General features: G+C 71.3%; 801 protein-coding genes, 4 tRNA genes, 12 pseudogenes and 4 riboswitches (2 of these 821 running past the window's edge). Of the genes and pseudogenes, 316 read left to right on the top strand and 501 right to left on the bottom strand.

What is annotated here, in order from left to right:
- From AC3IYI_RS28185 to AC3IYI_RS28150, 8 genes are all read right to left on the bottom strand, one after another.
- On the bottom strand, positions 1 to 32 hold the beginning of the coding sequence (locus tag AC3IYI_RS28185; protein WP_489411701.1) for an ABC transporter ATP-binding protein. The gene continues 1063 nt to the left of window position 1, outside the view; only the first 32 of its 1095 coding nucleotides appear in the window; the start codon lies at positions 30 to 32; its stop codon lies off the left edge, out of view.
- 5 nt (positions 33 to 37) lie between these two features.
- A complete protein-coding gene (locus tag AC3IYI_RS28180; RefSeq protein ID WP_489411700.1) occupies positions 38 to 1114 on the bottom strand; it encodes an ABC transporter ATP-binding protein in 1077 nt (358 codons plus the stop codon).
- A 47-nt stretch (positions 1115 to 1161) separates the two neighbouring features.
- Positions 1162 to 2163, bottom strand: coding sequence for an ABC transporter permease (locus AC3IYI_RS28175; protein ID WP_489406346.1), 1002 nt, complete (start codon positions 2161 to 2163; stop codon positions 1162 to 1164).
- Between the two features lie 183 nt (positions 2164 to 2346).
- Complete coding sequence (locus tag AC3IYI_RS28170) at positions 2347 to 4062, bottom strand: ABC transporter substrate-binding protein (protein WP_489411699.1); 1716 nt, start codon at positions 4060 to 4062, stop codon at positions 2347 to 2349.
- A 94-nt stretch (positions 4063 to 4156) separates the two neighbouring features.
- Positions 4157 to 5149: an ABC transporter permease gene (locus AC3IYI_RS28165; RefSeq protein ID WP_489406345.1), complete on the bottom strand. Its 993-nt coding sequence runs from the start codon at positions 5147 to 5149 to the stop codon at positions 4157 to 4159.
- A gap of 476 nt (positions 5150 to 5625) precedes the next feature.
- Positions 5626 to 6366 (bottom strand): enhanced serine sensitivity protein SseB C-terminal domain-containing protein, encoded by a 741-nt coding sequence (locus AC3IYI_RS28160; RefSeq protein ID WP_489406344.1) that lies wholly within the window; start codon positions 6364 to 6366, stop codon positions 5626 to 5628.
- A 67-nt stretch (positions 6367 to 6433) separates the two neighbouring features.
- Complete coding sequence (locus AC3IYI_RS28155) at positions 6434 to 7144, bottom strand: enhanced serine sensitivity protein SseB (RefSeq protein WP_489406343.1); 711 nt, start codon at positions 7142 to 7144, stop codon at positions 6434 to 6436.
- Positions 7145 to 7230: 86 nt separating this feature from the next.
- Entirely contained in the window at positions 7231 to 7917 is a 687-nt protein-coding gene (locus AC3IYI_RS28150) for an AAA family ATPase (protein WP_489406342.1), read from the bottom strand.
- Positions 7918 to 8143: 226 nt separating this feature from the next.
- A riboswitch (glycine riboswitch) is annotated at positions 8144 to 8249 on the top strand.
- Positions 8250 to 8433: 184 nt separating this feature from the next.
- Between AC3IYI_RS28150 and gcvT the strand changes: the two genes are divergently transcribed.
- From gcvT to AC3IYI_RS28125, 5 genes are all read left to right on the top strand, one after another.
- Positions 8434 to 9549: a glycine cleavage system aminomethyltransferase GcvT gene (gene gcvT, locus AC3IYI_RS28145; RefSeq protein ID WP_489406341.1), complete on the top strand. Its 1116-nt coding sequence runs from the start codon at positions 8434 to 8436 to the stop codon at positions 9547 to 9549.
- Positions 9550 to 9686: 137 nt separating this feature from the next.
- Positions 9687 to 10070 carry a glycine cleavage system protein GcvH gene (gcvH, locus tag AC3IYI_RS28140; RefSeq protein ID WP_489406340.1) on the top strand — a complete coding sequence of 128 codons (384 nt, stop codon included), beginning with the start codon at positions 9687 to 9689 and terminating at the stop codon, positions 10068 to 10070.
- Positions 10071 to 10085: 15 nt separating this feature from the next.
- Positions 10086 to 11342, top strand: a complete 1257-nt coding sequence (gene glyA / locus AC3IYI_RS28135; RefSeq protein WP_489406339.1) for a serine hydroxymethyltransferase — start codon at positions 10086 to 10088, stop codon at positions 11340 to 11342.
- Positions 11343 to 11507: 165 nt separating this feature from the next.
- Positions 11508 to 13160, top strand: coding sequence for an APC family permease (locus AC3IYI_RS28130; RefSeq protein WP_489406338.1), 1653 nt, complete (start codon positions 11508 to 11510; stop codon positions 13158 to 13160).
- 144 nt (positions 13161 to 13304) lie between these two features.
- Positions 13305 to 14687 (top strand): L-serine ammonia-lyase, encoded by a 1383-nt coding sequence (locus AC3IYI_RS28125; RefSeq protein ID WP_489406337.1) that lies wholly within the window; start codon positions 13305 to 13307, stop codon positions 14685 to 14687.
- A gap of 128 nt (positions 14688 to 14815) precedes the next feature.
- On the opposite strand, the gene AC3IYI_RS28120 is transcribed toward AC3IYI_RS28125, so the two are convergent.
- The gene (locus tag AC3IYI_RS28120) at positions 14816 to 15319 is read right to left on the bottom strand and encodes a hypothetical protein (RefSeq protein WP_489406336.1); all 504 of its coding nucleotides are present in this window, start codon (positions 15317 to 15319) and stop codon (positions 14816 to 14818) included.
- A gap of 32 nt (positions 15320 to 15351) precedes the next feature.
- Positions 15352 to 22587 carry a polymorphic toxin-type HINT domain-containing protein gene (locus AC3IYI_RS28115; RefSeq protein WP_489406335.1) on the bottom strand — a complete coding sequence of 2412 codons (7236 nt, stop codon included), beginning with the start codon at positions 22585 to 22587 and terminating at the stop codon, positions 15352 to 15354.
- A 397-nt stretch (positions 22588 to 22984) separates the two neighbouring features.
- Between AC3IYI_RS28115 and AC3IYI_RS28110 the strand changes: the two genes are divergently transcribed.
- The 3 genes from AC3IYI_RS28110 to AC3IYI_RS28100 all read left to right on the top strand — a co-directional run bounded on the left by AC3IYI_RS28110 (position 22985) and on the right by AC3IYI_RS28100 (position 28577).
- Complete coding sequence (locus AC3IYI_RS28110; protein ID WP_489406334.1) at positions 22985 to 27274, top strand: ricin-type beta-trefoil lectin domain protein; 4290 nt, start codon at positions 22985 to 22987, stop codon at positions 27272 to 27274.
- Positions 27275 to 27523: 249 nt separating this feature from the next.
- A complete protein-coding gene (locus tag AC3IYI_RS28105; protein ID WP_489406333.1) occupies positions 27524 to 27931 on the top strand; it encodes an SsgA family sporulation/cell division regulator in 408 nt (135 codons plus the stop codon).
- Positions 27932 to 28115: 184 nt separating this feature from the next.
- Positions 28116 to 28577, top strand: a complete 462-nt coding sequence (locus tag AC3IYI_RS28100) for an AMIN-like domain-containing (lipo)protein (RefSeq protein ID WP_489411698.1) — start codon at positions 28116 to 28118, stop codon at positions 28575 to 28577.
- 42 nt (positions 28578 to 28619) lie between these two features.
- On the opposite strand, the gene AC3IYI_RS28095 is transcribed toward AC3IYI_RS28100, so the two are convergent.
- Complete coding sequence (locus AC3IYI_RS28095) at positions 28620 to 29351, bottom strand: flavodoxin family protein (protein ID WP_489406332.1); 732 nt, start codon at positions 29349 to 29351, stop codon at positions 28620 to 28622.
- Positions 29352 to 29640: 289 nt separating this feature from the next.
- Positions 29641 to 29834, top strand: a riboswitch (cobalamin riboswitch).
- A gap of 29 nt (positions 29835 to 29863) precedes the next feature.
- Between AC3IYI_RS28095 and AC3IYI_RS28090 the strand changes: the two genes are divergently transcribed.
- Genes AC3IYI_RS28090 through AC3IYI_RS28070 form a run of 5 tightly spaced genes read left to right on the top strand, consistent with a single transcriptional unit; the run spans position 29864 to position 33098 of the window.
- A complete protein-coding gene (locus tag AC3IYI_RS28090) occupies positions 29864 to 30559 on the top strand; it encodes an energy-coupling factor ABC transporter permease (RefSeq protein WP_489406331.1) in 696 nt (231 codons plus the stop codon).
- A complete protein-coding gene (locus AC3IYI_RS28085) occupies positions 30559 to 30897 on the top strand; it encodes an energy-coupling factor ABC transporter substrate-binding protein (protein ID WP_489406330.1) in 339 nt (112 codons plus the stop codon). Before AC3IYI_RS28090 ends, AC3IYI_RS28085 begins: the two co-directional genes overlap by 1 nt.
- A 3-nt stretch (positions 30898 to 30900) precedes the next feature.
- Positions 30901 to 31650 carry a cobalt ECF transporter T component CbiQ gene (gene cbiQ, locus AC3IYI_RS28080; RefSeq protein WP_489406329.1) on the top strand — a complete coding sequence of 250 codons (750 nt, stop codon included), beginning with the start codon at positions 30901 to 30903 and terminating at the stop codon, positions 31648 to 31650.
- Positions 31647 to 32492, top strand: a complete 846-nt coding sequence (locus tag AC3IYI_RS28075) for an energy-coupling factor ABC transporter ATP-binding protein (protein WP_489406328.1) — start codon at positions 31647 to 31649, stop codon at positions 32490 to 32492. Before cbiQ ends, AC3IYI_RS28075 begins: the two co-directional genes overlap by 4 nt.
- A 51-nt stretch (positions 32493 to 32543) precedes the next feature.
- Positions 32544 to 33098 carry a PadR family transcriptional regulator gene (locus AC3IYI_RS28070; RefSeq protein ID WP_489406327.1) on the top strand — a complete coding sequence of 185 codons (555 nt, stop codon included), beginning with the start codon at positions 32544 to 32546 and terminating at the stop codon, positions 33096 to 33098.
- A gap of 44 nt (positions 33099 to 33142) precedes the next feature.
- Here AC3IYI_RS28070 and AC3IYI_RS28065 read toward each other — a convergent pair whose 3' ends face one another.
- Complete coding sequence (locus AC3IYI_RS28065) at positions 33143 to 33355, bottom strand: EF-hand domain-containing protein (RefSeq protein ID WP_489406326.1); 213 nt, start codon at positions 33353 to 33355, stop codon at positions 33143 to 33145.
- Between the two features lie 254 nt (positions 33356 to 33609).
- On the opposite strand from AC3IYI_RS28065, the gene AC3IYI_RS28060 reads away from it, so the two are divergent.
- Positions 33610 to 34416 (top strand): tRNA-dependent cyclodipeptide synthase, encoded by an 807-nt coding sequence (locus tag AC3IYI_RS28060; protein WP_489406325.1) that lies wholly within the window; start codon positions 33610 to 33612, stop codon positions 34414 to 34416.
- On the top strand, positions 34397 to 35635 hold the full coding sequence (locus tag AC3IYI_RS28055) for a cytochrome P450 (RefSeq protein WP_489406324.1): 1239 nt from the start codon (positions 34397 to 34399) through the stop codon (positions 35633 to 35635). Before AC3IYI_RS28060 ends, AC3IYI_RS28055 begins: the two co-directional genes overlap by 20 nt.
- A 115-nt stretch (positions 35636 to 35750) precedes the next feature.
- On the opposite strand, the gene AC3IYI_RS28050 is transcribed toward AC3IYI_RS28055, so the two are convergent.
- From AC3IYI_RS28050 to AC3IYI_RS28025, 6 genes are all read right to left on the bottom strand, one after another.
- Complete coding sequence (locus AC3IYI_RS28050) at positions 35751 to 36938, bottom strand: YncE family protein (protein ID WP_489406323.1); 1188 nt, start codon at positions 36936 to 36938, stop codon at positions 35751 to 35753.
- A complete protein-coding gene (locus AC3IYI_RS28045) occupies positions 36935 to 37774 on the bottom strand; it encodes a polysaccharide deacetylase family protein (RefSeq protein WP_489406322.1) in 840 nt (279 codons plus the stop codon). Before AC3IYI_RS28045 ends, AC3IYI_RS28050 begins: the two co-directional genes overlap by 4 nt.
- A 351-nt stretch (positions 37775 to 38125) precedes the next feature.
- Positions 38126 to 38629, bottom strand: coding sequence for an ATP-binding protein (locus AC3IYI_RS28040; protein ID WP_489406321.1), 504 nt, complete (start codon positions 38627 to 38629; stop codon positions 38126 to 38128).
- A 272-nt stretch (positions 38630 to 38901) separates the two neighbouring features.
- Positions 38902 to 39669 carry an enoyl-CoA hydratase/isomerase family protein gene (locus tag AC3IYI_RS28035; RefSeq protein ID WP_489406320.1) on the bottom strand — a complete coding sequence of 256 codons (768 nt, stop codon included), beginning with the start codon at positions 39667 to 39669 and terminating at the stop codon, positions 38902 to 38904.
- Between the two features lie 86 nt (positions 39670 to 39755).
- Complete coding sequence (locus AC3IYI_RS28030) at positions 39756 to 40997, bottom strand: L,D-transpeptidase (RefSeq protein WP_489406319.1); 1242 nt, start codon at positions 40995 to 40997, stop codon at positions 39756 to 39758.
- 204 nt (positions 40998 to 41201) lie between these two features.
- On the bottom strand, positions 41202 to 42482 hold the full coding sequence (locus tag AC3IYI_RS28025) for an RNA-guided endonuclease InsQ/TnpB family protein (protein WP_489406318.1): 1281 nt from the start codon (positions 42480 to 42482) through the stop codon (positions 41202 to 41204).
- A gap of 23 nt (positions 42483 to 42505) precedes the next feature.
- On the opposite strand from AC3IYI_RS28025, the pseudogene AC3IYI_RS28020 reads away from it, so the two are divergent.
- Positions 42506 to 42610 (top strand): annotated as a pseudogene (locus AC3IYI_RS28020) (IS200/IS605 family transposase); the annotation flags it as partial.
- 61 nt (positions 42611 to 42671) lie between these two features.
- On the opposite strand, the gene AC3IYI_RS28015 reads toward AC3IYI_RS28020, so the two are convergent.
- The 3 genes from AC3IYI_RS28015 to AC3IYI_RS28005 all read right to left on the bottom strand — a co-directional run bounded on the left by AC3IYI_RS28015 (position 42672) and on the right by AC3IYI_RS28005 (position 45116).
- Positions 42672 to 42863: a hypothetical protein gene (locus AC3IYI_RS28015; protein ID WP_489411909.1), complete on the bottom strand. Its 192-nt coding sequence runs from the start codon at positions 42861 to 42863 to the stop codon at positions 42672 to 42674.
- Positions 42864 to 42878: 15 nt separating this feature from the next.
- Positions 42879 to 44015 (bottom strand): choice-of-anchor A family protein, encoded by a 1137-nt coding sequence (locus AC3IYI_RS28010; RefSeq protein WP_489406317.1) that lies wholly within the window; start codon positions 44013 to 44015, stop codon positions 42879 to 42881.
- Positions 44016 to 44043: 28 nt separating this feature from the next.
- Positions 44044 to 45116, bottom strand: a protein-coding gene (locus AC3IYI_RS28005) for an IS630 family transposase (protein ID WP_489406316.1) whose coding sequence is annotated in 2 segments (ribosomal slippage) — positions 44044 to 44606 and positions 44606 to 45116 — 1074 coding nt in all. Because the reading frame shifts where the segments join, the coding sequence is not laid out codon by codon here.
- A gap of 256 nt (positions 45117 to 45372) precedes the next feature.
- Between AC3IYI_RS28005 and AC3IYI_RS28000 the strand changes: the two genes are divergently transcribed.
- On the top strand, positions 45373 to 46575 hold the full coding sequence (locus tag AC3IYI_RS28000; protein WP_489406315.1) for an IS110 family RNA-guided transposase: 1203 nt from the start codon (positions 45373 to 45375) through the stop codon (positions 46573 to 46575).
- A 186-nt stretch (positions 46576 to 46761) separates the two neighbouring features.
- On the opposite strand, the gene AC3IYI_RS27995 is transcribed toward AC3IYI_RS28000, so the two are convergent.
- On the bottom strand, positions 46762 to 47958 hold the full coding sequence (locus tag AC3IYI_RS27995; RefSeq protein WP_489406314.1) for a L,D-transpeptidase: 1197 nt from the start codon (positions 47956 to 47958) through the stop codon (positions 46762 to 46764).
- Between the two features lie 384 nt (positions 47959 to 48342).
- Here AC3IYI_RS27995 and glgX point away from each other — a divergent pair, with 384 nt between their 5' ends.
- Entirely contained in the window at positions 48343 to 50553 is a 2211-nt protein-coding gene (gene glgX / locus AC3IYI_RS27990) for a glycogen debranching protein GlgX (protein WP_489411697.1), read from the top strand.
- A gap of 159 nt (positions 50554 to 50712) precedes the next feature.
- A complete protein-coding gene (locus AC3IYI_RS27985; RefSeq protein WP_489406313.1) occupies positions 50713 to 51456 on the top strand; it encodes a CDP-alcohol phosphatidyltransferase family protein in 744 nt (247 codons plus the stop codon).
- A gap of 44 nt (positions 51457 to 51500) precedes the next feature.
- On the opposite strand, the gene AC3IYI_RS27980 is transcribed toward AC3IYI_RS27985, so the two are convergent.
- Positions 51501 to 51974 carry an FAD synthase family protein gene (locus AC3IYI_RS27980; protein WP_489406312.1) on the bottom strand — a complete coding sequence of 158 codons (474 nt, stop codon included), beginning with the start codon at positions 51972 to 51974 and terminating at the stop codon, positions 51501 to 51503.
- Positions 51975 to 52146: 172 nt separating this feature from the next.
- On the opposite strand from AC3IYI_RS27980, the gene AC3IYI_RS27975 reads away from it, so the two are divergent.
- The 3 genes from AC3IYI_RS27975 to AC3IYI_RS27965 all read left to right on the top strand — a co-directional run bounded on the left by AC3IYI_RS27975 (position 52147) and on the right by AC3IYI_RS27965 (position 56503).
- Positions 52147 to 53352, top strand: coding sequence for a glycosyltransferase (locus AC3IYI_RS27975; RefSeq protein WP_489411696.1), 1206 nt, complete (start codon positions 52147 to 52149; stop codon positions 53350 to 53352).
- Positions 53349 to 55118, top strand: a complete 1770-nt coding sequence (locus AC3IYI_RS27970; RefSeq protein ID WP_489406311.1) for a tyrosine-protein kinase domain-containing protein — start codon at positions 53349 to 53351, stop codon at positions 55116 to 55118. The genes AC3IYI_RS27975 and AC3IYI_RS27970 overlap by 4 nt, the downstream gene beginning before the upstream one ends.
- A gap of 239 nt (positions 55119 to 55357) precedes the next feature.
- Entirely contained in the window at positions 55358 to 56503 is a 1146-nt protein-coding gene (locus tag AC3IYI_RS27965; RefSeq protein ID WP_489406310.1) for an MATE family efflux transporter, read from the top strand.
- Between the two features lie 232 nt (positions 56504 to 56735).
- Here the strand turns inward: AC3IYI_RS27965 and AC3IYI_RS27960 are convergent, their stop codons facing one another.
- On the bottom strand, positions 56736 to 58244 hold the full coding sequence (locus tag AC3IYI_RS27960; protein ID WP_489406309.1) for a hypothetical protein: 1509 nt from the start codon (positions 58242 to 58244) through the stop codon (positions 56736 to 56738).
- Between the two features lie 442 nt (positions 58245 to 58686).
- Here AC3IYI_RS27960 and AC3IYI_RS27955 point away from each other — a divergent pair, with 442 nt between their 5' ends.
- From AC3IYI_RS27955 to AC3IYI_RS27945, 3 genes are all read left to right on the top strand, one after another.
- A complete protein-coding gene (locus AC3IYI_RS27955; protein WP_489411695.1) occupies positions 58687 to 60600 on the top strand; it encodes a zinc ribbon domain-containing protein in 1914 nt (637 codons plus the stop codon).
- Between the two features lie 89 nt (positions 60601 to 60689).
- Positions 60690 to 61229 (top strand): WcaF family extracellular polysaccharide biosynthesis acetyltransferase, encoded by a 540-nt coding sequence (locus AC3IYI_RS27950; protein WP_388507060.1) that lies wholly within the window; start codon positions 60690 to 60692, stop codon positions 61227 to 61229.
- On the top strand, positions 61226 to 62347 hold the full coding sequence (locus AC3IYI_RS27945) for a glycosyltransferase (RefSeq protein ID WP_489406308.1): 1122 nt from the start codon (positions 61226 to 61228) through the stop codon (positions 62345 to 62347). Before AC3IYI_RS27950 ends, AC3IYI_RS27945 begins: the two co-directional genes overlap by 4 nt.
- A 24-nt stretch (positions 62348 to 62371) precedes the next feature.
- Here the strand turns inward: AC3IYI_RS27945 and AC3IYI_RS27940 are convergent, their stop codons facing one another.
- The 4 genes from AC3IYI_RS27940 to gmd form a co-directional block, all read right to left on the bottom strand.
- A complete protein-coding gene (locus tag AC3IYI_RS27940; protein ID WP_489406307.1) occupies positions 62372 to 62584 on the bottom strand; it encodes a hypothetical protein in 213 nt (70 codons plus the stop codon).
- 136 nt (positions 62585 to 62720) lie between these two features.
- Complete coding sequence (locus AC3IYI_RS27935) at positions 62721 to 63404, bottom strand: RAD23 family protein (protein WP_489406306.1); 684 nt, start codon at positions 63402 to 63404, stop codon at positions 62721 to 62723.
- 79 nt (positions 63405 to 63483) lie between these two features.
- Entirely contained in the window at positions 63484 to 66261 is a 2778-nt protein-coding gene (locus tag AC3IYI_RS27930; RefSeq protein ID WP_489406305.1) for a CBM96 family carbohydrate-binding protein, read from the bottom strand.
- Between the two features lie 251 nt (positions 66262 to 66512).
- Positions 66513 to 67526: a GDP-mannose 4,6-dehydratase gene (gmd, locus tag AC3IYI_RS27925; RefSeq protein ID WP_489406304.1), complete on the bottom strand. Its 1014-nt coding sequence runs from the start codon at positions 67524 to 67526 to the stop codon at positions 66513 to 66515.
- 633 nt (positions 67527 to 68159) lie between these two features.
- Between gmd and AC3IYI_RS27920 the strand changes: the two genes are divergently transcribed.
- Positions 68160 to 69137, top strand: a complete 978-nt coding sequence (locus tag AC3IYI_RS27920; protein WP_489406303.1) for a GDP-L-fucose synthase family protein — start codon at positions 68160 to 68162, stop codon at positions 69135 to 69137.
- A 27-nt stretch (positions 69138 to 69164) separates the two neighbouring features.
- On the opposite strand, the gene AC3IYI_RS27915 is transcribed toward AC3IYI_RS27920, so the two are convergent.
- The gene (locus AC3IYI_RS27915) at positions 69165 to 70640 is read right to left on the bottom strand and encodes a sugar transferase (RefSeq protein ID WP_489406302.1); all 1476 of its coding nucleotides are present in this window, start codon (positions 70638 to 70640) and stop codon (positions 69165 to 69167) included.
- 381 nt (positions 70641 to 71021) lie between these two features.
- Between AC3IYI_RS27915 and AC3IYI_RS27910 the strand changes: the two genes are divergently transcribed.
- Both AC3IYI_RS27910 and AC3IYI_RS27905 read left to right on the top strand, forming a co-directional pair.
- A complete protein-coding gene (locus AC3IYI_RS27910) occupies positions 71022 to 73292 on the top strand; it encodes a M4 family metallopeptidase (protein WP_489406301.1) in 2271 nt (756 codons plus the stop codon).
- 254 nt (positions 73293 to 73546) lie between these two features.
- Complete coding sequence (locus AC3IYI_RS27905) at positions 73547 to 75007, top strand: nitronate monooxygenase (protein WP_489406300.1); 1461 nt, start codon at positions 73547 to 73549, stop codon at positions 75005 to 75007.
- Between the two features lie 71 nt (positions 75008 to 75078).
- Here AC3IYI_RS27905 and AC3IYI_RS27900 read toward each other — a convergent pair whose 3' ends face one another.
- Positions 75079 to 75579, bottom strand: a complete 501-nt coding sequence (locus tag AC3IYI_RS27900) for a hypothetical protein (protein ID WP_489406299.1) — start codon at positions 75577 to 75579, stop codon at positions 75079 to 75081.
- A 266-nt stretch (positions 75580 to 75845) separates the two neighbouring features.
- A complete protein-coding gene (locus tag AC3IYI_RS27895) occupies positions 75846 to 77384 on the bottom strand; it encodes an MFS transporter (RefSeq protein ID WP_489406298.1) in 1539 nt (512 codons plus the stop codon).
- Between the two features lie 262 nt (positions 77385 to 77646).
- Between AC3IYI_RS27895 and AC3IYI_RS27890 the strand changes: the two genes are divergently transcribed.
- The gene (locus AC3IYI_RS27890; protein ID WP_489411694.1) at positions 77647 to 78657 is read left to right on the top strand and encodes an Lrp/AsnC family transcriptional regulator; all 1011 of its coding nucleotides are present in this window, start codon (positions 77647 to 77649) and stop codon (positions 78655 to 78657) included.
- Positions 78658 to 78670: 13 nt separating this feature from the next.
- Here the strand turns inward: AC3IYI_RS27890 and glgP are convergent, their stop codons facing one another.
- Entirely contained in the window at positions 78671 to 81307 is a 2637-nt protein-coding gene (gene glgP / locus AC3IYI_RS27885) for an alpha-glucan family phosphorylase (RefSeq protein WP_489406297.1), read from the bottom strand.
- 476 nt (positions 81308 to 81783) lie between these two features.
- Here glgP and AC3IYI_RS27880 point away from each other — a divergent pair, with 476 nt between their 5' ends.
- The 4 genes from AC3IYI_RS27880 to glgB all read left to right on the top strand — a co-directional run bounded on the left by AC3IYI_RS27880 (position 81784) and on the right by glgB (position 89399).
- Positions 81784 to 83778 (top strand): alpha-1,4-glucan--maltose-1-phosphate maltosyltransferase, encoded by a 1995-nt coding sequence (locus AC3IYI_RS27880; RefSeq protein WP_489406296.1) that lies wholly within the window; start codon positions 81784 to 81786, stop codon positions 83776 to 83778.
- Positions 83775 to 85469, top strand: a complete 1695-nt coding sequence (gene treS / locus AC3IYI_RS27875; RefSeq protein ID WP_489406295.1) for a maltose alpha-D-glucosyltransferase — start codon at positions 83775 to 83777, stop codon at positions 85467 to 85469. The genes AC3IYI_RS27880 and treS overlap by 4 nt, the downstream gene beginning before the upstream one ends.
- A 172-nt stretch (positions 85470 to 85641) precedes the next feature.
- On the top strand, positions 85642 to 87093 hold the full coding sequence (locus AC3IYI_RS27870) for a maltokinase N-terminal cap-like domain-containing protein (protein WP_489406294.1): 1452 nt from the start codon (positions 85642 to 85644) through the stop codon (positions 87091 to 87093).
- Positions 87045 to 89399, top strand: a complete 2355-nt coding sequence (glgB, locus tag AC3IYI_RS27865; RefSeq protein WP_489411693.1) for a 1,4-alpha-glucan branching enzyme — start codon at positions 87045 to 87047, stop codon at positions 89397 to 89399. The genes AC3IYI_RS27870 and glgB overlap by 49 nt, the downstream gene beginning before the upstream one ends.
- On the opposite strand, the gene AC3IYI_RS27860 is transcribed toward glgB, so the two are convergent.
- Entirely contained in the window at positions 89377 to 89736 is a 360-nt protein-coding gene (locus AC3IYI_RS27860; RefSeq protein ID WP_489406293.1) for a thioredoxin family protein, read from the bottom strand. The genes glgB and AC3IYI_RS27860 overlap by 23 nt on opposite strands.
- Positions 89737 to 89762: 26 nt before the next feature.
- Entirely contained in the window at positions 89763 to 90176 is a 414-nt protein-coding gene (locus tag AC3IYI_RS27855; RefSeq protein WP_489406292.1) for a MerR family transcriptional regulator, read from the bottom strand.
- 307 nt (positions 90177 to 90483) lie between these two features.
- Here AC3IYI_RS27855 and AC3IYI_RS27850 point away from each other — a divergent pair, with 307 nt between their 5' ends.
- Positions 90484 to 91107, top strand: a complete 624-nt coding sequence (locus AC3IYI_RS27850) for an XRE family transcriptional regulator (protein ID WP_489406291.1) — start codon at positions 90484 to 90486, stop codon at positions 91105 to 91107.
- A gap of 162 nt (positions 91108 to 91269) precedes the next feature.
- Here the strand turns inward: AC3IYI_RS27850 and AC3IYI_RS27845 are convergent, their stop codons facing one another.
- On the bottom strand, positions 91270 to 92295 hold the full coding sequence (locus tag AC3IYI_RS27845; RefSeq protein ID WP_489406290.1) for an ATP-dependent 6-phosphofructokinase: 1026 nt from the start codon (positions 92293 to 92295) through the stop codon (positions 91270 to 91272).
- Positions 92296 to 92603: 308 nt separating this feature from the next.
- Between AC3IYI_RS27845 and pta the strand changes: the two genes are divergently transcribed.
- The 3 genes from pta (at position 92604) to pyk (ending at position 97453) form a co-directional block, all read left to right on the top strand.
- The gene (gene pta / locus AC3IYI_RS27840; protein ID WP_489406289.1) at positions 92604 to 94685 is read left to right on the top strand and encodes a phosphate acetyltransferase; all 2082 of its coding nucleotides are present in this window, start codon (positions 92604 to 92606) and stop codon (positions 94683 to 94685) included.
- A gap of 59 nt (positions 94686 to 94744) precedes the next feature.
- The gene (locus tag AC3IYI_RS27835; RefSeq protein WP_489406288.1) at positions 94745 to 95959 is read left to right on the top strand and encodes an acetate/propionate family kinase; all 1215 of its coding nucleotides are present in this window, start codon (positions 94745 to 94747) and stop codon (positions 95957 to 95959) included.
- Between the two features lie 63 nt (positions 95960 to 96022).
- Positions 96023 to 97453 (top strand): pyruvate kinase, encoded by a 1431-nt coding sequence (gene pyk / locus AC3IYI_RS27830; protein ID WP_489406287.1) that lies wholly within the window; start codon positions 96023 to 96025, stop codon positions 97451 to 97453.
- Positions 97454 to 97594: 141 nt separating this feature from the next.
- Here pyk and AC3IYI_RS27825 read toward each other — a convergent pair whose 3' ends face one another.
- The 4 genes from AC3IYI_RS27825 to AC3IYI_RS27810 all read right to left on the bottom strand — a co-directional run bounded on the left by AC3IYI_RS27825 (position 97595) and on the right by AC3IYI_RS27810 (position 101792).
- Positions 97595 to 98863 carry a hypothetical protein gene (locus AC3IYI_RS27825; protein ID WP_489406286.1) on the bottom strand — a complete coding sequence of 423 codons (1269 nt, stop codon included), beginning with the start codon at positions 98861 to 98863 and terminating at the stop codon, positions 97595 to 97597.
- Positions 98853 to 99437, bottom strand: coding sequence for a DUF6114 domain-containing protein (locus AC3IYI_RS27820; RefSeq protein ID WP_489406285.1), 585 nt, complete (start codon positions 99435 to 99437; stop codon positions 98853 to 98855). The genes AC3IYI_RS27825 and AC3IYI_RS27820 overlap by 11 nt, the downstream gene beginning before the upstream one ends.
- A gap of 126 nt (positions 99438 to 99563) precedes the next feature.
- On the bottom strand, positions 99564 to 100193 hold the full coding sequence (locus AC3IYI_RS27815; protein WP_489406284.1) for a DUF6230 family protein: 630 nt from the start codon (positions 100191 to 100193) through the stop codon (positions 99564 to 99566).
- A 591-nt stretch (positions 100194 to 100784) separates the two neighbouring features.
- The gene (locus tag AC3IYI_RS27810; RefSeq protein WP_489406283.1) at positions 100785 to 101792 is read right to left on the bottom strand and encodes a tetratricopeptide repeat protein; all 1008 of its coding nucleotides are present in this window, start codon (positions 101790 to 101792) and stop codon (positions 100785 to 100787) included.
- 287 nt (positions 101793 to 102079) lie between these two features.
- On the opposite strand from AC3IYI_RS27810, the gene AC3IYI_RS27805 reads away from it, so the two are divergent.
- The gene (locus AC3IYI_RS27805; protein WP_489406282.1) at positions 102080 to 102742 is read left to right on the top strand and encodes a TetR/AcrR family transcriptional regulator; all 663 of its coding nucleotides are present in this window, start codon (positions 102080 to 102082) and stop codon (positions 102740 to 102742) included.
- Here AC3IYI_RS27805 and AC3IYI_RS27800 read toward each other — a convergent pair.
- The 6 genes from AC3IYI_RS27800 to AC3IYI_RS27775 all read right to left on the bottom strand — a co-directional run bounded on the left by AC3IYI_RS27800 (position 102684) and on the right by AC3IYI_RS27775 (position 107866).
- Positions 102684 to 103235 carry a hypothetical protein gene (locus tag AC3IYI_RS27800; protein WP_489406281.1) on the bottom strand — a complete coding sequence of 184 codons (552 nt, stop codon included), beginning with the start codon at positions 103233 to 103235 and terminating at the stop codon, positions 102684 to 102686. The genes AC3IYI_RS27805 and AC3IYI_RS27800 overlap by 59 nt on opposite strands.
- Positions 103236 to 103277: 42 nt before the next feature.
- Positions 103278 to 104978, bottom strand: coding sequence for a coenzyme B12-dependent isobutyryl-CoA mutase large subunit (gene icmA, locus AC3IYI_RS27795; protein WP_489406280.1), 1701 nt, complete (start codon positions 104976 to 104978; stop codon positions 103278 to 103280).
- Between the two features lie 85 nt (positions 104979 to 105063).
- Positions 105064 to 105393: a DUF3817 domain-containing protein gene (locus tag AC3IYI_RS27790; protein ID WP_489406279.1), complete on the bottom strand. Its 330-nt coding sequence runs from the start codon at positions 105391 to 105393 to the stop codon at positions 105064 to 105066.
- A gap of 58 nt (positions 105394 to 105451) precedes the next feature.
- Positions 105452 to 105631: a hypothetical protein gene (locus tag AC3IYI_RS27785; protein ID WP_489406278.1), complete on the bottom strand. Its 180-nt coding sequence runs from the start codon at positions 105629 to 105631 to the stop codon at positions 105452 to 105454.
- A gap of 423 nt (positions 105632 to 106054) precedes the next feature.
- The gene (locus tag AC3IYI_RS27780) at positions 106055 to 106564 is read right to left on the bottom strand and encodes a MarR family winged helix-turn-helix transcriptional regulator (protein WP_489406277.1); all 510 of its coding nucleotides are present in this window, start codon (positions 106562 to 106564) and stop codon (positions 106055 to 106057) included.
- A gap of 21 nt (positions 106565 to 106585) precedes the next feature.
- Positions 106586 to 107866 carry an MFS transporter gene (locus tag AC3IYI_RS27775; RefSeq protein WP_489406276.1) on the bottom strand — a complete coding sequence of 427 codons (1281 nt, stop codon included), beginning with the start codon at positions 107864 to 107866 and terminating at the stop codon, positions 106586 to 106588.
- A 263-nt stretch (positions 107867 to 108129) separates the two neighbouring features.
- Here AC3IYI_RS27775 and AC3IYI_RS27770 point away from each other — a divergent pair, with 263 nt between their 5' ends.
- Both AC3IYI_RS27770 and AC3IYI_RS27765 read left to right on the top strand, forming a co-directional pair.
- Positions 108130 to 109134: an ArsR/SmtB family transcription factor gene (locus AC3IYI_RS27770; protein ID WP_489406275.1), complete on the top strand. Its 1005-nt coding sequence runs from the start codon at positions 108130 to 108132 to the stop codon at positions 109132 to 109134.
- 208 nt (positions 109135 to 109342) lie between these two features.
- The gene (locus AC3IYI_RS27765; RefSeq protein ID WP_489406274.1) at positions 109343 to 110362 is read left to right on the top strand and encodes a glycoside hydrolase family 6 protein; all 1020 of its coding nucleotides are present in this window, start codon (positions 109343 to 109345) and stop codon (positions 110360 to 110362) included.
- A 15-nt stretch (positions 110363 to 110377) separates the two neighbouring features.
- Here the strand turns inward: AC3IYI_RS27765 and glxA are convergent, their stop codons facing one another.
- The 3 genes from glxA to AC3IYI_RS27750 all read right to left on the bottom strand — a co-directional run bounded on the left by glxA (position 110378) and on the right by AC3IYI_RS27750 (position 114973).
- Positions 110378 to 112408 carry a radical copper oxidase GlxA gene (gene glxA / locus AC3IYI_RS27760; RefSeq protein ID WP_489406273.1) on the bottom strand — a complete coding sequence of 677 codons (2031 nt, stop codon included), beginning with the start codon at positions 112406 to 112408 and terminating at the stop codon, positions 110378 to 110380.
- Between the two features lie 3 nt (positions 112409 to 112411).
- Positions 112412 to 114175 carry a glycosyltransferase family 2 protein gene (locus AC3IYI_RS27755; protein ID WP_489406272.1) on the bottom strand — a complete coding sequence of 588 codons (1764 nt, stop codon included), beginning with the start codon at positions 114173 to 114175 and terminating at the stop codon, positions 112412 to 112414.
- Between the two features lie 171 nt (positions 114176 to 114346).
- On the bottom strand, positions 114347 to 114973 hold the full coding sequence (locus AC3IYI_RS27750; RefSeq protein ID WP_489406271.1) for a cysteine peptidase family C39 domain-containing protein: 627 nt from the start codon (positions 114971 to 114973) through the stop codon (positions 114347 to 114349).
- Between the two features lie 59 nt (positions 114974 to 115032).
- Here AC3IYI_RS27750 and AC3IYI_RS27745 point away from each other — a divergent pair, with 59 nt between their 5' ends.
- The gene (locus AC3IYI_RS27745; RefSeq protein ID WP_489406270.1) at positions 115033 to 115356 is read left to right on the top strand and encodes a hypothetical protein; all 324 of its coding nucleotides are present in this window, start codon (positions 115033 to 115035) and stop codon (positions 115354 to 115356) included.
- Positions 115357 to 115388: 32 nt separating this feature from the next.
- Positions 115389 to 115841 (top strand): hypothetical protein, encoded by a 453-nt coding sequence (locus AC3IYI_RS27740; RefSeq protein ID WP_489406269.1) that lies wholly within the window; start codon positions 115389 to 115391, stop codon positions 115839 to 115841.
- A gap of 38 nt (positions 115842 to 115879) precedes the next feature.
- Here AC3IYI_RS27740 and AC3IYI_RS27735 read toward each other — a convergent pair whose 3' ends face one another.
- Both AC3IYI_RS27735 and AC3IYI_RS27730 read right to left on the bottom strand, forming a co-directional pair.
- Complete coding sequence (locus tag AC3IYI_RS27735; protein WP_266904380.1) at positions 115880 to 116176, bottom strand: MTH1187 family thiamine-binding protein; 297 nt, start codon at positions 116174 to 116176, stop codon at positions 115880 to 115882.
- Entirely contained in the window at positions 116173 to 116517 is a 345-nt protein-coding gene (locus AC3IYI_RS27730; protein ID WP_489406268.1) for a DUF3817 domain-containing protein, read from the bottom strand. Before AC3IYI_RS27730 ends, AC3IYI_RS27735 begins: the two co-directional genes overlap by 4 nt.
- A gap of 150 nt (positions 116518 to 116667) precedes the next feature.
- Here AC3IYI_RS27730 and AC3IYI_RS27725 point away from each other — a divergent pair, with 150 nt between their 5' ends.
- The 5 genes from AC3IYI_RS27725 to AC3IYI_RS27705 all read left to right on the top strand — a co-directional run bounded on the left by AC3IYI_RS27725 (position 116668) and on the right by AC3IYI_RS27705 (position 119985).
- Positions 116668 to 117306: an AIM24 family protein gene (locus AC3IYI_RS27725; RefSeq protein WP_489406267.1), complete on the top strand. Its 639-nt coding sequence runs from the start codon at positions 116668 to 116670 to the stop codon at positions 117304 to 117306.
- Positions 117306 to 117956, top strand: a complete 651-nt coding sequence (locus AC3IYI_RS27720; protein ID WP_250744760.1) for an AIM24 family protein — start codon at positions 117306 to 117308, stop codon at positions 117954 to 117956. The genes AC3IYI_RS27725 and AC3IYI_RS27720 overlap by 1 nt, the downstream gene beginning before the upstream one ends.
- Positions 117957 to 117967: 11 nt before the next feature.
- Positions 117968 to 118765, top strand: coding sequence for an AIM24 family protein (locus tag AC3IYI_RS27715; RefSeq protein ID WP_489411692.1), 798 nt, complete (start codon positions 117968 to 117970; stop codon positions 118763 to 118765).
- A 69-nt stretch (positions 118766 to 118834) separates the two neighbouring features.
- On the top strand, positions 118835 to 119311 hold the full coding sequence (locus tag AC3IYI_RS27710; RefSeq protein ID WP_489411691.1) for a MarR family winged helix-turn-helix transcriptional regulator: 477 nt from the start codon (positions 118835 to 118837) through the stop codon (positions 119309 to 119311).
- A 110-nt stretch (positions 119312 to 119421) separates the two neighbouring features.
- Positions 119422 to 119985, top strand: a complete 564-nt coding sequence (locus AC3IYI_RS27705; RefSeq protein WP_489406266.1) for a PepSY domain-containing protein — start codon at positions 119422 to 119424, stop codon at positions 119983 to 119985.
- Between the two features lie 69 nt (positions 119986 to 120054).
- On the opposite strand, the gene AC3IYI_RS27700 is transcribed toward AC3IYI_RS27705, so the two are convergent.
- The 3 genes from AC3IYI_RS27700 to AC3IYI_RS27690 form a co-directional block, all read right to left on the bottom strand.
- Entirely contained in the window at positions 120055 to 120129 is a 75-nt protein-coding gene (locus tag AC3IYI_RS27700) for a 50S ribosomal protein bL37 (protein ID WP_099895366.1), read from the bottom strand.
- A 40-nt stretch (positions 120130 to 120169) separates the two neighbouring features.
- Complete coding sequence (meaB, locus tag AC3IYI_RS27695; protein WP_489406265.1) at positions 120170 to 121156, bottom strand: methylmalonyl Co-A mutase-associated GTPase MeaB; 987 nt, start codon at positions 121154 to 121156, stop codon at positions 120170 to 120172.
- 97 nt (positions 121157 to 121253) lie between these two features.
- Entirely contained in the window at positions 121254 to 122450 is a 1197-nt protein-coding gene (locus tag AC3IYI_RS27690) for an acetyl-CoA C-acetyltransferase (protein WP_243336255.1), read from the bottom strand.
- 137 nt (positions 122451 to 122587) lie between these two features.
- Here AC3IYI_RS27690 and mce point away from each other — a divergent pair, with 137 nt between their 5' ends.
- The 7 genes from mce to AC3IYI_RS27655 all read left to right on the top strand — a co-directional run bounded on the left by mce (position 122588) and on the right by AC3IYI_RS27655 (position 133064).
- On the top strand, positions 122588 to 123016 hold the full coding sequence (gene mce / locus AC3IYI_RS27685) for a methylmalonyl-CoA epimerase (RefSeq protein ID WP_489406264.1): 429 nt from the start codon (positions 122588 to 122590) through the stop codon (positions 123014 to 123016).
- Positions 123017 to 123196: 180 nt separating this feature from the next.
- Positions 123197 to 127786, top strand: a complete 4590-nt coding sequence (scy, locus tag AC3IYI_RS27680) for a polarized growth protein Scy (RefSeq protein WP_489406263.1) — start codon at positions 123197 to 123199, stop codon at positions 127784 to 127786.
- Between the two features lie 202 nt (positions 127787 to 127988).
- Complete coding sequence (locus tag AC3IYI_RS27675; RefSeq protein ID WP_489406262.1) at positions 127989 to 128927, top strand: cellulose-binding protein; 939 nt, start codon at positions 127989 to 127991, stop codon at positions 128925 to 128927.
- Between the two features lie 145 nt (positions 128928 to 129072).
- Positions 129073 to 130068 (top strand): ABC transporter ATP-binding protein, encoded by a 996-nt coding sequence (locus AC3IYI_RS27670; protein ID WP_489406261.1) that lies wholly within the window; start codon positions 129073 to 129075, stop codon positions 130066 to 130068.
- A gap of 2 nt (positions 130069 to 130070) precedes the next feature.
- The gene (locus AC3IYI_RS27665) at positions 130071 to 130844 is read left to right on the top strand and encodes an ABC transporter permease (RefSeq protein ID WP_489411690.1); all 774 of its coding nucleotides are present in this window, start codon (positions 130071 to 130073) and stop codon (positions 130842 to 130844) included.
- Positions 130845 to 130980: 136 nt separating this feature from the next.
- The gene (locus AC3IYI_RS27660) at positions 130981 to 132201 is read left to right on the top strand and encodes an ABC transporter ATP-binding protein (RefSeq protein WP_489406260.1); all 1221 of its coding nucleotides are present in this window, start codon (positions 130981 to 130983) and stop codon (positions 132199 to 132201) included.
- Positions 132198 to 133064 carry an ABC transporter permease gene (locus AC3IYI_RS27655; RefSeq protein ID WP_489406259.1) on the top strand — a complete coding sequence of 289 codons (867 nt, stop codon included), beginning with the start codon at positions 132198 to 132200 and terminating at the stop codon, positions 133062 to 133064. Before AC3IYI_RS27660 ends, AC3IYI_RS27655 begins: the two co-directional genes overlap by 4 nt.
- A gap of 29 nt (positions 133065 to 133093) precedes the next feature.
- On the opposite strand, the gene AC3IYI_RS27650 is transcribed toward AC3IYI_RS27655, so the two are convergent.
- On the bottom strand, positions 133094 to 133447 hold the full coding sequence (locus AC3IYI_RS27650; RefSeq protein ID WP_243336248.1) for an ATP/GTP-binding protein: 354 nt from the start codon (positions 133445 to 133447) through the stop codon (positions 133094 to 133096).
- 241 nt (positions 133448 to 133688) lie between these two features.
- On the opposite strand from AC3IYI_RS27650, the gene AC3IYI_RS27645 reads away from it, so the two are divergent.
- Positions 133689 to 134723: an LLM class flavin-dependent oxidoreductase gene (locus AC3IYI_RS27645; protein WP_489406258.1), complete on the top strand. Its 1035-nt coding sequence runs from the start codon at positions 133689 to 133691 to the stop codon at positions 134721 to 134723.
- Between the two features lie 137 nt (positions 134724 to 134860).
- On the opposite strand, the gene AC3IYI_RS27640 is transcribed toward AC3IYI_RS27645, so the two are convergent.
- Positions 134861 to 135253 (bottom strand): SCO5389 family protein, encoded by a 393-nt coding sequence (locus AC3IYI_RS27640; RefSeq protein WP_243336246.1) that lies wholly within the window; start codon positions 135251 to 135253, stop codon positions 134861 to 134863.
- 220 nt (positions 135254 to 135473) lie between these two features.
- On the opposite strand from AC3IYI_RS27640, the gene nucS reads away from it, so the two are divergent.
- A complete protein-coding gene (gene nucS, locus AC3IYI_RS27635) occupies positions 135474 to 136145 on the top strand; it encodes an endonuclease NucS (RefSeq protein WP_489406257.1) in 672 nt (223 codons plus the stop codon).
- Between the two features lie 64 nt (positions 136146 to 136209).
- On the opposite strand, the gene AC3IYI_RS27630 is transcribed toward nucS, so the two are convergent.
- The 3 genes from AC3IYI_RS27630 to AC3IYI_RS27620 all read right to left on the bottom strand — a co-directional run bounded on the left by AC3IYI_RS27630 (position 136210) and on the right by AC3IYI_RS27620 (position 140549).
- Positions 136210 to 139020 (bottom strand): ATP-binding protein, encoded by a 2811-nt coding sequence (locus tag AC3IYI_RS27630; RefSeq protein WP_489406256.1) that lies wholly within the window; start codon positions 139018 to 139020, stop codon positions 136210 to 136212.
- A gap of 197 nt (positions 139021 to 139217) precedes the next feature.
- On the bottom strand, positions 139218 to 139541 hold the full coding sequence (locus AC3IYI_RS27625; protein ID WP_243336243.1) for an STAS domain-containing protein: 324 nt from the start codon (positions 139539 to 139541) through the stop codon (positions 139218 to 139220).
- A gap of 159 nt (positions 139542 to 139700) precedes the next feature.
- Complete coding sequence (locus AC3IYI_RS27620) at positions 139701 to 140549, bottom strand: 3-hydroxyacyl-CoA dehydrogenase family protein (RefSeq protein WP_489406255.1); 849 nt, start codon at positions 140547 to 140549, stop codon at positions 139701 to 139703.
- A gap of 199 nt (positions 140550 to 140748) precedes the next feature.
- Between AC3IYI_RS27620 and AC3IYI_RS27615 the strand changes: the two genes are divergently transcribed.
- Positions 140749 to 141321 (top strand): cob(I)yrinic acid a,c-diamide adenosyltransferase, encoded by a 573-nt coding sequence (locus tag AC3IYI_RS27615; RefSeq protein WP_388506957.1) that lies wholly within the window; start codon positions 140749 to 140751, stop codon positions 141319 to 141321.
- A gap of 112 nt (positions 141322 to 141433) precedes the next feature.
- Here the strand turns inward: AC3IYI_RS27615 and AC3IYI_RS27610 are convergent, their stop codons facing one another.
- On the bottom strand, positions 141434 to 142003 hold the full coding sequence (locus AC3IYI_RS27610; RefSeq protein WP_489406254.1) for a hypothetical protein: 570 nt from the start codon (positions 142001 to 142003) through the stop codon (positions 141434 to 141436).
- A 157-nt stretch (positions 142004 to 142160) separates the two neighbouring features.
- On the opposite strand from AC3IYI_RS27610, the gene AC3IYI_RS27605 reads away from it, so the two are divergent.
- The 3 genes and pseudogenes from AC3IYI_RS27605 to AC3IYI_RS27595 all read left to right on the top strand — a co-directional run bounded on the left by AC3IYI_RS27605 (position 142161) and on the right by AC3IYI_RS27595 (position 145641).
- Complete coding sequence (locus AC3IYI_RS27605) at positions 142161 to 143348, top strand: sensor histidine kinase (protein WP_489406253.1); 1188 nt, start codon at positions 142161 to 142163, stop codon at positions 143346 to 143348.
- Positions 143309 to 143590 (top strand): annotated as a pseudogene (locus AC3IYI_RS27600) (response regulator transcription factor); the annotation flags it as partial. The gene AC3IYI_RS27605 and the pseudogene AC3IYI_RS27600, both read left to right, overlap by 40 nt.
- A gap of 203 nt (positions 143591 to 143793) precedes the next feature.
- Positions 143794 to 145641 (top strand): glycosyl hydrolase family 18 protein, encoded by a 1848-nt coding sequence (locus tag AC3IYI_RS27595; protein WP_489406252.1) that lies wholly within the window; start codon positions 143794 to 143796, stop codon positions 145639 to 145641.
- 174 nt (positions 145642 to 145815) lie between these two features.
- Here the strand turns inward: AC3IYI_RS27595 and AC3IYI_RS27590 are convergent, their stop codons facing one another.
- From AC3IYI_RS27590 to AC3IYI_RS27470, 25 genes are all read right to left on the bottom strand, one after another.
- Positions 145816 to 146265, bottom strand: a complete 450-nt coding sequence (locus tag AC3IYI_RS27590; protein ID WP_243336234.1) for a DUF2550 domain-containing protein — start codon at positions 146263 to 146265, stop codon at positions 145816 to 145818.
- A 155-nt stretch (positions 146266 to 146420) separates the two neighbouring features.
- Positions 146421 to 146795: a F0F1 ATP synthase subunit epsilon gene (locus AC3IYI_RS27585; protein WP_351374991.1), complete on the bottom strand. Its 375-nt coding sequence runs from the start codon at positions 146793 to 146795 to the stop codon at positions 146421 to 146423.
- 129 nt (positions 146796 to 146924) lie between these two features.
- On the bottom strand, positions 146925 to 148367 hold the full coding sequence (gene atpD / locus AC3IYI_RS27580; protein WP_112448431.1) for a F0F1 ATP synthase subunit beta: 1443 nt from the start codon (positions 148365 to 148367) through the stop codon (positions 146925 to 146927).
- On the bottom strand, positions 148367 to 149284 hold the full coding sequence (locus AC3IYI_RS27575; RefSeq protein ID WP_489406251.1) for a F0F1 ATP synthase subunit gamma: 918 nt from the start codon (positions 149282 to 149284) through the stop codon (positions 148367 to 148369). The genes atpD and AC3IYI_RS27575 overlap by 1 nt, the downstream gene beginning before the upstream one ends.
- Positions 149285 to 149304: 20 nt before the next feature.
- The gene (gene atpA, locus AC3IYI_RS27570) at positions 149305 to 150900 is read right to left on the bottom strand and encodes a F0F1 ATP synthase subunit alpha (protein ID WP_489406250.1); all 1596 of its coding nucleotides are present in this window, start codon (positions 150898 to 150900) and stop codon (positions 149305 to 149307) included.
- A 130-nt stretch (positions 150901 to 151030) separates the two neighbouring features.
- Entirely contained in the window at positions 151031 to 151846 is an 816-nt protein-coding gene (locus tag AC3IYI_RS27565) for a F0F1 ATP synthase subunit delta (RefSeq protein WP_489406249.1), read from the bottom strand.
- Positions 151843 to 152382: a F0F1 ATP synthase subunit B gene (locus AC3IYI_RS27560; protein WP_489406248.1), complete on the bottom strand. Its 540-nt coding sequence runs from the start codon at positions 152380 to 152382 to the stop codon at positions 151843 to 151845. Before AC3IYI_RS27560 ends, AC3IYI_RS27565 begins: the two co-directional genes overlap by 4 nt.
- 41 nt (positions 152383 to 152423) lie before the next feature.
- A complete protein-coding gene (locus tag AC3IYI_RS27555; RefSeq protein WP_489406247.1) occupies positions 152424 to 152660 on the bottom strand; it encodes an ATP synthase subunit c family protein in 237 nt (78 codons plus the stop codon).
- Between the two features lie 81 nt (positions 152661 to 152741).
- The gene (gene atpB / locus AC3IYI_RS27550; protein WP_489411689.1) at positions 152742 to 153578 is read right to left on the bottom strand and encodes a F0F1 ATP synthase subunit A; all 837 of its coding nucleotides are present in this window, start codon (positions 153576 to 153578) and stop codon (positions 152742 to 152744) included.
- A 211-nt stretch (positions 153579 to 153789) separates the two neighbouring features.
- Entirely contained in the window at positions 153790 to 154227 is a 438-nt protein-coding gene (locus tag AC3IYI_RS27545) for a Cg1360 family ATP-synthase-associated protein (RefSeq protein WP_489406246.1), read from the bottom strand.
- Between the two features lie 275 nt (positions 154228 to 154502).
- Complete coding sequence (locus AC3IYI_RS27540) at positions 154503 to 155837, bottom strand: MraY family glycosyltransferase (RefSeq protein ID WP_489411688.1); 1335 nt, start codon at positions 155835 to 155837, stop codon at positions 154503 to 154505.
- Between the two features lie 104 nt (positions 155838 to 155941).
- Positions 155942 to 157174 carry a serine hydroxymethyltransferase gene (gene glyA / locus AC3IYI_RS27535; protein WP_489406245.1) on the bottom strand — a complete coding sequence of 411 codons (1233 nt, stop codon included), beginning with the start codon at positions 157172 to 157174 and terminating at the stop codon, positions 155942 to 155944.
- Between the two features lie 234 nt (positions 157175 to 157408).
- Positions 157409 to 158041: an arsenate reductase/protein-tyrosine-phosphatase family protein gene (locus AC3IYI_RS27530; RefSeq protein ID WP_327254960.1), complete on the bottom strand. Its 633-nt coding sequence runs from the start codon at positions 158039 to 158041 to the stop codon at positions 157409 to 157411.
- Complete coding sequence (locus AC3IYI_RS27525; protein WP_112448421.1) at positions 158038 to 158685, bottom strand: L-threonylcarbamoyladenylate synthase; 648 nt, start codon at positions 158683 to 158685, stop codon at positions 158038 to 158040. The genes AC3IYI_RS27530 and AC3IYI_RS27525 overlap by 4 nt, the downstream gene beginning before the upstream one ends.
- A gap of 73 nt (positions 158686 to 158758) precedes the next feature.
- Entirely contained in the window at positions 158759 to 159604 is an 846-nt protein-coding gene (gene prmC, locus AC3IYI_RS27520; RefSeq protein ID WP_385369193.1) for a peptide chain release factor N(5)-glutamine methyltransferase, read from the bottom strand.
- A 77-nt stretch (positions 159605 to 159681) separates the two neighbouring features.
- Entirely contained in the window at positions 159682 to 160761 is a 1080-nt protein-coding gene (gene prfA / locus AC3IYI_RS27515) for a peptide chain release factor 1 (RefSeq protein WP_383947085.1), read from the bottom strand.
- Positions 160762 to 160875: 114 nt separating this feature from the next.
- On the bottom strand, positions 160876 to 161091 hold the full coding sequence (gene rpmE / locus AC3IYI_RS27510; protein ID WP_489406244.1) for a 50S ribosomal protein L31: 216 nt from the start codon (positions 161089 to 161091) through the stop codon (positions 160876 to 160878).
- A gap of 199 nt (positions 161092 to 161290) precedes the next feature.
- Positions 161291 to 162394, bottom strand: a complete 1104-nt coding sequence (locus tag AC3IYI_RS27505; protein WP_489406243.1) for an LCP family protein — start codon at positions 162392 to 162394, stop codon at positions 161291 to 161293.
- 349 nt (positions 162395 to 162743) lie between these two features.
- Complete coding sequence (gene rho, locus AC3IYI_RS27500; protein ID WP_489406242.1) at positions 162744 to 164891, bottom strand: transcription termination factor Rho; 2148 nt, start codon at positions 164889 to 164891, stop codon at positions 162744 to 162746.
- A 470-nt stretch (positions 164892 to 165361) separates the two neighbouring features.
- Positions 165362 to 166288 (bottom strand): homoserine kinase, encoded by a 927-nt coding sequence (gene thrB, locus AC3IYI_RS27495; protein ID WP_243336217.1) that lies wholly within the window; start codon positions 166286 to 166288, stop codon positions 165362 to 165364.
- Positions 166289 to 166718: 430 nt separating this feature from the next.
- Entirely contained in the window at positions 166719 to 167789 is a 1071-nt protein-coding gene (gene thrC, locus AC3IYI_RS27490; RefSeq protein ID WP_489406241.1) for a threonine synthase, read from the bottom strand.
- A gap of 6 nt (positions 167790 to 167795) precedes the next feature.
- Positions 167796 to 169094, bottom strand: a complete 1299-nt coding sequence (locus tag AC3IYI_RS27485; protein WP_489411687.1) for a homoserine dehydrogenase — start codon at positions 169092 to 169094, stop codon at positions 167796 to 167798.
- Between the two features lie 161 nt (positions 169095 to 169255).
- Complete coding sequence (gene lysA, locus AC3IYI_RS27480; protein ID WP_489406240.1) at positions 169256 to 170647, bottom strand: diaminopimelate decarboxylase; 1392 nt, start codon at positions 170645 to 170647, stop codon at positions 169256 to 169258.
- Positions 170648 to 170719: 72 nt separating this feature from the next.
- Complete coding sequence (gene nrtL, locus AC3IYI_RS27475; protein WP_489406239.1) at positions 170720 to 171733, bottom strand: ArgS-related anticodon-binding protein NrtL; 1014 nt, start codon at positions 171731 to 171733, stop codon at positions 170720 to 170722.
- Positions 171734 to 171843: 110 nt separating this feature from the next.
- A complete protein-coding gene (locus AC3IYI_RS27470) occupies positions 171844 to 172314 on the bottom strand; it encodes a response regulator (RefSeq protein WP_489406238.1) in 471 nt (156 codons plus the stop codon).
- Positions 172315 to 172420: 106 nt separating this feature from the next.
- Here AC3IYI_RS27470 and AC3IYI_RS27465 point away from each other — a divergent pair.
- Positions 172421 to 172492: transfer RNA gene (locus tag AC3IYI_RS27465), tRNA-Arg, on the top strand.
- 194 nt (positions 172493 to 172686) lie between these two features.
- On the opposite strand, the gene AC3IYI_RS27460 is transcribed toward AC3IYI_RS27465, so the two are convergent.
- Positions 172687 to 172896 carry a hypothetical protein gene (locus tag AC3IYI_RS27460; RefSeq protein WP_489406237.1) on the bottom strand — a complete coding sequence of 70 codons (210 nt, stop codon included), beginning with the start codon at positions 172894 to 172896 and terminating at the stop codon, positions 172687 to 172689.
- A gap of 107 nt (positions 172897 to 173003) precedes the next feature.
- Between AC3IYI_RS27460 and AC3IYI_RS27455 the strand changes: the two genes are divergently transcribed.
- Positions 173004 to 173198 carry a DUF397 domain-containing protein gene (locus AC3IYI_RS27455; RefSeq protein WP_489406236.1) on the top strand — a complete coding sequence of 65 codons (195 nt, stop codon included), beginning with the start codon at positions 173004 to 173006 and terminating at the stop codon, positions 173196 to 173198.
- A gap of 4 nt (positions 173199 to 173202) precedes the next feature.
- Here the strand turns inward: AC3IYI_RS27455 and AC3IYI_RS27450 are convergent, their stop codons facing one another.
- From AC3IYI_RS27450 to AC3IYI_RS27430, 5 genes are all read right to left on the bottom strand, one after another.
- Complete coding sequence (locus AC3IYI_RS27450; RefSeq protein WP_489406235.1) at positions 173203 to 175668, bottom strand: helicase-associated domain-containing protein; 2466 nt, start codon at positions 175666 to 175668, stop codon at positions 173203 to 173205.
- Between the two features lie 131 nt (positions 175669 to 175799).
- Positions 175800 to 175967 (bottom strand): hypothetical protein, encoded by a 168-nt coding sequence (locus AC3IYI_RS27445; RefSeq protein WP_489406234.1) that lies wholly within the window; start codon positions 175965 to 175967, stop codon positions 175800 to 175802.
- A 135-nt stretch (positions 175968 to 176102) separates the two neighbouring features.
- Positions 176103 to 177434 carry a hypothetical protein gene (locus tag AC3IYI_RS27440; RefSeq protein ID WP_489406233.1) on the bottom strand — a complete coding sequence of 444 codons (1332 nt, stop codon included), beginning with the start codon at positions 177432 to 177434 and terminating at the stop codon, positions 176103 to 176105.
- A 26-nt stretch (positions 177435 to 177460) separates the two neighbouring features.
- Positions 177461 to 177853, bottom strand: a complete 393-nt coding sequence (locus AC3IYI_RS27435; protein WP_489406232.1) for a hypothetical protein — start codon at positions 177851 to 177853, stop codon at positions 177461 to 177463.
- Entirely contained in the window at positions 177850 to 180237 is a 2388-nt protein-coding gene (locus AC3IYI_RS27430) for an AAA family ATPase (RefSeq protein WP_489406231.1), read from the bottom strand. Before AC3IYI_RS27430 ends, AC3IYI_RS27435 begins: the two co-directional genes overlap by 4 nt.
- Before the next feature lie 270 nt (positions 180238 to 180507).
- Here AC3IYI_RS27430 and AC3IYI_RS27425 point away from each other — a divergent pair, with 270 nt between their 5' ends.
- Both AC3IYI_RS27425 and AC3IYI_RS27420 read left to right on the top strand, forming a co-directional pair.
- A complete protein-coding gene (locus tag AC3IYI_RS27425) occupies positions 180508 to 181491 on the top strand; it encodes an XdhC family protein (protein ID WP_489406230.1) in 984 nt (327 codons plus the stop codon).
- A 93-nt stretch (positions 181492 to 181584) separates the two neighbouring features.
- Positions 181585 to 181989: a DUF6479 family protein gene (locus AC3IYI_RS27420; RefSeq protein WP_489406229.1), complete on the top strand. Its 405-nt coding sequence runs from the start codon at positions 181585 to 181587 to the stop codon at positions 181987 to 181989.
- A gap of 65 nt (positions 181990 to 182054) precedes the next feature.
- Here AC3IYI_RS27420 and AC3IYI_RS27415 read toward each other — a convergent pair whose 3' ends face one another.
- Both AC3IYI_RS27415 and ligD read right to left on the bottom strand, forming a co-directional pair.
- Positions 182055 to 183002, bottom strand: a complete 948-nt coding sequence (locus AC3IYI_RS27415) for an ATP-dependent DNA ligase (protein ID WP_489411686.1) — start codon at positions 183000 to 183002, stop codon at positions 182055 to 182057.
- Positions 183002 to 183886, bottom strand: a complete 885-nt coding sequence (gene ligD / locus AC3IYI_RS27410; protein ID WP_489406228.1) for a non-homologous end-joining DNA ligase — start codon at positions 183884 to 183886, stop codon at positions 183002 to 183004. Before ligD ends, AC3IYI_RS27415 begins: the two co-directional genes overlap by 1 nt.
- 31 nt (positions 183887 to 183917) lie before the next feature.
- Here ligD and ku point away from each other — a divergent pair, with 31 nt between their 5' ends.
- Entirely contained in the window at positions 183918 to 185003 is a 1086-nt protein-coding gene (gene ku / locus AC3IYI_RS27405) for a non-homologous end joining protein Ku (protein ID WP_489406227.1), read from the top strand.
- A gap of 352 nt (positions 185004 to 185355) precedes the next feature.
- Here the strand turns inward: ku and AC3IYI_RS27400 are convergent, their stop codons facing one another.
- Complete coding sequence (locus AC3IYI_RS27400) at positions 185356 to 186147, bottom strand: nuclease-related domain-containing protein (protein ID WP_489406226.1); 792 nt, start codon at positions 186145 to 186147, stop codon at positions 185356 to 185358.
- Between the two features lie 220 nt (positions 186148 to 186367).
- Here AC3IYI_RS27400 and AC3IYI_RS27395 point away from each other — a divergent pair, with 220 nt between their 5' ends.
- From AC3IYI_RS27395 to AC3IYI_RS27385, 3 genes are all read left to right on the top strand, one after another.
- Positions 186368 to 187024 carry a hypothetical protein gene (locus tag AC3IYI_RS27395; protein WP_489406225.1) on the top strand — a complete coding sequence of 219 codons (657 nt, stop codon included), beginning with the start codon at positions 186368 to 186370 and terminating at the stop codon, positions 187022 to 187024.
- Between the two features lie 415 nt (positions 187025 to 187439).
- Positions 187440 to 187931, top strand: a complete 492-nt coding sequence (locus AC3IYI_RS27390; protein ID WP_489406224.1) for a hypothetical protein — start codon at positions 187440 to 187442, stop codon at positions 187929 to 187931.
- A complete protein-coding gene (locus tag AC3IYI_RS27385) occupies positions 187928 to 189190 on the top strand; it encodes a histidine kinase dimerization/phospho-acceptor domain-containing protein (RefSeq protein WP_489406223.1) in 1263 nt (420 codons plus the stop codon). Before AC3IYI_RS27390 ends, AC3IYI_RS27385 begins: the two co-directional genes overlap by 4 nt.
- A 47-nt stretch (positions 189191 to 189237) precedes the next feature.
- On the opposite strand, the gene AC3IYI_RS27380 is transcribed toward AC3IYI_RS27385, so the two are convergent.
- From AC3IYI_RS27380 to AC3IYI_RS27370, 3 genes are read right to left on the bottom strand one after another with little or no spacing between them, the layout of a single operon-like run.
- On the bottom strand, positions 189238 to 189528 hold the full coding sequence (locus AC3IYI_RS27380; RefSeq protein ID WP_489406222.1) for a hypothetical protein: 291 nt from the start codon (positions 189526 to 189528) through the stop codon (positions 189238 to 189240).
- A 10-nt stretch (positions 189529 to 189538) separates the two neighbouring features.
- On the bottom strand, positions 189539 to 190255 hold the full coding sequence (locus AC3IYI_RS27375; RefSeq protein ID WP_385369286.1) for a TetR/AcrR family transcriptional regulator: 717 nt from the start codon (positions 190253 to 190255) through the stop codon (positions 189539 to 189541).
- A gap of 59 nt (positions 190256 to 190314) precedes the next feature.
- Positions 190315 to 191244, bottom strand: a complete 930-nt coding sequence (locus AC3IYI_RS27370; RefSeq protein ID WP_489406221.1) for an AurF N-oxygenase family protein — start codon at positions 191242 to 191244, stop codon at positions 190315 to 190317.
- Between the two features lie 191 nt (positions 191245 to 191435).
- On the opposite strand from AC3IYI_RS27370, the gene AC3IYI_RS27365 reads away from it, so the two are divergent.
- A complete protein-coding gene (locus AC3IYI_RS27365; RefSeq protein WP_489406220.1) occupies positions 191436 to 192542 on the top strand; it encodes a ferritin-like domain-containing protein in 1107 nt (368 codons plus the stop codon).
- Positions 192543 to 192684: 142 nt separating this feature from the next.
- On the opposite strand, the gene AC3IYI_RS27360 is transcribed toward AC3IYI_RS27365, so the two are convergent.
- Positions 192685 to 194160, bottom strand: coding sequence for a penicillin-binding transpeptidase domain-containing protein (locus tag AC3IYI_RS27360; RefSeq protein WP_489406219.1), 1476 nt, complete (start codon positions 194158 to 194160; stop codon positions 192685 to 192687).
- On the bottom strand, positions 194157 to 195527 hold the full coding sequence (locus tag AC3IYI_RS27355; RefSeq protein ID WP_489406218.1) for an FtsW/RodA/SpoVE family cell cycle protein: 1371 nt from the start codon (positions 195525 to 195527) through the stop codon (positions 194157 to 194159). The genes AC3IYI_RS27360 and AC3IYI_RS27355 overlap by 4 nt, the downstream gene beginning before the upstream one ends.
- 109 nt (positions 195528 to 195636) lie before the next feature.
- Here AC3IYI_RS27355 and AC3IYI_RS27350 point away from each other — a divergent pair, with 109 nt between their 5' ends.
- The 3 genes from AC3IYI_RS27350 (at position 195637) to AC3IYI_RS27340 (ending at position 198018) form a co-directional block, all read left to right on the top strand.
- Positions 195637 to 196026, top strand: coding sequence for a DUF6325 family protein (locus tag AC3IYI_RS27350; protein ID WP_489406217.1), 390 nt, complete (start codon positions 195637 to 195639; stop codon positions 196024 to 196026).
- Positions 196026 to 196451 carry an SHOCT domain-containing protein gene (locus AC3IYI_RS27345; protein WP_489406216.1) on the top strand — a complete coding sequence of 142 codons (426 nt, stop codon included), beginning with the start codon at positions 196026 to 196028 and terminating at the stop codon, positions 196449 to 196451. Before AC3IYI_RS27350 ends, AC3IYI_RS27345 begins: the two co-directional genes overlap by 1 nt.
- 310 nt (positions 196452 to 196761) lie before the next feature.
- A complete protein-coding gene (locus tag AC3IYI_RS27340) occupies positions 196762 to 198018 on the top strand; it encodes a C40 family peptidase (RefSeq protein ID WP_489406215.1) in 1257 nt (418 codons plus the stop codon).
- Here AC3IYI_RS27340 and AC3IYI_RS27335 read toward each other — a convergent pair.
- Genes AC3IYI_RS27335 through AC3IYI_RS27315 form a run of 5 tightly spaced genes read right to left on the bottom strand, consistent with a single transcriptional unit; the run spans position 197979 to position 203847 of the window.
- On the bottom strand, positions 197979 to 199229 hold the full coding sequence (locus tag AC3IYI_RS27335) for a styrene monooxygenase/indole monooxygenase family protein (RefSeq protein WP_489406214.1): 1251 nt from the start codon (positions 199227 to 199229) through the stop codon (positions 197979 to 197981). The two genes, AC3IYI_RS27340 and AC3IYI_RS27335, sit on opposite strands and share 40 nt — an antisense overlap.
- Before the next feature lie 11 nt (positions 199230 to 199240).
- Entirely contained in the window at positions 199241 to 199882 is a 642-nt protein-coding gene (locus AC3IYI_RS27330) for a GTP-binding protein (RefSeq protein ID WP_489406213.1), read from the bottom strand.
- Positions 199863 to 200252, bottom strand: coding sequence for a DUF742 domain-containing protein (locus AC3IYI_RS27325; RefSeq protein WP_489406212.1), 390 nt, complete (start codon positions 200250 to 200252; stop codon positions 199863 to 199865). The genes AC3IYI_RS27330 and AC3IYI_RS27325 overlap by 20 nt, the downstream gene beginning before the upstream one ends.
- Positions 200249 to 200731, bottom strand: a complete 483-nt coding sequence (locus AC3IYI_RS27320; protein WP_489406211.1) for a roadblock/LC7 domain-containing protein — start codon at positions 200729 to 200731, stop codon at positions 200249 to 200251. Before AC3IYI_RS27320 ends, AC3IYI_RS27325 begins: the two co-directional genes overlap by 4 nt.
- Entirely contained in the window at positions 200728 to 203847 is a 3120-nt protein-coding gene (locus AC3IYI_RS27315; protein WP_489406210.1) for a nitrate- and nitrite sensing domain-containing protein, read from the bottom strand. Before AC3IYI_RS27315 ends, AC3IYI_RS27320 begins: the two co-directional genes overlap by 4 nt.
- Before the next feature lie 416 nt (positions 203848 to 204263).
- On the opposite strand from AC3IYI_RS27315, the gene AC3IYI_RS27310 reads away from it, so the two are divergent.
- Entirely contained in the window at positions 204264 to 205037 is a 774-nt protein-coding gene (locus tag AC3IYI_RS27310) for a protein phosphatase 2C domain-containing protein (protein WP_489406209.1), read from the top strand.
- 3 nt (positions 205038 to 205040) lie between these two features.
- Here AC3IYI_RS27310 and AC3IYI_RS27305 read toward each other — a convergent pair whose 3' ends face one another.
- The 5 genes from AC3IYI_RS27305 to AC3IYI_RS27285 all read right to left on the bottom strand — a co-directional run bounded on the left by AC3IYI_RS27305 (position 205041) and on the right by AC3IYI_RS27285 (position 211715).
- Positions 205041 to 205481, bottom strand: coding sequence for a MarR family winged helix-turn-helix transcriptional regulator (locus AC3IYI_RS27305; RefSeq protein WP_243336175.1), 441 nt, complete (start codon positions 205479 to 205481; stop codon positions 205041 to 205043).
- Between the two features lie 181 nt (positions 205482 to 205662).
- Positions 205663 to 208059, bottom strand: coding sequence for an endopeptidase La (gene lon / locus AC3IYI_RS27300; RefSeq protein WP_489406208.1), 2397 nt, complete (start codon positions 208057 to 208059; stop codon positions 205663 to 205665).
- 218 nt (positions 208060 to 208277) lie between these two features.
- Positions 208278 to 208535: a DUF4097 family beta strand repeat-containing protein gene (locus AC3IYI_RS27295; RefSeq protein WP_489411685.1), complete on the bottom strand. Its 258-nt coding sequence runs from the start codon at positions 208533 to 208535 to the stop codon at positions 208278 to 208280.
- Positions 208536 to 208739: 204 nt separating this feature from the next.
- Positions 208740 to 209609 (bottom strand): sulfurtransferase, encoded by an 870-nt coding sequence (locus AC3IYI_RS27290; RefSeq protein WP_489406207.1) that lies wholly within the window; start codon positions 209607 to 209609, stop codon positions 208740 to 208742.
- 615 nt (positions 209610 to 210224) lie between these two features.
- Entirely contained in the window at positions 210225 to 211715 is a 1491-nt protein-coding gene (locus tag AC3IYI_RS27285; RefSeq protein WP_489406206.1) for a hypothetical protein, read from the bottom strand.
- Between the two features lie 185 nt (positions 211716 to 211900).
- Between AC3IYI_RS27285 and AC3IYI_RS27280 the strand changes: the two genes are divergently transcribed.
- Positions 211901 to 212560 (top strand): hypothetical protein, encoded by a 660-nt coding sequence (locus tag AC3IYI_RS27280; protein WP_489406205.1) that lies wholly within the window; start codon positions 211901 to 211903, stop codon positions 212558 to 212560.
- Positions 212561 to 212648: 88 nt separating this feature from the next.
- On the opposite strand, the gene AC3IYI_RS27275 is transcribed toward AC3IYI_RS27280, so the two are convergent.
- A complete protein-coding gene (locus AC3IYI_RS27275) occupies positions 212649 to 213338 on the bottom strand; it encodes a TetR/AcrR family transcriptional regulator (protein WP_489406204.1) in 690 nt (229 codons plus the stop codon).
- A 555-nt stretch (positions 213339 to 213893) separates the two neighbouring features.
- Between AC3IYI_RS27275 and AC3IYI_RS27270 the strand changes: the two genes are divergently transcribed.
- The 4 genes from AC3IYI_RS27270 to AC3IYI_RS27255 all read left to right on the top strand — a co-directional run bounded on the left by AC3IYI_RS27270 (position 213894) and on the right by AC3IYI_RS27255 (position 222032).
- Positions 213894 to 215675 (top strand): glycoside hydrolase family 3 protein, encoded by a 1782-nt coding sequence (locus AC3IYI_RS27270; RefSeq protein WP_489406203.1) that lies wholly within the window; start codon positions 213894 to 213896, stop codon positions 215673 to 215675.
- 340 nt (positions 215676 to 216015) lie between these two features.
- Positions 216016 to 216759 (top strand): response regulator transcription factor, encoded by a 744-nt coding sequence (locus AC3IYI_RS27265; protein WP_243336164.1) that lies wholly within the window; start codon positions 216016 to 216018, stop codon positions 216757 to 216759.
- 35 nt (positions 216760 to 216794) lie between these two features.
- Entirely contained in the window at positions 216795 to 217850 is a 1056-nt protein-coding gene (locus AC3IYI_RS27260; protein WP_489411684.1) for a HAMP domain-containing sensor histidine kinase, read from the top strand.
- Positions 217851 to 218108: 258 nt separating this feature from the next.
- Entirely contained in the window at positions 218109 to 222032 is a 3924-nt protein-coding gene (locus tag AC3IYI_RS27255) for a multifunctional oxoglutarate decarboxylase/oxoglutarate dehydrogenase thiamine pyrophosphate-binding subunit/dihydrolipoyllysine-residue succinyltransferase subunit (RefSeq protein ID WP_489406202.1), read from the top strand.
- Between the two features lie 182 nt (positions 222033 to 222214).
- Here AC3IYI_RS27255 and AC3IYI_RS27250 read toward each other — a convergent pair whose 3' ends face one another.
- Positions 222215 to 223441 (bottom strand): aKG-HExxH-type peptide beta-hydroxylase, encoded by a 1227-nt coding sequence (locus AC3IYI_RS27250; protein WP_489406201.1) that lies wholly within the window; start codon positions 223439 to 223441, stop codon positions 222215 to 222217.
- Between the two features lie 145 nt (positions 223442 to 223586).
- On the opposite strand from AC3IYI_RS27250, the gene AC3IYI_RS27245 reads away from it, so the two are divergent.
- Complete coding sequence (locus AC3IYI_RS27245; protein ID WP_214949374.1) at positions 223587 to 223775, top strand: DUF6104 family protein; 189 nt, start codon at positions 223587 to 223589, stop codon at positions 223773 to 223775.
- A gap of 94 nt (positions 223776 to 223869) precedes the next feature.
- On the opposite strand, the gene sodN is transcribed toward AC3IYI_RS27245, so the two are convergent.
- Positions 223870 to 224265, bottom strand: a complete 396-nt coding sequence (gene sodN, locus AC3IYI_RS27240) for a superoxide dismutase, Ni (RefSeq protein WP_030709803.1) — start codon at positions 224263 to 224265, stop codon at positions 223870 to 223872.
- 193 nt (positions 224266 to 224458) lie between these two features.
- Between sodN and sodX the strand changes: the two genes are divergently transcribed.
- Positions 224459 to 224926 (top strand): nickel-type superoxide dismutase maturation protease, encoded by a 468-nt coding sequence (sodX, locus tag AC3IYI_RS27235; protein WP_489406200.1) that lies wholly within the window; start codon positions 224459 to 224461, stop codon positions 224924 to 224926.
- Here the strand turns inward: sodX and AC3IYI_RS27230 are convergent.
- Positions 224830 to 225531: a CGNR zinc finger domain-containing protein gene (locus AC3IYI_RS27230; protein WP_489406199.1), complete on the bottom strand. Its 702-nt coding sequence runs from the start codon at positions 225529 to 225531 to the stop codon at positions 224830 to 224832. The two genes, sodX and AC3IYI_RS27230, sit on opposite strands and share 97 nt — an antisense overlap.
- Positions 225532 to 225610: 79 nt before the next feature.
- Here AC3IYI_RS27230 and AC3IYI_RS27225 point away from each other — a divergent pair, with 79 nt between their 5' ends.
- Complete coding sequence (locus tag AC3IYI_RS27225; RefSeq protein WP_489406198.1) at positions 225611 to 226387, top strand: class I SAM-dependent methyltransferase; 777 nt, start codon at positions 225611 to 225613, stop codon at positions 226385 to 226387.
- Between the two features lie 83 nt (positions 226388 to 226470).
- Here the strand turns inward: AC3IYI_RS27225 and AC3IYI_RS27220 are convergent, their stop codons facing one another.
- The 3 genes from AC3IYI_RS27220 to AC3IYI_RS27210 are packed head-to-tail and all read right to left on the bottom strand — an operon-like array spanning position 226471 to position 229178.
- Positions 226471 to 227238: an amino acid ABC transporter ATP-binding protein gene (locus tag AC3IYI_RS27220; RefSeq protein WP_279345975.1), complete on the bottom strand. Its 768-nt coding sequence runs from the start codon at positions 227236 to 227238 to the stop codon at positions 226471 to 226473.
- Positions 227238 to 228179 carry an amino acid ABC transporter permease gene (locus AC3IYI_RS27215; RefSeq protein WP_489406197.1) on the bottom strand — a complete coding sequence of 314 codons (942 nt, stop codon included), beginning with the start codon at positions 228177 to 228179 and terminating at the stop codon, positions 227238 to 227240. The genes AC3IYI_RS27220 and AC3IYI_RS27215 overlap by 1 nt, the downstream gene beginning before the upstream one ends.
- 39 nt (positions 228180 to 228218) lie before the next feature.
- Positions 228219 to 229178 carry an ABC transporter substrate-binding protein gene (locus tag AC3IYI_RS27210; RefSeq protein ID WP_489406196.1) on the bottom strand — a complete coding sequence of 320 codons (960 nt, stop codon included), beginning with the start codon at positions 229176 to 229178 and terminating at the stop codon, positions 228219 to 228221.
- Positions 229179 to 229699: 521 nt separating this feature from the next.
- On the opposite strand from AC3IYI_RS27210, the gene AC3IYI_RS27205 reads away from it, so the two are divergent.
- A complete protein-coding gene (locus tag AC3IYI_RS27205; protein ID WP_243336158.1) occupies positions 229700 to 230902 on the top strand; it encodes an NAD(P)-dependent malic enzyme in 1203 nt (400 codons plus the stop codon).
- Between the two features lie 296 nt (positions 230903 to 231198).
- The gene (locus AC3IYI_RS27200) at positions 231199 to 232161 is read left to right on the top strand and encodes a zinc-binding dehydrogenase (protein WP_489406195.1); all 963 of its coding nucleotides are present in this window, start codon (positions 231199 to 231201) and stop codon (positions 232159 to 232161) included.
- Between the two features lie 227 nt (positions 232162 to 232388).
- On the opposite strand, the gene AC3IYI_RS27195 is transcribed toward AC3IYI_RS27200, so the two are convergent.
- The gene (locus tag AC3IYI_RS27195) at positions 232389 to 232925 is read right to left on the bottom strand and encodes a hypothetical protein (protein WP_489406194.1); all 537 of its coding nucleotides are present in this window, start codon (positions 232923 to 232925) and stop codon (positions 232389 to 232391) included.
- A 74-nt stretch (positions 232926 to 232999) separates the two neighbouring features.
- Between AC3IYI_RS27195 and AC3IYI_RS27190 the strand changes: the two genes are divergently transcribed.
- From AC3IYI_RS27190 to AC3IYI_RS27175, 4 genes are all read left to right on the top strand, one after another.
- Positions 233000 to 233209, top strand: coding sequence for a helix-turn-helix domain-containing protein (locus tag AC3IYI_RS27190; protein ID WP_243336126.1), 210 nt, complete (start codon positions 233000 to 233002; stop codon positions 233207 to 233209).
- Positions 233209 to 233721, top strand: a complete 513-nt coding sequence (locus AC3IYI_RS27185; RefSeq protein ID WP_489406193.1) for a Clp protease N-terminal domain-containing protein — start codon at positions 233209 to 233211, stop codon at positions 233719 to 233721. The genes AC3IYI_RS27190 and AC3IYI_RS27185 overlap by 1 nt, the downstream gene beginning before the upstream one ends.
- Before the next feature lie 104 nt (positions 233722 to 233825).
- Positions 233826 to 234905, top strand: coding sequence for a hypothetical protein (locus AC3IYI_RS27180; RefSeq protein ID WP_489406192.1), 1080 nt, complete (start codon positions 233826 to 233828; stop codon positions 234903 to 234905).
- A gap of 163 nt (positions 234906 to 235068) precedes the next feature.
- The gene (locus tag AC3IYI_RS27175; RefSeq protein WP_489411587.1) at positions 235069 to 236625 is read left to right on the top strand and encodes an IS1182 family transposase; all 1557 of its coding nucleotides are present in this window, start codon (positions 235069 to 235071) and stop codon (positions 236623 to 236625) included.
- 235 nt (positions 236626 to 236860) lie between these two features.
- Here the strand turns inward: AC3IYI_RS27175 and AC3IYI_RS27170 are convergent, their stop codons facing one another.
- Together AC3IYI_RS27170 and AC3IYI_RS27165 are read right to left on the bottom strand one after the other, a co-directional pair.
- The gene (locus AC3IYI_RS27170; protein ID WP_489406191.1) at positions 236861 to 237766 is read right to left on the bottom strand and encodes a PadR family transcriptional regulator; all 906 of its coding nucleotides are present in this window, start codon (positions 237764 to 237766) and stop codon (positions 236861 to 236863) included.
- A gap of 1 nt (position 237767) precedes the next feature.
- Complete coding sequence (locus AC3IYI_RS27165) at positions 237768 to 238700, bottom strand: DUF4097 family beta strand repeat-containing protein (RefSeq protein WP_489406190.1); 933 nt, start codon at positions 238698 to 238700, stop codon at positions 237768 to 237770.
- A 140-nt stretch (positions 238701 to 238840) separates the two neighbouring features.
- On the opposite strand from AC3IYI_RS27165, the gene AC3IYI_RS27160 reads away from it, so the two are divergent.
- Positions 238841 to 239674, top strand: a complete 834-nt coding sequence (locus tag AC3IYI_RS27160) for a hypothetical protein (RefSeq protein ID WP_489406189.1) — start codon at positions 238841 to 238843, stop codon at positions 239672 to 239674.
- A gap of 40 nt (positions 239675 to 239714) precedes the next feature.
- Here the strand turns inward: AC3IYI_RS27160 and AC3IYI_RS27155 are convergent, their stop codons facing one another.
- Positions 239715 to 240659, bottom strand: coding sequence for a LysR family transcriptional regulator (locus AC3IYI_RS27155; RefSeq protein ID WP_489406188.1), 945 nt, complete (start codon positions 240657 to 240659; stop codon positions 239715 to 239717).
- Between the two features lie 206 nt (positions 240660 to 240865).
- Between AC3IYI_RS27155 and snpA the strand changes: the two genes are divergently transcribed.
- Entirely contained in the window at positions 240866 to 241525 is a 660-nt protein-coding gene (gene snpA / locus AC3IYI_RS27150; RefSeq protein WP_489406187.1) for a snapalysin, read from the top strand.
- 26 nt (positions 241526 to 241551) lie between these two features.
- On the opposite strand, the gene AC3IYI_RS27145 is transcribed toward snpA, so the two are convergent.
- The 5 genes from AC3IYI_RS27145 to AC3IYI_RS27125 form a co-directional block, all read right to left on the bottom strand.
- Positions 241552 to 241806, bottom strand: a complete 255-nt coding sequence (locus AC3IYI_RS27145; RefSeq protein WP_489406186.1) for a hypothetical protein — start codon at positions 241804 to 241806, stop codon at positions 241552 to 241554.
- A gap of 36 nt (positions 241807 to 241842) precedes the next feature.
- Positions 241843 to 242427: a dihydrofolate reductase family protein gene (locus tag AC3IYI_RS27140; RefSeq protein WP_489406185.1), complete on the bottom strand. Its 585-nt coding sequence runs from the start codon at positions 242425 to 242427 to the stop codon at positions 241843 to 241845.
- Positions 242428 to 242537: 110 nt separating this feature from the next.
- Positions 242538 to 243137, bottom strand: coding sequence for a GNAT family N-acetyltransferase (locus tag AC3IYI_RS27135; RefSeq protein ID WP_489406184.1), 600 nt, complete (start codon positions 243135 to 243137; stop codon positions 242538 to 242540).
- Positions 243138 to 243274: 137 nt separating this feature from the next.
- Positions 243275 to 244330, bottom strand: a complete 1056-nt coding sequence (locus AC3IYI_RS27130; protein ID WP_489406183.1) for a family 2 encapsulin nanocompartment cargo protein polyprenyl transferase — start codon at positions 244328 to 244330, stop codon at positions 243275 to 243277.
- A gap of 95 nt (positions 244331 to 244425) precedes the next feature.
- Positions 244426 to 245832, bottom strand: a complete 1407-nt coding sequence (locus AC3IYI_RS27125; RefSeq protein ID WP_489406182.1) for a family 2B encapsulin nanocompartment shell protein — start codon at positions 245830 to 245832, stop codon at positions 244426 to 244428.
- A gap of 227 nt (positions 245833 to 246059) precedes the next feature.
- Here AC3IYI_RS27125 and AC3IYI_RS27120 point away from each other — a divergent pair, with 227 nt between their 5' ends.
- From AC3IYI_RS27120 to AC3IYI_RS27105, 4 genes are all read left to right on the top strand, one after another.
- Positions 246060 to 246512, top strand: a complete 453-nt coding sequence (locus tag AC3IYI_RS27120; protein ID WP_489406181.1) for an RrF2 family transcriptional regulator — start codon at positions 246060 to 246062, stop codon at positions 246510 to 246512.
- A 181-nt stretch (positions 246513 to 246693) separates the two neighbouring features.
- Positions 246694 to 247890 (top strand): globin domain-containing protein, encoded by a 1197-nt coding sequence (locus AC3IYI_RS27115; protein WP_489406180.1) that lies wholly within the window; start codon positions 246694 to 246696, stop codon positions 247888 to 247890.
- A gap of 94 nt (positions 247891 to 247984) precedes the next feature.
- Positions 247985 to 248575, top strand: coding sequence for an N-acetylmuramoyl-L-alanine amidase (locus AC3IYI_RS27110; RefSeq protein WP_489406179.1), 591 nt, complete (start codon positions 247985 to 247987; stop codon positions 248573 to 248575).
- Between the two features lie 76 nt (positions 248576 to 248651).
- Entirely contained in the window at positions 248652 to 249560 is a 909-nt protein-coding gene (locus AC3IYI_RS27105; RefSeq protein ID WP_489406178.1) for a 1-aminocyclopropane-1-carboxylate deaminase/D-cysteine desulfhydrase, read from the top strand.
- Between the two features lie 124 nt (positions 249561 to 249684).
- Here AC3IYI_RS27105 and AC3IYI_RS27100 read toward each other — a convergent pair whose 3' ends face one another.
- Complete coding sequence (locus AC3IYI_RS27100; protein ID WP_489406177.1) at positions 249685 to 251262, bottom strand: Na+/H+ antiporter; 1578 nt, start codon at positions 251260 to 251262, stop codon at positions 249685 to 249687.
- 63 nt (positions 251263 to 251325) lie between these two features.
- On the opposite strand from AC3IYI_RS27100, the gene AC3IYI_RS27095 reads away from it, so the two are divergent.
- The 3 genes from AC3IYI_RS27095 to AC3IYI_RS27085 all read left to right on the top strand — a co-directional run bounded on the left by AC3IYI_RS27095 (position 251326) and on the right by AC3IYI_RS27085 (position 253295).
- Complete coding sequence (locus AC3IYI_RS27095; RefSeq protein WP_250750367.1) at positions 251326 to 251586, top strand: UBP-type zinc finger domain-containing protein; 261 nt, start codon at positions 251326 to 251328, stop codon at positions 251584 to 251586.
- 225 nt (positions 251587 to 251811) lie between these two features.
- Entirely contained in the window at positions 251812 to 252225 is a 414-nt protein-coding gene (locus tag AC3IYI_RS27090) for an ATP-binding protein (protein ID WP_214949331.1), read from the top strand.
- Positions 252222 to 253295, top strand: coding sequence for an RNA polymerase sigma factor SigF (locus AC3IYI_RS27085; protein ID WP_489406176.1), 1074 nt, complete (start codon positions 252222 to 252224; stop codon positions 253293 to 253295). The genes AC3IYI_RS27090 and AC3IYI_RS27085 overlap by 4 nt, the downstream gene beginning before the upstream one ends.
- A 23-nt stretch (positions 253296 to 253318) precedes the next feature.
- Here the strand turns inward: AC3IYI_RS27085 and AC3IYI_RS27080 are convergent, their stop codons facing one another.
- The gene (locus AC3IYI_RS27080; RefSeq protein WP_489406175.1) at positions 253319 to 253753 is read right to left on the bottom strand and encodes a hypothetical protein; all 435 of its coding nucleotides are present in this window, start codon (positions 253751 to 253753) and stop codon (positions 253319 to 253321) included.
- Positions 253754 to 253838: 85 nt separating this feature from the next.
- On the opposite strand from AC3IYI_RS27080, the gene AC3IYI_RS27075 reads away from it, so the two are divergent.
- Entirely contained in the window at positions 253839 to 254804 is a 966-nt protein-coding gene (locus tag AC3IYI_RS27075; protein ID WP_489406174.1) for a diacylglycerol/lipid kinase family protein, read from the top strand.
- Positions 254805 to 255136: 332 nt separating this feature from the next.
- Entirely contained in the window at positions 255137 to 255394 is a 258-nt protein-coding gene (locus AC3IYI_RS27070; protein ID WP_004937597.1) for a WhiB family transcriptional regulator, read from the top strand.
- A gap of 160 nt (positions 255395 to 255554) precedes the next feature.
- Here the strand turns inward: AC3IYI_RS27070 and AC3IYI_RS27065 are convergent, their stop codons facing one another.
- Entirely contained in the window at positions 255555 to 257024 is a 1470-nt protein-coding gene (locus tag AC3IYI_RS27065) for a sensor histidine kinase (RefSeq protein WP_243336156.1), read from the bottom strand.
- 375 nt (positions 257025 to 257399) lie between these two features.
- The gene (locus AC3IYI_RS27060) at positions 257400 to 258005 is read right to left on the bottom strand and encodes a TetR/AcrR family transcriptional regulator (protein ID WP_489406173.1); all 606 of its coding nucleotides are present in this window, start codon (positions 258003 to 258005) and stop codon (positions 257400 to 257402) included.
- A 78-nt stretch (positions 258006 to 258083) separates the two neighbouring features.
- On the opposite strand from AC3IYI_RS27060, the gene AC3IYI_RS27055 reads away from it, so the two are divergent.
- Positions 258084 to 258845, top strand: a complete 762-nt coding sequence (locus tag AC3IYI_RS27055; RefSeq protein WP_489406172.1) for an SDR family oxidoreductase — start codon at positions 258084 to 258086, stop codon at positions 258843 to 258845.
- Between the two features lie 133 nt (positions 258846 to 258978).
- The gene (nagB, locus tag AC3IYI_RS27050; RefSeq protein WP_489406171.1) at positions 258979 to 259764 is read left to right on the top strand and encodes a glucosamine-6-phosphate deaminase; all 786 of its coding nucleotides are present in this window, start codon (positions 258979 to 258981) and stop codon (positions 259762 to 259764) included.
- 158 nt (positions 259765 to 259922) lie between these two features.
- Here nagB and AC3IYI_RS27045 read toward each other — a convergent pair whose 3' ends face one another.
- From AC3IYI_RS27045 to AC3IYI_RS27030, 4 genes are all read right to left on the bottom strand, one after another.
- A complete protein-coding gene (locus AC3IYI_RS27045) occupies positions 259923 to 261431 on the bottom strand; it encodes a glycoside hydrolase family 3 protein (RefSeq protein ID WP_489406170.1) in 1509 nt (502 codons plus the stop codon).
- Positions 261432 to 261437: 6 nt separating this feature from the next.
- Complete coding sequence (locus AC3IYI_RS27040; RefSeq protein ID WP_489406169.1) at positions 261438 to 262313, bottom strand: carbohydrate ABC transporter permease; 876 nt, start codon at positions 262311 to 262313, stop codon at positions 261438 to 261440.
- Entirely contained in the window at positions 262310 to 263305 is a 996-nt protein-coding gene (locus tag AC3IYI_RS27035) for a carbohydrate ABC transporter permease (protein WP_489406168.1), read from the bottom strand. The genes AC3IYI_RS27040 and AC3IYI_RS27035 overlap by 4 nt, the downstream gene beginning before the upstream one ends.
- A gap of 76 nt (positions 263306 to 263381) precedes the next feature.
- Entirely contained in the window at positions 263382 to 264665 is a 1284-nt protein-coding gene (locus tag AC3IYI_RS27030; protein WP_489406167.1) for an extracellular solute-binding protein, read from the bottom strand.
- 296 nt (positions 264666 to 264961) lie between these two features.
- On the opposite strand from AC3IYI_RS27030, the gene AC3IYI_RS27025 reads away from it, so the two are divergent.
- The 8 genes from AC3IYI_RS27025 (at position 264962) to AC3IYI_RS26990 (ending at position 275529) form a co-directional block, all read left to right on the top strand.
- Positions 264962 to 265726 (top strand): GntR family transcriptional regulator, encoded by a 765-nt coding sequence (locus tag AC3IYI_RS27025; RefSeq protein ID WP_243336098.1) that lies wholly within the window; start codon positions 264962 to 264964, stop codon positions 265724 to 265726.
- 466 nt (positions 265727 to 266192) lie between these two features.
- The gene (locus tag AC3IYI_RS27020; protein WP_489406166.1) at positions 266193 to 268355 is read left to right on the top strand and encodes a carbon starvation CstA family protein; all 2163 of its coding nucleotides are present in this window, start codon (positions 266193 to 266195) and stop codon (positions 268353 to 268355) included.
- Entirely contained in the window at positions 268352 to 268549 is a 198-nt protein-coding gene (locus AC3IYI_RS27015; RefSeq protein ID WP_489406165.1) for a CstA-like transporter-associated (seleno)protein, read from the top strand. The genes AC3IYI_RS27020 and AC3IYI_RS27015 overlap by 4 nt, the downstream gene beginning before the upstream one ends.
- A gap of 88 nt (positions 268550 to 268637) precedes the next feature.
- Positions 268638 to 269135: a GNAT family N-acetyltransferase gene (locus AC3IYI_RS27010; protein ID WP_489406164.1), complete on the top strand. Its 498-nt coding sequence runs from the start codon at positions 268638 to 268640 to the stop codon at positions 269133 to 269135.
- A gap of 66 nt (positions 269136 to 269201) precedes the next feature.
- Positions 269202 to 269329: riboswitch (cobalamin riboswitch) on the top strand.
- Between the two features lie 159 nt (positions 269330 to 269488).
- Positions 269489 to 271891, top strand: a complete 2403-nt coding sequence (locus AC3IYI_RS27005) for a ribonucleoside-diphosphate reductase subunit alpha (protein WP_489406163.1) — start codon at positions 269489 to 269491, stop codon at positions 271889 to 271891.
- Positions 271891 to 272904: a ribonucleotide-diphosphate reductase subunit beta gene (locus AC3IYI_RS27000; RefSeq protein ID WP_489406162.1), complete on the top strand. Its 1014-nt coding sequence runs from the start codon at positions 271891 to 271893 to the stop codon at positions 272902 to 272904. The genes AC3IYI_RS27005 and AC3IYI_RS27000 overlap by 1 nt, the downstream gene beginning before the upstream one ends.
- Positions 272905 to 272935: 31 nt before the next feature.
- Complete coding sequence (locus tag AC3IYI_RS26995; protein ID WP_489406161.1) at positions 272936 to 274342, top strand: hypothetical protein; 1407 nt, start codon at positions 272936 to 272938, stop codon at positions 274340 to 274342.
- Positions 274343 to 274548: 206 nt separating this feature from the next.
- Positions 274549 to 275529: a helix-turn-helix domain-containing protein gene (locus AC3IYI_RS26990; protein WP_489406160.1), complete on the top strand. Its 981-nt coding sequence runs from the start codon at positions 274549 to 274551 to the stop codon at positions 275527 to 275529.
- Positions 275530 to 275783: 254 nt separating this feature from the next.
- Here the strand turns inward: AC3IYI_RS26990 and def are convergent, their stop codons facing one another.
- The 8 genes and pseudogenes from def to AC3IYI_RS26950 all read right to left on the bottom strand — a co-directional run bounded on the left by def (position 275784) and on the right by AC3IYI_RS26950 (position 283658).
- Positions 275784 to 276434: a peptide deformylase gene (gene def / locus AC3IYI_RS26985; protein ID WP_489406159.1), complete on the bottom strand. Its 651-nt coding sequence runs from the start codon at positions 276432 to 276434 to the stop codon at positions 275784 to 275786.
- A 65-nt stretch (positions 276435 to 276499) separates the two neighbouring features.
- Complete coding sequence (locus AC3IYI_RS26980; protein ID WP_489406158.1) at positions 276500 to 277507, bottom strand: tetratricopeptide repeat protein; 1008 nt, start codon at positions 277505 to 277507, stop codon at positions 276500 to 276502.
- Positions 277508 to 277624: 117 nt separating this feature from the next.
- Positions 277625 to 278884, bottom strand: a complete 1260-nt coding sequence (locus AC3IYI_RS26975; RefSeq protein ID WP_489406157.1) for an HD-GYP domain-containing protein — start codon at positions 278882 to 278884, stop codon at positions 277625 to 277627.
- Positions 278885 to 279198: 314 nt separating this feature from the next.
- Positions 279199 to 280593: pseudogene (locus AC3IYI_RS26970) on the bottom strand (HD-GYP domain-containing protein); the annotation flags it as partial.
- A gap of 228 nt (positions 280594 to 280821) precedes the next feature.
- Entirely contained in the window at positions 280822 to 281163 is a 342-nt protein-coding gene (gene rsrA, locus AC3IYI_RS26965) for a mycothiol system anti-sigma-R factor (RefSeq protein ID WP_489406156.1), read from the bottom strand.
- Positions 281160 to 281804, bottom strand: a complete 645-nt coding sequence (locus AC3IYI_RS26960) for a sigma-70 family RNA polymerase sigma factor (RefSeq protein ID WP_008741505.1) — start codon at positions 281802 to 281804, stop codon at positions 281160 to 281162. The genes rsrA and AC3IYI_RS26960 overlap by 4 nt, the downstream gene beginning before the upstream one ends.
- A 279-nt stretch (positions 281805 to 282083) precedes the next feature.
- Positions 282084 to 282758 (bottom strand): alpha/beta hydrolase family protein, encoded by a 675-nt coding sequence (locus AC3IYI_RS26955; protein ID WP_489406155.1) that lies wholly within the window; start codon positions 282756 to 282758, stop codon positions 282084 to 282086.
- A gap of 84 nt (positions 282759 to 282842) precedes the next feature.
- A complete protein-coding gene (locus tag AC3IYI_RS26950) occupies positions 282843 to 283658 on the bottom strand; it encodes an SOS response-associated peptidase (protein WP_489406154.1) in 816 nt (271 codons plus the stop codon).
- A gap of 53 nt (positions 283659 to 283711) precedes the next feature.
- On the opposite strand from AC3IYI_RS26950, the gene AC3IYI_RS26945 reads away from it, so the two are divergent.
- From AC3IYI_RS26945 to AC3IYI_RS26930, 4 genes are all read left to right on the top strand, one after another.
- Complete coding sequence (locus tag AC3IYI_RS26945; RefSeq protein WP_489406153.1) at positions 283712 to 284476, top strand: M50 family metallopeptidase; 765 nt, start codon at positions 283712 to 283714, stop codon at positions 284474 to 284476.
- 140 nt (positions 284477 to 284616) lie between these two features.
- Positions 284617 to 285978 carry a 3-phosphoshikimate 1-carboxyvinyltransferase gene (aroA, locus tag AC3IYI_RS26940; protein WP_489406152.1) on the top strand — a complete coding sequence of 454 codons (1362 nt, stop codon included), beginning with the start codon at positions 284617 to 284619 and terminating at the stop codon, positions 285976 to 285978.
- Between the two features lie 8 nt (positions 285979 to 285986).
- The gene (rsgA, locus tag AC3IYI_RS26935) at positions 285987 to 286997 is read left to right on the top strand and encodes a ribosome small subunit-dependent GTPase A (protein WP_489406151.1); all 1011 of its coding nucleotides are present in this window, start codon (positions 285987 to 285989) and stop codon (positions 286995 to 286997) included.
- 119 nt (positions 286998 to 287116) lie between these two features.
- Positions 287117 to 287440: a DMT family transporter gene (locus AC3IYI_RS26930; protein ID WP_489406150.1), complete on the top strand. Its 324-nt coding sequence runs from the start codon at positions 287117 to 287119 to the stop codon at positions 287438 to 287440.
- On the opposite strand, the gene AC3IYI_RS26925 is transcribed toward AC3IYI_RS26930, so the two are convergent.
- Positions 287406 to 288035, bottom strand: coding sequence for a TetR/AcrR family transcriptional regulator (locus AC3IYI_RS26925; protein WP_489406149.1), 630 nt, complete (start codon positions 288033 to 288035; stop codon positions 287406 to 287408). The two genes, AC3IYI_RS26930 and AC3IYI_RS26925, sit on opposite strands and share 35 nt — an antisense overlap.
- Before the next feature lie 133 nt (positions 288036 to 288168).
- On the opposite strand from AC3IYI_RS26925, the gene hisN reads away from it, so the two are divergent.
- Both hisN and AC3IYI_RS26915 read left to right on the top strand, forming a co-directional pair.
- The gene (gene hisN, locus AC3IYI_RS26920; RefSeq protein ID WP_489406148.1) at positions 288169 to 288972 is read left to right on the top strand and encodes a histidinol-phosphatase; all 804 of its coding nucleotides are present in this window, start codon (positions 288169 to 288171) and stop codon (positions 288970 to 288972) included.
- Positions 288973 to 289183: 211 nt separating this feature from the next.
- Positions 289184 to 289591 (top strand): CBS domain-containing protein, encoded by a 408-nt coding sequence (locus AC3IYI_RS26915; RefSeq protein WP_250750305.1) that lies wholly within the window; start codon positions 289184 to 289186, stop codon positions 289589 to 289591.
- A gap of 69 nt (positions 289592 to 289660) precedes the next feature.
- Here AC3IYI_RS26915 and AC3IYI_RS26910 read toward each other — a convergent pair whose 3' ends face one another.
- Positions 289661 to 291112: a catalase gene (locus AC3IYI_RS26910; RefSeq protein ID WP_489406147.1), complete on the bottom strand. Its 1452-nt coding sequence runs from the start codon at positions 291110 to 291112 to the stop codon at positions 289661 to 289663.
- Between the two features lie 148 nt (positions 291113 to 291260).
- On the opposite strand from AC3IYI_RS26910, the gene AC3IYI_RS26905 reads away from it, so the two are divergent.
- Entirely contained in the window at positions 291261 to 291677 is a 417-nt protein-coding gene (locus tag AC3IYI_RS26905) for a Fur family transcriptional regulator (protein WP_489406146.1), read from the top strand.
- Positions 291678 to 291807: 130 nt separating this feature from the next.
- On the opposite strand, the gene AC3IYI_RS26900 is transcribed toward AC3IYI_RS26905, so the two are convergent.
- The 4 genes from AC3IYI_RS26900 to AC3IYI_RS26885 form a co-directional block, all read right to left on the bottom strand.
- Positions 291808 to 291881, bottom strand: a tRNA-Met gene (locus AC3IYI_RS26900).
- Between the two features lie 58 nt (positions 291882 to 291939).
- The gene (locus tag AC3IYI_RS26895; protein ID WP_489406145.1) at positions 291940 to 293850 is read right to left on the bottom strand and encodes an SEL1-like repeat protein; all 1911 of its coding nucleotides are present in this window, start codon (positions 293848 to 293850) and stop codon (positions 291940 to 291942) included.
- A 202-nt stretch (positions 293851 to 294052) separates the two neighbouring features.
- Positions 294053 to 294126: transfer RNA gene (locus AC3IYI_RS26890), tRNA-Met, on the bottom strand.
- Positions 294127 to 294170: 44 nt separating this feature from the next.
- On the bottom strand, positions 294171 to 297080 hold the full coding sequence (locus AC3IYI_RS26885; RefSeq protein WP_489406144.1) for a UPF0182 family membrane protein: 2910 nt from the start codon (positions 297078 to 297080) through the stop codon (positions 294171 to 294173).
- 126 nt (positions 297081 to 297206) lie between these two features.
- Between AC3IYI_RS26885 and AC3IYI_RS26880 the strand changes: the two genes are divergently transcribed.
- Complete coding sequence (locus AC3IYI_RS26880) at positions 297207 to 297779, top strand: PPA1309 family protein (RefSeq protein WP_489406143.1); 573 nt, start codon at positions 297207 to 297209, stop codon at positions 297777 to 297779.
- Between the two features lie 36 nt (positions 297780 to 297815).
- Here AC3IYI_RS26880 and AC3IYI_RS26875 read toward each other — a convergent pair whose 3' ends face one another.
- The 4 genes from AC3IYI_RS26875 to AC3IYI_RS26860 all read right to left on the bottom strand — a co-directional run bounded on the left by AC3IYI_RS26875 (position 297816) and on the right by AC3IYI_RS26860 (position 301214).
- On the bottom strand, positions 297816 to 298907 hold the full coding sequence (locus tag AC3IYI_RS26875; protein WP_489406142.1) for a YlbL family protein: 1092 nt from the start codon (positions 298905 to 298907) through the stop codon (positions 297816 to 297818).
- Between the two features lie 70 nt (positions 298908 to 298977).
- Complete coding sequence (locus tag AC3IYI_RS26870; protein WP_489406141.1) at positions 298978 to 299190, bottom strand: hypothetical protein; 213 nt, start codon at positions 299188 to 299190, stop codon at positions 298978 to 298980.
- A 127-nt stretch (positions 299191 to 299317) separates the two neighbouring features.
- The gene (locus AC3IYI_RS26865; RefSeq protein WP_489406140.1) at positions 299318 to 299779 is read right to left on the bottom strand and encodes a molybdenum cofactor biosynthesis protein MoaE; all 462 of its coding nucleotides are present in this window, start codon (positions 299777 to 299779) and stop codon (positions 299318 to 299320) included.
- 271 nt (positions 299780 to 300050) lie between these two features.
- Positions 300051 to 301214, bottom strand: coding sequence for an SDR family oxidoreductase (locus tag AC3IYI_RS26860; RefSeq protein ID WP_489406139.1), 1164 nt, complete (start codon positions 301212 to 301214; stop codon positions 300051 to 300053).
- Positions 301215 to 301406: 192 nt separating this feature from the next.
- Here AC3IYI_RS26860 and AC3IYI_RS26855 point away from each other — a divergent pair, with 192 nt between their 5' ends.
- Positions 301407 to 302810 carry a zinc-dependent metalloprotease gene (locus tag AC3IYI_RS26855; protein WP_489406138.1) on the top strand — a complete coding sequence of 468 codons (1404 nt, stop codon included), beginning with the start codon at positions 301407 to 301409 and terminating at the stop codon, positions 302808 to 302810.
- Positions 302807 to 303331, top strand: coding sequence for an NUDIX hydrolase (locus AC3IYI_RS26850; RefSeq protein ID WP_489406137.1), 525 nt, complete (start codon positions 302807 to 302809; stop codon positions 303329 to 303331). Before AC3IYI_RS26855 ends, AC3IYI_RS26850 begins: the two co-directional genes overlap by 4 nt.
- A 66-nt stretch (positions 303332 to 303397) precedes the next feature.
- On the opposite strand, the gene AC3IYI_RS26845 is transcribed toward AC3IYI_RS26850, so the two are convergent.
- The 4 genes from AC3IYI_RS26845 to AC3IYI_RS26830 form a co-directional block, all read right to left on the bottom strand.
- Positions 303398 to 304153, bottom strand: coding sequence for an AIM24 family protein (locus tag AC3IYI_RS26845; RefSeq protein WP_327254854.1), 756 nt, complete (start codon positions 304151 to 304153; stop codon positions 303398 to 303400).
- A gap of 17 nt (positions 304154 to 304170) precedes the next feature.
- Positions 304171 to 304851 carry an AIM24 family protein gene (locus AC3IYI_RS26840; protein ID WP_327257661.1) on the bottom strand — a complete coding sequence of 227 codons (681 nt, stop codon included), beginning with the start codon at positions 304849 to 304851 and terminating at the stop codon, positions 304171 to 304173.
- A gap of 29 nt (positions 304852 to 304880) precedes the next feature.
- Positions 304881 to 306521 (bottom strand): TerD family protein, encoded by a 1641-nt coding sequence (locus AC3IYI_RS26835; RefSeq protein WP_489406136.1) that lies wholly within the window; start codon positions 306519 to 306521, stop codon positions 304881 to 304883.
- Between the two features lie 139 nt (positions 306522 to 306660).
- Positions 306661 to 307287 carry a M48 metallopeptidase family protein gene (locus AC3IYI_RS26830; RefSeq protein WP_489411683.1) on the bottom strand — a complete coding sequence of 209 codons (627 nt, stop codon included), beginning with the start codon at positions 307285 to 307287 and terminating at the stop codon, positions 306661 to 306663.
- Between the two features lie 179 nt (positions 307288 to 307466).
- On the opposite strand from AC3IYI_RS26830, the gene AC3IYI_RS26825 reads away from it, so the two are divergent.
- Complete coding sequence (locus tag AC3IYI_RS26825) at positions 307467 to 308573, top strand: TOMM precursor leader peptide-binding protein (protein WP_489406135.1); 1107 nt, start codon at positions 307467 to 307469, stop codon at positions 308571 to 308573.
- A 5-nt stretch (positions 308574 to 308578) separates the two neighbouring features.
- Here AC3IYI_RS26825 and AC3IYI_RS26820 read toward each other — a convergent pair whose 3' ends face one another.
- Positions 308579 to 311698 (bottom strand): tetratricopeptide repeat protein, encoded by a 3120-nt coding sequence (locus tag AC3IYI_RS26820; RefSeq protein ID WP_489406134.1) that lies wholly within the window; start codon positions 311696 to 311698, stop codon positions 308579 to 308581.
- A 223-nt stretch (positions 311699 to 311921) separates the two neighbouring features.
- Here AC3IYI_RS26820 and AC3IYI_RS26815 point away from each other — a divergent pair, with 223 nt between their 5' ends.
- Positions 311922 to 313253, top strand: coding sequence for an ABC1 kinase family protein (locus tag AC3IYI_RS26815; RefSeq protein WP_489406133.1), 1332 nt, complete (start codon positions 311922 to 311924; stop codon positions 313251 to 313253).
- Between the two features lie 72 nt (positions 313254 to 313325).
- On the opposite strand, the gene AC3IYI_RS26810 is transcribed toward AC3IYI_RS26815, so the two are convergent.
- From AC3IYI_RS26810 to AC3IYI_RS26790, 5 genes are all read right to left on the bottom strand, one after another.
- Positions 313326 to 313532: an ADP-ribosylation factor GTPase-activating family protein gene (locus tag AC3IYI_RS26810; RefSeq protein ID WP_243336061.1), complete on the bottom strand. Its 207-nt coding sequence runs from the start codon at positions 313530 to 313532 to the stop codon at positions 313326 to 313328.
- A 113-nt stretch (positions 313533 to 313645) separates the two neighbouring features.
- Complete coding sequence (locus tag AC3IYI_RS26805) at positions 313646 to 313978, bottom strand: hypothetical protein (RefSeq protein ID WP_489406132.1); 333 nt, start codon at positions 313976 to 313978, stop codon at positions 313646 to 313648.
- Positions 313975 to 314346: a WhiB family transcriptional regulator gene (locus AC3IYI_RS26800; RefSeq protein WP_214949242.1), complete on the bottom strand. Its 372-nt coding sequence runs from the start codon at positions 314344 to 314346 to the stop codon at positions 313975 to 313977. Before AC3IYI_RS26800 ends, AC3IYI_RS26805 begins: the two co-directional genes overlap by 4 nt.
- Positions 314347 to 314514: 168 nt before the next feature.
- Complete coding sequence (locus AC3IYI_RS26795) at positions 314515 to 314880, bottom strand: hypothetical protein (RefSeq protein ID WP_489406131.1); 366 nt, start codon at positions 314878 to 314880, stop codon at positions 314515 to 314517.
- Between the two features lie 169 nt (positions 314881 to 315049).
- Positions 315050 to 317215: an ATP-dependent DNA helicase UvrD2 gene (locus AC3IYI_RS26790; protein ID WP_489406130.1), complete on the bottom strand. Its 2166-nt coding sequence runs from the start codon at positions 317213 to 317215 to the stop codon at positions 315050 to 315052.
- 199 nt (positions 317216 to 317414) lie between these two features.
- Between AC3IYI_RS26790 and AC3IYI_RS26785 the strand changes: the two genes are divergently transcribed.
- Positions 317415 to 317675 (top strand): mycoredoxin, encoded by a 261-nt coding sequence (locus AC3IYI_RS26785; RefSeq protein ID WP_243336058.1) that lies wholly within the window; start codon positions 317415 to 317417, stop codon positions 317673 to 317675.
- A 213-nt stretch (positions 317676 to 317888) separates the two neighbouring features.
- Here the strand turns inward: AC3IYI_RS26785 and nudC are convergent, their stop codons facing one another.
- The 5 genes from nudC to AC3IYI_RS26760 form a co-directional block, all read right to left on the bottom strand.
- Complete coding sequence (gene nudC / locus AC3IYI_RS26780; protein ID WP_489406129.1) at positions 317889 to 318842, bottom strand: NAD(+) diphosphatase; 954 nt, start codon at positions 318840 to 318842, stop codon at positions 317889 to 317891.
- An 87-nt stretch (positions 318843 to 318929) separates the two neighbouring features.
- The gene (locus AC3IYI_RS26775; protein ID WP_489406128.1) at positions 318930 to 320339 is read right to left on the bottom strand and encodes a dipeptidase; all 1410 of its coding nucleotides are present in this window, start codon (positions 320337 to 320339) and stop codon (positions 318930 to 318932) included.
- Positions 320340 to 320349: 10 nt separating this feature from the next.
- Positions 320350 to 324453: an ATP-dependent helicase gene (locus AC3IYI_RS26770; RefSeq protein WP_489411682.1), complete on the bottom strand. Its 4104-nt coding sequence runs from the start codon at positions 324451 to 324453 to the stop codon at positions 320350 to 320352.
- Positions 324454 to 324625: 172 nt separating this feature from the next.
- Complete coding sequence (locus AC3IYI_RS26765) at positions 324626 to 328576, bottom strand: UvrD-helicase domain-containing protein (protein WP_489406127.1); 3951 nt, start codon at positions 328574 to 328576, stop codon at positions 324626 to 324628.
- 333 nt (positions 328577 to 328909) lie between these two features.
- Positions 328910 to 329257, bottom strand: a complete 348-nt coding sequence (locus AC3IYI_RS26760) for an MGMT family protein (RefSeq protein ID WP_489406126.1) — start codon at positions 329255 to 329257, stop codon at positions 328910 to 328912.
- A gap of 253 nt (positions 329258 to 329510) precedes the next feature.
- On the opposite strand from AC3IYI_RS26760, the gene AC3IYI_RS26755 reads away from it, so the two are divergent.
- On the top strand, positions 329511 to 332264 hold the full coding sequence (locus AC3IYI_RS26755) for a lysylphosphatidylglycerol synthase transmembrane domain-containing protein (protein WP_489411681.1): 2754 nt from the start codon (positions 329511 to 329513) through the stop codon (positions 332262 to 332264).
- A 42-nt stretch (positions 332265 to 332306) separates the two neighbouring features.
- On the top strand, positions 332307 to 333191 hold the full coding sequence (locus AC3IYI_RS26750; protein WP_489406125.1) for a GNAT family N-acetyltransferase: 885 nt from the start codon (positions 332307 to 332309) through the stop codon (positions 333189 to 333191).
- 16 nt (positions 333192 to 333207) lie between these two features.
- On the opposite strand, the gene AC3IYI_RS26745 is transcribed toward AC3IYI_RS26750, so the two are convergent.
- Entirely contained in the window at positions 333208 to 333957 is a 750-nt protein-coding gene (locus tag AC3IYI_RS26745) for a YwiC-like family protein (protein ID WP_489406124.1), read from the bottom strand.
- Positions 333958 to 334250: 293 nt separating this feature from the next.
- Here AC3IYI_RS26745 and AC3IYI_RS26740 point away from each other — a divergent pair, with 293 nt between their 5' ends.
- From AC3IYI_RS26740 to AC3IYI_RS26690, 11 genes are all read left to right on the top strand, one after another.
- On the top strand, positions 334251 to 337922 hold the full coding sequence (locus tag AC3IYI_RS26740; protein WP_489411680.1) for a nitrate reductase subunit alpha: 3672 nt from the start codon (positions 334251 to 334253) through the stop codon (positions 337920 to 337922).
- A gap of 4 nt (positions 337923 to 337926) precedes the next feature.
- The gene (gene narH / locus AC3IYI_RS26735) at positions 337927 to 339489 is read left to right on the top strand and encodes a nitrate reductase subunit beta (RefSeq protein ID WP_489406123.1); all 1563 of its coding nucleotides are present in this window, start codon (positions 337927 to 337929) and stop codon (positions 339487 to 339489) included.
- Between the two features lie 11 nt (positions 339490 to 339500).
- Positions 339501 to 340262, top strand: a complete 762-nt coding sequence (gene narJ, locus AC3IYI_RS26730; RefSeq protein WP_489406122.1) for a nitrate reductase molybdenum cofactor assembly chaperone — start codon at positions 339501 to 339503, stop codon at positions 340260 to 340262.
- Positions 340262 to 340987 carry a respiratory nitrate reductase subunit gamma gene (narI, locus tag AC3IYI_RS26725; RefSeq protein ID WP_489406121.1) on the top strand — a complete coding sequence of 242 codons (726 nt, stop codon included), beginning with the start codon at positions 340262 to 340264 and terminating at the stop codon, positions 340985 to 340987. The genes narJ and narI overlap by 1 nt, the downstream gene beginning before the upstream one ends.
- A gap of 17 nt (positions 340988 to 341004) precedes the next feature.
- The gene (locus AC3IYI_RS26720; RefSeq protein WP_489406120.1) at positions 341005 to 342225 is read left to right on the top strand and encodes a TIGR04053 family radical SAM/SPASM domain-containing protein; all 1221 of its coding nucleotides are present in this window, start codon (positions 341005 to 341007) and stop codon (positions 342223 to 342225) included.
- 68 nt (positions 342226 to 342293) lie between these two features.
- Positions 342294 to 343673 carry a protoporphyrinogen oxidase gene (hemG, locus tag AC3IYI_RS26715; protein WP_489406119.1) on the top strand — a complete coding sequence of 460 codons (1380 nt, stop codon included), beginning with the start codon at positions 342294 to 342296 and terminating at the stop codon, positions 343671 to 343673.
- Between the two features lie 299 nt (positions 343674 to 343972).
- Positions 343973 to 344641, top strand: coding sequence for a two-component system response regulator CseB (gene cseB / locus AC3IYI_RS26710; protein WP_489411679.1), 669 nt, complete (start codon positions 343973 to 343975; stop codon positions 344639 to 344641).
- A 5-nt stretch (positions 344642 to 344646) separates the two neighbouring features.
- Positions 344647 to 345894 carry a sensor histidine kinase gene (locus AC3IYI_RS26705; RefSeq protein WP_489406118.1) on the top strand — a complete coding sequence of 416 codons (1248 nt, stop codon included), beginning with the start codon at positions 344647 to 344649 and terminating at the stop codon, positions 345892 to 345894.
- 308 nt (positions 345895 to 346202) lie between these two features.
- Positions 346203 to 346985 carry an ABC transporter ATP-binding protein gene (locus AC3IYI_RS26700; protein WP_489406117.1) on the top strand — a complete coding sequence of 261 codons (783 nt, stop codon included), beginning with the start codon at positions 346203 to 346205 and terminating at the stop codon, positions 346983 to 346985.
- A 137-nt stretch (positions 346986 to 347122) separates the two neighbouring features.
- A complete protein-coding gene (locus tag AC3IYI_RS26695) occupies positions 347123 to 349666 on the top strand; it encodes an ABC transporter permease (protein WP_489406116.1) in 2544 nt (847 codons plus the stop codon).
- Positions 349667 to 349758: 92 nt separating this feature from the next.
- A complete protein-coding gene (locus tag AC3IYI_RS26690) occupies positions 349759 to 351336 on the top strand; it encodes an alpha/beta hydrolase (RefSeq protein WP_489406115.1) in 1578 nt (525 codons plus the stop codon).
- Between the two features lie 77 nt (positions 351337 to 351413).
- Here AC3IYI_RS26690 and moeZ read toward each other — a convergent pair whose 3' ends face one another.
- The 10 genes from moeZ to AC3IYI_RS26640 form a co-directional block, all read right to left on the bottom strand.
- On the bottom strand, positions 351414 to 352592 hold the full coding sequence (moeZ, locus tag AC3IYI_RS26685; protein ID WP_327254829.1) for an adenylyltransferase/sulfurtransferase MoeZ: 1179 nt from the start codon (positions 352590 to 352592) through the stop codon (positions 351414 to 351416).
- A 78-nt stretch (positions 352593 to 352670) separates the two neighbouring features.
- Entirely contained in the window at positions 352671 to 353423 is a 753-nt protein-coding gene (locus tag AC3IYI_RS26680) for a spherulation-specific family 4 protein (protein ID WP_489406114.1), read from the bottom strand.
- Complete coding sequence (locus tag AC3IYI_RS26675; protein ID WP_489406113.1) at positions 353411 to 354439, bottom strand: NAD-dependent epimerase/dehydratase; 1029 nt, start codon at positions 354437 to 354439, stop codon at positions 353411 to 353413. Before AC3IYI_RS26675 ends, AC3IYI_RS26680 begins: the two co-directional genes overlap by 13 nt.
- A 147-nt stretch (positions 354440 to 354586) precedes the next feature.
- On the bottom strand, positions 354587 to 355726 hold the full coding sequence (gene iscB, locus AC3IYI_RS26670) for an RNA-guided endonuclease IscB (protein ID WP_489406112.1): 1140 nt from the start codon (positions 355724 to 355726) through the stop codon (positions 354587 to 354589).
- A 378-nt stretch (positions 355727 to 356104) separates the two neighbouring features.
- Complete coding sequence (locus AC3IYI_RS26665; RefSeq protein WP_489406111.1) at positions 356105 to 357022, bottom strand: hypothetical protein; 918 nt, start codon at positions 357020 to 357022, stop codon at positions 356105 to 356107.
- Positions 357019 to 358836, bottom strand: coding sequence for a DUF3492 domain-containing protein (locus tag AC3IYI_RS26660; RefSeq protein ID WP_489406110.1), 1818 nt, complete (start codon positions 358834 to 358836; stop codon positions 357019 to 357021). The genes AC3IYI_RS26665 and AC3IYI_RS26660 overlap by 4 nt, the downstream gene beginning before the upstream one ends.
- A gap of 196 nt (positions 358837 to 359032) precedes the next feature.
- On the bottom strand, positions 359033 to 360766 hold the full coding sequence (locus AC3IYI_RS26655; RefSeq protein WP_489406109.1) for a dipeptide ABC transporter ATP-binding protein: 1734 nt from the start codon (positions 360764 to 360766) through the stop codon (positions 359033 to 359035).
- Entirely contained in the window at positions 360763 to 361755 is a 993-nt protein-coding gene (locus AC3IYI_RS26650) for an ABC transporter permease (RefSeq protein WP_489406108.1), read from the bottom strand. Before AC3IYI_RS26650 ends, AC3IYI_RS26655 begins: the two co-directional genes overlap by 4 nt.
- Positions 361752 to 362663 (bottom strand): ABC transporter permease, encoded by a 912-nt coding sequence (locus AC3IYI_RS26645; RefSeq protein ID WP_489411678.1) that lies wholly within the window; start codon positions 362661 to 362663, stop codon positions 361752 to 361754. The genes AC3IYI_RS26650 and AC3IYI_RS26645 overlap by 4 nt, the downstream gene beginning before the upstream one ends.
- 193 nt (positions 362664 to 362856) lie before the next feature.
- The gene (locus tag AC3IYI_RS26640; RefSeq protein ID WP_489406107.1) at positions 362857 to 364137 is read right to left on the bottom strand and encodes an RNA-guided endonuclease InsQ/TnpB family protein; all 1281 of its coding nucleotides are present in this window, start codon (positions 364135 to 364137) and stop codon (positions 362857 to 362859) included.
- A 23-nt stretch (positions 364138 to 364160) separates the two neighbouring features.
- On the opposite strand from AC3IYI_RS26640, the gene tnpA reads away from it, so the two are divergent.
- Positions 364161 to 364589, top strand: a complete 429-nt coding sequence (tnpA, locus tag AC3IYI_RS26635) for an IS200/IS605 family transposase (protein ID WP_489406106.1) — start codon at positions 364161 to 364163, stop codon at positions 364587 to 364589.
- Between the two features lie 106 nt (positions 364590 to 364695).
- On the opposite strand, the gene AC3IYI_RS26630 is transcribed toward tnpA, so the two are convergent.
- Positions 364696 to 366189, bottom strand: coding sequence for a DUF3152 domain-containing protein (locus AC3IYI_RS26630; protein ID WP_489406105.1), 1494 nt, complete (start codon positions 366187 to 366189; stop codon positions 364696 to 364698).
- A gap of 3 nt (positions 366190 to 366192) precedes the next feature.
- Entirely contained in the window at positions 366193 to 367224 is a 1032-nt protein-coding gene (locus AC3IYI_RS26625) for an alpha/beta fold hydrolase (RefSeq protein ID WP_489406104.1), read from the bottom strand.
- A 121-nt stretch (positions 367225 to 367345) separates the two neighbouring features.
- Here AC3IYI_RS26625 and AC3IYI_RS26620 point away from each other — a divergent pair, with 121 nt between their 5' ends.
- From AC3IYI_RS26620 to AC3IYI_RS26605, 4 genes are all read left to right on the top strand, one after another.
- Entirely contained in the window at positions 367346 to 367561 is a 216-nt protein-coding gene (locus AC3IYI_RS26620; protein ID WP_489406103.1) for a hypothetical protein, read from the top strand.
- A gap of 146 nt (positions 367562 to 367707) precedes the next feature.
- Positions 367708 to 368346: a TetR/AcrR family transcriptional regulator gene (locus AC3IYI_RS26615; RefSeq protein WP_266904787.1), complete on the top strand. Its 639-nt coding sequence runs from the start codon at positions 367708 to 367710 to the stop codon at positions 368344 to 368346.
- 197 nt (positions 368347 to 368543) lie between these two features.
- Positions 368544 to 368771, top strand: coding sequence for a DUF3107 domain-containing protein (locus AC3IYI_RS26610; protein ID WP_489406102.1), 228 nt, complete (start codon positions 368544 to 368546; stop codon positions 368769 to 368771).
- Positions 368772 to 368942: 171 nt separating this feature from the next.
- Positions 368943 to 369245, top strand: a complete 303-nt coding sequence (locus AC3IYI_RS26605) for a hypothetical protein (RefSeq protein ID WP_489406101.1) — start codon at positions 368943 to 368945, stop codon at positions 369243 to 369245.
- Positions 369246 to 369343: 98 nt separating this feature from the next.
- On the opposite strand, the gene AC3IYI_RS26600 is transcribed toward AC3IYI_RS26605, so the two are convergent.
- On the bottom strand, positions 369344 to 370102 hold the full coding sequence (locus AC3IYI_RS26600; RefSeq protein ID WP_489406100.1) for a ferritin-like fold-containing protein: 759 nt from the start codon (positions 370100 to 370102) through the stop codon (positions 369344 to 369346).
- Positions 370103 to 370567: 465 nt separating this feature from the next.
- On the opposite strand from AC3IYI_RS26600, the gene AC3IYI_RS26595 reads away from it, so the two are divergent.
- From AC3IYI_RS26595 to AC3IYI_RS26585, 3 genes are all read left to right on the top strand, one after another.
- On the top strand, positions 370568 to 372661 hold the full coding sequence (locus tag AC3IYI_RS26595; RefSeq protein ID WP_489406099.1) for a DEAD/DEAH box helicase: 2094 nt from the start codon (positions 370568 to 370570) through the stop codon (positions 372659 to 372661).
- 106 nt (positions 372662 to 372767) lie between these two features.
- Entirely contained in the window at positions 372768 to 373667 is a 900-nt protein-coding gene (locus AC3IYI_RS26590; protein ID WP_489406098.1) for an alpha/beta fold hydrolase, read from the top strand.
- A gap of 93 nt (positions 373668 to 373760) precedes the next feature.
- Positions 373761 to 373913 (top strand): DUF8834 family protein, encoded by a 153-nt coding sequence (locus AC3IYI_RS26585; protein WP_383944743.1) that lies wholly within the window; start codon positions 373761 to 373763, stop codon positions 373911 to 373913.
- 81 nt (positions 373914 to 373994) lie between these two features.
- Here the strand turns inward: AC3IYI_RS26585 and AC3IYI_RS26580 are convergent, their stop codons facing one another.
- The 4 genes from AC3IYI_RS26580 to AC3IYI_RS26565 form a co-directional block, all read right to left on the bottom strand.
- Positions 373995 to 374600, bottom strand: a complete 606-nt coding sequence (locus tag AC3IYI_RS26580) for a MarC family protein (protein WP_489406097.1) — start codon at positions 374598 to 374600, stop codon at positions 373995 to 373997.
- 67 nt (positions 374601 to 374667) lie between these two features.
- Complete coding sequence (locus AC3IYI_RS26575) at positions 374668 to 375534, bottom strand: PHP domain-containing protein (protein WP_489406096.1); 867 nt, start codon at positions 375532 to 375534, stop codon at positions 374668 to 374670.
- Positions 375535 to 375761: 227 nt separating this feature from the next.
- Positions 375762 to 376409 carry a DUF6758 family protein gene (locus AC3IYI_RS26570; RefSeq protein ID WP_489406095.1) on the bottom strand — a complete coding sequence of 216 codons (648 nt, stop codon included), beginning with the start codon at positions 376407 to 376409 and terminating at the stop codon, positions 375762 to 375764.
- A gap of 103 nt (positions 376410 to 376512) precedes the next feature.
- Entirely contained in the window at positions 376513 to 377097 is a 585-nt protein-coding gene (locus tag AC3IYI_RS26565; RefSeq protein WP_489406094.1) for a suppressor of fused domain protein, read from the bottom strand.
- Between the two features lie 417 nt (positions 377098 to 377514).
- On the opposite strand from AC3IYI_RS26565, the gene AC3IYI_RS26560 reads away from it, so the two are divergent.
- Entirely contained in the window at positions 377515 to 378639 is a 1125-nt protein-coding gene (locus AC3IYI_RS26560; protein ID WP_489406093.1) for a magnesium and cobalt transport protein CorA, read from the top strand.
- Positions 378640 to 378715: 76 nt separating this feature from the next.
- On the top strand, positions 378716 to 379231 hold the full coding sequence (locus tag AC3IYI_RS26555; RefSeq protein ID WP_489406092.1) for a hypothetical protein: 516 nt from the start codon (positions 378716 to 378718) through the stop codon (positions 379229 to 379231).
- Positions 379232 to 379283: 52 nt separating this feature from the next.
- Here AC3IYI_RS26555 and AC3IYI_RS26550 read toward each other — a convergent pair whose 3' ends face one another.
- Positions 379284 to 380078, bottom strand: a complete 795-nt coding sequence (locus AC3IYI_RS26550) for a hypothetical protein (protein WP_489406091.1) — start codon at positions 380076 to 380078, stop codon at positions 379284 to 379286.
- Between the two features lie 254 nt (positions 380079 to 380332).
- Here AC3IYI_RS26550 and AC3IYI_RS26545 point away from each other — a divergent pair, with 254 nt between their 5' ends.
- From AC3IYI_RS26545 to AC3IYI_RS26535, 3 genes are all read left to right on the top strand, one after another.
- A complete protein-coding gene (locus AC3IYI_RS26545; RefSeq protein ID WP_489406090.1) occupies positions 380333 to 381631 on the top strand; it encodes a magnesium transporter MgtE N-terminal domain-containing protein in 1299 nt (432 codons plus the stop codon).
- 196 nt (positions 381632 to 381827) lie between these two features.
- Entirely contained in the window at positions 381828 to 382334 is a 507-nt protein-coding gene (locus AC3IYI_RS26540) for a DUF1003 domain-containing protein (protein WP_243336148.1), read from the top strand.
- Between the two features lie 42 nt (positions 382335 to 382376).
- Entirely contained in the window at positions 382377 to 383546 is a 1170-nt protein-coding gene (locus tag AC3IYI_RS26535) for an Mrp/NBP35 family ATP-binding protein (protein ID WP_489406089.1), read from the top strand.
- Between the two features lie 95 nt (positions 383547 to 383641).
- Here the strand turns inward: AC3IYI_RS26535 and AC3IYI_RS26530 are convergent, their stop codons facing one another.
- From AC3IYI_RS26530 to sigE, 5 genes are all read right to left on the bottom strand, one after another.
- On the bottom strand, positions 383642 to 384346 hold the full coding sequence (locus AC3IYI_RS26530; protein ID WP_327254806.1) for a hypothetical protein: 705 nt from the start codon (positions 384344 to 384346) through the stop codon (positions 383642 to 383644).
- Between the two features lie 134 nt (positions 384347 to 384480).
- On the bottom strand, positions 384481 to 384930 hold the full coding sequence (locus AC3IYI_RS26525; protein WP_489411677.1) for a sec-independent translocase: 450 nt from the start codon (positions 384928 to 384930) through the stop codon (positions 384481 to 384483).
- Positions 384931 to 385048: 118 nt separating this feature from the next.
- Complete coding sequence (locus AC3IYI_RS26520) at positions 385049 to 386482, bottom strand: S1C family serine protease (protein WP_489406088.1); 1434 nt, start codon at positions 386480 to 386482, stop codon at positions 385049 to 385051.
- A gap of 144 nt (positions 386483 to 386626) precedes the next feature.
- Complete coding sequence (locus AC3IYI_RS26515) at positions 386627 to 387322, bottom strand: anti-sigma factor family protein (RefSeq protein WP_489406087.1); 696 nt, start codon at positions 387320 to 387322, stop codon at positions 386627 to 386629.
- Positions 387319 to 388098, bottom strand: a complete 780-nt coding sequence (sigE, locus tag AC3IYI_RS26510) for an RNA polymerase sigma factor SigE (protein WP_243335949.1) — start codon at positions 388096 to 388098, stop codon at positions 387319 to 387321. The genes AC3IYI_RS26515 and sigE overlap by 4 nt, the downstream gene beginning before the upstream one ends.
- Positions 388099 to 388241: 143 nt before the next feature.
- Between sigE and AC3IYI_RS26505 the strand changes: the two genes are divergently transcribed.
- On the top strand, positions 388242 to 388904 hold the full coding sequence (locus AC3IYI_RS26505) for an O-methyltransferase (protein ID WP_489406086.1): 663 nt from the start codon (positions 388242 to 388244) through the stop codon (positions 388902 to 388904).
- A gap of 62 nt (positions 388905 to 388966) precedes the next feature.
- On the opposite strand, the gene AC3IYI_RS26500 is transcribed toward AC3IYI_RS26505, so the two are convergent.
- Together AC3IYI_RS26500 and AC3IYI_RS26495 are read right to left on the bottom strand one after the other, a co-directional pair.
- A complete protein-coding gene (locus AC3IYI_RS26500; RefSeq protein ID WP_489406085.1) occupies positions 388967 to 389584 on the bottom strand; it encodes a hypothetical protein in 618 nt (205 codons plus the stop codon).
- 130 nt (positions 389585 to 389714) lie between these two features.
- The gene (locus AC3IYI_RS26495; protein ID WP_003966491.1) at positions 389715 to 389882 is read right to left on the bottom strand and encodes a DUF3117 domain-containing protein; all 168 of its coding nucleotides are present in this window, start codon (positions 389880 to 389882) and stop codon (positions 389715 to 389717) included.
- A 331-nt stretch (positions 389883 to 390213) separates the two neighbouring features.
- On the opposite strand from AC3IYI_RS26495, the gene chcB reads away from it, so the two are divergent.
- Positions 390214 to 391017: a 2-cyclohexenylcarbonyl CoA isomerase gene (chcB, locus tag AC3IYI_RS26490; RefSeq protein WP_489406084.1), complete on the top strand. Its 804-nt coding sequence runs from the start codon at positions 390214 to 390216 to the stop codon at positions 391015 to 391017.
- A 511-nt stretch (positions 391018 to 391528) separates the two neighbouring features.
- Here the strand turns inward: chcB and AC3IYI_RS26485 are convergent.
- Positions 391529 to 392107, bottom strand: a complete 579-nt coding sequence (locus AC3IYI_RS26485) for a DNA-3-methyladenine glycosylase I (RefSeq protein ID WP_489406083.1) — start codon at positions 392105 to 392107, stop codon at positions 391529 to 391531.
- Positions 392104 to 392475 (bottom strand): DivIVA domain-containing protein, encoded by a 372-nt coding sequence (locus AC3IYI_RS26480; RefSeq protein WP_489406082.1) that lies wholly within the window; start codon positions 392473 to 392475, stop codon positions 392104 to 392106. Before AC3IYI_RS26480 ends, AC3IYI_RS26485 begins: the two co-directional genes overlap by 4 nt.
- 76 nt (positions 392476 to 392551) lie before the next feature.
- Here AC3IYI_RS26480 and folP point away from each other — a divergent pair, with 76 nt between their 5' ends.
- Entirely contained in the window at positions 392552 to 393412 is an 861-nt protein-coding gene (folP, locus tag AC3IYI_RS26475) for a dihydropteroate synthase (RefSeq protein ID WP_489406081.1), read from the top strand.
- Positions 393413 to 393462: 50 nt separating this feature from the next.
- On the opposite strand, the gene AC3IYI_RS26470 is transcribed toward folP, so the two are convergent.
- The gene (locus AC3IYI_RS26470; protein WP_382755872.1) at positions 393463 to 394221 is read right to left on the bottom strand and encodes an LOG family protein; all 759 of its coding nucleotides are present in this window, start codon (positions 394219 to 394221) and stop codon (positions 393463 to 393465) included.
- A gap of 332 nt (positions 394222 to 394553) precedes the next feature.
- Between AC3IYI_RS26470 and AC3IYI_RS26465 the strand changes: the two genes are divergently transcribed.
- Entirely contained in the window at positions 394554 to 395303 is a 750-nt protein-coding gene (locus AC3IYI_RS26465; protein WP_489406080.1) for an RNA-guided endonuclease InsQ/TnpB family protein, read from the top strand.
- Between the two features lie 24 nt (positions 395304 to 395327).
- Here AC3IYI_RS26465 and dapE read toward each other — a convergent pair whose 3' ends face one another.
- Complete coding sequence (dapE, locus tag AC3IYI_RS26460) at positions 395328 to 396422, bottom strand: succinyl-diaminopimelate desuccinylase (protein WP_489406079.1); 1095 nt, start codon at positions 396420 to 396422, stop codon at positions 395328 to 395330.
- An 86-nt stretch (positions 396423 to 396508) separates the two neighbouring features.
- Between dapE and AC3IYI_RS26455 the strand changes: the two genes are divergently transcribed.
- Together AC3IYI_RS26455 and AC3IYI_RS26450 are read left to right on the top strand one after the other, a co-directional pair.
- Positions 396509 to 397501 carry a hypothetical protein gene (locus AC3IYI_RS26455; RefSeq protein WP_489406078.1) on the top strand — a complete coding sequence of 331 codons (993 nt, stop codon included), beginning with the start codon at positions 396509 to 396511 and terminating at the stop codon, positions 397499 to 397501.
- A 227-nt stretch (positions 397502 to 397728) separates the two neighbouring features.
- Positions 397729 to 398079, top strand: coding sequence for an ATP-binding protein (locus AC3IYI_RS26450; protein ID WP_489406077.1), 351 nt, complete (start codon positions 397729 to 397731; stop codon positions 398077 to 398079).
- Positions 398080 to 398171: 92 nt separating this feature from the next.
- On the opposite strand, the gene dapC is transcribed toward AC3IYI_RS26450, so the two are convergent.
- On the bottom strand, positions 398172 to 399272 hold the full coding sequence (gene dapC / locus AC3IYI_RS26445) for a succinyldiaminopimelate transaminase (protein ID WP_489406076.1): 1101 nt from the start codon (positions 399270 to 399272) through the stop codon (positions 398172 to 398174).
- 142 nt (positions 399273 to 399414) lie between these two features.
- Positions 399415 to 399747 carry a ferredoxin gene (gene fdxA, locus AC3IYI_RS26440; protein WP_489406075.1) on the bottom strand — a complete coding sequence of 111 codons (333 nt, stop codon included), beginning with the start codon at positions 399745 to 399747 and terminating at the stop codon, positions 399415 to 399417.
- Positions 399748 to 399864: 117 nt separating this feature from the next.
- Here fdxA and AC3IYI_RS26435 point away from each other — a divergent pair, with 117 nt between their 5' ends.
- Positions 399865 to 400857: a GNAT family N-acetyltransferase gene (locus AC3IYI_RS26435; RefSeq protein ID WP_489406074.1), complete on the top strand. Its 993-nt coding sequence runs from the start codon at positions 399865 to 399867 to the stop codon at positions 400855 to 400857.
- A complete protein-coding gene (locus AC3IYI_RS26430) occupies positions 400854 to 401645 on the top strand; it encodes a transglutaminase family protein (RefSeq protein WP_243335919.1) in 792 nt (263 codons plus the stop codon). Before AC3IYI_RS26435 ends, AC3IYI_RS26430 begins: the two co-directional genes overlap by 4 nt.
- A gap of 199 nt (positions 401646 to 401844) precedes the next feature.
- On the opposite strand, the gene AC3IYI_RS26425 is transcribed toward AC3IYI_RS26430, so the two are convergent.
- From AC3IYI_RS26425 to AC3IYI_RS26380, 10 genes are all read right to left on the bottom strand, one after another.
- Positions 401845 to 403911: a peptidoglycan binding domain-containing protein gene (locus AC3IYI_RS26425; protein ID WP_489406073.1), complete on the bottom strand. Its 2067-nt coding sequence runs from the start codon at positions 403909 to 403911 to the stop codon at positions 401845 to 401847.
- 237 nt (positions 403912 to 404148) lie between these two features.
- The gene (locus AC3IYI_RS26420) at positions 404149 to 404544 is read right to left on the bottom strand and encodes a DUF6113 family protein (RefSeq protein WP_489406072.1); all 396 of its coding nucleotides are present in this window, start codon (positions 404542 to 404544) and stop codon (positions 404149 to 404151) included.
- Positions 404541 to 405449: an N-acetyl-1-D-myo-inositol-2-amino-2-deoxy-alpha-D-glucopyranoside deacetylase gene (mshB, locus tag AC3IYI_RS26415; protein WP_489406071.1), complete on the bottom strand. Its 909-nt coding sequence runs from the start codon at positions 405447 to 405449 to the stop codon at positions 404541 to 404543. Before mshB ends, AC3IYI_RS26420 begins: the two co-directional genes overlap by 4 nt.
- A gap of 88 nt (positions 405450 to 405537) precedes the next feature.
- Positions 405538 to 405732, bottom strand: a complete 195-nt coding sequence (locus AC3IYI_RS26410) for a hypothetical protein (protein ID WP_250741735.1) — start codon at positions 405730 to 405732, stop codon at positions 405538 to 405540.
- Between the two features lie 360 nt (positions 405733 to 406092).
- Positions 406093 to 407178: an ABC transporter ATP-binding protein gene (locus AC3IYI_RS26405; RefSeq protein WP_489406070.1), complete on the bottom strand. Its 1086-nt coding sequence runs from the start codon at positions 407176 to 407178 to the stop codon at positions 406093 to 406095.
- The gene (locus AC3IYI_RS26400) at positions 407171 to 408145 is read right to left on the bottom strand and encodes an ABC transporter ATP-binding protein (RefSeq protein ID WP_489406069.1); all 975 of its coding nucleotides are present in this window, start codon (positions 408143 to 408145) and stop codon (positions 407171 to 407173) included. Before AC3IYI_RS26400 ends, AC3IYI_RS26405 begins: the two co-directional genes overlap by 8 nt.
- A 12-nt stretch (positions 408146 to 408157) precedes the next feature.
- Positions 408158 to 409165 (bottom strand): ABC transporter permease, encoded by a 1008-nt coding sequence (locus AC3IYI_RS26395; protein WP_489406068.1) that lies wholly within the window; start codon positions 409163 to 409165, stop codon positions 408158 to 408160.
- Positions 409158 to 410081: an ABC transporter permease gene (locus AC3IYI_RS26390; RefSeq protein WP_489406067.1), complete on the bottom strand. Its 924-nt coding sequence runs from the start codon at positions 410079 to 410081 to the stop codon at positions 409158 to 409160. The genes AC3IYI_RS26395 and AC3IYI_RS26390 overlap by 8 nt, the downstream gene beginning before the upstream one ends.
- Before the next feature lie 31 nt (positions 410082 to 410112).
- A complete protein-coding gene (locus AC3IYI_RS26385) occupies positions 410113 to 411741 on the bottom strand; it encodes a peptide ABC transporter substrate-binding protein (protein WP_489406066.1) in 1629 nt (542 codons plus the stop codon).
- Between the two features lie 186 nt (positions 411742 to 411927).
- Complete coding sequence (locus AC3IYI_RS26380) at positions 411928 to 412452, bottom strand: MarR family winged helix-turn-helix transcriptional regulator (RefSeq protein WP_489406065.1); 525 nt, start codon at positions 412450 to 412452, stop codon at positions 411928 to 411930.
- A 285-nt stretch (positions 412453 to 412737) separates the two neighbouring features.
- Between AC3IYI_RS26380 and AC3IYI_RS26375 the strand changes: the two genes are divergently transcribed.
- Complete coding sequence (locus AC3IYI_RS26375) at positions 412738 to 413574, top strand: LLM class flavin-dependent oxidoreductase (protein WP_489406064.1); 837 nt, start codon at positions 412738 to 412740, stop codon at positions 413572 to 413574.
- Positions 413575 to 413601: 27 nt separating this feature from the next.
- Positions 413602 to 414150 (top strand): nucleoside deaminase, encoded by a 549-nt coding sequence (locus tag AC3IYI_RS26370; protein WP_489406063.1) that lies wholly within the window; start codon positions 413602 to 413604, stop codon positions 414148 to 414150.
- Positions 414151 to 414220: 70 nt separating this feature from the next.
- Here the strand turns inward: AC3IYI_RS26370 and AC3IYI_RS26365 are convergent, their stop codons facing one another.
- The 15 genes and pseudogenes from AC3IYI_RS26365 to AC3IYI_RS26295 form a co-directional block, all read right to left on the bottom strand.
- Positions 414221 to 414673 (bottom strand): cupin domain-containing protein, encoded by a 453-nt coding sequence (locus AC3IYI_RS26365; protein WP_489406062.1) that lies wholly within the window; start codon positions 414671 to 414673, stop codon positions 414221 to 414223.
- Between the two features lie 80 nt (positions 414674 to 414753).
- Positions 414754 to 416016: an MFS transporter gene (locus AC3IYI_RS26360; RefSeq protein WP_489406061.1), complete on the bottom strand. Its 1263-nt coding sequence runs from the start codon at positions 416014 to 416016 to the stop codon at positions 414754 to 414756.
- Between the two features lie 6 nt (positions 416017 to 416022).
- Positions 416023 to 417279: an ATP-grasp domain-containing protein gene (locus AC3IYI_RS26355; RefSeq protein WP_489406060.1), complete on the bottom strand. Its 1257-nt coding sequence runs from the start codon at positions 417277 to 417279 to the stop codon at positions 416023 to 416025.
- 80 nt (positions 417280 to 417359) lie between these two features.
- Positions 417360 to 418634 carry an ATP-grasp domain-containing protein gene (locus AC3IYI_RS26350; protein WP_489406059.1) on the bottom strand — a complete coding sequence of 425 codons (1275 nt, stop codon included), beginning with the start codon at positions 418632 to 418634 and terminating at the stop codon, positions 417360 to 417362.
- Positions 418631 to 419641 (bottom strand): PLP-dependent cysteine synthase family protein, encoded by a 1011-nt coding sequence (locus tag AC3IYI_RS26345; protein WP_489411676.1) that lies wholly within the window; start codon positions 419639 to 419641, stop codon positions 418631 to 418633. Before AC3IYI_RS26345 ends, AC3IYI_RS26350 begins: the two co-directional genes overlap by 4 nt.
- A gap of 42 nt (positions 419642 to 419683) precedes the next feature.
- Positions 419684 to 420481, bottom strand: a pseudogene (locus tag AC3IYI_RS26340) (ATP-grasp domain-containing protein); the annotation flags it as partial.
- 459 nt (positions 420482 to 420940) lie between these two features.
- Positions 420941 to 421549, bottom strand: a complete 609-nt coding sequence (epsC, locus tag AC3IYI_RS26335) for a serine O-acetyltransferase EpsC (RefSeq protein ID WP_489406058.1) — start codon at positions 421547 to 421549, stop codon at positions 420941 to 420943.
- A gap of 59 nt (positions 421550 to 421608) precedes the next feature.
- A complete protein-coding gene (locus tag AC3IYI_RS26330; protein WP_489406057.1) occupies positions 421609 to 425661 on the bottom strand; it encodes an amino acid adenylation domain-containing protein in 4053 nt (1350 codons plus the stop codon).
- A gap of 887 nt (positions 425662 to 426548) precedes the next feature.
- Positions 426549 to 427601: an ABC transporter ATP-binding protein gene (locus AC3IYI_RS26325; RefSeq protein ID WP_489406056.1), complete on the bottom strand. Its 1053-nt coding sequence runs from the start codon at positions 427599 to 427601 to the stop codon at positions 426549 to 426551.
- Complete coding sequence (locus AC3IYI_RS26320) at positions 427594 to 428640, bottom strand: ABC transporter ATP-binding protein (RefSeq protein ID WP_489411675.1); 1047 nt, start codon at positions 428638 to 428640, stop codon at positions 427594 to 427596. Before AC3IYI_RS26320 ends, AC3IYI_RS26325 begins: the two co-directional genes overlap by 8 nt.
- A 21-nt stretch (positions 428641 to 428661) precedes the next feature.
- The gene (locus AC3IYI_RS26315) at positions 428662 to 429624 is read right to left on the bottom strand and encodes an ABC transporter permease (RefSeq protein WP_489406055.1); all 963 of its coding nucleotides are present in this window, start codon (positions 429622 to 429624) and stop codon (positions 428662 to 428664) included.
- Positions 429617 to 430561, bottom strand: a complete 945-nt coding sequence (locus AC3IYI_RS26310) for an ABC transporter permease (RefSeq protein WP_489406054.1) — start codon at positions 430559 to 430561, stop codon at positions 429617 to 429619. The genes AC3IYI_RS26315 and AC3IYI_RS26310 overlap by 8 nt, the downstream gene beginning before the upstream one ends.
- 93 nt (positions 430562 to 430654) lie before the next feature.
- Complete coding sequence (locus AC3IYI_RS26305; protein WP_489406053.1) at positions 430655 to 432283, bottom strand: peptide ABC transporter substrate-binding protein; 1629 nt, start codon at positions 432281 to 432283, stop codon at positions 430655 to 430657.
- A 438-nt stretch (positions 432284 to 432721) separates the two neighbouring features.
- Positions 432722 to 434626 (bottom strand): translational GTPase TypA, encoded by a 1905-nt coding sequence (gene typA, locus AC3IYI_RS26300; protein WP_489406052.1) that lies wholly within the window; start codon positions 434624 to 434626, stop codon positions 432722 to 432724.
- Between the two features lie 362 nt (positions 434627 to 434988).
- On the bottom strand, positions 434989 to 437499 hold the full coding sequence (locus AC3IYI_RS26295) for an ABC transporter family substrate-binding protein (protein ID WP_489406051.1): 2511 nt from the start codon (positions 437497 to 437499) through the stop codon (positions 434989 to 434991).
- 363 nt (positions 437500 to 437862) lie between these two features.
- On the opposite strand from AC3IYI_RS26295, the gene AC3IYI_RS26290 reads away from it, so the two are divergent.
- From AC3IYI_RS26290 to AC3IYI_RS26260, 7 genes are all read left to right on the top strand, one after another.
- Positions 437863 to 438093, top strand: a complete 231-nt coding sequence (locus tag AC3IYI_RS26290; protein ID WP_489406050.1) for a hypothetical protein — start codon at positions 437863 to 437865, stop codon at positions 438091 to 438093.
- Between the two features lie 95 nt (positions 438094 to 438188).
- A complete protein-coding gene (locus AC3IYI_RS26285; protein ID WP_489406049.1) occupies positions 438189 to 439013 on the top strand; it encodes a hypothetical protein in 825 nt (274 codons plus the stop codon).
- A 1-nt stretch (position 439014) separates the two neighbouring features.
- Complete coding sequence (locus tag AC3IYI_RS26280) at positions 439015 to 440952, top strand: fumarate reductase/succinate dehydrogenase flavoprotein subunit (protein ID WP_489406048.1); 1938 nt, start codon at positions 439015 to 439017, stop codon at positions 440950 to 440952.
- Complete coding sequence (locus AC3IYI_RS26275; RefSeq protein ID WP_489406047.1) at positions 440949 to 441722, top strand: succinate dehydrogenase/fumarate reductase iron-sulfur subunit; 774 nt, start codon at positions 440949 to 440951, stop codon at positions 441720 to 441722. The genes AC3IYI_RS26280 and AC3IYI_RS26275 overlap by 4 nt, the downstream gene beginning before the upstream one ends.
- An 84-nt stretch (positions 441723 to 441806) precedes the next feature.
- Positions 441807 to 445229, top strand: coding sequence for a protein kinase domain-containing protein (locus AC3IYI_RS26270; RefSeq protein WP_489406046.1), 3423 nt, complete (start codon positions 441807 to 441809; stop codon positions 445227 to 445229).
- Between the two features lie 166 nt (positions 445230 to 445395).
- On the top strand, positions 445396 to 447522 hold the full coding sequence (locus tag AC3IYI_RS26265; RefSeq protein WP_489406045.1) for a TPM domain-containing protein: 2127 nt from the start codon (positions 445396 to 445398) through the stop codon (positions 447520 to 447522).
- Between the two features lie 92 nt (positions 447523 to 447614).
- Positions 447615 to 448334, top strand: a complete 720-nt coding sequence (locus AC3IYI_RS26260) for a PspA/IM30 family protein (RefSeq protein WP_489406044.1) — start codon at positions 447615 to 447617, stop codon at positions 448332 to 448334.
- Between the two features lie 54 nt (positions 448335 to 448388).
- Here the strand turns inward: AC3IYI_RS26260 and AC3IYI_RS26255 are convergent, their stop codons facing one another.
- From AC3IYI_RS26255 to AC3IYI_RS26205, 11 genes and pseudogenes are all read right to left on the bottom strand, one after another.
- Positions 448389 to 449048, bottom strand: a complete 660-nt coding sequence (locus tag AC3IYI_RS26255; RefSeq protein WP_489406043.1) for a hypothetical protein — start codon at positions 449046 to 449048, stop codon at positions 448389 to 448391.
- 99 nt (positions 449049 to 449147) lie between these two features.
- A complete protein-coding gene (locus tag AC3IYI_RS26250; RefSeq protein ID WP_489411674.1) occupies positions 449148 to 451748 on the bottom strand; it encodes a SpoIIE family protein phosphatase in 2601 nt (866 codons plus the stop codon).
- Between the two features lie 185 nt (positions 451749 to 451933).
- Positions 451934 to 452362: an ATP-binding protein gene (locus AC3IYI_RS26245; RefSeq protein WP_489406042.1), complete on the bottom strand. Its 429-nt coding sequence runs from the start codon at positions 452360 to 452362 to the stop codon at positions 451934 to 451936.
- A gap of 167 nt (positions 452363 to 452529) precedes the next feature.
- Positions 452530 to 452973, bottom strand: coding sequence for a (deoxy)nucleoside triphosphate pyrophosphohydrolase (locus AC3IYI_RS26240; RefSeq protein ID WP_489406041.1), 444 nt, complete (start codon positions 452971 to 452973; stop codon positions 452530 to 452532).
- 102 nt (positions 452974 to 453075) lie between these two features.
- Positions 453076 to 453450 (bottom strand): hypothetical protein, encoded by a 375-nt coding sequence (locus AC3IYI_RS26235; RefSeq protein WP_489411908.1) that lies wholly within the window; start codon positions 453448 to 453450, stop codon positions 453076 to 453078.
- 208 nt (positions 453451 to 453658) lie between these two features.
- Positions 453659 to 454147, bottom strand: a pseudogene (gene iscB, locus AC3IYI_RS26230) (RNA-guided endonuclease IscB); the annotation flags it as partial.
- A gap of 301 nt (positions 454148 to 454448) precedes the next feature.
- Positions 454449 to 454652, bottom strand: a complete 204-nt coding sequence (locus AC3IYI_RS26225; RefSeq protein ID WP_243335867.1) for an SPOR domain-containing protein — start codon at positions 454650 to 454652, stop codon at positions 454449 to 454451.
- Between the two features lie 160 nt (positions 454653 to 454812).
- Positions 454813 to 456501 carry a purine-cytosine permease family protein gene (locus tag AC3IYI_RS26220; RefSeq protein WP_489406040.1) on the bottom strand — a complete coding sequence of 563 codons (1689 nt, stop codon included), beginning with the start codon at positions 456499 to 456501 and terminating at the stop codon, positions 454813 to 454815.
- A gap of 473 nt (positions 456502 to 456974) precedes the next feature.
- On the bottom strand, positions 456975 to 457727 hold the full coding sequence (locus tag AC3IYI_RS26215) for a GntR family transcriptional regulator (RefSeq protein ID WP_489406039.1): 753 nt from the start codon (positions 457725 to 457727) through the stop codon (positions 456975 to 456977).
- A 126-nt stretch (positions 457728 to 457853) separates the two neighbouring features.
- A complete protein-coding gene (locus tag AC3IYI_RS26210) occupies positions 457854 to 459020 on the bottom strand; it encodes a DUF4190 domain-containing protein (RefSeq protein ID WP_489406038.1) in 1167 nt (388 codons plus the stop codon).
- A 115-nt stretch (positions 459021 to 459135) separates the two neighbouring features.
- The gene (locus AC3IYI_RS26205; protein WP_489406037.1) at positions 459136 to 460707 is read right to left on the bottom strand and encodes a S8 family peptidase; all 1572 of its coding nucleotides are present in this window, start codon (positions 460705 to 460707) and stop codon (positions 459136 to 459138) included.
- A gap of 220 nt (positions 460708 to 460927) precedes the next feature.
- On the opposite strand from AC3IYI_RS26205, the gene AC3IYI_RS26200 reads away from it, so the two are divergent.
- Together AC3IYI_RS26200 and AC3IYI_RS26195 are read left to right on the top strand one after the other, a co-directional pair.
- Entirely contained in the window at positions 460928 to 462049 is a 1122-nt protein-coding gene (locus AC3IYI_RS26200; protein ID WP_489406036.1) for a threonine synthase, read from the top strand.
- A 163-nt stretch (positions 462050 to 462212) separates the two neighbouring features.
- The gene (locus AC3IYI_RS26195) at positions 462213 to 463103 is read left to right on the top strand and encodes an EamA family transporter (RefSeq protein ID WP_489406035.1); all 891 of its coding nucleotides are present in this window, start codon (positions 462213 to 462215) and stop codon (positions 463101 to 463103) included.
- 42 nt (positions 463104 to 463145) lie between these two features.
- Here AC3IYI_RS26195 and AC3IYI_RS26190 read toward each other — a convergent pair whose 3' ends face one another.
- The 4 genes from AC3IYI_RS26190 to AC3IYI_RS26175 form a co-directional block, all read right to left on the bottom strand.
- Entirely contained in the window at positions 463146 to 464033 is an 888-nt protein-coding gene (locus AC3IYI_RS26190; protein WP_489406034.1) for a trypsin-like serine peptidase, read from the bottom strand.
- Positions 463949 to 464998, bottom strand: coding sequence for an alpha/beta hydrolase (locus AC3IYI_RS26185; RefSeq protein ID WP_489411673.1), 1050 nt, complete (start codon positions 464996 to 464998; stop codon positions 463949 to 463951). The genes AC3IYI_RS26190 and AC3IYI_RS26185 overlap by 85 nt, the downstream gene beginning before the upstream one ends.
- A gap of 326 nt (positions 464999 to 465324) precedes the next feature.
- On the bottom strand, positions 465325 to 466569 hold the full coding sequence (locus AC3IYI_RS26180) for an alpha/beta hydrolase (protein ID WP_489406033.1): 1245 nt from the start codon (positions 466567 to 466569) through the stop codon (positions 465325 to 465327).
- Between the two features lie 131 nt (positions 466570 to 466700).
- Positions 466701 to 467138, bottom strand: coding sequence for a MarR family winged helix-turn-helix transcriptional regulator (locus tag AC3IYI_RS26175; protein WP_489406032.1), 438 nt, complete (start codon positions 467136 to 467138; stop codon positions 466701 to 466703).
- A gap of 166 nt (positions 467139 to 467304) precedes the next feature.
- Between AC3IYI_RS26175 and AC3IYI_RS26170 the strand changes: the two are divergent.
- The 3 genes and pseudogenes from AC3IYI_RS26170 to AC3IYI_RS26160 form a co-directional block, all read left to right on the top strand.
- Positions 467305 to 467550 (top strand): annotated as a pseudogene (locus tag AC3IYI_RS26170) (RRXRR domain-containing protein); the annotation flags it as partial.
- A gap of 92 nt (positions 467551 to 467642) precedes the next feature.
- A complete protein-coding gene (gene iscB / locus AC3IYI_RS26165) occupies positions 467643 to 468626 on the top strand; it encodes an RNA-guided endonuclease IscB (protein WP_489411672.1) in 984 nt (327 codons plus the stop codon).
- A gap of 105 nt (positions 468627 to 468731) precedes the next feature.
- The gene (locus AC3IYI_RS26160; protein WP_489406031.1) at positions 468732 to 469730 is read left to right on the top strand and encodes an SMP-30/gluconolactonase/LRE family protein; all 999 of its coding nucleotides are present in this window, start codon (positions 468732 to 468734) and stop codon (positions 469728 to 469730) included.
- Positions 469731 to 469786: 56 nt separating this feature from the next.
- On the opposite strand, the gene AC3IYI_RS26155 is transcribed toward AC3IYI_RS26160, so the two are convergent.
- Positions 469787 to 470428, bottom strand: coding sequence for a response regulator (locus AC3IYI_RS26155; RefSeq protein WP_489411671.1), 642 nt, complete (start codon positions 470426 to 470428; stop codon positions 469787 to 469789).
- Between the two features lie 98 nt (positions 470429 to 470526).
- Positions 470527 to 471777 (bottom strand): sensor histidine kinase, encoded by a 1251-nt coding sequence (locus tag AC3IYI_RS26150; protein WP_489411670.1) that lies wholly within the window; start codon positions 471775 to 471777, stop codon positions 470527 to 470529.
- Positions 471778 to 472102: 325 nt separating this feature from the next.
- Here AC3IYI_RS26150 and AC3IYI_RS26145 point away from each other — a divergent pair, with 325 nt between their 5' ends.
- Entirely contained in the window at positions 472103 to 474019 is a 1917-nt protein-coding gene (locus AC3IYI_RS26145; RefSeq protein WP_489406030.1) for an FtsX-like permease family protein, read from the top strand.
- Between the two features lie 51 nt (positions 474020 to 474070).
- On the opposite strand, the gene AC3IYI_RS26140 is transcribed toward AC3IYI_RS26145, so the two are convergent.
- From AC3IYI_RS26140 to AC3IYI_RS26110, 7 genes are all read right to left on the bottom strand, one after another.
- Positions 474071 to 475108 carry an AfsR/SARP family transcriptional regulator gene (locus AC3IYI_RS26140; protein ID WP_489406029.1) on the bottom strand — a complete coding sequence of 346 codons (1038 nt, stop codon included), beginning with the start codon at positions 475106 to 475108 and terminating at the stop codon, positions 474071 to 474073.
- Between the two features lie 399 nt (positions 475109 to 475507).
- Complete coding sequence (locus AC3IYI_RS26135) at positions 475508 to 476473, bottom strand: class I SAM-dependent methyltransferase (protein ID WP_489406028.1); 966 nt, start codon at positions 476471 to 476473, stop codon at positions 475508 to 475510.
- A 29-nt stretch (positions 476474 to 476502) separates the two neighbouring features.
- Positions 476503 to 477633: a type III polyketide synthase gene (locus AC3IYI_RS26130; protein WP_489411669.1), complete on the bottom strand. Its 1131-nt coding sequence runs from the start codon at positions 477631 to 477633 to the stop codon at positions 476503 to 476505.
- 308 nt (positions 477634 to 477941) lie between these two features.
- Complete coding sequence (locus AC3IYI_RS26125) at positions 477942 to 479399, bottom strand: nitrosuccinate lyase (RefSeq protein ID WP_489406027.1); 1458 nt, start codon at positions 479397 to 479399, stop codon at positions 477942 to 477944.
- The gene (locus AC3IYI_RS26120) at positions 479396 to 481396 is read right to left on the bottom strand and encodes an FAD/NAD(P)-binding protein (protein WP_489406026.1); all 2001 of its coding nucleotides are present in this window, start codon (positions 481394 to 481396) and stop codon (positions 479396 to 479398) included. The genes AC3IYI_RS26125 and AC3IYI_RS26120 overlap by 4 nt, the downstream gene beginning before the upstream one ends.
- Positions 481397 to 481522: 126 nt before the next feature.
- Positions 481523 to 482659 (bottom strand): DegT/DnrJ/EryC1/StrS family aminotransferase, encoded by a 1137-nt coding sequence (locus AC3IYI_RS26115; RefSeq protein ID WP_489406025.1) that lies wholly within the window; start codon positions 482657 to 482659, stop codon positions 481523 to 481525.
- Positions 482660 to 482674: 15 nt separating this feature from the next.
- The gene (locus tag AC3IYI_RS26110; RefSeq protein WP_489406024.1) at positions 482675 to 483232 is read right to left on the bottom strand and encodes a cupin domain-containing protein; all 558 of its coding nucleotides are present in this window, start codon (positions 483230 to 483232) and stop codon (positions 482675 to 482677) included.
- A gap of 607 nt (positions 483233 to 483839) precedes the next feature.
- On the opposite strand from AC3IYI_RS26110, the gene AC3IYI_RS26105 reads away from it, so the two are divergent.
- A complete protein-coding gene (locus AC3IYI_RS26105; RefSeq protein WP_489406023.1) occupies positions 483840 to 484934 on the top strand; it encodes a polyprenyl synthetase family protein in 1095 nt (364 codons plus the stop codon).
- 72 nt (positions 484935 to 485006) lie between these two features.
- Here the strand turns inward: AC3IYI_RS26105 and AC3IYI_RS26100 are convergent, their stop codons facing one another.
- The 9 genes and pseudogenes from AC3IYI_RS26100 to AC3IYI_RS26060 all read right to left on the bottom strand — a co-directional run bounded on the left by AC3IYI_RS26100 (position 485007) and on the right by AC3IYI_RS26060 (position 499646).
- Positions 485007 to 487115, bottom strand: coding sequence for an MMPL family transporter (locus AC3IYI_RS26100; protein ID WP_489406022.1), 2109 nt, complete (start codon positions 487113 to 487115; stop codon positions 485007 to 485009).
- 215 nt (positions 487116 to 487330) lie between these two features.
- Positions 487331 to 488971, bottom strand: a complete 1641-nt coding sequence (locus AC3IYI_RS26095; protein WP_489406021.1) for a prenyltransferase/squalene oxidase repeat-containing protein — start codon at positions 488969 to 488971, stop codon at positions 487331 to 487333.
- A 140-nt stretch (positions 488972 to 489111) separates the two neighbouring features.
- On the bottom strand, positions 489112 to 490656 hold the full coding sequence (locus tag AC3IYI_RS26090; RefSeq protein ID WP_489406020.1) for an FAD-binding oxidoreductase: 1545 nt from the start codon (positions 490654 to 490656) through the stop codon (positions 489112 to 489114).
- Between the two features lie 173 nt (positions 490657 to 490829).
- Positions 490830 to 492596: an FAD-dependent monooxygenase gene (locus tag AC3IYI_RS26085; RefSeq protein ID WP_489406019.1), complete on the bottom strand. Its 1767-nt coding sequence runs from the start codon at positions 492594 to 492596 to the stop codon at positions 490830 to 490832.
- A gap of 74 nt (positions 492597 to 492670) precedes the next feature.
- A complete protein-coding gene (locus AC3IYI_RS26080) occupies positions 492671 to 493603 on the bottom strand; it encodes an aromatic prenyltransferase (protein WP_489406018.1) in 933 nt (310 codons plus the stop codon).
- Between the two features lie 212 nt (positions 493604 to 493815).
- Positions 493816 to 495384: an AMP-binding protein gene (locus tag AC3IYI_RS26075; RefSeq protein WP_489406017.1), complete on the bottom strand. Its 1569-nt coding sequence runs from the start codon at positions 495382 to 495384 to the stop codon at positions 493816 to 493818.
- A gap of 386 nt (positions 495385 to 495770) precedes the next feature.
- Positions 495771 to 498161 carry a xanthine dehydrogenase family protein molybdopterin-binding subunit gene (locus AC3IYI_RS26070; protein WP_489406016.1) on the bottom strand — a complete coding sequence of 797 codons (2391 nt, stop codon included), beginning with the start codon at positions 498159 to 498161 and terminating at the stop codon, positions 495771 to 495773.
- Positions 498162 to 498163: 2 nt separating this feature from the next.
- Entirely contained in the window at positions 498164 to 498733 is a 570-nt protein-coding gene (locus AC3IYI_RS26065; protein WP_489406015.1) for a (2Fe-2S)-binding protein, read from the bottom strand.
- 2 nt (positions 498734 to 498735) lie between these two features.
- Positions 498736 to 499646, bottom strand: a pseudogene (locus AC3IYI_RS26060) (FAD binding domain-containing protein).
- 211 nt (positions 499647 to 499857) lie between these two features.
- On the opposite strand from AC3IYI_RS26060, the gene AC3IYI_RS26055 reads away from it, so the two are divergent.
- Genes AC3IYI_RS26055 through AC3IYI_RS26045 form a run of 3 tightly spaced genes read left to right on the top strand, consistent with a single transcriptional unit; the run spans position 499858 to position 502623 of the window.
- Positions 499858 to 501570, top strand: a complete 1713-nt coding sequence (locus tag AC3IYI_RS26055; protein WP_489406014.1) for a PucR family transcriptional regulator — start codon at positions 499858 to 499860, stop codon at positions 501568 to 501570.
- Between the two features lie 51 nt (positions 501571 to 501621).
- Positions 501622 to 502032: a CPCC family cysteine-rich protein gene (locus AC3IYI_RS26050; RefSeq protein WP_489406013.1), complete on the top strand. Its 411-nt coding sequence runs from the start codon at positions 501622 to 501624 to the stop codon at positions 502030 to 502032.
- A gap of 9 nt (positions 502033 to 502041) precedes the next feature.
- Positions 502042 to 502623: a Uma2 family endonuclease gene (locus AC3IYI_RS26045; protein ID WP_489406012.1), complete on the top strand. Its 582-nt coding sequence runs from the start codon at positions 502042 to 502044 to the stop codon at positions 502621 to 502623.
- An 82-nt stretch (positions 502624 to 502705) separates the two neighbouring features.
- Here AC3IYI_RS26045 and AC3IYI_RS26040 read toward each other — a convergent pair whose 3' ends face one another.
- From AC3IYI_RS26040 to AC3IYI_RS26020, 5 genes are all read right to left on the bottom strand, one after another.
- Entirely contained in the window at positions 502706 to 503788 is a 1083-nt protein-coding gene (locus AC3IYI_RS26040; protein ID WP_489406011.1) for a C40 family peptidase, read from the bottom strand.
- A gap of 67 nt (positions 503789 to 503855) precedes the next feature.
- Positions 503856 to 504338, bottom strand: a complete 483-nt coding sequence (locus AC3IYI_RS26035) for a poly-gamma-glutamate biosynthesis protein PgsC/CapC (protein WP_243335815.1) — start codon at positions 504336 to 504338, stop codon at positions 503856 to 503858.
- Entirely contained in the window at positions 504335 to 506089 is a 1755-nt protein-coding gene (gene pgsB, locus AC3IYI_RS26030; RefSeq protein WP_489406010.1) for a poly-gamma-glutamate synthase PgsB, read from the bottom strand. Before pgsB ends, AC3IYI_RS26035 begins: the two co-directional genes overlap by 4 nt.
- A gap of 4 nt (positions 506090 to 506093) precedes the next feature.
- Positions 506094 to 508409 (bottom strand): HAMP domain-containing protein, encoded by a 2316-nt coding sequence (locus tag AC3IYI_RS26025; RefSeq protein ID WP_489406009.1) that lies wholly within the window; start codon positions 508407 to 508409, stop codon positions 506094 to 506096.
- Between the two features lie 88 nt (positions 508410 to 508497).
- Positions 508498 to 509727, bottom strand: coding sequence for a CapA family protein (locus tag AC3IYI_RS26020; protein WP_489406008.1), 1230 nt, complete (start codon positions 509725 to 509727; stop codon positions 508498 to 508500).
- A 141-nt stretch (positions 509728 to 509868) separates the two neighbouring features.
- Here AC3IYI_RS26020 and AC3IYI_RS26015 point away from each other — a divergent pair, with 141 nt between their 5' ends.
- Positions 509869 to 510717: a hypothetical protein gene (locus AC3IYI_RS26015; protein ID WP_489406007.1), complete on the top strand. Its 849-nt coding sequence runs from the start codon at positions 509869 to 509871 to the stop codon at positions 510715 to 510717.
- Between the two features lie 133 nt (positions 510718 to 510850).
- Here AC3IYI_RS26015 and ychF read toward each other — a convergent pair whose 3' ends face one another.
- A complete protein-coding gene (gene ychF, locus AC3IYI_RS26010) occupies positions 510851 to 511939 on the bottom strand; it encodes a redox-regulated ATPase YchF (protein ID WP_489406006.1) in 1089 nt (362 codons plus the stop codon).
- A gap of 133 nt (positions 511940 to 512072) precedes the next feature.
- Between ychF and AC3IYI_RS26005 the strand changes: the two genes are divergently transcribed.
- Positions 512073 to 512552, top strand: a complete 480-nt coding sequence (locus AC3IYI_RS26005) for a DUF6542 domain-containing protein (protein ID WP_489406005.1) — start codon at positions 512073 to 512075, stop codon at positions 512550 to 512552.
- Positions 512553 to 512594: 42 nt separating this feature from the next.
- Here the strand turns inward: AC3IYI_RS26005 and ppgK are convergent, their stop codons facing one another.
- Both ppgK and AC3IYI_RS25995 read right to left on the bottom strand, forming a co-directional pair.
- Positions 512595 to 513341 (bottom strand): polyphosphate--glucose phosphotransferase, encoded by a 747-nt coding sequence (gene ppgK / locus AC3IYI_RS26000; protein ID WP_489406004.1) that lies wholly within the window; start codon positions 513339 to 513341, stop codon positions 512595 to 512597.
- Between the two features lie 50 nt (positions 513342 to 513391).
- On the bottom strand, positions 513392 to 514432 hold the full coding sequence (locus AC3IYI_RS25995; protein ID WP_489406003.1) for a 4-hydroxy-3-methylbut-2-enyl diphosphate reductase: 1041 nt from the start codon (positions 514430 to 514432) through the stop codon (positions 513392 to 513394).
- A gap of 87 nt (positions 514433 to 514519) precedes the next feature.
- Here AC3IYI_RS25995 and AC3IYI_RS25990 point away from each other — a divergent pair, with 87 nt between their 5' ends.
- The 4 genes from AC3IYI_RS25990 to AC3IYI_RS25975 all read left to right on the top strand — a co-directional run bounded on the left by AC3IYI_RS25990 (position 514520) and on the right by AC3IYI_RS25975 (position 518242).
- Positions 514520 to 515980, top strand: coding sequence for an APC family permease (locus tag AC3IYI_RS25990; protein ID WP_489406002.1), 1461 nt, complete (start codon positions 514520 to 514522; stop codon positions 515978 to 515980).
- A 9-nt stretch (positions 515981 to 515989) separates the two neighbouring features.
- Positions 515990 to 517207, top strand: coding sequence for an exodeoxyribonuclease VII large subunit (gene xseA / locus AC3IYI_RS25985; protein ID WP_489406001.1), 1218 nt, complete (start codon positions 515990 to 515992; stop codon positions 517205 to 517207).
- Between the two features lie 110 nt (positions 517208 to 517317).
- Positions 517318 to 517545: an exodeoxyribonuclease VII small subunit gene (locus AC3IYI_RS25980; RefSeq protein ID WP_489406000.1), complete on the top strand. Its 228-nt coding sequence runs from the start codon at positions 517318 to 517320 to the stop codon at positions 517543 to 517545.
- A gap of 106 nt (positions 517546 to 517651) precedes the next feature.
- The gene (locus AC3IYI_RS25975) at positions 517652 to 518242 is read left to right on the top strand and encodes a malonic semialdehyde reductase (protein WP_489405999.1); all 591 of its coding nucleotides are present in this window, start codon (positions 517652 to 517654) and stop codon (positions 518240 to 518242) included.
- Positions 518243 to 518323: 81 nt separating this feature from the next.
- Here AC3IYI_RS25975 and AC3IYI_RS25970 read toward each other — a convergent pair whose 3' ends face one another.
- Positions 518324 to 518842, bottom strand: coding sequence for a DUF4245 domain-containing protein (locus tag AC3IYI_RS25970; RefSeq protein WP_489411668.1), 519 nt, complete (start codon positions 518840 to 518842; stop codon positions 518324 to 518326).
- A gap of 211 nt (positions 518843 to 519053) precedes the next feature.
- Here AC3IYI_RS25970 and glpX point away from each other — a divergent pair, with 211 nt between their 5' ends.
- On the top strand, positions 519054 to 520085 hold the full coding sequence (glpX, locus tag AC3IYI_RS25965; protein ID WP_243335787.1) for a class II fructose-bisphosphatase: 1032 nt from the start codon (positions 519054 to 519056) through the stop codon (positions 520083 to 520085).
- A 145-nt stretch (positions 520086 to 520230) separates the two neighbouring features.
- Here glpX and AC3IYI_RS25960 read toward each other — a convergent pair whose 3' ends face one another.
- The 3 genes from AC3IYI_RS25960 to AC3IYI_RS25950 all read right to left on the bottom strand — a co-directional run bounded on the left by AC3IYI_RS25960 (position 520231) and on the right by AC3IYI_RS25950 (position 522138).
- Complete coding sequence (locus AC3IYI_RS25960; RefSeq protein WP_374213444.1) at positions 520231 to 520605, bottom strand: WhiB family transcriptional regulator; 375 nt, start codon at positions 520603 to 520605, stop codon at positions 520231 to 520233.
- A 170-nt stretch (positions 520606 to 520775) separates the two neighbouring features.
- Positions 520776 to 521375, bottom strand: a complete 600-nt coding sequence (locus tag AC3IYI_RS25955; protein WP_489405998.1) for a TIGR03086 family metal-binding protein — start codon at positions 521373 to 521375, stop codon at positions 520776 to 520778.
- Between the two features lie 70 nt (positions 521376 to 521445).
- Positions 521446 to 522138 carry a DUF1707 SHOCT-like domain-containing protein gene (locus tag AC3IYI_RS25950; protein ID WP_489405997.1) on the bottom strand — a complete coding sequence of 231 codons (693 nt, stop codon included), beginning with the start codon at positions 522136 to 522138 and terminating at the stop codon, positions 521446 to 521448.
- A 150-nt stretch (positions 522139 to 522288) separates the two neighbouring features.
- Between AC3IYI_RS25950 and AC3IYI_RS25945 the strand changes: the two genes are divergently transcribed.
- Positions 522289 to 523956: a fumarate hydratase gene (locus AC3IYI_RS25945; RefSeq protein WP_489405996.1), complete on the top strand. Its 1668-nt coding sequence runs from the start codon at positions 522289 to 522291 to the stop codon at positions 523954 to 523956.
- Between the two features lie 90 nt (positions 523957 to 524046).
- Here AC3IYI_RS25945 and AC3IYI_RS25940 read toward each other — a convergent pair whose 3' ends face one another.
- On the bottom strand, positions 524047 to 524481 hold the full coding sequence (locus AC3IYI_RS25940; RefSeq protein WP_489405995.1) for a hypothetical protein: 435 nt from the start codon (positions 524479 to 524481) through the stop codon (positions 524047 to 524049).
- A gap of 200 nt (positions 524482 to 524681) precedes the next feature.
- Between AC3IYI_RS25940 and AC3IYI_RS25935 the strand changes: the two genes are divergently transcribed.
- Positions 524682 to 525452 (top strand): glycerophosphodiester phosphodiesterase, encoded by a 771-nt coding sequence (locus AC3IYI_RS25935; RefSeq protein ID WP_489405994.1) that lies wholly within the window; start codon positions 524682 to 524684, stop codon positions 525450 to 525452.
- A gap of 166 nt (positions 525453 to 525618) precedes the next feature.
- Positions 525619 to 526521, top strand: coding sequence for an AfsR/SARP family transcriptional regulator (locus tag AC3IYI_RS25930; RefSeq protein WP_489405993.1), 903 nt, complete (start codon positions 525619 to 525621; stop codon positions 526519 to 526521).
- Here AC3IYI_RS25930 and AC3IYI_RS25925 read toward each other — a convergent pair.
- The 4 genes from AC3IYI_RS25925 to AC3IYI_RS25910 all read right to left on the bottom strand — a co-directional run bounded on the left by AC3IYI_RS25925 (position 526453) and on the right by AC3IYI_RS25910 (position 532604).
- Positions 526453 to 527148 (bottom strand): flavin reductase family protein, encoded by a 696-nt coding sequence (locus tag AC3IYI_RS25925; RefSeq protein ID WP_489405992.1) that lies wholly within the window; start codon positions 527146 to 527148, stop codon positions 526453 to 526455. The two genes, AC3IYI_RS25930 and AC3IYI_RS25925, sit on opposite strands and share 69 nt — an antisense overlap.
- 15 nt (positions 527149 to 527163) lie before the next feature.
- A complete protein-coding gene (locus AC3IYI_RS25920) occupies positions 527164 to 529275 on the bottom strand; it encodes a tetratricopeptide repeat protein (RefSeq protein ID WP_489405991.1) in 2112 nt (703 codons plus the stop codon).
- 201 nt (positions 529276 to 529476) lie between these two features.
- The gene (locus AC3IYI_RS25915) at positions 529477 to 530682 is read right to left on the bottom strand and encodes a hypothetical protein (protein ID WP_489405990.1); all 1206 of its coding nucleotides are present in this window, start codon (positions 530680 to 530682) and stop codon (positions 529477 to 529479) included.
- 383 nt (positions 530683 to 531065) lie between these two features.
- Positions 531066 to 532604, bottom strand: a complete 1539-nt coding sequence (locus AC3IYI_RS25910) for a ricin-type beta-trefoil lectin domain protein (RefSeq protein ID WP_489405989.1) — start codon at positions 532602 to 532604, stop codon at positions 531066 to 531068.
- Positions 532605 to 532711: 107 nt separating this feature from the next.
- On the opposite strand from AC3IYI_RS25910, the gene AC3IYI_RS25905 reads away from it, so the two are divergent.
- From AC3IYI_RS25905 to AC3IYI_RS25895, 3 genes are all read left to right on the top strand, one after another.
- Positions 532712 to 534127 (top strand): class II fumarate hydratase, encoded by a 1416-nt coding sequence (locus tag AC3IYI_RS25905; RefSeq protein WP_489405988.1) that lies wholly within the window; start codon positions 532712 to 532714, stop codon positions 534125 to 534127.
- Between the two features lie 112 nt (positions 534128 to 534239).
- Complete coding sequence (fomD, locus tag AC3IYI_RS25900; RefSeq protein WP_489405987.1) at positions 534240 to 535007, top strand: cytidylyl-2-hydroxypropylphosphonate hydrolase; 768 nt, start codon at positions 534240 to 534242, stop codon at positions 535005 to 535007.
- 230 nt (positions 535008 to 535237) lie between these two features.
- A complete protein-coding gene (locus AC3IYI_RS25895) occupies positions 535238 to 537505 on the top strand; it encodes a SpoIIE family protein phosphatase (protein WP_489405986.1) in 2268 nt (755 codons plus the stop codon).
- Between the two features lie 105 nt (positions 537506 to 537610).
- Here AC3IYI_RS25895 and AC3IYI_RS25890 read toward each other — a convergent pair whose 3' ends face one another.
- Positions 537611 to 539866 carry a transglycosylase domain-containing protein gene (locus AC3IYI_RS25890; RefSeq protein WP_489405985.1) on the bottom strand — a complete coding sequence of 752 codons (2256 nt, stop codon included), beginning with the start codon at positions 539864 to 539866 and terminating at the stop codon, positions 537611 to 537613.
- A 263-nt stretch (positions 539867 to 540129) separates the two neighbouring features.
- On the opposite strand from AC3IYI_RS25890, the gene AC3IYI_RS25885 reads away from it, so the two are divergent.
- The 5 genes from AC3IYI_RS25885 to AC3IYI_RS25865 all read left to right on the top strand — a co-directional run bounded on the left by AC3IYI_RS25885 (position 540130) and on the right by AC3IYI_RS25865 (position 545195).
- Complete coding sequence (locus AC3IYI_RS25885) at positions 540130 to 541044, top strand: SPFH domain-containing protein (RefSeq protein ID WP_489405984.1); 915 nt, start codon at positions 540130 to 540132, stop codon at positions 541042 to 541044.
- Between the two features lie 164 nt (positions 541045 to 541208).
- Positions 541209 to 541394, top strand: a complete 186-nt coding sequence (locus AC3IYI_RS25880; protein ID WP_489411667.1) for a type II toxin-antitoxin system antitoxin — start codon at positions 541209 to 541211, stop codon at positions 541392 to 541394.
- Positions 541395 to 541567: 173 nt separating this feature from the next.
- Positions 541568 to 542092: a PadR family transcriptional regulator gene (locus AC3IYI_RS25875; protein WP_489405983.1), complete on the top strand. Its 525-nt coding sequence runs from the start codon at positions 541568 to 541570 to the stop codon at positions 542090 to 542092.
- Positions 542089 to 542775, top strand: coding sequence for an ABC transporter ATP-binding protein (locus AC3IYI_RS25870; RefSeq protein WP_489405982.1), 687 nt, complete (start codon positions 542089 to 542091; stop codon positions 542773 to 542775). The genes AC3IYI_RS25875 and AC3IYI_RS25870 overlap by 4 nt, the downstream gene beginning before the upstream one ends.
- On the top strand, positions 542772 to 545195 hold the full coding sequence (locus AC3IYI_RS25865) for an ABC transporter permease (protein WP_489405981.1): 2424 nt from the start codon (positions 542772 to 542774) through the stop codon (positions 545193 to 545195). The genes AC3IYI_RS25870 and AC3IYI_RS25865 overlap by 4 nt, the downstream gene beginning before the upstream one ends.
- A gap of 33 nt (positions 545196 to 545228) precedes the next feature.
- Here the strand turns inward: AC3IYI_RS25865 and AC3IYI_RS25860 are convergent, their stop codons facing one another.
- Positions 545229 to 546176, bottom strand: a complete 948-nt coding sequence (locus AC3IYI_RS25860; protein ID WP_489405980.1) for a hydrogen peroxide-inducible genes activator — start codon at positions 546174 to 546176, stop codon at positions 545229 to 545231.
- Positions 546177 to 546310: 134 nt separating this feature from the next.
- Here AC3IYI_RS25860 and AC3IYI_RS25855 point away from each other — a divergent pair, with 134 nt between their 5' ends.
- A complete protein-coding gene (locus AC3IYI_RS25855; protein ID WP_243335739.1) occupies positions 546311 to 546865 on the top strand; it encodes a peroxiredoxin in 555 nt (184 codons plus the stop codon).
- 3 nt (positions 546866 to 546868) lie between these two features.
- The gene (locus AC3IYI_RS25850) at positions 546869 to 547408 is read left to right on the top strand and encodes an alkyl hydroperoxide reductase (protein WP_489405979.1); all 540 of its coding nucleotides are present in this window, start codon (positions 546869 to 546871) and stop codon (positions 547406 to 547408) included.
- A 117-nt stretch (positions 547409 to 547525) separates the two neighbouring features.
- Here AC3IYI_RS25850 and AC3IYI_RS25845 read toward each other — a convergent pair whose 3' ends face one another.
- From AC3IYI_RS25845 to AC3IYI_RS25820, 6 genes are all read right to left on the bottom strand, one after another.
- Complete coding sequence (locus tag AC3IYI_RS25845; protein ID WP_489405978.1) at positions 547526 to 548224, bottom strand: hypothetical protein; 699 nt, start codon at positions 548222 to 548224, stop codon at positions 547526 to 547528.
- A gap of 49 nt (positions 548225 to 548273) precedes the next feature.
- Complete coding sequence (locus AC3IYI_RS25840; protein ID WP_489405977.1) at positions 548274 to 549038, bottom strand: hypothetical protein; 765 nt, start codon at positions 549036 to 549038, stop codon at positions 548274 to 548276.
- Entirely contained in the window at positions 549022 to 550404 is a 1383-nt protein-coding gene (locus AC3IYI_RS25835) for an AI-2E family transporter (RefSeq protein WP_489405976.1), read from the bottom strand. The genes AC3IYI_RS25840 and AC3IYI_RS25835 overlap by 17 nt, the downstream gene beginning before the upstream one ends.
- A gap of 148 nt (positions 550405 to 550552) precedes the next feature.
- A complete protein-coding gene (locus AC3IYI_RS25830) occupies positions 550553 to 551251 on the bottom strand; it encodes an aggregation-promoting factor C-terminal-like domain-containing protein (RefSeq protein WP_489405975.1) in 699 nt (232 codons plus the stop codon).
- Between the two features lie 435 nt (positions 551252 to 551686).
- A complete protein-coding gene (phoH2, locus tag AC3IYI_RS25825) occupies positions 551687 to 553003 on the bottom strand; it encodes an RNA 5'-3' helicase PhoH2 (RefSeq protein WP_489405974.1) in 1317 nt (438 codons plus the stop codon).
- A 425-nt stretch (positions 553004 to 553428) separates the two neighbouring features.
- Positions 553429 to 554202 carry an isoprenyl transferase gene (locus AC3IYI_RS25820; RefSeq protein ID WP_489405973.1) on the bottom strand — a complete coding sequence of 258 codons (774 nt, stop codon included), beginning with the start codon at positions 554200 to 554202 and terminating at the stop codon, positions 553429 to 553431.
- Between the two features lie 140 nt (positions 554203 to 554342).
- On the opposite strand from AC3IYI_RS25820, the gene mgrA reads away from it, so the two are divergent.
- On the top strand, positions 554343 to 555380 hold the full coding sequence (gene mgrA / locus AC3IYI_RS25815; protein WP_489405972.1) for an L-glyceraldehyde 3-phosphate reductase: 1038 nt from the start codon (positions 554343 to 554345) through the stop codon (positions 555378 to 555380).
- A gap of 302 nt (positions 555381 to 555682) precedes the next feature.
- Here mgrA and AC3IYI_RS25810 read toward each other — a convergent pair whose 3' ends face one another.
- Positions 555683 to 556534: a hypothetical protein gene (locus tag AC3IYI_RS25810; protein WP_489405971.1), complete on the bottom strand. Its 852-nt coding sequence runs from the start codon at positions 556532 to 556534 to the stop codon at positions 555683 to 555685.
- Positions 556531 to 557199, bottom strand: a complete 669-nt coding sequence (locus AC3IYI_RS25805; RefSeq protein ID WP_489405970.1) for a carboxypeptidase-like regulatory domain-containing protein — start codon at positions 557197 to 557199, stop codon at positions 556531 to 556533. The genes AC3IYI_RS25810 and AC3IYI_RS25805 overlap by 4 nt, the downstream gene beginning before the upstream one ends.
- Positions 557200 to 557338: 139 nt before the next feature.
- Here AC3IYI_RS25805 and AC3IYI_RS25800 point away from each other — a divergent pair, with 139 nt between their 5' ends.
- The 3 genes from AC3IYI_RS25800 (at position 557339) to AC3IYI_RS25790 (ending at position 560088) form a co-directional block, all read left to right on the top strand.
- Positions 557339 to 557800, top strand: coding sequence for a DUF192 domain-containing protein (locus AC3IYI_RS25800; protein WP_489405969.1), 462 nt, complete (start codon positions 557339 to 557341; stop codon positions 557798 to 557800).
- Between the two features lie 59 nt (positions 557801 to 557859).
- Positions 557860 to 558477 carry an SMI1/KNR4 family protein gene (locus AC3IYI_RS25795; protein WP_489405968.1) on the top strand — a complete coding sequence of 206 codons (618 nt, stop codon included), beginning with the start codon at positions 557860 to 557862 and terminating at the stop codon, positions 558475 to 558477.
- Positions 558478 to 558774: 297 nt separating this feature from the next.
- A complete protein-coding gene (locus tag AC3IYI_RS25790) occupies positions 558775 to 560088 on the top strand; it encodes an extracellular solute-binding protein (RefSeq protein WP_489405967.1) in 1314 nt (437 codons plus the stop codon).
- 187 nt (positions 560089 to 560275) lie between these two features.
- Here AC3IYI_RS25790 and AC3IYI_RS25785 read toward each other — a convergent pair whose 3' ends face one another.
- From AC3IYI_RS25785 to AC3IYI_RS25770, 4 genes are all read right to left on the bottom strand, one after another.
- Positions 560276 to 560905, bottom strand: coding sequence for a hypothetical protein (locus AC3IYI_RS25785; RefSeq protein ID WP_489405966.1), 630 nt, complete (start codon positions 560903 to 560905; stop codon positions 560276 to 560278).
- Between the two features lie 91 nt (positions 560906 to 560996).
- Positions 560997 to 561326 carry a nuclear transport factor 2 family protein gene (locus AC3IYI_RS25780; RefSeq protein ID WP_489405965.1) on the bottom strand — a complete coding sequence of 110 codons (330 nt, stop codon included), beginning with the start codon at positions 561324 to 561326 and terminating at the stop codon, positions 560997 to 560999.
- A 102-nt stretch (positions 561327 to 561428) separates the two neighbouring features.
- Positions 561429 to 562256, bottom strand: coding sequence for a polysaccharide deacetylase family protein (locus AC3IYI_RS25775; RefSeq protein WP_489405964.1), 828 nt, complete (start codon positions 562254 to 562256; stop codon positions 561429 to 561431).
- A gap of 391 nt (positions 562257 to 562647) precedes the next feature.
- Positions 562648 to 564237: an MDR family MFS transporter gene (locus AC3IYI_RS25770; protein ID WP_489405963.1), complete on the bottom strand. Its 1590-nt coding sequence runs from the start codon at positions 564235 to 564237 to the stop codon at positions 562648 to 562650.
- Positions 564238 to 564361: 124 nt separating this feature from the next.
- On the opposite strand from AC3IYI_RS25770, the gene AC3IYI_RS25765 reads away from it, so the two are divergent.
- A complete protein-coding gene (locus AC3IYI_RS25765; RefSeq protein ID WP_489405962.1) occupies positions 564362 to 564946 on the top strand; it encodes a TetR/AcrR family transcriptional regulator in 585 nt (194 codons plus the stop codon).
- A 124-nt stretch (positions 564947 to 565070) separates the two neighbouring features.
- Positions 565071 to 566063, top strand: a complete 993-nt coding sequence (locus tag AC3IYI_RS25760; protein ID WP_489405961.1) for an SGNH/GDSL hydrolase family protein — start codon at positions 565071 to 565073, stop codon at positions 566061 to 566063.
- Positions 566064 to 566139: 76 nt separating this feature from the next.
- Here the strand turns inward: AC3IYI_RS25760 and AC3IYI_RS25755 are convergent, their stop codons facing one another.
- The 4 genes from AC3IYI_RS25755 to AC3IYI_RS25740 form a co-directional block, all read right to left on the bottom strand.
- The gene (locus AC3IYI_RS25755) at positions 566140 to 567312 is read right to left on the bottom strand and encodes an acyltransferase family protein (protein WP_489405960.1); all 1173 of its coding nucleotides are present in this window, start codon (positions 567310 to 567312) and stop codon (positions 566140 to 566142) included.
- A gap of 256 nt (positions 567313 to 567568) precedes the next feature.
- Positions 567569 to 567784 (bottom strand): DUF6243 family protein, encoded by a 216-nt coding sequence (locus tag AC3IYI_RS25750; protein ID WP_489405959.1) that lies wholly within the window; start codon positions 567782 to 567784, stop codon positions 567569 to 567571.
- Positions 567785 to 568001: 217 nt separating this feature from the next.
- Positions 568002 to 568406: a DnaJ family domain-containing protein gene (locus AC3IYI_RS25745; protein WP_489405958.1), complete on the bottom strand. Its 405-nt coding sequence runs from the start codon at positions 568404 to 568406 to the stop codon at positions 568002 to 568004.
- A gap of 81 nt (positions 568407 to 568487) precedes the next feature.
- Positions 568488 to 568892 carry a DUF1348 family protein gene (locus AC3IYI_RS25740; protein ID WP_489405957.1) on the bottom strand — a complete coding sequence of 135 codons (405 nt, stop codon included), beginning with the start codon at positions 568890 to 568892 and terminating at the stop codon, positions 568488 to 568490.
- Positions 568893 to 569088: 196 nt separating this feature from the next.
- Between AC3IYI_RS25740 and AC3IYI_RS25735 the strand changes: the two genes are divergently transcribed.
- The 4 genes from AC3IYI_RS25735 to AC3IYI_RS25720 all read left to right on the top strand — a co-directional run bounded on the left by AC3IYI_RS25735 (position 569089) and on the right by AC3IYI_RS25720 (position 574009).
- The gene (locus AC3IYI_RS25735; RefSeq protein WP_489411666.1) at positions 569089 to 569649 is read left to right on the top strand and encodes a TetR/AcrR family transcriptional regulator; all 561 of its coding nucleotides are present in this window, start codon (positions 569089 to 569091) and stop codon (positions 569647 to 569649) included.
- Positions 569650 to 569780: 131 nt separating this feature from the next.
- Positions 569781 to 571199, top strand: a complete 1419-nt coding sequence (locus tag AC3IYI_RS25730) for an SH3 domain-containing protein (RefSeq protein WP_489405956.1) — start codon at positions 569781 to 569783, stop codon at positions 571197 to 571199.
- 331 nt (positions 571200 to 571530) lie between these two features.
- Complete coding sequence (locus AC3IYI_RS25725) at positions 571531 to 572952, top strand: APC family permease (protein ID WP_489411665.1); 1422 nt, start codon at positions 571531 to 571533, stop codon at positions 572950 to 572952.
- An 88-nt stretch (positions 572953 to 573040) separates the two neighbouring features.
- Positions 573041 to 574009 carry a hypothetical protein gene (locus tag AC3IYI_RS25720; RefSeq protein WP_489405955.1) on the top strand — a complete coding sequence of 323 codons (969 nt, stop codon included), beginning with the start codon at positions 573041 to 573043 and terminating at the stop codon, positions 574007 to 574009.
- Between the two features lie 121 nt (positions 574010 to 574130).
- On the opposite strand, the gene AC3IYI_RS25715 is transcribed toward AC3IYI_RS25720, so the two are convergent.
- Positions 574131 to 575204: a hypothetical protein gene (locus tag AC3IYI_RS25715; RefSeq protein ID WP_489405954.1), complete on the bottom strand. Its 1074-nt coding sequence runs from the start codon at positions 575202 to 575204 to the stop codon at positions 574131 to 574133.
- Between the two features lie 306 nt (positions 575205 to 575510).
- Here AC3IYI_RS25715 and AC3IYI_RS25710 point away from each other — a divergent pair, with 306 nt between their 5' ends.
- From AC3IYI_RS25710 to AC3IYI_RS25690, 5 genes are all read left to right on the top strand, one after another.
- The gene (locus AC3IYI_RS25710; RefSeq protein WP_489405953.1) at positions 575511 to 575900 is read left to right on the top strand and encodes a hypothetical protein; all 390 of its coding nucleotides are present in this window, start codon (positions 575511 to 575513) and stop codon (positions 575898 to 575900) included.
- A 267-nt stretch (positions 575901 to 576167) separates the two neighbouring features.
- A complete protein-coding gene (locus tag AC3IYI_RS25705) occupies positions 576168 to 576581 on the top strand; it encodes a YciI family protein (RefSeq protein WP_489405952.1) in 414 nt (137 codons plus the stop codon).
- Between the two features lies 1 nt (position 576582).
- On the top strand, positions 576583 to 577731 hold the full coding sequence (locus tag AC3IYI_RS25700) for an RNA polymerase sigma factor (RefSeq protein ID WP_489405951.1): 1149 nt from the start codon (positions 576583 to 576585) through the stop codon (positions 577729 to 577731).
- Positions 577732 to 577823: 92 nt separating this feature from the next.
- Positions 577824 to 578153 (top strand): hypothetical protein, encoded by a 330-nt coding sequence (locus AC3IYI_RS25695; protein ID WP_489405950.1) that lies wholly within the window; start codon positions 577824 to 577826, stop codon positions 578151 to 578153.
- Positions 578150 to 578545, top strand: coding sequence for a PIN domain-containing protein (locus tag AC3IYI_RS25690; RefSeq protein WP_489405949.1), 396 nt, complete (start codon positions 578150 to 578152; stop codon positions 578543 to 578545). Before AC3IYI_RS25695 ends, AC3IYI_RS25690 begins: the two co-directional genes overlap by 4 nt.
- A 415-nt stretch (positions 578546 to 578960) precedes the next feature.
- Here the strand turns inward: AC3IYI_RS25690 and AC3IYI_RS25685 are convergent, their stop codons facing one another.
- Positions 578961 to 580307 carry an outer membrane protein assembly factor BamB family protein gene (locus tag AC3IYI_RS25685; protein ID WP_489405948.1) on the bottom strand — a complete coding sequence of 449 codons (1347 nt, stop codon included), beginning with the start codon at positions 580305 to 580307 and terminating at the stop codon, positions 578961 to 578963.
- A 158-nt stretch (positions 580308 to 580465) separates the two neighbouring features.
- A complete protein-coding gene (locus AC3IYI_RS25680) occupies positions 580466 to 580984 on the bottom strand; it encodes an ATP-binding protein (protein ID WP_489405947.1) in 519 nt (172 codons plus the stop codon).
- Between the two features lie 249 nt (positions 580985 to 581233).
- Between AC3IYI_RS25680 and AC3IYI_RS25675 the strand changes: the two genes are divergently transcribed.
- From AC3IYI_RS25675 to AC3IYI_RS25660, 4 genes are all read left to right on the top strand, one after another.
- Complete coding sequence (locus AC3IYI_RS25675; RefSeq protein ID WP_489405946.1) at positions 581234 to 582085, top strand: DUF5753 domain-containing protein; 852 nt, start codon at positions 581234 to 581236, stop codon at positions 582083 to 582085.
- A gap of 10 nt (positions 582086 to 582095) precedes the next feature.
- Positions 582096 to 582293, top strand: a complete 198-nt coding sequence (locus tag AC3IYI_RS25670) for a hypothetical protein (RefSeq protein WP_489405945.1) — start codon at positions 582096 to 582098, stop codon at positions 582291 to 582293.
- A gap of 282 nt (positions 582294 to 582575) precedes the next feature.
- Complete coding sequence (locus AC3IYI_RS25665; RefSeq protein WP_489405944.1) at positions 582576 to 583151, top strand: Uma2 family endonuclease; 576 nt, start codon at positions 582576 to 582578, stop codon at positions 583149 to 583151.
- A 90-nt stretch (positions 583152 to 583241) separates the two neighbouring features.
- Positions 583242 to 583523: a hypothetical protein gene (locus AC3IYI_RS25660; protein WP_489405943.1), complete on the top strand. Its 282-nt coding sequence runs from the start codon at positions 583242 to 583244 to the stop codon at positions 583521 to 583523.
- 85 nt (positions 583524 to 583608) lie between these two features.
- On the opposite strand, the gene AC3IYI_RS25655 is transcribed toward AC3IYI_RS25660, so the two are convergent.
- The 14 genes from AC3IYI_RS25655 to AC3IYI_RS25590 form a co-directional block, all read right to left on the bottom strand.
- The gene (locus tag AC3IYI_RS25655; protein ID WP_489405942.1) at positions 583609 to 584244 is read right to left on the bottom strand and encodes an OmpA family protein; all 636 of its coding nucleotides are present in this window, start codon (positions 584242 to 584244) and stop codon (positions 583609 to 583611) included.
- 4 nt (positions 584245 to 584248) lie between these two features.
- The gene (locus AC3IYI_RS25650) at positions 584249 to 584833 is read right to left on the bottom strand and encodes a hypothetical protein (protein ID WP_489405941.1); all 585 of its coding nucleotides are present in this window, start codon (positions 584831 to 584833) and stop codon (positions 584249 to 584251) included.
- A 30-nt stretch (positions 584834 to 584863) separates the two neighbouring features.
- The gene (locus tag AC3IYI_RS25645) at positions 584864 to 585475 is read right to left on the bottom strand and encodes a pilus assembly protein TadG-related protein (RefSeq protein ID WP_489405940.1); all 612 of its coding nucleotides are present in this window, start codon (positions 585473 to 585475) and stop codon (positions 584864 to 584866) included.
- Positions 585475 to 585675 carry a Flp family type IVb pilin gene (locus AC3IYI_RS25640; RefSeq protein ID WP_489405939.1) on the bottom strand — a complete coding sequence of 67 codons (201 nt, stop codon included), beginning with the start codon at positions 585673 to 585675 and terminating at the stop codon, positions 585475 to 585477. The genes AC3IYI_RS25645 and AC3IYI_RS25640 overlap by 1 nt, the downstream gene beginning before the upstream one ends.
- Before the next feature lie 110 nt (positions 585676 to 585785).
- A complete protein-coding gene (locus AC3IYI_RS25635) occupies positions 585786 to 586472 on the bottom strand; it encodes a response regulator (RefSeq protein WP_489411664.1) in 687 nt (228 codons plus the stop codon).
- A complete protein-coding gene (locus tag AC3IYI_RS25630) occupies positions 586472 to 587713 on the bottom strand; it encodes a sensor histidine kinase (protein ID WP_489405938.1) in 1242 nt (413 codons plus the stop codon). The genes AC3IYI_RS25635 and AC3IYI_RS25630 overlap by 1 nt, the downstream gene beginning before the upstream one ends.
- Before the next feature lie 3 nt (positions 587714 to 587716).
- Positions 587717 to 588607: a DUF5936 domain-containing protein gene (locus tag AC3IYI_RS25625; RefSeq protein ID WP_489411663.1), complete on the bottom strand. Its 891-nt coding sequence runs from the start codon at positions 588605 to 588607 to the stop codon at positions 587717 to 587719.
- Positions 588608 to 588620: 13 nt separating this feature from the next.
- Positions 588621 to 589559 carry a type II secretion system F family protein gene (locus tag AC3IYI_RS25620; protein WP_489405937.1) on the bottom strand — a complete coding sequence of 313 codons (939 nt, stop codon included), beginning with the start codon at positions 589557 to 589559 and terminating at the stop codon, positions 588621 to 588623.
- Positions 589556 to 590953, bottom strand: a complete 1398-nt coding sequence (locus AC3IYI_RS25615) for a TadA family conjugal transfer-associated ATPase (RefSeq protein ID WP_489405936.1) — start codon at positions 590951 to 590953, stop codon at positions 589556 to 589558. Before AC3IYI_RS25615 ends, AC3IYI_RS25620 begins: the two co-directional genes overlap by 4 nt.
- Positions 590950 to 591342: a TadE/TadG family type IV pilus assembly protein gene (locus tag AC3IYI_RS25610; protein ID WP_489405935.1), complete on the bottom strand. Its 393-nt coding sequence runs from the start codon at positions 591340 to 591342 to the stop codon at positions 590950 to 590952. Before AC3IYI_RS25610 ends, AC3IYI_RS25615 begins: the two co-directional genes overlap by 4 nt.
- A 1-nt stretch (position 591343) precedes the next feature.
- The gene (locus AC3IYI_RS25605; RefSeq protein WP_489405934.1) at positions 591344 to 591676 is read right to left on the bottom strand and encodes a TadE/TadG family type IV pilus assembly protein; all 333 of its coding nucleotides are present in this window, start codon (positions 591674 to 591676) and stop codon (positions 591344 to 591346) included.
- 48 nt (positions 591677 to 591724) lie between these two features.
- Positions 591725 to 593029, bottom strand: coding sequence for a CpaE/TadZ family protein (locus tag AC3IYI_RS25600; RefSeq protein ID WP_489405933.1), 1305 nt, complete (start codon positions 593027 to 593029; stop codon positions 591725 to 591727).
- Positions 593030 to 593036: 7 nt separating this feature from the next.
- The gene (gene cpaB / locus AC3IYI_RS25595; RefSeq protein ID WP_489405932.1) at positions 593037 to 593741 is read right to left on the bottom strand and encodes a Flp pilus assembly protein CpaB; all 705 of its coding nucleotides are present in this window, start codon (positions 593739 to 593741) and stop codon (positions 593037 to 593039) included.
- Between the two features lie 40 nt (positions 593742 to 593781).
- Positions 593782 to 594702: a hypothetical protein gene (locus AC3IYI_RS25590; RefSeq protein ID WP_489411662.1), complete on the bottom strand. Its 921-nt coding sequence runs from the start codon at positions 594700 to 594702 to the stop codon at positions 593782 to 593784.
- A 317-nt stretch (positions 594703 to 595019) separates the two neighbouring features.
- On the opposite strand from AC3IYI_RS25590, the gene AC3IYI_RS25585 reads away from it, so the two are divergent.
- From AC3IYI_RS25585 to AC3IYI_RS25575, 3 genes are all read left to right on the top strand, one after another.
- The gene (locus tag AC3IYI_RS25585) at positions 595020 to 596765 is read left to right on the top strand and encodes a chitinase (RefSeq protein ID WP_489405931.1); all 1746 of its coding nucleotides are present in this window, start codon (positions 595020 to 595022) and stop codon (positions 596763 to 596765) included.
- A 109-nt stretch (positions 596766 to 596874) separates the two neighbouring features.
- Positions 596875 to 598212, top strand: coding sequence for a M14 family metallopeptidase (locus AC3IYI_RS25580; protein ID WP_489405930.1), 1338 nt, complete (start codon positions 596875 to 596877; stop codon positions 598210 to 598212).
- 100 nt (positions 598213 to 598312) lie between these two features.
- Positions 598313 to 599896, top strand: a complete 1584-nt coding sequence (locus AC3IYI_RS25575; RefSeq protein WP_489405929.1) for a serine/threonine-protein kinase — start codon at positions 598313 to 598315, stop codon at positions 599894 to 599896.
- Between the two features lie 33 nt (positions 599897 to 599929).
- Here the strand turns inward: AC3IYI_RS25575 and AC3IYI_RS25570 are convergent, their stop codons facing one another.
- The 4 genes from AC3IYI_RS25570 to AC3IYI_RS25555 form a co-directional block, all read right to left on the bottom strand.
- Positions 599930 to 601834 (bottom strand): serine/threonine protein kinase, encoded by a 1905-nt coding sequence (locus AC3IYI_RS25570; RefSeq protein WP_489405928.1) that lies wholly within the window; start codon positions 601832 to 601834, stop codon positions 599930 to 599932.
- 130 nt (positions 601835 to 601964) lie between these two features.
- Positions 601965 to 602459 (bottom strand): lamin tail domain-containing protein, encoded by a 495-nt coding sequence (locus AC3IYI_RS25565; RefSeq protein WP_489405927.1) that lies wholly within the window; start codon positions 602457 to 602459, stop codon positions 601965 to 601967.
- Positions 602460 to 602589: 130 nt separating this feature from the next.
- Positions 602590 to 603000 carry a RidA family protein gene (locus AC3IYI_RS25560; RefSeq protein WP_489405926.1) on the bottom strand — a complete coding sequence of 137 codons (411 nt, stop codon included), beginning with the start codon at positions 602998 to 603000 and terminating at the stop codon, positions 602590 to 602592.
- Entirely contained in the window at positions 602997 to 603770 is a 774-nt protein-coding gene (locus AC3IYI_RS25555) for an IclR family transcriptional regulator (RefSeq protein WP_489405925.1), read from the bottom strand. Before AC3IYI_RS25555 ends, AC3IYI_RS25560 begins: the two co-directional genes overlap by 4 nt.
- A gap of 131 nt (positions 603771 to 603901) precedes the next feature.
- Between AC3IYI_RS25555 and AC3IYI_RS25550 the strand changes: the two genes are divergently transcribed.
- The 4 genes from AC3IYI_RS25550 (at position 603902) to AC3IYI_RS25535 (ending at position 608115) form a co-directional block, all read left to right on the top strand.
- Entirely contained in the window at positions 603902 to 605179 is a 1278-nt protein-coding gene (locus tag AC3IYI_RS25550; protein ID WP_489405924.1) for an amino acid deaminase, read from the top strand.
- A gap of 22 nt (positions 605180 to 605201) precedes the next feature.
- Positions 605202 to 606776 (top strand): N-acyl-D-amino-acid deacylase family protein, encoded by a 1575-nt coding sequence (locus AC3IYI_RS25545; RefSeq protein WP_489405923.1) that lies wholly within the window; start codon positions 605202 to 605204, stop codon positions 606774 to 606776.
- A 31-nt stretch (positions 606777 to 606807) separates the two neighbouring features.
- On the top strand, positions 606808 to 607827 hold the full coding sequence (locus AC3IYI_RS25540; RefSeq protein ID WP_489405922.1) for a YdcF family protein: 1020 nt from the start codon (positions 606808 to 606810) through the stop codon (positions 607825 to 607827).
- Positions 607828 to 607929: 102 nt separating this feature from the next.
- Positions 607930 to 608115, top strand: a complete 186-nt coding sequence (locus AC3IYI_RS25535; protein WP_243340661.1) for a hypothetical protein — start codon at positions 607930 to 607932, stop codon at positions 608113 to 608115.
- Between the two features lie 59 nt (positions 608116 to 608174).
- On the opposite strand, the gene AC3IYI_RS25530 is transcribed toward AC3IYI_RS25535, so the two are convergent.
- Positions 608175 to 608912, bottom strand: a complete 738-nt coding sequence (locus AC3IYI_RS25530) for a TetR/AcrR family transcriptional regulator C-terminal domain-containing protein (RefSeq protein WP_489405921.1) — start codon at positions 608910 to 608912, stop codon at positions 608175 to 608177.
- Positions 608913 to 609033: 121 nt separating this feature from the next.
- Between AC3IYI_RS25530 and AC3IYI_RS25525 the strand changes: the two genes are divergently transcribed.
- Positions 609034 to 609708, top strand: coding sequence for a DUF4386 domain-containing protein (locus AC3IYI_RS25525; protein WP_489405920.1), 675 nt, complete (start codon positions 609034 to 609036; stop codon positions 609706 to 609708).
- A gap of 80 nt (positions 609709 to 609788) precedes the next feature.
- On the opposite strand, the gene AC3IYI_RS25520 is transcribed toward AC3IYI_RS25525, so the two are convergent.
- The 3 genes from AC3IYI_RS25520 to AC3IYI_RS25510 all read right to left on the bottom strand — a co-directional run bounded on the left by AC3IYI_RS25520 (position 609789) and on the right by AC3IYI_RS25510 (position 611139).
- Positions 609789 to 610337: a DUF1062 domain-containing protein gene (locus AC3IYI_RS25520; RefSeq protein ID WP_489405919.1), complete on the bottom strand. Its 549-nt coding sequence runs from the start codon at positions 610335 to 610337 to the stop codon at positions 609789 to 609791.
- An 89-nt stretch (positions 610338 to 610426) separates the two neighbouring features.
- Complete coding sequence (locus tag AC3IYI_RS25515) at positions 610427 to 610642, bottom strand: hypothetical protein (RefSeq protein WP_489405918.1); 216 nt, start codon at positions 610640 to 610642, stop codon at positions 610427 to 610429.
- 8 nt (positions 610643 to 610650) lie between these two features.
- Positions 610651 to 611139 carry a macro domain-containing protein gene (locus AC3IYI_RS25510; RefSeq protein WP_489405917.1) on the bottom strand — a complete coding sequence of 163 codons (489 nt, stop codon included), beginning with the start codon at positions 611137 to 611139 and terminating at the stop codon, positions 610651 to 610653.
- Between the two features lie 311 nt (positions 611140 to 611450).
- On the opposite strand from AC3IYI_RS25510, the gene AC3IYI_RS25505 reads away from it, so the two are divergent.
- The 3 genes from AC3IYI_RS25505 to AC3IYI_RS25495 all read left to right on the top strand — a co-directional run bounded on the left by AC3IYI_RS25505 (position 611451) and on the right by AC3IYI_RS25495 (position 614642).
- Positions 611451 to 612662, top strand: coding sequence for a PTS transporter subunit EIIC (locus AC3IYI_RS25505; RefSeq protein WP_489411661.1), 1212 nt, complete (start codon positions 611451 to 611453; stop codon positions 612660 to 612662).
- Positions 612663 to 612694: 32 nt separating this feature from the next.
- Complete coding sequence (locus AC3IYI_RS25500; RefSeq protein ID WP_489405916.1) at positions 612695 to 612895, top strand: DeoR family transcriptional regulator; 201 nt, start codon at positions 612695 to 612697, stop codon at positions 612893 to 612895.
- A 535-nt stretch (positions 612896 to 613430) separates the two neighbouring features.
- Complete coding sequence (locus AC3IYI_RS25495; protein WP_489405915.1) at positions 613431 to 614642, top strand: pyridoxal phosphate-dependent aminotransferase; 1212 nt, start codon at positions 613431 to 613433, stop codon at positions 614640 to 614642.
- An 85-nt stretch (positions 614643 to 614727) separates the two neighbouring features.
- On the opposite strand, the gene AC3IYI_RS25490 is transcribed toward AC3IYI_RS25495, so the two are convergent.
- Entirely contained in the window at positions 614728 to 615381 is a 654-nt protein-coding gene (locus AC3IYI_RS25490) for a biliverdin-producing heme oxygenase (protein WP_489405914.1), read from the bottom strand.
- Complete coding sequence (locus AC3IYI_RS25485; protein WP_489405913.1) at positions 615378 to 616568, bottom strand: polyprenyl synthetase family protein; 1191 nt, start codon at positions 616566 to 616568, stop codon at positions 615378 to 615380. The genes AC3IYI_RS25490 and AC3IYI_RS25485 overlap by 4 nt, the downstream gene beginning before the upstream one ends.
- A 214-nt stretch (positions 616569 to 616782) precedes the next feature.
- Between AC3IYI_RS25485 and AC3IYI_RS25480 the strand changes: the two genes are divergently transcribed.
- On the top strand, positions 616783 to 617181 hold the full coding sequence (locus tag AC3IYI_RS25480; RefSeq protein WP_489405912.1) for an SCO4983 family protein: 399 nt from the start codon (positions 616783 to 616785) through the stop codon (positions 617179 to 617181).
- Positions 617182 to 617362: 181 nt separating this feature from the next.
- On the opposite strand, the gene AC3IYI_RS25475 is transcribed toward AC3IYI_RS25480, so the two are convergent.
- The gene (locus AC3IYI_RS25475) at positions 617363 to 617905 is read right to left on the bottom strand and encodes a hypothetical protein (RefSeq protein ID WP_489405911.1); all 543 of its coding nucleotides are present in this window, start codon (positions 617903 to 617905) and stop codon (positions 617363 to 617365) included.
- Between the two features lie 143 nt (positions 617906 to 618048).
- Between AC3IYI_RS25475 and AC3IYI_RS25470 the strand changes: the two genes are divergently transcribed.
- From AC3IYI_RS25470 to AC3IYI_RS25455, 4 genes are read left to right on the top strand one after another with little or no spacing between them, the layout of a single operon-like run.
- Complete coding sequence (locus AC3IYI_RS25470; RefSeq protein ID WP_489405910.1) at positions 618049 to 619128, top strand: hypothetical protein; 1080 nt, start codon at positions 618049 to 618051, stop codon at positions 619126 to 619128.
- A 9-nt stretch (positions 619129 to 619137) separates the two neighbouring features.
- Positions 619138 to 620331 (top strand): toxic anion resistance protein, encoded by a 1194-nt coding sequence (locus tag AC3IYI_RS25465; protein WP_489405909.1) that lies wholly within the window; start codon positions 619138 to 619140, stop codon positions 620329 to 620331.
- Positions 620328 to 621947, top strand: coding sequence for a substrate-binding and vWA domain-containing protein (locus AC3IYI_RS25460; RefSeq protein WP_489405908.1), 1620 nt, complete (start codon positions 620328 to 620330; stop codon positions 621945 to 621947). The genes AC3IYI_RS25465 and AC3IYI_RS25460 overlap by 4 nt, the downstream gene beginning before the upstream one ends.
- Positions 621934 to 622554, top strand: coding sequence for a hypothetical protein (locus AC3IYI_RS25455; protein WP_489405907.1), 621 nt, complete (start codon positions 621934 to 621936; stop codon positions 622552 to 622554). The genes AC3IYI_RS25460 and AC3IYI_RS25455 overlap by 14 nt, the downstream gene beginning before the upstream one ends.
- Before the next feature lie 84 nt (positions 622555 to 622638).
- Here AC3IYI_RS25455 and AC3IYI_RS25450 read toward each other — a convergent pair whose 3' ends face one another.
- Positions 622639 to 624480, bottom strand: a complete 1842-nt coding sequence (locus AC3IYI_RS25450) for a phosphoenolpyruvate carboxykinase (GTP) (protein WP_489405906.1) — start codon at positions 624478 to 624480, stop codon at positions 622639 to 622641.
- A gap of 220 nt (positions 624481 to 624700) precedes the next feature.
- Between AC3IYI_RS25450 and trhA the strand changes: the two genes are divergently transcribed.
- Positions 624701 to 625387 (top strand): PAQR family membrane homeostasis protein TrhA, encoded by a 687-nt coding sequence (trhA, locus tag AC3IYI_RS25445; RefSeq protein ID WP_489405905.1) that lies wholly within the window; start codon positions 624701 to 624703, stop codon positions 625385 to 625387.
- Between the two features lie 54 nt (positions 625388 to 625441).
- On the opposite strand, the gene AC3IYI_RS25440 is transcribed toward trhA, so the two are convergent.
- From AC3IYI_RS25440 to AC3IYI_RS25420, 5 genes are all read right to left on the bottom strand, one after another.
- Positions 625442 to 627862: a galactose oxidase family protein gene (locus AC3IYI_RS25440; RefSeq protein WP_489405904.1), complete on the bottom strand. Its 2421-nt coding sequence runs from the start codon at positions 627860 to 627862 to the stop codon at positions 625442 to 625444.
- 86 nt (positions 627863 to 627948) lie between these two features.
- Positions 627949 to 629127: a glycosyltransferase gene (locus AC3IYI_RS25435; RefSeq protein WP_489405903.1), complete on the bottom strand. Its 1179-nt coding sequence runs from the start codon at positions 629125 to 629127 to the stop codon at positions 627949 to 627951.
- 6 nt (positions 629128 to 629133) lie between these two features.
- Positions 629134 to 630858 (bottom strand): ArnT family glycosyltransferase, encoded by a 1725-nt coding sequence (locus AC3IYI_RS25430; RefSeq protein WP_489405902.1) that lies wholly within the window; start codon positions 630856 to 630858, stop codon positions 629134 to 629136.
- Positions 630855 to 632138 carry a glycosyltransferase gene (locus AC3IYI_RS25425; protein ID WP_489405901.1) on the bottom strand — a complete coding sequence of 428 codons (1284 nt, stop codon included), beginning with the start codon at positions 632136 to 632138 and terminating at the stop codon, positions 630855 to 630857. Before AC3IYI_RS25425 ends, AC3IYI_RS25430 begins: the two co-directional genes overlap by 4 nt.
- Positions 632139 to 632429: 291 nt before the next feature.
- Positions 632430 to 634484: a thioredoxin domain-containing protein gene (locus AC3IYI_RS25420; protein ID WP_489405900.1), complete on the bottom strand. Its 2055-nt coding sequence runs from the start codon at positions 634482 to 634484 to the stop codon at positions 632430 to 632432.
- Between the two features lie 195 nt (positions 634485 to 634679).
- Between AC3IYI_RS25420 and AC3IYI_RS25415 the strand changes: the two genes are divergently transcribed.
- Positions 634680 to 636323: an alkaline phosphatase D family protein gene (locus AC3IYI_RS25415; protein WP_489405899.1), complete on the top strand. Its 1644-nt coding sequence runs from the start codon at positions 634680 to 634682 to the stop codon at positions 636321 to 636323.
- 247 nt (positions 636324 to 636570) lie between these two features.
- Complete coding sequence (locus AC3IYI_RS25410; RefSeq protein WP_489405898.1) at positions 636571 to 639912, top strand: tetratricopeptide repeat protein; 3342 nt, start codon at positions 636571 to 636573, stop codon at positions 639910 to 639912.
- Between the two features lie 66 nt (positions 639913 to 639978).
- Here AC3IYI_RS25410 and AC3IYI_RS25405 read toward each other — a convergent pair whose 3' ends face one another.
- The 3 genes and pseudogenes from AC3IYI_RS25405 to AC3IYI_RS25395 form a co-directional block, all read right to left on the bottom strand.
- Positions 639979 to 640197 (bottom strand): hypothetical protein, encoded by a 219-nt coding sequence (locus tag AC3IYI_RS25405; protein ID WP_489405897.1) that lies wholly within the window; start codon positions 640195 to 640197, stop codon positions 639979 to 639981.
- A gap of 2 nt (positions 640198 to 640199) precedes the next feature.
- Positions 640200 to 641081 (bottom strand): mycothiol conjugate amidase Mca, encoded by an 882-nt coding sequence (gene mca, locus AC3IYI_RS25400; RefSeq protein ID WP_489405896.1) that lies wholly within the window; start codon positions 641079 to 641081, stop codon positions 640200 to 640202.
- Positions 641078 to 641515: pseudogene (locus AC3IYI_RS25395) on the bottom strand (zinc ribbon domain-containing protein); the annotation flags it as partial. The gene mca and the pseudogene AC3IYI_RS25395, both read right to left, overlap by 4 nt.
- A gap of 144 nt (positions 641516 to 641659) precedes the next feature.
- On the opposite strand from AC3IYI_RS25395, the gene AC3IYI_RS25390 reads away from it, so the two are divergent.
- Positions 641660 to 642073, top strand: a complete 414-nt coding sequence (locus tag AC3IYI_RS25390) for a DUF4307 domain-containing protein (protein ID WP_489405895.1) — start codon at positions 641660 to 641662, stop codon at positions 642071 to 642073.
- A 136-nt stretch (positions 642074 to 642209) separates the two neighbouring features.
- Complete coding sequence (greA, locus tag AC3IYI_RS25385) at positions 642210 to 642707, top strand: transcription elongation factor GreA (RefSeq protein ID WP_489405894.1); 498 nt, start codon at positions 642210 to 642212, stop codon at positions 642705 to 642707.
- 106 nt (positions 642708 to 642813) lie between these two features.
- Here greA and AC3IYI_RS25380 read toward each other — a convergent pair whose 3' ends face one another.
- The 3 genes from AC3IYI_RS25380 to ilvA form a co-directional block, all read right to left on the bottom strand.
- Positions 642814 to 643665, bottom strand: coding sequence for an ABC transporter permease (locus AC3IYI_RS25380; RefSeq protein WP_489405893.1), 852 nt, complete (start codon positions 643663 to 643665; stop codon positions 642814 to 642816).
- Entirely contained in the window at positions 643662 to 644684 is a 1023-nt protein-coding gene (locus tag AC3IYI_RS25375; protein ID WP_489405892.1) for an ATP-binding cassette domain-containing protein, read from the bottom strand. The genes AC3IYI_RS25380 and AC3IYI_RS25375 overlap by 4 nt, the downstream gene beginning before the upstream one ends.
- A 163-nt stretch (positions 644685 to 644847) precedes the next feature.
- Positions 644848 to 646080: a threonine ammonia-lyase gene (gene ilvA, locus AC3IYI_RS25370; RefSeq protein WP_489405891.1), complete on the bottom strand. Its 1233-nt coding sequence runs from the start codon at positions 646078 to 646080 to the stop codon at positions 644848 to 644850.
- Positions 646081 to 646255: 175 nt separating this feature from the next.
- Between ilvA and AC3IYI_RS25365 the strand changes: the two genes are divergently transcribed.
- Genes AC3IYI_RS25365 through AC3IYI_RS25355 form a run of 3 tightly spaced genes read left to right on the top strand, consistent with a single transcriptional unit; the run spans position 646256 to position 647633 of the window.
- A complete protein-coding gene (locus AC3IYI_RS25365; RefSeq protein ID WP_489411660.1) occupies positions 646256 to 646789 on the top strand; it encodes a MarR family winged helix-turn-helix transcriptional regulator in 534 nt (177 codons plus the stop codon).
- Between the two features lie 47 nt (positions 646790 to 646836).
- Complete coding sequence (locus AC3IYI_RS25360; RefSeq protein WP_489405890.1) at positions 646837 to 647385, top strand: sigma factor-like helix-turn-helix DNA-binding protein; 549 nt, start codon at positions 646837 to 646839, stop codon at positions 647383 to 647385.
- The gene (locus AC3IYI_RS25355) at positions 647382 to 647633 is read left to right on the top strand and encodes a hypothetical protein (RefSeq protein ID WP_489405889.1); all 252 of its coding nucleotides are present in this window, start codon (positions 647382 to 647384) and stop codon (positions 647631 to 647633) included. Before AC3IYI_RS25360 ends, AC3IYI_RS25355 begins: the two co-directional genes overlap by 4 nt.
- Positions 647634 to 647649: 16 nt before the next feature.
- Here AC3IYI_RS25355 and AC3IYI_RS25350 read toward each other — a convergent pair whose 3' ends face one another.
- Both AC3IYI_RS25350 and AC3IYI_RS25345 read right to left on the bottom strand, forming a co-directional pair.
- On the bottom strand, positions 647650 to 648111 hold the full coding sequence (locus AC3IYI_RS25350) for a hypothetical protein (RefSeq protein WP_489405888.1): 462 nt from the start codon (positions 648109 to 648111) through the stop codon (positions 647650 to 647652).
- Between the two features lie 182 nt (positions 648112 to 648293).
- Complete coding sequence (locus tag AC3IYI_RS25345; RefSeq protein ID WP_389695664.1) at positions 648294 to 649451, bottom strand: cystathionine gamma-synthase; 1158 nt, start codon at positions 649449 to 649451, stop codon at positions 648294 to 648296.
- Positions 649452 to 649626: 175 nt separating this feature from the next.
- Between AC3IYI_RS25345 and AC3IYI_RS25340 the strand changes: the two genes are divergently transcribed.
- Positions 649627 to 650739 (top strand): hypothetical protein, encoded by a 1113-nt coding sequence (locus AC3IYI_RS25340; protein ID WP_489405887.1) that lies wholly within the window; start codon positions 649627 to 649629, stop codon positions 650737 to 650739.
- Between the two features lie 144 nt (positions 650740 to 650883).
- Here the strand turns inward: AC3IYI_RS25340 and AC3IYI_RS25335 are convergent, their stop codons facing one another.
- Positions 650884 to 655182 carry a ricin-type beta-trefoil lectin domain protein gene (locus AC3IYI_RS25335; protein WP_489405886.1) on the bottom strand — a complete coding sequence of 1433 codons (4299 nt, stop codon included), beginning with the start codon at positions 655180 to 655182 and terminating at the stop codon, positions 650884 to 650886.
- 779 nt (positions 655183 to 655961) lie between these two features.
- Here AC3IYI_RS25335 and AC3IYI_RS25330 point away from each other — a divergent pair.
- The 3 genes from AC3IYI_RS25330 (at position 655962) to msrA (ending at position 663888) form a co-directional block, all read left to right on the top strand.
- Positions 655962 to 662789, top strand: coding sequence for a polymorphic toxin-type HINT domain-containing protein (locus AC3IYI_RS25330; RefSeq protein ID WP_489405885.1), 6828 nt, complete (start codon positions 655962 to 655964; stop codon positions 662787 to 662789).
- Positions 662786 to 663055, top strand: coding sequence for a hypothetical protein (locus tag AC3IYI_RS25325; protein WP_489405884.1), 270 nt, complete (start codon positions 662786 to 662788; stop codon positions 663053 to 663055). Before AC3IYI_RS25330 ends, AC3IYI_RS25325 begins: the two co-directional genes overlap by 4 nt.
- Before the next feature lie 167 nt (positions 663056 to 663222).
- Entirely contained in the window at positions 663223 to 663888 is a 666-nt protein-coding gene (msrA, locus tag AC3IYI_RS25320; RefSeq protein ID WP_489405883.1) for a peptide-methionine (S)-S-oxide reductase MsrA, read from the top strand.
- Positions 663889 to 663952: 64 nt separating this feature from the next.
- On the opposite strand, the gene AC3IYI_RS25315 is transcribed toward msrA, so the two are convergent.
- The 4 genes and pseudogenes from AC3IYI_RS25315 to AC3IYI_RS25300 all read right to left on the bottom strand — a co-directional run.
- On the bottom strand, positions 663953 to 666130 hold the full coding sequence (locus tag AC3IYI_RS25315; RefSeq protein ID WP_489405882.1) for a sulfatase family protein: 2178 nt from the start codon (positions 666128 to 666130) through the stop codon (positions 663953 to 663955).
- A gap of 118 nt (positions 666131 to 666248) precedes the next feature.
- Positions 666249 to 666920, bottom strand: a pseudogene (locus AC3IYI_RS25310) (NAD(P)-dependent alcohol dehydrogenase); the annotation flags it as partial.
- A gap of 41 nt (positions 666921 to 666961) precedes the next feature.
- Positions 666962 to 668135 (bottom strand): annotated as a pseudogene (locus AC3IYI_RS25305) (IS3 family transposase).
- A gap of 69 nt (positions 668136 to 668204) precedes the next feature.
- A pseudogene (locus AC3IYI_RS25300) lies at positions 668205 to 668582 on the bottom strand (alcohol dehydrogenase catalytic domain-containing protein); the annotation flags it as partial.
- A 198-nt stretch (positions 668583 to 668780) separates the two neighbouring features.
- On the opposite strand from AC3IYI_RS25300, the gene AC3IYI_RS25295 reads away from it, so the two are divergent.
- Positions 668781 to 669725, top strand: coding sequence for a helix-turn-helix transcriptional regulator (locus AC3IYI_RS25295; protein ID WP_489405881.1), 945 nt, complete (start codon positions 668781 to 668783; stop codon positions 669723 to 669725).
- A gap of 19 nt (positions 669726 to 669744) precedes the next feature.
- Here AC3IYI_RS25295 and AC3IYI_RS25290 read toward each other — a convergent pair whose 3' ends face one another.
- The 5 genes from AC3IYI_RS25290 to AC3IYI_RS25270 all read right to left on the bottom strand — a co-directional run bounded on the left by AC3IYI_RS25290 (position 669745) and on the right by AC3IYI_RS25270 (position 674905).
- Entirely contained in the window at positions 669745 to 670737 is a 993-nt protein-coding gene (locus AC3IYI_RS25290; RefSeq protein WP_489405880.1) for a GNAT family N-acetyltransferase, read from the bottom strand.
- Between the two features lie 34 nt (positions 670738 to 670771).
- Positions 670772 to 671449: an ABC transporter ATP-binding protein gene (locus AC3IYI_RS25285; protein ID WP_266880775.1), complete on the bottom strand. Its 678-nt coding sequence runs from the start codon at positions 671447 to 671449 to the stop codon at positions 670772 to 670774.
- Positions 671450 to 671570: 121 nt separating this feature from the next.
- On the bottom strand, positions 671571 to 673055 hold the full coding sequence (locus AC3IYI_RS25280; RefSeq protein ID WP_489405879.1) for an ABC transporter permease: 1485 nt from the start codon (positions 673053 to 673055) through the stop codon (positions 671571 to 671573).
- Between the two features lie 159 nt (positions 673056 to 673214).
- Positions 673215 to 674492 (bottom strand): L,D-transpeptidase, encoded by a 1278-nt coding sequence (locus AC3IYI_RS25275; protein WP_489405878.1) that lies wholly within the window; start codon positions 674490 to 674492, stop codon positions 673215 to 673217.
- A gap of 116 nt (positions 674493 to 674608) precedes the next feature.
- Positions 674609 to 674905: a hypothetical protein gene (locus tag AC3IYI_RS25270; RefSeq protein ID WP_489405877.1), complete on the bottom strand. Its 297-nt coding sequence runs from the start codon at positions 674903 to 674905 to the stop codon at positions 674609 to 674611.
- A gap of 152 nt (positions 674906 to 675057) precedes the next feature.
- Here AC3IYI_RS25270 and AC3IYI_RS25265 point away from each other — a divergent pair, with 152 nt between their 5' ends.
- Positions 675058 to 675348, top strand: a complete 291-nt coding sequence (locus tag AC3IYI_RS25265) for an LPXTG cell wall anchor domain-containing protein (RefSeq protein WP_489405876.1) — start codon at positions 675058 to 675060, stop codon at positions 675346 to 675348.
- Positions 675349 to 675466: 118 nt separating this feature from the next.
- On the opposite strand, the gene hutH is transcribed toward AC3IYI_RS25265, so the two are convergent.
- The 5 genes from hutH to AC3IYI_RS25240 all read right to left on the bottom strand — a co-directional run bounded on the left by hutH (position 675467) and on the right by AC3IYI_RS25240 (position 682190).
- Complete coding sequence (gene hutH, locus AC3IYI_RS25260; RefSeq protein WP_489411659.1) at positions 675467 to 677008, bottom strand: histidine ammonia-lyase; 1542 nt, start codon at positions 677006 to 677008, stop codon at positions 675467 to 675469.
- Between the two features lie 894 nt (positions 677009 to 677902).
- The gene (locus tag AC3IYI_RS25255; protein WP_489405875.1) at positions 677903 to 679021 is read right to left on the bottom strand and encodes a GGDEF domain-containing protein; all 1119 of its coding nucleotides are present in this window, start codon (positions 679019 to 679021) and stop codon (positions 677903 to 677905) included.
- Between the two features lie 115 nt (positions 679022 to 679136).
- A complete protein-coding gene (locus tag AC3IYI_RS25250) occupies positions 679137 to 679928 on the bottom strand; it encodes an enoyl-CoA hydratase/isomerase family protein (protein ID WP_489405874.1) in 792 nt (263 codons plus the stop codon).
- A gap of 26 nt (positions 679929 to 679954) precedes the next feature.
- Positions 679955 to 681175 carry an adenylate/guanylate cyclase domain-containing protein gene (locus tag AC3IYI_RS25245; RefSeq protein ID WP_489405873.1) on the bottom strand — a complete coding sequence of 407 codons (1221 nt, stop codon included), beginning with the start codon at positions 681173 to 681175 and terminating at the stop codon, positions 679955 to 679957.
- Positions 681176 to 681311: 136 nt separating this feature from the next.
- Complete coding sequence (locus tag AC3IYI_RS25240; RefSeq protein WP_489405872.1) at positions 681312 to 682190, bottom strand: biotin--[acetyl-CoA-carboxylase] ligase; 879 nt, start codon at positions 682188 to 682190, stop codon at positions 681312 to 681314.
- Between the two features lie 131 nt (positions 682191 to 682321).
- Between AC3IYI_RS25240 and AC3IYI_RS25235 the strand changes: the two genes are divergently transcribed.
- From AC3IYI_RS25235 to AC3IYI_RS25220, 4 genes are all read left to right on the top strand, one after another.
- Positions 682322 to 683917, top strand: coding sequence for an acyl-CoA carboxylase subunit beta (locus AC3IYI_RS25235; RefSeq protein ID WP_489405871.1), 1596 nt, complete (start codon positions 682322 to 682324; stop codon positions 683915 to 683917).
- Between the two features lie 19 nt (positions 683918 to 683936).
- Positions 683937 to 684146: an acyl-CoA carboxylase subunit epsilon gene (locus AC3IYI_RS25230; RefSeq protein WP_489405870.1), complete on the top strand. Its 210-nt coding sequence runs from the start codon at positions 683937 to 683939 to the stop codon at positions 684144 to 684146.
- Positions 684147 to 684239: 93 nt separating this feature from the next.
- Positions 684240 to 684374 (top strand): morphogenic membrane protein MmpB, encoded by a 135-nt coding sequence (mmpB, locus tag AC3IYI_RS25225; RefSeq protein ID WP_489405869.1) that lies wholly within the window; start codon positions 684240 to 684242, stop codon positions 684372 to 684374.
- A gap of 113 nt (positions 684375 to 684487) precedes the next feature.
- The gene (locus AC3IYI_RS25220) at positions 684488 to 685096 is read left to right on the top strand and encodes a Maf family protein (RefSeq protein WP_489405868.1); all 609 of its coding nucleotides are present in this window, start codon (positions 684488 to 684490) and stop codon (positions 685094 to 685096) included.
- Here the strand turns inward: AC3IYI_RS25220 and AC3IYI_RS25215 are convergent.
- Positions 685077 to 685715 carry a hypothetical protein gene (locus AC3IYI_RS25215; RefSeq protein WP_489405867.1) on the bottom strand — a complete coding sequence of 213 codons (639 nt, stop codon included), beginning with the start codon at positions 685713 to 685715 and terminating at the stop codon, positions 685077 to 685079. The genes AC3IYI_RS25220 and AC3IYI_RS25215 overlap by 20 nt on opposite strands.
- Before the next feature lie 397 nt (positions 685716 to 686112).
- On the opposite strand from AC3IYI_RS25215, the gene AC3IYI_RS25210 reads away from it, so the two are divergent.
- Positions 686113 to 687867, top strand: a complete 1755-nt coding sequence (locus tag AC3IYI_RS25210; protein WP_489405866.1) for an acetyl/propionyl/methylcrotonyl-CoA carboxylase subunit alpha — start codon at positions 686113 to 686115, stop codon at positions 687865 to 687867.
- A gap of 212 nt (positions 687868 to 688079) precedes the next feature.
- Here the strand turns inward: AC3IYI_RS25210 and AC3IYI_RS25205 are convergent, their stop codons facing one another.
- Complete coding sequence (locus AC3IYI_RS25205) at positions 688080 to 688991, bottom strand: DeoR/GlpR family DNA-binding transcription regulator (protein WP_489411658.1); 912 nt, start codon at positions 688989 to 688991, stop codon at positions 688080 to 688082.
- 211 nt (positions 688992 to 689202) lie between these two features.
- Positions 689203 to 690642, bottom strand: coding sequence for an NAD(P)H-quinone dehydrogenase (locus tag AC3IYI_RS25200; RefSeq protein ID WP_389692617.1), 1440 nt, complete (start codon positions 690640 to 690642; stop codon positions 689203 to 689205).
- Positions 690643 to 690840: 198 nt separating this feature from the next.
- On the opposite strand from AC3IYI_RS25200, the gene AC3IYI_RS25195 reads away from it, so the two are divergent.
- The 3 genes from AC3IYI_RS25195 to AC3IYI_RS25185 all read left to right on the top strand — a co-directional run bounded on the left by AC3IYI_RS25195 (position 690841) and on the right by AC3IYI_RS25185 (position 693987).
- Positions 690841 to 691278, top strand: coding sequence for a gamma-glutamylcyclotransferase family protein (locus AC3IYI_RS25195; RefSeq protein WP_327254611.1), 438 nt, complete (start codon positions 690841 to 690843; stop codon positions 691276 to 691278).
- Positions 691279 to 691460: 182 nt separating this feature from the next.
- Positions 691461 to 692267: a purine-nucleoside phosphorylase gene (locus AC3IYI_RS25190; protein WP_266905195.1), complete on the top strand. Its 807-nt coding sequence runs from the start codon at positions 691461 to 691463 to the stop codon at positions 692265 to 692267.
- A 70-nt stretch (positions 692268 to 692337) separates the two neighbouring features.
- The gene (locus AC3IYI_RS25185) at positions 692338 to 693987 is read left to right on the top strand and encodes a phospho-sugar mutase (RefSeq protein WP_489411657.1); all 1650 of its coding nucleotides are present in this window, start codon (positions 692338 to 692340) and stop codon (positions 693985 to 693987) included.
- A gap of 58 nt (positions 693988 to 694045) precedes the next feature.
- Here AC3IYI_RS25185 and AC3IYI_RS25180 read toward each other — a convergent pair whose 3' ends face one another.
- Genes AC3IYI_RS25180 through afsQ1 form a run of 3 tightly spaced genes read right to left on the bottom strand, consistent with a single transcriptional unit; the run spans position 694046 to position 696892 of the window.
- Positions 694046 to 694750, bottom strand: coding sequence for a hypothetical protein (locus AC3IYI_RS25180; RefSeq protein WP_489405865.1), 705 nt, complete (start codon positions 694748 to 694750; stop codon positions 694046 to 694048).
- Positions 694734 to 696218, bottom strand: coding sequence for a sensor histidine kinase (locus tag AC3IYI_RS25175; protein ID WP_489405864.1), 1485 nt, complete (start codon positions 696216 to 696218; stop codon positions 694734 to 694736). Before AC3IYI_RS25175 ends, AC3IYI_RS25180 begins: the two co-directional genes overlap by 17 nt.
- Positions 696215 to 696892, bottom strand: coding sequence for a two-component system response regulator AfsQ1 (gene afsQ1, locus AC3IYI_RS25170; RefSeq protein WP_254382550.1), 678 nt, complete (start codon positions 696890 to 696892; stop codon positions 696215 to 696217). The genes AC3IYI_RS25175 and afsQ1 overlap by 4 nt, the downstream gene beginning before the upstream one ends.
- A gap of 176 nt (positions 696893 to 697068) precedes the next feature.
- On the opposite strand from afsQ1, the gene AC3IYI_RS25165 reads away from it, so the two are divergent.
- The gene (locus tag AC3IYI_RS25165) at positions 697069 to 697788 is read left to right on the top strand and encodes a SigE family RNA polymerase sigma factor (RefSeq protein ID WP_489405863.1); all 720 of its coding nucleotides are present in this window, start codon (positions 697069 to 697071) and stop codon (positions 697786 to 697788) included.
- A gap of 244 nt (positions 697789 to 698032) precedes the next feature.
- On the opposite strand, the gene AC3IYI_RS25160 is transcribed toward AC3IYI_RS25165, so the two are convergent.
- Positions 698033 to 698731: a uridine kinase family protein gene (locus AC3IYI_RS25160; RefSeq protein ID WP_489411656.1), complete on the bottom strand. Its 699-nt coding sequence runs from the start codon at positions 698729 to 698731 to the stop codon at positions 698033 to 698035.
- Positions 698732 to 698796: 65 nt separating this feature from the next.
- Here AC3IYI_RS25160 and AC3IYI_RS25155 point away from each other — a divergent pair, with 65 nt between their 5' ends.
- Positions 698797 to 699153: a hypothetical protein gene (locus AC3IYI_RS25155; protein ID WP_489405862.1), complete on the top strand. Its 357-nt coding sequence runs from the start codon at positions 698797 to 698799 to the stop codon at positions 699151 to 699153.
- Positions 699154 to 699269: 116 nt separating this feature from the next.
- Here the strand turns inward: AC3IYI_RS25155 and AC3IYI_RS25150 are convergent, their stop codons facing one another.
- The 3 genes from AC3IYI_RS25150 to deoC are packed head-to-tail and all read right to left on the bottom strand — an operon-like array spanning position 699270 to position 702566.
- The gene (locus AC3IYI_RS25150) at positions 699270 to 700169 is read right to left on the bottom strand and encodes an aldehyde dehydrogenase family protein (protein ID WP_489405861.1); all 900 of its coding nucleotides are present in this window, start codon (positions 700167 to 700169) and stop codon (positions 699270 to 699272) included.
- Positions 700162 to 701598, bottom strand: coding sequence for an aldehyde dehydrogenase family protein (locus tag AC3IYI_RS25145; protein ID WP_489405860.1), 1437 nt, complete (start codon positions 701596 to 701598; stop codon positions 700162 to 700164). Before AC3IYI_RS25145 ends, AC3IYI_RS25150 begins: the two co-directional genes overlap by 8 nt.
- 5 nt (positions 701599 to 701603) lie before the next feature.
- Positions 701604 to 702566, bottom strand: a complete 963-nt coding sequence (gene deoC / locus AC3IYI_RS25140) for a deoxyribose-phosphate aldolase (RefSeq protein ID WP_489411655.1) — start codon at positions 702564 to 702566, stop codon at positions 701604 to 701606.
- Positions 702567 to 702809: 243 nt separating this feature from the next.
- Between deoC and AC3IYI_RS25135 the strand changes: the two genes are divergently transcribed.
- The 5 genes from AC3IYI_RS25135 to AC3IYI_RS25115 all read left to right on the top strand — a co-directional run bounded on the left by AC3IYI_RS25135 (position 702810) and on the right by AC3IYI_RS25115 (position 706023).
- The gene (locus tag AC3IYI_RS25135; protein WP_489405859.1) at positions 702810 to 703775 is read left to right on the top strand and encodes a hypothetical protein; all 966 of its coding nucleotides are present in this window, start codon (positions 702810 to 702812) and stop codon (positions 703773 to 703775) included.
- A gap of 80 nt (positions 703776 to 703855) precedes the next feature.
- The gene (locus AC3IYI_RS25130; RefSeq protein WP_489405858.1) at positions 703856 to 704497 is read left to right on the top strand and encodes a class F sortase; all 642 of its coding nucleotides are present in this window, start codon (positions 703856 to 703858) and stop codon (positions 704495 to 704497) included.
- Positions 704498 to 704522: 25 nt separating this feature from the next.
- A complete protein-coding gene (locus AC3IYI_RS25125) occupies positions 704523 to 705140 on the top strand; it encodes a PH domain-containing protein (RefSeq protein ID WP_489405857.1) in 618 nt (205 codons plus the stop codon).
- Between the two features lie 167 nt (positions 705141 to 705307).
- On the top strand, positions 705308 to 705760 hold the full coding sequence (locus AC3IYI_RS25120) for a VanZ family protein (RefSeq protein ID WP_489411654.1): 453 nt from the start codon (positions 705308 to 705310) through the stop codon (positions 705758 to 705760).
- A 50-nt stretch (positions 705761 to 705810) separates the two neighbouring features.
- The gene (locus AC3IYI_RS25115) at positions 705811 to 706023 is read left to right on the top strand and encodes a PspC domain-containing protein (protein ID WP_478687097.1); all 213 of its coding nucleotides are present in this window, start codon (positions 705811 to 705813) and stop codon (positions 706021 to 706023) included.
- 17 nt (positions 706024 to 706040) lie between these two features.
- Here AC3IYI_RS25115 and AC3IYI_RS25110 read toward each other — a convergent pair whose 3' ends face one another.
- From AC3IYI_RS25110 to AC3IYI_RS25095, 4 genes are all read right to left on the bottom strand, one after another.
- Positions 706041 to 706838, bottom strand: coding sequence for a hypothetical protein (locus AC3IYI_RS25110; RefSeq protein ID WP_489405856.1), 798 nt, complete (start codon positions 706836 to 706838; stop codon positions 706041 to 706043).
- The gene (gene iscB / locus AC3IYI_RS25105; protein WP_489405855.1) at positions 706835 to 708181 is read right to left on the bottom strand and encodes an RNA-guided endonuclease IscB; all 1347 of its coding nucleotides are present in this window, start codon (positions 708179 to 708181) and stop codon (positions 706835 to 706837) included. The genes AC3IYI_RS25110 and iscB (AC3IYI_RS25105) overlap by 4 nt, the downstream gene beginning before the upstream one ends.
- A gap of 484 nt (positions 708182 to 708665) precedes the next feature.
- A complete protein-coding gene (locus AC3IYI_RS25100) occupies positions 708666 to 708935 on the bottom strand; it encodes a hypothetical protein (RefSeq protein ID WP_243333777.1) in 270 nt (89 codons plus the stop codon).
- 139 nt (positions 708936 to 709074) lie between these two features.
- Positions 709075 to 710223, bottom strand: a complete 1149-nt coding sequence (locus AC3IYI_RS25095) for an adenosine deaminase (RefSeq protein ID WP_489405854.1) — start codon at positions 710221 to 710223, stop codon at positions 709075 to 709077.
- 114 nt (positions 710224 to 710337) lie between these two features.
- On the opposite strand from AC3IYI_RS25095, the gene AC3IYI_RS25090 reads away from it, so the two are divergent.
- Together AC3IYI_RS25090 and AC3IYI_RS25085 are read left to right on the top strand one after the other, a co-directional pair.
- Positions 710338 to 711057 carry an alpha/beta hydrolase gene (locus tag AC3IYI_RS25090; protein WP_489405853.1) on the top strand — a complete coding sequence of 240 codons (720 nt, stop codon included), beginning with the start codon at positions 710338 to 710340 and terminating at the stop codon, positions 711055 to 711057.
- 423 nt (positions 711058 to 711480) lie between these two features.
- Positions 711481 to 712560 carry a helix-turn-helix transcriptional regulator gene (locus AC3IYI_RS25085; RefSeq protein ID WP_489405852.1) on the top strand — a complete coding sequence of 360 codons (1080 nt, stop codon included), beginning with the start codon at positions 711481 to 711483 and terminating at the stop codon, positions 712558 to 712560.
- Here AC3IYI_RS25085 and AC3IYI_RS25080 read toward each other — a convergent pair.
- On the bottom strand, positions 712496 to 713437 hold the full coding sequence (locus tag AC3IYI_RS25080) for a LysR family transcriptional regulator (RefSeq protein WP_489405851.1): 942 nt from the start codon (positions 713435 to 713437) through the stop codon (positions 712496 to 712498). The genes AC3IYI_RS25085 and AC3IYI_RS25080 overlap by 65 nt on opposite strands.
- Before the next feature lie 99 nt (positions 713438 to 713536).
- On the opposite strand from AC3IYI_RS25080, the gene AC3IYI_RS25075 reads away from it, so the two are divergent.
- The 3 genes from AC3IYI_RS25075 to AC3IYI_RS25065 all read left to right on the top strand — a co-directional run bounded on the left by AC3IYI_RS25075 (position 713537) and on the right by AC3IYI_RS25065 (position 716605).
- The gene (locus tag AC3IYI_RS25075) at positions 713537 to 714817 is read left to right on the top strand and encodes an MFS transporter (protein WP_489405850.1); all 1281 of its coding nucleotides are present in this window, start codon (positions 713537 to 713539) and stop codon (positions 714815 to 714817) included.
- Positions 714818 to 714867: 50 nt separating this feature from the next.
- Positions 714868 to 715503: a ribonuclease FAU-1 family protein gene (locus AC3IYI_RS25070; RefSeq protein ID WP_489405849.1), complete on the top strand. Its 636-nt coding sequence runs from the start codon at positions 714868 to 714870 to the stop codon at positions 715501 to 715503.
- 100 nt (positions 715504 to 715603) lie between these two features.
- Complete coding sequence (locus AC3IYI_RS25065; RefSeq protein ID WP_489405848.1) at positions 715604 to 716605, top strand: sigma-70 family RNA polymerase sigma factor; 1002 nt, start codon at positions 715604 to 715606, stop codon at positions 716603 to 716605.
- Between the two features lie 278 nt (positions 716606 to 716883).
- Here AC3IYI_RS25065 and AC3IYI_RS25060 read toward each other — a convergent pair whose 3' ends face one another.
- The 12 genes and pseudogenes from AC3IYI_RS25060 to AC3IYI_RS25005 form a co-directional block, all read right to left on the bottom strand.
- Positions 716884 to 717480, bottom strand: coding sequence for a Uma2 family endonuclease (locus AC3IYI_RS25060; protein WP_489405847.1), 597 nt, complete (start codon positions 717478 to 717480; stop codon positions 716884 to 716886).
- 96 nt (positions 717481 to 717576) lie between these two features.
- On the bottom strand, positions 717577 to 718854 hold the full coding sequence (locus tag AC3IYI_RS25055; protein WP_489405846.1) for a thymidine phosphorylase: 1278 nt from the start codon (positions 718852 to 718854) through the stop codon (positions 717577 to 717579).
- A gap of 100 nt (positions 718855 to 718954) precedes the next feature.
- Positions 718955 to 719296 carry a cytidine deaminase gene (locus AC3IYI_RS25050; protein WP_489411653.1) on the bottom strand — a complete coding sequence of 114 codons (342 nt, stop codon included), beginning with the start codon at positions 719294 to 719296 and terminating at the stop codon, positions 718955 to 718957.
- Positions 719297 to 719343: 47 nt separating this feature from the next.
- Positions 719344 to 720609 carry an ABC transporter permease gene (locus AC3IYI_RS25045; protein WP_489405845.1) on the bottom strand — a complete coding sequence of 422 codons (1266 nt, stop codon included), beginning with the start codon at positions 720607 to 720609 and terminating at the stop codon, positions 719344 to 719346.
- Positions 720606 to 721721, bottom strand: a complete 1116-nt coding sequence (locus tag AC3IYI_RS25040; RefSeq protein ID WP_489405844.1) for an ABC transporter permease — start codon at positions 721719 to 721721, stop codon at positions 720606 to 720608. The genes AC3IYI_RS25045 and AC3IYI_RS25040 overlap by 4 nt, the downstream gene beginning before the upstream one ends.
- Positions 721718 to 723451 (bottom strand): ABC transporter ATP-binding protein, encoded by a 1734-nt coding sequence (locus AC3IYI_RS25035; protein WP_489411652.1) that lies wholly within the window; start codon positions 723449 to 723451, stop codon positions 721718 to 721720. The genes AC3IYI_RS25040 and AC3IYI_RS25035 overlap by 4 nt, the downstream gene beginning before the upstream one ends.
- A 164-nt stretch (positions 723452 to 723615) precedes the next feature.
- Entirely contained in the window at positions 723616 to 724671 is a 1056-nt protein-coding gene (locus tag AC3IYI_RS25030; RefSeq protein WP_489405843.1) for a BMP family lipoprotein, read from the bottom strand.
- A 218-nt stretch (positions 724672 to 724889) separates the two neighbouring features.
- A complete protein-coding gene (locus AC3IYI_RS25025; RefSeq protein ID WP_489411651.1) occupies positions 724890 to 726158 on the bottom strand; it encodes an amidohydrolase in 1269 nt (422 codons plus the stop codon).
- Positions 726159 to 726307: 149 nt separating this feature from the next.
- Positions 726308 to 727501 (bottom strand): hypothetical protein, encoded by a 1194-nt coding sequence (locus AC3IYI_RS25020; protein WP_489405842.1) that lies wholly within the window; start codon positions 727499 to 727501, stop codon positions 726308 to 726310.
- 343 nt (positions 727502 to 727844) lie between these two features.
- A complete protein-coding gene (locus tag AC3IYI_RS25015; protein WP_489411650.1) occupies positions 727845 to 728753 on the bottom strand; it encodes an N-acetylneuraminate synthase family protein in 909 nt (302 codons plus the stop codon).
- Positions 728754 to 729272: 519 nt separating this feature from the next.
- A pseudogene (locus tag AC3IYI_RS25010) lies at positions 729273 to 729548 on the bottom strand (cytidylyltransferase domain-containing protein); the annotation flags it as partial.
- Between the two features lie 233 nt (positions 729549 to 729781).
- Positions 729782 to 731149: a DUF6716 putative glycosyltransferase gene (locus AC3IYI_RS25005; protein ID WP_489405841.1), complete on the bottom strand. Its 1368-nt coding sequence runs from the start codon at positions 731147 to 731149 to the stop codon at positions 729782 to 729784.
- A 176-nt stretch (positions 731150 to 731325) separates the two neighbouring features.
- Between AC3IYI_RS25005 and AC3IYI_RS25000 the strand changes: the two genes are divergently transcribed.
- Both AC3IYI_RS25000 and AC3IYI_RS24995 read left to right on the top strand, forming a co-directional pair.
- Positions 731326 to 732333 (top strand): glycosyltransferase family 2 protein, encoded by a 1008-nt coding sequence (locus AC3IYI_RS25000; RefSeq protein ID WP_489405840.1) that lies wholly within the window; start codon positions 731326 to 731328, stop codon positions 732331 to 732333.
- Positions 732330 to 733691 carry a polysialyltransferase family glycosyltransferase gene (locus AC3IYI_RS24995; RefSeq protein WP_489405839.1) on the top strand — a complete coding sequence of 454 codons (1362 nt, stop codon included), beginning with the start codon at positions 732330 to 732332 and terminating at the stop codon, positions 733689 to 733691. Before AC3IYI_RS25000 ends, AC3IYI_RS24995 begins: the two co-directional genes overlap by 4 nt.
- A gap of 67 nt (positions 733692 to 733758) precedes the next feature.
- Here AC3IYI_RS24995 and leuE read toward each other — a convergent pair whose 3' ends face one another.
- Both leuE and AC3IYI_RS24985 read right to left on the bottom strand, forming a co-directional pair.
- Positions 733759 to 734433, bottom strand: a complete 675-nt coding sequence (leuE, locus tag AC3IYI_RS24990; protein ID WP_489405838.1) for a leucine efflux protein LeuE — start codon at positions 734431 to 734433, stop codon at positions 733759 to 733761.
- 96 nt (positions 734434 to 734529) lie between these two features.
- A complete protein-coding gene (locus AC3IYI_RS24985) occupies positions 734530 to 736113 on the bottom strand; it encodes an acyl-CoA mutase large subunit family protein (RefSeq protein ID WP_489405837.1) in 1584 nt (527 codons plus the stop codon).
- Between the two features lie 167 nt (positions 736114 to 736280).
- Between AC3IYI_RS24985 and AC3IYI_RS24980 the strand changes: the two genes are divergently transcribed.
- Entirely contained in the window at positions 736281 to 737159 is an 879-nt protein-coding gene (locus AC3IYI_RS24980; RefSeq protein ID WP_489405836.1) for a L,D-transpeptidase family protein, read from the top strand.
- Between the two features lie 258 nt (positions 737160 to 737417).
- Here AC3IYI_RS24980 and AC3IYI_RS24975 read toward each other — a convergent pair whose 3' ends face one another.
- Together AC3IYI_RS24975 and AC3IYI_RS24970 are read right to left on the bottom strand one after the other, a co-directional pair.
- On the bottom strand, positions 737418 to 738473 hold the full coding sequence (locus AC3IYI_RS24975) for a hypothetical protein (RefSeq protein WP_489405835.1): 1056 nt from the start codon (positions 738471 to 738473) through the stop codon (positions 737418 to 737420).
- A complete protein-coding gene (locus tag AC3IYI_RS24970) occupies positions 738473 to 739258 on the bottom strand; it encodes an RNA polymerase sigma factor (protein ID WP_489411649.1) in 786 nt (261 codons plus the stop codon). The genes AC3IYI_RS24975 and AC3IYI_RS24970 overlap by 1 nt, the downstream gene beginning before the upstream one ends.
- Positions 739259 to 739654: 396 nt before the next feature.
- On the opposite strand from AC3IYI_RS24970, the gene AC3IYI_RS24965 reads away from it, so the two are divergent.
- The 10 genes from AC3IYI_RS24965 (at position 739655) to AC3IYI_RS24920 (ending at position 747138) form a co-directional block, all read left to right on the top strand.
- Positions 739655 to 740362: a 2-oxo-4-hydroxy-4-carboxy-5-ureidoimidazoline decarboxylase gene (locus AC3IYI_RS24965; RefSeq protein ID WP_489405834.1), complete on the top strand. Its 708-nt coding sequence runs from the start codon at positions 739655 to 739657 to the stop codon at positions 740360 to 740362.
- 188 nt (positions 740363 to 740550) lie between these two features.
- Positions 740551 to 740895 carry a succinate dehydrogenase, cytochrome b556 subunit gene (gene sdhC / locus AC3IYI_RS24960; RefSeq protein ID WP_243333848.1) on the top strand — a complete coding sequence of 115 codons (345 nt, stop codon included), beginning with the start codon at positions 740551 to 740553 and terminating at the stop codon, positions 740893 to 740895.
- A 5-nt stretch (positions 740896 to 740900) separates the two neighbouring features.
- Positions 740901 to 741383: a succinate dehydrogenase hydrophobic membrane anchor subunit gene (locus tag AC3IYI_RS24955; protein WP_250744034.1), complete on the top strand. Its 483-nt coding sequence runs from the start codon at positions 740901 to 740903 to the stop codon at positions 741381 to 741383.
- Between the two features lie 23 nt (positions 741384 to 741406).
- Entirely contained in the window at positions 741407 to 743161 is a 1755-nt protein-coding gene (gene sdhA, locus AC3IYI_RS24950; RefSeq protein WP_489405833.1) for a succinate dehydrogenase flavoprotein subunit, read from the top strand.
- The gene (locus tag AC3IYI_RS24945) at positions 743161 to 743928 is read left to right on the top strand and encodes a succinate dehydrogenase iron-sulfur subunit (RefSeq protein WP_469684189.1); all 768 of its coding nucleotides are present in this window, start codon (positions 743161 to 743163) and stop codon (positions 743926 to 743928) included. The genes sdhA and AC3IYI_RS24945 overlap by 1 nt, the downstream gene beginning before the upstream one ends.
- A gap of 110 nt (positions 743929 to 744038) precedes the next feature.
- Positions 744039 to 744572, top strand: coding sequence for a hypothetical protein (locus AC3IYI_RS24940; protein ID WP_489405832.1), 534 nt, complete (start codon positions 744039 to 744041; stop codon positions 744570 to 744572).
- Between the two features lie 57 nt (positions 744573 to 744629).
- A complete protein-coding gene (locus AC3IYI_RS24935) occupies positions 744630 to 745406 on the top strand; it encodes an alpha/beta fold hydrolase (protein WP_489405831.1) in 777 nt (258 codons plus the stop codon).
- Positions 745407 to 745536: 130 nt separating this feature from the next.
- Entirely contained in the window at positions 745537 to 745941 is a 405-nt protein-coding gene (locus tag AC3IYI_RS24930; protein ID WP_383943936.1) for a hypothetical protein, read from the top strand.
- Positions 745917 to 746366 (top strand): thiol-disulfide oxidoreductase DCC family protein, encoded by a 450-nt coding sequence (locus AC3IYI_RS24925; protein WP_489405830.1) that lies wholly within the window; start codon positions 745917 to 745919, stop codon positions 746364 to 746366. Before AC3IYI_RS24930 ends, AC3IYI_RS24925 begins: the two co-directional genes overlap by 25 nt.
- 10 nt (positions 746367 to 746376) lie before the next feature.
- Positions 746377 to 747138 carry a TetR family transcriptional regulator gene (locus tag AC3IYI_RS24920; protein WP_489405829.1) on the top strand — a complete coding sequence of 254 codons (762 nt, stop codon included), beginning with the start codon at positions 746377 to 746379 and terminating at the stop codon, positions 747136 to 747138.
- A 46-nt stretch (positions 747139 to 747184) separates the two neighbouring features.
- Here the strand turns inward: AC3IYI_RS24920 and AC3IYI_RS24915 are convergent, their stop codons facing one another.
- From AC3IYI_RS24915 to AC3IYI_RS24905, 3 genes are all read right to left on the bottom strand, one after another.
- On the bottom strand, positions 747185 to 748741 hold the full coding sequence (locus AC3IYI_RS24915; protein WP_489411648.1) for an ABC transporter substrate-binding protein: 1557 nt from the start codon (positions 748739 to 748741) through the stop codon (positions 747185 to 747187).
- Between the two features lie 134 nt (positions 748742 to 748875).
- On the bottom strand, positions 748876 to 750339 hold the full coding sequence (locus AC3IYI_RS24910; RefSeq protein WP_489405828.1) for a metallophosphoesterase: 1464 nt from the start codon (positions 750337 to 750339) through the stop codon (positions 748876 to 748878).
- A complete protein-coding gene (locus tag AC3IYI_RS24905; protein ID WP_356512468.1) occupies positions 750336 to 750596 on the bottom strand; it encodes an SCO4848 family membrane protein in 261 nt (86 codons plus the stop codon). Before AC3IYI_RS24905 ends, AC3IYI_RS24910 begins: the two co-directional genes overlap by 4 nt.
- A gap of 121 nt (positions 750597 to 750717) precedes the next feature.
- Between AC3IYI_RS24905 and AC3IYI_RS24900 the strand changes: the two genes are divergently transcribed.
- Positions 750718 to 751962: a D-alanyl-D-alanine carboxypeptidase family protein gene (locus tag AC3IYI_RS24900; RefSeq protein ID WP_489405827.1), complete on the top strand. Its 1245-nt coding sequence runs from the start codon at positions 750718 to 750720 to the stop codon at positions 751960 to 751962.
- Here the strand turns inward: AC3IYI_RS24900 and AC3IYI_RS24895 are convergent.
- From AC3IYI_RS24895 to glyA (AC3IYI_RS24880), 4 genes are all read right to left on the bottom strand, one after another.
- Positions 751910 to 752821 (bottom strand): YihY/virulence factor BrkB family protein, encoded by a 912-nt coding sequence (locus tag AC3IYI_RS24895; RefSeq protein WP_489405826.1) that lies wholly within the window; start codon positions 752819 to 752821, stop codon positions 751910 to 751912. The two genes, AC3IYI_RS24900 and AC3IYI_RS24895, sit on opposite strands and share 53 nt — an antisense overlap.
- A gap of 145 nt (positions 752822 to 752966) precedes the next feature.
- Positions 752967 to 753590: a 2'-5' RNA ligase family protein gene (locus tag AC3IYI_RS24890; RefSeq protein WP_489405825.1), complete on the bottom strand. Its 624-nt coding sequence runs from the start codon at positions 753588 to 753590 to the stop codon at positions 752967 to 752969.
- Positions 753591 to 753718: 128 nt separating this feature from the next.
- Complete coding sequence (trpS, locus tag AC3IYI_RS24885) at positions 753719 to 754732, bottom strand: tryptophan--tRNA ligase (protein WP_327254564.1); 1014 nt, start codon at positions 754730 to 754732, stop codon at positions 753719 to 753721.
- A 357-nt stretch (positions 754733 to 755089) separates the two neighbouring features.
- Positions 755090 to 756388 (bottom strand): serine hydroxymethyltransferase, encoded by a 1299-nt coding sequence (gene glyA, locus AC3IYI_RS24880; RefSeq protein WP_489405824.1) that lies wholly within the window; start codon positions 756386 to 756388, stop codon positions 755090 to 755092.
- A 35-nt stretch (positions 756389 to 756423) separates the two neighbouring features.
- Positions 756424 to 756514, bottom strand: a riboswitch (ZMP/ZTP riboswitch).
- 109 nt (positions 756515 to 756623) lie between these two features.
- On the opposite strand from glyA (AC3IYI_RS24880), the gene rocD reads away from it, so the two are divergent.
- Positions 756624 to 757829, top strand: coding sequence for an ornithine--oxo-acid transaminase (rocD, locus tag AC3IYI_RS24875; protein ID WP_489405823.1), 1206 nt, complete (start codon positions 756624 to 756626; stop codon positions 757827 to 757829).
- Positions 757830 to 757868: 39 nt separating this feature from the next.
- On the opposite strand, the gene AC3IYI_RS24870 is transcribed toward rocD, so the two are convergent.
- Together AC3IYI_RS24870 and AC3IYI_RS24865 are read right to left on the bottom strand one after the other, a co-directional pair.
- The gene (locus AC3IYI_RS24870) at positions 757869 to 759059 is read right to left on the bottom strand and encodes a glutathionylspermidine synthase family protein (RefSeq protein ID WP_489405822.1); all 1191 of its coding nucleotides are present in this window, start codon (positions 759057 to 759059) and stop codon (positions 757869 to 757871) included.
- A gap of 6 nt (positions 759060 to 759065) precedes the next feature.
- On the bottom strand, positions 759066 to 759377 hold the full coding sequence (locus tag AC3IYI_RS24865; protein ID WP_266905298.1) for a hypothetical protein: 312 nt from the start codon (positions 759375 to 759377) through the stop codon (positions 759066 to 759068).
- Positions 759378 to 759492: 115 nt separating this feature from the next.
- Here AC3IYI_RS24865 and AC3IYI_RS24860 point away from each other — a divergent pair, with 115 nt between their 5' ends.
- Positions 759493 to 760332: a DMT family protein gene (locus AC3IYI_RS24860; protein ID WP_489411647.1), complete on the top strand. Its 840-nt coding sequence runs from the start codon at positions 759493 to 759495 to the stop codon at positions 760330 to 760332.
- A gap of 93 nt (positions 760333 to 760425) precedes the next feature.
- On the opposite strand, the gene pdxR is transcribed toward AC3IYI_RS24860, so the two are convergent.
- Positions 760426 to 761826, bottom strand: coding sequence for a MocR-like pyridoxine biosynthesis transcription factor PdxR (gene pdxR, locus AC3IYI_RS24855; RefSeq protein ID WP_489405821.1), 1401 nt, complete (start codon positions 761824 to 761826; stop codon positions 760426 to 760428).
- Positions 761827 to 761872: 46 nt separating this feature from the next.
- On the opposite strand from pdxR, the gene AC3IYI_RS24850 reads away from it, so the two are divergent.
- Positions 761873 to 762361, top strand: coding sequence for a carboxymuconolactone decarboxylase family protein (locus tag AC3IYI_RS24850; protein ID WP_489405820.1), 489 nt, complete (start codon positions 761873 to 761875; stop codon positions 762359 to 762361).
- Between the two features lie 17 nt (positions 762362 to 762378).
- Here the strand turns inward: AC3IYI_RS24850 and AC3IYI_RS24845 are convergent, their stop codons facing one another.
- The 6 genes from AC3IYI_RS24845 to AC3IYI_RS24820 form a co-directional block, all read right to left on the bottom strand.
- Positions 762379 to 763458 carry a hypothetical protein gene (locus AC3IYI_RS24845; protein WP_489405819.1) on the bottom strand — a complete coding sequence of 360 codons (1080 nt, stop codon included), beginning with the start codon at positions 763456 to 763458 and terminating at the stop codon, positions 762379 to 762381.
- A gap of 2 nt (positions 763459 to 763460) precedes the next feature.
- On the bottom strand, positions 763461 to 763871 hold the full coding sequence (locus tag AC3IYI_RS24840) for a hypothetical protein (RefSeq protein ID WP_489405818.1): 411 nt from the start codon (positions 763869 to 763871) through the stop codon (positions 763461 to 763463).
- Positions 763861 to 765570, bottom strand: coding sequence for a hypothetical protein (locus tag AC3IYI_RS24835; protein WP_489405817.1), 1710 nt, complete (start codon positions 765568 to 765570; stop codon positions 763861 to 763863). The genes AC3IYI_RS24840 and AC3IYI_RS24835 overlap by 11 nt, the downstream gene beginning before the upstream one ends.
- Before the next feature lie 135 nt (positions 765571 to 765705).
- Positions 765706 to 766695, bottom strand: coding sequence for a malate dehydrogenase (locus AC3IYI_RS24830; protein WP_403716135.1), 990 nt, complete (start codon positions 766693 to 766695; stop codon positions 765706 to 765708).
- A 204-nt stretch (positions 766696 to 766899) separates the two neighbouring features.
- The gene (locus AC3IYI_RS24825; RefSeq protein ID WP_489405816.1) at positions 766900 to 767385 is read right to left on the bottom strand and encodes a DUF3017 domain-containing protein; all 486 of its coding nucleotides are present in this window, start codon (positions 767383 to 767385) and stop codon (positions 766900 to 766902) included.
- Positions 767375 to 768238 carry a bifunctional methylenetetrahydrofolate dehydrogenase/methenyltetrahydrofolate cyclohydrolase gene (locus AC3IYI_RS24820; protein ID WP_489411646.1) on the bottom strand — a complete coding sequence of 288 codons (864 nt, stop codon included), beginning with the start codon at positions 768236 to 768238 and terminating at the stop codon, positions 767375 to 767377. Before AC3IYI_RS24820 ends, AC3IYI_RS24825 begins: the two co-directional genes overlap by 11 nt.
- Before the next feature lie 318 nt (positions 768239 to 768556).
- Between AC3IYI_RS24820 and AC3IYI_RS24815 the strand changes: the two genes are divergently transcribed.
- A complete protein-coding gene (locus tag AC3IYI_RS24815) occupies positions 768557 to 769195 on the top strand; it encodes a hypothetical protein (RefSeq protein ID WP_489405815.1) in 639 nt (212 codons plus the stop codon).
- Positions 769196 to 769316: 121 nt separating this feature from the next.
- On the opposite strand, the gene purH is transcribed toward AC3IYI_RS24815, so the two are convergent.
- Both purH and purN read right to left on the bottom strand, forming a co-directional pair.
- Positions 769317 to 770897, bottom strand: coding sequence for a bifunctional phosphoribosylaminoimidazolecarboxamide formyltransferase/IMP cyclohydrolase (gene purH / locus AC3IYI_RS24810; RefSeq protein ID WP_489405814.1), 1581 nt, complete (start codon positions 770895 to 770897; stop codon positions 769317 to 769319).
- A gap of 32 nt (positions 770898 to 770929) precedes the next feature.
- Positions 770930 to 771553, bottom strand: a complete 624-nt coding sequence (gene purN / locus AC3IYI_RS24805) for a phosphoribosylglycinamide formyltransferase (protein ID WP_250744072.1) — start codon at positions 771551 to 771553, stop codon at positions 770930 to 770932.
- Positions 771554 to 771815: 262 nt separating this feature from the next.
- On the opposite strand from purN, the gene AC3IYI_RS24800 reads away from it, so the two are divergent.
- Positions 771816 to 772505 carry a hypothetical protein gene (locus tag AC3IYI_RS24800; protein ID WP_489405813.1) on the top strand — a complete coding sequence of 230 codons (690 nt, stop codon included), beginning with the start codon at positions 771816 to 771818 and terminating at the stop codon, positions 772503 to 772505.
- A 15-nt stretch (positions 772506 to 772520) separates the two neighbouring features.
- On the opposite strand, the gene AC3IYI_RS24795 is transcribed toward AC3IYI_RS24800, so the two are convergent.
- On the bottom strand, positions 772521 to 774239 hold the full coding sequence (locus tag AC3IYI_RS24795; RefSeq protein ID WP_489405812.1) for a cell division protein PerM: 1719 nt from the start codon (positions 774237 to 774239) through the stop codon (positions 772521 to 772523).
- A gap of 119 nt (positions 774240 to 774358) precedes the next feature.
- Between AC3IYI_RS24795 and AC3IYI_RS24790 the strand changes: the two genes are divergently transcribed.
- Positions 774359 to 776410: a helix-turn-helix domain-containing protein gene (locus tag AC3IYI_RS24790; RefSeq protein ID WP_489405811.1), complete on the top strand. Its 2052-nt coding sequence runs from the start codon at positions 774359 to 774361 to the stop codon at positions 776408 to 776410.
- A 107-nt stretch (positions 776411 to 776517) separates the two neighbouring features.
- On the opposite strand, the gene sucD is transcribed toward AC3IYI_RS24790, so the two are convergent.
- The 5 genes from sucD to AC3IYI_RS24765 all read right to left on the bottom strand — a co-directional run bounded on the left by sucD (position 776518) and on the right by AC3IYI_RS24765 (position 783887).
- Entirely contained in the window at positions 776518 to 777408 is an 891-nt protein-coding gene (gene sucD, locus AC3IYI_RS24785; RefSeq protein ID WP_489405810.1) for a succinate--CoA ligase subunit alpha, read from the bottom strand.
- Positions 777409 to 777429: 21 nt separating this feature from the next.
- On the bottom strand, positions 777430 to 778608 hold the full coding sequence (sucC, locus tag AC3IYI_RS24780; RefSeq protein WP_489405809.1) for an ADP-forming succinate--CoA ligase subunit beta: 1179 nt from the start codon (positions 778606 to 778608) through the stop codon (positions 777430 to 777432).
- A 331-nt stretch (positions 778609 to 778939) separates the two neighbouring features.
- Entirely contained in the window at positions 778940 to 780103 is a 1164-nt protein-coding gene (locus AC3IYI_RS24775) for a VWA domain-containing protein (protein ID WP_489405808.1), read from the bottom strand.
- Between the two features lie 356 nt (positions 780104 to 780459).
- Positions 780460 to 782784 carry a DUF5682 family protein gene (locus AC3IYI_RS24770; RefSeq protein WP_489405807.1) on the bottom strand — a complete coding sequence of 775 codons (2325 nt, stop codon included), beginning with the start codon at positions 782782 to 782784 and terminating at the stop codon, positions 780460 to 780462.
- Positions 782781 to 783887, bottom strand: a complete 1107-nt coding sequence (locus AC3IYI_RS24765; RefSeq protein WP_356516171.1) for an ATP-binding protein — start codon at positions 783885 to 783887, stop codon at positions 782781 to 782783. Before AC3IYI_RS24765 ends, AC3IYI_RS24770 begins: the two co-directional genes overlap by 4 nt.
- Positions 783888 to 784022: 135 nt before the next feature.
- Here AC3IYI_RS24765 and AC3IYI_RS24760 point away from each other — a divergent pair, with 135 nt between their 5' ends.
- Together AC3IYI_RS24760 and AC3IYI_RS24755 are read left to right on the top strand one after the other, a co-directional pair.
- Positions 784023 to 785435 carry an SWIM zinc finger family protein gene (locus AC3IYI_RS24760; protein ID WP_489405806.1) on the top strand — a complete coding sequence of 471 codons (1413 nt, stop codon included), beginning with the start codon at positions 784023 to 784025 and terminating at the stop codon, positions 785433 to 785435.
- A 132-nt stretch (positions 785436 to 785567) separates the two neighbouring features.
- Positions 785568 to 787253 (top strand): DUF5691 domain-containing protein, encoded by a 1686-nt coding sequence (locus tag AC3IYI_RS24755; RefSeq protein ID WP_489405805.1) that lies wholly within the window; start codon positions 785568 to 785570, stop codon positions 787251 to 787253.
- A 278-nt stretch (positions 787254 to 787531) separates the two neighbouring features.
- Here the strand turns inward: AC3IYI_RS24755 and icmB are convergent, their stop codons facing one another.
- Positions 787532 to 787939: a coenzyme B12-dependent isobutyryl CoA mutase small subunit gene (gene icmB / locus AC3IYI_RS24750; protein ID WP_489405804.1), complete on the bottom strand. Its 408-nt coding sequence runs from the start codon at positions 787937 to 787939 to the stop codon at positions 787532 to 787534.
- Positions 787940 to 788112: 173 nt separating this feature from the next.
- Here icmB and AC3IYI_RS24745 point away from each other — a divergent pair, with 173 nt between their 5' ends.
- Entirely contained in the window at positions 788113 to 788874 is a 762-nt protein-coding gene (locus AC3IYI_RS24745) for an esterase/lipase family protein (RefSeq protein WP_489405803.1), read from the top strand.
- A 256-nt stretch (positions 788875 to 789130) separates the two neighbouring features.
- Positions 789131 to 790702 (top strand): M23 family metallopeptidase, encoded by a 1572-nt coding sequence (locus AC3IYI_RS24740; RefSeq protein ID WP_489405802.1) that lies wholly within the window; start codon positions 789131 to 789133, stop codon positions 790700 to 790702.
- 67 nt (positions 790703 to 790769) lie between these two features.
- Here AC3IYI_RS24740 and pcrA read toward each other — a convergent pair whose 3' ends face one another.
- Entirely contained in the window at positions 790770 to 793301 is a 2532-nt protein-coding gene (pcrA, locus tag AC3IYI_RS24735; protein WP_489405801.1) for a DNA helicase PcrA, read from the bottom strand.
- A gap of 157 nt (positions 793302 to 793458) precedes the next feature.
- On the opposite strand from pcrA, the gene AC3IYI_RS24730 reads away from it, so the two are divergent.
- From AC3IYI_RS24730 to AC3IYI_RS24715, 4 genes are all read left to right on the top strand, one after another.
- Entirely contained in the window at positions 793459 to 794523 is a 1065-nt protein-coding gene (locus AC3IYI_RS24730; RefSeq protein WP_489405800.1) for a C40 family peptidase, read from the top strand.
- Between the two features lie 391 nt (positions 794524 to 794914).
- A complete protein-coding gene (locus AC3IYI_RS24725; protein ID WP_489405799.1) occupies positions 794915 to 795454 on the top strand; it encodes a hypothetical protein in 540 nt (179 codons plus the stop codon).
- A gap of 117 nt (positions 795455 to 795571) precedes the next feature.
- Complete coding sequence (locus tag AC3IYI_RS24720) at positions 795572 to 796231, top strand: class F sortase (RefSeq protein WP_489405798.1); 660 nt, start codon at positions 795572 to 795574, stop codon at positions 796229 to 796231.
- A gap of 137 nt (positions 796232 to 796368) precedes the next feature.
- A complete protein-coding gene (locus AC3IYI_RS24715) occupies positions 796369 to 797421 on the top strand; it encodes a C40 family peptidase (RefSeq protein ID WP_489405797.1) in 1053 nt (350 codons plus the stop codon).
- Between the two features lie 96 nt (positions 797422 to 797517).
- On the opposite strand, the gene AC3IYI_RS24710 is transcribed toward AC3IYI_RS24715, so the two are convergent.
- Both AC3IYI_RS24710 and AC3IYI_RS24705 read right to left on the bottom strand, forming a co-directional pair.
- Complete coding sequence (locus AC3IYI_RS24710; protein WP_489405796.1) at positions 797518 to 798213, bottom strand: LuxR C-terminal-related transcriptional regulator; 696 nt, start codon at positions 798211 to 798213, stop codon at positions 797518 to 797520.
- Positions 798210 to 799505: an ATP-binding protein gene (locus AC3IYI_RS24705; RefSeq protein ID WP_489405795.1), complete on the bottom strand. Its 1296-nt coding sequence runs from the start codon at positions 799503 to 799505 to the stop codon at positions 798210 to 798212. The genes AC3IYI_RS24710 and AC3IYI_RS24705 overlap by 4 nt, the downstream gene beginning before the upstream one ends.
- Before the next feature lie 131 nt (positions 799506 to 799636).
- Here AC3IYI_RS24705 and AC3IYI_RS24700 point away from each other — a divergent pair, with 131 nt between their 5' ends.
- A complete protein-coding gene (locus AC3IYI_RS24700; RefSeq protein WP_489405794.1) occupies positions 799637 to 801037 on the top strand; it encodes a PspC domain-containing protein in 1401 nt (466 codons plus the stop codon).
- Positions 801024 to 801248, top strand: coding sequence for a hypothetical protein (locus AC3IYI_RS24695; protein WP_489405793.1), 225 nt, complete (start codon positions 801024 to 801026; stop codon positions 801246 to 801248). The genes AC3IYI_RS24700 and AC3IYI_RS24695 overlap by 14 nt, the downstream gene beginning before the upstream one ends.
- Here the strand turns inward: AC3IYI_RS24695 and AC3IYI_RS24690 are convergent.
- The 4 genes from AC3IYI_RS24690 to guaA all read right to left on the bottom strand — a co-directional run bounded on the left by AC3IYI_RS24690 (position 801194) and on the right by guaA (position 805633).
- Entirely contained in the window at positions 801194 to 801685 is a 492-nt protein-coding gene (locus AC3IYI_RS24690) for a DoxX family protein (protein WP_489411645.1), read from the bottom strand. The two genes, AC3IYI_RS24695 and AC3IYI_RS24690, sit on opposite strands and share 55 nt — an antisense overlap.
- 66 nt (positions 801686 to 801751) lie before the next feature.
- Positions 801752 to 803008, bottom strand: coding sequence for a hypothetical protein (locus AC3IYI_RS24685; RefSeq protein WP_489405792.1), 1257 nt, complete (start codon positions 803006 to 803008; stop codon positions 801752 to 801754).
- Between the two features lie 102 nt (positions 803009 to 803110).
- Positions 803111 to 803923: a class II aldolase/adducin family protein gene (locus tag AC3IYI_RS24680; protein ID WP_489405791.1), complete on the bottom strand. Its 813-nt coding sequence runs from the start codon at positions 803921 to 803923 to the stop codon at positions 803111 to 803113.
- A 123-nt stretch (positions 803924 to 804046) separates the two neighbouring features.
- The gene (gene guaA / locus AC3IYI_RS24675) at positions 804047 to 805633 is read right to left on the bottom strand and encodes a glutamine-hydrolyzing GMP synthase (RefSeq protein ID WP_489405790.1); all 1587 of its coding nucleotides are present in this window, start codon (positions 805631 to 805633) and stop codon (positions 804047 to 804049) included.
- Positions 805634 to 805928: 295 nt separating this feature from the next.
- On the opposite strand from guaA, the gene AC3IYI_RS24670 reads away from it, so the two are divergent.
- Positions 805929 to 806192: a chorismate mutase gene (locus AC3IYI_RS24670; RefSeq protein WP_489405789.1), complete on the top strand. Its 264-nt coding sequence runs from the start codon at positions 805929 to 805931 to the stop codon at positions 806190 to 806192.
- 323 nt (positions 806193 to 806515) lie between these two features.
- On the opposite strand, the gene AC3IYI_RS24665 is transcribed toward AC3IYI_RS24670, so the two are convergent.
- From AC3IYI_RS24665 to AC3IYI_RS24635, 7 genes are all read right to left on the bottom strand, one after another.
- On the bottom strand, positions 806516 to 808177 hold the full coding sequence (locus AC3IYI_RS24665) for an LPXTG cell wall anchor domain-containing protein (protein ID WP_489405788.1): 1662 nt from the start codon (positions 808175 to 808177) through the stop codon (positions 806516 to 806518).
- Positions 808178 to 808346: 169 nt separating this feature from the next.
- Entirely contained in the window at positions 808347 to 810182 is a 1836-nt protein-coding gene (locus AC3IYI_RS24660; RefSeq protein ID WP_489405787.1) for a GMC oxidoreductase, read from the bottom strand.
- 22 nt (positions 810183 to 810204) lie between these two features.
- On the bottom strand, positions 810205 to 811833 hold the full coding sequence (locus tag AC3IYI_RS24655) for a succinic semialdehyde dehydrogenase (protein WP_489405786.1): 1629 nt from the start codon (positions 811831 to 811833) through the stop codon (positions 810205 to 810207).
- 180 nt (positions 811834 to 812013) lie between these two features.
- On the bottom strand, positions 812014 to 813744 hold the full coding sequence (locus AC3IYI_RS24650; protein WP_489405785.1) for a serine/threonine-protein kinase: 1731 nt from the start codon (positions 813742 to 813744) through the stop codon (positions 812014 to 812016).
- A gap of 117 nt (positions 813745 to 813861) precedes the next feature.
- Positions 813862 to 817173, bottom strand: coding sequence for a protein kinase (locus AC3IYI_RS24645; RefSeq protein ID WP_489405784.1), 3312 nt, complete (start codon positions 817171 to 817173; stop codon positions 813862 to 813864).
- A gap of 117 nt (positions 817174 to 817290) precedes the next feature.
- Positions 817291 to 819972, bottom strand: a complete 2682-nt coding sequence (locus AC3IYI_RS24640; RefSeq protein ID WP_489405783.1) for a serine/threonine-protein kinase — start codon at positions 819970 to 819972, stop codon at positions 817291 to 817293.
- A 281-nt stretch (positions 819973 to 820253) separates the two neighbouring features.
- On the bottom strand, positions 820254 to 821909 hold the full coding sequence (locus AC3IYI_RS24635) for a glycerol-3-phosphate dehydrogenase/oxidase (protein WP_489411644.1): 1656 nt from the start codon (positions 821907 to 821909) through the stop codon (positions 820254 to 820256).
- Positions 821910 to 822311: 402 nt separating this feature from the next.
- Here AC3IYI_RS24635 and AC3IYI_RS24630 point away from each other — a divergent pair, with 402 nt between their 5' ends.
- On the top strand, positions 822312 to 823541 hold the full coding sequence (locus tag AC3IYI_RS24630; RefSeq protein WP_489405782.1) for a nucleotide sugar dehydrogenase: 1230 nt from the start codon (positions 822312 to 822314) through the stop codon (positions 823539 to 823541).
- 165 nt (positions 823542 to 823706) lie between these two features.
- Positions 823707 to 824273 (top strand): hypothetical protein, encoded by a 567-nt coding sequence (locus tag AC3IYI_RS24625; RefSeq protein WP_489405781.1) that lies wholly within the window; start codon positions 823707 to 823709, stop codon positions 824271 to 824273.
- Between the two features lie 181 nt (positions 824274 to 824454).
- On the opposite strand, the gene AC3IYI_RS24620 is transcribed toward AC3IYI_RS24625, so the two are convergent.
- Positions 824455 to 824958 (bottom strand): hypothetical protein, encoded by a 504-nt coding sequence (locus tag AC3IYI_RS24620; protein ID WP_489405780.1) that lies wholly within the window; start codon positions 824956 to 824958, stop codon positions 824455 to 824457.
- A 137-nt stretch (positions 824959 to 825095) separates the two neighbouring features.
- On the opposite strand from AC3IYI_RS24620, the gene AC3IYI_RS24615 reads away from it, so the two are divergent.
- Positions 825096 to 825437: a hypothetical protein gene (locus AC3IYI_RS24615; protein ID WP_489405779.1), complete on the top strand. Its 342-nt coding sequence runs from the start codon at positions 825096 to 825098 to the stop codon at positions 825435 to 825437.
- A gap of 10 nt (positions 825438 to 825447) precedes the next feature.
- The gene (locus AC3IYI_RS24610; RefSeq protein ID WP_489405778.1) at positions 825448 to 827280 is read left to right on the top strand and encodes an insulinase family protein; all 1833 of its coding nucleotides are present in this window, start codon (positions 825448 to 825450) and stop codon (positions 827278 to 827280) included.
- 64 nt (positions 827281 to 827344) lie between these two features.
- Here AC3IYI_RS24610 and AC3IYI_RS24605 read toward each other — a convergent pair whose 3' ends face one another.
- The 4 genes from AC3IYI_RS24605 to AC3IYI_RS24590 all read right to left on the bottom strand — a co-directional run bounded on the left by AC3IYI_RS24605 (position 827345) and on the right by AC3IYI_RS24590 (position 831872).
- A complete protein-coding gene (locus tag AC3IYI_RS24605; RefSeq protein WP_031147860.1) occupies positions 827345 to 828469 on the bottom strand; it encodes a GuaB3 family IMP dehydrogenase-related protein in 1125 nt (374 codons plus the stop codon).
- 159 nt (positions 828470 to 828628) lie between these two features.
- Entirely contained in the window at positions 828629 to 830134 is a 1506-nt protein-coding gene (guaB, locus tag AC3IYI_RS24600) for an IMP dehydrogenase (RefSeq protein ID WP_489405777.1), read from the bottom strand.
- A gap of 126 nt (positions 830135 to 830260) precedes the next feature.
- Positions 830261 to 830890 (bottom strand): sigma-70 family RNA polymerase sigma factor, encoded by a 630-nt coding sequence (locus tag AC3IYI_RS24595; protein ID WP_489405776.1) that lies wholly within the window; start codon positions 830888 to 830890, stop codon positions 830261 to 830263.
- 370 nt (positions 830891 to 831260) lie between these two features.
- Positions 831261 to 831872 carry a response regulator transcription factor gene (locus tag AC3IYI_RS24590; RefSeq protein WP_003948568.1) on the bottom strand — a complete coding sequence of 204 codons (612 nt, stop codon included), beginning with the start codon at positions 831870 to 831872 and terminating at the stop codon, positions 831261 to 831263.
- Positions 831873 to 832251: 379 nt separating this feature from the next.
- On the opposite strand from AC3IYI_RS24590, the gene AC3IYI_RS24585 reads away from it, so the two are divergent.
- Positions 832252 to 832587 carry a WhiB family transcriptional regulator gene (locus tag AC3IYI_RS24585; protein ID WP_489405775.1) on the top strand — a complete coding sequence of 112 codons (336 nt, stop codon included), beginning with the start codon at positions 832252 to 832254 and terminating at the stop codon, positions 832585 to 832587.
- Positions 832588 to 832822: 235 nt separating this feature from the next.
- Here AC3IYI_RS24585 and AC3IYI_RS24580 read toward each other — a convergent pair whose 3' ends face one another.
- Complete coding sequence (locus AC3IYI_RS24580; RefSeq protein WP_243333430.1) at positions 832823 to 833722, bottom strand: LysR family transcriptional regulator; 900 nt, start codon at positions 833720 to 833722, stop codon at positions 832823 to 832825.
- 79 nt (positions 833723 to 833801) lie between these two features.
- Between AC3IYI_RS24580 and AC3IYI_RS24575 the strand changes: the two genes are divergently transcribed.
- From AC3IYI_RS24575 to AC3IYI_RS24565, 3 genes are all read left to right on the top strand, one after another.
- Positions 833802 to 834479 (top strand): MOSC domain-containing protein, encoded by a 678-nt coding sequence (locus tag AC3IYI_RS24575; protein ID WP_489405774.1) that lies wholly within the window; start codon positions 833802 to 833804, stop codon positions 834477 to 834479.
- A 9-nt stretch (positions 834480 to 834488) separates the two neighbouring features.
- The gene (locus AC3IYI_RS24570; protein ID WP_489405773.1) at positions 834489 to 835262 is read left to right on the top strand and encodes an SDR family NAD(P)-dependent oxidoreductase; all 774 of its coding nucleotides are present in this window, start codon (positions 834489 to 834491) and stop codon (positions 835260 to 835262) included.
- Positions 835263 to 835352: 90 nt separating this feature from the next.
- On the top strand, positions 835353 to 836051 hold the full coding sequence (locus AC3IYI_RS24565; RefSeq protein WP_489405772.1) for an ester cyclase: 699 nt from the start codon (positions 835353 to 835355) through the stop codon (positions 836049 to 836051).
- 121 nt (positions 836052 to 836172) lie between these two features.
- On the opposite strand, the gene groL is transcribed toward AC3IYI_RS24565, so the two are convergent.
- On the bottom strand, positions 836173 to 837804 hold the full coding sequence (groL, locus tag AC3IYI_RS24560) for a chaperonin GroEL (protein ID WP_489405771.1): 1632 nt from the start codon (positions 837802 to 837804) through the stop codon (positions 836173 to 836175).
- A 136-nt stretch (positions 837805 to 837940) separates the two neighbouring features.
- The gene (gene groES / locus AC3IYI_RS24555) at positions 837941 to 838249 is read right to left on the bottom strand and encodes a co-chaperone GroES (protein ID WP_008739621.1); all 309 of its coding nucleotides are present in this window, start codon (positions 838247 to 838249) and stop codon (positions 837941 to 837943) included.
- A 634-nt stretch (positions 838250 to 838883) separates the two neighbouring features.
- Here groES and AC3IYI_RS24550 point away from each other — a divergent pair.
- The 4 genes from AC3IYI_RS24550 to AC3IYI_RS24535 all read left to right on the top strand — a co-directional run bounded on the left by AC3IYI_RS24550 (position 838884) and on the right by AC3IYI_RS24535 (position 843698).
- A complete protein-coding gene (locus AC3IYI_RS24550) occupies positions 838884 to 839576 on the top strand; it encodes a response regulator transcription factor (RefSeq protein ID WP_489405770.1) in 693 nt (230 codons plus the stop codon).
- The gene (locus AC3IYI_RS24545; protein WP_489405769.1) at positions 839569 to 840975 is read left to right on the top strand and encodes a sensor histidine kinase; all 1407 of its coding nucleotides are present in this window, start codon (positions 839569 to 839571) and stop codon (positions 840973 to 840975) included. Before AC3IYI_RS24550 ends, AC3IYI_RS24545 begins: the two co-directional genes overlap by 8 nt.
- An 81-nt stretch (positions 840976 to 841056) precedes the next feature.
- A complete protein-coding gene (locus AC3IYI_RS24540; RefSeq protein ID WP_489405768.1) occupies positions 841057 to 842292 on the top strand; it encodes an LCP family protein in 1236 nt (411 codons plus the stop codon).
- The gene (locus tag AC3IYI_RS24535; RefSeq protein WP_489405767.1) at positions 842280 to 843698 is read left to right on the top strand and encodes an FtsW/RodA/SpoVE family cell cycle protein; all 1419 of its coding nucleotides are present in this window, start codon (positions 842280 to 842282) and stop codon (positions 843696 to 843698) included. Before AC3IYI_RS24540 ends, AC3IYI_RS24535 begins: the two co-directional genes overlap by 13 nt.
- 171 nt (positions 843699 to 843869) lie before the next feature.
- Here the strand turns inward: AC3IYI_RS24535 and AC3IYI_RS24530 are convergent, their stop codons facing one another.
- Together AC3IYI_RS24530 and AC3IYI_RS24525 are read right to left on the bottom strand one after the other, a co-directional pair.
- The gene (locus tag AC3IYI_RS24530) at positions 843870 to 844754 is read right to left on the bottom strand and encodes a polysaccharide deacetylase family protein (RefSeq protein ID WP_489405766.1); all 885 of its coding nucleotides are present in this window, start codon (positions 844752 to 844754) and stop codon (positions 843870 to 843872) included.
- Positions 844751 to 845716 (bottom strand): polysaccharide deacetylase family protein, encoded by a 966-nt coding sequence (locus AC3IYI_RS24525; RefSeq protein WP_489405765.1) that lies wholly within the window; start codon positions 845714 to 845716, stop codon positions 844751 to 844753. The genes AC3IYI_RS24530 and AC3IYI_RS24525 overlap by 4 nt, the downstream gene beginning before the upstream one ends.
- 100 nt (positions 845717 to 845816) lie before the next feature.
- Here AC3IYI_RS24525 and AC3IYI_RS24520 point away from each other — a divergent pair, with 100 nt between their 5' ends.
- Positions 845817 to 846995: a class I SAM-dependent methyltransferase gene (locus AC3IYI_RS24520; protein WP_489405764.1), complete on the top strand. Its 1179-nt coding sequence runs from the start codon at positions 845817 to 845819 to the stop codon at positions 846993 to 846995.
- Here AC3IYI_RS24520 and AC3IYI_RS24515 read toward each other — a convergent pair.
- From AC3IYI_RS24515 to tsaB, 5 genes are read right to left on the bottom strand one after another with little or no spacing between them, the layout of a single operon-like run.
- On the bottom strand, positions 846975 to 847628 hold the full coding sequence (locus tag AC3IYI_RS24515) for a hypothetical protein (protein WP_489405763.1): 654 nt from the start codon (positions 847626 to 847628) through the stop codon (positions 846975 to 846977). The genes AC3IYI_RS24520 and AC3IYI_RS24515 overlap by 21 nt on opposite strands.
- 53 nt (positions 847629 to 847681) lie before the next feature.
- Positions 847682 to 847963, bottom strand: coding sequence for a hypothetical protein (locus AC3IYI_RS24510; protein WP_489405762.1), 282 nt, complete (start codon positions 847961 to 847963; stop codon positions 847682 to 847684).
- Positions 847960 to 849105, bottom strand: a complete 1146-nt coding sequence (gene tsaD, locus AC3IYI_RS24505) for a tRNA (adenosine(37)-N6)-threonylcarbamoyltransferase complex transferase subunit TsaD (RefSeq protein WP_489405761.1) — start codon at positions 849103 to 849105, stop codon at positions 847960 to 847962. The genes AC3IYI_RS24510 and tsaD overlap by 4 nt, the downstream gene beginning before the upstream one ends.
- Positions 849098 to 849601, bottom strand: coding sequence for a ribosomal protein S18-alanine N-acetyltransferase (gene rimI / locus AC3IYI_RS24500; protein ID WP_489411643.1), 504 nt, complete (start codon positions 849599 to 849601; stop codon positions 849098 to 849100). The genes tsaD and rimI overlap by 8 nt, the downstream gene beginning before the upstream one ends.
- A gap of 29 nt (positions 849602 to 849630) precedes the next feature.
- Positions 849631 to 850308 (bottom strand): tRNA (adenosine(37)-N6)-threonylcarbamoyltransferase complex dimerization subunit type 1 TsaB, encoded by a 678-nt coding sequence (tsaB, locus tag AC3IYI_RS24495; protein WP_489405760.1) that lies wholly within the window; start codon positions 850306 to 850308, stop codon positions 849631 to 849633.
- Between the two features lie 146 nt (positions 850309 to 850454).
- Between tsaB and AC3IYI_RS24490 the strand changes: the two genes are divergently transcribed.
- Positions 850455 to 851012 carry a hypothetical protein gene (locus AC3IYI_RS24490; RefSeq protein ID WP_489405759.1) on the top strand — a complete coding sequence of 186 codons (558 nt, stop codon included), beginning with the start codon at positions 850455 to 850457 and terminating at the stop codon, positions 851010 to 851012.
- A 61-nt stretch (positions 851013 to 851073) separates the two neighbouring features.
- Here AC3IYI_RS24490 and AC3IYI_RS24485 read toward each other — a convergent pair whose 3' ends face one another.
- The 8 genes from AC3IYI_RS24485 to AC3IYI_RS24450 all read right to left on the bottom strand — a co-directional run bounded on the left by AC3IYI_RS24485 (position 851074) and on the right by AC3IYI_RS24450 (position 859309).
- Positions 851074 to 851265 carry a hypothetical protein gene (locus AC3IYI_RS24485; protein ID WP_489405758.1) on the bottom strand — a complete coding sequence of 64 codons (192 nt, stop codon included), beginning with the start codon at positions 851263 to 851265 and terminating at the stop codon, positions 851074 to 851076.
- Positions 851266 to 851449: 184 nt separating this feature from the next.
- Positions 851450 to 851971, bottom strand: a complete 522-nt coding sequence (gene tsaE / locus AC3IYI_RS24480; RefSeq protein WP_489405757.1) for a tRNA (adenosine(37)-N6)-threonylcarbamoyltransferase complex ATPase subunit type 1 TsaE — start codon at positions 851969 to 851971, stop codon at positions 851450 to 851452.
- Positions 851955 to 853100 (bottom strand): alpha/beta fold hydrolase, encoded by a 1146-nt coding sequence (locus AC3IYI_RS24475; protein WP_489405756.1) that lies wholly within the window; start codon positions 853098 to 853100, stop codon positions 851955 to 851957. Before AC3IYI_RS24475 ends, tsaE begins: the two co-directional genes overlap by 17 nt.
- Positions 853101 to 853114: 14 nt before the next feature.
- Positions 853115 to 854251 carry an alanine racemase gene (gene alr, locus AC3IYI_RS24470; RefSeq protein ID WP_489405755.1) on the bottom strand — a complete coding sequence of 379 codons (1137 nt, stop codon included), beginning with the start codon at positions 854249 to 854251 and terminating at the stop codon, positions 853115 to 853117.
- Positions 854252 to 854620: 369 nt separating this feature from the next.
- On the bottom strand, positions 854621 to 856024 hold the full coding sequence (locus AC3IYI_RS24465; RefSeq protein WP_489405754.1) for an NAD(P)H-hydrate dehydratase: 1404 nt from the start codon (positions 856022 to 856024) through the stop codon (positions 854621 to 854623).
- An 87-nt stretch (positions 856025 to 856111) separates the two neighbouring features.
- Positions 856112 to 856480, bottom strand: coding sequence for a holo-ACP synthase (locus tag AC3IYI_RS24460; RefSeq protein WP_489405753.1), 369 nt, complete (start codon positions 856478 to 856480; stop codon positions 856112 to 856114).
- An 82-nt stretch (positions 856481 to 856562) separates the two neighbouring features.
- A complete protein-coding gene (gene glmS, locus AC3IYI_RS24455) occupies positions 856563 to 858413 on the bottom strand; it encodes a glutamine--fructose-6-phosphate transaminase (isomerizing) (protein WP_489405752.1) in 1851 nt (616 codons plus the stop codon).
- Positions 858414 to 858547: 134 nt separating this feature from the next.
- On the bottom strand, positions 858548 to 859309 hold the full coding sequence (locus AC3IYI_RS24450; RefSeq protein WP_489405751.1) for a hypothetical protein: 762 nt from the start codon (positions 859307 to 859309) through the stop codon (positions 858548 to 858550).
- A gap of 254 nt (positions 859310 to 859563) precedes the next feature.
- Between AC3IYI_RS24450 and coaA the strand changes: the two genes are divergently transcribed.
- Positions 859564 to 860646, top strand: a complete 1083-nt coding sequence (coaA, locus tag AC3IYI_RS24445) for a type I pantothenate kinase (RefSeq protein WP_489405750.1) — start codon at positions 859564 to 859566, stop codon at positions 860644 to 860646.
- A 43-nt stretch (positions 860647 to 860689) separates the two neighbouring features.
- On the top strand, positions 860690 to 861640 hold the full coding sequence (locus tag AC3IYI_RS24440; protein ID WP_489405749.1) for a TIGR00341 family protein: 951 nt from the start codon (positions 860690 to 860692) through the stop codon (positions 861638 to 861640).
- Positions 861641 to 861716: 76 nt separating this feature from the next.
- On the opposite strand, the gene glmM is transcribed toward AC3IYI_RS24440, so the two are convergent.
- From glmM to AC3IYI_RS24250, 38 genes are all read right to left on the bottom strand, one after another.
- Entirely contained in the window at positions 861717 to 863075 is a 1359-nt protein-coding gene (gene glmM / locus AC3IYI_RS24435; RefSeq protein ID WP_489405748.1) for a phosphoglucosamine mutase, read from the bottom strand.
- A 132-nt stretch (positions 863076 to 863207) separates the two neighbouring features.
- Positions 863208 to 863729, bottom strand: a complete 522-nt coding sequence (gene rpsI / locus AC3IYI_RS24430; RefSeq protein ID WP_243333386.1) for a 30S ribosomal protein S9 — start codon at positions 863727 to 863729, stop codon at positions 863208 to 863210.
- A gap of 46 nt (positions 863730 to 863775) precedes the next feature.
- Positions 863776 to 864219, bottom strand: a complete 444-nt coding sequence (rplM, locus tag AC3IYI_RS24425) for a 50S ribosomal protein L13 (protein WP_112447734.1) — start codon at positions 864217 to 864219, stop codon at positions 863776 to 863778.
- Between the two features lie 234 nt (positions 864220 to 864453).
- Positions 864454 to 865713 (bottom strand): glycosyltransferase family 87 protein, encoded by a 1260-nt coding sequence (locus AC3IYI_RS24420; RefSeq protein ID WP_489405747.1) that lies wholly within the window; start codon positions 865711 to 865713, stop codon positions 864454 to 864456.
- 66 nt (positions 865714 to 865779) lie between these two features.
- Entirely contained in the window at positions 865780 to 867408 is a 1629-nt protein-coding gene (locus AC3IYI_RS24415) for an ABC-F family ATP-binding cassette domain-containing protein (RefSeq protein ID WP_489405746.1), read from the bottom strand.
- 56 nt (positions 867409 to 867464) lie between these two features.
- A complete protein-coding gene (truA, locus tag AC3IYI_RS24410) occupies positions 867465 to 868316 on the bottom strand; it encodes a tRNA pseudouridine(38-40) synthase TruA (RefSeq protein WP_489405745.1) in 852 nt (283 codons plus the stop codon).
- A 92-nt stretch (positions 868317 to 868408) separates the two neighbouring features.
- The gene (rplQ, locus tag AC3IYI_RS24405; RefSeq protein WP_215023458.1) at positions 868409 to 868873 is read right to left on the bottom strand and encodes a 50S ribosomal protein L17; all 465 of its coding nucleotides are present in this window, start codon (positions 868871 to 868873) and stop codon (positions 868409 to 868411) included.
- An 89-nt stretch (positions 868874 to 868962) separates the two neighbouring features.
- Positions 868963 to 869985 (bottom strand): DNA-directed RNA polymerase subunit alpha, encoded by a 1023-nt coding sequence (locus AC3IYI_RS24400; RefSeq protein WP_422524233.1) that lies wholly within the window; start codon positions 869983 to 869985, stop codon positions 868963 to 868965.
- Between the two features lie 182 nt (positions 869986 to 870167).
- Positions 870168 to 870572, bottom strand: coding sequence for a 30S ribosomal protein S11 (rpsK, locus tag AC3IYI_RS24395; protein ID WP_006376016.1), 405 nt, complete (start codon positions 870570 to 870572; stop codon positions 870168 to 870170).
- A 54-nt stretch (positions 870573 to 870626) separates the two neighbouring features.
- Complete coding sequence (gene rpsM / locus AC3IYI_RS24390; protein WP_053682609.1) at positions 870627 to 871007, bottom strand: 30S ribosomal protein S13; 381 nt, start codon at positions 871005 to 871007, stop codon at positions 870627 to 870629.
- 200 nt (positions 871008 to 871207) lie between these two features.
- Positions 871208 to 871321 carry a 50S ribosomal protein L36 gene (gene rpmJ, locus AC3IYI_RS24385; protein WP_003956441.1) on the bottom strand — a complete coding sequence of 38 codons (114 nt, stop codon included), beginning with the start codon at positions 871319 to 871321 and terminating at the stop codon, positions 871208 to 871210.
- A gap of 74 nt (positions 871322 to 871395) precedes the next feature.
- Positions 871396 to 871617, bottom strand: coding sequence for a translation initiation factor IF-1 (infA, locus tag AC3IYI_RS24380; RefSeq protein ID WP_003956442.1), 222 nt, complete (start codon positions 871615 to 871617; stop codon positions 871396 to 871398).
- 184 nt (positions 871618 to 871801) lie between these two features.
- Positions 871802 to 872653 (bottom strand): type I methionyl aminopeptidase, encoded by an 852-nt coding sequence (gene map, locus AC3IYI_RS24375; RefSeq protein WP_250751465.1) that lies wholly within the window; start codon positions 872651 to 872653, stop codon positions 871802 to 871804.
- A gap of 100 nt (positions 872654 to 872753) precedes the next feature.
- Complete coding sequence (locus AC3IYI_RS24370; RefSeq protein WP_489405744.1) at positions 872754 to 873401, bottom strand: adenylate kinase; 648 nt, start codon at positions 873399 to 873401, stop codon at positions 872754 to 872756.
- Positions 873401 to 874717 carry a preprotein translocase subunit SecY gene (gene secY / locus AC3IYI_RS24365; protein WP_243333373.1) on the bottom strand — a complete coding sequence of 439 codons (1317 nt, stop codon included), beginning with the start codon at positions 874715 to 874717 and terminating at the stop codon, positions 873401 to 873403. Before secY ends, AC3IYI_RS24370 begins: the two co-directional genes overlap by 1 nt.
- Before the next feature lie 186 nt (positions 874718 to 874903).
- Positions 874904 to 875359 (bottom strand): 50S ribosomal protein L15, encoded by a 456-nt coding sequence (gene rplO, locus AC3IYI_RS24360; RefSeq protein WP_243333371.1) that lies wholly within the window; start codon positions 875357 to 875359, stop codon positions 874904 to 874906.
- A gap of 1 nt (position 875360) precedes the next feature.
- Positions 875361 to 875543, bottom strand: coding sequence for a 50S ribosomal protein L30 (rpmD, locus tag AC3IYI_RS24355; protein ID WP_112447741.1), 183 nt, complete (start codon positions 875541 to 875543; stop codon positions 875361 to 875363).
- Positions 875543 to 876145 carry a 30S ribosomal protein S5 gene (rpsE, locus tag AC3IYI_RS24350; RefSeq protein WP_008739695.1) on the bottom strand — a complete coding sequence of 201 codons (603 nt, stop codon included), beginning with the start codon at positions 876143 to 876145 and terminating at the stop codon, positions 875543 to 875545. The genes rpmD and rpsE overlap by 1 nt, the downstream gene beginning before the upstream one ends.
- A 46-nt stretch (positions 876146 to 876191) precedes the next feature.
- The gene (gene rplR, locus AC3IYI_RS24345) at positions 876192 to 876575 is read right to left on the bottom strand and encodes a 50S ribosomal protein L18 (RefSeq protein WP_030008471.1); all 384 of its coding nucleotides are present in this window, start codon (positions 876573 to 876575) and stop codon (positions 876192 to 876194) included.
- 2 nt (positions 876576 to 876577) lie between these two features.
- Positions 876578 to 877117, bottom strand: coding sequence for a 50S ribosomal protein L6 (gene rplF, locus AC3IYI_RS24340; RefSeq protein WP_243333369.1), 540 nt, complete (start codon positions 877115 to 877117; stop codon positions 876578 to 876580).
- 20 nt (positions 877118 to 877137) lie between these two features.
- Positions 877138 to 877536, bottom strand: a complete 399-nt coding sequence (gene rpsH / locus AC3IYI_RS24335; protein ID WP_008739698.1) for a 30S ribosomal protein S8 — start codon at positions 877534 to 877536, stop codon at positions 877138 to 877140.
- Positions 877537 to 877759: 223 nt separating this feature from the next.
- On the bottom strand, positions 877760 to 877945 hold the full coding sequence (locus AC3IYI_RS24330; RefSeq protein ID WP_003956452.1) for a type Z 30S ribosomal protein S14: 186 nt from the start codon (positions 877943 to 877945) through the stop codon (positions 877760 to 877762).
- 5 nt (positions 877946 to 877950) lie between these two features.
- Positions 877951 to 878502 carry a 50S ribosomal protein L5 gene (gene rplE, locus AC3IYI_RS24325; protein WP_030008469.1) on the bottom strand — a complete coding sequence of 184 codons (552 nt, stop codon included), beginning with the start codon at positions 878500 to 878502 and terminating at the stop codon, positions 877951 to 877953.
- Entirely contained in the window at positions 878502 to 878825 is a 324-nt protein-coding gene (gene rplX / locus AC3IYI_RS24320) for a 50S ribosomal protein L24 (protein ID WP_215023444.1), read from the bottom strand. The genes rplE and rplX overlap by 1 nt, the downstream gene beginning before the upstream one ends.
- Positions 878826 to 878827: 2 nt before the next feature.
- Positions 878828 to 879196: a 50S ribosomal protein L14 gene (gene rplN, locus AC3IYI_RS24315; RefSeq protein ID WP_003956455.1), complete on the bottom strand. Its 369-nt coding sequence runs from the start codon at positions 879194 to 879196 to the stop codon at positions 878828 to 878830.
- Positions 879197 to 879320: 124 nt separating this feature from the next.
- Complete coding sequence (gene rpsQ / locus AC3IYI_RS24310; protein ID WP_243333368.1) at positions 879321 to 879602, bottom strand: 30S ribosomal protein S17; 282 nt, start codon at positions 879600 to 879602, stop codon at positions 879321 to 879323.
- Positions 879602 to 879826 carry a 50S ribosomal protein L29 gene (rpmC, locus tag AC3IYI_RS24305; protein ID WP_008739703.1) on the bottom strand — a complete coding sequence of 75 codons (225 nt, stop codon included), beginning with the start codon at positions 879824 to 879826 and terminating at the stop codon, positions 879602 to 879604. The genes rpsQ and rpmC overlap by 1 nt, the downstream gene beginning before the upstream one ends.
- The gene (gene rplP / locus AC3IYI_RS24300) at positions 879826 to 880245 is read right to left on the bottom strand and encodes a 50S ribosomal protein L16 (protein WP_030026326.1); all 420 of its coding nucleotides are present in this window, start codon (positions 880243 to 880245) and stop codon (positions 879826 to 879828) included. Before rplP ends, rpmC begins: the two co-directional genes overlap by 1 nt.
- Before the next feature lie 5 nt (positions 880246 to 880250).
- Positions 880251 to 881093 carry a 30S ribosomal protein S3 gene (gene rpsC, locus AC3IYI_RS24295; protein WP_422524229.1) on the bottom strand — a complete coding sequence of 281 codons (843 nt, stop codon included), beginning with the start codon at positions 881091 to 881093 and terminating at the stop codon, positions 880251 to 880253.
- Entirely contained in the window at positions 881093 to 881440 is a 348-nt protein-coding gene (gene rplV / locus AC3IYI_RS24290; protein WP_007265904.1) for a 50S ribosomal protein L22, read from the bottom strand. The genes rpsC and rplV overlap by 1 nt, the downstream gene beginning before the upstream one ends.
- A 43-nt stretch (positions 881441 to 881483) precedes the next feature.
- A complete protein-coding gene (gene rpsS, locus AC3IYI_RS24285) occupies positions 881484 to 881765 on the bottom strand; it encodes a 30S ribosomal protein S19 (protein ID WP_023539342.1) in 282 nt (93 codons plus the stop codon).
- Between the two features lie 12 nt (positions 881766 to 881777).
- Complete coding sequence (gene rplB / locus AC3IYI_RS24280) at positions 881778 to 882614, bottom strand: 50S ribosomal protein L2 (protein WP_112447748.1); 837 nt, start codon at positions 882612 to 882614, stop codon at positions 881778 to 881780.
- Positions 882615 to 882653: 39 nt separating this feature from the next.
- Positions 882654 to 882977 carry a 50S ribosomal protein L23 gene (gene rplW / locus AC3IYI_RS24275; RefSeq protein WP_030154694.1) on the bottom strand — a complete coding sequence of 108 codons (324 nt, stop codon included), beginning with the start codon at positions 882975 to 882977 and terminating at the stop codon, positions 882654 to 882656.
- Complete coding sequence (rplD, locus tag AC3IYI_RS24270) at positions 882977 to 883627, bottom strand: 50S ribosomal protein L4 (RefSeq protein WP_030008466.1); 651 nt, start codon at positions 883625 to 883627, stop codon at positions 882977 to 882979. Before rplD ends, rplW begins: the two co-directional genes overlap by 1 nt.
- 4 nt (positions 883628 to 883631) lie before the next feature.
- A complete protein-coding gene (rplC, locus tag AC3IYI_RS24265) occupies positions 883632 to 884276 on the bottom strand; it encodes a 50S ribosomal protein L3 (RefSeq protein ID WP_112447750.1) in 645 nt (214 codons plus the stop codon).
- Positions 884277 to 884290: 14 nt separating this feature from the next.
- Positions 884291 to 884599: a 30S ribosomal protein S10 gene (rpsJ, locus tag AC3IYI_RS24260; protein ID WP_003948644.1), complete on the bottom strand. Its 309-nt coding sequence runs from the start codon at positions 884597 to 884599 to the stop codon at positions 884291 to 884293.
- Between the two features lie 466 nt (positions 884600 to 885065).
- Positions 885066 to 886205 carry a hypothetical protein gene (locus tag AC3IYI_RS24255; RefSeq protein ID WP_489405743.1) on the bottom strand — a complete coding sequence of 380 codons (1140 nt, stop codon included), beginning with the start codon at positions 886203 to 886205 and terminating at the stop codon, positions 885066 to 885068.
- A 152-nt stretch (positions 886206 to 886357) separates the two neighbouring features.
- Positions 886358 to 888157, bottom strand: a complete 1800-nt coding sequence (locus AC3IYI_RS24250; RefSeq protein WP_489405742.1) for a hypothetical protein — start codon at positions 888155 to 888157, stop codon at positions 886358 to 886360.
- Positions 888158 to 888247: 90 nt separating this feature from the next.
- On the opposite strand from AC3IYI_RS24250, the gene AC3IYI_RS24245 reads away from it, so the two are divergent.
- On the top strand, positions 888248 to 889912 hold the full coding sequence (locus AC3IYI_RS24245; protein WP_489405741.1) for a hypothetical protein: 1665 nt from the start codon (positions 888248 to 888250) through the stop codon (positions 889910 to 889912).
- Positions 889913 to 889914: 2 nt separating this feature from the next.
- On the opposite strand, the gene AC3IYI_RS24240 is transcribed toward AC3IYI_RS24245, so the two are convergent.
- From AC3IYI_RS24240 to rfbD, 4 genes are all read right to left on the bottom strand, one after another.
- Complete coding sequence (locus AC3IYI_RS24240) at positions 889915 to 890814, bottom strand: glycosyltransferase family 2 protein (protein ID WP_489405740.1); 900 nt, start codon at positions 890812 to 890814, stop codon at positions 889915 to 889917.
- A gap of 14 nt (positions 890815 to 890828) precedes the next feature.
- Positions 890829 to 891242 carry a DUF2304 domain-containing protein gene (locus tag AC3IYI_RS24235; protein ID WP_489405739.1) on the bottom strand — a complete coding sequence of 138 codons (414 nt, stop codon included), beginning with the start codon at positions 891240 to 891242 and terminating at the stop codon, positions 890829 to 890831.
- Positions 891239 to 891928 (bottom strand): glycosyltransferase family 2 protein, encoded by a 690-nt coding sequence (locus tag AC3IYI_RS24230; RefSeq protein WP_489405738.1) that lies wholly within the window; start codon positions 891926 to 891928, stop codon positions 891239 to 891241. Before AC3IYI_RS24230 ends, AC3IYI_RS24235 begins: the two co-directional genes overlap by 4 nt.
- A 157-nt stretch (positions 891929 to 892085) precedes the next feature.
- Positions 892086 to 892955, bottom strand: a complete 870-nt coding sequence (rfbD, locus tag AC3IYI_RS24225) for a dTDP-4-dehydrorhamnose reductase (protein WP_489411642.1) — start codon at positions 892953 to 892955, stop codon at positions 892086 to 892088.
- 269 nt (positions 892956 to 893224) lie between these two features.
- Between rfbD and rfbA the strand changes: the two genes are divergently transcribed.
- Together rfbA and rfbC are read left to right on the top strand one after the other, a co-directional pair.
- Positions 893225 to 894100 (top strand): glucose-1-phosphate thymidylyltransferase RfbA, encoded by an 876-nt coding sequence (rfbA, locus tag AC3IYI_RS24220; RefSeq protein ID WP_489405737.1) that lies wholly within the window; start codon positions 893225 to 893227, stop codon positions 894098 to 894100.
- Positions 894097 to 894696: a dTDP-4-dehydrorhamnose 3,5-epimerase gene (gene rfbC, locus AC3IYI_RS24215; protein WP_489405736.1), complete on the top strand. Its 600-nt coding sequence runs from the start codon at positions 894097 to 894099 to the stop codon at positions 894694 to 894696. Before rfbA ends, rfbC begins: the two co-directional genes overlap by 4 nt.
- 181 nt (positions 894697 to 894877) lie before the next feature.
- On the opposite strand, the gene tuf is transcribed toward rfbC, so the two are convergent.
- The 4 genes from tuf to rpsL all read right to left on the bottom strand — a co-directional run bounded on the left by tuf (position 894878) and on the right by rpsL (position 899234).
- The gene (gene tuf, locus AC3IYI_RS24210) at positions 894878 to 896071 is read right to left on the bottom strand and encodes an elongation factor Tu (protein ID WP_112447760.1); all 1194 of its coding nucleotides are present in this window, start codon (positions 896069 to 896071) and stop codon (positions 894878 to 894880) included.
- A gap of 148 nt (positions 896072 to 896219) precedes the next feature.
- Positions 896220 to 898349 carry an elongation factor G gene (gene fusA, locus AC3IYI_RS24205; protein ID WP_489405735.1) on the bottom strand — a complete coding sequence of 710 codons (2130 nt, stop codon included), beginning with the start codon at positions 898347 to 898349 and terminating at the stop codon, positions 896220 to 896222.
- Positions 898350 to 898388: 39 nt separating this feature from the next.
- Positions 898389 to 898859, bottom strand: a complete 471-nt coding sequence (rpsG, locus tag AC3IYI_RS24200; RefSeq protein ID WP_215023410.1) for a 30S ribosomal protein S7 — start codon at positions 898857 to 898859, stop codon at positions 898389 to 898391.
- A gap of 3 nt (positions 898860 to 898862) precedes the next feature.
- Positions 898863 to 899234, bottom strand: a complete 372-nt coding sequence (gene rpsL, locus AC3IYI_RS24195; protein WP_007265893.1) for a 30S ribosomal protein S12 — start codon at positions 899232 to 899234, stop codon at positions 898863 to 898865.
- A gap of 662 nt (positions 899235 to 899896) precedes the next feature.
- Between rpsL and AC3IYI_RS24190 the strand changes: the two genes are divergently transcribed.
- Entirely contained in the window at positions 899897 to 902368 is a 2472-nt protein-coding gene (locus AC3IYI_RS24190; RefSeq protein WP_489405734.1) for a YfhO family protein, read from the top strand.
- A gap of 110 nt (positions 902369 to 902478) precedes the next feature.
- Here the strand turns inward: AC3IYI_RS24190 and AC3IYI_RS24185 are convergent, their stop codons facing one another.
- From AC3IYI_RS24185 to AC3IYI_RS24140, 10 genes are all read right to left on the bottom strand, one after another.
- Positions 902479 to 906378, bottom strand: coding sequence for a DNA-directed RNA polymerase subunit beta' (locus tag AC3IYI_RS24185; protein ID WP_489405733.1), 3900 nt, complete (start codon positions 906376 to 906378; stop codon positions 902479 to 902481).
- A 97-nt stretch (positions 906379 to 906475) separates the two neighbouring features.
- Positions 906476 to 909958 carry a DNA-directed RNA polymerase subunit beta gene (gene rpoB, locus AC3IYI_RS24180; protein WP_489405732.1) on the bottom strand — a complete coding sequence of 1161 codons (3483 nt, stop codon included), beginning with the start codon at positions 909956 to 909958 and terminating at the stop codon, positions 906476 to 906478.
- A gap of 588 nt (positions 909959 to 910546) precedes the next feature.
- Complete coding sequence (rplL, locus tag AC3IYI_RS24175; RefSeq protein ID WP_403710270.1) at positions 910547 to 910927, bottom strand: 50S ribosomal protein L7/L12; 381 nt, start codon at positions 910925 to 910927, stop codon at positions 910547 to 910549.
- Positions 910928 to 911037: 110 nt separating this feature from the next.
- Entirely contained in the window at positions 911038 to 911568 is a 531-nt protein-coding gene (gene rplJ / locus AC3IYI_RS24170) for a 50S ribosomal protein L10 (protein WP_215023401.1), read from the bottom strand.
- 281 nt (positions 911569 to 911849) lie between these two features.
- Positions 911850 to 912728, bottom strand: a complete 879-nt coding sequence (locus AC3IYI_RS24165) for an SCO4651 family lipoprotein (RefSeq protein WP_489405731.1) — start codon at positions 912726 to 912728, stop codon at positions 911850 to 911852.
- 166 nt (positions 912729 to 912894) lie between these two features.
- The gene (gene rplA, locus AC3IYI_RS24160; RefSeq protein WP_478687878.1) at positions 912895 to 913623 is read right to left on the bottom strand and encodes a 50S ribosomal protein L1; all 729 of its coding nucleotides are present in this window, start codon (positions 913621 to 913623) and stop codon (positions 912895 to 912897) included.
- A gap of 86 nt (positions 913624 to 913709) precedes the next feature.
- Positions 913710 to 914144: a 50S ribosomal protein L11 gene (gene rplK / locus AC3IYI_RS24155; protein WP_382549417.1), complete on the bottom strand. Its 435-nt coding sequence runs from the start codon at positions 914142 to 914144 to the stop codon at positions 913710 to 913712.
- Between the two features lie 170 nt (positions 914145 to 914314).
- A complete protein-coding gene (gene nusG / locus AC3IYI_RS24150) occupies positions 914315 to 915259 on the bottom strand; it encodes a transcription termination/antitermination protein NusG (protein WP_489405730.1) in 945 nt (314 codons plus the stop codon).
- 84 nt (positions 915260 to 915343) lie between these two features.
- On the bottom strand, positions 915344 to 915625 hold the full coding sequence (secE, locus tag AC3IYI_RS24145) for a preprotein translocase subunit SecE (protein WP_243333337.1): 282 nt from the start codon (positions 915623 to 915625) through the stop codon (positions 915344 to 915346).
- Positions 915626 to 915732: 107 nt separating this feature from the next.
- Positions 915733 to 915805 (bottom strand) — tRNA-Trp (locus AC3IYI_RS24140).
- Between the two features lie 191 nt (positions 915806 to 915996).
- Here AC3IYI_RS24140 and AC3IYI_RS24135 point away from each other — a divergent pair.
- Positions 915997 to 917223: a pyridoxal phosphate-dependent aminotransferase gene (locus AC3IYI_RS24135; protein WP_489405729.1), complete on the top strand. Its 1227-nt coding sequence runs from the start codon at positions 915997 to 915999 to the stop codon at positions 917221 to 917223.
- Positions 917224 to 917538: 315 nt separating this feature from the next.
- A complete protein-coding gene (locus tag AC3IYI_RS24130; protein WP_489405728.1) occupies positions 917539 to 918558 on the top strand; it encodes an adenosine deaminase in 1020 nt (339 codons plus the stop codon).
- 15 nt (positions 918559 to 918573) lie between these two features.
- Here AC3IYI_RS24130 and AC3IYI_RS24125 read toward each other — a convergent pair whose 3' ends face one another.
- The 5 genes from AC3IYI_RS24125 to AC3IYI_RS24105 all read right to left on the bottom strand — a co-directional run.
- Positions 918574 to 918990: a hypothetical protein gene (locus AC3IYI_RS24125; RefSeq protein WP_489405727.1), complete on the bottom strand. Its 417-nt coding sequence runs from the start codon at positions 918988 to 918990 to the stop codon at positions 918574 to 918576.
- A gap of 17 nt (positions 918991 to 919007) precedes the next feature.
- Positions 919008 to 920063 carry a UDP-N-acetylmuramate dehydrogenase gene (locus AC3IYI_RS24120; RefSeq protein ID WP_489405726.1) on the bottom strand — a complete coding sequence of 352 codons (1056 nt, stop codon included), beginning with the start codon at positions 920061 to 920063 and terminating at the stop codon, positions 919008 to 919010.
- A 92-nt stretch (positions 920064 to 920155) separates the two neighbouring features.
- Positions 920156 to 920599: a DUF3291 domain-containing protein gene (locus tag AC3IYI_RS24115; RefSeq protein WP_489405725.1), complete on the bottom strand. Its 444-nt coding sequence runs from the start codon at positions 920597 to 920599 to the stop codon at positions 920156 to 920158.
- Between the two features lie 109 nt (positions 920600 to 920708).
- Positions 920709 to 922190 carry a DHA2 family efflux MFS transporter permease subunit gene (locus AC3IYI_RS24110; protein WP_489411641.1) on the bottom strand — a complete coding sequence of 494 codons (1482 nt, stop codon included), beginning with the start codon at positions 922188 to 922190 and terminating at the stop codon, positions 920709 to 920711.
- A gap of 153 nt (positions 922191 to 922343) precedes the next feature.
- On the bottom strand, positions 922344 to 922746 hold the 3' portion of the coding sequence (locus AC3IYI_RS24105) for a TetR/AcrR family transcriptional regulator (RefSeq protein ID WP_489405724.1). Its footprint extends 152 nt past the window's final position; 403 of the gene's 555 nt are visible here — the last part of the coding sequence; its start codon lies beyond the right edge, outside the window; it ends in the stop codon at positions 922344 to 922346.

Here is a 922746-nt window from a genome sequence, read left to right as displayed (position 1 = left end):
GCGGGGACCGCGAGCGTGTCCGCCTTCTTCATATCGGTCACAGCTTCGGCGCAATCTCTTCGGTCCAGATCCGGTCCCGCTGCTCCGGGGACAGGTGACAGGCGGCCCAGTGCCGTCCGTCGCCCTCCTCGGACCCGCCGACCAGGGCCAGCTCGGGCCGCACGGTCCGGGTGACGTTGCCCTTGGGCAGGTCGGCGTACGGACAGCGCGGGTGGAAGGCGCATCCGCTCGGGATGTTGATGAGGCTGGGCGGCGAGCCCTTGACCGGGATGAGCCGGTCGGTCTGTTCGCGGTCGATGCGGGGCATCGAGCCGAGCAGACCCCAGGTGTAGGGGTGCCGGGGCTCGTAGAAGACCTTCTCGGCGCTGCCGCGCTCGACGCACCGGCCTCCGTACATCACGAGGATGTCGTCGGCCATTTCGGCGACCACTCCGAGGTCGTGCGTGATCATGATGACCGCGGAGCCGAACTCCTTCTGCAAGTCCCGGATGAGGTCCAGGATCTGCGCCTGGACGGTGACGTCCAGGGCGGTCGTCGGCTCGTCGGCGATGAGCAGCTCGGGGTTGTTGACCAGCGACATCGCGATCATCGCGCGCTGGCGCATTCCGCCGGAGAACTCGTGCGGGTACGAGTCCACGCGCTGCTGCGGCTCCGGGATGCCCACGCGGTCGAGCATCTCGATCGCCCGCCGGCGGGCGGTCTTCTTGTCGACGTCGTGGTGGGTCCGGTAGGCCTCGACGATCTGCTTGCCCACCGAGTAGTACGGGTGCATCGCGGAGAGCGGGTCCTGGAAGACCATCGCCATCTTGCGCCCGCGCAGGGTGCGGACGTGGTCCGCGTCCGCCTGGATCAGGTCCTCGCCGTCGAGCACGACCTCACCGGAGATCTGCGGCTGGTTGCGGACGTGGCCGGTGCGGTGCAGGCCCATGATGGCGAGCGAGGTGACCGACTTGCCGGAGCCGGACTCGCCGACGATGCCGAGGGTCTTGCCGCGTTCCAGGTCGAAGGAGAGTCCGTCGACGGACTTGACCAGACCGTCGTCGGTCGGGAAGTGCACCTTGAGGTCGCGTACCGAGAGGAAGGCCCGGTCCCGCACCCCTCCCTGTTCGGGCACGAAGGGAGGGGCGGACGCGAGGGCGGCGTCGGCGCTGTGGTTCTCGGTCACGTCAGCCTCACGCGCGGGTCGATGACGGCGTACAAAAGGTCCACGATCAGGTTGGCCAGCACCACGAAGAGCGCGGACAGCAGGGTGACGCCCATGATCACCGGGAGGTCGCCCGCGCCGATCGCGGCGACGGCGGCCGTTCCCAGACCCGGGAAGTTGAAGGTCGTCTCGGTGAGCACCGCGCCGCCGAGGAGTCCGCCGAGGTCGAGGCCGAACATCGTGACGACCGGGGTGAGGGTGGAGCGCAGGGCGTGCTTGCGGATGACCACGCCCTCCTTGAGCCCCTTGGCGCGGGCGGTGCGGATGTAGTCCTCGCCGAGCACTTCCAGCATCGTGGCGCGGGTGATGCGGGCGTAGGTGGCGGCGAAGAGGAAGGCCAGGGTCACCCAGGGCAGGATCATGGAGTTGAGCCATGCTCCCGGATCCTCGGTGATCGGTTTGTAGTTGGAGGGGTCCAGCCAGTGGAGGCCGTAGACCAAGATCGCGGGGGCCACCATGCCGGTGAAGAAGATCGGCAGGGACACACCGGCGAGCGCGCCGATCATGACGGTGCGGTCGACCACGGTGCGGCGCCTGAGCGCCGAGATCACACCGGTGGCCACACCCGCGATCACCCAGATCACGGCAGCGCCGAGAGCGAGCGAGAGGGTGACCGGCATGCGGTCGACCATGGTGTCCCAGACGGGCACCTCGGTCTTGAAGGAGTAGCCGAAGCACGGGGCCGCACAGTGAGTGATCCCTGTGCCGCCGTCGTAGTCCCGGCCGGTGAAGATGCCCTTCATGAAGATCAGGTACTGCTCGGAGATGGGCTTGTCGAAGCCCATCTTCACCCGGATGCCCGCCAGGGCGGTCGCGTTGGTCTCGCGTCCGGCGTACATGAGCGCCGGGTCGCTGCCGGTCAGCTTCGGGACCGCGAAGAAGATGCCGAAGGTGACCGCGGAGACCACCAGCAGCGTTGCGGCGACGTTGAAAAGTCGCCGTATGAGGTAGACGAGCACTGCAGTCGGCCGCTCGGGCCGGCGCCCGCCGCCCCTTGTGGGGACGGCGGCCGCCGCCTGCGGCCTTCACCTGCCCTTCGGACTAGCGCATGTGCGGTGAAGGCGAACCAGCTGTAACTGACGTGCCGCGGGCCCTGGGCCGCCCGGCGGGGCCGGGCGGCCTGGGTTCCTCGGCGGCTTCGACTACTTCATGACGCCGATGGTGGCAAGGTCGATCTTGCCCATCGAGTCGTTGAAGTAGACGTTGGTCAGGCGCGGGTTGTGGTAGACGAAGGCCTTGTCGAAGTTGATCGGCAGGTAGAGGGCCTTCTCCATGATCTTCTGGTTGATCTGGGTGTAGAACGGCGCGGCGGCGTCCGGGGTGGCAGCGGCGGCGGCGGTCTTGAACAGCCCGTTGATCTCCGGGTCGTTGATCATCGTGAAGTTGTTGTTGCCGTTCGGCAGGATGAACGTGCCGTCGACCAGCGGCTGCAGGAAGCCCGAGCCGGAGTTGTAGTCGGCGCCCCAGCCCATGACGATGATGCCGTAGCCCTTGGTCTTCACGTTCTCGGGCGAACCGATGACGGAAGAGGAGAGCTTGCCGTCGTACTGGTCGATCGTGGCCTTGATGCCGACCTTGTCGAGCGCGGCCTGCAGGGACTCGGCCGACTTGACCTCGGGGGCACGGTTGTTGCGGACCGCGATCGTGGTGGTGAAGCCGTCGGGCTTGCCACAGGCCTTGAGGGCTTCCTTGGCCTTCTCGATCTGCGGCTCGCCCTTGGTCAGGTTGTACGGGTCGTACTTCTTGTCGGCACCGGGGATGCCGGGCGGCAGCATGTTCGCGCCGAGGTCACCGCTGGTCGGGCCGCCGCGGGCGGTCTGCAGCGACTTGGGGTCGGCCGCGTAGATGACGGCCTTGCGGCACTCGACGTTGTCGAACGGAGCGACGGTCGTCGGGAAGGCGAAGTAGCGGATGTAGCCCGTGAACGGGTTGTCCGCGTTGGCCTTGAGCGCCTCGTCCTTGAGGACCTTGTTCTTGCCGGCCGCCTGCATGCCCGTGCCGTCGACCGCGAGGTCGATGTCACCGGAGAGCAGACGCGCGTCCATGTCGTCCGGGTTGGTCGTCACCGTGAAGGAGACCTTGTCCGGCAGGCCCGTGCGGATCGTGTCCGTCTTCGGGTCCCAGTTCTCGTTGCGGACGAACGTCGCGCCCTTGCTCGCCGTGAACTCCGACACCTTGTAAGGACCGGTGGAGACCGGCTTGTTGGTGTAGGTGGCGCCCTTGTCCTGGCCCGCGGGGACCGGGGAGGAGGAGGGCATGGCCAGCAGGTACTTGAAGTCGGAGTTGGCGCTCGCCAGGTTGAAGACGATCGTCTTCTCGTCCGGCGTCTGGACGGACTTCAGACCCATCTTGTCGGGGTCGGTGTCCTTGTACGGGCCGGGGTACTTCTGGCCCTGGTCGAGGATGTCGATCAGGTACGTGGGACCGCCGGACAGCACGTCCTGCGCGAAGACGCGCTCAATGCCGTACTTGAAGTCCTTCGAGGTGATCGGGGTACCGTCCTCGAACTTCACCCCGTCCTTGATCTTGACGGTGTACGTCTTGCCGTCGTTGCTCAGGACCGGCTCGCCCGCGGCGAGGTCCGGGACCAGCTTGGTGCCCGCGGCGCCCGGCTTGCTGTCGTACGCGAACAGCTGGCGGATGTAGAGGCGCTGCAGGTTCCAGACGAAGCCGTAGTAGGCGCGCGCCGGGTCGAGGTAGTCGACGTCCTGGGGGGACCAGAGCTTGAGCTCTCCGCCCTTGGTGGTCGACGGGTTAACGACACCGGTGGTCGCGGCGTTGAATGCGGCGGCGCCGGCGGCCGGCTTGCCCTCGGACGGGGTCTTGGCCTCGTCCTTGCTGCACGCCACGGCGGACATCGACAGGGCAGCGACCACCGCGGTGATCGCGAGCGCCTTCTTTCTGCGGATCACGTGGTTCAACCTCCATTGGTGGGTGAATCGATGAAGCGGTTCAGCTGCCCTTGGGGTCGAGTGCGTCGCGCAGCCCGTCCCCGAAGAGGTTGAACGCCAGGACGGTGATGAAGATGGCCATACCGGGCACGACCATGTACATCGGGTCGTCCTGGTAGATCGGGATGGCGTCGGAGAGCATCTTTCCCCAGGAGGCGGTGGGCGGCTTGACGCCGGCACCGAGGAAGCTGAGGGCCGCCTCCGTCAGGATGTTGGTCGGGATGATCAGCGTCGTGTAGACGAGGATCGGCGCGATCAAGTTCGGCAGGAGCTCCTTGATCAGGATGTAGCCGCGGCCGGCGCCGAGGCTGCGCGCGGCCTCGACGTACTCCCTCTCGCGCAGCGAGATCGTCTGGCCCCGCACGATGCGGCCGATGTAGGGCCAGCCGAAGAAGCCGATGACGATCACCAGGACGCCCATCCGGACGCCCGAACCCGTGAATCCCCACAGGGAGTTGGGAACTACGGAGACCAGCGAGATGGTGAACAGCAGCTGCGGGAAGGCCAGCAGCAGGTCCATGGTGCGGCTGATGACGCCGTCGACCCAGCCGCCGAGGAATCCGGCCAGGGCGCCCAGCAGGCTGCCGAGGACGACGGAGACGAAGGCGGCGAGGAAGGCGACGGTCAGGGAGATGCGGGCGCCGTAGACGATCCGGCTGAACACGTCGCGGCCGTTGGTCGGCTCCACGCCCAGCAGGAAGTCGGAGCTGATGCCGCCGTAGGACCCGAGCGGTGTGCCGAATTCCGGGTCGAGCAGATCCTCGTGGAATTCGTTGGGCGGGTGGCCCAGCAGGCTCACGATCAGCGGGGCGAAGACCGCCACGAGGATCAGGAGGATCACGATCACGCCGCCCGTCAGCGCGACCTTGTCGCGCTTGAGCCGCGTCCAGGCGATCCGACCGGGTGAGCGGCCTTCGATGGCCTTGGCGGGGACGTCGGCTACGGACACGGGTGCGGGTGTCTCCGCGCTCATGTCGTGCAGTGGTGCCGTCATCGTGGTGGGGACCCCTCTCGGCCGACGGGTGAGCCGGCCCATGCCCGCCGCTGTGGCGGCGTTGGTGCGGAGTGGCGCTCGGAATGCGAGGTGCTGCGGGTGCGTGCTGCGGAACAGGTAGTGCTGGTGGTGCGCATGGTGCTGTACGAAACAACAGGCGAAGTTCCTGTGACGGGCTCACCCTTGGAGGACTGACCCGCTCTTGGGTGGGGAGTCTTCATCGGGCGCTCGATCAGCCGCCAGACCCGCAGGTGAATGGATGCGCAACCGTGATCTGAGGGTCGGGTTCCCGTTATCCGGACTTCACTGTCGTCTCAGCGGAGCAAGACGTCCCGTTCGGTAGGGAATCGGACATGGCGCCCAACTCGGCCTACGAGCGTGCCTATTGGGCGTACATCAGCGTCGAAATCAGGACAACGCAAAGGCCGCGCGGAACGACTGTTCCGTGCGGCCTCGGGTGGCTGAATGCCGATGTCTCAGTAGGCGGGCGCCTGCCCCTCGCGGTCGTAGAAGGGCCTGGTCCGCGCCCGCAGCCACATCGCCACCGGGTCGTGTTCGTCCGCGAGCGCGACCGTGCAGACGGGCACCCCCTCGGGGACCGCGCCGACCGACTGGCGCATCATCTCGCGGACGGATTCCAGCGCGTGCGCGGAGGCGTCGTACAGGTCGAGCCCGACGGCGAGGTACGGGGACCCCAGCGCGGGCTGCACCCAGGCGCGGCGCAGCGAGCGGACGGCGGGCGTGCGGTGCGCGTGCTGCGTGAGCAGCCCGTAGAACTGCGGCAGCTCGATGGCGGGCTCGGACAGCCGCAGCGGGCCGGCCGGCATCCGGTCCAGCCCGGTGGCGATCCGGCGCAGGTCGGCCCAGGGAAGGCCGACGCCGCCGCCCTGGGCGTGCGGATTGAGCCACAGCCCCCAGCGGTCGGGGTAGAGGGCGCGGGCGATGTCCCGGCCGGTGACCACCTCGTACGTGCGGTTCCAGCCGCTGGCGGCCAGCTCCTGCGGGGAGGTCACGCAGGGCGCGTACCCGAGGCCGTCGACCTCCATGCCGCCGTACTGCGCCTCGGGGGAGCCGGGCTGCCCCTGCCACAGGAGCATCCACAGCCGTCCCTCGGCCAGGGCGTGCAGGAGGGACTCGTAGCTCTCGTAGCGCCCGGGAGTCACCTGGCGCAGCATGTGCTCGACCTGCCCGACCGCGGCCGTGCCTGACGCACTCACCCGGTACCCCTCTTCGTCTGTTCGTCCGCCCGTCGTCCACGCGTGTCGGCCACCAGCTTAAGCGTCACTACGGCAGGTAGAAGGGGCGTACGCGCGTGGTGATGAAGTCGACGACCGGGTCTTCCGCGGCGTCGAGCAGGATCAACTGCACCGGCCAGGGCGGTGGTACGCGGGTCAGGGCCCGGCCCAGCGCCTCCATCGGGGCGTTTCGCATCCCGGGCTCCCATCCCACCATTCGGACGCCGACGTAGAGCTCCGGCGAGCCGCCCTCGACGCTGGCGAGGCAGCGGTGCGCGGACGCGACGACTCCGGTCGCCCGGAACTCCTCCGCGGCGGCGGTCAGGAACTCGACCGGGTCCTCCTGCCAGTCGGGCTCGAACAGCCGGACCCGGCCGCCGGTGGCGGGGCCGTCGAGCGGGCCGCGGCCGGTGCGGCAGAGCTCCGCGACGGCGGGCGGGGGCAGGGGCACGCCGACGGATCCCTCGGGATTGACCGCGAGGCCGAGCTGCGGGGGCAGGCCTCGGGCGAAGTCCACGGCGGGGGCGACGGCGAAGTCCATGGCGGGTCCGACGCAGGCGCGGAACTGCTCCTCGGAGCTGTAGACGGGCACGTACGCGGCGCCTTCGATCTCCATGGTGGGCAGGCTCAGGCTGTTCACCCCGCCGGGCAGCGGGATCCACAGCCGGCTCCGCCCGAGGACCTCGACGATCCGCCCCCCGGCGTCCGCCTGTCCGAGCGCCGCCCCGAGCACCTGTTCCAGCTCGTTACCCGGCCACATGTACGTCTCCGCTCGCTTGCCCTTGGTCTCGACCCGAGATTAACGGGCGCCTGCGACACCGCGGCCGGGGCCCGCCCCCGCCGCCGCTAGAGGAAGCCGATCGACGTCAGCCGGGACGCCGCCGGGCGGTCCAGCAGGGTCACCGACGCGCAGCCGGCCGGCGGGCGGCCCGCCTCGGCCTCGCGCAGCAGCCGGGCCACCGCGCCCCGGTGCCGGGCGAAGGCGTACGCGGAGACGCCCCGGCCCCGCGCCGCCTGCCCGGCCCGCGCTTCCTCCGGGGTGGTGTCCAGCAGCACCAGGTGCAGCGCACGGCCGCGCCGCCGGGCGGCCGAGGCCAGCAGCGCCCGTACCCAACTCTGCGTGCCGCAGTCGTGGACAACGGCCGGGGCCCCGGAGCGGAGCACCCGCCACAGGCCCCAGTAGTGCGCGATCCGGACCGCCGGGCGGTACACCGCGTAGGGCAGGGCGGTCGGCATCCGGCGCTCCCACCGCTCGCGGGCGTCCTGGGAGTCGATGCCGCCGCCCTCCGCGGCCCGCTTGATCAGGGTGCTCTTGCCGCCGCCGGGCAGTCCGGAGACCACCACGACGTCCCCCGCGGCGAAGCGCAGCCGCCGCGGGCCCTCGGCCCCGCGCAGGTCCCGTACCGCTGCGGGCTCCCCCGCCGCTGCGCCCGCCGCGGGATCCCGTACGACGCCACGCTGGGACGGCACCCCGGCCACCGTGCCCTCGACGGTGCCGGTGCTCGTCGCCGCCAGTAGTCCGAATCTCCGCACAGTGTTCGCCTCCCCCGCGACGGGTCGCCTGGACCCTGTCCCCCTGAGTGTAAAGAGACGGTAATCCGGGGTCTCCGGTTCCGCTCCCGGTCCGCTCCGGTTTCCGCTCCGGTTTCCGCTCCGGTTCCGCCCCGGGTCGGCTCCCCGCGTGGACCCCCTCCCCCATTCGGCCGCACGTCGTGCAATGATGTGCGCCATCTGGACACCTAACTGCATACCGGCCGCTTGAATCCGCGCGGGAGAGTCCCGGGGTACGCCGCAAGGCGGTGCCCGGGCGCCGAAGGAGCAAGTACCTCCCTTGAATCTCTCAGGCCCCGTACCGCGTGGATGAGGCAGATCTGAAAAGCGAGCCGCGCCACCGCCCGTGAGGGCCCCGGCGACGGTTCCACCCAAGGTGCAAGTCGATGGCCTTCCCCTGGAAGCGGGGAACTCTCGGCGAACCTCTCAGGTTCCGATGACAGATGGGGAGGAACTCCTCCTCGTCATGTCATGCCCTGGGACCCGGGAGCCACACCCATGAGCACTGCCCCCCGCCTGACCGCCCTCGATGCGCTGCACCGTTCCCTCGGTGCCACCATGACCGATTTCGCGGGCTGGGACATGCCCCTGCGGTACGCCAGCGAGCGCGACGAGCACAACGCCGTCCGCACCAAGGCCGGTCTCTTCGACCTCTCCCACATGGGCGAGATCACCCTGACCGGCCCCGAGGCCGTCAAGGTCCTGGACTACGCGCTGGTCGGCAACATCTCCACCGTCGGCGTCGGCCGCGCCCGCTACACGCACATCTGCCGGGAAGACGGCGGCATCCTCGACGACCTGATCGTCTACCGCCTGGGCGAGACCGAGTACATGGTCGTCGCGAACGCCTCCAACGCCCAGGTCGTCCTGGACGCGATCACCGAGCGCGCCGCCGGCTTCGACGCCGAGGTCCGCGACGACCGCGACGCGTACGCGCTGCTCGCGGTGCAGGGTCCGGAGTCCCCCGGCATCCTCGCCTCCCTCACCGACGCCGACCTGGACGGGCTGAAGTACTACGCCGGCCTGCCCGGGACGGTCGCCGGGGTGCCCGCGCTGATCGCGCGTACCGGCTACACGGGCGAGGACGGCTTCGAGCTGTTCGTCGCCCCCGAGCACGCCGTGGAGCTGTGGCAGGCGCTGACCAAGGCGGGCGAGGGCGTCGGCCTGGTCCCGGCCGGCCTGTCCTGCCGCGACACCCTGCGCCTGGAAGCGGGCATGCCGCTGTACGGGCACGAGCTGACCACCTCCCTCACCCCGTTCGACGCGGGGCTGGGCCGGGTCGTGAAGTTCGAGAAGGAGGGCGACTTCGTGGGCCGCGCCGCTCTGGAGGCCGCCGCCGAGCGCGCCGCGACGAACCCGCCGCGCAAGCTGGTCGGCCTGATCGCCGAAGGCCGCCGCGTGCCGCGCGCCGGCTTCTCCGTGACCTTCGACGGCCAGGTCGTCGGCGAGGTCACCTCGGGCGCCCCGTCCCCGACGCTGGGCAAGCCGATCGCGATGGCCTACGTCGACGCGGCGCACGCCGCGCCCGGCACCTCCGGCGTCGGCGTGGACATTCGCGGTACGCATGAGGCGTACGAGGTCGTGGCCCTGCCGTTCTACAAGCGGCAGAAGTAACCCTCACCGCCGTTCCCGGGGAGCCCCGGGAAGCCCCGGCCGCCCGGGTCTCCCGTACGGCCGCTCCCCCGCGCCCCGTCTCGGTACGCAAGACACACCGTTCGTATCCACTCCCCCGCATCCAGGAGAATCAGGTCATGAGCAACCCCCAGCAGAAGCTGCGTTACACCAAGGAGCACGAGTGGCTGTCGGACGCCGAGGGCGGCGTCGCGACGGTCGGCATCACGGAGTTCGCGGCCAACGCGCTCGGTGACGTCGTCTACGCCCAGCTTCCCGAGGTCGGCGACACCGTGACCGAGGGTGAGACCTGTGGCGAGCTGGAGTCGACCAAGTCGGTCAGCGACCTGTACTCCCCCGTCTCCGGCGAGATCGTCGAGTTCAACCAGGACGTCGTCGACGACCCGGCGCTGGTGAACTCCGCTCCCTTCGAGGGCGGCTGGCTGTTCAAGGTGCGCATCTCCGAGGAGCCCAAGGACGTGCTCTCCTTCGGCGAGTACACCGCTCTCACCTCCGGCAACTGACCCCAGGGAACCCTGATGTCTGTACTGAACACTCCCCTCCACGAGCTCGACCCGGACGTCGCCGCGGCCGTCGACGCCGAGCTCGTGCGCCAGCAGTCCACCCTGGAAATGATCGCGTCGGAGAACTTCGCTCCGGTCGCCGTCATGGAGGCCCAGGGCTCGGTCCTGACCAACAAGTACGCCGAGGGCTACCCCGGCCGCCGCTACTACGGCGGCTGTGAGCACGTCGACGTGGTCGAGCAGATCGCGATCGACCGCATCAAGGCGCTCTTCGGCGCCGAGCACGCGAACGTCCAGCCGCACTCCGGTGCGCAGGCGAACGCGGCCGCGATGTTCGCGCTGATCAAGCCGGGCGACACGATCATGGGCCTGAACCTGGCCCACGGCGGTCACCTGACCCACGGCATGAAGATCAACTTCTCCGGCAAGCTCTACAACGTGGTCCCGTACCACGTCGACAAGACCGGCGAGGTCGACATGGCCGAGGTCGAGCGCCTCGCCAAGGAGTCCAAGCCGCAGCTGATCGTCGCGGGCTGGTCCGCCTACCCGCGCCAGCTCGACTTCGCCGCCTTCCGCCGCATCGCGGACGAGGTCGGCGCGTACCTGATGGTCGACATGGCGCACTTCGCCGGCCTGGTCGCCGCGGGTCTGCACCCGAACCCGGTGCCGCACGCCCACGTCGTGACCACCACCACGCACAAGACCCTCGGCGGTCCGCGCGGCGGTGTCATCCTGTCGACGCAGGAGCTGGCCAAGAAGATCAACTCCGCGGTCTTCCCGGGTCAGCAGGGCGGCCCGCTGGAGCACGTGATCGCGGCCAAGGCCGTCTCCTTCCTGGTCGCGGCCTCGCCCGAGTTCAAGGAGCGCCAGGAGCGCACCCTGGAGGGTGCGAAGATCCTCGCCGCCCGCCTGGTCCAGGACGACGTCAAGGCCGTGGGCGTGGACGTCCTCACCGGCGGCACCGACGTGCACCTGGTCCTGGTCGACCTGCGCAACTCCGAGCTGGACGGCCAGCAGGCCGAGGACCGCCTCCACGAGGTCGGCATCACGGTCAACCGCAACGCCATCCCGAACGACCCGCGGCCGCCGATGGTCACTTCGGGTCTGCGGATCGGTACGCCGGCGCTGGCCACCCGCGGTTTCGACGCCGAGGCCTTCACCGAGGTCGCCGAGATCATCGCGCAGGCGCTGAAGCCCGCCTACGACGCCGAGGACCTGAAGGCGCGCGTCTCGGCGCTCGCCGCGAAGTTCCCGCTGTACCCGACGCTCTAGGCACCGGCTTGGGAGGGCCCGGCCTTGTTGTGCACAGGGCCGGGCCCCTTTCATGACCAAAGCCCCAGGCGGATGCGACCTATTGCCGCTGATTCTTCCAATAAATGGCAAATAGGCTCCGAATAAGGAACGACCGCACCCCTGGCAGGACGGACAGCACACCTCATGGACATGAGCGCAGCGAACAAGAAGGGACTCAGTCTCTTCGCCCTGATCATGATCGGGCTCGGCTCGATCTTCGGATCGGGGTGGCTCTTCGGGGCGGGCCAGGCGGCCGCGGTCGCGGGACCGGCGGCGATCATCGCCTGGGTCATCGGTGCCGTCTTCATCGGCATGATCGCCATGTCCTACGCCGAGGTGGGCGCCGCCTACCCGCTGCCCGGCTCGATGGCCCGCTTCGGCACCATCTCGCACGGGCCGGTGCTGGGCTTCATCACCGGCTGGGCGGTCTGGATCGCCATCGCCGCACTGATCCCGATCGAGTCCATCGCCGGTACGCAGTACATGTCCTCCTGGAACTTCGGCTGGGCCAAGGGCCTGGTCGAGAACGGCGGCCTGACCACCTCCGGCATGGCGATGGCGCTGTTCCTGACCGTGGCGCTGTGGCTGGCCTGCTACTGGTCGGTCGCACTGCTCGCCAAGGCGAACAACCTGCTCACCCTGGTCAAGTTCGCCATCCCGGTGCTCGCCGTGATCGCCCTGATCGCCTCCGGCTTCCACACCGGCAACTTCACCGACCACGGCGGCTTCGCACCCAACGGCTGGTCCGCGGTCATGACCGCCGTCACCACCTCCGGCGTGGTCTTCGCCTTCAACGGCTTCCAGGCCGTCGTCAACCTCGGCGGCGCCGCCAAGAACCCCGGCCGCGCCATCCCGCTGGCCCTGGTAGGCGCGCTCTCCCTCGGCCTGGTCATCTACCTGGCCCTGCAGATCGCCTTCATCGGCGGTGTCCCGCCGGAGAAGCTGGCCGAGGCCGGCGGCTGGAGCGGCATCAACTTCTCCTCGCCGTTCGCCGACCTCGCCAAGATGCTGATGCTCCACTGGGTCGTCACGATGCTCCAGTTCGGCGCCTTCATCTCCCCGTCCGGCGCCAACATCGGCAACGTCGCCTCGGCCTCGTACATGGCGCAGAACCTCGCGGACACCGGCTTCTTCCCGAAGAAGATCCGCGAGGTCCACCCCAAGTACGGCACCGCGCGTCCCGCGATGTGGCTGAACCTCGGCTTCTCGGTCCTGCTGCTGGTCACCGTCGGCCACAGCTGGGAGGCCCTGGCCAGCGTCGTCTCCGCCGCGATGGTGGTCTCGTACCTGATCGGCCCCATCGCGGTCGGCGTCTTCCGCAAGACGAAGCCCGAGCTGCCGCGCCCCTTCCGCCTCCCGGCGGCCAAGGTCCTGTGCCCGGTCACCTTCGCCTTCGCCGCCTGCGCCCTGTACTGGTCCAAGTGGCCGGACACCGGCAAGGTGGTGCTGCTCACCCTGGTCGCCGCCCCGATCGCGGCCGTCGTGCTCAAGCGCAAGGGCGAGAAGAACCTGGCCAGGCAGTTCGCCCCGGCCTGGTGGATGATCGCCTTCCTGCTGTGGCTGGGCACGCTGTCGGCGCTCGGCAGCAAGGAATTCGGCGGCCACGGCCTCATCCCCGGCGGCGTGGACATCGCCCTCGTGGGCCTCTCGGCCCTGGGCTTCTACTTCTGGGCCGTACGGTCCGGGGTCAAGGCCCACTACGCGGGCCTGCCGGGCCCGGACCCGGTCCTGGACGCCGCCCCCACCGAGGAGGCGGACGCGGCCGACGCACCGGAGCGCGAACTGAGCCACGCCTGAGCATCCCCTACCCGACCCGTCCGGCGGCCGAGCTGTTCACCTCACCGCGTTAAGCTCGGCTGTCGGACAAAATCCGCAGATCACCCCTCTCCACCCCTCCTGCCCACGCTTCCCACCCACGAGCAGACATAGGAGTCCGCAACCGTGGCCATCTCCGTCTTCGATCTCTTCTCGATCGGCATCGGTCCCTCTTCCTCCCACACCGTCGGACCGATGCGCGCCGCGCGCATGTTCGTGACCCGGCTCAAGAAGGACGGCGTCCTCGCCCAGACCACCTCGGTCCGCGCCGAGCTCTTCGGCTCGCTCGGCGCCACCGGGCACGGCCACGGCACCCCCAAGGCGGTCCTGCTGGGCCTGGAGGGCCACTCCCCCCGCACCGTGAACGTGGAGACCGCCGACGCCGAGGTCGAGCGCATCCGCCAGAGCGGCCGCCTGCGCCTGCTGGGCACGGAAATAGGCGACGGCCACGAGATCGACTTCGACGAGCCGAACCAGCTGATCCTGCACCGCCGGCGCTCGCTCCCGTACCACGCGAACGGCATGACGCTCTTCGCGTACGACGAGTCGGGCAACCCGCTCCTGGAGAAGACCTACTACTCGGTCGGCGGCGGCTTCGTCGTGGACGAGGACGCGGTCGGCGAGGACCGGATCAAGCTCGACGACACCCCGCTGAAGTACCCCTTCCGCAGCGGCGACGAGATGCTCCGCCTCGCGAACGAGACCGGCCTGTCGATCTCCTCGATGATGCTGGAGAACGAGAAGGCCTGGCGCACCGAGGACGAGATCCGCGAGGGCCTGCTGGAGATCTGGCGCGTCATGCAGGCCTGCGTCTCGCGCGGCATGTCCCGCGAGGGCATCCTCCCCGGCGGCCTGCGGGTCAAGCGCCGGGCCGCCTCCACGGCGCGCCAGCTGCGCACCGAGGGCGACCCGATGATGCACCGCAGCGAGTGGGCGACCATCTACGCGATGGCGGTCAACGAGGAGAACGCGGCCGGCGGCCGGGTCGTCACCGCGCCGACCAACGGCGCGGCGGGGGTCCTGCCCGCGGTCCTGCACTACTACATGAACTTCGTGCCGGGCGCCGACGAGGACGGCGTGGTCCGCTTCCTCCTCGCCGCGGGCGCGATCGGCATGCTCTTCAAGGAGAACGCCTCGATCTCCGGCGCCGAGGTCGGCTGCCAGGGCGAGGTCGGCTCGGCCTGCTCGATGGCGGCCGGCGCGCTCGCCGAGGTCCTGGGCGGCACCCCGGAGCAGGTCGAGAACGCGGCCGAGATCGGCATGGAGCACAACCTCGGCCTCACCTGCGACCCGGTCGGCGGCCTCGTCCAGATCCCCTGCATCGAGCGCAACGGCATGGCGGCGGTCAAGGCCGTCACCGCGGCCAAGATGGCGATGCGCGGCGACGGCACCCACAAGGTCTCCCTCGACAAGGTCATCAAGACCATGAAGGAGACGGGCGCCGACATGAAGGTCAAGTACAAGGAAACCGCCCGCGGCGGCCTGGCGGTCAACGTCATCGAATGCTGACCCGGTCTTCCCGCGCCTGAACGAGAAGAGCCCCACGCCACCCGGCTTCCGGTGGCGTGGGGCTCTTTTGTGCACTGTCGTCCGGGGGCCGGCGACCTTGGACGTCCCCGGATTCCCGGTGGGCTACGTCACGTCCCGCACGTGGCGGCAGGAGTCGGCGGCGGATCCCACAGCGACTCGATCAGGCAATCCTTGACCCATCGAGAAAAGTCGTCGTCCGATGGGTCTTCAGGTGTCACGAGAGACAGATGGAACCCCTCCGAAATCGCCACGAGGGCACCTTGCCACGACGCTCCCGTCGCAACCTCGGTACCACTGTCCACCTGCACGGAGAAGCGCTTGAACGGCTTGCAGAAAACAGCGACAGGCCCTTCCCCTGCAGCGTCGAGCGAGTATCCGCTCTCTTCCCAGAATTCTTCCATCGACTGGTCACGAGAGAAGGTGAAAATGTCTGAGGTCGCGTCCTGGCTCTCAGCATCGAGAGAAATCGACCCGAAATCAACTGACGTCGAATCGCTTCCGTTGACCAGATGATTCGGCCATTTTTCGTGAAGCCTGGCCGAGAAGCGACTGAAAGTTCGCCTCACATCGCCGACCACAACGACATCGGTGGAATATCCGGAGAAGTCCATCGAGTTCCCTTCGCGAGTCCGAGCTAATTCCGCTACCTGAATCCCTTGACGGGCCCGGCATACATGATGTCAGTACGAGCAATGTCCAGATCATCGGGTGAGAACCAGACATGGTCCCGCCCGCCTCTCAGACGCCCGGACACCTTGCACGCGCAGACTTCGAATTGGATTACATACTCGGACTTCTCTCGCGTCAGTCCCAGGTAGGACTTGAAGCCACCGGGCTTCTTGGCGATATCCGAAGGGCTCATTCCGGTCAGATAGACACCTCGCGGATTACCCTTGCTCGGGTTCGCCGCCCTGAGGTTGATCTTACCCTTCGCACCACCACTCATGATCCGCTGATAGCTCTCCTTGGTCGTGTAGTGATACGCAATAACCTTGGTATCGCAGTTGTGCACGAGGGCCGGAGTGGCACCTGCGAGCACATAGTACGTATGCAGGTCCTCGACGGTCAGGTTGTGCGTGGTGACCGCGTAGGGGTAGTTACGCGTGCTCTTGACCGTGAGTGTGGTGCCATCGGGCTGGCGGAGTTGCTCCCCCGGGGCGAGTTCACCGGCATCGACCCACTGGCCGCGGGTCTCGCTCCAGTACGGGTGGTGATACGTGGAGGTGATCTTCGCCGACGGGGCCTGCGGGCTAGCGTCGTTGACCAGTGTGAGGTCGGTGAAGTCCTTGTCGTCCGGGGTGGTGATCGTGGTGGTGACGGTCTTGGGCAGGGTTTCGCCGGTCTGCGGGTCGGTGGCCATGACCACATCGCCGTCCTGGACGTCCTCGATGGATTTGGCCGTACCGTCGGCCATCAGCACCTGGACGCCGGATGGGAAGCTGTTGCACGCCGGGCTTACCCGAGTTTCGGATCCCGCGCCACTGACTTCCGAGCCGCCGCCTTCCTTGGCCGCGCGGCTTTCCGCTCCGGCGGCGTCAGCGCTTTCGTTGGCCGCGCGGCTTTCTGTTCCTGCGGCGTCACTGGCTGTTTCCTTGCCGGCCTTCTCTGCCCCCGCTTGGGCTGCCTTGGCCTCCGCGTCGCGCGCTTCCTTGAAAGCCTTCTTTGCCGTGCTGTAGGCCTCGGCGGCCTTGGCGGCTCCGCGTTCGGCCTCGTGGATGGCGTCGTAGGCCTTGTTCATCTCCTTGTAGATCTTGAAGGCCTTGATGCCGACCTTGACGGCCTTGACGAGCTTGCCCCAGGGAACGAAGTTCAGGGCCGTGTTGATGCAGGCCATCACGTCGCCCTTGGTGAAGCAGTCCCGGGCGTCGTTGTATCCGATCAGGTCACCGACCACGTCGATGACTTCTTCGATCAGCTTGTCACGCTTCTTCTTGGCCTCGTTGACCTTCTTCGTGGCCGTCTTGAGCTCTGTGTCGGACGGCCCGTCGTCGGTCTTCCCGGGGTGCTTGTCGTACCAGTCCTCGTCGAACGTGGAGTCGAGGTCCGTGCCGTTGCTGCCCGAGCAGTACGCGACTCCGAAGCAGCTCTCCAGGCCCGTCGCATCGGACTTGTTGACGGGGTTGTTCTCCGAGTAGGCGTACGCGTTCCACTGCTGTGGGTTGCCCGCGTTGATGATGGGGTCGGGGCTGATGAAGCGGCCGGTGGCAGGATCGTATTCGCGGGCGCCGAGGAGGGTGAATCCGGTGGCTTTCTCCTTGGTGCCGCCGACGAATCCCTTGTCTCCGGCCCAAGCGCCGGGGCCGGGCTGCGTTCCGCGTTCGTTGCCGAACGGGTCGGAGGCGCGGCGGATGTGAGCGAGGTCCGTGGCGTTGAGCTGGACTCCGCCGGTGCCGTGGTGGTCCGAGCTCTGATAGGCGAACGCGGACGTGCCGTTGCTGGTCGTGCGGGTGATGGAAAGGCCACCGGGAGTCGAGTAGGTGCGGACGTTGGTGACCTTGCCGCTGGCGGTGTCCAGGGTGAGCTGGTCGGTGCCGAGGTTGAGCGTGGTGCTGGTGGGGTCGCGGCGGATGAGCTGGTTGCCGCTGGTGTCGTAGAGGTAGCTGGTGCCGGCGCTCTGACTGGTTCCGGTGATCTTGTCGAGCTTGCCCTGGCCGTTCCAGGTCAGGGACTTGGTGCCGGGGGTACTGGTGATGCCGGCGGTGTTTCCAGCGGCATCGTAGGTGTAGGAGGTGACCTTGGTTCCGGACGGGCCGGTCTCGGTCGAGGTCATCAGCGCGTGCGGGCCGCCGGTGCCGCCGCCCGTCTGGGGGTCGATGGAGGGGGTGTTGGGGCCGGTTCCGAACGTCTGGGTGATCGTGACGTCGTTGGCCGCGTTGCCGGTGGTGTCCTTCTTGACGAGCTTCTTGCGGTTGCCGAGGTTGTCGTAGGTGTACTGCTGCCAGTACGGGGCGGGGCCGCCCACGCTGGGCTTGCCGTTGCCGTCGACCGCGGGCCCGGTGGCGTTGGTGCAGCCACCGATGCCACGGACGCTGGGCTGCGGGGCGGTGGTCTGGGTGCCGGTGTCGGTCCAGGCCTGGGTCAGGCGCCCGAGGTAGTCATGTGTGAAGCACTGCAGGTCACGGGTGGCACCATCCTGCGTGTCACCGATCGATGTGAGATCGCCGACCTGGTTGTAGGTGTAGTCCAGGACGTCCACGCTCGCGGTGGCGGCGGTCTGCTTGTCGAGTGTCGTACGGACGGGACGGCCGGTGCCGGCGTCGTAGTCGACGGTGGAGACGACCTGCATGCCGGTGTCGCCGACGGTGGTGCGGATGGCCTGGCCGTAGGGGTCGTAGCGCATGTCCACGACGTACGGCGTCTTGGTGAGGCCGATCTTGCCACTGAGCGAGGTCATGTTGCCCGCGACGTCGGTACCGAAGGACAGCGTTTCGACGCCCAGTCCGGCCTTGGTGATGCCGGGCAGGGCGGTCGTCTTCAGCTGCCCGTAGGCGTCGTAGGTGTTGGTCGTCTGGTAGGTACCGGCCAATTCCTTCTCGACGGCCGGGATGGTGACCTTGGTGCCGAGGGGGCGGTAGCCGCCGTCGTAGCCGGTGACCTCCATGACGTAGGCGCTGCCCGTCTTGCCGCCCACGTAGCGGGTGGTCGTGTCGGGCTTGCCCAGCGCCTTGGTGTCGTAGGTGAACGCACCAACCTGCTTGGCCGGGTCGACGACCGTTCCCTCGTAGGTCGCGATGGTGCGACCCAAGATGTCGGCAACCGTGGTCACGCTCTTGGCGCGGGCATCCGTGGCCGTGACGAGGTTCTTGCTGTCGTCATAGGCGGTGGTGCTGGTGCCCGAGTCGGGGTCGGTGGTCTTCACCGGACGGCCCAGGAGGTCGTAGGCGAAGGTCCACTCGTTGCCAGCGGAGTCCTTGCGGGAAAGCTCCTGCCCCTGGCTGTTCGAGACGTACGTCGTGTCGTCGTACGCACCGGTCGGGGTGTCGGTCTTGTACTGACGCAGGATCGAGGTGGTGCCGTTGGTGATGGTCGCCGTGGCGAAGCCGCCGGCCGGCGGGATCTGGCGGGTCTCGTCCACACCCAGGTACTGGATCTTGGAGCGGGACTGCTCCACACCGAAGGACTGGGAGATGGAGTCGGTGACGCGGCCGAGGCCGTCGAAGACGTTGACGGTCTGGGACGGGATCTTGCTGTCGGGCTGAACGCCGCCGTTGGGCAGGAACACCGCCGCGGACGGCGACGCCTGGTCGGTGTAGTAGGCGGAGCTGGTCTTGACCTGCCATCCGTGGGAGTCGAACAGCGCGTCCGTGATCATCCGGCCGGCCACGCCCGAGGGCGGAGTGGCCTGGGTCTGGCGGACCCGGCCGAGGCCGTCGTAGATCGAGTACGAGGACGTGTAGGTGTTGTCGTTCATGAGCGCCTGGCTCAGAACGGCGGACGGCGCGTTCGTGCCGTTCATCGTGTACGAGAACGTGCGGACCGGCAGGTCCGTCGTGGAGTTCTGACCGGGCTGCCAGATCTTCACGACACGGCCGAGCGCGTCATAGACGCGTTCACCGACGTGACTGTTCTCGTCGGTGCTCTTCAACGGCTGCGAACGGCCGATGTCGAGGGTGGTGACCGACTTCCAGCCCAGCGGGTTGGTGTGCGTGATGGTGCTGGGCAGCACCCCGGTGGCCGGGGAGTACTCGGTCCTGGTCACCGCACCACCAGGGTTGGCGGTGTCCTTACGGACCTTGTTGGTGTTGCTGGTGACGCGGCCGTACGCGTCGTAGGTGGAGGTGGAGTTGAGGCGGTAGACCGGCTTGCCGCCGCCGTCGTACTTCTCCAGGACCTCGGTACCCGTACCGTCCGCGGTCGCTCCGACCTGGCCGTAGGCCAAACCGTCGAAGTACGAGCGGGTGTCACCGACCGTGTTGGCCGCAGTCGGGGTCTGGCCGCACGTTCCGGAGATGACCAGGGTGCGGGAGGCCAGTTCGGTGACCGCCCCGCCCGGGCCCGTGGGGTACTCGAAGGTGGTGCACAGACGCTGGTCCGTGCGGGAGATGTCGCTGTTGTCGTCGACCTGGAGCGGACGCGTCACAAGCGTCGTGTCATACGTCGACGACCGCTCGGCCGTGCGCCAGCCTCCGCCGGCGAGCTTCGAGCGCGTCGTGACCTTCGCCGTGTTCATCGCGCGGGCCGTGATCGCGGGCATCCCGCCGGACTGGGCGCGGGTCGCGGTGACCGGGCCGAGCCACGGGGTGGTGACCTCGTCCGAGACCACTGCTCCGCCGTCGCGGTCGTAGGTCTGGCTCTGGCGGACGAAGCCGGACAGGACTTCCTCGTCCTTGATCGTCCCGCCCTGTGTGTCGGTGATGTTGATGCTGCGCTTGGTGCCGTTGGCCAGGACGTCGCCGTCCATACCGCGCAGGTAGGTCGAAACGTTCTTCGTGCGCGGGGCCTCGCTCGCGTTGCCGTTGCCCGTGCGGGTGGTCACCGTGGCGTAGCCGCGGAACTGGTCCCAGGTGCGGGTCTTGGGGTCGGCGAACTCCGAGTCGTTGCGGTGCCAGGCGATGCCGCCGCCGTACTCGTAGTCGGTGACCTTGCTGACCTGGCCGCCGACCTTGTCCTGCTCGGTGACGGACTGCACGATGACCTTGTTGAACCAGTCGTTGACCGGGTCGGCGAAGGACTGGCCGGGCAGGTACCACTTGACCGGCATGCAGGCCATCGTGTTGCCGTCCTCGGAGGACGGCATCGTCCCGGCGAGGCGGGAGCATTCGGGGGCCTTGTAGGCGACGTTGATCTGGCCGCCGGTCTCGGTGGTGATCGTCTGGATCCGCGGACGCCGGTAACTCGGCGCCGAAGCATCCGTACCGTCGGGGCGGCGGACGACACCGTCGACGCGGTTGGGGAACTGCGTCGCCTGGAAGTAGACCGCCGGAAGCTTGATCGCGGTCTTGCCGTTGGTGGCGTTGCGCTGGATCCAGTCGAGCCACAGTGTGGGTGACGTGCCGTCGCCCGGGTCCTGGAAGGAGTGCTTGAGGTCGTACCAGTCGACCGTGCGCCAGGCCGTACCCGTCCAGACCTGAGTGGCGATCTGGGTGAACTTCTTCGTCGTGAAGTACGTCGGGGACAGGTTCAGGCACTGGCCCGTGGCAGGGCATTCCTGGTCGATCGGAGTGTCCGGCCAGGAAGCGGCGTTCGCCTTGATCCGCTGGGCGGTGTCCGTGCAGGTGACCGTCCCGATCACAACGCAGCGTTCCGCGTTCTTGATGTTGATCTGGACGGCCGGCTTCGCTATGCCCTTCGCCGTGATCTGCTCGGGCAGGCGCTGCCCGTAGCCGATCCAGGTCGGGTAGGAGCCGCGCTGGTACTTCGTGTTGGTGCCGGTGCCGCCGTTCTGGCCACCGCCACGCCCGTAGAAGTTGTCTTCCTGCTCGTAGCGGTAGGAGACCAGGTTCTGGTGCGGGTCCACGACGTAGTCGAGGTTCCACTGCCAGCCCAGCTGCTGCCAGGTCCCGTTCGCGGGAGTGTCAGCGCCCAGGCACTTGTCCTGACCGCTGTTGAAGTAGACCGGGACCGTGGAGACCGACTTGGCCTCCGGGTCCGTGCCATCCCCGCCGGGCAGGCGGTTGGAGCCGAAGTAGTACTGGGTCCCGTCGGTCGTGGTGACCTTGAAGCCCTCGCCCTTCCAGGCGGCGTTGCGCTGCCCGGTCAGACGCTCGATCTTCGTGCCGTCCTCACCCTGAAGGTGATAGACGCACGACGTGTCGTCGCGGACGATCTGACCGGAGTGGCCTGCCAGGTTCAGGGACAGGATGTCCCCGGCCCAGCACTCGTCGCCCGACTCGGCTATCCCCGCGTCCTTGCAGCCCTTGTAAGTACGGGAGATCGAGCCCGGACTCCAGTCCCAGCCCTCACCGAAACCAGACGCCTGTGCGTTCGTGGATGCGGTACGGCCATCGATGGAGGACGAGTCGTAGGCCAGGCCCACATCCGGGCCGGCGCCGGCAATGGCAGAGGGAACCTCGACCGTATAGCCGTAGGTGAAGTTCGCCGCGTTCGCGCCGGCCTGCCACGACATCGACGGCGCAATGGGCGTCGCGGTGAAGTCACCACTCGACCCCGACGGACCCGCCTCCACCGCCAGCGCAACAGCCTGCGTCGACAGCATCTGCGGCGCATCCGAAGGCGCCGACTTCAACGTACTCGTCTTGGAGGACACCGCCTTGGGGGCGTCGACCTCCGCAACCAGACGACCCGACGCATCCTTGTGAGAGACAACCGGCGTACGGGCCGTGCAGCCCTTCGCGCCCGGAGTCGTCAGCGCACAGTCGGGAAGACGCACGACACGTGCACGGTCGCCCCAGTTCGCACCAGTCGTCTTGGCCCACGCCGAGACGTCGAAACCGACCTGCACCTTGCCCGAAGCAGCCGAACCCGCCGCATCGGTCAGAGCGACGAGGACGCCCCCGACACCAGCCGCACGCGTCTTCGCCTCGTCCTTCACCTCCACCCGCAGCGAGCCCACACCGGAACCGGAACCCGAGGTCGCGAGTTCCGACAGCTTCGCCGAACGCTTCGGGCCCTTAACAGGAGCAACCCAGACGGGCAGAGTGCCGGCCTGAACCGATTTCCCCCCGGCCGGGATTGTCGACCCGCCGGCAATGCCGAGCGGAACGGTCGCAGCTCCCGACGGGGCTTTCGCCTTCGCGTCCGGGGCCCACGCCTTACCCGTCGGTGCCTTGGCGTTGACGGGCTTGGCATTCGAGCCCTTGACGGGCTTCGTCTGCGGGAGCGCCGTATTCGGCGGCACCCACACCTTCGGTGGCTTCGCCACCGCTTCGACCGCGGGCAAGCCCAGGCCGGAGATGAGCACCGCGAGCGCGGCGACCATCGCAACACGTGGCCGTCTCGCGCGCGCGCGCGAAAGCAAACCACCCTGACGAGACAACAAAATCCCCCCACAAAAAGGAATGACAAAGTCCGGTTCTGGAACAGTCCGGACAGCCGCACCCTAGGGAGGGGGCCATTCATTCGTACAGATTTTCCTTAACAATCGCTTACATGATCAATCTCACTTCACAGCCAACACAATCCTTATTCGCATGAAGCAGACATATTGTCCTGACGGATTGTTGACAGGGTTTCGGCCAACAAGCACCGTGCGCGTGACCTTCGTTCACCGACGCGCATAGCGAGGACCTCTGCCCATGAGGCCATCTTCTTCATCCCTTGACCCCGGCCCTCGGGCCCTCCTGCGTCGGTGGGCATCCACAGCCGTCACGCTTCACGTGACAGGCGCCGTTGTGCTGTGTCTCGGAGCCGGGCTGATCACCGCCCCGGCCGCCTTCGCGGCCGGCTCGCCGAGCCCCGCGCCGAAGCCCGCCGCCAAGGCCGAGCCCACCGCCCGGCAGAAGGCCGTGGAAGCCGCGTTGGCGCAGGCCAAGCGCACCGGCAAGCCGGTGGCGGTCGAGACACTGACCACTGCCGACTCGCAGACGTTCGCCAACCCCGGCGGCACGCTCACCACGGATGCCGCGGCCGCTCCGGAGCGGGTGAAACAAGCCAACGGGTCCTGGCGGGCGATCGATACGACGCTCCGGGTGAACGCCGACGGGACCATATCCCCGGCCGTCGTTCCCTCCCCGTTGAGCATCTCCGGTGGTGGCACGGGGCCGATGGCGACGATGACCACGGCCGACGGTAAGAGGCTGGCTTTCAAGACGCCCTTCAAGCTGCCCAAGCCGGTCCTCGAGGGCAATGACGCGCTCTACAAGAACGTCCTGCCCGACGTCGACCTGCGCCTGACCGCGACCCAGCTCGGTGGCTGGAGCCAGGTCCTGATCGTCCACACCGCCCAGGCTGCCGCGAACCCGGCGCTGAAGAAGATCCGCCTCGGCGTCGACGCCCCCGGACTGAAGACCACCGCCGACGCGGCGGGCAACATCCGCTTCAACGACGCCCAGGGAAAGGCCCACTTCACCAGCCCCACCTCCTTCATGTGGGACTCCACGAAGAAGGCCCTCCCCGAGGCGGCTGCCGTCCCGCAGAGCGGCGCGAAGAGCGGCAAGTCCGCGGCCGCGAGCGGCACCGACGCCCCGCCGTCGGCGCCGGCCGCCGCCGACCGGATCGTCGCCTCCAGCGCAGACGCCCCCGGCGACACCGCCAACCTCAAGCCGATCGGCGTCAAGGCCGATGCCACCGGCATCGACCTGATCCCCGACACCTCCCTCCTCGGCCAGGGCACCGGCCCCTGGTACATCGACCCGGGCGTCAACCCCTCCGCGACCAACACGACGCGTGCCTGGTCGCAGGTCCAGGAGGCGTACCCCGACACCAACGAGTTCAACGGCACCACGGACGGCCAGAACACGCCCGCCGCCGGATATTGCGGGTACTCGACGTGCACCCGGAAGGGCCGCGAGCGCGCGTACTTCCAGGTCGGAATCAATTCGACGATCTACGACACCGAGGTCATCGACGCCCGGCTCCACGCCACCGTCGTCTCCTCCTCCAGCCCCAGCACGGCCACCCCGATGGGCCTGTACCAGACCGGTCCCATCAACAACCCCACCACTTGGAACAACCAGCCCTGCGACAAGAACTCACGCATGGGCGGCAACTGCGTCAAGATCGGCGGCATCAACATCTCGGGGACGGGCGACGTCCAGTACGACGTCACCACCCAGATGCGGAACGCCGCCCGCGACAAGTGGCCCCACTTCACGTTCGGCTTCGCGCCGGACGACGAAGGCAACATGTACTACCGGCAGCGGTTCGGCAACAGCCCGCGCGTCACGGTCACCTACGACATCCGCCCCACCATCGGCAACCCTCGCACCGCCCCCACACCCGGCTTCGCCGGCACCGGCACGTACGCCGCCTGCCGCACCGCCGGTGCCGTGAACTCCTGGGACAACCCGGGCTGGGTCGGCCTCAACTCCAATACCTCGATGACCGTCGCCACGCACTCGCCCACCGGTCGACAGCTCCAGACGAACTTCGCGCTCGTCGACGAGGACGACAACGGCAGTACCCAGTACTTCAACAGCACCTGGCTGGCCTCGTCCGGGGATGTCACCGCCGACTTCGGCGCCTTGAAGGACGGGCACAAGTACTACTGGTTCTCGAACACGCAGGACGACACCCTGTGGAGCGCCGAGAGCGAGCGGTGCTACTTCTTCGTCGACCGGACTTCGCCCTCCGCGTCGGTGGCCTCGACCGACTTCCCGCTCTCCGGCACCACCGGCGGCCACCCCAAGCGCGTTGGTGAGCCGGGCACCTTCACCCTCGCCGCAGCGGACAACGCCCCGACCAACGGCAGCACCCGCAGCTCAGGGCTGGCCTGTGCCCGTTGGACCACCGACCCGGTCAAGGCGGCTTCCGACTGGAACTGCACCGACTCCGACCCGCAGATCGTGAAGACCTTCACCGCCGAGGGCAAGACGACGATCAAGTACACCCCGCAGGCCTGGGGCACGAACTACCTCTACCTCCAGACGCAGGACAACGCGGGCAACATGTCCCAGCCCGTCGTCCACAGCTTCTACGTCCCGTCGAACCCGAACAGCCCCGCCCCGATCTTCGGTGACATCAACGGTGACAAGAAGGCCGACGTCGTCCTCGCCGACTCCGCCGGCAACATCCGCCAGATCAACGGCGGCGGCGACCCCGCAGCCGCCCCCGTCGCGCTCGCCCGCTCCAGCGTCAGCGGCAACGGCTGGAACGGCATCCAGCTCACCCACCGCGGCAGCCTCGGCAACAAGAACGTCGACGACCTCCTCGCCCACGAACCGGGCAAGCCCAACCTCTACAACTTTACCAACAACAACACCGGCCTCGTCGACGGCCAGGCACCCATCAACGTCACCAAGCCCACCTCCTGCGCCAAGGCCGACTTCACCCCCATCACCTGCTCCACCCACGGCTACGGCACCGACTGGAGCAAGGTCACCCAGATCGCCGCCTACGGCTCCGTCACGGGAGACAGCAAGGCCGGCGGCGACGTCAACCTGCCCCAGACCTCGCTCCTGTTCGTGGAGAACGGCCGCCTGTGGCTGGGCATCCCCGGTTCCACCAACCAGCTCGACTCCCCGGCGATCCTGCTCTCCGCCAACGACACCACGTGGGACGGCTACGAGCTGATCACCCCCGGCCGCGCCAAGGGCACCAACTTCCCGACGCTGTGGGCCCGTAACAAGACCGACGGCGGCACCCTCCACGCCTTCAGCCTCACGGGCGGCACCGCCGAAAACCCGGTCCTGACCGCGGCCACCAACCCGGCCGCCGGCCTCATCACCGGCAAGATCGACCCCGCCCGCTACCCGCGCGTCGGCTCCGACGGCGACCTCACCGGCGACAACATCCCCGACCTCTGGGCCGTCGACACGGAACAGCAGCTCGTCGCCTTCAACGGAGTCGGCACGGCCCCCAACGGGACGACCGTGCTGTACCCCACCGTCACCGGTGTCGCCCCCACCTTCATCCTCCAGGGCAACCTCAACACCCCCACCCATCAGTGGAAGCTGACGGGCGCGACCGCGGGCAAGACGCCGAGCGCCGGCGGCAACATGACCCCCGCCACCCTCGCGGGCGCCGTCACCTTCCCCACCGCCGAGACCATCGAAGGCCGTAGCACGTCCTACGCGGCGTTCAACGGCGCCCAGGCGACGATCACCGCCACCGGCTCTCCCATTGACACCCGCAAGAGCTTCACCATCAGCACCTGGGCCAAGGCCGGCCCGAACGGCGGCCTGATCGCCAGCCAGGACAACACCCGCAACAGCGCCTTCACCCTCTACGCGGACGCGGCCACCTACTCGTGGCGGTTCGCCATCGCCAAGGGCGACGTGGACGGCTGGGCGTACGACTGGTCCGACAAGATCAACGACGCGGCGCGGTTCAACGCGAACACCTGGACCCGCCTGTCCGCCGTCTACAACGCCAAGACCGGCCTGATGAGCCTGTACGTCAACGGCGTCCTCGCCGCGAGCGGCAACCACGCGGCAGCCACCAGCCCGGCCCCGACCGGACCGCTGGTCCTGGGCCGGTACAAGGTCAACGGGCAGCCCGACTACTTCGGCACCTTCGTCGGCGGCATCAGCAACTTCGCCACCTACCCCTACGCGGCTGCTCCCACCGCCACCGGCGCGACCACCAAGATCTCGCTGACCTCGACCGGTACCAAGTGCGCGGACCTGGCGTCCGACGCCACCACGGTGCAGATCTGGGACTGCAACGAGATCGGCGGGGGGCTCGCCCAGCAGTTCGAGGTCCGGGCCGACGGCACCGTGCGCATCCAGGGCAAGTGCATGGACGCCAAGGACGCCGGGACCGGCAACGGCACGCCGATCCAGGCCGTCGACTGCCACAACCACCCGGCGCAGCAGTTCCTGCCCCGTGCCGACGGCAGCCTCTACAACACGGTCTCCGGTCGCTGTCTCGACCTGAACCGTGGTGACAAGACGAACGGGGTCCAGCTCCAGCTCTGGGACTGCAATCAGACGGACGCACAGCGCTGGTCCGTCACCGCCCTGGCCACGGCGTCGGCCCCCCTGCCGAGTTACGACGCGGCAGCCTGACCCACCAGCACCACCACCACCAGCACGAGACGGCCGCCCCTCCCACCCGGGAGGGGCGGCCGCCTCCGTAGGGGCGGGTGGATGGGTTACGCACGCGCGGGGCTCGGCGCATCGGGCGAAGTCGGGCCGAGCGGCCCGGCGGGACGGGACCTTTGGCAGCGGAAAGGCGGTCCGGGGGTGGGCTAGCTTGCCCGAGTGGGCATGTCGCGCGTGCGCCGGCGAGACCCACCCCGAGAGAGAGGCGCCCGCATGACCGGCACCGAACACCGCGTCCTTGCGCTCCGGCTCGAGGCCACGCCCGCGCCCGTCCCCGTGCGGGGCGTCTTCGTGTACCGCACCGAGCGGCCCTACGAGATCTCCCTCGACTTCGAGGGTGCCGGGATGCACCTCGCGCACTGGGTCTTCTCCCGGGAACTGCTGCTCGACGGCCAGATCTGCGCCACCGGCGAGGGCGACATACAGGTGTGGCCGCGCTGGAAGGGCACCGAGCCCCGGATCTTCCTCGCCTTCAGCAACGGCGAGCAGTCGTGCGTGGTGTCCGCCCGGGCCAAGGACGTACGGGAGCTGTGCCGCCGGATGACCGAGCTGGTGCCGCGCGGCCAGGAACACCGGTACTACGACCTCGACGCCGAGCTGAGCGCCCTCCTGCCCAGCTGAACCGGGTGAATCCGGTGAACCCGGTGAACCCGGTGAACCCGGTGAACCCGGTGCAACCGCTGCCGTACCGGGCGCGTCTTCACGGGTGACACCGTTCCCCGTCTCTCGGAATCGAGGGGACGCCATGAACCGTCCACGCCGCCGGCAGGCCACCGCACTGGGGTTGGGCGCGCTGCTCACCGCCATGCTCGCCTTCGCCGCACCGGCCTCCGCCGCCACCACCACGGCCGCCACCGCCACGGCCACCACCACTCCGCTCGTCGTCAATGCCCGCTGGGGCGGGCACTGCACGTACGACCGCATGGTCGTCGACCTGCAGGGATACGTACCCGAGGTCACCGTCACCCCCGTCCCTTCGCTGGTCTACGACGGGTCCGGCAAGCCCGTCCCGCTGGCCGGGCGGTACTTCCTGGAGATCCGCCTGCACCCCGCCGCCGGGCACGACGAGGCGGGCCACAACGTCTACCGCGGGCCCAAGCTCCTCAAGATCTACCTGCCCAAGCTGAAGGGCATCGCCCTGACCGGCGACTACGAGGGGTACGTCACCTTCGGCGCCGCCTTCGACACCAAGCCCGCCTACACCTCCTTCAAGCTGCACTCCCCGGAGCGCTTCGTCCTGGACATCGCGCACCGGAACGTCTGCTGAGCACGCCGGCGGGAGGCGGGTGGCGGGAGGCGGGACCGGGGTCTACCGGTGCTCGGGGTTCGGGAAGTCGAAGCGGCAGCCCGCGTCCCACAGGGAGCGCTGGTTGCCGTGCGCCGGCATCCCGCCGGACCGCTTGAGCAGAGCGGCCAGGTGCATGAGGTTCCAGCTCATGAAGGCCGCGTTCCGGTTGGTGAAGTCGTTCTCGGGGCCGCCGGATCCCGGGTCCAGGTACGAGGGCCCGGGTCCGGCTTCGCCGATCCATCCGGCGTCGGCCTGCGGGGGGATCGCGTAGCCGAGGTGCTGGAGGCTGTAGAGGATGTTCATGGCGCAGTGTTTGACGCCGTCCTCGTTACCGGTGATCAGCGCGCCGCCCACGCGTCCGTAATAGGCGTACTGGCCCTGCTCGTTCAGGATCGAGGAGCAGGCGTAGAGCCGCTCGATGACCTGCTTCATCACCGAGCTGTTGTCCCCGAGCCAGATCGGGCCGCACAGCACGAGGATGTCGGCGTCCATGATCTGGCTGTAGAGCACCGGCCACTGATCTTCCTCCCAGCCGTGGTCGGTCATGTCGGGCCAGACGCCGGTGGCGATGTCGTGATCGACGGCCCGGATGAGCGAGGTCCGGGCCCCGGCCGCCTCCATCACGGCGCGGCTCTTGGCGATCAGGCCCTCGGTGTTGCTGGGCTCGGGCGATCGCTTGAGCGTGCAGTTGACGTAGACGGCGGTGAGGTCGGAGTAGTCGAAAGCGGGCGCGGCATCGGGTTCGGCGGTCACCCCACCAGCCTCGGCGCCGCCGGGCGGCCGCGCCAGCGGACCGCACCCGTCCGTGCTCGCCCCGACCCCGCTCCCCCTGCTCCTCCCCCTCCCCCTCCCCCTCCCGTGCGGAACGGCGTGGTGTGACGGACCCTGCACCGCCCCGCGTCACCGGACACCCGGAACTCCCCCTCCGGTCCGCGCCCTTGGGGCGGCCGACGAGCCGCTGGACACGGAGAGTGACCACGAAGCGGAATCCGGCCGCCGCCCGGCGCATTTGGGGCGGGTTGTTACCGGTCCGTGCAGCCGACTAGGGTCATCGGGCCTTGGTGTTCGGGAAACCGGTGGGAAACCGGTGCGGCCCTCGCCACTGTGATCGGGAAGTCCGGCTCCACTCCTGCGGGAAAGCCACTGGGCTGCGCGGGAGGTTCCGCGCTGCCCGGGAAGGCGGAGCATGGACGTCAACCCGTGAGCCAGGAGACCGGCCGGGGCGCGTTGTCCATCCACGAGGTGCTGGAGAGGTCTCCCTACCCATGCATATAGCCGAGGGGTTCCTGCCCCCTTTGCACGCGGTCGCCTGGGGCGCCGCGTCCGCCCCCTTCGTCGTCCACGGCGTCCGCTCGCTCACCCGCGAGGTGAAGGCCAACCCGGAGAGCACGCTGCTCCTCGGCGCCTCCGGAGCGTTCACCTTCGTTCTATCCGCCCTGAAGATCCCCTCGGTGACGGGCAGTTGCTCGCATCCCACGGGCACCGGGCTCGGGGCGATCCTGTTCCGGCCGCCGATCATGGCGGTGCTCGGCACGATCACCCTGCTGTTCCAGGCCCTGCTGCTGGCGCACGGCGGGCTCACCACCCTCGGCGCGAACGTCTTCTCGATGGCCATCGCCGGCCCGTGGGCGGGCTACGCCGTCTACCGGCTGCTGCGGAAGTTCGATCTTCCGCTGATGGTGACCGTGTTCTTCGGCGCCTTCTTCGCCGACCTGGTCACCTACTGCGTCACCAGCGTCCAGCTCGCCATGGCCTTCCCGGACCCGGCCTCCGGATTCGCGGGCTCGCTCGCGAAGTTCGGGGGGATCTTCGCGGTCACCCAGATACCGCTGGCGGTGAGCGAGGGGCTGCTGACCGTCCTGGTGATGCGGCTGCTGATGGCATCGAGCAAGTCGGACCTGGTCCGGCTGGGTGTCGCGAAGCTGACCTCCGCCCGTACCGAAGAGAAGGCGGCGGCCTGATGAGCGGGATGTCCAAGAACGCGAAGATCAACACCCTGCTGCTGCTCCTGGTGGCGGCGCTGGCCGTCCTGCCGATCGCCCTGGGACTGGGCGAGGGCAAGGAGGAGCCCTTCAGCGGCGCCGACGGACAGGCGGAGGCGGCGATCACCGAGCTGAAGCCGGATTACGAGCCCTGGTTCTCCCCTCTCTACGAACCCCCCTCCGCCGAGATCGAGTCCGCGCTGTTCGCCTTGCAGGCGGCGCTGGGCGCGGGCGTCCTCGCCTACTACTTCGGCGTCCGCAAGGGCCGCCGCCAAGGAGCGGCCGCCGCCGCTGCCGCCACCGCCCCGGAGGCGTAGACGGTGCTGCCGATCGACGTGGCCGCGCACAGCAGTCGCTGGCGCGGCCGGCACCCGCTGGAGAAGGCCCTGCTCGGGATCGGGCTGACGGTCACCGCCGTGTGCCTGCCGCCCTGGCCGGGCGGGCCGCTGGTGGCCGCCGCCACCCTCGCCGTACTGCTCGGCCCGGCGGGGGTGGCCGGCCGGCAGCTCTGGCGGGCCTTCCGGATCCCGCTCGGCTTCTGCTTCACCGGGGCGCTGCCGCTGCTGTTCGCGGTCGGCGGCCCGGCGGGGCCGGTGTCCCTGGCCCCCGACGGCCCCCGTCTCGCCAGCGAACTGCTGCTGCGCACCTCGGCGGCCTCGCTCGGGCTGCTGCTGTTCGCCTTCACGACCCCGGTCTCCGACGTACTGCCCCGGCTGGTCCGGGCCGGGGTGCCGGCCCCGGTGGTGGACGTGGCCCTGGTCATGTACCGGATCGGCTTCCTGCTGCTCGACTCCATGGCCCAGGTCCACCGGGCCCAGGCGGCCCGGCTCGGGCACACCGGCCGGGCGGCGGTGTGGCGCTCCCTGGCCGGGCTCGCCGCCACCTCCTTCGTACGGGCCTTCGACCGCGCGGCCAAGCTCCAGGCGGGGCTCGCCGGACGCGGCTACGACGGCGCGCTGCGGGTCCTCGTACCGGAGGCGGCCCTGTCGTGGCGCTTCCTGACGGCCACCGCCGGGCTGCTGGCGACCCTGATCACCCTGACCCTCACCCTGAAGGGGCTCCTCCTGTGAACCCGTCGCTGAACCCGTCGCTGAACCCGGTGGTGGAACTGTCCGGCGCGGGCTACGCCTACGAGGACGGCCCCGCGGTCCTGACCGGCGTCGACTTCGCCATCGCGCCGGGCCGGGCGCTGGCCCTGCTGGGCCGCAACGGCAGCGGCAAGACCACGCTGATGCGGCTGCTGAGCGGCGGCCTGCGGCCCGGCGCGGGATCGCTGCGGCTGGACGGCACGGAGGTCTCGTACGACCGGGCCGGCCTGACCCGGCTGCGCACGTCCGTCCAGCTGGTCGTGCAGGACCCCGACGACCAGCTGTTCGCGGCCTCGGTCGAACAGGACGTGTCCTTCGGCCCGATGAACCTGGGGCTCCCCGCTCCGGAGGTCCGCGCCCGCGTGGACTCGGCCCTCGCCGCGCTGGACATCACCCCGCTCCGGGACCGCCCCACGCACCTGCTCTCCTACGGCCAGCGCAAGCGCGCGGCGATCGCGGGAGCGGTGGCGATGGCTCCGCGGGTGCTGATCCTGGACGAGCCGACGGCCGGCCTGGACCCGGACGGTCAGGAGCGGCTCCTCGACGTCCTCGCGGGACTGCGCACCTCGGGCACGACGGTGGTCATGGCCACCCACGACGTGGACCTGGCGGTCCGCTGGGCCGACGACGCGGCGGTCCTGACCCCGGCGGGCATCCGCTTCGGCCCGGCCGAGCCCCTCCTCTCGGACCCGTCCCTCCTCACCTCGGCGGGCCTGCGCCCGGCCTGGTCCCCGGCGGTGACGGCCTTCCTGCGCGCCCACGGCCACCTGTCCGTGCACACCCCGGGCCCGCGCACCCCGGAGGCACTGGCCGCCTGGGGGTAGGCGAGACAGCGGGACACCGGCCCCGGCCCTCCGCAAACCTAGGATGGCCGCATGTCGCTCCCGCACGCCATCCTCACCGCCCTGCTCGAGAAGCCCTCGTCGGGGCTGGAGCTGACGCGGCGGTTCGACAAGTCGATCGGGTACTTCTGGTCCGCGACGCACCAGCAGATCTACCGCGAGCTCGGCCGGCTGGAGGAGGCCGGGCTGATCCGGGCGCTGCCCAGCGAGGGGCCCGTACGGGGGCAGAAGAAGGAGTACGAGGTGCTGCCCGCCGGGAGCGGGGAGCTGGCGCGGTGGGTCGGGGAGCGTCAGGATCCCAAGCCGGTGCGGGATCCGCTGCTGCTGCGGATCCGGGCGGCCGCGGTGGTGGGGCCACAGGGGCTGGCCGCGGAGCTGCGGCGGCATCTGGAGCTGCACCGGGCCCAGTTGGCCGTGTACGAGGCGATCGAGGAGAAGGACTTCCCGGCCGGACGGGACTCCGGGGAGGACCGGCTGCGGCGGGTCGTGCTGCACGCGGGAACCGGGCTGGAGACCTTCTGGCTGCGCTGGCTCGAGGAGGCCCTCGCCGAGGTGGAGGGCATGACCGACGGGCCGCGGCGGACCTGACGCGCGCCCCCGGCCCGACAAGGGGCCAGGGGGCGGCGCGGGGCTTACTTGTTCAGGGAGGCCCAGAACTCGTCGAAGCTCAGCAGGCCGTCGTCGTTCGAGTCCTTGGCGGCGATCACGGCATCCGCGACCGGGCCGGTGACGAACGGGTCGCCCATCTCCGCCATCGCCGAACGGAACTCGTCGGCCGTCACGAAGCCGTCACCGTTCACGTCGAACTTGCCGAACGTCGTCCGTGCGCTCTCGATGTCCGCCACTGGGTCCACCCCTTCTTGGTGCTTGTTGACCGGCTCAGGGTAGCGGCACGCCGGGACCCCTCACGCCCCGGGTCCCGTTCGAGCGGCAGATAGAAATTCAATTACTCTTCCGCAATGCGGAAGCGATAATTCCAGCCAACAATTCAAGCCTCCACTTGTCACGCTCCGGGACCACCGCATAACGTAGTGACATTGCCGCCACACCGGGAGCGCAGGGCTCCCAGGGACAAGCGGCAACAAGGGCGATCACACAGGTGACGATCACAGCTGACGCATCATTCGAAGTTCTGCCCTTCACCCGCACTTGCCACCACATCTGGGAAGACGGCGACCATGTGCTCATCGGGGTGAGTCCTGGAAACAGCTACTTCAGCTCCGAGCGCATATCCAGCCTCACCCGATGGGCCACGACCCGCTTCGCACAGGTCGACTTCGTCTACGCAGACCTCCACGTGGACCGGATGTTCGCCGCCTTCGGCTACACCCAGGAACACGCCGAGAAGCGTGCGACGAAGGAAATCAAGGCAGTCCGGCGAAGGATTCTCAAGGGCGTGGAGGAATCAGGGCCTCAGCACGCCGAGATCCGAGTGAGGGCACTTTCGGAGTTCCAGACGAACCCCGTCTACCAACTTCTGCACCGACGTGTACTCCACTTCCTGGAGACCGACGACGAATTCCGCAAGGGCTGCGAGGAAATGGCCCTGCACTTTGTCGGATCCAAGTTGCCGGAAGGTGAATCAATCACCGACGCACAGTTGCAGGTGTGTTTCGATTACATGGCAGCCGAGCTGCCGTTCTTCATCGACACCCCGAGCATTCTCGACGTGCCGTCCTCCGTGGCGGCCTACCACGTCAAGATGCCGATGACCGACGTCCTCTTCGCACGCGGTGGGGGACTGCGCGCGACGAGGAACCAGGCATACGCCGTGGTACGGCCCGAGGCGGCCGAAAAGGCGCAGAGCAACCCGAACAACCCGAACGTGAACACGAACCCGCACGCGAACACGCACACGCACACCGCACCAACCGAAGGGACCGTCGATGAGCGTCGAGCAGCTTGAGGGCACCGGCCTGACCGCCGAGCCCCTCATCGACTTCCCCCTCTCGCGGCGCGGCGACGTGCTCCCCGAGGAGTGCACCTGGCTGCGCGAAAAGGCGCCGGTCGCGAAGGTCCGTACCCTCACCGGGGACCCGGCCTGGCTGGTGAGCAGCTACGCGCTGGCCAAGCAGGTGCTGGAGGACGAGCGCTTCAGCCTCAAGGACACGGCCAATGCCGGCGTCCCGCGCCAGTACGCGCTGACGATCCCGCCCGAGGTCGTCAACAACATGGGCAACATCAACAGCGCCGGACTGCGCAACGCGGTCATGAAGGCGCTCAACCCGCGCCAGAAGGGCCTGCAGGACTGGCTGCGCGCGAAGGCCGGCGAGCTCATCGACCAGCTCGTCGCCGAAGGGGGGCCCGCCGACCTGCGGGCCGGGTTCGCCGACCCCTTCTCGGCGGCCATGCACTGCCAGGTGCTGGGCGTGCCGTTCGAGGACTGGCGGCGCCTGATGTCGGGGCTGGACGTCGCGTTCATGACCGCGCGCGAGCCGTTCGCCGACTCGGCGCTCAACTGGTACAAGGACGTCGGCTACTTCGAGGATCAGCTGAAGGCGCAGCTGGCGCTGCCTGCCGAGGAGCGTACGGGGCTCCTCGGCAAGTTCGCCGAGCTCAAGGAGGCCGACCCCGAGTCGGCGCACCTCACCGACGACATGTTCGCCACCGTCGCCGTCTCGCTCTTCGGGGCCGGCGCCGTCTCCACCTCCGCGTTCCTGACCCTGGCGGTCCTGGCACTGCTCCAGAAGCCCGAGCTCATCGGGTACCTGCGCAAGCATCCGGAGCGCATGGGCAAGGCCGTGGACGAGCTGCTCCGCTGGAACCTGTCCGTGGGCGACGGCCTGCCGCGCCTGGCGATGGCGGACATCCAGGTCGGGGACGTGCTGGTCAAGGAGGGCGAGCTGGTCCTCGTCCTGCTGGAGGGGGCCAACTTCGACCCGGAGGCCTTCGAGAACCCGGACGAGCTGGACCTGGAGCGCGAGGGCGCCAACGCCAACCTCGCCTTCGGCGCCGGCCGGCACTTCTGCCCGGCTTCCGCGCTGGGCCGGGCGCACGCCGAGATCGCGCTGGAGGTGCTGGTCGAGCGGCTGCCCGAGCTGCGTCTCGCGGTGCCGGCGGAGAACCTCGTATGGCGGACCGGCTTCATCAAGCGCCTCCCCGAGCGGCTCCCCGTCGCCTGGTGAGGAGGCGTCGGTGAGCGGCCCAGAGTGCCCCGGGAGCTGTGCGAGCTCCCGGGGCACGCCCGCGTTCTCCGCGTGAAGCAGTCTGCGCGCGGAGCGGTGTCCGCGCGTTCGCGCCCTACCGGAAGATGCCGGTGTGGCCGAGGGAGTAGCGGCCGGGCTGCGGGTAGACGGCGAGGCCGTGCGGTCCGCCGCCCACCGGGATCTTGGCGAGCTGCCTGCCGGTGGTGGTGTCGATGGCGTAGACCTCGGAGTTGTAGCGGCCCGAGAGCCACAGCACCTTGCCGTCGGCGGAGACCCCGCCCATGTCGGGGCTGCCGCCCTCGGGCAGCTCCCACTTCTTCGTCAGCTTGTTCTGCGTGAAGTCGAAGACGGAGACGGAGCCTTCGCCCCGGTTGGAGACGTACATCTCCTTGGAGTCGCGGCTGACGTAGAGGCCGTGGCAGCCCTTTCCGGTGGGCAGCAGCTTGGGGGTCTCGAACTTGTCGCCGCCGAGCACCCACATGCCGTGCGCCATCATGTCCGCGACGTAGAAGGTCTTTCCGTCCGGCGAGACCTTGACGTCCTGCGGCATCGCGCCCTCGAAGGGCAGTTTCTGCTGGCCGACGACCTCCATCTTCTCGGTGTCGACCTTGAGCAGTTCGCCGGAGAACTCGCAGCTCACGATGAAGTAGCGGCCGTCCGCGGAGAAGTCCGCGTGATTGACGCCGAAACAGCTCACGGGGACGGTCTTCACCCGGTCCATCGTGTGCGGATCGCGGAAGACCAGCTCCTTGTCCATCGAGGCCATGACCACCGCGTACTTGCCGTTGGGCGTGAAGTACAGGTTGTACGGGTCGTGCACCTCGACGGGCTTGCCTGCCTCGCCGGTGGCCGGGTTGATCGGGGTGAGGGTGTGGCCCCGGTTGTTGTTGACCCAGAGGGTCTTCATGTCCCAGGACGGGACCACGTGCTGGGGCTGGATGCCGACGGGGATGGTGTCGATGACCTTGTAGGTGACCGGGTCGATGACGGACACCGTGTTGGAGGTGGTGTTCGGAACGTAGACGCGGGACGGGAAGTCCTTGACCACCGGGGAGAGTTTGTTCGGCCGGTCGGCCGCGTACACGTCGTTCGGATCGAGGAGCGGCGGCATTCCGGCCAGGCCCGGCGGTGCGGCCGGTACGGCCTTGACGGGCGCGGCGGGCCCTTTCGTGCCGAGGGCCTCGGCGGGTCCCTTGTCGGCCGCTCCGCAGCCGGTCAGGGCGGCGAGGACCAGACCGGCCAGCAACGCGGTGGCCTTCCGGGGAAGGCGGGTGGTCGTCATGGGGTCAGCAGCTCCGTGGTGGTCACCGCGCGCAGTTTGCGGCGTGCGAGTTCTTCGAGGAGGGGTGGCATCGCGTCGACCGTGTCCGCGTAGCCGAAGTGCAGGCTCACCACCGATCCGCCTTGGATCGGGCCGATGACGGTGCGGATGACGGCCGCGGCACCGGGCGAGGTGAAGTCGAGGGAGTCCACGTCGTACGAGAGGACGTGCGGGTAGCCCGCCCGCTGGGCCAGTTTTCGCACCAGGGGGGTGGCGTACTGGGTCTGGGACGGGCGGAACCAGGTGCCGATGGAGCCGGTCAGCCGCTTGAGCCGGTCGGCGCACCCGGTGATCTCGGCGTACGCCTGCTCCTCGGACATGGCGTTGATCGCGAGGTGGCGCTGGGTGTGGTTGCCGAGCTCGTGGCCGCCGTCGAGGATCCGGCGGGCCATCTCCGGGTGGGCGTCGAGCCAGGCACCGATGGCCAGTACGGTGACCCGCGCGCCCGCCCGTTCCGCCTCGGCGAGCACCGCCTTGGCGATGGCGGGGTCGCCGTTGCCGTGGAAGGTGAGCGCGACCCCGGGCCGGCCGCGGGGACCGTGCCCGATCTCCACGGGCTGACCCGCGAACCGGCGCGGGGCGGGGGCCACCTTCGTCTGGGCCGCCTTGGCCGGGGCCGCCGGTTTGTCCGGGGCGGCCTTCGCCGGGGCCCCGGGGCCGGCGGGGGCACTACAGGCGGCGGCGAGGGCGCCGGCGGCGACCGCCGCGCCGGCACGGAGAGCGGATCGGCGGTCCGGGTAGCAGAGCACCCGCCCATTTAAGGGGTGGATGCCCGTGTAGGTATTGATTGACCCCATTCGGGACCTTCGGCGGAACCGGGGCCACCCGGCCACTGCCCGCTACGTGATCAACGATTCACGCAGAGCAGCCGATCTTTATGCACTGATTACGAGGCTCGTGGCCCATCTCACCTAAGATTTAGGTAGAAAGTCTTAGGATATGCACACTTATGTCCAACTTGGGACTTTTGGCATTTGGTCCCTCGTCTGCCATAGTCGGAACCACGGCTTCCCGTTGACCCGAGCGAAGTCCCTGCCGAGGATCACACCCCCTTCGATCCTCGGCACACCCATGAAACCCCCGCAGGCCCCACAACGGCGTCAGGGGGTTTCTGGCGTTGAAGGGGGTTCGTGGCGTTCAGGGGACTCTCAGCGGTCCGCGACCCGCATCTCGAACCAGGTGATCTTTCCGCGCGGCAGCAGGTCCGCGCCCCAGCGGTCCGAGAGCTTGTCGACGAGGAACAGACCCCGGCCGGTGGTGTCCATCTCGTGGACCGGCATGAGACAGGGCAGCCCGCGCGAGGGGTCGCGCACCTCCACGCGGATCCAGCCGCGCCGCCTGAGCATCCGTAAACCGAAGGACCGGGCTCCCGTGTGGCGGACGGCGTTGCCCACGAGCTCCGATACGAGCAGGACCGTGTGCTCGGCGATCTGCGGCGAGAGCCCCCACAGGCGGACGACCACGCACTGCGTGAGCCGGCGGGCGGTGCTCGCCGACTCGGGCATCGACGGCAGCGTCACTTCCGCCTCAGCCGGGTTCCCGTACAACTCCAGGGCTTTGAGGCCGAGTTCGTCCTCCAGGGCCGCCGTGAGCCGTACGGCGGAAGCGCTATTGCGCTGCCGCGGCTGTTCCACACCCTCCAGACCCGCCATGCACCCATCATGGAGGGCCGGTACGGCCGTTCGGGCCGTTCCGCAGGAAAAGACCCCCCGGGATCTTTGATTCCGAGGGGTCGTCCTGGCATATGCAATCGGCAACCCGGGGACCATCGCACCCCGCTGACCTGCGGTGACGCACGGCACAACGATGGTCACCCAGAGTGGATCACCGGCTCGCCTTAAGACTGCCTTAAGGCCTGGCTAATCCACCCACAGGAATGACCCCGGCGAGGCACCCGGCGAGGACCCCGACAAGACTGCCGCGCCTAAAGGAACTTGGCCTTGCCCGGCCCCTCCTCGACGAAGCTGCGCATCCCGCGCTCGCGGTCCTCGGTGGCGAACAGGCCCGCGAACCAGCCCCGTTCGATGGTCAGCCCGGTGTCGATGTCGGCCTCCAGCCCCGCGTCCACGCACTCCTTGGCGGCGCGCAGCGCGAGGGCCGGGCCCTGCGCCAGCTTCGCGGCCCACGCGTGCGCCTGCTCGTAGACCTCGGCGGCCGGTACGACCCGGTCCACGAGGCCCAGGGTCAGCGCCTCGTCCGCCTTGACCATGCGGCCGGTGAAGATGAGGTCCTTGGCCTTGGACGGGCCGATCAGCCGCGACAGCCGCTGGGTGCCGCCCGCACCGGGGATCAGGCCGAGCAGGATCTCGGGCTGGCCGAGCTTCGCGTTGTCGCCGGCGATCCGGTAGTCCGCGCACAGGGCCAGCTCGCAGCCGCCACCCAGGGCGTAGCCGGTGACGGCCGCGACCACGGGCTTGGGGATCCGGGCCACGGCGGTGAAGGCGTCCTGCAGTCCGCGGGACCGGGCGACCATGGCCGCGTGGTCCATCGTCTGCATCTCCTTGATGTCCGCGCCGGCCGCGAACACCTTCTCGCCGCCGTAGATGACGACCGTACGGACGTCGGCCCGGTCGGTCGCCTCGACCGCGAGCTCGCGCAGCCGGTCCTGGGTGGCGATGTCCAGGGCGTTCATGGGCGGCCGGTCCAGCCGGATGACGCCGACGCCTTCGGAGACTTCGAGAGAGATGGTCATACGGGGAAGGTTAGCGCCGGTTAACGGCAGGTGGCCCGGTGCTGTGGGTCACAGCACCGGGCCACCCGCCTACGTACCGACCGGGGTTACTTGATCCACTCCGCCCAGTCCATGTTCCAGCCGTTGAGGCCGTTGTCGGGGGCGACGTTCTTGTCCTTGGAGTTCTTCACGACGACCACGTCGCCGATCAGCGACTCGTTGAAGAACCAGGCGGCGGGCTGGCTGCCGTCGCCGGCCCCGCGGACGTCCTTGAGGCCCACGCAGCCGTGGCTGACGTTCGCGGAGCCGAACGTGCCCGAGGAGGCCCAGTAGTTGCCGTGGACGAAGGTGCCGGAGGTGGTCAGCCGCATCGCGTGCGGAACGTCGGAGATGTCGTACTCCCCGCCGAAGCCGACGGTGGCGCCGTTCATCCGGGTCACCTTGTACTTCTCGCTGATGACCATCTGCCCGTTGTACGTGGTGCTCGAGGGGGCGCCGGCGGTGATCGGGATGTTCTTGATCTCCGCGCCGTCGCGGACCACGCTCATCCGGTGCTCGGCGGCGTCGACCGTGGTGACCTGGGAGCGGCCGACCTTGAAGGTGACCGTACGGGTCTGCTTGCCGTAGACCCCCGGGCGGCCTTCGACCCCGTCGAGCGCGAGCCTCAGGGTGACCTTGGTGCCCGCGGCCCAGTACTTCTCGGGGCGGAAGTCCAGGCGGTCGTTGCCGAACCAGTGGCCCTCGACCGGGACGGCCGGCTCGGCCGTCACCGTGATGGCCTTCTCGACGGCCTCGGGGTTGGTGATGCCGCGGGAGAAGTTGATCGAGACCGGCATGCCCACGCCGACCGTCGATCCGTCTTCGGGGGTGTACTGCCCGATGAAGGTATTGGCGGGCGTGAGGGTCGTGAAGGTGGTGTCCTTCGCGGACTCGCGGCCGGCCTCGTCCTTGGCGACCGCGTGCACCTTGTACTCGGTGGCGGAGGCGAGGTTCCGGGCGGGCTCCCAGCTCGCGCCGTCCGCGGTGAGCTTGCCCTCCACCGCGTTGCCCTTGGTGTCGGCGACCGTCACCGTGGTGAGCTTGCCGCCGGTGCTGGTTATCTTGAGGATGCCGCTGGTCGCGACCTCCTTGGCCCCGTCGTCCGGCTTGACGCTCACGACGGCCTTCGACGCCTCGGTACCGGTCGTACCGGTACCTCCGTCGCCGCCACCGCTCCCGTCGGCGCCGCCACCCTTTCCGCCACCGCTGCACGCGCTGGTGAACAGCAGTGCCGCACCCAGCAGGAGGGCCGGCAGGCCGGTGCGGGCGCGCCCGCGTATCGGCTGCAGCTTCACGATCGTTCTCCCCATGTCCCCCGCGCACGGACAGTCGCGCGCTTAATCGCCAGGAAATCACATGGGGGATCACGAGACAGTACGGTCGTGTCACCGTTCCGTCCCAAGAGTGGCGACACGCCGGGAGTTCGGCGGGAGACTCCCGAAGTCAGCCCTCGGTACCGGGCTTGGTGCCCCAGACTTGAAGTGCTCTCCCGGCTGAAGCCGGGAGATTCCCGCTTACCTTGCGGCAGCGGGCTTGACGCGGCGTGCGCGCCTGACGACTGCCCTTCCGGCAGCCGAGATGAGCGCGAGGCCCATCCGGTACAGGTGCAAGACGTTGCGGGCCGCGTTGTGGTCGGCATTGCCCGACCAGCCGCAGTCCGGGTTCTTGCACACGAACACAGCCTGGGACTCCCGACTACCGGGGGTGGTGACACCACACGCTGAACAGCGTTGGGAAGTGCCCGGGGCGGGAACCTTGTACAGGGTGCCGCCGCGCCGGACGGTCTTGTACGTCAGCATGATGACCGTCCGGCCCCACGCCTCCCCACTGATGGAGCGGTTCAGCCCAGACTTCTGGGCAACGTTCCGTCCCGGCTCCTCGATGGTTCCCCTGGCCGACTTGACCATGTTCGTGATGGTCAGTGCTTCGACCACGACCGTGCCGTACGTGCGGGCGATGGTGGTGGTCGTCTGATGCTGCCAGTCCAGGGCCCGGCGCTTGGCTTTCGCGCGGAGTCCTGCGATCTGGTCGTACGTGCGGTGCAGCCGGCGGCTGGCGCGCTCGCCGGGCTTGCAGTGTGCCTTGCGCTGCGCGGCCCGCCGCTCCAGACGCAAAAGCTTCGCCTTCTCCCTCTCCGTCAGCCACTCACCGTGCTCACATGTCTCACCGTCCGACAGGGCGATGGGCACGGTGACACCCATGTCGATGCCGACATCGGGCCCCTGATGGAGCTCGGGCTTGACCTCCAGGGTCTGAACGCGGAAGGCGATGTGCCAGCCGAGGGCATCCTTGATCAGCCGGGCCCCGGTGATCCGGTTCTCGCCGTTTGCGTGCTTGCCTACGGGCAGGCCTTTGGTCCACCGGAACCGGACACGGCCCACCTTGGGAATGTTGGCCATGCCCCAGCGGCGGTGCACCCGGGTGATGTTCAGGTCCCGACCCTGTGGGATGTCCACGGACATCACCGTGCGGAACCGGCCCTTGAAGTTCGGCGCGTCAGCGCGGCCGTCCCAGCAGTTCTTCCACGCCTGGAAGTATGTCTTGAGTACCGCTTGCGCGGCCTGAGCAGGAAGAACAGCGAGAAACTCGATGTCCTCGCGGGCCTGCCGGATCGCGGCATCCGCGTTCGCGAGTGTCCGCTTTTCCTTCGGCATCATCTGCCACCACGCGTGCAGACAGTTCCACATAGTACGGGCCGCATGCGCCTGACCATCCGCCTTCAACACCTCGACAGCCGAAAGTGCGAGCCGGGCTCGGTGCCCGAACTGCCGCTTAACCAGGGTGTCTTGGCTCACGATCGAGAACCTAGCAGTGGTTTATGTCACCGCGCTGGAACCCTCGTCCCGATGTACGCACCGGACGTCATGTTGTTCACAATCTGCGCGTTCACTTGCTTTTCGTCACCAAGTACCGGCGGAAAGCGTGTCCGGTTCCTACTTTGCCGGATCTAGCGCCGGGGCACCTCTGGCCGTCGCCAAGCAGTACTACGTACCGAGCGGGACGGTGCGGGAGCAGATGCCGCTCTCCGGGGTGACGCAGTCGGCGACGTTGGTGTCGCCGCCGGGAGTCGTGAACTGGGCTCCGGGGTGCCGTTGGTCTCGTGCCACAGCTCGTAGCCGGCCTCCGGCGAGCGGCTTGTCGTCGGCGTCCTGCTTGAGGACGGAAACCAGCCCCACGGTCGGGCCGGGGCCCTACTCCCCGCAGTCGGGCAGGTCGCCGTTGAAGGGGTACGCGTGGAACTCCTGCCCGCCGCCGCGGCCGCTGGTGTGGACGAGCTCGCCGGTGGTGAAGAAGCGGCCGTTGGTCCCGGGCAGGGTGACGGTGGTGCGCGAGGTCTGCTCGCCGACGAGCACGCTGCCCTGGAACTGCCCGCTGCCGGTGAGCTGGACGGCGGTGGCGTCGGGGAAGTTCCACAGCAGCCGGGTGCGGTAGCCGTTCCACGCGTCGGCTGAGGCCCCGGTGTCGTTGATGCTGCCGCTGAAGGTGTTGAGCGTGCGGCCGGCGCCCAGGACGTTGACGAGGACGGTGGCGCCGGACGGGATCCGGTCGAAGCGGATGCCGATGGCGCCGCCGGTCGCGCTCGCCATGTCGAAGTCCACGGTGAAGACCTGGAGCGCGGAGGTGTTGTCCCCGGTGAAGACGGTGAAGCCGTCCTGGTTGACGGCGGTGCCCGTCGCCGGGCGCGGGCTGCCGTCGACCCGGGCGTAGCACCGGCTGGCCGAGGTGAGCTGGTCGCGCAGGCCGGCGTACGCGGTGATCACGGCCGGGTCGGCCACCAGCGGGCCGGTGACGGTGCCGGGCCCGGGGGCGGTGCCCGCGTGGCGGACGACGCCGCCGTCCGAGATCAGCCTCTGGTCGGCTGCGATGGTGACGTTGCGGCCGGTGGTGAGGAAATCCGAGCCGGCCGGGGGACGTACCAGCGAACCCGCGCCGACGATGCCGATGTTGTACCCGGCGCCGGCCCCGTCCGCCAGGTTCTTGTTCTGGTCGAAGCTGCCGAGGACGACGACCTTGCCCTCGGCCTCGGCGGCGCGCTCGCGGACCAGGAAGTCGGCGCCGACGAAGATGTTGATGCCCTCGTCGTAGCCATTGGGGTCGGTGCCGACCTCGATCGGCGGGAACGGGTCGGGGCACCGGGACCCCAGGCAGGGACCAAGTCCGCCCGGCAGCGGCGCTCGCAGGGCCGCGGCGGCCTGCCGCGCCGGCGTCGGCTGCTGCCCGCCGGGGCCCGGTGCGGCCGGCGCCGCCAGGGCCGCCGGGGCGCCTGCGGCCAGTACGGCCCCAAGGGCGAGCCCCAGGGGCCCGAGGGTCCACTTCCTTGCAGACATGACGCTCCGTAAGTTGTTACTGAGGTTTTCAGGGTGGGGTCGGTGGGTCGATGGTCAGGTCTGTGGCGGTGAGGCAGCCGTCGATCAGGTGGGGCCGGAGCTGGATTCTGCGTAACTCGCGGCGGAGTGTGCGGTCGAGGTCGTCGGGTGTGTCGAAAGCGGTGTTGGCCATCGCTCTGCGCACGAGTGACCAGATGGCCTCGACGGGATTCAGGTCGGGTGCATAGGGCGGGAGCCGGACGGTAGTGAGCCAGTCGTGCTCGGCCTCATACCGCTTCAGTCCGGCGGCCAGGTGGGTGTTGAGGTTGTCCCAGACGACCACGATTGGGCCGCCGAGCTGGATGTGTGCCCTCACCAGCAGGTCGCGGTAGTCCTGCCAGGAGAAGCTCTTGCGGGCGCCCTTGAGCAGGAGGTGGGTGCGGGGCCGGTGGATGAGACGGCTCGGCTCGCCGGGTTTGTAGCAGCACAGGGCGGCGACCGAGGTCCGGCGGCGGGACCTGCCACGAACGCGGATGACGGGGGTGTGTCCGCGCCGGCCCCAGGTGCGGGCGCGGGGCGGCGTCATCGAGAATCCGGCTTCGTCCTCGAAGACGATCCAGCCGTCACACGCCGCCGCGAGCCTTTTACCTGGGGCCACACCTCCTTCTTCCACAGCTCCACCGCGTGCTCGTCGCGTTCGAGTGCTCTGCGGGCGGGTGCCTGCCAGGACCAGCCGTGCCGTTTCAGCAGCCGCCACACCGTCGTCACTGACAGGCTCATCCGCAGACGGCGGCGGATCACCGTCTGGACCCGGGCCAGGGTCCACCGCTGATCGTCGAAGCCGTGCGCTGACGGCCCCTTGCCGAGTTCCTCCTCAAGCGCGGCGAACTGGGCCTCGGTGACGGTCGGGGAGTTGGCCGGGCCCGCGGAGCGCAGGGCCTCCATGCCACCATCGCGCCAGGCACGGCGCCAGCGTTCCACCGACCGCACGCTCACCCGCAGATCCTTCGCGATCACCGCGGTCTTCTCACCCGCCGCGAACCGTTCCCCGGCCTGGAGCCGGATCCTCTCCCGAGACGCCCGACGCTCAGCAGTCAGGCCCCCACCCTCCGGATAGCGCATACCACCGGCGTACCGCAGGGATCATGAACCGTCACCACCCGACGACAACCCGAAAACCTCAGTAGGTGGCCCGGGAGGGCCGGGTGTGGCTGATGACGCTCTGCCTTCAGTGGCTTGGATGGAGTGGCCGCCCGGCTCTTCGGGGCGCCCTGGCTGCTGATTGAGATGTGCGCGCTTCGTGCGGTCGCTGATTACGGAGACGACAGCGGGGTGTTCCTCGGGCCGACGGCAAGTTGCGCGGAACGAGGAGGGGCAAGTGAGTAAGCGGCAGGCCCGAGTCTGGGTGGGCATCGATGCAGGCAAAGGCCATCACTGGGTGGCAGTCGTCGACGGGACGGGTGCGACCTTGTGGTCGCGGAAGGTCGACAACGACGAGTCGGTGATCTTGACCGCCATGGGCGAGATCCTGGAGCTGGCCGACGAGGTTCGTTGGGCGGTGGACATCTCCGGCACGTCCTCCGCACTGCTGCTGGCCCTGCTCGCCGCCCATGGCCAGCAGGCTGTGTACGTACCTGGCCGCACGGTCAACCGCATGTCCGGGGCCTACCGGGGCGAGGCGAAGACCGACGCGCGCGACGCCTATGTCATCGCTGAGACCGCCCGCCACCGCAACGACTTCTCCACGATCAACGTGCCGGCCCAGCTGACTGCCGATCTGGCTCTGCTGACCGCCCACCGATCGGATCTGGTGGCCGACCGGGTGCGGATGATCAACCGGCTCCGTGACGTACTGACCGGTGTCTTCCCCGCGCTGGAACGGGCCTTCGACTACTCCGCTCACAAGGGTGCCCTGGTGCTGCTGACCGGCTACCAGACCCCGGCCGCCATCCGCCGCCGAGGGCGGGCCCGGCTGACGGCCTGGCTGGCCAACCGCAGTGTTCGGGGAGCTGACACAGTCGCGGCTACCGCGCTGGAGGCTGCCCGGGCCCAGCAGACCGTGCTGCCCGGCGAGCATGTCGCCGGGCAGATCGTCGCCGACCTGGCCGCACAGATCTTGGCCCTGGACGACCGGCTCAAGCGTGTCGACCAGCAGATCCGCGAGACCTTCCGCAGTCATCCGCAGGCGGAGATCATCGAGTCCCTGCCCGGCATGGGGCCGATACTGGGCGCCGAGTTCGTCGTGGCGGCCGGTGACCTGTCGGCCTACGCCGATGCTGGACACCTGGCATCCGCGGCCGGCCTGGTGCCTGTTCCGCGTGACTCCGGTCGCCGCACCGGTAACCTCCACCGCCCCAAACGCTACAGCCGCCGTCTGCGACGGGTGTTCTACATGTCCGCGCAGACCAGCATGATGCGTGAGGGGCCGAACCGGGACTTCTACCTCAAGAAGCGCGGCGAGGGCTGCAAGCATGTTCAGGCAGTCATCGCTCTGGCCCGCCGAAGGGCGAGCGTGCTGTGGGCGCTGCTGCGTGACGGAAGGACATTCACCTCCACCCCGCCCATCACACAGTCGGCTTGACTCCGTCATTGAGACTCCATCCGTTGCCCGCCCGCCGCGTGCGGGTGGGCCCGGTACAGGCTGGCGGCGGGCTCCGGCGCGCCGGGCGGATCGACACTCCCCCGCTACGGCATTCCGGTACGACAATCACCCGACTGGGGTGTCGGGGTGAAGGGAAGGGCCGGCGGGCGGGCGGGGTACGGAGGGTCAGCCGATCGCGGAGCCCGCGACCCAGGTGGTCCAGGACATGTTCCAGCCGCCCAGCCCGTTGTCCGGGGCGACCGTCTTGTCCTTCGAGTTCACGACCTCCACCACGTCGCCGACCAGGGTCCGGTCGAAGAACCAGCCGGCCGGGGTGTCCGAGCCGCCGCCCTTGTCGTCGCGCAGTCCGACGCAGCCGTGGCTGACGTTGGTGGAGCCGAAGGTGTCGGGGCTGGCCCAGTAGTTGCCGTGCAGGAAGGTCCCGGAGCGGGTGAGGCGCATGGCGTGCGGGACGTCGGGGATGTCGTACTCGCCGCCGAAGCCGACGGTCTGCCCGTTCATCCGGGTGACGTCGAAGAGCTCCATCACCACCATCTTCCCGTTGTAGGTCATGTTCTTCGGCGCCCCGGCGGTGATCGGCACGGTGGACAGCAGCTCGCCGTCGCGCCGGACCTCCATGGTGTGCGCGGCCGCGTCGACGGTGGAGATCTGGGAGCGGCCGACGGTGAAGCGCAGGGTCTTGTCCTGGATGCCGTAGGAGCCGGCGGCGCCCTCGACGTCCCGCAGGTTCAGCTTGACCGTGACCTCGGTGCCGGGCTTCCAGTACGTCTTGGGCCGGAAGTCGAGGCGCTCGTCGCCGAACCAGTGGCCCACCACCTCCACGGCCGGGTCGGAGGTGATCGTGATGGCCCGCTCCACGTCGGCGCGGCGTTCGATGGACCGGCTGAACCCGAAGGAGATGATCATGCCGGTACCGACGGTCGAGCGGTTCTCGGGCTTGAAGTAGCCGATGAACCGTTCCTCGGGAACGTAGGTGGTGAAGGTGGTGTGCCGGGCCTGGCGGCGGTTGTGCCCGTCGAGCGCGACCGCGTCGACGGTGTACTTGGCCGCGAGCGCGAGCCGGCCCGACGCCGGGTCGGGGCTCCAGCTGAGCCCGTCGACGGCGATGGCTCCCGGCACCTTCTCCTGCTGGGCGTCCTCCACCTTGGTGACCACGACCCGCTCGAGGCGGCCCTCGGGCACGGTGACCGTCAGCGGGCCCTCGGCCGGCACCCCCTTGGCGTTGTCGTCGGGGGTGATCCTGATCGCCTCGTCCGGTGACCGGGGTTTGCCGGGCAGCTGGATCTCGATCGGGGAGCCGCCGTTCTCGGTGCATCCGGCCAGGCCGCCGAGGAGGCCCGCCCATACCGCCACGGCGGCCAAGCCCGCCCCTGCCCGCCTCGTCAGAAGAGTCACGTTCCTCCAACGACCGGGCCCCTCCGGGGGAAACGTGGGCGCGGCCCACGTTCCAGGCAGGACAGTCCGGGCAGAACAGTGGGAAGGACCAGACGGGGGCGGGCCGCGGCAGGGACGCCGGGGCCGCAGTTCCCCCACCCCCGCAGGTACCGAGAGCCGTGGAGGCGGGCAGTGTCGAGCGCAGCCGAGCAAGAGGCGGTGGAAGCCGTCGCGGGGACCGGGCATCCGAACGGGGCCGGGCAGCATCCCACAGTGACCGGGAACGGAAACGGGAACGGGAGCGGGAGCGGGAGCGGGGCCGGGCACGGGACCGCGACCGGGACCGGCACCGCTACCGGGTCGTCGAACGGCCTGGCCAGAGGCCATGCGGCCGCGGTACGGGAGCGGACCCGCCCCGGACCGCCCGTGTGGCCCGGCTCCTCGCATCCGCTGGGGGCCCGGTTCCACCAGGGGCCGGACGGGACGGCCGGGACCAACTTCGCGCTGTGGGCCCAGGGCGCGGAGGCGGTGGAGGTCTGCCTCTTCGCGGAGGACGGGTCCGAGAGCCGGTGCACGCTGACGGAGCTGACCCACGAGATCTGGCACGGCTTCCTGCCGGGCGTGCGCCCCGGGCAGCGGTACGGATTTCGGGTGCACGGGCGCTGGGACCCGTGGACGGGGGCCCGCCACAATCCGGCCAAGTTGCTCCTGGACCCGTACGCACGGGCCGTGGACGGGGACTTCCTGCTGCCGCCGGAGGTGTACGGGCACGTCCGCGACTGGCCGCAGCAGTACATCGCGGACACCGTGCGCGACGACCGCGACTCGGCCCCGCACGTCCCGAAGGGGGTCGTGGTCCACGATGACGACGACTGGGCGGACGACGTCCGGCCGAAGACCCCGTGGGCCGATTCGGTCATCTACGAACTGCACGTGCGCGGCTTCACGATGCGCCATCCGGGCATCCCCGAGCACCTGCGCGGCACGTACGCGGGCCTCGCCCACCCGGCGGCGATCGCGCACCTGACCGGGCTCGGGGTGACGGCGGTGGAACTGCTGCCGGTCCATCAGTTCGCGCACGAGGACCACCTGCTGCGCCGGGGCCTGCGCAACTACTGGGGCTACAACTCGGTCGGCTACTTCGCCCCGCACGCCGCGTACTCCTCAAGCGGTACGGCCGGCCAGCAGGTCGGCGAGTTCAAGCGGATGGTCAAGGCGCTGCACGCCGCCGGCATCGAGGTCATCCTCGACGTGGTCTACAACCACACGGCGGAGGCCGGCGAGCTGGGCCCGACGCTGTCGCTGCGCGGGATCGACAACCGGGCGTACTACCGGCTCCAGTCGGACCAGCGCCGGTACGCGGACTACACCGGCTGCGGGAACACCCTGCACGCGGGGCGGCCGCACGTGCTGCGCCTGATCACCGACTCGCTGCGGTACTGGGTGACGGAGATGGGGGTGGACGGCTTCCGCTTCGACCTGGCGGCGGCGCTGGCCCGCTCGATGCACGACGTGGACATGCTCTCGCCGTTCCTCGCGGTGATCGCCCAGGACCCGGTGCTGCGGCGGGTGAAGCTGATCGCCGAGCCGTGGGACGTGGGCTCGGGCGGGTACCAGGTGGGGGCGTTCCCGCCGCTGTGGACGGAATGGAACGACCGCTACCGGGACGCCGTACGGGACTTCTGGCGCGGCGCGCTGCCCGACGTACGGGACCTCGGGTACCGGCTGTCGGGGTCGAGCGACCTGTACGCGTGGGGCGGGCGGCGGCCGTACGCGTCGGTCAACTTCATCACCGCGCACGACGGTTTCACCCTGCGCGACCTGGTGTCGTACGAGTCCAAGCACAACGAGGAGAACGGCGAGGCGGGCCGGGACGGGACCAATGACAACCGGTCCTGGAACTGCGGGGTGGAGGGCGAGCCGGAAGGGGGCACGGAGCCGCGGATCGCGGCGCTGCGCCGACGGCAGCTGCGGAACCTCCTGACCACGCTGCTGCTGTCCACCGGAGTACCGATGCTGGTGGCGGGCGACGAGTTCGGCCGGACGCAGGGCGGCAACAACAACGCGTACTGCCAGGACAACGAGACGAGCTGGGTGGACTGGTCGCTGCTGGAGGACCCGTCCTGGCAGGCGCTGCTGGCGCTGACCCGGCGGCTGCTGGCGCTGCGCCGGGCCCATCCGGTGCTGCGGCGCCGCGCGTTCTTCTCGGGGCGCTCGCAGGGGGCGGACGGGCTGCGGGACCTGGCCTGGTTCACCCCGGCGGGGGTGGAGATGACCGAGCGGGACTGGTACGACCCGGCCGGGTCGGTGGGCCTGTACCTGTCGGGGCAGGACATCCCGGGTCGTGACGAGCGCGGGCGGCAGGTCACCGACGACAGCTTCCTGGCGCTGCTGCACGCCGGGGACCGGCCGGTGGCGTGGGTGCTGCCCGGGGCGCCGTGGGGCCGGGCGTACGAACTGGTCCTGGACACCTCCCGGGAGGACCAGGCCGCGGCCCCCTCCACCGTGCACCGCGGGGGTGAGAGCGTGACCGTCCCGGCCCGCGCGGTGCTGCTGCTGAAGGTGGTGGGCGGGAGCGGCTGAGCCGTCTCTTTTCGGATCTTGCCGGTCAGGCCGCCCGGGCTACGGGGCCGCGCATCGGGCGGACCCGGAGCGGAAGCCCTCGGACATCCTGCGATGATGTGCCCTTCGTACGGATCGTACGCACGCACGCACATACGGATGTTCGGGGGGGTTGTGTCGATGGCGAGTGTCGGGACCGCGCTGCGGGAGCTGCGCGGGGCGCAGAAGTCGGCGAAGGGGGTGTCGCTCTACTCCCGGTTCGTCAACCGGCCGGTCGGGCGGTACCTGGCCGCCGGGTCGTACGCGCTCGGGCTCACCCCGAACCAGGTGACGCTGATCAGCGCCGCCCTGAGTTTCGCGGGCGCGGCCGTCGTCGCCCTGGCCTCGCCCTCGTGGGGGCTGGGGATCCTGGTGTGGGCCCTGCTCGCCGTCGGCTTCGCCTTCGACTCCGCCGACGGGCAGCTCGCCCGGCTGCGCGGGGGCGGCAGCGCGGCGGGCGAGTGGCTGGACCACGTCGTGGACTGCGCGAAGCTCACCTCGCTGCACACCTGCGTACTGATCGCCTTCTACCGCTTCCCCGAGGCCTACGGGATCGGCGGCGGCCCGGACGGCGGCGCCGAGGCCGGCTGGCTGCTGGTGCCCCTGGGCTTCCAGCTCGCCGCGGTCGTGACCTTCTTCGGGGGGCTGCTGACGGAGAAGCTCAAGCCGAAGCCCGCGCCGGGGAGCGCGGCCGCGGCCCCGTCGACGCTGCGCGCGGTGGCGCTGCTGCCCGTGGATTACGGGGTGTTCTGCCTGGTGTTCCTGTTCCTCGGCGGCAGCGGGCTGTTCCGCTGGGTGTACGCCGGGGCGGGCGTGATGGCCGCGCTGTTCCTGATGGCGTTCCTGGCGAAGTGGTTCCGGGAGCTCAGCGCCGTACCCAGGTGACCGGGGGCGGCGGCGCCCGCCGCCGCGCCGCTCAGCCGCGCCGCTCAGCCCCGCTGTTCGGTGGCGAGCGGCTCCGACAGGACGTCCAGGGCCCGGCGCAGTTGGGTGCTGGAGGTGTGGACCGTGTAGGGGAAGTAGACGACCTCGACCCCGTGGACGGCGAAGTCCTTTTCCAGTTGGTCGCCCTTGGCGGTGCCGCGCCAGTCGTCGCCCTTGAATATGACGTCGAAGCGGACTTGCTTCCACGTTTCGACCTTGTCGGGAACGGTCTCGACGAATGCGGCATCGACGTACTGGACGCTGCGGACGATCTCCAGCCGCTCGACGAGCGGGATCACCGGGCGGCGCCCCTTGGCGAGTTCCGCCATTTCGTCGGACACGACCCCCGCCACGAGGTAGTCGCACTGACTCCGGGCGTGCCGAAGGATGTTGAGGTGTCCGATGTGGAAGAGGTCGTAGGCACCCGGCGCGTAGCCGATTCGGTGAGGTCTACGCCCAGGCTCGGCAAATTCGGACATATCCTTCTCCGTCACGTGATATCCCCCAGAAGCCGCCCACCCCGGTGTGGCGGATTAGCAGACAATAGCGTGCACGTTCCCTGTGTTGCCGGTGAACGAATAGGGTGACGTGCGCATCATCCAGGTGAGAGGGGGACGTCGAGTGTCGAAATCCGGTCAGCGGCGCCTACTGCTGGTTTCCACGAATTACGCCCCCGAGCACACGGGCATCGGCCCGTACGCCACCCAGATCGCGGAGCACTGGGCCGGTCTCGGTCACGAGACCCACGTCCTGGCGGGCATGCCCCACTACCCGGCCTGGTCGGTCGAGCCGGAGTACAAGGGGGCGCTACGGCGCACGGAACAGCGCGCGGGAGTGACCGTGCACCGGCGCGCGCACACCGTGCCTCCGCGTCAGACCGCCCTCCGCCGGGCGCTTTTCGAAGGATCGATTCTGCTGCACGGCTCCGTGGCCCCGCCCCGGATGCCGAAGCCGGACGCGGTCCTCGCCCAGATGCCGAGCCTGGCCGGCGGCCTGGTGGCCGCCCGTCTGGCGGCGCGCTGGAAGGTCCCCTTCGTTCCGGTCGTCCAGGACCTGATGGGCGCCGCCGCCGCACAGAGCGGGATCAGCGGCGGGGACAGGGCCGCCGCGTTCGCCGGGCGGGCCGAGGCCCACGCCCTGAAGCGGGCCGCCCTCGTCGGCGTGATCCACGAGACCTTCGTCGACCGGGTCGTCGGCATGGGCGTGGACCCCAAGCGGATCCGGCTCGTCCCCAACTGGTCCCATGTGGCGCTGCCCACCAAGCCGCGCGGGCGGACCCGCAGCCACCTCGGCTGGGCTCCCGGCCAGACCGTCGTCCTGCATTCCGGGAACATGGGGCTCAAGCAGGGACTGGAGGTCCTCGTGGGCGCCGCCCGGCTGGACCCGAGCGTCCGTTTCGTCCTGATGGGTGACGGCAGCCAGCGCTCCGCGCTCGCCGACCTGGCGGCAGACGTTCCCAACCTCGACATCATCCCCCCTGCCGCGGACGGAGAGTTTCCCGATATCCTCGCCGCGGCGGACGTGCTCGCGGTCACGCAGCACGCCGCCGTGATGGACATGAGCGTGCCGTCCAAGCTGACCTCGTACTTCCAGGCCGGCCGTCCCGTCGTCGCCTCCGTGGCCGCACGGGGCGGGACCGCCCAGGAAGTCGAACGCTCGGGCGCCGGGGTGCTCGTACCGCCGGAGAACCCGGAGGCCCTGCTGAAGGCCGTACGGGCGCTGGCCGAGGACCCCGCGGGCGCGGACGCACTGGGGGCGGCCGGGCCGCGCCACGTGGCGGCGCACCTGAGCCGTGAGGCGGGCCTGGCCCGCATCGACGCACTGATGGACGAAGCACTTGGGGGTCCCCGGCCGTGATCGAGACCAACCGCCCGGCAGCGGCTCCGGCCGAGGACGAACCGGACCTGCTCCGGGACCAGTTCCGCCAGCTCCTGCGCTACCGCCGGCTCATCGGCCTGGGCGTGGGCATCGGCCTGCTCGGCGGGGTCTACCTCGGCGTCTCCACGGCGGACACCTACGTGGCCACCGCCGACATCGTGCTGCGCGCACCCACCGACGACCCCTTCAACCCGAGCCTGGCCCCCGACAAGGCGATCAACATCGGCTCGGAGCGGCAGGTCGCGCTCTCCAGCTCCATAGCCAGCGAGGCCGCGAAGAAGCTCGGGGTCTCGGCCACCGACTTCTCGGCCCTGCGCGCCGGTCTGCAGGTGACCAACCCCCCGCAGACGATGGTGCTCCGCTTCACCTACACCGCCGCCTCCCCCGCCGAGGCCGCCAAGCGCGCCAACGCGATGACCGAGGCCTACCTGCTCAAGCGGCAGGAGGCCCTCGACGTCACCCGCGACAAGATGGTCAAGGGCTACCAGGACCAGCGCGACCCGGTGGCCAAGCAGCTCGAAGAGCTCGCCAAGCAGATCACCGGCATGCCGGCCGGTCCGGCACGGGACGCCGCGTACTCCGCCAAGACCGACCAGCAGAGCAAGATCAACACCCTCAACGGCAACATCGCCAAGCTCCAGGCCCTGGACATGACCCCGGGCCGGGTCACCAGCTCCGCCGTCCCGCCGCACGGGGCCGACGGCCCCGGACTCGCCATGTCGCTCGCGCTCGGCGCCGCCGTGGGCCTCGCCCTGGGCCTGCTCGGCGCCTGGGTGCGCCTCGTCTTCGACCCGGCTCCGCGCTCCGAGGGCGATGTCGCCCGGGCCCTGCGCGCTCCCGTACTGGGCTCCCTGCCGCGGGGCAAGGCCGACGGCGGGCCGCTGCTCGCGGCGGGCGAGGAAGACCCGCGGCTGGCCGAGGAGTTCCGCTCGGTGGCCTTCCGGCTCGCCTACGACGCCCGCTTCGCGGACCGGCGCCGCCTCCTCGTGGTCGCCCCGCGCGGCAGCAGCGAGATCGCCGCCGCCGTCGCGGTGAACCTGGCCGCCTCCTTCGCGGAGACCGGCAAGGACGTGCTCCTCATCGAGGCCGACCTGCGCACCCCGGTGCTGGCCAGCCAGCTGCCCACCGACGCGGCCGGGCGCCCGCGCTGGAGCACGTCGCAGTCGGGCGCGGGCGCGCAGCACGGGGAGACCGAGTGGCCCGACGGCCGCCAGCTCCTCGTGGACGCCGGCGAGTCGGGCAGCTTCGACCTGATCCCGGGCGAGCGGGTGCGCAACGTGCCCCGCGCGCTGACCTCGCAGCGGGCCACCCGGCTGATCTCCGAGGCCGACTCCCCCAACTCCACCGTCGTGGTGCTCGCCCCGCCGGTGCTCTCGTACGCAGACGCCCTCGCGCTCGTCGACCGCGTCGACGGCGTCCTGGTGGTCTGCAACCCCGGCGCGGTGCGCCGCACCGACCTCTCCCGCATCCGCGAGCTGATCAGCGGGGCCGGCGGCACCGTGCTGGGCGCCGTACTGCACGCGCCGCTGCCGGGCGAGAAGAAGCGCGGCCTGGGCAGGGCCCCCAAGGGCGGCGGCCCCGCCGCCGAGGACCCCCGGCCGGCGCCCCCCTCCGCACCCTCGCCCCGCTCGCGGGAGCCGCAGCCGATCCCGTACGAGGTGGCTGCCGCGGACGCCTCGCAGCACATCCCGGGCGACGGCACCGACACGGTCGCCCTGCGTACGGTCCGCACGGGCCGGCGGTGAGCCGGCGCGGCACAGGCCGTCTCCTTCGGATCTTGCCGGGCCCGCGACGCCTGGCACCGCGCCTGGCCGCACTGTCGAGACGACCACGTACGTCCAGTACGCGAACGCCCCGACAGCACGCCCAGGCACGGCACCAGACGCCGCGGACTCGGCCGACAAGATCCGAAAGAGGCGGCCTCGCGGCGGTCGCCTCGGTACTGGACCAGGCCGCGTCCAGCGCCACGAACATCCTCGTCCTGGTGCTGGCCGCCCGGCTCTCCTCGGCGGGCGGCTTCGCCGACTTCTCCATGGTCTACGTGACCTTCACGGTGCTGCTCGGTCTGAACATGGCCTACGTCGGCCAGACCCTGGTGCTGGAGAAGGACCAAGGCCGCCTCGCCGCGGCCTGCCGCTCCGGCCTCGCTTTCACCGGGGCCGCCTCGGCGTCTGTGGGAGCCGTACTGGCCCTCCTGGGGCTGCTGTTGCCCGGGGCCACCGGCCGGGCGTTCCTCGCGCTGGGACTCGTACTGCCCCTGGTGCTGCTGCAGGACGGGCTGCGCTACTGCTTCTCCGCCTTGCGGGTGCCGCAGCGGGCGCTGGCCGCCGACGCGCTGCGCCTCGCGTGCGTGGTGACCGCACTGCTGCTCCAGCCCGAGGGCGCCTCCGCGGGCAGGCTGGTGCTGGTGTGGGGGGTCTCCGCGCTGCCCGCGCTCGCGCTGGGCCTGTGGCTGCTGCGGCCCTCGGTGCGGGGCGGCGCCGGCGGCGCCCTCGACCTGAGGCCGTACCTGCGGCGCGGCTACCTGGGGCAGCGGTTCGTGGTGGAGTTCGCCGTGGGCAACGGTTCCAGCCAGCTCGCCGTCCTGGGGCTCGGCGTCTTCGCGACCCCGCTGGCCGTCGGCGCGCTGCGCGGTGCCACCACCCTCTTCGGGCCGCTGAACGTGCTGTTCAACTCCGCGAACTCCTTCGGCCCGCCGGTCGTCGGCCGGGCCGCCGGCAAGCGGGGCGTGGTCCGGCTGACCGCCCTGATGGGCGGCGCGCTCGCGGCGTGCGGCGCCGCGTGGGGGGCCGTGCTGTACGCGCTGCCGGAGCGGGCCGGCCGCGAACTGCTCGGCGACACCTGGCAGGCGGCGGCCGCGCTGCTGCCCGCGACGGGCGCGCAGTACGCCGTCATGGGACTCGGCACCTGTGCGCTGCTGACCCTGCGGGTCCTGAACCCGAAGGCCACCCTCTCGCTCCAGGTGGTCTTCTCGCTGCTGTCGGTCGGGCTGCTGCTGGGCGGGTACGCCGTCTGGGGCGTGGCCGGGGCCGCCTGGGGGCTGGCTACCGGCTCGGCGCTCAAGGCCGCGGCCGGGTGGCTGCGGGTGGCCCGCCTGAAGGTGCCCACCGAGGTCGCCGCCGCGGCGTGAGCCGCTGCGCGGGGCTCCTGTCCCCTACCCGCCCTTCCACCGTTCCCTGGGCTCCGCCCAGACCCGCGCCTCAAACGCCGGCGGGGCTGAAACCGCCCTGTGGGCAATCCAGCCCGCCAGGGCACACGATGCGCTGCGCGCACGTGCAGGCTGACGCCGGCCAAATCCAGCCCCGCCGGCGTTTGAGGCGCGGGGGTCCGGGGGCTGGCCCCCGGCGACGGCGCCGCACGCGTCAGCGCAGCGTGCCGGCGCGGTCCTGGCGGTACGTCGCCACCAGCGCGAGGCACATCCCCGCGATGGCGATCCGGCCCGAAGCCTGGAGCAACGGCCCGCGCAGCAGGATGAAGGAGTACCCCGCGACCAGCGGGACCACCGTGGAGATCAGGCTGCCCGGCGGCGAGCTGCGCCGGGCCCGCTTCGCGTAGCGCCGGTCGACGCGGGCGGAGGCGTACCCCATCCCCAGGAGCCCCGCACCCATGCCCAGCGGCCCGAAGTCGATCCACAGCTCGGCCCAGATCGGGGAGGAGAGGTTGGTGTTGACCGTGCCCATCCACTGGCCGACCATCACGCCGGTGTCGCGCGGCTTGCCCGACCACACCGAGCGCGGCACCGCGAAGAAGACGGATCCCGCGAGCTGGCGCCCGTAGGAATGGCCGGGACCGGACTCCGCGAAGGTGATGGTGTTCGCGAACATGCCGATCTGGTCGTAGTCCTTGAGCGCCATCGGCTCCAGGAAGGAGGTCGTCTCCACCGGCTTGTAGTTCTTCTCGTCGTAGCGGAAGCGGTCCGCGAACGGGAAGACGAGGAGGGCGATCACCACGGCCATGGACAGCGCCACCCGGTACATCGCGGCGCTCACCGGGAAGACGGTGAAGAGCAGCGCGAACATCACCGTCAGGAACCAGTAGCGCGGGTTCGAGATCGGGTTGTTGACGATCAGGTTGAGGACCACGAGCGCCGACCAGGTGACGATGATCGACACCTTGCGGCGGGCGAACTTCGAGGTGATCAGCCAGCGCGTGTACAGCAGCAGGGCCAGCAGCGCGGGAACCGTGCCGAAGCCGCGCAGCAGCGCCTGGCCCGCCTGGCCGTCCTGGGAGACGCCCGCTTCCTCGATGCCCGCGATGATCTCCTGGCGGCTGGAGAAGAACACCGCCGGGCCGCCGAGCTTCACGATCAGGGCCGCCCCGCCCAGGAACGCCACGACGGTCAGCACGTAGAGGCGCCTGCGGTGCGCCATGACCGGGCGCGGCTCCTTCAGCGAACCGCCCGCGCGGCCGGCCGGCCGGTGCCGGGCCAGCAGGACGCCCACGTCGAAGGCGGCGCAGCCGAGCAGGACCAGGCCGATGGCGGCGGTGAGGTCGGAGCGCGGGCCGACGACGGGGGTCGGGACCTGACCGAGGACGGCCTGGGCGAGGGGGGCCACGCCCATGGCCATGTAGACGAAGAGCCAGAAGGAGCCCTGCAGCAGCTTGCGACGGCTGGTCAGGACCATGGCCGAGAGCCGGGCACCCGCGTACATGGTGAGCAGGAGCTGGAGCCAGAACGCGGCGTCGTGCTGGCCCGCGCCCGGCTGGACGGCGACGAACAGCGGCAGGAAGACGGCGAACCCGAGGGCCAGCGGGACGGACAGCGCCCGCGAGAGCAGGGTCCGCGGAGTGGTGACCCTGCCCCAGCTCTTCTCTTCGCCGGGCCCCGGCGGCACCGGCCTGGCGACGGTCTCGCGTATCTCGGTCGCCACGCTTGCCCCCACCCCCTGTGCCTGATCGGCCGCAGTCTAAGACCTGTTCCGCACTCGCGCGTACTCGATCTTGAGTTTGTGCGGGAAGGCGTCGGCTCGGCGGCGTCCTGGATCATCTCGACCCGAGCCGGTCGAGGCTCCAGTGAACGGTGGCAACCGATTTCTTGCGGTGCCGCGTGTCCTTGACGGGGTTCGGCTCGTTTCGCATGCGGGTCCGATGATCGGACTGTAGATCGCGAAAACGGGGCGATGAGGGTGGAGTGCGCCGGAAAGTCGTGCAGGACAAGGGGAGACCGGGCAGGTCGCCTGTGCGTCCGCGACCACGTTCCGGGCTCCGCACATCGTCAGTGGTGAGGTTCTGAACGCTCCTCAGACGCGGAAGTTCCGGGGCAAGAACAAGACCCAGAAGTGGACCAAGCCCGACAACGGGATCGTGTCGGTGATGGTGCTGCCGCTGGCCGTCACCGACCCTGCCGATCTACCCCGGCTGGAGAAGCTGTTCGGGGCGATGTGGTCGATCAAGCGGGCCCTCCAACGCGACGCCCGCGCCAAGGTCGATGCCTACTGGACCTCTTTCCATGAGCGCGAGGAGCACGGTGCGAAGGCCGCTCGGCAGCGCCTCGGCCTGTCCCGTGAAGCATTGGAGCGCTGCGCGTACAAGCACCTCGAAGACTCCGGGCACTTGAAGCACCACACATCCAAGGCTCTCGCGATGCACATCGCGGATGAGGTATGGAACGGCGTCTCGCGGCACCTGTTCCCGGACGCCACCGGACGGCGGTTCGGGCGCCCGAAGATGGGCCGCCGGCACGACTTCACCCGGATTCCGGGCCGTGCCCGTTCCCACACGAGCGAGAACAAGTGGGAGACCTTCCGCCTGGTCGGCACCCTCCGCGGCCATGCCTCGGCCTACGCCGACGGCGGCCGGCACGCACTGACGCAGCCGCGCCGGATGCCGAAGCCCGCTGTGCCGGACGTCCGCGTGCCCACGGGCAAGGCCACCGCCTCGGGCAAACCCGCCACCCGTAGGGCGACGTGGTGCGACCACACTGGCCCCCTCGCCGTCGTCTTCCCCGGAGGAACCGAAGGCGCCCGTGGTGACCTCGTACTTCCCGTACGTATCCCGCAGCAGCCCGGCCAGTGGACACGGGTGCAGCACTTCCTCTCCAGTCCCAGCCTCTGGCACAAGGTGGACCTCGTACGCCGCCGGAAGGCGTCCGCACCGGGCGGCTGGGTGTACGAGGCGCACCTGATGGTCCTGGGCCCCGGCTACACCGCACCCAGCGTGCGGACCATGCGCGCCCGCGCCGCCCAGCTCGACCGTGTCGGCGGTGTGGACGGCAACGTCTCCAACCTCTCAGTCGTCTCCTTCCCCGCCGATCTCACCGGAGGCAAGCCCTTCTCCACCGAGATCACCCTCACCGGAACCGAGCGGGTCCTGTTGGAGAAGCAGGCGAAGAAACGGCGGGATCGTGCGCGGGCGCTGGAGCGCTCCCGCCGGGCGACGAACGCCGCGCAGTACGGGCTGTCGAAGAAGCAGGCCAAGCAGGCCGCCAGGCGCGCCGAAAGGGGTCTGCGGCCCAAGGCCGTGGCCGTGCCGGGCGGTGCCCGCGCCAGCCGGTCCGACAGGCCGAAGCAAGCGTTCCGCTGTGACCGGCTCTCCGGCAACTACCGCGACCAACGCGCCCGCCAGGCCGAACAAGCAGCGTCCACCGCGGAGCACCGCCGCCACCGCGCCCGTCTGGTGGCCCGCGAAATCATCTCCGCCCACGGCCCCGCACTCGTCGTCGAAGACTGCGATATCCGCACCTGGTACCGGCTGTGGGGCAAACGCCTCTCCCAGACCACCCCCGGCATGCTCATCTCCGCCCTCAAGGCCGAGTGCGAGGCCGCCAGCGGTCGGCTAGTCCGGGTCTCCACATGGTCAACGGCCCTCTCGCAGCACTGCCTCTGCGGTGAGCGTGTCTCCAAGACCCTCCGGGACCGCGAGCACAAGTGCACGGCGTGCGGCCTCACGGGCAAACGTGACCTGGTCTCCGCCGCGCTGGCCGCATTCGTTCGCTTCACCGACGTAGCCGACCCCAAAACCGCTTACCTGGACACCACCGTGTCCCGGCACGCCCAGATCACCTATGCGCAAGCGCTGGAAGAAGCGCTGCGGGAGTCAACCACACCGAGCCCGAAACCGCTCCGGCGGCCGGGTCGCGTGGCAGTCCCACGGCAACGCCGTGAGACCTCTGCTCCCCGAACCGCCGGACAGCGGAACCAAGCGACCCCGGATGAGTCACGCTTGCGCGGCCACGCCGGAAAGCCCGGTCCCCGCCCCGCGTGCAGTCCGCAGCTCACCCTTTGGTGAACTGCGGATCAAGTCTTAGTCTGAGCGCTCGGTGTCCAGGGGAGGCGCCTTCGAAGGCGCCGTCGGGGGCCGGACTGTGAGGGGTGCCTGTGCGTGATCTTCCTGCCTTCACGCTGGCCGGATACGACAAGGGGCGCGGGCGGCTGACGCAGGCGCTCTGGTTCGCCGTGATGAACACGCTCTTCATGAGCTGGCTGTGTCCCGCGCGGCTGCGGGTCGCGCTGCTGCGCGCCTTCGGGGCGCGGATCGGCGAAGGGGTGCTGATACGCCACCGGGTGCGGGTGCTGTGGCCCTGGAAGCTGACCGTGGGCGACCACGCGTGGATCGGCGAGGGGGCCTGGGTGCTGAACCTGGAGCCGGTGACGATCGGCGCGCACGCCTGCGTCTCGCAGGAGGCGCTGCTGTGCACCGGCTCGCACGACCACCGGGCCGCCGACTTCCGCTACCGCAACGCTCCGATCACCGTCGAGGACGGCGCGTGGGTGGCCGTACGGGCCACCGTGCTGGCCGGCGTGACCATCGGCCGGTGCGCGGTGGCGGGCGCGGGGGCCGTGGTCCACAAGGACCTCCCCGCGCTGACCCTGCAGACCCAGGACGGGCACCGCCGCCCGGTCGAGGAGCCGAAGTGAGAGTCCTGCACGCCGTCACCCTGCACTCCCCCACGCACGCCTTCGGCGGGCCGGTGCGGGTCGCGCTGAACCTGGCCAAGGGGCTGCGGGCCTGCGGGCACGAGGCGAACCTGCTGGCGCTGGGCGAGGGGTTCCCGGACCCCTGGCCGACCTCGGTGGAAGGGGTCCCGGCGAAGCTCTTCCCCGCCCGGCGCCTGCTCCCCCTCGGCTTCAGCGGGATGACCTCGCCGGCCCTGCTCGCCTCCGCGGGCCGCCTGGTGCGGGGTGCGGACCTGGTCCACGTCCACCTGGCGCGGGACCTGGTCACCCTGCCCGTCGCCCTGGCGGCGCTGCGGGCCGGCAAACCGCTGGTCCTGCAGACGCACGGCATGGTCGACCCGAGCGGGAAACTGCTGGCCAAGGTGCTGGACGCGCTGGCGGTACGCCGCCTCCTGCGCGGCGCCGACGCGCTGCTGTACCTCACTGCGCACGAGCGCGAGGGCCTCGACGCCGTGGTCGGGGCCCCGCTCCCGAACACCGTGCGCCTCGTCAACGGCACCCCGGCCCAGGAGGAGCGCCCCGCCCTGTCGGGCCCGCCGCGGATCCTCTACTCGGCCCGCCTGCAGGCCCGCAAGCGCCCGGTGGACTTCGTGGACGCCGCCCCGGCGGTGCTGGCGGCGCACCCGGACGCGGAGTTCGTGGTGGCCGGCCCGGACGAGGGCGAACTCGCGGCGGTCCGCGCCCGGATCACCGAGCTGGGCCTCTCCTCCCGCTTCACGGTCCCGGGCGCCCTGTCCGGCACGGAGGTCCTGACGGAGCTGCGCCGCGCCCACGTCTACGTACTGCCCTCGGTGGAGGAGCCGTTCCCGATGTCGGTCCTGGAAGCCCTGTCGGTGGGCGTCCCGTCGGTGGTCACCCACTCCAACGGCCTGGCCCGCGACATCGCCCGCGCGGGCGCGGGCGCGGCGGTCGAACCGGGCCCGGCGGGCGTTGCGGCGGCCGTCCTGGCCCTACTGGACCCGACGGCCAACGCGGCGGCCTCCGGCGCGGCACGCAAGCTGGCCACCGAGTCCTTCTCCATGGACGCCGTCCTGGACACGCTGCTGCCGGTGTACGAGGGTGCCCTCCGGCGGAGTTGAGGTGCGCGGGGCCCGGCGTCGGGCTCAGAGCTCGCGGCGGGTTTCGTCGACCACCGGGAGGGCGCCGACGCGGCGGCGCTTGAGGACGCTCGCGTAGACCGCGAGGCCGATGGCGCCCGCGACCATCATGATGACCCCGACCAGGTCGAGGTTCACGCTCTGCAGCTGCCAGTCGCTCGCGAAGGTGAGGATGGCCCCCACCACGATCAGGCCTATGCATCCGCTGATGCCCCTCATCGGATTCGCCTCCAGCATCGTGGACGGGGTGCAGCCCCGCCGTGTGGAGGCTCGGATGCCCCCGATGCGGGAACGAAAACGCCCCCTCGCCGTCCGGGTGTCCGGGCGGCGAGGGGGCGTTCACGGTCGGTTCGGGCTACGCCGGGATCCAGGCGTAGCAGCCGTTCGAGACGAACTGGGCCGTGCCCGCCGGGATCTTGGCGGTGATCTTGTCGCCCGGCTTCAGGGGGCTCGCCGGGCCCGAGGCCAGGGGGGCGCCGTCCTTGGACTTGGCTTCCCAGGAGCAGGTCGTGCTCTGGGTCAGCGCGCGGTAGGTGCCTGCCGCCGGGGACGCCTTCGTACCGTCCGGGAAGCCCTTCGCCGCCGCGTCGAGGACCGGCTTCTGCTCCGGGCACAGGAAGGTGATCGCGTCCTTCGCGCCCGGGATCTCCCCGGCCACGAGGGCGCCGACCGCCGCGTCCTTGTCCCGCTTCGCCGTGCGCTCCACCCGCTGGCAGGCCTCCTGGCCGCCCTGCAGGACGGCCGCCGGGTCCATCTTCTCCGGGACCCTGCCGCTCAGGTACTGCTTCTCCGGCGCGGTGAAGCTGCCCGTCTTCGGGACGAGCTTCGTGTCCGGCAGGACGGGACCCGTCGGCTTCGCGTCCGCCGAGGGCGACGCGGGGGTGCCCGTGGCGTCGGCCGGGTCGGGGACCGACGAGGCGGCCGGCGGCTTGGGCGAGGCGGCCGAGGCTTCGGCCTTGCCGTCGCCGTCCGAACTGCAGGCCGTCAGCGTCAGGGCGGCGGCCAGCAGGACAGCAGCCGCTGCGGAGCGTCGGTACATCAGGTGGCTCCCGTACGTATGAGATGGGTGTGCGGGGCCCGGCCGTCGAAACGGCCGGGCCCCGCACTCCGTCACGCGGTTACTTCGCGCCGAAGGTGAGGGTCAGCTGCGGCTTGGCGTCCACGGCCGTGGACTCCGAGGACCAGAGCCACAGCGGGTTGGTACCCGTGCTCGTCAGGCCCAGGCTGTAGCTGGATCCCAGCACCGCGGAGAGCGAGGTGGTGTTCAGCGACGTGCTCTGGACCGCCGAACCGTCCGGCACGCCCGCGAAGGAGCCGAGCGGGGTGGTGCCCAGGGTGGGCTTGCTGTTGAAGGTCGTGCCCGCACCGCTCCAGGTACCGGTGACCGGGACCACGGAGACGGTGTCGGTGGTGCCGGCACTCGCCACGGTGGTGGTCTTGATCTGGAGGGACGCGGACTTCAGCACCGTGCCGGCCGGGGCGGCCGGGATGTCGAAGCGCAGGTACGTCTCGTAGGCCGAGGTGCCGCGGACGGCCAGCGAGGTGGACGCGCCGTAGGCGGTGCTGGGGGCGCCCTGGTTGATGTAGGTGTCCTCGGTCGCGGTGACCTTGGAGACCGTGTCGGTGGCGACCTTGGCCAGGTCGAAGTGGTTCTTGACCTGGGCCTCGGTCAGCGCCTTCGGGTAGACGGCCGTCTCGTCGATCTGGCCGGCGAAGTAGTTGCTGGTCGGCCGGGACGCCCAGCCGGCGAGGTTGTCGCCGCCGACGTGCCAGTAGCCCTCGATCTGCTGATGGCCGGTGACGTTGAGGGTGCTCTTGACCTGGCCGTCCACGTACAGCGCCATGCCGGCGGGGCCCTGCGTGGCGACGACGTGGTGCCACTTGTTGTCGTTGTACGTGTCGAACAGGCCGGTGGAGATCGTCTTCGTGCCGCCCGCGTTGACCCCGAAGAAGATCCGACCCGTGTTGGTCATGTAGATGTTCTTGTCGTAGTTGTTGCTGTTGCGGCTCTGGTTGTTGCCGAAACCGATCAGCTTGCCGCCGCGGATGGTGTTCGTCTTGAACCAGGTCTCCAGCGTGTAGCTGCTGCCGACCGTCTGGCGGTGGTCGCTGTACACCTGCTGGGTGCTGCCGTTGAAGCCCATGGCCGTGCTGGCACCGGTGATCGCACCCGGGGTCTGGCGCAGCGCAGGGGTGTTGTACTGGATGCCGCTGGTGTTGCCGGAGACCGAGGAGTCGGCCACGTACGGGCTGACGACGTCGTCGTAGCGCCAGTACAGGTTGGCGCCGTCCTCGCGGACCTGGTGGGGGTACGCGCTGACCGCGGTCGGGACCGCGACCGAGACGGTGGCCGACAGGGGGCTGGTGTTGCCCGCCGCATCGGTGGCGGTGACCCGGTAGCTGTAGGACGCGCCGGCCTTGACCGTGGTGTCCGTCCAGGAGGCCTGCTGGCGCAGCCACTCCAGGGAGCTCGCGCTGACCGTGGCGATCGGGGTCGCGGAGCCGTTGCGGTAGACGCGGTAGGTCAGCTTGCTGTCGTCCGCGTCGTAGCTGGTGCGCCAGCGGACCTGGGCCTCGCCGGGCTTGACGCTGGAGACGCTGGCGACCGGGGTGGTCGGGGCGCCGACGTCGCCGGTGGAGGCGAAGCGGGTCAGGGCCTGCTGGGCCTTGCCGTTGATGAGGGTGAACTCACCGCCCACCCACATGTACTTGGTGGTGTTCTTCTCCGCGATGGCCATCACGCGCGGGCCGATGCCCTCGCCGAGGCCGTCGTTGGCGGTGGGGTGCCAGCCGAGCTTCCCCGGGCTGCGCACGAAGCCGTTCACGGCCGACGGAGCGTCGAGGCCGCCGTTGCCCCAGTCGGTCAGCTGCGCCAGCAGGAAGTGGCGCTTGCCGTCGGGGTACTCGCCCTCGGAGCTGCAGTTGTGCGCGTGCGAGGAGCTGTAGAGGACTCCGTCGTACGGCAGTACCCACTGGGTCGCGCCCAGGCACTGGTCGCGCCACTTCTCGCTGAAGTCGGTGGCGAGGGCAACGCGGCCGTCGAAGCCGCCCGTGCCCTCGGCTCCGGTGTAGTAGCCCGTGGCGTCGGCCGCGATGGACTTGATGACCGACGTCGAGGGGATGGTGCCGTACGTCTTGGCGACGGCGCCGGTGGTGGCGTTCACGACGGCGAGCGCGTGGCTCTGGGAGCCGTTGACGGTGAAGAAGTCACCGCCCAGCAGGATGTTCTTGCCGTCGTTGCTGAGCTGGAGCGCGCGGCCGGGCTCGTCGACGTTGGCGACGAAGGGCTTCAGCGCACCGGAGGTGGCGTCGACCGCGGCGAACCGCTCGCGGGTCGAGCCCTCGACGGCGCTGAAGTCACCTGCCGCGTACAGGGTGTCGTCGGTGGCGGCGAGCGCGCGCACCGTGGACGGGAACTTCGGGTCGAACGAGGCCTTGGGGGCGCAGGTCGCGATGTCGATGGCGGCGACGCTGGAGACCGGGGTTCCGTTGACGGCTCCGAAGTAGCCGCCCGCGTACAGGGTCTTCTTGTCCGTCGAGACGGTGAGCGCGCGCACGGTCGCGGTGCCCTCGCCGATGGTGAAGGAGAGCTTGCAGGAGGTGGGGGCGCCGGTCGCCGCGTCGAGCGCGACGAAGTTCACGGCTTCCTGCTCGGCGCCGGCGGCGCCGGCGGGCGGGCGGACGGCCGAGAAGGTGCCGCCCGCGAAGACCGTGCCGTTGGCCTCGGCCATCGCCCAGACGATCCCGTTGGGCTGCCACGTCGGCAGGTTGTCGGCGGTGAAGGCCACCGGCTGCGTGATGGCCGACGCCTCGGGTATCAGCACCAGGCCTATCGCGGTGCCGGCACCGGCCAGTGACAGGGCGAGGGCAGCAGTCAGCCCTCTGGATCTACGCATGAGCCCCCCAGGGCAATTGCCCGTCTTGAATGGCTGGTTCGAGAACGATCAGAACAGCCATATGTACTGGCGCAGACTAGGGCTCACGCGAGGGCCTGGTCACCACGCTCGACCCATTGCTACCAATTTGGAATCAACGGGTCCGGCACGGATGGAGCACTACGGACATACGGCAGATTTGCCCCGGCCACACCCGCCGATAGCTGCGCGAGCGGCCGGGACAGGGCAAATCGTAGGCGAAATATATGGCCTCAGCGGTCGATGCGGACGCTGGCGCCCGCCAGTTGGTCCTCGACCTGCCGGATATCGGAATCCACCATGATCCTGGCCAGTTCGGCCACCAGGACCGTCGGCTTCCAGCCGAGCAGCTCATGGGCCTTGGAGGCGTCGCCGATCAGGGCGTCGACCTCGCTGGGGCGCTCGTACTTGGGGTCGTAGCGAACGTGCTCGTTCCAGTCGAGACCGGCGTGCGTGAAGGAGGCCTCGACGAACTCGCGGACGGTGGCGGCGACGCCGGTGGCCACGACGTAGTCGGTGGCCTCGTCCTGCTGGAGCATCCGCCACATGGCGTCCACGTACTCCGGGGCGTAGCCCCAGTCGCGGACGGCGTCGAGGTTGCCGAGGTAGAGCTTCTCCTGGAGGCCCGCCTTGATCCGGGCGACCGCGCGGGTGATCTTGCGGGTCACGAAGGTCTCGCCGCGGCGCGGGGACTCGTGGTTGAAGAGGATCCCGTTGACGGCGAACATCCCGTACGCCTCGCGGTAGTTCACCGTCGTCCAGTACGCGAACACCTTCGCGGCGCCGTACGGGCTGCGCGGGTGGAACGGGGTCGCCTCGTTCTGCGGGGGCGGGGTGGCGCCGAACATCTCCGAGGAGGAGGCCTGGTAGATACGGGTGTCCACGCCGCTGGCCCGGATCGCCTCCAGCAGGCGCAGGGCGCCGAGGCCGGTCACGTCGCCGGTGTAGAGCGGGGCGTCGAAGGAGACGCGGACGTGCGACTGGGCGCCGAGGTTGTAGACCTCGTCGGGACGTATGTCGCGGAGCAGGTTCACCAGGGCGACGCCGTCGGAGAGGTCGGCGTGATGCAGGACGAGGGAACGGTTCGCCGTCTGCGGGTCCTGGTAGATGTGGTCGATCCGCTCCGTGTTGAAGCTGGAGGACCGCCGCACGAGCCCGTGCACCGTGTAGCCCTTGGAGAGCAGGAGCTCTGCGAGGTACGAGCCGTCCTGCCCGGTGACGCCGGTGATCAGCGCGGTCTTGCCCATTGGGTCCCCCTGGGGATCGTTGCGGTGCGGTCGTGGCTGCGCCCCGGAGTACGGGGGCTGCGGTTCGGGGCTGCGCCCCGGGTCTGGCTCGGGGCGCGGCCCCGGGTGGGTATCGGGGTAACGCCTCGTCGTGCGGGTCGGGGCATGCCCCCGGAATGCGGGCCGCACCCCCGGGTACTGCGTCGGGGCCCCGCAGGTGCCCGAGTCGGGGTCGGGCCCCGGGTTTCGGGATGCGGGTCGTGCCCCCGGTTCGGGCCGGCCATCCCGGGCGTGCGAGGCCGGGACCTGGCCCCGGGTGCTGCGCGGGTCCGCCCCCAGGGGGCTGGAGACGGGTACCGGATGGGTACCGTACACGCTGCGCCCGGAGCCCCTCCCGCCGGATCGGGCCCCCTCGCCCCCTTGCGGGTCGGTATGTACCGGCCTGGCCGCTGCCACCCGAAATCCGCCTGCCCGCCGGACCGGCCGGGGCGCCGGCTCGTCCTCGGAGCGGGGCCCGGGACGGGGCTCGGGACGGGGGCTCGGGACGGGGCTCGGGGCAGCTCCCGGGGTCGGCGCCCCGGGGCGTTCGGTACCGGATCCGGGCCGGGGCTCCCCCGCACCAACCGCGGACAGCGGACTGGCATCATCGGCGGTATGACAAGTTCGCCGTTCCTGCCCCCGAACGCCCGCGTCTTCGTCGCCGGCCACCGCGGCCTCGTGGGGTCCGCGGTCGTCCGCCGGCTCACCGCCGACGGGTACGAGGTACTCACCCGCGGCCGCGCCGACCTCGATCTGCGCGACGCCGCCGCGACCGCGGCGTACCTGCGGGACGCGCGTCCCGACGCCGTCGTCCTGGCCGCCGCCAAGGTCGGCGGGATCATGGCCAACAGCACGTTCCCGGTGCAGTTCCTGGAGGACAACCTCAAGATCCAGCTGAGCGTCATCGCCGGGGCGCACGCCGCGGACGTCGGCCGGCTGCTGTTCCTCGGCTCCTCCTGCATCTACCCGAAGCTGGCCCCGCAGCCCATCAGCGAGGACGCCCTGCTGACCGGCCCGCTGGAGCCGACGAACGAGGCGTACGCCCTGGCGAAGATCGCCGGCATCGTCCAGGTCCAGTCGTACCGCAAGCAGTACGGGGCCTCGTACATCTCGGCCATGCCCACGAACCTCTACGGCCCGGGCGACAACTTCGACCTGGAGTCCTCGCACGTCCTGCCCGCCCTCGTCCGCCGCTTCCACGAGGCCGCGGCCGAGGGACGCGAGGAGGTCACGCTGTGGGGATCGGGTACGCCCCGCCGGGAGTTCCTGCACGTGGACGACCTGGCCGCCGCCTGCGCGGTGCTGCTGCGCGAGTACGACGGCGACGAGCCGGTGAACATCGGCTGCGGCGAGGACCTGACCATCAAGGCCCTCGCGGAGACCGTCGCCGAGGTGACCGGCTTCCGCGGCAGGCTCGCCTGGGACACCTCCAAGCCCGACGGCACGCCCCGCAAGCTGCTGGACGTGACCCGGCTGCGCGCCCTCGGCTGGAAGCCCGCGGTCCCGCTGCGCGAGGGCATCGCCGCCACGTACGCCTGGTGGCGCGAGCAGAGCGGCGAGCCGAGCGGCGAGCAGACCCGCGGGCAGAGCTGATCCCAAAGCGAGGGCCCCCGGCCCTTCTCAGTACGCTCCGCGACCGTCGACCACGGCGCGGAGCGTGCGGCCCATCACGTCGACGTCACTGGTGAACGACCAGTTGTCCACGTACTGCAGGTCGAGCTGGATGGTCTCGTCCCACGAGAGGTCGGACCGCCCGCTGATCTGCCACAGCCCGGTCATCCCGGGCCGCACCGCGAGCCGGCGCAGTTCGACCTCGTCATACTCGGCCACCTCCTCCGGCAGCGGCGGGCGCGGGCCGACCAGTGACATGTCGCCCGCCACCACGTTGATCAACTGGGGCAGTTCGTCCATGGACGTGCGGCGCAGCAGCCGGCCCACGCGGGTCACCCGGGGGTCGCGGCGCATCTTGAACATCAGGCCGTCGTTCTCGTTGGCCCCGGACAGCTCGGCCTTCCGCGCATCCGCGTCCACGACCATCGTGCGGAACTTCCACATGACGAACGGGACCCCGTCGCGGCCTATGCGCCGCTGCCGGTAGAAGGCGGGCCCGCGCGAGCCGAAGCGGATCGCCAGGACCATCGCGAGGAAGGCCGGCGACAGCAGCACCAGTCCGAGCGCCGCGCCCGCCCGGTCCAGTACCGACTTCAGCAGGGGCTGCACGCCCCGGCTCACCGGCGGAGCCACCCGCAGCACGGCCAGGCCGCCCGCGGACACGGTCTCCAGCCGCTTGACGGAGACCTCCACCAGGCCGGGGAAGACCGCCAGTTCGAGCCCGGCGTCGTGCAGGGCCCAGGAGATCCGGCGCAGCCGGTCCCCCGCGAGCCGGGCCCCCGGTGCGACGAGCACCAGGTCGGCACGGTGGGCGGCGACGGCGCCGAGCACGGCGGCGGAGTCCCCGTTCGGGGACGGCGCCGTCGCGGAGCCGAGCCGCGCGGCCACGGGTACCCCGCTGTCCATCGTGCCGGGCCCCACCGGGACCACGCCGACCACCACGTACGGGTGGTCGGTGCGCGCGGCGAGGTGTCCGATGACGGATTCGGCGGCGTCGGGCTCGCCGACGACCAGCACCCGGCTCACCGCATGGGCCTCGCGCCGGGCGGCGGAGAGGTGACGGTAGGTCAGCTTGTGACAGGCGACGGTGACGAGCAGGGCCGGCACGAGGGCGCCGAGGGCGCCCAGCCGGGGGGTGTTCTCACCCGTGACCACGCGGGCCACGGCGAGTACGCCGATCAGAATCAGCCAGTCGTGTACGACCGGCAGAACTCCCCGGGATTCGCCGAGCGCACGGCCCGCGTAGCGCCGGCGCATCAGCTGTACGCCGGTCCAGGCAAGGGCCGCTCCGAGAGCGCAGAAGAGGGGCCGGGCCTGCTGAGCGGCCTCGAAGACCAGGCCGACGGGGACTCCCGCGCCGATCAGGTCCGCCGCGACCGCGGCGGGCAGGTACCAGCGGGCCTTGTCGCCGAGGCCCCGGGCCGGCATGGCCGACGCCCGGGCCGCTTCGGCCACTCTTTGCACAGGTATATGGACATGCCTCATGGGCCCCCCTGGCACGTGGTCTATGGCAGTGGCGCTGGTCCGCGGCTTCCCCAGGCAGTGGACATCAGACGCACCGGGAAACAGTACGACAAACACCCGTACGGTAAATGCCGTTTCCGGGAACCGGACGTCTTGTTGCCCAAGCGTTAGCGGCCGGCGGTCGACATCCCGGACACAGGGCGCCCCTTATCTCATCCCGAAGTGAATGTTCCGCATACCGGATACGTCACTTCGGACAACGAACGATTTCCGGCCAACCTTTTGACGCGGCCCTGACATCGCAGCGCGCAGGTGGCACTCTTCGACCGTTCTGCGCACCAGCCCGATCTGCCCGGAGGCCCACCCAGCCATCCGGAACCCCCCTTGCAGAAGGAGTCTGCGTTGAGTCCCACCCCCCAGCGGCGTGCCACCACGGCCGGCGCGCTTGTTGCCGCGGCCGCTCTCCTCGCCGTAGGCATCCAGACAGGATCCGCCACCGCCGACGCCACCGCGTCGCAGGCCGGATCGGCCGCCCAGGCCAACCCGGGCGCGGCCAACCGCGCACTCAGCGCTTCGGAGCGTGCGACGCTCCTGGCCGAGGCCAACTCCACCACCGTGCAGGCGGCCAAGGCCCTCGGCCTCGCCGGCACGGAGAAGCTCGTCGTCCGCGAAGTCGTCAAGGACGTGGACGGCACCACGCACACGATGTACGAGCGCACCTACGACGGCATACCGGTGCTCGGCGGTGACCTGACCGTCCACGCCAAGGACGGCGTCACCAAGAGCGTCACCAAGGCCACCCACCACGACGTCAAGGTCGCGGACACCACCGCCACCGTCACCCCGGCCGCGGCCGAGGGCCAGGCGGTCTCCGCCGCCAAGGCCGAGGGATCCAAGGACGCCAAGGCCTCCAAGGGCGCCCGCAAGGTGATCTGGGCCGCCCAGGGCGCTCCGGTCCTCGCCTTCGAGACCGTCGTCGGCGGCGTTCAGCACGACGGCACGCCGAGCGAACTGCACGTGGTGACCAACGCCAAGACCGGCGCGAAGATCACCGAGTGGCAGGCCATCGAGACCGGCACCGGCAACACCATGTACGGCGGTCAGGTCACGCTGGGCACCTCGCCGTCGGGCAGCAACTTCACGCTGAACGACGCCGGTCGCGGCGCCCACAAGACCTACGACCTCAACGGGGGCACGGGCAGCGGCACGGGCACCCTCTTCACCGGCCCGGACGACATCTGGGGCAACGGTCTCCCGTCGAACCGCGAGACCGCCGGCGCCGACGCGCACTACGGCGCCCAGCTGACGTGGGACTACTACAAGAACGTGCACGGCCGCAACGGCCTGCGCAACGACGGAGTGGCCCCGTACACCCGGGTCCACTACGGCAACGCGTACGTCAACGCGTTCTGGAGCGACTCCTGCTTCTGCATGACCTACGGCGACGGCACGAGCAACACCCACCCGCTGACGTCGATCGACGTGGCCGCGCACGAGATGACCCACGGCCTAACCTCGGTCACCGGCAACATGACCTACGCCGGTGAGTCCGGCGGCCTCAACGAGGCGACCTCCGACATCATGGCGGCGGCCGTCGAGTTCAACGCCAACAACGCCAACGACGTCGGCGACTACCTGGTCGGCGAGAAGATCGACATCCGCGGCAACGGCACCCCGCTGCGGTACATGGACAAGCCGAGCAAGGACGGCTCGTCGAAGGACGCCTGGTACTCGGGCATCGGCTCGATCGACGTCCACTACTCCTCGGGTCCGGCCAACCACTGGTACTACCTGGCCTCCGAGGGCTCCGGCGCCAAGGTCGTCAACGGCGTGAGCTACGACTCGCCGACCTCCGACGGCCTCCCGGTCACCGCGATCGGCCGCGACGCCGCGTCCAAGATCTGGTTCCGCGCCCTGACCACCGGTCTGTTCAGGTCGAACACCAACTACGAGGCGGCCCGTACGGCCACCCTGACGGCCGCCGCGGACCTGTACGGCCTCGGCTCGACCACGTACAACAACACCGCCAACGCCTGGGCCGCCATCAACGTCGGTCCGCGCATCGTCAACGGCGTCACGGTCACCAACCCGGGCAGCCAGAACACCGTCACGGGCAGCGCCGTCAGCCTCCAGGTCCAGGCCACCAGCACCAACGCGGGTGCCCTGAGCTACGCGGCGACCGGCCTGCCGGCCGGGCTGTCGATCAACGCCTCCAACGGCCTGATCTCGGGTACGGCCTCCACGGCGGGCACGTCCAACGTGACCGTCACGGTGACCGACTCGGCGAACCAGACCGGGACGGCGGCGTTCACCTGGACGGTCGGCACCCAGCAGCAGACGGTCTTCCAGAACACCACGGACTACGCGATCGCCGACAACTCGACGGTCGACTCGCCGATCACCGTGAACCGCACGGGCAACGCCCCGAGCACGCTCAAGGTGGACGTGAACATCATCCACACCTACATCGGTGACCTGAAGGTCGACCTCGTCGCCCCCGACGGCACCCTGTACAACCTGCACAACCGCAGCGGCGGCAGTGCGGACAACATCATCAAGTCCGTCACGGTCAACGCCTCCTCCGAGGTCGCCCAGGGCGTGTGGAAGCTGCGTGTCAACGACAACGCGAACATCGACACCGGCAAGATCGACAGCTGGAAGCTCACCTTCTGACCCCCACCGGGGCCGTCCGTGAACCAGAGCTGAACCGCTAGATCACGGGGCCGCCCGGGAGAAGACCTCCCCGGGCGGCCCTGTTCCATTCCCCCTCCTTCGGGAAGGGGAGGAGTCACAAGCCCCGCCGGACAAGGTCAAGCGCCCCTGAGGGCCGGGACCTTCGGCGCCCTTCGGCGGGCGACCTCGGGGTCATAGTGGAATTCAGCGAACCTACGGAACCGTAGGTTCGGGTGATTCCGAGGACGTGACCCATGCCGCAGACCCCCACGACCGCCCCCGCCGCGCAGCACCCCTGGCTGATCCAGGGCGGCATGGGCGTCGGCGTCTCCGGCTGGCGGCTGGCCGGGGCCGTCTCCGGCGAGGGCCAGTTGGGCGTGGTCTCCGGGACGGCGCTGGACGTCGTACTGGCCCGCGTGCTGCAGACCGGCGACCCCGGCGGCCACGCCCGCCGGGCCCTGGCGGCCTTCCCGCTGCCGGAGCTGGCCCGGTCCGCCCTCGACCTCTACTTCCGCGAGGAAGGCCTCGCGGACGGCGTGGCGATGCGCACCACCCCGCGGCTGCGGGCGACGGGCGGGTCGCAGGCCGAGATCCTCACCGTCCTCGGCAACTTCGTCGAGGTCTGGCTCGCCAAGGAGGGACATGACGGTGTCATCGGCATCAACTACCTGGAGAAGATCCAGCTCGCCACGGCCCCCGCAATGTTCGGCGCGATCCTGGCAGGCGTCGACTACGTGCTCGTGGGCGCGGGAGTCCCCGGTCAGATCCCTGCCCTCGCCTCGAGGCTGGCGCGCTACGAACGCTGCGTGAGCAAGATCCACGTAGAAGGCGACGAGGAGCCCCTGGAGCACCTCTTCGACCCCGCGGCCCTGCTCGCCGGACACCTGCCCGGCCCGCTGCGCCGCCCCCACGTGCTGGCCATCGTCTCGCTCCCGGTCCTGGCCACCTACCTGGCCCGGGACGAGATCACCCGCCCCGACGGCTTCGTGATCGAGACCAGCCAGGCCGGCGGCCACAGCGCCCCGCCGCGCGGGCCGATGAAGCTCGACGAGGACGGCGAGCCGGTCTACGGCCCGCGCGACAGCCCCGACCTCGCCAAGATGGCGGCGCTCGGGCTGCCGTTCTGGCTCGCCGGCGGCCAGGCCGGCCCCGAGGCCGTGGCCCAGGCGCTCGCCGAGGGCGCGGCCGGGGTCCAGATCGGCAGCGCGTTCGCCCTGTGCGAGGAGTCGGGGATGGCCCGCCACCTGCGCGAGGAGCTGCTGGACCGGGCCCACACCGGCACCCTCTCGGTCCGCAACGACCCCGAGGCCTCCCCTACTTCCTTCCCGTTCAAGGTGGCGGACCTGCCGGGGACGCTCTCCCAGCCGGAGGTGTCCGCAGCCCGGCGCCGGGTCTGCGACCTCGGGTTCCTGCGCACCCCCGTACGGGGTCCGCGCGGTCTGGTCTACCGGTGCGCGGCCGAGCCGGTGGCCGCGTACGTCCGCAAGGGCGGCGAGGCCTCCGACACCAAGGGCCGCCAGTGCCTGTGCAACGGCCTGCTGGCCACGATCGGACTGGCCCAGCGGCGGCCGCACGGCCGGGTGGAACCCCCGCTGGTGACGATCGGCAAGGACCTGTCCTTCCTCCCGGAGCTCGCCCCGAACGGCGAGCCCTACACGGCCGCGGACGTGGTGCACTGGCTCGCGGCGGGCGCGGACCGGCGTCCGGCCGGCTGAGGAACACGGCGCGAGAAGGGCCCGGCACCCCCGAGCGGGGTGCCGGGCCCTTCCGGCTCACCGGCCGGGGATCAGCCGATGGAGCGGAAGATCCGGTCGAGGATGTCCGACGTGGAGCCGTCCGCTCCGGCCGCGCGCCCGCCGATGGTGCGGTCCTCGTCGTCGCCCCAGTCGTCGCGTCCGTCGTGGCGGCCGTGGTGGTCCTCGTCGTCGGCCGGCTTGAAGAGGACCGAGCGGACCTCCAAGTCGTCCGCCCGCTCGCCCGGCTCCAGCGTCTCCACGGCCGGGCCGCCGCAGGCGCGGTCCTCGAACAGCACCGCCAGCGATTCCGTGTCGTTGCGCACCTGGAAGGCCGGGTGGTTCCGCGAAGCGTCCGTCAGCTGGTAGCAGGTGTCGTTGTCGGCGGGCTCGATCCGGCCGTGCCGCGTGTCACCGTCGTCGCTGAAGCGGTAGTGCAGCGTGCCGAGGTGCTCGCGGTCGTCGTCGTGGTCGTTCGCGTACGACAGCCCGGCGGTCGGCAGGACCAGCGCGAGGGCGCCTACGAGTGCGATGGCGGTGGTGCGAAGACGCATTGGGAAGTCCGTTCCTCGGGTTCCTCGGGTTCCTCGGATGCCTGGTGCGGTGGGCATCCCCGGGCAGCGTAGGAGCGGACGACCATGGAGAAACGATTCGGCACGGCAGCACGTTCGAAGGTTCACCCTCACGGTCCCCTCCGCACCCGAACACCCGGACGCCCCGGATCCACGCGGGATCCGGGGCGTCCGAGGTGCGCGTGACGTGGCCGGCGGGGCGGCCGTACGGGGCTTCGCGCGCAGCCCCGTACGCCCGTCCGGGCGGCTCAGACGGCGGCGTGTCCGGCACCCCGGTCCGCCGCCCCGGAGACCTGACCCGGCACCGGAGCCGGGCCCCCGCCGCCGGGCCCGGCGGCCGGCCGGCGGACCAGCACCACCAGGATCAGCGCCCCCGCCAGGCCCATCGCCCCCGCGACCCAGAAGGTGTCGCGCAGCCCGCTCGCGAAGGCCGCCTCCACCCAGGACCCGGCCCCCGGAACGGTGTCCAGCAGCCGCGCAGCCCCGCCTCCGGCCAGCGCCGTGGCCGTGCCGTGCGGCTGCCCGGAGCCGGCGAGGCCGTCGGCCAGCCCGGCGTGGAAGACCGCGCCGAGCACCGCGATGCCCAGGGCCATGCCGAGCTGTCGCGCGGTGTTCAGCGCACCGCCCGCCATGCCCGCCCGGGCCGGGGGCACGGCGCCCATCGCGGCGGCAGCCAGGGCCGGGGAGATCAGTCCGACGCCCACACCGGCGACGGCCAGGCCCGGCACCAGCACCGTCCAGCCGTCGCCCGCGTCCAGCATCCAGCCCTGGAGCAGCGCGCCGACCGCGATGAGGAAGAGCCCGCCGCCGATGGTGATCCGGGGCGAAGCCCCGTGCAGGAGCTTGCCGGAGGCCGCGGAGACGAGGAAGCCGGCCAGGCTCATCGGCGCCAGGGCCAGTCCGGCGCCGACCGGGCCCATGCCCTCGGCGGTCTGCAGCCACAGGGAGACGTACATCAGGTACCCGAAGGCGGCGCCGGACATCACCATCGAGGCGGTCATCACGGCGACGAAGACCGGGCTGCGGAAGAGCGAGAGGTCCAGCATCGGCCGGGAGCCGCGCAGTTCGACGAGGACGAAGGCGGCGAAGGAGGCCGCGCCCAGGGCGAACAGGCCGAGGGTGCCGGCGGAGGTCCAGCCGTTCTCGCCGCCGCGGATGAGGGCGTAGGTGACGGCGCTGGCGCCGACGGTGAAGGTGGCCATGCCGGGCAGGTCCAGGCCCTTGGCGTGCGGGTCGCGGGACTCGGTGACGGCCTTGAGGGTGACGTACACGGCGAGGGCGCAGACCGGGAGGTTGATGAAGAAGATCCAGCGCCAGCCGAACTGCTCGGTGAGCAGCCCGCCGATGAGGGGACCGGCCGCGGCGGCCGCTCCGTTGACCGCGCCCCAGACGCCGAAGGCGACGCCCCGGTCGCGGCCCTGGTAGGTGGAGCTGAGCAGGGCCATGGTGGTGGCGAACATCGCGGCGCCGCCGATGCCCTGGACCGCGCGGAAGGCGATCAGCTCGGCGGGGCCCTGTGCCAGGCCACAGGCGAGGGAGGCGGCGGCGAAGAGTGCGAGCCCGCCGAGGTAGACGCGGCGCCGGCCGATCCGGTCGGCGAGCGATCCGGCGCCGAGCAGCAGGGCGGCCAGGGCGAGGGCGTAGCCGTCCATCACCCACTGGAGCCCCGAGAAGCCGGTGCGCATGTCGGGGGCTATGTCGGGCAGGGCGACGGTCACGATCGTGACGTCGACCAGGAGCATGAAGGCTCCGAGACACACCGCCGTCAACGGCAGCCATTTGCGCATGGGTTACTCCTGGAGATGTCCGAAGGCAGGGGCGGGGCAGAGGCGGGGCGGGGCAGGGCAGAGGCGGGGCGGGGATGGGACGAGGGCGGGACGAGGGCAGGGGCAGGACGGGACGGGGCAGGAACCCGGGGGCCGGGTGGGCGCCCGCCGGGCCCGGCAGGGGCTCGGCTTCCGCCCTCCCACAAAGTGCCAGCCCGCCACCACCACCCCCCACCCAGCAGCTCCCCGCCGGCGGATTTCGCCCACCGAGCCGTCTGTGATGATGGAAACCGTGAACGATGCGGAGCTGGACCTCCTCGACCGGTCCCTGGTCCAGGCCCTCACGATCGACGGCCGGGCCCCCTTCAGCCGGCTGGCCGAGGTGCTGGGGGTCTCCGACCAGACCGTCGTACGGCGCTACCGGCGGCTGCGGACCACCGGCCTGGTCCGGGTCGTCGGGCTGCCGCTGGGGAGCCGCGTCGGACTGTTCGAGTCCTGGCTGCGGGTGCAGTGCGCCCCCGACGCCGCGCTGCCGGTGGCCGAGGCGCTCGCGCGCCGCCCGGACATCGCGTGGGTGACCCTGGGCTCGGGCGGTACCGAGATCCACTGCATGACCCGGGCCCGTACCCGCCAGGACCGCGACGCCCTGCTGCTGGAGAAGCTGCCGCGGACCCGCCGGGTGACCGGCGTGAGTGCCCACACCATCCTGCGGAAGTTCTTCGGAGGGCCCGACGCCTGGGTGGGCCTGGACGTACTGCGCCCCGACCAGACGGCGGCCCTGACGCGGCCCGCCGCCGAACCGGGTCCGCAGCGGTACGCGCTCGACGAGGCGGAGCTGGCCCTGCTCTCGGTGCTGGGCCGGGACGGCCGCGCCGGGTATCCAGAACTGGCGCGTGCCGGCGGCCTGTCGGAGTCCACGGCCCGGCGCAGGCTGGAGCGGCTGCGCGAGGTGGGGGCGGTCTTCTTCGATGTGGAGTTCGTTCCGGCGCTCTTCGGCTACGAGGCGGAGGCGACGATCGTGCTCTCCGTCCCGCCCGCCCGGCTGGCGCAGGTGGGGGCGGCGCTGGCGGGCCACCGCGAGGTGGCCTTCGCGGCGGCCGTGACCGGGGCCGCCTCGCTGATGGCGGTGGTGGTGTGCCGGGACACGGACGCGCTCTACACGTATCTGACCGAGCGGATCGGCGCGGTGGACGGCGTGGGGCAGGTGGAGGTGATCCCGGCCCTGCGCAGCGTCAAGCGGGCCGGGATGCTGGTGGAGGACGGGCGGCTGGTGGATCCGCCGCCCGCCCCCTGAACGGCCGGGGCCGTCAGCGCAGTACGACTCCGCCTCCCGTGTCCGTGTCCACAGGACCGGCGACCAGGCCCAGTTCGGCCGGGGTCGCCAGCAGCGGGTGCGCCGGCATGATCCGTACGGTGTAGCCGAAGGGTCCCGTACGGTCGAGGGCCAGCGGGCCCTCGTACAGCCAGCGGCCCTCCAGGTCGGGGCCGCCGGCGGGCTTGAGCGGGAAGGCCCGCCCGTCCCGGATGACGTCCTGCGCGTCGACCCGGCCCGCGACGGCCTGTACCTCCACGTCCTCGGGGGCCAGGGCGTCGAGGGAGACCTGCACGCGCAGGGTGAGGGTGGCCCCGAGTTCGGCGGTGCCGCCGACCGGGCCCGCGGTCAGGGCCTCCACGTGCTCGACGGTGAGCTGCGGCCAGGCCGCGCGGACCCGCCCCTTCCACCAGGCGAGGTCCCGCGCCGTGTCCGGGGTCAGGGCGCGGTGGGAGAGCGCGGCCGGAGCGTAGAGCCGCTCCACGTACTCCCGCACCATGCGCCCCGCGAGCACCTTGGGCCCCAGGGAGACGAGGGTGCGCCGGACCATCTCGATCCACCGCACCGGGAGTCCGGCCTGTCCGGCCCGGTCGTAGAACCGGGGTGCGACCCGGCCCTCGATCAGGTCGTAGAGGGCGTTCGCCTCCAGGTCGTCGCGGCGGTCCTCGTCCGCGCCGAGTCCGTCGGCGGTCGGGATGGCCCAGCCGAAGTCCGGCTCGAACCATTCGTCCCACCAGCCGTCCAGGACGGACAGGTTGAGGCAGCCGTTGAGCGCCGCCTTCATCCCGCTGGTGCCGCAGGCCTCCAGCGGGCGCAGCGGGTTGTTCAGCCAGACGTCGCAGCCCGGGTAGAGCTTCTGGGCCATGGCCATGCCGTAGTCGGGCAGGAACACGATCCGGTGGCGCACGCGGGGGTCGTCCGCGAACCTCACCAGTTCCTGGACGAGCCGCTTGCCGCCGTCGTCGGCCGGGTGCGCCTTGCCCGCGACCACGATCTGCACGGGCCGGTCCGGGTCCAGCAGCAGGCGGCGCAGCCGGTCGGGGTCGCGCAGCATCAGGGTGAGCCGCTTGTAGGACGGCACCCGGCGGGCGAACCCGATGGTCAGCACGTCCGGGTCGAGTACGGAGTCCACCCAGCCCAGCTCGGCGGCGGCGGCCCCGCGCTGGCGCCAGGAGGCGCGCAGGCGGTCCCGTACCTCTTGTACGAGCTGCTCCCGGAGCACCCGGCGCAGGTCCCAGACGTCCTGGTCGGGGATGTCCGCGACGGCGTCCCAGCGCTGCGAGCCGCCGACGGAGAGGGCGTCCTCGGTGCGGCCGGCGCCGATCTGCTTCACGCCGAGCCTCACGACTTCGGGCGCCACCCAGGTCGGGGCGTGCACGCCGTTGGTCACCGAGGTGATGGGCACGTCGGCGGGGTCGAAGCCCGGCCACAGCCCGGCGAACATCTCGCGGCTGACGGCGCCGTGCAGGGTGGAGACCCCGTTGGCCCGCTGGGCGAGGCGCAGGCCCATCACCGCCATGTTGAACACCCCGGGGTCGCCGCCGGGGTAGGTCTCGGCGCCGAGGGCCAGGATCCGGTCGACGGGTACGCCGGCCAGTTCGCCGCCGTCGCCGAAGTGGCGGGCGACCAGGGACCGCTCGAAGCGGTCGATGCCGGCGGGGACGGGGGTGTGCGTGGTGAACACGGTGCCGGCCCGGACGGCTTCGACGGCGGCGTCGAAGCCGAGTCCCTGCTGCCCTTCCAGTTCCCTTATGCGCTCGAGTCCCAGGAACCCGGCGTGGCCCTCGTTGGTGTGGAAGACCTCGGGGTCGGGATGCCCGGTGATCCGGCAGTAGGCGCGGACCGCCCGGACCCCGCCGATGCCGAGGAGCATCTCCTGCAGGAGCCGGTGGTCGCTGCCTCCCCCGTACAGCCGGTCGGTCACCTCGCGGGCGACGGCGTCGTTGTCCTCGACGTCGGAGTCGAGGAGCAGCAGCGGCACCCGGCCGACGCGGGCCTGCCAGACGTGCGCGTGCAGGGCCCGGCCGCCGGGCAGGCTCAGGGACACCCGCGCGGGCGTCCCGTCCTCTTCGCGCACCAGCGCGAGGGGCAGTTCGTTGGGGTCGAGCACCGGGTAGTGCTCCTGCTGCCAGCCGTCCCGGGAGAGGGACTGGCGGAAGTACCCGTGCCGGTAGAGGAGTCCGACGCCGATGAGGGGGACGCCGAGGTCGCTGGCGGCCTTGAGGTGGTCCCCGGCGAGGATCCCGAGCCCGCCGGAGTACTGGGGCAGGGCGGCGGTGATCCCGAACTCGGGCGAGAAGTAGGCGATGCCGGCGGGCAGCTCCGCGGCTGCCTCGTGGCTCTGGTACCACCTCCCGCCGTGGACGTAGTCATCGAGGTCGGCGGCGGCGACGGCGAGCCGCCTCAGGAACCGCCGGTCCCCGGCGAGCTCGGTGATCCGCGCGGCGGACACGGCGCCGAGCAGCCGGACGGGATCCCCGCCGGCGGCTTGCCAGCCCTCGGGATCGACGGATTGGAAGAGTTCACGGGTCTCGGCGTGCCAGGACCAGCGCAGGTTGCGCGCGAGGTCGGCGAGCGGCGAGAGGGTCTCGGGGAGGACGGGGCGCACGGTGAATCGACGGATAGCCTTCACGCGTTCCACCTTCGCAGGGGATTACGGATCGGAGCGGCCACACCACGCTGTGCACCGCGAGCGTCACCCCCGGAAGGCTAGCGTCGACCACCCCGCCCGGCCATGGCGCCTCCAGCGCGCCTCCACCGGGCGCCGGCGGGCCGGTGGACATCCGTTAGTCCTCTTCGAGTTGACGGAGCATCGGCAGGTGTCGAGCCGCGGCGTGCGGGCAGGCGTTCCACTACGTACGAGTAGTTAACCGAACACGCGGCATGGGCCGGGCTGGAGTGGGAAGGGCTCCCCGGGTACGCGCACGGCGCACCCTCCCCCCGACCTCTCCCGCCACCCGAGTGAACGCGGACAGGAGCGGCCATGCCCGCAGCCCAGCCGTCTTCCGAGCGGCTAGAAACAGAGCGAACAGAGCGTGCACTACCAGCCGCCTCGCCGGCTGGCCTGTTGTCACCGAGCCCTGCGAACTGCCCCCAGGTGATCCCATCATGATCGGTCGCATTCCCGTGCTGGACGTCCGCCCCGCCGTCGACTGCGGCGTCAGACCCGCCAAGGCGGTCGTGGACGAGGTCTTCGAGATTTCCGCCACCGTGTTCCGCGAGGGACACGACGCCGTGGCGGCCCATGTCGTGCTCCGAGATCCGAGCGGGCGGCTGCGGCCCCCCGTGCCCCTGTCCGAGCTCGCTCCCGGCACCGACCGGTGGGGGGCGCGGGTGTCCGCCGAGGTCGAGGGGAGGTGGACGTACACCGTCGAGGCGTGGAGCGATCCGGTGGGCACCTGGCGGGCCCACGCGGCGGTGAAGATCCCGGCCGGGATCGACACCGGGCTCACCCTCCTGGAAGGCGCCGAGCTCTACGAGCGGGCCGCCGCGAAGATTCCCAAGCGGGACGGCCGCGAGCACGTGCTGGCCGCCGCGGACGTGATGCGCGACGAGGACCGGCCCGTCGCCGAGCGGTACGCGGCCGCCCTCGGACCGCGGATCGACGCGCTGCTCGCGAAGCGCCCGCTGCGGGAGCTGGTGACGGCCTCCAAGCCGCTGCCGCTGCTGATCGAGCGCAAGCGGGCCCTCTTCGGTTCCTGGTACGAGATGTTCCCCCGGTCGGAGGGGGCGGTGCTGGAGCCCGGCGAGGCTCCCGTCAGCGGAACGTTCAGGACCGCCGCCGAGCGGCTTCCCGCCGTCGCCGCGATGGGCTTCGACGTGGTGTACCTGCCGCCCATCCACCCGATCGGGAGCACGTACCGCAAGGGTCCGAACAACACGCTGTCCGCGGGGAGTTGGGATCCGGGCGTGCCCTGGGCCATCGGCTCCACCGAGGGCGGCCACGACGCGGTCCACCCCGAGCTCGGCACCCTGGAGGACTTCGACGCCTTCGTCGCCAAGGCCCGCGAGCTGCGCATCGAGGTGGCGCTCGACTTCGCCCTGCAGTGCTCCCCGGACCACCCGTGGGTGGAGAAGCACCCGGAGTGGTTCCGCCACCGCGCCGACGGGACGATCGCGTACGCGGAGAACCCGCCGAAGAAGTACCAGGACATCGTCCCCATCCACTTCGACGCCGACATGGCCGGCATCGTCGGGGAGACGGTGCGGATCCTGCGGCACTGGATGGAGCACGGCGTCCGGATCTTCCGGGTCGACAACCCGCACACCAAGCCGGTGGTGTTCTGGCAGAAGGTGATCGCGGACATCAACAAGTCCGACCCGGACGTGATCTTCCTCGCCGAGGCCTTCACCCGCCCCGCGATGATGCGGGCGCTGGCCGCCGTCGGCTTCCAGCAGTCCTACACGTACTTCACCTGGCGCAACACCAAGGCCGAGCTGACCGAGTACCTGACGGAGCTCGCGGACACCCGTTCCGCCTCCGTCATGCGGCCGAATTTCTTCGTCAACACCCCCGACATCCTGCACGCATACCTTCAGCACGGCGGCCGCCCCGCCTTCGAGATCCGCGCGGTCCTCGCCGCCACGCTCTCCCCCACCTGGGGGGTCTACGCCGGTTACGAGCTCTGCGAGAACACCCCGGTCAAGGAGGGCAGCGAGGAGTACCTGAACTCCGAGAAGTACGAGCTGCGCCCGCGCGACTGGGCCGCCGCCGACCGCGAGGGCCGCACGATCGCCCCGCTGATCACCTCCCTGAACCGGCTGCGCCGGCGCAACCCCGCGCTGCAGCAGCTGCGCGACATCCATTTCCACCCGACCGACAACGAACAGGTGATCGCCTATTCGAAGCACGCGGGGAGCAATTCCGTACTGGTGGTCGTCAACCTCGATCCGCACCACACCCAGGAGGCGACGGTCTCGTTGGACATGCCGGTACTCGGCCTCGACTGGCACGGGTCCCTCGCGGTGCGCGACGAGCTCACCGGCGATACCTATCACTGGGGCAGGGCCAACTACGTGCGTCTGGAACCGGGCCGCACGCCCGCGCACGTTCTGGCGGCTCTGCGACCGTCCCCGCCCACCGGAGGGTCACCCATCTCATGATGATCAACGATCCCGTCCCCGACACCTTCGAGGACACCCCCGCCAAGGACCGCGACCCCGACTGGTTCAAGCGGGCGGTCTTCTACGAGGTCCTCGTACGGTCCTTCCACGACAGCAACGGCGACGGCGTCGGTGACCTCAAGGGGCTCACCGCCAAACTGGACTACCTCCAGTGGCTCGGCGTCGACTGCCTGTGGCTCCCGCCGTTCTTCGCCTCGCCCCTGCGCGACGGGGGCTACGACGTCGCCGACTACACCTCAGTGCTGCCCGAATTCGGCGATCTCGCCGACTTCGTGGAGTTCGTGGACGCGGCGCACACCCGCGGCATGCGGGTGATCATCGACTTCGTGATGAACCACACGAGCGATCAGCACGAGTGGTTCCAGCAGTCCCGCAAGGACCCGGAGGGGCCCTACGGCGACTACTACATGTGGGCCGACAACGACAAGCAGTTCCAGGACGCCCGCATCATCTTCGTCGACACCGAGACCTCGAACTGGACGTACGACCCGGTCCGCAAGCAGTACTACTGGCACCGGTTCTTCTCCCACCAGCCGGACCTCAACTACGAGAACCCGGCCGTCGTCGAGGAGATCGTCTCCGCGCTGCGCTTCTGGCTCGACCTCGGCATCGACGGCTTCCGCCTCGACGCCGTGCCCTACCTGTACGCCGAGGAGGGCACCAACTGCGAGAACCTGCCGCGCACGCACACCCTCCTCAAGGCGGTCCGCGCCGAGATCGACGCGCACTACCCGGACACCGTGCTGCTCGCCGAGGCCAACCAGTGGCCCGAGGACGTCGTCGACTACTTCGGGGACTTCCAGAAGGGCGGGGACGAGTGCCACATGGCCTTCCACTTCCCCGTCATGCCGCGCATCTTCATGGCGGTACGAAGAGAGTCCCGCTACCCCGTCTCCGAAATCCTGGCGAAGACCCCGGCGATCCCGGACCGCTGCCAGTGGGGCATCTTCCTGCGCAACCACGACGAGCTCACCCTCGAAATGGTCACGGACGAAGAGCGCGACTACATGTACGCCGAGTACGCCAAGGACCCTCGGATGCGGGCCAACATCGGCATCCGGCGCCGGCTCGCCCCGCTGCTGGACAACGACCGCAACCAGATGGAGCTGTTCACCGCCCTGCTGCTGTCGCTGCCCGGTTCGCCGGTGCTGTACTACGGCGACGAGATCGGCATGGGCGACAACATCTGGCTCGGTGACCGCGACGGCGTGCGCACGCCGATGCAGTGGACCCCGGACCGCAACGCCGGTTTCTCCTCGTGCGATCCGGGCAGGCTGAACCTGCCGGTCATCATGGACCCGGTCCACGGGTACCAGGTGACCAATGTCGAAGCGGCGATGGCCTCACCGTCTTCGCTGCTGCACTGGACCCGCCGGATGATCGAGGTCCGCAAGGCCAACCCGGCCTTCGGACTCGGCTCGTACACCGAACTGCCCTCGACGAACCCGGCGGTGCTGGCCTTCCTCCGTGAGTACGGGGACGACCTGGTGCTGTGCGTGCACAACTTCTCGCGCTTCGCGCAGCCCACCGAGCTGGACCTGCGGTCGTTCAACGGGCGGGTCCCGGTGGAACTCACCGGCGACGTCCGGTTCCCGCCGATCGGCGAGTGGCCGTACCTGCTGACCCTGGCGGGACACGGCTTCTACTGGTTCCGCCTGCGCTCGGAGTGACGTTCCGCTCGCAGTGACGACGCACGAGGTGCACGAGGGCGGGCGAATGGGTCAATCGCCCGCCCCTGTACGGACCTTTCTGACCCGACACTCCCTCACACCGGAGAAGCACACACCGCGATCCGGGACACTCTGCGCATTCTTTGACGGCCCGGGGAAAGGACGCGACGCCATGTCGGAGGCTGCATCCGCCCGGGATCGGCTCACCGCCGACCGGGCCACCGGGCTCGGGCTCGGTCCACTGGAGCCCATGCTGCGGGCCTGGCTGCCCGCGCAGCGCTGGTTCGCGGGCAAGGGCCGCGCCATCGGACGGCTCAGGACCATCTCGGCGGCCGAACTGCTCCCGCCCGGGTCCGCCCCCGGACTGCTGCACCTGCTGCTGGACGTGGACGGGGACTGCTACCAGCTCCTCCTCGGCATCCGCCCGAGCCCGCTGCCGCCGGCCCTCGCGCCCGCGCTGATCGGCCGCGCCGAGCAGGGCCCGTACGCCGGCCAGTCGGTCTACGAGGGGCTGGGCGATCCGCGGCTCGCCTCGCTGCTGCTGGAGCGGCTGCGCTCCCCCGGCACCCTGGGCCCGCTGCGCTTCGACCGGGATCCGGCCGCGTTGATCCCCGAGGCGCCCACCCCCCGGCCGCTGTCCGGGGAGCAGACCAACTCCTCGCTGATCTACGGGGATTCGTACATCCTGAAGATCTTCAGACGGGTCGGCCCCGGGGTCAATCCCGACCTGGAGCTGCCCCGGGCCCTGGCCGCGGCCGGCTGCGCCCGGGTGCCCGCGCCGGTCGCCTGGTACGAGGCCGAGCTGCCCGGCTCCGAACCGCTGACCCTGGGCGTGCTCCAGCCGTACCTGCGCGGCTCCGACGACGGCTGGCAGCTCGCGCTGCACCGGCTGCGCACCGGCGCCGACTTCACCGCCGAGGCGCACGCGCTGGGCCGGGCCACCGCCGAGGTGCACAGCGCGCTGGCCGGGGCCCTGCCCACCGTCGCACTGGGCCCGGAGCAGACGGCCCGGCTGGCCGCCGGGATGACGGCCCGGCTCGCCGCCACCGCCCGCGAGGTACCGGCCCTGCGCCCCTACGAGGCGGGGCTGCGCGGGGCCTTCGACGCGCTGGCCGCCTCCCGCGGGACCGGGGTGCTGTCCGCCCAGCGGATCCACGGGGACCTGCACCTGGGCCAGACCCTGCGCACTGCCGACGGCAGCTGGGCGCTGATCGACTTCGAGGGCGAGCCGGCCCGGCCGCTGGCCGACCGGCGCCGCCCCGAACCGGCGGTCCGGGACATCGCCGGGATACTGCGCTCCTTCGACTACGCGGCCCGCTCGCACCGGCCGTTCGCCCCCGCCTGGGCGGACGACTGCCGGGCCGCCTTCTGCGAGGGCTACGCCCGCACGACCGGCCGGGACCCGCGCGAGGACCCCGTACTGCTGCGCGCCTACGAGACCGACAAGGCGGTGTACGAGGCCCGCTACGAGTCCCGGCACCGGCCCGACTGGCTGCACGTGCCGATGGCGGCGATCCGGCGGCTCTCCGAGCCGCAGCGTCCCCTCTCCCACCGCACGCATCCCCCCGTCCCCGGATCCACCACCCCCCACCACCCGAAGCCCCCGAGGAGGCCGCTCGCGTGAGCGCCGCACGACCGCCGTCACCGACCGTCCGCGACGAAGCCAAGACCGCCGTTTCCGGCGCCGCCGACCCCGTGAAGAAGCCCCGGACCCCCAGGGCCCGGAAGGCCGCCCCGCCGCGCGGGGTCCGGCCGGCGCCGGCGCTGGACGCGCAGGAGCGGGCCCGGCTGCTGGAGGGCCGCCACCACGATCCGCACGGGGTGCTCGGGGCCCGTACCCAGCGGGGCGGGGTGTCCTTCCGGGTGCTGCGTCCGTACGCGAAGGCGGTCACCATCGTCGCCAAGGGGCTGCGGGCCGAGCTCTTCGACGAGGGCGACGGGCTGTTCTCCGGGCTGCTGCCGCTGACCGGCGTGCCGGACTACCGGCTGCTGGTTGCGTACGACAGCGACGAGGTGGAGGTCCACGACCCCTACCGGTTCCTGCCCGCGCTCGGCGAGCTCGACCTGCACCTGATCGGCGAGGGCCGGCACGAGGAGCTGTGGACGGCGCTCGGCTCGGAGCCGATGGAGCACCAGGGGGTGGCGGGCACCCGGTTCACGGTGTGGGCGCCGAACGCGCAGGGCGTGCGGGTCAGCGGGGACTTCTCGTACTGGGACTCCGTCGCCTACCCGATGCGCTCGCTCGGGGCGACCGGCGTGTGGGAGCTGTTCCTGCCCGGCGTCGGCGAGGGCGCCCTGTACAAGTACGACATCACCCGCCCGGACGGCTCGCACACCCTGCGCGCCGACCCGATGGCGAAGCACGCCGAGGTCCCGCCGGCCAACGCCTCGGTGGTGACGGCCTCCTCCTACGCCTGGCAGGACGCGGAGTGGATGGCGAAGCGCGGGGAGCGCCCGCCGCACCAGGCGCCCTTCTCGGTGTACGAGCTGCACCTGGCGTCCTGGCGGCCGGGGCTCTCCTACCGGCAGCTGGCCGAGCAGCTGCCCGCGTACGTGACGGAGCTCGGCTTCACCCACGTGGAGCTGATGCCGGTCGCCGAGCACCCCTTCGGCGGCTCCTGGGGCTACCAGGTCACCGGGTTCTACGCGCCGACCTCCCGGATGGGCACCCCGGACGACTTCCGCTTCCTGGTGGACGCGCTGCACCGGGCCGGGATCGGGGTGATCGTCGACTGGGTGCCGGCGCACTTCCCGCGCGACGAGTGGGCGCTCGCCGAGTTCGACGGGCGGCCGCTGTACGAGCACCACGACCCGCAGCGGGCCGCGCACCCGGACTGGGGAACGCTGGAGTTCGACTACGGACGCCGGGAGGTCCGCAACTTCCTGGTCGCCAACGCCGTGTACTGGTGCCAGGAGTTCCACGTGGACGGGCTGCGCGTGGACGCGGTGGCCTCGATGCTCTACCTCGACTACTCGCGCAAGGACGGCGAGTGGACGCCGAACGAGCACGGCGGGCGGGAGAACCTGGACGCGGTGGCGTTTCTCCAGGAGATGAACGCCACCGTCTACCGGCGCTGCCCGGGCGTGGTGACGATCGCCGAGGAGTCCACGGCGTGGCCGGGCGTCACGCAGCCCACCGACGCGGGCGGGCTCGGCTTCGGGCTGAAGTGGAACATGGGCTGGATGCACGACACCCTGCGCTACGCGTCCAAGGACTCGGTGCACCGCAAGTACCACCACCACGACATGACCTTCGGGATGATCTACGCGTTCAGCGAGAACTACGTGCTGCCGATCTCGCACGACGAGGTGGTGCACGGCAAGGGCTCGCTGGTGTCGAAGATGCCCGGGGACTGGTGGCAGCAGCGGGCCATACACCGCGCGTACCTGGGCTTCATGTGGGCCCACCCCGGCAAGCAGCTGCTCTTCATGGGGCAGGAGTTCGCGCAGGGCTCGGAGTGGTCCGAGACCTACGGCCCGGACTGGTGGCTGCTGGACTCCTCGTACGCGGCGGCCGGTGACCACCGGGGCGTACGCAGCCTCGTGGGCGACCTGAACCGCACCTACCGGGCGGCTCCGGCCCTGTGGGAGCGGGACACCGTGCCGGAGGGGTTCGCGTGGGTGGAGGCGGACGCGGCGGAGGACAACGTCTTCGCCTTCCTCCGCTTCGCCCAGGACGGCTCGCAGCTGCTCTGCGTCTCCAACTTCTCCCCGGTGGTCCGGCACGGGTACCGGATCGGCGTCCCGGAGGAGGTCCCCCTGTGGCGGGAGGTCCTCAACACCGACCAGCAGCTCTACGGCGGCAGCGGCGTCCACCACACCCAGCCGCTGCGCCCCGAACCGGTGCCCGCACAGGGCCGCGCGGCGAGCCTGCGCCTGACCCTCCCGCCCCTGGCGACGCTCTGGTTCAGCCCGATGCCGCGGCGGTAGCGGCCAGGACCCCGTCCAGCTCCTGGAGGAGCCTGCGCTTGGCGCGGGCTCCGACCAGCTGCAGGACGGGCTCGCCGTCGCGGAAGACGAGCAGGGTCGGCATGGACAGCACTCCGTAGCGCACGACCGTGCCGGGGTTGGTGTCCGCGTCGATCTGGACGACCTTGAGGCGGTCGGCCTCTTCCGCGGCGACCGCGGACAGGACGGGTGCGAGCTGGCGGCACGGGCCGCACCAGTCGGCGGTGAACTCCACCAGGACGGGCCGGCCGCGCTCGGCGAGCACCTCCCGCTCGAAGTCCGCGTCGGTCACTTCGGCCACACCGTGCGCCTTCATCATGTGGTTCCTCTCTCGTCCCGGCCGGATCAGCCGGTCATCTCGCATCTGGGCTGTGCCGCTTCGGCTCCGGCTTCGGCTTGGGCTTCGGCTTCGGCTTCGGCTTCGGCGAGCTGGCTCGCGACCTGGTCGCGCACGTCGCCGAGGCGGCCGATCAGGCCGTCCAGTTCGGTGAGCTTGCGCCGGTAGACGGCCAGCGAGGCCGGGCAGGAGTCGCCGGACGGGTGCCCGGCTCGCAGGCATTCCACGAACGGGCGGGTCTCCTCCAGGTCGAAGCCGAAGTCCTGGAGCGTGCGGATCTGGCGGAGCAGCCGCAGGTCTTCCTCGTCGTAGTCGCGATAGCCGTTGCCGTCGCGCCGGGCGGGCAGCAGTCCCCGCGACTCGTAATACCTGAGCGTCCGGGTGCTGGTGCCCGCACGCTCGGCCAGTTCGCCGATTCGCATGGCCCCGACGGTAATCCTTGACGCCGACGTCAATGCAAGGAGATCCCGTGAGGGGATCGTGTGCGGGTCTACCGCTACCGCGGCCGGAAACGTACGCTGGGAAGTGGATCACCGATCGCCCCGATTACCGGACAGTCGCAGAGAAAACCGACGAAAGCCCTTAACTCCATAGGACGTTCCTACGAGTTATGGGCTTGTTTGATTGGTCTGTAGTCGCCGCGCCTCGGCCACTCCTACGGTGTGCCATGTGCACTCCAGCCCTCCTTTCAATGCCCCCGCCGCGCGTCGTCTCCGCGCTGCCCTGGGCATGGCACCCGGTCATGTCGCCTATGGCCTGCGCGCCCAGTACGGACTGCTTGTCACTCCCGAGACCGTGATGGCGTGGGAGCGTGGCGAGATTTCGCCCACCTCCACCGAGGTCACCGCCCTGGCCGGCGTGCTCTGGTGTTCCCCCGGCGAGCTGCTCGCGGAGCCGGTCACCCTGCGGGAACACCGCGTCTCCCGGGGCCTGGCCCCCGAGGACCTGGCCCGCCGGGTCGGGGTGGAGGCGGGTGCGTACCAGAAGATGGAGGACACCGGCCGCTGGAAGGGCAACGAGCGGCAGTCCGCCGCGCTGGCGACGGCTCTGGGGCTGACGCTGGCCCAGTTCGTGACGGCGACCGGCAAGCACGAGGAGCTGGCCGAGCTGCTGCGCAGCGCGGTGACCACGCGCTGGCAGGCGTACGTGAAGCCGCTGGCCAAGCTGCTTCCGGTGCCCAAGGGGCATCTGGAGCGGGTGCTGGAGCAGCTTCACGGCGAGTACCAGTCCCGGATGGTGGCGACCCTGAGCTGGGGCACCGGGCAGGGCGAGGCCGGCAGCGGTGACTCGGGGCGTGAGTACCTGGGCGACATCGTGGAGCGGTTCTGGTACCTCGCGGGGGGTGCATCGTAGGACACATTTCGCCCGCGGGCTCCCTACCGGAAAGGCCCCGATCGCGTCCGGACGAGGACGCGATCGGGGCCTTTCGGCGCGCGAAGTGGGGGCGGGGGTCCCGCCCCGGGGGCCGGTCGGCGGCGGCCGGACCGGGGACGGAAGTCCCGGCCGCCGGGACGCTCAGAAGACGGACTCGGCCTCGTACATGCGGCCCTCGGGGACGGTCTTCAGCTCGGTGACGGCGTCGGCCAGCGGGGCCATGACGATGTCGGTGCCGCGCAGGGCGGTCATGTTGCCGAAGTCGCCGCGGTGGACGCCCTCGACCGCGTGCCAGCCGAAGCGGGTCGCGAGGACGCGGTCGTAGGCGGTGGGGGTGCCGCCGCGCTGGACGTGGCCGAGGATGACCGGGCGGGCTTCCTTGCCCAGGCGCCGCTCCAGCTCGACGGCGAGGCGGTTGCCGATGCCGGCGAAGCGCTCGTGACCGTACTGGTCGATCGCGCCCTTCTCGTACGGCATGGAGCCCTCGCCGGGGTGCGCGCCTTCGGCCACGCAGATGACGGCGAACTTCTTACCGCGGGCGAATCGTTCCTCCACCATCTTGACCAGGGCGTCCACCTCGAAGGGGCGCTCCGGCAGGCAGATTCCGTGGGCGCCGCCGGCCATGCCGGACTCCAGGGCGATCCAGCCCGCGTGCCGGCCCATGACCTCGACGACCATGACGCGCTGGTGCGATTCGGCGGTGGTCTTGAGACGGTCGATGGCCTCCGTGGCGACCATGACGGCGGTGTCGAAGCCGAAGGTGCGGTCGGTGGAGGAGATGTCGTTGTCGATGGTCTTCGGCACGCCGACGACCGGCATGCCGGCGTCCGACAGCATCCGGGCGGCCGTCAGGGTGCCCTCGCCGCCGATCGGGATCAGGGCGTCGATGCCGTAGCGCTTGGCCAGTTCGACGGCGTTCTCGGCCGCTTCGTGGAGGCGGGCGCGCTCCATGCGGGCCGATCCGAGGATCGTGCCGCCGCGGGCGAGGATGCCGCTGACCGCGTTGATGTCGAGGGGGCGGAAATTGCCGTCGAGGAGGCCCTTGAAGCCGTCTTCGAAGCCGATGACCTCGTCCCCGTGCCCGACCACGGCACGGTGTACGACCGACCGGATGACAGCGTTCAGGCCCGGGCAGTCGCCGCCTGCGGTGAGAACTCCGATACGCATCGTGCTGTGTCTCCTGCTCCTGGTCGTACGTGACTGTTCGCGTGCGGGCGTCCAGTCGACGCGACATATGAGGTGCCATATGAGGTGCCATATGAAGGGCGTATTGATGAAGCCTGTCCGATTGTTCCATGGGCTCCGGGTGGCGCGCGCTCTGTGGTCCGCCGCCCCCGGGGGGCCCACAGGGCCTTTCGGCCCCCTCCGGCAGGCCCTTCTCCCGGCGGGCGACCCAAGGAATCGCAGGGGTATTGTCAAGAGGTCAAGCCCGTATTTACTGGGACAACCGAGTCGAATTGGGACGGAGAGCACGCGTGACGCGCAGCGTGTACGTGACGGGTATCGAGCGGGGGGACGGCCGCCAGGTCGTCGAGCTGGGCATCATGGAGCTCCTGACCCGCCAGACAGGCCGGGTGGGCGTGTACCGCCCCCTGCTGCACGACGGGCCCGACCGGCTCTTCGACCTGCTCAAGGGCCGGTACCGGATCGACCAGGACGCCGCGACGGCCTACGGCATGGAGTACCACGAGGCCTCCGCCATCCTGGCCGAGAAGGGCACCGACGAACTGGTCTCCCAGCTCGTGGGCCGCTATCACAAGGTGGCGCGCGACTACGAGGTCATGCTGGTCCTCGGCACCGACTACGCCGACACCAACCTCCCCGACGAGCTGGCGCTCAACGCCCGCCTCGCCAACGAGCTGGGCGCGCTGGTCATCCCCGTCGTGGGCGGCACCAAGCACCCGGCCGAGGCCGTGCGCGCCGAGACCCGCAACGCCTACCGCGCGTACGAGGCCCTGGGCTGCCACGTGGGCGCGATGGTCGTCAACCGGGTGGCCCCCGAGGACCGCGCCGCGATAGCCGAGCGCCTGGCCGCCCGGCTCCCCGTCCCCTGCTACGTCCTGCCGGACGACAAGCACCTGTCCGCCCCGACCGTCGCCCAGATCACCCGGGCGCTCGGCGGCGAGGTGCTCCTCGGCGACGAGGCCGGACTGGCCCGCGACGCCCTGGACTTCGTCTTCGGCGGGGCCATGCTGCCGAACTTCCTGAACGCCCTGACCCCCGGCTGCCTGGTCGTCACCCCCGGGGACCGCTCCGACCTGGTCATCGGCGCGCTCGCCGCGCACACCTCCGGCACCCCGCCGATCGCCGGCGTGCTGCTGACGCTGAACGAGCGTCCGGGCAAGGACATCCTGACGCTGGCCTCCAAGCTGGCTCCGGGCACCCCGGTGGTCTCGGTGGCGGGCAACAGCTTCCCGACCGCCGCCGAACTCTTCTCGCTGCAGAGCCGGCTGAACTCCGCGACCCCGCGCAAGCTGGAGACCGCGCTCGGCCTGTTCGAGCGCCACGTGGACACGGCCGAGCTGCGCGAGGTGCTCTCGGTGGCCCGCTCCGAGCGGGTCACGCCGATGATGTTCGAGAACCAGCTGCTGGAGCAGGCCCGCGCCGAGCGCCGCCGCGTGGTCCTGCCCGAGGGCACCGAGGAGCGCGTGCTGCGCGCCGCGGACGTGGTGCTGCGCCGCGGGGTCTGCGACCTCACCCTGCTGGGCGAGGAGCAGGCGATCCTGAAGAAGGCCGCCGACCTGGGCATCGACATCTCGGCCGCCCAACTCATCGACCCGGCGACCTCCCCGCTGCGGGAACGGTTCGCCGAGTACTACGCCAAGGTCCGCGCCCACAAGGGCATGACGGTCGAGCTGGCCCACGACGTGGTCACCGACGTCAACTACTTCGGCACCCTGATGGTCCAGCAGGGCCTCGCCGACGGCATGGTCTCCGGCTCGGTGCACTCCACCGCCGCCACCATCCGCCCGGCCTTCGAGATCATCAAGACCAAGCCCGACGCGTCCATCGTCTCCTCGGTCTTCTTCATGTGCCTGGCCGACAAGGTCCTCGCCTACGGCGACTGCGCCGTGAACCCGGACCCGGGCGCCGAGCAACTCGCCGACATCGCCGTCCAGTCGGCCACCACCGCCGCCGCGTTCGGCCTGGAGCCGCGGATCGCGATGCTCTCGTACTCCACCGGCACCTCCGGCTCGGGCGCGGACGTGGACAAGGTCCGCAAGGCCACCGAGATCGTCCGCGAGCAGCGCCCCGACCTGCTGATCGAGGGTCCGATCCAGTACGACGCCGCCGTGGAGCCCTCGGTCGCCGCGACCAAGCTGCCCGAGTCCGAGGTGGCCGGCCGCGCGACGGTGCTGATCTTCCCCGACCTCAACACCGGCAACAACACGTACAAGGCCGTGCAGCGCTCGGCCGGCGCCGTGGCGGTCGGTCCGGTCCTGCAGGGTCTGCGCAAGCCCGTCAACGACCTCTCGCGCGGCGCCCTGGTCCAGGACATCGTCACCACCGTGGCCATCACCGCGATCCAGGCGCAGTCCCGGCCCGTGGCCGGCTGAGCCCTCCCCCACCGAGCCCCCGGGCCCCGAGCCCCCACCGCAAAGGAAAGACCCCCACCGTGACCGCTTCGCGCGTACTCGTCCTCAACTCCGGCTCCTCGTCGGTGAAGTACCAGCTGCTCGACATGGCGGACTCCTCCCGCCTGGCGGTCGGTCTGGTGGAGCGCATCGGCGAGGAGACCTCCCGGCTCGTGCACGAGCCGCTGACCGGTCCGGGGGCCGCGGGCGGCAAGCGCGAGCGGACCGGTCCCATCGCCGACCACGGGGCGGCGCTGCGGGCCGTCGCGGCGGAGCTCGCCGCCGACGGGCTGGGCCTGGACTCGCCCGAGCTGGCGGCCGTGGGCCACCGGGTGGTGCACGGCGGGACCAAGTTCACCCACCCGACGCTGATCGACGACGTCGTCCTGGCCGAGATCCGCGCCCTGATCCCGCTCGCCCCGCTGCACAACCCGGCGAACGTGACCGGCATCGAGGTCGCGCGGGAGCTGCGCCCCGACCTGCCGCAGGTCGCCGTCTTCGACACGGCCTTCCACTCGACCATGCCGGAGCACGTGGCGCGGTACGCGATCGACGCCGCGACGGCCGACAAGTACTCCATCCGGCGGTACGGGTTCCACGGCACCTCGCACGCCTACGTCGCCCGGGCCACGGCCCGGCTCCTGGGCAAGGCCGAGGAGGACGTGAACGTGATCGTGCTCCACCTGGGCAACGGCGCCTCGGCCTCGGCCGTGCACGGCGGCGTGTGCGTGGAGACCTCCATGGGGCTGACCCCGCTGGAGGGCCTGGTCATGGGTACCCGTTCGGGCGATCTAGACCCGGCGGTCGTCTTCCACCTGGCACGGGTCGGGGGCATGTCGATCGACGAGATCGACTCGCTGCTCAACAAGAAGAGCGGTCTGCTGGGTCTGTGCGGCGACAACGACATGCGCGAGGTGCAGCGGCGGGCGGCGGAGGGCGACGCCTCCGCGCGGCTGGCGCTGGCCTCGTACATCCACCGTCTGAAGAAATACATCGGCGCCTACTCGGCGGTCCTCGGCCGGGTGGACGCGGTCGCCTTCACCGCGGGCGTGGGCGAGAACTCCTCCGAGATCCGGGAGATGGCCCTGGCCGGTCTGGCCGAACTGGGCCTGGCGCTCGACCTGGAGGCGAACTCGGTACGGTCCCCCGAGCCGCGCCTGGTGTCCGCGGAGTACGCACGGGTGGCCGTGGCCGTGGTCCCGACGGACGAGGAACTGGAGATCGCCAGCCAGACGTACGCGCTGGTTACCGGGTAGTCACTTTGGACTTTCCGCCAGACGGAATATTCCGCTACGAAACAAACCGATAGGATCCGCTCCATGCGCCGTTCCAAAATCGTCTGCACGCTGGGCCCCGCCGTCGACTCTTACGAGCAGCTGAAAGCTCTCGTAGAGGCCGGTATGAACGTGGCCCGATTCAACTTCAGCCACGGCTCCCAGGCAGAACACCAGGAGCGGTACGACCGTGTCCGGAAGGTCTGCGAGGACACCGGGCGTGCCGTCGGCGTCCTCGCCGACCTCCAGGGCCCGAAGATCCGCCTCGAGACCTTCGCCGAGGGTCCCGTCGAGCTCGTCCGCGGTGACGAGTTCACCATCACCACCGAGGACGTCCCGGGCGACAAGTCCATCTGCGGCACGACCTACAAGGGTCTGCCGGGCGACGTCTCCAAGGGCGACCAGATCCTGATCAACGACGGCAACGTCGAGCTCCGGGTGACCGAGGTCGAGGGCCCCCGGGTCAAGACCATCGTCATCGAGGGCGGTGTCATCTCGGACCACAAGGGCATCAACCTGCCGGGTGCCGCCGTCAACGTCCCCGCCCTGTCGGAGAAGGACGTCGACGACCTCCGCTTCGCCCTGCGGATGGGCTGCGACATGGTCGCCCTGTCCTTCGTGCGTGACGCCGACGACGTCAAGGACGTCCACAAGGTCATGGACGAGGAGGGCCGCCGGGTCCCCGTCATCGCCAAGGTCGAGAAGCCGCAGGCCGTCGCCAACATGGAGGGCGTCGTCGCGGCCTTCGACGCGGTCATGGTCGCCCGTGGCGACCTCGCCGTCGAGTACCCGCTCGAAAAGGTCCCGATGGTGCAGAAGCGCCTCGTGGAGATGTGCCGCCGCAACGCCAAGCCGGTGATCGTCGCGACCCAGATGATGGAGTCGATGATCACCAACTCGCGCCCGACGCGCGCGGAGGCCTCCGACGTCGCCAACGCGATCCTCGACGGCGCGGACGCGGTCATGCTGTCCGCCGAGTCCTCGGTCGGCGCCTACCCGATCGAGACCGTCAAGACGATGTCGAAGATCGTCGAGGCGGCCGAGGAGGAGCTCCTGTCCAAGGGCCTGCAGCCGCTGGTCCCGGGCAAGAAGCCCCGCACCCAGGGCGGCTCCGTCGCCCGCGCGGCCTGCGAGATCGCGGACTTCCTGGACGGCAAGGCCCTGGTCGCCTTCACCCACTCCGGTGACACCGCCCGCCGCCTGTCGCGCTACCGCGCGAACCAGCCGATCCTGGCCTTCACCACGGACGCCGGCACCCGCAACCAGCTCACGCTGAGCTGGGGCGTCGAGTCCTACGTCGTCCCGCACGTGGACAACACCGACGCCATGGTCGACCTGGTGGACGTGGAGATGCTCAAGCTCCAGCGGTACAACAAGGGCGACACCATGATCATCACCGCCGGCTCGCCCCCCGGCGTCCCCGGCACCACCAACATGGTCCGGGTCCACCACCTGGGCAGCGGCGCCCGCGACTGACGTCGCACGCGCCGTACCGCTCACCGCTCACCGCTCCACCAGTACAGCCTCTGCCGCACAGAGACCGAGGGCGGCACCCCGATCCGATGAGGATCCGGGGTGCCGCCCTCGGTGCGTGCTGCCGCGTGAGGCCGTACGCGTCTACTCCGCCGGGCCGATGTAGTTCTTCAGGCCCGGAACGGTCAGGGTGCCGCCGAACTGGCCGGCCTGGACGACCTTGGCGTTCGTGAAGAACGCGAACGGGACGTTCAGGGGCGGCGGGCTCTCCGGGCTGAACTCGATCGGGATGATCCCGAAGAGGTTGCCCTTGAGGCTCTCGGTGTACATCGTCACCTTGGCCCCGCGGATCTTCGAGGTGGACCCCGGACGGGACTTCAGGTGGGCGACCTGCTTGCCCTTGCCGACCGTCTGGTAGAGGTCCTTGATGTCCAGCGAGTCCGCGGTGAACTTCAGGACGGTCTTGGTCTTGCCGCCCGCCGTCTTCACCTCGACGATGCCCTCGTAGTCGAGGCCGTAGAGGGTCAGCAGCGAGCTGTCCAGGTACCAGGGCTCGTCCGGGAGCAGTGGGATGCCCTGCTCCATTTCGGCGTTGGCCAGGGCCTTGGCGTCGTAGGTCGGGCAGGGGAAGCGTTCCTTCCCGTCCTTGCCCTTGCCCTTGGCGCCCTTGCCGCCCTCCGTCACCGTTTCCGGCGTCGGCTTCGGCTTCGGCTTGGTGGCCGTCGTGCCCGTCTCGTCCTTCGGGGTGGCCGTGGTGCCCTTGACCTCCTCGGAGAGCTCCGAGACCGTGACGCCGGCCGTCTTCGCGGCGTCGCGGATCGCGGACTCGGCCGGGTCCGGAGCGGACGTGGGCGTCGCCGCCTCGGTCGCCGTGGCGGACGGGGCCGGCGCTGCCGCGGCGCCCGTGAGGGGCTTGGCGAGCGCGTCGACCAGGCCCTCGACGGCGTCGCCGACGCCGAGCGGGTCCAGCGGGTTCGCCGCCTTGGCCGGGGCGACCGCCGCCGGCATGAGGCCGGGCTTCTCGACGGCCGTCGACGCCGACGGGCTCGTGCTCGGCGAAGGCACCGCCGTGGGCGACTTGCCCGGTGAGGGCGTCGTCCGCGGAGTCTTGGACGGGGTCTTGGAAGGCTTCTTCGACGCCGACGGGGAGGCCGATTCCGCGGGCTCGTCGGACCGCGTCACGCACGGTCCGGGCGCGAAGGGGATGTCCTTGTCGTCGGCCACGGCCAGCTTCGGCGCCATGCTCATGCCGACGAAGACCGCGGTCGGCATGGCGGCCAGCGCCATCGTCTTGCCGACGGGTATCTGGATCTTCGTCAGCAGGGACTTCCTGGGCGCCGCGTGGCGCGGGCCCTTCCTGTCACGGGACTCCGCACCCGGAGCCTCGCCCCGTTGCGTTTCGTCACCCCGCACTGTTCCTCCCGCCATCGGCGTGGGCAGTCGTCTCGCTCGCGTATGCCTGCATTTCCGTTTCGCGCTGCCCCGGGACCCCGTGGGGGCCCGCCATCGCATCGGCCTTGCCCAGGTTCACGGCCTGCGCCGGGTCTCTGGTGTCCCTCGGGCCGGTCTCGTCCGCCGGCTTGCCCGGCACCCACGAGAGCGCGAGGCCACCGCCGGTCAGGGCGAGGATGATGCCCAGGCCGAAGCCACCGAGGTTCGACACCGGAATGGACACCAGGCCCAGCAGGATCGAGGCGACGCCCGCGAAGATCCGTACACCCTGCTGGAACCAGAGCGTCAGCCCCAGCGTCACCAGGAGGACACCGATGATCAGCGAACCGGCACCGGTCGTGGTCGCCATCGCGAGGGTGACGTTGCCGAGCCGGACGTCCCCGTACGGGAAATAGAGGATCGGAGCACCGCTGAGGAGCGTGAACAGACCTGCCCAGAAGGGGCGGTGACCGCTCCACGCGTGGAAGCGGTAGTACACCACGGTGAGCCAAGCGTCGTCTTCGGCGCGCACGTAAACCGGGGCCTGGGGGTTCATGGACAACAGCTCCCTGGAAACGGGTGGTACTGAGAACTATGTGGAGCCCGGACGGGCGGGCGACGGCGACCGCTGCCGTCACCGCCCGCCCGTCCGGTTATGCACCGGGAACGACTACTTCTCGTCCTAGTAGCAGGGCTGGTCGCCACCGAGGAGGCGCAGCTTGAGGTCGGGCAGCTTGAAGGTGCCCGCCGTCGTCGCCCACGCCTTCTGGCGCACGTTCGACAGCACCGCGCGGTCCGCACGCTGCGAGAACGCGTACTTGTTGGCGACCGTGCCGGCCTGCGGCTTGGTCTTGTGGGACGCGTCGCCGACCGCGACACCGATGTCCAGGTTGGTGAACTCGGCGTCGGTGTCGAGCTCGGCAACATCCAGGTAGATGTTGTCGGCCACCGCGGGCTTGCCCGCCTTGGTGCCCGTCGTCAGCCTCAGCGTGATGTTGCCGAGCGGCGTCGGGGTGACCAGCGACTGGCACATGTTGGTGATCTCGGCGTGGCTGAACCCGGAGATGGTGACCGGGTGGTGAGCCGCCGTGCCGTCGAGGTTGTGGCCCTCGGCGACGCCGCCGTACTGGATCAGGTTCGTACCGTCGAGCTTGTCGGCCGAAACCTTGAAGTCCTGGCCCGAGACGCTGAAGGACGCCGCGAGGGCACCCTGCGCCAGACCCACACCGACCGCCGCCGTGGCAGCGATGCTCGGCACCATGACGAGCGCGAAGCGCTTCCATCTGGTCCCGCCACGAATCTGGGAAATCATGTTCGTTCCTCCTTCTCGGACGTACATCTCCGGTCCGGGCGGTGCCCGTCCTGGGATGGGAGAAGTGCTACGTCCTCGGGAAGGAGCGCGAGCGGCCGAGCCGCGGCCGAGCCGCGTCCGTACACCGGCGTTCACCCCCGAGCGACAACCACTTGGCCACGCGTTCGCGCAACCTGGGGGGACAGGCCCCGCCGTGTGACGGAGACCCCCCTGTCCCACGGCCGGTGCCACTGCCACCGGCCGGCCCGGTGGGGACCCTCCACCGCGGCTCCGGATGAGCGGCTCTGCGGGAAGGACCGAGCGTCGCCGATCGTGGTCCATTCGCGGCCGGGGCACAAGGGGGTTCGTTACTGGCGGGTAACGGCCAGATAACCTGAGGGAGTCCCCCACCCGTCGGGCAGCAACACAGGGTGTCACCAAGGGCCACGACAGACCGGAGGAAGAGTGAACACACCGGACAGTTCACGGGGTTCGATTTACTGCGAGTAACAGCGGCCGCGATTGCCAAGTTTTGGCAAAGCGCGGCCGCTGTTTATCTCTGTGTCAACAAATCACCGGCGTGTGCCGGTGCTGTGTCGGTCCTGTGCCGGTCTAGAACAGCACCCTGGCGAGCGCGGTACGGGCCGAGGTGACGAGCGGGTCGTCCGCACCGACCACTTCGAACATCTCCAGCAGCCGCACGCGCACCGCGTCCCGGTCCTCACCGAACGTCACCTTCACGGTGTCCACCAGCCGCCCGAAGGCGTCCGCCACGTGACCGCCGGCCAGATCCAGGTCGGCCGCCGCGATCTGCGCCGCCGGGTCGCGCGGGTTCTCGGCCGCCGCGGCACGCACCGCCTGCGGGTTCATGTCCTTGACCCGGGCGAACAGCTCGGCCTGGGCGAGGCCCAGCTTGGCGTCGGTGTTGGACGGATCGGCCGCCAGTACGTTCTTGTAGGCGCGCACCGCCCCGTCCAGGTCGTCGGCGTCCAGCGCCTCGATCGCCTGGTCGAGCAGGGCGTCGTACGGACCGGCCGGCTCCTCTTCCTCCGCGGCACCGGGCCCCGGGGCGGCGGCGCCCTCGGCGCCGGGGTCCACCTCGACGCCGATGACCCCGAAGCGCTCCTCGGCGATCTGGACCAGCTGGGCCAGGACCCCGCGGACCTCGCCCTCGGACGCGAAGTCCTGGAACAGCGGCATCGCCTGACCGGCGACCACGGCGAACACGGCCGGGAGGGCCTGGATGCGGAACTCGCGGATCAGGTTCTGGTTGGCCGCGACATCGAGCGCGGCCAGCGCGAGCCGGCCGTTCGCCTCGATGGTGAGCCGCTCCAGCAGCAGGCTCAGCTCCTGCCCCTGCTCGAAGCCCTCGGCGCGGAAGTCGAGGATGACCGGAACCTCACCCGAGAGCGGGACGACGTGGCTCTCGAAGCGGGTCTCGTCGGTGTCGAAGACGAGCGCGGACGGCGGAACGGCCCCGGCGGGCGCGGGCGCACCGCCCTGAGCGGCCTTCCGGGCCGCGTCGGCGCGGGCCTGCTCGGCCTTGGCCTTGGCCTCGCCGGCCGCCTTCACCGCGGCGAGGTCGACGACGCCGCTCATGGACATGTTTCTGGGCTGCATGCGTACATCCTCCCCCGAGTGCGCGCGCCGACGAAAAAGATCGGCCGAAACGAACCGATCGCGGTACCTGCCGTGCCGTATACCGCCGTGCCGTCTACCGATGTGCTGCCGTGCTGTGGCGCCGGGTCCCCACCTGGCGCCGGTAGCTCTTCGCGTGGTTGTCGCTCTTACGCTACGAGTCGTAGCGTAACTCCCCCCACCCGCCCGCGCCCCGTGATCGCCCCGTGATCTGAACCACACGCCCGGGGGGCCGGTCGCCTCTACTACCGGCGGGTATGGTCTCGGCCATGCGCAACCCCAGCTCGGACACCTCCTGCCCGCCCGGCCGCACCGGACGCCCGCGCAGCGCCGCGGCGGACGCCGCGATCCTCGCCGCGACCCGGGACGCGCTGGTGGAGCTGGGCTGGTCGAAGCTGACGATGGGGGACGTCTCGGCGCGGGCCGGGGTCGCGAAGACCACCCTGTACCGGCGCTGGTCGGGCAAGAGCGAACTGGTCGTGGACGCCGTCGCGGAGCTCTTCGACTCCCTCGAACTCCCCGACCGGGGGTCGCTCGAAGCCGACATCGAGTTCGTGGTGCTCCAGTTCGCGGCGCTGCTGCGGCGCCCGGAGGCCCGTACCGCCCTGATGGCGGTCGTCGCCGAGTCCACCCGGGACGAGGCCCTGCGGGACCGGATCCGGTCGGCGATCGTGGACCGGCAGAAACGTCTCGTCGTACTGGGGCGCGAGCGGGCGCAGGCCCGGGGCGAACTCCCCTACGAGGAGGACGCGTCCCTCGCCGCCCACACCACGGACCTGATCTTCGACGTGATCGCGGGCACGGTGGTCCACCGCGCGCTGGTCAGCTCCGAGCCGGTGGACGAGCTGTGGGTGGCCACCTTCACGGCGCTGCTCATGTACGGCCTCCGCGGCTCCGCCGCCGGCCCTTCCGGCCCCGCTCCGGGGGTGTGACCACCGCGGGCCGGCCGCCGTCCGACAGGGGCAGGAAGTCCTCGCACCAGGCCGGCGCCGAGGCGATCAGCGCCTCCGAGCGCGGGTTGTGGCCCGGCCAGGGCCTCCGGCGCCCCGGCCAGTCGGCCCAGCGCAGGCTGTCGGCCTCTTCCGGCGGCAGCAGCCCGGAGGCCACCAGGGCCGCCCGCCCCGCTTCGAGCCCGGCGAGCCGGTAGCCGTACTCCGAGGCGTCCACCTCGTGGACGTGGGCATCGGTGAGCAGCACCGAGGCCGCCACCCCGTCGAGGCCGCGCACGATGCCCGCCCGCACGCAGGCGGCGTACACCTCGGGCAGCCGGCGCTCGGCGGGCACGGCGTTCAGGACTTCCGTCAGCCCGCCTGGGCCGGGCGGCTCGAAGTCGGCGGCGATGTACGCGTACGGCCCGCAGTTGGTCTGCATGAGCACGCGGGCACTCACCCCGTACACGGGGACGGGAAGGCGGCGGCCTGTCATGGCCGCCACCTTAGGGCGTGTCTTTCGGATCAGGGCGGGGCGTCAGAAGCCCGGCGGCTCCGTGTACGTGCCCCACTCGTCCCGCAGCAGGTTGCAGATCTCGCCCATCGTGGCTTCGGCGCGCGCCGCGTCCAGCATCGCCGGGATCATGTTCGACCCGTCGCGGGCGGCGGCGAGCATGGCGTCCAGCGCCTGCGTGACCTTGGCGTCGTCGCGGCCGGCCTTGCGCTCGGCGAGCTCGCGGACCTGCACCTTCTCCACCTCGTGGCTGACCCGCAGGATCTCCAGGTCCCCGGTGACCGAGCCGTGGTGCACGTTGACGCCGACGACGCGCTTGTCGCCCTTCTCCACCGAGCGCTGGTACTGGAAGGCCGACTCGGCGATCTCCCCGGTGAACCAGCCGTCCTCGATGCCCCGCAGGATGCCCGAGGTGATCGGGCCGATCGGGTGCTGCCCGTTCGGGTGGGCGCGCAGCCCGCGCTCCTTGATCTGCTCGAAGATCTTCTCGGCGTCGGCCTCGATGCGGTCGGTGAGCTGCTCGACGTACCAGGAGCCGCCCAGCGGGTCGGCCACGTTGGCCACGCCCGTCTCCTCCATCAGCACCTGCTGCGTGCGCAGGGCGATCTCGGCGGCCTGCTCGCTCGGCAGCGCGAGGGTCTCGTCGAGGGCGTTGGTGTGGAGGGAGTTCGTGCCGCCCAGGACGGCCGCGAGGGCCTCCACCGCGGTGCGCACGACGTTGTTGTAGGGCTGCTGGGCGGTGAGGGAGACACCGGCCGTCTGCGTGTGGAAGCGCAGCCACATCGTCTTGTCGGACTTCGCCCCGTACACCTCCTTCATCCAGCGGGCCCAGATGCGGCGGGCGGCGCGGAACTTGGCGATCTCCTCGAAGAAGTCGAGGTGCGCGTCGAAGAAGAAGGAGAGACCGGACGCGAAGTGGTCCACGTCCAGCCCCCGCGAGAGGCCCAGCTCCACGTACCCGAACCCGTCGGCGAGGGTGTACGCGAGCTCCTGCGCGGCCGTGGCCCCGGCCTCGCGGATGTGGTAACCGGAGACGGAGAGCGGCTTGTAGGCGGGGATGCCGTTCGCGCAGTACTCCATGAGGTCGCCGATGAGGCGCAGGTGCGGCTCGGGTTCGAAGAGCCACTCCTTCTGGGCGATGTACTCCTTGAAGATGTCGGTCTGGAGCGTCCCGTTCAGGACGGCCGGGTCGACGCCCTGGCGTTCGGCGGCCACCAGGTACATGCAGAAGGCGGGAACGGCGGGGCCGCTGATCGTCATGGAGGTGGTGACGTCGCCGAGCGGGATGTCCTTGAAGAGGATCTCCATGTCGGCGGCGGAGTCGATGGCGACCCCGCAGTGGCCGACCTCGCCGAGCGCGCGGGGGTCGTCGGAGTCGCGCCCCATCAGCGTGGGCATGTCGAAGGCGACGGAGAGCCCGCCGCCACCGGCGGCCAGGATCATCTTGTAGCGCTCGTTGGTCTGCTCGGCGTTCCCGAACCCGGCGAACTGCCGGATGGTCCAGGTCCGCCCCCGGTAGCCGGTGGCGTGCAGGCCGCGGGTGTACGGGTACTCCCCCGGCCAGCCGATGCGCTCGAAGCCCTCGTACGAGTCGCCGGGCCTGGGCCCGTAGACGGGGTCGACGGGGTCGCCGGAGAGCGTGGTGAAATCGGCCTCGCGCTTGCGGGCCTTGTCGTACCGGGCCTGCCAGCGACGGCGGCCTTCCTCAATGGCGTCAGCGTCCATGCCTCTGAATTTACTAGGACGTCCTAGTAAATGTCGATGGGCAACCCCCGGGGAGTCGCCCCGGGGGTGAGTGGATCAGCTGAGGTCAGGCGCGGGCGGCGGCCGGATCGCCCACGATGAGGGGCTCGACCTCGGCGCGGATCTTCCGCTCGACGAAGAACGCCGCGAGCGGGATGGTGCCGGAGACCAGGACCCACAGGAGCTTGCCGAACGGCCACTTGGCCTTGGAGCCCAGGTCGAAGGCGAACACCAGGTAGACCATGAACAGCACACCGTGCGCCTGCGAGACCGCGAAGGTCAGGTCGGCGCCGGTGTCGAAGCCGTACTTCGCCACCATGCAGGCACAGAGGATCAGGAGCATGACCGCGGTCACGTAGGCCATGACGCGGTAGCGGGTCAGCACGCTTCGTTTCATGCCGTCGAGCCTAGCCGTCCGGTTTGCACGATCTTGACGGGGGCGGGGTAGCTAGCGGTCAGCCGATGCCCGTGCCGGAGCCCGTGCCGGTGCCGGAGCCGGTGCCCGCGCCGGTGCCGGTGCCGGGTCGCGGGGCCGCCGGCGCCGGGCCGCGGAGCGCGGGCCGGGACCAGGGCGCGCCGACGGCGCCGGACTCCGGGCGCAGACCCAGCTCGCGGAGCTGGTTGACGGCCGACATGGCGGTGAGCAGCGCGTTCGGGCCGGCGCCGCCGACGCCCAGGAGCCATCGCGCCGCAGGGCCCGTTGCCCTCGTCGGACAGGTGCAGGACGCCCGCATCGCGAAGGTGCACGATCACGTGCCCGGCGCAGTGGCCCTGACTGCGCAGCACGCGGACCGCGCCGTCGGCGAAGGTCCAGCCGGTGAACCGGATCGGGCCGATCCGGATCTGCTCCGGCGGCCGTTCCTCATAGGTCCGGGTCGTCCCGCCGAAGGGCCGCATCGGCTGGAAGAGCGCCACCACCCGGGCCGCGGTGCGCGCGGGCTCGGGCAGCTGCGCGGGCCCGGCGACGCGCTCGAAGGACCGCCACCCCTGCCGAGCGTACGCCGCCGCCGGTGACGGCGCCGCCCGGTGACCGGGCCTCGCGCGTCAGGCGACCGCGGTCACTTCTCCTCGAAGTCGGACGCGGCCACCCGGAGCGGGCGCAGGAGCGCGAAGATCTCCCCGCACTCCTCGGCGTCGTAGGCGCTCAGCCCGAAGTCGATCTCCATCAGCGCCTTCGTGGCCGCCTCGACCACCTCGCGGCCCCTGTCCGTGATCGACGCGAGGGTGCCGCGCCCGTCGTTCGGGTTCGGGCGCCGGGCGACGAGGCCGGACTTCACCAGCCGGTCCACCGTGTTCGTCACCGACGTCGGGTGCACCATCAGCCGCTCGCCGATCTTCGACATCGGCAGCTCCCCGGCCTTGGAGAAGGTCAGCAGCACCAGCGCCTCGTAGCGCGCGAAGGTCAGACCGTACGGCTTGACGACGGCGTCGACCTCGCCGAGCAGGATCTGGTGCGCCCTCATGATCGAGGTGATCGCGGCCATCGAGGGGACGGGGCCCCAGCGTTGCTGCCAGAGTTCGTCGGCGCGGGCGATCGGGTCGAAGGGAAGGCTGAGCGGCTTGGGCACGCATCAGACCCTACCCGGCGGTCATTTGGCGGCGGGATCCGTCTCACGCCTCGGCCCGTCCGTCCGGCGCAGCTCCGCGAGCAGCAGCAGGACCACCCCGGTACCGAGCACCGAGGCCGACGCGACCACCACGTGGACGGACAGGAATTCCGCCGCGAGGCCGGCGAGCGCCATGCCCACGCCCTGAAGGGTCATCAGACCGGTGCTGAGCAGGGTCATCGCCCGGCCGCGTAGCTCCTCGGGCACGGCCTCGACGTACCACTGGTCGAGCCCGAGGGTGTACGCGTGGGCCAGCCCGGCCAGGACGAGCGCGGTCAGCAGGAGCGGCAGGCCGGGCCGGACGGCGTACACGAGCAGCGGCAGCAGCGAGAGCGCCGCGAGCGGGGCCGTGATCCGAGAACGCGTTCGGGCGGTGAGCGCGGAGCCCGCCCACACCTCCCCGGCGATGGCGCCGGCCGGCATCGCGCACATCAGCAGCCCGAGCCCGGCGGTGGAGATGCCGAGGCCGGTGGCGTACGGCGTCAGCAGTGCCTCGGGGACGACCACGAAGAGCGGCGGCAGCCAGGACAGCAGGGTCAGGGCCCGCAGCCGGCGGTGGCCCAGCACGGCGCGCAGCCCGGCGAGCGGGGAGAGCCGCGGGCCGGAGCCCGCGCTCCGGGCGGGCCTGGCCCGGGTGCCCAGGCGCAGCAGGAGCGCGGAGCCGAGGAAGCCGGCGGCCGTGAGGAGGATCGCCCCGCGCGGCGCCAGCACGGTGAGCAGCAGCCCGCCGAGCCCGAAGCCGATGAGCTGGGCGCTCTGCGCCACCATGCGCAGCAGCGAGCGGCCCAGGACGTACGCGTCCCCGGCGCCGAGGACGTCGGCGAGGGAGGCGCTGCGGGTGCCCTGGAACAGCGGCGCGACGAAGGCCATCGCGCAGCGCAGGACGAGGAGCAGGGCGACCGGGGTGCCGGGCAGGGCCATGGCCGCCGCGCAGGCCGCGCAGACGAGGTCGCAGCCGACGAGCACGCGGCGGGCGGGGAGCCGGTCGGCGAGCGGTGCGAGGAGGGTGCCGCCGAGGGCGTAGGGGAGGAAGCCGAGGGCGAAGGTGAGCGCGCTCATCAGGGGGGAGCCGGTGGCGCGGTAGACGAGGACGGTGAGGGAGATCTCGGCGATGACGACGCCGAGCACGGACAGCAGGTGCGCGGCGAAGACCGGCCGGAACTCCCCGACCCGGAAGACGCCCCGGTATCCGGCGGGCTCCGGCGCGGGGTCCTGGCCGGGGAGCGTGGTCGCCGGGGACGCGGACGGGTCTGTGGTGGTCATACGGTGCACCCTGGCGGCGCCTAGGCTGGCACACCAGAGATTCGCCCCCACCCGAATCACCCGCGTCCCGGCCCGGCCCCCCGCCGTCCAGCCCCGTCCAGCCCCGTCCAGCCGCCCGGTATCCCGCCGTCCCGCCCATCCCGCCGCCCCGCCGTCCGGGCTCCCGCCGCCCCGCGCCGGCCGGGCCGACCCGGCACCCCGCCTCCCCCGCCTCCCCCGCCGCCGCCCCGCCCATCCCGTCCCACGCCCGGAGGGATCCGCCCGTGCCCTTCCACTTCCGCTTCGGCCCCGCCGACCTCCTCCGCTGCCGGTTCTCGATCTCGCCCCGCTGGGAGACCCAGGAGGCGGTACGTGTCCTGCTGGACCCGCGGCGCCACGCCTACCACCTGCCCTGGCTCCGCGGGATCCGCACGGCGGCCGCCGGGCTGGACCTGCGGCCGCTGTGGCTGCTGATGCCGCGCACGGGACACAATCCGGACTTCCTCAGCCCGCCCCCGACGGGCCCGTCGGTCACCTTCGAGGAGGAGCTCGCGCGGGTCCGGGCCGCCGATCCGCAGGCGGCGCGGGAGGACCTGCGGCGCTCCCTGGTCTGCACCCCGGGCGCCCTGGAGAGCGCGGCCGGGCAGCGGATGCTGGCGGATCCCGAGCGGGCGGTCCAGGAGCTGGCCGACCTCTACGAGCAGGCATGGCGGGCGCTGGTCGCCCCGCACTGGCCCCGGCTGCGCGCGCTGCTGGAGGCGGACGTCCTGTTCCACTCCCGGCGGCTGGCCGCGGGCGGGCTGGAGGCCCTCTTCGACGGCCTCCACCCGGATCTGGGCTGGTCGGGCAACACCCTCACCATCGCCCGCCGGGGCCACCACGACCGCTCCCTCGACGGCCAGGGACTCCTCCTCATGCCCAGCGCCTTCGTCTGGCCGGAGGTGGTGGGCGGCTACGACCCGCCGTGGCAGCCGACCCTGGTGTACCCGGCCCGGGGCATCGGCGCCCTGTGGACCGCCCCCGCGGGCCCGGCCCCCCGGTCCCTGGCCCAGCTGCTGGGCCGCTCCCGCGCCGACATCCTCTGCGCCCTGACCGAGCCCGCCTCGACCACCACCCTGGCCCACCGCCTGTCCCTGGCCCCCTCCACCGTCTCCGCCCACCTCAAAACCCTCCAGGAAGCCGGCCTCCTCATCCCCTCCCGCCACGGCCACCAGATCCTCTACGAACGCACCCCCCTGGCCATCGCCCTGACGGGCGGCTCCACCGAATCCAGCCCCGCCGGCGTTTGAGGCGCGGGGGTCCGGGGGCGGAGCCCCCGAGGCGGTCCGGGCGCAGCCCGGGGAACGGAGGAAGGGCGGGTAGGGGACCAAGCCCCCCAGCAGCACCCATACGCACGCGGCGCTGTCGCCCCCCTCCCCACCTGCTCCCATGTCACGATGACCCGGCCCGCCGCCGCGCCCGCGCCCGCCGCCCGCCCCTTCGCCCCGAGGAAGCCGGATGCCAGCCCCCCGCAGCCGCCCCGCCACCCTCCTCACCGCAGCCCTCGCCCTCACGGCGGCAGCCGCCTGCACCCCCACCCCCGCCGCGCACCCGGAATCCGCACCGCCCCACCGCCCCGCGGGAGTCGGCCTGGTCGACGAATCCCCGTTCTGGGTGGACCCGCAGAGCGACGCCGCCCGCCAGGTCGCCGCCTGGGAGGCGCAGGGCCGCAACAGCGACGCCCAGGTGCTGCGCCGCATCGCCGACCGGCCGATGGCCCTGTGGGGCCCGGCCGGCGACCCCGGCCCCGAGATCCGCCGGGCCAGGGCGAGCGCCCGCGCGGCCGGCCGCACCCTGGTCCTCGTGGCGTACAACATCCCGTACCGGGACTGCGGCCAGCACTCGGCGGGCGGTGCCAAGGACGCCGCCGCCTACCGGAGCTGGATCGGCGCCTTCGCCGACAACATCGCCGACGCCAAGGCCCTGGTCGTCCTGGAGCCGGACGCGGTCCCGCACCTCGTGGACGGCTGCACCCAGGCAGCCCACCGCGACGAGCGGCTGCGGCTGCTCTCCGAGGCCGTCGACCGGCTCAAGCGCAACAAGAACACCAAGGTCTACCTGGACGCCGGCCATCCGGCCTGGATCCCGGACCCGAAGAGCCTGGTCGATCCCCTCTACAAGGCGGGACTGGAGCGCGCCGACGGCTTCGCCCTCAACGTCTCCAACTTCCAGCCCAGTGCGGCCGGCCGGGAGTACGGCGCGACCCTCTCCAAGGCCACCAAGGGCAAGCACTTCGTCATCGACACCAGCCGCAACGGCGACGGCCCGCTCCAGGGCGACCGCAGCCAGGCCTGGTGCAACCCGCCGGGCCGTGCTCTCGGCACACCGCCGACCGACACCACGGACGCCCCGCTCGTGGACGCGTACCTCTGGGTCAAGCGCCCCGGCGAATCGGACGGCACCTGCCGCGGCGGCCCCCCGGCCGGAAAGTGGTGGCCGGACTACGCCCTGGGCCTGGCCCGCCGCTCCACGGACTAGCCCGGCCACGCCCCCCTAACTCAGCCAGCCGTCCCGCGATGCCTCCGACGGCGGCGGCGACGGCGGCTCCGGCGGCGCCGGCTCCGGGGCCGGTCGCACCCGGACCCACTTCGCCACCGAAGGCGTGCCGTCCGCGTCCGTCACGAACAGCATGTACCAGCCGGGCGGCACCAGCGTCGGGTCCGCGGGCACGGTGACCGTCACCCTGCCGTCCGTCTTCTCCAGCCCGAGCTCGATCGAGCGCTGCTCCACGTCGGTGGTGTGCGTGACCGCGCTCGGCCGCATCAGCCGGGCCCGCTGGATCCGCTCGGCGCGCGGTGCCCGGAAGGTGGCGGAGCCGCCGAGCCCGACCTCCTCGGGCCCCTCCCCCAGGACCGGCCGCAGCGCCGGGTCCCGGTGGAGGTACGGCGGGCTGTACACCTCAAGCCGGTGTTCGAACCGGCCCAGCCTGGTGTTGTCCTTGTCCGCGAAGAGCGGGTCGGAGCCGAAGGTCGCCACCCGCCCGTCGGGCAGCAGCAGCGCCTCGGAGTGGTAGTTGCGCCCGACCGTCGGGGCCGCGGCGGCCACGAAGACATCGGTGCGCGGGTAATAGAACTGCGCCTTGCGGATGTCGCTGGCGCCCCGGCCCCGGTAGTCGGCGGAGCCGCCGGTGGTGAAGACGGAGTCGTCGGGAAGCAGCACGCTGCTCAGGTAGCGCACCCGTTGCGGCAGCCGGGCCGTCGACCGGAAGACCGGCACCTCCGCCTTGAGGTCCACGACCGCCGTGCGGTCGGTGGACAGCCTGGACTCGCCGACTCCGCCGCCGCCGAGCACCATCACCTTCTGGTCCTGGGCCGGGGGGAGCAGTACGGACGAGGAGGTCTCCAGCTGGTCGGGGTCGGCCAGTCCGCCGACCTTGCGGTACTGGTTCGTCGCCAGGTCCCACACGCCCGGCTCGCGCCCCTTGCCCTTGGGGCCGTAGCCCGCGTTGGAGCCGGTGTAGAGCAGTTTGCCGCCCTGGGTGAGGAAGAGGGCGGGGTACGTCGGGAAGTAGCGGAAGGGGCCCTTGGACCACTTCTTCGTCTTCGGGTCGTAGTACTCGTTGTCGCCGGGTACGACGTCGCCCACGTCGTTGAGCCCGGACACGGCGAGGACCCGCCCGTCCTGGAGTCCCACCAGGGTCGGGTACCAGCGGGCGTCCCTCATCGGGTCGACCGGTACGTACTTCTCCGCCACGGGGTCGAACTCGTAGGCGGACTTGATGCCCTGGAAGTCCTGCTTGTCGGCGCCGAGCCGCTCCGCGAGCCCGTAGACGTTGCCGGCGTCCTTGCCGGTCAGCCCGGCCACCGCGTACTGGGCGGCCTGCGTCGTCAGCCCGGCGGCGCCCTCCCGGACCGCCTCCACGAAGACCCGCGCCTCGGCCGCGACCACCTTGGTCTGCCACGGCATCATCTGCCCGCCGCTCCCGTGGGCGATCTCGAACCGCCGGGTGGCCTTGGGGACGGTGACGGCGAACTTCGACACGTACTCGACGCCGGAGGGGGACCGGAAGACGGTGCCCTTCGGCAGTCTGACCGCCTTGTCGGGGCTCTCGTTCTTGACCCGCATGCCGCCGCCGGCCCGGGTGACCTTCCCGCCGAGCACCTCGTAGCGGGCGGTCCCGCCGGCCACCAGGAGCTGTCCGTCGGGGAGTTGGCTGTGGCCCGAGCAGAAGAAGTCCTCCGGGGTCGGGACCTTCTTGAAGCTGTCGTCCTTCGGGTCCCACAGGACGGTGGAGAAACTGCCCTTGTCGAAGTTGCGCTGGTCGTTGCCGGAGCCGGCGATCAGCAGCACCTTGCCGGTGCGCAGCAGCGCCGCGTGCATGGCGTTGATCCGGTACTCCTCTGGGAGGCCGATCAGCCCCCACGAGCCGTACTGGACGCGGTAGCCGGCCCGCCCGATCTTGTACGAGTGGTAGCGGTCTCCCGCGAAGGAGAGCGCGGCGGGCGCGTTGAGCGCGAGCAGCAGGGCGACGGCTCCGGCGCCCAGGGCCGTCTTCTTGAACTGCTTCGAAGGGCGGTACTCCATGGCTCAGTTCCCTCCCGCGGTCGTCGCGAGGGCCTGCTCCGGTCCCTCGCCCGGTTCGGGTCCCCCGCCGGGCGCGGCCCGGGCGGTCCGGGCGCGCAGCTCCGTCACGGCCCATACGGCCGGCGGGGCGAGGGTGACGGCCAGGGCGAGCACCGCCCAGACGCGCATGGCCGCGTGGGTGTGCTCGTAGCGCACGGAGGCCGCGAGGGAGACGAGGAGGACGGCGGCCCAGAAGAGGTGGACGCGGAAGGTCGCGAGCCGGTCGGGGCTGGCGGTGCCGCCCTTGGGGGTGACGATGAAACGGCCCCGGGTGCGCAGCACCGCCGAGCCGAGCGACATCAGGTAGACGGGCGCGCAGACGGCCGACATCGCCATGCCGGCGAGCCCGCCGGAGCCCTCCGGCTCGTGGGGCGAGACGTTGTGGCGGCGGTTCCACAGGTACAGGCCGACCTGGAGGGCGGCGGCGTCGGTGTAGAGCATCAGCCAGACCTCGGAGGAGACCTGGGTGCCGGAGGCGCCGAACCACAGGAACAGCACGCAGCTGAGGACGCCGAGGAGCCAGTTGACGGCGGTCATCGGGTAGTAGACGAGCATCAGGGTGTAGTTGAGCCAGCGGCCGGGGGGCATCCGGAAGCAGCCGCGCCAGTACTGCCGCAGGAGGGTCTCGTACGTCCCTCTCGACCAGCGCAGCTGCTGCGTGAAGAAGTCGGTCCAGGTGCTCGGCCCCTCCCCCACGGCGAGCACGTCGGGGGTGTAGACGGACCGCCAGAACCGCCCGGTGCCGGGGTTCCTGCTCCGGTGCAGCTCGAAGCCGGTGGCCATGTCCTCGGTGAGGGAGTCGTAGAGCCCGCCGACCTGGCGCAGCGCGCTGATCCGGACGGCGTTGTTGGTGCCGACGAACATGGGGGCGCCGTAGCGGTTTCCCGCGCGCTGGATCAGTGCGTGGAAGAGGTACTGCTGGGACTCGGCGGCCTTGGTGACCGAGGCGGTGTAGTTGCCGTAGACCTGCGGGCCGACGACGAAGGCGATGTCGGGGTCGCGGAAGAAGCCGAGCATCCGCTCCAGGTACTGCGGGAGCGGCACGTGGTCGGTGTCCACGGAGGCGAAGTAGTCGTAGTCCGCGCCGTGCCGGGCGAGCCAGGAGTTGTAGTTGCCGTGCTTGGTCTTCGCCCGGTGGGCCCCCTGGGCCGTGTTCCACTCGGCGACCCCTTTACGGGTGAAGTGGCGCACGCCGAGCGCCGCGCACAGCTCCCTGGCCCCGGGGTCGTCGCCCTCGTCGAGGAGCCAGACGTCCAGCGGCCCGTCGTGGCGGACGGCCACGGCCCCGCGCAGGGTCGCGGCGGCCATGGAGAGGGGTTCCTTGCCGGGGACGTAGGTGGTGAGGAAGGCGACGCGGGTGCCGGGCTCGGCGGGGACCGGGACGGGGTCGCGGGCGACCATCGTGGCGTGAGCGATCGAGATCACGTTGACCACCATGAAGAGCATGATCAGGGCGACGGATCCGAGCATCACGGCGTCGAGCCGCACCAGCCAGCCCTCGCCGCCCTCCCGGACGGTCCGGTGCGTGGGCCAGACGAGGTAGAGCAGCAGCCCGGTGGCGGCGACGGGGGCGAGCGTCATGAGCGCGACGGCCCGTATTCGGGTCCGGAGGTCCTCGCGCGCGAGCAGGGAGCGGTACCTCACCCGGTAGGCGACGGCGGGATCCGGCTCCTCACAGGGGCCGGCCAGCCGGCTGTGGGTCTCGTAGTCGAAGGCTTCCTGCCGCACGGTTTCCTCCAGCGCTCGAAACCGAGGTACGTATCCCAACGAAAGGGGAGATACCTCTACGTGTCGAACGGGATGCACCCACCCGAGCGGTTCCGTTCCGTGCCCTTGCGGACAGGGCCGAACGGGTCACCGCACCGGGAAACGGAGACGCCGGGCCCCCGGCCGCGCCCCTCAGCCGGCCCGGCCGCCGAGCAGGATGCCGCGGCCGGCGTAGAAGCGGTCCAGATCGGCCCAGGGGACGGGCGCGTACCGCTGGGAGCCGTCCGGGAAGCCGGAGGGATTGTGCACCAGGACGGCGTCGTCGGTGGCCCCGACGGCGAGCACCAGGTGACCGCCCCTGGCCTCCACCGCGGGGGCCAGGGCACGGATCGACCAGTGGACCGACAGCATCGCCAGTCCGCCCGCGGCGAGCGCGTCCTGGACGGTCCCGTGATCCAGCCGGGGCTCCGAGCGCGCGTCCAGGCCCCAGCGGGCGTTCACGTACTCGGCGAAGGGCTGGTAGATCAGCCCCCGCACGGCATCCCCGTCCCGCACGTACGCCCCGGCCCCGCAGAGCTCCTTCACCAGCTCCACCGACGGCGGTACCGGGCGCCCCAGGCGGCCCAGCACCATCCGCAGGCAGGCCACTCCGCACATCCGGGGCGCCCAGAAGGCGTACTCCTCGGGGGAGTCGGCCCCCGACCCGGCCCACAGCGGATCCCGGGCCGCGTCGGCCCCCGCGACGAACTCGGGCACCAGCCCGGCGGACTCCCACTGGGAGTAGTACGGAACGGCGTGCTTGATCGTGGAGGCGGTCATGCCTGCGAAGTCTGCCAGGCGGCCTGGCCCGGGCGTAATACGCGTCATACACTCCGGCTGTGACCAAGACCAGGATCAGCATCAGCCTTGAGCGGGAGCAAGCCGAGCGCATCAGGCGGCACGCCGAGCACGCCGGCCTGGACGTATCCGCGTACCTCGTGCACGCCGCGACACGACAGATGGCCGAGACCGAGGCCATAGAGGCACAGTTCGCGGATGTGGACGCCTTGATCGCGGCGGCCGAAGCCGAGGCCACGAACGCACCGCAGGCGGACGTGGCCGTCCCGGAACTGACGGAGCAGGAACGGCGGGAGGTCGAAGCCGCCCTCGGTCTCGTCTACGGGGCGGATCGATCCGGTGCGCGTCCCGGAAAAGCCGCGTGAGCGCGGGGAGGGTCCCCGTATACGACACCGGGATGCTCATCGCTCTCGCCGACCGCAAGGCCAAGGCGGTCCACCTGCATGAAGCCCTGAAGGAGACCCCGCACCGGGCCCTCGTCCTCGGTCCGGTGCTGGCACAGGTGTGGCGCCCCCACCCGGCACTGGTCCATGCGCTGGCCACGGTGCTCAGAGACTGCACCGTGCCACAGGCACGGACTTCGGCCCCGCCGATGCGCGAGACCAGGGCGGGCCGTCCGGAGTGCATCGCCTGCGCGACGGGCTTCGACCTGGCGGACTGGCGGCGGGTCGCCGCCGTCCTGGGGGAGGCCGAACTCCCCCCGAAGAAACGGCCGGACGCAGTGGACGCCGCCGTGGCCCTGGCCGCCTCGAAGCACGGCAGCGCGGTGATCTTCACCAGCGACCCCGAGGACATCACCGCGTACCTGTCAGTACTCAATCCGCCCGACGTCCACGTCCACGCCGTGTGAGCCGACGGTCGTGTGGTCCGACGGGTCTCGTGATCCGGTCAGCCCCCGGCGAGGTGGCGTTCCACCGTTTCCATCTTGGACGTCATGCCGTCCGTGACGCCGGGGCGGATGTCGGCCTTGAGGATGAAGGAGACCCGGGGTGCGCGCTCCTCCACGGCGGCCACCGCGCGCTTGACCACGTCCATCACCTCGTCCCACTCACCTTCGATGGTGGTGAACATGGCGTCCGTGTGGTTCGGCAGCCCCGATGCGCGCACGACGCGGACGGCGTCGGCCACGTACTCGCCGACCTCTTCGCCGACGCCCAGCGGGGTCACCGAGAACGCGATCATCATGCGCGGGCCGCCTCACGGGCGCGGGCGGCGAGCACGCCGGCCGCCTCGTCGCGCCCCAGCAGGCGGTCGCCGTAGAGCCCGCCGAAGGGGACCAGCGCCAGCAGGAAGAACAGCGCGACCTTCTTCAGGGGCCACTTCGCCTTGAGCCAGACGTCCAGCAGGAAGACGGCGTAGATGACGAACAGGATCCCGTGGATGATGCCGAGCGGCATCATCAGGTAGTCGATGTCCGAGATCCGGCTCAGCACCGAGCCGAAGATCAGCAGCGCCGGGAACGAGAGCGCCTCCGGTACGGAAATGAGGCGCAGCCGGTGCAGGGCGGAAGCGGTCTTGATGTCCACGTGGAACCTTCGGGGTGGGTGCCGGGGGTCCGTCCCAGTGTCTCAGCCGCCCCGGACGATCTTGGCGCGGGGCCCGGGCCCCGGCGGACCGGGACGGATATCGGCCAACGGGCTCTGTTCGGTGCCGCCCGCTGCGGATAACGTCTTCCCGTGGCTCAGTTCCGACTCCAAGGCAGCAAGGTGCTCGCCGTCGACCTGACCGGGGACGCCGTGAAAGCGAAAAACGGCTCCATGGTCGCGTACGACGGCCAGGTGGCCTTCAAGAAGATGACCGGCGGCGGCGAAGGCCTCCGCGGAATGGTGACCCGGCGGCTCACCGGCGAGCAGATGACCGTGATGGAAGTGCAGGGGCACGGCACCTGCTTCTTCGCCGACCGGGCGAGTGAGATCAATCTGGTCAATCTGCGCGGCGAGAAGCTGTACGTCGAGTCCAGCAACCTGCTGTGCACCGATGCCGGCCTGCGCACCGGCACCACCTTCACCGGCCTGCGGGGTGCGAGCACGGGCAACGGCCTGTTCACCACCACCGTCGAGGGCAGCGGGCAGGCGGCGATCATGTCCGACGGCCCGGCCGTGGTGCTGCGCGTCAGCGCCCAGTACCCGCTGTCCGTCGACCCGGGGGCGTACATCGCGCACACCGGCAACCTCCAGCAGTCCTTCCAGTCCGGTGTGAACTTCCGCACGCTGATCGGCGAGGGCTCGGGCGAGTCCTTCCAGATCCGCTTCGAGGGCGAGGGCCTGGTGTACGTGCAGCCCAGCGAGCGCAACACCATCGGGGGCGACGTCTGATGCCGTTCCGCGAGATCAACTCGAAGATGGTCGAGGCCCAGGTCGTACCGGGGCAGAAGATGTACAGCCAGCGCGGCGCGATGCTCGCCTACCGCGGCGAGGTCTCCTTCACCCCGAGCCTGACCGGTGGCCAGGGCGGCGTGATGGGCATGATCGGTCGCCGGGTGGCGAACGAGCAGACCCCGCTGATGGAGGTCGAGGGCAGCGGCACCGTGATGTTCGGCCACGGCGGCCACCACATCCAGGTCATCAGCCTCACCGGCGAGACGCTCTACGTGGAGGCCGACCGGCTGCTCGCCTTCGACGGGACCCTGCAGCAGGGCACGATGTTCATGGGCGCGCAGGGCGGGGTCATGGGCATGGTCCGCGGCCAGGTCACGGGCCAGGGCCTGTTCACCACCACCCTCAAGGGCCACGGCTCGGTGGCCGTGATGGCCCACGGCGGCGTCATCGAGCTGCCGATCCACCCGAACCGCCCGATCCACGTGGACCCGCAGGCCTACGTCGCCCACCACGGCGAGGTCCGCAACAAGCTGTCCACGGCGCTGGGCTGGCGGGACATGGTCGGGCGCGGTTCAGGCGAGGCGTTCCAGCTGGAGCTGTCCGGTCAGGGCGCGGTGTACGTACAGGCGTCGGAGGAGAAACTGTGAACTTTGGTCCCGTGACCGGCGGACCGGGAGGTCCGACCGTCTTCGACCCGTACACCCTGCCGTCCGACGACAACGTCAACGCCTACACCTTCTGCGTGGAGCTCAAGGGGAGCCAGTGGTTCCTGCAGAAGGGCAAGATGATCGCCTACTACGGGCGCATCGAGTTCAACGGCATCGGCCACGGCCGCTTCGACCGGCTGCTGCGCACCAGCTTCCACTCGCCGCTGCACGCGAGCGACTGGGTGGTGGCCGAGGGCCAGGGCAAGATGCTGCTCGCCGACCGGGCCTTCGACGTGAACTCGTACGACCTGGACAACGGCAACCTGACCATCCGGTCGGGCAACCTGCTCGCCTACCAGCCCACGCTCGCGCTCAAGCAGTCGATCGTGCCGGGCTTCCTCACCCTGATCGGAACCGGGAAGTTCGTGGCGGCCTCCAACGGGCCGGTGGTGTTCATGGAGCCGCCGCTACGCGTGGACCCGCAGGCGCTGGTGGGGTGGGCGGACTGCCCCTCCCCCTGTCACCATTACGACCACGGGTACATGTCGGGCGTGATCGGCGGCCTGCGCTCGCTGACGGGCATCGGGGGCTCCTCGGGCGAGGAGCACCAGTTCGAGTTCGTCGGCGCGGGTACGGTGCTGCTGCAGTCCTCGGAGATGCTGATGGCGGAGCAGGCGGTCGGTACCGTCGGCCCCGGCGCGGCCGCCGGCAACGCCCAGGGCGTACCCGCACAGGGTCCGCTGGGGCAGATGGGCGTACCGCGGATGCCGGGGCAGCTGGGTGATCTCCAGCGGCGCTTCGGGCTGTAGGAAACCTCTCACCCCGGCGTATTTTTGTACGCGATTCAACTTCTTAGGTAGAGTTCTTTCATGGAGACCATCGAGACCGAGACGGCCACCCCCTGGCTGAACGACGCCGAGCAGTGCGCCTGGCGCACCCACTTGGACGTCAGCAGACTGCTGTCGCACCAGCTGGAAAAGGACCTCCAGCCGTTCGGGCTCACCAACAACGACTACGAGATCCTCGTGAACCTCTCCGAATCCGAGGAACACCGGATGCGGATGAGCGATCTCGCGACGTCGACGCTGCAGTCCAAGAGCCGGCTCTCCCACCAGATCACCCGCATGGAATCGGCGGGCCTCGTCCGCCGCGTGAACTGCGAGTCCGACCGCCGCGGGCTCTACGCCGTCCTCACCCCCGAGGGCATGGAGACGATGCGCAAGGTCGCCCCGCACCACGTGGCGTCCGTCCGCCGGCACTTCATCGACCTGCTCACCCCGGACGCCATCGCCGCGCTGCGCGCCGCGCTCGGCCCGGTCGCGGAGCACCTGCGCTCGGGCCGCGGCAAGGCCTGAGGCCCGAGCGGCGCTCCGCGGCCGCAGGCCGGAGAATGGGCGGTAACGCTCGCTCGCCGGCCGCCGCCGAGCAACCGTAAGCGCCATGGCCGGCCCGAGGAGGTCACGCCATGAAGCGCACCCTGTACGTCACGTCCGCCGCGGCCGCCGCGGTCCTGCTGGCCGGGGGGACCGTGGCGGCCGCTGCCGCGTCCACCGCCGGCGCGGCAGCGGCCACCGCCGCCGCCTCCCCGCTCCTGCCTGCCCAAGTCGATGCCGAGGAGGCAGCCGCGGCGGCGGTCAAGCACTACCCCGGAGTCATCGAGTCCTTCGACAAGGACGGCCCGGTCTGGCACGTGGACGTGGTCGGCAAGGACGGCCGCCACGCGGAGCTGCTGGTCGACGCGGCCTCCGGCAAGGTCACCCTCGAAAACACCGACGAGGACAGTGACAGCAACGAGGACGCCGCCCTGCTCGCCGCGGAGGTCACCGCCCAGGAGGCCACGAAGGCAGCCCTCGCCGCCCGTCCCGGCCAGGTCCAGTCGGTGGAGTGGTACAACGACGACGCCACCAACGTCCGCTACTGGAGCGTGGAGATCGAATCCGACGGCAAGACGCAGAACGTCCATGTCGACCCCACGTCCGCCAAGGTCACCACGTCCCCCGACAGCGACGAGAACGACGAGGACAACTAAAAACAGGCGCACGAAGAGCCGCCCCCCGCGAACGGGGTGCGGCTCTTCGTGTGTGGTCAGTCCTCACGGTCAGGCGTTGGGACGCTTTCCGTGGTTGGCCTTCTTCTTCTTGCGGGCTCGCTTCTTGTTACCGCGCTTCGCCATGAAACCTCCCTGCGTTGGGGCATTCCGGGCGTTCGCCAGTCTATGGCCGGCCCGCGGGCTCCGCATCCGGTTCCGTGAGAGTCGCCAGCAGCGCGTCCGAGGCCGCATACGGATCCAGCTCGCCCAGCGCGACCCGCCCGGCCAGCGCCTCCAGGTGGGTGTCGCCGTGCACGTCGGCCAGCCGGGCCCGCAGCGCGGTGATCGCGATCGTCTCCACCTCGCGCGCGGCCCGGGCCGTACGCCGCTGCGCCAGCACCCCGCGCTCGTCCATCCACGCCCGGTGCTTCTCCAGCGCCTCGACCAGCTCGTCGATGCCCGTACCGCGCGCCGCGACCGTCTTGACGATCGGCGGCCGCCAGTCGCCCTTGCCCCGGGACTCCCCCAGGCTCAGCATGTGGTTCAGCTCCCGGGCGGTGGCGTCCGCGCCGTCCCGGTCGGCCTTGTTCACCACGTAGACGTCGCCGATCTCCAGGATGCCCGCCTTCGCGGCCTGGATCCCGTCGCCCATCCCGGGGGCCAGGAGCACCACCGAGGTGTCGGCCTGAGCCGCGATCTCCACCTCCGACTGCCCGACCCCGACGGTCTCGACCAGGATCACCTCGCAGCCGGCCGCGTCCAGCACCCGGATCGCCTGCGGGGCGGACCAGGCGAGTCCGCCCAGGTGGCCGCGGGTGGCCATGGAGCGGATGTACACCCCCGGGTCGGAGGCGTGGTCCGACATCCGTACCCGGTCGCCGAGCAGCGCGCCCCCGCTGAACGGCGAGGACGGGTCGACGGCCAGGACGCCGACCCGCTTGCCGGCCTGCCGGTACGCGGAGACCAGCGCCGAGGTGGTCGTGGACTTGCCGACGCCCGGGGAGCCGGTGAGGCCCACCACGTACGCGTTGCCCGTGAGCGGCGCCAGCGCGGCCATCACCTCGCGCAGCTGCGGGGACGCCCCCTCGACCAGCGAGATCAGCCGGGCGACCGCTCGCGGCCTGCCCTCACGGGCCTGGGCCACCAGCTGGGGGACGTCCACCGCCGTCATTCTTGCTGCGCTCCTTCGTTCTCGCGGGTCCCGCGGGTCCCGCGGGTCTCGTACGGGTACGGCTACGGGTGCGGGCGGCCGGACGGCCGCCCCTCCCCTACGGGACGCGGACGATCAGCGCGTCGCCCTGCCCGCCGCCACCGCACAGGGCGGCCGCGCCGACCCCGCCGCCGCGGCGCTTGAGCTCCAGCGCCAGGTGCAGCACCACACGGGCGCCGGACATGCCGATCGGGTGACCCAGGGCGATGGCGCCGCCGTTGACGTTCACCTTTTCCGGGGTCACTCCGAGGTCCTTCATCGACTGCACGGCGACCGCCGCGAAGGCCTCGTTGATCTCGATGAGGTCGAGGTCCTCGACGCCGAGGCCCTCCTTCTTCAGGGCGTGCAGGATCGCGTTGGAGGGCTGCGACTGGAGCGAGTTGTCCGGGCCCGCCACATTGCCGTGGGCGCCGATCTCGGCGAGCCACTCCAGGCCCAGCTCCTCGGCCTTGGCCTTGCTCATCACGACCACCGCGGCGGCGCCGTCGCTGATCTGCGAGGAGGTGCCGGCGGTGATGGTGCCGTCCTTCGCGAACGCCGGACGCAGCTTGCCGAGGGACTCGACGGTGGTCTCGGCCCGGATGCCCTCGTCCTGCGAGAACACCACCGGCTCGCCCTTGCGCTGCGGGATCTCGACCGGGGTGATCTCGGCCTCGAAGACGCCGTTCTTCTGCGCGGCGGCGGCGCGCTGGTGGGAGGTGGCCGCGAACGCGTCCTGCGGGGCCCGCTCGATGCCGAGGCGGGTGTTGTGCGTCTCGGTGGACAGGCCCATCGGGATGTTCTCGAAGGCGTCGGTGAGACCGTCGTAGGCCATCGCGTCGAGCATCTCGATGGCGCCGTACTTGAAGCCCTCGCGGGACTTCGGCAGCAGGTGCGGGGCGTTGGTCATGGACTCCTGACCGCCCGCGACCACGATGTCGAACTCACCTGCACGGATGAGCTGGTCCGCCAGCGCGATGGCGTCCAGGCCCGAGAGACACACCTTGTTGATGGTGAGCGCGGGCACGTTCATGGGGATCCCGCCCTTGACGGCGGCCTGGCGGGCCGGGATCTGGCCCGCACCGGCCTGGAGCACCTGGCCCATGATCACGTACTGGACCTGGTCGCCGGAGATCCCGGCCCGTTCCAGCGCGGACTTGATGGCGAAGCCGCCGAGGTCGGCACCCGAGAAGGACTTCAGCGAGCCGAGCAGTCGCCCCATGGGCGTGCGGGCCCCGGCGACGATCACTGACGTGGTGTTGTTCGTTCCGGACATGGAGCACAGCCCCTTGAAGATGAGGAGTGAACGAGGGTTTACCCGAATGTACTGAGCGGTACCCGTGCCGTCACCGGCCCGCCAGTGTGATCGCGCGCACGTTGCGTAACCGCCTCCGGTAGCGCTGCACTGTGTCCATGCTGACAAGAATCGACCACATCGGGATCGCCTGCCTCGACCTGGACAAGACGGTTGAGTTCTACCGTGCCACGTACGGCTTCGAGGTGTTCCACTCCGAGGTCAACGAGGAGCAGGGTGTCCGCGAGGCCATGCTGAAGATCAACGGGACCTCCGACGGCGGAGCCTCCTACATCCAGCTCCTGGAGCCCACCCGCGAGGACTCCGCGGTCGGCAAGTGGCTGGCGAAGAACGGCGAGGGCGTCCACCACATCGCCTTCGGCACCGAGGACGTCCGCGGCGACTCCGAGGCCATCCGCGGCAAGGGCGTCCGCGTCCTCTACGACCAGCCCCGCACCGGCTCGATGGGCTCCTCCATCACCTTCCTGCACCCCAAGGACTGCCACGGCGTCCTCACCGAACTGGTCACGAGCAACCCCGAGCACTGATGTCCCGTTTCCCCGGCCGGTAGAGTGGCTTTGGCTCGGCCGGGGTTCGGTGCGGAGACGGGGTCGGGGCCTGTATCGCCCGACCCGGAATCTGACACCATTCCCCGGGGGCGTCGTTCAGCGGGCGGACGGCGCTCATTTGGTTTGAGCTTGCGACCAGGGGACGGATGGGACCGCGCTGTGCGGGGCTACGAAAGCCAGGAGAGTCATCAGGCCGAGGCCGACCATCTCTCGCGCTTCGAAGCCGAGATGGAGCGGCTGAAGAAGGAACGCGGGAAGGCCGTCCAGCACGCCGATGACCTGGGGTACCAGGTCGAGGTGCTGCGCGCCAAGCTCCACGAGGTACGCCGCAATCTGGCGTCCCGCCCCGCCTACGACGGCGCGGACATGGGCTACCAGGCGGAGCAGCTGCTCCGTAATGCCCAGATCCAGGCCGACCAGATGCGTTCCGACGCCGAGCGCGAGCTCCGTGACGTACGGGCCCAGACCCAGCGCATCCTCCAGGAGCACGCCGAGCACCAGGCGCGCCTCCAGGCCGAGCTGCACGCCGAGGCCGTCAACCGCCGCCAGCGCCTGGACCAGGAGCTGAGCGAGCGCCGCCAGACGGTGGAAGCCCACGTCAACGAGAACGTGGCCTGGGCCGAGCAGCTGCGCGCCCGCACCGAATCGCAGGCCCGCCGGCTCTTGGACGAGTCCCGCGTCGAGGCCGAGCAGACCCTGAACGCCGCTCGCGCCGAGGCGGCCCGGGTCGCCTCCGAGGCCACCCGCCGGCTCGCCTCCGAGAACGAATCCTCCCGTGCCGAGGCCGAGTCGACGCTGCTGCGCGCCCGCAAGGAGGCCGAGCGGCTGCTGACCGCCGCCTCCGCGCAGGCCCAGGAGGCCACCGAGCACGCGGAGCGGCTGCGCTCCACCACCTCCGCCGAGGCCGAGCAGACCCGCCGCCAGACGATGGACCTGGGCCGGGTCGCCGAGCAGCGCACCCAGGAGGCCGAAGGGGCCCTGCGCGAGGCGCGCGCCGCCGCGGAGAAGCTGCTGGCGGAGGCCAAGGAGAGCGCCGCACGGCAGCTCGCCTCGGCCGAATCCGTCAACGAGCAGCGCACCCGTACGGCCAAGGAGCAGGTGGCCCGCCTGGTCGGCGAGGCCAACAAGGAGGCCGAGACCCTCAAGGCCGAGGCCGAGCAGGCGCTCGCCGACGCCCGCGCGGAGACCGACCGGCTGCGCGCCGAGGCCGGCGAGCAGGCCCGTACGGCGGCGGCCGAGGACACGGCGGCCCAGCTGGCGAAGGCGGCCCGCACCGCCGAGGACGTACTGAACAAGGCCTCGGAGGACGCCCGCGCCACCACCCGGGCGGCGTCCGAGGAGGCCGAGCGGATCCGCGGCGAGGCCGAGGCGGAGGCCGAGCGGCTGCGCGCCCAGGCCGCGACCACGGCCGATGAGCTCAAGGGCGCCGCGAAGGACGACACGGAGGAGTACCGGGCCCGTACGGTCGAGCTCCAGGAGGAGGCCCGCCGGCTGCGCGGCGAGGCCGAGCAGCTGCGCGCCGAGGCCGTCGCCGAGGGCGAGCGGATCCGCGGTGAGGCCCGCCGCGAGGCGGTCCAGCAGATCGAGGAGGCGGCCCGCACCGCCGAGGAGCTGCTGGGCAAGTCCCGGGCCGACGCCGACGAGGTGCGCTCCGGCGCGACCGCCGAGAGCGAGCGGGTCCGCGGCGAAGCCGTCGAGCGGGCCACCACGCTGCGCAGGCAGGCCGAGGAGACCCTGGAGCGGACCCGCGCCGAGGCCGAGCGGCTGCGCGCGGAGGCCGAGGAAGAGGCCGAGTCGGTACGGGCCGAGGCGGACGCCGCGGCGGCCGTGCGGCGCGAGGAGACCGAGCAGGCGCTGTCCGCGAAGCGGGCCGAGGCCGACGAGGAGCTCGTCCGGCTGCACACCGACGCCGAGGGACGCCTGGCGACCGCCGAGCAGACGCTGCGCGACGCCCGGGCGGCCGCCGAGAACATCCGCAAGGAGACCACCGAGGAGAGCGACCGGCTGCGCGCGGAGTCGGCGGAGCGGATCCGCACGCTGCAGGCGCAGTCGGAAGCGGAGGCCGACCAGCTGCGCACCGACGCCGCCGAGGACGCCGGCCGGGTCCGCGCGGAGGCCGAGCAGACCGCGGTGCGGCTGACCGGCGAGGCCGAGGCGGAGGCGGAGCGGCTGCGCTCCGAGGCGCAGGAGACCGCCGACCGGCTGCGCGCGGAGGCCAAGGCCGCCGCCGAGCGGGTCGCGCAGGAGGCGGCCGAGGCGCTGGCCGCCGCCCAGGAGGAGGCCGCCCGGCGCCGCCGGGAGTCCGAGGAGACCCTGGCTTCGGCGCGTACGGACGCGGAGAGCGAGCGGGCGCAGGCCCGTGAGGAGAGCGAGGAGCTCCTCGCCCAGGCCCGCAAGCGTTCCGAGGAGGCCACGGCCGAGGCGGTCTGGCTCACCGAGGAGGCCGAGCGGCGCGCGTCCGAGGTGGTCGCGGCGGCCGAGGCCACCGCCCAGCAGGTGCGCGACGCCGTGGCCGGGCTGCACGAGCAGGCCGAGGAAGAGGTCGCGGGGCTGCGCAGTGCGGCCGAGCACGCGGCGGAGCGTACGAGGACGGAGGCCGAGGAGGAGTCCGGCCGGGTCCGCGCCGACGCGTACGCGGAGCGGGAGCGGGCCACCGAGGACGCCAACCGGATCCGCAGCGAGGCGCGCACCGAGACGGACGCGGCGAAGGAGCTGGCAGCGCGCACGGTCGGCGACGCGATCGCCGAGGCCGAGCAGCTGCGCACGGACACCGCGGAGTACGCGCAGCGGGTGCGCACGGAGGCCACCGACGCGCTGGCCGCCTCCGAGCGCGACGCGGCCCGTACGAAGGCCGACGCCCGGGACGATGCCAACCGGATCCGCGGCGAGGCCGCGGAGTCCCTGGAGGCCGCACGCGCCGAGGGCGGCCGGATCGTCGCGGAGGCCACGGCCGAGGCCGAGCGCCGCACCGAGGAGACCCGCGCGGCCAACGAGGCCACGGTCGGCGAGGCCGCGGCGGAGGCGGCGCGGCTCACGGCCGAGGCCGAGGCCGCCGCCGAGGCGACCCGTACCGAGGCCGCGGGCACGCTGGACGAGGCCCGTTCCGAGGCGAACCGGCTGCGCACGGAGGCGGCGGAGCAGGCGGACCGCCTGATCTCCGAGGCCACCTCGGAGGCCGAGCGGCACACCGAGGAGACCCGCGCGGCCAACGAGGCCACGATCGGCGAGGCCCGGGCCGCGGCCGAGGCGCTGCGCGCCGAGGCGGCCGCCGCCCTGGACGGGGCGAAGGCGGAGGCGGAGCGGCTCACGGCGCAGGCCGCGCAGACGCTGGCCGGGGCCGAGCGGGACGCGACGGGGATCCTCGTCGACGCACGCACCGAGGGCGACCGGCTCGTCGAGGAGACGCGCACGGCCAACGAGGCCACCGTCGGCGAGGCCGCGGCGGAGGCCGACCGGCTGCGCGCCGAGGCGGCACGCACCCTGGACGACGCCCGCGCGGAGGGCGGCCGGATCATCGGCGAGGCCACCGCGGAGGCGGACCGGGTCACCATCGCGGCGAACGAGACGCTGGCGAGCGCCGAGCGGGAGTCCGAGCGGACCCTGGACGAGGCACGCGCCGAGGCGGGCCGGATCCGTACCGAGGCCGCCGAGCAGGCGGACCACCTGGTCGGCGAGGCCGTCGCTGAGACGGACCGGCTCACCGAGCAGACCCGCAAGGACACCGAGCGCACGGTCGGCGAGGCGGCGAACGAGGCCGAGCGGCTGCGGGCCGAGGCCTCCGAGGCGCTGTCCTCGGCGCAGGAGCACGCGACCCGTACCCGGTCCGAGGCCGAGCGGGTCAAGGCCGAGGCCGCGACCGAGGCGGAGCGGATCCGGGGCGAGGCGCGCACCGAATCGGAGCGGGTGCTGGACGAGGCCCGCGAAGAGGCCAACAAGCGCCGCAGCGAGGCCGCGACCCAGGTCGACCGGCTGATCACGGAGGCCTCCTCGGAGGCCGAGAAGCTCACCGGGGACGCGCAGAAGCAGGCACTGGCCGCCACGACGGCGGCCGAGGAGCAGGCGGACGCGATGGTCGACGCGGCGCGCAAGGAGGCCGCGCGGATCGCCTCGGAGGCGACAGTGGAGGGCAACTCCCTGGTGGAGAAGGCCCGTACGGACGCCGACGAGCTGCTGGTCGGGGCGCGCAGCGACGCCGCGGCCATAAGGGACCGGGCGGAGGAGCTGCGCGGCCGCGTCGAGGCGGAGGTCGAGGAGCTGCACCAGCGGGCCCGCCGCGAGTCGGCCGAGCAGATGAAGTCGGCCGGCGAGCGCGTGGACAAGCTGGTGCGGGCGGCGACCGAGCAGAGCGTCGAGGCCGATGCGAAGGCCAAGGAGCTGGTGTCGGACGCGAGCAGCGAGGCGAGCAAGGTCCGCATCGCCGCGGTGCGCAAGGCGGAGGCGCTGCTCAAGGAGGCCGAGCAGAAGAAGGCCGAGCTGGTCCGGGCTGCCGAGGGCGCTCTCGCGGAGGCGACGGCGGAGGCCGCGCGGCTCGTCGAGGAGGGCCGGCGCGAGCTGGAGGTCCTCGTGCGCAGGCGCGAGGACATTCAGGCGGAGATCTCCCGTGTCCAGGACGTTCTTGAGGCGTTGGAATCATTCGAGGCGCCTTCGGGTGGCGCGAAACCCGGGGTCGGCGGCCAGGGCGCGGGGGGCGTGAAGGCCGGTGCGACAGCGGGTTCCACTCGTTCGGGTGGCAAGACGTCAGAGGGCTAGTCAGCATGCTCGATGCTGTGCTCCCGATGGGGGTTCAGGCGAACGAGTGACAAGCATTCTGGCGCCTTGCCACTCAAAAGGGGTGTCATTGTCCAGATCAAACGCGGATTGACTCGATGACACGCCGTCTTGGCGCCTAGGATTCCCCTTAACACCTAACACCTCGCGTAGTACCTCATCGGTCTCATTCGACAGGAACCCCATGAGCGACACATCCTCCCCCTTCGGCTTCGAGCTCGTGCGGCGTGGTTACGACCGCGGTCAGGTGGACGACCGCATCACCAAGCTGGTCTCCGACCGTGACGGCGCCCTCGGACGTATCAACTCTCTGGAAAAGCGGATCGAGGAGTTGCACCTCGAGACGCAGAACGCCCAGGCTCAGGTGACCGACGCCGAGCCGTCGTACGCCGGTCTCGGCGCCCGGGTCGAGAAGATCCTGCGCCTGGCCGAGGAGGAGGCGAAGGACCTCCGTGAGGAGGCCCGTCGCGCGGCCGAGCAGCACCGCGAGCTCGCCGAGTCGGCCGCCCAGCAGGTGCGCAACGACGCCGAGTCGTTCGCCGTCGACCGGAAGTCCACCGCCGAGGACGAGGGCGTCCGGATCGTCGAGAAGGCCAAGGGCGACGCCGCTTCTCTGCGCACGGAGGCCCAGAAGGACGCCGCCTCCAAGCGCGAGGAGGCCGACGCGCTCTTCGAGGAGACCCGCGCCAAGGCCGCCCAGGCCGCCGCGGACTTCGAGACCAACCTGGCCAAGCGCCGCGAGCAGTCCGAGCGCGACCTGGCCGGCCGTCAGGCCAAGGCCGAGAAGCGTCTCGCGGAGATCGAGCACCGCGCGGAGCAGCTGCGCCTGGAGGCCGAGAAGCTCCGTACGGACGCCGAGCGTCGCGCCCGCCAGACGGTGGAGACCGCGCAGCGCCAGGCCGAGGACATCGTGGCCGACGCGAACGCCAAGGCCGACCGGATCCGCAGCGAGTCCGAGCGCGAGCTGGCGGCGCTCACCAACCGCCGCGACTCGATCAACGCGCAGCTCACCAACGTCCGCGAGATGCTGGCGACGCTGACGGGTGCCGCGGTCGCCGCCGCCTCCGCGCCGATCGACGACGAGCCGGTCACCCGCGGCGTTCCGGCGCAGCAGAGCCGCTAGTCGGCAGGAGCGAGTCGCGAGGAGCGAGTCGCCGGAAGGCTTCCGACACTTGGCTGACGGAAGGCGACAATCCGCTTCGACACCGAGGGCCCTTCGTCACCTGTGAGAGGTGGCGTAGGGCCCTCTGGCGTTCTAGCGTGGCGGAATGATCGAGCTTGAGGGCCTTACGAAACGATTCGGCGCGAAGACCGCCGTGGACAACCTCAGCTTCCAGGTCAGACCGGGGGTGGTCACCGGCTTCCTCGGCCCCAACGGGGCGGGCAAGTCCACGACCATGCGCATGATGCTCGACCTCGACAACCCGACCAGCGGTACGGTCCGGATCGACGGGAAGCACTACCGGGACCTGCCGGAGCCGCTGAAGTACATCGGGGCACTGCTGGACGCGAAGGCGATGCACGGCGGCCGCAGCGCCTACAACAACCTCCTCTGCCTCGCGCAGTCGAACCGGATCCCCGAGAGCCGGGTCGCGGAGGTGCTGGACCTGGTGGGGCTGACGCCCGTCGCCAAGAAGAAGTCGAAAGGATTTTCGCTGGGTATGGGCCAGCGGCTCGGCATCGCCTCCGCGCTGCTCGGCGACCCGGAGATCTTGATGTTCGACGAACCCGTCAATGGTCTGGACCCGGAGGGAATTCTCTGGATCCGCAATCTGATGAAGGGGCTCGCGGCGGAGGGAAGGACGATCTTCGTTTCTTCCCATCTGATGAGCGAAATGGCCCTGACCGCAGAGCATTTGGTCGTCATCGGACAGGGAAAACTCCTCGCCGACCTGTCCATGGCCGATTTCATCCAGCAGAACTCCCGCAGCTACGTGCGCGTGCGCACTCCGCAGCAGGAACGGCTGAAGGACCTCCTGCACGAGACCGGGATCGACGCGATCAGCGTCCCGGCCACCGGCGCGCTGGAGATCGACGGCGTCGAATCGGAACGGCTCGGTGAGCTGGCCGCCCAGCACCAGATCGTGCTGCACGAACTCAGCCCGCAGCGGGCTTCACTGGAGGAAGCGTTCATGCGCATGACGGCGGACTCCGTCGAGTACCACGCCCACGCGCCGGGCATGGCCCTCGACAACCCGGCCCGGCCGGCAGACGTCCCCGCCTGGGGCGCCGGCTACGAAGCGACGCGCAAGGGCGGCAAGTGACCATGTCCTCCTTCCCCGCAGTCCTCCAGTCCGAGTGGACCAAGATCCGCACGGTCGCCTCCACCAGCTGGACGCTCGCTCTGGCCTTCCTCATCACCGTGGGGTTCGCCGCTCTCTTCAGCGCCACGTTCGACACGAACGGCATGGACGCGGTCGACCGGGCCACCTTCGACCCCACCGCGATGAGCTTCGCCTCCATGCAATTCGGACAGCTGGCGATGATCGTCTTCGGTGTGCTGGTCGTGAGCACCGAGTACAGCACGGGCATGATCCGCACCTCGCTGGCCGCCACACCCCACCGCACGCGCTTCCTGCTCGGCAAGATGGCCGTGGCGACGGGGCTGGCCCTGGCCGTCGGACTGCTGACCAGCTTCGTGTCGTTCTTCCTCACCCAGGCGCTCCTCGGTGACGCCGGCATCGGCATCGGCGCGGACAACGTCCTGCGCGCCGTGATCGGCGCCGGGCTGTACATGGGGCTCATTTCCCTGTTCTGCATGGGCGTGGCGGCCATGCTGCGCAGCTCGGTCGCCTCCATCAGCATCCTGATCCCGTTCTTCCTGATCGTCTCGACGCTCCTCAACGGCTTCGACGCGACCCGTCCGGTCGGCCAGTACCTGCCGAGCAACGCCGGGGCCCGGATCATGCAGGTCGTACCCAACGCCTTCGGGGGCCCCGAGACCCCCTACGGCCCGTGGGCCGGCTTCGGAATCATGCTGCTGTGGGTGCTCGCCGCGGTGGCCGGCGGCCTGCTGGTCCTCAAGAAGAGGGACGCCTGAGGTACTACGGGGGATCCCCGGGTCGGTTCTCAGGGGTAGCTCAGGGTCCGGGACGACGTGGAACCGCAAGGGACTGGATATCCTCTTAACCCTTACGCGGGCGAGAGTCGTCCCGGCCTGGCAAGGGGCAGCAAAGATGATCGAGGCAGTCGGCCTGACCAAGCGCTTCGGCGCGAAGACCGCTGTCGACGACCTCTCCTTCCAGGTCAAGCCCGGTCACGTGACGGGATTCCTGGGGCCCAACGGCTCCGGGAAATCCACCACGATGCGCATGATCGTCGGCCTGGACCGGCCCACCGCCGGCCGGGTCACGGTCAACGGCCTGCCCTTCCGCGAGCTCCCGAACGCCCAGCGGCACGTCGGGGCCCTGCTCGACGCCAAGGCCGTCCACGGCGGCCGCCGGGCCCGCACCCACCTGCTGTCGATCGCCCAGCTCTCCGGGATCCCCGAGAAGCGGGTGGACGAGGTGCTGGGCGTCGTGGGCCTCAAGGACGTGGCCCGGCAGCGCGCCAAGGGCTTCTCGCTCGGCATGGGCCAGCGGCTCGGCATCGCGACCGCCCTGCTCGGCGACCCCCAGGTGCTGCTCTTCGACGAGCCGGTCAACGGCCTCGACCCCGAGGGCATCCTCTGGGTCCGCAATCTGATGCGCCGGCTCGCCTCCGAGGGCCGCACCGTCTTCGTCTCCTCCCACCTCATGAGCGAGATGGCCCTGACCGCCGACCACCTGATCGTGATCGGCCGGGGCCGGCTGCTCGCCGACATGGGCACCCAGGACTTCATCACCCACAATTCGGCCGGATTCGCCCGGGTCCGCACGGCCGACACCGACCCGGGCGGCTGGGACACCCTCGGCTCCGTCCTCACCAAGGCGGGCGGCCGGGTCCTGCGGGAGCCCGACGGGGCGCTGCGGGTGACCGGGCTGGAGCTGTCGCAGATCTCCGACCTCGCGCACGCGGCCGGCGTACGGCTGTGGGAGCTGTCGCCGCACCGGGCCTCGCTGGAGGAGGCGTACATGCGGATGACCCAGTCCTCCGTCGAGTTCACCTCCACCGAGGACCCGCGCGCCGAGCTCTGGGAGCCCGAACCGCTGAGCGTCCCGAAGTGGGAGGAAGAGGAGGCGGCCGATGCCCTCCGGGTCCCGCAGGCGGGCTTCTTCGCGCCCCCGCCGCCCGGGACCGGCGGCCGGCCGTTCCTGATGCCCGGCAGCCCCGGTGAGCTCGCCGGTCCCGAGGCCGCGTCCCCCGAGGCCGCGTTTCCGGGGACCGAGCACTCCCCCGGGCCCGAGCACTCCCCCGGGACCACCCGCTCCCCCGACCCCGTGCGCACCCCCGCCCAGAAGCCCGAGGACACCCGATGACCGCCCCGACGACCGCGACCGCCGGGGACCGGGGCCCGGCCGGCTACACCTCGCCGCTGCCGACCCCCCGGCCGCACCTGGGGCACGCGCTGGCCTCGGAGTGGACGAAGCTGACCTCGGTCCGCTCCACGATGTGGACGCTCGGCTCGCTGGTGCTGCTCGTCCTCGGCATCGGCTGCGCGGTCATCGCGCAGACCGGGTCGCGGGACTACGAGCAGATGCCGTTCACCGCCCCCGCCCTGTTCGGACTGCTGGTCGGTCAGCTCTCGGTGATGGTGCTCGGGGTGCTGACGATCAGCTCCGAGTACGGCACGGGCCTGGTCCGCACCACCTTCACGGCGGCCCCCGACCGGTACCGGGTGCTCACCGCGAAGTACCTCGTCTTCGGCCTCACCGCGTTCCTCACCACGGCCGGCTCGGTCTGCCTGGTGGGGCTGGCCGCGTCGATCCTGCGCGACGGCCCCGCCGCCGGGCCGCACCCGGCTTCCGAGTGGGCCTCCGGGCTCGTGGGCAGCCTGTACGTCACCCTGCTCGGCGTACTGGCCCTGGCCGTCGGGGCGCTGGTGAAGCACGCGGCGGGGGCGATCGCCGTGATGCTCGGCGTCGTCACGCTGCCGCCGGTGATAGGGGGAGTGCTCAGCATCTGGGAGGCCGTCGCCCCGGTCGGCCGGGTCCTGCTCCAGTACAACCCGCCGGTGGCGATGATGGAGCTGTTCGGTATGCCGACCAACGCCTCGGACCCCAACCCCGCGGCCGGCGGCATGGCGGTCCCGGGCAGCCTGAGCCACATGGCGGTGATCCTGCTGGTGACGGGCGCCGCGGTCGCCGGCTCGTACGTGGTGGTCGGCCGCCGGGACGTCTAGCTGTCCCTTCCGGACCGTGCCGGTCCGGCCTAGTACTTGGGAGCGTTGCGCGACCGCTGCACCTTGGAGGTGCGGCGGTCCTTCGCGTTCCAGCAGGCCTTGTGCCAGTGCCGACGGTCGTCGACCCCGCCGTACTCGGGCCAGGCCACCAGGTGCGGGGTGCCGGAGGGGATCTCCTGGTCGCAGCCGGGGCAGCGGTAGCGCTTGCCCGCCGCGCTCGCGCCCGCGACGTGCCGGACCTTCCAGTCCTCGCCCTGGTACTCCTCCGTGCGCTCCAGGCCGTACCGGTCCAGACCGCCCGCGCCCGGGCCCGAACCCGAGCCCTGGTCCGAACGATCGGCTGGATTCTCGCCGCCCCTGGGGCGGTTGTGGCGCGGTGACACGTATACCTCACGGATGGGCGGACGGCAGTGACTTTCTCCCAGACTACGCGCAGCGAGCCCGGGTACCCGCAGGGTGGCCGAAGACGACCGTAGTACCGGGCAGCAGGTTGGCGCGACTGGCCTGACAATCCCAATAACTTTCCGGTCAGGCCGTGCCTTTGGCACGTGTCAGACGTTGTTGCCGATGAGGAAAACGGTCCGCCTGGGGGAGGCCGCGTCAGCCGCGAGGAGGCTAAAGGCGATGCGCGTAGGAGCATTTGTACTGGCGGCCCAGTTCCCGGGACAGGGACAGGGCGAGGCACTGCACCGGGCGGTGCGGACCGCCGAGGTGGCCGAGGAGGCCGGGCTCGACTCGGTCTGGCTCGCCGAACACCACTTCGTCCCGTACGGGGTCTGCCCGTCCGCGGTGACCCTGGCGGCCCTGATGCTGGGCCGCACCCGGCGGCTGCGCGTGGGCACGGCGGTGAGCGTGCTCCCGAGCACCCACCCGGTGGCCCTGGGCGAGCAGGCGGCCCTGCTGCACCTGGCTTCGGAGGGGCGGTTCACCCTGGGGGTGGGCCGGGGCGGTCCCTGGGTGGACCTGGAGGTCTTCGGCGGCGGGCTCGACGCGTACGAGAACCGCTTCCCGGAGGACCTGGACCTGTTGCGGCGCTGGCTGACCGAGCCGCGCGTGGGGGCGGCGCCCGGGGCCGCGGCCGGAGGCCGGTACGGCTTCCGCGAAGTGGCCGTCGTACCCCGCGCGTCGGAGGCGCTGCACGGGGACGGGACAGGGCCGGAACTGATCGTCGCCTGCACCTCCCCCGGCTCGGTACGGATGGCCGCGGAGCGCGGACTGCCGATGCTGCTGGGCATGCACTGCGGGGACGAGGACAAGGCCGCCATGGTCGAGCTGTGGCGGCGTACGGCACGGGCCGCGGGGCGTTCGCCCGAGGCCGGCCACGTGTCGGCCGGGGTCTGCCAGCTGGCGGACCGGACGGCGGACGCCCGCGAAACGCTGCTGAAGGCGATGCCGGGCTGGCTCAAGCAGGGCCTGGACGCGCACGTCACGGTGGACGGACGGCAGCGGGCGATGCGGGACCCGGTCGCGTACACCGAGCTGCTGTGCGATCTCCACCCCGTGGGCACACCGGAGCTGGCGGCCGACCGGCTGGCGGCCACGTCGGAACGTACGGGGATCACGCGGTTCGCCCTGCTGACGGAGGGATCGGGTGACCTCGCCGCGACCGAGGAGAACCTCCGGCGCCTCGGCACCGAGGTGCTTCCCCGGCTCGGCTGAGACCAGGGCTGCCGCTCCGTTGGCACCGGAGCGGCAGCGAGGTACCGGTCGTGCGGCGATACGGTCTTACGGCGGTGCGGTCGTTCTGAGGTGCGGTCGTACGGAGGTGCGGTCGTGCTGGTCGTACGGTCTTCCTGCTAGCAGTCACGCATTTCGGGCGACTGGTTGAGCAGCTGACCACGGATCGAAGTGAACTTGGCCAGCCGGTCGTCCACCGAGGAGTCCAGCGGGAACACCGCTACCCGGTGACAGTTCTGGAATGCCAGGCGCACTCCGAAGTGGCGCTGCAGCGCACCCCGTATCGCGTCACTCGCGAGGGCACGGAGCAGCTGGCCACGCGCCTGCTCGTCCGGCGGCGGCGTCTGGTTGTCGGCGAACTGTCCGCCGTCCACCTTGAGCTGGGCCACCAGCGAGCTGATCATCTCCCATGCGTAGGGCAGGGAGGTCCGGACGCAGTCGACGAAAGCGGCTTCGTCGACCTCGCCTCGCTCGGCCTGTTCGAGTAGGGCCGGTGAGACGTCGAGCGACATGGGTTCTCCTCTCGCGACTCCGGCCGATTGGGTTGCCGGAGCCTTACGGGCAGGGAAGGAGATCGCGACGCAGCGTGCACGTGTCGCAACCTCCCGCTCACCACGGTAGGCGCCCAGTGGGTACCGCACCAGGAGAATGCGCATACAACGCGCCATCCTCGAACGGGGCTTTCGGGGGCGAATCGCGTGCAGGCCCATCGGTCGAGTAGCGTTGCCGACCATGCGTCTCGTCATTGCCCGCTGCTCCGTCGATTACGCGGGCCGGCTCACCGCCCACCTGCCCTCGGCACCCCGTCTGATCCTCGTGAAGGCCGACGGCAGTGTCTCGATCCACGCGGACGACCGAGCGTACAAACCGCTCAACTGGATGTCCCCGCCCTGCACCCTCAAGGAGGGGAGCGGCGACGACGCCGGCGTCTGGACCGTCGTCAACAAGGCGGGCGAGAAGCTCGTCATCACCATGGAGGAAGTCCTCCACGACTCCTCGCACGAGCTGGGCACCGACCCGGGTCTGATCAAGGACGGGGTCGAGGCCCACCTGCAGGAGCTCCTGGCCGACCGGATCGAGACCCTCGGCGAGGGCTACACGCTGATCCGCCGCGAGTACATGACCGCGATCGGGCCGGTCGACATCCTGTGCCGGGACGCCTCCGGCGCGACGGTGGCGGTCGAGATCAAGCGCCGGGGCGAGATCGACGGCGTCGAACAGCTCACGCGGTACCTGGAGCTCCTGAACCGGGACCCGCACCTGTCACCCGTCAAGGGCATCTTCGCGGCCCAGGAGATCAAGCCCCAGGCCCGTGTCCTGGCGAACGACCGCGGCATGCACTGCGTCGTCCTCGACTACAACGCGATGCGCGGCATCGAGGACGACAAGCTCCGCCTGTTCTAGGGCCTCTCGGCGCGGCGCGGGGCGGGCGGCGACTGCCGTCCGCCCCGGCGGCGCAGACGGGCCGTCAGGGGGCCGTGGTCTCCGTCGCGCCCGTGCCCGTGGGGGATTTCGTCACGGTCGCCGTGGCCGAGGGGCTCGGCGTCCCGGACGGGGACGTGGAGCCGGACGGGCTCGGGGAGGCCGGCGGGCTGCTCACCGGCGGGGCCGAGCTCGTCACCGGCGGCGACGGCGGCTTCACCGGGCTCGACGACGACGGATTCGGCGTCGGCGTGGGAGTCGCCGAGGGGGACTTGCTCGGCGACGGGGTCGTACCCGGTGCCTGCGAGGTGGGGGACGAGGGCTTCGGCTCCGGCGAGGGATCGGTTCCGCTCGGGTCCCCCGTACTCGGCTGCGGCTGCGCCTCCTCCGAGCTCGGGGCCGTGGAGACCGCCGGCGCCTGCGTGGGCTTCTTCTCCTCGTCGGTGGTCATCGCCAGGGCGACCACCGTGCCCAGCACCACCACGGTCACCGCCCCGGCCGCGGCCAGCAGCATCGGCTTGCGGCCGGCTCTCGGCTTCGGCTTGGGCTGGGGCAGCGCCCTGGGCGCCGGAGCCGGCTCTGGGGTGAGCGGGAAGGCGTCCTCGAACACCTCGGCCAGGGTCGCGGGCGCGACGGAGCCCGGCGGCGCCACCGCGGGCACCACCGTCGTGAATGCGTCCGAAGCCCGCGTCGCAGCGCGCTCGGGTACGGGGGCGACCCCGGTACGGCCCGCGAGTGCCTTCGACAGGTTCGCCGGAGTCACGGGAGCCGAGGGCGCCACGGGAACGGACGGCGTCCCGGCAGCACCGGCAGCCAACGAAGTCCCTGCGGCACCGGCAACACCGGGAACGCCCGGAACCCGGGGAACCTCAGCGAACGGCGGAGCCCCTGCGGCCCCCGCAGCCCCCCGAAGCGCAGGAAACGGCGTGATCCCGGCAGCCCGCGGGGGCCTGGCAGGCCCCGGAAGAGCGGGAAGCCCGGGAGTCGATGCAGCCCCGGGAGCCCCAGCAGTCCCCGGCAGCAGCGCAGTCCCCGCGCCCTCCGGAGCCACGGCAGCCCCCGGACCCGACGTCAGACCCAGCAGACCGGCAACCGGCAGGACACCCGGAACACCCGGTGCCCCCGCACCCGGCTGACCCGGCCCGGCCGGCTTCCCCGCTCCCCCGGCCCCGGTCCCGGCCCCGCCCGCAGACGCGGATTCGGACGGCGGAGCCAGTCGCAGCGGCGGCGATATCTGGACCTCCGCCGCCTCGCGGTCGGTGACCAGGGCCAGGGCCCGCCGTCCCGAGACGGTCCCCCGCTTGTCGGCCAGCGCGCCGCGCAGCCCGATCGAGGCCTCCAGTTCGGCCCGCGCCCGGTCGAGCCGGCCCTCGCACAGGGCCAGTACGCCCAGCTCGTGGTGGAAGTACGCCTGCTCCGCGACCTCGCCGGCCTTCCGCGCGGCCTCCGCGCCCGCGCGCAGCACCCGCTCCCAGGCCTCCCAGTGCAGCGAGGCCGCGAACGCCGGTGCGGCCGTCCGCGCGAGCAGTACCGCGGCCACCACGTCGGCCCCGGCCAGCGCCGAGAGCACCGCGTCGGCCTCCGCCGCGACCCGCTCGGGGTTGACGGAGGTGTGCCCGGTCCACCAGGCGTAGTGACGGGCGGCCGTACGGGCCTCCTCGGCCGCGGTGTCCCCGTAGCCGGTCTCCTCCAGCTGTCGCGCGACCCCCTCGGCCAGCCGGTAGCGCGTCCCGACGGGGCTCAGCAGCCCGCAGTCGAGCAGCTCCGCGACGGCCGTGTCGGCGTGTGTGTCGCCGACCAGCGCGGGCAGGTGCGCGTGGTGCGGCAGCTCCCCTCCCAGCGCGCAGGCGATCCGCAGCGCGGCCCGCGCCGACTCGCTGACCCGCGAGGCGAGCAGCTCCGCCGGAGCGGCGCCCTCGGCCAGCGTCGGCAGCGGCACGAAGACGGTATCGCGCGGCTTCTCCTCGAAGACGCCGGGCTCCTCGTCCTCGTCGTCCTCGTCGAACAGGCCGGTCCGGTTGAGCTCGTCGCGCTGGCGCAGGAGCGCGGCCGCCTGCACGAAGCGCAGCGGCAGCCCTTCGGAGGCGAAGCTCAGGTCCCCGGCCCAGGCCGTTTCCTCGTCCGTCAGCGGCCGCCCGGCGCCCGCTTCGAGCAGGGCCACGCAGTCGGCACGGGCCAGCCCGCCGAGGAAGACCTCTTCGAGGTGCGAGTCGTCGGAGGGGGCCCGGGTGTCGGGGGTGGCGGCCAGCAGGTACGCGCACTCCGGCGTGGCCCGCAGTAGTTCGTCGAGGGCGGTGCCGCCCATGTCGAGGTCGTCGACGAGGACGACGGCGCCTATCTCCGCCACCCGGGCGAGGAGTCCGGCCCGGTCGGGGCGTTCGGCCGGAGCCTCGTACACGGTGGCGTACAGCGCCTGGAGCAGCTCGCCGGGCTGCTGGTGTCCCTGCCCGCTGAGACGTACGACCCCGTCGGGGGCGAGGTCCGCGCAGGCGTCGGCGACCGCGTCGAGCAGCACCGTGCGTCCGGATCCGGACGGCCCGGTCAGCCGTATGGAGCGGCCGCGCGTGAGGAGGCGTACGAGGCGGTCGAGTTCCTCCTCGCGGCCCAGCAGGGGCCGCGCACCGGCCGGGGCGCCCGGCGGTACGGCGGGCCGTGCGGCGGCCGCCGCGGAGGCACGGGCGGCGGGGGTGCGCTTGACGGGAGTGGGGACGGGCTCGCCGCCGGGACGGTGCGTCCGGACGATCTCGCTGCCGTCGACGGGGTTCACGGTGAGGGTGAGGTCCCCGGACGTCAGCGTCACCACCCGTGCCGGCGCCTCCGCCGGATCGGCCTGCCCCTGTGTGCTGCTGCGGTCCATGACCAAGTCCCCCGATCGCGCCGTGCGCCCTCGTCTCGCCCGGCCTTCGCTCACGCCGCTGTCGCTAGTGGTCCGGTTTCCGCCCGAACCCTAGACCGTGCCCGGTGGGGCGTGAACCGCAGGGGTGCCTTCACCACCGGACCGTTACGTTTGCGCAGGCCCTGTGGAGCGGGCCCTCACGTGACCGGCGTACGGGGTCACGCGCGCGGCAGCGATTCCGCTTCGAGCCCGCCCTCGATCGCGAGGATCCGGTGCAGCCGGGTCGCCACGAGCAGTCGCTGCATCTGTGGCGGGACACCGCGCAGGACGAGCCGGCGGCCGGTCCGGCCGGCCCGGCGGTGGGCGCCCATGATCACGCCGAGGCCCGTCGCGTCCCAGGAGTCGAGCCCGGTGAGGTCCAGCACGAGGTCGCCGTGACCATCGTCCAGGGCGGTGTGCAGGACCGTACGGGCGTCCGCCGCGCTGCGCACGTCGAGGCGACCCCCGACAGCGAGTTCGGCGTGGTCGCCCCTGATGTGCATGTGTACTCCCGGCAGCGCGGTACTGATTGCGTATGGTCCGACTGGTCCGTGGTCGGCAACTCTCACTGCAACTGACTGCCTCAGGGGCAGGGAAGTTGCCGACCGTGAGCGAACCGATACCTAATTCACCCCATGGGGTGCAGGCATTCGAACTGGTGCTCAGTGCTTGTAGAAGCCCTGACCGCTCTTGCGGCCGATGTCACCCGCGTCCACCATGCGGCGCATCAGCTCCGGCGGTGCGAACTTCTCGTCCTGGGACTCCGTGTAGATGTTGCTGGTGGCGTGCAGCAGGATGTCGACGCCGGTGAGGTCCGCGGTGGCCAGCGGGCCCATCGCGTGCCCGAAGCCGAGCTTGCAGGCGATGTCGATGTCCTCGGCCGAGGCGACGCCCGATTCGTACAGCTTCGCCGCTTCGACGACCAGTGCCGAAATGAGACGGGTCGTCACGAATCCGGCGACGTCGCGGTTGACGACGATGCAGGTCTTGCCGACCGACTCGGCGAACGCCCGGGTGGTGGCGAGGGTTTCGTCGCTCGTCTTGTAGCCGCGCACGAGCTCGCACAGCTGCATCATCGGGACCGGCGAGAAGAAGTGCGCGCCGACGACCCGCTCCGGACGCTCCGTCACGGCCGCGATCTTGGTGATCGGGATGGCGGAGGTGTTGGAGGCCAGGATCGCGTCCTCGCGCACGAGCTTGTCGAGCGCGCGGAAGATCTCGTGCTTGACCTCCAGCTTCTCGAAGACGGCCTCGACGACGATGTCGGCGTCAGCGACCGCTTCGAGCTCGGTGGTCGTGGTGATGCGGGCGAGCGCCGCCTCGGCGTCCTCGGCCGTCAGCTTGCCCTTGGCGACGAACCTGTCGTACGAGGCCTTGATCCCGTCGGTACCGCGCGTCAGAGCGGCATCGGTCACGTCGCGCAGCACGACGTCCCAACCCGCCTGAGCGGAGACCTGCGCGATTCCGGAACCCATCAGTCCGGCACCGATGACGGCGAGCTTCCCAGCCACTGCACACCCCACGTTCTTCCCTAGGACACGGCCTCAGATATGGCACAGCCTCGTTCGTTCTCCGGCGGAGACTAGCGTCCGCGAGGGGCCCAGTGACCGCGAAGTAACACGCGTCACGTCTCAGATGACGGACATCACACCGGGACGGCCCAGCAGTGCGACAGGGGCCTGCAGTTGGCCCACGCCCTAAGGTGGCGGCATGGTGAACCTCACGCGCATCTACACCCGCACCGGCGACAAGGGCACGACCGCACTGGGCGACATGAGCCGCACGGCCAAGACCGATTTGCGGATCTCGGCGTACGCCGACGCCAACGAGGCCAACGCGGCCATCGGAACGGCGATCGCGCTCGGCTCGCTGTCCGCCGATGTCGTGAAGGTCCTGGTCCGTGTGCAGAACGACCTGTTCGACGTGGGCGCCGACCTCTGCACCCCGGTCGCCGAGAACCCGGAGTACCCGCCGCTGCGCGTCGAGCAGTTCTACGTGGACAAGCTGGAGGCCGACTGCGACCTCTTCAACGGCGAGCTGGAGAAGCTCCGCAGCTTCATCCTCCCCGGCGGCACCCCCGGCGCGGCCCTCCTGCACCAGGCCTGCACGGTGGTCCGGCGCGCCGAGCGCTCCACGTGGGCGGCCCTGGAGGCACACGGCGAGGTCATGAACCCGCTGACGGCCACCTACCTCAACCGCCTCTCCGACCTTCTCTTCATCCTGGCCCGCACGGCCAACAAGGAGGTCGGCGACGTCCTGTGGGTCCCGGGCGGCGACCGCTAGAACGTCCCGCCCGGCCCTGCCGGTGCGCAGCCTCCCCACGGTCCCCACGGTCGCCACGGTCGCGATGACCCGGATGTGCCGTCAGCGGCAGAACGAGGCCGTCCCGCGAAACCTAGGGCGTGTCCGCGGAGTCGCGCAGGCCGGCCTTCGCCGCCGGCGCCCGCTTCGGCCACACCGTATAGGTGACGGCGATCAGGGCGTGGATGCCGACCACCCGCAGGGACGTGAGCTGCCACCCGCGCAGCACGGTGGTGTCGCCCGAACTCCCGACGTACCAGATCGCGGCCTGCAGCAGGCCGGCCGCGACGGCCGCCGCGAGGACGGTCCGCGCGACCAGCTTCCATTCGTGGACGGCCCGCGCCCCGCCGTGGCCGGCGCCGGCCGGCTTCGGGCCCCCGGCCAGCCGGTGCGCGGCGTGGCCGTCGAGCCAGCGCACCGTGTAGTGCCCGTAGGCGACGGTGTAGCCGAGGTACAGGGCGGCGAGCCCGTGCTTCCAGTCCGGCTCGGCGCCGCCGCGCAGGTCCACCGCGGTGGCCACCAGCAGCACCAGCTCCAGGAGCGGCTCGCACAGCAGGACGGCCGCGCCGGTCTTCGGCATCTTCGCGAGGTAGCGCAGGGCCAGGCCGCCGGTCAGCAGGACCCAGAAGCCGACTTCACAGGCGATGATCAGGGTGACGAGCACGGGAGTCTCCGTTCCTGCGGTGGGGGGATGTCTCCAGCTTCCCGCCCGGTTCGCACCGATTCCTCGTCGCCGATGACGAATGCCGCGGGGCCGCCCTGCATCCTTCGATGTACGGCGCCTCGGCCGCGACGGCGATGCCCGTCCCCGCCGGAGCCTGTTGGATGGGCCCGTGACCCTCAAGACTCCGGCGACCCTCAAGATCGGGCCACCGCACCGCGACGACGTCCTGCTCGCCGTGGTCAGCGTGGCCGCCGGCCTGCTTCTGTGGTCGCTCGGGGTGTACAGCTCCCCCACCCGGGACCTCCTCCCGGCGTGGGCCGCCCTGGTCCCGCTCATCACCCTCGGCGCGATGGAGCTGCTGCGCCGCAGCATGCCCCGGGTGACCCTGGCGGTCGGCACCCTCGGGGTGGTCGCCGACCAGTTCACGGTGGGAAATCTGGCCACCGTACTGATCTTCACCGACCTGATGTACGCGGCCGTCGTCTACGGCAAACCGGCCATGGCCCGCCGCCTCCCGGTGACCACCGGCCTGATCACCGTCGCCGTCACCATCGCCTCCGTGGCCTGGCTGCGCACTCCGCAGGCGCTGATGATCGGCGTGATCACCGGCATCGTGAGCTTCGGTCCGGCGCTGACCGGAGCCACCCTGCGCAACCACCGGGAGGCCGCCGTGGCCGCCCGGCTGCGCGCCGAGCAGACCGCGCTGCTGGCCGAAATGGACCGGGCGCAGGCGGTCGTCGCCGAGCGGGCCCGGATGGCCCGCGAACTGCACGACATGGTGGCCAACCACCTCTCCGCCATCGCGATCCACTCCACCGCCGCGCTCTCCATCGACTCCCCCGCCACCAGCCGCGAGGCGCTCGGGGTGATCCGGGAGAACAGCGTGCAGGGACTGGCCGAGATGCGCCGCCTGATCGGACTGCTGCGGGACGCGGGCGCCGGACAGGAGGCCGTCGCGACGCCCTCGCTGGACGGGCTGGCCGCCCTGCTGGACCAGGCCCGTACGAACGGGGCGGCGAGCGGGCTGGACTTCGTACTCCTCGACGACCGGCCCGGGAGCCCCGCCGAGGCCGGGGCGGCCGGGAGCGCCCGTCCAACCCGCGAGCCGCTGCCCGCCCCGGTGGAGCTGGCGGCGTACCGGATCGTCCAGGAGTCGCTGACCAACGCCCTGAAGCACGCCGCCCCGGGCACGGCCACCGTCCGCCTGGCCCACGACCGCCCGCCGGGCGGGAGCGACGGCCGGGGCGGGGGCGGCGCGCTGCACGTCGTGGTCGACTCCCCCTACGGGGAACGCCCCGGCCCCCGCGCGGACGCGGTCTGGCGGGTGCGGCGACCCGCCGGCTGATCGCGGAGTTCGCCGATCCGCGACCCGTACGGGTGCCCGTGCCGGCGAGGGTGCAATCGCTGATCCCGCGCGAGCGGGAGGTCCTGGGGCGCCTGGGCGAGGGTCTGTCGAACGCGGAGATCGCGGTGCGCCTGGAGATGGCGGAGGCGACGGCGAAGACCCACGTCAGCCGGGTGCTGGCCAAGCTGGAGCTGCGCAGCCGGGTCCAAGCGGCCGTGCTGGCACAGGAGTTGGGGCTCTAGCCGAATCCGTCCGGAAACAAGTCCGAGGCCGCTACGGGAGGTCTGGACCTCTTGACGGTTGGTCCAGACCTTTCTACTCTCACGCACAACTGTGGTGAGCGTGCCATGACAAGACGTCATCCGGGCACGCTCACGGGCGGCGCAGGTCCCACCCCCATGCAGCGGCCGTCCCCACGGCCGCTGCGGACCTCGGAGGAGCACCCTTGAGCACAGCACCCCCACGACGCGCACCGCTGTTTCGAAGAGTCGCGGCCGCACTGGCCGTCCTCACCCTGCCCCTCGCCGGACTGGTGGCCATCGCCGGTCCCGCCGAGGCAGCCGCCTCGGCCACCGCGACGTACACCAAGGTCTCCGACTGGGGCTCCGGCTTCGAGGGCAAGTGGACGGTGAAGAACACCGGCACGACCACCCTCAGCAGCTGGACCGTGGAGTGGGACTACCCGGCCGGCACCGCCGTCACGTCCGCCTGGGACGCCACCGTCACCAGCTCGGGCACCCACTGGACCGGCAAGAACGTCGGCTGGAACGGCACCCTCGCCCCCGGCGCCACCATCAGCTTCGGCTTCAACGGCACGGGCTCCGGCGCCCCCAGCGGCTGCAAGGTCAACGGCGGCAGCTGCGACGGCGGCACCACCCCCACCGACAATCCGCCCAGCGCCCCCGGCACCCCCACGGCCAGCGGCGTGACGGACACCAGCCTGACCCTCGGATGGGCCGCGGCCACCGACGACAAGGGCATCAAGAACTACGACGTCTTCCGCGGCGGCGCCAAGATCGCCACCGTCACCAGCCCCACCTACACCGACTCGGGCCTGACCAAGGGCACGGCCTACACCTACACGGTCACCGCCCGCGACACCATCGACCAGACCGGGCCCTCCTCCGGCCCCCTCTCGGTGACCACCACCGGCGGAGTCGTCGATCCCCCGCCGACGGGCGGCCCCGTCAAGCTCGGCTACTTCACGAACTGGGGCGTCTACCAGCGCAACTACCACGTGAAGAACCTGGTCACCTCCGGCAGCGCCGCGAAGATCACGCACATCAACTACGCCTTCGGCAACGTCCAGGGCGGCAAGTGCACGATCGGTGACGCCTACGCCGACTACCAGAAGACCTACGACGCCGCCTCCAGCGTCTCCGGCACCGCCGACACCTGGGACCAGCCGGTCGCGGGCAACTTCAACCAGCTGCGCCAGCTGAAGAAGAAGTACCCGAACATCAAGGTCCTCTACTCCTTCGGCGGCTGGACCTGGTCCGGCGGCTTCGGACAGGCCGCCGCGAACCCGGCCGCCTTCGCCCAGTCCTGCTACGACCTGGTCGAGGACCCGCGCTGGGCCGACGTCTTCGACGGCATCGACATCGACTGGGAGTACCCGAACGCCTGCGGCCTGTCCTGCGACACCAGCGGGGCCGCCTCCCTGAAGAACGTCCTCTCCGCACTGCGCACGAAGTTCGCCGCCAGCAACCTGGTCACCGCCGCCATCTCCGCCGACGGCTCCAACGGCGGCAAGCTCGACCTCGCCGACTACGCGGGCGCCGCCCAGTACGTCGACTTCTACAACGTCATGACGTACGACTTCTTCGGCGCGTGGGCGGCCCAGGGCCCGACGGCCCCGCACTCCCCGCTCACCTCCTACAGCGGGATCCCGATCGCCGGCTTCAACTCCGAGGCCGCGATCACCAAGCTCAAGGGCAAGGGCATCGCCGGCTCCAAGCTCAACCTCGGCATCGGCTTCTACGGCCGCGGCTGGACCGGCGTCACCCAGGCCACGCCCGGCGGCACCGCCACCGGACCGGCCCCGGGCACCTACGAGCAGGGCATCGAGGACTACAAGGTCCTCAAGAGCAGCTGCCCGTCGACCGGCACCATCGCCGGCACGGCCTACGCCAAGTGCGGCAGCAACTGGTGGAGCTACGACACCCCCGCCACCATCGCCTCGAAGATGACCTGGACCAAGCAGCAGGGTCTCAAGGGAGCCTTCTACTGGGAGTTCAGCGGCGACACCGCGAACGGCGAACTGGCGAGCGCGGTCCACGCCGGCCTCTCGTAACCCCTGACAGCTCGGCCCGGTGAAAGACGAAGCCGGGGAGACGGGTCCGCCCCCGTCTCCCCGGCTTCTCCATTTTTACGCGGCGCTCGCGCGGCTCGGCCCTGGCGGGCCTCCCCGGCTTCGCGCCGCTGCGCCGGACTCCGTCCGGCGGGGACGAACGGGTGCCGCTGGCCGTCAGGCGACGTTTACCCGTTGCCCGGGCGGCGCAGCCTCCAGCCACGCCAGGAAACCGGTCAGCGCGTCATCGCTCATCGCCAGCTCCAGGCGGGTGCCGCGGTGCGCGCAGCAGAGTACGACGGCGTCGGAGAGCAGGGCCAGCTCCTCCTCGCCCTCGGGCGCACGGCGGGCGATGACCTCGATGGAGGACCGCTCCAGCAGCCGGCGCGGCCGTGGGGAGTAGCTGAAGACACGGAACCAGTCGATGCGGTCACCGCTGTAGCGCGCGACCCCGTACACCCAGCCCTTGCCGGAGACGTCGGGTTCCTCGGACACGCCCCAGCGCATGCTGCAGTCGAAGGTGCCGCCGGAGCGCTGGATCAGCCTGCGGCGCAGCCCGAACACAAACAGCCCGATCACCACCAGGGCTACGACGACCAGGCCGCTCACAAGCAGAGCGAGGAGCATCTTTCACCGACCTCCTCGCTCATCGAATAAACCCAAACGACAGCGTTCCTGCCAGACGGAGTCTGGGGGACCCGTATCGCCTCAGCCGCGACCCGGTCCGGAAAATTCCGGAACAGGCCGCGGCTGAGGTTTGAAACTCTTACCAGTACCGGGGCTCAGCGCCCCGAAACCGCGCGCAGCCGGACATCGGCGCGACGCTCGGAGACCGCATCGGTCTCCGCCTTCGCGCGCTCCAGTGCCCGCTCCGCCCGCTCGACGTCGATCTCGTCGGCAAGCTCGGCGATCTCGGCCAGCAGCGACAACTTGTTGTCCGCGAACGAGATGAATCCGCCGTGCACCGCGGCGACAACAGTGTTGCCCCCGACGGTACGGATGGTCACCGGGCCCGATTCCAGCACACCGAGAAGCGGCTGGTGACCGGGCATGACGCCGATGTCGCCGGACGTGGTGCGGGCGACAACCAGGGTGGCCTCGCCGGACCAGACATTCCGGTCCGCCGCGACCAGCTCGACGTGCAGCTCAGCAGCCATGGTGGCTCCTCGGGTCACCACCCGGCGCAATGGCCGGGTGTTGGGTCAAATTCTAATGGGCGTGAGGAGAGGGACGGGACACACCCGCCCCTCTCCGTCAGTCAGCTGTGCTCACGGATGAGCGCGGCTTCAGGAGACGCCCAGCTCCTTGGCGTTGGCCTTGAGGTCCTCAATGCCACCGCACAGGAAGAACGCCTGCTCGGGGAAGTGGTCGTAGTCTCCGTCGCAGATCGCGTTGAAGGCAACGATGGACTCCTCGAGCGGAACGTCCGAACCGTCGACGCCGGTGAACTGCTTGGCGACGTGCGTGTTCTGCGACAGGAAGCGCTCGACGCGACGGGCACGGTGGACAACGAGCTTGTCCTCCTCGCCCAGCTCGTCGATACCGAGGATCGCGATGATGTCCTGGAGGTCCTTGTACTTCTGCAGGATCCCCTTGACGCGCATCGCCGTGGCGTAGTGGTCCGCCGCGATGTACCGCGGGTCGAGGATGCGGGACGTCGAGTCCAGCGGGTCCACGGCCGGGTAGATGCCCTTCTCGGAGATCGGACGGGAAAGAACCGTCGTCGCGTCGAGGTGGGCGAAGGTGGTGGCCGGCGCCGGGTCGGTCAGGTCGTCCGCGGGGACGTAGATCGCCTGCATCGAGGTGATCGAGTGACCGCGGGTCGAGGTGATGCGCTCCTGCAGCAGACCCATCTCGTCAGCCAGGTTCGGCTGGTAACCCACGGCGGACGGCATGCGGCCCAGAAGGGTCGACACCTCCGAACCGGCCTGGGTGTAACGGAAGATGTTGTCGATGAAGAAGAGCACGTCCTGCTTCTGCACATCGCGGAAGTACTCCGCCATGGTCAGACCGGCAAGCGCGACGCGAAGACGGGTGCCCGGGGGCTCGTCCATCTGACCGAAGACAAGCGCCGTCTTGTCGATGACGCCGGACTCGGCCATTTCCTCGATGAGGTCGTTGCCCTCACGGGTACGCTCACCGACGCCCGCGAAGACCGACACACCGTCGTGGTTGTTGGCGACGCGGTAGATCATTTCCTGGATCAGAACGGTCTTGCCGACACCGGCACCACCGAACAGACCGATCTTTCCACCCTTGACGTACGGGGTGAGAAGGTCGATGACCTTGACGCCGGTCTCGAACATCTCGGTCTTCGACTCGAGCTCGTCGAAGCGGGGCGCCTTGCGGTGGATCGGCCAGCGCTCGGTGACGTTGGCGTTCTCCTCCGGGTAGTTCAGCACCTCACCGAGGGTGTTGAACACCTTGCCCTTGGTGAAGTCACCGACGGGGACGGTGATGCCCTCGCCCGTGTTGATCACCGTGGCCTGGCGGACCAGACCGTCGGTGGGCTGCATGGAGATGGTGCGGACCAGGCCGTCACCCAGGTGCTGGGCGACTTCCAGGGTCAGCGTCTTCAGCTCGCCGTCCTGGGCCGGGTCGGCCACCTGGACCTTCAGCGCGTTGTAGATCTCGGGCATGGCGTCGACGGGGAACTCCACGTCGACGACCGGGCCGATGACCCGGGCGACGCGGCCCGTGGCGGCGGCCGTCTCAACAGTGGTCGTCATTACTTGTCACTCCCCGCGGTCGCGTCAGCCATGGCGCTCGCGCCACCGACGATCTCGCTGATTTCCTGGGTGATTTCGGCCTGGCGGGCCGCGTTGGCAAGCCGGGAGAGGCTCTTGATGAGATCCCCGGCGTTGTCGGTAGCCGACTTCATCGCGCGGCGGCGGGCGGCGTGCTCGGAAGCGGCCGACTGCAGCAGTGCGTTGTAGATGCGGCTCTCGACGTAGCGCGGCAGAAGGGCGTCGAGGACGTCCTCCGCCGACGGCTCGAAGTCGAACAGCGGAAGGATCTCGCCCTTCGCGCCGGTCTCCTCCGCGGCCTGGTCAAGGCTGAGCGGCAGCATCCGGCCGTCCACCGCGTTCTGCGTCATCATCGACACGAATTCCGTGTAGACGATGTGCAGCTCGTCGACGCCACCCTCGGCCGTAACCGTCTGGATGGCCTCGATCAGCGGCGCCGCGACGCGCTTGGCGTCGGCGTAGGCCGGGCTGTCGGTGAAGCCGGTCCACGACTCCGCGACCTTGCGCTCGCGGAAGCCGTAGTAGGCGACACCCTTACGGCCGACGATGTACGTGTCGACCTCCTTGCCCTCGCCGCGCAGCCGCTCGGTGAGCCGCTCCGCCTGCTTGAGGGCGTTCGAGGAGTAGCCGCCGGCCAGACCGCGGTCGCTCGTGATGAGCACGATCGCGGCGCGCACCGGCGCCTCGACCTCCGTGGTCAGGGCGTGCTTGGTGTTCGAACCGGTCGCCACCGCGGTCACCGCACGGGTGAGCTCGGTCGCGTACGGCATCGACGCCGCCACCTTGCGCTGCGCCTTGACGATGCGCGAGGCGGCGATCATCTCCATCGCCTTGGTGATCTTCTTGGTCGCCGTGATGGCACGGATGCGACGCTTGTAGACCCGGAGCTGCGCTCCCATGAGTCAGGTCCCTTCCGTCGTCACTTGGAGACGTTGACGGCCGGTACGTCCTCGCCCAGGAGCTTGCCGTCCGAGGTCTCGAACTGCCGCTTGAAGTTGGCGATGGCGTCGGCGATGGACGTCAGGGTGTCGTCCGACATCTTGCCGCCGTCCGCGATGGAGGTGAGGAGCTCCTTGCGCTCGAGGCGCAGGTGGTCCAGCAGCTCCGACTCGAAGCGACGGATGTCGTTGACCGGGACGTCGTCCATCTTGCCGGTGGTGCCGGCCCAGACGGAGACGACCTGCTCCTCGACGGGCATCGGCTGGTACTGGCCCTGCTTCAGCAGCTCCACCAGACGCTTGCCGCGCTCCAGCGAAGACTTCGAAGCGGCGTCCAGGTCGGAACCGAAGGCGGCGAACGCCTCCAGCTCACGGTACTGGGCGAGGTCCAGGCGCAGACGGCCGGAAACCTGCTTCATGGCCTTGTGCTGGGCCGAGCCACCGACGCGGGAGACCGAGATACCGACGTTCAGCGCCGGGCGCTGGCCCGCGTTGAACAGGTCGGACTCAAGGAAGCACTGGCCGTCGGTGATGGAGATGACGTTGGTCGGGATGAACGCCGACACGTCGTTCGCCTTGGTCTCGACGATCGGCAGACCGGTCATCGAACCGGCACCCATGTCGTCGGAGAGCTTGGCGCAACGCTCCAGCAGACGGGAGTGCAAGTAGAAGACGTCGCCCGGGTAGGCCTCGCGGCCCGGCGGACGGCGCAGCAGCAGCGACACGGCGCGGTAGGCGTCGGCCTGCTTCGACAGGTCATCGAAGATGATCAGGACGTGCTTGCCGGCGTACATCCAGTGCTGGCCGATGGCCGAACCGGTGTACGGCGCCAGGTACTTGAAGCCTGCCGGGTCGGACGCCGGGGCGGCGACGATCGTCGTGTACTCGAGCGCACCGGCGTCTTCCAGGGCGCCGCGAACGGACGCGATGGTCGAGCCCTTCTGGCCGATGGCGACGTAGATGCAGCGAACCTGCTTGTTCACGTCGCCCGAGCGCCAGTTGTCGCGCTGGTTGATGATCGTGTCGACGGCCAGAGCGGTCTTTCCGGTCTGACGGTCACCGATGATCAGCTGACGCTGACCACGGCCGACCGGCACCATCGCGTCGATGGCCTTGTAGCCGGTCTGCATCGGCTCGTGGACCGACTTGCGGACCATGACGCCGGGCGCCTGCAGCTCGAGGGCGCGGCGGCCCTCGGTCGCGATCTCGCCGAGGCCGTCGATCGGGTTGCCGAGCGGGTCGACAACGCGGCCGAGGTAACCCTCGCCGACGCCGACGGAGAGCACCTCACCGGTGCGCTGCACCGGCTGGCCCTCCTCGATACCGCTGAACTCGCCGAGGACGACGGCGCCGATCTCGCGCTCGTCGAGGTTCAGGGCGAGACCAAGGGTTCCGTCCTCGAACTTCAGCAGCTCGTTCGCCATGGCGGAGGGCAGGCCCTCCACCTTCGCGATGCCGTCGCCGGCAACGCTGACCGTACCGACCTCCTCGCGCGAGGCCGCGTCCGGCTGGTACGACTGGACAAAGTTCTCCAGTGCGTCCCGGATCTCCTCCGGCCGGATCGTGAGCTCCGCCATCTGGGTTCCCTGCTCTCCTTGTTGGGCCTGAAGCTTCTTAGGGGTCTGGGGGCGACCCCCAGGAATCTTCTGCAAGTTCTGCACGGCCCAACCGGGCCGCTAGGAATGCTTCGTACTAATTTGTGGCTGGTCAGCCGGCCATGCGGCGCGACGCCTCGGCGATGCGGTCCGCGATGGTGCCGTCGATGACCTCGTCGCCGACCCGCACCGAGATCCCGCCGAGGACCGTGGGGTCCACGTCGAGGTTCAGGTGCATCGGGCGGCCGTACAGCTTGGCCAGCACCGCGCCGAGACGCTGCTTCTGGACGTCGCTGAGCGGAACCGCGGTGGTCACGGTGGCGACCATGCGGCCACGACGCTCGGCGGCGACCTTCGAAAGGGACTCGAGGCCCGCTTCCAGGCTACGTCCACGCGGGTGCGTGACGAGACGCGTGACCAGCCGCTCGGTGACGGCGTTCGCCTTGCCTCCGAGCAGGCTGCGCAGCAGCTGGCTCTTGGCGGCGGCGGTGGCCGACCGGTCGGTCAGTGCTGCGCGCAGCTCGGTGCTCGAAGTGACGATCCGGCCGAACCGGAACAGCTCGTCCTCGACGTCGTCGAGGCCTCCGCTGCTCTGGGCCGCCGTGAGGTCGGCGGTGGCCGCCAGGACCTCGAGCGAGTCCACCAGGTCACGGGACTGCGACCAGCGGGACCGGACCATGCCGGACACCAGGTCGAGGGTTTCCCCGCCCACCTGGCCGCCGAGCAGACGACCGGCCAGCTCGGCCTTGGCCTCGCCGGACTGCGCCGGGTCCGTGATGACCCGACGCAGCGAGACCTCACGGTCGAGCAGCGCGGTGACGGCCGCCAGCTCGCCGGCGAGCTTCGCCGCGTCGACGGACGTGTTGTCCGTCAGCGCGTCGAGACGCTCGCGGGCGGTGGCCAGCGCGTCGCGGCTCGCTCCGTTCATCGGGCGGCCTCGGCCTTCTCCTCAAGCTCGCTGAGGAAACGGTCGATCGTGCGGCTCTGCCGGGCGTGGTCCTCGAGGGACTCGCCGACAAGCTTTCCGGCCAGGTCGGTCGCCAGCTTGCCGACGTCCTGACGGAGGGCGGAAGAGGCAGCCTTGCGGTCGGCCGCGATCTGGGCGTGACCGGCAGCGATGATCTCCTCACGCTGCCGCTGGCCCTCTGCGCGAAGTTCTTCCTTCAGCGCAGTGCCCTGCTCCAGAGCATCCTGGCGCAGGCGAGCGGCCTCGTGCCGGGCTTCGGCGAGCTGGGCCTTGTACTGCTCCAGCACGCTCTGAGCCTCGGTCTGAGCGGCCTCAGCCTTTTCGATACCGCCTTCGATGGCCTCGCGGCGCTCGTCCAGAACCTTGTTGATGTTCGGGAGGAGCTTCTTCGCGAGGAAACCGAAGACGATGACGAAGGCGATCAGACCGATGACGAGCTCGGGGATCGGCGGAATGAGCGGGTTTTCCAGCTCAGCCGCGAGAACCGGGAGGTTCACATCAGTGCCTTTCGTCTAATCGGACTAGTGGTAGCGGTTCGTCAGTTGTAGACGAACGGCATGACCAGACCGATGAGGGCGAGCGCCTCACAGAAGGCGAAGCCGAGGATCTGGTTGGCGCGGATCAGACCGGCAGCCTCGGGCTGACGGGCAAGAGCCTGGGTGCCGTTACCGAAGATGATGCCGACGCCGACGCCCGGGCCGATGGCCGCGAGACCGTAGCCGACAGAGCTGAGGGAGCCGGTGACGCCGTCGGCGGCAGCGAGGATCTGGGACATGCCAGTTCTTCCTTCTCTTTCATGGACCGGTGGGGGTTGGCCACCGGACGATTCGGGGGGATTGCAGGAGCGAGCTTTCGCTCAGTGGTGCTCGGCGAGCGCGCCCTGCAGGAAGCTGCAGGCCAGGAGGACGAAGACGTACGCCTGGACAGCCTGGATGAAGAGTTCGAACGCGGTCATCACGATGACCATGACGAACGAGACGCCCGCGTAAGCGATGCCGATCCCGTTCAGCAGATACCAGCTGGCGATGGTGAACAGCAGCAGCAGGGTGTGACCCGCGAACATGTTCGCGAAGAGTCGGACCGCGTGCGTGAACGGGCGGACCAGGACGTTCGAGAAGAACTCGATCACCATGACCAGCGGCAGAACCGGGCCGAGCGACTTGTCGTAGCCGGTCAGGTTCTTGAAGCCGCCGACGAAGCCGTGACGCTTGAAGGTCACGCTCATCCACGTCACGTAGACGATCGCCGCGAGGCCTGCCGGGTACGCGATGATCGCGGTCACCGGGAACTGGGCGAGCGGAATGATCGACCAGAGGTTCAGGACCCAGACGAAGAAGAACAGCGAGACCATCAGGGGGACGTACTTCTCGCCCTCCTTCTTGCCCAGCGTCTCGTAGACGATGCCGCGGCGCACGAAGTCGTAGCCGGCCTCTGCCACCATCTGCAGCTTGCCCGGGACGACCTTCGGCTTGCGGAAGGCGGCCCAGAAGAAGGCGACGATGACGACCGTGCCGAGCAGGGCCAGCAGCATCGTCTTGTTGAAGTACGAGCTGCTGTCACCGTCCCCGAAGATCGGCTGGAACAGGAACGAGTGCAGGCCGGGAGCCGGGAAACCACAACCGTCGAAGATGTGGCAATCGGTCTCGAAGGCGAGCACCGTCGTCGGGTCAGCACTCACCGCGGGCTCCTTCAGCGTGGCGCATAGGTACGGCAACCTCGTTGTGTCGGCGCGGCGGACAGCCGCTGTTCGGCACTGGACTGGTGTAACGGATGTGGGGGCGGCGGTCAGGCATCGAGCCTCGCGATGGAACAGGCGTCAGCTTCAGATGCCCGCGCCCGCATTGCCACAGTTGAAACCGGACAATAGCAGCATCCCGAACGCGTACTTATTCCGCCCCTACCCCTCACGACTTCTGACCCGAATTTCCGGGCTTGTCGCCCTTCATCGAGTCAGGTTCGACGTAGAGGATCTTGGCCTTCATATGAGCACGCGCCTGTGCACCGATCCACACGAGGGTGGTGGCGACGAGCGTGATGGCGAAGGCCCGGGGGTTAAACAGGGTCGTGTTCTTGAACACGGCGAGAAAGACGAAGAGCAGCAGGATCTGGGCCGTGTAGAGCATGAGTCCCATGGCCTGGAACAGGTGCGGCAGTGATTTCGCCGTGCGTTGCAGTACGAGGAATCCGATGCCCATGAACAGCATCACCAACACCGTCGCGACGACGGCACCCAGGGCCCCCTTGCCACCGGCGACGATCCCACTGATGACGGCGGCGAGAGCGCCGGCGACAGCCGTGGGAACGGCGGATTGCAGGAGGGATCGGACGTCATCTGACCGCATGGCGGTTTGCTCCGCGTGGTGGTGGGGGCACAGGGACTCGTACGGGACGAGCGTAAGCCCGGTCCGAGTGAGTACCTCGGGCCAATGGACCGTCGCACTACGGCCCTTCGGCTCTGTCGCCGGGTTTAGTGAACGGTATCACAAAGTATTTGATGAGAGCTTTACTCGGAAGGTGTGCCGACTGTCACACATGAGAGTGACCCTGCGCGTGTGTGCGCGACAGCCAAGTGTCTTGTCTGGTAAAGGGCGTTCATGTCCGACATGCGTGCCGGGTGTCAGCGCGAGGACCCCGCCTTGCGCCGGTCGGGGAAACGCGAACGGGGGCCGATGGCGGTCGCCCCGTTGACGCCGGACACACCCGCCGCGATCGGCCGGGCCGGCTCCGGCTCCGCCGCCGCATCGTCCTGCAGGGCCGCCTCGGCGGCCCGTTCCGCGTGCCGGTAGCGCGGCGGGACCAGTCGCTCCGCCCACCGCGGGGCCCGCGGGGTGAAGCGCGGCAGCAGGAGCAGCAGCAGGCCCACGGCGCTCAATGCGGCGATCGCCAGCACGATCCACATCGAGGCGGAATGCACCGAATACGCCACGGCGCCGAAGGCGATCAATCCTGACCAGAAATACATGATGAGCACCGCGCGGCTGTGCGAATGCCCGAGTTCCAGCAGCCGGTGGTGGAGGTGTCCGCGGTCCGCGGCGAAGGGCGACTGGCCCTTCCAGGTGCGCCGCACGATGGCGAGGACCAGGTCCGTCATCGGGATCGCGATGATCGTGAGCGGCAGGATCAGCGGGATGAAGACCGGCAGCATCGCGTGGGTCGCGTTGCGCTCGCCGCCCACGAACAGCGCCATCGCGTCCGGGTCCACCTGTCCGGTGATGGAGATGGCGGCGGCGGCCAGTACCAGGCCGATGAGCATCGAGCCGGAGTCGCCCATGAAGATCCGGGCGGGATGCATGTTGTGCGGCAGGAAGCCGAGGCACATGCCCATCAGGATGGCGGCGAAGAGCGTCGCGGGCGCGGCCGCCTCGATCCCGTAACCGAACCAGATCCGGTACCCGTAGAGGAAGAACGCGCAGGTGGCGATGCAGACCATGCCGGCGGCGAGGCCGTCGAGGCCGTCCACGAAGTTCACCGCGTTGATGGTGATCACGACGAGGGCCACGGTGAGCAGGTTGCCCTGCCACGGGGTGAGCGCGACCGTCCCGATCCCCGGGACCGGGATCCACAGGATGGTCAGGCCCTGCATGCACATCACGCCGGCGGAGATCATCTGTGCGCCGAGCTTGATCAGGGCGTCGAGCTCGAACTTGTCGTCGAGTACGCCGACCAGCCAGATCAGGGCCGCTCCGGAGAGCAGGGCCCGCGGCTCGTTCGACAGCTCGAATACGCCGTTGAGGTTCTGCAGGTGGTCCGCGACGAGCAGGCCGGCGCACAGTCCGCCGAACATCGCGATGCCGCCGAGCCGCGGAGTGGGCTCCCGGTGCACGTCGCGGGCGCGGATCTCGGGCATCGCGCCCACGGCGATCGCGAACTTCCGCACGGGCCCGGTGAGTAGATAAGTCACCGCGACCGTGACGCAAAGCGTCAGCAGATATTCACGCACGGGCTGCCCCAGATGTATCGCCGGCCATCTCAGCCCCACACACTAGCTGCGAAGTACTCGCTGTCGGGGACGCGCAGGGGCGGTATCCCGGTTGCGCTACGTCGCTGTTGCCCCGCTTAAACCCCATACGGTGGAAAAGTGACCACCAGCTCGTTGACGTCCCTACGGATCTTCGCCGGCTCCCCGCCGGTCAGCGCGGCCGTGAACAGCGCGGCGATCCGGCCCATCTCCTCCTCCCCCATGCCCTGCGTGGTCACCGCCGCGGTGCCGAGGCGGATCCCGCGCTGGTCACCGTAGGGAAGGGCGCAGGTGTCCAGCACGATCCCGGCGGCGGCCAGCCGGCCCCGGGCTCCCGCACCGTCGAGGCCCAGCGGTGCGGGATCGGCGGTGATCAGGTGGGTGTCGGTCCCCCCGGTCGTGATCGCGAACCCGCGGGCGGCGAGCGCGTCGGCCAGGGCGCGGCCATTGGCGACGACCCGGTGCGCGTACGAGGTGAAGGCGGGCCCGGCTGCCTCGCCGAAGGCCACGGCCTTGGCGGCGATGGTGTGCATCTGCGGGCCGCCCTGGGTGAAGGGGAACACCGCCCGGTCGATCCGCTCCGCGAACTCGGCCCCGCACAGGATCATCCCGCCGCGCGGACCCCGGAGCACCTTGTGGGTGGTGGCCACGACGATGTCCGCGTAGGGCACGGGGCTGGGCGCGGCCCCGCCGGCCACGAGCCCGATGGGGTGGGCGGCGTCGGCGATCAGGAAGGCTCCGACCTCGTCGGCGATCTCCCGGAACACGGAGTACTCGGGGTGCCTCGGGTAGGAGATGGACCCGCACACGATGGCCTTGGGCCGGTGCTCGTGCGCGAGCCGCTGCACCTGGGCGTAGTCGATGAGCCCGGTCGCGGCGTCCACTCCGTACCCGACGAAGTCGAACCAGCGCCCGGAGAAGTTGGCGGGCGACCCGTGGGTGAGGTGTCCCCCGGAGGTGAGCGCCATGGCCAGCACGGTGTCCCCGGGCCGCAGCAGCGCGGCGTACGCGGCGAGCACGGCGGCGGATCCGGAGTGCGGCTGCACGTTCGCGTGCTCGGCGCCGAAGAGGGCGCGGGCCCGCTCGACGGCGATCTGCTCGGCGAGGTCGGCGTACTCGCAGCCGCCGTGGTGGCGGGCGCCGGGGTACCCCTCGGCGTACTTGTTGGTGAGTGCCGATCCCAGTGCGGTGAGCACGGCGGCCGAGGTGAAGTTCTCGGCGGCGATCAGCTGCAGCCCGGTCGCCTGCCGCTGCCGCTCCCCGTCGAGGACGTCGGCCATCTGCGGATCCTGCTGGCGCAGCAGGTCCAGGGGCTGGGTGATGACGCTCATGGCGCGACTCCAGGGGGGTACCGCATACCGGGTACCAGCCACTGTAGGCCGCCCCTGCCCATCGCGCGCTGCGGCGCGAATCCGTCCCTGCGGCGCGAATCCCGCCCGACCGGGCAAATTCAGCCCCGCCGGCGTTTGAGGCGCGGGGTCCGGGGCGGAGCCCCGATCATTCAGCCCCTCCGGCGCTTGAGGAGCGGGGGTTCGGGGGCAGGCCCCCGACAACGGCGCCGCGGGTCAGCGGGAGGTCTTGACCCCGGTCAGCGCGGTGACCACCGGCTCCAGCGCCTGGTTGATCTCGTCGCCGATCGACCGGAAGAAGGTGATCGGCGCCCCGTACGGGTCGTACACCTCATCCGCGTCCGGCGAGGGGGCCAGCAGCCACCCGCGTAGAGCGGCGGCGGCACGGACCAGCGCGCGGGCCCGCTCCACCATCCCGTCCTCCAGCGGCGGCAGCGTCGCCGGGTCTATCGCCCGCACCAGCCGGGTGAACTCCTTCAGGGTGAAGGTGCGCAGCCCCGCGGAGTGCCCCATCGAGATCACCTGGGCGCGGTGATCGCGGGTGGCGGTCAGGACCAGGTCCGCGCGTATGACGTGCTCGTCCAGGAGTTCCCGGCCGGTGAAGCCGGAGGCGTCCGCCCCGAAGTCGGCGAGCACCGCGGCCGCGTTGGCCTCCATGGGCGCGCCCTCGTGGCCCCAGGTGCCCGCGCTCTCCACGATCAGGTCGCCGGTGACGGGGCCGCCGAGCCGGTGGGACAGCGCGTGCCGCGTCAGCCGCTCGGTGATGGGCGAGCGGCACACGTTGCCGGTGCTGACGTGGAGTATGCGGAAGGTGCTGTCCCCGGCTATGCCACGCCCCTCAGGGCTCACGGAGCCACCTCGAGGTCGGGCACGACCTCCCGCAGCTGCTCGGCGGTCAGTGCCCCCTCGCGCAGCAGGACGGGAACCTTCCCGGTGACGTCGACGATCGACGAGGGCTGGATGCCCGGGGTCGGGCCGCCGTCCAGGTACACGGACACGGAGTCGCCGAGCATCTCGCGCGCCGCGTCGCAGTCCTCCGGCGCCGGGTGTCCGGTCAGGTTCGCCGAGGACACGGCCATCGGGCCGACCTCGGTCAGCAGCTCGATCGCGACGGGGTGCAGGGGCATGCGTACGGCCACGGTCCCGCCGGTCTCGCCCAGGTCCCACGCCAGCGAGGGCTGGTGCTTGGCGACCAGCGTCAGCGCACCCGGCCAGAAGGCGTCGACGAGCTCCCACGCCTGCTCGGAGAAGTCGGTGACCAGACCGTGCAGGGTGTTCGGGGAGCCGATGAGGACGGGGGTGGGCATGTTGCGGCCGCGCCCCTTGGCGGCGAGCAGGTCGCCGACTGCCTCCGCGCTGAAGGCGTCCGCGCCGATCCCGTACAGGGTGTCGGTGGGCAGCACGACGAGCTCGCCGCGGCGTACGGCGGAGGCGGCTTCACGCAGGCCCGTCTTGCGGTCCGTCGCGTCGTTGCAGTCGTATCGCCGGGCCATCAGCGGGCCTCCTCGTGCGGCAGGGGGGTGGCGGGCATGCGCGCAGCGACTGCGCCGGTCACGGCAAGGCCGGTCACGGCATGGCCTTGCGGGCGGTCGCGAAGCGCGGGCGGTTGTTGAGGTCGGGGTGGTCGGCGGCGTCGGCCCAGCCCCGCTCCTCGGCGAAGATCCACGGGACCTGTCCGCCCTGGGTGTCGGCGTGCTCGACGACGACGATGCCGCCGGGCCGCAGCAGCCGGTGGGCGGTGCGCTCGATGCCGCGGATGGTGTCGAGGCCGTCCTCGCCGGAGAACAGCGCCATCTCGGGGTCGTGGTCGCGGGCCTCGGGGGCGACGTACTCCCACTCGGTGAGCGGGATGTACGGCGGGTTGGAGATGACCAGGTCGACCTGGCCGTCCAGCTCGGGCAGCGCGCTCAGCGCGTTGCCCTGGTGGACGGTGACCCGGGAGCCCTCGGCGTTCTTACGGGTCCACTGCAGGGCGTCCTCGGACAGCTCGACGGCGTGCACGCGCGAGCGCGGCACCTCCTGTGCCATGGCGAGCGCGATGGCTCCCGAGCCGGTGCAGAGGTCCACGATGAGCGGTTCGACGACGTCCATCGCCCGGACGGCCTGTATGGCCCAGTCCACGACCGACTCGGTCTCGGGCCGGGGCACGAAGACCCCGGGCCCGACCTGGAGCTCCAGGTAGCGGAAGAAGGCGCGGCCGGTGATGTGCTGGAGCGGCTCGCGCGCTTCGCGGCGGGCGACGGCCTCCCAGTAGCGGGCGTCGAAGTCCGCGTCCTTGACGTGGTGGAGTTCCCCCCGCTTGACGCCGTGCACGAAGGCCGCGAGCTCCTCGGCGTCGAAACGCGGTGAGGGCACGCCGGCGGCGGCCAGCCGCTGGGTGGCCTGGGCCACCTCGGCAAGCAGCAAGTTCACGCTGGTCCTCCGGGCTGCTGTCGTACGGGGGGTGGTGCGGGGTCCTGCGGGGTGGTGCGGGGGTCCTGCGCGGGGGTTCAGTGCGCGGACGCGAGCTTGGCGGCGGAGTCCGTGTCGACGCAGGCCTGGATGACCGGGTCGAGGTCTCCGTCGAGCACCTGGTCCAAGTTGTACGCCTTGAAGCCCGTCCGGTGGTCCGAGATCCGGTTTTCCGGGTAGTTGTACGTACGGATCTTCTCGGAGCGGTCCACGGAGCGCACCTGGCTGCGGCGCACGTCGGAGGCCTCCTGCTCGGCGGCTTCCTGGGCGGCGGCCAGCAGGCGCGAGCGCAGGATGCGCATCGCCTGCTCCTTGTTCTGGAGCTGGCTCTTCTCGTTCTGGCAGGAGGCGACCACACCGGTCGGCAGGTGCGTGATGCGCACGGCCGAGTCGGTGGTGTTGACGGACTGGCCGCCGGGGCCCGAGGAGCGGTACACGTCGATGCGGAGGTCGTTCATGTTGACCTCGACCTCCACCTCCTCGGCTTCCGGGGTGACGAGCACGCCGGCGGCGGAGGTGTGGATGCGGCCCTGGGACTCGGTGGCCGGCACGCGCTGGACGCGGTGCACGCCGCCCTCGTACTTCAGGCGGGCCCAGACGCCCTGGCCGGGCTCGGTGGCGCCGTTGCCGCCCTTGGTGCGGACGGAGACCTGGACGTCCTTGTAGCCGCCGAGCTCGGACTCGGTGGCGTCGATGATCTCGGTCTTCCAGCCCACGCGCTCGGCGTAGCGCAGGTACATGCGCAGCAGGTCGCCGGCGAACAGGGCCGACTCGTCGCCGCCCGCGCCCGCCTTGACCTCGAGGAGCACGTCCTTGTCGTCGCTGGGGTCGCGCGGAACGAGCAGCAGGCGGAGCTTCTCGGTGAGCTCTTCGCGCTGTGCGGTCAGTTCCTTGACCTCGGCGATGAAGTCCGGGTCGTCGGCCGCGAACTCCTTCGCCGTCTCGATGTCCTCGGCGGACTGCTTCCAGGCACGGAAGGTCGCGACGATCGGGGTCAGCTCCGCGTAGCGCTTGTTCAGCTTGCGCGCGTTGGCCTGATCCGAGTGGACCGAAGGGTCGGCGAGCTTCTTCTCAAGATCGGCGTGCTCGCCGATCAGTTCCTCGACCGCCTCGAACATCGGGGGCTCCTGAAGATGGTGAATGTGAAGAAAAGGGCTGCGGGACGAGAAAGGCGCCGGTCCGGCTGCCCCCGTACGAACAGGGTGCAGCCGGGGTCCGGCGCCTGAGGCTCGCTACTTCTGTGCAGCCTTGCCGAAGCGGGCCTCGAAGCGGGCCACGCGGCCACCGGTGTCGAGGATCTTCTGCTTGCCCGTGTAGAACGGGTGGCACTCGGAGCAGACCTCGGCACGAATGTTGCCTTCGGTCAGGGTGCTACGGGTGGTGAACGACGCGCCACAGGTGCAGCTGACCTGGGTCTCGACGTACGTGGGGTGGGTATCGCGCTTCAAGGTGTCTCCTAGATTCGGGAGGGCGCCGGGTCGCAGGAGCCGAATTGCGCGCTGCGTGAACCGGGGCCGACAGACCAGTCTGCCAGGACCGGGCTGCCTGTCAAAATTCTGAGGACGCCTCCCTCAACGGCAAGGGTCCGGCATCTATTCCACGGCCCTGCGGAACCCGTCCGGGAACCGTCCGACCAGGCGGTTCGGGCTACTGGACGACCGTACCGGCCGTGCCCTTGTCGCCGGCCGAGTTCGCGGTGGCCGCGGCGGGGACCGCCTGGTCGGCCAGCAGGGCGTCCCAGACCATCTTGGACTCCTTGGTGAGCGGGACGACCCGGTTGGGGTCACGGACGTCTCCGGTCACCGGCAGGGTGATCATCTGCATGTTCTCGGGGGTGATGCCCTCCAGGCTCTGCGCGAACCCCATGAGGGACTTCACGTCGCCGAGGGCCTTGTCCGTGGTGATGGCCTTGGTGGCGGTGTCCGCGACGTCGAGCAGCCGCTTCGGGTTGTCGAAGACGCCGATGGTCTTGACCTGCTTGATCAGCGCCTTGATGAAGGCCTGCTGCAGCTGTATTCGGCCCAGGTCGCCGCCGTCGCCGACGCCGTGACGGGTACGGACGAGGCCGAGGGCCTGCTCGCCGCCCAGCCTGTTCTTCCCGGCGGGCAGGTCGAGGTGGCTGTAAGGGTCCTTGATCGGCTTGGTGGTCGTCACCTCGACGCCGCCGAGCTTGTCGATGATCTCCTTGAAGCCCGTGAAGTCGACTTCGAGGTAGTGATCCATGCGGATCCCCGACGTCTTCTCGACGGTCTTGACCGCGCAGGCGGCCCCGCCGATGGTGTACGCCTCGTTGAACTGCCTGCGCGAGCTGCCCGGGTCGGTCTTGCCGTTGGCCATGGTGCAGGAGGGCATGGCGATCATGGTGTCGCGGGGAATCGATACGACGGTGGCCTTGGTGTGGCCCTCGTTGAGGTGGACGACCATCGCCGTGTCGGAGCGTGCGGAGCCGCCGTCGTCCTGGCCGTACTTCGCGTTGGCGCCGCCGCGGGAGTCGGAGCCGAGGACGAGGATGTCCATCGAGCCGTTGTCCACGTTCTGCGGGCGGTCCGTGCCGAGGGCGGCGTCGATGTCGACCGTCTTGAGGTTGCCGTTGAACTTGAAGTAGAAGTAGCCGAGCCCCGCCCCGCCCAGGAGGACCACGCCTGCGGCGGTCCACGCGGCGATGACGACGGCCCGGCGGCGCGCGGCCGGCTTGCGTCGGCGTCGGCTCGCACCGGCCCTGCGGCCGTGCCCCCTGTTGTCCTGGCTCATGCTCTGCTCTGCCCGTCTGTGGTCGGCCCGCTTCCCCGTTCCCTCTGACAGAGACGGCCGGACACCGCCCAGGGTTCCACGGCCGCCTGTGCGTCCCGTGTGCGTCCCGACCCCTACGCCCCCGCGCCCGGCGGGGGCGGACACCCCGTGACCCCGCACCTACCTGCGGTTTCCCCGTACGCGTGGGGGCAGCGTCCGGGGCCGCGCGGGGTACGGAGTGTGGCAAAGGTCGCACCCGTGCACGAAGCCCCGTAGACCGCCAGGACGGACCCCCGTACGACGCGACCGCCCCCGTCGCGGGTGCGGCGGGGGCGGTCGGCGGTCACGCAGGTGGTGCTACGGGGAGACGTCAGTCGTCGTTCTTGCCCGACGGGGTCGTCTTCGCGATCTGCATGAGGAACTCGGCGTTCGACTTCGTCTGCTTCATCTTGTCGAGGAGCAGCTCGATGGCCTGCTGCGAGTCGAGCGCGTGCAGCACCCGTCGCAGCTTCCAGGTGATGGAGAGCTCCTCGCTGTTGAGCAGGATCTCCTCCTTGCGGGTGCCCGACGCGTCGACGTCGACAGCCGGGAAGATGCGCTTGTCGGCGAGCTTCCGATCGAGCTTGAGCTCCATGTTGCCGGTGCCCTTGAACTCCTCGAAGATCACCTCGTCCATGCGCGAGCCGGTGTCGACCAGCGCGGTGGCCAGGATGGTCAGCGAGCCGCCGTCCTCGATGTTGCGCGCGGCACCGAAGAAGCGCTTCGGCGGGTACAGCGCGGTCGAGTCGACACCACCGGACAGGATGCGGCCGGAGGCGGGGGCGGCGAGGTTGTACGCGCGTCCCAGGCGGGTGATGGAGTCCAGCAGGACGACCACGTCGTGTCCGAGCTCGACGAGACGCTTGGCGCGCTCGATGGCCAGCTCGGCGACGGTGGTGTGGTCCTCGGCCGGGCGGTCGAAGGTCGAGGAGATGACCTCGCCCTTGACCGACCGCTGCATGTCGGTGACCTCTTCCGGACGCTCGTCGACCAGGACGACCATCAGGTGGCACTCGGGGTTGTTGACGGTGATCGCGTTGGCGATCGCCTGCATGATCATCGTCTTGCCGGCCTTCGGCGGCGAGACGATCAGACCACGCTGGCCCTTTCCGATCGGTGCGACCAGGTCGATGATCCGGCCGGTCAGCACGCCCGGGTCGGTCTCCAGGCGGAGCCGGTCCTGCGGGTACAGCGGGGTCAGCTTCTGGAACTCCGGGCGGCCGCGGCCGGATTCGGGCGCCATGCCGTTGACGGAGTCCAGGCGCACGAGCGCGTTGAACTTCTCGCGGCGCTCGCCGTCCTTGGGCTGCCGGACGGCGCCGGTGGTGTGGTCGCCCTTGCGCAGACCGGCCTTGCGGACCTGGGCGAGGGAGACGTACACGTCGTTCGGGCCGGGCAGGTAGCCCGAGGTCCGGATGAACGCGTAGTTGTCGAGGATGTCGAGGATGCCCGCGACGGGGATCAGGACGTCGTCGTCGGCGACCGGGGTCTCGACCGGGGCGAACTCGTCGCGCCCGCGACGGCCACGGCGGTCGCGGTAGCGGCCGCGACGGCCGCGACGGCCGTCCTCGTCGAAGTCGTCCTGCGGGCCGTTGTCCTGACGGTCCCGGTCCTGACGACCGCCCTGCTGACCCTGACCCTGACCCTGACCCTGGCCGCGGCCGCCCTGCTGGCGGTCCTGACGGTCGGTCCGGTCCTGACGACCGCCCTGCTGGCCCTGACCCTGGCCCTGGTTCTGACCCTGGCCCTGGCCCTGACCGGCCTGGCCCTGACCCTGGGCGCCCTGGCCCTGGTCGTCGGCCTTGGCGCCGCGCTCACGGCGCTCGCGGCGGCCGTCGGCGCGGTCGTTGCCCCGCTCGCGGCGGTCGCGACGGCCGCGGCCCTCGCCGTCCTGGCCCTGGGCCTGGCCGGCAGGGGCGGTGGCGGCCTCGGCCTTCGCTTCGGCCTGTGCGGCCGGAGCGACGGTCTCGGGCTTCTGCTCCACCTGTACGGCGGCGGCGGGGGCCGAACCCTCGGGGCTGCCGGAGGGGGCGGTGGCGCGCCGGCGACGGCGCTCGCCGACCGGAGCGTCCTCGCTCGCCGGCTGGCCCGGGATGTCGATCTGGGCCTGCGCGGCGGTCTTGGTCTTCTCGGCGGGCGCCTCGGCGGCGGCCTCGCCCGTACGGGCCTTGCTGGTGGCGCGGCGCTTCGGCTTGGTCTCGGTGCTGTCCGCGGACGCGGCGGCGGGCGCGGAGGCCGCGGCCTTGGGGGCGCTGCTTCCCGCCTGCGCCTCCTTGATGACCTCGATCAGCTGGCCCTTGCGCATCCGCGCGGTGCCCCTGATGCCGAGGCCCGACGCGACCTGCTGGAGCTCGGCCAGGACCATGCCGTCAAGGCCGGTGCCGGAGCGGCGGCGCTTGGTCGGCGCGGCGCCCTCGGCGGGGGCACTGGTGTCGACGTTGGTGTCGGCAGCGCCCATCAGATCGGTGGTGTCGCTCACGAAGGGTCCTTCCCTGGAGCGGACGTCGGCCTGTCTGGCTCGGCGACCGGTTGTGCTGTCCGACGGCAGTCTGTGACCTGATGAGGTACGGAATGCAGCCGGGGCGGTGGTCCGCCGATAGAGATACGGCGGAGAGAAACGTGCATGTGCATGGGTGGTTCCGGCGAGAAGCCCCCGAGCTGAAAGCGTGGGAATATCACGCCGATTCCGGAGCGTGCTCGAAACTGCTGGCAGCGATCAAAGCAGTCGGGGAGGCTCCCGGAAGAAAGGTGGTCCCTGATAGGGACACTGAGCACCAAGCCATGGCGGCTTCGGATGCGCACTTGAGACTAACACTACCGGATCCAACAGACATTCCCCCTCTCAATCACCGGCGATCGAGCCCGTCCGCGCGGGCTCCGCACGGGCTCCGTGCGGGCGGCCTGCCCTGGCCGCCCGCCCCTGGCCGGCTGTCTCCTCTACTGCACGGATCAGCCGCCCTGGGTTCCCAGCGGAAGTACGCTCGCGCCCGCGGCGTCGAGTGCGAGCCGGTTGGCCGCCCACCCCTCGCCCGCGAGCCGTGCGACCTTGTCGGCCGCACCGTTGTCGACCAGCGCGAGGACCGTGGGGCCCGCGCCGGAGATCACCGCGGGGATGCCGTCCGCCCGCAGCCGGGCCACGAGCGCCACGCTCTCGGGCATCGCCGGGGACCGGTACTCCTGGTGGAGACGGTCCTCGGTGGCCGGCAGCAGGAACTCGGGACGCCTGGTCAGGGCCTCTACGAGCAGACCCGCGCGGCCCGCGTTGACGGCCGCGTCCACGTGCGGGACGGTGCGCGGCAGCAGGCCGCGCGCGGTCTCCGTCAGGACGGGCTTGGACGGTACGAAGACCACCGGAACGATGGAATCGGCGGGCTCCATGCGGATCGCCTTGGCGCTGCCGCCGTCCATCCACGCGAGGGTGAAACCGCCGAGCAGACAGGCGGCGACGTTGTCGGGGTGGCCCTCGATCTCGGTGGCGAGCTCCAGCAGCGCCGTGTCGTCGAGCTTGGCCTCTCCGCCTATGGTCACGGCGCGGGCGGCCACGATGCCCGCGCAGATGGCGGCGGAGGAGGAGCCGAGACCGCGGCCGTGCGGGATGCGGTTGGCGCAGACGACCTCGAGGCCGCGCGGCTGGCCGCCCAGTAGGTCGAAGGCGGTGCGCATGGAACGTACGAGGAGGTGGCTCTCGTCCCGCGGGAGGGTGTCGGCACCTTCGCCCGCGATGTCGATGTTCAGGCCGGAATCGGCCACGCGTACGACGACGTCGTCGTAGAGCCCCAAGGCCAGCCCGAAGGCGTCGAAGCCCGGGCCGAGGTTGGCACTGCTGGCGGGAACGCGCACCCGTACGGCGGCGGCGCGGAAGGCGGGACCGGCCATCTTCCGATGACACTCCTTGTGACTGTGCGAGACGGGATCTTCACTGGCTCGCTGTGAATGTACTGGAGAACGTACGACACCCGAAGGCCCTGTGGGCAGCACCGTGGACATATGCGCGGCGGCGGATGTAAGTACAGCCTATCGAAGGAAGGTTCTTCTCCGACATAGGGCGCACGACAGGCGCACGATGCGTGTCGTGGGCTCCTGCCGGTCCGGTCGGTTTTCCGCCGGATATCTGGCGGGTTTCCATAGGTTTTTGTGCCGTACGGCCCGAGTTGCCGGATTCCTCAGCCTTCGAAAGACTTCCGGAATCCGGCAACTCGGTTACTGCGGTACCACTGGGACCACGGGAACCGCCGGCCGGATTCCCGGCTCGCGGCTCCCGGTCGGATCTTGGTCGGATCTTGGTCGGATCCCGGTCGGATCTCGGTCAGACGAGGCCGAGGCGGATGGCGGCGGCCTCGGCGTCGACCGGAATGGTGATCGGCTGCGGAGCGCCGGCGACCGCCCAGTCGGGGTCCTTCAGGCCGTTGCCGGTGACGGTGCACACGATCTTCTGGCCGGGGTCGACCAGGCCGAGCTCGACGGCCTTGAGCAGGCCGGCCACGGACGCGGCCGAGGCGGGCTCGACGAAGACGCCCTCCTGAGCGGCCAACAGGCGGTAGGCGGACAGGATCTGGCGGTCCGTCACCTCGTCGATGAAGCCGCCCGACTCGTCCCGCGCCTGCAGAGCGTAGTCCCACGAGGCCGGGTTGCCGATGCGGATCGCGGTGGCGATGGTGTGCGGCTCCTTGACGACCTCGCCGCGCACGATCGGCGCGGAGCCGGAGGCCTGGAAACCCCACACGCGGGGCGTACGGGAGGCCAGGCCATCGGCCTTGTACTCCTTGAAGCCCTTCCAGTACGCGGTGATGTTGCCGGCGTTGCCGACGGGCAGCACGTGGATGTCCGGGGCGTCGCCGAGCGCGTCCACGATCTCGAAGGCCGCCGTCTTCTGGCCCTCGATGCGGACCGGGTTGACGGAATTGACCAGCGCCACCGGGTAGTTGTCGGACAGCGCGCGGGCCAGATCCAGACAGTCGTCGAAGTTGCCGTCGACCTGAAGGATCTTGGCGCCGTGGATCAGGGCCTGACCCATCTTGCCGAGCGCGATCTTGCCGCGGGGCACGAGGACGGCGCAGACCATCCCGGCGCGCACCGCGTAGGCGGCGGCGGAGGCCGAGGTGTTGCCCGTGGAGGCGCAGATGACGGCCTTGGCGCCGTCCTCCTTGGCCTTGGTGATCGCCATGGTCATGCCGCGGTCCTTGAAGGACCCGGTGGGGTTGGCCCCCTCGACCTTGAGGTGTACCTCGCAGCCGGTGCGCTCGGAGAGCACCTGGGCGGGGACGAGGGGAGTGCCGCCCTCGCGGAGCGTGACCACCGGAGTCGTGGCCGTGACCGGCAGGCGGTCCCGGTACTCCTCGATGATGCCGCGCCACTGGTGGGTGCGATTGCTGCTCATGGGTCCTTACTCCCCTTCAACACGCATGATGCTGGCCACACCGCGGACGGTGTCCAGCTTCCGCAGCGCCTCGACGGTCCCCGAGAGGGCGGCGTCGGGCGCACGGTGAGTGACGACGACGAGGGAGGCCTCGCCGTCTTGAGCTTGGCGACCCTGCTGACGGACGGTGTCGATCGACACTCCGTGCTCCGCGAAGGTGGTCGCCACCTGGGCGAGGACGCCCGGCTTGTCCGCCACATCGAGGCTGATGTGGTAGCGGGTGACGACATCCCCCATGGGGCTGACCGGCAGCTGGGTGTACGCCGACTCGCCCGGCCCCTTTGCCTCGGCGAGCTTGTTGCGGCAGACGGCGACGAGGTCGCCGAGGACCGCGGACGCGGTCGGCGCGCCGCCCGCGCCCGGACCGTAGAACATGAGCCGCCCGGCGGCCTCCGCCTCGACGAACACCGCGTTGTAGGCCTCGCGGACGGAGGCGAGCGGGTGGGTCAGCGGGATCATCGCCGGGTGGACGCGGGCGGTGACGGACTCGCCGTCGGCGGCGCGCTCCAGGATGGCGAGGAGCTTGATGGTGCAGCCCATGCGCTTGGCGGACGCGAAGTCGGCGGCGCTGACCTCGGTCATGCCCTCGCGGTAGACGTCGTCGAGGCGCACCCGGGTGTGGAAGGCGATGCCGGCCAGGATCGCCGCCTTGGCGGCGGCGTCGTAGCCCTCCACGTCGGCGGTCGGGTCGGCCTCGGCGTACCCGAGGGCGGTGGCCTCGTCGAGGGCCTCCTGGTACCCGGCGCCGGTGGAGTCCATCTTGTCGAGGATGAAGTTCGTCGTGCCGTTGACGATGCCCATCACCCGGTTGATCTTGTCGCCCGCGAGGGACTCGCGCATGGGGCGGACCAGCGGGATGGCGCCGGCGACGGCGGCCTCGTAGTACAGGTCCAGCCCGGCGGCCTCGGCGGCGGCGTGCAGCGCGGCGCCGTCCTGGGCGAGCAGCGCCTTGTTCGCCGAGACGACGGAGATGCCGTGCTCGAAGGCGGTGGTGATCAGGGTGCGGGCCGGCTCGATACCACCGATGACCTCGATCGCGATGTCGATGTCGCCGCGTTTGAGCAGCGCGGTCGCATCGGTGGTGACCAGGGCCGGGTCGATGCCCTCGCGCACCTTGGAGGGGCGGCGCACGGCCACGCCCGCGAGCTCGACGGGCGCGCCGATCCTGGCCGTCAGATCGTCGGCGTGCGTCGTCATGATGCGGGCAACTTCCGAGCCGACCACTCCACAGCCCAGCAGCGCCACCTTCAGCGGACGCGTACGCATCATTCGACCTACGCCTTTCGATCTTCACATCAGTACCTGTTGCGCGGTTTGCACCCCAGGTGTGAACCAGTCTCACTCAATGGACAACAGTTTCCACCCTCGGTCCATTGAGTGAGACACCTATTCGGGGGTCTGGGAACCGTCCCCCAGAAGAATGCGCATCAGCCGACGTCGAGACGCAGGAGATCCTCCTCCGTCTCCCGGCGAACGATGACGCGCGCCTCGCCGTCACGCACGGCGACGACCGGCGGGCGGAGCACGTGGTTGTAGTTGCTCGCCATCGACCGGCAGTACGCGCCGGTCGCCGGGACCGCGAGGAGGTCTCCGGGGGCGACGTCGGCGGGCAGGAACGCGTCCTTGACCACGATGTCGCCGCTCTCGCAGTGCTTGCCCACGACGCGCACGAGCATCGGCTCGGCGGCCGAGGTCCGGGAGACGAGGCTGACCGAGTACTCGGCGTCGTAGAGGGCCGTCCGGATGTTGTCGGACATCCCGCCGTCGACGGAGACGTACGTCCGCAGGCCCGCGAGCGGCTTGATCGTCCCGACCTCGTAGAGGGTGAAGGCCGTCGGCCCCACGATGGCCCGTCCGGGTTCCACGGAGATGCGCGGGGCGCGCAGGCCGGCCGCCTCGCACTCGCGGGCGACGATCTCGTACAGGGCCTTGGCGATCTCGTGCGGCTCGCGCGGGTCGTCGGAGGAGGTGTAGGCGATGCCCAGCCCGCCGCCGAGGTCGATCTCGGGCAGCTCCACCCCGTGCTCGTCGCGCACGGCGGCGAGGAGGCGTACGACGCGCTTGGCGGAGACCTCGAAACCGGCCATGTCGAAGATCTGCGAGCCGATGTGGGAGTGGACGCCGAGCAGCTCCAGGCTGTCGTGACCCAGCGCGCGCCGTACGGCCTCGGCGGCCGACCCGTCGGCGAGGGCGATCCCGAACTTCTGGTCCTCGTGCGCGGTGGCGATGAACTCGTGGGTGTGCGCCTCCACGCCCACGGTGACGCGGATCTGCACGGGCTGGCGTACGCCGAGCTCGCGGGCGATGTGCGCGACGCGGGCGATCTCCTGGAAGGAGTCGAGCACGATCCGGCCGACGCCGGCCTCGATGGCGCGGGTGATCTCGCTCGTCGACTTGTTGTTGCCGTGGAAGGCGATCCGGGCGGCCGGCATCTCGGCGGCGAGCGCGGTGGCGAGCTCCCCTCCGGAACACACGTCGAGGTTGAGCCCCTCCTCCTTGAGCCACTTCACGACGGCCTTGGAGAGGAACGCCTTGCCGGCGTAGAAGACGTCGGCGCCCGGCCCGAAGGCGTGCGCCCAGGCGCGGCAGCGCGCCCGGAAGTCCTCCTCGTCGAGGAAGTAGGCGGGCGTCCCGAACTCCTCGGCGAGCCGGGTCACTTCGATCCCGCCGACGGTGGCGACCCCGTCCTCGTTCCGGCTGACCGTCCGCGACCAGACCTTCTCGTCGAGCACGTTGAGGTCGGCGGGCGGCGGGGAGTAGTGGCCCTCGGGCAGGACGTCGGCGTGGCGGGGCCCGGCGGGGTGTGCGGAACGGCTCATCTCGACATTCTCTCTTCGCAAATCATCCGGAACGCAGGCGAATCACATCGGATCACACGCGTTTCGCGGGCTTCACAGGTGGGGGTCGGGCGCGTCTATACCGAGCAGGGCCAGGCCGCCGGCCAGCACCGCCCCGGCGGCTTCGGCAAGGGCCAGCCGGGCACGGTGGGCGGCCGAGGGTTTCTCGTCCCCCTTGGGCAGGACCTGGTACTGGAAGTCGAGCAGGGCGTCGGCGATCACGACGAGCTGCCGGACGAGCCGCTCGGGCGCACGGTGGTGCGCGGCGGCTTCGAGCACGAGGGGGTGGTCGCGAAGGGCACGGAGCAGGGCGTCGGCGCCGTGCACCTCGCCGGGCTTCCCTCCCAGCTCCCCGGGCTCGCCGCGGAACCCCAACTCCCCCGCATTGCGGGTCAGCGCCCGCGCCCGGGAGTGGGCGTACCGCACCCGGAAGAAATCGCTCGACTCGTCTTGGACGAGCAGCCAGGCGGGAAACACGGGGGTCTCGTGCCCGGGGACGGACAACATCGCCCAGGCGGCGGCGTCGGCCCCGAAGCGGGCGCGGACATCCCCGTCGCGCTGGGCGACGGGGGCGATGCGGGCGTCGCCGACACTCTCTCCCGCCAACCCCTGGCTGCTCACGATCCGCTGCACGGCCGCCTGCACGACCCGCTCGCGCAGGGCCCCGAGGGGCACGCCGACGAACTCGGTAGTACCGGGGGCCTCGCTCCTCCCGGGGGCGAAGCCGTACGAGGCCGCCGCACCGGCTCGAATGCTCCGTACGTACTCCCCCACCGAACTCTCGGCGAGTACGAAGTTCAGGAACCCGGCGCCGGTGATCTCCACGCGCTCGATCCCGGGCAGGCCCGCCAGCCGCGGGGCCAGCACTTCGGCCACTCCACGGGGCGCGACTCCGGCACCCTTCGCCACCCCGAACGCGACGGGCGAGGCGTAGTCCCCCACTCCCCCGGGCCGAGTCCGCTCGACGACGACCCGCTCGGGTACGACCACACCGGCGGGCAGCTCCCCGTCCTCGACGGCGCGGCGCAGGGCGCACACGACGGAACGGGAGAGGTCAACGGGGGTCACGCGACCAGCCTAGGGGAGAAGCCCCCACGTCACGCGAACGGTTTCGCCATGTGGAATGCGACCCCTGACGGGAGCCCCAACAGGGGCGCCATAGGAGGGGTCATTCGAGGTCATCCCCTCCCTCTCCCGGCGGGAGCACCCTTCCGCTCCCTCCGATCGCGGCGCTCGATGAGCCGGTGCACGACCCGCACCAGCTCCGCGGGCTCGAACGGCTTGGCGAGGAAGGCGTCCACGCCGGCGGCGATCCCCGCCTCGACCTCGTTCTGCGTACAGGCACTCACGATCGCAACGGGCAGATGCCGCGTCCTCGGGTCGGCCCGCAACTGCGCGGCAGCACCGAACCCGTCCAGGCGGGGCATGACCACATCAAGAGTGATCACATCGGGCAGCACGTGATGAACAACGTCCAGGCACTCGGCACCATCGTTCGCGGTCACGACCTCGAAGCCCTCCAGCTCGAGATTGACCTTGATCAGCTGCCGGATGACCTTGTTGTCGTCGACAACAAGCACCCGGCCCGAGGCGCCTGACACAACTCGAGAGTAGGTCCGCCCCAGCCCCCGCGTCCGGGTTTTTGCCACTTCCACCCCCTCCGAGCGACCCACGCCCCCGTCCCCCCGAATCCGTTCCTGATCACCGTCGGGAAGCTGGTAGTGTTCAACCCGTCGCAGCAACACCAGCGACAGCGCCCCCGTAGCTCAGGGGATAGAGCAACGGCCTCCGGAGCCGTGTGCGCAGGTTCGAATCCTGCCGGGGGCACTTCGCAGGAAGTGCCACAGAGACCCTCCAAACAGTGCCAGTGCTGTTCGGAGGGTCTTTTTGTGTTTCGCACCATGGGTATCTGCAGACCAGCAGCATTCGGGGGACAGACGCGTGGACGACAGGCTCCGTGATTTCGCGAAGGGGTCACCCAACTTCGGTGTCCTCTACCAGCACCAGCCTCTCCTCTCTCTTTATGGCGCTTCGGCCGAAGCCACGCCCTGGTTCAGGCCGGCCAGTTCGGCGAGGTCCTCGCGGAGGAGCTGATCACCCGGATCGGCATGCGGATCGACGGCGACCGACAGGTCGACCGCCTGACGGCGCTGGTCCGTGCCGGAGTACTCGTCCCCGAAATCCGTGACGACTTCGACCGCTTGCGGCGCGACCGGAACAAGGCGGCGCACAGCCACCTGTTCGACACGGCGCGGGCCCTGGCCGCCGTACGCGTCTGCTACCTGCCGCCAACGGAGTCACTCGCGCTGATCCAGCGTGTTGCCAAGGAGCACAGAGCATGAGCAACGAGGTCCGCTCGACAGCCGGGGTTCACGAGACCGCGATATGGCGCACGAGCAGTTACAGCGGAGGCCAGGGCGACTGCGTCGAGGTCGCCGACAACGTCCCCGTCCGTGACAGCAAGCGGCCCGCCGGGCCCGTGATCGGGTTCGGGCCCGGTGCCTGGCAGGCGTTCGTCCGTCAGGTGCGCTGACCGGTCAGCTCCGGTCCAGGAGTTGGGCGGCCAGGGCGCGGGCGCTGGAGGGGACTCCGCGCGCGCCTTCGCCGGGCTGCCGGTGGGCCTCGTCCAGGGTGCGTAGGAAGCTGCGTGCGCGTTCGGTGGGGGCTCGGTCCAGGACTGTGGTGCCCGTGGCTGCCTCCTGGGTGGGGGCGTAGCCGGCCGTGCGGAGGGCCGAGAGGGTCTCCTCCGGCGGGGCCGCCGAGATGAGGACCGTGGGTGCGATGCGGCGCAGGCCCAGTTTGGTGAGGCCGCGGGCCTGGGCGACCTCGGCGATCAGGGCGGTGTCGTCGGAGCGGATGCAGCAGGCCGAGCGGACGACGCGTAGCTGTCCGTGGGTGCGGGCCGTGTCCTTGATCGTGTATGTGAGGGGCTGCGGTAGCGGGGCCTCGCGTTCGCTCACCGCCGTCAACCGGTCCAGGAGGTCGACCGCGCTCCAGCCCGCGTCCATCGCTCGGCGGAGGGAAGCCGCGGTGATCCGCCAGACGACCGCGTGGCCCTCCGACTCGATGTCGCCGACGGCTGAGAGGAGTTCGGCTAGGTCCGGGGCCGGGGCTCCAGTGACCGTGGCCGTCAGGTCCGCCTGGAAGCGCGCGGTGGTGCTGGGCGCGGGGAGGGCTTCGTACAGGGCGGCGCGGAGGTCGGCCACCGCCCGGGCGAGGGCCGGCCGGGCGGTCAGGTCCTCGCCCAAGCCGTCCGTTCCGAGGGCCGTCGGGTCCGTGCCCGCGCCCGGTACGGCGGGGTAATGGTGGCCGGCGCCCGCCTCCAGCAGGGCGCTGACCGCACGCCCTGCCGAGGTGAGGGCGCCGTGTGCCACGAGGCCCAGCAGCTCGGCCTCCTCCAGGGTCGACCGGAGGCGGCCCGAGATGTCGTCATCGCCCAGCAGCCGCCCCGCCGCGTCGTTCGCGAGGAGGGAGCTCAGCAATGGCTGGTACCAGGCGGCCCGTTCCAGTAGTTCGGTGTACGACTCCGGCGTCAGGGCCAGGCCCTGGCCTTCGGGCAGGCCGCCGAGCGCGCGCAGTGCTCCACGGCGCAGCGGCACGGCGTACGCGTCCTGCGGGCTGATCAGCGCCACCGGGGTCTCGCCGTCGTCCGGCCAGTGGGTGAGCACCTCGGGCACCACCGCCCAGGCGGCCAGCAGAGGCAGCAGCTTGCCCGCGGGCGGGGCTGCCGCCCACGGGTCGTAGCGGTCGCTGGGGAGGAGGCGGGCCGCGGGCTTGGGTGCCGCCTGCCGCCTGCGGCGCGTGGGTTCGGGCTCGTCGGCCTGCGGGGCGGCCAGGCCGGCGTTCACGGCGAGGTCGAGCCACAGGCGGGTGTCCGCCTCGCTCGCACCGGCGGACTTGGCCAGGCGCCGGGTGTCCCGTACGGCGAGGCCGCCCGCCTTGCGTACGGCGACCGGCTGCGCGGCCAGCGCCCGTAGGACCAGCTCCGCGCGCCAGGCGGCCGCTCCGGCCGCGGCGCCTCCTTGGCCGTCCCAGCCGCGCGGCAGCGGGGTGGTGTGGGTGAGCGGTTCCGGCTCCAAGCGGGGACAGGGCGCGCCGTCGCTGTCGCGCAGGGCGCGGGACACCTCGTACGGGAGCTCCGCCAGGTCCGGGCCGGCGGGGAGCAGTAGCGCGCGTGCGGCGAGCCAGTCGGTGCCCTCGTCGCCGCTGCCGCCCTCCCGGAAGGTGTACTTGGCACTGGGTCCCGCGTACGAGCCGTACTGGGTGGCGAAGCAGTGGGTGCGCAGCAGGGGTGGCCCGAGGACCAGGTTGTCCAGCAGTTTGCGGGCCGGGGACGGCGCCTGGGACACCAGGTCGCGGACCTGGCCCGGATCGGCGAGCAGGGCGGTGATGCGGGCCTGGGCCTCGGGGCGGGTGCGTGCCGCGCTCTCGCCGAAGAGCAGGGTGGCGATCCGTTTGACCTCCGGCGCGTTGTACGCGGCGGTCAGCAGCCGGTCCGCCGGCCTGCCGTAGCCGTCGAAACCGGCCGCCCGGACGTGGAGCAGGGGTGGGACCGCCAGCTGGCCCTTCGTCGCCGGCAGCAGCAGCGCGCGTTCCCGTAGCCGGGCGATCGCCTCCGCCGCCCGCTCGCGCGCGCCGCCCGGCGTGAACCAGGCCAGCACGTCCTTCTCCGGCACCAGGCGTTCGGACGGCTCCACGGCCACGGCGAGCGGCACGGGACGCCACCCGTATTGAGGCCGGGCCGCGGCCTCCTCGGCGACCGGCCCGTGCTGTCGCAGGGCCAGGGCGGCGATCGAGGCCAGGAGCTCCATCTCGCCGGCCGTCCCCGCGGTCAGTCCGCGCGCCACCGACTCGTCCGTGAGCAGGTGCTCGGCGAGTTGGCGGGGAGTCGTGATGCGGGTGTAACCGGCAGCGAGAGGGAGATCCCGTTCCTCAAGCAGGACGGCCAGCTGGTGTTCGGGGAGCTGCTTGAGCCACTTCTCCAGGGCGGTGCGCGAGTTCACCCCGCCAGCGTAGCGCGAGGGGCGCTGCGGCATACGGGCTTCGCGATGCCGCGGTCGGGGGCGGCCCCGCGGCGGAGCCGGCTGCCCGGCCTGCCGGCCGTTCCCCTTCGGCGGGCAGGTCACATCCACCGTCAGGTGAGTGTGTTGGTGAGGTGCGGGCCTATGTAGCCGATGAAGATTCCATGGGTGGCGCAGGCGCCGTCGTAGTAGTGAAGGCGCGGGGCGACGGTGTTGCCGCCTCCGATCCTGACGTGCGCGCCCATGAAGAGCTTGCCGGCTGGGTCGATGTGCTCCGGCACGGGGAAGGTGCGTTCTTGCGCCAGTCGGTTTTGGTCTTCACCGATTTCGACTCGTCGCGGATGATTTTCCGCGGGGAGATGGAGTGTTTGCCGTCCGGTACGTCCTCGCACCACTGGTTGAAGTCGCGGGTGGCCTCACCGTCGGCGGCGGCGTCGGCGTAGTCCTGGAGCGCCAGCAGGGCATCCCAGGCCATGCGGCCCCAGGAGGAGCCGTACGCCTGGTCGTCGAGTTCCAGGGTGACCTTGCGGGCGCCGGTGAAGTGAACGCGGGGCATATCGGCGATCCGGTCGAGGATCTCCGCGAACGAGGCGGGTTCCGGGGGGCCGGGTTCGACCGGCGTGTACGCGGCTTCGGCGGCGTTGAGTACGAGGAGTCGCTTCTGGACCGCCAACAGTTGGGCCTTGACTCCGTGGAGTTCCCGGTACTGCTCGTCGTACTCGACGACCAGCATCGACTCGCCCTGTTGAGCCTCGTGCAGTTCCTGTTTCAGGCCGCGGATCTCGTCCGCCCGGACCCTCTGCTCTTCCCGCTTCCTCCAGGATCTCGAAGAGGGCGTGGTTCTCGTCCCTCAGGCGCTCCAGCTCGGACGTCCCGACGCCTTCCTTGGTGCGGGCCCGGAGGACGGGTACGGAATCGAGTTCCGGGGGCAACGGGGCCTGGATCGCCAGGCGCTGCGGTAGCTGGGCGAGGAGGCCCCGGGCCCGCTGCGGGCTTTCGGTGATGGTCCGGCGGGACAGCACGCGGTGCCGCTGGCCGTCGGCCGCCCAGGCCGGGTCCACTCCCGGCAGGTAGGTACGGACACCGCCGGCGAAGACCTGGTGGTACTCCAGGGCCCGGTTGAAGTACGGCTCGGCTTCGGGTGCGAGGACGTAGAGGACGGCCAGGCCGGCCAGCGGGCGGACCAGCGGGTCCACGGTGCGTTCCAGCCAGGCGTCGAAGTCCACTCCGTAGGGCGTACTGGCGACGACGATGGGAAGGCGCCGCTTCTCGTCGCAGAGCTCGTCGACGACGGAGTGGACGTCGTCGACCTCGATGACCTGGGGCATCCGCGTCACGTCGGCGAGCCCGTCGCGCGCTTGGAGTACGTCGAGCAGGCTCCCGGCGAGCCGGGGGGTCTTGGCGGGTATGGGAAAGACCTCGGGGTCGTCGGGCAGGTGCTCGACATCCAGCTGGACCCAGGTCGGTCCGGCTCCGGCCTGCCGGATCAGTACGGTGGTCTGCCAGGTGCCGTCCGGGGTCGTCTCCCGCAGCCGCCAGCGGCCGTACGCTCCTGACGTCCCGGTGGCGGAGTCGTGGTCGAGGGTCACCCCCCGGGCTATCTCGTTGCGTCCTTCGGCGAACGCATCGATGTCGTAGGTCTCCGGGGGCTCCTTCAGCCAGCTGCGCAGCTGGTCGTCGACCAGGGCTCCGGTGCCGACGTAGTCGAGTCCGCTCGTGACGACCATGCGGTAGCGGCGGGTGTCCACGCGGTGCGATTCCTTTCGTAGCGCGGTCAAGGCCTGACGGGGGCCGTACCTGAGGGCATGGCCTGCAGGAGCTCCGTGACGTCCGCGTGCCAGGCCCTGACCTCGGCCGGCGTGGGCGGGAGCTCGTAGGTGTGGTGGTGGCAGGCCGCACTGAGGGCCGACCAGACGACGTACCACTGGCGCGCCACCGAAGGGCTCGCGTACCACTCCAAGCACAGGGCTTTGGTGCGGCCCCGGCTGTGGACCATGCCGGGGCTGGTGCTCCGCCAGAAGTCGTCCATGGCCTCGTCCAGCGCCAGCCGCAGCAGGGCTGCCGCGGCGCGGGCGCGCAGGCCGGGCGTGAGTGCGGGCAGGGTTCCGGGCGGTGGCGTGAGGAGTTGGCCGGCGGCGGCGACGAGGTCGCGGACGGGCTGGGTCACCGGCGCTGCACCGCCCTGGCGAGCCGCTCGGTTTCCCGGACCAGGTCCCCGTTGGCGCCGGGCCGGGCGGGAGCCTGGTGGGCACCCGCGTTGCACCGTTCGATCAGGGTGCGTGCCCAGGGGCCGTGGTCCTGGGCCACCGCGGCGAGCACCTCGGCCGGCGCCATCCCGCTGTCGTAGAAGGCGAGTGCGGCCAACTCGGTCAGCTTGTGCGTCCTGCTGATGCGAGCCTCGACTTCGTCGTGGCTGTGGCCGTCGCCGCGCAGTCGGCGCCGGGCGAGTTCCAGGTAGGCCGCTTCCAGGGCTCCCCGGCACATCTGGGGCAGCACTCGATCGGCGACGTCCTGCGGCACATTGCGGTCAGCGGCCACGGCCCGGGCTTCGCCGAGCGCGAGCGAGACCGGGTCATCGGTCCGGGTAACCCGTACGACGGAGTCGGTCTGACGGGAGACCTGCATGATCGTCGCGGGGACGCGCAGCTGACGGATGGCCTGCTGGAGGCGGGTGTCGTGCGTGAAGACCACCACTTGACGGGTCCGGGAGCAGAGTTGGAGGACGCGGGCGAGCCCTTCGACCTTCTCCGGGTCCATGGACTGCACCGGATCGTCGATCACCAGGAAGCCGAAGGGACTGCCGGGATGTGTGGCACGCGGGAGGAACAGCGAGAGGGCGAGCGAATGGAGCTCGCCCTGGCTCATCACGCCGAAGGCAGGCGCGTCGATGGTGTCCACGGAGGCGTCGAGCACCACCTTCCGCTGGTTGGCGGTGCCCGCGAGGCTGATCGAGCCGAGCGAGACGCTGCTGCGTTCGCACAGGAGGTTCCAGATGGTCTGCGACTGCTCGGCGAAGGGCCGGAGCCGTTCCTCGCGCAGTTCGCCGGTGACCTTCTTCAGCCACGCGCGGCCGTCCTTGATCTGCTTGATCAGCGGCCGGGCCGCCTCCGCGGCCTCGGCGTCACGCAGGCACTCGGCGAGGCGCAGGGCAAGGGGCTGCCATCGGCCGTCCTGCTCCGCGATCCGGTGCGCGGCCTCCTCGCTCAACTGGCGGCAGGCGTCCGCCAGGGTGGCCGCCACGCGCTCGACCCGGTCCGCGAGTTCGCGCGGGTCCGCGGTGTCCCGGCAAGCCGTCCACTCGGACCAGAGGAGGGCGAGCGGCGAGTCGGCCCCCTGCAGCCAGCCCGGAACAGGCTGTACGAGGTCACACACGGCCCGCACCCCGGCCGCCAGCGCCTCTCGCGCGTTCTGCGCCGCGGCCGCCTCCCGCTGGAGCCGTTCGACCTGTTCCCGGGCCCGCACGGCCCAGACCTCGTCGAGGCGGCTCTCGGCACCGCATACGGGACAGTCCTCGGACTGCGGGTGGCGGCGCCGGTGATCCAGCGCGCGCTCCAGCAGTCCGATCAGTTGCCGGGCATCCTCGGCGGCGCCGAACCGCGCGTCCTCGGCAGCTGCGGCGGCCTCCCGCAACCGGGCGACCGCGCCCGCCACTTCGCGCGGGTCGGGGCCTTCCAGACCCGCGAGGCGGTGCAGGCGAGCCAGCTCGGTGCCGTCCGTCGCGACCTGGCCCTTGAGCAGGGCGCGTAGCCGGTCGAGGTCCGGAGTCCGTCCACTGAGCGCCGCCACGGCCTCGGCGGCCCGCGGGTCGTCCGACTCGGCCAGTTCGGCGGTCACGGCGCGGATCAGGTCACCGGCGCGGGTGACCGTGTCGGTGAGAACCTTGGCTCGGGCGCGGGCTTCGTTGTCGGCGTCGCTGAGCATGTCCAGACCGAGGATCTGCGCGAGCGCGTCATGCAGGGCGCTCATCCGCCCGTTGATCATCGCGCCGAGCTCGCTGTACGAGAGGAACGGCCGGTAGAGGGACAGGTCCTCGGCGTCGATGACCTCGCGCGGGTCCTGTTCGGGCATACCGGGCTGGTGCACGACCGTCCGGGAGTCCTCCAGTCCGTCCCCGTGCCAGCTCCTGCGCACGGTCAGCGGAATGCTCTCGCCGTCCGGGCAGAGCTGGACCGAGACCTGGGGGGCGGAGGGGTCGTGGAGGTTGCGCCAGCCCTGCTTCCAGACCTGAGTGCGGTCCTGCCACCGGAAGTTGTCCCCGGTCAGCACCATCTCGGCGGCCTCGGCGAAGCTCGACTTCCCCGAGCCGTTCCGGCCGGCGACCACGGTGAGGCCGGGGCCCGGTGTCAGTTCCAGCGCCGCGGCCGGTCCGATGCCGCGCCAGCCGGCCGCCGAGATCGACCTCAGGTACACGGGCCCGGACCGTCCGGCGCTCCTCACCCGTACCTCGGGCAGCAACTCGGCTACGAGGTCCCGCGCCGCGGGTGTCAGTGTGGAACTGGCGAGGCGGCCTAGAACCAGGTCGCGCAGGGTGGGTAAGGGCCGGTCACTCACTACGACTCCTTGCGGTGGCACGGGGCGCTGATCCCGCCCATGCTGCCCGAAACCTCTGCCCCTGGAAGGCGGAACCGTCCACCGGGGTCCGAAGCCTCGCTGGTCGTGGCGACCGTGAGGTTCCGGTGGTCCGTACGAAGGATGTGGGGGTGGGTCTGTGGGTTTTGGGGGGTGGGGGGCGGGGGTGGGCGTGCGTAGGTTGGAGTTGAGGCCACTTTGGGTTTTGAGGCTTTGTGGCGTGCTCTGACGGTGAGGATGGGGCGGCGCGGAATGCGTGACTTGGTGGAGACGGCGCAGCGGTGGGTGGCCGAGGGGCGGGTCGGGTTTCTGGCGCGGCCCGTGACCGAGCAGGGGTTCGGGCCCCGGGATCCGGCCGGGGCCGTGCTCGTGGATGCGCGCGGGGAGTGTGTCGGGGCCCTGTACCGGGGGGTGTTCGATGCCGAGTTGGTGGCGGAGGCCGCCGCCATCGGGGGTGGGGAGACCGCGCGGGTGTGTGAGGTTTCCGTGGGGGCTGGGGAGGCCGCCCAGGCCAAGCTGACGTGTGGCGGGCAGGCCGAGGTGCTGTTGCAGCCGCTGAGCTCGATTCCCGGTGAGTGGTGGGAGCTGCTCGGGCAGGGGGTCGGGGTCGCGCTCGTGACCCAGCTGAACGAACGGGCGGATCAGGCCGTCAGCGTCGTGGTGCGGGGGGCCGATCAGCCGTCCGGTGACGCCGAGCGGCGGGCCGGGGAGCTGCTGAGGACCCGGCGGCCGGGGCGGGACGCGTTGTACGCGGGGTCCGGGCTGGTGCTCGTGGAGGCGTACCCGTCGGCTCCGTACGTGGTGATCGGCGGGGGCGGGGAGCTGGCCGAGGTCATCGAGGCCCAGGCCCGGCTGCTCGGGTGGGAGGTGAGTGTCGTCACCGACGTCATCGAGGCCGAGAAGCTGCTCGGAGCGCGGCGGGACGCCGGCTGTCTGGCGATGCTGAGCCATGATCCGGAATTCGACGTGCCCACGCTGCGGACCGCGCTCGCGCTCGGGATTCCGTACGTCGGCGCGCTCGGCTCCCGCAAGACCACCGCGCGGCGCCGCGAGGGGCTGCTCGCGGCCGGGGTGAGCGAGGAGCGGCTGCGGACGGTGCACGGGCCGATCGGCCTGGATCTGGGTGGGCAGACCCCGGCGGAGACGGCGCTGGCCATCTGTGCGGAGATCCTCGCGGTGCTCGGGGGCCGGGAGGTGCGCGGGGTGCGGGATGCCGACGGGCCACTCAGGGGGTAGCGGGTCTTCGCCGGGGGCAGTCGCCCGAAGGGGCTGCCGCGATCGGCGGTACTGGTCGGGTGGAAATGACTGAAATGCGGGAAGGTGAGAGGTATGGACACGACTCTGACGTTCCTCGCGTTGGACAGCACCCTGACCGACATCGCGTGGTTCCTGGTTGTCGGGCTCGTCGTGGTCGGCGTGCTGCTCGGCGGCTTCAAGCTGGGGCAGCGGGTCCGCGCCAACGAACCGGCACCCCCCACTCCCGAGAGCCAGCCGCACCTGCCCGACGGCGGTGCGGTGCACGAGGTGCGGGAGGAGCGGGACTACGTGGATTTCCCCGAGAGCGGCCTGCGTCCGCACGAGATGCAGGGGTACGGGAACTTCGGCTCCACCACCTCGCTCCATCCGGAGGAGGTCCGGGCCCGGCGGGAAGCGGAACACCAGCAGGTCGAAGGGCCGGGCCCGCACCCGCAGCCCGGTTCTCCGCCCAATTCCGGGCGCGGTGCGCACGACTGATCCGCTGAGCACCACCGCTCGCCGGCCCCCTGCGATTCCTGACCCGTGGCGTGCCCCGCCACGGGTCACAGGTCTGTGCGCAGGCGCAGTACCTCCGGTGGCGGGTGGCGGGTGGAGGTGTGGCGGACCTCGGCCGTCAGCGGGGGGTCCAAGGGGTGGAAGGGGACCTCGCCGAGCCCGACGGCCGTCGCCGTGGATGTGGCCGTGCCCGTCGGGGTGGCCGTGCCCGTCGGGGTGGCCGTGCCCGTCGGGGTGGCCGTGTCGCCCGTGGCGGCGCCCCGGGCGGCCAGTGCCGCCGCCACCTCGGCCCGTAGGGATGCCGTCAGGGGGCTCGACACCAGCGGGGTCTCGTCTCCGACCGGCAGGACCAGGACGAGGGCGAGCGGGCGGCGGGCGGTGCCCGTGTAGCCGACCACCGCCGCGTCGCGGACGTTGGTGTGGCGGAGCTTTTGCCAGCCGCGCCGGCCGGCGGGGTAGGGCTGGTCCATCCGTTTGACGACCAGGCCCTCGATGCCGCTGGCGGGCAGGGTCTCGTACCAGGTCTCCGCCAGCTCCGGGTCCGTGGTCATGGGGACCGGCTGGAGCGGTGGGCCCAGGGGCAGGAGGAGGTCCACGAGGAGGGTGCGCCGGCGTTCGTAGGGCCGGGAGCGCAGGTCCAGCCCGGCGAGTTCCAGTACGTCGAAGGCCGCGTACGAGGCCGGCAGCGTCTGGGCCAGCACGGCGGCCCGGGCGGCCGAGGCGGCGGCCGCCCGGCGCTGTACGAGCGCGAAGTCGGTGTGGCCCGCGTGCCAGACCACCACCTCCCCGTCGAGCACCGTCCCGGCGGGCAGGTGGTGCGCGGCCGCCGCGAGGTCGGGGAAGGCCGCGGTGACGATGCGGCCGGAGCGGGCCTGGAGGGTCACCCCGTCGACGGTGCGGATGATGACGAGGCGATGGCCGTCGAACTTGGGCTCGTACGCGAGACCGGGCGCGCGCGGCAGGGAGCGTACGGCGGCGGCGAGCGCGACGGTGATCACGGGAGCCGTCCGGCCAGCGACGGGTCGAGGAGCGGCGCGAAGAGGTCTCCGTCGCGGGCCAGCCGGGGGGCGAGGTCGTCGGCGAGGAAGACCAGGTCGGAGGGGGTCCGACAGGCCTCGACCTCCGCCCAGGAGACGGGGGTGGAGACGGTGGGCAGGGTGCGGGCACGCAGGGTGTAGGGGGCCGCCGTGGTCTTGGCGGCGGCGTTCTGGCTGTGGTCGACGAAGACCTTCCCGGGGCGCAGCGCCTTGGCCATCCGGTGCACGACGAGGTCGGGGAGCTCGCGCTCGGCCGCCTGGGCGAGGGCCTTCGCGTACGCCGACACGTGCTCGGAGGGGGTCGGTTCGAGGGGTACCGCCAGGTGGAGGCCCTTGGAGCCGGAGGTTTTGGCGCAGGCGTGGAGGCCGTCGGCCGTGAGGCGGTCCCGGAGCCAGAGGGCGGCGGCGGAGCATTCGACGACGGTGGCGGGGGGCCCCGGATCGAGGTCCAGGACCAGCCGGTCGGCGAGGGCGGGGGCGCCGGCCGGCCACTGGGGGGTGTGGAACTCGACGACGAGGTTGGCGGCCCACATGAGGGTGGGCAGGTCCGCGACGACCACCTGTTCGGCCCGGAGGTCCTCCGAGCGGGGCACGGGGGTGGTCTTCACCCAGGCGGGGGTACCGGGCGGCGGGTTCTTCGTGAAGAAGAGCTGCCCGTCCGGGCCGTCGGGATAGCGCAGGAAGGACACCGGGCGGTCGTGGATGTGGGCGAGCAGGGGGCCCGCGACCGTGGCGTAGTAGTGGAGGACCTCGCCCTTGGTGAAGCCGGTCTCCGGGTAGAGGACCTTGTCGAGGTTGCTGAGCGAAATGCGACGGCCCTCCACCAGGGTGATCGGCGTCATACGATGAGACTGCCACGAAACAGGAGGAACCGTGCGATCCATATGGAACGGGGCGATCTCCTTCGGCTTGGTCAGCATTCCGATCAAGCTCGTGAACGCCACCGAGAGCCACTCGATCTCCTTCCGTCAGATCCATGTCAGCGACGGCGGGCGCGTCCGCTACCGCAAGGTCTGCGAGCTGGACGGGGAGGAGGTGTCGAGCGCCGAGATCGGCAAGGGGTACGAGGAGGCGGACGGGTCGATCATTCCGATCACGGATGAGGACCTGGCACAGCTGCCGATCGCCACGGCCAAGACGATTGAGATCGTTTCTTTCGTTCCTGCCGATCAGATCGATCCGTTGCAGATGGACTCGGCGTATTACCTCGCGGCGAGCGGGGCTACGGCGGCCAAGCCGTACACGCTGCTGCGGGAGGCGCTGAAGCGGAGCCGGAAGGTCGCCATCGCGAAGTACGCGCTGCGGGGGCGGGAGCGGCTGGGCATGCTGCGGGTCGTCGACGACGTGATCGCGATGCACGGGCTGCTGTGGCCGGACGAGATCCGGGTTCCCGAGGGGGTGGCGCCCGAGGGTGCGGTGTCGGTGCGGGAGGCCGAGCTGGACCTCGCGGATGCGCTGATGGCGACGTTGGGGGAGGTGGAGATGGACTCGCTGCGCGACGACTACCAAGAGGCGGTCGAGGCGATGGTCGCGGCGAAGGCGGGTGGGGAGACGGTTGTGGCGCCGGGGCCGCCGGCGGAGGGTTCGGGTGGGCAGGTCATCGACCTGATGGCGGCGTTGGAGAACAGCGTGCGGGCGGCGAAGGCTTCTCGGGCGGGGGCGGTGTCGCCGGAGGCGGAGGGGGTTGCGGCGGAGGTTACGCCGATTCGGCGGAAGAGAGTGGGGGCGGGGGCGGTGTCGCCGAAGGCGGTGGGTGGGAAGAAGTCGACGGCGTCGGCGGCGGGTGGTGGTGGCGGGGCCGGTGCGGCGAAGAAGTCGACGGCTTCGGCCGGTGCGAAGAAGAAGGCCGCTACGGCCGCTGTGAAGAAGACGGCTTCGGCTGCCAAGGGCGTCGACGCGAAGCCTGCCCGGGGTGCCGCGAAGAAGGCGGTGACGCCGCGCAAGCGGAGCTCCGCTTGAGGGCCGTGGGCCCTGCGGGGCGAAGTCCCCTACCCGCCCTTCCACCGTTCCCCGGGCCAGCCCGGACCCGCGCCTCAAACGCCGGCGGGGCTGGGGATGCCACCGGGCGCTGCCCGGAAGCGCGGTCCTCAAACGCCGGACGGGCTGGAGGCGTATCGGGCTGCGCCCCGACCCCCTGGGGCTCCGCCCCAGACCCCGGTCCTCAAACGCCGGACGGCTGATGGCCCCGCACCCCCGGGCCTCAAAACGCCGGACGGCTGGAATGGCCCCGCGCCCCGGGCCTCAAGCGCCGGGACGGCTGAAGTGCCCCCGCGCCGCGGGCCTCAAGCGCCGGACGGGTGGAAAGGACTCGCTAGTGCCAGGTTCGGCGGTCTCTGGCTGTGGTGAAGAGGGCTTCTACGTCTCCGGGTTTGAGGGTGGTGGGGTGGTTCGTCAGGAAGGTTGATGTGGTGGTCGGGGTGAGGACGCGGACGTCTCGGAGGGTGGGGGTGACCTCCAGGCGGGTCGCGTCGACCACCGCCAGGACCGGGGTCACCGGGTGGGAGAGGGCGCGCGTCGCGTGCGCCGCCGCTCGGCGGGCTTCGCGGGGGTCCGGGGTGGGGTCGGTGCGGCCCACCGTGAGGAGGAGGTTGCCGATCACCGCGCGCTGGCGGCGGCCCTGGACCGTGCGGATGCAGAAGACGCCCGGCGGGCCGATGAGCAGGTGATCCGCGATGGCGTGGATCGAGTGCAGGACTTGCCAGTCCTCCGACTCCGCCAGGGCGTCCAGTACGTCGCCCATCCGCTGCCGCACCGTGAGCTCCTGGCGCAGCCGGTGCCGGGCGCGGGTGCCCGCGGTGCCGTACGTGAGGGCGCCGAGCTGCGCCTCCCCCGGGCGGTTCGGGGCCAGGTCCTCGTCGGGCGGGAGGGACAGGCGGAGCAGGTCCCCGGCCGTGGGGACGGGTGGCGGGCCGATGGCGACGGTTCCGGTGAGGTAGGGGCGTAACGCCGTCAGGATCTCCTCCCGGCGCTCGTCCGCCAGCACGCTGATCCGGTTGGCCCGCCGGTCGTACCAGGCCACGGCCCTGCCGTCGGGCAGGTTCACGTACAGCCGGCCGCGGCCGGGCCGGCCGCTCGGCAGTACCTTCAGTCCCCTCGAAGCCATCGTCCTCACCCCCGCCGTCCATGGGAGCAGCCCGGGCGCCCCGCGGCAATCCCCCGGTGGGGTCGGGCCGCGGCGCGTGCCGTGGGCCCGTGGCGTGTAACGACTCCGCCGGGTCCCTGAGGCATGGCTGTTACAGAAGCAACGGGTTACCGCAACGGCCGGTGCATACGTTTATCCCACCTGGACAGCCCAGGTCCTGACCTGCACCGAAGGACGTCCCGTGAACACCGTGAGCCGCAGCCGCCGCACTCTCGTTCGCGCCGCCGCCGTGGCTGTGGGTGCTGCCGGCACCCTGCTGGTGTTCCCCGCGGCGGCCGCGCTCGCCGACGGGGTGCCGTCGGCTTCCTCCGCGCAGGGCGCGACCGCCCCGCGGACCCTGGTCAAGACCCTGTCGCTCGCGGACGGCGTCTCCACCGCGAAGGTGTACCGCGTGGCCAAGGGGGCCTATCAGGCCGAGGTCCTGAACCCCGACGGCTCCACGGCCGCCACCCTGACCAGCCGTGACGGCAGCACCGGCTTCGGCGACGCCGGGGAGATGCACCTCGCGCTGCGGTCCGACGGCCGGCTCAGTTCCTGGGCCGGGGCCGGGAGCGGGAGCGGGAGCGGTAGCGGTACGGAGGACTTCGGGGGCTTCCCCGGCAGCGGGAGCGCCGCCGGCCACAAGACGGCGAGTCGTGACGGCCGTGACGGCCAGGTCGTGCCCGCCGTCGCGGCTCCGCGCGCGGGTGCGGGGACCGTCGAGGCGCTGGGGCTGAACACCCTGGCCGACGGTCCCGGTGACGGCATGCTGCTGCTCGCCGCGGGCGGCGGGATCGCGGCGATCGGCGCCGCCGGGCTGGGCTTCGCGATGCTGCGCCGCGGGCGTACGGAAGCGTAGGCGCCCGCCTCCTCGTCTCCTCGCCCCGTCGCACCGCGGCCCTCCGGCCCCGAGCGCACGGGCAGAAACGATGCGGCTCTGCCTACTGTGGACAGGCACATGCTCATGGGAGAGGAGGGTCGACGGGTGATCGGATCCCGATCCGCTCCCTCCCACGGTCCCGGACACCCGCGCCGGAGCCGGCCCGTCCGGGTCGTCCGGGTCGCCCGGGTCGCCCTGCTGGCCGCCCTGCTGCTGCCGTTGGCCAGCGCCTGCGGTGACACCGGCGGGCTGGCCGGCGCCGGGGCGACCCCGACCGCGAGCGGGCCCGTACATCTGTGGCCGGGGCGCGCGGGAGCCGTCGTACCGCCCGCCGATCCGGGGGGGCGCGCCGCCCGAGTACGTACCCGGGATCGCGCCCGTCCTGGACCAGAACGTGCACGGGATCGACCCGGCGGCCCTGGTGCAGGCCGAGCTGCGGGCCCACCCGAACGTGCAGACCGGTCCCGACGGGATGCCTCCGCAGACCCTCGCCGCGATCAAGGAGTGCGGGGCGGACGGGGCCGATCCGAAGAAGTGCCCGGTGCTGACGCCGTACTACCGGGACCTCACCGGCAACGGCAAGGACGAGCTGATCGTCGGCATCGAGTACCCCGAGCAGCAGATGTCCGTCCGCGTGTACACGGCGGACGCCCAGGGCCGGCTCAACCGGATCATGGCCACCACCGACACCGTCATCAGCGTGGAGCTCGCCGGACGGGACGTGATCCTGCGCGTCCCCAGCGGCAACGCAGGCTACGAGGTGAACACCACCTGGTCCTGGGACCCGACGCAGCGATCGATGCTGCCGACGTGGGAACAGGTCGTACGGGCACCCGGGCACCACGCGAACCCCAGTCAGGCCCCCGGCTCGGGAGCCTCCTCGTGAGGCTCCGGCCGCCCGCGTGGACGGCCACGCTGACCTGGAAGTCGGCCTGTTTCATCGTGGTGATGTGCTGCTCGCTCGCGGCGGTGCTGGGCGTGCTGGTGCACGTGGAAGTGACCCGGCAGACCGTCGCGACGGCCCGGGAGAAGGCGCTCGGCAAGCTGAGCGACGCCTCGCGCGCCTACGAGGCGGGCGAGGTGCTGCCACCCGGGTCCGGGGTGGATCCGGCCGGGCTGCCGGAAGGGCTGCGCGCGCTGGCCCTGTCCGGGCAGCGCGGAACACTCGTGGCCGACTACGAGGGCCGGCCACTGATGTGGGCGGCGGCCCCCGCCGACGGGAAGGCGCTGGCCGCCGCCGTCGACTACGGGCAGAGCGCGCGGACGATCAGCGGGCTGGACAACGCGATCATCGGATCGTCGGTCCTGGCCATCGGCGGGACGCTGCTGGTGGGGGCCATCGCCGTGACCCGGGTGACGCGGCGGCTGCACCAGACGGCGACGGTGGCCCGCCGGATCACCCAGGGCGACCTGGACGCACGGGTCGGGGACCCGCGAACGAAGGATCCCTCGCGGCACCAGGACGAGGTGGCGACGGTGGCGGGTGCCCTGGACACGATGGCGGGCAGCCTGCAGACGAAGCTCCAGCGGGAGCAGCGGTTCACGGCGGACGTCGCGCACGAGCTGCGCACCCCGCTGACCGGTCTGCAGGCGGCGTCGGAGCTGCTGCCGGAGGGACGGGCGACGGAGCTGGTGCAGGAGCGGGTCCTCACGATGCGGCAGCTGACGGAGGACCTGCTGGAGATCTCCCGGCTCGACTCGGGCAGCGAGGTGGTGGAGACGGACCTGCACCAGCTCGGGCGTCTCGCGCGGCGGGTGGTGCGGGCGTCGGGGACGGACACCGAGGTGGTCGTGGTGCGGGACGCGCACGTGGAGACGGACCGGCGGCGTCTGGAACGGGTGCTGGGGAACCTGGTCGCCAATGCCCACAAGCACGGGCGGGCGCCGGTGGTGGTGACGGTGGACGGGCCGGTGGTGACCGTACGGGACCACGGTGACGGCTATCCCGAGTACCTCGTGTCCCACGGGCCCCAGCGGTTCCGTACCGGGGGCGGGAGCAAGGGGCACGGGCTGGGGCTGACGATCGCGGTGGGACAGGCGGAGGTCATCGGGGCCGGGCTGGTGTTCCGGCAGGCGGCGGACGCCGAGGGTGGGGCGGGCGGGGCGGAGGCCGTACTGACCCTGGTCGAGGCCCGGCTGCCGTGAGGTGATGCCCCAGCCATCACACCGCCGGGCCCGGCGGGGCCCCGCCGTCACTCCCCCGGCGCGGCCGGGCCGGGCGGGGTGGGCCTCGTCCAGGGCCAGCGGAGCTTCGGCTTCTGGCCGCCGGGGGCGTAGACGTACTTCCAGCCCCTCTGGAGGCCCAGGCGCTTGGAGTACCCCGCGGGGACCCGCTCGTAGAGCAGCACCGTGGGGGCGCCGCCGTCCGGGGCGGGGACCGGGATCTCGTACCACTTCGACGGATGGCCGGTCGGGCCGAGGAGGATCGGGAGGGTCCGGCCGTCCATCGGGCCGCCCTCGAAGGGGGTGGGTTGGCTTCTCACCGTTCCAGTCTCACAGGAGGTGGGCCGCCTCGGAGACCACGGGGATCACCCGGCGGGCCAGCACCCCCACCGGACCGTCCGCCGATTCGAGCGCGAGGGCGGCCCGGGCCGCCGCGGCCGTCTCCGGGTCGGTGGCGGCCGTGGCCGTGAGCAGGGCGATGAACTGGTCCACCAGCCAGTCCCGGAGCGAGTCGATCTCCGGCTGTTTGCCCTCGTCGATCCAGATCAGCGAGGCGGCCTCGACCGCCGTGATCCACGTGCGCACCATCATGCGCAGGCGCGGGCCCGGGGCCGGCACGCCGAGGTGGAAGAGGATGGCCTCGGCGGCCGCCCGGCGGATGCCGTCGACGGTGGCGGTGGTGCGGGAGGTTTCGACCACGCTGCCGCCCTGGAGGAGGGCGGAGAAACCTGCGTCGTGTTCGTCGACGAAGGCCAGGTACCGGTCCAGGGCCCGGGAGAGCCGCTGGGTCAGGGGGCCGGCCTGGGGTTCGGCGAAGCAGAGCCGCAGCACGTCGGCGGCCGAGCGCAGGGCGGCCTCGTAGAGCTGCTGCTTCCCGCCGGGGAAGTAGCGGTAGACGAGGGGGCGCGAGACTCCGGCGGCCTCGGCCACGTCGTCCAGCGAGACCTCCTCCGGCGCCCGGTGTGCGAACAACGTCAGGGCCGCGTCGAGGAGCTGGGCCCGGCGCTCCTCGACGCTCAACCTGCGGTACGCCCGTACGGCTGTCATGTCCGCAGGGTAGCCGCACCCCGCGGCCCTGGGGTGAGGGGTGTTCGGGTGAGAGGTGTTCAGGCGAGGAGGCCCGAGCTCTTCCAGAGCCGCCGGCCGACTCCGCGCATCACGCCTATGTCGTCCAGGAAGTCGGTGAGCCGCTTGGCTCCGGTCTGCATGACCTCCCGGCGGTGGCCGCTCGCCTTGACCTGGGCGAGCGCCTCGCGCCGGTCGAGGCCGATGTTGTCGTAGACCTGGGGGTTCACGAAGGCCTGCGAGAAGACGCGGGCGGCCTGGCCGCAGCTCACGCGGGTGAGTTCCTGCTCCCAGCGCGGGGCGGTGAGCATCTGGCGGCGCAGTTCCTCGCGGGCGTAGCGGACGTGGCGCGCCTCTTCGATGACGTGGATGCGGGTGACTCCGCGCACGAGGGGCTGGACGCGCTCGTCGGGGAAGGTCAGGCGCTGCATCCAGTCGAGGACCTCCTCGCCGAGGAGGGTGCAGGCGAAGGAGCCCGGGGTGGTGGAGACGGTCTTCAGGACGCGGGCGAGGTTGTGGTTGGCGCGGGAGACCGGGTACTCGGGGGCGCCGCCCGTCTTGATCATGCGGGCGAACATCATCGAGTGGCGGCACTCGTCGGCGATCTCGGTGAGCGCGTACCGGACGTGATTGCTGGTCAGGGACTTGTCGTAGATGTGCCGGACCAGGAGCTGCATCAGGATGATCTCGAACCAGATGCCGAGCGAGCCGAGCGCCGCCGCCTCGTGGCGGGAGAGTTCGATGCGCTGCTCCTCGCCCATCTTCTTCCAGAGCGGCGTGTCGAAGAGGGAGAGCAGCTCGGGCGGCCAGTAGTACTTGCCGTCGATGGGCGGGGCGTCCCAGTCGAGTTCCCGGTCCGGGTCGAAGGAGTGCTTCGCCGAGGATTCGAGCAGCCGCTCGGCGATCTGCTCGCGGTCCTTGAGCAGGCCGAGGGCGTCGCGGAGCTCGGCTCGTTCGGTCACGGTGGTCATGGCTTCGGACACCTCGTCGTCGAGTTACCGGCGGTCACCTCTTATGAGACTGCCTGTCAGCAAGACCGTCAATCCCTCGCACACGACTTGTTGACCGCGCGTCTACCAACGTGTGACGCTGCCAACTGTCCGGTCCCGTACGGAAGTACGCGGCCACGCCATGCGCGGTTACGTGAGACGAGGGGGCGTCAGTGTCGACGCACGAGCTCTACACCAACGATCCGGGCGAGGCCGTCTGGCCGGTTCCCGCCTCCGGCAACGCCCGTTTCAGCTGGGAGTACGACGGCGGCCGCGAGCGGCTGCTGGCCCTGTACCAGAAGGGCAAGGACAAGCAGTGGGACGGCGCCAAGCGCATCGACTGGGACATCGAGGTGGACCCGTACGATCCCCTGGGCACCCCGGACGAGGCGCTGCCGCTGCACGGCACCCGGCACTGGGCCAAGCTCACGGAGCGGGACCGCGGCGAGCTGCGCCGGCACTACGCCGCATGGAACTTCAGCCAGTTCCTGCACGGCGAGCAGGGCGCGATGGTGTGCGCGGCGCGCATCGTCGAGTCGGTGCCGGACCTGGACGCGAAGTTCTACTCCGCCACGCAGACCATGGACGAGGCCCGGCACGCGGAGATCTTCGGACGGTTCCTGCACGAGAAGATCGGGATGCTTTACCCGATCAACGACAGCCTCCAGGGGCTGCTCGGCGACACCCTGCGCGATTCCCGCTGGGACATGCCGTACCTGGGCATGCAGGTGCTCATCGAGGGGCTGGCGCTGGCCGCCTTCGGGATGATCCGCGACACCACGAACAAGCCGCTGCCCAAGCAGATCCTGGCCTACGTGATGCAGGACGAGGCACGGCACGTGGCGTTCGGGCGGATGGCCCTGCGCGACTACTACAAGCAGTTGTCGGACGCCGAGCTGCGCGAGCGCGAGGAGTTCGTGATCGAGGGCTGCTACCTGATGCGGGACCGGCTGCGCGGGGTGGAGGTGCTGGAGAACTTCGGCATCTCGCGCGTCGAGGCGGAGGAGTTCAGCGAGCGGTCGGAGTTCCTGGCGCTCTTCCGCAAGCTGCTGTTCAGCCGGATCGTGCCGTGCGTGAAGGACATCGGGCTCTGGGGCGAGCGGCTGCAGAAGGCGTACCTGGACATGGGCGTCTTCGAGATGGGCAACTCCAACCTGGACCTGCTGATGAGCCAGGACGAGGAGATCGCCGAGGCCCTCGACCGGGAGCGGTTCGCGGCCGAGGAGGAGCAGCGGGTGGCGGAGGTGGCGGAGGCCATCGCGGAGGGCGCGGGCACCTGAGCGGTGGGCGGCGCGGGATACCGCAGGCAGCGGGGGCCGATGGGCCCGAGGCGGCCCCCGCCCCGGGGGCCGGGGGCCGGGGCGGAGCTCCGGGGAACGGGGAAGGGTGGGTAGGGGACAGCCCGCGCAGCCGCACCTCCGCTCAGGGGGCGGACCGCGCGGGCGTGGACAGGGCGGCTTCCATCACCGCGCGGGCGATCGGCGCGGCCGCGCCGTTGCCGCTGATGTCCCCGCGGACGGCCGACGCGTCCTCGACGACCACCGCGACCGCCACGGCCGGCGGCCGGCCGCCCGGGGGCCCCGCCCAGGAGATGAACCAGGCGTACGGGGTGCCCGCGTTGCCGACGCCGTGCTGGGCCGTGCCGGTCTTGCCGCCGACCACGGCGCCGGGGATCGCCGCGTTGCGGCCGGTGCCGTTCTCCACCACCTTCACCATCAGCTCCTGCATCCGCATCGCGGTCAGCGGGGTCATGGCCCGGCCGAGGCTGTGCTGGTCGGCACGGCGGACCGGGTCGCCGTCGTCCTGGGTCGTGCGGTCCACCAGGTAGGGGGCCTTGAGCTCCCCGCCGTTGGCGACGGCCGCCGCCACCATCGCCATCTGCAGCGGGGTGGCCTTGGTGTTGAACTGCCCGATCGAGGACAGGGCCAGCTGGTCGGGGCTCATGTCGGTGTCGAAGTTCGACCGCGACACCCAGGCCGGTACGCGCAGCCCCGCGTCGTTGAAGCCGAACCGCCGCGCCGCTTCCGTCATCCCGCGCAGCCCGACGCGTACGCCGATCTTCGCCATCACCGTGTTGCACGACCACTGGATCGCGTCCGCCATCGAGGCGTCCGCACACCCCGTGCCCGCGTTCGGCAGCAGGGTGCTGGTGCCGGGCAACGGGTACGGGTCCGGGGTCTCGGTCGGCGCGTCCACGTCGGTGACCACGCCCGCGTCCAGGGCGGCGGCCGCCGTCACGATCTTGAAGGTGGAGCCGGGCGGGTACGTCTCGCGCAGCGCGCGGTTGAGCATCGGCTTGGCGGGGTCCGCGTTGAGCTTCTCCCAGGCCTCCTTGACCCGCGGCCCGGTGCCGGAGAGCACCGCGGGGTCGTAGGAGGGGCTGCTGACCAGCGCCAGGATCTTGCCGGTGGCCGGCTCCACGGCCGCGACCGCGCCCCGCTTGCCCGCGAGCCCGGCGTACGCGGCCAGCTGCATGTTCGCCCGGATGGTGGTGGCGGCGTCGCCGCCGCCCGGGCGGCCGCGCGAGAGCTCGTACCAGAGCGGGAAGGCGGAGAGCCCGGGGTCGGTGCCGGAGAGGACCGGGTCCTCGGCGCGTTCCAGGAAGCTGGTGCCGTAGGTCTGGGAGGCGAAACCGGTGACGGGCGCGTAGAGCGGGCCGTTCTTGTACGTGCGCTCGTAGCGCAGCAGTTGGCGGCTGTCCCGGGAGCCGGTGACGGGACGGCCGTCGACGGTGATGTCCCCGCGCGGTTCGGCGTACCGCTCGATGGCGGGGCGTTTGTTGGCCGGGTTCGCGCCGTAGCCCGCGGCCTCCCAGACCTGCACGCGGCCGACGTTGACCAGCAGGGCGACGAGCAGCAGGGCGCAGAAGTACGCGCACCAGCGGATGTAGCGGATCACGCTTCGGCCTCCTCGGCCGGTCCGGGCCTGCGGGCGCTGTCACTGAGCCGGACCAGGAGGGCGACGATGATCCAGTTGGTGACCACGGAGGAGCCGCCCTGCGCGAGGAAGGGCATGGCCATGCCGGTCAGCGGGATCAGGCCGGTGACGCCGCCGGTGATGACGAAGACCTGGAGCGCGACGATCGAGGCGAGTCCGGTGGCGAGGAGCCGCCCGAAGGGGTCGCGCAGCGCCAGCCCGGCGCGGAATCCGCGGGCGACGAGGAGCCCGTAGAGGAGCAGGATCGCGGTGAGGCCGACGAGGCCGAGCTCCTCCCCCGCGGTGGCGAGGATGAAGTCCGATTTGGCGGCGAACCCGATGAGGAAGGACTGGCCGTGGCCGAGCCCGGCGCCGAGCAGTCCACCGGCCCCGAAGGCGAAGAGGGACTGGGCGAGCTGACCGGGGCCGTCGCCGCGCTCGATGGAGGCGAAAGGATTCAGCCAGTCGTCCACGCGGCTGTGCACGTGCGGCTCGAACGTCCCGACGGCGTACGCGCCCACGGCCGCGAGCAGCAGCCCGATGGCGATCCAGCCGATCCGGCCGGTGGCCGTGAACAGCATGATCACGAAGAGTCCGAAGAAGAGCAGCGAGGTCCCGAGGTCGCGCTCCAGGACGAGCACGCCGACGGAGAGCAGCCAGATGGCCAGGATCGGGCCGAGCACCCGGCCGGGCAGCAGCCTCAGCTTCCAGAAGAGGGTGCGGCCGGTGAGGGCCAGGGCGGTGCGGTTCGCCGCGAGGTAGGAGGCGAAGAAGACGGCGAGCAGGATCTTGGCGAACTCCCCCGGCTGGAAGGAGAGCCCGGCGAACCGGATCCAGATGTGCGCGCCGTTCACGGCCGGGAAGAAGACGGGCACCAGCATCAGCACGAGCGCCGCGGCGACGGACAGGTACGCGTACTTCTGCAGCACCCGGTGGTCGCGCAGCAGCGCGACGGCGAGCACGAAGAGCACCATCCCGAGGGCGGACCAGCGCAGTTGCTCACCGGCGGTGGCGTTGTTCGGGGTGGTCACGTCGAGGCGCTGGATGAGGACGAGGCCGAGGCCGTTGAGCAGGACGGCGATCGGGAGCAGCAGCGGATCGGCGTACGGGGCGAACAGGCGGACGGCGAGGTGGGCGACGAGCGCGGCCACGGCGAGGCCGGCGGCGTAGTGGGCGGCGGGCGCGGGGATGTGGCCGGTGGTGGCGAGCCCCACGTAGAGGTGGCCGAGGACGGCGATCAGGACGGCGCCGAAGAGCAGCGACAGCTCGACTCCACGACGCTTGGGCGCACGGGCGTCGGGTGGCGGTGGCGGGGCGGGTTCCGTCACCTTCGCCGTCAGAGCGGTCATACGGGGAAACGTAGCAAGGAGCCGGGCCGTATGTCCGCTTATGTCATAGTGTGCCGAAGAGTCGTCAGAACTGGTCGGAAGCGAAGTAGCGAATCAGGAGTCTCCTCTGATGGGACCTGCGGAGTTCATCGTCCTCGCCTTTCCGGAAGAACAGCTGCGGGTCGCGGCGGTCGAGGCGGTGATGGGGCTGCGCAAGGCCGGGGTCGTGCGGCTGATCGACGGGCTGGTGGCCACGAAGACCGCGTCCGGCACGGTGCTGTCGGTGGAGTTCGACGAGTTCGTCGAACTCCGGGGCCTGCTCGCCCACCGGGAGGCGGCCCCGCTGATCGGCCCGGAGGACGTCAGGGAGTCGGCCGAACTGATGGACCGCGGCAGCTGCGCGCTCCTCCTGGTCGTCGAACACGTCTGGGCCGAGGATGCCGCCATTGCCGTCCGCGCGGCGGGCGGCCGGATCGCGGGAGCGGTCCGCCTCCCGGCCGACCGGCTGGGAGTGGCCTGATGTTCATCCGCCCCATCGGCTCCGTGGTGAACCCCTCCCAGCGCCCCTCGGGCCACCCGCTGCTCCGCGGCATCCTGGCGCGCGGGGCCTACGTCTGGGACGCGTCCCAGCACCCGGCGGCCACGGCGGCGCAGCCGGAGCCGGAGCCGGAGCCGCAGGGCGGCGCGGCCCCGGCACCGGGCCGGGCACCGAGCCTGCAGCCCGGCCCGGCCCCCTCGCCCCTGGCGGCCCCGGTGGCCCCCTCCGCCCCCCGGGAGCCCGCGGCCGGCCGCCCGGCTCCGCACCCCGGCCCCGGGGCTCCGGGACCCGTCTCCCCCGGGGCCGACCTGACCGACCGCCTGACCCAACTGGCCGCCCTGGCCCGCGAAGGCCTGCTCACCCCGGAGGAGTTCTCGGCGGCCAAGGCCCGCCTGCTGGCCGGCTGACCCGGGCCGGCCGGCCCATCGGCCCCCGTGCGCCCGACGCCCCGTCGGCCCGTAAGCCCGTGAGCCCGACGCCCCGTGGACCCGACGCCGCGTCGGCCCGTAGGCCCCGTCGGCCCGCCGAAGCGGCCCGGTCGGCGTGGCCCGGTCGGCCCGGTTCCCTCACCCCGTACTTGGCCGAAGGCGCCTCGCGCGTGTCATCGGGTCCGGCCGGCGGGCGTACGCCGACCGGGTGAGCGGCGCGGCTCGACCGCCCCGGCTGGGCGATTTGTCATACCGGGCATGGCAGCATCGGCCGCCTGGAGGTGACCCCATGCCACGTCGACGCACACGTCGGCTGCTTCGCGCCGCGTGCCTAGCCGCCGCCCTCGTCGCGGCCGGCCCGCTCCCCGTCGCCCACGCCGAGCACGCCGAGCCCGCCGCACCCGCAGTCCCGGGAGCGCCCGAAGCGCCCGAAACACCCACGGCACCGGAGGCGCCCGAAGCGCCCGAGGCGCCGGCCGCCCCCGCCGCCGAACCCGTCGGCGTCCTCCTCACCCGTCTGCAAGGCCTCTACCAGCGCGCCGAGCAGGCCACCGAGGCCTACAACGCCGCTGAGACCGCCCTCACCGCCCGGCAGCGCGAGGAGAACCGGCTCAGCACCGAGCTCGGCCAGGCCCGTACCGCCGTCACCGACGCCCAGGCCACCACGGGCCGGCTGGCGCGCGAACAGTACAAGGGGGCCCGCGGGTTCTCCCCGTACGCCCGGATGCTGTTCGCCGGGGACCCCCAAGGGGCCCTGGACCAGCGCCGGGTCGCCGAGCGCGAGGGTGCCCGGCGGGCCGCCGCGCTGGAGCGGCTCACCCGGGGCGAGAAGCAGGCCGACACCCTCGCCACCGCCGCCCGCAAGGCCCTGGACTCCGAGCAGAAGCTCGCCGCCGAGACCAAGCAGCGCAAGGAGGAGGCCGCCACCCAGCTGGGGGAGGTCGAGCGGATGCTCGCCTCGCTCAGCCCCGCCCAGCTCACCGAGCTGGGCACGCGCGAAGCCGAGGACACCGCGGCCGCGCAGCGGGAGCTGATCGGTTCGGGGAAGCTGGGCAGCGGCGGCGCGCCCCGGCTCCGCACCCCCACGGCGGCCGGCGGCACGGCCCTCACGTACGCGACCGCCCAGATCGGGAAGCCGTACGTCTGGGGCGCCGAGGGGCCGGCCTCCTTCGACTGTTCCGGACTGACCTCGCAGGCCTGGGCGCACGCGGGCCGCGAGATCCCCCGGACCAGTCAGGAGCAGTGGGCCCGGCTGCCCAGGGTGCCGCTCGACGAACTGCGCCCCGGCGACCTGGTGGTGTACTTCCCGACCGCCACCCACGTGGCCCTCTACGTCGGCGACGGCAAGGTCATCCAGGCGCCCCGGCCGGGCGCGAAGGTGAAGGTCTCGCCGATCGCCGCGAATCCGCTGCTCGGCGCGGTACGGCCGGACCCCGACGGGGCGCCGCTGGCCGCCTTCAGCCCGCCGCCGCTGCCCGAGGGCGCGACGGCGGGAGACGACACGGGTTACGCGGAGGCCGAGGCGCCCGCGACGTCCGCCAGGTAGTCCGCCGCGTCCTCGGGGTCGTAGAAGTACGCGTCGAAGTCGGCCGGGTTGTCGAAGCCGTTGGCGAAGCGGTCCGCCACCGGCTGGAGCTGCCCGGCCGCGCCGATCAGGTTCAGCACGTGCTCCGGCGGGACGCCGAGCATGGCGTTCGTCCACTGGGTGGTGGGCTTGCCGCTGGTGAACCAGTACTTGTCGAAGGTCGCCTTCATCCACGCCTCGTCGAACGGGTTGTCCCCGTGCATGAGGATCGAGGAGAGGTACGAGGCCGCGCACTTGGCGGCGGAGTTCGAACCCTGCCCGGTGATCGGGTCGTTGGCGACGACCACGTCCGCCACGCCCAGCACCAGCCCGCCGCCGGGCAGCCGGCCGACGGGGTTGCGCACGACGGGGGCGTACCGCCCGGCGAGCGTGGCGCCCGCGTCCGTCAGCTCCACCTTGGTCGCCCGCGCGTACTCCCAGGGAACGAACTTTTCCATCAGGTCCAGCGTCAGCGCGAGGTGGTCCGCCGGGTCCTTCACGCCGCCGAAGGCATCCACCGGTCCGCCCGGGATCCCCTCCCAGAACAGGATGTCGGCCCGCCCGGAGGTGGTGAGCGTCGGGATCACGAACAGCTCGCCGACGCCCGGGACCAGGTTGCAGCGCACGGCGTCCGTCTCCGGGTGCTCGGGGCGCGGAGCCAGCCCGTCCACGTACGACACGGCGAGCGCGCGCTGCGGGGCGTCGTACGGGGAGCGGGCCGCGTCCCGGCCGAACAGCGAGACCAGCTCGCCCTTGCCGGCCGCGACCAGCACCAGGTCGTACGTACGGGAGAAGAAGTCCAGGTCGGAGACGGACGCGCCGTGGATGACCAGCTGGCCGCCGCGCTGCGCGAAGGTGTCGAGCCAGCCGGCCATCTTCACGCGCTGGTCGACGGACTGGGCGAAGCCCTTCAGCTTGCCGAGCCAGTCGATGGCGCGGCTGCCGTCGGGGGCGGAGACCGAGACGCCCAGGCCCTCGATCTTCGGCGCCTGCTGCTCCCAGAAGTTCAGCTGCAGGTCCCGCTCGTGCTGGAGCGCCGTGTCGAACATGCACTGGGTGGACATCACCCGACCGGTGCGGATCTCGTCCGCCGTCCGGTTGGACATGAGGGTGACCTCGTACCCCTTCGCCTGGAGTCCGAGGGCGAGCTGGAGACCGGACTGGCCGGCGCCGACGACGAGTATCTTGCGCATGTGCACGCTCTCTATTCGGGGGTCGAGTCGAGGGCGTGGCCCACGAGGGTCATCAGGGATTCCAGGACCGTGACCCGGCGTCGCGCGTCCATGATCACGACGGGTACGCGCGCCGGTATGGTCAGCGCCTCCCGCACGTCGTCCGGTGCGTACGAAGGCGTGCCCTCGAAGTGGTTGACGGCCACGGCGTACGGCAGCCCGCAGCTCTCGAAGTAATCGAGCGCGGGGAAGCAGTCGCGCAGCCGTCGCGTGTCCGCGAGGACGATCCCGCCGACGGCGCCGCGCACCAGGTCGTCCCACATGAACCAGAAGCGTTCCTGGCCGGGGGTCCCGTACACGTACAGGACGAGGTCGTCGTCGAGCGTGACGCGGCCGAAGTCCATGGCGACGGTGGTGGTGTGCTTGTCCGGGGTCGCGGACAGGTCGTCGGTCGGAGCGGCGGCCTCGGTCATCACCGCCTCGGTGCGCAGCGGCCGGATCTCGGAGACGGAACCGACGAACGTGGTCTTGCCCACCCCGAAACCGCCCGCCACCAGCACCTTCACGGCGACGGGCGCGCGCGAGCGGTCGTACTGCCAGGGCTGTACGGGCTCGTCCGGATCGGCGTCCGGGTTCGCGGAGAAGAGGCCGGTTTCAGAGACGGCGGAGCCCACTGAGCACCCTTTCGAGCAGAGCGCGGTCGGGACGGCCGCTGCCGTGGCCGGTCCCGTAGACACGGATCCTGCCCTGGTCGGCGAGGTCGCTGACCAGGACGCGGACCACGCCGAGCGGCAGCTTCAGCAGTGCGGCGATCTCGGCGATCGTCCGCATGCGGCGGCAGATCTCGACGATCGCAGGCATCTCCGGCATCCGGTCGGGCTTGCGCGGCACGGACACCTTGGTGTCGAGGGCCGCGACGAAGGTCTCGACGTGCAGGATCTGCGTGAAGCGGGTGCGGCCGCCCGTAAGGGAGTACGGGCGTACGCGGGCGGGACGGCGGTCGGCGCCGCGTATCGGCAGCCGGTCGGAGGCCGGGCTCCTCACGAGGTGTTCTCCATCGACTGGCGCAGCTCACTGCGGACTTCGGGGGTCAGGACGTGGCCGGCGCGGCCCACGAACAAGGCCATGTGGTACGCGACGACGCTCATGTCGCAGTCGGGCGTGGCGTGCACGCCGAGGAGCGAGCCGTCGCTGATGGACATGACGAACACGGAACCGTGCTCCATGGCCACCATCGTCTGCTTGACCGAGCCGCCGTCCATCAGCGCGGCGGCGCCCGTGGTGAGCGAGCCGAGGCCGGAGACGATGGTCGCGAGATCGGCGGACGCGCCGCGGGGGCCGCGGGGGCGGGCTGGTGTGTCGGGCGTGTCGGGTGCGACCGGATCGGAGGACAGCAGGAGGAGCCCGTCCGAGGACACGACGGCCACCGAGTTGACCCCGGGGACCTCCTCGACGAGGTCGGTCAGCAGCCACTGAAGGTTGCGTGCCTGGGTGCTCAGTCCGTACGTACTGGACGCGTTCATGTGCGTGCCTCCTGTGCGGTGTCCCCCCGGTCGGTCTGCCCCTGATCCTGCGGCGGGTCCTGCGGCGGGTCCTGCCGGGCGTCCTGCGCGAGCTCGGCCTCCACGACGCGGCGCCCGTCCTGGGCACCCCGGTAGAACCCGCCGAGCCGGCGGCGCAGCTCGTCGGCGTCCACCCGGCCCGGCGCCGGTCGCACCTCGTCCTGGCGCCCGGCGGCGACCACGCGGGGGCTCCGCTTGGGGAGCCCCTTGTCGGTGAGGACTTCCTCGGGCTCGGTCGCCTTCGCCGCCCGGGCGTCGGCGGGCGCGTCGGCCTGCGGCGGTACGCGGAACACCTGGTCGGCGGATACGTCCGCGAGCGCCTCCGCGGGTGCCTCCGCGGGGGCCTGGGCCTGCGGCCGTACGCGGAACACCTGGTCGGCGGGCACCTCGACCGGCGCCGGGACCCGGAACACCTGCTCCGTGGGCGGCAGCTGCCCGGCCGGAGGTGCGAACGCAGCCGGTGCGGCCTGCGGGGCCACCCGGGCGGGCGGCTCCGCGGCAGCGGCCCGCGCGGTCTCGTGCGAGGGCTCCGGCTCGGGGAAGGAGGCGGGGTCCGGGGCCGGGGTCACGGCCGGCGCCGCAGCCGCGGCCGCGGCTTCGGAGGAGGCCGGGGCCGGGGCCTGGGCCGGCTCCGCCGCGAACTCCGGCTCCAGGCCGGACTCGGAGGCAGGCTCCGCCGACGGCTCAGGCTTCAGACCGGGCTCCGGGGCGGGCTCCGCCGAAGACTCCGGCTCCGAGGCGGACTCCGGGGCAAGCTCCGGCTCCAGGCCGGACGCAAGGGCGTGCTCCGCCGAAGACTCCGGCTCCAGGCCGGGCTCCGCCGAAAGGTCCGGGGCCGGGTAGGGCTCCGGGGACGCCTCGAGGGCGGGCTCCGGCAGGGCCGGGGACGCCGGGGTCTCGGGCGCGGGGGCGGCAGGGCCCCGTACGCGCGAGGGGAGGGTGTTCTCGTTGGCCTCGGCGACCACTCCGGGCAGGTGCAGCGCGGGTGCGCCCGGTGCGCCCAGGGTGTGGACCGGCGAAGCCGGCGGGGTGGCGGGCAGCAGCGCCGCCGGTACGACGACCAGGGCCTCCGTACCGCCGCGCCGCTGGGTGCGCAGCTCGGCGCTGACCCCGTGCCGGGCCGCGAGCCGCCCGGCCACGTACAGGCCGAGGCCGAGGCCGTGTTCCGACTCGGGCTCCTCGTCGTACGCGTCCGGGGTGGCGAGCCGCTCGTTCAGCGTGGCCAGCCGGTCCCCGGTGATCCCGATGCCCTCGTCGATGACGGACAGCACCACGTCGCCGGAGTCCAGCAGCCATCCGGACACCTTCACCTTGGCGTCCGGCGGCGAGAAGGTCGTCGCGTTCTCCAGCAGCTCGGCCAGTACGTGCGAGACGTCGTCGGCGGCGTGTCCGGCGACCTGCGTGTACGAGGGCAGCACCCCGAGGTCGACGCGCTCGTAGCGCTCGATCTCGCTGACCGCCGCCCGCATGACGTCGACCAGCGGCACCGCCGCGCCCTGCCCGTGGCCGTGTTCCTGGCCGGCGAGGACGAGCAGGTTCTCGTTGTGGCGGCGCATCACGGTCGCCAGGTGGTCCAGCTTGAAGAGGGTGGAGAGGCGGTCCGGATCCGGCTCCTCGGACTCCAGCTCCTCGATGACGGCGAGCTGGCGCTCGACGAGCCCCAGGGTCCGCAGGGACAGCGAGACGGACGTGGTCGACATGATGCGGCGATGCTCTTCCAGCCCGGCCCGCAGCTGCGCGAGCTCTGCCTCCAGCGCCTCCCGGCCGGCCGAGAGCGCCTCGTTGCGGCCGATGAGACGGCGGCGGTCGGCGTCGAGTCCGGCGATCCGGGTGTGCAGGGAGACCGTCTGGTCGCGCACCGCGTTGAGGTGGCGCACCACCTCGGCGAACTCGTCGTTGCGGCCCGTGAACCGGACCGGTTCCACCGAGCCCTCCGGCGTCGCCAGCCGCGCCGCGCCGCGCCGCAGGACCGACAGCGGGCGGGTCAGGGAGCGGGCGATGGCGGTGGAGATGCCGAGGGTGACGAGGAACAGCACGCCGAGGAGGGCGAGCGTGACCTCCAGCGCGGTCACGTCGTCGTCGCGCAGGGCGGCGAGCGCGGTGGCCCGCTGGCCGGCGAGGGTGGCCTCGACCGAGCGCATCCGGTCGACGCGGGCGGTGAGGGCCGGTCCGACGGTGCCCGGATCGAGCTTGCGGTCGGCGGCCGAGAGGGCCGGCCGGTCGGTGAGCCGCTTGAGGTAGTCGTCGGCCGTCTTGACCTCGGGTCCGGTGACGGTGGCGGCGAGGCTCTGGCGTACGTCGGGCCGCGCGGCCCGCGCGAAGTCGTCGAGCGCGCCCTGCTCCCGTACGCGCGCCCGCTGCGCGGCGGCGGCGAGTTCGTCCACGTAGGCGGAGCCCGGCTGCCGCTCGCCGCCGGGCACGGACAGCGCTGCGAGCAGCAGTCCGCGGGTGGCGGAGGCCTGCTCCACGGCCTGGCCGAGGGGGCCCAGCGGACGGGTGGTGACGAGGGCGTCCGCGGCGCGCGGCGGGGTCAGCTCGGCGAGCCGGATGCCCGGCGCGAGGAGTTCGGCGATGACGCCGGAGTAGGCCTGGTGGGCGGTGAGGGCGCTGTCCTTGCCCTCGATGGACTCGGTGCGGACGGCGCCGACCCGGCCGAGGGCCCGGGCGAGTTCCTCGTCGGCGTCGGCCTGGACCTCGGCGAGCTGGCGGTCGGTGCCCGCGGCGCGTTCCTGGACCACGGCGGCCTGCCTGCCCCGGACGCCGCCGGGCCGGCCCTTGGCCACGTACGCGGTGACCGCGTCGCGCTCGTCTCCGAGCAGGTGGGCGAGGGTGAGGGTCTGCCGGCTCCGGTCGGCGAGGGTGACCAGGTCCTGGGAGTCCTTCAGGTCCGCGGAGGCGGACAGGACGGCGGGCGCCCCGGCCGCGAGGACGGCGAGCCCGGCCACGGCGACCCCGATGACCAGCCTGCGGCGCACGCGGACGCGGCGCCCTGCGGGAGCGGTCGGGGCGACCGGGCCGCCGTCGGGTGCGGTGCCGTTCGCGACGGTGCCGTTCTTCCGCGGCCGCTTCTTCTGCACCGGTGCTCGCAATCCTGTTTACGTGTGCTGCTCGTGCTTGTTGCCTGTGGGAGCCGGGGTGACGGCCGGTCACCGCAAACGGTCGCCCGCCTCCGTTGTACCGCCGCGCCGTACCGCCGCACCGCTTCAGACCCTCGCAGTGAGTTGGGAAGAGGGCCGTACATCGCCCGCCCGGCCACACGAAGGAGTGAACAGCACGGAAGAGGGGGCGACCAACTCGGCGATCGGCTGTCAGAGCCCCGCCGTGGACGGGTGGTTGAAAGATCGATGCGGCTTTTGGCAGGATGCCCGCCCACATGACGAGGGTCACCCCGCCGACCCCGGGAGTCCCTTCGCGCCCCACCCGTCCCGCTTTGGTCCGGACCTTCCCCGGCTCTTCCCGGCCCTACGGAGCCCCGCGCGGGCAGAATGTCCGTATGCGCATCGATCTCTCCTCAGCCCCCGGCAACCCGGAACGCCCCAACGAGGACTGGCTGTCGGCCTCGATCCCCGCCTCGGGCGGCGGCGTCCTGGTCGCCCTCGACGGGGTCACCCCGCCTCCGGGCGAGGTCGGATGCGTGCACGGGGTGCCGTGGTTCGCGGCCCGGCTGGGCGGCCGATTGACCGAACTGTCCGTATCGCGCCGGGACATGCCTCTCGACCGGGTCCTGGCGGCGGCCATCCGCGTCACCGCGGACGCCCATCGCGACACGTGTGACCTTTCTCACGTCCGGACGCCGCAGGCGACGGTGGTCGTGGTCCGCTGGGACGAGTCCCGCGTCGAACACCTGGTGCTCTCGGATTCCGTACTCCTCCTCCAGGCGCCCGGCGGCGAGGTGCGCGCGGTCCTCGACGACCGGCTGGACCGGATCCCGCGCGAGCGGTTGCGTACGGAGGCCTCCACCGACGCGCTGCGCAACGCGGAGGGTGGCTTCTTCACCGCTGCCGCGGACCCGGAGGTGGCGGCCCGGGCGGTGACCGGGCTGACGCCGCGCGCGCAGGTGCGGGCGGTGGCGGCGCTCACGGACGGGGCCAGCCGGTGGACGGACACGTTCGGGGAGGGCGACTGGACCGCATGCCTGGCCGTGCTGCGCAAGGAGGGCGCGCAGTCCCTGATCGACCGGGTGCGCACGCTGGAATCGGACCCGGACCGGGCGCACCGCCGCGGCAAGCGCCACGACGACGCGTCGGCGGCGTACGCGGAGCTGTAGGGGCTACTCCCCGCCCGCGTTCAACTGGTTCAGGAGTCGCGCCAGTTCCGCCACTTCTCCGCGGTCCCAGTCCGCGAGCTTGCGCATGTACTGCTCGCGCCGGGCGCCCCGGACGCGCAGGAAGCGTTCCCGGCCCTCCTCGGTGAGCCCGACCAGGAAGGCCCGCCCGTCCGCCGGGTCCGGCTCGCGGGCCAGCAGGCCCAGCACCTCCAGGGCCCGCAGCTGCCGGCTCATCGTGGCCTTGCCGACCCCGAAGTACGCGGCGAGCTCGGTCGCCCGCTGCCGCCCGGCGGCTTCCAGCCGTACGAGGAGCCCGTACGCGGCCGGTTCCAGCTCCGGGTGCAGCTCGCGCGCCATCTCCCCGGAGGAGGCGCGGGCCCGTCGGAGGAAGACGGACAGCTCCCGCTCCAGGGCAAGGAACTCCTGGTCTTCGGTCCCGTGCAAGGCCCGCTCCTTCGCTGGTGTGTGGCCCACCAGTATTTCGCAGCGGGTACGCCGGGGACCCGGGGCCCCGCCGGAGCGGGGAACCCCGGGCCCTTGGCCACCCGGCCGGATGTCCGGCGGCCCGGATCAGACCGCGGCGGCCAGGACCAGGCCGCGGCTCGGATCAGGCCCGCGGTCCGGATCAGGCCACGGCGGCCACCGGGACCGTGTCCGCGGCCAGGGCCAGCTCCAGGACCTGGCGTACATCCGTCACCGGGTGCACCGACAGCCCTGCCAGCACCTCGGCCGGAACGTCGTCCAGGTCGGCCTCGTTCCGCTTCGGGATGATGACGGTGGTCAGCCCGGCCCGGTGTGCGGCCAGCAGCTTCTGCTTGACCCCGCCGATCGGCAGCACCCGCCCGGTCAGCGAGACCTCGCCGGTCATGGCCACGTCCGTGCGGACCTGCCGGCCCGACAGCAGCGAGGCCAGCGCCGTCGTCATCGTGATGCCCGCGCTCGGACCGTCCTTGGGCACCGCGCCCGCCGGGAAGTGGATGTGCACCCCCCGGTCCTTCAGGTCGGCGACGGGGAGTTCCAGCTCGGCGCCGTGCGAGCGCAGGAAGCTGAGCGCGATCTGCGCCGACTCCTTCATCACGTCTCCGAGCTGGCCCGTCAGCGTGAGCCCGGCCGCGCCCGTCTCGGGGTCGGCCAGCGAGGCTTCGACGAACAGGACGTCACCGCCCGCCCCGGTCACGGCGAGGCCGGTGGCCACGCCCGGTACCGCGGTGCGCCGCTCGGCCGGGTCCTGCGCGGACTCCGGTACGTGGTGCGGCCGCCCGATGAGCGCCCGCAGGTCGCCGGCGCCGATCCGCAGCGGGAGCTCCCGCTCCCCCAGCTCGTGCTGGGAGGCCACCTTGCGCAGCAGCCGCGCGAGGGAACGCTCCAGGGTGCGCACGCCCGCCTCCCGGGTGTACTCCCCCGCCAGCTTGCGCAGCGCGTCCTCCTCCAGGACCACTTCCTCCGCGGCCAGGCCGGCGCGCTCCAACTGCCGGGGCAGCAGGTGGTCGCGGGCGATGACGACCTTCTCGTCCTCGGTGTAGCCGTCGAGGCGGACCAGTTCCATACGGTCGGCGAGGGCCTCGGGGATGGCCTCCAGCACGTTCGCGGTGGCGAGGAACACGACGTCGCTCAGGTCCAGTTCCACCTCCAGGTAGTGGTCGCGGAAGGTGTGGTTCTGGGCGGGGTCGAGGACTTCGAGCAGTGCCGCCGCCGGGTCGCCCCGGAAGTCGGAGCCGACCTTGTCGATCTCGTCGAGCAGGACGACCGGGTTCATCGACCCGGCTTCCTTGATCGCCCGTACGATCCGGCCGGGCAGCGCGCCCACGTACGTACGCCGGTGTCCGCGGATCTCGGCCTCGTCGCGGACTCCGCCGAGGGCCACGCGGACGAACTTGCGCCCCATGGCGTGGGCCACGGACTCCCCGAGGGAGGTCTTTCCGACGCCCGGAGGGCCTACGAGCGCCAGCACGGCCCCGCCCCTGCGCCCGCCGACGACGCCCATCCCGCGCTCGGAGCGGCGCTTGCGCACCGCCAGGTACTCGGTGATCCGGTCCTTCACGTCGCTCAGCCCTGCGTGCTCCGCGTCCAGGACGGCGCGGGCTCCGCGGATGTCGTACTCGTCCTCGGTCCGCTCGTTCCAGGGCAGTTCGAGCACCGTGTCCAGCCAGGTGCGGATCCAGGACCCCTCCGGGGACTGGTCGCTGGAACGCTCCAGCTTGTCGACCTCCTTGAGGGCGGCTTCCCGTACCTTCTCGGGCAGGTCGGCGGCCTCGACCCGGGCCCGGTAGTCGTCGGACTCCTCGCCGTCCTTCTCCCCGCTCAGCTCGCGCAGTTCCTTGCGCACGGCGTCGAGCTGCCGCTTCAGCAGGAACTCGCGCTGGACCTTGTCGACGCCGTCCTGGACGTCCTTGGCGATGGACTCGGCCACGTCCTGCTCGGCGAGGTGGTCGCTGAGGGCCTTGACCGCGAGGCGCAGCCGGGCGACGGGGTCGGCCGTCTCCAGCAGCTCCACCTTCTGCTCGACGGTCAGGAACGGGGAGTAGCCGGAGTTGTCCGCGAGGGCCCCGACCCCCTCGATCTGCTGCACCCGGTCCACGACCTGCCAGGCGCCGCGCTTCTTGAGCCAGCTCGTGGCGAGCGCCTTGTACTCCTTGACGAGCTCGGTGACGGCCCCGGGCAGCGGATCCGGGACGGCCTCGTCCACGGTCTCGCCCTCGACCCAGAGGGCGGCCCCCGGCCCGGTCGTGCCGGCCCCGATACGGACCCGGCCGCGCCCCCTGATCAGCGCCCCGGGGTCCCCGTCGGACAGCCGCCCCACCTGCTCGACGGTCCCGAGCACCCCGGTGCCGGCGTACTTCCCGTCGATCCGGGGCACGAGCAGCACCTTCGGCTTGTCCCCCGCGGCGGCGGCCTGAGCGGCCTCGACGGCACCGCGCACTTCTGCATCGGACAGGTCCAGCGGAACGACCATCCCAGGCAGCACGACCTCGTCATCGAGCGGCAGCACGGGCAGGGTGAGCGTTACGGACGTCGAAGCCATGATCTTCCCTCCGGCAGTGAAGTTGAGCTATGCCGACTCAATGCATGTGCGCGCCCCAATGTTCCCCAACACCCGTTCGCCGGGGGCGAACAGGGGCGGGAACATCTCAGCCGGGCCACGGCATCGGCGGAAATGCCCAGGTCACCACGGGTGAAGGCGAGTTCGGGGCGGGGCTGCGCTCCTCGCGTGTACGGAGAGGGTGTGGGCGTCGCCGGGGCTCAGGCCGCCAAGATGACGATGTCGCCCGACGAGGTCCGTACGGCGAGGCGGGCGGTCACGGACGGGTCCGCGGGGACGGTGATCTCCCGCTCGCCGGAGGTGGTGGAGACGTCGAGGGCGTACGGGGCCCGCGCCGCGGGAACCTTCACCCTGGCATCGCCCGAGCTGGTTTCCACGGCGACCGAGGCCGGCGCCTTCGCGAAGGCCAGGCGGACGTCGCCGGAGGCGGAGCGGGCGTCCGCGCCCGTCCCGGACAGCTGCCCGGCGGTGATCGAGCCCGAGGACGTACGGACCGTCGAGGGCTGCGGCGGTGTGCGTGGCGGTGACGGTGGCCTTGGTGCCGCGCTGCGTTGTCATGCCGTCGATCGTGCCCGTGCGGGGGCCCGGGGGCATGGGGCCGGTGCCCGGATCCGGGGTGGTGCCAACCCCCGGACGGGCGGCGGGATGTGGGCGGGGCCGGGCTAACTCCCCTGTACGACCGGCCGGTCCGGGGAGGGCATGCCCCACTCGCTCCAGGAGCCGTCGTACACGGCGAGGTGCTCGTACCCGGCGAGCTCCGCGCCGAGCGCGAGCACGCAGGCGGTAACCCCTGATCCGCAGCTGAAGTACAGCCGCTCCCGCTCGCCCGCCGCCGCCCCGAAGGCGGTACGGAGTTCGGCGGCGGGGCGCATCAGGCCGTCGGGGCGCTGCAGTTCGCCGAAGGGGAGGCTGGCCGCGCCCGGCATGTGGCCCCCGCGCAGGCCGGGTCGGGGTTCGGGCGCGGTGCCGGAGAAGCGTTCGCGGGTCCGGGCGTCGAGCACCGCGGCGGCCGGATCGGCCAGGGCCGCCGAGACGGTGGCCGCGTCCACCAGCAGCCCGGCGCGGGGCCTGGCCGTGAAGGAGCCGCGCGGGCCCTCGTAGCCCGGCCGGCGCTCCTCCACCGGCCGCCCGGCGGCGGTCCACGCGGGCAGCCCGCCGTCGAGGACGGCGACCCGGTCGAAGCCCATGCTGCGCAGCATCCACCAGGCGCGGGCGCTGGAGTAGATCCCGGCGCCGTCGTACGCGACGACCGTGCTGCTGTCGTCCACGCCGAGGACGCGCATCGCCTCGGCGAAGGCGGCGGGGCCGGGCATGGCGTGCGGGGCGGCGGCGGTGTGGTCGGACAGCGCGCCGTCGAGGTCGAAGGGACGGGCCCCCGGAATCCGCCGGCCCGTCTCGCGGTGCGCCCCGACGGAGGCGTCGAAGACGACGAGTCCGGGTATACCGAGACGCTCCGCGAGCCAGTCCCCACCGACGAGCGGACCGGGCGGCACGAGGGAGTGGCGGTGGGGGTGTTGGCGGGCTGCGTCCATATGGCACCTCCGGCAGAAGTCGGCGGGCCCCGGCAAGGTCGGCGGCCCGCCGCCCATCCTCCCCCCTGCGCCTCCGCCTCCCACGAACGCATCCGCCTCCGGGGCGCATTGCCCCCGGCGGGCCGGCCTCCGGGCGCGGCGCGACCGGTCGCCCTAGCGGGCGGCCGGACCCGTGAGCGGACCGGCCGGCCCGCCCACGAGGTCGGCGGCCCGCCCGGGGAGCACGCACGTGAGGAGCAGGCGTCGGGCCCTTCGTGCACGTGAAAGGCGGGGCCGGGCCACCTCCAGCCCCGCCGGCGCTTGAGGCGCGGGGTCCGGGGCGGAGCCCCAGGTCTCTCGGATCCGGGGCGGAGCCCCAGGTCTCTCGGATCCGGGGCGGAGCCCCAGGTCTCTCGGGTCCGGGGCGGCCCGGGGAACGGCGGAAGGGAGGGTAGGGGACCCTGTGCAGCGGCTCCGGGGGCCTGCCGACCCGGGTCGGCCCCGCGCAGCGGTACCAGGGGCGCGCGCCGGGCGGCCGGGGCACCGGACCGGAGGCGTGCGCGACCGGTCGGCGCGGGTACTCCCGGGAGCAGACGGGTGGGCAGTCCATGAGCGAGGCCGCGGCCCCGCCGGGAGCTACGGGCAGTCACCCGCCCGGGCGAAGAGCGCCACGCGCGCCCCCCGCACGTCCGTCACGGAGCACAGGTCGAAGGAGGAGACCAGCGTCTGGCGCTTCACCGCCTCGGCCGGGTAGCCGTCCAGCGGCTGCCCCACCGGGTCGAGCAGGGCGACCACCCGGTCGACGGCCGGGTCCAGCAACGCCGCCCGGATCTCCTCCGGAGTCCGCTCCACGCCCTGGAGGCTCCGCGAAGCCGCCGGGGTGCGGGACAGGGCGAGGTCGCGCAGGGACCCGTAGGTCTGCGGTGAGGACAACAGCCATGCGCGCCGCCGCGAGGGGAGGAACAGCACCGCGTCGCCCGGGCGCGCGACGTCGCCGACGGCCGCCGCGACGGCCCGCGCGTCGTCCTTGCGGCTCTCGGGGGTACGCAGCCACGCGGACCAGAACCCGACGGGGACCAGCAGGACCCCGACCAGCGGCCACACCCACCAGCCCCGCGCCGTGGCGAGCCGCGCCCCCGCGAGGAGGGCGAGGCCGGCGAGGGCGTAGAGGACGTACCGGTCCACGTACCAGGGGTGCACCAGCGAGATCACGAGCAACAGCCCGGGCGGCAGCAGGGCCAGCGGCAGGGCTACCCGTACGAGTTCCCGCGCGGCTCCCCGGGCCAGGAGCAGCGACGCGGCCGCGAGGACCCCGTACGCCGCCCAGTCCTGCCAGCTCGGCCGCCCGAGCCAGCCCAGCTGCTGCTGCGCCTGCCGCGCGCTGACCAGGGCGAGCGGCAGCAGCGCGGCCACCACGGCCCCGGCGGCGAGCCTCCAGCCGCGCGAGCGCCAGGCGGCGAACGCGTGCGCGGGCAGCGCCAGTACGGCGAACTCGTGCAGCCAGCACCCCAGCGCCAGCACCACGGCGTAGCCGACCCAGCGCTCGCGCAGCATCAGGTACGTGGCCCAGACGACGGCCGCGGCGACGAACGCGTACGAGCGCCCCTCCTGCGCGTACATCTGCACGGGCGGCAACACCGCGTACCCGACCCCGGCCAACAACGCGACCCGGCCGGGGCGGTCGGGCCGGCCGGGTCGATCGAGGCGATCGAGGCGATCGGACTGGTCGAGGCGGTCGAACCAGTCGGGCCGGTCGGCGCGGTCCGGGCCGCCGACCCGGTCGGAGTGGTCGGAGGCGTCGGGCCGGACCGGGCCGCCGGCCTGCCCGGATCCGCCGGGCACGCCAGGCCCGCGCCCCCCGCCCCCATCCCCGACGGGCAGTGCGTCCGTCAGGTGGTGGGCCACCGCGGCCACGCCGGATGCGGCGAGGGCGGTGGCGGCCACCGAGGGGAGGCGCAGGGCCCAGAGGCCGGAGTCGGGGGCGGCGCCGTCGCCCGTCACCGTGAAGACGGCGTGCATCAGCAGGTAGTAGAGGCCGTGTACGGCGTCGACCTGGCCGAGCAGTTCCCAGAGTTCCCCGAGCGGCCGGTGCGCGACCTGCCACGTGACGGACTCGTCGCGCCACATGGAGCCGCCCCGCGAGAGGCCCCAGAGGCCGAGTGCGAGGGCGGTGAGCGGCGGCAGCCAGCGCCAAGGGGCGAAGCGGCGGATGTCGGCCTCCGGGTGCTATCCGTGCGGGTGGTGCTGACTCCATACTCGGGGTTCGAGCCGGATACCTGCGGGGGTGGGGCGTGCGAGCACGTGGTGGGCGAGTGGGCTGGGCGACGGCGGCCGTGGCGCTGGCCGTGGTGGCGGCCTTGGGCGGGTGCTCCTCCGGCGGGTCGAAGGACGGAGCCTCACCGACACCGAACGCGAGCACGGGCACCGGCACCGGCACGAGCACGGGCCCCGGCACCGGCTCCGCGACGAGCGCCCCGTCCGGGACGGCGACGGACGCCCCGGGGACGCCGTCCCCCGGTCAGAGCGCCGGTCAGAGTCCGGGCCCGGGCACCGGTACGACCGGTCCCGCCCCGCAGCCCGCGCCCAGTACCTCCGCTCCCGCCCCCGCACCCAGCGCCTCGACGCCCGCCGGCGGCGAGACCCTCCTCGCGGTCACCCGCAGCGGCGGCATCACGGGAAAGACCAGCACCTTGATCATCAAGGGTGACGGATCGTTCCTCCGGCTCAACGCGAAGGCCGAGACGGTCGACCCCGACAAGCTCTCGGCGGCCGCCCTCACCCAACTGCGCGCCGCGCTCCAGAAGGCGGACTTCCCCCGCCTGCCGCGGATCTCGTTCCCCGACCAGCCGGCCGTCGACGCGTTCACGTACGCCTTCCGGCACGGCGGCTACGAGGTCGCCGCCGCCCAGACCACGCTGCCGCGCCCCCTGGAAGGGGTCCTGAGCGCGCTGCCGCCCTTCGAGCCGCGCTGAAGAGATCAGGCCGGCCACAGCGACCGCGGCGACCGCGGCGAACACAGCAAGCCGGCCGAGCGAGCCGGGCACCGCCCCCGCCGCCCCGTCACAGCCCCGTCCCCGCCACCGTGATCTCCCGCAGCCGCCGGTCCAGGTACCCGCGCAGCAGGACCGCCATGTCCACGCCCTCCGGGTCCAGTACCCACTGGATCTGGAACCCGTCCATCACCGCGATGGTCTCGCGGCCGACGGCCTCGCAATCCGTGTCCGGCCTCACCTCGCCGCGCGCCACCCCCGCCCGGAGCAGGCCGACGCTGTAGCCGAGGACCCGGTCGTAGCGCTCCCGGAAGTAGGCGTGCGCGGGGTGGCCCGGGTTCCCGGACTCGCCGACCAGCGTGTTGTACATGCGTACGAGACCGGGCCGGCGGGCGTTGTCCTCGGCGAGGGCGACCACCGCGGCGAAGTGCACGGCGACCGAGGGGACCTCCTCGGCCGGCCCACTGAAGAGCCGCTCGACGTCGTGCTGCTCGCTCTGCGCCAGGACGGACAGCAGCAGGTCCTCCTTGCCGCGGAAGTGGTGCAGCAGGCCGCCCTGGGTGATCCCGCAGTCGTTGGCGATCCGGGCGAGCGAGGAGGCGTGGAAGCCCCACTGCGCGAAGTGCTCGACGGCGGTGTCGAGGATCTTCTGACGGCGGGCGTCGCCCACCGCGTAGCCGCCCCGGGCGGCAACCGCCTTGGGGCCCGCAGCCTTGGGGACCGCCGCCTTGGGGACCGTTCGGCCCCTGTCCTGTGCCATGCGGACCACCCTAAGCCCGACCGTTTTCGGCCATCCCGATGGAGTGATCCAGCTCACTGCACGAAAACCTAGTGGGTGCACGGTTTTCGCCCCTACGGTGAATCCGCCCGGTCGGTGACGAGGCCGACGCGGAGACGTTGGAGCCCCCATGCCGCTCACGCAGGACCCCGGAAGCGCACTCGACGCCCCCGGCCGACCCGATCCGGCCACGCCGGCCACGGCCGCGGCCACCGCCCCGGCCGCCCTCCCGGCCCACGCTCCTCCCCCGCCTTCGGCGCAGGGGGCGACTACGGCGCGCCCCTCCTCGTCGGCGGCATCGCGCCAACCGTCGGCGCCGCCCTGGTCCAGCTGATCAGCCCGGTCGAACGACGGCCCGCCCGGCCGGGCCCGCAGGCGCCCACGCACCCGGCCCCGACCAGCCTCCGGCCACCGCCCCCCGCGACCGCCTCCACGTCCGCGTCCGTCCCCGCCCCCGCCCCGGCCCCGGCCCCCGCGGCCTCCCTCCCGCACGCTCCCACGCCCGCCCCCGCGCCCGACCTCCTCAGGAGCCCTGCCATGAACGCCACCCCGACGCCCCCGGCCACCCCCGCCCTCCCGTACCGGGACGCCTCCCTCACCGTCGACCAGCGCGTCGAGGACCTGCTCTCCCGCATGACCCTGGAGGAGAAGGCCGGCCAGCTCTTCCACTCGATGCTGATGATGAACCCGGACGGCACCCCGGTCACCGAGACCGACGGCTCGATCCTCCCGTTCACCACCCCCGAGCTGATCGAGGGCCGCTCCCTCACCCACTTCAACCTCCTCGGCAGCTACGGCGCCCGCGAGATGGCGATATGGCAGAACGCCGTCCAGGAGATGGCCGCCGGCACCCGCCTCGGCATCCCGGTGACCCTGTCCACCGATCCCCGGCACTCCTTCACCGACAACGTCGGCGCCTCCTTCAACGCCGGCGCCTTCTCCGCCTGGCCCGAGGCCATCGGCCTCGCCGCGATCGGGGACCCGGAGCTGGTCTTCGAGTTCGCCGACATCATGCGGCGCGAGTACCTCTCCGTCGGCTTCCGCGTCGCCCTGCACCCGCAGATCGACCTGGCCACGGAGCCGCGCTGGGCCCGCCAGTCGGGCACCTTCGGCTCGGACGCGAAGCTGACGGGCGAGCTCGTCCAGGCCTACGTACGGGGCCTGCAGGGCGAGACGCTCGGCGCGGCCTCGGTCTCCGCGATGGTCAAGCACTTCCCCGGCGGCGGCCCGCAGATGGACGGCGAGGACCCGCACTTCGCACACGGCAAGGAGCAGGTCTACCCGGGCGGGATGCGCGAGCACCACCTGGAGCCGTTCAAGGCGGCCATCGCGGCCGGCTGCTCGCAGATGATGCCGTACTACGGCCAGCCCATCGGCACCGACTGGGAAGAGGTCGGCTTCGGCTTCAACAAGGGCGTCGTCACCGGCCTGCTCCGCGAGGAGCTCGGCTTCCAGGGCATCGTGTGCACCGACTGGGGCCTGCTCACCGAGTCGACGATCTTCGGCGAGCCGCACCCGGCCCGCGCCTGGGGCCTGGAGCACCTGAGCGTCACCGAGCGGGCGGCCCGCGCGCTGGAGGCGGGCTCGGACCAGTTCGGCGGCGAGCAGTGCCCCGCGGTCATCGTGGAGATGGTCCGCTCGGGCCGGGTCCCCGAGGCCCGGATCGACGCGTCCGTACGCCGGCTGCTGCGCGAGAAGTTCGTCCTCGGCCTCTTCGAGAACCCGTACGTGGACCCGGACGCGGCGGCCGAGACCGTCGGCCGCGCCGACTTCACGGCGGCGGGCGCGGCGGCCCAGCGGCGCTCCCTGACGGTGCTCACCAACACCGGGCGGACCCTGCCGGTCTCCGGCCGCCCGAAGCTGTACGTCAAGGACGTGGACGCGGACGTCGCGGCGGCCTACGGGGACGTCGTGTCCGACCCGGCCGAGGCGGACCTGGCGGTGCTGCGGCTGCGCACGCCGCACGAGCCCCGCACGAACATCTTCGAGTCCTTCTTCCACTCGGGTTCGCTGGCCTTCCCCGAGCCGGAGCTCACCGAGATCCTGTCCCTGCTGGACGCCGTCCCGACCCTGGTCTGCATCAATCTGGAGCGGGCCGCGGTGATCCCCGAGATCGCGGAGCGGGCGGCTGCCCTGATCGCGGACTACGGCGCGTCCGACGCCGCCCTCCTGGACGTGGCCTTCGGCCGGGCGGCCGCCGAGGGGCGCCTCCCCTTCGAGCTCCCGCGCTCGATGGCGGCCGTGGCCGCCTCCCGGCCCGATGTCCCGAACGACACCGCCGACCCGGTGTTCGCGCACGGCCACGGCCTGGCCCTGTAGCGCCGTAGCCCTTCTGCCCCGCGGGGCGGATTCCCCTACCCGCCCTTCCCCCGTTCCCAGGGCTCCGCCCTGACCCGCCAGGCCCCGGGCTCCGCCCGAGCCCCCGGGGCTCCGCCCCAGACCCCGCGCCTCAAACGCCGGCGAGGCTGGATTTCCCAGCCCGCCGGCGTTCTCGTGCGGGCAGACGGCGGACAAAAGGCAGCCCCTCCCGCGTTTGAGGCGCGGGCGGCCGGGAACAGTGGCGCCGTGCAGCAGGCCCGCATGCGGAACCCGTCATAGCCGGACGCCGGAGGCTCCTCTACGCTGCACCCCTACCACGCGGGATCTTCAGGGGCGGGAAATGGAACAGACACACACCACCACCCACAACGGCGCCGCGGCCACCCCCGGCGCGCAGCGCCGGGTACTCGTCGTCGAGGACGACCGCACCATCGCGGAGGCCATCGCGGCCCGGCTGCGCGCCGAGGGCTTCCAGGTCCAGACGGCCTCGGACGGGCCGGCGGCCGTCGCCGCGGCCGAGAGCTGGCTGCCGGAGCTGCTGGTCCTCGACGTCATGCTGCCGGGCTTCGACGGCCTGGAGGTCTGCCGCCGGGTCCAGGCGCAGCGGCCCGTTCCGGTGCTCATGCTCACCGCCCGGGACGACGAGACCGACATGCTCGTCGGCCTCGGGGTCGGCGCCGACGACTACATGACGAAGCCCTTCTCGATGCGCGAGCTGGCCGCGCGGGTCCACGTACTGCTGCGGCGGGTGGAGCGGGCCACGCTGGCCGCGCACGCCCCGCGCGGGGCCACCCTGCGGCTGGGCGATCTGGAGATCGACCACGCGCAGCGACGGGTCCGGGTGCACACCGAGGACGTGCACCTGACGCCGACGGAGTTCGACCTGCTGGTGTGCCTGGCCGGGACCCCGCGGGCGGTGCTCTCGCGGGAGCAGCTCCTCGCCGAGGTGTGGGACTGGGCCGACGCGTCCGGGACCCGTACGGTCGACAGCCACATCAAGGCGCTGCGCCGGAAGATCGGCGCCGAGCGGATCCGTACGGTCCACGGCGTCGGGTACGCCCTGGAGACCCCGGCGCAGCCGTGAGCGGCTACCGGCCGCCGGGGCAGCGGCCGCCCGGGGTGCTGCGGCCGTTCTCCCCGTTCTCGATCAAGACCAAGCTGGGCACGCTCGTGGTGGTGTCGGTCTTCATCACCACGGGTCTGCTGATGGTGGCCCTGCGCACGGCCACCGAGGTGCGCTTCATCACGGTGTTCTCGGTGATCGCCTCGATGCTGATCACCCAGTTCGTGGCGCACAGCCTGACGGCGCCGCTGGACGACATGACCACCGTGGCCCGGGCGATATCCCACGGGGACTACACGCGCCGGGTGCGCGGGGCGGGCCGCCGCGACGAGCTGGGCGACCTGGCCTCCACCATCAATCTGATGGCGGACGACCTGGAGGCGGTGGACCGGCACCGCAAGGAGCTCGTCGCCAACGTCTCGCACGAGCTGCGCACCCCGATCGCGGCCCTGCGGGCGGTACTGGAGAACGTGGTGGACGGCGTCTCCGCCGCCGATCCGGAGACCATGCGCACGGCCCTGAAGCAGACCGAGCGGCTCGGCCGGCTGGTGGAGACCCTGCTGGACCTCTCCCGCGTCGACAACGGGGTGGTGCCGCTGCGGGCCCGCCGCTTCGAGGTGTGGCCGTACCTGTCGGGGGTGCTGAAGGAGTCGGGCCTGGCGGCGGCCGGCCGGCCGGGGCTGTCCTCCGGATCGGGCGGGCACACCCGCAACGACGTCCACCTCCACCTGGACGTGTCCCCGCCGGACCTGACGGCGTACGCGGACGCCGAGCGGCTGCACCAGGTGGTGGCGAACCTGATCGACAACGCGGTCAAGCACAGCCCCCCGCACGGCCGGGTCACCGTGCACGCCCGGGCGGGCGACGCGCCCGGGGGCCTGGTGCTCGAAGTACGGGACGAAGGTCCCGGGATACCGGAGGCGGAGCGCCACCGGGTCTTCGAGCGGTTCAACCGGGGCAGCGCGAGGGGCGGCGACGGGGGCACGGGCCTGGGCCTGGCCATCGCCCGCTGGGCGGTCGGCCTGCACGGGGGGCACATCGGAGTGGCCGAATCGTCACGGGGGTGCCGCATCCTCGTCACGCTTCCGGGCAGCTCGCAGGCGCCGGGTTGACGTAGGGTTCGAGTGGGAAGGACATGATCTCGGCCACATGGGCCGGGGTCCGTCAGGGGTGCGAAGCCAAGGGGGCCGCAACCGCGGTGCCTCCTGCCCGAACCACGCTTGTTTCCCGCCATTCCAGGTGGTGAAACCCGCCGTTCGATGTGACCTACGCGACGTAAGTCCCGCCCGGTCTGCATCACAGGGCCCGGGAGGCGTAGCCTTTATTCCCGCTGTCCATACCTTGTGAAGCGGAAGAGGGCGGTTGCCGCCGTGTCGCCACAGTCCCCCAGTAACTCGAGCACCACGACCGAAGCAGGATCGGGCGGGAAGAACCCCGCCCCAGGCTTCGGCGCGAATGAGTGGCTCGTCGACGAGATCTATCAGCAGTACCTCCAGGACCCGAACTCGGTCGACCGGGCCTGGTGGGACTTCTTCGCCGACTACAAGCCGGGTGGCGCTGTCGCTCCGGTGAAGGCGGACAAGCCCACGGACCGGCCCGCTCCCCCTGCCGCGACGACGACGGACGGCGCCTCCGCACAGGCCGCCACCCCCGTCACCGCCACGGCCCCGCAGGCTTCCGACGCCGCCGCCCCAGGGACGGCGAGCCTCACGCCTGCTGCCCCCGTCGCCGCGCCCACGACGCCCGTGTCAGCACCTGCCCCTGTACCTGCCACCCCCTCTGGTGCCCCTGCTGTGACTGTCACCTCCCAGGCCCCGGCCGCCGCCGCACCGGCTGCCCCCGCCTCCCAGGCCCCGGCTCCCGCCGCCGCCCCCGCTTCCGTAGCCCCCCAGAAGGCCGCGCCCGCCACCGAGGCCCCCGCGGGCCCCGAACTGGTGACGCTCCGCGGCCCGGCGGCTGCCGTGGTCAAGAACATGAACGCCTCGCTGGAAGTGCCGACGGCCACGTCCGTCCGCGCCGTCCCGGTGAAGCTGCTGTTCGACAACCGCATCGTCATCAACAACCACCTGAAGCGCGCCCGGGGCGGGAAGATCTCCTTCACGCACCTCATCGGCTACGCGATGGTGCAGGCCATCAAGGCCATGCCGTCGATGAACTACTCCTTCGCGGAGAAGGACGGCAAGCCGACCCTGGTCAAGCCGGAGCACATCAACTTCGGTCTCGCGATCGACCTGGTGAAGCCCAACGGCGACCGCCAGCTCGTCGTCGCCGGCATCAAGAAGGCCGAGACCCTCAACTTCTTCGAGTTCTGGCAGGCCTACGAGGACATCGTGCGCCGGGCCCGCATCGGCAAGCTGACGATGGACGACTTCACCGGGGTGACGGTCTCCCTCACCAACCCCGGCGGCCTGGGCACCGTCCACTCCGTGCCCCGCCTGATGCCCGGACAGTCGGTCATCATGGGCGTCGGCTCCATGGACTACCCCGCCGAGTTCCAGGGCACCTCGCAGGACACCCTGAACAAGCTGGGCATCTCCAAGGTCATGACCCTGACCTCGACCTACGACCACCGGGTCATCCAGGGCGCGGCCTCCGGCGAGTTCCTGCGCATCGTCGCGAACATGCTGCTCGGCGAGAGCGGCTTCTACGACGACGTCTTCGAGGCGCTGCGCATCCCGTACGAGCCGGTCCGCTGGCTCCGGGACATCGACGCCTCGCACGACGACGACGTCACGAAGGCCGCCCGCGTCTTCGAGCTGATCCACTCCTACCGGGTCCGCGGCCACGTCATGGCCGACACGGACCCGCTGGAGTACAAGCAGCGCAAGCACCCCGACCTCGACATCACCGAGCACGGCCTCACCCTGTGGGACCTGGAGCGCGAGTTCGCGGTCGGCGGCTTCTCCGGCAAGTCGATGATGAAGCTCCGCGACATCCTCGGCGTGCTGCGCGACTCGTACTGCCGCACCACGGGCGTCGAGTTCATGCACATCCAGGACCCGAAGCAGCGCCGCTGGATCCAGGACCGCATCGAGCGCCCGCACTCCAAGCCGGAGCGCGAGGAGCAGCTGCGCATCCTGCGCCGGCTGAACGCGGCGGAGGCCTTCGAGACCTTCCTGCAGACGAAGTACGTCGGCCAGAAGCGGTTCTCCCTGGAGGGCGGCGAGTCCGTCATCCCGCTGCTCGACGCCGTCATCGACTCGGCCGCCGAGGCCCGCCTCGAAGAGGTCGCGATCGGCATGGCCCACCGCGGCCGCCTGAACGTGCTCGCGAACATCGTCGGCAAGTCGTACGCGCAGATCTTCCGCGAGTTCGAGGGCAACCTCGACCCGAAGTCCATGCACGGCTCCGGCGACGTCAAGTACCACCTGGGCGCCAACGGCACCTTCACGGGCCTGGACGGCGAGCAGATCAAGGTCTCGCTCGTCGCGAACCCCTCGCACCTGGAGGCGGTGGACCCGGTCCTGGAGGGCGTGGTCCGCGCCAAGCAGGACATCATCAACAAGGGCGGCACGGACTTCACGGTCCTGCCCGTCGCCCTGCACGGCGACGCGGCCTTCGCGGGCCAGGGCGTCGTCGCCGAGACGCTGAACATGTCGCAGCTGCGCGGCTACCGCACCGGCGGCACCGTGCACGTGGTCATCAACAACCAGGTCGGCTTCACCGCCGCCCCGGAGTCCTCGCGTTCCTCGATGTACGCGACCGACGTGGCCCGCATGATCGAGGCGCCGATCTTCCACGTGAACGGCGACGACCCGGAGGCCGTGGTCCGCATCGCGCGCCTGGCCTTCGAGTTCCGTCAGGCGTTCAACAAGGACGTGGTCATCGACCTCATCTGCTACCGCCGCCGCGGTCACAACGAGTCGGACAACCCGGCGTTCACGCAGCCGCTGATGTACGACCTGATCGACAAGAAGCGCTCGGTGCGCAAGCTGTACACCGAGTCCCTCATCGGTCGCGGCGACATCACCCTGGAAGAGGCGGAGCAGGCGCTCCAGGACTTCCAGGGCCAGCTGGAGAAGGTCTTCGCGGAGGTCCGCGAGGCCGCCACGCAGCCCGCGCTCGCCCCGGTGGCGCCCGCGCAGGTCGCGCAGGAGTTCCCGGTCTTCGTGAACACCGCGATCTCCCAGGAGGTCGTCAAGCGGATCGCCGAGGCCCAGGTCAACATCCCGGACACGGTCACCGTCCACCCGCGCCTGCTGCCGCAGCTGCAGCGCCGCGCCGCGATGATCGACGACGGCACCATCGACTGGGGCATGGGCGAGACCCTGGCCTTCGGCTCGCTGCTGATGGAGGGCACCCCGGTCCGGCTGTCCGGCCAGGACTCCCGCCGCGGCACCTTCGGCCAGCGCCACGCGGTCCTGATCGACCGGGAGACGGGCGAGGACTACACCCCGCTGCTCTACCTGTCGGACGAGCAGGCCCGCTACAACGTCTACGACTCGCTGCTCTCCGAGTACGCGGCCATGGGCTTCGAGTACGGCTACTCGCTGGCCCGCCCGGACGCGCTGGTCCTCTGGGAGGCCCAGTTCGGCGACTTCGTCAACGGCGCGCAGACCGTCGTCGACGAGTTCATCTCCTCGGCCGAGCAGAAGTGGGGCCAGACGTCCGGCGTCACGCTCCTCCTGCCGCACGGCTACGAGGGCCAGGGCCCGGACCACTCCTCCGCCCGCCCGGAGCGCTTCCTGCAGATGTGCGCGCAGGACAACATGACGGTCGCGATGCCCACGCTCCCGTCGAACTACTTCCACCTCCTGCGGTGGCAGGTCCACAACCCGCACCACAAGCCGCTCATCGTCTTCACCCCGAAGTCGATGCTGCGTCTGAAGGCGGCGGCGTCGAAGGCGGAGGAGTTCACGACCGGCTCGTTCCGTCCGGTCATCGGCGACTCCACCGTGGACCCCAACGCCGTCCGCAAGGTCGTCTTCTGCGCGGGCAAGGTCTACTACGACCTGGAGGCCGAGCGCGAGAAGCGGGGCATCACCGACACGGCGATCATCCGCATCGAGCGCCTCTACCCCCTCCCGGGCGCGGAACTCCAGGCGGAGATCGCCAAGTTCCCGAACGCGGCGAAGTACATCTGGGCCCAGGAGGAGCCGGCGAACCAGGGCGCGTGGCCCTTCATCGCGCTCAACCTGATCGACCACCTCGACCTGGCGGTCGGCGCGGACATCCCGGCGGGCGAGCGCCTGCGCCGCATCTCCCGCCCGCACGGCTCGTCCCCGGCGGTCGGCTCGGCCAAGCGCCACCAGGCGGAGCAGCAGCTCCTCCTCAACGAGGTCTTCGAGGCCTAAGCACTGCGCTTGCTCGAACGTTGGAAGGCCCGGCCCCCTCGAATCACCGAGAGGCCGGGCCTTCCGGTTGTCCGCGGCGAGTCTTTCAGCCCCGCCGGCGTGTGAGGCGCGGGTCTGGGCAGAGCCCAGGGAACGGTGGAAGGGCGGGGAGGGGCAAGCAGCCCGCGCAGCGGCTCGACCCGTCAGCCGGCCGCGTACGGGGCCAGGTTCGGGTGCGCCGCACACCACGCGGCCCGGTCGTGCTCCACCGCCGCGCGGGCCACCGCGTACCGAGACCCCGGCGCCGGCACCCCGTCCATCCCCCGCTCCGCGACAGCCATCGCGCCGACGAACACCCGCCCGGCGGCGGTGAGTTCCGGGCAGGCGTCCAGAACGGGCAGCACCGCCGCCACCTGCGCCCGCACCCGCGCATGCTGCGCCCACGCCCCCCTGGCCCCGTAGAGCGCCGCGCGCTGCCAGTAGCCCGCCAGCCCGAGGTGCGCGTACGCGCCCCGCAGGAGCCCCTCCAGCGGCCGTGGATCGGCCCGCCAGGGTGCCCAGTACCGTGCGGAGCGGTCGGCGGTGTGCAGCGGGAACGCCTCCGTGAGGGCCGCCAGCTTCCCGTGCTGCACCTCGAACACGAGGGTCGCGGCCAGCGCGGGCGGCGGCTGCGCCCGCGCCAGGACGGAGCCCGCCGCCTCGGGCAGGGTCCCGCCGTAGGACCGGGAGCTGCCGGACAGCGGGACCACGCAGCGCAGCAGCCGCCCGGCCTCGTCCGCGCGGGCGGTGTCGTAGCGCCGCAGCAGCGTGAGGGCCCCGGACCACTGGGTGTCCCACCGCTTGTGCCCCTTGGGGGTGAGCCGGCGGGCGGCGGGCACCGTCCCCGGGGCCCGGTACGGGTCCAGGTCGTCCAGGGCGGTCCGCCCGTCGGGCAGCGCGTGCAGGGCCAGCGCCTCCGGGTTGCCGGGGTCCCAGGAGCCCTCGGTCAGGGCGAGCGGGCCGGGCCGGTCCGGGCGCAGCAGTCCGAGGGTGGGCAGGGCGAGGCGTCCGTGCGCGGGGCGCAGCGTGATCTTGAAGCCGATCCCGGCGCGCAGCGCCGCGGCGGCGGCGAGTGCCCCGAGGTGCCCGAGGTCGGCGGGCGGCCCGTGCCGCGTGCGCAGCCGGCGCAGCGTCTCCTCGGCCCACACCCCGGTGGCCGGATAGTGCACCACGTCGGCCACCGCACGGGGGTCGCGCCGCCCTGCCTCCTCCAGCAGGGCCCAGCGCTCGGCCGCCTCCCCGGTACGGGCGCCGGGCAGTTCCCCGAGCTCCCGCAGCAGTCGCAGCCGCCGGGCCCGCCGTACGCCGCACACCAGCGCGGTCCCTTCGGCGGACGGCTCGGTGGAACCGAGGGCCCGCAGCACGCCGTCGCTCGGCTCGGGGTGATCCATGCATACCTCCCGCCGCGGACCCTCCATCCCTGCCCTGGGGAGGGGCTCCGCGAACGGCGGAAAGCGGTCAGGTCCGGCCGCGGCGGACCGGCGGATTATCCTGACGGGACACACCCGAACACCCGACCACCGCACGGAGCCCGACTTGTACTTCACCGATCGCGGCATCGAGGAGCTGGAGAAGCGGCGCGGCGAGGAGGAGGTCACCTTCGAGTGGCTCGCCGAGCAGCTGCGCACCTTCGTCGACCTGAACCCGGACTTCGAGGTCCCGGTGGAACGCCTCGCGACGTGGCTGGCCCGCCTGGACGACGACGAGGACGAGGACGACGCGTAGCCCCCGCCCAAGACGAAGGGGCCCGACCGCAGGTGCGGTCGGGCCCCTTCGTCATCGTCCCGCGGGACAAGGCCGATCAGGCTGGAGAGCCTGATCAGGCGGCCTTGGTCTCCCAGAAGATGCGGTCGATCTCGGCGATGAGCTCCAGCGCCTTGGCGCCGGTCGCCGGGTCGTTCGACGCCTTGGCGGCCGAGAGGGCCTTCAGGGTGTCGTTGACCAGGGTGTGCAGCTGCGGGTACTTCTCAAAGTGCGGCGGCTTGAAGTAGTCGCTCCACAGCACGGAAACGTGGTGCTTCGCGAGCTCGGCGCGCTGCTCCTTGATGGTGATGGCGCGCGCGCGGAAGTCGGCGTCGTCGTTGGCCTGGTACTTCTCCTGCACGGCCTTGACGGACTCGGCCTCGATGCGGGCCTGGGCAGGGTCGTACACGCCGCACGGAAGATCGCAGTGGGCGGAGACCTTCGCCTTGGGGGCGAAGAGGCGGGAAAGCATGGAGTTTGTCCTCCTCGTGATCGTCTTCTCAAGGGGGAGATTACTCCGTGAGAAAGACGATTTCGCGGCCGCCCCCGTGGGGTTGGGACAAAAGTCCAGGGGTGCCCCCGGGCCGGTGACCGAATGTACGGAAGAGTGCGGCAGCATGCGGGGTGGTACGAAGAGCGAACGAGCGCGGTCAAGGAGGTCTCGGATGGCGGGGAGCACGCGCTCGCGCGGCCGGACGCGGGAGTGGGAGTCGCCGTTGAAGCGGATCGGCACCGTGGAGGTGAGCGGCCCCTCGATGGCGCCGACGCTGGAGAACGGGGACCAGGTGCTGGTCCGCTACGGGGCACCCGTGCGGCCGGGCCACGTGGTGGTGCTGCGCCATCCCTTCCAGCAGGACCTGCTGGTCGTCAAGCGGGCGGTGGAGCGGCGCCCCGGCGGCTGGTGGGTGCTGGGCGACAACCCGTACAACGAGACGGGCGACAGCACGGACTACGGGCCGGTCCCCGACGAGCTCGTGCTGGCGACCGCGGTGGGCCGCTTCCGGCCGCGCCCCCGGCCGGAGCACGAGGGGGAGGATCAGCGCTCGCTGAGGGCGTGGCTCTCCTGGGCTTCCTCGGCGCTGCGCCCGCTGCCGGCGGACTCCTCGGCCTCCAGCCGCTTGCGGGCGCGGTAGGCGGCGACGTTGGCGCGCGTGGCGCACCGGTCGGAGCAGTAGCGCCGGGAGCGGTTGGTGGAGGTGTCGAGGTAGGCGTTGCGGCAGGGCGGGGCCTGGCAGAGGCCGAGCCGGGCCGGGCCGTGCTCGGTGAGGTGGAAGGCCAGCCCGAAGCACGCGATCGCGGCGTAGCCGGCGGAGGCGTTGGAGGGGTGGTCGGCCAGGTGGATGTGCCAGTTCGGGCCGCCGTGCTCACCGTGTCCGCCGTGCCCACCGTGTCCGCCGTGTCCGCCGTGTCCGCTGTGCTCGCCGTGTCCGCTGTGCTCGTCGGCGGCCACGTGCCCGGAGATCTGGGGGCTGACCGGGAACTCCATGAGCAGGGAGTTCAGCAGGTCGACGGCGAGGACGTGGTCGCCGCCGTCGGCGGCCTCGAAGACGGCGCGCAGCCGGCCGCGGACGTTGCGGAAGCGGGTGACGTCACCGTCCGTGACCCGGCGGGCCATCTGCACGCTGACGCCGAAGAGGGCGCGGACGGCGTCCACGGAGGTCAGCGAGTCCTTGTTGCGGGCCGGCTCCTCGGTGTTGACCAGGCGCACGGCGTAGTCCGAGTAATGGGCCAGTTCCACTTGTAGTCCTTACGGCTGCGGATTAATGTCTTCGGTAACGGCTGAGACATGTTCGAGGGTATTACGCATGGAGGCACTCGTGGCGGACACAGCACGCTCCGGTACGGCAGCACCGTCCGACTGGCAGGCCTGGCAGGACAGCTGGGACCGGCAGCAGGAGTGGTACATGCCGGACCGCGAGGAGCGGTTCCGGGTGATGCTGGACATGCTGGAGGCGCTGGTCGGCACCGCCCCCCGAGTGCTCGATCTCGCGTGCGGTACGGGAAGTATCACGGACCGCGTCCTCAAGAGGTTCCCGCAATCCACCAGTACGGGAGTCGATCTCGACCCCGCGCTGTTGACGATCGCCCGGGGCCACTTCGCGGGCGACCCCCGCGTCACCTTCGTGACCGCCGACCTCAAGGACCCCGACTGGCGCTCGGCCCTCCCCCGCGGCTCCTTCGACGCGGTCTTGACGGCCACCGCCCTGCACTGGCTGCACAGCAAGGACCTCGCCGTCCTCTACGGGCAACTGGCGCCCCTGCTGCGCACCGGCGGGGTGTTCATGAACGCCGACCACATGCCCGACCCCGCCACCCCGCGGATCAACGCCGCCGAGCGCGCCCACCGGCACGACGGCATGAACCGGGCGAAGGCGGCCGGAGCGCTGGACTGGCGCGAGTGGTGGGAGCTCGCGGCCGCCGACCCGGCGCTCGCCGAGCCGACGAAGGCCCGCTTCGAGATCTACGGCGAGCACGCCGACGGCGACACCCCGCCGGAGTCCTGGCACGCGGCCACGCTGCGCGGCGCCGGCTTCGCGGAGGCCCGTACGGTCTGGCGCTCGCCCTCCGACGGGCTGGTGCTGGCCCTGAAGTAGCCCCGGCCCGCAGCGCGGGCCGGGCATGCGTGAGGGGCGGTACGGATTCCCGTACCGCCCCTCACGCGTGAGCCGCCGCCGTCTTACAGGACCTTCGAGAGGAAGGCCTTCGTGCGGTCCTGCTGGGGGTTGCCGAGGACGTCGCGCGGGTGGCCGGATTCGACGACCACGCCGCCGTCCATGAAGACGAGGTTGTCGCCGACCTCGCGGGCGAAGCCCATCTCGTGCGTGACCACGATCATGGTCATGCCCGATTCGGCCAGGTCCCGCATGACGTCGAGGACGTCGCCGACGAGCTCCGGGTCGAGCGCCGAGGTGGGCTCGTCGAAGAGCATCAGCTTCGGCTCCATCGCCAGCGCGCGGGCGATGGCCACGCGCTGCTGCTGGCCGCCGGAGAGCTGGGTGGGATAGTTCCCGCCCTTGTCGCCGAGGCCGACCCGGTCGAGGAGCTTGACGGCGCGCGCCCGCGCGACCGACTTGCTCTCGCCCTTGACCATGACCGGGGCTTCCATGACGTTCTCTATGGCCGTCATGTGCGGGAAGAGGTTGAAGCGCTGGAAGACCATGCCGATGTCCCGGCGCTGCGCCGCGACCTCGCTGTCCTTCAGCTCGTAGAGCTTGTCGCCCTTCTGGCGGTAGCCGACGAGCCGACCGTCGACGTAGAGCCGTCCGGCGTTGACCTGCTCCAGGTGGTTGATGCACCGCAGGAAGGTCGACTTGCCGGAGCCGGACGGACCGACCAGGCAGAAGACCTCACGCGGGGCGACCTCCAGGTCGATGCCCTTGAGGATGTGGGCGGCTCCGTAGGACTTGTGGACGCCTTCGGCCTTCACCATGGCAGTCGAAGTCATCAGGCCACCGCCTTGCGGTTCGAGAAGCGGGAGAGGTTCGCCTTGATCTTCTGCAGCGGGGTGTCCGGCAGGGATCGCAGCGAGCCGCGCGCGTAGCGGCGCTCCAGGTAGTACTGGCCGACGCTGAACACACTGGTCAGGGCGAGGTACCAGATCGAGGCGACGAAGAACATCTCCATCACCGCGAACGAGGTGGAGGCGATGTCCTGGGCTGCGCGCAGCAGGTCGAAGTACTGCACGGCGACCACGAGCGACGAGGTCTTGAGCATGTTGATGAACTCGTTGCCCGACGGCGGCACGATCACCCGCATGGCCTGCGGCAGCACGATCCGGCGCATGGTCTGCGTCCGGGTCATGCCCAGCGCGTGCGAGGCCTCGGTCTGGCCCTCGTCGACCGACTGGATGCCGGCGCGGACGATCTCCGCCATGTACGCGCCCTCGTTGAGGCCGAGACCCAGCAGGGCGGCCAGGAACGGGGTCATGACCTGGGTCATCTCGTCCCGGTAGAACCCGAGGTTCAGGTACGGGAAGATCAGCGCGAGGTTGAACCAGATGAGGAGCTGCACGTACACCGGGGTGCCGCGGAAGAACCAGATGTAGAACCAGGCGATGGTGCTGGTCACCGGGTTCTTCGAGAGCCGCATCACGGCGAAGAGGACACCGAGCACCAGGCCCAGGGCCATCGAGGCGACGCTGATCCAGATCGTGTTGAACAGACCCCGGATGATGGTCGGGTCGAACAGCTTCTCCGGCACGGTCGCCCAGCGGACGTTGCCCTGCGAGAAGGCGACGGCGAGCAAAGCGACCAGGCCGATGACCACCACGGCGCTGACCCAGCGGCCGTAGTGACGGACCGGAATGGCCTTGATCGCCTCGGGGGGGACGGCCCCGGCCGGCGGGGTGTCCGCCGGGCCCGGGACCTTGTCGAGCTTGTCAGTCACAGTGACTGCCCTTCAGTGTGCTGCGGTGGTACGCGGAGATCAGGAGCCTGCGTTGATCTTGGCCTCGGTCACGGCACCGGAGCCCGCGTTCCACTTGTCGAGGGCGGTCTTGTACGAGCCATCCTTGATGATCGCGTCGAGGGCGGCCTTGAGCGCGTCGCGCAGCTCGATGTTCTTCTTGTCCACGGCGATGCCGAAGAGACCGGCGTCGGTCGGGTTGGCGATGGCCTCGAAGTCGTTGCCGCCACCGGCGGTCTGCGCGATGTACGCGGCGACCGGGGAGTCGTTGAGGTCGGCCACGGCGCCGCCGGCCTTCACGCGGGTCTGCGCCTCGGCGTCGGTCGGGAAGGACTCGATGGAGACCTCGCCCTTGCCGGCCGTCTTGCACTTCTCGGACTGGTCCTTGGCGGACTGCTCGTACGTGGTGCCGCGCTGGACGGCGACCTTCTTGCCGCAGAGGTCGTCGAGGGTCTTGATCCCGTCCGGGTTGCCCTTCTTGACGAGGATGCCGGTCGAGGCGCTGAAGTAGTCGACGAAGTCGACGCCGGCACCGGTCTTGGCGCCCTTGTCGTCCAGGCCCTCCTGACGGGCCTTGGTGTCGGTGAGCGAGGACATGACCACGTCGCTGCGGCCCGTCTGCATGCTGCCGATCAGGGTGTCGAAGGTGCCCGACTCGAACTTGAAGGTGACGCCGAGCTGCTTGCCGAGGGCCTCGGCGATGCCCGGGTCGACGCCGACGATCTTGCCGCCCTCGGTGAACTCCATCGGCGCGTACGTGGCGTCCGTGCCGACCTTGATGACGCCCGCGTCCTGGATCTTCTTCGGCAGCTTGCCGAAGAGCGGGGCGGAGTTCGCCTTTCCGGACGGCGTCGTGGTGGAGCCCTTGTCCGTCTGGTCTCCACAGCCGGTGAGGATCAGGGCGCCGGCGACCGCGATCGCGCCGACCGCGGCGATCCGGGACCGGGCGGCGGTCGTACGGCGGGTGGTGCTTGCGGTCATGAGCTGGTTCCTCCGGCAGGTGGAAAGCATCGAAAAACGGTCGGGCACGCCCCATCGAGTGTCGCGACCTTGTGTGATTAGGGGCATCTTGCCATTCGGACTGAGTCATTCAGGCAGCCCGTCAGGTCAAAATCGGATAACGGCAGCCGCTTCGTACCCAACAGGACTGCGGACAAGGAGCCCCAGAGCCGCACGAACGGCCGTGACCTGGGCCTTTTGCCTCACTATTTACGGCGCGTCTCGCCCATCGGACAGAGAGGTTTGGACTTTTCGCCAAAACCGGCACAAGCGGCCTATGGTCGAGCGGGAATCGACTCGTCTGGGTGAGTGTTCTTCGGGTAGAACAGATCCTTACACCCCTCATCCGGGGCTCAGGGCGCGCGTGCGGCGCGCCCGCGCGTACGAACCTCCCCTTCGCGGAGACGGGCCAACCGTCGACGCGGAGACGGACGCGGTGCCCGCCCACCCCTTAACCAGGAGTGGCCACCCTCAACGATTCAAAGACTTAAGGGGTTAAGACAGTGGCAGCGGAGATCGTCAATCCTCGCAGCGACAGCGTGACGGACAACAACCCGGATGCGGTGTTCGCGCTGCACCGGGGCGGCAAGATGGCCATCGTGGCCACCGTGCCGGTCCACAACAAGGACGACCTGTCCCTGGCGTACACGCCCGGCGTTGCGAAGGTCTGCAGCGCCATTGCCGAGCAGCCCGAGCTCGTGAACGAGTACACCTGGAAGTCCAACGTGGTCGCCGTCGTCACCGACGGTACGGCCGTGCTCGGACTCGGTGACATCGGGCCCGAGGCCTCCCTCCCCGTGATGGAGGGCAAGGCCATTCTGTTCAAGCAGTTCGGTGGCGTCGACGCGGTTCCGATCGCGCTCGCCACCAAGGACACGGACGAGATCATCGAGACCGTGATCCGCCTCGCGCCGTCCTTCGGCGGAGTGAACCTGGAGGACATCTCGGCGCCCCGCTGCTTCGAGATCGAGCGCCGCCTCCAGGAGGCGCTGGACATCCCGATCTTCCACGACGACCAGCACGGCACGGCCATCGTGACGCTGGCCGCCATGCGCAACGCCGCGAAGCTCACCGGTCGCACCCTCGCCGACCTGCGCGCCGTGATCTCGGGTTCGGGTGCCGCGGGCATCGCGATCGCCAAGATCCTCGTGGACGCGGGCATCGGCGACGTCTGTGTCACCGACCGCAAGGGCGTCGTCTCCGCCGACCGCTCCGACCTGACGGACGTCAAGGCGGAGATCGCGGGCCTGACGAACAAGACTGGCCAGACCGGTTCCCTGGAGAGCGCCCTCGCGGGCGCGGACGTCTTCATCGGCGTCTCCGGCGGTACGGTCCCCGAGGCCGCGGTGGCGACGATGGCGAAGGACTGCTTCGTCTTCGCCATGGCCAACCCGAACCCGGAGGTCCACCCCGACGTCGCGCACAAGTACGCGGCGGTCGTGGCCACGGGCCGCTCGGACTTCCCGAACCAGATCAACAACGTGCTGGCGTTCCCCGGCATCTTCGCGGGCGCGCTGAAGGTCCGCGCGACCCGGATCACCGAGGGCATGAAGATCGCCGCCGCCGACGCCATCGCCGGCGTCGTGGGTGACGAGCTCGCCGCCGACTACGTGATCCCGTCGCCGTTCGACACCCGCGTCGCCGAGGCCGTCACGGCCGCGGTCGCCGCGGCGGCGAAGGCCGACGGCGTGGCCCGCCTGGCCTAAGCGCTGCGCCGGCTGTACGAAGTGGGGCCCGGCCGAATGATTCGGCCGGGCCCCACTTCCGTCTGCCCGGGCTGGGCAATCCAGCCCCGCCGGCGTTTGAGGCGCGGGTCTGGGCGGAGCCCAGGGAACGGCGGAAGGGCGGGTCGGGGACAGCCCCGCAGGGCCCGGCTCCCCCAGGGGCCGGGGTACGGCCGCCCGCAGGGCCGGGGGTCGACCCCACGGGGACGCCGGAATCGGCCCCGTCCGGGCGGGGCCGCCCCTGGATCCCGGGGCTACCGAGCGGTAGCCTCGCGGCCATGTTCGCTGCCTACGCTGCCCGAATCGACCGTGACCAGCCGCTGAACGGCCTCGTGCTGGGCGAACGCCCCGCCCCCCAGGCCCGCCCCGGCTGGGTGACCGTGAACGTCAAGGCCGCCTCCCTCAACCACCACGACCTGTGGTCACTGCGCGGAGTCGGCCTCGGGGAGGACAAGCTCCCCATGATCCTCGGCTGTGACGCCGCCGGGACCGACCAGGACGGCAACGAGGTCGTCCTGCACTCCGTCATCGGCCAGACCGGCCACGGAGTCGGCCCCGACGAGCCCCGCTCGATCCTGACCGAGCGCTACCAGGGAACCTTCGCCGAGCAGGTCACCGTCCCCGCCTGGAACGTCCTGCGCAAGCCCGCCGAGCTCTCCTTCGAACAGGCCGCCTGCCTGCCCACCGCCTGGCTCACCGCGTACCGGATGCTCTTCACCAACGCCGGCGTCCGCCCCGGCGACTCGGTCCTGGTCCAGGGCGCCGGCGGCGGCGTCGCCACCGCCGCCATCGTCCTCGGCAAGGCCGCCGGCCTGCGGGTCTTCGCGACCAGCCGCGACGAGGCCAAGCGCAAGCGCGCCGTCGAACTGGGCGCCGTAGAGGCCTACGAGCCCGGCGCGCGGCTCCCCCAGCGCGTCGACGCCGTCATCGAGACGGTCGGCGCCGCCACCTGGTCGCACTCGGTCAAGTCCCTGCGCCCCGGCGGCACCCTGGTCATCTCCGGCGCCACCAGCGGGGACCGCCCGGCACACGCCGAGCTGACCCGGATCTTCTTCCTGGAGCTCAAGGTGGTCGGCTCGACGATGGGCTCGAAGGACGAGCTGGAGGACCTGCTGTCCTTCTGCGCGGCGACCGGGGTCCGGCCGGTCATCGACGAGACGCTGCCACTGGACCGGGCCCGCGAGGGCTTCGCGAAGCTGGAGTCGGGCGACCTCTTCGGCAAGATCGTCCTCACCGTCTAAGACTTGATCCGCAATTCACCAGAGGGTGAGCTGTGGATTGCGGCCGGGGCGGTGTCCGGGCTTTCCGGCGTGGTAACGCACAGGGCGTGTCTCATCCGGGGTCGCTCGGGACCGCTGTCCGGCGGTTCGGGGAGCAGAGGTTCCACGGCGTTGCCGTGGGACTGCCGCATGGCCGGCACCGCGAACGGTGGTCTGGCTCGGTGCGGTTGACTCCCGCAGGGCTTCTTCTAGCCCTTGGGCGAAAACGATCTGCGCGTGCCGGGACGCGGTGGTGTCCAGGTACGCGGTGGCCGGGCGAGAAGGCGGGCGCGATGGCATCGGTGCTCGGCGGCCGAGGCGGCGGCTTCAGCCTGGCGGGCGCGCAGTTCCCGGTATCCGTACGAGATCCGGTCCCGGCGGAACGCCTGCTTCGGCACCCCGTCGACGCGGGCCGCACGCGCACCGCCCGGCACGGTGACCGCCTTGGGCGCCAGGCTCTTGGCGGCGCGATTCTCGGCGCGCCTGGTCTGCTTCTTCGACAATCCGTACTGTCCGGTGTTCGTTGCCCGGCGGGAGCGCTCCAAGGCCCGTGCACGGCCGCGCCGCTTCTGTGCTTCCCGCTCCAGAAGGGCGCGGTCGGCCGGGCTGAGGGTGATCTCGGTGGAGGCCGGGGCGCCGTCGGCGGCCGGGGTTGGCGAGGAAGTGTTCGGCGCGAGCCCACTGGCCGGGCTGCTGCGGGATGCGCACCGGTAGTACGAGGTCACCGCGGCTACCGTCCGGGCCACCCGTAGCCCCCGGCACCACCACGCGCGTCAATGCGGGTTGACACCCTCCCGTGCGTCAACCTACATTGACACCCATGACGGAAGCTACCGATCTGGCCGAGCGCGCCGGTGACCGTGACCCGCGCGTGGGCCTGCGTGCCGTGGCCGCCCTCCGGAGACTGCTGGAGCAACTGGAGGCCGTACAGGTACGCGGGGCCCGCGCGCAGGGCTGGTCCTGGCAGGAGATCGCGGCCGAGCTGGGCGTCAGCCGGCAGGCCGTACACAAGAAGCACGGGAGGCTCTGATGTTCGAACGCTTCACCCAGGACGCCCGCTCCACCGTGACGGGCGCGGTCGCCGAGGCCGAGCGGACCGGGGCGCAGCGGGTCGGCGAGGAGCACCTGCTCCTCTCCCTGCTCTCGCTGGGCGCCCTCGACCCCTTGGGCGTCGACCGGGCCGCGATCTCCGCCGACCTGGCGGCGGCCCGCCGCCGGGGCGGGATGTCCAAGGCGGACGAGGAAGCCCTCGCGGGCCTCGGCATCGACCTCACGGAGATCGTCTCCCGCATCGAGGAGACCCACGGCGAGGGCGCCCTGTCGGACCCGGCCCCCCGGAGCCGCTCCGGCCGCACCCGCTTCACCCCGGGCGCCAAGAAGGTCCTGGAGCAGTCCCTGCGCATCGCCCTGGGCCGCAAGGACCGCCACATCTCCACCCTCCACCTGCTCCTCTCCCTCCTCTCCCGCCCCGGCACACCCGCCGAGGTCCTCGCGGACCACGGGGTCACCTATGCGGGAGCCGAGACGGCCCTGGCGGACTGAGAAGCGGGTCGCACTCCCCCACGTTCTTCGATGTGGCGTACAACCATCTGTGCGGCCGACGAGTCCTGCACTGCGAAAGAACGTTCTCCACTGGGGGTTTTGCCGTGAAGTTGTCCCGGATCGCCGCGGCGGTCACCGTTGCCGCACTGGCCCCAGCCATGCTCCTGTCGTCCCCGGCCTTCGCCACCGGCGAAGAAACCACCGCGCCCGTCAGTCCCACGGCTCCGACCGCGCCCGACCAGCCCGCGGTGGTACAGCCGCCGGCCGGGCAGCCCCCGGTGGTCCAGCCCCCGGCCGAGCAGCCGGAGGAGAGTCAGGCCGAGAAGGACCGCAAGACGATCCTCGCGATCATCGCCGACCCGATGGCCAGCGGGCACATGAGGGAAGCGGGCCGCAAGGCCATCGCAGACGGCCCTGCGGCCATGCGCAAGTTCATCGAGACCGACCAGCACTCGATCCGCATCGACGACTACCGGATCCTGATCCTCCGCCTCCTGAACGGCGCCGGCCCCGGCCTGAAGGAGGGCATCACCGCGGTCCTCAGCAACGACGGTGCGAACCTGGCGAAGCTGCGCCACTTCTACGAGGTCACCCAGCACGAGCTGCGCGACGACGATAACAAGGTCGCCATCTCCAGGCTGATCAACGGCGCCGGCCCCAGCCTGAAGGAAGGCGCCAAGAAGGCGCTCAAGGGCACCCCCGCCGACCGCGTCGAGTTCCTGAAGACGGGCCAGCACCATCTGCGCGACCAGGACAACCGGATCGCGATCGCCCAGATCATCGACGGCGGCGGCCCGGAGCTGGTCAAGGCAGGCCGTGCGGCGCTCGCCGGTACTCCCGCCGACCGCGTCGCGTTCCTGAAGACGGGTCAGCACGAGGCGCGCGCCAAGGACAAGAAGGCTCAGGAGGAGAAGGAGAAGGAGCAGGGCAAGCAGCCGGACCAGATCACCCCCACTCCCACTCCCACGCCCACCCCCACTCCCGCCCCCGGGTCTTCCGGCGCCGGGACCGGGGCCGGCTCCGGGAACACCGCCGTCACCCCCCAGGGCGGCGGCAGCGGCCCCCTCGCCACGACCGGCGCCGGTGACACCGGCTGGATCGCGGGCGGTGCGGGCACCGCGCTCGTCGCCGGTGGGGGCCTCCTGCTCGCCGCGCGGATGCGTCGCACCGCCTCCGAACGCTGACCCGGATCCTCCCCCCGGCCGTACGGGGGTCGGCCGCGGCGAGGATCCGAAGGGGACGGCAGAGACGGCCTAGAAGGCTGATGAAGATGTTGGGTTCTGGCCCCGCCGCGTCAGCGGCGGGGCCAGACTCGTTGTTGTGGTTCAAGGGGAGTGGGTCGGAGAGCTGGTCGGGCCCGATGTGTGGGCGACGTGCCGGGAGTTGATTCCGGCTGGGAGTGTGTTCGCGTTCCTGGCCGAGCACCGTGGCCGGTTGTTTCCCGCGGAGATGTTCGCGGATATGTATCCGTCGGCGAACGGGCGGCCGTCCATGCCGCCGCAGATCCTGGCCGCCGCGATCACGGTGCAGGCCCTGCATGGCCTGTCGGACTTCGAGACGGTCCAGGAATTACGCTGTGACCTGCGGTGGAAGGCCGCGTGCGGGCTCGGTCTGCACGACATGGCGTTCAATCCGTCGCTTCTGGCGTACTTCCGCCGCCGGCTGGCCCGCTCGGCCCGCCCGAACCGCGTGTTCGAAGCGGTCCGCGAGGTCGTGAAGGCCACCGGGGCACTGAAGGGCAAGCACCGCCGGGCACTGGACTCCACGGTTTTGGACGACGCGGTCGCCACCCAGGACACCGTCACCCAGATCGTCTCTGCGATCCGGGCGGTGATCCGGGCGGTCCCCGGCGCCGCCGAGGTGGCCGCGGTGCAGTGCACGGCCCACGACTACACCGACCCGGGCAAACCCCGCATCGCCTGGAACGACGTCCAGGCCCGCGCCGACCTGGTGGATTGCCTGGTCGCGGACGCACTGCGGCTGCTGGGGCACCTGCCCGAGCAGCAGCTCGGGCAGGCCGCCGGCGCGGTCGGCCTGCTGGCCTTGGTCGCCGGGCAGGACGTCGAGCCCGCCGACGGCTCCGACGGCCGCGACGGACGGTGGCGCATCACGCGAGGGACCGCCCCGGGCCGCATCGTCTCCACCGTCGATCCCGAAGCCCGCCACGTCCACAAGACCCGCAGTCATCAGCAGGACGGATACAAGGCACACCTCGCGGTCGAGCCCGAGACCGGCCTGTTCACCGCCGTCGCACTGCGTCCCGGCTCGGGGGCCGAAAACCACGAGGCAGCCGTCGGCCTGGATCTGCTCGCCGATGAGGAACAGCCGGTTCACGCCTTCGGCGACACCGCCTACTCCACCGGCGACGCCTGCAAGGTTCTGGAGGGGGCCGGTCACCGGCTGTTCCTCAAACCCGCCCCGCTGCGGGCGGCCGTTCCCGGCGGTTTCACCCTCGAGGACTTCGCCATCGACACCACCTCGGCGACCGTGACCTGCCCCCAAGGACACACCGTCCCGCTCTCCGATCCCGGCGGACAGCACCATCAGCGCAGAGCCACTTTCAAGGATCTGTGCACCGGATGCCCCCTGCGCGAGCGGTGCACCAAAGCCAAAGCAGGCCGGATCCTGACCATCCGCCCCCACCACGACCAGCAGGCGGCTGCCCGCCACCAGGCCGCCACCGATCCCGACTGGCAAGCCGCCTACCGCCGCTGGCGACCACCCGTCGAACGCGCCGTCGCCTGGATCGTCCACCGGGGCAACCGCCGACTCCGATACATCGGCACCATTAAGAACGACACCTGGCTCCACACCCGAGCAGCCGCCCTCAACCTCCGCAGACTGATCAACCTCGGACTCACCAACACCAACGGCACCTGGCACCTCGCCCCAGCCGGCACATGAACGCGAGCGGCTGCCCGGCCTCCGGCCGGACAGCCCCTCAACAAGATCTTCATCAGCCTTCTAGAGCCTGTCGTCAAACTCCCGTCGTCGCCCGAAGGGCGGCCGCGCGGCGTCTGGTGCGTGCTCTCGGCGCGCCGGGCGAAAGTACGCGTACTGGACGTACTCGGGCTTTCGCCCGGTGCGGCGAGAGCGCGTGCCAGGCGTCGCGAGGCAGACGGGAGTTTGACGACAGGCCCTAGCCCTGCGGGCCGAGGGCCGAGGCGATGCGGGCGGCCGCCTCCGCCAGGTGGGTACGGGCCTGCGCCAGCTGGTCGTCGCTGATGCCCCGGTCGCGGGCCGCGTCGCGGATGTCGTCGCGGAAGCGGTCCAGCAGCCGGTCCAGGTCGCGGGCCGGGTCCCCCGTCGTCGCCACGTCCCGTGCCCAGTCCGCGTCGGCAGCGGACGACGGAGCCGTGGTCGCGCTGGGCGCGGTGGGGGCCGTCGTCGTCGGGGCGGAGCCGCCGAGCCAGGCTCCCGCCAGGCTGCCCAGGACTCCGCCCGACTTCGCGAACTGCTCCTGGAGCTGGCCGGCGATGCGCTGGACCTCCTCACGGGCCCGCTCCTGCGCCTCCTTGGCCTGACGGCGGGCCTGCTGGGCCTCCTCACGGGCCCGGCGGCTCTCGTCCTTCGCCCGGCGCGCCTGTTCCTTCCACTCGGCCTTGGCCTTGCGGAACTCCTCCTTGGCGGCCGTCCAGGACTCGCCCTCCACCTGCGTGGCCGACGCACTGGCCGCGGCCCGCAGTTCGCGCCGCAGGTCGCCCGCCGCGCCGCTCACGTCCGCGCGGATCTCGGCGGCCAGCTCGGAGACCGAGTCGCGGATCTCCAGCTCCAGGTCGGCCAGTTCGCCGCCGCGGTCGGCCAGTTCGGCGCGGCCCGCGTCGGTGATCGAGTACACCTTGCGCCCGCCTTCGGTCGCGTGCGTGACCAGGCCCTCGGTCTCCAGCTTGGCCAGGCGCGGGTACACCGTGCCCGCGGAGGGCGCGTACAGCCCCTGGAAACGCTCCTCCAGCAGACGGATCACCTCGTACCCGTGGCGCGGGGCCTCGTCGAGCAGCTTGAGGAGGTAGAGGCGGAGGCGGCCGTGGGCGAAGACGGGCGGCATGTCAGAGCACCTTCTTGTCGAGCGCGAGGGGGGCGGCCGGGGCGGCCGGGTCGGTGGCCGGGCGGCGCAGCAGCGCGATGGAACCGGAGACGGTGGTGGCGCGCAGCGTGCCGGCGCCGGCACCCAGGGTGCCGGTGATCCGCTTGGCGCCCAGCTGGCCGGAGACCTGCAGGTCCTCGAAGGCGTTGGAGACGCCGCCGGTGGCGGTGTTGGCCTCGACGCGGGCGTCGGCCGGGTGCGGGAGGCGGATGGCGACCTGCCCGGATACGGAGGTGAGGGAGATGTCGACCGGTCGCGGCTCGGGCCGGTCGTCGAGGGCCAGATCGATCAGCATGTCCCCGCTGACCGAGTCGGCCCGTACGCTGCCCACGGCGCCGTCGACGACCGTCAGGCCGCCGGACACGGAGTGGAAGCCGAGCTCGCCGGTCACGGACTGGGCCTCGACCCCGCCGGAGACCGTGTGCGCCTTGACCTTGCCGGAGAGGCCGACGAGCGTGGTCTCGCCGGAGACCCCGTGGATTTCGGTGCCGCCGTCGATGCCGGACACGAAGACGGTGGCGCCGACCCTGGCCAGCTGGACGCGGGTGGCGGCCGGGACGGTGAGGGTCACGGTCGCGCTGCGCTCCCAGGCCTTGCGGCCGAAGCCGCCGGAGGACCAGGCCTTCCAGGGCTTGGCCTCGAACCACTCCTTGAAGCCCTGGGAGCCGTTCCAGGGGAGGTCCTCGTAGGAGACGGTCAGGATGCCGCCCTCCTGCACCACGTACAGGGGCGGGCCGTCGACCTCGGACACCTCCAGGCGGGCCGGGCCCTCATCGGCGGCGACGACGTTGACCGTGCCGCCGACCACCCGGACGCGGACCTCGGTCACCGGCTCCTCGAAGGTGAGCTTCTGCGGTTCGGCGACCGACCACGTCTTCTGCGCTGCCTCTGCCATGGTGCTGACCCTCCTCGGCGTACGTGCACGCAACATATCGCGTCTTCTGACCAACACGATATATCGCGGTTGCGGGAAGTCAAGCGCGTCAGGATGATCCAAAATCATCACTTTGGGGTGGTTTGGCTTAGCGTGTGGGCATGTCGATCTCCCAGACCACGGCGGGCGGACTCCTCCTCTGCCGCGCCGAGCCCCTCGCCGCCCGACCCGCCGCGCACATCCTGCGCGAGCGCCTGCTGCTGGCCCCCGCCGGCGAGTGGAGCGTGCTGGTACCCGAGGCCGAGCCCTGGCTCGGCGGCGCGGAATCCGTGGCCGGAGTCCTGGCGGGCTGGGGTTCGGCGGTCGCGCTGAGCTCCAACTGGCCGGTGCTGAGCCTGTGGTGGGACGAGGGCCGGACCGGCTTCGTCCTGTCCTCGGGATTCCGCCGGTCCGCGGCCTACGAGTGGGACGCGGCGGGCCGTCCGCGCGGCGAGCCGGACGCCCCGTACGCCGCGGACACGGACGCCATGCGCACGCTGGCGGCGCGGCTCGGACTGGACCCGGTCCTGGACCTGGAGGAACTGGAGCGGCTCACCCGCCCCGACGCGGCGGCCGACGGCGCATCCCGGCTGCTCGGCGTCATCGCGCTGCTGTCCCGCGCGGGGCTGGCGCTGCCGGCGGGCCTGAACCCGGGCGAACCGGCCGACCGGCTGCGGGAAGCGGCCCGGGTCGCGCCGGCCGCGGAGCGGGTGGAGTGGGCGGGCTGGCGCGACACGGTGCGGGCGGAGCTCGCGGTGGTCGAGGACAGTCCCCTGGGCCCGTGGCTCCGGGGACCCAAGGCGCGCCTGGCGGGCGCCGCCCAACTGGCCGCCGGAGCACCCCTGATGATGTGGGCGGCCCGCCGCCGCAGTCCGGGCTGGCTGGCCGCGGGCACCGTCCTGGTGACGCACGGCGCGGCCGCCCTGGCCTACGACCGGGCCCGCCGCCGCGCCTAAGGCCTGTCCGGTCCGGTCCGGCCCCGCCCTGCCCAGCCCTCTAAACCGCCAGCAGCGGGCTCGCGTTGCGGCGCAGCCAGGCCCAGTAGGGCGGAGTCCCCAGCGCCGCTTCGCGGTAGGCCGCGCGGAGGTCCTCGTACACCCCCTCGGACATCTGCGCGTGCACCCCGGGGCGGGTCGCGAGGAGGAGGCGTACGGCGAGCGGGTCGCCCGAGAGCGGCCGGATCGCCATGTCCTCGCGCACTCCTGAGGTGGGCTGGCAGGGGGCGACGGCCTCGCCGGAGACGATCAGCGAGGCGGCCGTGTGGTAGTCGGCGTGCAGCAGGGGCGGGTCGAGGCCGGCGCCCGCGAGGACCCGGCGCAGGCCGTCCCACTCCCCGTCCACCGAGGGGTCCACGGTCCACCGGTCGGCGGCGAGGTCGCGCAGCTCCACCACGGACCGGGCCGCCGCCGGATGGTCCCGGGACATGGACACGAACTGCGGCTCCCGCTCCATCAGCACCCGTAACTCCAGCCCGGGAGGCACCCGCAGCGGGCTGCCCTCCACCTCGTGCACGAAGGCCACGTCGAGCCGGCCAACGGCCGTCATCCGCAGCAGCGCGTTGGCGGACACGTCGACCATCAGGTCGGTCTCCGTGTCGGGCAGCCGCCGGTGGAGCCTGCGCAGCCAGCCGGGCAGGGCGCGGCTGGCCGTCGAGCCGATCCGCAGCCGGGGCCCCCGGGACAGCGCCCGGGCCTCCGCGACGAGGACGGCCATCTCGGCCAGGAGCGGCCGCGCCCGGCCGAGTACGGCGCGCCCGAGGGGAGTCGGCCGGCACCCGGTGCGCTCGCGCAGGAACAGCTCCCCGTCCAGGGCGCGTTCGATGCGCCGCAGCTGGGTCGTCAGAGAGGGCTGGCTCACGCCGAGCTGCCGGGCGGCCTTGTGCAGGCTGCCGGCGTCGGCGATGGCGCACACGGCGCGCAGGTGCCTGACCTCAAGCTCCATGCCCCGAGAGTAGGCCGGGCCGAGCCGACCGCACCAGTAACCGGTATCCCCTCGAATCCCGCCATTCTCTTGGGAGTCGGCCTTCCGAAATCCTCCCGATAGCCCGGCGCTATCGGGGTCTGGCATCATCCGCCGGCCCCTCCCGCTCCCGCAGACTCCGGTACCGAACGACCCCCCACCGCACCGGATGAGCAGGAGTTCCCCACATGCGCCACTCCCGCAAGACCACTCTGTCCGCCGTCGGGATCGCCGTCGCCGCCGTCCTCGGCGCCGTCGTCCCGGGCACGACCGCCACGGCCTCCGCCGGCACCGGCAGCCCGAGCACGTACGCCGCGTACGAGCAGTCGAAGGAGAACCAGGCCGCCAACCGCGCCTTCTTCGAGGCCGTGCAGCGCTCGGTGGCCGAGCAGCGCGCCGCGGCACCGGGCCTGGCGGCCGTGACCGTCACCTACAACACCCGCAACGCGCCGAGCTTCCGCACCCAGATAGCGCGCTCCACGCAGATCTGGAACAGCTCGGTGGTCAACGTCAAACTGCAGGAGGTGTCCTCAGGCGGGAACTTCGCGTACTACGAGGGCAACGACTCACGCGGTTCGTACGCGAGCACTGACGGCCACGGCCGGGGCTACATCTTCCTGGACTACCGGCAGAACCAGCAGTACAACTCCACCCGCGTGACCTCGCACGAGACGGGTCACGTGCTCGGCCTGCCGGACCACTACTCGGGCCCGTGCAGCGAGCTGATGTCCGGCGGCGGCCCCGGCACCTCCTGCCAGAACGCCACCCCGAACTCCGCCGAGCGCTCGCGCGTCAACCAGCTGTGGGCGAACGGCCTCGTCGCGTCCGGTCTGGACGCGAAGGGCTAGGGCCCGTCGGGCCGGGATTCCTCGGGCTAGGACCCTTCAGGCCGGGACCCCTCGGTCTGGGACCCCTCGGGCCAGGGCTCCCGGTACGCGGGCTCGTACGCCGTGCACTCCCGGTTCCGGCAGGGACCGGGGGTCCACACCGGGATGAAGATCCCGAGGGATTTGCGCCGTCCGACGATCGTGTCGACGGGGCTCCCGCACGCCGGGCACGACCGCTGGTCGTGCCCGGCCCGCGGGGCGACCGTCCCGTGCGCCTGCTGTTCCCGCTGTTCACCGGCCATACCTCCACGGTAGGCCCGTTTCGCCGGTTCGGCGGGTCAGCGCTTGACGGCGTACGAGGTGATGACCTGGCCGCCGCCGAGGGCCTTGAACCCGGTCAGCTCCAGGGGGCGCGCCCCGAATCCGGCGCGCGACATCGGCATGCCGGTGCCGACGAAGACCGGGTACGTCTTGACGACGAACGCGTCGATCTCGTCGATCAGCTGCCCCGCGAGGTCCGCTCCACCGCACAGCCAGATGCCGAGCCCCTCCTCGGCCTTCAGCTTGCGGACCGCTCCCACCAGGTCGCCTTCGATCAGCCGTACCGCCGGGTCGGGCGCGGTGGTGAGCGAGCGCGAGACGACGTACTGCTCGCGCATGTGCCCGTACGGGCTGGTCAGGCCCTGCTTGAGGCCGGGCTCGTACGTACCGCGCCCCATGAGCACCGTGTCGAAGTGCCTGGGTTCGGCGTCCTCGATCCCCAGCTGGACGCGCCCCGGGGTGGAGATGGTCTCCGGGTACTCGGCCTTGAGGTGATCGATGAACTCCTGGTCGAGGTAGCTGTAGATGAAGTCGGCGTCGCCGTCCGGGGCCCCGATGAAGCCGTCGACCGACGCGGCGACGAAGTACGTGAGCTTGCGCAAGCGATTCTCTTCCGTTCGACAGTGCACCCCCATCGAGGCACGTCGACCAAAGTACTTCAGTCGAAGTGGTCTCGCAAGGGATTACCGAGGTTACCGAGGTACGAGATCGATCACTGCGGCTTGCGCCACATCGGCCACATCAGCGGCCCGTCCGGCAGCCGCACCGCCTCGCCCGTGAACCGCCAGCCCAGCCGCTCGTACAGCCCCTTGCTGCGCTCGCTGCTCGCCTCCAGGTACGCCGGTACGCCCTCGCGGTCACAGCGCTCCAGCACCGGCCGGATCAGCTCCGTACCCAGCCCCTCGCCCTGCCGCCCCGGGGCGACGGCGATCATCAGCAGGTACTCGTGCTCCTCCGCCATCGGGTGCACCGCGCCGGTGAGCCGGCCCACCAGCTCGCACCGCTCGTTGTCCGGGTCGGCCACGGCCCGCATCTTCGCCGGGACCTCGTCCTCGACGTGCTCCGCGTCCGGATCGCCCGCCGGGACGCGCAGCCACAGCGCCGCCGCCGAACCGTCCACCGTGTAGTCGATCCGGCCCTCGGCCAGCGCCACGTCCACGAAGACGCCCATGAACTTCCCGTGCACCGCGGCCCGGTGCGCCGGGTCCGGGAACACCCAGCTGCTCACCGGATCGCTGCGGAAGGCCTCGTCTAGCAGCCGCGCCACGGCATCGCGGTCCGACTGACCGGCCTGACGTATCTCCAGCCCCATGGGTCACACCCTTCACTTCGCTCACGCATCAACCACCGTGAGCGATCCTAGAGTTGACCCGCCGACGCAGAAAGGCCTGTTCCGGCACCGTACGGTGCCGGAACAGGCCTTCAGGGGTCCCCCTCGCCCCTACGCGGTCACTTCGTACGCCGCGTCACGAACTCCGCCAGCGCCAGCAGCCCGCCCGCCGCCCCGAGGTCCGGGACGGCCCGCGACAGCTGCTGCACCGCCCGCCCCATCCGGTCGGCGGCATGGGCCTGCGCCCAGTCCCGCCCGCCGGCCCGCTCCACCGCGGCGGCCGCCCTGCCCACGTCGTCCCCCGTCATGGGACCCGCGTACAGCGCGGCCAGCTCCTCCCCCGCCGCGGTGCCCGAGGTGAGGGCCGCAACGACCGGGAGGGACTTCTTGCGGGCCAGCAGATCGGCCCCGGCGGGTTTTCCGGTGTGGCCGGGATCCCCCCAGATGCCGATCAGGTCGTCGATGAGCTGGAACGCCAGCCCGGCCTCCCGGCCGAAGGCGTCCATGGCGTCGACCTCGTCCGGGCCGGCCCCCGCGTACAGCGCGCCGAGCGCGCACGCGCAGCCCAGCAGGGCCCCGGTCTTGGCCGTCGCCATGGTCAGGCACTCGTCGAGCGAGACGCTCCGGCGCTGCTCGAAGGCGCAGTCCGCCTGCTGGCCCGCGCACAGCTCGACGATGCAGGCGGCGAGCCGCGCCGAGGCCGCCGCCGAGGCCGGATGCGGGTCCTCGGCGAGCAGCCGCAGCGCGAGCGCCATCATGGCGTCGCCCGTGATGATCGCGTCCGGCGTACCGAAGACCGTCCAGGCCGTCGGCCGGCCGCGCCTGCGCACGTCCTTGTCGATGACGTCGTCGTGCAGCAGCGTGAAGTTGTGCGCCAGCTCCACGGCCACGGCCGGACGTACCGCCTCCCCGTCCACCCCGGCCGCCCCGTCCCCGCGCACGGCCTGCGCGGCGGCGAGCACCAGGGCGGGCCGGATGGCCTTGCCGGCGCTGCCCGCCGCCGGGGTGCCGTCCTCCCGCTCCCAGCCGAAGTGGTACATCGCCACGCGCCGCATCGAGCCGGGCAGGCTCTCCACGGTCCGGCGCAGTTCCGGATTGACCGTTTCTCTCGTCCGCTCCAGCAGGACGGCGGCTTCCTGCCCCTCGCTGGTGGTGATCGCCTCAGTGGTCGACATGGCGTGTGCGCTCCGTCCCGTCCTGTCCCGTCCTGCCTCTGCCCCTTCGCCCGGCGCCGGAGCCGGCTCCAGCGCCGGCGCGGGAGCCGGCCGGGTCAGCTCCAGCGGGCGATCTCGACGTTCTCCAGGACGCCGAGCGCGTCCGGCACCAGCACCGCGGCGGAGAAGTAGGTGGTGACCAGGTACGAGATGATCGCCTGCTCGCTGATCCCCATGAACCGCACCGAGGTGCTCGGCTCGATCTCGTCCGGGATCCCGGGCTGGTGCAGGCCGATCACGCCCGACTCGTCCTCGCCGGTGCGCATGCAGAGGATGGAGGTCGTACGGGCGTCGCTGATCGGGATCTTGTTGGACGGGAACATCGGGACCCCGCGCCAGGCCGGCACCCGGTGCCCGCCGATCTCGACCGACTCCGGGTACAGCCCGCGCTTGTTGCACTCGCGCCCGAAGGCGGCGATGGCCTTGGGGTGGGCCAGGAAGAACTTGGAGCCGCGCCGCATGCTGAGCAGCTGGTCCATGTCGTCGGGGCTGGGCGCTCCGTCGTGGGACTGGATGCGCTGGTCGTAGTCGGCGTTGTGCAGGAGGCCGAAGTCGCGGTTGTTGAGCATCTCGTGCTCCTGGCGCTCGCGCAGCGCCTCGACCGTGAGCCGCAACTGCTGCTCGGTCTGGTTCATCGGCTGGTTGTACAGGTCGGCGACGCGGGTGTGGACCCGCAGGACCGTTTGTGCAATCGAGAGCTCGTACTCGCGCGGCCTCGCCTCGTAGTCCACGAAGGTGCCCGGCAGCACGGCCTCGCCCTGGTGGCCGGCGGAGAGGTCGATCGCGGCCTCGCCGTACTTGTTGGTGCGCTGCTCCGGCAGGGCCCGTACGGAGTCCACGTGCGCCCGCAGCGAGTCGACCCGGTCGGCGAGGATCTGGAAGTCCTGGCGGGAGAGGACGAGCACGGTGCCGGCGGTGGCGGCGCGGGCGGTGTACTCCCAGATGGCCTCCTCGTCGACGAGGGAGTCCTCGCCGAAGAAGGCCCCGTCGGCGACGGTCTGCAGGACGGCGTCGTCACCGTAGGGACCGGGGCCGATCTGGTCGATGCGCCCGTGGGCGAGCAGGAACACCTTGTCGGCGGGGCTACCGAAGGAGGTGAGCTCCTGGCCCGGCTCGAAGTCGATCTGGTGGCAGCGCGCGGCGAGTTCGGCCAGCGCGTCGGGGTCGTCGTAGTCGCGCAGCACGGGGAGCTCCCCCAGCTCCGCCGGAATCACCTGCACCTGCGTGCCGGTCTTGACGAACTCCACGATGCCGTTGCCGACGGAGTAGCTCAGCCGCCGGTTGACCCGGTACGTGCCGCCCTGGACAGACACCCAGGGGAGCATCTTCAGGAGCCACCGCGAGGTGATCTCCTGCATCTGGGGCGCGGACTTGGTCGTGGTTGCCAAGTTCCGCGCGGCCGATGTCCCCAGACTGCGCTGCGGTGCCTGGGTCTCGGATTCGGAACCAGCCTGGACCGACATGAATTTCCCCTTCGATCACTCCATGAATCTGCGGGAGGAGCCTTTCAGTACGGACCGTGGTGGGACCATTACACAAAAGGGTGGGACTACTCCGTTCGTGGCTGGGCACCCTCTTGAGTTCAACTCCCACCCCACGGGGCACTTGGACCCCACCCGTTTCGGCCATCCCGCGCGATGGCCGGCGCCTTAAATTTGCACCGTGGATGCAAGTTTTCTACGTTGGACCCATGCGGCTGACCCGATTCACCGACCTCGCCCTGCGCGTCCTGATGCGTTTGGCCGTCGCGGAGGCGGACCTTCCCACCACCCGCGACGTGGCGGCGACCATGGAGGTCCCGTACACCCACACCGCGAAAGTGGTCGCCAGGCTGCAGCATCTCGGCCTGGTCGAAGCCCGCCGCGGACGCGGCGGCGGCCTGACCCTGACCCCCGCCGGGCGTGCCGCCTCGGTGGGCGGGGTGATCCGCGAGCTGGAGGGCGCCGGCGACGTCGTGGACTGCGACGGCACCGTCCCGTGCCCACTGCGCAGCGCTTGCGTCCTGCGCGGGGCGCTGCGCCGGGCTCAGGAGGCCTTCTTCGCCTCGCTGGACCCGCTGACGGTGAACGACCTGGTCGCAGCCCCGACCGGGCCGCTCCTGCTGGGCATTTCGGGCGTATCGCCGAGGGCCGAAAGGCCCTGACGACAAGGGCCGGATGGCCGGTTCACACCGCCACTGGGCCCGCATAGCCTGATCCGCACAACCCCTTCGAACACAAGTCCGCACCATGGCGGACGCCCGCAACCCCCGCACCCACCCCATCCCCATAAATACGCATCTTGAATACCACTTCTGCGATCCACCCCGACCCGAGGAGTCACCGATGCTTTCCGAGAAGTCGACCGCGACCGTACGAGCCACCCTGCCCGCCGTCGGCGCGGCCATCGGCGACATCACGGAGCTCTTCTACGGGAAGCTCTTCGAGGCCCACCCCGAACTGATCCGCGACCTCTTCAACCGCGGAAACCAGAACGCCGGCCTCCAGAAGCAGGCCCTCGCCGGCTCGATAGCCACCTTCGCGACCCACCTCGTCGAGCACCCCGACGCCCGCCCCGACGTGATGCTGAACCGCATCGCCCACAAGCACGCCTCCCTCGGCGTCACCCGCGAGCAGTACCCGGTCGTCCACAAGCACCTCTTCGAGGCGATCGTGGAGATCCTCGGCGAGGCCGTCACCCCCGAGGTCGCCGAGGCCTGGGACGAGGTCTACTGGCTCATGGCGAACGCCCTCATCACCATCGAGGAGCGCCTCTACGCCGAGCAGCAGGTCCTCGCCGGCGACGTCTGGCGCGACTGGACGGTCGCCGCCCGCGTCGAGGAGACCGCGGACTGCACCACCTTCCACCTCACCCCGGCCGACGGCGCCCCCGCGCCCGGCTTCAAGCCCGGCCAGTACGTCTCCGTCCAGGTCGAACTCCCCGACGGCGCCCGCCAGATCCGCCAGTACAGCCTCTCCAGCGCCCCCGGCTCGCCGGTCCGCTCGATCACCGTCAAGCGGGTCCACGGCCCGGCCGCCGCAGGCCCCGACGGCGAGGTCTCCAACCACCTGCACGCCGAGGTCGCCACCGGCGACACCCTGCGCGTCTCGACCCCCTACGGCGACCTGGTCCTCCAGGACTCCGCCTCGCCGGTGATCCTCGCCTCGGCCGGCATCGGCTGCACCCCGATGCTCTCGATGCTGGAGCACCTGGCCGACACCGCGCACACGGCCCCCGTCACCGTCCTGCACGCCGACCGCTCCCCCGCCGACCACGCCCTGCGCACCGACCACCGGGCCCTGACCGGCAAGCTCGCCGACGCCTCGGCGCACTTCTGGTACGAGGCCGACGCCGAGCCCGGCGACCACGAGGGCCTCCTCGACCTCACCGCCGTCCCGGTCGCCCCGGGCACGAAGGCCTACCTCTGCGGCCCGCTCCCCTTCATGCGGGCGGCGCGCGAGCAGCTCATCACCAAGGGCGTGGCGCCCGCGGACATCCACTACGAGGTCTTCGGCCCCGACCTGTGGCTCGCCTCTGCGTGAGCCGTGCGCCGGGTGCGCGCCCTTGCGACGGAACGACCGCCTCCACTAAACGTTGAGTAACTATCCAGCTACTCACAGCCAGAAGGAGGCGGTCATGTCCGCACCCCTGTCCGCTGACCGGTTCCTGGGCGCCCTGCGGGCCGAGGGCCTGACGGTCGTCGAAGTCGGCGGCTGGCGCACCCGCAACCGCAACCACAAGGGCCCCTGGGGCCCGGTGCACGGAGTGATGCTCCACCACACCGTCACGCACGGGGCCGCGTACACCGTCCAGCTCTGCCGCGACGGCCACGCAGACCTCCCCGGCCCCCTCTGCCACGGCGTGATCACCAAGGACGGCCGGGTCCACCTGGTCGGCCACGGCCGCGCCAACCACGCCGGCGCGGGCGACTCCGACGTCCTGGCGGCGGTGGTCGCCGAGAAGCGCCTGCCGCCCGACCAGCACGCGAACACCGACGGCAACCGCCACTTCTACGGCTTCGAGTGCGAAAACCTCGGCGACGGAGAGGACCCCTGGCCGGCCGCCCAACTCGACGCCATGGCCCGCGCGTCGGCCGCCCTGTGCCGCGCCCACGGCTGGTCCGCCCGCTCGGTCATCGGCCACCTGGAATGGCGCCCGGGCAAGATCGACCCGAAGGGCTTCACGATGGCCTCGATGCGCGACCGGATCACGGAACGGCTGAAATAGCCGCCGGGGACGGCCGTCCGGAGCAGACCCGCTCTGACGTGCGACGCGGCGGGCGGGTGCGGCACACAATGGGCGGGTGGAACCTTCAGCCGACCCCTGCCCCGACCCCGACCCCGACCTGATCCTGCGCCCCCGGCCCGCCTCGCCGCTGCGGGAGGTCCGCGACGAGCGGTTCGCCGCGCAGGGGGTGCGGCTGCTGCTCAAGCGGGACGATCTGGTGCATCCGGAGCTGCCCGGCAACAAGTGGCGCAAGCTCGCGCCGAATCTCCGGGCCGCCGTCGCGGGCGGGTACCCGGAGCTCGTGACCTTCGGCGGGGCCTACTCCAACCACCTGCGGGCCACCGCGACGGCCGGCCGGCTGCTGGGGCTGGCGACCGTCGGCATCGTACGGGGGGACGAGCTCGCGGGGCGGCCGCTGAACGACTCGCTGGCCCGGTGCGCGGCGGACGGCATGCGCCTGCACTTCGTGTCCCGGTCGGCCTACCGGGACAAGGCCGGGCTGCCCGCGACGGCGGGCGCGGAGCGGGCCTACGTGATCCCCGAGGGCGGCAGCAACGCCCTCGCGCTGCACGGCTGCGCCGAGCTGGGCCGCGAGCTGAGCGGTGTCTGCGACGTGGCCGCCGTGGCCTGCGGGACCGGGGGCACGCTGGCCGGGCTGGCGGCGGGGCTCGGCGCGGGACAGCGGGCGGTGGGGGTCCCGGTGGTCGGGGGCGGCTTCCTGGAGGCGGAGATACGTTCCCTCCAGGCGGCCGCGTTCGGCGGTCCGGCGGGCGACTGGTCACTGGCCGAGGGCTACGCCCACGGCGGCTACGCCCGCGTCCCCGCCGAGCTGGAGGAGTTCGCGGCGGACTTCGAGTCCCGCCACGGCCTGCCGGTGGAGCGGATCTACGTGGCGAAGCTCCTCTGGGCCCTGCTCGCCCTGACCCGCGCGGGCACCTTCCCCCGCGGCACCACCCTGACGGCGGTCATCACGGGCCGCCCGTAGCCCGGGCCCCGGGGCGGCGCGGGCCGCCCGTAGCCCGTGTCCCGGGGCGGCAGGGAGCCCCGGCTGCCCTCCCGCGTGCGGCCGGCGGCCCCTGCGCAGCGTCGCCGGGGCCGCCGGCCCGGTCTCAGCCCGCTTCCTCCCGGTACGCCGCCGCCTCCTCCAGGTCCAGGCGGCGCAGCAGGGCCCGGAGCATTTCGTCGTCGATGCGGCGGGCGTCGCGCAGGGAGACGAAGACCTCGCGTTCCGCCGCGATCATCTCCCCGGCCAGGCGGCGGTAGACGTCGTCCGCGGACTCGCCCGTCACCGCGTTGACCTCCCCCAGCCGCTCCCACACGGCGTTGCGGCGCCGCTCCAGCACCGTGCGCAGCCGGTCCGCCAGCGGGGGCGGGAGGGCGTTCGCCGGGGAGGCCAGGAGTTCCGTCAGGCGGTCCTCCGCCGCCCGCGAGGCCTCGCTCTGGGCCTGGGCCTCCGCCAGGGTCTCGGCGTGCGTGTCCTTGGCCGGCAGCCGCAGCAGCCGGATCAGCGGCGGCAGGGTCAGGCCCTGGACCACCAGCGTGCCGATCACGGTGGTGAAGGTCAGGAACAGGATCAGGTTCCGGTGCGGCACGCTCATCGGCACGGAGAAGGCGATCGCCAGCGAGACCACGCCCCGCATCCCGGCCCATCCCACGATGACCGGTGCCTTCCAGCTCGTCTCCGGCTCGCGCGCGCGGATCCGCGGGGAGAGCCTCGGCAGGAACGTCGCCGGGAAGACCCACGCGAAGCGGGCCGCCACCACGACGAGGAACACCACCACCGCGTAGCCCGCCGCGGCCGCGCCCTCGTACTCCCCCAGCCCCTGCAGCACCACCGGCAGCTGGAGTCCGATCAGCGCGAAGACCACCGATTCGAGGATGAAGGCGACCATCTTCCAGACCGCCTCCTCCTGGAGCCGGGTCGCGAAGTCGACCTGCCAGTTGCGGTGCCCGAGGTACAGCGCGACCACCACGACCGCCAGCACCCCCGACGCGTGCACCCGCTCGGCGGCCGCGTAGGCCACGAAGGGGATCAGCAGCGACAGGGTGTTCTGCAGGAGCGGTTCGCGCATCCGCTTGCGCAGGACGTGGAGGGGGACCATCAGCAGCAGGCCGACCGCGACCCCGCCCACCGAGGCCAGCAGGAACTCCTGGATCCCGTCCGTCCAGCCGGCGCTCGCCCCGACCGCCGCCGCCAGCGCGACCTTGAACGCGGTGATCGCGGTGGCGTCGTTGACCAGGGACTCACCCTGGAGGATGGTCGTGATCCGGTTCGGCAGCCCGAGCTTGCGGGCGATGGCCGTCGCCGCGACCGCGTCGGGCGGGGCGATGACCGCCCCCAGGACCAGCGCCACCGGCAGCGAGAGCCCCGGCACCAGCAGGTACGCCGCGTACCCGACGGCGACGGTCGCGAAGAGCACGTACCCCACCGAGAGCAGCGCCACGGGCCGGATGTTCGCCCGCAGGTCCAGGTACGAGCTGTCCACCGCGGCCGTGTAGAGCAGCGGCGGGAGCAGCAGCGGCAGCACGATGTGCGGGTCCAGGTCGTACTCGGGCACGCCCGGCACGTAGGCCGCGGCCAGTCCGGCGGCGACCAGCAGCAGGGGCGCGGGCACCGGAGTGCGGCGGGCCAGCCCCGCAACGACCGCGCAGCCGGCGACCAGCGCCACCAGCGGCAATACCTCCATCGAAGATCATCCTCGCTTGAGTCATGGCATCCCGGGCGCCCGTACCTCAGTACGCTGGCCATCATGAGCGAGTGCACCCACGTTCCCGAACTGCCGCGCCCCGAGCCGGTCCCGCTTGCCCAGACCTGCCCCGAATGTCTGGCGCTCGGCAGTCATCCCGTCCAGCTCCGGCTGTGCCTGGGGTGCGGGCACGTCGGCTGCTGCGACTCCTCGCCCCACCGGCACGCCACGGCGCACCACCGGGAGACCGGACATCCGGTGATGCGCAGCTTCGAACCGGGCGAGACGTGGCGATGGTGTTTTGTCGACGGTTCGATCGTCTGAAGTGGGGTAGATCAGCCCTCCGCCGGTTCCCCTGATTTGGGCCCGCAGACCCCTAGCCACTGTGCGTCCCCATGGGCTTACCATCAGTCACTGGTCGCAGGTACGGCCTTTCGGCCAGCTATGTTCGACGGGGCTCTGCACCCTCCGACAGGGGTGCCGCGACACGATCGCCCGGATCGCGATAGCGTCACGGCGAACAGAGCTCGTACCACCTTGGAGGTGAGGGTGTCCCAGATCGCAGGCGAGCCCGGGACCCAGGACTTCGTGGAAGTCCGGCTGCCCGCTGCGGGTGCCTACCTGTCTGTGCTGCGGACGGCCACGGCCGGCCTCGCGGCACGTTTGGACTTCACCCTCGACGAGATCGAGGACCTCCGCATCGCGGTGGACGAGGCCTGCGCGATCCTGCTCCAGCAGGCCGTGCCCGGCTCCGTCCTCAGCTGCGTCTTCCGGTTGGTGGACGATTCGCTGGAGGTGACCGTCTCCGCCCCGACCACCGACGGCCGGGCGCCGGAGCGCGACACGTTCGCGTGGACGGTCCTCTCGGCGCTCGCCGGGAAGGTCGAGGCCACGGTCGAGGAGAACAAGACGGTGAGCATCAGCCTCTACAAACAGCGCGGCGCGGGACCAGGCCCGGCGTGAGCGGCGGGGAGGTCCCGGTGCGGGGCGGGGATCGGCCCCGGGTAGGACACGAGGTCGACGGCGGCATTCCGGAGCAGCAGCACGCCCGGCCGCACCCGGCTGACACGGATGCGGAAAACGGCTTTTTGGACTCGGCGGAGCGACGGGCGGGCCCTGTGAGCGAGAACCAGCACGACCAAACACTGCCGGTCCAGCCACCGGGGGCCGCTGCCACGGCCCAGCCGGCGGCTCCGGCCGCGGACGTAACCCCGGCCGCGGACACCACCGAAGCCCTTCGGGCTCCGGTGTTCACTGCGCCGCTGCCCCTGCCGGATCCGCGCGACCGCAGCGGCGCGCGGGCCCTGTTCATCGAGCTCCGGGAGCTGCCCGACGGCTCGCCGGAGAAGGCGGAGCTGCGCAACCGGCTCGTACGGATGCACTTGCCGCTGGTCGAACACCTGGCCCGGCGCTTCCGCAACCGCGGCGAGCCGCTGGACGACCTGACCCAGGTCGCCACCATCGGTCTGATCAAGTCGGTGGACCGCTTCGACCCGGACCGCGGGGTCGAGTTCTCCACGTACGCCACGCCCACGGTGGTCGGCGAGATCAAGCGCCACTTCCGCGACAAGGGCTGGGCGGTACGGGTTCCCAGGCGCCTGCAGGAGCTGCGGCTCTCGCTGACCACGGCGACGGCGGAACTATCCCAGCAGCACGGCCGCTCCCCCACGGTGCACGAACTGGCCGAACGGCTGGGGATCTCCGAGGAGGAGGTGCTGGAGGGCCTGGAATCGGCCAATGCCTACAGCACGCTCTCGCTGGACGTCCCGGACACCGACGACGAGTCGCCGGCGGTCGCGGACACCCTGGGCTCGGAGGACGAGGCGCTGGAAGGCGTCGAGTACCGCGAGTCCCTCAAGCCGCTGCTCGAAGGACTGCCGCCGCGGGAGAAGCGGATCCTGCTGCTGCGGTTCTTCGGCAACATGACCCAGTCGCAGATCGCCCAGGAGGTCGGCATCTCCCAGATGCACGTCTCCCGGCTGCTGGCCCGCACCCTGGCCCAGCTCCGCGAGAAGCTCCTGGTCGAGGAGTAGAGGGGCACAGCCGCCCGTACGGGCTATCGGGCCTGTTCCGCAGGCCCGATGCCCAGGGCTTCGGTGGCCTTCGGGTTCACCAGGAGGGCCGTGACGGCCACCGCCACCAGGGCCAGCGCCACGGCGGCGGCCTTCATCGCCCCTCCCGCGGTCCACAGCATCCAGGCGACGGGCAGCGACATCAGCTGGGTGATCAGCGCCGGGCCGCGGCTCCAGCGCCGGCCCAGGAGCATCCCGCGCGCCGCGACCAGCGGCAGCGCGGCCAGGACGAGCAGGGTGACCCCGCCGGTCAGGGCCTGCACGGGGTCGGCGCCCCCGGCGACGCCCGTGTACAGATCGGCGACGCCGGGCCCGGCCAGGGCCAGCCCCTCCAGCGCGGTCAGCACGGCGGCCGCGGTCAGCCGGCGGGGCAGCGGGGAGCGGACGGCGGACTCGGTGGGGGTGGGCTTCGTACTCACCCCAGCAGGGTAGCCGCGCCCCTCCCGCACCCGGAGGGGACGGCCAGTATGGGCGGCGCCGGAAGGGGTCGGTAGGCTGACGCCCATGCGTGCACTCCTCGTGGCCAACCCAGCAGCGACGACGACCAGTGCGCGCACGCGCGACGTCCTGACCCACGCCCTCGCCAGCGAGATGAAGCTGGAGGCGGTCACCACCGAATACCGCGGCCACGCCCGGGACCTGGGCCGCAGGGCGGCCGAGACCGGTGTGGACCTGGTGGTCGCCCTGGGCGGTGACGGCACCGTCAACGAAGTGGTCAACGGACTGCTGCACGAGGGCCCCGATCCGGAGCGGCTGCCCGGGCTCGCCGTGGTCCCCGGCGGCTCCACCAACGTCTTCGCCCGCGCGCTCGGTCTGCCCAACGACGCGGTCGAGGCGACCGGCGCTCTGCTGGACGCGCTGCGGGAGCGGCGCGAGCGGACGGTCGGCCTGGGGCTCGCGGCCGGCACCCCGGGCACGGACGACGAGTCGGTTCCGGCGCGCTGGTTCACCTTCTGCGCGGGCTTCGGCTTCGACGCGGGTGTGGTGGGGCGCGTCGAACAGCAGCGGGAACGGGGCAAGCGTTCGACCCATGCCCTGTACGTGCGACAGCTGATGCGCCAGTTCTGGGAAGAGCCCCACCGCCGGCGCGGCATGGTAACCCTGGAGCGGCCCGGCGCGGATCCGGTGACGGATCTGGTGCTGTCGATAGTGTGCAACACGTCACCCTGGACATATCTGGGCAACCGGCCGCTCTACGCCTCCCCGGAGGCGTCGTTCGATACTGCGCTTGACGTATTGGCACTGGACCGTTTGTCAACTCCGGCGGTCGCTCGCTACGCGACACAGCTCCTGACCTCGACTCCTGAGCGCGGACCGCACGGCAAGCATGCGGTGTCTCTGCACGATCTGACGGACTTCACCTTGCATTCGAAGGTGCCGCTTCCCTTCCAGATGGACGGTGACCACCTCGGGCTGCGCACCAGCGTTCGGTTCACAGGCGTACGCCGTGCACTGCGTGTGATTGTGTGAGTGGAAGGGCTGAAAGGCCTTTCACTCGAACGTTTACACGCCGGTCCACCCCTAGGAAGTAGGGCTGTGACCTAGTAGACACCGACGAATCAAAAAAAACTTTCCGGAAGGGGTTGTATCCCCGTCCGAGGTTTGCGAATCTCTACATGGCGATCGGGACAGCCCGCAGAACCCGGCACCCACACAGACCGCCAGAACCCCTCCACGAATCTCCGGCAGCCCAGGGCGAGTTTTCACCCAAACTGGGCGGTCTCCCTTCCCTCACGGAGGGATTCGTGAAAGCGTTCACATTCACAAGCAACCTGCCCGCAATACAAGGAGATGGAGCAGCCATGGACTGGCGTCACAACGCCGTTTGCCGCGAGGAAGACCCGGAACTCTTCTTCCCCATCGGCAACACCGGTCCTGCGCTGCTGCAGATCGAGGAAGCCAAGGCCGTCTGCCGCCGTTGCCCCGTCATGGAGCAGTGCCTGCAGTGGGCGCTCGAGTCCGGTCAGGACTCCGGTGTCTGGGGCGGTCTCAGCGAAGACGAGCGCCGCGCAATGAAGCGCCGTGCCGCTCGCAATCGGGCGCGCAACGCAACCGCCTGACATCGAATTTCGAGCCTCGAGCCGCAGCGCGTAGTACCCATATAAGCGCTTCGCAACGTGCTCTTGAACCCCGTACCGAAAACCATTCGGTCCGGGGTTCAGTGCTGTCCGGACCCCTTCCGGAGCCCTTGACATCACTCTGAGTAATCGGTGCGGTGCGCTACTTCTGCGGACTGGCCGGCAGGTCGAGGACGACCTTGGTGCCGCGCGGCTCGGACGCCACCATGTCGAAGGTGCCGCCGAGTTCGCCCTCCACCAGGGTCCGTACGATCTGCAGCCCGAGGTTGCCGGCCCGTTGGGGGTCGAACCCCTCGGGCAGACCACAGCCGTCGTCGACCACCGAGATCAGCAGCCGGGCATCGTCCCGGCCGGTGCCCGAGCGGGCCGCCGACACCTCCACGGTGCCGCCCTCGCCCTGGGTGAAGGCGTGCTCCAGGGCGTTCTGGAGGATCTCCGTCAGCACCATCGACAGCGGAGTGGCGACCTCCGCGTCCAGGATTCCGAAGCGGCCGGTGCGCCGGCAGTCGACCTTGCCCGGGGAGATCTCGGAGACCATCGCGATCACGCGGTCGGCGATCTCGTCGAACTCGACCCGCTCGTCCAGGTTCTGAGAAAGCGTCTCGTGCACGATCGCGATCGAACCGACGCGGCGGACGGCTTCGTTCAGCGCCTCGCGCCCCTGCGGCGAATCCATTCGGCGGGCCTGTAGGCGCAAGAGCGCGGCCACGGTCTGGAGGTTGTTCTTGACCCGGTGGTGGATCTCCCGGATGGTCGCGTCCTTGGTGATCAATTCACGTTCGCGACGGCGCAGTTCCGTGACGTCGCGGCACAGGACGAGCGAGCCGATCCGGGTGCCCTTGGGCTTGAGCGGGATGGCGCGCAGCTGGATGACCCCGCCGCTGCCCTCGGCCTCGGTCTCGCGCGGGGCCCAGCCACTGGCGAGTTTGACCAGGGCCTCGTCCACCGGGCCGCGGGAGGGTGCGAGTTCGGAGGTGATGGTGCCCAGGTGCTGGCCGACCAGGTCGGAGGCGAGGCCGAGCCGGTGGTAGGCGGAGAGCGCGTTCGGGGACGCGTACGTCACCACGCCCTCGGAGTCGAGCCTGATCAAGCCGTCGCCGACGCGCGGTGAGGCGTCCATGTCGACCTGCTGGCCGGGGAACGGGAAGGAGCCCGCCGCGATCATCTGGGCCAGGTCGGAGGCGGACTGGAGGTAGGTGAGCTCCAGCCGGCTGGGTGTACGCACAGTGAGCAGGTTGGTATTGCGCGCGATCACTCCGAGGACCCGGCCCTCGCGGCGCACGGGGATCGACTCGACGCGGACCGGCACCTCCTCGCGCCACTCCGGGTCCCCCTCGCGCACGATGCGGCCCTCGTCGAGCGCGGCGTCGAGCAGCGGGCGACGGCCGCGCGGGACCAGGTGGCCGACCATGTCGTCCTGGTACGAGGTGGGGCCGGTGTTCGGGCGCATCTGCGCGACCGAGACATATCGGCTGCCGTCGAGGGTGGGAACCCACAGCACGAGGTCGGCGAAGGAGAGGTCGGAGAGCAGCTGCCACTCCGAGACCAGCAGGTGGAGCCACTCCAGGTCGGTTTCACTGAGAGCGGTGTGCTGGCGTACGAGGTCGTTCATGGAGGGCACGTGGCGAGCGTACCCCGGGTACGGGCCATGACTTTCCGCAGCGCGATTCTCCGAAGTGACCACGGAGTATCCAGGAGCCCCCGCTTCCGCGTAGGCTTGGAGGAAGCGACGGGAACCAGGGTCGCTGCATTGGATGGACAGAACAGATTGGTCTAGTCCACAATTGCATCAAGCTTCCGCCCTCCCCGCACAGGAGGACGGATCGAGGTAAGTCGCGCGCTCTGCCCTGACCGCGCGTCACCTCCCACCGGCCGTCGGGCACCGCACACCCGCCGGCCGTAAGTACTCCGGGCTACGGTGCCGGGCGGGCCGAGGGTCCCGTTCGGCACCGTGGCCCAGAGGAACGCGTGCCCCCGTGGGGCGCCCCTACTGCGGCGCCCGCTGCGGCCAGGCCCCCATGGCCAGCTCCGCCACCGCCTCCAGCTCCTCCCGGCCCGCGCCGTCGCGCGACTGCTGGGACATCCCCTGCAGCACCGCTCCGGCGTAGCGCGCCAGCGCCCGGGTGTCGGTGCCGGCCGGCAGTTCCCCCGTGGCGACAGCGGCCCGGATCCGGCTCTCGAACGCCACCAGATTGGCCTCGCGCCGCACGCGCAGCGCCTGCGCCACCTCGTCCGAGGTGGTGTTGACGGCCGCGCTGATCACCATGCAGCCTGGCGGGTGGGCGGGGTCGGTGTAGACCTCCGCCGCCTCGTGCAGGATGCGCCCGATCGCCGCGCGGGCGGTGGGCTCCTCGGCGAGGGCCACGGCCGCGAAGTCCCCATAGCGGCCGCCGTAGACCACCACGACCTCGTCGAAGAGCTTGCGCTTGTCGCCGAACGCCGCGTAGAGGCTCGGGGCGCTGATTCCGAGCGAGGCGGTCAGGTCGGAGATCGACGTCGCCTCGTAGCCGCGCTCCCAGAAGGCGAACATCGCCTTGTCGAGGGCCGCGTCGCGGTCGAAGGAGCGGGGCCTGCCGCGCTGTCCGGTCACCATGAGCTCATTCTATAGCGGGCGCTACGAAATCTGATACGGTCCTTTCTGTAGCGACCACTATCGAAAGGGGGGCGCGCCATGGGCGTGCTCGAGGGGAAGACGGCACTGGTCACGGGCGGCAGCCGGGGCATCGGGCGGGCCATCGCGGAGCGCCTCGCCCGAGACGGGGCGCTGGTCGCGGTGGCCTACGGATACAACGCGGCGGCGGCCAAGGAGACCGTGGGCGCCATCGAGGCGGCCGGGGGCCGCGCCTTCGCCGTAGGGGCGGAGCTCGGCGTCGAGGGCGGCGCGCAGGCCCTCTGGGCGGCGTACGCGGCCCATCCGCTGGCCACCGAGGGGGTCGACGTACTGGTGAACAACGCGGGCGGGGTCACCTTCGCCGGCATCGGCTCCACCGACGAGGAGACGTACGACCGGGTGCACGCGCTCAACGCGAAGGCCCCGTTCTTCGTGATCCAGCACGGCCTGGAGCGGCTGCGGGACGGCGGCCGGATCGTGAACGTGACCGGCACCCCGGACATCGCCCTGCCCGCGATCCTCGCCACGGTCATGGCCAAGGGCGCGGTGAACGCGCTGACGGTCTCGCTGGCCGCCGAGCTCGCACCGCGGAACATCACGGTGAACTCGGTGGGCCCCGGGGTCGTGGAGACCGACCTGAACGCGGCCTGGCTGGCGGACCCGGCGGCCCGTGCGCACGCCGCCTCCCGCTCCGTCTTCGACCGGCTCGGCACCCCGCAGGAGGTCGCGGACGTGGTCGCCTTCCTGGCCTCCCCGGACTCCCGCTGGATCACGGGCCAGCACCTCGCCGCGACGGGCGGGCTCCAGCTCTCGCTGCTCTGACGGGCCCGGCGCCCGGGAGGCCGGAGCCGCGGATCCGGCCCACCATGGAGTGTGCGAAGACCCGGCAACAGGGCCCCGCCTCTGCTAGATTGGTCTATACCACAACGTCCCACTCCAGATCGGCAGGCCCCGCGTGGAAGTTGTCATCGTCCCGGACGCCAAGGCAGGCGGCGAGCTCATCGCGGAGGCCATGGCCGCCCTGGTCCGCCGCAAGCCCGACGCCCTGCTCGGCGTGGCGACCGGCTCTACCCCGCTGCCCATCTACGAGGCGCTCGCCGCCAAGGTGAAGGCCGGACTGGTCGACGCCTCCAAGGCCCGCGTCTGCCAGCTCGACGAGTACGTCGGCCTGCCGGCCGGGCACCCGGAGTCCTACCGCGCCGTCGTGCTGCGCGAGGTCGTCGAGCCGCTGGGCCTGTCCGAGGTCTCCTTCATGGGCCCGGACGGCTCGGCCGAGGACATCGTCGGCGCCTGCGACGCCTACGACCGCGCCCTCGCCGCGGCCGGCGGCGTGGACCTCCAGCTCCTCGGCATCGGCACGGACGGGCACATCGGCTTCAACGAGCCCTGCTCCTCGCTCGCCTCCCGCACCCGCATCAAGACGCTGACGGAGCAGACCCGCGTGGACAATGCGCGCTTCTTCGACAACGACATAGAGCAGGTGCCCCACCACGTCATCACCCAGGGCATCGGCACCATCCTCGACGCCCGCCACCTGGTCCTGCTGGCCACCGGCGAGGGCAAGGCCGAAGCCGTCGCGCAGACCGTCGAGGGCCCGCTGTCCGCCCTCGTGCCGGCCTCCGCGCTCCAGCTGCACCGCCACGCCACGGTGATCGTGGACGAGGCCGCCGCGTCCAAGCTGAAGCTGGCGGACTACTTCCGCCACACCTACGCCAACAAGCCCGCTTGGCAGGGTCTGTAGGACGTACTGGTACACGACGAAGGGCCGGGCCCCCTGAGGGGGCCCGGCCCTTCGTCGTGGAAATCCAGCCCCGCCCGGGGGCACCTCCCAGCGGTAGCTGGGGGAGTTTGAGGCGCGGGGTCCGGGGCGGAGCCCCGGCAGCCGGCCCGCACGGCCCGCTAAACCCCCGCGATGACCTCAGCGGCAGCGCGCCCGCAGACCCGGGCCGCGCCGTGCGTCGCGATGTGCAGCGCACCCCGCGGCTCGGCCCGCGGCAGGCCCATCTCGACCACGATCGTCTCCGGCCGCGCCGCGACGAGCGCGTCCAGGGCCTCGGTCATCCAGGGATGCCGGTGCGCGTCGCGGACCACCGCGACGACGGTGCGGTTCCCCGCGGCGGCCAGGATGTCGGCGGCGGCGGACCCCTGTGGGTACACGCCCGAGTCGGTGCCCGGGATCAGCGCGGACACTTCCCCGGCCACCCCCCACGGGGTCTCGTCGCCGACCGCGATGTTCGCGACGGGGGTGAGCGTGGCGATGTACGGGGCGTTCACCGGGGCGGCGGCGGTGGGCGAACCCGTCACCACCACCGCACGGCGGGCCGCGGCCAGGCCGATGCCGGGCGCGCTGCTCCCCTCCGGCCGCGCGCCCTGACGGACCTGACGGGTCCACTCGGCCAGCGAGCGGACCCGGGCTGCGGCCTCGGCGAGCCGCTCCTCCGGGAGCGAGCCCTCGCGGACGGCCGCGACCAGCGCGTCGCGCAGCCTCAGCACGGTGCCCTCGTCGGCGAGCCCGCCGCCGACGCAGATGGCGTCGGCACCGGCCGCGATGGCCAGCACCGAGCCGCGCTCGATGCCGTACGTCCCGGCGATGGCGTGCATCTCCATGCCGTCGGTGACGATGAGGCCCTCGTAGCCGAGCTCCTTGCGCAGCAGACCGGTCAGGATCTGCGGGCTGAGGGTGGCCGGGCGGGTCGGGTCCAGGGCGGGCACCAGGATGTGGGCGCTCATGACGGCCTTGGTGCCGGCCTCGATGGCGGCCCGGAACGGCACGAGTTCCCGCGCGGCCAGGGTCTCCAGGTCCACGTCGATGCGCGGCAGCGCGTGGTGCGAGTCGACGTTGGTGTCGCCGTGGCCCGGGAAGTGCTTGGTGCAGGCGGCGACGCCGGCGGCCTGGAGGCCCTCGACGTACGCGGCGGTGTGCCGGGCGGTGAGGTGGGTGTCGGCGCCGAAGGACCGTACGCCGATGACCGGGTTGTCCGGGTTGGAGTTGACGTCGGCGGACGGGGCCCAGTTGAGGTTGACCCCGCACTCGGCGAGCCGGCGGCCCAGCTCGCGGGCGACGTCGCGGGTCAGGTCCACGTCGTCCACGGCGCCGAGGGCCAGGTTGCCGGGGAAGGACGAGCCGCCCCGGACCTCCAGGCGGGTGACGTCGCCGCCCTCCTCGTCGATGGCGACGAGCACGTCGTCCCGCTCGCCGCGCAGCTGCGCGGTCAGCGCGGCGAGCTGCTCGGGCGAGGTGATGTTGCGGCCGAAGAGACCGACGGAGGTGAGGCCTTCGGCGACCTGGCGCAGCAGCCAGGCGGGGGCGGTGGTGCCCTCGAAGCCGGGCTGCAGGACCGCGAGGGCGTCCCGGGTCAAGGCGTCGTTCGAATCGGACGCAGTGGTGCGGTGCGCAAGGACAGTCATGGGCCGTTATCCCTTCACGGCGCCGGCGGTCAGACCCGCGGCCATCTTGCGCTGGACGATGAGGAAGAGGATGACGATCGGAATCGCCATCATGGTCGAGCCCGCCATCATGGGGGCGAACTCGGTGCCGTTCTTGGTGGTGAAGTTGCCGAGCCAGACGGTGGCCGTCTGGTTCTGCTGGCTCATCAGCATCAGCGCGTAGAGGTACTCGTTCCACGCCTGGATGAAGGCGTAGACGGAGGTGGCGACCATGCCGGGGGCCAGCAGCGGGAAGACCACCCGCAGGAAGGCGCCGGTCGGCGTGCAGCCGTCCACCTGGGCGGCCTCTTCCAGTTCCTTCGGGATGTTGACGATGAATCCGCGCAGCGTCCACACCGTGAAGGGGAGGACGAAGGTCAGGTACGTGATGATCAAGCCGGTGAGCTTGTCGTACTGGCCCAGGTCGTTGAGGAGCAGGAAGACCGGGATGATCATCGCGACGAGCGGGATCATCTGGACGGCGAGGATGCCGACGATCACGACCTTGCGACCGCGGAAGGCGAAGCGGGAGATGGCCAGGGCGGCCAGCAGGCCGATGGCGATCCCGATGGTGACCACCACCAACGAGACGATCATGCTTCGGCCGACGGGACCCCAGAAGTCCGAGATCTCCAGCGCTCGCCGGAAGTTGTCCAGCGTGAAGGTGCGCGGGAAGAAGTGCGGATCCGGGTCGATCGCGTCCTTGGCCGGCTTGAAGGCCGTGTTCAGCATCCAGTAGACCGGGAAGCCCACGACGGCGAAGACCAGGAGCCCGACGACGTTCCAGCCGAGCTTCGCCTTCAGCTTCCTCCGGGCGCCCTGCTTGCTGCGGCGGGCGGGCGGGGTCGCGGTGGTGAGGGTCATTCCACCTCTCCGATCTTGAGCATCTGGCGCATGTAGACGGCGACGACTCCGAGCAGCAGGGCCACGGTCACCAGGGCGATGGCGGAGCCGCCCGAGTAGTCGTTGACCACGAAGGCCTGCTGGTACGAGTACGTCGTCAGCAGCTGGAACTCGGCCTCGGGGTTGCCGTTTCGCATCACGAAGACCTGCGGGAAGACGCCCATGTCCCAGATCACCGAGAGGGTCGTCAGCATGACGATGATCGGCTTCAGGATCGGGAGGGTGACGTGGCGGAACACGCCCCAGGCTCCGGCGCCGTCGAGGCGCGCGGCCTCCTCCAGCTCCTTGGGCACCTGGGTCAGACCGGCGCTGAGGGTGATGACCACGAAGGGCACGGCACCCCAGACCACCAGCAGCATGATCACCATGAGGCCCTGGGGGCCGCTGGCGAACCAGTTGTGCCCGATCATGTCCACGCCGGGCAGCTTGCTCATCAGGTAGTTGAGGACGCCGTAGTCGGCGTCGAAGAGCCACTTGAAGACGGCGGTGGCCACGATGATCGGCATGCCCCAGCTCGCCACGAGCGCGACGCTGATGAGCGCCTTGACCACGCCCGAGACCTTCTGCAGCAGCAGCGCGATGAGCATGCCGATGACCATGGTCAGGATGACCGCGCCGAGCGCGAAGACGATGGTGCGAAGGACCACGGACCAGAAGACCGAGTCGCCGAGGATCTTCGTGAAGTTGTCCACGCCGACGAACTCGGCGTCCTTGAAGCCCCAGAGTTCCTTCTTGCCGAAGCTCTGGAAGGAGAGGGTCACGAGTCTGTAGAGCGGGTACCCCATGACGAGGGCGATGATCAGCATGCACGGAGCCAGCAGCAGCCAAGGGGTCGCGCCCGAACCCTTGCGGGGCGATCCGTCCGGTGTGCCCTTGCTCCCCGTACCTGCTCCGGTGGAAGTCGTCTGTTCCGCCGGCGGCAGGTCGGCGGTGGTTGTCTGTGCGGCACTCATCGCGCGCTCCTCGGGAGTCCCTCTCTTGACGGGCAGCAGGGCCCCGCCTAGGCGGCGGGGCCCTGCTGACTACAGGTCACTTGGTGTTGATGACCTTGTCGATCTCGGCGTCAGCGGCCTTGGCCGCCTCCTCCACCGACTTCTTGCCGGTGCCGATCTCCTGGAGCATCGTCTGGAGGAGCTTGCCCTTCTCGACCTGGCCCCAGCCCGGAGCGGTCGGGACGAACCACGAGGACTCGGCCGCCGTGGCGCCGACCGCGGTCTTCGGGTCGGCCTTCAGCGGGCCGAGGTCCGTCTTGTTGTTGGGCAGGTTGCCCTTCTCGATCAGGCCCTTCTGGCCCTGCGCGCCGGTGAAGACGTTGATCCACTCGGCGGCGATGTCCTGCGCCTTGGACTTGGACGGGATCGCCAGGTCCGAGCCGCCGAGGAACACCGGGAGGTTCTTGCCGTTCGGACCGGGCTGGACGAAGTTCTCCAGCTTGTCCGCCAGGCCGCCGACCTTGTCGTTCTTCGGGTCGGCCGCGACGGCGCCTTCCCACGCGGCGGCGAAGATCGCCGCGGAGTTGCCCTGGGCGAAGACGACCGGACGGTCGGACTCGTCCTTGGTCTTGTCCGCGTGCATGTACTTGTCGAGGAGGTCCTTGTACTGCGTCAGGCCCTTCAGCGACTCGGGGGAGGACAGCGAGCCCTTCCACTTGCCGCCGTCCTGCTTGGCGATGGCGCCGCCGGCGTCGTAGACGTAGGACATCGCGGCGTACCAGTCCGGAGAGGGCTGGTAGAGGGCGCTGAACTTGTCGCCCTTCGCCTTCTGGATCTTGTCCAGGGCGCCGGTGTACTCGGCCCACGTCTTCGGGGCGGCGGTCACGCCGGCCTCGGCGGCGAGGTCCTTGCGCCAGGTACCGACTCGGCCACCGGCGTAGTAGGGGACGCCGTAGGTCTTGCCGTCGAAGGTGACGGACTCCTTGAGGGCGTCCAGCCACGTGGCCGAGTTCTCGAACTTGGCCGGGTCGACCTCGGCGAAGGCGCCGGTCGACATGTAGCCGATCATCTCGGAGTTGCCCATCTCGACAACGTCCGGGGCCTTGTCCGTCGCGAGGACCGCGTCGAGCTTGGCGTTCTTGTCCGGCCAGCCGTAGTACTCGTGCTTGATGGTGAGGCCGGGGTGCTTCGCGATGATCGCGTCGTCAGCCGCCTTCACCAGGCCCGGCCAGTTGTTCTGGGCGTCGACCGTCAGCCAGACGGTCAGCTCCTTGGCGCCGGAGGCTGCCTTGTCGGTCCCCTTGTCGTCGGACCCACCACACGCCGCGAGGCCGATAACCATGCCCGCGACTCCAACCGCCGCGATGAGCTTGCGCTTCACGCCACCCTCCTCAGGGATGCTGCCTGCAACTTCCCTTGCCCGCCGCGGTGACTCAAAAAGCACCAAGTACTGCCCGTGGGGCCGGGATCCGATCCATATTGGTGTAGACCAGTAGCTGGAGCTTGGCCTAGACCTTTAGGGGTGTCAAGGGTCTAATGAGCGGGTGATCGGTCCGTTATCGGACCGACACCTGGGGGAGGGAGGAGGCCTGCCCTCCCTCCCGTGTCACGATGTGACCGCACATATCGGAGGAGCCGGTGACGGCAACGAAACTGGAGTCGGGAAGGCGGGCGGCGATGGCCACCGAAGGGGCGATCACGGAGCCGGACAGCGGGGCGGCCACCCGCACGGCACGCGTGCCCAAGTACTACCGGCTCAAGCGCCACTTGCTCGATATGACCGAAACCCTTCCACCCGGCACACCGGTGCCGCCCGAGCGCACGCTCGCGGCCGAGTTCGACACCTCCCGCACCACGGTGCGCCAGGCCCTCCAGGAGCTCGTCGTCGAGGGCCGGCTGGAGCGGATCCAGGGCAAGGGAACCTTCGTCGCCAAGCCGAAGGTCTCCCAGCCGCTCCAACTCTCCTCGTACACCGAGGACATGAGGGCCCAGGGCCTGGAACCCACCTCCCAGCTCCTGGACATCGGCTACGTGACGGCCGACGACACCCTCGCCGGTCTCCTCAAGATCGCCACCGGCGGCCGGGTCCTGCGCATCGAACGCCTCCGCCTGGCCAGCGGAGAGCCGATGGCCATCGAGACCACGCACCTGTCGGCCAAGCGCTTCCCCGCGCTGCGCCGTTCGCTGGTCAAGTACACCTCCCTGTACACCGCCCTCGCCGAGGTGTACGACGTGCGCCTCGCCGAAGCGGAGGAGACCATCGAGACCTCGCTGGCCACCCCGCGCGAGGCCGGGCTGCTCGGCACCGACGTCGGGCTGCCGATGCTGCTGCTGTCCCGCCATTCGCTGGACACCGACGGGGAGCCCGTCGAGTGGGTGCGTTCCGTGTACCGCGGCGATCGCTACAAGTTCGTCGCCCGCCTCCAGCGCCCCGCCGTGTAGCACCCCTCGCGGCAACGGAATCTCGGCACAGAAAAATGCCCGGCCACGCGCTGCAGCGCATGACCGGGCATTTCCCTTTCGTTCAGGACTGCAGCTCTACGTCCACCTATCCGTAGATGCACCTCATGCGGGATGCCACAGCAGCAGATCGACGAAGATTCACGCGGGAGGGGCAGCCGTAGATGACTTCCAGCCATGATCGGCAGCGATTTCGCGCCATGCGCGCAAACCAAGCCGACTCCCGGCACAGAGAAGGCCCCCGAGTCGCGAGCGGCCCCGGCTCCGATGTGGTACCGGATTGCGGACGGGGGCTTACGCCCAGCGGTCGGACCCCGTAGATTCCCTGCGCTTACGCAGATGATCGACGAGGGGACCAGAGGTCATGCCGGAACCGGAAGCATCGAGAACGGAACAGGAAGCGGCGGGCGGGGGCATCACGCCGGGCTCGCCTTCACCGTCAGGGGGCATGTCCCCCAAGGCCGTGGCCGTGTGGGTACTCGTCGGGCTCGTGGGGGCCATCGGCTGGGGCGTGCTGGCGCTCTCGCGCGGCGAGGAGATCTCGGCCGCCTGGCTGCTCGCCGCGGCCCTGGGTTCGTACGCGATCGGCTACCGCTTCTACGCGCGCTTCGTCGCGCACCGCGTCCTGAAGGTGGACAAGACCCGCGCCACCCCCGCCGAACGCCTTGACAACGGTGTCGACTTCCACCCGACCGACCGGCGCGTGCTGTTCGGCCACCACTTCGCCGCCATCGCCGGCGCCGGACCGCTCGTGGGTCCCGTACTCGCCTCGCAGATGGGCTACCTGCCCGGCACCATCTGGATCGTCGTGGGCGTGATCTTCGCGGGCGCCGTCCAGGACATGGTCACGCTCTTCTTCTCCACCCGGCGCAACGGCCGTTCGCTCGGCCAGATGGCCCGGGACGAGATCGGCCCGGTCGGCGGCGCCGCCGCGCTGGTCGGCGTCTTCGCCATCATGATCATCCTGCTGGCCGTGCTGGCCCTGGTCATCGTCAACGCGCTGGCGCACTCCCCGTGGGGCGTCTTCTCCATCGGCATGACCATCCCGATCGCCCTCCTCATGGGCTTCTACCTGCGCGTCCTGCGCCCGGGCAAGGTCACCGAGGTCTCCGTCATCGGTGTCGCGCTGCTGCTGCTCGCCATCGTCGCGGGCGGCTGGGTCGCCGAGTCCTCGCTGGCGGACACCTTCACCCTGGAGAAGGAGACGCTGGTCATCTGGATGATCGCCTACGGCTTCGTGGCGTCCGTCCTGCCGGTGTGGATGCTGCTCGCCCCGCGCGACTACCTCTCCACCTTCATGAAGGTGGGCACCATCGGGCTGCTGGCCGTGGGCGTGGTCATCGCCATGCCGACGCTGAAGATGCCGGCGATCACCGACTTCGCCTCGCGCGGCGACGGCCCGGTCTTCGCCGGCTCGATGTTCCCCTTCGTCTTCATCACCATCGCCTGCGGAGCCCTGTCCGGCTTCCACTCCCTGGTCTCCTCGGGCACCACCCCGAAGATGATCCAGAAGGAGACCCAGGTCAGGGTCATCGGCTACGGCGCGATGCTGACCGAGTCCTTCGTCGCCGTGATGGCGATCATCGCGGCCTGCATCATCGATCCGGGCCTGTACTTCGCCATCAACTCCCCCGGCGGCGTCGTCGGCGCCACCGTCGAGACGGCCTCGCAGGCCGTGACGAACTTCGGCTTCGCCATCTCCCCCGAGGACCTCGCGCGGGCCGCGCAGGACGTGGAGGAGACCAGCCTGCTGTCCCGTACGGGCGGCGCGCCGACCTTCGCACTCGGGATGTCGGAGATCTTCTCGGCCGTGATCGGCGGCTCCTCCATGAAGGCGTTCTGGTACCACTTCGCCATCATGTTCGAGGCCCTGTTCATCCTGACCACGGTCGACGCGGGCACCCGCGTGGGCCGGTTCATGCTCCAGGACACCCTCGGCAACGTGCACAAGTCCTTCAAGGACGTCAGCTGGAAGCCGGGCGTCTGGTTCGCCAGCGCGGTGGTCGTCGGCGGCTGGGGCTACTTCCTGTGGGTCGGCGTCAAGGACCCGCTGGGCGGCATCAACCAGCTCTTCCCGCTGTTCGGCATCGCGAACCAGCTGCTCGCAGCGGTCGCCCTGGCCGTCTGCACCACCCTGCTGATCAAGTCGGGCCGGCTCAAGTGGGCCTGGGTGACGGGCGTTCCGCTGGCCTGGGACCTGGCCGTCACGCTCACCGCCAGCTACCAGAAGATCTTCTCTGACAATCCGAAGATCGGTTTCTTCGCGCAGCGGGACGTCTACCAGGACGGCATCGACGCGGGCAAGGTCCTCAAGCCCGCCAAGAACATGGACGAGATGCACACCGTGGTCACCAACGCCACGGTGGACGGCGTCCTGTCGGTGTTCTTCGCCCTGCTGATCATCGTCGTGCTGGTCGACGCGGCCCGGACCTGCTTCAAGGCCATCCGCAAGCCCGAGTCGGTCACCCTGGCCGAGGTCCCGTGGACCGAGTCCAAGATCGTCGCCCCGGCCGGGCTCATCCCGACCGCCGAGGAGCGGGGGGAGCTCGCCGCGGCCGGCCTCGACTCGGGCGGGGGCCGCGCGAAGGACTCCGTGCGAGAACCGGCGTGACGCGCCTGCGCCACGCACTGGGCCGGGCCCGGTACTTCGTACGGGAGTTCTCGGGCGAGGCGGCCTACGACCGCTACGTCGCCCACGCCCGTACGCACGATCCCGACGCGGAGGTCCAGTCGCGCCGGGCCTTCGAGCGGGCCCGTACGGATGCCCGCGAGGGTGATCCGCGCGAAGGGTTCCGCTGCTGCTGAACCTGCGCCGCCTCAAGGGCCGCCGCGGCTCCGTCCACCCGACGGAACGCGGCGGCCCCTTTTCCTGCCCTGACGCACACTCGGAGCCATGGACATCATCATCAGGACGGCGACGGCCGCCGAATACGAAGAGCTCGGCGCGATCACCGCACGAGCCTACCTCGACGACGGACTGCTGCACTTCGCCGAGGAAGACCCCTACCTGAGCCGGCTGCACGACGTCGCCGGCCGGGCCCCCGACGGCGAGGTGCTCGTCGCGGAGTACGAGGGCACCCTGCTCGGCGGTGTGACCTTCGCCCCTCCCGGCAGCCCGCTGTGCGACATCGCGGGTCCCGGCGAGGCGGAGTTCCGGATGCTGGCCGTCTCCCCGGCGGCGCGCGGACGCGGCGCCGGCGAAGCCCTCGTACGGGCCTGCGTGAGCCGCGCCCGGGAGCTGGAAGGCGTGAGCCACCTGGTCCTGTCGACCACGGAGAAGATGCTCGGGGCACACCGGATCTACGACCGGCTGGGCTTCGTACGGACGCCGGAGCGGGACTGGTACCCGGTTCCCGGCCTCCCCCTGCTCACCTACCGCCTGGAGCTCTAGCGGCATACCGCCCGGGAGGAGCGACACAACATGTGGGGGCTACCGCGAGCACCGGCCCCCACATGTATGCTCGTGCTCGCTGTCGTCGCAGGGGAATCCGGTGAGAATCCGGAACTGTCCCGCAACGGTATGAAATGCACCGACCTTCGGTTGCATCCGCAAGTCCGAGGACCTGCCGACAGTGCGCCCGGCTCGACCGAACCGGGTGCAGATGTGTCCGGGCCTCGCGGTTGGGCCGGTGGACGCCACGTGGCGCACGCGCACGGCCCTGCCAGGCACGCGCTCCCCCACGTGCGCCCCCTCGCGCCCCGCACCAACGGTGTTCCCGGAGCCGAGCGAGGAGAGCTCCCCCCGTGACCATCGCGCCTTCCGCACCGCGCGCCGAGTCCGACCCGTCCGCTCATGAGGGTCCGGGGGCCGCGCTGCTGCGCACGCTCACCGAGCTGACCGTCGACCTGCCCGACACCGACCCCGGCCGGGTCGCCGCCGCCGCGCTGCGCGGCCGCAGCGCCGCCGCCGACGAGGCGGAGCTCCGTACGCTCGCCACCGAGGCGGCCGCCGGACTGATCTCCGAGGACCCGGCCTACTCCCGCCTCGCCGCCCGCCTGCTGACGCTGGCCGTGCGCGACGAGGCCGCCGGCCAGGGCGCCACCTCCTTCTCCGGCTCCGTCGAGGTCGGCCACCGCGAGGGGCTGATCGCCGACCGCACCGCCGACTTCGTACGCCTGCACGCGAACCGGCTCGACGCGCTGGTCGGGCACGCGCTCGCCGAGGGCGCCGACGACCGCTTCGGCTTCTTCGGCCTGCGCACCCTGCACAGCCGCTACCTGCTGCGCCACCCGATCACCCGCCAGGTCATCGAGACCCCGCAGTTCTTCATGCTGCGCGTGGCCTGCGGTCTCGCCGCGGACACTGCGTTTGATTCAAGTACTGCCGTCCCGGCCGTGGAGGAAGTCGCCTCCCTCTACCGGCTGATGAGCCGCCTCGACTACCTGCCCTCCTCCCCCACCCTCTTCAACTCCGGCACCCGGCACCCGCAGATGTCCTCCTGCTACCTGCTGGACTCCCCGCTGGACGAGCTCGACTCGATCTACGACCGCTACCACCAGATCGCGCGCCTCTCCAAGCACGCCGGCGGCATCGGCCTCTCGTACTCCCGCATCCGCTCCCGCGGCTCGCTGATCCGCGGCACGAACGGCCATTCCAACGGCATCGTGCCGTTCCTGAAGACCCTCGACGCCTCCGTCGCCGCCGTGAACCAGGGCGGCCGCCGCAAGGGCGCCGCCGCGGTCTACCTGGAGACCTGGCACGCGGACATCGAGGAGTTCCTGGAGCTCCGCGACAACACCGGCGAGGACCAGCGCCGTACGCACAACCTGAACCTGGCCCACTGGGTGCCGGACGAGTTCATGCGCCGCGTGAACGCCGACGCCGACTGGTCGCTGTTCTCGCCGGCCGACGTCCCCGAGCTGGTCGACCTGTGGGGCGACGCGTTCGACGCCGCCTACCGCAAGGCCGAGGCGTCGGGCCTGGCCCGCAAGGCCATGCCCGCCCGCGACCTGTACGGCCGGATGATGCGCACCCTCGCTCAGACCGGCCAGGGCTGGATGACCTTCAAGGACGCCTCCAACCGCACGGCGAACCAGACCGCCGAGCCGGGCACCGTCGTCCACTCCTCGAACCTCTGCACCGAGATCATCGAGGTCACCAACGACGGCGAGACGGCCGTCTGCAACCTCGGCTCGGTCAACCTCGGCGCGTTCGTCGTCAACGGGGAGATCGACTGGGAGCGCCTGGACGAGACCGTCCGCACCGCGGTCACCTTCCTCGACCGCGTCGTGGACATCAACTTCTACCCGACCGAGCAGGCCGGCCGCTCCAACGCCCGCTGGCGTCCGGTGGGCCTGGGCGCGATGGGCCTCCAGGACGTCTTCTTCCAGCTCAAGCTGCCCTTCGACTCCCCCGAGGCGAAGGCCCTGTCCACGAAGCTCTCCGAGCGCATCATGCTCGCGGCGTACGAGGCCTCGTGCGACCTGGCCGAGCGCAGCGGCCCGCTCCCCGCGTGGGAGCAGACCCGCACCGCCCGCGGCGTTCTGCACCCCGACCACTACGACGTCGAGCTGAGCTGGCCGGAGCGCTGGGACGCGCTGCGCGCGCGGGTCGCGAAGAGCGGCATGCGCAACTCCCTGCTCCTGGCCATCGCCCCGACGGCGACCATCGCCTCCATCGCGGGCGTCTACGAGTGCATCGAGCCGCAGGTCTCCAACCTCTTCAAGCGCGAGACCCTGAGCGGTGAGTTCCTCCAGGTCAACGGCTACCTGGTGCAGGAGCTCAAGCGGCTCGGCGTCTGGGACGCCCAGACCCGCGAGGCGCTGCGCGAGTCCTCCGGCTCGGTCCAGGGCTTCGGCTGGATCCCGGCGGAGGTGCGCGACCTGTACCGCACGGCGTGGGAGATCCCGCAGCGCGGACTGATCGACATGGCGGCGGCCCGTACGCCGTTCCTGGACCAGTCGCAGTCGCTGAACCTGTTCCTGGAGACGCCCACCATCGGCAAGCTCAGCTCGATGTACGCGTACGCCTGGAAGCAGGGCCTGAAGACCACGTACTACCTGCGCTCCCGCCCCGCGACGAAGATCGCCCGCGCCGCCTCCGGCAGCACGGTCCCGGCGGCCGCCACCCCGCTCCCGCAGGCCGTCGACGCCGACGCGCTGGCCTGCTCCCTTGAAAACCCCGAGTCCTGCGAGGCCTGCCAGTAATGAGCTCCACCGACAAGAACCTGCTCGACCCGGGCTTCGAACTGACCCTCCGCCCCATGCGCTACCCGGACTTCTACGAGCGCTACCGGGACGCGATCAAGAACACCTGGACCGTCGAGGAGGTCGACCTCCACTCGGACGTCGCGGACCTCGCGAAGCTGACGCCCTCCGAGCAGCACATGATCGGCCGCCTGGTCGCGTTCTTCGCGACGGGCGACTCGATCGTCTCGAACAACCTCGTGCTGACCCTGTACAAGCACATCAACTCCCCGGAGGCGCGCCTGTACCTGTCGCGCCAGCTCTTCGAGGAGGCCGTGCACGTCCAGTTCTACCTGACGCTGCTCGACACCTACCTGCCCAACCCGGACGACCGCGCGGCCGCCTTCGACGCGGTCGAGGAGATCCCCTCGATCCGCGAGAAGGCGCAGTTCTGCTTCCGCTGGATGGACTCGGTGGAAAAGATCGACCGCCTGGAGACGGCCGCCGACCGCCGCCGCTTCCTGCTGAACCTGATCTGCTTCGCCGCGTGCATCGAAGGCCTGTTCTTCTACGGGGCGTTCGCCTACGTCTACTGGTTCCGCTCGCGCGGCCTGCTGCACGGTCTGGCGACGGGCACCAACTGGGTGTTCCGTGACGAGAGCGCCCACATGAGCTTCGCCTTCGAGGTGATCGACACGGTCCGCAAGGAGGAGCCGGAGCTCTTCGACGACGCGCTCCAGCAGCAGGTCGTCGACATGCTGAAGGAGGCCGTGGAGGCGGAGCTGCAGTTCGGCCGAGACCTGTGCGGTGACGGCCTGCCGGGCATGAACACCGAGTCGATGCGCGAGTACCTGGAGTGCGTCGCGGACCAGCGCCTGGTCCGCCTCGGCTTCGCGCCCGTCTACGGCTCGCAGAACCCGTTCACCTTCATGGAGCTCCAGGGCGTCCAGGAGCTGACGAACTTCTTCGAGCGCCGCCCGTCGGCCTACCAGGTCGCGGTCGAGGGCACGGTCGACCTGGACGAGGACTTCTAGGTCCCGTCACCAGTTGCTAGCGTCCCCGCCCATGGGAAGATCCACCTGGTTCACCAGGTTCTCGGGCGGGGCCGCACTGCTACTGACGCAGGTGGCGATCTACGCCTTCGTCGTCCGTCCGGGGATGCTCGTACCCCGATGGGACGTCGTCATACCGGGGGCGGCGGCGCTCCTGTGCACCGCCGCCTGGCTGTGGGGCAGGCTCCGGCCGGCGCGGACCGCGCCCGCGCTCGCCGCCGGACCGGTTCCGTCGCCGCCGGGGCGGCTGCGGTGGAGGCGGATCGGACTGCTCCGGCCGTTCGTCCTCATCTGGTTCCTGTTCTTCGCCCCCGTCTTCCTCGTCGATCTGGCCCTGCAACCCGACGGGGCCGACGCCCGCCGGATCTCGGCCCTGCAGGACGCGGGGGCCGTCGTCGACGAGGTACGGATCACGAAGGTGCACGGCCTGCGGAACGTGGGCCACCGGCACACCGGTGACGTGACCGTCGGCGTGCCCGGGATCCACGGAACCGAGCCGCTGCGCGTCGACGGAGCCCGGCTCGGCTCCTGGGCCTCGGAGAAGGGCGACCACGTCCGGGTGCTCCACGTCCCCGGCAGGCCCGGGCTCGGCGGCTACATCGACGAGGAGTCCGACACCGAACGGCTCGGCACCGGCGGATCGTCCCTGTGGGGTACCCGCTCCCCGGACGGCGACACCTTCCTCCTCGAGCTGCCGCTCTTCGGGCTGCTGCCCCTCCTGGTCTTCGGCCTGAGGCGGGCGTTCGGCTCGACCGGCCCCCTGCGGGTGCTGCGCGATGACGCGCGTACCGGCGGCCCCCTGCCCGCCGTCCGCGCCGAGATCACGGCCGCGGTGCGCACGGACACCACGGTCCTGGGCCGGCTCGCGGGCACTCCAAGGACGAAGTCCCGGTCCTGGCTGGGCCTGAAGCTCGCGGACGGCACCGAGGTCAAGGCCCGCACCGGCAACGCCGATGTGGATCACTCCCTGCCCGGGCTCGCCGCCGGGTTCGCGGGGCGGCCCGGCTGGCTGTGCGGCGCCGCGCGCTGGCGGCTGCTCGGCGCCGCTCAGCCCGTCGTGTTCGTCACCGACGACGGCGAGGCGCTCTGGCTCACCCTCGACCGCGACACCTTCGAGAGCGTGCTCGCGGACAGCTCGGTGGAGCCGGACGCCCGCCGCCGGGTACGCCCCGTCCCGCCGCGCACCCCGGTGGCGGCCGGCTCCCACGTGCCCTGGCTCGCCGCCCTGTTCGCGGCGTTCGCCCTGCTGCTGCCACCGCTGCTGACCCCGTCCACCCATCTGCTGTCCTGGGTGCTGTGCGCGCTGTCCGCGCTCTCCCTCACGGCGGCCGGCGTGCTCCTGTTCACGGGCCGCCGCCGGGTCCGTGCCAGGGCGACCGGCTGGACCGTGACCTCCGACCGGGACCCGGCCCTCGGCTGACCGCGCCGCTCGGCCGCGCGGATCTGCCGGTCGAGGCGGCGCTCGCGCGCGGTTCCGTAGAGGGCGGGGCCCAGGAGCAGGGCGGCGACGGCCAGGACGACGAAGTAGTCGAGGAATGTGTTCATGACTCCACTCTCGCCACGGCGGCCGAAACCGGACAGTGGCAGGACTGTCATGAAAGAGCGAATTACTGCCACACTGGAAGCATGCTGAAGCCTTCCTCCCTCAACAACGTGGCCGTGGCCGTGGTGAACGGGGTCACCCCCTTCGAGATGGGCATCTTCTGCGAGGTCTTCGGGATCGACCGCAGCGCCATGGGCCTGCCGACCTACGACTTCGCCGTCTGCGCGATGGAGGAGAACCCGATCACCGTGGGCGACGGCCACTACAGCCTCACGCTCCCCCACGGACCCGAGCGACTGGAGGAGGCGGACCTGATCTGCCTGCCCGCCGACCGCGAGGCACCCACCCGCGTGTACCCGGAGCCCCTCCTGGAGGCCCTGCGGCGGGCCGTGGACCGGGGCGCGCGGGTGCTGAGCGTGTGCAGCGGGGCCTTCATGCTGGGCGCGGCCGGCCTGCTGGACGACCGGCGCTGCACCACGCACTGGATGCACGCCCCGACCCTGGCCCGCCGCTTCCCGCGGGCCAGGGTCGACCCGGACGTGCTCTACGTGGACGAGGGCCAGGTGATCACCTCGGCGGGGACCGCCTCCGGGATCGACGCGTGCCTGCACCTCGTGCGGCAGGAGCAGGGCGCCGAGGTGGCCAACACCATCGCCCGGCGGATGGTCGTACCGCCGCACCGGGACGGCGGGCAGGCGCAGTACATCCAGCGCCCGCTGCCCCGCACCTCCTGCGACACCGTGGGCGAGGTGATCGGCTGGATGGCCCGCCACCTGGAGGAGGAGATCACGGTCGAGCAGCTCGCGGAGCGGGCCCACATGTCCGCGCGGACCTTCGCCCGCCGCTTCCTCCAGGAGACGGGGACCACCCCGTACCAGTGGGTGCTGCGCCAGCGGGTCCTGCTGGCGCAGGAGCTACTGGAGGCCACCGACGAGACGGTGGACGCCATCGCGGGGCGCTGCGGATTCGGTACCGCGGCGGCCCTGCGCCACCACTTCCTGCGGACGCTGAGCACCACCCCGAACGCCTTCCGCCGCGCATTCCGGGGCCCGGCCGCGGCCTGACGTCCGGCCGACTTGACAAAATGATCAAGAAATTTCCCCGCCTTGATCGTTTTCGTCCTACGGTTTGCTCGTTCGCATACGACAGGGGATCTCATGACTCGCACCATCCGGACCGTCGGCCGGCACCCGGCCGCGCCCGAACCGAGCGACATCTCCTGGGACTAGCCCCCCGCGCCGCTCCACGCGAAAGGCGCCCCGCTCCGGTCAGGAGCGGGACGCCTTTCGCGTACGGGTACGGGTACGGGTACGGACGGCTACGCGTTCGGAACCGTCTCGTAGCGCGCGGTGCCCTCTTCCATCTGCCGCAGCGCGTCCTTGCGGTCCCGCTTCGAGAGCCGGTCGATGTACAGGTAGCCGTACAGGTGGTCGGTCTCGTGCTGCAGGCAGCGCGCGAAGTAGCCGGTGCCCCGCACCTTGATCGGGTTGCCCTGGGCGTCCTGGCCGGTCACCTCGGCGTAGTCCGGGCGGGCCAGCGAGGCGTAGGCGGTCGGGACCGACAGGCAGCCCTCGTTCGAGTCGTCCAGGATCCGTGCGCCGGCCGGCAGCTCGACGAGCTTCGGGTTGATCACCACGCCGGTGTGACGGTTGCCGTCGTCGTCCGGGCAGTCGTAGACGAAGACCTTGGCGTCGACGCCGATCTGGTTCGCGGCGAGGCCCACGCCCTCGGCGGCCTTCTGGCTGGCGAACATGTCGTCGATCAGCTGCGCCAGCTCGTCACCGAACTCGGTGACGTCCTTGCACTCCCGGTGCAGGACCGGGTTGCCGACCACCGTGATGGGGCGGGCGGTGCCGCGCTCACGGTGGGCGAGCTCGCGCGCCTCACAGTTCTCGGTGTCCACGACGTACCCGTCGTTCACTTCGCCGGCCACACCGACCTCGACAACGTCGTTCTCCTGCTGCGCCATGTCCGCCGTACGCCTTCCGTAATTCCACCAGTCACCGATGTGCCGGTACAGACTACGGCCCCGGCTCAGCAGACCTCTTCGAGATCCCGCCACTCCCGGCTGTCCGGACTGTCCGCGACCCAGCCGTCGAGCAGCCCGCGCACCAGGCCCGCCGGCGCCGCGATCCCGCACTCCCGCTCGGGCACCCACAGGGATCCCGACCCGGTCGTACGGTGCCCCAGCGGGCCGGGGTGGCCCGGTTCGCTGTGGTCGTGCGGGTCCAGCTGCTCGCCGTCGCCCTCGCCGCTCGGCATCGCGCTCTCCGAGCAGGTCCGGCACAGCAGCCGCACCGAGGAGGACCAGTCCTCGGCGGCGAAGCCGGCGTCGGAGGCCAGCTGCTCCAGGGCGTTGCGGTCGGCTTCGGTGGCCGCCTCCAGGAGCACCACCCAGGTCGGCACCGGGGAGGGCGCCCACAGCTCGATCTCGTCGAACACGGGGTAGGAGGGCCCGGCCGCGGTGACGCGCTCGCCGTGCGGGACCCCGTCGTGCAGGACGACCTCGCCCCAGCGCCGGCCCGAGGAGGGCAGCGGGATCGACAGGACCTCCATGCGGGCCGGGTCCAGCCGGCGGCCCCAGACCACCTCGGCCTCGCCCTCGGGCGACAGCCGTACGGCCGCGCTCCCGAGCTCCATGCCGACCGGTTCGCCGTTGGCGTGAGGGCCGCCGCCCGGCCCGTGCGGGTCTCCGGGCACCTTGAGCCCGTACGCCTGCCAGGCGCGACGGGCCAGCGGCCAGTCCTGCAGCGCGGTCGCGGCGATGCCGACGTTCCACCAGTCCGGGGCGCCGGTCTCCCGGTCGAGCAGGGCCACGGCACGCAGCCCGGCGGCCCGCGCCTGCTCCCAGTCGTGGCGGAACTTGTGGAGCAGCGCCAGGTTGAACCAGGACTCGGACAGCCAGGGTTCCAGGTCCGCCGCTCTGGTCAGGAGCGCGCCCGCGTCCTCGTACCGACCGTCGCCGATCAGCGTGAACGCGCGGTCGGTGGCCTGCCGCCACGAGGCGGAGGGCCGATGCCGTACCTTCCCGAAGATCCTCACGATTCCCGCCTGCCGGACACTCTTGCTCGGGACACTCCTGCTGCGAACGCTCCTGCCGGAAACACTCTCACTGGCATCCAACCATGCCCACTCGGACGGCCGCTCATTACCCATGGGTTACCCAGGCGGGACGGGTACGACTCTGGCACGTCCGCCCCGGGCGAGCACCCTGGCGAGACACTCCACGACTTCCGGCTGGTAGTCGCTGCCGGTCCCCAGGCGCAGCCGCTCCAGGGCCTCCAATGAGCCGCCCGGGTGACGGGCACCGCCGACGAGGTCGTCGTACGCGTTGATCGCGCGCACGATCCGGGCGGCGACGGGCTGGTCGCGGTACGGGTCCGCCTGCAGCTCCACCACCACCGCGACCTCGGCCGGGACGCCCGTCTGGCGGGCCACCTCCCCGCCGAGCCCGGCGATCCTGCGGGCCTCGGCCTCGGGCAGCTCGGCGGTGGCCCCGGCCGGGACCGGGTCGACGAGGGAGAGCTGCCCGATGTCGTGCATGAGGGCGGCGTACTCCAGCACCCTGAGCTCCCGCTCCGAGAGGCCCAGCTCCCGCCCCACGGCGCAGCTGAGGGCGGCGACCCGGCGGGAGTGGCCGGGCCGGGTGTAGCCGGCGATCTCGGTGGCGCGGGCGAGGGAGGTGATGGTCTGGCGGTAGGTGGTGCGGATGGCGGTGATCCGGTGGAAGGACATCTGGGTCAGGAGCAGCGGCACGCTGAAGACGGGCACCGCCCACAGGCCGGCGACGGCGACGCCGAGGGCCATCACCACGCCCGTGGCGCAGATCGCGGCGCCGATGCCCAGCTGGGCGCGGAGCTCGTCGCGCAGCAGCGGGGCGAACGGCCAGCCGGTGCGGGCCCCGGCGAGGGCCGCGCCGAGGACCGCGTCGCACAGGGCCGTGAGCCCGAGGACGAAGACCAGGAAGAGCACGAGGTACGGGCCCTGGCCGACCCATTGCTCCAGCCGCCCGGAGTTGTAGAGCGGCTGGAAGCAGACGGCGGCGAAGGTGACGGTGAGGACGCGGCGGGCCAGGTGGTCGAGGGCGGGACCGCGGCCCCGGGCGATGTGCGGGACGATCCCGAGGAGCGCGGCCGCGACGACCACGGCGACGATCTGCAGGACCCCGTGGTGGGTGGGGGCTCCGGCGTTCTGCCCGAGCAGGGCGTACGCGAGCGCCCCCGCGGATCCGAGCGGCGCGGGCTGCTGGCGGGCGGCGTCGCCGCTGTCCCGGCGGGCGAGCTCGCCGATGGTGATCAGGGTGCCGAAGGCGAGGGCGATGCCCGGCTCGGTGAGGCCGTTCCACACGGTGTGCCCGAGCGCGGCCACGGTCAGCGCCCCGGCGGCCCCGCGCACGACGGCGACGGCCCAGCCCCTCACGCCGTTGCTCCCGCTGCAGGGGCGGACGGGGACCGGGGCGTTCCCGCCGGGTCCGCTGCCGCCGCCGCGGAGGCGGACGGGGAGCCCGGCGTCCCCGGCCCGTCGTGCCGCCCCGTTCCGGGCCGGCCTGTGGGCACGCTCTCCACCGGGGGTTCCGGCACGCAGTGGCAGGCCTGGGGCGAAGCCCCGGCGGGGGCGGCCTGGGCGGGCAGCCCGGCCAGCATGGAACCGGTGCCGTCCGGCACCCCGCCCGGGGCGCCGCTGGGCACGGCCCGGTCGGTGTCCGCCACCCGGCCCGGGGGGCCGATGGGCACGGCCCGGTCCCCGTCCGCCCCTGCAGCGGGAGCAAGGGCCGGGATCACCTGGAGGTCGTCGTCCGAGGTCACCTTCGGATGCCAGCCCTGGCGGCCGATCGCGTCGACGAGCGCCTTCACCATCTCCGGGTCGAACTGGGCCCCCGCGCACCGTTCCAGCTCGGCCAGGGCGACCGGCACCGGCCGGGCCCTGCTGTAGGACCGGGTCGAGGTCATCGCGTCGAAGGCGTCGGCGACCGCCACGACCCGGGCCAGCACCGGGATCTGTTCCCCGGTCAGCCCGTACGGGTAGCCGGAGCCGTCCACCCGCTCGTGGTGGTGCAGGATCGCCGCGCGGGCCTCTCCCAGGAAGCCGATGCCGCGCACCATCTCGTGTCCGTACTCGGGGTGGAGTTCGATGATCTTGCGTTCTTCGGAGGTCAGCGGTCCGTCCTTGCGCAGCAGCCGGGTCGGGACGCCGAGCTTGCCGACGTCGTGCAGGATCCCGGCGATGCGGACGACTTCGAGGCGTTCCTCGCCCATGCCCAGCTCGCGGGCGATCATCGCCGAGGCCTGGCCGACCCGCTCGCTGTGGCCGCGGGTGTAGCGGTCCTTGATGTCGACGGCCTGGACCAGCGCCCGGATGGTGGCCTGGTGGGCGGCGCGCTCGCGGTGGTACTGGGCGAAGACCCAGCAGGAGATGTACATCGGCAGCATGACGAGCAGTGCGGCCGGGAGTCCGTACGGGCTGCGCCACATGACGGCCATCATCAGCCCGGCGAGGCCGTGCACGCAGTGCGGGGCGAGGGACCGGGTCGCGAGGCCCCGCCAGGCGGTGGCGGCGGGCCGGCGTTCGGCGGCGGCCAGGATGCCGCCGTCGAGGGCGGTCAGCACCAGGCAGAAGGCGACGGCCGCGGCGGCGGCGGGGAACATCACGTACGGGAAGTCGGCGACCCAGGCGGCCGGGCCCGCAGACCCGTCCGGGCCCGGCGGCCCCGTCCCGCCGACGGGGCCCGCGCCCAGCGCCTCGGGCCCGCCCAGCAGCCCGTAGAGCTGCCCTGCGGTCCAGGCGGCTATGGACTGCTGCGCCCCGTGCCAGATGCGCCGTACCCGGGCGGGCCGCGCCGTCACGGTTCCGGCGAGTCCGCCGGGCAGCGCGACGAGGGCGGCGGCCGCCGGCGGCAGGAGGAACACGGCGGCCAGCACCACCGGGAAGAAGGAGCCGAGGCCGTCGGGCACCCGGCGTCCCATGAGCGGGCAGACCTTGACCAGTTCGCAGCCGAGGTAGAGGACGGAGAGCAGACCGATGGAGGGCCACGGTGTGGCGGAACCGGTGACGGCCGGGGCGGCGCACGCGCAGGCGGCGATGACGGCGCACAGGACGTAGGCGCGCGCCAACGGCGGAAGTACCCGCATGGCGCTCTCCTCCCCCTGAGCCGTGCAAGTCAGGTACGAATCAAACCAGTACCGAATGGGGAGAATAAGTGGGGCCGGGAGCGAGGTGGGCCACATTTTTGCATTGCGCCATGCGGACGCCCCCGGATTACCACGTTCGAGTGAAGGAAGTGCCCTTCCGGGGGCGGCTGTTCGAGATTGTTCAATCGGGTACTACTTCATCGGCGAACCTGGCCGATTTTCAACTTTTCAGCCCGCCGCAGATCCCGGCATCGGCTCGGATGCGACGGCCGGCTCGGGTGACGCGGCCGTAATGTCATGGTCCGGCACGGCCTGCCCCGAACGGATGAGCTCGATCCGCCCCATCACCTTCGAGCGCAGGTCGGTCGGCACGTCGTCCGAACCGCAGCAGCGCTTGACCAGCTTCTTCACGGCCTGTTCCAGGCCGTACTTCTCCAGACAGGGATTGCACTCGCCGAAGTGCGCCTCGAACTTCGTGCAGTCGCTGTCGGGCATCTCCTGGTCCAGGAACTCATAAAGATGGTCCAGGACCTCGGAGCACTCCGTCTCGTGCGCATCTCCGCAGCTCATGAGCCCGAGCCTTTCAGGTCGTTCGACTCTCCCGCGCCGGCCGGGACGAGCCCGCGCTCACGGGCGTAGTCCTCAAGCATTCCACGGAGTTGACGGCGGCCACGGTGCAGTCGCGACATGACCGTACCGATGGGTGTACCCATGATGTCCGCGATCTCCTTGTACGCAAAGCCCTCTACGTCGGCAAGATAGACCGCGATGCGGAACTCCTCCGGAATGGCCTGGAGCGCTTCCTTCACGTCGGAATCGGGCAGGTGATCGAGAGCCTGCGACTCTGCGGAACGCAAGCCCGTCGACATGTGCGACTCGGCGCGCGCAAGCTGCCAGTCCTCGATCTCCTCCGCCGCACTGCGCTGGGGTTCGCGCTGCTTCTTGCGGTACGAGTTGATGAAGGTGTTGGTCAGAATGCGGTACAGCCACGCCTTCAGGTTGGTGCCCTCGCGGAACTGGTGGAAGGACGCGTACGCCTTCGCATACGTCTCCTGGACCAGGTCCTCGGCGTCGGCCGGATTGCGCGTCATGCGCAGGGCGGCCGAGTACATCTGGTCGAGGTAGCCGAGGGCATCCCTCTCGAAGCGCGCATTGCGCTCCGGGGTCGTCTCCTCCGCGTGGCCTTCGTCGGTCCCGGCGACAGGACCCACCTCCTCCGACTGCGTGGCGGCTCCGAAAGCGGACCCGCTCGAATCGGAGAATAGTCGACCATCCCGGTCGCCCGCCGCCCGAACCAAGCCGCGCTTGGGCGCGGGCAGCACTGTCCAGTCCAGGTCAGCGGCCTGCGGACGGTTCTGGCTGATGACCTGGGTCATGCGGTGCCTCTCCTCCGACGTCTTCCCGTACGTACCGACATCCGGGACAACAGGCGGCCAGGGCGGCGCATTCCCCCGCGGGGCAGGGGTTTCGGGACCAACGTCACACCGGCGTCACACCGGCAGCAGCCGGCCGAGCCACCCGGCCACCGCGCCGGTGATCACCTCCAGGGCCTCCTCCTGCGTGGGACCGGTCCTCTTCGGCACGGCGAAGCCGTGATCCCCGCCCTCCACTTCCACCAGCTCGTACGAGGCTCCGCGCGCTCCCCGCGCCGGGAACTCCTCCGGCCGCCCGAAGGCGTCGCGGCCGCCCTGGACCACCAGCGCCGGCCGCCCGGCGCCCAGCAGCTCCTCGGCCCGGGACTTCTCCGGCCGGCCCGGCGGGTGCAGCGGGAAGGCCAGCGCGAGCACCCCGGCCGCGCCCAGTTCCGCGGCGGTGCGGCAGGCCACCCGGGCCCCGGCGCTGCGGCCGCCCGCGACGACGGGCAGACCGGGCTCCGCGAAGGCGGGCCACAGGGCGCTCCAGCCAACGTCCAGCACCTTGGGCGCGGCTGCGACCTTCTTCCCGGCGACCCGCCAGGGCTGCTCGGCCAGCGCCACGGTGATCCCCAGGGCGGGCAGGGCCGCGGCCAGGGCCTGGAGGTCCCGGGCCTCGATCCCGCCGCCGGCTCCGTGGCCCAGGGCGAGCACCAGGCGGGCCTTGCCCGCCGGGGCCGGGTGCCAGGTGATGCGGGCCTCGCCCGCCGGGGTGCCGATGATCTCGGTGCGCTCGGTGCGTGTGCTGCTCATGCCCCGATCATGCCGCTCGGCGGCGGCGGCCGGGGTGACGCCGGGGCCGCCGGGAGCGCCGGGGGGCCGGGCGGCTCCGGGGCCTCAGAAGAGCGTGCCCTCCTCGGGCCCTTCCAGTTCCTCCAGCAGCTCGGGCCCGTTGTTGCGGACGTTGCTCGCGGCCGTGGACACCGGATAGGCGCGCATCAGCCCGCCGGGCGGCGGGGCCAGCAGGGCCTGGAGCTCGTCGGGGTCGGTCCGCGCCGGGTCCAGCCAGGCGTCCCACCGGTCCGGGGTGAGCATCAGCGGCATCCGGGGGTGGATGTCGGCGAGCGAGCGCGGACCCGCGGCGGGGGCGACGCCGAGCGGACCGGCCTCGGCCTCGGCGGTGATCACCGAGCAGGTCGCCCACCAGGCGAGCGGATGCTCGTCGGGCAGGGTCCGGTCGCGCCAGAACTCGTATATCCCGGCCATGGCGAAGACGGAGCCGTCGGAGGGCAGGACGAAGTAGGGCTGCTTGCGCGTCCGCTTCTTCTTGCCCTCGACCTCGAGCTGCCTCTCGTCGTGGGCGGTGACCCACTCGTAGTAGCCGTCCGCCGGGATGATGCAGCGGCGCTGTGCGAAGGGGCGGCGGAAGGACGGCTTCTCCGCGATGGTCTCGGACCGGGCGTTGATCATCCGGGCGGCGCCGTCGGGGTTCTGCGCCCAGGACGGGACGAGCCCCCATTTCAGGACCCTCAGCTGGCGAACCGGACGCGGGCTCGGAGCGTCTTTCAGTGGACGGTCGAGGACGACGTGGACCTCTTTCGTCGGAGCCACGTTCCAGTCGGGCGCGAGCACCTCCTCGGGCTCCCACCGCTCCACCCCGAAGACCTCGGCCAGCTCCTCCGGCCCGCGACTCGCTGCATACCTTCCACACATGGCTGCCACACTGCCATGTCACCCGACCGCCACCACAAGGAGTCCGCCACCTCATGAACACCAGCACAGCGGTCGGCCTGTGGGACCGGCTCACCGGCATACAGGCGGCGCCCGACCAGTGGCTGGTGATCGCGACCGGGCTGGCGGCGCTCGTCGTGGTGGGGCCCCGGCCGGTGTGGCGGCTGTCGCGCAACGCGATCACCATCGCCCACGAAGGCGGCCACGGACTGCTGGCGCTGCTGACGGGCCGCAGCCTGGAGGGGATACGGCTGCACTCGGACACCAGCGGGGTCACCGTAAGCCGCGGCAAGCCCACCGGACCCGGCATGGTCCTCACCGCCGCCGCCGGGTACACGGCGCCGTCCCTGCTCGGCCTCGGCGGGGCGGCCCTGCTCTCGGCGCACCGGATCACCCTGCTGCTGTGGGCGGCGACCGCCCTGCTGCTGGCGGTGCTGGTGATGATCCGCAACGCGTACGGGCTGCTGTCGGTGCTGGTCACGGGCGCCACCTTCGTACTGGTCTCCTGGCTGGCCCCGGCGGACGTGCAGGCGGTCTTCGCGTACGCCGTGGTGTGGTTCCTGCTCCTCGGCGGCGTCCGGCCGGTCTTCGAGCTGGGCGCGAAGCGCCGTCATCACAGCGGCGCGGCAGCGTCTCGTTCAGGGGTGGTGGCCGGGCGACGGGCGGGAGCGGCGCCCGACTCCGACGCGGACCAGCTCGGACGGCTCACCCATGTGCACCCGGTGGTGTGGCTGCTGTTCTTCCACGTGGTTGCGCTGTCCTCGCTCATCGGCGGCGGCCGCTGGCTGCTGGCCCTCTGACCGGCCGCTGACCGGCCGCTGACCGACGGCCGCCTCCTTCCGGGCGACCGCGGACCGGGCCGGGCCTGCGCGTGTCCGCCCGCCGAGACTCCCCCGGTGATCAAGATCTGCGGCCATGGGAAGCCACTAAAGTGGTGGCCATGACCGAGACCCCCGCGCCCCACGCCCTCTGGCCCGCCCCGCTCGCCGAAGCCGCCGTCCAGGCCACCGTCACCGTGCCCGGGTCCAAATCGGTCACCAACCGCGCCCTCGTGCTCGCCGCGCTCGCCTCCGAGCCGGGCTGGGTGCGCCGCCCGCTGCGTTCGCGCGACTCCCAGCTGATGTCCGACGCGCTGCGCGCGCTGGGCGTCGGCATCGAGGAGACGGTCTCGTCCAGCTCCGCCGGCGAGGGCGACAACGGCGAGGCCTGGCGCGTCATCCCTGCCGCGCTGCACGGCCCGGCCACGGTCGACGTCGGCAACGCGGGCACGGTCATGCGCTTCCTGCCGCCCGTCGCCACCCTCGCCTCCGGCGACATCCGCTTCGACGGGGACCCGCGCTCCTACGAGCGCCCCCTGGGCCAGGTCATCACGGCGCTGCGCACGCTCGGCGCCCGCATCGACGACGACGGCCGCGGGGCGCTGCCGCTGACCGTCCAGGGCGGCGGGGCCCTGGAGGGCGGGACCGTCGAGATCGACGCGACCAACTCCTCGCAGTTCGTCTCCGCGCTGCTGCTCTCCGCCCCGCGCTTCAACCAGGGCGTCGAGGTCCGGCACGTGGGCACCAACCTGCCGTCCATGCCCCACATCCGGATGACCGTGGAGATGCTGCGCGCGGCGGGCGCGCAGGTCGACACCCCCGAATCCGGCGGCGAGAAGAACGTCTGGCGGGTCGCCCCCGGCGCCCTGCTCGGCCGCGACCTGGTCGTGGAGCCGGACCTGTCCAACGCGCAGCCCTTCATGGCGGCGGCCCTGATCACCGGCGGCACGGTCACCATCCCGGACTGGCCGCGCCGCACCACGCAGCCCGGTGACGCGCTGCGCCGGATCTTCACGGAGATGGGCGGTTCCTGCGAGCTGACGGACGCCGGCCTGGTCTTCACCGGCACCGGCAAGATCCACGGCATCGACGTGGACCTGGGCGAGGTCGGGGAGCTCACCCCGGGCATCGCGGCGGTCGCGGCGCTGGCCGACTCGGAGTCCGTGCTGCGCGGGGTGCAGCACCTGCGGATGCACGAGACGGACCGGCTGGCGGCGCTCACCAAGGAGATCAACGGGCTGGGCGGCGATGTCACGGAGACCGCGGACGGTCTGCGGATCCGGCCGCGCGCGCTGCACGGCGGCACCTTCCACACGTACGACGACCACCGGATGGCCACGGCCGGCGCGGTGATCGGCCTGGCGGTGGAGGGCGTGCTCATCGAGAACGTGGCGACGACCGCGAAGACCCTGCCGGACTTCCCGAGGATGTGGGCGGACATGCTCGCCCGGGCCGAAGCGGCTCCGGCAGGCGTGGGAGCGTAGGGCCCGCCATGCGCAGGTACGGGAAGCACACCGACGAGGACGACATCCGCCAGCGGCCCAACCCCAAGGGCAACCGGCCGCGTACGACCATCCGCCCCAAGCACGAGGACGCGGCCGAGGGCTTCGTCCTGACCGTGGACCGCGGACGGCTCACCTGCCTGGTCGAGGACCGTCCGGTGCACGCGATGAAGGCCCGCGAGCTGGGCCGCAAGGCGGCGGTGGTCGGGGACCGGGTCTGGATCGTCGGTGACCTGTCCGGCAAGAAGGACACCCTCGCCCGCATCGTGCGGATCGAGGCGCGCAAGTCCGTCCTGCGGCGCACGGCCGACGACGACGATCCGTACGAGCGCGTCGTCGTCGCCAACGCCGACCAGCTGGCCATCGTGACGGCGCTGGCCGACCCCGAGCCGCGCCCCCGCATGATCGACCGCTGCCTGGTGGCCGCGTACGACGCCGGGCTGGAACCGCTGCTGGTGCTCACGAAGTCCGACCTGACCTCCGCGGACAAGATCCTGGAGATCTACTCGACCTTCGGCCTGAACTACGTGGTCACCAACCGCGACGAGCTGGCGACGGGTGACGCGGCCGACCGGGTGCGCGAGCACCTGAACGGCCGGATCACCGCCTTCGTCGGCCACTCCGGCGTCGGCAAGACCACGCTGGTGAACTCGCTGGTCGCCGAGGGCCGCCAGCGCGCGACCGGCGTGGTCAACGCGGTGACCGGCCGCGGCCGGCACACCACCACCTCGGCGCTCGCGCTGCCGCTGCCGGGCGGGGACGGCTGGGTCATCGACACCCCGGGCGTACGGTCCTTCGGCCTGCACCACGTGGACCCGTCCCGGGTCATCCTGGCCTTCCCGGAGCTGGTGCCGGGGACGGAGGGCTGCCCGCGCGCGTGCAGCCACGACGAGCCGGACTGCGCGCTCGACAAGTGGGTGGAGGACGGTCACGCGGATCCGGCGCGGCTGTACTCGCTGCGCCGGCTGCTCCAGACGCGGGAGCGCCGCGAGGGCGACTGATCGATGGGCGATCGACCGGCGGGGTTTGCCGTACCCGATGTCTGGTAAAGGCATAATCGCACCAAGTGGCGCTCGGGCCCGCCCGTGAGCGCGTCACATGATGCGGGGAGGCGTACGCCATGGCGTGGCTGCTGGTCGTGGTCGCCGGGATCCTGGAAACGGGGTTCGCGGTCTGCCTCAAGCTGTCGCACGGCTTCACCCGGCTGTGGCCGACCATCGCCTTCGCGTGCTTCGCGCTCGGCAGCTTCGGTCTGCTGACGCTGGCCCTGAAGAAGCTGGATGTGGGACCGGCCTACGCGGTGTGGACCGGCATCGGGGCGGCCGGTACCGCGGTCTACGGGATGGTCTTCCTGGGGGACCTGGTCTCCACCCTCAAACTCGTCTCGATCTCGCTGGTGATCCTCGGCGTCATCGGGCTCCAGCTCTCGGGCTCGTCCCACTGAGGCCCGTCGCACCGGGGCCCGTCGCACCGGGGCCCGTCGCACCGGGGCCGGGCGCACCGAGCATGCGCAACAGCCCGGCGTGGCCCGGCTCCGGCGGCTCCCCCGGAGCGATCAGGTAGGACAGCGCGAGCCGCACGGCGAGCTCGCACCGCTGCGCACCCTCCTGCGCCCCGAACACGGCGTCGGCCCGCTCGCGGACCCCGCGGATCAGCTCGGCGGGCCCCAGCGCGGGCAGCCCCGGCCGGACTCCGCGGCCGGCCGGGACGGGTAAGTTGCCGTTCCAGCACCCGGTCAGCAGGGCTCGCGCGAGGGGGCGCTCCCGGCCCGCGCGCACGGTCCACTCCACGACCGCCGCCAGCCGCTCGGCCGGAGCGCCCGAGGAGGTCAGGGCCCGGTCCACCCCGTCGAGGTACCAGGCCGCGTCGCGGCGGACCAGGGCGTGGCCCAGGCCCGTCTTGCCCGCGAACTCGTTGTAGAGGGTCTGTCGCGAGACCCCGGCGGCCGCGGCCACGTCGATCATGCGCACGGCCGGCCACGGGCGCGCCACGAGCGCCGCTCCCGCCGCTTCGAGCAAGGACTCCCGGGCCGTCGGCACCGTCGCCTCCCCTTCGACGCCTCCGGTCGACGTCTCCGCCAGAGTTGACGGACCGACAGATCCTGTCAAGGGTGCCCGTGCCGCACCGTGGACGTCTTCCACGGCGCCCCGGCCGCCTCGGTAGGGTTCTGGCATGCCCGAGTATGACGATGACCTGCGCCTTGCCCTCGAACTCGCCGACGCGGCGGACGCCGCCACGATGGAGCGGTTCCGCGCCCTCGACCTGAAGGTCGAGACCAAGCCCGACATGACCCCGGTGAGCGAGGCGGACACCGCCACCGAGGAGATCATCCGGGCCGGGATCTCCGCCGCGCGTCCCGCCGACGCCATCCTGGGCGAGGAGTACGGCCTCAAGGGCGACGGCCCGCGCCGCTGGGTCGTCGACCCGATCGACGGTACGAAGAACTACGTGCGCGGCGTTCCGGTGTGGGCGACGCTGATCTCGCTCATGGAGGAGCAGGCCGACGGCGCCTTCCGTCCCGTGGTCGGCGTGGTGTCCGCGCCCGCGCTGGGCCGCCGCTGGTGGGCGGCGCGCGGCCGGGGGGCCTTCGCGGGCGGCGCGCTCGGCGAGACCACCGCGCTCGGCGTCTCCAAGGTCGCCACCCTCGGCGACGCCTCCTTCGCCTACTCCTCGCTGAGCGGCTGGGAGGAGCAGGGGCGGCTGCCCGGCTTCCTGGACCTGACCCGCGCGTGCTGGCGTACGCGCGGCTACGGCGATTTCTGGCCGTACATGATGGTCGCCGAGGGCTCGCTCGACCTGTGCGCCGAGCCGGAGCTGAACCTGTGGGACATGGCGGCCCTGGCCGTCGTGGTGGAGGAGGCCGGCGGCCGCTTCACCGCTCTGGACGGGGTGGACGGCGTGCACGGCGGCAACGCGGCGGCCTCCAACGGGCTGCTCCACGCGCAGATGCTGGACCTGCTGCGCCCGCGCGGCTGACGCGTACGGGACGGGGCGCGCGCCGCCGTGGCGGCGCGGCCCGCGCTCGCAGCGCCGAAAGCGCCCCTTACGCGCCTCCTTGCTGGCTTTCGGTGTGCGTGGGAATCTGAGACTCCTCCGCTTGTGCGCTTGTGAAGGACTTCTCTAAGTGCGGCCCTTCGTGCGCGCACCCCACCCAGGCGGAGGGACTCACCAGGAGGTGGCTCTCTTCATGCTCGTCCGCGACGCCATGAGCACCGTGATCCTCACCCTCGGACCCACTCACACCCTGCGGCAGGCGGCCTGCCTGATGTCCGGCCGGCGCGTCGGCGCCGCCGTCGTCCTCGATCCCGAACACAGCGGCATCGGCATCCTGACCGAGCGCGACATCCTCAACTCGATCGGCGCGGGTCACGATCCCGACCGGGAATCCGTGGGTGCGCACACCACCAACAACGTGGTCTTCTGCACCCCGGACGCCACCGTGCAGGAAGCCGCCGAGGCGATGGCCCACGGCGGCTTCCGTCATCTGATCGTCCTGGAGCACGGCGGCCCGGTGGGCATCGTGTCCGTACGCGATGTCATCCGCTGCTGGGCCCCGGCACGGCGCACCACCGTGCCCGCGTCCGTACCCGCGTAGGAACGGCCGACGGGCCGGCGCCCCCTTACGGGAGTACCGGCCCGTCGGCCTGCTACGGCAAGGCGTCCATCAGGCGCGGAGGGCCTGGACCGCGGCCTCCAGACGCTTGCCGAAGTCACCGTCCGCCTGACGGAAGTTGTTGATCGCACGCTCGACGATGTCGTCGCGGGAGACCTTGGCGATGAAGCCGGAGAGGTTCTCGATCAGACGGGTCTTCTCGTCCTCCGAGTACAGGCGGTAGAGGTTGCCCGCCTGAACGAAGTCGGTGTCCTCGGAGTGCGAGGGCGCGACGTGGTTGCCCGTGCCACCGGTGACGGCGGAGGAGACCCACAGCGGACGGTCCGTCTGGTGCGGGCCGCCGAAGCTGTTCGGCTCGTAGTTCTTCGAACCCGCGTGGCGGCCGTCGTACAGGTAGCCGTCACGGGAGTTGGTGCGCGCCTCGGTGGCGTGCGGACGGTTCACCGGCAGGTGGTCGGCGTTGATGCCGACGCGGTAGCGGTGGGCGTCGCCGTAGCCGAAGAGACGGCCCTGGAGCATCTTGTCCGGGGACGGACCGATACCGGGGACGAAGTGCGCCGGGGAGAAGATCGACTGCTCGACCTCGGCGAAGACGTTCTCCGGGTTGCGGTTGAGCTCCAGCTTGCCGATCTCGATCGGCGGGTAGTCCTCGTGCGGCCACACCTTGGTGAGGTCGAACGGGTTGAAGCGGTACTCGGCCGCCTCGGCCGCCGGCATGATCTGGACCTGCACGGTCCAGGACGGGAACTCGCCGCGCTCGATGGACTCGCGCAGGTCGCGCTGGTGCGAGTCGGGGTCCTCACCGGCGAGCTGGTTGGCCTCGGCCTGGGTGAGGTTCTTGATGCCCTGGTCGGTCTTGAAGTGGTACTTGACCCAGAAGACCTCGCCGGCCTCGTTGTTCCACTGGAACGTGTGCGAGCCGTAGCCGTTCATGTGGCGGTAGGTCGCCGGGATGCCGCGGTCACCGAACAGCCAGGTCACCTGGTGGGTGGACTCGGGCGACAGACCCCAGAAGTCCCAGACGTTGTCCGCCTCCTGCGAGCCCGTGTACGGGTCGCGCTTCTGGGTGTGGATGAAGTCGGGGAACTTGATGGCGTCCTTGATGAAGAACACCGGGGTGTTGTTGCCGACGAGGTCGTAGTTGCCCTCTTCGGTGTAGAACTTCAGCGCCCAGCCGCGGGGGTCGCGGACCGCGTCGGCGCTGCCGAGGTTGCCCGCGACGGTGGAGAAGCGCAGGAAGGTCTCGGTCTCCTTGCCGACCTCGGACAGGAACTTCGCACGGGTCCACTGCGAGACGTCACGGGTCAGCGTGAACGTGCCGTACGCACCGGCGCCACGGGCGTGCACCACGCGCTCCGGGATGCGCTCGCGGTTGAAGTGCGCGAGCTTCTCCAGCAGCAGCTGGTCCTGAACCAGAACGGGGCCGCCGATGCCGGCGGTCTCGCTGTTCTGGTTGTCGGCGACCGGAGCTCCGGCCTCCGTGGTGAGCGGTCCCTGCGTCACGTGCGCCTCCTGCGTAAATTTGCTGCAAACCTGTCCTGCGCCCTAACGTCACCGATCCTACGATGGACTTTGTCTAAGTCAAGCCAGGATCCAAATCGACACGTATTCGGGAGTTACACCGAATCCCCTCGCTGTTAGGCTGGCGTGCATGAGTGACCTGCTGGAACGACTTCGCGGACGCGGATGGCGCATGACCGCACAGCGGCGCGTCGTGGCCGAGGTGCTCGATGGTGACCACGTTCACCTGACGGCCGACGAGGTGCACGCGCGCGCCGTGGGCAGGCTGCCGGAGATCTCCCGCGCGACCGTCTACAACACCCTGGGCGAGCTCGTCAGCCTGGGCGAGGTGCTGGAAGTTTCCACGGACCGGCGCGCCAAGCGGTACGACCCGAACGCCCACCGCCCCCACCAGCACCTGGTGTGCGCACAGTGCGGCGCGATCCGTGACGTCCACCCGGCGGGCAACCCCCTGGCCGACCTGCCGGACACGGAGCGTTTCGGCTTCGTGGTGTCGGCGGTCGAGGTCACGTACCGCGGGGTGTGCCCGAACTGCGCCGGGGCATGACGGGGGCGTAGCGAACGAACGAAAGGGCCGGGGCTCGATGAGCCCCGGCCCTTTCCGTCGTTCTCGTCCGGGAAGCCCGGGAAACGACCGAAGGCCCGGATCCAGGGGATCCGGGCCTTCGAGCCTTCAGTAGCGGGGACAGGATTTGAACCTGCGACCTCTGGGTTATGAGCCCAGCGAGCTACCGAGCTGCTCCACCCCGCGTCGGTAAACCTGACTGTACGCGAGCACGGCGAGCAGATGCAAATCGGTGAACAGGGGTCTACGCGGATAGCTCCTCGGCAAGCGCTTCGCGCAGCCGGGCCGCCCGCTCGGAGACCTCGGCCGGGCCCAGTTCCATGGCGCGCACGCACCACTTCTGGCCCTCCGTCAGGTCTCCCTGCCGGGCCGCGAGCAGTCCCAGCCGCAGCGCCGCCCGGCCGTGGCCGGCCACCGCCGCCCGGGTCCACCACAGCGCCGCCTCGGGCTCGTTGCCCTCGCGCGCCAGCAGCAGCCCCAGGTTGAAGGCGCCGTTGCGGGAGCCGGCCTCCGCCGCCTCCCGGTACCACCGCGCGGCGGCCGCCAGCTCGCCCCGCGCGGCGGCCAGCATGCCGACCCGGACCTGCGCACGCCGGTGCCCCAGCTCCGCGGCCCGCTCGTACCACTCCTCGCTCTCGGTGCGCGCGGCTCCGCCCACCGGCTCGCCCAGGGCAACCGGCTCCGGCGGCGGTGCCAGCGACTCCAGCAGCGCGGCCAGCCGGAAGGCGGCCTCCGCGCTGCCGCCGCCGGCCGCGCACCGCAGGTGGCGTTCCGCCGCCCGCTCCTCGCCGTCGCGGACCAGCGCGATGCCGACCTGGAGCGCCGCGTCGGTGTGTCCCGCCGACGCCGCCCGCTCGTACCACTTCAGGGCCGTCCGGTCCTCGTCGCGGCTGGCGAAGAGGATCCCGAGGTTGAAGGCGGCGTCCACGCTCCCCGCCTCCGCCGCCTTCGAGAACCAGGGCTCCGCGCCCTCCGCGTCACCGCCCTGCAGCAGCAGGATGGCCAGCGCGTTGGCCGCCTCGCGGTGTCCCGCGTACGCCGCGCGCCGGTACCACTGCTCGGCCGGTCCGGTCCGCTCCTGGGCGGCGCAGAGCAGCGCGAGGTTGTACGCCCCGTTCTGGTCGCCCGCGTCCATCGCGGCCCGGTACCACTTCTCCGCCGTCTGGGTCTCGCCGCGCGCTGCGTGCAGTGCGCCCAGCGCGTTCGCCGCGTTGCCGTCGCCGTCCTGCGCGGCCCGCAGCCACCAGGTGGCCGCGTTCTCCTCGTCGCCGGCGTCGCGCAGCAGGAAGCCGAGCGCGCACGCCGCCCGCGGCTCGCCCTGCTTGGCGGAGGTCAGGTACCAGCGGCCGGCCTCCTTCAGCTCCCCGCGCGCCTCCAGCAGCGCGCCCAGGTGCAGCCCGGCGCGGCGGTGCCCGCGCGCGGCGGCCTGCCGGTACCACTGCTCGGCCTCGGCCGGGTCACCCTTGCGCAGGTGCCGGGCCAGCCGGTACGCGGCCTCGCGGTGCCCCTGCTCGGCGGCAGCGCGGAACCACCGCTCGACACCCTTGTCGCCGCGGTGCTCCAGCAGGTCGGCGAGGCCGTAGGCCCCCAGGGCATGGCCGGATTCCGCCGCCTGGCGCATCCAGTACTCGGCGGCGGGCTCGTCGCCCCGCTCGCGGTAGTAGCGGCCCAGGGCGTGCGCGGCGGGAGCGGATCCGGCCACGGCCGCCACGCGCCACCAGCCGGCGGCCTCCTCGGGGTAGCCGCGCTGGTGCAGCAGGACGCCCAGGTTGTTGGCGGCCGCGCGGTCGCCCTCGCCGGTCGCCCCGCGCAGGTACGGCTCGGCTCCCGCGAGGTCGCCGCGGCGCAGCAGAAGGGCACCCAGTACGCTCATCGCGCCCGGGTCCCCCTTGTCGGCGGCGGCCCTGTGCCGGGCCTCCAGCGCGGCGTCGCCGGCCGCGTCGGTCAGCCCGAAGACCGCGTCGTCGAACATCGCGTCGACCGACACGTCCGGCGTGGTCGGCGCCGTGGCCGTGGTCCGTACCGGCCGCGTGGTCATCGCGGTCCGCACGTCAACGGCCTGAGCCGCCCCATCGGCCTCCGCATCCGATTCGGAGTCCGCCCTCACAAACCGCCCTGTCTCCAGCAGAGTTGACCTGTCCCCCATAAATCCCATCGTCGCATCACCTGCTACCCGCGTACACCTGGTATGTCGCAGTCAGTGAGGTCACTACAGCGTTTTGTCGACATGCCCACAGGGAGACAAGTCAAACACGCTCACACCTCAACTCACCCACCCCAGTGACCCCGCGTCGGCGAAAAACTCGATTGGGCATGACGAAGGCCCGGATCCATCGGATCCGGGCCTTCGTCTTCAGTAGCGGGGACAGGATTTGAACCTGCGACCTCTGGGTTATGAGCCCAGCGAGCTACCGAGCTGCTCCACCCCGCGTCGGTAAACCAACAGTAGCACGACGCGGGGTGGAACCATTACCGCTATCCGCTGGGCGTCGGGGTGGGCGCGGGCGCCGCCACCTTCGCCTCGGCCTCGATCGCCCGCTTCAGGGCGGCCTGCAGATCGCTCTGGGCCTTTCCGTACGCCGCCCAGTCGCCGTCCTTGAGCGCCTTGTCGGCGTCGTCGACCGCCTTCTGCGCGTCCGCGAGGGCCGCCTTGACCGTCGGGTCCTGGCTGGTCGGCGGCGGGGTGGTGGTCCCGTCGCCCGGCGGGGTCGTCGGCGGGGTGGTCGCCGACTCGGCCCCGAACACCACGTTCAGCGCCTTCTCCAGCGTGTCCTCGAAGGCCGTCTGGTCCCCGTAGGTCACCAGGACCTTCTTCAGCAGCGGGTACTTGAGGCCGCCACCGCGCACGTAGACCGGCTCGACGTAGAGCATTCCCTTGTCGAGCGGGACCGTGAGCAGGTTGCCGTACTCCACCTGGGAATCGCCCCGGCTCAGGATGTTGATCTCCTGGGCGATCTCCGGCTTGGAGTTGAATCTCGCCTGGACGAGCTTCGGGCCGTCCACCGGGTTCTCCGTGGGCGTCTTCAGCAACTGGATCTTGCCGTAGTCGGCGGTGGTGGGATCGGCGTTGACCGCCATGAAGGCGGCCAGGTTGTCCCTGCCGTTCGGCGTGAGCGTCGTGGTGAGGGAGAAGGCCTGGTTGGGATCCTTCTGGCCCGGCATCTTCATGGAGAGGTAGTACGGCGGAACGGCCGTCCCCGCCTTGGTGGTCGGGTCGTCCGGCACTGCCCAGACCTCGCTGCCGCTGAGGAAGGTCTGCGGGTCCGTGACGTGGTAGCGGGTGAGCAGCTCACGCTGGACCTTGAAGAGGTCCTGCGGGTAGCGCAGGTGCTCCATCAGGGCCGGCGAGATCTCCTTCTTCTCCTTCACCGTGCCGGGGAAGGCCTTCATCCACGTCTTGAGGACCGGGTCCTTGGTGTCCCACTGGTACAGCTTCACCGTGCCGTCGTAGGCGTCGACGGTGGCCTTCACCGAGTTCCGGATGTAGTTGACCTGGTTCTCCTGCGCGACCACGGCGCGCTGGGAGTTGGTCAGCGAGTCCGCCGTCGTGTCCCCGAGCTGGGTGCGGGACGCGTAAGGGTAGCCGTTGGTGGTGGTGTAGGCGTCCACGATCCACTGGACCCGGCCGCCGATCACCGCCGGGTACACGGCTCCGTCGATCGTCAGCCACGGGGCGACCGCCTCGACCCGGGCCTTGGGCGTGCGGTTGTAGAGGATCTTCGACTTGTCGTCGATGGCGCCGGAGTAGAGGATCTGCGGCTCGCTGAAGGCCAGGGCGTACGCGGCGCGGTTGACCGGGTTGCCCAGGCTCACCCCGCTGTCGCCCTGGTACGTGGTCTCCTTCTCGCCCGAGTCGTTGGCGTAGTCGAGCTCCTTCTGCGGTCCGCCGACGATCGAGTACTGCTTCGTCTGCTCGCCGTAGTAGATCCGCTGCTCGTACGTCCCGAGGTCGCCCTGCGCCGGGAGGCCCGACTCGGTGAACAGGGGCTGCCCGCCCGGGGCCACCTCGGTGCCCTTGGCCGCGACCACACCGTATCCGTGGGTGTAACGGAAGTGGTCGTTGATCCAGTTGTTCTTCGGGATGCCCGCGAGGTTGATCTCACGGAGTCCGATGACCGTGTCCTGGCCCTTGTACCGGTCGACCGCCAGCGTGGCCGGGAAACCGTAGTAGCCCTTGTTCTGCTGGAGCTGCTGGAAGGCCGGGGACACGATGTTCGGGTCGAGCAGGCGGATGCTCGCCGTGGTGTTGGCGTCCTGGCGGAGCTTCTTCTTGTCCGCCTTGGGATCCGGCAGGCCCGGGTAGTCCGTGACCGAGGCGTCGGCGACCCCGTAGGCGTCGCGCGTCGCCTTGATGTTCTTCTGGACGTACGGGGATTCCTTGGCCTGCTCGTTCGGCTGGACCTGGAACTTCTGCACGATCGCCGGGTAGAGCCCGCCGATCAGGATCGCCGAGAGCACCATCAGGCCGAAGCCGATGACCGGGAGCTGCCAGGTGCGGCGCCACAGCGTCGCGAAGAAGAGCAGCGCGCAGATCGCGGCGATGGCGACGAGGATCGTCTTGGCCGGCAGGTACGCGTTGGCGTCGACGTAGCGCAGGCCGGTCCAGTTGTCCGCGGCCTTGAAGTCACTGGACTTCACGGCGAGGCCGTACCGGTCGAAGAAGTACGCGACCGCCTTGAGCGTGACGAAGAGGCCGAGGAGCACCGACAGGTGCCCGGTCGCCGCGGCGGTGGCCCGCGCACCCGGGCTGGTGACGCGCAGTCCGCCGTACAGGTAGTGCACGACGGCGGCGGCGATCACCGAGAGCACGACGGCGGCGAAGCCGAAGCCGAGCAGGAAGCGGTACCAGGGCAGGTCGAAGGTGTAGAACGACACGTCCAGGTTGAACTGGGGGTCCTTCGTACCGAAGGGCACCCCGTTCACGTACATCAGCCAGGTCTTCCACTGGCCCGCCGCCGAGGCGCCCGCGATCAGGCCGACCAGTGCGGAGATGCCGAGCAGCAGCCACTTGCGGTACGGCGCGACGGTCATCCGGTAGCGGTCGAGGCTCTGCTGCTCCATCGACATCGCGCTGAGCGGCGGCCGCAGCCGGTGCGCCAGCCAGATGTTCAGCCCGACGGCACCTGCCATGAGGAGGCCGAAGACGGCGAAGAGGCCGACCTTGGTCCACAGGGTGGTGGTGAAGACGGTGGAGTAGTTGACGGAGCGGAACCAGAGCCAGTCCGTCCAGAAGCCGGCGAACATGATGAACGCCATGGCCAGGACGGCCAGCACGCCCAAGGTCATCAGAAGAGTCCGGGCGCGCCGGGACGGGCGGCCGACTCTCATCCGTGGCCCGGAGGGGCCTCCGCCGCGGTCCGGCATCTGGAAAGCCAAGGTGCGCACCTCGAAAGTCGCTGTGTGTAAGTGATGCTGAGATTTTTCAAAGCATGGGCCCCCGATCGTAGAGCCCACTCATTCAACTTACTGAGGCTTTAGTCAGTTCCCGGTATCCGGTGGAAAGGAGGCAGGATGTTGCCCATGTCCAACCTTTCGCCGTCCCCCGGCACCCCTATGGCGGCAAGCCCGCTGACCCGTGCCGTCCTCGAAATCGACGAGTACGCCTCCACCCTCGGCTGGGACAAGCCCGCCCGGCTCTTCGCTCTGGTCGACACGGCCAAGCTGCGCAAGGAGGCGCCCGGCGTCGCCCGTCAGCTCGGCCTCGACCAGGACGACACGGGCAAGAACCAGCTCACCCCGATCGAGCAGGACGAGGTGCCGGCCGGGACCCCGCTGGACAAGTTCCTGGGAACCATCGCCTGGCCCCCGTCGATCCTCGGCTGCGCGCTGACGGTGGAGCGGCTGATGCTGCCGCCGTCGGCGGAGTCCTCCGTACCGGAGGGGCTCAGCGACAAGCAGCTGGCCAAGTGGGTCGCCTCCCACCCCGACCGGCAGGAGGTCCGGCTGACCGTGGGCGTCCTGCGCGACGGCTCGCGGGAGTCGGCCGTACGGCTGCGGGACAAGGACTCGGCGAACGACGTGCTGACCGGCGCGACGCTGGTGCCGGGGCTCGCCGAGGCGCTGGCCGCGACCTTCCTCGACTAGGCACGCCGGGGGGCGCGGCGCGCTCTCGGGACGCGGTCAGGGCTTGGCGCTGCACTGCGTCAGCCCGGCCGTGTCCCCCTTGCTGATCTTCTCCAGCGCCTTCACGGCGTCGTCGATGGTGGAGACCTTCACCAGCGTCAGCCCGTCGGGCACGTCGGTCGCGGCGGAGGCGCAGTTCTCGGCGGGCGTCAGGAAGTACTGGGCGCCGGCCTGGCGGGCGCCGATGGTCTTCATCTGGATGCCGCCGATCGGGCCGACCTTGCCCGCGTCGTCGATGGTGCCCGTGCCGGCGATGAACTTGCCGCCGGTCAGGTTCTCCGGGCTGAGCTTGTCGACGATGCCGAGCGCGAACATCAGGCCGGCGCTGGGGCCTCCGACGTCGGCGAGCTTGATGTCGACGGTGAACGGGAAGGTGTGGTCGGTGCCGGCCCGGATGCCGACGATCGCGTGACCGTCGCCCTCCGCCTTGCCCGCGATGATCGTGACCTTCTTCGTGCCGGTGGGCTCGCGGTGCGCCTTCTCGGCCTCGGCGGCCTCGGGGGCGGGCACGATGGTGAAGTCGACCGGCTCGCCGGGCTTGTGCTTGGTGACCAGCTTCGCCACGTCCTCGGGAGCCTTGACCGGGGTCCCGTCCACGGCCTTGATGACGTCCCCGGCGTGCAGCTTGCCCTCGGAGGGGCTGCCCTTGACCACGGAGGCGACGATCACGCGGGCGGCCACCGGGATGCCGAGCTGCTTGAGGGCGGCCACCTTGGCGCTCTCCTGCGACTGGCTGAACTCCTCGGCGTTCTCCTGCGTGGACTCCTGCTCCGTCTTGCCGTCCGGGTACAGGTTCTCGTGCGGCACGACGATGTTGTCGCCCGCGGCCCAGCCGTACACGGCTTCCAGCAGGTTCATGTCGTAGTCCGCGCCGGTGACGCGGACCGTCGTCATGTTCAGGTGCCCGGTCGTCGGGTACGTCTTGTGCCCCGAGATGTTCAGGACGGGCTCGCCGTGCGAGTCCCCGAGCGTGTTCACGGTCGGGCCCGGGCTCATCTCGGAGTACGGGGCCTTCATGAACACTCCCGCGCAGAGCAGCGCGAAGAGCATGAGGGTGGAGGCGAGCATCGTCGCAGTGCGGCGTGGCATGGATCGACAGTACGTGACGGCCCTGACGGGCGGCCCCCGGGGCCGGTCCGTACGGGGGCCCGGCGCCGGCTCAGACGGAGTCGACCGTGTCCTTCTTGCGGTGCGCGTCCGCGTCCGCCTTCACCGCGCCCGGTTCGCTCTGGCCCATGGCCTCGCGGAACCGCGCGTAGCCCGCGAGCTCGGATATGTCACCGGCTGTACGGTCGCGTGCCGCCCAGCTGCCCCATATCGCCGCTCCGATCGCGGCGAACAGCGGAATCAGCAACCACGCCAAAGACGCCATGGGCGTGTCTCCCTACCCCGAAGTACGTGTTGTTGGTGCCTTCAACGCTGCTGCCCGGGAGGGGGTTACGCAAATCGAGGGCGTGTTGCGCGTCCGAACGGGGCAATCCGCAGGCCCGGACCCTGCCTCAGCAGGCGCCGACCCACTCCTCCGTGCCGTCCGCGAAAGTCTGGTGCTTCCAGATCGGGACCTCGTGTTTGAGGTCGTCGATGAGCATCCGGGCGGCCTCGAAGGCCTCCCCGCGGTGCGGGCAGGACACGGCGACGATCACCGCGAGGTCGCCGACGGCCAGGTCGCCGATGCGGTGGACGGCGGCGAGGGCGCGGACCGGGTACTTCTCCACGACGCGCTCGGCGACGCGGCGCATCTCCGCCTCGGCCGAGGGGTGGCAGGAGTAGCCGAGCTGGTCGACGTCCGCCCCGCTGTCGTGGTCGCGCACCGTGCCGACGAAGAGCGTCGTGCCGCCCGTCGCATCGTCGCCGACGGCCTGGAAGACCTCGTCGATCGAGAGCGCGGTCTCACGGATTTCGAGCAGCCGGATCGGGTCCGGAGCGGCGTACTCGCCGGGGTGGTCGAAGTGCGGTGCCATACCTTCCATCGTGCCCTAGCCGCCGACCCGGCGGAATAGCAGTTTCACCAGGTCCCCACCCGCCCCCTTGGGAGCCTCCTACAGAAACCGCCTGGTCGCGGCGCCCCACACGGGCAGCCGCCGACGGCCACATCCAGCCCCGCCGGCCCGCACGGGCAGGCCGACCCCCGGCGAAATTCAGCCCCGCCGGCGTTTGAGGCGCGGGGGTCCGGGGGCGGCGCCCCCCGGGAACGGTGCCGCACCGGAGGCCGCGCCCCGACCCCGCGCGGGGTCAGATGCCCCGACGGCGGCGCGCAGCGCGGATCGCGGCGGCGGCGCCCAGCAGCGCGACCGTCGCCCCCGCGGCACCGGCCGCCGTGGCGTCCTTGCGCCCCAGCCGCCGCCCCGCCACGGTGTGCCGCCCCGCGACCTCCTGGAGGAGCTCCGCCAGCACCTCCTCGTTGGTCCAGCGCGGCCGCCACCCCGCCGCGTGCAGCCCGCTGACGCTGACCACCCACGGGTGCATCGTGTACGCGAGGTCCCCGGCCGGGGACGGGGTGAGGCCGATCCGGTGCAGCCTGGCCGCCGCGCCCAGGGCCACGGCCGATGGGAGCTCCATGCGGCGGATCCCGCTCAGCTCCTCGACCTGCTCCTGCTCCAGCCAGCCCTCGCAGCCGACCGCCAGCTCTCCCTCGACCTTCTCCAGGGCCGCGTACTCCAGCGCGCTGACCAGGTCCTCGACGTGGCAGAACTGCCAGGTCGGGCGGGAGCCCGCCACCACCAGCAGGCGCGGGGACTCGAAGTAGCGGGTCAGCGCGGTGTCCGTGCCGCCGACCAGTACCGCCGGGCGGACCACGGTGACGTTCAGGCCGGGGTGCGCGCGCGGCGCCCGGCGGCCCAGGCGCTCGATCTCCAGCAGGTCGCCGACGCCGGTCGCCTCGGCGGTGGCGCGCAGCTCGGCGTCCTCCGAGAGGGGGATGTCGTTGTCCGGCAGGGCCCCGTAGACCATGGCCGAGGTGCAGAGCACGACCCGGTGCACTCCGGCCGCCGCGGCGGCGGTGAGCACGGTCTGGGTCCCCCGCACGTTGTACGCCGTACGGGCTGCCGGGTCGGTCTCCAGGTCGAGGTCCAGGGCGAGGTGCACCACGACGTCCGCGCCGCGCAGTTTCTCCGCGATCGCGGGGTCCCGTACGTCCAGGAGGTGCCACTGCGCTTCGGTGCAGTCCCCGCGCCGCTCGTCGATCGCGACGACCCGCTTGACCTCCTCGGACGCGGCCAGCCTGGTCACCAGGGCCGCGCCGACCCCCGAGGCGGCGCCGGTCACGGCGATCACAGGGCCTCGGCGCGCGGAACCGCCCGGGTTTCGCGTCCGGCGAACGCCCTGGGCGTCCTCGCCGTGCTCAGGGCGGTCTTCGGGGCCCTGCTCGTCCAAAGCGTGCGGATCTGGGGAACTCACCAGGCGTCTCCAGCGGTTGTCTTCAGTAGGGACGCGCCGTGACGCGGACCCACCAGTTGATGTCCATCCTGCCGCAGCCCAGGAGTCAGCGGAGCACCGAGCCCGGAAGCGGGTCTGGTGTCTACGCTGGGTGGTGTTGTCGACCCATTGCCCGCCGGCTCCCGCCGGCGGCCCTACGAGCCGAGGAAACCCGTGAGCGACACCCCATTCGGATTCGGCCTTCCGCCCGAGGAGCCGGACAACGGCGACGAGGGCAAGAAGAAGGGCAACCAGGGCGGCCAGAGCGGCCCGAATCCGTTCGGGTTCGGTACGGGCCTGCCCGGCGGCTCCGGCGGCCCGGGGGACGCCGACAACCCCTTCGCCGCGATGTTCGGTTCCATGAACCCGAACGACCTCGGCGCCGCCTTCCAGCAGCTCGGCCAGATGCTGAGCTACGAGGGCGGTCCGGTCAACTGGGACATGGCCAAGGACATCGCCCGCCAGACCGTGGCCCAGGGCACCGCGGACGGGGTCAAGGACGCCAGTGTGGGCCTCGCCGAGAAGTCGGCGGTCGAGGAGGCCGTGCGCCTCGCCGACCACTGGCTCGACGACGTCACCTCGCTGCCGTCGGGCGCCGCCACCGCCGTGGCGTGGAGCCGCGCCGAGTGGGTCGAGGCGACCCTGCCGGTGTGGAAGGAGCTCGTGGACCCGGTCGCCGAGCGCGTCGGCGCGGCCATGGGCAGCGTCCTGCCGGAGGAGATGCAGGCCATGGCGGGCCCGCTGCTCGGCATGATGCGCTCCATGGGCGGTGCCATGTTCGGCCAGCAGATCGGCCAGGCCGTGGGCACCCTCGCGGGCGAGGTCGTGGGCTCGACCGACGTCGGACTCCCGCTGGGCCCGGCCGGCAAGGCCGCGCTGCTGCCGCTGAACATCGAGAGCTTCGGCAAGGACCTGGGCGTCTCCTCCGACGAGGTACGGCTGTACCTGGCACTGCGCGAGGCCGCCCACGCGCGGCTCTTCGCGCACGTGCCGTGGCTGCGCTCGCACCTCTTCGGCGCGGTCGAGGGGTATGCGCGGGGCATCAAGGTCGACACCTCGAAGCTGGAGGACGTGGTCGGCCAGCTCGACCCGTCGAACCCGGAGCAGCTGCAGGAAGCCCTCCAGGGCGGCATGTTCCAGCCGCAGGACACCCCCGAGCAGAAGGCCGCGCTGGCCCGTCTGGAGACGGCGCTCGCGCTGGTCGAGGGCTGGGTCGACGCGGTCGTGCACGAGGCGGCCAAGCCCCGGCTGACCTCGGCGGACGCCATGCGCGAGACCATGCGCCGGCGGCGCGCCTCGGGCGGCCCGGCGGAGCAGACCTTCGCCACGCTGATCGGGCTGGAGCTGCGGCCGCGCCGGCTGCGCGACGCCTCGCGGCTGTGGGCCTCGCTCACCGACGCGCGCGGCGTGGACGGGCGCGACGGGCTGTGGGAGCACCCGGACATGCTGCCGACGGCTTCCGACCTGGACGACCCGGACGGGTTCGTGCACCGCGAGCAGCTGGACTTCTCCGAGATCGACAAGATGCTGGGCGAGGCCGCCCAGAAGCGCGAGCAGGACGGCGACGACAAGAAGTGACCCTGCACGAAGACGCGGTCCTCGTACTCAAGCGCTACGAGGGCCAGAGCGAGCTGCGCGACGTCTACCTGGAGCACCTCGCGGCGCATCCCGACGGGGTCTACAAGCCCTGCCGTGCCGGCCACATCACCGGCAGCGCGCTGGTGATCGACCCGGAGCGGGAGCGCGTCCTGCTGACCCTGCACAAGAAGCTGGGCATGTGGCTCCAGATGGGCGGGCACTGCGAGCCGGGTGACGCCACCCTCGCCGACGCGGCCCTGCGCGAGACCCGCGAGGAGTCCGGCATCACCGACGGGCTGACCCTGCTGCCCGGTGGCCCGGTGCGCCTGGACCGGCACCCGATCCCGGCTCCGTGCAACTGGCACCTGGACGTGCAGTACGTGGTGCTGGCGCCCGCCGGGGCCGTCGAAGCGATCAGCGACGAGTCGCTGGACCTGCGCTGGTTCCCGTACGCCGAGGTGGCGGAGGTGGCCGACACCTCGGTGGTGCGGCTGCTGGAGGCGACCCTGGCGCGGCTCTGACCGCGCCGGACGCGCGACGGGGGGCGGGCCTGATGCGGCCCGCCCCCCGTCGCGTACGCCGTCCGGCTAGTTCCAGGCGTTGTTCTGGTTCTGCGCGTGGGCGCCCTGCTGGCCCATGCCGAACTGCGCGGCCGCGCCCTGCCCGATCTGGGCGTTCTGCGGCGGGAGCGCCTCGCTGGGCTGGACCAGGGCGAAACCGGTGCCGAGGAAGCTCAGCTCCCAGCCCTCGCCGGTGTTGCCGCGCCGCCGCCAGACGCCGGTGGAGTGCGTCTGGGCCTGCATCTGCACGCGCAGCGAGGTGGACCAGGCGACGATGGCGTCCGCGTCGGCGTTGACGTACTTGTCGGGCGTGACCTGCAGCATCAGCGGCTGCCCGGAGGTCATCAGCGCGACCTTGCCGCGGCCGGTGATGTTGAGCTGGTACTTGCCGGAGCCGGAGATCCCGTACTGGCTGTCCACCGCGATGGCCTCGGTGTGCAGGGTGGAGTCCAGGGCCAGCACGTAGCTGCTGTCGACCGTGAGGCCTTCCTGGTCCACGTCCACGACGTGGACGTACTGCGCCAGGTTGGCGAGGTAGACCGTGCCCTGCCCGGAGCAGCGCATCAGGTCGAGGCCCTCACCGGTGCGGGCGCGGGCATTGCGCTGGGTGGTGCTCTGGTACTCGCCGTCGAAGTCGATGATCCCCTGGTAGGCGACCATCGCGCCCTTGCGGGCGAGGACGTCGTCGGAGCCGCTCAGCGAGACCCGCAGCAGCTGCGGGTTCTGGACGGCGTACCGCTCCTGGGACTGCGCCTCTGCGTGGGCGAAAAGTGAGCTCTGCATGGTGTGTCTTCTCCCCCTCAGCCCCGGGCCCGGAGCCGGTCGGTGCTGTCCTCGCTGGGCTGTACGACGACGATGCCCTGGCCGGAGAAGGCCATCTGGTAGGCCTCCCCGCTGCCCCGGCCGAGCATGGACGAGGCCTTGAAGCTTCGCTTGCCCTTGACCTTGAGGTTCGGGGACCAGGCGACGAGCGCGTCGGGGTCGACGTACGTCTCGTCCTCGCCGCGGCCGCAGTCGACCACGATCGGCGTGCCGCGCGAGGTGATCGCGACCCAGCCGGTGCCGGCGACCGACACGTTGAACAGGCCCTGTCCGGCGAACTTGGCCATGCCCTTGACCCGCTCCACGCCCCACTGGAGGTGGGCGTCGAAGGCGAGCAGGTTGGTGCCGTTGACGGAGAGCGAGTCGTTGTTGAGGTTGATCACGACGACGTCCGCGCCGTAGTCGGCGAGGTAGAGCAGGCCGTCGCCCGTGCATTTCATGAGCGGGGCGCCTTCGCCGGTGAGCCACTGCGAGGCCATCTGGCGGACGGCCGGCGGGTTGGGCTCGTACTGCACGAAGCCCTCGTAGGCGACCATCGATCCGGTGCGCGCGAAGAGGTCCTGGCCGCTCTGCATGGCGACCTTGAGCATCGCGCGGCCGTGGTTCTCCATGCGGGCCGTGACGGGGGTCGGGGCGTAGCCCGCGAGCTGCTGATTCATAGCGTTCATGGCATTCATGTGGGGCTCCCTCAGACCTCGTACGGCTGGACGACGATGAAGTTGCCGGGGGCGCCGCGGAACTGGAGGTTCACGGTCTCCCCGCTGTGGCCGGGGTAGGCGTTGCGGCGCAGCCGGACCTGGCTGGAGATGATCACCTGGGCGGCGGAGGACCACGCGACTATGGCGTTGCTGTCCGCGAAGGTGGTCGGCGTGACGGGCAGGACGACGGGCACGCCGTGCGTCTTGACGATCACCGTGCCGGTGCCCTGGAACTGCATGGTGAACAGGGCGCCGCCCGGGATGCCGTGGCCCTCGATGCGGCGGACCTCGTGCTGGAGCGACTCGTCGAAGGCGAGGACGTTCTCGGCGGAGACGCAGATGCCGTCGCCCTGGAGCTCGATGGAGTGCAGGTGGGCGCCGTCCTCCGCGAGGAAGACCTGGCCGCGGCCGGCGCAGCGCATCAGCTGCATCTCCTGGCCGGTGGCGTTGCCGACGACGCGGCCGGCGAAGCCCGCGCCCTTGTAGCTGAAGTCGACCTTGCCCTGGTAGAGGACCATGCTGCCCTGGCGGGCGAGGACGGCCTGGCCGCCCATGGCCAGGTCGACGCGCATGAGCTGCTGGTTCTGCGGGGTCCAGCGGGCGCCCGTGGGGGCTTCCTTGTACGGCTGGAGGGCGGCGGCGAGTCCGGCGCCGGCGGCGGGCACCACCATCGCGGGCTGGCCGTAGCCCTGGGGCTGCTGGCCGAAGCCGGGCTGCTGGCCGTACGGGGGCTGCTGCTGGCCGGGGACCTGGCCGTACGAGGGCTGCGGCTGCTGCCCGTACGGCGCGGGGGCCGGCGCGGGCGGCGGAACCTGCCCGTAGGGCGCGGGGGCCGGCGGGGCCAGGGGGGCGCCCATCGGTGCGGCCATGGTGGGGGCCGCGTGGACGGGCTGCTGGTACGGCGCGGGGGCCTGGGCCGGGGCCTGGGCGGGCGCCGGTGCCTGGGGCGGAGCCTGGGCGGGCGCGCCGAAGGAGGGCGCCGGGGCCGGGGGCTGCGCCTGGGCGGGCGCGCCGAAGGAAGGCGCCGGGGCGGCGGCCTGCGGGGGCGGGGCGAAGCCGGGCGCGCCGGCCGGGGCCTGCGCCTGCGGTGCGGGCTGCTCCTCCTCGGCGACCTCGCCGCCGAAGTTCTGGAGCAGCGCGGCGAGCCCGCCGTCGAAGCCCTGGCCGACGGCGGCGAAGCGCCAGACGTCCTTGAGGTAGAAGTCGCCGATCATCAGCGCGCGCTCGGTGGTGAACTCCGAACCCGAGAAGGAGTACCGGACGACTTCCTCGCCGCCCGCCACGATGCGGATGTAGCCGGGGCCGATCTGCGACATCTGCCCGGCGCCGTCGATCGAGGCGGCGAAGGAGAGCTTGTGGATGTTGGCCGGAATGCGGTCCAGGGTCACCCGGAAGGATTCCGTGTCGCCGGCCTGCGTGCCGAGCTGCTGGATGGACTCCTCCGGCGACTTCGGCTGGTTGAAGAAGACGAAGTAGCGGTCGTCCGAGAGCTGTTCGTTGACGTCGAGGCCAAAGCAGCTGATGTCGATGGCGAGTCCTGGCCCGGCGATCTGGACACCCACATAGAGGTCCGTGCCCGCCGTCAGATCACTGATTTTGGCCTTGTGACCGCGTTGGAATTCCCTGGCCATACGTAAGACCGTCCCCCATCCCGACTGTGAATGCGTGCCGCTCAGGCTAACGGCAACCTCGGACATCCGGCCAAGTCGGTACCGACCCGGTACATATCACGAGCTGTGACATCCGGGGCATATAGCGGGCAAATGCGGATCATTCCTCGCGGGCGGCGGGGACTGTCGGAAGGTGTTCGGCGGCGACGACTCCTTCGAGGTACCCGCGCGCCCGCTCGGTGCGCGGGTACGCCTCCAGGAGTTCCCAGAAGCTGGGGCCGTGGCCGGGCACGAGGAGGTGCGCCAGCTCGTGCAGCAGCACGTAGTCGACGACGTACTCCGGCATCCCCTGGATGCGGTGCGAGAGCCGGATGCTGCCTTCGGCCGGGGTGCAGGAGCCCCAGCGGGTGTTCTGATTGGTGACCCAGCGGACCGTGCGGGGGCGGGCGCGGCCACTGAAGTACTGCTCGGACAAACGCTCGGCGCGCTCGGCGAGTTCCGCGTCCCCGAGGGTGCGCTTGCTCTCCTGCGCCGCCAGCTTGTCGAGCATGACGCCCACCCAGCGCTGTTCCTCGGCCTCGGACATCCGGGCAGGGATGAGGACGACCGTACGATCACCCTCGCGGTAGGCGGATACGGTCCTTCGGCGGCGCGCGCTCCGGCGGACTTCGACGGCGCGCTGTGGTGGATCGGCGGACACGCCATGACGGTACCCGCTCGCCGCGGCGGAAGTCCCGCCCCGCTCGGAGTCGAACACGAACCGATGCGCAGTCGGCGGCACGGGCAGCCCGCAGGCGGGCCGGAGGCGAACCAAAGAACCCCAACCATTCATTTCATATACCTAATACCCCTCACCTGTGGACAAACTTGCGCAGGTCTTTCGCCGGCCGGGCAATCTTGCGGAAAGCGACGCGGCCCCACGGGAATGCGGCGCGTGAATCGAACCGCGAATCGAGGGAGGACACGATGTATCCGAAGGTGAAGCCGGCGCTGGCACGGGCCTGGCGGGATCTGCAGACGGTGCAATTCGGTGTGACGCCCGCCCACGCGGTGGTGCTCGGTCCGGTGGACACGGCGACGGGCTCGCTCCTCGACCTGATCGACGGGACGCGGGGCATGGAACTGCTCCGGTCGGAGGGCAAGGCGATGGGGCTCCCGGACGGCCGGGTCGACGAGGTGGTGCGCAGGCTGGCGGCGGCCGGGCTGCTCGACGACGCCACGGCGGGCGGCCCCCACGCCCAGGCGGTGCGGGACCGCCCCGAGGCCCTGGAGCGGCTCGGCCCGGACCTGGGGTCGCTGTCCTTGGTGCGTCCCCGGCCGGGCGGTGACTTACAGGGGGTCGCCGCCCGCCGGGTGATACGGGTTCAAGTGCGCGGGAGCGGCCGGGTGGGGGCGGTGATCGCCTCGGTCCTGGCGGGAGCGGGCATCGGCCGGGTCGAGGTGCTCGACGGGGGCCGCACGCAGCCGGCGGACGTGGCGCCGGGCGGTCTGGGCCCCGGCAGCGTGGGACGGCTGCGCGCCGAGGCAGCGCGGACGGCGGTCCGCGACGCGGCCCCCGGACGCGGGCCGCGGACCGGTGAGAGCGAGGGACCGGAGCCGGGGCTGGCCCTGGTGGTGGTCGCACCCCGGGACGGGCTGCAGTCCTGGGCCCCCGATCCGCAGACGGCGGCCGACTGGGTCGCCACCGGCACCCCTCATCTGTACGCGGGGGTACTGGAGGGCACCGGGCTGGTGGGACCGCTGGTCCTCCCCGGAGCCACGGCGTGCGCCGGCTGCATGGAGCGCGACCGGATCGAGCGGGACCCGGCCTGGCCGCGCATGCTGGTCCAGTGGCGCTCGGCCCACCGCCGCCGCACCGCAGCCGCCTGCGACCTGGGCCTCTCCACCGCCGTGGCCGGCCTGGCCGCGGCCCACGCCCTGTCCTTCCTCGACGGCGAACTCCCCGCCTCCACCGCCACCCGCTGGGAGGCTTCCCTCCCGACCCTCCACTGGCAGTCCACCCCGGTCCGCCCGCACCCCGACTGCCCTTGCGCGGCGGCCAGTGTCCCGGCGGGGCAGGGGGTGGGGGCATGAGGGGGCTATGGGGGAGGCGCGGTCGCGAGCCTCGCCTCGAGTACCCGGCAGAACCCCTCGATGCGGGGCTCGGCCGCCGGGATCACGGGGATGAGGCTGCGGAGGGCGATGATCAGTTCGCGTGTCTCCCCCGGGTTCGGGTCGGCGTCCAGGAACTCCGCGAGATACTGCTCGGCCTGTTCCCAGCGTGGCCAGAGGCAGTGGGCGAGCAGGAGGTTGCCCACGTCGGATACATGGCGTTCTCCGGCGCGGAGAGGGCTCAGCAGGTCGACGGCGCGCGTCAGGTGCTGGTCGCGGTCCGGGTGGCGGAGGGCTTCCATGACGACGGCCAGTTCGTAGTGCGTCCAGGCCTTGGTGGGGTCCAGCTCTGTGGCGCGGGCGAGTTCGGCGAACGCCTCTTCCCGGTGGCCGAGGAGGCGGTGGGCCACACCGCGGGAGGTGAGCAGGGAAACGCCGGCGGGACGGAGTTCCTCCGCGCGCGCATAGGAGGCCAAAGCCGCCGCGTAATCGCCCAGCATGCGGCGGCAGCCGCCGCCCCTCTCGATGGCCCGGCTGTCGTCCGGGGCGATCTCGAGGACCCGGTCGAAGTCGGGGAGCGCCCTCTCGAACCAGCCGAGCCTCATGAACACCGTTGCGCGCAAGTCGAACACCCATGGCTCGTCCGGCAGCAGCGCGATGGCACTGTCGATGTCGGCCAAGGCCTCGGTGTACCGGTTCAGAGACAGGAACGCCCTTCCCCTCAGGCCGATGGCCGATCCGAGGTTCGGGTCGAGCTCGATGGCCCTGGTGTAGTCCGCCAGGGCCTCTTCGAACCGACCGGCCACCTGGTGGACGTCGGCCCTTCCGGCCACGGGCCAGGCCTCGTCGGGCTCCAGCTCGGTGGCCCGCGTGAAGTCGGCCAGGGCCTCCTCGTACCGGCCCAGATCACGGTAGGCACGCCCCCGGCTCGCGAAGGCCCAACAGTAGTCCGGGGCGAGACCGATGGCCCGGTCGAAGTCGTCGAACGCCTCCTCGTGGCGCCCCATCGACTGGAAGGTCCTTGCCCGGTGCACCAACGTCCAGGCGGCGTTGCCGGGTCGGATGGCCACCGCACGCGCGAAGTCGGCCAAGGCCTCCTCGTAGCGGGCCGCCGCATGGTGGATCGCGCCACGTCCGGTGAGCGCCAGCCGATGCTCTGGAGCCACCTCCAACACCACGTCGAAGTCGGCCAGGGCCTCCTGGTGCCTGCCCGACGAGTAGTGCAGCAGCCCGCGGTCGGCCAGGCTCAGGACGTGACGGGGCTCGAGTTCGACTGCTCGCGTGTAGTCGGCGATCGCCTCGTCGTACCTCCGTGTGAGCTCGTAGGTCCGACCTCTGCCGTAATGGGCGCGCTCATGGGGGGTCAGGGCGAGAGCCTGGGTGTAGTCGGTCAGGGCCTGCGCGAAGTCCAGGCTGTTGCGGTGGTCCCGGCCACGCAGGGTCAGGGCCAGGGCCCGCCCTTCGGGGGCGAGGCCGCCGCGGGTCAGGAGCAGCGTCAACGCCGCGATGCCCGGCGCCGGCCGGCCCAGGGCCGCACGGAGGTCTTCGGACCACCGGGTCAGGGCCGGGGAGTCCGTGTCGCGGCCCGCGGCGGCCAGGACTGCGGTCCAGCGGTGGAGGGTGGTGATGCCGTGGTCGTAGGCGTCGACCAGGTCCCGGAGCACGGGCGGGAGGGCCGTGCGGGGGTCGGCGCAGAGGCGGTGGTAGGCCTCCTCCAGGCGGTGGCCGCGCCAGGTTTCGTCCGACCACCACCCCTCGGACGGGGCGGCCGCCTCCTCCAGCTGCGCGCGGCGCCGCCGGAAGGCATCGGCCAGCCGGGTGTGGAGCTGCTCCCACCGGATCGGGGACTGCCTGCGCTGCAGGCGCAGCATCGCGCCGCGGACCACCTCGTGGTAGCGGCAGTGGCCCGAGCGGTCGGTGACGAAGGGCATCGACCGGAGCCAGCCGAAGAGTTCGGCCGCTTCCTCCTCGACCGCGGCCCGGAAGACGTCCTCGTCCAGCTCCTGCGGGAACGCGCAGGCCAGGGCGGCGGCCCGGCGGGCGGGGTCGGGCACCCACTTCAGGAACCGCTCGACGGCGGTGCCGCTCGGGTCTCCGATCTCTTCCACTTCCTCCACCGTGCCCGGTTGCGTCTCGGCCAGGGTGGAGACCAGGACCGGAAGGCGGCCCGACAGGCGCAGGATCACCTCGACGACCCGCTCGTCGGTGACTCCCTTTCCGGTGAGGAGGAGCCGTGCTTCGGTCTCGGTGAAGACCTCGAGCGGCCAGTCGGTGACGAGGTCGTGCCAGTCTTCCCAGGTGCGGGCGGCCAGCTTCGACTGTCCGGCCAGGGTGACCAGCACGTTCGCGGGGAACTCCCCGTAGCGTTCGCTGCCCAGCACGTCGCGGAGCCAGGTGTCCAGCACGGGGCCGGTGCGCTCGTAGGTGTCGAAGAAGAGCACGATCCACGGGTGTTTGCGTGCCACCTCGGCGAGCTCTTCGAGGAACACCGGGGTCAGCGTGTCCAGTGGGGAGAGGACCAGCTCGACGTCGCCGTGGTTGCGCAGCCTGGTGCTGAGGAGGGCCTTGACCCGGTCCGCGCCGGCGGCGACCTGGTTCGGGTCGACCACGCCGGTGAGCGCGCCGACGCCCGGGATCATGCCGAGCCCGACGAGGCCGAGTTGCGAGGCGATCATGCTGGAGGGGGACGGAGGCGGGACGCCTCCGGTCACCGGGTCGGGCCCGGTGGCGGCCGTTTGGACTCCGGCGTCGGCCTCGTGCCGGCGCTGGCGGTAGGTGGCCAGCAGCTTGTCGAAACCCTTCATGGCCAGGCCGCGCTGGGCGAACTGGGCGCTGACGGCCTCCATCGTCTCGATGACGTCCGCGACCGACTCGTCCACGTACGCGGTGACCGCACCGCCTTCGCGGGCGATGGTTTCCAAGTGCCGTACCAGGGTCGACTTGCCGACGCCGCCGGGACCGCGGATGTGGAAGAGGAACTGCGCCGCTTCCTCCGGGGGCTGCCTGAGGGCGTCCCGGAAGGCACTGACCTCACCTTGTCTGCCGATGAAGCCGACGGATCGGCGTCGCCGGATCAGTTCCTGCCTCGAAGGTCCCCGCCCCGCCATCCCCCAGCCCTTCCACCGGCATTACGCGGTCCGCTCCACCACCATGCTGTCCCATGGGTGCGGCCGGCGTCTGGCGACCGGTGGATTCCCACCGGGTCCGGGCGGGAGACTCGGACGGGGTGGGCGCGGAGGGTCATGACAGGATGCCCTTGGCCGGGAAGGCCCTCGGGGGACTCCCCCGAAGGCCGCTTACGGCTCAGCTGTCTGGGAATTGGAGGGGCTCATGTCTGATCTTCCCCGGAAGGCGGTCACCCGTACCGTCAAGCTGGCCGCGCTGCCGCTCGGCATAGCGGGCCGGGCCACCTGGGGGCTCGGCAAGCGGATCGGCGGCAAGTCGGCGGAGATAGTGGCGCGTGAGCTCCAGCAGCGCACCGCTGAGCAGCTGTTCCGCGTACTGGGAGAGCTGAAGGGGGGCGCCATGAAGTTCGGCCAGGCGCTCTCGGTCTTCGAGTCGGCGCTGCCCGAAGAAGTCGCCGGGCCCTACCGGGCCGCGCTGACGAAGCTGCAGGAGGCGGCCCCGCCGCTGCCCGCGGCCACCGTGCACCAGGTGTTGTCGGAGCGGCTCGGCGCGGACTGGCGGGAGCTGTTCGAGGAGTTCGAGGACAAGCCCGCCGCGGCGGCCTCGATCGGGCAGGTGCACCGGGCGGTGTGGCACGACGGCCGCGAGGTGGCGGTCAAGGTCCAGTACCCGGGGGCCGGCGAGGCCCTGCTGTCGGACCTGAAGCAGCTGAGCCGGTTCGCGGGGCTGCTCGGGCCGCTGATCCCGGGCATGGACATCAAGCCCTTGATCAAGGAGCTGCGCGACCGCGTCTCGGAGGAGCTGGACTACGAGCTGGAGGCCGAGGCGCAGCGGACGCACGCGGACGCCTTCGACGGCGACGAGGACGTGCTCGTGCCGGACGTGGTGTTCCAGGGCGACGAGGTGCTGGTGACCGAGTGGATCGAGGGGACCCCGCTGTCGGAGGTGATAGCCGACGGCACCCCGCAGGAGCGCGACCGCGCCGGACAGCTGCTGGCCCGCTTCCTCTTCTCCGGCCCCGCGCGCACCGGGCTGCTGCACGCCGATCCGCACCCGGGCAACTTCCGGTTGGTCTCCGGGGCGGACGGCCGGACGCGGCTGGGCGTACTGGACTTCGGGACCGTCGACCGGCTGCCGGGCGGCTGGCCCAAGCCCATCGGCCGGTCCCTTCGGATGGCGCTGGACGATGACGCCGAGGGGGTCTACGGGCACCTGCGCGCGGAGGGGTTCGTGCGCGAGTCCATCGAGCTGGAACCCGACGCGGTGCTCGACTATCTGAAGCCGATGCTCGAACCGGCCGAGGCCGAGGAGTTCACCTTCACCCGGACCTGGCTGCGCGGCCAGGCCGCGCGGATCGCCGACCCCCGCTCCCCCGCGCACCAGTTGGGCCGGCAGATCAACCTGCCGCCCTCCTACCTGCTGATCCACCGGGTGACGCTCAGCACCATCGGGGTGCTGTGCCAGCTCGGCGCCACGGTCAGGCTCCGCGAGGAACTGGAGTCCTGGGCGCCGGGGTTCCTGCCCGAAGAGGGCTGAACCCGGCGGCGGGCGGCCCCGAGCGGGCGCGCACCATCAGGCGCGCGCCACCGGGCTCTCACCACCGCGCTCTCACCACCAGGCGGAGTCGAGGCGGCCTTCGATGGCGCGGAGGTTCGCACGCGCGCAGTCGACGCAGAAGTACTGTCTGGTCCCGTTCTCCACGGAGCAGGTCCAGGTGGGCGGGGCGCCGGCCGGGGACTGGGCGCCGCAGCGCGCGCAGACGACGGGCGGGGCCTCGGTTCCCGGCGGTGCCGGGTGGGGAGTCGGCTGGTCCACCTCCAGACGATATCCCCGCGGGGGCCGACGGGCGGTCCGCAACGCACCGGGGGGACCGGCCCGTTCGGGCCGGTCCCCCCGGTGGTTTCCTTCGAGCTGTCTCAAGCTCTCTCTTAGTGCATGACGGCCATGGCCAGCGCGCGCCGGGCGCGCAGCGAGACGCGCTCGGCGCGACGCTGCATGCGGCGCGCGGAGACCAGGCGCACGGCGAGACGCTCGGCGTCGGCCTCACGCATGCGGTCGTCCATATGGGCACGAGCCATGGCTTCTGGGATGAGTTGCATTTCGCGGGTCCTGTTCTGACGCGAGGTGATCGCGCCGGCGGTGATGAAGTCTGCGGTGGCGGAGCCGTGCGGCTGCTCGCTCGTGGTGGCGTGGGGGGACATGAGGGCCTGCTTCAGGGGGTCGTGCGTGAGGGGGCGGTCGATGGTTCCGTTGGCGGTCATGCCGCGACAACCGGGTTCTTGCGCGGACGGCCACGGGGACGCTTCCGGGCGACGACGACACCCTGGACGAAGAGCTCGCCTCCCCAGACACCCCAGGGCTCGCGGCGCTCCAGCGCACCGGCGAGGCAGGCCTCGACCAGCGGGCAGGTGCCGCAGAGGGACTTCGCGTACTCGACGTCGGCCGGGGACTCGGCGAAGAAGACCTCGGGGTCGTAGGTGCGACAGGCGACGGGCACGCCGAGGTTCTCGATGGCGTCGTCGAGCGCGGTCAGCGCGGTGAGGGGAGTCAAGGTGGAGTCCTCCGGGACTGCGGGCGGGGAGAGGGTCTGGGTCTTCGGTACGGACGGGGCGTGCGCTTCGAGTTGCACGGTGGTTTCTTCCTCGTCTTGTTCGTCTAGTCGTTCCGGCCGGTCGGCCGGGGGCGGCTGGGGTACCTCGCCCCTTCGGTCCGTCGTCCCCTGTTCGGGGACAAACAGAAGGGCCGCGGATCCCGGGTGGGGTTCCGCGGCCCTGAAGGCGCCTGCCTGATCGTCAGATCAGACTGGATCACTCCAGGGTTCGAGCCCGCGGTAGGCCCACATCAGGTGGTGCTGCTTCTTCGTCTGCGTCGTCTTGGATCCGGCCCTGGCGGCACCGGCTGCGGCCGCAAAGGCATAGGCGCCATGCGCCTGGGCTTCTGCTGCCAGTACTGCCACCGGTGCCTGGATCGGTCGCTCATTGCGGTCACGGACCAGCAGCGCGCTCGGCGCGGCGGGCCGGACGGGGCTGTCAGCGCACATGGCGGACAGACCGGTGACCGGCAGACCGGTACCCGTGAGGGCAAGGAGCGTGGAGGAGCCGAGGGTGCAGGAAGCGGCGACCGAGCGATCGGTCATTTTGCTGGCGGTGATGAAGCTGGTCACTGGTCTCGCCTCCTCTCGGCGTCTCGGGGACTTCGGCCCGGAAGCCTGGTCCCATGCGTATTCGGATAAGTACAGCACGGATCAGGGGCTTCGGAGAAGCCACCGTTTCCGTTGCTAAGAACCTATGGGGCTTCGCTGGGCATGTGCAAACTATTTTTCCGACGAGTTTCTACGCGTCGTCAGGATCTTCCGTCCCGGGCTCCTCACCTGCACAGATGGCCAGCACGTCGGCTCCGTACCGCTCGAGCTTCCGGGCACCCACGCCGGAGATCATCGAGAGCTCTCCCTCCTGCGAGGGTGCGGCCTCCGCGATGGCCATCAGCGTCTTGTCCGTGAAGACGCAGTAGCCGGGCATGCCCTGCTCCTTCGCCTGGACGGCGCGCCAGTCGCGCAGCCGCTCGTAGAGCCCTTCGTCCATGTCCGAGGGACAGTCCTCGCAGCGCATCAGTTTCAGCTCGCCGGCGTCGGTCAGGGTCTTGCGGCAGACCCGGCACACGGCGGGGCCGCGGCGGCCCCGCTTGCGGGCCCCGGGCTCGACCGGACCGCCCGGCCTGCTTCCCGGCGCCAGGGAGCCCGGCCTCAGGCCGTTCAGGAAGCGGCTGGGGCGTCGGGACCCGCGACCGCCCGGAGTCCGGGAGAGGGCCCAGGAGAGCGTCAGGTGGTGCCGGGCCCGGGTGACGCCGACGTAGAGCAGCCGGCGCTCCTCCTCGACCTGCTCGTCGGTCTTCGCGTAGGTGATCGGGATCATGCCGTCGGTCAGGCCCACGAGGAACACGGCGTCCCACTCCAGGCCCTTCGCCGCGTGCAGCGAGGCGAGGGTGACGCCCTGGACGGTCGGGGCGTGCTGGGCGGCCTTGCGTTCGTCCAGCTCGACCGTCAGGTCGGCCAGGGTCGCGGACGGCCGGCTGCGGGCGAAGTCCTCGGCGAGCCGGACCAGCGCGGCCAGCGATTCCCACTGGTCGCGGACGGCGCCGGAACCGGCGGGCGGTTCGCTGGTCCAGCCGGTGGAGCTGAGCACGGCCCGGACCTGCGAGCCGAGCTCCACGACGTCGTCGAGCAGCCGGTCGTTGCCGCCGGAGCGGGCGGCTCCGCGCAGGGCGAGGATCGCCTTCTGGACCTCGGCGCGCTCGAAGAAGCGCTCGGCTCCGCGCAGCTGGTAGGGGACTCCGGCGTCGGCGAGGGCCTGCTCGTAGACCTCGGACTGGGCGTTGATGCGGTAGAGCACGGCGATCTCGCCCGCCGGGACGCCGGCAGCGACGAGGTCCCGGATCCGGTGGGCGATGCCCTCGGCCTCGGCGGGCTCGTCCGCGTACTCGGCGTAGACCGGGTCGGGGCCGGTCTCGCGCTGGGAGACCAGCTCCAGGCGGTGCTCGGCGGCGCGGCCCTTGGCCTGGGCGAGGAGCCCGTTGGCGAGGTGGACCACCTGGGGCGTGGAGCGGTAGTCGCGGACCAGCTTGACCAGGGTGGCCTGCGGGTACTTGGTGCGGAAGTTCAGCAGGTGGTCGGGGGTGGCGCCGGTGAAGGAGTAGATCGTCTGGCTGGCGTCGCCGACCACGCAGAGGGTGTCGCGCTCGCCGAGCCAGAGGTCCAGCAGCCGCTGCTGGAGCGGGCTGACGTCCTGGTACTCGTCGACGACGAAGTGCTGGTACTGGGTGCGGATCTGCTCGGCGATGTCGTGGCGGTCCTGCAGGATGCCGACCGTGAGGAGCAGCACGTCCTCGAAGTCGATCATGCCGCGGTCGCGCTTGAGCTGCTCGTACGTCCCGTAGATCTGGGCGATCTCGGCCAGGTCCCGGGGGGCCTCGCGGCCGGACTTGCGGGCGGCCGCCGGGTAGTCGGCGGGAACGGTCTGGGTGACCTTCGCCCACTCGATCTCGCCGGTGACATCGCGCAGCTCTCCCCGGTCGAGGCGGATGCGGCAGCGCGCGCCCGCCTCGGCGACGAACTGGATCTTGCGCTCCAGCAGCCGGGGCACGTCGCCGCCGACCGCCTTGGGCCAGAAGTACTGGAGCTGGCGCAGGGCGGCGGAGTGGAAGGTCCGCGCCTGGACCCCGCCCGCGCCCAGCTCGCGCAGGCGGCCGCGCATCTCGCCGGCGGCCCGGTTGGTGAACGTGACGGCCAGCACGCTCGCCGGCATCAGCTGGCCGGACCAGACCCCGTAGGCGATGCGGTGGGTGATCGCCCGGGTCTTGCCCGTACCGGCGCCCGCGAGCACGCACACCGGCCCGCGCAGGGTCGTCGCGACCTCGCGCTGCTCCGGGTCCAGGCCCAGGAGCACCGCGTCGGCCGAGTCGGCGCCGGGCGTGAAGGATGAGGAGTGCGTTGCTGATGTCACCCCGCCAGCTTGCCAGGTCTCCCGGGGAGGCCGGGAAATCCGTCCACAGGCCGCCCGCGCTCGTCCGACAGGAACATGGTCCTACCGGAGCGGTGTACGAGCACCTGCCCGCGGGCGGGCGGGAATGGGCGCGCGGTCCCGTACGTTCAACCCCTCGGGCCAATCGGACCAACGAGCACCCACGAATGGAGAGCGCAGCATGCAGGACGCGGGAACGGTCACGATGTACAGCACGACCTGGTGCGGCTACTGCCGTCGGCTGAAGAGCCAGATGGACCGGGAAGGCATCGCCTACACCGAGATCAACATCGAGCTCGACCCCGAGTCCGCGGCGTTCGTGGAGAAGGCGAACGGCGGCAACCAGACGGTTCCCACCGTCCTCGTCACCTCCTCCGCGGGCAACGAGTCCGTCATGACGAACCCGAGCCTGGCCCAGGTCAAGCAGGCCCTCGCCGTCTGATGTGCTGAACGCCACGCTTGGAAAGCCCCCGCCGAGGCGGGGGCTTCTGCGTCTCCGGGAAGCGGCCAACCGGCCGTCGAACTGGGCACTCGTCCGATCAGCCGTCCGGCCAGTCCTCCGACCGCGACGGCGGCAGCGCCGCCTGATCAGGGACGGACGAAGGCCCCCGCCGGAGCGGGGGCCTTCGTCGGTGTCCGGGCGGTGCGGGGGGGGTCAGGCGGCCGTGACCGGCTTCGGGAGCGGCTTGCCGTACCAGAGCTCGACCAGGCGGGCCGCGATGGAGATGCCCGCCGGGGGGAGGACCTCGCCGACCTCGATCGCCGTGCGCAGGTCGTCGCGGGAGAACCAGCGGGCCTCCTGGATCTCGTCCCCGTCGACCTCGATGTCGAAGGTGACGGCGCGCGCCGTGAAGCCCAGCATCAGGCTGTACGGGAACGGCCAGGGCTGGCTGGCGACGTAGTCGACCTCGCCGACCTTGATGCCCGCCTCCTCCCAGACCTCGCGGATGACCGACTGCTCGATCGACTCGCCGGGCTCGACGAACCCCGCGAGGGTGGAGAAGCGGCCCTCGGGCCAGTGCACCTGGCGGCCCAGCAGCGCGCGGTCCTGGTCGTCCGTGACCAGCATGATCACGGCCGGGTCGGTCCGCGGGTAGTGCTCGGCCCCGCAGCCCGGGCAGCGGCGGATGTGCCCGGCCGCGGCGACCACCGTGCGCTCGCCGCAGCGGGAGCAGAAGCGGTGCATGCGCTGCCAGTTCTCCAGCGCCACCGCGTGCACCATCAGCCCGGCGTCCCGCGCGCAGAGCAGCATTCCGGCCTCGCGCAGCCCGGCGGGGCGGGCCGACTGGTCCATGCGGCCGGGCAGCGAGTCCTTCTGCAGCGCGAAGTACCGTACGCCGTCCTCGTCGGTCCCCAGGAAGTACCGGTGGGTCTCGGTGACCGGGGCCTCGAAGGCCGGGGTCATCACGATCGCGGTGCCGCCGTCGGGGGTGTCGTCGATCAGGACCTGGCCGCCCGAGACGACGAAGACGCGGGTGCTGGGGTGGCTCCACGCCGCGGCGAGCCACGCCTCGTCGAGGCGGTGGTGCGCGGCGCGGTCGATTCCGCTGGGCGCGGCCAGCGAGATCGGACGCTCGGACTCGGTATGGGTGCTCACAGGTACTTCCAACTCCCCCGGTGGCGGGACACAGGCAGGCTCAGCAGGACGGACGGGTGTGCGGTGGCGGGTGCGGGTGCGGATGCGGGTGCGGCGGCGTCAAGCGGACGCCGGCTTCCAGTGGGCGGCCAGGTCGCCCCAGAGGTAGGCGGCCGTCTCGACCCCCTTGGTGAGCAGGGCGAGCTCGACCTTCTCGTTCGGCGAGTGCCAGCCGTCGGAGGGTACGGAGATCCCGAGGAAGAGGACGGGGGCGTTCAGCACGTCCTGGAGGTCGGCCGCCGGCCCCGAGCCGCCCTCGCGGGTGAAGCGGACCTTCTGGCCGAAGGCCCTGCTCATGGCGCGTACGACCGACTGCAGCGCCGGGTGGTCCAGCGGGGTCAGGCACGGCCGGGTCGGGGCGCCGAAGGTGATGGAATGCCGGATTCCGGCTGGGACGCGCTCCGCGACCCAGGCCGTGACGGCCGTCTCGACCTCGTACGGGTCCTGCCCGGAGACCAGCCGGAACGACAGCTTCAGGTGCGCCGAGGCGGGCACGATGGTCTTGCCGCCGGGTCCCTGGTAGCCGCCGCCGATGCCGTTGACCTCGGCGGTCGGGCGGGCCCAGACGCGCTCCAGCGTGGAGTAGCCGGCCTCGCCGGAGGCCGCGTACGACTTGGCCGTACGGAGCCACTCGCTCTCGTCGAAGGGGAGCTCGGCGATCAGCGCCCGCTCCGCGTCCGTGAGCTCGGCGATGTTGTCGTAGAAGCCGGGGATCGTGACCCGCTCGTCGGCGTCGTGCAGGGCCGCGACGAGACGGGCGGCGACGGTGGCCGGATTCGGCACGGCGCCGCCGAAGGCACCCGAGTGGATGTCCTGGTCGGGGCCGAACAGGTCGATCTCGCAGTCGGCGACGCCGCGCATGCCGGTGCAGACGGTGGGGGTGGTCTCGGACCACATGCCGGTGTCGGAGACGATCACGACGTCGGCGGCGAGGCGGGCCGCCTCGCGCTCCACGAGGGCGCGGAAGTGCGGGGAACCCGACTCCTCCTCGCCCTCGATGATCAGCTTGAGGTGCACGGCGGGGGCGGACGCGCCGGTCGCGGCGAGGTGGGCCCGGACGCCGAGGGTGTGGAAGAAGACCTGGCCCTTGTCGTCGGCGGCGCCGCGCCCGTACATCCGGCCGTCCTTGATCACCGGCTCGAACGGGTCGGTGTGCCAGCCGTCGGCGAGGGCGGCGGGCTGCACGTCGTGGTGGCCGTAGACGAGGACGGTGGGGGCGGCGGGGTCCGCGCTCGGCCATTCGGCGAAGACGGCGGGGGCGCCGGCCGTCTGCCAGACCTCGGTGACCGGGAAACCGGTCTCCTTGAGCTTCACGGCCAGCCAGTCGGCGCTGCGCCGTACGTCGTCCGCGTGTTCGGGCTGCGCCGAGACCGAAGGGATGCGGAGCCAGTCGGCGAGGTCGTCGAGGAAGGCGGCGCGGTGCGTGTCGATGTACGTGCGGACGACGCTGTCCGCCGGGGTGTCGCTCATGCCCCCGAGCCTAGCCGTCCGTTCGATGGGCACTTTCCGTGTCCGTTTTGCCTTGGAGGATCTGCTCAAGACGAGCGCGGTCGGGGAGGTTGCGGGGGCGGATCACGCGGCCGCTGCGGACGTGCAGGAACACGGCCGTGACCTCGGCGAGGGGGGTGTTCGTGGCTTCCGCCCAGGCCAGGCGGTAGACGGCCAGCTGGAGGGGGTCGGCCTCGGTGGTGCGGCCGGTCTTCCAGTCGACGATCTCGTAGCCGACGCTGCCGCTGCCGTCCGCGTCCGCGTCCGCGTCCGTGGTGCGGTAGACGGCGTCGATCCGGCCGCGGATCACCCGGCCGGCGAGGGTCAGCTGGACCGGGACCTCCATGCGGTACGGGGTCCGGTCGGCGTACGGGCTGCGCTCGAAGGCCGCCTTGAGGGAATCGAGGTCGGCCTCGTCGGCGATGTCCTGGTCCGAGCCGTCCCCGCCCGGAGGCTGGGCGCCCGGGAGGTCCGTGAGGGGGTCGAGGACATCGAGGTGGGGCAGCGGGAGCTCTTCGAAGCGGGACTCGACCCAGGCGTGGAACCGGGTGCCCTGGCGGGCGGCGGGCTGCGGGGGTTTCGGCATGGGGCGGGCGAGGTCGCGTACGAAGCCCTGCTCGTCGGAGGCGAGGCGGAGCAGCTGGCTGGCGGAGAGCGCGGGCGGGAGCTCCACGTCGCGGACGGCCTCGCGGGCGCGGCGGAGCTCGCCCTCCAGGGCGTCGAGGTCGCGGTCCCAGGAGGCGATGGCTCTTGCGTCCTCGGGGGTGAGGCGGGGGCCGGGGCCGGGCCCGGCCTCTGGCCACAGGTCGTCGCCGCCGGGCGCGGCGGGGCGCGGGCGGGGCTCCGCCGCGGCCCAGTCGCCGTCCCCGGCCTCGTCCTCCGGCCACAGGTCGTCGCCGCCGGGCGCGGCGGGGCGCGGGCGGGGCCTGGCCCGGGCCGGGTCCTCGGCCTCTGGCCACAGGTCATCGCCGCCGGGCGCGGCGGGGCGCGGGCGGGGCTCGGCCTCCGGCCACAGGTCGTCGGCGGCGGGCGCGGCAGGGTGCGTGCGGGGCGCGGACCAGTCGGTGTCCTGCGGCCACAGGGCGTCGGGGGTCGGGGGGGCGTTTTCTTCCCCCACCCCGCCCCTTCCCGAAACCGGGGCTGTGCCCCGGACCCCCCGCGGGGTTCCGCCTGCGGCGGCGAGCGTGCCCCGGCCTGCCCCGGCCTGCGGCCAGGTGTCGTCCGCGGCGCTGGGCCCGGCGGCCTGGTCCGGCCGCGGGGCGGCTGCCGCTGCGGCCTCGTCCGGCCACGGGATGGTCGTGTCCGCGGACTCGTCGGCCTCGTCCGGCCACGGGGCCGGGGGTTCCTCGTCGTAGGCGGGGTCTTCGCAGTGCGGGGGCCAGAGGTAGGGGTCCTCCGGGGAGGCCGGGTGCTCCCGGGTCTCCCCGGAGGCCCCCGAACCCTCCGGGGTACCCGAGTGGCCCGGGTGGTCCGGGTAGCCCGGGTGGTCCGGGTAGCCCGGGTGGTCCGGGTAGCCCGACGGGTTCGAGGGCTTCGGGTTGCCCGCGGGGCTGTTGGTCGCCCGGGGTCGCGGGTGGAGGTACGACTCGACCAGGGTGGCTGCTTCGCGGCGGAGGGTGAGGGAGGTGGGGTCCAGGGGGAGGGGCCAGGAGTGGTCCGGCGTGGAGTCCGTGGAGAGGGCCGGGTTTTCCGCGTCGGGCGCGGGGGCGTCGGCCCAGGCGTCGATCTCGCCGTGGCCCGCGGCGCAGTGTTCGTACAGGGCGGTCAGGAACTCGGACGGGCCGCGCGGCTTCTTCTGCGTCGGGCCCCACCAGTGGCCCGAGGCCAGGAGGAGCGAGCGCGGGCGGGTGAAGGTGACGTAGCCGAGGCGGAGTTCCTCGACGGCCTTGTGGGACTTCAGGGCCGACTTGAAGGCGCGCAGGCCCGGTGAGGTCCATTCCGGGGTGGGCGGGAGGGTCGGCGCGTCCCCGCGCAGGGCGTACGGGAGGACCTTCGCGTACGAGGTCCAGGCCTCCGGGGCCTTCTCCTTCGGGAAGGAGCCGGCGGAGAGGTCGGGGACCACGACCACGTCCCACTCCAGGCCCTTGGACTTGTGGGCGGTCAGGACCTTGACCGTGTTCTCCCCGCCGGGGAGGGCGTGGTCCAGGCCCTTCTCGTACTGGGCCGCCGTGCGGAGGAAGCCGAGGAAGGCCAGGAGGGAGGCCTCGCCGTCCAGGGAGGCGAAGCCGGCCGCCACGTCCATGAAGCTCGACAGGGTCTCCCGGCGGCGGGCCGCCAGCGCGTGCGGGGACGAGGCCAGCTCCACGTCGAGGCCGGTCGTCGACAGGACGCGGTGCAGGACGTCCATCAGGGGGTCCGCGAGGGAACGGCGCAGGTCGCGCAGTTCCTGCGCGAGGTGCGCGAAGCGGACCCGGGCCGCGGCGGAGAAGGGCAGCTGGTCGGGGGCGGACTGGCCCGCGCCGTCCAGGAAGGTTTCCAGGGCGTCGGCCAGCGACACGATCTCCGCCGGGTCCACGCCCTCCACGGCTGCCGCGAGGCGGTCGTCGTCGTGGGAGGAGGAGGGGGAGCGGGAGATCAGGGTGCGGGCGCGGCGGCCCAGCAGGGCCAGGTCGCGGGCGCCGATCCGCCAGCGCGGTCCGATGAGCAGCCGGACGAGCGCGGCGTTGGCGCCCGGGTCCTGGAGGACCTCGCAGACGGCGACGAGGTCCGCGACCTCCGGGAGGTGGAGCAGGCCGGACAGGCCGACCACTTCGACCGGGACGTCCCGCTCGACGAGGACCGCCTGGATCCGTGCGAAGTCCCCGCCCGAGCGGCACAGCACGGCGATCTCGCGCGGCTCCGTACCGGTGCGGACCAGGTGGGCGACGGAGTCGCCGATCCAGTCGAGCTCCTGGGCGTGGGTCTCGAGCAGCGCGCACCGCACGGAGCCGTCGCGCTCCGCGCCCGGTGCGGGGCGCAGGGCCTCGACCCCCTCGTGCATGGCGCGCAGCGGGGCGGCGAGGTCGTTGGCCAGGTCCAGGAGGCGGCCGCCGCTGCGCCGGTTCTCGCTGAGGGAGAAGCGGGTCGCGGGGCTGCCGTCGGCGTACGGGAAGTGCTCGGGGAAGTCGTCGAGGTTGGCCACGGAGGCGCCGCGCCAGCCGTAGATGGCCTGGCAGGGGTCGCCGACGGCGGTGACCGCGTGCCCGGTGCCCCCGCCGAAGAGCCCGGACAGCAGCAGCCGCTGCGCGACCGAGGTGTCCTGGTACTCGTCGAGCAGGACGACGCGGAACTCCTCGCGCAGCAGGGCGCCGACCTCGGGCCGGGTGGTGGCGAGCCGCGCGGAGAGGGCTATCTGGTCGCCGAAGTCGAGGAGGTCGCGGGAGTGTTTGGCCGCGCGGTAGCGGGAGACCAGCTCCAGCAGTTCGAGGCGGCCGCGGACCGCTTCGGGGACCTTGCGCAGGTCCTCGTTGCTCAGCTTCACGTCCGCGAGGGCGGAGAGGAGATCCGTGTCGTACGCGCGCAGGCGCTCCGGCGGTACGAGGTGCTCGGAGAGCTCCCCGTCGAGCGCGAGCAGGTCGCTGACCAGGTCGGGAACGGATTTGGTGAGGGAGGGGTAGGGGCCGGGGGCCTCGCGGAGCACCCGGGCGGCGAGCTGGAAGCGGGTGGCGTCGGCGAGCAGCCGGGCGCTGGGCTCCAGGCCGATGCGCAGGCCGTGGTCCTTGAGGAGCTGTCCGGCGAAGGCGTGGTACGTGGAGATGCGCGGCTCCCCGCCCGCGGAGTCGGCCTCGGCCGGGGAGGGGTCCGGATCAGTGATCCCGGCGCGCGCGAGGGCGGTCCGTACCCGCTCGGCGAGCTCGCCGGCGGCCTTGTTGGTGAAGGTCAGGCCGAGGACCTGCTCGGGGGCGACCGCGCCGGTACCGACCAGCCAGACCACGCGGGCGGCCATGACGGTGGTCTTGCCGGAGCCGGCGCCGGCCACGATGACCTGCGGGGCGGGCGGGGCGGTGACGCAGGCCATCTGTTCGGGCGTGAAGGGGATCCCCAGGAGCTCCTTGAGCTGCTCGGGATCGGTGAGGGCGGCCGCCTGCGGCGCTTTTGCGGGCGGGGAGGGCGGCAGGGCCGGAGGGACGGACGAACGCGCGGGCACGTGAAAAGGCTAGCCGCCCCCTCTGACAGTCCCGCCCGCCCGGACCAGGCGGGCCCCCGGGCTGGGGTGCCGGGCTGGGAGAGCCGCCGGGCTGGGGTGCCGGGCTCGCGGGCCGGCCGCCGCGGGCCGGCCCCCGCGCGGCCTACTCCACCGTCTGGCGGCCCTCGGGGCGGGCGCTGCACGAGGCGCGGAAGGAGCAGTGGTCGCAGTGCTTGCCGAGGGCGGGTGCGAAGCGCTCGTCGAGGACCCGGCCGGCTGCGGTGGCGAGCAGGTCGCCGACCCATTCGCCGGGGGCGCCGCCCTCCAGGGCCTGCTGCGCCTGGATCTTGGGCACCGTGTCGCCGCCGTCGCGCTGGGCGGCGCCCTGGCGCAGCTGTACGAGTTCGGCGCCGCCCGGTGCGGGGCGCAGGCCGTCGAAGACCTCGTCGACGGCGCCCTCGCGCACGGCGAGCTGGTACACGGCGAGCTGCGGGTGGCGTTCGACCTCCTTGGCGGTCGGCGCGGACTTGCCGGTCTTGAAGTCGACGACGTACGCGCGGCCCTGCGCATCCGCCTCGACCCGGTCCATGGAGCCGCGCACCCGGACGGCGTACTCCCCCGCTTCGAGGGTGACGTCGAAGTCGTGCTCGGTGGCCACGGCCGCCCGGCCCCCGCGGTCGGTGGTGTGCCAGCGCAGGAAGCGTTCCAGGGCGGCGCGGGCGTTGTCCTTCTCCTGGCGGGACTTCCAGGGGGCGTCGAAGGCGAGCGAGTCCCAGACGGAGTCGAGGCGTTCCATGAGGACGGCGAGGTCGGCGGGGGTGCGGCCGGAGGCGACCTCGTCGGCGAGGACGTGGACGACGTTGCCGAAGCCCTGGGCGGCGGTGGAGGGGGCGTCGGCCTTGACCTCGCGGCCCAGGAACCACTGGAGGGAGCAGGTGTTGGCGAGCTGCTCCAGGGCGGAGCCGGACAGGGCGACGGGGTGGTCCCGGTCGCGCAGCGGGACGCTGCTGCGGGTGGGCTCGTACAGCCCCCACCAGCGCTGCGGGTGCGCGGCGGGGACCAGGGGGCGGTCCTCGTCGTCGGTGAGCACGGCGAGCCGGGCGAGGCGCCGGGCGGCGGCGTCGCGCAGGGCGGGCGAGGCGTCGGGGTCGACGGTGGTGGAGCGGAGTTCCGCGACGAGCGCGGGGACCGCGAGGGGGCGGCGGGGGCGGCCGGTGACGTCTTTGACGGGGACGCCGAGCTCGGTGAGGAGGCGGGAGGGCTGGTCGCCGTCCTCGGCGGGGGCCTTGACGGCGGTGACGACGAGGCGGTCGCGGGCGCGGGTGGCGGCGACGTAGAAGAGGCGGCGCTCCTCGGCGAGGAGCGCGCCGGGGGTGAGGGGTTCGGCGAGGCCGTCGCGGCCGATGCGGTCGGCTTCGAGGAGGGAGCCGCGGCGGCGCAGGTCGGGCCAGAGCCCTTCCTGTACGCCCGCGACGACGACGAGTCCCCACTCCAGGCCCTTGGAGCGGTGCGCGGTCATGAGGCGGACGGCTTCGCGGCGGACGGCGCGGGGGGTGAGGGTGTCCCCGGCGATGTCCTCGGCTTCGAGCTGTTCGAGGAAGTTGAGGGCGCCGCGGCCGCCGGTACGTTCCTCCGCGCGGGCGGCGGTGTCGAAGAGCGCGCAGACGGCGTCGAGGTCGCGGTCGGCGTTGCGGCCCGCGGGGCCGCCGCGGCGGGCGCTGCGTTCGAGGCGCTGCGGCCAGGGGGTGCCGTCCCAGAGGGTCCACAGGACCTCCTCGGCGGTGCCGCCGCCGGCGAGCAGCTCGCGGGCCTTGCGCAGCAGCAGGCCGAGGCGTTGCGCTCCGCGGGCGTAGGCGGGGTCGTGGGCGACGAGCCGCTCGGGCTCTGCGAGGGCGCGGGCGAGGAGGACGTCGGAGGGCGCGGGGGTGCGGACGCCGGCGGCCCGCTCCTCGTCGCGCAGGGCGCGGCCCAGGCGGCGCAGGTCGGCGGCGTCCATCCCGCCGAGCGGCGAGGACAGCAGCACGAGCGCGGCCTCGACCCCGATCCACGCTTCGCCTGCGGCGGGCTCGTCGGGGGACGCGGTCGCGGCGTCCGCCGGGCCTGGCCGGTCGACTCCGCCTTCGGCGGCGGGTGCGCTGCCCTCGCGGGCAGGCCCGCCCACACCGGCGCCTGCGGCGCCCGAAGCATCCCCGACTCCGTCGGACAGCCCGGCCAGTGCCGCGTCCGGGGCGCCGGCGGAGCCGGACAGACCGGTGACGCCTCCGGCGGCGGGGGACGTCTCCCGCCCACCCGCCCCAGAGTTGCGAGCGTGCTCGCTCACACCGGCGCCTGCGGCGCCGGAAGCATCCCCGACTCCGTCGGACAGTCCGGCCAGTGCCGCGTCCGGGGCGCCGGCGGAGCCGGACAGACCGGTGCCGCCTTCGGCGGCGGGGGAGGTCCCCCGCCCACCCGCCCCAGAGTTGCGAGCGTGCTCGCTCACACCGGCGCCTGCGGCGCCGGACGCCGCCTCGCCTCCGGCAGGCGGCTCGCCCTCGGCCCCGGCCGGGTTAGCGGCGGAGCCGGGCACAGCATCCGGGCCGGACGGCTCGGCGCCGCCTTCGGCGGCCGAGTCGGTGACCTGACCGACCGGCTCGGCGGTGCCGGCGGGCTCGCTCGCGTCGGCGCCCTCGGCGCCGGGGAGTTCGGCCGCGGCCGCGGCCAGAGCCTCGGCGGAGCCCGGGGCGTCGGCGGAGCCGGACAGTGAGGGGTTCGCGGTGTTCGGGGTGGTGGACTCCGCGAGGGTGCGCAGGGCCGTGAGGAGGGGGGCTATGGCCGGTTCGTGGCGGAGGGGGGCGTCCGTGCCGTCCGTTTCGGCCGGGACTCCCGCCGCGATCAGGGCGCGGCGCATCTGCGGCAGGGTACGGCCGCCCGCGCGGACCAGGACGGCCATGTCCTGCCAGGGCACGCCCTCCTCCAGGTGGGCCCGGCGCAGGATGTCGGCGATGTTGTCCAGTTCCGCGCCGGCCGTGGGGTAGGTGAAGACCTCGACCCGGCCCCCCTCGCGCGTCGACGCGAGCGCACGGTGGGCCCGTACCGCCGCCGAGGGCAGGCGCGGCACCTGCATGCGGGTCGTCAGGTGGCGGGTGGCCGTGAGGAGGACCGAGGACGAGCGGCGGGAGGTCGTCAGGGCGTGGACCTCCGCTCCGGGGAACGAGGTGTCGAAGTCCAGGATGTTGTTGATGTCCGCGCCGCGGAAGGCGTAGATCGACTGGTCGGGGTCGCCGAATGCGGTCAGCCGCCCGGCAGGGCCGGCCAGTGCGCGCAGCAGGCGCAGCTGCGAGGCGTCCGTGTCCTGGTACTCGTCCACGTAGATCACGTCGTACATGGACGAGAGTGACGGGGTGCGCTCCGCCAGGAGCACCGCGCGGTGGAGGAGTTCTGCGTAGTCCAGGGTGCCCTGGAGGTCCAGGACGTCCAGGTACTCGGAGAGGAAGGCCGCCGCCGCCTTCCAGTCGGGCCGGCCGAGGCGGGTCGCGAAGTCGGAGAGGGCCTGCGGTCCCAGGCCGAGCTCGCGGGCGCGGGCGAGCACCGCGCGGACCTCGTCCGCGAAGCCCCGCGTGGTCAGTGCGGCCCGCAGGTCGTCCGGCCAGCGGATCGAGCGGATCCGGCGCTGGCCCTCCAGCAGGGTGCGGACCATGACGTCCTGCTCCGGGCCGGAGAGGAGTCGCAGCGGGTCCGCGAAGAGTTCCGCGTCCTGGTGGGCGCGGACCAGTCCGTAACAGAAGGAGTGGAAGGTGGTGGCCTGCGGGGCGCGCGCCCCGCCGAGCCGCAGGGCGGTCCGGTCGCGCAGTTCCACCGCTGCCTTGCGGCTGAAGGTGAGGATCAGGATGCGGGCGGGGTCGGTCCCGGCCTCGACGCGGGCGGCGACCGCTTCCACCAGTGTGGTCGTCTTTCCGGTGCCCGGTCCGGCCAGGACCAGCAGCGGTCCGCCGGTGTGCTCAACCACCGCCCGCTGCGCTGCGTCCAGCACAGGGGGATCCACCCGTTCCGCGCCGGTACGCACCAGGCGGTACGCGTCCGGGGTCCGCGTACGCCGCCGCTCGGTGCGGTGGCCGTCGGAGGAAGAGGTGTTCACGTGGGGTGCCGGTCCTGGTGGGTCTGCCGTTGCGGCGGTCGCTGCCGCAGCGGTTGCTGCTGCTCCTGTGGTGACGTCTCGGGCAGTGGCCGAAACCGGAGCCGAGGCGATGGCCGAAGCCGAAGCCGAAGCCGAAGCCGAAGCCGAAGCCGAAGAGGCAACGCTACGGCAAGGCGTGCGGCGGGCGCAGTTTCCCCGGGACTCCGGTCCTCACTCCGGTCCTCGCGCCGGCCCTCGCGCCGGTCATCACTGCCGTCCGGTTCCGCGCATCCCCCGTACGGGGCTTCGCACGTCTCTTCGACCGCCCCTCCGGGCCGCACATGGCCGAAGCTGTCAGATGTGACCTTCGTCCCGCGCCGTGTCCCCGCCGTGCCCGTCCCAGCGTGCCCGCCGCATGTCGAGCCGCGGTTCGCCGTCGCCGGTGAGCCGCAGCGGGGTGGCCTCGGCCCGGTAGTTCTCCAGCGCCCGCCGCTCGCTGCCGGGCAGCGGACGGCCGTCCGCCCGCACCACGCGCCACCAGGGCACGGCTCCTCCGTACAGCGCCATGACGCGGCCCACTTGACGGGGCCCTCCCTCGCCGAGCCACTCCGCGATGTCGCCGTACGTCATCACCCGGCCGGGCGGAATCCGCTCGGCCGCCTCCAGCACCCGCTCCGCGTACGCCGGCAGCTCTTCGCTCATTCGGCCCATGTTGCCGCACCGGACCGACAAGGGAGCGGCACGCGCGTGGAAGCCGGTGTTCCGGACCGGCTCGCACCCTGCTGCCCCCTACGGCCGTCCGTCCATGCCACCATCTTCCGGGCGGTGACGCGTGATACGTGATCAAGAAGAGACGGAAGTGACGGGAAAGGAGCAGGGTGTGAGTCCTCCGGACGGCGCGACGGCGAACGACGGCGCGCGCCCAGACGAAGGCCCGCCACAGGGTCGCGAGGACATGCACGCAGACCTGCACGCGGACGTGCACGCGGACGTGCACGCCGACCTGCACCCGGACCTGCCGCAGGCTCCGGCCCCCGAGGACGTCGAGACCCCGCACGGCCACACCCCGACGGCCGCCGACCAGGTCGAGGTCGACGAGCCGCTGCTCGCCGCCCGCGTGCACCGCCCCTCCGACCTCGTACGCCTCCTCGTCGGGATCCTCGGCATCGCCGTCGTCCTCGGCATCGCCGCCTTCGCCCACGGCACCACCGCGGGCCTGGAGGCCGACATCAGCAACGGCACGGGCCAGGCGCCCGACGTGCTGATCAAGGTCGCCGGGCTGGTGTCCAGCATCGCCGTGCTCCTGGTCCCCGTGGCCTTCGCCATCGAGCGGCTGATCAAGCGCGACGGACTGCGCATCGCGGACGGCGTGCTCGCCGCCGTCCTCGCGCACGGGGTCACCCTCGCCACCGACCTCTGGGTCTCCCAGGCCGCGCCCGTGACCATCCAGGAAGCCCTCACCCGCCCCACCATGGCCGACGGGGCCCTCACCGACCCGGTCCACGGCTACCTCGCGCCCGTGATCGCGTACATGACTGCCGTCGGGATGACCCGGCGCCCGCGCTGGCGCGTCGCCCTGTGGGTGGTCCTGCTGCTGGACGCCTTCGCGATGCTGGTCGGCGGCTACACCACCCCCTTCTCTATCATCCTGACCGTGCTGATCGGCTGGAGCGTCGCGTACGGAACCCTGTACGCGGTCGGCTCGCCGAACGTCCGCCCCACCGGGCAGAACCTCCTCGCGGGACTGCGCCGGGTCGGCTTCCAGCCGGTCAGCGCGATGCGCGCCGAGTCCCCGGAGGGTCACGACAGCACCGAGGTCAGCGACCGCGGGCGGCGCTACCACGTCACCCTGGAGGAGGGCCCGCCGCTCGACGTCACCGTCGTGGACCGGGAACAGCAGGCCCAGGGCTTCTACTACCGGGTCTGGCGCCGCCTCACGCTGCGCGGGATCACCACCCGGCGCAGTCTGCAGTCCCTGCGCCAGGCGCTGGAGCAGGAGGCGCTGCTCGCGTACGCGGCCATCGCCGCCGGAGCCAACGCGCCCAAGCTCATCGCCACCTCCGAGCTGGGCCCGGACGCCGTGATGCTCGTCTACGAGCACCTGGGCGGCCGGAGCCTGGACCAGCTGGCCGACGAGGAGATCACCGACGAGCTGACCCGCAACGCCTGGCAGCAGGTACGGGCCCTGCAGTCCCGGCGGATCGCGCACCGGCGGCTCACCGGGGACGCACTCGTGGTGGATCGTTCCGCCAGCGGAACCAGCGGAACCAGCGGAACCAGCGGAACCAGCGGCACCGGCGGTGGCACCGCGGCGAGCACCATCACCCTGACCGACCTGCGCGGCGGCGAGATCGCGGCCGGCGACCTCGTGCTGCGCATGGACATCGCGCAGCTGCTCACCACCCTCGGCCTGCGGGTCGGCGCCGAGCGCTCGGTCGCCTCGGCGGTGTCGGTGCTCGGCCCGGACGCGGTGGCGGACTGCCTGCCGCTGCTCCAGCCGATCGCGCTGAGCCGCTCCACCCGGGCGACGCTGCGCAAGCTGGCGCGGGAGCGGGCGGACCGCGAGCGGGAAGCCGTACTGGAGTCCTCGCGGGCGGCGAAGGCGGCGCGGGAAGCCGCCTCCGGGTCGGCCGGCTCGCGCTCCACCGCCGAGAAGAAGGCCGAGAAGAGGGCCCTGGACGACGCGCTCGACGGGGCCCGCGAGGAGGATCTGCTGAGCCAGATCCGCCAGCAGGTGCTGCTGATCCGTCCGCAGGCACCGGTGGAGCCGGCCCGGCTGGAGCGGATCCGGCCGCGCACGCTGGTGTCGTTCATCGCGGGAGCGATCGGCGCGTACTTCCTGCTGACGCAGATCACGCACGTCGAGTTCGGGACGCTCGTCGGCCAGGCGCAGTGGGGCTGGGTCGGGGTGGCGTTCGCCTTCTCCGCGCTCAGCTATTTCGCGGCGGCGATGAGCCTGCTGGGCTTCGTGCCCGAGCGGGTGCCGTTCCTGCGGACCGTATGGGCCCAGGTCGCCGGATCCTTCGTGAAACTGGTGGCTCCGGCAGCGGTCGGCGGTGTCGCGCTGAACACCCGCTTCCTCCAGCGGGCCGGCATCCGGCCGGGGCTCGCGGTGGCCAGCGTGGGCGCCTCGCAGCTCTTCGGACTGGCGAGCCACATCCTGCTGCTGCTGTCCTTCGGCTATCTGACGGGGACCGAGAAGACCCCCGAGATGACCCCGTCGAGGACGGTCATCGCCGGTCTGCTGACGGTGGCCGTGCTGGTGCTGGTGGTCACGGCCGTGCCCTTCCTGCGGAAGTTCGTGGCGACCCGGGTGCGGGCCCTGTTCGCGGGAGTGGTCCCGCGCATGCTGGACGTGCTCCAGCGGCCGCAGAAGCTGCTGACCGGCATCGGCGGGATGCTGCTGCTGACCGGCTGCTTCGTGATGTGCCTGGATGCCTCGATCCGCGCCTTCGGGGGCGGCGAGGACATCAGCTACGCGAGCATCGCGGTGGTCTTCCTGGCCGGCAACGCCCTGGGCTCGGCCGCGCCGACACCGGGCGGCATCGGCGCGGTGGAGGCCACGCTGACGCTGGGCCTGATCGCGGCGGGACTGGACGGCCAGGTGGCGGGCGCCGCGGTGCTGATGTTCCGGCTGATGACGTTCTGGCTGCCGGTGCTGCCGGGCTGGATCTCCTTCAACTTCCTGACGCGCAAGGAAGCGATCTAAATCCCCTGGAGCACGGTCGGCCGCCCTGCCTAGGCTGGCCGGATGAACAGGACGAGCGGGACGAGCGGGACGAGCGGGATACGGATCGTGGCCGACCGGGCCGAGTGGCGGGGCGGGTTCGAGGAGCGGGTGCTCGCCGAGTATCGGGACGCGGGGTGCTCCGAGCCGCTGGCCCGGGCCCTGTCGGACCGTGCGGTGAAGGGGATCGACGACTGGGTGGTGGCCACGGACGGCACCGGGTGGATCGCGGTCGGGGTGGAGCAGGTCAGCGGAGCGGCCGTGGGGAAGATCCACGACCTGACGGTCCCGGCGGGGCGCGAGTGGGCCGAGCGGTGGTGCGCGGAGCACGGCGCACATCGGGTGGAGGTCCGGCTCCCCGGTGGAGCGGGGGCCGAGGCGTTCCCCGGCTACCTCGTACGGGGACAGAACCGGATGCGTGCGGTGGCCGAGCGGCCCGAGCTGCCGCCGGAGCTCACCGTCCGCCGGCTCACCGAGGAGGAGTTCCCGGCCTGGTTCGCCGCTGACGAGGCCGCGTACATCGCGGACATCATCGGGGCCGGAGCGCTGACCCCGGAGCAGGCCAAGGAGAAGTCCGACGAGGACTTCGCCCGCTACCTCCCGCAGGGTTACTGGACGCCGGGGCACGCCTTCTACGCGATGGAGGCCGACGGCCAGGTGATCGGCACCGGCCACCTGAACCACGGCTTCCTGCCGGGCGTGACCTTCGGCTTCGCGCTGGACGTGTACGAGGAGCACCGCGGCAAGGGCTACGGCCGGGCCGCGATGTCCGTCGGCGAGTACGTCACCCGGCAGGCCGGCGACGAGGCGCTGATGCTCAACGTCTTCGGCGGCAACGAGGTGGCGATGAGCCTGTACGACGGCACGGGCTTCGCCGTCCTGGACGAGTTCCGCTCGCTCCCCCTCTGACGGAGCGCCGCGGCCGTCAGAAGATCAGCAGCAGCGCCACCAACAGGGCCGCCGACCCGACGATTTCGACCGCTCCGACCGCCGCCACCTTGAGCCCGCGCCCGGGGAGGGCGGCGGCCCGGGTCAGGTAGGCCGCGAAGGGGATCGCCAGCCACGGGGAGAGGCAGGCCGCCATGGCGGTGGACGCCGCGTGGTACGTCACCGAACCGCGGTAGTGCGTAAGGGAGTTGCGCTCCCTGATCATCGTCTTCACGTACGGGATCGTGCCCGCGAAGTACAGCAGGCAGGCGGCGGCCGGCGCCCAGGGCGGGTCGCCGCCGCCCAGCCGCGCCGCCACCAGCAGCATCCCGCACGCCGGGACCACCGCGGCCAGCCCGTTGGGCAGGGACCGCTCGCGGTTCTGCGACGCGTACCAGGAGTTCACGGCCACGAAGGGCGTCGCCGCCGCGCCCGCGAGCAGAAGCCAGGGGTGGAGCGCCGCGAGCGGGATCCCCGCCAGGGCGGTCGCCAGGCCGAGGACGAGCGCCGGGCGGACGTGCCGCCGCGCCACCGCCGGGCGGCGTGCGGCGACCCGGCGCAGGCGCAGCCACTGCTGGGCGTGGAAGACCGCCGCGTAGCCGAGGAGCCAGGCCGCCAGGAGCAGGGCGTGCTGCCATCCGGGCCGCGGCGAGAGGAACGCACCCGCGAGGAAGGGCACCGTGAGCATCGCCCACGCCCCGTGCTGGTCCGGGATCCAGGCCGTCTTCTTCCCCCTGTACCGCGACACCTGACGAAGCCTTCCGTTCATTGGCATTCGGGCTCGTAATTTCCGCCTCCGCAAAGGAGTTGGCCTCTTCCAGCGTGGCATCCACTCGGCCTGTGAAAGACCGGAATTAGGTCACGCCCGTACGGGACCTTTGTCATCGGATTCGCCTCCGCGCCGGGCGTAGCGTCGTGTCTGGGTCATCTTGCCCGGACCCCACGCACCGCCTTTATCCCGGCCTGGAGGTCGCCTTGCACGAGCGCCACGTACGCCGCGGACGCGACGTACGCCACGGACTCCAGGACGCCGCCGCATCGCTGATCAAGGCGGGCAGCTTCTTCCGGACCGCCGAGGTCTCGGACGACCTGCGGACCGTCCACCACACCGGCGGCCGCGCCGCGGAGGCCTTCTACCGTGACCGGTGGAGCCACGACAAGGTCGTGTACTCCACCCACGGCGTGAACTGCACCGGCTCCTGCCGGTGGAAGGTCTACGTCAAGGACGGGATCATCACCTGGGAGACCCAGTCCACCGACTACCCCTCCGTGGGCCCCGACAGCCCCGAGTACGAGCCCCGCGGCTGCCCGCGCGGCGCCTCGTTCTCCTGGTACTCCTACTCCCCCACCCGGGTGCGCTACCCGTACGTGCGCGGCGCCCTGCTGGAGATGTACCGCGAGGCCAAGGCGCGCCTCGGCGACCCGGTCGAGGCCTGGGCCGACGTCCAGTCCGACCCGGTGCGCCGGCGTACGTACCAGCAGGCGCGCGGCAAGGGCGGGCTGGTCCGGGCGACGTGGGAGGAGGCGACGGAGATCGTCGCCGCCGCGCACGTGCACACGATCAAGGAGCACGGTCCGGACCGCGTGGCCGGCTTCTCGCCGATCCCGGCGATGTCGATGGCCTCGCACGCGGCGGGCGCCCGTTTCCACTCGCTCATCGGTGCGCCGATGCTGTCCTTCTACGACTGGTACGCCGACCTCCCGGTCGCCTCCCCGCAGGTGTTCGGGGACCAGACGGACGTCCCCGAGTCGGGCGACTGGTGGGACGCCGCGTACCTGATGATGTGGGGCTCGAACGTCCCCGTCACCCGCACCCCGGACGCCCACTGGATGGCCGAGGCTCGCTACCGCGGCCAGAAGGTCGTCACCGTTTCCCCGGATTACGCGGACAACACCAAATTCGCCGACGAATGGATGCACCCACACCCCGGTACGGACGGTGCGCTGGCCCTCGCGATGGGCCATGTCATCCTCAAGGAATTCTTCGTCGAAAAGCAGACCCCCTTCTTCACGGATTACGTCCGCCAGTACACGGACCTGCCCTTCCTGGTCTCCCTCACCGAAACCGAACAGGGCCTGGTTCCGGGCAAATTCGTCACCGCCGCCGATCTCGGAGAAACGGGTCTTCCGGACGCGGGCGAGAACGCGCAGTGGAAGACCGTGCTGATCGACGACACGACCGGCGAGACCGTCGTCCCGAACGGCACGCTCGGCCATCGCTGGGGCAAGAACGAGAAGCCCGAGTGGAATCTCGAACTCGGTGACATCGTCCCGCGCCTGACCCTCCACGGCACCGCCGACGAGAGCGTGGAGAGCGTGGAGATCACCCTCCCCCGCTTCGAGGACGACGAACAGGGCGTCGACGAGGACGGGAAGCCGCGCGGCACGATCCGCCGCGGTGTGCCCGTACGACGCCTCGGCGGCAAGCTCGTCACCACCGTCTTCGACCTGATGCTCGCCCAGTACGGCGTCGGCCGCGAGGGCCTGCCCGGCGTGTGGCCCACCGGCTACGAGGACGCGAGCGCCCCGGGCACGCCCGGCTGGCAGGAGTCGCTGACCTCGGTTCCGGCGGCCCAGGCGGCGCGCGTGGCGCGGGAGTTCGCCCAGACGGCCGAGCAGTCCCGGGGCCGCTGCATGATCCTGATGGGGGCGGGCACGAACCACTGGTTCCACTCCGAGACCATCTACCGCTCCTTCCTGGCGCTGCTCACCCTCACCGGCTGTCAGGGCCGCAACGGCGGCGGCTGGGGCCACTACGTCGGCCAGGAGAAGTGCCGCCCGGTCACCGGCTGGGCGACGCTGGCCGCCGCCTCCGACTGGTCGCGCCCGCCGCGCCAGATGATCGGCGCGGCCTGGTTCTACCTGCACACCGACCAGTGGCGCTACGACACCCTGCCGGCCGAGGCGCTCGCCTCCCCGCTCGGTTCCGGCGCCTTCGCGGGCATGACGGGCTCGGACTGCCTGGCGGCGAGCACCCGGATGGGCTGGATGCCCTCGTACCCGACCTTCGACCGCAACCCGCTGGAGCTGGGCGAGGCCGAGGACCCGGTGGGGGAAGCGGTCCGGCAGCTCAAGAGCGGTGAGCTCGGCTTCGCCGGCGAGGACCCGGACGCCCCGCACAACTGGCCGCGGGTGCTGAACGTATGGCGGGCCAACCTGCTGGGATCCAGTTCCAAGGGCAACGAGTACTTCCTGAAGCACCTCCTGGGCACCCACTCCAACCTGCCCGAGGACGGGCCGCGCTGCACGCCGAAGGACGTGACGTACCGGGAGGAGGACGTGGAGGGCAAACTCGACCTGCTCATGTCCATGGACTTCCGGATGACGTCCACGACGCTGCTCTCCGACGTGGTGTTCCCGGCGGCCACCTGGTACGAGAAGCACGACCTGTCCTCCACGGACATGCACCCCTTCCTGCACGCCTTCACCCCGGCCGTGGACCCGCCCTGGCAGGCACGCTCCGACTACGACGCGTATCTGGGGCTGGCCGAGCGCTTCGGTGAGCTCGCCACGACCCACCTGGGCGTGCGCAAGGACCTGGTCGCCACCGCCCTGCAGCACGACACCCCGGGCGGCGAGATGGCCCAGCCCGGCGGGGTCGCGCTGGACTGGTCGAAGGGCGAGTGCGAGCCCGTACCGGGCCGGACCATGTACAACCTGGCGGTCGTGGAGCGGGACTACGGGGCGGTCGGCGAGAAGTTCGCCGCGCTCGGCCCGCTCGTCGACACGCTGGGCGTGACCACGAAGGCGGTCACCTTCGACGTGGGCCAGGAGGTGGCCTACCTCGGCGCGAAGAACGGCACGGTCCGCGGCGGCGTCGCCGACGGCCGCCCGCGCCTGGAGACCGCCCAGCAGGCCTGCGAGGCGATCCTCTCGCTGTCCGGCACCAGCAACGGCCGCCTCGCCACCCAGGGGTTCGAGACGCTGGAGAAGAAGGTCGGCACCCCGATGGCCCACCTGGCCGCCGAGGCCGAGGGCAAGCGGATCACCTTCGCCGACACCCAGGCCCGCCCGGTCCCGGTGATCACCTCGCCGGAGTGGTCGGGCTCCGAGTCCGGCGGGCGCCGGTACACGGCCTTCACGATCAACACCGAGCACCTCAAGCCCTGGCACACCCTCACGGGCCGCCAGCACTTCTTCATCGACCACGACTGGCTGCACGAGGTCGGGGAGTCCCTGCCCGTCTACAAGCCGCCGCTGAACATGCACACCCTGTACGGGGAGCCCGAGCTGGGCACGGTCGACGAGAAGGCCAAGTCGGTGGCCGTCCGCTACCTCACCCCGCACAACAAGTGGGCGATCCACAGCCAGTACCAGGACAACCTCTACATGATGACGCTGGGCCGCGGCGGCCAGACGGTGTGGATGTCCCCGCAGGACGCCGAGGCGATCGGGGTCCGGGACAACGACTGGATCGAGGCGGTCAACCGCAACGGCGTGATCACCGCCCGCGCGATCGTCTCCCACAAGATGCCGCCCGGCACGGTCTACATGAACCACGCGCAGGAGCGCACGGTCGGCGTCCCCAAGACGGAGAAGACCGGCCGCCGCGGCGGCATCCACAACTCGCTGACCCGGGTGATGCTCAAGCCCACCCACCTCATCGGCGGCTACGCCCAGCTGACCTGGGCCTTCAACTACCTCGGCCCGACCGGCAACCAGCGCGACGAGGTGACGGTCATCCGCCGCCGCGACCAGAAGGTGGAGTTCTAGAAGCATGCGCGTTATGGCACAGGTCGCGATGGTCATGAACCTCGACAAGTGCATCGGCTGCCACACCTGCTCGGTCACCTGCAAGCAGGCGTGGACCAACCGGCAGGGCACCGAGTACGTCTGGTTCAACAACGTCGAGACCCTCCCCGGCCAGGGTTACCCGCGCCGCTGGGAGGACCAGGAGAAGTGGAAGGGCGGCTGGGAGCGCACCCGCTCCGGCAAGCTCCGCCTCAAGGCGGGCGGCCGCCTCGCCAAGCTGGGCAAGATCTTCGCGAACCCGGACCTGCCGGAGATCGACGACTACTACCAGCCCTGGACCTACGAGTACAAGAACCTCACCGAGGCCCCGGCGGGCGACGACATGCCCACCGCCCGGCCCGTCTCCCAGCTCACCGGCGAGCCCATCGACAAGATCGAGTGGGGTCCGAACTGGGACGACAACCTCGGCGGCGCGCCCACGCACGCCCCGCAGGACCCGATCATCGAGAAGATCCGCGACGAGGTCGGCGAGAAGATCCGCTTCGAGTTCGAGCAGAGCTTCATGTTCTACCTCCCGCGGATCTGCGAGCACTGCCTCAACCCCGCGTGCGTCTCCTCCTGCCCCTCCGGCGCGATGTACAAGCGCGAGGAGGACGGCATCGTCCTGGTCGACCAGGACCAGTGCCGCGGCTGGCGGATGTGCGTGACCGGATGCCCGTACAAGAAGGTGTACTTCAACCACCAGACCGGCAAGGCCGAGAAGTGCACCTTCTGCTTCCCGCGCATCGAGGTCGGCATGCCGACCGTGTGCTCGGAGACGTGCGTGGGCCGGATGCGCTACCTCGGCGTGATGCTCTACGACGCCGACAAGGTGGCCGAGGCCGCCGCGGTGGAGGACGAGCACGATCTGTACCCCTCCCAGGTCGGGTGCTTCCTCGATCCCGCCGACCCGGCCGTGATCGCCGCCGCCCGTGCGGCCGGCATCACCGACGAGTGGCTCGACGCGGCCCGCAACTCCCCGGTCTACGACCTGATCGCCACCTACCAGGTCGCCCTCCCGCTCCACCCGGAGTACCGGACGATGCCGATGGTCTGGTACGTCCCGCCGCTCTCCCCCGTCGTCGAGGCGGTCGCCGCCACCGGCAGCGACGGCGAGGACGCCGGCAACCTCTTCGGCGCCATCGACGCCATGCGCATCCCCGTCGAGTACCTCGCCGCGGTGCTCACCGCCGGCGACACCGTGCCGGTGGAGGCGGTGCTGCGCCGGATGGCCGCGATGCGCGCCTACATGCGCCGCGTCAACCTGGGCGAAGAGCGGGACGAGTCGATCGCACGGGCCGTCGGGCTGTCCGGCCAGGAGATGGAGGACATGTTCCGGCTCCTCGCCATCGCCAAGATCGAGGACCGCTTCGTGATCCCCAGCTCCCCCTTGGGCCTGGCGGCCCAGGGGGGACCCCCGGCCCGCGCCGAGGCCGACGCCCTGGCCGACTCCCACCCGCTGGACGACGCGGACCAGGGCTGCCCGGTCGGCGCGCTGCCCGAACCCCGGGTGATGCTCAATCTCGGGGACACCAGGAGGCGCTCGTGAACCGGGACCCGATGAGTGGCGATGCACTGGTGCGGCTGGTCGCGGGCTGCGTACTGCAGTATCCCGGCGACTACTTCCACGACGAACTCCCGCGGCTCCGTGCGGCCCTCGCCGGGGCGCCCGCCGAACCGGCCCGACTCCTCGGGGCGTTCCTCGACGAGGCCGAGGTGCAGACCCCGATCGAGTTGTGCTCCCAGTACACCTCGACCTTCGACACCCGCAACCGGCGCTGCCTCTACCTCACCTGGTGGGTGGACGGGGACACCCGCCGGCGCGGGCTGTCCCTGGTCCGGCTGAAGCGGATCTACCGGGACTTCGGCCTGGAGTTCGCGGGCGAGGAGCTGCCCGACTTCCTGCCGGTGGCCCTGGAGTTCGCCGCCCGCGAGGAGGAGGCCGGCACCCGGCTGCTCCAGGAGCACCGGGCCGGGCTGGAACTGCTGCGCCTGGCGCTCACCGAGTCCGGATCCCCGTACGCCCGGATCCTGGAGGCGGTCTGCGCGACGCTGCCCGGGACCTCCCCCGAGACCAAGGCGGAGGCGAAGGCCCTCGCATCGAGCGGGCCGCCGCAGGAGCTGGTGGGCGCGGGCTCGGCGCTCGAACCCTTCGGGCCGGGCCTCGACATGCCGGCCGACCTTCCCCTCGGGGCGCCGACCGACCTCCCCTGGCCCACGACGGCTCCCTCAACCGCTTCCGTCGCCTCCGTCGCCCCCGTCGCCCCCGTCGCCTCCGTCGCCTCCGTCGCCTCCGTCGCCTCCGAAAGGATGCCCGCCTGATGGACCTCCTCCTGTGGGGCGTACTCCCGTACGTCTCGATCGCCCTGCTGATCGCGGGCACGGCCTGGCGGGCCCGCTTCGACAAGTTCGGCTGGACCACGCACTCCTCGCAGCTGCACGAGTCGCGGCTGCTGCGCATCGGCTCGCCGCTCTTCCACTTCGGCATGCTCTTCGTGATCGTGGGCCACGTGGTCGGCCTGCTCATCCCCAAGAGCTGGACCGACGCGGTGGGCCTGAGCGACCACGCGTACCACCTGATGGCACTCTCCACCGGCACGGTCGCGGGCGTCGCGGCCGCCGCGGGCATCGGGATCCTGGTCTACCGGCGCTTCACGGTGCCGGCCGTGCGCAGGGCGACCCTGCGCAGCGACCACCTGATGTACTCGTTCCTGCTCGGCGCGATGATCCTCGGACTGACGGCGACCCTGCTGAACTCGGCGGGGATGACGGACGGTTACAACTACCGCGACGGCATCTCCGTATGGTTCCGCAGCCTGTTCACCTTCACCCCGGACTACCACCTGATGGCGGGCGCCCCGCTCGCCTTCAAGATCCACATCCTGTTCGGCTTCACGCTGTTCGCGCTGATCCCGTACTCGCGCCTGGTGCACATGTTCTCGGTGCCGCTGAAGTACCTGTTCCGGCCGTACGTGGTCTACCGCAAGCGGGACCCCAAGCAGCTCGCCGACCGCCCGAGCAAGCGCGGCTGGGAGCGGGTCTCTTGAATCCCCGCCCCGGTCCCGTGAACACCCGCTCCGGTCCGGTGAATCCCCGCTCCGCCCCCACGGTCGTCCGCAGCCCCCGCCACGCGGTCTCCGACCGGCCCTTCATCGTCATCTGGGAGGCCACCCGGGCCTGCCCGCTGGCCTGTCTGCACTGCCGGGCCGAGGCGCAGACCCTGCGCCACCCCGAGGAGCTCGACGGGGCGGACGCCCGCGGGGTGATGGACCAGATCGCCGCCTTCGGCAAGCCCAGCCCGCTCTTCGTGATCACCGGCGGGGACCCCTTCCAGCGCGCCGACCTCACCGACCTGGTGGCGTACGGGACCTCGCTCGGCCTGCGGGTCGCGGTGTCCCCGTCGGGCACGCCGACGCTGACCCGGGAGAACCTCGTAGCGGTGCGGGAAGCGGGGGCCATCGCACTCTCGCTCTCCCTGGACGGTTCCACGGCCGAGCGCCACGACGCCTTCCGGGGCGTGCCCGGGGTCTACGACTGGACGCTGGACGGCTGGCGGGCCGCCCGGGAGCTCGGGCTCAAGGTGCAGATCAACACCACGGTCACCCACGACAGCTTGGAGGACCTGGCCGACATCGCGGCGCTGGTCCAGCGCGAGGGCGCGATGCTCTGGTCGGGCTTCGTCCTGGTCCCGACCGGCCGCGGGGAACAGCTGGACTCCCTGACCGCCGCCGAGATCGAGGACGTCCTGCACTTCCTGTACGACTGCGGGGCGGTGATGGCCACCAAGACGACGGAGGGCCACCACTTCCGGCGGGTCGTGCTGCAGCGCACGATCCTGGACGCGCGCGGCGAGCGGCCCGCTCTGGGCCCGCTCTACGAGCGCCTGACGGCCGGCGCCCGCGAGCTGGGGGTCTTCGACGGGGAGCGGCGGGCCGTGCGCCGGCCGCCCATGGACGTCTCCTCGGGCCGCGGCTTCGTCTTCATCTCGCACACGGGTGAGGTGCACCCCAGCGGCTTCCTGCCCCTCTCGGCGGGCAACGTGAAGAACCACCCGCTGACCGAGATCTACCGGGGATCGGCGCTCTCCACCAAGCTCCGCGACCCCTCGCTGCTGCGCGGCACGTGCGGGGCGTGCGAGTTCAAGACGGTGTGCGGCGGATCGCGCTCCCGGGCGTACGGCTTCACGCGCGACGTGCTCGAAGCGGACCCCTACTGCGCGTACGAGCCCGGCAGCTTCCCCTATCAGGAGGACCTCAGGGCTTTGGCCGAAAGCATGAGGCGCTGACCCACCCCGTCCCATACGTTTCATACGGGAACATATCGACCACGGCCTCGGGGCCACGGGAGAACACAATGCTTTCAGTGATCGTCATCGGTGGCGGGATCAGCGGTCTGGCCGCCGCGTGGCAGTTGCGCGGCCAGGCCGATGTCACCGTCCTGGAGAGCCACGCCAAGGTCGGCGGGAAGCTCCGGACCGGCACCATCGCCGGCATCACCGTCGACGAGGGCGCGGAATCCCTCATGGCCCTGCGTCCGGAAGCCGTGGAACTCGCCGCCGCCGTCGGACTCGGCGAAGCCCTCTGCGACCCCGCGAAGGCCGCCACCACCATCTGGACCAACGGCGCCCTGCGCCCGCTGCCCGCCGGACACGTGATGGGCGTCCCCACCGACCCCTCCGCGCTGGCCGGCACCGGGCTGCTCTCCCCCGAGGGCGTCCGGCGCGTCGCCGCCGAGGAGACCCTCCCGGCCACCCCGCTCACCGAGGACTGCTCGGTCACCGAGTACCTGGCCGGCCGCTTCGGCCAGGAGGCCGTGGACCGGCTCGTCGAACCGATGCTGGGCGGCGTCTACGCCGGCCTCGCCGACCGGCTCTCGCTGCGCGCGGCCATGCCCCGGATCGCGGCCCTCGCCGAGCAGGGCACCCCGCTCCTCCCGGCCCTGCGCCGGATGCGCGCGGCGGGCGCCCCCCGCTCGGGGGCCGTGGCCGTCCAGGGCGTCGTCGGCGGCACCGGGCGCTTCCCGGCGGCCGTGGCGGAAGCCTGCGGAGCGCGCATCCTCACCGGGACGACGGCCCGCTCGCTCCAGCGGGTCGCCGACGGCCGCTGGCGCGTCCAGGCGATGACCGGCGACGGCGCGCTGACGATGGAGGCCGACGCGGTGATCCTCGCGCTGCCCGCCTTCGCGGCCGCGGAGCTGCTCCGCCCGCACTCCCCGATCGCCGAGGCCGAGCTCTCCTCGATCCCGCACGCCTCGACGGCCGTCATCACCATGGCCTTCTCCCGTGCGCAAGCCCATTTCCTCCCCGAAGGCAACGGCTTCCTGGTCCCGCCGGTCGACGGCCACACCCTGAAGGCCGCCTCCTTCCTCTCCAACAAGTGGTCCTGGCTGCACGACGCGGCCCCCGAGACCTTCGTGCTCCGCGCCTCCATCGGCCGCATCGGCGAGGACGAACTGCTCGGCCGCCCCGACCGCCACCTGGTCCGCTCGGCCATCGCCGAACTCCACCACGCGGTGGGCCCCATGGGGGAACCCCTGGCCACCCGCGTCACCCGCTGGGACCGGGGCCTGCCCCAGTACGGCGTCGGGCACCGCGAGCGCGTCGCCCGCATCCGGGAGGCCGCCGGCAAGCTGCCGGGCATCGCTCTGTGCGGAGCCGCGTACGAGGGCGTGGGCGTGGCCGCCTGCGTCGCGACGGGGCGCGCGGCGGCGAAGCAGGTCCTGGCCCAGCTGTAGGGCCCAGCCGTAGGACGCAGGCATAGGCCCAGGCGTAGGGCCCAGGCGCAGGGCGCGGCCATGCGCGCGGCCGGAGGGCTCGCAGTCTTCGTATCGGGCGGGTATCAGCGGACGCTCGGCTCTTCATCTGATCGGTCCGCGGGGCCGTGGTGAAGGGAATCACGGCTTCCGCGGCCCTATCGTTCCTTATCGGTACCCGCCCCGCCCGCCGAACAGGAGTCGTCCCCGTGTCCTCCCCCACCCCGGCTCCCGCCGCCCCGCGACCCGTTCGCGTGCTGCTGGTGGAGGACGACGAGCTGATGCGCCGCTCGTTCACCGTCTCCCTGGAGCGCTACGGGTACACGGTGCGGGCCGCCGCCGACGGACTCACCGGCCTCGAATCCTTCCGCGACGAGGAATTCGACCTGCTGATCCTCGACGTGATGCTGCCGGGTCTCGACGGGATCGGCCTGTGCCGCAAGGTCCGGGAGACCAGCCTGGTCCCGGTCCTGATGATGTCGGCGCGCGGCGACGGGCTGGACATCGTCGCCGGTCTGGAAGCCGGGGCGGACGACTACGTGGTCAAGCCCGTGGACACCAACGTGCTCGTGGCCCGCATCCGCTCGCTGCTGCGCCGCGCCACCTACGCCCCCGCCCCGGCGGCCGGACACGCCACGGCCGGTGATCCGGGACCGTCCGAGGGGGAGCTGCTCTCCTTCGGCGACCTGACCCTCCACACCGGCGGCCTGGACGTGGCCGTCGGCGGGACGCCGGTGGCGCTCACCCCGACCGAGCTGAAACTGCTGCTGGAGTTCGCCGCGCACCCGGGCATCGTGCTGGAGCGGCACACCCTGCTGCGCAACGTCTGGGACTACGGCTGGGACGGCGACAGCCGGGTCGTGGACCTGTGCGTGCAGCGGCTGCGCGGCAAGCTCGGCCGGGACCGGATCGAAACGGTCCGCGGCTTCGGCTACAAGCTGCGGCGCTGAGACCGGTGACCCCCTTCGAGCGGCCGCGGCCGGGCCGCGTCCCCCTGCGCTGGAAGATCGCCGCGCTGGCCGCGGCCACGGCCTGCCTGGTCGCGGTGTCGGTGGGCCTGCTCGTACACCTCTGGACCGCACGGGACATCCGCGAGCGGGCCGACATGCGGGCCTTCAACTCCGTGTATACGGCCATGGACGCCTACCGGCGCACCGGCACGTTGATCGACGGCGCCGAACTCGACCCGGCCGGGCTGCCCGCCGCACTGCGCAACCCGGACGACGACACCCGGCACACCGCCTTCGACGGGCACGTCGAAGGGAATCTCGGGCCGTCCGTCTGGGCCGCCCAGCGCGTCGGCGGCCCGAGCAGCCCGGTCCTCGCCGTCCGCGTGAACATGAGCCCGGAGTTCTACGATCTGTACCGGCTCGACCTGACCATGGCCGTGTCCTCGCTGCTCGCCCTCGCCGCGGCCACCCCCCTGGCGGTGTACGGAGCCGGGCTGCTCGCCCGCCGGCTGAGCCGGGTCTCCGAGACCGCGAGCCGGATCTCCGCCGGGGACCTGGACGCCCGTACCGGGCCCACCAAGGGCCGCGACGAGGTGGACGACATCGCCGCCACGGTCGACCTCATGGCCGACACCCTCGGCCGGAAGCTGCGCGACGAGCGCCGGTTCACCGCCGACGTGGCCCACGAACTGCGCACCCCCGTCGGCGGATTGCTGGCCGCCGCGGACCTGCTGGCGCCCGGGGAGACGGAGGACCTGCTCCGGGCCCGGGTACGCGATCTGCGCGGGCTGGTCGAGGACCTCCTGGAGATCTCCCGGCTCGACGCCGGGGCCGAACTGCCGGTCCACGCCCGGGTCCCGCTCGGCGAGGTCGTCTCCGAAGCCGTGACGCGCACCGGCTTGCCCACCGAGGTCGAGGTCGCCGGGCGGGCCGAGGGCGTGGAGACCGACCCGCGCCGCCTCGAACGGATCGTCGGCAACCTCGTCGTCAACGCCCACCGGCACGGGGACACCCCGGTCCACGTCACCGTCGAGGGCCGCACGGTCGTCGTGCGCGACCACGGCCCCGGCTTCCCCGCCGACCTGCTGCTCGCAGGCCCCCGCCGCTTCCACACGGGCCGGGCGGAGCGCGGCACGGGCCACGGCCTGGGCCTGACCATCGCCCTGGGCCAGGCCCGGGTGCTCGGCGCCGAACTCCGCTTCACGAACGCCCCGGACGGCGGCGCGGTCGCCACGCTACGCCTGCCGGACTGACGGCCGCCCGAACGTCGGGGGTGGATAAATCCAGCCCCGCCGGCGTTTGAGGCGCGGGGTCTGGGGCGGAGCCCCAGGGGGTCCGGGCGCGGCCCGGGGAACGGGCGAAGGGCGGGGAGGGGACTTCGCCCCGCGCAGCGGCAACGGGTGCTGCGGGGACCTCGCCCCGCGCAGCGGCAGCCCGCCCACCCGTCCGCTACCGGACCGATACACACCGGAGCGGCCCCCGATACCCGCCGGCCCGAGCCCCGATACGTCCCCCGGACACCCTTCGAAGTGCAGCTTCCCGCGCCCGAAGAGGAGTCCCCGTGACCGCCGCCCCCCTTGCCCCGCACCCGCTCCACGCGCCGACCGGCATCGCGGCCGAAACCGTCGGCCTCTCGAAGGTCTACGGCAGCGGCGACACCCGCGTCGTCGCCCTGGACGGCGTCAGCGTCTCCTTCCGCGAGGGCGAGTTCACCGCGATCATGGGGCCCTCCGGCTGCGGCAAGTCCACCCTGATGCACTGCGCCGCCGGGCTCGACTCCTTCGGCTCCGGCTCCGTCCGCATCGGCACCACCGAGCTGGGCTCCCTGAACGACGAGCAGCTCACCCGGCTGCGCCGCGACCGGATCGGCTTCATCTTCCAGGCGTTCAACCTGCTGCCGACGCTGACCGCCCTGGAGAACATCACCCTGCCGCTGACCATCGCCGGCCGGAGGCCCGACCGGCAGTGGCTGGACCACGTGGTGTCGATGACCGGCCTCGCCGATCGCCTCGGCCACCGCCCCGGGCAGCTCTCCGGCGGGCAGCAGCAGCGCGTGGCGGTGGCCCGGGCCCTGGTCTCCCGGCCCGCGATCATCTTCGGCGACGAGCCCACCGGAAACCTGGACTCCCGCGCCGGGGCCGAGGTCCTCGGCTTCCTGCGCGACTCGGTGCGCGAGCTGGGCCAGACCGTGGTCATGGTCACCCACGACCCCGTCGCCGCCGCCTACGCCGACCGCGTGGTCTTCCTCTCCGACGGCCGGCTGGTCGACGAGATGACCCGGCCCACCGCGGACCGGGTCCTGGACCGGATGAAGGCGTTCGACGCCCGCTCCCGTACGAGCTGACCCCGAGGCCTCCCGTACCGGGCCGGCCTCGCTCCCGTACCGGGCCGGCCGCGCTCCCGTAGGGACCAGCCGCCCGCCCGCACCGACCCAGCCGCCCGCCCGCTCCCCCGGGCCCTCCTCCCAGGATCCGCATCCCCATGTTCCGTACCGCCCTGCGCAACGTGCTCGCGCACAAGGCCCGCCTGTTGATGACCGTCTTCGCGGTCATGCTCGGGGTCACCTTCGTCACCGGCAGCCTCGTCTACGGGGACAGCCTGAAGCAGGCCGCCGTCGACCGGGCGAGCGCCGGCTACGACCGCATCTCCCTCAACGTCGCACCCGACACCGTCCCCGGAGCCCCGCCGGCCACCCTCGACGCCCGCGCCTCGGCCGCCCTGGCCGCGGTCCCCGGCGTCTCCTCGGCAGCGGGCCGGGTCGACGGCTTCGCCGCCGTCGCCGACCACGAGGGCCGGCTGCTGGGCAACGGCACCTTCCGCAAGGGCGGCAACTTCGCCCCCGGCAAGGACGGATCGGACCCCGCCTACCGGTTCACCGCGGGCTCCGGCCCGGCCGGTGACCACGCGGTCGCCCTCGACGAGGCCAGCGCCGCCAAGGGCGGCTACCGGGTCGGCGACACCGTGCGCGTCGGCACGGGCACGGGCGCAGCCTCGTACACGCTTCAAGGCGTCTTCCGCACCGACGCCTCCAAGCTCTCCCCGGGAGGCAGCCTGGTCCTGTTCGCCGACGCCACCGCCCAGCGGCTGTTCCTCCAGCCCGGCCACTACACCCACATCGAGATCACCGCCGCACCCGGCACCGACGTCACCGAGCTCCTCCCGCGCGTGGACCAGGTCCTGCCCAAGAACAGCAGCGCCGTCACCGGCGCCCAGCTCGCCCGGCTCCAGGCGAACATGGCCTCCTCCGACAGCGACACCATGAGCCAGATCATGCTGGGCTTCGCGGCGGTCTCCCTGTTCGTGGCCGCCTTCCTCATCTCCAACACCTTCACCATGCTGGTGTCCCGGCGCACCAGGGAACTGGCCCTGATGCGGGCCGTCGGCGCCTCCCGCAAGCAGGTGCGCCGGATCCTGCTCACCGAGTCCGTCCTCGTCGGGCTGATCGCCTCGGTGGCCGGCATCCTGGCCGGCACCGGCGTCGCCGCCCTGCTCCAGGCCTTCTTCTCCCCCGCCGACAGCCCGGCCGCCCCGCTGGTCCTGCTTCCGGCCACCGTGCTCACCGCGCTGCTGGCCGGCACCGGCCTGCCCGTGATCGCCGCCTGGGTTCCGGTCCGCCGGGCCATGGCCATCGCGCCCGTCGCCGCGCTCGGCGCCGCCGAGCCCGCGGCTCCCGCACGGGCCGGCTCCCTGCGCACCGCCTTCGGCGCCGCGCTCGCCCTCACCGGCACCGCGGCCGTGCTGTTCGGGGCCCTCACCACCGGCCGGGAGGCGCGGACCGTCATCGGCCTCGGCGCCGCCCTCACCCTGACCGGGGTGATCACCCTCATCCCGCTCCTGTCGCGGCCCTTCACCGCCCTGCTCCGGCCGCTGCTGGTCCGCGTCAGCCCGGTGCAGGGCGACCTCGCCGCCCGCAACACCGTGCGCGATCCCCGTCGTACGGGCGCCACGGCCGCCGCGCTCGCCATCGCCCTCACCCTCGCCTCGGGCCTGTCCGTCCTCGGCGCCTCCGCCACCCGGTACCTCGACGGCGCGACCACCCGCGACCTCAGCGCCGACTACCTGGTCAAGGCCGCCCCGGGCGGCCAGCGGATGACCCCCGCCACCGCGCAGCTCCTCAAGGCCGAGCTCCTCAAGAACATGCCGGACGCCTCCTCCAGCCCGCTCAACCAGTCCACCGAGTACCGGATCGGCGGCGTCTCCTCCGTCCTGACCGGCGTCGACCCCGCCACCATCGGCCGCCTCCTGCGCTACGAGGTCACCGAGGGCTCCCTCGACAGCCTCGGCGAGGGCCGGATCGCCGTGGCCGGCTTCAAGGCCAGGGAGAACGGCTGGAAGGTCGGCCAGACCCTGCCGCTGGAACGGCAGGGCAAGCAGGGCGAGGTCACCATCGGCGCCGTCTACGAGGCGGACCGGCAGAGCAACCTGCTGCCCAGCATCACGGCGCCCGACTCCCTGGTCGCCCGCTACGACCGGACTCCGCACACCGACGCGATCGTCGTGGCCACCGGCGGCGGACCCGGCCGGGCCGCCCTCGCCGGTATCACCAAGGCGCTCGGCGACAACCCCGCCCTGTCCGTCCTGGACGAGGAAGCCATCCGCACCGAGGACACCAGCGGCATCGGCGACCAGGTGAACGTCTTCTACGCCCTGCTCGGCATGGCGCTGGTGATCGCCGCGCTGGGCATCGCCAACACCCGCGCGATGTCCGTGCTCGAACGCCGCAAGGAGATCGGCACGCTCCGCGCCCTCGGCCTGGACCGCGCCGGAGTGACCCGGATGATCCGCATGGAGGCCCTGATCGTCGGCGCCCTCGGCGCGGCCGTCGGCACGGTCATGGGCGTGTTCACCGGCTGGGCGCTCGGCCGCACCCTCCAGGAGAGCGTCGTGGGTTACGCCCTGGTCATCCCCTGGGGACGGCTCGCCCTCGGGGTGCTGCTCGCGCTGGCCGGCGCCCTCCTCGCCTCCCTCTGGCCGGCCCGCCGGGCCGCCCGCGTGGACATCCCCGCGGCGACCGCGGCGCACTGACCGGCCGGGGCGTAGATGCGCGCCCCGCCCCCGCATGACCCGGATGGGTCAGCGCGGGGGCGGGGCGCGCGAGGCGCGCACAGGATGAGGACATGCCCACACACGCCCTCCGGGTGGCTGCTGCCGCCGCCGCTGCCGCCGCGTTGCTCGCCACCAGTGCCTGTTCCGACGGCGGAGGCGAGAAGAAGAGGGGCAAGGACGGCGCCGCGCAGGACGTCAAGAAGCCGGAGTGGGGGGAGTGCGAGGCCCCCACCCCCGCCGAGGGCGCCGGGCAGGTCCCGGGCAAGGACTGGCAGTGCGCCGTCCTCGACGTGCCCCTCGACTACGCCGAGCCCGAAGGGGAGACGATCCCGCTGGCGCTGATCCGGGCCAAGGCCCGTGACAAGGACAAGCGGATCGGCTCGCTCGTCTTCAACTTCGGCGGCCCCGGCGGCTCCGGCATCACCAGCCTGCCCGGCGCGGCGAAGGAGTACGCGGCTCTGCGCGAGCGCTACGACCTGGTCAGCTTCGACCCGCGCGGGGTGGGCCGCAGCGCGCCCGTGCTGTGCGAGGACGACAAGCAGCTGGACGCGTACTACGCCTCCGACTCCAGCCCCTCGACGCCGGAGGAGGAGAAGCAGTTCCTCGCCACCTCCCAGAAGTACAAGGACGCCTGCGAGACGAAGTCCGGCAAGGTGCTGCCCCACGTCGGCACCGAGAACGCGGCCCGTGACCTGGACCGGATCCGCCAGGCCCTCGGCGACGAGAAGCTGTACTACTTCGGCATCTCCTACGGCACCGAACTCGGCGGGGTCTACGCGCACCTCTTCCCCAAGAACGTCGGCCGGGCCGTCTTCGACGCCGTGGTCGACCCGACCAAGAACTCCGAGCAGGGCGCCCTCGGCCAGGCCAAGGGCTTCCAGCTCGCGCTCGGCAACTTCGCCCAGGACTGCGTGAACCGCGGCGACTCCTGCGTCCTGCAGGGCAGCACCGCCAAGGAGATCGAGGCGAACATCATCAAGCTCCAGAAGCAGCTGGCTGCCGAGCCCATCCCCGGCTCCGGCGACCGGCTGCTCACGGAGGACGCCGCGACCAACGGCATCGCCTTCGCCCTGTACTCCAAGGAGGCCTGGCCGCTGCTGGAACAGGGCCTGGACGAGGCCGAGGGCGGCCAGGGGCAACTGCTGCTCGCCATGTCCGACGCCCTCAACGGCCGGGACCCGAAGGGCACGTACAGCAACATCGGTTCGGCCAACACCGCCATCAACTGCGCCGACTCCAAGGACCGCTACACCCTCGCGCAGACCAAGGCGAAGCTGCCCGAGTTCCGCGCCGCCTCGCCCGTCTTCGGGGACTTCCTCGGCTGGGCCATGATGGGCTGCACCGACTGGCCCGTCGCGGGCGCCTGGAACACCCCGGACGTCTCCGCCCCCGGCTCGGCGCCCATCCTGGTGATCGGCAACACCGGCGACCCGGCGACCCCGTACGAGGGCGCCCGCAAGATGGTGGAGCGGCTCGGCCCCGGCGTCGGCGTGGAGCTCACCTTCAAGGGCGAGGGGCACGGCGCCTACAACAGCGGCGACCCCTGCGTGCAGCAGGCCGTCAACTCCTACCTGCTCGACGGAAAGGTGCCCGGCGCGGGTACGGTCTGCACGGCGTCGACCGCCCCGGCGCCGACCTCGCCCGTCTAGGCCCCCGCACCAAGCTCTGGAGCACGCCGGAGGGGCCGTACCTCGCGCGAGCGAAGTACGGCCCCTCCGGGTGACTGCTAGTAGACCGGCTTCTCGGGCTCGATCTGGTGGACCCAGCCGATGACGCCGCCGCCGACGTGGACCGCGTCCGCGAAGCCCGCAGACTTCAGGACCGCGAGGACTTCCGCACTGCGGACACCCGTCTTGCAGTGCAAGACGATGCGCTTGTCCTGCGGCAGGTCCGCGAGGGCGGTGCCCATCAGGAACTCGCCCTTGGGGATCAGCTTCGCGCCGGGGATCGAGACGATCTCGTACTCGTTGATCTCGCGGACGTCGATGATCTCGATCGGCTCGTCGTTGTCGATCCACTCCTTGAGCTGCTTGGGAGTGATCGTCGAGCCGAGCGCGGCCTCCTGGGCCTCCTCCGACACGACGCCGCAGAAGGCCTCGTAGTCGATGAGCTCGGTGACGGTCGCGTTCGGACCGCAGACCGCGCAGTCGGGGTCCTTGCGGACCTTGACCTGGCGGTACTGCATCTCCAGGGCGTCGTAGATCATCAGGCGGCCGACCAGCGACTCGCCGACGCCCGTGAGGACCTTGATGGCCTCGGTGACCTGGATGGACCCGATGGACGCGCAGAGCACGCCCAGCACGCCGCCCTCGGCGCAGCTCGGGACCATGCCCGGCGGGGGCGGCTCCGGGTAGAGGCAGCGGTAGCACGGGCCGTGCTCGGACCAGAAGACCGAGGCCTGGCCGTCGAAGCGGTAGATCGAGCCCCACACGTACGGCTTGTTCAGCAGCACGCAGGCGTCGTTCACGAGGTAACGCGTGGCGAAGTTGTCCGTGCCGTCGACGATGAGGTCGTACTGGCTGAAGATCTCCATCACGTTGTCGGCTTCGAGCCGCTCTTCGTGCAGGACCACGTTCACGTACGGGTTGATGCCCAGCACGCTGTCGCGGGCCGACTCGGCCTTGGAACGGCCGATGTCCGCCTGGCTGTGGATGATCTGGCGCTGCAGGTTCGACTCGTCGACCTCGTCGAACTCCACGATGCCCAGCGTGCCCACGCCGGCCGCGGCCAGGTACATGAGGGCGGGCGAGCCGAGGCCGCCGGCACCCACGGCCAGCACCTTGGCGTTCTTCAGGCGCTTCTGGCCGTCCATCCCGACATCCGGGATGATCAGGTGCCGGGAGTACCGGCGGACCTCGTCAACGGTGAGCTCAGCGGCTGGCTCAACCAAGGGTGGCAGCGACACGGGCACTCCAGGGTCATCCCCGCCTTTGCGGAGAGCATGTAAAGGTTGTTCTGTCCCGTAACACTGCCACGCCCTTCTTCATTCCAAGACACCCGGTCCGATCCGCGAGACGATTTCGTCCCAGTACCCGGGCATCGACGCCCAGGGGTCCCGGTCGGCGGCCCCGCGCCGGTCGGTGAACCAGATGGTCCCCGCGCCCTGCCAGCGGGCGATCCGCAGCGCCTCCTCCAGGTGCGTGCGCGGTACTCCGTGGACGAGGTGACAGAACGCCTCCGGCGGGTGGTCCGCCGTCCACTCCGCCACCTGCGACCACCGGTAGTCGGCCCAGGTCCCGGAGAAGGTGACCAGCTGGTCCGCGGTTTCCGTGTACCCCTCACAGGGGTGGGTGCCGTGTCCGAGGACGATCCGCAGGCCCTCTCCGAGTCCCCGCAGGGTGTCCGCGACCCGGCGCACGGAGGCCAGTTCCGCCTTCCCGGCCGGGGCGTCCGCGAGGTAGAAGCCGTCGGCTCCGTACCAGTCGCGGAAGCGGTGGGCGTCGGAGACGAGCTCCCCGAAACACCGCTCCCCGTCTCGCATCGCGAGATGCCCGAGGACCGCGCCGCCCGCCCCACGGAGCTTCGCGGCCGCCTCCGTGCAATGCGGGTCGGGCCGGCCGCCCGGCCCGTCCGTGACGTTGAGGACGGCCCAGTGCAGCGGCGTGCCCGGCCGGGTCAGCTCGGCCCACTCCACCGGGGCCAGCAGCGGATGCGCGTACCCGGGGACCCCCAATCCGAGCCGGCCCGCCTCCGTGGCCGCCTGGCCGGCGGCCGGCGGAGTGGTCAGATGCGGCACGCCGCCTCCATCCAGATGTCCGCCAGGGACTCCTCCAGGTTGATCCGCGGCCGCCAGCCGAGCCGGTCGCGGGCGGTACGGACGTCCGCCTGCTGCCAGACTCCGCAGCCGTCCGGGTAGGGGTACGGGGGCTGGGCCGTCGCGGCGGCGAGCTGCTCGGCCGTGGCCTCGGAGCGCGGGGAGCCGATGGCGGCGAGCCCGGCGGGCCGCCCGGGGTGCTGCCCGTGCGCCTGCGGGTGCTGGGCGTGCTGTCCGTGCTGCGGTACGTCGATCTCGTGCAGCGAGCCTCCGTACCCGGCGACCCGCGCCAGCACGGCGGCCGCGTCGCGCAGCCGGACCGCCCGGCCGGTGCCGATGTTGACGACGCCCTGGGCGGCCGACAGCGAGGCGGCGTGCACCGCCCGCGCCACGTCCCGTACGTCGACGAAGTCGCGCTGCACGCCGAGTCCGCTGAGCTTGAGCTCGCCGTCCCCGGACTGCATCGCGCGCCGCATGGCCTCGGCGAGCCGGCCGAGGGGGGATCCGGCGGGGGTACCGGGGCCGACGGGCGAGAAGACCCGCAGGACGACGGCGTCCAGGCCGGAGCCGAGTACGAGCTCGGTGGCGGCCAGTTTGCTGACTCCGTACGGCCCTCCCGGTCTGGGCACGGCGTCCTCGGCCGTGGACGACCCGGGCTGGCTGGGCCCGTACTCGGCGGCGCAGCCGAGCTGGACGAGCCGGGCGCCGCAGCCGCTGCGGCGCAGCGATTCGCAGATGGTGGCGACGGCCACGGTGTTGTGCCGGGTGAGCTCGCGGGCGCCGCCCCGGGTGGCGCCGGCGCAGTTGATGACGACGCCCGGGTGGACGGCGTCGAGGAACCGGGTGAGCGCGCCGGGGCTGCCGGTGGCGAGGTCGAAGCGGACGTCGGCGTCGTCGCCGCGGCCGAGCGCGGTGAGCTGGACCGCGGGGTCGGCGAGCAGCCGGTCCGCGACGTAGCGCCCGAGGTATCCGTTGGCTCCGATCAGCAGCACCCTCATCGCGCGGCCCCTTGGTTGGTTGGCTGGCCGGTCATCGTGATCCCTTCGTGGAAACCCCCTGCTTTGGCTGGGGGAGGAAACAAGGCTCCCGCGGAGCGGGAAAACGGCTGGGACTCGCCGCCAGGGCGAGTCGCAGTGCTCTGGCGGTCAGGCGGCATCGGTGGTCTTTCGTTCGGGCCTTGTGCTGTAGGCGTAGCCGTCTGCCCGCTGGAGGAGGCGGAAGTGCTTGTGCCGGACGCCTTGGACGGTGCCGTGAGCGGTGGTGATGTTGAAGCTGCCGGAGGATCGGACAGCGATGCGTCCGGTGTGGGTGCCCGCGTTCTTGCCTGTGAGAACGACTGCGCGGGCGAGGTCACCGGTGGCGTAGCCGAAGAACTGTTTGTGCCGGGGCATCCGCAGTCGGGGGAAGCCGTGCTTGTCCGGCCGGGTGCGGGTGTGGGTGCCGCGACCTGCACATCCGGTGACCAGGACCGTGGCAACGGTCTCGGTGATGGTGTCGAGCTCGCCGACCGCGAGGGCATCCAGGCTGTGGGTTTTCGCCAGCCCGGTCCGCTGCCGGTTCCACTTGGTGCGCCCACCACTGGCGGTGTGGGTGGGGAACAGGGCGTCGAGGGCCCGCCGTAGTGCCCACCTGGTGGAGTTGACGGCTGCCGCGTCCCGGAGGGGCGATTTGGCCCGCTTGACGATGTCGGCGGCCCGCCGGGGCGCGAACTCCTCCACCGGCCGGTTCGACTTGGCCTCGTTGCAGGGGATGCAGGCCAGGACCAGGTTGGAGACCCGATCCGATCCCCCCTTTGACCGGGGGTGGACGTGGTCAATGTTGAGCGGCACGCCGGTACTACCGCAGTAGATGCAGGCCCGGCCGAACTTGGCCAGCAGGTACTCGCGCACCTCCATGCCGTGAAGGGTGCCGTGCTGGTACTCCGCGCCTTCCAGTGGCTTCCCGGCGCTGATGGCGTGGGTGTCGAACGCGACCCGTTCCACATGCACGCTGCGGACGGGAGCCCAGCGGGCCAGCCGGTTCGTCCACGACAGGGTGGTGACCACGCGGTGACGGAGAGACGGGGCGAGCCGGCCCTTCGGCTTCGTGCGGTTGAGGAAACGCGGGGCGCGGTGACGCAGGTTCCGGGTACGGCGGCCCCGCCGGTAGGCGGCGCGCTGCTCCATCTTCTTGCGGATGGTCGCGCCCCGGTGATCAAGCTGGATGCTGTACCGGCCCCGGCGTTCCCCCGCCTCGGCGGTGAACACAGCGATACCGGTGTGCTTGCTGCCGGGGTCGATACCCACGCCCCGGAGGACTGGAGGGTGACGCCTCTGCCGCCGGATGAAGCTGCAGAGGTCTCCTCTCGCACAAGTTCCGCACCCGGTGCCTTACGGCCTTCGAGCCCCGTTTCGTCCCCGATCCGGGGGGTGTCTGCTGACTCGAATTCGAGAGCGAGCTGCTGAGGAAGCACAGCGCGGTCGGTCTTCTGTCGTGAGCGGAACGTAGCCAACTGGTTCACCTCCAATATGGGTGTTGGCTGGTGCTGGTAACGGCGGCCGCCAGCCCATCGGGCTGAAAGCCCCCTCCTTCAGGAGGGGGATCCCGTTACGTCCTGTTTCTCCTTGCTGGATGGGTGGATCGGGGTAGGGGGTACGGCGCTTCGGTGTCTGATTCCGAAGGACTCAGTGGCCTCCGTGCCGCTGCGCGTGCGCGGAGGCCCGCGACAGCGCGAGGACGGCAGGTACGAGGACTCCCGCAGCGGCGGCGAACGGCGCCGCCGGGAACGGGAGCAGGGCGAGTACGAGGGCCGGGGCCGCCGCGAGGGCTCCGCGCGGGGCTCCGTGACCGAGCAGCAGCCGGGTCAGGAAGAGCAGCACCGCGAGCGGTACGGCCACCGCCAGGGGGGCCCCGGCCAGTGCGGCCGCCCCCGCGGCGGCCCCGACGTACAGCGCGAGCGTCCCCAGGAGCAGCGGTCTCACCCCGTCGGCGAAGTCCTCCAGGGCTCGGCTCCCGGCGAGGCGGCGCCGGGCGCGGGCGGCGAAGACCGCGCCGGCCAGGTGCCCGGGGGCGACGGCCACGGCCAGGGCGATCCCGAGCGGGGTGCCGTGGCGGTGGACGGCCCAGCCGAGGGCGGCGGCGGCCAGCAGGTACACGGCGGCGGGGAAGCGGCCCCCGGCGGCCCGGCCCGGCCGGCCGAGCCCGGCGACGGTGACGAGCACCGCGAGGGCTCCGGCCCAGGGCACTGCGGCGGCGGCCGCGCCGAGGGCCAGGGCCCCGGGCAGCAGCGCGTAGCCGAAGCCCCGTACCGCCTTGGCGTGGACCGGGATCCCGGCCGGCGGGGCGGGCGGGGTCCCGTCGCGGGGGGTCCGGGCGTAGAGCTCCTCCGCGAGGGAGAAGACGTCCCGGTGGCGGAAGCGGGCGGCGGTGCGGTCGGTGATGCCGTGCGCCTCCAGCCCGGCGGCGATCTCCAGCGGGTCCACGGCGTGCTCGCAGAGCTCCCGGTGGCGGTGGAGCAGCGCCTTGACGGGATCCCCGCGGTGCGGGGGCCTGCGGCTCGGGGGCGGGTCGAGGGGGACGGCTTCGTCCAGGGGCAGGGTCATGCGGAGGCCTCCGTACTCGCGGCGTCCGCGGCCCGCGCGGCGGGCACCATGACACGGCCCGCGCCCGCGGCGGAGCCGGCGTCGGGCGCCGCCGCACCGGGCCCGGCGGGGCCGGTGCCCGGGTCGCTGCCCGGGCCGGTGTCCGGGGCGCTGCCCGGGCCGGCGGAGGGATCGGCCGGGTCGGGCGCCGGCCCCTCAAAGGGGGCGGCCGGGGGGCGGGGCTCGGGGTGGGGCTTGGCCCAGGTGGGGGTGGCCCAGTGGCCCGGGACCCGGGCCTCGGGCGGGTGCTCGAAGGGCACGCCGGTGCCGTCGGGGCGGGCCGGGCCACGGGCGAGCAGCCGCAGGTAGGACTCCTGGAAGGCGGCGACATTCTGCTCGACGGTGAAGAGTTCGAGGGCCCGCGCCCGGGCGGCGGAGCCGAGCCGCTGGGCCCGCTCGGGGTCCCGCAGCAGCGAGACGCAGGCCTCGGCGAGCGCGCGCGGGTTGCGCGGCGGCACCACGAGCCCGGTTCCGCCGATCACCTCGACGACGGCGCCGACGTCGGTGGACACGGTGGCGCGGCCGCAGAACATGGCCTCGGCCAGGGTGATGGGGAAGCCCTCGATGACGGAGGAGAGCACCACCACCCGCCCGGAGCCGTACGCGTCGGCCGGGGACGGCGCGTCGGGTCCGCCGATCTCCTCGAAGGTGACCGGGTTCTCGCCGACCGCGTGCGCGTCGGCGGCCTCGTCGGGGAAGAGCTGCGCGGCGAGCGAGCGGCAGTCGGCCAGGTAGCCGTGCCCGACCGCGTGGCCGTCCGTCCCGGCGGCCGTCGCGAAGATCCGCAGCCGGGCGCGCGGTTCGGCGCGGCGCACGTCGGCGAAGGCGTGCAGCAGGGCGATCAGGTCCTTGGCGGGGTCCACCCGGCCGACCCAGACGAGCGTGTGCGGGTCCCCGCACGCCGGGTCCTCGCCGACCGCGGCGAATCGGTCCGCCTCCATCCCGGGGTAGACCGTGCGCAGCCGCTCGCGGGAGGCTCCGCAGCGTTCCTGCCAGCGCCGGGCGTGCGCGTTGCCGGGGGTGAGCAGGTCGGCCTGGGAGTAGATCTCGCCGGCCAGCCGGGTGTGGAACGCCGCGAGCAGGGCCCGTACGGCCGGCCGCTCGTCCCGCGCGGAGTGCTCCAGGTAGTGGGCCCGGAGCTGGACCCCGTACTCGGTGACCAGGAGCGGCACTCCGAAGAAGCGTTTGGCCAGGAGCCCGGGCAGCGCCGCGACGCCGCCCGCGGCGGCGTGGCAGACGTCGACCTCGCTGAGGTCCTCGTACCAGTCCAGGGACAACGGCCGCAGCATCCGCTCCAGTTCGTCCACGAACTCCAGCAGGTCCGCGACCTGCGCCCGCTGTACGGACCTGCTCGCCTCCGGGGCACGACAGGCGGACTCCACCGCCCGTACGGCCGTCTCCGAGCGCAGTGCCGCGCACAGCCCGCCCTGCTCCGAGGCGAGGGCGGCCAGCCCGTACAGCCCGTCCGCGAACCGCGCGGGGTCGGCTCCGCAGATCCCGCGGACCAGCTCCGTGAAGGCGGCGGCGAAGCGGCGGCGCTCGCGGCGCCGGTAGCTGCGCCCGTCGTCGGCCGGCGCCCACAGCGGGGCGGTCCGCACCCGGGTGACGTGGGAGGGCAGCGGCACCCGGCCGCGCTCCTCCTGCTCGGCGCTGCGGCTCAGGGCGTAGAGCTCGAACTCGTGCTGGGGAAGCCCGCGCACGAGCCGGTCGCACCACAGCCTCGCTTCCCCCGTCGCATACGGATAACCACCTTCCGTGAGCAGTCCGATCCGCACGAGTGGCACCCCCGATCTCCCGTTTCAGGCGGTCTCCGTCGGTCCGGCGACCCGCCGGATACGAACTCAAGCGGATATGCCGAAGGCGCGACGGACGGTTGTCCGTCGCGCCACCGGAAGGGGTGAAGAGTCGTAACTTTCCCGTACGGTTCGCGTTCGAGCACGCTAAGAACTACTCAGAACCACGAGGAGCGGCCTACGAGGCCCCCGCGAGCACTCCCCCGCAGCGGCGCCGGCCGAGCCGGCGGGCGGCGGCCAGGGCGGGGTCGAGGGACGGGACGGCGGCCAGCAGTTCCCGGGTGTAGGCGTGCACCGGCCGGTCGTAGACCTCGTCGACGGGCCCCTCCTCCACGATCACCCCGCCCCGCATGACGGCGACCCGGTCGCTGACCTGACGCACCACCGCGAGGTCGTGCGCGATGAAGACCAGCGCGATCCCGAGATCCCGCTGGAGCTCGGCCAGCAGGGCGGTGACCTGCGCCTGCGTGGTCACGTCGAGGGCCGAGACGGGCTCGTCGCAGACGATCAGCCGGGGCCGGGGCGCGAGGGCCCGGGCGATGCCGACGCGCTGGCGCTGGCCGCCGCTGAACTCGTGCGGATACCGGTCGTAGTGCGCCTCCTCCAGCCCCACCCGGACCAGCAGTTCGCCGACCCGGGCCCGGATCGCCCGCTGGTCCCTCTCCCCCGCCGCACGCAGCGGATCCGCGATGGACTCGCCGATCGAACGGCGCGGGTTGAGCGAGGACATCGGGTCCTGGAACACCATCTGCACCCCGGGCACCACGCCGGCGCTCTCCACCCCGTCCCGCCGCACCTGCCCGGAGCTGGGCTCCAGCAGCCCGACGAGCATCCGCCCGAGCGTGCTCTTCCCGCTGCCGCTCTCCCCGACGATCCCCAGCGTCTCCCCACCCCGCACGAAGACCGACACCCCGCCGACGGCCTCCACCCGCCGCTTCCCCCGCCCGAACTCCTTCCGCAGGGAGAAGGCCTCGACGACGGGCACCTCCGGCTCCGCGACAGCCGATTCCGCCGGGTCCAAATCCACCCCCGCCAAATCCAGCCTCGCCGGCGTTTGAGGCGCGGGCACGGGCAGCGCCCGTACAGCCACCCCCGGCCGAACCCCCCGCACCGCGTCAAGCCGCGGCACCGCCGCCAACAGCGCCGCGGTGTACGGATCGGCCGGAGCGGAAAGCACCGACTCCGCCGAGCCCCGCTCCACCACACGCCCGTCCCTCATGACCAGCACCGCGTCCACGTTCTCCGCCGCCACCCCCACATCGTGCGTGACCAGCAGCAGCCCGAGCCCCCGCTCCTCCCGCAGCCCGTGCAGCAGGTCGAGGATCTGCGCCTGGACGGTGACGTCCAGCGCCGTGGTCGGCTCGTCGGCGATCAGCAGCTTCGGTTCGCACGCCAGCGCCATCGCGATCAGGACCCGTTGCCGCATGCCCCCGCTGAACTCGTGCGGCCGCGCCCGGGAGCGGCGTACCGCGTCGGGTATGCCCACCCGGTCGAGCACCTCCACCGCCCGGGCCCGGGCCGCACGCCGCGAAGCGGAGACGTGCACCCGGTACACCTCCGCGATCTGGTCGCCGATGGCGTAGTACGGGTCCAGGGAGCTCAGCGGGTCCTGGAAGACCATCGCGGCGACGGCCCCGCGCAGCTCCCGGAGCTCCGCCGGGGAGGCCGCGCCCACGTCGGTGCCGCCGACCCGGACGGTGCCGCCGAGCCGCGCCCCGGTCCCGTGGTGCAGCCCCAACAGGGCGGTGGCGACAGTCGACTTGCCGCTTCCGGACTCCCCCACGATGCCCAGCGCGCGGCCGGGCTCCAGGGTGAAGGACACCCCGTCCACGGCCCGTACGTACTCCCCCGGCCGGCCGACCGGGAAGTCGACGGTGAGGCCGGCGACGTCCACCAGCGAACCGTTCGTCATGCCAGAACCACCCTTCGGTCCGCGACGGCGTACAGCACGTCGGCGACGACACCCGCGAGCACGACGGCCGCTCCGATGGCGAGGATCACGCCCACCACCACGGGCAGGTCCACGACCCGTACGCCGTCGATGAGGGTCTTGCCGAGCCCGGGGATCCCGAACAGCGACTCGGTCAGCACGGCGCCGCCGATCATCGTGCCGAAGTCCACCGCGCTGAGCGCGATCACCGGTGCCACCGCGCCCCGCACGGCGTGCCTGGTCACGATGGCGCGCTCCCCCACCCCGTAGGCGCGGAAAGTGCGGATGTGGTCCTCGGCGAGTGTCTCCAGCGTGGAACTGCGGCTCAGCCGGGCGTACTTGGCGCTCTCGAAGAAGCCGAGGGTCACCCAGGGCAGCAGCATGTTCCACGCCCACTGCTCGGGGTCGTCGCCGAGCGGTACGTACGTGGGGAAGGGCAGCCACTGCAGGTAGGCGCAGACGGCCATGAGCAGCAGCAGCCCGAGGATGAAGACGGGGGTTGCGGTGGCGGCGAGCGTGAGCACGGTCAGCGCCCGCTCGGTGAAACCGCCCCGGCGCAGCGCGGACAGCAGTCCGGTGCCGACGCCGATCACGAGCCAGATCACCAGCGCGCCCAGCGCCAGCGACAGGGTGGCGGGGAGGCGTTCCAGCAGCAGCCCGGTGACCTGCTGGTCGTTCTGGTACGAGAATCCGAGGCAGGGCGCGTCGCAGTGCAGGACGAGCCCGGCGCCGCCGGAGGAGTCCCGGCCCACCAGCAGCCCCTGGAGGAAGTGCAGGTACTGCGCGACCACCGACTCGTTCAGCCCGAGCTGTTCGCGCACCTGGGCGATCTGGGCCGGGTTGCAGCGCTCCCCGCAGGCGAGGCGGGCGGGGTCGCCGGGGGCGAGGTAGAAGAGGGCGTAGATCACGACGGACAGCGTGAGCAGCACGAGCAGTGCGCCGCCGGTCCGTTTGAGCACGAAGCGGGTCACGCCGAGCGCTCCCTTCTGGTGCCGACCCGCAGCCGCGAGTCCTCGCGCGGGTCGAGGGCCGTGCGGACGGCGTCGCCGAGCACGGTGAAGGCGAGCACGGTGACGAAGAGCAGCCCGGCGGGGACCAGCACGTAGGCGGGGTCGGCGCGGAACCAGGTCTGCGCGCCGGAGAGCATCTGCCCCCACGAGGGGGTGGGCGGCTTCACACCGACCCCGAGGAAGGACAGCGAGGCCTCGACCACCATGACGGTGGGCACCTTGATCGCGGCGAGGGTGATGACGGGCGCGGCCAGCGAGGGCAGGAGCTCCCGGCGGGCGATCCGCAGGGTGCCGTTGCCCGAGAGCCGGGCGGCGTCCACGAAGTCCAGCTCCTTCAGGGAGAGGGTCTGGGCGCGCACCATGCGGGCGAGGCCGCCCCAGTCGAGCAGGCCGATGACCAGGATCAGCAGCAGGGGCCGCGGGAACCCGGGCGGGACGACGGCGGTGAGGGCGATGGCGATCACCAGCAGGGGCAGGGCGATCATCACGTCGGTGACCCGGCTGACGAGCTGGCCCACGAACCGGCCGCCGAGCGCGGCGGCGAGCCCGACGCCCACCCCGACGAGGACCTGGACGAGGGTGGCGCCGAGCGCGACGAGCAGCGAGATCCGGGCCCCGTAGAGGAGCCGGACGAACAGGTCGCGTCCGGTGCCCGGTTCGACGCCGAGCCAGTGGTCGCCGGAGATCCCGCCGAAGGAGCCGATGGGGACCCCGCCGCGGGCGGAGTCGACGAGTTCGTCGTGGTAGGCGTTCGGGTCCTGGCCGGTGAGGTGGGCGAACAGCGGCGCGGCGAGGGCGAGGAGGACGAGGAGCGCGAGGACGGCGGCCGCCGCCACGGCCGAGGGCCGGGCGCGCAGCCGCCGCAGCATCTGCCGCCCGGGGCCCGGGCCCGGGGCGGTGACCCCGGGCCCGGCCTGCGGCCGTTGGGCGAGGAGCGTCACTTGACCGCGACCTGCGAGATGTCGAGGACGCCGGTCCAGTCGCTGATGACGACGTTCTTGACGTCCTTGCCGACGAGCCGCTTTTGAAGTGCTCTCCCGGCTGAAGCCGGGAGACTCCTGCTTACCTTGCGGTAGCGGGCTTGACGCGGCGTGCGCGCCTGACGACTGCCCTTCCGGCAGCCGGGATGAGCGCGAGGCCCATCCGGTACAGGTGCAAGACGTTGCGGGCCGCGTTGTGGTCGGCGTTGCCTGACCAGCCGCAGTCCGGGTTCTTGCACACGAACACGGCCTGGGACTCCCGACTGCCCGGAGTGGTGAAGCCGCACACCGAACAGCGCCGGGACGTATTGGGGGCCGGGACCTTGAACAGGGCGCCGCCGTGCCGGGCGGTCTTGTACGTCAGCATGGTGACCGTGCGGCCCCACGCCTCCCCGCTGATGGAGCGGTTCAGCCCAGCCTTCTGGGCGACGTTCTTCCCCGGCTCCTCGATGGTTCCCCTGGCCGACTTGACCATGTTCGTGATGGTGAGCGCTTCGACCACGACCGTGCCGTAGGTGCGGGCGATGGAGGTGGTCGTCTGGTGCTGCCAGTCCAGGGCCCTGCGCTTGGCTTTCGCGCGCAGTCCTGCGATCTGGTCGTAGGTACGGTGCAGCCGGCGGCTGGTGCGCTCGCCCGGCTTGCGGTGCTGCTTACGCTGCGCCGCGCGGCGCTCCAGGTACAGGAGCTTGGCCTGCTCCTTCTCCGTCAGCCACTCGGCGTGCCCGTACATCTCACCGTCAGAGAGAGCGATGGGCACGGTGATGCCCACGTCGATGCCGACGTCCGGCCCCTGGTGCGGCTCGGGCTTGACCTCCACAGTCTGGACGCGGAAGGCGATGTGCCAGCCCAGCGCGTCCTTGACCAGCCGCGCCCCAGTGATCCGGTTCTCCGCGTCGGCGCCCCTGCCGACAGGCAGGTCCTTGGTCCACCGGAATCGGACCCGGCCCACCTTGGGGATATTGGCCATACCCCAGCGGCGGTGCACTCGGATGATGCTCAGGTCCCGGCCCTGCGGAATGTCCACGGACATCACCGAACGAAACCGCCCCTTGAAGTTCGGCGCGTCGGCTCGGCCGTCCCAGCAGTTCTTCCACGCCTGGAAATACGTCTTCAACACCGCTTGCGCGGCCTGCGCCGGAAGAACAGCAAGAAAGTCGATTTCCTCGCGGGCCTGCCGGATCGCAGCATCCGCATTCGCCAGAGTCCGCTTATCCTTCGGCATCATCCGCCACCACGCGTGCAGACAGTTCCACATCGTGCGGGCCGCGTGTGCCTGTCCATCAGTCTTCAACACCCCGGCAGGCGACAGCGCGAGCCGGGCACGATGCCCGAACTGCCGCTCAACGAGGATGTCTTGACTCATGAACGGGAACCTAGCATTGGCTCATGTCACCGCGCTGGAACCCTAATCCCGATGCCAGAACCGGTCGCCATGTTGTCTACAACCTGCACGTTCACTTGGCTTTCCTCACCAAGTACAGGCGGAAAGCGTTCACCGACGCCATGCTGACCCGCACCGAAGAGATCATGCGGGAGGTCTGCGCCGACTTTGAGGCCGAACTGAAGCAGTTCAACGGAGAACAAGACCACGTGCACCTGCTCGTGCACTACCCGCCGAAAGCCCAGCTTTCCAAACTGGTCAACTTCCTCAAGGGCGTCAGCTCCCGACGGCTCCGCCAGGAGTACGACAGCCATGTCCGCCTGCACCTGTGGGGCGGACACTTCTGGTCCGGCTCCTACTTCGCAGGATCATGCGGCGGGGCACCCCTGACCGATGTCAAGCAGTACATCGAGAACCAGCAGCGCCCCCTCTGACCGCCACCACAGAAGCGCAGAGCCCTCCGGCGCACCGCGCCTCCGACCCAAGGACGGCCTTCACCCCTCCCTGAAGGGCGGAGCACTGGCCAAGATCAGAGGTCGATCAACTCCCGGGATACACCCAGGGGTTGGGCTTGCAGTGGACGCCGTTGATGTCCAGGGACTTCGTCTGCTGCTGCATGATCGGGGCGAGCGCGCCCGGTGTCTGGCAGCTCACGTGGCCGTGGCCGAGCCGGTGGCCGACCTCGTGGTTGATCAGCATCTGGCGGTAGGCGAACATCTGGTCCGCACCGTACGTCGCCGAACCCTGCGACCACCGGTACGCGTTGATCATCACGCGGTCGGTCGACGCGGAGTCGCAGGAGACGTTGTCGATGGTGGTGTCGAGCCCGGACTTCTTGCACCAGACGCCGGTGGTCCCGGGGCTGGCGAGCGTGATCACGAACGCGGCTTCGCCGCCCGGCACCCGCTCGAAGGTCTTCGTACCGCCGTGGCCCCAGCTCCGGTCGTCGTTCAGCGTGCGGTGCACGGCCTCGGCGAACAGCTGTGCATCCAGGCCGAGTCCCTGCTCAGCGTCGACGCGGTAGCGGACCACCTGCCCCTTGCCGGGCGCCTTCGCCACACCGGGCACGGTGTCGAAGGCGCCGGAGCCCTTCAGCTTCTCGTCGATCGGGAACTGCTGCGCCATCTTCTGGTCGTACGTGAGCTCCGGCGCGGCCTTGAGCGCCGCGGAGGCGTCCGGGGTGGGCCGGCCGTCGGAGCGGGAGGCGGCGGCGTCGCCCTGGGAGGCGTGCCTGTTCCCCTCGTCGGCGGCGCGGACGTCGTTCTTGGCGCTGTCGTTCTCGGAGGCCGCCTGGCCCGCGACGACGACGGCGAGCGCGACGGTGACGGCCGCGGCGGCCATCCCGGCGTACGTACGGCCTTTGACGCCGCGCCCGGCCGCGGGCAGCCCCTGCTCCGCCTCCTCGACGGGGGTGACGACCGGGGTACGCGGCGCGGGGATCCGGCGGTGCGACCCGGTGGCGGTGAAGGCGTCCTCCGCGAAGCGGTCCCCGACGGCGGGGACGGCGCGGCGGGGGCCGGTCGCGGTGAAGGCGTCCTCGTGGACCGGGATCCGACGGTGCGAGCCCGTCGCGGTCATCGGCGAGTCGAGGGTGACCTGCGGGAAGCCGACCGCGGGGGTACCGAAGGCCGGGGTGTCGTAGACCGGGGTGTCGTAAGCCGGAGCGTCGTAGACCGGGGTGTCGTAAGCCGGAGCGTCGTAGACCGGGGTGCCGTAGACCGGGGCAGGTGCGCCCGTGCCGCCGGCCGCCGGCCGGGTGCGCGGGGCCCCGCGCCAGTCCCCGTAGGCCGCACCGGTACCCGCGGCCGAGCCCCAGGCTCCGCCGGGCTCGTGCTGTTCGGGATGGCCGCCGCGCGCTCCGGACACCGGCTCGTGGCGCGGCCCGGCCGCGTACCCGCGCGGGGCGGCGGCCGGCTCGGCCCACCCGGCCGGAGCGGGGGCAGCGGCCCTTGCACCGGCCCGTTCGGCCGGCTGCGGATGGCCTGAGCCGGGGCCGGGAGCTTTGACGGGCTCCTTGCGACTATGTCGTCCCACGTCTCAGCCCTTGCCGTCCTCGTCGGTGTTCATGGTGTGCACGGTGTTCATGACGTTCATGGCGTTCACGGAGTCCCCCTCGCCGGTGGCGTCCAGCAGCTCCCGGAAGGCGGCCGCGACCACCTCGGGGTACTCCATCATCGCCACGTGTCCCGCCTCGGGCAGGGACAGCAACCGCGAACCCCGGAAGGCCGCGGCGGCCTTGCGCGCCATACGGTACGAGACGAGCTGGTCCCGGCCACCGTAGACCAGCAGGGTCGGCGCGAGCACCCGCTGCGCCTGGCGCCACAGTCCGTGCTGCCCACCGAGGGTGTAGGCGTCGACGATGCCGCGCGAGGAACGGGTCATCGCGTCCCAGAAGTACGGGAGCGCGAGCCGCCGTTCCATTTCCTCGACGGCCGCCTCGAACGCCTCGGGTGTCACCCGCGAGGGGTCTCCGTAGCAGAGGTCCGTCACCCCCCGGGTGCGCCGCTCGGCGCTCAGACCGCGGGTGAGCCGGTCGAGCACCCCGGCCATGCCGGGTACGGCGAGCAGCGCGGTCGGCACGGCCGACTTCTGCACGCGCAGTTCGGGCAGGGCCGGGGAGACCAGCGTCAGCGTGCGCACCAGGTCGGGCCGGACGGCCGCGACCCGGGTGGACACGGCCCCGCCGAGGGAGTTCCCGAACAGGTGCACCGGTCCGCGCCCGGAGGCGTCGAGGTGGCGGATCACGGTGCGCGCGAGCCCGGTGACGGAGTAGTCCCGGTCGGCGGGCGGCGGGGACCAGCCGAAGCCGGGCAGGTCCACGGCCTCGCCGTCGACGGAACCGGCCAGCCGCCCCATGAGCGCGGACCAGTTCTGCGAGGAACCGCCGAGCCCGTGGACGAAGAGCGCGGGGGGCAAACCGGCCCGGACCGGCGGGCGTACGCGTACGTTGATTTCCAGCCCGGGCAGCCGGTCGGTGCGCAGCTGCTCCCCTTCGGCCACTCGCACGGCTCCCACCTGGGAAGACAGCGCGGCGGTGGACCGTACACCCGGCAGCTCGGTCGAAGACATGGGGCAATGTTACGAGACGATCACGCGGCTCCTCTTGTGTTCGCCGTCACAGATGCTTGCCGAACCGCCTAGCGGGGTATGCGGGATCCTCCTAGGCTCGTAGGTGGAAAGGGGTGGCTCCATGACTGTCGACCCTGCGGAACCGGACACCTTCCAGTCAGAGCAGCAGGAAAGCCTCGACGTGGAAGCCCCCGAGGCGGACGCGGCGGAGCAGAACGCGGAGTTGAATCCGAGCGAGGACGATCCGCTGACCCCCGTGGGCCAGCGCGAAGCCTCCGACGGGGACGCCGCCGAGCAGACCCGGGTGGTGACCCTGGACGAGGACGATTACCGCTGAGCAAGCGCTGACCAGCATCTCCGGCGGGTAACCGGCGGTCCGTACCGCGAGAAAACTCGGCTTGAACCCTCCAGATTCGGTTACCGAAAAGTACGATGGCCGCGCGACGCAAGGCGCATTGTGTTCTAAAGAAAGTGGGAGGCGGCGTGACAGCCATCGAGCAGACCGAGGCAGCGCGTCCGCGGGGCACGCGACTTCCGCGCCGGGCCCGGCGCAACCAGCTCCTGGGCGCCGCCCAGGAGGTCTTCGTCGCGCAGGGTTATCACGCAGCGGCCATGGACGACATCGCGGAGCGTGCCGGAGTCAGCAAGCCGGTGCTCTACCAGCACTTCCCCGGCAAACTCGACCTCTACCTGGCGCTCCTGGACCAGCATTGCGAGGCCCTGCTGCTCGCCGTGCGCACCGCGCTCGCGTCGACGAGCGACAACAAGATGCGCGTCGCCGCGACCATGGACGCCTACTTCGCGTACGTCGAGGACGAGGGCGGCGCCTTCCGGCTGGTCTTCGAGTCGGACCTGACGAACGAGCCGGCGGTGCGCGAGCGCGTCGACCGCGTCTCGCTGCAGTGCGCCGAGGCCATCTCGGACGTCATCGCCGAGGACACCGGCCTGTCGAAGGACGAGTCGATGCTGCTGGCCGTGGGCCTGGGCGGGGTCTCGCAGGTCGTGGCCCGGTACTGGCTGTCGAGCGAGAGCCCGGTCGCCCGTGACACCGCGGTGGGCCTGCTGACCTCCCTCGCCTGGCGCGGAATCGCCGGCTTCCCGCTGCACCCGACGGACGTCTGAGCGGACGTCCGAGCAGACGTCCGAGCAGCGCCGGCCCGGCTTTCCGGGCCGGCCCCGGCGGCCCCCGCCGGTCTGACCGGCGGCTGTTCGCTGCGAGCGTTTTCGCCGCGCGGCGGACACGTCCCCTCTCCGGGCTAATGTGGACCGGGTAACGGCGCGGCTGATCGCGCGAACCGGACCGTCGGAGGGACAAGGCCGTGGAGGTCAAGATCGGCGTGCAGCACGCACCCCGGGAGATCGTGCTCGAGAGCGACCTGAGTGCCGAGGAGCTGGAGAGCATCGTCACCGCCGCCCTGTCCGGCTCGGCGCCGCTGCTGAGCCTCACGGACATCAAGGGCCGCAAGGTCCTGGTGCCGTCCGAGCGCCTGTCGTACGTCGACCTGGGCGAGCCCAACGTGCGCAAGGTCGGCTTCGGCGCTCTCTGAGCCGAACGCTCCCAGAGCACTGCGGAGCACCTCGAAGCACCCCGAAGTACCGAGAACGGCCCGGTGGACGACTCCGCCGGGCCGTTTCCGTTTCCTCCGCTTCGGGTAGGACCGCTGTAAGAACACGCTCCCGGTACGCCCCGGTACGTCCGCCGTTCGAGAGGAACCCCCATGCTGCTGATCGAGGCGCTCGGCTCCGCCCTCCTGGGCCTCGCCCTGGCCGGGGCAGCCGTCGGTGCGCTCGGCCCGCGGCTGCCCTCTCCGCGGGCGGTGCTGGTGAGCGGAGTGGCCGGCGCCCTCTTCGGCGCCTATCTGACGCACACCGCGCTGGGCCCCGGGCACAACAACCTGTTCGCGACCCTCATCGGCGGTGCGCTGGTCTCGGCGGTGGTCCTGTCCCTGCTGCTGCGGCCCGCCGGCCGGACTGCGAGGCCGTCCCACCGGACTCCGTTTTCGGTTCCGACGCGGGGCTAGACGGCCCCACTGACGGGCAGCCTCACTGACCTACGGCATCGGCCCCCGCGCGGAGCTTCTGCGCGGGGGCCGACGTATGCCTGGGGTGGGGGCCGGGGCTACGCCGCCAGGCCCAGGGCCGCCATGCGCTTGGTGTGCGCCTTGGTGATCCGGGTGAACATCTCGCCGACGGCCGCCAGGTCGAAGCCGGCCGCCATCCCGTCCACCCCGCCGACCAGCATGGTGGAGAGCGCGTCGCGCTCGGCGACCACGCGCTGCGCCTGCGACAGGGCCTCGCCCATCAGCCGGCGGGCCCACAGCGCGAGCCGGCCGCCGCAGCGCGGGTCGGCCTCGATGGCCGCGCGCACCTTCGCGACGGCGAAACCGCCGTGGCCGGTGTCGTCGAGCACGCTCACGACGAGCCCGCGGGTGTCCGTGTCGAGGTGGGTGGCCACCTCGCGGTAGAAGTCGCTGGCGATGGAGTCGCCGACATAGGCCTTGACCAGGCCTTCCAGCCAGTCCGACGGGGCGGTCTGGCGGTGGAAGTCGTCGACGCCCTTCGCGAAGGGCTCCATCGCGGCGGTGGCGTCCTCGTCGATCGCGGTGAGCCGGTCGCGCAGGCGCTCGAAGTGGTGGAACTCGGCGGAGGCCATCTTCGCGAGCTCGGCCTTGTCGCCCAGGGTGGGCGCGAGCTTCGCGTCCTCCGCGAGGCGTTCGAAGGCCGCGAGTTCGCCGTACGCGAGCGCCCCCAGCAGATCCACCACGGCGGCCCGGTACTGCGGCGAGGCGGAGGCCGTGGCCCAGTCCTGGGCGGCGATGCCGGCTGCCTCGGAGGGGGCGCTTTCGTCGGCGGGCGATGCGTTTTCAACGGTCGACATGCTCCGCACAATAGCTCGCCTAAAGGAACCACGAACCACCTGCTCAGTCCACGTAAACGCGCCTACCCGGTGAATTCACCCGACACAGCTGCGAGATTCCGGGGTACAGTGGTAATGCGCCTGCCGAACACTCGGCGGGCCATCCGAATGAGGATGCCCGGTCGGTGGCCCGATCGGCTCCACCCGACCGCCCTCGGCGTGATGCGTACGTTCATACGTACCGCCTCCCACGAGGGGCCCCCTCAGCGGCATAAAGCGCCTGAGCGATGGCTCGTGGTCCCGCGCAGCTTCGTACGTACGTAGTAGTACTGCAAGCCCGGCACGGTACGACCCCCTTCGCCGCCTCGCGCCGCGTCTCACAGAAGAGGCAGCACCCTGACTACGTTCCGAGACCTCGGGATCTTTCCCGAGACGGCCGAAGCCCTTGAGGCCGTCGGCATTGTGTCCCCCTTCCCGATCCAGGAGATGACCCTCCCCGTCGCCATGTCCGGCACGGACGTCATCGGCCAGGCCAAGACCGGTACCGGCAAGACGCTCGGTTTCGGCCTCCCCCTGCTGGAGCGCGTCGTCGTCCCCGCGGACGTCGAGGCCGGCCGTTCCACGCCGGATCAGCTCACCGACGCCCCGCAGGCCCTCGTGGTGGTTCCGACCCGCGAGCTCTGCACCCAGGTCACCAACGACCTCCTCACCGCGGGCAAGGTCCGCAACGTCCGCGTCCTCGCCATATACGGCGGCCGCGCGTACGAGCCGCAGGTCGAGGCGCTCAAGAAGGGCGTCGACGTCATCGTCGGCACCCCGGGCCGCCTGCTCGACCTGGCCGGACAGAAGAAGCTCGACCTCTCCAAGGTCAAGGCCCTCGTCCTGGACGAGGCCGACGAAATGCTCGACCTGGGCTTCCTGCCCGACGTCGAGAGGATCATGAGCTACCTGCCGGCCAAGCGGCAGACGATGCTGTTCTCGGCGACCATGCCGGGTGCGGTCATCGGACTGGCCCGCCGGTACATGACGCAGCCGACGCACATCCGCGCCGTCTCCGAAGACGGCGAGGGCGCGACCGTCGCCAACACCACGCAGCACGTCTTCCGTGCGCACAACATGGACAAGCCGGAGCTCGTCTCCCGCATCCTGCAGGCCGAAGGCCGCGGGCTCGCCATGATCTTCTGCCGCACCAAGCGCACCGCGGCCGACATCGCCGAGCAGCTCGAGAAGCGCGGCTTCGCGTCCGGCGCCGTCCACGGCGACCTGGGCCAGGGCGCCCGCGAGCAGGCGCTGCGCGCCTTCCGCAACGGCAAGGTCGACGTACTGGTCTGCACCGACGTCGCCGCGCGCGGTATCGATGTCGAGGGTGTCACCCACGTCATCAACTACCAGACGCCCGAGGACGAGAAGACCTTCCTGCACCGTGTGGGCCGCACCGGCCGCGCGGGCAAGAAGGGCATCGCCGTCACCCTGGTCGACTGGGACGACATCCCGCGCTGGCAGCTGATCAACAAGGCGCTGGAGCTGGACTTCCACGACCCGGTGGAGACGTACTCCACGTCCCCGCACCTGTACGAGCAGATGAACATCCCGGCCGGCACCAAGGGCGTCCTGCCGCGCGGCGAGCGCACGCGGGCCGGCCTGAAGGCCGAGGACCTGGAAGACCTGGGCGAGACCGGCGGCCGTGGTGGCCGTGGCGGTCGCGACGGTGGCCGCGACAGCGGTCGTGACGGCGGTCGTGACCGTGGACGCGATGCCGGTCGTGACGGTGGACGCGACGGTGGCCGCGCTGCCGCCGCCCCGGTCACCGAGGAGCGCGCACCCCGCACCCCGCGCCAGCGTCGCCGCACCCGTGGCGGCTCGGACCACGGCGCCGAGCTCCTGACCCCGGTGACCACCGAGGCCACCGAGGCCACTCCGGTCATCCCCGTCGCCGCGCCCGCCGCGGCGGTGCAGGCTCCGGAGGCCCCGGCCGCCGCCGACGAGGCGCGCAAGCCGCGCCGTCGCCGGACCCGGTCGGCCGCTCCGGCCGCCACCTTCGTCGCCCCCGCGACGGCGCTGGAACCCCTGGCCCCGTTCGTCGTGGAGCCCGAGCCCGACTTCCAGATGGCCCCCATGGTCGAGCCGGTCCGGGAGCGCCGCACCGGCGCCCCCCGCACCAGCTCCGCCCGCACCAGCGCCCCGCGTGCCCGTGCCCCCCGCAAGGCCGACGCCGCTCCGGTCGCCGCCCCGGTGGCCGAGGTCGTCGCCCAGGCCGCCGTGGTCGAGGCTCCGGCCGCTCCGGCCGTCGCCGCGGTCGCGGTCGCGGTCTCCGAGGAGGCCCCGGTCAAGCCGAAGCGCACGCGGACCCGCAAGGTCGCAGCCAGCGCCCCGGCCGCCGAGGTCGTCGCCGAAGCCGCCGCCCCGGTGGCGGAGGAGGCTCCGGTCAAGCCGAAGCGCACCCGCACCCGCAAGGTCGCGGCTGCCGCCCCGGAGGCTCCGGCCGCCGAAGCCGCCGCTCCCGCCGAGGAGGCTCCGGTGAAGCCGAAGCGCACGCGGACCCGCAAGGCCGTCGCCGCGGTGGAGACCCCGGAGGCGTAATGCCCCTGCCGATGGCCCCGGTCCCCTTTCGAGGGGCCGGGGCCATCGGCGTACCCGGGCCCGGGCGGAGCTCCCGTACGGGCGTACGGGCCGGTAACCTCGGCCCATGAGCAAGCCGCCGACCCTCACGCTCCCGCCCGCAGCCCGCGCGTACCGGCTGACCACGGCCCGCGGCGAGTTCGCCGTGCACGAGGCGGTGCCCGGCGGGCCGGCCCGCGGTACCGCCCTGCTGGTGCCCGGCTACACCGGCAGCAAGGAGGACTTCATCGGCCTCCTCGGGCCGCTGTCCAATGCCGGATACCGCGTCGTCGCCGTCGACGGCCGCGGCCAGCACGAGAGCGGCGGCCCGCGCACGCAGGCCCCGTACGCCCTGGCGGAACTGGCGCAGGACGTCCTCGCGCAGACCGCCGCCCTGGACGCGGCGGGTCCGGTGCACCTGCTCGGGCATTCGCTGGGCGGGCTGATCGTCCGGGCGGCCGTGGTCCGCGATCCGGCCCCGTACGCCAGCCTCACACTGCTGAGCAGCGGCCCGGGCGCGGTCTGCGCGGACCAGCAGGGCCGTACGAAGCTGCTGATCTCGGCGCTGGAGGCGATGGGCGACGACATGCCGGGCATCTGGGCGGCCATGCGCGCCATGGATCCGCGCGACGCGCCCCCCGAGGACCCGGCCCTCGCGGCCTTCCTGCGCGCCCGCTGGCTGGGGACCGTCCCCGAGCAGCTGATGGTGACGGGCCGGACGCTGATCGAGGAGCCGGACCGGATCGAGGAGCTCGCCGCCGCGGCCCCCGGGCTGGCGAAGCTGGTGCTGTCCGGTGAGTCGGACCCGGTGTGGCCGGTGTCGGAGATGGACGCGATGGCGCACCGGCTGGGCGCGGCGCGGGTGGTGATCGCGGGGACGGAACACTCGCCGAACGCCGAGGATCCGGCGGGCACGGCGGCGGCGCTGGCGGCGTTCTGGCGGGGTCCTGACGGGATCCTGGCGTCTCCGGTACCCGTTAGTAGTTAGACAAGGAAAAAATTTCCTTAGCGTAGGGAATGTTTGCGGCTTACACTTCGTTAACCCTGTACAAGGAAGAACACTGACGAAGGGAGAAGCCCCATGCGCTTCGAGATTCTGCGCCTGGACGACGTCGACGGATCTGCCGTGGACAGCACCGTCGTGGACGCGGCCTCCGTCAACCGGATCGTGCAGCAGGCCGCGGCCGTCGGCCAGCGCCTCCTGATCCGACCGGCCGAGACCGTGTCCAACTGACCGCGTCCACCTATTCGCCGAACGCCCCCGCACCGATCCCGGTGCGGGGGCGTTCGCATGCGCGGCGGGTTGCGCGGGGCGCTACGCGGTCTGGATCACCTGGAGCACGCCGTTGATGATCTGCTGGACGGCGATCGCGGACAGCATCATGCCCGCCAGCCGCGTCACGAGGACCACGCCGCCGTCCTTGATCACGCGGATGATGACGAGCGAGTAGCGCATCACCACCCACAGCACGATGTGCATCGCGACGATCGCGGCCCACACCGAGAACTGCCCGGTGAGCCCGTCGGCCTTCTGCACGGCCAGGATCACCGAGACGATCGCGCCGGGCCCGGCGAGCAGCGGCATGCCGAGCGGGACGAGCGCGACGTTCACGTCCTTGGTCTGCTTCGGCTCGTCGGTCTTGCCGGTGAGCAGGTCGAGCGCGATGAGCAGGAGCAGCAGCCCGCCCGCGATCATCAGGGCCGGCACGGAGACGTGCAGGTAGTCGAGGATCTGCTGGCCGCAGATGCCGAACACGGCGATGACGCCGAAGGCGACGCAGACGGCCTGCCAGGCCATGCGGCGCTGCACCTTGGCGGGGCGGCCCGAGGTCAGCGCGAGGAAGATGGGCGTGATCCCCGGGGGGTCCATAATCACAAAAAGCGTAAGAAAGAGGGATCCGAAGACGGCGAAATCGAGCACAGTGATGCCTTGCAGGAGAGGGGTGTCACGAAAAAGGGGCGCAGAGCGGGAGGGGCGGCGGCAGCGGTCAGCCGCGTACGCGTCCACCGGCGCCGGGGACCGGGAACGCCCCGGTGGCACGGCGGGTGATCTCGCCGTAGATCTCGGGGTCGGTCGTGTACTCCCCGAGGCGGCAGGTCTTGCGGCTGCCGTGGTAATCGCTGGACCCGGTGGTCAGCAGACCGAGGTCGCCGGCCAGGCCGCGCAGGCGCGCGCGGGTGGCGTCGTCGTGGTCCATGTGATCGACCTCGATGCCGTCGAGGCCGGCCGAGGCGAGGGCGGCTATCGCGCTCTCGGGAACACAGGTGCCGCGCTTGACGGCGGCGGGATGCGCGAAGACGGTGACCCCGCCGGCCGCCTTGACCAGGCGGATCGCGTCGAAGGGGTCGAGCTCGTGCTTCTCGGCGTACGCGCGGCCGCCGTCGGCGAGCCAGTCCGCGGTGAAGGCGTCCGACACGGTGGGCACGACGCCCAGCTCGACGAGCGCGGCGGCGATGTGCGGGCGTCCCACGGAGCCCTCACCGGCGATCCGGGCCACCTGCTCCCAGGTGATGTCCACCTCGAGGCCCTGCAGTTTGCCGATCATGGCCTGCGCGCGCGGGACGCGGTCGTCGCGGACGAGCTCCCGCTCACGGAAGAGCTCGGGCTCCTCGGGGTCGAAGAGGTACGCCAGCATGTGCATGCCGATGCCGTCGAGACGGCAGCTCAGCTCGGCGCCGGTGACCAGGGTCAGCCCCTGGGGCAGCGCGGCGATGGCCTCGCGGTATCCGGCGACGGTGTCGTGGTCGGTCAGCGCCACCACGTCGAGCCCGGCACCGGCGGCATTGCGCACCAGCTCGGCGGGGGTGTCCGTACCGTCCGAGGCCGTGGAGTGGGCGTGCAGATCGATGCGCACAGCCGAACTCCAGGGTTCACACGCGGACGGGGGACACTCCAGGATACAGTCCGCTTTCCCCGGTAGGGGCCCCATCGGACCGGCGGCGCCGGAGACCGCAGGACGGCCCGCGCCCCGGACCGCCCGCGCCCCGGACCGCCGGACGGAGTCCGGCGCAGCGCCCCGAAGCCGGGGAGGCCCGCCAGGGCCGAGCCGCGCGAGGGGCGCGTCAAGAAGGGAGGGGCGCGTCAAGAAGGCTGGGACAAAATGCGGGGGCTCAGGGCGCCGCAGGGCAGCAGCTCCACCTCGGTTCCCGCGTCGCGCAGGTCGGTCAGGACCAGCTCGTCGTACATCAGCAGGCCCGACTGCTCCGGCCAGACGATGGCCCACAGCCACAGCCCGCGCGCCTCGCCGGCGAAGACGGCCCGGTCCTCGGGGACGCCGGTGACGTGCCAGAGGGGCGTCGGGCGCCCGGCGGCGACCACCTTGGCGTGCGGCGCGGCGGAGACGTTCATGTAGCGGCCCGGGTCGGGGGCGTCGAGGCCGGCGAACCGCGCGCCCAGGCCGACGCCCAGCTCCTCGGCGATCAGCAGCAGTTCGCCGATGCCGCCGAGCGGGCCGGGACCCGAGCAGGCCACGGCGGTGGCCCGGCCGCCACTGCGGTCGTCACCGGCGGAGGCGACCCCGGTGAACAGCCAGCCGACGGGCAGCGGCCAGGGCATCCAGACCGGCACCTGCGCCCGGTTCACCACCACGCCCAGGCCTTCGACGCTCGGCGGGATCACGGGTTGCAACGGATGGACGGTGCCGTGTAGCGCGCACTGCCAGGAGTCGGCGAAGAGACCGGGCGCCCTGACCCGTCCACCGCACTTCGGGCAACTCGGTTCGCCCCTCATAAAAAGCCACGCTCCTCCCCGCCACGCGCCCCGTCAAGACGCGCTCACCCGTCCGGGCGGCCGGGCGGCGGCCGGATGCTCAGTCCAGGCGGCGGCCGGATGCTCAGTCCAGTGCGACTGCCGTACGCAGAGGGTCCCGCAGATCCGTGCCGCGCGCGAGCCAGCGTTCCTGCAGGGCGGCCGCGCCGTGGACCCGCTTCCACGCCGCCTCGTTCGCCGTCATCGGCAGGAGGGGGAAGAAGGAGACGGGGTCCAGGGGGTCGTCCAGGACGACGTCCTCGACCAGGCCGCCGGGCTCCCCCACGAGCACGGAGGTGAACGGCGCCCCGTCCCACAGGGGTTCACCCACGTCCAGTGAGGCGCCGGGCGCCACGATGAGTCCTTCCACCTGGGGCGACGCCGCCAGCACGGCCAGCGGCCGCAGCAGCTTGTCGGTGGGCGCGAGCCCGCCCCGTACGGTCAGCACGAGCTCCGCGCGCGGGCCTCGCACCGGGTCGGAGACCACCGCCGTCGGGTCGGTCATCGGCTGGGCGGACATGCCGAGGGTCGCGTACCGCACGAGGTCGCCCTCGGTGAAGCGGAGGACTTCGAAACGGTCGGTGCCCAGGAAGGTGACGGCGGCGCGGGCATCGGGTTCGCCGAGCGCGGCGCGCAGCCGGGCTTCCACAAGGGCCAGAATTTCTGCCATGGAGCGAGCATAGAACTCGTATCAGCCGGGTAAAGAGCGGCTCTTGACCATCCGTCGGCTGATATCGTTGACCGCTGGTCGGGGACGCTCTCAGAAGAGAAGTTTCAGTGCCCCGGCGACAGGACGTCCCTCACGGGGGACCGGCCGGAGGAGGTGGGGCTGCGGTGCATCGAAGTCGATCGCACAGTACGTGCGGTACCTCTCGCTCTTCCACTTCGCCGACGGGCGCGCCGCGCCCCCTTTGATCCGCGCGTCTTTGAATCAACACGCCGGATCGGTCGAAGAGCGACGGAAGAACTGTGTCCTCCCGTCCTGATCCTTCCGCCTGCCCGCCCGGACTGCCGACCGGGTGAGCGTGCCGTCCGGAAGGACCTCCCACCCGTACGGTCCGCAGCCGTGCGCGCGAAGGAGCCTGCCATGTCGATGCTGCCCTACCTCCGTGCCGCCGTCCGCCCCGCGCTGCGCAGGTCCACCCCGGCACAGCCCGGCTACGACACCACCCGCGACCCGTCCGCGATCAGCGCGGTGGTCGACTGCGCCGTCTACCGCGACGGGCGGCGTGACGTGCGCGCGCAGGGAGCCTCCTGTCTGACGCCCCGTGAGGCGCTGCGCGAGGTCCGCGCGGACGGCGGTTTCGCCTGGATCGGCCTGCACGAGCCGACGGAGGCCGAGTTCGCGGGGATCGCCGCCGTGTTCGGGCTGCACCCGCTCGCCGTGGAGGACGCGGTGCACGCCCACCAGCGGCCGAAGCTGGAGCGCTACGACGACACCCTCTTCACCGTCTTCAAGACGATCCACTACGTCGAGCACGCCGAACTCACCGCCACCAGCGAGGTGGTGGAGACCGGCGAGGTGATGTGCTTCACCGGCCCCGACTTCGTCATCACCGTCCGGCACGGCGGCCACGGCTCCCTCAAGGGCCTGCGCCACCGCCTCCAGGACGACCCGGCGCTCCTCGCCAAGGGCCCGTCCGCCGTCCTGCACTCCCTCGCCGACCACGTGGTCGACGGGTACATCGCCGTCGCCGCGGCCGTGCAGGACGACATCGACGAGGTGGAGAGCGACGTCTTCGCCGCCCCCGCCAAGGGCGCCGCGCGCGGCGGCGACGCGGGCCGCATCTACCAGCTCAAGCGCGAGGTGCTGGAGTTCAAGCGGGCCGTCTCCCCGCTGCTGCGCCCCATGGAGCTGCTCAGCGAGCGCCCGATGCGGCTGGTGGAGCCCGACATCCAGAAGTACTTCCGCGACGTCGCCGACCACCTGGCCCGCGTGCACGAGCAGGTCGTCGGCTTCGACGAGCTGCTGAACTCCATCCTCCAGGCCAACCTGGCACAGGCGACCGTCGCGCAGAACGAGGACATGCGCAAGATCACCTCCTGGGCGGCGATCATCGCCGTGCCCACGATGATCTGCGGGGTGTACGGGATGAACTTCGAGCACATGCCGGAGCTCCAGTGGCGCTACGGCTATCCGATGGTGATGGCCGCCATCGCCGGGACCTGCTTCACCATCCACCGGGCCCTGCGCCGCCACGGCTGGCTGTGAGCCCACTGGCTGTGAGCCCACTGGCTGTGAGCCCACTGACTGTGAGGGTGCGGGGGCCGCTGGCTACCCTGTGCGCATGACTCTCAGCGCGCTCGATCTGGCCCTCGTCGAGGAGGCCACCAAGAAGTCCGGCCTCATCTGGGTCCGCGGCTCCGGGGCCGACCGCAGCCTGTGGCACGCCTGGGTGGACGGCGCGGCGCACGTGCTCGGCGACGGGCCCGGGGAGCAGCCGTTCCCGGGGCTCGCGGACGGGGCGGCGGCCGAGGTGACCGTGCGCAGCAAGGACAAGGGCGGCCGGCTCGTCGCGTGGACGGCGACCGTACGGGAGCTCGTGCCCGGCAGCGAGCCGTGGGAGGCCGCGGTGGCCGAGCTCAAGGGCAAGCGGCTGAACGCGCCCGACTCCGCCGAGATGACCGAACGCTGGGCGCGGGAATGCCGGCTGCTGCGCCTGGAGCCGGAGTCGGTCCGGGCCGCACTCCCCGAGGATTCGCTGGCGGCGGCTCCGCTGGGCTCCCCGGCGACGACCCGGCAGCCGATCCCGGCCGGGCTGCCGAAGCTGCTGCTGAAGCGGAAGAAGAAGGCGGCCCGCTGAGGCGCGCCGGGACCGCTCGGACGGCCTGAACGGCCTGAACGGCCTGGACGGCCTAGCCCTGCGGGTTGGCGCCCTGGCCGGAGCCCTGCGGGGCGCCCTGGCCGGAGCCGCCGTCCTGCTCCTTGGTCGTGGGCAGCTCGGAACCGTAGTCCACCGTCTGGTCCGGCGCGGGCGCCGTCAGCTCGACCGGCGCGCCCCATTCCGCGAGGGTCACCCGGCCGGCGCCGCCCGCGCGTTCCATGAGGAGCGGGTAGGGGGTGCCCTCCAGGGAGACCGAGAGTTTGCCGCCCTTGCCCTTGTCCGCCGAGACCTGCACGGCCCGGGTGAGCCCGACCTTGGTGTAGTCCTCGCCCTTGGTGAGCTTCCCGTCGAGCCCAAGCAGCCCGTCGAGCATGACCTGCATGTCGGTGAACCCGCGGAACTGCTTGTACGAGGGGTCGCCCTCGGGCACCTTGACGAACTTGTCGCCGAGCTTGCCGGCCGCCTCGGACTGGCCCCAGAACGCGGCGCCCGCCTTGAGGTAGAGCTGCTCCCCGACCCGCAGCAGCTGGAAGGTGGTGTCGTCCTGGGACTTCACCTCGCCGGAGCCGCCGTCCGCGCCGAGCCGCATGTCCAGGGTGAAGGACTTGCCGCCGCTGACCAGCGTGCCGGAGAGGTGGACCGACTGGGCCCCGGTGACGGCCGTCTTCGCCTTGTCCTCGATCTGGTCGGCGGACAGCTTGCCGACCCCGTTCGTCCCCTCGTCGGGGTCCGCCCCGCACCCCGTGCCGACGACGGCCAGGCCCGCGCAGAGGGCACTGACGAAGGCGGCCCGGCGCAGCCGCGGGGCGGGGAAATAGGCGGTCACGGGCAGGTGCCCCTCTCGTTGCGTCGGCGAGCAGCTGGCAGCGTACCCGCCCCTGCGCGGGCCTCCGCGCGGCGCCCGTGCGCAGCTCGTGGGGACGCGCGTGCGGAGGCCGCAGGGTCGCCGCGGGGGCCCGCGCCGCCGCCGGGGGTTGCCCGGGCGGACGGCCCCACCAGGAGGTTGTGTGCGGTACGGGCTAACCTGAGGGCGGCAGTACCGGTGATCGACGGATGACGCAGCTCGTAGGAGGCGCTCGGATGGCGGCAGGCGCCCCACGGATCTTCGTCTCGCATCTGTCGGGTGTGCCCGTCTTCGACCCCAACGGCGACCAGGTGGGCCGGGTACGCGACCTCGTCGCGATGCTCCGCGTGGGCGGCCGGCCGCCCCGGCTGCTCGGTCTGGTCGTCGAGGTCGTCAGCCGGCGGCGCATCTTCCTGCCCATGACCCGGGTGACGGGCGTCGAGTCCGGCCAGGTGATCACCACCGGTGTGGTCAACATGCGGCGCTTCGAGCAGCGTCCCACCGAGCGGCTGATCCTCGGCGAGCTGCTGGACCGGCGGGTGCGCCTGGTCGCGGACGACGAGGAGGTCACCGTCCTGGACGTGGCCATCCAGCAGCTGCCGGCCCGCCGTGACTGGGAGATCGACCGGATCTTCGTACGGAAGGGCAAGGCGGGTGCGCTGCGGCGGCGCGGCGAGACCCTGACCGTGGAGTGGTCGGCGGTGACGGGCTTCTCGTTGGAGGAGCACGGGCAGGGCGCCGAGAACCTGGTCGCCACCTTCGAGCAGATGCGCCCCGCGGACGTGGCGAACGTCCTGCACCACCTGACGCCGAAGCGGCGCGCCGAGGTGGCGAGCGCGCTGGACGACGACCGGCTCGCGGACGTCATGGAGGAGCTGCCCGAGGACGAGCAGGTGGAGATCCTCGGGAAGCTGAAGGAGGAGCGCGCGGCCGACGTCCTGGAGGCGATGGACCCGGACGACGCCGCCGACCTCCTCTCGGAGCTGCCGGAGGACGACAAGGAACGGCTGCTGACGCTGATGCGGCCGGACGACGCCGCCGACGTGCGGCGCCTGCTGTCGTACGAGGAGAACACCGCGGGCGGTCTGATGACCACGGAGCCGATCGTGCTGCGGCCCGACGCGACGGTCGCCGACGCGCTGGCCCGCGTACGGCAGTCGGACCTGTCGCCGGCGCTGGCGGCGCAGGTGTACGTGTGCCGGCCGCCGGACGAGACGCCGACGGGCAAGTACCTGGGCACGGTGCACTTCCAGCGGCTGCTGCGCGATCCGCCGTTCACCCTGGTCAGCTCGATCGTGGACACCGGGCTGGCGCCGCTGCGGCCGGACGCCTCGCTGCCGGTGGTGACCAGCTACCTGGCCGCGTACAACATGGTCGCGGTCCCGGTCGTCGACGAGAGCGGCTCACTGCTGGGCGCGGTCACCGTCGACGACGTACTGGACCACCTGCTGCCGGACGACTGGCGGGAGACGGACTTCCATGCGGAGGGTCCCGAGGACTCCGAGCGTGCGGAAGGGGCCCTACGTGGGAACTGAGCGGGGGCGCGGCGAGCAGCCGGACCGGGAGCCGCGGCGCGAGCGGCGCCGCGAGCAGAGCCGGGAGCGGCGCGAGCACGCGCGGGCCCAGGCGCGCGAGCACGGGCTCGCGGAAGCGGCCGCGGAGCGGGCGGAACGTTCCTCTTTCGAGCGCGGCGAGCGGGCGAAGGCCAGTGCGCCGAGCGGGGCGAGCGCGCTGACGCGCTCGCGCGCGCGGCTCGACCTGCCGCGGCCCGCCCGCCGGCGGCTGCTGCCCGAATACGACCCGGAGGCCTTCGGGCGGCTCTCGGAGCGGGTCGCGCGGTTCCTCGGCACCGGCCGGTTCATCGTCTGGATGACCGTCGTCATCATCATCTGGGTGCTGTGGAACATCTTCGCCCCGGCCGACCTGCGCTGGGACGAGTACCCCTTCATCTTCCTGACCCTGATGCTGTCGCTCCAGGCCTCCTACGCGGCCCCGCTGATCCTGCTGGCGCAGAACCGCCAGGACGACCGGGACCGGGTCAACCTGGAGCAGGACCGCAAGCAGAACGAACGCTCGCTGGCCGACACCGAGTACCTGACCCGGGAGATCGCGGCCCTGCGGATGGGTCTGGGAGAGGTCGCCACGCGCGATTGGATCCGGTCCGAGTTCCAGGATCTGATCAAGGAGATGGACGAACGGCGGCTATTCCCGCTCGAGAGTGACGAAGGCGACCGCTAGCGGGCTTTCCTGAGGCCCGCCACCGCGCCGTACCATCGGGGCATGGCTACCGAGACAAGCTCCGCCGACGCCGCCGCAGTGCCCGACCAGGACGCGATCCTGGACGCGCTGGCGACGGTGAACGACCCCGAGATCCACCGGCCGATCACCGAGCTGGGCATGGTCAAATCGGTGGAGATCGGTGATGGCGGCGAGGTCGCCGTCACCGTCTACCTCACCGTGTCGGGCTGTCCGATGCGCGAGACCATCACCAACTTGGTCACCGAGGCCGTGCAGCGGGTCCCCGGCGTCACCTCGGTCGCCGTCACGCTGGACGTGATGAGCGACGAGCAGCGCAAGGACCTCGCGGCGACCCTGCGCGGCGGCACCGCCGAGCGCGAGGTCCCCTTCGCCCAGCCCGGCTCCCTGACCCGCGTCTACGCGGTCGCCTCCGGCAAGGGCGGCGTCGGCAAGTCCTCGGTCACCGTGAACCTGGCGGCGGCGATGGCGGCCGACGGCCTGAAGGTCGGCGTCGTCGACGCCGACATCTACGGCCACAGCGTGCCGCGCATGCTCGGCGTGGCGGGCCGCCCCACCCAGGTCGAGAACATGATCATGCCGCCGTCGGCGCACGGCGTGAAGGTCATCTCCATCGGCATGTTCACCCCGGGCAACGCGCCCGTGGTGTGGCGCGGTCCGATGCTGCACCGGGCCCTCCAGCAGTTCCTGGCCGACGTGTACTGGGGCGACCTGGACGTCCTGCTGCTCGACCTGCCGCCGGGCACGGGCGACATCGCGATCTCCGTGGCCCAGCTCGTGCCGAACGCCGAGATCCTCGTCGTGACCACCCCGCAGCAGGCGGCGGCCGAGGTCGCGGAGCGGGCCGGCGCGATCGCCGTGCAGACCCACCAGAAGATCGTCGGCGTCGTCGAGAACATGTCCGGGCTGCCCTGCCCGCACTGCGACGAGATGGTCGACGTGTTCGGCTCGGGCGGTGGCCAGAAGGTCGCCGACGGCCTGACCAAGACGCTCGGCGCGGCGGTGCCGGTGCTGGGCTCGATCCCGATCGACGTCCGCCTGCGCGAGGGCGGCGACGACGGCACCCCGGTCGTCCTGTCCGACCCCGACTCCCCCGCCGGCGCGGCCCTGCGCGCCATCGCGGGCAAGCTCGGCGGCCGCGCCCGCGGCCTGGCGGGCATGTCCCTGGGCATCACCCCGCGCAACAAGTTCTGACACGCACAAAAAAAGGGGGGCCCGGCGATGGCATTCCATCGCCGGGCCCCCCTTTTTTTGTGCGTCCTACTCGTCTTTTGTGCGTCCTACTCGCCCTACTCGTACGCCGCCAGGTCCCCGATCACCGAGAAGCCGAGCCCGTACGCGCTCATCCCGCGGCCGTACGCACCCAAGTGCACCCCGCTCCCGGTGGAACCCGCCAGGACCCACCCGAACTCCGACTCTCGGTAGTGGAAGGGCGTGGGCTCCCCGTCCACCGGCAGCGACAGCGTCGACCAGTCCGGCCCCGCGAGGTCGTCCGCGAGTTCCCAGGCGGCCTCGGTCTGCTGGTCGAGCCAGTCGTCGCGCAGGCTGTGGTCCATCTGCCCCGGCCAGCTGTAGGCCAGCAGCCCCGAGCCGGCCAGCCAGGCCGCCGAGGAGACCGAAGTGGCCTCCAGGACGCCGGTGCCGTCGGCGGTGCGGCGCAGCGGGTTGCTGGCCACGGTGACGACCACCGCGAAGCGTTCCTTCTCCCCGGTGGCGATCTCGCCGCGGGCGGAGGGCTCGTCCCCGTGACCGGTCGAGCCGTGCTCCACGCTGCCGTCGGCGCCGGCGGCGACCTGCATCAGCCAGCGGGGGCCGGTGAAGGCCCCGTCCAGCCCGTACCAGGGGAAGTCGGCCCGCAGGTACCCCTCGGCCGCCCGGCGGGCGGCAGGGACGGGCGGGGCGGCCGCGTCCGGGGACTGCGGAGGGTCCTGGGGTGCGGGCGTCTGCGCCTCGGCAGGCTGCGTGCCTACCCGGCTACTGCTCGTCGTCTCCATCTGAGCGGCCTCTCGTTCCGTGGGCTCCGGAACGGCCCACCCCCCTCGGGCGTCCTGGATCCGGACTCAAAGGAGGATAGCCATCCGACCGCGGTTCGCCGGGCAGGCGGGCGCGCGCGTGGTTCGGGGTGGCGTCAGGTCGCGTCGGCGTCGTAGCGCGTGCGCTGCTCCTGCGCCGGGGTCGCGGGCTTCTTGACCATGTCCGGTGCGGTGCCCGGCGCGGCGGCGGGGAGGGCGCCGCCGGCGGCCTCGGCCGCGTCGGATTCCTTGCCGTTGACCGCGTCGGTGACGTCGGTCAGCTCCTTGCGGAGATCGAAGCTGCTCCGGATCTCCTTGAGGTCCTCGTTCTCGGTCAGCTGCTTGCGGATGAAGGTCTTCGGGTTCAGGTCCTCGAACTCGAAGTCCTTGAATTCCGGGCCGAGCTCGGAGCGGATGTCCTGCTTCGCGCTGTCGGAGAACGCGCGGATCTTCCGGATGACGCCCGTGACGTCCTGGATGACCTTGGGCAGCTTGTCCGGGCCGAAGATGAGAATGGCGAGCACCACGATCGTGACCAGCTCGAGTGCGCCTATGTCGTTGAACACCTTGCCCCGCTCCTCGGCTCTCTTCACGTCAGGCCTGTCACACGGTACCCGGCCCGGTCCGCAGGCCAATACACCAGGACCGGCTGATTACGGGACCGGTTCGGCTTTCACCCGCCCGTCACGATCCGTTCGCCGATCCGAGGACCACCTCCAGCGTGCGCTCCCGGCCCTCGCGCAGCACGGTCAGGGTGAGCCGGTCGCCCGGCCGGTGGGCACGGACCTTGATCACGAGCTCGTCGCCGCCGTGCACCCGTACCCCGTCGACCTCGGTGATCACGTCGCCGGGCCTGATCCCCGCTCGGGCTCCGGGCCCGCCCGCGGGGACGGCCGGCTTCCCGTCCTCGCCCTTCTCCCCCACCCGGGCCCCGTCGCCGGTGTACTCCATGTCCAGGGTGACGCCGACGACGGGGTGGGTGGCGCGGCCGGTGCGGATCAGCTCCTCCGCCACCCGCTTGCCCTGGTTCACCGGGATGGCGAAGCCGAGGCCGACGCTGCCGCGCTGCTGTCCGGAGCTGTCCTTGCCGTCGCCTCCGCGGATGGCGCTGTTGATGCCGATGACCTGGGCCCTGGCGTCGAGGAGGGGTCCGCCGGAGTTGCCGGGGTTGATGGGGGCGTCGGTCTGGAGGGCGTCGACGTAGCTGACGTCGCTGCCGTCGCCCTTGTCGCCGCCGGCGGTGATGGGGCGGCCGGTGGCGCTGATGATGCCGGCGGTGACGGTGTTGGAGAGGTCGAAGGGGGCCCCGATGGCCACGACGGGGTCGCCGACCTCGACGTTCTCGGAGTTTCCGAGCGCGAGCGGCCGCAGGCCCCGTACCCCGTCGACCTTGACCACGGCCAGGTCGTAACCGGTGTCGCCGCCCACCAGCTCGGCGGGGACGCTCTCGCCGGTGCTGAAGGTGACCGTTATGGTCCGGGCCCCGTTGACCACGTGGTGGTTGGTGAGGATGTGGCCCTGCCCGTCGAGGACGAAGCCGGTGCCGGTCGAACTGCTCTCCGCGCCGCTGACGTGCAGGGTGACCACACCGGGCAGCGCGGCGGCGGCGATCCCGGCGACGCTGTCGGGAGCCCGGCCGCGGTCGGCGGGGGCCGCCTGCGGGAGTTCGAGGCGGGTGCCGGCCTGCCGCTCGGCGAGGACCCCGGCGTAGCCGCCGATGCCTCCGGCCAGGAGGGCGGTCCCGACACCGAGGACGATGCCCTGGCGCAGCCGGAGCCGGCGGGAGCCCGCCCGGCCCTGGTCCACCGCCTGGAGCGGCCGCACATCCCACGGGTCGTACCGCGGCGCCTCGTCCGCCTCCGGCGTGGTCGGCGGGGGCGGTACGGATCCCTCGTGCGCGGCCACGGGCTGCGCGGGCCGGCTCCACCACTGGGGCACTACCGGGGCGGGGGCGGGGGCCGGAGCGGTCACCGGAGCCCCGTCCGCGGGCGACCCGGCCCGCGGGGGCGGTACGAATGCCTCGTGCGCGCCCACGGGATCGGCGGGGCGGCTCCACCACCGGGGCAGGGGGGCGGGGACCGGATCCGCCACCGGATCGGTCTGCTGACTGTCGGACATGGGCGCTCCCCGCCTACCTGTCGGTCTCCGCCGGCCGCCCGGGGCGGCGCATCTGGCGGAGATTCAACCAGGTCGCCCGTACCGCCCGCCCGGCGGTCCGGACAGGCGGGAAGGGGACGACAGCCCCTGGCCCGGCCCCGACGGCTACCGGTACAGGGACACGGGGCGTGCGGAGGTGGTCGGGCGGGAGGGCGACGGGGAGACCGCGAGGGGGGTGACCGGGCGGAACGTCGGGACGGTGCCCGGCCTCATCCGCTTCTCCCGGACCACCGCGTCGACCACCGGGACCACCGGTCCCGTGCGCGCGGCCGGGGCCTCGCCCCGGGCATTGGGCTCGACCGCTTCCATCGGCAGCGAGCCGCCCAGCGCGATCGCGGCGAGCGACACCGCTCCGGCGGCCACGAACGCGAGGCGGCGCCGCTGCCGGCCCACCTCGTGTATCCGGAAGCCCTGTTGCTGCGGCGCGGCGGCCGCGGGCGGCGCGTAGCCGAAGGACGCGAAGGGGTCGGCTCCCGCCGACGGGCCGAAGGGTCCGGAAGGCCCTGAGGGGCCCTCGGCGCCGCCTCCCGGCAGCCCCTGCAACCGCGCCAGGAACCCGGCCGACAGCGCAGGCGCCGCGCTCTCCACGAACATGGCCTTCAGGCGCCGCTGCGCATCGGCCTCGGCCTTGCACTTGGGACACGTCGCCAGGTGCGCCAGCACCCGCTCGCGCGCGTCGTGGCCCAACTCCCCGTCCACGAGGGCGGCGAGCCGGTCGCCCAAATGCTGTTCGGCGGAGGAAGCCTGCTCAGCGGAGAAAGCCTGTTCGGCAGGCGACGGGGACGGACTGATGCCACTCACTCGGCTCCGCCCTCTCCCCCGGCGCCGGGCGCGCCCACCGCCACACCGGCCAGCGCGCGCTGCTCGGCACGGGCCTCGGGAGACCGGTGCTTGAGCGCCTTGCGCAGGTGCGAACGGCCCCGGTGGATACGGCTGCGCACGGTGCCGAGCTTCACGCCGAGCGTGGCGGCGATCTCCTCGTACGACAGGCCCTCGATGTCGCAGAGCACGACGGCCGCGCGGAACTCGGGCGCGAGGGTGTCCAGCGCCTGCTGCACGTCCGCGTCGAAGTGGGTGTCGTGCAGGACCTGCTGCGGGGACGGCTCACGGCTCGGCAGCCGCTCGGCGGCGTCGTCGGCGAGGGCGTCGAAGCGGATCCGCTGCTTGCGGCGGACCATGTCCAGGAAGAGGTTCGTGGTGATCCGGTGCAGCCAGCCCTCGAAGGTGCCGGGCGTGTACGTGGACAGCGAACGGAAGACGCGGACGAAGACTTCCTGCGTCAGGTCCTCGGCGTCGTGCTGGTTGCCCGTCAGCCTGTAGGCGAGGCGGTAGACCCGCGCGCTGTGGGTGCTGACGATCTCCTCCCACGAGGGAGGGGTCCACGCCTGGGAGCCCGCATCGGCGGCGAAGGTCGCGGTGGTTGCGGTGTCTACGGTGCGGAAACGGTCAGCAATGTTGGTCACGGATTTCGGCTCACCGGCCGACCAGAAGAGGCGTCGGAGGACACCCCCACGATCCACAGGCGCAGCCGCACCTCCCCTGTCGGCTCTGGTGGTGTCCAGCGGAATCCCTACCATAGCCACCCCTCCCGTCAGCTCTGGATAAGCTTTTTTGCAGTAACTTTGCACGGGCTCCGGGCCCCAGGCCGCTCTTGCGTCTCTACTGCTCTCAACGCCCGGTCCCATCTGCGGGTTCCCGACTCCAGCGGATACAGTCACCGTTGCGCCAACTATGGGGACAGGAGAGGGTCATTACCGGCAACCGGCAGACGAGCTGGGCGTTCGCCGACGCGTTTGTCGCCGAAGACGACGCTCTGCGATGGGCCCGCGACCGGTCCAGGGAAGCGGGACTCCGTTCCGTATCCCCCGGCACCGGGGCCGCGCTGCGCCTGCTCGCCGCCGTCGCCGACGCGAAAGCGGTCGCCGAGATCGGCACCGGAACCGGCGTGTCCGGCATCCACCTCCTGCACGGAATGCGCGCCGACGGGGTCCTGACCACGGTGGATCCCGAAGCGGACCGGCAGGCCTTCGCCCGCCAGGCCTTCCGCGCCGCCGGCTTCGCGGGCAACCGCGCCCGCTTCATCCCGGGCCGCGCCCTGGACGTACTGCCCCGGCTGGCCGACGGCGGATACGACCTCGTCTTCTGCGACGGGGACCCGTCCGAGTCCCTCGACTACCTCGCTGAATCGTTGCGCCTGCTCCGCCCCGGCGGTCTGGTCTGCTTCGAGGGAGTCTTCTCCGACGGTCGTACGGTCGACTCCGCGGCCCAGCCCGTCGAGGTGCTCCGCGTCCGCGAACTGCTGCGCAGCGTCCGCGAGAGCCCGGCCCTGGAGGCCGCCCTGCTCCCGGTGGGCGACGGCCTGCTGTGCGCGGTCCGGCGCTGAGCCCACGCTGAGCCCACACGGGTCGGCGGGTCAGCGCAGCAGCGGGTCAGCAGGTCAGCAGGTCAGCGCAGCAGCGCGAAGGTCAGCGCGGCCGTACCGCCCAGCACGGTTCCGGCGAGGAGCTGCGCCGTGGTGTGCGCCTTCAGGACCAGCCGGGACCATCCCGCGCCGGCGGCGATCAGCACCGCGGGAAGCAGCGCCGGGCCGAAGACCAGCAGCAGGATCATCACGGTGCCGCCGGCCACCGACATGTGGATGGATATCTGCCAGCCGACCGTCACCAGCAGCGAGGAGACGAGGCCGACGAGCATCGCGACGACGAGCGCGAGGACGTCGGCCGGGGCGCCGAGCCCGTGCAGGAGGGCGATCCCGGCGACGACCGAGCCCAGACTCAGCCCCATCGGGACGACCCGCTGGCGCCGCACCCGGATGTGCTGGTCGGTCAGCGCCCCGCGCCGGACCCCGAGCAGGACGATGCCGATCGGGACCACTCCGCAGAACAGGGCCCCGAGCAGGCCCCAGCCGAGACCGGACCACGACCCGGTGCTGTGCCAGCCGATCAGCAGGAGCTGGGCCACCACCAGGTTCGCCGGCGCCAGGACCTCCGTGAGGACCAGGGCCGCCTTCTGGCGGGGCGTGCAGGCGGCGAAGGCGGGCGGCGCGGGCGGGGAGAAGGTCACGGCGCGGCTCCAGCGATCGCGGTCACGGGTCACGGGTCACGGGTCACGGGGACACAACACTGCCCCGACCGCATAGCGCGGCCGGGGCGGTGCAGAGAACAGCGAAAGTACTGTCAGCGTCCTTGGGGGATCAGCCGACGACCTTCTTCAGGGCGTCACCCAGGGCGTCCGCCTCGTCCGGAGTCAGCTCGACGACGAGCCGACCGCCGCCCTCGAGCGGTACGCGCATGACGATGCCCCGCCCCTCCTTGGTGACCTCGAGCGGGCCGTCGCCCGTCCGCGGCTTCATGGCCGCCATGCTCGTTCCCCTTCCTGAAACCAGTTCATCGTCAGCCGACGGCCCCATTCAGGCGCCTAATACCCGGCATCGAACACATTGCTTCCAGGCCATTATCCCGCATGTCAGGACCCGATGACCAACATCGGCTGGGAACGCTTGTGCAACGCGCTTGACCAAAACCACTCATTTCGGGGACTCGCCTGCGATACTCCGCCGCCGCGCCACGAGTCTGCCCTTCCGTTTATTTGACGCACATCACATGTCCGACCCCGGTCCGGTCCGCCATGCTGACCTTTGCACCGGCCGGTACCGGCCGGTAGCCAGCCCGCGACGAAGGGGGACCCCCGCCATGGCCGACAGCGTGCTCTACGAAGTGACCGACGGACTCGCGACCATCACGATTAACCGGCCCGAGGCCATGAACGCCATGAACACCGAGGCCAAGGTCGCCCTGCGCGACGCGGCCCGGGCGGCGGCCGCAGATCCGGCGGTACGGGCGGTCCTGCTCACCGCGGCCGGCAACCGGGCGTTCTGCGTGGGCCAGGACCTCAAGGAGCACGTCGGGTTCCTGGCGGCCGACCGCGAGCACGGCTCCTCGCTGACCATGAACACCGTCGCGGAGCACTACAACCCGATCGTCCGGGCGCTGACGGAGATGCCGAAGCCGGTGGTCGCGGGCGTGAACGGCGTCGCGGCGGGCGCGGGCTTCGGCTTCGCCCTGGCGGCGGACTTCCGCGTGGTCGCGGACACCGCCTCCTTCAACACCTCCTTCGCGGGGGTCGCCCTGACGGCCGACTCGGGCGTCTCCTGGACGCTGCCCCGCCTGATCGGCGGCTCGCGCGCCTCCGACCTGCTGCTCTTCCCGCGGTCCGTGAAGGCCCAGGAGGCACTGGAACTCGGCATCGCGAACCGTGTGGTCCCCTCGGAGGAGCTGGCGGCCGAGGCGCTGGCCGTGGCCCGGCGGCTGGCCGAGGGCCCGACGGTCGCCTACGCGGCCCTGAAGGAGTCCCTGGCGTACGGGGCCTCGCGGTCGCTCGAAGACGCGCTGGACCACGAGGACGTGCTCCAGGCCCGTGCCGGGGCCTCCGAGGACCACGGGATCGCCGTCGCGGCCTTCCTCGCGAAGGAAGCTCCGCGCTACCTGGGCCGCTAGCGGCTCCGCCGGACGAACCGGGCACCGCCGCGCGGGTGCGGGCCGGCCCGCACTCAGCCCTGGCCGCGGGTGCGCCGCTGCGCGGGGCGGAGTCCCCGCTGCGACCCTTGCCGCTGCGCGGGGTGGAGTCCCCGACCCGCCCTTCCACCGTTCCCCGAGCGCTGCCCGGACCCCGAAAGACCCTGGGGCTCCGCCCCAGACCCCGGTCCTCAAACGCCGGACGGCTGGATGCACCCAGCCCCTCCGGCGTTTGAGGAGCGGGGGTCCGGGGGCCGGCCCAACGGGTCCGGGCGGAGCCCGGGAAACGGTGGAAGGGCGGGTAGGGGACCTCGCCCCGCAGGGCCGCCCCAGCCGCACCCGGCAAGGTCAGGGCAGGCCGAACGAGGCCGGGCCAGGCCGGGCCGCCCGGGGAGGCCGGGCCGCCCGGGGAGGCCGGGCCGCCCGGGGAGGCCGGGCCGCCCGGGGAGGCCGGGCCGCCCGGGGTGGCCGGCTCACGCCGGGCCGGGACCGGTCAGGTCAGGTCGCGGGCCACGCAGCGGGCCAGGTGGTCGTTGACCAGGCCGCACGCCTGCATCAGGGCGTAGGCCGTCGTGGGGCCCACGAAGCGGATGCCCGCCTTCTTCAGGGCCTTGGCCAGGGCTGTGGACTCCGGGGTCACCGCCGGGATCTCAGTGGTGCTCTTCGGGGCCCTGCCCGGCTGCTCCGGGGCGTGGGACCAGATCAGGGTGTCCAGTTCGCCCTCACCCCACCCGGCCAGGGTCTTGGCGTTGGCGAGGGTCGCCTCGATCTTGGCCCGGTTGCGGATGATCCCCTCGTCGGCGAGGAGCCGTTCCACTTCCGCCGCCCCGAACTCCGCAACCTTGGCGATCTCGAAGCCCGCGAAGGCCGTCCGGAATCCCTCCCGCCGACGCAGGATCGTCAGCCAGGACAGCCCCGACTGGAAGGCCTCCAGGCACAGCCGCTCGTAGAGTGCGTCGTCCCCGTGGACCGGACGGCCCCACTCCGTGTCGTGGTACGCGATGTAGTCCTCGGTGGCCAGCCCCCAGGGGCACCGCAGGCCCCCGTCGGGTCCGGCGAGCACCCCGCTCACTGCTCGGCGGCCTTGGTCAGGTCCACGGAGCCGTCGGAGGAAGCGGACGCGGACGCGGAAGCAGTCGCCGGCGCGGCCGCGGCCGCCGCGGTGAGCTCCGCGATCCGCGCGTCACGCTCCGCCAGCTCCGCCGCCAGCCGCTCCAGTACGTCGTCCACGTCGGCCATCCGGTAGCCGCGCGGGGCCACGGGCAGGCGCAGCTCGTCGATGTCCGCCCGTACGACGGGACGGTTCTCCGGCAGGGCGTCGGACAGCCGGTCGGGCTCGGCCTCCGGCAGCACGGCCTCGGTCCCCCCGCCGGCCACCGCGAGGGTGACTCCGGCGACGACCACGACCAGCGCGATGAGCAAGAACGCGAACACGATCAACTCCCCTGAGAGACTCCGGCCACCAGGTTAAGGTCGCTGGCGAGGCGCAAGGGTCGCCGAAGGAGGAAAGAGCAGGATGCTGCGACTGGGCAGGCGCGAGTTCGACGACCACGAGACGGTGATCATGGCCATCGTGAACCGGACCCCTGACTCCTTCTACGACCAGGGAGCGACCTTCCGCGACGAGCCGGCCCTGGACCGGGTCGAGCAGGCGGTGGCCGAGGGGGCCGCGATCATCGACATCGGCGGGGTGAAGGCCGGTCCCGGCGAGCACGTGGACGCGGCGGAGGAGGCCCGGCGCACGGTGGGCTTCGTCGCCGAGGTCCGGCGCCGCCACCCCGACGTGGTGATCAGCGTCGACACCTGGCGGCACGAGGTCGGCGAGGCGGTCTGCGAGGCCGGGGCCGATCTGCTGAACGACGCGTGGGGCGGGGTGGACCCGAAGCTCGCGGAGGTCGCCGCGCGCCACGGCGCGGGCATCGTCTGCACCCACGCGGGCGGGGTCGAGCCGCGGACCCGGCCGCACCGGACCGCGTACGAGGACGTGATGGCCGACATCCTCCGCGTCACGGTCGGCCTGGCCGAGCGCGCGGCGGCCCTGGGCGTCCCCCGCGAGTCGATCATGATCGACCCGGGCCACGATTTCGGGAAGAACACCCGCCACTCGCTGGAGGCCACCCGCCGCCTCTCCGAGATGGCGGAGACGGGCTGGCCGGTCCTGGTCTCCCTCTCCAACAAGGACTTCGTCGGCGAGACCCTGGACAAGCCCGTGAAGGAACGCCTCCTGGGCACCTTGGCCACGACGGCCGTCTCGGCCTGGCTGGGCGCCCAGGTCTACCGCGTCCACGAGGTCGCGGAAACCAAGCAGATCCTCGACATGGTCCGCTCGATCCAGGGCCACCGCCCCCCGGCGGTCGCCCGCCGGGGGCTGGCCTGACGCAACCGGCCCGGCCCGCCGGAGGCCGGTGCGGCCTCCGGCGGGGTCTGCTACCTGCCGACTTCCTTCGTCACGAGCGCGATCGCCTCGTCCACGTCGTCGGTGACGTGGAAGAGGTAGAGGTCCTTCTCCGAGGCCTTGCCCTGCGCGATGACCGTGTTCTTCAGCCAGTCGATGAGCCCGCTCCAGTACGCCGTGCCGAACAGCACGATCGGGAAGCGGGTGATCTTCTGCGTCTGGACCAGGGTCAGGGCCTCGAACAGCTCGTCGAGGGTGCCGAGCCCGCCCGGCAGGACCACGAAGCCCTGGCTGTACTTCACGAACATCGTCTTGCGGACGAAGAAGTAACGGAAGTTCAGCCCGAGGTCGACGTGCTGGTTGAGCCCCTGCTCGAAGGGAAGCTCGATGCCCAGGCCCACCGAGATGCCGTTGGCCTCCCGCGCGCCCTTGTTGGCCGCCTCCATCGCGCCCGGACCGCCGCCCGTGATCACCGCGAAGCCGGCCTCCACGAGCGCGCCGCCGATCCGCACGCCCGCCTCGTACTCCGGCGAGCCCGCCGGAGTCCGGGCGGAGCCGAACACGCTGATCGCCGGCGGCAGCTCCGCCAGCGTGCCGAAGCCCTCGATGAACTCCGACTGGATGCGCAGGACCCGCCACGGATCGGTGTGCACCCACTCGGAGGGCCCGGCCGAATCCAGCAGCCGCTGGTCCGTCGTACTGCCGGCCTGCACCTGGCCCCGCCTCCTCAGCACCGGCCCGAGCTGCTGCTCCTCGGGCCGACGACGAGCGGACCCTTCAGGGTTGCCCATGATGTGCTCCCTCCTGCTGATCGTTGGATCAGGTTAGGCGCACCGGGGTGACGACCAACGGAACTCGACGAGTTACTGGCGTGGCCGGAAAGGCTCATCGGGCGAACAGACTCTCGACAACTCGCTGAAACCGGTGAGGAACGAGCGATCGTCACGCAGACTCATGTCCGAGCTCATAGCTTCACATTCCATGAAGCTGGTGGTTCAGGTGAAGCTCCTGCCGACGCCCTCACAGGCGTTGGCACTGGCCTCGACCCTGCGCGCCTGCAACCAGGCGGCTTCCTGGGTGGCGGAGTCGGCCGGCGTACACAGGCAGTCCGGCCCAGCTGGCGATGGTCGCCGCTCATCGCCACGGTGAATCGGACCTGATCCACCGCGACGGCTCGTGGTACCTCTCCGCCACCTGCGACGTACCGGAAGCCGTACCGAACGGGCAACCCACCGGCTTTCTCGGTGTGGACCTCGGCATCGTCAACATCGCCACGACGAGCGATGGCGAGATCATGGCCGGGCGGCGACTCAACCGGCTACGGAAACGTGACCGGGACGTGCGCACCAAGCTTCAACGCAAGAGGACCAAATCCGCCAAGCGGCGCATCCAGCGCAGGCGGCGCAAGGAGTCCCGGCGGACCCGGGACGTCAACCACAAGATCGCCAAACGCATCGTGGCCGAGGCTGAACGCACCGGGCGCGGAATCGGTCTGGAGAACCTGACCGGAATCCGCGAACGGGTACGGCTGAGGAAGCCCCAACGGGCCATGGTGCACAGCTGGGCCTTCGCCCAGCTCGGAGAGTTCATCGCCTACAAGGCCCGTCGGGCCGGGGTACCGGTGGTGTACGTCGACCCGGCGTACACCTCCCGCACGTGCTCCGAGTGCGGCCACGTCGACAAGGCGAACCGGGTCTCGCAAGCCCGCTTCGCCTGCCGGTCCTGCGGATTCGTTGATCACGCAGACCGCAACGGCTCCCGCAACATCCGCGCACGCGCGCAGATGCTGTGGCGCAGCGGGGCCCCGTCACCGGCCCCAACCGTCCCGCACCAGCGGGACGGCCGGACGCGGACGACACACCACACCCAGTGATGCGCCGTAACGCAAGCTCGGCTCTCAGGAGCCGGCAGGTGACGAGGTCAGCCAGGCGCGGAGTCGTTCCTCGCAGTGGAGGATCGCCTTCGTTTCCACGCGCTCGTCGGCCTTGTGGGCCAGGAGGGCGTCGCCCGGGCCGTAGTTGACCGCCGGGACGCCCAGCGCGCTGAAGCGGGAGACGTCCGTCCAGCCGAACTTCGGCATGGCGTGTCCTCCGACGGCCTCCATGAAGGCCGCGGCGGCCGGGTGGGAGAGGCCGGGGAGGGCGCCCGGGGAGAGGTCGTCGATGACGAACTCGTCGACGTCGCAGTCCGCGAAGACCTCGCGGACGTGGGCGATCGCCTCGTCCGTGGTCCGGTCGGGAGCGAAGCGGAAGTTGACCGTGACCGTGCACGCGTGCGGGATGACGTTGTTGGCCACGCCGCCGTCGATGCGGACCGCGTTGAGGCCCTCGCGGTACTCCAGGCCGTCGATCACGGGCTTGCGGGGCTCGTACGCCGCCAGCTTGGCCAGGATCGGGCTCGCGGCGTGGATGGCGTTGGAGCCCATCCAGCTGCGCGCGGAGTGGGCGCGCTCGCCGGCCGTGCGGAGCAGGACGCGCAGGGTGCCCTGGCAGCCGCCCTCGACCTCGGCGTTGGAGGGTTCGAGGAGGACGGCGAAGTCGCCGGTCAGCCAGTCGGGGTGGGCTTCGGCGACCTTGCCGAGGCCGTTGAGGTCGGCGGCGACCTCTTCCTGGTCGTAGAAGACGAAGGTGAGGTCCCGGTTGGGTTCGGGGACCGTGGCCGCGATGCGCAGCTGTACGGCGACGCCCGACTTCATGTCGGTGGTGCCGCATCCCCACAGGACGTCGTTCTCGTCGAGGCGGGAGGGCACGTTGTCGGCGATCGGCACGGTGTCGAGGTGCCCGGCGAGTACGACGCGTTCGGCGCGGCCCAGGTGCGTGCGCGCGACCACGTTGTTGCCGAAGCGGTCCACGGTCAGGTGCGGCAGGCCGCGCAAGGCGTGTTCCACGAGGTCGGCGAGTACCTTCTCGTCGCCGCTCACGGAGGGGATGTCGACGAGCCGGGCGGTCAGCTCGGCGGCGTCCAGGGTGAGGTCCAGCTCGGATTCGGACATGGAGAGACCCTAACGCCCCGGGCTGCGGCGAAGCCTTGTCCGTCCGGCCGATGGACGCGTCATATGGCTCAAGTACGGTGGGCGGCGTGCCGCAGACCGATCACTCCCGCCCTCGCCGCCGCCGTCGCCCGCTCCGCTGGGTCTCGGGCTTCCTGGTGCTGGTCGCGGTGGCCGGGTACTTCGTCGTGCAGCGCGCGTCGAACGACAACGGCGGCGTGCCCTACTGCACGGCCTGGGCCGACGGGAAGAGCGGCGCGAAGGGTTCCGGCCAGTTCGACGAGATGTCCACCGACCAGGCGGCGAACGCGGCGACGATAGCCGCGGTCGGGGTCTCCAAGGGGATGCCCGACCGGGCCGTGACCATCGCGCTGGCGACCGCCATGCAGGAGTCGGCCCTGCGCAACCTCGACCACGGCGACCGGGATTCTCTGGGCCTCTTCCAGCAGCGGCCCTCGCAGGGCTGGGGCACGCCGGATCAGATCATGGACCCCGTGTACTCGGCCGGGATCTTCTACGACCGGCTGGCCGAGATCAAGGGGTACTCGAGGCTCCCTCTGACGGTGGCGGCGCAGAAGGTGCAGCTGAGCGGTTTCCCGCAGGCCTACGCGAAGCACGAGCCGGACGCCACCGTGCTGACCGCGGCCTTCACCGGCGGCGGCCACCTGACCTGTACCGGGCCCGCGCCCACCCGGCCCGGCGATCCGGCGAAGGTGCGGGCGGAGCTGACCCGGCTGCTCGGCAAGCACCCCCTGTACACGCTGCCCGCCGCTGCGGGCGATCCGGCGTCCGGGAAGGGTGCCGGGGAGGGCGCCGGCGCGGCCGCCGAGTCCGAGGTGACCTTGGTGGCGAAGCCCGGCGGCGGGGATCCGGCGGCGCGGACCGGCCGGGTGCTCGCGCAGTGGGCGGTGGCCGGTTCCCGCGAGCTGGGGATCACGCGGGTCTCGTACGGCGGCGAGTCCTGGGTCGCGGGCAAGGACGGCGACCGGTGGCGGGAGCGGGGCGCCGCGGGCGCGGGGAACGGCGCCGGGGATCCCGGCGCCGCCGGTCCGGGCCAGGTACGGATCTTCGTACGCGACTGATTCCCGGTGGACGGGCGTGCGACCCGTCCCCCGTACGGGGGTGACCCGTACGGCGGACACGGAGGTCCCGGCGGGCGCACAACCGCAGGTCGGGGCGCGTTCCGGACGGTCGGCCCGGAAGCCGATTAAACGATCCGTTACTGATCCTTTACCCACCGGCTCCGCAACTCGCGCCCCCCTCCGAGCGGTTGTCACGGCGTACTCAGCCGCTACCGCTTAGGAGCAACATGTCCCTCCCCCTGACCCGTCGGATCGCCCGTGCCGCGCTGCTCCTCGCAGCCGGGGCAGCGCCCGTGGTCGGTGCGGCCGGCGCGGCCAGCGCCGCGGGCCTGGAGTCCGTGCCGCAGCTGGGCGCGCTCACCGCGCCGGACGCGACGGTCGCCGCCGCGGGCGACACCGCGACCGATGCCGTGCCCGCCTCCACCCTGCCGGCGCCCGCGCCCGCCGACGAGGTGACCGGCGCCGCGGGCAGCCTGCTGGCGGGCCTGCCGCTCGCCGGCGGCGGCCTGCCGGGCGGCGGCCTCCCGGGCGGCGGCCTGCCGGGCGGCCTCCCGGGCGGGCTGCCCGGCCTCGGCTAGCAGCCTCCGCCATGAACGCCGAGGGGCCCGGGAGCACGAACTCCCGGGCCCCTCGGGCCGTCTGCGCGTACAGGGCCGCCAGGCTGAATCCGCTACGGCGCCAGCCGCTTGACCGCCGCCGCGACGCGCTCGTCCGTGGCCGTGAAGGCGACGCGGACGAACTGCGCGCCCGCCTCGCCGTAGAAGTCGCCCGGCGCGACCAGGACACCGAGCTCGGCCAGGTGGGCGACGGTGTCCCAGCAGGGCTCGTCGCGGGTCACCCACAGGTACAGGCTGGCCTCGCTGTGCTCGACGCGGAAGCCGTGCGTCTCCAGGGCCGTGCGCAGCGCCGCGCGGCGGGCCGCGTAGCGCACCCGCTGCTCCTCGACGTGGACGTCGTCGCCCAGGGCCGCCACCGTGGCCGCCTGCACGGGGGCCGCGGTCATCATGCCGCCGTGCTTGCGGATCTGGAGCAGCTCGCCCAGGACGTCGGCGTCACCGGCGATGAAGGCCGCCCGGTAGCCGGCCAGGTTGGACCGCTTGGAGAGCGAGTGGACGGCGACGATGCCCTCGTACGAGCCGCCGCAGACCTCGTCGTGCAGGACGGAGACGGGCTCGGCTTCCCAGCCCAGTTCCAGGTAGCACTCGTCGCTGAAGATCAGGATCCCGTGCTCGCGCGCCCAGGCCACGATCGCTGCGAGCTCCTCCTTGGGGAGGACCTTGCCGGTGGGGTTGGACGGGGAGTTGAGCCACAGCAGCTTCACGCGGGCCGGGTCGAGATCGGTGGTGGGGTCGTCGTAAACCACCGGCTCGGCGCCGCACAGCCGCGCACCGACCTCGTACGTCGGGTAGGCCAACCGGGGGTAGGCCACCTGGTCTCCGGCGCCCAGACCCAGCTGGGTGGGCAGCCAGGCCACCAGTTCCTTGGAGCCGACGACCGGCAGGACGTTGCGGTGCCCGGCGGCGCTCGCGCCGAGGCGGCCGTGCACCCAGCCGGTGATCGCGTCGCGCAGGGCGGGGGTGCCCCACACCGTGGGGTAGCCCGGGGAGTCCGCGGCCTCGACCAGGGCGCGCTGGATCAGCTCCGGCACCGGGTCGACGGGGGTGCCGACGGAGAGGTCGACGATCCCGTCCGGGTGGGCCGCCGCCGTCGCCTTGTACGGCTCCAGCTTGTCCCAGGGGAAGACGGGGAGACGGGCTGAGACTGCGGCCACGTGGTGCTCTCGCTTTCCGGTGTTGCGTGATTTCCAGAAGGTCTTCGTTTGCTGCCGGCGGTGTGCTGTCGAAACGGCCTCGGTCCCGTGCGGCTGCGAGCCGTACGGGACCGAGGGACGCGCGTGGGGCGGTGCCCGACCGTCAGTGGTCGCTCGGGTTGATGTCCGCCGGAAGCGCTGCGATGAAGGGGTGGTCGCGCTCGATCAGGCCGAGCTTGGAGGCACCACCGGGCGAGCCGAGCTCGTCGAAGAACTCGACGTTCGCCTTGTAGTAGTCCTTCCACTCTTCCGGAGTGTCGTCCTCGTAGAAGATGGCCTCGACCGGGCAGACCGGCTCACAGGCACCACAGTCGACGCACTCGTCCGGGTGGATGTACAAGGACCGCTGGCCCTCGTAGATGCAGTCGACGGGGCACTCTTCGATGCATGCCTTGTCCTTGACGTCGACACAAGGCTCCGCGATGACGTAGGTCACGCTCTCGTTCCTCCTCATAAGGGCTTTCCATATCGCGCGGGAGCGCGGCGTCGTCGATGCCCGCCTCTAGTATCTCCGTTCCCGGGCACGATCCGAACAGGAGGGGCGGACAGAGCTGTGGAAATCACTGCCGGTGGACGGCTGGAGATCCGGATTACACCCGCTGACGTGGGTAAACGTGTCTCTGTGCGACGGGTGGAGCACGGCTCGACCGGAGCCCCCTGTTTCACGGACACCGTAGGGGTTCTCACATCCTGGAATTCGGGTGTGGTGACGATCACACGAAAGACCGGCGAGTCCGTCCGCATCGCGGAATCCTCGCTGGTGGCGGGCAAGGTCGTACCGGCCGCTCCGGCCCGGCGCAGGGGGCCCGCGACCTCCTTCGAGGAGCTCGCGCGGGTCGGCGCACGGGCCTGGGTGCCGCTGGAGAGCGAGCCGCTGGGCGAGTGGACGCTGCGCGCGGCCGGCGGATTCACCCGGCGGGCCAACTCCGTACTGCCGCTCGGCGATCCCGGGACCCCGCTGGACGATGCACTCGCGCGAGTGACCTCCTGGTACGCGCAGAGGGGTCTTCCGGCGTATCTCCAGACCGCCACGGGGGCCGCGGGCACGCAGGAGGTGCTGTGCGCGGAGCTGGAGGACCGGGGCTGGGTCCGCGAGGTGTCGGCGGAGGTCCGGGTCGGCGCTCTGGCGCCGGTCGGGGACCTGGACGTGGACGAGTCGGTCGTCGCGGGCGTACGGCTGACCCGTACTCCGGACGAGGACTGGCTCTCCCGCTACGGGCGGGTGAAGGACCCTGAGACCGCCCGCCGGGTGCTGACGTCGGGACCCTCGGTGTGGTTCGCGGCGGTACCCGGCCGGGCGATCGGGCGGCTCGTGGTGGACGGCCGGTGGGCCGGGTTCGCGGCCGTCGAGGTCGACCCGGAGCACCGGCGCCGCGGCCTCGGCTCGGCCGTGATGGCGGCGCTGGCGCGGCGTGCGCTGGAGGCGGGCGCCTCGGCCGCCTGGCTCCAGGTGGAGAGCGACAACACCGGGGCGCGGGCGCTGTACGAGGGGATGGGCTTCGGGACGCACCACTCCTACCACCACTACCGCCGGGCGGCGGCGTGACCTCGCTCTGGCGGGAGCGGTTCGCCGCCGAGGCGCGGGCGGATCGGCCCGACCTGGCCACGCTGTGCCTGCTGCTGGCCGCGGAGGGGGACCCGGAGCTCGACGAGCGGGCCATGGACTGGGCGCAGATCGAGCTGGACCGGCTGGCGGGGATGCTGCCGTACGGGCTGCGGGGCGCTCGCGCGTGGGCTTCGGCGGTGTCCGAACTGCTGGGCGGGCGGATGGGCTTCCACGGCACCCCGGCCGACTACGACCGGCTCTCGTCCTCGCTGCTGCACGAGGTGCTGCGGCGGCGCCGGGGGCTGCCGATCCTGCTGTCCGTGGTGTGGCTGGAGGTGGCCCGGCGGGCCGGGGCTCCGGTGTACGGGCTGGCCCTGCCGGGGCACTTCGTGGTGGGCTTCGGGGATCCGGAGGAGGGTGTGGTCGTCGACCCCTTCGCGGGGGGCGCCTCGCTGGGCGCGGGTCCGGCGGAGCTGGCGGCGGGGCCGCGGACCGCGGCCCGCACGATGGACATCGTGCTGCGGATCCTGAACAACATCCGGGCGTGGGCCTCGTCGCGGCCGGAGCACTCGGGGGTGGCGCTGTGGGCGCTGGACCTGGCGCTGCTGCTGCCCTCGCATCCCGCGGCGTTGCGGTACGAGCGGGCGAAGCTGCTGGTGGAGCGGGGGGAGTTCGCGGCGGGGGCGGCGGAGATGGAGTCCTACGCGGTGGTCGTGGACGTGATCGATCCGCCGTCCGCGGTGCGGATTCGTGCGGAGGCGATGGCCGCACGGGCCCTGCTGAATTAGGCCGCCGGCCCGGCTGCCGCTGCGCGGGGCGAAGTCCCCGCTGCGACCCTTGCCGCTGCGCGGGGCGAGGTCCCCGACCCGCCCTTCCGCCGTTCCCCGGGGCTCCGCCCCGGACCCCGGCCCTCAAACGCCGGACGGCTGAAAAACCGAGCCCCTCCCCCTTCTGGGGGGAGGGGCTCCGGTTCGGGGCGGGGAGGGGTCAGCTCGGGTTGGTGGGGATGACCGCGGTGCGTTCGGCGGTGGTCTTGCCGCGCAGCGCCTTGCCGAGGACTCCGGCGACGTCCTGCGGGGTGACGGCGGTCTTCTCGCCGGTGCCGCGCATGATGAGGACTCCGTCGAAGGTGTTCCCGTAGGCCGCCTTGAGGGCTTCCAGGTCGTACTTCTCGACGAGGTGGCCGTCCACGACCTGCATGCTCAGGATCTTCGGCAGGGACTTGGCGCCGAGGGGGATGGACTTGGCGCCCGCCTTGACGAGGACCGGGGCCGACATCGCGGGCTGGGCGAACTCCTTCATGGCCCGGTCCAGTTCGGCCTGGTCGACGACCGGGTCCTTGGTGGCGACCGGGAGGCTGGCGGGCGCGGCCTGGCCGCCGTCGACCATGTCGCGGAAAGCCTTGGTGACCAGGGCGACGGAGCCGTCCACATCGAGCGTGGAACCGGGCTTGCCGGGGACGGCGACGGCCTTGCCGCCCTCGAAGGTGATGGTGCCCTCGGTGGCGGAGCCGGCGGTGCCGGCGAGCTCCTGGAGGGCGACCCGCAGCTTCTCCTCGTCGGTGGGCAGGACGGCTTCGGCCTTGCGCTCGCTGCCGAACAGGGAGCCGATGACCGTGATCGGGTTGTAGTCGCTGCCCGCCGCGTTGCGGACGGTGGTCTGGCTGTCCAGGCTCAGGCCGGCCTTCTCGGGCTTCAGCTCGACCGGCTTGCCGCCGACGGTGAGCTGGAGCGGGGTGGTGGCGCGGTTGCCGAAGGACGTCTGCAGCTTGGCGACGGCCTCGTCGCGGCTGCCGCTGATGTCGACGCCCATGACGGTGGTGCCCTTGGGGACGTCGGAGTGGTTCAGGAGCAGACCGGCTCCGTAGGCCACGCCGAACAGCGTGAAGAGGGCGCCACCGAGCAGGACCAGCTTGTTGCGGCCCTTCTTGGCGGGCCGCGCCGGGGCCGGCCCGGGGGCCTTGGCCTTGTTCGCGGGCACCGGGGCGGGCGCGGGCTGGGGGTGTCGAGCCGGGTCCAGCTCGGGGCCGGGCCAGCTCGGATCCGGTCCGCCCACCGGTACGGAGCCCAGCGCGGGCCCGCCGGTCGGCCCGTCCGGACCGCGGCCGGTGCCGGGGCCGGGCCAGGCCGGGGCGGGCGGGACGTGGGTTCCCATGCCCTGGGCGGCGGGGCCGGGGCCGCGGCCGTATGCGGCTCCGGGGCCGGGCTGCGGCGCGGCGGGACCGGGACCGGGACCCTGCGGGAGGCCGCCGGGGGCACCCGTACGGGGACCGCCGGGTCCGGCGGGCGGTGCGGGGTAGCCGGCGCCCGGCCCGGCGGCGACGCCGGGGCCGCCGGGGCCGGGGCCCATCGGCGCACCGGGACGCGGCCCGGCCGGGCCGCCCTGGGCGAAGCCCTGCTGCGCGGGCCCGTCGAAGCGCGGGCCGCCTGCCTGAGCCGGCGCGGGGCCCGGACCGCCGGGGCGGGAGCCCATCGGGGCACCGGGGCCGGGGCCCATCGGCGCACCCGGACGCGGCCCGGCCGGGCCGCCCTGGGCGAAGCCCTGCTGCGCGGGCCCGTCGGAGCGCGGGCCGCCGGCCTGAGCCGGAGCCGGTCCGCGTGCCGGGGCGGCGGCCCGATCCGGCGCCGGGGTGGGCGTCGGGGCGGGCGCGGTGCCCGCCTTGCGGGGTGCGAACCAGTTGCTGGCCGTGTCCTCGGCCGGAGCCGGCTCGGGCGCGGCCGCCGGGGCGGCTGCGGGCTCGGGCGCCGGGGCGGCCTCGGCTTCGGGCATGGTCTGGCGTACGACCACGGGCGGAATCGGCCGCGAACCCGGGATGTTGATCCGGATCCGGGTCGTCAGCTGGGTCTCCGTCTTCGGCCCGTCGGAATCGGGTGTGGACGGCTTCGCGGGCGGTGCGGTCACTGAACTCTCCTCCGGGATGGTCGCCGCGCCCGGACCGGGGGGCACTGTCGTGGACGAATACTGGCCTGAACCGTACGGCGGTGCACCCGAGGGGTACGCCGCTCCCCCGCGCCCGTTGGGCCCGGGGGACGGACTGTCAGTTTCACGGCTCAAGGCAGGTTCTCCCGATCGGCTCCGCCGCCCGTCATAGCGTGCGCGGGCAGCTCGGCGGCCGGTCCACCATACTGGCCGCCGCCCGCCCGCACCCGGCCGCCGGGAACGAAGGGTTCCCCTTGGCCTCCCGTGCGCCCCTTGCGTGCACCTGCCGCGCCCGTGGCGCCCGGCTGCGGGGGGTGTGCGCAAGCACCGGCCGACCCGCTCCTCAAGGCGTCGCGCGCGGCCGACGCCGCGTCACTTGGCGTTCCCGGCGGCCGAAAGCGGCCTGTCCCCCGGGAAGCTCATCGTGGCGCACATCACAGCGAGCACCACTCCACCCAAAAGGTAGGCGTACATGCTGATTCCGGACGAACCGAGCAGGAAGTCCCCTTCCGGCCGGGGCACACCGAGCATCACGTAGGCGAGGAACCAGCCACCGGTGGCCGCGCCCACCCCGATGCCGGTGCCCAGCGCGATCCGGCCGCCGAGGAACAGGCCGAAGAGCGCGAGGAGCGAAAGCATCAGCCCGCCCGGGAACCACAGGTCGACGACGAGCCAGCCGGCCGCGCCGGTCAGCACCCCCGCGACCAACAAGCCGAGCAGGGCGGCGATCCGCCCCCCGTTCCCCATGGTCCACGGCGGCCCGGTCATGCCCGCACCCCCGCGAAGAGGTCGCGCTCGCGCTCGCCCGCCGGGGCGCCCGGCCGGCCGGCGGCCAACTCGTAGTACTCGTGCGTGAACAGCGGCTGCGCCAGGTCGTTGGAGAGCGCGAAGAAGGGCCCGTCCACCGCGATCTGGGTGGCATGGGCGCGCATCGCGGCGGTCTTGGCGGCCACGAACGCCTGCTCCGCGGCCTCGTCCCCGCCGATCTCGGCGGTGATCCGCTCGTCGGCCACCACGCCCGGCACGTCGTCCGGTGCGGCCGGCGCGGGGAAGGGCACCTCGCTCCCGGCCTCGCGCAGCCGGGCGAAGCCCTCCTCGACGACCGTGCGCGGGACGCGGTTCCAGTAGAACTTCGCGATGGCGTGCGGTGCGCCGAGGTCGCGGCGGTAGGTGGGCTCCGCGGCCAGTTCGGCGGCGCGGGTGGCGACCCGGTGAGCCTGGATGTGGTCGGGGTGGCCGTAGCCGCCGTCCGGGTCGTAGGTGACGAGGACCTGGGGGCGCAGTTCGCGGATCACCTCTACGAGGTACCCCGCGGCCTCGTCCACGTCGGCGGACCAGAAGGCGCCGGGCCGGCGGTTCTGTTCGGCGCCCATCATCCCGGAGTCGCGGAAGCGGCCGGGGCCGCCGAGGAAGCGGTGGTCGGCGACGCCCAGTTCGCGCATGGCCTCGGCGAGCTCGCCGATGCGGTGGGCGCCGAGGGTGTCGTCGCGGTCGGCCGTCAGGTGGGCGAGTCCGGGCGGGATGACCTCGCCCTCCTCGCCGAGCGTGCAGGTCACCAACGCGACATGGACGCCCTCGGCCGCGTACTTGGCCATGGTGACGCCGTTGTTGATCGACTCGTCGTCCGGGTGCGCGTGCACGAGCAGGAGCCGACGGGCGGGAAGACCGTTCATGAAGGTCACCCTACGACCGTGCCGAGGAACCGCGGACCCGCCACCCGGAACCCCGCGCGGCAGCGCTCGCGGCAGCCCTCGCCGCGCTCTAGAACTTGAGGCCGCTGATCATGCTCGCCACGTTGTTGGTCAGCTGGGAGAGCGTCGGAGCCACGGTCGAGCTCGCCAGATAGAAGCCGAGCAGTACACAGACCACTGCGTGACCCGCCTTCAGGCCCGAACGCCGGACCAGCAGGAAGACGACGACTGCCAGCAGCACCACGGCCGAGATCGATAGTGCCACGGCTGTTTCACCTCCACGTCGAGCGGACATCGGGTTCGCGTACTCGCAACTCGGTGCTCGGCAGAGTCATACCCACCGTGCGCTACGGATCATAACTATCCGTACCACCACATCGATCGATTCCGGCAGCACGAGGGGCGCACGCCGCGCATGTCCGGGGTCACAGGAGTGCCGGCCGGGGAGGCTGTACGCCTCCCCGGCCGGCTGTCGGCACCCGCACGGCCGCACGCGATCCAGGCTGCCCGGCCCAGATCTCGGGACAGAAACGGTCAAGTTGCCTGCGTGTAAACCGAGTTGTGAGGAAACCGTGGAGCCGTTCACAGCTGTGGCGAGAAATGAGCGGTGCCGGGGCCCCGGAGCTCACTCCTTGGTCGGTGATCCGGGCGGCGATCCCGGCGGCGGGGACGACGGCGGTGCGGGCGGCGGTCCCGGCGGAAGGACCGCCCGCTCGGATGCGAAATGACAGGCCGAGGGGTGGGCCGTCGGGCCGCCCGGGAGGAACGCCGGGATCTCCAGGAGCGGGACCTCCGACGCGCAGCGGGGCTGGGCCTTCCAGCAGCGGGTGCGGAAGCGGCAGCCCGACGGCGGGTTGGCCGGGGAGGGGACGTCGCCGGTGAGGATGATCCGGTCGCGGCCCGCGCGGGCCGCCGGGTCGGGCACCGGGACGGCGGAGAGCAGCGCCTGCGTGTAGGGGTGGGTGGGGTGGTCGTAGATCTGGGTGTCGGTGCCGATCTCGACGATGCGGCCCAGGTACATGACGCCGACCCGGTCGGAGATGTGCCGGACGATCGAGAGGTCGTGCGCGATGAACACGTAGGAGAGGTTGAACTCGTCCTGGAGGCGCTCCAGGAGATTGACCACCTGGGCCTGCACGGAGACGTCGAGGGCGGAGACGGGCTCGTCGGCGACGATGATCTCGGGCTGGAGGGCGAGGCCGCGGGCGATGCCGATGCGCTGGCGCTGGCCGCCGGAGAACTGGTGCGGGTACCGGTTGATGTACTCCGGGTTGAGGCCGACGACGTCCAGGAGCTCCTGGACCTTGCGGCGGCGGTCGCCCTTGGGGGCCACTTCGGGGTGGATCTCGTAGGGCTCGCCGATGATGTCGCCGACCGTCATGCGCGGGTTCAGGGAGGTGTACGGGTCCTGGAACACCATCTGGATGTTGCGGCGCACGGCCTTGAGGGCCTTGGCCGACAGCTTGGCGAGGTCCTCGCCCTTGTACCTGATCGCGCCCGCCGTCGGGCGTTCGAGGTTGACCAGCATCTTGGCGACGGTGGACTTGCCGCAGCCGGACTCCCCGACGATGCCGAGGGTTTCGCCGGCCCGCAGGTCGAAGGAGACCCCGTCGACGGCCTTGACGGCGCCGACCTGCTTCTTCAGGAGGATGCCCCGGGTCAGCGGGTAGTGCTTGACCAGGTCCTCCACCACGAGGATCGACTCAGCCACCGACGCACTCCTTCCAGAAGAAGCACGCACTGGCGCGGTCGGGTCCGACCTCGGCCAGCGGCGGTACGTCGGTGCGGCAGACGGCCTGGGCCATCGGGCAGCGCGGGTTGAAGGCGCAGCCGGGCGGGATGGCGAGCAGGTTCGGCGGCAGGCCCTTGATGGCGTAGAGCTCCTGGCCCTTCTGGTCCAGCCGCGGGATCGAGTCCAGCAGGCCGCGGGTGTACGGGTGAGCGGGACTCTTGTAGATCTCGTGGACGGGGGCCGCCTCGACGATCCGGCCCGCGTACATGACGGCGATCTTGTCGGCCACGTCGGCGACCACGCCGAGGTCGTGGGTGATCAGGATCAGGCCCATGTTCAGCTCGCGCTGGAGCTCCGCGAGCAGGTCCATGACCTGGGCCTGGACGGTGACGTCCAGGGCCGTGGTCGGCTCGTCCGCGATGATGAGCGAGGGTTCGAGGGCCATCGCCATGGCGATCATGATGCGCTGGCGCATGCCGCCGGAGAACTGGTGCGGGTAGTCCCCCACCCGCTCGCGCGCCGCCGGGATCTTCACCCGGTCCATCAGCTCGACGGCCTTGTTCCGGGCGTCCTTGCGGGACATCCCGCGGTGGACCTCGTACATCTCGCCGAGCTGCGCGCCGACGCTCAGGACCGGGTTGAGGGAGGACAGGGCGTCCTGGAAGATCATGGCCATCTCGGCGCCGCGGACCTTCCTGCGCTCCTCCTCCTTCATCTTCAGCAGGTCGTTGCCCTTGAAGAGGATCTCGCCGCCCGCGATGCGGCCCGGCGGCATGTCGAGGATGCCCATGACGGCCTGGGCGGTGACCGACTTGCCGGAGCCGGACTCGCCGAGCACGGCGAGGGTCTCGCCTTCGGCCACGGAGTAGTTGACCCCGTTGACGGCCTTGGCGACTCCGTCCCGCGTCTTGAATTCCACGTGCAGATCGCGCACTTCGAGCAGCATGTGCGGGGCTCCTCAGCGCAGTTTGGGGTCGAGGGCGTCGCGCACCGCGTCGCCGAGCATGATGAACGCGAGCACGGTGATGCTGAGCGCGCCCGCCGGGTAGAGCAGCATGTGCGGGGCGTTGCGGATCTGGGAGGCGGCGTTGGAGATGTCGATGCCCCAGGAGACCGTCGGCGGGCGCAGGCCCACGCCGAGGAAGGACAGGGTGGCTTCCAGGGCGATGTAGGTGCCGAGCGCGATGGTGGCGACGACGATGACGGGTGCGATGGCGTTGGGCGCCACGTGCCGCAGCAGCATCCGGGCGTTGCCGGCGCCGAGCGCCCGCGCGGCCTGGACGTAGTCGTTCTGTTTGGCGGTGATGACCGAGCCGCGGGCGATGCGGGCCAGTTGGGGCCAGCCGAGCAGCACGATGAAGCCGACGACGGGCCAGACGGTGGTGCTGGTGACCACGGACAGGAAGACCAGGCCGCCGAGGACCACGGGGATGCCGAAGAAGATGTCGGCGACCCGGGAGAGCAGCGAGTCGCCCCAGCCGCCGAAGAACCCGGCGAGCCCGCCGAGCGCGGAGCCGAGGAGGGCCGCGCCGAGGGTGGCGCAGATGCCCACGGTGATGGAGGCGCGGGCCCCGTAGACGGTGCGGGTGTACACGTCGCAGCCCTGGGTGTCGTAGCCGAAGGGGTGGCCCGGGGAGGAGCCCTGCTGCGATTTGGACAGGTCGCACTGGAGCGGGTCGCCGCTCGCGATGAGCTGGGGCCAGATGGAGATGACCACGAGGAAGAGGATCAGCAGCGTGGAGACGAGGAAGACGGGGTTGCGGCGCAGCTGGTGCCAGGCGTCGGACCACAGGGAGCGGGCCTTCTCCCGGGGGCCCGCGGGGCCCCCGCCGAGCTCCTTCTCCAGGCTCTCGGCCTCCTCCAGTGCGAGATCCATGACCCCTCCCTGGCCGGTGGGCGAGATGGCCTCGTGGGGTCCGGGCCCGACCGGATCGTAGACGGCGCGCTCGGGTTCGGGCTCAGGCATAACGGATCCTCGGGTCCAGGACCGCGTAGAGCAGGTCGACGAGCAGGTTCGCCAGCAGGAAGACGATGACGAGGATGGTCACGAAGCCGACCACCGTCGGGGAGTTGTTGCGCAGGATGCCCTGGTAGAGCTGGTAGCCGACCCCGTGGATGTTGAAGATCCGCTCGGTGACGATGGCTCCGCCCATCAGGGCGCCGATGTCGGTGCCGATGAAGGTGACCACGGGGATCAGCGAGTTGCGCAGCAGGTGGCGGGTGATGACCCGGCGCCGGGGCAGGCCCTTGGCCGTGGCGGTGCGGACGTAGTCGGCCTTGACGTTCTCGGCGATGGAGGTCCGGGTGAGCCGGGTGACGTAGGCGAGGGAGACCAGCGCGAGGACGATGCCGGGCAGGATCAGCTCGCTGAAGGGGGCGTCCGGGGAGACGGTGGGCCGCACCCAGCCCCATTTGACGCCGAAGAGGTACTGGAGCAGGTAGCCCGTCACGAAGGTGGGCACCGAGATGACCACGAGGGTGAGGACCAACACGCTGCTGTCGATGGACTTGCCGCGCTTCAGTCCGCTGATCACGCCGAGGGTGATGCCGACGACGATCTCGATGGCGATCGCGACCATGGTCAGGCGCAGGGTCACCGGGAAGGCCGAGGCCATCAGTTCGGTGACCTCCTGGCCGTTGAAGGCGGTGCCGAAGTCGCCCTGGAAGATCTGGCCCATGTAGTGGAGGTACTGCTTCCACAGGGGCTGGTCGAGGTAGAGGTCCTTGCGGATGCGCGCGGCGGTGGCGGGGTCGGGGGCCTTGTCGCCGAAGAGGGCGGCGACCGGGTCACCGAGCGCGTACACCATGAAGAAGATCAGGAACGTGCTGCCGATGAACACGGGGATCATCTGGAGCAGTCGCCGGATCACATAACGTCCCATGGACTGCTCCAGGTTCGATCCGCGAGAAGGGTCAGCTGACCTTGATCTGGTCGTACACCGGGACGCTGAACTGGTTGAGCTTCACGTCCGAGATGCGCTCCGAGTGGCCCGCGCTGCCGTTCTGGTACCAGAGCGGGATCGACGGCATCTGGGCGGCGAGGATCTTCTCCGACTCCTGGAACGTGGCCGTCGCCTTGGCGGGGTCGCTCTCCCGGTTGGCCTCGTCGATGAGCTTGTCGAACTCCGGGTTGCTGAACTTGCCGTAGTTCGAGGAGGCACCGGTGTAGTACAGCGGCTCCAGGAAGTTCTGGATCAGCGGGTAGTCGGCCTGCCAGCCGGAGCGGAAGGGGCCGGTCAGCTTGAAGCTGCTCTGCTGGTTCCTGAAGTCGGCGAAGGTGCCGATGGGGTTGACGGTGCAGACCGGGCCCTCGCCCAGCGTGTTGTTGATGCTGTTGCAGACGGCGTCCATCCAGTCGCGGTGCGAGCCCGTGTCCACGTTGGACGTCAGGGTGACCTTGCCGCCGGGCAGCCCGCCGGCTTCCTGGATGAGCTTCTTGGACTCGGTGGGGTTGAAGGAGCAGGCCTCACCGCAGGCGGTGGCGGAGAAGCCGCCCTTCTCGCCGAGGGCCGGTGAGGTCCAGTCCTTGGCCGGGGTGCGGGTCTCGTGGAAGATCTGCTTGGTGATCTCGTCGCGGTTGATCGCCATCGAGATGCCGCGGCGGACCTTCTCCATGCCCTCCTTGCTCCACTGCGGGTCGTACAGCGGGAAGGTGAGGGTCTGGATGATCAGGGCCGGCTGGTTGATGTAGCGGTCGCCGAGGTCGTTGGCGACGTTCTTCAGCTGCTGCGCCGGGATGTCGTCGACCAGGTCGAGGTTGCCGGAGATCAGGTCGGTGTAGGCGGTGTTGTTGTCGGTGTAGACCTTCAGGTCCACTCCGCCGTTGACCGCCTTGTCCTCGCCCGGGTAGGCGTCCCACTTGCGCAGCTTCATGCCCGTGCCCTTGGTGTACGAGTCCACCGTGTACGGGCCGTTGCCGACGGGCTTCTTCAGCCAGGCGTCGTGGTCGGTGAAGAAGGCCTTGGGCAGGGGGGAGAACGCCTGGTAGCCGAGGGTCTCGGGCCAGGTGGAGAACTTGTCCTTGAGGGCGACCGTGAAGGTCTTGGGGTCCTTGACGACCAGGCCGGACATGGTCTTGGCCTTGGGGTCGCCCTTCTCGGGGTGGACGTCCGCGTAGCCGACGATGTCGGAGAAGAAGGGCGAGTTGTTCTGCTTCTTGGTGACGTCGGCGCCGTAGTTCCAGGCGTCCACGAAGGACTGCGCGGTGACCGGCTCGTCGTTGCTGAACTTCAGGCCGTCCTTCAGCGTGATCGTGAAGTTCTGGCTGTCGGTGGTCTCGATCTTCTCGGCGAGGAAGTTCTTCGCCTCGCCGGTCGCGGGGTCGTACCGCTTGAGCCCCCGGAAGATCATGTCGAGGACCTTGCCGCCCTGGACCTCGTTGGTGTTGGCGGGCTCCAGCGGGTTCTGCGGGTCGCCCCACGAGGAGCTGACGATTCCCGCTTCGCCGCCTCCGCCACTGTCGCTTCCGCCGCCGCAGGCGGTCGCCGCGAGGGCGACGGCCGCCGCACATGCGGCCCACTTGGCGTGGGTGGCTCCGCGCATGGAGTGCCTCCTACTGGGATCCCAAGACTCACTTAGGGCCCAATGTCACCCTATGTGGGGTCCCGCACACTCCCGGTTGGACCGATTGCACCCTCGCGCCCCCGGCCTGTCACCCCTGCGAGTGCACCGCGGAGCGTCGCGGCGTCAGCTCCCAGGCGTCCACCGCGTGGTGCGTGGCGCCCGCGCCTACATGGCGGCCAGCAGCTCCCGCAGCAGCTCGTTGAGCTGCTCGATCCGGGCCGGCTCCATCCCGGTGAAGACCTTGGACTGCTCGGCGAGGCCCACACCGACCGCCCGGTCGATCACCTCCAGCCCTTCGGGCGTGAGCGTGACCCGCAGGCCGCGCCGGTCCGCCGGGTCCGGTGAGCGCCGGACCAGGCCGGCCCGCTCCAGCTTGTCCAGCCGCCCGGTCATCCCGCCGGTGGTCAGCAGCAGCGTGGCGGTCAGCTCGCGCGGGGAAACCGTGTACGGCTCACCCGCCCGGCGCAGCACGGCCAGCACGTCGAACTCGCCACGGCCGATGCCGAACTGCTGGTACGCCTTCTCCATCCGGTCGCCCATCTCCCGGGACAGCCGGTAGATCCGGCCGAAGACCTCCATCGGGGCAGTCTGCAGGTCGGGCCTGGCCCGCTGCCACTGGCTGATGATCGCGTCCACGGCGTCCGGCCTCGCATGCGGCTCGCCGTGCCGTGCGCCTCTGTGCGTCTCCATGGGACCAGCCTGCCACAAAACCGCTTGCTCCTAAGCCGCTTAGCGTCAAGGTACTTATGGGCCCGTCCGGACAGGGGGCCGCCGCCCTCGCCCGGCGGCCCTGCAGCCGAAGTACTCGGGGGCGCCACCCCGGACCACCCGGGGACCTCGAAGCGGGCGCGGATAAACGACCCGGCCAAACGCCGCGAATCCGCCCCGCAAACCCCATAGCACCATGATCGTTTCTATTGGACTTGTAATGTTTCGGGAGCCACGCGGGCTGTGAACAGTTGCTAACCTGACCCCATGCGGATAGGCGTGAACGTCCCGAACTTCGGGCCTGGAACAACCCCGGAAAACCTTGCGCGTTGGGCTGAAGTCGTGGAGGGTCTCGGCTTCGATTTGTTGATGGTCTCCGACCATGTCGCAGTGACACCCGACGTCGCCAGACAGTATCCGGCGCCGTTCTACGAGCCCTTCACCACACTCTCCTGGCTCGCTGCCAAAACCACCAGGATTACGCTGGGCACAACGGTTCTCATCGTTCCCTACCGTCATCCCCTGGTGACCGCCCGAATGGCGGCCAACCTTCACCAACTCAGCGGCGGGCGGCTCATTCTCGGCCTCGGCGTCGGTTGGGCCCAGCAGGAATTCGAGGCGCTGGGCGTACCCTTCAACCGACGTGGCGCACTGACCGATGAGTACATTCAAGCCATGCGCACCGCATGGGACGACGAAGCCGACTATGGCTGCGGACAGATTCCGCTCTGGATCGGCGGCAACAGTGACGTCGCATTGCGCCGCGCTGTGCGCCTCGGTTCACCATGGCATCCGCTGCGGTTCACGATGTCCTGGTTCCGTGAAGCCCTGGACCGGCTCAAGGCAATTGCAGACGAACTTCAGCAGCCGGTGCCGGATCTGGCGCCGCGAATCGTTCTCCGCCTTACGGAAAAGCCGATCGACGATCCGGAGCGTCGTGCCGGCGAAGGCACAATCGACCAGGTGCTCGACGACATCGAGCAGCTGCGCCTCCTCGGCGCCGACACCGTGCTGCTCGACCCGTACCTCGGCGACCCGCACGAGACCCTCCGGCCCGAGGTGGCGTGGCAGGCACTCGCCACCGTCGCCGCGCACCGGGCATAGCCAACACCACACAGAGACGGAACAGCCGTGACCCTCGACCATCACGACCTTCCTGAGAACGGCGCCGACCGCGCCGCCTCCTTCAGCGAGGCCGACCTGCAGCATCTGCGCCGCTGCATCGAACTGGCGGCCGAGGCCGTGGACGCCGGCGACTGGCCGTTCGGGTCGGTGCTCGTCGACGCGGACAACAAGATCCGCGCCGAGGAGCGCAACCGCGAATCCACGACCGGGGACCCGACCGCGCACCCGGAATTCGAACTCGCCCGCTGGGCCGCGACCAACCTGACTCCCGAAGAGCGGGCCACGGCGACCGTGTACACGTCGGGCGAGCACTGCCCGATGTGCGCGGCCGCGCACGGGTGGGTCGGACTGGGCCGCATCGTGTACGTGAGCTCGTCCCAGCAGGCACGGGACTGGAAGGCCGAGTGGGGCGTGGCCGTCACCTCGCCCTTGTCCCCGCTGACCATCCAGGACGTCGCCCCCGGCCTCGAGGTGGCCGGTCCGGTGCCCGAACTGGTCGACCAGGTACGTGAGTTGCAGCTTCGCTTCCGCGCCAAGCTCAACGCGGCGAGCTGATCGCAGAACGCCCCCGGGCCTGGCAGCGACATCCGCTGCCAGGCCCGGGGGCGTTTACGACGGGCGCGGATCAGACCATGACCTGGTCGTACTTCGCCATGTGCTCCTGCAGCTCCTCCATGCTGGGGTTACGGCCGTTGGCCGTGAGGCGCCCCAGACCACGGAAGTACTCCTCGCGGTGGAAGACCGGCATGAACATGATCAGCAGGATGGCGTCCTCCTTGCCGTGGTTCGTGAAGCCGTGCGGCGCACCCTTGGGTACGTAGGCGAACGCGCCCGGCTCGCCCACCTTCTTCTCGTCGCCGATGATGAACTCGATCTCACCCTTGACCACGTAGAACATCTCGGTGGACTTGTCGTGCACGTGCGGGCTGGCACCGTTCGCCTCGGGGGCCATGTGGTGCTCGTAGAAGCCGAACTCGCCGTTCGACTGCTCGTGCGTGAGCTTGATGAACGTCTCCTTCGTGTCCCGAATCTTGACGGACTCGCCCGCGCCCGCGGGAACATAAAGCGGCAGAGACATCTTTTTCTCCTGATGTGTTGACAACAACCGACCCGCCAACCGGGTCGACATGTATGGGTGGTTACTTGGCTTCTGGGTGGTTACGTGGCCTCGACGAGGCTCGGGTCCTCGGCCCGCTGGTCGACCTGGGCCTGTGCCCACCGGCCGATGGCCGGCGCGGCGAGGCCGCTGGCGGCGAACAGCGCGGCCAGCACGACCCAGCCGGTGGCGCCGACCGTGACGACCAGGCTGATCAGGAGCGGCGCCGCGATCTGCTGGACGGCCACGCCGAGCCAGAAGACCGAGAGGTAGACACCGTCCTGGCCGGGGACCGCGAGCAGGTAGGAACCGCCCCAGCCGCCGGCGGACTGCCACAGCTCGCCGCCGGTCAGCGCGATCATCGCCAGCAGCAGCACGCCGACCGCCAGGACGACCGGCAGCTTCGGCGCCGCGATGAGCAGCAGGGAGCAGATCGCCAGTGAGGCGCCCGCCCACAGCAGTGCGCGCGAGGCGCCGGCGATGGTGTCGGTCCCCCGGCTGGCCCGCATCTGCAGGACGACCGCGAGCACGGTGTTGACCGCCACCAAGGGGGCGATCACCGCGGGCGAGACCTTGGTGTGGCCGACGACCCACAGCGGGATGCCGATGCTCAGCAGGGTCATGTGCATGGTGAGCACCGCGTTGATCCCGGTGAACGCCAGGAACGGTCCGTCCTTCAGCACCGTGGCGGAGAACCTCTTGCGCAGGCTCTTGCCCACCTCGTTGAGCAGCGGGAGCCGGGAGGCGAGCAGCGCGGACACGGCGAACGCGGCGGCGTTGACCAGCAGGATCGCCGCGTATCCCGGCCGGGTGTCGATCATCAGGCCGATGCCGCCCACCAGGGCGCCGACGGTGAAGCCGACGTTGCGGATCGACCGCAGCAGCGCGATGACCCTGACCCGCTCCTCGGTCGTCACCGCCTGCCCGACCAGGGCCTGTTCCATCGGGTAGGCGGCCTTGTCGGCGAAGCCGAGCACGCAGAGCAGGGTAAGGAACTGCCACAGGTTCTGGATGAAGGGGTACACCAGGAAGCACGAGCCGCGCCACAGGTTCACCCCGACCAGGACCTTCTTGGGGCCGATCCGGTCGGCCAGGTGCCCGATCGGGATCGCCGTGGCCAGGGAGACGACCGCGGACAGGGTCAGGCCGAGACCGAGGTTGCCCGCAGTCAGCCCGACCGACCGGGTGACGAAGGGCACGGAGACGGCCAGGAAGGCACCGGTGCCCACCGCGTTGATGACCGCCATCACGGCCAGCCGTGTGCCCACCGAACCGCCGGGCATGGAGCCGCGCAGACCTCGCACGCGCTGCCAGAGAGCAGACATGTTCCCTCAGCCCGTGGTGATGCGGATGGCGGCGTCCGCGTCGAGGACGCGCTGCCTGGTGGCGGCCGCGTCCGGTCCGGTCGCGATGACGTGTCCGGCACGGTCCCAGGACGAGGCCCAGGCGCCGACTTCCTGGCCCACCTCGACATCCACCTCGGCGTCGCGGACGCCGGGCAGGGCCTTCGCCTCGTCCAGGCCGCTCACCTCGGTGACGGTGCCCGGCTCGGCGGCCAGGAACCGGATCGCCGAGGTCCGCTCCGACGAGCGCGGCAGCGTGACCGGACGGCCGGCCAGCAGGTCGATCAGGGTCACCCGGATCCGGGTGTCGTAGGCCATGTCGATCAGGTCGATGAGGTAGTCGCCCGGGCAGCGCCCGGCGCACTCGACCAGCGTCGGACCGTCCTCGGTCAGGATCCACTCGGCGTGCAGGATGCCGGTCCGGAAGCCGACCGCGGCGACGAGCGCCCGGGAGGCCTCCTCGAACGCGGCCTGGGTGGCCGCGTCGAGCGGAGCGGGCAGCAGGTGGCCGAGCTCGACCGGGTACGGACCCTCGATCACCGTCTTCGCCGTGATGTTCTCGAAGATGATCTCGCCGTCGCGGACCAGGGCCTCGACGCTGAACTCGGGTCCCTGCAGCCGCTCCTCGGCCAGGAACCGCCAGGCCAGCTCGCGGTCGGGGACCTGCTCGTACTCGGCGGCCGTCGAGGTCCGCTCCCAGGCCTGCGCGGCGCTGGCCGCGTCGACCGAGTCGAGCAGCTGCACGCCGACGCTCGCCTGCCGGTTCGCCGGCTTGACCACCACCGGACCGTCACCGGCGAACTCGAGGATGTCCTCGGGCCCGAAGACCTCCCGCCAGCGCGGGTTGCGGACGCCGCCGGCGCCGGCGGCCTCGCGCAGCCGGACCTTGTCCCGCAGCGCCTGCGCGGCCGCCTCGGTCGCACCGGGCAGCCCGAGCTTCTCGGCCAGGGCGGCCGTCGCCGGTACCGCGTACTCCAGGCCCGGTACGACGGCGGCGATCGGCCGCACGGCCGACAGTTCGACCACCAGGTCGAGGACCTCCGTCGACTGCTGGTAACTCGCCGGGACGATCCGGTCGAGGCAGTCGAAGCGCGCAGCCGCGTCCTGCAGCTCCCGCTTGCGGATGATGTCGGGTTCCTCGATCACCACGACGGATCCGCTGGGGACCCGCCCGTCGATCGCGCGCAGGTAGGCCGCGTTGTAGCCGACGAACAACACCTGTGCGTCCGTGTCGTGGGCGGTCACGACGACCTCCTGGTTGATGGTGCGGACCACTGGATGGTCACTGCCTTTCCGTGATGGGGGGACCTCGCGGCCGACGATGCTCATGCGGGCGTTCCGAGCGCCCCGGTCCGGCCGTCCGCCCGCACGGGCACTCCGTCGATGACGACCTCGATGGTGGCGAGCACTTCCTCGTAGCGGGCCTGCGCCTCCTCGGGAGAGGCGCCGGAGACGATGACGTGCCCGTGCCGGCTCTTGGAGTCGCGGACCTCCGAGGCGGTGTCCCCAGGGCGCAGCCGGACGTTCAGCTCGTCGACGAAGTGGAGCCGGCGGGCTGCTTCCAGGCCGCGGATCTCGTCGATGCGGCCGGGCGGGAAGGTGAAGAAGCGCACCGTCGCGGTCGCCGTCGGCGCGGACAGCTCGGCCGCAGGGCCCGCCATGCCGGCGAAGATCGCCTGTTCGATGTCCAGCCCGGTGGCCAACTGCACGAGTCTCGGTATCCGGTCGCCGCCGAGCCGGGACTGCGACTCGACGATGCGCGGGCCGCGCTGCGTCCAGATCACCTCGGTATGCGCGGGACCGAACCGGTACCCGCACGCCGTGAGGAGCTCCGTGGTCAGGTCCTCGATGGCCTGCGCGCGGTCAGGGGGCAGCGGCGCCGGATGGACGTGCCCGACCTCCACGAACAGAGGCGGCGCTCCCAGCAGCTTCTCGGTGATGCCGACGACCTGGTGGCGGCCGTCCTTGCTCAGCGTTTCCACGCTGTACTCGGGACCGACCAGGTACTCCTCGACCAGGAACGGGCCGTCGTAGTCGTACTGGTCGACCAGCGCGGTCCAGGTCGCCCGGTCCTGCGGCTCCTGCCACAGGAACACACCCCTGCTGCCCGCGAGCGCGGACGGCTTGACCACGGCCGGGTAGCCGATCCGCCGGACCGCGTCCGGTACCTCTTCCCGGGTCGCCGCCGCCTCGAAGGCCACCGGAGACAGTCCACGCTCCGCCAGCAGTCCCCGCATCGCGTGCTTGTCGGCGAGGAACCGGATCGCCGCAGCGGGATTGAGCTCGGCGTGCAGTTCCTCGGCCGCCTCGTAGGCGGTGACCATGCTCTCTTCGCGGCCTATGTGGTAGATCACCGAGGCGCTGTGCTCCCGCGCCACCTCGAGGATGGTGCGCCGCAGCACCTCCTGGTCCTGGAAGTCGGTCAGCACGAACACGTCCGCCAATTCGCGTACGCCGTCCAGGTACTCCGGCGACTCGAGCCCGGTGTCCCAGATCGCACCGACCCAGAACCCTTCCGCCTGTGCCTTCTGGACGAACTGCCGATACGGCATCACCATCAGCAGGCGCGGCCGGCCGTCGGCGGGAACGGTGGCGGTCAACGGGCACCGCCACTGTCGGTCGCGCCCGCCGCCGCCGGCTCGGCCGCGCGGCCCAGCAGACTCAGGTACCGCTCACCGGTGTCGGGCAGCAGGGTCACGATGCGCTTGCCCCGGTACTCCGGCCGGGCGGCCAGGACACCGGCCGCGTGCACGACGGCGCCCGCCGAGACACCGACCACGAGGCCGGCGCGCAGCGCGAGCTGCCGCGTGGTGTTCAGCGCGTCGGCGTCGGAGACCGGGATCACCTCGTCGATGAGGTCCTGATCGGTGGTGGGCGCGATGAAGCCGCCGTTGAATCCCGGGATGCAGTGCGTGCCGGGCTCGCCGCCGGAGAGCAGCGGGGACCCGGCCGGCTCCACCGCCACGAGACGGACCGAGGGGTTGCGCTCGCGGAGGAAGCGGCCGACACCGCTGAGCGTGCCACCCGTACCGACCCCGCCGACGAACACGTCGATCCGCCCGTCGCTGTCGGACCAGATTTCCGGGCCGGTCGACTCGTAGTGGGCCCGTACGTTGTCGGGATTGTCGTGCTGGCAGCAGAACCACGAACCGGGGGTCGCCCGGTGGAGCTCTTCGGCCTTGTCGACCGCGGCCTGGTAGCCCCCCGTGTGCGGTGTCCGCACCACCTCGGCGCCGAGGTGCTGCAGGATGGCCACCCGCTCCGGGGTCGCGTTGTCCGGCAGCACGATGACGCAGCGGTAGCCGCGGTCCGCCGCCAGCGCGGCGAGCGAGATCCCGGTATTGCCCGAGGTCGCCTCGATCACGGTGCCGTTGCCCGGGGTGAGCAGCCCGCGCTCCTCGGCGCCGCGCAGCATCCAGAGCGCCGCCCGGTCCTTGCTGCTGGACCACGGGTTGAACAGCTCCAGCTTCGCCAGCACGTCGGCGTCGCCCGGCACCCCGTGCTGGATCCGGTCCATCGGCAGCCGGAGCAGCGGCGTACCGCCGATCAGGTCGGCGAGGGAGTCCGCGACCGGACGCCGGCTGACCGGCTCGGTCCGGATGTTGATCTCGTTCGCGGCGGCCTCCGCGGTCCGCGCCGCGAGTTGGGCGGTTTCGGCCACCACGAGCACGTGCCCGGACCGGTCGCCGTTGCGGCGCGGCTCCCGCAGCACGTCGCCCCGCTTCGGCTTGAGGGTGACCTCCAGCACGCCGGGCAGCGCGGCGGCGCGATCCTCACCGGTGATCGACACGACACGGCCGGGCGGCGCGATCAGGTAGCGGATGGCGGCGCCGGCGACCGGCTGCTCCGGCACCACGTCGGCCGGCAGCGACTGACCGAGGTACTGCCGGGTCACCAGCTCCAGGGAGCGGATGCCGAGGGCCTGGTCGACCAGGTAGGTGATCTTGCCGCCGGCGGGCCTCGGGTTGATCTCGATGAGCTTGGGCCCGGACTTGGTCACCTTGATCTCGACATGGGCCATGCCCAGGTCGAACCCGACCGCGCGCAGCGCTTCCACGGCCAGGTCGCCGCAGGCGCGGACCATCGGCTCGGGCAGGGCGGACGGGAAGCTGTGGCCCAGCTCGACGAAGTAGCCCTGGCCGCCGACCGACTTGTCGGTCACCCCGAGCACCTCGTACCGGTCGCCCTCGGCCAGCACCTCCACGCTGACCTCGGGACCGCTCAGGTACTCCTCGACCATCAGCTCGTGATAGCGGCTCTGGCCGCGGGTGTTCTCCACCCGGGACTGGATCAGCGCGACGTGCTCGCCGGCCTGCGCCGGGGTGTCGACCAGCCGAACGTCGGCGCTGCTGGTCTCGTCGGCCGGCTTCACCACGACGGGCAGGCCGATCTCCGCCGCGGCCGCCTCCGCCTCGGCCGGGGTCTGCACCGTGCGGAACGCCGGCATCGCCACCCCGAGTTCGGCGCAGCGCCGGCGCATCAGCGCCTTGTTGCGTGCCACCGCGACCCCGTTGACGCTGACCGTGGGGAGCCCGAGCAGAACCGCCACCTCCGCGGCCACGACCACGTCGTACTCGGCCAGGGTCAGGAACGCGTCGAAGGGGTGCTCTGCCCCGGCCGCGTGCACGTGCGGCAGGAGCTCCTCGAGGATGTTCGTCTCACACTGCACGATCTCGTCGACGTACTTGTCGAAGTAGGCCGGGCCGCCCGGCACTTCCAGGTATCGCTCCAGATCGCGGGTGAAGAAGGTGACCCGGCAGTCAAGTTCCTTGATGATCTGCAGGCCTTCGAACCCGGAACCGGAGAGGTTGCTCTCCAGGACACCGACATGAATCATTTATGCCTCCGATGGCATGCCGACTCGTGGGTCGGCTGGGATGCGGGGAACAGGGGCGGGAGGGGGGTGTCACCAGCACCCGGATGTGGCCAGGGCGCGCAGCAACTGCGCCGACTCCTCGCGGTCCTCGGCCGACAGTCGTGGCACGACCTCGGCGGCGGGGGCCATCACCCGGGCACCGGCCGGCACGTCGGCCAGCACGAGCGAACCGGCGCCGATCAGCGCCTCGTCGCCGACGGTGACCGGACCGAGCACGATCGCGTTGGTGCCGATCACCACCCGGTTGCCGACGACCGGGTGCCGGCGGGCACCGGGCTCGCGCCGGTCGTCCTTCCACCAGCCGACCGCACCGAGGGTGACCTGGTGGAAGATCGTGACGTCGTCGCCGATCTCGACGGTCTCCCCGATCACCACCGCGGCCCCGTGATCGATGAACACGCGCCGGCCGAGCCGCGCACCGGGATGGATCTCGATGCCGCCGGTCACGGCGCGCGCCACGTAGGCCAGGATCCGCGCGGCCTGACGGTGCCCCCGGGAGTACAGGCCATGCGCCACCCGGTGGGTCCACAGCGCCGGCAGCGCTGGATGCAGCAGCGCCTCCGCGCGCGTGCGCATCGACGGGTCTCGCGCGACGATCATGGAAAGGTCTTCCTTCGCCCGGGCGATGGTCCTACGCATGCGGTCCTCCGTCTCGTGGCCTGGTCTCTCGGTGACGCCGTCGGATTCGGTGGCCGGGCTCAGTAATTCGGGACCTTGACCAGGTTTCCGCTGCCTTCGACGATCTCCGGGATGTACACCCGCTCGTTCCAGACGTCCTGGGCCACCGGTTCGAGGGCTATCGACACGGCACCCCCGTCGACCGAGAACGCGGTCTGGACCGCGCTGGTGATCGCCTCGACCAGCGCGTCGATCTGGTGGGTGTCGAGGCTGTCCGGGAAGTGTTTGATGTTGACGTGGGGCACTCCGGTGACCTTCCTGGTGAGCAGTGCGGACTGGATGGCGGTGACGAGTTCGTCTATGCCGGCGGCGCGGAGCAGGCCGTAGTGGTCGGCCCTCAGCTGGATGACCCTGGGGGGCGTGCTCGAAGGCACCTGCCCGGAGTCGATGAACGAGTCCTGGTCCCCCGTGGCCCTGAACACGGTGATCGGCGCCGAGATGCTGCGTTCGGCCAGTTCGTGGGGGGCGTACTCGAAGAGGAACGTCCGCCACACCACACCGACGATCCGGCCCACCAGCTCACGGTCCAGGTGCTCGAACCGGCCGCAGACGAAGTCGACGAACGAGTCCTCGTCGTGCGCCGCCGCCAGGCACTCCTCGAGCGCCGACCGCTCGAGGTTTCCGGCGAACACCGAGTACAGGATCGAGACGAACGTGGTGTCGGCGAAGCTGACCCCCACGCGCGCCTTCCCCTCGCCGCGGGCTTCCACCGGCGGCTTGCCCGGCGCGATGAGGATCAGGTCCTCGACCTGCTCGCCGGCGCGCTCCAGTTGGTACGCCACTTCGAACGCGACCCGGGCGCCGAAGGAGTAGCCCCACAGCACGTACGGGCCGACCGGCTGGACCTGTCTGATGAGTTCGATGTCCCGGGCGACCATCTCGTCGAACGTCGCGTACGCGGTTTCGCCCTCGTTGATGCCGTGGGCCTGAACACCGAAGAACGGGCGGTCCCGTTCCACCCGGCTGGCCAGCAGGCGCAGGCTCATCGGGTAGCCGCCCAGACCCGGCCAGCAGAAGATCGGCCGACGGCCGTCCTCGCCGCCGCGCAGGCGCACCAGCCTGGACACGGCGGTCGCGGGCTCGCGGTCGACGCGTCGGGCCAGCTCTGCGATGGTCGGCGCCTGGAACAGCACCTGGAAGGGCAGGGAACTGCCCAGCTCCCGGTTGATCCGGCTGATCAGGTTGACCGCGGTCAGCGAGTGGCCCCCGGCAGCGAAGAAGTCGTCGCGGATCGAGACGCGCGAGCGCCGCAGCACCTTGCGCCAGACCGCGGCGATCGCTTCCTCGGTGGGCGTCCGCGGCGCGACGATCGGCGCTTCCGTGTCGTCCACGGTCGCCTCGTCCATGGCGCGCAGCGCTTGGTGGTCGACCTTGCCGTTGGGCGTGAGCGGGAAGGAGTCCAGGACGGTGACCCGGTTGGGCACCATGTACGCGGGCAGGGAATCGGCCAGATCGTCCTTGATGATCTCGGTCGGCCCCCGCATGTGGACGGCGTCCTCCTTCATGCCCTCGCTCAGCCGCTGCTCCGCACTGACGCGGCCGCCGACGGCGAAGTAGGAGGCCACGTCCTCGCCGAGATCGACGATGTCCCGGATGCGCCGGGCCGAAGGCAGGTCGTTGCCGGTCTCCGAGCTGTAGCCGGAGGACATCAGCCCCAGAGCGCCGTCGTTCATCTGGAGGCGCTGCAGTTCCCGGCCGAGGTCGACGTAGCGCTGCCACGGCTCGGACGAACCGCCGATCAGGCTGACCCCGAAGCTCGCACGCTGGTAGACCTCCTGGTTGATGGCGATGACGTGCTGCTTGCGCACCAGTTCGTCGGACACCCGCACCAGATCGCCGGCGGCGTACCGGTACTGGCCGCCGTCCAGATCGGCGATCCTGCCGGGGTGGGCCTGCACGTACACGTCGACCGGGCCGGGTACGGCGGGGGCAGCGGACGTCTCCACCTCGAAGGTGGCCAGGTAATAGTCCTCGTCCGGGCACCCCAGGACGTCCTTGACCGCCGGCTCCTGCTCGCGGCCGTTGATCCGCAGGCCGTACTCGGGCAGCACCATGTCGAACAGGCCGACCATGTGCCCGGCTTCGAACTGGAGGACTTCCTGGATGTTGTTGCGGTAGACCGGCTCGATGGCCGACCGGCACCCGATGAAGTGGACCCGCAGCCTCGGCTCGCCGGCCGGGGCGGGAGCGATCAGCGAGAGCCGATGGCCGATCGGGTGGTAGTAGTAGTAGCCGGGTTCGAGGCCCGCGATGCCCGACAGCTCCAGGTACAGCTGCGTGGGGTACAGCGAACCGGGAGAGGCGTACCCGTACTTGGGCAGCAGGCGTTCGGTGCTGGGGAACTGGCCGAAATAGCGCAGCAGACCGCCGAGTTCGGACAGCGTCAGCGCGTCCGGGTCCCGGGGCGTGGCCGGGTGCTCCGACTGAGGGGCGAGCATGCCCAGGACGTCGTCCCTGGTGACCTCGCCGCCTTCGAAGAAGCGGTACGTCTTGCGGGCGAACACCGTGCGCCGCTGCTGTTCCGTCGCCGGCTGCCCGGGCAGTTCGACGGTGGGCAGCCCGGCGTCCTCTCGCACTCCAAGGTTGGCGAGCTGCGCCCGAAGCTGCAGCTTGCTCTGCTTCGACTGATGGTGGGCGCCGTGGTTGCCCTGGTCCATCAGCGCGGCCTGGTTCGGGTCGAGCTCGATGAACGCGATGAGATTGGCGCCGAACCTCGGGTCGTCGCGGACCACGACGGCGGCGTGCTTCACCCAGTCCTGTGTCTCGATGGCCACCTTGATCTCGTCCAGTTCGACCCGGAAGCCGCGCAACTTGACCTGGCTGTCGGTGCGGCCGAGGAACTGCACGGTGCCGTCGTCGTTCCACCGCGCCAGGTCACCGGTGCGGTAGAGGCGGTCGAAGCGGGGATCGGTGGAGAACGGGTTGGCGAGGAACCGTTCGGCGGTCAGGTCGGCGCGGTTCAGGTACCCGCGGGCGAGCTGGGGCCCCGCGACGTAGAGCTCACCGGATTCACCCTCCGCGACGGGCTGCCGGGCGGCGTCGAGTATGTAGAAGGTGACGTCCCGCACCGGCTTGCCGATGGATATGTGCTCCGGGCCGTGCTGGACGGTCTTCCGGTCGACGGTGTGGGACGACGCGTTGATCGTGCACTCGCTCGGCCCGTACAGGTTGACCAGTTCACAGTCCGGCAGCGCGTCGAGCAGCTCGATCGCCAGGCTCTTGGTGAGGGCCTCACCGCCACTGAAGACCTGGGTGAGCGAGGTGCAGTGAGAGAGCTGTCCGGAGTCGACGAGCGCCTGCAGGAGGGTCGGCACGCCCTGGAACGTGGTCACCTTGTTCGTCGTGATCAGGTCCAGCAGCCGGTTGGGGTCGCGGTAGGCCCCCGGTTCGCTCATCACGACGGTGCTGCCGACGGCCGGCGCCAGGATCTCCCACTGGGCCGCGTCGAAACTCAGCGGTGTCTTCTGCAGCACGGTCCTGTGCTGGTCCAGACCCTGCTCGTCGGCCAGCCAGCGCATCTGGCTGACGATGCTGTGGTGCTCGATGCCGATGCCCTTCGGGCGGCCCGTGCTCCCAGAGGTGTAGATGACGTACGCGAGGCTGTCCGCGTGCGCGGGGTCCGACGGGCCGGCGGCGGCCTGAGCGTCCTGCCCGGCTCCCCGGTGCGCTCGCGCCTGGGCAAGCGTGACGATCTTGGTTTCCGGCGGTGTCATGGTGGCCAGCCGGGACGCAAGTGACTCGTCGGCCAGGATGACCCTCGCCTGCGAGTCCACCACCATGTAGCGGAGGCGGTCATCCGGATACTCCGGCGACAGCGGCAGGTAGGCGGCGCCCGCGTGCAGGACGCCCCAGACGCTCACCATGAGGTCGACGGACGGCTCCATGAATATGCCGACCAGCTCGTCCGCTGCCACACCGAGGTGTCGCAGGTAGGCGGCCATGTTCTCACTGCGCTCGCCGAGCTCCGAGAAGGTCAGTTGTTCTGTCCCATAGGAGACTGCGGTCCGGTCGGGGTGGACCAGCACGGTCGCGCGCAGCATGTCCGAGAGGCTGTAACCATCGGACAGCGTCAATTTCGCCATCATTCCTCGAATTCATCTTTTTCGAGCGCATCGCCGATAAAAGGGCATCACGGATCAAGCCGACGTCAAAAAGACAGCGACCATGATTAACCACCTGCTGTCGCGCCATACACCCCGAGCACTAGAACATAGGCGAACAGGACAACAGCACTATATTCAGGCTTTCATGTGGCCACGGTGGGATCCGCGCGACATTTACATGAACGACATGACCACAGTCCTCAACGGAGTTGACCTGGCCGAAAATAGCCCTACCGGCCCTCACGTCACCTTCGTGGTCCGACAGCAGGTCTCTATCGACGTTCCCCCTGCTGGCAATCCTGTGGATACACGCCCCCGCCTCATCCAGTCGGTTCCACTACCCGTCTGGAAATGGCGTAGCAGTCTCTCGCTGAGCGACTATATCTCCGAGACCGAGACAAGATCAAGTCTCTACTGGCTAAATACCGACCCGGCGGAAAATATGTCCCTTATCGGCTGCGAGTGCGGAAATTTCCCCGCTATCGAGATCGCGGCGGGCAAGGCGCCGACTAGGCCATAAACGGAATTCCACATACCGCGTGGCGGATTCTTTTCCTTTTAGTGGCCTGAAATCTACCGGCCTGCAGCAGGCCGTTACCGGCGGTGTGGCCTGCCCGCGCCGACGCGGGCGAAGGCAGACCGGCGAGTGCGGCGTCGGCACCGCGCTGAGGATCCAGGGGTCGATACGGCCGGCCCGGGCCGACAGGGGTCGCCTTGGACGTCGCGCCGAACTGCTCTGCGGCAGCGGCTCCGGACAGTCGGGGACGAGCCGGCCGGCGACGCCAAAAAGGGGCGCTCCGGACCTTGGAAAGGTCCGGAGCGCCCCTTTGGCGTAGTACGACAACCGCTCACACGGTTCAGGACACGAGGATGGCCTTCTCCTCCGCGAAGTGGCAGGCCGACTCGTGCGCGGCCAGCGACTTGACACCCTGGAAGCGCTCCGGAATGGCGAGCAGCGGCTCCTCCACGGAGCACTTCTCCTCGGCCTTCCAGCAGCGGGTGCGGAAACGGCAGCCCGACGGCGGGTTGGCCGGCGAGGGGACGTCACCGGTGAGGATGATCCGGTCGCGGCCCTCGCGGGCGGCCGGGTCGGGCACCGGCACGGCGGAGAGCAGCGCCTGGGTGTAGGGGTGGGTCGGGTGCTCGTAGATCTGCTCGTCGGTGCCGATCTCGGCCATCTTGCCGAGGTACATGACGCCGACGCGGTCCGAGATGTGCCGGACGATCGACAGGTCGTGCGCGATGAAGAGGTAGGAGAGGTTGAACTCGTCCTGGAGCTTCTCCATCAGGTTGATGACCTGGGCCTGCACCGACACGTCGAGCGCGGAGACCGGCTCGTCGCAGATGATTATCTCCGGGTTGAGCGCGAGGCCGCGGGCGATGCCGATGCGCTGGCGCTGGCCGCCGGAGAACTGGTGCGGGTACCGGTTGATGTACTCCGGGTTGAGGCCGACGACGTCCAGGAGCTCCTGGACCTTGCGGCGCCGGTCGCCCTTGGGAGCCACCTCGGGGTGGATCTCGAAGGGCTCGCCGATGATGTCGCCGACCGTCATGCGCGGGTTCAGCGAGGTGTACGGGTCCTGGAACACCATCTGGATGTTGCGGCGGACGACCTTGAGGGCCTTGCCGGACAGCTTGGTGATGTCCTGGCCCTTGTAGAAGACCTCGCCTGCGGTGGCGCGCTCCAGGTTCATCAGCAGCTTGGCGACGGTGGACTTGCCACAGCCGGACTCGCCGACGATGCCCAGGGTCTCGCCCCGGTACAGGTCGAAGGAGATGCCGTCGACCGCCTTGACCCCGCCGACCTGCTTCTTGAACAGGATGCCCTGGGTCAACGGGAAGTGCTTGACCAGGTTGCGGACCTGGAGGATCGGCTCGCGCTCGGGAGCGTTCTTGGTGAGCTCAGCCATGGATCTGCTCCGTCCAGAAGTGGCACGCGCTGGTGCGGCCGGCCATTTCGGTGCCGTCCTGCTCGGTCACCGGGTGCAGGACCGGCACGTCGGTGCGGCAGATGTCCTGCGCCTTCGGGCAGCGCGGGTTGAAGGCGCAGCCCGAGGGGATGTTCAGCAGGTTGGGCGGCAGGCCCTTGATGGCGTAGAGCTCCTGGCCCTTCTGGTCCAGGCGCGGGATCGAGTCCAGCAGACCGCGGGTGTACGGGTGCGCCGGACGCTTGTAGATCTCGTGGACCGGGGCATTCTCGACGATCCGGCCGCCGTACATGACGGCGATCTTGTCAGCGACGTCGGCGACCACGCCGAGGTCGTGGGTGATCAGGATCAGACCCATGTTCATCTCGCGCTGGAGCTCCGCGAGCAGGTCCATGACCTGCGCCTGGACCGTCACGTCGAGAGCCGTGGTGGGCTCGTCGGCGATGATCAGGTCGGGCTCCAGGGCCATCGCCATGGCGATCATGATGCGCTGGCGCATACCGCCGGAGAACTGGTGCGGGTAGTCGCCCACGCGCGCCTTGGCGGCGGGGATCTTCACGCGGTCCATGAGCTCGACGGCCTTGGCGGTGGCGTCCTTCTTCGACATCCCGCGGTGTACACGGAACATCTCGCCGAGCTGGGCGCCGACGGTGTGCACCGGGTTCAGCGAGGACAGTGCGTCCTGGAAGATCATGGCGATCTTCCGGCCGCGGACCTTGCGGAACTCCTCGGCCGGAAGCTTCAGCAGGTCGGTGCCCTGGAAGAGGATCTCGCCGGACGGGATCTTGCCGGGGGGCATGTCCAGGATGCCCATGATGGCCTGCGCCGTCACGGACTTGCCGGAGCCGGACTCGCCGAGGACGGCGAGGGTCTCGCCCGCGTTCACGGAGTACGAGACACCGTTGACGGCCTTGGCGACACCGTCGCGGGTGTGGAACTCGACGTGCAGGTCACGCACTTCGAGCAGGGGGACATCCTCCGGCGCCGATCGGGGCGCGGGGACATTCGAGGTCTTGTCCATGATGATCACGTACGCCCTTCCTCAGCGCAGCTTCGGGTCGAGGGCGTCGCGCACCGCGTCGCCGACCATGATGAACGCGAGCACGGTGATGCTCAGCGCGGCGGCCGGGAAGAGGAGCACGTGCGGAGCCTGCAGCCAGCGGACGGAGGCGTCGCTGACCATGAGGCCCCAGGAGATCTCCGGAGGCTGGACGCCGATACCGAGGTACGACAGGGCCGCCTCGGCGGAGATGTACACACCCAGGCTGATCGCGCCGACCACGATGACGGGGGCGACGGCGTTCGGCAGGATGTGCCGGGTCGTGATGCGCAGGGTGCCGGCGCCGAGGGCGCGGGCGGCCATCACGTAGTCGTTGTTCTTGTTCGACAGGACCGAGGACCGCATGATGCGGAAGATCTGCGGCCAGCCCAGGGTGGCGAGGACCAGGGAGACGGTCCAGGCGTTGCCCTTGAGGCCGGACATGATCAGCATGCCGCCGAGCAGCAGCGGGATGGCGAAGAAGATCTCGGTGAAGCGGGACAGGATGCTGTCCACGACGCCGCCGGCCCAGCCGGCCACCAGGCCGAGGGCGCCGCCGACGACGATCACCAGGGTCGTGGTGGTGACACCGACGATGACCGAGTTCCGGGCCGCCCACACGGTGCGCGTGTAGATGTCGCAGCCCTGGATGTCGAAGCCGAACCAGTGGTCCGCGCTCGGGGTCTTGAGCGAGTTCTGCAGGGTGCAGGCGGTGCCCTCGAAGGGGCTGCCGTCGGTGAACCACTGCGGCACGGCGGACAGCACCAGCATGACCAGCACCAGGAACGCACCGATCAGGAAGATCGGGTTGCGGCGCAGGTCGTACAGGGCGTCGGACCAGAGGCTGGCCTCGCGCTCCTTCTTCTTGTCGCCCTTGGGAGCCTCGGTGGCCGCGCTCGCGGAGGGGGTCCCCGTGGCGGTCTGGGTGTCGGGCAACTCGTCCCCCACCGTAGTCGTGTCACGCATAGCGGATCCTCGGGTCGAGCACGGCGTAGAGCAGGTCCACGATCAGGTTGGCAAGGAGGTACACGAGGACGAGGAGGGTGACGACACCCACCACGACCACGCCCTGCTTCTGGTAGACGTACATCGCCAGCGTGCCGCCGATGCCGTGGATGTTGAAGATCTTCTCGGTGATGACGGCACCGCCCATGAGGGAGCCGAGGTCCGCACCGAGGAAGGTGACGATCGGGATCAGCGCGTTGCGCAGCGCGTGGTTCACGACGACGCGGCGACGGGGCAGGCCCTTCGCCGTGGCGGTACGCACGTAGTCGGCGCGCATCGTCTCCATCAGGCTGGTACGGGTCAGTCGGGCCACGTACGCGAGCGAGGTCGAGGCGAGCACGAAGGCCGGGAGGAGGTACGCCCGGATTCCGTCGGCCTCGTTGAAGGAGACGGGGAAGAAGTCGATTCCCCAGCTGTTCTTGAGCTGGACGCCCAGCGTCAGCTGGAGCACGAAGCCGGTGACGAAGACCGGGATCGAGATGACCATCAGCGTCGAGATGAGCACGAGCTGGTCGATGAACTTGCCCCGGCGCAGAGCGGCCATGACGCCCGCCAGAACGCCGACGACGGCCTCGATGACGAACGAGATCAGGGCGAGGTTGATCGTGTACGGGAAGGCCTCGGTGATGAGGTCGAGGACCTTGCGGCCCTGCAGGGTCTCACCGAAGTCGCCCTGGAACAGGCCCGTGAAGTAGTTCCAGTACTGGACCAGGAACGGGTCGTCGAGGTTGTACTTGTCGCGCAGCATCGCGGCGACGATCGGGTCGGCCTTCTTGTCGCCCGCGAGCGCCTGAATGGGGTCGCCAGGCAGGAAGAAGCACAACCAGTAGATAAGGAGCGTGGCACCGATCAGTACAGGGATCGCCTGTATGAGACGGCGGATGAGGTAGCGGCCCATCAGACCTCCAGCAGAAGAACAGGGGAAGGGGGCAAGCAGGCGGAAACCTGATTCCGCCTGCCGCCCCCGGTGTCCCCTTGGTGAAGAGGGGTGTTAGTTGAGCTCGACCTTGGCCAGGTCCATGCGGCCCTGTGCGTCGACCTCGACGTTCTTCACGGTCTTGGAGTAGGCCGCAGAAGACATGTAGGAGAAGACCGGGATGTACGGAAGGTCCTTGATGAGCACGTCATCGGCCTTCTGGTACAGCTTCAGGCCCTCGGCGGCGTCGGTCGCCGTGTCGGCCTGCGCCATCAGCGTCTCGAACTCCTCGTTGACGTAGCCGCCGTAGTTGGAGCCGTTCTCGATCGCGACCTTCGAGAAGATCGGACGCAGGTAGTTCTCCGCCGCCGGGTAGTCCATGGACCAGCCCATGCGGAAGGCGCCCTTGTACTTCCTCGCCTGGAGGTCGTCCAGCATGTCACCGAACTTGGTGAACGGCTTGGCGGTGACCTCGATGCCGAGGTTCGCCTTCAGCTGGTTGGCGACGGCCTCGATCCATTCCTTGTGGCCGCCGTCGGCGTTGTAGCCGATCTCCATCTTGTTGTCCGGAATGCCACCCGCCAGGGTGTAGAGCTCCTTGGCCTTCGTCGGGTTGTACGTCACGACGTCGCCCAGGGCGCCCTTGCGGTAGCCCGGGATGATCGGGCTGATGAAGTCGTCCGCCGGCTTGCGGGTGCCGTTGAAGATCGTCTTCGCGATGGACTCGCGGTCGATCGCCATGGAGATCGCCTTGCGGATCTCCACCTTGCCGAAGGCCTCCGGGTTCGTGGCGATCGGCAGACCGATGTAGCCGACGCCCGACTCGGGCTCGTAGATGTAGCGGTCGCCGAACTCCTGGGCGACGGTGGCCAGCGCCGAGGTGGGGAGCTTGTCGACGATCTGGAGGGTGTCGGCGCGAAGGTCGTTGTACGCCGTGTCCAGGTTGTCGTAGATCTTGAAGGTGACGCCGTCGAGCTTGGCGCGACCCTCGGCCGGGAACTTGTCGTACTTCTTGACCTTGATCTGCTTGTTGTGCTCCCAGGCGCCGTCCATCTGGAAGGGGCCGTTGCCGATCGGGGACTCGCCGAACTTCTTCGGGTCGGCCTCGAAGGCGGCGGGCAGCGGGTAGAACGCGGTGTAGCCCAGCATCGTCTTGAACTGGGAGAAGGGGGCCTTCAGCGTGACGGTGAAGGTCTTCTCGTCGACGATCTTCAGGCCCTTGAGCTCAGTGGCCGTGGGCTTCTTGTCCTTGCCCGGAGCCAGCTCGTCGGAGCCCTCGATCTTGTCGAAGAAGGGCAGGCTCTCGGCGGCGTTGTCCTGGTTCGCACCCCAGTTCCAGGCACGGACGAAGGACTTGGCGTCGACCTTCTCACCGTTGTGGAAGGTGTAGCCGTCCCGGATCTTGACCGTCCAGGTCTTCGAGTCCGTGGTCTCGATGGACTCCGCGACCGCGAGCTTCGGCTCGTTGGTCTTGTTGTCGTAGTTGACCAGACCGGTGAAGACCGCGTTGAGGACCTCGGCGCCCTCGGTCTCGGCGGTGTTCTGACCCACCAGACCGTGCTGCGGCTCGCCGAGCACCACGGTGATGTTGCCGCCGGTCTTGCCGCCGGCGGACTTGGAATCGCTACTGGTGCTGCAAGCCGTCGCGGCCATCGCCACGATGACGGCACCCGCGACCCACTTGGCGCTCGTTGCTCCGCGCATGGGTAATTGCCTCCTCAGGCGTCACTGTCGATACATAAGGGAACCGGTTGCGCTGACACCCCTGACAGCGACTTTCCGGACCCTTTGCGTGATGCTCGTGAGTCGACGCTCCCCACAGCGTGTGACCCATTGACCCGAGCTCAATGGAGCCATCCTCGGGGACGCCATGACCGTAAACCACACTTAAGTGGTCTCGTTTTCACAACATCGCACTACGGCTAAAACCCGAAATCCGGACAAACGAATAGGAGACAGACATGAACGAAACGGACTGTTAGCTCTTCTTCCGGAGTGTCACGGTCGGTATGCGGACACCGGACCGAAATAATCCGCTTGACAAAAGCGAACAGCCCCTGTCGCCACGGAGACCGTGACGGCAGGGGCTGTTCACACGAGCGGTATCGGGCAGGACCCAAGTGTGACCTAGGTCCTACGCGACTACTTGCCGGACTTGGCGCGCGACGCGGAGCGCGAGCGGTCCTTCTGGTCCAGGACGACCTTGCGGATGCGGACGGCCTCGGGGGTCACCTCGACGCATTCGTCGTCGCGGCAGAACTCCAGGGACTGCTCCAGGGAGAGCCTGCGCGGGGGCACCACGTTCTCGGTGTTGTCCGCGGAAGCCGCACGCATGTTGGTGAGCTTCTTCTCCTTGGTGATGTTCACGTCCATGTCGTCGGCGCGCGAGTTCTCGCCGACGATCATGCCCTCGTACACCTCGGTGCCGGGCTCGGTGAACAGGACGCCGCGCTCCTGCAGGTTGATCATCGCGAACGGCGTGACCGAACCGGAGCGGTCGGCGACCAGCGAACCGTTGTTACGGGTCACCAGCTGACCGAACCACGGCTCCAGGCCCTCGTGGATCGAGTGGGCGATGCCCGTACCGCGCGTACCGGTCAGGAACTCGGTACGGAAGCCGATGAGGCCGCGGGACGGGACGACGAACTCCATGCGGACCCAGCCGGAGCCGTGGTTCGACATGTTGTCCATGCGGCCCTTGCGGACGCCCATGAGCTGCGTGACCGCGCCCATGTGCTCCTCGGGGACGTCGACGGTCATGCGCTCGACCGGCTCGTGCACCTTGCCGTCGATGATCTGCGTGACCACCTGCGGCTTGCCGATGGTCAGCTCGAAGCCCTCGCGGCGCATCTGCTCGACCAGGATGGCGAGCGCGAGCTCACCACGGCCCTGGACCTCCCAGGCGTCGGGACGCTCGGTGTCGAGGACGCGGAGCGAGACGTTACCGACCAGCTCGCGGTCCAGACGGTCCTTGACCTGGCGGGCGGTGACCTTGCGGTCCTTGACCGCGGACTTGGCGTCCGCGCCCTTGCCGCTGCCGCCGCGGCCGACCATCGGGGAGGTGTTCGTACCGATGGTCATCGAGATCGCCGGCTCGTCGACCGAGATCAGCGGGAGCGCGATCGGGTTCTCCGGGTCGGCCAGGGTCTCGCCGATCATGATGTCGGGGAAACCGGCCACCGCGCAGATGTCACCGGGGCCGGCGACCTCCGCCGGCTTGCGGGTGAGCGCCTCGGTCATCATCAGCTCGGTGATGCGGACGTTGGAGATGCTGCCGTCACGCTTGATCCACGCGACGGTCTGGCCCTTGCGGAGCTCGCCCTGCTCGACGCGCACCAGCGCGATGCGGCCGAGGAAGTTGTCCGCGTCCAGGTTGGTGACGTGGGCCTGAAGGGGGGCCTCCTCGTCGTACACCGGGGCCGGGACGTGGGCCAGGATGGTGGAGAAGAAGGGCTCCAGGCTGTCGCTGTCCGCGGGGACGGTGCCGTCCTCCGGCTTGGTCAGCGAGGCCACGCCGTCACGGCCACAGGCATAGACGATCGGGAACTCGATCTGCTCCTCGTCCGCGTCCAGGTCGAGGAAGAGGTCGTACGTCTCGTTGACGACCTCGTCGATCCGGGAGTCCGGACGGTCCGTCTTGTTGATGCAGAGGATGACCGGCAGCTTCTGCTGCAGAGCCTTCCGCAGGACGAAACGGGTCTGGGGCAGCGGACCCTCGGAGGCGTCCACCAGCAGGACGACGGCGTCCACCATCGACAGACCGCGCTCGACCTCACCACCGAAGTCGGCGTGGCCGGGGGTGTCGATGATGTTGATCGTGATCGGGGCCGACCCGTCCTTCGGGTGGTACTTCACCGCCGTGTTCTTGGCGAGGATCGTGATGCCCTTCTCACGCTCCAGGTCGTTCGAGTCCATCATGCGGTCGTCGAGGTGCTGGTGGGCGGCGAAGGCACCGGCCTGCTTGAGCATGGCATCGACGATGGTCGTCTTGCCATGGTCGACGTGGGCGACGATGGCGACGTTACGGATGTCGTGGCGCGTGGGCACTTCGGCGCTTCTCCCGGGATCGTGGATGGCGACGCGTACGGTCCGGCACGCGCGCCTCGACCGGGCGGAAAACCTGCCACGGCCTTACCCCATCGTACGTCGGATGGCGGGAACCGCCTGCCGTGGGGTCTGTCAAGAGGCCGGACGACTGAGCACGGCCGGGTCCGGGGTGGGGGGACTCGGCGGGATACGGCGGGCCTCGACGGGGCTGGGGCCTGCAAAAACACGCGGGTCAACGGGTACGCACGACCCTGCCCGCCGGTGATCCGGCGGGCAAGGGACTTGAGTCACATCAGAGGTTGAGACCTTCGGATCGAATCTCCGATGCTTCCCCGTCGTCAGCTCGTCATCACTTCTTCTCGTTACTTCTTCTTGTTCTCGCCCCTGGCCGGCGCCGGCTTCTTCCAGCCGATGTCCTGGTAGCGCGGGGCTCCGAGGCCGAAGGCGCCCGCGTTGACGAGGCCGGGCTTCACGGCCACCAGCTCGGGGCGCTGGTAGAGCGGGATGGAGCCGGCCGTCGCCCAGATCCGGGCGTCCGCCTTGCGCATCAGCTCGCGGGAGGCCGCCTCGTCCAGCTCGCCGAGCGCCTGGTCGAAGAGCTGGTCGATGTGGTCCGTGCCGACCCGGGTGTAGTTCTGTTCGACCAGCAGCGAGCCGTCGGCGGCCGGCTCCGGCTTGGCGAAGATGGGCCGGGCGTCGGTGGCCGGGTAGGCGGTCGCGGGCCACGAGTAGAGCGCCAGGTCGTACTGGCCCGAGGCGATGTGGTCCTTGAAGAAGCTCTCGTCGGGCACCTTGGTCAGCTCGGTCTGCACGCCGACCTTCTGGAGCATCTGCGAGATCCGCTCGCCGACCGTGCGCAGCGCCTCCGAACCGGGGCCGGCCGGCAGGACGAAGCGCAGGGCGAGCGGCTTGCCGTCCTTGGCGAGCACGCTGCCGGAGGTGCGCACGGCCTGCTTGGCGGGGGCCGGGGCGGTGCTCGCCCCGGTCTGGTCCGCCGGTTCGGCGGCGGCTTCGGCGTCCAGGGCCGGGCTGCGCTTGCCGTCGTCCACGGCGTCGGCCTGGGCCTCGGCCTGGGTGCGCAGGTGCTGCTCCTGGAGGGCCGCGAACGGGGCCGGGGCGAGCACCGGGGAGGGCCGGCTGTGCCCGCTCCCGGCGAAGGCGTCGGCGTCGACGATCTCGCCGTCGGCGGCGGAGCGGCCGTACCGGCCTTCGGGCAGGTCCGTCAGGTCCGTGCCGGCCGGGTCCTCGGGGCCCTCGGGACGGTCGTCGGGGTGGGCGGCGCGCAGAGCGGCCACGGCGGCGCGGGCGGCGTCCCCGGGCTTGCCGTCGGTCTGCCCGCCGGTCCGGCCGCCGGTCCGGCCGTCGCCGTTGCGCTCGTCGCCGTTGCGCTCGTCGTCCTGGCCGACGATGTAGAGACCGTCGTTCCCGGTGCCCGGGCCCGGGGCCGGGGCCGGGGCCGGGACCGCCGGGGTCTTGGAGTCGTCCGTCCCCTTGGCGGCCTCCGCGCCCGCCTTGGCGCCCGCCGGCTCGGTGAGCTTGCCGCCCCGGCGCCATCCGGCGTCCGCGAGCAGGGCCTGCGAGGCCTGGGTGTCCTGGCCGCCGAGGGCGTCGCTGTTGTCGGCGTACGCCTGCTGCCCGGCCAGCGCGAGGTGGCTGCCCACCGGCTTCGCGGGCAGGCCCAGCGGCTTCAGGACGATGTCGGCGAGCGCCTGGCGGTCCAGGGCGCGGGCCACGGCGCGGCGTACCCGCTCGTCGGCGAGCGGGCCGCTCGCCCCGTTCATCGCGAGCTGGGTGTAGGCGGGCTCCAGGGACTTGCGGACGGTGAAGCCGCGCAGGGCGCTCTGCTCCTCGGCGTACCGCTTCACCGACTCCGCGTGCTTCTGGCGGGTGGCCTGCGCCTCCTTGGCCTTGTCCTCGTCCAGCCCGAAGGCGAGCGCCCACGACAGGGTGGCCTGCGCGGCCGTCACCGAGGCGGCCGGGCCGTGGGCCCCGTCGGCCTTGGCGGCGTCGCGGCGGGCCAGGGCGATCCGGTCGGCCCCGGTGCGGTCGATCTCCGCCAGGTCGAGCTTGCCGGCGGCCAGCGCGGCCGGGCGTTCGGAGCGCGGCACCGCGGTCAGGACCAGGGTGTCGAGCTTGGCGGGGCTGCCCCACCAGCGCGGGTTGCGGGTCAGGGAGGCCGTACCGGTCTTCTTGTCGACGGCGCCGAGCCCGAAGGGGCCCGCGGTGGCCTTCAGGGCGCCCCGGGCTCCCTCGTTGAAGCTCTCCGGGGTGCCGGTGACCTGCTTGGGGTAAAGGGGGCTGAAGAGGGAGCGCCAGTCGGCGTACGGCCTGACGAAGGTGACCTTGACCTCCAGGTCCGTCTTGCCGCGCTCGATCTTCTCGATCCGGTCGTAGCCGGCGTTGCGCGCCGTCCAGTAGGCGGAGTCCTTGCCGTTCAGGGCCCGCCACTGGGCGACGAAGTCGGCGGCGCCGATCTCGCGGCCGTCGCTCCAGACCGCCTGCTGGTTGAGCTTGTACAGGACGACCTGCTTGGGCTCCCGCTCGACGACCTCGGCCTTCTCCAGGTAGTCGGGATTGGCCACCGGCCGCCCCTTGCCGTCCAGCACGAACAGCTGGGGCAGTACCGCCCCGGCGATCCGGTTGGTGGTGGCGTCCGCATCGGCCTGGAAGGCGTTGAGGGTGCCCGGCATGGAGTCCACGGCCCACCGCAGCACGCCGCCGTCGGCGACCTTGTCGCGGGTGGCGGCCGCGATGTCCTGCCCGGCGGCGGCCGGCCCGCCCTCGTCTTCACCCGCGCCGCAGCCCGCGAGCAGCGGCAGTGCAAGAACTCCCGAGGTCAGGAGCGCCAAGGACCTGCGCCTTCTCTGGGACATGGGTGGTACCTCCGGGACGGGGCGTGGGGGGAGCCGTGAAAGGGGATGTTTTGATCACGTTCGGCGGTATATGGAGCTGATCACACTGGGTGCCGAAACCCACTGAAATCGACACCTCGCCACACCCACCGCAGCCGGCCCTCGCCACGCCGCGAACCCCACCCGTGCGGACCAATCCGGCTTGCCTTCCGAGCGGGCGTTCCCCCGTAAGAGGGATGAAAATGGGAGCAGGGAGGGGCGCACGGTTCGCGCCTGCGCGCCCGCAATCGCTGCACGTCCCTTCACAACCGGGGACGGGAGGCGCGACACTCGCAGGCGCACATGAGCGTTGCCACCGCACCCAAGCGGAAGTGAGGGCAAATCATGTCCCTGCAAGACGATTTGACCGCCGTACGGCGCAACCTGAACGAGCTGGTCCGCTCCGTGGAGCAGCTGGAGAAGGACGTCAAGAACGCAGCGCGGCAGGCACCGGCCGCCTCCCGGCCTCCCGGCGAGAGCGCAATGGTCAGCGTCCCGGACACCCCGTACGACAGTTCGCTGTGGACGGACGCCGACGACGAAGGTCTCGGCGCCCGCGACCGCCGCGCTCCCTGACCCACCCCTCCCGCACACCCCACCGGACCCGGTCACCCGCAGCGGCGGCGGCCGGGTCCCCGGGGCACCCCTCATCACTCCACCCGGAGTCCCTCTTGGCCACAGGCACCCAACCACCATCCCAGCGGCCCGGCGGCGTCCACGACGCCTCGCGGGCCGCGATCGCGGCCCGGCACCTGCGGACCGACCGGTGGTGGCTCTCCCCCGCCGTCACCGCGGCCGGGCTGCTCGCCTTCATCGTCTACTCGACCTGGCGGGCCTTCGCCAACGCCGACTACTACGCGGCGCCGTACGTCTCGCCCTTCTACTCCCCGTGCCTCGCGGAGAACTGCGCCGAGATGCGCGGCGGCCCGAACCTCGACCTGCTCGGCAGCTGGTGGGGCCTGTCCCCCGCACTGCTGATCCTGATCTTCCCGCTCGGCTTCCGGCTCACCTGCTACTACTACCGCAAGGCCTACTACCGGGGCTTCTGGGCCTCGCCGCCCGCCTGCGCCGTCGCCGAGCCGCACGCCTCGTACAGCGGGGAGACCCGCTTCCCGCTGATCCTCCAGAACATGCACCGCTACTTCTTCTACGCGGCGGTCCCGGTCGCGGGCATCCTCACGTACGACACCGTACTGACCTTCCGCGACGAGAACTACGCGTGGGGCCACATGGGCCTCGGGACGCTGCTGTTCGTCGTCAACATCGCGCTGATCTGGGCGTACACGCTGTCCTGCCACTCCTGCCGGCACATCATGGGCGGCCGCCTCAAGCACTTCTCCAAGCACCCGGTCCGCTACCGCCTGTGGGGCTGGATCAGCCGCCTCAACTCCCGTCACATGCAGTTGGCGTGGGCCTCGCTGATCAGCGTCGCCGCATGCGACTTCTACGTGTACCTGCTGGCCAGCGGCGCCTTCACCGACCCGAGGATCTTCTGAGATGGCTCAAGTGGAACGGCAGCAGTGGGACGTGGTCGTGGTCGGCGCGGGCGGCGCCGGGCTGCGGGCCGCGATCGAGGCGCGCGAGCGGGGCGCCCGTACGGCCGTGATCTGCAAATCCCTCTTCGGCAAGGCCCACACCGTGATGGCGGAGGGCGGGATCGCCGCCTCCATGGGCAACGTCAACGAGGGCGACAACTGGCAGGTGCACTTCCGCGACACGATGCGCGGCGGCAAGTTCCTGAACCAGTGGCGGATGGCGGAGCTGCACGCCAAGGAGGCCCCGGACCGGGTCTGGGAGCTGGAGACCTGGGGCGCGCTCTTCGACCGCACGCCCGACGGGAAGATCTCGCAGCGCAACTTCGGCGGGCACGAGTACCCACGGCTCGCGCACGTCGGCGACCGGACCGGGCTGGAGCTGATCCGCACCCTCCAGCAGAAGATCGTCCAGCTCCAGCAGGAGGACTTCAAGGAGTACGGGGACTACGAGGCTCGGCTCAAGGTCTTCCAGGAGTGCACGGTGACACGCGTGCTGAAGACCGAGTCCGATAGCGGCTCAGCCGCGGAGTCGCGGGTGTCCGGGACCTTCTGCTACGAGCGCGAGACCGGGCGGTTCTTCGTCCTGGAGGCCCCGGCGGTGGTGCTGGCCACGGGCGGGATCGGGAAGTCCTTCAAGACCACGTCCAACTCGTGGGAGTACACCGGTGACGGCCACGCGCTGGCGCTGCTCGCCGGGGCCCCGCTGCTGAACATGGAGTTCGTGCAGTTCCACCCGACCGGCATGGTCTGGCCGCCCTCGGTGAAGGGGATCCTCGTCACGGAGTCGGTGCGCGGCGACGGCGGGGTGCTGCGCAACAGCGAGGGCAAGCGGTTCATGTTCGATTACATCCCGGACGTGTTCAAGGAGAAGTACGCGCAGTCCGAGGAGGAGGGCGACCGCTGGTACGAGGACCCGGACCACAACCGGCGCCCGCCCGAGCTGCTCCCCCGCGACGAGGTGGCCCGCGCCATCAACTCCGAGGTCAAGGCCGGGCGCGGATCCCCGCACGGCGGGGTGTTCCTCGACGTGTCCACCCGGATGCCGGCCGAGAAGATCAAGCGGCGGCTCCCGTCGATGTACCACCAGTTCAAGGAGCTGGCGGACGTGGACATCACCGCCGAGGCGATGGAGGTCGGCCCGACCTGCCACTACGTGATGGGCGGCATCGCGGTCGAGTCCGATACGGCCGCCACCCTCGGGGTGCCGGGCCTGTTCGCCGCCGGTGAGGTCGCGGGCGGGATGCACGGATCGAACCGGCTCGGCGGGAACTCCCTCTCCGACCTGCTGGTCTTCGGCCGCCGGGCCGGGCTGCACGCCGCCGAGTACGCCGCGCGCGACGCGCCGGCCGTCGGCGGGCGGCCCGAGGTGTCCCAGGCGCAGATCGACGCGGCGGCCGCGGAGGCGCTGGCCCCGTTCCACGCCGTCGAGGGCGCGGAAAACCCGTACACCCTCCACCAGGAGCTCCAGACGGCCATGAACGACCTCGTCGGGATCATCCGCCGCGAGGGCGAGATGACCCAGGCGCTGGAGAAGCTCGCGGCCCTGCGCGTACGGGCCTCCCGGGCCGGGGTCGAAGGGCACCGGCAGTTCAACCCGGGCTGGCACCTGGCCCTGGACCTGCGCAACATGCTGCTGGTCAGCGAGTGCGTGGCCCGCGCGGCCCTGGAGCGCACCGAGAGCCGGGGCGGGCACACCCGCGAGGACTGCCCGGCGATGGAGCGTTCCTGGCGGCCGGTGAACCTGCTGTGCCGGCCCGTCGACCCCGCTCCCTCGGATCCGGCGGCGGACCGGATCGAGCTGACCCGGGTGCGCACCGATCCCATCCGATCCGACCTGCTCGCGCTCTTCGAGAAGGAAGAGCTGGTCAAGTACCTCGCCGAAGAGGAGCTGTACGAGTGAGTACCTACGATGCCGCGTTCCGGATCTGGCGGGGCGACGCGGAGGGCGGTGAGCTGCGCGACTTCACCGTGGAGGTGCACGACGGGGAGGTGATCCTGGACATCGTCCACCGGCTCCAGGCCACCCAGGCCTCCGACCTCGCGGTGCGGTGGAACTGCAAGGCGGGCAAGTGCGGTTCGTGCAGTGCGGAGGTCAACGGGCGGCCGCGGCTGATGTGCATGACGCGCATGTCGACCTTCTCCCGCGAGGAGACGATCACCGTGACGCCGCTGCGGGCCTTCCCGGTCGTCCGCGACCTGGTGACGGACGTGTCCTTCAACTACCAGAAGGCGCGCGAGGTCCCCGCCTTCGTGCCGCCCGCCGGGGTGGCGCCGGGCGAGTACCGGATGCAGCAGATCGACGTGGAGCGCTCGCAGGAGTTCAGGAAGTGCATCGAGTGCTTCCTGTGCCAGGACACCTGTCACGTGGTGCGCGACCACGAGGAGAACAAGGGTGCCTTCGCCGGTCCGCGCTTCCTGATGCGGGTGGCGGAGCTGGACATGCACCCGCTGGACGCGGCGGCGGAGGCGGGCCTGGACCGCAAGCGCGCGGCGCAGGAGGAGCACGGGCTCGGCTACTGCAACATCACCAAGTGCTGCACGGAGGTCTGCCCCGAGGGGATCAAGATCACCGACAACGCCCTGATCCCGCTGAAGGAGCGGGCCGTGGACCGCAAGTACGACCCGCTGGTGTGGCTGGGGAACAAGATCGGGCGGCGTTCCGGCACATAGCCGCCCCCAGCTGTTCACTTCGCACGACAGAATGCCCCCTGAGCAACGTCGTTGACGTCATGTCAGGGGGCTTTCGCGGTGCGGGTGGGGGATCAGCTGGCGGGCCGGTACCGCCTCGAACAGCGGCTCGGCAAGGGCGGCTTCGGCGAGGTGTGGCGGGCGCACGACACGGCGCTGGACCGGGCCGTGGCGGTGAAGGTGCTCCTGGAGACGGCCATGTCCGACGAAGCGGTCGCCCGCTTCCGGCGCGAGGCCACCATCGGGGCGCGGCTCCAGCATCCCGGCATCACCGTCGTGCACGACGTGGGCCAGGAGGACGGGCAGTTCTTCATCGTGATGGAGCTGCTGGCGGGCGAGGACCTGCGCGCCACGCTGTCCCGGGTACCGGGCGGGCTGCCGGTGGCGGTCGCGCTGGAGCTGGCCGCCCAGGTCGCGGAGGCGCTGGCCGCCGCGCACGAACGCGAGGTTATCCACCGGGACTTGAAGCCGGCCAATCTCTTCCTGCAGCACTCCGGGCGGCTGAAGATCTGCGATTTCGGCATCGCGCACTCCTCGGACGCCACGGCCGGCTGGACGGTCACCGGCCGGATCTTCGGCAGCCCGCCGTACATGGCCCCCGAACAGTGGCGGGGCGAACGGGTGGACGCCCGGTGCGATCTGTACGCGCTGGGGGGCGTGCTGTACGCGCTGCTGAGCGGGGAGCCGCCCTTCGGGGAGGCGGAGGTCCCCTACGTCCTGATGCACCGGCACATCGAGGACCGGCCGCTGCCGCTGCGCGAGGCCGGTGCGCCGGTGGCGCCGGAGGTGGAGCGGCTGGTGCGGCAGCTGCTGGAGAAGGACCCGGCGGACCGGCCGGAATCGGCGCGGGCCGTGGGCAAGGCACTACGGGCCTTGGCGGCGGGGCCCCTGGCCGGGGGCGACGGCAGCGGCGGGGCGGAGGGGACCGCAGCCCAGGGCGGCCCGGAGCCCGGGGACGGCCCCCGGGCCGGGTCCGGGTCCGGCGCGGAGGCCCCGAGCGGGGCCGGCGGGCCCGGGCATGGGCCCGGGAACGGGTCCGACGCGGAGGCCCCGAGCGGGGCCGGGAACGGGCCCGGCGCCGAGGCCGGAAGCGGGGTCGGAGCCGGGGCTGAGGTTGGCGGCGGAGCCGGGGCTGAGGTCGGCGGCGGGGGCGGAGCCGAGAGAGGCGGCGGGGTCGGGGCTGAAGTGGGGGCCGTGCCTGCGCATGTGCGGGAGTTCGTGCGGGGGTTGCTGCTCGAGGCCGAGGTGGGGCTGCGGGCGGTGGAGATCGAGGACGAGGCACGCATCGACGTGCTGACCGTGGCCGCCGACGCCGCGGCGCGGTTCGACGCGGGGCTCGCGGGGCGGCTGCTCGGCGACGCCGAGATCGCGGCGTGGGAGGGCGGCCGGGGCGACGGGGCGCGGGTGGCCGAGCTGCTGACCCGGCTGGCCAGGGCCACCTCCACCCACGCCCCGGCGCGGGCCCGGCGGCTGCTGACCGACGCGCAGCAGGCGCTGTTCACGGTGTTCGACCCCCATCGGGCGGGCCCGCTGTGCGCGGTGGCGGAGGCGCTGGCCGTGGTCGCCCCCGCGCAGGCCGCCCGGATCGCCGCGGACCACTTCGCGGACGGCCGGGCGGACAAGCGGCTCCGGGACCGCGTCGCCACGGCCGTCGCGGCGGCCGATCCCGCCGAGGCCGAGCTGCAGTTGGCGCTGATACCGGACCCCGCGCTGCGCGGGGCCGCCACCTACGACATGGTGCTGGCCGTCGCCCCGCACGACGTGGCGGCGGCCCTGCGGCTCAGCGAGCGCATCGGCTCCGCCGGGGGCCGGCTGCTGGCGCTGTGCCAGGTGGCGCGCGAGCGCGCCGGGGCCGGGGACCCGGCGGGCGGGGCCAGGGCGCTGGAGCAGGCCGAGGAGGAACTGCCGCGGTTCCTGGAGGAGCGGGCGGCCTGGCTGCGCGAGGAGGCCGCGCACCAGGCCGAGCGGGGGCGGCTCGCCCAGGCGGAGCGGCTGCGCAACCAGGCCGCCGCCCTGCTGGGCCGCAGCCCCGGGGAGGCCGCCGACGCGAAGGCGGACCACGCCCTGTCTTCGCTGGCAACGGCCCGGGCCTCCATCGAGCGGGACGCCGGGCCGCCGCTGGACCCGGCGGCGGCGCGGGAGTGGGCGGGCCGGGCCCGCACCCTGCGGGACCCCCGGCAGCGGGCCCTGCAACTGGCCCTTGCCTCGCGCTTGTGCGTGGGAACGGGCCGGGCGCCCTGGCTGGCGGAGGCCGCCGCCGACGCGGGGAGCCCGCCGCCGTCCGGGATCAGGGCCCTGGCCGGCGGCCAGGACGCGGGGTCGGGGATGCGCACGACGGGCCCGGCGCCGAAGCGGCGTACCGAGGCCGGGGTGCACGCCTGGCAGACGGCCACCCGGCCGGACGCCACGTACGCGGCCGGAGCCCACGTGGTGTGGCGGTCGGGGGCCGAGGTGGGCTGCGTACGGGCCGAGGAGGGTACGACGTGCTGGACGGCCCGCTCCGACGAGGGCGTGGGCGCGGCCGTGCTCCCGCTGCCCGGGACCGGGCCGCTCCTGGTGTCCTGCACGGCGGACGCGGCCACGGTGTACGTCGAGGTCCGGCGCGACGGCGTGCCCGGGGTGCGGCTGCTGGCGCGCGAGCCGCGCGACGGGCGGGTGCGGTGGTGGCGGGACCTGCCCGGCACGCGGCCGCTGCCCGTCGCCGGGCCGGCGGACCCCTTCAGGCCGAAGCCGCAGCCGCTGCGCAGCGCCGGGCCGGTGCTGGTGCACGGGGCGCCGGGGGACCTGACCGCGCTGCGGGCGGCGACGGGCGAGGTCCTGTGGCGGCGCTCGCTCCCGGACCCCGCCACCCGCTCCCCCGCGGCGGTGGGCGACTGCCTGGTCCTGGCGGACGACCAGGTGGTCCAGGCGCTGCACCTGCCGAGCGGGCGGCAGCTGTGGTCCTGGTCCCGCGACCGGCCCGTCAACTTCAGGGTGTACGGGGGGTCCGGGGCCGGGCCCGGCGGTGACGGCCCCGTCCACCTCGTGGACGGGGACTCGGTCCTCGCCGTGCACCGGGGCACCGGGCGGGAGCTGTGGCGGTTCGCGGTCGGCCTCCCGGGGGACCGGCTGATCGTCGAGAACGGCACGGTGTACGTGGCCGGGTACCACGCGCAACAGGGTGCGGAGCGGGTCTTCGCGCTCGACGCGGAGACCGGGGCGCTGCGCTGGCGGCGGGTGGTCTCCCGGCAGGCCTGGTACTACGCGCAGGTGTGCACCCTCGAGCTGCTGGGCCTGCGGCCGGACGGCCTGTACGTCAGCGTCCCCCACGCCACCCACCGCGGCATGCTGAGCCGCACCGTGGAGCCGTTCGCCGCCGTCCTGGACCCGGTGACGGGCAAGCCCCGCCGTCAGTGGAGCCAGCCGCACCTCGCGCCCGGCAACACCCTCCTGATCGGCGACCGGCTCGTCCTCTTCCGCCCGGAGCTCACGGCGTACGCCCTGCCCTGACCACGGGGCCCCGTGCCCGGGCCGTGCCCGGGGCCGGGGCGGAGCCGGGGCGGGGCCGGGGCGGGGCCGGAGCGGAGCCAGGGCGGGGCCAGGGCGGGGCCAGGGCGGGGCCGGGGACGGCGGCCTCCGGGTGCGGGGGCGCCAAACGGCCCATACTCTCCCAAATGTGACGCCGCCAAAGAGACGCACCACCGCCGCCATATCCCTCCGGGCCGCCCTCACCCTGGCCGCCGCCGCCCTCGCGCTCACCGGCTGGACGACGGCCGCCGCCCCGGCGGCCCGGGCCGACGATCCCGTCACCCTGTCCCAGCAGGGGCAGATCACCGACCGCGTCGGCGCCCTGGGGGACCGCACGGCCGAGGTCACCGCCGCGCTGGACAAGCTGTACGCCGACCGGAAGGTCCAGCTGTTCGTCACGTACGTGCGCGACTTCTCCGACAGGTCCGCGCAGAGCTGGGCAGACGCCACCGCCCAGAAGAACGGCCTCGGCCAGAACGACGTCCTGCTGGCCATCGCCACCGGGGCCCGGCAGTACGCCTATTCGGCCGATGTCGACTCCGGATTCACCAGCGAGCAGCTCGCGGCGGTCGCGCAGACCGCCATCGAGCCGGCCCTCAGGCAGAACGACTGGGCGGGCGCCGCGATCGGCGCCGCCAACGGCTACGACGCGGTCCTGGGCGGACAGCCCGTCCCGGTGCCGGCCATCGTCCCCGGTGAGGCCGACCCGGGAGGCGCCGCGGCGAGCGGCGGCGAGAGCGGCGCCGGGGACTTCGTCCTCCCGGTGGTCGCGGTCGGCGCGGCCGGCGCCCTCGGGGCGTACGCGTACACCCGCCGCAAGCGCAAGCAGACGGGCGGCGGCGGTGGCGGCTCGAAGACCACCGGCTGGTCCGGGCAGGGCCCCGCCCCGCTCCCGCTGCCGGAGCTGGACACCAAGGCCAAGGCCATGCTGGTGGAGACCGATGACGCGATCCGTACCAGCACCGAGGAACTCGGCTTCGCCACGGCTCAGTTCGGCGAGGACGCGGTGGCGACCTTCACTCAGGCGGTGGAGTTCGGGAGGAGCGAGCTGACGGCTGCGTTCCGGCTGCGCCAGCAGCTCGACGACGCGTACCCGGAGGACGACGCGACCCGCCGCCGGATGCTCGACGAGATCGTGGCCCGTTGCACGGAGGCGAGCCGGCGGCTCGACGCCGAGTCGGCGGACTTCGACCGGCTGCGGGACCTGGAGAAGAACGCCCCGCAGGCGCTCGCGACCGTGGAGGCCCACTTCCGCGCCCTGACGGGCCGTACGACCACGGCGGAGGCCACCCTCACGGCGCTCGGCCGCCAGTACGCGGACTCCGCGGCGGCGCCGGTGGCCTCCAACCCCGAACAGGCCAAGGACCGGCTGCTGTTCGCGACGACCAGCCTCGGCGAGGCACGCGCCGCGATCGGCTCCGGGGACAACGGCAAGGCCGCCGTGCACGTCCGGGCGGCCGAGGGCGCCGTGGACCAGGCGGCGACCCTGGTCGACGCGGTGGAGCGGCGCGCGCAGGAGCTGGCGGAGGCGGCCGGGAAGCTGACGGGCGCACTGAACGAGACGGACACGGACCTCGCCGACGCGCGCGGGCTACTGACCGGCACCACCGAGGGTTCGACCGGCGATCTGCGCGGCCGGATCAGCCGGGCGGAGGCCGTGGTGGCCGACGTACGCCAGGAGCTGAGCGCCGGACGGTACGACCCGCTGGACGCGCTGCGCCGCGTGGAGGAGGCCGACGCGGCCCTCGACGAGGCGCTGGCCGGGGCCCGCGAGCGGGAGTCGGGCCGGCAGCGGGCCGCGGCCCTGCTCGACCAGGCCCTGCTGACGGCCCGCAGCGCGATCGGCGCGGCCACGGACTACATCACCACCAGCCGGGGCGCGATCGGCAGCCAGGCCCGCACCCGGCTGGCGGAGGCCCAGCGCCACCTGGAGCGGTCCACGTCCCTGGCGGGCTCGGACCCGGCGGGCGCACTCGCCGAGGCCCAGCAGGCGGACTCGCTCGCGCGCCAGGCGCAGCAGCTGGCCGAACAGGACGTACGGGGCTACCAGAACCCGTACGGCGGTGGCGGCCGGCAGCAGGGCGGCGGCATGGGCGGCGCGGTGCTCGGCGGGATCATCCTCGGCGAAATCCTGGGCGGCGGTCGCGGCGGAGGCGGCTTCGGCGGAGGGGGCGGCGGCTTCGGCGGCGGCTTCGGCGGGGGCGGCGGACGCGGCCCCGGCTCCTTCGGCGGCGGCGGCACCCGCGGCCGCATGGGCGGCGGCGGCCGCTTCTGACGCACGCACTCCCTACGCACGCACTCCCTTCGCTCCCACACCCGCACCTCCCTCTCCCTCCCCACACCCCCGTTCCCAAGGAGACAGAGCGCATGAGCAAGCAGAGCATCCTCGGCCGCGTCACCCAGCTCGCCAAGGCCAACATCAACTCCCTGCTGGACCAGGCGGAGGACCCGCAGAAGATGCTGGACCAGCTGATCCGCGACTACACGAACAACATCTCCGAGGCGGAGCAGGCCGTCGCCACCACCATCGGCAACCTGCGGATGCTGGAGGCGGACCACGAGGAGGACGTGGCCGCGGCCGCGGAGTGGGGCGGCAAGGCCCTCGCGGCGAGCAAGAAGGCCGACGAGCTGCGCACGTCCGGGTCGGCCGCCGACGCCGACAAGTTCGACAACCTCGCGAAGGTCGCGCTCGGCCGCCAGATGCAGTCGGAGAAGGAGGCGACGACGGCCGCGCCGACGATCGCCGCCCAGACCGAGGTGGTCGACAAGCTGAAGTCGGGCCTGGACTCGATGAAGACCAAGCTGACGGAGCTGACGGCGAAGCGCGACGAGCTGGTCTCGCGGGCCAAGACCGCGCAGGCGCAGAACACGATGCTGGACGCGGTCAAGAACATCGACGTGATGGACCCGACCAGCGACATCACCCGCTTCGAGGAGAAGGTCCGCCGCGAGGAGGCCATGGCCCTGGGCAAGCAGGAGCTGGCCGCTTCCTCCCTGGACGCCCAGTTCGAGTCCCTGGACGACCTCGGAAAGACCTCGGAGATCGAGGCCCGCCTGGCCGCCCTGAAAGCCGGCAGGGCCGCCTGAGAACCGGGTCCGGGCGAGGCGGGCCGTCCTTCCGGGGGCGGCCCGTTCCCGTTCTCACCAGGGGCTTCGGACCCTGACCCCGAGGGCCCGGACCTGCTCCCGGCCCTGCTCGGGAAGCTTCAGCACCAGGTCCTCCCCGACGACCCCATCGCGCCGCCAGATGCCGTAGAGGCTCTCCAGCGCCGCCTCGGCGACCTCCGGGTCCCGGTCGGTGGCGGCGCCCATCAGGCAATCCACGACGGGCCGGGTGCGCAGTGTGCCGACTGCCCGTGCGATCCGGACCCGTTGCTCCGCCGGGACCTCGGGATCCGCGAGCGAGCGCAGCACCTCCGCCGTGTCGCGGGCGTCCTGGCAGGGCAGCACCAGGATCACGTAGACGAGCTGCGTGGCCAGCAGGATCAGGAACAGGTGCGGGGCGAACAGGAGCATCGGCAGCGCCGGGACCAGCACGAGCAGCACCATCCAGCCGCCCCGGATCCGCAGGGGGCCGCCGGTCGGCGGCTCGAACCGGCGCCCGGCCAGCGGGGCGATCACCAGCATCGTCCCGACCGTGAGGAGGGGCACCGCCACCAACACCACCCGCAGCCCCAGCGAGAACACCCCGTCGACGAGCCCCTCCGTGGCGCCCAGCACCACGGCCAGGGCCCCGACCCCGACGGCCGCGGTCACGACGTACCGCCACAGCGCGGTCCACAGCCACTTGCCCGTACTCATGCGCACTTCCCGTTCGTTCCCCCGTGCGACGCGACCCCGGCCGGGTCCCGCTCACCCTCAGTCGTACGTACTCAGTCGGACGCACTCACCCGTACGTACTCACCCGTACATGCTCAGCAGTTGCTCCGCCGACAGCTCCGTCACCGACTCGGCCACCGCGCCCGGGAGCGGCAGTTCGAACCAGACCGTCTTGCCCCGGTGGGTGCGGCGGGTGCCCCAGCCCGCCGAGAGCAGGCCGACCAGCTGGAGGCCGCGGCCGCCCTCGTCGGTGTCCCGCGCGCGGCGGCGGCGGGGCTGGACCAGGTTGGCGTCCCAGACCTCGCAGACGAGGGTGCGGTCCAGCAGGAGGCGCAGCCGGATCTCGCCCTCGCCGTAGCGCAGGGCGTTCGTGACGAGCTCGCTCACCAGCAGTTCGGTGGTGTCGAGCAGTCCCTCCAGGCCCCACGCGGGCAGCTTCGCCCGGGCCAGCTCGCGGGCCCGGCCCACCGAGCGGGCCTCGCGCGGGAGCTGCCAGTCGCCGACCGCGTCCACCGGCAGGCCCTGGACCCGGGCCATCAGCAGCGCGATGTCGTCCTCGCCGTGCCGGGTGTCCAGGGTGTTCAGGACGTGGTCGCAGACCTCCTCCAGCGGGCGCGAAGGGTCGGCCAGCGCGTCCCGCAGGCCCCGTAGGCCCTCCTCCAGCGGGTGGGTCCGGGATTCGACCAGGCCGTCGGTGTAGAGCGCGAGCAGCGCCCCCTCGGGGAGTTCGACCTCGACCTCCTCGAAGGGTTCCCCGCCCACGCCCAGCGGCATCCCGGTCGGAATCTCCAGCAGCAGTCCGGGGCGGGGCGCAGCGCCCTCCTCGACCGGTTCCACCAGCACCGGCGGCATGTGGCCGGCGTTGGCGATGGTGCAGCGACGGGTGACCGGGTCGTAGACGGCGTAGACGCACGTCGCGAGGTACACCTCCGAGCGGTCGGCGTCGCGCGAGTGCAGCGCGGCCCGGGAGGCCTGCTGGGAGCCGCCGGGTGCGCCGAGGCCCCGGGCGATCTCGTCCAGCGCGGTCAGCACCTCGGCCGGTTCCAGGTCGAGCAGCGCGAGGGTCCGTACCGCGGTGCGCAGTTCGCCCATGGCCACGGCCGCGCGCAGTCCGCGGCCCATGACGTCGCCGACGACCAGCGCCGTGCGGTGCCCGGGCAGCTCGATGACGTCGAACCAGTCGCCGCCGACCTCGGTGGCGGCGTTGCCCGGCAGGTAGCGGCAGGCGATGTCGAGTCCTGCGGCCTCCGGGTCGCCGGGGGGCAGCAGGCTGCGCTGGAGCATCAGCGCGCGCTCGTGTTCGCGCCGGTAGAGCCGTGCGTTGTCGATGCAGACGGCGGCGCGCGCGGCGAGCTCCACCGCGACCGCCCGGTCGCGTTCGCCGAAGGGCTCGCTGCCCTTGGTGCGGGAGAACTGCGCGAGCCCGACCACTGTGTCGTGGGCGACCAGCGGGACGACGAGCGTGGACTGGACGAGGTCCCCGGACTCGGGGCCGCCGCCCTCCACCAGCCGCGGCCGCGCCGTGCGCAGGGCGAAGGCCCCCGGCGATCCGGCCGGGTACCGGTGCACCTCCCCTACGGAGACCAGCGCGCCCGGGCCGGACAGCGGCGCGTCCGACACGGCCGAGGAGAAGGCCACCCGTCGCAGCGGCGCCGAGGGTGCGCGTCCCGGGCCCTGGCCGGGCAGGCTGGGCACGCCGGGGCCCTGCGGGCGGGCGGGGCGGTCGTCGTCGCCGAGCAGCAGCCCCTGGTAGAGGTCGACGGCGGCCAGGTCGCAGAAGCCGGGGACGGTGACGTCGAGGAGTTCGCGGGCGGTGGTCTCCAGGTCGAGGGAGTTGCCGATGCGGTGTCCGGCCTCGTTCAGCAGGGCCAGGTTGCGCCGGACCCCGGCGGCCTCGCGGGCGGCGAGGTGGCGGCGGGTCACGTCGATGCCGATGCCGGCGACGCCGATGGGGCGGCCGGTGCCGCCGTGGACCCGGTAGAGGTTGATGGACCAGTGGCGGTTGTCCCGGCTGCCGGGGGCGGCGCCGGTGATCTGGAGGTCGTTGACGGAGTCGCCGGTTTCCAGGACCCTGCGCAGCGCCTCGGCCATCCGGTCGGCCTCGTGCGCGGGCAGGTAGTCGTGGACGGTGCGGCCGCGGTGCTCCTCGGCGGCGCCGCCGAAGACGGTCGCGAAGCGGCGGTTGGCCCGCTGCACGGTGAGGTCCGTGCCGAAGAGCAGGAACCCGAAGGGAGATTGACCGAATATCGCCTGCGAGGCGGCCAGATCGGATTCGATCCGGCGCAGCGCGCGTACGTCGACCACGACGCAGAGCGCGGCCCGCTCGGCGGTTTCGGTCTGGGTCGGCATCACATAGATCTCGGCCACCCGGTGCGCACCGTCGCCGCCGGGGATCCGGAAGGGGATCAGGCCGGTCCATTCCTTGCCGTCGAGAATCTCGGCCACCCTGCGGTGTGCGCCTGCGCGCAGCTCCGGGGGCATGAAGGCGTCGACGGGGTCACGGCCGACGGCCTCGGCCGCGGTCAGCCCGAAGATTTCCTCGGCGCGCAGACTCCACTGGTCGATCAGCCCGTCGGGCCCGATCGAGAAGGAAGCGACCTTTATGTAGTCATATATCGAGCCAGGCGGGCTGCTGTGCCACAGGGAGTCGCGCCAGGTCTCCCCAGACGCTTCCCCGGGCACACGGGCCTGATGTGCCTGTACAGGTATCTCGCTCACGCGACCGTCCCCTCCAGCTCACCGCAACCGGACCGGCCATGACCGAAGTATTCAGCACCACGGCGCTCTACGACACGGCCTTCGCGATCACAAAAAGATCCCGTTGTTTTCCAGCCAAGCTTTGTGATCGTCGACGGGCCCTCTCCTTGTTACTCACCAGGAAGAGCCAATTCGAACCACACGGTCTTGCCCGACTTCCCGTGGCGGGTCCCCCAGCGCTGCGCGGAGACGGCCACGAGGTGGAGTCCGCGGCCCCCCTCGTCGTCGGGTGTGGCGAGGCGCTCGCGGGGTGGATCCGGAAGCGGATCCGAAACCTCCACGAGAAGCGCAGGACCCGAGGGGGCCTCGGCGGCGGCTGGATTGCGCCGTACGAGACGGACACCGATGGGGCCGGAGGCGTACCGCAGGGAGTTGGTGACCAGCTCGCTGACCAGCAGGACGGTGACGTCTCCGACGGAGTCGAGGCCCCAGTCGCGAAGAGTGCCGCGCACCGCGTGGCGGGCGGTGCGGACGGCACCCGGTTCGGCGGGAAAGGCCCATTCGGCGCATTCACCGTCTGTGTCGATCACGCCGATCACTTCCCGGGCCGGCTGGCGACCCCAGTCCGGTTCGACAGGGAGAACGGAACCTCGTGTACACGTACGAGATAGGGATTAATAGCGACATACCCGATATTCACGGCGTCGTACCACTCGCTCCCCCACGGACCGGCGCACTGTGGCGCAGACGGCCCAGCGCGTGCGCGTCACGCGCCCCCGTGAACGCCGTGAACGCCGCGAAGCCCGCGAACTCCTTCGGCAGCACTCAGCCGGCGGCCCGCCTCGGCGACGGCCGGGCGGTCCTGGTCGAGCCAGTCCACCGAGTCCAGCTCCTCGGGCCCGAGCCAGCGCAGCTCGTCGTGGTCCTCCAGCGGGAGCGGATCGCCCGAGAGCAGCCGGGCCGTCCACACGTGCAGGACCAGGCCGGGCTTCAGCGGCCACTCCCCCGGGATCCGCTCCAGCGCCTCGGTCTCCACACCGAGCTCCTCGCGCAGCTCCCGCACGAGCGCCTCGGGTACGGATTCACCCGGCTCGGCCTTGCCGCCCGGGAGCTCCCAGCGGCCGGCGAGCTCGGGGGGCGCGCTCCGGCGGGCGGCCAGCAGGCGCCCCTCATGACAAAGGGCTCCGCCCACGACCACGCGTACAGTCATCGGACTTCTTTCGTGGATACCCCTGCTTGAGCTGGGGGGATGGAAACGAATCCTTGGGGCGCAGGCGCAGAGCGCCGGAGGCCTCTTCGCTCTGCCAGGCGGTCAGGTGGTGTCGACAGGCCCTTCGGGTCGGGTGGTGTAGGCGTAGCCGTCGGCTCGCTGAAGGAGGCGGAAACGTTTGTGGCGGATGCCCTGAATGAGGCCGCGTGCCGTCTTGATGTTAAAGCTGCCGGTGGCGCGGACGGCGATACGGCCGGTGTGGGTACCGGCCTTCTTGCCGGAGGGGACGACGGCGCGGGCGAGGTCGCCGGTCTGGTAGCCGAAGAACTGCTTCTGTCTGGGCAGCCGCAGACGGGGGAAGCCGTACTTGTCGGTACGGGTGCGGGTGTAGGCTCCGCGCCCGGTAGCGGCGACGGCAAGGATGCGGGCCGGGGTGCGGGTGACCGCGTCGAGGTGGCCGACGCACAGGGCGTCCAATGTGCCCAGCGGGTGGCGTTGACGGCTGCCGCGTCCCGCAGCGGAGCCTTGGCCTGGGCCAGGATGCGGGACAGCTGACGCGGCGGCTTCTTGAGGAAGGCTTCGACGGGCTGGTTGGACTTCTTCTCATTGCAGGGGACGCAGGCGATGCATGAATGGCGCGGACGGGGGCCCAGCGTGCGAGCCGGGTCGTCCACGACATGGTCGTGTCCACGCGGTGACGCAACGACGGGGCCAGCCACCCCTTGGGCCGAGCACGGTTGGAGAAGCGGGGCGCGCGGTAGCGCAGGTTCCTGGTCCGCCGGCCGCGCCGGTAGGCGGCGCGAGCAGTCAGCTTGTCCCGGATGGCGCAGCCCCGGTGGGCTAGTTCGACCGCGTACAGGCCACGGCGCTCACCATCCTTCGCGGTGAAGACCGCGATACCGGTGCGCTTCGAGCCGGGGTCAATGCCGAGTTCCACACCGTCGATCTGTGACTGGCCGGAGGTGCGGTCTTTGAGCCGGATCACGAACGGGGTATGCCGAGCCACGACAGCCCGGCCCAGGTAGAGAAGCTTGCGGGCCCTCGCGGGGCTGGTCGGTTGGAGCGGTGTGCCGTGCCTGTCCAGGACGAACACGACGGGGTGGCCCTTACAGGCCCTCTCCCCAACCTCACGGTTGGGGGTGACGCGCCCGGCGCCAGGTGAAGCATCGGGCATCTCCCCTCGCACATGTACCGCGCCGGATGCCTTACGGCCTTCGAGTCCCGTTTCGTCCCCGCTCCGGGGGATGTCTGCTGACTCGAATTCCAGAGCCACCTGCTGAGGAAGCACAGGTGGGTGGGTCTTCTGCCCTACGCGATACGTAGCCAACTTCGTTCACCTCCACACATGTGTGTCGGCTGGTGCTGGTAACGGCGGCCCTCAGCCAGAACGACCGAAAGCCCCCTCCTTCAGGAGGGGGATCCCGTTACGGACGGAGCCTATGGCAGCGGCGGCGACGGTGCGCCGCCCGCACCGCTCAGTTTCTCGTGCCGGTCCGGCCGGCGGTGCTGTCCTGGCCGAGGCGCTCGATCCAGTAGAGCTGCTTGTGCCCTCTGTCCTCGAGGCTGTCGGCGACCTTCTGGGCCTCGGCCCGGGTGGAGTACCGGCCCACCCGGTAGCGGTTGCCGTTGTCGTCCTCACGTATGACCAGCCACGGGAGCAGGGCACCGCTGTCGTTCATCGCGTTTCACCCTCCGCCGACGTACCTGCCCGGGAAACCGCATTGCGCATATGCCCGAGCCTACGCCCGACCTTTACTCAGCGGATACGGTTTTTCACGAAGAGGTACCTCGCAGGCGTACGCATCCGGCCATGCGTACGAGTGGGCCGTGCGCGCCGGTTCAGACCCCGCGCACGGTCGGCATCGGAAGGATCACGGCGCCGCCCGGGCTCCCCTTGCGGCAGGCGTCCCCGCAGGTCGCGTCGAGGGAACAACAGAGCGAGCAGATCGGGCCGGAGACGACGGGGCAGTCGGCGATGTCCGGGAGCTCGTACGCGGACTCGCAGACGGAGCAGAGGTGCGTGGCGGTGACGTCCGGGACGACCACGTCCGGGCCGTTGACCGTGTTCGGCCTGGCCAGGTAGTACTTCCCCTTCGTCGCCCAGGCGATCAACGGGCAGAGGACGAGCGCGAGTCCGGCCGCGATGAAGGTGGAGAAGGCCTCCGCGTATGTCCCGAAAAGGCCGAAGAAGGCGAGGATCGAGACGGTGGAAGCGATCACCATCGAGCCGAAACCGGCCGGATTGACCGAGTAGAGGTAGGCGCGCTTGAACTCGATGTACGGCGGGCTGAGCCCGAGCCGCTTGTTGATCACGAGGTCGGCGGCGACGGCGACGATCCAGGCGATGCCGACGTTGGAGTAGAAGCCCAGCAGCTTGCCGAGCATCGCGAACATGTTCAGCTCCATCAGCGTCAGCGCGACGGCGAGGTTGAGGAAGATGTACCAGACGCGGCCGGGGTGGCGGTGGGTGACCCGGGAGAAGAAGTTCGACCAGGACAGCGAGCCGCTGTAGGCGTTCGTGACGTTGATCTTGATCTGGGACACGATGACGAACAGGGCGGCGACGGGCAGCGCGAGGCCGCCGAGCCACGGGCGCAGCGCCTCCAGTTGCGGGGCGATCGGCTCCAGTGCGTGGGTCTTGCCGACGGCCTCCAGGGCGACGAAGGCGAGGAAGGCCCCGCCGAGCTGCTTGGCGGCGCCGATGATCACCCAGCCGGGGCCGGCGGCGAGTACGGCGAAGTTCCAGCGGCGGCTGTTGGCCGGGGTCTTGGCGGGCATGAACCGCAGGTAGTCGGCCTGCTCACCGATCTGCGCGATGAGCGAGAGCGCGATGCCGGTGCCGAAGCCGAAGCCGATCCAGGAGAAGCCGGAGCCGGCTCCTTCCGTCCCGCCGAAGTGCGCGAACGCGCCCCAGGCGTCGGGGGCCTCGAAGGCGAGCACGAGGAAGGGCAGGACCAGCCCGATCAGCCAGATCGGCTGGGTCCAGGCCTGCACCTTGGCAAGGGCGCCCATCCCCTTGAAGACGATCGGGATGACGATGAGCGTGGTGAGCAGGTACCCGATCTCCACCGGCAGTCCGACGGCCTGGTGCATGGCCTGCGCCATGATCGAGCCTTCGAGCGCGAAGAAGATGAAGGTGAAGGAGGCGTAGATGAGGGAGGTGAGGGTGGAGCCGAAGTACCCGAACCCCGCGCCCCGGGTGACCAGGTCCATGTCCAGGCCGTACGTGGCGCACGCGCGGGCGATGGGGATGCCGGTCAGGAAGATGACGACGGCGGCCGCCAGGATCGCGGCGGCCCCGCTGGTGAAGCCGTAGGCGAAGACGATGGAGGCGCCGATGGCGAAGTCGGCGAGGTAGGCGATGCCGCCGAGGGCGGTGCCGGCGACGGTGCCGGGGCCCCAGCGGCGGAAGGAATGGGGCGCGTATCTGAGCGAGTAGTCCTCGCGGCTCTCGTCGGCGGCGAGCTTGGCGTAGCTCCGGCGGGGCGGGTGGGCCGGGGGTGCGGGGGTGGTGGCGGTATCGGTCATACCGCCGGAAGGTAGGCCGCTTCCGTGACGGCCCGTCACGCTTGGGCATTGCCCGGGGGTTACACCCCCGGCCCCCGCGTCACGACGGGGTTACACCCCGCGGACCCCCTGTCCGCCTACCGGTGCCCCGCCCGGCGGGCTCCCGCCTATGCGGTCCGGCTCGCCGCCGTTGCGGGGGCCGGCCCCCGCGCCCCTGCTCCTCAAACGCCGGAGGGGCTGGATTGGGCTGATGTCGCCCGCCCGGCGCGGAGGGGCTGGATTGGGCTGATGTCGCCGTCCGGCGCGGCCTGGTTGCCCGGAGGGCAATTCAGGCCGCCGGGCGAAGGGCTGCGCTGCCCGCACGTGCAGGCTGACGCCGGCCAAAATTCAGCCCCTCCGGCGTTTGAGGAGCGGGGGTCCGGGGGCTGGTCCCCGGCGGCGGCGCCGCGCGATGCATCGGGCAGAGCACCGGGGCGGGGGCCGGCCACCCAGGTTCACCTCACCGGGAGGTGGTACGCCAGGCGGTAGCGGTCGGCCGGGACGATGACGTCGGCGGTTTCCACGGCGCGGCCGGACGCGAAGTACGTGCGCCCGATCACCAGGACCACGTGCCCCGGCACCCCGCCGAGCTGCATGCTCTCCTCCGCCAGGCCCGGCCGTGCCCCGACCTCCTCCACCACGTTGTCGACGACCACGTCGATCGCCGCCATCCGGTCGACGACCCCCGCGCCCCCGAGCGGCCCTTCCTCCGGCAGCATCACCGGCGTCCGCCCGGTCACCGTCAGCGGCTCCCAGGAGGTGGACAGCATCATCGCCTCGCCCGCGTCGCGGTAGACGTACCGCGTCCGCATCACCCGCTCGCCCGGTTCGATGCCGAGCCGTTTCGCGATGTCCGCCGGGGCGTCGGCCTGTTCGCTGCTGGAGTCCCAGGTGCCGCGCGCGCCCGAATCCGCCTGTTCCTGCCGGAAGGGGGTCGAGACCCCGCCGGTGCGGTAGCCGGAGCGGGCGACGCGCCGCGGGACGGGTTGTTCGCGTACGTACGTGCCGGATCCGGACCGGCCCTCGACCAGGCCCTCCGCCATGAGGACCTTGCGCGCCTCCAGGGCCACCGTGTCGGAGACCCCGTATTCCTCACGGATCCGGGCCTGCGAAGGGAGCCGGGCGTGCGGAGGCAGGGACCCATCGACGATCTTCCGTCGCAGATCCCCGGCGACGCGCAGATAGGCCGGCTGCTCGCCGAAAGTCACAGGCCACTCCCATCAGGTTGACAGACAGCTACACCCTGGCAACCGACGGTTGTCCATCGCAAGCAAGGGCCAGAGTTTCACCCGAAGTGATGAAGCCTGGTCACCCAAACCCACGCGTCACACCCGTTACGCGGACTCCCTGGAAGGGCTCCGCACGGGACCGGGCGAGGTGCCCGGCGGACCCGACCCGTCCCCCTCATTCCCCTCTGACCCCGCCAGCCACTCGGGAACCGTCGTCGACAGTCCGTACGCCCCGCGCAGCGCCTTCTCCAGCTCGACCGGCAGCGCGGCGAACGCCCGGTCCCACGCGTCCAGGAACGCCTCCTCGGTCGTCGCCCGCGCCGCCTGCTGCCACGCGAGCCGTGCGACCTCCAGCCGCTCGCGCTGCACCCCGGCCGGACCGGCCGACTCGGGCCGCTCCTTCGCCGTGTCCAGGAACCGCGCCTCGGCGCCCAGCGCCCCGTCCATCTCCCGCGCCCAGGCCCGGTAGGAGGGCAGGTCGTCGGCCACGTCCCCGTCCGGCTCCCCGGCCAGCGCCTCCTCCACCCCCCTCATGACCCGCAGGAAGGCCACCTGTTCGGGCGTCAGCATGCCGCCGTCGTTGCGCAGGCTGCCGCGCTGCTCCCCGTTCTCCGTGCCGATCACGCACACGATCCGCCGGTCCCCGTCGCGCCAGCTCCCGCGCGAGGGCGCGAAGTAGTACATCCCGGCGTACGAGGGCAGGGCCCACGTGTCCATCGCGTACGTGTCCTGCGCGCTCCAGCAGTCCCGCACCGCGATGTCCCGCACCTCCTGCACGCCCGGGTAGCGCGTCTCTCTCATCGAGGTCGCGGAGGTGACCTCCGCGTCGTGGACCTCGGCGCAGTCGATCCGGTACATGGGGGTCTCCTCGGCGAGCAGGCCCCCGTCCGGGACGTTGAAGCACTGCCCGACGCGCAGTTCGGACGCGTCCACGAGGGTGCCCTCCACGGACTCGTACCCCCCGGCCCCGCCCGGCCAGCGGCCGCGTCCGTCGAGCGCGTCTACGGCCCGTACGGCCACCGGGACCGCGAGGACCGCGGTGACGCTCATCACCAGCGACACCACCAGCCCCCAGACGGCGAGCGCAGCACCCCGCTCGCCCTTCTTCTTCGTCTGCACGAGCGCCACGATCGCGAAGACGATGCCCAGCGGCGGGAAGCAGAGCAGCCCGACGAGCAGGGAGGCGAGCGCGAAGCCGTTCAGCGGGGGCGGCCCGGACGCGTACCCCTGCGGGGGCGGGGCGGGCCAGAGGTGCGGGGGCTGGGTACTCACGGGGCTCCAGGAAGCGGCGAACGAATGCGCGAATGGTACGCAGCGGGGGCGACCGCCGAAACGGTCGCCCCCGCCTGTTCATCGCGGCTCAGCCGCCGCTCTCAGTCCCGGTCCCTCAGAACTGGAGCGCCCAGGAGTCGATCTTTCCGGTGTCGTAGTTCGCGTTGTCGTTCACCCGGAGCTTCCAGACTCCGTTCGCGACCTCCGAGGAGGCGTTGACCGTGTAGGTCTGGTTGATGTTGTCCGTGCTGCTGCCGGTGCGGTTGTGCAGGGTGTAGACGGTGCCGTCGGGGGCGACCAGGTCGACCTTCAGGTCACCGATCCACGTGTGCTGGATGTTGACCGGGACGCTCAGCGTCGCCGGGGCGTTGCCGGAGATCCCGCTGACGGTGATCGGCGACTCGACGGTGGCGTTGTCGTTGATCGCGTAGTCCGCGAGGTTCTCGAAGCGGGTGCCCGGGTTCGGCGGGGTGGTGGTGGTCCCGACGTTGAGGAGCCGGTTCGGGGAGCCGGTGCCGGGGCTGGTCACCACGTTCGGCGTGGACGCGGCCACCAGGCCGTCACGGACCTGGGCCGGGGTGCTCGCCGGGTTCTGCGACAGGTAGAGCGCGGCGGCGCCCACGACGTGCGGGGTGGCCATCGAGGTGCCGGAGATGGTGTTGGTGGCGGTGTCGCCCGTGCCCCACGAGGAGGTGATGTTGGAGCCCGGCGCGAAGATGTCCAGGATGGTGCCGTAGTTGGAGAAGCTGGACTTGGCGTCGGTGTTGGTGGTGGCGCCGACCGTGATGGCTTCGGCGACGCGGGCCGGGGACTTGGTGGAGGCGTCCGTGGACTCGTTGCCCGCCGCGACCCCGTAGGTGATGCCGGAGGCTATGGAGTTGCGTACGGCGGTGTCGAGCGCGGAGTCGGCTCCGCCGCCGAGCGACATGTTGGCCACGGCCGGCTTGACGGCGTTCCGGGTCACCCAGTCGATGCCGGCGACGACCTGGGCGGTCGTACCGGAGCCGCTGTTGTCGAGGACGCGGACGCCGACGATCTTCGCCTTCTTGGCCACGCCGTACGTGGTGCCCCCGACGGTGCCGGCGACGTGGGTGCCGTGGCCGTGGCCGTCCTGGGCGGTGTTGTCGTTGTCGATGGCGTCGTAGCCGTAGGAGGCGCGGCCGGTGAGGTCCTGGTGGGTGATGCGGACACCGGTGTCGATGATGTACGCGGTGACGCCCTGGCCGGCCTGGTCCGGGTAGGTGTAGCTCTGGTTCAGCGGGAGCGCGCGCTGGTCGATGCGGTCCAGGCCCCAGGAGGGCGGACTGGGCTGGGTGCCGTCGACCGTGAAGACCCGGTTCTGGACGACCGACTGGACCGCCGGGTCCGCGGCGAGCTTCCTGGCCTGCGCCTCGGAGACCTCGACGGAGTAGCCGTTGAGGGCCGCGCTGTAGGTCCGGTCGATCCTCGCGCCGTACCGCTTGGCCACGGCCTTGCCGCTGTCGGCGGTGGACCGGGCGGCGGAGTCCTTCAGGGTCACGATGTAGCTGCCGGAGACGGTTCCGGGAGCGCCTGCGTTCTCGATGACGCCGAGGGCGCCGGTGTCGGCGGCCGAGGCGGGCAACGCGGCGGCGGCGCCGAGCGCGAGGGCCGCGACGGCGATCGCGCTGACGCCGGTGATCTTCCGGCGAGTGTGACGCACGGACATTGAGGGTCCTCCTCATGGGTGGTGCGCTGCGGGGGGTGGGGCACAGCCGTCGGAAGGCACCGCAAGAACATGGGGGTAGCCATGCTCATGACAAAGCATTTGGCCCAACGGGCTGTTGCCACCGAAAGATTGGCCCACCCCAGCCGCACTCACAAGAGGACGACGGACACGTAACATCCGTGCCACACACCCGCCATGATCGAGCAAAGGCGCTCCGCACATGACGCACGCACTGCCCGGATATATCTGCTCCGAGGACGCCGCGCGGGCCGACGCCCGGACGGCCCCCTGGTGCTGCCCGGTCTGCGGCGGCCCCTGGGACCTCGACTTCGCACCGGATCCGGCCAGTCCGCTGGAACCGGCCGCCGGGCCGAATTCGCTGTGGCGGTACGGGGCCGTGCTGCCGCTGCCGGGGGCGTTCTCCGTCTCGCTGGCGGAGGGGCACACTCCACTGGTGCCGCTGGCGGATCGGGTTCACGCCAAGCTCGACTTCCTGATGCCGACCCTGTCGTTCAAGGACCGGGGCGCGGTGATGCTCGCGGAACTGGCCCGGCGCCTCGCCCCGAACCGGGTCGTGGCGGACAGCAGCGGCAACGCGGGGACCTCGGTGGCGGCGTACTGCGCGCGGGCGGGGCTGGATTGTGAAGTTTTCGTGCCCGAGGGCACCTCGGCGAAGAAGACGGAGCAGATGCGCGCGCACGGCGCGACGGTGACGGTGGTGCCGGGCGGCCGCGAGGCGGCGGCGGTGGCGGCCCGCGAAGCGGCCGACCTGCCGGGCGTGTTCTACGCCAGTCACGTCTTCAACCCGTACTTCCTGCACGGCACCAAGACCTACGTCTACGAGATCTGGGAGGCGCTGGGCGGCCACCTGCCCGAGGTGATCGTCGTCCCGGTCGGCAACGGCACGCTGCTGCTCGGGGCCGCGCTGGCGATGGAGGAACTGGCCCTGCGCGGGGTCCGCCCGCCGACCCTGATCGCCGTCCAGTCGGCGGCCGTCGCCCCGCTGGCCTCCGCCTTCCGCGCGGGCGCCGAGGACGCCGACGCCGTACCCCAACTCCCCACCCTGGCCGAGGGGATCGCGATCCCGGCTCCGCCGCGCGCCCGCCAGATCCTGGCGGCCGTCCGCAAGTCCGGCGGGACCTTCCTGACCGTCACCGACGACCGCGTCCGCGCCGCCCAGCTCGACCTGGCGCGGCGCGGCCTCTTCGTTGAACCCACGGCCGCCGCCTGCTGGGCCGCGGTCGGCCCCTCCGCCCCCGAGGACCCCCTCCAGGGCCGCACCGCGGTCGTCCCGCTCTGCGGCGCGGGCGCCAAGACGGGACTGGCGGCGCCGGCGGCCTGACCGGGACTGCCGCCCGTCCGGGGGCCGCGGCCCGACCGGGGGCCGCCGCCCCACCGGGGGCCATCGCCCGACCAGGGGCCGCCGCCCGACCCGGGCAAACCGGAGCACTCCGGTCCGGGGACCCCCCGATCGATGCAGAGGCCAACGACATAAGCTCCGCGTCATGCACACCCCAACGACCCGTGTCTGGATCGCCCTCGCCCTCGTCTACGTCGTCTGGGGCTCGACCTACCTCGGCATCCGCATCGTCGTCGAGACCATGCCCCCGTTCCTCTCCGCCGGGGCCCGCTTCATCACCGCCGGCCTCCTCCTGGCCGGCATCGTCGCCTGGCGCGACGGCGCGGCCGCCCTCAAGGCCACCCGCGCCCAGGTCCGCTCCGCCGTCGTGGTCGGGCTGCTGCTGGTCCTCGGCGGCAACGGCCTCGTCGTCATCGCCGAGACCACGGTCCCCTCCGGGCTGGCCGCCCTCCTGGTGGCCGGCGTGCCGATGTGGCTGGTCGTCCTGCGCGCCGGCTCCGGTGACCGCCCCTCCCCCCGCACCCTGGGCGGGGTGCTGCTGGGCCTCGGCGGGCTCGCCGTCCTGACCAGCCCGGGGCTCGGCGGGGAGATCGGGCTCGGCGGGGTGCTCCTGGTGCTGGCCGGCTCGGTGTGCTGGGCGCTCGGCTCCTTCTCGGCGGCGAAGCTGACCCTGCCCGTGAACCCCTTCACCGGCAGCGCGTACCAGATGCTCGCGGGCGGGGCCGGCGGGATAGTCGTCGGCCTGTGCCGCGGCGAACAGGACGGGCTGGACCTCACCTCGTACTCCACCGCGTCCTGGCTGGCCCTCGGCTACCTCGTGCTGTTCGGCTCGCTCGTCGGCTTCACCGCGTACATCTGGCTCCTGCGCGCGGCTCCGCTCTCGCTGGTGGCCACGTACGCCTACGTCAATCCGGTCGTGGCCGTCGCCCTGGGCTGGCTCATCCTCGACGAGGCCCTGACCTGGCCGATCCTGCTCGGTGGCGCGATCGTCGTGGCGGCGGTGTGCGTGATCGTGAGCACGGAGCGCCGCGGCTGAGGGCTCTGCGGGCCTCGGCCCGCGGGACCGTAGGCCGCCCCCTCAGTCCGCGGCCTTCGCCGCCCGCTCGTAGAGGGCCTTCGCCCGGTCGTCGAACAGCGCGGCCGTGGAGTCCACGTCGGTGTCCCCGCCGCTCAGCACCCCGATGAGCTGCCCCGGCCGCCCCGGACCCCCGCGGTCGGCGATCCACGGGCTGCCGCTCGTCCCCGTCCAGAACCCCGAGCAGTTGATGTAGAGCATGGCGGGGTCGTCCTCGTCGTGCCGGCTCTGCGTCGTACAGGCGACGGGCTTGTTCTCGGGGTTGTGCCCGGACTCCGGATAGCCGACGACGGTCACCTCCCGCTCGTAGCCGGAGGTCCAGACCGGCTTCGGGGCCTCCGCGCGGCCGACGACCTCCTGCAGGCTGCGCCCCTCGGCGTCCGGTTCGACGCTGAGGAAGGCGAAGTCGGCGGTGTCCTCGCCCCACTTGCTCCAGCGCTCGTCGACCTGGACGGAGCGCACCTTCCACAGCCCGAGGGGCCGCTGCCCGCCCTCGCCGGAGAAGGCGGGGGCGAAGGAGAGCTCGCCGATGGCCAGTCCGTCGTGCGCGGCCTCGCCCGGCTGCCCGTCCTCGCCGGCCGGGGCCACGCAGTGCGCGGCGGTGGCCACGACGTTGCCCCGCGGGCTGTCGACGACGCTGGCCGTGCACCAGTGCTCGCCGCCCGCCATGAGGACGCCGACGGTGGGAAAGGGGACCACCGCGCGGTCCTCGTAGCCGCCGGAGTCCTTGACGAACGCCACGGCGAGCAGCGCGGCGACCCCCGCGAGGGCGGCCGAGCCGATCCCGATCCCCCTGAGGCCGGGGCTCACCGCGAGGCGGCGCCGCTCGCGCCGCCGCTCGGGGCCGGCCGGGGCTTCGGGGTGGGTGCGGACATCACCTTGCTGATCCACTCCAGTGCGCCCTCCCTCATCCCGCGTACGTACGACTTCCCGTTGTGCTCACCATCCTGGATCACCTGCAGCCTGGTGTGCACGGGACCCTTGCCGTAGTCCTTCATGAACCGCTCGGCCTTCTCCCGGCCGGTTTCCGCGGTGCCGATCTGGAAGTTCACGTAGACGTCCGGGCCGCCCGCGGCGATCAGCTTCGCGGCGAGCTTCTCGGGGTTGTTCTCGTCCATGGCCTGCGTGTTTCCCTTCCACAGCGGGGAATCGGGGACGATGTCGATCCCGCTCGCGATGGCCGCCTTGAAGCGGTCGGGGTACTTCAGGACGTGCTTGAAGGCTCCGAAACCGCCCGACGAGGAGCCCATGAAGGCCCAGCCGTCACGGGAGGTGAAGGTCCGGAAATTGGCCTTCGTGAAATCCGGGACGTCCTCGGCCATCCAGGTGCCCATCTTGGGCTGGCCGGGGATGTCGGAGCCGTCGAAGTGGTGCTTCGTGTCGGCGTTGATCACCGGCATGACCAGGATGAAGGGCAGGCTCTTGCCGGACTTCGCCCCGTCGCTCACGGCCTGCTGGAGGCCGAGGCCGGGGCCCGTCCCCCAGTAGTTCGTGGGGTAGCCGCGGCCGCCGGGCAGGGAGATCAGGACCGGGAAGGCGCTGTCGGCGTACGCCGGGTCGTCGTACTCCTTGGGCACCCACACCCACACGTCACCCCTGAACCCGGACTTCTTGCCCGTCAGGGTGGTCTTGGCGATCTGCGTGCCGTCCGGCAGCCGGGAGGTCCGGACGAACGAGGCCTTCGGCCCGGTCGGCATGAGCACGCCGGGCGCGGCGTGCGAGGCGGCGGACGCCTCGGGCTGCGGCTTCCCGAAGGAGACGGGATCGCCTATGTCCGTGAAGAGGCCGTAGTGGTAAGCCGCGCCGCCCGCCACGAGGGTGAGCCCGAGCCCCCCGCTGATCAGGATCGTGCGCAGCCGACGCTTGGCGCGGCGGACCCCGGTGGTGGCGGCGTGGTCCCCGGTCGCGGCGGCGCCGTCCCCGGCCCTCCCGGCGCCCTCGGTCGTGGCGGCGGCGTCACCCTGCAGGTCTTGGTGCACGGATCGTTCCCGTTCCTTCTCCGGCGCCCTCTGGGAGCGTGGGTTGGACCGTTTGGTCCCCTCTTACATCCATTACAGAGGGATGAACGACCGGATGGGTTGCCTGGGACGGGTGGACGTGGCGAGGGCCACGCCGGGGGCGGCGCGCGCCGTACGCGGTGCGCGCGGCGGCCGCTCCCCCGTGCGGGTGCGTCCGATCGCGGTCAGCCCGCGTCGGGCTTCGGCCCCTTGAGCACCTTGCTGACCCACTCGAGCGAGCCTTCCTTCATGCCGCGCACGTAGTGCCAGCCGTTGTGCTCGCCGTTCTGGATGTCCCGGATGGTCATCTTGACCGGGCCCTTGGCGTACTTCTGCCGGAACTGCGTCATGCGCTCCTTGCCGCTCTCCTTGGTCCCGATCTGGAAGTTGATGTAGACCTCGGGACCGCCCGCGTCGATCAGCTTCTGGGCGAGCTTCTCGGGGTTGTTCGCGTCCATCTCCGTCTGGTGGCCCTTCCAGAACGGGGAGTCGGGGACGATCTCGCCGCCGCTGGCGATCACGGCCTTGAACTTGTCCGGGTGCTGGAGGACCTGCTTCATGCCGACGAAGGCGCCGGAGGAGGAGCCCATGAAGGCCCAGCCGTCGCGGGACTTGTACGTACGGAAGTTGGCGCGGGTGAAGTCCGGGACGTCCTCGGCGATCCAGGTGCCCATCTTGGGCTGCCCGGGGATGTCGGAGCCGTCGTAGTAGTACTTCGCGTCCGGGTTGAGCACCGGCATGATCACGATGAACGGCAGGCTGGTGCCGGCCTTGACGCCCTCGCTGATGGCCTTCTGGAGGCCGAGGCTGCGGTCGGCCCAGTAGTTGTTCGGGAAGCCGTTGCCGCCGGGGAGCGCGATGAGGACCGGGAAGCCGCTCTTGGCGTACTTCGGGTCGCCGTACTCCTTCGGCGTCCACACCCAGACGTCGCCCTCGAAGCCGGACTTGGCGCCCTTGAGGCGGGTCTTGGCGATGATCGTGCCGTCGTCGAGCTTGGTGGTCTGCTTGAACTCGGAGCTCGGGCCGGTCGCCTGCCGCACGTCCGGGTCGCCGGTCGGCGCGGGCGGGCTCGCGGGGGCCTGGCCCGGGTTCCCCCGCGCCGCCCCCGCGTCGGCGGAGGGCGGGGTCTTGCCGAAGCTCACCGAGGAGCCGTTGCCGGAGAACCAGTCCAGCTTCCAGGCGGCGAAGCCGCCGCCGCCGAGGACGAGGACGAAGGCCATGGCCGCGCCGGTCCACAGCACGCGGCGGGAGCGCCGCGCGGACGGGTGGGAAACGGGGGCGCCGGGGGGCCCGGGTATGTGCGGGGGGACGTAGGACTCGTCGCGGTACGCCGGGTCGTCCTCAGGCTGGTAGGGCCGGTACGGCGGTGGGGACTGGTACGGCTGGTACGGCTGGTCATCGGGCCGCGGGCGCTGCGGGTCCTGGTGCACGAACTTCGCTCCGAACGGTCATGACTGCCCCCCGGTGGGACAGAAGGGACTGGGATCCCCCTAGTCCTGATGTGTGAATCCCCCGGAAAGTTCCAAATCAACGCAAAAACATGATCCGAATCCCGGGCGCTTCACCTCAGGGCGTCGAGGACCCCCGCACACCGCCCGAGCAGTCCGATCAGCAGCTTCCGCTCCTCGCCGCTGAACTCGGCGGCGAGCGCCCGCTCCACCGCCACCGCCCCCGCGTCGGCCAGCTCCATCACGGAGCGCCCCTCCCCGGTGAGCCGGATCTCCAGGACGTTGCGGTGCAGTTCGTGCGGGGTCCGCTCGATGAGGCCGCGCTCCGAGAGGTTCTTCAGCACGGTGTTCATGGTCGGCGGCGTCACCCCGCACAGGCGGGCGAGCGAGGCGGCGGAGATCCCGGGCTTCTCGGCGAGCCAGAGCAGGGCGGCGTACTGCGGAACCGTTACTGCGGCCGGCTTCACCGCCGCGTTCTTGGCCCCGAGGAGCGCCTGTTCGGCGCGCTTGATGTGGGAGCCGATGCGCTCCTCGGCGGGCATGGAAGTCATCCCCGCATCATAAAGCCCTTGCATGCATTAGAACTCTAATTTACATTCGAGTACATACACAGAGAAGGGGACGTCCGGTAACGGGATCCCCCTCCTGACTGAGGGGGCTTTCAGCCGTACTCGCTGAGGGCCGCCGTTACCAGCACCAGCCAACACGTATGCGGAGGTGAACGAAGTTGGCTACGTATCGCGTAGGACAGAAGACCCACCCACCTGTACACCCGCCAGAGCCCGCAAACTCCTCCACCAGGGACGGGCCGTCGTGGCCCGGCACACCCCGTTCGTGATCCGCCTCAAGGACCGCACGGTTTCCGCATCGCAGGTGGATGGTGTGGAACTCGGCATCGACCCGGGCTCCAAGCACACCGGGGTCGCCGTGTTCACCTCCAGGGACGGTGAGCGGCGCGGCCTGTACGCGGTCGAACTCGCACACCGGGGCGGCATCATCCGGGACAAGCTCACCGCTCGTGCCACGCCTATAGGCGTGGCAGGCGCACCCGTAACCTGCGCTACCGCGCGCCCCGCTTCTCCAACCGCACCCGCCCCAAGGGCTGGCTCGCCCCGTCGCTGCGTCACCGGGTGGACACCACGATGTCATGGGCCGCCCGGCTCGCACGCTGGGCTCCCGTCCGTGCGGTGCACGTGGAACGGGTCGCGTTCGACACCCACGCGATGTCCCACGGCGGACCGCTGGAGAGGGCCGAGTACCAGCACGGCACCTTGCACGGCACAGAAGTCCGCGAATACCTCCTCGCCAAGTGGGGCAGGGCCTGCGCCTACTGCGGCGCCACCGGAGTACCGCTCAACATCGACCACATCCACCCCCGCAGCCGGGGCGGCAGCGACCGCATCTCCAACCTGTGTACCGCCTGTATCGCCTGCAACCGGAAGAAGGACAACACGCCGGTCGAAGAGTTCCTGGCCACATCCCCCAAGCAACTGGCCCGGATCCTCGCCCAGGCCAAAGCCCCACTCCGCGACGCGGCAGCCGTCAACGCCACCCGCTGGGCACTGTGGGGCGCTCTCGATGCCGCCTTTCCCATGGTGCACACGGCATCAGGTGGCCGCACCAAATTGAACCGGCAGCGCACCGGCACCCCGAAGGCCCACACCCTCGACGCCCTGTGCGTCGGCGAACTCAACTCTGTCACCCGTACTCCGGCCCGTGTACTCGCCGTCGCCGCTACCGGGCGTGGCACCTACACGCGTACCCGCCCCGACAAGTACGGCTTCCCCCGCCTACGGCTGCCCAGACAGAAAACGTTCTTCGGCTACCAGACCGGCGACCTGGCTAGCGCAGCTGTCCCCACTGGCAAGAACGCCGGCACGCACACCGGCCGGATCGCCGTCCGCGCCACCGGCCGATTCAACATCAAAACCGCACACGGCCTTATCCAGGGCATCGGACACAAGCACTTCCGGCTCCTTCAACGAGCCGACGGCTATGCCCACACCACCCGGTCCGAAGGCCCCGCCGTTGCCATCTGACCGCCGCCGGCAGAGCGAAGAGACCTCCGGCGCTCCGCACCTCCACCCCAAAGATCCGTTTCCTCCCCCAGCTCAAGCAGGGGTATCCACGGAAGAAGTCCGACCATGAAGAAGTTCCTGCCCGCCTCCCTGCTCACCCTGGCCGCCGCCCTGACCCTCGGCGCGGCCCCGGGCGCCGGCGCCCCGGGCGGCCCCGATCGCCAGGAGGCCCGTACGGACATCTCCACGGCCTTCACCCTGCCCGGCGAGAGGGTCTTCCCGGAGGGCATAGCCGCCGACCCCCGCACCGGCACGGTCTACGTCGGCTCCTACACGAACGGCGCCGTCTACCGGGCCCGCTCCGGCGGGCGCGCGGCGGAGGTCTTCCTGCCCCCGGGCACCGACGGGCGCCACACCGCGAACGGACTGCGGGTCGACGGGCACGGCCGGCTCTGGGTGACCGACTCCACCTCGGGCGTCTCGGTCTACGACACCCGCTCGGGGGCCAGGACCGCCCACTTCGAGATCCCGGGGAGCGGGCCGCGCTTCCTCAACGACCTGACCGTCACCCCGGACGGCACCGCCTACCTCACCGACAGCGTCCGCGCGGTGGTCTACCGGGTCACCCCGGAGCAACTCGCCGCCGGCTCCGGCCCGCTGCAGCCCGCCTACGACCTGAGCGGGCTGCTCACCCCCTCCCCGGCGGGCAGCTTCAGCCTCAACGGCATCACCGCGGACCCGGCCGGGCGGTTCCTGCTCACCGTCGACATGACGGCCGGCGATCTGTACCGCATCGACCCGGTCTCCGGCGCGGTCTCCCGCGTGGCCCTGACCGGCGGCGACCTGAAGACCGCCGACGGCCTCGACCTCGCGCCCGGCGGGGTCCTGCGCGCGGCCCAGAACACGCGGAACACCCTGAGCCGGTGGCAGGTGTCGGCCGACGGCACCCGGGCCCGCCTGGTGCGCACCGTCACGGACCCCTCGCTCCAGATCCCGACCACGCTGGTCCGGCTGCCGGGGCGGACCCTGGTGGTGCGGTCCCAGTTCGACAAGGACGGCGGGCCGCTGCTGCCCTCCACCGGGGCGCCGGCCGCGTTCACGGTCGCCTCGGTCCGGGCGTTCTGACCCGTCGGCAGGTCCGGCGGACGGGTCCGGCAGACGGGTCCGGTCGACTGGCCCCGTCAGCCCCGCAGGTAGGCCAGGACGGCGAGGACCCGGCGGTGGGACTCCTGCGCCGGGGGCAGGTCGAGCTTCATCAGGATGTTCCCGATGTGCTTGCCCACCGCCGCCTCGGAGACGGTGAGCCGGCGGGACACCTCGGCGTTGGAGTGCCCCTCGGCGACCAGGGCGAGGACCTCCCGCTCGCGGGCCGTCAGCCGCTCCAGGGGGTCGCGCCGGCGGCTGATGAGCCGGCGCACCACCTCGGGATCGACCACGGTCCCGCCGGCCGCCACCCGCGCGACGGCGTCGAGGAACTCCTCGACCTGCCCGACGCGGTCCTTGAGCAGGTACCCGACGGCCGTCCCGTCGCCGGAATCGAGCAACTCGGCGGCGTACGAGCGCTGCACGTACTGGGAGAGGACCAGGACGGGCAGGTCCGGCCGGGTCTCGCGCAGCCGCACGGCCGCCCGCAGCCCCTCGTCGGTGTGGTCCGGCGGCATCCGCACGTCGGTGACGACGATGTCCGGCCGGTGCTCGGCGACGGCCGCTTCGAGCGCGGCGGCGTCGCCGACGGCCGCCACCGTGTGGTGGCCGAAACGGGCGAGCAGCCCGACGAGGCCCTCGCGGAGCAGCACGGAGTCCTCGGCGAGGACCACGCGCAGCGGCTGCCGGACGGCTGCCGCGGGGGCTGCCGGGGGGCCTGTCGGGGCATCAGGACCTGTGGATCCGCCCCCCGCCGGGTGTACCGGGACGGCCGGATCTACGAGGCCTTCGGTGCCTTCGGAATGCAAGGGATCTCCACACGCAGCAGGGTCGGGCCTCCGGGAGGACTGGTCAGGGTCAGTCTGCCGTCCACGACGGACACCCGGTCGGCGAGCCCCGTGAGCCCGCTCCCCCGCCCCGCGTCCGCGCCGCCGCGACCGTCGTCGGCCACCTCCACGGTGAGGCGGGTTCCGTCGTGCCGGCCGGTGACGGTGATCCGGCCCGCCCCGCTGTGCTTGGCCGCGTTGGCCAGGGCCTCGCTGACGAAGAAGTACCCCGCGGATTCGGCCTGTTCGGGCAGCCGGCCGGGGAGGTCGAAGTCGGTGTCGACCGGGATCGGCGAGCGGTCGGCGATGTCCAGGGCGGCGTCGGGCAGGCCCCGGTCGCTGAGCACCTGCGGGTGGATGCCGTGGACCAGCTCGCGCAGCGAGGTCAGCGCCTGCCCGGCCTCGGCGTGCGCGACGGCCAGTTGCGCGGCGAGCGGGCTCCCCGGCGGGGCGTCGAGCCGGGCCAGGCCCAGGGACATGGACAGCGCGACGAGCCGCTGCTGCGCGCCGTCGTGCAGGTCCCGTTCGATGCGCCGCCGTTCGGCGTCGAAGGCGGCGGCCAGCCGGGCGCGGGAGCTGGTCAGCTCGGTGACCTTGACGGCCAGGTCGCCCGGACCGGGGCCGAGCATCAGCCGGGCCAGGGCCGCGCGGGCCGCCGCCACCACGCCCAGCGCGTAGAGGAACAGCGGGAGGAGCAGCAGGCCGACGGCGGCGCACAGCAGGGCCTCGGGGTAGCCGGTGATGCCGTGGATCTTGAGGGGGTTGGCCTGTTCCCCGTCGAGGGCGAGCAGGACCGGCGTCGCCATGAGATCGAGGGGCAGGAGGAGCGCGGCGCCGACGGCGACCAGTTCGAGCGGCCACAGGAGGGTGGCGGCGAGCACCGCGTACGCCAGTTCCCGCCAGGTCGCCTGCTCGCGGAAGCGGGTGCCGGCCCACGCCGCGAGCCCCGTACGGTCCGGATCGCGGTGCGGGTCGGGCAGGGGTGCGGAGCCGGGGTGGATCAGCCGCAGCCGCCGGCGCTCGACGGCCGCGAACGGTACGCCGGCCAGTGCCAGCGCCGCCAGCAGCGGCAGCCCGACGAGGACGACGGCGAGCACCGTCCCGGTCACGGCGAGCAGTGTCAGCACGGTGAACGCGAAGGCACCGGTGATGCCGCCGGTGAGCAGGTAGGCGGCGGCGCGCCACGGCCGGGCGGTGCGCAGGTACCGGCCCGGGGCGGCCGGGCCTGGGGCCTGTCGTCGAACTCCTGTCGTCGCCCGAAGGGCGGCCTCGCGGCGTCTGGTGCGTGCTCTCGGTGTGCCGGGCGGAAGCCTGCGTACTGGACGTACTTGGCTTCCGTCCGGTGCGGCGAGAGCGCGTGCCAGGCGTCGCGAGGCAGACAGGAGTTTGACGACAGGCCCTAGGAGGGAAGGCGGCATGCGTTCACGGTAGGCGGCGGGCGGACGCGGCGCGGTAGGGCTGGCCATACCCTCGGGACTCGCCCCTGCCCCGCTGACCGGGCGCCGCGCCGGCGGTTGGCTGGACACCATGCTGAAGATCGCGTTGAAGTCGCTGCGGCGGCGCTGGACGACACAGGTGGGAACGTTCGTTGCGGTGGCCCTGGGGGTCGCGCTGATGACGGTCATGGGGCTGGGGCTCGCCGCGTCGGCGGCGCTGCCGGCGGGGGCCGAGGTGGTGGGCCTCAACTCGATGCTGGGCACCGCGGGCGGCGTGAGCTCGTTCGTGGCGGCGTTCGTGGTGGCGTCGACCTTCTCGTACGCGGTGGCCGCGCGGCGGCGCGAGCTGGGGCTGCTGCGGCTGGCCGGGTCGACGCCGGGGCAGCTGCGGCGCCTCGTGATGACGGAGGCGGCGGCCGTCGGGCTGGCCGGATCCGCGGCCGGGATCGTCCTGGGCCGTGCGGGTGCGCCGCTGATGGCCCGGTGGACCGTGACCCAGGGGCTGGCGCCCGCCGGGTACGCGATCGGGGAGCAGACCTGGCCGCTGCACACGGCGTTCTGGACGGGACTGCTGGTCGCGGTGTCGGGGGCGTACGCCGCTTCCCGGCGGGCTGGCCGGGTCGGTCCGCTGGAGGCGCTGCGCGAGGCCGTGACCGACGAGCGGCCCATGACCCCGGGGCGCTGGGTGGCCGGGGGCGGGCTGCTGCTGTGTGCGGTCGCCTTCGTGGGGTGGCGGCTGGGGTCGGATCCGGGCTCGCTGCTCAAGCGCAAGACGTACACCTGGCAGCCGATGCTGCTGATCTCCGCGTGCGGGCTGCTGGCTCCGGTGCTCGTACGGCCCGTCGTGCGGCTGCTGATGTGGGTCCCGGTCCGGCTGACCTCCTACGCGGGCCGGCTGGTGCGGGCGAACGCCGCCGCCGGGATCCGCCGGACGGCCGCGGTGGCGGCGCCGGTGCTGGTGATGGTCGCGCTGACCGGATCGCTGCTGGGATCGGCCTGGACGCTGAAGGAGGCCAAGGCGGTGGAGGCCCGTGCCCGGACCGGCGCGGACTACGTACTGACCGGCGGGCGACTGCCGGACTCCGCGGCAGGACGGGGGTTGGCCGGCGTCCCGGGGGCGAGCGCCCTCGCGGTGGCCGACACCCGGCTGACGGTGCTGGAGGAGGGGTTCGTGAAGGTGCCGACGGAGGCCTTCGCGGTCGACCCGGCGGCGCTGGCGGAGGTCTCCCGGCTGCCGGTGGTGGCGGGCTCGGTCGCCGATCTGGACGACGGCGGCATCATCGTCACGCAGGAGTGGTGGCAGCACCGGGTCGGTGACTCGGTACCGCTGTGGCTGGCGGACGGCACCGCGGCCCGGCTGCGGATCGTGGCCGTGATGCGGACGGGCACCGGCGACAACGGGGCCTACGTCACGCCGCGCAACGCGCCCGGCGCGAAGGTCTCCCGCATCGAGGTCAAGGCCCCCGCGTCCGCGGCCGGGGCGGTCCGCGGGGCGGCGGCCCGGTACGGGGCCACGGCGCACACGAAGGAGGAGTGGCTGACGGCGACGCACCCGCGCACGAACCGCTTCACGGTGCTCGGCTACGTCCTGGTCCTGGGCATCGCCCTGGTCTACACGGCGATCGCGCTGGCCAACACCCTGCTGATGGCGACCTCCGACCGGGGCGGCGACCTGCGCCTGCTCCGGCTGGCCGGGGCCACGCGCGGCCAGGTACTCGCCGTGACGACGGCCGAATCCCTCCTGGCGGCCGCGGTCGGCGCCCTCCTGGGGACGGCGGTCACCGCGGTCAACCTGGCGGGCATGCGCGCCGCCCTCGCGGTCCTCGGCGTCGACTCGCCGGTGGTCGTCCCCTGGCTCCCGATGGGCGCGGTCGCCGGTGTCTGCGCCGCGCTCTCGGCCCTGTGCACCGTGCCGGCGGCGGCCCGCGTCCTGCGCCGCCGGACGGGGCGGCGCAGGACGCGGTCGGGTGAAGTGCCCGGCACCGCCGCCGGATTGGGCTCGGGCTGAAGTCCCGGCGGCCCCGGCGAGCCCGGTGGTCCCGGTGGTCCCGGTGCTGGATCAGTCCAGGGTCGGGGCCTGGCGCAGGATCTCGACCTCGAGGCGCTGGAGCGCGGGGCTCGACGAGATGCCCAGGTCCTCGGCCATGCGCCGCTGGTGCATCCGCAGCACCGAGAGCGCGTCGGCCTGCCGCCCGGCCCGGTACAGGGCCAGGCTGAAGAGTTCGCAGCCGTATTCGCGGAGCGGATGGGCCTGCGTGAAGCCCGCCAGTTCCGAGACGGCCACCTCGTGGGCGCCCACGGCGATCAGGGCCGCGCAGCGTCCCTCGACCACCGAGAGGCGCAGTTCCTCCAGGCGTACGACCTCGGGTGACACGTGGGTGGCGTCGGAGACTTCCGCGTACGCCTCCCCGCGCCACAGGGCCAGCGCGGCCTCGAACTCCTCGAGGGCCCGCTGCGGGTCACACCGGTCCAGTGCCCGCCAGCCGGCGGTCGCGCACGTGCCGAACCGGTGGGCGTCGACGTCGACGACACCGCTGTCGAGTAAGTAGCCGCGACCCCGGGTGCGCAGCACCTTCGCGGGCTTGCGCGGCGCGCGGTCCGGCTCCAGCACCCGCCGGAGGTTGGCGATGTAGGCGTGCAGCGAGGAGATCGCCGACTGGGGCGGCTGTCCGTCCCACAGCGCTTCGACCAGTACGTCGACCGACACGGGCTGGCCCACCTGGCTGACCAGCAAGGTGAGCGCCGCCCGCTGCTTCGTCGCCCCGAGGTCGACGTACCGTCCGCCGATGGTCGCCTCGATCGGACCCAGCACCCGGAACTCCACCTTGGCCGGCGCTGCGTCCCCGGCCTCCTCGGGATCCTCCTGCGCCCAGCGGACTCCGCCGTGCGGCCGTGGAGCGGGCGGCTGGGGCGCGACGGCGTGCGCACCACTCCGCTCGCGGGCCATCTCGAAGACGGCGGCCGGCGGCGGCGACTGGAGATCGAGCTCCAGCGCCATCGTGAAGTACATCTTCAGCGTCTCGTTCGCCTGCCGGAGTTCGCGTACTTCCCGCTCCAGCTCGGCGACGCTCCGCGTGCTCCTGCCACTGCCTCCCAAACGCTGTCCGACGACAATGTCCGTACCACGCCTACCGCCGCCCCTGAGGTCTGCGGTCAACACACTGAAATCAATTTCTTCGTTCACTGCCTCTGTACTCATCAAGCTCCCCCGAAAGATGCGTACGCCCCGGCCTGAGCCGGATGACGAGAGTCGTCACCTCTGCACCATGAAGGATCCAGCATGCCGATCAACAATGACAACCCCCGTTGAAAATCTCACGAGTTGAACATTGGCCAGCCGGAAGCCGTATGCCCGAGGAAGTGGATCCGGGCACCGTTCGCAATCCCGCGCTCCCTCGTGCGGTGACGTTCCGCTCGTCACTGATCATGCTCGGAGCGCCGGGGCGGGGCCCATTCCGCTTCCCCTCCGTCCGGCGCTCCGCAATAGGGCCGTCGACTACCGCGCGAAGATCAAAGTGGTCGGCGAAGGCGTGGTCTGGAAGGTGATTTCACCGAAGCCCGCCTTGGTGAGCCAGGCCTGGTAATCGGACCGGCGCCAGGTGCCCCCGTGCCTGCTCTTGAGCAGCATTTCCGAGGCGAAGGTCAGGGCGAAGGGGGGACCGCTGCGGTCGTCCTCGACGATGTAGTCGGAGATCACCAGCGTGCCGCCGGGCTTCAGGGCGCTCCGGGCCTTGGCGAAGATCTCGATGTTGTCCTGCGGCCCCTCCTGATGGGCGATGTTGGAGTACATCACGATGTCGTGCGCCGAGTCGCCGAAGCCGGTGGTGTGGAAGTCCCCGTCGATGTAGCTGACGCGGTCGGCCACGCCCCGCTCGGCGAGCAGCCGGCGGGCGATCGAGTTGATCGGCTCCCAGTCGAGCTGGGTCGAGCGCGCCTCGGGGTTCAGTTCCAGCCAGATGCCCGAGCAGATGCCCGATCCGCCGCCGATGTCGAGGATGGAGATCTCGCCGGCCTCCGACAGCCGCAGGGTCTCGGCGGCGATCTTGGCGACCGGAACCGACTGCGCGGCGATGGCCTGGACGAGCTTCTCCCAGTGCGGGTTGTCGGCCACCTCCACGACGGCGTCCGCCAGCGGGCCGCCGGCGCGGACCACCTCGGGCAGCACCGAAAGGCTGCCCATGTGGCCCATCTTGAGCTGGGCGAACCCGCTCAGCGATTCGGCCCGTCCCTCCACCAGGAAGGCGGACGCCTCGGCGGTGTTGCGGTAGCCGCTCCCGTCCACCTCGACCAGGCCGATGCTGACCAGACCGTCGAGGAGGGCCCCCGCGCCGCGCTCGGAGATCCCGGCGAGCTCGGCCAGGTGGGCGGCGGAGTTCGCGCCGTCCTCCAGGTGCGTGAACAGGGAGTAGTGCGCCGCCGTACCCAGGATGCCGGTCGCCCAGTACCCCGTGATGAGCTGCATGATCCGATCCGACGTCGGCTGGGTGTCCGTCATGCCGTCCCCACCATGCTTCCCGAGAGCTGACGCGGCACCGACCGGGCGGCCGGCTGCCCTTCCGTGTGCTGCGGGGCGGCCGGAACCCAGCTCCCCAGGACCATTTCGGCGGTGATTCCGGGACCGAATCCGGCGATCACACCGGTGGATCCCGCCGTCAGGCGCTCGGCTTCCTCGAACTGCCGGCGAAGGGCGTCGAAGACGACCGCGCTGGCGATGTTCCCGTATTCGGTCAGCGTGGACCAGCTGTGACGGAAGACCGTCCGGTCCACGCCCAGGAACTTGGCGAGGTCGTCCAGAATGCGGGGGCCGCCGGCGTGGATGATGTAGAAATCCAGATCGCCGATGTCCCAGCCGTGGAGCGCGGCCAGATCGCCCAGCACCGGAGCGATCGGTTCCATCGTCCCGGGAACCCGGCGGTCGAGCTGGAAGTGGAATCCGGTGTCGCGGACCGAGTACGAGATCCAGTCCTCGGTGTGGGGAATGAGGTAGGAGGCGTTGCGCTCCAGCAGTACGCCGGCGCCGCCGCTTCCCCGCACCACCGCGGCCGCGACCGCGTCACCGAACAGCCCGTCCGACAGCAGCGACCCGACGTCGTCGGCATCGGGCTGGTAGCACAGCGAGCACAGCTCGCAGGAGACGATCAGGACGTTGCTCTCGGGGTGCGCCACGCAGAAGTCGTGGGCGCGGTTGATCGCCGCGCCACCAGCGGCGCAGCCGAGCTGCGCGATGGGGAGCTGGCGCGTGTCGTAGCGGAATCCCATCTCGTTGATCAGCCACGCGGTGAGCGAGGGCATCATGAAACCGGTGCACGAGACGTAGATGATCGCGTCGATGTCCGTCGCCACCAGGCCTGCGTTCTGCAGGGCCTTTTCTATGACTTCCGGGCACCGCTTCTTCGATTCCAGCTCGTAGATGCGGTTGCGCTCCTGGAATCCGGGGTGGCGCAGCGTCTTTTCGATCGGCTGGACCAGGTGCCGCTTTCGCACCCCCGTGTTCTCTATCAGTCGAAGGGCCAGCGGAAGCTGCGGTTTGCCCGCGTGCGCTTCCCTGGCGAATGCCAGAGTGTCTTCCATCGTGATGATGTGTTCCGGCACGCTCACCGAAGGCTTACATAGAATTGGCATACCTGGCATCTGTCTCTCTGACGTAGAGAATTTCTGCTGCCCTCACAGCGTGTACGTTCCCCAACATCCCGTATGGCGCTTGCTGCTGGCTTGGCGGTGACTTGCCGTTCACCGGGGCCTTTCACCGGGCCATTTCACCGAGGTTCACCGCGCGGATGGGGGCGGATCGCCCCATGGGCAAGTTGGCCGAAACCCATCGGCTACGGGACCAGCCGGAAACGACGGCGCGCCCCGGCCGGGGACGGCGACCCTAGAGGTCGTCCGCCCCCGGCCGGGGCTTCCTCGCGCCGCCGGGGCTTCCCTGCTCCCTACTCCGCCTGCGCCTGCGCGTGCGGGGGTTCGCCCGCGTCGGCCAACTCCTGGTCCACCAGGGCCGATGCGTCGCCGGTGTATCCCTCCGGGTCCAGCAGCCGGACGATCTGGGCGTCCGTCAGGTGCCGCTTCACCTTGGGCAGCGCGCCCAGGATGGCGGCCATCGAGCCGCCGGTCCGCTCCGCCTCGGCCGACGCCCGGGTCAGCAGTTCCTTCGCCTCGGCCTTGCCGATGCGGGGCGCCAGGACGGCGGACATCCTCTCCGAGACCACTTGGCTTCCCGTCAGCATCAGGTTCTCCCGCATCCGTTCGGGCCGTACGACCAGTCCCTCGGTGAGTTCCACGGCGGTGTGAGCGGCGCCGCCGGCCAGCCGCAGGCACTCGCGCAGCAGCTGCCACTCGGCGTGCCACACCCCGGCCGAGCGCTCGTCCTCGCAGACCAGACACTGCGTCAACCCGGCTGCCAGCAGCGGCACCTGGAGTGCGGCGCTGCGGATCAGGGTGGCCAGCACGGGGTTGCGCTTGTGCGGCATCGCCGAGGACGCGCCGCGCCCTTGCACCACGGGTTCGCTGACCTCTCCGACCTCGGTCCGGGTCAGCGACTGCACGTCCACGGCGATCTTGCCCAGGGCGCCGGTGACGAAGGCCAGGGCGCCGGCAAGGTCGGCCATCGGGGTGCGCAGCGCGTGCCACGGCAGCGGCGGGCGGGCCAGGCCGGTCTCGGCGGCGTAGGCGTCCAGGAGCCGGTCCACGTAGGCGTGGCCCGCTCCGGGCCCGGCGAACTCCAGGTATCCGGCGAGGGTGCCGGCGGCTCCGCCCAGCGATACCGGCAGGCCTCCGTCGAGTACGGCGGCCACCCGGTCCCGGGCGTCCAGCAGCAGCCTGCGCCAGCCGGCCGCCTTCAGTCCGAAGGTGGTGGGTACGGCGTGCAGGGCGAGGGTGCGGCCCGCCATGGCGGTGTCGCGGTGCCGGGCGGCGAGGGCCTCCAGGGCCTCGACGGACCGCTCCAGGTCCGCGTGGATCAGCCGTAGCGTGCGGTCGGCGACCAGCATGGCGCCGGTGTCGAAGACGTCCTGGCTGGTGGAGCCGTGGTGGACGAACTCGGCGGCTTGCGAGGACTCGGCGGCGACCAGCCGGGTGAGCTCCCGGACCAGGGCGACCACCGGGTTCGCGGTCTCGCGCGCGGCCAGGGCGAGGGCGCGCACGTCCAGCAGTTCGGCCCGCGCCACGCGGCTGATGACGTCGGCCGCCTCGGCGGGCACGGTGCCGGCCTTGGCCTGGGCGCGGGCGAGGGCCGCCTCCGCGTCGAGCATGGCCTGCAGCCAGGCCAGGTCGGAGGTGGCGGCCTCGGCGGGGGTGCCGGCCCGGACCGGGGACAGCAGCCCGGCGTCGGGTCCGTACCCGGACCCGGCCGGCGCCGTGCCCGGCGCGCTCGCTCGGTTGTCGGCGCTCATGCGTTCACCTCGACGGGATCGGTGGGCGAGTGCCGGTACCGTCCGGGCGGACCGGCGGGGGCGGGGGCGAGGGCGGCGGCGGGAAGCGCGAGCACGGCGCAGGCGATGGCGTCCGCGTCGCCGAGCGTCATGGAGTTGACCCCGGGGCGGCTCCCGGCGGCGGTCACCCAGTGCACCGCCTCGGTGGGCACGCCGTAGGCGAACCGGCGCGGGTGGGCCCGGCCTTCGGCGTCGACGAGCCGGTAGGGGCGCTCGGTCACGGCCAGGCCCTTGGTCTCGTACGCGACGCCGCAGGCGCCCTCGATGCGGTGGCGGGCGGCCTGCCCGCTCTCCAGCAGGTGCCGCAGCAGCGGCTCCGCCGTGCGCGGCAGGTCGGGCTCCGGCAGCCGGGCCTCGATGAGGGCCGTGGCGGCGACCGGCGGGCCGGGGACGACGTCGGAGGTGACCGTGAAGACGGCCTCGCGGTCGTCCGCGGACGGGGCGTGCAGCCGCACGCCGGGGCCGAGGACCTCCACGACCCCGGCCTCGATGAGCGCGATCAGTTCCTCGATGCGCGAGGCGGGCGGCCCGATGGACAGGAACGCGTTGAGCGGGGTGTACCAGCTCTGGAGGTCGTCCCGGTAGGAGGCGCCCTCCAGCTTTCCGTGGTCGACGGCCAGGCGTATCTCGTTGCGCAGGTCGCGCAGCACGTCCAGGGCGGACTTCAGCGGGCCGTGGACATTGCCGGCCCTGGCCTGGCGCACGTCCTCGGCCAGGTGGCCCAGGAGCCAGGCCCGGTGGTCGGCGCGATCGCGCAAGGGGTGGCCCTGGTAGGGCCGGGCGAGCGTCTCCCAGTCCCAGCGGTCTTCCGGGGCGATGCCGGCGGAGTCCAGCAGCCGGTCCTCGGACTCGGGGTCCGGCGCGGCCAGGTAGTGCTCGACGAAGGATTCGCGCTGCCGCTCCCGACCCCGGGCCGCGAGCAGGGCGCCGTAGTAGACGCCCTCCACCTCCTTGGCGATCAGCGGCCACAGGTCGGTGAGGAAGTGCAGCCGCTCGCCGTCCGCCGCTCGCCGGTGCATCCCGTCGATGGCCCGGGGGGTGAGCAGCCGCGGTTCGTGGCGCTCGTGGGGGCCCTTCTGGTTCTCGCCGCGCGCGTGGTAGGGCACTCCGCGCCGGGAGCCGGCGACGATCTTGGGCTCGCGGCCCGAGGGCAGGTAGCGCAGCGCGTCGCCCTCGCGTGCGAAGCTGCCGCCGCGGCCCTCGGTGAGCAGCGCGAGCACGTCGAAGCAGTTCAGCCCGAGGCCCCGGACGAAGACCGTCTCGCCGGGCGCCACCACGGATAAGTCCACGTCCGCGGGGTTCGAGGGGGCGATGTACGTCAGCCCGTGCGCGGCGGCGGCCCGCGCGAGCGCGCTCTCGCCCCGGCTGGGCCTGGCCGGTACGTGGCCCAGGGAGAGGACCACGGCGTCCAGGCCGGTGAGCCGCGTGCCGTCCGCCAGTTCCAGTGTCTGCGGACCGCCGTGTCCGGCCTCGTCGGTCAGGGCCACGGCGCGGGTGCGGTGTTCGACGATGGTGACGTGTTCGGGCGCGGCCGCGGTCACCGCGCGGAAGGCGTCCTCGAGGTAGGCGCCGTAGAAGGCGCGGGTGGGGTAGTCGTCCGGGCCCAGCCGGCGCGCCTCTGCCAGCGCTTCGGCGGGGAACCGGTCCCGTACCCCGGGGGCTTCGGCGTCGCGGGCGAGGTCGGCCGCCCACGCGTAGAGGCTGGGGCCCTCCTCCACGGGGCCGTCCATCAGCACGCTGTGGTCGGTGTAGACGGTGACCTGCGAGGCCACGGTGTTCATCAGCAGCTGGCGCGGCTGGCCGGTGCGCCACACCCTTCCGGGGCCCGGTGCGTACGGCTCGACGACGTGCACGGTCACCGCTCGGTGGGACGGGGACTTGCGCTCGTTGGCACAGAGCCGCTCCAGGACCGCGAAACCACGCGGCCCCGCGCCGACAAGGGAGACCGTAAGCACCAACACTCCTCACACACAGGTTCCGGCTCGGGTCAGGGACGTACGGGGGCGGGCGCGGGCGTCGGCGTGGGGGGACGCGCTTCGCACGACGGCGCGGCAGCAGCCGAGTCCTGCTGCCGCGCCGGGGGTTCAGCGGCTGCGCGCGTGGGTGCGCAGCTCGGTCCGCAGGACGCTCACGACCCGCTCGACCTGCGCCTCGTCGAGTTCGGCGTGCATCGGGACGGCCAGGTTGCGCTGGAAGAGGTCGGCCGAGACCGGGCACTTGCGCTTGGACTGGTACACCGGCTGCACGTGGGTCGCCCACGTGCCGTGTCCGCAGCCGACGCCCTGGGCGCGCAGCGCGGCGGCGAGGCCGGCGCGGTCCACGCGCGGGTCCAGGGTCACCATGTAGGACTGCCAGGCGTGGGTGCGGTCCCCGGGCACGTGCGGCAGCGTCAGGAGCTCTTCCTCCGCGAGGAGTTCGCCGTACTGGGCGGCGACGGCGCTCCGGCGGACGAGCAGTTCGTCGATCCGGCCCATCTGCACCCGCAGGATCGCGGCGGCGATGTCCGACATCTTGTAGTTGTAGCCGATGTCGGTGAACTCGGGGATGGGCAGGCCGACGATCTGCGACTGGTCGAAGATGCTGCCGATGCCGAAGGAGGACCGCAGCCGCGCGTCCTGCCCGATCACGGGGTCGGCGGCGAGCAGCGCGCCGCCCTCGCCGCTGGTGGCGCCCTTGCGTCCGTGGAAGGACAGGCAGGCCACCGGTGCCAGCGTGCCGGCCTGGCGCCCCTGGTAGGTGGCGCCGACCGAGCAGGCGGCGTCCTCGACCACGAACAGTCCGTGGCGGTCCGCGATCGCGTTCAGCTCGGCGTAGTCGGCGGGCAGGCCGACCGTGTCCACCGCGATGATGCCGACGGTCCGCGGTCCGATCAGGCTCTCCACCGCCCGCGGGTCCACGGTGCCGGTGTCGGCGCGCACGTCGGCGAAGACGGGGACGGCGTCGACGTAGCGGACCGCGTGGGCGGGGGCCGGGAAGGTGTAGTCGGCGACGATCACCTCGTCGCCCGGTTCGACACCCAGGGCGAGCATCGCCAGGTGGAGCGCGGCGCCGCAGTTGCTGAGCGAGACGGCGTCACCGACCCCGTAGCGCTCGACGAGCTGGGCCTCCAGGGCCTTGCCCTGCGGGCCCTGGCCGGCCGGCCAGCCCGAGGAGAACACCTCGGCGACGGCGGCCAGTTCCTTGTCTCCCAGACTCGCGTGAACGAGGGGGATTCTGTCCATGGTGGTCACCTCTCGTTACGCCGTACGGCCGGTCGCGGACCGGAGGTCCGAAAGGGCGGGCGGTTCGAAGCGCAGGGGCGTGATCTGGTTGACGTCATAGCGTTCGCGCATCTGCCGGACGGCCTCGGCGTCCACCGAGGGGCCGGCGGAGAAGATCTCGACGATCTCCTCGAAGTAGCGCTCGTGATCGGGCGAGGGGTAGCTCTGGAAGAGCATCCGCGCCGGTTCGTCCGAGGCGTTGCGGAAGGCGTGCGGGGTGCCCGGGGGGACGAACATGCAGCTGCCCGCGGTCGCGCGGACGGCCTTGTCCCCGGCGGCGGATTCCCAGTCGCGCCAGCTGTCCGTCGTGCGTTCGGCGGGCTCGAACGCCAGGAGTTCCAGCTCCCCTTCCAGGACGTAGAAGAACTCCTGCGACTGGGTGTGCGTGTGCGCGCCGACGTCGAAGCCCGGGGGCACGATCACTTCGAAGACCGAGAAGGAAGAGCCGTCCGCCGCGGTGACCTTGAAGGTCACGTCCTGTGCCTTCGTGACCAGCTTTCGCCCCTGGCCGGGTGGAACAATGAGCCCGCTCATGTGATTGGTTTCCTCGTAGTCGCTGCGAATTCCCGCTCGAGGGCGAGCGGCCGACCCGCCTGACGGCTTTAGACCGCCCCCTCTATTAATGGGTTGCACGAAGAGGATCACCGAGCCGTGACGGATTCGTCAAGGGTCCCCTTCCGCCCGCCTAGAATTCCCCAAGTCGCATGGGCGCACGACGACTCGCCGCCGAATTAAGCGGTATTGCATTGACCGGACGACACCCCGCCGCGGCGGCCGACCACCTTCGATAGGTGACCCAACTCGCCTGACCAGAAGGTGAGTTCACGCGCCACCACGGAGGCCGGAGGCCAGGCCGCGCAGGCGCCGGCCGGGCAGGACGGCACCACGCATTACAGCCGATTGTCCACGCGTGCGCCAACCGGCGACTTGGCCGCGACTATTCCGCGGATTGGCATCGGCTTGCCTCCAAGCCAATACCAATCCACCCCTCAGTACCCGGCAAGTCATGTGACCGAAGATGACCGTCGCGACCGTCGCAGCTCGGAAAGTCCGAAATCCTGCGGCCTGAATTCAATGGTTCCCGCCGGCCTGATCGGCGGCCCGGCGCCACCACACCGAAGTGACTGCCAAGGAGAACGTCGTGTTCACACTTCCCGCGGAACCAGACCGGCCGACGCCGCAGGCCCCCACCGGGAGCACGGACGTGGGCCGTGGCGCCGGCGACAAGCTGCTGGCCCGGGTCGACGTCGCGATCGACGAGCTCCTGAAGGCCGAGACCGAGCGCTGGGCGGCCGTCGACGCCCGCGTGGCGGTACCGGTCGAGGCGGTCGCGGACATCGTCAGGGCGGGCGGGAAGCGCCTGCGCCCCGCCTTCTGCGTGAGCGGCTACCTGGCGGCCGGCGGCACGGCGGACGAGGACACGGTCGTCTCGGCGGCGGCCGCGCTGGAACTCCTGCACGTGTTCGCCCTCATCCACGACGACATCATGGACAACTCCGACACCCGGCGCGGGACCCCCACCGTGCACGCCAGGCACGCCGCCCTCCACGCGGAGCACGGCTGGGCCGGCGAGCACCGCCGGTTCGGAGAGGGCATCGGCATCCTGGCCGGCGACCTGGCGCTCAGTTACGCCAACCGGCTCGCCAGCGGGCTGACCGGCCCGGCCCTGCAGATCTGGAACGACCTGGTCACCGAGGTGATCATCGGCCAGCAGCTGGACATCGCCCTCGCCGCCGAGCTGACGGCGGACCCGGCGCTGTCCCGCTGGGTCGCCGTCTGCAAGTCCGGCCGCTACACCATCCACCGGCCCCTCGCCCTCGGGGCGGCCATCGCCGGGCGGCCCGAACTCCAGGTGACGTTCGAGGAGTACGGGGTCGCGGCCGGCGAGGCGTTCCAGCTCCGCGACGACCTGCTCGACGCCTTCGGCGACGGGGTGGCGACCGGCAAGCCCGCCGGGCTGGACCTCGTCGAGCACAAGATGACCCTGCTGCTGGCCCTGGCGGCCACCAAGGACGAGCGGGTGGCCCGGCTGGTGGAGGACGGCAGGAGCGGCGGCTGGGACCCGGCCGAGCTGCGCGACGCGCTGCTCGCTTCCGGCGTCCGCCAGGAGGTCGAGGAGCAGATCGACCAGCTCGTCGCGACGGCATGCTCGGCGCTCGACGACGCGCCGCTGGCGGACGACTGGCACAAGCGCCTGGTCGAGATGGCCGAACAGGTGGCCTACCGCGACCGCTGAGCCGACGACGACACAGGGCCTCCCGGCCGAAGCCGGGAGGCCCTGCGTGCGTCCGTACGTGCGTGCGGGGTCTCACTTACCGCCGACGGGCTCCAGGTCGGGAGTCTCCAGCAGGGGCTCGGGGTCGTCCTCACGCAGGAACAGCTTGCTCGGCCACCACATCCACCGGCCGACGTCCAGGGTCAGCGCCGTGACCAGGACCGAGCGGACGATCATGGTGTCCAGCAGGACGCCGAACGCCACCGCGAAGCCCAGCTCGGCCGCGAACACCAGCGGCAGCGAGGCCATCGCCCCGAAGGTGCCGGCCAGCACCAGACCCGCCGAGGTGATCACACCGCCGGTGGTGGACAGGCCCAGCAGCGCGCCGCGCCGGGTGCCCTGCTCCACCGACACCTCGCGCACCCGGGTGACCAGGAAGATGTTGTAGTCGATACCCAGGGCGACCAGGAAGACGAAGGTCAACAGCGGGAAGGAGGCTTCCGCGCCCGCGAAGCCGAAGACGTGGTTGAACATCAGGCTGCTCACACCGAGGGCGGCGCCGAAGGACAGCACCACCGTGGCCATGAGCAGCACCGGCGCGACGATCGACCGCAGCAGCAGCATGAGGATCAGCAGCACCACGACCAGCACGATCGGGATGATCACCTTGGAGTCGCGGGCGGCGGCCGTCTGCGTGTCGAGCATGACCGCCGAGCTGCCGCCGACCTGGGCGTCGGCGCCCTCGATCCGGTGGACCGCGGTCCTGGCCTTCTCGACGGTGGTCATGGCGGTCGTGCTGCTGGGGTCGTCCTTGAGCTCCCCGAGCATGACGGCCTCGCCGTCCTTGGCCGTCGGGGGCGTGACGCTCGCGATGCCGGGGACACCGAGCAGCGCGGTCCGTACCTCTTCCGCCGAGGCGGCGTTGCTCACGACGAAGATGGGGTCGCCGGAGCCGGCCGGGAAGTGCTCCGACCGGATCTGCTCGCCGACGGCCATCTGCGGGGTGTTGGTGAACTGGTCCTTGTTGGAGAGCCCGTCGGCCTTGAGGCCGAGCACGCCCAGTGCCATGACGGCGAGCGCGAGCGCGGTACCGATCCACACCAGCCGCGGCCGGCCGGAGACGGCGGTGCCGACGCGGGCCCAGATTCCGCTTTCGGTGGTGGGGGCCGCTCCGTACGTGGGCTTCACCGGCCAGAAGATCCAGCGGCCGCAGGCGACGAGCAGGGCCGGCATCAGGGTGATCATGGCGAGCAGGCCGACGAGGACACCGACCGCACAGGCCGGGCCGAGACCCTGGGTGGAGTTGAGGGTGGCCAGCATCAGCAGCATCAGGCTGACCGCGACGGTCGCGGCGCTGGCGATGATCGCGGGGCTGGAGCGGTACAGCGCCTCCGCCATCGCCTCGTGCCGGTCCTCGTGACGCAACAGCTCTTCGCGGTAACGGGAGATGAGCAGGAGCGCGTAGTCGGTGGCGGCACCGAACACCAGGACGGTCAGGATGAAGCTGGTCTGCTTGTTGACGACCAGGCCGGCGTTCTTCGCCAGTACGTAGATCACCGCCTCCGAGGTGACCAGGGCGACGCCCACGGTCAGCAGCGGCAGCAGCGGCAGCAGTGGGCTCCGGTACGTCAGCAGCAGGATCGCGACCACCACGAGCGCGGTGATCGTCGTCAGGGCTCCGCCCCCGCTGAACGCCTTGATCGAGTCGGCCGCGTAACCACTGGGGCCGGCGACGTGGAAGCCGAGACCGTCGGCGTTCTTCTTGCCGACCTCGGTCATCGCGTCGACGACGGTGCCGATGCCCTCCCAGCCCGACTTGTCCTTCTTGACCTGGACCACCGTCTGGATGGCCTTGCCGTCCTCGGACTTGACCGGCCCCTGGGCCGGTCCGACGACGTTCTCGATGCCCTTGAAGGCCTCGGCGTCGGCCGTGGCCTTGGCCAGGTCGGCGTCGGTGACCCCCGCGGACCGGTCGTAGATCACGACCGCGGGCAGGGTGTCGGCGGACATGAACTTCTCGGCCCGCTCCACGACGGCGGTCGACTCCGCGTTGCCGGGCAGCCAGGCCGAATTGTCGTTCTCTTCGACGTCTCCGAGCTTTCCGGCCAGCATGAGGGCCGGAACGAGCAGGGCCGCCCAGAGTGCGATGACGACCCATTTGCCCAGCCTTCCACTGGGCAGGGCCGCTATCTTGCGCATCATGTCAATTCCTCGGTCTTCCGTCGAAGGGTAAGTCGAAGGGTAAAGAGCGCGATGGTGCTTCTGAGTCGTTAACGGTCAAGAGGCTAGGGCACGTTGACCCCGCACGAAGGGAGGAGGAGGTCCAAGACCCCCTCCTCCGTGTGGTGCTTCCAGCGGCGCGGTGACGTTGAGTGGGCGATTCCTCAAACACGGCGCGAACGGTCGGTCCCTGGCCCTCAGTTCGCTCCCTGGAGCACGGCAGCCGTGTCCCAGATCCGGGAGCGGACGTGACCGAAGGCGAGCAGTACGGGAGCGTCGGTCAGGATGGGGAAGCTGTACGGGAACGGGCGCGGGCCGACCATGTCGGGCGGGCCGCCGTAGCCGCCGTCCGCGTTCTGGTGCGCGAGCAGCCAGGACAGCGCGCGCCCGATGGGCCGGTGATCGGTGCCGTAGCACAGCGTGATCAGCCCGTAAGCGGTGCTGATGTCGTCGCTGGGGTCGCCCGGCTGCATCCCCCAGCCGCCGTCCTCGTTCTGCGTCTCGCGCACCGTGCGCTCGATGCGCTCGGCCATGCGGGCCACGTGGTGGTCCTGCGGGCCCGCGGTGCACGCGGCGAGGCGCGCTCGGAAGATCGTGTGGAGTCGGCTGCGGCTCCAGCCCGGTTCGAAACCGCCGTCCTCGAGCTGGCTTCCGGCGAGGAAGGCCAGGGCGCGTTCCCGGGCCGGCAGGGTCTCGGGGTGCGGGGCCAGCCCGCAGATGGCCGCGGCCGTCATGCACGGTTCGGAGGAGGCCCCGGCGACGTACGTGGGGAACCCGCCGTCGGCGCCCTGGACCGCGAGCAGCCCTGCCACCCCGCGCCGCACGGAGTCCCCGTAGGCGATCGGGTCGATGGCCTGGAGGAACTCCAGGGCGCACGAGGTGTCGTCCACGTCGTTCTGCGCCACGATCTCCGACATCGACCAGCCGTCGGTGAGCGTCGCGCCGCGGGAGAGCGAGCGGGTCGGGGCGCCGCCCTGGTGGTCGACGAGCATGCCCGCCATCCGGCGCAGCAGCTCCGTCGGGGCGCCCGCCGCGACGAGGGCCGTTCCGGCGGTCGAGGTGCACCAGTTGTGCATCTCCAGGACGAACGGGAAGCCGCCGTCGGCGCGCTGGTGGCCCAGCAGCGTCTCCAGCCCGCTGCGCACGGTCTCCTCGTTCCCGGGGAAACCGGCGAGCCCGTGCAGCACCAGCAGGTGCATCAGGGCGTAGCCCTCCCACACCGTCGTCGCGGGGTGCGTGGCGGCCAGGGTCTCCAGCGCGGCGGCGGTGACCTTGTTCTCCACCCCCGCGGCGGCGGCGAGGATCAGGGTCACGGAAGCCTGCTGCACGGCGGCCCAGGAGTGCAGGGGGTCGGAGGGGACCTCGTCGGCGACCGCGGCCAGGACCTCGGGCGGCAGCGGGCAGCCGAGCACCGACAGGACGGCGCACACCATCATGCGGCGGCGGGCGGAGATGAAGCCCGGCGCGTCGCCGAGCACGCCCTCCGTCAGCTTGGCGACGAGCTCGCCGTCACCGGCGGAGGTCCGGCCGGTGGCCCGCGCGACGGCGAGCGTCGCCAGGACGCGCTCCAGCTTGTCCGGGGTGTCCTGGTGCGCCCGGAGGAAGCCGAGCAGGCGGTCCCGGGCCGGCGAGTCGTCCGCGGCGGTGCGCGTCATCAATGACAGGGCGAGCGCCGATTCCAGCACCCGGCTCTGGCACTCCTCGCGCAGCGCGCCGTCGGCATCGACCCTGCCGGCGACGTGTGCGATCAGCCGGTCCGTGGCCTGCGCCACGTGATCGGGGTCGACTTCGGCGGGCCACGGCATCGGGGCCGCGTACGCCAGATCCGCTATGTACACGGAAATGCTCCTATCTGAACGGCTGGGGAGCGGGATCGAGTTCGGGAACGGCACCGGATGCCGGGGCGCCACCGGACGGTCCGGCCGGCCGTGCACCCCAGCACACGGCCGGCCGGCCCGCAGATCAGCTGCTCAGCCGATCAGCGGACGCTCTGCGCGAACTGGAAGAACTTGTACGGGTCGTACTTGGCCTTGACCGTGCGCAGCCGCTGGTAGTTCTCGGCGTAGTACGAGCGCTCCCAGTCGGACAGCCGCGCGTCGATGAAGTTCTGGTACGTCTCGCCGTTCGAGTAGGGGTCGATGGCGGCGAAGCCCGCGTCGACCCACCGGTTCGCCGAGGCCTTGGCCTCGTCGGCGACGGGCGCGACGGCGTTCGCGGTGAGGAAGCTGACCGAGAAGAGGCTGTCGCGGTGCACGTACGCGGTGGCGGTGCGCGCCACCTTGTTGGCCTCTCCGCCCAGGGCGGAGATCTGCAGCTGGCGCATCTGGCCGGGCATCCGGTCGCTCTCGAAGACCTCCAGGGCCTTCGCCCAGCCCTCGCGCGGCATCGTCTGCTTGAACAGACGGCTGCGCCAGGCACCGAAGGCGGCGCGCGGGACCTTGCCGCCCGGGCTGGTGTCGTCGCGGTGGCACTCGTCCACAGTGAGCTCGGCGCAGCGGTAGAGCTGCATCATCACGTTCTTGTACGGCGCGGTGAACTTCTGCTGGTACGCCGGGGGCGCAGCGACGATCGACAGGAGGCGGGCGATCTCCGCGTCGAAGGCGGGACCGGTGTCCACGGAGCCGAGGAAGATCGACGCGGTCGGGACGGTGCCGGGGGCGGCGTCCGTGAGCGTGACGTTCATGCCGCTGCCGATCGAGTGCGGCGCGTCGACCAGCCACTTCGCCCAGCCGTCCAGCATCTCCAGCGCCTGCGCGTAGGGCCAGACGATGTTGATGGCCGCCACGTTGGTGAGGGGCGAGGGGGTGACGTCGTAGGAGGTCACGATGCCGAAGTTGCCGCCGCCACCACCGCGCAGTGCCCAGAAGAGGTCGCGGTGCTGGTCCGCCGAGGCGGTCACGATGCGGCCGTCGGCGAGGACGACCTGCGCCGCGGTCACCTTGTCCGAGGCCATGCCGATGTGCCGGGTGAACAGGCCCATGCCGCCGCCCTGGAAGAACCCGCCCGCCGCGACGGTGGGGCAGTAGCCGCCGGATATGCCCAGGCCGGCCGGCGCGAGGGTGTTCGCGATGTCGACCAGCTGCGCGCCTGTGCCGATCCGCGCGGTGCCGTTGCCCGCGCCGAGGGTGACCTCGCTCAGCCCGGACACGTCGATGACGAGGCCCTGGGTCGTGGAGTAGCCGGCGGCGCTGTGGCCGCCGCTGCGCGCGGCGACCTCGATGTCGTGGTTCTGGGCGAAGGTCAGACACTTCGCCACGTCGGAGGCCGTCTTGCAGTAGGCGACGGCGCGGGGATTCACGGCGTCGAACTGGACCTGGTAGAGCTGCTTGGCGCGCTGGTAGTCCGCGTCGGAGGGCAGGACCAGGTGTCCGCTGAGCCGCTCGTCCAGCCGGCCCCACCGGATGCCGGACCGGGTCCGGGCGCTCACGGAAGCGGAGGCGGAGGCGGGGAAGACGGTGGCCGCGCCGGTCGCGGCGAGGGCGGCTCCACCGGCGCCGACAAGGAACTTTCTGCGATCGATCATGTGCTGCGCTGCCTCTTCTGCCCAGGAAATCGTGTGTGCCGGATGGGTGAGTGCCGGGGCACTCGGTGGAGGGCGCGCCGCGCGCGCCCTCCCTGTGTGCGGAGCCCAGCCAAAGGGCCCAGCCAGAGGGCTCGGCGAAAGGGCCCGGCGAAGGAGCCCGCCGAAGGGCCCTGCTACGGGGCCTTCTGCTCCAGGACCTGCGCGAGCGCGGCGGCCAGTGCCTCGGCCGGGTTCTCCTCGCCGCCCGTGCTGCGCCAGGCGATGTGGTTGTCGGGCCGGACCAGGACGGCGCCGTCCGCGGCCATCTGCCGGACGGCCTCCCACGTACCGTCGGTGTCGGCGTACTCCGCGCCTTCGCCGATGCGCACCGCGAGCACCGGGACCGAGAACTTCTCCGCCGCCTGCGCGGCCGCCTCGGACCACGCGGTCGCCTCCGGGCCGGTGATCAGTGCGAAGCCGAGGGCGACACGGATCAGGTCGTGCGTGGACAGGCGACGCCCGTCCTGCTCGAGCCAGGCGTGGGGCAGACGGTGTCCCGGGCGGGTGGTGGGCTCGTACACATCGCCCAGGGCCGCGCGGGCCGGCGGCCGGCTGCCGTCGGGGACGACGGCGCCCGCCTCGTAGGCGAAGCCGAGCTCCACGTCGTGGGCCTGGCACTCGCCGCGGTGGGTCGCGAAGATCTCCGCGGCCCGCTGACGCTGGGCGGCGCCGACCGGGGTCGGGGCGAAGTAGCCGAAGAACACCGGCGTACGGCGCTCGGCCGGGATGTGCTGGCCGAGGCCGATGGCCCCGTCGATGACGACCTGGTGGTGGGAGGCCGCGGACATGGCCCAGCCCAGGTTGAACTGGCCGACCGGCTTGCGCTCCGCCTCGTAGGTGTCGAGCAGGCTGTCGGGAGCCTTGCCGGAGACGACCGCCGACAGCTTCCAGGCGAGGTTGTGCGCGTCCTGGATGCCGGTGTTCAGGCCGAGTCCGACGGCGGGCGGCTGGCGGTGCGCGGCGTCACCGGCGAGGAAGACCCGTCCGTAGCGGTAGTGCTCGGCGAGCACCGCCTCCACGGTCCAGCTCGTCACGTCGTGCAGGGTCAGTTCCAGCTCGGGCAGACCGAGGACCTCGCGGATCCGGGCGGTCACCGCCTCGGGGTCGGAGCGGTCCACGCCGACGAGGGAGAGGTGCAGACCCCACTCCTCGCAGTTCTTCCCCCAGGTCGGACCCATCTCGATGAGGGCGCTGGAGAGGTCCTGGCGGTAGGGGTTGAGGAACCAGGTGATGAGCGAGCCCTCGTTCCACACCTGCGACAGGTCGGCGGAGAAGTAGACCGTCGTGGCGTCGAACAGGGAGGGCAGGCCCTGCATGTTGACGCCGAGGGCCGCGCCGACCGTGCGGCCGCCGTCCGCCGCGATGGCGTACTGGGCCACGACCGTGGTGGTCTCGCCGGTCTCGACGTTGCGGATCTCGGCGGTGACGCGGTCGCCCTCCTCGGAGATCGAGGTCAGCTCGTGGCCGAACAGGACGCGGCCGGGATTGCGGCGCTCGGCGTGGTCGCGAAGGATCGGCTCCAGCCGCACCTGCGGAAGCTTCGCCGACAGGACGGGGCCGTCCGCCGCGTACTTCTCGCTGAGCTCGCCGCCGCCGAAGCCGTCCATCTCGTGGATCAGCCGTGCGTCCAGCGGACCCGCGCCGGTCAGCGTGGTCTGGTAGCGGACCTTGCCGAACTTCTCCAGGCGCGCGCTCTGTTCGAGTACGTCCGCCTCCAGACCGTGCTGGCGGAAGACCTCCATCGTGCGCTGGTTGATGTAGTGCGCCTTCGGCAGCCGCGAGGTGTCCGCGCGGCGCTCCACCAGCACGTGGCCGACCTCGTGGTCGGACAGGAAGGCGGAGGCCGACAGACCGGTCCCGCCCCCGCCCACGATCAGGACCGGAACTTCGATGGTTCCCATATTCGTCTTCGTCCTTCCAGAAAATGACAGCGCGAATGAGCAATGCGCAAGCCGCAGCAGGTGAGGGAGGGTCGTCAGACCGGGTTTTCCAGCGCCCCGTCTTCCAATTGCATGATGTCGAGCACTCCGGGCTGCCACCGGTAATAGGACTGGAGCTTGTAGTACTCGCCGTCGGGCTGGGAGGCGACGGCATAGACGAACTTGGTGTCGGGATCCGCTGCCAGCACGTGCTTCACGAACCGCTCGACCTTCGGGTCGAGCGGGACGGAGAGGGAGGTCGGGTCCCCGGTCGCGACGGCGAAGCAGATCCGCTCGACCTGCAGGGAATCCCAGTTCAGCGTCACGTAGACGCCGAAGGCCTGCTGGCCGAGTGCGAGCATCTGGTCGCTGGGCTCCGCCTGGTCGACCTCGCGGAGCATCGACCGGACGGAATCCGGTCCGAAGCCGCCCGTGGGGGGCTCGCCGAAGTACACGTTGACGGTCTTGTTCCGGTAGTCGATTCCGAGCAGGCCGACCGTTTCGCCCATGCCGTACCGGTCGAAGAACTCGATGCTCTTGCCGAGGCTCGGCGGCATCGACGGAATTCCGGCGAGCTTCGAAACCGCCTGCAGGTCGTTCCGGGGAAAGACCAGCCAGATCTTCTTGAAACCGCGGACGACCCCGAAGTCGATTCCGTAGCTGTCGACCGGGCAGGTGTCCCGGATGTCCGAGAGCAGCGCGCCGACGGGGTGGTCCGTCGGCGGGGTCAGGCCGTGTTCCACGGCGAGCGCGTACGGGTCCACGTCCAGCGGGGTCGTGAACCGGCAGTCGAGCTCCCCCTCGTGGCGCCGGCCCGTCCCGAGCCGGAACGCGACCACGGCCTGCGCGAGGGCGTCGCCGTACATGTCCAGGATGGGCAGGACCTTGTCCCGCGCGCACTCCACGTCCAGCAGGCCGGCCGCTTCCTCGATGGCCGCGTAGAGAGCTTGCACCGGGCTTTCTTCGGTGCCCCCGGTCGCCTCACTCATGGCTGTTGTCATCGTCTTGACGCTTCATGTGGGCAAGACTCGGACACCGATCTTGCCGTCTACTGTTCCGCGACTTGACGCCGACTTGGCGGGGATCTCCCGGCGTTGAGCGGGGTTGAGCGGGCAGGCAGGCACGCCGAGCTCCCGGCGGACAAGGGGCTCTCGTTCGAGAACCCGTCCGCCGGGAGCGTGAGGTGCGGCCCGCGGCCGGCTCAGCCCTGCCGCAGGAGCTCGTCCTCCAGGCGGCGGGACAGTTCCACCCGGCGCGTCTTCATCGTGGCCGTACGGGGCAGTTCGGCCAGCGGGATCTGGATCGGCTCGGCCAGCTGGGGATAGGCGGCGACGGCCGTGCGCCAGCGGTCGAGGTCGAGCGGCTTGTCGTCGTGGGTGCAGACGATCGGGACGCCCCGGGAACCCGGGCCCAGCACCACGACGAGCTCGACCAGTTCCTCCAGCCTGTCCAGCACGAGGTCCTCGATCTCCAGGCTGCTGCCCACCCCGGGGATCATGTCGATCTCCCGGTCGAGCATGTGCAGGCAGCCGAACTTGCTGCGGTAGCCGACGTCCCCGGTGCGCCACCAGCCGTCGTGCACGTTGGCGTCGTAGCGCTCCTGCTCACCGTGGTACGTCTTGGCGATGCCATCCCAGCGGGCGTCGATGAGCCCGGGGTTCTGCGCGGAGGGCCGCTTGCCGTTCTGGCTCACCAGCCGCACCCGCGCGCTGCCCGGCAGCGGGTAGCCCACGCAGCGCCCGTCCATCCGGTGCGCGGACCAGCGGTAGTACGGCCGGCCCACGGCCGGGCCGACCTCGCTCTGCCCGTAGATCTGGAAGAACTGCGCCCTGCGCGCGGAGGCCCCGAGGAGCCGGCGGACCGTCCTCGGGTGGATCGCGTCGAAGGTGCTACTGAAGTACTTCACCGAGGCGAAGGGCCTGCGCGGATCGTCGGCCAGGTTCTCCCACGCCAGGAAGGAGTTGGGGAGCGCCTCGATCAGTCCGGGCCGGTGCTTCAGGAAGAACTCGGCGACGTCCGCGGGGGCGCCGCGGTTGACCAGCAGCACCGGCATGCCCTTGGAGAGGCACAGGGCCATCGCGGCGAACATCCGGGAATGCCCGAAGGCGATGTGGATCGCCACCGTCTCGCGCCCCCGCATCAGCGCCAGCAGGACCAGCTGCGGCCGCAGCCGGGCGCGCATCGTCCGCGGGGTGTGCACCACCAGCTTGGGGATCCCGGTGGTGCCGGACGTGTGCGTGATCATCGCCGGCTCGTCCAGGCCCTGGAGCACGGGCCGTACCGGCGGGGAGCCGGCGAGCTCGGCGAGCGAGACCGCTCCGGGGGCGGCTTCGCCCACGCTGATCACGCTCCGGGTGAGCTCGGCGAGCGGCAGCCCGGCCAGCGCCTCCAGCTTGGGGCCGTCGGTGAGCAGGTGCGGCTTGTCGAGCCGCTCCATGAGGGCGGCCATGGTCGGGCCGTCCAGCGTGTGCGACAGCATCACCGGGACCGCGCCCGTGCGCGCCACCGCGGTGGCCAGCAGCCAGACGTCGAAGTTCGCCGCCTTGTGGACCACCACGTGGTGGCCGGCCTTCACCCCGGCGGCCGATATCCGGCCCGCGAGGTCCTCCACGTGCCCGGCGAGAGCGGCCACCGTCAGGCGCCGGCCCGCCTCGGGCAGCACATCGAGATCGTGATCGAGGGTCAGCGGCGTCGAACCGCCCCGGACCGCCGCCCTCTCCGGCACGGACCCGAGATAGAGACCCTGCTTGTGTATCGAGTTCCGCCTCATGAGACCTCCGTCCAGACCCGCGTCGCTCCCGGTGTTCACTGGACAACGGCGGTCTGTATAACGACACTTCGGAGCTCCAGCATCCGCCGGGGGACTTGGGCGGAACTGACCCGCGAGTTGGCCTCCACTTGGCAAGGGGCAGCCGCGGTGCAGCCGCGGGCGGCCGTGCCTAGGGCCTGTCGTCAAACTCCCGTCGTCGCCCGAAGGGCGGCCGCGCGGCGTCTGGTGCGTGCTCTCGGCGCGCCGGGTGAAAGTCCGCGTACTGGACGTACTCGGGCTTTCGCCCGGTGCGGCGAGAGCACGTGCCAGGCGTCGCGAGGCAGACGGGAGTTTGACGACAGGCCCTAAGGGGCCGGCTCCCGCAGGAGCCGGCCCCCCGACCTGCGTCAGGACCCGGTGAGGTGCTCGGGTCGGACCGGCGTCTTGGTCAGCTCCAGCCCGGTCGCGTCGCGGATCGCCGCGAGGACGGCCGGGGTGGACGACAGGGTCGGGGCCTCGCCGATGCCCCGTACCCCGTACGGGGAGTGCGGGTCGCCCAGTTCGAGGTAGTCGACCGGGAGCGTCGGCGTGTCGAGGATGGTCGGGAGCAGGTAGTCCGTGAAGGAAGGGTTCTTCACCTTCGCGGTCTTGGGGTCCACGATGATCTCCTCCATGATCGCGACGCCCAGGCCCTGGACGGTGCCGCCCTGGATCTGGCCGACCACGGACAGCGGGTTGAGGGCCTTGCCCACGTCCTGGGCGGTGGCCAGCTCCACGACCTTGACGAGCCCGAGCTCGGTGTCCACCTCCACCACCGCGCGGTGCGCGGCGAAGGAGTACTGGACGTGGCCGTTGCCCTGACCGGTGCGCAGGTCGAAGGCTTCGGTGGGGCGGTGGCGCCACTGGGCCTCGATCTCCACGACCTCGTCCTCCAGGACGTCCACGAGGGCGGCGAGCACCTCGCCCCCGTCGGTGATCACCTTCCCGTCCTCCAGGAGGAGTCCGGCCTCGGCCCATCCCGCGTGCTCGGCGCCGAACTTGCGCCGGCCCATCTCCAGGACCTTCCCCCGGACGAGCCCGCAGGAGTTCTTGATGGACCCGCCGGTCATGTACGTCTGGCGGCCCGCCGACGTCGAACCGGCCGAGCCCACCTGGGTGTCGGCGGGGTGGATGGTGACCTGCTGGACACCGAGCTCGGTACGGGCGATCTGCGCGTGGATGGTGATCCCGCCCTGGCCGACCTCCGCCATGGCCGTGTGGACCAGGGCGACGGCCTCGCCGTTGATGACCTGCAGGCGCACCTTGGCCGTGGAGTAGTCGTCGAAGCCCTCCGAGAAGCCGACGTTCTTCATGCCGACCGCGTAGCCGACGCCCCGGACGACGCCCTCGCCGTGCGTGGTGTTCGACAGGCCGCCCGGCAGCGCGCGCACGTCGGCCGCGCCGTCGGCGCTCTCCCACTGGCGCTCGGGCGGCAGCGGGCGGGCCTTGACCCGGCGCAGCAGCTCGACGATCGGGGCCGGACCCTCCACGACCTGGCCGGTGGGCATGAGCGTGCCCTCCTCCATGGCGTTGAGCTGCCGGAACTCCACCGGGTCCATGCCCAGTTTCGCCGCGAGCCTGTCCATCTGGGCCTCGTACGCGAAGCAGGCCTGGACGGCGCCGAACCCGCGCATCGCGCCGCACGGCGGGTTGTTCGTGTAGAGGCCGACGGCCTCGATGTCCACGTCGTCGATGACGTACGGGCCGACCGAGAGGGAGGCCGCGTTGCCGACGACCGAGGCCGTGGAGGAGGCGTAGGCCCCGCCGTCCAGCACGATCTTGCACTTCATGTGGGTGAGCTTGCCGTCCCGGGTGGCGCCGTGCTCGTAGTACAGCTTCGCCGGGTGGCGGTGCACGTGCCCGAAGAAGGACTCGAAGCGGTTGTAGACCATCTTCACCGGCTTGTTCGTGCGCAGCGCGAGCACGCTGGCGAGGATCTGCATCGAGATGTCCTCGCGGCCGCCGAAGGCGCCGCCGACGCCGGCCATCGTCATGCGGACCTTCTCCTCGGGCAGCCCGAGGACCGGGGCGATCTGCTTGAGGTCCGAGTGCAGCCACTGGGTGGCCACGTACAGGTCGACTCCGCCGTCCTCGCAGGGCACCGCGAGTCCGGACTCGGGGCCGAGGAAGGCCTGGTCCTGCATGCCGAAGGTGTACTCGCCGGTGACGATGACGTCGGCGCGCTCCCGGGCCGCCGCCGCGTCTCCGCGGAGGATGGGCTGGCGGTGCACGATGTTCGGGTGCGGGACGTGAGCGGCGTGGTGGTCGTCCCGGCCCTCGTGGACGAGTACGGCGTCGGGCGCGGTCGCCGAGGCCTCGTCGGTGACGATCGGCAGCTCCCGGTACTCGATCTTGATCTTCGCGGCGGCGCGGCGGGCGGTCTCCGGGTGGTCGGCGGCCACCAGGGCGACCGGTTCGCCGTGGTGGCGGACCTTGCCGTGCGCCAGGACCGGAGTGTCCTGGAACTCCATCCCGTAGTACTTCACCGGGGTCGGCAGGTCCTCGTAGGTCATGACCGCGTACACGCCGGGCAGGGTCAGGGCCTCGGAGACGTCGATGGACAGGATCTCGGCGTGCGCGACCGTGGACCGCAGGGCCTGGCCCCACAGCATGTCCTCGTGCCACATGTCCGAGGAGTACGCGAACTCTCCGGTCACCTTCAGGGTGCCGTCCGGGCGCAGCGTCGACTCTCCGATGCCGCCCTTGGTACGGGCGCCCTGGGTGACCTCGGTGGGAATGCCGGTGGTGGTGCCAGCCATGATCAGACCGCCCTTTCCTGGAGTCCTTGGTGTTCCCGGCGGGCAGCGGCCAGGCGGACCGCGTCCAGGATCTTCTCGTAGCCCGTGCAGCGGCAGAGGTTGCCGGACAGGGCCTCGCGGATGTCCGCGTCGGACGGCTCGCCGACCCGCTCCAGGAGCTCGTCGGCGGCGACCAGCAGACCCGGCGTGCAGAAGCCGCACTGGACGGCGCCGCAGTCGATGAACGCCTGCTGGACGGTGCAGAGTCGGCCGTCGCCCTCGCTCTCGCTCTCGCTCTCGCCTATGACCGTGCCGGTGTCGCGACCCCCGTGCGCGACACGCTGCTCGGCGTAGGCGGCGAGTCCCTCGACCGTCACCACGTCCCGGCCCTCGGCCTGACCGGCCGCGACCAGACAGGAACAGACCGGCACGTCGTCGAGGCGGACGGTGCAGGAACCGCATTCGCCCTGCTCGCAGGCGTTCTTGGAGCCGGGCAGACCCAGCCGCTCCCGCAGCAGGTAGAGGAGGGACTCCCCCTCCCAGACGTCATCCGCTTCCCTCGGACGGCCGTTGACCGTGAGATTGACGCGCATGGTCACGCAACTCCCTCCGCGCCGCGGCTCGTCCCGCGGCGATGCGACTCCCAGGTCCAGCCGAGCGCGCGGCGGGCCATGATGCCCACGGCGTGCCTGCGGTAGCTCGCGGTACCGCGGACGTCGTCGATCGGGTTGGCGGCCCCGGAGCAGAGCTCCGCGAACCGCTTGGCGACCGACGGGGTGAGGGTGCGGCCGTTGTCCCAGAACCGGCCCTCTTCGAGCGCGGCGTTCAGGAACTCCTCGGCGGCCTTCGCCCGGATCGGGGTCGGCGCCGCCGAGCCGATGCCGGTGCGCACCGTCCTGCTGTCCGGGTGCAGGGCGAGCCCGAAGGCACAGACGGCGATGACCATGGCGTTGCGCGTGCCCACCTTGGAGTACTGCTGGGGACCGGCGGCCTTGTGACGTGGACGGCCCGGATCAGCTCGTCGGGGGCCAGCGCGTTGCGCTTCACCCCGGTGTAGAACGCGTCGATCGGGATCAGCCGGGAGCCCCGTACGGACTCCACCTCCACCTGGGCGCCCGCCGCGAGCAGCGCCGGGTGCGCGTCGCCGGCCGGCGAGGCGGTGCCGAGGTTGCCGCCCACGCTGCCGCGGTTGCGGATCTGCGGCGAGGCCACGGTGTGCGCGGCGAGCGCGAGACCGGGGAGCTCCGTGCGGAGGTTCTGCATGATCTGCGTGTACGGGACGGACGCGCCCAGCTGGACCACGTCCCCGGCCGCACCCGCGCCCTCACCCACCTCCCACTCCCGCAGCTCCGCGATGCGGTTCAGGTCCAGCAGGTACGCGGGACGCCGGTGGTCGAAGTTGACCTCGACCATCACGTCCGTCCCACCCGCGATCGGCACGGCCGTGGGGTGGGCGGCCTTCGCGGCGAGCGCCTCCCCCCAGTCGGCGGGGCGAAGAAATTCCATGAGCGGCTCTCCTCATTCGCATGTGGCCAGAAGTCGTCGTCGGCCGCATGCGCAGAAGTACATCCCGCGTCCCACGGGGCGAGGCAGTCACCGATCGCTCAGAACCGGCTTCTCCGACGGCTGTGGACGAGCGTGCTTTCGTACGGCCGCACCCCGGTGAGCTGCGCCGATCTGCCTCCGGCACAGCCGGCGCCATGCGAAAGTGGCGATCATGCGGCTACGCGAACTCCTGGACGCCACCGAGCTCGGACTGCTCCTGCTCGTGGGCCATGACACCGATGACACCGATGACATCGACGGCACCGACGGCACCTCGCCCGGCACCCCGCTCGACCGGACCATTTCCGCCGTGGCGACCAATGACCTGTCCGACCCCGGCCGTTTCCTCACCGGCGGCGAGCTCGTCCTCACCGGGCTCGCCTGGTGGCAGGAGGACGGGGACGCCGAGTCGTTCGTACGCGTCCTGCACCGGGCGGGCGTCACGGCCCTCGCGGCCGGCGAGGTCGAACACGGACTCGTCCCGCACGACCTCGTGCGTGCCTGCCGGCGCCACGGGCTCCCGCTGATCGCCGTACGGCCGGAGACCTCGTTCGCCGCGATCACCGAGCACGTCCTGCGCCGGCTGCACCGCCGGGACCCCGGCAACCTCGCCGGCCTGGCCGCCCTGGTCGAACGCCACCGGCGGCTGCTCACCGACCGGGCCGCCCCGGACTCCGTACTGGAGCTCCTGCGGCACACCCTCGGCGTCGACGTGCGCGTCCTGTCCGTGACGGGACGCCAGGTCGCCGGGGCCCGGCCGCCGCTGCGCGCCAAGACGGCGGCGGCCCTGGCCGCCCGCTACCTCGCCGCCCGCCGCGCGCGCGAGAGCGCCCCCCACCACGTCACGGTCGGCGGCCGCCCGTACTCCCTCGTCCCGGTACCCGCGCCCGCACCCGTACGGGGACCCGGGCCCGTCCCCCACCCCGCCGAACTGGGCGACTGGCTGCTCGTGGTGGAGGCCGACACCTCGCTCTGGGCGGCCCCCGACAGGGAACTCCTCGACCGCACCGTCGAGTTGGTCGCCGACGCCCGGGCCGCCCGCGAACAGGCCAACACGGCGCGCAACGACCTGGCCGACCGGTCCCTCGCCCTGCTGCACAGCGACGTCCCGGCCGAGGAGATCCCCGTCCGGCTGCGCAGCACCGCCCAGGCCGTGGTCAGCGGAGTCGGCTACTGGCCGCGCCTGCAGTTCGTGGTCGCCGCGGGCGAGTGGCACGCGGCCCGTCCCGTCCCCGCCGCGGCCCTGCGCGTCCTCCTGGAGGAGGCCCTGCTCCAGGAGGGCGGCCCGGTGCCGGTCTCCTCGCAGGACATCGCCGCCACCGTCGACGGCGACCGGGCGGTGCTCCTCGTCCTGGTCCCCGAGCCCTCGGACGCACACCCCGACCCGGCCCTCGACCACGCCGCGCTCGAGCGCAGGCTCTCCGCCGCGCTCGCCCGCTGGCTCGGCCCGGCGGACAGCGTCTCCATCGGCGTCAGCTCCCCCGTCCCCGAGCCGGGCAACGCCCGCCGCGCCCTGGAACAGGCGCACAACGCCCTACGGATCGCCCACGCCGCCCCCGGGCAGGTGACGGTCCGCGGCCCGGAGGACCTCACCTCCCACATCCTGTCCCTGCTCCCCCTCATCCCGGCCGAAGCCCGCCGCGCCTTCGCCACCCGCCTCCTGGGCCCCCTGCGCGATCACGACGCCCGCCACCGGACCGACCTCCTGACCACCCTGGAGACCTTCCTCGACTGCGACGCCTCCTGGACCGCCTGCGCCGCCCGCCTCCACCTCCACGTGAACTCGCTGCGCCAGCGCATCGCCCGCATCGAACACCTCACGCAACGCGACCTGTCCCGCCTGGAAACCAGACTGGACTTCCTGGCAGCCCTGAAATCCGGCTGACCGCGCAGAAACCCGTGGCGTCCCGCCAGGACCTTCACCGAGACTGCGCGGATGAGCGACTCCCATCCCTGTCCCTGCTGCGGCCACCGCGTGCTGGCCGCCATGCCCGGCTCGTACGAGATCTGCCCCGTCTGCTTCTGGGAGGACGACGGGGTCCAGTTCCGCTGGCCGGCCATGGGCGGCGGGGCGAACCGGATCTCTCTCATCGAGGCCCAGCTCAACTACCGGACCTTCGGCGCCTGCGACCAGCACGGCCGCCAGTTCGTCCGCCCGCCCTCGGAAGACGAGCCCCTCGACCCCGCCTGGCGCCCCATCGACCTGACGCGCGACTCCTTCGAGGACTGGGACGCGGAGGGACGCGTCCCCTGGCCCGCCGACCGCTCGGTGCTCTGCTGGTGGCTCCCCACCTTCTGGCGCCGCGACCACCCGGCAGCGCCCCCGCTCGGGGGCCGCGATCGCTAGGGTTGGCTCATGACCGAACTGCCCGACTGGATGCGCCCGCCGCGCGCGGAAGGCTGGTTCGCGGAGGACCTCGACCGCCTCCCCGAGGCGCCCCGCCACACCGAGCTGATCGATGGAGCACTCGTCTTCATGATGTCGCCCCAGAGGTGGTGGCACGGCCACCTCATCACCATGCTCGCGGTCGCCCTCATGGAGCAAGCACCCGCCCACGCCAGAGTCGGCCGCGAGATGACCATCAAGCTCGATCCGCGCAACCGGCCCGAGCCGGACCTGCTGGTGACAACGGCCGACTTCGACGGTGACCGGACCTGGTTCGCACCGGACGAGGTGCGGCTCGTCATCGAGGTCGTCTCCCCCGAATCCGCCCACCGCGACCGCACCGTAAAACTGCGCAAGTACGCGGAGGCCGGCATCCCGCACTACTGGCGCGTCGAGGACGAGGACGGTGCACCCGTCGTGCACGTCTTCGAGCTCGAAGAATCCGTAGGCGCCTACGCCCCCGCCGGCATCTTCCGCGGCACCCTCCGGCGCCCGGTGCCCTTCGAGATCAACCTGGACCTCGACAAGCTCACCCCGCCCCGGAGCAGCTGAAAGGGGCCGGCACCGGCATGCGGAAGGGGTCGGACTCCGACGAGTCCGACCCCTTCCCACTGCACGGGCTACCAGCCCCCGGTCACAGCCGCTTCGCGCTCCGCAGGGTCGTCGCGTAGTAGCCGTTGCCGTCGAGACGGGAGGTGCCGCCCTTGTCGCCGATGGTCGGGCCGTTGGCCTCTTCGCGGCTGGATATGAAGATCTGGTGGCCGTCGGTGTCGGTGCCGAGGTAGATGCCCGTGTGGTCCAGCCGCTCCCCGGTGCGCCCGTCCAGCTTGAAGAACAGCACGTCGCCCGGCTGCAGGACGTCGATGGAGGTGGGCCGGTTCTCGGCGCCGATCCCCTTGAGCGGGATGACGTCCACGCCGACCTTGGAGCGGGACATGCCGTTCGCGGTGCGCGGCAGGCCGTCGCCGGTGGCGGTGTCCGCGGCCATCAGCGGGAAGCGGGCCCGATAGCCGAAGACGGTCCGGATGAAGCCGGAGCAGTCCATCGAGCGGGCCCGCATCGCTTCGGGCTTCGCCGTGGTCCCGTTGCGGAAGGTGTAGGGGATGCCCAGGTAGTCGTAGAAGTCCGACTCCTCCAGGCGGTAGTCGTTGCCGACCGAGCCGTTGGGGTTGATCGGGCCGAAGTTGGCGTCGCCGGCGTACGAGACGCCCTCCGCGTCCTTCTTGACCGGGGCCTGGTCTCCGTACTGGAAGGCCATGGCGAAGATGTCGTCCTCCTCGCTGCCCAGGTACTTCTTGAACCACTCCTGGAACCACTGCTCCTTCTCGGCACCGCTGCGCCAGGTCTCCGGCATCAGCCGCACCCAGTTCTCGGTGACCACCCGGGTCTTGGTGGTGGCCGGCTCGGTGAAGGTGCGGCTGGGGCCGGTGAGCGTGGCGGTGCGGGCGCCGTCGGTGAAGGTCGCGAGGATCCCGCCCTTGCCGTCGCGCAGCACGGAGCGCTCCGGGTTCTTCAGCCGCTCCCACTTCTGCGCGCCCTCGTTGCCGCCGCCCCCCTTACCGGCGACGGGGGCGTCGACGAGCGACTGGATCGCGGGCGCCTTGGCCTGCTCCTCCTTGCGCAGCTCGATGGTGAAGTAGACGCTGCCGGCCAGCAGGGCGATCACGGTGGCCGCGTGCAGGACGGGACGTGTGCGGCGCTTGGACGTGGCGGTCATCGGTTACTCCGGGCGAGGTCGGTCGAGCGGGCGAAAGGACGGGCGGGGGCGGAGGGCCGCGGCGGGGTCACGCGTGCGGCATGACGCCGAGCAGGATGCCGGCGGTCAGCACGACGTACGTCATGAGGGTCGCGGAACCGGTGGCCAGCAGCGTGGCCCCCTTGGGCTGGCGGACCAGCTGGTAGGCGATCAGGCCGGGCACGATGAAGCCGAGGGTCTGGTTCGCGTACAGCAGCGGGAACTTCATCTGCAGCAGGATCACGACGCCGCCCTGGAGCAGCACGCCGATGAGCACGACGGTCGCGAACAGCCGCTTGCCGTAGAGGATCACGTAGCGCTGCGCGACGAGCGTGAGCGCGTACGTCAGGACGGTGACGCCGAGGACGATCGCGGCGCGCTGGAGGTCCTCGATCAGGGTGAGGGCGAGCCAGCCCGGGGTGATCATGCCGCCGGGGGAAAGGTTGGTCGTCAGGTAGCAGACCAGGGAGAACAGCAGACCCAGGGCGATGCCGATCGCGGCGATCTCGGGGGTGAGGACGGCGGGGATCAACGGGGTTCTCCTGGGTTAGACCACTGCGGGGGCCGCGGGTGCTGCGGGTTCTCGGGGTGGGCGTTCTGGGACTGCGGGTCCTGGGGCTGCCGGGGTGGCGGCGGGAGCTGCGGCTGCTGCTGCAGGGGCTGCGGATGCAGGGGCAGCGGCTGCGGCTGCTGGAGTTGCGGCCACGCCGCCGACACCAGCTCCGGGCGCTGCGGGTGCTGCGGGTGCTGCTGCTGGCGCTGCTGGTGCTGCTGCTGCGCCTGGTACTGCTGCTGCTGTGCCTGGTACTGCTGCTCCGCGGACGAGAACTGCTCGTACGCGGGCTCGTACTGCTGGGGCTGCGGGAACTGCTGCTGCGGGAACTGCTGGCTCTGGTAGTGCTGGTGCGGGTACTGCTGGTTCGGGTACTGCTGCCCCGCGCCGCGCGGCGGCGGGATCTGGGGGTTGCGCATCCGACGGGCTTCCTCGGCCGCGGGCAGGTTCGCGTACGGGTCGAGGTGCTTGAGGTACAGCGTCATGGTCTGGTCGTGCCGTACGTGCTGCGTGGGTGCGCCCGGCGCGGGCAGGGCGTCGCCGTCCTCCTCGAAGGAGGGCAGCTCGGCGAGGTGCTCCAGCAGGATCTCGCCCTGGCCGTGGATGTTGCCGATGGCCACGAGCGAGGAGTCCGCGCTGAGGTGGTCGAACAGCTCGTTCATGAACTCTTCGCCGTCGCGGCCGTCGCCGCCGAGGTCGACGGCACGGCCGCGCCAGTCGGCGGGGATCGCGTCGATGGCGCTCTTCGACGGGTGGCCGATCACGAACACCTTGTCGGGCTGGAGATCGGGAACGATCTGGCCCATCTGGCCGTTGCGCTCGACGCGGTCGGGCCGGCAGTTGATGACCACGTTCAGCGGGCGGTTGATCGCGCCGAGGTCGAGGAGCTGGTTGATGTTCATCAGCGTGGACTCGGGGTCGTTGGCCGCGAAGACGTTGGCGAACCGCAGCCGCTTGTCGCCGGGGCCGACGTAACGCTCGACGGAGAGCACACCCGGGTCCGGCGGAGCGTCGTACATGCCCTGCAGCGCGGTCTCCCGGTCGATGCCGAGGAGATCGGCCACGACCAGCGCGATGGCCACGTTCTCCTTGAAGGTGAACCAGCTGAAGCCGCGCAGCTCCTCGTCGCTGACGATCTCGGGGTCCGCGTAGACGAGCCGGCAGTTCCGCGCGTCCGCTTCCTCCTGGAGGACGTGGAAGCGGTCCTTCTCGGCGGTGACGCAGATGCCGCCGTGCGGCATGGAGCGGGACAGCGAGCGGCCGATGTCGTCGAGGGTCGGGCCCATCTCGGCCACGTGGTCCTCGCGCACGTTGCACAGCACACCGATGGTGGACTGGATCAGCTTGGCCTGGTTGAGCTCCTGGAGCGGCGGCATGACGGCCATGCACTCCATGACCAGCGCGTCGGGCTTGTAGGCCGCCGCACGGCGCACGATGCCGATCTGCTCGACGACGTTGGCGATGCCGAACTTGCGGTAGACCGGCTCCTCGGTGGCGTCGGGGTGGATGAAGCGGGCCGCGGTGCCGGTGGTCTTGGCGACCGTGACCAGATCGCCGCCGCGCAGTGCGCCCGCGACGAGGCGGGTGATGGAGCTCTTGCCGCGGATGCCGTTGACCAGCACCCGGGTGGGTATTTCTTCCAGATTGGCGAAGTGCCGCCGCTGCTCGATGATGCCGGCGATCAGCATCACCACGCAGCAGACGACCAACACGCTGAAGAGAAAGAGCACGGGGTCAGTTCCTTCCGGCCTTGGCAGCCTGGCCGGACCGGCCGGCGGTGCTGGTGGCTTCCCGCTTGCGCAGCTCCTGGAGCTGCTGCCTGATGACTTCCAGGCTGCGGGTCACGGCGCCGACCTCGTCGTGGTGGCGCGGGTAGAGGACGGTGCGGCGATCGCCGTCCGCCAGGGCTTCCGCGCGCCGCGTGAGTTCGCGCAGCGCCTGGACCACCACGATCTGGAGCCAGCCGAGACAGACCAGGGCGGCCGTGAGGCCGAGCAGGCCGGCCAGCACCGTGCGGTTCTGCAGGTTGTACTCGGGAATGGCCAGGCCCTTGGCGGGCTGCCAGCTGACCACGGTCCAGGTCAGCGGCTTCGCGGCGCCGCCGCCCGCCATCGGGACGGCGGCGGCGATGGTGATGTCGTCGTTGCCGCCGCGCAGCACGACGCTGCTGGGGCGCGGGCCCTTGCCGACCTTCTGGTTGGTGCCGGCCACGAGCGCCCGCAGGCTGTCGTTGGGCAGCTGCGAGAAGGCCAGGTAGCCGTTGTTGCCGCCGATGACGCGCTGCTTCTCGTCGATCACCCGGATCTCGCCCAGGCCGGGACGCTTGAGCAGGGAGTTGAGGAAGTCGATGCGCAGCTCTCCGACCACGGACGCGCCCTTGAGGCCGGGGGCCGCGGCGAACTCGACGATGACCGGCGCGTTGCCGGACTCGAGCAGCACCACGGGCTCGTCGACGGCGGGTGCCTTGCCCTGCGGGCGCCGGGGCGCGGCCCCGACCTTGGCGCTGATGGTCCCGTCCGCCTGGAGGACGTACAGGGCCTCGTAGCGCTGGTGCTGCGTGAGGGTGCGCTCCAGGATGCCGGTCATCTCGGCGGGGGTGGTGGCCGGGCCGATCAGCGAGCCCACGGAGGCGAGGTCTGTGTGCCCCTCGTTGAGGGCGCGGCGGACCCGGTCGGCCAGGGTGTCGGTGCGTTCGCGCTGGTCGTGGACGATCGTCTGCGGTACGCCGACGGAATCGCCTGCCCGATTGAGCAGCAGCACCAGGGGCGCGGACCACAGCAGCAGGAGCGCGCCGCAGGCGGCGAGCAGGGCGCGGGCGCCGATCCGGCCGCGGCCGCGGCCGGGGTGGTGCGCCTTCTGGTCCTCGGCGGACTCGCCGAGCAACTGGCGGCGCAGCCGCTCCAGGGCGGTGCCGATGCGGGCGGCCTCGCCGTACTTGGGACGGTTGACCGGACGGTTCAGGTCACCGCGGCTGAGCCGTCGGCTCTCCAGGAAGAGCTGGAGCAGCGGCTTCTGCACGGTGCCGATGAGGAGGGAGACGGCGAGGAGGCCGATGACCAGCAGGACGGCCGCGGCGACGATCCCGAAGAAGGGGTCGACGAGGGCGGCGCGGTCCTCGGTGACGTTGATGAGGGAGATGACGGTCAGCCCGAGGGCGGTGGCCGCCGTGCCCTTGCCCGCCTCGGGGCCGGTCAGGCTCGCGTAGCCGACGACGGTCCGCTCTCCGTCGTTGGAGGGGCCGAGCAGGCTGCCGCTGACGCCGCGGAAGCCGCCCCCGCCGGGCTCCTTGGTGGTCAGAGGGTTGGCCTTGGTCTTCTTCGCGGCGATCTTGGCGTACTTCTTGAGCTGCTTGCGGGACCGCTCGGTCTCTTCCTTGACCTCGTCGGACTGGATCTGCTCGTCGTTGGCGAGTCCGTCGCTGCTGAGGATCGTGCCGGTGGAGTCGGTGACCGCGATGGCGCGGAACTTGCCGAGGCTGACGCCGGGGAACCGCAGGCTGCTCGAGGCGACGAGCAGTTTCTGGGGCTGGCCGGGCCAGGACAGGACGGCGAAGGTGAGCAGGCGGGTCTCGCCGTTCTCCAGCCGCACCATGCGCGGGACGAGGCCGTTGGCCTCGGCGAGCTTGGTGGAGTCGATGGCGGTCAGCGGCACGTTCTCGCCGCGCTGGGCCTCCAGCCGTCCCGACTTGACCTCGACGACGGCCATGCCGCGCCACTTCTGGTAGACGTTGCCGAGCTTGTCGAGCACCGTGTCGGCGGAGACCGGGGCGCCCGCGTTGAAGAGGGTGGCCGTGCGGGAGAGGTCGGTGATCGACTCGTCCAGCGAGGCCCGCATCGCGATGGCGCCGTCCTCCGCGAAGTACTGCTGGGAGGTGCGGACCGCCTCGGGGACGGCCTCATTGCCCACCTTGCCGAGGTGGAAGGCGGTGAGCGCGGCAAGTGCGAGCAGCAGCGCGGACAGCGCGGCGATGGGCGGCCGGATGCCGCCCAGCAGCGACATGTCAGCCCTTCGGCGGGCCTTCTGCCGCCGCTTCGTGCGCGACGCGGACAACGGGACTCCTGTGGATGTGGGTAATGGTGCGGGTGCGGGTGGGGTGGTCGCTGTGCGACCCCTCCGGTGAGTGGACGTCTCCCCGGTCCTAACGGTTCGCCAGGGGCTCCAGTCCATCCTCGCTGCCGCCCCGGTTGAGCAGGGTGCCCTGGGTGCGGTCGTACGCGAGCTGGTAGCGGGCACGCCGTTCCGCCGACAGCCCGCCGTCGTTCTTCAGCGCGGTGGCGAGGTCGATCAGCCGGTGGTCCTTGACCTGTCCGGTCTCGGGCAGCTTCACCGCGGGGTCGGTGACCTCCAGGTCCGGCGGCAGCTCCACGAAGGTGGGGACGTACCGGGCCTTGACGTCCCACCTGCCGTTCTTCTCGGCGAATTCGAACCAGCCGATGACGCCTTCCTCGGACAGCCCGCTGGGCACCTCGTGCCGGGCGAGCTGGTTGCCGAGCCCGTACGCGACCCAGACGCCGCCGACCTTCTCCATGGGCTGGACGACGTGGGCGTGGTGGCCGATGACCAGGTTGATGCCGGTCTTCTCGGCGATCTTCTTGGCGAGGCTCAGCTGGAGCGAGTTCGGGGCCGGCTGGTGCTCCTTGCCCCAGTGGATGCTGAGGATGACGACCTCGGCGCCGGCGGCGCGGGCGGCCTTCTCGGCGGCCGAGATGGTCTCCAGCGAGGTCTTGTTGGCCAGCCAGGGCTTGTCCGCGGGGATCTGACGTCCGTTGAACCCGCCGGCGAAGGAGATCTGCGCGACCTTGACGCCCTTGACGTCCATGATCAGCGGCTTGGTGCCCTCCGCCTGGTTGCGGGCGGTGCCGGTGTGCTTCAGGCCCGCCTTGTCGAGGGCGTCGAGGGTGTTCTTGACGCCGCCCTCACCGTGGTCGAGCGCGTGGTTCGACGCGGTCGAGCAGGTGTCGTACCCGATGTCCTTGAGGGTCGTGGTGATCTGCGGCGGCGCGATGAAGTCCGGGAAGCTCTGGAACGGCCCCTCCGGCTTGCCCAGCACCGGCTCCATGTGGCAGATCGCCAGGTCGGCCTTGCTGATGACCGGCTTCACCCCGGCCATGATCGCCCCGAAGTCCATGCCGCCCTTGCCCTTGGCCTTGGCGTCCTGCTCGGCCTGAGTGGTCAGCTCGGGGTGGATGAGAACGTCACCGGCCGAGGCCACGGTGAAGGAACGCCCACCGGCCCCCGTCGACAGGCGGCCCTTGGCATCGCCACCGGGTTCCCCGCCTCCGAGGAGTCCACACCCGGCGAGGGCTGTGGACAGGAGCAGGGTGAGCGCTCCTGTGCGGAGCGTGACGAGAGAGACGGATATCTTCACTCGGTCTATCTTTATCCGATCATGACTCCGTTCCTCGCGAAACGTATAACGATTAAGGCAACTCTGTGCGCGGTGCTGGTCGTAGCCGCGATTGTGGCGTATTTCACGCTCTCCGCCGGGCAACCATCGGGCGAAATCCAGGTGAATTCCAGACCTTCGGCGGCCCCCGGGGTCGACCTGGAAAAGCGGATTACGGCATTCACCCAGGGATTCGGCGAGCGAGGGGGCTACCGCATCCCCACCGCGGCCGAGCGCCGGACGGTCGCCAAGGGGGTAGCCCTCCTCCTCGACGGGAAGGAGGACGCGGCGCGCAAGCGCCTGGCCGAGGTCGATTTCACCGTGCAGGCCTTCACGGACACGGCGAGCGGCCGCGACTTCGCCGAGGTCGCGGACGCGGCGAGCGCTTCGGGCTCGGCGAACCGGGGCTGGGGCCGGGTGTACGTGAATCTGGGCGTGCGGCTGAGCTGGAGCGTGCAGGTCCCGCACCCCATCGCCGACCAGGAGACCGAGCGGCTCGGCGCCCGGGTGCTGCGCGGGGCGCCCGGCGGAGTGCTGGTGCTCGCCGGAGCCCACCGGACCGCGGGCGAAGGGGACGCGGCCGACGTCGCGCACCGGACGGACTCGGTGTTCCACGAGGTCATCGAGGAGCTGATGGAGCGCCGCCTGCCGGGGGTGCAGCTGCACGGCTTCGCCAACGAGTCCTTCCCCGAATTCGACGCCGTGGTCTCGACGGGAGCCGGGGACCGGGCGGTGTCCGAGGCCAGGACCCTGTCGGCGGCGCTGACCGAGGAGGGCCTGGAGGTCTGCCGGGCCAATGCCCGCAAATGCAAGCTGTCCGGCACCTCGAACGAGCAGGGTCAGGTGGCGGCCGAGGAAAAGCTCCGCTTTCTCCACATCGAGCTCGCAAGGGTGATAAGGACGGACGACGCCCGCCTCGACGATGTGACCGAGGCGATAACGGTCCTCACCAAGCGTTGGTCTAATTCGTGACCACATTGACGCTAGTAATCCCATTGCTCGCCCTGGTCACCTTCGTCGGATTGGTTGCGTTAGTCGGGTTTGACCCCTCTTGGCCGTACGCCGAAGGGGCCGGCTCCCGCAGGAGCCGGCCCCTGGCAGCCACTCAGACGTTGAAGCGGAACTCGACCACGTCGCCGTCCTGCATGACGTAGTCCTTGCCCTCCATGCGGGCCTTGCCCTTGGAGCGGGCCTCGGTGACCGAGCCGCAGGCGACCAGGTCCTCGAAGGAGATGACCTCGGCCTTGATGAAGCCGCGCTGGAAGTCCGTGTGGATCACGCCGGCGGCCTCGGGGGCGGTGGCGCCCTTCTTGATGGTCCAGGCGCGCGTTTCCTTCGGGCCGGCCGTCAGGTAGGTCTGCAGGCCCAGGGTCGCGAAGCCGACGCGGCCGAGGGTGGCCATGCCGGGCTCCTCCTGACCGACCGACTGCAGGAGCTCGAGCGCCTCGTCGTCGTCGAGCTCGATGAGCTCCGCCTCCAGCTTGGCGTTGAGGAAGATCGCCTCGGCCGGGGCCACCAGCGCGCTCTGCTCGGCCTTGAAGGCGTCGTCCGTCAGCTCGTCCTCGTCCACGTTGAAGACGTAGAGGAACGGCTTGACCGTGAGGAGGTGCAGCTCGTGGAGGAGGTCGCCCTGCTCCGTGCCCTTGGAGATGCCCTTGGAGAAGAGGGTGTCGCCCGCTTCGAGGATCTTCTGGGCCTTCTCGACGGCGGCGAGGACCGCGACCTTCTCCTTCTGGAGGCGGGACTCCTTCGTCAGGCGCGGCACCGCCTTCTCGATGGACTGGAGGTCCGCGAGGATCAGCTCGGTGTTGATGGTCTCGATGTCGTCCTTCGGCGAGACCTTGCCGTCGACGTGGACGACGTTCTCGTCCTTGAAGGCGCGGATGACCTGGCAGATCGCGTCCGACTCGCGGATGTTCGCGAGGAACTTGTTGCCGAGGCCCTCGCCCTCCGACGCACCGCGCACGATGCCCGCGATGTCGACGAAGTCGACCGTCGCCGGGAGCAGCTTCTGCGAGCCGAAGATGCCGGCCAGGACGCCGAGGCGCGCGTCCGGAACGCCGACGACGCCGACGTTCGGCTCGATCGTGGCGAACGGGTAGTTGGCCGCCAGCACGTCGTTCTTGGTCAGGGCGTTGAACAGGGTCGACTTGCCGACATTCGGCAGGCCGACGATTCCGATCGTGAGCGACACGTTGGCGACTTCCCGTAGCTGGAGGGGGCGGCGGCCCGGAGTGGGCCAAGGAGCAGTTTACTTTCGATGAGGGGGCACGGATGTACGCGTGTCCGGGCACACGATCGGCGGCCTCCCCGCCTAGTTTTGGGGGGTGGAGCGATACGAGGCGCGTACGGTACGTCACCCGGCGGAGCGGTCCCCCGCGCGGTCCCCCCAGCGGGCGCCCGCCCTGGTGCGCCGGCTGCCGCGGCCCCGGCTGACCGGGCTCGGCGGCGGGCTCTTCGCCTGCGCCGCGATGTTCCTGATCGGCGGCCTCGACTGGCTGCTGTTCGACGCCTCGCTGTTCGTCTACGGCTTGTTCTTCCTGCCCGTCGCGGCCGCCACCGCGCTGTGGGTGCGGCCCGCCGACCTGATCACCGCGCCGATCATCGCCCCGATCGCCTTCGCCGCCGGAGTGTGGCCCGTGTCGGGCGGCTCCGGCGGCTTCGCGGGCGAGGTGATGGGGCTGGTGTCCGCGCTGTCCCTGCACGCCGGCTGGCTGTACGCCGGCACGCTCGTGGCGGCGCTGATCACGGTGGTGCGCAAGGCCGTCCTCATCGGCCGCCGCCGGATGCCCCGCCGCGTCGCCTGAGCGCGGCGGGGCCGGAGCCGGGGCAGGGGCAGGGGCAGGGGCCTACTGCGACGCCGAGCGCGCCGCCATCGCCGCGCCCACGATGCCCGCGTTGTTCTGGAGTTCCGCCGGCACGATCCGCGCCCGGACGCCCTCGATCAGCGGCAGGAACTTCTCCGGCTTGCGGCTCACGCCGCCGCCGATGATGAAGAGGTCCGGGGAGAACAGCATCTCCACGTGCGCCAGGTACTTCCCGACGCGGCGCGCCCAGTGTTCCCAGGTCAGGTCCCCGTCCTCCTTCGCCTTCACCGAGGCCCGCGTCTCCGCGTCGTGGCCCTTCAGCTCCAGGTGGCCGAGCTCCGTGTTGGGCACCAGCCGCCCGCCCGTGAACAGCGCGCTGCCGATCCCGGTGCCCAGCGTGAGCAGGATGACGGTGCCGTCGACCCCGCGCCCCGCCCCGTAGGCCATCTCCGCGACCCCGGCCGCGTCCGCGTCGTTCAGGACCGTCACCGGACGGCCGTCCAGGCGCGAGGAGAGCAGCGCGGCCGTGTCCACGCCGACCCAGGCCTTGTCCATGTTGGCCGCCGACCGGGTCACACCGCCCGTGACCACCCCGGGGAAGGTGACCCCCACCGGGCCGTCCCAGCCGAAGTGGCGCACCACCTCGACGACGCAGCCGGCCACCCCGTCGGGGGTGGCCGGCTGCGGTGTCAGCACCTTGTGGCGCTCCTGCGCCAGGTCGCCACGGTTCAGGTCCACGGGAGCGCCCTTGATCCCGGAACCGCCGATGTCCACGCCGAAGATCTCCATGGACTCAACCGTACGAAAGGACCCGCCCGAGCGCCCTGCCGGGGAGATGCCTACTTCTGTGCGCCCTGGGCCGCACTCTGGGCCGCGCCCGGCGCCGCCACGAGCTCCGCCGCCTCCGCGCGCAGGTCGCGGCGCAGTTCCTTGGGCAGGGAGAAGACGATGGACTCCTCGGCCGTCTTGACGATCTCCACGTCCGCGTACCCGCGCGCGGCCAGCCACTCCAGCACCTCTTCGACCAGCACCTCCGGCACCGAGGCGCCCGAGGTCAGACCGACGGTGGTGACGCCCTCCAGCCAGGCCTCGTCGATCTCGCTCGCGAAGTCCACGAGGTACGAGGCCTTCGCGCCCGCGTCGAGGGCGACCTCGACGAGGCGGATCGAGTTCGAGGAGTTCTTGGAGCCGACGACGATGACCAGGTCGCAGTCCTTGCCCATCACCTTGACCGCCTCCTGGCGGTTCGAGGTGGCGTAGCAGATGTCGTCGCTGGGCGGCGAGACGAGCAGCGGGAACTTGGTCTTCAGGGCGTCGACCGTCTCCATCGTCTCGTCGACGGAGAGCGTGGTCTGCGACAGCCAGACGACCTTCGACTCGTCGCGGACGGTGACCTTCTCCACGTCGTGCGGGCCGTCCACGATGGTGATGTGGTCCGGGGCCTCGCCGGAGGTGCCGATGACCTCCTCGTGGCCCTCGTGGCCGATGAGGAGGATGTCGAAGTCCTCGTTCGCGTAGCGGATCGCTTCCTTGTGGACCTTGGTGACCAGCGGGCAGGTCGCGTCGATCGTCGCGAGCTTGCCGCGCGCCGCCTCCTCGTGCACCACGGGGGCCACGCCGTGCGCGGAGAACATCACGATGGAGCCCTCGGGGACCTCCTCCGTCCGCTCGACGAAGATGGCTCCCTTCCTCTCCAGGGTCTGCACGACGTACTTGTTGTGGACGATCTCGTGCCGCACGTAGACCGGCGCGCCGTACTGTTCGAGAGCCTTCTCGACGGCGATCACGGCTCGGTCCACGCCCGCGCAGTAGCCGCGCGGGGCGGCGAGGAGAACGCGGCGGGAAGCGGGAGCGGGGGCGTCAGCAGTCATGGGCTCCATCGTACGGGGGTGTCCAGCAGGCCGGGGGTCGCCCGTTCGGCACAAACTGGGTCGAACATCCGCACCCGTCATACCCCCGGAGGAAAGATGGCGTCCGCGACGGATCCCAGCACGCCGCCCGGCCCGTCCGGTCCGCCCGGCCCGACCGGCGGCCCGACCGGCGGCCCGCCCGCCGCGCCCGAGACCTCGCTGCGCCGCAGTCTCGGATTCCGGGACCTGGTGGTCTACGGACTGCTCTTCATCGCCCCCATGGCCCCGGTCGGCGTCTTCGGCACCCTCGACGCCAAGTCGCACGGCGCCGTCGCCCTCGTCTACCTCGTCGCGACGGTGGCGATGGCCTTCACGGCCTTCTCCTACGCGCAGATGGTGCGCGTGGCCCCGCAGGCCGGCTCCGTCTTCACGTACGCCCGCAAGGGCCTCGGCGAGGGTCCCGGGCTGATCGCCGGCTGGATGGCGATGCTCGACTACCTGCTGATCCCGGCGGTCGCGTACCTCTTCTCCGGGATCGCCATGAACGCCCTGGTCCCGGAGGTCTCCCGGTGGGTGTGGACGGCCCTGGCGGTGATCGTGACCACCCTGCTCAACCTGTGGGGCGTACGGGCCGCCGCGCGGGTCGGCTTCGCCGTGCTGGCCATGGAGATCGCGGTCCTGCTGGTGTTCCTGGTCTCGGCGGTGACCGTACTGGCGCGGGGCGCGGCGCACCGCGACTGGCTCTCCCCCTTCACCGGCGACGGCTCGCTCGGCGGGTTCTCCACGGCCGCGGTGCTCGGCGCGGTGTCGGTGGCGGTCCTGTCCTACCTGGGCTTCGACGCCATCGCCTCCTTCGCCGAGGAGGTCACCGGAGGCAGCGCGAAGGTGGCTCGGGCGGTGCTGTTCTGCCTGGCGCTGACCGGGGTGCTGTTCATCGCCCAGACCTATCTGGCGGCCCTCCTCAGCCCCCTGACGGCGGCGGAGCTGGCCGCCGACCCGGGGAAGCAGGGCCCGGCCTTCTACACGACGGTCGAGGCCTCCGTAGGGATGTGGCTGCACGACCTGGTCGCCGTCAGCAAGGCCGTCGGGGCCGCCTTCGCCGCGCTGGCCGGGCAGGCCGCGGCGGGCCGGCTGCTCTTCGCGATGGCCCGCGAGCGGCGGCTGCCCCGCGTGCTCGCCCACACCTCGCACGGCACCCCGCGCCCGGCCCTGCTGCTGGCGGCGACGGTCACCCTGATCGCGGCCGTGTGGGCGGCCCGGCGCGACGACGGGCTGGACCACCTGGTCTCGGTGGTCGACATCGGGGCGCTGGTGGCGTTCACGCTGCTGCACGCCTCGGTGGTCGGCTGGTTCGTGGTCAAGCGCCGCGAGGGGGCCCCGAACTGGTTCAAGCACCTGGTGATCCCGGTCCTCGGCGCCGCCGTGACCATCGCGGTGATCGTCGAGGCCTCGTGGACGGCTCAACTGGTGGGGGCGGTGTGGCTGCTGGTGGGCCTGTGCGTCCTGGTGGCCCAGCGCGGGCGACGCGGGCAGGACGAAGTCCCCCGGCCCGACGCCGGTGTCGGTGCGGGCGGTTAGCCTGCGTGCATGGGTCTGAATTCGTCGGCTGACGCGCCGCTGCCGGTCGGTCAGGTGTCCCGGCTCATCGGGGGCTGGATCGACAAGCTCGGCCAGGTGTGGGTGGAAGGGCAGATCACGCAGCTCTCGCGACGGCCGGGAGCGGGGGTGGTCTTCCTGACGCTGCGCGATCCCTCGCACGACATCTCCCTCAGCGTGACCTGCTTCCGGCAGGTCTTCGACGAGGTCGCGGACTCCGTGTCGGAGGGCGCGCGCGTGGTCGTGCTGGCCAAGCCCGAGTGGTACGCCCCGCGCGGGCAGCTGTCCCTGCGGGCCACCGAGATACGGCCCGTCGGCATCGGCGAGCTCCTCGCCCGGCTGGAGCGGCTCAAGCGCTCGCTGGCCTCCGAGGGGCTCTTCGCGCTGGACCGCAAGAAGCCGCTGCCGTTCCTGCCGCAGCTGATCGGTCTGGTGGTGGGGCGGGCCTCGGCGGCCGAGCGCGACGTCCTGGAGAACGCCCGGCGCAGGTGGCCGGCGGTCCGCTTCGAGGTCCGCAACGTCGCCGTCCAGGGGGTGCACGCGGTGCCCCAGGTGATCCAGGCGGTCAAGGAGCTGGACTCCATGCCCGAGGTGGACGTGATCATCGTGGCCCGCGGCGGCGGCAGCGTGGAGGACCTGCTGCCCTTCTCCGACGAGGAGGTCGTACGGACCGTCGCGGCGGCCCGTACGCCCGTGGTCTCGGCGATCGGGCACGAGCCGGACTCCCCGCTGCTGGACCTGGTCGCGGACCTGCGGGCGTCCACGCCCACGGACGCCGCGAAGAAGGTGGTCCCGGACGTCGGCGAGGAGCTGGAGCGGGTGCGCCAGCTGCAGGGCCGGGGGCTGCGCGCCGTGCGCGGGCTGCTCGACCGGGAGGAGCGGGGGCTCGCGCACGCGCTCGCTCGACCGGTCTTCGTCCATCCCCAGCGGATGGTGGAGACCCGGGAGGCGGAGGTCGACGCGCTGCTGGCGCGCGGCCGCCGGACCCTGGGGCACTTGCTGGACCGGGCCGATTCGGAGCTGGCGCACACGCTCGCCCGCGTGGTGGCGCTGTCCCCGGCCGCCACGCTGGAGCGCGGGTACGCGGTGCTCCAGCGGGCCGACGGGCACGTGGTGCGCTCGCCCGAGGACGTGTCGGCGGGCGATGTGCTGCGGGCGCGGGTGGCGGAGGGGGAGTTCTCGGTGCGGGTCGCCGAAGAGCCCTCGTAGCCAGTCGCTTCACCAGCAAGTCGCTTCATTGGAAAGCCGCTTGACCGGCAGTCGACTTCACGCTGCCGCAACAGATTTCGCTGTACTACAAAGTTAAGGTGGGAGCGGGAATGGCCGAGAGCGATACGGCGCTGGGGTACGAGCAGGCCCGGGACGAGCTGATCGAGGTCGTCCGCAAGCTGGAGGCCGGCGGCACCTCGCTGGAGGACTCCCTCGCGCTCTGGGAGCGCGGCGAGGAGCTCGCGAAGGTGTGCCGCCACTGGCTGGAGGGGGCCCGCGCCCGGCTGGACTCGGCACTGGCGGCGCGCGAGGCGACGGAGGGGGCCGACGGGGAGTGATCCCGGTCACCCCCGAAGAGATTTAGTTGAATTTTCATCTACTTCCGTCGTAGTCTCTGGACATCGCTTCGCAGTCCCGTACACCCGTACAGAAGAAGGCTTTCCGATGTCTCTCGTTCTCGACGCCGCCGCTCAGGACCTCCTGTTCCGTGAGGCGCGCACCGCCAACACGTTCTCCGACGAGCCGGTGACCGAGGAGCAGGTCCAGGCGATCTACGACCTGGTGAAGTACGCGCCGACCGCTTTCAACCAGTCGCCGCTGCGCATCACCCTGGTCCGCTCCCCCGAGGCCCGTGAGCGCCTCGTGAAGCACATGGCCGAGGGCAACCAGGCCAAGACCGCCGCCGCCCCGCTGGTCGCGATCCTGTCCGCCGACATCGAGTTCCACGAGGAGCTCCCGGAGCTGTTCCCGCACTTCCCGCAGGCCAAGGACGTCTTCTTCTCCGAGCGCCCGGTCCGCGAGCAGTCCGCCAAGCTCAACGCCACCCTGCAGGCCGCCTACTTCATCGTCGGCGTCCGCGCCGCCGGCCTGACCGCCGGTCCGATGAACGGCATGGACCACGCGGGCATCCAGAAGGAGTTCCTGGATGACGACCACGCCCCGCTGATGGTCGTCAACATCGGCAAGCCGGGCGAGGACGCCTGGTTCCCGCGCTCCCCGCGCCTGGCGTTCGACCAGGTCATCACGACCGTCTGAGCCCAGCCCCGCAGGCAGTGAACGGAAAGGCCGCCCTCCCCGGAACCCGGGGAGGGCGGCCTTTCCGCGTCGCGCAGCGCCCTACGCGCCCTGCTTGAACTCCAGCGCCGCGGCCATCGCGCCGAGCTGCTCGAAGGAGGCCGTCCCGGTCACCACCGTGACGTGGCCCTGCTCGCGCCGCACGAGGGCGTCGTACTTCTCGCCGCCCCAGCGCTCCCAGACCCGGTCGCCGACCTGCTGGGTCTCCCCGGTGGCCTGCGCCCTGCGGGTGACCTTCCCGATGTACTTGTCCGTGACGTCCGCGGACTGCTCCACCGCCACGTACTGCTGCTCCGGGTCCAGGAAGCCCAGGTGCCAGGCACTGGCGTCCTTGCGCGCGTACCCGACCGAGGTCGCCCGCCACTGCGGCGGCAGCCCGACGGGCACCGCCACGGGGTACGGGGCCGCGCGCCGGGCCGTGAGGCTTTCGACGCGGTAGTCGACCACCTTCGTCGGATCGGCCTTCTCGTCATGTGGGATGACCAAATAGATCCCCCCGACCACGAGCCCGATCACCGCCAGCGACCGGACCATGTCCACGACCGTCTGCTTGCCCTTCATACCTGCCACGACACCATCGTCCCGCATGGCCGCGCGCGATCACCGCCGGGGTCCGCACGGCGCGCCACGGGCGGCGCAAGATGTCCGCTCAGGACAATCACCTGACCGATATGCCGCTCATACGTGACCCGGTCTGCTCAATATGTCGACGTACCGATAGAGTCCAGGGACCCTCACTCCCGGCCGTCGCCGTACAGAAAGGTGCGCTCCGATGACCGAGCACAACCTGCCGCCCCAGCTCGAAGTCTCTCCGGAGGCACCCGACCGCAACCTCGCCCTGGAACTCGTACGGGTCACCGAGGCCGCCGCCATGGCCGCGGGCCGGTGGGTCGGGCGCGGTGACAAGCTCGGCGCCGACGGCGCTGCCGTCAACGCGATGCGCACCCTGATCTCCACCGTCTCGATGAACGGCGTCGTCGTCATCGGCGAGGGCGAGAAGGACGAAGCCCCGATGCTCTTCAACGGCGAGCGGGTCGGCGACGGCACCGGTGCCGAGGTCGACATCGCCGTGGACCCCATCGACGGCACCACCCTGAACGCCAAGGGCATGCCGAACGCGATCGCCGTTCTGGCGGCCGCCGACCGCGGCACCATGTTCGACCCGTCCGCGGTGTTCTACATGGAGAAGCTGGTCACCGGTCCCGAGGCCGCCGACTTCGTCGACATCAACGCCCCGGTCTCCGTCAACATCCGCCGCGTCGCCAAGGCCAAGAACATGGCCGTGGAGGACGTCACGGTGATCATCCTCGACCGCCCCCGCCACGAGGGCATCGTCAAGGAGATCCGCGAGACCGGCGCGCGCATCAAGTTCATCTCCGACGGAGACGTCGCCGGCTCGGTCCTGGCCGTCACGGAGGACAGCGGCATCGACCTGCTGCTCGGCATCGGCGGCACCCCCGAGGGCATCATCTCGGCCTGCGCGATCAAGTGCATGGGCGGCACCATCCAGGGCAAGCTGTGGCCCAAGGACGAGGCCGAGCGCCAGAAGGCGATCGACGCGGGCCACGACCTGGACCGCGTCCTGTTCACGGACGACCTGGTCTCCGGCGACAACGTGTTCTTCGTCGCCACCGGCATCACCGACGGCGAGCTGCTGCGCGGCGTCCACTACCGCTCGGAGACCGCGACGACCTCCTCGCTGGTCATGCGCTCGAAGTCGGGCACGATCCGGCAGATCGACTCGACCCACCGCCTCTCGAAGCTCCGCGCGTACAGCGCGATCGACTTCGACCGCGCCAAGTAGGCCGCGGGCGGCACGGCACCATCACGGAAGGGGCGCTCCCGCGTGCGGCGGGGGCGCCCCTTCCGTATGTCCTCATGTCCTCGGCATGCCCGCATGTCCTCATGCCCTCGGCTCCGGGACCGCGCGCCACGGAGCTCCGCGCCGCCTACGAGGCTTCGCGCAGCTCCCCCGCCCGGCGCCGCCGGCGGGCCAGCACCACCCGGCGCTCGGCGGCCGTCAGCCCGCCCCAGACTCCGTAGGGCTCGGGCTGGATCAGCGCGTGCTCCCGGCAGGCGACCATCACGGGGCAGCGGGCGCAGACCCGCTTGGCGGCGTCCTCACGGGACAGCCGGGCGGCGGTGGGCTCCTTGGAGGGGGCGAAGAACAGGCCGGCCTCGTCGCGCCGGCACACCGCGTCCGCGTGCCATGGGCCGTCCTCTTCCCTGGCGGGCACCCGCGGCTTCGGCACGACCGCCGCCGGGCGCCCCTGAAGACTCTGGACGGCGGCTACCTGCAGGGACTGGCGCGGCGGATGCGGCACGGTCTACTCCTGACGACGTATACGCGAGCGAGAGGCGACGCACCTGTCCCTACCCGCTGTGCGCGCCCCTATGCACCGAGTGCCGCCGATCCGGCCGGTTCGACCGAAAGGTGCTCCCGCCCGGCCCGGCCCGCGCGACCCCGCCCGGCCCCGCCCCCGTCACCCGGACGTCACGCGCCGGACGGCGCCCAGTCGGGGCGGCGGCCCAGGAAGGCGAGCAGCGCACCGGCCGGATCGGCGTCCGGATCGGGCGCGGGGACGAGCGCCGGGGCGTAGGCGAACCCGTGCAGCGGCTCGGCCAGCGCCCGGGCGGCCGGGCTCAGGGCCGCCGCGAGGGCGGGGGTCAGCGGGGAAGCCTGGCCGGTGGCGACCGCGAGGTCCCAGGCGTGGACGGCCGCGTCGAGGGCGGCCGCGGCGACGGCGGTCTCGGCGTCGAGGGTGAAGGGGGGCAGCGGGACGGCCACCTCGGCGGTGCCCGGCCGCACCCCGGCGAAGGCCTCGGCGGCGGCGTCGAGGGCGGGCTCCAGCAGCTCCGCGGGGCTGCCGGCCAGGGTGCCGGTGGGCGCGAAGGGGTCCTCGGCCGGTCCCGGCCCGCCGGTGAGGCGGCCCGCGTAGGCGAGCTGGTCGCCGGCCGCGTGCTGGAGCACTTGGCCGACATTCCACTGGTCGCACGGCGTCGGCGCGCTCAGCGCGTCGGCCGGTAGGGCGAGGGTGGCGGAGCGCAGCGCTGCGTACGCCTGGTCGAGCAGGTCCCACTTGGATGTGATCATGGCCCGACCCTACGGGGACACCTATCGGCCAAAGGGGACGATTTCAGCGGCAGTTGCCCCCATGTCGGCCTTACCGGGTGCCACCCTCCTCCCAGCCCTTGCGGAGCCGGTTCGCCAGGTCCACCAGGCGGGCGCCGAGCTTGGGGCGGGCCTCGATGTTGCCCAGCAGCGCGAAGCCGCGGACGATCACGACCGGGGCCTGCGGGTCGGTCTCGCCGCGCCCCTCGCCGCGCACCTCGAAGTTGCCGAGGACCCCGCTGCCGTAGCCGCGCAGGGTGACGTTCTCCGGGACCAGGATCTCGACGTTGCCGAGGACGCTGGTCACGTTGATCTCGGTGACCTGCTGCTCGAAGACCGCCTGGGTCAGGTCGATGCTGATGTCGCCCAGGACGGAGACCGCGCGGGTGTGCGCGCCCGGCCGCCAGCGGCCCTTGCGGGAGGAGCTGCTGCACACGGCCACGACCGTCTCGACCGGCGCGCCCGCCGGCGCGCCCGCGTACGCCGCCTCCTGCCGGGTACCGGCGCCGGGCGCGGGCAGGTCCCGTACGAGCACGTCCAGCTCGCCGACGGTCTTGAGCGCGTACAGCGAGTCGAGCCGCTCGGAGTGCTCCTCGGCGGTCAGCCGGCCCTCGGCGACGGCGTCGGCGAGGATCTGCGCGATCCGGTCCCGGTCCGCGTCGGAGGCGCGCAGCCCGGAGGCGGGCGCGGAGGCCGGTGCGGGAGCGGGGGCCGGCGCGGGTGAGGGCTGCTTTTCCAGGTCCACGCGCCCCAGCATAGCCAGACACGATAGATCGCGATACTCGCCAGTGAGCCTTACCTCACAACAAAAGCCACCGGAAGAGGTCCTACGCTGGATACCGCGCTGCCAAACGGTCGTCAGCGCCGTCTGCCGAGTGAGGGAATGACTGCCGTCATGCCAGAGTTTGCGTACACCGACCTGCTGCCCCTGGGCGAGGACTCCACCCCGTACCGCCTGGTGACCTCCGAAGGCGTCTCGACCTTCGAGGCCGACGGCCGTACGTTCCTCAAGGTCGAGCCCGAGGCGCTGCGCAAGCTCGCCGAAGAGGCGATCCACGACATCCAGCACTTCCTGCGCCCCGCGCACCTCGCGCAGCTGCGCCGCATCATCGACGACCCCGAGGCCTCGGCGAACGACAAGTTCGTCGCCCTCGACCTCCTGAAGAACGCGAACATCGCGGCGGCCGGCGTCCTGCCGATGTGCCAGGACACGGGCACGGCGATCGTGATGGGCAAGCGCGGCCAGAACGTCCTCACCGAGGGCGGTGACGAGGCGGCCCTGTCCCGCGGCATCTACGACGCGTACACCCGCCTGAACCTGCGCTACTCGCAGATGGCCCCGGTGACCATGTGGGAGGAGAAGAACACCGGCTCGAACCTGCCCGCGCAGATCGAGCTGTACGCGACCGACGGCGGCGCGTACAAGTTCCTCTTCATGGCCAAGGGCGGCGGCTCCGCCAACAAGTCCTTCCTCTACCAGGAGACCAAGGCGGTCCTCAACGAGGCCTCCATGATGAAGTTTCTGGAAGAGAAGATCCGCTCGCTCGGCACGGCGGCCTGCCCGCCGTACCACCTGGCGATCGTGGTCGGCGGCACCTCGGCGGAGCACGCGCTGAAGACCGCGAAGTACGCCTCCGCCCACTACCTGGACGAGCTCCCCACGGAGGGCTCCCCCCTGGGCCACGGCTTCCGCGACGAGGCCCTGGAGCAGCAGGTCTTCGAACTCACCCAGAAGATCGGCATCGGCGCGCAGTTCGGCGGCAAGTACTTCTGCCACGACGTCCGCGTCGTCCGCCTCCCCCGCCACGGCGCGTCCCTCCCGATCGCGATCGCCGTCTCCTGCTCCGCGGACCGCCAGGCCACCGCGAAGATCACCGCCGAGGGCGTCTTCCTGGAGCAGCTGGAACGCGACCCGGCGCGCTTCCTCCCGGAAACCACCGACGAGCACCTCGCCGAGTCCGCGGACGTGGTCTCCATCGACCTGAACCAGCCGATGGACGACATCCTCGCCACCCTCACCAAGCACCCGGTGAAGACTCGCCTCTCCCTCACCGGCCCGCTGGTCGTGGCGCGCGACATCGCGCACGCCAAGATCAAGGAACTGCTGGACTCGGGCGCGCAGATGCCGCAGTACCTGAAGGACCACCCGGTCTACTACGCGGGCCCCGCGAAGACCCCCGAGGGCTACGCCTCCGGCTCCTTCGGCCCGACCACGGCCGGCCGCATGGACTCCTACGTCGAGCAGTTCCAGGCGGCGGGCGGCTCCAAGGTCATGCTGGCCAAGGGCAACCGCTCCCAGCAGGTCACCGACGCCTGCGGCACCCACGGCGGCTTCTACCTCGGCTCCATCGGCGGCCCGGCGGCCCGCCTCGCCCAGGACTGCATCAAGAAGGTCGAGGTCCTGGAGTACGAGGAGCTCGGCATGGAAGCCGTCTGGAAGATCGAGGTCGAGGACTTCCCGGCCTTCATCGTGGTCGACGACAAGGGCAACGACTTCTTCGTCGATCCGGCCCCGGAGCCGACCTTCACCCACATCCCGGTCCGCGGCCCGGGCCTGGCGTAGCGCTTCACCGTGCCGGGGCGGGCGGATGCCCCGCCCCGGCTTACAGGTAGGTCACCTGACGGACGTACACGCACTGGCTCCTGGGGACGATCAAGTAGACGAACATGCCGTCGTCAAGGTCCATGACGGCGCCCTTCGGCCCCAACTCCCGGTAGACAGTGCCGTCGAGGTAGAGCGCTTCGCCTGAGCGGCCTCGGACTCAACGGCGGACAGTTCGTCCATGGCGGGGCGGAACCTCGGATCATCCTTGCCGGTGGTGCGGTGAATGGCGGCCAGGGCGTCGTTGCGACGGGTGAAGAGATCCGGACGCCGTTCGATCTCCACCTCGCGCATCCACCAGTCGAGCCAGTGGGTGAGGTGCCCGATCTTCCCGCTGCGGATGGCGGCGGCCAGTGCGTTCTCCTTGTGCTGCTCCAGCTCCGCCAAGCGGTGCGGGGCGATGCGGGCAAGGGCGACCCGCACGGCCTCGGGGGTGCGCTCAGGGCGCGGGATCAGCGCCGCGCCGTGGTCAGGCTGTGGGGTCACGGTGTCCTCCAAGGGGTGGCCCGGTCAGGGTATCCACTCCCCGACGCCGTGAGGCCTGGGCGCCAGCCCCTCGCACCCGCCGTCGAGGCTCATCGGGGAGCGCGACACCCTGCCCTGCCCGGAAGGGCACTCGCATCCGGTTAACGTCGGGGACACGACCCCGCACCAGCGCGTTCACCCCGGTTTGCGAGGATTTCCGTATGACAGCGACCTCCGCCCTCCCCACCGCCCGCGCCGTCCGGGTGGTCGCCCACCGGGGGGCCTCGCACGAGTACCCCGAGCACACCATGGCCGCCTACCGGCAGGCCGTCGCCGAGGGGGCCGACGCGCTCGAGTGCGATGTGCGGCTCACCGCCGACCGGCGGCTCGTCTGTGTGCACGACCGGACCGTCGAGCGGGTCTCCGACGGGCGCGGGGTCGTCTCCGAGATGACGTACGAGGAGCTGCGCGCCCTCGACTTCGGCGGGTGGAAGGGGGCCGCACACTCCGGGGCCGGTGTGCTGCTCTTCGAGGATCTGCTGCGGGAGGCGCTGGCCGCGCCGTACCCCGTCGGGCTGGCCGTCGAGACCAAGCACCCGACGCGCGCGGGCGGGCGGCTGGAGGCCGAGCTCGTACGGGTCTTGAGGGAGCATGGGCTCGCGGACGGCCGTAGCGGGCGCGTCGAGGTGATGAGCTTCTCCCGCAGCGCGCTGACCCGGATGCACCGGCTCGCCCCCGGCCTGCCCGCCGTGTACCTGATCGAGCGCAAGGTCCGGCCGGTGCGGCCCCCGTACGCCACTCACGCGGGCCCGGGGATCGAACTCGTACGACGGGACCCGGGTCTGGTGGGGCGGCTGAAGGCGAAGGGGCTGTCCGTGCGGGTGTGGACCGTGGACGAGCCCGAGGACGTGGAACTGTGCCTCGCCCTGGGCGTGGACACGATCATCACCAACCGGCCCCGCGCGGTGCGTGAGCAGCTCGAATCCCGGTAGTGGCCACCGCTCCCGCCTCATTGGCTGGTTCGCACTCGTGACAGCCCGTCGGCGAACGTCGAACGTATGCCGGGGAGTGCCGAGCGGGGGGACCCGTCCGTGAGCACGCCCGGCCGACGACTGGACAGGCGCTCACCAGCGCCGTGGTGGGGGCGAGGACCGGGGTATGAGCACAGGAGCGCGGTACCAGGCGAGACGTACGACCGAGGGACCGTCCGAGGGCACCGGCGAGGGCGGCGGGCCGTGCTACCTCGTCCTCGGGCCGCTGGAGGTGCGCCGGTCCGGGGTGCCGTGCACCCCGACCCCGCTCAAGCGCCGCGCCCTCCTCGCGGTCCTGCTGCTCCACGCCAACCGACTGGCCTCGGCCGACATGCTGATCGACGAGCTGTGGGACGGGCACCCGCCCAGATCCGCCGCGGCGACCCTGCAGATGTACGTGTCCGGGGTGCGCCGGACCCTGGACCCGGCGCACGGTCGCGCGGGCGGGGACCCGCGCCGCCACCCGGTGCTCCGCACGACCGGCTCCGGCTACGTGCTGTCCGTGGAACCGGGTGAGCTGGACCTGGACCTCTGCCGCACGCTGGCCGCGCTCGGCCGGCGGCTGCTGGCCTCCGGGGACTGCGGCGCGGCGAGCGAGTCCTTATCGGCGGCGCTCGCGATGTGGCGGGGCCGGCCGCTGGCCGACCTGGGCCCGGCGCGGCTGCCCGCGTACTACTCGGTCCGGCTGGAGGAGGAGCGGCTCGCGCTGCTCCACGACCGGATCGGCTCCGACATCTGCGCCGGCCGGGCCCAGGAGGTCGTCGCCGAGCTCGCCGAACTGTGCGCGCGCCACCCGCTGCGGGAGGGGTTCCACGAGCAGCTGATGCTGGCCCTGGCCGGCACCGGGCGGCGGGCCGAGGCGCTGGACGCCTTCGCCCGCGCCCGGCGCGTCGTCGTCGAGGGCACCGGCATCGAGCCGGGGCCCGGGCTGCAGGCCGTACAGCGGGCCCTGCTGGGCGGGTTACACCCGTCCGCTCCCGTGCACGGCCGATGTCGCCGCCCCCGGCTCCTCCAGCCGGCCGGGCTCTGAACCGCCCCGGCCGCGCGCGGCGCCCGGGCCGCGCGCACTCCCCGTGGTCCCCGCCGCCCCCGGACCTGGACCCGGACCGGAACCCGGCCCCACGTGCCAGTCCAAACGGCGCCGGTAGTAGACCAGCGGATCGGCGTCGGTGGCCACGGAGCAGCCCGCCACCTCGCCCACCAGCACTACGTGGTCCCCGTGCGGGAACACCGCGGCCACCCGGCACTTGAGGTACACCGGGACGCCCGCGAGCCGGGGCGTCCCGTCGTCCCAGTCCCACGCCAGCTCCGCGAACTTGTCCTGCGAGCGTCCCGCGAACACCTTCGCGAGGGCCTCGTCCGCCGAGCCCAGCAGGTGCGCCCCGAAAGGGGTGCCCACCCGTGCGCCCATGGCCTCGTACGTACGGGAACCCCGTGCGAGCGCCACCATGACGGACGGCGGGGCCACGCTGTAGGAGCTGAAGGAGGACACCAGCAGTCCGCAGGGGCTCCCGTCGCCGCGCCGCGCGCAGATCACCGCAACCCCGGACACCAGGCGGGCCATCGCCTCGGCGAAGGTCTCGGCGGATACCCCGGCCGGGGCGACCGGGGCGACCGGGACCCCGGAGGCGAGCTCCTCGCGCTGCCACACGCTCATCCGCCGCGCCCCGCCTCAGACCGCGCTGCGCCCGGCGGCGCTCAGGCAGGAGTCCCGGTGCTCGCTCGCGTCGGGATCGCCGGTGGCCGCGTACACCGCGTCGAAGTCCGCCGCCGCCCGCGCGAACCGGCCGGCCGCCTCGTGGACCACGGCCCGGTTGAAGCGGAACTCGGGCCGGTCGCCCAGTTCCACCGCCCGGTCGAAGTCGGCGGCGGCGGTCGGCAGATCGCCTTCCGAGTAAGCCAGTTCGCCCTTGACCGCCCAGGCCTCGGCCAGTCCCGGATCGCCGGCCAGCGCCGCTTCGAGGGCCTCGGCCGCCTCCTTGGTCCGGCCCGCCTCCGCCAGCAGGCGGCCCCGCAGGCACAGCAGGTGGGCGTGGCCGGGAGTCCGGGCGAGCCCGGCGTCCACGTCCGCCAGGGCCGCCTGCGCCTCCCCGAGGTCGGCGAACAGCCCGGCTCGGGCCAGGAGCGCCTCCTGGTGGCCGGGATCCAGTTCCAGGGTGCGGTCGAAATCGGCCAGCGCACCCTCGGTGTCGCCCAGTTCCAGCCGGGCGTCGCCCCGGTTGTAGTACGCCTCTGGGAAGGGGGCCTCGAGGGCCAGGGCCCGCTCGTAGTCGGCGATGGCCTCCTCGGCGCGGCCCAGTTTGCGCAGGATGTTGCCCCGGTTGAAGTAGTGGTCCGCGAAGTCGTCGTCCGCGTCCAAGATCTCGGCGTAGTCCTCCAGGGCCGCTTCCAGCCGCCCGCTCATGCTGTTGACCTGGGACCGGTTGTAGCGCAAGCCGACCCGGTGCCAGGTGCGCTCGCCCAGGTCCAGTTCCCGGCCGAGGCGCTCGATCCCCTCGTCGAGCAGCCTCAGCGCCTCGTCCGGGCGGCCGTCGCGGACCTCCACGAGGGCCAGGCCGTTTCGGTTGAAGACCGAGTAGAAGGCGCGCTCCTTGGGGTCGGGCAGCAGGTCCGAGAGGGCGATGGCGGTGTTGACCCAGGCCCGGGCCCGGCGGGGGTCGCGCCGCTCCTCGGGGTAGTGGCGCGCGTACAGCATGCCGATCTCGTAGGCGAGCTTCATGTGGTGCGCGGGGTTCAGGGTGGCCGAGCGCGCCTCCTCCTGGAGGACGGCGGACTCATCGGGTCGGCCGGCCGCCGCGAGGCAGACGCCGGACTCCCGGATGAAGACCCACCACACCTCGGGGCGTTCGGCCGGGTCGACGAACCGCCGTCCCTCGTCGCCCAGTTCGGCCGCCATGTGGTAGAAGCCCAGGTACTTGCAGCGCAGCAGGGCGGCGCGCAGGGCCTCGACGCCGGCTCCGGCGGCGTCGGATCCGCGCATCAGGTGGTACGGCAGCGCGCCCAGGCGCAGCGAGGCTTCGCCCTCCTCGGCCCGGTCGGCGAGCTCGGCGGCCCGCCGGTCGTGCAGCGCGGCGCGTTCGGCCCCGGACAGCTCCTCGTAGGCCGCGATCAGGGCCGGGGAGTCGTCCAGGCAGTCCCCGTCCACGTACCGCCGGGCCGCCTCGGGGCCCGCGGGAGCGTGGGGAAGCGCGGAACCGTCGCCCCGCGTCTGCTCGGTGTGCGCGGCCAGCGCCTCGGGCAGCGAGAGGGAGGGGAACCCGGGCGGGTCCAGCAGCTCCGCCGTCCCCGAGCACAGGACCAGGGTCAGCAGTTCGGGCGGGATCCGGCGCAGGGCGGCGGCCAGGAACTCCTGGTCGGTGACGTCGGCGTGCTCGACGTTCTCCACGACCAGGGTGCGCGGGCCGCCGGCCCCGTCGTCGGCCAGGGCGGCGAGGAGGAAGTCCACGATTCCGTGCGCGACACGCAGGGAGTGCAGCCGGGCCGGGTAGCGGCTCACCTCTCCCGCCGGAGACTGCTCTTCCATGTGGTGCGTGATCTGCGGCACGAGCGGGGCCAGCTCGGGCGTGCTCTCCTGGAGCTCGATGTAGTGTCGGCCGGCCAGTTCGGGCCGCCGCTCCAGCGCCCCGGGGGCCACGAGCCGCAGCAGCGTACCGGCGGCGGTGTACGGGCCGCGCAGGCGCCGGTGCGCGTCCAGGGACGCGAGCAGCGGGGGCAGGTCGAGTCCGGCCCGCAGCGTTTCGCGCTCGCGGTGGTGCGGCGCGCAGATCCAGTGGTGCCCGCTCATGGGCCTGCCTTTCACTAAGCGGTCTCGGGGAAGTGGGGTGCGTTCCCGCGTCGTCCGGCGCGGTGCATCGCAAGGCGGAGCAGTGCCCTTGTACTGGACGTACTCGGGTGCTGCGACAACGCGGCGAGGTGCCGTGCCGGGCGGCGCGGGGACGTGCCCCACTTCCCCGAGGCCGCTTAGGGCCCGCCGGGGGTGGTCCCGTCAGGCGATGACGTGGTGGAGCCGGGCCCGTCGGCTGCGCAGGCGCTCCCGGGCGGCGAGCCAGAGGGCGTAGCCGATCTGGCCGAAGGTCAGGACGAGGAAGACGGCCGCGTCGAGCAGCTGGATCCAGGACGAGCCGTGTCCGGCGCCGAAGCGGTCGAACGAGGCGGAGATCATGTCCAGGAAGACGGGGCCGACGCCCCAGAGGAAGGTGCTCAGGCTGACGACGTAGCCGATGGGGAGCAGCCAGGAGTACCAGCGGGCGGCCCGCCGGTCCACGGGGTGCCACAGGGACTCGTCGGTGAGCCGGCCGGTGCGCCCGAGCAGCCGGTTGACCCGGTTGGCGAGCATGCGCACGGAGGTGGTGTGCAGGTCCACGCAGCCGAGCACGGTGGTGATCAGGACGTAGATGTCGGTGCGCAGGTAGAGGAAGAACTGCCACATCAGCCGGATGAAGGTGGTGAAGGCCACGGCCAGGCAGACGCGCGAGGCCAGCCCGTGCGTGAATCCGGCCGCGATGACGGCCAGGCTGATCAGGACGAGGTCGGCGACCATCCCGGCGAGGATCGGCAGATAGCGTTTGCGGCGCTCCACGCCGGCGAGGCCGTCCAGCGAGGTCTCGACGACGAGGAAGTAGAAGCGGTACGACATCCTCGTGCGCGAGCGGATGCCGAGGCGGCGCCCGGCCAGCGCGTGGAAGATCTCGTGGATGGCGATGAGCGGGACGGCGACCACGAACAGGACGACAGTGATCACCGCGTAGTAGTGGCTGAAGACCAGGTCGCCCGGGGTCGGCAGGAGTTCGGGCCGGCGCACCACACTGATCACCGCCCAGGCCGCGATCAGCGCGTACGCGGTCCAGGCCGCCGGGGAGAAGACCGCCCGTCCGAGCCGCTGCCAGCGCACGGGCTCCGCCGCCGTCTCCGCCTCGCCCTCGGCGCGCACGAAGCCGAGCTCGCGCAGGGCCTCGACCACGTCCCCGACGTCGGCGCGCTCCCCGTACGTGTCCTCGTACCAGTCGGCGGCCTGCGCGGGGGTGGCCCCCTCCTGCAGCCGGCGTACGAGTGCGGCTCCGTCGGGCGGGAAGATCGCGTAGGACTCGGTGTCGCGGCGTCCGATGGTGACCTCGCCGCCGTCCTCCAGGTAGACCAGTGGATGGAGGACCAGCGGGAGGTCGTCAGAGCTGAGGTGGGCCGGCTCCGCCATGGCGGTGCTCCGTCTCTCGTCGGCCGGGCCCGGCCGGGGAGGGCGCCCCCAGAGTGACTGGGAGCGCCCGTACTCGAACTCGCCCGGATGTGGTTAGGCGGGGTTCGGGTAGACGTGGCAGGCGGAGGACGTCAGGCGGACCGGGCCGGCCTTGCGAATCTGGATCTTCTTCATCTCAATGCACCTCTTTCGGGAGGTTGAGTGGGAGTTGGACGTTCTCCATGCTGCCGAGCCCGGCCAGAACTTCCCCAAACCCCGGCCAAAGCCCGTCCGGGCCCGGGCATGGAAACACCCGGCCGGGATGCGCCGGCCGGGTGTGGGGGGTGCGTGTGGGGGCGGTGCGTGTGGTGGTGCGTGTGGGGCGGGGGTAGGAGCGGAGGCGGTTACGCGAAGCGCTGGTTGGCCGAGCCGTTGCAGGGCTGGAGGCGGAGCGGCTCGTGAGCCGCGGCCACCGTCAGGCACGTGCCCGGGGCGGCGGTGGGCCGGAAGGTGGCTCCGTCGCGGACGAACTGCTGGTTGGCGCCGCCGTGGCAGTTCCAGATGATCAGCGCGGTGCCGTTGCCGTAGTTGGCGCCGGGGGCGTCCAGGCAGCGGTCGTGGGTGAGCTCGATGTGGAGGGACTTCTTCGCGGAGTCGTACCACCAGCCCTGGTTGCGGCCGCCGTGGCAGTCCCAGCCGAGGATCTTGGTGTTGTTGGCGCTGGCGCCGCCGTTGGAGTCGAGGCAGTTGCCGGTCGCCTCGTTCTTCAGCGGCTTGTACAGGTCGTCCCAGGCCCCGGCCTGCAGGACGGGGGTGCCGGTGCTCGCCGGGTCGGCGCAGGAGGCCTCGCGCAGGCCGGAGGCGTAGAGCTGGGTCAGACAGGACGCGAAGGCGCCGTGGCCGCGGTAGTTGGGGTGGAAGGACTGCCGGGCGGTGTTCTCGTCCCACGGGAAGTGGTCCCCGAGGTCGAGGTAGAGGCCGCGGGCCCAGCTGTCCTCCATGCAGACCTCGTGGCCCTGGAAGAGCCGCGAGTTGTCGAGGTAGGTCGCGCCCGCGGCGACGGCGGCCGCGCGCATGCCCTTCTCGAAGGTGGGCACCGCGTAGTTGCGGCCCCAGGCGGCGTCGGAGTCGTAGCCGGCGCAGCCTCCGGGGAGCTTGCCGGGGAAGTCGGGGTTGTCGTAGAAGTCGGGGCCGATGGGGCTCGGGTAGCCCATCACGACCAGCTTGTAGTCGGTGTCGGCGTAACCGGCGTCGCGCATGACAGACTTGAGGTCGCCGATCGTCGACTGCACCTTGGGCTTCAGCCCGTCGACGCGCGCCTGCCAGCCCGGAGCGTACTTCGGCTCGCAGGTGCCCTGGCTGAGCACCCAGCGGGTGACGCAGTCGGTCATGACCGGGCCGAACTGCAGGTCGTCGTTGGCCCCGGCGACCAGCAGCACCATCTTGATCTTGGTGTTGCGGGCCTTGATGGCCAGGCTGTCGCTCTGCACCAGCTCGTCGGCGTACTGCTTGGAGCCGCCGATCTTGATGTTGCCCGTGTAGCCGCCGGAGCAGGCCACGTTGAAGGTGTAGTCGGCCGCGATGCCGGTGCGGTGGATCGCCGTGTCGGGCGAGCGGTGGCACTGGTTGGACGGGGTGTTGGTCGCGGGGTCGTAGGTGCCGACGCCCTCACCCGAGATCTCGCTGTCGCCGAGCGAGACCAGACCGGTCTTGCGGTCCGCGAGCGGGCGGATCGCGGAGTCGCCGTAGATCTTGACGGCCTCGGCGGCCCGGATGGCCTCCAGTTCGGGCGTGAGGGGTGTGGCCGCGGCGGCCCCGGTGGTGGTGGCCGCTTGGGCCGTGGGAGTGATGGCGGTGACGCCCCCCAGGGCGGCCGCGACCGCCGCGACGGCGGCGAAGGTAGATCTGAGTCTGATCCTTGATTGTGTACGGACACGTGCCATGAACGCCTCCCGGATCTCGGTGTTACCCCCGGTATTTACTGGCCGGTAGGCGAGTTGGGAACAGTCCGAACAAGACAATTGCTCAACTTTTTGAGGAGGCACCACAGATGACTGGTAATCAAGCGGCCGGCGAGGGCCCCGAGGGCTTCCGCATCGAGCACGACTCCATGGGGGACGTACGCGTCCCCGCGCACGCCAAATGGCGAGCTCAGACCCAGCGCGCCGTGGAGAACTTCCCCGTCTCCGGGCAGCGTCTGGAGCGCGCCCACATCGAGGCGCTGGCCCGGATCAAGGCCGCGGCCGCCAGCGTCAACGCCCGGCTCGGCGTGGTCGACGAGGACATCGCCGCCGCGATCGTCTCGGCGGCCGACGAGGTCGCCGGGGGCCGCTGGGACGAGCACTTCCCCGTCGACGTGTTTCAGACGGGTTCCGGCACCTCGTCCAACATGAACGCCAACGAGGTGATCGCCACCCTGGCCACGGAGCGGCTCGGCCGCGCCGTCCACCCCAACGACCACGTCAACGCCTCGCAGAGCTCCAACGACGTCTTCCCGTCCTCCATCCACATCGCCGCCACTGCCGCCGTCACCGGCGAGCTCATCCCCGCCCTGGAGCACCTGGCCGGCGCGATGGAGCGCAAGGCCGCCGAGTTCTCCCAGGTGGTCAAGGCCGGGCGGACGCACCTGATGGACGCCACCCCGGTCACCCTGGGCCAGGAGTTCGGCGGGTACGCGGTCCAGCTCCGCTACGGGGTCGAGCGGCTGCGCGCGGCGCTGCCGCGGCTGGCCGAGCTGCCGCTGGGCGGGACCGCCGTGGGCACCGGGATCAACACCCCGCCGGGGTTCTCCGCCGCCGTGATCACCGAGGTGGCCGCGGCGACGGGGCTGCCGCTGACCGAGGCGCGGGACCACTTCGAGGCCCAGGGGGCCCGGGACGCGCTCGTGGAGACCTCCGGAATGCTCCGCACGGTCGCCGTCTCGCTCACCAAGATCTGCAACGACCTGCGCTGGATGGCTTCGGGCCCGCGCACCGGATTGGCCGAAATCAATCTCCCGGATCTCCAGCCGGGGTCCTCGATCATGCCCGGGAAGGTCAATCCGGTGATCCCGGAGGCCGCGCTGATGGTCGCCGCCCAGGTGATGGGGAACGACACGGCGGTGGCCGTGGCGGGCGCCGCGGGCAACTTCGAGCTCAACGTGATGCTCCCCGTGATGGCCCGCAACCTCCTGGAGTCCATCCGGCTGCTGGGCTCCGTGAGCCGCCTGCTGGCCGACCGCACCGTGGACGGAATCACCGCCAATACGGCCCGGGCCAGGGAGTACGCCGAGTCCTCGCCCTCCGTGGTGACCCCGCTGAACCGGTACATCGGCTACGAGGAGGCCGCCAAGGTCGCCAAGAAGTCCCTCGCGGAGCGCAAGACGATCCGGGAGGTCGTCCTGGAGTCGGGCTACGTGGACCGCGGCGACCTCACCCTGGAGCAGCTCGACGAAGCACTGGACGTGCTGCGGATGACCCGCCCCTGACCCGGGCCCGGCGGCTCCGTCCCGGGGTCCGGATCCGGTCGTTTCCCGCCCCCGGGCACCTCGGTGACCTGCAGCGCGGCGATCCTCCAGACCCCAGCCCTAAGATCTGCCCATGACAGGTACCGGAGGCCGCGGGGGCGGCAGCGCGCGGAGCTCGGCACGGGGCGCGGCACAGGGCTCGGCACGGGGCTCGGCACGGAGTGCGGAGCGGGGCGGCGCGCAGGGCGTCCGCTGGGCGCCCGGGGAGCAGATCCTCTGGCGCTACCGCGATCACGCGCCCGACGCGAAGGGCTCCGTCCACATCTGCCGGCCCGTGACCGTGGTGGCCGACACCGACGAGCTGCTCGCGGTGTGGATGGCCCCCGGGACCGAGTGCGTCAAGCCGGTGCTCGCCGACGGGACCCCGGTCCACCAGGAGCCGCTCGCCACCCGGTACACCGCGCCGCGGACCACCGTACGGTCGCGCTGGTTCGGCGGGGGCGTGCTGAAGCTGGCACGGCCCGGGGAGCCGTGGTCGGTGTGGCTGTTCTGGGGGCCGGGCTGGCGGCTCAAGAACTGGTACGTGAATCTGGAGGAGCCCCGGTCGCGGTGGGCCGGCGGGGTGGACTCCGTGGACCACTTCCTCGACATCGCCGTCTACCCGGACCGCAGCTGGAAGTGGCTGGACGAGGACGAGTTCGCACAGGCCCAGCGGTCCGGTCTGATGGACCCGGAGCAGGCCGGGCGCGTGCGCGCGGCCGGCCGTGCGGCGCTGGATGTGATCCGGGCCTGGGGTCCGCCGTTCTCCGAAGGCTGGCAGGATTGGCGACCGGACCCGGCCTGGGGCGTACCGGCCCTGCCGGAGGACTGGGACCGCACTCCGGCGCATATGACCTCATGAGACCCTTGATGCGCCCCCGGGGGGCAATCGTAGGATCGTCCTCCGCCGGGGTGTCGGCGGTCAAATGCCGCCATCAGAACAGCATTTGACCTAGGCCGACGCGATAGCGAGAGGTAACGAGCGGGACGCGGAAACGCGGGGTGATGGTGTCACCGCCGCTGAGCGGGTATACCGCGACTGACCGAGTTGAGTGCAGCGCACATCGAGCGCAAACGGACGGAATGCCACGCGTGACGGAGTACCCCACCTCTCAGGAGGGCCCCAAGCCGGTTGCCTCCGGCGGTCGGACGGACGAGCCCGGCCACGACACGGAGGAACTGGGCCACGGCAAGGCCCCGCTCCCGGCGGCCGAGGCCGTGCGCACGCATGCGCAGCCCCAGGCGGCGGACCTGCCCCGTCCCCGCGCCACGGCGGAGGCGCCGTCCGCCTCCGACGGGGCCGCGGAGCCCGGCGACGGCGATGCCGCACCCGGCCAGGGCGCGGCCCGGGTCCGGGCCGGCCGTGACGGGGCCGGCCGTGACGCGGCCGCGGCCGCCGAGGCCGGCAGCGCGCGCACCCGCGACGGCGAAGCCGCCCGCGGGACGGGCCGGCCCGGCACCGCGTTCGGACAGAACGCCGGCGGGTCCGGCTCCGCGTCCGGACCGGTCAGCGGCATCGGGGTCGACGCGACCATCGCGCGGCGGGAAGGCGACCGGCTGCGGTTCGTCGGAGCCGCCACCCGGCGGATCGCGCGCGGGATCGACCTCGACGAGATCGTGCTCGGCCTGTGCCGGGCCACCGTGCCCACCTTCTCCGACGCCATCCTCGTCTACCTGCGCGATCCCCTCCCCGTCGGCGACGAGCGGCCCGTCGGACCGGTCGTTTTAAGGCTCCGCCGAACCGACCGGCTCCGGCCGATCGACGAGTTCACAGGAGCGGGAACGGGAACGGGAGCCGCAGCCGGCATCGCCGGCGCGATGACCCCCGACGGCGAGCTCGACTTCAGCCAGCTCGCCCTGGTCGGCCCGCAGGGTGACCTGCCCGCTGCCGAGCTCTGCGAGATCCGCCCCGGCGGGGCGCTGGCCGAGGTGCTGCGCGGCGTACGGCCCGTCTTCGGGTCCTCCGCCGCCGCCCGCGCCGCCCTGCCGGAGCTGCTGGGCGCCGACCACCCGGTCCCGCGCGGCCAGCGGGCCATCCTCGCCCCGCTGCGGGGCCGCCGCCGCGTCATCGGCGCGGCGGTCTTCCTGCGCACCCCGGAGCGGCCGGCCTTCGAGACGAACGACCTGCTGGTCGCCGCGCAGCTGGCCACCCACACCGCGCTGGGCATCGACAAGGCCGTGCTCTACGGCCGCGAGGCCTACATCGCCGACGAGCTCCAGCGCACGATGCTGCCCGACAGCCTTCCCCAGCCCACCGGGGTCCGCCTCGCCAGCCGCTACCTGCCCGCCGCCGAGACGGCCCGGGTCGGCGGCGACTGGTACGACGCCATACCCCTGCCCGGCAGCCGGGTAGCTCTCGTCGTCGGCGACGTCATGGGCCACTCCATGACCTCCGCCGCGATCATGGGACAGCTCCGTACGACGGCCCAGACGCTGGCGCAGCTCGACCTGCCGCCCGCCGAGGTCCTGCACCACCTGGACGAGCAGGCGCAGCGCCTGGGCTCCGACCGGATGGCCACCTGCCTCTACGCCGTCTACGACCCGGTCTCGCACCGGATCACCATCGCCAACGCCGGCCACCCGCCGCCGGTCCTGCTGCACCTGGGCGGCCGCGCCGAGGTGCTGCGCGTACCCCCCGGCGCCCCCATCGGCGTCGGCGGCGTGGACTTCGAGGCCGTGGAGCTGGACGCCCCGGCCGGGGCCACCCTCGTGCTGTACACCGACGGTCTCGTCGAGTCCCGGCTGCGGGACGTCTGGACCGGCATCGAGCAGCTCCGCGAACGCCTGGCCACCACCGCGCAGCTGACGGGCCTGGACCACCCGCCGCCGCTGGAGGCCCTGTGCGACGACATCCTGGACATGCTCGGTCCCGGTGACCGGGACGACGACATCGCGCTGCTCGCGGCCCGCTTCGACGGGATCGCGCCCAGCGACGTGGCGTACTGGTTCCTGGACCCGGAGGAGACCGCTCCGGGCCGGGCCCGCCGGTTCGCCCGCCGCGCGCTGGCGCGCTGGGGGCTGGAGGAGCTGGAGGACTCCCTGGAGCTGCTGGTCAGCGAGGTCGTGACGAATGCCGTGCGGTACGCCGAGCGGCCCGTGACCCTACGGCTCCTGCGGACGGACGTACTGCGCTGCGAGGTCGGCGACGACTCCCCGCAGCTGCCGCGCCAGCGCCGGGCCCGCGACGACGACGAGGGCGGCCGCGGCCTGTTCCTGGTCAACCGGATGGCCCGCCGCTGGGGTGCCACCCGGCTGAGCAGCGGCAAGGTCGTCTGGTTCGAGCTCGCGCTGCCGCCCGCACCGGGCACGCCGGGTGCAACAGGCGCATCGGCCACACCGGGAGCCCCGGACCGCCGCTGACCGGGCCGCCACCCGGCCCCGTACACACCACTGCCCCGCCGGCACGAAGCCGCGGGGCAGTGGTGTGTACGGATCCGGTACGGGCGCCGGGTCCTGTGGTGCCGCCTACTGTTCGGGATCCCGGTTCGGCGGCGACGTGGGCTTCGACGAGCTCGACTTCGACGGCGACGGGGTGCCGCTCGGCGACTTGCTCGACGACGGGGTGCCGCTCGGCGACTTGCTCGACGACGGGGTGCCGCTCGGCGACTTGCTCGAGGACGGGGTGCCGCTCGGCGACGGGGTGCTGCTCGCGGACTGGCTCGGCGAGCTCGACGGGGAGCTGCTGGTGCTCGGCGTCTGGACCTTGCCCATGTCGGCCTCCTCCAGGTCGAAGGAGCCCGTGTTGCCGCCCTTGAGCGCGGCGAGGGTGTACTCCTTCCAGATCGCGGCCGGGAAGCTGGAGCCGCCCGCGCGTCCGCCGCCGGCCGTACCGGTCAGGCTGGTCTGGGTGTGGGTGCCGGGCTCGTCTCCGAACATCGCGACGACGGTGACCAGTTCCGGGGTGAAGCCGGTGAACCAGGCGGCCACGTTCTTCTCGGTGGTGCCGGTCTTGCCCGCGGCCTCGTAGGCCGAGCTCTTCACGGCCTTGCCGGAGCCGTCCTCGACGACGCCGGTGAGCACCTTGGTGACGGTGTCGGCCGTCCTGCGGCTGATGGCCTGGTCGCCGACGGCGTCGACCGGCTTGAACTCGCGGGACGCGTGCTTGGCGGACTTGATGATGCTCGGCGTGACCTTCTTGCCGTGGTTGTCGAAGGTGGCGTAGACGCCGGCCATCTCCGCGGTGTCGGCGCTCATGGTGCCGAGCGACATGGCCGGCCTGTCCTCGGGCCAGCCGTCGCGGTCCTTCATGCCCAGTTCCAGGGCGGTCGTCTTCGCGTTCTTCGGCCCGACGTCCACGATCATCTGGGCGTACACGGAGTTCACCGAGGAGTTGGTGGCGGACTGCACCGTCATCATCGGGTCGCCGTAGTCGCGGTCGTCCTGGTTCTGCGGGTTGAACGGGGTGTCGCTGCCGACCACGGGGCGCTTGCTGGTGCCGTCGTAGAGGGTGTTGGGCGTGATCGGCTTCCCCTCCTGCGTTTCCGACTTGCGCTCCAGGGCGGCGGCGAGCACGACCGGCTTGAAGGTCGAGCCCGGCTGGAAGTCCTTGCGCAGGGCGTTGCTGGCCCACTGCTCGCTCAGCCCGGTGCCGCCGTACATCGCGACGATCATGCCGGTCTTCGGGTCCACGGAGGTGGCACCCGCCTGCACGGCGGCGTCGACGGGGCGGCCCTTGCGGTCGAGCTTGGATTCCAGCTCGTCCTGGACGGCCTTCTCCAGCGCCGCCTGCTTCTTCGGGTCGATGGAGAGGGTGATCTCCCAGCCGCCGGCCTTGAGCTGGGCGTCGGTCATGCCGGTCTGCCGCTTGAGCTCCTCGTCGGCGGCCTGGATCAGGTAGCCCTTCTGCCCCTCCGAGCCGGCGGCCGCCTTGGGCTTGATCGGCTCCTGGAACTTCAGCCCCTGGCGCTTGGCCGGGTCCAGCTTGCCCATCTCGACCATGTTGTCGAGGACGCCGTTGAAGCGGATCATGACCAGCTTCTTGCCGTTCGGGCCGGCGGTCGCCCAGTCGTACTGGCTGGGGGCCTGGAGGACGGCGGCGAGGTACGCGCCCTGCTCCAGGGTCAGCTTGTTGGCGTCGACCCCGTAGTAGGCCTGGGCCGCGGCCTGGATGCCGTACGCGTTGCGGCCGTAGAAGTTGGTGTTCAGGTAGCCCGCGAGGATCTGCGGCTTCTCCATCTCCTGGTCGACCTTGAGGGAGATGATCAGCTCCTTCAGCTTGCGGGTCGCCGTCTGGTCCTGCGTCAGGTAGAAGTTCTTGACGTACTGCTGGGTGATCGTCGAACCGCCGGCCTTGCCCTTGCCGGTGACGGTGTTGAACACGCCGCGGCCGATGCCCTTGAGGTCGACGCCCTTGTCGCTGTAGAAGGACTTGTTCTCGATCGCGATGAAGGCCGTCTGCACGTCCTCCGGGACCTTGTCGATCGAGACGATCTGACGGTTCATCGCGCCGACGCGGGCCATGACCGTGCCGTCGGAGAGCTTGTAGACGTTGTTCTGCGTCAGCGCGTTGGCGTTCGGGTTCGGCAGTTCCACGTAGAAGTAGAGGCCGATCAGGGCCGCCATGCCGAGCAGCACCGTGCCGAAGAAGGTGCCGAGCACCTTCTTCCAGGTGAAGAAGCGGCGTATGCCGGTCGGCTTCCCGCCCCTGCCCTTGCCGCGCCCGCGCGGCGCTCGTCGTGCACCGCGCTGCTGCTGCGCCCTTCGCGCTTCTGCTCGGCCCATCGCTCCCGCTCCGCTCGATAACCCCCCGACGTCAGCTCAGAAAGCTAACACCGCAGGCTGTGACAAAAACCGGCCACCCGATGGGCATTTCAGGCAATTCGGACGTGACAATGAGCACCCACCTCACCGGAACCGACGCAGCCGGACCCCTGAAGGTTGCCGGACCGCCCGCTACCCCCGTCACCCGACTCCCGCCCATCCCGAAAAAGTGATATCACTTTGCTAAGCGGCTCGACCGGCCGCAACTGAAGGAAACGGGGCAGATGATGACGAACACCACGGGCGGTACCGAGACCGGCGTACGGGAGTTCCCCGCGCGGAGCGTGGGCGGCGGGCTCGCGCTGCTGCTCGGCCTGGCGGGAGTGGCGGCCGGGGCGGGCCTGATCGCGCTCGGCTCGGCGTCCGGGACCGACGGCGCCAAGGTGGGCCTGATCGCGGCGGGCATCGTCCTCGCCCTCATCTCCCTCATCGCCATGGGCGGGCTGAACACGGTCGCGCCGGGCGAGGCCCGCGTGGTCCAGCTGTTCGGCCGCTACCGCGGCACCGTCCGCACCGACGGACTGCGCTGGGTCAACCCGCTGACCTCCCGCCGGCCCCTGTCCACCCGGGTCCGCAACCACGAGACGGCCGTCATGAAGGTCAACGACGCCTACGGCAACCCGATCGAGCTGGCGGCCGTGGTGGTCTGGCGGGTCGAGGACACCGCCCGGGCCGTCTTCGAGGTCGACGACTTCACCGAGTTCGTCGAGACCCAGACCGAAGCGGCCGTCCGGCACATCGCGATCGAGTACCCCTACGACGCCCACGAGGACGGCGGCCTGTCGCTGCGCGGCAACGCCGAGGAGATCACCGAGAAGCTCGCCGCTGAACTGTCCACCCGCGTCGAGGCGGCCGGCGTCCACATCATCGAGTCCCGCTTCACCCACCTCGCGTACGCCCCGGAGATCGCCTCCGCGATGCTCCAGCGGCAGCAGGCGGGAGCGATCGTCGCGGCGCGCAAGCAGATCGTCGAGGGCGCGGTCGGTATGGTCGAGCTCGCCCTGAACCGCCTCGCGGAGCAGGACATCGTGGACCTCGACCCGGAACGGAAGGCGGCGATGGTGTCCAACCTGATGGTGGTCCTGTGCGGCGACCGCGCGGCCCAGCCGGTCATCAACACGGGCACCCTCTACCAGTGATCCCCGACGACGACGCGGACTCCCCCGCCGACCGGGCCTCCACCGGCCCGGCCGGGTTCGGGGCGGCCGGGTCCGGGGCGGGTGAGTCCGGGGCGGGTGAGTCCGGTACGGCCGAGGGGCCCGCGGCGGCCCCCAAGGCCGCCGGGCGGCAGGCCCGCAAGCAGGTGCTGCTGCGGCTCGACCCGCAGGTGCACGACGCGCTCGCGCGGTGGGCGGGCGAGGAACTGCGCAGCGCCAACGCGCAGATCGAGTTCCTGCTCCGCCGCGCCCTGGCCGAAGCCGGCCGCCTCCCCGGCGGGGCGGGCCCGATCCCGCCCCGGGGCCGCCCCCGCGCCGCTCCGGATTCCTGAAGTTCCCGGCCGCCCCACGGGGCGGCCGGAGTCATGGGCCCCCGTTCCGAGCCACGCTCCGGGCGTCCACCACTCCCCGCGCACCCCCACCGACATGGCCACCAAACTCCCGGAGATCACCTCTGCACTCGATGTATACATCGAGCGTATACACCGCGTGTATAGTCGTCGGCATGTCCATCAGTCATGCACTCCTCGGCCTCCTGGAGGCCGGCCCCCGGCACGGTTACGACCTCAAGCGGACCTTCGACGAGAGATTCGGGCACGACAAGCCCCTGGCCTACGGCCAGGTCTACTCGACCATGTCCCGGCTGCTGAAGAACGGCCTGGTCGAGGTCGACGGGGTGGAGAGCGGCGGCGGTCCCGAGCGCAAGCGGTACGCGATCACCGACGCCGGGATCACCGACGTCGAGGGCTGGCTCGCCCAGCCCGAGAAGCCCGAGCCGTACCTCCAGTCGACCCTCTACACCAAGGTCGTCCTCGCCCTCCTCACCGGCCGCAGCGCCCAGGAGCTGCTGGACACCCAGCGCGCCGAACACCTGCGCCTGATGCGCATCCTCACCCAGCGCAAGCGCAAGGGGGACCTCGCCGACCAGCTGGTCTGCGATCACGCCCTGTTCCACCTCGAAGCGGACCTGCGGTGGCTCGAACTCACCGCCGCCCGCCTCGACCAGCTCGCCCGGGAGATACGCCGATGACCCCGTCCGGCTCCCTGCTCAGCGCCACGGACCTCCGCAAGACCTACGGCACCACCCGCGCCCTCGACCGAGCCGAGTTCTCCATCCACGCCGGCGAGGTCGTCGCGATCATGGGTCCCTCCGGGTCCGGCAAATCGACCCTGCTGCACTGCCTCGCCGGGATCGTCACCCCCGACTCCGGCACCATCACCTACGCCGGACGCGAGCTCTCCGCCATGAACGACGCCGAGCGCAGCGCCCTGCGCCGCGGCGAGTTCGGCTTCGTCTTCCAGTTCGGCCAGCTCGTCCCCGAGCTCACCTGCGTCGAGAACGTCGCCCTGCCGCTCCGCCTCACCGGCGTGAAGCGGAGGCAGGCCGAACGGACCGCCCTGGAATGGATGGAGCGGCTCCAGGTCGACGACCTCGGCCACAAGCGCCCCGGCGAGGTCTCCGGCGGCCAGGGCCAGCGCGTCGCCGTCGCCCGCTCCCTCGTCACCGGCCCCCGGCTGATCTTCGCCGACGAGCCCACCGGCGCCCTCGACTCCCTCAACGGCGAGCTCGTCATGCAGCTGCTCACCGAGGCCGCCCGTTCCACGAACGCCGCCGTCGTCCTCGTCACGCACGAGACCCGCGTGGCCGCGTACTCCGACCGCGAGATCGTCGTACGCGACGGCAAGTCCCGCGACATGGAGCGCGCGGTATGAGTCACGGGAACCACAGCAAGCACGGTGGCCCCGACAGCCCCGACAGCCCCGGCAGCCCCGGCGAGCAGAGTGCGCTCGCCGTCTGGCTCCGCGACCTCGGCCTCGGCGCCCGCTTCGCCTTCGGCGGCGGCCGCCAGGGCTGGACCCGCACCCTCCTCACCGGCCTGGGCGTCGGCCTCGGCGTCGCCCTGCTGCTCGTCACCAGCGCGATCCCGAGCGCCATGGCCGCCCGCGACGCGCGCGGCGCCGCCCGCCAGACGTTCACCTCGCCCACCGCCGAGCAGCCCGGTCCCGACACGCTGCTGATCACCGATGTGAACCAGACGTACCGCTCCTACGGGGTCGACGGACGGCTCGTACAGCCCGAGGGACCGGACGCCCCGCTGCCCCCGGGCGTGAAGAAGTTCCCCGGCCCCGGCGAACTGGTCGTCTCCCCCGCCCTCGACAGGCTGATGAAGACCGGAGAGGGCAAGCTGCTGCGCGACCGCCTCGACGGGAAGATCGTCGCGACCATCGGCGAAGCGGGCCTGGTGGGCCCCGGCGACCTCTACTTCTACGCGGGCAGCGACCGGCTCGCCGAGCTCCAGAAGGAAGCGCCCAACTACATCCAGCGGGTCACCGCCTTCGAGAACACCGCGCCGAAGGAGGGCCTGGACCCCGTCCTCACGCTCCTCGTGGTGCTCACCTTCGTCGCCCTGCTGATGCCGGTCGCCGTGTTCATCGGCGCCGCCGTCCGCTTCGGCGGCGACCGCCGCGACCGCCGGCTCGCCGCCCTGCGCCTGGTCGGCGCCGACGCCCGGATGGTCCGCCGGATCGCCGCCGGCGAGGCCGCCTCCGGATCGCTGATCGGCCTGGTCCTGGGCACCGGCTTCTTCCTGGCCGCCCGCCAACTGGCCCCGGCCATGGACCTCTACCAGCGCAGCGTCTTCCCCTCCGACCTCAACCCGGCGCCCTGGCCGGCCGCGCTCATCGCCGTGGCCGTACCGGCCGCCGCCGTCGCCGTGACCCTGTTCGCCCTGCGCGGCGTGGTCATCGAGCCGCTCGGCGTGGTCCGTACGACGACTCCGGGCAAGCGCCGGATCTGGTGGCGGCTGCTGCTCCCGCTGGCCGGACTCGGCCTGCTGGCCCCGCTGATCGGCAAGGGCAACGACAGCGGGCAGTTCAACCAGTGGCAGGTCTCGGGCGGCGTGGTCCTGCTCCTCGTCGGCATCACCGTCCTGCTCCCCTGGGTGCTGGAACGGGTCGTCGGCCGGATCGGCGGCGCGGGCCCGGTCTCCTGGCAGCTGGCCGCCCGCCGGCTCCAGCTCACCAGCGGCAGTTCCGCCCGACTGGTCAACGGCATCGCCGTCGCGGTCGCCGGAGCCATCGCCCTGCAGATGCTCTTCGCCTCCACCGCGGACTCGTACACCCGCGAGACCGGCCACGACCCCACCCGGGCCTCGATCTCCGTCATGCAGCGCTCCCGCAGCGGCGGCGAGGCCGTCGCCCAGGCCCTGGCCGGGACCAAGGGCATCACCCAGGTCGTCGCGGAGTCCTCGACCAATGCCGGGCGCAGCACGGACATGAGCTACTCGGACACGGCGATCTCGGTGACGACCGGCACCTGCGCCGCCCTCAAGGAGTACGCGGTGCTGCCCTCCTGCAAGGACGGTGACGCCTTCGTCATCACCGGCGATACCGCTCCGAGCGGCATGACCGGCGATACCGCGGGGCCCGGCGAGAAGCTGTTCGCCGGGAACATCTTCAAGGAGGACGAGGGCGAGGGCGCCAAGCCGGTCGCCTGGACGGTGCCCGCCGACGCCCGCACCGTGCAGGCCCGCAAGGGCCCCATGGGCGAAACGCTGACCGGGCTGCTGGTCACCCCGGCCGCCGCCCCGAAGGGCATGGGCGGTTACCAGTCCTCCCGGGTGTACGTGAAGCTGGACCCGAAGGTGCCCGACGCGATGGAGCTGGCCCGCAACGCCGTCTTCAAAGCCGATCCGCTGTCCGTCCCCATGACGATCCAGGCCACCGAGGTCAACGACCGCTACGCCTCCATCCGGACCGGCCTCTTCGTGGGCTCCGCCCTCGTCCTGATGCTGATCGGCGCCAGCCTGCTGGTCTCCCAGCTGGAGCAGCTGCGCGAGCGCAGGCAACTGCTGTCGGCGCTGGTCGCCTTCGGCACCAAGCGCTCCACGCTCAGCCTCTCCGTGCTGTGGCAGACCGCCCTCCCGATCGGTCTGGGCCTGGCCCTGGCCACGGTGGTCGGGCTCGCGCTCGGCACGGTGCTGATGCAGATGGCGGGCGCCACGATCCGGATCAACTGGACCGCGGTCCTGTCGATGATCGGCATCGGCGGAGGTGTGGCCGTCCTGGTGACCCTGCTCAGCCTGCCGCCGCTGCTGCGCCTGATGCGCCCGGACGGGCTGCGCACGGAGTAGCTCCACCGGATCCGCGAAGCCTGCGCCCGCTCCTCAGTCCGTCAGCCAGACGGGAAGCGGGCGTACGGCTTCGCGCAGCGCGTCGGCGACGGTACGGAACTCCTCCGCGCGGGCCGTTCCCGTCCGCATGGCCAGCGCGATCCGCCGCGAGGGCGCCGGTTCGGCGAAGTACCCGGTGGCCAGGTGCTCGTTGCGGGCGGTCTCCAGGCGCAGCGCGGTGCGCGGCAACAGCGTGACGCCGAGCCCCCCGGCGACCAGCTGCACGAGGGTGGACAGCCCGGCGGCGGTCGTGGTGACGTCCGCTCCGGCGGTGCGTCCCGCGTCGTGGCAGATGTCGAGGGCCTGGTCGCGCAGGCAGTGCCCCTCGTCGAGAAGGAGCAGCCGCAGCCCGCGCAGTTCCTCGCGCGGGATGTCCTTGCGGCCGGCGAGCGGGTGATCGCGCGGCGCGAGCAGGACGAAGTCCTCGTCGAAGAGGGGCAGTTCGGTGACGCCGGGTACCCCGAGCGGCACGGCGAGCAGGAGCAGGTCGAGCCGCCCGCCGGCGAGCCCGTCCAGCAGCGAGGCCGTCTGCTCCTCGTGCACCTGGAGGTCGAGGCGCGGGTAGCGCCGGTGGAAGAGCCCGAGCACGGTCGGCAGCAGGTACGGGGCCACGGTGGGAATCACCCCGAACCGCAGCGCCCCGGTGAAGGGGGCCCGTACCGCCTCCGCCTCCTCCAGCAGCCCGCCCATCGCGTCGAGCACGGCCCGCGCCCGGCCCGCGATCCGCTCACCGGCGGGCGTGAGCAGCACCTTGCGCGTGGTCCGCTCCAGCAGCCGCACCCCGAGCGCCTCCTCCAGCGCGGACACGGCCCCCGAGAGTGCGGGCTGGCTCATCCCGATCGCGGCGGCCGCGTCCCGGAAGTGCAAGTGCTCGGCCACGGCGGCGAAGGCCCGCAGCTGGGCGAGCGTCGCCTGTTTCGCTCCTCTATTGCCCACAGCCATTGATAGGCACCTCCGATCACTCGGCACCAGGTTAGCTATTTCTGCAATCAATGCAGCTGTGTCAGCATGTGAGATACGTCCAACCCCCCGGAAAGCCCCCAAAAGGGTCACTTTCCTTTCCGCAAGGAGAGCACGTGCTCACTGTCGGCGACCAGTTCCCCACCTACGACCTGACCGCTTGCGTCTCGCTGGAGGCCGGAGCCGAGTTCGCGCAGATCGACCACAAGACCTACGAGGGCAAGTGGAAGATCATGTTCTCCTGGCCGCTCGACTTCACCTTCGTGTGCCCGACGGAGATCGCCGCCTTCGGCAAGCTGAACGACGAGTTCGCCGACCGTGACGCCCAGATCCTCGGCTTCTCGCTCGACTCCGAGTACGTCCACCACGCCTGGCGCAAGGACCACGCCGACCTGCGCGACCTGCCCTTCCCGATGATGTCCGACATCAAGCGCGAGCTCTGCGCCGACCTCGGCATCCTCGGCTCGGACGGCCTCCCGATGCGCGCCGTCTTCATCGTGGACCCGAACAACGAGATCCAGTTCTCCATGGTGACCGCCGGTTCCGTCGGCCGGAACCCCAAGGAGGTCCTGCGGGTCCTCGACGCCCTGCAGACCGACGAGCTGTGCCCCTGCAACTGGAACAAGGGCGAGAGCACCATCGACGCCGGCGCGCTGCTGGCCGGTGAGTGAGCGATGTCCCTCGACTCCCTCAAGTCCGCCCTGCCGGACTTCGCCAAGGACCTGAAGCTGAACCTCGGTTCGGTCATCGGCAATCAGGACGCCCTGACGCAGCAGCAGCTGTGGGGCACGGTCCTGTCCTGCGCCATAGCGGCGCGCTCCCCGCGCGTCCTGCGCGAGCTGGAGCCGGAGGCGAAGGCGGCCCTGTCGCCGGAGGCGTACACCGCCGCCAAGTCGGCCGCCGCGATCATGGCGATGAACAACGTCTTCTACCGCACCCGCCACCTGCTCTCCGACCCGGAGTACGGCAACCTGCGCGCGGGCCTGCGGATGAACGTCATCGGCAACCCCGGTGTGGAGAAGGTCGACTTCGAGCTGTGGTCGCTGGCCGTCTCCGCGATCAACGGCTGCGGCCAGTGCCTGGACTCGCACGAGCAGGTCCTGCGCAAGGCCGGCGTGGACCGTGAGACGGTCCAGGAAGCCTTCAAGATCGCCTCGGTGATCCAGGCCGTCGCCGTCACCCTCGACTCCGAGGCCGCCCTCGCGGGCGAGTAGCCCGCCCCGTACGCGCACCAGGGCCCCCGCAGCCGATCCGGCTGCGGGGGCCCTTCCGCACGCGCTGACGGCCGGTCACCGGCTACCGGCTACCGGCTACCGGCTACCGGCTACCGGCTACCGCCGGAGCTTCGCCATCAGCGTCCGCAAATCCTCGATCACCGCCGCGTCGATCGCGTCCTCGTCCACGCCGGACGGCTTGTCGGAGTCCTGGAACCAGTCCACGGTCAGCGTGAAGACCGCCCCTCCGTCGAGCACCGTCAGCCGCTCCCCACCGCCCCCGTAGTACCGGTCGAGCACGGCCCGGTCGCCCAGGCCCGGCACGTCGCTGCGGTCCACGGGGTCCATCCCCGACCGGATGCCCTGCACGGGTCCGGTGGCGAACTCCGGCCCGGGGTCGGTCTTCTTGTGGAGCTGCACCAGCACCTGCGCCTCGTACGTGACGGATTCCTTCTCGTACGCCATCCCGACCTGGCAGAACGCCCAGTCCTGCGCGGGGCTCAGGCCCTGCCTGCTGTTGGACCCGTCGAAGGCCCTGCCGACGGCCTGGCCGAGCACCTTGAGCTCCGTCTCCTTGCACAGCTCGCCGGAGTGCCGGTAGTCGATGCGCGGAGCAGTGGAGAAACGATCCTGCACGGCCAGTGTCCCCGCCCAGACCGCCGAGGCCACCACCATCCCGCCCAGCGCCCACACCCACCGCCCACGAGGGCTCCGTAGGCGCGCGGGCGCGGGCGCGGGCGCGGGCTCGATCGCCTCGGCCCCCTCCGCCCCGCTCGCCGTGTGCCAGTCCCCGTCGATCTCGGGCTCGCTGATCATCCCCGTGTCCCCCGTCCCCGCGCCCCCGCGCGCCCGGCACCGACCGCGCCTACCGCCGCAGCGCCTTCATCAGGCCGTGCATGTCGTCGATCATCGCAGCCTGGACCGCATCGGAATCGGGCTTCGGCGGATCTTCCGGAGGGCCGGAGCTTGCGATCGGATTGCCGTCGCCGTCGACCTCGTCCGGGCCCAACGCCCACACCGTCACGTCCACGGTGAACACCGCACCCCCGTCGAGGACGGTCAGCCGCCACGACTGCTCGTACCCCATCTCAAAGATCAGCGCCCGCTCCCCGAGCCCCGGCACCGAGCGCGGCTCCGCGCGGCTGATGCCGGTCCAGCCCGCAGGGGCGGGATCCGCGCCGAACTCCGCGGCGGGGTCGGTCCGTTTGTGCAGGCTCATCGAGGCCTGGACCTCGTACGCGAGCCGGAGCCCGGGGCCCTCCTCAGGGTCTCGCGAGGTGCTCAGCTGGCAGTACGCCTGGTCCACTCCCGGGTGCTCGAACACTTTCGGGGTGGACTCGAACCGGATCACCTCGGCCAGCCGGGCCAGCGCGGGCAGCTTCGCCTCGTCGCACAGGCTCATGGGCAGCCCGTACCGCAGCGGCGGGCGGTCGACCTGCGGGGTCGCGGCCCACCAGGCGCCGGCCCACGGCACGGAAGCCAGCAGGGCCCCGCCGAGCGCCCACCGCCACGGGCGGCGGCCTGGCCGCCACGAGGACCTCCCGTCGGTCCGGAGCTCCAGCGGCCCCTGCGGCCCCTCCGGGTCCGGCAGACCGGACGACCCTCCGTCGAACTCAGGCTCCGTTATCACCCGTACGTGTCCCCTCCGCCTGGGATACCGCCTGACCCAGGGCCGTCGCACCGTGCGGCCCGGGGCCGACCGGGGAGAGCCCGTGATGGAGCTGTTCGCGGGAGTAGGCCCGCAGGTAGCCGACGACGGTGTTGGTGACGGCGACCAGCGGGACGGCGACCACCGCTCCACCGATGCCGGCCACCAGGCCGCCGGCCGCCACCGAGAGCACCACCGCGAGCGGGTGGACCCGTACCGCCCGGCCCAGGATGAAGGGCTGGAGCACGTGGCCCTCGATCTGCTGCACGGCCAGGACCACCAGCAGCACCATCGTCGCGGTGAACGGCCCCTGGGTCACCAGGGCCACGACCACGGCGAGGACGCCGGAGATCACGGCGCCGACGAGCGGGATGAAGGCGAACAGGAAGATGAAGACGGCGAGCGGCACGGCCATCGTCACGTCGAGGAAGTAAAGGCCCAGGCCGATGAACACGGCGTCGATGAGGGCCACCAGGACCGTGCCGCGCACGTACGCGGTCAGGGTGCGCCAGGCGCGCGGACCGGCGCCGGCCACGCCGGGGCGGGCGGCGGCCGGGAGCAGGCCCGTGGTCCACGTCCAGATCCGCTTGCCGTCGTAGAGCAGGAAGAGCGTGGAGAACATCGCGAGCAGCATGCCCGTCAGCACTTCGACGAGGACCGTCACGCCCTGCAGGCCGGCGGAGGTGATCTGCTCGGTGTTGGTGCCGATGGTCTCGCTGAGGTTCTTGGCGATCTCGTTGATCTGCTTCTCGGTCACGTGGAACGGGCTGTCCAGCGCGGCGAGTTTGAGGTCGTTGATGCCTTCGCGCAGTCGGGCGGAGAGCTGGTCGAGGTTGTCCATGACCTGCCAGACCACGAACCAGCCGACCAGCCCGATGACCACGAACCCGAGGATCGCGGTGACGGCCGTGGCAAGTCCCCGGGGCATGCCGAGCCGGCGCAGCCGGACCACGAAGGGCTGGAGCAGCGCGGTGACCAGGAGGGCTGCGGCGAAGGCGAGGACGACCAGGCGGACTTCGCTGATCACCCGCATCAGGACCCAGAGCATCCCGGCGAGCAGCAGCAGCCGCCAGCTCGCCTCGGCGGCGACGCGCACGCCCCACGGGATGACGGACACCGGGTCGGGGCGCACGGGGGTGGCGTAGCCCGCGTGTTCGGCGCCCGGGTACCCCGGGGGCGGGATGTGCGGTGGGGCGAGGGCCGGCGAAGCGGGGGCCGACGGGGCCTGGGCCGGGGAGGACGGGGCGTCGGAGGTCTCGGCCTCGACCTCGGCGCGCCGCTCCGCGAGCCGGGCCTCCACGTGGCTCAGCCTCTTGCCGAGCCGGCCGAGCCAGCCTGTCTTCGCCATGTCGTTCCCTTCCCCCCGCCCCTGGACCCCTGCCCGGGCACACCTCGAAAGACCGTACACGCGAGGAGCCCCGCACCGTAGGACGATGCGGGGCTCTTCGAGGTTGAGGCACGCGGGCGCGCTCTCGTACCGGTGTGTCCGGGTGTGCCTAGTACCAGTGGTTGGCCTGGTGGAAGCTCCAGGCTCCACACGGGCTGCCGTAGCGGTCGTTCATGTAGTTCAGACCCCACTCGATCTGCGTGGCGGGGTTGGTGCGCCAGTCGGCGCCCGCCGAGGCCATCTTCGAACCGGGCAGGGCCTGGACGAGGCCGTAGGCGCCCGAGGACGAGTTCACGGCCCGGTAGTTCCAGGTGGATTCCTGGTTGATGATCTTGGAGAAGCATGCGAACTGCCCCGCCGGGACCATCTGCTGGGCGATCGCCTTGACCTGGGCGACCGTGTAGGAGGCCTGGGGTGCGAAAGAGGATCCGTCGCGGGAGGTGGAACGGCTGGCAGCCTGCTCCCTCTCCTCACGCTCCTGCTTCGCCTTGTCGTCCGCGGCCTTCTGCGCCTCGGCCTTCTTCGCCTTGGCATCCTGGGCGGCCTGGATGCGGGCCGCCTCCTCCGCCGAGCGCTTGGCGTCGGTGTCGGCGGCGTGGGCGATGGAGTCGGCCTGCTGCGTCAGGGACGCGTTCTGGACCTGCGCCTGCTCGTCGACCGGGATGTCAGCGAGGAGAGTCATCCCGGACGCGGTCGTCTCGAGATCGTTCGAGGCGGGGTCGCCAGTGGCAACACCCACGACGGCGCCGACGGTGGTGACAGCGGTGGCCGAAGCCACAGCGAATCCCCGAACCGAGATCCGGCTCACACGGTTTCCTTCCAGCAGCGTCCGCAGTGACCGCGCGGGCGCAATAGTGCCCTGACACTGGCCTCCGTGGTGGTGCGGTCACTGGAGGCGCGGGCCCGTGGGCAACTCCCTTGCGGGAGTGCCGCGTGATGCTCCGGGCGGCATACGGCAATCGATTGTGGAGTTAGCGGTACTGCGCGCATCTCACGGGAGATACAGGTGTGCCGTATGCGGGGCCTGACGGAAAACAGACTCTGCCGGACCTCGACGCCGCAGGGCAATTCTCCGTTGCGTGGGAAAGGTCACACCTGGCATGTCGCCATTGGTTTCGACAAACCCCTGTGCGTCAAGGCGCCGCCCGGCTAGGCTCTCTGGCCTTTGCCGGGCGGCGCCAACTCACGCTCCCGCTATGGGTGTTTTACCTGCTTTGCGGCCCGTGCGGGCCGGCCGGCGGCCCTAGAGGTTCTCCAGCATCTCGGTGACCAGCGCGGCGATCGGCGAGCGCTCGGAACGGGTCAGCGTGACGTGCGCGAAGAGCGGATGACCCTTCAGCTTCTCGACCACGGCCACGACTCCGTCGTACCGGCCGACCCGCAGGTTGTCCCGCTGGGCCACGTCGTGGGTGAGAACCACCCGCGAATTGGCCCCGATACGGGACAGAACGGTCAGCAGGACATTGCGCTCCAGCGACTGCGCCTCGTCCACGATCACGAACGCGTCGTGCAGCGAGCGGCCGCGGATGTGCGTGAGCGGCAGGACCTCCAGCATCCCGCGGTTCAGCACCTCCTCGATGACCGCGCGCCCGGCGACCGCCGAGAGGGTGTCGAACACCGCCTGGGCCCAGGGGCTCATCTTCTCGTTGGCGTCCCCGGGGAGGTAGCCGAGGTCCTGGCCGCCGACCGCGTACAGCGGCCGGAAGACCATCACCTTCTGATGCTGCCTCCGCTCCAGTACGGCCTCCAGCCCCGCGCACAGCGCCAGCGCCGACTTTCCGGTGCCGGCCCGGCCGCCCATCGAGATGATCCCGATCTCGGGGTCGAGCAGGAGGTCGAGCGCGATCCGCTGCTCGGCGCTGCGGCCGTGCAGCCCGAAGGCCTCGCGGTCGCCCCGTACGAGCTTCACGTTGCCGTCGGCCGTGACCCGGCCCAGCGCCTTGCCTCGCTCCGACTGGATGACCAGACCGGTGTGCACGGGGAGTTCCGCGGCCTCCGGTACGTAGAGCCGCTCCTCGGAGAAGAGCAGGTCCACCTGCTCCCCGGAGAGCGCCAGCTCCGTCATGCCGGTCCAGCCGGCATCGGTGATCGCGAGCTCCGCGCGGTACTCCTCGGCCATCAGCCCCACGGAGGAGGCCTTGATGCGCAGGGGGAGGTCCTTCGAGACGACCGTGACGTCGTAGCCCTCGGCCTGGAGGTTGCGCGCGACCGCGAGGATCCGCGAATCGTTGTCCCCCAGCCGGAAGCCCGCGGGCAGGACGCTCTGGTCGGAGTGGTTGAGCTCGACGCGCAGGGTGCCGCCCAGATCGCCCAGCGGGATGGGTGCGTCGAGGCGACCGTGGAGCACCCGGAACTCGTCGAGCAGCCGCAGGGCCTGACGGGCGAAGTAGCCGAGTTCGGGATGGTGCCTCTTTGCCTCCAGCTCGGTGATCACCACGATCGGGAGCACGACCTCGTGCTCGTCGAAGCGGGAGATCGCGTTGGGGTCTGCCAGCAGGACGCTGGTGTCGAGGACGTAGGTCCGCCTGTCGGGCAGGCGGCTCTTTGTGCTGGTCACCACGGAAGGACGTACCCCCTCGGAAGAGGTCGGGCCATGAAGACCGGACCGGTCATCGGCACCCCTGCGCGGGCCGACTTCCGGCCCTCCACTCCGTCCGTGCGAACCGCACGTGCGTCCTGGTGCAAAGGGCCTCCCGGGCGGACGACCCCATGCCGTCCGCTGAGACTCGACACCCGTGGATCGGGCGTCGACCTGCAAGGGATATTCCCCGAATGGGTCCAGCCATGCCATGGCATATGACGGACGCTCGGTGAATCCCTGGTGAAGGCCTCGCGCGGAGGGTTCCCAGGGGCCCCTGAAGGCCCCGAGGGCGTACGGGAACACGGGGACGGCGCGCCACGGAGGAATCCGGGCGCGCCGTGAGGTGCCGAGGGGGCGTCAGAGACCCGCAGGTCAGGTGCCGTACGGGGGGCCTTCCGGGCGGGTCAGCTGCCGTAGCGCCGGTGGCGGGCGGCGTAGTCACGCAGGGCGCGCAGGAAGTCGACCTTGCGGAAGGCCGGCCAGAAGACTTCGCAGAAGTAGTACTCGGAGTGCGCGCTCTGCCACAGCATGAATCCGGACAGCCGCTGCTCTCCGCTGGTGCGGATCACCAGGTCCGGGTCGGGCTGGCCGCGCGTGTAGAGGTGCTCCGCGATGTGCTCGATGTCGAGGATCTCGGCGAGCTCCTCGAAGGAGGTGCCCTTCGAGGCGTGCTCCAGCAGGAGCGAGCGGACCGCGTCGGCGATCTCCTGGCGGCCGCCGTAGCCGACCGCGACGTTGACGAGTATCCCGTCGACGTGGCGGGTGGCCTCCATGGCCTCCTTCAGGACGCTCTGGGTCCCGGAGGGCAGGATGTCGAGGTTGCCGACGTGGTGGACGCGCCAGCGGCCGTCTGCGGCGAGGCCCCGGACGGTGTTCTCGATGATGTTGAGCAGCGGGCGGAGCTCGACCTCGGGCCGGTCCAGGTTGTCCGTGGAGAGCATCCACAGGGTGACGACCTCGACGTCCGTCTCGGTGCACCAGCCCAGCATCTCGGAGATCTTGTCGGCGCCGGCCTGGTGGCCCTGCACCGTCGTGCCTCCGGACGCCTTGGCCCAGCGCCGGTTCCCGTCCAGGATCACGCCGATGTGCTTGGGCGTCTCGTCATGGTCGATGCGGCCTTCCACCCGGCGTGCGTAGAGCCTGTACACAGGACGGCGTACCAGGTCGCGCAGCTTCACGATCTTCCAGCCCCTCCGAGCGATACCCCCGTGCGGAATGCGATGGTCCCCCCAAGTCCGCCACAGACCGCCACATTACTGCGCGACGGGATCCGGAACCCAACTCGGTCCTGTCACAAGTCCGTGATAGGGAGGACATCGTGACTGAAAACAATCCCTATCGGGCAGAGCCTTCGCGCTACGACTCCATGGAGTACCGGCGCACCGGCCACAGCGGCCTCAAGCTCCCCGCGATCTCCCTCGGCCTCTGGCACAACTTCGGCGACGACGCGTCCCTGGGGTCCCAGCGGGCGATCCTGCGCCGGGCCTTCGACCTCGGCGTCACCCACTTCGACCTGGCGAACAACTACGGCCCGCCCCCCGGCTCGGCCGAGCTGAACTTCGGGAAGATCTTCGCGCAGGACTTCGCGTCCCACCGCGAGGAGCTGGTCCTGTCCACCAAGGCCGGCTACCTCATGCACGAGGGGCCGTACGGCGAATGGGGCAGCCGCAAGTACCTGCTCGGGTCGCTGGACGCGTCACTGAAGCGGATGGGCGTCGACTACGTCGACATCTTCTACTCGCACCGCTTCGACCCGGACACCCCGCTGGAGGAGACCATGGGCGCGCTGGCGTCCGCGGTCCAGCAGGGCAAGGCGCTCTACGTGGGCGTGTCCTCGTACACCGCGGAGCAGACGGCCGAGGCGGCCCGGCTGCTGCGTGAGATGGGCGTGCGCCCCCTGATCCACCAGCCCTCGTACTCCATGATCAACCGCTGGACGGAGGACGACGCACTGCTGGACACCCTGGAGGAGGCCGGCATGGGCTGCATCTCCTTCGTGCCGCTCGCGCAGGGGCTGCTGACCGGGAAGTACCTCAAGGGGATCCCGGAGGGCTCGCGGGCCACCCAGGGCAAGTCCCTCAACCCCGACCTGCTGTCGGACGAGGTCGTGCGCCGGCTCAACGGGCTGAACGAGATCGCGGCGCGGCGCGGGCAGACGCTGGCCCAGCTCGCGCTGAACTGGGTGCTGCGGGACGAGCGGATGACCTCGGCGCTGATCGGCGCGTCGAGCGTGAAGCAGCTCGAAGAAAATGTGGCTTCCCTGTCCGGCGCACCCCTGTCGGAGCAGGAGCTAAAGGAGATCGACTCCTTCGCGGTGTCCACCCCCGGTGCCAACATCTGGGCCCAGCGGGGCTGACCTGCGTCTTTGCCGCACGCTGCGCGGAGACAAAAAACGGGCCGGTCCGTGGGGGGGATACGGACCGGCCCGAGGGGGGGGTTCCACCATAACCCTTCGTAAAGCCTGCTGCGCGCATCACCGCGACACGATTACTCTCCGGAGCCGTCCGGGAGCACTCCGCAGAGCCGAAACGGCCCCACAGCCCTTGCGGGGCCCGGCCTGAGCCCGTACGGACCAACCTGCCGCCGTCCCTCCCCCGGGGGACCCCCTCGGGTGCGCCGCCTTGACGCCGAAGCCCGGACCGGGGGGTGGGTCGGGGCCTAGCCCACCGTGACGTGGACGGAGTCGGTGGCGTTGTCGAAGCGGGTGGCGCCGCCGTCGGTGAAACGGACCTGCCAGTCACCGGAGCCGGTGGGGATGACCGACCTGCGGTAGTAGCCCGTGGAGCTGGTCGTCGACGGGCTGACCTCCTTCCAGGTGGTGGAACCCGTCGGCTTGAAGAAGTAGTGCACCTTCTGCCCCGCAAGCGGCTTGGCAGTGCCCTCCGGGGTCAGCGTGTACAGGGTGCCCTTCATCGTCAGCGGAGAGCCCTTGGGGAGGGTCCGGGGGAGCTTGCTCGGGGCGAACCAGGTGTGGAGCCTGGACGGCTTCAGGACCTTGGTTCCGGTGCTCGGAGCGATCGTCTTCGACCCGTGGACGCTGAGCCGATAGGCGTTCACCTGGTACGTCGGTACGTCGGCCGTCACGGAGAAGGCCGTGCCGAACGCCCTGGACGCCGTCCGCACGGTCGACCACTTGCCGTCCGCCCGCAGGGCCTCGACGGCGATCGTCGCATCGGCCTTGATGGTGCCGTCGACCAGGAGCGCCTTGCCGGTGAACCGCAGCTTGCCGTCGGAGGTGGTGGTCAGCTTCTCCTCGGTCATCCGCGTGGTGTTGTTGACCTTGGCGATGGAGAGGGACCCCCTGGTGGAGGTCTCCAGCCAGGAGCCGTAGGTCCAGACGTTCCAGGTGCCGGGCTGCTCCACCCTGGCCAGGACCTTGAAGCTGCCGTCGGCCCTGGTGGCACGCCCACTGAGGTAGTTCGTGCAGCTCGCGGGGGCGACGCACTGCCCGTGGGTGTTGTGCCCCGCGCCGACCGGCTTGACCGTGCCGTCGTCGGCGAGGCGGGTCATCTTGCCGAGAACCAGTTGTAGCCGTAGTCCAGGGTCAGGTCCTTCGCCGGCCCGGTCATCGTCACGAAGGCCTTCTGCGGCTTGATCTTGAGGGCCGCGTGCCCCTCTCTGTGGCTCAGGTCGTCGCCGAACTCTGCGGTCAGTTTCAGAACGCCCTCCGTGCCCGTGGCCGAGAAGGGGATGGAGTACCGGCCGTCGGCGTCGGTCTTCCCGGAGAAGGAGTTCGTCGAGTAGGTGTAGACCGTCACCTGCGTACCGGCCACCGGTACCCGGGCGCCGGTCTTCGGGTCCTTGGCCGTGACCCGGCCGGTGGCCACCGCACCCCGGCTGTCGAGGGTGAACTCCTGCCTGCTGGAAGCGATGTCAAGGACGGCGTCCGGGCCGTAGAAGAACTTCTTGCTGCCGGACTGGCTGCCTTCCTGACCGGTGACCGGGTCCTTGGCGTGCAGGTCCACCTCGTAGAAGCCCACCGCGTCCAGCACGATCGGGTCACTGTCCCAGTAGCTGTAATCACCCTCGGAAAACATCTTGAACTTGGTGATGCTGTGCACGACCTCCGTGGTGCCGGCCCGGCGGACGTCGAGCCGCACCGGATCCATGTTGGTGTCGTCGAGCGTCGCCTGGTACCGGTCGAAGCCCAGCACCTCGACGATGGGCAGGGGCACCCCGACCTTCTCACCCGTGGTCCTCGCGGCCGGCTTCCTGCCCGCCGGAGCAGGAGCCACCGCGGCAGCGGGCGCGTCCGAGGGCGCCGGGGCGGCCACGGCAGACGGGTGTTTGACGACAGGCCCTAGGGTGGCCCGCATGGGGAAGAGGGAACGCTGGCGCGACGGCGGGGCCACGCTCTACGTCGACCGGGGCGCGGCGCCGGGAACGCCCGCGGGGCACGCGGAGGCTGCGGGGCACCTGGAGCCGCTGGAGCGCCTGGAGCTCCCGGATCCCTTGGAGGTGCCCGTGGAGGTGCCCGTGGAGGTGGCCGCCTCCTACCGGGCCCGCACGCGCGGCCTGCTCGGGCGGGACGGCATCGAAGGGGCGATGCTCCTGACCCCGGCCTCGAGCGTGCACACCTTCCGGATGCGCTTCGCCATCGACGTGGCCCACCTCGACCGCCGGCTCACCGTCATCGCGCTGACCACCATGGCTCCCGGCCGGCTCGGCCGCCCCCGGCTGCGCGCCCGCCACGTCCTGGAGGCCGAGGCCGGAGCCATGGCCGCCTGGGGCCTGCGCGTCGGGTCCCCGCTGCGGGTCCGTCTCACCGCGCGCTAGGCGCCACAGTGCACCGGCGGTAGGTTGGGGCGGTTGAGCTGGGGTGGCAGGGGAGCGGCATGACCGAGAACGCGCGCATCAAAGCGCTGGAGCAGATCATGCCGGCGACTCACGGAGCCGACGAGGACATCGACTGGCAGGCGGCCGAGGCCGTCTGGGGCAGCCGCTTTCCCTCCGACTTCGTCGCCTTCATGGGCCGCTTCGGCGCGGGCTCGATCAACGGCGAGGCGAGCGTGCTGCTGCCGCTGCCCAAGCCCGGGCTCCAGTGGGATCCGGCCCAGATGGCGGAGGAGACGGCCAACGCCCGCCAGGTCTGGGAGGCGGAGGGCGGCCGGGCCGCCTTCGACGTGGCCCCGGAGTCGATCCTCGCCTGGGGCGTCACCGGCGGCTCCGACATCCTGTGCTGGCTGACGACCGACCCCGACCCCGACCGCTGGCCCGTTCTGGTGGTCGGCCGGCGCACCGCCGACTCCTTCGCGGTGTACCCGTACGGCATGGCCGAGTTCCTCCACCTGCTGTGCTCCGACGAGTTCGACGTGAGCCCGGTCAGCATCACCTTCTGGGACGGCGGCCACCTCAGCTTCGTGCACTGGCGCAAAGCCCAGCGCCGCTGGCAGGAGGGGCGCAACCCCGAAACGGGCGAGCCCGATCCGTACGCGGGCGACTTCGCGGACTGAGACCCCGCCCGCTCCCCCGCCGTTCCTCCCACCACCCCTTCCGCCCGTTCCGCCGCGCTCCGTGGCCGGAAACGGGCGTTTCGGCATGTCTACGCGCGTCCGAATTGTTGATCACATATCGGAAAACACCATTCTGAAATGCCGCACTTGGAGCATTGAACACAAGTGCCGACCCAATGGAACCAACCGCCCTCCCTCAGGAGAGAATTCCGGCCAACGGGCCACTGAGGGACACCGCAGCCCGGAGTAACTCATAAGTAATAACGAGACTCAAAAGAAAATCAGGGGAATACACCCGTGCGACGAAGAATCTTCAGCGCGGCCGCCACCACGGTCGTGCTCGGTCTGCTGATACCGCTGGCCGGCTGTGGCAGCTCCGGCGGAAGCTCTGATGACAGCGGTACCCTCCGCCTCGTCGCCGCCGAATACGGCGACCCCTCGACCAACAGCAGTTCCAAGGCTTTCTGGGACAAGGTGACGGCTGATTTCACCGCCTCGAACCCCGACATCAAGGTCCAGGTCCAGCTCCTGCCGTGGGCCGACATCGACCGCGAAGTCTCCCGCATGGTCAAGGCCGGCAACGCCCCGGACATGGCCCTCATGGGCGGCTACTCGGACTTCGCGGCGCAGGGCAAGCTCTATTCCGCGCCCGAACTCCTCTCGGTTTCCGCCGAGGCGAACTTCCTCCAGCCCCTCTCCGACGCCGGCTCCGTCGGCAACACCCTCTACGGCCTGCCCTTCGTGGCGAGCAGCCGCCTCCTCTTCTACAACGAGGAGCTGCTCATCGAAGCCGGGGTCATCCCGAAGGGCTCCAAGAACGGCTGGCAGCCCAAGACCTGGTCGGACCTGAAGGCCGCCGCCACGGCGCTCAAGGCCAAGGGCGTGAAGACCCCGTTCGCCATGCCCCTGGGCCCGGAGGAGGCGCACGCCGAGGCGATGATCTGGGAGCTCAGCAACGGCGGCGGCTACGCCGACAACAGCGGCAACTACAGCCTGGCCTCCGAGCAGAACATCCTGACCTTCAAGTGGATCAAGGAGCACCTGGTCACCCCCGGGCTGCTCGGTCCCACTCCCCCGTCCAAGCTGAACCGCGCCGACGCCTTCGCCGCCTTCACGCGCGGCGAGGTCGGCATGCTCAACGGCTACCCCCAGCTCGCCCACGAGGCGCGCGCCAAGGGGATCACGGTCGGTGCCGTCGCGATGCCCGCCTCGGACACGCTGAACACCGGGGAAGTCCCGCCGAACGTGGGCGTGGCCGACTGGATGATGGCCTTCAAGCAGAACGACCACCGCGAGGAGATCGGCAAGTTCCTGGACTTCGTCTACCGGGACAAGAACCTGTCGGACTTCGCCGGCCGCTACCACCTGCTGCCGTCCACCGTCTCGGCTTCCCGCACGATGGCCGGAACCTCGGGCATGGACAAGAACGACCAGCAGTTCCTGAACGCCCTGCGCGGTGCGCAGCTCTACCCGGTCAACGACCCGTCCTGGGTGGTCATCAGTGACACCATCAAGCGCAACATCGGCCGCGCCGTGGACCCTGGCGGCGACCCGAAGGCCGTCCTGGAGGAGATCGCCTCCAAGGCGAACGAGGCCAAGAAGGCCCGCTGACGCACGTCCACGCCGCCGTGGAGAAACCCCCGAACGCCCCTGTCGAAAGGGACCTTCGCCCCCTGCCGCGCCCCACCCCGCGCGGCATCATGGCTGGTACGGCCTTGATCCAAGGCCGAGGCCCAGCCGCCCGCAGCGCCCACAAGGCGCGCGGGGCGGCCGGCCCACCTCCTGCGCCCACCCTGGGCTAACTCGCGCCCTGGTTCTTCGGGGTGAAGGCCGTGCGGTACTGCTCGCAGCTGGAGTCCCACTGCAGGGAACCGGTGAGGGTGCCGTAGCCGGTGCGCGTCACCGACCATTCCACCGTGTACACACCGGTGTCACACGTGATGCGCTTGCCGCCGGGGATCTTCGTACGGCCCGTCGCGGGCCGGTTCTTGAGCTCCTGGTGCACCTGCGCCACCCCGGCACGCCGGGCGTCGCGCAGGACGGCGTGCAGGACGAACACCTGCTTGCCGTCCTTCGTCGTCAGCAGCTTCTTCACCCCCTGCGAATCCGACACCGACCACGCGAACTCGTACCCGGGCTCCCAGGCCAGGGTCTTGGGGTCGCCGATCTTGCGCTCGTACTCCTCGGCGCCCTTGGGGCCGGGGCGGGTGACGGTCTTGTACTGGATGCCGGGGTGGAAGCGGAACTGCGCCTCCACCTTGTGCATGTCGTCCTTGGTCCACATCGACTTCATCGACTTCTCGCCGCCGCTCGGGTCCTGGAGGTAGGACGCGCTGTCCGCGGCGGTGGCCGCGCCGCCCGAGAGTGCGGGGGCGAGGGCCGCCGCGGCAGCGGCGAGGACGAGGGCGGCGGTGCGGGTGCGGTTCATACCCGGACCAACGGGACCCTCCGGCGGGCCGGAACGACGCCGGGCGCCCTTTCACCCGTACGGGATCCGGCAGCGCGGTGGTGGACGCGCGCTACGCCTGGCCCGTCTCGAAGCGGCTGATGCGGCCTCCGCCGGGGGCGATGACGAACCGCCAGGAGGTGCGCATCTCGCCCCAGGTGTCGTTGCGGTAGCCGACGGTCAGGGTGCGGCCGCCGTCGGACTCGGACTGGACGTCCATGTGGCCGCCGGAGTCGAAGATCTCCCGGTCGATCCACTCCTGGAGGTCGCGCTCCGTCCCGTCGTCGGACATGGTCGCGTCGGCGGTCAGGAGCGCGAGGAAGGCGTCCTTGTCGTGCGCGTTGACCGCGCCGACGAGGGCGCCGACGACGGGGTCGGACAGCTTCCCGGGGTCGATGGCCACGGAGACCTCCTGGTGGGGCGTACGGGCTTGCGTGCGCGACCAGGGAACACCCCGGGCGGCGCCGGGGCGTCGACCCTCACCCGTTCGCCACCGGACGGCGTGTCAGGCGCTGGGGCCGGTGACCACCGGGAAGCCGGTGGGCCGGCCCTGCTCCTTCAGCCAGGCCAGGACCTGGTCGAGGGCTTCGACGCTCTGGGTGCGGTCGCCGCCGCCGTCGTGGAAGAGGATGGTCGGGCCGTTGCCTATCTCGGCCTTGACGGTTCCGACGATCGCGGCCACGCCCGGCTTGCTGAAGTCCTTGGTGTCGACGTTCCAGCCGAGCGGGCGCATGCCGTTGGCCGCGGCCAGGGCCCGGCTCTCGGGGGTGAACGCGCCGCCGGGGGCCCGGTAGTACTGCACCTTGACCCCGGCGCCCGCGGCGTCCTCGATCTGCTTCTTCGCATCGAGGATCTGCTGCTGCTGGTAGGCAAGGGGCTTCTTGTCCATGCCGGTGTTGTGGTCCATGGTGTGGTCGCAGAGCCGGTGGCCGCCGGCGACGACCTTCTTGACCAGGTCGGGGTGGTCCTTGGCCTGCGGTCCGATCATGCAGAAGACCGCCTTCACGTCGTACTTCTTCAGCACCTCCAGCACCTTCGGGGTCCACTTGGGGTCGGGCCCGTCGTCGATGGTGATGTTGACCGCGTCGCCGCCGCTCTCTGACGCGTGGGCTATGCCGTCCGGGACCTGCCCGCCGGGCTTCCCGGGCGCCTGCGGCTCGCCGTCGCCACCTCCCTTCGCGGGGTCGTCGGTCTGCCGGGAGACGTTTTGATGGTTGGTGTCGTGGCCCGGGTCGACGAGCGCCGTCACCCCCCACGCGGTCGCGGCCACCGCCGCCACGGCTCCGGCGACGGCGATCCGTGCCTTCGTACCCCGCATCTGCGTGTGCGTCATGAACCCCATGTGATGTCTCAACTCCCCATATCGACGCCCACCGTGTGAGCTCGCACTGGTCAGGACGTCGGTCGGGGATGCGGGGTTCCAGTCGAATGGCCCATAAATTCCTGGTTGCAGGACGTTGGTCCTTGATCGTCCCGAATGGCCTCAAATCCAGCCCCGCCGGCGTTTGAGGCGCGGGTCCGGGCGGAGCCCGGTTTCGGGAAGGGGCGGGGTGGGGGAAGGCCCCGCGCAGCGGCCCCACCCACCCGGCCGCGGCCGACCCCCACCCGCCCCGCCCCGCGCCACCGGCACCGGCACCGGCACCGGCACCGAACGACGCAGGCCCGGCCCGGAGGATCCGTAGATCCACCGAGCCGGGCCCACAGTTCACCCGGGCGCGAGCAGCTCAGTGCACGGCCGCCGCCTCCGGCGCCACCTCGGACTCGGCCGAGCCGCCACCAGCCGCACCGGCCGGCCCGGCCCCGCGCAGCGGGACCTCCTTGACGAACCAGGCGGCCGCGAAGCCCAGTACCGCGATCGCCGCACCGAGCAGGAACGCCGAGTGCGTTCCGGCGGCCACCGCGTGCTGGTAGGCCTCCCGCACGACCTCGGGCAGCTTCGCCAGACTCGCCGCGTCCAACTGCGCGGAGCCCGCCGCGGACGCCGCCTCGGGGCCGAGCCGGTCGGTCATCGTGCTGGTGACCTGACTGGTGAACAGGGAGCCCATGAGCGCCACGCCGAAGGAGCCGCCGAGGGTACGGAACAGGGTCGCCGAGGAGGACGCGACGCCCATGTCCTTCATCTCGACGCTGTTCTGCGCGACCAGCATCGTGATCTGCATCAGGAAGCCGAGGCCGGCGCCGAGCACCGCCATGTACACGCCGGACATCAGGCGGCTCGTCCCGGTGTCCATGGTCGCGAGCAGGAAGAGCCCGACGACCATCAGACCGCCGCCGATGATCGGGAAGATCTTGTACTTGCCGCTGTTGGTGGTGATCCGGCCCGCGATCAGCGAGACGGCCATCATCGAGAGCAGCATCGGCAGGAGCAGCAGGCCGGAGTTGGTGGCCGAGGCGCCCTGGACCGACTGCTGGAAGAGCGGCAGGTACAGCACGCCGCCGAACATCGCGAAGCCGACCAGGAAGCCGATCACGGACATGAGGGTGAAGTTGCGGCTGCGGAAGATGTGCAGCGGCATGACCGGGTCGGCGGCCTTGGTCTCGGCGTAGAGGAAGCCGGCGATGGAGACGATGCCTACGGCGATCAGGCCGATGATCTCGGCGGAGCCCCACGCGTACTCGGTGCCACCCCAGGTGGTGACGAGGACGGTGGAGGTGATGCCGATGGTGAGCAGCGCCGCGCCGAGGTAGTCGATCTTGGGGCGTTCCCCTTGAGGCTTCTTCGGGAGGTGCAGCACCGCGGTGACCATGGCCAGGGCCACGGCGCCGAGCGGGAGGTTGATGTAGAAGGACCAGCGCCAGCCCATGTGGTCGGTGATGGTGCCGCCGACCAGCGGTCCGCCGATCATGGCGAGGGCCATCACGCCGGCCATCATGCCCTGGTACTTGCCGCGCTCGCGGGGCGGGATCAGGTCGCCGATGATCGCCATGACGCCGACCATCAGACCGCCGGCGCCGAGGCCCTGGATCGCACGGAAGCCGATGAGCTGGCCCATGTCCTGGGCCATGCCGCTGAGCGCGGAGCCGATCACGAAGATGACGATCGAGGTGAGGAAGGAGCCCTTCCTCCCGTACATGTCGCCGACCTTGCCCCAGATGGGAGTGGAGGCGGCGGTGGCCAGCGTGTAGGCGGTGACGACCCAGGAGAGGTGTTCCAGGCCGCCGAGCTCGCCGACGATCGTGGGCATGGCCGTGCCGATGATCATGTTGTCGAGCATGGCCAGCAGCATCGCGATCATGAGCGCCATCAGGACGACCCGCACGCTGCGCGGCTTCACCTCCTCCGAGGCGTCCGCGTTCTTCTTGATGTCCACCATGTTCCACTCCCCTGGCGCATACGCACCGGCCCCTGGGACTTACTTGCCGACCGGCTAGTTGACTACACTGGGGAAGGTAGACCCGTAACTAGCCGGGCGTCAAGTAAGTAATCAGGGGAGCGTCATGTCCAGCAGCAGTCCACAGCAGCGGCGCGGCGACACGCGGCAGCGCATCCAGGACGTCGCACTGGAGCTCTTCGCCGAGCAGGGGTACGAGAAGACGTCGCTGCGGGAGATCGCGGAGCGGCTGGGGGTCACGAAGGCGGCGCTGTACTACCACTTCAAGACCAAGGAAGACATCATCATCAGCCTGTTCGACGACCTGACCCGGCCGATCGACGAGCTGATCCGGTGGGCGGAGGAGCAGCCGCGCACGCTGGAGATGAAGCGGGAGGTCCTGCGCCGCTACAGCGAGGCGATGGCGGGCGGCGCCTCCCTGTACCGCTTCATGCAGGAGAACCAGGCCTCACTGCGGGACCTGAGCATCGGCGAGACGGTGAAGAAGCGCCTCTTCGCCCTGGTGGAGCTGCTCCGCACCGGCCAGGAGGACGCCCCGCTGGCCGACCAAGTGCGGTGCGTGAGCGCCCTGTTCACCCTCCATGCGGGAATGATGTTCCTCCAGCACGTGGAGGGGGACCCGGAGGAGACCCGCCAGGCCGCCCTGGAGGTCGCGACGGACCTGATCACCCAGGCCCACCAGCAGGCATAGCCCGTCCGTTCACTCGATCGAACGAACACAACGCCAAACGATTACTCTCTGTAGTCGGCGCGGCTACTTTTGGTGATGTGCGCTGCGGAAGAGCCGCGGCGCCCGAGCCAAAGGCACCGCCGTCATGATGCGTCTCGCCCTCACCACCGCCGCTGCCGCGGCAGCCGCCTTCGCCGCCGTTCCCGCGCCGCAGGCACCGGCCGCCCCGCTCTCCTACGTCGCCCTCGGGGACTCGTACAGCGCCGCCTCCTTCGTGCGCCCCTGGAACACCGACGGATGCGGCCGCTCCGAGCAGGACTATCCGCACCAGGCCGCGCGGCGGCTGAAGTTGAAGCTCACCGACGTCACCTGCTCCGCCGCCGAGGTCAGAGCGGGGCTGCTGGGTCCGCAGTCCGAGCTGAAGGGGCCACCATCCGTGCCCCCACCGGGCGGATGGACCGCGAAGCCGCCGCAGATCAGCGCCGTTACGGCAGCCGCCGACCTCGTCACGGTCGGCGCCGGCGGCAACTCCGTGGGCTTCTCGGAGATCGTCGAGACGTGCGTGAAGCGCGGCCTGGTCTCTTTCGGTACGGGGAGCCCGTGCACCGATCACTACGCGCGGGGCGGGGGCGCCGCGGGGCTCGACGCCCGGTTCACCGCGCTGGAGGCCGATTTCGCGGCCCTGCTGAAGGAGATCCGCACGCGCGCTCCGCGCGCCGGGGTGGCGGTCGTCGGGTATCCGGCCGTCGTGGACGAGTCCGCGGGCTGCGGCTGGGGGTCCTGGCACCAGCTCGGAACCGTCACCAAGGGTGATATGCCCTGGCTCGACAGTCTGGAGCGCCGGCTCAACACCCTCCTGCGGGAGCAGGCCCGCCGGAGCGGCGCGGTGTACGTGGACACGTACTCCTCCAGCACCGGGCACGGGGTGTGCGCGAGCGGAGAGCAGCGCTGGATGTACGGCATCAAGGACAGCCTGACCGGGCCGGGCGAGCAGAGCGACCCGCCCTCCGAGCTCTGCCGCTCCATCCCGGCCCGCGGCGAGGCCTGCACCGTTCTCCACCCGAACCTCCGCGGCGCCACCCAACAGGCGGACCGCGTCACCGAGACCCTGACCGCACTGCGGGCGGACAGACCCTGACCGGGAGCCCCGGCAGCGCGCCGAGGCACGGCACCGGACGACACGGGCCTGACCGGCAAGATCCGAAAGAGACGGCCTAGCCGATGCGGCTGGTGACGGGGGCCTCGCGCTCTGCCGGTCGCCTGGCGGCCGGGGCGGGGAGTTCGGTGTCGGGGCTGTTGCGGGGGTGCTTGCGGGCGGGGGTGTTGCGGCGTACGTCGTCCACACCGCGTCGCATCGCGTCGCGGAGCCACTTGCTGAGGGGGCGCTCCACGAGCCGGTGGATCAGCCATGCGACGACCATCATCAGTACGGTCACCGAGACCAGGAGGACCGCTGCGGGCGCCTGGTTGCGGAAGTGGTGGATGAGGGTCATCCCGATGTACATGTGGATGAGATAGAGCGGGTACGTGATCGCCCCGGCGGTCGACAGCCACTTCCACTGCACCTTGTCGAAGGCGCCCAGCGCGATCGCGGCGATCACGGCGAAGCCGGCGATCACGATCAGCCGCACGGGCCAGCTGGGCAGCAGGTTGGCCGCGACCTTGCCCAGGCTGCTCTCCATCCGGTAGTGCAAGTAGCGCTGGGACAGCAGCAGCTGCATCACGACGATCCCCCACAGCATGGGGTTCGACCCGTAGCGGCGCATGAGGTAGAAGGCGATGCCGGCGATGAAGAACGGCGCGTACACGGGCATCGCGAAGGCCGCCAGCAGGGGAAAGCCGAGTGAGGGCGCCAGCGCCGCGGCCACGGTCCAGACCCCGCAGAAGATGACCATGTTGCGGTAGGTGACTCCGCAGAGGACGACGACCGCCATCAGCACGTAGAACTTGAGCTCGACGAAGAGCGTCCAGTAGACGTCGTCGACGTTCCGGGTGTTGTTGCCGGCCTGCAGCATCGTCAGGTTGACGATGACGTCGTCCCAGCCGCGTATGGAGTGGATCTCCGGCCATGCCTTCACGACCAGCGCGGTGAAGGGCACGGCGACCCAGTAGGCCGGGAAGAGCCGGGAGACCCGCGATATGGCGAAGTCGCCGACCGTGCGTCCCCAGACGCTCATGCATATGACGAAGCCGCTGACCAGGAAGAAGATTTCGACCCCGAGCCACCCGAACTGGGCGAAGTGGTGGAGGGTCGGGAAGATCGTGACCGGGTCGTGGCCCCAGGGGCGACTCAGAGCTGCGTAGTGGTACAGGACCACCATCAGCGCGGCGACCAAGCGAAGCCCGTCGAGGGCCGCGAGTCTGGTCTTGAGCCCAGGCTGGGGCATGTGAAACCTCCGTGCCGCCACCGGCGACACCCTGCAGTGAGAGAAAAGCCCCCGAATCGGTCCACGGACGCAGGCCCAGTGTTACCTGTGGGGAACCTATGTGCGGCACATGTTCTCATGAAGTCTAAAGATTTCGACTGTGACGACGGACATGGGGAGCTCCGCTGTCGGGCGGCCGGCGACGACAGCAGGGCCCGGACCGCGCGTTGCGGTCCGGGCCCTGCCCTGTGCGATTGCCGCCCTGCGGCGGTGTGCGTCAGCCCTGTGCGGCGGTGTCGCCCGTCGGCTCGGCACCCTCGGCGGCGACGGCCTTCTCGCGCATCTTGCGCAGCAGCTCCGCCTTCAGGTCGGCGGCACCCTGGCGGTCGAGGTTGCGGTGCGGCCCGTTGTTCTGCCGTTCGGCGCGGGACTGCCTCTTGCGCTGGCCGCCGCCCTGACCCACGGGGTTGTTGATGTTCTTGCTCACGGTCACGGGTTCTCCCGGTAATGGTGCGAAGTGATCTACGGATGCGTCAGTGAGGGACGGGCAGTGGCAGTGGCGTCGAAGGACGTCAGCGGGGGCCCATCACGCGCTCACTCGTAAATCGGCCTCTGGAAGAACATGACAAAGACGTTACCCGCTTCCGTCGACCCCGCACGCCAACCGTTTCGCCGCACCGGCGAAACGCCCGGCCACTACGGGACAACCATCAGCGGGCTTCCCGGGATTCCCGCCACTGGGCGAGTTCGGCTTCGACGTCGAATTCCTTGAGGTGCAGCGGCGGGCCGGGCGGCGGCCTGCGCAGGGCCGCGCGGATCTTGTCGTTGACCTCCGTGAGGAGGTCGCGGACCTGGCGTTCGGTGCGGGCGGCCTTGACCGCCTCGCGGGCGTCTTCCGCCTCCTTGCGGAGTGCGAGCGCCGGCGGAAGAACCGCGAAGCCCTCGCGGTGGAGTTTGCCCTTGATCCACCACAGCTCGTCGTACGGGGCGTCGAGCGAGGCCAGCGGCTTGCCGAAGCCGGGCAGATCCTCGATCTCGCCGCGCTCCTCGGCCTGTCTGATCTGGCGGTCCACGAAGGATTCGAAGCTGACACCAGGCGGTTTGCGCTCGGTCACACTGCCTCCCAAGGGTCCCTGCCAGCATAACTCCGAGGGCTGGGGAGGGGGTTACGCACCGCGATCGCCTCGCCTTCGGCCTCAGAGGCGGCGGTCCGACTCCTCGATCGGGACGTCGTTGATGCTGGCCTCGCGACGGCGCATCAGGCCCGCGGCGTCGAACTCCCACTGCTCGTTGCCGTGGCTGCGCCACCACTGACCGCTCGCGTCGTGCCACTCGTACTCGAAGCGCACCGAGATGCGGTTGCCGGTGTACGCCCACAGCTCCTTGCGCAGCCTGTACTCCAGCTCGCGCTCCCACTTGTCGGCGAGGAAGGCACGGATCTCGGCGCGGCCGGTCAGGAAGCGGTCGCGGTTCCGCCAGGCGGAGTCCTCGGTGTAGGCGAGGGAGACGCGTTCGGGATCGCGGCTGTTCCAGGCGTCCTCGGCGGCCTGCACCTTGGCGCGGGCGGACTCCTCGGTGAAGGGCGGCAGCGGCGGTCGCACGGAAGGAACGGAGGAAGAAGAAGGAGTGGCAGGCACGAGGGGACACCTCTCGACATCGACTGGATGGGGGCGGGGATGGGGACGGGGAGGGGGATGGCATTGAGAACGGTCGTTCTCCTCGCTGCCCGAGCCTAGAGAACGTGCGTTCTCCGCGCAAGCGATTCTGGTCTACGCTGCTTTCATGCCCGCCGCCCCGATGAACGACGAAGACGCCCGCACCCGCCTGCTCGACGCCGCGGAGGCGCTGTTCTACGCCGAAGGCATCCAGGCCGTGGGCATGGACCGGATCCGCGCCGAGTCGGGCATCCCGCTCAAGCGGCTCTACCGCCTCTACCCGGCCAAGGAATCCCTGGTCACCGCCTACCTGGAGCGCCGCGACGGCCGCTGGATGGCGAGCCTGCGCGCAGCGGTCGCGGGGCAGGCCGACCCGGTCGGGGCAGTCTTCGAGTGGCTCGCGCGGTGGTTCTCGGAGCCGGATTTCCGCGGCTGCGCGTTCCTGAACGCGTACGGGGAGCTGGGTACGGGTCCCGCCGGAGTGCTGGACGTCGTACGCCGCCACAAGGCGGAGCTACGGGCGTTGCTGGCCGGCGTCGCCGGGCCGGGCCGGGAGGGTCTGGCGGAGCAGTTGCTGCTGCTGGTCGAGGGGGCGACGGTGGTCGCGGCACTGGATCCGGGCCCCGGGGCGGCGGTGCGGGCGCGCGAGGCGGCGTACGTCCTGGTCCGGGCGGACGGAGGGATTCACGCGGCTGCCGAGTGATCGGTTACGCGTCGCACCCGTCTGGTTCGCATTGTCGGCTTTTAACTGGTGTCGGGACTTTTGTCCACCGGAAGACCGCATTCGGCGGTCGCCCTCCGGTTCCGTCGCTTTTCCTCGCGGAGGAAACACCCTTGTCTGCTTCCCGCTGCACGTCGGCCGCCCTGGTCGTCGCGGCCGTCACCGCGACCTGCCTGCTGCCCGCCGTGCCGGCTTTCGCCGCCGGCTCGCCGCACATCCGGTTCTCCCAGCCGTACGTCCCCTCGATCGCCGCCGGAAAGACCGGCCGTGTGGTGATCGTGGCGGAGACCGGCGGAGATCCGGCGCTCAGCAGCAGCTTCCGGATCACCGCGCCGGAGCGGACGACCTTCCCCGAGGCCCGCTTCTACTGGAACGGCGACCGCGCGGGCGCGCCCTGCACCCTCTCCGGCAACGCCCGCCAGCTGACCTGTGACGCCGGGACCCGCGCGGGCTTCGCCTTCCCGGCGGAGAGCGACACCCGGCTGGGCGTACTCGTACGGGTGGACGCGGACGCCCCCGAGGGCACGACCCTCGACGGCGGCGAGTGGGCGGCTGCGGGATCGTCGCCCGGTCTGTACGCGGTGTCCACCCCAGTGACGGGCCCCAAGGGCGACGACGGGCAGGACGGGCACGACGGGCACGACGGGAAGCCGGGCCACGACGGCAAGCCCGGCCACCACGGCAAGCCGGGCCGCCCCGGCCCCAAGGGCGACAAGGGTGACCAGGGCGACCGCGGCGAGAAGGGCGACCGCGGGCCGAAGGGTCCGAAGGGCGACACCGGCCCCGCAGGTCCGAAGGGCGACCAGGGACCGGCCGGAGGCCCCCAAGGCCCGAAGGGCGACACCGGCGCACCCGGCCCGAAGGGCGACACCGGGCCGTCCGGCGGCCCGAAGGGCGACACCGGGGCCGCCGGCCCGAAGGGCGACACGGGCAACCCCGGCCCGACGGGACCCGCGGGAGTACCCGGACCGGGCGGACCCGAGGGACCCCAGGGCCCCCAGGGCGACACCGGCAACACGGGCGACACCGGCCCGGCGGGCGTACCCGGACCGACCGGACCCCAGGGCCCCCAGGGCGACTCCGGCCCATCCGGCCCGGCCGGCGGACCCAAGGGCGACAAGGGCGACCGGGGCGACACCGGCCCGGCCGGACCGACGGGATCGCGCGGACCGGGCGGACCGAAGGGCGAGCAGGGCCCGAAGGGCGACCAGGGCAAGCCCGGCAAGTGCAAGTGCGGCAAGGACCACGGCCACGGCGGTAAGGACCACGGAGGCAAGGACCACGGCGGCAAGGGCAACAAGCCCGGGAAGTCGACCGCACGCATTGTCAGCGACAAGCTGCACGTCCGCACCGGCCCCGGCACCCATTACGGGAAGACCGGCGTGATCAAGCACGGCACCGAGGTCCAGGTGCAGTGCAAGACCAACGGCACCTCCGTCGACGGCAACGCCATTTGGTACAAGCTCGCCGACGGCCGCGGCTGGATCTCCGCCCGCTACGCCGCGAACCTGAACCGCATCCCCTCCTGCTGACCCAGCCCCACCCACCCTTCGGTGCGCATCGAGGCCCCCGAGCCCCGGTGCGCACCGAAGACGTTTCCGCCCCGCGGAAGCCGCCACCCCACCACCTGCCACGGACAACGAAATCCGAAGCACCTGGCCACCGGAACTACCAATCCCAGCCCTCAATAGGTAGTTGAACAAAAGAAACAGAAGAGTAGCCCTTGTGTCCCCGCCACCACCGCGGGCAAGATCTAGCCCTCGTACAGGGCTCAGAAGGGCGCAGCCAGTGGTGAGCAAAAGGGCCGGCAGCGACGGGGGTGGCCTGCAGGCCGGCACCCTGGGGACGTTCGACTCCATCGTGATGGCGGTCGCGGGCTGCGGGCCGGCGTACACCGTCGCCGCGACGATCCCGGCGCTCATCGCCACCGTCGGGGTCGCGAGCCCCGCCGTGCTCCTGTACTGCGCGATACCGATGATCGGCATCGCGCTGGCCTTCCGTCATCTGGGACGTCTCGACGTCAACGCCGGGGCGAGCTACGCCTGGGTGGCGCGCACCCTGCACCCCTTCCTCGGCTTCCTCAGCGGCTGGGCCCTGGTCGTCGCCGCGACGGCCTTCCTGGTGTCCGCCACCCTCCCGGCCGGCAGTGCCACGCTCGCCCTCGTCAGCCCCGACCTGGCCGCGCACACCGGCCTGGCCACGGCCGTCGGCGCCGGCTGGTTCCTGCTCATGGCGGGCGTGGTGGCGCAGGGTGCCCGGATCGGCCCGTACACGCGCCGGGTCCTCACCGGCGTTCAGCTCGTGCTGCTCCTGGCCTTCGCCGTCGCAGCCCTGGCCAAGGACGGGAACGCGGCCGACTTCTCGCTCTCCTGGTTCGGCTTCGGCCACTTCGACGCCTCGCACAGCTTCGTCGCCGGCGCGCTGATCGCGGGCGTCAGCTACTGGGGCTGGGACGTCGCCAGCAACCTCACCGAGGAGACCCGCACCAGTCGCCGTTCCTTCGGCCTCGGCGGCCTGATCGGAGTCGCGCTGTCCTTCGCGATCTTCGTCGTCTTCACCATCGCCACCAACATCCTCATCGGCGCGGACGCGGTACGCGGCAACCCCGACGGCTTCCTCTCCGTGCTCGGCGACGCCGTCTGGCCGGGCTGGGGCGGCCGCCTGCTCGTCCTCGCCGTCATGCTGTCCATGATCGCCACCCTGGAGACGAGCCTCCTCCAGGCGACCCGCACGCTCTTCGCCATGGGCCGTGACCGCACCGTGCCCGCCGTGTTCGGCCGCATCCACCGTGACTGGCAGACGCCCGCCGTCGCCACGGCCACCGTGGCGGCCGTGGCGCTCCTCCTCGTCACCGTCTCCGTCACGGCCGGCTCCGGCACGCAGTTCGTACGGGACGCCGTCAGCGGCATCGGCCTGCACATCGCCTTCTACTACGCCCTCGCCGGCCTGGCGGCCGTGGTCGCGCATCGCCGGGTGCTGTTCCGTTCCGTGGGCACCTTCGTCTTCGTCGGGCTCTGGCCGCTCGGCGGAGCGCTGTTCATGATCTGGATCTTCGCCATGTCGGTTCCGGAACTGACGGGCAGCGCCCTCGCCATCGGTCTCGGGGCGCTCGCGCTGGGTCTGATCCCGATGACCTTCTCCCGGCTGCAGGGGGTCTCGTACTTCAGGCCCAGGCCGCTGGATCCCGGCCAGGACGCCTTCTACGAGGAACAGGGCTCCGGACGGGTCCCCGGACCGGGCCTCGCGGCGGCCGAACGGCGGGACGACGTGCTCACCGACTTCTGACGACACGAAGCGCCCCGCCGCCGGCCCCCGCACCGGCACCCCGCGTCGGGGCGGGGGCCGTCCACCCCCACCGATCCGAGGGAAGTCCATGGCACCCTGGCCGCGCCGCCGCCGCTCCGGAGCACCGGTCTACGACCAGGCGTACGGCGACCGGAGCCTGGAACAGTGCCGCCAGGACATGGTGATGGGCCGCTGGGAAGGGGCCCGCGACCTCCTGGCCGAGCACCCCCCGGGCGACTGGGACCGGCGCGCGCACCGTATCCGGCTGCTCGCGGACGCGGCGGCGAGCCGGCGCACCGTGGACGTCTGGTACGCCGCCGACCCCACCAGTGCGGACGCGGCCGTGCTGCGCGCGGAGACCGAGGTGATGCGGACCTTCGCCGCGGCGCGCAGCGGGGCGATGCCCGCGAACGACAGCCTGGACCAGGTGGCCGGGCTCTGTCTGCGGGCCGCCGATCTGGCGCCCGAGGACCCGTACCCGTACGTCTCCCTCGTGACGCTCGCCAGGCTGTACGACTGCGGCGACCCGAACATGGGCCACTGGTGGAACGAGCTCCGTGCCCGCGACCCCTACCACCGGGAAGCCCACCATCAGGCGCTGCGCTACCTCTCCTCGCGCTGGCACGGTTCGAACGGCGAGGCCAACAACTTCGCCTGGGACGTGGCCGTCTACGCCCCGGCCGGTTCGCCGCTCGTGGTGCTGCCGCAGGTGGCGCGGGCGGAGCAGTACCGCCACCAGATGGAGGCGGAGGGGCGCACGGCGATCGGGCTGGCCTACCACTGGAGCGGGGACCGGGCGCGCTGGGACCTGCGCAACGCGCTGGACAACTGGATCGCCCGGCGCAGGGTCTCGTACGCCCAGGACGTCGCCGACCTGAACTACCTGGCCCACGGTCTGGTCCACGCGGGCATGGAGGCGCAGGCGCCGGCCGTCTTCGCCCTGCTGGACAACCGGGCCACGCGGGTCCCGTGGTCGTACAGCGGCGATGCGCAGAGCCTCTTCGTCCGCTGGCGGGACAAGACGCTGGACCTGCCGGACCAGCGGCGGCGGGTCTGAGGCGGCGGGTCTCCGTCTCCGTCTGCTCACTGGCCGAGAGCCGAGGGCATGCTTGTGCCGTGCCCGGGCGCACCCGGACACGGCACAAGCGGTCAGGCCCCGATCAGCTGTGGGGCGCCGGTTACTTCATGTCCTTCCGGCGGTGGTTGGGGTCCATGGGGGCCTCCATGCCCTGGGCCGGCTTGGCACGCTGGGCGGTCCCGACCCCCGGCAGCGGCGGGGTGACCAGTACCCAGCCGTCGGTGCAGTTCACCAGGGTGTCGGTGTTGTTCTGGAGCTCACACCTCCGCTCGTACAGCTGGTTGCCCGTGGTCAGGACCTGGAACGAGACGTCGTTCGCCTGGGAGGCCACGGAGATGGAGCAGGCGCCGGCGGGGAGGTCCGCACCATCGTTGGTGCCCTGGGTCAGGTTCAGCCAGTTCCAGGTGTCCGGATTCTGGATGGAGCGGACGCCGCCGACGACCTGGCCGTCGGTCAGGACGGCCTTGACCTCGCTGGAGTTGCTGGGCTCGTAGGCGTCGACGTCACTGCAGGTGGCGGGACCCGCAGGACCCGTCGGACCGGTCGCACCCGTCGCACCGTCCGCGCCGTCGGCACCGGCCGGACCCTGCGGACCCGCCGGACCGGTCGCCCCGCCGCCAGGTCCGGTCGGACCCGTCGGACCGGTCGCACCCGTCGCACCGTCCACGCCGTCCGCGCCGTCGGCACCGGCCGGACCCTGCGGACCCGTCGGACCGGTCGCCCCGCCGCCAGGTCCGGTCGGACCCTGCGGCCCCGTCGCTCCGGCCGGGCCCTGCGGACCCGTCGGACCCTGCGGGCCCGTCGGACCGGTCGGGCCCTGGCCACCCGGCTTGCACTTGTCGTGGTCATCGCCCTGCGCGATGAACGGGGCGGACTTCTGCTGTTGCTGCGCCGCCCAGCGCTCCACCTGCGGGGCCTTGAGCCAGTCCGGTCCCTCGTGCCCGCGCGGCCCGTCATGCCCGTCGTGCCCGTCGGGCGGGCAGTCATCGCCTCCGTCCTCCGGGCTCGCCGCGATCACTGCCGCGGCCGGCTGGGCTGCCCACGTACTGGCTGCGGCAGGGCTCGCGATGCCCGCCACAACGAGAGCGAGCGCCGCGAACGTACCGGTGGTCAGCCATCCCGCCCGCCGGGGAAGCGGGCCGAGGGAAGATCGGGTCCTGGACTCAGGACTCAATGCTCCTTCTGGAACCGAATCAGGTGTGCGTCTACGAACTGGGTCGAAACCCGTACGGACTGGGTCGAAACCCGCAGCAACACTCGACCCACAGCGGGGAGGCGTGTCAGAGGCACGCGCGGACTTCAGCACATCGGCCCAAGGCCGGCGGGGCCATGAGGACGACCCACCCGCGCGCCTCCCCGGCCCGGACACACGTATGAGCTCCCGGTCTTCTCGCGACCGGACGAGGGGATCGACGGGGCCGAACGAGGGAAGGCGGGGCGGGAGCGGTGACCGGGGGCGGCACCTTCCCGTTTCCCGAGCATGCAGATCAATCGAATCTCAGTCATCGGCAGCCTGGCCGGCACGGTCCTCCTCTTCGGTGGCGCACCCGCCCACGCGGCCGACCCGCTGGTCTCGCTCCTCGACAGCCTCAACGTCTCGGACGTCTCGCTCACTCGGATCCTCAACCCGACGGTCGTCCTGACCAACGGGGGCGCGACGACCCTCCAGCAGGCGGCCGAGCCGCTTCTGGCGCAGCCCGCCACGCCGGCGGCGGCTCCGGCTGCTCCGGCTGCTCCGGCTGCTCCGGCCGCAGCGCCCGCGGCTCCGGCCGCAGCGCCCGCCGCTCCGGCGCGCACCGTCACGCTGCAGGCCGCCCCCGTGCTGCCGGGTGGTCCCGCGCAGGCCGTCCTGACGCCGGCCGCGCCGTAACGCGTGAACAGATGAAGGCCCTGTCCGGGACCGGACGCTGCTGGTAGACCCGGGCCTGCGGACGATGGCCTGCGCGACCCCGTCGGGGTGGTGCAGGCCATCGTCTTGTCCGGGCCCGGCCGGGCCCGGACCGGCTCTTCACCGGGCCGGACCGGCTCTTCGAGTCCCGCGGAAAAAACTTCGCCGTCGATGTCGAGAACCCGTGCCCCGCTCCGTCTCCTCTGTGGAAGCGGCCACAATGGGCCGCACGGCACGGAGGAGACCATCATGGCCAAGTACCTGCTTCTCAAGCACTACCGCGGCGCCCCGGCTGCCGCCAACGACGTCCCCATGAGCGAGTGGACGCCGGAGGAGATCACGGCCCACATCCAGTACATGAGCGACTTCGCTGCGCGGCTGGAGGGCACCGGCGAGTACGTCGACGGTCAGGCGCTCGCCCCCGAGGGCACCTGGGTCCGCTACGACGGCGAGGGCCGCCCGCCGGTCACCGACGGCCCCTTCGCCGAGACGAAGGACCTGATCGCCGGCTGGATGGTGATCGACGTGGACAGCTACGAGCGTGCGGTCGAGCTGGCCGGGGAGCTCTCGGCGGCCCCCGGTGCGGGCGGCAAGCCGATCCACGAATGGCTGGAGCTGCGTCCCTTCCTGTCGGCGCCGCCCACCATCGGCGAATGCCACTGACGTGAACGAGGCCCTGCTCCGGAGCCTCACCCCGCAGGTCCTCGGAATCCTCGTCCGCCGCGGAGCAGACTTCGCGGCGGCCGAGGACGCCGTCCAGGAGGCCCTGCTCGAAGCGGTGCGCGCCTGGCCCGAGGACCCTCCCCGGGATCCGAAGGCCTGGCTGGTCACCGCGGCCTGGCGCCGGTTCCTCGACGCGACGCGGGCGGACACCGCCCGCCGCCGGCGCGAGGACCGGGTCGAGGAGGAACCGGCGCCGGGCCCCGCCCCCGCGGTGGACGACACGCTCCAGCTCTACTTCCTGTGCGCCCACCCGTCCCTGACCCCGTCCTCCGCCGTCGCGCTCACCCTGCGCGCGGTCGGCGGGCTCACGACACGCCAGATCGCCGCGGCCTATCTCGTCCCCGAGGCGACCATGGCGCAGCGCATCAGCCGCGCCAAGCGCACCGTCTCCGACGTCCGCTTCGACCGGCCCGGCGACGTCGGCACGGTCCTGCGGGTCCTCTACCTGGTCTTCAACGAGGGCTACTCCGGCGACGTGGACCTCGCCGCCGAGGCCATCCGCCTCACCCGCGGCCTGGCGGCCTCCATCGACCACCCCGAGGTCTCGGGACTCCTCGCCCTGATGCTGCTCCACCACGCCCGGCGCGCGACCCGGACCGCCCCCGACGGCAGTCTGATCCCGCTCGCCGAGCAGGACCGCAGCCGCTGGGACACGAAGCTGATCGCCGAGGGCATCGGCATCCTGCATCCCGCCCTCGCCCGCGACCAACTGGGCGAGTTCCAGGCCCAGGCGGCCATCGCGGCTCTCCATGACGACGCGCAGAGCACCGAGGAGACCGACTGGGTGCAGATCGTGGAGTGGTACGACGAGCTGGTCCGCCTGACCGACAGCCCGATCGCCCGCCTCAACCGCGCGGTGGCCGTCGGCGAGGCGGACGGCCCGCGCGCCGGGCTGGCGGCGCTCGCGGAGCTCGACGCCACGCTCCCCCGTCACACCGCGGTGGCCGCGTACCTCCACGAACGCGACGGCGACCTGTCGGCTGCGGCCCGCCTGTACGCCGAGGCGGCCCACCGGGCCCCCAACCTCGCGGAGCGCGACCACCTGACCCGCCGGGCGGCCCGCCTGAACGCGATCCGCCCGCGCGCCTGACAGCCGTCGGCCGGGGAGGTATCCGGCGGGTCTCGCAGTGCGCAGCGAGACGACCGAGGGGCATTTGCTACTTCCATTGCTACACTTTTCTCATGGACTCTCCCGCGCAGTACATCCCCGACGAGGGACCGGCCCAGAAGGTGAGTGTTTCTATGCCTGCGGGCCGCATCGCCGCCGTCAGGGCACGGGTGGGAGCACGCGGATTCTCCGCATACGTGAGCGCTGCGGTCGAACGGCAGATACAGCGCGATCTACTGGAAGAACTGCTGCAGGCCAAAGAGGCAGAGATCGGCGCACCCTCCGCGGAGGTTCAGGGCTGGGCCGCCGCAGTCTTCCGAGAAGCCGAAGCCATGGCCGACGGTCACGAAGGGCAGCATGCCGGCAAGGGGGAACCGGCGTGGGAAGGGCGCGACGCCAGTTGAGCCACGGCGTTCTCCTCTTGGACGGCCAGGGACTGGCCAAGTTCATGGATAACGACGCCCAGGTGACCGGCCTGGTGCGCATGGCCCAGTCCAAGGACACCTTGGTGGCCGTCAGTAATCTGACCCTCGTCGAGGCCTGGCACTCAAAGCTGCGCATGGACCGGTTCCGGTGGCACGTATCCCGGCTAGAGGTGCTGCCGGTCACCGAAACCATTAGCTGGCGCGCCATCGAGCTGTTGCGCAACGCGAACCTGCACGGCCACAAGTACGCGATCGACTCGGTCGTGGCGGCCACGGCGCTCGGGTACTCGGGGCCACGCATCATCGTCACCTCCGACGTCGTCGACCTGAACAAGCTGTGCGGCGACAGGGTCCGAGCCGTGGCCGTCTGAACACCCTGCACAGAGGGCCGAGTCAATAACTGCACCGGCGGGCCCGCCCATCACGCCCAGCGGCTGCGCGAGGAGTGGGCCGAGGCGCCGGACGGCGCCAGTCGGGGCGCTCGCGATCGCCGGCCGCGCTGCGCTGCGGACCGGTCAGGGCGGCGGGCCGGTCGGCCCCCGTCCCTGAGTCCCCGTATCCGACCGTTACGGAGGAGGCCGAGGAGATGGAGAAGGCCGCAGGGCCGCGACAGCCGAAGAGGACAGGAAGCCCCAACCCATCGCCCGCCGAAGCGTGTTGTGGCTTGGCCTCGGCGCGACCGCGGTGGCCGCGTACCTCCACGAACGCGACGGCGACCTGTCGACGGCGGCCCGCCTGAACTCCGCCCGCCGGCCCGACTGAGCCGTCAGCCGTGGTGCCGTCGCGTCACGCGCGTTTGTACGCCGTGTCATCGACGATGAGCAGGTCCTTGTACTCGAAGGCCTCGCCCTCTGGTTCCTCGCCGTAGTGGAAGCGGCGGACGTCGCGCTTCTTGCCGGTGGCGGCATCGAGGAGGAACAGGCGCACCGCCGGGAAGAACATCAGGTCATCGCGCTCGCCGACCACGGTCAGCCTCCCGTCCTGGAGGTGGAAGACGCTGATCCTGGAGTCGAGGTCGGTCTTCCACACCTGCCGTCCGGTGGCCAGGTCGAAGGCAACGGCGTAGTGCCGGGTGCCGATGCCCTTCTGGTACCCCCCGCCGAAGCCGTAGAGCCTGGTGCCGTCCACCACCGCGCTCCTGGACACGCTTCGGGTGTCGATGGGCGGGTTGGGCCGGCCGCCCCTGCCGAAGGAGTGGTAGGCGCCGACGCTGTCCACGACCAGCGGGTCGGCGGAGACGAGGTCCGCGCCGACTTCGCCCCACAGGGCCGGCTCTCGCTCGCCGAGCAGGGTGGACCACAGGAGCGCGCCGGTGGCCGGGTCGAAGGCGGCCGCGCGCAGTTCGGCGTCCTTGGCGATCCCGTTCGGTTCCTTCTTCGTGCCACCGCAGGCGAGGAGGGCCCCCACGTGCCGCACGGCCGGCAGGGCGTGGGCCGGGACGCAGTTCGGGGGAACGGCCGCCGTCCAGCTGGGCGTTCCGGTGCGTACATCCACGGCGCGCAGTCCCTGGTGGGCGAGCACGGCGAGACCGCCGCCCGCGGTCACCAGGGGACGGTCGTGGTCACTCATGTTCTTTTCGCGGGACACGGCCGGGATCGGGGTGCGCCAGATCTCGCGGCCGTTCTTCGTGTCGACCGCGGCGAGCGTGGTGCACAACTGCCGCTTGTCCGACTCGGGCCGGTTCTCGTCGTCGCGGGTGACGATCATGACGGAATGAGCCACGTCGGCCTTGGTCGCACAGATCTTGGAGGTGCCCGGCGGCCGGTAGTCCCATACCCGCTTGCCGGTCCCGGCGTCTTGCCCGGTCGCCCCGTCGGACCGGCTCCGCACCAGCATGTCGCCGGCCAGCCAGGACCCGCTGCCTTCGTACACCGAGGTGTCGTCGCGCTGATAGGTGAACGTGGGGTCCGCGGGGGTCTTCCAGGCGGTGGCCATCGAGTCGCCGGGGAACCGGCCCGCGACGAAGACGGACGCGACGGCGACGACGCAGACCAGAGCCGCGATCGCCCCGCCCCGAATCAGGATGCGACGGTTCCGGTCCCCGCGCGCGGACGCGTCGTCGTTCGGCTCGTCGGCGCTCGGCTCGGCGTCGTTCGGCTCGGCGTCGTTCGACCGCGTCGTTTCTATGGCCATGCTCGCTGCTCCCCCTAAGCGTGACGCCGCCGGTCGGCAGACGGGACGTCACGCGGCTCCCCCAGCGCGACGATCATAGGTAGCAGTCGCCCGACCGCTGACGCCGACGCCGACGCCGACGCCCGTCAACGTCGACGAGGGCACCGAGGCGGTCACGGTCACTCCGGCGCAGCCGCTGACCCGGCCAGGTACCCGGCGGCCCCCGCCACCGGCAGGCTCGCCCAGGTACGCGTCCCGCCGCCGGGTTCCCGGGATTCCCCGAAGCCCCACGCTCCGCCACAGTCCCGCACGACGGCGGCCATCACCCGCAGGGCAGCGCGGCGGCGGGCCTCGCAGTGGGCGGCGAGGCGGGGATGGGTGTGGGGCGTGTGCCCGTCGTAGACGGTGAGGCGGAGAGCGCCTTCGCGGTGGCGGAGGGCGAGGTACAGGCTCCGACCGGGGTCCAAGTACCAGGCCGCGGCGATGAGTTCCCCGACCACTTGGACGGTGGCGGGCACGACCCGGTCGAGGTGCTGGGCGTGCAGGACGGACCGTACGGTGCTGCGCGCGATCTGGGCGCTGTACGGCTCCCCGGGCACGGTCAGGCTGCACGACAGCCCGTCGGGGGACGGCGGCGCATCGCTCGGCGGGCAAGCGTCGAAGCAGCCGGGACTGGCGGGCATGAAGGGGCTGAGCATGGCGGACTCCCTGTCGTGACGCGGATGCGGACGTGACTTCGGTGAGCTCGACGCGCACGGGTTGCTCTCGCATTGGTGGGGGCAGTGGCTCGTCGCCGAGGCCGAGGCATGCTGCGGCGATGCACTTCCAACTCCCTTGCGTGAGCGGTGCATTACCGAATGTAGCGGATCGCGGGTGCAATTGTGCCCGCGCTTAGAGAAATTGCCCCGCCGTCACCGGGGGCGCCCGTGAACCGGCAGACTGCTGGCATGACAGCCAGGACCTCTCCGACGCAGCGCCAACGGCGCGTGGGCGCGGAGTTGCGCAGGATGCGAGTCGCCGCCGACGTCTCCGCCGAGTCGGCGGCCGCCGCGCTGAGCGTCAGCCGCTCCCAACTGTCCGCGATCGAACAGGGACTTCGCGCCGTCAGCGAGGAGCGCCTACGCACCCTGGCAGCGCGCTGCGGGGTGGTGGACGAGCCCTACGTCGACAAACTGTCCGCGCTGGCGCAGCCCCGGGAGCGAGGCTGGTGGGAGGCGTACCGCGGCGCGATCCCACCCGGGCTGCTCGACATCTCCGAGCTGGAGTGGCACGCAACCCGTCTGTGCACAGTGCAGACCGTCCACCTTCCGGGGCTGCTCCATCAGGGCTCCTACGCCCGAGCCGTATTCGGCTCGGTGCTCCCCGCGCTCCCGCCGTCCGAGGTCGAAATGCGCGTGGCACACCGCCTGAAGCGACAGCAGGTACTGGAAGGCGACGACGCCCGCCCCTACGACGCCTACGTGCACGAAGCCGCGCTGCGGATGCAGTTCGGCGGTCGCCGGGCCACCCGCGAGCAGCTTGAGTATCTCTGCGAGGTCTCCGAGCGGGACAACCTCACGCTCCGCGTCCTGACCGTCGAGACGGGGGCCTTCCCGGGGGCAGGACACGCGATGCTCTACGCCGAGGGCGCGGTCCCCCCACTCGACACCGTGCAACTCGACTCGGCCCACGGCCCCGAATTCACGCATGACGAGGCCCAGCTCGCGAAGTACCAGTCCCACATCCACTGGATGGACAAGCACGCCCTGACCCCCGGGGCATCCCGCGAGTTCATCCACGCGATCGCCCGCCACCTCTGAGGAGCCCCCGATGGCCGACATCGACTGGGAAGACGCCTTCTGCGGCGAAGGAAACAACTGCTACCGGATCGGGGTGGACGGGGACGGCAACAGCTACATAGCCCTCTCCGGCCAGGAGGACACCTACCTCACAGACACCCGCGAGGCCCTGCAACAGCTCATCCGGGACATCAAGGCCGGCAAGGCCGACCACCTCCTGACCGGCTGACGTCCGGCGTCAGCAGTCAGCGAATGCCCAGCGGACGCCGACCCCGCCCCGAGTGGGGGCCTCTGTATGCGCCCACCCGTTCGGGTGAGGGGACGCAGTTCCGCTGTCCGGCATATGCCACCGCTCGTAGCGTGGCGGCATGGACGGACCTGAGGAACGACTGCAGCGCCATCCGCTCCTCCCGCCCCGGGGCGGGAGGAGTACTCCGGCGCTAGCCTGGGGTGAGGCACAGAGCGTACGAGCAGCCACGCCGCAGGCGCCCGGAGGACGACGGTGACAGTCATGATCGAGCAGCCCACGCCCATAGACGCCGAGGTGGGAGGGCCGGGCTTCGACGACCTGCTGCGCACAGTCGAAGAAATGGACACGCCTGACGGCTTCAAGGCCGAGCTCATCCGGGGGAAGATCGTTGTGTCACCGTGGTCGAAGCTGCGCTACCTGCGCCCCATGCGCGCACTGCGTCGGCAACTGGAGGAACATGCCCCGGAAGGGCACATCGCCGACTACGCGCCGTTCCTCTTCAGCTTCCCCGAGGTAGAACGCGCCTACGGCCCGGACCTCTTCGTCGTGGAGGAAGCCGCCTTCGACGCCGAAGGGCGGCACGCCGACGCAGAGGCACTGTCACTCGTGGCCGAATTCACCTCCGTCTCCACGAAGGACGCGGATTGGAACGAGAAGCTGAGCGTGTACGGCCGGCTGGTCCCCGTCTACCTCGTCGTGGACATGCAGGCAGGGGAAATCACGTGCTTCTCCGAGCCCTCCCCGGGGGGATACCGGTCACGCTGGACCGTCTCCTTCGGCAAGCCGCTCCGGGTGCCGGCGCCGTTCGAGTGCGAGATCGACACCGCGGCCTTCTGAGGGGCGACGGACGGACGGTCCACCAGCATTCGCTGCCGGGCGCGGGCGGACGTAGCGTCGTAGTGAGGACCCCTTCACCAAGGAGTCGAGATGGCAGTTTTGGTGCACAACCAGGGCGCTGACTGGACCCAGGAGCTCTACCAGACCGTCTTCGACCGGACGATCCCGGACCGGACGAACCTGCCCGTCGGCCTCATCTCCCACGTAGCGACGCCCCTCGGGGACGGCGGCTGGCAGGTCATCGAAGTCTGGGAGTCGGCGGCCGACCACCAGCGCTTCCTGGAGGACGTGATCATCCCCGCCGCGCAGGAGTTGGGGGCGCCGCCGGTCGACGCGAAGGTGTACGAGATCCACAACTTGCTGCTCGCTTGACGGAGGCCCGCGCGGGCGGGCTGGTACCGCGCCCCGGCCGGGGCGGGTGCCGGGGCCGGGGCGCGGGCGCGGAGCAGGTTCGGCTCTACTTGACGCTGCGCGGGAAGGTGATCTCCACGCGGCGGTTCTTCTTGCGGCCTTCCTCGGTGCCGTTGTCGGCGATCGGGTAGTCCTCGCTGTAGCCGCGTACGTCGAAGGTGACGCTGGGGTTCGTCACCGTCTTCGCCAGCTCGGCCTGGACCGCGTCGGCGCGCTTCTTGGAGAGTTCCTTGCCGTGCTCGTAGCTGCCCTGGTCGTCGGTGAAGCCGAAGACCCGGACGGTGGTGGCCTTCTGGGTGTTGATCTCCTGCGCGATGGCCTGGATGCGGGCGGCGGCCTGGGCGTTGAAGATGGCACTGTCCTCGGGGAACATCACCTCGGATTGCAGCGCCATCATGACGGTCTGGTTCGTCTCCTGGCGCCGTTCCTCGCCCCCGAGGTCTTCGACGACCTCCACCATGTCCAGCACCTTGGAGGGCGCGAGCACGCCACCCTGCGGGAGCTTGAGCCCCGGGGAGTCGGCTTTGATGGGCACGGGCGCCGAGGCGGATGGTTCCGTCCCGGGGGGTACGGATGGCGTGACGTCGTCGGCGTGCGCGCTGGTCGCGCCGATGAAGTGGACGCCCGCGATGATGAGACCGGCGACGGCCGTGGCAGCGGAAGTGCGATGGCGTTTGGTCATGATGTCACCCGGATATCTTGACGGTGGCCGCTTCGAACGTCGGGAAGCCGAAGACCACCTCCGTCGTGGTCTGTGGCGGTGCGGGGAACTGCGCGAAGATGGGGACGGTCTCCCCGGCACCTACACGCGCGAGACCCGTGGTGCACGCGCACCTGCCCTCTGTGTCGCGGAGCACGTAATAGCGCTTCTTGCCTACGGCGTCGACGAGAGTTGCACCGGCGATCGAAGCCGGGCTGGCATTCTTCTCCGAGCCGACCCACGCGGAAGTGCGTACGTAGGATTCCGATCCGGAGTTCTTGATCTGGCCGCTGACAGTCAGGTATCCGTCTGCGTCACGTTCCACAACAGTGATCTCCAGGGTGAGGCCGTCCGGCCCCTTGGACGTTGCGATCACCTCAACCGGCTCTGCTGATGTCTTGCCAGTGCTTGGCGTGGCCTTCGGCGAGCTGGCCCCCTGGTCCGAGGTCGCGGAATTCTTCGGGTCCTTCGGCTTCTCCTCACCGCCGCATCCGGACAACACAAGGGCCAAGGCCGCCGCAACCGCAACGGCCGCTCCCCCGCGGACCTTCACCTTCTGCCGAATGCTCATGTACGCCGTTTCCTTGTCTCTCGTTCGGTGTCAGTCGGTCAGCCGCACGCTGAAGAGTTGCCTCGCCAGCTTCGTCAACGAACCTGGTGTTGAGGGGTTCACCGTGACCACCCCCCCGCCCTTGCAGTCGATGACAACCGGACCGGGTGTCGCGCTGGGCGACGGTGTCGCCGTGGGGGTCGACCCGGGCTGTAGCGCGCACCGAGGCTCGATCACAGCGGTCGCCTCGGCTCGGCCCTTCATATCCTCGGTTCCGTCGATGGCCGTGTCCCCGATCGTGCCGTCGGTCTCTGTGGTGACGGTGAACCGCAGGACGCCAGGGCTGCACTCCGCATTAGCACCGTTCAAGTCGGCGAACTGATGCGCCTTCGCACAAGCCCCCTCCGGGTCGAGCCGATCACCTTCAAGGATGTCGTCCCAATCGGCGGGTGTGAGAGTGCGGAGATCCATACCCACGAGCAGGTTGTCCCTAGCCTCCTGGGCCGCCGCGAGCGCCGCCGCGTCGGCGGCACCCTGCGCATCGCTGCGTGTGGCTCCCGCCATCCCTACGACGACAAAGGCGAACGCAGCGAAGAGCAGGCATCCCATCATCGCTGCGTAGAAGGGGAGAACCTGCCCCTGATCGCGCGACGCCCTCGGCATCAGCCTGTGATGTCCTTCAACACATCCTTGATCGCGTCCGAAATGCTGCCCGCTAGACCAGACGCGATGATGGCCGCGACGATCCCGGCAATGATCACGATGATCCCCAGGTACTCGAAGACCGTCTGACCCTCGTCCCCACCCCGTCGCATCCGGTTCTTCCGTTCGACGATCGCCTTGAGCAGCCTGAGGTGCAGCATGGGAGTCCTCTCCAGAGCCGGCGCCGGTATCGGTTCGCGGACGGTACGACGACGCACCAGCAGTTGCAAAGGGTCCCGGGACCCAATTACGGACCCACTGCGCACTCCGTCTACCCATGGCCAGCCACCCCCGGACGGGCGGTTCCCAGCCAACGGGCTATCGCCTCGCTGCGCGTGGCGGTCTGGAGCTTCGCGAAGATCCGGTTGATGTGGTTCTTGACCGTCTTCTCGCTGATAAAGCAACTGGCTGCGATCTGCTGGTTACTCATGCCGGAAGCGATGAGACCCATGACCTCCTCCTCACGTGAACTCAGGCCGTACACAGCATGGTTGGGAAGACGCTCCGAAGACTGTCCCACAGTTCGTTGCGGATGCGAAGAGGTCCGGAGTTCCGCGAGCACCGCGCTCGCCGCCGTCGGGCTGAAATGGGCGCGGCCCGCGCGGACGTCGCGGACGGCTGCGACGAGGTGGTCCGGCGTGAATTCGCCGTGCACCAAGTAGCCACCCGCACCCAACAGCAGCGTCTCCCGGACGATCTCCGACTCCTGGCTGTACGTCAGCATCAGGACCGGTGCGAGCTGTACCAGGTGGGGCAGCGCCGAGATGCCGTCCACGCCGGGCATCCGGACGTCCAGCAGGATGACATCGGGGGTGTGGAGCCGGGTCAGGTGGAGGGCTTCGCGGCCGTCCGCCGCCTCTGCCGCCACCTGGATGTCTTCGGCGGTGCCCAGGAGGGCCGCCAGGCCGGCTCGTACGACCGGGTTGTCGTCGGCGATCAGGACGCGCAGCGGGGCCATCACGCCTCCCTCCCCGCAGCGAGGGCCGCCAGCGGAAGGGTGAGGCGGACCTGTGTCCCCGGCTGCCCGCCCGGGCGGGCTCCTATGTGGAGGCGGGCGCCGATCGCGGCTGCGCGTTCCGCCATGCCCAGCAGGCCGAAGCGGCCCGCGCCGTGCAGTGCCGAGAGGTCGACGCCGGGCGGGAGGCCCCGGCCGTCGTCCTCGATCACCAGCAGGAGGTCGGAGGCGGCTACGGCCGCCTCGACCGTGATCCGTTCCGCTCCCGCATGGCGACGGGCGTTCTCCAGAGCCTCGCCCGCCACCGCCAGCAAGTGCCGGGCCACCGGGGAGGGCACCACCGGGAGGGTGCCCGTCACGCGCAGCTCGGCCTCGGCAGGGGCGATGCGGGCCCGGAGTTCCGACGCCAGGGACACCCCCGGCGCGTCCAAGTCCCGGCGCAGGTCGGCCAGTACGTCCCGGGACTCCGCGACCGCGCGGCGGGCCGCGCCGGACACCAGGGCGGCCTGGCGGCGGAGGGTCGCCGGGTCGGTGGTGCGGGTCAGGGAGTCGGCGGCCAGGGCCAGGCCGTGCAGGGTCTTCGCGGCGGAGTCGTGCAGCTCGCGGGCCAGGTGGTCCCGTTCGGCCTGCACCGCCTCCGCCACCGCCAGGCGGGCACGGGTCTCCAGCAGGGCCTGGCCGGCCGTGCCGAAGCGGAGGAGCAGGCCGCGCAGGGAGGCTCCGGCCGCGCCCGCCAGGACGCAGAGCACCGCCAGCGTCAGGGCATTGGCGGCCACCGCCACGACGGCCGCCTGGACGACCGCGTAGACCGCCGCGCCGGGGCGACCGTAGACGATCCCGGCCAGCAGTGGAGTGCACACCGAGGCGAGGAGGATCGGGGAGCCGGGGGTGGCTGTCAGGAGGAGCAGTCCGCTGAAGAACGCCCAGTCGACCGCCAGCGGCCAGCGGTGGCGCAGGAGCAGCGGTCCGAAGCGCTCCCAGTCGCGGAGCAGGACGTAGGACAGCAGGAAGGTGAGCAGGACCGCGCCGCCCGCCAGGTGCGTCGGCGTCCCGGGTGCCGTGCGGCTCAGCACCACCGGTGTCCCGAGGGCGATCATCACGAGGCGGAAGGCGAAGACCTGGCGGCAGAGGGCCTGTAGGGCGTTGGCCTGGAGGGCGATCGGTAGCTTCACCGCGGGGCGCGGGGACGGCCGGTCCCGGTCCCGTGCGGCGGTGGACGCCGTGACGTCCAGCGAGGCGGTCATGGCTCAGCCGCCCCCGAACATGGCGCCGAAGTCGACGTCGGCTCCGTACACGAACCCGCCGATCAGGAGGATCATGGTGCCGGGCAGCATGAACATCGTGACGACGAAGGTGGCCTTCGGGACGGCCTTGGCGGCCCGGCGGCGGGCGTTCTGGGCGTCCGTGCGCCGCATGTCCTCGGCGATGGCGATCAGGGTGTCGACGATCGGAGAGCCCAGTTCCTCGCCCTGCTGGAGGGCGGTGACGAACTGCGCGACCTGCTCGGAGTCGTTGCGCCGGCGCAGCTCGTCGAAGGCCTGGCGGCGGCTGACGCCCATGGTCATCTGCTGGAGGGTGATCCGGATCTCGTCGGACCACGGGCCCTCGTACTTGTCCGCCACCCGCTCCAGCGCGGGCCGGAAGCCGAGCCCGGCGCTGACGACCACGGCGAGGACGTCCAGGAAGTCCGGCAGGGTCCGGTCGATGTGGTCGCGGCGGATCCGGATCGCCGACCAGAGGCCGGCCTCGATCCAGAACAGGCCGAAGGCGACCATGAGGAGCGCCAGGATCAGTTGGCCGTTGATCAGCATGGCGAAGGCTCCGACGGCGCCGAGGAAGGCGTAGACGGCGCGGCGTGCGGCGTAGCGGTCGATGGTCAGGCCGGACGGGTTGCCCGCCGTGTCGATCTGGCGGCGTTTGCGCGCCACCCGGTCCGGGCCCATCAGGCGCAGTATCAGCGGCGCGTAGCGGATGCCGATGCGGTCGATGAGCGAGCCGACGGCCGTCGTGCGGGTGGCACCGACCTCCAGGGCCAGCATCAGGTCGGACGGGAGTTTGGTGTCGGCGCGGTAGAGCCGGATGCCGTGGAACACGCCGAAGACCGACAGGCCCACGGCCAGGGCCAGGAGCAGCGCGATCATGCGGACCTCCTCATACGTCGATCTTGGACAGGCGGCGGATGGCGAGGAAGCCGAGCGCGAAGAGCCCGAGGGCGACGAGTACGGCGGTCTGTCCGACGACGGAACCCGTCATCCGGTCCAGGGCGCCCGGCATCATCGCGTCCACGAGGAGCAGCGAGCCGATGCCCATCACCGGCACCAGGTACGCCGTGGCCGTGACCTGGGACAGCTGGGTACGGACCTCTCGACGGGTCTCCTTGCGCTGCTCCAGCGTCACCGTCAGGTTGCGCAGGCTGCCCACGATCGCGCCGCCCGCGCGGGCGGACAGGACGAGCGTGGAGACCAGGACGACCAGTTCGCGGGAGGGCAGGCGCTCTTCGATCTCGCCGAGGGCCTCCTCGATGGAGTGGCCCACCGCGAGCCGGTCGGCGACCCGGGCCAGTTCCTCTCCGGCTGGTGCCTCCAGTTCCTCGGCCGCCATGCCGATGGCCGTACGCAGGGCCAGGCCTGCCTGGGTGGCGTTGGCGAGGATGCGGGCCAGGTCGGGGAGCTGGTTGATGAACCGCTCGGTGCGGCGCGCCCGCTGCCAGTTGAGGAAGGCGTTGGCGCCCCACAGGGCGATCAGGCCGGCCACCGGTCCGAAGAACGGAGCCAGGAAGGAGGCCGAGACCAGCCAGATCCCGGCGACCGTGGCCAGCATGTAGACGAAGTACTCGCCGACGGTGAGGTCCAGGCCGGTCACCGCGAGCTTGCGCTCGATGCCGCGCCCCAGCTTGGTCGTGCGCAGGCGCCGGTCCACGCCCGGGAAGCGGCGCCTGCGGCCGAGGGGCGCGGGGAGGCCGGTCGCCGAGAGGCGCTCGATGAGCGCGGCGCGCTGGGCGCGGCCGGCGGCGTAGGCGTGGAGGCCGACGACCACCAGGACGCAGGCCAGAAGCGTGGCACCGAGGGTGAGGAGGATCAGTGGGTTCATAGGGCTGTCCGGGTGATGCGGGCGGGGAGGGGGCCGGGGAACGGGCCGGTGCGGGGGTCGGTGAGAGGGTCGTTGAGCGGGTCGGCCGCCACCGGCTCGACCCCGAAGGCCTGCGGGATCGGCTGGTTGTTCATGTAGAGGCGGTCCGCGAGCCAGCGGGGCAGCGGGTAGTACTCGAAGCGGCCGTGGACGCGGCCGTCCGGGCCCATCGGCATCGCCGCGAAGCGGCAGACCGTCGTGATGCGGAACGGCTCGCGGCCGTGGGAGTCGAGGAGGGAGATCTCGGTGATGCGGCGCGTGCCGTCGCCGAAGCGGGTGAGCTGGACGATGACGTGGACCGCGCTGTTGATCTGGTCCTGGAGGGCCTCGAAGGGGATCTCCACCTCGGACATCGAAGCGAGGGTCTGCAGGCGCATCAGGGCGTCGACGGAACTGTTCGCGTGCACGGTGGCGAGCGAACCGTCGTGGCCGGTGGACATCGCCTGGAGCATGTCGAGCGTCTCACCGCCGCGGACCTCGCCGACGATGATGCGGTCGGGGCGCATGCGCAGGGAGTTGCGGACCAGGTCGCGGATGGTGATCTCGCCCTTGCCCTCCACGTTGGCCGGGCGGGATTCGAGGCGGATGACGTGCGCCTGCTGGAGCTGGAGCTCGGCGGAGTCCTCGATGGTGATGATGCGCTCGCCCTCCGGGATCAGACCGGAGAGGGCGTTGAGGAGGGTGGTCTTGCCGGTGCCGGTGGCGCCGGAGACGATCACGTTCAGCTTCGCCGCGACCAGGCCCGACAGCAGGAGGACCATCTGCTCGTCCAGGGAGCCGACGCCGATCATCTCGTGGAGAGTGAAGGCCCGGGGGAAGCGGCGGATGGTGAGGGTGGCGCCGGTCAGGGAGAGCGGCGGGATGATCACGTTGACGCGCTCGCCGCTGGGCAGGCGGGCGTCGACCATCGGATTGGCCTCGTCCACGCGGCGGTTGACCGTGGAGACGATGCGCTCGATGGTCTGCATCAGCTGCTCGTGCGAGGCGAAGCGGAGCGGGAGCTGCTCCACGCGGCCGGAGCGTTCCACGAAGATCTGGTCGGGGCCGTTGACCATGATCTCGGAGATGGTCGGGTCTTCGAGGAGCGGTTCGAGCACACCGAGGCCGAGGGCCTCGTCCACGACGCGGCGGATGAGCTGGGCGCGCTCGGCGGTGGAGAGGACCGGACCCTCGCGGCTGATGATGTGGCCGAGTACGCGCTCCAGGCGCGCGCGGCGCTCGGCGGGCGCGAGCGCGGACATCTCGGCGAGGTCGATCTCCTCCAGCAGCTTGGCGCGGTACGAGGAGACCAGGCGGCCGTCCTCGCGCGGGTTGTGGCGGTCGTCGGGGGTGTTCACCCGGGAACGCAGGCTCATGGTCCGGTCACCTCGGGGTCGTCGTTGGGCATGACTACGGTCCGGGTGACGGGGCGGGAGGCGATCCCGGGCACGACCGAGTTGATCGTGAGGGTCACCCTCACCGTGACCGAGTCCGGGGTGACGGCCGGCGGAGGAACGTCCGCCCCCGCCGCGAGGCTCGGCCTGATCGCTGCCAGGCCCGCCGCCCTGCCCTCGCCCGGATAGCGCGCTTCCACGCGCGCCGCCGTACGGGCAGCCGTCTCGGCCTGCTGCGTCACGTACGCGGTCCAACCCAACTGGATCCCGCCGAGCCCGACCAAGAGCAGGAAGGGCAGGAACCCGATGTATTCCAGGGCGACTTGACCCCGGTCACGATCACTGTCGCGGATCTTGCGCATCAGGTTCATCTCAGTCCTCCTTCTCGTTCGGGGAGCCGCCGTGGCCGACGATGTCGATGCCGATGTCGAACGCCGGGAGCAGGACGGGAAGGTTGAGCGTGACGTCGGCCTTGTAGAGGTTCCCCGACTTCCTGCAGTCCGCGGGCGGCATGTTCCAGGCCCCGGAGATGTGCTCCCGCGCGGCCTCCCGGCAGGGGCCGTCTCCGTATACCGCCCCCACCCGTGCCGCCTCGTCCGCGGCGTTGCCCGCCAGCGAGTACGCGTACCCGATGAGCACGCACTCCCACACCGCCACCACGATGAGCAGGATGAACGGGAGCATGCCGACGAACTCGATCGCCACCTGCCCCTGATCCCCGCGAACCCGGTCCCGTCTCCGCCCGGCCACCCCTCAGCCCTCCCGCCCGCGCCGCAGCCACGGTCCGAGGGCGCCCCGGTCGCCGCCGCGCAGCCGGGCCACCGGCCCGGAGCCTCGTACCGCCAGGGCCGCGCCGGGCTCGGCCGCCGGGGCGTCCTGGGCCTCCGGGGCGGCGAGCAGACCCAGTTCGCCCGCCACCGCCCACAGGGCCTGCTTGACCGTCGAGCGGTTGTCGAGGTCCTGCACCCGGCCCGCGTCGACGACGGCCTGGAGTTCCTTGAAGGCGGCCGGCACGGGGGTGCGTACCGACCGGGTCTTGGTGATCTTCTCGATCAGGGCGGGCTGGATCTCGGTCTGCTTGGACCAGCGGTTGACGACCATGGTCGTCTCCTCCGCCTTCCTGACCTGGAGCCGTTCCCACATCCGGACCATCCGCTTGGCGGCCCGTACCGCGACCACGTCCGGGGTGGTGACCAGGACGGCGACGTCCGCCAGCTCCACGGCCGCCGCGTTGGCGCCGGTCACCTGGGTGCCGCAGTCGATGACGACCAGTTCGTAGCGGGCGCGCAGGGCGGCGATCACGTGCCGGGCGGCGCGGTCGTCGACCTCCTCGCCGCGTTCGCCGTCCGCCGGGGCCAGGAGCAGCGCGAGGCCCGTGCGGTCGTCGTAGACGGCGTCCGACAGGACGCGCGGGGAGATGTCCTGGATGCCGGCGAGGTCGGCGATGGAGCGGCGGAACTGCACGTCGAGGTACGAGCCGACGTCGCCGGCCTGGAGGTCCAGGTCGACCAGGGCCGTACGCCGGCCCGCGGCCACCGCGGCGAGCGCGAACTGCACGGCCGCGAAGGTGGCGCCGACCCCGCCCTTGGCGCCGGTGACCGTGACGACCTTGCCGCCCGGGCCGCTGGGCAGCTCCGGGCCGCGGCCCAGGTGGCGGCGTACGCCCACGGACCACTGGGCGGCGGCCTGGACGCGGGCGGCCAGTTCCTCGTAGGCGAGGGGCAGGCCGATCAGGCCGCGGGCGCCGGAGTCCATGGCGGCGGAGAAGAGCGCGGGGCTCGCGTCGGAGGTCAGGAGGACGACGCCGACGGCGGGGAAGCGCAGGGCGACCTCGCGGATGAGGTCCAGGGCGGGGAGCGGACCGATCCGCTCGTGTACGAGCACCACCTCGGGCAGCTCGTCGATCGACTCGCCCGCGAGCCGGGCGAGCATGTCGAGGAGGAAGGTGGAGTCGGGGACGGGGGCGGCCGGCTCGGCGCCGGGGAGCTGGCTGAGCAGGGTGGCGATGATGCGTGCGGATTCCGGGTCGCCGACCGCGGGGAGGATGCGAGTGGTCATCGGCGCCTCACTTGTCCCCTTCGAGGGTGTAGAAGCGGTCGCCCGGGCTGGGCGCCGAGTCGGTGCCGGGGGCCACCAGGGCCAGGCGTACGTGTACTGCGAAGGACTCGGCGTAGGCGACGCGCTGGCTGTCCTTGGCGGACAGGGCGAAGGTGATCGGGACCGCCTCGGCGGCGCCCTTCCTCTCGCTGTCCTTGGGGTCGAGGGGGGTGAGCTTCCCGACGTTGATGACGCGGGCGTTGGCCACCATGACCACGGACTGGTCGGGGCCGTCCGCCTTCTTGCTCTTGAACGTGCCGATGATGTTGACCTTGGCGCCGGGGGTGATCTTGCCCGCCACACCCGTCGAGGCGTCGATCATGATGGCCATCTCCTGCTCCCCCGCCTGGAGCTTCGGCTTGTCGACGAACATGTCGCTCTGGAGCAGCGAGCCCTTCTTCAGGGCGGTGAGCGCCAGCTTGTCCTTGAGTGCGGCCAGGTCGGTGACGGCGGTCTCGGACAGCCACCGCTTCGGGAGCGTGACCTCCTCGAACTGGCCGGCCGCCAGCGGGGTGTACGGGGCTATGTCGCCCTTCACCCGGTAGGCGACGACCTCGTTGCCGACCTTGGAGTTGACGTCTCCCATCACCACGAGGACTCCGCCGAAGGCGGCGAGGGCGCACAGGACCGACAGGATCAGCAGGATGACGCCGCGGCGCTGGCGTGAGTTCATGGCCGTCTTACCTCGCCGTTCTTCATTTCGTTCGGGCCGGTCAGTGTCTGGATCTGGATCTGGGGCGGAGCTGGGCCGCGGAGGCGGAGGCCGTCGGGGGCGGTGGGGCCGGTGCGAGGAGCGGGGCGGCGCAGAAGCCGCAGCGGTCGCCGATGAGTTCGAAGCCGCACCAGCGGCACTCTTCGCGGCGGACCGAGGCGACGAGCTGGTAGAGCACCGAGGGGTCCGGGATGGCGGCCGCGAACTCCACGAGCTTCGGTGTGGCCCACCAGGCGGGCGAGTCCGCGGGCAGCTGGTTCTCCATGACGCCCTGGACCCGCCAGGCGGGGGCCAGGTCGGTGGCCACCCAGTCGGTGGTGAGCTGGCCGCGGGCGAAGGTGAGGTGGGTGGCGAATTCGGGGCCCGGGGGGAGCGTGGCGCCTCCGCCGTGGGTTCCGCCGGAGCCCGAGCCCAGTTTGACCAGGTGCGGGGACGGGTTGGCCAGTACGGCGAACTGGGCGTTCGGGGACCAGGACTTGGCGTGCGCCTTGAGCCCGACCGGCACCCGGTCCAGTTTGGCGACCGAGCCGAGCAGGGCGCCGGCGTAGACGTAGTGCGCGAGGAGCCGGGCGGCGGAGGCGAGGACTCCGGGGCTGAAGTCGGTGACGCTGAGCTGGCGCAGCTGACGTACCAGCAGGGCGGTTCCCAGCGGCGGGAGATCGACGTCGACCAGCGCGATCCGGTCGGTTTCCAGGATGGCCCGGACGGTGTGCAGGCGGCGGACGGCGGAGGCGCGGAGCCAGGACGGCACGAGGACCACCAGGTGGCCGTGGCGCTCCAGCAGGCCGGCCGTCTGGGCGAGTGCGCCCTCCAGGTCGAGCTCCTCGGGCGGCGGCAGTACGGCGGCGGCCGGGGTGTGCCGGTCCGGGGCCGGCAGCACCAGATCGGCGCTGGTGACAGCAATGGCGATCGGCACGCGCATCCCCCCGTTCACCCGGTCGTTCACCCGGTCATCCACGGGCGTTCCCCTGGTCGTTGCGGGTGCGCGCATGCTGCGCGACCGCAAACGATCAACACCCTTCCCCCTTGCCCCAGCACCATATCCACGTCCTTCCTGACAGGGCAGGGCCTTACACATTCCCGTGCCACGGGCACGTGTCACGGAGGGCGGGAAAATCCGGACAACAAGGATCGGAAGTCGACGGCCCCGTCGATCAGTTCAAGCCATATTGCAAACACTCTTGACATGAACATTGGACTAGACCAACTTGGCTGCGGGGCACCCCACTTGCCCCAGACATGCCGAATGACGCGTCCTCACCTCCCCACTCCCCCCACGGAGCCCACGTGAACCGCATACGCTCCCTCGCCGTCCCGCTCGCGGTGACGCTCACCGCCGCCGGGCTCACCGCCCTGGCCACCGGCACCGCCCGGGCCGCCGACGTCAACGTCGTCCGCAACGGCGGCTTCGAGTCCGGCCTCGCCAACTGGACCTGCACCTCCGGCAGCGGCGCCGTCGTCTCCTCCCCCGTCTTCGCGGGGGCCGGCGCCCTCAAGGCCACCCCGGCGGGCCAGGACAACGCCCGGTGCAGCCAGGTCGTCACCGTCAAGCCGAGTTCGACGTACACGCTGAGCCAGCAGGTCAACGGGTCGTACGTGTACCTCGGCGCGACCGGGACCGGCACCCAGGACGTCTCCACCTGGACCCCCGGCACCGGCGGCGGCTTCCAGAAGCTGTCCACCACCTTCACCACCGGCGCGAGCACCACCCAGGTCACCGTCTACACCCACGGCTGGTACGGACAGCCGGGCTTCGTGGTCGACGAGTTCAGCGTCTTCGGTCCCGACGGCGGAGGCGGCACCGACCCCTCGCCGACCATCCCCGGCGCACCGGCCGGCAGCGCCGTTTCCGGCCAGAGCTCCAGCGGGCTCACCCTTTCGTGGAACACGGTCACCGGAGCCGCCGGGTATTACGTGTATCAGGACGGCGTCCGCGTCCAGACCGTGACCTCGGGCACCTCCGCGCAGATCACCGGGCTCGCCGCATCGACCACGTACTCCTTCCAGGTGAGCGCCTACAACGCGGCCGGCGAGGGCGCGAAGGGCGCGGCCGTGCCCGGCACGACCACCAGCGGCGGGGGCGGCAACCCGAACCCGGCGGTGCCCAAGCACGCGGTGACGGGCTACTGGCAGAACTTCAACAACGGCGCGACCGTCCAGAAGATCTCCGACGTCTCCGCGCAGTACGACATCATCGCCGTCTCCTTCGCCGACGCCACGGCCACGCCCGGCGGCATCACCTTCAACCTCGACTCGGCCGGCCTCGGCGGCTACACGGTCCCGCAGTTCAAGGCGGACATCGCGGCGAAGAAGGCGGCCGGCAAGTCGGTCATCCTCTCCATCGGCGGCGAGAAGGGCACCATCTCGGTGGGCGACTCGGCGTCCGCGACCAACCTCGCGAACTCCGCGTACGCGCTGATGCAGGAGTACGGCTTCACCGGGATCGACATCGACCTGGAGAACGGCCTGAACCCGACCTACATGACCCAGGCGCTGCGCGCGCTGTCGGCGAAGGCCGGGCCCTCGCTCGTCCTCACCATGGCCCCGCAGACCATCGACATGCAGTCGACGCAGGGCGGCTACTTCAAGACGGCGCTCGCGGTGAAGGACATCCTGACCGTCGTCAACATGCAGTACTACAACAGCGGCGCGATGCTCGGCTGCGACGGCAAGGTCTACTCTCAAGGCTCGGTGGACTTCCTCACCGCGCTGGCCTGCATCCAGCTCGAGGGCGGGCTCGACCCCTCACAGGTGGGCATCGGGGTCCCGGCCTCCCCCAGCGGCGCGGGCAGCGGCTACGTCTCGCCGGCCATCGTGAACAGCGCGCTGGACTGTCTGGCCAGGGGCGCGAGCTGCGGCACCTTCAAGCCGTCGAAGACCTACCCGGGACTGCGCGGCGCGATGACCTGGTCGACCAACTGGGACGCCAAGGCGGGTAGTGCTTGGTCCAACGCGGTGGGTCCCAAGGTCCACGGCCTGCCGTAGCAGGTAGGTGTGTGGGGATGGCCGGTTCGAGTTCTTGACCCGAACATGCCACGAGAGCACGCTGTGCGCGTCCGCACGGCTACCCCCACACTCCCACCCAGGAGAACGCATGCGGCTCCACCACCGCCGAAGGGCCGCCATCACGGCGGCCCTTCTCGCGCTCGCGCTCGGCGCACCCGCCTACGGCATGAGTGCGACGGCAGCCCCGCCACCCACCCCGTCGACCGCCACCCAGGACGAGTCGATCGCCCAGTACGACATCCAGGGCCCGTCCACGGCGACGGAACGCACCGCCCTGCTCCGTACCGGCGTCTCCATCGACGAGGTGGACGCCCGCTCGGTCGTCGTCAGCGCCGACCCGATGCAGGCCAAGAAGCTGCGCGCACTCGGCTACGAGCTGACCGCGCTGCCCGGACCGCCGGACCGTTCCGACGGGCGCGACATCGCCGCCGGGATCAGCGACTTCCCGTCGAAGGACGCGCTCTACCACAACTACGCCGAGGCGAACGCGGAGATCGACCAGCGCATCGCCCAGTACCCCTCGATCATGAGCAAGCAGGTCATCGGGAAGTCGTACCAGGGCCGGGACCTCATCGCCATCAAGATCAGCGACAACGTCGCGACCGACGAGGCCGAGCCCGAGGTGCTCTTCACGCACCACCAGCACGCCCGTGAGCACCTGACAGTCGAGATGGCCCTCTACCTGCTCAAGGAGTTCGGCTCCAAGTACGGGACGGAATCGCGCGTCACCAACATGATCAACGGCCGCGAGATCTGGATCATCCCCGACCTGAACCCGGACGGCGGCGAGTACGACATCGCCTCCGGCTCGTACCGCTCCTGGCGCAAGAACCGGCAGCCGAACGCCGGCTCCTCCTACGTCGGCACGGACGAGAACCGCAACTGGAACTACAAGTGGGGCTGCTGCGGCGGCTCCAGCGGCAGCAAGAGCTCCGAGACCTACCGGGGCCCGGCCGCCGAGTCGGCGCCCGAGGTGAAGGTGGTCTCGGACTTCGTGCGCAGCCGCGTGGTCGGCGGCAAGCAGCAGATCACGGCCGCCATCGACTTCCACACGTACAGCGAGCTCGTGCTGTGGCCGTTCGGGTGGACGTACAACGACACGGCGCCCGGCCTGAGCGTCGACGACCTGGCCGTGTTCAAGAAGATCGGCACCAGCATGGCGGCCAGCAACGGCTACACGCCGGAGCAGTCGAGCGACCTGTACATCACCGACGGGACGATCGACGACTGGCTGTGGGGCGACCAGAAGATCTTCGGCTACACCTTCGAGATGTACCCGGCCGGTTCCGGCGGCGGCGGCTTCTACCCGCCGGACGAGGTCATCGCCGCCGAGACGGCGCGCAACAAGGACGCGGTGCTGCAGCTCCTGGAGAACGCGGACTGCATGTACCGGTCGATCGGCAAGCAGGCGCAGTACTGCCCGTGATCCGTCCCGTGACCCCGTGACCCCGTGACCCAAGCGGCCGGGCGCCCCACCGCCAGGGGGGCGCCCGGCCTTCCCGCGCCTGCGTGCCCGGGTCCCTCCCGTGGCTACAGTGCCCTTCAAGGGGGTGCCGATGGAGGGCATGGTGTTGGCGGGCCGGTACGAGCTGGCCGAGCTGATAGGCGCAGGTGGCATGGGCGAGGTGTGGCGCGGCCGCGACCTCTCGCTGGACCGGGATGTCGCGGTCAAGGTCATCGCCCGGCCGGGCGAGGACAAGCTCGCACTGCGGTTACGGTCCGAGGCGCGGGCGGCCGCCAGGCTGTCCGACCCGCACGTCGTGGCCGTGCACGACGTCGGGGAAGGTGACGTCGACGGACGGACGGTCGTCTTCCTGGTGATGGAGCTCGTCGACGGGCTCCCGCTGTCGGCGGAGAGCGGTCCCGCGGCCGTCGAGGACGTGGTGCGGTGGGGTGTGCAGATCTGTGAGGGACTCCAGGCGGCGCACGCGGCGGGGATCGTCCACCGGGACATCAAGCCGGGCAACATCCTGCTGACCGCGAAGGGCCGGATCAAGATCTGCGACTTCGGCATCGCCCGGCAGAGCGGAGCGGGCGGGCTGACGACGACCGGGTCGGTGATCGGGACGCCCGCGTACATGGCGCCCGAACAGGCCCGGGGAGAGCACGACGCGCGCACCGACCTCTACGCGCTGGGCTGCGTGCTGTACGAACTGCTCACCGGGGAACCGCCGTTCACGGGCACGGGGTGGGACGTGCTCGCCCAGCACGCGAGCAGGATGCCGGAACCGGTACGGACGCAGCGGCCCGACGTCACGGGCGAGCTCGACCGGCTGGTCCTGCGGCTGCTGAGCAAGGACCCGGCGGACCGCCCGCAGAGCGCGGCCGCGACCGGGGAGCTGCTGAGCCGGGCCGGAAGCCAACAGGGCCACCCGGCGACCGAGTTGTGGAAGCCGTCGGGACCGCCCGCGGCACCGCGGAACCTCGCCGCACGCCCGACGGAAACCGCCGCTGTCCGGCTGGCCGCCGCCCGGCCGCCCGCTGTGCGGCCGCCCGAGCCGTCACCCGCCGGATGGGTGCCGTCGGGCGGACTCCGAGAGACGTCCGCCGCTCAGGATCCCGTGAAGCCCCGGCCGACCGTGCTGTCGACGGGCGCCGCCTGGATGTCCTTCCTGGCGCCCGCGCTGGCGGTCGGGGGCCAGCTGTTCGCGTTCCAGGTCCTGTCCGCGACGTGGTCGGTCGTCGTGGGCGTCGTGGTCGGCATCGTCTTCCAGATCGACCAGCCGCTCTCGGACGAGTCGGATGAGGACGAAGACGGCCTGTCGCTGGTGGGCTTCTGGCTCTCCATACTCGCGGCCATGGCCGTGGCGATCCTGCTGCTCTGGGCCCCGGGGATCCCGTGGTGGGTGGGGGTCCTGGCCCTCGTGGTGATGGGACCACTGGCCTTCTGGACCGCCACGGGCCTGACGCGCTTGTTCGAGGCGGTGACACGGGCGGAGGAAGCCGCGTTCGTAGCCAACACATCGGGCATCGCCGCCGGGTTGACGACGGCCTCGCTGCTGCTCGCCCGTACGGACCTCGCGGTTGTGCTGGTGCCGCTCGCCGGGCTGCTGACCTGGGTCGTCGCGGGCGTGGCAGTGAGTCTCCTCCTGCCACCTCGCCGCTTCTGAGCCCCGGGCCCGGCGCCCGGGCGCCGGGCCCGGTCAGTCCTTCTTCGCTTCCTCCGCGTTGCGCCAGATCGTGAGGTCGAGGGTGATGTACTGGCTCGACTCCTTCGCACCCGATTTGCCGCGGAAGGTCGCCACCGCGATGTGCCCCGCATTGCTCAGGACGCAGACCTCGGATCCGGCCGTGAGTTGGTCGAGTTTGATCTTCTCGGTGAAGCGGGTCACCTTGCGGCAGGTCTCCAGCGAGCCCTTCTCCGCGTTGTTCAGCAGGACCAGCTTTCCGTTGTCGGTGCCGAACTCGTGGTTCCCGAAGGCTTCGTCGTAGTAGTAGAAGAGGTCCCCCTTCCCGTAATGCACGCCCCCGCCGCTCGGATCCTCCGCCGGACGCGGCGGATTGTCTGCGAGCATCAGCTGGTGGGACTCGGGCACGTCGATGCCCTTGTACTCGACCGGCTTCGGGTCGACGGGCTTCTGGGCCTTGCCCGGGGAGGCGCTGGCACCCGCCGTGCTGCCGCCACTGCCGGGCGACCCGGCCGCACCGTTCTTCTTGGAATCGTCCGGGAGCAGGGACCCGAGGACGGCGAGCCCGATGACGGCGCCCACGACGGACAAGGTGACGATCAGCCCGGTCCGCTTGGGGCGGGTCGGCGCGGGCGGGTACGTGGGCTGCCCCCACCCGGGCTGCGCGTAGGTGGGCTGGGCGTACGTGGGCTGCGCGTACGAAGGCTGCGGGCGCGGAGGCTGCGCGTAGGTGGGCTGTGCGTACGGCGGCGGCGTCCCGTAGCCGGTCGGAACCGTCTGCGGACCGGGCTGAGCCGGACCGGGCTGAGCCGGACCGGGCTGAGCCGGAGCAGGCTGCCCCGGACCGGGCTGCGCCGCAGCGGCCTGCGTCGGGGCGGCGGCCAGGCCGGTGGGCGTGTACCCGGGCGCGGCGGGGACGGCCGCAGGCGCGCTCGGGGACGGAGGCTGTGCGGAGACCTCGGTCGGGATCGGCGCGGCCGGCTTCGGCGGCGGGGTGGGCGCCGGGGCGGGCAGCAGGTGCACGCGCTCGGTGATGGAACCGGCCACCGCGCGCGGCAGCCAGTCCTCCCCCTGGCGCAGCGGCTCGGCGCCCGCGGCTTCGTTGCACAGCGCGATGACCTCGGTCAGCGCGGGGCGGTCGGCCGGGTCGCGGCTGAGGCAGCGGGTCACCAGGGGCCGCAGTTCCTCGGGCAGCCCGCTGAGGTCGGGGTCCTCGTGCACGATCCGGTAGAGCACGGCGTGCGAGGGCCCGTCCCCGTAGACGGAGGAGCCGATCGCCGCGAAGGCGGCGATCTGGCCGAGGGCGAAGACGTCGGTGGCCGGGCTGATCGTGCCCGCCGAGGCCTGTTCGGGCGCCATGAACGCCGGGGTGCCGATGCTGACGCCGGTGCTGGTCAGGGCGGTGCTGTCGGCCGCGCGGGCGATGCCGAAGTCGATGACGCGCGGGCCGTCGGAGGCGAGGAGCACGTTGGCGGGCTTCAGGTCGCGGTGAACGATGCCCGCGCCGTGGATGACGGTCAGGGCCTCGGCGACCCCGACGGCCAGCAGCAGCACGCTGCGCGGCGGCAGTGCGCCGTGGTGGGCCACGGCGTGCGCGAGGGAGGGGCCGGGCACGTAGGCCGTGGCCAGCCAGGGCTGGGAGCCCTCGGTGTCCGAGTCGATGACCGGGGCGGTGTAGAGGCCCTGGACCCGCTCCGCGGACCGCACTTCCTGCTGGAAGCGCCGCCGGAACTCGGGGTCCTCGCCGAACTCGGACCGGATCACCTTGATGGCGATGGGCCGGCCGCCCGGCGTGTACGAGAGGTACACCTTGCCCATGCCGCCGGCGCCGAGCACCGCCGCGAGCCGGTAGCCGCCCACGACCTCCGGGTCGTCGGCCTTGAGCGGTTGGAAGATGCCTGGCGAAGGTGCGCTGCTCATGAGGATCCGTCCCTGCTAGCGGCGTTCCGGCCCCCGCCGGCGCCCCGAAGTCACCCGTGAGGGTACCCAATGCCCCGGCGGCGTGAGTTGGCGACTTCCGCTGCCGACTCCCGCCGCCGGTCAGGGCCGGTCAGCCGTGGAAGGTGACGTAACCGTTGCCGTCGGCGTCGGACCCGCTCTTGGTGTAGGAGTGGGAATCCGCGGACGCGCCGGAGGGCTTGTAGAGGTAGATCGTGTCGCGGTCGTTGTTCCAGATGAAGTTGCAGCTGCCGCGGTAGGCGACGTTGTTGGCGTCGGACTCGGTGCCGTAGCCACCGCGGAGCTTCACGAAGTCACCGGGCTGGAGGTAGTGGTTCTGGGTGAAGGTGAAGCGGTTGCCGGTGGCGTCCTTGACGACGTAGCCCTTGAGGTTGACGGTCGCCGAGGAGGAGTAGTTCTTGATCGTCAGGTACTCCGCGGCGGTGTTGCCGGTGGAGCAGCTGTTGGAGTCCGCGCCGGGGGCGTCGTACTGGACTCCGCGGAGCTTCAGGGCCGAGCTGTACTCGGTGGCCTGGGCCGGGGTGGCGGCGAGGACGGCCAGCGTGCCCGTGGCGATGGCCGTGGCTATAACAGAGCGCTTGCGCAAGAGAGTTCCCCCCACATGGTGTGAACTTGAACGGCGATCAAGATACACAGAATGCCGAAGTCGACTGCCCGCCCGTACACACTGTGAGACGCACGCCGGAGCCGCCGCCCGCTCCCGCCGACCGCGCGAGCTAGCCCAGCACCGCGAGGGCGTCGATCTCGATCAGCAGGCCGCCGGGGAGGCCCACGTACACGGTGGTGCGGGCGGACGGCGCCTCCTTGAGGTTCTGCTCCTCGAAGTAGGCGTTGTAGATCTCGTTCATCTCCGCGAAGTGGGCGGTGTCGGTGAGGTAGACGCGCAGCATCATCACGTCGTCCCAGGTGGCGCCGCCCGCCTCCAGGACGGAGCGGACGTTCTCCAGCGTCTGGAGGGTCTGCTCGCGCAGGGTGGGGCCGGCCGGCGTGGGCGCCTGCCCGTCCACGTGCGGGAGGAAGCCGACCTGGCCGGCGACCTGGAGGATGTTGCCCTTGCGGACGCCGTGGGAGAACTTCGCGGGCGGGTCGGTGTGGGTGGCGGGGGTGATCGCGGTCTTGTCGGTCATGGCCTGTCTTCTTCCTGTTCCTGCAGGGGGCCCGAGCCTGAGTACTCGTGGCCGATGGCGTCGGCGGTCTGCCGTACGAGCGGGAGGAGTTCGAGCAGCCCCGCGACGGAGAGGACCACGCCGGGGGCGGAGACGGACATCGCGGCGACCACGCGGCCGTCGGGTCCGCGGACGGGGGCGGCCAGGCAGTTCAGGGACTCCTCGTGGCCGCCGAGGTCCGTGGCCCACCCCTGGGCGCGTACGAGGTCCAGCTCGCGCAGGTACGCGGCGGCGTCGGGGGTGGAGCGGGAGGTGTAGGCCGGGTACTCGATGCGCGCGGCCAGCGCCCGGCGCTCCGCCTCCGGCAGGTCGGCGATCAGCAGCTTCGCCACGGCGGCGACGGTGAGGGGGACGGGCCGGCCGATGCGCGAGTACATCCGTACCGCGTAGCGGCTGTCCACCTTGTCGACGTAGACGACCTCGTCGTCCTGGTACAGGGCGAGGTGCACGGTGTGCCCGGTGGTCCGGTTCAGTTCCAGCAGGTGGGGGTGGGCGATCTCGCGCACGTCGAGGTTCTCGATGGACTCGGAGGCCAGGGCGAAGAGGGAGGCCCCGAGCCGGTAGCGCCCGTCGCCCTGCCGGTACACGAAGCCGTGTTCCTGGAGGGTCCGCAGCAGCCGCAGGGCCGTGCTCTTGTGCACGTCGAGCACCTCGGCGACCTCGCCGAGCCCGGCCGGACCCTTGGCCAGCGCAGGCAGGATCCGCAGCGCCCGCTCCACCGACTGGCTCACGCCGTGCACCTCCGTACGGAACCCGGACCCGTTGACCCGTCGTCATCCGGGATGTTAGACAGCATGCAGCGGCACACGCAACGACTGTTGCACTGTACGCAACAACCGAAACCCCCCGGGAGGCACACCACATGCCCAGCGACCCCGTCCAGGCCCTCGCCCAGGAGCCGGTGGACCACCGGTTCAAGGGACTCCCCCCGGACGCCGGGCAGGCGGGCCTCACCGTCGGGGAGCTCACGGCCCAGCGGCGCAACCTCCACACCGGCGGGTTCACCACGCCCGTACTGACCCTCGACGCGGAGGCGCTGAGCCACAACCTCGCCGCCCTCGGCACCTACGCCGAGCGCCACGGCCTGGCCTTCGCCCCGCACGGCAAGACCTGCATGGCCCCGCAGCTGTTCCGGCGTCAGCTCGACCACGGCGCCTGGGGCATCACCGCCGCGGTCCCCCACCAGGCCCGCGTCTACCGGGCGTTCGGCATCCAGCGGATCTTCCTCGCCAACGAGCTCGTCGACGCCGCCGCCCTGCGCTGGGTGGCCGGCGAGCTCGCCGCGGACCCCGCCTTCCGCTTCGTCTGCTACGTGGACTCCGTGCGCGGGGTCCAGCTCATGGACCGGGCCCTGGCGGGCCGGCCGCAGCGCATCGACGTGGTCGTCGAGCTCGGCGCCGGGGAAGGCGCCCGCACGGGGGCCCGTACCGACGAGGACTGCCGGGCCGTCGCCGACGCGGTGGCGGGTACGGACACCCTGCGCCTGGTCGGCATCGCCGGGTACGAGGCGGAGGTGCCCGGGGCCGACCCGGACTCCGTGCACGCCTACCTGCGCCGGCTCACCGGCCTGGCGGCCGAGTTCGACAAGGCGGGGCGGTTCGAGGGGGTCGACGAGATCGTCGTCAGCGCGGGCGGCTCCGCCTGGTTCGACGCCGTCGCCGACGTGTTCGCCGAGCTCCCGGAGCTCTCGCGGCCGGTGCTGAAGCTGCTGCGCTCCGGCGCGTACGTCTCCCACGACCACGGCTGGTACACCCGCCTCACCCCCTTCAACCGGGTCCCCGAGGAGGGCGGCCTGCGCCCCGCCTTCCGGCTCTGGGTACAGGTGGTCTCCCGCCCCTCCCCGACCCAGGCCTTCGTCAACGCCGGCAAGCGGGACATCGCGTACGACCTGGGGCTGCCCGAGGCGGAGCTGGTCCGCGATCCCCTCACCGGCGCCGAGCGCCCGGCGACGGGCATCCGCGTCGTCAAGCTGTCCGACCAGCACGCCTGGCTGGAGACGGATCGCGCCGAGGACGTGGAGGTCGGCGACTGGGTGGCGCTGGGGATGTCCCACCCGTGCACCATCTTCGAGAAGTGGCCGCTGATCCCGGTGGTGGAGGCCGACGGCACGGTCACGGAGTACGTCCGGACGTTCTTCTAAGCCTCGGGGGAACGTTCCCACCATGGACCTGGTCATCCGCGGGGCCCGCGTCGTCGACGGCACGGGCGGGCCCTCCTACACCGCCGACGTCGGGATCCACGAGGGCCGCATCATCGAAGTGGGCGGCCGGATCGCGGGCGGCGGACGGCACACGCTCGACGCCCGCGGCCTCGCCCTGGCCCCCGGTTTCATCGACATGCACGCCCACAGCGACCTGGCCCTGCTGCGCGATCCGGACCACGGCGCGAAGGCCGCCCAGGGCGTGACCCTCGAAGTCCTGGGCCAGGACGGCCTGTCCTACGCCCCCGTCGACGACCGCACGCTGGCCGAGGTGCGGGCCGCCATCGCCGGCTGGAACGGCACGGGCGAGGACATCGACTTCGACTGGCGCACGGTCGGCGGATACCTGGACCGGCTGGACGCGCAGGGCATCGCCGTCAACGCCGCCTACCTCGTCCCCCAGGGCACCGTCCGCGCGCACGTCGTCGGCTGGGGCGACCGCCCCGCCACCCCCGCGGAGCTCGACCGGATGCGGGCGCTGGTCGCCGAGGGGCTCGCCCAGGGCGCCGTCGGCATGTCCTCCGGGCTCACCTACACCCCGGGCATGTACGCGTCCGGAGCCGAACTGACCGAGCTGTGCCGGGTGGTGGCGCGGTACGGCGGCTACTACTGCCCGCACCACCGCTCGTACGGCCGCGGCGCCCTGGCCGCCTACGCCGAGATGGTCGAGCTGACCCGCGAGGCCGGCTGCGCCCTGCACCTGGCCCACGCCACGATGAACTTCGGGGAGAACCGGGGCCGGGCGGGCGAGCTGCTCGCCCTGCTCGACGGGGCGCTCGCCGACGGCGCCGACATCACCCTCGACAGCTACCCGTACACCCCCGGCTGCACCACCCTGGTCGCACTGCTGCCCGGCTGGGCGAACGAGGGCGGGCCCGAGGCGGTCCTGGCGCGCCTGCGCGACGACACCGAAGCCGAGCGGATCCGGTACGCGCTGGAGGTGGAGGGCGCCGACGGCTGCCACGGGGTCCCGGTCGACTGGTCGACGATCGAGATCGCCGGGACCACGGATCCGGCCTACGGGGCGTACGTAGGCACGCGCATCCCGGACTGGGACACGGCCCGGGCGCTGCTGCTGGGCGACCGGCTCGGACCGAGCATCCTGCAGCACGTCGGGCACGAGGAGAACGTACGGGCGATCATGCGCCACCCGGTCCACACGGGCGGCTCGGACGGCATCCTGCAGGGCGCGAAACCGCATCCGCGGGCCTACGGCACCTTCCCGCACTACCTCGGGCACTACGTGCGCGAGCTGGGCGTCCTCTCCCTGGAGGAGTGCGTCGCCCACCTATCCGGCCGTCCCGCCGCGCGGCTGCGGCTGGCGGACCGGGGGCTGGTGCGCGTCGGGCACCGGGCCGACCTCGTCCTCTTCGATCCGCTGACGGTCGCGGCCGGATCGACGTACGAGCGCCCGCGCGCGCTGCCGGCCGGGATCCCGTACGTCCTGATCGACGGGCGTTTCGTCGTACGGGACGGGCGCAGGACGGACGTCCTCGCCGGGCGGGCGGTCCGCCGCACGCCGCACGGCAGCCTCTAGATATTCATACTTCCCACCTACGATGAGCGGCATGTTCGCTTTTGTCCCTGCCGCTCTCTTCCTCACCCTCTTCGGCGTGAGCGTCCGGGCCGACCGCCGCCGTTTCCGCAACGCGGTCTACCTGGGCCTCACCTTCATATTCACCTCGATCGGCCTGCTCACCCTGGTCCCGGACCTGCCCCACGGCCTCGCCGGGATCATCGTCGCGCTGGTCTTCCTGGTACCCGCGCTCGGCACGGTCGCGCTCGGGTTCTTCCTGATCGGCAACGGGGTGACGATGATCCGCAAGGAGGGCCGCCGCCCGGCCAATCTGCTCGCCTTCATGGCGGGGGTGGGGATCTTCGCCCTGATCGCGTTCGTCCTGACCGCGGGCACCCGGCGCTCCCAGATGTGGGACGCGGTGACGGGGGGCGTGGTCTTCCTCGCCGGGTACGTCTCCTTCCTCTTCCTCTGCTTCCTCGCCTACGCCTACCTCTACGGGCGGATCAAGGTGCGCGGCGACGTGGACTACGTGGTGATGCTCGGCTCCGGCCTGATCGGCGGCGACCGGGTCCCGCCGCTGCTGGCCTCGCGGCTGCGCAAGGGACAGGCCATCCACGACGCCCAGATCGCACGGGGCGGACGGCCGCCGCTGCTGCTGACCTCGGGCGGCAAGGGGGCGGACGAGAAGGTCGCGGAGGCGCGGGCGATGGCCGACTGGCTGATCGCCGAGGGCGTTCCGCAGGAGCACGTACGGCTGGAGGACCGCTCCCGCACGACGGAGGAGAACCTCCGGTTCAGCCGGACGATCATGGAGGCGGAGGTCCCCTCCTACCGCTGCGTGGTGGTCACCAACAACTTCCACGCATTCCGCGCCGCGATGATGGCCCGCAAGGCCGGGGTGAACGGACAGGTGCTGGGCTCGCCGACGGCGAAGTACTTCTGGCCGAGCGCGACGATCCGCGAGTTCGTGGCGGTGTTCTGGGAGCACAAGATCGTCAACCTCGGCATCTGCGGGGCGGTCGTCGCGCTGGCGGCGGTGCTGGCGGTGCTGGCGGTCAACAGCGCCTGATCGCCTGAGACGGGGCCCCGCGTGGGGCCACCCGGCCCCGAGGTGCGTTCTTGGGGGCGCGGCCGGAGGATGGGGGCCAGGGGGACACAGCAGGAGGTAGCGATGGACAGTGAATCGGACCAGCAGCCCCAGCGCCCCGCCCACCTCTACACCGGGTCGGAGCACCCGTTCGACCCCGAGGACCTCGTCATGGCGCGCGGCCAGGACGTGACTCCGGAGCGGGTCGAGAAGGCCCGCAAGCTGATCGAGAAGGAGGGCGCGAGGGCGCTCGAACGCTACCTCCCGTAGGCGGGCCCGAAGCGGGGCGGACCGGGCTCTCCCCGGTCCGCCCCGAGGCACGCCGCGCGTCAGGCGCGCGTACTGGCCCAGCCCTGGCGGCGGAGGCTTTCGAAGCCGTCCAGGAGGAGGTCCAGGGCGAACTCGAACTCGAACTGGTCGTCGCAGCCGCCACCGACCGTGGAGCCGTCGTCGTGCGCGGCCGTCGCGGCCAGTTCCGCGATGTGCGGGTAGCGCGCCGCCAGTTCGGGATCCGGCGGGCCGGAGGGGCCCGAGGTGTCGAACAGCTCCTGGCTGAAGCCGAGCAGGCGGCTGCCCATCGCGTGCATCACGTGGTGCGTGAGGTCGGCGGAGAGGCCGCCGCCGCGGAAGCACCCGGCCATCGAGTCCAGGTACGCGATGACGGCCGGGGTGGGGCCGGTCCGTGACTCGATGACCCGCGCCGCCCAGGGGTGGCGGAGCAGGACCCGGCGGGCCGAGAGGATCCGCCCGCGGACCACGGGCTGCCAGTCCGGGCCCGGGGCCGGCGGGTCGATCTCGCCGACGACGGCGTCGGTCATGCCGTCGAGCAGCTCCTCCTTGTTGGCCACGTGCTTGTAGAGGGCCATCGGTACGACGCCCAGCTCCTGCGCGAGCCTGCGCATGCTGAGCGCGTCGATGCCGGTGGCGTCGGCGAGTGCGACGGCGGCGCGCAGCACGCGGTCCCGGTTGAGCGGGACCCGCTGCTTGCCCTCCGCCTTGGCGGCCTTGCCCGTGGCCGTGTCCTCTGCCTTGCCCTCTGCCTTGTCCGTGGCTTCCTGCCGGGTCATTCCGGTTCGGCCCCTTCCGTCTCCTCTGCGGCACCCTCTCCTTGACGAGTGTACGCCGTACACCTATGGTCCCTTCAAGGTGTACGACGTACACCTCCATCGAGCGAGGGGTGCCGAGAAGATGAGTCCGGACCGGAGAACCGCAGTGGCCGCCGGGTCGCTGTTCCTGCTGACCGAGGTCTCCGCGATAGCCGGGGCGGTGCTGTACCGCCCCCTGCTGGGCGCGACGGACGGCCGGCTCGCGCAGGGCGCCGACACGCAGGCGCTGCTCGGGGCGCTCTGCGAGGTGGTGCTGGTGGTGGCGGTGGCCGGTACCGGGGCGGCCCTGTTCCCCGTCCTGCGGCGCCACGGCGAAGGGCTCGCGCTCGGGTACGCCTTCGGGCGGCTGCTGGAGGCGGCCGTCATCGCCGCCGGGATCGCCTCCGTCCTGGCGCTGGTGACCCTGCGGCGCGACGCGGGGGCGGCGGACGGCGCGGACGCCGCGCTGGTGGCCGTGCACGACTGGACGTTCCTGCTCGGGCCCAACATCGCCCTCGGCCTGAACACCGTCCTGCTCGCGTACCTGGCGTACCGCGCACGGCTCGTACCGCGTTTCATCGCCGTGCTCGGGCTGCTCGGCGGCCCGCTGATCTGCGCCTCGGCCGTCGCCGTGATGTTCGGCGCCTACGACCAGCTCTCCCCCGTGGGCGCGGCCGCCGCACTCCCGGTGTTCGCCTGGGAACTGACCCTGGCGGGATGGCTGATCGTCCGGGGCTTCACCCCCGGCGCGGGCGCCGCGCCCCGGACGGAGCGCTAGGCCGTCTCTTTCGGATCTTGCCGGTCAGGCCCGGGGCCCGTCCGGCGGATCTTGCCGGACAGGCCCCAGGTCCCGGGGGGCTAGCGCTTGAGCATGAAGGTGAAGTCGCCGGAGAGCTTGCCGCCCAGCCGGACTGCCGACACGAGTTTCCCGTCCGCGATCAGTCTTTCGACCTCGGCCCGGGAAAGACCGCAACCTTCAGCGATCACCCGCACCGGCCGGACGGGGATCTGCGCCGCGAAGCGGACCGAGACGTCGACCACCTCCCGGCCCAGGTGATCCGATCCGCCGGTGTCGAGCCGCCAGGCGTCGTCCCAGTCGAGGGCGATGCGATTGCGCCGCCGCATGACCGGATCCTGGAGCACCTCGGCTGCCAGGCCAGGGTCGTTGTCATGCATGCGGTCCAGGAGCTCAGGTCGTACGGAGCGCACGTTCATCCGCTCCAGGACCGTGAGCTTCGCGGTGTCCCCGCAAGCGGTACAGAGCACGAGCAGCCAGGCGTCGAGGAGCTTGTGGTTCGCGTTGACACGAAATTTGCCGTTCGCCCGGAAGCGCTCGGACGCGCACGCATGGCAACGGCGGCGAACGAGCGGCAGGCAGGTGGGCACGACCGCCCAGTTATTGAGCACAGAAGTACACCGGTTTCAGTGAGAAGTCCGCAGCAAAAAGCAGCACGGCGCACATGTGCGACGCGCGACCGATCAGCGCTTGGGGGGTCTCACAGGGTGTACAACGGCATGTCCTTGCCTGGACGACTCGGGTCGACGGCACGGTAGTGGCGCACAGCGACGCTGTTCCACTGGTTTTCGGGCGCCTCACCGGCAGGGCCGGTCCGGCGGATCTCCTCGCGGTCGAAGCCGGTGGGCCGACCGCCGTTACGCGGGTGACCGCCCTTCGGGCGGTGAACTCGGATCCGCTCCAACACCTCGATCATCTGTGGTCCTAGCCGAAGTCGTACACCGTGACGGGTATCCCCTTCGCGCACAGCCCGTCGCGGATCAGCGGCTCGATGCGCGACCACTTGCCGCCCGCCAGGCCGCAGCCGATGCGGGGCACGTGGACGGAGGCCCCCAGCTCGGCGGCGTGGGCCGCCAGGAGGACGAGGCAGCGCTCGACCGCCTCGTAGCGGATGGGCGGGCCGCCGCTGCCGGTGCGCATGCCGTGCTGGCCGACCATGTTCGCGACCCAGGTGTCCGGCCGGACCTGGACGAGCTGCACCGCGCCGAGCGCGAAGTCGTTCCCGCTGCGGCCCCTGTGCCAGGCCCGGTACGCGACCTCCGGCTCGGTCCAGCGCTTCGAGAGCGCGAGGACGAAGCCCTTCCCCCAGCCCCCGAGGTCGTTGCAGACGTGCGCGATGATCTTCGGCCCCTTGGCCTGCGGGCTGCTCGCGTCCCCCCGGACGACGGTCGGCTGATACGTCGGCTGATGCACGCGGATCCCCCTTCGCTCCCCTCCCCGGAAGGTACCCGGACCCTCTGACATCGCCGGAAGGCACGCGTTGCGGGAGGCTTACGGCCTCAGCCTTCGGGTCGTAGGTCCACAGTCTGTCCGACCATGGGTTTATGCGGTTTTAACCGTGTTACAACTGGAACATCGCGCTGCAAATGGCGCATTTTCCTTAGCTGTTGCCCAGCCCACACAAGCGCTGCCTGCCTTGGCAACACACCCCGTTTCCTCTGGAGGAAGCAACCGTGAGTACAGCCGAGCAGACGGCCCCGTCTGCCAAGAAGAACTCCGCCGTCATGGCGGTCATGCAGCGCCTCGGCCGCAGCCTCATGCTGCCGATCGCCGTGCTGCCGGCCGCCGCGCTGCTGATGCGCTTCGGCAACGCCGACATGCTGGGCAGCGAGTCGCTGCCGGGCTGGGTCAACGAGATAGCCAAGTACATGGCCGCCGGCGGCAACGCCGTCTTCGGCAACCTGGCGCTGCTGTTCGCCGTCGGTATCGCGGTGGGCTTCGCGAAGAAGTCCGACGGTTCCACCGGGCTCGCGGCCGTCGCCGGTTACGTGGTCTTCGCCAGCGTGCTCGGCAAGTTCAGCGACGGCAACGTGCCGCAGATCGAGGCGGTCGTCGACCACAAGGTCGCCCTGATCGACGCGCCCGTCAACGCCGGTGTCCTCGGCGGTGTCGTCATGGGCATCGTCACCGCCCTGCTGTACCAGAAGTTCTACCGGACCAAGCTGCCGGACTGGGCGGGCTTCTTCGGCGGCCGCCGCCTCGTGCCGATCCTGTCCTCCTTCGCGGGCCTGGTCATCGGCATCGTCTTCGGTCTCATCTGGCCGGTGCTCGGCAAGGGCATCCACGGTCTCGGCGAGTGGCTGGTCAACTCCGGCTCCGTCGGCGCGGGCATCTTCGGCGTCGTCAACCGCGCGCTGATCCCCGTCGGCATGCACCACCTGGTCAACTCCTTCCCGTGGTACCAGGCCGGCGAGTACAACGGCGCCCACGGCGACATCGCCCGCTTCCTCGCCGGTGACCCGACCGCCGGACAGTTCATGACCGGGTTCTTCCCGATCATGATGTTCGCCCTCCCGGCCGCCTGCCTGGCGATCGTGCACTGCGCACGCCCCGAGCGCCGCAAGGTCGTCGGCGGCATGATGTTCTCCCTCGCGCTCACCGCCTTCGTCACGGGCATCACCGAGCCGATCGAGTTCACCTTCATGTTCATCGCCCCGGTGCTGTACGCGATCCACGCGGTCCTGACCGGTGTCTCCCTGGCGCTGACCTGGGCGCTCGGAATGAAGGACGGCTTCGGCTTCTCGGCCGGCGCGATCGACTTCTTCCTCAACCTCGGCATCGCGTCCAACCCGTGGGGCCTGGCCGGTATCGGCCTCTGCTTCGCGGCGGTCTACTACTTCGTCTTCCGCTTCGCCATCACCAAGTGGAACCTCCCGACCCCCGGCCGCGAGTCCGACGAGGAGCTCGCCGAGCTGCTGAAGGCCGAGGCGAAGTAACCGTGCCGGGCCAGCGCACTCCCGGTCGGGGCATGCCCTGCCGGGAGCGGCGGGAGCTGATCGCCGCAGCGGCCGAGACCCGGGGCCACGTGTGGGTCGCGGACCTCGTGCGGGAGCTGGGCGTCAGCCGGATGACGATCCACCGGGACCTGCGGCAGCTGGCTGCGGAGGGCCGGATCCGGCGGGTCCGCTCCGGAGCGACCGCGATGGCCACGATGGCCGCCATGGCCTGAGTGCCGCCCCGAAGGCGGGGCGGGGCACCACCGACCGACCGGTGGCGCCCCGCTCCTTTCGCGTTCCCGCGCGGGGCACCCGCCCCGTGACGAGGCCGGTCGCCGCCTGTCCACGGCGCGGCCCCGGTGGCGCGGCGCGGATGCTGGGTCCCCTACCCTCCCCCAGACTCCGTCCGGGGGGACCCCCGGTTCCACCGTTCCCCGGGCTCCGCCCGGACCCATCCCCCAGACTCCGTCCGGGGGGACCCCCAGGGGGCTCCGCCCCAGACCCGCGCCTCAAACGCCGGCGAGGCTGGAATGGCGCGCACGCGCAGGCCGGGACGTGCCAGCGTGACGAGCGCAACACCGGTACGGGCCCATCCCCCGAGCTCGCTCATTCCGCAGGCCGGAGCGGTGCGTCGGGCCCCGTTTCCAAGGGTGCGTGGCGCTCGTACCCAGCCTTCGCACGAAAGGGGACATATCGGCCCGGCGCCCGCCCCTCGGCTCCGGGTCAAATAGCGGAGCGCTCCCGCATCCGGGCCCGTAAGCTCCCGTCATGCAGGTGATCCAGTCAACGAAACTCGCCAATGTCTGTTACGAGATCCGCGGCCCCGTGCTCGAAGAGGCGATGCGGCTCGAAGCAGCAGGTCATCGCATCCTCAAGCTCAACACCGGCAACCCCGCGGCCTTCGGCTTCGAGTGCCCCCCGGAGATCCTTGAGGACATACTCCGCAACCTGGGCAACGCCCACGGCTACGGAGACGCGAAGGGCCTGCTCTCGGCGCGCCGTGCGGTCATGCAGCACTACCAGACCAAGGGCATCGAGCTGGACGTCGAGGACATCTACATCGGCAACGGGGTCTCCGAGCTGATCCAGATGTCCATGCAGGCGCTGCTCGACGACGGCGACGAGGTCCTCGTCCCGGCGCCGGACTACCCGCTGTGGACCGCCTCCGTCAGCCTGGCCGGCGGCACCGCCGTGCACTACCGCTGCGACGAGCAGTCCGACTGGATGCCGGACCTCGCCGACATCGAGCGCAAGGTCACCGACCGCACCCGCGCGATCGTGATCATCAACCCGAACAACCCGACCGGCGCCGTCTACGGCGACGAGATGCTGCGCGGGCTCACGGACATCGCGCGCCGCCACAACCTGATCGTCTGCTCGGACGAGATCTACGACCGGATCCTCTACGACGGCGCCACGCACACGAACACCGCCACCATCGCGCCGGACCTGCTGACGCTCACCTTCAACGGGCTCTCCAAGAACTACCGCGTCGCCGGCTACCGGTCCGGCTGGATGGCGGTGTGCGGGCCCAAGAAGCACGCCTCGTCGTACATCGAGGGCCTGACGATCCTGGCGAACATGCGGCTCTGCGCCAACATGCCCTCCCAGCACGCCATCGCCACCGCGCTCGGCGGCCGGCAGTCGATCAACGACCTCGTCCTGCCCGGCGGCCGGATCCTGGAGCAGCGCGACACGGCGTACGACCTGCTGACGCAGATCCCCGGCATCACCTGCGTGAAGCCCAAGGGCGCGCTGTACCTGTTCCCGAGGCTGGACCCGTCCGTCTACAAGATCAAGGACGACCGGCAGATGGTCCTCGACCTGCTGCGCGAGGAAAAGATCATGGTCGTGCACGGTACGGGCTTCAACTGGCCCGAGCCCGATCACTTCCGGATCGTGACCCTCCCCAACGCGAAGGACCTTGCCGACGCGGTCACCCGGATCGGCAACTTCCTCGACGGGTACGGCCAGCCGTAGGTCCCCGCGCATGCGCGCGCGGCCCCCGTGTGCGGACCCGTGAGTACGGGCCGCGCACGGGGGCCGCGCTGTTCTACGCGCCGTTCTACACGCCGTTCTGAGCGGCGGCGACGAGTCCGGTGGACAGCGCCCCGGCGATCGCGGCGACGTGCTGGTAGGCGCGCCCGGCGGCCGCGATCACGCCGTCCTGCTCGCCCGGCCCGGGGAGCGCCTCGTTCATGCGCGCCGTGAAGCGGGCCCAGCGCTCGCGGTCGCCGCTGGCGTAGTACGCCACGCCGTCCGTGTCGCGCAGCCCGTAGGCCTCGGCGACGTACCGGCGCAGGATCATGCCGCCGAGCGTGGAGCCTTCCAGTACGTAGAGGAACCCGAGCAGCGCCAGGGGCTCCGAGGCCGCGGCGGCGCGGATCTCGCGCGCGAAGGCCTCCGCCTGGGCGGCCGCGGCGGACGCCGGGAACACGCCGTCCTCGGCGAAGTACATCAGGTCGCGGTCTAGGAGGGGGAGTTTGACCAGGTCCGCCGACCACACCGAGGTGACGCACGGGCCGGTGGCGCGGGAGAGTTCGCCCTCCAGCGCCTTCAGGACCACGCGGTAGGCGGCGAGCTGGTCGACGTACCGGTCGAGCGGGAGCGTCCCGGCGAGCATCGCGGTGCAGAAGGCGGTGCCCTCCAGCTCCTCGTGCCAGGTCCGGGTGCTCGCCCGGATGCGCTCGGCCATCGTGTGGCAGTCCGTGGGGCTCATGCGCCTTCACCCTTCAGGAGCGTCGCGTGCAGCCGGTCGATGAGGTGTCCCTTGCGTTCGATCGTCACGTCGAAGTACCGCGCGCTCTGCTCGCAGCGGCAGACGCCGCGCACCGCCGCCATCGCCGAGCTCTTCAGCTCCACCGCCTGCGCCGCGAGCGACAGCAGCGTCTCCCGCAGGTCCGGATGGCCGAGCACGAACTCCTTCAGCCGCGCCCCCACGAGCTCGCCCGAGGCGCGCAGGTCCGCGGGCGCGGAGTCGAGCAGCTCGAGGAAGACCCGGTTGCTCAACTGGCCGAAGTCCTCGTGGGCGCCCCGGCCTGCGAACTCGGGCACGAAGTCGGTCAGGTCGTTGAACAGCTGGCTGGCCAGGCCGAGGTTGCGCATGGCCTCGTCCAGGACCCGCCGCTCCTCCTCCACCACGCCCAGGGCGGCCACCGCCGCGTCCAGCGGCATCCAGAACAGCGTGCCCGTCTTGAGCGCGGCCATCGACTCCCAGAAGGCCACCCGCTCCGCGAGGGGCGCGGCGACCAGCTCGGCGCGCGTGAGCGCGGTCCGCGTGGAGACGTCGACGGCCTGACCGGTGAGGCCCCGGCCGACCGACCGCAGCAGGCTCCGCACGACGGCCGGCTCGGCCGCGTGCTCCAGTGCCGCGGTGATCAGCAGGGAGCCCGTGTTGAGGGCGAGCGGGATGCCGTGGGTGACGTGGAGGGCGGGCTCCCCGTAGCGGAAGCCGCTGCCGTCCTGGATGTCGTCGAGGGCGACCGCGGCCTTCAGCAGCACGCGTACCGCCACCGCCGCGCGGCGGACCGCGGCCAGGTCCGCGGCGGAGGCCTCCTCGCCGGCCGGGCCGGGGAAGCCCCGGTAGTTGCGGTAGGCCCAGAACACCATCGAAGGGCGCAGCGGGGCCCGGCCCGCGGGCACGCCCGCGGCGGGAGCCAAGGCCGCCTGACCCACCTTCGAGCCGACGGCGTCGGCGACCGGCGCGTACAGGGAACGCCCCAGCGCCGCCTCGTACACCGATTCCGACCCCACCCCGTCCCGCGCGGGCGCTGTGGTCAGGGAGGCCAGGAAGGCCGCCAGGTCGTCCTCCAGGAGCGCCGCATCGCTCCGCACCACTGCCTCTACCGCGGATATGTCCGTGTCGGATGCGTCCCGCGCATCCGACACGTCTCTCGTCCCACCCATGACTGCCCCACCCCGAGCTTCGCGTGCGTCGGCCCGTAAGGAATCCCCCCATACGGGTACCGGAAAGAGAAGAGTGCTGGTCAGCCCCCGACCGTCACAAGGCGGATTCAAGCCGACGCACGCGATCAAGACATCGACACGCGCGGCCAAGATTCAGCTCAACTTTAGAACCGATCCAATGTAGGATGGTCACCTGACCACGCAGGAGGCCTCCATGTACGAGCCGATTCGCACCAAGGCGGTCGACCCCCGCATAGGCGCCCACCGCAGCGAGTACCCCCGCAGCAGCCGCGCCGAAGCCCTCGACATCCAGCTCGCCGGGCACCTCGCCGCACTGCTCACCGTGACCGACGAGCTCGGCCTCGACGAGGCCGCCGCCGCCGTCGCCGCCCAGGTGACCCGCCTGCGCGGGGCCCAGCCCGCCCGCGCGCCCCAGCGACCCGGCCGGGAGCCCGACGCCGAGGCCGCCGCCTCGCTGCACCAGCGCGCCCACGACCTCGCCGCCCGCGCCCTGCTCGTCGCCGCGTCCCGCGCCGACACCACGGTCGCGATCCTCGCCGCCGAGCGCATGGACGCGCACGCCGCCGCGCTCGACCTCGTCGGCGCCCACTGACGGCCCCGGTCCGGGGCCGCGGAGGCTCCGGACCGGGCGCCATGCCCTGCGGGGCTTGAACGTGCAACCCGCCTCGGCCGCGGCCGGCGGATCGCCCCGCCCGGCGGACGACCTGGCCCTGCGGGCCGTGCCTACGGGCCTCGGCCCCGCGCAGCGGGAGCGGCCCTGCGGGGCTTGTCCCCTACCCGCCCTTCGCCCGTTCCCCGGGCTCTGCCCGGACCCGGTCCTCAAACGCCGGACGGGCTGAAAGATCAGCCTCGCCGGCGTTTGAGGCGCGGGGTCTGGGGCGGAGCCCCAGGGACCGGGCGAAGGGTGGGTCCGGGGCATAGTCGGCAGCGGCGATGCCGCACCACGGGGTCGTGGCCGCGGGCCAGACCGGGCCGACCGCCTCGGCGAGCTCGGTCGCAGCCGACAGGACACCCGGGATCTTCAGCAGCACCTGGGGGCCCCGCGCAGCCGGCGCCGGCTGTTCTCGGAACTCCACCGTGACGACGTAAGCCCCCTGCTCCGGGAAGCCGTTGACCGCCTCGACGGAGGCCACCACGCGCCGGCTCGCCGGATCGATCCGGCACCCGGTGATCCGTACGTCACCCCGCGCCGCCCCCGCCGGCCGCGCAGCGGGAGCGCCACCGGCCCACACGTACAGCCCCAGCGGGGCGAAGACCAGCAGTCCCGCCACGAACACCAGGGCGACCAGCCAGCCCTGCCACTTCAACGCGCTCACGCCCATGGCACGATCCTCCCGGCAGCCCGCCCCGGTCACCAGCACCCACGGGCCCACACAGCATTTCGAAGTGGGACCGCCTCGTCACCTCGCGTTCACTCAACTCCGCGCGGAATGTGGGTTTCCGCGAGCACTCTGCACCCGTGAGACGCATCCTAGGAATCGCCCTGGCGGTCCTCCTGGTCGGCGGCGTGATAGCCGTCATCGCCATCGGAGGAAAGAAGCCGGAGGGCACGGCAACGAAGACCGTGCGTGGCGTCATCGGTTCGGAGAAGTCCGAGTTCTTCCGCGACCCCGACGTCGTCAAGGCCCTTGCAGACAAGGGCTACACCGTGAAGACCGAAACCTCGGGCTCCTGGGCGATGGACCAACTCGCCCTGAAGGAATTCGACTTCGCCTTCCCCAGCAGCAGTGAACCGGCCGATGGGATCGAGCTGGCGGCCGGAGTGAAGGGCGCGCAGAACGCCAAGCCCTTCTTCTCCCCGCTCGTCGTCATCGCCCGCGCCAACGCGGCCAAGGTCCTCAGCGACCACGGCCTCGCGAAGATGAACGGCAAGAACTCCGGCACCCTCCTCCTCGGCCCCTTCCTGAAGGCCGCCGCCGAGGACAAGAAGTGGCAGGAGCTCCAGGGCGGGACCAGCGCCTACCCCGAGCTGGCCGGCACGGTGTTCGTCAAGACCACCGATCCCACCACCTCCAACTCGGGCGCGCTCTTCCTCGCCACCGCCTCGAACGTCGCCAACGGCCTGACCGTCGTCTCCGACGACGCCGGCATCGACAAGACCGCGCCCCTGATGAAGAAGCTGATCTCCGTCCAGGGCGCCCTGGAACAGAGCACGGACGGCCCCTTCCGCGCCTTCATCAGCGGCAGCGGCGAACCGCTCATCCTCGCCTACGAGGCCCAAGTGGCCAGCCTGCTCCAGCAGAAGCAGGATCCGGGCGACATGGTGGTCCTGTACCCCGACACCACCGTCAACTCCCCGCACACCTTCGTGCCGATCAGCGAGAAGGCCAAGGAGCTCGGCACCCTGCTGTCCACCGACCCGAAGCTGCGCTCGCTCGTGGTCCGCCACGGGTTCCGGCCCACGGAGGGGGTGGCCGAGTTCAACACCGCCACCGCGCCGCACACCGCGTACCTCAAATCGGAGCTGACCGGCATCCGCCAGGTGAGCGCACCGACCGTCAAGGTCCTGATGGCGCTGGCCGCGCGCGCCAAGGGATAGGGGGCCACCATGACATTGACACCGCCCGAAGACGCTCCGCTCGTCCTCACCGCTCCCGAACCCGTGGCCCCCGTCAAGCGGGAGCAGGCCTCCGGCCTGGTACCGCTCCAGGACGGGGTGCGCGAGGAGATGGCCCGCCGGGCCGGGGAGTACGTCGGCTCGCTGGCCGGCATCGACAGCCGCTCCCCCGAGTTCGCGCACCGCATCGGGGAGATCGCCGGCCTCGGCTCCGCCGACATCCGCGGCGCCGCCCAGCAGTCCAACCGCATGCTGGAGCGGGCCGTACGCTCCCTCGCCGCGGACGGTGGCGGCGACGCCCAGGCCCGCGTCGCGGGCTCGCTGGTCGAACTGCGCCGCACCGTCGAGGACCTCGACCCGAGCGAGGGCTCGGGCGGCTCGGCGAAGGGGGTGCGCAGGCTCATCTCCAAGCTGCCCGGCGGCAACAAGTTCCGCGACCACGTGGCCAAGTACGCCTCCTCGCAGGCCACCCTCAACCGGATCGTCGGCGCGCTGCGCGGCGGCCAGGACGAGCTGCGGCGCGACAACGCCGCCCTGCACACCGAGCGCGCCCGCCTCTGGGAGACCATGGGCAAGCTCCAGGAGTACGCGGTGCTCACCGAGGCCCTGGACGCGGCCGTCGAACAGCGGATCGCCGACCAGATCGACCCACAGCAGGCCGACGCGCTGCGCGTGGACGTGCTGTTCCCCGTACGGCAGAAGCACCAGGACCTGCTGACCCAGCTGGCCGTCTGCGCGCAGGGCTACCTGGCGATGGACGTGGTCCGGCGCAACAACGAAGAGCTGATCAAGGGCGTCGACCGGGCCGCGACCACCACGGTGTCCGCGCTGCGGATCGCCGTGATGCTGGCGCAGGCACTGAACACCCAGGGCGAGGTCATCAAGCAGATCAACACCCTGCGCGACACCACCGAGGGTCTGATCCGCGGCAACGCGGAGATGCTGTCCACGCAGAGCGGGGAGATCCAGCGGATCGCCGCCGACCCGGCCGTGGGCGCGGAGACGCTCCGGACGGCCTTCGCCCAGATCTACAAGACGCTCGACACCATCGACACCTTCAAGGTCCAGGCCACCGAGAACATGGCCGCCACCGTGGAATCCCTGACCGGCGAACTCCAGACCGCCTCCGCGTACCTGGCGCGCACCCGTACCGCGAGCGCCCTGGAAGGCGGCAACGACCGATGAGCATCCATGGCGCCGTGACGCGCAGACGACTCGCCGCGGCGGTGGCGCTCGCCGCCACCCTGCTCGGGGCGAGCGCGTGCTCGGAGGACTCCGACCACCCGAAGCCGAAGCAGACCGCGTACCAGGAGGGCAAGCTGCGCGTCCTGGCCTCCAGCGAGCTTTCCGACATGGACGAGGTCCTGAAGGCGGCGAAGGCCGCCACCGGGATCGGCGTGGAGCTGACCATGTCGGGCACCCTCGACGCGGTCGAGCAGATCGCCTCCGGCAAGGCCGACGGCAGGTACGACGCCGTCTGGCTCTCCTCCAACGACTACCTGAGGCTGCGCCCCGAGGCCGTGGGCAAGCTGTCGAGCGAGACCCCGGTGATGTCCTCGCCCGTCGCCCTCGGCGTGAAGCCGGAAGCACTGGCCCGGCTGGGCTGGAAGCCCGAGTCGGTGACCTGGTCGGCGGTCCACGAGGCCGTGGCCGGCGGGAAGCTGACGTACGGGATGACCGACCCGGTGCGCTCCAACTCCGGTTTCTCGGCACTGGTTTCGGTGGCGTCCGGGCTCTCCGGCGCACAGGCGGCGCTGACCGACGCGGACGTGGCGACGGCGCAGCCGAAGCTGAAGGAGTTCTTCACCGGGCAGAAGCTGACCTCGGGCTCCTCCGGCTGGCTGGCGACGGCGTACACCCAGCGCGGGAACGTGGACGCGCTGGTGAACTACGAGTCGGTGCTGCTGTCCATGAACCGGGACGCGCAGACGAACCTGACGGTGATCCGGCCGCTCGACGGCGTGGTCACGGCCCACTACCCGCTGACCCTGCTGACCTCGGCCCCGGCAGGGGCCCGCGAGTCGGGGCGCGTGCTGACCGAGTACCTGCGCGGCACCGAGGCACAGAAGGCGATCACCGAGAAGACCTTCCGGCGACCCGTCGCGGCCGGGGTGGCCCCGGCGGCCGGGCTGAACCCGGACAAGCGGCGGGAGCTGCCCTTCCCGGGCACCCGGTCGGTGGCGGACGGGCTGCTCGCCAGCTACGAGAACGAGCTGCGCCGGCCCTCGCGCACGGTGTACGTGCTGGACACCTCGGGGTCGATGGCCGAGGAGGACCGGATCGGCCGGCTGAAGGCGGCGCTCACCGACCTGACGGGGACCGGGAGTTCGGGCACCGGAGAGCGGTTCCGGGACCGTGAGGAAGTCACGCTGCTGCCCTTCGGCGACAAGGTGAAGAAGGTCCGGACGCACGCGGTCGAGCCGGGCAACCCCGGACCGGCCCTGGACGCCATCCGCGGAGACGTGAAGTCGCTGCAGCCGGACGGGGGCACGGCCATCTACAGCAGTCTGGAGGCGGCGTACCAGCAGCTCGGCAAGGGCACCACCGACGCCTTCACCTCGATCGTGCTGATGACGGACGGCGAGAACACGGCGGGCGTCGGAGCCAAGCACTTCGACGACTTCTACGCGGGGCTGCCCGAGGCGCAGAAGCAGACACCGGTCTTCGCCGTGCTGTTCGGCGACTCGGACCGCAAGGAACTCGCCCACATCACCGAACTGACCGGCGGGCGGCTCTTCGACGCCACCGACGGCAACGGTTCGCTGGACGGAGCCTTCGAGGAGATCCGTGGCTACCAATAAGGCTCTCCGGGCGCGCCTTCTCAAGTACCTCGAGTCGAAGAAGAACCTGGCCGGCAGCGCCTGCGGGGTGGTCGGGGTGGGCCTGACCCTCACCGGGGTGGCCGGCACGTACTGGCCGGTGGTCGTCGCCGGGCTGTACGGGGCGGGCGCGCTCGTCGCCCCGCCGGACCTGGCGGCGCCGCCGGTACCGCCGGAGCCTGCCGAGCAACTGGGCTTCGTACGGGAGGACTTCGCGCGGCTGCAGGAGTACGTCGGTGAGGTGGACCTGCCGTCGGAGCCCGCCGAGGTGCTGACCGGGCTGCTGGGGCTGTACGCGGCGATGCTGGAGCCGGGCTGGGTGGCAGGGGTGCTGGCCGCCGACCCGGAGGCGGTGCACGCACTGACCCGGGCCATCCGCACGGACGTGCCGGAGTGTGTGGACACCTACAACCGGACCCGCTGGTGGACCCGGCTGACGGCCGGCGGCGAATCGCCCGAGCGCCACCTGGAGCGGCAGCTGACGCTGCTGCGGGAGGAAGCGGAACGCATGACGGCGGACCTCCGTGAAACGGAGGCCCGCCGTCAGCAGACGCACACGACCTATTTGGAAGGTCGCAGGGAATCCTAGGTCGGGGAATCCCGCGTCAGCCCGTGGCCGGGGACAGCCGGCCGCAGGGGTTCGGTGGGGGCTGGATCAGCCCAGCGGGCTGGATCAGCCCAGGCGCTCGACGAGCGCTTCGTACTGGTCCCACAGCTCCTTCGGCGTGTGGTCGCCGTAGGTGTTCAGGTGCGCGGGGACCAGCGAGGCCTCGTCGCGCCAGACCTCCTTGTCGACCGTGAGCAGGAACTCCAGGTCGGCGGCCGGCAGGTCCAGGCCGTCGGTGTCCAGGGAGGCGACGGTCGGCAGGATTCCGATCGGGGTCTCCACACCTTCGGCGGCGCCGTCGAGGCGCTCGACGATCCACTTCAGGACGCGGCTGTTCTCGCCGAAGCCGGGCCACACGAACTTGCCCGCGTCGTTCTTGCGGAACCAGTTCACGTAGTAGATCTTCGGGAGCTTGGCCTGGTCCTTGTCCTTGGCGACGTCGACCCAGTGGCCCATGTAGTCGCCCATGTTGTAGCCGCAGAACGGCAGCATGGCGAAGGGGTCGCGGCGCAGCTCGCCGACCTTGCCCTCGGCGGCGGCGGTCTTCTCGGAGGCGATGTTCGAGCCGATGAAGACGCCGTGGTTCCAGTCGAAGGACTCGGTGACCAGCGGCACGGCGGAGGCGCGGCGGCCGCCGAAGAGGATCGCGGAGATCGGGACGCCCTTGGGGTCCTCCCACTCGGCGGCGATCGTCGGGCACTGCGAGGCCGGGACGGCGAAGCGGGCGTTGGGGTGGGCCGCCGGGGTGTCGGACTCCGGGGTCCAGGCGTTGCCCTTCCAGTCGATCAGGTGCGCGGGCGCCTCTTCGGTCATGCCCTCCCACCAGACGTCGGAGCCGTCGGGGGTGAGCGCGACGTTGGTGAAGACGGTGTTCGCGTACATGGTCTTCATGGCGTTGGCGTTGGTGTGCTCGCCGGTGCCGGGCGCGACGCCGAAGAAGCCGGCCTCGGGGTTGATCGCGTAGAGACGGCCGTCCTCGCCGAAGCGCATCCAGGCGATGTCGTCGCCGACGGTCTCGACGGTCCAGCCGGGGATGGTCGGCTCCAGCATGGCCAGGTTGGTCTTGCCGCAGGCGCTCGGGAACGCGGCCGCGATGTACTTCGACTCGCCCTGCGGCGGGGTGAGCTTGAGGATCAGCATGTGCTCGGCGAGCCAGCCCTCGTCGCGGGCCATGACGGACGCGATGCGCAGGGCGTAGCACTTCTTGCCGAGCAGGGCGTTGCCGCCGTAGCCCGAACCGTAGGACCAGATCTCGCGGGTCTCGGGGAAGTGCGAGATGTACTTGGTGGTGTTGCACGGCCACGGCACGTCGGCCTGGCCCTCGGCGAGCGGAGCGCCGAGGGTGTGGACGGCCTTGACGAAGAACCCGTCGGTGCCGAGCTCGTCGAGGACGGCCTGGCCCATGCGGGTCATGGTGCGCATGGCGACCGCGACGTAGGCGGAGTCGGTGATCTCGACGCCGATCGCGGAGAGCTCCGAGCCGAGGGGGCCCATGCAGAAGGGGACGACGTACATCGTGCGGCCCTTCATGGAGCCGCGGAAGATGCCGCCTTCTTCGCCCTTGCCCGCGAACAGCTCCTTCATCTCGGAAGGGGCCTTCCAGTGGTTGGTCGGGCCCGCGTCCTCCTCCTTCTCGGAGCAGATGAAGGTCCGGTCCTCGACGCGCGCGACGTCGGAGGGGTCGGAGGCGGCGTAGTACGAGTTCGGGCGCTTGGCCGGGTCCAGCTTCTTGAAGGTGCCCTTGGAGACGAGCTCCTCGCAGAGGGCCTCGTACTCGGCCTCGGAGCCGTCACACCAGACGATGCGGTCGGGCTGGGTGAGGGCAGCGATGTCCTCGACCCAGGCGACGAGCTCCTGGTGCTTGGTGGGTACGTCGGAAGTGGTGCCAGCCGCGATGTCGCGCGCCACGATCGCTCCTTGTTAAGGGGTTTGATTGGTGATTGCCCCGTGGGGGCCGCGACCCGGACGCTTCGCGCTCCGCTCATCCGGTGTCGACCGCACTCATCTGATCATCCGGTGCGCGTGCGCATATGTCCAGGGGGCCTCTCACGTGAGCATCGCCACTCCGGTCAATCTTCCGTAAAGCGCACTAACGGAAACCTACGCAACCGTAGGTAGCATGGCCGGCATGACTTCCGACGCCGCTGCCGTGGCCGCTCCGATGGTCGAAACCGCCGATCAGGAGGCCAAGCCGCTCATGCGCGGCTGGCTCCACACCGGCATGTTCCCCGCCGTGGTGATCGCCGGCCTCGTCCTGATGGCCTTCACCGACTCGACCCGGGCCAGAGTGGCGTGCGGGGTGTACATCCTCACCGCGTGCCTGCTCTTCGGAGTCAGCGCCGTCTACCACCGCGGTACGTGGGGCCCGCGCGGCGAGGCCATCCTGCGGCGGCTCGACCACGCCAACATCTTCCTGATCATCGCGGGAACGTACACACCGCTGACGGTGCTGCTGCTGCCCGACTCCAGCGGGCGGACCCTGCTGTGGGCGGTCTGGATCGCGGCCGCGGCCGGCATCGCCTTCCGCGTCTTCTGGGTCGGCGCCCCGCGCTGGCTCTACACCCCCTGCTACATCGCCATGGGCTGGGCGGCGGTCTTCTTCCTCCCCGACTTCATGCACTCCGGCGGCATCGCCGTCCTGGTCCTGATCATCGTCGGCGGCCTGCTCTACAGCGCCGGCGGCGTCATCTACGGCATGAAGCGCCCGGACCCCTCACCCCGCTTCTTCGGCTTCCACGAGGTCTTCCACTCCCTGACCCTGGCCGCCTTCGTCGCCCACTACGTGGGCATCTCGATCGCCGCGTACACCCACTGAACGGAGCGGGGCCCTGCCGCGCGAGCGGTCAGGGCCCCGCCTCGTACCGGGCACCTACGTGCAGGCGTAGCCGTCACCGTCCGGGTCAAGCCGCAGCGGGTCGCTGCCGTTGACCTTCAGGCGGGCCGGGTACTTGTGGGCGGCCAGCCAGTCGCAGCGGGCCTTCGTCGTCGCCTTCACCTCCGCCGGGAACCGCGTGGGCACGCACACGTTGGCCGTGCCGTAGTGCCGGTCGCAGCCTGCCACGCTCGGGGCCACCGGGGCCGAGTCCCGCTTCGCGGGGTTCCGCTTCGGGGCTGCCAGCTCGTTCGCGAAGGTGTGCTCGTGCGCCGTCGGGGGCTCGGCGGTGGCCGCCAGGGCGGAGGGGCCGCCCAGGTGCACCCACTGCGCGATCGACGGGATGCCGTTCGCATCGACCGCGAAGAGCATGTACCAGCCCGGCGGCGCCAGATTCGGGTTGCTGGTGACGTTCAGGTCGATGGTGGTGCCGTTGACCACCGTCAGCGGCAGGTCCACGAACCGCTGGTTCGGGTCCGAGGAGTGCGTGACCGCCGCCGGACGGATCAGCTCCGCCTTGGCGACCGCCCGGTTGACGGTGATCCGCTGCGTGTCCCCGTACACCCACTGGTTGTCGATCACCGAGGTGATCTGCGGGCGCGCCCCCTTGAAGAGGTACGGCGGGGTGTAGATCGACACGTTGTGGTTGTACGTGCCGTTGCCCGGGTTGTCCCCGACCGACATGACGCGGCCGTCCGGCATCAGGAACGACGCCGAGTGGTACGTCCGCGGGATCGGGTCGGTGGCCAGGCCCGCCTGGTAGGTGTTGGTCGTCGGGTCGAAGAACGAGGCCTCGTAGACCGGATCGGCCCGGTCGTGCAGCCCGCCGCCGGTCTCCAGCACCTTGCCGTCCGGCAGCAGCACCGCCGACACGAACATCTTGCCCTCGGCGCCGGTCTGCGGACGCTTGCCCGCGCCCTGGTCGACCAGGCCCTGCGGCAGGTCCGGGCCGGCCGTGTAGGCGGGGCTCGGCTGCTTCAGGTCGATGATGTCGGTGAGCCGGTTCGCGGCCGGGTTGCGCTCGTTGTTGCCGCCGCCGATGGTCAGCACCCGCTGGTCCTGCGCCGGGGGCAGCAGCACGCTCGCCGACTCGTCGCGCTCGTCCTTGTTGCGCAGGCCCGGCACGTCGGTGATGGTGTTGGCCCCGTAGTCGTAGACCGAGGCGCCGGTGCCCGGGGTGCCGTTGCCGAAGGTGTGGCTGCCCGAGTAGAAGAGCCGCCCGTCCTGCATGAGGATCATCGACGGGTACAGGCCCCAGTACGACCAGGTCTGGTTGACCTCGTTCATCGGCAGCCACTTGTTCTGCGCCGCCGAGAACTTCTCCGCGGTCACATTGCCCGTGGAGTCCTCCTTCAGCCCGCCGAAGGAGATCACGTCACCGTTGCCGAGCACGGTCGCCGACGGGTACCAGTGCCCGCCGTTCATGTCGTTGGTCTTCGTGTACTTCTCGGTCGCCGGGTCGAAGGTGTACGAGTCCTTCAGCCCCTGGTAGCCGATCGTGCCGTCGGCCGACGGATAGCCCTTGTTGCCGCTCATCACCAGCACCCGGCCGTCGGACAGCTGGACGTGGCCGGAGCAGAACATGTCCACGGGCGTCGGGATCGTCTTGAACGAGCCGTTCGCCGGGTCGTAGACGGCGGAGGTGAAGGTGCCCGCGTTGAACTGGGCGATGTCGTTGCCCGAGCCCGCGATCAGCAGCACCTTGCCGTTCTTCAGCACGACGGCGTGCATCGACCGCACCGGGTTCTTGGCGGCGATCACCTCCCACTTGCCCTTCGCGCACTCCGTGGCCGTGCCCGTGCAGGTGGGCAGCGGCGGGGGCACGCCCACTTCCTCCAGCGCGTAGTCGTCGGTGGTGAGCGTGCCCACCCCGTAGACGGACAGGCCCCACACGATCTTGTCGGTGCCCGGCGGAACCGCGGGCGTACGGACCTCCGTGCGCGCCCACGCGGCACTGACGGGGGGATTCTGCAGGTCGGTCCAGTACTGCCAGCCGGCCGTCGTGTCGTGGCGGAACACGGTCACCGACACGTCCGGGGTGTTCGACTTGTACCAGGCCGACAGGTCGTACTGCCGGCCCGGCACGACCGTCGGGGCGCAGGTGCCGTTCTCGGTGACCAGGGCCTTGCGGTCGCCGTCCACCCGACGGGTCAGCGAAACCTTCATCGCCTTGGTGCCGGAGTGCGCGTCGGCGACGGTGGCGAAGCTGAAGTCGTTGTCGCCCCAGCCGGATTTGGACCAGCAGGAGGGCATGTCGGAGCCGGCCGGGCCGGCGGTCTCGAAACCGGGGTTGGTGAGCAGGTTGGGCGGTCCGGCCGTGGCCTGCTGCGGTGCGCTCAGCAGCAGGCCCGCGGTCATCGCCCCGACGGTCAGCAGAGCGGCCCGCCACCTTGCCCTGCGCCGGATCTTCCTCTCCATGGGGAGCATCCCTTCGTGCGGCTCGACTCGTGCGGCTCGTTTGGCTCGTGGCTCGTGTGGCTCGTGGCTCGTGTGGCTCGGGTGGCTCAACTCGTGCGGGTGGAGCCCGTCTTGCGCGGCAGGTAGACGAGTGCTTCCGTCGCCGCGAAACGCAGGACGAAGGTGACGACCAGCGCGAGCGCGGTCGCGGACAGGACGCCGAAGCCCCAGGTGCCGACGAACACCGCGATCAGCGGGATCCGCAGCAGCAGATCGGCATTGGCCAGCAGCGTGAAGCGCCCGAACCGGTCGGCCCAGTGGCGGTGGCGGCGCCGGTCGCGGAACAACAGGGTCTCGATGAGGAGGAAGTTCCACAGCACCCCGGCCTGGTTCGCCACCACCTCGGCGAGCAGGTAGTTCATGCTTCCGGTGTGGGTGAGCAGCCACAGCGCGGCCAGGTTCGGGACGAAGCCGGAGAGCCCGACCAGCCCGAAGCCGATCATGCGGGCCAGCGGGGTCGCGGACCGCAGCGAGGCGAGGTGGGTCAGGAAGCGCAGGCCCTCGCGGGCGGTGGACTTGGACTCCCCCGAAAAGCGGTCCTGGAAGACGAAGGGCACCTCGGCCACCCGCGCCGGCCGGCAGCGCACGGCCAGCTCCAGCAGGATCTTGTAGCCCAGCGGCTTCAGCGCCTCCTGGGTGACGGCCGAGCGGCGCATCGCGAAGAACCCGCTCATCGGATCACTGATCCCGCGCAGGGCCCGCGGGAAGAGCCCCTTGGTCAGCCAGGTCGCCCCGCGCGAGACGGCGATCCGGTAGCTCCCGGCGAGCCCGGCCCGGCTGCCCCCGGCGATGTACCGGGAGGCCACGACCAGGTCGGCGCCGGTGCGCTCGCCCTCCCCGACGAGCTCGGGGACCAGGTGCGGCGGATGCTGGAGATCGGCGTCCATGACGACGATCCAGTCCGTGTCCGCCCGCGCGATCCCCTCCACGACCGCCCCGCCGAGCCCTCCCTCGGGGCTCTCGCGGTGCAGGACCGCCACCGGGAAGGCGCACTCCAGGGCGGCCTTCTCGATGACGGCCGGGGTGTCGTCCGTGGAGTCGTCGACGAACAGCACCGAGCAGGGCAGGTGCGCGGGCAGCGCCACGGCCAGTCTGCGCAGCAACTCGGCTATGTTTCCGGCCTCGTTGAAGGTCGGAATGATGAGGGTGACACTGCCCGGGGCGGGCGCCTCGACGGCGGCCTCCGGTACGTGCGGGGCATGCGGGATCCACAGGTCTTCGCTCATGCCGGATCAACTCCCGTTGACGGTGCGGGCCGTGGGGTCGGTGCGCCGGATCTCGATGCGGTCCTCGCCCTCGCCGAAGACGGCGACCGGCGTCGAATGCTCCAAGGCGGCCTTCACATTGGGCAGTTGCGCAGCGTCGCGCCGGACGGTGGGCGAGGAGACCACGTAGTCGATGTCCCGCCAGCCGCCCGGCAGGGTCTTGGTGACCGCCGGGTCCAGGTCGGCCTTGTAGAACCAGATCGCCCCGAGCCCCGGGTCGAACCCGTGGTGCACGGCGTCCAGCCACAGCGCGTCGTCGACCAGCACCCGGGTCGTCGCGGGCTCGCTCACCTCGCGCCCGAGCCAGGCCGCGGCCTGCCGGTACGGGGCGTTCGCGTCGGCCGTGAGCGCCGTCCGGTTGCCGTCGTACCAGCGCGGGACGAGGTACACGAGGGCCGCGGCGGCCAGGACGCCGATCAGCGCCCACCGCCCGTAGGCCAGGGCACGCCGCTCCCCCGGCGCACGGCGGCGGCGCAGCACGGCGTGGGTGACGCTGGCCGCGCCCCCGGCGAGGACCAGCGCCAGGAACGGCAGCGCCTGGATCACGTACATCGCCGGGAGGTAGCCGGAGGGCCGCAGGGCGACGAGGGCGAGGATGACCACGGCCAGCGCCGGGCCGGCGAGCGCCCGGGCGGTGACCGACCAGCGGATGGTGACGAGGAGCAGCACCGCGCCGGCCAGACCGCCGAGCGGCAGCACGGTGTCGTAGTACAGCCAGGACTCGAAGACCCCGTGCGAGCCGGAGCCGGGGTCGAGGATGAAGCCGGAACCGGCCCGGCCCATCTGGTAGACGATCCCGCCGATGAGCGAGACGTGGCCGGAGCCGGGCAGCAGCTCGGCGTTGAGCAGCGCGTACAGGGGATACGTCACCCCGATGAGCACGCAGGCGGTGATCGCTCCGGTGACGGCGAACTTGCGGGTGTCCCGGTGGCTATGGCGCCACATCGTCACCAGCAGCGCCGGGAGCACCACCAGCATCGTCTCCTTGGTCAGCACGGCCGTGGCGGCCGCCAGTCCGGAGGCGAAGTGGTGCCACAGGTGGCGGCGGGGGGATGCGGCGAGGCAGAAGGCCAGCAGCATCCACATCACGGCGATGTTGTCGAGGAAGATCTCCCGCTGCAGCACGACGGAGAGCGGGGAGAGCCCGAACATGGCCATGGCGAGGCCGGCCGCCCAGCGCGGCAGCCAGAGCCGGCGCGCGAGCACGTACAGCAGGACCGAGCTGGCGGCGGAGACCGCGAGCATCGAGAACCGCATCGGCGCGACGGTCATCGAGTCGGGTACGAACAGGGACGGCAGGTAGGTCAGGCCCGCTATCTGGATCCAGCCGAGCGGGGGATGGTCGTACCAGTAGGTGTAGTGGGCCAGCCCCTTGCCCTGCTGGACGGCCCAGGCCTGGGCGAGGTAGGTGCCCTCGTCGTCGCTGAGCGTCGGGAAGTTCGTGATGTTCCAGCCCTGCACGAGCAGGATCGCGAGCAGCAGCACCCCGCACAGCAGCAGGTCGGGACGGGAGGAACGGAACCGGACGAGCGGCCGGGCCGGCGCGGGCGGGCGGACCCCGAGTCCACCGGTCCGCCGGCGCGGGACCAGAGCGGTCCCGGTGGCGGCGTCGGCAGTGGCGTCGGTGGTGGCGTCGGTGGTGGTGGCAGCACCGGGCTGGGGATCAGTGGCCGTGGGCAGAGTGGTGGTCACTGGGGGCTGTCCTCTCGGGTCGGGGTGCTCGGGGCGCCGGCGGGCGCGAGGTGGGCTCCGGTGTGGCTGGTGAGCTCCCACTCGCCCTGTCCGCGCTGCTCGCGCCAGACCGCGCGGATCGCGGCGCCGGCCAGCATCACCTGGTAGAACGGGCCGCCGACCAGGAGCTTGACGTAGTGCGGGAAGCGCACGCGCAGCCCGTACTGGCGGCCGAAGTCGTGGAGGCCGACGACCTCGAAGACGACGGTGACCATCGCGGTGATCATCGGCAGGAAGGTGACGATCGCGACGCCGACGGGCACGTCGAGGAAGACGGCGACGGCGAAGTTCACCGGGATGATCACCCCGGAGGTGGCCTGCATGAACGGGGTCATGAGCGTGTAGCGGGCCAGCCAGCGCTGGCCGCGGCCGGGCAGCTGCTGCCAGTCCTTCTTGCGGTAGACCTGGAGGAAGCCCTGGTTCCAGCGGGTGCGCTGCTTGAGCAGGCTGACCAGCGACCCCGGGGTCTCCTCGCGGGTCACCATGTCGGAGTCGTAGGCGACGACCACCTTCTTGCCGACGGAGGACAGCCGTACGCCCAGGTCGCAGTCCTCGGCGAGGCAGTTCGGGTCCCAGCCGCCGGCCTCGCGCAGCACCTCGGTGCGCACGAAGACGGTGTTGCCGCCGAGCGGGATGAAGCCCTTCTCGGCGTGCAGGTGCAGCCGGGAGCGGAACCAGAAGAAGTACTCCAGGCAGTTGCGCAGGCTGTACCAGCTGGAGTGGAAGTTGATGAGCTGGACCCCGCCCTGGACCACGTCGGCGCCGGTGGCGCGGAAGGCGTGGTCCACGTGGGCCAGCAGCTCGGGATGGACCTGGTCCTCGGCGTCGAAGACCCCGACGATGTCGCCCCGGCAGTGCGGGAGGGCGGTGTTGAGGGCCTTCGGCTTGTTCTTGACCTCGTGGTGGTCGGTGATGACGCGTACGAGACCGGGCGCGCGGGCGGCCGCACGTTCGGCCACCTCCGCGGTCCCGGGGTCGTCGTGGCCGACGATCACGATGATCTCGTAGTCGTGGTGGCTCGATTCCAGGAGCCGCTCGATGGTGTGCTCCAGGACCGCCTGTTCGTGGCGGGCGGGCAGGAGCAGCGAGAAGGCCAGCCGACTGCCGCCCTCGGGGCGGTCGAAGCGGGTCGAGGCGAGCGTCTCGGGCGTCCGCCAGGCGTGCATCTGCCACCAGAGCGTGAACGCCGCCATCCAGAAGAGCGCGAGCGATACGACACAAATGAACACGGATATGAACAAAGCGTCCCCCACAGACATGCCGCAACCCCAAGCGGCGATTCCCCAAACCCCCCGGGGACGGGCGCGCGGCAGGCTCCCCAGCCCGCCGTCCTCGTCCCGTCCCCGACTCCCCCTGCGTGCGCAACCCCCCGGTGCGCGCTCCCCCGCGCCCGAAGGCGCTGTCAGTGACCGATCGGTGACTCCGAAGTCATGAGACTAGGCACCGGAGATGACGCATAGGCACTATCCAGATAAAAAACACGTTGCCGAAGTGACCTTCAAACAAACGGAATTGACGCTACTCCACCGCTTTCAGGGACGAACCGTCCCCAACTGCTCCGCCAGCTCGACCGGATTGGTCGTAGGCCGCGCGCAGACGAAATGTCGACACACGTACGCCGTCGGGAGGTCGTGCGTGAGCGTGCGCTCGGCCAGAAGGGGGAACTCCCCGCCACTCCCGTCCGCCGCCCACGGCATACCCGTCGCCACGACCGCCCCGGGAGCCGTCCCCAGCAACGCGACCCGGTGCAGCTCCGCCCGCGACGGGTCCTCCGGATGACCGACCACGGCGACTTCGCGCGGCCCGTCGACCAGCGCCTCGGCGACCGCCAGCCCGTGCCCGATGAAGCGCGGAGCGCGCGGCCCGAGCGCGTGCACCACGGCGAGCGCCCGTTCGGCCGCCGTACGGTGCGCCTGCGAACCGGTGTGCGCGGCGTACGAGAGCAGGGCGCCGGCGGCGGCCGTCCAGCCGGAGGGGGCCGCGGTGTCGGTCGGGTCCTGCGGCCGCCTGATCAGCTGCTCCGCGTCGTGCGCGGTGTCGTACAGCGAGCCGTCCTCGGCGGTGAACCGGGCCAGCACCAGGTCGACGAGGAACCCGGCGAACTCCAGCCAGACCCCTTCGCCCGTCACGGCGGCCAGGGCCAGGAACCCTTCCGCCACGTCCCCGTAGTCCTCCAGCACCCCGGCGTTGCCCCCGACGCGCCCGTCCTTGCTCGTGCGCGCGAGGCGGGCCAGCCCGTCCATGTGCACCCGGACCAGCAGATCGGCGGCCTCCGTGGCCCGCTCGACCAGGTCGGGCCGGTCGAAGAAGGCCCCGCACTCGGCGAGGGCCGCGATGGCCAGCCCGTTCCACGCGGCGACGATCTTGTCGTCCCGGCCGGGCGCGGGCCGCGCCTGCCGCGCGGCGAGCAGCCGCTCCTTGAAGCCGGCGAGTCGCTCGTCACCGATGTCGGGCCCCTGCGCGGGCAGTTGGAGCACGGACATCCCGTGCTCGAAGGTCCCCTCCTCCGTCACCCCGAAACAGGCGGCGGCCAGCTCCCCGTCTTCCTCCCCCAGCACCTCGCGCAACTGGGCCGGAGTCCAGGCGTAGTAGACCCCCTCCACGTGCTTCCCAGTCTCCGGGTCCTCGCTGTCGGCGTCCAGCGCGGAGGCGAAGCCGCCCTCGTGGGTGCGCAGTTCACGGACCATGAAGTCGGCGGTCTCCAGCGCGACCCGGCGCGCGAGATCGTCCCCGGTGGTGCGCCAGAGGTGGGCGTACACCCGGCACAGCAGCGCGTTGTCGTAGAGCATCTTCTCGAAGTGCGGCACCACCCACTCCCGGTCCACGGAGTACCGCGCGAACCCGCCCCCGAGCTGGTCGTAGATCCCGCCCCGCGCCATGGCCTCACACGTATCGGCCGCCATCTCCAGCGCCCCCTCGGACCCGGTCCGGGCGTGGTGGCGCAGCAGGAACTCCAGCACCATGGACGGCGGGAACTTCGGCGCCCCGCCGAATCCGCCGCGCGTGGAGTCGTACTCCCGCACCAGCCCGAGCAGCGCCTGCGCGAGCTCCTCGGGCCCGGGGGTGCCGGCCTTCCCGTAGTCGAGCTGCCGCCCCGCGAGGTCCCGTACGATCCGCTGCGCGACCTCCGTCACCTCCTCGGGCCGCCCGACCCACGCGGTGCGCACGCCTTCGAGCACCTGCATGAAGGAGGGCATCCCGTGCCGGGGCTCGGGCGGGAAGTAGGTCCCGAAGTAGAAGGGCTCGGCGTCGGCCGTCAGGAACACGGTCATGGGCCAGCCGCCCTGCCCGGTGGCGGCCTGCACGGCTTCCATGTAGACGGCGTCGATGTCGGGGCGCTCTTCGCGGTCGACCTTGACGTTGACGAAGTGCTCGTTCATGTAGGCGGCGGACAGCTCGTCCTCGAAGGACTCGTGCGCCATGACATGGCACCAGTGGCAGCTCGAATAGCCGACGCTGAGCATCACCGGCACCCCGCGCTCCCGCGCCTCCGCGAAGGCCTCCGGGGACCAGGGCCACCAGTCGACGGGGTTGTCGGCGTGCTGGAGCAGGTACGGCGAGGTCTCGTTCGCGAGGCGGTTCGACATGGGGCCATCCTGCCGCACGAGCGGGAGCCGGTCCCAAAACATCCGCCCGGCCGGTGAGCCGGTCGAGGCCGCGGGTGTCGGCTGTACGGGTGGCTGGGCGGGCGTCCGGAAGCGGGTCACGGATCATTGCGGGCCATTCCCGGATGATTGCTCCCGCTCCAGCAGGTCAGGCTGACGCTACTCCAGGAGGCCACGGTGCCGTCCACCATCGATCCCATCTCCGTCACCGCCAGACCCCGGCCGCCGGCGATCAGCCGACGCGGGCTGCTCGTCGGTGCGGCCGTCGTGGCGGGCGCCCAGGCCTTGGGCATCCGTACCGCCCACGCGGAGCGGGTCCAGCAGAACCCGTTCAAACTCGGTGTGGCCAGCGGTGATCCGCTGCCCGACGGGATCGTCCTGTGGACACGGCTCGTGGCCGATCCCTACGACGCCGCCTCCATGGGGACCACCCCGGTGCGCGTGGACTGGGAGATCGCCTCCGATCCGCTGTTCCGCCACGTCGTCCGGCGCGCTGTCGCGGTCGCCAACCCCGCACTCGCCCACAGCGTCCACGTCGACGTGCGGGGCCTGGCCCCGGGCCGTGACTACTGGTACCGCTTCCGGACCGGCGCGGAGCTCAGCCCGGTCGGCCGGACGCGCACCGCTCCGGCGGCGCGTTCGAACCCCGGGCGCCTGCGGCTCGGCGTGGTCAACTGCCAGAACTGGCAGAACGGTTACTGGCCCGCGTACACCGGGCTCGCCCACGAGGACCTCGACGCGGTGCTGCACCTGGGTGACTACATCTACGAGTTCGACCCCCGGAGCGCCTATTCCGACCGGCTGCACACGACCCCCGCGACCCCCGGCCTCGACCAGCTCGTCACCCTCGCCGACTACCGGGCCAGGCACGCCCAGTACAAGACCGACCCGGCGCTGCAGGCAGCCCACGCCGCTTTCCCGTGGATCGTCACCTGGGACGACCACGACGTGGAGAGCAACTACGCAAACCTCCTGGACGAGAACAGCGACACCGGCGCCCGCAAGCAGGACCCCGCCACCTTCGCGCTTCAGCGCGCCGCCGCCTACCAGGCCTACTACGAGCACCTGCCGCTCCGGCGCCACATCGACCCCGGCTCCCCGGACTACCAGCTCTACCGCCGGTTCGACTTCGGTGACCTGCTCCGGCTGAACGTGCTGGACACCCGCCAGTACCGCACGGACCAGCCGGGGGGATTCCCCAGCGACTTCGGCCCGCCGTCGGCCGGCACGCAGAACGCCTCCGGCACCCTCACCGGCGACGTCCAGGAGAACTGGCTGAGGCGCGGACTGTCGGGCTCCCCCGCCCGGTGGAACGTCATCGCGCAGCAGGTGATGATGAGCCAGATCCGGCTCCCCAACTTCCTCGACCCGACCCATCCGCTGCCCCCCATCGCCAACCTCGATCAGTGGGACGGCTACGACCCTGCCCGCACCCGGCTGCTCAGCTTCCTGCGCGACGCGGGGATCACGAACCCGATCGTGCTCGCCGGGGACGTCCACTCCTCCTGGTTCAGCGATCTGCGGATCGACCGCGCCGATCTCGACAGCGATCCCGTCGCCGTCGAATTCACGGCCACCAGCGTCAGTTCCGATTTCCCCCTCACCTTCGACGCGGGCCTCAAGGCGTACAACCCCACCCTGAATCCGCACGTCCGCTATTTCGACGGCTCCCGCCGCGGCTATCTGCGGCTGACCGTCGACCGGGAGCAGTGGACCACCGACGCCCGGACCGTCGACAGCATCGCGGTCCGTCAGTCGCCCGTGAGCACCACCGCCTCCTGGGCCGTCACGGCCGGCGAACCGGGCCTCAACCCGGCCTGACCGCCGTGTGATCCGGGGGGCTCACGGCCTGCGCAAGGGGGGCCAGATCGTGGGTCCGGGTGGTGCGTCGCGGCCGGCAGTGCCGCGATCCGCACGGCCCCGGAGTCTCCGGCGTCTGCTCACAGGGCCACCCCGTGTGACCGGTTGCGCGCCAACTCCCTCTGAACTAGCTCAGATTCCCTCGCGCTCGCGACCGTCCCGACGGACACTTGTGGCACGGTGCCGGAGCTCTCTGAGGGGGATGCCGATGCGGGACAGTCATCGCGGTGAGGCCGAGCGGCTGCTGGGGCGGGCCGTGGAGGAGGAGTCCCGGCGGGGAGCCAGCGGGGCGGCCGGCACTCCGGAGGCCAAGGCAGCGCTGCTGGCGCGCGGCAAGCAGGCGCTGGACTCCCTCGCGGCGAGCGCGGCCACCGAGTACGAGGCGTACACGCGCGCCCTGGACGAGGCGGCGGCCGGGGACGAGTCGCTCGGCGAGGCCTTCCGGCGGGCGAACACCTCGACCGCGTTGCTGGTCACGGGGGTCGCGGCCGCCGCCGCGATCGTGGCCGACCTGGCCTTCAGCGTGGCGGTCGGTACGGCGCTGACCACCGGCGCCGTGGTGGGCGTGGCCGGGGCGACGGCGACCGTGGTCAAGGTGACCGCCCTGCACCTGCCCGCGGCGAACCGGCGTGCCGGGGAGGCGGGCCGGCCGGGCGGCGCGGAGCAGCTCAAGCTGCAGTGGCTGTCGGCGCTGGAGGTGCGCGGGATACGCCCCTTCCTGGAGCAGCAGCGCAAGGTGGCCGCGGCGCTGCACGCGCCGCACAAGGTGAACGGGACCGGCGGCAGCGGCGGCTCCGGTCCCCCGCTCCGCGGCGCCAATCGCAGCGCCGAGGCCCGCCGGCGGGCCATGCTGGAGCAGTCTTTCGGCCAACTCCCGGCGCTGGAGGGTGTATTCGTAGGCCGTCGGGCCGAGCTGGCCCGGATCGCCCAGTGGGTGCACAGCGCCCGGGCGAGCACCGAGACCCGCCCGGTGGTCGTGGTGCTGCACGGGGAGCCCGGGGTGGGCCGCACCACGCTCGCGCTGCACGCGGCGCAGGCGCTGCGGGACCAGTTCAGGGGTGCCTGCGTGGTGGACCTGCGCGGCGGCGGCGCCTCCGAGAGTCCGCTGCCGACCCGTGAGGCGCTGCTGCACCTGATGAACCGGCTCGGCGCGCCCCGTGAGCAGTTGCTGTTCCGCGAGGGCTCGTCGGCGGAGCAACAGGTGCGCAGGCTCGGCGAGTTGTATCACCAGCACGTGCAGGGCACCCCGGTGGCGGTGGTCCTGGACGATGCCGTGGACGCCGCGCAGGTACGGATGCTCGTGCCCGAGCGTTCCGAGAGCCTGGTCCTGGTCACGGCCCGGGAGCCGCTGGAGCTGCCCGCCGAGCTGGCGGCCTGGGTGTACCAGCTGCCGGTGACCCGGCTGACGGAGGAGGCCGGTGCGGAGCTGGTCCGGGCGTCGGGCGCGGACCCGGCGGGGGTGGCCCTGGCGAGCGCGGACCCGGCGGGGACCGGAGGCGCGGGGACCGGTGCGGGGACCGGAGCCGCGGGGACGGGAGCCGTCGGGGCGGAGCCGCCCTCAGGCGCGCCCGCGGGCGCGCTCGCAGCCCCGTACCAGCAGGAGACCGTACGCACGCTGCTCGCGCTCGGCGCCGGCCTGCCGCTGGCGCTGCGCGTACTGGCCCCCCTGGGGGGCGTCGGGGAGCCCCCGGAGCACGGCGGCTCCCTGGAGGCCGCCCTGGACCTGGCCTACGCGGCCCTGCCCGAGGAGCGGCGCCGGCTGCTGCGCCGCCTCACGCTAGCGGGCCGGGCTTCGCTGGGGGCGGCGGCCGCGGCGGCGCTGATCGACGCGGACCAGGTGGAGGCCGGGCGGCTGCTGCGCGAGCTGGCGCGGGCGGGGCTGCTGGACCACGTGCGCGGGGACCGGTTCCGGATGCACGACGCGGTGCGCGCGTACGCGGCGGCGCGGCTGGCCCAGGACGAGGACCGGGCCGGCGCGGCGGCGGCGCACGAGCGGCTGATCCGCACGTACGCGCAGCTCGCCGACTCGGTGATCCGGATGGTCGACGGGAAGATGTCCACGCGGGCGAACGCCCTGTCGAAGGCGAGCACGGTCGGCGGGCACGGCTTCGCCTCCCTGGACGCGGCCCTGCGCTGGCTGGACGACGAGTCGAGCTTCATCACGGCGGCGCTGCGCCACTCGGAGGGCGTGGACCAGCAGGCGGTACTCGACCTGCTGGGCGCGCTCTGCGACTTCTGCCTGCTGCGCGGCGACCTGTACCGGCTCGGCGAGATCAACGAGCTCACGCAGGCCGTCGACCAGGGGCTGCTGGTCCGCTCGGTGCAGTGGCGTACGGGCATCGCGGCGCGCCAGCTCGGCGAGCTGGACAAGTCCCGCACCACCCTGACCTCGCTGGTCGACCAGTACAAGGAGGCCCGGCAGGAGGCGGGCGCGGGCATGGCCCTGGTCTCGCTCGGCATCACCCTGCACCACCAGGGCAACCTCCCCGAGGCCTCGGCCCGCATCCGCGAGGCGCTCGTACTCCAGGCCCCGGACGAACTGGCGGGCGACCGGGCGTGGGGCCTGCACGCGCTCGGCGCGGTGGAGCGCGACCGCGCGCACCTCGCGGAGGCGCTGCGGCTGCTGCGCGAGTCGCTGGGCCTGCACCGGGAGAGCGAGAGCGTGCACGGCGAGGCCTGGGCGCACCTCCAGCTCGGCCAGGTGTACCTGCGCCTGGGCGAGGTGCCGCGCGCGGAGGCGGAGCTGCGCCTGGCGCTGGAACTGTACGGGCGCACGCGCGACGACCGCGGCCAGGCCTGGGCGCTGACCCAGCTGGGCCGGGCCCGGGTGGTGGACGGGGATCCGGGGCCGGCGCTGGACCGGCTGCGGGACGCTCTGGCCCGGCACCGGGAGGCGGAGGACGCGCGCGGCGAGGCGTGGACGCTGTACTACCTGGGCCAGGCGCTGGAGGAGGCCGGGGAGCGCGACCGGGCGGTACGGGAGCTGGAGCGGGCCCGCACGATGTTCTCCCGGATGCGGGACGTGTACGGGCTGGCGCACGCCCGCCACCACTCGGGCCGGGTCACGCGCGACCAGCGGGCGGCGCAGACGGGGAACCTGAAGAACTCCGGGTTCGCCCGCCAGCTGCTGGTGGACGCGCGGGCGGACTTCCGGCGGATCGGGCTGGCCCACGGGGAGGCGTGGACCTGCCTGGAGCTGGCGGTGGTGGACGCGGGCAACGGGCGCACCGCGCAGGCGCTGGACCTGTGCGAGGAGGCGGTGCGGCTGTTCATCTCCTACGGGGACCGGCGCGGGGAGGACTGGGCGCGCTTCCTGCGCTACGCGCTCCCGGCGGCCCCGGACGAGGCGAGGACGGAGCTGGCGCGGCTGTCGGCGGCCCCGCACCCGATGCGGGACGGGCGGCTGGAGGACTGCCTGGAGTCCTACACGGTGATCCTGGCGCGCGGGGTGGACCCGGCGGAGGGCTGGCAGGCGTGGCGGCTCTCGCTCGTACCGAACCTGCACTCGCGGGAGATCATGGGCGTCCCGGTGCCGCTGCCTTCGGTGTAGGGCGCGCGGGAAGCCGCCGCCCCGGCCGTGAACGGCGGGGCGGCGGTCACCGCGGGCGGGCGGCCCCTACGGGGCGCGCGTGCCCTCCGTCGGGGCGGGCTCGGGGGCTTCCTTGAAGTCGACCCGGCTCATGTGGCGGCTCATCGACTTCATCAGGCCCCACACCCCGAGGGCGAGGGCCGCGAAGACGACGAATCCGAGGAGGCCCGGGGTCACCTTGTTCTTGTCGAAGGTGTCGCCGGCCAGCGGAAGGAGCTGGACGATTGCTTCCTGCGTAGCGCTCATAGCTACGCATTCTCCCGGATGCCCGCGAAGAGGTCGGACTCGGGGAGGGAAGTGTCCACGAGGGACTTCGCGAGCTCGTACTCCTCCGTCGGCCAGACCTCCTTCTGGATCTCCATCGGGACGCGGAACCAGCCGCCGTCGGGGTCGATCTGCGTGGCGTGGGCGATGAGCGCCTTGTCACGGATCTCGAAGAAGTCGGCGCAGGGCACGTGGGTGGTCAGGGTCCGCTCCTTGCGCTCGAACTCCTTCCACCGCTCCAGCCACTCGCCGTACGGGGATTCCAGGCCGCGGGCGAGCAGCGCCTCGTGCAGGGCGACGGTGCGCGGCTTGTTGAAGCCCTGGTTGTAGTAGAGCTTCTGCGGCTGGTAGGCCGGGCCGAACTCGTCCTCGGGGTACTTCTCGGTGTCGGCCGCGTGATCGAAGGCCACCATCGTGATCTTGTGGGTCATGATGTGGTCGGGGTGCGGGTAGCCCCCGTTCTCGTCGTACGTGGTGACGGCCTGCGGCCGGAAGGCGCGGATCTTCTTCACCAGGCGGCCCGCGGCCTCGTCGACGTCCGCCAGCGCGAAGCAGCCCTCGGGCAGCGGGGGCAGCGGGTCGCCCTCGGGCAGCCCGGAGTCGACGTATCCCAGCCACTCCTGGTCGACGCCGAGGATCTCGCGCGCCTCGTCCATCTCCTTGGCGCGCACCTCGTGGATGTGCTCCTCGATGTACGTGTCGCCCTGGAGCTTGGGATTGAGGATGGAGCCGCGCTCACCGCCCGTGCAGGTCACGACGAGCACGGACACCCCCTCGGACACGTACTTGGCCATGGTGGCCGCGCCCTTGCTCGACTCGTCGTCGGGGTGGGCGTGGACGGCCATCAGTCGAAGCTGCTCGGTCAAGACAGGATCCTCTTTGAGTCGTTCAGGCGGGCGCCTCCTATATTGAATCCTCCCCGATCCTGAGGGCCGGGGATTCCTGGCTCACGTTGGCTGTGGGCCTGCGGCCCCTCAGCTCTTACACGATCAGCACCAGCCGGGTTGAGACCAGCCCGGACCAGCATCACACGGGCGGAATTCTTGTCCCTGGGGGACACAGCTCCACACACGGTGCAGGTGTAGGTACGTTCCGAGAGAGGCAGTGCGTGCTTGGTTCTCGCTCCGCACTGCGCGCAGTCCATCGTGGTGTGCGCGGGATGGACCAGGTGCACGATACGCCCATGCTTGCGAGCCATGTTGATCAGCTCACGCTTGGTGGTGGCGATTGCGGCGTCGGCCGCTTTACCTGCCATGGCGGACTTGGCGAGGAACTTCGGGCGGAAGTCCTCCACAGCAAGGGCGTACCGAGCCCACTGACAATGCCGGAAAGCGCAGATCACGGCAGGCGCGAAGAGAACCGGGGTGCTCCGCGTCTACGATGGCGGGACCGCCCTCCCCGGGCTGGGATTTCCGGTATTCGCCCACCTCGAAGGGAACGATCGATGAGCGCGGTGCGCGAAGAGCTGCCCGAGGGTCGCTACGGCCGGTCGGCGGACGAGCGTGTGGACCGCAAGCTCAAGGTCATCGGTTCGGTCCTCGGGGTCGGTCTGCTGGGTGTGGTCGGCTGGATCGGCTGGGACTACGTGGCCGGGCAGAGCGTGAGCGCCGAGGTCATCAAGTACCAGGTCGTCTCCGACACCGCGGTCGAGGTGCACCTGGAGGTGCGCAAGGGCGCCTCGGACACCGGGGTGTGCACGCTGAGCTCCCAGGACGAGGGGCACGGCGAGGTGGGCCGGGCCGATTTCACCTTCGCGCAGAAGAGCGGGCGCGTGGACGAGATGGTCACGCTGAAGACCACCGGCCGCGCCACGATGATCGAAATCGTCGGCTGCCGCGTGGCCGGTTCCGCGGGCTGACCCGAGAGTGTCCCGAGGCGGGACCTGACGCAGTTCACACACTTGGCGTCCTCCCCCTTTTCTTCCCGAATTGTTAGGCTCGTGGTTTCGTCCGCCGCTGGCGGCTTTGTTGTCCCTGTACCGACGAGGAGCACCCGTGACCCAGACGAGCGAGAGCGTCACCTGGCTGACCCAGGCGGCGTACGACCAGCTGAAGGCCGAGCTGGAGTACCTCTCTGGTCCCGCACGGTCGGAGATCACGATCAAGATCGCGGCCGCCCGCGAGGAGGGTGACCTCCGTGAGAACGGCGGTTACCACGCGGCCAAGGAGGAGCAGGGCAAGCAGGAGCTCCGCATCCGCCAGCTCACGCAGCTGCTGGAGAGGGCCAAGGTCGGCACGGCCCCCGCCTCCGAGGGCGAGGTGGCCCCCGGCACCCTGGTCAAGATCGCCTTCGACGGCGACGAGGACGACACCATGGAGTTCCTGCTGGCCTCGCGCGAGTACGCGTCCTCGGACTTCGAGACCTACTCCCCGCAGTCCCCGCTGGGCTCCGGCGTGATGGGCAAGAAGATCGGCGAGGACGCCCAGTACGAGCTGCCGAACGGCAAGCAGGCCTCGGTCAAGATCCTCGACGTCAAGCCCTTCACCGGCTGATCACCCCCCTTTCTTTTCACACCTCGCCCCGCCGAGCAGCAGCTCGGCGGGGCGAGGTGTTTCCGGGGAGCGGCCGGCCCCCCGCATGCCCGTGGTGACTGCGTTCCTATGCCGTCGCCGAGCGGTACTTGCGTACGGCGAGGGTGCGGAACAACACGATGATCACGACGGACCAGAGCAGCGAGGCCCACACCGCGTGCTGCATCGGCCAGGCGTCCGACGGCGACACACCCGGGTTGCCGAACAGCTCGCGGCAGGCCTGCACGGTCGCGCTGAACGGGTTCCACTCCGCGATGGGCTGGAGCCAGCCCACCATGTTCTCGGTGGGCACGAAGGCGTTGGAGATGAACGTGACCGGGAACAGCCAGATCAGCCCGCCCGAGGTGGCCGCCTCCGGGGTCCGTACCGACAGGCCGATCAGGGCGCCGATCCAGGAGAAGGCGTAGCCCAGGAGCAGGAGCAGGAGGAAGCCCGCGATCGCCTTCGGTACGCCCTCGTGGATGCGCCAGCCCACGAGGAGCGCCACGATCGCCAGGACGACCATGGTCAGGGCGGTCTGCACGAGGTCGGCCAGGGTGCGGCCGGTGAGGACCGCGCCGCGGGCCATCGGCAGCGACCGGAAGCGGTCGATCAGGCCCTTGTGCATGTCGTCGGCGATGCCCGCGCCGGCTCCGGCGGTGGCGAAGGTGACGGTCTGCGCGAAGATGCCGGCCATCAGGAAGTTCCGGTAGTCGCTCGCGCTGGTCGAGCCGCCGATCATCATCGAGCCGCCGAACACGTAGCTGAACAGCACGACGAACATGATCGGCTGGATCAGCCCGAAGATGACCATCTCGGGGATGCGGGACATGCGGATCAGGTTGCGCTTGGCCATGACCAGGGAGTCGTTGATCCCCTGGACGATGCCGCCGCGCGGGCGGGGCGCCGCCGGCTCCGGGGTCGTGGAGGTGAGGGTCACTTCGCCACCTCCTTACGGTCCTTGCGGCCGCCCTTGGACTTCGCGTCGGCGGGAGCCTCTCCGTTCTCCTCGGCGGCGAGCTCCGCCGCGTGGCCGGTCAGGGAGATGAACACGTCGTCCAGGGTGGGACGGCGCAGGCCGATGTCGTCGATCTCGATGCCGCGTCCGTCGAGCTCGCGGATGACCTCGGCGAGCAGCTTGGCGCCGCCGGAGACCGGCACGGTCAGCTTGCGGGTGTGGTCCTCGACGGTGGTCTCGCCCTTGCCGAAGCCGGCGAGGACTTCGCGGGCGTCGGCTATGTGCTCGCGCTCGTGCACGACGACCTCGACGCGCTCGCCGCCCGTCTGGGCCTTGAGCTGGTCGGAGGTGCCGCGTGCGATGACCCTGCCCTGGTCGACCACGCAGATGTCGTGCGCGAGGTGGTCGGCCTCCTCCAGGTACTGCGTGGTGAGCAGCAGGGTGGTGCCGCCCGCGACGAGCTCCTGGATGATGGCCCACAGCGCCTGGCGGTTGCGCGGGTCGAGACCGGTGGTGGGCTCGTCCATGAACATCACGGGCGGGCTGACGACGAGGGCCGCGGCGAGGTCGAGGCGCCTGCGCATGCCGCCGGAGTACGTCTTGGCGGTGCGGTCGGCGGCGTCGCCGAGGTTGAAGCGCTCCAGCAGTTCGTTGGCCCGGGCCTTCGCCGCCTTGGCGCCCATCTGGTAGAGCTGGCCTACCATTTGGAGGTTCTCGCGGCCGGTGAGGTATTCGTCGACGGCGGCGAACTGGCCGGAGAGGCCGATCGAGCGCCGGACTTCGTTGGGGTGCTTGAGGACATCGATCCCGGCCACCACCGCCTTGCCGCTGTCGGGCTGGAGGAGGGTGGTCAGGACGCGTACGGTCGTGGTCTTGCCCGCGCCGTTGGGGCCGAGCAGACCGAGGACCGTGCCTTCGGGTACATCGAGGTCAACGCCGTCCAGAGCCCTTACGTCGCCGAAGGTCTTGACCAGACCTTCGGCGTAGATGGCGCCTGGCATATGGGTACTCCCAAGTGCGAATCGAACCGGTTGAATCGTGACATTTCTACGCGAATCCTATGAGCGCCGAGCCGACCTCGCTCGGCCGAACGGGCGACAACCTATCGCGTCATATCGCGTCTCGCCACCGGATCGGGGAGTGTCGCCCCGAGGGGTGAGCCTGCTAGCTCATGATCTTGTACCCCGCACCGTGCAGCGCCCGCGCGACTTCCGCGCAGTGCTTCGGCCCCTTCGTCTCCAGGTGCAGCTCCACCTCCACCTCCGTGAGCCCCAGTCGCGGATCCGTCCGCACGTGGCTCACGTCCAACACGTTCGCATCGACCACTGACAACTCCCCCAGCAGACCGGCCAGCGCCCCCGGCCGGTCGGTCACCCGCAGCCGCAGCGACAGGTAGCGGCCGGCCGCCGCCATGCCGTGGCGCAGGATCCGCTGCAGGAGCAGCGGGTCGACGTTGCCTCCGGACAGCACCGCCACCACCGGGCCGTCGCCGTACAGCTCGGGCTCGCTCAGCAGCGCGGCCACCGGGCTGCACCCGGCCGGCTCGACCACCAGCTTCGCCCGCTCCATGCACAGGAGCAGGGCGCTGGAGAGCGCGTCCTCCGACACCGTACGGACGTCGTCGAGGAGCTCGCCAATGATTTTGAAGGGGATGTCGCCGGGACGGCCCACCTTGATGCCGTCCGCCATCGTGATCGGGTTCTCGATGGACACCGGGTGCCCGACCTTCAGCGAGGGCGGGTACGCGGCCGCGCCCGCCGCCTGGACACCGATCACCCGGACGTCGGGGCGCAGCGCCTTCACCGCGACCGCCACCCCGGCGGCGAGCCCGCCGCCGCCGATGCCGACCAGGATCGTGCGCACCTCGGGGCACTGCTCCAGGATCTCCAGACCGACGGTGCCCTGGCCCGCGATGATGTCGCGGTGGTCGAACGGGTGGATGAACACCGCGCCCGTGCGGTCCGCGTATTCCTGGGCCGCGGCCAGCGTCTCGTCCACGACCTGCCCGTGCATCCGCACCTCCGCGCCGTACTCCTGGGTCGCGGCCACCTTCGGCAGCGGCGCCCCGACCGGCATGAACACGGTCGAGCGGACCCCGAGGAGGGAGGAGGCCAGCGCCACGCCCTGGGCGTGGTTGCCGGCGCTGGCGGCGACGACCCCGGCGGCCCGCTGCTCGGGGCGCAGGCCCGCGATGCGCACGTACGCCCCGCGCAGCTTGAAGGAGCCGGTGCGCTGGAGGTTCTCGCACTTGAAGTGGACCGGGGAGCCGGTCAGCGAGGAGAGGTACCGGCTGCCCTCCATCGCGGTCACCCGGGAGACGCCGGAGAGCATCTTCTGGGCCCCCCGGATGTCGTCGAGGATGACCTGCGGGACGGGCTGCGGTACTCGGTAGTTCATGCGGCCAGTCTCGCAGCCGGTCCGCCGGAGCGGCGATATCTCGCCATGCGGGACGGCCCGTAGTCGCCGTTTCGCCGCTGCCGTATCAGTTCTTGTACGAGGAGTACGAGCCGTCGCACGGCCGCGTACTCTGTCCCCCATCCTTGTCGGCCCCATGCGAAGAGAGCCCACGGCCATGCCCTCCACCCCGGCCAGTTCCGACCTGCCCGCGCCGGCCGGCGCGCCCGCCGAAGCCGGTCTCCTCGACGCGCTCCAGCACCAGGTGGCGGTCTTCGCCCGGCGCGCCGAGCAGACCCGCCTGGGCGGCGTCGGCCAGGCCCGCAACTCCATGGACCGGGCCGCGTACCTGCTGCTGAACCGGCTCGACCTGGAAGGCCCGATGGGCGTCAAGGCGCTCGCCGGCGGGATGGGCATCGACTCCTCCACCGTCACCCGCCAGGTCGCCCCGCTCGTCGACAGCGGCCTGGTCAAGCGGACTTCGCACCCCGAGGACGGGCGGGCCGTCGTGCTCGCCCTGTCCGCGCGCGGGCTGGCGCGGCTGGAGGAGGTCCGCTCCTCGCGGCGCGAGCTGATGGCCCGGGTGACGGACGGCTGGGACGAGGAGGAGCGCGAGGCGTTCACCGGTCTGCTGACCCGTTTCAACGTCTCGCTGTCCGAGCTGATGTCGGCCGGCTCCGAGCCCGGGTCCGAGGCCGGTCCCGCCTCCTGACGCCGGACCCCTTCCGAGGCGGTCCCTCCGGCCGCACTATGAGGTTTGTGGACTACCGACCGGGCCCCTACGCGGAGTTCGAAGCCTTCGTCGCGGGAGCGGCGGGGCGGCTCCTGCGCGTCGCGATCCTGCTGACGGCGGAGCCCGCGACGACCACGGCCGACGCCCGGTCCGACACGCGGTCCGACACGCGGTCCGACGCCCCGGCCCCGTCCGACGCCACCGCCGCGGCCGAAGCCCCCGCCGCGCGCGGGCTGCTCGGCGGCGCGCTGGCCCGTACGTACGCCAACTGGCGCAGGCTGCGCGGGGACGACCCGTACGACTACACCCGCCAGGAGCTGTGCGCCGCCTTCGCCCGCACCGGCCGCCGCCACCACGGGGGCAGCGGGGTGCTCGGGCGGCTGGGCCCGCTGGAGCGGCTCGTCGTGGTGCTGCGGCTCTACGAAGGGGTCGCGGAGGAAGTCACGGCCGCGCAGCTGGGGCTGACGCCCGAGCGGGTACGGACCCTGTGCGACCGGGCCGTCGCCGACCTGCGCACCCGTCCCGAAGCCGCCCCCGGCCCCCGGCCGGACACCCGCCGCCAGGAGGCGGCATGAGTCGCCCCGATCCCATGGAAGCCCAGGTCAAGCGGCTGCTGGAGGGCCCCTACCCGGCGGTGCCGGCCGACCTCGCGGCGGGCGCGGCCGCGCGCGGCGACCGGCTGCTGCGCCGCCGCCGGACCGTGCGGCGGATCGGCTGGGCCCTGCTGTGGGCGGCGGCGGTGGCCTTCATCGTCTGGGCCTCCCTGAGCCACCCCTGGGCCACCCCGCCGGCCGACGTCTCCCCTCCCCTGGAGGGCTGGTAGCCCCCTCGGGGGGCGACTACTGCACGACGAGCGCGACCTGCAGCGAGGCCGAGGTCTTGGTGACCGTCACGTTGGCGTTGCCCTTGACGGCCTGGACACCCAGCGGGGACCTCTGCACGTCGTATCCAGCGGATACGAGGTCGGTGGCGTAGGCGGCGAACGCGGAGTTCGTGTCCGAGGTGGTGTAGGTGAGGACGTAGGCGCCCGTGGTACCGGTGACCGAGGTCAGCTCGCCCTGGGGCAGGGGGAGGTCGGCGGGGAGGTCCGAGGGCTTCTGCTTGCCGTTGACCACGACGCTCGGCGCGGCACTGGGGGTGGGATTGTCACTGCCGCCTGCCGCGGGGGTGCTCGCCGCGGCGGAGGGCGACGAGCTTCCCTTGCTCTCCGATGGGTCAGAGGTCGTCTGCGAGCAGGCGGTGAGGCCGAACCCGGCGATGGCCACGGCGGTGAGCAGACGTGCGACGTACTTCTTGGGCATGGCGGCAGCCAATCTCGTCAAGGTTGTGTGAGCCAAGCGAGATTGGCATAACAAAACTGACTTCGACCAGCGAAATCCGGCCTTTCGGCGGCGAGTTGATTGACGTCACACACACTGCGTGGCGGCAACAGCGAGGCCGCAGCTCCCCCGGGAGCTGCGGCCTCGTGGGGTCTGGCCCCGGTCTAGCCCAGCGCCTGCGTCAGGTCGGCCAGCAGGTCGTCGGCGTTCTCGATGCCGACCGACAGGCGGACCAGGTCGCCCGGGACCTCCAGGGCCGAGCCGGCCACCGAGGCGTGGGTCATGCGGCCCGGGTGCTCGATGAGGGACTCGACGCCGCCGAGGGACTCGCCCAGGGTGAAGATCTTGGTCCGGTCGCAGATCGCGACGGCCTCCTCCTCGCCGCCGGTGACCCGGAAGGAGATCATGCCGCCGAAGTTGCGCATCTGCTTGGCGGCGATCTCGTGGCCCGGGTGCTCGGGCAGACCCGGGTAGAGGACCGTGTGGACCTTGGGGTGACGGACCAGCATCTCGGCGATCTTGCCCGCGTTCTCCGCGTGCCGGTCCATGCGGACGGCCAGCGTCTTGATGCCGCGCAGCACCAGCCAGGAGTCGAAGGGACCGGCCACCGCACCCATGGCGTTCTGGTGATAGGCCAGTTCCTCGCCCAGCGCCGCGTCGGCGGCGACGAGCGCGCCGCCGACGACGTCGGAGTGGCCGCCCATGTACTTGGTCAGCGAGTGCACGACCACGTCCGCGCCGAGCGCGAGGGGCTGCTGCAGGTAGGGGGACGCGAAGGTGTTGTCCACGACCAGCTTGGCGCCGGCCGTCCGCGCGATGTCGGCCACGACGGCGATGTCCGTGATGCCGAGCAGCGGATTGGAGGGGGTCTCGACCCAGATGACCTTGGTCTTCGGGGTGATCGCGGCCCGTACGGACGCCGGGTCGGAGGTGTCGGCGACCGACCACTCGACGCCCCAGCGGGAGACGACCTTCGCGAAGAGGCGGAAGGTGCCGCCGTACGCGTCGTTCGGGATGACCACGTGGTCGCCCGGGGAGAGCAGCGTACGCAGCAGGCAGTCCTCGGCGGCGAGCCCGGACGCGAAGGCGAGGCCGCGCCGGCCGCCCTCCAGCGCCGCGAGGTTCTCCTCCAGCGCGGTCCGGGTCGGGTTGCCGCTGCGGCTGTACTCGTAACCGCCGCGCAGTCCGCCGACGCCGTCCTGCTTGTACGTGGACACCTGGTAGATCGGGGGCACGACCGCGCCGGTCAGCGGGTCCGCCGTATTGCCCGCGTGGATGGCGCGGGTCTCGAAGCTCTGGTGCTCGTGGCTGTCGTCGCTCATGGTCCCGATGCTATGCCCCGTCCGGGCCCGGCGCGGCCCCGCCTCCGGGGAGCTCGCAGGGGTATCGGGAGGGGTACGCGGAGGGGTACGGGGAGAGGGCCGGCGGGAAGACCGTTTCGCGTCCTCCTTTGCCTCCTATTGGCCATTCCCGGGGTGGGTCTGGTTCGCTGGGGGGATGGAGATTCTGTGGTTCCTGCTCGCGATGGCCCTGCTCTTGGCCGCCGTCGGACCGATCCTGCGGCGCAGGCGCGGCGGACTGCGCCTGGTCACGCCCGGGAGCCCGGACGCCGCCGACCCGGCGGACTACGGATTCGCCCTCCAGGAAGAGCTCGACGTCCGGATCCCCGGCCCCGACCCGGACCTGATGGACGCCCTCGACCACGTGCGGCGGACCGGCCAGTGGCAGGCCGCCTCCCAGCTGCTGGCCGGCACCCCCCGGGAGGGCGAGGTGCGCTGGCAGCGCGTCCAGGCCTTCGCCGGATCGGCGGCGCTGGAGCTCTCCCGGGAGCCCGGGGCCGGGGCGCGGTGGCTGAAGGCGTGGCGGCTGGAGGCGCCGAAGGACGCGGGCGGCGCACAGGTGCACGCCGAGCTGCTGGCGCAGCAGATGTGGCGGCGCCCGGAGGGCATGAGCGAGGGCGGAGACGACGTACGGATCATCGCGGAGGAGGCCCGGGAGTCCTGCCACAAGGCCGCGCTGCTCGCCCCCGGCGACCCGGTCCCGTACATCGTCGAGCTGTCCGTGGCCCGCATGCTGCACTACTCGGAGCCCGAGTACGACGCCCTCTGGGCGAAGATCATCGACCGGGCGCCGCAGCACATGGGCGCCCACCTGGCGGCACTGAACTACTGGTGCGAGAAGTGGCACGGCTCCCGGGAGAAGGCCGACGCCTTCACCCACCACGCGGCGGCCCGCGCCCCGCAGGGCTCCCTGCTGGCGGCGCTCCCCCTCTTCGCCCTGTACGAGCACGTCCCGGACGTGGTCCTGATCCGCAGCTTCCACCAGAGCGCGTCCGTGACCCGGGCGGTGGAGGGCGCCCTGTACGCGGTCCACAGCGCGCGTCCCGACGACCCGATGCTGGCGCACGTACGCCACCTGCTCATCCTCTTCCTGGTCGGCGGCGAGCGCTGGGCCGAGGCGATGGACCAGATCCGCCACGTCGACGGCTACGTGGGCGCCCTCCCCTGGTCCGCCGACCCGGACCCGGCGGCCTCGTACGCCATCTACCGCGCCCTGGCCGTGGCCGGCTACGAAGCCAACGGCGGCTCCCCGGCGACGCTGCCGCACTGACGGGCACGCGCGGACACCCACCGACGAATACAGGCACATACGGCGACGGCCGCCCCTCCCGGACGGGAGGGGCGGCCGTTGTTCTGCCGTGGTGGCGCCGGTGTCAGCGGCTCTGCCGCCGGCTACCGGGTGCTACCGGGTGGGTCAGGGTGCCGCGTCCAGGGTGGGGATGGGGAGGGGCGCGGTGCCCAGGGTCATGACGGTCCAGCGCTGGGCATCCGTGCCGTTGCAGTCGAACAGCCAGAGCTGATGGCCCGGCGTGGTGTCGAAGTTGCCGAGGTCCATGCACCGGCCGGAGACCGGGTTGTAGATCGAGCCGTCGGCACGGGGCACGAAGATCTGGGCCGGCGTCGGAGTACCGCCACAGGTCCGCAGTTCGAGCGGGGTGGTGTTGCCCGTTCCCGCGTTGGTCGCGTTCACGCACTTGCCCTGGATCCGCAGCGAACCGTCGCCCCGGACCTCGAAGTCCTGGGCGACCGAGCCGTTGCAGCCCGTGATCTGGATCGGGTTGCCGTCATCGGTGCGGGCGTAGTCGTTGTCCACGCAGGAGCCCGGAGCCGCGGTCATCGAGATCCGGCCCACGGTCGCCGGGGCGGTGGGGGCGGCCGCGTAGGGGTAGGCGGCGAAATTGCTGACGCCGCCGTTGAGGACGTCCGCGTTGGCCCCGGAGACCTTGTAGCGGCCGAAGACGATCGAACCGCTGGGGGCGGGGCTGGTGTTGGCCGCGTGGTGTCCGGTGCTGGCCAGGACGCCGTTGACGTAGAGCCTCATCAGACCGCTGCCGGCGTTGTAGACGGCGGTCAGACGGGTCCAGGCGTCAACGGTCCACCGGGCGTTCTGGTTGGCCACGCCGGTGTAGTCGAAGGGCCAGCCTCCGCCCTGCGCGTTGGCCAGGGCGAAGTGCCACTGACCGGAGTTCTTGTCGCCGTAGATCATGAACGAGCTGTTCTGCGTGCCGTCCTGGCTGACGATCATGCTCGTCGTGGGCCCCGTGTGCTTGGCCCAGGTGGTGATGGTGAAGTCCTTACGGGTGTCGACACCCGTGTTCGTACCGGAGGCGGTGATGGTGGCCCCGGCACCGCCGAACGACGCGTAGGGAGTGCTGCGGCCTTCGATGGTCGCGGTGGGGAAGGTGACGGCACCCGCGACGGTGGCGGGGAACTGGTTGCCGCCCGCGCTCGGCGTCTTGCCGGCCGCCACCGCGTTCAGCTTCCACTGGTGGGTGGGGGTGTTGAGGTTGCCCTGGAGGGTGAAGGTGGTGGTGACTCCGGAGACGGCGGGGTAGCCGCTGGTGACGTTGCCGACGCCGTTGAAGGCGACGAGCTGCTGTTCCTTGTCCACGGCCCAGAGGTCGGGGATGTTGTCGCCGGTGAGGTCGCCGTCGGAGCCGACGCGGGGGTAGCGGACGGGGTCGATCTTGCCGGTGATGAGGCCGGCGGCCGGGTTGGTGGCCGCAGTCAGGACCGGGTTGTCGGCGGTGCCGCCCGTGAGGCTGAAGGCGTGCAGTGTGCCGCCGTCGGCCTTGTTACGGGCCCACAGCGTCGGGAAGTTGGTGCCCTTGGCGCGGCCCGGGGTGATCAGCTCGTAGCCGCCCCACGTGGTGTCGTTGGCGGAGAGCAGGTACACCGTGGAGTCGAGCTGGTTGGTGGCGCCGGGTATGCCGAGCCAGAGGCGGCCGTTCTCCACGAAGAGGAGGGAGCTCTGGGGCAGGGAGCCCGGAAGGCCTGCCTTGCTGTCACCGCCGACGGAGCCGTAGGCCGCGATCTGGGTGACGTTGGTCCAGTTGGTGGTGCCGTAGCCGTGAGCGGCGCAGTCGATGGCGGTGAAGTCGGCCTTGGCGCAGGAGGTGGGCTTGGTGACGTTGATGGGTGCCTGGCCGTCGACGAGGCCGGTGTTGTTGTTGGTGAAGTTGTAGAGGTTGGGCTTGCCCGGTTCGTGGGCGAGGAGGTCGTCGACGTTCTTGTTGCCGAGGCTGCCGCGGTGGGTGAGCTGGATGCCGTTCCAGCCGTTGCCGCTCACGCTGGAGCGGGCGAGGGCCACGGGCGAGGACGCCGGGTCGCCGCCGCCGTTGATCTGGCGGATGTTGCCGGCGGAGTCGGCGAGGACGACGTCGGCCTTCTTGTCACCGTTGATGTCACCGAAGATCGGCGCGGGGCTGTTCGGGTTCGACGGAACGTAGAAGCTGTGGACGACGGGCTGGGACATGTTGCCCGCGTTGTCCTGCGTCTGCAGGTACAGGTAGTTCGTACCCCAGGCGCGCGGGGTGTACTTGATCGTCGCCTTACCGTCGGTGGTGAAGGTCTTCACGATCTTCGGGTCGGCGTCGGTGCAGTTCCAGTCGGAAGCCGCCGCCACCGGGTCGGTGGTCCAGCGGGCGCAGGCCAGGCCCGAGCTGCGGTTGGTACCGGTCGCCGGCGCGTTGTCGGCACCGGCGAGGGTGAAGGTGCCCTCCTCGTCGACGCGCTTGGGGTGAGCGCCGGTGGTGCCGGAGAGCGGGAAGTCGGTCGAGGTCACGGCCGCGGACGGCGGGGTCCGGTCGATGCGGAAGAAGCACCAGTTGCTCTCGGTGCTGGTCAGCGTGTCGTCCGTGGTGCGCGAGGTCCAGCCGTACTGGTGGCCTTCGATGAGCGTGCCGGCGTTGACGACGGCGTCGCCCGCGGAGCCGTTCCAGCCGGTCTGGTGCCACACGGAGGCACCGGCGGCGTCGTCGTCCCAGATCTGGAAGGTCGTCTGGAGCTGGCGGCCGGTGGGCGACCAGGTCTCGGACGTCAGGGACACGTTGGTGTTGGCACCGATCCAGCCCGGGTTGTCCCAGGGCTGGGCCGCACCCGGGGTGGTGCAGGCGGAGTAGGTGCCGGTACCGGCGAAGCCCGGGGTGGGGCTGGTGCGCGGGCTGCCGATGTGGGGCGCGAAGTCGTACGTGGTGACGATGCGCGGGGTGTTGTTGAACCGCTGGCGGTAGTACATATTGCCTTCGTCGTCCGGCGCAAAGCCGAACGTGAAGGTCGACCAGCGGCCGGAGGCGGCGTTCTTCATCTGGCCGGTGACGTCGTACTGGATCTCACCGGTGCCCGACATCCAGACGCCACCGATCTTGGTGCAGCCGCCCATGCGCGAGTACCTGTCGCAGGGCTGCTGGTTCCAGCTCGTGGGGCTGCTGATGCCCGTGGGGCTGTGGTAGAGGCCCATCGGGGTGGACGTGCTGGGGCTGGAGGAGGAGACGACGGTGGCGTAGAGCCGCGCGTCGAGGACCTCGGCGCCGTGGATGCCCGAGTTGATGCCGATCTGGAAGTACGCGCGCGTGCGGCCCTTCCGTTCGCACGTCGAGTACCCGCAATATCCGGCGGCGGGCGTGTTCTGGCCGTCCGTGGTGCCGTTGAACTCGTTGGTGTCCGGGTACGCCTCCTGCACCTGCGACCACGCCTGGTTGGCGCTGTTCGCGGTGGGGTTGACGCCCGGGTCGATGTACCAGGGGCCGGTGCCCTGGCCGAGGAGGGAGGTGTCGGGGATCAGGTCGATGCCGGTGGCATCGGCCTTGACGGCGATCGGCTTGACGTTGGCGGTGTCGCCGGGGGCGTCTGCGCTGGAGGCGATGACCCGGTCGGCCGCGGCCGGCGGCGGGGCGTCGGTACCGCTCGCGGCCGCGGACTTGCCGCTCTTGCTGCCGCCCTGCGGGACGGCAGTCGCCTCGGTGGTGGCCTTCTTCGTGGAGTCCCACATGAAGGAGGTCGGGCTGGTGAAGCGGGCCTTGCCCTGGGCGTCGTTGAAGCTGATGTTGCCCGCCGCGTCCGCGGTGGTCTTCAGCCCGGGGGCGTCGACGCCGAGGCGGATCTTCTTCAGCGCCGGGTTGGCTGCGGCCTGAGCGGTGTGGACGATCAGGACCTGGCTCCAGCCGCCGAGCTGGGTCGCGGTCAGGCGCAGGTCGACGTCGGGCAGGACGTTCTTGTAGAGCGCGTCATTGCCCTCGAGGACCGGCTTGGGCAGCTTGAAGGGCGTCTTGAAAGCCAGCTTCTTGCCGTCGGCCGTGGTCATCGTCGCCATCGGCCCCGTGCCACCACCGGAGATACTCAACGGGGAGGGAACGACCGCCGGGGATATGGTCCCGTCGGCGTTCACCCGGAGCGTCGTATCGATCGCCCGCCAGGACCCGTTGGCTTGTTTCACCCGCTCGGGCGCCGAGGCGGCGTCCACGGTGAGGGTGCCGGCCGGGTTGGCGAACGTCTGCGAGTTCCCGGTCGTCAGGTGCTCGATGACCACGCGCTTGCCACTGCTCTTCGCCTGCGCCAGGGCCGCGTTCACGGCCTTCTCCTGGGCGGTCGGCGCGGGCTTGGGCGTCGAAGCCGGCCAGTTGCTGTCGGCCGGCCCGTTCGAGGCGAAGGCGCCCGGGGCGGTGATCAGCCCGGCCCCGAGGGACAGCACTACGGCGCCTGCGACGGGAAGCATCGCGGCCGAGAATGCCCGCCGACGCCGGAGGGCCCCCGGTCTGGCGTCGAATGATGAAGAAGATGGCCTCATGGGCAGAGGTCCTCGCTATGCGCGTCGGTGAACGAAGGTCACGCGCACGGTCCTTGCTGGCCGAAAATCTGTCAACATTTCGCCAGGGCAATATGCCTGGTTCAGATCAATACATGTCACATTGGGCGCCAAGTGACATTGATCATGTAGGGAAATGTTAAGAAAAATTATGTGAGCAGATCTCCCTTTCCTTAAGGTGCGCTGTCCGGACTGCCTCAGAACCGGACTTTGTCATTCCTTTTTGTGGGGGGATTTTGTTGTCTCGTCAGGGTGGTTTGCTTTCGCGCGCGCGCGCGAGACGGCCACGTGTTGCGATGGTCGCCGCGCTCGCGGTGCTCATCTCCGGCCTGGGCTTGCCCGCGGTCGAAGCGGTGGCGAAGCCACCGAAGGTGTGGGTGCCGCCGAATACGGCGCTCCCACAGACCAAACCCGTCAAGGGCTCGAATGCCAAGCCCGTCAACGCCAAGGCGCCGGTCGGTAAGGCGTGGGCCCCGGACGCGAAGGCGAAAGCCCCTTCCGGCGCTGCGACCGTTCCGCTCGGCATTGCGGGCGGGTCGACAAACCCGGCCGGGGGGAAATCGGTTCAGGCCGGCACTCTGCCGGTCTGGGTTGCTCCTGTTAAGAGCCCGAAGCGTTCGGCAAAGTTGTCGGAACTCGCGACTTCCGGTTCCGCTTCCGGATCCGGTGAGGGTTCGCTGCGGGTTGAGGTGAAGGACGAGGCGAAGACGCGTGCGGCTGGTGTCGGGGGCGTCCTCGTCGCTCTGACCGATGCGGCGGGCAGTGCTTCGTCCGGCAAGGTCCAGGTCGGTTTCGACGTCTCGGCGTGGTCGAAGACGACCGGTGCGAACTGGGGCGACCGTGCACGTGTCGTGCGACTTCCCGACTGTGCGCTGACGACCCCTGGCGCGAAGGGCTGCACGGCCCGTACGCCGGTCGCTTCCCACAAGGATGCGTCGGGTCGTCTGGTTGCGGAGGTGGACGCCCCCAAGGCGGTGTCCGCCAAGACGAGTACGTTGAAGTCGGCGCCGTCGGATGCTCCGCAGATGCTGGCTTCGCAGGCCGTGGCCCTCGCCGTGGAGGCGGGTCCGTCGGGTGCGAGTGGTGACTTCAGCGCAACGCCGATTGCGCCGTCCATGTCGTGGCAGGCCGGCGCGAACGCCGCGAACTTCACCTACGGCTACACGGTAGAGGTCCCGTCCGCCATCGCGGGCGCGGGCCCGGATGTGGGCCTGGGCTACGACTCGTCCTCCATCGACGGCCGTACCGCATCCACGAACGCGCAGGCATCTGGTTTCGGTGAGGGTTGGGACTGGAGTCCTGGTTCGATCTCCCGTACCTACAAGGGCTGCAAGGATGCGGGGATAGCGGAGTCGGGTGACGAGTGCTGGGCCGGGGACATCCTGTCCCTGAACCTGGCAGGCCACGCTGGCCAGATCGTCCGCGACGACACGTCGTGCGTGTATCACCTTCAGGGTGAGGACGGCACGAAGATCGAGCGTCTGACCGGGCAGCGCAACGCCGCCTGGAAGGGCGAGGGCTTCAAGGTCACCACGACCGACGGAACCCAGTACTACTTCGGCTCCAACCGCCTGCCCGGCGGGGACGGCACCGACCCGGAGGCCAAGTCGGTTTCCACGGTGCCGGTGTATTTCAACAGTGGTCAGGACAAGTGCCTGGGCGCTGACACTCCTGCGAACGGCACCTGGCAGCAGCTGGGCTGGCAGTGGAACCTCGACTACGTCGTGGACCCGCACCAGAACCTGGTCTCCTACCGCTACGAGCAGGAAGACAACTTCTACGGGCGTGGTGGCGGCCAGAACGGCGGCACCGGCACCAACACGAAGTACCAGCGCGGCTCCTACCCGACCTGGATCGGCTACGGCCAGCGCCTGCCCGAGGCAAAGCCGGCCGTTCAGATCAACATCAAGAACGCGGAACGCTGCGTCGTGATCGGGACGGTCACCTGCACGGACACCGCCCAGCGGATCAAGGCGAACGCCGCTTCCTGGCCGGACACTCCGATCGACCAGGAATGCCCGGCGACCGGCCAGTGCCTGAACCTCTCCCCGACGTATTTCACGACGAAGAAGTTCACCCAGATCGCCACGCAGGTCTGGACGGGCACGGCCTGGCGCACGGTCGACTGGTACGACCTCAAGCACTCCTTCCAGGACCCGGGCGACGGCACGTCCCCGACCTTGTGGTTGGACTCGATCCAGCGCAATGCGACCAACAGCAAGACCGCGATCAAGCTCCCCGCGGTCCTGTTCCAGGCGACGCAGTTCCCCAACCGCGTCGACGGCGTCGTCCGCCGCCCTGACGGTACGGATGCCTCCGCGCCGAGCTACCGGCGTCCGCGGATCCAGACGATCACCACCGAGACCGGCGGCCAGATCAACGTCGCCTACAAGGCCCCCGAATGCTCCCGCCTCGCGGGCACGATGCCGTCCTCCGAGGACGGCAACACGATGGCCTGCATGCCGGTCAAGTGGTACCTGCCCGGACAGTCCTTCGCCGACCCGGTCAACGACTGGTTCAACAAGGTCATCGTCCAGTCCGTGACCCAGCAGGACAAAGTCGGCGGCCAGGTCTCCACGGTCACCGACTACGAGTACGGCGGCGGCATCGCCTGGCACCGCAACGACTCCGAGTTCACCGACCCCAAGACCCGCACCTGGGACCAATTCCGCGGCTACGCCACGGTGACCACCCGCACCGGTAGCGGCAACGCGAGCGAAGCCCCGCGCACCAAGAACGTCACCACCTACCTGCGCGGTATGGACGGCGACGTCCTGGCCAACGGCACCAAGCGCAGCATCAACATCACCGACACACAGGGCGGGACGATCAAGGACGAAGAAGTCCTGTCCGGCTTCGTCCGCCAGACCCAGACCTACGACCGCGACGGCGGAACCGTCGTCTCGGATGAAGTCACCACTCCGTGGATCGGTCCGGTCACCGCAACCCGCGCCCAGTCCGCGGGGATGCCGCCGATCACGGCCCGTGCGCTGAACACGGCGAAGGTCACCACTCGCGCGAAGCTCGCCAACGGAAGCTGGCGCACTGCCGAGCGCTCGTCGACGTATGACACGACGCTCGTCACGCGGCCTCTCCAGGTCGACGACAACAGCGACATCTCCCGCACGGACCAGCGTCTGTGCACCACGTTCGAGTACCCGACCGGCCCGGGCGGCGCGGTCACCGAGATCGCTTCCCGCACCCTGGTCATCTCCGGTGCCTGCGGCCAGACGCCGACCGCCGCGAACACCGTCGGTGACACCCGCTCGTACTTCGACGGTCTGGCCTATGGCCAGGTCGGAGCGACAGCGGACGGCACGGGTACCGAGGTCCTGGAGAAGTACGACGCGACCGGCAAGCCGGTCTACCGTCTCAACTCCGCCTCCACCTACGACGCCTACGGCCGCGTCACCAGCAACACCAACAAGGTCCGCACCGACGCCGCCCACCCCGGCGGCGCCGTCACCACGACCGAGTACGCACCGGCCACCGGAGTGCTGCCGAACACGGTGACGCACACCAACCCGCTGGGCTGGAAGTCGACGACGACCCTCGACATCGGCCGCTCGCAGCCGCTGAAGAGCACCGACGAGAACAACCACGTCGCCGAACGCGAGTACGACGCCCTCGGCCGGGTCACCTCGATCTGGCAGCCGGGCCAGGAACGCGCCAACAGCGCACTCCCGGTGCGCAAGTACTCGTACACGATGAACGGCACGAACGCGCCGTCCGCCGTTCTGAGCCAGGCGCTCATGAACGACAACACCTACACGTCCTCGTATTCGATCTACGACGGCCTCGGCCGGGTCCGCCAGACCCAGGCCACCCCACCCTCCGGTGTCGCCGGCCGGCTGATCACGGACGCGCTGTTCGACTCCCACGGCTGGCAGACCAAAACCAGCGCCGCCTACTACACCGACCAGGGCGCGCCCTCCGCGGCGCTGTTCCTGCCCAACGGCGGCGTCCAGCCCGACAGTAAGATCCCGTTCCAGACCGTCCAGGTCTTCGACGGTCTGGGCCGCGGCACCGCATCCATCTCCCAGTCCTTCGGCGTGGAGCAGTCCCGCTCCACGACCCAGTACCCGGGTGCGGACGAAGTACGTCAGATCCCGCCCGCCGGCGGATTCGCCACGGCGACGATCACCAACGGCACCACCTCGATCCTGCGCCAGTACAAGACCGACACCCCGACCGGTGCGTACGACGACACGACCTACGTGTCCAACAGCCAGGGCAAGGAGCTGTCACGGAAGGACTCCGCCGGCAACGAGTGGACGTTCACGTACGACCTCCTGGGCCGCGTGGTGAAGACCACCGACCCGGACTCGGGTGCCAGCACGACCGTCTACGACGACAGTAGGAGCCTCGCCACCACCACTGACGCCCGCCTCAAGAGCGCCACTTCGGTCAGCGACCTTCTCGGTCGACCCATCGCGACGTACGAGGGCACGGCTGTCGACCCGGCCAAGCAGGTCGGAGCGTTCACCTACGACGGCAAGAAGCTGGGCAAGCCCGACACCACCACCCGCTATGTGGGCGGCAAGACGGGCAGCGCCTACGTCTCGGAGGTCACCGGTTACGACGGCGGCTACCGCCAGCTCGGCAGCAAGGTCACCATCCCGGCGGCGGAGAAGGAGCTGGCCGGCACTTACGAGACGGTCAACACCTACGACGCATTCGGCCAGCTGAAGACGGCAGCCCTGCCCGGCATTCCCAAGGCCGGCCTCGGCGTCGAGACATTGACGTACGGCACCGATGTCGTAGGCAACATGACCTCGCTCGGGGGCAAGATCGGGCTCACCAGGACCCCGTACCTGGTGGACGTGCGCTACGACCCCTACGGGCGGGCCATCCGCAGCACCGTCGGCGACACCGGCATGCAGGTCGTCTCCACGATGGACTACGACGCCGGCAGCGGCCGTCCGGTCCGTTCCACCCTGGACAAGCAGACTGCCGCGACGGCCAGCGTTGATGTCCTGGACTACACCTACAACAAGGTCGGGCACCTGACCTCGATCGGTGACACCCAGGACGGCACCGGCCGTGACCTGCAGTGCTTCACCCACGACTACCTGGGACGCCTGACCCAGGCCTGGACCGACACCGGTACCCAGACCACGGCTGCCGCGCCCAGCGTCCGCGGCATCGGCGGCTGCACCAACGCAGCCGGCCCCGCCGTCGACGGCACGGGCAAGCCCAGCGTGGGCGGTCCTGCCCCGTACTGGCAGCAGTACGAGTACGACCAGATGGGCAACCGCAAGAAACTGGTGAAGAAGGACGTCACCGGCAACGCGGCCAAGGACGTCACGATCAACCAGACGTTCGGCACCGGCCCCAACGTCCCGTCCTCCGACCCCCAGACGGGCGGCGGCACCGGCGGCCCGCACGCGCTGATGACCTCGACCGAGACCGGCCCGTCCGGAACCAAGGTCACCTCCTACACCTACGACCAGTCCGGCAACACCGCCGGCATCACCAACACCGCCGGAACCAAGGCCCTGACCTGGAACGGCCAGGGCAAGATCGACAAGATCGTCGGTACCGGTGAGAGCGCCGGGACCAGCTACCTCTACGACACTGCGGGCAACCAGCTCATCCGCCGCGACCCGACCAGCACCACGCTGAACCTCGGCACTGACCAGATCACCCTGGACACCGCCAGCGGCAAGGTTGCCAACGTCCGCACCTACGGCATGCCCGGCGGCCTGTCCGTCACCCGCACCACCAGCACCACCAGCGGCTCCGCGTTCACCTACCAGAGCTCGGACCACCACGGCACCGGCGGAGTCCAGCTCAAGGCCTCCGACCTCACCCACGTCCGGCGCGCCTCCGACCCGTTCGGCAACGAACGCGGCATCCAGCCCGCCCCCGGCGCCTGGGCCGGAGACAAGGGATTCGTCGGCGGCACCAAGGAGAAGTCCACCGGACTCACCCTCCTAGGCGCCCGCGAATACGACCCCACCACCGGCCGCTTCATCAGCCCCGACCCGATCATCAACGCGGGCAACCCGCAACAGTGGAACGCCTACGCCTATTCCGAGAACGACCCCGTCAACAAGTCCGATGCTTCGGGCCTGGAAAGCTGCTTCGGAGTCGCGTACTGCTCGGGCAGCAACGGCACGGACCTCGGCTCCACGTTCGACCCGAACTTCGGCAAGGACAAGGGCGATCCGGAACCGGACACGTCGGGCCTGGACGAGGCGAACAACAAGGTCACCACGGCCAAGAAGAAGCGCGACAAGCTGATCGACGAAGTCGTCGACATGGTCGGCGACCTTATCGGATACAACGACGCCCGGGACTGCTTCACCAAGGGCGACGTCATGGCCTGCATCAATACGGCCCTGAACTTCGTCCCCTGGGGCAAGCTCGTCAAGGCCGTAAAGATCGGCATCAAGGCCTTCAAGGTCTACAAGGAACTGAACAAGGCCTACGACGCCATCCACGAAGCCGAACGCGGAGCCGCCAAGGCCGCCGAGGCCTACAGCACGGCGAAAAAGGCCTTCAAGGAAGCCCGGGACGCCGAAGCCAAGGCAGCCAAATCCGCATCAGAGAAATCTGCCAAGGAATCGGCCAGCGACAGCGCGGGAACCGACGCCAAGTCGGTGGCAGACGAAGCCGACGCGGCTAAGGCCGATGGCGGCGGAGGCGACGCCCCCACGGCTTCGGGTAAGTGCAACAGTTTCCCCGCGGGGGTGCAGGTCCTGATGGCCGACGGTACGGCCAAGTCCATCGAGGACGTCAAGGACGGCGACGTGGTCATTGCCACCGACCCGCAGACCGGCGAAACCCTCCCCAAGACCGTCACCACTACCATCACCACCCCCGACGACAAGGAATTCACCGACCTCACCCTCACCGACGAGGCAAGCCCTCGCGGCCCGCCGGCGAAGATCACTTCCACCTTCCACCACCCCTACTGGAGCGAAACCCGCCACCAGTGGGTCGACGCCGGCGAACTCACCACCGGTGAACGACTCCGCCAGCCGGGCGGCACCACCCTCACGGTCACGGCGACGCGCAACTACCCCCACGCCGTCACCACCCACAACCTCACCGTCGACGACTTCCACACCTACTATGTGCTCGCAGGCGCCACCCCCGCTCTCGTCCACAACTGCCCGCTTTCCGATGCGACGGACGCCGATCTGACTGCGGCGGCACTTCAGAAAATTCCACCGAAGAAGGGGAAGCCCTGGCAGAACGATTTCCACATGACGGAGGCGGGAAGGGCTCTACAGAAGCACACTGACCCGGTCAAGCGGACTGCGGATCACATCAAGCTGTACGCGCCTTTCCTTCATGGCGCTAATCGGCAGAACGCCTATGCCGCTCTGAATAGAGGTGGAGAGGAACTCGTGGGTGAAATTCTGAGTAGCCCGAACACAACCAGAACCATTAGCTCTGCATCGGCCCATTATGGCGGATCGGTGCTCGAGATCATGGATACCGTGACGAAGCGGGGCGCGCGTTGGAGTCTGCGCGGTGGCGGACTTCAATTCGAGGGCTGGCTATGAGATTTTTCTCCGTTCAAGATCGGAAATTCGCCGCTCTGATCATCCTGAGTGACTACAATGACTTCGATGCAATGGAAGTTGTTGAAATGATCGACGGTGTGCGAGGTGAGCTTCTCCTGGAGTTCAGGTTGGATTCCAACTCGGCTCGCTTGAGCACCATCGGTCCGGAGATCGAGATCCCTCTGCTCAGGGCTTCTCTTGAGATCTTCCGGGAAGAGTTTCTCGCTCCCAGAGAGGCGGCCGGCGTTCCTTGCCCACCGTGGTAGTGGCTGACGCTCGTCCGTAGAAGTCGAAACCCCGCCAGGCCCTCCTGGCGGGGTTTCTTCGTGCCTCTCACGCCCGGAACCGTCAGGCCGGGACGGAAGCCGGGCCGGGCCGCGGGAATCCCCGCCCGTCGTTCGCCGTTATCGGTAGACCACAAAGGAGGGAATCCATGTTCTCGTACCGCCGCACGCCCGAGCTCCCCACCCGCGAGGAAGCCCTGACCGGCCGCGCGGAGCCGCTCTTCGGGCTGCCCGCCGTGCACACCGTGCTCGGCAACCCCCTCGCGGGCCCGTACCCCGCCCACCTCGAGGTCGCGGACTTCGGCCTCGGCTGTTTCTGGGGCGCCGAGCGCAAGTTCTGGCAGACCCCGGGGGTGTGGACCACCCTCGCCGGCTACCAGGGCGGCTTCACCGAGAACCCGACCTACGAAGAGGTCTGCTCGGGCGGCACCGGCCACACCGAGGTGGTCCGGGTCGTCTTCGACCCCTCCCTGGTCTCCTACGAAGCCCTGCTGAAGCTCTTCTGGGAGTCCCACGACCCCACCCAGGGCTTCCGCCAGGGCAACGACGTCGGCACCCAGTACCGCTCGGCGGTCTACACCCACTCCCCCGCCGCCCAGGCCACCGCCGAAGCCTCCCGCGAGGCCTACCAGCGCGTCCTGACCGGCTCCGGCTACGGCACGATCACCACGGCCGTCCTCCCGGCATCGGAGCGCCCCTTCTGGCCTGCGGAGGCGTACCACCAGCAATATCTGGACAAGAACCCCGGCGGCTACTGCGGCATCGGCGGCACGGGCGTCTCCTGCCCGATCGGCGTGGCCCGCGCCGACGGCTGAGTCCGCGTACGAAGGAGCCCCGGACCCCGCGTGCGGGGGCCGGGGCTCCTTTCGTTCCGCGCGCTCAGACCACCGTCACCCGCGCCGCCGCCCACGAGGTGTGGTCGAAGGCGGAGTTCGCGTTGGCGTCCTCCACCACCAAGTGGAGGAGGCGGACTCCGCGTACGTCCACGTCGAGGGCCGTCGGGCCCGAGGCGCCGGTCAGGACCCCCGTCGTGGCGAGGACGCGCCCGTCGCCGCGCACGGTCGCCCGGGTGGCTCCGGACGCCGACTGCTTCTTCGAGAAGTCGTCGATGCCGACCAGGGCCGTGAAGCGGTTCCCGCGGCCGCCCAGGTGGTAGACGATCTCCGACGGGGCGTGCACGCCGAGGCCCTTCGCGTACGTGACCCCGCCGAAGGCGATCGGGGTGCCGTCGCCCGCCGCCTGTTTGCCGTTGGAGCGGTCGAGCTCGACCGGGCCCCAGCCATTGGCCGCGGAGACCCAGGGGAGGTCGCTCAGGTAGCTGTCCCGCGTGGGCGGGGCGGGCAGCGGGGCGTAGCGGGCGGGTGCGGTGAAGCCCAGGCCGGACGAGGTGGTGGCCTGTGCCAGGAGCAGCGCGGGCGCCGCCGTCGCGGGCACGGTCACCCGCCACGTGGTGGTCAGGGCCTCGCCCGGGGCGAGGGAGGTCGCAGTGGCCGGGCCCGCCGGGACGGCCGTCCAGCCCGCGGGGAGCGGGAGGGTGACGCGGACGTCCGGCCAGGGCCGGCCCGTGCCGTTCGAGACGGTCGTGGTGACCGTGGCCGCCGAAGCGTCCGCGGCCGCCGCGAGGCCCCACGGGCGGCGGACGTAGGTGTCCGCCCACGACGAGCGGAGCAGGGCGGTGAGGGAGGCCACCACCGCCGGGTTCGCGGCGGCCACGTCGTACTTCTCGCCGAGGTCCGCCGACAGGTCGTAGAGCTCGAACTGCCACTGCCCGTCCGGTACGGTCCGGTCCCGCGCCGGGGCGAACCGTACGGCCTTCCACCGGTCCTTGCGGATGGCCTCCGCGACCTGCTTCGCCCGGCCGCCGTCCTGCGTGTTGGCCCGGCTGGTGACGCCCTGCTCGTCCCGGTACCAGTACAGGTGGTCGTGGACCGGGGCGAGCGCCGGGGCGCCGTTCAGCACGGGGGCCGCCGAGAGCCCGTCGATGTCGGAGGGGGCCGGGGCGCCGCCCGCCAGGTCGGCGAGGGTGGGCAGGAGGTCGTAGAGCGGGGTGGGGCGGGCGCTGGTGGTGCCGGGGGCGATCCGGCCCGGGGACCAGGCGATCAGGGGGACGCGGACGCCGCCCTCGTACAGGTTGCGCTTGTAGCCGCGCAGCGGGCCGTTGGCGTCGAAGAGGTCCGGGTTCACCCCGCCCTCCTCGTGCGGGCCGTTGTCGGAGGCCACCAGGACGACCGTGCGCTGCGCGACGCCCCGCGCCTCCAGCCGGTCGACGATCGCGCCGACCTGTGCGTCGAGGAGGCTGATCTGCGCCGCGTGCGACTTGTTCGCCTGCGTCCAGGACCGGTCGGCGTAGGCGCTCGCGTCGGGGATCTCGCTCGGGGCGTGCGGGAGGTTCGGGGTGAGGAAGAGCAGGAAGGGGGCGGGGCCGTCGGCGTGGGCGTCGATGAAGCCGAGGGCGCGCGCGGCGATCGCGTCGGGGGCGAAGGTGCCCGTCGGGACGGTCTCCTTGGCGTTGCCGTTCCAGAGGTACGCCGGGTAGTACTGGTGGGCGTGCCCGTGGTCGATGTACCCGTAGAACTCCTCGAAGCCGCGCGCGCCCGGGTGGCTCGGCTGGTCCCCGGCCTCCGGTCCGAAGCCCCACTTGCCGAAGAGGCCCGTACGGTAGCCGCGTGCCCGGAGCACCTCCGCGAAGGTGGTGTCGCCGGCGCCGAGGCTGCCCTGGCCGCCGCTGGAGGGATTGGCCCGGACGGCGGCGTGGCCGGTGTGCAGGCCGGTCAGCAGCGCGGCGCGGGAGGGCGCGCAGACGGCGGCCGCGGAGTAGGCGTCGGTGAACCGGAGCCCCTCTGCGGCGAGTTGGTCGATGCGCGGGGTGCTGATCAGTTTCTGGCCGTACGCGCCCAGGTCGCCGTAGCCCAGATCGTCGGCCAGGATCACCACGAGGTTCGGCGGACCCTCCACCCCGGCGGCAGCCGCCTGCGCGGGCTGGACGGCCTGCGGGAGGGCCGCGAGGCCGACGGCGGCGGCTGCGGAACCCGCGAGGAAGTGGCGGCGACTGGGCATCTCGAACTCCCCTGTGGCTGAAGGCTGATGGGAAGATCGTCCGGGTGGAGGGCCGCCGAGACCATGCACGGGGCATGAAGAACGTGTGACGGCCCCCGCCGGAGGCGCTCCGGGACCGTCAGATGGTCGACGTGTCGATGACGAAGCGGTAGCGGACGTCGCCCGACTGGACGCGCTCGTAGGCCTCGTTGACCTCATCGGCGCGGATCAGCTCGATGTCCGAACCGAGCCCGTGCTCCGCGCAGAAGTCGAGCATCTCCTGCGTCTCGGCGATACCGCCGATCATCGAGCCGGCCAGGGTCTTGCGGCCGCCGATGACGGAGAACAGGTTCAGCGAGACCGGCTCCTCCGGGGCGCCGACGTTCACCAGGGCCCCGTCCACCTTGAGCAGGCCCAGGTAGGCGTCGAGGGCGAGCGGCGCGGAGACGGTCGACACGATCAGGTCGAAGCGGCCGGCCAGCTCCTTGAAGGTGGCCTCGTCGTTCGTGGCGTAGAAGTGGTCGGCGCCCAGCTTCAGCCCGTCCTCCTGCTTGCGCAGGGTCTGCGAGAGGACGGTGACCTCGGCGCCCAGCGCGTGGGCGATCTTGACGCCCATGTGGCCGAGGCCGCCGAGGCCGACGACCGCGACCTGCTTGCCGGGGCCGGCCTTCCAGTGCTTCAGCGGGGAGTACAGGGTGATGCCGGCGCACAGCAGCGGGGCGGCGACGTCGAGGGCGAGGCCGTCGGGGATGCGGACGGTGTAGTTCTCGTCGACGACGACGTGCGTGGAGTAACCGCCGTAGGTGGGTTTGAGGGGCACCGAAGAAAACGGACTGTGCTTGCGCGAGAAACTTACGCTGCGAGCTGTATCTTCTCGTATTCGCGGTGAACCTCTTGCGGGGTCTTGTACCCAAGTCCCGAGTGCAGGCGTCTACGGTTGTAGAAGACTTCTATGTACCGCACTATCGCCTTGCGTGCGTGTTCCCGGGACGGGAAGGTAGTGCGATACACGAGTTCGTTCTTCAGGGCTCCGAAAAAAGACTCGGCCATGGCGTTGTCCCAGCAGACTCCGGTCTTGCCGACCGAGGGCCGCATTTGCATCCTTTGAAGTTTCGTTCGGAACTCTTGTGAAGTGTACCCTGGCTTCCTCTGTCAGAGTGAAATATGCATCCATCAGCGAGCTTGATATTGCCCGCTGCCATGTCGACGGCGTCCGAGATGAGGGATGTCTTCATGTGGTTCGCCATGGACCAGCCGACAACGGCCTTGGTGTGGCAGTCAATCACCGTCGCCAGGTAGAGGAAGCCGTCCCAGGTGTGGATGTATGTGATGTCTCCCACCAGTTTCTGTCCGGGAGCGGCGGCCGTGAAGTCGCGTCCGAGGAAGTCCCGGAGTGCCGGCTGATCATTGTCTGACACGGTCGTGATCCGCCAGGGCCTTGGCTGGCAGGGGACCAGGTCCAGGTCCCGCATCAGGAGACGCACCAGCTCGGGCCCTGCCTCGACGCCCTTGCGGCCGAGGGCGGCGTGAACTCGGCGGTATCCGTAGGTGCCATCGGATTCGTCGAAGACATGACGAATGATGAGCTTCAGTTTTTCACGCCGCTCAAAAGTGGGCGAAGCCGGTCGCATTTTCCAGGAGTAGAAACCAGAGGTGGAAACGTCAAGCCAGGTGCACATGCCCGTGATCGGGAAATTGTCCTTCTCGCCGTCGATGAACTCATACTTCTCGGTCACCGATGGTCGCGGGCAAAGAAGGCTGCCGCTTTTTTTAGGAAGTCCCGTTCGGTGGTGACCTCCTGCAATTTCTTCTCCAACTCGCGGACACGCTCGTCCGCGGCGATGGAATCTGCCATCGGTTCGCCTGCGAGGTGCCGCTTCCGGTACTGGGCGACCCAACGACTCAACGAGCTCTCGGTGACACCGAACTCCTTGGCGACATCCGCGTGGGGGCGTGATTTGTCGAGTACTTCCCGCACTACTCGCTCTTTGAGTTCTGCCGAGTACGGGGTCGTGCGCTTTGCCACTTACCTATCCTTTGGTCAAGGTAAGTATCTCTTGCATGGCGGGAGTCCGCGAACTTCGGGGCACCTCAGTTCGCCGTTCTTGTCGAGGGAGTTGTACGTGCCGGTCATGCCCTTGGCGCAGAACTGCTCCTGCCCGGCGAGGCACTGCTCGCACTCGCGGCAGGAGTCGACGAAGCAGCCGACGCCCACGCGGTCACCGACCGCGAACTTGGTGACCCCGGAGCCGACTTCGGCGACGACACCGGCGATCTCGTGGCCCGGGACCATGGGGTAGATGCCCTCGCCCCAGCCGTCGGTGACCTGGTGGATGTCGGAGTGGCAGATGCCGGCGAACTTGATGTCGATGAGGACGTCGTGCGCGCCGACCGGACGGCGCGGGACGGTGATGCGCTCCAGCGGGGCCTTGGGCGCGGGAGCGGCGTAGGCGGCGACCTGGGTGACGGACACGGTGGTACTCCTCGGAAGACTGTGGTGCGGGGACCTGCGGTACGGGTACCTGCGGTGCGGTTCTGCTGTGTGTTCACAGCCTGCACGCCCCCGCCCCGGACACCCATCCCCCTGCCCTGCCTAGGTCTGGCAGACCTACCCTTGGCGGGGTCAGGCTCACGCCCCCGGCCCGCACCCCCGCCCGGTGATACTGGGGTAATGGACCAGCTTGATCAGCGAGCCGAGCTCGGCGAGTTCCTGCGCTCCCGGCGCGCCCGGCTGCGCCCCGAGGACGTCGACCTGCCCGACTACGGGCGCCACCGCCGGGTCCCCGGCCTGCGCCGCGAGGAGCTGGCGCAGCTGGCCGGGGTGTCGGTGGCGTACTACACGCGGCTGGAGCAGGGCCACGGCCAGAACGTGTCGGCGGAGATCCTCGACGCCATCGCGCGGGCCCTGCGCCTGGACGGCACGGAGCGCACGCACCTGAGCCGCCTGGCCGGCCCCAAGCCCCGCAAGCGCCGCCAGGCCCCGCGCCCCCAGCAGGTCCGGCCGCAGCTGCGGACCCTGCTGGACGCGATGGACGGCGTACCGGCGTACCTGGTCGGGCGGCGCCAGGACGTCATAGGCTGGAACCGGCTGGCGGCGGCGGTCTTCGGCGACTTCGGGAAGCTCCCGGCGCAGGAGCGCAACCTGGTGCGGCTGGTGTTCCTGGACCCGGCGACGGCGGAGCTGTACGCGGACTGGGAATGCCGGGCGTGCGAGGTGGTGAGCAATCTGCGCGTGTACGCCGGGCAGTTCCCGGACGACGAGCGGCTGTCCGCGCTGGTCGGTGAACTGTCCGTCAAGAACGAGGAGTTCCGCAGGCTGTGGGCGGCCCACACGGTGGCGGACAACAAGACGCACGGCGTCAAGCGACTGCGCCACCCACTGGTCGGCGAACTCCTGCTCTCCTTCGAGACCCTGGCCCTCCCCGACGACCCGGCGCAGTTCCTGGTCACCTACCACGCGACCCCGGGCTCCCCGTCGGCCGACGCCCTCAGCCTCCTCGCCTCCTGGTCCGCGTCACCGACCACCCCCGACCGGGACCGGGACCAGAACCAGGACGGAGACCGGGACCGGGACCGGGACCACGCCCCGGGCCCCGTCGAGGAATCCGCTCCGTAGGACACCCGCCCCCGGCCGGTTAGAGCTTCAACTGGAAGTACCCGAGCCCGCGTTCGCGCCGGTAGCCCAGGGCCGCGTTGACCGCGAGCATCGGGGTGTTGTCGTCCGCCACCGAGGTGACGATGGTGCGCAGGTCCGGGTGGAGGGTCGCCTCCTCCGCGAGCATGCGGAGCTTGACCGCGCGGCCGAGGCCGTGGCCCCGGTGGGCGGGAACCACCACGGTGTCGTACTGGAGTGCGCGCGGGCCGGCCGGGTCGGGGAGGACCAGTTCCGTGTAGGCCGCCACCTCGCCGTCCGGAGTGACGGCGGCGACCGTGGTCAGTGCGCCTCCCCCGTCCAGGACCTTGCGGTGGGCCGCGTGCAGGCGCTCCGCCGTCCAGGTCGGGGTCTGCTGGTCCAGCTCCCCCGTCGGCGCGTCCTCCATCGCCCCGTGGGCGACGGCCAGGGCCTGCGCCCAGTCGTCGGGCGCCAGCCCGGGCCAGCAGTGCAGCTCGTAGCCGGGCGGGGTGGGCGCAGCCCCTCGCTCCGCCGCCTGCGCGGCCTGAGCCCCCTGCACCCACCGCGCCTCCCGCACGTCCTGCACGTACCAGGCCATCGACATGACGTTCTCGAAGCCCACGGACTCGGCGAACGCCTGCCCCGGACCTCCCAGGTCCACCTCCGCCGACACCGAGGTCCGGCCGTCCGCGAGCAGCTCCTCGCGGACCCGCGCCCACAGGGCCGTTCCCACACCGCGGCGCCGCGCGTCGGGCCGTACGGTCAGCTCGCTCAGGAACGCCGTGTGGTCGTTGGCTCCGTCGGCGAACAGGACCAGGGAGGCGACGGCGTCGTCCGTCGCCCAGTGCACCGCGCGCCCCCGCGCCGAGGGCACCCGCAGCGCTCCGGCCACCTCCGTCCGGGAGGGCGGCGGAGTCCCCGGCAGGTCTGCCGTCCGGGCCGCGGCCAGGACGGCCCACCAGTGGTCGATCTCGGGGTCGGTCGGGGGCACCGAAAGTGCCGTGATGATCGTCATGCTCCGGACCCTAAACCGGAGCACGGGGGCACGCTCAGGCGTTTTCGGTGACGGTCACCTTCCCCCGGCGGATCGTCGCGACCCGCGGGGCCCTCTTCGCGAGCGCGCTGTCGTGGGTGACCATGACGAAGGTCAGGCCGTGTTCCTTCCACAGCCCTTCGAGCAGTTCCATGACCTCGTCGCGCATGGACTCGTCGAGGTTGCCGGTCGGCTCGTCGGCCAGCAGGACCTTCGGCCGCTTCACCAGTGCCCGTGCGATGGCCACGCGCTGCTGCTGGCCGCCGGACATCTCCCCGGGCAGGTGGCCCATCCGCTCGCCGAGGCCCACGGAGTCCAGCGCCTCGGCGGCCCGGTCGCGCCGCTCGCGGGCCTTCAGGCCGAGCGGGACGAGGGCCGTCTCCACGTTCTCCTGGGCGGTGAGCGTCGGGATCAGGTTGAAGGACTGGAACACGAAGCCGATGCTCTCCGCGCGGACCCGCGTGAGGCGGGATTCGGAGACGGTGGCGAGGTCGAGTCCGTCGAGGACGATCTGTCCCGCCGTCGGGCGGTCCAGGGCGCCGAGCATCTGGAGCAGGGTGGACTTGCCACCGCCGGTGGGCCCCTGGATGACGAGCCGGCCGCCGTCCTCGATGGTCAGGTCCACGCCGGCGAGCGCGTCGATGGATTCCTTGCCGCGCTGGTAGCGCTTGGTGACACCGGTGAGCTGGTACATCTCTGGTTCGTTCCCTCGGGTTGCGGGGCGGTGGGACGGGCGTGGGCGAGCAGGCGCACGAGCCGTAGGCACAGGCACAAACACAGACACGCAAACATCTGTACGAACCTGCGCCCGCGGGCTATTCGACGCGACGCAGGGCGTCCGCCGGCCTCAGCCGGGAAGCGCGCCAGCCGCCGAAGCCGCCTGCGATCAGCCCGCCCGCGACGGCGAGCGCGACGGCCAGGCCGATGGTGGAGAGCGAGACGGGCGCGGTGAGCGCGATGTCGAGGGCCTTGCCGGCGCTCTGCTGCGCGGAGCGCATCATCCCGCCACCGCCGCCCCCGCCAGGGCCCTGCAGCCGGCCGGCGCCGCCCGCGAGCTGCGCGGTCAGCTGCGGGCTGATCGCGGTGATGGCGTACGCGGCTCCGAGCCCGAGGCCGATGCCGAGCACCCCGCCGATGAGGCCGTTGACCAGGGCCTCGCCGGCGACCTGGCCGGTGACGCGGCCGCTCTTCCAGCCGAGCGCCTTGAGCGTGCCGAACTCGCGGACGCGCCGGGACACGGCCGAGGAGGTCAGCAGACCGGCGACGAGGAAGGCGGCGAGGAGGACCGCGTACGAGAGCCACGTCCCGACGGTGGAGGCGAGCGAGGCGGCGGTGGAGAGCGAACCGGAGACGGTGTCGGCGAGGTCGGCCGAGGTGGTGACCGTGGTGTCCGGGACGTTCTTCTGGATGGCCTGCTTGACGGAGCCGATCGCCTGGGAGTCCTCGGCCTGGACGTAGACCGTGGTGATCTTGCCGGGGGTTCCGGCGAGCGTCTGGGCCTGCCCCAGCGGTACGTAGACGTTGGCGGCCGCGTCGCCGCTGTCGGCGGTGGCGATCCCGATCACCTTGAACTTGGCGCTCTTGATGGTGATTTCGGAGTCGACGGCGAGCTTGTTCTTGGTGGCGTAGGCGCTGTCGACGACGGCGACGGCCGCACTGGTCTCGCCGGCCGCGAAGGTGCGGCCCGAGGTGATCTTGGAGGTGGTGAGCGGGCCCAGCTCGGGCCGGGTGACGTCCGCGCCGTAGACGGAGAAGGAGTTGACGTCGAAGTCGGCGCCGCCGCCCTCGACCGTACCGCCCGTGCCGCCGCCGGTGGCGCCCGGCTTGGTGGCCGCGCCGGTGCCCGCCTCGCCCTCCGCGCGCTTGAACTCGCCGCGCTTGAACTGCCCGTTGACCTTCATCACCTGGAGGCTGAGGCCGCCGACGGCCCGCGCGACGCCGGTCTGCCCGGACACCTTGTCCACGGTCGCCGCGTCGAGGGTCTCGAAGCCCTGGGGCATCACGAGGTCGCTGCTCTGCTCGGCTTCGGCGTTCGCGTCGCCCTCGCCCTTCGCGTCGAACTGGAACCGGGGCCGGGCCGCGGTCTCGCCCTCGGCCGGCGGGGTCTGGGCCTTGGTGACGGTCATGTCCGTGCCGAGGCCGTAGAGCGACTGGAGGACCTTGCCCTGGGCCTGCGCCATGCCGGCCGAGACGGAGGTGACGACGATGACGAGGGCGATGCCCAGCGCGAGTCCGGAGGCGACGACGAGCGCCGCCTTCCTGCGGCGGCGCAGCTCGCGCCGGAGGTAGGTGAAGAACATGCGGCCGAAGGTAGGCAGCACCCGTGACGGCCGGATAAGCCGTCCATAAGAGTCGAATGAGAACGCGAACTCACAGGTGACACACAGACGGACGGCGGGGAGCCCCCTGGCCGGGGCTCCCCGCCGTCCGTCGCGGGGTTCAGCTGTCGCAGCGGCGCGTCAGGCGGCCGAGCCGGCCTTCCACTCCGCCCAGCTCATGTTCCAGCCGTTGAGGCCGTTGTCCGGCTTGATGGTCTTGTCCGGGGAGTTGACGACCGTGACGACGTCTCCGATGAGGGAGTTGTCGTAGAACCAGGCCGCGGGCTGGTTCGGGTCGTTCGCACCCTTGGCGTCGTTCAGGCCGACGCAGCCGTGGCTGGTGTTGGCGCTGCCGAAGACCGAGTCCGGTCCCCAGTAGTTGCCGTGCACGAAGGTGCCGGAGTTGGACAGGCGCATCGCGTGCGGCACGTCCTTGATGTCGTACTCGCCCTTGCCGTCGTCGTCCGTGAAGCCGACGGTGGCGCCGTTCATCCGGGTCTCCTTGAACTTCTCGGAGATCACCATCTGACCGTTGTAGGTCGGGTTCTCCGGGGAGCCCGCCGAGATCGGGATGGTCTTGAGGACCGCGCCGTCCCGGGTGACCGTCATCTTCTTGCTCTTCGCGTCGACCGTGGAGACCTGGCTCCGGCCGATCTTGAAGGTGACGGTCTTGCTCTGCACGCCCTGGATGCCGGGGCCGCCCTGGACCCCGTCCAGCGCCAGCTTCAGGGTGACGGTGGAACCGGCCTGCCAGTACTTCTCCGGGCGGAAGTCCAGCCGCTGCGTGCTGAACCAGTGGCCCACGACCTCCTGGCCGCTGCTGGAGGTGACGGTGATGCCCGCCTGGACGGCCTTCTTGTCCTTGATCTGCTTGTCGAAGGTGATCGAGACCGGCATGCCCACGCCGACGGTCTGGCCCGCGTCCGGGATGAAGGAGCCCACGAAGCTGTTCTGCGGGGAGACGGTGGTGAAGGAGGCGTTCTCGTGCGCCTCGCGGCCCGCCTCGTCCTTCGCGGTCGCCGACAGGGCGTACTTCGTCGAGCGCTTCAGCGCGCCGTCCGGCTTCCAGCTCTTGCCGTCGGCGGCTATCTTGCCCGCCACCTTCGCACCCTCGGAGCTCTTCAGCTCGACCTGGGTGAGCGTGCCGTCACTGACGGCCACGTTGGCCGAGTCGTTCAGGCCGACGTTGGTGGCGCCGTCCTTGGGCGTGATGGCTATCTTGGCCTTGGAGGCGTCCTTGGCCGCAGCCGCGTCCACGTCCGCCTGGGACTTGGCCGATGCCTCCCCGCTGGCCTTCGGCGTCTTGCCGCCGTCGTCGCCGCCGCATCCCGCGAGCACCAGTACGCCGCCGAGTACGGCGGATATGGCCACCAGGGACCTTCTCCGCCGCTTGCTGTCCGTCCTCACACGCCACTCCATCGTTGCCGGAACCCCGAACTCCCCGGGCAGGGGGCATGACCCCCCTGCCTCGTCCTGACAACGCATTACACCCCGAGGTGCTGCCACATTCCGTTCGAATGTGGTCAACCCCACCGTCAGGCGCTGTCAGTCTCTTCGTCGAGCTCCCCATCTTCCTCGTCGAGGTCCCACTCCATGGACTCGGGGTCGTATTCCACGGGCTCGCTGCTCCAGGAGGCCTGCGCGAGCTCCACGCCGGGGATCCCCGCGACCAGGTCAGTGGGGTCCACCAGGTAGGCGAGAGCCTCCGATTCGTCCTCCCGGACGGCCGCCTCGGCGTGGCCGCGCTCCTCGTCCGGCATGAACTCGTCGGCCTTGATGTGGGCGAGGGCGGCTCCGGTGAGCGCGTCCAGGTCCGGAACTTCAAGTACCAAATCAACCCGAAGGCGTACGTATCGTGAGTTCTCAGAAGGGTTCATACGACGGAGAGTAATCCCGCGGCAGCCCCGGCTTTCCCACGACCCGCCCCTTTCCGTAGCATCACCGCACGGGGCCAATTCGCTGCTGCCACAAGGGGGATCGCACCGTGTCCGCACGCCGATCAACACTCACCGCTCTCGGAGCGACCACCCTCCTCGCCGCCCTGTGGTTCGTCCCCTCGGCGGGCGCCACCGCGCCCGGGCACGCGCAGGCCGCCTCCGGCGCGCCGGCCGCCGCGAACACCCGGGTCCAGGCCGCCTCCGCGCCCGGACCCACCCTTGAGCTCGCCGACACGGGCGGCGTGGACACCACGCCGTACCTGCTCGGCGGCACGCTCTTCCTGGGCGCAGGAGCCGGCTTCGTGGCCTTCTCCGTACGCCGCTCGCGCACGGCGTAACGGCCACCGGCCACCGGCCACCGGCCACCGGCCAAACAAAAGGGGTGCGGGGCCGGGGACAACCCCGGCCCCGCACCCTTTCGCGTACTCGCCTACTCGCCTACTCGAACCATTGGCCTCAGGCGAGGGGGCCGGTGACGGCCTCGACGGCGTCCACGAGTGCACCCGAACGGACGAAGGCGTCCGCGGCGGCCAGGTCCGGCGCGAGGAAACGATCCGGCCCGGGACCCTCCACACCGGCCGCACGCGCCGCGGAGATGGCGGCCTGGCTCGCCGGCGCGGGGGTGAGCCCGTGGCGCAGCTCGATGGCGCGGGTGGCCGCGTACAGCTCGATCGCGACGATCCGGGTGAGGTTGTCGACGGCGGTACGGAGCTTGCGCGCGGCCGACCAGCCCATCGAGACGTGGTCCTCCTGCATGGCGGAGGACGGGATCGAGTCGGCGGACGCCGGGACCGCGAGCCGCTTCATCTCACTCACGAGTGCGGCCTGCGTGTACTGGGCGATCATGAGTCCGGAGTCCACGCCGGCGTCGTCCGCGAGGAACGGCGGCAGACCGTGGCTGCGGTTCTTGTCGAGCAGGCGGTCGGTGCGCCGCTCGGCGATCGAACCCAGGTCTGCGGCGGCGATGGCCAGGAAGTCCAGGACGTACGCGACCGGGGCGCCGTGGAAGTTTCCGTTGGACTCCACACGCCCGTCGGGCAGCACGACCGGGTTGTCGACGGCGGAGGCCAGCTCGCGGGAGGCGACGAGGGCGGCGTGCGCCATGGTGTCGCGGCCCGCGCCGGCGACCTGCGGGGCGCAGCGCACGGAGTAGGCGTCCTGGACGCGCGGGGCGGACTCCTCCTGGAAGTGCCCGGTGAGCCCGGAGCCCTTCAGGACGGCGGCCATGTTCGCGGCGGAGGCACCCTGGCCGGGGTGCGGGCGGATGGCGTGCAGCTCGGGCTGGAGCACCTTCTCGGTGCCGAGCAGCGCCTCCAGCGTCAGCGCGGCGGTGATGTCGGCGGAGGTGTACAGCTTGCCGAGGTCGGCGAGGGCCATGACCAGCATGCCGAGCATGCCGTCGGTGCCGTTGAGGAGGGCGAGGCCCTCCTTCTCACGGAGCTCGACAGGGGCGATCCCGGCCTCGGCGAGCAGCTCCCCGGCGGGGCGCACGGTCCCGTCGGGACCCTCCGCGTCGCCCTCACCCATCAGCGCGAGCGCGCAGTGCGAGAGCGGGGCGAGGTCTCCCGAGCAGCCCAGCGAGCCGTACTCGTGCACGACGGGGGTGATCCCGGCGTTGAGCACGTCGGCCATCGTCTGCGCGACGGACGGCCGGACGCCGGTGTGCCCGGAAGCGACGGTCTTGAGCCGCAGGAACATCAGCGCACGCACGACCTCGCGCTCGACGCGCGGGCCCATGCCGGCGGCGTGCGAGCGGACGATGTTGCGCTGGAGCTGTGCGCGCAGCTCGGGGCTGATGTGCCGGGAGGCGAGCGCCCCGAACCCGGTGGACACCCCGTAGACGGGCTCGGGCTTCGCGGCGAGCGCTTCCACGATCTCGCGGGCCCGTCCGAGGGCGGCGACGGCCTCACCGGAAAGCTCGACGCGGGCGTTGCCGCGGGCGACCGCGATCACGTCTTCGGCGGTGGTCCCGGACGTTCCCACCACGACAGTGTGCATATCCATATTCAGCAGCCTACGGACTGAATCCCTCCATGTCACCCCTTCCACGCGCCGCTCGCGCGGTGCGGCCCTGGCGGGCCTTACCGGCTTCCCGTCGCTGCGCCGGACTCCGTCCGGCGGTGGCTGGTCGGCGTGCACGCCACCGCCGCCCGGGCGGGGGCCGGTGGGCGGGTTTGGGTGGCCGTGCCCTGCGGGGCGAAGTCCCCTACCCACCCTTCGCCCGTTCCCCGGCTGCGCCCGGACCCCACGCCTCAAACGCCGGCGGGGCTGGACATGGCTGCCTCCGGGAAATCCAGCACACGGTCTGCTGCGCACACGCGCGATCCGACACCGACCAAAACCCAGCCCCCGCCGGCGCTTGAGGCGCAGGGTCTGGGGCGGAGCCCCAGGGGTCCGGGCGCAGCCCGGCACCCCGCCTCCAGCCCGTCCCGCACTTGAAGACCGGAGTCCAGGCCAATTTCAGCCGTCCGGCGTTTGAGGACCGGGGTCTGGGGCGGAGCCCCAGGGGTCCGGGCGCAGCCCGGGACTCCTCTCCAGCCCGTCCGGCGCTTGAGGACCGGGTCCGGGCCGGCCCGGGGAACGGGCGAAGGGCGGGTAGGGGACTTCGCCCGCGCAGCGACAAGGGTTGCTGCGGGGACTTCGCACCGCGCAGCGTCAAAGGTTGCTGCGGGGACTTCGCCCGCGCAGCGTCAAAGGTTGCTGCGGGGACTTCGCCCGCGCAGCGGAACACCCGCAGTCGGGGCCGCGGCCCGTCGGGGCGGGACAACCGCGGCGAAGCCGGAGCGCCGGCCGCCGACCGGGAGCCGCGCATCGCCCGCCGGGGCGGCTCCCCCGCCACCCGGGCGGGGCATCCACCCCAGGCGGGGGCGCAGGCGGCAGGCCGGGCCACGGCTACGCCCGGCCCCGGAACCGCCGCCGCTCCCCCGGCCCCCCGGGCTCCGCGTCGGCGAGCCGGACCACCGCCGTGTCCCGCCCCGCCACCACCGGCTTCGCCGACCGCGCCGCCTTCGCCTTGTACTGCGCCGCATCCGCCAGCCGGAACAACCGCCGCGAGGATTTCACCGGCCCGATGGGATCCCCCGTAGAGGCGACCCCGCAGGCGACCCCCTCCCCCAGCTCCAGCTCGGCGGCCCGCAGGCACACCTCCTCGGTGACCCGTACCACCTCGTCCGCCGAAGGCCCCACGCTGACCAGGCAGAACTCGTCCCCGCCCAGCCGCGCGACCAACGCACCCGGCAGCATCGCCCCGCACAGGCTGAGCACGGAGCCGAACCGTTCCAGCAGCCGGTCGCCCATCGCGTGGCCGAGGGTGTCGTTGACCTTCTTGAGGCCGTTCAGGTCGCAGACGACCAGGCTCACCACCACCTCGGCCCCACCCCTGCGGTGCTCCTCCAGCGCCTCGTCGAGCCGCATGTCCACCGCCCGCCGGTTGGCCAGCCCGGTCAGCGGGTCGGTGAAGGCGAGCCGTCGGGCCTCCTCCAGCCGGTCGCTCTGCGCCAGCCCGGCCGCGATCACCGCCGCGAGCACGGTCGCGAACTCCGCGTCGTCGTCGTCGAAGTCCGCCATGCCCTCGTCCCGGGCCACGTACAGCTCGCCCCAGGCCCGCCCGCTCAGCACGATCGGGGCGACCACGCACGTGCCGCGCCCGCGCCGCCGCAGGGCCTCGCCCCGGCGTCCCGGCCGGTCCCCGACCGCACTGTCCACCCAGGCGTGGGGACCGCCCCCACCGACCCAGCGCTCGTGCAGGAACTCCGTGATCTCGGGGAAATCGTGCACGGGGTACGACTCGTCCTCGGGGAACTCCTCCTCCCCGTCCCGGCGCTCCCCCTCGTTCACGAGCACCCGAAGGCGCCCCCGCTCCCGCTCCCACGCGGAGATCGCGGCGAACGATCCGTCCATCGCCAGCCTCGCCCCGCGCGCGGCGGCCCGCACACTGTCCCGCGGCGCGCACGCGGCCGCCATGGCCTGCGCGAGGCCCACAACGGCTCGAAGCCGCCCGTTAACACCCATCACCCCAGGTTAGGGAGTTTTGTCCGATTTAGTGATAATTGGCGCGACATTCGGTGGCACCAAGATCACACCTGGTCACGACCGGAGGACCGGAGAACCGGAGGGCTTCCCCGCCTCACACCCCGGGCCACTCCGGCTTCCGCTTCTCGTTGAACGCCGCCACGCCCTCGGCCCGGTCGCCCGAGAAGGCCACCGTCCGCCACGCCGCGTCCTCGATCTCCAGCCCGGCCGTCAGGTCCATGCCGTGCCCCAGCCGCAGCGCCCGCTTCGCGGCCCGCAGTCCGACCGGGGAGTTCGCCGCCATCGCCGCAGCCATCGCCAGGGCGGCCTCACGGTCCGACCCCGCCGGTACCACCGAGTCCACCAGACCCAAGGCCAGCGCATCGGCGGCCTCCACCCGACGGGCGGTGAAGATCAGCTCCGCGGCCCGCGCCGCCCCCACGCGCCTCGGCAGCAGCTGCGTACCGCCACCGCCCGGGATCACCCCGACCGACACCTCGGGCAGCCCGACGACGGCCGTCTCGTCGGCCACGATGACATCGCAGGCCAGGGCCAGCTCGAAGCCGCCCCCCAGCGCGAACCCGTGCACCGCCGCGATCACCGGCATCGGAAGCTCCAGCACTCCCCCGTACGCACCCCGCGTGGTCGGCCGCTGCCGCAGCAGCTCGGCGTCCGAGAAGGAGTTGCGCTCCTTGAGGTCCGCGCCCACGCAGAACGCCCTCTCGGCGGTCGAGGAGAGCACGACGACCCGTACCGACGGGTCCGCGGCCAGCTCCGCGCACGCGGCGCCGATCCCCCGAGCCATCTCGGTCGACACGGCATTCATCGCCTTGGGCCGATCGAGCACCAGCTCGGCGACCCCGCCCTCATGTCGGCGTATGGCGACGAACGCTGAAGATTCGGACACAGGGCGACCCTCCCGGTTAACGAACGTTATCCGGGGATCTTAGGGCTCCGGCGCGTCAGCGACCAGGGCTCCACGACGCCCAGGCCGCGGACCGGGCGCTGGAACATCGGCTGGAGTGCGAATCGGTAGGCGCCGCCGCCCTCCTCGTTCTCCGCTTCCTTCTCCGAGACCGGCGCCGCGCCCGTGCGGCCCAGTTCCTGGGCCATCGCGCCGTCCACCAGGACCGCGTCCTTCGGCGCTATCGACGTCAGCCTCGAGGCCAGGTTCACCGTGGTCCCGAAGACATCGCCCATCCGGGTGGTCACCGTCCCGAAGGCGATGCCCACGCGCAGCTCCGGCATCTGCGGATCGGCTTCCATCGTCTCGATCAGCCGCAGCGCGATCTCCGCCGCCGTCGCCGCGTCGTCGGCGCAGTACAGCACCTCGTCACCCAGCGTCTTGATCAGCCGGCCGCCGTGCGCCGCCACCAGGTCCGCCGAGGTCGTCTCGAAGGACTCGACCAGCTCGCCGAGCTCCTCCTCCTCCAGCCGCCGCGTCAGGCGCGTGAAGCCCACCAGGTCGGCGAAGCCCACCGCGAGGCGCCGGTCGACCATCTCCTCGTCGTCCGCCACCTGCACGACCCGTCCGGTCGCGGCCGCGAGCTGGCGCCGCCACACGTAGACGAGGAACTCCTCCAGCTCCGGCAGCAACAGCTCGACCAGCGGGTACGTGACCTCCGTACGGGTCATCCCCGGTTCCGGCGGCTCCGTCAGGCCCTCCAGGAAGGAGTCGATCTGCCACTCCGCGAGCCGGGCCGTGGTCTGCCCGGTGGACCGCGCGACCTGGACCGCCATCGGCTCGCTCAGCAGCCCGGCCTCGACGAGGCCGGCGAGCCGGCGCAGCGCCAGTACGTCGGCCTCCGTCAGGGCCCTGGCCTGGCCGATGTCCGCGAAGCCCATCGCCCGCCAGAAGCGGGAGGCGAGCTCCATCGAGACCCCGGCACTGCGGGCCGCCTGGAAGGGGGTGTACCGGCGCTCCGCGCCCAGGATCAGCTGCTCCAGGCGGATGGCGAGGGGGTCGGCCGTCGGCTGCGCCGTGTGGTCGACCTCGTGGTGGGGAGTGTGCTGCTCGCGCCCGATCGGCGTGGCATGGACTCCGGAGCCGCCGGAGCCGCCCGAGCCACCCGAGCCGCCGGAGCCGCCCGCACCGCCCGTCGCCGTTGCGGGGGCGGGGGCGGGCGCGCCGGACTGAGGGTCGTCGACGGTCAAGGGCCGCCTCCTGTCCATTGCCGTGCGCACTGCCGAACCGGGTGATCACCGCGAGGACCGGGATCGCCTAAACCATACGGCAGGTGTGCCGTAGCTCACTCCCCTACTCCGTCACCAGGGGCAGCTCACCGGCGGGCTACCGCACGGACCGCAGATGGACGACGTCCCCTGCCCCCACGGCCTCGTGCTTGTCCTCCGCCGTCCGCACGACGAGCCGTCCGTCGGCGTCCACCGCTTCGGCCGTCCCGGTGAGGGTGCGCCCGCCGGGCAGCTCGGCCCGCACGTGCTTGCCGAGCGTCGCGCAGCCCGCCGCGTACGTCTCCTGCAGGCCGCTGGCCGCCGGATCGCCGCCGGCCGCGCGCCAGTTTCCGTACCACTGCTCCAGGGAGCGCAGTACGGCCCTGAGCAGCGGGTCCCGGTCGGTGACGGTGGCCTTGGCCAGGAGCAGCGACCCGGCGGTGTCCACCGGCAGCTCGGCGTCGGTCAGCGTCACGTTGAGCCCGATCCCGAGGACGACCCCGTCGGCCACGCGCTCCGCGAGGATCCCGCCGGTCTTGCGTTCCTCACCGTCCACGGTGACCAGCAGGTCGTTGGGCCACTTGAGGGCGGTGTCCACGCCGGCGGCGCGCGAGAGCCCGGTGGCGGTGGCCACCCCGGCCAGCAGCGTCAGCCAGCCCCACCGCTCCTGCGGCACCGAGGGCCCCGGCTTCAGGAGTACGGAGAAGAACAGTCCGGACCGTGCGGGCGCGACCCAGCTCCGGTCGAGCCTGCCCCGTCCGGCGGTCTGCTCCTCGGCGACGAGTACGGCCCCCTCGGGCAGCTGTGCGGCGCGCGCGGCGAGATCGCTGTTGGTGGACCCGGTGGAGTCCACCACCTCCAACGAGCTCCACAGCCCCTCGCCGGTCACGAGGGTCCGCTGCAGCGCGGCACCGTTCAAGGGCGGCCGGTCCAGACTCGACCAACGGCCCGCGGAAGCTCCGGTCGAAGCCCCGCCTGATGCATCTGATGGCGTCATGCAACCCAGATTAGGTGTGTCAAACGCCGCACCGCCGAGCGCCATGCCCGCCGATACGCTACGCACCAGTAGCTAGTAAAAACCAAGTAAGCCACCAGGCAGTTGACACCACGCAGGGAGCCGCGACCCCGATGTCACAACCGTCAGAGCCGATCGACATGCACACCACCGCGGGGAAGATCGCGGATCTGCAGCGCCGCATCGAGGAAGCCACGCACGCCGGATCCGGGCGGGCGGTGGAAAAGCAGCACGCCAAGGGCAAGCTGACGGCGCGTGAGCGGGTGGCCCTGCTGCTGGACGAGGGGTCCTTCGTCGAGCTGGACGAGTTCGCCCGGCACCGGTCGACGAACTTCGGGCTGGAGAAGACCCGCCCCTACGGCGACGGCGTCGTCACCGGCTACGGCACCGTCGACGGGCGGCCCGTCGCCCTGTTCTCGCAGGACTTCACCGTCTTCGGCGGGGCCCTCGGCGAGGTCTACGGCCAGAAGATCATGAAGGTGATGGACTTCGCGCTGAAGACCGGCTGCCCGCTGATCGGCATCAACGACTCCGGCGGCGCCCGCATCCAGGAGGGCGTCAGCGCGCTCGGCATGTACGGCGAGATCTTCCGCCGCAACGTCCACGCCTCCGGCGTGATCCCGCAGATCAGCCTGGTCGTCGGCCCCTGCGCCGGCGGGGCCGTGTACTCCCCGGCCATCACCGACTTCACGGTCATGGTCGACCAGACCTCGCACATGTTCATCACCGGCCCCGACGTCATCAAGACCGTCACCGGCGAGGACGTCGGCTTCGAGGAGCTGGGCGGGGCGCGCACCCACAACAGCACGTCCGGCGTCGCGCACCACATGGCGGGTGACGAGAAGGACGCCATCGAGTACGTGAAGTCGCTGCTCTCCTACCTCCCGTCGAACAACCTCTCCGAGCCCCCGGCCTTCCCCGAGGAAGCCGACACCGAGGTCTCCGACAGCGACCGCGAGCTCGACGCGCTGATCCCGGACAGCGCGAACCAGCCGTACGACATGCACAAGGTGATCGAGCACGTGCTCGACGACGCGGAGTTCCTGGAGACCCAGTCGCTCTTCGCCCCGAACATCCTCACCGGCTTCGGCCGCGTCGAGGGGCACCCGGTCGGGGTCGTCGCCAACCAGCCGATGCAGTTCGCCGGCTGCCTGGACATCGACGCCTCCGAGAAGGCGGCCCGGTTCGTCCGGACCTGCGACGCCTTCAACATCCCGGTGCTGACCTTCGTCGACGTGCCGGGCTTCCTGCCGGGCACCGACCAGGAGTACAACGGAATCATCCGGCGCGGCGCCAAGCTGATCTACGCGTACGCCGAGGCGACCGTCCCCCTGATCACCGTCATCACCCGCAAGGCCTTCGGCGGCGCCTACGACGTGATGGGCTCCAAGCACCTGGGCGCGGACCTCAACCTCGCCTGGCCGACGGCGCAGATCGCCGTCATGGGCGCGCAGGGCGCGGTCAACATCCTGCACCGCCGCGCGATCGCCGAAGCGGAGGAGGCCGGCACGGCCGAGGAGACCCGGGCGCGGCTCATCACCGAGTACGAGGACGCGCTGCTGAATCCGTACACGGCCGCCGAGCGCGGCTACATCGACGCGGTGACCATGCCGTCCGAGACCCGGGCGCACGTGGTGAAGGGGCTGCGGCAGCTGCGCACCAAGCGGGAGTCCCTGCCCCCGAAGAAGCACGGCAACATCCCGCTCTAGCCGGCACGAGGAGCTCACAGTGGTGATCAAGGTCGTCAAGGGGAACCCGACCCCGGAGGAGCTGGCCGCCGCACTGGCGGTGGTCCGAGCGCGCGCGGCGGCCCTCGCGTCGGAGCCGTCGGGCGCGGAGCGGGTGACCGACGCGTGGTCGGCGCCGGGCCGGGTGGCCCGGCGGACCCTGCCGCACCCCGGGCCGGGCGCGTGGGGCCGTACGTACTGGCCCGCTTAGAAGGCAGCGCAAGTGAAGATGGCGTGAACTGCCCGTGGCGCCTGAGTACCCGTACTCAGGCGCCACGGGCGTGCTCGGGGCCAGGATCAGTGCATGCTCTGGTCAGACCCGAAGGACGAGCCGCCGAAGGACATGCGCGATGCCGCGGCGATGGTGCGGCGGATGACGGTGATCGTCGTCATCGCGATGGTCGTCGTGGTGTACGTGCTGGGCGTGGGAGGTTTCTAGGACAGGACCTAGTGCTGTGGCCGGAAAGGTTTGCCGGGTCGCGGTGTTCGGTGCGGTGCCTCGCAAGGCACTAGCACCGCGGCCGCCCGCCGGGCGCCCCTACGATGGCAGGCATGACTGCTGCCCCACGCCACGCCCTCGTCCTCGCCTCCGCTTCGCCCGCCCGGCTGAACCTGCTGCGGCAGGCCGGGCTCGCCCCGCACGTGATCGTCAGCGGCTTCGACGAGGACACCCTGAACCACGACGACCCGGCCGCTCTGGCGCTCGCGCTGGCCGAGGCGAAGGCGGACGTCGTGGCGGCCCTGGACGAGGCCGCGGGCGCCCTGGTGATCGGCTGCGACTCCGTACTGGAGCTGGACGGCGAGGCGCTGGGCAAGCCGGCGGACGCCGAGGAGGCCACGGCCCGCTGGAAGTCGATGCGCGGGCGCGCCGGGGTGCTGCGCACCGGGCACTGCGTGATCGACACGGCGAGCGGCCGTCGGGTTTCGGCCACGGCGTCGACGACGGTCCGCTTCGGCGAGCCGACGGACGCGGAGGTGGCGGCGTACGTGGCGAGCGGGGAACCGCTGCACGTGGCGGGGGCGTTCACCCTGGACGGGCTGTCGGCCCCGTTCATCGAGGGCATCGACGGGGATCACGGCAATGTGATCGGGATCTCCATGCCGCTGCTGCGCTCGCTGCTGGCCGAACTGGGCGTGTCCATCACGGACTTGTGGGCTTGACGTCCCCGAGCTTGCCGAAGTCCCCAAAGTCCGCGAGCGGGTGGCCCGGCGGCGTGTCCCGGATCTCGGGGCGGCCGTCCGGGGCGCCGCCCGGGGCGTCCGGGCCGCCGAAGCCGTCCAGGGGGCCGCTGGGGCCCTCCGCGGGGCCGCCGAAGCCGCCCGCAGGGCCGCCCGCGCCGTCGCCGGCCCCGGCCGCGCCCTTGGCCGCGTAGAGCGTCAGGCTCAGCACCAGCAGGCAGAGGATCAGCATCATCACCGCGAAGGCGCCCCAGCCCACCAGGCCGACGACGAGGGCGCCGAGCAGTCCGTGGGTGACGGCGGCGCTCACGAGGAGCACGCGCGGGAAGGTGCCCAGGGCCCGGTCGCGGGCCGCGGCGACGACGAGGAACACCGCGCAGGCCAGCAGGAACAGGGCCATGCCGGCACCCAGTGCATAGGTTGCCTTGGACATGACATCCGGATCGGCGCCCGCGATGGACATCGACTGGTTCTCGGTGGTCCGGCCCAGGACGAGGTGGACGAAGCCGAGCACCACCGCCTCCACGACGAGTACGACCGCGGTCGCTCCGGCCACGGATCTCCGCAGCACCACGCCACCCACGCCACTCACACCAGCCACGACGCCCCCACCCCGCATGCACAAGCCCGTTCGACGCCTGGAGGCTACTAACGGGTAAACCTTCGGACAAGGGGCAGGGGCCGCTTCGTTACGGTCGGGCTCCCGTACGGGGGCCGCCCCGGTGCCGACACCGCGCCCGTGCAAGGAATGCATGGGCCGTTCGTAGGGATTCGACAAAGAATCACCCCGGGCCGCTGACCCGGCGAACAGAGACCCCGGACACACGGCAGGGTTACTGTGCAGTCGGGGATCCCCCTGACATGGGGCGCCACAAGGGTTCTTTCGACTCGAGGTCGACTCGGATAACAGTCCGTGTGGGCAAGGTCACCACTGGGGAAGGGTCGAAAGGCCGTGTGGGCTGTCCCTAAACTCAGCTTGTTTCAAGGAGGGAGCCATCGTGCGCAAGGTGCTCATCGCCAACCGTGGCGAAATCGCAGTCCGCGTTGCTCGGGCCTGCCGGGATGCCGGGATCGGGAGCGTAGCCGTCTACGCCGATCCGGACCGGGACGCTCTGCACGTCCGCGCGGCAGACGAAGCTTTCGCGTTGGGCGGTGACACCCCGGCCGCGAGTTACTTGGACATGTCCAAGATCCTGCAGGCCGCAGCCGATTCCGGTGCGGACGCCATCCATCCCGGATACGGCTTCCTCTCCGAGAACGCCGAATTCGCGCAAGCCGTCATCGACGCGGGCCTGACCTGGATCGGCCCGCCCCCGCAGGCCATCCGTGACCTCGGTGACAAGGTCGCCGCCCGTCACATCGCGCTGCGCGCCGGCGCACCGCTCGTGGCCGGCACGCCGGACCCGGTCTCCGGTTCCGACGAGGTCGTCGACTTCGCCAAGGAACACGGCCTGCCCATCGCGATCAAGGCCGCCTTCGGTGGCGGCGGCCGCGGTCTGAAGGTCGCCCGGACCCTCGAAGAGGTCCCCGAGCTCTACGACTCCGCCGTCCGCGAGGCCATCGCCGCCTTCGGCCGCGGCGAATGCTTCGTCGAGCAGTACCTCGACAAGCCCCGCCATGTGGAGACCCAGTGCCTGGCCGACTCCCACGGCAACGTGGTCGTCGTCTCCACCCGCGACTGCTCGCTGCAGCGCCGCCACCAGAAGCTGGTGGAGGAGGCCCCCGCGCCGTTCCTGACCGACGCCCAGAACGCCGAGCTGTACGCCGCGTCCAAGGCGATCCTGAAGGAAGCCGGCTACGTCGGCGCCGGCACCGTCGAATTCCTCGTCTCCGCCGACGGCCTCATCTCCTTCCTCGAGGTCAACACCCGCCTCCAGGTCGAACACCCGGTCACCGAAGAAGTCACCGGCATCGACCTCGTCCGCGAAATGTTCCGCATCGCCGACGGCGAAGAGCTCGGCTACGGCGACCCGGTCCTGCGCGGCCACTCCTTCGAGTTCCGCATCAACGGCGAGGACCCGGGCCGCGGCTTCCTGCCGGCTCCGGGCACCGTCACCAAGTTCGCCCCGCCGTCCGGTCCGGGCGTCCGCCTCGACGCGGGCGTCGAGTCCGGCTCGGTCATCGGACCGGCGTGGGACTCCCTGCTGGCCAAGCTCATCGTTACGGGTGCCACGCGCGAGCAGGCCCTGCAGCGGGCGGCCCGTGCGCTGGCCGAGTTCGAGGTGGAGGGCATGGCCACCGCCATTCCGTTCCACCGCGCGGTCGTCGTCGACCCGGCCTTCACGGCCGACCCGTTCACGATCCACACCCGCTGGATCGAAACCGAGTTCGTCAACGACATCCCGGCGTTCGTGGTTCCGGCCGCGGACGATTCGGAGGACGAGCCGGGCCGCGAGACCGTGGTCGTCGAGGTCGGCGGCAAGCGCCTGGAAGTCTCCCTCCCCTCCTCCCTGGGCATGACCCTGGCCCGCACGGCGGCTGCCGGCGGCGCGAAGCCGAAGCGCCGCGCGGCCAAGAAGTCCGGCCCGGCCGCCTCCGGCGACACCCTCGCCTCGCCCATGCAGGGCACCATCGTGAAGGTCGCGGTCGAGGAAGGCCAGCAGGTCAACGAGGGCGACCTCATCGTCGTCCTCGAGGCCATGAAGATGGAACAGCCGCTGAACGCGCACCGCTCCGGCACGATCGTGGGCCTCGCGGCAGAGGTCGGCGCGTCACTCACCTCCGGCGCAGCCATCTGCGAAATCAAGGACTGACGTCCGGACCGGGGTCCCGGGGCCCAGCCCCGGACCCCGCCCCCGGGGGCTGGGCTCTGCCCAGACCCGCGCCTCAAACGCCGGCGGGGCTGGATATGCCGCTGCGCGGCAAAATCCAGCCCCGCCGGCGTTTGAGGCGATCTTTTCAGCCCCGCCGGCGTTTGAGGCGCAGGGGTCCGGGCACTGGTCCCCGGCAACTGCGCCGCAGGTGCTCAGCGGCGCCGCATGTCTGCGACCCGCGCACGCTCCGCCTGCTGCTCGTGCAACGGCGGCGCCGCACTGCGCAGCTGGGCCGTCGGCCCGCCCCGCCGCTGGACCGGCAGCGGGGACTCCCTACGCGGCCGCCGCCCGGCCATACCCTCACCACCGCCGGAGGCACTGGCTCCGGCCACGGTGATCTGCACGCCCTGGTCCGCCAGCGCCTGCAGCTCCGCACCGGCCCGGTCGTCGTGCGGCGGCGGCTCGTCCGTCACCAGCCGGGTGATCACATCGGTCGGCACGGTCTGGAACATGGTGTCCGTCCCGAGCTTCGTGTGGTCGGCCAGGACCACCACCTCCGCCGCGGCCTGCACCAGCGCCCGGTCCACGCTCGCGGAGAGCATGTTGGAGGTGGACAGCCCGCGCTCGGCGGTGAGACCACTGCCCGACAGGAAGGCCCGCGAGACCCGCAGCCCCTGGAGGGACTGCTCGGCACCGCTGCCGACCAGCGCGTAGTTGGACCCGCGCAGGGTTCCGCCCGTCATCACCACCTCCACCCGGTTCGCATGGGCCAGTGCCTGTGCGACGAGCAGCGAGTTGGTGACGACGGTGAGTCCGGGCACCCTGGCGAGCCGGCGGGCCAGCTCCTGGGTGGTGGTGCCCGCGCCGACGACCACGGCCTCGCCTTCTTCGACGAGTCCGGCCGCGACATCGGCGATGGCGGTCTTCTCCGCCGTCGCGAGATGGGACTTTTGCGGAAAGCCGGATTCCCGCGTGAAACCGCCCGGCAGTACCGCACCGCCGTGCCGGCGGTCGAGGAGTCCTTCTGCCTCCAGTGCCCGCACGTCCCGCCGTACGGTCACTTCGGAGGTCTGGACGACGCGGGCGAGCTCCCGGAGCGATACCGCTCCGTTGGCCCGCACCATTTCGAGGATCAATTGGCGACGTTCTGCAGCGAACACGAAACTGACAGTAACCCGGGTGACCGTCTGCTTTCAGCTCCTTGCGCCGGAATTCCGAAGTTGTCCATACCGTGGGGCAGTTAGTGGTATACGCGGTCGGCCCGCCGCGCACTTGCTCCGCGACGGGTCGACCGCCCACTCCAAAGCCCTTGCGCACAAGGGCCGTTATCGGCACCTACGCCTCGCCGGAGGCCTTGCGCGTGTGCAGCTGGCGGGCGACCTCGGCGATCGAACCGGACAGCGAGGGGTACACGGTGAACGCGTTTGCGATCTGCTCGACCGTCAGGTTGTTGTCGACGGCGATCGAGATCGGGTGGATGAGCTCGCTCGCGCGCGGGGAGACGACCACGCCGCCCACGACGATCCCGGTGCCCGGCCGGCAGAACAGCTTCACGAAGCCGTCCCGGATGCCCTGCATCTTGGCGCGCGGGTTGCGCAGCAGCGGGAGCTTCACACAGCGGGCGTCGATCTTGCCGGAGTCCACGTCGGCCTGGGTGTAGCCGACGGTGGCGATCTCGGGGTCGGTGAAGACGTTCGAGGAGACCGTCTTCAGGTTCAGCGGGGCCACCGCGTCGCCGAGGAAGTGGTACATCGCGATGCGCCCCTGCATGGCGGCCACCGAGGCCAGCGCGAAGATCCCGGTCACGTCGCCGGCCGCGTACACGCCGGGCGAGGAGGTGCGGGAGACCTTGTCCGTCCAGATGTGCCCGGACTCCTTGAGCTTGACCCCGGACTCCTCCAGGTTCATGTTGCTCGTGTTCGGGATCGCGCCGACCGCCATCAGGCAGTGCGTACCGCTGATGACGCGGCCGTCCGAGAGGGTGACCTCGACCCGGTCGCCCACCCGCTTGGCGGACTCGGCGCGGGAGCGGCCGATGACGTTCATGCCGCGGCGCCGGAAGACGTCCTCCAGCACGGCGGCGGCGTCCGGGTCCTCGCCGGGGAGCACGCGGTCGCGGGAGGACACGAGGGTCACCCGGGAGCCGAGGGCCTGGTACGCGCCGGCGAACTCGGCGCCGGTCACGCCGGAGCCGACCACGATGAGCTCCTCCGGGAGCTCTTCCAGGTCGTAGACCTGGGTCCAGTTCAGGATCCGCTCGCCGTCGGGCATCGCGTCGGGGATCTCGCGGGGGTGTCCGCCGGTCGCGATGAGCACGGCGTCGGCGGTGAGGATCGTCTCGGAGCCGTCCGCGGCGGTGACGATGACGTCCCGCGTGCCGTCGATGCCCTGCGGGCCGCCGAGCTTGGCGCGGCCCCGTACGACCCGGGCGCCGGCCCGGGTGACGGACGCGGTGATGTCGTGGGACTGGGCGAGCGCCAGGCGCTTGACACGCCGGTTCACCTTGCCGAGGTCCACGCCGACGACGCGCGCGGCCTGCTCGATGTGCGGGGTGTCGTCCGCGACGACGATCCCGAGCTCCTCGTACGACGAGTCGAAGGTCGTCATGACCTCGGCGGTCGCGATGAGAGTCTTGGAGGGCACGCAGTCGGTGAGCACCGACGCGCCGCCCAGACCGTCGCAGTCCACGACGGTCACCTCCGCGCCGAGCTGGGCCCCTACGAGGGCCGCCTCATACCCGCCGGGTCCGCCGCCGATGATCACGATCCGGGTCACGAAAACTCCGCCTCACGTCTACCCGGCCGGCTGCCGCCCCGGCCGGGGCTTCCGGGGGGTCTCCCCGGGGGATGCATTCCGTACGTCATTGTCCCGCACGCATCAAGGTGCTTCACGCCCGGTCCCACCATCCGGGACGCAGGCCCCGTGCGCGGCCGGGAGCGCAGTCGGGGCCGCCCCTCCCGTACCCTCGACCTCATGTCGCTCTACGCCGCGTACGCCGGCAACCTCGACCCGCGGCTGATGACGCGCCGCGCTCCGCATTCGCCGCTGCGCGGCACGGGCTGGATCAACGACTGGCGGCTGACTTTCGGCGGCGAGCAGATGGGCTGGGAGGGCGCGCTGGCGACGATCGTCGAAGCGCCGCGCCACCAGGTCTTCGTCGCGCTGTACGACGTGGCCCCGCTCGACGAGGACTCCCTGGACCGGTGGGAGGGCGTGGGGCTCGACATCTACCGCCGCATGCGGGTGCGCGTCCACACGCTGGACGGCGAGGAAGCGGCCTGGGTGTACGTCCTGAACGGCTACGAGGGCGGCCTGCCCTCGGCCCGCTACCTGGGCGAACTCGCCGACGCGGCCGAATCGGCGGGCGCCCCGCACGACTACGTGATGGAACTCCGCAAGCGCCCCTGCTGAGCATTTTCAGCCTCGCCCGCGTTTGAGGCGCGAGTCTGGGGCGGAGCCCCGGCAGCGGCGCCGCCGCACCCGCCCCGCGACCCCCATCGGGGACGATTCGGCGGAAACGACAAAGCAACGATCCGAATACCGTGAGCGGTGCCATCTACGCGCGTAGGCGAAGAGCGGCTACGCTCTTCCGCGTGAACGCATCTGTTACCGACCCCTTCGCCGCCGCCGACGCCGCCGCCGCCCGCCTGCGCGAGCTGACCGGCGCCGAGACCCACGATGTCGCCCTCGTGATGGGCTCCGGCTGGGCCCCCGCCGCAGAGGCGCTCGGCGCGCCCGAGGCCGAGTTCCCGGTCACCGAGCTCCCTGGCTTCCCGCCCCCCGCCGTCGAGGGCCACGGCGGCAAGATCCGCTCGTACAAGATCGGCGAGAAGCGCGCCCTGCTCTTCCTCGGCCGGACCCACTACTACGAGGGCCGCGGCGTCGCCGCCGTCGCCCACGGCGTGCGCACGGCCGTCGCCGCCGGCTGCAAGACCATCGTCCTGACCAACGGCTGCGGTGGCCTGCGCGAGGGCATGAAGCCCGGCCAGCCGGTCCTGATCAGCGACCACCTCAACCTCACGGCCACCTCGCCGATCGTCGGCGCGAACTTCGTGGACCTGACCGACCTGTACTCGCCGCGCCTGCGCGCGATGTGCAAGGAGATCGACGAGACCCTCGAAGAGGGCGTCTACGTGCAGTTCCCCGGCCCGCACTACGAGACCCCGGCCGAGATCAACATGATCCGCGTGATGGGCGCCGACCTGGTCGGCATGTCCACCGTGCTGGAGGCCATCGCCGCCCGCGAGGCCGGCGCCGAGGTGCTCGGCATCTCGCTGGTCACCAACCTGGCGGCGGGCCTGTCCGGCGAGCCGCTGAACCACGAAGAGGTGCTCCAGGCCGGCCGTGACTCGGCCGCGCGCATGGGCAAGCTGCTGACCCAGGTCCTCGCCCGGATCTGACCGGTGCACCGGACGACGGACGACCGACCGTACGAGAGGTAAGGCGGAAGTAGTGCAGGACGTGCAGGACGTGCAGGACGATCTGATCGCGCGGGCCCGGGCCTGGCTGGCCGAGGACCCGGACCCGGAGACGGCCGACGAGCTCGCGAAGCTCATCGAGGCCGGTGACACCACCGAGCTCGCGGACCGCTTCTCCGGCATGCTGCAGTTCGGCACCGCCGGACTCCGCGGCGAGCTGGGCGCGGGCCCGATGCGGATGAACCGGAACGTGGTGATCCGGGCCGCGGCGGGCCTCGCGGCCTACCTCAAGGCCCAGGGCCACGACGGCGGCCTGGTCGTCGTCGGCTACGACGCCCGCTACAAGTCGGCCGACTTCGCCCGCGACACCGCCGCGGTGATGACCGGTGCCGGGCTGCGCGCCGCCGTCCTGCCCCGGCCGCTGCCGACGCCCGTCCTCGCGTACGCCATAAGGCACCTGGGCGCCGTCGCCGGCGTCGAGGTGACCGCGAGCCACAACCCGCCCCGGGACAACGGCTACAAGGTCTACCTCGGCGACGGTTCGCAGATCGTCTCCCCGGCCGACGCGGAGATCGCCGCGCAGATCGACGCGATCGCCGCGCTGGCCGACGTACCGCGGGCCGAGGGCGGCTGGCAGGACCTCGGCGACGAGGTCCTGCAGGCCTACCTGGAGCGTACGGACGCCGTCCTGACCCCCGGTTCCCCCCGGGGCGTGCGGACCGTCTACACGGCCATGCACGGCGTCGGCAAGGACGTGGTCCTGGCCGCCTTCGCCCGCGCCGGCTTCCCGGCCCCGGTCCTCGTGGCCGAGCAGGCGGAGCCGGACCCGGCCTTCCCGACGGTGGCCTTCCCCAACCCGGAGGAGCCGGGTGCGATGGACCTGTCCTTCGCGACGGCCGCCCGGGTCGACCCGGACATCGTCATCGCCAACGACCCGGACGCCGACCGCTGCGCGGTGGCCGTCCCGGACGGGGCCTCGGCCTCCGGCTGGCGGATGCTGCGCGGCGACGAGGTCGGCGCGCTGCTCGCCGCGCACCTGGTGCACAAGGGTGCGCGGGGCGTCTTCGCCGAGTCGATCGTCTCCTCCTCCCTCCTCGGGCGGATCGCGGAGGCCGCGGGCGTGGGCTACGAGGAGACCCTCACGGGCTTCAAGTGGATCTCCCGCGTCGAGGGCCTGCGCTACGGGTACGAAGAGGCGCTCGGCTACTGCGTGGACCCCGAGGGCGTCCGCGACAAGGACGGCGTCACGGCCGCCCTGCTCGTCGCGGAGCTGGCCTCGGAGCTCAAGGAGCAGGGCCGCACCCTGACCGACCTGCTGGACGACCTGGCGATGGAGCACGGTCTGCACGCCACCGACCAGCTGTCGGTCCGCGTGGAGGACCTGTCGGTCATCGCCTCGGCGATGGCGGCGCTGCGCGCGGAGCCCCCGGTCTCGCTGGCGGGCCTGCGAGTCACCTCGGCGGAGGACCTGAACGAGGGCACGGCGACGCTCCCGCCCACGGACGGGCTGCGCTACTACCTGGAGGGCGCCTACAAGGCCCGGGTGATCGTCCGCCCGTCCGGCACGGAGCCCAAGCTGAAGTGCTACCTGGAGGTCGTGGTCCCGGTGGCGGAGGCCTGCGACCTGCTCCCGGCCCGCGCCCGCGGCCAGGAAGTCCTCGACGCGATCAAGAAGGACCTCGCGGCGGCGGCCGGCATTTAGCCCCACCCACACGAAGGCCCCCCGAGCTCCGGCTCGGGGGGCCTTCGCCGTGTCCGGGTCAGGAAGCCGACGGCGCCGGCGCCGGGCTCGCCGTCGGCCGGACCACGTCGCCCAGGGTCGGCACCGTCTCCGGGCGGGAGCGGACGGCGTCCGTGCACTCCCAGGCCCTCGGCGGATCCGCGTCGGGACCGCCCAGGACCACCGGGCCCTGACCCGCCGACACCGCGTCGCTCTCCGCGAGCGTGCAGACCAGCTGCGACAACGCCACCGGAGGCAGGTCCTCGGGCTTGCGGCTCAGCCGCACCGTGCCCTGCGGATCGCCCGGCCGCGGCGCCGAGGCCGTCAGCAGGGCCGGCACCTCGGTCGTGAAGCCGGCCTCCCGCTCCTCCGCCGACGGCTCCCGCTGGAGCACCTCCAGCAGGGCCTGGGTGACGAGCACCGCCACGTCCCGCGCGGGCTGCTTCTCCGGCACCGGCACCACCCGCTGGACGCCCACCAGCTGCGCCCCGCAGACCAGTTCCATCGTGGCCCGGATGCCCTGCACGCCGCCGGTTCCGGCCGCCGCACCGGTCGGGGTCTTGCACGAGACCCGCGAGGGCGCCGGGCCCACGTCCACCGGCACGGTGGTCGCACGGATCCCGCACCCGGTCAGGGCGCCCAGGGACAACAGGCCCAGGGCCACCACGACGGCCGTCGTGCCGAGCGCCGCGCCGAGCGTGGCGCCCCACCCCGTCCCGCGCGCCGTCCTACGCCTCGTCGTCACCGGCGATCACCTTCCCCACGTCCACCGGCAGCCGCAGCGTGAACAGCGCACCGCCCTCCGCACCGTTCTCCGCGGTGATGTCGCCGCCGTGGATGTGCGCGTTCTCCATCGCGATGGAGAGGCCGAGCCCGCTGCCGTCCGACTTCGGCCGCGACGCGCTCGCCTTGTAGAACCGGTCGAAGACGTGCGGCAGTACGGCCTCGGGGATGCCCGGCCCGTTGTCCCGTACGGCCATGACCAGCCAGTCCCCCTCCACCCGGATGGAGACCCGTACCGGCGATCCGCCGTGCTTGAGCGCGTTGCCGATCAGATTGGCCAGGATCACGTCGAGCCGGCGCGGGTCGAGCCGCGCCACGATGCCGCGCTCCGCGTCGAGTTCGACCGCGTCGAGCCACGCCCGGGTGTCGATGCACGCCGTCACCTGGTCGGCGACGTCCACGTCGTCCAGCACCAGCCGCGCCGTTCCCGCGTCGAAGCGGGTGACCTCCATGAGGTTCTCCACGAGGTTGTTCAACCGCCTGGTCTCGCTCACGACCAGACCCACCGCCGGTGCGATCATCGGATCGAGGTCGTCGACCTCGTCCTCCAGCACCTCGGCGACCGCCGTCAACGCCGTCAGCGGCGTGCGCAGTTCGTGGGACATGTCCGCGACGAACCGCCGGCTGGACTCCTCCCGCGCGCTCATGTCGGCGACCTTCTTCTCCAGCGCCTCCGCCGTCTTGTTGAAGGTGTGGGCCAGGTCGGCGAGTTCGTCCGTCCCGGACACCTCCAGCCGGTGGTCCAACTCCCCCTCTCCGAGGCGGCGCGCCGCGTCGCCGAGCCGCTGCACGGGCCGCAGGACCGTACGGGCCGCGGCCTGCGCGAGCAGCGCGGACCCGAGCAGCGCGAGGCCGGTGGCGATGGTCAGCGACCAGGCCAGGGCGTTGAGGTCGTCGCGCTCCTGGGCGAGGGACTTGTACATGTAGCCGGTCGGGCCGCCGCCCACGATCCGGGTGCCGCCGACCAGGTACGGGTTCCCGTTCGGCTTCGTGCGCTGCCAGTACACGTGGTACTCGGCGTCGTTGGCCGAGGTGGTCTTCTGCCGGTCGTCGACGGCGTGCTGGAGCGACTTCGGTACGTCGGCCAGCGAGAAGGCGTCGGGACCGGCGGTACCGGCCACCTTGCGGCCGTCCTTCTCGTCCACCAGCAGCACGCTGTAGCCGGGGCTGCTGCCCGCCATCATCTCGGCGGTGTGCTGCAGCTCTTCCTGCGTCGGGTCGGCGGGCAGCGCCGCGGCCCGGTTCTGCATCTCCTGCCGGAAGTCGCCGAGGGCGGCGTCCTGGGTCCGGGTCAGGACGGCCTCGCGGTTGAGCCAGTAGGCGATCCCGGACGCGGAGACGGCGGCCGTCAGCGCGACCAGGGCGAACACGACGAGGAGCCGCAGCCGCAGGCTGGTCCAGCGCCGGCCCGCGAACAGGGCTCGGATCACTGCGGGGAGTCCAGTCGGTAGCCGACGCCCCGCACGGTACGGATCAGGGTGGGCGACGAGGGCACTTCCTCGACCTTGGCGCGCAGCCGCTGCACGCAGGCGTCGACGAGCCGCGAGTCACCGAGGTAGTCGTGCTCCCACACCAGCCGCAGCAGCTGCTGGCGGGAGAGCGCCTGGCCGGGCCGGCGGCTGAGCTCCAGGAGCAGCCGCAGTTCGGTCGGGGTGAGCTGGAGGTCCTCGCCGTTCTTGGTCACCGTCATGGCCGAGCGGTCGATGACCAGCGGGCCGAAGACCGCGGTGTCGGTGGACTCGCGCTCGCCGCGGCGCAGCACCGCCCGGATGCGGGCGTCGAGCACCCGCCCCTGGACGGGCTTGACCACGTAGTCGTCGGCTCCCGACTCCAGGCCGACGACCACGTCGATGTCGTCGTTGCGCGCGGTGAGCAGGATGATCGGCAGCTGGTCGGTGCGGCGGATGCGCCGGCACACCTCGAAGCCGTCGATGCCGGGCAGCATGACGTCGAGCACGATCAGGTCGGGCCGCTGCTCGCGCAGCAGTTTGAGGCCGTCCTCGCCCGTCGCCGCGGTGGCCACACGGTGGCCCTGGCGTGACAGGGAGAGTTCGAGGGCCGTGCGGATGGCGTCGTCGTCCTCGATGAGCAACAGGAAAGGCACGGGCTCATTCTGTCCCATCGCCCCTCGGGACTTCGACCGCCCTGCGTCTCCAATCCCGGGGCGACTGTCACAGGCCCCTGTGACAGGCCTGTGACAGTCGAAGGACACCCCGGTTATCTCGGGCGGGCAGTCTTCTTGGCAACGGACCAGACAGACTCCACGACGGGGGGCGCGAGATGAACACGCTGCACAGCACCAGCACCAGCGCGGTTGTCACGCGGCTGCACGATGTGAACCGCCGCACGGCAATCCGTACGGCGACGGCCCCTTCCCGGCGGCCGGCGCACGTGGTGGCCATCGACGCGAAGACCTACGAGCGCCCCTCCGTCCCCGCCCAGCGCACGGCGGGCTCCCCGGACGTCCCGGACTCCTCCAACGAAGCCGAGTTCACGGCGTACGTCCAGGAGCGCCGGGCCGCCCTCTACGCGACGGCCTTCCACCTGACCGGCGACCGCTACGAGGCCGAGGACCTGCTGCAGACCGCACTGTTCTCCACGTACCGCGCCTGGGACCGCATCAGCGACAAGGCCGCCGTCGGCGGGTACCTGCGCCGCACGATGACGAACCTGCACATCAGCGCCTGGCGCCGGCGCAAGCTCAACGAGTACCCGACGGAAGAGCTGCCGGAGACGGCCTCGGACACGGACGCCATGGGCGGTACGGAGCTGCGTGCCGTGCTGTGGCAGGCGCTCACCCGCATCCCGGAGCCGCAGCGCACGATGCTGGTGCTCCGGTACTACGAGGGCCGCACGGACCCGGAGATCGCGGAGATCCTGGGCATCAGCGTCGGCACGGTGAAGTCGAGCATCTGGCGTTCGCTGCGCCGCATGCGCGAGGACGAGGCGCTGAGCTTCGGCCGCGACGAGGCGGAGTCCTTCGAGGACCTGGTCGCGTAGGACGGCTTTCCACCAGACCAAAGGGCCAGGGGGCCCGTCCTGCGGGGGTGGGACGGGGGCCACGGGGGCAAAGGGCGGGATCGAGCGGACGGGGGTCCGCGCGGTCCCGCCCTTTGGCGTCTGCCGCAAATTCAGCCTCGCCGGCGTTTGAGGCGCGGGGTCTGGGGCGGAGCCCCAGGGAACGGCGGAAGGGCGGGTAGGGGACAAGCCCCGCAGGGCCCGGCAGGCCCAACTAGGGCGGCGGCTACGCCACTGCCGCGGCCCGGTGCCGCCCGGCCGCGGCGGCGGCAAGACGGCCGAGGGCCTCGTCACGACCACAGGCATGCGCGCCGAGCGCGGTGTGCCGCGCCACGATCCCCCGCTCCGCCCTCATCAGCCGCCAACCCCGCCGCACCAGCATCGGCACGGACTTGCGGCCCTCGCGCAGATCACGGACCAGGCGGCGCCGGAAGGTGGTGCTGGGCCGCCCGCGCAGGCAGATCGCGTCCGCCAGCAGCCCCAGCTCCTGGCACCGCACGGCGACGTCCGCCGCGAAGATCCCCTCGGCTATGAACAGCGGGGTCCGGGAGATGTCCAGCGCCTCGGTACCGGTCCGCGAGGAGGTGGCGATGTCGTAGACGGGCACCTCGGTCCGCCCGGCCGCGCACAGCGCGGCGATCGCGGCCACGGCCGCCTCCGCGTCCCAGGACAGCGGGGAGTCCCAGTCGATGTCGGCGCTGCCCTCGACCAGCGGGAGGGTGGGGTCGTCGCCGTCCTTGTAGAAGTCGTCCAGGCGCAGTACGGGCAGCCCGGAACGGGCCGCCAGGGAGGACTTGCCGGAGCCCGAGGGTCCGGTCAGCAGAACGACACGCGTCGGCAAAGGAGAGGAACAGCTCACGGAACAACAGTGTGAACTATTACCTCGCGCAGGGGACCTACCCAAAGGTCCGTTGGTATCCAGGATCACACCTCCACTACGCTGCGTGCGCACGCGAACACGACTCCGTACGAGCCCACAGGCGGGAACCCATGGCACGTCACGCAGCCCCCAAAGCACCCCACACCAAGACGCTGCGCACCGCAGGCCTGACCCTCTCCATGGCCGGCGCGGCCCTCGCGATGGCCGCCGGCGGCGCCCAGGCGGGCGAGCTCGACGTTCCGGCGGCCCTCGCAGGGGTCTCCAACCCGATCTCGAACCTCAAGGTGAATCCCCTGGCCCACACCGGCGTGGACCCCCTCGACAACGGCGTCGCCACCCAGGTCGCGGATTTTCCCTCCGTCGGCACCGGCATGCTCACGGGCGTCCTGACCCAGGGGCCGTCGGTCGGCGAGCTGCCCACCGCCGCGGCATCGTCCCTCCTGGGCCCCCTGACGGGCGGCAAGTAGCCCGCGTAGGGCACGTGAGCCCGGAGGCCGCGCGGGCGCGGGGGCATGAAGAGGCCCCGGCAGCGCGGGGGACGCTGCCGGGGCCTTCGGGGGGATCTCGTACGAGCCGGACGGGGCTAGTACGAGGACCCGCCCGCGCCCAGCGACCCGGTCGGGTGCCAGACGGTCTTGGTCTCCAGGAACGCCGTCATGCGCGACGTGCCCGGGTCCGCGCTCCAGTCGTCCACAGGCTGTGGACGCAGGACGCGCTTGAGGTTGTCCGCGGCCGCGATCTCCAGCTCCTTGGCCAGCGCCTCGTCGGCGCCCGCCAGGTCGATCGCGTTGACGTCCTGGTGGGACGCCAGGTGCGGGCCCATCTCGGCGGCCTTGCCGGACAGGATGTTGACCACGCCGCCGGGCAGGTCGGAGGTGGCCAGCACCTCGCCGAGGGAGAGCGCCGGGAGCGGCGCCTTCTCGGAGGCGATGACGACGGCCGTGTTGCCGGTGGCGATCACCGGGGCGATCACCGAGACCAGTCCGAGGAAGGACGAGTCCTGCGGGGCGACGACCGTGACCACACCGGTCGGCTCGGGCGTGGAGAGGTTGAAGAACGGACCCGCGACCGGGTTGGCCCCGCCCACGACCTGGCCGATCTTGTCGGTCCAGCCCGCGTACCAGACCCAGCGGTCGATCGCCGCGTCCACGACGGCCGCGGCCTTGGTCTTGGACAGACCCTCGGCCTCGCCGACCTCGCGGACGAACTGCTCGCGGCGGCCCTCCAGCATCTCGGCGACGCGGTAGAGGATCTGGCCGCGGTTGTACGCGGTCGCGCCCGACCAGCCGCCGAAGGCCTTGCGGGCGGCGACGACCGCGTCACGGGCGTCCTTGCGGGAGGACAGCGGGGCGTTGGCCAGCCACTTGCCCTTCGAGTCACTCACCTCGTACACCCGGCCGCTCTCGGAGCGGGGGAACTTGCCCCCGACGTACAGCTTGTAGGTCTTGAAGACGCTCAGACGCGTCGAAGAAGACTCAGACATCGAGGTAGCCCTCCAGGCCGTGACGGCCGCCTTCGCGCCCGAAGCCCGACTCCTTGTAGCCGCCGAAGGGCGAGGTCGGGTCGAACTTGTTGAACGTGTTGGCCCACACCACGCCTGCGCGGAGCTTGCCCGCAACCGCGAGGATGCGGCTGCCCTTCTCCGTCCAGATGCCGGCCGACAGGCCGTACTGGCTGTTGTTGGCCTTGGCGACGGCCTCGTCGGGCGTACGGAACGTCAGCACGGACAGCACCGGGCCGAAGATCTCGTCGCGGGCGACGGTGTGCGACTGGGAGACGTTCGTGAAGAGCGTCGGGGCGAACCAGTAGCCGGCGTTCGGCAGTTCGCACGGCGCCGACCAGCGCTCGGCGCCCTCCGCCTCTCCGGTGTCCGCGAGGGCGGTGATCCGGGCGAGCTGCTCGGCGGAGTTGATCGCGCCGATGTCGGTGTTCTTGTCGAGCGGGTCGCCCAGGCGCAGGGTGCTCAGGCGGCGCTTGAGGCTGTCCAGCAGCTCGTCGTGGATCGACTCCTGGACCAGGAGGCGCGAGCCCGCGCAGCAGACCTGGCCCTGGTTGAAGAAGATGCCGGTGACGATGCCCTCGACGGCCTGGTCGATGGGGGCGTCGTCGAAGACGATGTTGGCGCCCTTGCCGCCCAGCTCCAGCGTGACCTTCTTGTCGGTGCCGGCGACGTGACGGGCGATCTTCTTGCCCACGGCGGTCGAGCCGGTGAAGGCGACCTTGTTGACGTCCGGGTGCTCGACGAGGGCCGCGCCCGCGTCGCCGTACCCGGTGAGGATGTTGACGACGCCCTTGGGCAGGCCCGCCTGGCGGCAGATGTCCGCGAAGAACAGCGCCGAGAGGGGGGTCGTCTCCGCCGGCTTCAGCACGACCGTGTTGCCGGTGGCGAGCGCCGGGGCGATCTTCCAGGCCAGCATCAGGAGCGGGAAGTTCCAGGGGATGACCTGGCCGGCCACGCCGAGCGGGCGCGGGTTGGCACCGTAGCCCGCGTGGTCGAGCTTGTCGGCCCAGCCCGCGTAGTAGAAGAAGTGCGCGGCGACGAGCGGCAGGTCCGCGTCGCGGGTCTCCCGGATCGGCTTGCCGTTGTCGAGGGTCTCCAGGACGGCCAGCTCGCGGCTGCGCTCCTGGATGATCCGGGCGATGCGGAAGAGGTACTTGGCGCGCTCGGAGCCGGGCAGCGCGGACCACTTCTCGAAGGCCTTGCGGGCGGCCTTGACGGCGCGGTCCACGTCGGCGGCGCCGGCCTGCGCGATCTCGGCGAGGACCTCTTCGGACGACGGGGAGATGGTCTTGAAGACCTTGCCGTCCGCCGCGTCGGTGAACTCGCCGTCGATGAACAGCCCGTAGGAGGGCGCGATGTCGACGACGGAGCGGGACTCGGGGGCGGGTGCGTACTCGAATGCGGAAACCATGGTGATCAGTCCACCGTCACGTAGTCGGGACCGGAGTAACGGCCGGTGCTCAGCTTCTGGCGCTGCATCAACAGGTCGTTGAGCAGGCTGGAGGCTCCGAAGCGGAACCAGTGGTTGGACAGCCAGTCCTCGCCCACGGTCTCGTTGGCCAGGACCAGGAACTTGATCGCGTCCTTGGTGGTCCGGATGCCGCCGGCCGGCTTCACGCCGATCTGGATTCCAGTCTGCGCCCTGAAGTCGCGGACGGCTTCGAGCATGAGGAGCGTGTTCGCGGGCGTCGCGTTGACCCCGACCTTGCCGGTGGACGTCTTGATGAAGTCGGCACCGGCCATCATGCCGATCCAGGAGGCGCGGCGGATGTTGTCGTACGTGGACAGTTCGCCGGTCTCGAAGATCACCTTGAGGCGGGCCGCGCTGCCGTCGGGGCGGACGCAGACCTCCTTGACGGAGCGGATCAGCTCGTAGGTATCGAGGTAGCGGCCGGCGAGGAAGGCGCCACGGTCGATGACCATGTCGATCTCGTCGGCGCCGGCGGCCACGGCGTCGGCCGTGTCGGCGAGCTTGACGGGCAGGGCCGCGCGGCCGGCCGGGAAGGCGGTGGCGACGGAGGCGACCTTGACGTCGGCGCCGTTCAGGGCGGCCTTGGCGGTGGCCACCATGTCGGGGTACACGCAGACGGCGGCCGTCGTGGGCGTGGTGCGGTCGGTCGGATCGGGGTTGGCTGCCTTGGCGGAGAGCGCCCGGACCTTGCCCGGGGTATCCGCGCCTTCCAGCGTCGTCAGGTCGATCATCGAGATGGCGAGGTCGATGGCGTACGCCTTGGCCGTCGTCTTGATCGAGCGGGTGCCGAGGGAGGCCGCGCGGGCCTCCAGGCCGACAGCGTCGACGCCGGGCAGCCCGTGCAGGAAGCGGCGCAGCGCACTGTCGGACGTCGTCACGTCAGCGAATGCGGTGAGGGTGGTGGGCATGGTCACCACATGAGCATATCTACGCGCGTAGCGGCCTGTCACCCCCTCCTCCCGATTCATTCGGAATCGGACACCCCGTTTGCTGTTACGCGGCCATGACAGGAGGCGGATCGTTCGCACGTACAAGATCCGTAAATTCTTTCTCAGCAGCCCGCCACACCTGACCCGGTGAACCAGACCGAACAGACTCAACGCGGCATGCGACTCTCCTCCACTTTCCTCACCCACGCTTCAGGAGTCGTTATGCGTACCGCCCTCCGCACCTCGATCGTCACCGCCGCGCTCGCCGGCGCGATGCTCGCACCCGCCGCCGGTGCCGCCTTCGCGGCGCCCGCCGCGCCCGCCGCGCCCGCCGCGCCCGCCGCGCAGACCGCCGTGGCATCGACGTACGGAACCGTGTCGGACAACAGCCGCTACGAGGGTCAGGCCGTCTACATAGGCGAGGGCCTGGTCGCGGTGCTGCGCAACAAGGCCGAGGGCCCCGAGGCCTGGATCCGTATCGTCGGCCCCAACTGGAAGCCCGGAGACCCCTACATGTTCCGGGTGATGGGCCTGGTGAGCCGCGCGCAGACCACCGACGCCGTGAACGGCCTCCTGCTCAAGCTCACCAAGGCCGAGACAGCCGCCCCGGTACTCACGGTCACCAAGGAGAACGGCACCACCCGGTCCTTCCCGCTACCCAGGGGCACGGCGGCCTCCTGCGTCTCCCCGGTCAAGACGGTGCGGCTCGGCGAGTACCTCTCCGCAGACCTGACGATGTCCCCCAAGGGCCCGAAGGCCTTCGTACAAACCCTGGAAGGGCAGCCCAACCCGCAGACCTTGGACCGCACCCACCCCAACGGTTCGAACCCGGACACCCTGCGCATCGACAACCCGAGCGGCGCCAACCCGGTCCTCCGGTGGAAGTACCAGAGCGGCGACGCCATCAAGAGCGCCTCCTTCCCCGCGCTCCCCAAGGGCTGCAAGCTCGACTACAAGATCACCGAGCAGAGCACGAAGCCGGCTCCGAAGCCGCAGCCGAAGCCGCAGACGGGCGCGCAGACCGTGGTCGTCCCCAAGGGCCCGGTGGCCGCGGGTGCCGAGCTGCCCGTCGAGAACGTCGCCGACACCGACAACACCACCACGCTGGCGGCCGGCGCCGGTCTGATCGCGGTCTTCGGTGCGCTCGGCGCGAGCGTGGTCCTGCGCCGCCGCCGCGCCCAGGGCTGACCGCATACCGTCCAGATCTCGACTCGCCTCCGGCGGCCACCCCCGGTGGCCCGCCGCGGCCCGTTTCACCGGAGCCTCCCATGAACCGCCGCACCGCCGGCCCGCTGATCGCCGCCGCCCTCCTCGCCGCCGCGCTGACCGGATGCGGCGGCGCCACGCCCAGTGGCACGCCCGCCGCCGCGCCCGCCGCCCCGGCCACGGCCTCCGCGCCGCCCGCCGTCACCCCCACGTCCGCCCCGGCTGCCCCGACGGCGGCCCAGGCCGCTCCGAAGCCCGCCTCCGTGCCCGTACGCGTGCGGATCCCCGCGGCCGGGGTCGACGCCTCGCCGCTGCTGTCGCTCGGCCTGGCCGCCGACGGCACCGTCGAGGTGCCCTCCGTGGCCGACGGGGACAAGATCGGCTGGTACGACAAGGGCGTCACCCCCGGCGAGACCGGCCCCGCCGTCCTGATCGGGCACTTCGACACCGCCCGCGGCCCGGCCGTGCTCAAGGACGTCTCCAAGGTCCGCGTCGGAGACGAGGTGACCGTCTCCCGCAAGGACGGCAGCACCGCCGTCTTCCGCGTGCGCGAGCTGGAGCAGGTCGACAAGAAGCGGTTCCCCACCGACAAGGTCTACGGGAACACCGCCCGCCCCGAGCTGCGCGTGATCACCTGCGGCGGCGAGATCACCGACGGACACCGCCCCGACAACATCATCCTGTACGCCGATCTCGTGGGCTGAGACGGCGTGAGGCAGAATCTGCCGCATGAGCAGCGATCAGCCCACCGAAGAGCCGGCGTACGACGACCGGGTCTACCGCTCCCCGATGGCCACCGTCACCGGGGTGGTGCTGCTCGCCCTGCTCGCATGGCTCTGCGGGGACGCCGTGGTGCAGGGCTCCGGAAACGTCCCGTGGATCGCCCTCGCCACCGCGCTGTGCCTGGCCCCCCTCATCGTCGCGTTCACGGTCCGTCCGGCCGTCTTCGCCAACGACGACCGGCTGCGCGTGCGCAACCCCTTCCGGGTCATCGAGCTGCCCTGGGCGGCCGTCGACACCGTGCGGGCCCGGTACTCCGCCGAGGTGCTGGCGGAGGGGTCGACCTATCAGATGTGGTCCATTGCGGTCTCCCTGCGGGACCGCAAGAAGGCCAACCGCCGCCAGGCGGGCCGGCCCGGCCCGAGCACCGGCCAGTCCAAGACCCCGGACGAGGAAGTCCCCCGGGCCTCCGCCGACCGGACCGTGGACGAGCTGCGGGAACTGCACGAGCGCTGTGCCTCGCGGGCCGGCGCCCAGGGCTCCGTGAAGGTCTCCTGGTCGTACGAGATCATCGCGCCCGCCGTGATCGGCGCGCTCATCCTGATTGTGCTGCTCGCCACCGGCTGACCGGCGGTTTCCCCGGAACCGAGAGCACCGGAACCCGCGTCTCCACTGGCGTGCACCGTCTCAAGGGCAACCGTGTCAAGGGCAGCGGCAGCGCCGCCGTACAACCGTGGGTCCGGCTTCTCGCCGGGGTCCTGCTGGCCGCCCACCTCCTCCTCGTCGGCTGGCTGATGCTGCGCCCGCTGGACGTGCCCTGGGCGGCGGCGGCCAATCTGACCCCGCTGGAGGGGATCAGGGCGGACCTCTCCTACGGGCCCCTGGAGGCCGCCCGCCGGATCGGCGGCGGGCTGGCGCTGCTGGCCCCGCTCGGGGTGCTGCTGCCGCTGATCAGCGGCCGTGTGGAGCTTTCGCCGCTGGCCACCTGGTCCTCGCCGGCCCGGACCGCCGCCGCGGGCGCGCTGTTCTCGGTCGGCATCGAGATGCTCCAGACGGCCGTACCGGGGCAGGTGGTCGATGTGGATTCGGTGCTGCTGAACACCCTCGGCGTGGTACTCGCGCACCTGGCCGTCGTCCCGGCCCTGCGGGCCCGGCTGCGGCGTTCTCAGGGCCCGACCCCGAGAATTACCAGGGTCGGGCTCGGCCCTTGGACCGACGTTCTGTCCTCTGTTCAGCGGGAGTATTGAGGCATCGCGGGAAAACATCCCGCGGACCGCACAACGACCGAGGAGAGACCATGAGCGCCCTTGCCCGCCCCCGCGACGGACGATGGATCGGCGGAGTCTGTGCCGGTCTGGCGCGCCGATTCGGAATATCCGCGAACACGATGCGGATCATCTTCGTCGTCTCGTGCCTGCTGCCCGGCCCGCAGTTCCTCCTTTACCTGGCGCTGTGGGTGCTCCTGCCGAACGAGAAGTCGGGCACCTCTTCCGCCGCCACCGGCTGGTAGCCGGCCGGATCCGCAATTCAGCGCGCGGCGCGGACCTTCTGGAGCTGCTTGTCCGCGACCTCGTGCGGGACCTGGGGGGCCTGGCGGCCGCCCGCGACGTTGAGGGCCATGAGACGCACGACGGTGTCGCCCTGGCGTACGACGACCACGTGCACCTGGGCGGTGACGCCCTCGGCGGCCGCGGTCGTGGTCCAGCTGACGCTCTCGTCGCCGCTCGTCTTGTAGTCGGCCGCCTTCACCTCGCGGTACGCGCCGCTCTGCTTCTCGACGGTGGCGGTGAAGCCGGTCGCGCAGGCGGCCACGGCGTCCTTCAGCCGGGCGATCAGCGCCTTGGCGTCGGACTCGGCGTAGGAGCTGACGGAGGCGGAGACGGCCAGGCCCATCTGCTTCTGGGAGCCGATGCCCCGGTTGACGGTCTCGCGCGCCGCCGGGTCGGGCTTGTCGCCCATGATGTCGGCGAGCGGCTGGCAGGCCTTGCGGTCCGCCTGCGGCTGGCCGTCGGGGGCGTTCGGGTTCTTGCCGTTCGCGGAGATCTGGTAGCCGGTCAGGTCGCCCTGTTCCAGGGCGGAGCGCTCCAGCCGGCTGCCGCCCCGCTGGGGAGCGGTCGTGCCGCCCGCATCACCGGCCCCGCCGGTGCCCGCGGAGCCGGGAGCTCCCGCACCGCCCGAGCCCGCGGACGCGGACGGCCCGGGTGCGCTCGCGGAGCCCTTCGGGTCCGGTCCCTTGCCGGAGGCCGGGGTGTTCGTACTGCCGCAGCCCACCGTCGCGGACAGCAGAGCGGGGAGCAGCACGGCCGTGGCCGTTCGTGCCTTCATCGGGCTCTTCTCCTAGAAACCCCTGCTTGGGTGCCGGGGGATGAATGGGGGCCTTCGGGTCGGGTGGTGTAGGCGTAGCCGTCGGCTCGTTGGAGGAGGCGGAAGTGCTTGTGCCCGAGTCCCTGGACGAGGCCGTGTGCGGTTCTGACGTTGAAGCTGCCCGTGGCACGGACTGCGATGCGACCGGTGTGCGTGCCGGCCTTCTTGCCGGTAGGGACGACGGCGCGGGCGAGGTCGCCGGTCTGGTAGCCGAAGAACTGCTTCTGCCTGGGCAGACGCAGACGGCGGAAGCCGTACTTATCAGTGCGGGTGCGCACGTAGGTGCCGCGCCCGGTTGCGGCCACCATGAGGACCCTGGCCGGAGCGCGGGTGATGGTGTCTAGTTCACCGACACACAGGGCGTCAAGGGTGTGGGTCTTGGACAGGCCGGTCCTCTGCCGGTTCCACTTCGTACGGCCTCCCGATGCGGCGTGCACCCTAGGGAAGTCGGAGTCGAGGGCGCGCCACAGGGCCCAACGGGTGGCGTTGACGGCTGCCGCATCGTGGAGCGGGGCTTTGGCCTGGGCGAGGATCCGCGCCAGCAGGCGCGGGGATTTGCCGAGAAACTCTTCGACGAGTTGGTTGGACTTCTTCTCGTTGCAGGGAAAGCAGGCAATGCACAGGTTGGAGATGCGGTCGCTTCCACCGCGTGAGCGGGGCTCGATGTGGTCGATGTTCACGGGAACGCCTGTAATGCCGCAGTAGGCACAGGCCCTCTCCCACTTGGCGAGGAGGTATTCGCGGACTTCCGCGCCGTGCAGGGTGCCTCGCTGATACTCGGCACCCTCCAGCGGTCTGCCCTGGGACATCGAGTGAGTGTCGAACGCGACCCGCTCCACATGTACTGAGCGGACAGGTGCCCAGCGAGCGATCCGGATGGACCACGACATCGCGGTGTCCACGCGATGAAGGAGGGAGGGGGCGAGCCAGCCGTTGGGGCGAGTGCGGTTGGAGTACCGGGGCGCGCGGTAACGCAGATTGCGGCTACGCCGACCGCGCCGGTAGGCGGCGCGAGCGGTGAGCTTGTCCCGTATCGCACCGCCTCGGTGGGCGAGTTCGACCGCGTACAGGCCACGGCGCACACCGCCCTTTGCTGTGAACACGGCGATGCCAGTGTGCTTCGAGCCGGGGTCGATCCCGAGTTCCACACCATCCACCTGAGAACCGGAGACCTTGCGGTCCTTGAGTCGGATCACGAACGGGGTGTGCCGGGCCACGACGGCCCGGTCCTGATGGAGAAGCTTGCGGGCCCTCGCGGGGCTGGTGGGTTGCAGCGGATGACCGTGCGTGTCCAGGACGAACACGACGGGATGGCCCTCACGGGCCCTCTCCCCAACCTGATGGTCGGGGGTAACGCGCCCGGAACCAGGTGATGCTTCGGGCGTCTCCCCTCGCACATGTTCCACGCCGGTTACCGCACGAGTGCGGTGTTCGAGTCCCGTTTCGTCCCCGATCCGGGGGGTGTCTGCTGACTCGAATTCCAGAGCAGCCCGCTGAGGAAGCACGGACTGGTGGGTCTTCTCGCCTACGTGAAACGCAGCCAACTTCGTTCACCTCCACAAAGCGTTGGCTAGTGCTGGTAACGGCGGCCCTCAGCCAGAGCAGCAGAAAGCCCCCTCCTCCAGGAGGGGGATCCCGTTACACCCAGGGTGTCGGCGGGCAGTTGGCGGTGATCCTGGCACAAGCCGCGACGCGGCACACACCTGGTCGAAGAGGTGTGCGCCGCGTGGGCGTGCGTGCGAATCGCGTACGGGTCGCGTACGAATCCGGCAGGGGATCCGAAGTGGATCAGGCGCCGAGGCCGCTGGTCGGCAGACCGCCGAGCAGGCCGGTCACCGTGCCGAGCGCGGCGGCCGGGTCGGTCGCCTCGGGGGCCTGCTGGCCCTCCTCGGCGGTCACGTGCTGCTGGCTGGTCGCGCCCTGGACTGCGCCCGTGACGGTGCCCAGCGCGTCACCGAGACCGACGGCGGGGACGGCCGAGGCGGTACCGGCGGCGACGGCGGCGAAGGCGGCACCGAGAGCGGCAACACCGAGAGTCTTGGCAGCTGACTGCTTCATGAAAAATCGTCCTTGCGACGGGGAAATGAGCGGCTCCGCAAACTAGTCACTTCAAACCCCCTCTCGCAAACATCATTAAATACGAGAAAGCGCCCGGGAATTGCCCCTCCCGGGCGCTTTCAGTCCGTCACGCCATGGCCTAGGCCGAGACAGAACCGCTGGTGGAAGCGGTTTGACGGAACAGCCATTCCGACTTCAGCTCCGCATAACCGGGCTTGATCACGTCGTTGATCATGGCCAGTCGTTCATCGAAAGGAATGAACGCGGACTTCATCGCATTGACCGTGAACCACTGCATGTCCTCGAGCGAGTAGCCGAAGGCGTCGACCAGGTGCTCGAACTCGCGGCTCATGCTGGTACCGCTCATCAGCCGGTTGTCGGTGTTGACGGTCAGCCTGAAGTGCAGTTTCCGCAGCAGGCCGATCGGGTGCTCGGCGTAGGAGACCGCCGCGCCCGTCTGCAGGTTCGACGTCGGGCACATCTCCAGCGGGATCCGCTTGTCCCGGACGTACGAGGCCAGGCGGCCCAGCGTCACGGAGCCGTCGGCGGCGACCTCGATGTCATCGATGATCTTCACGCCGTGGCCGAGCCGGTCGGCGCCGCACCACTGCAGGGCCTGCCAGATCGACGGCAGACCGAAGGCCTCGCCCGCGTGGATGGTGAAGTGGTTGTTCTCGCGCTTGAGGTACTCGAAGGCGTCGAGGTGGCGGGTGGGAGGGAACCCGGCCTCGGCGCCGGCGATGTCGAAGCCGACGACGCCGTTGTCGCGGTAGCGGTTGGCCAGTTCCGCGATCTCCAGCGCGCGGGCCGCGTGCCGCATCGCGGTCAGCAGTGCGCCGACGCGGATGCGGTTGCCGTTGGTCCGTGCGCGGCGCTCGCCCTCGCGGAAGCCCTCGTTGACGGCCTCGACGACCTCTTCGAGGGTCAGGCCGCCTTCGAGGTGCTGCTCGGGCGCGTAGCGGATCTCGGCGTACACGACGCCGTCCTCGGCCAGGTCCTGGGCACACTCGGAGGCCACCCGGAAGAGGGCCTCCTTCGTCTGCATGACGGCGCAGGTGTGCGCGAACGTCTCCAGGTAGCGCGGGAGGGAGCCGGAGTCGGCGGCTTCACGGAACCAGACGCCGAGCTTGTCGGCCTCGGTCTCGGGAAGGTTCTCGTAGCCGACCTTGTGGGCCAGCTCGATGATGGTCCCGGGGCGCAGTCCACCGTCGAGGTGGTCGTGCAGGAGCACCTTCGGGGAGCGGCGGATCTGATCCGGGGTGGGCAGGTTGGGGGTCTCGCTCGTCATCTGGGCACTCTAGCTCCTACGCGCGTAGAGCGGTGAGACGATGCCCGCCCTCGATATGTAACAGTGACCGCGCGGACGGGTGGCGTACACCTCGGCGTCTGAGACTGTTCCGTCATGGCACAGTATGCGCCGCCGGCACGCGGGGCCCGCCTGGGGCGGGCGGCCGGCGCGAACGGCTCGGTCTCAACGGTCAGTGGTGTGGTGCTCCTTCTCCCCGGAGCGTCCAGATTGTCCCCCGGTCCGGTACGTCCGCTGGCCCGGGCCCTGGCCCGTGCGGGCGGGGCGGACGGGCTGGTCACGCACCAGGTCATCCATGGTGCGGGCACCCGGGAAGGGGACGCCGAGTGGGCCGCGGACGAGGTGGTCCGCCGGTACGGGGACGTCCCGGTGTGCCTGGCCGGCTATGACGCGGGCGGCCGGGCGGCGCTCGCCGCGGCCGGCCACGAAGCCGTCAACTCCGTTCTGGCACTCGCCCCTTCGCTCCCACGGCAGTCCGACACGGACTCCCCCGAACCGGTGAAGCAGCTCTCGGGCCGCCGGGTCCTGATCGTGCACGGCACCAACGACGCCCGCAGCGACCCCGACTTGTCGTACCGACTGGCGACCCGGGCGAAGAAGGCGAACCGCACGACGTGCCGCTTCGAGGTGCACTCCGACGGGCACGGGCTGCGCGAGCACCAGGACGAAGTCGTGGCCCTGTCAGTGGACTTCATCCTGGGGTCCGTGTTCTCGGTGTCCTACTCGCGGCCGGTCACCGACGCCCTGGCGGCTCCCCCGCCGCTGGGCCTGCGGATGCCGCTGGCTTCCGGCTACGGGCGGTCCCTGCGCGGCTGACGCCCCGCGAAGGCGGCTGGAGGCGGCGGGGGCGGCCGGGGCGGCAGGCCCCCGGGCAGCAGGCCCCCGGGCGGCAGCAAGGGGCCGCGGGCCGGAGCGCCCTGATGTGGTGGTGGTCGCGCCGGGCCGTCCGTGCCGGCCGCGCCGCCCCCTCCCGGTCGGATGACACGGGCGGGCCCGACGCGACCACCTGAGGCACACGCCCGCGTGAGGGCGCGATGCCAGGTCGGCGAAGCGCGGACCAAAGGATGCCCGCACCCTCCCCCGAGAACGCCGTGGTACCACTGTGCCGGTTCGGCCTATCCTCACGAAGATCGGAGGGCATCGTCTTGGTGCCTTGCGGGAACACGAGGGGTTTACGAATCGGTACAAGCCGGGACGAATATGTATATGCCATCGGATGAAACGGACCAACTGAGCTCCGTGGCCCGGCGTCTTTACGGGTACGCGGCCGAGCGGCACGCCTTCTCCGAGACGGAGGCCGGCGAGGCGCTCGGCGAGTCCGTCGGCGCCGCCATCGCCGAACTGGCGGCCGCCCACCTGATCCAGCCCCGCTCCCGCCCGGCATCCGCCGCGGACGGCGGCCGCCCCGACGGGCCCGCACGGATGGGCTGGAGCGCCGTGTCCCCGCGGGCCGCGGCGGCCCGGTCGCTGGCCCCGCTGGCCCTGCGGGTGCGCGAGACCCACGACGAGATGGACCGGCTGCGCGACCTGCTGGACGAGCTGCTCCCGGCGTACGAGGCGGGCACCGGCCTGCGCGACCGGGGCGGGGCGAACGCCTTGGAGCTGGTCACCGACCCGGCCGCGCTGCAGGACCTGATCGAGGAGCTCGTCGCCTCGGCCGAGTCCGAGGCGCTGACCTGTCACCCGGGCGGCGGCCGCAGCCCGGCGACGCTGGAGGGGGCGGTGGTCCCGGACGAGGCGATGCTCGCCCGGGGCGTGCGGATGCGCACCCTCTACCAGCACACCGCCCGCTACTCCCGCCCGACGGCCGCCTACGTGGAGCGGGTGACCGCGCTCGGCTCGCAGGTCCGTACCGTCGGCGACGGGCTGATGCGGATGATCCTCGTCGACCGGCACACCGGGCTGATGGAGGTGCAGGACGACATCCAGGCGGCGCTGGTGGTGCGCGAGCCCAACGTCGTCCAGTTCATGGCGCAGACCTTCGAGCGCTGCTGGTCGGAGGCCGAGCCCTTCAGCACCACCGTCGGGCCGGACCAGGCCCGTTCCATCTCCGACGAGCTGCGCCAGACCATCGTGCGGCTCCTGGCGGAGGGACTGGAGGACAAGGTCATCGCCCGGCGCCTCGGCATGTCGGAGCGCACCTGCCAGCGCCACATCGCCGAGATCATGCGGGCCGTGGGGGCCAAGTCCCGTTTCCAGGCCGGGTTCCTGCTGTCGGCATCGGCGGCGGCCTCCGCGGCCACCCGGGCCCCGCTCACTCACTCCCCGGCTGAAGCTCCGGAATCAGCCGTCCCCGACGGGACAGCAGAAACTTCTTGAACTCCGCCACCGGAGGCGTGTCCGGGTGCCCGTCGAGCCAGGCGACCCCGATCTCGCGGACCGCGCGCGGGGCGGTGACCGTCAGCTCGACGACCCCGGGCCGGGCCACCGCAGGCGGCGGCAGCAGCGCCACGCCGAGACCGGCGGCGACGAGCCCGCGCAGGGTCTCGGCCTCCTCGCCCTCGAAGGCGACCCGGGGCGTGAAACCGGCCTCCGCGCACAGGTCGTCGGTGATCCGGCGCAGCCCGTAGCCCGGCTCCAGGGTGACGAAGGTTTCCTCGGCGGCCTCCGCGAGGCGGATCCGCTTGCGCGTGGCGAGCCGGTGGTCGTCGGGGACCACGAGCCTCAGCCGCTGCTCGTCGAGCCGGCGGGCCACCAGGTCCGGGGCGTCGGGCAGCGGCGAGGTCAGGCAGAGGTCGAGCTCTCCGGCGCGCAGCTTCTCCAGCATGGCCTCGCCGTAGTTCTGGACCAGGGAGAACCGTACGCCGGGATGGTCGGCGCGGAAGGCCCGGATCAGGCCGGGTACGGTCTCGGGGCCCAGGGTGTGCAGGAAGCCGAAGGCGACCTTGCCGAAGGACGGGTCGGCGTCCTGCTGGACGGAGCCGGCGGCGCGGGCGATCTCGGCCAGTGAGCGTTCCGCCGAGGCGAGGAAGGTGCGGCCGGCGGTGGTGAGCGCGACCGTGCGGCCCTTGCGGGCGAACAGCGTGACGCCCAGGTCCTGTTCGAGGCGGACCATGGCCCGCGACAGGGTGGACTGGGGAACGCCCAGCTCGTGCGCGGCGCGGGTGACGTGTTCGTTCCGGGCGACGGCGACGAAGTACGCGAGGCGCGGGGCCAGCGCATGTGTCACGGCCATGTCTTCTTCGTAACGACTCATCGATAGGCACCCATCTGACCTGCGCTGATGCATGGATGGATTGATTATCGCGAATCTGTGCATTGGACGCATGAAAAGGACGGCTCTACGGTCGTGACCATGCCTCCCGCTCATACCGGGGCACCCGTCATCCCGGGTGCCTCCACCCCGTCGTTCCCCGCCTCCGCACCCGAGGCGCACGAGCCCGGCCGTCCCGGCTACCGCCGCCTCAGCCTCGCGCTCTTCGCCGCCGGACTGGCCACCTTCGCCCTCCTCTACTCCACCCAGGCGCTGCTGCCCGCGATCTCCGAGGGCTTCGGCGTGACGGCGGGTCAGGCCAGCTGGACGGTCTCCGCGGCGACCGGTGCGCTCGCGCTGTTCGTCCTGCCGCTCAGCGCGCTCTCGGAGCGCTTCGGCCGGACCCGGATGATGACCTGCTCGATGGTGACCGCGGTCGGCGTCGGCCTCCTGGTGCCCCTCGCGCCGAACCTGGAGTGGCTGATCGCGCTGCGCGCCGTCCAGGGCGCGGCGATCGCCGGCATCCCGGCCTCCGCGATGGCGTACCTGGCGGAAGAGGTGAAGCCGAAGGCGCTGGTCGCCGCGATCGGCCTGTTCGTTGCGGGCAACTCCATCGGCGGCATGAGCGGCCGCCTCGTCACGGGCTGGGCGGCCCAGGCCTGGGGCTGGCGCGGCGGGCTGCTGACCGTGGGGCTGATGTCGCTTGCCTGCGCGGCGGCGTTCCTGGTGCTGCTGCCCCGGGCCCGGTTCTTCCGGGCGGCCTCGCTGAACCCGCGCGCGGTGGGACGTACCGTCTCCGGGCACCTGCGCGATCCGCTGCTGCTGCGGCTGTACGGGATCGGCGCGCTGTTCATGACCGTGTTCGGGGCGGTGTACACGGTCATCGGCTACCGCCTGGTGGACGAGCCGTTCTCGCTCGGGCAGGGGCTCATCGGCTCCATCTTCCTGGTCTACCTGGTCGGTACGGTCTCCTCGGCGGCGGCCGGGCAGCTCGTGGCCCGGCTGGGCCGGCGCGGCGCGCTGTACCTCGCGGTGACCACGACGGCGGCGGGCCTGTTCCTCTCCCTCGCGGAGTCCCTCACCGCGATCCTCCTCGGGCTGGTCCTGATCACGGCGGGCTTCTTCGCGGGCCACGCGGTGGCCTCCTCGGCCGTGAGCCGTACGGCGAAGACGGGCCGTGCGCAGGCTTCGGCGCTCTACCAGTCGGCGTACTACGCCGGCTCCAGCGCCGGCGGCACGCTGGGCGCCCTCGCCTACCACTCGGCGGGCTGGGCGGCCACGGTCACCCTCGCGCTGCTCGCGGTCGCCGGGGTCGTCACGATCACCCTGTACGGGTCCCACGCGGCCCGTACGGCCCGGATCGCGGCGCTGGCGGCGCGCTGAGGGCTGCCGCACAAGAGGCCCGCAACCCACGGCTGGCACGATCGCCGATCATGTCGACAGTCAACGTTCACCTCATACTCGGCAGCACGATCAGCATGATCATTCCGGCCCGCGTGGTGGAGTCGGGCGACGGCGGCCCGCTGCTGTGGGTGGCCCCGGGCACCCCGCTCTGGCGCGCCACCATCCCGCCCGGCACCCATCTGCGGGACCTGCCGCCGGAGGGCTCGTACCCGCTGCGGGCCGACCGGTGGCGGCACGGGGGCGCGCTGATCCTGCAGCCGGCCGGGGCGGGGCACGCGGTGTGGTGGAGCTTCACGCGGGAGCAGGTGTTCCGCAGCTGGTACGTGAACCTCGAATCCCGTGTCCGCAGCCGGGACGGCGCGGACGTCCACGTGACCGACCAGGAACTCGACATCACGGTGACCCCGGACCGCGCGTGGGAGTGGAAGGACGAGGAGTCCTTCGCCGCGAAGACGGGCCACCCGGTGTACTGGACGCCGGCCGAGGCCGCCGCCATCCGCGCGGAGGGCGTCCGCGTCACCCGCCTCATCGACTCGGCCGCCTACCCCTTCGACGGCACCTGGTGCGACTTCCGCCCCCCACCGTCCTGGCCCCTCCCGCCCCGCCCGCCCCTGCCTCCCCCGGGACCGGGCGGCCCACGGCGACGGCCCGGTCCCGCTCGGTGACCTGCCGCCCGCCGGGGGCCGGGCCGTGTTCCGGGCTGCGGTTGTCAGAGGGGTCCGGTAGTTTCCGAAGTATCGGGAACTAGCAGGGGGATCAAGGGACATGACGGAGACCACCGCTCACGGGACCGAGCTCGACGCCGCGCTCGACCGGTATCGCGTCGAGCTCACCGGGTACTGCTACCGCATGCTCGGCTCGGCCTTCGACGCCGAGGACGCGGTGCAGGACACGTACATCCGTGCCTGGCGGAGCTACGCGAAGTTCGAGGGGCGGTCCTCCCTGCGGTCGTGGCTGTACCGGATCGCCACCAACGTCTGCCTTGACCTGCTGAACGCGGGGAACAAGCGGGCCCGGCCGATGGACCTGAGCGCTCCGCAGCACCAGGCGTCCGCCGTGCTGAACGAGCGGCCCGAGGTGACCTGGCTGGAGCCGGTGCCGGACGGGCGGGTGCTGCCGCAGACCGCCGACCCGGCGGAGATGGCGCTGGCCAAGGAGTCCGTACGGCTCGCGTTCGTCGCCGCGCTCCAGCACCTGCCGGCCAAGCAGCGGGCCGTACTGATCCTGCGCGAGGTGCTGGCCTGGAAGGCCGACGAGGTCGCCACCCTGCTGGACACCACCGTCGCCTCGGTGAACAGCGCGCTGCAGCGGGCCCGCGCGACGCTGTCCGCGACCCGGATCCGCGAGAGCGAGTCCGCGGACCCGCTGGACAGCGACCAGGTCAAGCTGCTGGAGCAGTATCTCGCCGCCTTCGAGGCCTACGACATCTCCCGGCTGACCGCCCTGCTCCACGAGGACGCGGTGCTGTCGATGCCGCCGTTCGACCTGTGGCTCCAGGGCCACGAGGACATCGCGGCCTGGCACCTGAACCAGGGCATCGGCTGCAAGGGCTCGCGCCTCGTCCCGACCACGGCGAACGGCATGCCCGCCTTCGGCCAGTACCGGCCGCGCGAGGACGGGCAGCCGGGCTGGACCCCGTGGGCGCTCCAGGTCCTGGAGGTGTCAGAAGGGAAGATCGTCGGGCTCAATGCCTTCCTCGACACCGCCCGGTGGTTCCCGCTCTTCGGGCTCCCCGAGCAGCTCGACGAGTCCTACGAGGTGCAGTAGCGCGCGGAGCGGGGGCGCGGCCCCGGTGACCCGGAGGGGGATGGCGAGGCGCCGGGCGGTGAGGGCCGCGCGGGCGAGGGCCTGGATGGTCGCGAGGGTGGGTGCGGCAATCGCGGTCACGTCGCACACCACCCGGTCGGGCCCGTCCCTGCACAGTGCGCGCACGCGGGCGCACAGCTCAGCGGCATCCGGCTCAGGCCCCTCCAGGGCCAAGGTTCTGATCTCCACGAGGGGATGACTCCCCCACGGCCCAGAACTCATCGGGGCCGAGAACTACCTCAGTGGGCTGGGAACAGGGACGTGTCGAGCTCGACACTGAACGGCGCAGGCAGCCGGAAGGTGTCACCGAACTTGCCCGCCTGGAGCACCCGGTAGACGGCATCACTGGGCTCTCCGTAGAGCGTGACAGTCGGGCCACCCCGGGCGAACGCGTCGATGAGGAGGTACAGCGGAACACCAGCCTGCGCGTATCCCGCAACCTTCGCGATGCGGTCGTGCGACGCATTCGAAGGGGACGTGATCTCGACGACGAGTTCAGCTGCGGCGGCGGGCACGTAGTACACGGAGTCAGACTCTGTGAGGATGTCTGTAGGCATGACCAGCAGGTCCGGGATGAACATCCCCTTGCGGGACGGGACTGCCACGCTCTGCGTCTGGTAGATGCCCCAGTTACTGGGGAGGACCGAGTAGAGCTTGCGCTGCACCTCTCCGGCGATGACGTTGTGGTAATTCGCAGGCGTGGGCGCCACGGTGATGATCCCCTTAATGATCTCCACCTTGCAGCCCTCCGGCCAGTCCATCTCCTCCCAGAGACGGACAAGCGCGTCCCAGCTGTCGCCACTCTGTGGCTCATGCTGAACGGTGAGTGCGCTCATGGTGTGCTCCTCATTCGGTTCGTCACCGATCCCAGCATGCCGAACGGGACCGGCAGGGGTCTACCGGTCCCGTTCACCCGAAAGAGAAGCCGCAGGTCAGGCGATGCGGTCCAGGACGATCGGCGTGGCGGAGAAGGCCGTGCCCGCCGCCGCGATGTCGAAGGTGCCGTCCAGCGCCGCCAGGGCGTAGTCGAACTTCTCCGGGGTGTCGGTGTGCAGGGTCATCAGCGGCTGGCCCGCCGTGACCGTGTCGCCCGGCTTCGCGTGCAGCTCGATGCCCGCGCCCGCCTGGACCGGGTCCTCCTTGCGCGCGCGGCCGGCGCCCAGGCGCCAGGCGCCCACGCCCACCCCGTACGCGTCCAGCCGCGTCAGCACGCCCGAGGACGGGGCCGTGACCACCTGCTGCTCCCGCGCGACGGGCAGCGCCGCGTCCGGGTCGCCGCCCTGCGCCGCGATCATCCGGCGCCACACGTCCATCGCCCGGCCGTCGGCCAGTGCCTTCGCCGGGTCGGCGTCCTTGATGCCCGCGGCGTCCAGCATCTCCCGGGCCAGGGCCAGGGTCAGCTCGACCACGTCCGAGGGGCCGCCGCCGGCCAGGACCTCGACCGACTCGCGGATCTCCAGGGCGTTGCCGGCGGTGAGGCCGAGCGGGGTGGACATGTCGGTGAGCAGGGCGACGGTCTTGACGCCCGAGTCGGTGCCCAGGCCCACCATGGTGCGGGCCAGCTCGCGCGCGTCCTCGATGTTCTTCATGAAGGCGCCGGTGCCGACCTTCACGTCCAGGACGAGGGAGCCGGTGCCCTCGGCGATCTTCTTGGACATGATCGAGGAGGCGATCAGCGGGATGGCCTCGACGGTGCCGGTCACGTCGCGCAGCGCGTAGAGCTTCTTGTCGGCCGGGGCCAGGCCGTCGCCGGCCGCGCAGATGACGGCGCCGGTGGTGTCCAGGACGTGCAGCATCTCCTCGTTGGAGAGCAGGGCGCGCCAGCCGGGGATGGACTCCAGTTTGTCCAGGGTGCCGCCGGTGTGGCCGAGGCCGCGGCCCGAGAGCTGCGGTACGGCCGCGCCGCAGGCGGCGACGAGCGGGGCCAGCGGCAGGGTGATCTTGTCGCCGACGCCGCCGGTGGAGTGCTTGTCGGCGGTCGGGCGGGAGAGGGAGTCGAAGTTCATCCGCTCGCCGCTCGCGATCATCGCGGCGGTCCAGCGGGCGATCTCGGTGCGGTTCATGCCGTTGAGCAGGATGGCCATCGCCAGCGCCGACATCTGCTCGTCGGCGACCACGCCGCGCGTGTACGCGTCGATGACCCAGTCGATCTGCTCGGGGCTCAGTTCACCGCGGTCGCGCTTGGTGCGGATGACGGAGATGACGTCCATGGAAGTGCTTCCTTCTACGCGCATAGAGAGAGGGGAGGGGTACGTACGGAGGAAAGGACGGCGGCCCCCCGCCCGGCAGGGGCGGAGGGCCGTCGCGCGGCTATCTCAGATGGTCCGGCCCGAAGGCCTGCGGCAGCATCGCGGAGAGCGGCAGGACGCCTTCCGGCGTCTCCACCTGGAGCTCGGCGCCGCCGAACTCGAAGAGGAGCTGGCGGCAGCGACCGCAGGGGACGAGGATCTCGCCCTTGCCGTCCACGCACGTGAAGTGCGTCAGGCGGCCGCCGCCCGTGGCCTGGAGGGAGGAGACCAGTCCGCATTCGGCGCACAGGCCGAGCCCGTAGCTGGCGTTCTCCACGTTGCAGCCGACGACGGTGCGGCCGTCGTCGACCAGCGCCGCGACGCCGACCGGGAAGCTCGAGTACGGGGCGTACGCCCGGGACATGGCCTCCCGGGCGGCCTCGCGCAGGGCCTCCCAGTCGGGAGCGGCCGTCACTTGCCCTGGCCCTTGCGGTACGGCATGCCGTCCGCCTTGGGCATCCGCAGGCGTTGCGCGGACAGCGCGAGCACCAGCAGCGTGGTCAGGTACGGGGCGGCGTCCACGAACTGGCTGGGCACCTGGTCCGTGAGCGCGTACCAGAGGAACAGCAGCACGGCGAAGACCGCCGAGATGCCGGCCGGGACGTAGCGCTTCTTGTAGAGCTGCCAGGCGAAGACCAGGACGAGCAGGATCGCGATGAGCAGCAGCATCGCGTGGACGTTCTCGGCGCCGCCGCGCAGCTTGAGGCTGTCGGTGAAGCCGAACAGGCCGGCGCCCAGCGCCATGCCGCCCGGCATCCAGTTGCCGAAGATCATCGCGGCGAGGCCGATGTACCCGCGGCCGCCGGTCTGGCCCTCCTGGTAGATCGGGCTGGCCACGATCGACAGGAACGCGCCGCCCAGGCCCGCGAGGGCGCCCGAGACGATCACGGCGATGTACTTGTACTTGTAGACGTTGACGCCGAGGGACTCGGCGGCGACGGGGTTCTCGCCGCAGGAGCGCAGCCGCAGGCCGAAGGTGGTGCGCCACAGCACCCACCAGGTGCCGGGGATCAGCAGCAGCGCGACGACGGTCAGCAGCGACAGGCCGGTGACCAGGCCGCCGACCACGCCCGCGAGGTCCGAGATGAAGAACCAGTGCTTGCCCTGGAGGGTCACCATCCAGTCCGACAACCCCGGCACGGTGATCTCGTAGATCGGCTCGACGCGCGGGGACTGCTTGGAGGAGCCGCCGGGCGCCTCGGCGAACGTGAAGTTCGACAGGTACTGGGTGAAGCCCAGCGCCAGGATGTTGACGGCCACACCGGAGACGATGTGGTTCACGTTGAAGGTGACCGTGATGATCGCGTGCAGCAGGCCGCCGATGGCGCCGCCGATCAGGCCGGCGATGACGCCGGTCCACGGGCCCCACTGGTAGCCGGCCCAGGCGCCGAACCAGGTGCCGAGGATCATCATGCCTTCGAGGCCGATGTTGACGACGCCCGCGCGCTCGGCCCACAGGCCGCCGAGTCCGGCGAGGCCGATCGGCACGGCGAGGGAGAGCGCTCCGGAGACCTGGCCGATGGAGGTCAGGTCGTTCGCGCCGCTGATCACGCGGACCAGCGAGATGAGCGCGAGGCCGCCCGCGATGATCAGCATGATCCACGGGAGGGTGAGCTTGGTGCGGCCGCCCTGCTTCTTGGGCGCGGCGCTGGTCGCGGAAACGGTGCTGGTGCTCACGCCGAGACCTCCTTCTCGGTCTTGATGGCGTGGCCTGCGGCCAGTTCCTCGCCGACCTTCTGCTGCTGGCGGCGGATGCCGTAACGGCGGACGAGCTCGTAGGAGACGACGACCGCGATCACGATCAGACCCTTCATGATCGTGCCGATCTCCTTCGCGTACCCGGCCGTGTCGAGCGAGGCCGAGGCCTTGTCGATGAAGGCCATCAGGAACGCGGCGAAGAAGATGCCGACCGGGTGGTTGCGGCCGAGCAGCGCGATGGTGATGCCGGTGAAGCCGACACCGACCGGGAAGGACAGGCTGTACGTGTGGCTCTCACCCAGCAGCACCGACATGCCGGCGAGACCGGCGACGGCGCCGGAGATGAGCATCGAGGTGACGATCATCTTCTTGGCGTCCACACCGGATGCCTGCGCGGCGGACTCGCTGGCGCCGGTGGCGCGCAGGTCGAAGCCGAAGCGGGTGCGGCCCAGCACGAACCAGTAGACGATGCCCAGCGCGAAGGCCAGGAAGGTGAAGCCGTAGATCTCCAGGCCGTCCCCGAGGGAGACGGCCGGGAACCAGCCCGACTTGGCGATCTCACCGGTGGTCAGGTCGTTCGAGCCCTTCGGCTGGACGCCGAGGTTCTTCGGCAGGATCAGCCAGGCGATCAGGCTGGTGGCGATCGCGTTCAGCATGATCGTGGAGACGACCTCGCTGACTCCGCGCTTGGCCTTCAGGACGCCCGCGATACCGGCCCAGAAGGCGCCGACCAGCATGGCGACGACCACGATCAGCAGGATGTGCAGCGGGCCGGGCAGCGAGACCGCCGCGCCGACGACCGCCGACACCATCGCCGCGAGCCGGTACTGGCCGTCGACGCCGATGTTGAAGAGGTTCATCCGGAAGCCGATGGCCACGGCCAGGGCCGCCAGGTAGTACGTACCGGCCTGGTTGACGATGAGGACCTGGACGTCCTCGTAGCCCGCGTTCTCCACCATGAGCCGCAGCGGTTCGATCGGGTCCACACCCGTCGCCGCCAGCACGATCATGGTCAGCAGGAAGGCGGTGACCAGTGCGAGCGCGGGCCCGGCGAAGCCGAGGAGCAGCCGGTCCTTGTCGAGTTTCTTCATCGGGCCTCGTCCTCCGGGGAGTCGGTACGGGCATCCGTGCCGGCGGCGGAGTTGTTGTCGGTGGCTTCCAGGTGCCCGGAGGCGGCGCCCGTCATGGCGGTGCCGAGTTCCTCGGGGGTCACGGTCGCGGGGTCGGCGTCCGCGACCAGGCGGCCGCGGTAGATGACGCGCAGGGTGTCGGACAGGCCGATGAGCTCGTCCAGGTCTGCGGAGATCAGCAGGACCGCCAGGCCTTCGCGGCGGGCCTCGCGGATCGCGTCCCAGATCTGCGCCTGCGCGCCGACGTCCACACCGCGGGTGGGGTGGGCGGCGATGAGGAACTTCGGGTTGTGGCTCATCTCGCGGCCGACGATCAGCTTCTGCTGGTTGCCGCCGGAGAGCGAGGCCGCGGTGACCTCGATGCCGGGCGTACGGACGTCGTACTCGCGCACGATCCGCTCGGTGTCCTTGCGGGCGGCCTTCGGGTCGATGATGCCGCGCTTGGAGTTGGGGGCTTCGGTGACGTGGCCGAGGATGCGGTTCTCCCAGAGGGAGGACTCCAGCAGCAGACCGTGCCGGTGGCGGTCCTCGGGGATGTAGCCGATGCCGCCCTCGCGGCGCTTGCGCACCGGGGACTTGGTGATGTCCTTGCCGTCGAGGGTGATGACGCCCGCGTCGGGGGTCATCATGCCCATGAGGGCCTCGATGAGCTCGGTCTGGCCGTTGCCCTCGACGCCCGCGATGCCGAGGATCTCGCCCTTGTGGATCGTGAAGCTGATCCCGTCGAGCAGCAGGCGTCCGGCGACCGGGGCCTCGCGCAGGTTGGCGTCCGACAGGCCGGGCGTGCGCGCGGTGTCCTCCGTGACGACGGGCGCGCCGCCCTCGGCGACGGTCAGGCGCTGGACCTGGAGCATCGGGGTGGTGGTCACCGTGGACTCGCGGGTCTCCGGGGACGGGAGCTCGGAGCCGACCATCAGCTCGGCGAGCTGCTTGGTCGTGGTGGTGCGGGGGTCGGCGGTGCCGACCGTGGTGCCGCGCCGGATGACGGTGATGTCGTCGGCGACCTTCAGGACCTCGCCCAGCTTGTGCGAGATGAAGATGACGGTCAGGCCCTCGGACTTGAGCTCGCGCAGGTTGTCGAAGAGCGCGTCGACCTCCTGCGGCACGAGCACGGCCGTCGGCTCGTCGAGGATGAGGATCTTCGCACCGCGGTAGAGGACCTTGAGGATCTCCACGCGCTGGCGGTCGGCGACACCGAGGTCCTCGACCAGGGCGTCGGGACGTACGCCGAGGCCGTAGGCGTCCGAGATCTCCCTGATCTTCTTGCGGGCCTTCGCGCCGATGCCGTAGAGCTTCTCGCCGCCGAGGACCACGTTCTCCAGGACGGTGAGGTTGTCGGCGAGCATGAAGTGCTGGTGCACCATGCCGATGCCGCGGGCGATGGCATCGCCGGGGCTGCTGAAGGAGACCTGCTCCCCGTCGATGGCGATGGTGCCCTCGTCCGGCTTCTGCATGCCGTAGAGGATCTTCATCAGCGTCGACTTGCCGGCGCCGTTCTCGCCGACGAGGGCGTGGACCGTGCCCTTGCGGACGGTGATCGCGATGTCCTTGTTGGCGACGACGCCGGGGAAGCGCTTGGTGATGCCGTGCAGTTCTACGGCGGGGGGCGGGCTGGACGCGTTGATGACGCACTCTCCTTGGCGCGGAAGGAGCTGAAGGCAGGGAGGGGACAGGGCGGGGGGAGAAAGTATCGCGTCCACGATGTTTCTACGCGCGTAGCACTGTCGAAAGTGAAAACTTGCGGCCAACCGGCCACAAGATCACATGAAACCACGTGACACGGGCCGGGGCCCGGGAGCGATGAGACCGCTTCCCGGACCCCGGGTATCACGTGTGCAGCAGGTCGGACCGGGCCTTACGGCGCGGTCTTGACCTCGATCTTCTTGGCGATGATGTCGGCCTTGGCCTTCTCGACCGCGGCGACGACGTCAGTCATCTCCTTGTACTTCGGGTTGGAGTCGGCCAGGCCGACGCCGTCCTTGTCCAGGCCGTAGCGGACCTCGCCGGACTCGGGCTTGCCGTCCTTGACCGACTTGATCAGGTTGTAGACGGAGTCCGCGACATCCTTGGTGACCGAGGTCAGGATGAATTCCTTGTACTTCGACAGACCGGCCTGGTTGTACTGGTCCGAGTCGACGCCGATGGACCACTTGCCCTTGGCGGAGGCGGCCTCGATGGCGCCGGAGCCGGCCAGACCGGCCGCCGAGTAGATGACGTCGGCGCCCTTGTCGAGCTGGCCCTCGGCCGCGGCCTTGCCCAGGTCGGGCTTGGCGAAGCCGTCGAAGTTCGGCGGCTGGGTCAGGTACTGGGTGAGCACCTTGGCGTTCGGGTTGGTGTCCTTGACGCCCTGGACGAAGCCCGCCTCGAACTTCTTGATCAGCGGAACCTCGACACCGCCGATGAAGCCGACCGTGCCGGTCTTGGACGCCTTGGCGGCGGCGACGCCGGCCAGGTAGGAGCCCTGCTCCTCGTTGAAGACGAGGTTGGCGATGTTCTTCGCGGTCACCGAGGTGTCGTCGATGATGCCGAACGTGGTGTCCGGGAACTTCTCGGCGACCTTCTTGATGGCCGGCGCGTAGGCGAAGCCGACGCCGATGACCGGGTTGTTGCCCTTGCGGGCCAGCTCGGTGAGGCGCTGGACCTTGTCGGCCTCGCCCTCTCCATCGGTGGGCTCCGCCTCGGCGCCCTTGATCTGGAGGTCCTTCTCCGCCTTCGAGAGACCCGCGTAGGCGGCATCGTTGAACGACTGGTCGCCGCGGCCACCGATGTCGTACGCGATGGCGGCGGACTTCTCCGGGGAGGAGGACGAGGAAGACGAGTCCGAGGACTTCTTACCGCCACAGGCGGTGGCCGAGAGGGCCAGCGCTGCGGACGCGATGCCCACGGTGGCGATCCTGGTGATCCGGCGCAAGGGGAGGCTCCTTCAAAACCTGACCGAAGCGCCACGACCGGCGCTGGTTTCGCCGAGATCGTAACGCGCGTAGATGTCAGTTAAAGGCCCGTTCATGAGTCGTTATCGGATCGTCGTGAACCAGACAGTGACCGAACAGTAACTGCCGACGCATCCAGCCCATGTGTACCAAGGGCCGGACGCGTCCGCCGGATCAACCGCCGATGTTGTAAGAACTTCTACCCGGCTGCCCCCGCGAGCCTGGCTCGTCGCCCGTCGAGCGCCCGGCCGTCGAGCAGCACCGCAGCCGTGAAGAACTCCACGCCGACCCCGATCGCGGCCTCGTCCACGTCGAAATCGCCCCGGTGCAAGTCCCGCTTCGCCGTGTCCCCGGGCGTACGGACGCCCAGGCGCGCCATGGCTCCGGGGACGTGCTCCAGGTACCAGGAGAAGTCCTCGCCGCCCAGGCTCTGCTCGGTGTCCTCGACCGAGTCGGCCCCGCACCGGGCGCCCATCGCCTCGCGCAGCAGTTCGGTGACCACCGGGTCGTTGACGACCGGGGGGACTCCGCGCACGTAGGTGATCTCCGACTTGGCGCGGTGCATCGAGGCGATCTCGTCGATGATCGCGTGGATCTGGTCGGGGGCCTCGTGCCAGGAGGCCAGGTCCAGGCACCGAACGGTTCCGGACAGTTCCGCGTGCATCGGGATCACGTTGCAGGCGTGCCCGGCCTCGATCCGGCCCCAGGTGACCGACATGCCCGAGCGGGCGTCCATCCGCTTGGTCAGTAGGGCCGGCAGGTCGAGGGCGAGCCGGGCGGCCGCCGTCACCAGGTCGGTGGTCAGGTGCGGACGGGCGGTGTGCCCGCCGGGCCCGTCGAGGGTGACCTCCAGCCGGTCGCAGGCCGAGGTGATGGGCCCGGCGCGCAGGCCGATGCGGCCGGCGTCGACCCGGGGGTCGCAGTGCAGGGCGATGATCTTGCCCACGCCGTCCAGCACCCCGGAGTCGATGGCCTCGGTGGCGCCGCCGGGCAGCACCTCCTCGGCGGGCTGGAAGAGCAGCCGCACCGGGCGGGGCAGCTCGCCGCGCCGGTCGAGCTCGGCGAGGACGAGACCGGCGCCCAGCACGACGGTGGTGTGCACGTCGTGGCCGCAGGCGTGGGCGCGGTCCGGGACGGTCGAGCGGTACGAGACGTGCGTCTTGGCATCCGGGATGGGCAGGGCGTCGATGTCCGCGCGCAGGGCCAGCATCGGCCGTACTCCGTCCCAGGTGCCCACGTCACAGATGAGCCCGGTGCCCGACTTCAGCACCCTGGGGCGCAGGCCCGCTTTCTCCAGCCGGGCCTTGATCGCCGCCGTGGTGCGGAACTCCTGGTGTCCTAGCTCGGGATGCATGTGCAAGTCCCGGCGGAAGGCGATCAGTTCGGCACGCAGGTGGTCCGGAAGCTTGCCGGGCAGCTCGGGCCGGCCGGGCGCGGCGGGCTGGGCGGTCTGGGACTCGCGGGACATCAACTGGTTCACCCGTTTAAGGGTAGGCCCACCCATGGGTCAACTGGCTGGAGATCACCAAAAGTTCATGCCGTTAGGGGAAAGAAACCCGGCCTCTGGACGCATGACCGGATGAAGGCGCGGGTAGACTCGCGCGCTCACTCATGCACTCATCCGGCCGCCGAAGCCGTCTGAGCAGGAAGTCTGTGCACATCACGGGCGGTGTCGGTGACTCCGGCGAGGAAACCGCGGGCCCGCTCCGAGGCCGACGGGGTGAGCCAGCTCCGATCGACATCGCATACGGCCACGGTCACGCCGGTGCCGATCAGCGCGTAGGGCAGGGTGTGGACGACCGTGGAGGGAAAGCTGACGATCGTACGGCCGACCGGGCCCCGCCTGGCGATCAGCTCCAGCGGCAGGTCGGGACGTACGATCTCCAGACCGGTCGCCTCGCTCAGGGCGCGCAGCTTCTCCGGGGATTCCCGGCGGTGGGCGAAGTAGCGGGTGGCCCCGTGTTCCAGGGTCAGGGCGCGCACCGCCTCCAGGTAGCGGTCCGGGTCGACCACGCCGGTCTCCACCAGCGAGGTCCCCACCAGGTCGGTGCCCTTGGTGAGGCGGGGCGGGCCGAAGCGGGCCCGGGTCCACGCGAAGTCGTTGAGCCGTACGGTCATCCCGCCGTGCGCGGTGACCGGCATGGAGCTGAACACCTCGACGCGGCGGCGGCCGTCCGTGCCCGGGGTGAACCGCCGCCGGGCCGTCGCCGACACCGGCGCGTACGCCAGCTCGCGCAGCCGGGCCGGGAGCCCTCCGCCGCCGACCCGGTGCCAGCGCACGAGGCGCTCGCCGCGGGCCGTCTGGGCGACGAACTCCATGGTCGCGGTGCCGTCGTCGACCACGACGAGCTCCTCGGCCCGGACCAGGGTGAGCAGGAGCTGCACGTAGCGGGAGAACGGATCCCCTATCACCACCCGCTCGGCCGCCCGCACCTCCCGCGCGAGCGCGGCGAAGGCCTTGAACGGCGCGAACCGGCCGCCGCGGGCCTCCTGCCACCGCACCTCGTGCCCCTCGTCCCGGGCCAGCCCCGCCATCCGGCGGAGCTGGCCCCGGGACATGGGGTCGGTGGGCGGGAGCACCACGATCCGTAGTCCCGGGGCCGCACCCGACCCGGTCGAGCCCGGCCCGGCCTGCACCGGCCCGGTCCCGCCGCCGCGGGCCGGCTGGCGCGGGACGACTCCCAGGAGCCGGCCGCCGCCTTGGGCGTGCGCCCACTCCAGGACGTTGAGGAGCTGGACCGGGCTTTCGACGAAGGCCAGGGTCGGGGTGGGGGTGGGGGTGGGGGTGGGGGTGGGGGTGGGCGCAATCACCTGGAGCCTCCGAGGATGATCCGGCCTTCTGGCCAGAGTGGAATCGCACTCTTGTGTGGCAGGGCAGGAATCGGTGTTTCGCCCCCAGGGCAAAACACCGCCCGCTAACGTGCGTGTCGTGCGCTGCGAGAACCAAGCGCGTACGACGTGCTGAGCGAGAGCCAAGCCAGCACGGCAACCGCCAAAACTTCATATACCCGGGCTGGTTTCAACCCGGCTGGTGTTGATCGTGGAAGACTCGGTCGCTCGCTGAGCGACCGAGCAGCGTGAGCCAGGAATCCCCCTGCTTCGGCTGGGGGAGGATTCAACACGTGCTCCTCGTCAGAGGGAGCAGAACGAAGGCTCACGCCGTGGCCAGCTCACCCTGGACGCGGCGGAGCTTCTTCATCGGGCCGAGCTCGGACGCGTAGACCTGCTTGATGCCGTCGCCGAGCGCGGTCTCGATGGTGCGGATGTCGCGGACCAGGCGGGTCAGGCCGCCCGGCTCGACGGAGGCGGCCTGGTCGGAGCCCCACATCGCGCGGTCGAGGGTGATGTGGCGCTCGACGAAGGTGGCGCCCAGCGCGACGGCGGCCAGGGTGGTCTGCAGGCCCGTCTCGTGGCCGGAGTAGCCGATCGGGACGTTCGGGTACTCCTCCTGGAGGGTGTTGATCACCCGCAGGTTGAGCTCCTCGGCCTTGGCCGGGTACGTCGAAGTGGCGTGGCAGAGCAGGATGTTGTCGCTGCCGAGCACCTCCACCGCGTGCCGGATCTGCCGCGGGGTGGACATGCCGGTGGAGAGGACGACGGTGCGGCCGGTGGCGCGCAGGGCGCGCAGCAGCTCGTCGTCGGTCAGCGAGGCGGAGGCGACCTTGTGGGCGGGGACGTCGAACTTCTCCAGGAAGGCGACGGCCTCGGTGTCCCACGGGGAGGCGAACCAGTCGATGCCGCGCTTGGCGCAGTGCTCGTCGATGGCGCGGTACTCGCTCTCGCCGAACTCCACGCGGTGGCGGTAGTCGATGTAGGTCATCCGGCCCCAGGGGGTGTCGCGCTCGATGTCCCACTGGTCGCGGGGGGTGCAGATCTCGGGGGTGCGCTTCTGGAACTTCACGGCGTCGCAGCCGGCTTCGGCAGCGGCGTCGATGAGGGCGAGGGCGTTGCCGAGCTCGCCGTTGTGGTTGATGCCGATCTCGCCGACGACGTAGACGGGGTGGCCGGGGCCGGCGATGCGGGAGCCGAAGGTCCGGAGGCGGGGGGTGGGCGTGACCGTCATGGCAGGGCTGTCCTTCGGAGCGTGGAGTGTACGAGGGGGTGCCGGCACGGGTGCGGGCACGGGGGTGTGGGCTGGGATGTGGACCGAGGTACGGGCCGAGGTGTGAGCTGAGGTGTGGAGCGGGGTGGACACGGGCGCGGGTGCGGCCGGTGTGGCCACGGGGGCGAGTACGGGTACGAGGGCGCGGGCGCGGGCCAGGTCGTGGGGATCGTCGATCTCCAGCACCCGTGCGGGGTCGGTGGCGACCGGGACGGTCCGCCCGAAGAAGCGGTGGCGGGCGGTCCGGAAGCCGGCGGCGTCCATGGCGTAGGCGGCGCCGGTCTCCAGGAGGTCCTGGGGGCGGTCCTGGCGGCGGGGCCGGTACGAGGTGTCGTGGTTGACCCCGGTCCCGGAGCCGTCGGGGGCCGCCCGCCAGAGGAAGCCGTGGAAGGGGGCCGCGGTGAGCGCGGAGTCGGCTGCACCGGACGCGACGGCGGCGGCGACGGACTCCACGTCGGAGGCGGTGACGAAGGGGCTGGTGCACTGGACGAGGAGCACCACGTCGACGGTGACGGAGTGCAGTTCCTCGAACGAGTCGAGCGCGTGCAGCACGGCGGCCTCGCTGGTGGCGGTGTCCCCGGAGATCCCGGCGGGGCGCCGCAGCACCACGGCCCCGGCCCCGCGGGCGGCGTCGCCGATGGCCTCGGAGTCGGTGGACACGAGGACGTCGGTGACGGTCGCGGCCCCCAGGCAGGCCCGGACGGCCCGGACCACGAGCGGCATCCCGCCGACGTCGGCCAGGTTCTTCCCGGGCACGCCCTTGGACCCCCCGCGTGCGGGGATCACGGCGAGCACCCTGGGCACGGCGCGGCCCTCACGGGCGGTGGCAGTGGCGGCGGCAGAGGCCGTGGCGACGGTGGCAGTGGCAGTGGCAGTGGCGACGGTGGCAGTGGCGACGGCCGCGGTTGCGGCGACGCCGGCGGTGGCGACGCCGGCGGTGGCGACGCCGGCGGCGGTGGCGGGCGCAGCGGCTCCGGCCGGGCGGGGGCTCACAGCTCCCCCAGGCGGCGGATCACCGGCGCGACGCGCTGGACGCCGTGGCGGTAGGCGCCGCGGGCGGCTTCGCGCAGGTGGGCGCGGAGCCGGCGGCGCAGCCGGGACCCCCCGGCGTCGGTCCCGGCGGCGCCGGGCAAGGGGTGCCCGTCGGGGCCGAGATGGTGTCGGGCCAGGATCCCGGGCAGGTATCCCGGCGCGGTGTCCTGCGTGTAGTAGGGCGCCACGGCCGGGAGCGGGCCGGCGCCGAGCAGCTCCGTGAGGCGGGCCCGCGCGGCGGCGTAGGGGTCGTGCACGCCGGCCGGTCCGGGCCGTCCGGTTGCAGGGCTGCCCACGCCCTGGGCCGCCAGCCAGTCGGGGTCGGCCTTCGGGAGCAGACCCGCGTCGAGCTGGGTCCAGGAGGCCATGCAGCCGGAGCCCAGGAAGTGGTGGTTGCCGAGGGCCTCGCGGACGCCGAGGTCGGTCAGGACGGCCGTCGGGATGCCCCGGTGGAGGGACTCCAGGGCCGCCGTGGAGGAGACGGTGACGAGCAGGTCCGTGGTGTCCAGGACCTCGCCCATGTTCCCGTAGACCAGACGGCAGTTGGAGGGGAGGCCGCCGGGGAGCTGCTCCGCGAGGCGCTGGTACGGGAGCTCCTCCAGGTGCGTGGTGTGCTCCCCCGGCCGGCTGCGCAGTTTGATCAGCACCTCGCGCCCGGGGTGCAGCCGGGCGTGTTCGGCGGCGCGGCGCAGCAGGTACGCGCGGTCCGCCCGGGTGTCCGGCACGGACGGCTGGACCGCGAAGACCACCCGGTGGGCGGTGGTCCCCACGGGCTCGTACGACGGCCCGCCGTCCGGTGCGAGGAAGGGCAGGACGCTCTCCACGACGGCCCCGGCATCCGTGCCGACCCCCTCGTAGACCGCGCGGAACCGCTCCGCGTCGTGGCGGGAGTTGGCGAGGACCAGGTCGGCCCCGTGGCGCAGCAGCAGGCCGTCGGCGAGTTTCTCGTAGACGACTCCGACGTACCCGGTGACGAACGCCGGCCGGGCGGCCGGCTCCGGCCACAGGGCCCGGGCTCCGTGCAGGACGGCCTGGACGGCGCCGCCGACCAGGGCGAGGACGATCACGTCGTACGGCTCCCGCTCCGGCGCGGAGAGTTCGGCGAGGAACTGCGCGCAGGTGACTTCGGTGAGCCGGTCCGCCGTGACCCCGACCTCGCCGAGCTGGCGCGCGGTGGGCGTGGCCCGGCCGCGGAGCAGGTATCCGGTCAGGCGGACGGAGTCCGGCTGCGGGGCGAGACGGCGCGCGGTGAGCGCTCCCCATTTCCAGCGGGTGTCGGAATCGGCGAGTACGGCCACACGGAGGGCGCGGTTGCTTGCTGGCACCCGGCAGAAGTTATTCCGGCTTTTCGGTGATCGGCCCAACGAACGCACAACAGCGGGTTAACAACCCGTCGACTCAATGCGAAAGCGTGCGGGTTAACGCTCCCGCCGTGCGTCGTTCACATGGAATCCGCGTCCGGGCCACGGTCAATGCCGAACTGCGCCCTAATGTCTCGCTAGTGCTCAAGCTCTCTGTTGTCGTGCCGTTCTTCAACGTGCAGACGTATGCGCCGGATGCCCTGAAAAGCCTCGAACTCAACGCTCGGGACGATTTCGAGTTCCTGCTCGTCGACGACCGCTCCACGGACGGAACGCCCGCGCTCCTGGAGCGGGCGGCCCGCGAGCTGCCCGGCGCCGTGCACCTCAGACACGAGCGCAACGGCGGCCTGGCGACGGCGCGGAACACCGGTCTGGACGCGGCCCGCGGCGAGTACATCGCCTTCCTGGACGGCGACGACTGGCTGGCGCCGGGCCACCTGGCCCGGACCCTGGCCGCCATCGAAGCCCTGAAATGCGATTTCGTCCGTACCGACCACGTCCAGTGCACGGGCAGGACGCGCATCGTCCAGCGCGTCCCCTACGGGCCGGATTCGGTGGCGGCCGATCCGCGCACCGGCATCCTGCCCGTCTCCCGCGCGACCTCGGTGGACTACCCGTACGCCTGGGCGGGGATGTACCACCGGCGGCTGCTGGACCGCGGGCTGCTGCACTTCACGGACGGCCTGCGGACGGCGGAGGACCGGCCGTGGATCTGGCGGCTGCACCGGGAGGCGGCGTCCTTCGCCCCGGTCGGCCTGCCCGGAATCTTCTACCGTCGCGGGGTGGCGACCTCGCTGACACAAATCGGCGACGAGCGGCAGCTCGATTTCATTCGGGCATTCGATCAGGTGCTGACCGAAACGGCCGCCGACCGGGAATCCGAGCTCCTCCTCCCGAAGGCCGTCCGAACATACTGTGCAATTATCGCGCACCACGTCGGGTCCATCGAAAGGTTCGAACCACCCGTGGCCAGAAAACTCCGCTCGATGAGCACGGCCGCACTCGGCAGAATGCCGCAACAGCTCCTGGACCAGACCCTGGACTCGATGGACGCCGACCGCGCGGCCCTGCTCCGCCGGCTCCGCCGGCGCGCCACGGCCGGCTCCGCCTCCGCGACCCCCGCCGCGCCCGCCGGGGTGACGGCGTGAACGTCACCCAGATCTTCCTGGCCTCCACCCTCTACGGCACGGCCACCCTCGCCGCCGCCCTCGACGCGGACCTCTTTCCGCCCGCCGGCCGCCGGATCCTGCTGACCAGCAACCACTCCGTCACCGCCGAGATCACCCCGGGCCTGACCGCCGCACCCGGCTTCGCCTCCCTGAGCACCCGTTTCGACGAGGTCCTCGACTGGAACGCCGTCATCGCACCGCAGCACCCCAGCACCTGGAGCCCGCGCCCCGAAGACGTCCCGCTGTGGGAGCGGCAGTTGCGCTCCTCCTGGAGCCTGGGCACCGACCGCATCGAGCTGATCGTGGAATCGCTCCAGGTGCCGCCCGCCCAGAGCCTGTGCCGGATCTTCCCCGGGGCGGCCATGGAGGTCTACGCCGACGGGCTGATGAGCTACGGTCCGACCCGCTTCCGCCTCGACCCCGGGCTCGGGATGCGCGTACGGCGGGTGCTGCACCTGGACCTCGTACCGGGCCTGGAGCCGCTGCTGCTGACCGAGTTCGGCGTACGGGCCGAGGCGATCCCGGCCGCCGCCTTCCTCAAGGTCATCGGCGAGCTCGAAGCGGCAGTCCAGACGCCGGTGGAGCTGCCGTCGGCGCCGCCCGGCGCGGACTGCGGGGCCCCCGCGCTCCTGCTGGGCCAGTACCTCTCCGCCCTCGACCTGGTGCCGGCCGAGGAGGAGGAGCAACTGCACGTGGAGATGGTCCGCGGCGCGCACGCGCTGGGCCACCGCGAGATGGTCTTCAAACCGCACCCCAGCGCCCCCGCCGCATACTCCCGGCGGGCGGAGGAGGAGGCCGGGCGGCTCGGCGTGCGGCTCACCGTGCTGACCACCCCGGTGCTCGCCGAGACCCTCTACGAGCGGCTGCGCCCGGCCCTGGTCGTCGGCTGCTTCTCCACGGGACTGCTGACCGCCGCCACCCTGTACGGGCTCCCGGTGGCCCGGACCGGCACGGGAGCCGTACTGGCGCGGCTGTCCCCGTACCCGAACAGCAACCGGATCCCGCTCGTGCTGGCCGACGCCCTGCTGCCCGACCTCGCGGACCCCGCGGCCGTACGCTCCTGGACCCCGCCGGGGCCCGAACGGGTGGCGGCCGAGCTGGCGGGCCTGGTCACGGCGGTGGGCTTCACCATGCAGCCCAAGATCCTCGCGGAACGCCGCACGGAGGCCGAGCGCTGGCTGACCGCGCACCTGACCGCGGACACCTGGCGCTACTTCAGCCGCGGCCGGCTGACCACCCTGGGCCTGCCCGGCGGCATCCCGGCGCAGCTGTCCTTCCTGCCCCGCAGCCGCGCGGCCCGCCGGGTGGCCCGGCTGCTGCGCAGGGCGGTCGGTTAGCCGCGATCGGCTAGCCGCGGCCGGCCCGCCCGCAGCGCCCGGCGCCGCGAGGCCGGATCGGATCGGATCAGCTCACGGCGAGCTTCGCCGCGAAGCCCAGGAACAGCACGCCCGCCGCCGAGCTGGCCCCGGCGGCGAGCCGCTTGCGGCGCCGGAAGGCGGCGGCCAGACGGTTCCCGCCGAAGATCAGCGTGGTCAGGTAGAGGAAGCTGCCGATCTGCATCAGACCGCCCAGCAGCAGGAAGGACAGCGCCGGGTAGGCGTAGGCCGTGTCCACGAACTGCACGAAGAAGGACATCAGGAAGAGGATGGCCTTCGGGTTGAACACGCTGATCAGCAGCGCCCGCCGGTAGGGCCGCTCCGTGTCGCCGGCCTTCACCTCGGCGGCGGCCGCGCTTGCCTCCGGGGCGCCTTCGCCGGCTCCGGCGCGCTCGCGGCGGGCGCGCCACATGGTCCACGCGCCCCGCAGCATGCCGATGGCGAGCCAGGTCAGGTATCCGGCGCCGAGCAGTTTGACGACGCCGAACACGATCGGGCTGGTCTGCAGCAGCGCCCCGGCGCCGACCGCGGCCAGGGTCATGAGCAGGGCGTCTCCGGTGAACACGCCGGCGGCGGCCCGATACCCCTGGCGGACGCCGCCGCGGGCGGCGACGGAGAGCACGTAGAGCGAGTTCGGCCCCGGCAGCAAAATGATCAGCACCAGGCCGGCGAGATACGTCGGAAGATCTGTGACACCCAGCATGTGCAGGAGTGTCCCATGAGGACACACCTGTCGCGCCAGCGCATTTCACAGATCGGGATTTCACGGATCGGGACCGAACCGGAAATCAGCCACCAGTCACCAGCCGGAATCAGCCGGCACGTACGTCCCCCACACCTCCCGCAGCGCCCCGCAGACCTCCCCCACCGTGGCCCTGGCCCGCAGCGCCTCCCGCATCGGATAGAGCACGTTCTCCGTGCCCGCCGCCGCCTCCCGGAGCGCCGCCAGCGCCTCGTCCACGGCCGCCCCGTCGCGCCCCGCCCGCAGCGCGGCCAGCGCCGCCCGCTGCCGGTCCTCGATCGCCGGATCCACCCGCAGCGGCTCGTACGGCTCCTCCTCGTCCAGCGCGAAGCGGTTGACCCCGACCACCACCCGCTCGCCGCTCTCGGTCTCCCGGGCGATCCGGTACGCGTTCCGCTCGATCTCCTCCTTCTGGAAGCCCGCCTCGATCGCGGCCACCGCCCCGCCCATCGCCTCGACCCGCGCCATCAGGTCGAGCGCCGCCGCCTCCACCTCGTCCGTCATCCGCTCCACCGCGTAGGACCCCGCGAAGGGGTCGACGGTGTGCGGCACGTCCGTCTCGTACGCCAGCACCTGCTGGGTCCGCAGCGCGAGGCGAGCCGACTTCTCGGTGGGCAGCGCGATCGCCTCGTCGAAGGAGTTGGTGTGCAGCGACTGGGTGCCGCCCAGCACGGCGGCCAGCCCCTGCACGGCGACGCGCACCAGGTTGAGCTCCGGCTGCTGCGCCGTCAGCTGCACCCCGGCGGTCTGGGTGTGGAAGCGCAGCATCAGCGACTTGGGGTCCCGGGCCCCGAACTCCTCGCGCATGACGCGGGCCCAGATCCGGCGGGCCGCACGGAACTTCGCGACCTCCTCCAGGAGGGTGGTGCGGGCGACGAAGAAGAACGACAGCCGGGGCGCGAAGGCGTCGACCTCCATCCCGGCGGCCAGCGCGGTGCGTACGTACGCGATCGCGTCGGCCAGCGTGAAGGCGATCTCCTGCGCGGGCGAGGCCCCGGCCTCGGCCATGTGGTAGCCGGAGATGGAGATGGTGTTCCAGCGGGGGAGCTCGGCCCGGCAGTAGCGGAAGACGTCGGCCGTCAACCTCAGGGAGGCGCCGGGCGGGAAGATGTAGGTCCCCCGTGCGATGTACTCCTTCAGCACGTCGTTCTGGACCGTGCCGGTCAGTTGGCCGGGCTCGATCCCCTGCTCCTCGGCGACCAGCTGGTAGAGCAGGAGCAACAGCGCGGCCGGCGCGTTGATCGTCATCGACGTGGACACCCGGTCGAGCGGGATCCCGTCGAACAGCACCCGCATGTCCTCGACCGAGTCGATCGCGACGCCCACCTTCCCGACCTCGCCGCGCGCGAGCGGGGCGTCGGAGTCGTGACCCATCTGGGTGGGCAGGTCGAAGGCCACGGACAGCCCGGCGGCGCCGCCCGCGATGAGCTGCCGGTAGCGGGCGTTGGATTCGGCGGCCGTACCGAACCCGGCGTACTGGCGCATGGTCCAGGGCCGTGCGGTGTACATCGTCGGGTAGACGCCCCGGGTGTACGGGTACTCCCCCGGCTCCCCCAGTTCGGTCGCGGGGTCCCAGCCGGCGAGGTCGCCCGGGCGGTAGACGGGCGCGATCGGGATCCCGCTCTCGGTGTGCCGCTCCATGTGACGCGCTCCTTCGTGGATCCGAGGGGCTCGGGGCTGATAAAACGTCCCCGCGGCGGCCGCGCGGCGGCCGCTGGTCACAATGGCGCAACATCGCGGCCGTCCCTGCAACTGTCCACGCCCACGTGGCATCACCTAGATACACACGCAGAAATCGGGGGACCGCTATGCACCGCCAGAAAGCAATAGTCCGCGCACTGGGCCTGGCCACCGCCGTCGCGCTTGCCGCGACCGCCTGCGGGCCGCAGAAGACGGAGTCCACGGGCTCCGGTTCCTCCGCGCCCGCATCGCCCACGGCGGTCGCCTCTCCCGACGCCTCGCCGTCCACGGACGCCAAGCCGGGCGACGCCTCGCCGTCGGCCTCCCCGTCCGCGTCCGCGTCGCCTTCCGCCTCCGCATCGCCCTCGCCGACCGTGAAGCAGATCATGGCGAACGGCGACGACAGCGAGCTGGTCCGCGAACTGCAGGCCCGGCTGCGCCAGCTCAAGCTGATGTCGGTCGCTCCGACCGGTTTCTACGGTTCGAAGACGACCGCGGCGGTCAAGTCCTTCCAGTCGAAGAACGGCCTGTCCGCCACCGGCGGTGTGGACGAGCCCACCTGGAAGAAGATCCAGAACGCCACCAAGAAGCCGACGGCAGCCGAGCTGCGTCCGCCGACCGTCAACGAGCCGGACGCGCCCGACGCGCGCTGTATGACGGGCCGGGTGATGTGCATCAGCAAGGAGAGCCGCACCCTCTCCTGGATGATCGACGGGAAGATCGTCTCCACGCTGGACGTGCGCTTCGGCTCGGAGAACACCCCGACCCGCGAGGGCGAGTTCAAGGTGGAGTGGAAGGCCAAGGACTGGACGTCGACGATCTACCACACGCCGATGCCGTACTCGATGTTCTTCAGCCGGGGCCAGGCCGTGCACTACTCGGCCGACTTCGCCGCCCGCGGATACGCCGGCGCCTCGCACGGCTGTGTGAACGTGCGGGACAAGGCCAAGCTGGCGACGCTGTTCGACGCGGTGCAGGTCGGCGACAAGGTCGTCGTCTACTGGTGACCCGCCGGCGGCCGGGAGCGGGCGGCCGGGAGCAGGAACGTCCGGTCCGGACGTCCACGGTCGGAAGTTGAGGGCGCGGGCGGGATCGGGGGAACGAATCCCGCCCGCGCCGGTTGCGCAGAGCCCAGGGGTACGGGGGGAACCCCGGCTCATGCGCGGCCGATGACCAGTCGGCTCGTTATGTACTGCGCCGTCGGTTCGAAAAGTGTTACAGCGGCGGCGCACACCGTTTACAGGCCAGTGTCCGGTACCCGGTCCTCAGCGCTGATCGCCCGCGTCCGGGAGCTTCGGCGGAGCCGTCCCGGCCGGGGCCAGCTCCAGCGAGCGCGACGGGGACTGGGGCCCCGAGGAGGAGCCCGGGCCCGGCTGGGAGCCCGGCGCGTCTGCGCCCGATCCCCCGCCGGTGGCCACGTCGAGCACCAGCTGGCAGTAGCGCGGGACCCGCAGCAGCCCCTTGGCCAGGCCCACGAGCTTCTCGCGGCCGGCCTCGTCGATCCGCCCCGACCGGTAGTCCCGGCACAGCTCCACCGGTCCGGTGCGGCTCTCCCGGTCCCGGTCGCGGTCGCCCGGTTCGGCCGTCCTGCCGTCGGTGCCGCCCTGGAGGGACCGGTCGTGGCCGTCCCTGCTGCCGGTCGACCCGTTCGCGGACGGTTCCGAGCCGGTGCCGCCGATCGCGCCGGCGACGCCGTCGGGTCCCGTCGTCGTACGTCCGTCCGTGCCCGGGGTGGTGCCCGGGCTCGGGCTGCCGCTCTGGCCCCCGCCGCCCTGCGGCGCGGTGCTGCGCAGCGGCGCCAGGGGTGTCGCGTACCCGCCGTCCGCCGAGGCCCCGGAGGAGGAGTCGACCGACACCGAGACGGCCGGCACCCCGCCGGCGGAGTCCCGGGCGTCCCGGTCCAGCAGTCCGGTGCCCACGGCGGCGGCCAGGCCGCCCACGGCGACGCTCGCCACCGCGGCCGCGAGGGCGAAGCGGACCGGCCGGCCGCGCCGGGAACGGTGTCCGGCCGGGCCGGCGGGCGGGCGGAGCTCGACCACCGTGTCCGCGGGGCCGAAGAGCGTGGCGCCCGGAGCCCGCGCCTGGAGTTCCGCCTGGAGCACGGAGCCGCGCGCGCGGAACGCGGCGACCGCGGCGGCTTCTCCGCGCAGTTCCCCGGGCAGCCCGCCCGAGGCCGCGGGCGGCGGCTCGGCGAGTGCTTCGAGGGCGGCGCGCAGCCGCTCGGACCGGGCATGGTGCTCGGCGCCAGGTGCGGCCGGTTCTCCGCGCAGCAGTCTGTCCGCCGCGGCTTTGTCCAGCCACCTGTCGCGCTCGTCGGCCATCACATGTCCTTCTGCGTCCGCCAACGTGAATGCGTCACACCGGTTTGTTCTACGAGGCCCGCGGCGCGGGCCCGCTGCGCCGGTACGGCGTCGAGGTCCCGCCCGCCCCCGGCGCCCCGTGCGCGACTCCCGTCATTATCGCCGAGGCCGCGCCGGCGTCCGGAGCCGACGCCCACGGCGGAGCCGGCGGCGGACTCGGGGCCGGACTCGAGGCCGGACTCCGGGTCGAAGTCCTCTTCGGCGTGGAGCAGCTCGGCCAGCTTCTTCAGGCCCCGGTGCGCGGCGGTGCGTACCGCGCCGGGGCGCTTGCCCAGGGTCTCGGCGGCGCTCTTGGCGTCCAGGCCGACGACCACCCGCAGGACGACGGCCTCGGCCTGGTCCTGCGGGAGCTGGGCTATGAGTTCCATGGTGCGGCAGGTGGAGAGGGACTCCATGGCCTCGCCGGCGGTGTCGGACTCGGCGGCGTGGCCCGTCAGCTCGGTCTCGTCCCCGCCGACGGCAGGGCGGCGCCCGCGCATCCGGATGTGGTCGAGGGCGCGGTTGCGGGCGATGCGGGCGGCCCAGCCGCGGAAGCGGTCGGCGTCGCCGGTGAAGGAGTCGAGGTCGCGGGCGATCTGCAGCCAGGCTTCGGAGGTGACGTCCTCCGCGTCGCCGTCTCCGACGAGGGTGCGGACGTATCCGAGCAGGCGCGGGTGCACGGCGCGGTACACAGAACGGAACGCGAGCTCGTCGCCGTCTTGTGCCGCGAGCACCGCGGTGGTCAGCTCCGCGTCGTCCCCCAGCAAAATCCCCAACCCGTTCACAGTCCCGTTTGTGTGGCGCAAATCAGCACGTTACGGCTTTCAAGCACCTTCGTCCACGAGTTGTACAACGTGCAACCATCCCTGCGCGGAGCGGGGTGTGACACAAAACGCACCGAAGACGCTGACAGGGGTGCGGGCTTGTCGCACGAGTCCGTGACGGATGGCGGCCGGGGCCTCTCCTGTGGGGGGTGGCGGCCTCGGTCGCCCTCCCCTTCTCCGCCGTCCCCACGGCCATCATGCCCCGGCCCCCTCGGGGCCTGCGCGCAGCCCCCCGAGCGGCCCCGCACGCGGTCCGACATGCGCTCTCGTCATCCTTTCGGCTCACTTCCGGGTGAAATCCCCGAATGGGTACGACACACCCGGCCCCACGTCGATAGCGTGGCGGGACACCCGCGCCACGCCACGAGGAGCCCCCCGCTGTCCAGCCACCTTCCGGCACAGGCCCGCGGAGGCTCCGACCCTTCCCACGGCTCCCACCCCCTCCACGGCCCCTTCGACGACGTCGGCCCCTTCGAGGACTCCGGCCCCTTCGACGACCTCGGCCCTTTCGACGGCGGCGACCCTTTCGACGACTCCGGGCTCGCACGGTTCAACGCCCTGTCCCCGGAAGCGGCCCACTCCGCCCTGCTGCACTGCTGCGGCAGCCGCCGCTGGGCCCACCGGGTGGCCGCCCACCGCCCTTACCCCGACTTCGGCGCGCTACTCGCCGCCGCGGACGAAGCTTCGTACGACCTCTCCCAGGCAGACCTCTCCGAGGCGCTGGCCTGTGAGTTCCCGCCGGAGCTGGAGCACGGGGCCGCGTACGCCGCGCTGCTCGCGCTCGACGCGGCGCACGGGGAGTACGAGCGGACCTTCGGCCACGCCTTCGTGATCTGCCTCCACGGGACCACCCCGGAGGAGCAGGCGGACCAGCTGCTGGCCGCGATCCGCAGGCGGATGGAGCTGGACCTGGACGAGGAGCGCGCGATCTCCGCGGACGAGCTCCGTCGCGTCGCGCAGGTCCGACTCGCCGACCTGACACACTGGCTGACCTCGGCGGATGGGGTATCTGCTGCCGAATTCGGGCTATTCGCCCCTGTGGGATAGTCCGTCCGTGCCTGTTTGATCACACCGATGGCCCCCGCGCAAGGGAACCGACAAAGCGTCGCTACGATGTCCGGGGCCGGAGGACCGTACCCGGCCGGGCCCGACCGACAAAGAAGCCGGCTGGCCCCCGCCCCGCTTCCGGAGGGTTTTCCGTGCCGGCTGGAACGTTGTACCGCGGCCGGGAAGGAATGTGGTCCTGGGTGGCTCATCGAGTCACCGGCGTCCTCATTTTCTTCTTCCTGTTCGTACACGTCCTCGACACCGCTCTCGTCCGCGTCTCACCTGAGGCGTACGACGATGTCGTGGCTACCTACAAGACTCCGATCGTCGCGCTGCTGGAGTACGGCCTCGTCGCCGCAATCCTGTTCCACGCGCTCAACGGTCTCCGTGTCATCGCCGTGGACTTCTGGTCCAAGGGCCCCCGCTACCAGAAGCAGATGCTCTGGACCGTGGTGGGCATCTGGGTCGTGCTGATGGTCGGGGCCCTGTACCCCGTCCTCGGGCACGCTTACCTCGAACTCTTCGGGAAGTGACACGCATGTCCTCTGACACTTCTTTCGAAAAGGGCATCGGTGACGTGGAGGGCGTGTCCCTCTACGACGTCGACAACCCGGCGCCGTACATCGAGGCTCCGCGCAAGCGCACCAGCAAGACCCCGCGCTCGACCCGCGGCAACTTCGAGATGGTCGCGTGGCTCTTCATGCGCCTCTCGGGCATCGTGCTCGTCGTCCTGGTCCTCGGCCACCTGCTGATCCAGCTCGTGCTGGACGGCGGAGTGTCCAAGATCGGCTTCGCCTTCGTGGCCGGCCGCTGGGCCTCCCCGTTCTGGCAGGGCTGGGACCTGCTGATGCTGTGGCTCGCGATGCTGCACGGCGCGAACGGTCTGCGTACCGTCATCAACGACTACGCGGAGCGCGCCAACACGCGCCTGTGGCTCAAGGGCCTGCTCTACACCGCCACGGTGTTCACCATTCTTCTGGGCACGCTGGTGATCTTCACCTTCGACCCGAACATCCGCTAGGCAACGGGGCTGAGGCGTAACCAATGAAGATCCACAAGTACGACACCGTCATCGTCGGGGCGGGCGGCGCAGGCATGCGCGCCGCCATCGAATCGACGAAGCGCAGCCGCACCGCCGTGCTGACCAAGCTCTACCCCACCCGCTCCCACACGGGCGCCGCGCAGGGCGGCATGGCCGCCGCGCTCGCCAACGTGGAGGACGACAACTGGGAGTGGCACACCTTCGACACGGTCAAGGGCGGTGACTACCTGGTCGACCAGGACGCCGCCGAGATCCTGGCGAAGGAGGCCATCGACGCGGTCCTCGACCTCGAGAAGATGGGCCTGCCGTTCAACCGCACCCCGGACGGCACCATCGACCAGCGCCGCTTCGGCGGGCACTCCCGCAACCACGGCGAGGCACCGGTCCGCCGGTCCTGCTACGCCGCGGACCGCACCGGCCACATGATCCTCCAGACGCTGTACCAGAACTGCGTCAAGGAGGGCGTGGAGTTCTTCAACGAGTTCTACGTCCTGGACCAGCTCCTGGTCGAGGAGGACGGCGTCAAGAAGTCGGCCGGCGTGGTCGCGTACGAGCTCGCCACCGGCGAGATCCACGTGTTCCAGGCGAAGTCCGTCATCTACGCCTCCGGCGGCACCGGCAAGTTCTTCAAGGTGACCTCCAACGCGCACACCCTCACGGGTGACGGCCAGGCGGCCTGCTACCGCCGCGGCCTGCCGCTGGAGGACATGGAGTTCTTCCAGTTCCACCCGACCGGCATCTGGCGCATGGGCATCCTGCTGACGGAGGGCGCCCGCGGTGAGGGCGGCATCCTGCGCAACAAGGACGGCGAGCGCTTCATGGAGAAGTACGCGCCGGTCATGAAGGACCTCGCGTCCCGTGACGTCGTCTCGCGCTCCATCTACACCGAGATCCGTGAGGGCCGCGGCTGCGGTCCCGCCGGTGACCACGTGTACCTGGACCTGACGCACCTGCCGCCGGAGCAGCTCGACGCGAAGCTCCCGGACATCACCGAGTTCGCGCGCACGTACCTGGGCATCGAGCCGTACACGGACCCGATCCCGATCCAGCCCACCGCGCACTACGCCATGGGCGGCATCCCGACGAACGTCGAGGGTGAGGTCCTCATGGACAACACCACCGTCGTCCCGGGCCTGTACGCGGCCGGCGAGGTCGCGTGCGTGTCGGTACACGGCGCGAACCGCCTGGGCACCAACTCGCTGCTGGACATCAACGTCTTCGGCAAGCGCTCGGGCATCGCGGCGGCCGCGTACGCCCACGCCCACGACTACGTCGAGCTGCCCGAGAACCCGGCGCAGCAGGTCATCGACCAGGTCGAGCAGCTGCGCACCTCCACGGGCAACGAGCGGGTCGCGGAACTGCGCCTGGAGCTCCAGGAGACGATGGACGCCTGCGTGATGGTGTTCCGCACCGAGCAGACGATCAAGACCGCGGTCGAGAAGATCGCGGAGCTGCGCGCGCGCTACAAGAACGTGTCCGTCCAGGACAAGGGCAAGCGCTTCAACACGGACCTGCTGGAAGCCATCGAGCTGGGCAACCTGCTCGACCTGGCCGAGGTCATGGCCGTGTCCGCGCTGGCGCGCAAGGAGTCCCGCGGCGGTCACTACCGCGAGGACTACCCCAACCGCGACGACGTCAACTTCATGCGCCACACCATGGCGTACCGCGAGGTCGACGACAACGGCCAGGACTCGGTCCGCCTGGACTACAAGCCGGTCGTCGTCACCCGCTACCAGCCGATGGAGCGTAAGTACTGATGGCCACCCCGACCCTCAGCAAGACGGACGAGATGGAGGCGGCGGCCGCCGCGTCTCCCTTCATCACGGTCACGTTCCGGATCCGCCGGTTCAACCCGGAGATCTCGGACGAGTCGACCTGGCAGGACTTCCAGATCGAGATCGACCCGAAGGAGCGCGTGCTCGACGGTCTCCACAAGATCAAGTGGGACCTCGACGGCACGCTGACCTTCCGTCGCTCGTGCGCGCACGGCATCTGCGGCTCCGACGCGATGCGGATCAACGGCAAGAACAGGCTCGCCTGCAAGACGCTGATCAAGGACATCAACCCGGAGAAGCCGATCACGGTCGAGGCCATCAAGGGCCTGACGGTGATGAAGGACCTCGTCGTCGACATGGAGCCCTTCTTCCAGGCGTACCGGGACGTCATGCCGTTCCTGGTCACCAAGGGCAACGAGCCGACGCGCGAGCGCCTGCAGTCCGCCGAGGACCGCGAGCGCTTCGACGACACCACCAAGTGCATCCTGTGCGCCGCCTGCACCTCCTCGTGCCCGGTGTTCTGGAACGACGGCCAGTACTTCGGCCCGGCGGCGATCGTCAACGCGCACCGCTTCATCTTCGACTCGCGCGACGAGGCCGGCGAGCAGCGCCTGGAGATCCTGAACGACAAGGACGGCGTGTGGCGTTGCCGCACGACCTTCAACTGCACCGACGCGTGCCCGCGAGGCATCGAGGTCACGAAGGCGATCCAGGAAGTGAAGCGGGCCCTCATCACCCGCCGCTTCTGATTTTTTGACGTACGAGGGCCCCGTGCCCGGTGTTCGCACCGGGCACGGGGCCTTCTGCGTACCGGCAATCGCCCTACTGGCCCGCCGAAGGCTGTGGAATCATCGGGCACATGAGTGAGCAGCAGCCGAACCCGAACCCTTACGCGAACGACCCGGGCCAGGGCGATGAGTACAAGTGGGGCCCGGGAACCCCGAGTTACGGCTACCCGCAGCCCTACCCGCAGCCCCCGGCCTACCAGCCGACCATCGGCGGAGCGGGCCTTCCGGCCCAGATGCCGCCGATGCCGGCCATGGGCTACCCGGCCGCCGGGCTCTCCCTGGGCGACATCACGATCGCCGGCGACCAGATCATCACCCCGTCGGGCAACATGCCGCTGCGCGGCGCGATCTGGAACGCCACGGACTTCTCGCGGACGGAGGAGAAGATCCCGGCGCACGCGATCGTGCTGGCCGTCATCTTCTTCCTGTTCTGCCTGCTCGGCCTGTTCTTCCTCCTGATGAAGGAGCGCCGCACGACGGGCTACATCCAGATCACGGTCAACAGCGCCGGCCGCCACCACTCCACGATGATCCCCGCGGTGGACCCGGGCACGTTCATGTGGGTCATGAGCCAGCTCAACCAGGCGCGCGCGCTGAGCATGTGAGTCCGGCCGGGCGGGAATCGGGTAGCGCAACGGCGGCCGGTCCCCGAAGATCACCAGATGATCATTTCTCATGATGTGGACGGTCCCGCCGATGCCCCGGCCGTCATCCTGCTGCACTCCTCCGTGTGCGACCGTCGGATGTGGGAGCCGCAGTGGCAGCCGCTGCTCGCCGCCGGGTTCCGGGTGGTCCGGCCGGACTTCCGGACCTGCGGGGAGTCCCCCGCCGCCGAAGCCCCGTACAGCGACCACGGAGACGTACGGGAGTTGCTGGAGCACCTCGGCATCCGGCGGGCCGCGTTCGTCGGGAGCTCCTACGGCGGGCGGGTCGCGCTGACGCTGGCCGCGCTGCGTCCGGAGCTGGTGAGTGCGCTGGCGCTGCTCTGCCCCGCCCGGCCCGCGCAGCGGCGCGGCCCCGCACTGCTCGCCTTCAACGCCGCCGAGGCCGCCCTGCTGGACGCCGGCGACCTGGAGGGCGCGGCCGCGCTCAACGCCCGCCAGTGGCTCGGCCCGGACGCCGACGAGGCCGCACACGCCCTCGTACGGGCCATGCAGCTGGGGAACCTGCGGGGCGCCGCCCTGGCCGCCGACGAGGGCCACGAGCTCCCCGAGCCCGCCTTCGAGCCGGCCGCCATCACCGCCCCCGTCCTCGCCGTCGGCGGCGCGCACGACATCGCCGACTTCCGCGACGTCCCCGCCGAGCTCCCCTCCCTCGTAGCCGGCGCCGTCCACGTCGAGCTGCCCTGGGCCGGCCACCTCCCCTCCCTGGAACGCCCGGAGGAGATCACCCGGTTGCTGCTGCCCTTCCTCTTCGAGGCGGCCCTCCCGGGACGCTGACCGAGCCCTCCTCCGAGCCCTCCTCCGAGACCGCCTCCGGGACCTCCGCGCCATTCGCTTGAACCTGTTCAAAAATGGGTCTACAGTCAGTGCTGTCAGTAGTTGAACACGTTCAAGGGGGCTGAGGGCAATGGACCTCACCGTGGTCGCGTACGTCATCTACCTGCTCATCAGCATCGGACTCACCGTCTGGGTGGCCCGCACGCTCAGCCGCAACGGCCGCGTCTTCATCGGCGACGTCCTCCAGGGGAACGAGAAGCTCGCGGACGCCGTCAACCAGCTCCTGGTGGTCGGCTTCTACCTCGTCAACATCGGCTTCGTGACCCTGTACCTGCGGTCGGCCGACGAGATCGTCGCGGCCCGCGGGCTCTTCGAGGCGCTGTCGGTCAAGCTCGGAGTCGTGCTCCTGGTCCTCGGCGTCATGCACCTCGGGAACGTCTGGGTGCTGAACAAGATGCGCCGCCGGGGCATCATGGAGCGTCAGCAGACCCCGCCGGTCGCCCCCCAGGGGTGGACCGCGCCCGCCGGGGCCTGATCCCGGTGGCCACCGCCGTGACCCGGCACCTGACGGTGCTCTACGACGCGAACTGCCCGCTCTGCGTACACATCCGGCACTGGCTGCTCGGCCAGCGCTGGCTGGTACCGCTCCGGCTCATCCCCGCGGCCTCCTTCGAGGCGCAGCGGCGGTACCCGCAGCTCGACCACGCCTCGACGCTGAAGGAGATCACCGTCATCGGCGACTCCGGACAGGTGTGGACCGGGACGGACGCCTTCATCGTCTGCCTGTGGGCGCTGGCCGAGCACCGGCCGAAGGCGAACTGGCTGGCCACCCCGGCCGGCCGGCCCTTCGCCAAGGCGGCCATGTACACCGCCTCCACCTGGCGCGAGGCCGTGCGGGACGGCTCCTCGGCGCAGATAGGGGAACCGGCCTGTGACGATCAGTGTTCCGCGCCCGGATAGGCTCGGGGCCGTGACTGATCAGAAGGCTCCCAAGAGCGAGCAGACCCGCACGCTCATCCTCGAAACCGCGCTCCGCCTCTTCCAGGAGCGCGGCTTCGACAAGACGACGATGCGCGGTATCGCCAAGGAGGCCGGAGTATCGGTCGGCAACGCCTACTACTACTTCGAGTCCAAGGAACACCTGGTCCAGGGCTTCTACGACCGGATCGGCGCCGCCCACCTGGCGGCGGTCCGGCCGATCCTGGACCAGGAGACCGATCTGCAGAAGCGGCTCGCGGGCGTCCTGACCAGCTGGCTGGACATCGCGGCGCCGTACCACGAGTTCGCCTCGCAGTTCTTCAAGAACGCCGCAGACCCGGAGAGCCCGCTCAGCCCGTTCTCCCCGGAGTCGGAGGCGGCCCGCAAGCAGGCGATCGACATGCACCGCGAGGTGCTGGCGGGAGCCAAGACCAAGGTCCCCGACGAACTGGCCGACGTACTGCCGGAGCTGATGTGGCTCTCGCAGATGGGCCTGGTCCTCTACTGGGTCTTCGACCGCTCCCCGGACAGCGAGAAGACCCGGCGGCTCGCACAGCGCGGCGCGCAGCTCACGACCCGGGGCATCATCCTGGCCCGGTTCCGGGTGCTGCGGCCGCTGGTGCGGGAAGTCCACGAGCTGTTCACGGACTTCCTGCCGGGCATGGCCCAGAGCGCCGTGTCCCGTTCGGGCCGCAAGCGGGCCTCCGACCCGGACGCGGGGCCGGAGGAAGGCCCGGAGCAGGGCCCGGAGTAGGACCAGGAGCCGGAGCCGGGGTGGGGCCCGGCCGCGGACCGCGGTCCTACAGCCAGTTGAGCTCCCACAGGCGCCACACGCCGGTGCCGTCCGAGAGGTACTGGCCGCCCGCGACGGCCTCGCGGGACATCACGTAGTCCTTCTTCTGCCAGATCGGCATCATCGGGACCTGCTGCGCGACCAGCTTCTGCAGGTCGCGGAAGTCGTTGGCGGCGGCGCCGCGGTCCGAGAAGGACTGGGTGCGGGTGATGAGGGAGTCGACGGCCTTGTCGGAGTAGCCGTTGTTCATCGAGTTGTCGGCGCCGACGAGCGGGGCGATGAAGTTGTCCGGGTCCGGGAAGTCGGCGATCCAGCCGATGGTGTAGGCGTCGAACTCGCCCGCCGCGTAGGCCTTCTGGAAGTCGCTCCACTTCTCGGCCGGCTTGATGGTCAGCTGGAAGAGGCCCGTGGCCTCCAGCTGCGCCTTCAGCTCCTCGGCCTCGATGACGCTCGAGCCACGGACGTTGACCCCGAGGGTGATCGCGACGGGGGTCGTGATCCCGGCGTCCTTGAGCAGCTTCTTCGCGGTGAGCCCGTTCGGCGTGGGCCAGGCGTCGAAGAACGGCGTGCTGTGGGCGGCGATGCCCGCCGGGACGAGCGAGTAGAGCGGGGTGACGGTGCCCTTGTAGACCTCGGTCGCGACCTTGGCCCGGTCCACGACCGCGGCGACGGCCTGACGGACGGCGGGCTGGGCCGCCGGGGAGCCCGGGCGGAGGTTGAAGACCATGCTGCGGATCTCCGTACCGCCCGAGGCCTGGTACCGGGTGTCCTCCAGGCCCGGGTTCAGGCCGGCCAGGACCGCCGGGGGCATGTCGCGATGGGCGACCTCGATCCCGCGGTCGGTCCAGGCCTGCTCCAGCTGCGCGGAGTCCTTGAAGTACTTCACGGTGACCGCGTTCTCGGGGACCTTGCCCTGGCCCTTGTACGAGGTGTTCGGCTTGAGCTCGGCGCTCGCGGCGGCCGTGTAGCCGTCGAGGGTGAAGGGACCGGAACCGTCGACCTTCTCCTCCTCGCGCAGGGCCTTGGCCGGGTACTTGTCCTTGTCCACGATCGAGGCGGCGCCCGTCGCGATCTTGAACGGGAAGGTGGCGTCCCCGGCGGAGAGGCTGAAGGTGACGGTGCGGCCGTCGGCCTTGACCGACTCCAGGGTGTTGAACAGCGGCGCCGGACCCTGGTCGGAGTTGATCGCCTTGATCCGGTCGAAGGAGTACTTGACGTCCTCGGCGGTGATCGCGCGGCCGGAGGAGAACTTCACGTCCGGACGCAGCTCGCACTGGTACGTGGTGAGCGTGGCGCCGATGAAATTGCAGGCGGAGGCCGCGTCGGGCACCGGGGTGTCCGCACCGGGCTTGATGGTCAGCAGCGACTGGTAGACGTTGCTGAACAGGGCCCAGGAGCCCGCGTCGTACGCGCCTGCGGGGTCGAGGGAGGAGACCACGTCACTCGTGCCGACGCGGATCGGCTCCCCGCCGCCGGCCGTCTGCGGCAGCAACTGCCAGGTGGCGACGGAGCCGACGCCGAGGACCAGCCCGGCCGCGATGACTTTCGAGCGGACAGACCGCAGCATCCTTGACTCCACCCCGTGTGGGCGCACACCGAAGTCCGCGTCCCGTTATCCGATTATCGGTCACATCCCATCATGGAATTTCGGCCTCGGGAAGGGTTTTTTCACGGCGTGGCGTTGAGGGTTCGGGCGGTTCAAGCCTGATATGAGGCGAGTTCGACGACTGTGATGTCCGACGGCGCGCCGACCCGGACCGGCGGCCCCCAGGCGCCCGCGCCGCGCGAGACGTACAACTGGGTGTCGCCGTAGCGCTCCAGCCCGGCGACGGTGGGGTTGGCGAGCTCGGCGACGTACTCACCGGGCCAGAGCTGGCCGCCGTGGGTGTGGCCGGAGAGCTGGAGGTCGGCCCCGTACCGGACGGCCTCGTCGATGACCACGGGCTGGTGGGCGAGGAGCACGGCGCTGCGCGCACGGTCCCGGTTGCCGAGCGCCGCCTGGAAGTCCGGGCCGTGGCCCTCGCTCTCGCCGGCGATGTCGTTGACGCCGGCGAGGTCGAAGTACGGGAGCTCGCGGCGGGCGTTCTCCAGGGGGGTGAGGCCGAGCTCGCGGACGTGGTCGACCCACTGCTGGGCGCCGGAGAAGTACTCGTGGTTGCCGGTGACGAAGTACGAGCCGTGGCGCGCACGGAGGCCGCGCAGCGGTTCGGCGGCGGGGCCGAGGTCGTGGACGCTGCCGTCGACGAGGTCGCCCACGATGGCGATGAGGTCGGGCTGCGTGCGGTTGATCGTGTCGACGATGCGGGTGGTGTGGGCGTGGCCCAGGATCGGCCCGAGGTGGATGTCGCTGACGACGGCGATGCGGAAGCCGTGGGCCGCGCGGGGGAGCTTGGCCAGGGGGACCTGGACCCGCTTCACGCGAGGGCCGCGGAGGACTCCGTACGTGCCGTAGCCGACCGTGCCGGCCGTGGCGGCGGCTGCCGTGCCGGCGACGATCCGCGCGAAGCGTCTGCGGCTGACGCCGGGCGGGGTGGGCTGCGCCGGGTTGGGCGCCGCGGGGTTGCCCGTCGCGGGGGCGGTCTCCGTCGGGTTGGCTGCCGCGGCGTGCTGCCCGGCCGGGGCCGCGGGCTCGGCGGTGGCTTCGAGGGTGGCCTGCGGCGCTGATCCCCTCCCCGCCCCTTCCCGCTGCACCGGATTATGCGGCTCCGCCGCGCGGTGGGGCTCCGCCCCAGACCCCGACGCGGCCGCGCCTGCGGCGCCCGGCGCGATGCGGGGCTCCGCCCCGGACCCAGGAACGGCGGCGGGGTGGGGCTCCGCCTGCGGGGCGGGCGGCTCGGTGGCTGCGTGCGAGCGGCGGAGCCAGATCGCTCGGACCGGCTCCGCGACGAGCATCGCCAGGGTGAGGTAGAGGAGGACGGCCAGCCAGAGGTAGCCGGGCCAGGCGACCGTGCGCTCCAGCCAGAAGGGGGCTCCCGCGCGGCCCGCCACGAGGGCGGCCACGGACAGGAGCGGGAGCGCGAAGGCCAGGGCGGTGCCCGCGCGGCGGACGCCGCCGCCGGGGGCGGTGGTGTCGCGGACGAGGCGGATCCAGAGCCAGCGGTGGACCAGGACCAGGAGGGCCAGGACCAGCAGGGCCACGGCCGAGAAGAGAACGATCGTCACGCGCCCGCCTCCGTACGTGATTCACGCCGCAGCGCCCGCACCCCGCGCAACCCGATCACTCCGACGGCCGTCCCCAGGAGAAAGGACGCCACCGCCAGGAGAAGGTGGACCCAGAAGTACCCGGTCGGGTCCCCCGCGTCGTCGAAGGCCAGACCGCTGCCGTCCTTCCACAGGTTCCGGACGAAAGACACCCAGATGAACCAGCTCCACACTCCGAAGGCGAGCAGGAACCAGGAAGCGGCGCGGCTGAGTTTCATGAGCTCAGTATCGGATTCTTCCCCAGGACGGACGCGCCGGGGTGGGCTGTCCCGGCGGTGGTTGCGGCGGGTTGGCCGGTCCGTGACGCTAAGCACAGCATCGGGATGTACTTTCACCTGCGTGTCTGCCAAGAAGACCGCGTTGACGGTCCTATCCGCCGCGCTTCCCGCCCTGCTGGTCCCGACGCTGCTGGCCTCGCCCGCGTACGCCGCGCCGACGCCACCGGTGGACGGGAAGGGGCAGCCGCGCAAGGGGCCGCCCCCGCCCGCCTCGATGTCCACGGTCGGCGGACAATCGCTCGGGCAGCCCGGTACGCAGGTCAACCTGCTGCCCGGCGCGCCCGCGCTGCCGACGAGCCTGACGGGCCGTTCGTGGATCGTGGCCGACGCCGAGACCGGCGAGGTCCTCGCCGCGCACAACGCGCACTGGCGGCTCCCCCCGGCCTCGACCATGAAGATGCTCTTCGCCGACACCGTGCTGCCGGGGCTGCCCAAGAACCAGGTCCACAAGGTCACCGACCAGGAGCTGGACGGGGTCGGTTCCGGCTCCAGCCTGGTGGGCATCAAGGAGGACACCGAGTACAGCGTCCACGACCTGTGGCTCGGGGTGTTCCTGCGCTCCGGGAACGACGCCGTGCACGTACTTTCGGCCATGAACGGCGGCGTCGAGAAGACCGTCAAGGACATGCAGGCGCACGCCGAGGAGCTCCAGGCCCTGGACACGCACGTGGTGTCCCCGGACGGCTACGACGCTCCGGGCCAGGTCTCCAGCGCCTACGACCTCACCCTCATCGCCCGCTCCGGCCTGCAGAAGCAGGACTTCCGGGAGTACTGCGGCACGGCCAGCGCGAAGTTCCCCGGCCGGCAGGAGTCGGGGAAGCCGCGCGAGACCTTCGAGATCCAGAACACCAACCGGCTGATGACCGGCGCCGGCGGCCTCCTCCCGTACAAGGGCATCGCCGGGGTGAAGAACGGCAACACCACGATGGCCGGCTCCACCTTCACCGGCGCCGCCCAGCGCGGCGACAAGAAGCTGCTCGTCACGGTGATGAACCCGGGGACCGGCGGCGCCAACTCCGTGTACGAGGAGACCGCCGACCTGCTCGACTGGGGCTTCGCGGCGAGCGGGAAGGTCAAGCCGGTGGGCGAGCTGGTGCCGCCGAAGAGCGCGGACACCACCTCCCACGGCTCCCCGGCCCAGTCCCACGAGAACAACCCGTCGGCGTCCGATGCGGACTCCGGCGGCGGGATCGCTGCCGCCTTCGGCGTGGCGGGCGGTGTGCTGGCCGCGGTGGCCGGCGGGGCCTACGTGGTCAACCGGCGCTGGCCGCGGGGTCGCGGCCGCCGGGCTCGGGGCCGGGCGTAGCGGAGCCGGCGTCGTCGCGGCTCGCGGTCCACGCCGCGCAGAACAGCAGCAGCTTCGCCGTGAGGTTGATCCAGATCAGCAGCGCGATCGGCACGCCGAAGGCCCCGTACATGCTCTTCGTGGCGACCTCCCGCATGTAGCCGCTGAGCAGAAGTTTCAGCAGCTCGAAGCCGACCGCGCCGAGGAGGGCCGCCTCGATCAGGCGGCGGCGGGGCGGTTCGACGCCCGGCAGCAGGGTCAGGAGGTAGAGCAGGAGCAGGAAGGCGGCCAGGACGCCGACGAGGAAGGCCCCGCTCCGCAGCAGGGTGCCGCCCGCGCCCTCGCGCGGTACGCCCAGCCAGTCCCCGGCCCTGCCGACCGCGCTGGAGCCGAAGATCGAGGCGGCGGCCGAGCAGAGGCCGACGCCGCCGAGGCCGATGAGGACGAGCGCGTCCTTGCCCTTGCGGACGAAGGGGTTGCCCTCGTCCTCGTCGTCCTTCTCCCACACCGCCCGCAGGCAGTCCCGCATCGACGTGACCCAGCCGATGCCGGTGAAGAGGAGCACGACGGCGGCGACCAGGCCGACCGTGCCGGCGTTCGCGACGAGGCCGTTGATGTCGAGCTGGTCGGAGATGCCGGGGACCTGCTCGGCGAGGTTCTTCTGGAACCGGTCGAGCTGGTCCTGGGTGAGCAGTCCGGCGCCGATCGCGGCGGCCAGCGTGATCAGCGGGAAGAGGGCCAAGAAGCTGATGAAGGTGATGGCGGCGGCGAGCCGGCTCCAGTGCACGCGGTCGAGCCGCTGGCACGAACGCCACAGGTGGGTCCGCATCAGGGCGGACACCAAGGTCCCGATCCACGGGAGTTTCGTCAGCCAGTCCATACGGTCACCGTAAATGAGCTGTCGCAAATAGCCGGGATTGCCGCTTTTGGGGACTACGGTCGTCGATTGTGACTTTTCGCCCGACGGCTCGGCCGTTCCATGCCCTGGTCCTGCGAAGGATCGGTTTCCGGTTGCGGTTCCTGCGTCAGGAACGGCGTGCCGTCGCCTCGCCGGCGGCCGCCGCCGAACTGTTGTCCGTCGCCGAGCCGAGCTGCGCCGGAACGGCGCTCGCCCCACCGCTTGCCCCGTTGCCGAACGGATACTCCCGCAGCTTGCGCCAGACTCCGTCCGAGCCCTGCTCGTAGAGGGCGAACCCGGAGCAGACCCACTGGGCCGCGTAGTCGGCGAGGGTGCTGAACGCCAGGTCCATCGCCTCCTCGGAGATCCCGTGGGCGACCGTGACGTGCGGGTGGTACGGGAACGAGAGCTCCCGGCTGAGCGGCCCCTGCGGGTCGCGGACCTGGCCCTGGAGCCGGGTGCAGCCGGAGCCGCCCTCGACGACCTGGACGAAGACCACCGGCGAGAGGGGACGGAAGGTGCCCGTGCCGGCCAGCCGCATCACGAAGGAGCGGCCGGCGGCCGCGACCTCGGCCAGGTGGGCGCGGATCTCGGGCAGCCGGTCCGCGGCCACCTCCGTCGGCGGTACGAGGGTGACGTGCGTGGGAATGCCGTGCGCGGCTGCGTCCCCGAAGCCTGCGCGCAGCTCCTGAAGGCTGCTGCCGTACGGCTCCGGGACCGCGATCGAAACGCCGAGCGTTACGGTCCCCACGTAGCTCTCCTCCGCCTGTAGTCCTGTGCGTGGTCTGTGCTCCGCGTGTGCGTCGCACGAGTGCTGCCGCCCCAGTGTGGCGGCAGCACCCCCCAGATCGCCAGGGCCCTCTTTCTCTTCGGTGCCCGTCAGTGCTTCGCGGGGAGGAAACCGAGGTGGTCGTACGCCTGCGCCAGGGTCTCGGCGGCGACCGCCCTGGCCTTCTCCGCGCCCTTGGCCAGCAGGGAATCCAGGGTCTCCGGATCGTCCAGGTACTCCTGGGTGCGCTGCTTGAAGGGTGTGACGAAATCGACCATCACACCGGCGAGATCGGTCTTGAGCGCGCCGTAGCCCTTGCCCTCGTACGCGGCCTCCAGCGCGGGGATGGACTCGCCCGTGAGAGTGGAGTAGATCGTGAGCAGGTTGCTGACGCCGGGCTTGTTCGCGGCGTCGAAACGGACCACGGCCTCGGTGTCGGTGACCGCGCTCTTGATCTTCTTCTCGGTGGCCTTGGGCTCGTCGAGGAGGTTGATCAGGCCCTTGGGCGAAGAAGCCGACTTCGACATCTTGATCGCCGGGTCCTGGAGGTCGTAGATCTTCGCGACCTCCTTGACGATGTGCGCCGAGGGGAGGGTGAAGGTCTGCCCGAAGCGCTGGTTGAAGCGCTCGGCCAGGTCACGGGTCAGCTCGATGTGCTGACGCTGGTCCTCGCCGACGGGGACGGCGTTCGCCTGGTAGAGCAGGATGTCGGCGACCTGGAGGATCGGGTACGTGAAAAGGCCGACGGTGGCGTTGTTGGCGCCCGACTTCGCGGACTTGTCCTTGAACTGGGTCATCCGGCTGGCCTCGCCGAAACCGGTGATGCAGTTCATGACCCAGCCGAGCTGCGCGTGCTCGGGCACGTGGCTCTGGATGAAGAGCGTGCAGCGCTCGGGGTCGAGGCCGGCGGCGAGGAGCTGCGCGGCGGAGAGCCTGGTGTTCGCGCGGAGATCCTTCGGATCCTGCGGCATGGTGATCGCGTGCAGGTCGACGACCATGTAGAAGGCGTCGTGCGTCTCCTGGAGGGCGACGTACTGCCGGATGGCTCCGAGGTAGTTCCCGAGGTGGAACGAACCGGAGGTGGGCTGGATGCCGGAGAGCGCGCGAGGACGATCAGAAGCCATGGCCCCATTCTCTCAGGTGTGGCACGGGGCTCGGCCCCGCCGCTGGCCGGAACCCGGCGGGTCGCTGCGCCCCCGCCCCTACCCCACACGGGTACCGGGCGGTAGCGGCCCGTCCGGATCTTGCCTCGGCTGAGCGACCGCTTTCCGTTGCTCCCGCTTCGGGGGTGGGGGCTCCGCGCCGAGGTCCCGCCGGGGCCCACGATGCGCTGCGCGCACGTGAGGGCTGACGTCAGGCAAATCCAGCCTCGCCGGCGTTTGAGGCGCGGGGTCTGGGGCGGAGCCCCAGGGACCCCGGCTCCGCCGGGCACCGGGCTCCGCCCGGACCCGGTCCTCAAACGCCGGACGGGCTGGAACGGGTCAGGCGACCGGGAGGCCCGGGGCCGGGAAGGCGGCCATCAGGTCGGCCACCGCGGAGCGGATCGCACCGAGGGCCGCCTCGTCACCCTTGGCGGCCGCGGAGACGGCCTCCGCGATCCAGTCGGCGACCACCGGCATGTGCTCGGCCCGAAGCCCCCGCGAGGTCAGCGACGGCGTGCCGATCCGGATGCCCGACGGGTCGAACGGCTTGCGCGGGTCGAACGGCACCGTGTTGTAGTTCACGACGATCCCGGCCCGGTCCAGCGCCTTCGCCGCGATCTTGCCGGACACCGACTTCCCCGTGAGGTCGATCAGGATCAGGTGGTTGTCCGTACCGCCGGAGACGAGGTCGAAGCCCCGCTCCAGCAGAGCGGCGGCCAGCGCCTTCGCGTTGGCCACGACCGCGTGCGCGTACGACACGAACGAAGGCTGCGCCGCCTCGTGGAGCGCGACCGCGATGCCGGCCGTCGTCTGGTTGTGCGGGCCGCCCTGGAGGCCCGGGAAGACCGCCTTGTCGATGGCCTTCGCGTGCTCCTCGCGGCACATCAGCATCGCGCCGCGCGGGCCGCGCAGGGTCTTGTGGGTGGTCGTGGAGATCACGTCCACGTGACCCGCCGGGGAGGGGTGGGCCCCGCCCGCGATCAGGCCGGCGATGTGCGCCACGTCGGCGACCAGGACCGAGCCCGCCTCCTTGGCGATCGACGCGAACGCCTCGAAGTCGATCGTGCGCGGGAGCGCCGTACCACCGCAGAAGATCAGCTTGGGCCGCTCCGCCAGCGCGAGGTCCCGTACGGCGTCGTAGTCGATGAGACCATTCGTTTCAGGATCCGCAGTCGCCTGCACCCCGTACTGCACGCCCCTGAACCAGGAGCCCGTCGCCGAGACCCCCCAGCCGTGCGTCAGGTGCCCGCCCATCGGCAGCGCCATGCCCATCACCGTGTCGCCGGGCTTCGCGAAGGCCAGGTAGACCGCGAGGTTGGCGGGCGAGCCGGAGTACGGCTGCACGTTGGCGTGGTCGACTCCGAAGAGGCCCTTCGCCCGCTCCACGGCCAGCGCCTCGATGCGGTCGATGTTCTGCTGGCCCTCGTAGTAGCGGCGGCCCGGGTAGCCCTCGCTGTACTTGTTCTGCAGCACGGTGCCGGAGGCCTCCAGCACGGCCGCGGACACGTAGTTCTCGCTCGGGATGAGGCGGAGGGTCTCCGCCTGGAGGGTTTCCTCGGCGGCGACGAAGGACGCCAGCTCGGGGTCGGTGGCGAGCAGAGCGGGGTGGCGGTACGGGTGGTGGTGGTTCGCGCTCATGGCGGCTCCTCCGGGGTCGATGTCAGATCTCGTCCCCGCGAGGCCCAGGCGAGCGGCCCTGTATGCGGTCGTGCGCGCACGGCTCCCCCGGAGTTGGTTCTCCGTGCGCCAGTCGCCGTGCGTGTCCGACACCTTAGCGGGCGCGCCGCAAGAAAGGTTTCTCCGTCCGCTATTCGAGCGAGGATGGAGGGTGACGCCACCCTCGTCACCGGCTTGACGGACGATCGGAGACCCCGTGTCGACAACTGCTGATGCCATGCGCTCCGCCGACGCGCACAGCGCGCACAACTACCACCCCCTGCCCGTCGTCGTCGCCACCGCGGAGGGCGCGTGGATGACCGACGTGGAGGGCCGCCGCTATCTCGACATGCTCGCGGGCTACTCCGCCCTGAACTTCGGCCACGGCAACCGCCGTCTGCTCGACGCCGCCCGCGCCCAGCTGGAGCGGGTCACCCTGACCTCCCGCGCCTTCCACCACGACCGCTTCGCGGACTTCTGCACCGAGCTCGCGGCGCTGTGCGGCAAGGAGGTCGTGCTGCCCATGAACACGGGCGCGGAGGCCGTGGAGACGGCGGTGAAGACCGCCCGCAAGTGGGGGTACGAGGTCAAGGGCGTACCGGACGGCCACGCCAAGATCGTGGTGGCCGCCGACAACTTCCACGGCCGCACGACGACCATCGTGTCGTTCTCCACCGACCACGAGGCCCGCGACCACTTCGGCCCGTACACCCCCGGCTTCGAGATCGTCCCGTACGGGGACCTCACCGCGCTCGCCCACGCCGTCACCTCCAACACCGTCGCCGTGCTGCTGGAGCCGATCCAGGGCGAGGCCGGCGTCCTCGTACCGCCCGCCGGATACCTGCAAGGCGTACGGGAACTGACGCGCGAGCGGAACGTCCTGTTCATGGCCGACGAGATCCAGTCGGGCCTGGGCCGCACCGGCAAGACCTTCGCGTGCGAACACGAGGACGTCGTCCCCGACGTGTACATCCTCGGCAAGGCGCTGGGCGGCGGGGTCGTGCCCGTGTCGGCGGTGGTGGCCGACCGCGACGTGCTCGGCGTGTTCAAGCCGGGCGAGCACGGCTCCACCTTCGGCGGCAACCCGCTGGCCTGCGCCGTCGCCCTGGAGGTCATCGCGATGCTGCGCACCGGCGAGTACCAGCAGCGCGCCACCGAGCTCGGAAACCACCTGCACCGGGAGCTGAACCTGCTCGTCGGCGGCGGTGCGGTGACCGCCGTACGGGGCCGCGGGCTGTGGGCGGGCGTGGACATCGAACCGTCGCGCGGCACCGGCCGGGAGATCTCCGAGAAGCTGATGGGGCTCGGGGTGCTGGTCAAGGACACGCACGGGTCGACGATCCGGATCGCACCGCCGCTGGTGATCTCCAAGGAGGACCTGGACTGGGGGCTGGACCAGCTCAGGTCGGTCCTCGGCGCATAGCCGTCAGAGGGTGCGGTGGCGTCAGAGGATGCTGTGCCGTTAGAGAATCACGTGGGGCAGGAAGCGGGCGTACTCGTCCGTGACCGGCCCCGCCGATTCGCGGATGCCGAGGCCCGCCGACTCGTCCTCGACGACCCACGCACCGAGCACCACCCGGTTGCCGTCGAAGTCGGGCAGCGGGGCGAGGCCCTGGAAGACGTACGTCTCGTCCTGCTCCGGTGCGAACGGCTCGCCGCCGACCGGGTGCAGGGTGACGCCCGCGCCCTCGCGGCCCAGCAGCGGCTTCGCCGCGTAGCCGGTGGTCGTGACGAGTTCGCGCGGGCCGTCCAGGTAGGCGGGGAGCAGGTTCGGGTGCTCGGGGAAGAGCTCCCACAGGACCGCCAGCAGCGCCTTGTTGGAGAGCAGCATCTTCCACAGCGGCTCGATCCAGGCGGTGGTGCCGGAGCCGCCGCCGTGGTCGTACGTGCCGAGGACCTGCGGGGCGAACTCGTCGGTGGCCAGCCACTCCCACGGGTAGAGCTTGAAGATCGCGCGGATGAAGCCGAGCTTCTCGTCCACGAACCGGCCGGACAGGGAGTCCCAGCCGATCGCCTCCACCGACAGCTCGCGCGTCTCGATGCCGGCCTGCTCGGCGGTCTCCTGGAGGTAGGCGACCGTCATCAGGTCCTCGCCGAGCTCGTCGGTCTCGGAGTGCGCGAAGTGCACCGGGCCGGGCGGCAGCAGCTCCGCCTGGCGCCGCCAGGCGTCGACGAGCCGCTCGTGGAGGGAGTTCCACTGGTCGGCGCCGGGGAAGCGCTCCTCCATCCAGAACCACTGCGGACTGGCCGCCTCCACGAGGGAGGTGGGGGTGTCGGCGTTGTACTCCAGCATCTTGGCGGGGCTGCCGGTGCCGTCGTAGCGCAGGTCGAAGCGGCCGTAGAGCGAGGGCTGTTCGGCGCGGCGCCGCCAGGACTCGGCGATCAGCGCGGCCAGCTTCGGGTCGGTGATGCCGAGGTCGGCGAAACGGTCGTGGTCGACTATGTGCTGCGCCGCCGCCAGGCACATGGCGTGCAGCTCCTCGACGACGTTCTCCAGCGCCTCGACCTCGGGAAGGGTGAAGGAGTAGTACGCGCTCTCGTCCCAGTAGGGGCGCAGGGAGTCGTCGGGGTAGCGGGTCAGGGGGTAGATCAGCCCCTGCTCCTCGACGGTCTTCTGCCAGTCGGGGCGGGGCTCGATGGTGTGGCGCTTCACGCTGGATCAGCCGCCCGAGGAGCTCTTGTGGCTGCCGCCGATGCCGCCGCGGGTGACGGCGGACTTGTCGAAGCTGCCCCCGCTGACCTTGTTCTTCGCGACGGTGCCGCCGTAGTAGTAGGCGCCGCGGCCGCCGCTCTTGCACTCCTTGGTGTTCAGCTTCTCCAGGGTGGCGCGGTCCGCGCAGCGCTTGTCGGGCTCGTTGCTGCTGCCGCAGGCCACGAGGGCCGCGGCGAGCAGGCCCATGCCTCCGAGCGCGACGGTGCCGGAGCGCATACGGCGCTTGGTGCGCGTGGTGTCGGTGCTGCTGCTGTCCATGGACTGTTCGCTCCCCCTGGGTGGCCGGCTGCGCACAGACTAGAACGGCCGCCCCGGCCGACGGAATCCGGCCGACGTGGGATCCGTGACCTAGAGTCGGTTCGTGCTCATTGGGATGATTTGCGCGCTCGGTGCGGCGGTCTGCTTCGGCACGGCGTCGGTCCTGCAAGCGGTGGCGACGCGGGCGACGGCGCCGGGGACGGGCTCGGGGGTCGACACCGCGCTCTTCCTGCGGGCGCTGCGCCAGTGGCGCTATATCGCCGGACTCTGCCTGGACGGGATCGGCTTCGTCCTCCAGATCATCGCCCTGCGGCACATCCCCATCTACGCGGTGGGCGCGGCCCTCGCGGCCAGTCTCGCGGTGACCGCGGTGGTCGCGTCGCGGCTGCTGCGGGTGCGGCTGAGCGGGACGGAGTGGTGCGCGGTCGGCGTGGTGTGCGCGGGGCTGGTGATGCTCGGGCTGTCGTCCGGGGAAGAGGGCTCGGGGGAGGGCACGCTCGCGCTGAAGCTAGGGCTGCTGGCGGTGGCGGGGCTGGTCCTGGTGGTCGGGGCCGTGGCGGGCGGGCTGCCGGACCGCAGCCGGGCGCTGACGCTGGGTCTGGCCGCCGGGACGGGCTTCGGGGTGGTGGAGGTCTCGGTCCGGCTCATCGACGACATCTCGCTCTCCGCCCTGTCCAACCCGGCGTTCTACGCGCTGCTGCTCGGCGGCGGCGCCGCGTTCCTGCTGCTCACCTCGGCACTCCAGCGCGGCTCGGTGACGGCGGCGACGGCCGGGCTGGTGCTGGGCGAGACGATCGGGCCGGCGGTGGTGGGAGTGGCCTGGCTGGGCGACCGCACCCGCGAGGGCCTGACCTGGCTGGCGGTCACGGGCTTCGTGGTGGCCGTGGCCGGAGCCCTGGCCCTGGCCCGCTTCGGCGAGCCCCCGGCGGAACCATCTCAGCCGTCCGGCGTTTGAGGACCGGGGTCTGGGGCGGAGCCCCAGGGGGGTCCGGGCAGAGCCCGGGGAACGGTGGAAGGGCGGGTAGGGGACTGCCCCGCAGGGCCCCCCTCACGGGAGCGCAGCGACCAGCGCCGCCAGGGTCGGAGCCCAGGCACTCTGGGACGGCGTCCCGAAGCCCACGACCAGGGCCTCCCGCGCGGGCATGTCCGCCTCCGGATGCCGGAAGAACGACAGCGGCAGCAGCCCCAGATCCTGCCAGGCGGCCGCCCGCAGGGCCGCCCGTTCACCGCCCGGCGGGAGGTCCAGCACCGCGTGCAGGCCCGCGGCGATGCCGGAGACCTCCGCGCGGTCCCCGACGGCCGCGACCAGCTCGTCGCGCCGCCGCCGGTAGCGCAGCCGCATCTCCCGCACGTGCCGGTCGTACGCCCCCGACCGGATGAACTCCGCGAGCGTGAGCTGGTCCAGCGCGCTGGAGCTCCAGTCGGACCGGTTCCTCACCGCGAGCACCTCGTCCGTCAGCGGCCCGGGCATCACCATCCAGCCCATGCGCAGCCCCGGTGCCAGGGACTTGCTCGCCGTGCCCAGGTACACCACCCGGTCGGGGTCCAGTCCCTGGAGCGCGCCGACCGGTTGGCGGTCGTAGCGGAACTCCCCGTCGTAGTCGTCCTCCAGGATCAGCCCGCCGGTGGAGCGGGCCCAGTCCACCGCCGCCGCCCGCCGCCCGGGCGTCAGCGCGGCGCCCGTCGGGAACTGGTGCGCCGGCGTCAGCAGCACCGCCCCCGCGCCCGAACCGGCCAGCTCCGTGGTGCGCGCTCCCGCGCCGTCCACCGCCAGCGGCCGCGTCCGCAGCCCGGCGCCGGTCAGCAGCTCCCGGTGCACGTCCAGCCCGTACCCCTCCACCGCGATCTCGCGGACCCGGCGGGCCCGCAGCATCCTCGCGAGCAGCAGCAGGCCCTGGCCGAAGCCCGCGCACAGCACGATGTGTTCGGGGTCCGCGTACACCCCGCGGGCCCGCGCCAGGTACCCGGCGAGCGCCTCGCGCAGCTCCACCCGGCCGCGCGGGTCCGCGTACCCGAAGGCCTCGTTCGGGGCCCCGGTCAGCGCCCGCCGGGCCGCCGCCAGCCAGGCGGCGCGCGGGAAGCCGCCCAGGTCCGGGGAACCGGGCTTCAGGCTGTACGAGGTCTGCGCGCGCACGGGGCGCCGTACGGGGACGGCCGCCGCGGGACGCCGTACCCCGACCCGGGCCCGCTCCGCGACCCGGGTCCCGGAGCCCTGCCGTGCGGTCAGCCAGCCTTCGGCGACGAGCTCGGCGTAGGCCTCGGCGACGGTGTTGCGGGCGATCCCGAGGTCCGCCGCGAGCGACCGCGACGAGGGCAGCCGGGTCCCGGGGGCCAGCCGCCCACTGCGCGCGGCCTCGCGCAGCGCCTCGGTGAGCCCGGCCCGGACACCGCGTCCGGGGACCGGTTCCAGATGCAGGTCGGCGCCGAAAGTGGCCCACGATTCCGTCATGGATATGGACCATATAGGCGGGCCGCCCGGCTCGTAGGTTGGATCCATGAACCACACCGAGAAGGCACCCGAGCACACCCCCCGCATGCAGCTGGCGAAGCTCGCCCCGGAGTTCTACAAGGCCGCCGTGGCCCTGGACGCGGCGGCCGCCAAGGGGCTGGACCCGGCCCTGGTCGAGCTCGTCAAGCTGCGCGCCTCTCAGATCAACCACTGCGCCTTCTGCATCGACATGCACTCCAAGGACGCCCTCGCGGCGGGCGAGGACGTGGAGCGGCTGCTGCTGCTCGGCGCGTGGGAGGAGTCGCGGCACTTCTACACGGAGAAGGAGCTCGCCGCGATCGAGCTGACGGAGGCCGTGACCGTCCTGACCGACGGTTTCGTTCCCGACGAGGTCTACAAGCGGGCCGCGCGGCACTTCGAGGAGAAGGAACTGGCCCAGGTGATCGCCCTGATCGCCGCGATCAACGTCTGGAACCGCATCGGCGTCACCACCCGCCTGACCCCGGGGCACTACACCCCGGGGATGTACAAGTAAGCCTCCGCGCCCGGCCGTCAGCCGCCCGTGGGGCGGAAGGCGGTCAGTGCGGCCTTGTGGTGGGCCTGGGTGGCCGTCCAGTCGGGCGCCGGGCCGGCCGTCAGGACGGCCCATTTCTTGCCGTCCTCGGCTACGAAGACCCGTTCCACGCCGCGGCGCCGGCCGTGCGATTCCGCGCTGTCGTACTCGTAGACCAGCTCCCCGCCCTCGGGGGCGCCCGGGGCCGGGCCCACGCGGATCTCCTGGTAGCCGGTGGTCTGGGCGCGCAGGTAGGTGGAGGCGCCCTGGACGGCCGCGAGCGGGGTCAGTTCGGGCTCGCTCACCTGGAAGATCTGGACCAGGGCGGTGCGGTCGGGAGAGCGGTAGAAGACCCCCGCGGCGGCTTCCTCCCGGAGCCACCCGGCGGGGACGGCGACGGTGAACCCCTTCGCGTCGCGCACGGTCTCGTGCGCGGGGTCGCTGCCGCTCGGGCTGGGGGTGGGACTGCCCGTGCCCGTGCCTGTCGGCGACGGGGAGGGCGTGGCCGTGACCGAGGGGTCGGGCGTGCCCGTGCCGTCCCCGCTCGGCGGAGCGCTGGAAGCCGTCGGCCCCGCGTGCGCGGGCTGCTCGCCGGAGTCCCGCGCCACGAACCACACGGCCGCCGCCCCGATCGCGAGCGCGGCCACCGCGACGCCCGCCGTGGTCGGCGTCAGCCACCGCCCGCCGGCCCGCGCGGGCCGGGGCGCAGCGGGGTACCCCGGCTGTCCGGACTGCGGGTGCGGATACGTGGGGTACGGGTACGGGTACGGATGCGGCTCCTGCTCCGACGGCCCCGGGCCGTACCCGTCCGGCCCGGGCCCGGGAGGCGGCCCCGAGGCCGTGTGGTCGCCCGGGCCGGAAGCCGGGTCGTAGCCCGGCGCCGCGGACGGCAGCGGGTCGTAGCCCGGCGCCGGGGGCGGCGGCGGGGCGTGGCTCGGGGGCGGCGGCGGCTGCGGACTCGGGGGCGGGGCCGGCTGGGGATTCGCGGGCGGCTGCGGACTCGCGGGTGGGGCCGGCTGGGGGTCGGTCACCCAGCGTTGGGTCTCGGGGTCCCAGCGGGGGGCGTTCTGCGGGGGCACGGTCAGCCTCCCAGGGTGGTCAGGAGCCCGGCCAGGGCGGTCGCGGCGCTGACCGAGTCCACCAGCGGAGCCCACCGTTCCAGGGCCCCGCGGAGCCGGGGGACCAGGCCGGGCCGGATCTCCTCGGCTCCTTCCAGTCCCTCCGCGACCCCGTCCAGTTCGGCGTCGAGCGCCGTCCTGTCCTCGCCGCGCGGCAGCCGTACGAGGGCCGCGCGCAGCTCCAGTACGGCGTCGAGGAGGGCCTGCGGCCCCACGGTGTCCGCCCCCGCTCCCCCGTGGTGCACGGTGTTGGTGTTGTTGCCGCCGCCGATGCTGAAGGCGCTGCCCGTGACGTCGCCGAGGCGGACCGCGGGCTCCTGCCCGGCCGCGCCCGCGCCCGTACTCGTACCCGTACCGCCGTTTTCAGTTGCCACCGGTACTCCCCTTGCCCTTGGTGCTGTTGGTGTTGTTTCCGCCGCCGATGCTGAAGGCGCTGTGGTTCACCGACTGGATGAACACCCCGCCCTCGGCGACGTTGACCGCGCGCTGCGCGAACTCCTCCGTGTGCCAGCCCGCTTCGTGCAGCGCGACGACGACGCCCCCGACGACCCGGTCCTGGATGGTCTTCAGGAAGCGGTCGAGGTCCATCAGGTGGAAGAGCGAGCCGTTGTCCTCGGAGGCCAGGTCGCGCACCGACACCCGCGGCCCCTCGGGCCGGGCCCCGCCGTGGCCGCCGGTGGCGATCCGCCACCAGCTCGCCAGGCCGCGGCCCAGCGTGGTCACGGAGGCCGCGAGGGAGCGGGGGGTGTGGCGCAGGGCCCAGACGGCCTTGCCGAACCCGCTGTTGTTGCGGTACCGCTGGGCGTCCGCGTCCGCGTTGTGGAAGTCGGTCCGCACGGGCAGCAGCACGTGCGGAGCCACCTCCAGCATCATCATCCCGCCCTGCGTGTGGACCCGTACGAAGACGGTGACGACGAGGTTCTCGTCCCAGCCGCCCACCCGCACGCGCAGGAAGTGCCGGCGGCGCTCGCCGCCCTCCTCGATGGAGGCGGCCCGCTGCTCGCCGAACTGACCGTGCACGACCTGCGCGGTGTCCCGGTGCGGCAGCCCGCCCGCGGGCAGGAACACGCACTCGTCCAGGACCAGTTCGCGCATCCGGTCGCCCACGGCGGCGGCCTGCTCCGGGGAACCGTGCGGGGAGGGCACCCGCAGGCGCTCCAGCAGCGGCACGATCCGCGCCAGGATGTGGGCGTTGGTGACCGCGACGGGCTTGCGGTCGGGGCCGAGGTCCTCGCGCGGGCGCAGTTCCACGGACAGCTGCCAGGGCCTGAAGGGATCACCCGCCCCGCAGAACGGGTCGTTGACGTCGTACATGATCATCGGCGTGTGCTGCTCGGCCCGGATGCGCTGGCGGACCCGCTGGAAGCGGGCCCCCTCGGCGGCTTCGGCCGGGTCGTTCGCGTGGTCGGCGTAGCGGCCCTCGGAGAGGTCGGTGGCGATGGTCCGGAAGACGTGCCCCCGCTGGAGCCCCACGACGGTCACCACGGCGGCGAAGACGACCGGCAGCCACCACAGGGCGGCGGTTCCGGCGACTTCCGCGCCGCTCGGGGAGAACGGGCCGACGTCCGAACCGCCCACCTCATCCAGGAAGCCCAGCAGCTGGAAGCCGCCGCCGAAGCCGACCACCGCGAGCACGGCGATCAGCATCCACCACACGTAGATCCGCAGGATCACGGACAGGAACCGCAGCACCGGGACGTTCCGGGCACGCAGCCAGTCGGCGAGGCTCAGCAGGAGGAAGGGCAGGACGAATACGGCGAGGGCGCCGCCCGTGAGCAGGGAGCCGACGAACCAGGCTCCGAGGACTCCGGCGGCCCAGCCGAGTTCGGCGCGGCGGGCGCGCAGCGCGTGGGCTAGGACCCGGGAGGCGTCGTAGCCGTAGGAGGGGGCGACGATCCGTTCCTCGTGGACGTACAGCTCGTCGATGACCCGGTCGCGGTACCCGGCGTCGAGGTACGTCCCCGCGCACAGGAAGCGGCCGGCCTCGCTCAGGGAGGGGTGCACCGGGGGGCGGCCCGCGGAGGGACCGGACCAACTGCCGTCGGGCTGCTGGGGAATCGCGTTCTCGGTCACCGACCGACCCTAGGGTTCGCCTCCATGCGGCGACAGAACGATTCACGCCAAACGCCCCGGCCAGGTTTGGCCGGGGCGTTTCGGTGTTCGTACCGCTCGTACGGGGGCCTGCGCGGCCGGGCCGTACGAAAATGATCAGATCAGGCCGAGCTCGCGCACCGCGTCGCGCTCCTCGACGAGCTCCGCCACGGACGCGTCGATGCGCGCACGGGAGAACTCGTTGATGTCCAGGCCCTGGACGATCTCGTAGCGGCCGTCCTTGGTGGTGACCGGGAAGGAGGAGATGATGCCCTCCGGGACGCCGTAGGAGCCGTCCGACGGGATGCCCATGGAGGTCCAGTCGCCCGCCGCGGTGCCGTTGACCCACGTGTGGACGTGGTCGATGGCGGCGTTGGCGGCCGAGGCGGCCGAGGACGCGCCGCGGGCCTCGATGATCGCCGCGCCGCGCTTGGCGACGGTCGGGATGAACGTGTCGGCCAGCCAGGCCTGGTCGTTGACCAGCTCGGCGGCGTTCTTGCCGGCGATCTCCGCGTGGAAGATGTCCGGGTACTGGGTCGCCGAGTGGTTGCCCCAGATGGTCAGGCGCTTGATGTCGGAGACGGCGGCACCGGTCTTGGCGGCCAGCTGCGAGATCGCGCGGTTGTGGTCCAGGCGGGTCATCGCGGTGAAGCGCTCGGCCGGTACGTCCGGGGCGGCGGCCTGCGCGATGAGCGCGTTGGTGTTGGCCGGGTTGCCCACGACCAGGACCTTGATGTCGTCCGCGGCGTTCGCGTTGATCGCGGCGCCCTGCGGCTTGAAGATGCCGCCGTTGGCGGAGAGCAGGTCACCGCGCTCCATGCCCTTGGTGCGCGGGCGGGCGCCGACCAGCAGCGCGACGTTGGCACCCTCGAAGCCCTTGTTCGGGTCGTCGAAGATGTCGATGCCGGCGAGCAGCGGGAAGGCGCAGTCGTCGAGCTCCATGGCGGTGCCCTCGGCGGCCTTCATGCCCTGAGGGATCTCCAGAAGACGAAGCTTGACCGGCACGTCCGCGCCGAGCAGGTGGCCGGAGGCGATGCGGAAGAGCAGCGCGTAGCCGATCTGGCCGGCGGCGCCGGTGACGGTGACATTCACAGGAGTGCGGGTCATGGCCTTCTCCGTTAGACAGCTGGCGGTGGGGCGTCCCTGCCCCATGTGCTGGGAGGACGCCGCTCCGTGGCCCAGTAAATCTTGACGTGAAGAGACATCCGCCGTCAGGTTAGCCGACCCTGGAGCACCCCAATCCCCCGCCCCGTGTGGCGCGGGCACACGGGGCCCGTCCCGGGGGTGTCCCCGGGGGCTCCGGGAGGCTGCTCAGCGGACCGTGAAGCGGACCGCGGTCTCCAGGAAGGGGACGTTCAGTACCGGGTTGGGCTCCATGACCAGGGCGAGCAGCGTGATCGCCGCGCCCAGCAGGCCGTACGTGACCATGTCCGTGAAGCGGGAGCGCACCGCGAGCATGCCCACGGAGGGCAGCAGACTGCGCATCACCGCACCCGCGATCAGCGCGGCGCCGATCAGCAGGCAGCCGACGCGCGGATGGCCCATCGCGGTCAACAGCAGTCCGGCGGCCGTCGCGGTGAGGACCGCCAGCATCGGCCACTGCCGGGCCGGAGCCGGAGCGTCGCCCGGCGCGGCCCGGCCGCCGCCCTCGGGACGCGCGGTGTCCCGGGTGACGGAGGGGAAGCGGCGGGACCTGGACCCCGGATCCTCAGCGGCGACGGCCTTGGCGGGAGCGGGCCCGGGAGCGGAAGCGGGATCCGGGACCGTGGTGTGCTCCGGCTCGCGCTCAGCCGGCACGGGGAACCGCCCGCTCGGCCGCCTCGACCACGTTGACGAGCAGCTGCGCCCGGGTCATCGGGCCGACGCCGCCCGGGTTCGGGGAGATCCAGCCGGCCACGTCCGCGACGCCGGGGTGCACGTCCCCGACGATCTTGCCGTTCTCGTCCCGGCTGACGCCGACGTCGAGCACGGCCGCGCCCGGCTTCACGTCCTCCGGCTTGACCAGGTGCGGCACACCGGCGGCCGCGACGATGATGTCGGCCTGGCGCAGCTGGGCGGCCAGGTCCCGGGTGCCGGTGTGGCACAGCGTCACCGTGGCGTTCTCCGACCTGCGGGTGAGCAGCAGGCCCATGGAGCGCCCGACCGTGATGCCGCGGCCGAGGAGCACCACGTGCGCGCCGTTGATCTCGACGCCGTGGTGGCGCAGCAGCTGGACGATCCCGTACGGGGTGCACGGGAGCGGGCCCGGCTCGTTCAGGACCAGCCTGCCGAGTGACATCGGGTGCAGGCCGTCGGCGTCCTTCGCCGGGTCCATGAGCTCCAGGACGCGGTTGGTGTCGATGCCCTTGGGGAGCGGGAGCTGCACGATGTAGCCGGTGCACTCGGGGTTGGCGTTCAGCTCCCGCACGACCTCCTCGATGTCCTCCTGGGAGGCCGTCGCGGGCAGTTCGCGCTGGAGGGAGGCGATGCCGACCTCGGCGCAGTCCTTGTGCTTGCCGTTGACGTACCAGCGGCTGCCCGGGTCGTCGCCGACCAGCAGGGTGCCGAGGCCCGGGGTGATGCCCCGGGCCTTGAGCGCCGCCACGCGGGCGGTCAGTTCGGACTTGATCGCGGCTGCGGTGGCCTTGCCGTCGAGAATCTGGGCAGTCATGGCCCCATCCTCCCGGATGGAGCGGTCACGGATCCAGTCGCGGATCCGGTCGGTGATCCAGTCGGTGATCCAGTCGCGGATCCAGCCGGGGATCCAGCCGGGGCCCCGCACGGCCTGTCCGGGTTCGTTCCGGGTTCGTTGCACTTGCACAACAAGTGCCGGGCGGGCCGCGTCCCGGCTGGACAAGCCCGGTCCGGCCGGACGACCATGCAGGGATCAGTAGTGCCGCGAGCAGTGCCGGGGGGCGGGCCGCACGACTTGCAGTGACTCCTCCGCGCGTGCCGTGCGTCCCCGCACTTCCACGGAGGAACACCCCAGATGAGCTTCGGCGACCCGAACAACCCGTACGCGCAGCAGCCGCAGGGCGGCCAGCCCGCCTACGGCTACCCGCCGCAGGCCCCCCAGGGCATCCCGGCCCAGGGCGGCTACGCCTACCCGCAGCAGGCCTACCCGGGCGTCCCCGGCTACCCGGGCTCGCCGATGCCGATGCCGGGCGGGGTCAAGGGGGCGCGGGTCATCCTCTGGATCCTCGGGATCCTCCAGGCCCTCGGCGGCGTGGCCGTCGCCCTCATCGGCGCCCTGTTCGCCTCCGAGTTCTCCGACTCCAGCTCCTCGTCGAGCGACGCGGGCACCGCGCTGAGCGTCGTCTTCGTCATCATCGGCATCGTCCTCGTCGGCATCTCGCTGTGGCCGATCCTGACCGCCGCCAAGCTGGGCAAGGGCCGCGGCGGTGTGCGGGTCTCCGGCATCATCTTCGGCTCGCTGCAGGTCCTGTTCGCCCTCTTCGGCCTGGTCGGCAACCTGATCTCACTCAGCAGCGCGAATGGCTCCGGCGCCGCCGGCGCCGTCATGGTCTCGCTGGTCCTCACGCTGATCTCGCTCGGCCTGGGCCTGTGGATCATCTTCGGCCTGGCCAACTCCGCCGCGGGCGTCTACTTCAAGCGCCCGCAGTACTAGACCGGCTCCGGTACGACCGCTCGTACCGGTACCGCGCACGGCGAAGGCCGCGTACCGCAGCAGTGCGGTACGCGGCCTTCGCCGTCTGACGGGTGAGCGCCGGACTCGGCAGCTCGGTGACTCAGTGGAAGAAGTGACGGGTCCCCGTGAGGTACATCGTCACGCCCGCCGCCTTCGCGGCCTCGATGACCAGCTCGTCGCGCATCGAACCGCCCGGCTGGACCACGGCCTTGATGCCGGCGGCCGTCAGGATCTCCAGACCGTCCGCGAAGGGGAAGAAGGCGTCCGAGGCGGCGTACGAGCCCTGCGCGCGCTCGGCGCCCGCCCGCTCGACGGCCAGCTTCGCGGAGTCGACGCGGTTGACCTGGCCCATGCCGACGCCGACCGAGGCGCCGTCCTTGGCGAGCAGGATCGCGTTGGACTTGACGGCGCGGCAGGCCTTCCACGCGAAGGCGAGGTCGGCGAGCTCGTCGGCGGACAGGGCCTCGCCGGTGGCCAGCGTCCAGTTCGCCGGGTCGTCGCCCTCGGCCTGGACCAGGTCGGACTGCTGGAGCAGCACGCCGCCGGAGATGGGCTTGAGCTCGGCCGGCTGGTGCGGGGTGCCCGCCACCTTCAAGACGCGGATGTTCTTCTTCTTCGCCAGGACCTCGACGGCGCCCGGCTCGAAGTCGGGGGCCACGATGACCTCGGTGAAGATCTCCGCGACCTGCTCGGCGAGCTCGACGCTCACCGGGCGGTTGACGGCGATGACCCCGCCGAAGGCGGAGGCCGTGTCGCAGGCGTGCGCCTTGCGGTGGGCCTCGGCGACGTCCTTGCCCACCGCGATGCCGCACGGGTTGGCGTGCTTGATGATCGCGACGCAGGGCTCTTCGTGGTCGTAGGCGGCGCGGCGGGCCGCGTCGGTGTCCACGTAGTTGTTGTAGGACATCTCCTTGCCGTGCAGCTGCTCGGCGTTGGCGAGCCCGCCCGGCTGCCCGTCCGTGTACAGCGCGGCCGCCTGGTGCGGGTTCTCGCCGTAGCGGAGGGTGGACTTGCGCTCCCAGGCGCCGGCCAGGAACTCGGGCAGTACGGCCTCCGGCTCCGGGGCGTACGCGTTCGTGAACCAGGAGGCCACGGCCACGTCGTACGCGGCGGTGTGCTGGAAGGCCTCGGCCGCGAGCCGCTTGCGGGCGGTGAGGTCGAAACCGCCGCCCTGGGCGGCGGTCAGCACGTCGGCGTAGCGCGCCGGGCTGGTGACCACGGCCACCGAGGGGTGGTTCTTGGCGGCGGCGCGGACCATCGAGGGGCCGCCGATGTCGATCTGCTCCACGCACTCGTCCGGAGTCGCGCCCGACTGAACTGTCGCGAGGAAGGGATAGAGGTTGACGATCACCAGGTCGAAGGGCTCGACGCCCAGCTCGGCGAGCTGGTTGCGGTGGTCCTCCAGGCGCAGGTCGGCGAGGATGCCGGCGTGCACGCGCGGGTGCAGGGTCTTGACCCGGCCGTCCAGGCACTCGGGGAAGCCGGTCAGCTCCTCGACCTTGGTGACGGGCACTCCGGCGGCGGCGATCTTCGAAGCGGTGGAGCCGGTCGAGACGAGCGCGACACCCGCCTCGTGCAGACCGCGGGCCAGCTCTTCCAGTCCCGTCTTGTCGTAGACGCTGATGAGCGCGCGCCGGATCGGGCGCTTCGACGCGGCGAGGTCCTCGCCCTCTGCGGTCACGGTCTCTACGGTCCCTGCGGCCTCTGCGGCGGTCACTGGATTGTTACCTTTCGTCCCTCGATGCGGTAGCCGTGCCGGGCCAGGCGCCCCACGACGTCGACGAGCAGCTCGCGCTCGACTTCCTTGATCCGCTCATGGAGAGCGGCTTCGTCCTCTTCGTCCCTGACCTCGACCACACCCTGGGCGATGATCGGACCGGTGTCCACGCCCGCGTCCACGAAGTGGACGGTGCAGCCGGTGACCTTCGCGCCGTAGGCGAGGGCGTCCCGTACGCCGTGGGCGCCCGGGAAGGCCGGGAGGAGGGCGGGGTGGGTGTTGACGAACCGGCCGCCGAAGCGGCCGATGAACTCCGGCCCGACGATCTTCATGAACCCCGCCGAGATCACCAGGTCCGGCGCGTGCGCGTCGGTGGCCTCGGTCAGGGCGGCGTCCCACTCCGCACGGCTCGCGTACGCCTTGACCGGGCACACGAAGGTGGGGATCCCGGCCTTCTCCGCGCGCTCCAGGCCGGCGATGTTCTCGCGGTCGGCTCCCACGGCGACGACTTCGGCGCCGAAGCCCTCGGATCCCCCGGGATGGGCGTCGATGGCGTCGAGCAGGGCCTGGAGGTTGGTGCCGGATCCGGAGACCAGCACGACCAGGCGGGAGGCGGCCATGGGAGGCCCTTTCTCGTCGAGCGGGGGCGCCTCCCGGCGTGAACCGGGGGCGCGTCGTTCGTCTTGTGCGATCGCATGAAAACTCGGACCCCCGAGATACGGGGGACCCTACGAAGCCACCGACCGCCTGCAACGATACCGGCACACCGGACGGCCCCCGAGGGACGGGGGGACGGGTGGGCGGTAGCGTCTGGCGTACACGCCGTAAACAGGCCTCGGACGTCCCAGCGGCGTCCACGACACAGGGGATGAAACACACCCGATGCCGGACCGCCCCCAGCCCGACCGCTCCACCGACGACAACCCCTTCGCGGCGCCCCCGGAAGGCCGGCCCGACCAGCTCTGGGAACCGCGCGCCGGTAATGACGACGGCGACAAGCAGAGCCCCGGGTCGGGACCTGGCGCGGACCCCGGGTCGGGACCGGCGCGCTGGGACCCCACGGACCCGATCCAGCGGCGGGCGCGGTACGCGCTGCTGGCCGGCATGTGGGGCTTCTTCTTCGGGGTCTTCGGCATCCCCTCGATGGGCCTGCTGCTGGGCGTGCTCGCCCTGTACTGGGGAATCAGCGCGCTGCGCGGGGCGGCCCCGGCGAAGCCGTCCGGGGACGGGGCGCAGGGCGCCCCGGGCGCACGCGCCACGGCGGCGGACGTGGGCACGGGGACGGGCAGGGGTGCCGGTACGGATACGGGTGCCGGTGCGGCTCCCGGTGCGGACCGGGGCGGACTGGCGGCGCTCGGTGCCGCCGCCCGGCCCCAGCGGACGGCGGCGGCGAGCGGCCTGGTGACGGCTTCGCTGGCGATCCTGCTGGCGCTGTCCTCGTACGCGGTGCAGCTCACGTACAAGGACTTCTACGTCTGCAAGCAGGACGCCCTCACCAAGCCGGCCGAGCTGCAGTGCAACGACCTGCTGCCGGACAACTTCATCGGCAAGATGCTCGAGGTCCAGCGTTAGCCGGGAGCTAGCTAGCTAGTCGATCCGGGCGGCCTCCGGCTCGGGCCTGCGGTCCGTTTCGGTCGGTGCGGTCTGCCCCGGGGCCGTTGCCGTCGCTGTTTCCGTTGCCGTTGCCGTTGCCGTTGCCGTTGCCGTTGCCGGCTCCGTCGCTGTTGCCGTTTCCGTTTCCGTTACGGGCTTCCGGCGGGTCAGTACGCGGGCTCCGGTCACCGGCGGGACGAGCGGGGCCGGTGGTGGCGGCTCCGCGGGCAGTGCGGGGAGCGGAATCGGGGTCAGGTCCAGTTTGAGGCCGGGCATGACCAGCACGGGACGCTTCGGCGGGGCGGACACCGGCCGGGGTGCTTCCTGCGGAATCCGGACCGGGGGCGGCCCGTCACCCTCGGCCGGGGTGCTGGAGAAGTCCGGGATCAAGGTGCCCGCCGCACGGCGCAGGGCCGCCCAGCGGACCTCGCGCACGCCGCTGTCGTGCCAGCCGTCCTCGGAGCCGGCACCGGCCGGGCCCCTCGCGGGTCGGTTCCGCCAGGCGTGGACGGTGACGGCCAGCGGGACCGCGAGGACCAGGGTCCAGCCCAGGGCCGCCCCGCCCGTCTGCCACCACACGGGGCCGAAGGCCGCCAGCTCCCGGGAACCGAGCGGCCCCGCCGAGGCCGCGGCGAGAGCGGCCGTCGCCAGGGCGCACACCAGGGCGCCCAGCGCCGCCGTGAGCGCGGTCTCCCCGTACGAGACGTCGCGTGCCCGGCGTACCGCGAACCAGCCCACCGCCAGCCCGGCCACCACCGGCACCGCACCGACGGCCCAGGTCAGCGGTGTGCCGGGGCCCTCCGCGGGCAGCGCCGCGAGCAGCGGGAAGCGCGGCAGCGCGGGCGAGCCGTCGAAGCCGAGCGGGGCCGCGGCGGCTCCGGTGCCCAGCGCGAAGCCGGGGCCGAGTGCGTAGGCGGCGCCCCAGACGACGGCGTTCGGGATCAGCGCGAGGGCGAGCAGCAGCACCGCGAAGCGGCCCGACCAGTCCCCGGTCAGCGCCGCGAAGGAGCCCTGCACCTCCGCCCCGTGCCAGGCCAGCGAGGCCCCGACCAGCAGGGCTCCGCCGCCGAGGAGCACCAGCAGCCCGCCGGCGCCGGCCCGCAGCGCGAGGGCGTAGCGGGGCCGGTCGAGCCGGCCGGGCAGTTGCCCGAGCGGCCTCCCCCGGTACTCCCAGACCCCGCCGGCGGCGGCGAGGGCGGCGACGACCGGGAGGTGCCAGGCCGCGCTGAGCGGGTCGGCGGGCATCGGCCCGGCGGCGGCGTACACGACGGCCAGGGCGCCGACCCCGAGGTAGCCGCAGAGCACGGCGGAGAACACCACGCCCGCGGGCAGCGGCTCCGCGCCCCGGTCCTCCTGCGCGGCGCTGCCCAGCCGGGCGGCGCGCCGGATGAGCAGCGCGGGCAGGGCCACCAGCAGCAACGGGGTCAGGCCGACGGGGGCCGGCACCCCGGAGAGGGTCTCGTAGCGGACGAGGTCGGTCCCGTGGGCGAGCAGCCAGAGGCCCGCGGCGAGGTGCAGGGCGCCGCCGGGACCGCTGTCGGGGAAGGGGGAGCTGATCCACAGCACGATGACGAGCACGGCGAGGAAGCCGAGCCCCAGCACTGCGGCGACGGCGCCACCCACGACACACGCGGCGGCCGCCGGTGAACGGCGCCGTGCGGGGGCCCTGGGGGGCATGGGCAACGAGGTCCCGCGTTCGGTCACTTGGGTCACGCTGACATGGTGCCAACGACACGCGCTATGGGCGGGTAACAGGCGAATGACCGTGGTGTCGCTCAATATACGTTTATGTACTTTTTCGCTCAGGGCGTCCGGGTCGCGGGGAGTGTGGCATGACACAAAGCGTCACGGAGCTGGGCCTCCCCACCCCGAAGGAACGCCGACGCCTGCGCGAAGCGGCCGACCTGACGCACGATGAGGTCGCGGCGGCGGTGGGCGTCACCTCGAACACGGTCCGCTCCTGGGAGACCGGCCGCACCCACCCCCGGGGCCGCAAGCTGGAGGCCTACTCCAAGCTCCTGACCCGCCTGTCCACCGACGAGTCCGCCGCCTCCGCCCCCTCGGGCCCCACGGCCCGGACCGACGGCTCGGGCCCCACGGCCCGGACCGACGGGCCCCAGGGCGGCTCCGCGCAGGGCCGGGGTGACGCCGCCGGGGCGGCGGGGGGCGCCGGCGCCGGTACGCCCACCCGGCCCGCATGGGTCAGCGGCACCGCCCCACCGCAGGCCGCAACAGCGCAGGCGGGAACAGCCCGGGCCGACTCGTCCGGCGTCGGCCCGTCCGGCGCAACCGGCGCCGCCGGAGCGGACACCGACGCGGCGTCAGCTCCGGGCGGCATCACGCCCGGGAGCCCGCTCGACAGCGACACGGAGCACGCCGGGGCGGCAACCGGCGCCGCTTCCGGGGACACAGACGCGGCATCAGCCGCCGACGCCCCCGAGGGCCGGTTCGGGCTGCACATGATGCGCGGACTCACCCGGCCCGTCGGGGCGCAGACCCGGCCCAAGGCCGCCGTCAAGCGCGCCGCGAAGCCCCCCGTCGGGGTGCCCCGGCACGAGGCCAAGTCCGCGGTCAAGGCCGGGGCCGCTCTGGGCGGCGGCCCCGGCGGAGGCGGCTTCGCAGCCCTCCGTCCCGGCGGCCCCCTCCCCCCGGGCGCCGGTACGGGCACGGTCCCTGATACCGGCTCAGGCGCCGGCCCGGACTCCGGCCCGGACTCCGGGCCGCACTCCCGGAAGACCGCCGCGCCGAGCACCGGGCCGGGCACGGGGCCTGGCACGGGGCCGGGCGCCGGCCCTGGCACGGGGAAGAACCCCGCAGGACGGGGCTCCGAAGCCGCCACCCGGACGAGCACCACCGGGCCGGGCTCCGAGTCGGCCACCGGGCCGGGGCCGGCCGGGACGGACGCCGGGCCGGGCTCCGGGCCGGACACCCGTTCGGACCCCGCGCCCGCCGCCAAGGACACCGGACCGGCGGACCCCGAAGGAGGCGCCGGCGGGGCGGGCGGCCCGGCCGCGGAGGCCCGTACCGCCCCCGAGGCCCCGCAGGAAGCCCCCGGCGAGGACGCCCCGACGGTGACCGCGGTCTCCGCCTTCGACGCCCTCTACGACCGCACCGCCCCCGCCCTGGCCCGCCAGGCCTACCTCCTCACCGGCCGTCACGCCCTCGCCTGTGAGGCCGTGGAGCGCGCCTTCCAGCAGGCGTGGGAGCGCTGGCCCGAGGTCGCCACCGATCCCGATCCGGTGGGGTGGGTGCGCGCGGCCACGTACGAGTACGCGCTCTCCCCCTGGCACCGGTTCCGGCGTTCCCACCGGCACCCCGACAAGCCCCCGGCCGACCCCGCGGACCGCGTCCTGCTGGACGCGATGCTCGGGCTGCCCCCGGCCCACCGCCGCACGGTGCTGCTCTACGACGGTGTCGGGCTGGACCTCCCCGACACCGCCGCCGAGACCGAGGCGTCCACGCCGACCGCCGGCAGCCGGCTCGTCGACGCGCACGCCGACCTCGCCGACCAGCTCCCCGAACTGGACGGCGTAGCGCCCGCCAAACAGTCCGCGGTGCTGCGCGAGCGGCTCGGCGCACTGAGGCCCGCCCTCGGGCTGGAGCCGCGCGCGGCAGCCGTCGTACGGATGGCCGGCGAGCACCGCACACGGCTGTGGACCCGTGCGGTGATCGGGGTGACGGCGGCCATCGCCGCGGCGACGGCCTACACCTGGGTGACCGCTCCGACCGAGTACGAGCCTCCGCGCGCCCCCGGCGCGAGCGTGTCGGGCGTGCCCCCGCACGGCGGCCCGCAGCAGCTCACGGACGAGGGCCGACAGCTCCACGACAAGCTGCTGTCCGATCCGTCGGCCGGCCCGTCCCGAATCGCGCCGAGCCTCGAATAGCGGCCCGGCCGGACGACCCGCGGTCCCCGCGTACGGAAACGGGCGTGGCCCGCACCCCTCACAGGGTGCGGGCCACGCCCGTCTGCACGTACAGCCGAAGGCGGCTGCTACTGCGCGGCGTTCAGGATCTCGCGCGCCAGCTTCGCGGTCTCGGTCGGCGTCTTGCCGACCTTCACGCCCGCGGCCTCCAGGGCTTCCTTCTTGGCCTGTGCGGTGCCAGAAGAACCGGAGACGATCGCACCGGCGTGACCCATGGTCTTGCCCTCGGGGGCGGTGAAGCCCGCGACGTAGCCGACGACCGGCTTGGTGACGTGCTTCGCGATGAAGTCCGCCGCACGCTCCTCGGCGTCGCCGCCGATCTCGCCGATCATGACGATCAGGTCGGTGTCGGGGTCCGCCTCGAACGCCTCGAGGGCGTCGATGTGCGTGGTGCCGATGACCGGGTCGCCACCGATGCCGACGGCGGAGGAGAAGCCGAGGTCACGGAGCTCGTACATCATCTGGTAGGTCAGCGTGCCCGACTTGGACACGAGACCGATGCGGCCGGGCTTGGTGATGTCGCCCGGGATGATGCCGGCGTTGGACTGGCCGGGGGTGATCAGACCCGGGCAGTTCGGGCCGATGATCCGCGTCTTGTTGCCCTTGGAGGTCGCGTACGACCAGAAGGCGGCGGAGTCGTGCACCGCGATGCCCTCGGTGATGACGACGGCCAGCGGGATCTCGGCGTCGATCGCCTCGACCACGGCGGACTTGGCGAACGCCGGCGGGACGAAGAGGACGGAGACGTTGGCGCCCGTCTTCTCCATCGCCTCGGCGACGGAACCGAAGACCGGGACCTCGGTGCCGTCGAAGTCGACGGTGGTGCCGGCCTTGCGCGGGTTCACGCCGCCGACGATGTTGGTGCCGTCAGCCAGCATCAGCTTGGTGTGCTTCATGCCCGTGGCACCGGTCATGCCCTGGACGATGACCTTGCTGTCCTTGTTGAGGAAGATAGCCATGTGAGTCTGTGACCTCTGCCCTTACTTCGCAGCCGCGAGCTCGGCGGCCTTGTCGGCCGCGCCGTCCATGGTGTCCACGCGCTGAACCAGCGGGTGGTTGGCGTCCGAGAGGATCTTGCGACCCAGGTCGGCGTTGTTGCCGTCGAGACGGACGACCAGCGGCTTGGTGACCGCCTCGCCCTTGTCCTCGAGCAGCTGCAGCGCCTGGACGATGCCGTTGGCGACCTCGTCACACGCGGTGATGCCACCGAAGACGTTGACGAAGACGGACTTGACGTCCGGGTCGCCGAGGATGATCTCGAGACCGTTGGCCATGACGGCGGCGGAGGCGCCACCGCCGATGTCCAGGAAGTTGGCGGGCTTGACGCCGCCGTGGTTCTCGCCGGCGTAGGCGACGACGTCGAGGGTGCTCATGACGAGACCCGCGCCGTTGCCGATGATGCCGACCTCGCCGTCGAGCTTCACGTAGTTGAGGTTCTTCGCCTTGGCGGCGGCCTCGAGCGGGTTCGCGGCAGCGTGGTCCACGAACTGCTCGTGACCCGGCTGGCGGAACTCGGCGTTCTCGTCGAGCGAGACCTTGCCGTCGAGCGCGATGACGTCGCCGTTGGCGACCTTCGCGAGCGGGTTGACCTCGACGAGGAGCGCGTCCTCGGCGATGAAGGTCGCCCACAGGGTCACGAGGACCTCGGCGACCTTCTCGGCGACCTCGGCCGGGAACTGCGCCAGCGCGACGATCTCGCGGGCCTTCTCGATGGTCACGCCCTCGTTGGCGTTCACCGGGACCTTGGCGAGCTTCTCCGGGGTCTCCTCGGCGACCTGCTCGATGTCCATGCCGCCCGCGACCGAGGCCATGGCCAGGAAGGTGCGGTTGGTGCGGTCGAGGAGGTACGAGACGTAGTACTCCTCCAGGATCTCCGGAGCCGTCTCGGCGATCATCACCTTGTGGACCGTGTGGCCCTTGATGTCCATCCCGAGGATGTCCGTCGCACGGGCGACGGCCTCGTCCGGGGTGGCGGCGAGCTTGACGCCGCCGGCCTTGCCGCGGCCGCCGACCTTCACCTGCGCCTTGACGACCGACTTGCCACCCATGCGCTCGGTGGCCTCGCGGGCTGCCTCAGGCGTGTCGATGACTTCACCGGCCAGCACCGGTACACCGTGCTTGGCGAAGAGGTCCCTCGCCTGGTACTCGAACAGGTCCACGCGCGTCCGTCCCTTGTCTTTTTTAAAGATTCGCAGTGATTCGCGGTTGTCTGCTATCTGCGTGGGCGTGCCGCGGAGGGCAACGTGACGGCGCTGTCACAAGGAAGGCGCACACGGTGACCGTGGACGCGGCATGTCCGTCCCGCAGGTTATCCCCGTGGGACGTAGGTCCCTAAATCGCAGATCACACCTGAGCGGTGATACCTGTCACAGATCGCCTCACGGTTGAACTGCATCTTCGTGCGATCCGCCGATGGCCGGCCGCCGGGACGGCTCCCCTACGGGCCCCCGCGCGGGCGGGCCGGGAGCGAGCGCGGTGGTGCCCGCCCGGTCACGGGACGGGCAGGGGGCGCTTCTCCAGCGCCGCGGCCATCACCTCCGGGAACAGGTCGGGGGTGCAGGCGAAGGCCGGGGCGCCGAGCGCGGCGAGGGCGGCGGCGTGGTCCCGGTCGTAGGCGGGCGCGCCCTCGTCGGACAGCGCGAGCAGCGCCACGAACTCCACCCCCGCCGCCTTCATCGCCGCGACCCGCTTCAGCATCTCGTCGCGTATGCCGCCCTCGTAGAGATCGCTGATGAGGACGACGACGGTGTCGGCGGGGCGGGTGATCTTCGACTGGCAGTAGGCGAGCGCGCGGTTGATGTCGGTGCCGCCGCCGAGCTGGGTGCCGAAGAGCACGTCGACGGGATCGTCGAGCTGGTCGGTCAGGTCCACGACGGCGGTGTCGAACACGACCAGCCGGGTCGCTATCGAGCGCATCGAGGCCAGCACCGCCCCGAAGACGGAGGCGTAGACGACGGAGGCCGCCATGGATCCCGACTGGTCGATGCACAGCACGACCTCCTTCTTCACCGCCCGCCCGGCGCGGCCGTAGCCGACCAGCCGCTCGGGAACGACGGTCCGGTACTCGGGCAGGTAGTTCTTCAGGTTCGCCCGGATGGTCCTGTCCCAGTCGATGTCCGCGTGCCGCGGCCGGCTGATCCGGGCGGACCGGTCGAGCGCGCCCGTCAGCGTGGCCCGCGTCCGGCTCGCGAGCCGCTTCTCCACCTGTTCGACCACCTTGCGGACGACGGCGCGGGCGGTCTCCCGGGTGGTCTCGGGCATCGCCTTGTTGAGGGAGAGCAGGGTGCCGACGAGGTGCACGTCCGGCTCCACCGCCTCCAGCATCTCGGGCTCCAGCAGCAGGGCGGACAGCCCGAGCCGCTGGATGGCGTCCCGCTGCATGACCTGCACCACGGAAGTGGGGAAATACGTCCGGATGTCCCCGAGCCAGCGCGCCACCTGAGGCGCGGACCCCCCGAGCCCGGCCGACCGCTCCCCCGCCCGCTTGCGGCCCCCGCCGCCGTCGGCCCCGTAGAGCGCCCCGAGCGCCGCATCCATCCCCGCGTCCGCCCCGCTCAACGCCACCCCGGTCCCCTCCCCCTCTCCCCCGCCCAACACCATCCGCCACCGCCGCAACCGCTCGGCGCCGCCGCCGTCCACTCCCACACCAGCCATCTGCCTACCTCCCACTCTCGAAGCACTACCGACCACCACCGACCACCACCGCCGCCCGGTGGCGCTGCGCGGGCGAAGTCCCGACCCGCCCTTCGCCCGTCCCCCAAACGCACGTGCACGTCGGCGGGATGAATTGCCCACAGGGCAATCTCAGCCCCGCCGGCGTTTGAGGCGCGGGGGTCCGGGGGCTGGTCCCCGGGAACGGCGCCGCACGCGGGATCGGGTCCGGGGCGGAGCCCCGGCTGGGGGTCCCCCCGGACGGAGTCTGGGGGATGGTGGAAGGGCGGGTAGGGGACTCCGCGCCGCGCAGCGGCCCACCGCAGCCCGCCCGCCGGGCCCGGGGCGGCCCGCCCCGGTCACCCCGGCGCCCCCGCCAGCAGCAGCCGGACCAGATCCACCACCGCATCCGCCCGGACCGGATCCAGCTCCGCACCGAACCCTGCCGGCGCCGCGCCGGATCCCGACACGGAGGCCCCCGCCCGGCCCGGCCCCCGCCGCACCAGCTCCCCGAGGCTCCGCCGGACCCCCGCCTCGTACCCGCCGAAGGTCCGTCGCAGCAGCGGCAGTACGTCGATGAACGCCCGCTCCGGCACCGACACCAGCCAGCCGTCGATCAGCCCGAGCAGCCGCTCGTCGTGCACCAGCAGCGTGCCGCCGCCCGAGCCCCCGCCCGCGAACCCCTCGATCCAGCCCGCCGCGTCGGCCGGCGCGCACGCCGGGGACAGCGAGAGACCCATCAGCCGCGCGGTCTCCTCGGGCGCCAGCCGCCCGTCGTCGAGCAGCAGCCGCGCCGCCCGCCCGCGTATCAGCCCGGGGACGGTGTCCCGCCCGGCCAGCGTCCGCAGCACCGCCGCCCAGCGCTCCCGCAGGCCGTCCGTGTCCAGCGCCTCCAGCAGGCCGATCGCCCCGTGTACGCCGTCCACGTGCCCCCGCAGCTCCTCCGCCGCGTCGGCGTCGAGCCCGGCCGCGCAGGCGGGCGGCAGCGCCACGCATATCCGCTCCGCGAGCCCGGCCGCCACCGTCCCCAGCGCCACCGCGTCGGTGCCGCGTACGTCCCCGTACCGCAGTGAACGGGCCAGCGCGGGCAGCGCCTTGGCCAGGCCCGCCACATCGGTGTCCAGCGCCGCCCGGTCGGCGAGGGCCCGCAGTACGGCGGGCAGCGCCCCGGAGAGCCCGGCCAGCAGGCACCGCTCCGCCAGGGCGGTGACCTCGCCCAGTTCCCCGGCGCCCGCCGCGTCGGCCTCGGCCCTGGCGGTGGCCGCCCCGAGGACGGTGGTCCCCCAGATGCCGGCTTCGGCCACCCGCACGGCGAGCTCCGGCTCCCAGCGGAGCCGCCAGGTCTCGCGGAAGGTGCCCGTGCTCCCCCGGGAGGCCGTCGGGACGCCCCAGTCGATGCCGAGCAGCCGCAGCCGGTGCAGCAGCAGGGACTTGGCCGCGTCGGTGTCCTTGCGCAGGTCGAGCTCCAGCTCCCGGTCCTGCGCCTCGGGCTTGAGCCGCAGCGAGCGCTGGTGCCGGGTGAGGTCGCGCTGGAGCGGTACGACGGGCGCCGCGTCGGGGACTTCGCCGAGCACGTCCCCGACGACGAGCCGGTCCTCGATCAGCGCGAGCGGTATGTCGGAGCCGTCGCACATCACCGCCCGGACCGCTTCCAGGGTCTCCGTCAGCCCCGGCACCGGCCGGCCCCGCATCGCGGCCAGGGTGTCGGCGAGCCGGACCGCTTCGATGACGTGGGCCGGGGACACCTGCCGGTCCTCCTCGCGGAGCAGGCCCGCGACCTTGGTCAGCCAGCGCTCGACGGGCCGGTCCCGGGCCGCGAAGAGGTGTGCGTACCAGCCGGGCGAGGTGATGCCCGCGCCGTACCCTCCGGCCCGGGCGAGGCGCCGGTGGGTCCAGGGCACCCAGGTGGTCTCCACCTTGACCTTGGGGAGCCCGGTGAGGAGCGCCTTGTCCGCGGCCGCGGTGGTCTTGGCCCGCAGGGCCGGGACGTGCCAGGCCCCGCAGACGACGGCGTAGGCGTCGCCGAACTCCCGGCGCGCGGCCCGCATCCGCTGCCGCATGTACGCCTCGCGCACCAGGTCCCGGTGGTGGCCGCCCGCCCCGTACTCCTCGCGCAGGGCCCCCATGGCGTCCCCGAGCGCCTCGAACACGCCCAGCGGGTCGGCGGCCGGTCCGGCCCCGCCGCGGTGCTCGACCACGTCCTCCCACCATCGCTCGGGGTCCTCGTACCCGGCGGTCTCGGCCAGCACGGCCAGCGGGTCCAGCCGTACGGATCCGGGCGCCGCGCCGTCCGCCTCGCCCGCCCCCTCCTGTTCCTGGGCCTGGGCTTCCGGCACGGCCAGCGAGTGCGCGGCCGGGAGGTCGATGAACCGGACCGGCAGGTCCCGCTCCTGCGCCCACCGGATGGCGGCCCATTCCGGGGAGAAGCCGGCCAGCGGCCAGAACGCGGCACGCCCCGGGTCGTCGGCCGCGTGGGCGAGCAGGGCGACGGGCGGCCGCATCCCCGGGTCCGCGGCGAGCGCGAGCAGGGCGTCCCCCTCCGGCGGTCCCTCGATCAGCACCGCCGCCGGCCGCGCCGCGTCCAGGGCGGCGCGCACCGCACGGGCCGAGCCGGGCCCGTGATGCCGTACTCCGAGCAGCAGCGGGCCCGTGGTGGCGGCCGGGGCCCTCGTCCCCGGGCTCATGCCGTCACCTCCCGGCAGGCCCGGTAGAAGTCCTTCCAGCCGTCGCGCTCGCGGACCACGGCCTCCAGGTACTCCTGCCAGACGACCTGGTCGGCGGCCGGGTCCCGGACGACGGCCCCGAGGATCCCCGCGGCCACGTCGGAGGGGCGCAGGACGCCGTCCCCGAAGTGGGCGGCCAGGGCTAGGCCCCCCGTCACCACCGAGATGGCCTCGGCGGTGGACAGGGTGCCGCTGGGCGACTTGATCTTCGTACGCCCGTCGTCGGTGACGCCGCCGCGCAGCTCGCGGAAGACGGTGACGACGCGGCGGATCTCCTCCAGGCCCTCCGGGGCGGCGGGCAGGTCGAGGGCGCGGCCCATCTGGTCGACGCGGCGGGCGACGATGTCGACCTCGGCGTCGGCGGTGGCGGGCAGCGGCAGGACGACGGTGTTGAAGCGCCTGCGCAGCGCGCTGGAGAGCTCGTTGACCCCGCGGTCGCGGTCGTTGGCGGTGGCGATGAGGTTGAAGCCGCGCACGGCCTGCACCTCCTGGCCGAGCTCCGGTATCGGGAGCGTCTTCTCGGACAGGACGGTGATGAGGGTGTCCTGGACGTCGGCGGGGATCCGGGTGAGCTCCTCGACGCGGGCGGTCATGCCCTCGGCCATGGCCCGCATGACCGGGCTCGGTACGAGCGCTTCGCGGCTCGGGCCGTGGGCGAGGAGGCGGGCGTAGTTCCAGCCGTAGCGGATGGCCTCCTCCGGGGTGCCGGCGGTGCCCTGGACGAGGAGGGTCGAGTCTCCGCTGACGGCGGCGGCGAGGTGCTCGGACACCCAGGTCTTGGCGGTGCCGGGCACGCCGAGGAGCAGGAGCGCGCGGTCGGTGGCGAGGGTGGTGACGGCGACTTCGACGATCCGGCGCGGGCCGACGTACTTGGGTGTGATGACGGTGCCATCGTCGAGCGTGCCGCCCTGCAGGTACGTCGCCACGGCCCACGGGGAGAGTTTCCAGCGGGCCGGGCGCGGCCGGTCGTCGGCGGCCGCCAGGGCTTTCAGTTCGTGCGCGAAGGCGTCTTCGGCGTGCGGTCGCAGCGCCTCTGCAGTGGTCTCGTTCCCGGTCGTGGCCATGGTCCCCCTCCAATGCTCCGCAGCCGCTTGACGACTGCTGGAACCACGATGCACCCGACCACTGACAACGGGCCGCGGGAGATGCGTCGTTGCAGGTCAGAGCGATTGTCAGTGGGGGTCTCTACGGTGGAACACATGACTGAGCAGGGGGTCCGCTGGACAGCGGAACAGGTACTGGCTCTGGCTCCTGACGACGCCTCACGCAAGGCGGGGGCCAGACTCGGCGGGGCGGGGCCGTGGTCACAGACCGGAGGTTCCGCTTCCGGTGCGGTGTGGGGGTTGTGCAAGGGCAGCGGCAGCAAGCCGTACCGGACGGTCGTCGACGTGTCCGGGCCGGCGTACAAGTGCTCCTGCCCGAGCCGGAAGTTCCCGTGCAAGCACGCGCTGGGCCTGTTGCTGCTCTGGGCCGCGGAGGGGCTCGATGACACGGCCGGCACCCCGGCCGCCGCCACGGCCGAGGCTCCGGACTGGGCGGACGAGTGGCTCGCGGAGCGGGCGGCGAAGGCCGCGCGGCCCGCCGCCGACCGCTCCGGCCGGGCGGGGCCGGCCGACGCCGAAGGGGCCCGCAAGCGGGCCGAGCGGCGGGCGGCCCGCATCGGCGCGGGCGTCACCGAGCTGGAACAGCGGCTCGCGGACCTGGTGCGTGGCGGCCTCGCCGGTCAGGAGCGGGCGGGATACGCGGCCTGGGAGGAGACCGCCGCCCGGATGGTCGACGCACAGGCACCCGGACTGGCAGCGCGGGTGCGGGAGTTGGGGACGATACCCAGTTGCGGCACCGGCTGGCCCGCCCGGATGCTGGAGGAGGCCGCGCTGCTGCACCTGCTGGACCGGGCCTGGCTCGGCGTTTCCGGACTGCCGGAACCGCTGGCCGCGACGGTCCGCAGCCGTCTGGGACTGCAGCCCCAGACGGAAGGCGAGGCCGTACGGGACCACTGGCTCGTGCTGGCCCAGTACGACACGGCGTCACCGGACGGCCGTCTCACCACCCGCCGGATATGGCTGCGCGGGCTGGCGAGCGGGCGGCCGGCCCTGGTCCTGGACTTCGGCCCGCCCGGGCGGCCGCCGGGGCTGGCGCTGCCCGTCGGCCTGGTGCTGGAGGCGGAAGCCCGCTTCCGGCCCGGCTCCGCCGGACTGCGCGCGGATCTCGGGGAGAGGTTCGCGCCGGCCGCGCCGCGGCGGACCGCGCCGACCGGCGTGAGCACGGGCGCGGCACTGGAGACGTACGGCGCGGCACTGCGCGAGGACCCCTGGCTGGAGTCCTGGCCGGTGGTGCTCGGCCCGGTGGTTCCGATACCGGGAGGACGACAAGGAGGGCGACAGGGGGAACAACAGGGCGCAGCGGCATGGCAATTGGCGGACGCGGAGGGGACGTCCGCCCTGCCCGTGCCCCTGACCGGGGCCGGGAGCCGGCCCGGGGCCGGGCTGTGGCAGCTGGCCGCGCTTTCGGGGGGCGGCCCGTTGACGGTGTTCGGCGAGTGCGGACACCGCGGATTCACCCCGCTGACGGCCTGGCAGCCGGACTCCTCGGAGCCGGTGGTGCTGGGCTGAGCGGGCGGCAGGGGGAAGGCGGCGGCGCGGGAGCGCCGACGTATTCGAAACGAGTGAGCCGGGGGGCTTTCGTGGACGACAACCACGCCAGTTGAGGCCGTAGGTACGGCCGTGTGCGCCACGGGGAAACAGATGAGCTGCTCCGGTCCCGCGGAGGGGGCGGGACCGGAGCACGACACCCGCACACGGCACGGCACACGAGGGAAAGAGGGAGGGCATCCGGTGAACACGACCACGGACACCACCACGGACAGAACGACGGACGGGTCGACGGACACGGCCTACGGGGACGAGAACTGGGACGAGCTGGTGGGCGCCGCGCTGCTGGGCACCGAGCGGCGCCGGGGCAGTCCCGAGGCCCTGCTCGGCGCCGCGGCCGTGCAGACGGTACGGCGCCGGGCCGGACTGAGACCCGCCGAGGCGGGTCCGCGGCCCGAGCCCGCGCCGCGCGACCCGCGTCCGGAGCCGCCGGAAGCGGCCGGGCGGCGGCTCGCGCAGCTGTTGGCGGGCCGGGCCGGTGCGGGCAGCGGCAGCGGGCGGCGGGGGGCCGCCCCGGACCTGACGGAGTTGCTGCCGCAGTGGCTGGCAGCCGCCGGACAGTACGGGTACCGGGCGCCGGCCTCGCTGGTGCCCGCACTGCTGGACGTCGCGCGGGCCCGCAGCGACCTCCGGCCGCAGGCGCTGGCCCTGGCCGGGACGCGCGGGCTGTGGCTGGCCCGGCTCAATCCGGACTGGCGGTTCGCTCTGCGCGGGGGAACCGGCGCCGGCGAACTGCCCGGCCCGCAGGACGCGGTGGGGGTGGAGCGACTGTGGCAGGAGGGGCTGTTCGCGGAGCGGGTCGCGCTGCTCGGCCGCGTACGGGCCCACGAGGCGGCAGCCGGGCCGCGACTGCTGGAGACCACGTGGAGCACCGAGCGGGCCGAGGACCGGCTGATGTTCCTCGACTCCTTGCGGGTGGGGCTGTCCGCGGGTGATGAGCCGTTCCTGGAGGCGGCGCTGGGCGACCGCAGCCGCAATGTCCGCGCGACCGCCGCCGAACTGCTGTCCGCGCTGCCGGCCTCGGCGCTGGCCGGGCGGATGGCGGAGCGGGCGCTGGCCTGCGTCGGCCCGGAGGGGGTGACGCCACCCACCGAGTGCGATGCGGGGATGCTGCACGACGGCGTGGTCAAGCGGCCGCCGGCCGGGCGCGGGGAGCGGGCCTGGTGGCTGGGGCAGCTGGTGGAGTCCGCGCCGCTGTCGTGCTGGCGGGACCGGTTCGGGGGGCTCGGCCCGGCGGAGATCGTGGCGCTGCCGGTGGCCGAGGGCTGGGCGGAGGAACTGCACGCGGCATGGTGCCGGGCCGCGGTGCGGCAGGGCGACCCCGCGTGGTCGCAGGCCCTGCTCGGCTCGGCGTCCGCACCGCCCGCGGCGGGCCCGGCGACGGCGTCGCTGGCGGAGCGGGCGAAGCTCCTGTCGACCCTCGGGGAGGAGGAACGGGCTGGCTGGGTCGCGGAGTTCATACGCGCGCACGGGCTGTCGGAGGCGTTCCAGCTGCTCGGGGTGTGCGTGGTGCCGTGGGCGGGGGCGCTGGGGCGGGCGGTGATCGAGGCGCTGGACTCCGCGCGGGAGGCGGGCGGCTACCCGTGGAGCTTCAGCGGGGTGATGGGGCTGGCGGAGCGGTGCCTTGATCCTGCGGAGGCGGGGCGGCTCGATGCGCTGGCGGCAGAGCCGGTGGAGGAGGGGGGTGCGGCGGCGTACTGGTCGGAGGCCTTCCAACGGCTGGTCGCCACCCTGCGGCTGCGGGCCGCGCTGCACGCGGAACTGGCGCCGCCGCGCTGACCGCCGGCGCGGTCCGGGGATGGCGCATGCCGCCGCCGACGGCGCGGGGGGCAACCCTGCGGGGCAAAGTCCCCTACCCGCCCTTCGCCCGTTCCCCGGGCTGCGCCCGGACCCCCTGGGGCTCCGCCCCAGACCCCGCGCCTCAAACGCCGGCGAGGCTGAATACAGCCGGCGTCAGCCTGAACGTGCAGGCTGACGCCGGCCAAAAATCAGCCCCTCCGGCGTTTGAGGAGCAGGGGTCCGGGGACTGGGCCCCGGCAACGGCGCCGCGTGGGCGGCTATGCCGGCTGGCGGACGTGGGCGCGGACCCAGTCGACGATCGCCGTCGTCGTCGCGCCCGGGGTGAAGATCTCGGCCACGCCCTTCTCCTTCAGCGGAGCGATGTCCGCCTCCGGAATGATGCCGCCGCCGAACACCTTGATGTCCTCCGCGTCGCGCTCCGCGAGGAGTTCCAGCACGCGCGCGAACAGCGTGTTGTGCGCGCCCGACAGGATCGACATACCGATCGCGTCGGCGTCCTCCTGGATCGCCGTGTCGACGATCTGTTCGGGGGTCTGGTGAAGGCCGGTGTAGATGACCTCCATGCCCGCGTCCCGCAGGGCCCGCGCGATCACCTTGGCGCCTCGGTCGTGGCCGTCGAGGCCCGGCTTGGCCACCACCACACGGATCGGACCGGTCACACCCATCGCACTGCCTCCCGAGTGAACGAACGTTAAGTACAGCATTGCGCACACCCCCGTTTCACGGTCAACCACGAGGGGGAAATCACACGTGGGATGGCGTACCACCGCTCCGCGCCGACAGCCGCACGGCACGGGGCGGTCGGACGCCCCGGTCCCAAGACGCTAGGGGGGACGTCATGGGGCTGACCATGTCCGGGGCCGCGCTGCGGGCGGGCGTACTGGAAGTCATCGTGCTCGGCGGGCACATCCTGCTGTATCCCACCGGCGTCCTGCCGGAGCGACCCGCCGCCGCCACCCACGAGCGCCCGCCGGTGCTGCTGCTCCACGGGTTCACCGACAACCGCTCCGTCTTCGTCCTGCTGCGCCGCACCCTCGGGGCCGGCGGCCGGCGGCAGGTGGAGGCGTACAACTACTCCCCCTTCACCCGCGACCTGCGCACCACCGCCCGGCACCTCGCCCGACGCGTCGAGGAGCTGTGCGAGCGCTCGGGGCAGGACCGGGTGGACCTGGTGGGGCACAGCCTCGGCGGGCTGGTCGGGCGGTACTACGTCCAGCGCCTCGGCGGCGACGCGCGCGTCCGCACGCTCGTCACGCTCGGCACCCCGCATTCCGGCACCCGCGTGGCGCCCTTCATGGACGCGCACCCCCTGGTCCGGCAGATGCGCCCGGATTCCGAGGTGCTCACCGAACTGCGCGCGCCCGCGCCCGGCTGCCGGACCCGGTGCGTGGCGTTCTGGAGCGAGTTCGACGAGCTGATGGACCCGACCGAAACGGCCCGCATCGAACACCCGGACCTGCTCGCGGAAAACGTGCAGGTCACCGGCATCGGACATCTGGCCCTGCCCGCGCACCCCACCGTGATCGCGGCGGTCCGGCGCTCGCTCGACGGCCCCAGGCCGATCGCACTCCCGCACCCCGGCGCCGCTTCCGTCGCCTGACCGGCCGGCCGCCCGTGCCGCCTCGGCCGTGGGAGCGAAAACCGACCTCCAGTCGAACGCTTTTCGAACTCAAGGCCAAGGGTCGGTCTTCGGGCGACCGAAAGGCGGCCGAATGCCCGGTTCCGCCGAGCACAAAACCCTCCGAAGATTGTCGTTGCGTGTAACCGCCGGGTACAGTCACGCCACTGCTCTCCTCCGAGGACCCCACATTCCTCGGCCACCCAGGCCCCCCGCTGCCGAGGCGAAAGAGAAGTTGGTGAACGACCGCCCCTCGTCGGGCCAGTACCCCGATTTTGGGTATGACGGCCTTTCCACCACCACTTTCGCTGGCGATTCAGCGTATGCGTCCTATGAAACGCAGGGCCAGGGCTACAACTACGGCGCCACCTACGGTTCCTACGACACCGGCTCGTACGACACCACGGCGTGGTCAGCCCCCCAGAACGGCTACGCGCAGCCGTCCGTCGACGGATACACCGGCTACGACGGCTACCTCTCGACCGTCCCCACCCAGGGCGGCGTCTCCATGGACTACCAGTCCACCGCCTTCGGTTACGAGACCTCCGCCGAGCAGACCGGCCACTGGTCGGTCCCGGGCTATGGGACCGAGACCGGCGCCTACGACGCCACCGTCTGGAACACGGCCTCCGAGCAGACCTACGGGTACGGCGGTTACGAGCAGCACCAGCAACAACAGCACGTCCCGGCGCAGGAGCAGGCCCACGGCCAGGCCCACGCCCAGGTCCACGAACAGCAGTACGCCTACGACTACGGGTACGAGGTCTACGCCGCGACCTCACCCGAGGCCGAGGTCGGGATCGGGGTCGGGCTCGGGCTCGGGGTCGACGTGGCCTACACCGAGACCGCCGTCTTCGAGTTCCTCCCCGCCGATGACGCGGACGCGGATGACGCGAATGTGGATGCGGGTGCGGGTGCGGGTACGGACGCCAAGGTGCACGATCTCCCCACCCAGGCCATGCCCGTCACCCCGGCCGCGCCCGCCGAGCCGCGCCCCTCGCGCCGCGCCGGCTCCAAGCCCGGCTCGAAGCCCGTCGCCAAGGCGAGTGCCGCCAAGGCCGGCGGCACCAACCGCCGTCGCACTCCGACCAAGCGTTCCGCGCTGCTGACCGTGGCCGTTCCCTCGGCCTGCGTGATGGGTGTCGCGGGTGTCGCCGCCGCCTCCGTGGGCGGGCTCACCGGTACGGAGAAGCCGTCCGAGGAGACCACCACCCTGGCCGCGCCCGACCCGGCCTCCATCAAGCCGGTCGCGGCGAACAGCAAGCTCGACACGCAGCTCACCGCCCTCAGCGCCGACGCCGGCGACTTCGCGGACCGCGCGAGCCGCACCCAGGAACGCATCGACCTGCGCGTGCGCCAGGACGAGGAGAAGAAGAGGAAGGCGGAGGAGGCGGCGGCCAAGGAAGCGGCCCGCCCCAAGTTCGCGCTCCCCGTCGCGCGGCACGGCCTCAGTGCCGGCTTCGGTCAGGCCGGCGTCAACTGGATGTCCGTGCACACCGGCATCGACTTCCCGGTGTCCTACGGGTCTTCGGTCATGGCCGCCACCGACGGCACCGTCCGCAGCCAGTGGAACTCCGCCTACGGCAACATGGTGATACTCACCGCGCCCGACGGCACCGAGACCTGGTACTGCCACCTCAGCAGCGCCAAGATCCGCTCCGGCAAGGTCAAGGCCGGCGACGTGATCGCGTACTCCGGCAACTCCGGCAACTCCACCGGCCCGCACCTCCACTTCGAGGTGAGGCCGGGCGGCGGCTCCCCGGTCGACCCCCAGGCATGGCTGCGCGCCAAGGGCCTGAACCCGAACTAGGAACACCCCGCGGAAGAACGCGGAAGGGCCGGCCCCTCAGGGGGCCGGCCCTTCCGCGTTCCGCCCGTCAGAGCTTCTGCACCGGCGCGTACCGCAGCAGGAGCCGCTTCGGCTTCTCGTCCCCGAAGTCGATGGTGGCCTGCGCGTCCGCGCCCGCTCCCCTGACCTCCATGACCGTGCCCAGGCCGAACTGGTCGTGCGTGACCCGGTCCCCGACCACCAGCGCGATGACCGGCTTGTCGGAGGCCCGCCGCGTGGCGAACCCCGACGGGCCCGACTTCGTTCGCGACGAGGACAGGAAGGCCTCCGGCGAGGTGCCGAACGAGGACTTCGACCCGCCCGAGCCCGAAGACCCGTACCCCGAACCCGACGAGCTCCGCATCGGGCCCGCCGGCTTCTGCGCCGCGCCCGTCCGCTTCCACTGCAGGTACTCGGCCGGGATCTCCTCCAGGAACCGCGACGGCGGGTTGTAGGAGGGCGTGCCCCAGGCGCTGCGCATGCTCGAGCGCGTCAGGTACAGCCGCTCGCGCGCCCGCGTGATGCCGACGTAGGCGAGGCGGCGCTCCTCCTCCAGTTCCTTGGTCTGGCCCAGCGCGCGCATGTGCGGGAAGACCCCGTCCTCCATACCGGTCAGGAAGACCACCGGGAACTCGAGGCCCTTGGCGGTGTGCAGGGTCATGAGGGTGATGACCCCGTTGCCGTCGGTGTCCTCGTCCGGGATCTGGTCGGAGTCGGCGACGAGCGCGACCTGCTCCAGGAACTCGGAGAGGGTGCCGGGGCCCACCGGCGGGGCGCCGTTCTCTGCGGCTTCGGCGGCCGCCGCTTCCCGCGCCTGCTCGAATTCGAGCGCCACGGCGGCCAGTTCCTGGAGGTTCTCGATCCGGGTCTCGTCCTGCGGGTCGGTCGAGGCCTGGAGTTCGGCGAGGTACCCCGTACGCTCCAGGACCGCTTCCAGGACCACCGCGGGGCCCGCGCCCGAGTCGACGATGGTGCGGAGCTCCTCCATCAGCACGTTGAAGCGCTTGACGGCATTGGTCGAGCGGGCGGCCATGCCGAAGGCCTCGTCGACCCGGCGCAGCGCCTGCGGGAAGGTGATCTTCTCGCGCATCGCGAGCGCGTCGATCATCGCCTCGGCGCGCTCGCCGATGCCGCGCTTGGGCACGTTCAGAATGCGCCTGAGCGGAACGTTGTCCTCGGGATTCGACAGGACGCGCAGGTACGCGAGGACGTCGCGGACCTCCTTGCGCTCGTAGAAGCGCACGCCACCGACGACCTTGTAGGGCAGTCCGACGCGGATGAAGATCTCCTCGAACACGCGGGACTGCGCGTTGGTCCGGTAGAAGATCGCGACGTCGCCGGCCTTCGCGTCGCCCGCGTCCGTCAGCCGGTCGATCTCGTCGGCGATGAACTGCGCTTCGTCGTGCTCGGTGTCCGCGACGTAGCCGGTGATGACGGCGCCGCTGCCGGCCTCGGTCCACAGGTTCTTCGCGCGGCGGTTCTCGTTGCGCTCGATGACCGCGTTGGCGGCGGACAGGATCGTCTGGGTGGAGCGGTAGTTCTGCTCCAGCAGGATCGTGGTCGCGTCCGCGTAGTCCTCTTCGAACTGGAGGATGTTGCGGATGGTCGCCCCGCGGAAGGCGTAGATCGACTGGTCGGCGTCACCCACCACGCAGAGCTCGGCGGGCGGCAGGTCCGGGTAGCCGGTCCCGACCAGCTCGCGCACGAGCGTGTACTGGGCGTGGTTGGTGTCCTGGTACTCGTCGACCAGCACGTGCCGGAAGCGGCGCCGGTAGTGCTCCGCGACCTCCGGGAAGGCCTGGAGCAGGTGGACCGTGGTCATGATGATGTCGTCGAAGTCGAGGGCGTTGGCCTCGCGCAGCCGCCCCTGGTACATCGCGTACGCCTGGGCGAGGGTCTTCTCGAAGCCGTCGGCGGCCTGCCCGGCGAAGGCGTCCTCGTCGATGAGCTCGTTCTTCAGGTTCGAGATCTTGGCGCTGAAGGCCTTCGGCGGGAACTTCTTCGGGTCCAGGTCCAGGTCGCGGCAGACGAGAGCCATCAGGCGCTTCGAGTCGGACGCGTCGTAGATCGAGAAGGACGAGGTGAAACCGAGGCGCTTGGACTCGCGGCGCAGGATGCGCACGCACGCGCTGTGGAAGGTGGAGACCCACATGGCGTTCGCGCGCGGGCCGACCAGGCCCTCGACGCGCTCCTTCATCTCACCGGCGGCCTTGTTGGTGAAGGTGATCGCCAGGATCTGGCCGGGGTGGACCCCGCGCGCGCCCAGCAGGTGGCCGATGCGGTGCGTCAGCACGCGCGTCTTGCCGGATCCGGCGCCGGCCACGATGAGCAGCGGGGAGCCCGCGTGCACCACGGCGGCGCGCTGCTCCGTGTTCAGCCCCTCCAGGAGCGCCGCCGGGTCGATGACGGGCCTGGGGGCGCCGTCACGGTAGTACGCGTCCCCGCTGATGGGCGCGTCGAACCGGCCCCCGAAGAGATCGTCCGCGTCCGCCTCGGGGGCGGCGTGATCTTCGGGCGGCGGGGGGACCTCTTCGGAGGGGGAGAGGTCGGCCAGGAAGCTGTCGTCAAAGAGGCTGCTCATCGCCTTCCGAGTTTAGAGGGCGGGACCGACAGCCGGTCCCGCCCCCGGAAAATTGGGCGGCATATGCCCTGCGGAGCGGTCCCGACCGGTCCAGCCCCTTCCGAGGCGCCCCCTCCGGCGCTAGCGTCCTCCGCCAACCGGAAGGAGGTGCCGGCCCGTGTACACGTACGGATTCCCCTCGTCCCACCCCTCCCCCCACCACCGCAAGCCGCGCACCCGAAGACATCCGAACGCCCCCGCCGCGGTCGTCACGACCGCGGCCCTGACCTCCTTAGGCCTGCTCCTCCCCCACCAGGCCGCGGCGGCTCCCGCGCCCCGCCCCTCGGTGGAGGAGGTACGGACCCGCGTGGACGACCTCCACCGGCAGGCGGGCACCGCCACCCAGGCCTACGACGCGGCGGCCGGCCGGACCACGCAGCAGCGGGCCCTGCTGTCGGCCCTCATGGACCAGATCGCCGGCACCACGCAGAAGCTGAACGAGGCCCGGCGGCTGCTCGGCAGCTACGCCGCCGACCGGTACCGCGGCGCCGGCGGCCTCGGCGGGACCGCGACCCTGCTGCTCAGCGACGATCCACAGGCCTTCTTCGCGCAGACCCACCTGCTGAACCGGCTGGGCGGCCGCGAGGACGCACTGCTCACCCAGTACACCCGGGCCAGGGCGGAGACGGCGGGCAAGCGCCGGGAGGCGGCCGTGGTGGTCGCGGAGCTGGAGCGGGCGCAGGAGGAGCTGCGCGGGCGCAAGCAGGAGGTACAGGGCCGGCTCGCGGAGGCGAACACCCTGCTGGCGCGGCTCACCCCACCGGAGCGGGCGCGGGCCCTGGCCCCCCGGGGCCCGGCCGCCTCGGGGCCGCTGCCCGCGGACGCCGCCGCGTCGGCCGCCGGGGCCAAGGCGGTGGCCTTCGCCCGGGCCCAGCTGGGAAAACCGTACGTCTGGGGAGCGACCGGCCCGCGCTCGTACGACTGCTCCGGCCTGACCCAGGCCGCCTGGCGGGCGGCGGGGATCACGCTGCCGCGCACCACCTGGGACCAGGTGAAGGCGGCTCCGCGGATCGCGATGAAGGATCTGCGCCCGGGGGACCTGGTCTTCTTCTACGCGGACATCAGCCACGTCGGGATCTACATCGGCGGCGGCCGCATGATCCACGCCCCGCGGCCGGGGACGTCCGTCCGCGAGGACTCGGTCTACTACCAGCCGGTCTACGGCAGCGTCCGGCCGGGGTGAACGCGGCGCCGGCCGCGCTCCGCTCTGCCGCCGGCCGCGCTCCGTCGGCGACCTCGTGCCGGCCCGTCGGCGACCACGCGCCGGTCCGTCGGCGACCTCGCGCAGGCCCGTCGGCGGCCACGGATCAGTCCATCGGGGCCCGTTGGCCGCTCCCTCGGCGTGTCCGTCACTCAGCGCCATCCTGCGGCGTGCCGTCCGGCGTGGCGCTCACCGTCCGTATCAGAGGAGTTGACGGAGCGCCCGCCAACTCACTCTCTCCGTTGGTCCGTTCGTGCTGTTCGATTCGCGGGTTCCGCCAACCGGACCTAGCGTCTAGCACATCGAGGAGCATTTACTGCCTTTTGCGGACAAAGTGTTCGCGGCTGCGCCTCGGGGACCCGGAGGATTCACCATGCGTTCCATACGTGTCGCGTCCGTAGCCCTGCTGTCCACCGCTGCCTTCGCGCTCGCCGCGCCGATGGCCTCGGCCAACGACGGCGGGACCACGCCCAACGTCACGTCCTTCGGCTTCACCGTCTCGCCCTCCACCGTCGCCCCGGGCGGCACCGTCACCCTGAACGCCACCAAGTGCCAGGAACCGCTGGTCAAGGTCTCCTCCGGCATCTTCGACGCGGTCGAGCTCAACGAGGGCAAGTCCGCCACCGTCAAGGTCGACGCGGACGCCAAGCCGGGTGCGCAGTACGAGGTCACCTTCGACTGCAAGGGCGAGAAGGGCACGACCACCCTCACGGTCGCGGGCCACTCGACCGGTACCGGTACCGAGACCGGAACGACCACCCCTTCCTCCCCCTCCAAGGGCGTCAAGGCCGGCCTCGGCGGCGGCGCCGCCGGGCTGAACGGCACCGAGATCGCGGCCGGTTCCGCGCTGCTGGCCGGCGCGCTCGGCGGCGGCGTGTTCCTGATGCGCCGCCGGGCGGGCGACAACGCCTGACCGCCGGCCCCCTGACCGCCGGGCCCGTCCGATCCGCCCCTGGCGACCGGACGGGCCCGGTCCAGTGCCGGCCGCCGAAACCCCCGAACCCCCCGAACCCAGGAAGGAGCGCGCATCATGCCCCGCCCCCAGGAGCGTACGAAGCCTCGCGGCGGCTGGGGCGTCGTTGCCGTGGTCGCCCTCAGCGGCACGTTTCTCCTCACCAACGGGCTCGACCCGAACGGCGGCCCGCCGCAGCCCGCTCAGGCCGCCGCGCTGGTCAGCGACCCGGCCCACGACGAGGCCGCCCGCCGCCTCCCGCCTGCCCCGCAGCCGCTGAAGCCCTCCCCGCCGACCCGGATCCGGATTCCGGCCGTACAGGTCGACGCCGCCGTCACCCGGGTCGGACTCGACGCCGAGGGCTGGGTGGACGCCCCGCCGCCGCAGGAGCGGAACCTGGCCGGCTGGTACGAGGGCTCCCCCGCTCCGGGCACCCAGGGCACGACGGTGATCGACGGTCACGTGGACAACAAGCAGGGTCCGGCCGTCTTCTACACGCTCGGCTCGCTCGAGCGGGGCCGCCACATCGAGGTGGACCGACAGGACGGCCGTACCGCCGTGTTCACGGTGTACGGCATCGAGGTCGTCGGCAAGAACGACTTTCCGGCGGCGCGGGTCTACGGCCCCAAGGGCGCACCGGAGCTCCGCGTGATCACCTGCGGCGGAGGCTTCTCGAAGAAGGGCGGATACGACGGCAACGTGGTCGTCTTCGCCCGCCTGACGGAGATCCGCGGCTAGCGGACGGCCATCGACAGGCGCCCGACCGGACAGCTCCGGTCGCGTCAGGCCACTTTCGATCATCTCGTCATCTGCCCGTTACCTTCGGGTCTAGCGTCCTCCTCCAAGCACCGATGGAGGAAGGACGTGAGGCCCTCGTGGCCAGTCATCGAAAGCCCAGGCAGCGCCCGCTCACCGGCGGCACGGCACGGAGTTCCGTACGCACCACCGCCGCCACCCTCGCCCTCGCGGGCGCTGCCACCGCCACCGCGTTCGAAGGCACGTCCCACGCCGATCCGCAGCCGACGCCCTCGCAGGTCAAGGCGGAGATGGACCGGCTCTACGAGGAGGCCGAGGCGGCGACGGACCGGTACAACGGGGCGAAGGAGAAGGCCGACGAGGCGCAGCGCGCGCTCGACGGGCTGCGGGACGAGACCGCCCGCAAGACCGACCGGCTCAACACGGCCCGCAGCGCGCTCGGTTCGCTGGCCGCGACGCAGTACCGCAGCGGCACGCTGGGCGCCGCCGTACAGCTGGCGATGTCCGACGATCCGCAGGAGTACCTGGACCGGGCCGCCCTCATCACCCGCGCCGGGAACCGCAGCGCGGCCGATGTCTCGGCCGTGCGGCGGGGGCTCGACGAGGTGGGGAAGCTCAAGGACCAGGCCGCCGGGCGCCTCTCCGACCTGCGGGCCCGGCAGAGGGACCTCGCGGGCCACAAGGCCGAGATCGAGGAGAAGCTGACCGCCGCGCAGCGGCTGCTGGCCAAGCTGACGGCCGAGGAGCGGGCGGCCTACGAGGCCCGCTCGGCCGGCCCCGCCCCGAGCGGCCCCGCCACCCAGGCTCCGCCGCCTTCCGACGGCTCCCGCGCGGCCCGCGCGGTGGCGTTCGCGTACGGGGCGATCGGCAAGCCGTACGTGTGGGGCGCGACGGGTCCGGGCTCCTACGACTGCTCCGGTCTGACCCAGGCGGCCTGGCGGGCGGCCGGGGTGTCGCTGCCGCGCACCACCTACACGCAGATCAACGCGGGACAGCGGGTCTCCCGCGACCGACTGGCCCCCGGCGACCTGGTGTTCTTCTACTCCGGCGTCACGCACGTCGGCATGTACGTCGGCAACGGCCAGATGGTCCACGCCCCGCGCCCCGGCTCCACGGTCCGCCTCGCGCCGATCGACTCGATGCCCTGGGCCGGAGCCTCACGGCCCGCCTGACCGGGACCCTGCCGACCCGGACCCTGCCGACCGGGGCCCGGACCGAGCCGACCCCAGCCGACCCGGGCCCAGCCGACCGGAGCCCGGCCGACCGGGTCAGATCAGCCGGCGGGCCGTTGCCCAGCGGGTCAGCTCGTGGCGGTTGGAGAGCTGGAGCTTGCGCAGCACCGCCGAGACGTGGGATTCCACGGTCTTGACCGAGATGAACAGCTGCTTGGCGATCTCCTTGTACGCGTACCCGCGCGCGATCAGCCGCAGCACCTCGCGCTCGCGCTGGGTGAGTCGGTCCAGGTCCTCGTCGACCGGCGGGGCGTCCGTCGAGGCGAAGGCGTCGAGCACGAAGCCCGCCAGCCGCGGCGAGAACACCGCGTCCCCTTCCTGGACGCGGAAGACCGAGTCCACCAGGTCGGTGCCGGTGATCGTCTTGGTGACGTAGCCGCGGGCGCCGCCCCGGATGACCCCGATGACGTCCTCGGCGGCGTCCGACACCGACAGGGCCAGGAACCGTACCGGGTCCTCGACGGCGCCCATCAGCGGGGCGCAGCGGCGCAGTACCTCGACGCCGCCGCCACCGGGCAGGTGCACGTCGAGGAGCACCACCTCGGGTCGGGTGGCGGTGATGACGGTGACGGCCTGGTCCACGTCGGCGGCCTCGCCGACGACCTCGACCCCGGTCCGCTCGGTCTCGCCGATCTCGGCCTGTACCCCGGTGCGGAACATCCGGTGGTCGTCGACGAGCACCACCCGGACCCTCCTGGTCACGCCGCCGGTGCTCGCGCTGTCCTCGGTCATGCTGCCTTCGCCGCCCTCTCCATCTCCAGCTCGACTTCCGTGCCGCCGTCGGGCGCGGACCGCAGTCGAGCGGTCCCGCCGTTGCGCTGCATCCGGCCGATGATCGATTCTCGTACGCCCATCCGGTCGTCCGGTACCGCGTCGATGTCGAAGCCGGGTCCGCGGTCCCGTACGGACACGAACACCGTCTGGCCCTCCACCTCGGCGTACACCTGGACGGGGCCGCCGTCGCCACCGTACTTGGCGGCATTGACCATCGCCTCGCGCGCGGCCTGCATCTGTGCGGCCAGCTTCTCGTCGAGGGGGCAGTCGCCGACGACGACCACCTCGATCTGCACCCCGTGGTGGTCCTCCACCTCGGCGGCGGTCTTCTTCACGGCCTCGGCGAGCGTCGTGGGTTCCTCGCCCTCGTCCTTGCCGGTGCCCTCGGGCTTGTACAGCCAGTTGCGCAGCTCCCGCTCCTGGGCGCGGGCGAGGCGGCGCACCTCCCCGACGTCCTCGGCGTTGCGCTGGATCAGGGTGAGGGTGTGCAGCACGGAGTCGTGGACGTGGGCGGCCACCTCGGCGCGCTCCTGGGCGCGGATGCGCATCAGGCGCTCCTCGGAGAGGTCCTGGGTCATCCGGATCAGCCAGGGCCCCGCCAGGAGGGCGACGCCGACGAGGACGGCGAGGGTGGCGGTCAGTACGTTGCCGAGCTGGGCGGCGGAGCCGCGGACCACGATGAAGACGGTCAGGCCCACGCCGACCAGGGCGACGCCCGCGAGTGCGCGGGCGGCCTGCAGCAGCCGGGCGTGCCGGCCGGCGGCGGCGTTCCAGTGGGCGCGGCGGGCGTTGTCGGCCTGGCGCCAGACCAGGACCACACCGGCTCCGACGAGCAGGGTCGGCCACACGTACCGTCCGGAGCTGCCGCCGACCTGGACCTGGGAGATGAACATGCCCGCGCCGACGCACAGCGCGATCAGCGCGATGATCTGGCCCCGCTCGGGCTTGCGCAGTCGCCGGGTGCCGTCGGGGAGGGTGTCGAAGTAGGAGCGGTGGCCGCTGCGGCCGCCGACGCCGAGCGGTACGAAGACCCAGAACGCGGCATAGAGCAGCACGCCGAGGCCGTCGCCCCACATGAACAGGCCGAGGAAGGTGAGCCGGACCCAGACGACGGGCAGGCCCAGGTGCCCGGCGAGGCCGCGCGCGACTCCGCCGAGCATCCGGCCGTCGGCGCTGCGGTAGAGCTTGCGCTGCGGCGTTTCGTCGGAGTCCGGTGCGTACGGCGTGCGTGGGGCGGCTGCTACGGGCATGTCACCGATGGTCACACGCTCGCGGCGGCCGTGGCATCAGGGCAGCCCCCCAGTTCTCTCGGGGGGATATCAGGGTTGCGCCAGGGTAGATCCGGATGCCCGCGGCCGCGGCGGACCGTCACCATGTACGCATGACCGAAGTCCACGATTCCCCGCCGCCGGACCCAGGAGCCGCCGCGAGTGCGGCCGGCGCGAGCGCCGGCTCCGCTTCGCCGCTCGCCGAGCGCCCTCCCCTGCGCCGCGCCAAGCGGGACAAGGTGCTCGCGGGCGTGTGCGGCGGCCTGGGCCGGTACTTCGGTCTCGACCCGGTGATCTTCCGGATCGTGCTCGGCGTCCTCGCCGTCACCGGCGGCGTCGGTCTGATCTTCTACGGCTTCGCGTGGCTGCTGCTGCCCCAGGAGGGCGATGAGGACAGCGAGGCGAAGAAGCTGCTGACCGGCCGGGTCGAGGGCTCGACGCTGGCGGCCGTCTTCGCCGCGCTGGTGGGCTGCGCCCTGTTCCTGTCGATGCTGGACAACGGCGGGCTGGCGGTCTTCTCCGTCCTGGCCGCCCTGGCACTGGGCGCCGCGGCGTACTGGTCGCAGCGCCGGCGGAGCGGGCCCGGCGGGCGGCTCCAGCCAGGAGAAGAGGAGAAGGCCGCGCCGGGCGCCGAGTTCGTGTACCCGGCGGCCACCCGCACCGGGCACCGCACCGCGCACAGTCCGGCGCCGCCCGAGACCCAGGCGCCGCCCGCGCCCGGGGGCCCGTCCTGGTGGCGCGATCCGCTGGTCAAGGACGGCACCACGGGACCGGTCGGCTCGACGGGGTACCTGTGGGGCCCGGAGGACTCGGCCGAGGTCGTCCCCGGCGGCGGCCCGGCAACGGCCCCGCCGTCCGGGGAGCGCGTCCCCTGGGAGCCCCGCGGCGGCATCGGCGGCCGGGTGTTCGTCCTGGCCGCACTGGCCGGGAGCATCGCCACCGCCGCGGTCTGGGAGGGCAGCACCCTGAGCCACGCCCTGCAGGTCGGCTTCGCCGCCGCCCTCGCCGTCTTCGGCCTGGGGCTCGCGGTGAGCTCGGTCAAGGGCCGCACCGGCTTCGGCACCGTCCTGCTCTCGGTGATCACGGCCGTCCTGCTGGCCGGGTCGGTCGCGCTGCCCAAGGACATCAGTACCGACTGGCGCGTCGTGGACTGGCATCCGACCGCGGTGGCCGAGGTGGCGCCGGTGTACGAGGCGGGTACCGGGCTCGCCACCTTGGACCTCAGCCACGTGGACGTGCCCAAGGGCACCACCGTGCCCGTCCGCGCCTCCATCGACGCGGGCCGGCTGCGGGTGATCCTCCCGAGGGAGGTCACCGCGAAGACGGTGGCGACGATCAGGCTGGGCGACATCCAGATGCCCGGCGACACGGGCGAGGACGTACGGGTGCGGAACCGCACCGAGACCCGGACGGCAACCCTGCCGCCCGCCGCGGGCACCAAGGCCGGCGGCACGATCGAGCTGCACCTCAGCGCGGGTGTGGGACAGGTGGAGGTGGCCCGTGCGACGTCATGAGTTCCAGCCGGGACGGCTGATCGCGGGACTGGTCCTGATGGCGGGCGGGGTGCTCTATCTCCTCGGCGCGGCGGGCGAGGCCGACCCGCCCTGGTTCTTCGTCCTCATGATGACCGCGGGCGGTCTCGCCTTCGCCGCCGTCGCCGGACTGGTGACCTACGCCGTGCGGCGCGACCGGCGCGAGCGGATCAGCGAGTCCAGCGAGAGGTAGGGCGCCCCGGCGAGGACCAGCGGGGTCCAGGCCATGAGGTAGATCAGGTCGTTGCCGTAGTAGTAGGGGGTCACCGCCCAGGACACGGTGAGCCACAGGCTGAGCGAGATCAGGGCTCCGCCGACGGCCGCGATCCGGGTCAGCAGCCCGGCCAGGACCCCCAGGCCGACCAGGAGTTCCCCGATGGCCAGGGCCACGGCGAAGCCGACGGGCGCCTTCAGGGCCAGGTCCACCATGGCCGGAATCGCCGCGGTGTCGCGCACCCCGTTCATCAGTTCGCCGATGGAGCCGCTGCCGGTGGCGCTGAGGAACACCGAGTCGGTCAGCTTGTCCAGGCCGGCGTAGACGAAGGTCACGCCGAGGAAGATCCGCAGGGGCAGGAGCGCGTGGCGGGCGGCGAGCTCGCGCAACTCGCGCAGATCGCGCGGGCGGCTCAGTCCGGTAGGAGCGTCAGGGGCGCCGGAGGGGACGTCAGTTCGGGTCACGCGCTATGTGTACCCGCTTCACTCCGCCACGTCGATGGTGCACCGGTTTGATTCCACCCCCGCGGCGGTGACGACCTGGATCTCGATCCGCCCCGGCTCCACTTCCGCCGGGACCGGCACGGTCAGCACGGCGTCGGACGGGTTGGTGAAGCCGCCCGCCACCGGGACCAGCGGTACGTGCACATGGACCGCACCCACCCGGACCACCAGCCGGGCCAGCATCTCCGGCGTCTGCGCCCCCGGCGGGACGAAGCCCACTCCGCGGATCTCGATGTCGTCCCCGGGGCGGATCGCCGCGTCCAGATCCCCGGGCTCGCGTCTGCGCACCACCGACAGGACCAACGGGCGGCTGCCCTCCGCGTACTTCGCCGCCAGGTACACGGCCGCCGACAGCGCCACCAGCAGCGCCAGCGCCCACGGCAGCGCCGGCAGCCGGTCCGGGAACCGGGCCAGCGAGACCGCCGCGAAGGCCAGCACCACCGTGGAGACCAGGACGTACTGGGCGTCCGGGAAGGAGCCCCGGCCCGCGTCGTCCGTCAGCAGGTCCGCCCCGGTCGGGCGGTCCGCCGGCAGCTTCTGCAGCCGCTGCCCCATGATCCGTACGGAGACCACCCGGCGCACCAGCACCGCGACCCCCGAGGTCAGCCCGAGCACCGCCAGCAGCGGCAGCGCCCGGTCGAGCGCGAACCCCTCGTACAGCGCCTGGCGCTCCGGTCCCGGCGAGGAGGCCGCGAGGCGCAGCGCGGGCAGCAGCGTCGCGAAGGCGGTGAGCACCAGCCAGGCGCTCGGTACCGTCTTCGAGGTGGACAGCCGGTTGTCCTCGCCGACGAGCGGGGCCAGCAGACCGCCCCGGAGCGTCTGCGCGCGGGCCGCCACCGTCAGCAGGGCGGCCAGCACGAGCGCGGCGAGCAGTCCGGCGGTGCGCGCCGTGGACCAGCCGGTGCCGAGCGCGGTGCCGACCTGGACCAGGAGCAGCACCCCCGCGGCGATCCACACGGCGAGGACGGCCCGCCGGGAGAACAGGTAGAGCCAGGAACTGCCCGCCTCCCGGCCCCGGTCGGCGACCGTCCGGGCCGACAGGGTCAGCTCGTCGGAGACCCACTGGCGGGAGGCTCCGAGGGAGTGGGCCACGGCGGCCGGCACCCCTTGCCCGGAGGCGAACTCGTCGCGCTTCTCCAGGAACGCTGCGACCGCGCGGCGGTGCCCCTCTCGTGTGCAGTCCTCGCAGGCACAGGCCGCGGTATGGGTGCTTCTGGACATCTCTTGGACAGCCACGAACGTGCCGCCTCTCTGAACTACGGTGCAATGCCAGCGAATTGTGCACCACTGCGGCAGTGTTCCGGATTGCGCACGATGTCAGAGCAGGTGATTAACCGTTCATGATGTTGACGCACCCGCTTCCGCGGCCTCCAGCAGCGGCTGGCAGTTCACCCACGCCGCCAGATCGGACCCGAACCGCTCCCGGGTCGCGAGCGCGCCGTGGTGGCTGATGAGCACCGCTTTCCCGGCCGCCCGGGCGATCAGCTGCACCTGCGCGGCCCGCTCCGCCGCGATGAACCACCATGCGGCGGCCTCCACCGAGTCGCCGACCGTCAGCAGGCCGAGGTTCCGCAGGATCAGCGCCTTGTAGGGGCCGAGCGCGCTCGCGATCCGCCCGGCGTCCCGGTCGCCCGCGGCCCCGCCGCCCAAGGCCCCGCCGCCCAAAAACTCGTCGAGCAGTGCGTGGTCCTCGTAGAAGGCGCAGGCCTCCTGGGTGACGGGGGCGAGCAGTTCGCCGAGCGCGGCGAGCGCCCTGCCGTACGGGGCCTGCGTGCGGACGACGGCCACCACGGCGGGCCGGGCCCGGTGGACGGCCGCGTGCACGGCGAAGGCCAGCTGGTTGACCCTGCGCTCCCCCTGGCGGACCCGCCCCTCCCCGTCGACCAGCAGCAGGTCGTCGGGGCCGATCGCGCCGAAGGCCCGGCCGAAGGGGTTGACCCAGTAGCAGTCCTCGAACTCCGGGTCCCGGGCGCTGACGTGCCCGCCCACCCCGTCCTCGTACCCGAGCCGCCCCAGCAGCCGCAGCACCCCGGCGAGCCGCTCCTTGCGGTGGGCGCGCTCCTCCCCGGCGGTGGCGAACACCGGCGGCATCTCGAAGCCCAGCCGCTCGGTGGGCACGGGTGCGGGTGCGCTGGCGGGTGGCTCGGTCATGGCCCCTCCTTCAAGGTCGCGGCGCAAAGTACCGGCGACCGGCCGAAGAGGCCATACACGCGGCGAGGCCGCCGCTCCCTGCGCGGGAGCGGCGGCCTCGTCACCTACGGCGGGCGGGTGGGACTACTCCCACTCGATGGTGCCCGGGGGCTTGCTCGTGCAGTCCAGGACCACGCGGTTGACGTCCGGCACCTCGTTGGTGATGCGGGTGGAGATCTTCGCGAGCACCTCGTACGGCATGCGCGTCCAGTCCGCGGTCATCGCGTCCTCGGAGGAGACGGGGCGCAGCACGATCGGGTGGCCGTACGTACGGCCGTCACCCTGGACGCCGACGCTGCGGACATCGGCGAGCAGGACGACCGGGCACTGCCAGATCTCGCGGTCCAGGCCGGCCGCCGTGAGCTCGTGGCGGGCGATGGCGTCGGCCTCGCGGAGCAGGTCCAGGCGCTCCTTGGTGACCTCGCCGACGATGCGGATGCCGAGGCCGGGGCCCGGGAAGGGCTGGCGCTGGACGATCTCGGCGGGCAGGCCGAGCTCCTGGCCGACCATCCGGACCTCGTCCTTGAACAGCTGGCGCAGCGGCTCGACGAGCTCGAACTCGATGTCCTCGGGGAGCCCGCCCACGTTGTGGTGGGACTTGATGTTGGCCGTGCCGGTGCCGCCGCCGGACTCGACGACGTCCGGGTACAGGGTGCCCTGGACCAGGAAGGCCACCGCCGGGCCGTCCTCCTGGAGGATCTCCAGCTGGGCCTGCTCGAAGACGCGGATGAACTCGCGGCCGATGATCTTGCGCTTGGTCTCCGGGTCGGAGACGCCGGCCAGCGCGTTCAGGAAGCGCTCCTGCGCGTCGACGACCTTCAGCTGCACGCCGGTGGCGGCGACGAAGTCCTTCTCGACCTGCTCGGTCTCGCCCTTGCGCATCAGACCGTGGTCCACGTACACGCAGGTGAGCTGCGAGCCGATGGCCTTCTGCACGAGGGCCGCGGCGACCGCGGAGTCCACGCCGCCGGACAGGCCGCAGATGGCGCGCTTGTCGCCGACCTGCTCGCGGATGAGGGCGACCTGCTCCTCGACGATGTTGCCGGGGGTCCAGGTGGGCTGCAGGCCCGCACCGCGGTAGAGGAAGTGCTCCAGGATCTGCTGGCCGTGCGTGGAGTGCATCACCTCGGGGTGGTACTGCACGCCGTAGAGCTTCTTCTCGTCGTTCTCGAAGGCCGCGACCGGGACGACGTCGGTCGACGCGGTGACGGTGAAGCCCTCGGGAGCGGCGGAGCAGGCGTCGCCGTGGGACATCCACACCGACTGGTTCTCGGGGGTGCCCTCGAAGAGGGTGGATCCGGCCTTGGAGACGGCCAGCGGGGTGCGGCCGTACTCGCGCGAGCCGGTGTTGTCGACGGTGCCGCCGAGGGTGACCGCCATGAGCTGGAAGCCGTAGCACATGCCGAAGACGGGGACGCCGGCCTCGAAGATCGCGCCGTCGAGCTGGGGGGCGCCCTCCTCGTACACGGAGGACGGGCCGCCGGAGAGGATGATCGCCTTCGGGTTCTTGGCGAGCATCTCGGCCACGGGCATCGTGCTGGGCACGACCTCGGAGTAGACCCGTGCCTCACGGACGCGACGGGCGATGAGCTGCGCGTACTGGGCGCCGAAGTCGACGACGAGAACCGTGTCCGGGGCGCTGTCGTGGGGGGCGAAGGTGGCTTCTGGCACGGGGCAGGCCTTCCGGCGGAAGAGGGGGTTGTTTTGTCGATTCTAACGGGGGACGGATACCCCTCTTCGTCTCACTGTCCGAACCGGCTTGGCACGGAGCGGGACAGAGGGTCATAATCCCTCCATGCGCAAGCAGCTGAGCTTCCTCTTTACCTATGGCACCGGCCGGTCCGGTCGCCATGGGTCATCGTGATGCTCGCTTGAGCCACTGACTTCCCAGAGCGCCCCGGTCCGACAGGACCGGGGCGCTCTGGCGTTTCCGCTCCGGTCGGGCCCCACCGACAGGAGACCGACCATGAGCACGATCACCACCACCCCCGAGCAGCTGATCGCCGGCTCCCGCGAGCGGATCGACGCCATCGACGACCGGATCATCGGCCTGATCCAGGAACGGATGGCCGTCTCGACCGTCATCCAGGAGGCCCGGATCGGCTCGGGCGGGCGCCGGGTGCACCTGTCGCGGGAGATGGAGGTCTTGAACCACTGGAGCGACGCCCTCGGCAAGTCGGGCACCACGCTCGCGATGACCTTGCTGGAGCTGTGCCGCGGCCGGGTCTGAGGCGCGCCGCGGTTGCCCGTGACGCCTGTTCGTCACCCGTCCGGACCGTGACCGCCCCCACGGCCCTTCGTTGATGCGGATGACCGTGCCAGCCAGGTGCGGGACCGCAGCACCACGCGTGGCTCCGCTGGAGCGATGAGACGCACCCCCTGCGGGGCGTGCGTCGTGGGACCTCGCTCCTTCATGTGACCGGACGGCAGGGGACAGCAGCCCGGTCACCACACGAGGACGGCCGGCCCGGGGGACGCCCCGGACCGGCCGTTCTTCTGTTTCCCCGTTGGTTCCCCCGCTAGCTCCCCCGTCGGGTTGCCCCGCCTGCGCCGTTACGCGCGGCCGGTGGCCCGTCGGCGGAACACCAGGAACACCGCGGCGCCGGCGGCCACGAGGACCGCACCGGCGAGCAGGACCGGCCCGGCGGTGGAGCCGGTCTCGGCGAGGCCGCCGCCCGGCCTCTTGCCGTTACCGGTACTGGCGCCCGGGCTCGGAGTGGCGCTTCCACTCGGCGTGGCCGACGGGCTCGTGGAGGCCGTCGGCTTCGGACCGGGGGTGGTCGGGGCCGTGGTCGGCGTGGGGACGATGTCCTTGCCGTTGATCACGAAGGCGGCCTTGTTGTTGGCGTGGTTCGGGTCCCAGCTCGCCGGCCTGGTGCCGTTCGGGGCCGCCCAGCCGCCGACCGTGACGGAGCCGGTGGCGTCCGCGATCACCTTCTCGATCTTCAGCTCGAACGGGAAGTCGAACTTCTCCTTCTCCCCGATGACGTGCGAGGTCGGGCAGAAGTAGCGCGGGGCGCCCAGCTGCTGCTCGCGCCAGTCCCCCGAGGCCGTGGCGGCCCTGCAGAACTCCGGCACCTTGGTGACCTTCGCGCCGGCCGGGATCACGATGTCCGCCATGGCCACGTCCTCGCCGGAGCGGAGGTAGGCGATCCACGCCGGGCCTTCGTTGCGGAAGCCGATCCCGGCCTTGACCGTCTCGCCCGCCTTGCCCTTCAGGGAGGTGCCGGACGCCACCAGGTCGGCGGTGTTCTTCACCGAGAAGTCGAACTCGTGCTGGTTGTTCCACGGGTCCAGGTCCGCCGTGCGCGGAGCGGCCTTGGCCGAGCGCACCTTGAGGCCCAGCTTCTTGCCCGTGCGGGGCGTGCTGAGCTTCTGCGTGGGCTTCGGCTGGGAGCCGGCTTCGTGCACTCCGTAGATCATTCCCTCGATGAAGGCGTGCGGAGCGGCCTTGAGGGTCAGCGCGCCGGCGATCTCGTAGACCTCGCCGGGCTTGACCTCGTTGTCGAAGGTGCAGACCGTCGTGCCCCAGCCCACGTTCCAGGGCTCGCTCTCGCTGTCGTCCTCGCTGTAGGCGCAGTTGTCGTACTGCTCGACCAGGCCCATGCCGTGCGTGGTGCCCAGTTCCAGCGCCACGCCCTTGACGGACTCGGTGCCCGTGTTGCCGAAGACGACCGGGAGCGGCTGGGTCTCGCCCGGGGTCAGCTTCGCCTTGAGCTTGGCCTTCTCCATGACCAGGTCGGGGCCGCCGACCTTGACCTTGGTGGTGGCGGGCTTGAAGGTGGCGCCCTCCGCCGAGCCGGTCATCGTCAGGTCGACGACCGTGCCGAGCTTGCTGCCCTTGGCGGCGGCGAGGTCCAGGGACACCACCGGGGTTCCGTGCCAGATCCCCCAGTCCTTGCAGGTGACCGTCGTCGCGACGAGCTTGCAGTCGGCGAACTGCTCCTTCGGGAGCGTCACGTCGACGATGCCCTTGAGCGCGCTCAGGTCGATCGTGTAGGTGCTCGGGTTGTCGAAGGGCTCGTCGGTCTCGCCCTCGACACGGAAGTCGACCGTGCTCGTCTGCGGCTTGCCGCTCTGCCCGGGGTGCGGGAACAGGCCGATCTCCGCCGGGCTGGTGAGCGTGAACACCGGGTCCGCGGCGTTCGCGGGAGTGGCGGCCAGACCGACGGCCACCAGGCCGGCTGCTGCCAGCAGGGAGATGTGCTTTCTCATGCCGGTCCTGACACGCGAAGGCCCTTCCCGGTTGCCCTCTTGAGCATGTGACGGACGCCACACCTCCGCTGCCGGTTTCCGCTACAACCATCCGGGCCGGGCGGCTGTCTTGCATGTAGTTCGGCGGGTACCGCGCTCGGAGGGGGAGTGCGGTGCCCGCCGAAGTCATTCAGCGGCTGATCTCGGCATCGGGCGGCTGTTCGGCGGGGGACGCCGTGCGCGGCGGAACCTCCGGTACCGCCAGGAACGGCAGGCGGAGCGCCCCGAAGGCCTCCTTCGGCACCGCCGGGCGGACCGGCTCCACGGCCTCCAGGCGGGCGTAGGCCGCCCCCTGCTCCGGGCGCGGATCGCGCTCGCCGTTGTTCGGCCAGTAGGACATCGCCCGTTCCGCTTGCGCGGTGATCGTCAGCGACGGGTTGACCCCGAGGTTCGCGGAGACCGCCGAGCCGTCCACCACCGAGATGCCCGGGTGCCCGTAGAGCCGGTGGTACGGGTCGACCACGCCCTCCTCGGGCGAGGCGCCGATCGGGCAGCCGCCGAGGAAGTGCGCCGTCAGCGGGGTGCCCATCAGCTCGCCGACGTTGCTGCCCGGGAACCCGTTGATCTCCTCGGCCAGCAGGGTCGCCGCCCGCGTGGCCTCGGCGATCTGTACCGGGTTGGGCGCTCCGTGGCCCTGTCGGGCGGTGAGCAGGCCCTTCCCTATGCCGCCGGGCTTGCGGTAGGTGGTCAGGGAGTTGTCGAGGGACTGCATGACCAGGCCGATGATGGTCCGCTCCGACCAGCGCCGGTTGGAGAGGGAGCGCAGCAGCTGGACGGGGTGCCGGGCGGTGCGCCCGAGCCAGGCGCGGACCCGGTGGGTGGAGTACGGCACCTGGAGGATCGTCATGAACCCCATCGCGTTGGAGCCCTTGCCGTAGCGCACCGGTTCGATGTGCGTGTCGGCGTTTGGGTGCACCGAGGAGGTGATGGCCACGCCCCGCGTGAAGTCGGCCCGCTTGTCCTTGCCGTGCCGCTTGCGGTAGCGGCGGTCATCGGTCTGAGCCCCTACGAGGCCTTCGGAGTTGGTCCGGGTCAGATCACCGAGGCGGTCCGAGAGGCGGGGCAGCTCACCGAGGTCCTTCATGGTGTGCAGGAGGGTCTGGGTGCCGTACGTGCCCGCCGCGACGACCACGTAGCGGGCGCGCAGCACCTTGGGTTCGGCGCGGCGGCGGCCCTGGGTGGGGACGGTGCGGACGCGGTAGCCGCCGTCGGGGTGGTCGCAGAGCGCGGTGACCGTGGTCATGGGGTGGATGACGGCGCCGGCCCGCTCCGCGAGGTGCAGGTAGTTCTCACCCAGGGTGTTCTTCGCGCCGTGCCGGCAGCCGGTCATGCACTCGCCGCACTCGGTGCAGGCCTTGCGGGCGGGACCGGCGCCGCCGAAGTACGGGTCGGCGACCTCGTCGCCGGGGCGGACCTTGACCTGGCCCTCGGCGTCGTCGCCGTCCCCGAAGAAGACGCCGACCGGGGCCATGTGGAAGGAGTCGGCGACGCCCATCTTGGCGGCGGCCGCCTTGAGGTGGACGTCGGACGGGGTCGTCGTCGGGTTGAGCCGGACCCCCAGCATCCGCTTGGCCTGGTCGTAGTAGGGGGCGAGCTCGTCCTGCCAGTCCGTGATGGACGCCCACTGCCGGTCCTCGAAGAAGGCGGTGGGGGGCACGTAGAGGGTGTTGGCGTAGTTGAGGGAGCCGCCGCCGACCCCGGCGCCCGCGAGGACCATCACGTTGCCGAGGAGGTGGATGCGCTGGATCCCGTACAGCCCGAGGGCCGGGGCCCACAGGTAGTTGCGCAGGTCCCAGCTGTTCTTCGGCAGGGTCTCGCGGGTGAAGCGGCGTCCTGCCTCCAGGACGCCGACCCGGTACCCCTTCTCGGTGAGCCGCAGCGCCGAGACCGACCCCCCGAAACCCGATCCGATGACGATGACGTCGTAGTCGTAGTCGTAGTCGTACGACACTGCGGTGCCTCCCACTGGAACGGACTGACCGAGCGGACTAGCGGAGCCGGAAGGCCTTCATGACCTTGAGGCTGCGGGTCATGAACGCCGCGTACTTCTCGTCGTCCATCCCCAGCGAGGGGCCCATCGGCAGCAGCCGCTGGTGGGCGACGGTCTGGGCCTCGGTGTACTTGAGGATGCCCTCGGAGCCGTGGCGGCGGCCGAGGCCGGATTCCTTCATGCCGCCCATGGGCGCCTGGGCGCTGCCGTAGGCCGGGGCGTAGCCCTCGTTGATGTTGACGGTGCCGGTGCGCAGGCGGGCCGCGACGGCGTGGCCGCGGCGGGCGGCCTTCGTCCACACGCTGGAGTTCAGGCCGTAGGGGGTGCCGTTGGCCTCCTCGATGACCTCGTCCTCGTCGGTGAAGCGGTAGATGGAGACGACCGGGCCGAAGGTTTCCTCCCCGCACACCGCCATCGCGGTCTCGACGCCGTCGAGGATGGTCGGCTCGTAGAAGAGCGGGCCGATGTCGGGGCGGGCGACGCCGCCGGCGACGAGGGTGGCGCCCTTGGCCACGGCGTCGTCCACGTGCTGCTGTACGGCCGCCAGCTGGCGTTCTCCGGCCAGGGAGCCCATGTCCGCGCCGTAGGCGAGCGAGGAGCCGAGGCGCATGGCCTTCGTGCGGGCGGCGAAGCGGGCGACGAACTCGTCGGCGATCGAGGCGTGGACGTACAGCCGCTCGATGGAGATGCAGAGCTGGCCCGCGGAGGAGAAGCAGGCGCGGACGGCGCCGGCGGCGGCCTTCTCCACATCGGCGTCGCGCAGGACGAGCATCGCGTTCTTGCCGCCGAGTTCGAGCGACACCCCGACCAGGCGGGCGGCCGCGCCCTGGGCCACCTCGCGGCCGGTACGCGTGGAGCCGGTGAACGAAACGTAGTCGGCGTGGCGGACCACCTCGGGGCCGACGACCGGGCCCTCGCCGAGGACGATCTGGAACACCTCGGCCGGCAGGCCGGCCTCGATCATCAGGTCGCGGGCCCACAGGGCGGTGAGCGCGGTCTCGGTGTCGGGCTTCATCACGACGGCGTTGCCCGCGACGAAGGCGGGCAGGGCGTCGCCGATGGACAGCTCGAGAGGGTAGTTCCAGGGCGCGATCTGGCCGACGACCCCCCGCGGCTGGCGCAGCTCGGTGACCTTGGTGAGGGTGGGCATGGCGCCCGTGTGGCCCTTGGGGCGCAGGTACGAGGGCGCCTTGCGGCCGTAGTGCCGGGCGGCGATCGAGACGGCCTGCACCTCCTCGTGGGCGTGCAGGCGGGCCTTGCCGGTCTCCAGCTGGATCAGGTCGAGCACCTCGGCCTGCCGGGCCAGGACCAGGTCGTGGAAGCGCAGCAGTACGGCGGCCCGGGCGCGGACGGGCACCGCGGCCCAGGCGGGCTGCGCGGCGCGGGCCGCGGCGAAGGCGGCCGCCACGTCCTCGGGGGTGGCTTCGGGGAGCTCCGCCAGCCGGTCCCCGGTGAAGGGGCTGTGGTTGGCGGTACGGCCGGAGCCGGCCACCCCGCGGGTCAGCCGGGCGACCAGTTCGGGGGTCACCACGTCGGCGGCGCTCCGGGCGCCGGCCGGGGCGGGGGCGACCGGATTGGTGGGCTGCGGGGCGCTGCGGAGGGGGGCCGGGGCCTGCGTGTCCGTCATGGCCGTGAGCGTATTGCGCCCGGGGGTGCTTTGGGTACCCGCCGGTAACCGGATTTTGCCATTTCTGCCAGTGATCGCTGGCAGGATGGCGGAATCCGGGGGCACCGGGACCCGCTGGGAGCACGCCGGGGGGCCGCCGGGGGGCCGCGGCGCGGTCCCGGAGGCCCGCCGGGGCCGGTCTCAGCCGGCCGGGGCCGGCTGCCAGCCGCTGAGCACGATGTCGAACTGTGACCGGGTCGTGTCCCAGTCCGCGACCGGACCCGACATGTACACCGCGTACTCGGTGCCGTCCGGCGCGTAGTACATCTGCTCGATGGCCTGCCGGGGCCCGGTGAACTTCCCGGTCTTCTCCGTCCAGGTGAACTCCCACAGGGCGGCCTTGACCTGCCCCCGGAAGGTGTTCGGGTGCAGGATCTGGCGCACGTAGTCGGAGCGCTGCTGGACCTGCTTCTCCAAGTCCAGCAGGTGTGCGTACGGGTCCTTGAACACCGGCTTGCGGTCCATCGCGATCCGGATGAAGTGCTTGCCGCCGTCCTGGGTGTAGTCGATCTGCGACCCGTCCTCCCGGCGCTTCCAGCCGTCCGGGACGAAGAGGGAGAAGCCCTCCTTGTCGACCGCCTTCGCCCAGCCCGCCGGCGGAGCTTCCTCCGCCCGCCCCTTGTCGTCCCCGCCACCGGACGAGGCACCGGGCGACTGGGGCCCACCGGCCGTCCGGCCCGGGATCCCCCCGTCCGTCTCCGAGTCGCTCGTGTACTTCAGGATCCCGAACACCCCGCCGCCGCCGAGCAGCGCCGCCACCACGGCGACGACCGCCGCGCGCCCGATCCGGCCGGGGGCTCCGCCGTCCCGGCGACCCGGCACGCGGGGTCCGGCCGGTCCGCTGGGTCCGCTCGGTCCGGCCTCGGACCGGGCGGAGAGTGCCCGCTCCGTCTCCGGTTCCGGTTCCGGGGCCCGGCCCGGGTCCGGCCCCTGGCCCCCGTCCGCGGGCAGCGCGGCCGTGTCCGCCGGATCGTTCCGGGCGGCGCCCAGTTCCTCGGAGCCCATCGCGCGCGTGGGTACGTACGCCTGCGCCGACTTCGGCTCCCGGCCCTCCATCGCCTGCAGCAGCATCTGCTCGGCCTCGTCGGCCGACGGCCGGTGCGCCGGGTCCTTGCGCAGCAGCGCCGTGATGACCGGGGCCAGCGCGCCCGCGTGGACGGGCGCGGGCGGCTCCTCGTTCACCACGGCCTGCAGGCTGGAGATCGGCGAGGTGCGGCGGAACGGCGAGCGCGCCTCGACGGCCGTGTACAGCGTCGCGCCGAGCGACCACAGGTCGGAGGCCGGATCGGGGGACCCGCCGGTGACCCGTTCGGGGGCCAGGTAGTCGATGGAGCCGACGAGTTCGCCGGTGCGCGTGATGGATGAGTCGCCCTCGATCGCGGCGATGCCGAAGTCGGCGAGCATCACCCGCCCGTCCTTGGCGAGCATCACGTTGCCCGGTTTGACGTCCCGGTGCAGTACGCCGACCGCGTGCGCGGCGCGCAGCGCGCCGAGCACGTGCAGCCCGATCCGGGCCGCCTCGCGAGGTTCGATCCGGCCGGCCGTCTTCGCCGCGTCCGCGAGGGAAGGGCCGTCGATGTACTCCATGACGATCCAGGGCCGGTCGTCGTGCTCCAGTACGTCGTGCACGGTGACGACTGCCGGATGCTGGATCCGGGCCGCGGCCCGGGCCTCCTTCTGCGTCCGGGCGTGCAGGACGTCCCGGTCCGCCTGGGCGACGTACAGCCCGGCCGTCAGTTCCTTGACGGCGACCGTCCTGTGCAGCAGCTCGTCATGGGCGCGCCACACCTTGCCCATGCCGCCCCTGCCGATGGGCTCGACGAGCCGGTACCGGCCCGCGAGCACCGCACCCGCACCTGTCTGCTGTTCCACGAATCCCCGCCGCCGCTCTGTGCACTTCCGGTCAGACTACGGAGATCGCGGGCGGCGACGGAACCACTCGGAGGCGGTTGGGCCGCACTGTGACGCAATCGCCGTACTGATAGCTCGTCAGCCGCCGCTCTTGTAGCTGGCCGTCGCCTGCTCGAAGGTCTCGGTGACCTTGCCCTCCTGGTCCTGCGGGCCCGTGACCATGACGACGTGGTAGGACCCTCCGAGCGCGACGACGAAGTTGCGGGCCACGACGGAACGGCCGTTGCCGTCGATCCAGGTGTACCGGCCGGTGACGCGGAGCTGGTTGCCGACCTTGGTGGACTTGATGTCGCTGACGCTGGACCAGGTGGAGGAGCGGTACGGAGCCAGTTCCGGCTCCTTGTCCTTCTGGTAGGTGGCGGGGTCGGGGTTGCCCTGGACCTTGTCCCGGCCGGGGACGACGGTCAGGACGAAGTCCCCCTCCGTGTACCGGACCTGACCGGACTCGTTCATTCCGCGGCGCTCCCAGCCGTTCGGGACGTTGATCGAGAAGTGCTCGGCGTCCTGCTGGGTCGTGTACCCGGCCGGAGCGGGGGCGTTGGTCTGCGGAGCGGGCCTGGACTCGGGCGGGTTCACGGACGGGCTCGGGGCCTGGCCGGACCCGCTCGGCTTCGGGCCCGGGCTCTGGCCGGGACTGCGGCCCGGGGTCTGCGACTGGGTCGCGGCGGGCGGCTTCATCCCGGCGGCCTTCTGCCCGCCGCCCTGCGGATCGGCGGAACGGGGCATGAAGAACAGGGCGTAGGCCACCGCTCCGGAGAGCAGGACGAGGATCCCGAGTAACAGGGACCGCCCCAGCGAGCGCGGCTTGCGGGGGTGTTCGGCGCTGCGGTGCCGGCCGTGCAGGTCGGCTCGCCGCCGCACGACGGGCAGCCTGGCCGGGTCCTCCACCACCGGCGGCAGCATGGCGAAGCCGCCCTCGGGCTCCGGTGCGGACCGCACGAGGGAGCGCAGCCAGCCGCGGAGCTCCTCGAAGTCGGGCCGCTCGGTCGGGTCCTGGCGCAGCAGGGACTCCACGATGGGGCGCAGCGGGCCGCACTCCTCGGCGAAGGCGGGGGGCTCGGCGCAGACCATCTCCACGAGCTCGGCGACGCTGTCCTCGGGGTACGGGGCATGCCCCTGCACGGCCCGGTACAGCAGCGCGCCGAGCCCCCAGAGGTCGGTGGCCGGCCCCACCGGCGCGGCCAGCTGCCACGGCCCGTGCACGGCCTGCGCCTGCTCGGGAGCCCACCGCTCGGTAACGGCCCCGACCACGGCCATCCGCGTCTGCCGAGCCCGCTCGGCATCAAGCCCGCTCCGCGGCCCGCTCCCCCACCCGGCAGCGCCACCACCGGGGCGGGACGCCCCGTAACCACCCCCTGCGGGAGCCACCGCGTATCCGCCACCGGCCTGCGGGCCACCCTGTTCGGAGCCCGCCTGATCCAGCCGGCCCGGCCCGAGCTGGGGCTGGGGCTGGGGCTGGGGCTGGGGCTGGGGCTGGGGCTGGCGGCCGTAGCCGGCGCCGTCTCGCGCTACCGGCTGACCGAAGCCCGCCTGATCCGGCCGGCCCGCTCCCGGCGGGGGCTGCTGCCCGTAGCCGGGCTCGTGGCCGGGACCGGGGACCGCCCGGTGCTCCGCGCCGTCCTGGGGATGCGCCTGCGCCCGGCCGCCCGGCGGCGTCGCCGACTGTCCGGGGCCCTGGCCGTCGCCGGAGGCCCGGGGCGTGACACCGCCCGGGGTGTCCGCCTGCTGGTAGCCCTGCGGAAGGGCGAGTTGCGCCGGCAGCGCGGCGCGGGCCGGCGGCTCCGCTTCGGCCGGGGGCAGGGCCTTTCGGCGCGGGGTGGCTCCGTGCCAGGTCGCACCGCTGTCCGGGCCGCCGCCGTACGGGTACGAGTACCCCTGCGGCAGCTTCGACCCCTCCGGCCTCGGCTCCGCCTCCTGCTCCGGCGCGGGCTCCGCCCCGGCCTTGCGCTGCTCGGTGATCCGCGCGGCGGCCTGGGCCCCGGCCCGGTACGCGGCGATGGCCCCGGCCCGCGCGGCGGCCTTCAGATCGGGCCGCTCCCCGGCGGCACCCGGGGCACCGGAAGTGGCAGGGGCGCCGGAGGCACTGGGAGCGCCCGAGGTCCCGAGAGTGCCGGAGGTACGGGGGGTGCTCGGAGCACCGGGGGCACCGGGAGTGCCGAGGGTGCCTGGAGCACCGGCGGAGCCGGGGGTACCCGGACCGCCGGGGGTACCCGGAGCACCCGGAGCGCCGAGGATCCCGGGAGCACCGAGGGCGCCGGAGGCACCGGGAGCGCCGGGGATGCCGGGAGCACCCGGAGCGCCGGAAGTGCCGGAAGCATCGGGGCCGTTCGCGGTACCGGGGCTTATGTGGTCCCGGTAGCGCGGCCCGGTGTCGTACCCCGGAGCGACGAGCGGCGCGTACTCCGCCGCGTTCCCGCCCCCCTGGGGGATCGCACCCGCACCGGCCCCGGCCCCGCCATCCTGGCGGGAACGCTCCGCGGGCCCGCCCCCGTACGTGTCGTCGTACCGGTCGTCGCCGAGCTCCCCGCCCTGCCGTCCGCCGACCGGCCCCACGCCGGGCCCGGATCCATGACCGAACCCCTGCCCGGCCCCCTGCCCGGCCCCCTGCCCGTACCTGGCGTCCGCCGCCGGCCCACCCCAGGAGCCGCCCGGGGCACCGCCGCCGTACCCCGCGCCCGCCCCGGGCCCGGCCAGGGCGCCGCCGCCGCTCGTCGGCCGGCCCGCCGCGAACCCCGCGGCACCACCCTGTTCACGGCCCGGTTCACCGCCCGGCCAGGGCCAAGCAGAGTCGCCCGTACCGTCCTGCGGGGGGACCGGGTCGTACCCGCACAGGGCGTCCTCCGCCGCCCCCGCCGCGAGCCCCGTCAGGACGACCCGCCCGTCCTCGCAGATCAGTACGGTCCGCATGGTGATGTTCCGGTGCGTCCACCCGTGCGCGTGCAGCACCCGCAGAGCGGTCAGTACGTCCGCCGCCACCTCCGCCGCCCGGTACGGGCTCAGCGGTTCGTCGGCGATCAGCGCCGCCAGCGGTCGGGCCGGGACGAGTTCGCTCACTATCCACAGCGACCCGCCCTCCGCGAAGACGTCGAAGACCTGGTCCAGCCGCGGATGGTCCGGTACGGACGCCGCCGCCTGCGCCGCCTCGATCGCCCTGCGCACGGCGGGCAGTTCACCGTGCGGTACGTGCAGGCCCCCCGCGGCGGGGGGACCGCCCCGCGTGCCGTCCAGCAGCTCCGCGTCGACGACCTCCGGCAAGGGGACCTGCCGTACGAGGACTTCCTGGCCGCTGCGCGTGTCGAAGGCGCGGGTCTCGATCAGTTCGTAGGCGTCCGACGGCGGCAGCGGCAGACGGTAGCGCTCGGCCAGGATCCGGCCCGCGTAGTCCTCCACATCGCCTCCCCCGAGAGCTGCGGGCCCGTCCCCCAGGCCCCGTTGACACGATACGACGCCCAAGGCGCCCGCGTCCCGGCCCTGACGAGGCTGACCCGAGCCCGCTCGGGGCGCGAATCAGCCCCGTGGCTGGAAGGTGTCGAACGCCGTGGTGCGCAGCTGCGTGCACTCCGCCGCGTCCCACTGGTCGGCGAGGCAAGTGATCATGATGGCGTAGCCGTGCTTCGAGTCGATCCTGAACCCGCGGTCGAGCACCCGGACCCGTGCGCCCTTCTGGTCCCGCTCGAACTCCCAGTCCGCGACCGTCGGGTACCCGCGGTACGAAACCGCTTCGAGGCGCAGCAGCTTGTAGTTGCTGCTGCTGCTCGCCACGCCCGGGGCCGCCGCCAGCCAGGCGGCGCGTGCGTCGTCCTTCGGCGAGCTGTTGAAGTCGATCTGAATGCGCGGGAAACCGCCGTCGCGGCTGTAGATGACGCCGTCGTTGTTCCCTATCACGCCGGTCTGCTTGAAGCCCTCGGGCATGACCATCGCGAAATGGAACCCGGGGTCGTCGACCTGGAAGTACCCGGGCGGGATCCCGGGCAGGCCTCCCCCTGGCGTGGCTCCCTGGCCCTGGCCGGGGTTGGTCCCGGAACCCGGCGACTGGCCCGGGTCCGGCGAACCGGCGACCGAGCCGGACGGCTCGCCGGACTTCGGCGGGGGCGAGGGCGCGGACGAAGCCGGGGGCGACGGCGACGGCGACGGCGAGGAGCCGGCCACGGGGCCCGAAGCGGCTGCGGAACCGCCGCCCTTGCCGTCCTTCGGGGAAGCACCCTTGTCGTCGTCGCCGCTGACGGCGTACGCGATGACCGAGCCGATGACGGCGAGCGCCACGACCACACCGGCTATCGCGAGCGCGATGGTGCGGCGCGGCACGACGTCGGTGAGCGGGGCCGCGACGGGCGACGGGCGCGGCGACGGGGACTCGGCGGCGGTCGCGGTCGTGGCCGTGGCCTTAGCGGCGGCCGCGGCCGCGGCACTGGCGGCCGCCGCCTTGCGGGCCGACTTCAACGCCGCGCGGGCGCGCTCGCGCTGCTCGCGCTCACGGCGCTCGCGTTCCTTCTTCTCCGTCTTCTCGGCGACCTTGGCCGCCTTGTCGGCCGCTGCCTTCTCGGCGGCGTCCTGGGCCTCGGCGAGCGATATCTGCCGGGTCTCCTCGACGTCCGGGGCGGCTACGGGAGCCGGCGGCTCGGGCGCTTCGATCACGGCGGTGAGCAGCGCCCGCGCGCGGTCGTCGTCGAGCCGGTGGGCGGGGTCCTTGACGAGGAGGCCGTAGATGACCTCTGTCAGCGGGCCGGCGTTCTTCGGCGGTTCGACGGGCTCGGTCATCACGGCGGTGAGCGTCGCGAGCGCCGACCCCTTGTCGTACGGGGGCACCCCCTCGACCGCGGCGTACAGCAGGCCGCCGAGCGACCACATGTCCGCGGGCGGGCCGGGGCGCTGGCCGCGGGCGCGCTCGGGCGAGATGTACGAGGGCGCGCCGACGAGCATGCCGGTGGAGGTGACGGAGGGGTCGCCCTCGACCTGGGCGATGCCGAAGTCGGTGAGGACCACGCGGCCGTTGCCGTGGTCGGCGAGGAGCACGTTGGAGGGCTTCACGTCCCGGTGCAGGATGCCCTGGCGGTGGGCGGCACGCAGGACGTCGAGCACGGCGAGGCCGACTTCCGCCGCGCGGCGGGGGGTCAGCGGGCCGCTCTCGCGGATGAACTCCGCGAGCGAGGGGCCCTCGATGAGCTCCATGACGATCCACGGCCGGCCGTCTTCGTCGACGACGTCGTAGACGGTGACCGCGCCGCCGCTGCGGATCCGGGCGATGGCCTTCGCCTCGCGAAGGGTGCGGGTGATGAGGCGGCGCTTCTCGTCCTCGTCGACGCCGCTGCCGAAGCGGAGTTCCTTGACGGCGACGGTCCGGCCGAGGGTCTCGTCCTGGGCGCGCCAGACGGTGCCCATGCCGCCCTTGCCGAGGATGTCACTGAGCCGGTACCGGCCCGCGAGCAGCCGGCCCTCGTCCTGAGCGCCCGCTCCCGCCTTGGCGGCGGCGGCCTTGACGGCGGCGGCCACCTCGTCGGCCTTGCTCACCGCGACGGGCTTCGCGTCCTCGCCCCCACCATCCGCCCGCACGACGGCAGCCTTCCGCAACTCCGCCTTCACCCCGACAGGCTTCGCGTCTTCGGGCTCCGCCTTCTTCCCGACAGGCTTCGCATCCTCGGCCTCAGCCTTCACCCGGGCAGGCTTGGCGTCTTCGGGCTCCACCTTCACCCGTGCAGGCTTCGCGTCTTCGGGCTCCACCTTCACCCGTGCAGGCTTCGCGTCTTCGGGCTCCGCCTTCACCCGTGCAGGCTTCGCGTCTTCGGGCTCCGCCTTCACCCGTGCAGGCTTCGCACCCTCGGGCTCCGCCTTCACACCGACAGGCTTCGCACCATCGGACCCGGCGCCCACACTCGCGGGCTTCGCATCCTCGGGCTCAGCCCCACCGGCGGCCTTGGCCGCAGCAGGCTTCCGCGGCTCCGGCTCCACGGCGGAAGCAGCGGGCTCCGCGTCCTCCGGGCCGGCCACCCCCGCAGCAGCCTCAGCGGCCTTCGCAGGCCCGGCCACACCGGCTTCGGCTTCGGCTTCGGCTTCGGCTTCGGCTTCGGCTTCGGCTTCGGCTTCGGCTTCGGCTTCGGCAGCGTCCGCAGGGTCGGCGGCGGCGTCCGCAGGGGCGGCTGCCGAAGCGCCGCCGGCCTTCGCAGCCCCCGTCTCAGCGGCCTTCGCGGCCACGGCTCGCTTCGCCGCTCCCGCCGCAGGCGTCTCGGCGGGAGACTTCGGGTCCGTCGGGGGTGTCGCCGGAGGCACCGGCGATCCCGTCCCGACAGACGGCTCCGGCGACTCGGTGTGCTCCGGCTTCGACATGCGTCCCCTCTGCGTTCGTGCCGCCTGCTCCGGTTGCCCTGGCAGCGGCCGGGGTGCCCGGTAACCCACCCCGGCAGAACCCTCATTGTCCCTTACTCCGCAACGGACGGGAGCCCCGGGTCCGCGGTTCCGCCCGCAAGGTCGCGGAGTTACAACGGGACGATGTCCGGCGCCCCCAGCCTCGCCGCGTCCGCCGCCTGATCGTCCGGCTGGCGCTGCGATTCCCGTTCCGCCTGCACCCTCTTCTCGTAGTGCTCCACCTCCTTCTCGATCTGCTGCTCGTCCCATCCCAGAACCGGAGCCATCAACTCCGCACACTCGCGCGCCGATCGCGTCCCCCGGTCGAAGGTCTCGATCGAGATCCGCGTCCGCCTGGTCAGCACGTCGTCCAGGTGCCGCGCCCCCTCGTGCGAGGCCGCGTAGACCACCTCGGCGCGGAGGTAGTCGTCGGCGCCCGTCAGCGGCTCCCCGAGGGAGGGGTCTTCCGCGATCAGTGCCAGCAGTTCCTCCGTCAGCGAGCCGTACCGGTTCAAGAGGTGCTCCACCCGCACCACATGGAGCCCCGTCCGCGCGGCGATCCGCGCCCGGCCGTTCCACAGGGCCCGGTACCCCTCGGCCCCGACCAGCGGCACGTCCTCCGTCACGCACGGCGCGACCCGCTGGTCCAGCCCGTGCACCGCCTCGTCCACCGCGTCCTTGGCCATCACCCGGTACGTCGTGTACTTGCCACCCGCGACCACCACCAGCCCCGGCACCGGATGCGCCACCGTGTGCTCGCGCGAGAGCTTGCTCGTCGCGTCCGACTCCCCGGCCAGCAGTGGCCGCAGGCCGGCGTAGACCCCCTGAACGTCGTCCCGGGTGAGCGGGACCGCCAGCACCGAGTTCACGTGCTCCAGCAGATAGTCGATGTCCGCGCTCGACGCCGCCGGGTGCGCCTTGTCCAGGTCCCAGTCGGTGTCCGTGGTGCCCACGATCCAGTGCCGGCCCCACGGGATGACGAAGAGCACCGACTTCTCGGTCCGCAGGATCAGCCCGGTCGAGGAGTGGATCCGGTCCTTGGGCACGACGAGGTGGATGCCCTTCGAAGCCCGCACGTGGAACTGCCCGCGCTCCCCGATCAGCGCCTGGGTGTCGTCCGTCCACACCCCCGTGGCGTTCACGATCTGCTTCGCCCGGATCTCGTACTCCCCGCCGCCCTCCACATCCCGTACCCGCGCGCCGACGACCCGCTCGCCCTCCCGCAGGAAGCCGATGACCCTCGCCCGGTTGGCGCACTGCGCCCCGTACGCAGCAGCCGTCCGGACCAGGGTCGCCACGTAACGGGCGTCGTCCATCTGGGCGTCGTAGTACTGCAGGGCGCCCACCAGCGCGTCCTTGCGCAGCGCCGGCGCGATCCGCAGGGCGCGCTTGCGGGAGAGGTGGCGGTGCGTCGGCAGCCCGCGTCCGTGGCCGCTGGAGAGCGACATGGCGTCGTACAGCGCGACGCCCGAACCGGCATAGAACCTCTCCCACCCCTTGTGCTGCAACGGGTAGAGGAACGGCACCGGCTTCACCAGGTGCGGGGCGAGCCGCCCCAGCAGCAGGCCGCGCTCCTTGAGCGCCTCCCGCACGAGGGCGAAGTCGAGCATCTCCAGGTATCTGAGCCCTCCGTGGATGAGCTTGCTGGAACGGCTGGAGGTCCCCGAAGCCCAGTCCCTCGCCTCCACCAGCCCGGTCGCCAGGCCTCTGGTCACAGCGTCGAGGGCGGTCCCGGCGCCCACCACACCGGCGCCGACCACCAGCACGTCCAGCTCCCGCTCGGCCATCCCGGCGAGCGCCTCGGCCCGCTGCACGGGCCCCAGCGAGGCCCGCCCACCGCCTCCCCCCGTACCCGCCGCTGCGCCCGTACCTGCCCCTGCCCCTGCCCCTGCTCCTGTCCCAGTGCTCACGGCTGCCTGCCTCCCGTTGACGCGGGTCGCCCCGTCCGCCCTATGCGGTCATCCCACCGGTTATGGGTGATCCCGCTCACATCGCCCGTTCATGATTCTGACCGGCCGCATCCACATCAGCCACCGCCTGTGGATAACACGGAGGCGGCCAAGACCCCTGAATACGACATATCTGTCATATATACGCCTAGTCTGACATTGCGCCAGATCTCCTCCTCCACAGGACTTGCGCGCTCCGCCCCCTCATGCATGTCAGGGAAGGGAAGGGACGGCACCCCCATGCCCGCAGATCTCGCCGTCATCGGACTCGGCCATCTCGGCCTCCCGCTCGCCCAGGCAGCCGTGGCCGCCGGGATCGAGACGGTCGGCTACGACAGCGGTCCGGCGACGGACTCCACCCTCACCGCCGCCGAGGTCCGCCGCATGTCGGCGGCCGGCTTCCGGGTCACCACCAACCCCGCCGAACTGGGCCGGGTCCGCACGGCCGTCATCTGCGCCCCCACCCAGCTCGGCGCCGACCGCGCACTCGACCTGTCCGCGGTGGGCGAGGCGGGCCGCACGCTCGCCGCCCGGCTGCGCCCGCACACCACCGTCATCCTCGAATCGGCGGCCCACCCGGGCGTCACCGAGGAGTACCTGCGCCCGATCCTCGAATCGGGCTCCCGCCTGCGCGCCGGCCGGGACTTCCACCTGGCCTACTCCCCCAGCCGCCTCGACCCCGGAAACCGCACGCACGGCATCTCCAACACCCCCAAGGTCATCGGCGGCCTCACCCCGGCCTGCACCGAGTCCGCGCACGCCTTCTACGCCCGCCTCACCGAGAAGGTGGTCCGCGCCCGCGGCCTGCGCGAGGCCGAAACGGTCCAGCTCCTCGAAACGAACTACCGGCACGTCAACATCGCCCTCATGAACGAGATGGCCGTGCTCTGCCACGACCTGGGCGTGGACCTGTGGGACGTCATCCGGTGCGCCGAGACCAAGCCGTACGGGTTCCAGGCCTTCCGCCCCGGCCCCGGAGTCGGCGGCCACGGAGTCCCCCTCGACCCCAACTACCTCCCCCACACCACCCGCACCCCGGGCCACCCGCTGCGCATGGTCGGTCTGGCGCAGGAGATCAACGACCGGATGCCTCAGTACGTCATCCAGCGCAGCGCGACCCTGCTCAACGAGCACGGCAAGTCCGCGCGCGGCGCCCGCGTCCTCCTCCTGGGCGTCACCTACAAGCCGGACCTCGCCGACCAGGAGGGCTCCCCGGCGCGCGAGATCGCCAGCCGCCTCCTCGACCTCGGTGCGCTGATCAGCTACCACGACCCGTACATCGCCGGATGGCGCGTCAGGGACCAGCCCGTCCCCCGCGCCGAATCGCTGTACGAGGCCGCCGCCAACGCCGATCTGACGATCCTGCTCCAGCACCACCGCACCTACGACCTGCAAGGCCTGGCGGTGAAGGCCCAGTTGCTGCTGGACACCCGCGGCGCCAGCCCGGCGGGCGCCGCACACCGCCTCTAGGGCCTGTCTTCCGGATCTTGCCTGGCCCGCGTCGGCCGCCCCGCCGAAACCCCTCCACGGATGTCGCAGGCTGCTGCTAGCCTGCGGCGACTTATCTCGCGCATACAACCCCACGTCGGTCGTGCGGTTCCCGTGTGCCCACAATCCCTGGGGGGGATTTCTTTCATGAGCCAGCAGATCCAGCCGCCCGTACCCGACTCCGCGACGCCCGCGCCGGCGCCGGCACCCACCACTGCGCCCGACGCCGTCCCGGCGCCCCCGGTCGGGGCCGGCTTCCCCGCCCAGAGCGGTGCCTCGTTCCTGGCCGCGGCCCCGGCCCCGGTCCGCCCCGACAACGTGGCCCTCGGCATCGTCGCCGCGTTCGTCGCCGCCCTGGCCGCGGCCGCGGCGTACGGCGGCATCATGAACGGCCTGGAGCGGCAGTTCAGCTACGCCGCGATCGGCGTCGGCCTGCTCGTCGGCTTCGCCGCCGCCAAGGTCGGCGGCCGCAACCCGGTCCTGCCCGTGGTCGCGGCACTGTTCTCCCTCGGCGCCGTCTACCTCGGGCAGCTGTTCTTCGTCGCGCTCTACGTCGCCAAGGTGGCCAACACCAGCCTGGGCGACGTGATCGACACCATGGGCGTCAGCGGCGTCAACGACGCCCTGCAGCAGGGCTCCGACTTCCTGGACTACGTCTTCATCGCCATCGGCGGCATCACCGCCTTCAGCGTCGCCCGGAAGCGCAACGGCTGAGCGGTCCACCGCCCGCCACCCCGGCAGCCGAGCCCGGACCACCGGGCCGGCCTGCCGTCAGCAGGCCGCCGGACGGCGTCGCCGGCCAACGCCCCGATTCCGCCGGCCCCGCCCCCGCCGACCAGCCGTTCCCATGATCGAGAGACCGGGCCGAAATCCCTGTCGCCCACGCGACCGCCGGTCATATGATCCGCGCGTGTCCGCTCACCCCCCGCTCGGCCGGCCCGTGTTCGAGCCCGCCGACCGCATCCCCGCCCTCGCCGACCTGCGCGCCCACGTCCACCGCCAGGACTGGGACGCCGTCGCCGCGGCCTTCGCCGCACTCGACGACGAGGACGACCGCGCCATCGCCTCCCGTGTCGTCGGCGAACAGCACAACGCCGAGCCGTTCCTCAACGGTGCCATGGCGGAGGACCCCGGGGATCCGCTCGTACGGAGCCTGCTCGCCGAGCGGCTGATCCGGGCCGGCTGGGAGATCCGTTCCGCCGCCCGCGCCCACCACGTCCAGGCGGGGCGGTTCCAGCAGTTCCACGGCTACCTGCGGCGTGCCGAGCTGCTCCTCATCGACGTCTGCGCCGAGCACCCCCGGTACGCCCTCGCCTGGTACCTGCGCACCATCACCTCCCGCGGCCTCCAACTGGGCCTCGGCGAGACCCGGCGCCGGTACGAGCGGCTCGCCGAGCACCACCCGCACCACTACGCGGGCCAGCAGCAGCTCTCCAGCAGCTCTGCCCCAAATGGGGCGGGAGCTGGGAGGCCGCGCACGCCTTCGCCGAGGAGTGCGCGCGGTCAGCGCCCCCCGGCAGCCCGAGCGGCGCCCTGGTGGCCATCGCGCAGCTGGAGCAGTACCTGGAATCGCACGACGGGAGCGACCTGCGGCGCGCGGAGAAGTACCTGGCCGCCCCCGAGAACCGTGCGCACCTGCTGGCGGCCGCCCGGCACTCCGTGCTCCACCCGGCCGCCCGGACCGGGGCGTACGCCCACACCGACGCCCACAACGCCTTCGCGGCCGCCCACAGCGCGGCCGCCCGACCCGCCGACGCGGCCCCGCACTTCCGCGTCATCGGCGACCGTGCGAGCCGGTTCCCGTGGGACTACGTAGGCACCGGGGACCACACGTTCGAGTTCGCCCGCCACCGCAAGACCGCCCTGGCAACGGGCTGAGGGACACACGATGACCACCGAAACCCGCCCCGAGCCCGAGTCCGCCGCCCCCGCCGCCAACGCGGACGCGGACGCCAACGCAGCCGCCGCCGCCGACGCCGCCGCCGGCATCGTCACCACCACGGTGAACGGCATCCGCACCGTCCTGGCCCCCCGCCCCGGCCCCCTCTCCGCCGGGCTGCTCTTCCGCGTCGGCTGCGCCGACGAGACCCTCGCCACCAGCGGCATCACCCACCTCGTCCGGCGCCTCGCCCTGCACCGGATCGGCCCGGGCGACCCGCCCGCGGACGGCGCCCCCGCGCCCGCCTCCACGTTCACCCGGTTCCAGATCACCGGCACCCCCGCCGAAGTGGTGGCCCACCTGAACGGCGTCTGCGCCGCGCTGCGCGACCTCCCCCTCGAACGGCTGGAGACCCTCAAGGAGATCCTGCGCACCGAGCCCGCGGACCGCGCCGCCGACCGCACCCCCGACCCCGCCGGACGCTGCGCCCAGTGGCGCTACGGCTCCCGCTCCTACGGCCTCACCGGCTACGACGAGGCCGGGCTCCCGCACCTCACCGCGGAGCAGGTCCGCGACTGGGCCCGCAGCCGGTTCACCGCCGGGAACGCCGTCCTGTGGATCACCGCGGGCGCCGTCCCCGAGGGCCTCGACCTCGCCCTCCCCACCGGCGGCCGGCACCCCGCGCCCGAGGCCACCTCGGCGCTGCCCGCCCTGCCCGCCCGGTTCCGGGGCGACGACGGCTCCGTCACCCTGACCTCCGTACTGCCGCGCTCCACCGCCGCGCGCCTGTTCACCGAGGTACTCGGCAGGGAGCTGCTGCGGGAGCTGCGCCAAAGCAGCGGGTACGCGTACGCCGCGACCGCCGAGTACGTCCCGCGCGACGCCGGCTCCGCGACCGTCGTCGCCCACGCCGAGGCGCTGCCGCAGCACCAGGACGCGATGGCCGGCGCCTTCGTCGACGTCCTGGCGAAGCTCCGCGCCGGCCGGATCGAGGAGTCCGCGCTGGACGCCGTACGGGCCTCCGCGCTCGCGCGGCTCGACACCCCCGGGCTCGCCGCGGCACGGCTCCCGGACCGGGCCGCAGACCTGCTGCTGGGCCGCCCCCACCGCACCCCCGCCGAGGAGCGGGCCGAGATCGAGGCGGTCGGCGCGCAGGCCCTGCACGAGGTCGCGCGCGCCCTGTGGGCCGGCGCCCTGGTGCGGGCGCCCCGCGGGAGCGTGGACGGGGCCGGGCTCGCGGCCGCGCCCACCGGGTCCACGCAGACCGTCTCCGGGCAGGAGTACCCGGCTTCGGACGATCCCGGCACGGTTCTCACCGTGGCCGCCGAAGGGGTCGGCCTGGTCAGCGCGGCCGGCCGGATCACCGTCCGCTACGCCGAATGCTCCCTGATGCAGGCCTACCCGGACGGAGCCCGCCACCTGGTCGGCTACGACGGGTTCACGCTCACCGTCGAGCCGGCCCGGTTCGCGATCACCGCAGCCGAGCTGGCTCCCCTCGACGCGGGTGTCCCGCCCTCCGCGGTCGTCGCGATGCCGCCCCGCACCCCGGTCCGGGCCCCGCGCACCGCCCCGCAGACCCCGTCCCCTGCGCCCGTACCTGCCCCGGCCCCGGCGCCCGCCGCCCCGACCGCCACCTGGTTCACCGTCCTGCTGTGGGTGCTCGGCTTCCCGGGGATGGTCATCGGCGCGTCCGTGCTCGTCCTCGGCCTCCTCATGGGCGACGAGCACGGGCAGATTTCCCGGGACAACGCCTGGTTCCTGTTCAGGTGGCTGCTCGTCGCGGGCGCTGCCCTGATTCCCTGGGCCGTCTGCCTGAGGCTCCGGACCGCGGGAAAGAAGTAGTCACGCCGGAGGGCCGGCGCCCCACAAGGGGCGCCGGCCCTCCGGCATACGTACGGCGAAACCGTCAGCGGCTGTGCTGGGAGTCCGCGACGGTGACCTCGACCCGCTGGAACTCCTTGAGTTCGCTGTAGCCGGTGGTGGCCATCGAGCGGCGCAGCGCGCCGAAGATGTTCATCGAGCCGTCCGGGGAGTGCGACGGGCCGGTGAGGATCTCCTCGGTGGTGCCGACCGTGCCGAGGTCGACCTTCTTGCCGCGCGGCACGTCCTCGTGGACGGCCTCCATGCCCCAGTGGTTGCCCTTGCCGGGCGCGTCGGTGGCACGGGCCAGCGGGGAGCCCATCATCACGGCGTCGGCGCCGCAGGCGACGGCCTTCGGGATGTCGCCGGACCAGCCCACGCCGCCGTCGGCGATGACGTGCACGTAGCGGCCGCCGGACTCGTCCATGTAGTCGCGGCGGGCCGCGGCCACGTCGGCGACGGCGGTGGCCATCGGGACCTGGATGCCCAGCACGTTGCGCGTGGTGTGCGCGGCGCCGCCGCCGAAGCCGACCAGGACACCGGCTGCGCCGGTGCGCATCAGGTGCAGGGCCGCGGTGTAGGTGGCGCAGCCGCCCACGATGACCGGGACGTCGAGCTCGTAGATGAACTGCTTGAGGTTCAGCGGTTCGGCGGCGCCGGAGACGTGCTCCGCCGACACGGTGGTGCCGCGGATCACGAAGATGTCCACGCCCGCGTCGACGACGGCCTTGGAGAACTCGGCCGTGCGCTGCGGGGAGAGCGCGGCGGCGGTGACGACGCCCGAGTCGCGCACCTCCTTGATCCGCTGACGGATCAGGTCCGCCTGGATCGGAGCGGAGTAGATCTCCTGGAGACGGCGGGTGGCGGACTCCTCGTCCAGCTCCGCGATCTCGTCGAGCAGCGGCTGCGGGTCCTCGTACCGGGTCCACAGGCCTTCGAGGTTCAGCACGCCGAGGCCGCCGAGCTCGCCGATGCGGATGGCGGTCTGCGGGGAGACGACCGAGTCCATGGGGGCGGCCAGGAACGGGAGCTCGAAGCGGTAGGCGTCGATCTGCCAGGCGATCGAGACCTCCTTCGGGTCCCGGGTACGGCGGCTGGGGACGATGGCGATGTCATCGAACGCGTACGCCCGGCGGCCGCGCTTGCCGCGCCCGATCTCGATCTCAGTCACGTGTGGTGGCCTTTCCTGTGGGTCTGCCCGTCCAGTATCCCCGAACCCCGGTGCGCCGCGTTCCGGTGACCGCTGTACGGACGACTGGAGCACTTCACGAGGGGCGGGCACGGCGAAGGGGCGGACCCGTGCGGGCCCGCCCCTCCGGTGCTGCTGCGATCAGCCCTTGCGGCTGTAGTTCGGCGCCTCGACCGTCATCTGGATGTCGTGCGGGTGGCTCTCCTTGAGCCCCGCCGAGGTGATCCGGACGAACCGGCCCCGGTCCTGGAGCTCCGGCACCGTGCGGCCGCCGACGTAGAACATCGACTGGCGCAGGCCGCCGACGAGCTGGTGCACGACCGCGGAGAGCGGGCCGCGGTAGGGGACCTGGCCCTCGATGCCCTCGGGGATGAGCTTGTCGTCGCCGCCCACGCCCTCCTGGAAGTAGCGGTCCTTGGAGAAGGACTTGCGGTCGCCGCGGGACTGCATCGCGCCGAGCGAGCCCATGCCGCGGTACGACTTGAACTGCTTGCCGTTGATGAACAGCAGCTCGCCCGGGGACTCCTCGCAGCCCGCGAGCAGCGAGCCGAGCATCACGGTGTCGGCGCCCGCGACGAGTGCCTTCGCGATGTCGCCGGAGTACTGCAGGCCGCCGTCGCCGATGACCGGCACGCCGGCCGCCTTGGCGGCGAGCGAGGCCTCGTAGATCGCGGTGACCTGCGGAACGCCGATGCCGGCGACCACGCGGGTGGTGCAGATGGAGCCGGGGCCGACGCCGACCTTGATGCCGTCGCAGCCGGCGTCGATGAGGGCCTGGGCGCCGTCGCGAGTGGCGATGTTGCCGCCGATGACGTCGACCGTCGAGTTCGACTTGATCTTGGAGACCATGTCGCCGACCAGGCGGGAGTGGCCGTGCGCGGTGTCGACGACGATGAAGTCGGCGCCCGCCTCGATCAGGGCCTGGGCCCGCTCGTACGCGTCGCCCGCGACACCGACGGCCGCGCCGACGAGCAGCCGGCCGTCCTTGTCCTTGGCGGCGTTCGGGTACTTCTCGGCCTTGACGAAGTCCTTGACCGTGATGAGGCCCTTGAGGAGGCCGGCCTCGTCGACGAGCGGCAGCTTCTCGATCTTGTGGCGGCGCAGCAGCTCCATGGCGTCCACGCCGGAGATGCCCACCTTGCCCGTGACCAGCGGCATCGGGGTCATGACCTCGCGCACCTGGCGGCTGCGGTCCGACTCGAAGGCCATGTCGCGGTTGGTGACGATGCCGAGCAGCTTGCCCGCCGGGTCGGTGACCGGGACGCCGGAGATGCGGAACTTCGCGCAGAGCTCGTCGGCCTCGCCCAGGGTCGCGTCCGGGTGCACCGTGATCGGGTCGGTGACCATGCCGGACTCGGAGCGCTTGACCAGGTCGACCTGGTTGGCCTGGTCGGCGATGGAGAGGTTGCGGTGCAGGACGCCGACGCCGCCCTGGCGGGCCATCGCGATGGCCATCCGTGCCTCGGTGACCTTGTCCATGGCGGCGGAGAGCAGCGGGACGTTCACACGGACGTTGCGCGAGATGAGCGAGGACGTGTCGATGGCGTCCGGGGACATGTCCGACGACCCGGGAAGCAGCAGCACATCGTCATAAGTGAGGCCGAGCGTGGCGAATTTGTCGGGCACTCCGTCGGCGTTCACAGTCATGACACCTTCCAAGATGGTCTTGCTCAGCGCGGATGTCCATGCTAACGGGATCCCGACGCCTCTCATTCCACGACGAAGATCGATGCCAAGATTCGTATCTTCCTACGGGGAAAAACCCCGTACGGCCTACTGCTCGGCGAGCGCGCGGAGCCGGCTCAGCGCCCGGTGCTGGGCGACGCGCACGGCCCCGGGGGACATTCCGAGCATCTGCCCGGTCTCTTCGGCGGTCAGCCCGACGGCCACGCGCAGGACGAGGAGCTCGCGCTGGTTCTCCGGCAGGTTGGCGAGCAGCTTCTTGGCCCAGGCGGCGTCACTGCTCAGCAGTGCGCGCTCCTCGGGACCCAGGGAGTCGTCGGGCCGTTCCGGCATCTCGTCGGAGGGCACGGCGGTACTGCCCGGATGGCGCATGGCGGCCCGCTGGAGATCGGCGACCTTGTGCGCGGCGATGGCGAAGACGAAGGCCTCGAAGGGGCGCCCGGTGTCGCGGTAGCGCGGCAGCGCCATCAGGACGGCGACGCAGACTTCCTGCGCCAGGTCCTCCGCGAAGTGACGAGCGTCACCCGGAAGTCGCGACAGGCGGGAGCGGCAGTAGCGGATGGCGAGGGGGTGCACGAAGGCGAGCAGATCGTGGGTGGCCTGCTCGTCGCCTTCCACCGCTCGGCGTACGAGCGCGCTGACGGTACTGTCGCCGCTGTTCCGGGAGGCGCCGCTGCCGCCTGTGGTCGCGGGTGACCCCGGGGCCTCGTCGTCGCGCATCAATCCATGGTGCCTTGGCGCCGGAGCATTCGCGGCACCGCGGCTCGTGTTGTGCGTCGAAGCGTTATGCGTCGACGGGTTGTGCGGGGTGGGTGCACCGGAACTCATGCCCTGGCCCCTCCCCTCCCGCTCGGCCGAATCGTCCCCGCGGCGACATCTCCAGGATGCGCCACACCCTCAAGCATGCGGCATCGCGCCCGAAGCGACACGTCCCCCGGATTGTGCACGGTCAATCCCCGGTGCGCACCGGGGTGCGGCGGATCGGACGGCGGGGGATTCGGGAGGGCGGCCGGGGCCGCGGGGTCCGGGGAGCCGGGCGGGCCGGCCCGCCCGCGGCACCGCCGGCCGGTGAGGGCCGGCGGCCCTGCGGTCAGCGGACCAGACCCCAGCGGAACCCGAGTGCCACGGCGTGCGCCCGGTCGGACGCGCCCAGCTTCTTGAACAGCCGGCGGGCGTGCGTCTTGACCGTGTCCTCGGAGAGGAAGAGCTCGCGCCCGATCTCCGCGTTGGACCGGCCGTGGCTCATGCCCTCCAGCACCTGGATCTCGCGCGCGGTGAGCGTGGGCGCGGCGCCCATCTCGGCCGAGCGGAGCCGGCGCGGGGCCAGCCTCCAGGTCGGGTCGGCGAGGGCCTGGGTGACCGTGGCCCGCAGTTCGGCGCGCGAGGCGTCCTTGTGCAGATAGCCCCGGGCGCCGGCGGCGACCGCGAGGGCCACGCCGTCCAGGTCCTCGGCGACCGTCAGCATGATGATGCGGGCGCCGGGGTCGGCCGAGAGCAGCCGGCGAACCGTCTCCACACCGCCGAGCCCGGGCATCCGTACATCCATCAGAATCAGGTCGGAACGGTCGGCACCCCAGCGGCGGAGGACTTCCTCGCCGTTGGCAGCCGTCGTCACTCGCTCGACGCCGGGCACGGTGGCAACCGCGCGACGGAGCGCCTCTCGGGCAAGCGGGGAGTCGTCGCAGACGAGGACGGATGTCATGACCGCCCTCCGCAGCTGCTGATGCGCGTCACCTTGAGCCTCCAGGCTGGTACGTATCGTCACCTGTGCGGTCGATGCCCCCGGACACATGTCCGAGAACTTCTTGGTTCAACCGCCTTCGCACTCTCAACGATGGTCACTCGAAAGAGTTACGGGTCGGACGGACACCTTCGGCACTCTACGTGAGGAAGCGAACACAAGGCAGGAGCCACTCGCCGCGTGTCCTCCATCTGGCGTTATGCCCTATTTGGCGGCTTTCCTTCCGTTTGGCGCATGTCTGAGGCTAGATTCCCAATGAGTCATATTTACATCTACTACGACAGTAGGTGTGGAGACATGGACCGTATCCGCCTCAGTACCGGCACCAAGAGGACTACCAATGGCAGATTTCTCCCGCCTCCCCGGACCGAACGCCGACCTCTGGGACTGGCAGCTGCTGGCTGCCTGCCGCGGGGTCGACAGCTCCCTCTTCTTCCACCCGGAAGGCGAGCGGGGCGCGGCAAGGAGCGCGCGCGAGACCTCGGCTAAAGAGGTCTGCATGCGATGCCCGGTGCGTTCTGAATGCGCCGCGCACGCACTCGCCGTCCGCGAGCCCTACGGGGTGTGGGGCGGCCTCACCGAGGACGAACGCGAAGAACTGATGGGCCGCGCCCGCCATCGCCTGATCCCGGCGACGAGCGCGATCGGACCGAGCACGCCGAGCACTCCGCACTGAGCGGGTTTCACACGAAACGACCGAAGGAACGTTTCTTCGAATCATTGGCACGCACAGCACCGGCACACGCAGCATCAGCATCAGCACCGGCACGCACGGGCGTGTCGCGTACCGGACCGGGCTGCCACCCGACCGGCCGTACCGCCGTACGGTCCTTCGCGTGGCGGCCCCGTCCGGCCACCCGGCCCAGCCGGCGCCGCCCGTCAGCGCCGGCGGGGACCGGAGCCGCCGCCCGTCAGCGCCGTGCGGCCCGCTCCAGCTGGGCCAGGGTCGCGGCCACCGCCGGGACCCGGGCCAGGTCGGGCAGCGTCAGCGCGACGACCTCCCGCTCGACGGCCGGTTCCACGACGAGGGTGCTCACGCCCTTGGCCCGTACGGACTCCACCGCGAGCTCCGGCAGCACCGCGACCCCGAGCCCGGCCCCGACCAGGCCGACCACGGCCGGGTAGTCGTCGGTGGCGAAGTCGATGCGCGGGGTGAAACCGACGGCTTCGCACACTTCCACCAGATGGCGGCGGCAGCGCGGACAGCCCGCGATCCAGGGCTCGTCGGCCAGCTCCGCCATGCCCACCCGCTCCGCCCCCGCCAGCCGGTGCCCCTCGGGCACCAGCCCGACGAGCCGGTCGGTCAGCAGCGGCCGGACCACGAGGTCCTCCCACTCGGCCGCCGACCCGGAGGCGCCGCCGTAGCGGAAGGCCAGCGCGAGATCACAGTCGCCCTCGCGCAGCATCTCCACGGAGCGCGGCGGCTCCGCCTCGACCAGCGAGATCCGGGTCCCGGGATGCTCGGCGCGCATCGCCGCGAGCGCGGTCGGCACCAGCGTGGAACTGCCGCTGGGGAAGGAGACCAGCCGGACCCGGCCGGCCCGCAGCCCGGCGATGGCCGCGACCTCCTCCTCGGCGGCCGTCAGCCCGGCGAGGATCCCGGCGGCATGCCGGACCAGCGCCTCACCGGCCTGGGTGAGCCGCATTTCGCGCCCGGTGCGGATCAGCAGCGGGGTGCCGGCGGACTGCTCCAGCGCCTTCATCTGCTGGGAGACGGCCGGCTGCGTGCAGCCGAGCTCGCGGGCGGCGGCTGAAAAGGACCCGGTTCCGGCGACAGCGCGCAGAACTCGGAGATGGCGTGCCTCGATCACCCTTCGAGCATAAGGGGCGCTTTGATGTCGGCACGAATAATCCCCGACCGCTTTGGGTCGGCTCGGCTAACGTGGATCCATGCACCTGATCTCCGTGAACCTGGGCCGCGCGACGGCCGTCGATCACACCGACGCCCCGGACGGGCGCACCGGTCACGGCAAGATTCCTGCGCCGGGTCCCGTACGGGTCTTCGCGCCGGGCCCCAAGGGCGTCGGCGCGAGCGGCGTGGAGGGGGACGACGTCTGCCATCTGCGCCATCACGGCGGGGACCACCAGGCCGTGTACGCGTACGCCCGCGAGGACCTGGAGTGGTGGGAGGGCGAGCTCGGCCGCGACCTGCCCGGCGGGATCTTCGGCGAGAACTTCACCACCTCCGGCCTCGACGTGAACGGCGCGCTGATCGGCGAGCGCTGGCGGGTCGGCCCCGACCTGCTCCTGGAGGTGGCCTCGGCCCGCATCCCGTGCCGGACCTTCCAGGGGATGCTCGGCGAGCAGGCCTGGGTCAAGCGGTTCACCCAGGAGGCCCGGCCGGGCGCCTACCTGCGGGTCCTGCGGGAAGGCTCGGTCTCCCCCGGAGACACCATCGAGGTCGTGCACCGCCCGGACCACGAGGTGACGGTGGAGTTCTGGTTCCGCGCCTTCACCACCGACCGGGAGCTGCTGCCGCGGACGCTGGCGGCGGGTGACGCACTGGAGCCGGAGGCTCGGGACAAGGCGCTGGCCCACGTGGAGAAGTACGGGAAGCGGGGCGACTAGGTTGCGCCTATGACGACTGCGTTGATTACGGGATCCACGGCGGGCATCGGCGCCGCCTTCGCCCGGCGGCTCGCCGCCCAGGGGCACAACCTCGTCCTGGTGGCCCGGGACACGAAGCGGCTCGGCGAGCAGGCCACCGAGCTGCACGACCGGCACGGCATCGAGGCGGAGGTGCTGGCCGCCGACCTCTCCACGGAGAAGGGCATCGCGGCGGTCGAGGAACGCCTCGCGGACCGCAAGCACCCGGTCGACCTGCTGGTGAACAACGCGGGCTTCGGCAACAAGGGCCGTTACCTCGAGGTCTCCATGGCCGACGAGCTGACCATGCTGAAGGTCCACATCGAGGCCGTGCTGCGGCTGACCTCGGCGGCCGTGGAGCCGATGCGCTCGCGCGGGCGCGGCGGCGTGATCAACGTGGCCTCCGTGGCCGCCTTCCTGCCGCGCGGGACCTACGGGGCGAGCAAGGCCTGGGTCGTGCAGTTCACCCAGGGCGCGGCCAAGGACCTGACCGGCTCGGGCGTACGGCTGATGGCGCTGTGCCCGGGCTTCGTGCGCACCGAGTTCCACGAGCGGGCCGGCATGGGCACGGACAACATCCCCGGCTGGATGTGGCTCGACGCCGACAAGCTGGTGGCGGCGGCCCTGGCCGATCTGGCGAGGGGCAAGACGGTGTCGATCCCGGACCCGCGGTACAAGGCGCTGATGGGCGTGGTGAAGCTGACCCCGCGGGGGCTGCTGGGCGGGGTGTCCTCGCGGACGGGGCGCAAGTACGGCCCTCAGTGACCGGGCTCGCGGTGACCCCCGAGTAAACGCGGCATATGGGCGAAATCTCCCTAGACTGGATGTGTCCCATCCAGCGCGGGAGGCGACGCGATGACATTCGTACAAGTGATCGACTACGAGACCAAGCGCTTCGACGAGATGAACAGCCTCATCGACCGCTACGCCGAGCAGAGCGCCGGCAAGCGCACGGTCACCCACACACTCATCGGCAGGGACCGCGACTCCAAGACCCACTACATGGACCTCGTCGAATTCCCCTCGTACGAAGAGGCCATGAGGAACTCTCAACTCCCGGAAACCGACCAGATGTTCCAGGAGATGGTGGCGCTCTGCGAAGGCATGCCGAAGTTCATGAACCTCGACGTGGTCCGCGACGAGTACCTCAACAAGCTCGTCGTGAACCGCTTCTTCGAAGAGGTCGCGGGCAAGGGCAACTTCGACGCCATCGAGGAGTGCATCGCGGCCGACTACACCACCCACGACATCATGGAGAGCGCCGGCGAGGGCAACGGCCGCGAGGGCATCCGCAAGAGCGTCAGCATGTGGCGGGCCGCCTTCGACATGACTTTCGACATGACGCGCCAGATCGCCGAGGGGGACTGCGTCACCACGCTCTGGGACTGGAAGGGCACCCACAAGGGCGAGTTCATGGGGGTCGCGCCGACCGGCAAGGAATTCAGCATGTCGGGCTGTACGACGTGCCGGATCGAGAACGGCCAGATCGCCGAGGACTGGTGGTACTACGACGCCCCGGGCCTGATGCGCCAGATGGGCATGATGCCCGGATAGCAGACGGGAAAGCCCCGGTCACCACCGCTTGGCAGCGGTGACCGGGGCTTTCCCGTACTACCGGCCGTACTTACCGGCCGTACCTACCAGCCGTACTTACCGGCCGTGCTTACTGACGAGGTCAGTGGCTGTGGCCGTGGCCACCGTGGCTGTGACCGGCGTCGCCCTCGTCGTCGGCCGGCTTCTCGACGACCAGGGTCTCGGTCGTGAGCAGCAGCGACGCGATGGAAGCGGCGTTCTCCAGCGCGGAGCGGGTGACCTTGACCGGGTCGATGACGCCGGCCTTGACCAGGTCGCCGTACTCGCCGGTGGCGGCGTTGAAGCCCTGGCCCTTCTCGAGCTCGGCGACCTTCGCGGTGATGACGTAGCCCTCGAGGCCGGCGTTCTCGGCGATCCAGCGCAGCGGCTCGACGGCGGCGCGGCGCACGACCGCGACACCGGTGGCCTCGTCGCCCGACAGGCCGAGGTTGCCCTCGAGCACCTTCACGGCGTGGACGAGAGCGGAGCCACCGCCGGAGACGATGCCCTCCTCGACCGCGGCGCGGGTCGCCGAGATGGCGTCCTCGAGACGGTGCTTCTTCTCCTTGAGCTCCACCTCGGTGGCGGCGCCGACCTTGATGACGCAGACGCCGCCGGCGAGCTTCGCCAGGCGCTCCTGCAGCTTCTCGCGGTCCCAGTCCGAGTCGGTCGACTCGATCTCGGCCTTGATCTGGTTGACGCGGCCGAGGACCTCGTCGGAGGAGCCGCCACCGTCGACGATGGTGGTGCTGTCCTTGGAGATCGTGACGCGGCGGGCGGAGCCCAGTACGTCCAGACCGGCCTGGTCGAGCTTGAGGCCGACCTCCTCGGCGATGACGGTGGCACCGGTGAGGGTGGCCATGTCCTGGAGCATCGCCTTGCGGCGGTCACCGAAGCCGGGCGCCTTGACGGCGACGGCGTTGAAGGTGCCACGGATCTTGTTGACGACGAGGGTGGAGAGCGCCTCGCCCTCGACGTCCTCGGCGATGATCAGGAGCGGCTTGGAGGCGCCGGCCTGGATGACCTTCTCGAGCAGCGGCAGGAGGTCCTGGATGGAGGAGATCTTGCCCTGGTTGATCAGGATGTACGGGTCATCGAGGATGGCCTCCATACGCTCCTGGTCGGAGACCATGTACGGGGACAGGTAGCCCTTGTCGAAGGCCATGCCCTCGGTGAACTCCAGCTCCAGGCCGAAGGCGTTGGACTCCTCGACGGTGATGACACCGTCCTTGCCGACCTTGTCCATCGCCTCGGCGATGAGGTCACCGACCTGCTGGTCCTGCGCGGAGAGCGCGGCCACGGCGGCGATGTCGGACTTGTCCTCGATCGGACGGGCGGTCGCCAGGAGCTCGTCGGAGACGGCCTTGACCGCGGCGTCGATGCCCTTCTTCAGGGCTGCCGGGGAAGCACCCGCGGCGACGTTGCGCAGACCCTCGCGGACCAGCGCCTGCGCCAGGACGGTGGCGGTGGTGGTGCCGTCACCCGCGACGTCGTTGGTCTTGGTCGCGACCTCCTTGACGAGCTGCGCGCCAAGGTTCTCGTACGGGTCGTCGAGCTCGACCTCACGGGCGATGGTGACGCCGTCGTTGGTGATGGTCGGAGCGCCGAACTTCTTGTCGATGACGACGTTGCGGCCCTTGGGACCGATCGTCACCTTCACGGTGTCGGCAAGCTTGTTGACGCCACGCTCAAGGGCGCGACGGGCGTCCTCGTCAAACTTGAGAATCTTCGGCATGGGAGCGGTTCAGCCCTCTCGTTGCTATCCCCGGCCGCTCACCGCGACCGCCTGTCTAGAACGAACTACGCCCCTCGCCGCCCGGCATCAGCAGGGGTGACCAGGGGCGTAGCTCAAAGCAAAACTGGAGAAGTGATTACTTCTCGACGATCGCGAGCACGTCGCGAGCCGAGAGGACGAGGTACTCCTCGCCGTTGTACTTCACTTCGGTGCCGCCGTACTTGGAGTACAGGACGACGTCGCCGACGGTGACGTCCAGCGGGAGACGCTGGCCGTCCTCGAAGCGACCCGGGCCAACCGCGAGGACGACGCCCTCCTGGGGCTTCTCCTTCGCGGTGTCCGGGATGACCAGGCCAGAGGCCGTGGTCTGCTCGGCGTCGAGCGGCTGGACCACAATGCGGTCCTCGAGCGGCTTGATGGCAACCTTGGAGCTGGTGGTCGTCACGATCTGACCTTCCGCTTCGGAGATCCGGGATTAACTGTCTGGGGTGGCGACCAGGTCGATCCGTCGTCGCGGGTGCCGGATCTGCCTGTCGCTGTGTTGGCACTCACCGGGGGCGAGTGCCAGACGCGAGACTATTCCGGGGATTAGCACTCGGTCAAGCGGAGTGCCAATACGCGCCGCTGGTTTCACAGCCGGAGCCGCCTGGGCGCGCCCCGGAACCCGCCTCCTCGGGGTACCCCCGAACCCCCGTTCCACGCGCGCCGCCGCTGCCGGGGACCAGTCCCCGGACCCCTGCTCCTCAAACGCCGGAGGGGCTGAGATTGCCCTGCGGGCAACCCAGCCCGCCCGCACCAATCCAGCCGTCCGGCGTTTGAGGACCGGGGTCCGGGGCGGAGCCCCAGGGGGTCCGGGCAGCGCCCGGGGCCGACCTCCAGCCCCGCCGGCGTTTGAGGCGCAGGTCCGGGCAGTGCCCGGGGAACGGGCGAAGGGCGGGTAGGGGACTCCGCCCCGCAGGGCCGAACCACCCGCACCCGCCCACCGGACCCCCGCCGGGACGACGGGGGCGGCAGCCCCGACCGGCCACCGCCGGACGGAGCGCGTCAGGAAGGGGTGCCCGGTATGTGACGCTTGGGGCATGCGGATCCTGGTCGTCGAAGACGAAGTCAGCCTCGCCGATTCACTGCGGCGCGGCCTCTCCGCCGACGGCCACTGGGTCGACCTCGCCCACGACGGCCACCGCGGCCTGGACCTGGCCCTCACCGGGGGCCCGTACGACGTCGTCCTCCTCGACCTGATGCTCCCCGGCCTCTCGGGCTACGAGATCTGCACCCGGATGCGTTCCCACGGCGTCGCCACCCCCGTGCTGATGCTGACCGCCAAGGACGGCGAGTACGACGAGGCCGAGGGCCTGGACTCGGGCGCCGACGACTACCTGACGAAACCGTTCTCCTTCGTCGTCCTCGCCGCCCGCCTCCGCGCCCTCACCCGCCGCACCGCCGCCGCGGGCGACGCCGCCCGGCCCGGCGTCCTGCAGGCCGGCGACCTGGTCCTCGATCCCCGCGGCCGCCGCTGCCGCCGCGGCGCGCACGAGATCGAGCTGACCGCCCGCGAGCTCGGCGTCCTGGGCTGCCTGATGGAGCAGCCCGGCCGGGCCGTCGCCAAGCAGGACATCCTCGACGAGGTCTGGGACACCCCGCACGTCATCGACCCGAACATCGTCGAGGTCTACGTCTCCTCGCTCCGCCGGAAGATCGACGCCCCCTTCGGCCGCCGCTCGATCCTCACCGTGCACGGCACCGGATACCGGATGGCCCCGGACGGTGGTTGAGCCCGGACCCCGGACCCGACCCCGGCCCCGCCGCCTCGGCAGCCTCAGCCTCGGCAGCCTCCGCGCCCGCGCCGCCGCGGCCGCCGCCCTCGCGATGACCGCCGTCCTGGCCGCCGGCGGGCTGTGGCTCTACACCCTGCTGCGCGCCAACCTCATCGAGAACACCACCGGCCGCACCGAGCTCGCGGCCCGCAAGGTCGCCGCCCAGTACGACACCGAAACCCTCCCGGCCGGCGGCCGGCTGCCCGCGCCCGAGGGCGGGGTCGACCTGGTCCTCGTACGGAACGCGGCCGGTACGGTCGTGGCCACCAGCGGCGACCTGAAGGACACCCCGGAGCTCACGGAGCTGAGCCCCGCGCCCGGTCAGGACATGCGGTCGGCCGTCCTGCCGCCCGCGCGCCCCGGCGCACAGCGGCGCGTGGTGGTCGCCGTGGACGCGCCCGGCCCGCCGGGGGCGCACGACCGCCACACCGTCTACGCCGCGACCGTGCTCGGCGACGTCGACGACGCCAACCGGGCCGTCGCGCTCGGCCTGCCGGCCGGCGCGCCCCCGCTGATCGCCTTCTCGGCGGCCCTGGCCTGGTGGGTGACGGGCCACGCGCTGCGCCCCGTCACCGCCATCCGCACCGGGCTGGCGGCCGTCACCGGGAGCGAGCTGGACCGGCGGGTCCCGGACCCGGGCGGCGCCGACGAGATCGCGCAGTTGGCCCGGACGGTCAACGACACGCTCGACCGGCTGGAGCGCAGCGACGCCCGGCAGCGGCAGTTCACCGCCGACGCCTCGCACGAGCTGCGCAACCCCCTGGCGGCCGTCCGGTCCCGGCTTGAGGTGGCGCTGCGGGACCCCGACCGGGAGTCGGTGGCCGCCGCGCTGGCCGATACCGAGCGGCTGCAGGGCATCGCGGCCGACCTGCTCCTGCTGGCCCGTCTCGACGGCGGGCCCGCGCCGCGCACCGAGCCGGTGGACCTCGCGCTGCTCGCCGCCGAGGACGCGGCGCGGCGCCCGGAGACCCGGGTTCCGCTACGGCTGGACGCGCGGGCTCCCGTACCGGCCGCCGGGGATCCGGCGCGGCTGGAGCGGGCGCTGGCCAACCTGGTGGACAACGCCCTGCGGTACGCCCGTACCGGGGTCGTGGTCCGGGCCTCGGCCGAGGACGGCTGGGCGCTGCTGGAGGTCACGGACGACGGGCCGGGCATCCCGGAGGCGGACCGGGACCGGGTCTTCGAGCGCTTCGTACGGCTGGACGCGCACCGGGGCCGGGCCGGCGGCGGCACCGGCCTGGGGCTGGCCATCGCCCGGGAGATCGCCCGGGCGCACGGCGGTGAGGTCCGCGCGCTCCCCGCGCCCGCCGGCGGCGCCCGGCTGGTGCTGCGCGTGCCGGGGCGCCCGAGTTCCTGAGGGGCGTGGCGCACCCGCTCCTGAAGGCGCCTTCAGGACCCTCAGGGTTCCTTCAGCACCGCTCCCCCAGCATCGACAGGCATGAGCGCCCACCGCAGGAAGCCCCGTGAACCGAAGTCCCCGGTGTCCGCGTCCCGCAGGCGCAGGCTCACCCGCACCCTGCTGGCGTCCGGCTGCGCCCTGGTGGTGCTCGCGGGGGCGGGTGCCTGGTACCTGTACGACGACCTCGCCTCCAGCATCGGCAGCTCCAAGGCCCTGGAGGGCGCCGAGAAGTCGAAGCACGGCGATGTGAACATCCTGCTGATGGGTCTGGACAGCCGCCGGGACCAGAACGGCGAGGACCTACCGCCGGCGGTCCTCGACAAACTGCACGCGGGCGCGAGCTCCGACGTCGGCGGCTACAACACCAACACCCTGATCCTTCTTCACGTCCCCGGCGACGGGAGCAAGGCGAAGGCCTTCTCGGTGCCGCGCGACGACTTCGTCGAGCTGCACGGGGTGCCCGGGTTCACCGGCAAGGCCAAGATCAAAGAGGCGTACGGGCGGGCGAAGGCCCAGGTCGAGGACCAGCTCGCCGCAAAGGGGATCAAGGACCGGCGGCAGCTGGAGCGCGAGGGGCGCGAGGCGGGGCGCAAGGCGGAGCTCGCGACGGTGCGCACCTTCCTGGGCGTGCCGATCGACCACTTCGCCGAGCTGAACCTGGCCGGTTTCTATCACCTCGCGGACGCGCTGGGCGGCGTACCGGTGTGCCTGAAGAAGCCGGCGAAGGACAGTTATTCGGGGGCGGACTTCCCGGCGGGGCGCCAGACGCTCGACGGGCAGCAGTCGCTGGCCTTCGTACGGCAGCGGCACGGCCTGACCATGGGCGACCTGGACCGGACGAAGCGGCAGCAGGCGTTCCTGGCGGGGGCCACGTACCAGCTGAACCGGGCCGGGACCTTCACCGATCCGGTGAAGCTGATGAAGCTGATCGACTCGGCGAAGCAGGACGTCGTCACCGACCGGGGGTGGGACCTGCTGTCGTTCGTGAAGCAGGCGAAGAACCTGTCCGGGGGCAACGTGGAGTTTGTGACCCTTCCCATCGAGGGCTTCGGCAGGAACCGGGGCGCCGAGATAAACGTCGTAGATGATATGAAGATAAAGCGGTTCATAGCCGAGCGGATCGGGCCCGGCGCCACTGCGAGCCCGAGCGCGCCTGGCGCCGCTCCCTCCTCACCGGGCACGCCGCCCGCCCCGCAGGGTTCCGCCCCCGCACCGTCCCGGAGCGGCAGCGCAACCCCCGCCATCGACGGCGGCGGCGTCCCGTGCGTGGACTGAAACCCCTGACCACGGCGGGCGCGCGCCGCCGCACGGAGGCGCTGCTGCTCGTCCTCGTCCTCGCGGTGACCATTTCCGGCCACATCAGCGCCGGCCTCGCTATGAACGACGAGCTGCCGTCCGGTCTCACCGGCTTCGTGGTCAGCATGACGCTGCTCGCGCTGGTGGGGCACCTGGCCGTGCGCCGGTTCGCGGCGTACGCGGATCCGCTGGTCTTCCCGCTGGCCCTGCTGCTGACCGGGCTGGGGCTGGTGCTGCTGCACCGCCTCGACCAGGGGTACATCGAGCGGTACAACTCTGAAGCGACGGCGCCCGGCCAGCTGCTCTGGACGGTGATCGGCGTCGCGGCCTGCATCGCGGTGCTGGGGCTGCTGCGCGACCACCGGCTGCTGCAGCGGTTCATCTACATCACGATGGTCGTGGCGCTCGTGGCGCTGATCGCGCCGGCCTTCTTCGGCGCGGACACCTACGGGGCGAAGCGCTGGATCAAGTTCGGCGGGCTCTCGGTCCAGCCCGGCGAGTTCGTGAAGATCATGATCGCGGTCTTCTTCGCGGGTTACCTGGTGATTCACCGCGACGCGCTGGCCCTGTCGGGCCGCAAGTTCCTGGGCATGCGGCTGCCGCCGATGCGCCAGCTCGGCCCCCTCATCACGGTGTGGATCGTCTCGCTGCTGGTGCTGATCTTCGAGCGCGACCTCGGCACCTCGCTGCTCTTCTTCGGCGTCTTCGTGGTCATGCTCTACGTGGCCACGGAACGCACCAGCTGGATCGTCTGCGGCCTGGTCCTCGCCTCGGCGGGCGCCTTCGTCGTGGGCACGACGGAGCCGCACGTCAAGGCCCGCGTGGCCGCCTGGCTGAACCCGCTGTCGTACTACTGGAAGGACCGGCCGCCGGGCGTCGTCTCGGACCAGTCGGCGCAGGCACTGTTCAGCTTCGGCACGGGCGGCATCTCCGGCACGGGCCTCGGCATGGGCCATCCCGAGCTGATCAAGTTCGCGGGCCGCAGCGACTTCATCCTGACGACGGTGGGCGAGGAGCTCGGCCTGGCCGGAGTCATGGCCGTCCTGATCCTCTACGCGCTCCTCGTGCAGCGCGGGCTGCGGATGGCGCTGGGCGCCCGTGACCCGTTCGGCAAGCTGCTGGCGGTGGGCCTGTCGTCCGCCCTGGCGCTCCAGGTCTTCATCGTGGCCGGCGGCGTCACGGGGCTGATCCCGCTGACGGGCAAGGCCCTGCCCTTCCTGGCCGCGGGTGGCTCGTCCCTCCTGGCCAACTGGATCATGATCGCGCTGCTGCTGCGCATCTCCGACAGCACCGAGAGACAGCGCGAGGCGGACGCCCGGGGCCCGGTGGAGACGACGATCACCCCGCAGGCCGCCGGGCCCGAACCCCAGCCGGCCGCGCCCTAGGGCCTGTCGTCAAACTCCTGTCGTCGCCCGAAGGGCGGCCTCGCGGCGTCTGGTGCGTGCTCTCGGCGTGCCGGGCGGAAGCCCGCGTACTGGACGTACTCGGGCTTTCGCCCGGTGCGGCGAGAGCGCGTGCCAGACGCCGCGAGGCAGACAGGAGTTTGACGACAGGCCCTAGAGGTAGTCCTCCAGGCGGCCGATCCGGTAGCCCTGCTCCTGTATCCGACGGAGCATCCGGGTCGTCATCTCCGTCTCCGTCGTGCCCTTCAGCTCGGAGGGGCCGCGGAAGTGGGCCAGGATGATGTCACCGGGTTTGAGGGCGGAGCCCTCGGCGTACTGGAAGTTGTTGATCTGCATCGACACGCGCCACAGGAGGAGCTGGGATATCCCGCACTCGTGCGCGGCCCTGAGGGTGTCGTCGTTGTGATTGCCGTACGGCGGGCGGAAGAGCGTCGGCCGCTTGCCGAAGCGCGTTTCCAGTCGGTCCTGCTGCCCGCATATCTCCTTCTTCTGCGCCTCGAAGGACAGGGTCCGGAGATTCGGGTGCGTCAGCGTGTGGTTGTTTATCGTGCTGTCGGAGCCGTTGTCGCGGAGCGTTTCGAAGTGGCCGTAGTCCGACGAGGCGATGTTGTCCGTCAGGAACATGCCGATCGGCAGCTTCAGATCGGCGGCCATCTTGAGGAACTCGGGGCTCTTCTCGGCGCCGTCGTCGAACGTCAGGAAGACGACCTTGTCGTCCGCCGGGACGGGTATTCGGTCGATGACCTGGACCCGCCCCGCCTTGGCCGGGGGGATCTGGGGTTTGGCTGCCGGCTTGGGCGCGTACTGGAGGGGGCCGCCGAGGCCCCATTTCTTGTACGCCTCGTCCGCCGCGGCCGTCGATCCCTTGGCCATCGCGGAGGGGGAGGCCGCCCCCGAGGGCGACGGAGTCGCCCTGGCCTCCGTGGTCTTGCGCCCCAGGCGTTCGATGGGGTCCACGCTGTCCCCGCACCCCGTCAGGGACAGCGCGAGCGCGCCGGCCGTCAGCGTTCCGGCTACGAACCGGCGCGCGTGCTTCACAAGTAGTCCTCCAGGCGAGCCACGGCATAACCCTTGTCCGTGACGGTCTTCATGACGTGACGGATCATGTCAGTCATGCTGCCCTTCCAGTCTTCCTTGCCCCGGAAGTGCGTGAGGATGATGTCCCCGGGGTGCAGGTCCTTGTCCCACTCCCGCCAGTCCATCCGGTTCGGGAAGGCCTCCTCGTTCCACAGCGGAACGGCCTTGATCCCGCAGGACTTGGCCGCGCGCAGCGTGTCCTCGTTGTAGTTCCCGTACGGCGGCCGGAAGAGCGTCGGCCGCTTGCCGAACGTCTTCTCGATCGTGTCCTGCTGTCCGCAGATCTCCTGGCGCTGCTTCTCGTAGGAGAGCGCCGGCATGTAGCGGTGGTTGAGCGTGTGGTTGTTCAGCGTGACGCCCGCCGCCTGCATCTCCTTGAAGTACGGGTAGTTGTCCCGGACCAGGTAGTCGCTCAGGAAGGCGGTGTACGGGAGCTTCAGTTCCTGCATCATCTTCAGGAACTCGGGGTCCTTCTCGGCCCCGTCGTCGATCGTCAGGAAGACGACCTTCTCCTCCGTGGGGACGGTGGTGAAGACCGGGGGCAGCTCGTCCTGGCCCTCGACCTCGAAGCCGTCGCGGGTGCTGATCTCCGGCTTCTGCTTGGGCGCTTGCGGAGCGACGAGCGGCGGCTTGACCAGCCCCCACTTCTTCGCGGCCACGACCCTCGCCTGCTGAAGGGCCTTCAGCTTCTCGGTGTAGGTGCCGAGCGCGCCGGCCGCTCCGGCCTGCTCGCCGGCGGCGCCCGCGGCGGCCTTCGCCTTGGCGGCCTTGTCCGGCGTCTCGGACCCGCCGGCTCCGCAGCCCGTGCCGAGTGCGGCGACGAGCAGTGCGGCCATCGCGGCCGTACCCAGCCGGCCGCGCGTGACTGCCGCGATCCGGTGACCATGTTGCGTCTTATGTTCCTTTTGTCGGACTAGCTGCATAGTTCGGGATCTTTACACCCTTCACGCGCGCGCCCCGCGCGACACCGCGAAGGGAATTCGACCTTCCTTCGAGTGGCCCACCGTGGCCGACAATGGAGCCGTGACCCCCGAAGACTTCGCCGCGCTCCTCGCCCCCGAGGGCCACGCCCTCCTCGACTCGCTCCGGGACTACGACCCCGCCCAGGAGCTCGCCGTCGCCACCCGGCTGCGCCGCGAACACCCCGCCGCGCTGGTCTCCGCCGCCCTCGGCCAGGCCCGGCTGCGGCAGCGCGCGGTGGCGAAGTTCGGGGCCGAGGACGCCCGCCGGATGTACTTCACCCCCGGCGGCGGGGAGATGGCCACCCGCGCCTCCGTGGCCTCGTACCGCGCCGAGCGGCTCGCCGCCCTGGGCGTACGCAGCCTCGCGGACCTCTGCTGCGGGATCGGCGGGGACGCCCTCGCCCTGGCCCGGCTCGGCATCCGCGTCCTGGCGGTGGACCACGATCCGCTGACCGTCGCCGTTGCGCGCGCCAATGCCGAGGCCCTGGGGCTGGCGGACCTGATCGAGGTCCGGGAGGCCGATGTGACGGAGGTCGACACCGCGGGCTACGACGCCGTCTTCATCGACCCGGCCCGCCGGGGCGGGCGGGGCAGGATCTTCGACCCGGAGTCCTACTCCCCTCCCCTGTCCTGGGCGATCACCACCGCCCGCTCCGCGAAGGTCGCCGCCATCAAGATCGCCCCCGGAATCCCGCACGAGGCGGTGCCCGCCGAGGCGCAGGCCGAGTGGATCTCCGACCAGGGGGACGTGAAGGAGGCCGTGCTGTGGTTCGGGACGGCCCCGGGCGAGATCCGCGCCACCCTGCTGCCCGGCCCGCGCGCGCTGGCGACCGCTGATCCGCTGCCCGATCCCGAGGCCGGCCCCGTCGGCCGCTACCTCTACGAGCCCGACGGCGCCGTGATCCGCGCCCACCTCGTCGCCGAGGTCGCCGAGCAGCTGGGCGGGCGGCTGATCGACCCGACCATCGCGTACATCACCGCCGACGAGCTGCACGAGACCCCGTACGCGACCTCGTACGAGATCACCGACGTGCTGCCGTTCGGGCTGAAGAAGCTCAAGGCACTGCTGCGCGAGCGCGGGGTCGGCATCCTCACGGTGAAGAAGCGCGGCTCCGCCATCGAGCCCGAGGAGCTGCGCAGGAAGGTGAAGCCGCAGGGCCCGAACTCCGCCACGGTCTTCCTGACCCGTGTCGCCGGCGCCCCCTCGATGCTGATCGGCTCACCGACCGCCCGCCCCTGACGGCCCGCCGGCCCCTCCCCCGAAGACGCGCAGCGCCCAGCGGTAGTGCGCGCCCGCCTTGCCGAGGCCCAGCAGGGCGGTGATCCACAGGATCATGCCGATGCCCATGGTGTAGGCGACCTCGCCGTAGGTGTCGGCGCCGGGGCGGGCCGTCGCCGCCGACGCGAAGGTCACCCAGAGTCCGAGCCCGCCCAGGGCGAAGGAGGCCAGCAGCCAGATCAGGCTGCGTCCGGGCGCGCGTACGGCGGCGTCCACGGGGGCGTCCCGGTCCAGTTCCGCCCAGGCGCACAGCAGCCGGCGCACCTGCCGGTCCCGCTTGGCGCCCCAGGCGAACCAGAACCCGGCCGGTATCAGCACGCCCACGCCGAGCACGGCGAATATCAGGCCGAAGAGGTAGGAGAACGGGTCGCGCGTCTCGATGGCCATCAGGGCCATGCCGACGAAGGTCCAGCCCAGGGCGAAGACCGCCGAGACCGACCAGAGGAGCAGGAGCCGGCCGAAACCCAGACTGCGCCGCCCGAGCTCCGCCAGGAAACGGGCACGGTCGGCCCGTACGGCCCGGACGGCATGCTCGTCGAACCAGGCGCGCAGGTGCGCGGGAGGGGGCGGTGGCGGCAGGTCACGGCGGGGCATGCGCATGACCATATCCGCACGCCAGGGGCCCCGACGGACCGCCGGACGGAGCCTCAGCCTCCGTCCGGCTCCCCGACCTCCACCGATTCGAAGCGCCAGCGGTGGACCGCCCGCGTGATCAAATCGGCTGCGGGTTCCGGCAGTTCGGGCAGTTCGGCGCCGATCCCCTCGGAGGTCTCCCACCAGGTGATGACGAGCACCCGGTCCTGCGGAGCGCTGAACACCTCGCGCCGCACCGGGTCTTGGGCCAGGATCCGCGAACGGGCCCACTCCAGCAGCTCGTTGGCGCGCCCGGGCACGGCCCGGGCCTCCCACATCAGCGCGATGGTGCTCACGAGTACAGGTTGTCCTTGCTCAGCTCGTGGACGTGGTCGTGGTCGTGCGCATGACCGTGCCCGTGGCCGTGGCCGTCCCCATGCGAATGGCCGTGGGAATGGCCGGGAACATGCGGGTCGGTGACCGGAAGTGAGGAGTCCGCCGACAGGTCCCAGTCCGAAGGTGCCCTGTTCCGCTTGACCATCTCCGCGCCCAGCGCCGCCACCATCGCACCGTTGTCCGTGCACAGCCCCGGGCGCGGCACCCGCAGGATGATCCCCGCGTCGTCGCACCGCTCCTGGGCCAGCGAGCGCAGCCGGGAGTTGGCCGCGACCCCGCCGCCGATCATCAGGTGGTCGACGCCCTCGTCCTTGCAGGCGCGGATCGCCTTGCGCGTCAGCACGTCCACCACGGCCTCCTGGAAGGAGGCCGCCACATCGCGCACCGGCACGTCCTCGCCCGCCTTGCGCTTCGCCTCGATCCAGCGGGCGACCGAGGTCTTGAGCCCGGAGAAGGAGAAGTCGTACGGGGCGTCGCGCGGGCCCGTCAGTCCGCGCGGGAAGGCGATCGCCTTCGGGTCCCCCTCGCGTGCGAGCCGGTCGATGACCGGGCCGCCGGGGAAGCCCAGCTGCAGGACGCGCGCGATCTTGTCGAAGGCCTCGCCCGCCGCGTCGTCGATGGTCGCGCCGAGCGGCCGTACGTCGGAGGTGATGTCGGGGGCCAGCAGCAGCGAGGAGTGCCCGCCGGAGACCAGCAGCGCCATCGTCGGCTCGGGCAGCGGCCCGTGCTCCAGCTGGTCGACGCAGATGTGCGAGGCCAGGTGGTTCACCCCGTACAGCGGCTTGCCCAGCGCGTACGCGTAGGCCTTCGCGGCGGAGACGCCCACCAGCAGGGCCCCCGCGAGCCCGGGGCCGGCGGTGACGGCGATGCCGTCCAGGTCGCGGGCGCTGACCCCGGCCTCCTTCAGGGCGCGCTCGATGGTGGGGACCATCGCCTCCAGGTGCGCGCGGGAGGCCACCTCGGGCACGACCCCGCCGAAGCGGGCGTGCTCGTCGACGCTCGACGCGATGGCGTCCGCGAGCAGCGTGGTGCCGCGGACGACGCCGACGCCGGTCTCGTCGCAGGAGGTCTCGATGCCGAGGACGAGCGGTTCGTCAGCCATGGGTCGTCTCACCTTGCAGGGGTTTGAAATATGCGGGGTCGGGGTCTAGGGGTACGGGGTCGGACATGCGGCGCATCACGAGGGCGTCCACGTTGCCGGGCTGGTAGTAGCCGCGCCGGAAGCCGATCGGCTCGAAGCCGAAGCGCGCGTAGAGCTTCTGGGCCCGGATGTTGTCGACCCGCACCTCCAGCAGCACCTCGGCGCACTCGAACGCGGTGGCGGCGCGCAGCAGCTCGGTCAGCAGCCGGGCGCCGAGCCCGGTGCCCCACTGGTCTCGCGCCGCGGCGATGGTCTGTACGTCGGCCAGGTCCCCGGCGGCGGCCAGCCCGGCGTAGCCGACCAGCCGGCCGGCCTCCTCCGCCACGAGGTAGCGGCGCGTGGCGCCGGGGCCGCGGGCGTGCGCCAGCTCGGACCAGAACATCCCCGCGGACCAGGCGTCCTCGGGGAACAGCTCGTGTTCCAGCTCCAGCACGGGCCCGATGTCCCACCAGCGCATCTCGCGCAGGACGACGGCTGAGGTGGCTGTCACTGCGGGGTGACCACCTTGTAGTTCTTGGGCACCTCGGCGTCGGGCCGGCGCAGGTAGAGCGGCGTCGGGGGCAGGCCCCCGACATTTTCGAAGGGCTCCCCCGCCGCCAGCCGCTCCGCGGCCAGGGCGGCCAGCGCGGCGGCGCTCTGGTGCTCGGGGGCCCGCGCGTCGGTGAAGACGTCCGGGTACAGCTGCGCGCCCTGTCCGACGGCGGGCAGTCCGGCGACGCGCTCGGCGATGTCGGCCGGCCGGTCCACCGCGGGCTCGCCGACCCGGGTGCGGGGGTCCTCGTAGCGCGCCCAGTAGACCTCCTTGCGCCGGGCGTCGGTGGCCACGGTGAAGGGGCCCTCGATCCCGGCGGCGCCGGCCGCGTAGGCCAGGCCGTCGAGGGTGCACAGCCCGTGGACGGGCACGCCGAGGACGGAGGCGAAGGTGGACGCGGTCACGAGGCCGACGCGCAGTCCGGTGTAGGGGCCGGGGCCGACGCCGACGACGATGCCGGTGACGGCCTCGAGCGTGACCCCCGCCTCGGCGAGGACCTTGTCGACGGAGGGCAGCAGGAGCTCCCCGTGGCGGCGGGCGTCGACCTGGTTCGACTCGGCGAGGACGGACTCGCCGTCGTACAGGGCGACGGTGACGGCGGGCGTGGCGGTATCTACAGCGAGCAAGAGCACGCGAACAGCCTACGACTCCGGGGCCCCCGGCCCTTGCGGCCGGTCTGCGGGCACCCCTGCTGCTACCTTCGGACCAGGTGTCGGGGTGTGATCGTCCGCCTGGCATCCGACTGGCATCGACTGACCATGCGGAGAGGTGGAGCAAGGTGGCACGCAGCAGCTCGGGAATCGTGGCCGGGCTCACCGTCGCGGCGCTCGCCGTCGTCGGTTTCCTCGGCTACCAGGCCTCCGCCTCCGCTCCCGCGCTCCCGCCGAAGGCCGCCGCGCAGACCCCGGTGCCCACGCCCAGCGGCTCCGCGCCCGCCAAGACGGACCCGGCGAAGCCGGTGGCCCTCCCGGCCGGCTCCGGCACCGGGGTGCGCGTCGTGTACTCCCTGAGTGCCAAGCGCGTGTGGCTGGTGGGACCCGACGGGGCTCCGAAGTCCTTCGCCGTGGTGCCGAGCACGGTGCACCCGGCGCCCGGCAGGTACACGGTGGGCGGCCGTACGGGCGCGGTGACCGGCTCGGACGGGGTACCGATCGAGCACGTCGTGCGGTTCGCGAGTCCGCAGGGGATCACGGTCGGGTTCAGCGCCCGCGTGGACAACACCCTGCCGACGCCCGATCCGGCGAAGAAGACCGGCGGCATCCGCATGCTGCGCGCGGACGGGGATGCGATGTGGGCCTTCGCGACGATCGGCTCGAAGGTCGTCGTCGTTCCCTGACCCGGCCTCGACACGCCACGTTCACTCGTACGGGGACTGCGCCGTCAGGCGGTCCCCCACTTCAGGCCGCTTCGGACTCCGGGGCGGCCTGTTCGCTGCCCTCCGCCCCTTCCCGTACGGGACCGGGCTCCGGGGCGTGCTCGCGCGCGGGCGGTGTCGACACGGCGCTGGCGGCGGCGCCCGCGGCGAGCAGCGCCCCCATGGACACGGCGGACGGGCGGGGGAACTCGCCCGATGCTCCTGTTGCCGACATGGTTGCCTCCTGGCCGGGGCCAGCCCGCACTTAGGTACGCCTAACCAGCCCTCCGTACCATGTGACCACGCGCCCCACCGCCCGCGCAATATCTTCCCGACGACTTGTCGGAACGTTTCTCACCGCGCCTGCGCCGCGCCTGCGCCGCGCCTGCGCCGCGAAACGCACTGCGACTGCGCCGCGCCTACTCCGACAGGACGCCCGCGAGGCTCTCCAGACCCGCCCCGGCCGACCAGCGGGTGCCGATCCCGCGGACAATCACCTCGCGCACGTCGTCCAGGACCTCCTCGTGGCCGACCGCCCGGCGGATCACCACGTGCAGCCGGTCGTCGGAGAGCTCCTCGACCTTGCCGTCACCCCACTCCACGACGACGACGGACTCGGGCAGCGAGACGTCGAGGTCCAGGTCCTCCATCTCGTCCAGCCCTCCGCCCAGCCGGTACGCGTCCACGTGCACCAGCGCCGGACCGCCGGTCAGCGAGGGGTGGACCCGGGCGATCACGAAGGTCGGCGAGGTCACGGCCCCGCGCACGCCCAGGCCCTCGCCGAGGCCGCGGGTCAGGGTGGTCTTCCCCGCGCCGAGCTCCCCGGTCAGCAGGACGAGGTCGCCGGGGCGCAGCAGCCCGGCGATCCGGCGCCCGAGGTCCTGCATGGCGTCGGGCGAGCCGACGGTGACGTGCGCTTCCGTGTCAGGAACTTCTTTCATGCCCGCCAACGTTAGCCGCTGCCGGCACCGTCCCGGTGCGCGCGAGGAGCTCGGTGAGCAGCCGGGTCACGGTGTCCGGGTGCTCCAGCATCATCAGGTGCCCGGCGGACTCCAGGACGACCAGCTCGGCGGAGGGCAGCGCTTCCTTGATCGCCCGGCTGTGCTCGGGCGGGGTGACCATGTCGCGGTCCCCGGCGATGACGGTGACGGGGATGTCCGCGAACCGCTGGAGGGCGGCCGTCTTGTCGTGCGCCTGGAAGGCCGGGTAGAACTCGGCGACCACGTCGATGGGCGTGGCCTCGATGAGCCGCTCGGCGAAGCGGGCGACGCCCGGATCGACGTCGCGCGAGGCGAAGGAGTACATCTTGACCATCCCGGCGAACAGGTCGGCGGTGGCCCGGCGGCCCTTCTCCACCAGCTCCACCTGGGAACCGAGCGCCTTGAGCACCCCGGGCAGCAGGCGCCGTACCGTGCCGAAGCCCAGGGAGGGCAGCCCGTACGTGACCTCGTCCAGCCGGCCGCTGGAGGTGCCGACCAGGGCCACGGCGGCCACCCGGTCCCGGATGAGGCCGGGGAACTCCTGGGCCAGTCCCATGATGGTCATCCCGCCCATCGAGTGACCGACCAGGATCAGCGGGCCCTCGGGGGCGGCGGCGTCGATGACGGCCTTCAGGTCGCGGCCGAGCTGTTCGAAGGTGACCGGTTCGCCGTCAGCCTGGGCCAGGCCGCGCGCGCTGCGGCCGTGGCTGCGCTGGTCCCAGTACACGGCGCGGACCACGCCGCGCAGGGCGGCGCGCTGGAAGTGCCAGGAGTCCTGGGCGAGGCAGTAGCCGTGGCAGAACACCACGGTCGGCCGGACCGGGGCCTTGCGGCGCAGCCGGCGCCGCTTGCCCTCCTCGGGCAGCTCGTCGACCTCGTAGTACAGCGCGGTGCCGTCCTCGGCCCGCGCGGTGCCGGGGGCTCCGCGCAGGGATCCGTAGTCCCCGGTCGCGTCGAGGGCGAGGCGCGCCTTCATGCGCATGCCCCGGCCGACGGTGATCCGTTCGACCGCGACCCCGGCCGCCGCACCGGCAGCTATCACGCCGATGGCGGCGCCGGCCCAGCCCGCCTTGCGCCAGTTCTCACTCACGCCGCAGCCCCCACTCAACCGCCCAGGTACACGCGGGGGACCCGGCCCCCGATACGGGTGACGATCTCATAGGCGATCGTGTGCGCCGCTCGAGCCCAGTCCTCGGCCGTGGGTTCACCGCGCTCCGCATCCCCGAAGATGACGGCCTCGTCGCCGGCGCGGGCGTGGCCGCCGTCCAGGTCGACCACGAACTGGTCCATGGCCACGCGCCCGGCGACGGTGCGGATGCGGCCGCCGACGAGCACCGGGCCGAGCCCGGACGCCTGCCGCGGGACGCCGTCGGCGTAGCCCGCGGGGATCAGCGCGAGGGTGGTCTCCCGCTCGGTGACGTAGTGGTGGCCGTAGCTGACGCCGTGCCCGGCCGGCACGGTCTTGACCAGCGCGACGGTGGCCTTGAGGGCCATCGCGGGCCGCAGGCCGAGCTGGGCGGGGGTGCCGAGCTCGGGCGCGGGCGAGACCCCGTAGAGGGCCAGGCCGCAGCGGACCAGGTCGAAGTGGGACTCGGGGAGGGTGAGCGTGGCCGGCGAGTTGGCGATGTGCCGGACCTCGGGCTCGACGCCCTCCTTCTCCGCGTACGCGAGCATCTCGCGGAAGGCGGTCAGCTGGAGCTGGATGGACGGGTGTCCGGGCTCGTCGGCGCAGGCGAAGTGCGACCAGACGCCGGTGACGCGGACGGTCCCCTCGGACTGCGCGGCGACGGCCGCGGTCACCAGGGCCTCCCAGTCGGCGGGCTGGCAGCCGTTGCGGCCCAGGCCCGTGTCGGCCTTGAGCTGGATCCTGGCGGTCAGGCCGGCGGCGCGGGCGGCCTCCCGTACCTCGTCGAGGGCCCACATCGCGCTGACGGACACGTCGATACCGGCCTCGACGGCCTCCCGCCAGGGCCCGCCGGGGGTCCACAGCCAGCACAGGACGGGCCCTTCGAGCCCGGCGGCGCGCAGCGCGAGGGCCTCCTCGGGCGTGGCGGTCCCGAGCCAGGTCGCACCGGCCTCCTGGGCGGCCTTGGCGCAGGCCACGGCCCCGTGCCCGTAGGCGTCCGCCTTCACGACGGCCATCAGGGCGGAGCGGGGCGCCCGCTCGCGCAGGGCCCGTACGTTCGCCCGGACGGCGTCAAGATCGATCTCGGCGTACACGCGCGCGGCTGTCTCGTTCATCCCCCCCAGTCTCTCAGAGCCCCGCCCGCCGAGCCGAACAGGCAGGCCCCCGGCGGGCCGCGCGGGCCGCCCGGGCCTACCGGGCCTACCGGGCCACAGGCCTACCGGGCCACAGGCCTACCGGGCCGCAGGCCTACCGGGCCTACCGGGCCACAGGCCTACCGGGCCGCAGGCCTACCGGGCCGCAGGCCTACCGGGCCGCAGGCCTACCGGGCCGCAGGGCAGCCGGGCAGCCGGGCAGCCGGGCAGCCGGGCCACAGGGCCCGCACGTCCAAGCCGCCGCCGGCACAATCCAGCCCCGCCGGCGTTTGAGGCGCGGGGGTCCGGGGGCAGCGCCCCCGGCAACGGCGCCGCACCCGGGACCCGGAACTAGCGGCGAGCGGCCTCGCGCCACGCACGGGGCAGGGCTTCGGCCACCTGGTGGGCCAGGAGGGGGCCACCGGTGAGGCGGGCCGCCAGGCCGTGGAGGTACGCCGCGACCGACCCGGCGTCCACGGCCGGCAGGCCGGCCGCCAGCAGGGACCCGGCCAGCCCGGACAGCACGTCCCCGCTCCCGGCGGTGGCCAGCCACGGGGTCCCGGTCGGGTTCACCCGGACGGGTCCGGGCCCGGCCGGGGCGATCAGGGTCGTGGACCCCTTCAGCAGCGCCACCGCCCCGTACCGCTCCGCGAGCCCCCGCACGGCCTCCAGCCGCCCCGCCTCGACCGTCTCGCGCGGGACCCCCAGCAGCGCGGCCGCCTCCCCCGCGTGCGGGGTCAGCAGGGTCGGGGCCGCCCGGGCCCGCAGCTCGCCGGGGTCCAGCCCGCGCAGCCCGTCCGCGTCGACCAGTACCGGTACCGGCTGCGACAGCGCCTCCCGCACCTCCGGGCCGCCCTCGTCGCCCAGCCCCGGCCCGACCACCCACGCCTGGACCCGGCCGGTCCCGATCAGCGTCTCCGGGTACCGGGCCAGTACGGCTTCCGACACCGCCGGCGGCCCCACGTAGCGCACCGCGCCCGCGCCGCCCCGCAGCGCCCCCGCCACCGCGAGCACCGCCGCGCCCGGGTAGCGCGCGGACCCGGCGACGATCCCGAGCACGCCGCGCCGGTACTTGTCGCTCGACGCCGTCGGCTCCGGCAGCAGCCCCGCCACGTCGGCGTGCTGCAGGGCCTCCACCCCGGGGGCCGGCAGCACGTCGCCCAGCCCGATGTCCACCAGATGCAGCGCACCCGCCCGCGAGGCCCCCGGGTCGATCAGCAGCCCCGGCTTGTACGCCCCGAAGGTCACCGTCACGTCCGCCGTCACGGCGGCTCCGGCCACCTCCCCGGTGTCCGCGTCCACCCCGCTCGGCAGGTCCACCGCGACCACCACCGCGCCCGCCGGGATCCGCTCCACCAGCTCGGCCGCGGCCGGCCGCAGTGCGCCCCGGCCGCCGATCCCGACCAGCCCGTCGAGCACCAGGTCGGCCCGGTCGGGCACGGCCCCGGCGAGGTGCCCGCCGGCGGCCCGCAGCGCGGCCAGTCCGCCCGCGTGCACCCGCTCCGGATCCATCGCGACCGCCGTCACACCGACCCCGCGCCGGGCCAGGCGCGCGCCCGCGTAGAGGGTGTCGCCGCCGTTGTCCCCCGGGCCGACCAGCAGCACCACGCGGGACCCGTACACGCGGGGCAGCAACCGCACGCAGACGGCGGCCAGTCCGGCCGCCGCCCGCTGCATCAGGGTGCCTTCGGGCAGCCGGGCCATCAGCTCGCGCTCGGCGGCCCGTACGGTCTCCACGCTGTAAGCAGTACGCATGCCACCAGCGTGCCCGAAGAAGGCGCGGAGAAGCGGCGCAGAAGCCGCGGAGACGGCGCGGGCCAGGCAAGATCCGAAAGAGACGGCCTAGCCCTCGGCGATCACCACGGCGGAGGCGATGCCCGCGTCGTGGCTGAGGGAGATGTGCCAGGACTTCACTCCCAGCGCCAGGGCCCGCGCCTCGACCGTCCCGGAAACCCGCAGCCGCGGCTGTCCGGTGTCCTCCACGTACACCTCGGCGTCGGTCCACAGCAGCCCGCCGGGCGCGCCGAGCGCCTTGGCGAGCGCCTCCTTGGCGGCGAACCGGGCGGCGAGCGAGGCGGTCCCGCGCCGCTCGCCGCTCGGCAGGGTCAGCTCGGTGTCGAGGAACAGCCTCCCGGCCAGGCTCGGCGTGCGCTCCAGCGCCGCGCCGAACCGCTCGATCTCCGCCACATCGATCCCGACGCCGATAATCACAACCACAGCTCCAGCTACTACGCCGACTTCTCCACGGTCACCACCGTGCTCGATTGTCGGCGACCCGCTCCGTCCGCTGCGCTCACTCCACAGTCACCGACTTGGCGAGGTTACGCGGCTGGTCCACCTCGTTGCCGCGCGCCGTCGCCAGCTCGCACGCGAACACCTGCAGCGGCACGGTGGCCACGAGCGGCTGGAGCAGCGTCGGGGTGGCCGGGATGCGGATGAGGTGGTCGGCGTACGGGACCACCGCCTCGTCCCCCTCCTCGGCGATCACGATGGTCCGCGCCCCGCGCGCCCGGATCTCCTGAATGTTCGAAACGATCTTGTCGTGCAGCACCGAGCGCCCGCGCGGCGACGGTACGACGACCACGACCGGCAGGTCCTTCTCGATCAGCGCGATCGGCCCGTGCTTGAGCTCGCCCGCCGCGAAGCCCTCGGCGTGCATGTACGCCAGCTCCTTGAGCTTGAGCGCGCCCTCCAGCGCCACCGGGTAGCCGACGTGCCGCCCCAGGAACAGCACGGTGTTCTTGTCGGCGAGCGACCGCGCCAGCTCCCGTACCGGCTCCATGGTCTCCAGTACGGTGTCCACCGCCGCGGCGATGTCCGACAACTCCCTGATCACGGACCGGATCTCGTCGCCCCACTTCGTGCCGCGGACCTGCCCGAGGTAGAGGGCGACCAGGTAGCAGGCCACGAGCTGCGTCAGGAACGCCTTCGTGGAAGCAACGGCGACCTCGGGTCCGGCGTGCGTGTACAGCACGGCGTCCGACTCGCGCGGGATCGTGGAGCCGTTCGTATTGCAGACGGCCAGCACCTTGGCCCCCTGCTCGCGCGCGTGGCGCAGCGCCATGAGCGTGTCCATCGTCTCGCCCGACTGCGAGATCGCGATCACCAGCGTCCGCTGGTCCAGGATCGGGTCGCGGTAGCGGAACTCGCTGGCCAGCTCCGTCTCGCACGGGATGCGGGTCCAGTGCTCGATGGCCAGCTTCGCGATCATGGCCGCGTGGTACGCCGTACCGCACGCCACGATCACGACCTTGTCGACCTCGCGCAGCACCGAGTCGGGGATGCGCACCTCGTCGAGGGTGAGCAGGCCGTTCGCGTCGATCCGGCCCAGCAGGGTGTCGGCGACGGCCTTGGGCTGCTCGGCGATCTCCTTGAGCATGAAGTAGTCGTAGCCCCCCTTCTCCGCGGCCGAGGCGTCCCAGTCCACGTGGTACGCCCGCACGTTCGCGGCCGTACCGTCGAAGTTGGTCACCGTGACTCCGTCGCGCCGGAGCTCGACGACCTGGTCCTGCCCCAGCTCGATCGCGGACCGGGTGTGCGCGATGAAGGCGGCCACGTCCGAGGCGAGGAAGTTCTCGCCCTCCCCGACGCCCACCACGAGCGGCGAGTTGCGGCGCGCGCCCACCACCACGTCCGGCGCCCCGGCGTGCACGGCGACCAGCGTGAAGGCCCCGTCGAGGCGCCGGCACACCTGCCGCATCGCCTCCGCCAGGTCCCCGCCCGCGCCCTCGAAACGCTCGGCCAGCAGGTGCGCCACGACCTCGGTGTCCGTCTCGGACTCCAGCCGGTGCCCACGCTCGGCGAGCTCGGCCCGCAGGGCGGCGAAGTTCTCGATGATCCCGTTGTGCACGACGGCCACGCGCCCCGAATTGTCGAGGTGCGGATGGGCGTTGACGTCGGTGGGCCCCCCATGGGTGGCCCACCGGGTGTGTCCGAGCCCCGTGGAACCGGCCGGCAGCGGGTGCCCGACCAGCTCCTTCTCCAGATTGACCAGCTTGCCGGCCTTCTTGACGGCGGCGAGTTCCCCGTCGGCGAGCACGGCGACACCCGCCGAGTCGTAGCCGCGGTACTCCAGCCGCTTGAGTCCGGCAATGACCACATCGAGCGCCGACTGCGCTCCCACGTAACCCACGATTCCGCACATAAGCCGCAGGGTACGCCGTAGTTGGCTCCGTGCCCGGTACCTGAACAAGACGAAAACCCCGCCCCGGCGAAAGTGCCGGGGCGGGGTTGACGCACGCGTGAGCCGGTGTGCCGGACGAGCCGTCAGCCGAAATGTCAGCCGAGCTTCTTGAGCTGCGCCGCGACGACGGCCGTCGGCTGCTCGGCGGTGCCGGTGAAGCTGACGGCGGAGAAGACGGCGAGGGTGTCGGCCTTGCGCACGACCACGAGCTCCGTCTTGAGGGGCTTGCCCTCCGCGTCCATCTCGATGGTGTAGGCGAGCGCCTCGTCGCCGCCGGTGACGGGGCCGCCGGCGCTCACCTTGGTGACCTTGGCGGTTTCGCCGCCCTGGGTGCCGGTGTAGCCGGAGGCGCACGCCGGACCCGCGCTCTTGAGCTGCCCGAAGGCCTCGGCCGCGCCCTTCCCCTCGTACGACTGCAGGGTGACGGCGGTGGCGGTCGCGCCGAGGGCGTCCATGCTGGCCTTGAGCTTCTCCTCCGGGCTCGCGTCCGCGGCCGGCTCCTTGCCCTTGGCCACGGCCGTGACCCGCGCGGCGCCGGTCGAGGTGCCGATCGGGTCCATGGACTGGGCCTTGAGCAGCGGAACGCACGCGGGCTTGTCGCTGGTGGCCCCGGCGCCCTCCTTGGCCTCCTCCGCGCTGACGGCCTTCAGGACGTGGCCGGGCAGCTCGGCCTGGGTGACGAGCAGGCCGGTGAGCTCGGCGTCCGTCTTCCCCTTGGCGGCCGGAGCCGGAGCCGAAGCCGACGGCTTCGCGTCACCCTTGGCGTCGGGCGTCTCGGACCCGCACGCGGTCACGAGCAGCGCCAGGGACACGGCCGAGGCGGACAGGACGGTACGGCGGACGAGTGCGTTGCGCATGGTGGCGTTCCCCCCACAGGAAAGGTTCTACGGAAAGCGGCAGCGCGAGCTGCGGTGATCAACACCGTACGGGGCCCCCGCGCCCGACGTCCGCCGGTACATGCGTGCGCCACTCATCGTGATGCCGACGAGACCGCACGTCCCTCGAATCGAGACCGTCCCCCGTACAACCCCCTCGACCCGGTACAAAGGACCCCACTCCACGTGACCGACCACACCACCCACAGCGCCCCGTCACCCGTGACAATGGCCGTGTGATCTCTTCGCCGCCACGAAGCACGCCGGACCGCGCAACGGAGCGCCCCGACGGATCGGAGGACCCTACGCGGGCCCAGCCGACCCAGAACCCCGAGCACGCCGCGCACCCCACGCGCCGCCGGGGCCACGAGGCCTCCCCCTACGTAGACCTCACCCGTGCCGAGTGGAGCGCCCTGCGCGAGCGCACCCCGCTCCCGCTGACGGCCGACGAGGTCGAGCGGCTGCGCGGACTGGGCGACGTCATCGACCTCGACGAGGTCCGCGACGTCTACCTGCCCCTCTCCCGCCTGCTGAACCTGTACGTCGGCGCCACCAGCAACCTGCGCGGCACCCTCAACACCTTCCTCGGCGACGCCGGCAACGGCCACGGCGCCCAGCAGGGCACCCCCTTCGTCATAGGGGTCGCCGGCTCGGTCGCCGTGGGCAAGTCCACCGTGGCCCGTCTGCTCCAGGCCCTCCTGGCCCGCTGGCCGGAGCACCCGCGCGTGGAGCTGGTCACCACCGACGGCTTCCTGTACCCGATGAAGGAGCTGGAGCGGCGCGGGCTGACCGCCCGCAAGGGCTTCCCGGAGTCCTACGACCGCCGGGCGCTGACGCGCTTCGTCGCCGACATCAAGGCGGGCAAGGACGAGGTCAAGGCCCCCGTCTACTCCCACCTGATCTACGACATCGTCCCCGGCGAGGAGCTCGTCGTACGCCGTCCCGACATCCTGATCGTCGAGGGGCTCAACGTCCTGCAGCCCGCCATGCCCGGGAAGGACGGCCGCACCCGGGTCGGCCTCGCCGACTACTTCGACTTCAGCGTGTACGTGGACGCCCGCCCCGAGGACATCGAGCGCTGGTACCTCAACCGCTTCCGCAGGCTGCGCGAGACGGCGTTCCAGAACCCCTTCTCCTACTTCCGCAAGTACACCCAGGTCTCCGAGGAGGAGGCGCTGGAGTACGCGCAGACGATGTGGCGGACCATCAACAAGCCCAACCTGCTGGAGAACGTGGCCCCGACCCGCGGCCGCGCCACCCTCGTCGTGCGCAAGGGCCCTGACCACAAGGTGCAGAAGCTGAGTCTGCGCAAGCTCTGAGCGCCACCGGAAACCAGGAGCCCGCGGAAGCTAGGGTGCGGCCATGCTGCATCTACGGATGATCATTCCGTCGGACCGGACCGACGCCGTGGTCCGGATCATCGAGGGGACGGTCGGCACCACCCATCTGGCCGTACTGCCCGGCGCCGCCCGCATCCCGGAGGGCGACATCGTGCTGTGCGACGTCGCGCGCGAGGCGGGTGACGAGCTCCTGCACGAGCTCCGGGAGCTCGGCATCGACAAGGACGGCTCGATCGCGGTCGAGAACATCGACCTGTCCCTCTCGGACCGCGCCGACCGGGCCGAGGAGGAAGCCCCGGGCGAGGCCGCCGACGCCGTCCTGTGGGAGCAGTTGAGCGAGGCGACCCACGAGGAGTCCACGCTCACCATCACCTACAGCGCCTTCATGATCATCGCGACGATGATCGCGGCCTGCGGCGTGGTCCTCGACAACGCCGTCCTCATCGTGGGCGCGATGGCGGTCGGCCCGGAGTTCGGACCGCTCGCCGGCGTCTGCACCGCCGTGGTGCAGCGCGCCCCCAAGCTGGCCGCCCGCTCGCTGACGGCCCTGCTGGTGGGCTTCGCCGCCGCGGTGGTCGCGACCACCGTCTTCAGCCTGGTGATGGAGTCCCTCGGCCTGTTCCACGCGGGAGTGCTGGACAAGCCCCGCCCCAACACCAGCTTCATCTGGCAGCCGGACCCGTTCTCGTTCGTCGTGGCCCTGCTCGCGGGCGTGGCCGGGGTGCTCTCCCTGACCTCGGCGAAGTCCGGCGCGCTGGTCGGCGTCGCCATCTCGGTGACCACGGTCCCGGCCGCCGCCAACGCGGCCGTGGCGCTCAGCTACGGGGAGTTCAGCCAGATGTGGGGCTCGATGGAGCAGCTGCTGCTGAACCTCTTCGGGATCATGCTGGCCGGTGTCCTGACCCTGCTCGGCCAAAAGCTCCTGTGGCGCACCCAGCGCGACCGCTGGCGGCGTACGGCGCCCGAGGCCTGAGCCCCCGGCAACGACAGCGGCCCCGCGCTACGAAGCTTCGTAGCGCGGGGCCGCTGTCGTCACGGGAGGGCGGGCTCTAGCCGAGCGCCGACTTCACGACGTCCGCGAGGCGCCCGGCGACCGAGCGGGCCTGCTCGATGTCGGCGGCCTCCACCATCACCCGCACGAGGGGCTCCGTGCCCGACGGACGCAGCAGTACGCGCCCGGTCGTGCCCAGCTCCCGCTCCGCGTCGGCGACGGCCGCGGCCAGCTCGCCCGAGGTGGTGACCCGGGACTTGTCCACGTCGGGGACGTTGACGAGCACCTGCGGCAGCCGCGTCATGACCCCGGTCAGCTCGGCCAGCGGCCTGCCGGTGGCCGCGATCCGGGCCGCCAGCATCAGGCCGGTCAGGGTGCCGTCGCCGGTGGTGGCGTGGTCGAGGATGATCACGTGGCCGGACTGCTCGCCGCCCAGCGCGTACCCGTGCTCCTTCATCGACTCCAGGACGTACCGGTCGCCGACGCCGGTCTGCACGACGTTGATGCCCTCGGACTCCATGGCCAGCTTGAAGCCCAGGTTCGACATCACGGTGGCGACGACGGTGTCCTCGCGCAGGTGCCCGGACTCGCGCATGGCCAGCGCCAGCACCGCAAGGATCTGGTCCCCGTCGACCTCTTCGCCGTTCGCGTCCACGGCGAGGCAGCGGTCGGCGTCCCCGTCGTGCGCGATGCCCAGGTCGGCGCCGTGCTCGACGACGGCCTGCTTCAGCAGCCCGAGGTGGGTGGAGCCGCAGCCGTCGTTGATGTTCAGGCCGTCGGGCTCGGCACCGATGGTGACGATCTCCGCGCCGGCCCGGGTGAAGGCCTCGGGCGAGACGTAGGCGGCCGCGCCGTGCGCCTCGTCGAGGACGACCTTGAGGCCGTCGAGACGGTTGGGCAGGACACCCATGAGGTGGGCGACGTACTTGTCGAAGCCCTCGGTGTAGTCGGAGACGCGGCCGACACCGCCGCCCGTCGGGCGGTCCCAGGGAGCACCCGTGCGGTGGTCCTCGTAGACCGACTCGATCCGGTCCTCCAGCTCGTCGGCGAGCTTGTGACCGCCGCGCGCGAAGAACTTGATGCCGTTGTCGGGCATGGCGTTGTGGCTGGCCGAGAGCATGACGCCGAGGTCGGCGCCCAGCGCACCGGTGAGATACGCCACCGCCGGGGTGGGCAGCACACCGACGCGCAGGACGTCCACGCCCGCGCTCGCGAGGCCGGCGACGACCGCGGCCTCCAGGAACTCGCCCGAGACCCGGGGGTCCCGGCCGACCACCGCGGTGGCCCGGTGGCCCGCGAAGGTGCCCGCCTCGGCCAGTACGTGCGCGGCCGCCACGGAGAGGCCGAGCGCGAGCTCGGCCGTCAGATCCGCGTTGGCGACGCCTCGTACACCGTCCGTCCCGAAGAGTCGTCCCACTGTTGTCCTCCCGAGTTCACACTTCGCTATGACCAGTTGTGCCAATTATTTGCCGCTTTTGGCGGTAAACGAACCGCCCCGGCAGCACACAGAGTGCTGCCGGGGCGGATTCGTGCTGAACAGCAGGCGAGATTAACGCTTGCTGTACTGCGGAGCCTTACGGGCCTTCTTGAGACCGGCCTTCTTGCGCTCGACCGCACGGTCGTCGCGGGAGAGGAAGCCGGCCTTCTTCAGCGCCGGGCGGTTGTTGTCCACGTCCGCCTCGTTCAGCGCACGGGCCACACCGAGGCGCAGGGCGCCGGCCTGGCCGGACACGCCGCCACCCGAGATGCGGGCGATGACGTCGTAGCGGTTGTCGAGCTCGAGCAGCTTGAACGGCTCGTTGACTTCCTGCTGGTGCACCTTGTTGGGGAAGTAGTCCTCAAGGGTGCGACCGTTGATCTTCCACTTGCCGGTGCCCGGAACGATCCGGACGCGGGCGATGGCGTTCTTGCGACGGCCCAGGCCGGCGGCCGGCTGGGGGTCGCCGAAGCGACCGGCAAGGGACTCGGACGTGTAGTCACCCTCGACTACGTCCGCGGTCTCGGTGGTGTACTCCTCGACGTTGCCCTCGAACTCTTCGACGGGGGTCGTCTCGGCGGTGGTCTCGGCCACGATGCTCCTCAGAAGTTTCTTGTCTTAGGGGGTGTGGTGGCCGGAACTACTGCGCGACCTGGGTGATCTCGAACGGCACCGGCTGCTGAGCAGCGTGGGGGTGCACATCGCCCGAGTAGACCTTCAGCTTCGAGAGCATCTGACGGCCCAGGGTGTTCTTGGGGATCATGCCCTTGATGGCCTTCTCGACGGCCTTCTCCGGGTTGTTCGCCAGGAGGTCGTCGTAGCGGACCGAACGCAGACCACCCGGGAAACCGGAGTGGCGGTACGCCATCTTCTGGGTCGCCTTGTTGCCGGACAGGTGGACCTTGTCGGCGTTGATGATGATGACAAAGTCGCCCATGTCCATGTGGGGGGCGTAAGTCGGCTTGTGCTTACCCCGCAGGAGGGTAGCGGCCTGGGTCGCCAGACGGCCGAGGACAACGTCCTGGGCGTCGATGACGTGCCACTGGCGCGAGATGTCGCCGGGCTTGGGGCTGAACGTACGCACGCGTATGCCTTCGCTTCTTCAGTGGTGGGTCATCCCCGGGGGGTGAGCCCGAGGGACGGGTCCTGACATGGGTCACCACGGACGATCACGACAGCCCTGGTTCACATCGGAGACGCAACCCGTGTGTACCGCTGGTCATCGGCCCGGTGGACCGGCGTAAGGCGAATTCACGTGAGAATGAGCAAGCCAATACGCATAACGAACCAGCAGGGTACCCCTGAAGACCTGGAAGGGTCAAAACGCGGTCCGCGATCCCGTCTGAACGGGGGACGCGGCGCACTCCGGTTCGGTCCTGGGTGGGGACCCCGTAGTTCGTACAAGCTCCACAGTACCCCGGCGCGGCCGCAGTGCTCGACGCGTCAGCAGTCCGGCGAGCGCGCACAGGGTCACCATGTCCCTGAATGCCCGCCTCTTGGCCTCGAACTCCGAGGGCCACGGAATGCCCGCCGTCTGGGGTACCAGGGCCACCCAGAACCACGGCGAGCGCGGCATCGAGCCCGCCCGCACCCCCGATGCCAGCAGCAGCGGGAGCACCACGATCAGGTAGTGGTCGAAGGAGGGCCGCGACACCAGGAACGCGGCGAGCATCACCATGCAGGCCGTCTCCACCAGCCGCAGCTCGCCCGCGTCGCCGTCCACCGCCACCGGCCGCCGCCACCGCCGCCAGACCGCCCACAGCCCGCACCCGGCCCCCGCGAAGGCCAGCGCCACCGCCAGCGGCGCCGGCACCCCCAGCCGCGGCAGCGCCGCGATCGGGGAGGCGTCCCAGGGCAGTGCGTAGGAGTCCTGGCCCTGCAGCAGGAACGGCAGGGTCTTGGTGAAGAACAGCGTCGGGTGCGGCATCATCAGCGCCCCCGCCAGCGACAGCCCCACCGGGACCCCCACCGCCAGGGCCAGCCCCCGCCACTGCCGTGCCAGCAGGAAGAGCAGCCCCATCGGCACCAGCATCGGCTTGCACGCGATGGCCAGGCCCACCACCAGCCCGGCCGCGGCCCAGTGCTTGCGGTGCGCCAGCAGCAGCGCCACCGGCAGGGCGGCGGCCGAGATGGCCGTCCAGTTCCCGATCAGCACGAGGTTGATGTACGGCTTGTAGGCCAGGGCGAACAGCGCGAAACCGCCGACCGCGAGCCGCGAGCGCACCGGTACGGAGAACAGCCGCAGCGAGGCCCACCAGCCGAGGCCGACGAGCCCGGTCATCCCCAGCGGCAGCACGCAGCGCAGCAGCGGCGCCGGAAGCAGGGCCTCTGGAATCGCCATGATCACGGCGCTGGGCAGGTAGAGGAACCGCTTGTCCTCGTACGGGGAGACCCCGGCGAGCAGGGCGTCGGCCGCCTTGACCACGAAGGCGTTGTCCGAGCCCCAGTTCACCCGAAGGCTCGCCGCGACCGCCACCGACAGCAGGATCACCAGGCCCACGAACCGCCAGGACCGGGGGGCCGGCCGCAGCAGCCAGGCCACCCCACGGTCCCAGGAGGACGGGCTGTCCCACTTCATGACCCAGACACTCGGCCGCAGCCCCACAACGAAGTCCCCTCGACCCAAGCCGGGGGCGGTCTCCCCCTAGCGCTTCCGCTCGACCCTACGTTCGTCCCAGACGGGCTCCGTAGTCTCTCGCACAACACCGTCTGAACCGAAGACCAGGTAACGGTCAAATGTGCGGGCGAACCACCGGTCGTGCGTGACGCACAGCACAGTGCCGTCGTACGCCTCCAGCCCGTCCTGCAGTGCTTCCGCCGACTCCAGGTCGAGGTTGTCCGTGGGCTCGTCGAGCAGCAGCGCCGTGGTCCCCGCCAGCTCCAGCAGCAGGATCTGGAAACGCGCCTGCTGGCCGCCCGAGAGCCTCTCGAAGGGCTGCTCGCCCTGGCGCTCCAGCTCGTAGCGGCGCAGGGCGCCCATCGCCTGGCCGAGCGGCTTGGCCGCCTCCGTCCACAGGATGTCGACGAGCGTGCGGCCGAACAGCTCGGGGTGGGCGTGGGTCTGCGCGAAGTGGCCGGGGACCACGCGGGCGCCGAGCTTCCACGTACCCGTGTGCTTGACGTCCTCCCCCGCCATCAGGCGCAGGAAGTGGGACTTACCGGAGCCGTTCGAGCCGAGGACCGCGACCCGCTCCCCGTAGAAGACCTCCAGGGAGAAGGGCTTCATCAGCCCGGTGAGCTCCAGGTTCTCGACGGTGAGCGCGCGCACGCCCGTACGGCCGCCCTTGAGCCGCATCCTGATGTCCTGCTCGCGCGGCGGCTCGGGCGGCGGACCGGCCTCCTCGAACTTCTTGAAGCGGGTCTGCATCGCGTGGTACCGCGAGGCCATGTCCGGGCTGCTCGCGGCCTGGCCGCGCAGTCGCAGCACCAGGGCCTTCAGCCGGGCGTGCTCCTCGTCCCAGCGCCGCTTGAGCTCTTCGAAGCGCGCGAAGCGCTCCTTGCGGGCGTCGTGGAAGGTGGCGAAGCCGGAGCCGTGGATCCACACGTCCGAGCCGTTGGGGCTCGCCTCCAGGCTGATGATCTTCTCGGCGGACTGGGTCAGCAGCTCCCGGTCGTGGCTGACGAAGAGCACCGTCTTGCGGGTGGCCGCGAGCTGCTCCTCCAGCCACCGCTTGCCCGGGACGTCCAGGTAGTTGTCCGGCTCGTCGAGCAGCAGCACCTCGTCCGGCCCGCGCAGCAGCGCCTCCAGCACGAGCCGCTTCTGCTCACCGCCCGACAGCGTGCGCACCTCGCGGAACTGCGCCGTGTCGTACGGGATCGCCAGCGCGGCCATCGTGCAGACGTCCCACAGCGTCTCCGCCTCGTACCCCTGCACGTCGGCCCAGTCGCTGAGCGCCTGCGCGTACGCCATCTGAGCGGCCTCGTCGTCCACCGTCAGGATCAGCTGCTCGGCGCGGTCCACCGCCTTGGCGGCCTCCCGGATCCGCGGCTGGGCCACCGAGACCAGCAGGTCCCGTACGGTCGTCTCGTCGCGGACCGAGCCCACGAACTGCGACATCACGCCGAGCCCGCCGCTCACGGTGACCGAGCCGCCGTGCGGCTGGAGCTCCCCGGAGATCATCTTCAGCAGCGTGGTCTTGCCGGCCCCGTTCGCCCCGACCAGGGCGACGACCGACCCCTCCCCCACCCGGAAGGAGACGTCGGGGAGCAGAACCCGCCCGTCGGGAAGGTAGTACTCCAGGTGGCTGGCTTCGAGATGTCCCATGCCGGGCATTGTCCAGGTCCGGCGCCGATCCGCCCAAACGGATTAGCCGGGTATGGGGAAGGGGCCTAGCAGCAGCCGGCTCCCGGCAGCGTCCGCAGGTTCCGCGCTTCCTTGCTGCGGGCGGCCAGCAGCTCGTCGGCGGGGTAGCCGACCTCCTCCAGGGTCAGCCCGTGCGGCTTGACCACGTGCACCGAGGAGTCCCGTACGGCCGCGGCCAGCACCTTCCCCGGCCAGTCGGTCGTGCGGTGGCCGTCGCCGACGTGCAGCAGGGCGCCGACCAGCGAGCGGACCATGTTGTGGCAGAAGGCGTCGGCGCGCACGGTCGCGGTGATGATCCCCTCCGCGTCCCGCTCCCAGCTGAGCTGCTGGAGCGTACGGATCGTGGTGGCCCCCTCGCGCTTCTTGCAGTACGCGGCGAAGTCGTGCTCCCCGACCAGTCTGGCTGCGGCCTCGTTCATGGCGTCCACGTCGAGCGGCCACTGGTACCAGAGCACGTGCCCGCGGCGCAGCGGGTCCACCCCGGCCTGGTGGTCGCCGACGCGGTAGGCGTAGCGGCGCCAGATCGCGGAGAAGCGCGCGTTGAAGCCGGCGGGGGCCTCGGCGGCCCTCCACACCCGTACGTCGTGCGGCAGCCGACCGGCGAGACGGCGCAGCAGCTTGTCCTGGTGCTCGGCCCACACCTCGTCCCGTACGTCGAACTGCGCGACCTGTCCGCGCGCGTGCACGCCCGCGTCCGTCCGGCCTGCCACGGTCAGCTCCACCGGGTCGGGCAGCCGCATCACGGTCTGCAGGGCCGACTCCAGCTCTCCCTGGACGGTCCGCAGCACGCGCTGCTTCGCCCAGCCGGAGAAGTCCTTGCCGTCGTAGCTCAGGTCCAGCCTGACCCGGACGTGTCCGGGCTCCACCTCGTCACTCACGTGACAGATCCTCTCTCAGAAACGCAGAACGGGCCCGCCCCGGTAAAGGGGCGGGCCCGTTCAGAGCCATTCAGCGTGATCCCGAAGCGGGATCAGGCCTCCTTGGTCTCCTCGGCGGCGGGAGCCTCAGCGGCCTCCGCCTCCTTCACGGCGCGCTTGGTGGCGGCCTCGGCCTCACCAGTGGCCTGCTGGGCGACCGTAAGGGCCTCGACCAGCTCGATCACGGCCATCGGGGCGTTGTCGCCACGACGGTTGCCGATCTTGGTGATGCGCGTGTAACCACCGGGGCGGTTTTCGTAGCGCGGGGCGATCTCGGTGAACAGCGTGTGCACGATGCTCTTGTCCGTGATCGTCTGCAGCACCAGGCGACGGTTGTGGATGTCGCCCTTCTTGGCCTTGGTCACCAGACGCTCGGCGTAGGGACGCAGGCGACGGGCCTTGGCCTCGGTGGTGGTGATGCGGCCGTGCTCGAAGAGCGCCTTCGCGAGGTTCGCGAGGAGGTGCTTCTCGTGCGCGGCGCTGCCGCCCAGACGGGCACCCTTTGCGGGACGCGGCATGGTCATACTCCTTCATATCTGCACCGGCCGTGTCAGGTACCGGTGTCAGTTCCCCCGAGGCGGATGCCGCGGGAAAGTCTTCGTGCTGCTTAGTACTGCTCGGTCTCGACGAAACCGGCGTCCGCGTCGTCGTCGGCGCCGAAGGCGTCGGCAGCGGCGGTCGGGTCGAATCCGGGCGGGCTGTCCTTGAGGGCCAGGCCCATGCCGGCCAGCTTCGCCTTGACCTCGTCGATCGACTTCGCACCGAAGTTGCGGATGTCGAGCAGGTCGGCCTCGGAGCGGGCGACGAGCTCACCCACGGAGTGGATGCCCTCGCGCTTGAGGCAGTTGTACGACCGAACGGTGAGCTCGAGCTCCTCGATCGGCAGGGCGAGATCAGCGGCGAGCGCCGCGTCCGTCGGCGAGGGGCCCATGTCGATGCCCTCGGCGTCGATGTTGAGCTCGCGCGCCAGACCGAACAGCTCGACCAGGGTCTTACCGGCGGACGCCATGGCGTCGCGCGGGCGCATGGCCTGCTTGGTCTCGACGTCGACGATCAGCTTGTCGAAGTCGGTGCGCTGCTCGACTCGGGTCGCCTCGACCTTGTAGGTGACCTTGAGGACCGGGCTGTAGATGGAGTCGATCGGGATGCGACCGATCTCCTGGCCCAGCTGCTTGTTCTGGACGGAGGAGACGTAGCCGCGACCGCGCTCGACGGTCAGCTCCATCTCCAGCTTGCCCTTGCCGTTGAGCGTGGCGAGGACCAGGTCCGCGTTGTGCACCTCGACACCGGCCGGGGGCGCGATGTCGGCAGCGGTGACCAGGCCGGGACCCTGCTTGCGCAGGTACATCACGACCGGCTCGTCGTGCTCCGAGGAGACGACCAGCTGCTTGATGTTGAGGATGATGTCGGTGACGTCTTCCTTGACGCCCGGCACGGTGGTGAACTCGTGCAGGACGCCGTCCACGCGGATGCTGGTGACAGCGGCACCCGGGATCGAGGACAGGAGCGTGCGGCGGAGCGAGTTGCCGAGGGTGTAGCCGAAGCCCGGCTCGAGCGGCTCGATCACGAACCGCGAGCGGTACTCGTCTACGACCTCTTCGGTCAGCGAGGGGCGCTGAGCGATAAGCATGTGGATTCCTTCATTCGTGGACGCCCACTATTTGACGCCCGACGGAGTGCAGCACGGGGCTGCGACTTACAAGGGTACGGGCGGCACGTCCCCCGCGAGGGGTTCGTACCGCCCGAACACTCAAAGACGCACAAGCGCGTCCACTACGTCATGCGCGGCGGCGCGGATCGCACCGCCCCGGATCAGACGCGGCGGCGCTTCGGCGGACGGCAGCCGTTGTGCGGGGTGGGGGTGACGTCCTGGATCGAGCCGACCTCCAGGCCAGTGGCCTGCAGGGAGCGGATCGCGGTCTCACGGCCGGAGCCGGGACCCTTGACGAAGACGTCGACCTTGCGCATGCCGTGCTCCTGCGCGCGACGGGCGGCCGACTCGGCGGCCATCTGCGCGGCGAAGGGGGTGGACTTGCGCGAGCCCTTGAAGCCGACGTGGCCGGCGGAGGCCCAAGAGATCACGTTGCCCGCGGGGTCCGTGATCGAAACGATGGTGTTGTTGAACGTGCTCTTGATGTGGGCGTGCCCATGAGCGACGTTCTTCTTTTCCTTGCGGCGCACCTTCTTGGCAGCGCCCTGACGACCCTTGGGGGGCATCTAAATCTCCTACGGGAGGTGGTCGGTCCTACAGCGCAAGACCGCTGAACAGGACTACTTCTTGCCCGGCTTCTTCTTACCGGCGATCGCGCGACGCGGACCCTTGCGGGTACGGGCGTTCGTGCTGGTGCGCTGACCGTGCACGGGCAGGCCACGACGGTGGCGAACACCCTGGTAGCACTGGATCTCGACCTTGCGACGGATGTCGGCCTGGATCTCGCGGCGGAGGTCACCCTCGGTGCGGAGGTTGGCGTCCACGTACTCGCGGATCTTGACCAGGTCCTCTTCGGCCAGGTCACGAACGCGGGTGTCGGGGTTCACACCGGTGGCCGCAAGGATTTCCTTGGACCGGGTGCGACCGACACCGAAGACGTAGGTAAGTGCGATCTCCACACGCTTTTCGCGCGGGATGTCAACACCGGAAACGCGTGCCATTCAATGGCTCCTGTGTGTTCGGGGGTCTTCCGCAGAACCGAACCCCGACCGCCGACCACACCTGCTGGGTGGTGGTACGCCCGGGTCCCCGGCCCCCGCCGGAGGTGCCGCCGGTCCTGGTCAGGACTGGGCGGGTTCTGCGTATGTACGTTTTCTTACGTCGCGCGAAGAACTGCGTAGTGCAGGTCGGTCGGCGTGCGTCAGCCCTGGCGCTGCTTGTGGCGCAGGTTGTCGCAGATGACCATGACCCGACCGTGACGGCGGATCACCTTGCACTTGTCGCAGATCTTCTTGACGCTCGGCTTGACCTTCATGTTGGTGAGGTTCTCCGGGTCAGTGCCACCACCCGCGTCGGGACAGGACGTCCGAACGGGAGTGAAGACAAGATCTACTTGTATCGGTAGACGATCCGGCCACGCGTGAGGTCGTACGGAGAGAGCTCCACGACAACCCGGTCATCAGGGAGGATGCGGATGTAGTGCATGCGCATCTTGCCGCTGATGTGCGCGAGGACCTTGTGACCGTTCTGGAGTTCCACCTTGAACATCGCGTTCGGGAGGGACTCGATCACGGTGCCCTCGATTTCGATGGCACCTTGCTTCTTGGCCACGCTTCGCCTTTCGAATCGGCTACCTTGATCAGCTCCCCGCCTTCGCATGAGGACATGCGGGTGCAAAGGAGCCGACGAGTCAGTCTACGTCAGGGCCCACTGAAAGACGAATCCTGAAAGTGTGCCCTACAGGATAGATCATCAATCCTGGTCATACCGGTTGGCCCAGCTGGGCCGACCCGGCTCAGCCGAGCGGGTCCGGCGCCGTCGTCACGCCGTACTCCGCCAGCTTCGCCTTGCCGCAGTCCGGGGAGGTCAGGACGATCGGTCCCTCCTCGGTCAGGGCGATGGAGTGCTCCCAGTGCGAGGACCAGGTGCCGTCCGTGGTGATGACCGTCCAGTCGTCCGCCAGGACCTCCGTCTGGGCGGTGCCCAGGGAGACCATCGGCTCGATCGCCAGGCACAGGCCCGGGACGAGCTTGATGCCCTTGCCCCGCTTGCGCGAGACGTAGTTCAGCAGGTGCGGGTCCATGTGCATCTCGGAACCGATGCCGTGGCCGCCGTAGTCCTCGATGATCCCGAACTTGCCGAGGCTGTGCTCACCCGTGGTCGGGCGCGGCTGGCGCTTGATGTACGTCTCGATCGCCTTCGAGATGTCCACGAGGCGGTTGCCGAGCTTCATGGCGGCGATACCGGCCCACATGGACTCTTCGGTCACCCGGGAGAGCTCCACGAGCTCAGGGGCGTGCCCAGAGCCCACGAAGGCGGTGTACGCGGCGTCGCCGTGCCAGCCGTCGACGATCGCGCCGGCGTCGATCGAGATGATGTCGCCGTCCTTGAGGACCGTCTTGTCGTCGGGGATGCCGTGGACCACGACCTCGTTGACCGAGGTGCAGATGGTCGCGGGGAACCCGCCGTACCCGAGGAAGTTCGACTTGGCGCCGGCGTCCGCGATGACCTTGCGGGCCACCATGTCCAGATCCCGCGTCGTGGCGCCCGGCACGGCCGCCTCACGGGTCGCCGCGTGGATCGCAGCGACGACCAGCCCCGCCTCACGCATCTTCGCGATCTGCTCGGGGGTCTTGATCTGGACCATGACGTACCTGCCACCTTCGGATTCGGGTCTTTCAACAGTACGGCCGCGGCGTCCATGGGACACCGCGGCCGGGGCTGCACTACAGGTGAACTGCTTCTTACTACTTCTTCAGAGCGTCCATCGCGCGCTGCGTGACGTCCTTGACCTCGCCGAGGGCGGGGATCGTCACGAGCAGGCCCTGGGCCTTGTAGAAGTCGATGATCGGCTCGGTCTGCGTGTGGTAGACGTCGAGGCGGTTGCGCACCGTGGCCTCGGAGTCGTCCTCACGCTGGTAGAGCTCGCCACCGCACACGTCGCACACGCCGTCGGCCTTCGGCGCGGCGTAGTCGACGTGGAAGATGTGCTTGTTGTCCTTGCGGCAGGTGCGCCGCCCGGCGATCCGCTTCACGACCTCGTCCTCCTCGACCTCCAGGTCGAGAACGGCGTCGAGCTTGATGCCCTGGGCCTTGAGGATCTCGTCCAACGCTTCGGCCTGGGAGACGTTGCGCGGGAAGCCGTCGAGCAGGAAGCCGTTCGCGGCGTCCGACTGCTCCATGCGGTCCTTGGCCATGTCGATCGTGACCTGGTCGGGGACGAGGTCACCCTTCGACATGTAGGACTGGGCGCGCTGCCCGAGCTCGGTCTTCTGGCTGATGTTGGCCCGGAACAAGTCGCCCGTGGAGATGTGCGGGATCGACAAGGTCTCGGCAAGGACAGTCGCCTGCGTTCCCTTGCCCGCACCGGGCGGGCCGACGAGGACGATTCGCATCAGCGGAGGAACCCTTCGTAATTACGCTGTTGGAGCTGGCTCTCGATCTGCTTCACGGTTTCCAGACCCACACCCACGATGATCAGGATGCTCGTCCCGCCGAACGGGAAGTTCTGGTTCGCTCCGAAGCCGGCCAACGCCATCGTCGGCACAAGAGCGATCAGACCCAGGTACAGCGACCCCGGCCAGGTGATCCGGTTGAGTACGTAGCTCAGGTACTCGGCGGTAGGCCGACCGGCGCGGATGCCCGGAATGAACCCACCATACTTCTTCATGTTGTCTGCAACTTCCTCGGGGTTGAACGAGATCGCCACGTAGAAGAACGCGAAGAAGACGATCAGGAGGAAGTAGGTGGCGATGTAGTACGGGTGGTCGCCCTTGACGAAGTGCTTCTGGATCCAGGTGGCCCAGCCTGCGGTGGAACCGCTGAACTGCACGACCAGTGCCGGGATGTAGAGCAGCGACGAGGCGAAGATGACGGGGATGATGCCCGCCTGGTTCACCTTGAGCGGGATGTAGGTCGAGGTACCGCCGTAGGCACGGCGACCGATCATGCGCTTCGCGTACTGGACCGGGATCCGGCGCTGCGCCTGCTCGACGAAGACCACCAGACCCACCATCGCGAGGCCGACCAGCATGACCACGCCGAACTCGACCCAGCCGTCCGCGATCTTGCCCTGCTCCTTGATGGCCCACAGGGATCCGATGAAGCCCGCGGCGATCGAGATGAACATCAGGATCGACATGCCGTTGCCGATGCCCCGGTCGGTGATGAGCTCACCGAGCCACATGACGACACAGGTACCGGCGGTCATGGTGAGCACCATGACGACGGTGGTGAAGATCGACCGGTCGGGGACGATCTGACTGGCGACCGAGCAGTTCTGGAACAGGGCGCCGCTGCGGGCGGTGGCGACGAGGCCGGTGCCCTGCAGGATCGCCAGCGCGACCGTCAGATAGCGCGTGTACTGGGTGATCTTCGACGTGCCGGCCTGGCCCTCTTTCTTGAGGGTCTCCAGCTTCGGGATGACCACGGTCAGCAGCTGCAAGATGATGCTCGCCGTGATGTACGGCATGATGCCGAGCGCGAAGATCGTGATCTGCAGCAGGGCACCGCCACTGAACATGTTGACCAGACCGAAGAGCCCGCCGTTCTGGCCGGACGCCTGATCGACGCAGATCTGGACGTTCGTATAGCTCACGCCCGGTACGGGGACGTGGGACCCGAGCCGGAACAGCACGATGATGCCGAGCGTGAAGAGCAGTTTCTTGCGCAGGTCGGGCGTCTTGAACGCCCGGGCGAACGCGGTTAGCACGGTGCCTCCTGCGACCCCCGCGCTACTGCGTCAGAGGTGACGGTCTGAGGGATCGACGAATGTGTACAAGCAAAGGTGCAGGCCACCTTACCGGCGTCTGCACCTTCCATGGAACGACCAACCGGGGATGCCCCTTATGTGAGGCATCCCCGGTCGGGTTTCTAGCTATTTGTCACTGAGGTCGTCTTAGACGAGCTCGGTCACAGAGCCACCAGCGGCGGCAATCTTCTCCTTGGCGGAGCCGGAAACGGCGTCAACCGAAACCTGCAGCGCCACGGAGATCTCGCCCTGGCCCAGGACCTTGACGAGGCTGTTCTTGCGAACCGCGCCCTTGGCGACCAGGTCGGCCACCGTGACTTCTCCACCCTCGGGGTAGAGAGCGCCGAGCTTGTCCAGGTTCACGACCTGGAACTCGGTGCGGAACGGGTTCTTGAAGCCCTTGAGCTTCGGCAGACGCATGTGGAGGGGCATCTGCCCACCCTCGAAGCGCTGCGGGATCTGGTAGCGGGCCTTCTGGCCCTTCGTACCACGACCGGCCGTCTTACCCTTCGACGCCTCACCACGACCGACACGGGTCTTCGCGGTCTTGGCGCCGGGGGCGGGACGGAGGTTGTGGGCCTTCAGCGGGCTGCTCTCAGCCATGTTAGTCAACCTCCTCAACCGTCACGAGGTGGCGGACGGTGTGAACCATTCCGCGGAACTCGGGGCGGTCCTCCTTGACGACGACGTCGTTCAGGCGCTTGAGCCCGAGCGAACGCAGCGTGTCACGGTGGTTCTGCTTGCTGCCGATGTACGACTTGATCTGCGTGACCTTGAGGCGAGCCATTACGCACCCGCCCCAGCACGTGCACGGAGCAGAGCCGCGGGGGCGACGTCCTCGAGGGGCAGACCACGGCGAGCCGCGATCTCCTCGGGACGCTGCAGGCCCTTGAGGGCCGCCACGGTCGCGTGCACGATGTTGATCGCGTTGGAAGAACCAAGCGACTTCGACAGGATGTCGTGAACGCCGGCGCACTCCAGAACGGCGCGCACCGGGCCACCGGCGATAACACCGGTACCGGGGGCGGCCGGCTTCAGCAGCACGACGCCCGCGGCACGCTCACCCGTGATCGGGTGAGGAATGGTGCCCTGGATGCGCGGAACCTTGAAGAAGGACTTCTTGGCTTCCTCGACACCCTTGGCAATGGCCGCGGGAACTTCCTTGGCCTTGCCGTAACCGACACCTACAGTGCCGTCACCGTCGCCCACCACGACCAGCGCGGTGAAGCTGAAGCGGCGACCACCCTTGACAACCTTGGCGACGCGGTTGATCGCGACAACGCGCTCAACGTAAGCGGTCTTCTCGGCGGCAGGGCCACCGTCGCGACCCTTCCGGTCCCGCCGCTCGCCGCCACCGGCACCGCTTCCGCGGCGCTGGGGTCCAGCCATTGGATTACCTCTCTCTGTTACGTCCGTGAGTCCCGGAAAACGGGGCTTAGAACTTCAGCCCGGCTTCGCGGGCGGCGTCAGCCAGAGCGGCAATGCGCCCGGCGTATCGGTTGCCACCGCGGTCGAACACGACGGTCTCGACACCCGCGGCCTTGGCACGCTCGGCGACGAGTGCGCCGACGGCCTGGGCCTGCGAGCTCTTGTCGCCTTCGCCACCACGGATCGAAGCGTCCAGGGTCGACGCGGACGCCAGGGTGTGACCCTGGAGGTCGTCGATGACCTGAGCAACGATGTTGCGGTTGGAACGCGTCACGACGAGGCGCGGACGCTCCGCCGTACCCGAGACGTTCTTGCGGATGCGGATGTGGCGGCGGGCCTTGGCGGCACGCTTGTACGCGTCGCCCTTGGCGATCTTTACACCGTATGCCATGGCTACTTACCAGCCTTTCCGACCTTGCGGCGGATGACTTCGCCGGCGTACTTGACACCCTTGGCCTTGTACGGGTCGGGCTTCCGCAGCTTGCGGATGTTGGCGGCGACCTCGCCGACCTTCTGCTTGTCGATGCCCTCGACCGAGAACTTGGTGGGCGACTCGACCTTGAAGGAGATGCCCTCGGGCGCCTCGATCAGGATCGGGTGGCTGTAGCCAAGCTGGAACTCCAGGTTGGAGCCCTTCGCGGCGACGCGGTAACCGACACCGCTGATCTCGAGCGCCTTGACGTAACCCGTGGTCACGCCGGTGATCATGTTCGCCACCAGCGTGCGGGACAGGCCGTGCAGGGCCTTGTTCTGACGCTCGTCGTTGGGGCGGGTGACGTTCAGAACGCCATCCTCACCCTTGACGATCTCGATCGGCGCCTTGACGGTGAGTGCGAGGGAACCCTTGGGGCCCTTCACAGCCACTGCCTGGCCGTCGATGGTGACGTCCACACCGGCGGGAACCTGGATGGGGAGCTTGCCGATTCGCGACATTGCTTTTCCTCCGTTCCCGACTACCAGACGTAGGCGAGGACTTCCCCACCTACGCCCTTCTTGCCTGCCTGCTGGCCGGTGAGCAGACCGTGGGACGTGGAGATGATCGCCACGCCCAGGCCGCCGAGCACCTTCGGCAGGTTGGTGGACTTTGCGTACACACGCAGACCGGGCTTCGAGATCCGCTTGATGCCCGCAATGGAGCGCTCGCGGTTCGGGCCGAACTTCAGCTCGAGGACGAGGTTCTTGCCGACCTCGGCGTCCTCGACCTTCCAGCCGGTGATGAAACCCTCCTGCTTGAGGATTTCTGCGATGTGCGACTTGATCTTGCTGTGCGGCATCACGACGGAGTCGTGGTACGCCGAGTTAGCGTTACGCAGACGCGTGAGCATGTCTGCGATCGGGTCAGTCATGGTCATGAAGTGGCCTTCGGCCTCTCTCGCCGGGGTTTCCTGTATGCGCCATCCCTCTCCCCACTCAGTGGCGGGACGGGTGCGGCGCGGGGACCTACGGCGTAGTAAGTCGTTATGGGCGACGGACGCCCAACCACACAAGCCTAAGGCATGCGCGGCCGGGCATCCGCCGACCAGATGCTTACCGAGAGTGCCTGGAAGTTCCCAAGTCCTTGCGGACGAGAGGGAATTACCAGGAGCTCTTGGTCACGCCCGGCAGCTCGCCACGGTGAGCCATCTCACGAAGGCAGACGCGGCACAGGCCGAACTTGCGGTACACGGAGTGGGGGCGACCGCAGCGCTGGCAGCGGGTGTACGCACGCACACCGAACTTGGGCTTGCGGGCAGCCTTCGCGATGAGAGCCTTCTTCGCCATCTCGCTTACGCCTCCTTGAAGGGGAAGCCGAGGTGACGAAGGAGCGCGCGGCCCTCAGCGTCGTTGGTCGCCGTGGTAACCACGGTGATGTCCATACCCCGGGTACGGTCGATCTTGTCCTGGTCGATCTCGTGGAACATGACCTGCTCCGTGAGACCGAAGGTGTAGTTGCCACGGCCGTCGAACTGCTTCGGCGACAGACCACGGAAGTCACGGATACGCGGCAGCGCGAGCGACAGCGTACGGTCCAGGAACTCCCACATGCGGTCACCACGGAGGGTGACGTGGCAGCCGATCGGCTGACCCTCGCGCAGCTTGAACTGCGCGATGGACTTGCGGGCCTTCGTGACGGCCGGCTTCTGACCGGTGATCGTCGTCAGGTCCTTGATGGCGCCGTCGATCAGCTTGGAGTCGCGGGCGGCGTCGCCCACACCCATGTTGACCACGATCTTCACGAGGCCGGGGATCTGCATGACGTTCTCGTAGGAGAACTCTTCTCGCAGCTTGCCCGCAATGTCCTCGCGGTACTTCGTCTTGAGACGCGGAGTGGTAGCCATCAGATGTCCTCACCCGTCCGCTTGGCAACGCGGATCTTGTTGCCCTCGTCGTCGAAGCGGAAACCGACGCGGGTAACGACCTTCTGGCCGTCCTTCTCCACAACCAGCTGAACGTTGCTGACGTGGATCGGCGCCTCGGTGATCACGATGCCACCGGTCTGCGAGCCACCAGCGGTCTGGCCGGCCTTGGTGTGCTTCTTGACCCGGTTGACACCCTCGACCAGGACGCGGTTCTCAGTAGGGATGGCCAGAATGACCTTGCCCTGCTTGCCCTTGTCCTTACCGGTGATGACCTGAACCAGGTCGCCCTTCTTGATCTTCATGCTTACAGCACCTCCGGCGCGAGCGAGATGATCTTCATGAACTTCTTCTCGCGCAGCTCACGGCCCACCGGGCCGAAGATACGGGTGCCACGAGGGTCGCCGTCGTTCTTCAGAATGACGGCGGCGTTCTCGTCGAAGCGGATGTACGAGCCGTCCTGGCGGCGGCGTTCCTTCACGGTGCGAACGATGACCGCCTTGACGACGTCACCCTTCTTCACGTTGCCACCGGGGATCGCGTCCTTGACGGTGGCAACGATGACGTCACCGATGCCCGCGTAGCGGCGCCCGGAGCCACCGAGAACACGGATGCAAAGGATCTCCTTGGCACCAGTGTTGTCGGCGACACGCAGTCGCGACTCCTGCTGGATCACGTCTATCTCCTGTTTGTCTGCCGGTTCCCGGCGGGGGTTTCACTCCGAAGAGCTACCGCCCCCACCGAGCCTGGCGGAACGAACCTGAGGGGCCCCTGGGCTTGATGCCCAGGGCCTCAGATGATTACTTGGCCTTCTCGAGGATCTCGACGATGCGCCAGCGCTTGCTCGCCGACAGCGGACGCGTCTCCATGATGAGGACGCGGTCGCCGACGCCGGCAGCGTTCTGCTCGTCGTGCGCCTTGAGCTTGTTGGTACGGCGGATGACCTTGCCGTAGAGCGCGTGCTTCACGCGGTCCTCGACAGCGACGACGACGGTCTTGTCCATCTTGTCGCTGACGACAAGACCCTCGCGGGTCTTGCGGAAGCCGCGGTCAGTCGTCTCAGTCACGTTCTTCTCGCTCATCAGGCGCTCTCCACCGTCTCGATACCGAGCTCACGCTCGTGCATCAGGGTGTAGATGCGAGCGATGTCCTTACGGACGGACTTGAGCCGGCCGTTGTTCTCCAGCTGACCCGTGGCCGCCTGGAAGCGCAGCTTGAACAGCTCTTCCTTGGCCTCGCGCAGCTTGCCAACGAGCTCCTCGTTACCGAGCTCACGCAGCTCGGACGCCTTGGTTCCCGTCGCCATCACGACTCACCTGCCTCGCGCCGAACAATCCGGCACTTCATCGGAAGCTTGTGAGCAGCGCGGGTGAGCGCCTCACGAGCAATCTTCTCGTTCGGGTAGGACAGCTCGAACATGACCCGGCCCGGGTGCACGTTCGCGATCCACCACTCGGGAGAACCCTTACCGGAACCCATGCGGGTCTCGGCAGGCTTCTTCGTCAGGGGACGGTCCGGGTAAATGTTGATCCAGACCTTGCCGCCACGCTTGATGTGGCGGGTCATCGCGATACGAGCCGCCTCGATCTGGCGGTTCGTCACGTAGGCGGGGGTAAGCGCCTGGATGCCGTACTCGCCGAACGAGACCTCAGTACCGCCCTTGGCCATACCGCGGCGCTTCGGGTGGTGCTGCTTGCGGTGCTTGACCCTACGAGGGATCAGCATGTCGGTCAGGCCTCCGTTCCGGTGCTCTCAGCCGGAGCGGCGGCGGGAGCGTCGGCCTTGGGGGCCTCGGCACCAGCAGCCTGCTGCGGCTTGCGGCCACCACGGCCGCCGCGCTCGCCACCACGGCCACCACGGCCGGCGGGACGGTCGCTAGCGCCGGCGGCACCACGGGCCGGGCGGTTACCCGCACGGGCCGCAGCGTTCTCGGCGCGAACCTCGGCGATGTTCTTGACGTCGCCCTTGTAGATCCAGACCTTCACACCGATACGGCCGAAGGTGGTCTTGGCCTCGAAGAAGCCGTAGTCCACGTTCGCGCGGAGGGTGTGCAGCGGCACACGGCCTTCGCGGTAGAACTCGGAGCGGGACATCTCGGCGCCGCCGAGGCGACCGCCACACTGGATCTTGATGCCCTTGGCGCCGGCCTTCATCGTGCCCTGCATGCTCTTACGCATGGCGCGACGGAAGGAGACGCGGGAGGAGAGCTGCTCGGCAACGGCCTGCGCGACCAGCTGAGCGTCGACCTCGGGGTTCTTGACCTCGAGGATGTTCAGCTGGACCTGCTTGCCCGTGAGCTTCTCGAGGTCACCGCGGATGCGGTCGGCCTCGGCGCCACGGCGGCCGATGACGATGCCCGGACGAGCGGTGTGGATGTCCACACGCACGCGGTCACGGGTGCGCTCGATCTCAACCTTCGAGATGCCGGCGCGCTCCATGCCGGACGTCATCATCCTGCGGATGGCGACGTCTTCCTTGACGTAGTCCTTGTACAGCTTGTCGGCGTACCAACGCGACTTGAAGTCGGTGGTGATGCCGAGCCGGAACCCGTGCGGGTTTACCTTCTGGCCCATTACCGGGAACCTTCCTTGCTGCTGACGACCACGGTGATGTGGCTGGTCCGCTTGCGGATCCGGTAGGCACGGCCCTGGGCACGCGGACGGAACCGCTTCAGGGTCGGGCCCTCGTCCACGTACGCCTCGCTGATGACCAGCGTGGAGGCGTCCGGGTGGTTGTAGTTGTGTGCGGCGTTGGCAATGGCGCTGTCGAGCACCTTGCCAACCGGCACGCTCGCGGCCTGCGGGGCGAAACGCAGGACCGCCTGAGCCTCCGTGGCATCCATGCCACGGATAAGGTCCACCACTCGGCGGGCCTTCATGGGCGTGACGCGGATGTACCGCGCCTGGGCCCTGGCTTCCATGGTTGTCCCTTCGGTGTAAGTCATAGTCGTAACCACCCCGCCTTTAGCGGCGCTTCGACTTCCGGTCGTCCTTGACGTGGCCGCGGAAGGTGCGAGTCGGCGAGAACTCGCCGAGCTTGTGGCCGACCATCGACTCGGTGACGAACACCGGGACGTGGATCTTGCCGTTGTGCACCGCGATGGTGTGACCCAGCATGGCCGGGATGATCATCGAGCGACGGGACCAGGTCTTGATGACGTTCTTGGTACCGGCTTCGTTCTGTACGTCCACCTTCTTGATGAGGTGTCCGTCGACGAAGGGTCCCTTCTTGAGACTGCGCGGCATCTAAACCCGCTCCTAGCGCTTCTTGTTCGTCTTGCGGCGGCGGACGATGTACTTGCTCGAAGCCTTCTTCGGCGAGCGAGTACGACCCTCCTTCTGACCCCACGGGGAGACCGGGTGACGACCACCGGAGGTCTTACCCTCACCACCACCGTGCGGGTGGTCGACCGGGTTCATCGCGACACCGCGGACGGAGGGGCGAACGCCCTTCCAGCGCATGCGGCCGGCCTTGCCCCAGTTGATGTTCGACTGCTCGGCGTTGCCGACCTCACCGACGGTCGCGCGGCAGCGCGCGTCGACGAGACGGATTTCACCGGACGGCATACGAAGGTGGGCCATGGTGCCCTCCTTCGCCAGCAGCTGCACGGAGGCACCAGCGGAGCGGGCGAACTTGGCGCCGCCACCGGGACGGAGCTCGATCGCGTGGATCGTGGTACCGACCGGGATGTTGCGGAGTGCCAGGTTGTTACCGGGCTTGATGTCGGCCGTGGGGCCGTTCTCAATCCGGTCGCCCTGCTTCAGGTTCTTCGGCGCAATGATGTAGCGCTTCTCACCGTCGGCGTAGTGCAGGAGCGCGATGCGCGCAGTGCGGTTGGGGTCGTACTCGATGTGCGCGACCTTGGCCGGCACGCCGTCCTTGTCGTGACGACGGAAGTCGATCACACGGTAGGCGCGCTTGTGGCCGCCACCCTGGTGTCGAACCGTGATCCGACCGGTGTTGTTACGGCCGCCCTTGCTGTGCAGGGGGCGGACCAGCGACTTCTCCGGCGTGGACCGCGTGATCTCGACAAAGTCGGCGACGCTGGAGCCACGACGGCCCGGGGTCGTCGGCTTGTACTTGCGGATACCCATTTCTCAGTCCTCGTCCGATTCCGGACGACTAGACCTCCGTTAGGAGGCCTGGCCGCCGAAGATGTCGATTCGGTCGCCCTCAGCGAGGGTCACGATGGCGCGCTTGGTGTCAGCGCGCTTGCCGAAACCGGTCTTGGTGCGCTTGCGCTTACCCTGACGGTTGATCGTGTTGACCCCGGTGACCTTGACCCCGAAGACCGCCTCGACGGCCTGCTTGATCTGAGTCTTGTTGGAGCCGGGCGCGACGATGAACGTGTACTTGTTCTCGTCCAGCAGCGCGTAGCTCTTCTCCGAGACAACCGGCTTGATCAGCAGGTCGCGCGGGTCAGTGAAGGTCTTGCTGGTAACGGTCGCCTCAGACATCAGGCGTCGCTCCCTTCGGTCTCATCGGCCTTGGGGCCAGACACGAAGGACTCGAAAGCGGCCTGAGTGAAGACCACGTCGTCAGAGACGATCACGTCGTACGTGTTCAGCTGGCCCGGCTCCAGGATGTGCACCTGGGGCAGGTTGCGGGCGGACAGCCACGCAGCCTCGTCGGCGCGCTCGACGACCAGGAGCAGGTTCTTGCGCTCCGAGATCTTGCCGAACAGCGTCTTGGCGGCCTTCGTGGAGGCGGCACCCTCGACCACGCCGGTGACGACGTGGATGCGGGAGTGACGCGCACGGTCCGAGAGGGCACCGCGGAGGGCGGCGGCCTTCATCTTCTTCGGGGTCCGCTGCGAGTAGTCACGCGGCTGCGGGCCGTGGACGACGCCACCGCCAACGAACTGCGGAGCGCGGGTGGAACCCTGGCGAGCGCGGCCGGTGCCCTTCTGGCGGTACGGCTTGCGGCCACCACCACGGACTTCGCCACGACGCTTGGTCTTGTGCGTGCCCTGACGGGCAGCAGCCAGCTGAGCGACAACGACCTGGTGGATCAGCGGAACGCTGGTCTTCGCGTCGAAGATCTCCGCGGGGAGCTCGACGGTACCGGCCTTGTCGCCTGCCGGCGAAAGGATGTCAATGGTGCTCATTACCTCAAGCCCCCTTGGCCGCGGTACGGACCAGGACGAGGCCGCCGTTCGGACCGGGGACCGCACCCTTGATGAGGAGCAGACCCTTCTCCGCGTCAACCGCGTGGATGGTCAGGTTCTGGGTGGTGACGCGCTCGTTACCCATACGACCGGCCATGCGCATGCCCTTGAAGACACGCCCAGGGGTGGCGCAGCCACCGATCGAACCGGGGGAGCGGTGCTTGCGCTGGACGCCGTGCCCGGCGCCGAGGCCCTTGAAGTTGTGACGCTTCATGACACCGGCGAAGCCCTTGCCCTTGCTGTTGCCCGTGACGTCAACCTTGACGCCGGACTCGAACACGGCAGCCGTGATCTCCTGGCCGAGCGTGTACTCGCTGGCGTCGGAGGTACGGAGCTCCACCAGGTGGCGGCGGGGGGTGACGTCGGCCTTGGCGAAGTGACCCTTGAGGGGCTTGTTCACCTTGCGCGGGTCGATCTCGCCGAAGGCGATCTGGACCGACTCGTAGCCATCGATCTCGTTCTTACGGACCTGGGTAACAACGCAGGGCCCGGCCTTGACCACGGTCACCGGGACGACACGGTTGTTCTCGTCCCAGACCTGGGTCATGCCGAGCTTCTCGCCCAGGACGCCCTTGATCTGCTTTGCCATCTTCTCCGTGCCTCTCAGAGCTTGATCTCGATGTCAACGCCGGCCGGAAGGTCCAGGCGCATCAGCGAGTCAACGGTCTTGGGCGTCGGGTCGAGGATGTCGATCAGGCGCTTGTGAGTGCGCATCTCGAAGTGCTCGCGCGAGTCCTTGTACTTGTGCGGCGACTTGATGACGCAGTACACGTTCTTCTCAGTGGGCAGCGGCACCGGGCCCGCGACCGACGCACCAGTGCGCGTCACCGTCTCGACGATCTTCTTCGCCGACGAATCGATGACCTCGTGGTCGTAGGCCTTGAGCCGGATGCGGATCTTCTGTCCCGCCATGGCTACTCCGTAGTCCTGTCTGTTGTGGAAACGCTCTGGTCCTCGGCCGGCTGCGGATCGCTCCGCCGCTCTCCTCCGACCCACGCGGTCGGGCGTGTCGCGCTCCCTCTACAGAAAATTCCCATACGGAAATTCCCTCGTCCAAGGGGGCGCGGTCCCAAGACCGCAGATCGGGGGCAAACACCCACCGAGTACCTGGCAGGCACCGTGCTGACGCTTCCCAGAAGATTCCCGTACGTCCGCCCCATTGCTGCCCCGAGAGGCAGGTAAGGCGACGAGTACTGTGGGACTCGCTTCCGGTCCTCCCGGCGGGAGGCGCGCAGCATCGGCACACGGCCGAGCAACTTGAGTAGTCTGCCATACGAGACGCGTATGGCGCCAATCGGGCGGAAGAGAATACCCCGCCACGCTGAGTGGTCAAACTGCACCACGCGGCGGGGGTCCCCGTCCCTCGTCCAGCGCCCGTTCAGGACCGCGAGATCGCGCCGCAGCCCCCGTCCTGTCCGGCTTCCGGGCTCTTGCTGCGGTCGTACGGGTCCACCGGGGTGCCGGAGGGCGTGGGCCCGGCGGGGGCGTCCGCGTCGAAGACGGGGTGCAGGAATCCGTCGTGGACGTCACACGCGCTGTTGGCCAGGTCCACGTCGACGCTGTCGAGCCAGAGCTTCCCCTCGGTGGCCTGCCACCTGCGCGGGTCGGCCACGGAGAAGGTGATCAGGCGCCGCACGATGGTGCGCTTGACCTCGTCCGCGCCGGGCGTCGCCTTGATGAACGGGTACACGAACGTGTAGTCGACCAGCACGCTGGCCCTGCCCGGCCCCTGGCCGGGCTCCACCCACATCCGGCCGCGGACCTTGACCACGTCGCCCGCGGGCTTCAGTTCGGCCGGGTCAGCCCGGGTGAGGAGTTCCAGCGGGTCGTTCTCCGCGCTCGGGGCAGCCAGGGACTGCTCCAGGTGGCTCGGGCCCTGCTTCAGCTTGGGATCGAGCAGGTCCAGCACCGCCGTCGGGCGCTCCCCGCGCAGGGTCGCCGGGTCCAGGTTGGCCGCGATCAGGAACTGCTTGACCTTCGCCAGCGCGTCGGCGACCTTCTCCTTGCTCATGCCGCCGACGGCCTGCGCCTGCGGCACCTCGATGCCGGCCGCCCCGTCGGCCCACTGGAGGGCCGGGGAGCCCCGGAAGGGATCCGCGAGCGTCGGCCGGTCCGGGTCCACCGAGGTGGGCGCGCCACTCGGGCGCGCCGTCTCGGCCGGCAGCCGCTGCCCCGCCTTCGCGTCCCGCGCGTCCTTCCCGGTGACCTTGTCCATGACCAGCTCCGGCCGGACGGCGATCAGCGCGAGGGCGGCGACGACGGCGATGGCCAGCGCCGCCTTGAGCCGGCGCCCGCCCCTCCCCCGCTCCCGCGCGGCGACGCCGGCCCGCCATGCGGGCGGCCCGCCGGGGCCGCGCCGGGCCTCCTCCTCGCGCAGCCGCGCGGTCACCATGCGCGCCCGGGCGGACGGCTCTTTCGGCGCCTCCCCCGCGCCCGCCTCGGCCTGCGCCAGGAACCGCGCCCAGTCCTCGTCGGAGACGGCCTGGCCGTCCGATCCGTTCTCGTCCCTCTTCCCCATGTCCCCCACCCCCGCCTGCGGACCCCTGTCACCTGGCGAAGTAGCCAGTGACGTCCGCGATCAGCCGTACCGTCGTCGATGCAGAAGCCGATCTTCCCATCGGCCATGGGTTCGATCACCCGGCCCGCGGGTCCGGATCGCTGCGCAGGCCCTCAGCGGTAACGCCAGAGCACCCATCCGTGCCTCTGGTCCACCACGGCCACGTACCAGCCCGCGGGCGCCGCCGGCCAGGCGTCCTGCGGTCTCGCGTCCTTCGGGTTCAGCCCCAGTACGGCCGCGTCCGCGGCGGCCGGCGGCTCCTCACCGTGCCTGAGGTCCCTGGTCCAGACCCGGCCCTCGTACACCTCGTACCCCTGGGCCATCCGCAGGTCCCAGTCGGCGCTGTGGTCCATCACCAGGTTCTCGCCCGGCTCGAGGTCCGCCGACTTGGTGAAGCCGGTGGCACTGGCCTTGCGCTGCTTCGCGTGCGGCTCGGCCACGTTCGAGGTGACCGCGACCGTCGCGTAGGCCGCGAACAGGGCCAGCGACACCGCCACGGCCCAGACCACCCGGCGCCCGCCGGCCAGCCGGAAGAGCACGCAGACGGCGAACACCAGCAGGGCGCCGGCGAGCGTGCGCCCCATGTGCAGCCTCGTCCACTCCGAGGCCAGGAACAGCGCGTCCGGCATGCCCCACGGGATGATGCCCACCCTGTGGAGGCCCTTGCCGACCACCAGGACGACGAACTCGGCCGTGACCACGGTGAACAGCACCGCACCCATCACCAGCCGCAGCAGCGCACCGGCCCGCGCCCGCGCCAGCACCAGGGCGCCCACCACGAAGAAGGCGGGCACCAGCGGGGCCAGGTAGCGGGCGTAGATCCAGTTGTCGATCCGGCCGTGGTCGTCCGGCAGTCCCGCGGCCGAGGCGAGCGCGATCCCGCACAGCAGGGCGACCATGACGAAGGAGACCACCCGCGAGGCCCGGGTGAAGCGGGAGCTGAACACCGCGAACACGCACAGGGCGACGGCGAGCGCGCCGAAGCCCCAGGACGAGACGGAGAAGTACCAGAGCTGGCCGACGGTACGGGTCACCGTGCGGCGCAGCAGTTCGGGGTCGACCAGGCCGTCCAGGACCTTGGTGCCCACCGAACTCGGCGGCGTGTCCTTGAACTGCGCCTCCAGCCAGGCGGCCAGCAGCCGGGCGCCCAGCACGGAGACGGCCAGTCCGCCCCAGGCCGCGAGCGTGGAGCGCAGCGGCGCCCATCGCAGGACGAGCGCGCCCACGAAGACCGCCGCCGTGAGGGCCACCACCACCCCGCCGCGGTCGTGCACCGCCATGGAGTAGCCGGCCAGCAGACCGGCCCCCGCCCCGTACCACGTGCGGCGGCGCGCCTCGCCCTCGCTGAGCCAGCCGTGCAGCGTGGTCAGCCAGCCGAGGAGGACCACCGGGAGCACGGTGTCGGACATGGCGAACTCGGAGTAGAAGACCACGGGCGGCATCAGCGCGGCCGCCGTGGCCATCAGGAACGAGAGGCCCTGGGACAGGTCCAGCCTGCGCAGGGCGGCGTAGGCCAGGAGGAAGACGAGCGCGTTGAGCAGCGTGTTGATGCCCATGACCAACTGGTACGCGGTGACCGGATCGTCCGCGATCCGCAGGGCCGGGGAGATGAGCAGCGCATAGCCGCCGGGGATGACCGATCCGACCGGCATCTCCGTGGTCGTCCGCCCGGCGAGCACCCGGGCCAGCACGAGGTACGAGGACTCGTCCGCGTGGACCGCCGGATAGGCCTTGCCCCACACCAGGGAGAGGCGGAACAGTACCTGCGCCGCGTATCCGGCCGTGAGCGCCACCGGCCAGAACCACCGCCGGCTGACGAAGGACGCCCACAGTGCGAGCAGTTGCCCGGTCCCGGCCGGCTTCCCGACCCGCTCAGGAGCGGACGTGTCGTTCACTCCGACCTTGTCCAACATTTCGGTTCCCGCCTTCAACTCTGGTACGTCCTGTTCACGTTGGGACCGCTCGCCAAGGCGGGCGGCATCCTGGAGGTAAAGTCCGCGGACATGACCGTCACCGCTCCCGCGCCCGTCCCGGTAGCCGAACACCGGGCCGCCCCGAGCGGCTCCAGTGGCCGCATACCGCGCACCCTCGCCCTCACGGCCGCCGAGGCGGCCGTGTCGGTTCTCGCAGCACTGCTGCTCATCGTCCTGAGCAAGCGCCTCGCCGTGAATCCCATCCAGCGGGTCGGGCAGGTCAGCGGACTGGCCGGCATCCAGCTGCGGCTGCTGGTCCTGCTGGCCGCGACCGTCGTGCTCTACCTGGTCCTGTCCCGGTGGCTGCCGGGTGCGGCGGTGCGGATCAGCGCGGCGGCCGTGGCCGGCCTGGCCACCGGTGTGACCGCGAGCGGCAGTGTGGTGGCCCTGCGGGGAACCAGCTGGCCGTACAACGGGTACGGCGGTGACATCGGGAACCTGCAGCAGTGGGCGTTCCACGTCATGGACGGGGTGCCCCTGCTGGCCGAGTACCCGCCCGGCTTCCCGCACCTGCTGGCGTGGGTCTCCCAGCTGTTCTTCGACGGCAACGCCTCGCTCGCCGTCAAGTGGGTGATGATCGGCTTCCTGGCGGTCTCCGGCCCGGTCGCGTACCTGGCCTGGCGCATGCTGCTGCCCCCGCTGTGGGCCCTCGGCATCGGTGTCACGGCGTCCCTGACGCTGATCGAGCCGTACAAGCCGTACTCCCCGGTCGTCCTGATCGTCGTCATCCCCGTGCTGGCCAAGCTGGTGCAGGTGGTGACGGAGTCCTCGCAGCTCGGCCGGAAGCGCTCGCTCGCGATCGGTGGCGGTATCGGAGCGCTGCTCGCCGCGCTGTTCCTGCTGTACGCGGGCTGGTTCGTGTGGTCCGCGGTCGGCGTCGTCGTCCTCTTCGCCGTGGTGCTGACGGGCCGCGCCCGCGCGGGCGGGAAGCGCGCACTGCTGGACGCGCTGCTGCCGCTGGCGGCCGCCTCCGTCGTCTTCCTCGCACTGGCGGGGCGCTACATGCTCCGGCTGCTCGGCGCGAGCGGAGCGACCCGGGACACGTACTTCTACTTCGACACCGCCACCGACCCGGCCTACTTCGCCTCGTCGGGTACCGCCTTCCCCGGCCCGCTGCGCTCCCTCGGATGGCCGCTGCCCGGCGAACTCGGCGGCGTCGGCCTCTTCACCATCCTGCTCGTCGTCGGCCTGGGCGCGGCCATCGCGCTCGGCCTGCGCCAGCCGCTGGTGCTGACCCTGGCGGCCTGCACCGGCAGCGCCTTCCTGCTGCGCTACTGGTACGCCTCGCACATGGCGGGCGACGGCGCCGTTCAGCTGTACCCGCGCACCAGCCTGCAGATCGTCTACTGCATGCTCGCGCTGTCGGGCGTGGCCCTGTACCTCGGCGTGCAGCGCGTCAAGGCGTGGATCCGGGCGAACGAGACGCGGCTGCCCGGCCGGGAGGCCCTGCGGGCGGCCGGGCGCAGGCCCCGGGCCGCCGTGATCGGGGTCCTGGTCTCGCTCGGGCTCCTCTTCGGCTCGGCCGGCTCGTCCACGGCCGACGCCTACATGCCCAGGCCCCCCTCCGAGAACACCCTCGGCACCCTGGCCTGGTCGGCGCACTCGACGGGAATGCCCAACGGAAAGTGCCCGAAGTACGCGCCTCGCGGCAAGTGCTCGGCGTACGACCCTCTGAAGCGCACGAAGAAGAACTGAGCTCAGCTCCGTCCGGTGGTGAAGGCGTGCCGGGCCAGCGTGCGGACGCCGGCCCGGTGCCCTCGCCACAGTGCGCCGGGCAGCATTCTGAGCGCGTGCAGGCGGGAGGCGTGGTGGAGGCGGGCCGCGCGGGCGGCCCTGGGCCAGCCGCGGGCTTCCATCCGCTCGGCGACCGCCGAGAAGTAGCGCTCGGCCTCGGTGAAGCGGGTCCCGGAGAGGGCCTGGGCGGAGGACTCGCTGGCCGCGTGCCGGCGGTACTGGAAGACCGTGGTGGACTCGTCGATCACCATCCGCTCGCCGGCTTCGAGCAGGTCCACGACGAGGGCCAGGTCCAGGACCACCGAGTAGCCGTCCCGGAAGTTCACCTGGCGCAGCGCCGGGCCGCGCCAGGTGATCGACGGGAAGTAGAGCCAGTTCCCGCGCAGCACGCTGGCGGCCGGCGCCTCACCGGCCATCGGTCCTCGGCCCTTGAGCCGTGGGGCGAACATCCACTGCTTGGCCAGGTCGGTCAGGCCGCGCGCGACCCGGCCCGCGCCGTCGATCACCTCGACGCCGGGCTGGACCATGCCGACGCCGGGGTGGGCGTCGAGGATCCCGCGCACGGTCTCCAGGTAGTGCGGGTGCAGCAGGTCGTCGCAGCCCATGATGACCACGTGGTCGGCCTCGGAGAGCTCGACGCACTTCTGGAAGTTCTTCGTGATGCCGAGGTTGCGCTCGTTGCGGAGGTACCGCACCCGCGCGTCACCCAGCCCCTCGAACCAGCCGGGCACGTCCGGCTCCCGGCCGTCGTCGATCACGACGAGCCGGAAGTCGGGGTCGGTCTGGGCCAGGACGCTGCGGACGGCGTCCTGCAGCTGCCTCACGTCCCCGTAGTACGGGAGCATGAAGTCGAAGGACCCCATCGGGCGTCAGGCCTTCACGGCGTCCGCGCCGAGGAGGGCCCGGCGCCGACCGGCCCGGACGCGTCCTCAGGCGTACCGAGCCGGACGTCGTTGTGCCGGACGCCTTCGCTGATGGCGACCGTCCGGGCGAGGTCGGTGATCTTCTGCTCCAGCGAGCGGAAGCGCAGGTAGGTGTTGAGCGTGAGGAAGCCCATCGCGAGGACCATCACGTAGAGCACCAGGTCGGTGCCCCGGCCGACACCGAGGTGCTGGGCGACCCAGGTGACGTCGGTCGGGCGGAGCACCGCGTACACGTTGACGACGACGAACACCGAAAAGGCAATTCGCTTCCAGGCCCGGTTCGTGGCCTGGCTCCAGGTCCGAATGAACATCAGCGCCATGGAAACCGAACCGGCGATGAGCAGGAGCTGGATCCAGAAATATTTCATCGACGCCCACGCTCCCGCAGTGAAATATCAAAAACGATGTTGACGCCGTTGATCAGGGACTGGCCCTTGGCCCGCGAGTAATCGGTGTAGAGGATGTCCACCGGAATCTCGGTGACGCGCAGGTCGGAGCCCGCGAGGAAACCGACGAGCTCGGAGGCGTGGGCCATGCCGTTCATGGTGATGTTCAGCCGCTCGGCGGCCGCACGACCCAGGACGCGCAGACCGTTGTGCGCGTCGGTGAGCCCCAGTTTGCGTGCGGTGGGGCTGACCGCGGCGGCCGTGCGCAGCACGACCTGTTTGATCCACGGCACCTGGCCGTTCCGCTCGATGAACCGGGAGCCGAGCACCACGTCGGCGTCGCCGGCCCGCAGGACCGCGACCATCGTCTCGACGTCCTTGGTCTGGTGCTGGCCGTCCGCATCGAAGGTCGCGAAGTACTGTGCGCCGGGCTGGGAGAGTGCGTAGGTGAGACCGGTCTGCAGGGCGGCGCCCTGACCGAGGTTGACCGGGTGCCGCACCAGGTGGGCGCCGGTGGCCGCTACGTGTTCGGCCGAGTCGTCGGTGCTGCCGTCGTCGACGACGACGATGTTCGGAAACGTCTTGCGGGCCGCCTCGACCACGTCGGCGACCACTCGGCCCTCGTTGTAGGCGGGGATGACCAGCCAGACATCGTCGTATTCGGACACGGCAGCAGCTCCAACGGAACGAGGCACGTACGCGTGCCAGGCCTCTCACGGCGGCCGTATCTCGGGGCCCCAGGCGCCCCAACGTAGCGAGTTCGGGTTTCGCGAAGCTGGCGCGCAGGCAACGTCCACGCGCACAGCGTGGTGTCCCGCGGGGTCCTCAACCCACCCGGCTGTCCCGGGCCGGCCGGGCCAGAGCGGTGAAGCCGGGGGTCTTGAGGGCGTCGGCCAGTTGCTCCCGCCAGTCGCTCATCGGGGCCAGGCCCACCCGGGCCCAGCGGTCGTGTGCGAGAACGCTGAAGGAGGGCCGGACCGCAGGCCGGACGAAGGACCCGGAGGTGGTCGGACGGATCCGCTCGGGATCCAGCCCGCACTGCCGGTAGACCTCGCGCGCCAGCCCGAACCAGGTGGTCGCACCGCTCGCGGTGCCGTGGTAGATGCCCGCGGGGGCCCGGCCGTCCAGGGCGGCCCGGCCGAGCTCGACGAGCCGCTGGGCGAGCGCAACCGACCAGGTGGGCTGGCCCTGTTGGTCGTCGACCACGTCCAGGGTGTCCCGTTGGGCGGCCAACTTGAGCATGGTGGAGACGAAGTTGGGGCCGTGCTCGCCGTACAGCCAGGCGGTGCGGACCACGTAGCCGTCCTGCGGCAGGAGTTCGGCCACGGCCTGCTCGCCGATCAGCTTGGAGCGGCCGTACGCGTTCACCGGCCCGGTGGCCGCGTCCTCGGCGTAGGGCTCCGAAGCGTCCCCGGGCAGCACGTAGTCGGTGGAGATCTGCAGCAGCCGCGCACCGTGCGCGGCACAGGCCTCGGCGAGGATCCGTACGCCGGCGCCGTTCACGGCGGCAGCGGCCTCCTCGGCCGTCTCGGCACCGTCCACGTCGGTCCAGCCGGCGCAGTTGACGACGAGGGTGACGCCCTTGAGGGCGGACCGGACGGCGGCCGGGTCCGTGATGTCGAGCTCGGCACGGCTGAGGCCGGCGGCCTCGATCGCATGGCGCTGCAGTTCGGCCGAGACGTCCTGGCCCAGCATTCCGGCCGCGCCCGTGACGAGCCAGCGGCCCTTCCCCCGGTCACCGGTCACTTCTGCGGTGCCGCCTTCGCTTCGGCCCGCGGGGCGCATCCATATTCGGCGCCTCCGTTGTCGTAATGCGGAATGCCCTTGTCCGATAACCGGTCGCTGCGTCTGGGCCGGAATCCGCCCCTCACCAGGATGCACATGAAGTGAACAGTAGCTGCGGGGTACGTTCGATATGGTCCGAAACGGAAACTGCTCCGCCCCTCTCGCATAGGGTCGTGCCCATGCGTGGAATTCTCTTGGCCGGCGGCACCGGATCCCGACTATGGCCGCTGACGCGGGCCGTGTCGAAGCAGCTGCTGCCCGTCTTCGACAAGCCGATGATCTACTACCCGCTCTCGACTCTGGTCATGGCCGGGATCAGCGAGATCCTCGTCATCACCACCCCGGACGACCGCGCCCAGTTCGAGCGCCTGCTCGGCGACGGCTCGCAGTTCGGCATCCGGCTCGAGTACACCGTCCAGGAGCACCCCGAAGGCATCGCCCAGGCCTTCGTGCTCGGCGCCGACTTCATCGGCGACGACTCCGTCGCCCTGATACTCGGCGACAACATCTTCCACGGCAGCGGCCTCGGCACCCGCCTGGCGCAGCACACCGACTCCAAGGGCGGCCGGGTCTTCGCGTACCCGGTGGCGGACCCGACGGCGTACGGCGTCGTCGAGTTCGACGAGGACGGCCAGGCCATATCCATCGAGGAGAAGCCGGCCAAACCCAAGTCCCGGTACGCCGTGCCCGGTCTGTACTTCTACGACAACCAGGTCGTGGAGATAGCCCGCGGCCTGAAGCCCAGCGCCCGGGGGGAGCTGGAGATCACCGCCGTCAACGACGCGTACCTCCAGGCCGGTCAGCTGAACGTCACCATCCTCGACCGCGGTACCGCCTGGCTGGACACCGGCACCTTCGTCTCGATGGTGCAGGCCTCGGAGTTCGTGCGGGTGATCGAGGAGCGTCAGGGCTTCAAGATCGGCTGCGTCGAGGAGGCCGCCTGGCGGGCGGGCCTGATCGACTCCGCTCAGCTGCGCGCGCTGGCCGAGCCGCTCACCAAGAGCGGTTACGGGGACTACCTGATCGGTCTGCTCGAAGAGGAGGCCGCACGATGAAGTTCCGCGAGCTGTCCATCGGGGGCGCGTTCGAGATCACGCCCCAGCAGCACGGGGACCCGCGCGGCATGTTCATGGAGTGGTACCGCTTCGACCACCTCGCCGAGGTCGTCGGGCACCCGCTGAACCTGGCGCAGGCCAACCTCTCGGTCTCCCAGCGCGGCGTGGTCCGCGGCATCCACTTCGCCGACGTCCCGCGCGGCCAGGCCAAGTACGTCACCTGCGTGCGCGGCGCCGTGCTCGACGTCATCGTGGACATCCGGGTCGGCTCCCCGACCTTCGGCCGCTGGGAAGGCGTCCGCCTGGACGACCTGGACCGCCGCGCCGTCTACCTCCCCGAGGGCATGGGGCACGGCTTCTGCGCGCTGACGGACGACGCCACCCTGTCCTACCTCTGCTCGGAGACGTACAACCCGACGGCCGAGCACTCGGTCCACCCGCTCGACCCCGACCTGGGCATCGACTGGCCGGCGGACGTCCCGCTGCTGTCGGCCCGCGACGACGCGGCCCCTTCGCTGACCGAGGCCACCGCGTCCGGCCTGCTGCCGGACTACGCCGCCTGCGTCGAGTTCACGGAGTCCCTGCGGGTGACGTAGCCGCCGCGCACGGAGCCGCGTACGCGAGCACGTGGGCCCGCACGACCGCGCCCGTGCGACTAACCCGTACGGCTGAACCGGTACGGCAAAGGGCCCCTCCCCCGTCGCGTGAACGACGGGGAAGGGGCCCTTATGTCAAACATGGTGCCCGCTCGCGCGAGCTACCAGGTCAGAACACGAATTACTTCGTGATCTTGGTGACCTGGCCGGCGCCCACGGTACGACCACCCTCACGGATGGCGAACTTGAGGCCCTCCTCCATGGCGACCGGCTGAATCAGCGTGACCGTCATCTCGGTGTTGTCGCCCGGCATGACCATCTCCGTGCCGGCCGGCAGGGTGACGACACCCGTGACGTCCGTGGTACGGAAGTAGAACTGGGGACGGTAGTTGTTGAAGAACGGGGTGTGACGGCCACCCTCGTCCTTCGACAGGATGTACGACTGGGCCTCGAACTCGGTGTGCGGGGTGACCGAACCGGGCTTGATGATGACCTGGCCGCGCTCGACGTCCTCGCGCTTGATGCCACGGAGGAGCAGACCGACGTTCTCGCCCGCCTGGCCCTCGTCGAGCAGCTTGCGGAACATCTCGATACCGGTGACCGTGGTGGTGGTCTTGGTCTCCTTGATACCGATGATGTCGACGGTCTCGTTGACCTTCAGGACACCACGCTCGATACGGCCGGTGACGACGGTACCGCGACCGGTGATCGTGAAGACGTCCTCGACGGGCATGAGGAACGGCAGCTCGGTGTCACGCGGCGGGGTCGGGATCGCCTCGTCGACGGCAGCCATGAGGCCGAGAAGCTTCTCGCCCCACTCCTTGTCGCCCTCGAGCGCCTTCAGCGCGGAGACGCGGACGACCGGAAGGTCGTCGCCCGGGAAGTCGTAGTCGGAGAGGAGCTCACGAACCTCGAGCTCGACGAGCTCCAGGATCTCCTCGTCGTCCACCATGTCGGCCTTGTTCAGGGCGACGACGATGTACGGAACGCCGACCTGGCGGGCCAGGAGCACGTGCTCCTTGGTCTGCGGCATCGGGCCGTCGGTGGCGGCGACCACGAGGATCGCGCCGTCCATCTGCGCGGCACCGGTGATCATGTTCTTGATGTAGTCCGCGTGACCCGGGCAGTCGACGTGGGCGTAGTGACGCGCCTCGGTCTGGTACTCGACGTGCGCGATGGAGATGGTGATACCGCGCTGGCGCTCTTCGGGAGCCTTGTCGATCTGGTCGAAGGCCGAGGCCTCGTTCAGGTCCGGGTACGCGTCGTGCAGCACCTTGGTAATGGCGGCCGTGAGGGTCGTCTTACCGTGGTCAATGTGACCGATGGTGCCGATGTTGACGTGCGGCTTAGTCCGCTCGAACTTCGCCTTCGCCACGGGGTCCTCCTGGAGAGTGGTTCTGTACGCCTTGCTCATCGGCGCCAGGTGATCTTTGCTGGATAGCCGGTACCCCGGGGCAACGGGAGGGTTGCTCCTGTTGCCCCTGAGGCTCCGGTGACAAGCCTAAAGCGTGTACTCGGAAGAGTTACTCGCCCTTGGCCTTCGCGATGATCTCCTCAGCGACGTTCCGGGGAACCTCGGCGTAGGAGTCGAACTGCATCGAGTAGCTGGCGCGACCCGAGGTCTTGCTGCGGAGGTCTCCGACGTAGCCGAACATCTCCGAGAGGGGCACGAGGCCCTTCACGAGGCGAGCACCGTGACGCTCCTCCATGGCCTGAATCTGGCCACGACGGGAGTTGATGTCACCGATGACGTCACCCATGGACTCCTCCGGCGTGGTGACCTCGACGGCCATCATCGGCTCGAGGAGCACGGGAGAAGCCTTGCGCGCGGCCTCCTTGAACGCCTGCGAACCGGCGATCTTGAAGGCGAGCTCGGAGGAGTCGACCTCGTGGTAGCCACCGTCGAGAAGAATGACGCGGACGCCGGTCATCTCGTAGCCGGCGAGGATGCCGAACTTCATGGCTTCCTGCGCACCCGCGTCGACCGAGGGGATGTACTCCCTCGGGATGCGGCCACCGGTGACCTTGTTCACGAACTCGTACGCGGGACCGTCGGCCTCGAGGATCGGCTCGATCGCGATCTGCACCTTGGCGAACTGACCGGTACCACCGGTCTGCTTCTTGTGGGTGTAGTCGTGACGCTCCACCGTCTGGCGGATCGTCTCGCGGTAAGCGACCTGCGGCTTGCCGACGTTGGCCTCGACCTTGAACTCGCGCTTCATACGGTCGACCAGCACCTCGAGGTGCAGCTCGCCCATACCGCCGAGGATGGTCTGGCCGGTCTCTTCGTCCGAGTGAACGTGGAAGGAGGGGTCCTCCTCCGCGAGAGACTGGATGGCGACACCCAGCTTCTCCTGGTCACCCTTGGACTTGGGCTCGATGGCGACCTGAATGACCGGGGCCGGGAAGTCCATGGACTCCAGGATGACCGGGTTCTTGTCGTCACACAGCGTCTCACCGGTGGTGGTCTGCTTCAGGCCCATGACGGCGACGATGTCACCGGCGCCCACCGCTTCGATCTCTTCACGCTTGTTCGCGTGCATGCGGTAGATCTTGCCGATGCGCTCCTTCTTGCCCTTGACGGAGTTCAGCACCGCAGTGCCGGCCTCCAGGCGGCCCGAGTAAACCCGGACGAAGGTGAGCTTGCCGAGGTGCGGGTCGCGCATGATCTTGAACGCGAGCGCCGCGAGGGGCTCCTCGTCAGACGGCTTGCGCTTCACGACGACCTCGGCGTCCCGGACGTCGTGGCCTTCGATGGCCTCGATGTCCAGGGGCGACGGGAGGTAGCGGACGACGGCGTCGAGCAGGGGCTGAACGCCCTTGTTCTTGAACGCCGTGCCACAGAACACCGCGGTGACGGTGGCACCCTTGTCGCCCTTGGAGCCGATGATGATGCGGCGCACAGCCTCGTGCAGCTGCTCGACGGTGGGCTCGACGCCCTCGAGGAACAGCTCCATGATCTGGTCGTCGTTCTCGGCGACCGTCTCGACCAGCTTGGCGTGCCACTCTTCAGCGGCTTCCTTGTGGGTGTCCGGGATGTCGACGATGTCGTACATCTCGCCCTTGGTCGCCTCGGCGGACCAGACGAACGCCTTCATGGTGACCAGGTCGACAACGCCCTGGAAGTCCATCTCGGCACCGATGGGGAGCTGCATGACGATCGGAACCGCACCGAGGCGGTCCTTGATCATGTCGACACAGCGGTGGAACTCGGCGCCGGTGCGGTCCAGCTTGTTGACGAAGCAGATGCGCGGGACGCCGTAGCGGTCCGCCTGACGCCAAACGGTCTCGGACTGCGGCTCCACACCGGCGACACCGTCGAACACGGTGACGGCACCGTCGAGGACGCGGAGCGAACGCTCCACCTCGACCGTGAAGTCAACGTGACCCGGGGTGTCGATGATGTTGATGGTGTGGTCGACGTCTTCGAGCGGCCAGTGGCAGGTCGTCGCGGCAGACGTGATCGTGATGCCGCGCTCCTGCTCCTGCTCCATCCAGTCCATCGTGGCAGCGCCGTCGTGGACTTCACCGATCTTGTAAGACACACCGGTGTAGAACAGGATGCGCTCGGTGGTGGTCGTCTTGCCCGCGTCGATGTGAGCCATGATGCCGATGTTGCGCACCTTGGCCAGGTCAAGCGAAGTGGTAGCCATATCGGCTCAGTCTTCTCTCGGTCTCGATGTGGGTTGGGACTACCAGCGGTAGTGCGCGAAGGCCTTGTTGGACTCGGCCATCTTGTGCGTGTCCTCACGCTTCTTGACGGCAGCGCCAAGACCGTTGGACGCGTCGAGCAGCTCGTTCATGAGGCGCTCGGTCATCGTCTTCTCGCGGCGGGCGCGGGAGTAACCCACGAGCCAGCGCAGCGCGAGGGTCGACTGACGACCCGGCTTGACCTCGATCGGCACCTGGTAGGTGGCGCCACCGACACGGCGGGACTTGACCTCAAGCGACGGCTTGACGTTCTCCAGCGCGCGCTTCAGCGTGATGACCGGGTCGTTGCCGGTCTTCTCGCGGAGGCCTTCCATGGCGCCGTAAACGATGCGCTCGGCGGTGGAGCGCTTGCCGTTCAGGAGGATCTTGTTGATGAGCGACGTCACCAGAGGAGATGCATAGACCGGGTCGATGATGACCGGGCGCTTCGGGGCGGGGCCCTTACGAGGCATTTTTTACTTCTCCTTCTTGGCGCCGTAGCGGCTGCGGGCCTGCTTGCGGTTCTTGACAGCCTGGGTGTCAAGCGCACCGCGGATGATCTTGTAACGAACACCCGGCAGGTCCTTCACACGGCCACCACGCACGAGCACGATGGAGTGCTCCTGCAGGTTGTGTCCCTCACCCGGAATGTAAGCGGTGACCTCGATGCCAGAGGTCAGACGCACACGCGCGACCTTACGCAGCGCCGAGTTCGGCTTCTTCGGGGTGGTCGTGAACACTCGCGTGCAGACGCCGCGACGCTGGGGCGAAGCCTCAAGCGCGGGGGTCTTTGTCTTCTCGACCTTGTCCTGCCGGCCCTTACGGACCAGCTGCTGGATCGTAGGCACTACTTCTCCGGTTTCTGTGTGCCGTGTAGTGAAGCTAACCTGGAACATTTGCCGACCCACGCGGTCGGGTGTGTCGGATCCGGCGGACCTCCACGCAAGCGTGGAAACGCATGAATCGCGGTGGCTGAATACGGCTCAAGTGCGGTTGATGGACACGCACAGGAGCCCAGGCACACCCCAGGCACAAGGTCTGAGCGTACCTACCGCATCCACTCCGGTCAAAACAAAAGCCCCGGACCCGGAAGCCCGAAGGGCCTCCCGGCCAGTCGCCACAAGGCCGAAGCCCGAATGCGGCCCCTGCGACGTGCGGCCGTGGTGCACATGTGCTAAGCGGAACCGCCGCCGCTCACGGCCGCACGCATCGTATCGGGGCGGTGGCCGTGGGTTCAGATGCGGAGCCGCACCCCGGCCGGCAACCGCGACCCCGGCGCTCCACCGAAAGGTGGAACCCCGGCGTCCGGAGCCGGCAAGCGCACCCTGCGCACACCCGTCCGGACCACCCCTGCCGACAGCCGCCCCCACCGCCCGCCCAGGTCCACGCGTCCGGCGTCCCCGGCCCCGCCCCGCCGTCCGCCGCCCTGGACCGGAGCCGCTGCGCGACACCATGGACGCCGGATCCGACGTACCACCAGCCGGACAGTCGACCAGCAGGGAGCACACCCTTGGGGATCTTGGCCGTCGAGCCCGCGACGCAGAGCAGTCCGCCCCCCGATCAGGACCGGCCCCGGCCCCCATCGCGCCGCACCACCCGCTTCTACGGCCCGCTCCTCGCGTTCCTCACGGCCTCGGGCGCCTTCTGCGCGTCCTGGGCGGCCCGGGGCACCTTCCCCTTCGGCGACACCGGCCGGGCCGTCAACGACCAGGCCAACCAGTACGTCCCCTTCCACCGGGCCCTGTGGGACCTCGTGCACGGCCGGGCCGCCGGAGACCTCCTCTTCACCTGGCGCGGCGGCTTCGGCCAGCAGTTCCTGTCCGACTACCACACCTACCTCGGCAACCCCTTCTCCTGGCTGGCCGTCCTGGTCCCCCGCGCCCACGTGGACCTCGCCGTCTTCGCGGTCACCCCGGTCACGATGGGCACCGCCGCCGCCCTGATGGCCGTCTACCTCGGCAGGCTCCACCCCGGCCCCTGGTGGCAGCGGGGCGTGCTGGGAGCCGTCTACGGGCTGTGCGGCTGGGCGCTCAGCGACGCCTCGTACATCCCGATGTGGATGTGGGGCCTGGTCGCGCTCCCGCTCCTGGGCATCGCCGTCGAGTGGTGCCTGGAGCAGCGCCGCTGGCCGGGCGTGGCCCTGCTGGTCGCGCTCGCCTGGTTCGGGAACTTCTACACCGCGATGATGGCGACGATGGCCGCCTGCGTGCTGCTCGCCGTCCGCCTGATCGTCCTCGACCTGACCGGAGCCCAGCGGCTGCGCGCCGTGTGGCGGGCCGGTACGGGCGCCGCGACGGGCATCCTGCTCACGCTCCCCCTGCTCCTGCCCGCCTTCCTCTCCAGCGGGGCCGCCCAGCCGACCAGGGCGGCCGCCTTCGATCCCGTCCGGCTCGAGGTCTTCCTGACGGGCATGCTCCCCGGCACCCACCTGTGGGGCGGCCGGCCCCGGCTGTACGTGGCCTCGCTCGGCCTGATCCTGGCCGGGTCCTTCCTCCTCAACGCGGCGATCACGCGCAGGACCCGCCTGGCATGGACGGCGGCGGCCCTGCTCGTCGTCCTCTCCTTCCAGTTCCCGCCCACCCAGTACGCATGGCACGGGCTGGCGGTACCGAACGGCAACCCGTACCGCGAGGCCTTCGTGTTCAGCGGCATGGTGGTGGTCATCGCCTGGCTGTCCCTGGCCAACCGGCCGCGCCCGCTGCACCTGGCTCTGACGGCGGCCCTGCTGGTCGCCGCCACCTTCGTGCTGCGCCACACCGACGACTTCGGCGGCGCCACCTGGCCGGCCGTCCTGGGCGGCGGCGCGGTGTCGCTCCTCGCACTGGTCCTGCTCACGCTGGGCGAGAAGCACCGCGTACTGGTCCCCGTGGCCGCGGTCCTCATGGTCGGCGTCGTCTTCGCCGAATCCACCGCCGCCGCGGCCGGCGCGGACGCCCGCCGCGCCCGCGAACGCTGGGCGAAGCCGATCGCCACCTCCAGCCGGTCGATCACGAACCACTTCGACGCCGTCCGCTCGGTCGACGGCTGGCCCGCGTACCGCACCGACCCGGGCGGCCCGCAGACCTCGTACAACGACGCACTGGCGCTCCGGGCACAGGGCCCGCAGTACTACAGCAGTTACCTCCCCGAGGCCACCTACAAGGCCCTGGAGCCCCTCGGGTACGGCTACACGAACGACGGCCGCACCTTCTTCGGCGCCGACAATCCCGTCCTGGACGCGATCTTCTCGATCGGCGCCCGCGCCGAACCGGGCCCGGAGAAGAACGGCTGGACGGCCCGTACGTTTCCCACCCCGCCCCTGGTCACCGTCCGCAGCGCCCCGTACGCCTCCCCCAACCCCCCGGCCAGCGTCTACGCCCACCAGGAGCAGGTCCTCGGCGCCACCGTCTACCGGGTCCCGCCCGTCGCCCGCGGCGGCACCGCCGCGAAACAGCGGTACACCGCCCGGTGCGCCCCCGGCTCCGAAGCCTTCTGGTACTCGCCCCGGCTGTACGGAACCCTCTCCTTCGCCGGCACCACGACGCCCCTGGAGGACCGGACGGCCGGGGTCCGCCGCCTCGGCGGGGTCCCCGCCTCCGGCCGGGTCGACGTCACCGTGCGCACCCGTACCCGGGGCGCCTCCGCCGGCGCCCACCCCGTCGGCTGCCTGGACCGGGCCGCGCTCGCCACGACCGTCGGCCGCCTCACGGTCACGGGCGCCACCCACGTCAGCGCGGGCGGCCACAGCATCGAGGCCACCCTCCCCAGGGGGGCCTCCGGCACGGCCGTCTTCGCGATGACCGCCGTCCCCGGCTGGCGGTGCTCGGCGCCGGTGAAGAGCTTCCACGGCCTGGTCTCCCTGGACATCCCCCGGGGCACCACCAAGGTCTCCTGCACCTTCCACCCCAAGGGCCTCACCCCCGGCCTGGCCGGGGCCACCCTGAGCCTCCTGGCCGTGGCCTCGGTCAGCATGGCGGGCCTGCGCCGCCGCCGACGGACCTGATCTACGCCGGGCCTGATCCACACTGGAGCTGATCGAAAGCGTGAAGAAGCCCCCCGCCTCTCCTCTCGGAGCGACGGGGGGCTTCTTCGTACTACCTACTGCTCACGAACTCAGCCGTTGTACGGGCCGTAGTCGTAGTCCTCCAGCGGGACAGCCTGGCCGGAGCCGGTGCCGAAGGGCGAGTAGTCGATGTCGTCGTAGCCGACGGCCGAGTACATCGCGGCCTTGGCTTCCTCGGTCGGCTCGACCCGGATGTTGCGGTAGCGGGCGAGGCCCGTACCGGCCGGGATGAGCTTACCGATGATGACGTTCTCCTTGAGGCCGATCAGGGAGTCGGACTTGGCGTTGATCGCCGCGTCCGTCAGAACCCTGGTCGTCTCCTGGAAGGACGCCGCCGACAGCCAGGACTCGGTCGCGAGCGAGGCCTTGGTGATACCCATCAGCTGCGGACGGCCGGAGGCGGGGTGACCGCCCTCGGTGACCACACGACGGTTCTCGGTCTCGAACTTCGACCGCTCGACGAGCTCGCCCGGCAGGAGCTCCGCGTCGCCGGACTCGATGATCGTCACGCGGCGCAGCATCTGCCGGATGATGATCTCGATGTGCTTGTCGTGGATCGACACGCCCTGCGAGTTGTAGACCTTCTGGACTTCGCCGACCAGGTGGACCTGGACCGCACGCTGGCCGAGGATGCGCAGCACGTCGTGCGGGTTGGTGGCACCCATGGTCAGCTTCTGGCCGACCTCGACGTGGTCGCCCTCGCCGACGATGACCTTGGCGCGCTTGGAGATCGGGAAGGCCGTCTCCTCGCTGCCGTCGTCCGGCGTGATGACGATCTTCTTCGTCTTCTCGGTCTCCTCGATCCGCACGCGGCCGGCGGCCTCGGAGATCGGGGCGACACCCTTCGGGGTACGGGCCTCGAAGAGCTCGACGACACGCGGCAGACCCTGCGTGATGTCGTCACCGGCCACACCACCGGTGTGGAAGGTACGCATCGTCAGCTGGGTACCGGGCTCACCGATGGACTGGGCGGCGATGATGCCGACCGCCTCACCGATGTCGACCAGCTTGCCGGTGGCGAGCGAGCGTCCGTAGCAGAAGGCACAGGTGCCGACCGCGGACTCACAGGTCAGGACCGAGCGGGTCTTGACCTCCTCGACGCCGTTGGCGACCAGGGCGTCGATGAGCACGTCACCGAGGTCGACGTTGGCCGGCGCGATGACCTTGCCGTCGATGACGACGTCCTCGGCCAGCATGCGGGCGTAGATCGAGGTCTCGACGTCGTCGGCCTTGCGCAGCGCGCCGTCCTCGCCGCGAACGGCGATCTTCAGCTTCAGGCCGCGCTCGGTGCCGCAGTCTTCCTCGCGGATGATGACGTCCTGCGAGACGTCCACCAGACGACGGGTGAGGTAACCCGAGTCGGCGGTACGCAGGGCGGTGTCCGCCAGACCCTTACGGGCACCGTGCGTGGAGATGAAGTACTCCAGAACGGTGAGGCCCTCACGGAAGGACGCCTTGATCGGACGCGGGATGGTCTCGTTCTTCGCGTTCGACACCAGACCACGCATACCGGCGATCTGTCGCATCTGCATCATGTTTCCTCGGGCACCCGAGTCAACCATCATGAAGATGGGGTTCGTCTTGGGGAAGTTCGCGTTCATCGCCTCGGCAACCTCGTTGGTCGCCTTGGTCCAGATCGCGATGAGCTCCTGCGTGCGCTCGTCCTTGGTGATCAGACCGCGCTCGTACTGCTTCTGGACCTTCTCGTCCAGCTCCTCGTAGCCCTTGACGATGGCCTTCTTGGCCTCGGGCACGACGACGTCGGAGATGGCCACGGTGACGCCCGAACGGGTCGCCCAGTGGAAGCCGGCCGCCTTCAGGTTGTCGAGCGTCGCCGCCACGATCACCTTGGGGTAGCGCTCCGCCAGGTCGTTGACGATCTCGGAGAGCTGCTTCTTGCCCACCGAGTAGTCGACGAACGGGTAGTCCTCGGGCAGCAGCTCGTTGAAGAGCGCACGGCCCAGGGTGGTACGCAGACGGAACTGGTCGCCCTGCTGGAACTCCTGCTCGCCCTCTTCGGCGACCGGCGGCACCCAGCCACGCGGCGGGATGGTGCCCACCGGGAAGCGGATGTCGACGGCCGACTGGAGCGCCAGCTCACCGTTGTCGAACGCCATGGTCGCCTCGGCGGTCGAGCCGAACGCACGGCCCTCGCCCTTGACGTCACGGAGCTCGCCGTCGGTGGTGAGGAAGAACAGACCCAGCACCATGTCCTGGGTCGGCATGGTGACGGGACGACCGTCTGCCGGCTTCAGGATGTTGTTCGAGGACAGCATCAGGATGCGGGCCTCGGCCTGCGCCTCTGCCGAAAGCGGCAGGTGCACGGCCATCTGGTCACCGTCGAAGTCCGCGTTGAACGCGGTGCAGACGAGCGGGTGGATCTGGATGGCCTTGCCTTCGACCAGCTGGGGCTCGAAGGCCTGGATGCCGAGGCGGTGCAGCGTGGGCGCACGGTTCAGCAGAACCGGGTGCTCGGCGATGACCTCTTCGAGCACGTCGTAGACGACCGTGCGGCCGCGCTCGACCATGCGCTTCGCCGACTTGATGTTCTGCGCGTGGTTCAGGTCGACCAGGCGCTTCATCACGAACGGCTTGAAGAGCTCCAGCGCCATGGCCTTGGGCAGACCACACTGGTGCAGCTTCAGCTGCGGGCCGACGACGATCACGGAACGCGCGGAGTAGTCCACGCGCTTGCCGAGGAGGTTCTGACGGAATCGACCCTGCTTGCCCTTCAGCATGTCGCTGAGGGACTTCAGGGGACGGTTACCGGGACCGGTGACCGGACGGCCACGACGACCGTTGTCGAAGAGGGCGTCGACGGCCTCCTGAAGCATGCGCTTCTCGTTGTTCACGATGATCTCGGGGGCACCGAGGTCCAGGAGGCGCTTCAGACGGTTGTTGCGGTTGATCACGCGGCGGTACAGGTCGTTCAGGTCGGAGGTCGCGAAGCGGCCACCGTCCAGCTGCACCATCGGACGCAGGTCCGGCGGGATCACCGGCACGCAGTCCAGAACCATGCCCTTGGGCTTGTTGCTGGTCTGCAGGAACGCGGAGACGACCTTGAGGCGCTTGAGCGCACGGGTCTTCTTCTGGCCCTTGCCGGTACGGATGATCTCGCGGAGGCGCTCGGCCTCTTCGTCGAGGTCGAAGGACTCCAGACGCTTCTGGAGCGCCGCGGCGCCCATGCAGCCGTCGAAGTACGTACCGAAGCGGTCGCGCAGCTCGCGGTAGAGCAGCTCGTCGCCCTCGAGGTCCTGGACCTTGAGGTTCTTGAAGCGGGCCCACACCTCGTCGAGGCGGTCGATCTCGCGCTGGGCGCGGTCACGGAGCTGCTTCATCTCGCGCTCGGCACCTTCGCGCACCTTGCGGCGTACGTCGGCCTTGGCGCCCTCGGCCTCGAGCTCGGCCAGGTCGGTCTCGAGCTTCTTGGCACGGCCTTCGAGGTCCGAGTCGCGTCGGTTCTCGATCTGCTGGCGCTCGACGGAGACGTGCGCCTCCAGGGACGGGAGGTCGCGGGTGCGGCGCTCGTCGTCCACGAACGTGATCATGTACGCGGCGAAGTAGATGACCTTTTCGAGGTCCTTCGGCGCGAGGTCCAGCAGGTATCCGAGGCGCGACGGGACGCCCTTGAAGTACCAGATGTGGGTGACGGGAGCGGCAAGCTCGATGTGGCCCATCCGCTCGCGACGCACCTTGGCGCGCGTGACTTCGACGCCACAACGCTCACAGATGATGCCCTTGAAGCGGACACGCTTGTACTTACCGCAGTAGCACTCCCAGTCCCGGGTCGGACCGAAGATCTTCTCGCAGAAGAGTCCGTCCTTCTCGGGCTTGAGGGTGCGGTAGTTGATGGTCTCCGGCTTCTTGACCTCGCCGTGGGACCAGGTTCGGATGTCGTCCGCGGTGGCAAGGCCGATCCGCAGCTCGTCGAAGAAGTTGACGTCGAGCACTGTGCGTCAATCCCTCTTTCGGGGTCGAGTCTCAATCATGGTCTGAACGGTCCCGGGGATGACGGGGGGCTCTTGAGCGAGCCCCCCGCCAGGCCCGTCAGACCTCTTCGACGCTGCTCGGCTCACGCCGGGACAGGTCGATACCGAGCTCCTCCGCCGCGCGGAAGACGTCCTCGTCGGTGTCGCGCATCTCGATGGACATGCCGTCCGAGGACAGCACCTCCACGTTGAGGCAGAGCGACTGCATTTCCTTGATGAGCACCTTGAAGGACTCGGGAATGCCCGGCTCGGGGATGTTCTCGCCCTTGACGATGGCCTCGTAGACCTTCACGCGGCCGGTCACGTCATCGGACTTGATGGTCAGCAGCTCCTGGAGGGCGTAAGCGGCGCCATAAGCCTCAAGCGCCCACACCTCCATCTCACCGAAGCGCTGGCCACCGAACTGCGCCTTACCACCCAGCGGCTGCTGCGTGATCATCGAGTACGGACCGGTCGACCGAGCGTGGAGCTTGTCATCGACCAGGTGGTGGAGCTTCAGGATGTACATGTAGCCGATCGAGACCGGCTCCGGGAACGGCTCGCCGGAGCGGCCGTCGAACAGGTGCGCCTTGCCGGTCGGGAGGACCAGACGGTCCCCGTCGCGGTTCGGGATGGTGTGCTCGAACAGGCCGGAGATCTCGTCCTCACGGGCACCGTCGAACACCGGGGTGGCGACGTTGGTGCCGGGCTCGACGCGGTCGGCGCCGATGGCCTTCAGTCGCTCGGCCCACTCCTCGCCGAGACCGGAGACGTCCCAGCCGCGGCTGGCAAGCCAGCCGAGGTGGATCTCCAGGACCTGTCCCGGGTTCATTCGGGACGGGACACCCAGCGGGTTCAGGATGATGTCGACCGGCGTGCCGTCCTCAAGGAAGGGCATGTCCTCGATCGGAAGGATCTTGGAGATGACACCCTTGTTGCCGTGGCGGCCGGCGAGCTTGTCACCGTCGGTGATCTTGCGCTTCTGGGCGACGTAGACGCGGACCAGCTGGTTCACGCCCGGGGGAAGCTCGTCGCCCTCCTCGCGGTCGAAGACGCGGACACCGATGACCTTGCCGATCTCACCGTGAGGAACCTTGAGCGAGGTGTCACGCACCTCGCGGGCCTTCTCACCGAAGATCGCGCGGAGCAGGCGCTCTTCCGGGGTCAGCTCGGTCTCGCCCTTGGGCGTGACCTTGCCGACCAGGATGTCGCCGGCGACTACGTCCGCACCGATGCGGATGATGCCGCGCTCGTCGAGGTCCGCCAGGACCTCCTCGGAGACGTTCGGGATGTCCCGGGTGATCTCCTCGGGGCCCAGCTTGGTGTCACGGGCGTCGACCTCGTGCTCCTCGATGTGAATCGAGGAGAGGACGTCGTCCTGTACGAGGCGCTGCGACAGGATGATCGCGTCCTCGTAGTTGTGACCTTCCCAGGGCATGAACGCGACGAGCAGGTTCTTGCCGAGGGCCATTTCGCCCTCTTCGGTCGCAGGACCGTCGGCGAGGACCTGGGACTCGATGATCCGGTCACCCTCGTTGACGATGACCTTCTGGTTGACCGAGGTGCCCTGGTTCGAGCGGGAGAACTTGGCGACGCGGTACGTGGTGTACGTGCCGTCGTCGTTGGCGACGGTGATGTAGTCGGCCGAGACCTCCTGGACGACACCGTCCTTCTCCGCACGGATCGAGTCACCGGCGTCGACCGCACAGCGGTACTCCATGCCGGTGCCGACGAGCGGCGCTTCCGCCTTGATGAGCGGAACGGCCTGGCGCATCATGTTCGCGCCCATGAGGGCACGGTTGGCGTCGTCGTGCTCGAGGAAGGGGATCATCGCGGTCGCGACGGACACCATCTGGCGCGGGGAGACGTCCATGTAGTCGACGTCGTCGCCGGCGATGTAGTCGATCTCGCCGCCACGACGGCGAACCAGGACGCGGTTCTCCGTGAAGCGCATGTCGTCGGACAGGCCGGCGTTGGCCTGGGCGATGACGAAGCGGTCTTCCTCGTCGGCCGTCAGGTAGTCGACCTCGTCGGTGACGACACCGTCGATGACCTTGCGGTACGGGGTCTCGACGAAACCGAACGCGTTGACGCGGCCGTAGGACGCGAGCGAGCCGATCAGACCGATGTTCGGGCCTTCAGGGGTCTCGATCGGGCACATGCGGCCGTAGTGCGACGGGTGAACGTCTCGGACCTCGAAGCCGGCCCGCTCACGGGACAGACCACCCGGGCCAAGCGCCGACAGACGGCGCTTGTGGGTGAGACCCGACAGCGGGTTGTTCTGGTCCATGAACTGCGACAGCTGGCTGGTGCCGAAGAACTCCTTGATGGAGGCGACGACCGGCCGGATGTTGATCAGGGTCTGCGGCGTGATCGCCTCGACGTCCTGGGTCGTCATCCGCTCGCGGACGACGCGCTCCATACGAGCCAGACCCGTACGGACCTGGTTCTGGATGAGCTCGCCGACGTTGCGCAGACGACGGTTGCCGAAGTGGTCGATGTCGTCGGTCTCGACGACGATCGAACGACCCGACTCACCGACGGTCTCGGTCTCACCGGCGTGCAGCTTGACCAGGTACTTGATGGTCGCGATGACGTCGTCGGTGGTGAGCACGCCGGCGTCCAGCGGCTCGTCCGCGCCGAGCTTCTTGTTCACCTTGTAGCGGCCGACCTTCGCGAGGTCGTAGCGCTTCGGGTTGAAGTAGAGGTTCTCGAGCAGCGTCTGAGCGGCCTCGCGGGTCGGCGGTTCGCCCGGACGCAGCTTGCGGTAGATGTCGAGCAGCGCGTCGTCCTGGCCCTGGGTGTGGTCCTTCTCCAGGGTGGCGCGCATGGACTCGTACTCGCCGAACTCCTCGAGGATCTGCTCGGTGGTCCAGCCGAGAGCCTTCAGGAGGACGGTGACGGACTGCTTGCGCTTGCGGTCGATGCGAACACCGACCATGTCGCGCTTGTCGATCTCCATCTCGAGCCAGGCACCCCGGGAAGGGATGATCTTGGCGGCGAAGATGTCCTTGTCGGACGTCTTGTCGATGGAGGAGTCGAAGTAGACACCGGGGGAACGGACGAGCTGCGACACGACGACACGCTCGGTGCCGTTGATGACGAAGGTGCCCTTGTTGGTCATGAGCGGGAAATCGCCCATGAAGACCGTCTGAGACTTGATCTCTCCGGTCTCGTTGTTCGTGAACTCGGCCGTGACGAAAAGCGGCGCCGCGAACGTGAAGTCGCGGTCCTTGCACTCGTCGACGGAGTTCTTCGCCGGCTCGAAACGGTGGTCGCGGAACGTCAGCGACATCGACCCGGAGAAGTCCTCGATCGGCGAGATCTCCTCGAAGATCTCTTCCAGACCGGACTTGGTGGGAACGTCCTGTCCGCTCTCAAGCGCCGACTCGACGCGAGACTTCCAGGCGGCGTTGCCGAGCAGCCAGTCAAAGCTCTCGGTCTGCAGCGCCAGGAGGTTCGGAACCTCGAGGGGCTCCTTGATCTTTGCAAAGGAGATGCGCAGCGGGGCAGTGCTGGCACCGGTGTTCGTATTGGTCGAGGCGTTGCGCGAGGCGGCCAAGAGGGGGTCCTTCCGAGGGCTCGGACTCACTACGCGCGTACCGGTCCCAGCTGACACAGAAGACAAGCGCCCCCCATCTGGTCAAAGGACCAGCTCAGGGCCGTTCAATCAAGTGTGCTCATGCGTGGGCATGCCCCTGGCGACGGGCAGGGGGCAGCTAACAGGCAGCGCAAAGGGTCAGTGTAGCCACTAGGCTCACTGATGTCCAGACCAGGTTTCCGGAAACCGGCAACAGGCCTTCCCCATGTCGTTTAAACAACCGTGCGTCCCGCTCGGCTCCGCATACAGAGCGCGTAACAGTACTGCCCTCTTCGTAGTCGATCCATGCCCGATGCGGACCCGATCCATGCCTCGGATCTCGGATCGGGCCTGCCGATCTCACGACGGATCTGAGAATTGCGCGCCGCGTCCCGTTCGTCAAGGCCCCCTGCTCCGAGCGGATCATCGAAGGACCCTGCCGCAGAGCAACGAAGATCACCCTACTCCCCAACGAGACAGGGGCAAGTCAGGCACTCCGGGTACGCCAAAGGGCGACCACCCTTACGGGTGATCGCCCTTGGTTGAGGCCTCAGAGAGGCCTCAGAGGTGTTACTTGACCTCGACGGACGCGCCGGCGGCCTTGAGGGTCTCGGCGGCCTTGTCAGCGGCCTCCTTGGCGACCTTCTCGAGGACGGGCTTCGGAGCGCCGTCGACGAGGTCCTTGGCCTCCTTCAGGCCGAGGGAGGTCAGCTCGCGGACGACCTTGATGACCTGGATCTTCTTGTCACCGGCGGCGGTGAGGATGACGTCGAACTCGTCCTGCTCCTCGACGGCCTCAGCGGCGGCCGGGGCACCCGGACCGGCAACGGCGACGGCCGCAGCGGCGGTGACGTCGAACTTCTCCTCGAACGCCTTCACGAACTCGGAGAGCTCGATGAGCGTGAGCTCCTCGAACTGAGCGAGCAGGTCTTCCTGAGAGAGCTTCGCCATGATGGGCGATCCTTCCACTAAATCGGCAGGTGCCGGATGTATATAGAGGCGGGCGTAACGGCCCGCTTTGACCCACGCACTAGGCGGCGTGGATCAGTGCGCGAGCCGAATTACTCGGCACCGCCCTGCTCGGCGAGCTTGACGCGAAGCGCTTCCGCAGTGCGGACGAACTTCGACGGCAGCGCCTGGAAGAGCGAGGCAGCCTGAGACTGCTTGCCCTTGAACGCGCCGGCCAGCTTGCTGAGCAGAACCTCGCGGGACTCGAGGTCCGCAAGCTTCTTGATCTCATCGGCGGTGAGCGCCTTACCATCAAGGACACCCGCCTTGATGATGAGGTTCGGGTTTTCCTTGGCGAAGTCACGCAGGCTCTTCGCCGACTCCACCGGGTCACCGGTGATGAAGGCGACCGCGGTGGGACCAGCGAAGTGCTCGTCCAGCGCGGTGATCCCGGCCTGGTTGGCCGCAATCTTGGTCAGCGTGTTCTTCACCACGGCGTACTGGGCGTTCTCACCGAGAGAGCGACGCAGCGTCTTGAGCTGCGCGACGGTGAGACCCCGGTACTCGGTCAGCACGGCGGCGTTCGAGTCGCGGAACTGGTCCGTGAGCTCGGCTACCGCGGCAGCCTTGTTGGGCGTCGGCATAGTGCGTCGGCCTCCTTCCGGGTGATGAGGACCGCTCAGAAGGGGCATAAATACGAAACGCCCCGGCGCAGGCGCCAGGGCGTAGCTCAACCGGAACGAGTCCGGGAACTTTCCTTGAACACCTGCGCAGGACGTCCGCAGTTAGCGGATCCTTCGGCCACCGCCCCCTTGCAGGCACGGCAACGACCAGCGGTCTTTGGCTTCTCCGGAAGAGTACGTGACCGGTGCCGCGCAGAGCAAATCGGTCACCCGGCGACCCCGCGCGGCCTTGAAACGCCAGGTCAGCCCTGCTCCCGCCCGGCGCCCTTCATCATCTCGGCGAGGTCCATGACCTGGTCGGCGGGCGGCGCGGCCACCTCGACCGGCTGGTTGTAGTCCAGGAACTTGATGGTCGTGTCCACCGGACCCTTGGCCGCGTCACCACGGGTGCGGACCTGCTTGGTGTGGTCCGACTCGTCGATCCACATGTCCAGGGTGAGGCTCTTGACGCCCTGCGCCTCCAGAGCCGTGACGGACTGCTCCTGACGCTTCTTGGCCTCCGGGGTCGCGGAGGCCAGCGCGGCCCGCAGGTCGTCGAGGGTGACCGTGCCGCTGAGGTGCTTGGTCTTCACCCCGTCGATGCTCTCCTCGCCTACGAACTTCAGGTCCTTGGCCTTGAGGAGCTCACCCGCCCGGTCACCGGGGTTCTCGCCGGTCCTGTTGGCCGTGCCGCCGGCGCTGTTCAGCTTCTTCGTCAAGGCCGGGTCCAGGCTCTTCGTGTCGAACTTGATCCACTTGCCCTCGGCGCCGATGAACATCGCCTCGTCGACGAGCCGGATCTCGGCCGCCTGGCCGCCCTCGCCCGAGGTGGTCATCTTCATCGACATGGCCACCGACGGCTTGAGCCGCATGGAGACGTCGCCGGAGAACCGCTCGCCCTCCGCGGTACCCGTCATCGAGTAGCGCAGGGAGGTGATCTCCTGCGACTTGGCCTTGACCTTCTCCAGGTAGGCGGCCGGGACCACCTCCACGGCGCCCTTCCCGGCGCCCTGGGCGGCCGCAGCCTTCCCCGTGCCGTCCTTCTGCCCGCTCTCGCACGCCGTGGCCCCACCCACGAGCAGTACGGCGGCCAGCGCGGCCCCAGCGGTCTTCGTACGGTTGCCATTGCGGTACGCGAACAAGAGTCCCCACCCCTGATGTGATCGTTTGATGTGATCCGACCCTACGGGGAAGGCCCCCGATCACTTCGCCATTTTCCGCGCGAAACGCAGAACGGGCCCTCCTCCCCCGTGAAGGGAGAGAAGGGCCCGTTCGGGCAACTCAGGCGAGCCGTCAGGCCCGGCTCAGTCAGACCGCGGCCGGGTCTTCCTCGACGAGGAGGTTCCGGGTGCGGTTGGAGTCCAGCAGGATGCCGGGGCCCATCGTGGTGCTGAGGGCGGCCTTCTTGATGTAGCGGCCCTTCGCGGCGGACGGCTTCAGACGAAGGATCTCGTCCAGGGCCGCGCCGTAGTTCTCGACCAGCTGCTCATCGGAGAAGGAGACCTTGCCGATGATGAAGTGCAGGTTCGAGTGCTTGTCGACGCGGAACTCGATCTTGCCACCCTTGATCTCGGTGACAGCCTTCGCGACGTCCATCGTGACGGTGCCGGTCTTCGGGTTCGGCATCAGGCCACGGGGACCGAGCACGCGGCCGAGGCGGCCGACCTTGCCCATGAGGTCCGGCGTGGCGACAACGGCGTCGAACTCGTTGAGGCGGTTGCCCTTGGCGATCTCGTTGATGAGCTCGTCGTCGCCGACAATGTCGGCGCCGGCGGCTTCCGCGGCCGCAGCACGGTCACCGGTCGCGAAGACCAGGACCCGGGCGGTCTTGCCGGTGCCGTGCGGGAGGTTCACGGTGCCGCGGACCATCTGGTCGGCCTTGCGCGGGTCTACACCCAGGCGGAAGGCGACCTCGACGGTGCTGTCGAACTTCGTCGCGGAGGTCTCCTTGGCGACACGGACGGCCTCGAGCGGGGCGTACAGCTTGTCCCGGTCGACCTTGGCGTCCGCAGCGCGGAGAGTCTTGCTGCGCTTCACTTCTGCTCCTGTGTTGTGATCAGGCATGGAGTCGTGGTGCGGACCAGCGCTTGGCCCTACCACTGTGGTGCTGGGGGGTGGCTGAATCAGCCTTCGACCGTGACGCCCATCGAACGCGCGGTGCCGGCGATGATCTTCATCGCGGCGTCGACGTCGTTGGCGTTCAGGTCGGGCATCTTCAGCTCGGCGATCTCGCGGACCTGGGCGCCGGAAAGCTTGGCGACCTTGGTCTTGTGCGGCTCGCCGGAGCCCTTCTCGATGCCTGCGGCCTTCAGGATGAGGCGCGCGGCCGGCGGAGTCTTGGTGATGAAGGTGAAGGAGCGGTCGTCGTAGACCGTGATCTCCACCGGCACGACCATGCCACGCTGCGACTCGGTCGCGGCGTTGTAGGCCTTGCAGAACTCCATGATGTTGACGCCGTGCTGACCGAGCGCGGGGCCGACCGGCGGAGCCGGGTTGGCCGCGCCGGCCTTGATCTGGAGCTTGATAAGCCCCGTGACCTTCTTCTTCTTGGGAGGCATTGCTCTCTCCGGGTCCTAGTGAGAGTTTTCGCCGCCAATCCGGTCGTCCGGATGGAGGCATACCGCACCACGATAACGGGTATCGGTGCGAGGCTGAAAACCGAGCAGGTCAGACCGCCCGCAAGGGGGCAATCTGACCTGTCCGGAAGCGTGTGCCAGAAGGCTGCGGATCAGTTCTTCTGGATCTGGTCGAAGCTGAGCTCGACCGGGGTCTCGCGGCCGAAGATCTCGACGAGACCCTTGACCTTCTTCGAGTCCGGGTTGATCTCGTTGATGGTCGCCTGCAGCGTCGCGAACGGGCCGTCGGTGACGGTGACCGAGTCGCCGACCTCGAAGTCCAGGACCTCGATGGCGCGCTTGACGGCGGGCGCCGGCAGACCGGCCTCTTCCGCTGCCAGCTTGGCGGCCTTCTCCTGCAGCTCCGGAGCGAGCATCTTGACGATCTCGTCCAGGGTCAGCGGGTACGGGTCGTACGCGTTGCCCACGAAGCCGGTGACACCCGGGGTGTTGCGGACGACGCCCCAGGACTCGTTCGTCAGATCCATGCGGACGAGAACGTAACCGGGCAGCTTGTTCTGCCGGACGTTCTTGCGCTCGCCGTTCTTGATCTGGACGATCTCTTCCTCGGGCACCTCGGCCTGGTAGATGAAGTCCTCGACGTTGAGCGAGACGGCGCGCTGCTCCAGGTTGGCCTTCACGCGCTTCTCGTAGCCGGCGTAGGTGTGGATGACGTACCACTCGCCGGGCAGGAGGCGCAGCTCTTCGCGAAGGGCCTGGATGGGGTCGACGGGCTCGGCGGGCTCGACGTCGGCGGCCTCTTCGGCCTCCACGTCGGCTTCTTCCTCGTCCTCGGACTCGTCCTCGTCGGAGGCCTCTTCGGCCTCTTCCTCGTCCTCGTCGGAGTCGTCGGCCTCTTCGACCTCGGCGTCGTCCTCAGCCTCGGCGTCGACCTCGCCCTCGACGTGCAGCGCGGCCTCTTCGGCGGCGACACCCGCCTTGGCGTCGGAGTGCTCGGCTTCATCAGGGTCCACAGCGTCCGCAGCCTCGACGATGTCGAGCGCGTCCTCGACGGACTCGACGGAGTCGTGGCTCGCGTTCAGGTTCGGGTCAGACACGGTGGCTGCTTCTTCCTGGATACAAAAGGTGGTCGAACATGCGAAAACGGGCGGCACCCATCAAGGCGCCGCCCTCCGCGGGGATCAGCCGAAGACGAACTTGATGGCTTCCTGGAACCCATAGTCAATCACGGTCACCAGACCGATCATGATGACGACGAAGACAATCACCACAGAGGTGTAGGTCGTCAGCTGGTTGCGAGTGGGCCAAACAACCTTGCGGAGTTCCGCGACGATCTGGCGGTAGAAGAGCGCGAGACGACCCAGAGGGCCCTTCTTGCCGCGCTTGCCGCCCTTGCGGGCCTTCTTCTCGCGAGTGTCATCCTCGGCGTCAGGCATGTCGATGGAGCCCAGGGCGTCCGTCACGTCTCTCACCTGAATCCGGGTCGTGGCCGTAGCCGCGCCCGGTTGCGCCGCACGGCACTGCATCTAAGTACGTACCTGCGCACACACTTCCGAGGAGGAGTGTGGAGCAGGGCCGGAGGGACTCGAACCCCCAACCGCTGGTTTTGGAGACCAGTGCTCTACCAATTGAGCTACGACCCTTTGCGTCCCTCAACCTACCGCATCCGAGCGAGTGCACGGTGTGCTCACGCTCTGCAGCGGTCGACGAGGGCCAACGACGGTTGAGTGTACGTGGTCCGGGCCCTGACGTCGAACAGCGCCGTCCGGAGAGCGTCCGTCCGGTAACTGAAACGGCGTGCGGCGGTCGTTTGACGTCTGGGACGATTGGCCGCATGACCTCTGAAACGCCTTCCGCCGAGCGCCGCGTCTCCGCCCGTATCGGTGCCATCTCCGAGTCCGCCACCCTCGCCGTCGACGCCAAGGCCAAGGCCCTCAAGGCCGCCGGGCGTCCGGTCATCGGTTTCGGAGCCGGTGAGCCCGACTTCCCGACCCCGGACTACATCGTCGAAGCCGCGGTCGAGGCCTGCCGCAACCCCAAGTACCACCGCTACACGCCGGCCGGCGGCCTGCCCGAGCTGAAGGCCGCCATCGCCGCGAAGACGCTGCGCGACTCCGGCTACGAGGTCGACGCGTCCCAGGTCCTGGTGACCAACGGCGGCAAGCAGGCGATCTACGAGGCGTTCGCGGCCATCCTGGACCCGGGTGACGAGGTCATCGTCCCGGCCCCGTACTGGACCACGTACCCGGAGTCGATCCGTCTCGCCGGCGGTGTCCCGGTGGAGGTCGTCGCCGACGAGACCACCGGTTACCGGGTCACCGTCGAGCAGCTCGAAGCGGCCCGCACCGAGCGCACGAAGGTCGTCCTCTTCGTCTCCCCGTCGAACCCGACCGGCGCCGTCTACTCCGAGGCCGACGCCGAGGCGATCGGCCGCTGGGCCGTCGAGAAGGGCCTGTGGGTCCTGACCGACGAGATCTACGAGCACCTGGTCTACGGCGACGCGAAGTTCGTCTCGCTCCCGGCGATCGTTCCCGAGCTGTCCGACAAGTGCATCATCGTCAACGGCGTCGCCAAGACGTACGCCATGACGGGCTGGCGCGTGGGCTGGGTCATCGGCCCGAAGGACGTGGTCAAGGCCGCGACCAACCTCCAGTCGCACGCCACCTCCAACGTCTCCAACGTGGCCCAGGTCGCAGCGCTGGCCGCCGTCTCCGGCAACCTGGACGCCGTCCACGAGATGCGCACGGCCTTCGACCGCCGCCGCCAGACGATGGTGCGGATGCTGAACGAGATCGACGGCGTCTTCTGCCCGACCCCCGAGGGCGCGTTCTACTGCTACCCGGTGGTCAAGGACGTCCTCGGCAAGGAGATCCGCGGCAAGCGCCCGCAGAGCTCCGTCGAGCTCGCCGCGCTGATCCTGGACGAGGCCGAGGTCGCGGTCGTCCCGGGCGAGGCCTTCGGCACCCCCGGCTACCTCCGCCTCTCCTACGCCCTGGGCGACGAGGACCTGGTCGAGGGCGTGTCCCGCATCCAGAAGCTCCTCGCGGAGGCGAAGGCCTAGGCCTCCGGCGGTTCGCGGCCTGACCTGAGCGGCGGTTCCCTCCGGGGGAGCCGCCGCTCAGGCGTTTCCGGACCCCGCGCCTCAAATGCCGGCGAGGCTGGATTTCCCGGCCCCGGCGGCCACGTGCGGACCGACCTCGGCCGAATCCAGCCCCGCCGGCGTTTGAGGCGCGGGTCCGGGCGGCGCCCGGAAAGCCCCGCGCAGCGGCTCCCCGGCTCCCGCGCGCCCCTGCGGACCCCCGGATTCACGTTCGGGCAAGGACCCGTTCAGGGAATCGGGCTGCCGATCGGGTGACAAGTGCGGCAGGATCACCAGATGGAGCACGTACGCGATCTCACGCTTCTGCCGAAAGCCCACCTCCACCTGCACTTCACCGGCTCGATGCGCCCGTCGACGCTGCTGGAGCTCGCCGACAAGTACGGCGTCCGCCTCCCGGACGCCCTCACCTCCGCCGAGCCCCCCAAGCTCCGCGCCACCGACGAACGCGGCTGGTTCCGCTTCCAGCGGCTCTACGACGCCGCCCGCTCCTGCCTGCGCGAGCCCGACGACATCCGCCGCCTGGTCCGCGAAGCCGCGGAGGAGGACGTGCGCGACGGGAGCGGCTGGCTGGAGATCCAGGTGGATCCCACCTCCTACGCCCCCCTCCTCGGCGGGATGATCCCGGCCGTCGAGATCATCCTCGACGCCGTGGACGCCGCCTCCCGCGAGACCGGCCTCGGCATGCGCGTCGTCATCGCCGCCAACCGCATGAAGCACCCCCTCGACGCCCGCACCCTGGCCCGGCTCGCCGTCCGCTACGCCGACCGCGGCATCGTCGGTTTCGGCCTCTCCAACGACGAGCGCCGCGGCATGGCCCGCGACTTCGACCGGGCCTTCGCCATCGCCCGCGAGGGCGGACTGCTCGCGGCCCCGCACGGCGGCGAGCTCACCGGCCCGTCCTCCGTCCGCGACTGCCTCGACGACCTGCACGCCGCCCGCATCGGGCACGGCGTGCGGGCCGCCGAGGATCCCCGCCTGCTCAAGCGGCTCGCCGACCGGCAGATCACGTGTGAGGTCTGCCCGGCGTCCAACGTCGCCCTCGGGGTGTACGAGCGCCACGAGGACGTCCCGCTGCGCACCCTCTTCGAGGCCGGGGTCCCGATGGCCCTGGGTGCGGACGATCCGCTGCTCTTCGGGTCCCGGCTCGCAGCCCAGTACGAGATCGCCCGCCGGCACCACGCCTTCACGGACGCGGAGCTCGCCGAGCTGGCCCGCCAGTCGGTGCGCGGCAGCGCGGCGCCCACCGACGTGCAGGACAAGCTGCTGGCCGGGATCGACCACTGGATCGCCTCGTAAGGGGGGCGGCGCGCGTCAGCGCGTGAGCCGCAGGTCGCCCTCGTGGCAGTCGGCCCGCACCCGGGCGCCCTCAGGGAAGCCGATCTCCAGGTGGGTGCGCCCCTGTGCGGGCAGCGCGAATTCGGCGACCGACTCCACGGTCTCGCCTAGGTGGCGCAGGAAGGGGTGGTCTCCGAGGTCCTCGCCGACCTCGATGCGGCCCCACTCCCCCATGTCGTAGGGCTCGTGCGGCGCCTCGGATTCCACGATGAGGCAGGCGTCGGACCCGGTGGTGATCCGCGTGGACTCGCCGTCGCTGTCGAAGAGCCAGACGTCGAGGGGAGCCTCGGAGCGTTCGCCGTCGCTGATGTGCCAGGACGCGACGACCTTGTCGATCGTGCGTCCCACCAGCCGGGTGGGGTCCGTACCGGCCCCGTGCAGGGGACAGAGCATGGGCGGGCCGGGACTCCTCAGATGCTGACGCCGACCGTTACCGGCTCGTTGACCAGGGTGACGCCGAAGGCCGCGTGCACGCCCGCGACGACCTCGCGGGCCAGGGCGAGGAGGTCTTCGGTGGTGGCCTCGCCCCGGTTGGTGAGGGCGAGGGTGTGCTTGGTGGAGATGCGGGCGGGGCCGTCGCCGTAGCCCTTGGTGAAGCCGGCCTTGTCGATCAGCCAGGCCGCGCTGGTCTTCGTACGGCCCTCGCCGGCCGGGTACGCGGGCGGGGCGGTGTCGGGGCCGAGGTGCTCCTGGGCGCGGGCGAGGAAGGCGGCGTACGCCTCGTCGCCGAGGATCGGGTTGTGGAAGAAGGAGCCGGCCGACCAGGTGTCGTGGTCGGCGGGGTCGAGGACCATGCCCTTGCCGGCGCGCAGCCGCAGGACGGTCTCGCGGGCCTGGGCGGCAGGCACGCGGTCGCCGGCCTCGACGCCGAGGGCGCGGGCCGTCTCGGGGTACTTGACCGGCGCGGACAGGCCGCCCGCGTCTTCCAGGGCGAAGCGGACGCGCAGGACGACGTACCGGTCGGGCTGGTGCTTGAAGAGGCTGTCGCGGTACGAGAACGCGCAGTCGGCTGCCGAAAGCGTGACCGTTTCCCCGCGCGTGCGGTCGTAGGCGACGACCTCGGTGATCGTGTCGCAGACCTCCTGGCCGTACGCCCCGACGTTCTGGATCGGTGTGGCGCCGGCCGAGCCGGGGATCCCGGCGAGGCATTCGATGCCCGCGAGCCCGGCGTCGACGACGCGGGCGACGGCCTCGCTCCAGTTCTCGCCGGCCGCGAGCTCGAGCCGGGTCCCGTCGAGCACGAACCCGGCGGTCGCGATCCGCAGGGCGGTGCCGTCGAAGCCCTGGTCGCCGATGACCAGGTTGCTGCCGCCGCCGATGACCAGGAGCGGGGTGCCGCTCTCGTCCGCGGCACGCACGGTGGCGACGACTTCGGCGTCGGTGGTCGCGGTGACCAGGCGCGCGGCGGGGCCGCCGAGCCGGAAGGTGGTCAGCGGGGCGAGGGGGGCGTCGTGGAGTTCCTGCACGTGGACAAGAGTACGGTCCGCGTCCCCCCGACCAGGCGGGGCCACGGACCGTACGCGTGCCGCAGGGCCGTACGGGGCCTCGCCGGCCCGCCTCAGCCGCGCTCCGGATCCGGATCCGGATCCGGCCCCTTCGCCTTCTCCTGCTGCCGGGCCTGCTCGGCGAGGCGGCGCTCCGCCTCGGCCCAGCCGATGGGGAGCTCGCTCGCCGGGACGGTCCAGAAGACGAACTCGGACTCCTTCATATGGGCGGCGGCCGCCCGGGAGCTGGAGCGGTGGGGTTCGCTGCCCGCGAAGCGGTAGAGCGCGTCCCGGTCCTCCCAGGCGGACAGGGTCAGGAAGGTGCGGCGCAGGACCCGGGCCCGCAGGGCGGCCCCGTGCGCTCCGGGGGCCTTCTGGATCTGGCGGATGATGCCGGGCGACTTGAGGAAGAACCTCAGGGCTCCGGTCAGGCTCGCCGTCTCGAAGCGGGAGGCCATGACGTAGACCTCGGCGCCGGGGGCGGGCCGGGTGGGCGTGGACCAGGGGATGTCGGGCATGACGGGCCTTTCCTCGCTCGTGACGTGTCGTACGGAACTGCGTGCGGCGCGGCGGCTGCGGTTCCCCCGCCGGCCGCCGCCGAGGCACCGGCCGGCGAGCGGGACCCGCTCAGACGGCCACCTTCTCGGGGGCGCGCCCGCCGGCCGGGGCGGCACCCCGGTCGTCCGCCGGCCGTTCCTCCGTCGGCAGGGACGCCGCGGCCCGGGCCTGCTCCTCGATGCGGCCGGGGAGCAGCAGCGCCAGGGCGGCCGCGGCGGCGACGGCCGCGGCGCCGATCCAGAGGGCGGGGACGGTGCCGTCGGTGAAGGACTGCCCGGACTGGTAGCCGCCCTGCGCGGAGAAGACGGAGGCGAGGACGGCGACGCCGAGGGCTCCGCCGACTTCGCGCAGGGCGCTGTTGGCGCCGGCGGCCTTGCCCTGGTCGGCGGGGCCGACGGTGGACATGAGGGCGTTGGAGGCGGGGGCGAAGAACAGGCCCATCCCGATGCCACTGATGATCAGCGCCGGGAGCTGGGCGGCGTAGGAGATGTCGGTGCCCAGGATCACGGCGAACCAGCCGAGGCCGATGGCCTGGAGCGCCAGTCCGGCGACCACGACGGGCCGGCTGCCGATCCGGTCGGAGAGGATCCCGGAGATGGGGGCGGCGATCATGGGCATGGCGGTCCACGGGAGCATGCGCAGCCCGGCTTCGGTGGGCGAGTAGCCGAGGACGCCCTGGAGGAACTGGCTCAGCAGGAATATCGAGCCGAACATCCCGACGAACATCAGCAGGCTCGCCATGTTAATGCCGAAGAAGCCCCGGTCGCGGAAGAGCCGCATGGGCAGCACCGGGTTGGAGCCGCGGAAGCCGTGGCCGATGAACCCGCCCACGAGCGCGGCCCCCACCAGCAGCGGGGTGAGCACGGAAAGGCTGGTCCAGCCGTGCGCGTTGGCGTTGACCAGCCCGTAGACGATGCCGAAGAGCCCGCCACTGATGAGCAGGGTGCCCGGGACGTCGAGCTTCGCCTGCGGGGCGGTGGACTCGCCGAGGCGCATCCGGGAGAGCGGGATGAGCGCCAGTCCGACCGGGACGTTCAGCCAGAAGATCCACTGCCAGGAGATGTGCTCGGTGAGGCTGCCGCCGATGAGCGGCCCGCTCGCGACGGCGAGGCCGGTGAGGGCTCCGTAGATACCGAGGGCCATTCCGCGCCGGGCTGCGGGGACGGCGACGGTCAGCAGCGTGAGCGAGAGCGGCATCACGATCGCCGCGCCGACTCCCTGGACGGCTCGGGCGGCGATGAGCTCGTTGATGCCGGGCGACAGGGCCGCGGCGGCGGACGCGGCGGTGAACACGGCCGTACCGGCGATGAAGAGCCGCCGGCGGCCGAACCGGTCGCCGAGGGCCGCGCCGAACATGAGCAGGACGGCGAAGGTGAGCGTGTACGCGTTCACCGTCCACTCCAGGTCTTCCAGCTTCCCGCCGAGGTCTTCGCGGATGGACGGGAGCGCGGTGGTGACGACGAGGTTGTCGAGCGCGGCCATGAAGCTGGCGGCCCCGGTGATGACGAGGGCCCAGACCGCGGGCCCGCGAAGCTTGGCGTCTTGCACGATTCCCCCAAAACTAGTTATTGATCACTAAGTTCAATGGACAGACCTGGGCCCTGCCCCTTGCGGCGCGCGGACACGCCACGGAGGGAGGGGTGAGGTGGGGTGAGAAGGCAGGGCGGAGCAGGGCGGGGCGGGGTGCCGGAGGGGCGTCGCCCGCTACTGAGACTGCACCTCCGGGTAACAGCCGTCCCAGACCCGGTGCCCGGGTGGGAACCCCATGGCGGACAGGGCGTTGATCAGCATTCCGTGCGCGAGGAAGATGGTCGTCTCCTGCACGTCCGCCCCGAGCGGCACGTGCAGGGTGTCCCACAACTTCATCCAGGCGGCCCGCACCATCTCGCCGAACTCCGGCTCCCCTGCGGCCTCGGCGGCGGCGACGGCCACGTACGTCTGGAGCTGCATCTGCAGCTTTTCGGGCTGCTCGGAGATCAGCGTCATGTACGCCACGCTCATCGCCTGCATCGCCTCCTCGCCATGGAGGCCCTTGGCGGCCTCCTCGAAGACGAGCCGGATGTCCTCCATGCAGCGCGTGGCGGCGGCCAGGAAGATGGCCTGCTTG

It is taken from the genome of Streptomyces sp. GL_148 (assembly GCF_057834205.1).
Note: the sequence above shows the minus strand (reverse complement) of the source record. Positions and strands in the feature narration are given on the sequence as shown.

Coding starts and splice junctions, on each gene's coding strand:
- AC3IYI_RS28170 (WP_489411699.1), bottom strand. CDS start 4,062: ATGTCCGCCGTGGCGTGCAGCAAGGACGAGGCCAAGACCCCGTCCGAG.
- AC3IYI_RS28165 (WP_489406345.1), bottom strand. CDS start 5,149: ATGACGGCACCACTGCACGACATGAGCGCGGAGACACCCGCACCCGTG.
- AC3IYI_RS28155 (WP_489406343.1), bottom strand. CDS start 7,144: ATGTGGCCGGGTAACGAGCTGGAACAGGTGCTCGGGGCGGCGCTCGGA.
- gcvT (WP_489406341.1), top strand. CDS start 8,434: ATGAGCACTGCCCCCCGCCTGACCGCCCTCGATGCGCTGCACCGTTCC.
- gcvH (WP_489406340.1), top strand. CDS start 9,687: ATGAGCAACCCCCAGCAGAAGCTGCGTTACACCAAGGAGCACGAGTGG.
- glyA (WP_489406339.1), top strand. CDS start 10,086: ATGTCTGTACTGAACACTCCCCTCCACGAGCTCGACCCGGACGTCGCC.
- AC3IYI_RS28130 (WP_489406338.1), top strand. CDS start 11,508: ATGGACATGAGCGCAGCGAACAAGAAGGGACTCAGTCTCTTCGCCCTG.
- AC3IYI_RS28120 (WP_489406336.1), bottom strand. CDS start 15,319: ATGGACTTCTCCGGATATTCCACCGATGTCGTTGTGGTCGGCGATGTG.
- AC3IYI_RS28115 (WP_489406335.1), bottom strand. CDS start 22,587: ATGGTCGCCGCGCTCGCGGTGCTCATCTCCGGCCTGGGCTTGCCCGCG.
- AC3IYI_RS28105 (WP_489406333.1), top strand. CDS start 27,524: ATGACCGGCACCGAACACCGCGTCCTTGCGCTCCGGCTCGAGGCCACG.
- AC3IYI_RS28100 (WP_489411698.1), top strand. CDS start 28,116: ATGCTCGCCTTCGCCGCACCGGCCTCCGCCGCCACCACCACGGCCGCC.
- AC3IYI_RS28090 (WP_489406331.1), top strand. CDS start 29,864: ATGCATATAGCCGAGGGGTTCCTGCCCCCTTTGCACGCGGTCGCCTGG.
- AC3IYI_RS28085 (WP_489406330.1), top strand. CDS start 30,559: ATGAGCGGGATGTCCAAGAACGCGAAGATCAACACCCTGCTGCTGCTC.
- AC3IYI_RS28070 (WP_489406327.1), top strand. CDS start 32,544: ATGTCGCTCCCGCACGCCATCCTCACCGCCCTGCTCGAGAAGCCCTCG.
- AC3IYI_RS28055 (WP_489406324.1), top strand. CDS start 34,397: ATGAGCGTCGAGCAGCTTGAGGGCACCGGCCTGACCGCCGAGCCCCTC.
- AC3IYI_RS28050 (WP_489406323.1), bottom strand. CDS start 36,938: ATGACGACCACCCGCCTTCCCCGGAAGGCCACCGCGTTGCTGGCCGGT.
- AC3IYI_RS28045 (WP_489406322.1), bottom strand. CDS start 37,774: ATGGGGTCAATCAATACCTACACGGGCATCCACCCCTTAAATGGGCGG.
- AC3IYI_RS28040 (WP_489406321.1), bottom strand. CDS start 38,629: ATGGCGGGTCTGGAGGGTGTGGAACAGCCGCGGCAGCGCAATAGCGCT.
- AC3IYI_RS28035 (WP_489406320.1), bottom strand. CDS start 39,669: ATGACCATCTCTCTCGAAGTCTCCGAAGGCGTCGGCGTCATCCGGCTG.
- AC3IYI_RS28030 (WP_489406319.1), bottom strand. CDS start 40,997: ATGGGGAGAACGATCGTGAAGCTGCAGCCGATACGCGGGCGCGCCCGC.
- AC3IYI_RS28010 (WP_489406317.1), bottom strand. CDS start 44,015: ATGTCTGCAAGGAAGTGGACCCTCGGGCCCCTGGGGCTCGCCCTTGGG.
- AC3IYI_RS27985 (WP_489406313.1), top strand. CDS start 50,713: ATGGCGAGTGTCGGGACCGCGCTGCGGGAGCTGCGCGGGGCGCAGAAG.
- AC3IYI_RS27980 (WP_489406312.1), bottom strand. CDS start 51,974: ATGTCCGAATTTGCCGAGCCTGGGCGTAGACCTCACCGAATCGGCTAC.
- AC3IYI_RS27955 (WP_489411695.1), top strand. CDS start 58,687: ATGGTGCTGCCGCTGGCCGTCACCGACCCTGCCGATCTACCCCGGCTG.
- AC3IYI_RS27940 (WP_489406307.1), bottom strand. CDS start 62,584: ATGAGGGGCATCAGCGGATGCATAGGCCTGATCGTGGTGGGGGCCATC.
- AC3IYI_RS27935 (WP_489406306.1), bottom strand. CDS start 63,404: ATGTACCGACGCTCCGCAGCGGCTGCTGTCCTGCTGGCCGCCGCCCTG.
- AC3IYI_RS27930 (WP_489406305.1), bottom strand. CDS start 66,261: ATGCGTAGATCCAGAGGGCTGACTGCTGCCCTCGCCCTGTCACTGGCC.
- gmd (WP_489406304.1), bottom strand. CDS start 67,526: ATGGGCAAGACCGCGCTGATCACCGGCGTCACCGGGCAGGACGGCTCG.
- AC3IYI_RS27920 (WP_489406303.1), top strand. CDS start 68,160: ATGACAAGTTCGCCGTTCCTGCCCCCGAACGCCCGCGTCTTCGTCGCC.
- AC3IYI_RS27915 (WP_489406302.1), bottom strand. CDS start 70,640: ATGAGGCATGTCCATATACCTGTGCAAAGAGTGGCCGAAGCGGCCCGG.
- AC3IYI_RS27905 (WP_489406300.1), top strand. CDS start 73,547: ATGCCGCAGACCCCCACGACCGCCCCCGCCGCGCAGCACCCCTGGCTG.
- AC3IYI_RS27900 (WP_489406299.1), bottom strand. CDS start 75,579: ATGCGTCTTCGCACCACCGCCATCGCACTCGTAGGCGCCCTCGCGCTG.
- AC3IYI_RS27895 (WP_489406298.1), bottom strand. CDS start 77,384: ATGCGCAAATGGCTGCCGTTGACGGCGGTGTGTCTCGGAGCCTTCATG.
- AC3IYI_RS27890 (WP_489411694.1), top strand. CDS start 77,647: ATGGAAACCGTGAACGATGCGGAGCTGGACCTCCTCGACCGGTCCCTG.
- AC3IYI_RS27880 (WP_489406296.1), top strand. CDS start 81,784: ATGATCGGTCGCATTCCCGTGCTGGACGTCCGCCCCGCCGTCGACTGC.
- treS (WP_489406295.1), top strand. CDS start 83,775: ATGATGATCAACGATCCCGTCCCCGACACCTTCGAGGACACCCCCGCC.
- AC3IYI_RS27870 (WP_489406294.1), top strand. CDS start 85,642: ATGTCGGAGGCTGCATCCGCCCGGGATCGGCTCACCGCCGACCGGGCC.
- AC3IYI_RS27860 (WP_489406293.1), bottom strand. CDS start 89,736: ATGATGAAGGCGCACGGTGTGGCCGAAGTGACCGACGCGGACTTCGAG.
- AC3IYI_RS27855 (WP_489406292.1), bottom strand. CDS start 90,176: ATGCGAATCGGCGAACTGGCCGAGCGTGCGGGCACCAGCACCCGGACG.
- AC3IYI_RS27850 (WP_489406291.1), top strand. CDS start 90,484: ATGGCACCCGGTCATGTCGCCTATGGCCTGCGCGCCCAGTACGGACTG.
- AC3IYI_RS27845 (WP_489406290.1), bottom strand. CDS start 92,295: ATGCGTATCGGAGTTCTCACCGCAGGCGGCGACTGCCCGGGCCTGAAC.
- pyk (WP_489406287.1), top strand. CDS start 96,023: ATGCGCCGTTCCAAAATCGTCTGCACGCTGGGCCCCGCCGTCGACTCT.
- AC3IYI_RS27820 (WP_489406285.1), bottom strand. CDS start 99,437: ATGAACCCCCAGGCCCCGGTTTACGTGCGCGCCGAAGACGACGCTTGG.
- AC3IYI_RS27815 (WP_489406284.1), bottom strand. CDS start 100,193: ATGATTTCCCAGATTCGTGGCGGGACCAGATGGAAGCGCTTCGCGCTC.
- AC3IYI_RS27810 (WP_489406283.1), bottom strand. CDS start 101,792: ATGCAGCCCAGAAACATGTCCATGAGCGGCGTCGTCGACCTCGCCGCG.
- AC3IYI_RS27805 (WP_489406282.1), top strand. CDS start 102,080: ATGCGCAACCCCAGCTCGGACACCTCCTGCCCGCCCGGCCGCACCGGA.
- AC3IYI_RS27800 (WP_489406281.1), bottom strand. CDS start 103,235: ATGACAGGCCGCCGCCTTCCCGTCCCCGTGTACGGGGTGAGTGCCCGC.
- icmA (WP_489406280.1), bottom strand. CDS start 104,978: ATGGACGCTGACGCCATTGAGGAAGGCCGCCGTCGCTGGCAGGCCCGG.
- AC3IYI_RS27790 (WP_489406279.1), bottom strand. CDS start 105,393: ATGAAACGAAGCGTGCTGACCCGCTACCGCGTCATGGCCTACGTGACC.
- AC3IYI_RS27785 (WP_489406278.1), bottom strand. CDS start 105,631: ATGTCGGCCGTCAACCAGCTCCGCGAGCTGGGTCTGCGCCCGGAGTCC.
- AC3IYI_RS27775 (WP_489406276.1), bottom strand. CDS start 107,866: ATGACCACCACAGACCCGTCCGCGTCCCCGGCGACCACGCTCCCCGGC.
- AC3IYI_RS27765 (WP_489406274.1), top strand. CDS start 109,343: ATGCCAGCCCCCCGCAGCCGCCCCGCCACCCTCCTCACCGCAGCCCTC.
- glxA (WP_489406273.1), bottom strand. CDS start 112,408: ATGGAGTACCGCCCTTCGAAGCAGTTCAAGAAGACGGCCCTGGGCGCC.
- AC3IYI_RS27750 (WP_489406271.1), bottom strand. CDS start 114,973: ATGACCGCCTCCACGATCAAGCACGCCGTTCCGTACTACTCCCAGTGG.
- AC3IYI_RS27740 (WP_489406269.1), top strand. CDS start 115,389: ATGCTCATCGCTCTCGCCGACCGCAAGGCCAAGGCGGTCCACCTGCAT.
- AC3IYI_RS27735 (WP_266904380.1), bottom strand. CDS start 116,176: ATGATGATCGCGTTCTCGGTGACCCCGCTGGGCGTCGGCGAAGAGGTC.
- AC3IYI_RS27720 (WP_250744760.1), top strand. CDS start 117,306: ATGCCGTTCCGCGAGATCAACTCGAAGATGGTCGAGGCCCAGGTCGTA.
- AC3IYI_RS27705 (WP_489406266.1), top strand. CDS start 119,422: ATGAAGCGCACCCTGTACGTCACGTCCGCCGCGGCCGCCGCGGTCCTG.
- meaB (WP_489406265.1), bottom strand. CDS start 121,156: ATGACGGCGGTGGACGTCCCCCAGCTGGTGGCCCAGGCCCGTGAGGGC.
- AC3IYI_RS27690 (WP_243336255.1), bottom strand. CDS start 122,450: ATGTCCGGAACGAACAACACCACGTCAGTGATCGTCGCCGGGGCCCGC.
- mce (WP_489406264.1), top strand. CDS start 122,588: ATGCTGACAAGAATCGACCACATCGGGATCGCCTGCCTCGACCTGGAC.
- AC3IYI_RS27675 (WP_489406262.1), top strand. CDS start 127,989: ATGAGCGACACATCCTCCCCCTTCGGCTTCGAGCTCGTGCGGCGTGGT.
- AC3IYI_RS27670 (WP_489406261.1), top strand. CDS start 129,073: ATGATCGAGCTTGAGGGCCTTACGAAACGATTCGGCGCGAAGACCGCC.
- AC3IYI_RS27665 (WP_489411690.1), top strand. CDS start 130,071: ATGTCCTCCTTCCCCGCAGTCCTCCAGTCCGAGTGGACCAAGATCCGC.
- AC3IYI_RS27660 (WP_489406260.1), top strand. CDS start 130,981: ATGATCGAGGCAGTCGGCCTGACCAAGCGCTTCGGCGCGAAGACCGCT.
- AC3IYI_RS27655 (WP_489406259.1), top strand. CDS start 132,198: ATGACCGCCCCGACGACCGCGACCGCCGGGGACCGGGGCCCGGCCGGC.
- AC3IYI_RS27645 (WP_489406258.1), top strand. CDS start 133,689: ATGCGCGTAGGAGCATTTGTACTGGCGGCCCAGTTCCCGGGACAGGGA.
- AC3IYI_RS27640 (WP_243336246.1), bottom strand. CDS start 135,253: ATGTCGCTCGACGTCTCACCGGCCCTACTCGAACAGGCCGAGCGAGGC.
- nucS (WP_489406257.1), top strand. CDS start 135,474: ATGCGTCTCGTCATTGCCCGCTGCTCCGTCGATTACGCGGGCCGGCTC.
- AC3IYI_RS27630 (WP_489406256.1), bottom strand. CDS start 139,020: ATGGACCGCAGCAGCACACAGGGGCAGGCCGATCCGGCGGAGGCGCCG.
- AC3IYI_RS27625 (WP_243336243.1), bottom strand. CDS start 139,541: ATGCACATCAGGGGCGACCACGCCGAACTCGCTGTCGGGGGTCGCCTC.
- AC3IYI_RS27615 (WP_388506957.1), top strand. CDS start 140,749: ATGGTGAACCTCACGCGCATCTACACCCGCACCGGCGACAAGGGCACG.
- AC3IYI_RS27590 (WP_243336234.1), bottom strand. CDS start 146,265: ATGCTCCTCGCTCTGCTTGTGAGCGGCCTGGTCGTCGTAGCCCTGGTG.
- AC3IYI_RS27585 (WP_351374991.1), bottom strand. CDS start 146,795: ATGGCTGCTGAGCTGCACGTCGAGCTGGTCGCGGCGGACCGGAATGTC.
- atpD (WP_112448431.1), bottom strand. CDS start 148,367: ATGACGACCACTGTTGAGACGGCCGCCGCCACGGGCCGCGTCGCCCGG.
- AC3IYI_RS27575 (WP_489406251.1), bottom strand. CDS start 149,284: ATGGGAGCGCAGCTCCGGGTCTACAAGCGTCGCATCCGTGCCATCACG.
- atpA (WP_489406250.1), bottom strand. CDS start 150,900: ATGGCGGAGCTCACGATCCGGCCGGAGGAGATCCGGGACGCACTGGAG.
- AC3IYI_RS27565 (WP_489406249.1), bottom strand. CDS start 151,846: ATGAACGGAGCGAGCCGCGACGCGCTGGCCACCGCCCGCGAGCGTCTC.
- AC3IYI_RS27555 (WP_489406247.1), bottom strand. CDS start 152,660: ATGTCCCAGATCCTCGCTGCCGCCGACGGCGTCACCGGCTCCCTCAGC.
- AC3IYI_RS27545 (WP_489406246.1), bottom strand. CDS start 154,227: ATGCGGTCAGATGACGTCCGATCCCTCCTGCAATCCGCCGTTCCCACG.
- glyA (WP_489406245.1), bottom strand. CDS start 157,174: ATGAGCGTCATCACCCAGCCCCTGGACCTGCTGCGCCAGCAGGATCCG.
- AC3IYI_RS27525 (WP_112448421.1), bottom strand. CDS start 158,685: ATGGCCCGGCGATACGACTGCAACGACGCGACGGACCGCAAGACGGGC.
- prfA (WP_383947085.1), bottom strand. CDS start 160,761: ATGTTCGAGGCGGTCGAGGAACTGATCGGCGAGCACGCCGATCTTGAG.
- AC3IYI_RS27505 (WP_489406243.1), bottom strand. CDS start 162,394: ATGAGCCAGGACAACAGGGGGCACGGCCGCAGGGCCGGTGCGAGCCGA.
- thrB (WP_243336217.1), bottom strand. CDS start 166,288: ATGGCCGGTCCCGCCTTCCGCGCCGCCGCCGTACGGGTGCGCGTTCCC.
- thrC (WP_489406241.1), bottom strand. CDS start 167,789: ATGAGCAGCAATCGCACCCACCAGTGGCGCGGCATCATCGAGGAGTAC.
- AC3IYI_RS27485 (WP_489411687.1), bottom strand. CDS start 169,094: ATGCGTACGCGTCCGCTGAAGGTGGCGCTGCTGGGCTGTGGAGTGGTC.
- lysA (WP_489406240.1), bottom strand. CDS start 170,647: ATGAGCCGTTCCGCACACCCCGCCGGGCCCCGCCACGCCGACGTCCTG.
- AC3IYI_RS27455 (WP_489406236.1), top strand. CDS start 173,004: ATGAGCAACGAGGTCCGCTCGACAGCCGGGGTTCACGAGACCGCGATA.
- AC3IYI_RS27425 (WP_489406230.1), top strand. CDS start 180,508: ATGCGTGACTTGGTGGAGACGGCGCAGCGGTGGGTGGCCGAGGGGCGG.
- AC3IYI_RS27420 (WP_489406229.1), top strand. CDS start 181,585: ATGGACACGACTCTGACGTTCCTCGCGTTGGACAGCACCCTGACCGAC.
- ligD (WP_489406228.1), bottom strand. CDS start 183,886: ATGACGCCGATCACCCTGGTGGAGGGCCGTCGCATTTCGCTCAGCAAC.
- AC3IYI_RS27400 (WP_489406226.1), bottom strand. CDS start 186,147: ATGGCTTCGAGGGGACTGAAGGTACTGCCGAGCGGCCGGCCCGGCCGC.
- AC3IYI_RS27375 (WP_385369286.1), bottom strand. CDS start 190,255: ATGACAGCCGTACGGGCGTACCGCAGGTTGAGCGTCGAGGAGCGCCGG.
- AC3IYI_RS27370 (WP_489406221.1), bottom strand. CDS start 191,244: ATGACCACCGTGACCGAACGAGCCGAGCTCCGCGACGCCCTCGGCCTG.
- AC3IYI_RS27355 (WP_489406218.1), bottom strand. CDS start 195,527: ATGACCGCTCTGACGGCGAAGGTGACGGAACCCGCCCCGCCACCGCCA.
- AC3IYI_RS27350 (WP_489406217.1), top strand. CDS start 195,637: ATGGGACCTGCGGAGTTCATCGTCCTCGCCTTTCCGGAAGAACAGCTG.
- AC3IYI_RS27345 (WP_489406216.1), top strand. CDS start 196,026: ATGTTCATCCGCCCCATCGGCTCCGTGGTGAACCCCTCCCAGCGCCCC.
- AC3IYI_RS27340 (WP_489406215.1), top strand. CDS start 196,762: ATGCCACGTCGACGCACACGTCGGCTGCTTCGCGCCGCGTGCCTAGCC.
- AC3IYI_RS27335 (WP_489406214.1), bottom strand. CDS start 199,229: ATGCGCAAGATACTCGTCGTCGGCGCCGGCCAGTCCGGTCTCCAGCTC.
- AC3IYI_RS27320 (WP_489406211.1), bottom strand. CDS start 200,731: ATGAACGCGTCCAGTACGTACGGACTGAGCACCCAGGCACGCAACCTT.
- AC3IYI_RS27310 (WP_489406209.1), top strand. CDS start 204,264: ATGCGCATCGATCTCTCCTCAGCCCCCGGCAACCCGGAACGCCCCAAC.
- lon (WP_489406208.1), bottom strand. CDS start 208,059: ATGGCTTCGACGTCCGTAACGCTCACCCTGCCCGTGCTGCCGCTCGAT.
- AC3IYI_RS27290 (WP_489406207.1), bottom strand. CDS start 209,609: ATGGACGCAGCCCGCCAACACCCCCACCGCCACTCCCTCGTGCCGCCC.
- AC3IYI_RS27285 (WP_489406206.1), bottom strand. CDS start 211,715: ATGTGGCGCGACGAGTCCGTCACGTGGCAGGTCGCGCACCGGCCGCTC.
- AC3IYI_RS27275 (WP_489406204.1), bottom strand. CDS start 213,338: ATGGCACAGGACAGGGGCCGAACGGTCCCCAAGGCGGCGGTCCCCAAG.
- AC3IYI_RS27270 (WP_489406203.1), top strand. CDS start 213,894: ATGAACGCCACCCCGACGCCCCCGGCCACCCCCGCCCTCCCGTACCGG.
- AC3IYI_RS27265 (WP_243336164.1), top strand. CDS start 216,016: ATGGAACAGACACACACCACCACCCACAACGGCGCCGCGGCCACCCCC.
- AC3IYI_RS27250 (WP_489406201.1), bottom strand. CDS start 223,441: ATGGATCACCCCGAGCCGAGCGACGGCGTGCTGCGGGCCCTCGGTTCC.
- sodN (WP_030709803.1), bottom strand. CDS start 224,265: ATGCTTTCCCGCCTCTTCGCCCCCAAGGCGAAGGTCTCCGCCCACTGC.
- sodX (WP_489406200.1), top strand. CDS start 224,459: ATGGCGGGGAGCACGCGCTCGCGCGGCCGGACGCGGGAGTGGGAGTCG.
- AC3IYI_RS27220 (WP_279345975.1), bottom strand. CDS start 227,238: ATGACTTCGACTGCCATGGTGAAGGCCGAAGGCGTCCACAAGTCCTAC.
- AC3IYI_RS27210 (WP_489406196.1), bottom strand. CDS start 229,178: ATGACCGCAAGCACCACCCGCCGTACGACCGCCGCCCGGTCCCGGATC.
- AC3IYI_RS27200 (WP_489406195.1), top strand. CDS start 231,199: ATGTTCGCTGCCTACGCTGCCCGAATCGACCGTGACCAGCCGCTGAAC.
- AC3IYI_RS27190 (WP_243336126.1), top strand. CDS start 233,000: ATGACGGAAGCTACCGATCTGGCCGAGCGCGCCGGTGACCGTGACCCG.
- AC3IYI_RS27185 (WP_489406193.1), top strand. CDS start 233,209: ATGTTCGAACGCTTCACCCAGGACGCCCGCTCCACCGTGACGGGCGCG.
- AC3IYI_RS27170 (WP_489406191.1), bottom strand. CDS start 237,766: ATGCCGCCCGTCTTCGCCCACGGCCGCCTCCGCCTCTACCTCCTCAAG.
- AC3IYI_RS27165 (WP_489406190.1), bottom strand. CDS start 238,700: ATGGCAGAGGCAGCGCAGAAGACGTGGTCGGTCGCCGAACCGCAGAAG.
- AC3IYI_RS27160 (WP_489406189.1), top strand. CDS start 238,841: ATGTCGATCTCCCAGACCACGGCGGGCGGACTCCTCCTCTGCCGCGCC.
- AC3IYI_RS27155 (WP_489406188.1), bottom strand. CDS start 240,659: ATGGAGCTTGAGGTCAGGCACCTGCGCGCCGTGTGCGCCATCGCCGAC.
- snpA (WP_489406187.1), top strand. CDS start 240,866: ATGCGCCACTCCCGCAAGACCACTCTGTCCGCCGTCGGGATCGCCGTC.
- AC3IYI_RS27145 (WP_489406186.1), bottom strand. CDS start 241,806: ATGGCCGGTGAACAGCGGGAACAGCAGGCGCACGGGACGGTCGCCCCG.
- AC3IYI_RS27135 (WP_489406184.1), bottom strand. CDS start 243,137: ATGGGGCTGGAGATACGTCAGGCCGGTCAGTCGGACCGCGATGCCGTG.
- AC3IYI_RS27130 (WP_489406183.1), bottom strand. CDS start 244,330: ATGTCGACCACTGAGGCGATCACCACCAGCGAGGGGCAGGAAGCCGCC.
- AC3IYI_RS27125 (WP_489406182.1), bottom strand. CDS start 245,832: ATGTCGGTCCAGGCTGGTTCCGAATCCGAGACCCAGGCACCGCAGCGC.
- AC3IYI_RS27120 (WP_489406181.1), top strand. CDS start 246,060: ATGCGGCTGACCCGATTCACCGACCTCGCCCTGCGCGTCCTGATGCGT.
- AC3IYI_RS27115 (WP_489406180.1), top strand. CDS start 246,694: ATGCTTTCCGAGAAGTCGACCGCGACCGTACGAGCCACCCTGCCCGCC.
- AC3IYI_RS27110 (WP_489406179.1), top strand. CDS start 247,985: ATGTCCGCACCCCTGTCCGCTGACCGGTTCCTGGGCGCCCTGCGGGCC.
- AC3IYI_RS27100 (WP_489406177.1), bottom strand. CDS start 251,262: ATGGAGGTATTGCCGCTGGTGGCGCTGGTCGCCGGCTGCGCGGTCGTT.
- AC3IYI_RS27095 (WP_250750367.1), top strand. CDS start 251,326: ATGAGCGAGTGCACCCACGTTCCCGAACTGCCGCGCCCCGAGCCGGTC.
- AC3IYI_RS27075 (WP_489406174.1), top strand. CDS start 253,839: ATGCGTGCACTCCTCGTGGCCAACCCAGCAGCGACGACGACCAGTGCG.
- AC3IYI_RS27070 (WP_004937597.1), top strand. CDS start 255,137: ATGGACTGGCGTCACAACGCCGTTTGCCGCGAGGAAGACCCGGAACTC.
- AC3IYI_RS27065 (WP_243336156.1), bottom strand. CDS start 257,024: ATGAACGACCTCGTACGCCAGCACACCGCTCTCAGTGAAACCGACCTG.
- AC3IYI_RS27060 (WP_489406173.1), bottom strand. CDS start 258,005: ATGGTGACCGGACAGCGCGGCAGGCCCCGCTCCTTCGACCGCGACGCG.
- AC3IYI_RS27055 (WP_489406172.1), top strand. CDS start 258,084: ATGGGCGTGCTCGAGGGGAAGACGGCACTGGTCACGGGCGGCAGCCGG.
- AC3IYI_RS27045 (WP_489406170.1), bottom strand. CDS start 261,431: ATGACTGTCCTTGCGCACCGCACCACTGCGTCCGATTCGAACGACGCC.
- AC3IYI_RS27040 (WP_489406169.1), bottom strand. CDS start 262,313: ATGACCCTCACCACCGCGACCCCGCCCGCCCGCCGCAGCAAGCAGGGC.
- AC3IYI_RS27035 (WP_489406168.1), bottom strand. CDS start 263,305: ATGAGTGCCGCACAGACAACCACCGCCGACCTGCCGCCGGCGGAACAG.
- AC3IYI_RS27025 (WP_243336098.1), top strand. CDS start 264,962: ATGGCCACCGAAGGGGCGATCACGGAGCCGGACAGCGGGGCGGCCACC.
- AC3IYI_RS27020 (WP_489406166.1), top strand. CDS start 266,193: ATGTCCCCCAAGGCCGTGGCCGTGTGGGTACTCGTCGGGCTCGTGGGG.
- AC3IYI_RS27010 (WP_489406164.1), top strand. CDS start 268,638: ATGGACATCATCATCAGGACGGCGACGGCCGCCGAATACGAAGAGCTC.
- AC3IYI_RS27000 (WP_489406162.1), top strand. CDS start 271,891: ATGAGCTCCACCGACAAGAACCTGCTCGACCCGGGCTTCGAACTGACC.
- AC3IYI_RS26995 (WP_489406161.1), top strand. CDS start 272,936: ATGGGAAGATCCACCTGGTTCACCAGGTTCTCGGGCGGGGCCGCACTG.
- AC3IYI_RS26990 (WP_489406160.1), top strand. CDS start 274,549: ATGCTGAAGCCTTCCTCCCTCAACAACGTGGCCGTGGCCGTGGTGAAC.
- def (WP_489406159.1), bottom strand. CDS start 276,434: ATGGCGCAGCAGGAGAACGACGTTGTCGAGGTCGGTGTGGCCGGCGAA.
- rsrA (WP_489406156.1), bottom strand. CDS start 281,163: ATGAGCTGCGGAGATGCGCACGAGACGGAGTGCTCCGAGGTCCTGGAC.
- AC3IYI_RS26955 (WP_489406155.1), bottom strand. CDS start 282,758: ATGAGCAGCACACGCACCGAGCGCACCGAGATCATCGGCACCCCGGCG.
- AC3IYI_RS26950 (WP_489406154.1), bottom strand. CDS start 283,658: ATGTGTGGAAGGTATGCAGCGAGTCGCGGGCCGGAGGAGCTGGCCGAG.
- AC3IYI_RS26945 (WP_489406153.1), top strand. CDS start 283,712: ATGAACACCAGCACAGCGGTCGGCCTGTGGGACCGGCTCACCGGCATA.
- aroA (WP_489406152.1), top strand. CDS start 284,617: ATGACCGAGACCCCCGCGCCCCACGCCCTCTGGCCCGCCCCGCTCGCC.
- rsgA (WP_489406151.1), top strand. CDS start 285,987: ATGCGCAGGTACGGGAAGCACACCGACGAGGACGACATCCGCCAGCGG.
- AC3IYI_RS26930 (WP_489406150.1), top strand. CDS start 287,117: ATGGCGTGGCTGCTGGTCGTGGTCGCCGGGATCCTGGAAACGGGGTTC.
- hisN (WP_489406148.1), top strand. CDS start 288,169: ATGCCCGAGTATGACGATGACCTGCGCCTTGCCCTCGAACTCGCCGAC.
- AC3IYI_RS26915 (WP_250750305.1), top strand. CDS start 289,184: ATGCTCGTCCGCGACGCCATGAGCACCGTGATCCTCACCCTCGGACCC.
- AC3IYI_RS26905 (WP_489406146.1), top strand. CDS start 291,261: ATGAGTGACCTGCTGGAACGACTTCGCGGACGCGGATGGCGCATGACC.
- AC3IYI_RS26895 (WP_489406145.1), bottom strand. CDS start 293,850: ATGGGATTTATGGGGGACAGGTCAACTCTGCTGGAGACAGGGCGGTTT.
- AC3IYI_RS26880 (WP_489406143.1), top strand. CDS start 297,207: ATGTTGCCCATGTCCAACCTTTCGCCGTCCCCCGGCACCCCTATGGCG.
- AC3IYI_RS26875 (WP_489406142.1), bottom strand. CDS start 298,907: ATGCCACGCCGCACTGCGACGATGCTCGCCTCCACCCTCATGCTCTTC.
- AC3IYI_RS26870 (WP_489406141.1), bottom strand. CDS start 299,190: ATGGCGTCTTTGGCGTGGTTGCTGATTCCGCTGTTCGCCGCGATCGGA.
- AC3IYI_RS26865 (WP_489406140.1), bottom strand. CDS start 299,779: ATGGCACCGCACTTCGACCACCCCGGCGAGTACGCCGCTCCGGACCCG.
- AC3IYI_RS26845 (WP_327254854.1), bottom strand. CDS start 304,153: ATGCAGAGCTCACTTTTCGCCCACGCAGAGGCGCAGTCCCAGGAGCGG.
- AC3IYI_RS26840 (WP_327257661.1), bottom strand. CDS start 304,851: ATGAATCAGCAGCTCGCGGGCTACGCCCCGACCCCCGTCACGGCCCGC.
- AC3IYI_RS26835 (WP_489406136.1), bottom strand. CDS start 306,521: ATGGCCAGGGAATTCCAACGCGGTCACAAGGCCAAAATCAGTGATCTG.
- AC3IYI_RS26825 (WP_489406135.1), top strand. CDS start 307,467: ATGTATCCGAAGGTGAAGCCGGCGCTGGCACGGGCCTGGCGGGATCTG.
- AC3IYI_RS26820 (WP_489406134.1), bottom strand. CDS start 311,698: ATGGCGGGGCGGGGACCTTCGAGGCAGGAACTGATCCGGCGACGCCGA.
- AC3IYI_RS26815 (WP_489406133.1), top strand. CDS start 311,922: ATGTCTGATCTTCCCCGGAAGGCGGTCACCCGTACCGTCAAGCTGGCC.
- AC3IYI_RS26805 (WP_489406132.1), bottom strand. CDS start 313,978: ATGACCGCCAACGGAACCATCGACCGCCCCCTCACGCACGACCCCCTG.
- AC3IYI_RS26785 (WP_243336058.1), top strand. CDS start 317,415: ATGCAGGACGCGGGAACGGTCACGATGTACAGCACGACCTGGTGCGGC.
- AC3IYI_RS26775 (WP_489406128.1), bottom strand. CDS start 320,339: ATGAGCGACACCCCGGCGGACAGCGTCGTCCGCACGTACATCGACACG.
- AC3IYI_RS26760 (WP_489406126.1), bottom strand. CDS start 329,257: ATGAGCGAAGAGCTGCCGGCGTACGCGGAGCGGGTGCTGGAGGCGGCC.
- AC3IYI_RS26755 (WP_489411681.1), top strand. CDS start 329,511: ATGCACGCAGACCTGCACGCGGACGTGCACGCGGACGTGCACGCCGAC.
- AC3IYI_RS26750 (WP_489406125.1), top strand. CDS start 332,307: ATGAACAGGACGAGCGGGACGAGCGGGACGAGCGGGATACGGATCGTG.
- narH (WP_489406123.1), top strand. CDS start 337,927: ATGCGCGTTATGGCACAGGTCGCGATGGTCATGAACCTCGACAAGTGC.
- narJ (WP_489406122.1), top strand. CDS start 339,501: ATGAGTGGCGATGCACTGGTGCGGCTGGTCGCGGGCTGCGTACTGCAG.
- narI (WP_489406121.1), top strand. CDS start 340,262: ATGGACCTCCTCCTGTGGGGCGTACTCCCGTACGTCTCGATCGCCCTG.
- hemG (WP_489406119.1), top strand. CDS start 342,294: ATGCTTTCAGTGATCGTCATCGGTGGCGGGATCAGCGGTCTGGCCGCC.
- cseB (WP_489411679.1), top strand. CDS start 343,973: ATGCGCCGCTCGTTCACCGTCTCCCTGGAGCGCTACGGGTACACGGTG.
- AC3IYI_RS26695 (WP_489406116.1), top strand. CDS start 347,123: ATGTTCCGTACCGCCCTGCGCAACGTGCTCGCGCACAAGGCCCGCCTG.
- AC3IYI_RS26690 (WP_489406115.1), top strand. CDS start 349,759: ATGCCCACACACGCCCTCCGGGTGGCTGCTGCCGCCGCCGCTGCCGCC.
- AC3IYI_RS26675 (WP_489406113.1), bottom strand. CDS start 354,439: ATGAGGGTGCTGCTGATCGGAGCCAACGGATACCTCGGGCGCTACGTC.
- AC3IYI_RS26665 (WP_489406111.1), bottom strand. CDS start 357,022: ATGACCCTGCCCCTGGACGAAGCCGTCCCCCTCGACCCGCCCCCGAGC.
- AC3IYI_RS26655 (WP_489406109.1), bottom strand. CDS start 360,766: ATGACGAACGGTTCGCTGGTGGACGTCGCCGGCCTCACCGTCGACTTC.
- AC3IYI_RS26645 (WP_489411678.1), bottom strand. CDS start 362,663: ATGCTGCGGCGGCTGCGCGCCCGGCCCTCGGCCGTGGCGGCGGCCGCC.
- AC3IYI_RS26640 (WP_489406107.1), bottom strand. CDS start 364,137: ATGAGTCAAGACATCCTCGTTGAGCGGCAGTTCGGGCATCGTGCCCGG.
- tnpA (WP_489406106.1), top strand. CDS start 364,161: ATGTCACCGCGCTGGAACCCTAATCCCGATGCCAGAACCGGTCGCCAT.
- AC3IYI_RS26625 (WP_489406104.1), bottom strand. CDS start 367,224: ATGTCTTCGACCGAGCTGCCGGGTGTACGGTCCACCGCCGCGCTGTCT.
- AC3IYI_RS26620 (WP_489406103.1), top strand. CDS start 367,346: ATGACTGTCGACCCTGCGGAACCGGACACCTTCCAGTCAGAGCAGCAG.
- AC3IYI_RS26605 (WP_489406101.1), top strand. CDS start 368,943: ATGCTGCTGATCGAGGCGCTCGGCTCCGCCCTCCTGGGCCTCGCCCTG.
- AC3IYI_RS26600 (WP_489406100.1), bottom strand. CDS start 370,102: ATGTCGACCGTTGAAAACGCATCGCCCGCCGACGAAAGCGCCCCCTCC.
- AC3IYI_RS26595 (WP_489406099.1), top strand. CDS start 370,568: ATGACCCTCCCCGTCGCCATGTCCGGCACGGACGTCATCGGCCAGGCC.
- AC3IYI_RS26590 (WP_489406098.1), top strand. CDS start 372,768: ATGAGCAAGCCGCCGACCCTCACGCTCCCGCCCGCAGCCCGCGCGTAC.
- AC3IYI_RS26585 (WP_383944743.1), top strand. CDS start 373,761: ATGCGCTTCGAGATTCTGCGCCTGGACGACGTCGACGGATCTGCCGTG.
- AC3IYI_RS26570 (WP_489406095.1), bottom strand. CDS start 376,409: ATGAGGGGCGAACCGAGTTGCCCGAAGTGCGGTGGACGGGTCAGGGCG.
- AC3IYI_RS26565 (WP_489406094.1), bottom strand. CDS start 377,097: ATGGCAGAAATTCTGGCCCTTGTGGAAGCCCGGCTGCGCGCCGCGCTC.
- AC3IYI_RS26560 (WP_489406093.1), top strand. CDS start 377,515: ATGTCGATGCTGCCCTACCTCCGTGCCGCCGTCCGCCCCGCGCTGCGC.
- AC3IYI_RS26555 (WP_489406092.1), top strand. CDS start 378,716: ATGACTCTCAGCGCGCTCGATCTGGCCCTCGTCGAGGAGGCCACCAAG.
- AC3IYI_RS26545 (WP_489406090.1), top strand. CDS start 380,333: ATGGCGGCAGGCGCCCCACGGATCTTCGTCTCGCATCTGTCGGGTGTG.
- AC3IYI_RS26535 (WP_489406089.1), top strand. CDS start 382,377: ATGGCTACCGAGACAAGCTCCGCCGACGCCGCCGCAGTGCCCGACCAG.
- AC3IYI_RS26530 (WP_327254806.1), bottom strand. CDS start 384,346: ATGGAGACGACGAGCAGTAGCCGGGTAGGCACGCAGCCTGCCGAGGCG.
- AC3IYI_RS26520 (WP_489406088.1), bottom strand. CDS start 386,482: ATGTCCGACAGTCAGCAGACCGATCCGGTGGCGGATCCGGTCCCCGCC.
- sigE (WP_243335949.1), bottom strand. CDS start 388,098: ATGGTAGGGATTCCGCTGGACACCACCAGAGCCGACAGGGGAGGTGCG.
- AC3IYI_RS26495 (WP_003966491.1), bottom strand. CDS start 389,882: ATGGCGGCCATGAAGCCGCGGACGGGCGACGGCCCGCTCGAGGTCACC.
- chcB (WP_489406084.1), top strand. CDS start 390,214: ATGGCCGACAGCGTGCTCTACGAAGTGACCGACGGACTCGCGACCATC.
- folP (WP_489406081.1), top strand. CDS start 392,552: ATGCTGCGACTGGGCAGGCGCGAGTTCGACGACCACGAGACGGTGATC.
- AC3IYI_RS26470 (WP_382755872.1), bottom strand. CDS start 394,221: ATGGGCAACCCTGAAGGGTCCGCTCGTCGTCGGCCCGAGGAGCAGCAG.
- AC3IYI_RS26465 (WP_489406080.1), top strand. CDS start 394,554: ATGGTCGCCGCTCATCGCCACGGTGAATCGGACCTGATCCACCGCGAC.
- dapE (WP_489406079.1), bottom strand. CDS start 396,422: ATGTCCGAATCCGAGCTGGACCTCACCCTGGACGCCGCCGAGCTGACC.
- AC3IYI_RS26450 (WP_489406077.1), top strand. CDS start 397,729: ATGTCCCTCCCCCTGACCCGTCGGATCGCCCGTGCCGCGCTGCTCCTC.
- AC3IYI_RS26420 (WP_489406072.1), bottom strand. CDS start 404,544: ATGACCGGGCCGCCGTGGACCATGGGGAACGGGGGGCGGATCGCCGCC.
- mshB (WP_489406071.1), bottom strand. CDS start 405,449: ATGAACGGTCTTCCCGCCCGTCGGCTCCTGCTCGTGCACGCGCACCCG.
- AC3IYI_RS26400 (WP_489406069.1), bottom strand. CDS start 408,145: ATGCTGCTCGAAGTGCGCGATCTGCACGTGGAATTCAAGACGCGGGAC.
- AC3IYI_RS26395 (WP_489406068.1), bottom strand. CDS start 409,165: ATGCCTGAGCCCGAACCCGAGCGCGCCGTCTACGATCCGGTCGGGCCC.
- AC3IYI_RS26390 (WP_489406067.1), bottom strand. CDS start 410,081: ATGGGACGTTATGTGATCCGGCGACTGCTCCAGATGATCCCCGTGTTC.
- AC3IYI_RS26385 (WP_489406066.1), bottom strand. CDS start 411,741: ATGCGCGGAGCCACCCACGCCAAGTGGGCCGCATGTGCGGCGGCCGTC.
- AC3IYI_RS26380 (WP_489406065.1), bottom strand. CDS start 412,452: ATGGAGACGCACAGAGGCGCACGGCACGGCGAGCCGCATGCGAGGCCG.
- AC3IYI_RS26375 (WP_489406064.1), top strand. CDS start 412,738: ATGCGGATAGGCGTGAACGTCCCGAACTTCGGGCCTGGAACAACCCCG.
- AC3IYI_RS26365 (WP_489406062.1), bottom strand. CDS start 414,673: ATGTCTCTGCCGCTTTATGTTCCCGCGGGCGCGGGCGAGTCCGTCAAG.
- AC3IYI_RS26360 (WP_489406061.1), bottom strand. CDS start 416,016: ATGTCTGCTCTCTGGCAGCGCGTGCGAGGTCTGCGCGGCTCCATGCCC.
- epsC (WP_489406058.1), bottom strand. CDS start 421,549: ATGCGTAGGACCATCGCCCGGGCGAAGGAAGACCTTTCCATGATCGTC.
- AC3IYI_RS26325 (WP_489406056.1), bottom strand. CDS start 427,601: ATGGCTGAGCTCACCAAGAACGCTCCCGAGCGCGAGCCGATCCTCCAG.
- AC3IYI_RS26320 (WP_489411675.1), bottom strand. CDS start 428,640: ATGGACAAGACCTCGAATGTCCCCGCGCCCCGATCGGCGCCGGAGGAT.
- AC3IYI_RS26315 (WP_489406055.1), bottom strand. CDS start 429,624: ATGCGTGACACGACTACGGTGGGGGACGAGTTGCCCGACACCCAGACC.
- AC3IYI_RS26310 (WP_489406054.1), bottom strand. CDS start 430,561: ATGGGCCGCTACCTCATCCGCCGTCTCATACAGGCGATCCCTGTACTG.
- AC3IYI_RS26305 (WP_489406053.1), bottom strand. CDS start 432,283: ATGCGCGGAGCAACGAGCGCCAAGTGGGTCGCGGGTGCCGTCATCGTG.
- AC3IYI_RS26295 (WP_489406051.1), bottom strand. CDS start 437,499: ATGTCCCAGAGAAGGCGCAGGTCCTTGGCGCTCCTGACCTCGGGAGTT.
- AC3IYI_RS26290 (WP_489406050.1), top strand. CDS start 437,863: ATGTCCCTGCAAGACGATTTGACCGCCGTACGGCGCAACCTGAACGAG.
- AC3IYI_RS26280 (WP_489406048.1), top strand. CDS start 439,015: ATGGCTCAAGTGGAACGGCAGCAGTGGGACGTGGTCGTGGTCGGCGCG.
- AC3IYI_RS26260 (WP_489406044.1), top strand. CDS start 447,615: ATGAGCAAGCAGAGCATCCTCGGCCGCGTCACCCAGCTCGCCAAGGCC.
- AC3IYI_RS26255 (WP_489406043.1), bottom strand. CDS start 449,048: ATGAGTACGGGCAAGTGGCTGTGGACCGCGCTGTGGCGGTACGTCGTG.
- AC3IYI_RS26240 (WP_489406041.1), bottom strand. CDS start 452,973: ATGACTGTACGCGTGGTCGTGGGCGGAGCCCTTTGTCATGAGGGGCGC.
- AC3IYI_RS26225 (WP_243335867.1), bottom strand. CDS start 454,652: ATGAACGACAGCGGTGCCCTGCTCCCGTGGCTGGTCATACGTGAGGAC.
- AC3IYI_RS26220 (WP_489406040.1), bottom strand. CDS start 456,501: ATGACCGATACCGCCACCACCCCCGCACCCCCGGCCCACCCGCCCCGC.
- AC3IYI_RS26205 (WP_489406037.1), bottom strand. CDS start 460,707: ATGTCCGTGCGTCACACTCGCCGGAAGATCACCGGCGTCAGCGCGATC.
- AC3IYI_RS26200 (WP_489406036.1), top strand. CDS start 460,928: ATGACGCACGCACTGCCCGGATATATCTGCTCCGAGGACGCCGCGCGG.
- AC3IYI_RS26195 (WP_489406035.1), top strand. CDS start 462,213: ATGCACACCCCAACGACCCGTGTCTGGATCGCCCTCGCCCTCGTCTAC.
- AC3IYI_RS26175 (WP_489406032.1), bottom strand. CDS start 467,138: ATGACTTCCATGCCCGCCGAGGAGCGCATCGGCTCCCACATCAAGCGC.
- AC3IYI_RS26160 (WP_489406031.1), top strand. CDS start 468,732: ATGAAGAAGTTCCTGCCCGCCTCCCTGCTCACCCTGGCCGCCGCCCTG.
- AC3IYI_RS26145 (WP_489406030.1), top strand. CDS start 472,103: ATGCTGAAGATCGCGTTGAAGTCGCTGCGGCGGCGCTGGACGACACAG.
- AC3IYI_RS26135 (WP_489406028.1), bottom strand. CDS start 476,473: ATGCAGCTCATCACGGGGTACTGGGCGACCGGCATCCTGGGTACGGCG.
- AC3IYI_RS26130 (WP_489411669.1), bottom strand. CDS start 477,633: ATGCCAATTCTATGTAAGCCTTCGGTGAGCGTGCCGGAACACATCATC.
- AC3IYI_RS26125 (WP_489406027.1), bottom strand. CDS start 479,399: ATGAGCGCCGACAACCGAGCGAGCGCGCCGGGCACGGCGCCGGCCGGG.
- AC3IYI_RS26115 (WP_489406025.1), bottom strand. CDS start 482,659: ATGGACAGAATCCCCCTCGTTCACGCGAGTCTGGGAGACAAGGAACTG.
- AC3IYI_RS26110 (WP_489406024.1), bottom strand. CDS start 483,232: ATGAGCGGGCTCATTGTTCCACCCGGCCAGGGGCGAAAGCTGGTCACG.
- AC3IYI_RS26100 (WP_489406022.1), bottom strand. CDS start 487,115: ATGATGCGCAAGATAGCGGCCCTGCCCAGTGGAAGGCTGGGCAAATGG.
- AC3IYI_RS26090 (WP_489406020.1), bottom strand. CDS start 490,656: ATGATCGATCGCAGAAAGTTCCTTGTCGGCGCCGGTGGAGCCGCCCTC.
- AC3IYI_RS26085 (WP_489406019.1), bottom strand. CDS start 492,596: ATGGGAACCATCGAAGTTCCGGTCCTGATCGTGGGCGGGGGCGGGACC.
- AC3IYI_RS26080 (WP_489406018.1), bottom strand. CDS start 493,603: ATGAGTGAGGCGACCGGGGGCACCGAAGAAAGCCCGGTGCAAGCTCTC.
- AC3IYI_RS26075 (WP_489406017.1), bottom strand. CDS start 495,384: ATGAGGCGGAACTCGATACACAAGCAGGGTCTCTATCTCGGGTCCGTG.
- AC3IYI_RS26070 (WP_489406016.1), bottom strand. CDS start 498,161: ATGGCTGGCACCACCACCGGCATTCCCACCGAGGTCACCCAGGGCGCC.
- AC3IYI_RS26065 (WP_489406015.1), bottom strand. CDS start 498,733: ATGCGCGTCAATCTCACGGTCAACGGCCGTCCGAGGGAAGCGGATGAC.
- AC3IYI_RS26055 (WP_489406014.1), top strand. CDS start 499,858: ATGCGGCTACGCGAACTCCTGGACGCCACCGAGCTCGGACTGCTCCTG.
- AC3IYI_RS26050 (WP_489406013.1), top strand. CDS start 501,622: ATGAGCGACTCCCATCCCTGTCCCTGCTGCGGCCACCGCGTGCTGGCC.
- AC3IYI_RS26045 (WP_489406012.1), top strand. CDS start 502,042: ATGACCGAACTGCCCGACTGGATGCGCCCGCCGCGCGCGGAAGGCTGG.
- AC3IYI_RS26040 (WP_489406011.1), bottom strand. CDS start 503,788: ATGACCGCCACGTCCAAGCGCCGCACACGTCCCGTCCTGCACGCGGCC.
- ppgK (WP_489406004.1), bottom strand. CDS start 513,341: ATGGAGATCTTCGGCGTGGACATCGGCGGTTCCGGGATCAAGGGCGCT.
- AC3IYI_RS25995 (WP_489406003.1), bottom strand. CDS start 514,432: ATGGAGCCCATGACTGCTGACGCCCCCGCTCCCGCTTCCCGCCGCGTT.
- AC3IYI_RS25990 (WP_489406002.1), top strand. CDS start 514,520: ATGGCGTCCGCGACGGATCCCAGCACGCCGCCCGGCCCGTCCGGTCCG.
- xseA (WP_489406001.1), top strand. CDS start 515,990: ATGGGTCTGAATTCGTCGGCTGACGCGCCGCTGCCGGTCGGTCAGGTG.
- AC3IYI_RS25980 (WP_489406000.1), top strand. CDS start 517,318: ATGGCCGAGAGCGATACGGCGCTGGGGTACGAGCAGGCCCGGGACGAG.
- AC3IYI_RS25975 (WP_489405999.1), top strand. CDS start 517,652: ATGTCTCTCGTTCTCGACGCCGCCGCTCAGGACCTCCTGTTCCGTGAG.
- AC3IYI_RS25970 (WP_489411668.1), bottom strand. CDS start 518,842: ATGAAGGGCAAGCAGACGGTCGTGGACATGGTCCGGTCGCTGGCGGTG.
- glpX (WP_243335787.1), top strand. CDS start 519,054: ATGACCGAGCACAACCTGCCGCCCCAGCTCGAAGTCTCTCCGGAGGCA.
- AC3IYI_RS25955 (WP_489405998.1), bottom strand. CDS start 521,375: ATGATCACATCCAAGTGGGACCTGCTCGACCAGGCGTACGCAGCGCTG.
- AC3IYI_RS25945 (WP_489405996.1), top strand. CDS start 522,289: ATGCCAGAGTTTGCGTACACCGACCTGCTGCCCCTGGGCGAGGACTCC.
- AC3IYI_RS25935 (WP_489405994.1), top strand. CDS start 524,682: ATGACAGCGACCTCCGCCCTCCCCACCGCCCGCGCCGTCCGGGTGGTC.
- AC3IYI_RS25930 (WP_489405993.1), top strand. CDS start 525,619: ATGAGCACAGGAGCGCGGTACCAGGCGAGACGTACGACCGAGGGACCG.
- AC3IYI_RS25925 (WP_489405992.1), bottom strand. CDS start 527,148: ATGAGCGTGTGGCAGCGCGAGGAGCTCGCCTCCGGGGTCCCGGTCGCC.
- AC3IYI_RS25920 (WP_489405991.1), bottom strand. CDS start 529,275: ATGAGCGGGCACCACTGGATCTGCGCGCCGCACCACCGCGAGCGCGAA.
- AC3IYI_RS25915 (WP_489405990.1), bottom strand. CDS start 530,682: ATGGCGGAGCCGGCCCACCTCAGCTCTGACGACCTCCCGCTGGTCCTC.
- AC3IYI_RS25910 (WP_489405989.1), bottom strand. CDS start 532,604: ATGGCACGTGTCCGTACACAATCAAGGATCAGACTCAGATCTACCTTC.
- AC3IYI_RS25905 (WP_489405988.1), top strand. CDS start 532,712: ATGACTGGTAATCAAGCGGCCGGCGAGGGCCCCGAGGGCTTCCGCATC.
- fomD (WP_489405987.1), top strand. CDS start 534,240: ATGACAGGTACCGGAGGCCGCGGGGGCGGCAGCGCGCGGAGCTCGGCA.
- AC3IYI_RS25890 (WP_489405985.1), bottom strand. CDS start 539,866: ATGGGCCGAGCAGAAGCGCGAAGGGCGCAGCAGCAGCGCGGTGCACGA.
- AC3IYI_RS25885 (WP_489405984.1), top strand. CDS start 540,130: ATGATGACGAACACCACGGGCGGTACCGAGACCGGCGTACGGGAGTTC.
- AC3IYI_RS25875 (WP_489405983.1), top strand. CDS start 541,568: ATGTCCATCAGTCATGCACTCCTCGGCCTCCTGGAGGCCGGCCCCCGG.
- AC3IYI_RS25870 (WP_489405982.1), top strand. CDS start 542,089: ATGACCCCGTCCGGCTCCCTGCTCAGCGCCACGGACCTCCGCAAGACC.
- AC3IYI_RS25865 (WP_489405981.1), top strand. CDS start 542,772: ATGAGTCACGGGAACCACAGCAAGCACGGTGGCCCCGACAGCCCCGAC.
- AC3IYI_RS25860 (WP_489405980.1), bottom strand. CDS start 546,176: ATGGCTGTGGGCAATAGAGGAGCGAAACAGGCGACGCTCGCCCAGCTG.
- AC3IYI_RS25850 (WP_489405979.1), top strand. CDS start 546,869: ATGTCCCTCGACTCCCTCAAGTCCGCCCTGCCGGACTTCGCCAAGGAC.
- AC3IYI_RS25845 (WP_489405978.1), bottom strand. CDS start 548,224: ATGATCAGCGAGCCCGAGATCGACGGGGACTGGCACACGGCGAGCGGG.
- AC3IYI_RS25835 (WP_489405976.1), bottom strand. CDS start 550,404: ATGGCGAAGACAGGCTGGCTCGGCCGGCTCGGCAAGAGGCTGAGCCAC.
- AC3IYI_RS25810 (WP_489405971.1), bottom strand. CDS start 556,534: ATGACCCGCCTCGCCGACGACGGCACGGTCAAGCCGGTCGGCGCGGGG.
- AC3IYI_RS25800 (WP_489405969.1), top strand. CDS start 557,339: ATGGGGAAGAGGGAACGCTGGCGCGACGGCGGGGCCACGCTCTACGTC.
- AC3IYI_RS25795 (WP_489405968.1), top strand. CDS start 557,860: ATGACCGAGAACGCGCGCATCAAAGCGCTGGAGCAGATCATGCCGGCG.
- AC3IYI_RS25785 (WP_489405966.1), bottom strand. CDS start 560,905: ATGAACCGCACCCGCACCGCCGCCCTCGTCCTCGCCGCTGCCGCGGCG.
- AC3IYI_RS25775 (WP_489405964.1), bottom strand. CDS start 562,256: ATGACGCACACGCAGATGCGGGGTACGAAGGCACGGATCGCCGTCGCC.
- AC3IYI_RS25770 (WP_489405963.1), bottom strand. CDS start 564,237: ATGGTGGACATCAAGAAGAACGCGGACGCCTCGGAGGAGGTGAAGCCG.
- AC3IYI_RS25765 (WP_489405962.1), top strand. CDS start 564,362: ATGTCCAGCAGCAGTCCACAGCAGCGGCGCGGCGACACGCGGCAGCGC.
- AC3IYI_RS25760 (WP_489405961.1), top strand. CDS start 565,071: ATGATGCGTCTCGCCCTCACCACCGCCGCTGCCGCGGCAGCCGCCTTC.
- AC3IYI_RS25755 (WP_489405960.1), bottom strand. CDS start 567,312: ATGCCCCAGCCTGGGCTCAAGACCAGACTCGCGGCCCTCGACGGGCTT.
- AC3IYI_RS25735 (WP_489411666.1), top strand. CDS start 569,089: ATGAACGACGAAGACGCCCGCACCCGCCTGCTCGACGCCGCGGAGGCG.
- AC3IYI_RS25725 (WP_489411665.1), top strand. CDS start 571,531: ATGGCGGTCGCGGGCTGCGGGCCGGCGTACACCGTCGCCGCGACGATC.
- AC3IYI_RS25720 (WP_489405955.1), top strand. CDS start 573,041: ATGGCACCCTGGCCGCGCCGCCGCCGCTCCGGAGCACCGGTCTACGAC.
- AC3IYI_RS25710 (WP_489405953.1), top strand. CDS start 575,511: ATGCAGATCAATCGAATCTCAGTCATCGGCAGCCTGGCCGGCACGGTC.
- AC3IYI_RS25705 (WP_489405952.1), top strand. CDS start 576,168: ATGGCCAAGTACCTGCTTCTCAAGCACTACCGCGGCGCCCCGGCTGCC.
- AC3IYI_RS25695 (WP_489405950.1), top strand. CDS start 577,824: ATGGACTCTCCCGCGCAGTACATCCCCGACGAGGGACCGGCCCAGAAG.
- AC3IYI_RS25685 (WP_489405948.1), bottom strand. CDS start 580,307: ATGGCCATAGAAACGACGCGGTCGAACGACGCCGAGCCGAACGACGCC.
- AC3IYI_RS25680 (WP_489405947.1), bottom strand. CDS start 580,984: ATGCTCAGCCCCTTCATGCCCGCCAGTCCCGGCTGCTTCGACGCTTGC.
- AC3IYI_RS25675 (WP_489405946.1), top strand. CDS start 581,234: ATGACAGCCAGGACCTCTCCGACGCAGCGCCAACGGCGCGTGGGCGCG.
- AC3IYI_RS25670 (WP_489405945.1), top strand. CDS start 582,096: ATGGCCGACATCGACTGGGAAGACGCCTTCTGCGGCGAAGGAAACAAC.
- AC3IYI_RS25665 (WP_489405944.1), top strand. CDS start 582,576: ATGATCGAGCAGCCCACGCCCATAGACGCCGAGGTGGGAGGGCCGGGC.
- AC3IYI_RS25660 (WP_489405943.1), top strand. CDS start 583,242: ATGGCAGTTTTGGTGCACAACCAGGGCGCTGACTGGACCCAGGAGCTC.
- AC3IYI_RS25655 (WP_489405942.1), bottom strand. CDS start 584,244: ATGACCAAACGCCATCGCACTTCCGCTGCCACGGCCGTCGCCGGTCTC.
- AC3IYI_RS25650 (WP_489405941.1), bottom strand. CDS start 584,833: ATGAGCATTCGGCAGAAGGTGAAGGTCCGCGGGGGAGCGGCCGTTGCG.
- AC3IYI_RS25645 (WP_489405940.1), bottom strand. CDS start 585,475: ATGCCGAGGGCGTCGCGCGATCAGGGGCAGGTTCTCCCCTTCTACGCA.
- AC3IYI_RS25640 (WP_489405939.1), bottom strand. CDS start 585,675: ATGCTGCACCTCAGGCTGCTCAAGGCGATCGTCGAACGGAAGAACCGG.
- AC3IYI_RS25635 (WP_489411664.1), bottom strand. CDS start 586,472: ATGGCCCCGCTGCGCGTCCTGATCGCCGACGACAACCCGGTCGTACGA.
- AC3IYI_RS25630 (WP_489405938.1), bottom strand. CDS start 587,713: ATGACCGCCTCGCTGGACGTCACGGCGTCCACCGCCGCACGGGACCGG.
- AC3IYI_RS25620 (WP_489405937.1), bottom strand. CDS start 589,559: ATGAACCCACTGATCCTCCTCACCCTCGGTGCCACGCTTCTGGCCTGC.
- AC3IYI_RS25615 (WP_489405936.1), bottom strand. CDS start 590,953: ATGAGCCTGCGTTCCCGGGTGAACACCCCCGACGACCGCCACAACCCG.
- AC3IYI_RS25610 (WP_489405935.1), bottom strand. CDS start 591,342: ATGAACCTGATGCGCAAGATCCGCGACAGTGATCGTGACCGGGGTCAA.
- AC3IYI_RS25600 (WP_489405933.1), bottom strand. CDS start 593,029: ATGACCACTCGCATCCTCCCCGCGGTCGGCGACCCGGAATCCGCACGC.
- cpaB (WP_489405932.1), bottom strand. CDS start 593,741: ATGAACTCACGCCAGCGCCGCGGCGTCATCCTGCTGATCCTGTCGGTC.
- AC3IYI_RS25590 (WP_489411662.1), bottom strand. CDS start 594,702: ATGCGCGTGCCGATCGCCATTGCTGTCACCAGCGCCGATCTGGTGCTG.
- AC3IYI_RS25585 (WP_489405931.1), top strand. CDS start 595,020: ATGCCGAATGACGCGTCCTCACCTCCCCACTCCCCCCACGGAGCCCAC.
- AC3IYI_RS25580 (WP_489405930.1), top strand. CDS start 596,875: ATGCGGCTCCACCACCGCCGAAGGGCCGCCATCACGGCGGCCCTTCTC.
- AC3IYI_RS25570 (WP_489405928.1), bottom strand. CDS start 601,834: ATGAGCAGCGCACCTTCGCCAGGCATCTTCCAACCGCTCAAGGCCGAC.
- AC3IYI_RS25560 (WP_489405926.1), bottom strand. CDS start 603,000: ATGACCGACAAGACCGCGATCACCCCCGCCACCCACACCGACCCGCCC.
- AC3IYI_RS25550 (WP_489405924.1), top strand. CDS start 603,902: ATGCCCAGCGACCCCGTCCAGGCCCTCGCCCAGGAGCCGGTGGACCAC.
- AC3IYI_RS25545 (WP_489405923.1), top strand. CDS start 605,202: ATGGACCTGGTCATCCGCGGGGCCCGCGTCGTCGACGGCACGGGCGGG.
- AC3IYI_RS25540 (WP_489405922.1), top strand. CDS start 606,808: ATGTTCGCTTTTGTCCCTGCCGCTCTCTTCCTCACCCTCTTCGGCGTG.
- AC3IYI_RS25535 (WP_243340661.1), top strand. CDS start 607,930: ATGGACAGTGAATCGGACCAGCAGCCCCAGCGCCCCGCCCACCTCTAC.
- AC3IYI_RS25530 (WP_489405921.1), bottom strand. CDS start 608,912: ATGACCCGGCAGGAAGCCACGGACAAGGCAGAGGGCAAGGCAGAGGAC.
- AC3IYI_RS25525 (WP_489405920.1), top strand. CDS start 609,034: ATGAGTCCGGACCGGAGAACCGCAGTGGCCGCCGGGTCGCTGTTCCTG.
- AC3IYI_RS25515 (WP_489405918.1), bottom strand. CDS start 610,642: ATGATCGAGGTGTTGGAGCGGATCCGAGTTCACCGCCCGAAGGGCGGT.
- AC3IYI_RS25505 (WP_489411661.1), top strand. CDS start 611,451: ATGGCGGTCATGCAGCGCCTCGGCCGCAGCCTCATGCTGCCGATCGCC.
- AC3IYI_RS25500 (WP_489405916.1), top strand. CDS start 612,695: ATGCCCTGCCGGGAGCGGCGGGAGCTGATCGCCGCAGCGGCCGAGACC.
- AC3IYI_RS25495 (WP_489405915.1), top strand. CDS start 613,431: ATGCAGGTGATCCAGTCAACGAAACTCGCCAATGTCTGTTACGAGATC.
- AC3IYI_RS25490 (WP_489405914.1), bottom strand. CDS start 615,381: ATGAGCCCCACGGACTGCCACACGATGGCCGAGCGCATCCGGGCGAGC.
- AC3IYI_RS25485 (WP_489405913.1), bottom strand. CDS start 616,568: ATGGGTGGGACGAGAGACGTGTCGGATGCGCGGGACGCATCCGACACG.
- AC3IYI_RS25480 (WP_489405912.1), top strand. CDS start 616,783: ATGTACGAGCCGATTCGCACCAAGGCGGTCGACCCCCGCATAGGCGCC.
- AC3IYI_RS25465 (WP_489405909.1), top strand. CDS start 619,138: ATGACATTGACACCGCCCGAAGACGCTCCGCTCGTCCTCACCGCTCCC.
- AC3IYI_RS25460 (WP_489405908.1), top strand. CDS start 620,328: ATGAGCATCCATGGCGCCGTGACGCGCAGACGACTCGCCGCGGCGGTG.
- trhA (WP_489405905.1), top strand. CDS start 624,701: ATGACTTCCGACGCCGCTGCCGTGGCCGCTCCGATGGTCGAAACCGCC.
- AC3IYI_RS25440 (WP_489405904.1), bottom strand. CDS start 627,862: ATGGAGAGGAAGATCCGGCGCAGGGCAAGGTGGCGGGCCGCTCTGCTG.
- AC3IYI_RS25435 (WP_489405903.1), bottom strand. CDS start 629,127: ATGAGCGAAGACCTGTGGATCCCGCATGCCCCGCACGTACCGGAGGCC.
- AC3IYI_RS25420 (WP_489405900.1), bottom strand. CDS start 634,484: ATGTCGAACCGCCTCGCGAACGAGACCTCGCCGTACCTGCTCCAGCAC.
- AC3IYI_RS25410 (WP_489405898.1), top strand. CDS start 636,571: ATGCGGGACAGTCATCGCGGTGAGGCCGAGCGGCTGCTGGGGCGGGCC.
- AC3IYI_RS25405 (WP_489405897.1), bottom strand. CDS start 640,197: ATGAGCGCTACGCAGGAAGCAATCGTCCAGCTCCTTCCGCTGGCCGGC.
- AC3IYI_RS25390 (WP_489405895.1), top strand. CDS start 641,660: ATGAGCGCGGTGCGCGAAGAGCTGCCCGAGGGTCGCTACGGCCGGTCG.
- AC3IYI_RS25375 (WP_489405892.1), bottom strand. CDS start 644,684: ATGCCAGGCGCCATCTACGCCGAAGGTCTGGTCAAGACCTTCGGCGAC.
- ilvA (WP_489405891.1), bottom strand. CDS start 646,080: ATGAACTACCGAGTACCGCAGCCCGTCCCGCAGGTCATCCTCGACGAC.
- AC3IYI_RS25365 (WP_489411660.1), top strand. CDS start 646,256: ATGCCCTCCACCCCGGCCAGTTCCGACCTGCCCGCGCCGGCCGGCGCG.
- AC3IYI_RS25355 (WP_489405889.1), top strand. CDS start 647,382: ATGAGTCGCCCCGATCCCATGGAAGCCCAGGTCAAGCGGCTGCTGGAG.
- AC3IYI_RS25350 (WP_489405888.1), bottom strand. CDS start 648,111: ATGCCCAAGAAGTACGTCGCACGTCTGCTCACCGCCGTGGCCATCGCC.
- AC3IYI_RS25345 (WP_389695664.1), bottom strand. CDS start 649,451: ATGAGCGACGACAGCCACGAGCACCAGAGCTTCGAGACCCGCGCCATC.
- AC3IYI_RS25340 (WP_489405887.1), top strand. CDS start 649,627: ATGGAGATTCTGTGGTTCCTGCTCGCGATGGCCCTGCTCTTGGCCGCC.
- AC3IYI_RS25335 (WP_489405886.1), bottom strand. CDS start 655,182: ATGCTTCCCGTCGCAGGCGCCGTAGTGCTGTCCCTCGGGGCCGGGCTG.
- AC3IYI_RS25325 (WP_489405884.1), top strand. CDS start 662,786: ATGAGATTTTTCTCCGTTCAAGATCGGAAATTCGCCGCTCTGATCATC.
- msrA (WP_489405883.1), top strand. CDS start 663,223: ATGTTCTCGTACCGCCGCACGCCCGAGCTCCCCACCCGCGAGGAAGCC.
- AC3IYI_RS25315 (WP_489405882.1), bottom strand. CDS start 666,130: ATGCCCAGTCGCCGCCACTTCCTCGCGGGTTCCGCAGCCGCCGCCGTC.
- AC3IYI_RS25295 (WP_489405881.1), top strand. CDS start 668,781: ATGGACCAGCTTGATCAGCGAGCCGAGCTCGGCGAGTTCCTGCGCTCC.
- AC3IYI_RS25290 (WP_489405880.1), bottom strand. CDS start 670,737: ATGACGATCATCACGGCACTTTCGGTGCCCCCGACCGACCCCGAGATC.
- AC3IYI_RS25285 (WP_266880775.1), bottom strand. CDS start 671,449: ATGTACCAGCTCACCGGTGTCACCAAGCGCTACCAGCGCGGCAAGGAA.
- AC3IYI_RS25280 (WP_489405879.1), bottom strand. CDS start 673,055: ATGTTCTTCACCTACCTCCGGCGCGAGCTGCGCCGCCGCAGGAAGGCG.
- AC3IYI_RS25275 (WP_489405878.1), bottom strand. CDS start 674,492: ATGGAGTGGCGTGTGAGGACGGACAGCAAGCGGCGGAGAAGGTCCCTG.
- hutH (WP_489411659.1), bottom strand. CDS start 677,008: ATGCACACTGTCGTGGTGGGAACGTCCGGGACCACCGCCGAAGACGTG.
- AC3IYI_RS25255 (WP_489405875.1), bottom strand. CDS start 679,021: ATGGGTGTTAACGGGCGGCTTCGAGCCGTTGTGGGCCTCGCGCAGGCC.
- AC3IYI_RS25240 (WP_489405872.1), bottom strand. CDS start 682,190: ATGACGCCATCAGATGCATCAGGCGGGGCTTCGACCGGAGCTTCCGCG.
- AC3IYI_RS25235 (WP_489405871.1), top strand. CDS start 682,322: ATGTCACAACCGTCAGAGCCGATCGACATGCACACCACCGCGGGGAAG.
- mmpB (WP_489405869.1), top strand. CDS start 684,240: ATGCTCTGGTCAGACCCGAAGGACGAGCCGCCGAAGGACATGCGCGAT.
- AC3IYI_RS25220 (WP_489405868.1), top strand. CDS start 684,488: ATGACTGCTGCCCCACGCCACGCCCTCGTCCTCGCCTCCGCTTCGCCC.
- AC3IYI_RS25205 (WP_489411658.1), bottom strand. CDS start 688,991: ATGGTGCGGGCCAACGGAGCGGTATCGCTCCGGGAGCTCGCCCGCGTC.
- AC3IYI_RS25195 (WP_327254611.1), top strand. CDS start 690,841: ATGTCGCTCTACGCCGCGTACGCCGGCAACCTCGACCCGCGGCTGATG.
- AC3IYI_RS25165 (WP_489405863.1), top strand. CDS start 697,069: ATGAACACGCTGCACAGCACCAGCACCAGCGCGGTTGTCACGCGGCTG.
- AC3IYI_RS25155 (WP_489405862.1), top strand. CDS start 698,797: ATGGCACGTCACGCAGCCCCCAAAGCACCCCACACCAAGACGCTGCGC.
- AC3IYI_RS25150 (WP_489405861.1), bottom strand. CDS start 700,169: ATGTCTGAGTCTTCTTCGACGCGTCTGAGCGTCTTCAAGACCTACAAG.
- AC3IYI_RS25145 (WP_489405860.1), bottom strand. CDS start 701,598: ATGGTTTCCGCATTCGAGTACGCACCCGCCCCCGAGTCCCGCTCCGTC.
- deoC (WP_489411655.1), bottom strand. CDS start 702,566: ATGCCCACCACCCTCACCGCATTCGCTGACGTGACGACGTCCGACAGT.
- AC3IYI_RS25135 (WP_489405859.1), top strand. CDS start 702,810: ATGCGTACCGCCCTCCGCACCTCGATCGTCACCGCCGCGCTCGCCGGC.
- AC3IYI_RS25130 (WP_489405858.1), top strand. CDS start 703,856: ATGAACCGCCGCACCGCCGGCCCGCTGATCGCCGCCGCCCTCCTCGCC.
- AC3IYI_RS25125 (WP_489405857.1), top strand. CDS start 704,523: ATGAGCAGCGATCAGCCCACCGAAGAGCCGGCGTACGACGACCGGGTC.
- AC3IYI_RS25120 (WP_489411654.1), top strand. CDS start 705,308: ATGCTGCGCCCGCTGGACGTGCCCTGGGCGGCGGCGGCCAATCTGACC.
- AC3IYI_RS25115 (WP_478687097.1), top strand. CDS start 705,811: ATGAGCGCCCTTGCCCGCCCCCGCGACGGACGATGGATCGGCGGAGTC.
- AC3IYI_RS25110 (WP_489405856.1), bottom strand. CDS start 706,838: ATGAAGGCACGAACGGCCACGGCCGTGCTGCTCCCCGCTCTGCTGTCC.
- AC3IYI_RS25100 (WP_243333777.1), bottom strand. CDS start 708,935: ATGAAGCAGTCAGCTGCCAAGACTCTCGGTGTTGCCGCTCTCGGTGCC.
- AC3IYI_RS25095 (WP_489405854.1), bottom strand. CDS start 710,223: ATGACGAGCGAGACCCCCAACCTGCCCACCCCGGATCAGATCCGCCGC.
- AC3IYI_RS25090 (WP_489405853.1), top strand. CDS start 710,338: ATGGCACAGTATGCGCCGCCGGCACGCGGGGCCCGCCTGGGGCGGGCG.
- AC3IYI_RS25080 (WP_489405851.1), bottom strand. CDS start 713,437: ATGAGTCGTTACGAAGAAGACATGGCCGTGACACATGCGCTGGCCCCG.
- AC3IYI_RS25075 (WP_489405850.1), top strand. CDS start 713,537: ATGCCTCCCGCTCATACCGGGGCACCCGTCATCCCGGGTGCCTCCACC.
- AC3IYI_RS25070 (WP_489405849.1), top strand. CDS start 714,868: ATGTCGACAGTCAACGTTCACCTCATACTCGGCAGCACGATCAGCATG.
- AC3IYI_RS25065 (WP_489405848.1), top strand. CDS start 715,604: ATGACGGAGACCACCGCTCACGGGACCGAGCTCGACGCCGCGCTCGAC.
- AC3IYI_RS25060 (WP_489405847.1), bottom strand. CDS start 717,480: ATGAGCGCACTCACCGTTCAGCATGAGCCACAGAGTGGCGACAGCTGG.
- AC3IYI_RS25055 (WP_489405846.1), bottom strand. CDS start 718,854: ATGGACGTCATCTCCGTCATCCGCACCAAGCGCGACCGCGGTGAACTG.
- AC3IYI_RS25050 (WP_489411653.1), bottom strand. CDS start 719,296: ATGTCCCGGGCGTACGCCCCGTACTCGAGCTTCCCGGTCGGCGTCGCG.
- AC3IYI_RS25040 (WP_489405844.1), bottom strand. CDS start 721,721: ATGAAGAAACTCGACAAGGACCGGCTGCTCCTCGGCTTCGCCGGGCCC.
- AC3IYI_RS25025 (WP_489411651.1), bottom strand. CDS start 726,158: ATGTCCCGCGAGTCCCAGACCGCCCAGCCCGCCGCGCCCGGCCGGCCC.
- AC3IYI_RS25015 (WP_489411650.1), bottom strand. CDS start 728,753: ATGACGGTCACGCCCACCCCCCGCCTCCGGACCTTCGGCTCCCGCATC.
- leuE (WP_489405838.1), bottom strand. CDS start 734,433: ATGCTGGGTGTCACAGATCTTCCGACGTATCTCGCCGGCCTGGTGCTG.
- AC3IYI_RS24985 (WP_489405837.1), bottom strand. CDS start 736,113: ATGGAGCGGCACACCGAGAGCGGGATCCCGATCGCGCCCGTCTACCGC.
- AC3IYI_RS24980 (WP_489405836.1), top strand. CDS start 736,281: ATGCACCGCCAGAAAGCAATAGTCCGCGCACTGGGCCTGGCCACCGCC.
- AC3IYI_RS24975 (WP_489405835.1), bottom strand. CDS start 738,473: ATGGCCGACGAGCGCGACAGGTGGCTGGACAAAGCCGCGGCGGACAGA.
- sdhC (WP_243333848.1), top strand. CDS start 740,551: ATGTGGTCCTGGGTGGCTCATCGAGTCACCGGCGTCCTCATTTTCTTC.
- AC3IYI_RS24955 (WP_250744034.1), top strand. CDS start 740,901: ATGTCCTCTGACACTTCTTTCGAAAAGGGCATCGGTGACGTGGAGGGC.
- sdhA (WP_489405833.1), top strand. CDS start 741,407: ATGAAGATCCACAAGTACGACACCGTCATCGTCGGGGCGGGCGGCGCA.
- AC3IYI_RS24945 (WP_469684189.1), top strand. CDS start 743,161: ATGGCCACCCCGACCCTCAGCAAGACGGACGAGATGGAGGCGGCGGCC.
- AC3IYI_RS24940 (WP_489405832.1), top strand. CDS start 744,039: ATGAGTGAGCAGCAGCCGAACCCGAACCCTTACGCGAACGACCCGGGC.
- AC3IYI_RS24935 (WP_489405831.1), top strand. CDS start 744,630: ATGATCATTTCTCATGATGTGGACGGTCCCGCCGATGCCCCGGCCGTC.
- AC3IYI_RS24930 (WP_383943936.1), top strand. CDS start 745,537: ATGGACCTCACCGTGGTCGCGTACGTCATCTACCTGCTCATCAGCATC.
- AC3IYI_RS24905 (WP_356512468.1), bottom strand. CDS start 750,596: ATGAAACTCAGCCGCGCCGCTTCCTGGTTCCTGCTCGCCTTCGGAGTG.
- AC3IYI_RS24895 (WP_489405826.1), bottom strand. CDS start 752,821: ATGGACTGGCTGACGAAACTCCCGTGGATCGGGACCTTGGTGTCCGCC.
- trpS (WP_327254564.1), bottom strand. CDS start 754,732: ATGGCTTCTGATCGTCCTCGCGCGCTCTCCGGCATCCAGCCCACCTCC.
- glyA (WP_489405824.1), bottom strand. CDS start 756,388: ATGAGCGCGAACCACCACCACCCGTACCGCCACCCCGCTCTGCTCGCC.
- AC3IYI_RS24865 (WP_266905298.1), bottom strand. CDS start 759,377: ATGGACAGCAGCAGCACCGACACCACGCGCACCAAGCGCCGTATGCGC.
- AC3IYI_RS24860 (WP_489411647.1), top strand. CDS start 759,493: ATGATTTGCGCGCTCGGTGCGGCGGTCTGCTTCGGCACGGCGTCGGTC.
- pdxR (WP_489405821.1), bottom strand. CDS start 761,826: ATGACGGAATCGTGGGCCACTTTCGGCGCCGACCTGCATCTGGAACCG.
- AC3IYI_RS24850 (WP_489405820.1), top strand. CDS start 761,873: ATGAACCACACCGAGAAGGCACCCGAGCACACCCCCCGCATGCAGCTG.
- AC3IYI_RS24830 (WP_403716135.1), bottom strand. CDS start 766,695: ATGACCCGCACTCCTGTGAATGTCACCGTCACCGGCGCCGCCGGCCAG.
- AC3IYI_RS24820 (WP_489411646.1), bottom strand. CDS start 768,238: ATGACTGCCCAGATTCTCGACGGCAAGGCCACCGCAGCCGCGATCAAG.
- AC3IYI_RS24815 (WP_489405815.1), top strand. CDS start 768,557: ATGAGCTTCGGCGACCCGAACAACCCGTACGCGCAGCAGCCGCAGGGC.
- purN (WP_250744072.1), bottom strand. CDS start 771,553: ATGGCCGCCTCCCGCCTGGTCGTGCTGGTCTCCGGATCCGGCACCAAC.
- AC3IYI_RS24800 (WP_489405813.1), top strand. CDS start 771,816: ATGCCGGACCGCCCCCAGCCCGACCGCTCCACCGACGACAACCCCTTC.
- AC3IYI_RS24790 (WP_489405811.1), top strand. CDS start 774,359: ATGACACAAAGCGTCACGGAGCTGGGCCTCCCCACCCCGAAGGAACGC.
- sucD (WP_489405810.1), bottom strand. CDS start 777,408: ATGGCTATCTTCCTCAACAAGGACAGCAAGGTCATCGTCCAGGGCATG.
- AC3IYI_RS24775 (WP_489405808.1), bottom strand. CDS start 780,103: ATGGCTGGTGTGGGAGTGGACGGCGGCGGCGCCGAGCGGTTGCGGCGG.
- AC3IYI_RS24770 (WP_489405807.1), bottom strand. CDS start 782,784: ATGAGCCCGGGGACGAGGGCCCCGGCCGCCACCACGGGCCCGCTGCTG.
- AC3IYI_RS24765 (WP_356516171.1), bottom strand. CDS start 783,887: ATGGCCACGACCGGGAACGAGACCACTGCAGAGGCGCTGCGACCGCAC.
- AC3IYI_RS24760 (WP_489405806.1), top strand. CDS start 784,023: ATGACTGAGCAGGGGGTCCGCTGGACAGCGGAACAGGTACTGGCTCTG.
- AC3IYI_RS24755 (WP_489405805.1), top strand. CDS start 785,568: ATGAGCTGCTCCGGTCCCGCGGAGGGGGCGGGACCGGAGCACGACACC.
- icmB (WP_489405804.1), bottom strand. CDS start 787,939: ATGGGTGTGACCGGTCCGATCCGTGTGGTGGTGGCCAAGCCGGGCCTC.
- AC3IYI_RS24745 (WP_489405803.1), top strand. CDS start 788,113: ATGGGGCTGACCATGTCCGGGGCCGCGCTGCGGGCGGGCGTACTGGAA.
- pcrA (WP_489405801.1), bottom strand. CDS start 793,301: ATGAGCAGCCTCTTTGACGACAGCTTCCTGGCCGACCTCTCCCCCTCC.
- AC3IYI_RS24725 (WP_489405799.1), top strand. CDS start 794,915: ATGCGTTCCATACGTGTCGCGTCCGTAGCCCTGCTGTCCACCGCTGCC.
- AC3IYI_RS24720 (WP_489405798.1), top strand. CDS start 795,572: ATGCCCCGCCCCCAGGAGCGTACGAAGCCTCGCGGCGGCTGGGGCGTC.
- AC3IYI_RS24710 (WP_489405796.1), bottom strand. CDS start 798,213: ATGACCGAGGACAGCGCGAGCACCGGCGGCGTGACCAGGAGGGTCCGG.
- AC3IYI_RS24705 (WP_489405795.1), bottom strand. CDS start 799,505: ATGCCCGTAGCAGCCGCCCCACGCACGCCGTACGCACCGGACTCCGAC.
- AC3IYI_RS24700 (WP_489405794.1), top strand. CDS start 799,637: ATGACCGAAGTCCACGATTCCCCGCCGCCGGACCCAGGAGCCGCCGCG.
- AC3IYI_RS24680 (WP_489405791.1), bottom strand. CDS start 803,923: ATGACCGAGCCACCCGCCAGCGCACCCGCACCCGTGCCCACCGAGCGG.
- AC3IYI_RS24670 (WP_489405789.1), top strand. CDS start 805,929: ATGAGCACGATCACCACCACCCCCGAGCAGCTGATCGCCGGCTCCCGC.
- AC3IYI_RS24665 (WP_489405788.1), bottom strand. CDS start 808,177: ATGAGAAAGCACATCTCCCTGCTGGCAGCAGCCGGCCTGGTGGCCGTC.
- AC3IYI_RS24655 (WP_489405786.1), bottom strand. CDS start 811,833: ATGACGGACACGCAGGCCCCGGCCCCCCTCCGCAGCGCCCCGCAGCCC.
- AC3IYI_RS24635 (WP_489411644.1), bottom strand. CDS start 821,909: ATGGCCGAGCGGGAGCTGGACGTGCTGGTGGTCGGCGCCGGTGTGGTG.
- AC3IYI_RS24630 (WP_489405782.1), top strand. CDS start 822,312: ATGCCCGCAGATCTCGCCGTCATCGGACTCGGCCATCTCGGCCTCCCG.
- AC3IYI_RS24625 (WP_489405781.1), top strand. CDS start 823,707: ATGAGCCAGCAGATCCAGCCGCCCGTACCCGACTCCGCGACGCCCGCG.
- AC3IYI_RS24610 (WP_489405778.1), top strand. CDS start 825,448: ATGACCACCGAAACCCGCCCCGAGCCCGAGTCCGCCGCCCCCGCCGCC.
- guaB (WP_489405777.1), bottom strand. CDS start 830,134: ATGACTGTGAACGCCGACGGAGTGCCCGACAAATTCGCCACGCTCGGC.
- AC3IYI_RS24595 (WP_489405776.1), bottom strand. CDS start 830,890: ATGCGCGACGACGAGGCCCCGGGGTCACCCGCGACCACAGGCGGCAGC.
- AC3IYI_RS24590 (WP_003948568.1), bottom strand. CDS start 831,872: ATGACATCCGTCCTCGTCTGCGACGACTCCCCGCTTGCCCGAGAGGCG.
- AC3IYI_RS24585 (WP_489405775.1), top strand. CDS start 832,252: ATGGCAGATTTCTCCCGCCTCCCCGGACCGAACGCCGACCTCTGGGAC.
- AC3IYI_RS24575 (WP_489405774.1), top strand. CDS start 833,802: ATGCACCTGATCTCCGTGAACCTGGGCCGCGCGACGGCCGTCGATCAC.
- AC3IYI_RS24570 (WP_489405773.1), top strand. CDS start 834,489: ATGACGACTGCGTTGATTACGGGATCCACGGCGGGCATCGGCGCCGCC.
- AC3IYI_RS24565 (WP_489405772.1), top strand. CDS start 835,353: ATGACATTCGTACAAGTGATCGACTACGAGACCAAGCGCTTCGACGAG.
- groL (WP_489405771.1), bottom strand. CDS start 837,804: ATGCCGAAGATTCTCAAGTTTGACGAGGACGCCCGTCGCGCCCTTGAG.
- AC3IYI_RS24550 (WP_489405770.1), top strand. CDS start 838,884: ATGCGGATCCTGGTCGTCGAAGACGAAGTCAGCCTCGCCGATTCACTG.
- AC3IYI_RS24540 (WP_489405768.1), top strand. CDS start 841,057: ATGAGCGCCCACCGCAGGAAGCCCCGTGAACCGAAGTCCCCGGTGTCC.
- AC3IYI_RS24525 (WP_489405765.1), bottom strand. CDS start 845,716: ATGCAGCTAGTCCGACAAAAGGAACATAAGACGCAACATGGTCACCGG.
- AC3IYI_RS24515 (WP_489405763.1), bottom strand. CDS start 847,628: ATGCCCCGCCGTGACCTGCCGCCACCGCCCCCTCCCGCGCACCTGCGC.
- tsaD (WP_489405761.1), bottom strand. CDS start 849,105: ATGGCTGACGAACCGCTCGTCCTCGGCATCGAGACCTCCTGCGACGAG.
- rimI (WP_489411643.1), bottom strand. CDS start 849,601: ATGCGCTGGTGGGACATCGGGCCCGTGCTGGAGCTGGAACACGAGCTG.
- AC3IYI_RS24485 (WP_489405758.1), bottom strand. CDS start 851,265: ATGTCGGCAACAGGAGCATCGGGCGAGTTCCCCCGCCCGTCCGCCGTG.
- tsaE (WP_489405757.1), bottom strand. CDS start 851,971: ATGAAAGAAGTTCCTGACACGGAAGCGCACGTCACCGTCGGCTCGCCC.
- alr (WP_489405755.1), bottom strand. CDS start 854,251: ATGAACGAGACAGCCGCGCGCGTGTACGCCGAGATCGATCTTGACGCC.
- AC3IYI_RS24465 (WP_489405754.1), bottom strand. CDS start 856,024: ATGCGTACTGCTTACAGCGTGGAGACCGTACGGGCCGCCGAGCGCGAG.
- glmS (WP_489405752.1), bottom strand. CDS start 858,413: ATGTGCGGAATCGTGGGTTACGTGGGAGCGCAGTCGGCGCTCGATGTG.
- AC3IYI_RS24450 (WP_489405751.1), bottom strand. CDS start 859,309: ATGCGCAACGCACTCGTCCGCCGTACCGTCCTGTCCGCCTCGGCCGTG.
- AC3IYI_RS24440 (WP_489405749.1), top strand. CDS start 860,690: ATGCTGCATCTACGGATGATCATTCCGTCGGACCGGACCGACGCCGTG.
- AC3IYI_RS24420 (WP_489405747.1), bottom strand. CDS start 865,713: ATGAAGTGGGACAGCCCGTCCTCCTGGGACCGTGGGGTGGCCTGGCTG.
- AC3IYI_RS24415 (WP_489405746.1), bottom strand. CDS start 867,408: ATGCCCGGCATGGGACATCTCGAAGCCAGCCACCTGGAGTACTACCTT.
- rplQ (WP_215023458.1), bottom strand. CDS start 868,873: ATGCCGCGTCCCGCAAAGGGTGCCCGTCTGGGCGGCAGCGCCGCGCAC.
- AC3IYI_RS24400 (WP_422524233.1), bottom strand. CDS start 869,985: ATGCTTATCGCTCAGCGCCCCTCGCTGACCGAAGAGGTCGTAGACGAG.
- rpsK (WP_006376016.1), bottom strand. CDS start 870,572: ATGCCCCCCAAGGGTCGTCAGGGCGCTGCCAAGAAGGTGCGCCGCAAG.
- rpsM (WP_053682609.1), bottom strand. CDS start 871,007: ATGGCACGCGTTTCCGGTGTTGACATCCCGCGCGAAAAGCGTGTGGAG.
- rpmJ (WP_003956441.1), bottom strand. CDS start 871,321: ATGAAGGTCAAGCCGAGCGTCAAGAAGATCTGCGACAAGTGCAAGGTG.
- map (WP_250751465.1), bottom strand. CDS start 872,653: ATGGTCCAGATCAAGACCCCCGAGCAGATCGCGAAGATGCGTGAGGCG.
- AC3IYI_RS24370 (WP_489405744.1), bottom strand. CDS start 873,401: ATGCGAATCGTCCTCGTCGGCCCGCCCGGTGCGGGCAAGGGAACGCAG.
- rplO (WP_243333371.1), bottom strand. CDS start 875,359: ATGGCTGAGAGCAGCCCGCTGAAGGCCCACAACCTCCGTCCCGCCCCC.
- rpmD (WP_112447741.1), bottom strand. CDS start 875,543: ATGGCTCGCCTCAAGGTCACGCAGATCAAGTCGTACATCGGCAGCAAG.
- rpsE (WP_008739695.1), bottom strand. CDS start 876,145: ATGGCTGGACCCCAGCGCCGCGGAAGCGGTGCCGGTGGCGGCGAGCGG.
- rplR (WP_030008471.1), bottom strand. CDS start 876,575: ATGGCATACGGTGTAAAGATCGCCAAGGGCGACGCGTACAAGCGTGCC.
- rplF (WP_243333369.1), bottom strand. CDS start 877,117: ATGTCGCGAATCGGCAAGCTCCCCATCCAGGTTCCCGCCGGTGTGGAC.
- rpsH (WP_008739698.1), bottom strand. CDS start 877,536: ATGACCATGACTGACCCGATCGCAGACATGCTCACGCGTCTGCGTAAC.
- AC3IYI_RS24330 (WP_003956452.1), bottom strand. CDS start 877,945: ATGGCGAAGAAGGCTCTCATCGCGAAGGCTGCCCGCAAGCCCAAGTTC.
- rplE (WP_030008469.1), bottom strand. CDS start 878,502: ATGGCTACCACTCCGCGTCTCAAGACGAAGTACCGCGAGGACATTGCG.
- rplX (WP_215023444.1), bottom strand. CDS start 878,825: ATGAAGATCAAGAAGGGCGACCTGGTTCAGGTCATCACCGGTAAGGAC.
- rpsQ (WP_243333368.1), bottom strand. CDS start 879,602: ATGAGCGAGAAGAACGTGACTGAGACGACTGACCGCGGCTTCCGCAAG.
- rpmC (WP_008739703.1), bottom strand. CDS start 879,826: ATGGCGACGGGAACCAAGGCGTCCGAGCTGCGTGAGCTCGGTAACGAG.
- rplP (WP_030026326.1), bottom strand. CDS start 880,245: ATGCTGATCCCTCGTAGGGTCAAGCACCGCAAGCAGCACCACCCGAAG.
- rpsC (WP_422524229.1), bottom strand. CDS start 881,093: ATGGGCCAGAAGGTAAACCCGCACGGGTTCCGGCTCGGCATCACCACC.
- rplV (WP_007265904.1), bottom strand. CDS start 881,440: ATGGAAGCCAGGGCCCAGGCGCGGTACATCCGCGTCACGCCCATGAAG.
- rpsS (WP_023539342.1), bottom strand. CDS start 881,765: ATGCCGCGCAGTCTCAAGAAGGGACCCTTCGTCGACGGACACCTCATC.
- rplB (WP_112447748.1), bottom strand. CDS start 882,614: ATGGGTATCCGCAAGTACAAGCCGACGACCCCGGGCCGTCGTGGCTCC.
- rplW (WP_030154694.1), bottom strand. CDS start 882,977: ATGTCTGAGGCGACCGTTACCAGCAAGACCTTCACTGACCCGCGCGAC.
- rplD (WP_030008466.1), bottom strand. CDS start 883,627: ATGAGCACCATTGACATCCTTTCGCCGGCAGGCGACAAGGCCGGTACC.
- rplC (WP_112447750.1), bottom strand. CDS start 884,276: ATGGCAAAGCAGATCAAGGGCGTCCTGGGCGAGAAGCTCGGCATGACC.
- rpsJ (WP_003948644.1), bottom strand. CDS start 884,599: ATGGCGGGACAGAAGATCCGCATCCGGCTCAAGGCCTACGACCACGAG.
- AC3IYI_RS24255 (WP_489405743.1), bottom strand. CDS start 886,205: ATGGGGAAGAGGGACGAGAACGGATCGGACGGCCAGGCCGTCTCCGAC.
- AC3IYI_RS24250 (WP_489405742.1), bottom strand. CDS start 888,157: ATGTTGGACAAGGTCGGAGTGAACGACACGTCCGCTCCTGAGCGGGTC.
- AC3IYI_RS24245 (WP_489405741.1), top strand. CDS start 888,248: ATGACCGTCACCGCTCCCGCGCCCGTCCCGGTAGCCGAACACCGGGCC.
- AC3IYI_RS24240 (WP_489405740.1), bottom strand. CDS start 890,814: ATGGGGTCCTTCGACTTCATGCTCCCGTACTACGGGGACGTGAGGCAG.
- AC3IYI_RS24235 (WP_489405739.1), bottom strand. CDS start 891,242: ATGAAATATTTCTGGATCCAGCTCCTGCTCATCGCCGGTTCGGTTTCC.
- rfbD (WP_489411642.1), bottom strand. CDS start 892,955: ATGCTGGGCCAGGACGTCTCGGCCGAACTGCAGCGCCATGCGATCGAG.
- rfbA (WP_489405737.1), top strand. CDS start 893,225: ATGCGTGGAATTCTCTTGGCCGGCGGCACCGGATCCCGACTATGGCCG.
- rfbC (WP_489405736.1), top strand. CDS start 894,097: ATGAAGTTCCGCGAGCTGTCCATCGGGGGCGCGTTCGAGATCACGCCC.
- fusA (WP_489405735.1), bottom strand. CDS start 898,349: ATGGCTACCACTTCGCTTGACCTGGCCAAGGTGCGCAACATCGGCATC.
- rpsG (WP_215023410.1), bottom strand. CDS start 898,859: ATGCCTCGTAAGGGCCCCGCCCCGAAGCGCCCGGTCATCATCGACCCG.
- rplL (WP_403710270.1), bottom strand. CDS start 910,927: ATGGCGAAGCTCTCTCAGGAAGACCTGCTCGCTCAGTTCGAGGAGCTC.
- rplJ (WP_215023401.1), bottom strand. CDS start 911,568: ATGCCGACGCCCAACAAGGCTGCCGCGGTAGCCGAGCTCACGGACCAG.
- rplK (WP_382549417.1), bottom strand. CDS start 914,144: ATGCCTCCCAAGAAGAAGAAGGTCACGGGGCTTATCAAGCTCCAGATC.
- AC3IYI_RS24135 (WP_489405729.1), top strand. CDS start 915,997: ATGACCTCTGAAACGCCTTCCGCCGAGCGCCGCGTCTCCGCCCGTATC.
- AC3IYI_RS24130 (WP_489405728.1), top strand. CDS start 917,539: ATGGAGCACGTACGCGATCTCACGCTTCTGCCGAAAGCCCACCTCCAC.
- AC3IYI_RS24125 (WP_489405727.1), bottom strand. CDS start 918,990: ATGCTCTGTCCCCTGCACGGGGCCGGTACGGACCCCACCCGGCTGGTG.
- AC3IYI_RS24115 (WP_489405725.1), bottom strand. CDS start 920,599: ATGCCCGACATCCCCTGGTCCACGCCCACCCGGCCCGCCCCCGGCGCC.